This is a genomic window from Vibrio splendidus, from assembly GCF_024347615.1.
Taxonomy (GTDB): domain Bacteria; phylum Pseudomonadota; class Gammaproteobacteria; order Enterobacterales; family Vibrionaceae; genus Vibrio; species Vibrio splendidus.
Window position 1 is genome coordinate 2,418,238 of record NZ_AP025508.1, and the last position, 922,746, is coordinate 3,340,983.

777 protein-coding genes, 19 tRNA genes, 7 pseudogenes, 2 riboswitches and 1 other annotated feature (1 of these 806 only partly in view) are annotated in these 922,746 nt (G+C 43.8%); of the genes and pseudogenes, 321 read left to right on the forward strand and 482 right to left on the reverse strand.

Translation table 11 applies throughout. The annotated features are described in order from the left end of the window. Positions 1–18 precede the first annotated feature (18 nt). Positions 19–2,706: a DNA topoisomerase (ATP-hydrolyzing) subunit A gene (gene gyrA, locus OCU90_RS10770; protein WP_004733368.1), complete on the reverse strand. Its 2,688-nt coding sequence runs from the start codon at positions 2,704–2,706 to the stop codon at positions 19–21. A gap of 258 nt (positions 2,707–2,964) precedes the next feature. On the opposite strand from gyrA, the gene ubiG reads away from it, so the two are divergent. The 4 genes from ubiG (at position 2,965) to yfaE (ending at position 8,012) form a co-directional block, all read left to right on the forward strand. Then, the gene (ubiG, locus tag OCU90_RS10775) at positions 2,965–3,708 is read left to right on the forward strand and encodes a bifunctional 2-polyprenyl-6-hydroxyphenol methylase/3-demethylubiquinol 3-O-methyltransferase UbiG (RefSeq protein WP_017078713.1); all 744 of its coding nucleotides are present in this window, start codon (positions 2,965–2,967) and stop codon (positions 3,706–3,708) included. Between the two features lie 508 nt (positions 3,709–4,216). After that, positions 4,217–6,499 (forward strand): class 1a ribonucleoside-diphosphate reductase subunit alpha, encoded by a 2,283-nt coding sequence (gene nrdA, locus OCU90_RS10780; RefSeq protein WP_004733366.1) that lies wholly within the window; start codon positions 4,217–4,219, stop codon positions 6,497–6,499. A 101-nt stretch (positions 6,500–6,600) separates the two neighbouring features. Next, on the forward strand, positions 6,601–7,734 hold the full coding sequence (gene nrdB, locus OCU90_RS10785) for a class Ia ribonucleoside-diphosphate reductase subunit beta (protein WP_061021641.1): 1,134 nt from the start codon (positions 6,601–6,603) through the stop codon (positions 7,732–7,734). Next, the gene (gene yfaE / locus OCU90_RS10790; RefSeq protein WP_004733364.1) at positions 7,734–8,012 is read left to right on the forward strand and encodes a class I ribonucleotide reductase maintenance protein YfaE; all 279 of its coding nucleotides are present in this window, start codon (positions 7,734–7,736) and stop codon (positions 8,010–8,012) included. The genes nrdB and yfaE overlap by 1 nt, the downstream gene beginning before the upstream one ends. Positions 8,013–8,191: 179 nt before the next feature. Here yfaE and napF read toward each other — a convergent pair whose 3' ends face one another. Next, on the reverse strand, positions 8,192–8,704 hold the full coding sequence (gene napF, locus OCU90_RS10795) for a ferredoxin-type protein NapF (protein ID WP_017091589.1): 513 nt from the start codon (positions 8,702–8,704) through the stop codon (positions 8,192–8,194). Then, positions 8,704–9,270 (reverse strand): TorD/DmsD family molecular chaperone, encoded by a 567-nt coding sequence (locus tag OCU90_RS10800; protein ID WP_061021643.1) that lies wholly within the window; start codon positions 9,268–9,270, stop codon positions 8,704–8,706. The genes napF and OCU90_RS10800 overlap by 1 nt, the downstream gene beginning before the upstream one ends. 198 nt (positions 9,271–9,468) lie before the next feature. Between OCU90_RS10800 and OCU90_RS10805 the strand changes: the two genes are divergently transcribed. Genes OCU90_RS10805 through OCU90_RS10815 form a run of 3 tightly spaced genes read left to right on the forward strand, consistent with a single transcriptional unit; the run spans position 9,469 to position 13,386 of the window. After that, entirely contained in the window at positions 9,469–11,907 is a 2,439-nt protein-coding gene (locus OCU90_RS10805) for a DmsA/YnfE/YnfF family dimethyl sulfoxide reductase (RefSeq protein WP_061021645.1), read from the forward strand. Positions 11,908–11,918: 11 nt separating this feature from the next. Then, a complete protein-coding gene (locus tag OCU90_RS10810) occupies positions 11,919–12,539 on the forward strand; it encodes a DMSO/selenate family reductase complex B subunit (protein WP_004733360.1) in 621 nt (206 codons plus the stop codon). A gap of 1 nt (position 12,540) precedes the next feature. Then, positions 12,541–13,386, forward strand: a complete 846-nt coding sequence (locus OCU90_RS10815; RefSeq protein ID WP_061021647.1) for a dimethyl sulfoxide reductase anchor subunit family protein — start codon at positions 12,541–12,543, stop codon at positions 13,384–13,386. A gap of 161 nt (positions 13,387–13,547) precedes the next feature. Here OCU90_RS10815 and OCU90_RS10820 read toward each other — a convergent pair whose 3' ends face one another. Then, positions 13,548–14,786 (reverse strand): CinA family nicotinamide mononucleotide deamidase-related protein, encoded by a 1,239-nt coding sequence (locus tag OCU90_RS10820; protein ID WP_061021649.1) that lies wholly within the window; start codon positions 14,784–14,786, stop codon positions 13,548–13,550. Positions 14,787–14,995: 209 nt separating this feature from the next. Here OCU90_RS10820 and OCU90_RS10825 point away from each other — a divergent pair, with 209 nt between their 5' ends. Together OCU90_RS10825 and OCU90_RS10830 are read left to right on the forward strand one after the other, a co-directional pair. Next, the gene (locus OCU90_RS10825; RefSeq protein ID WP_004733357.1) at positions 14,996–15,907 is read left to right on the forward strand and encodes a DUF3943 domain-containing protein; all 912 of its coding nucleotides are present in this window, start codon (positions 14,996–14,998) and stop codon (positions 15,905–15,907) included. A gap of 253 nt (positions 15,908–16,160) precedes the next feature. Next, on the forward strand, positions 16,161–16,673 hold the full coding sequence (locus OCU90_RS10830) for a glycine cleavage system transcriptional repressor (protein WP_004733356.1): 513 nt from the start codon (positions 16,161–16,163) through the stop codon (positions 16,671–16,673). Positions 16,674–16,784: 111 nt separating this feature from the next. On the opposite strand, the gene nspC is transcribed toward OCU90_RS10830, so the two are convergent. The 10 genes from nspC to uvrY all read right to left on the reverse strand — a co-directional run bounded on the left by nspC (position 16,785) and on the right by uvrY (position 27,312). After that, a complete protein-coding gene (gene nspC / locus OCU90_RS10835) occupies positions 16,785–17,918 on the reverse strand; it encodes a carboxynorspermidine decarboxylase (RefSeq protein ID WP_017085714.1) in 1,134 nt (377 codons plus the stop codon). Between the two features lie 210 nt (positions 17,919–18,128). Then, a complete protein-coding gene (locus OCU90_RS10840) occupies positions 18,129–19,379 on the reverse strand; it encodes a carboxynorspermidine synthase (RefSeq protein WP_017083901.1) in 1,251 nt (416 codons plus the stop codon). 8 nt (positions 19,380–19,387) lie between these two features. Beyond that, a complete protein-coding gene (locus OCU90_RS10845; protein WP_206207876.1) occupies positions 19,388–22,339 on the reverse strand; it encodes a pyridoxal phosphate-dependent class III aminotransferase in 2,952 nt (983 codons plus the stop codon). Between the two features lie 1,134 nt (positions 22,340–23,473). After that, positions 23,474–23,549 (reverse strand) — tRNA-Gly (locus tag OCU90_RS10850). Between the two features lie 36 nt (positions 23,550–23,585). Continuing rightward, positions 23,586–23,672 (reverse strand) — tRNA-Leu (locus OCU90_RS10855). Positions 23,673–23,752: 80 nt separating this feature from the next. Beyond that, positions 23,753–23,828: transfer RNA gene (locus tag OCU90_RS10860), tRNA-Gly, on the reverse strand. A 47-nt stretch (positions 23,829–23,875) separates the two neighbouring features. Beyond that, positions 23,876–23,949 (reverse strand) — tRNA-Cys (locus OCU90_RS10865). A 266-nt stretch (positions 23,950–24,215) separates the two neighbouring features. Continuing rightward, positions 24,216–24,773, reverse strand: coding sequence for a CDP-diacylglycerol--glycerol-3-phosphate 3-phosphatidyltransferase (gene pgsA / locus OCU90_RS10870; RefSeq protein ID WP_017078221.1), 558 nt, complete (start codon positions 24,771–24,773; stop codon positions 24,216–24,218). Positions 24,774–24,819: 46 nt separating this feature from the next. Continuing rightward, positions 24,820–26,652: an excinuclease ABC subunit UvrC gene (gene uvrC, locus OCU90_RS10875; protein ID WP_017078220.1), complete on the reverse strand. Its 1,833-nt coding sequence runs from the start codon at positions 26,650–26,652 to the stop codon at positions 24,820–24,822. A 15-nt stretch (positions 26,653–26,667) separates the two neighbouring features. Beyond that, positions 26,668–27,312 (reverse strand): UvrY/SirA/GacA family response regulator transcription factor, encoded by a 645-nt coding sequence (gene uvrY, locus OCU90_RS10880; RefSeq protein ID WP_004729778.1) that lies wholly within the window; start codon positions 27,310–27,312, stop codon positions 26,668–26,670. A 426-nt stretch (positions 27,313–27,738) separates the two neighbouring features. On the opposite strand from uvrY, the gene OCU90_RS10885 reads away from it, so the two are divergent. After that, complete coding sequence (locus OCU90_RS10885) at positions 27,739–30,102, forward strand: DNA polymerase II (RefSeq protein WP_061021651.1); 2,364 nt, start codon at positions 27,739–27,741, stop codon at positions 30,100–30,102. Positions 30,103–30,243: 141 nt separating this feature from the next. Here the strand turns inward: OCU90_RS10885 and OCU90_RS10890 are convergent, their stop codons facing one another. Next, positions 30,244–31,011: a nucleotidyltransferase family protein gene (locus tag OCU90_RS10890; RefSeq protein ID WP_004729780.1), complete on the reverse strand. Its 768-nt coding sequence runs from the start codon at positions 31,009–31,011 to the stop codon at positions 30,244–30,246. Positions 31,012–31,148: 137 nt separating this feature from the next. On the opposite strand from OCU90_RS10890, the gene efpL reads away from it, so the two are divergent. The 3 genes from efpL to OCU90_RS10905 all read left to right on the forward strand — a co-directional run bounded on the left by efpL (position 31,149) and on the right by OCU90_RS10905 (position 32,639). After that, positions 31,149–31,718: an elongation factor P-like protein EfpL gene (gene efpL, locus OCU90_RS10895; RefSeq protein ID WP_004729781.1), complete on the forward strand. Its 570-nt coding sequence runs from the start codon at positions 31,149–31,151 to the stop codon at positions 31,716–31,718. A gap of 10 nt (positions 31,719–31,728) precedes the next feature. Then, a complete protein-coding gene (locus OCU90_RS10900; RefSeq protein ID WP_004729782.1) occupies positions 31,729–32,058 on the forward strand; it encodes an HI1450 family dsDNA-mimic protein in 330 nt (109 codons plus the stop codon). An 89-nt stretch (positions 32,059–32,147) separates the two neighbouring features. Continuing rightward, the gene (locus tag OCU90_RS10905) at positions 32,148–32,639 is read left to right on the forward strand and encodes an RNA methyltransferase (RefSeq protein ID WP_004729783.1); all 492 of its coding nucleotides are present in this window, start codon (positions 32,148–32,150) and stop codon (positions 32,637–32,639) included. 204 nt (positions 32,640–32,843) lie between these two features. On the opposite strand, the gene rluB is transcribed toward OCU90_RS10905, so the two are convergent. The 3 genes from rluB to rnm all read right to left on the reverse strand — a co-directional run bounded on the left by rluB (position 32,844) and on the right by rnm (position 35,577). Continuing rightward, the gene (gene rluB / locus OCU90_RS10910) at positions 32,844–33,872 is read right to left on the reverse strand and encodes a 23S rRNA pseudouridine(2605) synthase RluB (protein WP_061021653.1); all 1,029 of its coding nucleotides are present in this window, start codon (positions 33,870–33,872) and stop codon (positions 32,844–32,846) included. 159 nt (positions 33,873–34,031) lie between these two features. After that, positions 34,032–34,652: an L-threonylcarbamoyladenylate synthase gene (locus OCU90_RS10915; protein WP_009848751.1), complete on the reverse strand. Its 621-nt coding sequence runs from the start codon at positions 34,650–34,652 to the stop codon at positions 34,032–34,034. A 55-nt stretch (positions 34,653–34,707) separates the two neighbouring features. Continuing rightward, positions 34,708–35,577, reverse strand: coding sequence for an RNase RNM (rnm, locus tag OCU90_RS10920; RefSeq protein ID WP_029225628.1), 870 nt, complete (start codon positions 35,575–35,577; stop codon positions 34,708–34,710). 120 nt (positions 35,578–35,697) lie between these two features. On the opposite strand from rnm, the gene OCU90_RS10925 reads away from it, so the two are divergent. The 7 genes and pseudogenes from OCU90_RS10925 to trpA all read left to right on the forward strand — a co-directional run bounded on the left by OCU90_RS10925 (position 35,698) and on the right by trpA (position 42,850). Then, positions 35,698–35,823, forward strand: coding sequence for a trp operon leader peptide (locus tag OCU90_RS10925; RefSeq protein WP_009848753.1), 126 nt, complete (start codon positions 35,698–35,700; stop codon positions 35,821–35,823). Beyond that, positions 35,770–35,884, forward strand: a sequence feature (Trp leader region). It overlaps the preceding gene by 54 nt. Positions 35,885–36,009: 125 nt before the next feature. Then, positions 36,010–37,617 (forward strand): anthranilate synthase component 1, encoded by a 1,608-nt coding sequence (locus tag OCU90_RS10930; protein WP_061021655.1) that lies wholly within the window; start codon positions 36,010–36,012, stop codon positions 37,615–37,617. 2 nt (positions 37,618–37,619) lie between these two features. Then, positions 37,620–38,246, forward strand: a complete 627-nt coding sequence (locus OCU90_RS10935; protein ID WP_004729794.1) for an aminodeoxychorismate/anthranilate synthase component II — start codon at positions 37,620–37,622, stop codon at positions 38,244–38,246. A 9-nt stretch (positions 38,247–38,255) separates the two neighbouring features. Further along, the gene (gene trpD / locus OCU90_RS10940) at positions 38,256–39,251 is read left to right on the forward strand and encodes an anthranilate phosphoribosyltransferase (RefSeq protein WP_061021659.1); all 996 of its coding nucleotides are present in this window, start codon (positions 38,256–38,258) and stop codon (positions 39,249–39,251) included. A gap of 20 nt (positions 39,252–39,271) precedes the next feature. Beyond that, positions 39,272–40,723: pseudogene (trpCF, locus tag OCU90_RS10945) on the forward strand (bifunctional indole-3-glycerol-phosphate synthase TrpC/phosphoribosylanthranilate isomerase TrpF). Positions 40,724–40,853: 130 nt separating this feature from the next. Continuing rightward, complete coding sequence (gene trpB, locus OCU90_RS10950) at positions 40,854–42,044, forward strand: tryptophan synthase subunit beta (RefSeq protein ID WP_061021661.1); 1,191 nt, start codon at positions 40,854–40,856, stop codon at positions 42,042–42,044. Continuing rightward, the gene (gene trpA / locus OCU90_RS10955) at positions 42,044–42,850 is read left to right on the forward strand and encodes a tryptophan synthase subunit alpha (RefSeq protein WP_017080965.1); all 807 of its coding nucleotides are present in this window, start codon (positions 42,044–42,046) and stop codon (positions 42,848–42,850) included. The genes trpB and trpA overlap by 1 nt, the downstream gene beginning before the upstream one ends. Before the next feature lie 101 nt (positions 42,851–42,951). On the opposite strand, the gene OCU90_RS10960 is transcribed toward trpA, so the two are convergent. Together OCU90_RS10960 and OCU90_RS10965 are read right to left on the reverse strand one after the other, a co-directional pair. Then, positions 42,952–43,749 (reverse strand): slipin family protein, encoded by a 798-nt coding sequence (locus tag OCU90_RS10960; protein ID WP_004729804.1) that lies wholly within the window; start codon positions 43,747–43,749, stop codon positions 42,952–42,954. A 69-nt stretch (positions 43,750–43,818) separates the two neighbouring features. Then, on the reverse strand, positions 43,819–45,225 hold the full coding sequence (locus OCU90_RS10965; protein ID WP_061021663.1) for an NfeD family protein: 1,407 nt from the start codon (positions 45,223–45,225) through the stop codon (positions 43,819–43,821). A 410-nt stretch (positions 45,226–45,635) separates the two neighbouring features. On the opposite strand from OCU90_RS10965, the pseudogene OCU90_RS10970 reads away from it, so the two are divergent. After that, positions 45,636–46,280 (forward strand): annotated as a pseudogene (locus OCU90_RS10970) (dicarboxylate/amino acid:cation symporter); the annotation flags it as partial. 176 nt (positions 46,281–46,456) lie between these two features. Here OCU90_RS10970 and OCU90_RS10975 read toward each other — a convergent pair. Both OCU90_RS10975 and elbB read right to left on the reverse strand, forming a co-directional pair. Further along, complete coding sequence (locus OCU90_RS10975; protein ID WP_155647275.1) at positions 46,457–46,615, reverse strand: hypothetical protein; 159 nt, start codon at positions 46,613–46,615, stop codon at positions 46,457–46,459. A 328-nt stretch (positions 46,616–46,943) separates the two neighbouring features. Further along, a complete protein-coding gene (elbB, locus tag OCU90_RS10980) occupies positions 46,944–47,603 on the reverse strand; it encodes an isoprenoid biosynthesis glyoxalase ElbB (RefSeq protein ID WP_061021665.1) in 660 nt (219 codons plus the stop codon). A gap of 117 nt (positions 47,604–47,720) precedes the next feature. On the opposite strand from elbB, the gene OCU90_RS10985 reads away from it, so the two are divergent. After that, entirely contained in the window at positions 47,721–48,359 is a 639-nt protein-coding gene (locus OCU90_RS10985) for a hypothetical protein (protein WP_061021667.1), read from the forward strand. A 191-nt stretch (positions 48,360–48,550) separates the two neighbouring features. On the opposite strand, the gene OCU90_RS10990 is transcribed toward OCU90_RS10985, so the two are convergent. The 4 genes from OCU90_RS10990 to OCU90_RS11005 are packed head-to-tail and all read right to left on the reverse strand — an operon-like array spanning position 48,551 to position 55,867. After that, complete coding sequence (locus OCU90_RS10990) at positions 48,551–51,778, reverse strand: type I restriction endonuclease subunit R (RefSeq protein ID WP_061021668.1); 3,228 nt, start codon at positions 51,776–51,778, stop codon at positions 48,551–48,553. A 29-nt stretch (positions 51,779–51,807) separates the two neighbouring features. Continuing rightward, positions 51,808–52,512 carry a hypothetical protein gene (locus OCU90_RS10995; RefSeq protein ID WP_061021670.1) on the reverse strand — a complete coding sequence of 235 codons (705 nt, stop codon included), beginning with the start codon at positions 52,510–52,512 and terminating at the stop codon, positions 51,808–51,810. Positions 52,513–52,517: 5 nt separating this feature from the next. Continuing rightward, entirely contained in the window at positions 52,518–53,825 is a 1,308-nt protein-coding gene (locus OCU90_RS11000; protein WP_061021671.1) for a restriction endonuclease subunit S, read from the reverse strand. Beyond that, complete coding sequence (locus OCU90_RS11005; protein ID WP_061021674.1) at positions 53,825–55,867, reverse strand: type I restriction-modification system subunit M; 2,043 nt, start codon at positions 55,865–55,867, stop codon at positions 53,825–53,827. Before OCU90_RS11005 ends, OCU90_RS11000 begins: the two co-directional genes overlap by 1 nt. Positions 55,868–56,048: 181 nt before the next feature. Between OCU90_RS11005 and OCU90_RS11010 the strand changes: the two genes are divergently transcribed. Beyond that, positions 56,049–56,621, forward strand: a complete 573-nt coding sequence (locus OCU90_RS11010) for a DUF2913 family protein (RefSeq protein WP_061021676.1) — start codon at positions 56,049–56,051, stop codon at positions 56,619–56,621. On the opposite strand, the gene OCU90_RS11015 is transcribed toward OCU90_RS11010, so the two are convergent. The 5 genes from OCU90_RS11015 to OCU90_RS11035 form a co-directional block, all read right to left on the reverse strand. Next, the gene (locus tag OCU90_RS11015; protein WP_240513383.1) at positions 56,622–57,185 is read right to left on the reverse strand and encodes a hypothetical protein; all 564 of its coding nucleotides are present in this window, start codon (positions 57,183–57,185) and stop codon (positions 56,622–56,624) included. Positions 57,186–57,386: 201 nt separating this feature from the next. Continuing rightward, positions 57,387–57,716 carry a hypothetical protein gene (locus tag OCU90_RS11020; protein ID WP_143700554.1) on the reverse strand — a complete coding sequence of 110 codons (330 nt, stop codon included), beginning with the start codon at positions 57,714–57,716 and terminating at the stop codon, positions 57,387–57,389. A gap of 58 nt (positions 57,717–57,774) precedes the next feature. Next, positions 57,775–58,530, reverse strand: coding sequence for a hypothetical protein (locus OCU90_RS11025; RefSeq protein ID WP_061021680.1), 756 nt, complete (start codon positions 58,528–58,530; stop codon positions 57,775–57,777). A 136-nt stretch (positions 58,531–58,666) separates the two neighbouring features. Further along, complete coding sequence (locus OCU90_RS11030; RefSeq protein WP_143700555.1) at positions 58,667–58,975, reverse strand: hypothetical protein; 309 nt, start codon at positions 58,973–58,975, stop codon at positions 58,667–58,669. A 337-nt stretch (positions 58,976–59,312) separates the two neighbouring features. Further along, the gene (locus tag OCU90_RS11035) at positions 59,313–59,570 is read right to left on the reverse strand and encodes a helix-turn-helix domain-containing protein (RefSeq protein WP_240513384.1); all 258 of its coding nucleotides are present in this window, start codon (positions 59,568–59,570) and stop codon (positions 59,313–59,315) included. A 577-nt stretch (positions 59,571–60,147) separates the two neighbouring features. Between OCU90_RS11035 and OCU90_RS11040 the strand changes: the two genes are divergently transcribed. After that, positions 60,148–61,110 carry a hypothetical protein gene (locus tag OCU90_RS11040; RefSeq protein WP_061021686.1) on the forward strand — a complete coding sequence of 321 codons (963 nt, stop codon included), beginning with the start codon at positions 60,148–60,150 and terminating at the stop codon, positions 61,108–61,110. A gap of 9 nt (positions 61,111–61,119) precedes the next feature. On the opposite strand, the gene OCU90_RS11045 is transcribed toward OCU90_RS11040, so the two are convergent. From OCU90_RS11045 to OCU90_RS11065, 5 genes are all read right to left on the reverse strand, one after another. Beyond that, on the reverse strand, positions 61,120–61,767 hold the full coding sequence (locus OCU90_RS11045; RefSeq protein WP_061021688.1) for a hypothetical protein: 648 nt from the start codon (positions 61,765–61,767) through the stop codon (positions 61,120–61,122). 122 nt (positions 61,768–61,889) lie between these two features. Beyond that, a complete protein-coding gene (locus OCU90_RS11050) occupies positions 61,890–62,369 on the reverse strand; it encodes a hypothetical protein (RefSeq protein WP_061021690.1) in 480 nt (159 codons plus the stop codon). A gap of 208 nt (positions 62,370–62,577) precedes the next feature. Then, positions 62,578–63,792, reverse strand: coding sequence for a S1 family peptidase (locus OCU90_RS11055; RefSeq protein WP_061021691.1), 1,215 nt, complete (start codon positions 63,790–63,792; stop codon positions 62,578–62,580). 22 nt (positions 63,793–63,814) lie between these two features. Beyond that, complete coding sequence (locus OCU90_RS11060; RefSeq protein ID WP_061021693.1) at positions 63,815–64,492, reverse strand: hypothetical protein; 678 nt, start codon at positions 64,490–64,492, stop codon at positions 63,815–63,817. Between the two features lie 18 nt (positions 64,493–64,510). Next, the gene (locus OCU90_RS11065) at positions 64,511–64,867 is read right to left on the reverse strand and encodes a hypothetical protein (protein WP_061021695.1); all 357 of its coding nucleotides are present in this window, start codon (positions 64,865–64,867) and stop codon (positions 64,511–64,513) included. Between the two features lie 253 nt (positions 64,868–65,120). Here OCU90_RS11065 and OCU90_RS11070 point away from each other — a divergent pair, with 253 nt between their 5' ends. From OCU90_RS11070 to OCU90_RS11080, 3 genes are all read left to right on the forward strand, one after another. Continuing rightward, positions 65,121–65,570, forward strand: coding sequence for a hypothetical protein (locus OCU90_RS11070; RefSeq protein ID WP_061021697.1), 450 nt, complete (start codon positions 65,121–65,123; stop codon positions 65,568–65,570). An 86-nt stretch (positions 65,571–65,656) separates the two neighbouring features. Next, positions 65,657–67,795 (forward strand): hypothetical protein, encoded by a 2,139-nt coding sequence (locus OCU90_RS11075; protein ID WP_061021699.1) that lies wholly within the window; start codon positions 65,657–65,659, stop codon positions 67,793–67,795. Positions 67,796–68,202: 407 nt separating this feature from the next. Next, positions 68,203–68,505, forward strand: coding sequence for a hypothetical protein (locus OCU90_RS11080; protein ID WP_061021701.1), 303 nt, complete (start codon positions 68,203–68,205; stop codon positions 68,503–68,505). Between the two features lie 119 nt (positions 68,506–68,624). Here OCU90_RS11080 and OCU90_RS11085 read toward each other — a convergent pair whose 3' ends face one another. After that, on the reverse strand, positions 68,625–69,662 hold the full coding sequence (locus OCU90_RS11085; protein ID WP_061021703.1) for a hypothetical protein: 1,038 nt from the start codon (positions 69,660–69,662) through the stop codon (positions 68,625–68,627). 110 nt (positions 69,663–69,772) lie between these two features. Between OCU90_RS11085 and OCU90_RS11090 the strand changes: the two genes are divergently transcribed. Both OCU90_RS11090 and OCU90_RS11095 read left to right on the forward strand, forming a co-directional pair. After that, positions 69,773–70,144 carry a hypothetical protein gene (locus OCU90_RS11090; protein WP_061021705.1) on the forward strand — a complete coding sequence of 124 codons (372 nt, stop codon included), beginning with the start codon at positions 69,773–69,775 and terminating at the stop codon, positions 70,142–70,144. Then, positions 70,141–70,863, forward strand: coding sequence for a hypothetical protein (locus OCU90_RS11095; protein ID WP_143700556.1), 723 nt, complete (start codon positions 70,141–70,143; stop codon positions 70,861–70,863). The genes OCU90_RS11090 and OCU90_RS11095 overlap by 4 nt, the downstream gene beginning before the upstream one ends. Here OCU90_RS11095 and OCU90_RS11100 read toward each other — a convergent pair. Continuing rightward, positions 70,860–71,303, reverse strand: a complete 444-nt coding sequence (locus OCU90_RS11100; protein WP_061021709.1) for a hypothetical protein — start codon at positions 71,301–71,303, stop codon at positions 70,860–70,862. The genes OCU90_RS11095 and OCU90_RS11100 overlap by 4 nt on opposite strands. Then, positions 71,296–72,483 (reverse strand): hypothetical protein, encoded by a 1,188-nt coding sequence (locus tag OCU90_RS11105; protein WP_061021711.1) that lies wholly within the window; start codon positions 72,481–72,483, stop codon positions 71,296–71,298. The genes OCU90_RS11100 and OCU90_RS11105 overlap by 8 nt, the downstream gene beginning before the upstream one ends. A 195-nt stretch (positions 72,484–72,678) precedes the next feature. Between OCU90_RS11105 and OCU90_RS11110 the strand changes: the two genes are divergently transcribed. After that, positions 72,679–74,061 (forward strand): zincin-like metallopeptidase domain-containing protein, encoded by a 1,383-nt coding sequence (locus OCU90_RS11110; RefSeq protein ID WP_061021713.1) that lies wholly within the window; start codon positions 72,679–72,681, stop codon positions 74,059–74,061. A 79-nt stretch (positions 74,062–74,140) separates the two neighbouring features. Here OCU90_RS11110 and OCU90_RS11115 read toward each other — a convergent pair whose 3' ends face one another. The 5 genes from OCU90_RS11115 to OCU90_RS11135 all read right to left on the reverse strand — a co-directional run bounded on the left by OCU90_RS11115 (position 74,141) and on the right by OCU90_RS11135 (position 78,970). Next, on the reverse strand, positions 74,141–74,464 hold the full coding sequence (locus OCU90_RS11115) for a hypothetical protein (protein ID WP_061021714.1): 324 nt from the start codon (positions 74,462–74,464) through the stop codon (positions 74,141–74,143). An 8-nt stretch (positions 74,465–74,472) separates the two neighbouring features. After that, a complete protein-coding gene (locus OCU90_RS11120) occupies positions 74,473–74,679 on the reverse strand; it encodes a hypothetical protein (protein ID WP_061021716.1) in 207 nt (68 codons plus the stop codon). 13 nt (positions 74,680–74,692) lie between these two features. Next, positions 74,693–75,391: a pentapeptide repeat-containing protein gene (locus tag OCU90_RS11125; protein WP_061021718.1), complete on the reverse strand. Its 699-nt coding sequence runs from the start codon at positions 75,389–75,391 to the stop codon at positions 74,693–74,695. A gap of 82 nt (positions 75,392–75,473) precedes the next feature. Further along, the gene (locus OCU90_RS11130; RefSeq protein ID WP_061021720.1) at positions 75,474–76,397 is read right to left on the reverse strand and encodes a hypothetical protein; all 924 of its coding nucleotides are present in this window, start codon (positions 76,395–76,397) and stop codon (positions 75,474–75,476) included. A gap of 551 nt (positions 76,398–76,948) precedes the next feature. Beyond that, positions 76,949–78,970 carry a recombinase family protein gene (locus OCU90_RS11135; protein ID WP_061021722.1) on the reverse strand — a complete coding sequence of 674 codons (2,022 nt, stop codon included), beginning with the start codon at positions 78,968–78,970 and terminating at the stop codon, positions 76,949–76,951. A gap of 54 nt (positions 78,971–79,024) precedes the next feature. Between OCU90_RS11135 and OCU90_RS11140 the strand changes: the two are divergent. Continuing rightward, positions 79,025–79,720 (forward strand): annotated as a pseudogene (locus tag OCU90_RS11140) (dicarboxylate/amino acid:cation symporter); the annotation flags it as partial. 136 nt (positions 79,721–79,856) lie between these two features. Here OCU90_RS11140 and OCU90_RS11145 read toward each other — a convergent pair. Next, complete coding sequence (locus OCU90_RS11145) at positions 79,857–80,630, reverse strand: ABC transporter substrate-binding protein (protein ID WP_017085617.1); 774 nt, start codon at positions 80,628–80,630, stop codon at positions 79,857–79,859. 10 nt (positions 80,631–80,640) lie between these two features. Continuing rightward, positions 80,641–81,783 (reverse strand): histidinol-phosphate transaminase, encoded by a 1,143-nt coding sequence (gene hisC / locus OCU90_RS11150; protein ID WP_061021724.1) that lies wholly within the window; start codon positions 81,781–81,783, stop codon positions 80,641–80,643. Positions 81,784–81,964: 181 nt separating this feature from the next. On the opposite strand from hisC, the gene OCU90_RS11155 reads away from it, so the two are divergent. The 6 genes from OCU90_RS11155 (at position 81,965) to OCU90_RS11180 (ending at position 85,586) form a co-directional block, all read left to right on the forward strand. Beyond that, positions 81,965–82,852 (forward strand): LysR substrate-binding domain-containing protein, encoded by an 888-nt coding sequence (locus tag OCU90_RS11155; RefSeq protein ID WP_061021726.1) that lies wholly within the window; start codon positions 81,965–81,967, stop codon positions 82,850–82,852. A 294-nt stretch (positions 82,853–83,146) separates the two neighbouring features. After that, complete coding sequence (locus OCU90_RS11160; RefSeq protein ID WP_061021728.1) at positions 83,147–83,395, forward strand: hypothetical protein; 249 nt, start codon at positions 83,147–83,149, stop codon at positions 83,393–83,395. A gap of 109 nt (positions 83,396–83,504) precedes the next feature. Further along, positions 83,505–84,107: a septation protein A gene (locus OCU90_RS11165; RefSeq protein ID WP_061021729.1), complete on the forward strand. Its 603-nt coding sequence runs from the start codon at positions 83,505–83,507 to the stop codon at positions 84,105–84,107. Between the two features lie 193 nt (positions 84,108–84,300). Continuing rightward, complete coding sequence (yciA, locus tag OCU90_RS11170) at positions 84,301–84,699, forward strand: acyl-CoA thioester hydrolase YciA (RefSeq protein ID WP_017061510.1); 399 nt, start codon at positions 84,301–84,303, stop codon at positions 84,697–84,699. Between the two features lie 193 nt (positions 84,700–84,892). Beyond that, positions 84,893–85,189 (forward strand): YciI family protein, encoded by a 297-nt coding sequence (locus tag OCU90_RS11175; protein ID WP_004741234.1) that lies wholly within the window; start codon positions 84,893–84,895, stop codon positions 85,187–85,189. A 1-nt stretch (position 85,190) separates the two neighbouring features. Beyond that, entirely contained in the window at positions 85,191–85,586 is a 396-nt protein-coding gene (locus OCU90_RS11180; protein ID WP_061021732.1) for a GspS/AspS pilotin family protein, read from the forward strand. 108 nt (positions 85,587–85,694) lie between these two features. Here OCU90_RS11180 and metE read toward each other — a convergent pair whose 3' ends face one another. After that, the gene (gene metE, locus OCU90_RS11185; RefSeq protein ID WP_061021735.1) at positions 85,695–88,043 is read right to left on the reverse strand and encodes a 5-methyltetrahydropteroyltriglutamate--homocysteine S-methyltransferase; all 2,349 of its coding nucleotides are present in this window, start codon (positions 88,041–88,043) and stop codon (positions 85,695–85,697) included. Between the two features lie 279 nt (positions 88,044–88,322). Here metE and OCU90_RS11190 point away from each other — a divergent pair, with 279 nt between their 5' ends. Next, positions 88,323–89,234, forward strand: coding sequence for a LysR substrate-binding domain-containing protein (locus OCU90_RS11190; RefSeq protein WP_004736509.1), 912 nt, complete (start codon positions 88,323–88,325; stop codon positions 89,232–89,234). Between the two features lie 195 nt (positions 89,235–89,429). On the opposite strand, the gene OCU90_RS11195 is transcribed toward OCU90_RS11190, so the two are convergent. Both OCU90_RS11195 and OCU90_RS11200 read right to left on the reverse strand, forming a co-directional pair. Further along, positions 89,430–89,630: a DUF4250 domain-containing protein gene (locus tag OCU90_RS11195; protein WP_004736508.1), complete on the reverse strand. Its 201-nt coding sequence runs from the start codon at positions 89,628–89,630 to the stop codon at positions 89,430–89,432. Between the two features lie 121 nt (positions 89,631–89,751). Continuing rightward, positions 89,752–90,432 (reverse strand): hypothetical protein, encoded by a 681-nt coding sequence (locus tag OCU90_RS11200; RefSeq protein WP_017087679.1) that lies wholly within the window; start codon positions 90,430–90,432, stop codon positions 89,752–89,754. Between the two features lie 330 nt (positions 90,433–90,762). On the opposite strand from OCU90_RS11200, the gene OCU90_RS11205 reads away from it, so the two are divergent. Further along, positions 90,763–93,069, forward strand: a complete 2,307-nt coding sequence (locus OCU90_RS11205) for a YgiQ family radical SAM protein (protein WP_004736506.1) — start codon at positions 90,763–90,765, stop codon at positions 93,067–93,069. A gap of 124 nt (positions 93,070–93,193) precedes the next feature. On the opposite strand, the gene OCU90_RS11210 is transcribed toward OCU90_RS11205, so the two are convergent. The 3 genes from OCU90_RS11210 to OCU90_RS11220 are packed head-to-tail and all read right to left on the reverse strand — an operon-like array spanning position 93,194 to position 96,148. Next, positions 93,194–93,658, reverse strand: a complete 465-nt coding sequence (locus OCU90_RS11210) for a GtrA family protein (protein WP_061021737.1) — start codon at positions 93,656–93,658, stop codon at positions 93,194–93,196. Beyond that, entirely contained in the window at positions 93,645–95,132 is a 1,488-nt protein-coding gene (locus tag OCU90_RS11215) for an ArnT family glycosyltransferase (RefSeq protein WP_017094459.1), read from the reverse strand. Before OCU90_RS11215 ends, OCU90_RS11210 begins: the two co-directional genes overlap by 14 nt. Further along, positions 95,129–96,148, reverse strand: a complete 1,020-nt coding sequence (locus tag OCU90_RS11220) for a glycosyltransferase family 2 protein (protein WP_004736502.1) — start codon at positions 96,146–96,148, stop codon at positions 95,129–95,131. The genes OCU90_RS11215 and OCU90_RS11220 overlap by 4 nt, the downstream gene beginning before the upstream one ends. 125 nt (positions 96,149–96,273) lie before the next feature. Here OCU90_RS11220 and OCU90_RS11225 point away from each other — a divergent pair, with 125 nt between their 5' ends. The 5 genes from OCU90_RS11225 to OCU90_RS11245 all read left to right on the forward strand — a co-directional run bounded on the left by OCU90_RS11225 (position 96,274) and on the right by OCU90_RS11245 (position 101,384). Next, positions 96,274–96,951 carry a response regulator transcription factor gene (locus OCU90_RS11225; RefSeq protein WP_029405876.1) on the forward strand — a complete coding sequence of 226 codons (678 nt, stop codon included), beginning with the start codon at positions 96,274–96,276 and terminating at the stop codon, positions 96,949–96,951. Beyond that, on the forward strand, positions 96,948–98,246 hold the full coding sequence (locus tag OCU90_RS11230) for a sensor histidine kinase (RefSeq protein ID WP_061021739.1): 1,299 nt from the start codon (positions 96,948–96,950) through the stop codon (positions 98,244–98,246). Before OCU90_RS11225 ends, OCU90_RS11230 begins: the two co-directional genes overlap by 4 nt. Before the next feature lie 161 nt (positions 98,247–98,407). Beyond that, entirely contained in the window at positions 98,408–99,349 is a 942-nt protein-coding gene (locus OCU90_RS11235) for a pyridoxal-phosphate dependent enzyme (RefSeq protein WP_061021741.1), read from the forward strand. A gap of 215 nt (positions 99,350–99,564) precedes the next feature. Continuing rightward, on the forward strand, positions 99,565–100,302 hold the full coding sequence (locus OCU90_RS11240; protein WP_061021743.1) for a dienelactone hydrolase family protein: 738 nt from the start codon (positions 99,565–99,567) through the stop codon (positions 100,300–100,302). 176 nt (positions 100,303–100,478) lie between these two features. Then, a complete protein-coding gene (locus OCU90_RS11245; RefSeq protein ID WP_061021745.1) occupies positions 100,479–101,384 on the forward strand; it encodes a MalM family protein in 906 nt (301 codons plus the stop codon). A 90-nt stretch (positions 101,385–101,474) separates the two neighbouring features. Here OCU90_RS11245 and OCU90_RS11250 read toward each other — a convergent pair whose 3' ends face one another. Continuing rightward, positions 101,475–104,288, reverse strand: coding sequence for a glycoside hydrolase family 3 protein (locus OCU90_RS11250; protein WP_061021747.1), 2,814 nt, complete (start codon positions 104,286–104,288; stop codon positions 101,475–101,477). Between the two features lie 142 nt (positions 104,289–104,430). On the opposite strand from OCU90_RS11250, the gene OCU90_RS11255 reads away from it, so the two are divergent. Next, positions 104,431–105,309 (forward strand): helix-turn-helix domain-containing protein, encoded by an 879-nt coding sequence (locus OCU90_RS11255; RefSeq protein ID WP_061021749.1) that lies wholly within the window; start codon positions 104,431–104,433, stop codon positions 105,307–105,309. A 289-nt stretch (positions 105,310–105,598) separates the two neighbouring features. Here OCU90_RS11255 and OCU90_RS11260 read toward each other — a convergent pair whose 3' ends face one another. Together OCU90_RS11260 and OCU90_RS11265 are read right to left on the reverse strand one after the other, a co-directional pair. Continuing rightward, complete coding sequence (locus OCU90_RS11260; protein ID WP_019821079.1) at positions 105,599–106,930, reverse strand: carbohydrate porin; 1,332 nt, start codon at positions 106,928–106,930, stop codon at positions 105,599–105,601. A gap of 455 nt (positions 106,931–107,385) precedes the next feature. Then, complete coding sequence (locus OCU90_RS11265; RefSeq protein ID WP_061021752.1) at positions 107,386–108,984, reverse strand: glycoside hydrolase family 16 protein; 1,599 nt, start codon at positions 108,982–108,984, stop codon at positions 107,386–107,388. A 549-nt stretch (positions 108,985–109,533) separates the two neighbouring features. On the opposite strand from OCU90_RS11265, the gene OCU90_RS11270 reads away from it, so the two are divergent. Then, on the forward strand, positions 109,534–110,529 hold the full coding sequence (locus OCU90_RS11270; protein ID WP_061021754.1) for a LacI family DNA-binding transcriptional regulator: 996 nt from the start codon (positions 109,534–109,536) through the stop codon (positions 110,527–110,529). Positions 110,530–110,620: 91 nt separating this feature from the next. Here OCU90_RS11270 and OCU90_RS11275 read toward each other — a convergent pair whose 3' ends face one another. The 6 genes from OCU90_RS11275 to OCU90_RS11300 all read right to left on the reverse strand — a co-directional run bounded on the left by OCU90_RS11275 (position 110,621) and on the right by OCU90_RS11300 (position 119,754). Beyond that, positions 110,621–114,064, reverse strand: coding sequence for a hypothetical protein (locus OCU90_RS11275; RefSeq protein WP_061021757.1), 3,444 nt, complete (start codon positions 114,062–114,064; stop codon positions 110,621–110,623). 74 nt (positions 114,065–114,138) lie between these two features. Beyond that, a complete protein-coding gene (locus tag OCU90_RS11280; protein WP_061021758.1) occupies positions 114,139–115,128 on the reverse strand; it encodes an ABC transporter ATP-binding protein in 990 nt (329 codons plus the stop codon). Between the two features lie 10 nt (positions 115,129–115,138). Further along, positions 115,139–116,092, reverse strand: a complete 954-nt coding sequence (locus OCU90_RS11285; RefSeq protein ID WP_061021760.1) for an ABC transporter ATP-binding protein — start codon at positions 116,090–116,092, stop codon at positions 115,139–115,141. Continuing rightward, positions 116,092–117,081 carry an ABC transporter permease gene (locus tag OCU90_RS11290; RefSeq protein ID WP_061021762.1) on the reverse strand — a complete coding sequence of 330 codons (990 nt, stop codon included), beginning with the start codon at positions 117,079–117,081 and terminating at the stop codon, positions 116,092–116,094. Before OCU90_RS11290 ends, OCU90_RS11285 begins: the two co-directional genes overlap by 1 nt. An 8-nt stretch (positions 117,082–117,089) precedes the next feature. Next, the gene (locus tag OCU90_RS11295; protein ID WP_048659636.1) at positions 117,090–118,064 is read right to left on the reverse strand and encodes an ABC transporter permease; all 975 of its coding nucleotides are present in this window, start codon (positions 118,062–118,064) and stop codon (positions 117,090–117,092) included. A 55-nt stretch (positions 118,065–118,119) separates the two neighbouring features. Continuing rightward, positions 118,120–119,754, reverse strand: coding sequence for an ABC transporter substrate-binding protein (locus tag OCU90_RS11300; protein ID WP_061021763.1), 1,635 nt, complete (start codon positions 119,752–119,754; stop codon positions 118,120–118,122). A gap of 439 nt (positions 119,755–120,193) precedes the next feature. On the opposite strand from OCU90_RS11300, the gene OCU90_RS11305 reads away from it, so the two are divergent. Then, a complete protein-coding gene (locus OCU90_RS11305; RefSeq protein ID WP_240513385.1) occupies positions 120,194–121,036 on the forward strand; it encodes a transporter substrate-binding domain-containing protein in 843 nt (280 codons plus the stop codon). A gap of 140 nt (positions 121,037–121,176) precedes the next feature. Here OCU90_RS11305 and OCU90_RS11310 read toward each other — a convergent pair whose 3' ends face one another. From OCU90_RS11310 to OCU90_RS11360, 11 genes are all read right to left on the reverse strand, one after another. Next, a complete protein-coding gene (locus tag OCU90_RS11310) occupies positions 121,177–122,430 on the reverse strand; it encodes a D-amino acid dehydrogenase (RefSeq protein WP_061021766.1) in 1,254 nt (417 codons plus the stop codon). Between the two features lie 226 nt (positions 122,431–122,656). Continuing rightward, entirely contained in the window at positions 122,657–123,583 is a 927-nt protein-coding gene (locus OCU90_RS11315) for a LysR family transcriptional regulator (RefSeq protein ID WP_061021768.1), read from the reverse strand. A gap of 244 nt (positions 123,584–123,827) precedes the next feature. Beyond that, positions 123,828–124,805: a DHH family phosphoesterase gene (locus OCU90_RS11320; RefSeq protein WP_017089431.1), complete on the reverse strand. Its 978-nt coding sequence runs from the start codon at positions 124,803–124,805 to the stop codon at positions 123,828–123,830. Between the two features lie 58 nt (positions 124,806–124,863). Continuing rightward, positions 124,864–125,670 carry an ETEC_3214 domain-containing protein gene (locus OCU90_RS11325; protein WP_061021771.1) on the reverse strand — a complete coding sequence of 269 codons (807 nt, stop codon included), beginning with the start codon at positions 125,668–125,670 and terminating at the stop codon, positions 124,864–124,866. A 2-nt stretch (positions 125,671–125,672) separates the two neighbouring features. Then, entirely contained in the window at positions 125,673–125,843 is a 171-nt protein-coding gene (locus OCU90_RS11330; protein WP_017076175.1) for a hypothetical protein, read from the reverse strand. 65 nt (positions 125,844–125,908) lie between these two features. Further along, positions 125,909–127,402 (reverse strand): transglycosylase SLT domain-containing protein, encoded by a 1,494-nt coding sequence (locus OCU90_RS11335; RefSeq protein WP_061021773.1) that lies wholly within the window; start codon positions 127,400–127,402, stop codon positions 125,909–125,911. A 79-nt stretch (positions 127,403–127,481) separates the two neighbouring features. Next, on the reverse strand, positions 127,482–128,093 hold the full coding sequence (locus OCU90_RS11340; protein ID WP_061021774.1) for an LPP20 family lipoprotein: 612 nt from the start codon (positions 128,091–128,093) through the stop codon (positions 127,482–127,484). Positions 128,094–128,319: 226 nt separating this feature from the next. After that, on the reverse strand, positions 128,320–129,720 hold the full coding sequence (locus OCU90_RS11345; protein WP_061021777.1) for a hypothetical protein: 1,401 nt from the start codon (positions 129,718–129,720) through the stop codon (positions 128,320–128,322). Further along, complete coding sequence (locus tag OCU90_RS11350) at positions 129,702–130,880, reverse strand: hypothetical protein (protein ID WP_061021779.1); 1,179 nt, start codon at positions 130,878–130,880, stop codon at positions 129,702–129,704. The genes OCU90_RS11345 and OCU90_RS11350 overlap by 19 nt, the downstream gene beginning before the upstream one ends. After that, positions 130,880–131,596, reverse strand: coding sequence for a hypothetical protein (locus OCU90_RS11355; RefSeq protein WP_061021780.1), 717 nt, complete (start codon positions 131,594–131,596; stop codon positions 130,880–130,882). Before OCU90_RS11355 ends, OCU90_RS11350 begins: the two co-directional genes overlap by 1 nt. 11 nt (positions 131,597–131,607) lie before the next feature. Next, on the reverse strand, positions 131,608–132,552 hold the full coding sequence (locus OCU90_RS11360) for a hypothetical protein (RefSeq protein WP_061021782.1): 945 nt from the start codon (positions 132,550–132,552) through the stop codon (positions 131,608–131,610). An 829-nt stretch (positions 132,553–133,381) separates the two neighbouring features. On the opposite strand from OCU90_RS11360, the gene OCU90_RS11365 reads away from it, so the two are divergent. Next, on the forward strand, positions 133,382–133,513 hold the full coding sequence (locus OCU90_RS11365; RefSeq protein ID WP_261809209.1) for a hypothetical protein: 132 nt from the start codon (positions 133,382–133,384) through the stop codon (positions 133,511–133,513). A gap of 225 nt (positions 133,514–133,738) precedes the next feature. Here the strand turns inward: OCU90_RS11365 and gltS are convergent, their stop codons facing one another. From gltS to OCU90_RS11385, 4 genes are all read right to left on the reverse strand, one after another. Continuing rightward, positions 133,739–134,953: a sodium/glutamate symporter gene (gene gltS, locus OCU90_RS11370; RefSeq protein WP_061021785.1), complete on the reverse strand. Its 1,215-nt coding sequence runs from the start codon at positions 134,951–134,953 to the stop codon at positions 133,739–133,741. Positions 134,954–135,207: 254 nt separating this feature from the next. After that, positions 135,208–135,298: transfer RNA gene (locus OCU90_RS11375), tRNA-Ser, on the reverse strand. Positions 135,299–135,478: 180 nt separating this feature from the next. Continuing rightward, entirely contained in the window at positions 135,479–135,928 is a 450-nt protein-coding gene (locus OCU90_RS11380) for an L-alanine exporter AlaE (RefSeq protein ID WP_061021786.1), read from the reverse strand. A 248-nt stretch (positions 135,929–136,176) separates the two neighbouring features. Further along, positions 136,177–138,663 carry an ATP-binding protein gene (locus OCU90_RS11385; RefSeq protein ID WP_457920961.1) on the reverse strand — a complete coding sequence of 829 codons (2,487 nt, stop codon included), beginning with the start codon at positions 138,661–138,663 and terminating at the stop codon, positions 136,177–136,179. 138 nt (positions 138,664–138,801) lie between these two features. Between OCU90_RS11385 and OCU90_RS11390 the strand changes: the two genes are divergently transcribed. Then, positions 138,802–139,371 carry a UPF0149 family protein gene (locus tag OCU90_RS11390; protein ID WP_017083925.1) on the forward strand — a complete coding sequence of 190 codons (570 nt, stop codon included), beginning with the start codon at positions 138,802–138,804 and terminating at the stop codon, positions 139,369–139,371. A gap of 77 nt (positions 139,372–139,448) precedes the next feature. Here OCU90_RS11390 and OCU90_RS11395 read toward each other — a convergent pair whose 3' ends face one another. The 18 genes from OCU90_RS11395 to aspS all read right to left on the reverse strand — a co-directional run bounded on the left by OCU90_RS11395 (position 139,449) and on the right by aspS (position 157,304). Continuing rightward, on the reverse strand, positions 139,449–140,480 hold the full coding sequence (locus OCU90_RS11395) for a potassium channel family protein (RefSeq protein ID WP_061021790.1): 1,032 nt from the start codon (positions 140,478–140,480) through the stop codon (positions 139,449–139,451). A 174-nt stretch (positions 140,481–140,654) separates the two neighbouring features. Further along, positions 140,655–141,716 carry a quinolinate synthase NadA gene (gene nadA, locus OCU90_RS11400; RefSeq protein ID WP_004736488.1) on the reverse strand — a complete coding sequence of 354 codons (1,062 nt, stop codon included), beginning with the start codon at positions 141,714–141,716 and terminating at the stop codon, positions 140,655–140,657. A gap of 210 nt (positions 141,717–141,926) precedes the next feature. Further along, a complete protein-coding gene (ybgF, locus tag OCU90_RS11405) occupies positions 141,927–142,715 on the reverse strand; it encodes a tol-pal system protein YbgF (RefSeq protein WP_061021792.1) in 789 nt (262 codons plus the stop codon). 33 nt (positions 142,716–142,748) lie between these two features. Then, positions 142,749–143,291, reverse strand: coding sequence for a peptidoglycan-associated lipoprotein Pal (pal, locus tag OCU90_RS11410; RefSeq protein WP_004736484.1), 543 nt, complete (start codon positions 143,289–143,291; stop codon positions 142,749–142,751). 111 nt (positions 143,292–143,402) lie between these two features. After that, on the reverse strand, positions 143,403–144,755 hold the full coding sequence (tolB, locus tag OCU90_RS11415) for a Tol-Pal system beta propeller repeat protein TolB (protein WP_061021794.1): 1,353 nt from the start codon (positions 144,753–144,755) through the stop codon (positions 143,403–143,405). 11 nt (positions 144,756–144,766) lie between these two features. Beyond that, positions 144,767–145,831 carry a cell envelope integrity protein TolA gene (gene tolA / locus OCU90_RS11420; protein ID WP_061021796.1) on the reverse strand — a complete coding sequence of 355 codons (1,065 nt, stop codon included), beginning with the start codon at positions 145,829–145,831 and terminating at the stop codon, positions 144,767–144,769. 13 nt (positions 145,832–145,844) lie between these two features. After that, the gene (gene tolR / locus OCU90_RS11425; protein ID WP_004736481.1) at positions 145,845–146,288 is read right to left on the reverse strand and encodes a protein TolR; all 444 of its coding nucleotides are present in this window, start codon (positions 146,286–146,288) and stop codon (positions 145,845–145,847) included. A gap of 3 nt (positions 146,289–146,291) precedes the next feature. Next, entirely contained in the window at positions 146,292–146,975 is a 684-nt protein-coding gene (gene tolQ / locus OCU90_RS11430; RefSeq protein ID WP_004736480.1) for a protein TolQ, read from the reverse strand. Next, positions 146,965–147,408, reverse strand: coding sequence for a tol-pal system-associated acyl-CoA thioesterase (ybgC, locus tag OCU90_RS11435; RefSeq protein WP_315973122.1), 444 nt, complete (start codon positions 147,406–147,408; stop codon positions 146,965–146,967). Before ybgC ends, tolQ begins: the two co-directional genes overlap by 11 nt. Positions 147,409–147,574: 166 nt before the next feature. Beyond that, positions 147,575–147,877, reverse strand: coding sequence for a cyd operon protein YbgE (gene ybgE, locus OCU90_RS11440; protein ID WP_061021798.1), 303 nt, complete (start codon positions 147,875–147,877; stop codon positions 147,575–147,577). Next, entirely contained in the window at positions 147,870–147,977 is a 108-nt protein-coding gene (gene cydX, locus OCU90_RS11445) for a cytochrome bd-I oxidase subunit CydX (protein WP_000270284.1), read from the reverse strand. The genes ybgE and cydX overlap by 8 nt, the downstream gene beginning before the upstream one ends. A gap of 31 nt (positions 147,978–148,008) precedes the next feature. Beyond that, complete coding sequence (gene cydB, locus OCU90_RS11450; protein ID WP_017105749.1) at positions 148,009–149,145, reverse strand: cytochrome d ubiquinol oxidase subunit II; 1,137 nt, start codon at positions 149,143–149,145, stop codon at positions 148,009–148,011. Between the two features lie 13 nt (positions 149,146–149,158). Next, the gene (gene cydA / locus OCU90_RS11455) at positions 149,159–150,745 is read right to left on the reverse strand and encodes a cytochrome ubiquinol oxidase subunit I (protein ID WP_029223557.1); all 1,587 of its coding nucleotides are present in this window, start codon (positions 150,743–150,745) and stop codon (positions 149,159–149,161) included. 552 nt (positions 150,746–151,297) lie between these two features. Beyond that, on the reverse strand, positions 151,298–152,314 hold the full coding sequence (gene ruvB, locus OCU90_RS11460; protein ID WP_017083931.1) for a Holliday junction branch migration DNA helicase RuvB: 1,017 nt from the start codon (positions 152,312–152,314) through the stop codon (positions 151,298–151,300). A gap of 103 nt (positions 152,315–152,417) precedes the next feature. Next, positions 152,418–153,029: a Holliday junction branch migration protein RuvA gene (ruvA, locus tag OCU90_RS11465; RefSeq protein ID WP_017076435.1), complete on the reverse strand. Its 612-nt coding sequence runs from the start codon at positions 153,027–153,029 to the stop codon at positions 152,418–152,420. A 92-nt stretch (positions 153,030–153,121) separates the two neighbouring features. Continuing rightward, positions 153,122–154,582: a methyl-accepting chemotaxis protein gene (locus OCU90_RS11470; RefSeq protein ID WP_017092158.1), complete on the reverse strand. Its 1,461-nt coding sequence runs from the start codon at positions 154,580–154,582 to the stop codon at positions 153,122–153,124. A gap of 215 nt (positions 154,583–154,797) precedes the next feature. Then, entirely contained in the window at positions 154,798–155,319 is a 522-nt protein-coding gene (ruvC, locus tag OCU90_RS11475) for a crossover junction endodeoxyribonuclease RuvC (protein ID WP_004736470.1), read from the reverse strand. Between the two features lie 212 nt (positions 155,320–155,531). After that, positions 155,532–157,304 carry an aspartate--tRNA ligase gene (aspS, locus tag OCU90_RS11480; RefSeq protein ID WP_061021800.1) on the reverse strand — a complete coding sequence of 591 codons (1,773 nt, stop codon included), beginning with the start codon at positions 157,302–157,304 and terminating at the stop codon, positions 155,532–155,534. Between the two features lie 314 nt (positions 157,305–157,618). Here aspS and OCU90_RS11485 point away from each other — a divergent pair, with 314 nt between their 5' ends. From OCU90_RS11485 to OCU90_RS11510, 6 genes are all read left to right on the forward strand, one after another. Further along, positions 157,619–158,524, forward strand: a complete 906-nt coding sequence (locus OCU90_RS11485; protein WP_061021802.1) for a DUF72 domain-containing protein — start codon at positions 157,619–157,621, stop codon at positions 158,522–158,524. Between the two features lie 139 nt (positions 158,525–158,663). After that, positions 158,664–159,392 carry a carboxy-S-adenosyl-L-methionine synthase CmoA gene (gene cmoA, locus OCU90_RS11490; RefSeq protein WP_017078176.1) on the forward strand — a complete coding sequence of 243 codons (729 nt, stop codon included), beginning with the start codon at positions 158,664–158,666 and terminating at the stop codon, positions 159,390–159,392. A 182-nt stretch (positions 159,393–159,574) separates the two neighbouring features. Beyond that, positions 159,575–160,546, forward strand: coding sequence for a tRNA 5-methoxyuridine(34)/uridine 5-oxyacetic acid(34) synthase CmoB (gene cmoB / locus OCU90_RS11495; protein ID WP_004736466.1), 972 nt, complete (start codon positions 159,575–159,577; stop codon positions 160,544–160,546). A 267-nt stretch (positions 160,547–160,813) separates the two neighbouring features. After that, on the forward strand, positions 160,814–161,554 hold the full coding sequence (locus tag OCU90_RS11500; protein ID WP_061021804.1) for an ATP-dependent zinc protease family protein: 741 nt from the start codon (positions 160,814–160,816) through the stop codon (positions 161,552–161,554). A 17-nt stretch (positions 161,555–161,571) separates the two neighbouring features. After that, positions 161,572–163,077 carry an inactive transglutaminase family protein gene (locus OCU90_RS11505; protein ID WP_061021806.1) on the forward strand — a complete coding sequence of 502 codons (1,506 nt, stop codon included), beginning with the start codon at positions 161,572–161,574 and terminating at the stop codon, positions 163,075–163,077. 3 nt (positions 163,078–163,080) lie between these two features. After that, a complete protein-coding gene (locus OCU90_RS11510) occupies positions 163,081–164,061 on the forward strand; it encodes an alpha-L-glutamate ligase-like protein (protein ID WP_004736463.1) in 981 nt (326 codons plus the stop codon). Between the two features lie 111 nt (positions 164,062–164,172). Here OCU90_RS11510 and fdhF read toward each other — a convergent pair whose 3' ends face one another. The 5 genes from fdhF to cmoM form a co-directional block, all read right to left on the reverse strand. Continuing rightward, a complete protein-coding gene (gene fdhF / locus OCU90_RS11515; protein WP_061021808.1) occupies positions 164,173–168,402 on the reverse strand; it encodes a formate dehydrogenase subunit alpha in 4,230 nt (1,409 codons plus the stop codon). A 367-nt stretch (positions 168,403–168,769) separates the two neighbouring features. After that, complete coding sequence (mukB, locus tag OCU90_RS11520) at positions 168,770–173,230, reverse strand: chromosome partition protein MukB (RefSeq protein WP_061021810.1); 4,461 nt, start codon at positions 173,228–173,230, stop codon at positions 168,770–168,772. Then, positions 173,227–174,033, reverse strand: coding sequence for a chromosome partition protein MukE (gene mukE, locus OCU90_RS11525; RefSeq protein WP_017085861.1), 807 nt, complete (start codon positions 174,031–174,033; stop codon positions 173,227–173,229). Before mukE ends, mukB begins: the two co-directional genes overlap by 4 nt. Further along, the gene (mukF, locus tag OCU90_RS11530; protein WP_017083938.1) at positions 174,014–175,351 is read right to left on the reverse strand and encodes a chromosome partition protein MukF; all 1,338 of its coding nucleotides are present in this window, start codon (positions 175,349–175,351) and stop codon (positions 174,014–174,016) included. The genes mukE and mukF overlap by 20 nt, the downstream gene beginning before the upstream one ends. 125 nt (positions 175,352–175,476) lie before the next feature. After that, complete coding sequence (gene cmoM / locus OCU90_RS11535) at positions 175,477–176,262, reverse strand: tRNA uridine 5-oxyacetic acid(34) methyltransferase CmoM (RefSeq protein ID WP_061021812.1); 786 nt, start codon at positions 176,260–176,262, stop codon at positions 175,477–175,479. Positions 176,263–176,377: 115 nt separating this feature from the next. Between cmoM and elyC the strand changes: the two are divergent. After that, positions 176,378–177,232: pseudogene (gene elyC / locus OCU90_RS11540) on the forward strand (envelope biogenesis factor ElyC). Positions 177,233–177,458: 226 nt separating this feature from the next. Here the strand turns inward: elyC and torR are convergent. Then, on the reverse strand, positions 177,459–178,172 hold the full coding sequence (gene torR / locus OCU90_RS11545) for a two-component system response regulator TorR (RefSeq protein ID WP_004736453.1): 714 nt from the start codon (positions 178,170–178,172) through the stop codon (positions 177,459–177,461). A gap of 285 nt (positions 178,173–178,457) precedes the next feature. Here torR and torD point away from each other — a divergent pair, with 285 nt between their 5' ends. The 5 genes from torD (at position 178,458) to OCU90_RS11570 (ending at position 182,603) form a co-directional block, all read left to right on the forward strand. Then, positions 178,458–179,105: a molecular chaperone TorD gene (torD, locus tag OCU90_RS11550; protein ID WP_017093386.1), complete on the forward strand. Its 648-nt coding sequence runs from the start codon at positions 178,458–178,460 to the stop codon at positions 179,103–179,105. A 316-nt stretch (positions 179,106–179,421) separates the two neighbouring features. Continuing rightward, positions 179,422–180,426, forward strand: coding sequence for an HTH-type transcriptional repressor PurR (purR, locus tag OCU90_RS11555; RefSeq protein WP_017078168.1), 1,005 nt, complete (start codon positions 179,422–179,424; stop codon positions 180,424–180,426). 170 nt (positions 180,427–180,596) lie between these two features. Beyond that, positions 180,597–180,682, forward strand: a riboswitch (cyclic di-GMP riboswitch). A gap of 127 nt (positions 180,683–180,809) precedes the next feature. Continuing rightward, on the forward strand, positions 180,810–181,400 hold the full coding sequence (locus OCU90_RS11560) for a TfoX/Sxy family DNA transformation protein (RefSeq protein ID WP_004736448.1): 591 nt from the start codon (positions 180,810–180,812) through the stop codon (positions 181,398–181,400). Between the two features lie 134 nt (positions 181,401–181,534). Beyond that, a complete protein-coding gene (locus OCU90_RS11565; RefSeq protein WP_061021815.1) occupies positions 181,535–182,215 on the forward strand; it encodes a TVP38/TMEM64 family protein in 681 nt (226 codons plus the stop codon). Positions 182,216–182,285: 70 nt separating this feature from the next. Next, complete coding sequence (locus tag OCU90_RS11570) at positions 182,286–182,603, forward strand: putative signal transducing protein (RefSeq protein ID WP_061021817.1); 318 nt, start codon at positions 182,286–182,288, stop codon at positions 182,601–182,603. A gap of 122 nt (positions 182,604–182,725) precedes the next feature. Here the strand turns inward: OCU90_RS11570 and OCU90_RS11575 are convergent, their stop codons facing one another. The 4 genes from OCU90_RS11575 to topA form a co-directional block, all read right to left on the reverse strand. Further along, positions 182,726–183,523, reverse strand: a complete 798-nt coding sequence (locus OCU90_RS11575; protein ID WP_061021819.1) for an alpha/beta fold hydrolase — start codon at positions 183,521–183,523, stop codon at positions 182,726–182,728. Between the two features lie 285 nt (positions 183,524–183,808). Next, complete coding sequence (gene glgA, locus OCU90_RS11580; protein WP_061021820.1) at positions 183,809–185,263, reverse strand: glycogen synthase GlgA; 1,455 nt, start codon at positions 185,261–185,263, stop codon at positions 183,809–183,811. Then, a complete protein-coding gene (gene glgC / locus OCU90_RS11585; protein ID WP_017078163.1) occupies positions 185,253–186,470 on the reverse strand; it encodes a glucose-1-phosphate adenylyltransferase in 1,218 nt (405 codons plus the stop codon). Before glgC ends, glgA begins: the two co-directional genes overlap by 11 nt. A 537-nt stretch (positions 186,471–187,007) precedes the next feature. After that, positions 187,008–189,638 (reverse strand): type I DNA topoisomerase, encoded by a 2,631-nt coding sequence (gene topA, locus OCU90_RS11590; protein WP_061021822.1) that lies wholly within the window; start codon positions 189,636–189,638, stop codon positions 187,008–187,010. 439 nt (positions 189,639–190,077) lie between these two features. Between topA and OCU90_RS11595 the strand changes: the two genes are divergently transcribed. After that, positions 190,078–190,323, forward strand: coding sequence for a YciN family protein (locus OCU90_RS11595; RefSeq protein WP_004736440.1), 246 nt, complete (start codon positions 190,078–190,080; stop codon positions 190,321–190,323). A gap of 53 nt (positions 190,324–190,376) precedes the next feature. Here the strand turns inward: OCU90_RS11595 and aroA are convergent, their stop codons facing one another. Continuing rightward, entirely contained in the window at positions 190,377–191,666 is a 1,290-nt protein-coding gene (aroA, locus tag OCU90_RS11600; protein ID WP_061021825.1) for a 3-phosphoshikimate 1-carboxyvinyltransferase, read from the reverse strand. A gap of 162 nt (positions 191,667–191,828) precedes the next feature. Beyond that, positions 191,829–192,284, reverse strand: coding sequence for an outer membrane lipoprotein (locus OCU90_RS11605; RefSeq protein WP_004736438.1), 456 nt, complete (start codon positions 192,282–192,284; stop codon positions 191,829–191,831). A 53-nt stretch (positions 192,285–192,337) separates the two neighbouring features. Here OCU90_RS11605 and aat point away from each other — a divergent pair, with 53 nt between their 5' ends. From aat to infA, 3 genes are all read left to right on the forward strand, one after another. Continuing rightward, complete coding sequence (gene aat / locus OCU90_RS11610; protein WP_061021827.1) at positions 192,338–193,051, forward strand: leucyl/phenylalanyl-tRNA--protein transferase; 714 nt, start codon at positions 192,338–192,340, stop codon at positions 193,049–193,051. After that, entirely contained in the window at positions 193,048–193,746 is a 699-nt protein-coding gene (locus OCU90_RS11615) for an arginyltransferase (RefSeq protein WP_004736551.1), read from the forward strand. The genes aat and OCU90_RS11615 overlap by 4 nt, the downstream gene beginning before the upstream one ends. An 81-nt stretch (positions 193,747–193,827) precedes the next feature. Further along, complete coding sequence (gene infA, locus OCU90_RS11620) at positions 193,828–194,046, forward strand: translation initiation factor IF-1 (RefSeq protein WP_001040192.1); 219 nt, start codon at positions 193,828–193,830, stop codon at positions 194,044–194,046. A gap of 389 nt (positions 194,047–194,435) precedes the next feature. Here the strand turns inward: infA and clpA are convergent, their stop codons facing one another. Both clpA and clpS read right to left on the reverse strand, forming a co-directional pair. Beyond that, on the reverse strand, positions 194,436–196,709 hold the full coding sequence (gene clpA, locus OCU90_RS11625) for an ATP-dependent Clp protease ATP-binding subunit ClpA (protein WP_061021828.1): 2,274 nt from the start codon (positions 196,707–196,709) through the stop codon (positions 194,436–194,438). A 39-nt stretch (positions 196,710–196,748) separates the two neighbouring features. After that, the gene (gene clpS / locus OCU90_RS11630; protein ID WP_004736549.1) at positions 196,749–197,069 is read right to left on the reverse strand and encodes an ATP-dependent Clp protease adapter ClpS; all 321 of its coding nucleotides are present in this window, start codon (positions 197,067–197,069) and stop codon (positions 196,749–196,751) included. 586 nt (positions 197,070–197,655) lie between these two features. On the opposite strand from clpS, the gene cspD reads away from it, so the two are divergent. Next, positions 197,656–197,877 (forward strand): cold shock domain-containing protein CspD, encoded by a 222-nt coding sequence (gene cspD / locus OCU90_RS11635; RefSeq protein ID WP_004736548.1) that lies wholly within the window; start codon positions 197,656–197,658, stop codon positions 197,875–197,877. A gap of 363 nt (positions 197,878–198,240) precedes the next feature. Here cspD and OCU90_RS11640 read toward each other — a convergent pair whose 3' ends face one another. After that, entirely contained in the window at positions 198,241–200,466 is a 2,226-nt protein-coding gene (locus OCU90_RS11640) for an NADP-dependent isocitrate dehydrogenase (protein ID WP_017085849.1), read from the reverse strand. Positions 200,467–200,787: 321 nt separating this feature from the next. On the opposite strand from OCU90_RS11640, the pseudogene OCU90_RS11645 reads away from it, so the two are divergent. Beyond that, a pseudogene (locus OCU90_RS11645) lies at positions 200,788–201,516 on the forward strand (pseudouridine synthase). A gap of 137 nt (positions 201,517–201,653) precedes the next feature. Here OCU90_RS11645 and OCU90_RS11650 read toward each other — a convergent pair. After that, complete coding sequence (locus tag OCU90_RS11650; RefSeq protein ID WP_017083949.1) at positions 201,654–202,661, reverse strand: porin; 1,008 nt, start codon at positions 202,659–202,661, stop codon at positions 201,654–201,656. A gap of 516 nt (positions 202,662–203,177) precedes the next feature. Here OCU90_RS11650 and dinG point away from each other — a divergent pair. The 5 genes from dinG (at position 203,178) to OCU90_RS11675 (ending at position 208,091) form a co-directional block, all read left to right on the forward strand. Continuing rightward, positions 203,178–205,268: an ATP-dependent DNA helicase DinG gene (gene dinG, locus OCU90_RS11655; protein WP_061021830.1), complete on the forward strand. Its 2,091-nt coding sequence runs from the start codon at positions 203,178–203,180 to the stop codon at positions 205,266–205,268. Between the two features lie 128 nt (positions 205,269–205,396). Continuing rightward, entirely contained in the window at positions 205,397–206,176 is a 780-nt protein-coding gene (locus tag OCU90_RS11660) for a sulfite exporter TauE/SafE family protein (protein ID WP_004736543.1), read from the forward strand. Between the two features lie 22 nt (positions 206,177–206,198). Further along, positions 206,199–206,747, forward strand: a complete 549-nt coding sequence (locus tag OCU90_RS11665) for a primosomal replication protein (protein WP_061021832.1) — start codon at positions 206,199–206,201, stop codon at positions 206,745–206,747. Then, complete coding sequence (gene rsmS, locus OCU90_RS11670; RefSeq protein ID WP_004736541.1) at positions 206,737–206,907, forward strand: pleiotropic regulatory protein RsmS; 171 nt, start codon at positions 206,737–206,739, stop codon at positions 206,905–206,907. Before OCU90_RS11665 ends, rsmS begins: the two co-directional genes overlap by 11 nt. A gap of 50 nt (positions 206,908–206,957) precedes the next feature. Further along, positions 206,958–208,091, forward strand: coding sequence for a ribosomal protein uL16 3-hydroxylase (locus OCU90_RS11675; protein WP_061021834.1), 1,134 nt, complete (start codon positions 206,958–206,960; stop codon positions 208,089–208,091). A gap of 156 nt (positions 208,092–208,247) precedes the next feature. On the opposite strand, the gene OCU90_RS11680 is transcribed toward OCU90_RS11675, so the two are convergent. Continuing rightward, positions 208,248–210,365 (reverse strand): methyl-accepting chemotaxis protein, encoded by a 2,118-nt coding sequence (locus OCU90_RS11680; protein ID WP_061021837.1) that lies wholly within the window; start codon positions 210,363–210,365, stop codon positions 208,248–208,250. A gap of 499 nt (positions 210,366–210,864) precedes the next feature. Between OCU90_RS11680 and emrD the strand changes: the two genes are divergently transcribed. From emrD to xthA, 3 genes are all read left to right on the forward strand, one after another. Beyond that, entirely contained in the window at positions 210,865–212,070 is a 1,206-nt protein-coding gene (gene emrD / locus OCU90_RS11685) for a multidrug efflux MFS transporter EmrD (protein WP_099426135.1), read from the forward strand. Positions 212,071–212,407: 337 nt separating this feature from the next. Next, positions 212,408–214,498 carry a S9 family peptidase gene (locus OCU90_RS11690; RefSeq protein ID WP_061021840.1) on the forward strand — a complete coding sequence of 697 codons (2,091 nt, stop codon included), beginning with the start codon at positions 212,408–212,410 and terminating at the stop codon, positions 214,496–214,498. Between the two features lie 171 nt (positions 214,499–214,669). Then, a complete protein-coding gene (xthA, locus tag OCU90_RS11695; RefSeq protein WP_061021842.1) occupies positions 214,670–215,476 on the forward strand; it encodes an exodeoxyribonuclease III in 807 nt (268 codons plus the stop codon). Positions 215,477–215,613: 137 nt separating this feature from the next. Here xthA and OCU90_RS11700 read toward each other — a convergent pair whose 3' ends face one another. The 5 genes from OCU90_RS11700 to OCU90_RS11720 form a co-directional block, all read right to left on the reverse strand. Then, positions 215,614–218,469: an ImpA family metalloprotease gene (locus OCU90_RS11700; RefSeq protein WP_061021844.1), complete on the reverse strand. Its 2,856-nt coding sequence runs from the start codon at positions 218,467–218,469 to the stop codon at positions 215,614–215,616. Between the two features lie 223 nt (positions 218,470–218,692). Further along, positions 218,693–219,370: an ABC transporter permease gene (locus tag OCU90_RS11705; RefSeq protein ID WP_004736535.1), complete on the reverse strand. Its 678-nt coding sequence runs from the start codon at positions 219,368–219,370 to the stop codon at positions 218,693–218,695. 2 nt (positions 219,371–219,372) lie between these two features. Further along, positions 219,373–220,113: an ABC transporter permease gene (locus OCU90_RS11710; protein ID WP_004736534.1), complete on the reverse strand. Its 741-nt coding sequence runs from the start codon at positions 220,111–220,113 to the stop codon at positions 219,373–219,375. 79 nt (positions 220,114–220,192) lie between these two features. Continuing rightward, positions 220,193–220,963 (reverse strand): ABC transporter substrate-binding protein, encoded by a 771-nt coding sequence (locus tag OCU90_RS11715; protein WP_061021846.1) that lies wholly within the window; start codon positions 220,961–220,963, stop codon positions 220,193–220,195. 136 nt (positions 220,964–221,099) lie between these two features. Continuing rightward, positions 221,100–221,870 (reverse strand): ABC transporter ATP-binding protein, encoded by a 771-nt coding sequence (locus OCU90_RS11720; protein WP_004736532.1) that lies wholly within the window; start codon positions 221,868–221,870, stop codon positions 221,100–221,102. A gap of 790 nt (positions 221,871–222,660) precedes the next feature. Between OCU90_RS11720 and OCU90_RS11725 the strand changes: the two genes are divergently transcribed. The 7 genes and pseudogenes from OCU90_RS11725 to OCU90_RS11755 all read left to right on the forward strand — a co-directional run. Further along, entirely contained in the window at positions 222,661–224,202 is a 1,542-nt protein-coding gene (locus tag OCU90_RS11725; RefSeq protein WP_017083998.1) for a DUF3360 family protein, read from the forward strand. Between the two features lie 308 nt (positions 224,203–224,510). Beyond that, complete coding sequence (gene pflB / locus OCU90_RS11730; RefSeq protein WP_004736530.1) at positions 224,511–226,787, forward strand: formate C-acetyltransferase; 2,277 nt, start codon at positions 224,511–224,513, stop codon at positions 226,785–226,787. Between the two features lie 202 nt (positions 226,788–226,989). After that, positions 226,990–227,979 (forward strand): lipid A deacylase LpxR family protein, encoded by a 990-nt coding sequence (locus OCU90_RS11735; RefSeq protein WP_061021847.1) that lies wholly within the window; start codon positions 226,990–226,992, stop codon positions 227,977–227,979. Between the two features lie 164 nt (positions 227,980–228,143). Next, entirely contained in the window at positions 228,144–228,884 is a 741-nt protein-coding gene (pflA, locus tag OCU90_RS11740) for a pyruvate formate lyase 1-activating protein (RefSeq protein WP_054542036.1), read from the forward strand. A 400-nt stretch (positions 228,885–229,284) separates the two neighbouring features. Continuing rightward, positions 229,285–229,785, forward strand: coding sequence for a YfbU family protein (locus OCU90_RS11745; RefSeq protein WP_004736527.1), 501 nt, complete (start codon positions 229,285–229,287; stop codon positions 229,783–229,785). A 397-nt stretch (positions 229,786–230,182) separates the two neighbouring features. Then, on the forward strand, positions 230,183–230,752 hold the full coding sequence (locus OCU90_RS11750) for an outer membrane beta-barrel protein (protein WP_004736526.1): 570 nt from the start codon (positions 230,183–230,185) through the stop codon (positions 230,750–230,752). A 3-nt stretch (positions 230,753–230,755) separates the two neighbouring features. After that, a pseudogene (locus OCU90_RS11755) lies at positions 230,756–230,842 on the forward strand (type IV pilin protein); the annotation flags it as partial. A gap of 192 nt (positions 230,843–231,034) precedes the next feature. On the opposite strand, the gene OCU90_RS11760 reads toward OCU90_RS11755, so the two are convergent. Next, entirely contained in the window at positions 231,035–231,790 is a 756-nt protein-coding gene (locus OCU90_RS11760) for a MipA/OmpV family protein (protein ID WP_061021849.1), read from the reverse strand. A gap of 354 nt (positions 231,791–232,144) precedes the next feature. Between OCU90_RS11760 and OCU90_RS11765 the strand changes: the two genes are divergently transcribed. From OCU90_RS11765 to OCU90_RS11775, 3 genes are all read left to right on the forward strand, one after another. Continuing rightward, positions 232,145–234,079, forward strand: a complete 1,935-nt coding sequence (locus OCU90_RS11765) for a PrkA family serine protein kinase (protein WP_004736581.1) — start codon at positions 232,145–232,147, stop codon at positions 234,077–234,079. 142 nt (positions 234,080–234,221) lie between these two features. Continuing rightward, the gene (locus tag OCU90_RS11770; RefSeq protein WP_017078142.1) at positions 234,222–235,493 is read left to right on the forward strand and encodes a YeaH/YhbH family protein; all 1,272 of its coding nucleotides are present in this window, start codon (positions 234,222–234,224) and stop codon (positions 235,491–235,493) included. Between the two features lie 11 nt (positions 235,494–235,504). After that, positions 235,505–237,067 carry a SpoVR family protein gene (locus tag OCU90_RS11775; RefSeq protein ID WP_004736579.1) on the forward strand — a complete coding sequence of 521 codons (1,563 nt, stop codon included), beginning with the start codon at positions 235,505–235,507 and terminating at the stop codon, positions 237,065–237,067. 205 nt (positions 237,068–237,272) lie between these two features. Here the strand turns inward: OCU90_RS11775 and sohB are convergent, their stop codons facing one another. Then, a complete protein-coding gene (gene sohB / locus OCU90_RS11780) occupies positions 237,273–238,334 on the reverse strand; it encodes a protease SohB (RefSeq protein WP_009849001.1) in 1,062 nt (353 codons plus the stop codon). 143 nt (positions 238,335–238,477) lie between these two features. Between sohB and OCU90_RS11785 the strand changes: the two genes are divergently transcribed. The 4 genes from OCU90_RS11785 (at position 238,478) to OCU90_RS11800 (ending at position 244,803) form a co-directional block, all read left to right on the forward strand. Then, entirely contained in the window at positions 238,478–239,218 is a 741-nt protein-coding gene (locus tag OCU90_RS11785) for a YciK family oxidoreductase (protein WP_004736577.1), read from the forward strand. 155 nt (positions 239,219–239,373) lie between these two features. Further along, positions 239,374–240,081 (forward strand): translesion DNA synthesis-associated protein ImuA, encoded by a 708-nt coding sequence (gene imuA, locus OCU90_RS11790; RefSeq protein WP_061021851.1) that lies wholly within the window; start codon positions 239,374–239,376, stop codon positions 240,079–240,081. A 3-nt stretch (positions 240,082–240,084) separates the two neighbouring features. Next, complete coding sequence (locus tag OCU90_RS11795) at positions 240,085–241,569, forward strand: Y-family DNA polymerase (RefSeq protein WP_061021853.1); 1,485 nt, start codon at positions 240,085–240,087, stop codon at positions 241,567–241,569. Positions 241,570–241,710: 141 nt separating this feature from the next. Continuing rightward, positions 241,711–244,803, forward strand: a complete 3,093-nt coding sequence (locus OCU90_RS11800) for an error-prone DNA polymerase (RefSeq protein WP_061021854.1) — start codon at positions 241,711–241,713, stop codon at positions 244,801–244,803. Between the two features lie 348 nt (positions 244,804–245,151). On the opposite strand, the gene OCU90_RS11805 is transcribed toward OCU90_RS11800, so the two are convergent. Together OCU90_RS11805 and mlc are read right to left on the reverse strand one after the other, a co-directional pair. Then, the gene (locus OCU90_RS11805) at positions 245,152–246,093 is read right to left on the reverse strand and encodes a chemotaxis protein CheV (protein WP_004736572.1); all 942 of its coding nucleotides are present in this window, start codon (positions 246,091–246,093) and stop codon (positions 245,152–245,154) included. Between the two features lie 168 nt (positions 246,094–246,261). Further along, a complete protein-coding gene (mlc, locus tag OCU90_RS11810; protein ID WP_004736570.1) occupies positions 246,262–247,479 on the reverse strand; it encodes a sugar metabolism global transcriptional regulator Mlc in 1,218 nt (405 codons plus the stop codon). Positions 247,480–247,798: 319 nt separating this feature from the next. Here mlc and pyk point away from each other — a divergent pair, with 319 nt between their 5' ends. Next, entirely contained in the window at positions 247,799–249,247 is a 1,449-nt protein-coding gene (pyk, locus tag OCU90_RS11815; protein WP_004736568.1) for a pyruvate kinase, read from the forward strand. 180 nt (positions 249,248–249,427) lie between these two features. Here pyk and OCU90_RS11820 read toward each other — a convergent pair whose 3' ends face one another. Next, positions 249,428–250,642 (reverse strand): patatin-like phospholipase family protein, encoded by a 1,215-nt coding sequence (locus OCU90_RS11820; RefSeq protein ID WP_061021856.1) that lies wholly within the window; start codon positions 250,640–250,642, stop codon positions 249,428–249,430. Between the two features lie 41 nt (positions 250,643–250,683). Further along, positions 250,684–250,773 carry a cytochrome bd-I oxidase subunit CydH gene (gene cydH, locus OCU90_RS11825; RefSeq protein ID WP_099165371.1) on the reverse strand — a complete coding sequence of 30 codons (90 nt, stop codon included), beginning with the start codon at positions 250,771–250,773 and terminating at the stop codon, positions 250,684–250,686. A gap of 145 nt (positions 250,774–250,918) precedes the next feature. Here cydH and OCU90_RS11830 point away from each other — a divergent pair, with 145 nt between their 5' ends. Beyond that, entirely contained in the window at positions 250,919–251,512 is a 594-nt protein-coding gene (locus OCU90_RS11830) for a hypothetical protein (protein ID WP_029224602.1), read from the forward strand. Positions 251,513–251,623: 111 nt separating this feature from the next. Here OCU90_RS11830 and OCU90_RS11835 read toward each other — a convergent pair whose 3' ends face one another. The 15 genes from OCU90_RS11835 to yceD all read right to left on the reverse strand — a co-directional run bounded on the left by OCU90_RS11835 (position 251,624) and on the right by yceD (position 264,737). After that, positions 251,624–252,028, reverse strand: coding sequence for a hypothetical protein (locus OCU90_RS11835; protein WP_054547259.1), 405 nt, complete (start codon positions 252,026–252,028; stop codon positions 251,624–251,626). A 229-nt stretch (positions 252,029–252,257) separates the two neighbouring features. Then, the gene (gene ptsG, locus OCU90_RS11840; RefSeq protein WP_004736562.1) at positions 252,258–253,688 is read right to left on the reverse strand and encodes a PTS glucose transporter subunit IIBC; all 1,431 of its coding nucleotides are present in this window, start codon (positions 253,686–253,688) and stop codon (positions 252,258–252,260) included. Between the two features lie 444 nt (positions 253,689–254,132). Next, positions 254,133–254,900 (reverse strand): TatD family hydrolase, encoded by a 768-nt coding sequence (locus tag OCU90_RS11845; RefSeq protein ID WP_017093784.1) that lies wholly within the window; start codon positions 254,898–254,900, stop codon positions 254,133–254,135. Then, positions 254,891–255,856: a DNA polymerase III subunit delta' gene (locus OCU90_RS11850; protein ID WP_061021858.1), complete on the reverse strand. Its 966-nt coding sequence runs from the start codon at positions 255,854–255,856 to the stop codon at positions 254,891–254,893. The genes OCU90_RS11845 and OCU90_RS11850 overlap by 10 nt, the downstream gene beginning before the upstream one ends. 6 nt (positions 255,857–255,862) lie before the next feature. Further along, positions 255,863–256,495, reverse strand: coding sequence for a dTMP kinase (gene tmk / locus OCU90_RS11855; RefSeq protein WP_061021860.1), 633 nt, complete (start codon positions 256,493–256,495; stop codon positions 255,863–255,865). 10 nt (positions 256,496–256,505) lie between these two features. Then, positions 256,506–257,522 carry an endolytic transglycosylase MltG gene (gene mltG / locus OCU90_RS11860; RefSeq protein ID WP_017078128.1) on the reverse strand — a complete coding sequence of 339 codons (1,017 nt, stop codon included), beginning with the start codon at positions 257,520–257,522 and terminating at the stop codon, positions 256,506–256,508. Continuing rightward, a complete protein-coding gene (gene pabC, locus OCU90_RS11865) occupies positions 257,519–258,397 on the reverse strand; it encodes an aminodeoxychorismate lyase (protein ID WP_004736555.1) in 879 nt (292 codons plus the stop codon). The genes mltG and pabC overlap by 4 nt, the downstream gene beginning before the upstream one ends. A 104-nt stretch (positions 258,398–258,501) precedes the next feature. Next, on the reverse strand, positions 258,502–259,746 hold the full coding sequence (gene fabF, locus OCU90_RS11870) for a beta-ketoacyl-ACP synthase II (protein WP_004736554.1): 1,245 nt from the start codon (positions 259,744–259,746) through the stop codon (positions 258,502–258,504). Positions 259,747–259,839: 93 nt separating this feature from the next. Further along, positions 259,840–260,073, reverse strand: a complete 234-nt coding sequence (gene acpP, locus OCU90_RS11875) for an acyl carrier protein (RefSeq protein WP_012603569.1) — start codon at positions 260,071–260,073, stop codon at positions 259,840–259,842. A 166-nt stretch (positions 260,074–260,239) separates the two neighbouring features. Beyond that, positions 260,240–260,974 carry a 3-oxoacyl-ACP reductase FabG gene (gene fabG, locus OCU90_RS11880; RefSeq protein WP_010437280.1) on the reverse strand — a complete coding sequence of 245 codons (735 nt, stop codon included), beginning with the start codon at positions 260,972–260,974 and terminating at the stop codon, positions 260,240–260,242. A 25-nt stretch (positions 260,975–260,999) separates the two neighbouring features. Next, a complete protein-coding gene (fabD, locus tag OCU90_RS11885) occupies positions 261,000–261,923 on the reverse strand; it encodes an ACP S-malonyltransferase (protein ID WP_017078125.1) in 924 nt (307 codons plus the stop codon). 80 nt (positions 261,924–262,003) lie between these two features. Next, a complete protein-coding gene (locus OCU90_RS11890; protein WP_010437276.1) occupies positions 262,004–262,954 on the reverse strand; it encodes a beta-ketoacyl-ACP synthase III in 951 nt (316 codons plus the stop codon). 5 nt (positions 262,955–262,959) lie between these two features. Continuing rightward, the gene (plsX, locus tag OCU90_RS11895; protein WP_017062152.1) at positions 262,960–263,985 is read right to left on the reverse strand and encodes a phosphate acyltransferase PlsX; all 1,026 of its coding nucleotides are present in this window, start codon (positions 263,983–263,985) and stop codon (positions 262,960–262,962) included. Between the two features lie 9 nt (positions 263,986–263,994). Next, entirely contained in the window at positions 263,995–264,165 is a 171-nt protein-coding gene (gene rpmF / locus OCU90_RS11900; protein WP_004737376.1) for a 50S ribosomal protein L32, read from the reverse strand. 44 nt (positions 264,166–264,209) lie between these two features. After that, complete coding sequence (gene yceD, locus OCU90_RS11905) at positions 264,210–264,737, reverse strand: 23S rRNA accumulation protein YceD (RefSeq protein WP_004733994.1); 528 nt, start codon at positions 264,735–264,737, stop codon at positions 264,210–264,212. Positions 264,738–264,886: 149 nt separating this feature from the next. Between yceD and OCU90_RS11910 the strand changes: the two genes are divergently transcribed. Continuing rightward, positions 264,887–265,468: a Maf family protein gene (locus OCU90_RS11910; RefSeq protein WP_054542042.1), complete on the forward strand. Its 582-nt coding sequence runs from the start codon at positions 264,887–264,889 to the stop codon at positions 265,466–265,468. Between the two features lie 280 nt (positions 265,469–265,748). Here OCU90_RS11910 and rluC read toward each other — a convergent pair whose 3' ends face one another. Then, positions 265,749–266,693, reverse strand: coding sequence for a 23S rRNA pseudouridine(955/2504/2580) synthase RluC (gene rluC / locus OCU90_RS11915; RefSeq protein WP_017078123.1), 945 nt, complete (start codon positions 266,691–266,693; stop codon positions 265,749–265,751). 618 nt (positions 266,694–267,311) lie between these two features. On the opposite strand from rluC, the gene rne reads away from it, so the two are divergent. Both rne and OCU90_RS11925 read left to right on the forward strand, forming a co-directional pair. Continuing rightward, complete coding sequence (gene rne / locus OCU90_RS11920; RefSeq protein WP_061021863.1) at positions 267,312–270,524, forward strand: ribonuclease E; 3,213 nt, start codon at positions 267,312–267,314, stop codon at positions 270,522–270,524. A 258-nt stretch (positions 270,525–270,782) separates the two neighbouring features. After that, complete coding sequence (locus OCU90_RS11925; protein WP_004733998.1) at positions 270,783–272,330, forward strand: SulP family inorganic anion transporter; 1,548 nt, start codon at positions 270,783–270,785, stop codon at positions 272,328–272,330. A gap of 111 nt (positions 272,331–272,441) precedes the next feature. On the opposite strand, the gene OCU90_RS11930 is transcribed toward OCU90_RS11925, so the two are convergent. Continuing rightward, positions 272,442–272,891, reverse strand: a complete 450-nt coding sequence (locus OCU90_RS11930) for a low molecular weight protein-tyrosine-phosphatase (protein ID WP_061021864.1) — start codon at positions 272,889–272,891, stop codon at positions 272,442–272,444. A gap of 84 nt (positions 272,892–272,975) precedes the next feature. Here OCU90_RS11930 and cobO point away from each other — a divergent pair, with 84 nt between their 5' ends. Continuing rightward, the gene (cobO, locus tag OCU90_RS11935; RefSeq protein ID WP_029224603.1) at positions 272,976–273,581 is read left to right on the forward strand and encodes a cob(I)yrinic acid a,c-diamide adenosyltransferase; all 606 of its coding nucleotides are present in this window, start codon (positions 272,976–272,978) and stop codon (positions 273,579–273,581) included. A gap of 234 nt (positions 273,582–273,815) precedes the next feature. Here cobO and OCU90_RS11940 read toward each other — a convergent pair whose 3' ends face one another. From OCU90_RS11940 to apbC, 3 genes are all read right to left on the reverse strand, one after another. Then, positions 273,816–275,942, reverse strand: a complete 2,127-nt coding sequence (locus OCU90_RS11940) for an AsmA family protein (RefSeq protein ID WP_061021866.1) — start codon at positions 275,940–275,942, stop codon at positions 273,816–273,818. A gap of 106 nt (positions 275,943–276,048) precedes the next feature. Next, the gene (udk, locus tag OCU90_RS11945) at positions 276,049–276,690 is read right to left on the reverse strand and encodes a uridine kinase (RefSeq protein WP_004734002.1); all 642 of its coding nucleotides are present in this window, start codon (positions 276,688–276,690) and stop codon (positions 276,049–276,051) included. 258 nt (positions 276,691–276,948) lie between these two features. Further along, on the reverse strand, positions 276,949–278,025 hold the full coding sequence (apbC, locus tag OCU90_RS11950) for an iron-sulfur cluster carrier protein ApbC (RefSeq protein ID WP_004734003.1): 1,077 nt from the start codon (positions 278,023–278,025) through the stop codon (positions 276,949–276,951). 158 nt (positions 278,026–278,183) lie between these two features. Between apbC and metG the strand changes: the two genes are divergently transcribed. Continuing rightward, positions 278,184–280,244: a methionine--tRNA ligase gene (metG, locus tag OCU90_RS11955; RefSeq protein WP_017111097.1), complete on the forward strand. Its 2,061-nt coding sequence runs from the start codon at positions 278,184–278,186 to the stop codon at positions 280,242–280,244. 188 nt (positions 280,245–280,432) lie between these two features. Beyond that, the gene (locus tag OCU90_RS11960) at positions 280,433–280,912 is read left to right on the forward strand and encodes a YehS family protein (RefSeq protein ID WP_061021868.1); all 480 of its coding nucleotides are present in this window, start codon (positions 280,433–280,435) and stop codon (positions 280,910–280,912) included. Positions 280,913–281,054: 142 nt separating this feature from the next. Here OCU90_RS11960 and fadR read toward each other — a convergent pair whose 3' ends face one another. After that, positions 281,055–281,894: a fatty acid metabolism transcriptional regulator FadR gene (fadR, locus tag OCU90_RS11965; protein ID WP_017084025.1), complete on the reverse strand. Its 840-nt coding sequence runs from the start codon at positions 281,892–281,894 to the stop codon at positions 281,055–281,057. Between the two features lie 639 nt (positions 281,895–282,533). On the opposite strand from fadR, the gene nhaB reads away from it, so the two are divergent. Then, complete coding sequence (gene nhaB, locus OCU90_RS11970; RefSeq protein ID WP_004734008.1) at positions 282,534–284,126, forward strand: Na(+)/H(+) antiporter NhaB; 1,593 nt, start codon at positions 282,534–282,536, stop codon at positions 284,124–284,126. Positions 284,127–284,272: 146 nt separating this feature from the next. Then, a complete protein-coding gene (gene dsbB / locus OCU90_RS11975; RefSeq protein ID WP_032545975.1) occupies positions 284,273–284,782 on the forward strand; it encodes a disulfide bond formation protein DsbB in 510 nt (169 codons plus the stop codon). A 123-nt stretch (positions 284,783–284,905) separates the two neighbouring features. On the opposite strand, the gene OCU90_RS11980 is transcribed toward dsbB, so the two are convergent. Beyond that, on the reverse strand, positions 284,906–285,526 hold the full coding sequence (locus OCU90_RS11980; RefSeq protein ID WP_017091557.1) for a YecA family protein: 621 nt from the start codon (positions 285,524–285,526) through the stop codon (positions 284,906–284,908). 198 nt (positions 285,527–285,724) lie between these two features. On the opposite strand from OCU90_RS11980, the gene dusC reads away from it, so the two are divergent. Then, positions 285,725–286,681, forward strand: a complete 957-nt coding sequence (gene dusC / locus OCU90_RS11985) for a tRNA dihydrouridine(16) synthase DusC (RefSeq protein WP_017084026.1) — start codon at positions 285,725–285,727, stop codon at positions 286,679–286,681. A gap of 44 nt (positions 286,682–286,725) precedes the next feature. On the opposite strand, the gene OCU90_RS11990 is transcribed toward dusC, so the two are convergent. The 4 genes from OCU90_RS11990 to yfbV all read right to left on the reverse strand — a co-directional run bounded on the left by OCU90_RS11990 (position 286,726) and on the right by yfbV (position 292,225). Then, positions 286,726–288,192, reverse strand: a complete 1,467-nt coding sequence (locus OCU90_RS11990) for a GGDEF domain-containing protein (protein WP_061021870.1) — start codon at positions 288,190–288,192, stop codon at positions 286,726–286,728. Between the two features lie 189 nt (positions 288,193–288,381). Continuing rightward, the gene (gene malZ / locus OCU90_RS11995; protein WP_061021872.1) at positions 288,382–290,250 is read right to left on the reverse strand and encodes a maltodextrin glucosidase; all 1,869 of its coding nucleotides are present in this window, start codon (positions 290,248–290,250) and stop codon (positions 288,382–288,384) included. A 203-nt stretch (positions 290,251–290,453) separates the two neighbouring features. Further along, positions 290,454–291,419, reverse strand: coding sequence for an ABC transporter substrate binding protein (locus OCU90_RS12000; RefSeq protein ID WP_061021874.1), 966 nt, complete (start codon positions 291,417–291,419; stop codon positions 290,454–290,456). Positions 291,420–291,772: 353 nt separating this feature from the next. Continuing rightward, entirely contained in the window at positions 291,773–292,225 is a 453-nt protein-coding gene (gene yfbV / locus OCU90_RS12005; protein ID WP_004734015.1) for a terminus macrodomain insulation protein YfbV, read from the reverse strand. Between the two features lie 344 nt (positions 292,226–292,569). On the opposite strand from yfbV, the gene OCU90_RS12010 reads away from it, so the two are divergent. Both OCU90_RS12010 and pta read left to right on the forward strand, forming a co-directional pair. Next, positions 292,570–293,766 carry an acetate kinase gene (locus OCU90_RS12010; protein ID WP_004734016.1) on the forward strand — a complete coding sequence of 399 codons (1,197 nt, stop codon included), beginning with the start codon at positions 292,570–292,572 and terminating at the stop codon, positions 293,764–293,766. A gap of 147 nt (positions 293,767–293,913) precedes the next feature. Then, positions 293,914–296,079 carry a phosphate acetyltransferase gene (gene pta / locus OCU90_RS12015; RefSeq protein ID WP_004734017.1) on the forward strand — a complete coding sequence of 722 codons (2,166 nt, stop codon included), beginning with the start codon at positions 293,914–293,916 and terminating at the stop codon, positions 296,077–296,079. A gap of 93 nt (positions 296,080–296,172) precedes the next feature. Here the strand turns inward: pta and OCU90_RS12020 are convergent, their stop codons facing one another. The 11 genes from OCU90_RS12020 to moaA form a co-directional block, all read right to left on the reverse strand. Then, positions 296,173–297,111 (reverse strand): glutathione S-transferase family protein, encoded by a 939-nt coding sequence (locus OCU90_RS12020; protein WP_061021876.1) that lies wholly within the window; start codon positions 297,109–297,111, stop codon positions 296,173–296,175. Between the two features lie 354 nt (positions 297,112–297,465). After that, a complete protein-coding gene (oppF, locus tag OCU90_RS12025; RefSeq protein WP_029405220.1) occupies positions 297,466–298,452 on the reverse strand; it encodes a murein tripeptide/oligopeptide ABC transporter ATP binding protein OppF in 987 nt (328 codons plus the stop codon). Next, positions 298,449–299,420, reverse strand: a complete 972-nt coding sequence (gene oppD / locus OCU90_RS12030) for an ABC transporter ATP-binding protein (protein ID WP_017078105.1) — start codon at positions 299,418–299,420, stop codon at positions 298,449–298,451. The genes oppF and oppD overlap by 4 nt, the downstream gene beginning before the upstream one ends. Positions 299,421–299,462: 42 nt before the next feature. Further along, on the reverse strand, positions 299,463–300,365 hold the full coding sequence (oppC, locus tag OCU90_RS12035; RefSeq protein ID WP_004734021.1) for an oligopeptide ABC transporter permease OppC: 903 nt from the start codon (positions 300,363–300,365) through the stop codon (positions 299,463–299,465). Between the two features lie 15 nt (positions 300,366–300,380). Further along, positions 300,381–301,301, reverse strand: a complete 921-nt coding sequence (gene oppB / locus OCU90_RS12040) for an oligopeptide ABC transporter permease OppB (protein ID WP_004734022.1) — start codon at positions 301,299–301,301, stop codon at positions 300,381–300,383. Between the two features lie 116 nt (positions 301,302–301,417). Next, positions 301,418–303,049 (reverse strand): ABC transporter substrate-binding protein, encoded by a 1,632-nt coding sequence (locus OCU90_RS12045; protein ID WP_061021878.1) that lies wholly within the window; start codon positions 303,047–303,049, stop codon positions 301,418–301,420. A gap of 663 nt (positions 303,050–303,712) precedes the next feature. Next, a complete protein-coding gene (moaE, locus tag OCU90_RS12050; RefSeq protein ID WP_004734024.1) occupies positions 303,713–304,186 on the reverse strand; it encodes a molybdopterin synthase catalytic subunit MoaE in 474 nt (157 codons plus the stop codon). A 2-nt stretch (positions 304,187–304,188) separates the two neighbouring features. Beyond that, a complete protein-coding gene (gene moaD / locus OCU90_RS12055) occupies positions 304,189–304,434 on the reverse strand; it encodes a molybdopterin synthase sulfur carrier subunit (protein ID WP_061021879.1) in 246 nt (81 codons plus the stop codon). Continuing rightward, positions 304,431–304,910 carry a cyclic pyranopterin monophosphate synthase MoaC gene (gene moaC / locus OCU90_RS12060; RefSeq protein ID WP_004734026.1) on the reverse strand — a complete coding sequence of 160 codons (480 nt, stop codon included), beginning with the start codon at positions 304,908–304,910 and terminating at the stop codon, positions 304,431–304,433. The genes moaD and moaC overlap by 4 nt, the downstream gene beginning before the upstream one ends. A gap of 12 nt (positions 304,911–304,922) precedes the next feature. Continuing rightward, the gene (moaB, locus tag OCU90_RS12065; protein ID WP_017084034.1) at positions 304,923–305,435 is read right to left on the reverse strand and encodes a molybdenum cofactor biosynthesis protein B; all 513 of its coding nucleotides are present in this window, start codon (positions 305,433–305,435) and stop codon (positions 304,923–304,925) included. A 358-nt stretch (positions 305,436–305,793) separates the two neighbouring features. Beyond that, the gene (gene moaA, locus OCU90_RS12070; protein ID WP_029406079.1) at positions 305,794–306,783 is read right to left on the reverse strand and encodes a GTP 3',8-cyclase MoaA; all 990 of its coding nucleotides are present in this window, start codon (positions 306,781–306,783) and stop codon (positions 305,794–305,796) included. Beyond that, positions 306,772–306,924: riboswitch (molybdenum cofactor riboswitch) on the reverse strand. It overlaps the preceding gene by 12 nt. 194 nt (positions 306,925–307,118) lie before the next feature. On the opposite strand from moaA, the gene OCU90_RS12075 reads away from it, so the two are divergent. After that, positions 307,119–308,006, forward strand: a complete 888-nt coding sequence (locus OCU90_RS12075; RefSeq protein WP_061021881.1) for a YvcK family protein — start codon at positions 307,119–307,121, stop codon at positions 308,004–308,006. Positions 308,007–308,128: 122 nt separating this feature from the next. Here OCU90_RS12075 and luxU read toward each other — a convergent pair whose 3' ends face one another. The 3 genes from luxU to uvrB all read right to left on the reverse strand — a co-directional run bounded on the left by luxU (position 308,129) and on the right by uvrB (position 312,219). After that, entirely contained in the window at positions 308,129–308,473 is a 345-nt protein-coding gene (gene luxU, locus OCU90_RS12080; protein WP_061021883.1) for a quorum-sensing phosphorelay protein LuxU, read from the reverse strand. Positions 308,474–308,497: 24 nt separating this feature from the next. Continuing rightward, on the reverse strand, positions 308,498–309,886 hold the full coding sequence (gene luxO / locus OCU90_RS12085) for a quorum-sensing sigma-54 dependent transcriptional regulator LuxO (RefSeq protein WP_004734031.1): 1,389 nt from the start codon (positions 309,884–309,886) through the stop codon (positions 308,498–308,500). Between the two features lie 302 nt (positions 309,887–310,188). After that, positions 310,189–312,219, reverse strand: coding sequence for an excinuclease ABC subunit UvrB (gene uvrB / locus OCU90_RS12090; protein ID WP_017084035.1), 2,031 nt, complete (start codon positions 312,217–312,219; stop codon positions 310,189–310,191). A 509-nt stretch (positions 312,220–312,728) separates the two neighbouring features. Between uvrB and OCU90_RS12095 the strand changes: the two genes are divergently transcribed. Then, positions 312,729–312,804 (forward strand) — tRNA-Asn (locus OCU90_RS12095). Positions 312,805–313,099: 295 nt separating this feature from the next. Here OCU90_RS12095 and OCU90_RS12100 read toward each other — a convergent pair. The 5 genes from OCU90_RS12100 to OCU90_RS12120 form a co-directional block, all read right to left on the reverse strand. After that, on the reverse strand, positions 313,100–313,540 hold the full coding sequence (locus OCU90_RS12100; RefSeq protein ID WP_004734033.1) for a hypothetical protein: 441 nt from the start codon (positions 313,538–313,540) through the stop codon (positions 313,100–313,102). Positions 313,541–313,559: 19 nt separating this feature from the next. Further along, positions 313,560–314,891 (reverse strand): hypothetical protein, encoded by a 1,332-nt coding sequence (locus tag OCU90_RS12105; RefSeq protein WP_061021885.1) that lies wholly within the window; start codon positions 314,889–314,891, stop codon positions 313,560–313,562. Positions 314,892–315,587: 696 nt separating this feature from the next. After that, positions 315,588–317,075 carry a sphingomyelin phosphodiesterase gene (sph, locus tag OCU90_RS12110; RefSeq protein WP_032546652.1) on the reverse strand — a complete coding sequence of 496 codons (1,488 nt, stop codon included), beginning with the start codon at positions 317,073–317,075 and terminating at the stop codon, positions 315,588–315,590. Between the two features lie 102 nt (positions 317,076–317,177). Beyond that, positions 317,178–317,558: a hypothetical protein gene (locus tag OCU90_RS12115; protein ID WP_232288498.1), complete on the reverse strand. Its 381-nt coding sequence runs from the start codon at positions 317,556–317,558 to the stop codon at positions 317,178–317,180. A gap of 130 nt (positions 317,559–317,688) precedes the next feature. After that, complete coding sequence (locus OCU90_RS12120; protein WP_061021887.1) at positions 317,689–318,501, reverse strand: winged helix-turn-helix domain-containing protein; 813 nt, start codon at positions 318,499–318,501, stop codon at positions 317,689–317,691. A gap of 829 nt (positions 318,502–319,330) precedes the next feature. Between OCU90_RS12120 and rsxA the strand changes: the two genes are divergently transcribed. The 13 genes from rsxA (at position 319,331) to OCU90_RS12185 (ending at position 335,117) form a co-directional block, all read left to right on the forward strand. Continuing rightward, entirely contained in the window at positions 319,331–319,909 is a 579-nt protein-coding gene (rsxA, locus tag OCU90_RS12125; RefSeq protein ID WP_004734039.1) for an electron transport complex subunit RsxA, read from the forward strand. A 2-nt stretch (positions 319,910–319,911) separates the two neighbouring features. Next, complete coding sequence (gene rsxB / locus OCU90_RS12130) at positions 319,912–320,505, forward strand: electron transport complex subunit RsxB (RefSeq protein WP_004734040.1); 594 nt, start codon at positions 319,912–319,914, stop codon at positions 320,503–320,505. Between the two features lie 7 nt (positions 320,506–320,512). Next, positions 320,513–323,434 carry an electron transport complex subunit RsxC gene (rsxC, locus tag OCU90_RS12135; RefSeq protein ID WP_061021889.1) on the forward strand — a complete coding sequence of 974 codons (2,922 nt, stop codon included), beginning with the start codon at positions 320,513–320,515 and terminating at the stop codon, positions 323,432–323,434. Beyond that, positions 323,434–324,480 (forward strand): electron transport complex subunit RsxD, encoded by a 1,047-nt coding sequence (rsxD, locus tag OCU90_RS12140; RefSeq protein ID WP_004734042.1) that lies wholly within the window; start codon positions 323,434–323,436, stop codon positions 324,478–324,480. The genes rsxC and rsxD overlap by 1 nt, the downstream gene beginning before the upstream one ends. A gap of 13 nt (positions 324,481–324,493) precedes the next feature. Beyond that, positions 324,494–325,123: an electron transport complex subunit RsxG gene (gene rsxG, locus OCU90_RS12145; RefSeq protein WP_017092700.1), complete on the forward strand. Its 630-nt coding sequence runs from the start codon at positions 324,494–324,496 to the stop codon at positions 325,121–325,123. Next, complete coding sequence (locus OCU90_RS12150) at positions 325,123–325,815, forward strand: electron transport complex subunit E (RefSeq protein ID WP_004734044.1); 693 nt, start codon at positions 325,123–325,125, stop codon at positions 325,813–325,815. The genes rsxG and OCU90_RS12150 overlap by 1 nt, the downstream gene beginning before the upstream one ends. Before the next feature lie 206 nt (positions 325,816–326,021). Next, positions 326,022–326,657, forward strand: a complete 636-nt coding sequence (nth, locus tag OCU90_RS12155) for an endonuclease III (RefSeq protein WP_061021891.1) — start codon at positions 326,022–326,024, stop codon at positions 326,655–326,657. Between the two features lie 113 nt (positions 326,658–326,770). Continuing rightward, entirely contained in the window at positions 326,771–328,084 is a 1,314-nt protein-coding gene (locus OCU90_RS12160; protein ID WP_061026083.1) for a tyrosine-type recombinase/integrase, read from the forward strand. Next, positions 328,081–329,727, forward strand: a complete 1,647-nt coding sequence (locus OCU90_RS12165) for a hypothetical protein (RefSeq protein ID WP_061026081.1) — start codon at positions 328,081–328,083, stop codon at positions 329,725–329,727. Before OCU90_RS12160 ends, OCU90_RS12165 begins: the two co-directional genes overlap by 4 nt. After that, a complete protein-coding gene (locus OCU90_RS12170) occupies positions 329,724–332,042 on the forward strand; it encodes a hypothetical protein (RefSeq protein ID WP_061026079.1) in 2,319 nt (772 codons plus the stop codon). Before OCU90_RS12165 ends, OCU90_RS12170 begins: the two co-directional genes overlap by 4 nt. A 10-nt stretch (positions 332,043–332,052) precedes the next feature. Further along, positions 332,053–332,475 carry a hypothetical protein gene (locus OCU90_RS12175; protein WP_061026077.1) on the forward strand — a complete coding sequence of 141 codons (423 nt, stop codon included), beginning with the start codon at positions 332,053–332,055 and terminating at the stop codon, positions 332,473–332,475. A 42-nt stretch (positions 332,476–332,517) separates the two neighbouring features. Then, positions 332,518–332,955 carry a VPA1267 family protein gene (locus OCU90_RS12180; protein ID WP_061026075.1) on the forward strand — a complete coding sequence of 146 codons (438 nt, stop codon included), beginning with the start codon at positions 332,518–332,520 and terminating at the stop codon, positions 332,953–332,955. Beyond that, the gene (locus OCU90_RS12185; protein ID WP_061026072.1) at positions 332,952–335,117 is read left to right on the forward strand and encodes an AAA family ATPase; all 2,166 of its coding nucleotides are present in this window, start codon (positions 332,952–332,954) and stop codon (positions 335,115–335,117) included. The genes OCU90_RS12180 and OCU90_RS12185 overlap by 4 nt, the downstream gene beginning before the upstream one ends. A gap of 109 nt (positions 335,118–335,226) precedes the next feature. Here OCU90_RS12185 and OCU90_RS12190 read toward each other — a convergent pair whose 3' ends face one another. Continuing rightward, positions 335,227–336,744 carry an ISNCY family transposase gene (locus tag OCU90_RS12190; protein ID WP_081090036.1) on the reverse strand — a complete coding sequence of 506 codons (1,518 nt, stop codon included), beginning with the start codon at positions 336,742–336,744 and terminating at the stop codon, positions 335,227–335,229. Positions 336,745–337,128: 384 nt separating this feature from the next. Here OCU90_RS12190 and OCU90_RS12195 point away from each other — a divergent pair, with 384 nt between their 5' ends. The 3 genes from OCU90_RS12195 (at position 337,129) to OCU90_RS12205 (ending at position 341,415) form a co-directional block, all read left to right on the forward strand. Next, positions 337,129–338,082 carry a hypothetical protein gene (locus OCU90_RS12195; RefSeq protein ID WP_099426177.1) on the forward strand — a complete coding sequence of 318 codons (954 nt, stop codon included), beginning with the start codon at positions 337,129–337,131 and terminating at the stop codon, positions 338,080–338,082. A gap of 178 nt (positions 338,083–338,260) precedes the next feature. Continuing rightward, positions 338,261–339,970, forward strand: coding sequence for an ATP-dependent nuclease (locus OCU90_RS12200; protein WP_061026006.1), 1,710 nt, complete (start codon positions 338,261–338,263; stop codon positions 339,968–339,970). Next, positions 339,967–341,415, forward strand: a complete 1,449-nt coding sequence (locus OCU90_RS12205) for a UvrD-helicase domain-containing protein (protein ID WP_061026008.1) — start codon at positions 339,967–339,969, stop codon at positions 341,413–341,415. Before OCU90_RS12200 ends, OCU90_RS12205 begins: the two co-directional genes overlap by 4 nt. A 222-nt stretch (positions 341,416–341,637) precedes the next feature. Here OCU90_RS12205 and OCU90_RS12210 read toward each other — a convergent pair whose 3' ends face one another. Further along, positions 341,638–344,511, reverse strand: a complete 2,874-nt coding sequence (locus OCU90_RS12210) for a UvrD-helicase domain-containing protein (RefSeq protein ID WP_061026011.1) — start codon at positions 344,509–344,511, stop codon at positions 341,638–341,640. A gap of 516 nt (positions 344,512–345,027) precedes the next feature. On the opposite strand from OCU90_RS12210, the gene OCU90_RS12215 reads away from it, so the two are divergent. The 4 genes from OCU90_RS12215 (at position 345,028) to OCU90_RS12230 (ending at position 348,635) form a co-directional block, all read left to right on the forward strand. After that, the gene (locus tag OCU90_RS12215; RefSeq protein WP_061026013.1) at positions 345,028–346,524 is read left to right on the forward strand and encodes a KAP family P-loop NTPase fold protein; all 1,497 of its coding nucleotides are present in this window, start codon (positions 345,028–345,030) and stop codon (positions 346,522–346,524) included. A gap of 456 nt (positions 346,525–346,980) precedes the next feature. Further along, positions 346,981–347,229, forward strand: coding sequence for a hypothetical protein (locus OCU90_RS12220; protein WP_061026016.1), 249 nt, complete (start codon positions 346,981–346,983; stop codon positions 347,227–347,229). Next, positions 347,219–347,731, forward strand: a complete 513-nt coding sequence (locus tag OCU90_RS12225) for a hypothetical protein (RefSeq protein WP_061026018.1) — start codon at positions 347,219–347,221, stop codon at positions 347,729–347,731. Before OCU90_RS12220 ends, OCU90_RS12225 begins: the two co-directional genes overlap by 11 nt. Positions 347,732–348,308: 577 nt before the next feature. Beyond that, the gene (locus OCU90_RS12230) at positions 348,309–348,635 is read left to right on the forward strand and encodes a hypothetical protein (RefSeq protein ID WP_061026021.1); all 327 of its coding nucleotides are present in this window, start codon (positions 348,309–348,311) and stop codon (positions 348,633–348,635) included. Positions 348,636–348,973: 338 nt separating this feature from the next. Here the strand turns inward: OCU90_RS12230 and OCU90_RS12235 are convergent, their stop codons facing one another. Beyond that, positions 348,974–349,288 carry a helix-turn-helix domain-containing protein gene (locus OCU90_RS12235; protein ID WP_061026023.1) on the reverse strand — a complete coding sequence of 105 codons (315 nt, stop codon included), beginning with the start codon at positions 349,286–349,288 and terminating at the stop codon, positions 348,974–348,976. Between the two features lie 103 nt (positions 349,289–349,391). Between OCU90_RS12235 and OCU90_RS12240 the strand changes: the two genes are divergently transcribed. The 4 genes from OCU90_RS12240 to OCU90_RS12255 all read left to right on the forward strand — a co-directional run bounded on the left by OCU90_RS12240 (position 349,392) and on the right by OCU90_RS12255 (position 353,890). Next, entirely contained in the window at positions 349,392–349,922 is a 531-nt protein-coding gene (locus OCU90_RS12240; protein ID WP_061026026.1) for a hypothetical protein, read from the forward strand. Continuing rightward, the gene (locus OCU90_RS12245; protein ID WP_061026027.1) at positions 349,916–351,295 is read left to right on the forward strand and encodes a DEAD/DEAH box helicase; all 1,380 of its coding nucleotides are present in this window, start codon (positions 349,916–349,918) and stop codon (positions 351,293–351,295) included. The genes OCU90_RS12240 and OCU90_RS12245 overlap by 7 nt, the downstream gene beginning before the upstream one ends. A 104-nt stretch (positions 351,296–351,399) precedes the next feature. Then, positions 351,400–351,687, forward strand: a complete 288-nt coding sequence (locus OCU90_RS12250) for a hypothetical protein (RefSeq protein WP_061026029.1) — start codon at positions 351,400–351,402, stop codon at positions 351,685–351,687. A gap of 1,396 nt (positions 351,688–353,083) precedes the next feature. Then, positions 353,084–353,890, forward strand: coding sequence for a DUF4238 domain-containing protein (locus tag OCU90_RS12255; protein WP_061026031.1), 807 nt, complete (start codon positions 353,084–353,086; stop codon positions 353,888–353,890). Positions 353,891–354,161: 271 nt separating this feature from the next. Here OCU90_RS12255 and OCU90_RS12260 read toward each other — a convergent pair whose 3' ends face one another. Next, positions 354,162–355,187 (reverse strand): IS110-like element ISVisp6 family transposase, encoded by a 1,026-nt coding sequence (locus tag OCU90_RS12260; RefSeq protein WP_061026117.1) that lies wholly within the window; start codon positions 355,185–355,187, stop codon positions 354,162–354,164. A gap of 92 nt (positions 355,188–355,279) precedes the next feature. Between OCU90_RS12260 and OCU90_RS12265 the strand changes: the two genes are divergently transcribed. The 6 genes from OCU90_RS12265 to OCU90_RS12290 all read left to right on the forward strand — a co-directional run bounded on the left by OCU90_RS12265 (position 355,280) and on the right by OCU90_RS12290 (position 359,437). Then, positions 355,280–355,627, forward strand: a complete 348-nt coding sequence (locus tag OCU90_RS12265; RefSeq protein ID WP_061024362.1) for a hypothetical protein — start codon at positions 355,280–355,282, stop codon at positions 355,625–355,627. A gap of 12 nt (positions 355,628–355,639) precedes the next feature. Further along, entirely contained in the window at positions 355,640–356,002 is a 363-nt protein-coding gene (locus tag OCU90_RS12270; protein WP_061024364.1) for a hypothetical protein, read from the forward strand. 151 nt (positions 356,003–356,153) lie between these two features. Further along, on the forward strand, positions 356,154–356,954 hold the full coding sequence (locus tag OCU90_RS12275; protein ID WP_061024366.1) for a restriction endonuclease: 801 nt from the start codon (positions 356,154–356,156) through the stop codon (positions 356,952–356,954). A gap of 27 nt (positions 356,955–356,981) precedes the next feature. Further along, the gene (locus OCU90_RS12280; RefSeq protein WP_061024368.1) at positions 356,982–357,737 is read left to right on the forward strand and encodes an FRG domain-containing protein; all 756 of its coding nucleotides are present in this window, start codon (positions 356,982–356,984) and stop codon (positions 357,735–357,737) included. Positions 357,738–358,384: 647 nt separating this feature from the next. Beyond that, a complete protein-coding gene (gloA, locus tag OCU90_RS12285) occupies positions 358,385–358,801 on the forward strand; it encodes a lactoylglutathione lyase (RefSeq protein ID WP_004734046.1) in 417 nt (138 codons plus the stop codon). Between the two features lie 201 nt (positions 358,802–359,002). After that, the gene (locus OCU90_RS12290) at positions 359,003–359,437 is read left to right on the forward strand and encodes a DUF2753 domain-containing protein (RefSeq protein WP_017076183.1); all 435 of its coding nucleotides are present in this window, start codon (positions 359,003–359,005) and stop codon (positions 359,435–359,437) included. Between the two features lie 95 nt (positions 359,438–359,532). Here OCU90_RS12290 and motY read toward each other — a convergent pair whose 3' ends face one another. Continuing rightward, positions 359,533–360,414 (reverse strand): flagellar protein MotY, encoded by an 882-nt coding sequence (motY, locus tag OCU90_RS12295; protein WP_017084038.1) that lies wholly within the window; start codon positions 360,412–360,414, stop codon positions 359,533–359,535. A gap of 188 nt (positions 360,415–360,602) precedes the next feature. Between motY and rnt the strand changes: the two genes are divergently transcribed. Further along, complete coding sequence (gene rnt / locus OCU90_RS12300) at positions 360,603–361,247, forward strand: ribonuclease T (protein WP_017061178.1); 645 nt, start codon at positions 360,603–360,605, stop codon at positions 361,245–361,247. Between the two features lie 65 nt (positions 361,248–361,312). Beyond that, positions 361,313–362,638 carry a Na+/H+ antiporter family protein gene (locus OCU90_RS12305; RefSeq protein WP_017079305.1) on the forward strand — a complete coding sequence of 442 codons (1,326 nt, stop codon included), beginning with the start codon at positions 361,313–361,315 and terminating at the stop codon, positions 362,636–362,638. A gap of 234 nt (positions 362,639–362,872) precedes the next feature. Here the strand turns inward: OCU90_RS12305 and OCU90_RS12310 are convergent, their stop codons facing one another. Next, positions 362,873–363,502, reverse strand: a complete 630-nt coding sequence (locus tag OCU90_RS12310) for a DsbA family protein (protein ID WP_061024369.1) — start codon at positions 363,500–363,502, stop codon at positions 362,873–362,875. 97 nt (positions 363,503–363,599) lie between these two features. Next, a complete protein-coding gene (locus tag OCU90_RS12315) occupies positions 363,600–363,938 on the reverse strand; it encodes a Grx4 family monothiol glutaredoxin (protein WP_017076187.1) in 339 nt (112 codons plus the stop codon). Positions 363,939–364,207: 269 nt separating this feature from the next. On the opposite strand from OCU90_RS12315, the gene sodB reads away from it, so the two are divergent. The 3 genes from sodB to OCU90_RS12330 all read left to right on the forward strand — a co-directional run bounded on the left by sodB (position 364,208) and on the right by OCU90_RS12330 (position 366,578). Then, entirely contained in the window at positions 364,208–364,792 is a 585-nt protein-coding gene (gene sodB / locus OCU90_RS12320) for a superoxide dismutase [Fe] (RefSeq protein WP_004734050.1), read from the forward strand. A 319-nt stretch (positions 364,793–365,111) separates the two neighbouring features. Beyond that, complete coding sequence (locus OCU90_RS12325) at positions 365,112–365,615, forward strand: VC2046/SO_2500 family protein (RefSeq protein WP_261809210.1); 504 nt, start codon at positions 365,112–365,114, stop codon at positions 365,613–365,615. A 279-nt stretch (positions 365,616–365,894) separates the two neighbouring features. Beyond that, positions 365,895–366,578, forward strand: coding sequence for an SDR family oxidoreductase (locus OCU90_RS12330; RefSeq protein WP_004734052.1), 684 nt, complete (start codon positions 365,895–365,897; stop codon positions 366,576–366,578). Between the two features lie 190 nt (positions 366,579–366,768). On the opposite strand, the gene adhE is transcribed toward OCU90_RS12330, so the two are convergent. After that, complete coding sequence (gene adhE / locus OCU90_RS12335) at positions 366,769–369,474, reverse strand: bifunctional acetaldehyde-CoA/alcohol dehydrogenase (RefSeq protein WP_017084041.1); 2,706 nt, start codon at positions 369,472–369,474, stop codon at positions 366,769–366,771. A 638-nt stretch (positions 369,475–370,112) separates the two neighbouring features. Between adhE and OCU90_RS12340 the strand changes: the two genes are divergently transcribed. Beyond that, positions 370,113–370,751 carry a YchE family NAAT transporter gene (locus tag OCU90_RS12340; protein WP_004734056.1) on the forward strand — a complete coding sequence of 213 codons (639 nt, stop codon included), beginning with the start codon at positions 370,113–370,115 and terminating at the stop codon, positions 370,749–370,751. 149 nt (positions 370,752–370,900) lie between these two features. Continuing rightward, positions 370,901–371,746, forward strand: coding sequence for an ion transporter (locus OCU90_RS12345; RefSeq protein WP_029224605.1), 846 nt, complete (start codon positions 370,901–370,903; stop codon positions 371,744–371,746). Between the two features lie 56 nt (positions 371,747–371,802). On the opposite strand, the gene OCU90_RS12350 is transcribed toward OCU90_RS12345, so the two are convergent. Further along, positions 371,803–372,324, reverse strand: a complete 522-nt coding sequence (locus OCU90_RS12350) for a prepilin-type N-terminal cleavage/methylation domain-containing protein (RefSeq protein WP_061024373.1) — start codon at positions 372,322–372,324, stop codon at positions 371,803–371,805. Positions 372,325–372,444: 120 nt separating this feature from the next. Beyond that, entirely contained in the window at positions 372,445–373,563 is a 1,119-nt protein-coding gene (asd, locus tag OCU90_RS12355; protein WP_061024376.1) for an aspartate-semialdehyde dehydrogenase, read from the reverse strand. Positions 373,564–374,063: 500 nt separating this feature from the next. Between asd and nhaC the strand changes: the two genes are divergently transcribed. Further along, positions 374,064–375,500 carry a Na+/H+ antiporter NhaC gene (gene nhaC, locus OCU90_RS12360; RefSeq protein ID WP_017079531.1) on the forward strand — a complete coding sequence of 479 codons (1,437 nt, stop codon included), beginning with the start codon at positions 374,064–374,066 and terminating at the stop codon, positions 375,498–375,500. A gap of 108 nt (positions 375,501–375,608) precedes the next feature. Here nhaC and OCU90_RS12365 read toward each other — a convergent pair whose 3' ends face one another. The 3 genes from OCU90_RS12365 to yejK all read right to left on the reverse strand — a co-directional run bounded on the left by OCU90_RS12365 (position 375,609) and on the right by yejK (position 379,344). After that, positions 375,609–376,787 carry a hypothetical protein gene (locus OCU90_RS12365; protein WP_061024379.1) on the reverse strand — a complete coding sequence of 393 codons (1,179 nt, stop codon included), beginning with the start codon at positions 376,785–376,787 and terminating at the stop codon, positions 375,609–375,611. A gap of 76 nt (positions 376,788–376,863) precedes the next feature. After that, positions 376,864–378,234 carry an Hpt domain-containing protein gene (locus OCU90_RS12370; protein WP_061024380.1) on the reverse strand — a complete coding sequence of 457 codons (1,371 nt, stop codon included), beginning with the start codon at positions 378,232–378,234 and terminating at the stop codon, positions 376,864–376,866. 105 nt (positions 378,235–378,339) lie between these two features. Beyond that, on the reverse strand, positions 378,340–379,344 hold the full coding sequence (gene yejK, locus OCU90_RS12375; RefSeq protein ID WP_017079528.1) for a nucleoid-associated protein YejK: 1,005 nt from the start codon (positions 379,342–379,344) through the stop codon (positions 378,340–378,342). A gap of 84 nt (positions 379,345–379,428) precedes the next feature. Between yejK and OCU90_RS12380 the strand changes: the two genes are divergently transcribed. From OCU90_RS12380 to OCU90_RS12390, 3 genes are all read left to right on the forward strand, one after another. Continuing rightward, positions 379,429–379,656 carry a YejL family protein gene (locus OCU90_RS12380; protein WP_004734063.1) on the forward strand — a complete coding sequence of 76 codons (228 nt, stop codon included), beginning with the start codon at positions 379,429–379,431 and terminating at the stop codon, positions 379,654–379,656. Between the two features lie 28 nt (positions 379,657–379,684). After that, complete coding sequence (locus tag OCU90_RS12385; RefSeq protein ID WP_004734064.1) at positions 379,685–381,493, forward strand: DUF3413 domain-containing protein; 1,809 nt, start codon at positions 379,685–379,687, stop codon at positions 381,491–381,493. A gap of 138 nt (positions 381,494–381,631) precedes the next feature. After that, positions 381,632–381,722 (forward strand) — tRNA-Ser (locus OCU90_RS12390). A gap of 655 nt (positions 381,723–382,377) precedes the next feature. Here the strand turns inward: OCU90_RS12390 and OCU90_RS12395 are convergent. Together OCU90_RS12395 and OCU90_RS12400 are read right to left on the reverse strand one after the other, a co-directional pair. Then, positions 382,378–383,562: an NnrS family protein gene (locus OCU90_RS12395; RefSeq protein ID WP_061024384.1), complete on the reverse strand. Its 1,185-nt coding sequence runs from the start codon at positions 383,560–383,562 to the stop codon at positions 382,378–382,380. A 38-nt stretch (positions 383,563–383,600) separates the two neighbouring features. After that, a complete protein-coding gene (locus OCU90_RS12400; RefSeq protein WP_004734067.1) occupies positions 383,601–384,044 on the reverse strand; it encodes an RrF2 family transcriptional regulator in 444 nt (147 codons plus the stop codon). A 325-nt stretch (positions 384,045–384,369) separates the two neighbouring features. Here OCU90_RS12400 and OCU90_RS12405 point away from each other — a divergent pair. Next, positions 384,370–384,460, forward strand: a tRNA-Ser gene (locus tag OCU90_RS12405). Positions 384,461–384,525: 65 nt separating this feature from the next. Here OCU90_RS12405 and OCU90_RS12410 read toward each other — a convergent pair. Further along, entirely contained in the window at positions 384,526–385,446 is a 921-nt protein-coding gene (locus OCU90_RS12410) for a histone deacetylase family protein (protein WP_061024385.1), read from the reverse strand. Between the two features lie 261 nt (positions 385,447–385,707). On the opposite strand from OCU90_RS12410, the gene OCU90_RS12415 reads away from it, so the two are divergent. Together OCU90_RS12415 and OCU90_RS12420 are read left to right on the forward strand one after the other, a co-directional pair. Continuing rightward, complete coding sequence (locus OCU90_RS12415) at positions 385,708–386,394, forward strand: SDR family oxidoreductase (RefSeq protein ID WP_061024387.1); 687 nt, start codon at positions 385,708–385,710, stop codon at positions 386,392–386,394. Between the two features lie 7 nt (positions 386,395–386,401). After that, positions 386,402–387,403: a DUF3080 domain-containing protein gene (locus tag OCU90_RS12420; RefSeq protein ID WP_061024390.1), complete on the forward strand. Its 1,002-nt coding sequence runs from the start codon at positions 386,402–386,404 to the stop codon at positions 387,401–387,403. 53 nt (positions 387,404–387,456) lie between these two features. On the opposite strand, the gene OCU90_RS12425 is transcribed toward OCU90_RS12420, so the two are convergent. The 3 genes from OCU90_RS12425 to OCU90_RS12435 form a co-directional block, all read right to left on the reverse strand. Beyond that, positions 387,457–389,418 (reverse strand): DNA topoisomerase III, encoded by a 1,962-nt coding sequence (locus OCU90_RS12425; protein ID WP_017084055.1) that lies wholly within the window; start codon positions 389,416–389,418, stop codon positions 387,457–387,459. A gap of 853 nt (positions 389,419–390,271) precedes the next feature. Next, positions 390,272–390,820 carry an NAD(P)H nitroreductase gene (locus OCU90_RS12430; RefSeq protein ID WP_061024392.1) on the reverse strand — a complete coding sequence of 183 codons (549 nt, stop codon included), beginning with the start codon at positions 390,818–390,820 and terminating at the stop codon, positions 390,272–390,274. A gap of 245 nt (positions 390,821–391,065) precedes the next feature. After that, positions 391,066–393,075 (reverse strand): NADPH-dependent 2,4-dienoyl-CoA reductase, encoded by a 2,010-nt coding sequence (locus OCU90_RS12435; protein ID WP_061024393.1) that lies wholly within the window; start codon positions 393,073–393,075, stop codon positions 391,066–391,068. A 279-nt stretch (positions 393,076–393,354) separates the two neighbouring features. On the opposite strand from OCU90_RS12435, the gene sppA reads away from it, so the two are divergent. Beyond that, a complete protein-coding gene (gene sppA / locus OCU90_RS12440; RefSeq protein ID WP_061024395.1) occupies positions 393,355–395,205 on the forward strand; it encodes a signal peptide peptidase SppA in 1,851 nt (616 codons plus the stop codon). A gap of 118 nt (positions 395,206–395,323) precedes the next feature. Next, a complete protein-coding gene (gene ansA / locus OCU90_RS12445; protein ID WP_017084059.1) occupies positions 395,324–396,340 on the forward strand; it encodes an asparaginase in 1,017 nt (338 codons plus the stop codon). Between the two features lie 209 nt (positions 396,341–396,549). On the opposite strand, the gene OCU90_RS12450 is transcribed toward ansA, so the two are convergent. Further along, positions 396,550–396,831, reverse strand: coding sequence for a YeaC family protein (locus tag OCU90_RS12450; RefSeq protein WP_017092496.1), 282 nt, complete (start codon positions 396,829–396,831; stop codon positions 396,550–396,552). A 113-nt stretch (positions 396,832–396,944) separates the two neighbouring features. Here OCU90_RS12450 and OCU90_RS12455 point away from each other — a divergent pair, with 113 nt between their 5' ends. Further along, a complete protein-coding gene (locus OCU90_RS12455) occupies positions 396,945–397,751 on the forward strand; it encodes a DUF2989 domain-containing protein (protein WP_029222678.1) in 807 nt (268 codons plus the stop codon). Positions 397,752–397,894: 143 nt separating this feature from the next. Here OCU90_RS12455 and msrB read toward each other — a convergent pair whose 3' ends face one another. Then, positions 397,895–398,332, reverse strand: coding sequence for a peptide-methionine (R)-S-oxide reductase MsrB (gene msrB, locus OCU90_RS12460; RefSeq protein ID WP_017079511.1), 438 nt, complete (start codon positions 398,330–398,332; stop codon positions 397,895–397,897). A 319-nt stretch (positions 398,333–398,651) separates the two neighbouring features. On the opposite strand from msrB, the gene gap reads away from it, so the two are divergent. The 8 genes from gap to OCU90_RS12500 all read left to right on the forward strand — a co-directional run bounded on the left by gap (position 398,652) and on the right by OCU90_RS12500 (position 409,651). Further along, positions 398,652–399,647 carry a type I glyceraldehyde-3-phosphate dehydrogenase gene (gene gap / locus OCU90_RS12465; protein ID WP_026012234.1) on the forward strand — a complete coding sequence of 332 codons (996 nt, stop codon included), beginning with the start codon at positions 398,652–398,654 and terminating at the stop codon, positions 399,645–399,647. 288 nt (positions 399,648–399,935) lie between these two features. Continuing rightward, positions 399,936–400,820 (forward strand): D-hexose-6-phosphate mutarotase, encoded by an 885-nt coding sequence (locus OCU90_RS12470; RefSeq protein WP_017084061.1) that lies wholly within the window; start codon positions 399,936–399,938, stop codon positions 400,818–400,820. A gap of 297 nt (positions 400,821–401,117) precedes the next feature. After that, entirely contained in the window at positions 401,118–403,154 is a 2,037-nt protein-coding gene (locus OCU90_RS12475) for a methyl-accepting chemotaxis protein (RefSeq protein ID WP_061024397.1), read from the forward strand. Positions 403,155–403,347: 193 nt separating this feature from the next. Then, on the forward strand, positions 403,348–404,163 hold the full coding sequence (rlmA, locus tag OCU90_RS12480) for a 23S rRNA (guanine(745)-N(1))-methyltransferase (protein WP_017085075.1): 816 nt from the start codon (positions 403,348–403,350) through the stop codon (positions 404,161–404,163). Positions 404,164–404,238: 75 nt separating this feature from the next. After that, on the forward strand, positions 404,239–405,198 hold the full coding sequence (locus OCU90_RS12485; protein WP_061024398.1) for a ChaN family lipoprotein: 960 nt from the start codon (positions 404,239–404,241) through the stop codon (positions 405,196–405,198). 248 nt (positions 405,199–405,446) lie between these two features. Further along, on the forward strand, positions 405,447–405,800 hold the full coding sequence (locus OCU90_RS12490; protein ID WP_004734101.1) for a hypothetical protein: 354 nt from the start codon (positions 405,447–405,449) through the stop codon (positions 405,798–405,800). Between the two features lie 193 nt (positions 405,801–405,993). Further along, positions 405,994–407,880 (forward strand): BCCT family transporter, encoded by a 1,887-nt coding sequence (locus tag OCU90_RS12495; protein ID WP_017079506.1) that lies wholly within the window; start codon positions 405,994–405,996, stop codon positions 407,878–407,880. Between the two features lie 193 nt (positions 407,881–408,073). Then, a complete protein-coding gene (locus OCU90_RS12500; RefSeq protein WP_017067179.1) occupies positions 408,074–409,651 on the forward strand; it encodes an alkaline phosphatase in 1,578 nt (525 codons plus the stop codon). Positions 409,652–409,813: 162 nt separating this feature from the next. Here OCU90_RS12500 and OCU90_RS12505 read toward each other — a convergent pair whose 3' ends face one another. Then, a complete protein-coding gene (locus OCU90_RS12505; RefSeq protein ID WP_017067609.1) occupies positions 409,814–410,251 on the reverse strand; it encodes a YcgN family cysteine cluster protein in 438 nt (145 codons plus the stop codon). Positions 410,252–410,410: 159 nt separating this feature from the next. Here OCU90_RS12505 and OCU90_RS12510 point away from each other — a divergent pair, with 159 nt between their 5' ends. Then, entirely contained in the window at positions 410,411–410,659 is a 249-nt protein-coding gene (locus tag OCU90_RS12510) for a YkgJ family cysteine cluster protein (RefSeq protein ID WP_004734153.1), read from the forward strand. Positions 410,660–410,752: 93 nt separating this feature from the next. Further along, positions 410,753–411,442 (forward strand): aquaporin Z, encoded by a 690-nt coding sequence (gene aqpZ, locus OCU90_RS12515; RefSeq protein ID WP_017084067.1) that lies wholly within the window; start codon positions 410,753–410,755, stop codon positions 411,440–411,442. Positions 411,443–411,536: 94 nt separating this feature from the next. Here aqpZ and recR read toward each other — a convergent pair whose 3' ends face one another. The 7 genes from recR to OCU90_RS12550 all read right to left on the reverse strand — a co-directional run bounded on the left by recR (position 411,537) and on the right by OCU90_RS12550 (position 417,561). Continuing rightward, entirely contained in the window at positions 411,537–412,136 is a 600-nt protein-coding gene (gene recR / locus OCU90_RS12520; protein ID WP_017079504.1) for a recombination mediator RecR, read from the reverse strand. 80 nt (positions 412,137–412,216) lie between these two features. Next, the gene (locus OCU90_RS12525) at positions 412,217–412,546 is read right to left on the reverse strand and encodes a YbaB/EbfC family nucleoid-associated protein (RefSeq protein ID WP_004734156.1); all 330 of its coding nucleotides are present in this window, start codon (positions 412,544–412,546) and stop codon (positions 412,217–412,219) included. Positions 412,547–412,714: 168 nt separating this feature from the next. Then, entirely contained in the window at positions 412,715–415,000 is a 2,286-nt protein-coding gene (dnaX, locus tag OCU90_RS12530; protein WP_061024400.1) for a DNA polymerase III subunit gamma/tau, read from the reverse strand. Positions 415,001–415,018: 18 nt separating this feature from the next. Beyond that, positions 415,019–415,564 carry an adenine phosphoribosyltransferase gene (gene apt, locus OCU90_RS12535; RefSeq protein WP_004734171.1) on the reverse strand — a complete coding sequence of 182 codons (546 nt, stop codon included), beginning with the start codon at positions 415,562–415,564 and terminating at the stop codon, positions 415,019–415,021. A gap of 161 nt (positions 415,565–415,725) precedes the next feature. Beyond that, positions 415,726–416,097 (reverse strand): YbaN family protein, encoded by a 372-nt coding sequence (locus OCU90_RS12540; RefSeq protein ID WP_029222189.1) that lies wholly within the window; start codon positions 416,095–416,097, stop codon positions 415,726–415,728. A gap of 74 nt (positions 416,098–416,171) precedes the next feature. After that, complete coding sequence (locus OCU90_RS12545; RefSeq protein ID WP_004734169.1) at positions 416,172–416,309, reverse strand: hypothetical protein; 138 nt, start codon at positions 416,307–416,309, stop codon at positions 416,172–416,174. Between the two features lie 148 nt (positions 416,310–416,457). After that, complete coding sequence (locus OCU90_RS12550; RefSeq protein ID WP_004734168.1) at positions 416,458–417,561, reverse strand: response regulator; 1,104 nt, start codon at positions 417,559–417,561, stop codon at positions 416,458–416,460. Positions 417,562–417,789: 228 nt separating this feature from the next. On the opposite strand from OCU90_RS12550, the gene OCU90_RS12555 reads away from it, so the two are divergent. Continuing rightward, positions 417,790–418,665, forward strand: a complete 876-nt coding sequence (locus OCU90_RS12555) for a LysR family transcriptional regulator (RefSeq protein WP_004734167.1) — start codon at positions 417,790–417,792, stop codon at positions 418,663–418,665. Positions 418,666–418,744: 79 nt separating this feature from the next. Here OCU90_RS12555 and purF read toward each other — a convergent pair whose 3' ends face one another. The 10 genes from purF to fabB form a co-directional block, all read right to left on the reverse strand. After that, on the reverse strand, positions 418,745–420,259 hold the full coding sequence (gene purF, locus OCU90_RS12560; RefSeq protein ID WP_004734166.1) for an amidophosphoribosyltransferase: 1,515 nt from the start codon (positions 420,257–420,259) through the stop codon (positions 418,745–418,747). Positions 420,260–420,292: 33 nt separating this feature from the next. After that, positions 420,293–420,784 carry a CvpA family protein gene (locus tag OCU90_RS12565; protein ID WP_004734165.1) on the reverse strand — a complete coding sequence of 164 codons (492 nt, stop codon included), beginning with the start codon at positions 420,782–420,784 and terminating at the stop codon, positions 420,293–420,295. 61 nt (positions 420,785–420,845) lie between these two features. Next, complete coding sequence (locus tag OCU90_RS12570; protein WP_017084069.1) at positions 420,846–421,418, reverse strand: SPOR domain-containing protein; 573 nt, start codon at positions 421,416–421,418, stop codon at positions 420,846–420,848. Next, positions 421,419–422,681 (reverse strand): bifunctional tetrahydrofolate synthase/dihydrofolate synthase, encoded by a 1,263-nt coding sequence (folC, locus tag OCU90_RS12575; RefSeq protein WP_004734163.1) that lies wholly within the window; start codon positions 422,679–422,681, stop codon positions 421,419–421,421. It lies immediately after the preceding gene. A gap of 42 nt (positions 422,682–422,723) precedes the next feature. After that, positions 422,724–423,650, reverse strand: coding sequence for an acetyl-CoA carboxylase, carboxyltransferase subunit beta (gene accD / locus OCU90_RS12580; protein ID WP_004734162.1), 927 nt, complete (start codon positions 423,648–423,650; stop codon positions 422,724–422,726). Between the two features lie 176 nt (positions 423,651–423,826). Continuing rightward, positions 423,827–424,621, reverse strand: coding sequence for a tRNA pseudouridine(38-40) synthase TruA (gene truA, locus OCU90_RS12585; protein ID WP_004734161.1), 795 nt, complete (start codon positions 424,619–424,621; stop codon positions 423,827–423,829). A gap of 196 nt (positions 424,622–424,817) precedes the next feature. After that, complete coding sequence (locus tag OCU90_RS12590; RefSeq protein WP_061024402.1) at positions 424,818–429,857, reverse strand: FimV/HubP family polar landmark protein; 5,040 nt, start codon at positions 429,855–429,857, stop codon at positions 424,818–424,820. A 207-nt stretch (positions 429,858–430,064) separates the two neighbouring features. Further along, positions 430,065–431,078, reverse strand: a complete 1,014-nt coding sequence (locus OCU90_RS12595) for an aspartate-semialdehyde dehydrogenase (RefSeq protein WP_004734159.1) — start codon at positions 431,076–431,078, stop codon at positions 430,065–430,067. Positions 431,079–431,090: 12 nt separating this feature from the next. Next, complete coding sequence (locus OCU90_RS12600; protein WP_061024404.1) at positions 431,091–432,224, reverse strand: 4-phosphoerythronate dehydrogenase; 1,134 nt, start codon at positions 432,222–432,224, stop codon at positions 431,091–431,093. Positions 432,225–432,711: 487 nt separating this feature from the next. Next, a complete protein-coding gene (fabB, locus tag OCU90_RS12605; protein ID WP_010436883.1) occupies positions 432,712–433,923 on the reverse strand; it encodes a beta-ketoacyl-ACP synthase I in 1,212 nt (403 codons plus the stop codon). 56 nt (positions 433,924–433,979) lie between these two features. On the opposite strand from fabB, the gene mnmC reads away from it, so the two are divergent. Continuing rightward, positions 433,980–436,127: a bifunctional tRNA (5-methylaminomethyl-2-thiouridine)(34)-methyltransferase MnmD/FAD-dependent 5-carboxymethylaminomethyl-2-thiouridine(34) oxidoreductase MnmC gene (gene mnmC / locus OCU90_RS12610; protein WP_061024406.1), complete on the forward strand. Its 2,148-nt coding sequence runs from the start codon at positions 433,980–433,982 to the stop codon at positions 436,125–436,127. Between the two features lie 168 nt (positions 436,128–436,295). Here the strand turns inward: mnmC and OCU90_RS12615 are convergent, their stop codons facing one another. The 3 genes from OCU90_RS12615 to OCU90_RS12625 form a co-directional block, all read right to left on the reverse strand. Next, on the reverse strand, positions 436,296–436,817 hold the full coding sequence (locus tag OCU90_RS12615; RefSeq protein WP_061024408.1) for an NADPH-dependent FMN reductase: 522 nt from the start codon (positions 436,815–436,817) through the stop codon (positions 436,296–436,298). A gap of 188 nt (positions 436,818–437,005) precedes the next feature. Continuing rightward, on the reverse strand, positions 437,006–437,269 hold the full coding sequence (locus OCU90_RS12620) for a YfcL family protein (protein WP_004734185.1): 264 nt from the start codon (positions 437,267–437,269) through the stop codon (positions 437,006–437,008). A 9-nt stretch (positions 437,270–437,278) separates the two neighbouring features. Beyond that, positions 437,279–437,809, reverse strand: a complete 531-nt coding sequence (locus tag OCU90_RS12625) for an elongation factor P hydroxylase (RefSeq protein WP_061024410.1) — start codon at positions 437,807–437,809, stop codon at positions 437,279–437,281. Positions 437,810–438,108: 299 nt separating this feature from the next. Between OCU90_RS12625 and OCU90_RS12630 the strand changes: the two genes are divergently transcribed. Continuing rightward, on the forward strand, positions 438,109–438,732 hold the full coding sequence (locus tag OCU90_RS12630) for a trimeric intracellular cation channel family protein (RefSeq protein WP_004734183.1): 624 nt from the start codon (positions 438,109–438,111) through the stop codon (positions 438,730–438,732). 108 nt (positions 438,733–438,840) lie between these two features. Here OCU90_RS12630 and aroC read toward each other — a convergent pair whose 3' ends face one another. Beyond that, complete coding sequence (gene aroC, locus OCU90_RS12635; protein WP_061024489.1) at positions 438,841–439,926, reverse strand: chorismate synthase; 1,086 nt, start codon at positions 439,924–439,926, stop codon at positions 438,841–438,843. Between the two features lie 297 nt (positions 439,927–440,223). On the opposite strand from aroC, the gene OCU90_RS12640 reads away from it, so the two are divergent. The 4 genes from OCU90_RS12640 (at position 440,224) to gmtX (ending at position 446,304) form a co-directional block, all read left to right on the forward strand. Further along, positions 440,224–440,727 (forward strand): GNAT family N-acetyltransferase, encoded by a 504-nt coding sequence (locus OCU90_RS12640; protein WP_029222675.1) that lies wholly within the window; start codon positions 440,224–440,226, stop codon positions 440,725–440,727. 334 nt (positions 440,728–441,061) lie between these two features. Next, complete coding sequence (locus OCU90_RS12645; protein WP_061024412.1) at positions 441,062–442,522, forward strand: site-specific integrase; 1,461 nt, start codon at positions 441,062–441,064, stop codon at positions 442,520–442,522. Positions 442,523–442,544: 22 nt separating this feature from the next. Continuing rightward, positions 442,545–445,583 (forward strand): VPA1269 family protein, encoded by a 3,039-nt coding sequence (locus tag OCU90_RS12650; RefSeq protein WP_061024414.1) that lies wholly within the window; start codon positions 442,545–442,547, stop codon positions 445,581–445,583. Next, on the forward strand, positions 445,573–446,304 hold the full coding sequence (gene gmtX / locus OCU90_RS12655) for a gamma-mobile-trio protein GmtX (protein WP_061024416.1): 732 nt from the start codon (positions 445,573–445,575) through the stop codon (positions 446,302–446,304). The genes OCU90_RS12650 and gmtX overlap by 11 nt, the downstream gene beginning before the upstream one ends. Before the next feature lie 70 nt (positions 446,305–446,374). On the opposite strand, the gene OCU90_RS12660 is transcribed toward gmtX, so the two are convergent. From OCU90_RS12660 to OCU90_RS12695, 8 genes are all read right to left on the reverse strand, one after another. Then, on the reverse strand, positions 446,375–446,584 hold the full coding sequence (locus tag OCU90_RS12660) for a helix-turn-helix domain-containing protein (protein WP_240513375.1): 210 nt from the start codon (positions 446,582–446,584) through the stop codon (positions 446,375–446,377). Between the two features lie 189 nt (positions 446,585–446,773). Then, on the reverse strand, positions 446,774–447,580 hold the full coding sequence (locus tag OCU90_RS12665; protein ID WP_019820660.1) for a DUF5677 domain-containing protein: 807 nt from the start codon (positions 447,578–447,580) through the stop codon (positions 446,774–446,776). Between the two features lie 54 nt (positions 447,581–447,634). Then, a complete protein-coding gene (locus tag OCU90_RS12670; protein WP_061024420.1) occupies positions 447,635–448,396 on the reverse strand; it encodes a DUF4145 domain-containing protein in 762 nt (253 codons plus the stop codon). Between the two features lie 136 nt (positions 448,397–448,532). Next, complete coding sequence (locus OCU90_RS12675; RefSeq protein WP_061024421.1) at positions 448,533–449,405, reverse strand: DUF4365 domain-containing protein; 873 nt, start codon at positions 449,403–449,405, stop codon at positions 448,533–448,535. Positions 449,406–450,413: 1,008 nt separating this feature from the next. Then, positions 450,414–451,070: a DUF3223 domain-containing protein gene (locus OCU90_RS12680; RefSeq protein WP_061024423.1), complete on the reverse strand. Its 657-nt coding sequence runs from the start codon at positions 451,068–451,070 to the stop codon at positions 450,414–450,416. Between the two features lie 259 nt (positions 451,071–451,329). Next, a complete protein-coding gene (locus OCU90_RS12685; protein ID WP_081090003.1) occupies positions 451,330–453,498 on the reverse strand; it encodes a DEAD/DEAH box helicase in 2,169 nt (722 codons plus the stop codon). After that, the gene (locus tag OCU90_RS12690) at positions 453,495–454,946 is read right to left on the reverse strand and encodes a Hachiman antiphage defense system protein HamA (RefSeq protein ID WP_061024425.1); all 1,452 of its coding nucleotides are present in this window, start codon (positions 454,944–454,946) and stop codon (positions 453,495–453,497) included. The genes OCU90_RS12685 and OCU90_RS12690 overlap by 4 nt, the downstream gene beginning before the upstream one ends. Then, positions 454,943–456,073, reverse strand: a complete 1,131-nt coding sequence (locus tag OCU90_RS12695) for a ComEC/Rec2 family competence protein (RefSeq protein ID WP_081090004.1) — start codon at positions 456,071–456,073, stop codon at positions 454,943–454,945. The genes OCU90_RS12690 and OCU90_RS12695 overlap by 4 nt, the downstream gene beginning before the upstream one ends. A gap of 355 nt (positions 456,074–456,428) precedes the next feature. Here OCU90_RS12695 and OCU90_RS12700 point away from each other — a divergent pair, with 355 nt between their 5' ends. Together OCU90_RS12700 and folD are read left to right on the forward strand one after the other, a co-directional pair. Continuing rightward, on the forward strand, positions 456,429–458,141 hold the full coding sequence (locus OCU90_RS12700) for a DUF4209 domain-containing protein (RefSeq protein ID WP_061024429.1): 1,713 nt from the start codon (positions 456,429–456,431) through the stop codon (positions 458,139–458,141). An 891-nt stretch (positions 458,142–459,032) separates the two neighbouring features. After that, positions 459,033–459,890 carry a bifunctional methylenetetrahydrofolate dehydrogenase/methenyltetrahydrofolate cyclohydrolase FolD gene (gene folD / locus OCU90_RS12705; RefSeq protein ID WP_004734180.1) on the forward strand — a complete coding sequence of 286 codons (858 nt, stop codon included), beginning with the start codon at positions 459,033–459,035 and terminating at the stop codon, positions 459,888–459,890. A 157-nt stretch (positions 459,891–460,047) separates the two neighbouring features. On the opposite strand, the gene OCU90_RS12710 is transcribed toward folD, so the two are convergent. The 5 genes from OCU90_RS12710 to OCU90_RS12730 form a co-directional block, all read right to left on the reverse strand. Continuing rightward, positions 460,048–461,862: a cation:proton antiporter gene (locus OCU90_RS12710; protein ID WP_061024432.1), complete on the reverse strand. Its 1,815-nt coding sequence runs from the start codon at positions 461,860–461,862 to the stop codon at positions 460,048–460,050. 187 nt (positions 461,863–462,049) lie between these two features. Continuing rightward, positions 462,050–463,249, reverse strand: coding sequence for a NupC/NupG family nucleoside CNT transporter (locus OCU90_RS12715; RefSeq protein ID WP_004734178.1), 1,200 nt, complete (start codon positions 463,247–463,249; stop codon positions 462,050–462,052). A 205-nt stretch (positions 463,250–463,454) separates the two neighbouring features. Next, the gene (locus tag OCU90_RS12720; protein ID WP_004734177.1) at positions 463,455–464,375 is read right to left on the reverse strand and encodes a LysR family transcriptional regulator; all 921 of its coding nucleotides are present in this window, start codon (positions 464,373–464,375) and stop codon (positions 463,455–463,457) included. Positions 464,376–464,527: 152 nt separating this feature from the next. Continuing rightward, complete coding sequence (locus OCU90_RS12725; protein ID WP_017079489.1) at positions 464,528–465,526, reverse strand: lytic murein transglycosylase; 999 nt, start codon at positions 465,524–465,526, stop codon at positions 464,528–464,530. Between the two features lie 30 nt (positions 465,527–465,556). Then, positions 465,557–465,847, reverse strand: a complete 291-nt coding sequence (locus OCU90_RS12730) for a YcgL domain-containing protein (protein WP_017084079.1) — start codon at positions 465,845–465,847, stop codon at positions 465,557–465,559. A gap of 221 nt (positions 465,848–466,068) precedes the next feature. On the opposite strand from OCU90_RS12730, the gene minC reads away from it, so the two are divergent. Genes minC through minE form a run of 3 tightly spaced genes read left to right on the forward strand, consistent with a single transcriptional unit; the run spans position 466,069 to position 467,835 of the window. Beyond that, a complete protein-coding gene (gene minC, locus OCU90_RS12735) occupies positions 466,069–466,731 on the forward strand; it encodes a septum site-determining protein MinC (RefSeq protein WP_017084080.1) in 663 nt (220 codons plus the stop codon). A 21-nt stretch (positions 466,732–466,752) separates the two neighbouring features. After that, positions 466,753–467,565, forward strand: a complete 813-nt coding sequence (minD, locus tag OCU90_RS12740; protein ID WP_009848498.1) for a septum site-determining protein MinD — start codon at positions 466,753–466,755, stop codon at positions 467,563–467,565. 6 nt (positions 467,566–467,571) lie between these two features. Next, positions 467,572–467,835 (forward strand): cell division topological specificity factor MinE, encoded by a 264-nt coding sequence (gene minE / locus OCU90_RS12745; RefSeq protein WP_010436847.1) that lies wholly within the window; start codon positions 467,572–467,574, stop codon positions 467,833–467,835. A 113-nt stretch (positions 467,836–467,948) separates the two neighbouring features. On the opposite strand, the gene rnd is transcribed toward minE, so the two are convergent. From rnd to OCU90_RS12785, 8 genes are all read right to left on the reverse strand, one after another. After that, a complete protein-coding gene (gene rnd / locus OCU90_RS12750; RefSeq protein ID WP_143700552.1) occupies positions 467,949–469,067 on the reverse strand; it encodes a ribonuclease D in 1,119 nt (372 codons plus the stop codon). 142 nt (positions 469,068–469,209) lie between these two features. Beyond that, on the reverse strand, positions 469,210–470,904 hold the full coding sequence (gene fadD, locus OCU90_RS12755) for a long-chain-fatty-acid--CoA ligase FadD (RefSeq protein WP_004734190.1): 1,695 nt from the start codon (positions 470,902–470,904) through the stop codon (positions 469,210–469,212). A 106-nt stretch (positions 470,905–471,010) separates the two neighbouring features. Continuing rightward, positions 471,011–471,967: an alpha/beta hydrolase gene (locus OCU90_RS12760; protein ID WP_061024436.1), complete on the reverse strand. Its 957-nt coding sequence runs from the start codon at positions 471,965–471,967 to the stop codon at positions 471,011–471,013. A gap of 47 nt (positions 471,968–472,014) precedes the next feature. Beyond that, positions 472,015–472,575 (reverse strand): Slp family lipoprotein, encoded by a 561-nt coding sequence (locus OCU90_RS12765; protein WP_017079484.1) that lies wholly within the window; start codon positions 472,573–472,575, stop codon positions 472,015–472,017. Positions 472,576–472,614: 39 nt separating this feature from the next. Beyond that, positions 472,615–472,920 (reverse strand): hypothetical protein, encoded by a 306-nt coding sequence (locus OCU90_RS12770; RefSeq protein ID WP_017074520.1) that lies wholly within the window; start codon positions 472,918–472,920, stop codon positions 472,615–472,617. Between the two features lie 91 nt (positions 472,921–473,011). Beyond that, positions 473,012–473,713 (reverse strand): tRNA (adenosine(37)-N6)-threonylcarbamoyltransferase complex dimerization subunit type 1 TsaB, encoded by a 702-nt coding sequence (tsaB, locus tag OCU90_RS12775; protein ID WP_004734194.1) that lies wholly within the window; start codon positions 473,711–473,713, stop codon positions 473,012–473,014. Between the two features lie 59 nt (positions 473,714–473,772). Continuing rightward, the gene (locus OCU90_RS12780; protein ID WP_017079482.1) at positions 473,773–475,701 is read right to left on the reverse strand and encodes an ATP-dependent DNA helicase; all 1,929 of its coding nucleotides are present in this window, start codon (positions 475,699–475,701) and stop codon (positions 473,773–473,775) included. A 160-nt stretch (positions 475,702–475,861) separates the two neighbouring features. Beyond that, a complete protein-coding gene (locus tag OCU90_RS12785; RefSeq protein WP_061024438.1) occupies positions 475,862–476,062 on the reverse strand; it encodes a hypothetical protein in 201 nt (66 codons plus the stop codon). Positions 476,063–476,344: 282 nt separating this feature from the next. Between OCU90_RS12785 and purU the strand changes: the two genes are divergently transcribed. Beyond that, positions 476,345–477,178: a formyltetrahydrofolate deformylase gene (gene purU, locus OCU90_RS12790; protein WP_061024493.1), complete on the forward strand. Its 834-nt coding sequence runs from the start codon at positions 476,345–476,347 to the stop codon at positions 477,176–477,178. 352 nt (positions 477,179–477,530) lie between these two features. On the opposite strand, the gene OCU90_RS12795 is transcribed toward purU, so the two are convergent. Further along, entirely contained in the window at positions 477,531–478,127 is a 597-nt protein-coding gene (locus tag OCU90_RS12795) for a VOC family protein (protein WP_017106139.1), read from the reverse strand. Positions 478,128–478,477: 350 nt separating this feature from the next. On the opposite strand from OCU90_RS12795, the gene argS reads away from it, so the two are divergent. Beyond that, positions 478,478–480,211, forward strand: coding sequence for an arginine--tRNA ligase (gene argS / locus OCU90_RS12800; RefSeq protein ID WP_061024440.1), 1,734 nt, complete (start codon positions 478,478–478,480; stop codon positions 480,209–480,211). A gap of 425 nt (positions 480,212–480,636) precedes the next feature. Next, complete coding sequence (locus tag OCU90_RS12805) at positions 480,637–481,065, forward strand: HIT family protein (protein WP_004734200.1); 429 nt, start codon at positions 480,637–480,639, stop codon at positions 481,063–481,065. A 136-nt stretch (positions 481,066–481,201) separates the two neighbouring features. Here OCU90_RS12805 and OCU90_RS12810 read toward each other — a convergent pair whose 3' ends face one another. The 3 genes from OCU90_RS12810 to OCU90_RS12820 are packed head-to-tail and all read right to left on the reverse strand — an operon-like array spanning position 481,202 to position 483,924. Then, on the reverse strand, positions 481,202–481,432 hold the full coding sequence (locus OCU90_RS12810) for a FeoC-like transcriptional regulator (protein WP_004734201.1): 231 nt from the start codon (positions 481,430–481,432) through the stop codon (positions 481,202–481,204). Continuing rightward, entirely contained in the window at positions 481,429–483,702 is a 2,274-nt protein-coding gene (feoB, locus tag OCU90_RS12815; RefSeq protein WP_061024442.1) for a Fe(2+) transporter permease subunit FeoB, read from the reverse strand. The genes OCU90_RS12810 and feoB overlap by 4 nt, the downstream gene beginning before the upstream one ends. Beyond that, the gene (locus tag OCU90_RS12820; protein WP_004734203.1) at positions 483,703–483,924 is read right to left on the reverse strand and encodes a FeoA family protein; all 222 of its coding nucleotides are present in this window, start codon (positions 483,922–483,924) and stop codon (positions 483,703–483,705) included. It abuts the gene before it with no gap. A gap of 352 nt (positions 483,925–484,276) precedes the next feature. Between OCU90_RS12820 and OCU90_RS12825 the strand changes: the two genes are divergently transcribed. Further along, a complete protein-coding gene (locus OCU90_RS12825) occupies positions 484,277–484,477 on the forward strand; it encodes a hypothetical protein (RefSeq protein WP_143700553.1) in 201 nt (66 codons plus the stop codon). 221 nt (positions 484,478–484,698) lie between these two features. Here the strand turns inward: OCU90_RS12825 and OCU90_RS12830 are convergent, their stop codons facing one another. After that, positions 484,699–488,082, reverse strand: coding sequence for an AraC family transcriptional regulator (locus tag OCU90_RS12830; protein WP_061024444.1), 3,384 nt, complete (start codon positions 488,080–488,082; stop codon positions 484,699–484,701). Positions 488,083–488,329: 247 nt separating this feature from the next. Further along, entirely contained in the window at positions 488,330–489,214 is an 885-nt protein-coding gene (gene znuA / locus OCU90_RS12835; RefSeq protein WP_061024446.1) for a zinc ABC transporter substrate-binding protein ZnuA, read from the reverse strand. Positions 489,215–489,297: 83 nt separating this feature from the next. Between znuA and znuC the strand changes: the two genes are divergently transcribed. Both znuC and znuB read left to right on the forward strand, forming a co-directional pair. After that, entirely contained in the window at positions 489,298–490,077 is a 780-nt protein-coding gene (gene znuC, locus OCU90_RS12840; RefSeq protein ID WP_061024448.1) for a zinc ABC transporter ATP-binding protein ZnuC, read from the forward strand. Then, positions 490,077–490,862, forward strand: a complete 786-nt coding sequence (znuB, locus tag OCU90_RS12845; RefSeq protein WP_017084084.1) for a zinc ABC transporter permease subunit ZnuB — start codon at positions 490,077–490,079, stop codon at positions 490,860–490,862. The genes znuC and znuB overlap by 1 nt, the downstream gene beginning before the upstream one ends. 173 nt (positions 490,863–491,035) lie before the next feature. Here the strand turns inward: znuB and sucD are convergent, their stop codons facing one another. The 8 genes from sucD to sdhC all read right to left on the reverse strand — a co-directional run bounded on the left by sucD (position 491,036) and on the right by sdhC (position 500,654). Next, positions 491,036–491,908 (reverse strand): succinate--CoA ligase subunit alpha, encoded by an 873-nt coding sequence (gene sucD, locus OCU90_RS12850; RefSeq protein ID WP_004734209.1) that lies wholly within the window; start codon positions 491,906–491,908, stop codon positions 491,036–491,038. Continuing rightward, positions 491,908–493,074, reverse strand: a complete 1,167-nt coding sequence (gene sucC / locus OCU90_RS12855) for an ADP-forming succinate--CoA ligase subunit beta (protein WP_004734210.1) — start codon at positions 493,072–493,074, stop codon at positions 491,908–491,910. Before sucC ends, sucD begins: the two co-directional genes overlap by 1 nt. A gap of 206 nt (positions 493,075–493,280) precedes the next feature. Beyond that, positions 493,281–494,489 carry a 2-oxoglutarate dehydrogenase complex dihydrolipoyllysine-residue succinyltransferase gene (gene odhB / locus OCU90_RS12860; RefSeq protein ID WP_004734211.1) on the reverse strand — a complete coding sequence of 403 codons (1,209 nt, stop codon included), beginning with the start codon at positions 494,487–494,489 and terminating at the stop codon, positions 493,281–493,283. 21 nt (positions 494,490–494,510) lie between these two features. Continuing rightward, positions 494,511–497,330: a 2-oxoglutarate dehydrogenase E1 component gene (sucA, locus tag OCU90_RS12865; protein WP_017079473.1), complete on the reverse strand. Its 2,820-nt coding sequence runs from the start codon at positions 497,328–497,330 to the stop codon at positions 494,511–494,513. A 97-nt stretch (positions 497,331–497,427) separates the two neighbouring features. Further along, the gene (locus OCU90_RS12870) at positions 497,428–498,141 is read right to left on the reverse strand and encodes a succinate dehydrogenase iron-sulfur subunit (RefSeq protein WP_061024450.1); all 714 of its coding nucleotides are present in this window, start codon (positions 498,139–498,141) and stop codon (positions 497,428–497,430) included. A gap of 12 nt (positions 498,142–498,153) precedes the next feature. Beyond that, the gene (gene sdhA / locus OCU90_RS12875) at positions 498,154–499,920 is read right to left on the reverse strand and encodes a succinate dehydrogenase flavoprotein subunit (RefSeq protein WP_009847321.1); all 1,767 of its coding nucleotides are present in this window, start codon (positions 499,918–499,920) and stop codon (positions 498,154–498,156) included. Next, positions 499,921–500,268: a succinate dehydrogenase, hydrophobic membrane anchor protein gene (gene sdhD, locus OCU90_RS12880; RefSeq protein WP_004734215.1), complete on the reverse strand. Its 348-nt coding sequence runs from the start codon at positions 500,266–500,268 to the stop codon at positions 499,921–499,923. It lies immediately after the preceding gene. Then, positions 500,262–500,654, reverse strand: coding sequence for a succinate dehydrogenase cytochrome b556 subunit (sdhC, locus tag OCU90_RS12885; RefSeq protein WP_012604532.1), 393 nt, complete (start codon positions 500,652–500,654; stop codon positions 500,262–500,264). The genes sdhD and sdhC overlap by 7 nt, the downstream gene beginning before the upstream one ends. Positions 500,655–501,068: 414 nt before the next feature. Here sdhC and OCU90_RS12890 point away from each other — a divergent pair, with 414 nt between their 5' ends. Continuing rightward, positions 501,069–502,358 (forward strand): citrate synthase, encoded by a 1,290-nt coding sequence (locus OCU90_RS12890; RefSeq protein WP_061024453.1) that lies wholly within the window; start codon positions 501,069–501,071, stop codon positions 502,356–502,358. Between the two features lie 299 nt (positions 502,359–502,657). Here the strand turns inward: OCU90_RS12890 and OCU90_RS12895 are convergent, their stop codons facing one another. After that, complete coding sequence (locus OCU90_RS12895; RefSeq protein ID WP_061024455.1) at positions 502,658–503,416, reverse strand: Nif3-like dinuclear metal center hexameric protein; 759 nt, start codon at positions 503,414–503,416, stop codon at positions 502,658–502,660. A 90-nt stretch (positions 503,417–503,506) separates the two neighbouring features. Between OCU90_RS12895 and OCU90_RS12900 the strand changes: the two genes are divergently transcribed. After that, complete coding sequence (locus tag OCU90_RS12900; protein ID WP_061024457.1) at positions 503,507–504,265, forward strand: DUF1853 family protein; 759 nt, start codon at positions 503,507–503,509, stop codon at positions 504,263–504,265. A 137-nt stretch (positions 504,266–504,402) separates the two neighbouring features. Here the strand turns inward: OCU90_RS12900 and pgm are convergent, their stop codons facing one another. Together pgm and seqA are read right to left on the reverse strand one after the other, a co-directional pair. Continuing rightward, positions 504,403–506,049: a phosphoglucomutase (alpha-D-glucose-1,6-bisphosphate-dependent) gene (gene pgm / locus OCU90_RS12905; protein ID WP_061024458.1), complete on the reverse strand. Its 1,647-nt coding sequence runs from the start codon at positions 506,047–506,049 to the stop codon at positions 504,403–504,405. A 92-nt stretch (positions 506,050–506,141) separates the two neighbouring features. Continuing rightward, complete coding sequence (gene seqA, locus OCU90_RS12910) at positions 506,142–506,681, reverse strand: replication initiation negative regulator SeqA (RefSeq protein ID WP_004734221.1); 540 nt, start codon at positions 506,679–506,681, stop codon at positions 506,142–506,144. 93 nt (positions 506,682–506,774) lie between these two features. On the opposite strand from seqA, the gene OCU90_RS12915 reads away from it, so the two are divergent. The 3 genes from OCU90_RS12915 to fldA all read left to right on the forward strand — a co-directional run bounded on the left by OCU90_RS12915 (position 506,775) and on the right by fldA (position 508,454). Continuing rightward, positions 506,775–507,536 (forward strand): alpha/beta fold hydrolase, encoded by a 762-nt coding sequence (locus OCU90_RS12915; protein ID WP_061024460.1) that lies wholly within the window; start codon positions 506,775–506,777, stop codon positions 507,534–507,536. A 108-nt stretch (positions 507,537–507,644) separates the two neighbouring features. Next, complete coding sequence (locus OCU90_RS12920; RefSeq protein ID WP_004734223.1) at positions 507,645–507,863, forward strand: DUF2788 domain-containing protein; 219 nt, start codon at positions 507,645–507,647, stop codon at positions 507,861–507,863. A 57-nt stretch (positions 507,864–507,920) separates the two neighbouring features. Then, positions 507,921–508,454 carry a flavodoxin FldA gene (fldA, locus tag OCU90_RS12925; RefSeq protein ID WP_004734224.1) on the forward strand — a complete coding sequence of 178 codons (534 nt, stop codon included), beginning with the start codon at positions 507,921–507,923 and terminating at the stop codon, positions 508,452–508,454. Between the two features lie 96 nt (positions 508,455–508,550). Here fldA and OCU90_RS12930 read toward each other — a convergent pair whose 3' ends face one another. Next, positions 508,551–509,057: a DUF4442 domain-containing protein gene (locus tag OCU90_RS12930; protein ID WP_017092672.1), complete on the reverse strand. Its 507-nt coding sequence runs from the start codon at positions 509,055–509,057 to the stop codon at positions 508,551–508,553. Between the two features lie 207 nt (positions 509,058–509,264). Between OCU90_RS12930 and fcrX the strand changes: the two genes are divergently transcribed. Next, positions 509,265–509,714 (forward strand): ferric iron uptake transcriptional regulator FcrX, encoded by a 450-nt coding sequence (gene fcrX / locus OCU90_RS12935; RefSeq protein WP_004734226.1) that lies wholly within the window; start codon positions 509,265–509,267, stop codon positions 509,712–509,714. Positions 509,715–509,912: 198 nt separating this feature from the next. Here fcrX and glnS read toward each other — a convergent pair whose 3' ends face one another. Next, on the reverse strand, positions 509,913–511,580 hold the full coding sequence (glnS, locus tag OCU90_RS12940; RefSeq protein WP_061024461.1) for a glutamine--tRNA ligase: 1,668 nt from the start codon (positions 511,578–511,580) through the stop codon (positions 509,913–509,915). Between the two features lie 302 nt (positions 511,581–511,882). Then, positions 511,883–513,400: an N-acetylglucosamine-specific PTS transporter subunit IIBC gene (gene nagE, locus OCU90_RS12945; RefSeq protein WP_235447494.1), complete on the reverse strand. Its 1,518-nt coding sequence runs from the start codon at positions 513,398–513,400 to the stop codon at positions 511,883–511,885. A gap of 517 nt (positions 513,401–513,917) precedes the next feature. On the opposite strand from nagE, the gene nagA reads away from it, so the two are divergent. The 4 genes from nagA (at position 513,918) to asnB (ending at position 519,847) form a co-directional block, all read left to right on the forward strand. Further along, on the forward strand, positions 513,918–515,054 hold the full coding sequence (nagA, locus tag OCU90_RS12950; RefSeq protein ID WP_061024463.1) for an N-acetylglucosamine-6-phosphate deacetylase: 1,137 nt from the start codon (positions 513,918–513,920) through the stop codon (positions 515,052–515,054). A 2-nt stretch (positions 515,055–515,056) separates the two neighbouring features. Continuing rightward, entirely contained in the window at positions 515,057–516,271 is a 1,215-nt protein-coding gene (nagC, locus tag OCU90_RS12955; protein ID WP_004734232.1) for a DNA-binding transcriptional regulator NagC, read from the forward strand. Positions 516,272–516,355: 84 nt separating this feature from the next. Further along, positions 516,356–517,942, forward strand: a complete 1,587-nt coding sequence (locus OCU90_RS12960; protein WP_017079462.1) for a cation:proton antiporter family protein — start codon at positions 516,356–516,358, stop codon at positions 517,940–517,942. 234 nt (positions 517,943–518,176) lie between these two features. Then, on the forward strand, positions 518,177–519,847 hold the full coding sequence (asnB, locus tag OCU90_RS12965) for an asparagine synthase B (protein WP_017079461.1): 1,671 nt from the start codon (positions 518,177–518,179) through the stop codon (positions 519,845–519,847). Between the two features lie 87 nt (positions 519,848–519,934). Here asnB and rfaH read toward each other — a convergent pair whose 3' ends face one another. Beyond that, a complete protein-coding gene (rfaH, locus tag OCU90_RS12970) occupies positions 519,935–520,441 on the reverse strand; it encodes a transcription/translation regulatory transformer protein RfaH (RefSeq protein ID WP_004734235.1) in 507 nt (168 codons plus the stop codon). A 502-nt stretch (positions 520,442–520,943) separates the two neighbouring features. Between rfaH and OCU90_RS12975 the strand changes: the two genes are divergently transcribed. Then, positions 520,944–522,329, forward strand: coding sequence for a peptide MFS transporter (locus tag OCU90_RS12975; protein WP_004734236.1), 1,386 nt, complete (start codon positions 520,944–520,946; stop codon positions 522,327–522,329). A 90-nt stretch (positions 522,330–522,419) separates the two neighbouring features. Here OCU90_RS12975 and hemH read toward each other — a convergent pair whose 3' ends face one another. From hemH to htpG, 3 genes are all read right to left on the reverse strand, one after another. After that, positions 522,420–523,382 (reverse strand): ferrochelatase, encoded by a 963-nt coding sequence (gene hemH, locus OCU90_RS12980; protein WP_004734237.1) that lies wholly within the window; start codon positions 523,380–523,382, stop codon positions 522,420–522,422. Between the two features lie 276 nt (positions 523,383–523,658). Next, positions 523,659–524,303 carry an adenylate kinase gene (gene adk / locus OCU90_RS12985; RefSeq protein ID WP_004734238.1) on the reverse strand — a complete coding sequence of 215 codons (645 nt, stop codon included), beginning with the start codon at positions 524,301–524,303 and terminating at the stop codon, positions 523,659–523,661. Positions 524,304–524,691: 388 nt separating this feature from the next. Further along, entirely contained in the window at positions 524,692–526,596 is a 1,905-nt protein-coding gene (htpG, locus tag OCU90_RS12990) for a molecular chaperone HtpG (protein ID WP_061024464.1), read from the reverse strand. Between the two features lie 270 nt (positions 526,597–526,866). Between htpG and OCU90_RS12995 the strand changes: the two genes are divergently transcribed. The 3 genes from OCU90_RS12995 (at position 526,867) to OCU90_RS13005 (ending at position 528,749) form a co-directional block, all read left to right on the forward strand. Then, positions 526,867–527,778 (forward strand): transcriptional regulator, encoded by a 912-nt coding sequence (locus OCU90_RS12995; RefSeq protein WP_061024466.1) that lies wholly within the window; start codon positions 526,867–526,869, stop codon positions 527,776–527,778. A gap of 1 nt (position 527,779) precedes the next feature. Next, the gene (locus tag OCU90_RS13000) at positions 527,780–528,295 is read left to right on the forward strand and encodes a regulatory protein ToxS (protein ID WP_017066005.1); all 516 of its coding nucleotides are present in this window, start codon (positions 527,780–527,782) and stop codon (positions 528,293–528,295) included. A gap of 133 nt (positions 528,296–528,428) precedes the next feature. Further along, on the forward strand, positions 528,429–528,749 hold the full coding sequence (locus OCU90_RS13005) for an Rdx family protein (protein ID WP_061024467.1): 321 nt from the start codon (positions 528,429–528,431) through the stop codon (positions 528,747–528,749). Between the two features lie 30 nt (positions 528,750–528,779). Here OCU90_RS13005 and yfcE read toward each other — a convergent pair whose 3' ends face one another. From yfcE to OCU90_RS13030, 5 genes are read right to left on the reverse strand one after another with little or no spacing between them, the layout of a single operon-like run. Next, entirely contained in the window at positions 528,780–529,325 is a 546-nt protein-coding gene (gene yfcE, locus OCU90_RS13010) for a phosphodiesterase (RefSeq protein WP_004734243.1), read from the reverse strand. 47 nt (positions 529,326–529,372) lie between these two features. Beyond that, entirely contained in the window at positions 529,373–529,780 is a 408-nt protein-coding gene (locus OCU90_RS13015) for a CBS domain-containing protein (protein WP_061024470.1), read from the reverse strand. Beyond that, on the reverse strand, positions 529,777–530,127 hold the full coding sequence (locus OCU90_RS13020; protein WP_061024472.1) for a P-II family nitrogen regulator: 351 nt from the start codon (positions 530,125–530,127) through the stop codon (positions 529,777–529,779). Before OCU90_RS13020 ends, OCU90_RS13015 begins: the two co-directional genes overlap by 4 nt. Continuing rightward, positions 530,117–530,911 carry a DUF1538 domain-containing protein gene (locus OCU90_RS13025; RefSeq protein ID WP_017106104.1) on the reverse strand — a complete coding sequence of 265 codons (795 nt, stop codon included), beginning with the start codon at positions 530,909–530,911 and terminating at the stop codon, positions 530,117–530,119. The genes OCU90_RS13020 and OCU90_RS13025 overlap by 11 nt, the downstream gene beginning before the upstream one ends. Continuing rightward, positions 530,908–531,642 carry a DUF1538 domain-containing protein gene (locus OCU90_RS13030; RefSeq protein WP_048660868.1) on the reverse strand — a complete coding sequence of 245 codons (735 nt, stop codon included), beginning with the start codon at positions 531,640–531,642 and terminating at the stop codon, positions 530,908–530,910. The genes OCU90_RS13025 and OCU90_RS13030 overlap by 4 nt, the downstream gene beginning before the upstream one ends. Positions 531,643–531,942: 300 nt before the next feature. On the opposite strand from OCU90_RS13030, the gene OCU90_RS13035 reads away from it, so the two are divergent. The 5 genes from OCU90_RS13035 (at position 531,943) to OCU90_RS13055 (ending at position 536,558) form a co-directional block, all read left to right on the forward strand. Continuing rightward, positions 531,943–532,857, forward strand: a complete 915-nt coding sequence (locus OCU90_RS13035; protein WP_061024474.1) for a TIGR01777 family oxidoreductase — start codon at positions 531,943–531,945, stop codon at positions 532,855–532,857. Positions 532,858–532,900: 43 nt separating this feature from the next. After that, complete coding sequence (locus tag OCU90_RS13040) at positions 532,901–533,728, forward strand: SDR family oxidoreductase (protein ID WP_061024476.1); 828 nt, start codon at positions 532,901–532,903, stop codon at positions 533,726–533,728. Between the two features lie 395 nt (positions 533,729–534,123). Next, on the forward strand, positions 534,124–534,978 hold the full coding sequence (locus OCU90_RS13045) for a thioredoxin family protein (RefSeq protein WP_017084098.1): 855 nt from the start codon (positions 534,124–534,126) through the stop codon (positions 534,976–534,978). A gap of 197 nt (positions 534,979–535,175) precedes the next feature. Beyond that, entirely contained in the window at positions 535,176–536,105 is a 930-nt protein-coding gene (locus OCU90_RS13050) for an SPFH domain-containing protein (RefSeq protein WP_004734251.1), read from the forward strand. Positions 536,106–536,108: 3 nt separating this feature from the next. Next, positions 536,109–536,558 (forward strand): NfeD family protein, encoded by a 450-nt coding sequence (locus tag OCU90_RS13055; RefSeq protein WP_017079451.1) that lies wholly within the window; start codon positions 536,109–536,111, stop codon positions 536,556–536,558. Between the two features lie 582 nt (positions 536,559–537,140). On the opposite strand, the gene cueR is transcribed toward OCU90_RS13055, so the two are convergent. The 5 genes from cueR to zipA form a co-directional block, all read right to left on the reverse strand. After that, positions 537,141–537,533, reverse strand: a complete 393-nt coding sequence (cueR, locus tag OCU90_RS13060; RefSeq protein WP_017084100.1) for a Cu(I)-responsive transcriptional regulator — start codon at positions 537,531–537,533, stop codon at positions 537,141–537,143. Between the two features lie 123 nt (positions 537,534–537,656). Then, a complete protein-coding gene (locus tag OCU90_RS13065) occupies positions 537,657–538,460 on the reverse strand; it encodes a DUF2057 family protein (RefSeq protein ID WP_061024478.1) in 804 nt (267 codons plus the stop codon). Between the two features lie 97 nt (positions 538,461–538,557). Continuing rightward, complete coding sequence (locus OCU90_RS13070) at positions 538,558–539,658, reverse strand: porin (protein ID WP_061024481.1); 1,101 nt, start codon at positions 539,656–539,658, stop codon at positions 538,558–538,560. A 525-nt stretch (positions 539,659–540,183) separates the two neighbouring features. Next, a complete protein-coding gene (gene ligA, locus OCU90_RS13075) occupies positions 540,184–542,196 on the reverse strand; it encodes an NAD-dependent DNA ligase LigA (protein ID WP_061024483.1) in 2,013 nt (670 codons plus the stop codon). 92 nt (positions 542,197–542,288) lie between these two features. Next, the gene (gene zipA / locus OCU90_RS13080; RefSeq protein WP_054542486.1) at positions 542,289–543,335 is read right to left on the reverse strand and encodes a cell division protein ZipA; all 1,047 of its coding nucleotides are present in this window, start codon (positions 543,333–543,335) and stop codon (positions 542,289–542,291) included. A gap of 229 nt (positions 543,336–543,564) precedes the next feature. On the opposite strand from zipA, the gene cysZ reads away from it, so the two are divergent. The 5 genes from cysZ (at position 543,565) to crr (ending at position 548,569) form a co-directional block, all read left to right on the forward strand. Then, a complete protein-coding gene (gene cysZ, locus OCU90_RS13085) occupies positions 543,565–544,323 on the forward strand; it encodes a sulfate transporter CysZ (RefSeq protein ID WP_061024485.1) in 759 nt (252 codons plus the stop codon). A 223-nt stretch (positions 544,324–544,546) separates the two neighbouring features. After that, positions 544,547–545,515 carry a cysteine synthase A gene (cysK, locus tag OCU90_RS13090; RefSeq protein WP_017079444.1) on the forward strand — a complete coding sequence of 323 codons (969 nt, stop codon included), beginning with the start codon at positions 544,547–544,549 and terminating at the stop codon, positions 545,513–545,515. A 302-nt stretch (positions 545,516–545,817) separates the two neighbouring features. Continuing rightward, on the forward strand, positions 545,818–546,075 hold the full coding sequence (locus OCU90_RS13095) for an HPr family phosphocarrier protein (RefSeq protein WP_004734263.1): 258 nt from the start codon (positions 545,818–545,820) through the stop codon (positions 546,073–546,075). Positions 546,076–546,228: 153 nt separating this feature from the next. Further along, positions 546,229–547,953 (forward strand): phosphoenolpyruvate-protein phosphotransferase PtsI, encoded by a 1,725-nt coding sequence (gene ptsI, locus OCU90_RS13100; RefSeq protein ID WP_061024487.1) that lies wholly within the window; start codon positions 546,229–546,231, stop codon positions 547,951–547,953. A gap of 106 nt (positions 547,954–548,059) precedes the next feature. After that, positions 548,060–548,569: a PTS glucose transporter subunit IIA gene (gene crr, locus OCU90_RS13105; RefSeq protein WP_004737851.1), complete on the forward strand. Its 510-nt coding sequence runs from the start codon at positions 548,060–548,062 to the stop codon at positions 548,567–548,569. 575 nt (positions 548,570–549,144) lie between these two features. Here the strand turns inward: crr and OCU90_RS13110 are convergent. The 4 genes from OCU90_RS13110 to OCU90_RS13125 all read right to left on the reverse strand — a co-directional run bounded on the left by OCU90_RS13110 (position 549,145) and on the right by OCU90_RS13125 (position 553,282). Further along, complete coding sequence (locus OCU90_RS13110) at positions 549,145–550,278, reverse strand: flagellin (RefSeq protein WP_004736189.1); 1,134 nt, start codon at positions 550,276–550,278, stop codon at positions 549,145–549,147. A 297-nt stretch (positions 550,279–550,575) separates the two neighbouring features. Continuing rightward, entirely contained in the window at positions 550,576–551,709 is a 1,134-nt protein-coding gene (locus OCU90_RS13115; protein ID WP_061022327.1) for a flagellin, read from the reverse strand. A gap of 122 nt (positions 551,710–551,831) precedes the next feature. Further along, complete coding sequence (locus tag OCU90_RS13120; protein ID WP_004734269.1) at positions 551,832–552,755, reverse strand: Dyp-type peroxidase; 924 nt, start codon at positions 552,753–552,755, stop codon at positions 551,832–551,834. 65 nt (positions 552,756–552,820) lie between these two features. Continuing rightward, complete coding sequence (locus OCU90_RS13125) at positions 552,821–553,282, reverse strand: DUF2919 domain-containing protein (RefSeq protein ID WP_029222110.1); 462 nt, start codon at positions 553,280–553,282, stop codon at positions 552,821–552,823. A gap of 109 nt (positions 553,283–553,391) precedes the next feature. Between OCU90_RS13125 and OCU90_RS13130 the strand changes: the two genes are divergently transcribed. Both OCU90_RS13130 and OCU90_RS13135 read left to right on the forward strand, forming a co-directional pair. Continuing rightward, positions 553,392–553,736 carry a DUF2956 domain-containing protein gene (locus OCU90_RS13130; RefSeq protein WP_017079439.1) on the forward strand — a complete coding sequence of 115 codons (345 nt, stop codon included), beginning with the start codon at positions 553,392–553,394 and terminating at the stop codon, positions 553,734–553,736. A gap of 12 nt (positions 553,737–553,748) precedes the next feature. Continuing rightward, positions 553,749–554,081, forward strand: a complete 333-nt coding sequence (locus OCU90_RS13135; RefSeq protein ID WP_017084124.1) for a DUF4156 domain-containing protein — start codon at positions 553,749–553,751, stop codon at positions 554,079–554,081. Positions 554,082–554,216: 135 nt separating this feature from the next. Here OCU90_RS13135 and OCU90_RS13140 read toward each other — a convergent pair whose 3' ends face one another. Further along, complete coding sequence (locus OCU90_RS13140) at positions 554,217–554,504, reverse strand: winged helix-turn-helix domain-containing protein (protein ID WP_004734273.1); 288 nt, start codon at positions 554,502–554,504, stop codon at positions 554,217–554,219. 205 nt (positions 554,505–554,709) lie between these two features. On the opposite strand from OCU90_RS13140, the gene OCU90_RS13145 reads away from it, so the two are divergent. The 4 genes from OCU90_RS13145 to OCU90_RS13160 all read left to right on the forward strand — a co-directional run bounded on the left by OCU90_RS13145 (position 554,710) and on the right by OCU90_RS13160 (position 557,232). Then, positions 554,710–555,057 carry an ArsC family reductase gene (locus OCU90_RS13145; RefSeq protein ID WP_061022329.1) on the forward strand — a complete coding sequence of 116 codons (348 nt, stop codon included), beginning with the start codon at positions 554,710–554,712 and terminating at the stop codon, positions 555,055–555,057. 99 nt (positions 555,058–555,156) lie between these two features. After that, positions 555,157–556,293 (forward strand): succinyl-diaminopimelate desuccinylase, encoded by a 1,137-nt coding sequence (gene dapE / locus OCU90_RS13150; RefSeq protein WP_017090166.1) that lies wholly within the window; start codon positions 555,157–555,159, stop codon positions 556,291–556,293. Positions 556,294–556,339: 46 nt separating this feature from the next. Next, positions 556,340–557,014, forward strand: a complete 675-nt coding sequence (locus tag OCU90_RS13155; RefSeq protein ID WP_061022332.1) for a M15 family metallopeptidase — start codon at positions 556,340–556,342, stop codon at positions 557,012–557,014. 8 nt (positions 557,015–557,022) lie between these two features. Then, the gene (locus OCU90_RS13160) at positions 557,023–557,232 is read left to right on the forward strand and encodes a DUF2897 family protein (protein ID WP_004734277.1); all 210 of its coding nucleotides are present in this window, start codon (positions 557,023–557,025) and stop codon (positions 557,230–557,232) included. A gap of 166 nt (positions 557,233–557,398) precedes the next feature. Here the strand turns inward: OCU90_RS13160 and bamC are convergent, their stop codons facing one another. Beyond that, positions 557,399–558,445 (reverse strand): outer membrane protein assembly factor BamC, encoded by a 1,047-nt coding sequence (gene bamC / locus OCU90_RS13165; RefSeq protein WP_017079433.1) that lies wholly within the window; start codon positions 558,443–558,445, stop codon positions 557,399–557,401. A gap of 49 nt (positions 558,446–558,494) precedes the next feature. Next, positions 558,495–559,373, reverse strand: a complete 879-nt coding sequence (dapA, locus tag OCU90_RS13170; RefSeq protein ID WP_004734279.1) for a 4-hydroxy-tetrahydrodipicolinate synthase — start codon at positions 559,371–559,373, stop codon at positions 558,495–558,497. A gap of 374 nt (positions 559,374–559,747) precedes the next feature. On the opposite strand from dapA, the gene OCU90_RS13175 reads away from it, so the two are divergent. Continuing rightward, positions 559,748–560,290: a glycine cleavage system transcriptional repressor gene (locus OCU90_RS13175; RefSeq protein ID WP_017079431.1), complete on the forward strand. Its 543-nt coding sequence runs from the start codon at positions 559,748–559,750 to the stop codon at positions 560,288–560,290. A 12-nt stretch (positions 560,291–560,302) separates the two neighbouring features. Then, positions 560,303–560,773: a thioredoxin-dependent thiol peroxidase gene (gene bcp, locus OCU90_RS13180; protein WP_017079430.1), complete on the forward strand. Its 471-nt coding sequence runs from the start codon at positions 560,303–560,305 to the stop codon at positions 560,771–560,773. Positions 560,774–560,911: 138 nt separating this feature from the next. Here the strand turns inward: bcp and OCU90_RS13185 are convergent, their stop codons facing one another. Next, positions 560,912–561,988 carry an AI-2E family transporter gene (locus tag OCU90_RS13185; protein WP_017084129.1) on the reverse strand — a complete coding sequence of 359 codons (1,077 nt, stop codon included), beginning with the start codon at positions 561,986–561,988 and terminating at the stop codon, positions 560,912–560,914. After that, positions 561,981–562,220, reverse strand: a complete 240-nt coding sequence (locus tag OCU90_RS13190; RefSeq protein ID WP_004734311.1) for a sulfurtransferase TusA family protein — start codon at positions 562,218–562,220, stop codon at positions 561,981–561,983. Before OCU90_RS13190 ends, OCU90_RS13185 begins: the two co-directional genes overlap by 8 nt. A gap of 178 nt (positions 562,221–562,398) precedes the next feature. Here OCU90_RS13190 and bepA point away from each other — a divergent pair, with 178 nt between their 5' ends. The 4 genes from bepA (at position 562,399) to OCU90_RS13210 (ending at position 565,394) form a co-directional block, all read left to right on the forward strand. Further along, positions 562,399–563,853 (forward strand): beta-barrel assembly-enhancing protease, encoded by a 1,455-nt coding sequence (gene bepA / locus OCU90_RS13195; protein ID WP_004734312.1) that lies wholly within the window; start codon positions 562,399–562,401, stop codon positions 563,851–563,853. A gap of 156 nt (positions 563,854–564,009) precedes the next feature. Continuing rightward, on the forward strand, positions 564,010–564,360 hold the full coding sequence (arsC, locus tag OCU90_RS13200) for an arsenate reductase (glutaredoxin) (protein ID WP_017086244.1): 351 nt from the start codon (positions 564,010–564,012) through the stop codon (positions 564,358–564,360). A 6-nt stretch (positions 564,361–564,366) separates the two neighbouring features. Next, complete coding sequence (wrbA, locus tag OCU90_RS13205; protein WP_061022334.1) at positions 564,367–564,960, forward strand: NAD(P)H:quinone oxidoreductase; 594 nt, start codon at positions 564,367–564,369, stop codon at positions 564,958–564,960. Next, positions 564,957–565,394 carry a DUF2069 domain-containing protein gene (locus OCU90_RS13210; RefSeq protein WP_004734315.1) on the forward strand — a complete coding sequence of 146 codons (438 nt, stop codon included), beginning with the start codon at positions 564,957–564,959 and terminating at the stop codon, positions 565,392–565,394. The genes wrbA and OCU90_RS13210 overlap by 4 nt, the downstream gene beginning before the upstream one ends. 128 nt (positions 565,395–565,522) lie before the next feature. Here the strand turns inward: OCU90_RS13210 and OCU90_RS13215 are convergent, their stop codons facing one another. Beyond that, entirely contained in the window at positions 565,523–566,788 is a 1,266-nt protein-coding gene (locus OCU90_RS13215) for a DUF2066 domain-containing protein (RefSeq protein WP_029405197.1), read from the reverse strand. A 278-nt stretch (positions 566,789–567,066) separates the two neighbouring features. On the opposite strand from OCU90_RS13215, the gene OCU90_RS13220 reads away from it, so the two are divergent. Continuing rightward, positions 567,067–568,305: a uracil-xanthine permease family protein gene (locus OCU90_RS13220; protein WP_004734317.1), complete on the forward strand. Its 1,239-nt coding sequence runs from the start codon at positions 567,067–567,069 to the stop codon at positions 568,303–568,305. A gap of 148 nt (positions 568,306–568,453) precedes the next feature. Here OCU90_RS13220 and upp read toward each other — a convergent pair whose 3' ends face one another. Further along, entirely contained in the window at positions 568,454–569,080 is a 627-nt protein-coding gene (upp, locus tag OCU90_RS13225; protein ID WP_004734318.1) for a uracil phosphoribosyltransferase, read from the reverse strand. A gap of 169 nt (positions 569,081–569,249) precedes the next feature. Here upp and purM point away from each other — a divergent pair, with 169 nt between their 5' ends. Then, a complete protein-coding gene (purM, locus tag OCU90_RS13230) occupies positions 569,250–570,290 on the forward strand; it encodes a phosphoribosylformylglycinamidine cyclo-ligase (RefSeq protein ID WP_008222945.1) in 1,041 nt (346 codons plus the stop codon). A 120-nt stretch (positions 570,291–570,410) separates the two neighbouring features. Next, positions 570,411–571,097 (forward strand): phosphoribosylglycinamide formyltransferase, encoded by a 687-nt coding sequence (purN, locus tag OCU90_RS13235; protein WP_099426121.1) that lies wholly within the window; start codon positions 570,411–570,413, stop codon positions 571,095–571,097. Positions 571,098–571,257: 160 nt separating this feature from the next. Here purN and OCU90_RS13240 read toward each other — a convergent pair whose 3' ends face one another. Both OCU90_RS13240 and lpcA read right to left on the reverse strand, forming a co-directional pair. Next, positions 571,258–572,103: a class II glutamine amidotransferase gene (locus tag OCU90_RS13240; protein ID WP_017079424.1), complete on the reverse strand. Its 846-nt coding sequence runs from the start codon at positions 572,101–572,103 to the stop codon at positions 571,258–571,260. 65 nt (positions 572,104–572,168) lie between these two features. Further along, positions 572,169–572,744, reverse strand: a complete 576-nt coding sequence (gene lpcA, locus OCU90_RS13245) for a D-sedoheptulose 7-phosphate isomerase (RefSeq protein WP_017084137.1) — start codon at positions 572,742–572,744, stop codon at positions 572,169–572,171. A gap of 327 nt (positions 572,745–573,071) precedes the next feature. Here lpcA and fadE point away from each other — a divergent pair, with 327 nt between their 5' ends. Then, entirely contained in the window at positions 573,072–575,537 is a 2,466-nt protein-coding gene (fadE, locus tag OCU90_RS13250; RefSeq protein ID WP_061022336.1) for an acyl-CoA dehydrogenase FadE, read from the forward strand. 147 nt (positions 575,538–575,684) lie between these two features. On the opposite strand, the gene OCU90_RS13255 is transcribed toward fadE, so the two are convergent. After that, positions 575,685–576,932 (reverse strand): TIGR03503 family protein, encoded by a 1,248-nt coding sequence (locus OCU90_RS13255; protein WP_061022338.1) that lies wholly within the window; start codon positions 576,930–576,932, stop codon positions 575,685–575,687. 9 nt (positions 576,933–576,941) lie between these two features. Continuing rightward, a complete protein-coding gene (gene dnaQ / locus OCU90_RS13260) occupies positions 576,942–577,709 on the reverse strand; it encodes a DNA polymerase III subunit epsilon (RefSeq protein ID WP_017084141.1) in 768 nt (255 codons plus the stop codon). Positions 577,710–577,765: 56 nt separating this feature from the next. Here dnaQ and rnhA point away from each other — a divergent pair, with 56 nt between their 5' ends. Then, positions 577,766–578,230 carry a ribonuclease HI gene (gene rnhA / locus OCU90_RS13265; protein WP_004734327.1) on the forward strand — a complete coding sequence of 155 codons (465 nt, stop codon included), beginning with the start codon at positions 577,766–577,768 and terminating at the stop codon, positions 578,228–578,230. Positions 578,231–578,348: 118 nt separating this feature from the next. Here rnhA and OCU90_RS13270 read toward each other — a convergent pair whose 3' ends face one another. Further along, the gene (locus OCU90_RS13270) at positions 578,349–579,131 is read right to left on the reverse strand and encodes a class I SAM-dependent methyltransferase (protein WP_004734328.1); all 783 of its coding nucleotides are present in this window, start codon (positions 579,129–579,131) and stop codon (positions 578,349–578,351) included. Positions 579,132–579,184: 53 nt separating this feature from the next. On the opposite strand from OCU90_RS13270, the gene gloB reads away from it, so the two are divergent. From gloB to OCU90_RS13285, 3 genes are all read left to right on the forward strand, one after another. Next, positions 579,185–579,943, forward strand: a complete 759-nt coding sequence (gene gloB / locus OCU90_RS13275) for a hydroxyacylglutathione hydrolase (RefSeq protein WP_004734329.1) — start codon at positions 579,185–579,187, stop codon at positions 579,941–579,943. A gap of 70 nt (positions 579,944–580,013) precedes the next feature. Beyond that, entirely contained in the window at positions 580,014–581,588 is a 1,575-nt protein-coding gene (locus OCU90_RS13280; RefSeq protein WP_061022340.1) for a LysM peptidoglycan-binding domain-containing protein, read from the forward strand. Next, positions 581,585–582,271: a YIP1 family protein gene (locus OCU90_RS13285; RefSeq protein WP_004734331.1), complete on the forward strand. Its 687-nt coding sequence runs from the start codon at positions 581,585–581,587 to the stop codon at positions 582,269–582,271. Before OCU90_RS13280 ends, OCU90_RS13285 begins: the two co-directional genes overlap by 4 nt. Positions 582,272–582,392: 121 nt before the next feature. On the opposite strand, the gene OCU90_RS13290 is transcribed toward OCU90_RS13285, so the two are convergent. From OCU90_RS13290 to rpsB, 21 genes are all read right to left on the reverse strand, one after another. After that, positions 582,393–583,235 (reverse strand): endonuclease/exonuclease/phosphatase family protein, encoded by an 843-nt coding sequence (locus OCU90_RS13290; protein ID WP_029222104.1) that lies wholly within the window; start codon positions 583,233–583,235, stop codon positions 582,393–582,395. A gap of 61 nt (positions 583,236–583,296) precedes the next feature. After that, entirely contained in the window at positions 583,297–583,635 is a 339-nt protein-coding gene (glnB, locus tag OCU90_RS13295) for a nitrogen regulatory protein P-II (RefSeq protein WP_004738609.1), read from the reverse strand. Between the two features lie 130 nt (positions 583,636–583,765). Continuing rightward, a complete protein-coding gene (locus OCU90_RS13300) occupies positions 583,766–584,077 on the reverse strand; it encodes a c-type cytochrome (protein WP_029222103.1) in 312 nt (103 codons plus the stop codon). Positions 584,078–584,135: 58 nt separating this feature from the next. Then, positions 584,136–585,470, reverse strand: coding sequence for a tRNA lysidine(34) synthetase TilS (gene tilS / locus OCU90_RS13305; protein ID WP_061022342.1), 1,335 nt, complete (start codon positions 585,468–585,470; stop codon positions 584,136–584,138). Between the two features lie 124 nt (positions 585,471–585,594). Beyond that, a complete protein-coding gene (gene accA / locus OCU90_RS13310; RefSeq protein WP_004734336.1) occupies positions 585,595–586,554 on the reverse strand; it encodes an acetyl-CoA carboxylase carboxyl transferase subunit alpha in 960 nt (319 codons plus the stop codon). A gap of 45 nt (positions 586,555–586,599) precedes the next feature. Next, positions 586,600–590,079 (reverse strand): DNA polymerase III subunit alpha, encoded by a 3,480-nt coding sequence (gene dnaE, locus OCU90_RS13315; protein ID WP_061022344.1) that lies wholly within the window; start codon positions 590,077–590,079, stop codon positions 586,600–586,602. Positions 590,080–590,272: 193 nt separating this feature from the next. Then, positions 590,273–590,893 carry a ribonuclease HII gene (gene rnhB, locus OCU90_RS13320; protein ID WP_017084147.1) on the reverse strand — a complete coding sequence of 207 codons (621 nt, stop codon included), beginning with the start codon at positions 590,891–590,893 and terminating at the stop codon, positions 590,273–590,275. A gap of 33 nt (positions 590,894–590,926) precedes the next feature. Then, the gene (gene lpxB, locus OCU90_RS13325; protein ID WP_004734339.1) at positions 590,927–592,123 is read right to left on the reverse strand and encodes a lipid-A-disaccharide synthase; all 1,197 of its coding nucleotides are present in this window, start codon (positions 592,121–592,123) and stop codon (positions 590,927–590,929) included. A gap of 129 nt (positions 592,124–592,252) precedes the next feature. Beyond that, positions 592,253–593,041, reverse strand: coding sequence for an acyl-ACP--UDP-N-acetylglucosamine O-acyltransferase (gene lpxA / locus OCU90_RS13330; protein WP_004734340.1), 789 nt, complete (start codon positions 593,039–593,041; stop codon positions 592,253–592,255). 1 nt (position 593,042) lies between these two features. Beyond that, on the reverse strand, positions 593,043–593,495 hold the full coding sequence (gene fabZ, locus OCU90_RS13335; RefSeq protein ID WP_004734341.1) for a 3-hydroxyacyl-ACP dehydratase FabZ: 453 nt from the start codon (positions 593,493–593,495) through the stop codon (positions 593,043–593,045). A 93-nt stretch (positions 593,496–593,588) separates the two neighbouring features. After that, complete coding sequence (gene lpxD / locus OCU90_RS13340) at positions 593,589–594,620, reverse strand: UDP-3-O-(3-hydroxymyristoyl)glucosamine N-acyltransferase (protein WP_061022347.1); 1,032 nt, start codon at positions 594,618–594,620, stop codon at positions 593,589–593,591. A 4-nt stretch (positions 594,621–594,624) separates the two neighbouring features. Then, a complete protein-coding gene (locus tag OCU90_RS13345) occupies positions 594,625–595,125 on the reverse strand; it encodes an OmpH family outer membrane protein (RefSeq protein ID WP_004734343.1) in 501 nt (166 codons plus the stop codon). A 27-nt stretch (positions 595,126–595,152) separates the two neighbouring features. Next, complete coding sequence (gene bamA / locus OCU90_RS13350; protein ID WP_004734344.1) at positions 595,153–597,558, reverse strand: outer membrane protein assembly factor BamA; 2,406 nt, start codon at positions 597,556–597,558, stop codon at positions 595,153–595,155. A 48-nt stretch (positions 597,559–597,606) separates the two neighbouring features. Beyond that, the gene (rseP, locus tag OCU90_RS13355; RefSeq protein ID WP_017084151.1) at positions 597,607–598,965 is read right to left on the reverse strand and encodes a sigma E protease regulator RseP; all 1,359 of its coding nucleotides are present in this window, start codon (positions 598,963–598,965) and stop codon (positions 597,607–597,609) included. After that, positions 598,962–600,170: a 1-deoxy-D-xylulose-5-phosphate reductoisomerase gene (gene ispC / locus OCU90_RS13360; RefSeq protein WP_061022348.1), complete on the reverse strand. Its 1,209-nt coding sequence runs from the start codon at positions 600,168–600,170 to the stop codon at positions 598,962–598,964. Before ispC ends, rseP begins: the two co-directional genes overlap by 4 nt. 51 nt (positions 600,171–600,221) lie before the next feature. After that, entirely contained in the window at positions 600,222–601,064 is an 843-nt protein-coding gene (locus tag OCU90_RS13365) for a phosphatidate cytidylyltransferase (RefSeq protein WP_004734347.1), read from the reverse strand. Between the two features lie 15 nt (positions 601,065–601,079). Next, on the reverse strand, positions 601,080–601,832 hold the full coding sequence (locus OCU90_RS13370; protein ID WP_029222668.1) for an isoprenyl transferase: 753 nt from the start codon (positions 601,830–601,832) through the stop codon (positions 601,080–601,082). A 98-nt stretch (positions 601,833–601,930) separates the two neighbouring features. Next, complete coding sequence (frr, locus tag OCU90_RS13375; protein WP_004734349.1) at positions 601,931–602,488, reverse strand: ribosome recycling factor; 558 nt, start codon at positions 602,486–602,488, stop codon at positions 601,931–601,933. 98 nt (positions 602,489–602,586) lie between these two features. After that, positions 602,587–603,318 (reverse strand): UMP kinase, encoded by a 732-nt coding sequence (pyrH, locus tag OCU90_RS13380; RefSeq protein WP_017072669.1) that lies wholly within the window; start codon positions 603,316–603,318, stop codon positions 602,587–602,589. Positions 603,319–603,474: 156 nt separating this feature from the next. Further along, positions 603,475–604,320: a translation elongation factor Ts gene (gene tsf, locus OCU90_RS13385; protein WP_061022351.1), complete on the reverse strand. Its 846-nt coding sequence runs from the start codon at positions 604,318–604,320 to the stop codon at positions 603,475–603,477. A gap of 137 nt (positions 604,321–604,457) precedes the next feature. Beyond that, entirely contained in the window at positions 604,458–605,189 is a 732-nt protein-coding gene (rpsB, locus tag OCU90_RS13390) for a 30S ribosomal protein S2 (RefSeq protein ID WP_032500394.1), read from the reverse strand. A gap of 458 nt (positions 605,190–605,647) precedes the next feature. On the opposite strand from rpsB, the gene map reads away from it, so the two are divergent. The 3 genes from map to OCU90_RS13405 all read left to right on the forward strand — a co-directional run bounded on the left by map (position 605,648) and on the right by OCU90_RS13405 (position 609,888). Next, positions 605,648–606,526 carry a type I methionyl aminopeptidase gene (gene map, locus OCU90_RS13395; protein ID WP_061022353.1) on the forward strand — a complete coding sequence of 293 codons (879 nt, stop codon included), beginning with the start codon at positions 605,648–605,650 and terminating at the stop codon, positions 606,524–606,526. A 138-nt stretch (positions 606,527–606,664) separates the two neighbouring features. Beyond that, the gene (gene glnD / locus OCU90_RS13400; protein WP_004734353.1) at positions 606,665–609,286 is read left to right on the forward strand and encodes a bifunctional uridylyltransferase/uridylyl-removing protein GlnD; all 2,622 of its coding nucleotides are present in this window, start codon (positions 606,665–606,667) and stop codon (positions 609,284–609,286) included. Positions 609,287–609,504: 218 nt separating this feature from the next. Next, a complete protein-coding gene (locus tag OCU90_RS13405; RefSeq protein ID WP_004734354.1) occupies positions 609,505–609,888 on the forward strand; it encodes a DUF3461 family protein in 384 nt (127 codons plus the stop codon). A gap of 125 nt (positions 609,889–610,013) precedes the next feature. On the opposite strand, the gene truC is transcribed toward OCU90_RS13405, so the two are convergent. Beyond that, positions 610,014–610,763 (reverse strand): tRNA pseudouridine(65) synthase TruC, encoded by a 750-nt coding sequence (truC, locus tag OCU90_RS13410; RefSeq protein WP_029406022.1) that lies wholly within the window; start codon positions 610,761–610,763, stop codon positions 610,014–610,016. After that, entirely contained in the window at positions 610,763–611,077 is a 315-nt protein-coding gene (locus OCU90_RS13415; RefSeq protein ID WP_004734356.1) for a YqcC family protein, read from the reverse strand. The genes truC and OCU90_RS13415 overlap by 1 nt, the downstream gene beginning before the upstream one ends. Before the next feature lie 87 nt (positions 611,078–611,164). Between OCU90_RS13415 and OCU90_RS13420 the strand changes: the two genes are divergently transcribed. Both OCU90_RS13420 and OCU90_RS13425 read left to right on the forward strand, forming a co-directional pair. Continuing rightward, positions 611,165–612,205, forward strand: coding sequence for a DUF3549 family protein (locus tag OCU90_RS13420; protein WP_017079398.1), 1,041 nt, complete (start codon positions 611,165–611,167; stop codon positions 612,203–612,205). Positions 612,206–612,330: 125 nt separating this feature from the next. Beyond that, a complete protein-coding gene (locus OCU90_RS13425; RefSeq protein WP_004734358.1) occupies positions 612,331–612,639 on the forward strand; it encodes a DUF3301 domain-containing protein in 309 nt (102 codons plus the stop codon). Here the strand turns inward: OCU90_RS13425 and OCU90_RS13430 are convergent. After that, positions 612,605–613,123 carry a GNAT family N-acetyltransferase gene (locus OCU90_RS13430; RefSeq protein ID WP_004734359.1) on the reverse strand — a complete coding sequence of 173 codons (519 nt, stop codon included), beginning with the start codon at positions 613,121–613,123 and terminating at the stop codon, positions 612,605–612,607. The two genes, OCU90_RS13425 and OCU90_RS13430, sit on opposite strands and share 35 nt — an antisense overlap. Positions 613,124–613,892: 769 nt before the next feature. Between OCU90_RS13430 and OCU90_RS13435 the strand changes: the two genes are divergently transcribed. From OCU90_RS13435 to OCU90_RS13445, 3 genes are all read left to right on the forward strand, one after another. After that, complete coding sequence (locus tag OCU90_RS13435) at positions 613,893–614,177, forward strand: hypothetical protein (protein ID WP_004734360.1); 285 nt, start codon at positions 613,893–613,895, stop codon at positions 614,175–614,177. 89 nt (positions 614,178–614,266) lie between these two features. Next, a complete protein-coding gene (locus OCU90_RS13440) occupies positions 614,267–614,710 on the forward strand; it encodes a YaiI/YqxD family protein (protein ID WP_004734361.1) in 444 nt (147 codons plus the stop codon). A 116-nt stretch (positions 614,711–614,826) separates the two neighbouring features. Beyond that, complete coding sequence (locus tag OCU90_RS13445) at positions 614,827–615,582, forward strand: MipA/OmpV family protein (protein WP_061022355.1); 756 nt, start codon at positions 614,827–614,829, stop codon at positions 615,580–615,582. Between the two features lie 105 nt (positions 615,583–615,687). Here OCU90_RS13445 and OCU90_RS13450 read toward each other — a convergent pair whose 3' ends face one another. The 3 genes from OCU90_RS13450 to OCU90_RS13460 form a co-directional block, all read right to left on the reverse strand. Beyond that, positions 615,688–617,274 carry an AbgT family transporter gene (locus tag OCU90_RS13450; protein WP_004734363.1) on the reverse strand — a complete coding sequence of 529 codons (1,587 nt, stop codon included), beginning with the start codon at positions 617,272–617,274 and terminating at the stop codon, positions 615,688–615,690. 387 nt (positions 617,275–617,661) lie between these two features. Beyond that, positions 617,662–617,787: a type B 50S ribosomal protein L36 gene (gene ykgO / locus OCU90_RS13455; RefSeq protein ID WP_010436457.1), complete on the reverse strand. Its 126-nt coding sequence runs from the start codon at positions 617,785–617,787 to the stop codon at positions 617,662–617,664. Position 617,788: 1 nt separating this feature from the next. Continuing rightward, positions 617,789–618,049: a type B 50S ribosomal protein L31 gene (locus OCU90_RS13460; RefSeq protein ID WP_004734366.1), complete on the reverse strand. Its 261-nt coding sequence runs from the start codon at positions 618,047–618,049 to the stop codon at positions 617,789–617,791. 124 nt (positions 618,050–618,173) lie between these two features. Between OCU90_RS13460 and tsaA the strand changes: the two genes are divergently transcribed. The 6 genes from tsaA to OCU90_RS13490 all read left to right on the forward strand — a co-directional run bounded on the left by tsaA (position 618,174) and on the right by OCU90_RS13490 (position 622,758). Next, complete coding sequence (gene tsaA / locus OCU90_RS13465; protein ID WP_061022357.1) at positions 618,174–618,869, forward strand: tRNA (N6-threonylcarbamoyladenosine(37)-N6)-methyltransferase TrmO; 696 nt, start codon at positions 618,174–618,176, stop codon at positions 618,867–618,869. Positions 618,870–618,970: 101 nt separating this feature from the next. Further along, entirely contained in the window at positions 618,971–620,686 is a 1,716-nt protein-coding gene (locus OCU90_RS13470) for a proline--tRNA ligase (protein ID WP_061022359.1), read from the forward strand. Positions 620,687–620,907: 221 nt separating this feature from the next. Continuing rightward, positions 620,908–621,597, forward strand: coding sequence for a tellurite resistance TerB family protein (locus OCU90_RS13475; RefSeq protein ID WP_061022361.1), 690 nt, complete (start codon positions 620,908–620,910; stop codon positions 621,595–621,597). 205 nt (positions 621,598–621,802) lie between these two features. Beyond that, on the forward strand, positions 621,803–622,006 hold the full coding sequence (locus OCU90_RS13480; RefSeq protein ID WP_009847436.1) for a YaeP family protein: 204 nt from the start codon (positions 621,803–621,805) through the stop codon (positions 622,004–622,006). Between the two features lies 1 nt (position 622,007). Then, positions 622,008–622,199, forward strand: coding sequence for a DUF4250 domain-containing protein (locus OCU90_RS13485; RefSeq protein ID WP_010436438.1), 192 nt, complete (start codon positions 622,008–622,010; stop codon positions 622,197–622,199). Positions 622,200–622,431: 232 nt separating this feature from the next. Continuing rightward, positions 622,432–622,758: a hypothetical protein gene (locus OCU90_RS13490; RefSeq protein ID WP_004736794.1), complete on the forward strand. Its 327-nt coding sequence runs from the start codon at positions 622,432–622,434 to the stop codon at positions 622,756–622,758. Between the two features lie 337 nt (positions 622,759–623,095). Here OCU90_RS13490 and glyA read toward each other — a convergent pair whose 3' ends face one another. Then, the gene (glyA, locus tag OCU90_RS13495; protein WP_017084166.1) at positions 623,096–624,346 is read right to left on the reverse strand and encodes a serine hydroxymethyltransferase; all 1,251 of its coding nucleotides are present in this window, start codon (positions 624,344–624,346) and stop codon (positions 623,096–623,098) included. A gap of 347 nt (positions 624,347–624,693) precedes the next feature. Between glyA and OCU90_RS13500 the strand changes: the two genes are divergently transcribed. From OCU90_RS13500 to OCU90_RS13510, 3 genes are all read left to right on the forward strand, one after another. After that, complete coding sequence (locus OCU90_RS13500) at positions 624,694–625,296, forward strand: YitT family protein (protein ID WP_016784986.1); 603 nt, start codon at positions 624,694–624,696, stop codon at positions 625,294–625,296. 82 nt (positions 625,297–625,378) lie between these two features. Continuing rightward, complete coding sequence (locus OCU90_RS13505) at positions 625,379–626,944, forward strand: winged helix-turn-helix domain-containing protein (protein ID WP_061022363.1); 1,566 nt, start codon at positions 625,379–625,381, stop codon at positions 626,942–626,944. Between the two features lie 101 nt (positions 626,945–627,045). Then, the gene (locus OCU90_RS13510; RefSeq protein WP_061022365.1) at positions 627,046–627,954 is read left to right on the forward strand and encodes a hypothetical protein; all 909 of its coding nucleotides are present in this window, start codon (positions 627,046–627,048) and stop codon (positions 627,952–627,954) included. A 145-nt stretch (positions 627,955–628,099) separates the two neighbouring features. On the opposite strand, the gene treC is transcribed toward OCU90_RS13510, so the two are convergent. The 5 genes from treC to gmhB form a co-directional block, all read right to left on the reverse strand. Next, complete coding sequence (gene treC / locus OCU90_RS13515) at positions 628,100–629,785, reverse strand: alpha,alpha-phosphotrehalase (protein WP_061022367.1); 1,686 nt, start codon at positions 629,783–629,785, stop codon at positions 628,100–628,102. 140 nt (positions 629,786–629,925) lie between these two features. After that, positions 629,926–631,350, reverse strand: a complete 1,425-nt coding sequence (gene treB / locus OCU90_RS13520) for a PTS trehalose transporter subunit IIBC (protein ID WP_061022369.1) — start codon at positions 631,348–631,350, stop codon at positions 629,926–629,928. A 203-nt stretch (positions 631,351–631,553) separates the two neighbouring features. Continuing rightward, on the reverse strand, positions 631,554–632,498 hold the full coding sequence (treR, locus tag OCU90_RS13525; RefSeq protein ID WP_004734376.1) for a trehalose operon repressor TreR: 945 nt from the start codon (positions 632,496–632,498) through the stop codon (positions 631,554–631,556). Between the two features lie 89 nt (positions 632,499–632,587). Continuing rightward, positions 632,588–632,923, reverse strand: a complete 336-nt coding sequence (locus OCU90_RS13530) for an MliC family protein (RefSeq protein ID WP_004734375.1) — start codon at positions 632,921–632,923, stop codon at positions 632,588–632,590. 118 nt (positions 632,924–633,041) lie between these two features. Next, positions 633,042–633,593, reverse strand: a complete 552-nt coding sequence (gene gmhB, locus OCU90_RS13535; protein WP_017079386.1) for a D-glycero-beta-D-manno-heptose 1,7-bisphosphate 7-phosphatase — start codon at positions 633,591–633,593, stop codon at positions 633,042–633,044. 240 nt (positions 633,594–633,833) lie between these two features. Here gmhB and metN point away from each other — a divergent pair, with 240 nt between their 5' ends. The 3 genes from metN to OCU90_RS13550 all read left to right on the forward strand — a co-directional run bounded on the left by metN (position 633,834) and on the right by OCU90_RS13550 (position 636,432). Further along, the gene (gene metN, locus OCU90_RS13540; RefSeq protein ID WP_061022371.1) at positions 633,834–634,868 is read left to right on the forward strand and encodes a methionine ABC transporter ATP-binding protein MetN; all 1,035 of its coding nucleotides are present in this window, start codon (positions 633,834–633,836) and stop codon (positions 634,866–634,868) included. Then, positions 634,858–635,541, forward strand: coding sequence for a methionine ABC transporter permease (locus OCU90_RS13545; protein ID WP_061022373.1), 684 nt, complete (start codon positions 634,858–634,860; stop codon positions 635,539–635,541). The genes metN and OCU90_RS13545 overlap by 11 nt, the downstream gene beginning before the upstream one ends. Before the next feature lie 81 nt (positions 635,542–635,622). After that, complete coding sequence (locus OCU90_RS13550; RefSeq protein ID WP_004734371.1) at positions 635,623–636,432, forward strand: MetQ/NlpA family lipoprotein; 810 nt, start codon at positions 635,623–635,625, stop codon at positions 636,430–636,432. 92 nt (positions 636,433–636,524) lie between these two features. Here OCU90_RS13550 and OCU90_RS13555 read toward each other — a convergent pair whose 3' ends face one another. The 3 genes from OCU90_RS13555 to syd form a co-directional block, all read right to left on the reverse strand. Then, the gene (locus tag OCU90_RS13555) at positions 636,525–637,730 is read right to left on the reverse strand and encodes a carbohydrate porin (RefSeq protein WP_061022375.1); all 1,206 of its coding nucleotides are present in this window, start codon (positions 637,728–637,730) and stop codon (positions 636,525–636,527) included. Positions 637,731–638,135: 405 nt separating this feature from the next. After that, positions 638,136–638,912, reverse strand: a complete 777-nt coding sequence (locus OCU90_RS13560) for a Zn-ribbon-containing protein (RefSeq protein WP_017079382.1) — start codon at positions 638,910–638,912, stop codon at positions 638,136–638,138. 4 nt (positions 638,913–638,916) lie between these two features. Further along, positions 638,917–639,462, reverse strand: a complete 546-nt coding sequence (gene syd, locus OCU90_RS13565; RefSeq protein ID WP_017089736.1) for a SecY-interacting protein — start codon at positions 639,460–639,462, stop codon at positions 638,917–638,919. Between the two features lie 131 nt (positions 639,463–639,593). On the opposite strand from syd, the gene queF reads away from it, so the two are divergent. The 6 genes from queF (at position 639,594) to OCU90_RS13595 (ending at position 648,024) form a co-directional block, all read left to right on the forward strand. Next, the gene (queF, locus tag OCU90_RS13570) at positions 639,594–640,439 is read left to right on the forward strand and encodes an NADPH-dependent 7-cyano-7-deazaguanine reductase QueF (protein WP_004734389.1); all 846 of its coding nucleotides are present in this window, start codon (positions 639,594–639,596) and stop codon (positions 640,437–640,439) included. 57 nt (positions 640,440–640,496) lie between these two features. Continuing rightward, complete coding sequence (locus OCU90_RS13575; protein ID WP_017091056.1) at positions 640,497–642,755, forward strand: tetratricopeptide repeat protein; 2,259 nt, start codon at positions 640,497–640,499, stop codon at positions 642,753–642,755. A gap of 118 nt (positions 642,756–642,873) precedes the next feature. Further along, positions 642,874–644,439 carry a GGDEF domain-containing protein gene (locus OCU90_RS13580; protein WP_004734387.1) on the forward strand — a complete coding sequence of 522 codons (1,566 nt, stop codon included), beginning with the start codon at positions 642,874–642,876 and terminating at the stop codon, positions 644,437–644,439. 376 nt (positions 644,440–644,815) lie between these two features. Next, entirely contained in the window at positions 644,816–646,183 is a 1,368-nt protein-coding gene (gene ppnN / locus OCU90_RS13585) for a nucleotide 5'-monophosphate nucleosidase PpnN (protein ID WP_004734386.1), read from the forward strand. Positions 646,184–646,324: 141 nt separating this feature from the next. Further along, positions 646,325–647,101, forward strand: a complete 777-nt coding sequence (gene xni / locus OCU90_RS13590) for a flap endonuclease Xni (RefSeq protein WP_061022377.1) — start codon at positions 646,325–646,327, stop codon at positions 647,099–647,101. A gap of 161 nt (positions 647,102–647,262) precedes the next feature. Then, positions 647,263–648,024: a DNA/RNA non-specific endonuclease gene (locus OCU90_RS13595; protein ID WP_061022380.1), complete on the forward strand. Its 762-nt coding sequence runs from the start codon at positions 647,263–647,265 to the stop codon at positions 648,022–648,024. Positions 648,025–648,085: 61 nt separating this feature from the next. Here the strand turns inward: OCU90_RS13595 and rlmM are convergent, their stop codons facing one another. From rlmM to pomA, 7 genes are all read right to left on the reverse strand, one after another. Then, positions 648,086–649,177 (reverse strand): 23S rRNA (cytidine(2498)-2'-O)-methyltransferase RlmM, encoded by a 1,092-nt coding sequence (gene rlmM, locus OCU90_RS13600; protein WP_061022382.1) that lies wholly within the window; start codon positions 649,175–649,177, stop codon positions 648,086–648,088. Beyond that, on the reverse strand, positions 649,174–649,572 hold the full coding sequence (locus OCU90_RS13605) for a DUF423 domain-containing protein (RefSeq protein ID WP_029406321.1): 399 nt from the start codon (positions 649,570–649,572) through the stop codon (positions 649,174–649,176). The genes rlmM and OCU90_RS13605 overlap by 4 nt, the downstream gene beginning before the upstream one ends. Continuing rightward, positions 649,562–650,185: an alpha/beta fold hydrolase gene (locus tag OCU90_RS13610; RefSeq protein ID WP_061022383.1), complete on the reverse strand. Its 624-nt coding sequence runs from the start codon at positions 650,183–650,185 to the stop codon at positions 649,562–649,564. Before OCU90_RS13610 ends, OCU90_RS13605 begins: the two co-directional genes overlap by 11 nt. Then, on the reverse strand, positions 650,178–651,086 hold the full coding sequence (locus OCU90_RS13615) for a transcriptional regulator GcvA (RefSeq protein WP_017080068.1): 909 nt from the start codon (positions 651,084–651,086) through the stop codon (positions 650,178–650,180). The genes OCU90_RS13610 and OCU90_RS13615 overlap by 8 nt, the downstream gene beginning before the upstream one ends. Before the next feature lie 663 nt (positions 651,087–651,749). Next, entirely contained in the window at positions 651,750–653,198 is a 1,449-nt protein-coding gene (thiI, locus tag OCU90_RS13620) for a tRNA uracil 4-sulfurtransferase ThiI (protein ID WP_061022385.1), read from the reverse strand. A 373-nt stretch (positions 653,199–653,571) separates the two neighbouring features. After that, positions 653,572–654,519: a flagellar motor protein MotB gene (locus OCU90_RS13625; protein ID WP_004734407.1), complete on the reverse strand. Its 948-nt coding sequence runs from the start codon at positions 654,517–654,519 to the stop codon at positions 653,572–653,574. Positions 654,520–654,531: 12 nt separating this feature from the next. Beyond that, entirely contained in the window at positions 654,532–655,296 is a 765-nt protein-coding gene (pomA, locus tag OCU90_RS13630; protein WP_004734406.1) for a flagellar motor protein PomA, read from the reverse strand. Positions 655,297–655,594: 298 nt separating this feature from the next. On the opposite strand from pomA, the gene xseB reads away from it, so the two are divergent. Genes xseB through dxs form a run of 3 tightly spaced genes read left to right on the forward strand, consistent with a single transcriptional unit; the run spans position 655,595 to position 658,647 of the window. After that, positions 655,595–655,837, forward strand: coding sequence for an exodeoxyribonuclease VII small subunit (gene xseB, locus OCU90_RS13635; RefSeq protein WP_004734405.1), 243 nt, complete (start codon positions 655,595–655,597; stop codon positions 655,835–655,837). A gap of 20 nt (positions 655,838–655,857) precedes the next feature. Continuing rightward, positions 655,858–656,742 (forward strand): (2E,6E)-farnesyl diphosphate synthase, encoded by an 885-nt coding sequence (ispA, locus tag OCU90_RS13640; protein ID WP_004734404.1) that lies wholly within the window; start codon positions 655,858–655,860, stop codon positions 656,740–656,742. A 21-nt stretch (positions 656,743–656,763) separates the two neighbouring features. After that, entirely contained in the window at positions 656,764–658,647 is a 1,884-nt protein-coding gene (dxs, locus tag OCU90_RS13645; RefSeq protein ID WP_017095520.1) for a 1-deoxy-D-xylulose-5-phosphate synthase, read from the forward strand. 125 nt (positions 658,648–658,772) lie between these two features. Here dxs and OCU90_RS13650 read toward each other — a convergent pair whose 3' ends face one another. From OCU90_RS13650 to OCU90_RS13720, 15 genes are all read right to left on the reverse strand, one after another. Beyond that, a complete protein-coding gene (locus tag OCU90_RS13650) occupies positions 658,773–659,132 on the reverse strand; it encodes a putative quinol monooxygenase (RefSeq protein ID WP_004734402.1) in 360 nt (119 codons plus the stop codon). A gap of 50 nt (positions 659,133–659,182) precedes the next feature. Next, complete coding sequence (pgpA, locus tag OCU90_RS13655; RefSeq protein ID WP_029222743.1) at positions 659,183–659,689, reverse strand: phosphatidylglycerophosphatase A; 507 nt, start codon at positions 659,687–659,689, stop codon at positions 659,183–659,185. Then, on the reverse strand, positions 659,689–660,663 hold the full coding sequence (gene thiL / locus OCU90_RS13660) for a thiamine-phosphate kinase (RefSeq protein ID WP_061022387.1): 975 nt from the start codon (positions 660,661–660,663) through the stop codon (positions 659,689–659,691). The genes pgpA and thiL overlap by 1 nt, the downstream gene beginning before the upstream one ends. A gap of 115 nt (positions 660,664–660,778) precedes the next feature. Beyond that, a complete protein-coding gene (gene nusB, locus OCU90_RS13665; protein ID WP_004734399.1) occupies positions 660,779–661,246 on the reverse strand; it encodes a transcription antitermination factor NusB in 468 nt (155 codons plus the stop codon). After that, positions 661,246–661,716 (reverse strand): 6,7-dimethyl-8-ribityllumazine synthase, encoded by a 471-nt coding sequence (gene ribH / locus OCU90_RS13670; RefSeq protein ID WP_004734398.1) that lies wholly within the window; start codon positions 661,714–661,716, stop codon positions 661,246–661,248. The genes nusB and ribH overlap by 1 nt, the downstream gene beginning before the upstream one ends. A gap of 280 nt (positions 661,717–661,996) precedes the next feature. Continuing rightward, positions 661,997–663,106, reverse strand: coding sequence for a bifunctional 3,4-dihydroxy-2-butanone-4-phosphate synthase/GTP cyclohydrolase II (ribBA, locus tag OCU90_RS13675; RefSeq protein ID WP_004734397.1), 1,110 nt, complete (start codon positions 663,104–663,106; stop codon positions 661,997–661,999). A gap of 108 nt (positions 663,107–663,214) precedes the next feature. Next, positions 663,215–663,871, reverse strand: coding sequence for a riboflavin synthase (locus OCU90_RS13680; protein WP_004734396.1), 657 nt, complete (start codon positions 663,869–663,871; stop codon positions 663,215–663,217). 84 nt (positions 663,872–663,955) lie between these two features. Next, positions 663,956–665,050 (reverse strand): bifunctional diaminohydroxyphosphoribosylaminopyrimidine deaminase/5-amino-6-(5-phosphoribosylamino)uracil reductase RibD, encoded by a 1,095-nt coding sequence (ribD, locus tag OCU90_RS13685; protein WP_061022389.1) that lies wholly within the window; start codon positions 665,048–665,050, stop codon positions 663,956–663,958. 40 nt (positions 665,051–665,090) lie between these two features. After that, positions 665,091–665,540 (reverse strand): transcriptional regulator NrdR, encoded by a 450-nt coding sequence (gene nrdR, locus OCU90_RS13690; RefSeq protein ID WP_004734394.1) that lies wholly within the window; start codon positions 665,538–665,540, stop codon positions 665,091–665,093. A gap of 156 nt (positions 665,541–665,696) precedes the next feature. Then, positions 665,697–666,947, reverse strand: a complete 1,251-nt coding sequence (locus OCU90_RS13695) for a glutamate-5-semialdehyde dehydrogenase (RefSeq protein WP_061022392.1) — start codon at positions 666,945–666,947, stop codon at positions 665,697–665,699. Positions 666,948–667,013: 66 nt separating this feature from the next. Next, a complete protein-coding gene (proB, locus tag OCU90_RS13700) occupies positions 667,014–668,198 on the reverse strand; it encodes a glutamate 5-kinase (RefSeq protein ID WP_017084187.1) in 1,185 nt (394 codons plus the stop codon). Between the two features lie 76 nt (positions 668,199–668,274). Then, on the reverse strand, positions 668,275–668,664 hold the full coding sequence (gene crl, locus OCU90_RS13705; protein WP_004734391.1) for a sigma factor-binding protein Crl: 390 nt from the start codon (positions 668,662–668,664) through the stop codon (positions 668,275–668,277). 143 nt (positions 668,665–668,807) lie between these two features. After that, positions 668,808–670,061: an esterase FrsA gene (gene frsA, locus OCU90_RS13710; protein ID WP_029222300.1), complete on the reverse strand. Its 1,254-nt coding sequence runs from the start codon at positions 670,059–670,061 to the stop codon at positions 668,808–668,810. A gap of 89 nt (positions 670,062–670,150) precedes the next feature. Further along, complete coding sequence (gpt, locus tag OCU90_RS13715; protein WP_017084190.1) at positions 670,151–670,615, reverse strand: xanthine phosphoribosyltransferase; 465 nt, start codon at positions 670,613–670,615, stop codon at positions 670,151–670,153. Positions 670,616–670,699: 84 nt separating this feature from the next. Continuing rightward, on the reverse strand, positions 670,700–671,989 hold the full coding sequence (locus OCU90_RS13720) for an NCS2 family permease (RefSeq protein WP_017080057.1): 1,290 nt from the start codon (positions 671,987–671,989) through the stop codon (positions 670,700–670,702). A gap of 1,064 nt (positions 671,990–673,053) precedes the next feature. Between OCU90_RS13720 and OCU90_RS13725 the strand changes: the two genes are divergently transcribed. Continuing rightward, the gene (locus tag OCU90_RS13725) at positions 673,054–674,526 is read left to right on the forward strand and encodes an aminoacyl-histidine dipeptidase (protein WP_061022394.1); all 1,473 of its coding nucleotides are present in this window, start codon (positions 673,054–673,056) and stop codon (positions 674,524–674,526) included. A gap of 171 nt (positions 674,527–674,697) precedes the next feature. On the opposite strand, the gene OCU90_RS13730 is transcribed toward OCU90_RS13725, so the two are convergent. Then, on the reverse strand, positions 674,698–675,237 hold the full coding sequence (locus tag OCU90_RS13730; RefSeq protein WP_004734414.1) for a DUF3332 family protein: 540 nt from the start codon (positions 675,235–675,237) through the stop codon (positions 674,698–674,700). 271 nt (positions 675,238–675,508) lie between these two features. Here OCU90_RS13730 and OCU90_RS13735 point away from each other — a divergent pair, with 271 nt between their 5' ends. Beyond that, the gene (locus OCU90_RS13735) at positions 675,509–676,555 is read left to right on the forward strand and encodes a succinylglutamate desuccinylase/aspartoacylase family protein (RefSeq protein WP_004734415.1); all 1,047 of its coding nucleotides are present in this window, start codon (positions 675,509–675,511) and stop codon (positions 676,553–676,555) included. Between the two features lie 194 nt (positions 676,556–676,749). Here the strand turns inward: OCU90_RS13735 and OCU90_RS13740 are convergent, their stop codons facing one another. Beyond that, complete coding sequence (locus OCU90_RS13740) at positions 676,750–677,067, reverse strand: DUF3622 domain-containing protein (RefSeq protein WP_004734416.1); 318 nt, start codon at positions 677,065–677,067, stop codon at positions 676,750–676,752. A gap of 354 nt (positions 677,068–677,421) precedes the next feature. Here OCU90_RS13740 and OCU90_RS13745 point away from each other — a divergent pair, with 354 nt between their 5' ends. Next, positions 677,422–678,432 carry an adenosine deaminase gene (locus tag OCU90_RS13745; protein WP_017080055.1) on the forward strand — a complete coding sequence of 337 codons (1,011 nt, stop codon included), beginning with the start codon at positions 677,422–677,424 and terminating at the stop codon, positions 678,430–678,432. 77 nt (positions 678,433–678,509) lie between these two features. On the opposite strand, the gene OCU90_RS13750 is transcribed toward OCU90_RS13745, so the two are convergent. Then, the gene (locus tag OCU90_RS13750; RefSeq protein ID WP_017080054.1) at positions 678,510–679,694 is read right to left on the reverse strand and encodes an NnrS family protein; all 1,185 of its coding nucleotides are present in this window, start codon (positions 679,692–679,694) and stop codon (positions 678,510–678,512) included. A 308-nt stretch (positions 679,695–680,002) separates the two neighbouring features. On the opposite strand from OCU90_RS13750, the gene OCU90_RS13755 reads away from it, so the two are divergent. Continuing rightward, positions 680,003–680,557, forward strand: a complete 555-nt coding sequence (locus OCU90_RS13755) for a gamma-glutamylcyclotransferase family protein (RefSeq protein ID WP_061022396.1) — start codon at positions 680,003–680,005, stop codon at positions 680,555–680,557. A gap of 131 nt (positions 680,558–680,688) precedes the next feature. Here the strand turns inward: OCU90_RS13755 and OCU90_RS13760 are convergent, their stop codons facing one another. Next, a complete protein-coding gene (locus OCU90_RS13760) occupies positions 680,689–681,021 on the reverse strand; it encodes a tRNA-binding protein (RefSeq protein ID WP_004734420.1) in 333 nt (110 codons plus the stop codon). Between the two features lie 197 nt (positions 681,022–681,218). On the opposite strand from OCU90_RS13760, the gene OCU90_RS13765 reads away from it, so the two are divergent. Beyond that, positions 681,219–682,217 carry a substrate-binding domain-containing protein gene (locus OCU90_RS13765; RefSeq protein WP_017080052.1) on the forward strand — a complete coding sequence of 333 codons (999 nt, stop codon included), beginning with the start codon at positions 681,219–681,221 and terminating at the stop codon, positions 682,215–682,217. 219 nt (positions 682,218–682,436) lie between these two features. Here OCU90_RS13765 and galM read toward each other — a convergent pair whose 3' ends face one another. The 4 genes from galM to galE all read right to left on the reverse strand — a co-directional run bounded on the left by galM (position 682,437) and on the right by galE (position 687,389). After that, a complete protein-coding gene (galM, locus tag OCU90_RS13770) occupies positions 682,437–683,516 on the reverse strand; it encodes a galactose-1-epimerase (RefSeq protein ID WP_061022398.1) in 1,080 nt (359 codons plus the stop codon). A 111-nt stretch (positions 683,517–683,627) separates the two neighbouring features. After that, positions 683,628–684,788 (reverse strand): galactokinase, encoded by a 1,161-nt coding sequence (gene galK, locus OCU90_RS13775; protein WP_004734423.1) that lies wholly within the window; start codon positions 684,786–684,788, stop codon positions 683,628–683,630. 253 nt (positions 684,789–685,041) lie between these two features. After that, a complete protein-coding gene (locus tag OCU90_RS13780) occupies positions 685,042–686,097 on the reverse strand; it encodes a UDP-glucose--hexose-1-phosphate uridylyltransferase (RefSeq protein ID WP_061022399.1) in 1,056 nt (351 codons plus the stop codon). 281 nt (positions 686,098–686,378) lie between these two features. After that, positions 686,379–687,389: a UDP-glucose 4-epimerase GalE gene (gene galE, locus OCU90_RS13785; RefSeq protein WP_061022402.1), complete on the reverse strand. Its 1,011-nt coding sequence runs from the start codon at positions 687,387–687,389 to the stop codon at positions 686,379–686,381. Positions 687,390–687,782: 393 nt separating this feature from the next. Between galE and ebgR the strand changes: the two genes are divergently transcribed. The 7 genes from ebgR to ygjK all read left to right on the forward strand — a co-directional run bounded on the left by ebgR (position 687,783) and on the right by ygjK (position 700,183). Beyond that, the gene (gene ebgR, locus OCU90_RS13790) at positions 687,783–688,766 is read left to right on the forward strand and encodes a transcriptional regulator EbgR (protein WP_061022405.1); all 984 of its coding nucleotides are present in this window, start codon (positions 687,783–687,785) and stop codon (positions 688,764–688,766) included. A gap of 324 nt (positions 688,767–689,090) precedes the next feature. Next, positions 689,091–692,207, forward strand: a complete 3,117-nt coding sequence (gene ebgA, locus OCU90_RS13795) for a beta-galactosidase subunit alpha (RefSeq protein ID WP_061022407.1) — start codon at positions 689,091–689,093, stop codon at positions 692,205–692,207. Positions 692,208–692,210: 3 nt separating this feature from the next. Beyond that, positions 692,211–692,663: a beta-galactosidase subunit beta gene (locus tag OCU90_RS13800; protein WP_061022409.1), complete on the forward strand. Its 453-nt coding sequence runs from the start codon at positions 692,211–692,213 to the stop codon at positions 692,661–692,663. Positions 692,664–692,828: 165 nt separating this feature from the next. Next, positions 692,829–694,253 carry an amino acid permease gene (locus OCU90_RS13805; RefSeq protein ID WP_004734429.1) on the forward strand — a complete coding sequence of 475 codons (1,425 nt, stop codon included), beginning with the start codon at positions 692,829–692,831 and terminating at the stop codon, positions 694,251–694,253. A gap of 574 nt (positions 694,254–694,827) precedes the next feature. Beyond that, positions 694,828–696,261 carry an amino acid permease gene (locus tag OCU90_RS13810; protein WP_017080740.1) on the forward strand — a complete coding sequence of 478 codons (1,434 nt, stop codon included), beginning with the start codon at positions 694,828–694,830 and terminating at the stop codon, positions 696,259–696,261. Positions 696,262–696,709: 448 nt separating this feature from the next. After that, on the forward strand, positions 696,710–697,774 hold the full coding sequence (gene ygjJ / locus OCU90_RS13815) for a protein YgjJ (RefSeq protein WP_061022411.1): 1,065 nt from the start codon (positions 696,710–696,712) through the stop codon (positions 697,772–697,774). Positions 697,775–697,789: 15 nt separating this feature from the next. Further along, a complete protein-coding gene (ygjK, locus tag OCU90_RS13820; protein ID WP_061022413.1) occupies positions 697,790–700,183 on the forward strand; it encodes an alpha-glucosidase in 2,394 nt (797 codons plus the stop codon). Positions 700,184–700,356: 173 nt separating this feature from the next. Here ygjK and OCU90_RS13825 read toward each other — a convergent pair whose 3' ends face one another. The 4 genes from OCU90_RS13825 to OCU90_RS13840 all read right to left on the reverse strand — a co-directional run bounded on the left by OCU90_RS13825 (position 700,357) and on the right by OCU90_RS13840 (position 706,820). After that, positions 700,357–703,473: a beta-galactosidase gene (locus OCU90_RS13825; protein ID WP_061022415.1), complete on the reverse strand. Its 3,117-nt coding sequence runs from the start codon at positions 703,471–703,473 to the stop codon at positions 700,357–700,359. A 171-nt stretch (positions 703,474–703,644) separates the two neighbouring features. After that, on the reverse strand, positions 703,645–704,871 hold the full coding sequence (locus OCU90_RS13830; RefSeq protein WP_004734434.1) for an ABC transporter substrate-binding protein: 1,227 nt from the start codon (positions 704,869–704,871) through the stop codon (positions 703,645–703,647). A 177-nt stretch (positions 704,872–705,048) separates the two neighbouring features. Next, a complete protein-coding gene (locus OCU90_RS13835; protein WP_004734435.1) occupies positions 705,049–705,900 on the reverse strand; it encodes a carbohydrate ABC transporter permease in 852 nt (283 codons plus the stop codon). Continuing rightward, complete coding sequence (locus OCU90_RS13840; RefSeq protein ID WP_004734436.1) at positions 705,900–706,820, reverse strand: carbohydrate ABC transporter permease; 921 nt, start codon at positions 706,818–706,820, stop codon at positions 705,900–705,902. The genes OCU90_RS13835 and OCU90_RS13840 overlap by 1 nt, the downstream gene beginning before the upstream one ends. 296 nt (positions 706,821–707,116) lie before the next feature. Here OCU90_RS13840 and OCU90_RS13845 point away from each other — a divergent pair, with 296 nt between their 5' ends. The 3 genes from OCU90_RS13845 to OCU90_RS13855 all read left to right on the forward strand — a co-directional run bounded on the left by OCU90_RS13845 (position 707,117) and on the right by OCU90_RS13855 (position 710,415). Beyond that, positions 707,117–708,199, forward strand: coding sequence for an ABC transporter ATP-binding protein (locus OCU90_RS13845; protein ID WP_061022418.1), 1,083 nt, complete (start codon positions 707,117–707,119; stop codon positions 708,197–708,199). 281 nt (positions 708,200–708,480) lie between these two features. Further along, entirely contained in the window at positions 708,481–709,821 is a 1,341-nt protein-coding gene (locus OCU90_RS13850) for an MATE family efflux transporter (RefSeq protein WP_061022419.1), read from the forward strand. Positions 709,822–710,112: 291 nt separating this feature from the next. Then, a complete protein-coding gene (locus OCU90_RS13855; RefSeq protein WP_017084205.1) occupies positions 710,113–710,415 on the forward strand; it encodes a DUF1330 domain-containing protein in 303 nt (100 codons plus the stop codon). Positions 710,416–710,605: 190 nt separating this feature from the next. Here the strand turns inward: OCU90_RS13855 and OCU90_RS13860 are convergent, their stop codons facing one another. Both OCU90_RS13860 and OCU90_RS13865 read right to left on the reverse strand, forming a co-directional pair. Then, positions 710,606–712,303, reverse strand: a complete 1,698-nt coding sequence (locus OCU90_RS13860; RefSeq protein WP_061022421.1) for a solute:sodium symporter family transporter — start codon at positions 712,301–712,303, stop codon at positions 710,606–710,608. A gap of 101 nt (positions 712,304–712,404) precedes the next feature. Beyond that, on the reverse strand, positions 712,405–714,507 hold the full coding sequence (locus OCU90_RS13865; RefSeq protein WP_061022423.1) for an alpha-galactosidase: 2,103 nt from the start codon (positions 714,505–714,507) through the stop codon (positions 712,405–712,407). Between the two features lie 248 nt (positions 714,508–714,755). Between OCU90_RS13865 and OCU90_RS13870 the strand changes: the two genes are divergently transcribed. Both OCU90_RS13870 and OCU90_RS13875 read left to right on the forward strand, forming a co-directional pair. Then, complete coding sequence (locus tag OCU90_RS13870; RefSeq protein ID WP_061022426.1) at positions 714,756–715,829, forward strand: LacI family DNA-binding transcriptional regulator; 1,074 nt, start codon at positions 714,756–714,758, stop codon at positions 715,827–715,829. 272 nt (positions 715,830–716,101) lie between these two features. Continuing rightward, a complete protein-coding gene (locus tag OCU90_RS13875; protein WP_017095495.1) occupies positions 716,102–717,217 on the forward strand; it encodes a phosphatase PAP2 family protein in 1,116 nt (371 codons plus the stop codon). On the opposite strand, the gene OCU90_RS13880 is transcribed toward OCU90_RS13875, so the two are convergent. Further along, positions 717,210–718,139 carry a LysR family transcriptional regulator gene (locus OCU90_RS13880; protein ID WP_061022428.1) on the reverse strand — a complete coding sequence of 310 codons (930 nt, stop codon included), beginning with the start codon at positions 718,137–718,139 and terminating at the stop codon, positions 717,210–717,212. The two genes, OCU90_RS13875 and OCU90_RS13880, sit on opposite strands and share 8 nt — an antisense overlap. Positions 718,140–718,239: 100 nt before the next feature. Here OCU90_RS13880 and chrA point away from each other — a divergent pair, with 100 nt between their 5' ends. Further along, positions 718,240–719,388 (forward strand): chromate efflux transporter, encoded by a 1,149-nt coding sequence (gene chrA / locus OCU90_RS13885; RefSeq protein WP_061022430.1) that lies wholly within the window; start codon positions 718,240–718,242, stop codon positions 719,386–719,388. Between the two features lie 150 nt (positions 719,389–719,538). Here the strand turns inward: chrA and OCU90_RS13890 are convergent, their stop codons facing one another. From OCU90_RS13890 to OCU90_RS13965, 16 genes and pseudogenes are all read right to left on the reverse strand, one after another. Then, positions 719,539–720,459: a glycosyltransferase family 2 protein gene (locus tag OCU90_RS13890; RefSeq protein ID WP_061022432.1), complete on the reverse strand. Its 921-nt coding sequence runs from the start codon at positions 720,457–720,459 to the stop codon at positions 719,539–719,541. Continuing rightward, positions 720,456–722,234 (reverse strand): annotated as a pseudogene (locus OCU90_RS13895) (hypothetical protein). Before OCU90_RS13895 ends, OCU90_RS13890 begins: the two are co-directional and overlap by 4 nt. An 18-nt stretch (positions 722,235–722,252) precedes the next feature. Then, on the reverse strand, positions 722,253–723,257 hold the full coding sequence (locus OCU90_RS13900) for a tetratricopeptide repeat protein (RefSeq protein WP_061022434.1): 1,005 nt from the start codon (positions 723,255–723,257) through the stop codon (positions 722,253–722,255). Then, positions 723,254–724,225 carry a type II secretion system F family protein gene (locus OCU90_RS13905; protein WP_017087448.1) on the reverse strand — a complete coding sequence of 324 codons (972 nt, stop codon included), beginning with the start codon at positions 724,223–724,225 and terminating at the stop codon, positions 723,254–723,256. The genes OCU90_RS13900 and OCU90_RS13905 overlap by 4 nt, the downstream gene beginning before the upstream one ends. 3 nt (positions 724,226–724,228) lie before the next feature. After that, positions 724,229–725,194: a type II secretion system F family protein gene (locus OCU90_RS13910; RefSeq protein WP_017093002.1), complete on the reverse strand. Its 966-nt coding sequence runs from the start codon at positions 725,192–725,194 to the stop codon at positions 724,229–724,231. A 9-nt stretch (positions 725,195–725,203) separates the two neighbouring features. Then, positions 725,204–726,652 carry a CpaF family protein gene (locus OCU90_RS13915; RefSeq protein WP_061022435.1) on the reverse strand — a complete coding sequence of 483 codons (1,449 nt, stop codon included), beginning with the start codon at positions 726,650–726,652 and terminating at the stop codon, positions 725,204–725,206. A 33-nt stretch (positions 726,653–726,685) separates the two neighbouring features. Then, positions 726,686–727,906, reverse strand: a complete 1,221-nt coding sequence (locus OCU90_RS13920) for an AAA family ATPase (RefSeq protein ID WP_004734451.1) — start codon at positions 727,904–727,906, stop codon at positions 726,686–726,688. 25 nt (positions 727,907–727,931) lie between these two features. Beyond that, positions 727,932–728,429 (reverse strand): TadE/TadG family type IV pilus assembly protein, encoded by a 498-nt coding sequence (locus tag OCU90_RS13925; protein ID WP_004734452.1) that lies wholly within the window; start codon positions 728,427–728,429, stop codon positions 727,932–727,934. After that, a complete protein-coding gene (locus OCU90_RS13930; protein ID WP_054547538.1) occupies positions 728,429–728,857 on the reverse strand; it encodes a TadE/TadG family type IV pilus assembly protein in 429 nt (142 codons plus the stop codon). The genes OCU90_RS13925 and OCU90_RS13930 overlap by 1 nt, the downstream gene beginning before the upstream one ends. Positions 728,858–728,859: 2 nt before the next feature. After that, on the reverse strand, positions 728,860–730,125 hold the full coding sequence (locus tag OCU90_RS13935; RefSeq protein ID WP_061022436.1) for a TadE/TadG family type IV pilus assembly protein: 1,266 nt from the start codon (positions 730,123–730,125) through the stop codon (positions 728,860–728,862). 16 nt (positions 730,126–730,141) lie between these two features. Next, complete coding sequence (locus OCU90_RS13940) at positions 730,142–730,438, reverse strand: hypothetical protein (protein WP_206207874.1); 297 nt, start codon at positions 730,436–730,438, stop codon at positions 730,142–730,144. Further along, a complete protein-coding gene (locus OCU90_RS13945) occupies positions 730,401–731,855 on the reverse strand; it encodes a type II and III secretion system protein family protein (protein ID WP_004734456.1) in 1,455 nt (484 codons plus the stop codon). The genes OCU90_RS13940 and OCU90_RS13945 overlap by 38 nt, the downstream gene beginning before the upstream one ends. 8 nt (positions 731,856–731,863) lie before the next feature. Continuing rightward, positions 731,864–732,613: a Flp pilus assembly protein CpaB gene (gene cpaB / locus OCU90_RS13950; protein WP_061022442.1), complete on the reverse strand. Its 750-nt coding sequence runs from the start codon at positions 732,611–732,613 to the stop codon at positions 731,864–731,866. Then, positions 732,606–733,955, reverse strand: a complete 1,350-nt coding sequence (locus OCU90_RS13955; RefSeq protein ID WP_061022444.1) for a P-loop NTPase family protein — start codon at positions 733,953–733,955, stop codon at positions 732,606–732,608. The genes cpaB and OCU90_RS13955 overlap by 8 nt, the downstream gene beginning before the upstream one ends. 37 nt (positions 733,956–733,992) lie before the next feature. Next, complete coding sequence (locus OCU90_RS13960; protein ID WP_061022446.1) at positions 733,993–734,523, reverse strand: prepilin peptidase; 531 nt, start codon at positions 734,521–734,523, stop codon at positions 733,993–733,995. A gap of 164 nt (positions 734,524–734,687) precedes the next feature. Beyond that, positions 734,688–734,873, reverse strand: a complete 186-nt coding sequence (locus tag OCU90_RS13965; protein WP_061022448.1) for a Flp family type IVb pilin — start codon at positions 734,871–734,873, stop codon at positions 734,688–734,690. A gap of 194 nt (positions 734,874–735,067) precedes the next feature. Between OCU90_RS13965 and OCU90_RS13970 the strand changes: the two genes are divergently transcribed. From OCU90_RS13970 to OCU90_RS13980, 3 genes are all read left to right on the forward strand, one after another. Continuing rightward, positions 735,068–735,811 (forward strand): helix-turn-helix domain-containing protein, encoded by a 744-nt coding sequence (locus tag OCU90_RS13970; protein WP_061022450.1) that lies wholly within the window; start codon positions 735,068–735,070, stop codon positions 735,809–735,811. A gap of 83 nt (positions 735,812–735,894) precedes the next feature. Continuing rightward, on the forward strand, positions 735,895–737,583 hold the full coding sequence (locus tag OCU90_RS13975; protein WP_061022451.1) for an AMP-binding protein: 1,689 nt from the start codon (positions 735,895–735,897) through the stop codon (positions 737,581–737,583). 338 nt (positions 737,584–737,921) lie between these two features. Then, the gene (locus tag OCU90_RS13980; protein WP_054541843.1) at positions 737,922–738,827 is read left to right on the forward strand and encodes a LysR substrate-binding domain-containing protein; all 906 of its coding nucleotides are present in this window, start codon (positions 737,922–737,924) and stop codon (positions 738,825–738,827) included. 145 nt (positions 738,828–738,972) lie between these two features. Here OCU90_RS13980 and OCU90_RS13985 read toward each other — a convergent pair whose 3' ends face one another. Beyond that, positions 738,973–739,179 carry a DUF1127 domain-containing protein gene (locus tag OCU90_RS13985; RefSeq protein WP_061022452.1) on the reverse strand — a complete coding sequence of 69 codons (207 nt, stop codon included), beginning with the start codon at positions 739,177–739,179 and terminating at the stop codon, positions 738,973–738,975. 103 nt (positions 739,180–739,282) lie between these two features. Here OCU90_RS13985 and OCU90_RS13990 point away from each other — a divergent pair, with 103 nt between their 5' ends. Together OCU90_RS13990 and OCU90_RS13995 are read left to right on the forward strand one after the other, a co-directional pair. After that, positions 739,283–740,233 carry a LysR substrate-binding domain-containing protein gene (locus OCU90_RS13990; RefSeq protein WP_017092477.1) on the forward strand — a complete coding sequence of 317 codons (951 nt, stop codon included), beginning with the start codon at positions 739,283–739,285 and terminating at the stop codon, positions 740,231–740,233. A 45-nt stretch (positions 740,234–740,278) separates the two neighbouring features. Beyond that, positions 740,279–740,497, forward strand: coding sequence for a VF530 family protein (locus OCU90_RS13995; RefSeq protein WP_004734468.1), 219 nt, complete (start codon positions 740,279–740,281; stop codon positions 740,495–740,497). A gap of 128 nt (positions 740,498–740,625) precedes the next feature. Here OCU90_RS13995 and fusA read toward each other — a convergent pair whose 3' ends face one another. Both fusA and radA read right to left on the reverse strand, forming a co-directional pair. Then, positions 740,626–742,713: an elongation factor G gene (gene fusA / locus OCU90_RS14000; RefSeq protein WP_004734469.1), complete on the reverse strand. Its 2,088-nt coding sequence runs from the start codon at positions 742,711–742,713 to the stop codon at positions 740,626–740,628. 234 nt (positions 742,714–742,947) lie between these two features. After that, a complete protein-coding gene (gene radA / locus OCU90_RS14005; RefSeq protein WP_061022454.1) occupies positions 742,948–744,330 on the reverse strand; it encodes a DNA repair protein RadA in 1,383 nt (460 codons plus the stop codon). Positions 744,331–744,491: 161 nt separating this feature from the next. On the opposite strand from radA, the gene OCU90_RS14010 reads away from it, so the two are divergent. Beyond that, positions 744,492–746,840, forward strand: coding sequence for a PilZ domain-containing protein (locus OCU90_RS14010; RefSeq protein WP_004734471.1), 2,349 nt, complete (start codon positions 744,492–744,494; stop codon positions 746,838–746,840). 90 nt (positions 746,841–746,930) lie between these two features. Here the strand turns inward: OCU90_RS14010 and serB are convergent, their stop codons facing one another. Next, complete coding sequence (serB, locus tag OCU90_RS14015) at positions 746,931–747,911, reverse strand: phosphoserine phosphatase (RefSeq protein WP_061022456.1); 981 nt, start codon at positions 747,909–747,911, stop codon at positions 746,931–746,933. 109 nt (positions 747,912–748,020) lie between these two features. On the opposite strand from serB, the gene OCU90_RS14020 reads away from it, so the two are divergent. Continuing rightward, positions 748,021–748,632, forward strand: a complete 612-nt coding sequence (locus tag OCU90_RS14020) for a YtjB family periplasmic protein (RefSeq protein ID WP_017080011.1) — start codon at positions 748,021–748,023, stop codon at positions 748,630–748,632. A 238-nt stretch (positions 748,633–748,870) separates the two neighbouring features. Here the strand turns inward: OCU90_RS14020 and deoD are convergent, their stop codons facing one another. The 12 genes from deoD to ubiT all read right to left on the reverse strand — a co-directional run bounded on the left by deoD (position 748,871) and on the right by ubiT (position 759,982). Then, positions 748,871–749,590: a purine-nucleoside phosphorylase gene (deoD, locus tag OCU90_RS14025; RefSeq protein ID WP_004734474.1), complete on the reverse strand. Its 720-nt coding sequence runs from the start codon at positions 749,588–749,590 to the stop codon at positions 748,871–748,873. 64 nt (positions 749,591–749,654) lie between these two features. After that, positions 749,655–750,875 carry a phosphopentomutase gene (locus tag OCU90_RS14030; protein ID WP_061022459.1) on the reverse strand — a complete coding sequence of 407 codons (1,221 nt, stop codon included), beginning with the start codon at positions 750,873–750,875 and terminating at the stop codon, positions 749,655–749,657. 76 nt (positions 750,876–750,951) lie between these two features. After that, positions 750,952–752,280 carry a thymidine phosphorylase gene (gene deoA / locus OCU90_RS14035; RefSeq protein WP_026012373.1) on the reverse strand — a complete coding sequence of 443 codons (1,329 nt, stop codon included), beginning with the start codon at positions 752,278–752,280 and terminating at the stop codon, positions 750,952–750,954. 111 nt (positions 752,281–752,391) lie between these two features. Further along, positions 752,392–753,168 carry a deoxyribose-phosphate aldolase gene (gene deoC, locus OCU90_RS14040; protein WP_017084237.1) on the reverse strand — a complete coding sequence of 259 codons (777 nt, stop codon included), beginning with the start codon at positions 753,166–753,168 and terminating at the stop codon, positions 752,392–752,394. Positions 753,169–753,691: 523 nt separating this feature from the next. Continuing rightward, the gene (locus OCU90_RS14045) at positions 753,692–754,954 is read right to left on the reverse strand and encodes a NupC/NupG family nucleoside CNT transporter (protein WP_004734478.1); all 1,263 of its coding nucleotides are present in this window, start codon (positions 754,952–754,954) and stop codon (positions 753,692–753,694) included. A 204-nt stretch (positions 754,955–755,158) separates the two neighbouring features. Further along, entirely contained in the window at positions 755,159–755,971 is an 813-nt protein-coding gene (locus tag OCU90_RS14050) for a TatD family hydrolase (protein WP_061022461.1), read from the reverse strand. Next, positions 755,952–756,107 carry a DUF5363 family protein gene (locus tag OCU90_RS14055; RefSeq protein WP_157936472.1) on the reverse strand — a complete coding sequence of 52 codons (156 nt, stop codon included), beginning with the start codon at positions 756,105–756,107 and terminating at the stop codon, positions 755,952–755,954. The genes OCU90_RS14050 and OCU90_RS14055 overlap by 20 nt, the downstream gene beginning before the upstream one ends. 105 nt (positions 756,108–756,212) lie before the next feature. Next, the gene (gene prfC / locus OCU90_RS14060) at positions 756,213–757,793 is read right to left on the reverse strand and encodes a peptide chain release factor 3 (RefSeq protein ID WP_004734481.1); all 1,581 of its coding nucleotides are present in this window, start codon (positions 757,791–757,793) and stop codon (positions 756,213–756,215) included. Between the two features lie 173 nt (positions 757,794–757,966). Beyond that, positions 757,967–758,422 carry a ribosomal protein S18-alanine N-acetyltransferase gene (gene rimI, locus OCU90_RS14065; RefSeq protein WP_004734482.1) on the reverse strand — a complete coding sequence of 152 codons (456 nt, stop codon included), beginning with the start codon at positions 758,420–758,422 and terminating at the stop codon, positions 757,967–757,969. Next, positions 758,415–758,813, reverse strand: a complete 399-nt coding sequence (locus OCU90_RS14070; protein ID WP_061022549.1) for a DNA polymerase III subunit psi — start codon at positions 758,811–758,813, stop codon at positions 758,415–758,417. The genes rimI and OCU90_RS14070 overlap by 8 nt, the downstream gene beginning before the upstream one ends. A gap of 154 nt (positions 758,814–758,967) precedes the next feature. Next, on the reverse strand, positions 758,968–759,471 hold the full coding sequence (locus OCU90_RS14075; protein WP_004734484.1) for a GNAT family N-acetyltransferase: 504 nt from the start codon (positions 759,469–759,471) through the stop codon (positions 758,968–758,970). Next, on the reverse strand, positions 759,455–759,982 hold the full coding sequence (gene ubiT / locus OCU90_RS14080; RefSeq protein WP_004734485.1) for a ubiquinone anaerobic biosynthesis accessory factor UbiT: 528 nt from the start codon (positions 759,980–759,982) through the stop codon (positions 759,455–759,457). The genes OCU90_RS14075 and ubiT overlap by 17 nt, the downstream gene beginning before the upstream one ends. A gap of 258 nt (positions 759,983–760,240) precedes the next feature. Here ubiT and OCU90_RS14085 point away from each other — a divergent pair, with 258 nt between their 5' ends. From OCU90_RS14085 to OCU90_RS14095, 3 genes are all read left to right on the forward strand, one after another. Next, positions 760,241–762,280, forward strand: a complete 2,040-nt coding sequence (locus OCU90_RS14085) for a sensor domain-containing protein (RefSeq protein WP_061022464.1) — start codon at positions 760,241–760,243, stop codon at positions 762,278–762,280. A 180-nt stretch (positions 762,281–762,460) separates the two neighbouring features. Further along, positions 762,461–763,474, forward strand: a complete 1,014-nt coding sequence (ubiU, locus tag OCU90_RS14090; protein ID WP_016784927.1) for a ubiquinone anaerobic biosynthesis protein UbiU — start codon at positions 762,461–762,463, stop codon at positions 763,472–763,474. 18 nt (positions 763,475–763,492) lie between these two features. Continuing rightward, positions 763,493–764,371, forward strand: a complete 879-nt coding sequence (locus OCU90_RS14095; RefSeq protein ID WP_017095468.1) for a U32 family peptidase — start codon at positions 763,493–763,495, stop codon at positions 764,369–764,371. An 85-nt stretch (positions 764,372–764,456) separates the two neighbouring features. On the opposite strand, the gene OCU90_RS14100 is transcribed toward OCU90_RS14095, so the two are convergent. The 17 genes from OCU90_RS14100 to rlmE form a co-directional block, all read right to left on the reverse strand. Beyond that, a complete protein-coding gene (locus OCU90_RS14100; protein ID WP_061022470.1) occupies positions 764,457–765,794 on the reverse strand; it encodes an MATE family efflux transporter in 1,338 nt (445 codons plus the stop codon). Positions 765,795–765,883: 89 nt separating this feature from the next. Beyond that, a complete protein-coding gene (locus OCU90_RS14105) occupies positions 765,884–766,291 on the reverse strand; it encodes a MarR family winged helix-turn-helix transcriptional regulator (RefSeq protein WP_061022472.1) in 408 nt (135 codons plus the stop codon). 174 nt (positions 766,292–766,465) lie between these two features. Continuing rightward, on the reverse strand, positions 766,466–767,389 hold the full coding sequence (nlpI, locus tag OCU90_RS14110) for a lipoprotein NlpI (RefSeq protein ID WP_061022473.1): 924 nt from the start codon (positions 767,387–767,389) through the stop codon (positions 766,466–766,468). 124 nt (positions 767,390–767,513) lie between these two features. Then, a complete protein-coding gene (gene pnp / locus OCU90_RS14115) occupies positions 767,514–769,634 on the reverse strand; it encodes a polyribonucleotide nucleotidyltransferase (RefSeq protein WP_004734492.1) in 2,121 nt (706 codons plus the stop codon). A 379-nt stretch (positions 769,635–770,013) separates the two neighbouring features. Further along, the gene (gene rpsO / locus OCU90_RS14120) at positions 770,014–770,283 is read right to left on the reverse strand and encodes a 30S ribosomal protein S15 (protein ID WP_004734493.1); all 270 of its coding nucleotides are present in this window, start codon (positions 770,281–770,283) and stop codon (positions 770,014–770,016) included. 218 nt (positions 770,284–770,501) lie between these two features. Next, positions 770,502–771,455 (reverse strand): tRNA pseudouridine(55) synthase TruB, encoded by a 954-nt coding sequence (gene truB / locus OCU90_RS14125; RefSeq protein ID WP_004734494.1) that lies wholly within the window; start codon positions 771,453–771,455, stop codon positions 770,502–770,504. Next, positions 771,455–771,868 carry a 30S ribosome-binding factor RbfA gene (gene rbfA / locus OCU90_RS14130; protein WP_004734495.1) on the reverse strand — a complete coding sequence of 138 codons (414 nt, stop codon included), beginning with the start codon at positions 771,866–771,868 and terminating at the stop codon, positions 771,455–771,457. The genes truB and rbfA overlap by 1 nt, the downstream gene beginning before the upstream one ends. A gap of 134 nt (positions 771,869–772,002) precedes the next feature. Further along, positions 772,003–774,693 (reverse strand): translation initiation factor IF-2, encoded by a 2,691-nt coding sequence (gene infB, locus OCU90_RS14135; protein WP_004734497.1) that lies wholly within the window; start codon positions 774,691–774,693, stop codon positions 772,003–772,005. Positions 774,694–774,715: 22 nt separating this feature from the next. Next, entirely contained in the window at positions 774,716–776,203 is a 1,488-nt protein-coding gene (nusA, locus tag OCU90_RS14140) for a transcription termination factor NusA (RefSeq protein ID WP_004734499.1), read from the reverse strand. Between the two features lie 35 nt (positions 776,204–776,238). Further along, positions 776,239–776,694 (reverse strand): ribosome maturation factor RimP, encoded by a 456-nt coding sequence (rimP, locus tag OCU90_RS14145; RefSeq protein WP_004734501.1) that lies wholly within the window; start codon positions 776,692–776,694, stop codon positions 776,239–776,241. A 237-nt stretch (positions 776,695–776,931) separates the two neighbouring features. Continuing rightward, positions 776,932–777,008, reverse strand: a tRNA-Met gene (locus OCU90_RS14150). Positions 777,009–777,061: 53 nt separating this feature from the next. After that, a tRNA-Leu gene (locus tag OCU90_RS14155) sits at positions 777,062–777,146 on the reverse strand. 16 nt (positions 777,147–777,162) lie between these two features. After that, on the reverse strand, positions 777,163–777,495 hold the full coding sequence (gene secG, locus OCU90_RS14160; protein ID WP_004734504.1) for a preprotein translocase subunit SecG: 333 nt from the start codon (positions 777,493–777,495) through the stop codon (positions 777,163–777,165). Positions 777,496–777,773: 278 nt separating this feature from the next. Further along, the gene (glmM, locus tag OCU90_RS14165; RefSeq protein ID WP_061022475.1) at positions 777,774–779,114 is read right to left on the reverse strand and encodes a phosphoglucosamine mutase; all 1,341 of its coding nucleotides are present in this window, start codon (positions 779,112–779,114) and stop codon (positions 777,774–777,776) included. 21 nt (positions 779,115–779,135) lie between these two features. Beyond that, positions 779,136–779,966 carry a dihydropteroate synthase gene (folP, locus tag OCU90_RS14170; protein ID WP_061022476.1) on the reverse strand — a complete coding sequence of 277 codons (831 nt, stop codon included), beginning with the start codon at positions 779,964–779,966 and terminating at the stop codon, positions 779,136–779,138. A gap of 91 nt (positions 779,967–780,057) precedes the next feature. Further along, positions 780,058–782,034 carry an ATP-dependent zinc metalloprotease FtsH gene (ftsH, locus tag OCU90_RS14175; protein ID WP_029404904.1) on the reverse strand — a complete coding sequence of 659 codons (1,977 nt, stop codon included), beginning with the start codon at positions 782,032–782,034 and terminating at the stop codon, positions 780,058–780,060. A 107-nt stretch (positions 782,035–782,141) separates the two neighbouring features. Next, positions 782,142–782,771 carry a 23S rRNA (uridine(2552)-2'-O)-methyltransferase RlmE gene (rlmE, locus tag OCU90_RS14180; RefSeq protein ID WP_017079994.1) on the reverse strand — a complete coding sequence of 210 codons (630 nt, stop codon included), beginning with the start codon at positions 782,769–782,771 and terminating at the stop codon, positions 782,142–782,144. 114 nt (positions 782,772–782,885) lie between these two features. Between rlmE and yhbY the strand changes: the two genes are divergently transcribed. Continuing rightward, positions 782,886–783,182 carry a ribosome assembly RNA-binding protein YhbY gene (yhbY, locus tag OCU90_RS14185; RefSeq protein WP_004734509.1) on the forward strand — a complete coding sequence of 99 codons (297 nt, stop codon included), beginning with the start codon at positions 782,886–782,888 and terminating at the stop codon, positions 783,180–783,182. Positions 783,183–783,307: 125 nt separating this feature from the next. Here the strand turns inward: yhbY and greA are convergent, their stop codons facing one another. After that, positions 783,308–783,781 carry a transcription elongation factor GreA gene (gene greA, locus OCU90_RS14190; RefSeq protein ID WP_017084249.1) on the reverse strand — a complete coding sequence of 158 codons (474 nt, stop codon included), beginning with the start codon at positions 783,779–783,781 and terminating at the stop codon, positions 783,308–783,310. A 514-nt stretch (positions 783,782–784,295) separates the two neighbouring features. On the opposite strand from greA, the gene OCU90_RS14195 reads away from it, so the two are divergent. Together OCU90_RS14195 and dacB are read left to right on the forward strand one after the other, a co-directional pair. Then, positions 784,296–785,321 (forward strand): porin, encoded by a 1,026-nt coding sequence (locus OCU90_RS14195; protein ID WP_061022478.1) that lies wholly within the window; start codon positions 784,296–784,298, stop codon positions 785,319–785,321. Between the two features lie 111 nt (positions 785,322–785,432). Further along, a complete protein-coding gene (gene dacB, locus OCU90_RS14200; protein WP_061022481.1) occupies positions 785,433–786,866 on the forward strand; it encodes a serine-type D-Ala-D-Ala carboxypeptidase in 1,434 nt (477 codons plus the stop codon). Between the two features lie 135 nt (positions 786,867–787,001). Here dacB and OCU90_RS14205 read toward each other — a convergent pair whose 3' ends face one another. Together OCU90_RS14205 and tyrS are read right to left on the reverse strand one after the other, a co-directional pair. After that, positions 787,002–787,847 carry a magnesium transporter gene (locus OCU90_RS14205; RefSeq protein WP_029222732.1) on the reverse strand — a complete coding sequence of 282 codons (846 nt, stop codon included), beginning with the start codon at positions 787,845–787,847 and terminating at the stop codon, positions 787,002–787,004. A 412-nt stretch (positions 787,848–788,259) separates the two neighbouring features. Further along, the gene (gene tyrS / locus OCU90_RS14210) at positions 788,260–789,447 is read right to left on the reverse strand and encodes a tyrosine--tRNA ligase (RefSeq protein WP_004734518.1); all 1,188 of its coding nucleotides are present in this window, start codon (positions 789,445–789,447) and stop codon (positions 788,260–788,262) included. A 129-nt stretch (positions 789,448–789,576) separates the two neighbouring features. Here tyrS and OCU90_RS14215 point away from each other — a divergent pair, with 129 nt between their 5' ends. Then, entirely contained in the window at positions 789,577–790,866 is a 1,290-nt protein-coding gene (locus tag OCU90_RS14215; RefSeq protein ID WP_017084252.1) for a peptidoglycan DD-metalloendopeptidase family protein, read from the forward strand. A gap of 115 nt (positions 790,867–790,981) precedes the next feature. Here OCU90_RS14215 and OCU90_RS14220 read toward each other — a convergent pair whose 3' ends face one another. From OCU90_RS14220 to erpA, 3 genes are all read right to left on the reverse strand, one after another. After that, entirely contained in the window at positions 790,982–794,089 is a 3,108-nt protein-coding gene (locus tag OCU90_RS14220) for an efflux RND transporter permease subunit (protein WP_061022483.1), read from the reverse strand. A gap of 10 nt (positions 794,090–794,099) precedes the next feature. Beyond that, a complete protein-coding gene (locus OCU90_RS14225) occupies positions 794,100–795,224 on the reverse strand; it encodes an efflux RND transporter periplasmic adaptor subunit (RefSeq protein WP_061022486.1) in 1,125 nt (374 codons plus the stop codon). Positions 795,225–795,563: 339 nt separating this feature from the next. Next, positions 795,564–795,905 (reverse strand): iron-sulfur cluster insertion protein ErpA, encoded by a 342-nt coding sequence (gene erpA, locus OCU90_RS14230; protein ID WP_004734539.1) that lies wholly within the window; start codon positions 795,903–795,905, stop codon positions 795,564–795,566. A 296-nt stretch (positions 795,906–796,201) separates the two neighbouring features. Between erpA and hemL the strand changes: the two genes are divergently transcribed. From hemL to OCU90_RS14300, 14 genes are all read left to right on the forward strand, one after another. Continuing rightward, on the forward strand, positions 796,202–797,497 hold the full coding sequence (hemL, locus tag OCU90_RS14235) for a glutamate-1-semialdehyde 2,1-aminomutase (RefSeq protein WP_061022488.1): 1,296 nt from the start codon (positions 796,202–796,204) through the stop codon (positions 797,495–797,497). Positions 797,498–797,840: 343 nt separating this feature from the next. Next, positions 797,841–798,926, forward strand: a complete 1,086-nt coding sequence (locus OCU90_RS14240) for an AI-2E family transporter (RefSeq protein ID WP_054541852.1) — start codon at positions 797,841–797,843, stop codon at positions 798,924–798,926. A 110-nt stretch (positions 798,927–799,036) separates the two neighbouring features. Further along, positions 799,037–800,059, forward strand: a complete 1,023-nt coding sequence (gene rsmC / locus OCU90_RS14245) for a 16S rRNA (guanine(1207)-N(2))-methyltransferase RsmC (protein ID WP_061022489.1) — start codon at positions 799,037–799,039, stop codon at positions 800,057–800,059. Positions 800,060–800,275: 216 nt separating this feature from the next. Next, positions 800,276–803,665 (forward strand): response regulator, encoded by a 3,390-nt coding sequence (locus OCU90_RS14250; RefSeq protein WP_004734534.1) that lies wholly within the window; start codon positions 800,276–800,278, stop codon positions 803,663–803,665. Between the two features lie 796 nt (positions 803,666–804,461). Continuing rightward, on the forward strand, positions 804,462–806,144 hold the full coding sequence (locus OCU90_RS14255) for an ABC transporter substrate-binding protein (RefSeq protein ID WP_004734533.1): 1,683 nt from the start codon (positions 804,462–804,464) through the stop codon (positions 806,142–806,144). Between the two features lie 169 nt (positions 806,145–806,313). Further along, on the forward strand, positions 806,314–807,300 hold the full coding sequence (locus OCU90_RS14260; protein ID WP_004734532.1) for an ABC transporter permease: 987 nt from the start codon (positions 806,314–806,316) through the stop codon (positions 807,298–807,300). Positions 807,301–807,302: 2 nt separating this feature from the next. After that, a complete protein-coding gene (locus tag OCU90_RS14265; protein ID WP_004734531.1) occupies positions 807,303–808,328 on the forward strand; it encodes an ABC transporter permease in 1,026 nt (341 codons plus the stop codon). 2 nt (positions 808,329–808,330) lie between these two features. Beyond that, positions 808,331–809,314, forward strand: a complete 984-nt coding sequence (locus OCU90_RS14270; protein WP_004734530.1) for an ABC transporter ATP-binding protein — start codon at positions 808,331–808,333, stop codon at positions 809,312–809,314. A gap of 87 nt (positions 809,315–809,401) precedes the next feature. Next, positions 809,402–810,397 (forward strand): ABC transporter ATP-binding protein, encoded by a 996-nt coding sequence (locus tag OCU90_RS14275; protein WP_017080764.1) that lies wholly within the window; start codon positions 809,402–809,404, stop codon positions 810,395–810,397. A gap of 98 nt (positions 810,398–810,495) precedes the next feature. Beyond that, a complete protein-coding gene (locus OCU90_RS14280; protein ID WP_061022492.1) occupies positions 810,496–812,217 on the forward strand; it encodes a glycoside hydrolase family 9 protein in 1,722 nt (573 codons plus the stop codon). Between the two features lie 2 nt (positions 812,218–812,219). Beyond that, the gene (locus OCU90_RS14285; RefSeq protein WP_061022494.1) at positions 812,220–813,104 is read left to right on the forward strand and encodes a glucosamine kinase nucleotide-binding domain-containing protein; all 885 of its coding nucleotides are present in this window, start codon (positions 812,220–812,222) and stop codon (positions 813,102–813,104) included. A gap of 12 nt (positions 813,105–813,116) precedes the next feature. Continuing rightward, the gene (locus OCU90_RS14290) at positions 813,117–815,078 is read left to right on the forward strand and encodes a beta-N-acetylhexosaminidase (protein ID WP_061022496.1); all 1,962 of its coding nucleotides are present in this window, start codon (positions 813,117–813,119) and stop codon (positions 815,076–815,078) included. A 146-nt stretch (positions 815,079–815,224) separates the two neighbouring features. Continuing rightward, a complete protein-coding gene (locus OCU90_RS14295) occupies positions 815,225–817,630 on the forward strand; it encodes a GH36-type glycosyl hydrolase domain-containing protein (RefSeq protein ID WP_054547505.1) in 2,406 nt (801 codons plus the stop codon). A gap of 72 nt (positions 817,631–817,702) precedes the next feature. Beyond that, positions 817,703–819,115, forward strand: coding sequence for a phosphoglucomutase/phosphomannomutase family protein (locus tag OCU90_RS14300; RefSeq protein ID WP_061022498.1), 1,413 nt, complete (start codon positions 817,703–817,705; stop codon positions 819,113–819,115). Between the two features lie 152 nt (positions 819,116–819,267). Here the strand turns inward: OCU90_RS14300 and OCU90_RS14305 are convergent, their stop codons facing one another. From OCU90_RS14305 to hrpB, 10 genes are all read right to left on the reverse strand, one after another. Continuing rightward, a complete protein-coding gene (locus OCU90_RS14305; protein ID WP_004734523.1) occupies positions 819,268–820,296 on the reverse strand; it encodes an ABC transporter ATP-binding protein in 1,029 nt (342 codons plus the stop codon). Next, positions 820,296–821,921, reverse strand: coding sequence for an ABC transporter permease (locus OCU90_RS14310; protein ID WP_017084265.1), 1,626 nt, complete (start codon positions 821,919–821,921; stop codon positions 820,296–820,298). The genes OCU90_RS14305 and OCU90_RS14310 overlap by 1 nt, the downstream gene beginning before the upstream one ends. 245 nt (positions 821,922–822,166) lie before the next feature. Continuing rightward, positions 822,167–823,180 (reverse strand): Fe(3+) ABC transporter substrate-binding protein, encoded by a 1,014-nt coding sequence (locus OCU90_RS14315; RefSeq protein WP_017093921.1) that lies wholly within the window; start codon positions 823,178–823,180, stop codon positions 822,167–822,169. 297 nt (positions 823,181–823,477) lie between these two features. Beyond that, positions 823,478–824,707, reverse strand: coding sequence for an ammonium transporter (locus OCU90_RS14320; RefSeq protein ID WP_017088370.1), 1,230 nt, complete (start codon positions 824,705–824,707; stop codon positions 823,478–823,480). 27 nt (positions 824,708–824,734) lie between these two features. Continuing rightward, entirely contained in the window at positions 824,735–825,073 is a 339-nt protein-coding gene (gene glnK, locus OCU90_RS14325) for a P-II family nitrogen regulator (RefSeq protein ID WP_004738200.1), read from the reverse strand. Positions 825,074–825,332: 259 nt separating this feature from the next. Further along, positions 825,333–825,701 (reverse strand): YacL family protein, encoded by a 369-nt coding sequence (locus OCU90_RS14330; protein WP_017088701.1) that lies wholly within the window; start codon positions 825,699–825,701, stop codon positions 825,333–825,335. A gap of 267 nt (positions 825,702–825,968) precedes the next feature. Continuing rightward, entirely contained in the window at positions 825,969–828,557 is a 2,589-nt protein-coding gene (gene acnB / locus OCU90_RS14335; RefSeq protein ID WP_061022499.1) for a bifunctional aconitate hydratase 2/2-methylisocitrate dehydratase, read from the reverse strand. Positions 828,558–828,829: 272 nt separating this feature from the next. After that, positions 828,830–831,163 (reverse strand): patatin-like phospholipase family protein, encoded by a 2,334-nt coding sequence (locus OCU90_RS14340; protein WP_061022500.1) that lies wholly within the window; start codon positions 831,161–831,163, stop codon positions 828,830–828,832. 38 nt (positions 831,164–831,201) lie between these two features. Further along, positions 831,202–833,601, reverse strand: a complete 2,400-nt coding sequence (mrcB, locus tag OCU90_RS14345) for a penicillin-binding protein 1B (protein WP_017087413.1) — start codon at positions 833,599–833,601, stop codon at positions 831,202–831,204. Beyond that, the gene (gene hrpB, locus OCU90_RS14350) at positions 833,598–836,036 is read right to left on the reverse strand and encodes an ATP-dependent helicase HrpB (protein ID WP_061022502.1); all 2,439 of its coding nucleotides are present in this window, start codon (positions 836,034–836,036) and stop codon (positions 833,598–833,600) included. Before hrpB ends, mrcB begins: the two co-directional genes overlap by 4 nt. Positions 836,037–836,130: 94 nt before the next feature. On the opposite strand from hrpB, the gene sfsA reads away from it, so the two are divergent. The 7 genes from sfsA (at position 836,131) to panC (ending at position 842,285) form a co-directional block, all read left to right on the forward strand. Beyond that, positions 836,131–836,892: a DNA/RNA nuclease SfsA gene (sfsA, locus tag OCU90_RS14355; protein ID WP_061022503.1), complete on the forward strand. Its 762-nt coding sequence runs from the start codon at positions 836,131–836,133 to the stop codon at positions 836,890–836,892. Between the two features lie 135 nt (positions 836,893–837,027). Beyond that, entirely contained in the window at positions 837,028–837,474 is a 447-nt protein-coding gene (gene dksA, locus OCU90_RS14360; RefSeq protein ID WP_017073117.1) for an RNA polymerase-binding protein DksA, read from the forward strand. Between the two features lie 198 nt (positions 837,475–837,672). Further along, on the forward strand, positions 837,673–838,575 hold the full coding sequence (gluQRS, locus tag OCU90_RS14365) for a tRNA glutamyl-Q(34) synthetase GluQRS (RefSeq protein WP_061022505.1): 903 nt from the start codon (positions 837,673–837,675) through the stop codon (positions 838,573–838,575). 156 nt (positions 838,576–838,731) lie between these two features. Further along, positions 838,732–840,087: a polynucleotide adenylyltransferase PcnB gene (gene pcnB / locus OCU90_RS14370; protein ID WP_061022509.1), complete on the forward strand. Its 1,356-nt coding sequence runs from the start codon at positions 838,732–838,734 to the stop codon at positions 840,085–840,087. Next, positions 840,084–840,569: a 2-amino-4-hydroxy-6-hydroxymethyldihydropteridine diphosphokinase gene (gene folK, locus OCU90_RS14375; protein WP_004735459.1), complete on the forward strand. Its 486-nt coding sequence runs from the start codon at positions 840,084–840,086 to the stop codon at positions 840,567–840,569. The genes pcnB and folK overlap by 4 nt, the downstream gene beginning before the upstream one ends. A 22-nt stretch (positions 840,570–840,591) precedes the next feature. Further along, positions 840,592–841,386: a 3-methyl-2-oxobutanoate hydroxymethyltransferase gene (gene panB / locus OCU90_RS14380; protein WP_004735458.1), complete on the forward strand. Its 795-nt coding sequence runs from the start codon at positions 840,592–840,594 to the stop codon at positions 841,384–841,386. An 8-nt stretch (positions 841,387–841,394) separates the two neighbouring features. Further along, on the forward strand, positions 841,395–842,285 hold the full coding sequence (gene panC, locus OCU90_RS14385) for a pantoate--beta-alanine ligase (protein WP_017079968.1): 891 nt from the start codon (positions 841,395–841,397) through the stop codon (positions 842,283–842,285). Positions 842,286–842,391: 106 nt separating this feature from the next. On the opposite strand, the gene OCU90_RS14390 is transcribed toward panC, so the two are convergent. The 3 genes from OCU90_RS14390 to OCU90_RS14400 form a co-directional block, all read right to left on the reverse strand. Continuing rightward, on the reverse strand, positions 842,392–843,162 hold the full coding sequence (locus OCU90_RS14390) for an ABC transporter permease (RefSeq protein WP_004735456.1): 771 nt from the start codon (positions 843,160–843,162) through the stop codon (positions 842,392–842,394). A gap of 1 nt (position 843,163) precedes the next feature. Then, positions 843,164–844,081: an ABC transporter ATP-binding protein gene (locus OCU90_RS14395; protein WP_017084273.1), complete on the reverse strand. Its 918-nt coding sequence runs from the start codon at positions 844,079–844,081 to the stop codon at positions 843,164–843,166. A 322-nt stretch (positions 844,082–844,403) separates the two neighbouring features. Beyond that, a complete protein-coding gene (locus OCU90_RS14400; RefSeq protein WP_029222729.1) occupies positions 844,404–846,035 on the reverse strand; it encodes a SulP family inorganic anion transporter in 1,632 nt (543 codons plus the stop codon). 287 nt (positions 846,036–846,322) lie between these two features. Here OCU90_RS14400 and can point away from each other — a divergent pair, with 287 nt between their 5' ends. Beyond that, positions 846,323–846,982: a carbonate dehydratase gene (gene can, locus OCU90_RS14405; protein ID WP_004735453.1), complete on the forward strand. Its 660-nt coding sequence runs from the start codon at positions 846,323–846,325 to the stop codon at positions 846,980–846,982. Positions 846,983–847,061: 79 nt separating this feature from the next. Here the strand turns inward: can and hpt are convergent, their stop codons facing one another. Then, positions 847,062–847,592 (reverse strand): hypoxanthine phosphoribosyltransferase, encoded by a 531-nt coding sequence (gene hpt, locus OCU90_RS14410; protein ID WP_004735452.1) that lies wholly within the window; start codon positions 847,590–847,592, stop codon positions 847,062–847,064. A gap of 337 nt (positions 847,593–847,929) precedes the next feature. On the opposite strand from hpt, the gene OCU90_RS14415 reads away from it, so the two are divergent. Beyond that, positions 847,930–848,535: a LuxR/HapR/OpaR family quorum-sensing transcriptional regulator gene (locus tag OCU90_RS14415; RefSeq protein WP_017079965.1), complete on the forward strand. Its 606-nt coding sequence runs from the start codon at positions 847,930–847,932 to the stop codon at positions 848,533–848,535. 302 nt (positions 848,536–848,837) lie between these two features. On the opposite strand, the gene lpdA is transcribed toward OCU90_RS14415, so the two are convergent. From lpdA to ampD, 5 genes are all read right to left on the reverse strand, one after another. After that, complete coding sequence (gene lpdA / locus OCU90_RS14420; protein ID WP_004735450.1) at positions 848,838–850,265, reverse strand: dihydrolipoyl dehydrogenase; 1,428 nt, start codon at positions 850,263–850,265, stop codon at positions 848,838–848,840. A 242-nt stretch (positions 850,266–850,507) separates the two neighbouring features. Next, positions 850,508–852,397 carry a pyruvate dehydrogenase complex dihydrolipoyllysine-residue acetyltransferase gene (gene aceF / locus OCU90_RS14425; RefSeq protein WP_061022511.1) on the reverse strand — a complete coding sequence of 630 codons (1,890 nt, stop codon included), beginning with the start codon at positions 852,395–852,397 and terminating at the stop codon, positions 850,508–850,510. 26 nt (positions 852,398–852,423) lie between these two features. Continuing rightward, on the reverse strand, positions 852,424–855,087 hold the full coding sequence (gene aceE / locus OCU90_RS14430; RefSeq protein ID WP_017087407.1) for a pyruvate dehydrogenase (acetyl-transferring), homodimeric type: 2,664 nt from the start codon (positions 855,085–855,087) through the stop codon (positions 852,424–852,426). Positions 855,088–855,149: 62 nt separating this feature from the next. Beyond that, positions 855,150–855,911, reverse strand: coding sequence for a pyruvate dehydrogenase complex transcriptional repressor PdhR (gene pdhR, locus OCU90_RS14435; RefSeq protein ID WP_004735446.1), 762 nt, complete (start codon positions 855,909–855,911; stop codon positions 855,150–855,152). Positions 855,912–856,392: 481 nt separating this feature from the next. Then, the gene (gene ampD, locus OCU90_RS14440; RefSeq protein WP_061022512.1) at positions 856,393–856,992 is read right to left on the reverse strand and encodes a 1,6-anhydro-N-acetylmuramyl-L-alanine amidase AmpD; all 600 of its coding nucleotides are present in this window, start codon (positions 856,990–856,992) and stop codon (positions 856,393–856,395) included. 83 nt (positions 856,993–857,075) lie between these two features. Between ampD and nadC the strand changes: the two genes are divergently transcribed. The 8 genes from nadC to yacG all read left to right on the forward strand — a co-directional run bounded on the left by nadC (position 857,076) and on the right by yacG (position 864,187). Further along, positions 857,076–857,966 carry a carboxylating nicotinate-nucleotide diphosphorylase gene (nadC, locus tag OCU90_RS14445; RefSeq protein WP_061022514.1) on the forward strand — a complete coding sequence of 297 codons (891 nt, stop codon included), beginning with the start codon at positions 857,076–857,078 and terminating at the stop codon, positions 857,964–857,966. 255 nt (positions 857,967–858,221) lie between these two features. After that, positions 858,222–858,656, forward strand: a complete 435-nt coding sequence (locus OCU90_RS14450; RefSeq protein WP_061022516.1) for a pilin — start codon at positions 858,222–858,224, stop codon at positions 858,654–858,656. Next, positions 858,657–860,342 carry a type IV-A pilus assembly ATPase PilB gene (gene pilB / locus OCU90_RS14455; protein WP_061022518.1) on the forward strand — a complete coding sequence of 562 codons (1,686 nt, stop codon included), beginning with the start codon at positions 858,657–858,659 and terminating at the stop codon, positions 860,340–860,342. A 15-nt stretch (positions 860,343–860,357) separates the two neighbouring features. Continuing rightward, positions 860,358–861,587 carry a type II secretion system F family protein gene (locus tag OCU90_RS14460; RefSeq protein ID WP_004735441.1) on the forward strand — a complete coding sequence of 410 codons (1,230 nt, stop codon included), beginning with the start codon at positions 860,358–860,360 and terminating at the stop codon, positions 861,585–861,587. Between the two features lie 67 nt (positions 861,588–861,654). Next, positions 861,655–862,524: a prepilin peptidase gene (locus tag OCU90_RS14465; RefSeq protein WP_061022520.1), complete on the forward strand. Its 870-nt coding sequence runs from the start codon at positions 861,655–861,657 to the stop codon at positions 862,522–862,524. Positions 862,525–862,526: 2 nt separating this feature from the next. Continuing rightward, complete coding sequence (gene coaE / locus OCU90_RS14470; protein ID WP_061022521.1) at positions 862,527–863,141, forward strand: dephospho-CoA kinase; 615 nt, start codon at positions 862,527–862,529, stop codon at positions 863,139–863,141. 26 nt (positions 863,142–863,167) lie between these two features. Next, positions 863,168–863,908, forward strand: a complete 741-nt coding sequence (zapD, locus tag OCU90_RS14475) for a cell division protein ZapD (protein WP_017087400.1) — start codon at positions 863,168–863,170, stop codon at positions 863,906–863,908. Positions 863,909–863,989: 81 nt separating this feature from the next. Further along, positions 863,990–864,187 (forward strand): DNA gyrase inhibitor YacG, encoded by a 198-nt coding sequence (gene yacG / locus OCU90_RS14480; protein ID WP_004735515.1) that lies wholly within the window; start codon positions 863,990–863,992, stop codon positions 864,185–864,187. A 347-nt stretch (positions 864,188–864,534) separates the two neighbouring features. On the opposite strand, the gene rplS is transcribed toward yacG, so the two are convergent. From rplS to ffh, 5 genes are all read right to left on the reverse strand, one after another. Further along, a complete protein-coding gene (gene rplS, locus OCU90_RS14485; protein ID WP_004735514.1) occupies positions 864,535–864,888 on the reverse strand; it encodes a 50S ribosomal protein L19 in 354 nt (117 codons plus the stop codon). Positions 864,889–864,947: 59 nt separating this feature from the next. Further along, positions 864,948–865,688 (reverse strand): tRNA (guanosine(37)-N1)-methyltransferase TrmD, encoded by a 741-nt coding sequence (trmD, locus tag OCU90_RS14490; RefSeq protein ID WP_004735512.1) that lies wholly within the window; start codon positions 865,686–865,688, stop codon positions 864,948–864,950. Between the two features lie 26 nt (positions 865,689–865,714). Further along, on the reverse strand, positions 865,715–866,269 hold the full coding sequence (gene rimM, locus OCU90_RS14495; RefSeq protein ID WP_004735510.1) for a ribosome maturation factor RimM: 555 nt from the start codon (positions 866,267–866,269) through the stop codon (positions 865,715–865,717). Positions 866,270–866,293: 24 nt separating this feature from the next. Beyond that, complete coding sequence (gene rpsP, locus OCU90_RS14500; protein WP_004735508.1) at positions 866,294–866,542, reverse strand: 30S ribosomal protein S16; 249 nt, start codon at positions 866,540–866,542, stop codon at positions 866,294–866,296. Between the two features lie 212 nt (positions 866,543–866,754). Then, positions 866,755–868,149 carry a signal recognition particle protein gene (ffh, locus tag OCU90_RS14505; RefSeq protein ID WP_004735506.1) on the reverse strand — a complete coding sequence of 465 codons (1,395 nt, stop codon included), beginning with the start codon at positions 868,147–868,149 and terminating at the stop codon, positions 866,755–866,757. 200 nt (positions 868,150–868,349) lie between these two features. Between ffh and OCU90_RS14510 the strand changes: the two genes are divergently transcribed. After that, positions 868,350–869,144, forward strand: a complete 795-nt coding sequence (locus OCU90_RS14510) for a cytochrome C assembly family protein (protein ID WP_017079954.1) — start codon at positions 868,350–868,352, stop codon at positions 869,142–869,144. Between the two features lie 127 nt (positions 869,145–869,271). Beyond that, positions 869,272–870,543 (forward strand): HlyC/CorC family transporter, encoded by a 1,272-nt coding sequence (locus tag OCU90_RS14515; protein ID WP_054541869.1) that lies wholly within the window; start codon positions 869,272–869,274, stop codon positions 870,541–870,543. Positions 870,544–870,748: 205 nt separating this feature from the next. Here OCU90_RS14515 and luxS read toward each other — a convergent pair whose 3' ends face one another. The 23 genes from luxS to pncC form a co-directional block, all read right to left on the reverse strand. After that, complete coding sequence (luxS, locus tag OCU90_RS14520; protein WP_004735501.1) at positions 870,749–871,267, reverse strand: S-ribosylhomocysteine lyase; 519 nt, start codon at positions 871,265–871,267, stop codon at positions 870,749–870,751. Positions 871,268–871,291: 24 nt separating this feature from the next. Next, positions 871,292–871,942, reverse strand: a complete 651-nt coding sequence (locus OCU90_RS14525) for a transglycosylase SLT domain-containing protein (RefSeq protein ID WP_004735500.1) — start codon at positions 871,940–871,942, stop codon at positions 871,292–871,294. A 10-nt stretch (positions 871,943–871,952) separates the two neighbouring features. After that, a complete protein-coding gene (gene gshA / locus OCU90_RS14530) occupies positions 871,953–873,521 on the reverse strand; it encodes a glutamate--cysteine ligase (protein WP_061022523.1) in 1,569 nt (522 codons plus the stop codon). Positions 873,522–873,620: 99 nt separating this feature from the next. Then, positions 873,621–876,479, reverse strand: coding sequence for a M16 family metallopeptidase (locus OCU90_RS14535; protein ID WP_061022524.1), 2,859 nt, complete (start codon positions 876,477–876,479; stop codon positions 873,621–873,623). A gap of 9 nt (positions 876,480–876,488) precedes the next feature. Beyond that, positions 876,489–876,950 (reverse strand): YqaA family protein, encoded by a 462-nt coding sequence (locus OCU90_RS14540; RefSeq protein WP_004735497.1) that lies wholly within the window; start codon positions 876,948–876,950, stop codon positions 876,489–876,491. 6 nt (positions 876,951–876,956) lie between these two features. After that, positions 876,957–877,910, reverse strand: coding sequence for an NADP-dependent oxidoreductase (locus OCU90_RS14545; protein ID WP_029224637.1), 954 nt, complete (start codon positions 877,908–877,910; stop codon positions 876,957–876,959). A gap of 171 nt (positions 877,911–878,081) precedes the next feature. After that, positions 878,082–879,212: a sodium ion-translocating decarboxylase subunit beta gene (locus OCU90_RS14550; protein ID WP_004735495.1), complete on the reverse strand. Its 1,131-nt coding sequence runs from the start codon at positions 879,210–879,212 to the stop codon at positions 878,082–878,084. A gap of 9 nt (positions 879,213–879,221) precedes the next feature. Further along, complete coding sequence (oadA, locus tag OCU90_RS14555) at positions 879,222–881,003, reverse strand: sodium-extruding oxaloacetate decarboxylase subunit alpha (protein WP_029222724.1); 1,782 nt, start codon at positions 881,001–881,003, stop codon at positions 879,222–879,224. A gap of 31 nt (positions 881,004–881,034) precedes the next feature. Then, positions 881,035–881,292, reverse strand: a complete 258-nt coding sequence (locus OCU90_RS14560; protein ID WP_010435831.1) for an oxaloacetate decarboxylase subunit gamma — start codon at positions 881,290–881,292, stop codon at positions 881,035–881,037. 375 nt (positions 881,293–881,667) lie between these two features. Then, a tRNA-Arg gene (locus OCU90_RS14565) sits at positions 881,668–881,744 on the reverse strand. Positions 881,745–881,845: 101 nt separating this feature from the next. Beyond that, positions 881,846–881,922 (reverse strand) — tRNA-Arg (locus tag OCU90_RS14570). An 83-nt stretch (positions 881,923–882,005) separates the two neighbouring features. Then, positions 882,006–882,082, reverse strand: a tRNA-Arg gene (locus OCU90_RS14575). 84 nt (positions 882,083–882,166) lie between these two features. Further along, positions 882,167–882,243, reverse strand: a tRNA-Arg gene (locus OCU90_RS14580). Positions 882,244–882,327: 84 nt separating this feature from the next. Then, positions 882,328–882,404: transfer RNA gene (locus OCU90_RS14585), tRNA-Arg, on the reverse strand. Positions 882,405–882,487: 83 nt separating this feature from the next. Next, positions 882,488–882,564: transfer RNA gene (locus OCU90_RS14590), tRNA-Arg, on the reverse strand. A gap of 85 nt (positions 882,565–882,649) precedes the next feature. After that, a tRNA-Ser gene (locus tag OCU90_RS14595) sits at positions 882,650–882,742 on the reverse strand. Positions 882,743–882,790: 48 nt separating this feature from the next. Beyond that, a tRNA-Arg gene (locus tag OCU90_RS14600) sits at positions 882,791–882,867 on the reverse strand. Between the two features lie 46 nt (positions 882,868–882,913). Next, positions 882,914–883,006 (reverse strand) — tRNA-Ser (locus OCU90_RS14605). A gap of 477 nt (positions 883,007–883,483) precedes the next feature. After that, positions 883,484–883,681 carry a carbon storage regulator CsrA gene (csrA, locus tag OCU90_RS14610; protein WP_004415691.1) on the reverse strand — a complete coding sequence of 66 codons (198 nt, stop codon included), beginning with the start codon at positions 883,679–883,681 and terminating at the stop codon, positions 883,484–883,486. Positions 883,682–883,773: 92 nt separating this feature from the next. Next, positions 883,774–884,955, reverse strand: a complete 1,182-nt coding sequence (locus OCU90_RS14615; RefSeq protein ID WP_080583151.1) for an aspartate kinase — start codon at positions 884,953–884,955, stop codon at positions 883,774–883,776. Positions 884,956–885,175: 220 nt separating this feature from the next. After that, positions 885,176–887,758, reverse strand: coding sequence for an alanine--tRNA ligase (alaS, locus tag OCU90_RS14620; RefSeq protein ID WP_061022525.1), 2,583 nt, complete (start codon positions 887,756–887,758; stop codon positions 885,176–885,178). Positions 887,759–888,081: 323 nt separating this feature from the next. Then, positions 888,082–889,122, reverse strand: coding sequence for a recombinase RecA (gene recA, locus OCU90_RS14625; protein WP_004735435.1), 1,041 nt, complete (start codon positions 889,120–889,122; stop codon positions 888,082–888,084). A 139-nt stretch (positions 889,123–889,261) separates the two neighbouring features. After that, positions 889,262–889,756: a nicotinamide-nucleotide amidase gene (gene pncC, locus OCU90_RS14630; protein ID WP_029222254.1), complete on the reverse strand. Its 495-nt coding sequence runs from the start codon at positions 889,754–889,756 to the stop codon at positions 889,262–889,264. Positions 889,757–889,880: 124 nt separating this feature from the next. On the opposite strand from pncC, the gene mutS reads away from it, so the two are divergent. Then, a complete protein-coding gene (gene mutS, locus OCU90_RS14635; RefSeq protein ID WP_061022527.1) occupies positions 889,881–892,442 on the forward strand; it encodes a DNA mismatch repair protein MutS in 2,562 nt (853 codons plus the stop codon). A gap of 144 nt (positions 892,443–892,586) precedes the next feature. Here mutS and rpoS read toward each other — a convergent pair whose 3' ends face one another. The 13 genes from rpoS to rlmD all read right to left on the reverse strand — a co-directional run bounded on the left by rpoS (position 892,587) and on the right by rlmD (position 906,802). Then, positions 892,587–893,567 carry an RNA polymerase sigma factor RpoS gene (gene rpoS, locus OCU90_RS14640; RefSeq protein ID WP_054541876.1) on the reverse strand — a complete coding sequence of 327 codons (981 nt, stop codon included), beginning with the start codon at positions 893,565–893,567 and terminating at the stop codon, positions 892,587–892,589. A gap of 98 nt (positions 893,568–893,665) precedes the next feature. Beyond that, entirely contained in the window at positions 893,666–894,580 is a 915-nt protein-coding gene (gene nlpD / locus OCU90_RS14645) for a murein hydrolase activator NlpD (RefSeq protein ID WP_029222472.1), read from the reverse strand. A 34-nt stretch (positions 894,581–894,614) separates the two neighbouring features. Next, positions 894,615–895,241: a protein-L-isoaspartate(D-aspartate) O-methyltransferase gene (locus OCU90_RS14650; RefSeq protein WP_061022528.1), complete on the reverse strand. Its 627-nt coding sequence runs from the start codon at positions 895,239–895,241 to the stop codon at positions 894,615–894,617. Continuing rightward, a complete protein-coding gene (gene surE / locus OCU90_RS14655; RefSeq protein ID WP_016795280.1) occupies positions 895,242–895,985 on the reverse strand; it encodes a 5'/3'-nucleotidase SurE in 744 nt (247 codons plus the stop codon). Between the two features lie 76 nt (positions 895,986–896,061). Continuing rightward, positions 896,062–897,108, reverse strand: coding sequence for a tRNA pseudouridine(13) synthase TruD (truD, locus tag OCU90_RS14660; RefSeq protein WP_029405999.1), 1,047 nt, complete (start codon positions 897,106–897,108; stop codon positions 896,062–896,064). 22 nt (positions 897,109–897,130) lie between these two features. Further along, complete coding sequence (ispF, locus tag OCU90_RS14665) at positions 897,131–897,610, reverse strand: 2-C-methyl-D-erythritol 2,4-cyclodiphosphate synthase (RefSeq protein WP_004735397.1); 480 nt, start codon at positions 897,608–897,610, stop codon at positions 897,131–897,133. Positions 897,611–897,612: 2 nt separating this feature from the next. After that, entirely contained in the window at positions 897,613–898,314 is a 702-nt protein-coding gene (gene ispD, locus OCU90_RS14670; RefSeq protein WP_061022530.1) for a 2-C-methyl-D-erythritol 4-phosphate cytidylyltransferase, read from the reverse strand. Further along, the gene (gene ftsB / locus OCU90_RS14675) at positions 898,314–898,595 is read right to left on the reverse strand and encodes a cell division protein FtsB (RefSeq protein WP_004735394.1); all 282 of its coding nucleotides are present in this window, start codon (positions 898,593–898,595) and stop codon (positions 898,314–898,316) included. Before ftsB ends, ispD begins: the two co-directional genes overlap by 1 nt. A gap of 311 nt (positions 898,596–898,906) precedes the next feature. Then, a complete protein-coding gene (gene eno, locus OCU90_RS14680) occupies positions 898,907–900,205 on the reverse strand; it encodes a phosphopyruvate hydratase (RefSeq protein WP_004735393.1) in 1,299 nt (432 codons plus the stop codon). A gap of 81 nt (positions 900,206–900,286) precedes the next feature. Then, positions 900,287–901,927, reverse strand: coding sequence for a CTP synthase (locus OCU90_RS14685; RefSeq protein WP_004735392.1), 1,641 nt, complete (start codon positions 901,925–901,927; stop codon positions 900,287–900,289). Positions 901,928–902,059: 132 nt separating this feature from the next. Continuing rightward, positions 902,060–902,875, reverse strand: a complete 816-nt coding sequence (gene mazG, locus OCU90_RS14690) for a nucleoside triphosphate pyrophosphohydrolase (protein WP_004735391.1) — start codon at positions 902,873–902,875, stop codon at positions 902,060–902,062. A 245-nt stretch (positions 902,876–903,120) separates the two neighbouring features. Continuing rightward, positions 903,121–905,346, reverse strand: a complete 2,226-nt coding sequence (relA, locus tag OCU90_RS14695) for a GTP diphosphokinase (RefSeq protein WP_061022533.1) — start codon at positions 905,344–905,346, stop codon at positions 903,121–903,123. A 136-nt stretch (positions 905,347–905,482) separates the two neighbouring features. After that, positions 905,483–906,802, reverse strand: coding sequence for a 23S rRNA (uracil(1939)-C(5))-methyltransferase RlmD (rlmD, locus tag OCU90_RS14700; protein ID WP_061022535.1), 1,320 nt, complete (start codon positions 906,800–906,802; stop codon positions 905,483–905,485). 165 nt (positions 906,803–906,967) lie between these two features. Between rlmD and barA the strand changes: the two genes are divergently transcribed. Then, positions 906,968–909,781 (forward strand): two-component sensor histidine kinase BarA, encoded by a 2,814-nt coding sequence (barA, locus tag OCU90_RS14705; RefSeq protein WP_004735388.1) that lies wholly within the window; start codon positions 906,968–906,970, stop codon positions 909,779–909,781. A 288-nt stretch (positions 909,782–910,069) separates the two neighbouring features. Here barA and acpS read toward each other — a convergent pair whose 3' ends face one another. From acpS to rpoE, 11 genes are all read right to left on the reverse strand, one after another. Next, positions 910,070–910,450 (reverse strand): holo-ACP synthase, encoded by a 381-nt coding sequence (gene acpS / locus OCU90_RS14710; RefSeq protein ID WP_017077798.1) that lies wholly within the window; start codon positions 910,448–910,450, stop codon positions 910,070–910,072. An 87-nt stretch (positions 910,451–910,537) separates the two neighbouring features. Beyond that, positions 910,538–911,275 (reverse strand): pyridoxine 5'-phosphate synthase, encoded by a 738-nt coding sequence (gene pdxJ / locus OCU90_RS14715; protein ID WP_009847651.1) that lies wholly within the window; start codon positions 911,273–911,275, stop codon positions 910,538–910,540. Next, complete coding sequence (recO, locus tag OCU90_RS14720) at positions 911,272–912,000, reverse strand: DNA repair protein RecO (protein ID WP_012604785.1); 729 nt, start codon at positions 911,998–912,000, stop codon at positions 911,272–911,274. Before recO ends, pdxJ begins: the two co-directional genes overlap by 4 nt. A gap of 102 nt (positions 912,001–912,102) precedes the next feature. Continuing rightward, positions 912,103–913,074: a GTPase Era gene (gene era / locus OCU90_RS14725; RefSeq protein ID WP_004735384.1), complete on the reverse strand. Its 972-nt coding sequence runs from the start codon at positions 913,072–913,074 to the stop codon at positions 912,103–912,105. After that, positions 913,067–913,744: a ribonuclease III gene (gene rnc / locus OCU90_RS14730; protein ID WP_004735383.1), complete on the reverse strand. Its 678-nt coding sequence runs from the start codon at positions 913,742–913,744 to the stop codon at positions 913,067–913,069. Before rnc ends, era begins: the two co-directional genes overlap by 8 nt. A gap of 26 nt (positions 913,745–913,770) precedes the next feature. Continuing rightward, positions 913,771–914,667, reverse strand: a complete 897-nt coding sequence (lepB, locus tag OCU90_RS14735) for a signal peptidase I (protein ID WP_061022537.1) — start codon at positions 914,665–914,667, stop codon at positions 913,771–913,773. Positions 914,668–914,912: 245 nt separating this feature from the next. Beyond that, entirely contained in the window at positions 914,913–916,706 is a 1,794-nt protein-coding gene (lepA, locus tag OCU90_RS14740) for a translation elongation factor 4 (protein WP_061022539.1), read from the reverse strand. A gap of 137 nt (positions 916,707–916,843) precedes the next feature. Further along, positions 916,844–917,314 carry a SoxR reducing system RseC family protein gene (locus OCU90_RS14745; RefSeq protein ID WP_054541880.1) on the reverse strand — a complete coding sequence of 157 codons (471 nt, stop codon included), beginning with the start codon at positions 917,312–917,314 and terminating at the stop codon, positions 916,844–916,846. Next, on the reverse strand, positions 917,311–918,273 hold the full coding sequence (gene rseB / locus OCU90_RS14750; protein ID WP_004735379.1) for a sigma-E factor regulatory protein RseB: 963 nt from the start codon (positions 918,271–918,273) through the stop codon (positions 917,311–917,313). Before rseB ends, OCU90_RS14745 begins: the two co-directional genes overlap by 4 nt. After that, entirely contained in the window at positions 918,270–918,893 is a 624-nt protein-coding gene (locus tag OCU90_RS14755; protein WP_004735378.1) for a sigma-E factor negative regulatory protein, read from the reverse strand. The genes rseB and OCU90_RS14755 overlap by 4 nt, the downstream gene beginning before the upstream one ends. 26 nt (positions 918,894–918,919) lie before the next feature. Then, complete coding sequence (gene rpoE, locus OCU90_RS14760; protein WP_004735377.1) at positions 918,920–919,498, reverse strand: RNA polymerase sigma factor RpoE; 579 nt, start codon at positions 919,496–919,498, stop codon at positions 918,920–918,922. 389 nt (positions 919,499–919,887) lie between these two features. Here rpoE and nadB point away from each other — a divergent pair, with 389 nt between their 5' ends. Next, positions 919,888–921,504, forward strand: a complete 1,617-nt coding sequence (gene nadB, locus OCU90_RS14765) for an L-aspartate oxidase (protein WP_017084322.1) — start codon at positions 919,888–919,890, stop codon at positions 921,502–921,504. Positions 921,505–921,577: 73 nt separating this feature from the next. On the opposite strand, the gene OCU90_RS26120 is transcribed toward nadB, so the two are convergent. Both OCU90_RS26120 and OCU90_RS14770 read right to left on the reverse strand, forming a co-directional pair. Then, on the reverse strand, positions 921,578–922,018 hold the full coding sequence (locus tag OCU90_RS26120) for a protein YgfX (RefSeq protein WP_308822225.1): 441 nt from the start codon (positions 922,016–922,018) through the stop codon (positions 921,578–921,580). Further along, complete coding sequence (locus OCU90_RS14770; RefSeq protein ID WP_004735374.1) at positions 921,966–922,226, reverse strand: FAD assembly factor SdhE; 261 nt, start codon at positions 922,224–922,226, stop codon at positions 921,966–921,968. The genes OCU90_RS26120 and OCU90_RS14770 overlap by 53 nt, the downstream gene beginning before the upstream one ends. A gap of 167 nt (positions 922,227–922,393) precedes the next feature. On the opposite strand from OCU90_RS14770, the gene ygfZ reads away from it, so the two are divergent. Next, positions 922,394–922,746 carry the beginning of a tRNA-modifying protein YgfZ gene (ygfZ, locus tag OCU90_RS14775; protein WP_061022541.1) on the forward strand. It continues 619 nt past the right edge of the window, so the window shows 353 of its 972 coding nt (coding positions 1–353); its start codon is at positions 922,394–922,396; its stop codon lies beyond the right edge, outside the window.

Sequence of the window (922,746 nt, forward strand, 5' to 3'; positions counted from 1 at the left end):
TACTTAACGTAATAGAGATTACTCAGTGTCTTGCTCGCTATCACTTTCAGAGTCAGAAGCATCTGATGCTTGCTCTTCACTTGATTCAGAAACGACCGTTCCTTCTGCATTAACTGTTTCTGCGTTTACTGCGTCAGCATTTGCTTCTTCAGTTTCTTCGCCTTCAACAATCTCAGCTTCTTCTACTTCGTCGATACGTTGTAGACCTACAACATTCTCGTCTTCAGCAGTACGAATCAGTGTCACACCTTGAGTGTTACGACCAACTTGGCTTACTTCCGCTACGCGAGTACGTACTAGTGTACCTGCGTCGGTGATCATCATCATTTCATCGCCTTCTTCAACCTGAACAGCACCAACAACTGGGCCATTACGATCAGAGACTTTGATAGATACTACACCTTGCGTTGCACGGCCTTTCGTTGGGTATTCAGCCAACTCAGTACGCTTACCGTAACCGTTTTGAGTCACAGTTAGGATATCGCCTTCGTTTGAAGGAACAATCAGTGAAACCACTTGATCGTCTTCTGGGAGCTTCATACCACGAACACCAGAGGCAGTACGACCCATTGGACGTACTTTGTCCTCGTTAAAGCGAACAACTTTGCCCGATTTAGAGAACAGCATGATGTCGCTATTACCATCAGTAATATCAACGCCAATCAGTGAATCATCGTCGCGTAGGTTAACTGCGATTAGGCCGTTAGCACGTACGTTTGCGAATTGATCCAGTGATGTCTTCTTAACTGTACCGTCGCCTGTTGCCATGAAGATGAATTTCTCGTTTGAGAATTCAGAAACAGGCAGGATAGCCGTAATACGCTCACCTTCTTCTAGAGGAAGAATGTTAACGATAGGCTTACCACGAGCTGTACGGCTCGCTTGCGGCAATTGGTAAACTTTCAGGCGGTACGTTTTACCACGAGTAGAGAAACATAAGATGTTATCGTGAGTATTAGCAACAAGCAGACGCTCAATGTAATCCTCATCTTTCATCTTAGTTGCACTCTTACCTTTACCACCACGACGCTGAGCTTCGTAGTCGCTTAGGATTTGGTACTTAACGTAACCTGCGTTAGAAAGCGTTACTACAACGTCTTCTTGAGCGATTAGCTCTTCCATGTCGATGTCATGAACCGCTGCTGTGATTTCTGTACGACGCTCGTCGCCATAGATATCACGTACCGCTTCAAGTTCTTCACGGATCACTTCCATCAAACGCTCAGTGCTTGCAAGGATATGCATTAGCTCAGCGATCTCTTCTAGAAGTGCTTTGTATTCGTCTAGAATCTTCTCGTGCTCAAGGCCAGTTAGGCGGTGAAGGCGAAGTTCTAGAATAGCTTGCGCTTGAGTTTCCGTTAGGAAGTATTGACCATCACGGATACCGTATTGGTCTTCAAGCCAATCTGGACGAGCTGCATCAGTACCAGCACGTTCAAGCATTGATGCAACGTTACCAAGATCCCAACCACGAGATACTAGACCAACTTTAGCTTCTGCTGGTGTTGGTGCGTTCTTGATCAGTTCAATGATTTCATCAATGTTTGCAAGCGCTAAAGATAGAGCTTCCAAGATATGTGCACGGTCGCGTGCTTTCTTCAATTCGAAGATAGTACGACGTGTCACAACTTCACGACGGTGATCAACAAAACACTTCAACATATCTTTAATGTTGAAAAGTTGTGGTTGGCCGTTGTTCAGAGCAACCATGTTGATGCCGAAAGTCGTTTGCAGTTGAGTCTGTGAGTAAAGGTTGTTTAGTACAACTTCACCGACAGCATCACGCTTACATTCAATAACAATACGCATACCATCTTTATCAGATTCGTCACGCAGTGCACTGATGCCTTCAACTTTCTTGTCTTTTACAAGTTCTGCAATCTTCTCGATCAGACGAGCTTTGTTCACTTGATATGGAATTTCAGTAACGATAATAGTTTCTTTACCGTTCTTTTCCATTTCAATGTTCGCTCGTGAGCGCATGTAAACTTTGCCACGACCAGTCTTATATGCATCAACAATGCCCTTACGGCCACTGATTAATGCTGCTGTCGGGAAGTCTGGACCCGGGATGTAGTCCATTAGCTCATCAATAGTGATGTCTTCATTATTGATAAATGCTAAACAGCCATCAACAACTTCGCCAAGGTTATGTGGCGGGATGTTGGTAGCCATACCTACTGCGATACCAGAAGCACCGTTAACCAATAGGTTTGGTATTTTTGTTGGTAAAACTGCTGGTATTTGCTCGGTTCCATCATAGTTAGGAACGAAGTCAACCGTATCTTTATCAAGATCCGTTAATAGCTCACCAGCTATTTTTGACATACGAACTTCGGTATAACGCATTGCCGCAGCTGAATCGCCGTCAACCGAACCAAAGTTACCTTGGCCATCGACTAACATATAGCGTAGTGAAAACGGCTGAGCCATACGAACAATTGACTCGTATACCGCACTATCACCGTGTGGGTGATATTTACCGATTACATCGCCTACTACACGAGCAGACTTTTTATATGCTTTGTTCCAATCATTACCTAGTACATTCATCGCGAACAAAACGCGGCGGTGTACTGGTTTTAGGCCATCACGCACATCTGGAAGGGCACGACCAACGATGACGGACATCGCGTAGTCTAGGTATGAACCTCTAAGCTCATCTTCAATATTTACGGGCGTGATCTCTTTCGCTAGATCGCTCATAGAGCCATTTTCCCTCTATAGTCAGATCGTATTTTTGAATACGTATAAGACCGAAAAATATAACACAAATTTACCTACGGAGGCATCACTTTCCCTCTCCTTTTACCATCTTGTGACCCTTGTAGCCAATCTATTGATGAGAAATTGCACCTCAGCGTCATATCTTGCTGAAACATGGTCACTTTACACCCAATAAACTAGCAAAGTTGTAGATCTTCTGGTCAGCAGGAAAAGGCAAGTTATAATGCCTGCAATTTCATGGATGCATTATTTAACTTGGAAATGCCGATTATGACTAAATCACAGAACGTAGACCCAGCAGAAATCAAAAAATTCGAAGACATGGCGTCACGCTGGTGGGATCTAGAAGGCGAGTTTAAGCCACTACATCAAATCAATCCGTTGCGCTTAAATTACGTGCTAGAGAAAACCGAAGGCCTTTTTGGTAAGAAAGTTCTCGATGTTGGCTGCGGCGGCGGTATTCTGGCTGAAAGCATGGCTGTAGAGGGTGCGGTAGTCACCGGACTAGATATGGGTAAAGAACCGCTAGAAGTCGCTCGTCTGCACGCATTAGAAACTGGCACCAAGCTCGATTACATCCAAAGCACCATTGAAGACCATGCAGAGCAAAACCCACACACTTACGATGTGGTGACGTGCATGGAAATGCTAGAGCACGTTCCTGACCCACAATCAGTTATCTCGGCTTGTTCAAAATTAGTGAAACCGGGCGGCCATGTGTTCTTCTCAACATTGAACCGTAACTTTAAGTCTTACCTGTTCGCTATTGTTGGTGCAGAGAAGTTACTTAAGATTGTGCCAGAAGGTACTCACGACCACGAAAAGTTCATTCGCCCTGCTGAGCTTATCAAAATGGTTGATAACACTCCGCTTCAAGAACTAGGGATTACAGGACTGCACTATAACCCGTTAACGAACACCTACCGTTTAGGCCAAAAAGTCGATGTGAACTACATCGTTCACACTCAAAACTTGGGCTAAAAAATATCGGTAGCCCTACCGTAAAATATTTTGTAAAAAAGACGAATGAAAAGAGTTGCAATTACCATAAGTTTGCGACTTTTTTCAGTCTAAATTTCGTGCGCTAGCTTCCATTTTGACCACCTCGATTTAAATTTAATCGTCCAAAATCCATTGCCTATTTTACCCAAAGATCAAGGGATTTTTTTTTATGGGCGTGCAAAAATAAAGCATCCTTAAAAGGCGACTTTTGTACAATCAAGTCACGTCTAACGTCATCAGTTAGTGGTCACTTACAGTTTTTTTTCAATCCACCACTTATCCACAAGCAACCCAATTTCTTTACCTTGAAAAATATCAGTTGTAGCACTATCTTGTAACCCAACAAACAAATGACCCCTATATGTTGTGTTTGAACTACAATATATGGGTAGACCAAGATCACAAAGCCGAAACGTAATTTACAAAAATTACACAGAAATACACAAAAACACGGCCTTGTTCAGTTTTGTTAGGGAAATTAAGCAGAATGAACCAACAACTTACTGTTACCAAGCGTAACGGGCGCAAAGAAACGATCGATTTAGAGAAAATCCATCGAGTGATCACATGGGCAGCTGAAGGCTTGCACAATGTTTCTGTATCACAAGTAGAATTGAAAGCTCACATTCAGTTTTACGATGGCATTACCACGACTGACATTCATGAGACAATCATCAAGTCAGCAGCGGATTTAATCTCTGAAGAGACTCCTGATTACCAATATCTAGCCGCACGTCTGTCAGTGTTCCACCTACGTAAAAAAGCGTACGGTGAATACGAGCCGCCTGCACTTTATGACCACGTTGCAAAACTGGTTGATATGGGTAAATACGATAGCCACTTAATGGAAGACTACACGAAAGCTGAATTCGAAGAGCTTGACGCGTACATCGACCACAAGCGTGACTTAAACTTTTCTTACGCGGCGGTTAAGCAGCTTGAAGGTAAATACTTCGTACAGAACCGTGTAACAAAAGAAATCTACGAGAGTGCTCAGTTCCTTTACATTTTAGTTGCTGCGTGTTTATTCGGTAAATACCCGAAATCGACTCGTCTTGACTATATCAAACGTTTTTACGACGCCTCGTCTACGTTTAAGATTTCTCTGCCTACACCAATTATGTCTGGTGTACGTACGCCTACTCGTCAATTCAGTTCATGTGTACTGATTGAGTGTGGTGACAGCCTTGATTCTATCAACGCAACAGCAAGCTCTATTGTTCGTTACGTATCTCAACGTGCTGGTATTGGTATCAACGCAGGTCGTATCCGTGCGCTTGGTTCTGAAATCCGTAATGGTGAAGCGTTCCACACTGGCTGTATCCCTTTCTACAAATACTTCCAAACAGCTGTTAAATGTTGTTCTCAAGGTGGTGTTCGTGGCGGCGCAGCAACGGTGTTCTACCCACTATGGCACGGTGAAGTTCAGTCTCTATTAGTACTGAAAAACAACCGCGGCGTTGAAGAGAACCGTGTTCGTCACATGGATTACGGCGTTCAGCTGAACAAGCTTATGTACTCTCGTCTTGTTCAAGGTGGCAACATCAGCCTGTTCTCACCTTCTGACGTACCTGGCCTTTACGATGCATTCTTCGAAAACCAAGAGCGTTTTGAAGCACTTTACGTGAAGTACGAAAACGATCCTTCAGTGAAGCGTGAAACGGTTAAAGCCGTTGAGCTATTCTCTCTGCTAATGCAAGAGCGTGCTTCTACTGGTCGTATCTACATTCAGAACGTTGACCACTGTAATACACACAGCCCGTTTGATTCTGAAGTAGCACCTGTTCGCCAATCGAACCTATGTTTAGAAATCGCGCTACCAACTAAGCCGCTTTCTAACGTAGAAGATGACGAAGGTGAGATTGCACTGTGTACGCTTTCGGCGTTTAACCTAGGCGCAATCAACGAGCTAGACGATCTGGCTGAACTTTCTGAATTGGTTGTTCGTGCTCTAGATGCACTACTGGATTACCAAGATTACCCGCTTCCAGCAGCACGTAAGTCGACAATGAACCGTCGTACTCTAGGTGTGGGTGTAATCAACTACGCATACTACCTAGCGAAGAATGGTGTTAAGTACTCTGATGGCAGCGCAAATGGCCTGACTCACCGTACTTTTGAAGCAATTCAATACCACTTGCTAAAAGCGTCTGTTGAACTAGCGAAAGAGCAAGGCCGTTGCCCATCTTTCCACGAGACCAACTACGCGAAAGGCCTACTGCCAATCGATACTTACAAAAAAGATATCGACTTAGTATGTGAAGAGCCGCTGCACTACGATTGGGACACGCTACGTGAAGAGATAATGGAGCACGGTCTGCGTAACTCTACGCTAACAGCGCTTATGCCTTCTGAGACTTCTTCTCAAATCTCGAACGCGACTAACGGTATCGAGCCACCACGTGGTTATGTATCAGTTAAAGCATCGAAAGACGGCATCCTGAAGCAAGTTGTTCCAGATTTCCTAAATCTTAAAGACAACTACGAGCTACTTTGGAACATTGGTACTAACGACGGTTACCTGCACTTAGTGGGTATCATGCAAAAATTCGTTGACCAAGCTATCTCTGCAAACACTAACTATGATCCAAGTGTTTACGACAGCGGTAAGGTACCAATGAAGCAGCTGCTTAAAGACTTGCTAACGGCGTACAAGTACGGTGTTAAGACGCTTTACTACCATAACACTCGTGATGGTGCTAAAGACGACCAAGGCGATGCAGTTCAAGTGCCGGAAGAAGATTGTGAAGGCGGCGGTTGTAAGATCTAAACCGCAATAAACATTAAGACCCCAGAGAAGTTATCTTCTCTGGGTTTAAAGCATTAACAGGGTCCGTTTTATTGCGGGTCTTTAAAGGATTTGAGGCATTTATGGCTTACAGTACTTTTTCTCAACAAAAAAATGACCAACTAAAAGAACCAATGTTCTTGGGTCAGTCGGTAAACGTTGCACGTTACGACCAACAGAAATTCGAAATCTTCGAAAAGTTGATCGAAAAGCAGCTTTCTTTCTTCTGGCGTCCAGAAGAAGTAGACGTGTCTAGCGACCGTATCGACTACAACAAGCTTCCTGAGCATGAAAAGCACATCTTCATCTCTAACCTGAAGTACCAAACACTTCTAGATTCAATCCAAGGCCGCAGCCCTAACGTTGCCCTACTTCCTTTGGTATCACTGCCAGAAGTTGAAACTTGGATTGAGACTTGGTCATTCTCTGAAACGATTCACTCTCGTTCATACACGCACATCATCCGTAACATCGTGAATGATCCAGGCGTAGTATTTGACGACATCGTTGAAAACGAAGAGATCCTGAAACGTGCGAAAGACATCGCGTTTTACTACGATGATTTGATCAAGCTGACGGCTGACTACCACCGCTACGGTGAAGGCAACCACAACATCAACGGCGAAGACGTTAAGATTTCACTTCACGACCTGAAGAAGAAGCTTTACGTATGTCTAATGTCTGTAAATGCACTGGAAGCGATTCGTTTCTACGTAAGTTTCGCATGTTCATTCGCATTCACTGAGCGTGAGTTAATGGAAGGTAACGCGAAGATCATCAAGCTAATCGCTCGTGATGAAGCACTTCACCTTACTGGTACACAGCACATGATCAACTTGCTACGTAATGGCCAAGATGACTTCGAATTCATGCAGATCGCTGAAGAGTGTAAGCAAGAGTGTTTCGACCTATTCAAAGAAGCGGCTGAGCAAGAAAAAGAGTGGGCAGAATACCTATTCAAAGATGGTTCTATGATTGGTCTAAACAAAGACATTCTTTGCCAATACGTTGAGTACATCACTAACATCCGTATGCAGGCTGTTGGTCTAGGTACCGCTTACCCAGAAGCAACGTCGAACCCAATTCCATGGATCAACGCTTGGTTGTCTTCAGATAACGTTCAAGTTGCTCCACAAGAAGCTGAAATCAGTTCTTACCTAGTTGGCCAAATCGACAACGAAGTAAAAGCTGACGACTTTGAAGGGTTTGAGCTGTAATGCCAACAATCAAAATCAACAAGCTGACTTCTATTGAATCTAACCCTTCAAATACTCTATTGGAAACAATGGAACAAGCAGGGTTAGAGCCAGAATACAACTGTCGAGATGGCCACTGCGGCGCTTGCCGCTGTACGTTGGATTCTGGTGAAGTCGAGTACGTTGGTTTTGCTATGGCTTATACGCAAGCCAATGAAATTTTGCCATGCATCTGCAAAGCAAAAACGGAGTTATCGCTGAGTAACGTTATTCATAGAAGCAAGCAAAAACGGGCATAAGCCAACTGGCTTTAGGTCGCTTTGCTCGAATAACTTCAATAAGAATTAAAAAGGGTCCGCTTCCTCTAGGAATGCGGACCCTTTTCTATTTATGTCTTTAGGTATCTGAGACGACTCGCCACTCACTCAACCAAAGCCTTTCTGCTAGCTCGCTGCCACAAAGCCAAATCAGACGTTTACTACTGAATAAGGTTCAAAGTCACTGAGCCAATGTAACAAGCGCTTCGGCACTCTCCACAGCCGTTACACTTATCTTTGTCCACCGTAGGCAACTCCCCTGCTTCAATTTGAATCGCACTTGCTGAACAAGCAACTTGGCACGCATTACAGTCCATTTGCATGTAGTTATTACAGCTATCAGCAAAGCTAGGCTTGAGGTCGATATAAGGTGTGACCGTTGGATGGAGCGCGCCAGTCGGGCACGCTTCACTGCACTTGTTACACAGAGAACAACTGTTGTAATCCAAATTCAGCAGCGCACTGCCCTCTAGCATCTCAATAACGCTATTCGGACACGCTTGCTCACACAATCCACAACCGTCGCAAAGACGCTCAAACAGCACCTCATCGACCGCCCTTGGCGGCCTTGCATACGAGCGCTGTGACTTCTCTTCATAATTCGCGGCAGCTTTAACCGGTTTAGAAAGTCGAGTTAAGAAACCGCGTCTATTTGAATTTATTTGTTCAGACATTAGTCGATATATAACTTTTTAGGAACAACGTTTATTTTATATTCAGATGTTAGGTATTTAAGCCAATCTATTACATCAGTTGATAGCTTCTTATAAAAAGATAGTTCTGATGCTGTATTTAGTTTTTCTAAATAAACAGAAGACCAAGTTAATAAGTGACCTTCAAGTAATTCACCAGCTGAATTAATATTATTATTTTCTAACAAATACGCATGAGCGAATAACATTAAACCAAATTGATCTTCCGGCTCTCTTAACCCAGTGTCTAATTCAATCTGATTCAATTCTAAAAACTGGCGATACTCAACCGTAGAAGCGCCAAACACAACGCGGTCTTTATCTAGGTACACAGACCCCCAAGGCGGAGCTGGCATGTCTCCAACCCCTTCAAACAATCGGCTGAACTCTGCAGCTAGCGCATCTTCCTGCTCGTTTTGAAGTGCCAGTAAACAATCTTCTGATAAAACTTGGCTCTCTACTAAGGCCTGAACAATATCTATTAACTGTTCTTTATTAGTTGCTTGATAAAATAATGAACCGAGCAATTTATGCGTATCAATAATCATTCTTATTTATACCGTAATTGGTTTAACGACAATTATATAAATAATACGATTGGATTCTTTGATCTATTTTATACATTCGATTCATAATATTTTAATTCCGATCTTATTTGATGCCAATCAATCAATAATTAGAAATAAAAACATAGAGACCAAACTACCTATAAAGTGCTAGTCATCAATAACAATAGGCATCTTAGAATGACGAATAAGAAAGAATCTGGGGTAATGAATCTTACTCGAAGAGGCTTCATGAAAGCTTCTTCTGCGGTAGGTAGCGCAGCCGCACTCGCGGGCGGTATCGCTTTACCTTTCAAATCCAAACCAGTAGCGGCTGCGGTTGCTGAGAGTGTGGATGAGAAAATCGTATGGAGTGCATGTACAGTAAACTGTGGCTCTCGCTGCCCATTACGTATGCATGTACAAAACGGTGAAATCAAATACGTAGAAACAGACAACACAGGTACTGACGAATATGGTCACCACCAAGTTCGTGCTTGTCTACGTGGTCGCTCTATGCGTCGCCGTGTTTACAACCCAGATCGCCTGAAATACCCAATGAAACGTGTTGGTAAACGTGGTGAAGGCAAGTTTAAACGTATTAGCTGGGAAGAAGCTTACGATGAAGTTGCTGGTACCATGCAACGCCTTATCAAAGACTACGGTAACGACACCATCTACCTAAACTACGGTACTGGTACGCTGGGCGGTACGGTAACTAAGTCTTGGCCACCAGCTCAAACGCTGATTGCTCGTCTAATGAACTTAAGTGGTGGTTACCTAAACCATTACGGTGACTACTCAACGGCGCAAATCGCGAAAGGCTTGAGCTACACCTACGGTGGTTGGGCAAACAACAACTCTTTCTCTGACCTAGAGAACACCAAGCTTAACATCCAATTTGGTAACAACCCTGCTGAGACTCGTATGTCTGGCGGCGGTCTGATTCACCATTACGTAGAAAGCAAAAACAAATCGAACGCAAGAACGATCATCATCGACCCTCGCTACACCGATACTGCCGGTGGCCGTGAAGATCAATGGATCCCAATCCGTCCTTCTACAGATGCTGCCTTGGTTGCTGGTCTTGCGCACGTGATGATCACTGAAGACCTTGTCGACCAACCGTTCCTAGATAAATACTGCGTAGGTTACGACGAGAAGACACTGCCGGCATCGGCGCCTAAAAACAGCGACTACAAATCTTACATCCTAGGTTTAGGTGAAGATGGCGTAGAGAAGACACCAGAATGGGCTTCTAAGATCACCGGTATTCCCGTTGATACTATCGTCAAGCTTGGCCGTGAAATGGGCACAGCAAAACCGTGCGCAATCCACCAAGGCTGGGGCCTGCAACGTACTGCGAACGGTGAGCTAGCGTGTCGTGCAATCGCAATGCTGTCATTACTCACCGGTTCTGTGGGTGTGTCAGGAGGTTCAACAGGCGCTCGTGAAAGTGACATCAACATTCCGTTTGTTCGCTTCCCTACTGTGCCAAACCCAGTTGAAACGTCAATTTCAATGTTCATGTGGACAGACGCAATTTACCGTCACCATGAAATGACCGACATCACTGACGGTGTTCGCGGTGCAGAGCGCCTTAAGAACCCAATCAAGATGATCTGGAACTACGCAGGTAACTGCATCATCAACCAACACTCAGACATCAACAAGACTCACGCGATTCTTCAAGATGAAAGTGCATGTGAAATGATTGTCGTGGTTGATAACCATATGACTTCTTCAGCGAAATACGCCGATATCATCCTGCCAGACTTAACAACGTCTGAGCAAGACGACTGGTGTATGGATGGTAAAGCAGCGAATATGCCTTACTTCATCTACGCGCAGAAAGCGATCGAACCTCAATTCGAAGCGAAATCTATCTATGAAATGTGCTCTCAGTTGGCTAAGCGTATGGGCGTCGAAAAAGAGTTCACAGAAGGCCGAACTCAAGAGCAATGGATTGAGCACCTTTACGCTGAAACTCGTAAGAACGATCCAACACTGCCAACCTTCGAAGAGATGAAAGATCTAGGTATCTACAAACGTAGCTACGACCACCACTACATTGCTTACGAAGACTTCCGTAAAGATCCAGAAGCGAACCCACTGACCACACCAAGTGGCAAGATCGAGATCTACTCAGAGCAACTGGCTGATATCGCGAAGACTTGGAAGCTGAAAGAAGACGAAGTGATTCACCCACTTCCGATTTACGCAGACTCTTTTGAAGGTCATAACGATCCACTAGCAGAGAAGTACCCACTTCAGCTAACCGGGTTCCACTATAAGGCTCGTACACACTCAACTTACGGCAACGTTGCTGAAATCAAAGCAGCAGCACCGCAAGAATTGTGGATCAATCCGATTGATGCTCAAGAGCGCGGTATTAAAAATGGCGACATGGTCAGTATTTTCAACGACCGTGGCGAAGTACACATTCCAGCAAAAGTGACACCTAGGATTCTTCCCCGAGTTGTCGCACTAGGCGAAGGTGCATGGTACGCACCAGATGGTCAGAAGATCGACCATGCAGGCTCTATTAACGTGCTGACGACTCAGCGCCCGAGCCCACTTGCTAAGGGTAACCCTCAGCATACAAACCTAGTTCAAATCAAAACGCTAAACAAAGCATAAGGTAGGTTGGAATGAAACAATACGGCTTTTACATTGATTCAAGTAAATGCACGGGTTGTAAAACCTGTCAGCTTGCTTGTAAAGATTATAACGATCTAGACATCAAAACGAACTACCGTCGCGTATACGAATACGCAGGTGGTGGCTTCACTCAAGATGGTGATACCTGGGTTCAGAAAGATGTCTTTTCTTACTACCTTTCTATCGCTTGTAACCACTGTACTAACCCAGCGTGTGTGAAAGTGTGTCCTTCGGGCGCGATGCACAAACGTGATGAAGACGGTTTGGTTGTGGTTGATGAGAGCGTGTGTATTGGTTGTCAGCACTGTAGCAATGCGTGTCCTTACGGCGCACCGCAATACAATGCGAAGAAGGGTCACATGACTAAATGCGATGGTTGTTACCAACGTGTTTCTGAAGGCAAACAGCCTATCTGTGTTGAGTCTTGCCCACTTCGTGCATTGGAGTTTGGCGAAATCAATACACTTCGCGAGAAGTACGGCTCTGGTGCGGATGTGGCTCCACTGCCATCTTCAACAGAAACGCTACCGAACATCGTGATTAAGCTGAACAAAAACGCGAAGCCGACTGGCGATACCAGTGGTCACCTAGCAAACCCGAAGGAGGTGTAAGATGATTTTTCATGAGTGGTCTTTAATCTTCTTTACGGTGCTAGCGCAAACTGCGGTTGGTGGTTACTTACTGATTTGCGCACGTGCACTGGTACTTGGTCATGACGAAGAGAAGCTGAACAGCTACAAGGTTCCAATGTTCATTCTATGGGCACTAATGGGGCTTGGCTTCATGTTCTCGACAACGCACCTTGGTTCTCCACTGCGCGCGTTTAATGCCTTTAACCAATTAGGCTCAGCTTGGTTGTCTAACGAAGTGTTCTTCGGTGCGGCATTCTTCGCTGTCGGTGGCCTGCAATGGCTATTGTCTGTGCTTAAGAAAGGTGGCGTTGCTATCCAGAAAGCACTGATGGTTGGCGCGATGGTGTTAGGTGTTATCTTCATGTACGCAATGATCAACGTATACATGATCAACACTGTACCGACGTGGGACAACATCTACACACCACTGAGCTTCATCATGACGATGGTTGTGGGCGGCTTGCTGCTGTCTCAGTTTGTGATTGTATTCGCAAATGACAGTCGCTTTACGGTTGACCGTAACATCACCATGCTGGCTGTTATCGCAGTTGCTATCAGCTTGCTTGTGACCGTAGGAAAACTGAACCTAATCGGTGACATTCAAACTTCAGCGGCAAAAGCATCTGAGTTGGTTGACGGTTTAGGCAACTATGTGATTCTTCAAGTTGCATTGTTGATGGCAAGCTTGTTGATTTGGATTCTACCTATGCTGAACAAAGCAAAAGTGAACCCGGTAAACCTAGGCTTAGCATTGGTACTGTTCTTGGCTTCAGAGTTAATCGGCCGTGGTTTGTTCTATAGTCTACATATGACAAGCGGTTTGTAATCAAGTTCTTACAGACATGAGTTACGTGTAAACAACGCTGCTTGTTTGGTTATCTAGAAGGCTAGATAAACTAAAGGCCCAACACCTATTTAGATGTTGGGCCTTTTTATTTCGTTTTTTCTCGCGTTTTTAGTACAGACTTGGTTAGCTCGCCTAAATACTTACTTAATAATAGCCGCTGGAATAAACATGTCTTTCAATCGCTTAACCGAAGAGTAAGTACCAAACATCGGTTTGTTGTCTAAATGCCTTCTCAGCATATCGGCAGCAACGGTCTTAATCACGTTACGTTGGTCTTCGCGTGAGTATTGACGATAAAATTCAAGCACCTGGCCCCACTCTCCCGCTTCGGTCGACAATGCAACGCTGAATGTGTTGCCTTCTAACTTGCCAGTCACCAAAGCTAGCTCAGTACCGCACTTCTCTCTTGTTGCGCCAGCCAGAGCAAAGGTTGCCGCTAATGGATCGCTCTTCTCAAGTTCACTCTCTTTTGGCTCAGCCATCACCCACGAATGCCCGAAGCAATCTTCAGCCTGCTCATTCAATTGCAGCCACGCTGACAATGCGCCTTTGGTCGACACTTCAGAGACAGATAACGTCTTCTTTTTCTCAGCCATGATGTGGCCAATATGATCAATCATAGGCTCATCAACACTGACGACATTACTTTCTAGCAGCTTGTAAACCATTTGCAGCAACTTAACGCGAGTTTCTAAGTCTGCCTTAGGACCAAACAGTTTGACCTCAATGAACGGCAGATAAGAACGGTAACCCAACTCATAACCTTCAGGCAGCTTTAATTGGTCCAAAACATCAGAGATACCGGATTCAGACAAACCAAACGTAAACAGTCGACTGCATTCAGAGGCAACCACTTGAGGGTAAGTACGCGACAAATCAGGAAGAATCTCAAACGTCACCATGCGTTTGAATTCACTCGGGACACCCGGAGTGAAATAGAAAGTCGCATCGTTGATTTTCAGTTTGAAGCCGCAAGCCGTGCCCACAGGGTTATCGACAATCTCTGAACTCGCTGGCAACAAAGCTTGTTTAAGGTTGCTGTCCGGCATCGGCATGCCACGTCCAGAAAACATCTCTTCCATACGAGTTAGCCATTCAGGGAACATGACGAGTTTCTGCTCTGAAGCCGCCGCCGCAGCAGCAGCACTCATATCATCAGTTGTCGGTCCTAAACCACCATTAACGATAACCACATCATAGTTAAAACTCAGCATCAGCAGTTCTTCAACTAGAGCATTCATTTGGTCACCCACAGTCGAACGTTTCGCTAGGGCAAAACCGTGCTGATAAAACTCAGCAGACATCCAAGCTGCGTTTGTGTCTACAATGTCCCCATGAAGAACTTCTTCACCAGTGCTTAACATTGCGATTTTCGTCATATTTCTATCCTTTGTAGTCATAAAAAGACACTGCATTATTTACAAACTGGTCTATGGTTGAGTTTGAGACATTTCATCTTTTCACAAATATTAATAATGTTAAATCTAAGGTTTTCTTAGGAAAAGCAATAAATTATTAGTTCCCTAAATCAGGCATTTAATAGATAATTGTGACTCTGATCAATTCTTAACTTCTCATGGAGACCCTTGTGGCCAAATCACCGTTACTAACGAAGGTTACTGCTGCATTTTCAATGCTAATGTCAGTTAACTCGGTTGCAAGCCAATACGACTTCGACCAGCCAATCAACCTTTCTTACTCGGATGAATGTGCTCAAGATTACTGTGTTAATGAAAGCTTGTACACCTACAAGCCTAGCAAGAACTATGCACTAAGCGAATCAAGTGATCAGTACGATCTAACGATCGATAAGCAACCAATCTACCTTACTGTCAGCGATGGCAAAGATTGGGATTACTTAATGGGTCAAACCTACACAATTCTTGGCCTAAGTGTCGCAACCGTTGGTCTAATGACTCTTTTACCTGAAAGTATCACTAAGTGGGATGATGACCAACGTGATATCAGCGCACTAGGTAAAAAATGGAAAGATAACGTTTCCGAAGGCCCAGTATGGGACCGTGACGAACACTTCCTAAACTACGTGATGCACCCTTATTTCGGTGGTGTTTACTACACCGCAGCTCGACATGCTGGTTACGACGAGTTTGAGTCTTTCTTATACTCTTGGACAATGTCGACCTTCTTCTGGGAATATGGCGTAGAAGCGTTTGCTGAAGTACCGTCATGGCAAGATCTCTTCATCACACCTTTCTTCGGTGCGGTTGTCGGTGAAATAATGCTAGAAACCGAGCAAGATATCATTGCTTCCGGTGGCGAAGTGATGGGCTCTCAAACCATGGGTGATGTTTCGTTATTCTTCCTTAACCCTGTTGGCCATATCCACTACTGGGTAAGTGATGCATGGGGTGGTGACGCAGAAGTTAATCTGAATACTAACCCTTGGTGGGATAACCAAGACGCCGCTCGATTCGCCTACGATGCTGGCGCACGATACGATTCTCAATTTGTTGGTATGAACTTTAAAGTAACGTTCTAAATCGTCTTTCAGTCTATGAATTTCAAGTTACTGCATTCCTAATAAAAGCGACAACTCTTCTAAAAAGCGGCTCTCTAGCCGCTTTTTTTGTGCCCTACTCTTCATTCTCTTTTTTTACATCACAGCTTAGTTTCAAAAATTGACATAGGTCAAACATTGTTCGATGTAAACTTCTACACTGAAATTAAAGAACTTTATCGCGTGATATCAAACATTTAATTAGCAACGAATCATTGAAACTTTGGGGGCTGATATGAACAGTACATTTATCGTAAACTTTATCGGAAAAGCATCACCAGCAACAATCAAACAACTTGCTGCGGTTACTCACGAAAACGACGGCAAATGGCTCATCAGTAAAGTGAATTTTATTGAAGACCAAGTCGCAGGCGTACTTAAGGTTCAACTTCCAGCCATCAACGAATCGATTGTCAAAGAAGCTTTCAGCGCCAATCCAGATCTCATCGTACAGTTTGTCGATTCAGATCATACGCACAATGCTCAAGACACAATCCATCACCTAAGACTCGACTCTAACGACAGAGCCGGTATCGTCAACGAAGTGACACATGTATTGGACAGACAAGGGATCAGCATTCTTGATATGGATTGCCACCGAGTCTTCATCGCTGGCGGCGGTGGCGTTAGCTCAAGCCTATTTACTTCCAAGATTGCCGTTAAGCTACCAATCGAAGTTTTGATTGATGACGTAGTGAATGAACTAGAAACACTGAGCGAAGATACTCGTGTGATGATTGAGAGCTAACGGATAGCACTTCACTTCTATCCTTACTCTTTTCTCTGGTAACAGTTATCTAAAAACAAAAAGAGCAGCTCATCGGCTGCTCTTTTTTATTGTTCTAAAGCTATGACTCAGTTACTTAACTGACCACTGTGACAGAGAACGTTTAAAGTCTTCATAGCCAAACTCATTCAGCTTTTGAACGTCGCCATTGCTGCGCTCGCAGTAGATTGAAGGCATTTTAAGGCCGTTGAACCAGTTCAGTTTCACCATAGTGTAACCAGCACTGTCCAACAGATGCAGCTTTTGACCAATTTTCAGCGGCTCATCAAAACTCGCTTCGCAGAACTGGTCGCCAGCCAAGCATGAACATGAGCCAATCACATAGTCATGACTACCATTTTCAGACGCTTCTAATACCGATGCTGGTTCATTATAGATAAGCGTATCAAGGCGGTGTGCCTCGGTAGCTGAATCCACAATAGCGGTTTTCTTCACGTTCTCTACGATATCAACCACTGTCACAACCAAGTCAGTCGTTTTAGTGATGATGGCTTCACCCGGCTCAAGGTACATCTGCACGCCGTGCTTTTCAGAGAAGGCTTTTAGCGCAAGACCAAGCTTTTCAATGTCATAGCCCGGCCATGTGAAGAACACACCACCGCCCATGCTCACCCAGTCCAATTTATCTAAATGCTCACCAAACTGTTCTGAGATTGAATCAAGTAGGCCGATAAACGCATCAACGTCTTTGTTCTCACAGTTCATGTGGAACATCACGCCATTAATCTCATCAAAGATCTCAGGTTTGATGTGATCAGCTTGTACGCCCAAACGAGAAAATTGACGCGCAGGGTTTGCTAAGTCTTGCCCTGCATAGCTCACGCCCGGATTCAGACGTAAACCCAGCGAAGCCTTACCTTCAACAATATGACGGTACGCTGCGAACTGGCTTTGTGAGTTGAAGATCATCTTGTCGCAGATATCGGCAACTTCTCTCACGTCATCTTCGCTGTAACCGACACTGTAAGCGTGCGTTTCACCACCAAAGGTTTCGTGACCAAGCTTCACTTCGTATGGACCAGAGCTTGTCGTGCCATCGAGGTAAGGTTTGATGATGTCAAACACACCCCATGTCGAGAAACACTTGAGTGCCAATACCAGCTTCACACCTGAAATCTCTTTCAGCTGTTTAGCTATCTCTAAATTCGCAATCAACTTCTCTTCGTTGATCATGAAATAAGGCGTTTTTAGTTCGTTGTTTTGCATGTTAATACCTTGCGGCCCTCGAGTTCACGAAGGCACATGATAATCGAACAAAGCCGACGCAACAGCATCGGCTTGTAATTATACGTTCTCGTCAATCATATGACTTTGAATGGAATTCGCAGAGCTTTGACCTTGTCGCTAGGACATCGCGCGGAGTTTACGAACGTAAATGAGCACGATGGACAACGCGACAAGGGCAAAGAGCAAGAATTACTTCAAAGTATGGATCAGAGGTAAGCCAGCTTTAGGCTCTAACTCTTGAACGTGCCAATCTAGACCGATTTCAGGCATTGTTGCTAGGAACGGGTCTGGGTTTAACTGTTCCATGTTGAACACGCCTTTATCAGCCCATTCGCCACGGAAGAACTGAAGGGCAGCGGTAATTGCTGGAACACCTGTTGTGTAAGAGATCGCTTGGTGCTCTACGTCTTCGTAAGCCACTTCGTGGTCTGCGTTATTGTAGATGAATACGCTGCGCTCTTTACCGTCTTTCTTACCTTGAACCCAAGTACCGATACACGTTAAACCTGTGTAACCCGGAGCCAAAGATGTTGGATCTGGTAGCAGCGCTTTAAGAACATGTAGAGGCTGAACCACAGTGCCATCGTGCAGTGTTAGCGGATCTGGGCTAAGAAGGCCGATATCACGCATGCAGTTGAAGTAGTTCAGGTATGCATCGCCGAAGCCCATCCAGAATTCAATACGCTTAGCTGGGATGAACTCTTTCATTGAACGCACTTCATCGTGTGCCATTGAGTACACCTTGTGAGAGCCACAGTTAGGGAATTCAAACTCAAGCATACGAGAGTGACAAGGTACTTGTTTCCACTCTTCATTTTCCCAGTAGAAAGAATCGCCTTGGATCTCAAGCATGTTGGTTTCTGGGTCAAAGTTTGTCGCAAACTTCTTGCCGTGATCGCCAGCATTCACGTCCATCACGTCAATTGAGTCAATCTCATCGAACAAGTGCTTAACCGCGTACGCCGCAAAGATTGATACCACACCTGGATCAAAACCAGCACCAAGAATACCTGTGATGCCCGCTTCAGCGAACTTCTCACGGTAACCCCATTGCCAATCGTAGGCTTGTGGTACTTGTTGGCCTTCAGAACATAGGTCAACCGCTACCGATGTATCTAGGTAAGAGACTTTAGATTGGTAACACGCTTCCATGATCGCCATGTTTACCCAAGGAGGACCAGCGTTGATCACTAGATCCGGCTTAACTTCTTTAATCAAAGCAACAAGCGCATCAACATCGTCAGCGTCTACTGAACGTGCTTCTAGTTTCTTAGTTGAATCTTTAAGGTTGTTTTTGCCCTTGATAGATTCGATGATTTTTTCACACTTCGCGATTGTGCGAGAAGCGATCGTGATATCACCCAGTACTTCGTTATTTTGTGCTGCTTTATGTGCAACAACCCAACCGACGCCGCCTGCACCAATTTGTAGAATAGCCATAGTTTTAATTACCCTTGTTGTTCTGCTAGCTCAATAGCTAAAGTTTGAATTTTGTTAATTAGAGATTTGAAATCTGATGTCGTTAAGCACGGATTCAAGATAGTGAATTTCAGCGCACTTTTACCATCAACGACCGTTTCGCCAAGCACGGCAACACCACGAGTCAGCGCTTCCAGTCTTAACGTTTGATTCAGTTTGTCCAAATCCATAGCGCTGTTTGCTGATTGCCCATTGCTAGGCACCGAACGGAACAGCACAGTCGAAAGTGACGGCTCAGCAAGAAGTTCAAAATCATCATGCTTCTGAATCAGGTCGGCAACCTCAAGCGTCTGCTCTAGGAGATGATCGTACATATCACCCAGTTGCTTTGGCCCAACGCTTTGCATCGTCATGAAGACTTTCAGTGCATCGAAACGCTTGGTGGTAGCGATAGACTTATCGACTAGATTCGGCAGTTCATCGTGTTCACGGTTTAAGTAGTCTGCGTGATGCAGTAGGTACTTAAAGTTCGCTTTGTCTTTGAGAAGCACAGCACCACAGCTGATTGTTTGGAAGAACAACTTGTGGAAATCAACGCTCACTGAGTCCGCTTTTTCGATGCCTTTCAGACGAGCTTTATGACTACTTAAGATAAGCGCGCCACCGTAAGCACTGTCGACATGGAACCAAAGATCTTGTTGGTTGGCGATATCAGCTATAGCTTCCAGGTCATCAATAGCACCATGATCGGTTGTACCCGCAGTACCGACAACAGCAAAAGGAATCAGATCTTGTGCTTTAAGTGCTTTCACTTCTGCGTCTAGCAAGTCCGGCTTGATCGTGCCGTTTGCATTGGTATCAACACAGCACACTGCCGCTTCGCCTAATCCCATTAAAGAGGCAGATTTTTGAACCGTGAAGTGAGATTTTTTTGAACATAAGATACGCAGTTTGCTCGCGTACTCTGGCAAACCTAACTTTTGAATCGAGTGGCCATCGTGCTTATCGGCAACCCAGTCTCTCGCAAGCAATAAACCCATTAGGTTACTTTGCGTGCCGCCACTGGTGAAAACACCATCAGCTTGATCGCCAAGTTGGTATTTCTCACACATCCAATCCACGACTCGTTGTTCAACATAAGTCGCTGCAGATGCTTGGTCCCATGAATCCATTGATTGATTCAACGCCGCGATAATGGATTCCGCAGCAACAGAAGCCATAAGAGGAGGAGTGTGAAGGTGTGCAATACAGTCTGGGTGCTGCACGAAGATAGAGTTCGCTGCGACTAAGTCAGCCGTGCTATCCACAACATCAACCAGAGCGTGCTGGTTGTTATCGAGATCGACAGCATTGATGGCAGCTTCTAGCACTTTAGGGTCTAAACCTGAATAAGGGGTTTCAACTTGTTCAAAAACGGTTTTCATCGCTTGAGTGGTTTGGTTCATCACGTTAGCGAATTCGTCGCTACCGCCTAAACCTGTCTGGATGAAATGCTTGTTCCATTCCTGATTCGATTCTTCGCTTTGTGTTTGGTCTTGCTGTAAACCACCACCCGCTGCGATGATCGCTTCTTCCATCACGCGCAATGCAAAGTCGATCTGCTCAAAAGAGATAATCATAGGTGGAAGGAAACGAATTACCGAACCATCACGGCCGCCCTTTTCAACCATCAAGCCGCGCTCTAATGCTGCTCGTTGAATCGCTAGGGTTAATTCGCCGTCTGATTGTGGTTCGCCAAACTTGTTAAGCTCACCATTTGGTTTTTTGATCTCAGCGCCAAGCATCAGGCCTTTACCACGAACTTCAGCAATACAGTTCACGCGTGCTTGAATTTTCTCAAGCCCGTGACGTAAGTATTGGCCAGCAATGTTTGCGTGCTCAACTAAGCCATCTCGCTCGATGATTTCCAACGCTTTAGCGCCAGACACCATTGCCAACTGATTACCACGGAATGTGCCGGTGTGCTCACCCGCTTTCCAAGTATCAATGCTCTTATCGAATACAAGCAGCGACATAGGCAGTCCGCCACCAATCGCCTTCGACAGGCACAAGATATCAGGATTAACACCAGATTCTTCAAACGCAAAGCGATGGCCGGTTTTACCCACACCACACTGAATTTCATCAAAGATCAGTAGGATGCCGTGTTCATCACAGATGCGACGCAAGCCTTGTAACCAAGATACTGGAGCAGGAATCACACCGCCCTCACCTTGCACAGGCTCAACGATCATCGCCGCCGGTTTCATGATGCCGGATTCGTCGTCATTCAACATACGTTCGATATAACGAATGCTCGCGTTAGCACCCGCTTCGCCACCAATGCCAAACGGGCAGCGAAGGTTGTATGGGAAAGGCATGAAATGTACGTCAGACATCAAGCCACTACGACGTTCTTTAGTTCCGAGGTTACCCATCATGCCCATGGTGCCGTTCGTCATGCCATGGTAAGCACCACGGAAAGCAAACATGGTGTTACGACCTGTTGTTTGCTTGGCTAGCTTGATAGCCGCTTCCACAGCATCAGCGCCAGACGGGCCACAGAATTGAAGAACCGAGTTAGTTGAAAAGTCTTGAGGGAGAAACGCTTTAACTCGCTTGATAAACGTCTCTTTTGCTTGAGTCGTGATATCAAGAGTCTGGTATGGCAAACCTGAATCGAGTTGGTCTTTAAGTGCTTGGTTGATTTCAGGGTGGTTGTAACCCAAAGAAAGTGTACCGGCACCGGCTAAGCAATCGAGAAAGAGTTGGCCACGTGTATCTTCAACTAAAACACCACATGCTCTTTTAATAGCAATCGGTAGGCGTCTTGGGTATGAACGAACATCCGATTCATGCTGCTCTTGCTCAAGCAAAATAGCGTCGGGTGTTAGGTCGTAAGTCCCCTCTACGATAGGAACCATAGTTGAAAATGAATTTGCGATAGTATTAATATCGACTTCAAAGGCGGTAGTCATAAAAGTCCCCTTGAATGTGTTCATACTCACCTCCATCAAACGCAATTGCACACCGTCCCTCTATTGATTTAGAGAGAATTCATAGTGAAACACGCGTATTGTCTAGAAATGAGATATAGCTGTACGCTCGCATAAGTCAAATGACGAATACGAAATTAGGCCGTCTTAGGACAGCAAAAATTAGTTAGCGTGAGCTCAAGGTTCAGTAATGCTACTGTTTTGAAGAATTGGACATTTGTGCAGTATCGGACAGCTATGAAGAACTGACCCTTTTGGAAATGCAGAGCTGATTAGCAATGTTGTTATTAGTGTGTTCAATGTTGGGTTTCCCATTAGCATGGCGAATTGCGCCATAAGTATCCCGTCTATCAGCTAAAGGATTAGCCGATACCTACCCTACGTAATGTCCCAATCAGCAAGAATGGTCACTACGCGTATCCCCCAGAAGCTATCGCTGTTCTTTTTGAACATTGATCATTCCGAGATTGCGCGGGAAAGTAACATAAAGTGAAATGAACGATCAATAGTTTTCAATAATAGCTTGGTAAATAGCAGCAGTGATTCAAAAATTGCCGAAAATATCGCCAATTTATTTTTTAGGTAAGGAGATCCCCGGTTCATTCGTTCCTCACTCCCTCATTCCCTAGCGTGAAGAATGAGTTCATAGGGAGTCCCTTACAACATGTCGATGTATTGCTTTATTCAGAAACTATCTGATGCAATAGATTAAACACTAGTTAGTCAGCAGACGATAAGTAGATCCCCGGTTCGCTCGTTCCTCACGCCCGAGGATGACGACGCGGGTATACAAACGTTGCTAGTGAGGCTTTGAGACTCAGCACCCTTTCGTCATTCCCTAGTACGAGGAACGAGTTCATAGGGAGTCTCGCAGTTAACGAGCCTTAAAAGCTAACAAAGTAATAAGATGAGTCAAGCCTCAGAGGTCATTTGAGTACAAACGTCATTCCCTAGCACGAGGAACGAGTTCATAGGGAATCTCGCTTTTAAAAGCGAAGTAATATAAACGAAATTGATAGCGACATTTTGAGATAGAAAAGGAAGTTTGGGTGTATGTTCAAACAAAAAGAGGAATAACTCGTAAAAATCAGAACGGCAGAAACCAAAAAGCCCGAACATTTCTGTTCGGGCTTTTTAATTTGGAGCGATACATCGGGTTCGAACCGATGACCTCAACCTTGGCAAGGTTGCGCTCTACCAACTGAGCTAGTATCGCATTTGCTACATCCGTTAAGACGTAGACTTTAATAGATGGTGCCCCGGGCCGGACTTGAACCGGCACAGCGCGAACGCCGAGGGATTTTAAATCCCTTGTGTCTACCAATTCCACCACCAGGGCACGCAATTCTTTATTGTGATGCCGATTACTGAAAAGTAAAACACCATCTTAATGCTGACGCCAATCAACATTACAAATTTTGGAGCGATACATCGGGTTCGAACCGATGACCTCAACCTTGGCAAGGTTGCGCTCTACCAACTGAGCTAGTATCGCATTTTCATTACTCTTACCTCTTCTCATTAACTAAGAAAAAGAGATAATGGAGGCGCCTCCCGGAGTCGAACCGAGGTCCACGGATTTGCAATCCGCTGCATAGCCACTCTGCCAAGGCGCCTTAGTAACTCCAATCGAATCGCTTATTGCCATCCTCTTGGGTACGGGATGCATTCTACGGATTCAGAGGATTGAGTCAATATTATTTTTGTATTTTTAATTCGTTTGAATAGATTTCATACGAAACAGGCTAAATAGCTGACTTTGTGTGCAAAGGACTTTGTGGACAGGCCATTCAAAGGCGATCTATATCACATTAGATATCCACTATTGATAACTTAACCTTAGGTTAAAGATCAAAAAAGCGAGCCTCAGCTCGCTTCTTCATCAATGATGTTTTTCGTCTAACAAATCGTCTTTGGCAGCCATCAAGTATTGCGCCATTGACCAGTAGGTAAGAACGGTTGCAACATAGAGCGCAATGTAACCTACCCACACCATCCAGTCGTCGTATCGCCAGATCAGTACCCAAAGAGCGAACATCTGAGAAACGGTTTTGACTTTACCAACCCAAGATACCGCAACGCTTGCACGTTTACCGATTTCAGCCATCCATTCACGAAGCGCTGAGATAATAATTTCACGAGCGATCATGGTAACCGCTGGAATCGTTATCCAAATCGAATGGTAATGCTCAGTCATCAAGATAAGAGCCGTAGCAACCAGCACTTTATCCGCTACAGGGTCAATAAAGGCACCGAAGCGAGACGTTTGCCCGAGTTTACGAGCCAGCATGCCATCTAGCCAGTCAGTAAAACCCGCTACCCAAAACACCATTGCAGCAGCAAAAGGAGCCCATTGGTAAGGTAGGTAAAAAACAACAACGAATACTGGGATCAAAAATAGTCTCAGTAAGGACAAAATGTTAGGTATATTCAAACGCATATTATTGGGCTCTTATTAATTGCGCTTTAATGGTGCGGGATTTTTACTATTGTTTCAATGCTTGATAAATGTTTTCTGCCAAAGAATGACTAATGCCCGGTACTTTGGCTATTTCTTCGACAGTTGCACGCTTAAGTTCTTGTAAGCCACCCATATATTTCAGCAAAGATTGACGGCGCTTAGGCCCTACCCCTTCAATTCCTTCAAGTGCACTGGTTCTGCGCGTTTTACCACGTTTTGCTCTATGCCCTGCAATCGCATGATTATGGCTTTCATCACGAATATGTTGGATAAGGTGCAGTGCTGGCGCATCACTTGGTAAATTAAACTCTTCACCTTCAAGGGTCACCAAGGTTTCCAAACCCGGTTTACGTGTTACCCCTTTCGCAATACCCATCATTCTTGGTCGAAACGGCCAATCATCCCAATATTTGGAAATGATCTCATGGGCACGATTCAACTGACCTTTACCGCCATCGATAAAAATGATGTCTGGGATCTTGTCGACATCGAGTTGTTTTGAATAGCGTCTCTCAAGCGCCTGAGCCATTGCAGCGTAGTCATCACCACCGGTAATACCTGTGATGTTGTAACGACGGTATTCCGGTTTAACTGGCCCTTCTTGATTGAAGACCACGCAAGATGCAATCGTACTTTCACCCATGGTGTGACTGATATCGAAACATTCCATGCGTTTGATAACGTCCATCGACAGCACTTCTTGAAGCTCCTTAAAGCGCTGATTGATCGTCATCTTGTGATTAATCTTGGTGGTAATGGCTGTTAATGCATTGGTGTTAGACAGTTTAAGGTAGCGACCACGAGTGCCAGAAGGATTGGTATTGAAGTGGATCTTACGACCCGCAACTTCACACAAGGCTTCTTGAATCGGTGTGACATCTTCCATCAAATCAGCATTAAGGATGAGACGAGTTGGGATGGTTCTCGCTTCATTATGTGCAAGATAGTATTGGCTTAAAAAGCTCGAAAAGACTTCCTCTCGCACCGTATTGTTTGGAATTTTCGGGAAATGGCTTCTACTGCCTAAAACCTTTCCTTGGCGAATCATCAAGATGTGAATACAAGCCACGCCATTTTCTTGAGCAAAACCTAACACGTCCATATCTTCCATTGAGTCGTCAGATACGTACTGTTGCTCTTGCACGCGTCGAATCGCTTGGATCTGGTCACGGAAAGCAGCAGCTTGCTCAAAGCGAAGCTCTTGGCTTGCCTTGTCCATTTTATCGATGAGTGTCTCAAGAACTAGCTTGTCTTTCCCTTGCAGGAATAAACGAACGTAGTCGATAAGCTCGCTGTACTCTTCATCAGAGATGATTGAGCTGACACATGGCGCAGCGCAACGACCAATCTGATACATCAAACACGGGCGCGTTCTGTTGGCATAAACCGTATCTTCACACTGACGAGCAGGAAAGATTTTCTGTATTAGGTGCAACGTCTCACGCACAGCGCCGGAATCAGGATAAGGACCAAAGTACTCTCCCTTTTTCTTCTTAGCACCACGATGCATCGACAAACGAGGATGTTTGTGACCACTAATAAAAATATAGGGATACGACTTATCATCACGCAGAAGTACGTTGTATTTCGGTAGATACTGCTTGATGTAGTTGTGCTCAAGGATAAGAGCTTCTGTTTCTGTATGCGTTACAGTGACATCGATTTTGTCGATATTGCTAACTAAAGCGCGCGTTTTTTCACTGTCGACTTTTTTACGGAAATAACTGGAAAGGCGTTTTTTGAGGTTCTTAGCTTTACCGACGTAAATAACAACAGCCTCGGCGTTATACATACGATAAACGCCGGGCTGTTCTGTTACTGTCTTGAGAAATGACACTGAGTCAAACAAGTTGGTCACTATACGATCTCAGTGTTAAAGGGTCTCAGTGTCTAACATTCCATGTCTAATCGCTAAATGCGTCAGCTCTACATCGCCACTGATATCCAATTTGCTGAACAAACGGTAGCGGTAACTGTTGACTGTTTTAGGACTTAGATTGAGTTGTTCTGAAATATCCGTCACTTTCTGACCTTTGGTAATCATCATCATGATTTGAAGTTCACGCTCAGATAAGTCTGCGAATGGATTTTCAGACGCAGGCGAGAATTGGCTCAAAGCCATCTGCTGCGCAATTTCTGGTGAAATGTATCGTTGGCCACTATTAACCACTCGAATTGCATTTACCATTTCATCCGGACCTGCCCCTTTAGTAAGGTAACCAGCAGCTCCAGCTTGCATCACTTTAGTTGGAAACGGATTTTCCGTATGAACAGTTAAAACGATGATTTTAACATCAGGGTTGAAACGCAAGATTTTCTTGGTTGCTTCTAAGCCACCAATACCAGGCATATTCATATCCATCAAAATAACGTCAGTATTATTAGTACGACACCATTTTGCAGCATCTTCACCGCTTTCAGCTTCCCCTGCTACGTTCATTCCACGGACGTCTTCAATAATACGTCGTATCCCTGTGCGAACCAGCTCGTGATCATCTACAAGGAAAACATTTATCAAACTTGTATCTCCACACTATTAATTGGCTCTGCAACCACTGTGTCATTTCATCTGTTTGAAACAATTGAACAAAGGAACAGTGGATCGCAGCATTGAGTACATCTTAACTTAATTACTAAAAAAAAGCTCTGTTGAATATGTGCTGAAACACGAACTTTAGCAAGTACTTATTAACAAATAAGCTAACTAAAACAACAAGCTTTTTCTAAAAATCAACCAGTTAAAACAACACCCAATAAAATTACACAAGATAAAGATATTTTCAATACCATTGAATAGCCATTCGCGACAATTTCACTTATTTGCTTATGGAGTCCCGTTATTTGCCTCTGTTAACTAGAATTTAGTTAGTATTTTGGTTGCCTGTTGTGCGCAGAGAGCCGCTAGATGGTAGTATTCGATTCCCCATTTCAATAGGTTACTACATTGGATATTCAGCAAGGCTTTGTACTCACAAGACAAGCGAGAGACTTTTCAGGGCGTACCCAAATTGACTTGTGGTTAAGCTCCCCTCAAGGCCCAACTCTGCTGACGATTCAAAATGAAAAACCTGTATTTTTCGTCGCTCAATCTGATGTTGAAGAATGTCAGGCAATCGCAGCGAAAGAGTCGATTGATTGCCAATTCAAGTCCCTAGAACTAGCCACATTCGATCAAACCCCTCTCGCCGCATGTTATACATCACTAGCGAGAAGTAGCTTTGGTTTAGCACAAGCCTTTCACAGCGAAGAAATTCAGACCTTTGAAAGCGATATTCGACTCGCCGATCGATATCTGATGGAACGCTTTATCAAGGGCAGCATTGAGTTCACTGGGACTGCCGTGAAAAAAAGTCAGCATCTTAGAGTTTCCAATGCAAAATGCAGAGCGGGCGATTACTTACCCAGTTTATCTGTGGTTTCGCTTGATATTGAATGCTCGGAAAAAGGCGTACTTTATTCCATTGGCTTAGACAGCCCGATGGACAGCCGAGTCATCATGGTCGGCGAACCACAAGAGGCTGACACAAACGTCCAATGGGTTCCTAATGAGAAAGCTCTACTCGAGGCGATGATTAGATGGTTTTCTGAATTTGATCCCGACATCATCATCGGTTGGAATGTCATTGATTTCGATTTTAGGCTGCTGCACAAACGTTCAGAATGGAACGAAGTGAAGCTCAGCATCGGTAGAGACAATCAACCAAGCTTTTTCCGTAGTTCTGCACAAAACCAGCAAGGCTTTATCACGATCCCAGGCCGCGTTGTGCTGGATGGCATCGACATGCTCAAGACAGCGACCTACCACTTCCGCTCTTGGTCTCTTGAATCGGTATCTCAAGAGCTACTCGGCGAAGGCAAAGATATCCATAACGTTCATGACCGCATGGATGAGATAAACCGGATGTTTAAGTCCGATAAGCCTTCGCTCGCCAAGTACAACCTTCAAGACTGCGTGCTAGTAAACCGCATCTTCGAACACACTCACCTACTCGACTTTGCGATTGAGCGCTCTCGATTAACCGGTGTCGAGCTGGATCGTGTTGGTGGCTCTGTTGCGGCTTTTACTAATTTATACATGCCTCAAATACACCGAGCAGGTTACGTCGCGCCTAATTTAGAACCCGAGAACTGGATTGCCAGCCCCGGTGGCTACGTGATGGATTCCATTCCCAATTTGTACGACTCGGTTTTAGTACTCGATTTTAAGAGCCTATACCCATCGATCATTCGTTCTTTCTTGATAGATCCAATGGGGCTGATAGAAGGACTAAAGTTAGAGCTAGGCTCTGAAGAAGACCAAGCGGTGGCTGGGTTTCGTGGCGGTCAGTTCCACCGCTCTAAGCATTTTCTACCAGAGATGATCGAAAACCTGTGGGCAGCACGTGACGTTGCAAAGAAGAACAACGAAAAAGCGTTCTCTCAAGCGATTAAGATCATCATGAACTCCTTTTATGGTGTGCTTGGCTCTTCTGGTTGTCGCTTCTTCGATACCCGTTTGGCCTCATCGATCACTATGCGTGGGCATGAGATCATGAAGCAAACCAAGGTTCTAATCGAGGATAAAGGTTATCAAGTAATTTACGGAGATACCGATTCAACCTTCGTATCGCTAAACGGCAGTTACGATCAGCAAAAAGCAGATGAGATCGGGAACGCATTGGTCGCTTACATCAACGATTGGTGGACGAATCACTTAAAAGAAACCTACAACCTAACCTCAATACTCGAACTTGAATACGAAACTCACTATCGCAAGTTTCTAATGCCAACCATTAGAGGTTCAGAAACCGGCTCGAAGAAACGCTATGCAGGCTTGATCAATCAAGGCGACCAAGAGAAGATCATCTTTAAAGGGCTTGAAAGTGCGCGAACCGATTGGACACCTCTCGCGCAGCAATTCCAACAGACCCTGTATGAGATGGTGTTTCACGACCAAGATCCAACGGACTATGTCAGACAGTTTGTCGATGAAACCGCTGCTGGTAAACACGATGATTTACTGGTGTACCAAAAGCGTTTGCGCCGCAAACTACACGAGTATCAAAAAAACATTCCGCCACAAGTTCGCGCAGCTCGTATGGCCGATGAGATAAATGCCAAGCTAGGTCGCCCGCTGCAATACCAAAACAAAGGGCGTATTGAATATTTAATTACTCTCAGTGGACCTGAGCCAAAGGAGTATTTGAAGAGCGGTATCGATTATCAACATTACATCGACAAGCAAATTAAACCGGTCGCAGAGGCTATTTTGCCCTTCATTGGTTTAGATTTTGAAAGAGTCAGCGGCCAGCAGCTAGGTCTGTTCTAGATTGAGCTCTCTTTTCGAGGCGACATTAGACTCGAGATATCTATTAAAACTCGAGCCAAACATCAAAACGAAAAAAGCAGAGAAGTGCTGTGTTACTCAGCCCGCTCTGCTTTTTAGTATTCATTGGGAGGTTACGAATCTCTATCCGATTCGAAACTCAGTTTTCTGATACTGCTTAACCAGCCACTCGCCAAAGCCATCAAGAATCCCTATCACCGAACGTTTAGGAATCGGTCTACCAGAAAGTAAAATGCCTAACCTTTGGATTTCGACGTCTTTATCTGGGTGATACTTCAAGAACTGTTGACCACACTCTATTGGGTCATCGAACCAATATTTGTCACGATACATCACCAAAGAATAGCTCGCTCGCAGTAGCTTTTTAGCAATGATCACCTGTGCTGCAACTTGTTGTTCTGGCGTTGTTGCTCGGGCGATCTTATTGCGATACACCGCTAACCAGTTTTCCGCATCCATATTCCAGTGCTTAGCGATTTCCCAACTTGTTTCAAAATCACCATAACAATCCGATAAATCTTCACCATGCACGCACACAGCCAAATGCTTGAGCATAAAGCCCCACGTGAATATGTTGTCGAAATCAACGATCTCGCTCACCAAGGTAGTTTTAATCGCCACTTGAGTGACCTGCGGGAAGCTCTTTTGAAAACGCCATTTGATGGTATTCAGCAGCGTGGTTCGTTGATCTGGGAAAGGACGATGGGTAACCACAACCACATCTAGATTCGAGCGACCGACGACGGCTTGTTTGCGTGCCACACTGCCATAAACATAGACACTGTGTAGATTGGATCCTAACCCACCTTTTAAAAAGGTAATCAGATCGTTAACCACAGGTTGGAATTCAGGTTGAAATGGCTGTGTTGGGTCAATAACAGGTAGCTGCATAGGTCGTTTCGGTAAATAAAATAATGATTTAACTGTCTCTCTATGATCGCTTAGGTGACTTTATGATTCAAGCTATTCCTATTTATAGCGTCTACGAGATATAATCACCGGATAGACCCAATAAGGACAAACACAAAATGCCTAGAGCAAGTGAGATTAAAAAAGGTTTTGCGATCAACGTTGATGGCAAAACAGTACTAGTAAAAGATATCGAAGTGACAACACCAGGTGGCCGTGGCGGTCAAAAGATTTACCGCTTCCGTGGTCACGATGTAGCAACTGGCGTTAAAACAGAAGTTCGCCACAAGGCTGACGAAATCGTTGAAACTATCGACGTAACTAAGCGTGCAGTGATGTTCTCTTACGTTGACGGCAACGAGTACATCTTCATGGATAACGAAGATTACTCACAGTTCATCTTCAACGGTGAAATGATCGAAGACGAACTACTGTTCATCAACGAAGAAACTCAAGGCATGTACGCGATTCTTATCGACGGTACTGCAGCAACGCTTGAACTACCAACTTCAGTTGAGCTAGTAATCGAAGAAACAGACCCATCAATCAAAGGTGCATCTGCTTCAGCTCGTACTAAGCCAGCTCGTCTGTCTACTGGCCTTACTGTTCAAGTTCCTGAGTACATTGCAACTGGCGACAAAGTTGTTGTGAACACAGCTGAACGTAAATACATGAACCGCGCAAGCTAAGATATTTATTATGACCGAAGCTAACGACCTAATGTCTTACGACGACGCAATTGACACTGCATACGACATCTTTCTAGAGATGGCTCCTGATAACCTTGAACCAGCAGACGTGATCCTATTCACGGCTCAGTTTGAAGATCGTGGCGCTGCAGAGCTCGTTGAAACTGGCGACGATTGGGTTGAACATGTTGGCTTTGAAGTCGACAAAGAGATCTACGCTGAAGTACGCATTGGTCTTGTAAATGAAGCTGATGATGTCTTAGATGACGTATTCGCTCGTCTGCTGATCAGCCGTGACCCTGAACACAAGTTCTGTCACATCTTGTGGAAACGCGACTAGGCTCTTCTTAAATCAGCTCAGAGTACTGAGCTGATTTTCTTACGACTTCATAGCCTCATCACTTTACCAAACTGCAACTCTACAAAATTATGACCAAAGCAAAGACAGATACACTATCCAAAGGCTATGCCTGTGTTGGATTAGTAAACCCCAAAACACCTGAAAATGTTGGCTCAGTAATGCGAGCGGCTGGTTGCTACGGAGCAAACTCTGTATTTTATACTGGCACCCGTTATGACCACGCTCGACAGTTTCATACCGACACCAAAGAAAAGCACCTTGAGCTACCATTAATTGGTGTTGAAGACCTGAAAGACATTATTCCAGTTGGCTGTGTACCAATCGCGGTTGATTTGATAGAAGGCGCTAAGCCTCTGCCTGATTATAAGCACCCACCTCGTGCTTTTTATATCTTCGGCCCTGAAGATGGGACTCTGAAAAAAGAGATCACGGACTTCTGTCGTGAAACTATCTATGTTCCGACTAATGGCTGCATGAACCTTGCTGCTGCGGTCAATGTCATTCTATATGACCGCATGGCGAAGGGTGACAACTTCTCGAATCATTTGAAAGTGACCTAAAACCAATCGTAGTCCATAGCTAGTCACCCTAGCTAGTGAAGCACTTCTACTTGGTTAATCGTTTCTACTTGGTAAGCACTTCCACATGATTTGAACTGCGCCATATTCAAGACGAAAAAAAACCTGCTAAGTTAGCAGGTTTTTTAGTATTCGAAACGTTGGATTAAGCTTTAAGCTTAAGAACTGTAGCAACTACTGGTGTAATTACTTACGTGATCTTGGCTTAGCCGGTTTAGCCGGGCGTCCGTTGTTCAGTTTAGGCTTTTTGGTAGCCTGAGGTTTGCCATTGGTCGTTGGAGCACTACGGCCTGAATCAGGTGTTGTAGTACCACGAGTTACAGGCTTCTTACGCTTAGTCTGGTTGCTACGGCCTTTAGGAGCATTTGCACGCTCTTCGTGACGCTTAACAGCACGACGAATTTTTTGGCTACGAGAACGCTCACGCTTACGAGAAGTGTTTGCAGGATCAAGATCCAACAGTGTCTCTTTTTCTGGCTGAAGTTCAACAAGCTCACGCAAGTAGTTTACTTCTTGAAGATCTAGCTCTTTCCAACCGCCGCGAGGCAGTTTCTTATCAAGGTAGATATCACCGTAACGTACACGTTTCAGACGGCTTACTGTTGTTTCTTGTGATTCCCAAAGACGACGAACCTCACGGTTACGACCTTCGTTAATCGCTACGTAGAAAGTATGGTTCATACCTTCACCGCCAGCGTAAACCACGTCTTCGAAACGAGCCATACCATCTTCAAGTTGAACGCCACGAGTCACGTTCTTAACTTTTTGCTCAGTCACTTCACCAAACACACGTACTAGGTACTCACGCTCAACCTGACGGCTTGGGTGCATTAGGCGGTTTGCAAGTTCACCATCAGTAGTGAAAAGCAAAAGACCCGATGTGTTTGCATCAAGACGGCCAACTGAAATCCAACGAGAACCACGGATCTTAGGTAGACGATCGAAAACAGTGCGGCGGCCTTCAGGATCATGACGAGTACAAAGCTCACCTTCCGGTTTGTAATAAGCAAGTACACGACAAACCACTTCTTCAGAGGCTTTGCCTGTAATAGTGTGGCCATCGATACGGATCACTGAGTTCTCGTCTTCAAGACGCTCACCCAATTTCGCAACTTGACCGTTAACACTTACACGACCAGATTTAATTAAACCTTCTAGTTCACGACGAGAACCGTGACCAGCTCGCGCTAAAACCTTCTGTAATTTTTCGCTCATTTACTCTTTTCTACCTAATTGTCGTCTTCACAGACGTCGAATGAATTTTTCGCGACCAAATCGCGGTCGAGTATTATCGCAAATAACCTGCCAAAAAGCACTTGTTATTTACTCTGGCAGGTTTGCTGTTTCGTTACAGACTGTTAATCAGTAACTCTATTATTCAAACGGCGCTGGATCGCCGGCACCACGACGTAAAACAACGGCGTCATCGTCACTGAAGTCAATAACCGTAGTCGGTTGCTCACCTAAGTAGCCGCCATTCAAAATGACATCAACCGCATGCTCTAGGCTGTCGCGAATTTCTTCTGGATCCGATTCAGTTGTCTCGTTACCTGGAAGAATCAGAGACGTCGACATCAATGGCTCGCCCATTGCTTCTAGAAGGTCTAGGGCAATTTTGTTGTCCGGTACACGAATACCGATCGTTTTACGCTTAGCGTTCATCAAACGCTTTGGCACTTCTTTTGTTGCTTTGAAAATAAACGTGTAAGCACCTGGCGTGTGCGCCTTAAGCAGACGGAAAGCAACGTTATCAACTCGTGCATACAGTGACAATTCAGAAAGATCACGGCATAACAACGTGAAATTGTGCTTATCATCGATTCGACGAATTTTACAGATGCGTTCAAGTGCTTGTTTGTTTTCAAGCTGACAGCCCAGCGCATAACCGGAATCTGTTGGATAAACCACAACGCCGCCATTACGAATAATCGCAACCGCTTGAGTAATTAAGCGCGCTTGTGGGTTATCTGGGTGTACATAAAAAAACTGGCTCATTGTTGATCCTCGTTATCGAATCTCTCGACTCTATCATCAGAAGGAGCTGGTTCACCTAAATACTGTTATCGGTATCAGTTGGTGAAACCGTTTGAAACTCCCAATCTTTCCATACTTCTTCGACCCCAGAAGGTAGCCAGAGATTACGTCCAAGTTCCATCCACGGAGATGGATAATGGAAGTCACTGCCTTGGGAGGCTAATAGTTTGTATTGTATAGCATAATCCGCAAGTGTGCGTCTTTCTTGTTGCGCTTGCTGAGGCTGAGCGACTTCCATGGCGTCACCTTTTGCTTCAACAAATGCAGCTAACAGACGCTTAACCCACTTCGCTGTTAAGCCATATCGCCCGGGGTGAGCTAATACGGCTTGTCCACCAGCAGCATGAATAGCCGTGACAGCATCACTCATTGAACACCACGTTGGCGGCACATAACCTGGGTTATTGCGAGTCAGAAACTTTTTAAACACCTGCTGCATGGTTTTTGCGTAGCCGTTATCGACTAACCACTTAGCAAAGTGAGCACGAGTGATAGGCGCATCACCAGCTATCAACTTAACTTCTTCTAGCAACCCTTCACGAGTCGCTTTCTCAAGACGTTGAGCAATCATCTCTGCACGCCCGACACGATGTTGCTTCTGTTGTTCAATTAACGCTTTTAGCTCTGGTGACTCCGGATCAACATTTAACCCAACAATATGGATATCTTTGTTTTGCCAAACGGTCGAAATCTCAATGCCGTTGATCAACTGGATAGGAAGGTTGTTATCAGCAATATAGCTGCGTGCTTCAGCAAGCCCATCAGTCGTATCATGATCTGTAATCGCTAACGCTTCGATGTTAAAGCCTAGCGCTCGGTCAATCAGTTCAGGTGGAGTAAGTCGGCCATCTGAGGCTGTTGTATGACTATGTAGATCAATTCTCATATATTCTTTTTCATTGTTTTCAATTTTTATCGTTATATTTGTGTCAACGCACTTGACCTGCAAGCGCAAAACTAGTTAACTAGTACACAAATACGAAGTATCACATTTGATAGGTTCACCATGTTACAAGAATTTAACCAAAACCATAAAGATAAAGTTTTAGAACTTTCTTCAGTAGAAGCAAGTTCAGAGCTTAATTGGTGGCGCACTTGGACAAGTTCTTGGTGGGCTAACGTGTACTTCTAGTTAAACAGTTTGTTTATAAAAAAGTTATCACTAAGCCCGCTTTAATAGCGGGCTTTTTAATTTGTCGAACATCTCACATTCAACTGACTAACAAATCATCGAATTGACCATATTCTAGATTGGGTGAAAGGTATCTTTATGCGACTATGTACGGCAGGAAATTTAAAGAATCATAAAGGAGGTCTTGTGAACAAGGCCATTGAAATCAAAAAGCTGGGAACCATTGAGGTCATCAATTCTTCAGTTCCTTACTCGCAAGATCCAACCAGCGTTTTTCATACTTTGTGTGAAAACAAAACAGACAGTCTGTTGTTGGAATCTGCTGAGATTGAATCTAAACAGAACCTGACAAGCCTACTCCTTATCGACTCTGCTGTTCGCATCGTATGTCGCGGACATGAAGTAACCTTCCAAGCATTGACTGAAAATGGTCAAGCGCTTATCGAACATCTAACTCAAAACGTTAAAGCAGAAATTGAATCTGACCTTACCGATAACGTTTTGACGCTGACTTTTGTCGAGCCAAGCAACGAATTAGATGAAGACTCACGTTTAAGAGAAGCTTCTTCATTCGATGCACTGCGTTTGGTTCAACACAGCTTTGAGCAAGACGCTGATAACAAGCACGCGTTATTCATGGCGGGCCTATTCGCTTACGACATCGTGGCGAACTTTGAACCGCTAGGTGATGCTGAAGCGACTAACAACTGCCCTGACTTTGTTTTCTACGTTGCTGAAACACTATTGCGTTTCGATCACCAAGAGAACGAAGGTCTGCTTCACGCCAGCTTGTTCACTCAAGATGAAAACATCAGAACACAATTAACTGAGCGTCTAGCTGACATTCAGACACAATGTCAGTCATTGAAAGCCATCACAGAAGTAACGCCGCTCGACAATGTTGAAGCTGTACCAAGCGTTTCAGATGAAGACTTCTGCCAAACGGTTCGTGACTTAAAAGAGTACGTAGTTAAAGGCGATGTATTCCAAGTGGTACCTTCACGCCGCTTCACTCTGCCTTGCCCTGCTCCACTGGCGGCTTATAAAGAGCTCAAGCAAAGTAATCCAAGCCCTTACATGTTCTATATGCAAGACGAGCTATTTACTCTGTTTGGTGCCTCTCCAGAAAGTGCTCTGAAATACGAAACCGAAACCAACCAAATCGAGATTTACCCAATTGCTGGTACTCGTCGCCGCGGTAAGCGCCCAAATGGCCAAATCGATTTCGATCTAGACAGCCGTATTGAGCTTGAACTGCGTACCGACAAGAAAGAAAACGCCGAGCACATGATGCTTGTTGACCTAGCACGTAACGATGTGGCTCGTATTGCCGAAGCAGGCACTCGCCACGTAGCAGACTTGTTGAAAGTGGATCGCTACAGCCATGTGATGCACTTGGTTTCTCGTGTTGTTGGTCAGCTACGTGAAGACTTAGATGCCCTACACGCTTACCAAGCTTGTATGAACATGGGCACGCTAACGGGCGCACCAAAAATCCGCGCAATGCAGCTTATTCGAGACGTAGAAAAAACGCGTCGTGGTAGCTACGGTGGTGCAGTCGGTTATCTAACCGGTGAAGGGACTCTAGATACTTGTATCGTAATTCGTTCTGCTTACGTTGAAGATGGCGTAGCACAGGTACAAGCTGGCGCTGGTGTGGTATTCGACTCAGACCCACAAGCAGAAGCCGATGAAACTCGCGGCAAAGCTCAAGCGGTCATCTCTGCGATTCAAGCAGCTCACACTAAGAGCTCTGCTACAAACCAACACTCATCAAATAAGAAGGAGTCGTAATCATGGCTGATATTGTATTCATCGATAACTTCGACTCATTCACATACAACCTTGTAGACCAGTTTCGTTCATTAGGTCACAGCGTAAAGATTTACCGTAACAACATTCCTGCAAAAGTAGTTGAAGCGGCGATCAACGAACTAGACAACCCTGTTGCACTGCTTTCACCAGGCCCTGGCGCTCCAGCGGATGCGGGCTGCATGCCTGAGCTAATTCAGCTGCTAAAAGGCAAAGTGCCAATGATTGGTATTTGCTTAGGCCACCAAGCGATTGTTGAAGCCTACGGCGGCACCGTTGCAGGCGCTGGCGAAATCATTCATGGTAAGGTGTCGATGATGGAACACCAAAACCATGCGACTTACCAAGGCTTACCTTCGCCGCTGGCTATCGCTCGCTACCACTCTTTAGTGGCAACGCATGTATCCGATAGCTTAACGGTGACCGCTGAAGTCGATGATTTGGTGATGTCTGTGGTTCAAGAACAAGACAAGGTTTGTGGATTCCAATTCCACCCTGAATCGATTATGACGACCTACGGTGCAACGCTTCTAGCGAACGCTATCGAATGGGCTCTTGAGAAACCTCTTCATCTAGAGAAAAGCTCTACTCTTGATAAAAAGACTAACTAGGAAACGATCATGGAACAGATTAATAAACTTTACGAACAACAGTCTCTTACTCAAGAAGAAAGCCAACAACTGTTTGATGTGATCATCAAGGGCGAACTAGACCCAATCTTGATGGCTTCTGCGCTTACTGCACTGAAAATCAAAGGCGAAACGCCAGATGAAATTGCTGGCGCGGCGAAAGCACTGCTTGCCAATGCAAACCCGTTCCCACGTCCTGATTACGATTTTGCAGACATCGTAGGTACCGGTGGTGACGGTCATGACACCATCAACATTTCTACAACTTCTGCATTTGTAGCAGCAGCGTGTGGTTTAAAAATAGCTAAGCACGGCAACCGCAGCGTATCGAGCAAATCAGGCTCTTCTGACCTACTAGACTCGTTCGGCATTAACCTAGCGATGACAGCAGAAGACACTCGTACTGCAGTCGACGAGCTTGGCGTAGCATTCCTATTTGCTCCGCAATATCACGTCGGTGTACGTCACGCGATGCCTGTTCGTCAGACGATGAAAACGCGCACTATCTTCAACATCCTTGGTCCACTGATTAACCCTGCTCGCCCTAATATCGAGTTAATGGGTGTTTACAGCAAAGAGCTCGTCCGCCCTATCGCGGAAACCATGCTGCAAATGGGTATGAAGCGTGCTGCCGTTGTGCATGGTAGTGGCCTTGATGAAGTGGCTATTCATGGCGAGACAATCGTTGCTGAAATTAAAGATGGCAAGATTCACGAATACACAGTGACACCGGCTGACTTTGGCCTGAACACTCACCCTCTTGAAGCAATCAAGGGCGGCGAGCCAGAAGAAAACAAAGCCATCACAACAGATATCCTAACGGGTAAAGGCACTGAAGCCCAAGTTGGCGCAGTGGCCGTCAACGTTGCTCTATTGATGCGTCTATTTGGTCACGAAGATCTAAAAGCCAACGCACAGCAAGCGATTGACGCGATGAACTCTGGCAAAGCGTACGAGCTTGTACAAAAGCTTGCTGCACATGCCTAACGAACGACGAGACAAAGAACATGACACAGACTACCGATAAACTGTCGACCCACGTTTCAGTCAAAGAAGCTGAAATGGCGGAAGTATTAGCAAAAATCGTTCGTGATAAATATCAATAGGTTGAAGCGCGTAAGCAGACTCAACCACTGGACGAGTTTAAAGCGTCACTAACTGCAACAGACCGCAGCTTTTATGATGCACTGAGCGGCAAGCAAACCGTTTTCATCACTGAATGTAAGAAGGCATCACCGTCAAAAGGTTTAATCCGTGACGAGTTTGATTTGGACTACATTGCATCGGTTTACAACAACCACGCAAACGCGATTTCAGTGCTGACAGACGAGAAATACTTCCAAGGTGACTTCGAGTTTTTACCTAAGGTTCGGAGCATTGCGAAGCAGCCTATCCTGTGTAAAGACTTCATGGTTGATACCTACCAAGTCTACTTAGCTCGTCACTACTCTGCTGATGCTATCTTGTTGATGCTATCGGTATTGGATGACGAAGAATACCAAGCGCTGGCTGAAGTTGCTCACTCGCTAAATATGGGTGTACTAACCGAAGTCAGTAACGAAGAAGAGCTTCACCGCGCAGTCGCTTTAAAAGCAAAAGTGATCGGTATTAATAACCGTAACCTGCGTGACCTTTCGACGGATTTGAACCGTACTAAAGAGTTGGCTCCGCTGATTCGCGAACTGGCTCCAAACGCAGTCGTGATTTCTGAGTCTGGGATCTACACACATCAACAAGTTCGTGACCTTTCAACATTTGCAGATGGCTTCCTAATCGGCAGCTCTCTTATGGCTGAAAAGAACCTAGAACTTGCGGTGCGTAAAGTAACACTCGGTGAAAACAAGGTGTGTGGTTTAACTCACTCTGACGATGCAGCGAAAGCGTATCAAGCCGGTGCGGTATTCGGTGGTCTGATTTTCGTTGAAGCATCTAAGCGTCATGTGGATATCGAAGCGGCTCGTTTAACTATGAGTGGCGCACCGCTGAACTACGTGGGTGTGTTCCAAAACCACAGCGTAGCAGACGTTACGAAAACGGTATCTGAGCTGGGCCTATTCGCTGTGCAACTGCACGGTGATGAGTCTCAAGCATTTGTCGATGAGTTAAAACAATCACTGCCTGAAAGCGTTGAGATTTGGAAAGCTTACGGTGTGGCTTCTGGTGATGAAAACGGTGCTAAAAGCGCGCTACCAGAATTACTGAAAAGCAACGTGACTCGTCACCTACTAGATACTAAAGTGGGTTCTCAAACGGGTGGTACAGGCCAAGCGTTCGATTGGAGCCTAATCAACGACCAAAGCGCAATCATGTTGGCGGGTGGTCTAAACCCAGAAAACGCTAACCAAGCAGCTAAATTGGGCTGCTTAGGATTAGACCTAAACTCTGGCGTTGAATCCGCTCCAGGTAAAAAAGACGCAGACAAACTGCAACGCGCTTTTACAGCGATTCGTAATTACTAGTCCAAGCTCGGCTCTAGGGATTAGAAAGCAGAAACTAAAAACATATTTGTGAGCTTTGCTTTAGCGAAGCTCAAACAAGATAAAATGACTTGGTGTGAAGACACATCAATAGAATTGAAGGAATAACACAATGGCTAAACTCGATGCCTACTTCGGTGAATACGGTGGTCAATACGTACCGCAGATCCTAGTGCCAGCACTAGACCAACTAGAACAAGCATTTATCGATGCACAAGCCGATCCTGAGTTCCGCAGTGAATTCATGACGCTTCTGCAAGAGTACGCAGGTCGCCCAACGGCACTAACGCTTACGCGTAACCTGACTAAAGGTACAAAAACCAAACTGTACCTAAAGCGTGAAGATCTACTTCACGGCGGTGCTCACAAGACAAACCAAGTACTTGGCCAAGCGCTACTTGCTAAACGTATGGGTAAGCAAGAAATCATCGCTGAAACAGGCGCAGGCCAACACGGCGTTGCAACTGCTCTAGCGTGTGCTCTATTAGGCCTTAAGTGTCGCGTTTACATGGGTGCTAAAGACGTTGAACGTCAAAGCCCGAACGTATTCCGTATGAAGCTAATGGGCGCAGAGGTTATCCCTGTTCATTCTGGCTCTTCAACGCTAAAAGACGCATGTAACGAAGCACTACGTGACTGGTCTGCAACTTATGAAGACGCGCACTACCTGCTAGGTACTGCGGCTGGCCCTCACCCATTCCCAACGATTGTTCGTGATTTCCAACGCATGATCGGTGAAGAAACGAAGAACCAAATTCTAGCTCGTGAAGGTCGCCTTCCTGATGCCGTTATCGCTTGTGTAGGTGGTGGTTCTAACGCTATCGGCATGTTCGCTGATTTCATTGAAGAAGAGTCTGTTCGCCTAATCGGTGTAGAGCCTGCTGGTAAAGGTATTGATACCGACCAACACGGCGCACCACTTAAACACGGTAAAACAGGTATTTTCTTCGGTATGAAAGCACCACTGATGCAAGATGAGAACGGCCAAGTAGAAGAGTCTTACTCTGTTTCTGCGGGTCTAGATTTCCCATCAGTTGGTCCTCAACACGCACACCTAAATGCGATTGGCCGTGCTGAATACGACAACGTGACCGATGACGAAGCACTAGAAGCGTTCCAATTGATTGCACGTAAAGAAGGTATTATCGCAGCGCTAGAGTCATCTCATGCTTTGGCTCATGCAGTTAAAATGGCTCACGACAACCCTGAGAAAGAACAGCTATTAGTCGTTAACTTATCTGGTCGTGGTGACAAAGACATTTTCTCTGTACACGACATTCTTAAAGAGAAAGGAGCATTATAATGGATCGCTATCAATCACTCTTCACTCGCTTAGCTGAAAAGAATCAGGGCGCATTTGTACCATTCGTAACGGTTGGCGATCCTAACCCTGAGCAGTCTCTTAAGATCATGGAAACCTTAGTTGAAGCGGGTGCAGATGCACTTGAGCTTGGTATCCCATTCTCAGATCCGCTTGCAGATGGTCCAACAATCCAAGGCGCAAACATTCGTGCTTTAGATTCTAAAGTAACGCCAGATGTGTGTTTTGATCTTATTGGTCAAATTCGCGCTAAATACCCAGAGCTACCAATCGGCCTACTGATGTACGCAAACTTGGTTTACGCACGTGGTATAGAAAATTTTTACGAACGCTGCGCAAAAGCAGGTATCGATTCAGTATTGATTGCTGATGTTCCAACCAACGAGAGTGGCGAGTTTGTTGCTGCAGCTAAGAAGTTTGGAGTTCACCCAATCTTTATTGCTCCGCCAACAGCAAGCGATGAAACACTTCAATCAGTTTCTGAGCTAGGTGGCGGTTACACATACCTACTTTCTCGCTCAGGCGTAACGGGTGCAGAAACAAAAGCAAATATGCCTGTGACAGCCCTACTTGATCGTTTGAACAAATTTGATGCGCCACCAGCACTGCTTGGTTTCGGTATCTCTGCTCCTGAACAAGTGAAAGAAGCGATTGTAGCTGGCGCTGCAGGTGCTATCTCTGGCTCAGCGGTTGTGAAAATCATTGAAAACAACGTTGAACAACCAGAAGCAATGCTTAAAGCCCTTGCGGAGTTTGTTACGCCAATGAAAGCGGCTACGCAGAAATAATCGACGCTCGTAATCAATGGTCATTAAATAGAACCAGCGATTCAAATACTAAAAGGCTCCACAGTTGTGGAGCCTTTTTTATTGCTCTTCATTTGAGCCAATCACTCATCGGCTTTCATCGCTTTCTTGATTGCAGCCTCATTGAGTGTCGCTTTGATCGGATCGGTTATCTTCTCGACCAGATCGATGGGCATTGGGAATATGATTGTGGAAGTTCGCTCATTCGCTACTTCTGTTAGTGTTTGCATGTAACGCAGCTGAATCGCATTTGGCGCTTGATTAAGAACCTCTGCAGCCTCTTTCAGCTTGGTTGATGCTTCTAGTTCCCCTGTTGCATGGATCACCTTAGCTCGACGTGAACGTTCCGCCTCGGCTTGCTTAGCTAGAGCTCGCACCATACTGTCATCAAGATCCACATGCTTGATCTCGACATTGGCAATCTTGATCCCCCAGTTATCGGTGTGTTGATCCAGTATCGCTTGCAAGTCTCTATTGAGCTCTTCACGCTCAGACAATAGCTCATCCAACTCATGCTGTCCTAATACTGAACGCAGCGTTGTTTGTGACAGTTGGCTGGTCGCTTCGAGGTAGTTCTCTACATTATTGATCGCCATCTTCGGATCCAGCACTCGAAAATAGACCACAGCATTCACCTTCACTGACACGTTATCGCGTGTGATCAAATCTTGCGTCGGCACGTCCAACACGATAGTTCGTAGATCCACTCGCACAATTTGTTGGATGAAAGGAATGATGATAATTAACCCCGGCCCTTTCACACCGTAAAATCGCCCAAGGAAAAAAACCACTGCACGTTCATATTCGCGCAGAACTCTGAACATGCTGGCTATCAACAAGATAACGAGCACAATGACAATACCTATAGTGTGTATAAACATAACCGCCCCCTAATAGTAACGATGGCTAAGCAATTAATAATTCGATAACGTTTGTTCTAGCATGCCGCGCTAGCTAGATTTCGATGATGTATCATCGGGCAGCGCCTCAACATCCAAAGATAGCCCCGTCAGCTTGGTCACTCTGATGATCTGCCCCACTTGCAATTCACTCGCACATTTGGCTTGCCAGATCTCACCTTCGACTAGCACACGCCCCGCACCAGGGAAGCCGTTTACCACTTTGCCCGTGTCACCGACTACCGCTTCCATCCCCGTAGTCACTGGTTTGTTTCTCACTCGGACTAGCATTGATATTGTTACGACGATAAAGGCAACAGAGAACAAACTGATCCCGATAATTAGTGGCAATGCGATTTGATAACCTGGTACTTCGGTATCCATCAACATGATTGAACCGAGCGTAAACGCAGCAACTCCGCCCAAACCAAAAATACCAAAGCTAGGGCTAAAGGCCTCTGCGACCATCAAAGCAATTCCCAATAGGATTAAAGCAAGGCCCGCGTAACTCACAGGCAGCATTTGTAAGGAGTACATCGCTAATAACAGACAGATACCACCCAAAACACCCGGTAGCCCGACGCCGGGGTTATAGAATTCGAGTAACAAACCGTAGATACCAATCAGCATCAAAATATATGCAACGTTCGGGTTCGTGATCACTGACAGCAAACTAAAGCGCCAGTCTTGTTCTCGCTCGACAAAAGCAACATCACTAAGCTGAACTTCCTGACTGACACCGTTGATGGTGACGGTGCGCCCGTTACTCAATTCAACCAATTGCTGAAGGTCGCTGACAATAAAATCAATCACGTTAAGTGTGAGTGCGTTCTCTGAGTCTAAACTCGCCGCTTCTCTTACCGCTTTTTCTGCCCATTCTTCATTACGGTTGTGTAACTTAGCCAAACTGACAATGTAAGCCGCAGCATCATTGATGACTTTCTTCTCCATCGCAGTGGTGGCTTTTACTTGGTCTGAGTTCTCTTGTTTCGTTTCGTCTTGCTCACTCGCCGAAGTGTTGTCATCTTTATTAGCATCGTCTTGAGGAGATAACGGATTAGCAGGCGCTTTGCCCCCACCGAGCGACACTGGGGTTGCTGCACCTAGATTAGTTCCGGGCGCCATGGAAGCGATGTGACTAGCAAGTAAAATATAGGTTCCCGCACTCGCCGCACGTGAGCCTGCTGGCCCAACCCAAGTTGCTATCGGAATCGGTGACGTGGTGATGGATCGAATAATGTCACGCATCGACGAATCTAACCCGCCAGGCGTGTTCATTTTCAAAATGATGAGCTTTGCTTGCTCATCGTGAGCTTGTTCTATTTCTCTAGTGAGGTAATCACTGGTCGCCGGACCTATCCCTCCATTCACCTCAATCACCCAGACATCATCGGCCTGAGCGAACACAGAGCTGAACAACAGAAGAAACACAAACAAGTACTTTAATATAAAAGTCATAGCCCCTCTCCTTACAACTGAGATGCTAGATAGACGTTTTATTTAAAGCGCAGAGGTAACATCTTGGTAATAAATAGATACCTTAAGCATAGTTCAGGCTAAATTTCACACAACACGTAACTGTGGATTCACCCCAACATAGGTGTTCAAAAAACACTCGCAAATGAAATCAAAATGTTAACGAGATATTTTCAATACCAGCGCTTGTAAATCATTCACAAAATCTCCAGCGAAAAGTATTTTATAAATTCAACAAATAACATCGCAATAAAAAACCAAGGCAAACGATTGCATTGTTGTGCAAAATCAACAAATGACATTAGACCACCAGTTTTTCAGAGACTTTCACCTCTGCTCATATTGATAAATGTAAAGGATACGTGTAAAACTCGTCGCGAAATATTAATCCAATGGTACATCGTACATTGGTGAGTAGTTCTGGGATTTTTATATTTAGTAGCACAGAGGTTATGGAAGTGTTAAAAGAAAAGAGTTTACTAAGCAACATCGGCGTTCAAGTCGTTATTGCAATGATCATCGGTACCGCTGTCGGTGCAATGATGGGTGACAGCGCAACAATGTTCGCTCCACTGGGCGCAATCTTCATCAATTTAATCAAGATGCTGGTTATTCCTCTAGTCGCAGTTGCCCTAATTTCAGGTGCTGCAGGTCTAGGTAATAGCTCATCAGCAGGTAAAGTTGGTGTGGTTACACTGGGTTACTTTGCACTAACGTCTGCACTTGCTGTAGCACTAGCGCTTGTAATGGGTGAAGTATTCGAACCGGGTCGTGGTATCGATGTTTCTGGCGTTGAAGGTATGTTCTCTTCTGAATACGCTGCGAAAGGCGAACTTCCAACGTTCTGGGCAACCATCACGGGCATGATCCCTACCAACGTTTTCCAATCACTGAACGAAGCTAACATTCTGCAAATTCTCGTTTTCTGCTTATTCTTCGGTATTGCGATTTCTAAACAAGCGAAAGAAAAACGCGACCCAATCATCAATGGCGTAAACGCGATTGTTGACGCTATGGTTTGGATGATCAACAAAATCAAAAGAAAAACACCGCAAAACGCCCTTGACGCATAACCCATTGTTATAAATATAAAAATAAAAGAATTTTACTCACAAAATTTTTCTATTTTGGGAATTTACTATCCTACTATGCTGCACATAAGAAAAAGCCACTCCGAAGAGTGGCTTTCAGTGTTCTTGGTTATTGGAAGACATCAAGCAGCCCTCTTATAAACTGTTTCATCAGCAATAATTTGACTATCTTTCAGCCCTAAATTACGCAGTTCTACATATCTATGGTATTCAATCAGATAACAAATCTTTTTGCCGTTGATTGTCATAAATACTGGAACTTTGTAAAGCACCTGACTCATAAGTATTACCTTTTCGTCGTTGAATGGTGCCTACCAAACGTCCTTCCTTTTGACTTCTTCAGTGATAAAATGGTTCTAAATCCCTAAACCAGTTCCCTTCTGAGTTCGTGTTGTTTTTACATCAAGTAAAACATATATAAGCGTTACGTGATAACAACATACTGTCTTAACCCACAGATAAAGGCTTTTACCAAGAACAAACAGATTGTTTCACAAAAGACTTTAGAGGTCATTAAGTAAAATGACTTACCATCTTCCGCAGTTGTTCTGAATAACCGAACAACTGATTCCTTCACCAAATTACGGCTTCACTATCTTAAACTCTTTTTTAAATCCTATCAGATAGTTTCGAAATAGCATCATTGATGCCTACTTCTAACTCTTGCAGATTACTTGCAAGCATATAAGCAGAAGTTGTGATGATTTTCGAGGAATCATCAGCATGTGATGAAGTTACGTCAGTTACAACATGCTTATTAGTCGAAACACTCTCAATGGTACAACCAATCTCTTTATCATTTCCAATTGTGAGTTCTGCATTTGAGATAGCCTTTGCAAGAACCATCGGAGCTATGCACATACCAACAATGTATTTAGATTGTTGATTGAATGCCTTGATCAGACCAGAAACGTCTTCATTAACAGAGTAGTTTTCACCATCAAAAGCAAAAGTTGAAAGATTTTTTGCAGCACCGAAACCACCAATAAGCACTAATGCATCATAAGAATCAGCATTTAATTCACTCAATGCTTTTGTTGTGCCACGGCTCAAACGATTTGATTCGACCAAAACATTTCTTTGTTCATCAGAAACTTCACCTGTCATGTGATTAACCACATGAGCCTGTGCAATATCTGGGGCGTATGTTTCGTAATTCATACCATGTTTTTCTAATGACAAAAAAGTCAAGACAGCTTCGTGAATCTCAGTTCCATCAAAAACTCCAGAACCTGAAAGGATCACTGCTATATTTTTAGTCGTTTTCATATAATCTCCTTCGATTATCTACCATTCAAGATATTAAGGATGTATTATATGTTAACCATTCGTAAATTAAAATACACAAAACTGTAAGTCATAACTATTTATAAATACAATGAATATATGTACAAACTCCTAAAAAACATAAAAATATTAAGGCATTTGCAAAACAAACAATGCTGGGTGGGATTTTCAGAATCAATTGATTTCCTTTACAAAAATCACAAAGACATATCGCCAAAGGAGATTAAAAGTTTATATAAACACATTAAATTCGGAAAAGAACTTAACACAAAATACATTGAAACAGTTTATAAAAAACTTTGTCGAGAACTTCAAAATCTTGATGAAAAAGAATTGAAAAATAGAAATAAATTGGTTCGTTCTTTCGCGTCTTTAATTGAGTTGGAAAACAAATCACATGAAATTAACTCAATGCATTTCTTTGACTTCTATTATGAAATCAATGACAAACACCGAGTAAATATTAAAAAATCATTGCTAAACATTATTCTCGACGCAAGGCGGAATAAAAAGCAATCAATAAAAAAACAAGAGGATTTATTTAATATAACATTATTATTTTTAGAAAAAGAGGTAAGTATTTCTATAAGTGAAATTAGCTCTCTTTTATTAAATCTCGAAAACTTACAATGGAAAAATAAAGAAAACAAAATTTTAGATGCTGATATAAAAGTAATAAAATTATTCTTCAAAAGAATAAAAAACACTTTGCTTGAAGATAAAACGATTTTTAATTAAGATTTTTGGAGGTTAATCATTCTTAACCTCCCAAAAACCAACCTCACCACATCCATTAAAAAAACAATGAAAGTTAGACGCATTTATGATGCCGAGAACCAGATAGCAACTTTAAGCATAGTTTATCTACTGTTCCTCTATGTGTCACAAAAACTAAAGCAGAAACGTCTACAACGACAAATTTAACTAAACTACGCACCTTGTTGATTATCTTTGCCTAAGCCTTTCATCAACATATCAAACATCAATCCAGCAAAGTTCTTAGCCACAGCATCATTAGACAGGACTTTCATAGCCATTTGCTCGTGAACGCCCATACTCTCAATCACAGCTTCATTAATTGATTCAGGGAACTGACCTAACATAGCTTGTTCTTTTGTGTTGTTACGAAGCTGATCCATGACTACGTTATTTTCAGAGACTTTGCCCATAATTGTATTGGCATAGTTCAACATATCACTTTCCGTCAAACCGTCTTCAATAAACAAATCGTTCATTCGTTCGATAATTTCGTTAAGCAATTCAGTTTTTGGATCTTTCGGTGTTGCACCTGAACCTTCTTTTGTCGCTGGTAAGTAAGGAGTGGAATCTTCACCCACTTTATGACCTAACTGTAAATCAGCTTCTCGTTGCTCGTGCAAACGGTAATGCGTCATTACCACATCCGCTAAATCCACATCCTCTTGAACCAACTCTAAACGCAATAGAGGTGCAAGGTGTTTTGCAAACAACGCCAGCTTCTCTAAATCGAAATCACTAAAATCGACAATCTGTGAAATGAACTCGTAGTAGCGAACAAAAGAGACTAAATCTTTCTTAAACACTTCCAGAATATCTCTGGCTTCCTTAGCGTTTTTCACACTGTTTTGAGCAAACTTTATCGCTTTATCGTTCTTCTCAATCTTCGCCTTAGACAGATCCGCTTGTGCTGATTCTAAAACGTGTGTCGCTTCTTTGTAACGAAGCTCAAAGCGTGTTACGGGAGCCTTGCACAAGTTGGCTAACTTAGCTTGTTTGGCTTTTTTGCTGTTATAAGCTTCAACAAATGTTTCAACTTCAAACCACTGATAGATCCCTACCTTATTCAGCTTATCCATCAACTCATAGACGATATGAGGATCAGATACCCCTGCTAATTCAGCCGTTTGAAAATAGACTTTAAACTCTTCAAGAATATCGTCAGGCTCGTTAACAAAATCAAGGACAAACGTTCTATCTTTACCTTTACAAGTTCGGTTCAAACGAGAGAGGGTTTGAATACACTCAACGCCTTTTAGTGGCTTATCGACATACATAGCAACAAGCTTAGGTTGGTCAAAGCCTGTCTGGAATTTATTCGCAACCAACATCACTTGATAATCTGACGTATCAAATGCTTTTCGCATATCACGACCACGCAAATTCGGGTTCATGTTATTTTCTGTAAACGTCTGATCGGGTAATTCAGGATCATTCACATCACCAGAAAACGCCACCATCGCATTGACATTGTTATAGCCCTTACTTTGCACGTATTTTTCAAACGCCAGCTTATAGCGCACTGCTTCTAATCGGCTTGAAGTAACGACCATAGCCTTAGCTTCACCGCCTAACAGGTGTTTCACCTTACTATTGAAGTGTTCAATAATCACTTCAACTTTTTGAGCAATATTGTAAGGGTGCAAGCGAACCCACTTCGCCATTTTTGAAGCAGCTTTTTTACTATCAACTTCTTGGTCTGACGTTGGGTTTTCGTGTGCCAGTTGATAAGCGACACGATAACTGGTGTAGTTTTGTAGAACGTCTAAAATAAACCCTTCTTCAATTGCTTGACGCATAGAGTAAACGTGGAACGCTGAGGGCTTATTTGTATCACTAACAGGCTCAGATAAATCAGGTCTACGACCAAACAACTCTAAAGTTTTTGCCTTCGGTGTAGCGGTAAAAGCAAAGTAGCTGAGTTTGTTTGACCCTTTACGAGCTTCCAACGACAAACGCAGCATATCTTCACTGTCTAATTCAGCATCGTCTTCAAGTTCTTCTGCCATTAACACTTCACGCAATTTACGAGCGTTAGAGCTACTTTGTCCAGAGTGAGCTTCATCAGCAATAACAGCAAAACTACGACCCGCTAACGTTGCGTCTTCACGTATCGCTTCTAAGACGTGTGGAAAGGTTTGAATGGTCACAATAATGATGGATGTACCAGCCTTTAACTCTCCTGCTAATTGACTCGATTTAGAGCCTTGCGCTGCTTCACGATTAACACGAGCAATCATTCCTTCGTTATGATCGAACTGATAAATCGTATCTTGCAACTGACTATCAAGAACGGTTCTATCTGTGATAACGATAACGGAGTCAAAAACCTTATCACCAGCTTGTTTATCAAGCTCTGGATGTTCAGTGTAATAGTGTTTTGAAGCAAGTTGGTGTGAAAGCCAAGCAATAGAATTAGATTTACCTGATCCAGCACTGTGTTGAACCAGATACTTCTCACCCGTACCTTCCAGATCGACTGTGTTAATCAGTTTAGACACGACCGCCCATTGGTGATAGCGAGGGAAAATCATCGTTTCTTTGACTTTAATTGTCCCGTCTAACTCTTCAATCTCTTTACGTTCTAAATGAATGTAACGGCTTAAAATAAGCAGTAGATTGTCTTTCTGGAAAATCTCATTCCAAAGATAAGAAGTCGCATAAGAATCATCTTCTGGAATGTCATTGCCTTTGCCACCGTCCCACGTTCCTTGATCAAATGGTAGGAAGAATGTCTTTTCCCCCATCAAAAAAGTCGTCATAGCAACGTTGTACTGACTAACAGCAAAGTGAACCAATGCACCACGCTTAAAGGTTAATAATGGCTCTGCTTTCTTTGTGGCTGGATCTTTGGGCTGCCTGTCCTTCATGTATTGGACTTTGGCATTATCAATCGATTGTTTAAACTCTGATTTAAGTTCACAGGTAGCAACAGGAATACCATTCACGAACAGAGTTAAATCGATACGTCCGTCATAGCCGTTAGGCGAATAAATCAGCTCTGGCACAACACGTAAGATATTTTTCTGATATTGAGCCGTAGCATCAGGATTTAAGTCGTGATCAGGCTTGAATGTACAGAAGCGAAACTTAGCCCCACGATCCTTAACTTGATTACGCAATACCCACAACGTGCCTTTACTCTTTAAATCACGATCTAACGCTTTGAACATAGCATCACGAGTAGCGGTCGGATTACGGTCTGTATTTGGGGAGTGTTGCGCTAACTTTTCCCACTGCGTAGGTTGAGTGTTCCGAATGAATGCCTCAGCATCTTCTGTATAAAGAGCCAACTCACGATTGTATTTGTTCGATTGACCTAACAGCCAGCCGTTTGACTGCATTTGGTCAAGAATATCGTTTTGGAATTGAAGCTCTCTTGTTGTTTTTTCTTTACTCATTACCTAACCACTTTTCTGGTATAACTGGTTTAATTAAACCAGTTAAGAGTTGAGATATGTTTTAATATTCTGACTAAATGATTACTTAGTGGATAGCTTGCAATTGCACAAACACCAAGCATATAAGGCGTTACAATATCGAGGTTTTCTCGATATTGAGAAAAAGACGCTATTAATTCTTTGCACTCTAAGGCAAGAACCTTCAAGTAAGTTCTTAAACCAAACTGAGAGTAAATGTTGATATGCAAGGTTGTGTAATAGTGTTCATATTGAGTTCTGATATCCACTGTATGAGCTATATACCTGCGAAAGAACATCTTCCTCACATAGTTAGTGTTCCAACTTAAATCGTGAGGAAATCGGTCAAAATACTCTTCTGGTAGAGATTCAATTAAAATCCCTTTTTTATGTTCATAATCAGGTCCTACTTGCCTATCAAAAAAATCAAGGCTTAATAGCCTCGTTGACCATATACCGAAAAGTTGATCGTGATAAGGCTTTGCATAGTTGTGATATCTAATGATAAGAAAAGCAATCGATATACATAGAAATGCCCCTAAACCACTTTGATTAGTGAATGTAATTTTAAAGATGAATGTATTCGCTTCTTCAAGCTTTGCGCCAGTAAACGACAGAGCCAGAAGAGTTAGGGAAGCTAACGTTAGTAGCTTCCTCTTTGCCTTTAACCCTTCATCTGAATCTATGTTAGCGATTAACTCGTTTCTATCAGACATTAGTCTTACTTAGACTCCCAATCACGCACATCAATCTTTCCTGTTACTGCTGCTGAGATAAGGGCTACTTTGCGTTCTTTGAGTATTGTTACTTGCTTATCCGCTAAATAAGTAAGCTGTTCAATTCTTTCTTCTAAGTAATCAAGGAATTGTAAGATACTCTTTAGTTCTTCTTTTGGTGGAACTGGAATACTAACTCTTAAAAAACCTGGCTTTGGAATCCGCTTCCTCAAGCCTCTGTATAATGGTTTAAGGAGCTTTCTATCGTCCATAGCTTTGTAAAAATATTCTAAAAATCTTGCCATATTTGGGTTTGAACATTCGAATACAGTGTAGTCACCACTAATCATTCCAAGGTGATGAGATAGACCTACAGTTCGAGGAGTTTCCTCAACGTCAAATAGACAAAATACAAGATCGCCTTTTCTAACTTCCTGTGTCCTATCTAAGTGATCCGATTGTTTGCCTTCTCCACTTGATATGTTACGAACTAACACTCCTTTTTTTGTTAAAGATAGAAGCTGGTAATTTCGATAATTTTGACCAACTAAAACTCGCCTCATAGACATTACACTTCGATTGGGGACTTGTGACCAATGCTCTGGGGCTAAAGGAGTCCAACTAATTCCTGTTTCAACAAAACTAACGTCAGCGGTTAGACCTTTTGTTACGGTATGATAACGATTAGCAAGGAGTTTTTCTTTTAACAGCTCAATCAACTTTTCTTGTTTCGTGATTAAGGTGTCGATCTTGGCGGTTTCGTGATCGAGGAAGTTGGCGATTTTTTGTTGTTCATTTTGTGGGAATGAAGGAACCTTAATTTGTACTAAATCAGAAGCATTAATCGCTGGATAACTAACACCAACAGAACGAGCAACGACTTCTTTAATAAACCCTTTTGCTCGTAAACAATATGACGCAAAGCCCTTATCAAGCAAATGCTTTGGGCGAATAACTGCAAAGCCAGTAGATACAATCATGTTTTCTGGTGGGTTAGTTATTGGAGCGATAGCTTCAAGGTACGTTCTTACAGTTGATACAATTACATCACCATCACGAACAATTCTTCTTGCTCTTGACGGCGATTTTCCAAATATCACTTTTTCTGTCTTAGTAATTCCATTAACAGCCGAGACACTACCAATATCTACATACTCAATTTCATAATTAGCATCAGTTGATTCGTTTATCACTTCATCATTACATGAACAAATAAACTTCAATGGTTTTGAAGACCAATGCGTAGGAATTACACCTAACCAATCAACCCCAGACTCATTATACTCAGGGTATGCTTTATAACGACCTGTCATTATGAATGCACCTCGTTAAGTAGCTGCATAATCTCAGCCGATACCGCATCTAAATCTGCATCAATGGCTTCTAAGGCTCTTGGTAGCTCATAGACATAGAAATGACGGTTGAATGGGATTTCATAACCAACCACACCCACTTCACCGTCCAGTTCATCGGTTTTTTTAGTATCAACCCAAGCGTCAGGAACGTGCGGTAATACTTCACGAGCAAAGTAATCTTCAACGGTTTCCGTTAGTGGCACGTTTTCGTTATCACGTAAATCTGGGTTCGCTTCAATCTTACCTTTAACCTTACACACTTCTGCTTCATCATCGTGCTCACCTAAGTGCTTCACGATTAGCTTTTGCTGTGCTGCAGTAAGCTTTGAGCCGTTCAAATTAACGGTAAAGTCTTTTAAGAATGTATCACGAGATAACAGCTTCTCTTCTGTGAATAAAGCAAGGGCTTCTAATACGGCTTGTTGAAGTGCTTCACCCAATTTTGTCCACGCTTTATCCGCTTTAAGCGCTTCAATTCTCAATTCGTCTTTCGGGTAAATCGCAAGTTTAAGAGGACGTTCTACTGTAATTCTTCGGTAACCAAATTCTTTATAATCAAAAATCTTACTAAACGTATTTTCGGCAAATTGACCGTAGGTTTTTACAATCGTATCAATGCTCTCTTCGGTCAGCTCTTTACGCTTACTGCCTAACGATTTACGCATCGCAGAGTAAAATACGTCTTGATCATTCCCTTCAACTTCACCACCACCACTTCGACCACGACCGCCTTTTTTAGCACGTTCTTTTGAAGCATTGATTAGCTGAACTTTACCTTTACGATTAGCTGGCTTTTGGCTTGATAAGACCCACACATAAGTTGCAATACCAGTGTTGTAAAACATATCAGTTGGTAGAGCGACAATTGCTTCAAGCAAGTCATTTTCAAGAATGTAGCGTCTAATTTCACTTTCACCGCTACCTGCCCCACCTGTAAACAGTGGTGAGCCGTTCAAGATAATACCGATACGTGAACCACCTTCATGCTGAGGACGCATTTTGCTAACAAGGTGCATTAAGAAGAGTAACGAACCGTCAGATACTCGTGGTAAACCTGCACCAAAACGACCTTCAAATCCTTTATCTGTATGCTCATCGCTAATGAACTTTTGAATCTTCTTCCAATCCACACCAAACGGAGGGTTCGATAACATGTAATCAAACTTATCAGTGCGGAGTTGGTCATTAGACAAGGTATTACCCAGCTTAATGTTATCGACCTTCTGACCTTTGATTAGCATATCCGCTTTACAGATTGCGTATGACTCAGGGTTTAGCTCTTGACCAAAAGCCGATAAAGAAGCTTGATCATTCAATTCGTGTAGATATTCCATACCTGATGATAAGAAACCACCTGTACCAGCCGTAGGATCGTAAATTGAACGCACTAAGCCTGCTTGTGTAAGTGCTGCATCATCGTTCGTAAAAACTAATGACGTAGTTAGACGGACAATATCTCTTGGCGTGAAGTGCTCACCAGCCGTTTCATTTGAACTTTCAGCAAAGCGTCTGATCAATTCTTCAAACACCAAACCCATTCCGTAGTTGCTTATCTGTTCTGGTGATAATGGCGCATTCGCAAACTGTTTTGATACTTTGTAAAGGAGATCCGCTTCTTCCAATTTATCAATTGTATTGAAAAAATCGAAATGCTCAAAAATCTCACGAGCGTTAGGACTGAATGACTGAATATAACTTTCAAGGTTACTGGCAACGTTCGTTTCACCGAGACGACTCAGATCCATTTTTGAAGTGTTGTAAAAGCTCAGTTTTGCCGAGTGAGTCAAGATCTTGTCTTGCGCTTCAAAAGGCATTGCTTTCACTGCTTCATACTTGTCTAAAACATCAGATTTAGTCTCTTCAATCACGCACTCTAAACGTCTAAGAAGAGTGAAAGGTAAGATAATACGACCGTATTGAGACTGTTTGAAATCGCCACGCAGAAGGTCTGCCACTGACCACAGCAGCGCTGCCGTTGAAGAAAAGTTATTGTTCGTCATTATTATTCAGCTTTTTTCATAAAAAAATTGACCGAATCGTATCATATTTCGTTAAAAAATTACATGGGACAGTGTAAGTTGAGATGTGAGCAACACTCTGAATCATAGACAATTATGACTTAATCAATGCGGCTGCTACAATAGGATATAAATTGATAAAAACCACGCTGAACAAGGCACAATGAAAGATACTTCTTACCACCAACTTCTACAATCAACATTCGAAAACGCACTTCTACACCTTTATTTCAAGATAAATACTTCAAAGGTCTTTATAAAAGAAGAGCAGCGTAACAAAATCATCATCGACTTTTTAAAGCCGAAAGTGAAACTGGCTCAATACAGCAGTATCAAAAAAAAGCTCAAAACGGTTTGTTTAATGAAGAACAAGCTTGGTTCGATAGAGAAACACTTAGATAGCATTGTCAGTCAATATGTTTCGGTAGAGACTAACAATGATGTCGGTAAGCTTTACAGCGTGTTAGAGAGCTTTGAAAGCACTGGATTAGAAACAAAGCTAATCGAAGAGACACCGAAGACGGAATCTGATGTTGTGTATCTCGATAGGTCACACATCGAGCATTGCTTTTCTGATGATAACCGACAAGTTAGACCAATCTCTTTGTTCATAAAAACCGAAGATTTAAGTAAGTTTTTGAAATGTTTAACTGAGCAAAACTTCTTCCAATTTGAGTCATCCCAAAGCAATGAAGAGCTGAAAACTTACCATTATCAGCTTCAAGCTATAAACTGATCAGCATTGAACCCATTGTTTCTTATTTTCGGTAGTTCTTTTAATACGATTCGATGCAGAAAGAGCGTTAACAGCCCTTGTGAACGTTTGCCTTGCCAAACCTAACTCTTCTTGAAGTGTTGGGTCTAATGCTCTTGGTTTTACTAAGGCATTGAATAACTTCTCTTCTGGAGAATCCGAACATATGACGGCAACGGGTAAAGAGACGATTTTTGCCGCCTCTCGTGTTTTGACAATGTGAGTTTTCACACCGAATTGTTCACACTGAAACTCAAAGGCGGAGGTCAGATCCTGATCATTTGTATAAAGCTCAAACTCTGCCTTAGAGAGAGCTTTTGCATCATATAGGGTCAAATACTTGGTCAGTGCAGAAATGATATAGAAATCTGCCTGATTAGAGCCTGTGGGATAGTTGGAAAAGTGCTGGAACAATACCTTATCGCAATATTGCTCGATGTTAGGAGATTTGGAAAATACCAATACTTTGTCGGTCAAGGAAGGTAAGACCTGCTCTACAACCTTAAGTCCTACGTTTTCAGCATCCACAAACACAACTTTCATCATTCACCCTTCGTTTAACTCAATGTATTGCATTGTATAATAATACAAAATAATTACTCTCTCTTTTCCGCAATACCCCGCAAAAATCCCGCAATCATTTTTCCTTAAACGCAAAAAAGCCCTAAACAGGGCAATTCTCAAAGATAGGAGCACAATACTACCTATATTGTTGTTGTAAATTAGCCCCTTAAATCGGAGCTAATGTCAGTGTGATTTTAATCGAGAGAGTTGAGCGTTGATGTAGTCGTTACGTAGTTGCTGCGCTGTTCGATACCGATGGACAGATCCTATGGAGACGGTGCGGTGCTTTAATTGATTGATCACATGCTCTGTGAAAAGTGATGGACTGGTCAGGCGCTTTTCTATCAAAGCAAAGAAGCGTTGTTTGTCGGCAACGACAAGTCTTTCATAAGCCAGTAGTTGGTAAAGACACTGTTCGATAGGCTGATCCTGATTAGCTGTAACGTGTGTTTCAGCGTCAGGTAAACCAACCACTTCAATTGACCCATGCTCTTGATATTCTTCAAGTGACACACACACCACGCAAGGATGTGATCGTTGCCACTGTGCTAAAGATTCTTCATACGAAACATTACAACTGACCATAATACGCCTCATAATCTGAAACAGATCGTAAATCAACCTCTTGCTCTTGCTCTTGCTCTTGCTCTGAGTAAAGCTGAGAAAGGTGAATAGCGTAATCATCTAACTCAATCTGTTGAGTTGGCACGAAGCAATATTTTTGATACTCATAGCCTTGTGATTTAGCCGCTCGCTTAAGGCTTCTTACCGCATCTTTACGCTGTTTTTCTGTTTCACAGGCATACCCAAAAAAGTCGAATAAGAACGTTCGATTAAGTTTTACTTTCTGACCGTAAAACGCTTTAAAATTGCCCATCATCCACCCAATGATTGAACGATGTGGCTTCATCTTATCTAAATCGATGAAATAAGAGGAGGTTGTATGTTCGTCATTTATTACCGCTTTTTTTGGACATAGTGCAGCTCTGTCTACCGTGTAAGACACACCACTATTATCAACCGAAACCATTTCGATTAAAGGGTGGTTTAGCGACTCAACAATAGCCAGAATCACCTTTTTGCTTGTTTCGAAGTAACAACACAGATCAGACATTGAAAGACGACAAACCTTAATATCGTTTGTTTTATTTATGTGGTTCATCAGCTGATTATAATGCAGTAAATAAAACGCCACTTTTAACGCTTTAAAACTTAAGCTTGGCGGTAGAATCAGACGTTGATACTCGTTGAAATGAGTATAGATAAACTGGCGCTCTACGATTAAGATTTTATCTTTGTGATTATTTAGTGGTGTTTTAACTGACATAAGTTTCTCCTTTGATTATTGTCGTCAAGAACAAAAATCAAAGCGTAAAGCCTATCCCTGTGAGGGTGAGTGCAATCGTGGAGGTTATTTAGCGTAAATTAATTCAGTAAAGTTCTCTATTTGATTTTTATCCTTCTTATGTTTTTACATATTTAAAATATTTGTCAAGACGGTTTATCAAAAAAAGATCAAAACTGTCCACCCTATGCCGTTCGTCAATAATAGAAGGGCTGGAAGTAACCAACTGGTGAACCGTCCATTCAACACTGATAAGCCGTCCCCTTTTCCTGATAAACCGTCCGATAATACTGATAAGGTGTCCACCTCTTTTAATATCTTTAATATTATTTAATACATTTTTATTTTTAATATAAAGTCGCTGACCAGCCAGCCGACTTTCCCGTCCTTTAAAAAGAAGTAAAATGGTTAGTTCTATTTCGGTCAAGAAAGGAAGTGCCAACGAAAACAATTCTGCTCATCTTGTATTAAACTCACTGCGTTCGCCATTTCTGGGAAAAGCCTAAAGCCATTATCTAATTCATTACAGCATGCCATTGCTTTTACATTCAGAACGGACTCGAAGAGTCGAATAGCTTTGGATGTTAAAAAAATTGATGGATTTGGAGGGAAAGAACGGTTGTATAAGCTCAACAAGAGAGGAAGTATGTTTCAAGTATCGTTAATTGCGGTTTTTCGCCCGTATATCTGACTTGATAAGCCAATAGACCTTCACTCGAAGATCGGAGCAATACGGGCTAATTCTGGTATGTTAGGTGGATAAGTTAATCTAACCACTCTTTACGTTCATGAATTGCCTTGATTCGATCTCGAAAAGTCCCTCTATTTATCCCTAAAAGCCTTGCAGCTTTGGCTTGATTACCTCGAGTTTGAACAAGCATTTGCTCACACAATTCATTTTTAACGACAGTCATAACCCAAGACATATCTGGCATTGCACTTCTATCTTGGCGTGTAGGTTCAAGCTCTGCCTTGATGGACTCAATAATCAATTTCTTATCAAAAATGGTAAGGGTAGACACAATAACGCTCTGGTTGGTAGAAAGGGGCAAGGATTATCATAGATCATTGTTCGATTGTCCAACGGTCTGCCCAAGACAACTCAACTAAATATCACCTTAACCATCCACCTGTAAGACCATTGACCAATCACACCCTATGAGACTGGTGAGCTGTCAATACTCCCTACCACCTAAAAAGGAAGTATCCAAAACCGCTTAAATCACAGAATATTCAAATCAAAAGATCAAAAGCCATTGCAAGACAAGGGTTTATACTCCCACCACTGCGTGGGTGTATCGTATGAAACCTAATCAACTGTCCCAGTTGACTCCTTACCAGTCGTTTAATGAAGTGCTATTGCAATATCTCAAAAGTGCGATACAACAAAGAGGTAAGCATAGAAAAAGGAGATGCAATGCCGATACAAATCCAACACCAAAACCAACTGATGAACCGTCCTATCAGACGTTCAAACTCAGAAATAAATCATCAAACTACACCGCTAAAGTGGACAAACCACTCAATCACTTTCACTCCATCTTCAAAAAAAACGTTATCAAAATTGATAACTTTTCAAAACACGATTGGGGAGAATTAATGAGCAAAAAATTCTTTCATTACTCAACTTGTCAGGAGGTCGAACACTATCTATCAGAATTGACACAGCTATGCGGATTTAAGCACAAAACTCAGCTCATCAATGCGATATTCAATGGCGAAGCGTTAACGTTTCAGAACAGTGATTTACCCCTCTACAACAACCAATCAGCGTTGTTCGCAACGAACGCGCAGCAATTGCTGGATTTAGATGCAAAGCTAAGAACGTACCTTCCAGATAAAAGTCCGATTGAGTTTGGCATAAGTGAGTATCAGAGCATTGAAGAAAAAATCAGTGCAGCAGAACAACTTTCAGTAAGAAATAAGCAGTTCTTATCAACGTATCTGCATATTTTGCAAGAACTACTATTGGTGTTTGATTTTGAGATCGCCCAACCGCAGATCCAGCAATTAAGTGAATATGGTGAGTTTGTTAAGTCACATCAAGAAAAGGTAAAAGCACTGGCTCAATCAACCAGTGCGAAGTCGAAAAGACGCATAGCCATAAGCAATCCAGTGAGATTTGAAAAAGAAATGGCTCAGTTCACGACTAAGCCACTTAATAAGGCGCATGAAGAAGCGCTATCGGTCGTTAATATCGCAAAGTTGCAACTAAAAGACATCGCTCTTTCAGCACCAGTTAAAACAGCTTTACTGCAAGATTTTGACCGATTAAAGCAGAAGTTAACCGCAGCCCAAACGCCACCCTATCAACTCGATAAGCTGCTACTCCTGTTGAGAAAAACCAAGTTTCAGCAACTGACCATCACTGAACAGAATAAACAAACCATTGAAACAGTAACAAAAGCAATGAATGAATTAAACCAGCACATCAAAACTTGTCATCAAACTCAGAATGATGCTGGCTTAACCGTTAAAGTAAAAATGGTTGAGATCGTGGAGTTGGAAAAGCATCTAAAACACTGGATTGTCTACAACCACCGTTGTCTGACTGATAGATAAGGTTTCGGCTTAGAAGTCTCGTCCGCCTCGGAAGTCTGCAAAGAACACTTCACCATCATCTGTTAGATGGTATTCACGACCTGTATCAGCATGGAACATTCTGTATTCGTGCTTACCTTTCTTTTTAAACAGAATACGAACATAAATGAGATAGCTAATAACAATTATTGGGAGGTTGCCGAACGCGCCAATAGAAACTAATAGATTTTCTGCATTTTCGATTCCATATTGAGTTAGGTCTGCTGTGGAAAAGTTAGAAAAAGCAAAAAACGGAATAATTAACGCAGGAAGAGCACAAAGAGGGAGTAAGAAAATCATCCAAACAGGGCCGTCACCACGAAACAGGTTAGGTGCAAATTCTGAATAAAGGAATTTGACTAATGCTGAAAGTAAAAACGCAATGGAGAAGATGATAGGCACTTGCGCCAGAGGAGACATCATCTCTTTTACGCCAAGATCGCCATATCTTTCAAAGTTGATAAACTCAACTCCTTTTGCATCGACATAGGTATTAAACAAAGAATCATAAATAACCCATCCAGAGAAAATTAAGGGGATTGCGATGATAATTGTAGCAATTAAAAAATCACGAAGTTTTGAAAAGGAAGTGTTGTAAGGTATGTATAAAACATTGTCTTTAACATGTTTCTTGCCCATAGTATATACCTTTTAAATATTGTAATTAGTTTATTGATGGTTTTTAACAACGACACTATGAATATAAGTCGGCATTCAATTTTTCATCAGTTTATTTTTAGATATTATAATATGGAAAAACATTAAGTAAAAAGAATAAAAAAGAAAAGAATACCAAGGAATACACCACTTTTATAACCTTGATAAAAGCTTTGTCCTAAGAAATCAAAAAACAAACGGACTGAACCATGTTTGATTGCCATGCATAAACCAAAGAATGTAAACGTAACGCAAGTGTATAAAAAGGCACAAAAGGCTGCTTTAACGGCTGAACCAAAAACACTAAGATTGATGTTATCAAGATCGTGAAACATAGTGTATTGTAATTTCCCGACATCAGTATCTGGGAAATAGAAACGAATGATTGGGTATCCCAAGAACAAAGAAAGCCAAGACATTAATACAAATAAATTGTATGTTAGATAAAAATCGTAATTAATAAAATCATCACCTTTTTGTCTAATTCGAGTTTCAACTTTCAAAACAAAGCTGTTATCGTGCATTGAGTGACCAGTCTCATAAATACCATCACGAAAAGTTTTCATATCTTTGTACAAGCCCATCTTATATCACCTTTTTCTTCATCATTAACTTAAAAACATGCACATCTAAAATAAGAATAACTATCAGAAACGTATTAAATAATGCTCGTATTAAAGAAAAAGAGATTGTCAGGCAATCTCTTATTTATTCTTATTTTTTTAAAGCTTCATTTCGCTATATATCGTTAAATAATAGATTTTTAACCACCTAAAAGACACATAATCCTGTTTAGCCAAGCTTATTGTAGCGAGAATTGCTAATTTTGTGTCTAAACGCTAAAAGAACAAGACAAAACAATGAGAATAGACCAGTAGAGCCACCACTTGAACCACTGCCAGTGTTACCTCCGTTAGGTGGAGTTGGGATGCTTGGAGTTGGTTTTACAGTACCGTCACCCGTTGATTTACCATCATCAACAATGCTTGAATCAAAATCAAGAGCGTTGCCAATCATTTCACCATTTTCATCAGTGATAATATTAACAATCCAGTCTTTGTAGTAAAGAATGTCGGTGTATGAACTGTCAGATGCGAAATCGGTTTGACAGTTTATAGGAGCAGTTGAAACAACACCAATTTGGTATCGACCTTGGCTACCAAACTCTACGGTTAGAGGGCCGCCAGAATCGCCACTACATGCATTATTGCGAACAGTCTCAGAGTTCTCTTTAACAAAAGGCGTTCCAGTTGCACAAATTTTATCTGAGCCGTAGACAGTCGTTGTATCTACGCTACCATCTGGATTGTAAAGAACTTTTCCGTCTGAATCATAATTGATGATATCCCAAGAACTGCATCGATAAGCGCCACCATTAAGAGACGGTTTCAAAGATGTAAATTGCAAAAGATCGGACATTACATCATATTGAATTTCATCATTAAATCGAGCTTGTGCCTCAGTACCCATTCCAACAAGGTTAAACTCTGCCATTGCTTTCGTATCAGTCGCTAATTCATCCCAAAACAGTTGAGGATCATCGCCAAGAATACTTTGAACATTTTCAGTAATTGGTTTTACGAGTTCGAGAATTGCAATATCACCCTCGTCAAAATTTTCTTTCAAGAAGAAACGATCTGTTACTTCGTCAGGAATGACAGGAACAGTATCAACCGAATCAGGGTGGACATGAATCGTTTTAATACTTCGTAGCTCTTGAACGGCTGTTTTAGAATGTGTAAAGTTTTTAGTGATAACATAGAGGTTATCTGGATTGATACCGCTTTTAGCCTCATGGACACAGTGTGCGGCTGTTAAGATAAATCGGTCGTTTAATATTGAGGCTCCACAAGTGTGAGAGAATGAATCGCTATTGTCAAATTTGGTTACAATACGAGCATAATATTGGTGATCGGATTGAACAGCGTCTTCGCCATGAACAATAGCCATAGTGGGCATTGCAATAAGGGAAGCGACAGTCAGCGTAAGCAAGTTTAGTTTTTTCATTTTTTATAATCTTTTAATCTTGTTATTTTTTCAATGCTTCGTTTCGGTATACATCTTTAAATAAAAGTTTTGCGGAACCGTCCACTTTACATTCCATCTCAACATAAAAATCACCTTCTACGGGCTGTTCAAATGAACCGGCATGTTTAGGATATAATGGATTAAAATAAGCTTTAAGCGTTTGGAAATCACCAACCATCTCATAATCATTGGGATTTATTTCAACTTTCACTTCTGATACTGTGTTTGTCAAACCGCTTTCATCAACTGTTCTTGTGGTAACTTTCCATTTTGTTGATTTTGGAGAGCTTTTAACTGCACGTGTTCTATATGATTTGTAATAATAACTTTTTAACTCTCTTTTCCCAAGGTCACTAATGCAGTCTTCTTGAGTTTTGAACTTTGCATTATACAGTGCCATTGTTTTATCTTTGTCTATTAACAATGTCGTTTGAGGGTGATGACCACGTGAAAAAGGGTGTTTCTTAACTTCGTCCGCATCGTAGTAGAACATTTCCACACCATCTACTTCTTGTGTTTTAGTTGGTTCAATCTTCTCCAAGCTTTCTACTGAAAATGAACCAAAATTAAAACGTTTTTCTTTTTCATACGCTCTTTCATGCTTTGACGCCGCAAATGTAGATGTTGACATTAATATCGCAACACCAAAAATTGCACATGACTTTATATTTTTAACCACTTTGCACTCTCCATTATTTTAAACGGTTTTTCTTTTTTTTGATTCGATTAAGTAATTCATCACTAAACGGTGGAAATATTGCCTTGCACTAATCTGAACACCATAATCTCTATACTTTTCATTTATACTTTCAAAATGCTTTGCTATTAAACTCGTTTTCTTTAACTTTACATTTCGATTTCTTGATAAATCAAGTTCTTCTGTATAAATGTTTTCATTTTGTTCAATTGCTTTATGTACAACAAAAAGAATGAGTTTCCTATCATCCATTGTTGAAAAAATAGGATCAAGAGAGCGATACATTTCTAAGTATTGTGATAAATCATCACTAACCGCCACATTGTAATATTCCGTCTCTTTTCGAACAAATGACATAAACAATTTACCTGATGCGATTTATTTCCCATTAGATTATCAGGACCAAACCAGGTTTCAAGGGACCTGATATAGATTTTCCTAAATAATGGAGAGACCGAAACCATTGCTGCCCCAATCGCTCCATTGGACTAAAAACATGTTATTAACGCTATTGAATATATTATTCTGGAACAATATATTGAAAAGTGTAATCAATAAAAAACCTCAATAATTAATCGGTTTTGAATAATCGAAATAATAAGGATTAAAAATGTCCATTGAAAAAAGCGTTGCTTCATTAAAAAAAGTTAAGACCATTGATGATGTTAAAGCGCTACCACTTCAAGTAAAATCAATTGCACTCAGCGGCATTCTAATACTTGTACTCTTACTCTCTACTTTGTTTTCTGGAGGTCACGATTTTGAAGGCGACTATGTGTTAGACCTTTCAAAATATTCTGAGAAGCAAGCCCGTAAATTATCAAGGTTCCCTGATAAGATGAACGTATTTTCTCTCCACGGTGACGAAGCAATCATTGCAGGCGATAAATTATTGCTGGATGTGCTGAGTTACGAAGGTGACGATTACCAGATTCAAATGACCAAAGGTGAACAAACTGTGGGGGGAACCATAACTCTCTTAGAAGAAGGAAAGATTCACATCAAAGGGAGTGAGTTCGGTACACGCGGTTCAGGTTGGTATTTAAAGCCAAAACCTTAACTCCCTTCTGACGTGAGCGATTTCATTTAAGATATTGACATCGATTTGTGTCATGGTAGGACATAAGTAAACAAGGAAGTTTACTTATGATCGTGAAAATGAAGAAAGTCGCTTTTTCCTGCGACAATAAACGAAGAGGAAAAAACACAGGTTCCTTAACCAATCACATCCTTTATCTCATCACAGATAAGAAGACTAAACGCTACTCCGACAAGCGTTGTAATCTCTCTTTTGATCTAAACCCAAATCAGCCCGATTTAGGCGCATTACTGGCGCATAAAGGCGCATCTCTCCGCCAGCCTGAACTGTCAGAGTTAATGAATACTTACTGTTTAGAACAGCACCGCTACATCACCCAGCATTACGTGAAAAACAGCCGTAAATCCAAGCAACTTGACGATTACCAAGAGTGTTTAGCCCCTCAGAAACTGTTCAACTATCAAGGCTCATTGAGCTTTACCCAAGCGGAATACCAAAGGTTACTCAAAGCATCTGGTGGGAATGAAACACAAGCCAAATCGATGATGGAAAACATCACTCGTCAATTCCTTGCAAGTTATTACAACCAGATCAAAAAAGAGCAGAGAATCAAGGGGAAAAAGACCAAGTCAGAAGATATTGAATTAGCTATAAACTTTCACATTGAAGGAGAAGCGAATCCACATATTCATTTTTACACTCACGCCTATTGCCCCACGACCAAGCGTTATATGAACCCACGTTATTTTTCTGAAACAAAGCAAAAGGTTCATAAGCAGATTGAACGACAATTCAACCAATATTTAGAACAAGGCATTGCGACAGGTCAACAGAAAAGCCAAGCCAAATCTGCACGTAGAGAGTATCTGGCATATCTTTTCGGACATAGCCAGAGCTGGTTTGAGGTAAAGCGTTCTTTTCGTGAGTTAGAACATCTGATCAATGAAGTCTTAAACGGTGACAAACCACTACAAGCTAAAATCACTGAATTGAAGAAGAAAGGGTTGTCGATCAACATTAAGCCCAACCAACAGCTTGAAATACAGCAGCAATCTATGCCAGTAATATTCACAATTGATACCTTCATTAACCGTAATTTGAAACAAAATCTTCATCGTTTCGCAAAACAATCCCACTTTGAACAGCAAAGCCAGCGTTACGGCAACACAACGCCAGTCGCAAAGATGGAAACGGTACTGTTAAACAACCTTAACGCAGTGAATAAGGTGCTTTCTCAAAAGTTAGGACAAATACCACCAAGTGAACACAAGGAAGCCAAAAACAAGGCATTTAAGACGTTCTATGAGCGATGCCTTGGCACAGGCGTATTAGTGAATTTAAACAAGCAGCATCACTTGTCGTTTCATAAACTGGATGAGAATAAGCAAGTGAGCAGCCAAAACAACCTTAAAGCCACGAAATATAACGCTTCTCTGTTCAACTCGCCAGAGTTATCAGGCAAAGAGATAGCGCAGCAGTTTGACTTAGATTTAGATGATATTCGCCAGCACCAATGCGAGTTAATGGAGCTTATGCCACGCACTATCAACTATCGCAAGGTGGTGTTTTTCAACATGGACAACCAGCAGAACAACCACGTCTATCAAGAGTATTTTCATCTGAACCGTTACCAGTCGCTCTTTGATTATTTAGGGTTGGAAGTGTTTGAAGATAAGGATAAAACAACGGTATTGAACCGCAAAGGTGAATCACTGATCCAGATAAAACAGACCGATGCAAACAATTCAATTATAACGATGAATACGTTGCACGCCCCAAGTGCAGCCAAAGTTTTACACTCGATGTTGGTTCGTGAGGCGAAGTCTTTAGCCGAAGGTCAAGCAATCTTCATCAGACCAACCAAATACGCTTTTAGGCGACAGCATTTGAGGTATTTACACCTTGAAGTGATGTTCTCTACCGACAAGCACAGCCAGAGGATTGTGGTTGAGTATGACAATATGAACAGCGACAAAAAGCTACAAAAAATGATTGATGAAAAGTTAGAGCACGAGTTGACTCGATTTGAGAAGAACTTTGTTAAATACAGCCAGAAAAACCCTGAAAAGTATCAGTTTGGTGAAGCGGTAGGCACACATTTATTTGAAAGTGAACATCTGAATAAAGAGCAGCGTGAGCGTGTAAAGAAGCAGATAGAAAGGCAGAAACAACGCTTAGAACGATATAAGATTCAAACGATTAAAACCCATGAAGTTAGGTTATCAACCCAAAAGCTAAAGCGATAAAAAAGATAGCCAATAGCACAGCTACCCCGTAGAAAAGGTAAGTAAGTCCTACGAATAATGGCTATTGAAGTAGTAAAACAGACACAAATATCAACTTGAACTTCATCTACTTGTTTCTGAATAGCCCTAAACATCATTAACTATTTTTCTAATATGAGAGACTGTTTAAGCCCTGTTGTAGCTATTGTTTATCATTTGCACGGTTAATTAATAAAATTAAATCATTTGATAAATCAATTAATAAATTGCTCCAGAAAAGATTTTAGGAGGGGTATAAAAGAAAGGTGATGTAAATCACAATGCTCTTATTTTTCAGTAATCATCGTGCTATATCATTGTTTTTTAAGGTTGAAACACACAGCATCTCAGTATATTTTTTATTGACAAGCAAACTATGGACTTAGGATATGAACAAAGCTAATTTTTTAGACTACTTGTCTGTGCAATTTGATATCTATAATCAACTATCTGACAAAGCCACTCAAAACGAAGCCAAACAATTCATTAACGGTATGATGACTGCTTCACGATTTTTTGGTGTTTCTTATCCTGAGCTGCAAGCCGCTATCCCTTCAGAGTTGAAGCTTTGTAATGAAGAGGTTGACGCTAAGCCAACTATAGAAGAACATTTTCAATCCAAGGATTTAAGCTCTCCGACATTTCATCGCCAAGGCAAGAGAGTTGTTGGTTTATACCGTAAAAAACAATAATACGTTGAGATTTGATTGCTTAAACATTTAGACATTTGTCGATAACTCTACAGACTGCCTCTGTAGAGGATACCATCCTAACTTAGTTTGACGTTTAGAGTGAAAGTAACTTAGATACCTTAACGGCTTTTAGGCTTTGCTGTTGAGAATTGTTTCAGCTCAAACATCGATTTATCTAAACACTCCGTGTGGTAACACAACAAGTAATAGCTCAACAATCGAGTTATTAGCTCAACCCATCGTTGAGACAGTAATAACGCTTCGAAACGGTCTTCAGCCAGCATAATTTGATCCCAGCCAATCTCATCAAGTGCATCAGTAAACGCTCGTTGAGCCAACTCTTTGTTTTTATCAACGCCCAGATCATCAAGCAATGGATTGTAAGTATTAATATGTGAAATGCGTTCAATCAGAGCTTTGCAGAACTGCTTTAAACTTACCTCAAAATCACAGCGATAGAATAATCGTTCAACTTGTCGGTCAGTATCTAATGACGCAACAGCTTCTTGAAATCCGTTCTTTGCACCTTGCTCCAGCGCCCATCGCATTTCTTTAGGAATGGGCATTTTCAACCAGTATCGTGTGTCACAGTGGTTATTGATAATGAATATCAAACCAGCCTGAGTTTGTGGTTTGAGTACGATATTTTTTCCTTGTTCATTACCACAACTCATGAACTCTCCTTGTTTGAATTTTACGGTCAAAGTTTGGTCGGCATAACGCTTCAAATCATCACTGAAACCTTGCTTCCAGTCATTATGTAGATAATCACGGCAAGTCTTGAAAAACGCCTTGTCCAACGTAAAAGTGCAAAGGCAGGGAAACGGTGTCGCAGTATTAAAATCAAACAGTCTATCGTTGTTTGATAATACTTGTGCTCGCAAACGATCGACCTCTGGTTGGTTACCAATTAAATCAACCTTAATCTCTTGATTTTCTTTTTGCTCGTCAATCAGCTTTTGAATATGATGCAACGTGATCTTCACTCTCTGCTGAACTGACGATAGAGACTGCGCCTCTTCCAATTTTGAAGGGTATTTCTCTACTAACACAGTCCAACTTTTGGGTGTGTTTTCTTCAATTTTAACAACAAGACCACAGTAATATTCTCGCTTTTCCAGCTCTTTAATTTCTCGTAATAGTGCTTCTTTATCCATAAGAACTCCTTATATTCTGGACTCATACACGTGTTATCACGCCAGCGAAATATTGCAAATTACACAGTCCGTGGTAAATCAATAAGAGGTTATTCAAACAAGGAGAGTTTATGAGTTGGAGTATCGAGCAGATCGAAGATCAGCTAAACAAAGAAGAACTGAAAGGCGTGATTGATTTGATTGCGAACCAAAGCGATTTTGAAGTGTTATTTGAACAAGAGCTATGTAAACAAGGCATAACAAAGAAGAGCTTCAATCGCCAGTTTTTCAGAGCAAAGCAGCAAATGGACGCTGTGCGTTTACCAGCTTACCAACAAGCGTTGATTCAGGCTGAGAAGGTCAGCGAAGCGGATCGTTTGTTCTTGGTCGATTTTTTCAAACCGTTGGTCAAAAAATACCAGTGTTTGCTGGCGTATCAAGATAAGACTGAAGAGCAGAAAATTACTGATTTTATTCAGAGAAAAGCTCAGGGAGGTCAATGATGAAATCTATAATTAATCTACTGAATAATTACACTTCAAACCTTACTATCGAAGATATTTGTCTGCTATCTGACTATGATTATGAAGCGTTTTTGCAGCAGTACAAAAAGTTATTGTATATCAATGCGATGAGACAATACTGGCTTGCTACAGCTAAACGAAAGCGCAGCCACGGCAATATCAAAGAGTTTAAAACTTATCACAAAGCACAACAGCTTTTTTATCAAAAAGTAACAGAAGAGTTTCACCTTAGAACAGGTATTGACCCCACCCAGTCCTACGGTATTACTGAGCTTTATGATGCGATGGTAGAAAGACATTCGCATTTCCACATAGCGAAAACAGTCTATGCGGATAATCTGCTCACTGCGATTCAATACACCCGTTGCAATACCGAACTATGGCAAAGATTTAAACAAGAGCTGGTTTCTATCGGTATCGATTTTAAAGACGTATCACAACTACTTACAGCGTTGCATTATTCTGATGAAACGGCTTATCAAAAAGCAACTGACAGGATGGTGAATAGTTTTCGTGAATTTTACCAATACGAAACGGAGCGAGACTTTGAGACGCTGGTAATGGAAGCGATGAGTTTTGGGCAAATATTTCAACACTGTACACCGTGTTTTAAGATCTACAATCTGCGTATCACCTTCCCAGAAATCTACGTCATTAAGGGGTGTTTATCTCAAGCCATAGCCACACAGAACAATTAACCAAGCCTCAAACGAGGCTTTGTTTGACTTTGCTTTGACAGCTTAACAAGGAACAGATCATCTATCACCTTTTCACACACAACATAGAACGTTGTCACTGATGGATGCGCCAATATCGACTCTAACCTTTTATTACAATCAGTCGATCCAAAACCATACCAGAAAGTATAAGGCTCATTCTGGCATTGAAACTGACAAGTCATAAACGCTTGTTTAACCGCTTGTAATACTTCATCGACCTTGTCCTTTTGCTGCTCCTGAACCGCTTCAACCAGAACCAGATTCAAACGCTCAAACATCGATGATACAAACGGCTCATTCAAATCAAGATACGCATTTTCAAAAGCGGAATAATCGTCTTGTGCTGTGAGTATTGTTTCGAAATCACTATCAAATAAATGACCAAAGAAACTCAGCGTTAATAGTTCTTTCTTAGTCATAACGTAGCCCCTTCGAGCGTTTCACCTGACGTTTTACAATCTTGGGTTCGTTATCAAGACCTTCTTGAACTTCTCTTTTCAGCTCGGCTATGGCTTGCTCTTCGTAATTTGGCACTGATACATCGTTTGGGACTGGTTGAACCACGTCCAATTCAACCCCTTCAAATGGATTGTTTTGCTCTTTAACCGACACATAGTCAGGAGAACAAGCTTGCAGCACTGTCAGTTTGATACGCTGATCGACCTTTTGACCTACCGTGATCTGTTCCAAGTTAAACAACGCATCTTGTTTGATTACTTCCAGTGCTAAACGCAGATTTTCATGACTCAATTCTTGATACGGGAAAGAATGAATGTGTTTGTCTTTGACGACCAACAAAGCGTTAATCAATTCATCAATATTGGGACTTTTACCTAATAACACGCCATTCGCTGTAACAGGCGAAGCAAGAGGTTTAGACTTACCGTTGTGATAATAAACACTCTTTTTCTGTGCTGTATCACTATGCAATCCCAGATACTCATCCAGCCATTCTTTTTGTTGTTTTAAGTCGAAATAGTCCTTGATCATCGTTCTGCTATCGCCAGTGGAAATAATTGAATTGCAATGCAACTGACGAAGGGCATCCAGCGAGAGAATTTCATCAGCACCTTTCGACTCTTCTAACACATCAAAATCCACATCAGGCAGTGCTTCACCATTGAAACTCGACAAAACCTTATCGGCAAAATAGAACCCTTTCGGTACATCAACACTTGAACCAATCACAACTTGGTTTGCTGGGTAGTTCTGCTTAATCTCAGCCATTATTTGTGGGTTTAATGGCACTGACTGATTAAATGAGTCAAAAACCCAATCAGGTAAATCAAAGCCATTGTCAGCCAGATATAAACCAATCTGCTCGTGATTTTGATACTCCATTAGCATAGATTTATACAAGTCATATTGTTCGAAACTAAACAACATTTGAGCTGCAAATGGGCTGCGCTCTTCCAGAATTAGCTCTGGTCTTAACTCGTCATTTTCATAGAAATACTGCAACAAGCCAGCCACAACATTCTTATCACCAGAGCCTTCCAACGTCTTGGCAAAAGCAACGTATTGTTCGAACAACTCAGGACGTTGCTCAAGCAACAATTTGCTCTTCTGTATCATCAATTGGGTATACGCATTTCTCATCCTTTTTTCCTCCATTCGTTACTAAATGGATACCACAAATCGAGCTTTTCACAAGAGTCTGATCATTTTTCTAACCCCCAAACAAGCAAAAAACCAATACCTAAAAGAAAAACTAACCATCAATAATTTCAGTAACTTGGAGATAAGAAAAAGCGTGCTAACACATAAAGAAGCTCATCAAAAAAGGAGTTATTTATGAGTAAATCCAAATCGAGTGCCGCTGGCAGCACTAAGAACAAAAAAAGCCAGCAAGACCAAGTATTAGACAGGCTGTTCGACTTTTTCTCTAAACCCAAAGGTGAAAAACCAAGCTCTGACAGTGATGTTGAAGTGAGTTTTTATCGTTCTAACTTAAGCGCTTTACCTCTGAATATATTTGGCAATGAATACAATGGAATTAACATCGTTATGCTTTTAGAAGCGCAGCAAAATAGCGCAACCAAGGTGCCGATCTACAGCACGTTCAAGCAAGCCTCTGAACTACTTGAAAAGCACAAAGACCAACTACCCGAAAAATCTGACAACTTTGACCCAGACAAACCATTGAAAGGCATAAAGCTTGAAAATGTCGTGGTGAAATATCTGGAAAATTACGCTAAGGACGGTGAGAAAATAAGCAAGACACAATTCGAGAAGATGACCAAAGGTATGAGCTTTAAAGAGATGAAAGACAAAGGATTTGAAGCGAAGCGTGGGCTGCGTGGTTATCGTGTTTTTCCTATTGAAAATATCAAACACTTACTGGCTCAATCATACATTGACGAACAACCTTATTTCGCTAAGCAAGAGGCGTTAGCCAATCAGACCATGAGTGAAGAAGAGCAAGATTCAATTTTTATTCAAAAAGGACAGGTCATCATTGACGCTATGGGCGTTCCCGTCATTGAGAAAGACGAAGACCGAGCTTATTACAGCGTCAAAGAAGACCATATCGTCATACCGCCAAGAGATAAGTTCAAAAGCGATAAGGCTCGGTATGCCATACTGCTTCATGAGATTTGCCACAGCACTGGTCATCCATCCAGATTAGATAGAAAGTTAGGTAGTCCGTTTGGATCACTGCCATACTCGAAAGAAGAGCTAATTTCAGAGACAGCAACACTATTTATGTGTCTTGACCAAGGGTTAGAAACGTTCAATTCCCATGCCGCTTATCTTGAAAGCTGGACGCACCAGTTTGCAGATCAAAAGAAAGCGTTACTATCTGTTTGCAAACAAGCCAAAGAAGCTCAGAACTACATCACTGCACAAGTGAAAAGCTACACGCTGAAATTGGAGCAAGAGACACAACGAATTGATTTAACAGACCAATCTCAGCACTTATTACAAGCCTATTTCAAGGAAGAAGCAGAGTTTGATGAGCAATTTACGCCACTAATTGGAAAGCATATCACTGGTATTCGTGAGATAGAGAACGGTCTGGAACTCGTAACCGACAATAATTACCGATATAAGCTCGACAGAACCGCTTCTAAGCCACTTTCTCGCAAGGTAGATGAATTGATACAAGCAGACAAAAAGAAGGTCGAAATGGAGCGTTTAAGCGTGGAACAGCCGAAGAGACGATTGACGATATAATGAAAAGACCGCTTGATGCGGTCTTTTAGTATGTTAGATAAAGTATTGCCGTGAACTGATACACGAGCACTCCTAATGTTTAATATTGATGTAAATCTCGATAGAAAGTGAGTAAGTCTAACTGGTCAACGTCACAATCGTCACTGGTGTTTTGTAACTCATGCTCAACCATTCTGATATGATCGAAAGTTAAAGCGTCATGGAATATCAAACTCTCAATCACCTTCACTCTTGTGTATTTTGGTAGCATAGAGAACATCAGCGTTTTATGCGTGACACTTAAATCGTTAGCGACACGCTCAACCACCCACGTATCGCATTGGCTATGCTCTTCGATTTTACTCAAATACTTCTGCTCAATAATCGCTTGAGCTTTTTGCTCAATACTTGTCATTAATTCCATATCATCTCCTATTGTTGTGGAACATAAACTTGTTTAATTTCATAGACTAACTGCCACGTTGAATAACAGTCATTACACTCAACATCTTGATTCAGATAATCACCATTGCACTCTGTTTCACCAGCACTGTAATCACTTGAACCGCAGCGCCAGCAACTTGGCTCACTTGTTACATCGACTAACTCATCGAAAGGTAATTTGTTGTAATTACACATCTCTCACCCCCTCCTATTGGTTTGTTTGTTGTTGGGTAACATAGCCATAAGTCGTTTCAAAAAGCGGCAGATACGCTGCTTCTGAGATCACGCCATTTAGCTTTGGCTTTATGAACTGCTCACAAAGTCTGACTAACTGAGATTTATTTTTAAACCCTTGACGCATCAGGTAAGAGATCAGCTTCAACATAGCGTTTGACGCAATATCCTCATCGATAGTGTTATCTACATTGATTGCGATTGCTCTCTGAGGGAAGCCTACATTCACATTGATATTGTTGTCTTCAAACCCATCAGCTCGCTCCCTTGCATACAGCAGGTTTACCCCTTCAAAATCACACTGCTTGAACGTTGCTGAATACATAAACGTCTCAACGAACAGCGCATCGGTAAAATCGCAGTCTTTGATTTCGGTATACTCAAAAGTGGCATTAGACAAATCAGCACCACTAAAATCACAGTTCTTGATCACTGAACCGCAGAAGTTGGCACCTTGAAGGTTCAATTCTGTCAAATCCAAACGCTCTAAATGCAAACACTCAAAGTCCCTTACATTCAGTAAAATCATAGCTACGACTACTGAACGGGTCACTGGCTTGTCAGTCTTGAAGAACAGAGCCGTTTGCTCAAATAGATACTGTGAATCTTCTCGCTTCAGAGCTTCCAACTCTTGCTGTATCATTGTTGAAATATCAATATTTTCTTTTTTCATAATCAGTCCTCTCGTTATTTATTAGATTATTTAGGGTGTAAAAAGCCCCACCCTGTGGGCGTAAATACTTCATATAATTTCTTTAATTAATTAGGGTGTTGAGATTATTAGTTAAATCGATTTCTTTAACTAATACCCACCTACTTCCTTGTTGGTGGTCTTGATATTCTCCTTGATAATATCTTTTTGCCCTGAGGTTTCGGTAAAAAGGAACTCGATACTTTATCTTTCTCTTAGGGTTATTGCCTTTATTTTCTTGCTTAGATCCAAATAAGGTCGAACCTCGATATCGCAGTTTAGATGAGCCTTTTGGTAGCTTTAGTGCTGATTGAGGGAACCCACTCACTAACTTCTTACCTTCCGTTGCTGAGTTGTAGATGCAGAGTGAAACCACAATCTTAATCATCTGTTTTTTTAACCTTTCCAAGTAGACTAACTCTTGCTGTTCGAAATCTATTTTTTCAATATCGGAAAGAAAAACTCGCTGATCCATAATCCCAATACCATCAATGGGATAGCTAATTTTCAGCACTTTCTCATCTCTATCTTTGTGTTCCATCAACCAATCATTGATATAATCAGTACGACCTTCATCTAAGCTAAAAACATCGAACCACTCTTGTGCATTTCGAATTGATACCAAACAGTTCTTAACTTCTTGACCTTCAATATACGTCCCTTCAGGAAATGAAATAGAGAATGTTTCAAATGGTCTTTGTATACTGTCACTTTTAAATGAAAACTTTGCGACTTTCAGTGTGTGCAAAACTTCAAAATCATCAATAAAAATAGTAGGCGAACTTAATTCTGCCCAAGAACTCTCTTCTTTCAAAAGAAATAAAGAATAAAGGGTGTCTTCATTATATTCATCAATACTATCGATACAAAATCCGTAAAAATCTTCATGTGTTACTTCCTTTTTCCCAAAAGCATCTCTTAATAACCTCTTACCTTTACCCGAAGATTTAAAATTGTCTAAACACGTATTATAAATTGAATGTTTCATTACTTCCTCTCTTAGTTTGATTAATTTAGGGTGCAAAAATCCCCACCCTGTGGGCGTAAATATTAAGTTTTTTATTTATGTTGTGATGAAAACCAATTGTCTCTGGCGACAAGCGCACAGCGATACTGGTTATCAGCAAGCAATAAGAGGACGGTATGACAACAACTAAGACGTAGTTCCTATTCAGCAGATAGATCTATCCCTGCACTTTGAATGAACAAAGCGAACAATGATCCTTGCGGAAAAGAGTAATACTTAGATTGTTGAACATAAATCTGCACATTGCAGAAAAGCCGTTCTTGCTTAATATTTTGGCGGTAGAAGTGGCGTACCACGACTATCAATTTTGAGAGGAAGAAAAAGTGATTAGCTTTTTCAACGTTGGAGATACTAACATCAACAATAGAGAAAAGTCAATGTTTATTTTCGATTTGTGTCAAGTTTTATTTTTCATTTTAAAACAATTTTAAGATTTCTTTTCCTATCAGTTAGATACAAAGGATTGAAGGAGCATTGACCCAACAATCCCTTTGCTTCTACCAATTTAAACTTTACTCATAGATCTCTTGCGACTGGTCGATTTGGTGTTTTAGTTTCAGGTATTTAGCAGGGTTCTCTTGGTAATACTGAGCCATTCCATCTAATTGTGGATACTTACCGCTTTCAAGACCATCAAGGTAGTCTGTCGGTAAGATAACCGTTTTTTTATAGTCAATCGAACCTACAAGCTTTTCAGTTTCTAATGTAGGCAAGAAATCAAATAACTCAGAATCAACCAGTTTTCTATCCACAGGTATAAATCTTGAATATCCATCGATAAAAACCACACGAATAAAACTTAGTCCAAATGGGTTATCCGCGTCTTTTTTATTAATTAAACTCATCGACTTTATAATTTTCTTAAACTCAATATTAAGTTTTTCTCTTTTTTCAACATCTTTTTTTTCAGATACAATATCAATAAGTTCATAAATCGAGTCATTAGTATTGCTCCCCCTTTTGTGGCGCATATTGATAGCTAATATGTCACTTTCAATACTTTTAACCTGACTTTCATACTGTTGGATTTGCATTTCTTTTTTTGAGTAATCATGTTGAACTTTTTCAAGCAAAGACGGGATAGTGATATTGGAAATATTACTAACTAATTGATCTATATCTACTTGCAATTGCGCTTTCAAAAGGTTTAATTGATATTGCTTGTGTTGTAGCTTAGTAACCTCTTTTATCACTGCACTATCATCAACTTGATTTCCAAGCACTCGGCCTATGTTAATATTTCTACAATATCTCAACAAATTGTACTCAAAGTACTCAACACGATATGTATATGCATTACATTTTCCAGAACGAGAATAACTGCATACTAAGTTCGAGTGTCTACCTGGTCGCTTATCATCGTTTACAACATAACTAAACCCACACTTAGGGCATTTCAAAATCCCTTGTGCAATATTTGCAATTCGCTTATTCGGTTTGGTGTTTGATTGCTTCCTTGCACCCATCATCTTTCTCAACATAAGAAGCTCAATATCTGACAACAGAGCAGGGTAAAAACCTTTTGCCGTATAAACTGGGATGCGAACCTTTTTACCTAATTTTTTTCTTTCATAAAGACCTTGTTGAACATCCTTTTCAGTTGGGTAGTAATCCTTATGAAAGATGAGATTACCAATCAACGATTCATTGCTATCATCTGTCAATGTCTGGTAGAAGGTATGTGTTTGGAAGCCTTTCTTAACAGCTTGTCTCTTAGTAAACTCCACGTTAAACTCACCGTTAGTAATCGCATCATTCAAACGTCTGATAGATGACGTGAGACCATAACCTTCGAGCATTCTGTCTAAGAAAAACTTCATGGCTTTTCTGTTCTCTTCTATAAACTCAAAACCTCGATCATCTGACTTTGGCTTGAGCCACCAAGGACACGTTTTCGTTGGGTTCAAAGGATATTGAAGACCTTGTCTTTTATCTTTTGGAGCATCAAAGTAATCCATAACTTCTTGACGTTTTTTAGACCAGTTTTCACGATGTCGCATTTCTTTCATACGGCTTTCGTTGTGAGAACGTGAAAGCGTTAAAAGTGCCGAAAACAGATCTAACATCCCCATATCTGATTTAAGAGAATTTAACGAGTAAACTTTTTGTTCGTTTTCTGCCACCACCACGATATTGCAGTATTCAACCAAATCTAAGAATAATTTATTGGCTGTATGAAGATCAGAACGTGTCAGACGGTCAAGCGATTCGATAAAGAAGAATGTGTTTATCTCCCCTTTCTCATTATAAACTTTGGGAAGATCGCCACTTTTGAAGAGTTTTATCAGTTCCGATAACGAACCTTGTGTCATATTTTTACCGCGATAGGCTGACACACCACGATCCTTAAGTGAGATGATATCGTTGAGAGGAATACCATGAGCTTCACAAAAATCAATGACATATCTTTGAGTCAATTCATCTTGTCGATATTCTGACAAACCTTCTTTTTGAATGTTTGTAGAAAATCTTGTGTAAGTGATTACTACGGGTATTACATTCGATACCGATAACTTTATCTCATTGATTTTCATACTTTTAACTGACCAAAAAACATAAACATTTAGAGATTATACTGCTATGATTATCTTTTTACTATTAACAAGGTTATGATCATTGCACCACTTGGCGTATTTGGCCTAATGGCAGAAGCAGTCGGTACATTCGGTTTTGGCGCACTTATGGTCGTGTTCAAGCTGTTCATTGTCTACATTGCTGCGATTCTTATCTTCGGCTTTGTGGCATACCCACTGATGATTCAAATCTTCACTAAGACTTCAGCTAAGAAGTTCCTAGTGGCAATGAAGAAACCTCAAGCGGTTGCACTATCAACAGCCTCTTCAATGGCGACACTGCCAGTAACAATGGAAACGGTAGAGAAAGAACTTGGCGTTCGTAACTCTACGGCTTCATTCGTTCTGCCACTTGGTGCGACGATCAACATGTCTGGTAACGCAATTTACTACGGCCTAGTTGCTATCTTCTTCGCACAGCTGTTCAACATCGACCTGTCTATGGGCGCTTACATTGCTATCATCGTAACGTCGACTCTAGGCGCAGTTGGTCAAGCAGGTGTTCCAGGTCCTTCTTTCCTAGTGGTTGCGGTTCTTCTAGCAGCTGGTATCCCTATTGAAGGTCTACCTCTGTTGTTCGCTCTAGACCGTATCTTCGACATGATCCGTACTGCTCTAAACATCACTGGTGATGCAGCATGTGCAGTCATCGTTGATTCTCTAATCGAAGACGAAGAACAAGAAGCTGAGCTACAAAAGCAACAAGCGTAAAGACTAAACGCTAAGTTGATGGTTGATTATTGATTATTGATTGAATTGATACCGCTGACATAAACGAAAAAATCCGAGAGCTTCACAGCCCTCGGATTTTTGTTTTTGGTGTTCTAGTTTTTAGGCGTTAGACGAATTACAAATCAGCGCCATAAATATCAAACGTGAAGTACTTAGCAGCGATCTTGTCGTAAGTACCGTTCGCTCTGATCTCTTCAATCGCGGCATTGAATTGTTTCGCCAGTTTTGAATCCTGCTTTCTTAGTGCTAACGCCGTACCTTCGCCAATGTAGGCTTTGTCGGTTACTGCTTTACCTTTAAATTCAAAGCCCTCACCTTCTTTTTTATCTAAGAAAGCTAATGACAGTTGATCTGAGTTGCCGAAGGTTAGATCTAGACGACCGTTTTGCAGATCCAGATAAACTTCATCTTGGCCGGTATAACGCTTAATGTTTGCCACATCGCCAAACTTGTCGGTTACGTAGCGATCGTGAATCGTACCTTGCTGAACACCGATGGTTTTACCTGCTAAGCCTGCCTCATCGACGCTGAATTCCGCGCTTTTAGCAGCAACAAACACGGCTGGTGTTTGGTAGTACTTATCGGTGAACAAAATCTTACGCTTACGCTCTTCGGTAATACGCATTGAAGCCATGATCACATCTGACTTTCTTGCCAACAAACTTGGAATTAACGAGTCCCAACTTTGTGAAACCCAAGTACAATCGAGTTTGGCTTGCTCACACAAGGCATCAGCTATCTCAATATCAAACCCGACAGGCACACCGTCACTGTTTTTATAGTTGAATGGCGGATACGTAAAGTCCGACGCCAAACGGATTTCTTTCGCCTGTACCGTTGTACCAAGTAAAGCGGCCGCACAAGCGAGTCCTAGTATTATCTTTTTCATCATTGCCATCCTAGATATGATCTTTATCGAGTTGAGATTGAGTTTCTTTATGTTGAGATTGTTGAATTTGTTTGCCTTGTTGATTCTTTTCTAATTCGGTTTGGTAACGTGTTAGTGACGTTATCACTTCTAACATGCTCTCTTGGCTACCAATACTGATTCGAACACAGTTACGCAAAGCAGGTTCATGGTTTTGATTCCTTGTCACAATGCCATCCTTCGCCAATACACTGAACACTTGATGCCCAGGTTTTTGACGCAGCAAAATAAAGTTAGTCGATGAAGGGTAAACAGACTCGATGAAATCAAACTGCGTTAACTCACAAGCAAACCAATTACGTAGTTCGACCAGCTTTTGTGTGGCGTCTTGCATCACTGAGACTCGCTCATCAGACAATGCGTCTAACACGATTTTCGATGAGCAATCCGGCATCGGATAAGGTGGAATCAGCTTCGCGACATACTGCATCACATTTTGACTCGCTAAGATAAAGCCACAACGAACCGCAGCCAGTCCAAACGCCTTAGACAAGGTGCGAATCACTACCAAATGCGGATAACGCTCAATAAGGCTCACCGCTGACGTTTGTGGTTCAAACTCGATATACGCTTCATCGACTACCACTAGAGATTTTCCAATCGTACCTTCCAGTACCTGAATCAAATCCGATTTGGGAATCACATTGCCCGTTGGGTTATTTGGTGAGCAAAGAAACACGATATTAGCCAACTTCGCTTTGTTCACGATATCAGCGACATCAAGACTGAAATCTTCCTGCAACGGAGAGTCCAAGGTATCGCTCGCCAATGCATCGGCGCAAAACTCATACATTGCATACGTTGGTGAACAAATAAGTATATTGTCACTCGCTGGCTTACAGAATGTTCTGATCAGCAAATCAATCGCTTCATCTGCACCACGAACGGCAACCGTTGCAGCATCAGTTCCGCAATACGCTTGATAAGCCTTAGCAATATCTTGCGGTAAAAAATCTGGGTATCTATTGTGGCTTGCTTCTCCTGGAAACAGCGAGCTTTCCAATTCATTGGCGTTTAGCCAGACTCGTCCATCACCACCAATTCTTCTTGCCGATTGGTAAGGTATTAATTTTTTTACAGCCTGAGGTACTAAACTATCAATAAAAGATGTCAAGAAGCTATCCCTTTCACAAAATCACAATGTCTTCACCACTGCCTTCATATTCAAAAAATGTGACTTATACACATATTGAATCACAAATGATGATTAAGTATTTACATTCAAACAGAACACTATTGATAAATGAATCGAAATAATCACATAATAGCCATGATAAAAAATCATAGGTAAAGATATGAATCGCACACTTCCTTCAACTAAAACCTTGCTCGCGTTCTTGTCGACGGCAAGGCATCTCAACTTTACGCGCGCGGCACATGAGCTCAATGTTACGCAAGGTGCAGTGAGTCGTCAGGTATTGTCGTTTGAAGAAAGTCTTGGCTGTGATCTCTTCTATCGACATGCTCGAGGATTGTCTTTAACGCCGAAAGGAGAAGAACTGGTTCCGCTGATACAAGGAACGATTCATCAACTGCAATCGGCTCTCAATCAAGTGGCAAGTTCTCCCTCTAAGATCAAGCTCAACGCCCCCAGCTGTATTACCTCTTGGCTGCTACCCAAGTTGATGTCTTTTCAGCAAGCCTACCCTGAAATTGATGTCGAGCTCACGTCGACCATCAAGCACGTTTTTGAACCAAGCTTTGACCCGTTTGACGCCGTAATCACCTATGGAAAGAAGCCAAACCAACAATCGATTGTGAGCCAGTTATTGTTCAACGAGCAGCTGGCTCCGGTCTGCCAGGCGCAAAGCATTACGCAGGGCCATCTTGTAAGTAGCGCTTCTACTATCATCAAGCCACACAAGCTCGCTCAATACACTTGGCTACACGCCAACAATGAGCAGAGTGATTGGCGACTTTGGTTAGAGCACATAGGAAGTCATGACCTTTCAAGTAAGAACAACCAACAATTCGCGACACTTGATCAAGCGATGAACGCAGCCATTCAAGGGTTTGGCATCGCCATAGGCGATATCACGCTGGCTAAGCAAGATATTGATTTGGGCAGGTTGGTGAAAGTGAGTGAAGGCAGTGTCTTTTCTGGAAATGGTTACTTCTTGCTGCAGCCTAAAAACCGCCAAAACCCTTCCCTGTCAACTTTAGTCGATTGGCTAGTCGGTTAGAGGTTAGCGGCTATCAAATTGCCAATTGAGAAACATTAAAGCTTCAGTCGTTCGTCATAATGAGAATTTTACCATTCTCAAAATAAAACTATTTTGCGCAAACTACGTATTGGTTTTTAGAGAATAGAACGTACATTCCTTTAACTAGTTGAAAAGAAAATTAATTCAACTTTTTATCTCAGAAACTCTATTCCAACGGACAAAATGGCATTCGAATTGCTTTGTCATAGATAACCCAACCAATATACAGCAGGTTGCAAAGATATAACTGCAGCTTGTCACGGAGGATAGGCTATGACCTTACAAAGACATACATACTACGGCTTAATTCACCATGGAATTAAAACCTTATTAATCGATAGAATTGGCCACTTCACTGAGCGTGAGTACCACGAGTACCTTGACCTAACGACAGGTAAATCGACGTGTTTTGCGATGAGTGAGCAAGAGCTTGAAAACACCTTAGACAGTTTGAAGAGTGAGGGCTATCTTGAAGACATCAAGAAATTGATCCCTCGCTACCAAACATCGTCCATGCGGTAACAGGAGTTCCACACCATTAGTTTTGCAGCCAATTGTCTCGGGCTATTTAGCATCGAGGCAATTTTGGTTAGACTGTCTGCAACTCAACTAACTGGATACTCAGTGCCACATGAAGCAAATCCTTGATTTCATTCCTCTCATTATATTCTTTGCGCTGTATAAGATGTACGACATCTACACCGCTACAGGCGCATTGATTGTTGCTTCCGCAGTACAAATCGTTTTGACGTATATTATCTACAAGAAAGTAGAGAAAATGCAGATCATCACATTCTTGATGGTTGCCGTATTTGGCGGCATGACCATCTTTTTGCATGATGACAACTTCATAAAATGGAAAGTAACCATCGTTTATGCGCTGTTTGCGATCGGCCTGACTGTCAGTCACCTAATGGGCAAATCAGCGATTAAAGGCATGCTAGGTAAAGAGATCTCTCTTCCTGAAGCGGTATGGGGCAAGATCAACTGGGCTTGGACTCTGTTCTTCACATTGTGTGCGATCCTCAATGTTTACGTTGCTTTCAACCTACCATTGGATGTGTGGGTCAACTTTAAAGTATTTGGCTTACTGATCGCTACTTTTGCATTTACCTTGCTAACGGGTGTTTATATCTATAAGCATTTACCAAAAGACCAGCTTCAGTCAAAAGAGCAAGCTCCAGAAAACGATAAGCAACAAGAGCTCTCAGATAAAAATACCGACGAGAAATAACCCTTAGGGATGAGTCCGCATCCCCTTTTTGATACAATTATTATCAATATGCGATTTAACAGTGGCCAATGATACTCGTGATCATTGGCCACTGGTTGTTTGTGTTCGGTGAATGCGTTAAAAACGACCACCGCGAGTCCCGCAAACACATCTATTTTAATTTAAAACAATCAATACCATTAAGAGTACAACAATGACTATTCAATCAACTTTGAACCCGATTGGTTCTTTACTTCTTCGCACCTTGGCGATGCCTTCTGATACCAATGCAGCAGGCCAGATTTTCGGTGGTTGGATAATGTCTCAACTGGATCTGGCTGGCGGAATATTGGCTAAAGAGATCTCAAACGGAAAAATAGTCACCGTGTCAGTATCAAGCATCGAATTCAAACAGCCAGTATCGGTTGGCGATGTAGTCTGTGTTTATGGCGACTGCACCAAGATTGGCCGCAGCTCGATGAATATCGACCTAGAGGTATGGGTTAAGCCGGTACTTGATCACGGCATCGGCGATCGTTACAAGGTATGTGGCGCGACATTCAACTACGTTGCTGTAGACGAAAGCGGTAAACCTCGCCCAATCAACAAATAGTCCTTCGACGACCTTATCTCTCTAAAAGGTCTTTAGTCATTTCGATTAAAAATGCTAAAGACCTTCTCACTCTGCCGCACCATTTCACAATTTCTTATCATTAGCTCTTCCAATACCCATTAGTTCGCGTAAATTAGCCAGATAAATAATTTAATCGCTCTAATTCAGTGAAGTAACATAAGGATATCTCAACATGTGGTACGTGATTTTTTCTCAAGACGTCGAAAACTCATTAGAAAAACGCCTAAGTGTTCGCCCACAACATCTAGAACGCCTACAAACACTTCACGATGAAGGTCGACTTCTAACAGCAGGCCCAATGCCAGCTATCGATTCAGATAACCCTGGTGAAGCGGGTTTCACAGGTTCTACTGTAATTGCTGAGTTCAATTCTTTAGAAGACGCACAAGCATGGGCTGACGCAGACCCGTACATTGATGCTGGTGTCTACCAAAATGTCATCGTAAAACCATTCAAGAAAGTATTTTAACGTGAAAAAATGGATTATTGGCTCACTGGCTTTAGCTCTGCTTACAGGCTGTGCTTCAAGTGAGCAAGACCAACAAAGACAGCTTGAAATGATGGCACAACACCGTGCTGGCGTTTTATCTGCTGGCCTGCCGATTGAGTATGGCCCACTTTCAGTTATGCGTGTATTGGCAAAAAACACCGTTATCGAGATCATGATGATCTACAACCAAGACGCTAAAGGTGCTAAGCCTTTGAACCAAGTTGTAGACATGAGTGTGAATAGCTACTGCACTAACTCTGAAGTCAGAGCAAACCTCGATATGGGTTTGGCTTACAACATCAAGATTCGCAACACTCGCGGACAACTGATCGTTGAGAAGCTGATCAGTAAAGATACGTGTCAAAGTAGCAGCTAGTTTCTAGCTCGAGATTCGAACAAGTATAAAACCAGAAGGCCTCGCAAATGCGAGGCCTTTGTTGTGGTTCATCGTGGATTAACGGATCAATCAAAATCTTAGACTGAATTATGCCTCAGCTGATTCCCACTCTTTACGCAGTGTCTTAGTCGCCGACACAAGGTTTGTCAGTGCGGCTTCTGTTTCTGCCCAGTTACGCGTCTTCAATCCACAATCTGGGTTCGCCCACAAACGTTCTGCTGGGATTCTTTCTGCCGCTTTCTTAAGTAAATCCACAATCCACTCCTCTGAAGGAATGTTTGGCGAGTGAATGTCATAAACACCCGGTCCAATCGCATTCGGGTAGTTAAACTCTTCAAACGCTTTCAGTAGCTCCATGTTCGAGCGAGAAGTCTCAATGGTAATCACATCGGCATCTAGCGCGGCTACTGAATCAATGATCTCGTTGAACTCGCTGTAACACATATGGGTATGGATCTGAGTTTCTGGTTTAGCACTCGCCGCTGAGATCTTAAAGGCATCGACCGCCCACTCTAGGTATTCTGCGTGGTCGCGCTTTTTCAGTGGTAAACCTTCGCGAATAGCAGGCTCATCAATTTGAATAATGTTAATGCCTGCGTCTTGTAAATCAGACACTTCATCTCGCAGAGCAAACGCCAGTTGATTGGTGATTTCTTTGCGTGAGATGTCTTCACGTGGGAATGTCCAACATAGAATAGTGACGGGTCCTGTCAGCATGCCTTTCATCTGCTTTGAAGTCAGAGATTGAGCATAGGTCGACCATTCTACCGTCATTGGTTTTTCACGCTCGATATCCGCGACCACAATCGCTGGCTTCACGCAGCGAGAGCCATAGCTTTGTACCCAACCAAACTTGGTGGTTTGGAAGCCGGCTAGGTTTTCTGCAAAGTATTCCACCATGTCATTACGCTCGGCTTCACCATGCACAAGCACATCCAAATCAAGTGCTTCTTGACGTTTGACCGCATCCGCGATGTGACCTTTTAGTGCGGTGGTGTATTCCGCTTCACTCAATTGACCAGTGCGGTAGGCGCTACGTTGAACGCGAATCTCACCGGTTTGTGGGAAAGAGCCAATCGTTGTTGTTGGTAACAACGGTAAGCCGAGAACTTCAGACTGATGCGCCGCTCGTTCAGCATAAGGTGCACTTCGCTCAGCTAACGCTTTAGTGATGGTATTGAGGCGAGCTTGTACCTGAGGTTTGTTTACATGAGTCGCGCTCTTACGAGCAACGATAGGTTGGCTGTACGTCTCACACGCTAAAATGGCATTATGATCGCCATCTAACGCGGCCCCCAATAAGCTCACCTCCGTGACTTTCTGTTTCGCGAAGGCAAACCAACTCTTCACTTCTTCGCTGAGCGAGTCTTCTAACTCCAAATCCACCGGGCTGTGCAGCAGTGAACTTGAACTTGCCACCCACAGTTTGTCTCCTAACTTCTCTTTCACTGGCTGTAGCAGCTCTAGCTGCGTGGCCAAATCAGCACGCCATACATTGCGACCGTTAATCGCCCCTGCAGAAAGCACCCAATCTTCCGGTAACTTGCTTACCACTTCATTAAGTTGCTGCGGTGCTGCAGCCAAGTCGATGTGTAAACCGTTGACGGGAAGTTCTACGATTTTATCTAACGTGTCAGTCACCGAATCAAAGTAAGTGGTAAGCAGCAGTTTTACATCGCCTTGAATCACTTGATAAGCCAACTTGAATGAATCAGCCCACTTAGTCTCAAGTTCCAGAGATAGAATGGGCTCATCGATTTGCACCCACTCAACGCCCAACTTGGCGAGTTTTGCCAAAATCGCTTGGTAAGCAGTAAGCAAACGTGGAAGCAAGGTTAAGCGGTCAAAGCCCTCTTCCACTTCTTTGCCTAAGTACAGATATGACAGTGGGCCGAGAAGTACAGGCTTAACTTTGTGTCCTGCTTTTATCGCTTCATTCACTTCATCGAACAGTTGTGGCCAGCTCACCTCAAACGAATCGTCTTTGCTGAATTCAGGAACAATGTAGTGGTAATTGGTGTTGAACCATTTCGTCATGTCGGAAGCAGCCGAACTGTCTTTAGTGCCATCATTAGACGTATGCGTACCACCGCAGCAAGTAGACTGAACTTGAGACTGACCGCGACCTACACGGAACAAGGTATCCAGATCTGGGAAGACTTTTTCATCTTCTGATCCACCAGCATGACGTTTTGGCACATGACCTAGAAGTAGAGTCGTTGTTAGAACATGATCGTACCATGCGAAGTCACCCGCAGTTGCAAAGCTTAGATTCGCGTCAGCTTGTACATTCCAGTTACGATTTCTTAATTCGCTGCCGAGTTGCTTGAGCTCAGATTGATCGATTTCACCGCGCCAGTATTTCTCGAGCGTGAATTTGAGTTCTCTTTTTTCGCCGATACGTGGGTAGCCAAGAATATGCGTTGTTGTTGTCATGAGTCTGTTCCTTATTCGATAATTTTAATTTCCGGTCAGACTGCCTTTGATGATTTCACTTTCCCACAAAGGCGTCTGGATGGCTAAACTATCGCCCTAATCCGATCTATGGACAACGTCCAAATATTCATCTTGTTTATTAATAATATTCATCTTGAATCATCCAAAGATGAACAGCTTAAATCCATCTGGACATCTAGACGTTTACAAAAGATCAAAAACACCGTAGGGTGATTATTAAGAAATATTGAATTGGCTTAGGGAATATGAGGAATACTCATGATAGAGCTTAAACACCTTCGAACATTGACCACCTTGAGAGACAGCGGATCGTTAACAGCAACTGCGACCTCTCTTCACCTGACTCAGTCGGCGCTTTCTCATCAATTAAAAGACCTTGAAGCGCGTATTGGCGGTCAGCTTTTCCTACGAAAAACTAGGCCAGTGAAATTCACCTCTGAGGGTGAGATCTTGCTTAAGCTCGCGGATGAGATACAGCCAAAGATTGCTAAAGCAGAGAATGAGTTGGCGAGCCTAAAAGAGGATGTGAATGGTCGATTGCACATGGCGATCGAGTGTCACTCATGCTTCCAATGGCTAATGCCCGCTTTGAAGGAATACCAAGTTGCTTGGCCAAGCGTGACGCTAGATTTCTCGTCAGGGTTCGGGTTTGAGCCTCTACCGGCATTGATGGCTGGAGAACTCGATTTGGTGATCACCTCTGATATTCAACCGCGTTCGGAAGTCCATTACGAACCGCTTTTTGATTTCGAGATGCGCTTGATCACCGCGATCAACTCTCCTTTGGCCGAAAAGCCGAGTATTGAACCGCAAGATCTTAGTGATATTACGATGCTCTCTTATCCGGTTCAAAAGCAGCGTCTCGACGTAGTAAAACACTTTTTGCAACCTGCAGGCGTTGAACCAAAGAAATGGAAACAGGCAGACAACACATTAATGTTGGTACAAATGGTATCAGCAGGCTTAGGTGTCGCAGCATTACCAAACTGGGCAATCAGTGAATTTTCAAGGCAAGGACTCATTGCCAGCAAACCATTAGGCAAAGGGCTTTCAAGAAGGTTGTTCGCAGCGGTAAGAAACTCAGAAAAAGACAAACGTTACCTACAAGCTTTCTTTAGCACGGCAAGACAGCAAAGTAAGAGTCACCTAGATGGCATTGAGGTCGTTTAAGAGACTCGTTGTTGGGTTAGTTTATGCCTGCGTTGAACCTGATAGGCATGCGCCAGAAACAAAAAAGTCACAGATTATCTGTGACTTTCTTCTTTTAGCTTTAGTACCGACGATGGCGGTACTTGTTCATTCACGATAACTGGCTCACAATCGATAGCTGACTCACAAACGACAGAACATGCGCCAGTTTGCTGCTTATCTTGGATAAGACTTAAACTGGTTAGTTAATGGATCGTATTGATAGCCAAGCATATCAAGCTTACCTACAACACTTTCTATATCCATTTCATACATACTGATCAGCTCTTCAAAGCTATCGCATTCTAAGCGAAGTTTTTCATTCACGATTCCCAGCAAAATAATGCTATCGAAACCTTTGACGTTGCTTAAATCCATCCCGTACTCCTAACGAACACACCGACTAGATTTAAGTTTAGAACGCTTACCAACACCACGCTAAAAAACAGATCACACTTTTTCGATTCAACACCGAAAGGCGTGTGAGATCAGTAACCGCCTACATCGCCCAAACTGGCGTTAAACCAACGGCCGCCACCAATAACATCAACAATGAAATAGTCAGCTGAAGCTTTTCAGGGGTTTTAACGAACAATAGATGCCAACACCACACTACGATAGCTGAGATTAGCAAAGCAAAGCTAAACAGTAGGGTTGAAATCATTGGCTCTAATTGAGCTTCAGACAGAGAATAAACATTTACGACCGTCGCCAAAACCACCAGCATGCCGGTTAATACGCCCACAACAGGCAGAACACGGTGAAATGCTTGTAAGCGTGTTCTCGCAATCGTCAGCAGTAAATGACCAAATGCAGCCCCCAACAGTGCTATTAGCAGTAAAGTAGTAATAATACCGACGGTGGTTGCTTGCTCAGTCGCTTGAATAGCAACGTATGAAAGCGCCAAACCACACGCAAGGTACATCACCCAAATAGGACCAGAATCACGTGTCTTCTTGGTTTGAACTTGAGAATAGAAATAAAAGATCGCGAACACGACAAGAAACGCTTCAATTCTTAATGAAGCAACAGCAAGCCAAAGCACGCCAATCGCAGGTAACATCTTGTGAATACGGCCACGTTGTCCCGGGCAAATATCCCCTTTTACCAAGATGAGGGTTAAGATCAGTTGGGCTCCTAATAGCATCGGAGCAAATTGTACTAATAATGATTCGACCATTGTGGATCTACTTCTTCAGACTTATTTTCGCGAATAATATCAAAAACTGCTGCGAACACTAATCAAAATCACAAATTAGCGACGTTATTCAAGGCTTCAACTATGCTGTTGTATGGTTCTTTTGTCAGCATTATCTGCAAAATGGCGAAAGACATCAGAACTAACAGGGGCATGTTCTACTGGCTAGTCTAGGCTCATGCCGCTATAATTCCCGCCTCAAAAATCAGAGGTTGAAATATGTACAGCGATATCACTCCTATTCATGAACACAAAAAATACTGGGCCGAGTGCTACGGAACAGCACCCTTTTTGCCTACCAGTAGAAAGGAGATGGATGCTCTTGGATGGGATAGCTGTGACATTATTATTGTAACTGGTGACGCTTATGTCGATCACCCGAGCTTTGGTATGGCTATCATTGGCCGCTTGCTTGAAGCTCAAGGTTTCCGCGTGGGCATCATTGCCCAACCAAAGTGGGACAGTAAAGATGCCTTTATGGAACTGGGTCGACCTAACCTATTCTTCGGCATCACAGCGGGTAACATGGATTCCATGATCAACCGCTACACCTCTGATCGCAAACTTCGTCACGACGATGCTTACACACCAAACAATGAAGGTGGCAAGCGTCCTGACCGTGCAACTCTGATTTATTCTCAACGTTGTCGTGAAGCCTACAAAGGCACGCCAATCGTTCTTGGTGGTATTGAAGCAAGCTTACGTCGCGTTGCGCACTACGACTACTGGTCTGATAAAGTTCGTCGCTCTGTATTGTTTGATGCAAAAGCAGACATTCTTCTTTTCGGTAACGCTGAGCGTGCACTGGTTGAAGTGGCACACCGCATTGCCGATGGCGAAGACATGTCTACGCTGACCAATATCCGCGGTACTGCTATCAACCTGCCTGCAGCGCCTGAAGGTTACAAAATTATCGATTCTTCTCGTATCGAAAAACCGAACAAAGCCTACGTTCCGGTTAACCCGTACGAAGTAGAAACACAATGTGATACCAAGAAAGATGAAAAAGAAGAAGTAAAGGCGCAGCCAATTACTATTCGTCCTTCTCGTCACGATGCAAAAACAACCGCGGTTCGTATCCCTGGTTTCGAAAAGCTCAATAACGACCGTATTCTTTACGCTCATGCTAGCCGTATTCTGCACCTAGAGACTAACCCGTATTCAGGTCGTGCTCTTATTCAACGCCACGGTGACCGCGAGCTATGGGTAAACCAAGCGCCAATTCCTCTTGCAACTGAAGAGATGGATTACGTGTTTGGCCTTGCTTACAAGCGTGTTCCTCACCCTATGTATGGCAAAGCGAAAATTCCTGCATACGACATGATCAAGACCTCGGTTAACATCATGCGTGGTTGTTTTGGTGGTTGTTCTTTCTGTTCAATCACAGAGCACGAAGGTCGTATCATCCAGAACCGTTCGAAAGAATCGATCTTGGATGAAATCGAAGACATTAAAGATAAAGTCCCTGGCTTTACCGGTACCATTTCTGACTTGGGTGGCCCAACGGCGAACATGTATCGTCTAGGTTGTTCTGATCCTAAAGCTGAAATTAACTGTCGTCGCCCATCATGTGTGTTCCCTAAAATCTGTGAAAAACTGAACACAGACCACCAGCACACCATTGATCTTTACCGCTCAGCGAGAAAGGTTCCGGGCATCAAGAAAGTAATGATCGCATCAGGCGTTCGTTATGACCTTGCGATTGAGTCTCCAGAATACGTACGTGAGCTTGTGACTCACCACGTTGGTGGTTACTTGAAGATTGCTCCAGAGCACACTGAAAAAGGCCCTCTGGATCTGATGATGAAACCGGGCATGGGCACTTACGATCGTTTCAAAGAGATGTTCGAGAAGTACAGCGCTGAAGCGGGCAAGAAACAGTATCTAATTCCTTACTTCATCTCTGCTCACCCGGGCACGGAAGATGAAGACATGCTTAACCTTGCGTTGTGGCTGAAAAAGCACAACTACGAGTGTGACCAAGTACAGAACTTCTACCCATCGCCAATGTGTAATGCGACGTCGATGTACTACTCAGAGACTAACCCTCTGAAGCGCGTGAAATACAAAAAACGTGAAGATGTTCCAGTGCCTAAAGGCGATCGTCAACGTCGTCTGCATAAAGCATTGCTTCGTTATCACGATCCTGAAAACTGGAAGATCATCCGTGAAGCACTGATCAGCATGGGCAAAAAGCACCTAATTGGTGACAAAGCGAACTGCTTAGTGCCTGAAGAAGACTTTGAGGCTCAGACACCGGCACAGCGTCGTAAGTCTGGTCGTCACGGCTCGCAACGTTTTGCAACTAAGCACAGTAAAGCTCAACCGGGTCTTGGCGGCGAAAGCCCACGTAACCATTCTAAGCCTGGTGGCAATAAGCCTAAACCGGGTGGTAAGAAGCCAACAGGTAGCCAAAGCAACGGCAATCAGGGCAACGGGAAGCAGAACGGTAATGGTAATAAACCAGCGACTGGCTTCATCAAAAAAGCCCCTGCTAGTCAGCAATCTCAAGGCAATGGCGGCGGAAATGGCAAGCCAAACCGCAACAAAGCGGGCAATGGTCAAGGTGGTAAACCAGCAAGTAACGGAAAGAATCGCCAGCGCGCAACACAGCGTTAATATCGCGAGCCGATTTACTTCACTATCGTAAAAATACAAAGCGCAGCTATTTAGCTGCGCTTTTTTGTGTCTGTTACCGATGACTAACTGAAGGTTTTACTTGGCTAATTGATTGTAAGGGAGCTTAACGGGTGAAGACCCAATACTGACTAAACAAATAGTTAGTGACCATGCCCACCAAGATACCAACGGCCATGGCAATAAATACAGCCCCAGTAAATGCAGGAAGCAATTCAGTCATCAGCTTAAAGCACAGCAAATTAGGTATCGCCGATATCGATGCGGAAAACATGAACTTTTGCCACTGAATCAACTTCTCTGACCAACTACCTTGCCCTTTGAAGTCAAAAGTTAGCACTCGATTACCAAACCACGTTGTCGTTGCGGCTGCAATGAAAGATCCTATCCTTGCACTCATCAAAGGCAGCCCAACGGCATAATGCAGTAACGCAAACACTAAGCAATCAACAGCAAACCCACCAACACCAACCACAGCAAATCGAACCACCTTGTGGTGGGACTGTAACCTCTGACTGTGCGTTTGAAGCTTGTTGTTGAACATTCGTAACCCCGAGTTAACGCTGAACATCGCTGCCACTTTGAATATGACTCAACGATAGATTTGGCTTGATGCTTGAGCTATGACAGCTGAATAAAGCACGCTTTATTTTCACCGTTGGCTCTAGAATACACGTTAATGCGTTCTCTTTAATCTTGGTTTCCACTTCAGATCTTTTACCAATCAGATAGAACTTATCAATGCCATCTATCTGCTCGATATCGAGAAGTCTTTTCGCTTGACCATGACTGTAAAATTGCCCAGAGAATGGTCGTTTACCCACGTAAAAGCTTGGCGCAGAATCCGTAATCTGTTCGAAAATAATACGGTCACTTTTCTCGTTCGCCTTTCCGAGATTCAGGTAGACCATCGCGATCATTAGCAACACAGGTAGAACCAAAGCCACGCTCGAGAACCACTTCTTATCTTTTTCCACTACGAGTATAGCAATCAACAAGCCAAGGGCTGGAATACCTGGTAGGACGTAAGCTGGGAGAATATTGCCCGCCATAGTGAAAAGAATCAGAGGTGAAATCAACCAACAGACAAGAAATGAAAACAAGCCGCGATTTTCAATATTAATTTCTGCAATTTTCTTACGTCGAGCAAATGCCAATATAGGTAATACAATCGACCACGGCGCAGCCGCTTGAAGCCAAAACAGCCAGATCATGCCTCTTGCTTGGTCATGGGCAGAACCGTATAAATCGCCCTCCCAGCCACTCACAACAAAACGCTTAAAGTGCTCGCCAACAATAAAATAATCAATAAAGCCCGGTGTTGCCATTTCAGCCATGATGTACCAAGGCAAAGCAATCGCTAGCATCACACCCAAGCCAGACAACAATGGAAAGCGTTGCCAAAGCACTTTGAAAGCGCCAAAGAAGCCATGTTGTAATACTAACCAAGGAAAAACTGCGATACCCATGATCACAATCGCTACTGGCCCTTTTGCAAGCAAGCCTAGTGCTAAGCCAATGAAACCAACATAACCCCAAGATCGATTAGTCTTCACACTGCCTTCACCTTTCCAACCTTCTCCTCCTAGCCAACACAAGTAGAAGCCTAACATGGCAATGGTCATCGATAAGGTTAATGCTATGTCTGTCATCACAGCGCCCGCGGCAATAGAGAAAATACCGCATGTCGCCAACACTACCGCGGCAACCAACGCACTTTGCCCAGTTCGCTTCGCCATGTAAGCGGTTAACAAAATTGTCGCTACTCCCGCTAACCAGTGAGGTGCACGAACAGCAAACTCATTCAAACCAAACAGCTCAATACCAGCAGCACTCATCCATGTGAACAACGGTGGCTTGCCCCAAAAAGGAATGCCGTAATCAAACTGAGGTGTTAACCAATTGCCGGTTTCCACCATCAAGCGAGCCATTTCTCCATAGCGCGCCTCCGTAGTATCCATTAACGGATAAGTCGCCAAAGATAGGAGTCTTAAAGCCAGTGCAAAAGCCAACAAATACCATAGGTGCGTTCTGTTCAGGCTCATGCTGACTCCTCTAATTTGAAATGTGTTTTTAATGCAGGTGTATCGACCACCGATTGGATCAGATACAAAGGACGATTCTTGGTTTCAATGAAAATACGACCTATGTACTCACCCATTAAACCAATACTCAGGAGTTGAATACCGCCAAGGGCAAGTTGCACGACCATCATTGACGGGTAACCCGTGATAGGCTCACCAAACATAATGGTTTTGAATACGATGAAGACGCCATACACAAAAGCAGTAAGCGCCACTAAACCACCAACGGCCGTCGCAATACGCAGAGGTCGGATAGAGAACGAGGTAATCCCATCCATCGCCAAACCGATTAATTTAAGGTAGTTCCACTTAGTCTCACCACAGAAACGAGCATCACGCTTAAATTGGAGCGTCGCTTGTCGGAAGCCCGGCCATGAAAAAATGCCTTTCATGTAGCGGTTACGTTCTGGAAGCTGATTGATATGGTCGACAACTTCTCGGCTTAACAGTCGGAAATCACCCACATTCTCAGGAACATCAATCTTCGCCGCCACGTTCATTACTTTGTAAAAGCTCGCTGCTGAAAACTTCTTAAACCATGTTTCACCGTCGCGCTGGCTACGCTGCATATTGACGACGTCATAACCTTCGCGCCACTTGGCAATCATTTGCGGAATCAACTCAGGTGGATCTTGTAAGTCAGCGTCTAGCAAAATCACCGCTTGTCCACGACAGTGCTCAAGGCCTGCGCTCATCGCTGATTCTTTGCCAAAATTACGGCTTAAACCGATAACAGAAATTGAGCTATTGATTGAAGTGAATGAACTCACCAACTCCAAGCTGCTGTCTTTGCTACCGTCATCGACATAAACGATTTCACTCTTGATGGGTAAGCTATCAAGCACCTTGGTAAGGCGAGAGTGAAACTCTTCCAATACCTCTTGTTCATCGTAAAAAGGCACAATGATAGACAGAGAAACCGCAGGGTTGATCTGCGATGTAGATATCTTAGGGCGGCTTATATGAAGTTCAGACATAATACGTTCTTCTATTTTTTAATCTGAATCCAATCTACCCTCCCATAAGTGAAAGTTATGTTATTGACATATTTTTCACGCTCACTCAGGATAATGTTACCGTCTATTTCTGTATGAGAATCAAAATGAAACGAGTTCTATTAGTCGAAGATAACCGTGAAATCGCAGGTGTCTTGTTTGATTATTTTGAGTGTATTGACATGGAACTCGATTATGCGGACAACGGCGAACTCGGCCTGCAACTCGCGTTGGAAAACTCATTTGATATCATCATATTGGATCTGATGTTGCCAAGAATGGACGGCCTCACGGTTTGTAATAAACTGCGAGACCAAGGCAACGCGACACCTATTTTGATGTTGACTGCGTTAGATAGCCGCGATGATATGTTAAAAGGGTTTGAGCATGGTGCCGATGACTATCTAACCAAACCTTTTGATTTGGATATTTTGGAAGCCAGAATGAAAGCGCTTGTTCGTCGTTACCGAGGAAAAGTGGCTTCTTCTAAGCTTCAGTTTGATGAACTCACCATTGATCAAAAAACCCGTAAAGCCTACCGTAAAGACAAACTGCTCGCGCTTAACCCAACCACTTACACCATCCTTGAGATGCTGTGCCAAAAAGCACCTGAAGTAGTGACTCGTGAAGATATTTCCTACAAGCTATGGCAAGAAGACGAACCCAACAACGATGTGTTACGTAGCCATATCTATCAACTGCGTAATCAACTCGACAAGCCTTTTGACACCCCAATGCTGATTACCGTTCCTAAAGTTGGATTCCGTCTGGAGCCATCGAATTGATTTCAAATGTTCTGACAAGCACCAAAACCCTCACAGGCCGCCTAGCGCTTTTCTTTGGGTTGATGGCCGTGATTGTGTCTGCATTCGTCTATGTCGTTTTTGTTGCCGGGTTGTATATGTCAGAAGACCGGGTCGGTGAAAGACGCATCCTGATTGACCGAAACTATGCTGTCGAACTCTTTCAAGCTGGCGAGAGCGGTGCAATACGTATTGACGGTCTCACCATGGCGTACAATGACCTGTCATTTGTACCAAAAGAGTACACACCTTATATAGAAGGTAAGGATAACTTCCTTGGTGAAGTCGGCGACGAGCCGGAATCACGAATGATCTATGTGGGAGAATACTCTCATGAAGGTAAAACTTACCCGATCATCCTTATGTCTGAGATAGATCGCGTCGAATTTGATACCTATGAATTGGTATACGCCATCTCGTTCGTGTTGGTGCTGTTATCCATTTTGATATTTAGCTTTGGCACCTTACTCTCTCGCCTTTCCAAACGACTGATTGAGCCTTTCAATTCCCTATCTGAGCAACTCAACTCGAACAAACTCGACCTAGGGGAGGAGTTTGATGTCAGTGAAGGTGCAGCTGTTGAGTTTCGTCAGTTAACAGACCAACTCAATCAATACCGTAGAGAAATCAATTCCTTGATCAAACGTGAACAGGCGTTTGCTCGTTATTCAAGTCATGAATTAAGAACCCCACTAACGGTCGCTCGTGGTGCGAATAAATTGCTATTAAGAAGCGAAACAACGGAATTTCAATCTCGTCAGGTTGAGCGCATTGATGAAGCCATTATCCAGATGTCAGAAATGGTCGATGCCCTACTCGGTTTAGTTCGTTATGAAAGAAACAGTGACGATGCACCGCTGCGCTTGTTTAGTCAGCAAGAGTTAGAAGCTATCGTTTCCAAGAATTCATTACAGGCGGATGAGAAGCAAGTCGAGATATCCCTACACATTCAATCAGAGCCGACCATTCAAGCCACCAGCGCGATCATGAATATGTTGGTCGGCAACTTATTGAGGAATGCCATTGCAGCGACCAATAGTGGCACTGTCACGGTTACCCTGTCCGAACAGAGTATTGTGATTGAAGACCAAGGTGAAGGCCTTCAGGAACAATACAATCCGAATGGTCATGGATTAGGTTTATTGATTGTCGACGACTTGTGCCAACGCTTCCATTGGGGCTTTGAGTTGGTCAATCGCAACTCTGGAGGGTGCACTGCCAGAATCGCCTTTCAGACAGATTCAACCTCATCTAAACAAGCATCTACAAAAACATAAACATCAACTAGGTCAGCACCAAATAAACTCTTAGTGCTGTACTCAATATCCGACGAAAACTTGATTTAGTTGGTTTACAGCACTTGCAGGCTACTGGATACTTGTTAGTCCTATTTGAACTAAAAATGCTGGCTTCTTAGTCAGCATTTTGTCTAAGCGCGATGAAACTAAATAATAGCCCTGTAACTCAACATCAATACAACGACCACACCTTTTTCTTAAAGCGTGACGATCAACTCCACTCTCACTTTTGCGGCAATAAAGCACGAAAGTTCATGAAGCTACTCGAAGACGAACACCCGAATACGACAACCTTAATCAGCTACGGTTCTGCGCAAGCTAACTCTCTATTCTCACTCGCTGCACTTGCAAAAATTAAAGGCTGGACGCTTGAGTTTTACGTTGACCACCTTCCTCAATGGCTACAAGAACGTCCAATCGGCAATTACCGTGGCGCTATAGACTTGGGCGCTAAGGTTATTTCAGTCAAAGAGACGGGCTCTGAGCTTCATCCTCAGGAGTATATTGAGCAAATAAGACAGCCAGATTCTCAGTGCATTGTATTGCCTGAAGGTGGACGCTCTCAGCTTTCTGAATACGGCGTGAAGCAACTGGCGATGGAAATACTCAGCTGGACGCGTTTCGAAAACAAACACGATTTCGTGGTCGCACTACCAGCAGGAACCGGCAGTACGGCTCTGTATCTGCATAAGCATTTAAAAGTGCACAACATCCCGGTGTTAACCTGTGCGTGTGTTGGCGGCAGCGACTATTTAACGCAGCAATTCAATGAACTTGGCGAATCCGATCACCCACAGATCTTACCGCTCAAAACCAAGCACCACTTTGGTAAGTTGTATCAACAGGACTATCAAACCTGGTTGGATCTACAAGAACAAACGGATATTGAATTCGACCTACTCTACGACCCATTGATGTGGCAATGCCTAGAGCGATGGCAAGAAGACAACCCAACCAAAACCGTCATCTATATCCATCAAGGTGGCATCTTAGGTAATGAGTCGATGTTGCCGCGCTATCAACGTAAGTATCCAGAGATGAGCATTAGCAAAACCAAAACCAAAACCAACGCATCTTGGTAATTGTTTTCTTTATTCCCCAGTTTAGCTATTCAAGTTTTGGTAAGCTGAGAACATCACAAAACAGCCATCGTACTCCCTCTCGATGGCTATTCATCAGTAATAGCCTCCTGCTATCCCTGCCATACATTTCAAGTTAAAAACAGAAATCTGGCGAGAATCATCGCGTTATCTATACTTTCGATTGGAACGTCAATTGTCATCGAAAGGAATCACGCATGCGAACAATCACTACGCTCGGCCTGTTTTCAGTTTTACTGCCCTTCTCTGCGATTTCAGGAGAAAACATCACTTACCAAGTCGATAGTATGGATTACGAAGGTTATTGGAGTGAGGCCAGTGACCAAGCGCCTTTGGTGCTGCTAATTCACGATTGGGATGGCTTAACTGATTACGAAAAGAAACGTTCTGAGATGCTCAACGAACTCGGTTACAACGTGTTCGCCATCGACCTATTTGGTAAAAGCATTCGCCCGACCGAAGTGAAAGACAAAAAACAACACACAGGCGAGTTGTATAAAGACAGAGAAAAAATGCGTGCACTACTTAATGCGGGAGCAATGGAAGCGAAAAGGCTTGGTGGTAACTTAGATAACAACGTGATGATGGGTTACTGCTTTGGTGGCGCTGCCGTTTTAGAAGCCGCTCGTGCGGGCATCCCATCAAAAGCTTATGTTACCTTCCATGGCGGTTTATCGACACCTAAAGGACAAGACTACTCTCAGACCAAAGCTCCGGTTGTCGTGTTCCATGGCACAGCAGATTCTATGATTACAATGGAAGATTTTGGCAGCCTTGCCGCTCAACTTGAAACAACCAAGGTTTCGCATGAAATGATCACCTACAGTGGTGCGCCACATGCCTTTACCGTATTCGGCTCAAACAACTATCAACAAGAAGCTGACCAAAAATCCTGGGAACGCTTTACTCAGTTGTTAAGTTCGGTATCTCGTTAACGTTCAATCTAGGTAACAGCTCAACGGCAGCCTGTTACCTAATTCGTACTAATTATTAGCGAGTATTTCTTTAAATTTGGCGTCCGTCACTCAAAAAGAAAGCGCTTTCTTGTAGTGTATCTCTATTATCAATTAAGCACTCTGAATCTGATATGCTTTTTTAACTGTGAGAAATTATGAAATATTTAGCAATACTACCAGCGGTATTCGCACTAAGCGCCTGTTCAACAGTGACAGAGTCACCGGTTAGCTACCACAAAACTTCTCCGGGGCTTGAGTCACTACAAAACAACGAAAACTGTTGCGAAAGCCTGAGTACCATTCAATATCAAAGTGTTACGAATCCAGAAGAAACATCTGTTTCGATCACCACAGCAAGCCCTAAGATCGAGTTCAAATCTGGCCGCTCCTTTTCTGGAGGGCTAAAGCTTCCTACAACACTAGATACTATTCGTTTTTCAATGACTTCAAATGCTAATTATTCAGCATTCGTTCCGTCACTTTTGGTCTTAGACAAAAATTACCAGCCGCTAGATGTCATTGGCAATGAAAGTATTAAGTACCAACCACTTAGCCTGCTTGATGGTGCACAATATGGCGCACAAATAGAACTGCAAGAACGTTACTTAAACGGCGAGGCTCCTGCTTACTTAGTCGTATTCACAACCAGCGAAGCACTCGCGGAAACAACTCCTGTCGAAAAACCAAGTGATATGGCAATACGTTCTGGCGATATCCAGGCAAACATCGCTCACAATACGGACTACGCAATCCCCCACTCTGCGATCGGAAAAGTCTCTTTTGATTTTGAATTCACAGCAGTAACCACTGTTGTTGAAGAACAAAATCGTCAAAAGCGAGTTCAACAAATTATTCCTGAAGCAACCGCAATAAAGTCTGATCTATTAACGGAGAACCCCTTAAACCAGAAAGAGGTTTATAGCACTCTTATTGAAAACTCAGTTTCATCGGGAGACTTCAGCGCAGCACTGACTTACGTTGAAGAATCTGAACGACTAGGAATTGAAGGGATGCGAAACACCTTTGTTGACGCGATGAAACAATATCAAAAAGCACAATAACCTATCCTAAAAGCAGTCGCTTATTTTCCTCTTATTCCACATCCATTTTTGGTGAATGAGAATTCAATACACGACTGCTACTTCTGAACTCTACTCGGGTATAAACGTGAATTCTAATTGCTCTAATTCTAAGCCTAATTTGATGAATTCAATATCCAACGAATAAAAGCCTTTATCAAGCTTAACGGACAGCCCCTCAACCGAAACTGCCTCGCCATTAGTACCATTCACTGATAGAGACATCGCATACACCTTGTTGAGACTCAAACTACACGCAGATTGAGCCAAGGTACCGCTATCGTAATGAACAATACCCGTACATCGATACACGCCTGCATGCTTAACGTCCAAGACAATGCTCCGGTTTTCTTGGGTATTAAGTGGTAGCACTGTTACATGTTGCTCGGTAGTAAGCTGACAAAAATCACCATCAATCTTGTCCTGATACCTGTCTGAGTTTTTCGTCGAGTCAAAGCTCTTAATCGGATCAAACGTAACTAAGGGTCTATCCATTGCTGGAGATTCCATGATAAAGCGGCAGATATTGATCGCGCTTCTTTGCAACTCACCTAACGTTAATCTCCCATCCTCAAGTGATTGTAAGGTATCGTCGTTTGATGCGTTACTTTCAGCGCCATCGTGCTCAACGACCATATACAGATCATTTTGAGAGCGAAGCATAAAAGATGTGTAACTTCGGCTTTCAGAACCACCTTTGATTGGGTCATTCATTTTTGCCCACCAATCCGTCATCACTATCCCTTTGTAACCCCACTCCTTTCGAAGAATAGTAGTATTAAGGTCGTAATTAGATGCAGCCCAGTGACCATTAATGGGGTTGTAAGCGGTCATAATGCTTGAAGCTTGCCCTTGCCTTACCACTATTTCAAAAGGCCTTAGATGAATCTCACGGAGCGCTCGCTGAGAAACCACACTATCAACATCAAATCGTCCAGTTTCTTGGTCGTTTGCAACCAAATGCTTGATAGTACCGGACACGCCTGCAGATCTAAGCCCAGAAACCTGAGACGCCGCCATAGCTCCGGTCAAAAGAGGATCCTCAGAAAAATACTCGAAGTTTCGCCCGTTCAAAGGGTGACGATGAATGTTAATCCCAGGGCCAAGCAATGTATCAATATGATTGGCTTGCATCTCTTTCCCTACTAAATGAAACAGTTGTTCATTCAGTTCTGTATTCCATGTGCAGCCCAATAGCGTGCCAATCGGGACTTGTGATGCTTTGTGTCCACTATCCATTCGGATACCCGATGGGCCATCAGCAGCCGCAACAATAGGGATACCTAAATCAAACAAGCTTGGTGATACGCCACCAAAAGCCGCAGCCGTGCCAGGGGTTACCTTGGGGCTGCACATACCTTCCCCACGAACAATTGTCGCTAACTGCTTTATAGTCATTTGCGAGATAAATTCGTCAATATCCGCCTGTCCCTGCTTCACATCAAGCAACTTGATCCCCTTATCGTCACTAAAAGGAATCAAAGCAGGGAGTTCACTGAGGATACGCTCGCTCAAATCTACGCTTCGTAGTGGTACAGATTCATAGTCGCAACTGTAAACCCCATTTTGCCCTATCTCTTTTGGAACGAGCCTTTTAAAAGCGGTGACGGGTGCCAGAGCTTCCGTTAGTTGCTCAACAACTATTAGCTCATCAACTGTTATGCTTTCGTCAACCAGCCTTGCTTGTCGAACGCTGCCTCCCAAATAAAACTGATATTCCCCGGCTTCAAGCACATAGCTATTTGTGTGGCCCGTCTTACCACTATCATCAAATGACGCTAACGAAGATAGAAGAAATGAAACCTTCACACGTGCTGTTTCGTTTGGAGCCAAAGTGGGTGTTTTTGCAAATCCTGTAAGTGCTCTAGATGGCTTCCCCAGCTGACCTTGAGGCGATTCAACATACAGTTGAACAACATCCTTACCACTGTATTTTTCGCCTATGTTTTTAACTTCAATATCGAATACCAACTCTTGTTCAGAGCCGGACCCAAGAATCGTTAATGCATTTAATTTATTGGAAAATTTGGTGTAGGAAAGTCCGAAACCAAATTCAAATTGAACGGCTTTTGGGTTAAAGGTTTCAAAGTATCGGTACCCAACATAAATATCTTCTTGGTACAGGTTGCGCTCTTTGTTTCCGAAACTAGCGCTGGAAGGATAATCAGATAAAGAGTGCGCAATAGTGTCTGTCAAACGTCCACTTGGGCTAACATCACCAGATAAAACATCAGCTAATGCATGCCCACCTTCCATCCCTGCAGCCCAGTTATATAAAATCGCCTTGAGCGAACTTGCACCTTTTAGTGAGCTTACCCATGACATATCAATAATATTGGTCACGTTCAGTATCACAATGACATCATCAAAATGTTCGGTCACTTTCTCCAACATTTGCATTTCGAGCGCGGTTAAATTGTAACTACCTTGCTGCTGAGCATTATCTTGATCCTCACCCGCCGTTCGCCCGATAAAAACAACGGCTTTGTTCGATTTAGCAGCTGCATCAATAACAACCGAATTTGAAAGCGGCATTTCAGCTTGAAACCAAGGCTCTGCCGCCCAACCACCGCCACCATCATTAAATGGATTCTCCTCAACCCAACGTTTGTATATCTCCACCAAACGATCATTGATATTGATCTTTGGGTGTTCACTTAAGCCATGCAATGCGTTTATTGCATACGGAACATTTACAGCTCCACCCGATCCTGTGCCACTTCGATAAGTGTCAATTTGGCAGCGACCAAACAGAGACACCGTGTCATTAGGCTGGAACGGCAGTACTGAGTCACTATTTTTTAGTAGCACGATGCCTTCTGCAGCAGCTTGTCGGCTTACTGGTGCAAGCTGCTTCTGTGCTTCGAGAATTTCCACAGTATTCATTTTGAGTCCTACTATTTTTTTACTTAGAGCAAAAATTTGACCTCTCGCTCTAAAAGTTAATATTGTCTTTGTTCAAAAAATAGTAATCTTAACTACGGCGTGTAACTACCAAATAAGCGACAGTAATAGGTAAAATAGCGACATGAAAACCAAGTTTAGACTCCAAAGTCATCAGAGATATCCCCAGATAAAATTTGCCTATGTCGATGGGCATCACGATTTCGACTTTGACGTACATAGCCATGACTTTTCTGAACTTTTCTTAGTTGTGAGTGGTAGTGGAAAGCATACGGTAGCTACCCACACTTACCCTTTAAGTACAGGAGATGTATTTGTTATTAATGGGGATATTGAACATGGATTTTGTGAAGTAAATAAACTGAAGATTGTAAACTTGATGTTTGATACGGCATTGCCTTTTTTTGAGGTCCCTTCAATGCGTCAAATGCCAGGCTATCAAGCACTTTTCAAGGTAGAACCGATTGCTCGACAAGCATCTGAATATCAAGCAAAGCTTACGTTATCAGCTTCTCAGTTGAAACGAATCAATGAACTTCTACAACAAATCAAATCGGAATACGACAATGCAGAGCAGGGGTTTGAAATCATATTAACGAGCACAATGCAGCAACTTGCGATAGAACTTGCTCGGCGATATCAAGAACAGACCCATAGCTTACCAAAAACAACCCTAGCATTGAGCCGAGCACTTGCTCATATCGACAGCCATTACAAAGATGTGGGATTGGATACAGAAGCTATCGCGCAAGCGGCTTATATTAGTAAACGACAACTAGAAAGGCTATTTAGGCAATTTTTAAATACATCCCCAAATCAATACCTCAAAGGCCTTCAAATTAGACATTCGGCGACGCTATTATTAAACGACAGCAACAGTATCCAGCATATCGCTGAGTCTTGTGGGTTTTCTGACAGTAACTATTTTTCAAAGTGCTTTAAACTTCAAAATGGATGCAGCCCTCGAGAGTTTAGAAATCAACATGCTTGCCATAACTCATAATCCTTTACCCCTTAAGCCTTAAGCCTTAAAAGATTAGATATGCCACACATAAAAAAACCGCTTCTTTCGAAGCGGTCGATGAGTATCTTTGGCAAGAACACATTTGAAATGAAACTCAAATGTGGAAGACTCATAGCAATATAAATGAACCTCTATACGCTGCCAAACAAAAGGTCAACTATTGCAAAAAAATTACACCTGCAGCCCTGTCCGCCCTAATGACAATGGCCTAATACTAACGACTCCCCCAGTATATTTGGTGTAATTAAAAGGTCTGTAGAGAGGTGATTTACCACCACATGTCAGCTTGAATACCGACAACAAAGTCACCTTCTTTACCTGTACCGTCTTGCATTTCACCATCAAGGTAAGATGCCATGAAGCGAATCTCTGGGGATGGACCGAAGCCAGAGTGCACAACTAGAGTCGGTGCTACTGTTAACTTGTAATCATAAGAATTCTTTGACTCACCATTACGGTCTTCGTAGTTGTACATGTAACCAGCTTCGGTAGCGATAAAGAAGTTTTCTGAAATTGGGAACGTTGGTCGCACCATTGCTGATACCCAGCCGTCTGTATCGCCATTGTCAAAATCGTTGTACTGGGTTTGAAGAGAGTGGAAAATATTCACACCATTTTCAAAAAAGTACCCACCCCATGCTAAAGCACGTAGTGATACATCGTTTTCATCAACAGCCTTCAAACAAGACGTACCACAACCCGTACCTGTCGTTAACCAACTTTGATAGTCGCTACCAGGCTTGTACGTGTTGTAAGTCGTAAGAGTACCGCCTAAAAGGTTGCCCGAACCTAAGCCTTTACCAGCCTGCGCGATGTATTTAGTAAAGCCTTTATCTGACAACCCAAAGACAGACTCAGTGTGAACAATTGCCGTCATTTCATAGCCATTCTCAGCGAATGCTTCAGGGCCATTACCAAAACCTAAATCGACCATATTGTCTGGCATATACTTAGCCATAGCGTGAAGTTCAACACTGCCAAAGTTCACGCCAGCATGAAGTGCATGCATGATGTTGTTGCTGTCACCCCAGAAACTTGTATCGCCAGAGTCATCGCTTGCAATATAAGCAAAGTCCCACTTATTACCACCTAGCTCAACACCTTCAATACCAACACCAGTACCCGACATATCCGTGTAGAAAAAGTCGGTCATAAAAATGTAATTATCTTTACCATAAAAGCGCTTACCACCCCATACAACACCGGTTTCAGATACACCTTCAAACTCGACAAAAGTTTCTGCCATACCAATTTCGCTGTTGGTTGCATCGGCATTGGCACCAAGTTGGTTGGTTGCATATTCCGCATTGTTGGCTGCAGCTCGTGTTTTGATTCGAATTTTCTGACCACCGTCATTCTCAAAATTTTTCTGCAGTGCAACTTCAAAGTGGCTATCCGACTCAACACCCAATCGACCTAAACGCTCTTTTGATGCTGGGAACTTTGCACGTTTAAAATCATCATTTTCACTGAATAGAACACCAGCACGGAAATAACCGTGAAATTCAAATCCATCCGATTTTTCGGCATGTACAGCAGGTGCAGTAGACAAGCCAGCTGTAGCGACTAAACAAGCAAGGGTAAGCTTAGAAAGTTTCATAATAACTCCATGTTCCAAATTATACTTTCGCAAAGAAAGCGCTTTCTTTATTTTTCTTAAAAAAACCAATCGAACAGATTTAAAGAAGATCAAATCTAAGCCCACATTCACTATGCACTCTTAACCTTATTGGCTTTAACCGCTCAGTTGGTATGGAAAGAGTATAAATCGATCTCGTGAATATAAACCGTGATCAATCCCACCAAAGAAAGCGCTTTCTTATGCGTGAGTCACAAAAATAGAGATGTTAAGTATTTTGTTTGAACAATCATGGAACCAAGTAAAATGCCACTGTTCACATATTAAAGACGAATTGCTCCGTTCAATCACTCAGAACCAGTTTCGAAATACAACGTCGGTTGTCTTCCTCAAATAATCGTCGAAATAAAAAGGGAACATACATTGTATGTTCCCTTTATATTCAGACTTTTATTCAAGCTCTTTTGTTAACAGGCTTACTTTTCAAATCGAATATTGTCTAGTTTAAAACTCATTTCTCCTTGAGGCTCAAACACTAAAAGGTTAGTGATCATTATTGGATCAGCTTGATTCCCACCAGCAAAACGGTTTTCTCTCTTTAAAATGTCTGCGATTGGAATACGTACCGTCTTCCATTCATTCATTGCTGATAGCGGCACGGTATAGTCACTTGTTTTCGGCCAACCACTGTCCATCTTAACCAATAGTTCAACCCCGTCGGCCATACTCTCAACTTTCAAATCAAAGACCAGTTCACCCGTTTCTTGCCAATGTGTCACATCTGTTACAGGAGAACGAAAATAGATATTTCCTGAACCTCCTTTCTTATTCACTTGTAGCACTGTTCCACGATCTGGTTCGGTCACCTCTTGATAGTCAACAATATCCAATGGGTCATAACTTGCATAAGCCAAGCTTGCGTTAAGAGTTTCGGTAAAAATCTCCAACGTTGGTCCATCAGCATAACTATCATCGGTTGCTAAGATCTCTGGAGCTTCGTGCCCTATCACTTGTATTGCATGTTCAGAGCGACTTGCACACCCTTTTCCTTTCCAACGATCAACCTTACAGCGGTATACCTTTACTGAATCAACTAGCATTGTTTTCGGAAACAAACCTTCGTCGATGCCTTTATCATTTGCGTTCGCTGACCACGCCCCACCGACAGCCAAGTTCAATAACAAATGAAACTTTTCATCAAACGGAGCTGCTCCACTCGCATTAATGAGTTTCCCTTCTTCCGCTTCATATTGGCTGTACCAGCCCTCTTGAGTTTGAGTCGCGTAATGAATATTGTCTACATACCAACGAATTTCACCTTCTTCCCACTCAATCGCGTATGTATGGAAGCCATCAGTTGGGTTCACACCATTTGACAATATCGCGGCCTGCCCTTTATAAACATTGTCTGGCCAATTTCGTCCGTAATGTAACGTCCCATAGACTCGGCTCTCTAGATCATCATTTTTCGCTCCCGCCGCATCTGAAAGTGTGTTTAGGTTAACCGCTTCCATAATATCGATTTCGCCAGAAGCTGCCCATGTGCCGTATTTATTGTCGGTTGGCAGCATCCAAATTGCGGGCCATGAACCTTGTCCACCAGGTAACTTTGCTCTGATTTCATAACGGCCATATTTGGTGTCACGCTTGTCTTTTGTACTTAGCCTCGCAGAAGTATAAGGGAGTGTTTTAGTTGCTCCGCCAATCGTACCTTCGGCATTGTCAGGCCCAGTATGACTTTGCTTCAGCGCGACAATGTGTAAAAAGCCATCTTTAACAAATGCGTTATTAGGATCATCCGTGTAGCACTGTTGTTCATTGTTCCCTCCTCCCCAACAGTTCACTTCTAATGACCAATTACGTTTATCTATTTGCTCGCCTTCAAACTGGTCTTCCCACACCAATTGCCAGTCTGGACTTAACGTAACTGGATCATGGGATAGCACGATCGGTTTTTCAGTTTGAGCTAAGTCAGCACTTTCGGATACCGGCAGCTCTATCGCCGTGCAACCAGACATCAAAGCGGCAGAAATAAAAGACGTTAATATCTTTACCTGATTGGTTAGATCTTGCATTACAACTCCTTGTATCACGACTTTCTAAGCAGGCGACACTTAATATCGGAGCCCATAACAGAAAGTCGATAAATGAATAACTCCGCGAGCATGGACCCAATATGCCATGCACGACCGTTTCAAAATGAGTATATAAAAGTGCATAGTTCAAAAAAGAGACAACGCTCACCTTAAGAAAGCGCTTTCTTGTTGGGTTTCACATTTTGCTAAAGTTCATTGCGGTTTTTATAGATTCCCAAGAATTTTCATAACCCGATTATCTGTGATAACGCCCTAGTAGCCCTTTATTCTCAGACTTCTATTTTATCTAGTTCATAACTAAGATCAGAAAAACAGATTCACTTTAACTACAACAACAAAGAAAGCGCTTGCTTGATATTTAATCGAGTATATGAAAATATTCGTTACCTTACTTTGTATGCTTAACCTTCAAATTTAGCGTTAAGCAGTTCAGAGTTTTTAAATATTAATCATTGGATTACTAGGCTCTTATTGATCACGAAGGTAATATAGCTTAGTTCACTCCTTGTAGAGATAAGGCCACTACCATTGATCACCATTAAAGAAGTATCTGAACTTGCTCAAGTTTCTCAATCAACCGTCTCACGAGCATTAAATGGTCACCCTACGGTAAAGGAAGCCAACCGCGAAAAAGTATTCAAAGCTATTGAGCAACTGGGCTACAAGCCTAATGCGTTTGCACAAGCTCTAGCCTCCAGCCGTTCAAATAGCATTGGCATGCTAGTAGGTTCGCTTGATGGGCCTTTCTATGGGCCATTAATGCATACAGCTGAAGATACCGTTCGCCAAAATAATATTCACTTAATCGTTACAAGTGGCCAGGAATCACGAACCAAAGAGCTCGATTCTATCCAGTTTTTGCAATCTAAACTTGTAGATGGCCTCATTGTTCACTCAGACAAGCTCAGTGATGACGAGCTGATCAAAATCGCGAAAGACAGTGAAACAATGATTGTTCTCAACCGTTTTATTCCTGAGATTTCTGATCGCTGTATTTACATTGATAATGAGCTTGGTGGCTACCTTGCAACGAAGCACTTACTTGAAAATGGGCATAAAAAAGTCGCTTGTATCACAGGCCAGTTGAGTAAAGTTGATAGTAGAGATCGCTTTCAAGGATATCGAAATGCCTTGTTAGAGTACGGTGTCGAGTACAACGCAGGGCTGTTTGTAGAGGGGCGTTTTGATCATCAAGGCAACCATGATGCTGCGCGACGCTTGTTAGACCGAGACCCTGAGATCACCGCGATTTTCTGTCAAAATGACAACATCGCGCTTGCTGTATATGACGTAGCAGCAGAGCGAAACCTCATTATTGGGCGAGACCTTTCGGTCGTAGGCTTCGATAACGATACTCACAGCCAGCATATTCGTCCTCGCTTATCGACGGTCGACTTTCCTGTCCATGAGATGGGAGAAGAAGCTGCAAAAGGTGTTTTATCGTTAATTAATAAACGCGACTACCCATTGAAGCACAAACTAACACCGACATTGATTGTAAGAGAATCTGTGGCTAAGCTTTGATTTTCGTAAATCAAACACCCCATTTTTTTACACTTAAAAGAAAGGCTCTAAGTATTCACTTAGAGCCTTTTTATTTCGCTTTAAATTAGAATTAGAGTAACTGGTGCTTTGACAACACGACAATGACTTTCTCAATGAGACCACTACGAGAAAAGAGCTGTGAAGCCATTTCATGATTTATCGTTAACGATGCAAATGCCTCACTTGTTCCATCTTTAAACTGAACTTCAATACCCTGTGTTGGCTCATCATTGAGTTGGTAAATAAATGGCACCTGACAGTAAGTAAAAGCCAGTTGCCCAGCCTGAACAATAAAGCTCTGCATTTGCCCTTCAATATTTTGGCAGTCAAAAGTCGCCGCTTTTTGTAAGAACTCTTTAGGACTAAGAAGTGATGGATTAATAACAATTGTACCATCAACGACCTCTAGACCTAGCTCTCCAAAACGGGTAATCACTTCTTCCTTAACTTGCCCTGTCATCCCTGGCTGCTGTGCTCCAGAGTGCTTTGGCGTATGAGAATATGGATCCGTCGGAAACGCACCGTAGTTTTCCGGCGTTTTGTTGAAGCCAATACCAGCTCTTACTTTGTAATAGTAATCCGCTAATTTAAGAGTTTCCTGGCTATTGGAATCCATACTCCAAGCATGCTGATAGTTTTCTTGCACAGCTAGCAGCAACTTAGAAACCATATGCCAATAGATACAACCTAAACCTTCATAACCAAACATGGTTCCCGAACGCCCAGTAAAGGCTTTGTGGTTGAATACACGCTCATACAAACTAGATATATGACTAAATTCATCATCACTAATTGCCGGGTAATCGACTTTAATTTCATCAATCGCAGTCTGAAGGAAACCTTTGTTTTCAAAACTTGAATTGAAGTGGTAAGAACCTTTGCTGTCTTGGTTTACTAATCGGTTATCTTTGGCAACAACCATCATGCTTAACAATTTGCTCTGATCAATGTCTTTAGCGTCTAAACAGTTTTTGTCCATAAAAGAAGCCAGCTCACGGTCAGGGTAAAGCATGAAGCTATTTTGATCAGCACGATACATGTCACTAGCAAACAATTTATCCAACAACTCAACCGCTTGTTTAGGTGATAATAGACCCGAACTTAATACTGCAACTTGCCCTTCCAGCATCGGGTAAAGCTCTTCAACCATTAAGCTCTCACCAGAACAACTCAAGATGTTATACGCATTGTATAAGCCGTCTTCACGCAAGTTGTTTGTAATCGTAGAATCTAGGACTTTTAAGCTCGCGCCCATCAATTGAACAATCGCTTCTTTCTCAACTTTCGTTTTCCCTGAGAAACCATTTACTCGGTAAACTCGCTCACGATAGTTAGCAGCAGATTTAGCCAGCTTAGTCAGCATTGCTTTACGAGTTTGACGAGTTACCGTATCTTGACGAATCTCTGTATTTGCCTCAGAAACAATCTGTGTAACAGAAGACATCCACTCAAACACTTCTTTGGAAATACTGTATGAAGATGGTGACTTCTCTAACAGGCGCTGCATAAAGGCAACATAGCGACGCATGTAGTACAAGGTTACCATTGAAAGACCGTTGCCAACGATAGCGTTGTTTGCATCATTCCATTCAGGGCGTTGTGTATTGAGCCAAATACCACCATCAAGCACTAAGTTACTCAATTTCGCCAACAAAGGTACGAGTATCTTCTCCATTAAGTTGACCATATAAACTTCTTGGTCACCCGTCATCAACAAGCGACCGTCACTGCCTAAGCTCTTGACACGTTGCTCTGTCAATTCCTGCAGGTCTTGGTTGAACTCTACGGTATCTTTAGGGTTGTCAAAGAGACCTTGAACTCCGCAAAGCTCATAAGGCACATTGGCATAACTAAAAATGTCACTTTCTAGTAATTCGATCAGGTCGCTTTGCTCAAATTTGTCTGCCAACTCAAGGAATTTTAATAGATAGATGATTTGATGATCGCCCCAGTAACCAATGTTACTCCAAGGATCATCCGCCTCTAACAGCTCCCAATCTACACCATCTTTAGTAATTCGATACGGATTGTAGCCATCCACCGTTGAAGCATTAACAAACTTAGAGATGAATGATTTGATGAACCCTGGATAACTAAGAGCCATCGCTTCCCAGTTTTGGAAAATATCACGCCAGTTGCCTTGATAAGAAAGTAAGCGTTCGCCATTTTCATCTTTGAGCTTAATCTCATAGTGGTTCCAAGGGCGACTAGGGTCACCATGACGACGTCCAAAAGTAAGCGGTAGATATTCGTAGCTCAATCGGACTAGTTGTGAATCCCCAGTCGCTTTCGCTCGAGAAACTAACTCTGCATGACTAAAAGCCGTACCTAGCTGTTTGAAAAAGTCTTGGTGACGACCAGCAACCTGAGAGTTCGCCTTTTGCATGGTTTTAACCACGTCGGCTTTCTCTAGGATGTAGCCGTTCTCAAAAACGCCACCACGCATGTTATTGAACAACACATTGGCATAATGGTGAACGCTTGTATTTTCTTCAGCTGTTATTTGCCACGCATCCGCGCCAGACATTAATGTGATTAATTCATTTTGATTATCTGCAATGCTCTTTTCTAAAGCTAGTGCTAGGTTAGCAGGAACAGAGAGCTCAGATTGAAGCTGACAGATATCGGAATGAGTCTTGTCTATATCAGCGACAATCGACCAAACTTTGGTTTGATGTGCTCGCAACGTCAGAGACTTATAAACTAAATAGCTTCCTCTAATCCCTTTCGTTAAAGGTTCACTTGTAATCGCTCGACCTTTTCTGAACGCATTAACTTGAGCACTCGTCAATAAAACTTGGCTGCTTTCCGTTTCTAAGCTGAAGACTGTCGTCGCTAGCAAAGATTCAGCAGGGTCAGCTCTATCACTCAATTTCGCGTACATGCTGAACAGAGCTAATGAACTACCATCAACTTGTTCATTCCACTTGTACGCATCAACTAATGCACTTCTTGTTTGAAGAGCTGATAACGGAGCGCCTGAAGGAAGTATGTTCTGTAAGCCATCTAGTGCTTCGACTTTACGCTCGAAGCTCGCTAGATTGGTCAGTTTTGAACGACGAATAAAGCCGTATTTTTCACTCGTATTCCAGCTGTATTGGAACTGTAGTTGCAAAGTATGGTTTATCTCTTCAAATACGATTTTGTCTCCAATCGTATTTTTATAAAGATTGCGTTCAACATCAAAAATACCATCATGGAATGTATTAAACGGTTCCCAAAGTACAACCTTATCGCCATGTTCAATACGGAAGATGGATTTTGAGCCGGTGTTTTCCGCATTTTCATGAATATGGTCAACAGACTTGTAAGGAAAAAGCGCATTTTCCGGACGAATGCGTCCAGCTGAAAGGCTGCCTGTTGATGAAATAAATAACCAGTGATCGCTCGACGATACAACGCTAATAAAGAATGGCGTCATTTGGTCAACATTAGAGATTTGGTAGTAACGCTCACCATCTAAATCAACGAACTTGCCATCGACCTCTGGTGTTGAGTTGTAGTCTTGTTTCATATCAAAATTCCAAAAAATTCTTACACTTAAGTTTTGAAAGCGCTTTCTTTTGCGTTTCAAAAAGGATTTAAAGTTTACAAATGATGACAACGAGCAAAATGCTCTTCTGCAATTTGAGTCGGTTCTGGTATTGATTGCGTGCAAAGTTTATCGGCTTTCATACAACGGCTTGCGAACGGGCAACCTACGCTACTTGGCTTCCAAGAAGGGATATCGCCTTTTTTCACATTCATATCGCGCTTACCTGATTTACCGACTTCAGGTACCGCTGAAAGCAACAGCTTAGAATATGGGTGTTGTGGATTCTGCGTTACATTGTCGCTATTGCCCCACTCCACCATATGTCCAACGTACATAACTGCCGTTTTCTCAGCAAAATAACGCGCCGTCGCGATGTCATGAGTAATGTACATAAACGAAATACCATGCTTATCTTTCAAGTCAGCCATTAGGTTTAGGATTCCTAATCGAACGGACACATCAAGCATTGAGATAGGCTCGTCCGCCAATATAACTTCAGGACTCACTGCAATTGCACGTGCGATAGCCACACGTTGTCGTTGTCCACCACTCAATTCATGGGGGTATTTCTCTGCTGTCTCTTTTACTGGCGTCAATCCAACCATTTCGAGTAGTTCATAAACAAGGTTAGGAACCGCTTCTTTTTCTGCTCGTTTATGAATAAGTAATGGTCGCGCAATATGGTGATAAATCGTGTGCACAGGATTCAGCGAACCAAACGGGTCTTGAAAAATCATTTGCACTTGGCGTGCATATTCAAGCTCACCATGTTTTTCAATATAGTCAGATAATGGCTCGCCCTTAAATTCAATATCCCCGGCAGTTTTATCGTAAATACGAGTTAGAATTCGAGCGCCTGTACTTTTCCCAGAACCAGATTCGCCAACAATCGCTAATGCTTCTCCTTTTCTAAGATCAAATGAAACATCATTAACCGCTCGCATCATGTTGCTTTTCACTGACTGACCAAGTGGAAAATCTTTTACCAAGTTCTTAACTGATAAGATAACTTCGCTTTTATCGACGTTATTTAAAGTATTCATAATCTTTCGCTCAAACTAGATGACAAGATACGTGATGCCCAGTCGCAACTGTGCCCAAACGAGGTTCACTTTTGATGCACATTGAAATGCATTCGCCACATCGCTCTTGGAAGTTACATCCCTGAGGAGTATCGAGTAAGTTGACGGGATTTCCAGGGATCCCATACAAGCGTTCTTTTGGCCCATGAATAGTCGGGAATGAAGAGATAAGCCCTTTTGTATAAGGATGCTTGGGGTCACTAAATACCGTTTTAGCATCGCCTAACTCAATAAGGTTACCCGCGTACATCACGCCAATTCGATCAGCAATCTCACCCATCAAACTTAAGTCATGGCTAATAAATAGAATGGAGAAACCAAACTTACTCTTGAGCTCATACAGTTCATTCAATATTTCACGTTCAACAACCACATCGAGTGCCGTCGTAGGCTCGTCCATGATGATCAGCTTAGGCTCCAACGCCAATGCAATTGCGATAACAACACGCTGGCGCATTCCCCCACTGAGTTGATGGGGAAAGCTCGACATTCTATCGCCGTGCATCCCGACCGTTTCTAATAACTCAACCGCACGCTCATGAGCCTGCTTATAAGGTGTCTTTTTATGCGCAAGAATAACGTCTGTTAACTGCTCACCAATAGTAATGACAGGGTTAAGTGAGTTCATTGCGCTTTGAAAAACAATAGAAACATCATTCCAGCGGAAGTCACGTAACTGCTTGTTATTCATTTTTAAAACATCTTGCCCTTTGTAAAGTATCTCGCCTTCAGAGATAAGGGCTGGTGCTTTATGGAGCCTTGATATTGCAAAAGCCAATGTACTTTTACCGCAACCAGACTCACCAGCAATACCGAGCGTTTCACCGGGCGCAATGGAAATACTTACGTCGTTTACGGCTCTCGCTACACCATTAGGAGAAACGTAATCAACACACAGATTATTGATTTCTAGTAGCTTGCTCATTATAAACCTCGGCGTTTGTCTGCTTCTTTTTTAAGTTTGTGCCACAGTTTGATATGTGGGCCCGTACGCAATTTAGGGTTGCTTACTTGGTCAATGGACATGTTAATCAGTGCTAATCCACCACCAGTAATCGCTAACGCTAATGCAGGAACCATCATTTCCCACCATGCTCCGGTATATAGCGACGAAGATGTCTGTGCCCAATACAACATTGAACCCCAACTCACTTCCGTTGCATCACCTAAACCTAAAATACCAAGACCAGCTTCAGATCCCATTGCGTAGATAACTGTGCCAAGGAAGCCACCAAAAACAATCGAAACTAAGTTAGGTAAAATCTCGACTAAAATAATACGAATTTTTGATTCACCCATAACCTCTGCAGAAATGATAAATTCTTTGCTTCTAATTGCCATCGTCTGTGCACGAATTACCCTCGCCCCCCAAGGCCAGGAGGTTATTCCTAACAACATAGTGATAACCAACGAACCGACTTGCCCTAAGAATGCAGCGAGAACAATCAGCAAGGGTAGCTGAGGAAACACGAGAAATACGTTAGTAATAAAGTTCAAGCGCTCATCAATTTTTCCGCCAAAGTAGCCAGAAGAAACGCCGACTAAAACTGCGATAGTCATTGCAATTACGCCCGCAGAGATCGCAACAGTCAGTGACTTTCTCGCCCCAAAAAGAACTTGGCTATATACATCACGCCCGCTACGAGTTGTGCCCATAATATGTTCAGCACTTGGTGCTTCATGCGGGCGCGCAACACGCTTTTCGGGATTGTGCGTTGATAAAACAGGGGCAAATAGTGCACCAGCTAAAACTATCGTAAGTAAAAAAGTACCGATGATTGCTGGTGGGTTACCGTAGAAAAAAGCATAGGCTTTACCTAATGTTTTCTTTGCATTTTTCCACGACCATTTCGGCTCACGTACCGGTATATTTGTTCGCTTCGAAATTTTTTGAGTGTCAATTAAGTTATCCATGATGTGCCTCAATTCGAAATTCGTGGATCAAGCCAGACATACAGTAAGTCGGCGATAAAGTTAGCAACAAGCACTGCGGTCACTAAAATAAGAAGAATGGCTTGAATCAAAGGATAATCTCGCGCCACAATTCCCTTAAGAAGAATGTTGCCCAAGCCTTGGTAGTTAAAAACTACTTCGGTCATGATTGAGCCAGCGAATGAGAAGCCGATTGCCATAGCAATAGCGGTCGCGACAGGAAGAATGGCATTTCTACCAGCGTATCGAGACATCACACGATAGCTGCTCAAGCCTTTGGCCTCAGCCATCGTCACGTAATCCTCTCCTAAGACATTGATCATCGCATTACGCATATTGAAGACCCATGTTGCGATTCCAACCAAGACCATAGAGCCCATTGGAAGCACAGCGTGTTTAGCCACACTAGAAACAAATTCCCACGTAAAACCGGGCTCAAGTGACGGGTCGTAAGTGTAAGCCAAAGGTAGTAAATCTAACTTTAGACCGAAGAAATAGAACAACAGTAACGCGGTTACGATATACGGAAAGTTGCTAATAAAAGCCAAGACCGGAGGAACAATTTGCCCAAACAGCCCTTCACGTCGATATGACGCATAAGTTCCAATACTGACACCGATGATGAGAGCGACAATGAGCGAACCAAGCGCCAGAAACATAGTCCACGGCAGTGCCATAGCAAGCACATCAGAAACACTAATAGGAAACATCAAAATAGACGGCCCCAAATCAAGCGTAAATACACTCTTCATATATGCAAAGTATTGTTCGAAAACATTACCATCAACAAAACCATACATCTCACGAACCGCATCCATCTGAGCTGGATCCATACGACCTTGAGCAGCAGCAAACAGAGCATCTACTGGGTCACCCGGCATTAAACGAGGCAACATAAAGTTAAACGAGATAGCAATCAGAAAGGCTGTGAAATAAAAACCGAATCGACGAAACAGAAATGACATAAATATCTTTTAACCTAAGAGCCGCAACTTACGTTACGGCCAAATTAGAAATAACTTACTTAAGGTGTAGGTTGTTGAGAATGATTACTCGCTTACCACCGTCGTACCATACTGGTTGTACGTATGGGTTCTCAGCGCTAGGCCAACCGACAATGTTCTTAGTGCTGTACTGGAACCAAGTCGGGTTAGAGAAAAGAGGAATAAACGGAAGATTTGTAGCCGTAAACTCTTGAAGCTCGCTCAACACTTCTTCTTGCTGTTCAGCGTCACCAATTTTTCCGAAGCTATCGATCAATGCATCGATCTCTGGTGAATTAACACCATGACCAGCATGCCAAGTTTTCCCGATACGTGATGTAGAGAAGTACTCTTGATAAGCCAAGATTGGGTTAGTCGCAACCATTGACCAGTTGATAGACATTGTGTATTTACTGTCTTTCAAGTTGCTATCATAGACAGACCAGTCAACCGTTTTGATATTAGCTTTTACACCAACCTCTTCGTAGTACTCAGATACCATCTGAACAACTTGAATCCAGTCAGTCCAGCCCGCAACTACTTCAATGTCGAACTCAAATGCTTCGCCATTTTTCTTTTCACGGAATCCATCCCCGTCTTTATCGACTAGACCAACTTCGTCAAGTAAAGCTTTCGCCTTTTCAGCGTCGTACTGTGTCAGATCCGCGTATTTAGCAGATACAGCTTTGTCGATATGCGTTTCGTAAAGCTCAGCAATACCACCAGCATTGTAGTTAGGCGTTGGGTAACCGTAAGCTGCAATATCAACGATAGTTTCACGGTCAAGTGCCATAGATAATGCTTGGCGAACGCGAAGATCATCAAAAGGCGCTTCTTTAGTATTTACGTAAAGATGAATCGCATCGTTAGCGGGGTACCAGAAATGATGGTTTTCTTTATCAACACCAACAAACGTTGACTCAACGTCAGCGATAAAGTTTGAACCCCAATCAATTTCACCTTTAATCAAGGCCGGTTGGATTTGAGAGTTATCATTGTAAGAACGGAAGTTCACACAATCTAGGTACGGGCGGTTCTCTAGGTAGTAATTCGGATTTCGGCATAGCTCCATCTGTTGCGGCTTGATGTATTTAACCGTGGTCATTGGGCCACTACCTACTGGGTTCAAGTTGGTGAACGTTGTCAGCTCTTCAACTTTAGACCAAATATGCTTCGGTACAACGTGGTAGCGCTCTAGGTTCCAAGCGAAAGTAGAATCCGCTTCCGCCAATGAGAAGACAACCGTTCTCTCATCAGAAGCAGTAACTTCTTGCAGGTTACCCGCTGACCAAATACCTTTTTGGTCAAATGCTGGAGCGTCTTTAGTTAGCATAAAGCTAAACACAACGTCTTCTGCTGTTAGTTTAGTACCATCAGACCACTTCAGGTTTTCACGAAGCTTAAGAGTTAGTGTCTTAAGATCTTCTGAGAATTCAACTGATTCAGCTAATCGGTAATCAACATCACCCGTCATGTTGTTAAATACAACTAGAGGTTCAAACATCACACCGTGAAGTAGGTCTTTAGTTGTGTACGGGTTGAAGTTTTCAACAAAGCCAGTATTGATAATTGGCACCGTTAGCGTACCGCCCTGCTTTACTTCATCTGCTTGTACAGATGCTCCAAATAAAGCTCCAATGGCGAGCGAAGCAATCAATGTCTTTTTGTGCATCACGTTGTCCTTTTTAATGATAATAACCAGAAAGAAAGCGCTTTCTTTTTACTTTAAAAAAAGGGGGTGCTTTAGTATTTACTATCGGTTACTCATTTCAAGAAACCGCTTTCTTTAGGTGGATAATAAGCTGATTATATGATTCTTCAACTTACAATTGAATGAAACGAACCATAGATCACAAATTTAAAACAGACAGAGAGCAGATATATATAACAGTGCCATTCATCACATTAATTACCCCAACAATAATAAAATCTATATAAAACAACAAGTTAAATAAAAATGCAAAAGTGACCTCATCACGAATGCTGATCATCTGTTTTCTTGGTCATTTATTAGCTTATGCGCTTTCTCAAATAGTCTTTTCATCACCGCTCTCCATTTTCATAATCTCCGACTATCGATGCTCCTCTCAAAAATAAAAGAAAGCGCTTTCTTGGCTTTTGAACCTATGACAGCATATCAAGATATAAAATACGAGTTAGCCTTTAGGACAGATATGTTTAACTTTTGGAATGGCAATAAATCAAATAAAAGACAGCACTACGAATTCGAACTGATCCGCAGCTTATTGAATTGGAATTCAAATGAATCTGTTGTCGTTCACGACGACAAGACCGATTTTCCGAGAGCAGAGGATGAGGGGAATATATTCAACAAGGATTATGACGTACTCGTTACAGTCGCAGGGAACAAAAAATTTGCAAATAAACCTGTAATCAAGCTCAACTCTCCAATTTGCAAAGGCTTACTAGGGCACCGTATTTTAATCGTTCGGGAACAAGATCAACCTACATTCCATCATATCCATAGTGATCAATTGAAATCACTGACAGCTGGAATTCCGGCGACATGGGCTGACGCTGAGCTGTTTAGAGTAAATGGATATCGAATACTAGAGCAAGGAACGTTACCAGAGATTCTTAAACTTCTCTCAGATAAAAAGTGTGATTATGTGTCACTCGGCGCCAATGAAGTAAAAAGTATATACCAAGAACACGCAAGCTTGCTGGAGGGGCTAATGATAGAAGAAAGCATTTTGCTTTATTACCCTCTTCCCTTGGTCTTTTATGTACACCCAGACAAGGTGCAATTTGCACAATTATTGGATGATAAACTTCAAGACTTCATGTTAAGTGGTGAGTTTGATTCACTGTTTAACCAGCATTTTGGAAATGTCGTGAGCTCAACTGGACTAGAAAGCCGTAAGATGATTAACCTCACCAATCCAGAGCTGCCTGACGAGTTTGGATCATTTCAATCTAATTTCGCCTCATAAACATAAATGGTAAAGACAATAGAACCCTAACTTGTCCTAAATCCATCGAAAAGTTACGAAAACAACACAATGACCCTCGAAACGATCTTAATCTAGGGTCATTGAGCCAGAGTAGAGGCTACATTATTAACTACGTACATTTATAGATAACGATGAATACTCAAGTCATCTGTTTTGATATCACTTGAAGAACCACTGACTACACTTGCCAAGATCTTCCCTGAACCACACGCCATCGTCCAACCCAATGTTCCATGGCCCGTATTGGTAAATAAGTTCTTAATCGGAGTCTTGCCGATAATAGGCGTGCCATCTGGCGTCATTGGTCTTAGCCCAGTCCAATACTCTGCCTTTGAAAAATCACCCGCTTGTGGAAAGAGATCTTTGATCACCATATCAATCGTGGCTTTGCGTTTTTCTGGGATTAGGTAGTCAAAACCAGCGAGCTCTGCCGTACCCGCAATACGAATTCGGTCATCAAAACGCGTCATCGCCACCTTGTAGGTTTCATCCATTACAGTAGAGGTTGGTGACTTATCTGCATTCACGATCGGTAGCGTTAGCGAATACCCTTTCACTGGATAGACAGGTATCGACAAGTCGACTTGCTTCAACAAGTCTCGAGAATAGCTTCCTGAAGCGACCACGTAAGCGTCCGCTTTGAAGTCACCTTGAGTCGTGGTAATACTTTCAATGGTTTGATTCTGATGATTGAGCTTGACTACTTCAGTATCAAACACGAACCTAACACCGAGTTGCTTGGCTTTCTCAGTTAAGGTTAAACAGAATTGATGGCAATCACCGGTTTCATCATGTGGTAAATACAGGCCGCCAACCAGCTTATCTTTCACATCTGATAAACCTGGTTCAATGGATAGGCATTGCTCAACATCAAACAACGAGTGCTCAATTCCACTTTCTTTAAGCAGCTTCATATCTTGCTGAATGAAATCCAATTGCTTTTCGCTTCGAAACACTTGTAGCGTCCCTTTCTGCCTACCTTCATAAGCCAATTGCTCACTGGTTCTTAGCTCAGTCAGGCAATCTCGGCTGTAGTTCGCGACTCTCAACATCCGCGATTTGTTCTGTGCATATTTAGCTTCGTTGCAGTTGGCGAGCATCTTCGTTGCCCAAGAAACTAACTCGGGAGAAAGCGAAGGCTTTACTTTGAGAGGGGCATGTTCTTGGGCTAACCATTTCATCGCTTTCAAAGGGATACCAGGCGCCGCCCATGGTGAAGAATAGCCGTAAGAAATTTGCCCAGCATTCGCAAAGCTGGTTTCTTTACCACTGCCATCTTGACGATCAATAACCGTGACCGAGTGACCTTCTTTAGCCAAATACCATGCGCTAGTCAACCCAATAACACCGCTGCCAATTACAATAACTTCCATTCTCTTCTCCTAATGCCCGACAAAGCCAAAACCTGTCGAACACAGCTGTCAGTCTAAAACTCGTTTCGTTAATGATTTGTAACTTATTCCGCTCATGTTGACTTAACAATAGAGGGAGCGTTGACAAAAAATCAATTCGACTTAAAAACGAATTCGGCAGTTTGGAAGTGTGATATTGGCGGTATTTGAAAGCTTAGGTAGGAGTCGTTAAGTAAACCGATTAAGCCTAGATATTGTAAGCGTCATGGCTCAAGAAAGTGGCGTTCTCGAGTAAGAAATCTAACAAGGTTTCGGCTTGTAGCGTGAGTGCTCGGCCTTTCAAAGATTGAACCTTAACCGTCGCCTTCGAAAGCATATCCAACTCGGTCGCAACCACTTCTATCTGCCCTGACTTTATCTCATCGATCACGGTGAGCTTAGGCATAAAGGTTACACCCAATCCTGCTGAAACAAAGTTAGTCAGTGCAGTGACCGAATTGGTTTGAAGCTTCGGCTGTAAGGTAAGGTGGGAGATTTGTTCGGCCTGCTTGACCAATCGACCCATCCCTGTTGAGTTGTCGATCAACGCCAAAGACACATCCTTAATATCTTGCAGTGTCACAGGCGCTTCTTTCATCGTAAGGAAGTGTCCTTTCGGAGCAATCAATTCCAGCGGATGGCTGCGTTCAACGTGGGAGTGCAGTTTAGGGTGCGGTGCAGAAGCATAAGTAATCGCGAAATCGATCTGTTGATCTTCCAACATCTTGACAGCGTCCAATGCCCCAGCAATCTCAATTGATAAGTTGATATCAGGGTATCGAGCCATGAAGGTTTGCATCGGCTTTGACACCAAGTTGGTAATAAACCCTTCACCGATGGCAATGCTGACATTGCCTCCTTTGAGGTTTTTAAGCTTGGTTAGTCGAGCAAGTACTGCGGCCTCTCCCCGAACAATGGAACGGTAGTAATTCAGCAGTTCATTACCCGCTTCAGTTAACAGTGATTGGCGGTTGTTGCGCTCCCATACTTTCATTTCCGCTTGCGCTTCTAACTGTGTCAGCATCCGACTCATTGCCGCAGGATCAACGTTCATCATCTTAGACGCCTTACGCAATGACCCGTATTTCGATAAAGCATTAAGGTATTCCAGCGCGCGGATATTAAAGTGGTGCATTCAACTTCCTTGTGATTCGACTGACTCGAGGTAAGCGTCTCATAAATTTGCTGCGAACATGTATCCCAATTTATCAATATCGTGTCTGCACTTATTAACTTGTGCACCGAGTCACTGCCAAGCCAAAGATTGAAGGAAGATTCATATTATTTAGTTTGCTGTAAATAGGACAAAGGCGACAACTTTCGTTATCGCCTTTGAGTTGATGCCTCTTGTAGAGCAACAATCATTTTCACTGATGAACTTAGGCATCAAGTAAAAGGTTCGGTCGAATCAAGTCATAAACACAAGCAAGTTCACTGCTGAATTCAAATTGTTTGTTGATAATGCCGCCAGCCATATGAGGGTGCCCGCCGCCAAAACCAATCCCTTTTTCATTAAGAGCCCTTCTAACTATCTTCGCGACATTGTTTTTTGAACACTCTGAACGGAGAGAGATAAAGGTTTTCTCTCTATTTCTAGCCGTGAGGACGACAATATCGAGCTCATCAACGCTCAGCAGGAAATCTCCTAATACGCCAAGCATATTTTTAGGACACCCCTCAGGAAGCACTGCAAACGCGGCATTTTTTTCACGACGTAAGCTGTCGAGCATTGAATAGAAAAGCTTTAATTCGTGAAACTCTACTTGATTTCGACAAATTTTGTTAACCATATCATTGTTGGCCTTCGCCTGAAGATACAACAGTGCTTTTAGATCTGCAGTTCCTACCCCTCGGGTAAAGTTTGCGGTATCAAAGCTCAAACCAACCAGTAGTGCTGTTGCGATATTCTGTGGCATCGGCAAAGAAAAATAGCGGTAATATTCAACCATAATGGTTGCAGTTGAGCCATAGTTTGAGCGTATATCGGAATACCATACAAAATCAGGCGCTTTCACTTGATGGTGATCTATCACTCCCACCTCAATCCCTGGAAAGTCGATAACATTTTTCTCGCCAATACAACCATCAACAACAATAATCTTATCATCCGGTTGCAATTTTAAATCTTTTGGCTCATAGATTGGGATATCTATCCAATCTATTAAGTTTCTGAGTGACACTCTATCTATGTAACCATGAAACGTAATAAACGGGCACAACCCTTTCTTTTTTAATAAATATGCAAGCGCGTATGCGGAAGAGATCGCATCATGGTCAGGGAAGTCATGAGCTTGAATAATGATTCTCTTATCACCCTTAAGCCGCTCTAGAAAGCTTTCGAACTTTAAATTTGCCATAATCCAACTGCTAATAAGGTTCTAGCTTCGTACAAAGCTAGAGCTGATGTGTTAATGGTTAACTCTTATGAATTAAACGATATTCTGTGTTAGACAAAATAGCTTCTTCTAGAGCCCCTACACCTAACGTACTGTAACCATAGAAATTAGGCTTCGCATTCAAACGTAAAGACTGTACGCTCTTTACGACATGTTCATCCATAGTCAGCGAGTCAACAACTTCAGAAAGCAATTTCCTATTGTTTTTTGTCAAAGGTGTAATGAATTCACTAGCGCCACTGATTGAAGAATATAAGTAGCCAAACTCACCGCCATTATTTTCTTCAATGTAATAATTACCGGTTCTAGCGAACGACGCTCGAATTTCATTGACACTTTCAATGGCATTAAAAGGCTGGTTGAAAAACTCCGAACCACCTGCATGCTCTAATGTTTCAGGTGTAAAGCCTTCATCTGGAAATACAAGATAAGCAACAATGGCATTATCTCTAGTAATAGATGAAAGAATAAAGTTATCGTCTTTGTAGTACTTTATAACGTCATCGCTAGTTGAACGTTTGATATAAACGGGGGCACCAAATGTCTGATCTAATACTTCAGCTGATGAGCGGATGTACACTTTTTCAAGCTTTTTGTGTGACGGAATATCAGTCATTTGTGAAAGACCAAAATCAACCATCTTTTCGATTGCATCAAAACTATCGTTAAACCCACCCAAAGCAATTGAAACTACAGACAACAAACCAATAGTGCGCGCCAAGTTCCCTTTACTTTGAGCTTCTAACAACGACTCTTGGTTATCTTGGAGCTCTTTCAGCTCATCTTTAATTTCTTTTGGAACGTCTTTTTTTTGTTCTTCAGACATGATCAGCCTTTAATCTCGTCAATTGTATCCATCAATGCATCTTTACCGTCTTCAGCACGTTCTTGCACTCGCTCAAAAGCCTCTGTATCCATTATATTTTTAATTTCATCGCTGTAATTAAGACCTAGGTAAATACCAATGACGATGAAAAATAAAGCAAAAATCTTAAACATTGTTACTCTCAACAACTCTAAAAAGGGATTAAAGCACACGCGTTTCCATGTGCTTGCTACAAGTCTTATTTATATAGTGCGATACGGCTGTTCACTTTCTTCAAATAGTTTTTTGTTTCATCGTATGGCAACTTCGCGACCAATTGGTTGTACACTTCTTCAGGAGTCATCTTATTGATCACTTTAGATGCTTTACCAATGCTAGTTGAGCGGTCTTTGTTAAACGCTCGAGCAACGTTTCCCGCACCGGTGTTGTAAGCCGCAATCATGCAATACAAACGACTTTGATCATTCTCGATCTTACGTAAATATTTACTATTTAGGATGTCTAAATAAGCAGTACCAGTTTCAACGTTGATGACGGGTTGATACAAATCTGAAGCCTTCATTGGCGCATCAATATTTCGAACTTGTTTATTTACATCATGCCCAGCGCTGGTCGGAACAACTTGCATAAGACCAAATGCAGGTACGTGGGATTTAGCATCTGGGCGGAAAGCAGACTCGGAGTGCATGATCGCCATAATCAATGCTGCATCTATTTCCCAGTTCTTGCTTTCTTTCTCTGCGAGAGGTGTATATTTGCTCGCACGAGATTTCAAGCTGTTCTCAGGAAGCTTCACTTTGTAGGTAACCACCTTTTTAGGTTTCACTGGCGTAGCAGCCACTTCCACTACAGGCTGAGGTTTCACAGCGTGAGTTTCAGCTGCGTCCTCTACGGTCATTTGAACCACTTTCGAAGGTTGCTTTGGTTCTGCAACTGGCTCTGATTTCACGACTTCCTTAGGGGATTCTACTTTTTCAACCAGTTCAACGACTTCAACCTGAGGTTCTGGTCGTGTTACTTCAATTCCGTGTTTAGCACGCATTTCGTTGTAAAGCTTAGTCTGAGCAGCAATACGCTCTTGTGCTTTAGTAAGCAGTGCTAGTTTCTTATTGTGAGCTCGCTGGTAGATGAACGAGTCAGGAATACCGGTATCAGATTGAATCAATCGCTCCGCTTGAACATCAAGTTCATTCATTTGACTCTGTGTTTGTTCAATAACGAAGTTCTTTTCTTGTTGTTCTCTATCTAAAGAATACAAAACCGCATGGTCTTCCGCTTTCAGATTGGCTAGATCAACCGTTTTCCCCTCAACTTCAACAGGGATTTTTCTTACAAGCGCTTCTATCTCTTCAGGGCTACTGTCTTCATCAACTAAAACAGAAACCGTAGCGGTATTACTTTCATAATCCACTGCGGTCTTAACTTGATCGTTTTGTGAATAATCGACCTGTTTTGTTTGAGAAGATACCTCTCCTTCACCCCAAGTTTTAATAAGGTCTGTTCGGCGCTCATCAAGTTTATTGGTATATTCGTCACGCCATTGTTCATACTCATCCAAGTATGCATTTACATAAGCATGAAATTCTTTAAGTTTTTCTTCTTGGGATTGACTTGTTTTTACAACCGCATTATTAAGTTGTTGCTTTTGGCTATCTGACACTGCGAGTGTTGGAAAGCTAACAGCTGCTGAAATTGCAATAGCCAGCCCGGTCTTGGTGATCGTTTTATACATAACTAACTCCGAGAGTGTATAGAAACAAAGGCCACTCTATAGGTGGCCTTTTTCACTTTAACTAATCGTCAAACAACGATTATTTTTTCAAAGAATCGAATACGGCAGCAAGATCTGCGGCGGCCTTTTCGTCATTGAATTGATTCCAAAGAGCAGAATCTTCACCACCTACTTCGTCGATAATTTTATTCATATTTGCATCATAAGCTGCTTGGTCCATACCAACTAATACATAAAGACCACCAGCAGGGCTTGCTTGGCTTACCAATATTCGGCTATTTGTAAGTCTTTTACTCACTACCGATTTAGTAATGCTTTCAAATGCCTCTTGAACATTCTCAGTTACTAGCGTTACGCCTTCCCCAGCAGATGTTGAGACAGCACCGTCGGTAGCAGATTGAAATAAGTTACTCACATCTGTTTCAAATTCCGCGGCAAGGTTTACACGAGCATCATTCACAGCAATTTTGCGCATAACGCTCATACCTGCTGCGCTTTTCTTCGCATAACCTGTTGCACCAATAGCTACATCTGTAGGAACCACATCACAGATCCAACCAGGGGCTTCAACAGTCGGCGCATCTGGGAACGTGCATGACGCAAAATTTTGAGCTTGCTCTAGTGTATTGTTGTTGCTTTGGCAGCCAACTAGAGCTGTAACTAGTGACGTTGCAATAATTAGTTTTTTCATATATTAAAAGCTATCCATAACGTTTTTTGTGTATCATTTTCAATTAGTAAATCTGCAAATGATCATTTGATATTTGATGCGTCAATCTTACCTGTGATGCATTTCTCTACTCTTTGTGACATTTCTGAATTAGTCACAACCCAGTAGAAATTATAAAAAATCAGTTAACCTGTTATGTTTGATAAACAATGTTTTTTAAACATAACAAGTCCCAACGGAGTAACTCTTAAAGCACTCTGATTTGGTATTCATTAAGTACATCAACTTTCGAGCGGTAGTTTGGCTGATGGGTACGCAACATAGGTTCAATGTCTTGGACTAAATCACTTGCATCGCTAAGCGACCTTAACTGAATAACAATATTGCTACCCTGTAGACTTGATTTAATATCAGAAACCCCATTCATATCACCAATCAAACGGTAAAGTTGCCCCTGTTTACCTGCGGCTTTCTGTGAAAAAATCAGTTCTCGAATAGGCCCACCGCGGCTTGCCATTATTTGCACCGACGATTGAAGTTCGCGCTTTAGGGCAATTTGATTGCCTTCAACAGCTAGGTGAACAGCTGCAAGTTCATTGAGCATGCCTACTTTGTTCGGTAGCGTCATGAAAGTCGGGTCATTGTGCCAACTACCATAACGGTTGCCAGCACGATCGATCACGGTTGCCGTTAGATCAAGCTGAAGACCAGAAGACGTCACTTTTTGGGTTTCTTGAACATCAAGAATGACACTAGACTGCGCCGGGTTCGAAGCAAGATCAAAACCCATCTCTGCGAGTGCATTTGAAAATGTATTTTTTACGACTGGGAGATCTGCATCAACATAGATTGAAGGTTGGCCAAGGCTTTTTATCAATCTTGCTATTTTCGCTTCCATCTTCTGTCGTTCAACAAACACATCAAGAGTAACGGTTACAGAGCCGTTAGGTTTTTCCTGATAAGAAATTTCATTCCAACTGGAAATCATGCCTTGAGGTTCAATTGAAAGTGATTGTATTGCGATTTCTTGCAAGTCGAAATCATTGCTGCTTTCTGTTCCTGACAGGGTATCGTAAGATTTTTGCATGTAATCAGAATTGACCATAGCGCCAAGTACCTGACTAATAGCGCGTTTGAAGGCGTCTTGTTCCGCCGCTTGCCTTGCACTCAATGCCAATGTTTTACTTTCGCGTCCTTCACCGACAACCACGACAGACATAACTGGTGCATCGTCCCATTCGATACCGTCGTCAGTGTGCGCAAAACCAGTGTTAAGTTCTGGTGCTAGACGCACTGTTACACAAGTATCATCCCCTTGAATTTCAGGTGCACTGAAATCGGCATTGATATCACCGGCAGCAATGCTTGTTATCAATAAATCGCGGCTCTCTTGATCAAATTGATCCTCAACCAACGCACTATCTTCAGTTGAAAAAGAAACTGAGACTTTGCCTTGCAAAAACAAACGAAGATTATTTAAACCGTCATCTTTTGCTGACTCAATGGCCATTGCCCCTCGACCATATGCACAACCTTGTTCAATAAGAGCCAACGTAGGCTGGCTTTTATCTAATTCCAGTGCAGGAACGGACATACATACAAATAAGGTACTAATGGCAAAGCTTTTACTTAGCCTTTTGCCGCCCATGTACTGCGCTCCTTCATGAATTCCACAGGAACTCCAACACTTACAGCGAAAATGCGACGTTGGCGATCAGGGCGATAAATCCCGTCTTCAGCAATGTCTTTCACTTCGTCGGCTATGCTGCTGTCTTTCCAGCGAACAATTTTCCCTTGGGCACTTTGTTGGCTTGGGTTAACAGTAGCAACACCAATAGGTTCAACAAAACCTGCGCTGTATTCGAATATAACCATGGTCTCATTAGGTAATACGCCTGCATTTTGGCCACGGTCTAATGAAATTCGGTCGCCTTTAATACCCATAACCTGAGCGGTAGCTGGCATCTCTTTGAGCAAACGCGTTAACATAATATCGAAGCCGCGTGATGACATTTCATTAAGAACGGCATCAACATCTTTACCACTGGTGTAGTTAAAACCGCGATAATAATCGCCATTTGCAATCACAGTGGTGTAACTGTCTTTATCGCGGACATCAAAGTTAGAAACTCGGATTTTACCGATGTTTGGGTAGCTCATTTTTTCACGCGTATATGGGTCAATCACACCCGTCGTCATTTCCATCGACGTCTGGAATAGAGACTGAGTTGAACCAAACAACATATCAGCGGTTTTGAGCACATCGACTTTCATCATGTAATCGGGAGATAACTTGCCGCGACTACCTGCTTTTTTCGCGACATTTGCAGCACCGCTATATGCCAGAATATCTTCAATAGCAGTGTTAACAGCATCGGTATCTCGAGTCAAAATCCGGAAACGGTTAACGCCCGCAAACTGGTTTTCTAAAGTGTTTTCTAGCGCTTTAGTTTGGAATTTACTTATGCTTGAATGCATAGAATTAAAAACATCAGCAGATTTTCCCTGAAGATTTTCATTCACATCCGTTTTGACATCACCAAAATACAAAAGAATTGTTTTTTTCGCGAGTGGACAGCGAGTGTCTTCTTCATTTGCATCGTAAGTGCAATATTGAAGACCCTGAGTACTGAAGTACGCTGGTACTTCTATATCGTCGCTGCTAAATTCGTATGCTGATTTGCCGATAACCAGCGATGAATTTCCCGCATTACTTTCTACTGAATACGTTTGGCTACCTTGATTACTCTGGCAAGCCGTTAGCGCAATTGCAGCAGTGACTAAACCAGCAATTCGAGAAAGTTTCATTATGACTTCACTTTGTCTGCAACAACTTTGTCTAGGTTTTCAAGTTGTTCGATAGTGTTTTTATCCATTGAAATAAGTGAATTGGCATCAAATGCAAGTATCGAGCGAGCTTCCATCTCATTGTAAGCCTCAACAACTGGTACTATTTCCTCTTCACTTGCTTCACCTTCCTTATCACTTGAGACAACCGCTAGAAAACTGTCCATTGCGCCACCAGCAGAATCATGCGCAAGTGCCGATGCATGTTGAGATGCAATGTAAGTTAGTTCAGCCGCTTGAACTGCGATATCTGCCGCCAGTTTTAAGTTTTTCTGGAAGATTTCGTCAGAGGCTTTTTTGTAAGCTTCTACTTGAGGGGTAATCATTTTATTTGTAGGTTTACCTTCATCGAATTCGCTCATTGCAACACGAAGTTCTTCATCAGACTTATCCGCGTTTACTGCTAGGAAACCAGCAACATCACCATGTTTAGATGCAAGAGTGCGGTAGTCATTAAACACTGAACATTGGCGCTCTTGCAGTGACACCATCACTTTTGATGCTTTATCAACGGCGAATGATACAGGTGTGAACTCTGTACCTAGTTCTTCACAGTTCTGAGTAAGTTCCTTGCTTGTAGCTTCGCGGTCTACGGTTGCTGATTCCATACCTGGAATTGATGAACAACCGGCCATAACTGATACGACTAAACCTGCAAGGATTGTTTTCTTAAGCATTTTGAGAACCTTTAATTCAAGAGAGTATAAATAGAGTTTTTATTGAGAATTTTTGTTATTTCTGTATGAGCAGCATCAAGTGCTTCCTCTTTACTAGTCGAAGACTTTCCTATCTCCGATAAAACCTTTTGGCTAACTGCCACATTTGGATTTCTAGCTTCAAAGACTTGTAGTATTAGATCTTGCTTAGCAATGTAAGTGTTGTTTTTCTTGCCTTGTCTTACATTACCTTTGATATATACAATGATGTCGCCTTGCGAAGTTGCCCCTATGCTTTGAGTAAGCAAAGCTTTCGTTTGCGAGGAATACATATCTGAAGCAGAACGAATGGAGATGCTGATATTTTTAAAACGATCAATCGTATTACGCTCGAGTATTAATTGTGGTCCATAAAATTTTTTCGCAACATCATGATCTAACGATGACAACACTAATAGTGATTCTTTATTATTCTTCAATAAGGTATGAGCTTTGTTCGTGAACACTGCTCCTTTCCAGTCGCTTGCTTGGGAAGTTAAATATTGTTGAGCGAGCTGGTGGTTCTTATCAATATCAATTGACAACTGATCAACCCACACATCCACGTCAACTCTAAATAGGTAGTTGCACCCAGAAGCATCACATTGCGATGTCATTACTTCCATATTTGAAATGCTGATAGGTACCGAAGTGATTTCAGATTTAGTACTGATTACTTGACCATATTTATCGTGAGTTCCAACCAATTCGCCGTTTTTTATTTCTGTTGTGGTTTCGGATATCATGGAGGTATTCTCAGATGCCTGCACAGTACTATTTACCCGAAAAGCTAGATTTTCTTTCGCATCGATCGTTGCTTCTGATTTGTTTTTACCAATACCTTCTACTTCCCAATAAGATTGAGCGAAAGCTGGGTTCGATAAGCAAAAGAAGCAACAAGTGATTAACAGTTTGAATGTAATATTATTTGTCTTCACGTGACGTCCACCAAAGTTTGTTGTCGCATGGTACAAAATTAGTTTTTTTCAATCAATAAGATATACATATGGTTGAAGTGAAGATATGTGCGTCATACTCATCATTTTAGGTAGAAGAAACGTGATATCAGTTCCAAGTGTCAACATTTCGACTCCTATATACCCCAATGCTTGAAGGGCTATTACATGGTGATTCTGGATTAGAAGTCAAAATCATGACACCGTCAATTTACTAAAAATATATAGGTTATATTGAGTTTTAATATTTATCATAATTGTGATCTAATACCCGTTTTAAAGCATTTTCATATTGTTTTAATTATCTATAGATAGAGAAAACAATTGGTTTCTAATCTAATTTATTTAATCCTCTCCATATATATTGTGCAATATTTAGACTCCAACGCCGATTTCTAACCCTCAACTTTTCTATTCACCAAGAAAAATAGAACAGTAATCATACAAAAAATATAGAAACCTTTGATAGTTTAATCAACAGACACAATACTGACAAAGGTGTCAATATAATCCAGTAGTAATGCTGAACATAGATAATAAAGGTTTAATATTTAATTTTATATTTGAATAATATTACTTTAATTAAGACATAATAAACCGTTAACAACAATCCACCTCACTGTGTTCTGATTCCTGTAAATAATTAAACGAGCACCAGAATTGCAAATCGAATTCTATACTCATTGAAAGGGGCCTAAATCAGCGTACACTCTGTCAGTACTTGGGGGTTGATGAGAAACTCATCGGAGCATAGACATGTATGTCTAGATCATAGAGGGGATAATAAGAAAGAATGTTGTAAGGTGCTGTAATGAGCGGTGATAAGTTACTCCTATATAAATCAAACGAGAATTACCATGAGCGTTCACGTCTAAAACAGCAATGGCTAGATGTAGTGGAAAAACGTGGCCAACTCGCTTTGAAAATCACAGCACTCAAGTAGGTACAGCGCTTATCAAGCGCTACAAAAATAATAGAGTTAGATACACTTAGCAAAAACTAACAACAATAGTGTTTTGGTATGATGTCTCTCAATTTAACCTGACCAACAACGTTCCATTGAACCTAGCATTATCAACAAATGTGGCAGGTCACAATATTAAATCACTAGTAGCTTACTCTATTGAGCAAACTACTAATCATCTAGTTTGTGAAGCAACGGCTTCACCTACATCCCAACAAAGAAACTGATCACTAGCGCGTTGATCAAATCAACAAAGAATCCACACACTAATGGCACCACAATGAACGCTTGTGGGCTTGCGCCATAGCGGTGAGTTACCGCGGTCATATTAACAATTGCAGTTGCTGTCGAACCAAGGGTGATACCACCGAAGCCTGAACATATCACCACAGAATCATAGTTTCGTCCCATTAGGTAATAAACGACGAATATCGTAAACAGCAGTGAAAGCAGGATCTGGATACTCATGACAACAGAGATATAGCCAAACAGTCCATCGAGATCCCAGATACGCAGCCCCATCAAGGCCATGGTCAAGAACATACCTAAACAGATGTCAGAGATCATCGCTAAGCCTTTGCGGCCTTGAGCAATTTTCTCTTGTGTACGGCTCTTCTTGAACAGCGCTCGACCAATGTTTCCGATCAGGATACCGGCAATTAAGCAGCTTACGAATAACGGCAGTTTTAGGCCCATTGAGTCAATAACTTCACTCAAGCTGTAGCCTAGCATGAGAGTTAGGTTTAGGATTAACCACGCCCACAGTACTCCGTAGTGGCTTAGCTCTGTCTTTGTTTCACTCTCTTGGTATGCACCAACTGTCACTTCTTCTTCATTGGATGGGCTCACTTTGTGTTTATTGAGTAGGTAGTTGGCAATCGGGCCACCAATCACACACGCAGCAATCAAACCAACCGTGTTTGACGCCACACCTAGCTCTAGCGCGTTAGCGATACCGAACTCTTCCACAAACATTGGCGCCCACGCTAACGTTGTTCCTACGCCACCTATCAAACTAACAGAGCCGGACAGCAAGCCTGCTTTCGCATCCATTCCAAAGCCAGAAGCTACAGCCATCCCTACCACGTTTTGCAGAACGATAAAGACGGCAGCAAGAAACAATAGAATGAACAACGGACGCCCACCCTTAATCAGTGTCTTAATATCCGCTTGGAGTCCGATACCAGCAAAAAAGTAGAGAAGTAAAAAGTCTCTGACATCTAGGCTAAAGGTGATTTGGATTTCAAAAATATAGTAAAGCGCCGCTACGGTCGCAGCACAAACAAAGCCACCAATCACAGGCTCTGGTAGTGAATACTTTCTTAATACTTCAGATCGTTCAATCAAACCTTTACCGATAAACAGTAACGAAATCGCGATAGTAAAAGAGAGCATTGGAGAAACTAGGGTTTCTGTCATGGGGTAATGAATTCCTAATAGTTAGATTATTAATAATATTTCGTACTATTAATAATCTAGATTCATACCGAAAGATCAAGCGTTTATCGATGATAAAAACACCAAATATGGTTCATTCTACGACGCCATTAATAGAGGAAATAACTGTAAAGAAATGATTAAAGGGACTGATACTAGGGATGGATGTAGATGACGTGAAATATAGGGGCTCTAAAACGAGAAAACCCCAGCATTTCTGCTAGGGTTTTGAATAGTGGTGGAAGGATGGGGATTTGAACCCCAGATACGCTATAAACGTATACTCGCTTTCCAGGCGAGCGCCTTAAGCCACTCAGCCATCCTTCCACAAATTGTGTGTTGAGCTTGTCACTCAACGAGGCGCTACTTTATTGATTCTGCTTGCTTTGGTCAAGGGGCATTCTCAAAAAAAGTGGCTTTTTCGGTTTGTTCGATTACAAATTAACTCATTAGATCAAAAACAAACCAAATTTCATTCTTTCGCTCCACTTACGCTTGTTGCTTTTCTTAAGCTTGTTGATAGTAGCCCGGAACTCGAAACCATTTACGGCACATATCTAGGAAGTAGCCATAAAGTACGCCCATACCACACGAGATAACCGCATTACTGGTTACAGCCGTAACGATCTGGTCGCTTGAAGCACCCACCGCCAATAAAATACCGGCATACACAGGCGACTGGAACAACACGTAAGCTAAAAGGTCAGAAAGATTCTTCATCAACGAACTTTGTGAAAGCTTTGCACCATTACGTAAAAACCAATCACGAAAAAGACCATAAGGCCAAGCAATAGCAATGTTCACTGGGATAGATAACGTTCGAGAAGCGAGAGACTGCTCAAATGTCATACCAGAAATAAACACTTCTACGATCATGCCTGAAATAAAACAGAAAACGACCATAGCAAATGTATCCGCAGCTGCGTTTCGAATACAAAATGGACCACGAGACTTCATCGACGCCAAACCTAAAATATATCACTGCCTATTGAGTGAATTAGTAACATATAAACAAGGTGTATTTACACCCTACCAGATAATGTCGCTATTAAATCATAAGATTAGCAGTCATACATTCCAAATTAAAAATCAAGTTGTAAATTAACAACCAAAAACGTCTTCAAAAGCAGTAGCTTCCACCAATAAATCAAACCAAGGTCAAATATTGGACAATTCGTCATTTACTTACCGTAATTAAACAACATTTAAGCCATCGGTAGATTTACAGTAATGATATTAATGACATCTTGTGTAGGTGGTGCTCCTAAAGAAACCTGCTCTAGCGCTTTATCGACTTGTTCAGTAAGTTCAGCGTTGTTCATAGGTTCAACGTGGGCACGTAGACTCTCTAGTGCAAATTGAATCAGTTCTAGGTTGTTGTCTTCTAGCGCCACATACAGCGTCACCAATAGCTCTTCGGTGTTATCTTTATTTCGCAGATCAGGTTTAGGCAGTGACTCGCTTTTACTTTTCGAGTCGTGTTTTTTTACATCTTGGCTTTCGAGAGCATCCGCTTTTACTTCATGGTATTGGTAAAGCTTATTTGAATAACGGAACAAGGCGTCATCCAGTTCACGCTCATCAATCGGCTTAGCGATAATGTAGTCCACACCCGCCCCTAGCATACGTTCGCGAGTCTCTTTAAAGACATCAGCCGTACAACCAAATACCAGTACCGATGACACATCACCTATCAAAGCACGAATCGCAGTGGTTGATTCAACGCCATCCATCACAGGCATATGGTTATCCATGAGTACCAAATCAAAGCGCTCAGCAACCACGGCTTGTATTGCAAGTTCACCATTTTCGACGCTCTTACAAGTGAAACCTTTGCTGCTCATGAAGGTTTCAATGATCACCGTATTCGTTCGGTTATCCTCGACAATCAATACTTTTAAGCCTGAGTAGTCCAACTTCTTATGTGGCAAGCTCTCTATCTCGCCAGGCTGGCATGGCTGAATCTTCAAGCGAACATCAAAGCTCGTGCCTATCCCTTCTTCACTGGTGACGGTAATACTGCCATCCATGAGTTGGGCAATTTTCTTCACTATCGCTAAGCCAAGGCCTGTGCCGCCAAAACGCCTTGTTGTGGAAGACTCCGCTTGTTCGAAAGGTTTGAAAATACGCTTTTGAGCCTCCTTAGAAATACCAATTCCGGTGTCGCGAACTCGAATACTAAGATAGGTGTCACTCCCCTCTATGACTTCTTTCAAGTACACCTCGACAAAGCCTCTGGAAGTAAACTTCACCGCGTTGTTCAAAAGATTAAACAAGATTTGTCGTAGACGTGCTTTATCTGAGAAGTACCAACGACCAGAAGGCACCTCAGAATACACTTTGAATTGCAGCCCTTTCTCTGAAGAGAGTGTGAAGTAGACACTGTTGATACTGCCGATGATCGAATCGAGTGGGAAGCGAGTCTCATCAAGATCCAACCTTCCCTGCTCGATCTTCGAAAAGTCTAAGATTTCGTTGAGTAAGGTCATCATGTGATCACCAGACTCATACAAACTCTTAAGATGCTTCTCTTGTTCAGAATTTAGAGGCGTTTTTAATAGGATCTGAGCAGTACCCAATACCCCATTCATAGGGGTACGAATTTCATGTGACAGGGTTGCAAGGAAAGCAGTTTTAGCATTGGTGGATGCCTGAGCTTTAACCTTTTCCGCTTCAAGATAAATGGTCTTTTCGTTGAACGTTTTAATCAAGTGACCAATTTCGTCTTCACTTGAGTAGTCAACATCTATGATTTCGCCTGCTTTCGAGCTATCTAGCTGTGCGGCAATCGTTGTAATTGGACTAATCAAATAACGGTTCAATAAGTAATAGCCCGCCATCACACAAAGTAGCAATAGTGGAACAATACCGCCCTCAATACTCATCACCTGACGAAATACTTCGTCTGCTACACGTGACTTAGAATTAACCACATCCACTTGCCAACCGAAATCACCAAATTGATTGCTACTGATGTAGATCCCTTCAACGAGATTGAAGTTATGCGAAACCAACACTTGATTGAGTTTATCTCTGAGCATAATGCCAAGATTGTATTCTTCGGCGTGGTTCTTGATAAAGCCTAGCAACTCTTCAAGTGAGAGATCCACCGTCGCAACGCCAGCAAAAATGCCGTCGTAATAATAAGGCGATGAAGCAGTAATCATTCGAACGTGTGTGTATGGGTCGATATACACATCGCTCCAAGAGATCGTTCCTTGTTTTTCGTTGACTACAGAGGTGTACCAATACTCTTCTTGATAGGGGGTGTTTTTAGGATTGTTGTAAGAAAACAGCTGATCAATTTTTCCATCGTCGGCTTTATTGAAAAAGTGGCTGTTAAGAAGCTTTTTAGGGTCAAGCGCATAAGGTTCAGGCCAAATTCCAGCACTGACGATCGTATCGTCGCTCGCCGCCAACATGAACTTAAAGAGCGGAATAACATCATCACCGTTACGATGTGCTTGCGCAAAGCCAACTAAACTATCAACAAAGCCTTGAGAGCTGCTGAGCGGCTCTGTAATCAATGCGGATAAAAGTTGCGTACGCAAGTCGAGGTTTTGTTGTAATTTGGCGCGCACAGGGGATTCTACGACGTAATACGTCACACTACCGACAATGGCAATAAACATCGCAAGGTATAACCCAAGCGCTACCATACTTTTTTTCTTTAAAGACGACCGTATCTGCATAATTCTTTGATTGTTTTCTTTTCTGTTAAACCTAGTGTTTATCATCCATGACATCAAGCCTTTTTAGATTGAAGCTTGATTGGCACAAGTTCATTGGTACTATAAGCGCAAATATGTTCCCTTTTACGGTACCTCACTTTGACTTTACAAGATATTCTTGCGCTTCCAGAGTTGGAAGGAAAGCTAATCACAGAACACAAAACAATGGGATTTGTCACTGCAATGGCAGCGGCACCTAATGTGTTAACCCCTCATGAGTGGCTACCGTTCTTATGGGGTGGCGAAGAAGTCGCGCCTTTTACGGATGGTGAGCAGCTAGAGAGCTACATTGAAGTTATCATCACGCTTTGGAATAAAACACGTCCTGAGCTAATTGAAGGAACGTGGGTTTGGCCTGAAGCTTGCCAATTGGATGATGCAGAAGTGGTGAATACCGCTGCTCGCGATTTCTGTGAAGGCTTACTTCAAGGCTGGCAGATCGCCCGTGATGACTGGGAAACATTGATGCCTGAAGAAAGCGAAGACAACGCACTCGTGGGCGGTGTGTTGCTTTCACTGAGCATGCTTTACGATCCAGAAACGTCAATTGCGACACTTGCAGAGCAAGGCATCGAAGGCCTAGAGCAATTCGAAGAGATCTTTAACGCTGTTCCTGTAATGCTTTGCGGATTAACGCAGCGTGGTATTGCCCTGGCTGAAGCTCAATAGAAGTTAGCTTTATACATACCCAAAAGGCCTCACAATGAGGCCTTTTTTCGTTTTTGGACGAGATTAAAATAGTAGATCTAGAAGCCTTTCCAATCGAAGTCATCAATTCGCTCGTCGGCGATATAAAATAGTTTAGTACCGCTGCTGATAACTTGGTCTAGTTCTGGGTTAAGTTCAATACCACCCCCCGTATCAATCGCGATCAGCGTTGCTTTGTACTTCTCTTTAAACACAGAGAAAATAGGCGCGACGGTGACAGGCTCAGCGTCTTCAGGGAAATACGTTGAATATTGTGTCATACCTCTTGTTGAGCTCAATAGCTCTTGATGAAGCGCACTTGAACCTGGGTCTACCGCAGCCTTTGCTAGCATCTCTGCACCCACAGCCGGAATACATTCAGAGTTTGGACAGTGTTTGTGTAGCAGGTCACTCAACGCTTCATCTTTAAAATAAACCAGCAAGTGAGCTTTCGGATTTCGGTTAGCACAGTAAAGTGCTGCAGACAGGGTGATGTCGTCTTCCGGGTTATCAATCAGGATGCAACTCGCAGACTCAATACCCGTTTTCTCCATCTCTTTGCCATCTGTGTAGCTGTTTACTTTGACGAAATTGATTTCACCGGGTAACGGGTTTTCGATATCTGAACGAGTACATAATACGATTGGTCGCTTACCCGTTTCTTCGTGTTGCAGCATGCGGATGAGGTGAATAGTTCTTTGTTCATTCCATCCCAATATCAAAATGTGGTTGTCCACTCTAACTCTCCTTTTCCCTAGCAAGCCCGCTCGCCAATATTCAACACCTTCTGTTGCCACTTTACCGAGTAATGCAGCAAAAAGGCTTAGTCCACCCGGAATCACAAATAGAATGACTATCCACTGCCCCGCAGCCGTGGTCGGTGACAAATCACCATAACCAACTGTAGAAGCCGTCACCACCAAGTAGTAAGCAAATACGGTAACCGAACTGGTTAAATCTGTTTCACCCGCCAAATACAGCATCGACCACGATAGAACTATGTAGCCAAGAAAAGTGAACAGTAAGTTTTTGCCATTCAAAACAAAGATGTTTGCTTTGATCCAGCGTTTGAGTTGTAACCAGATTATCATTCGAGCCTCTAATCCATTTCTCTTAGTTACATGCTAGAAAAAATACGCGATATCAACAAGATGTATCATCAGAAAAAGATACATGACCACAAGATTGATATGGTCGCCCTATACTCAGGTACAAAAAAACCAGCACTATTGGCTGGTTTTTCATACGTTAGATAAAAGAACGGCTTACGCGTTACCTTTTACCTGCACATTTAACTGCTCTGCAAAATCTAGCATACGGTTCAATGGAATAAGAGACTTAACGCGTAATTCGTCAGAAACGAAGATTTCGTGTTGCTCACCACCATGCTCAAGTGCATTTTCAATCGCTTCAAGGCCATTCATAGCCATCCAAGGACAGTGTGCGCAACTGCGACAAGTTGCACCAGCACCCGCAGTCGGCGCTTCAATCAGTTCTTTTTCAGGAACCAATTGTTGCATCTTGAAGAAGATACCTTTGTCTGTCGCAACAATCATCTGTGGATGAGGCAGCTCTTTTGCTTTCTTGATCAGTTGGCTTGTTGAGCCTACAGCATCAGCCAGTTCAACCACGCTTGCTGGTGATTCTGGGTGAACCAAAATAGCGGCTTCTGGATATACCGATTTCATTTTCTTCAGAGCATCAGCTGAGAACTCATCATGAACGATACACTCACCTTGCCAAAGCAACATGTCAGCGCCAGTTTGATTTGCAATGTAAGAACCTAGGTGGCGGTCTGGCCCCCAAATAATGGGTTTGCCTTCAGCATCTAAGCTTTCAACAATTTCCAAAGCGATGCTCGACGTAACGACCCAATCTGCACGAGCTTTAACAGCCGCAGAGGTGTTCGCGTATACAACCACTGTGTGGTCGGGGTGAGCATCACAAAATTCTGTAAACTTATCCGCAGGACAGCCAAGATCAAGTGAACATTCAGCTTCAAGCGTTGGCATTAAAATGCGTTTTTCAGGGGTAAGGATCTTTGCAGACTCACCCATAAAACGAACACCAGCGATGATCAAAGTGCTTGCTGAATGACGGTTACCAAACTTAGCCATTTCTAATGAATCGCCAACGAAACCACCAGTTTCTTCTGCCAGAGCCTGAATTTCAGGATCGGTGTAGTAGTGTGCAATTAGAACTGCATCTTTTTCTTGAAGTAGTTTTTTGATGTTTGCGATGTGGGCCTGTTTCTGAGCGTCGCTCAATGGAACTGGCTTAGGCGGAAACGGGTAAACTGTATCGATTTTATCTAGTATATGACTCATTGCTCTTGCTCTACGCAACTTCTTCCGAGGATTAGAGTATTCTACACAGGACAGCGATTGGGATCAAAAAGGATTGGTTGCAAGCGGTGACTAGCTAATACTTAAAACGCATAAACAAGGTGATGCGTTGGCGTCACAAACCTACTGAGTAAATATTAAAAGGAAGTAAGCAGGTATAAAAAAGAGGTACCTGAGCACCCCTATTTTGTTTTATAAGTGGGTTTTAGCCACTTTAGCCGAAGCACTGTTTGGGTACTCGGTAACGACTTGTTGGTAATATTTCTTAGCTTGCGTCGCGTTGTTGTTGCGTGCAGCTATGTCACCAAGCTTAACCAGTGCATCTGCTCGCTTATTTGAGTCTTTGTATGACACAACAGCGGCAAAGCTCTTCACGGCTTCTTTATCTTGCTTCTTAGCAAAATAAAGCTGACCTAACCAGTAGTGTGAGTTAGGTGTGAAGGTTGAATCTGGGAAGTCTTTTTGAAACTTTTGAAATGCTGCGATAGCACCCGTGTAGTCTCGTTGCTTTAGAATCATATCTACAGCATTTTGATAAGCGGTTTGCTCATCCACATCAGTACTGAACGTACCAGAAGCGTCTTTAGAGCCTTCGCTCGCCGCTACTGCTACCGTTGCTGTTCCTGCTGCTTTCACCTCGCCTCTCACACGATCCAGTTCAATGAACAGTTCGCGTTGGCGCTCTAGCATTTGCTTCATATCGTAGCTGTTTCGTTCCAGCTCACCACGAAGTTCACTGATCTCCAGTGCCATGTCGTCGATTTGCTGTTGCATTTGAAGCTGAACGAGATTGCGATTTTGAAGCAGGCGCTCTAAACGCTCAATATCTGATTCGTTAGATGCAGACGCTGCTCGAGAGGAAGATGATGAATTGGTTGCGGTGCTATTGAGATCGGATACTGGAGCTGGTGCAGCGAACGTAGTGTTCGCTGCACTTGCCAGTAACGAAAGCAAAATGACTCGCTTTGTGTTACTGAACATGAGGCAATTCCTCAATTATATAGTCTACTAAAATTAGTAAACTAGTACTGCACGACGGTTTTTAGCGTACACATCTTCAGATTGACCTAGAAGAAGTGGCTTCTCTTCACCGTAGCTTACGATAGAGATTTGGTCTGCTTGAACACCTAGAGCTTGTAGGTATTTAGCTACAGCTTGTGCACGACGCTCGCCAAGTGCGATGTTGTACTCAGGAGTACCGCGTTCGTCAGCGTGACCTTCGATAGTAACGTTCATGTCAACGTTGTTGCTTAGGTAAGCTGCGTGAGCTGCTAGAATTTCTTCGTAGTCGCCAGCGATAGTAGAGTTATCGAATGCAAAGTAGATTGTTTGAGTTTCGCGTAGCGCTTGCTCTTTAAGCTCTTGCTCAGACAGTTGAGCGTTAGCATCAATTGGCGTTACAACAGTTGTGTCTACGTTGCCTTCTGAACCTGAAGTTGTTTGGTTGCTTTCAGTACCTGAAGTTGCAGATGTTGCTTCATCAGTTGAGCTACATGCCGTTACTGCCATCACTGGTAGTGCAATCATCAAGCCTTTAAGAACTTTGTTAAGTTGCATCTTTTTTTCCTTACGTTATCAAACTTAGTTTCTACAGCGACTAAGTGCTATAGATAGTTAATTGCCATAATAGTTAACACTATCAATAGCTAAAAGAATGTATCACTTTAACTAGAGGAACGGTGACCATGCAGGCGCTCTTACACGTCCGTTGGTTGCCGGTAATCTAGCTTTGAAACGGCCATCGATAGAAACCATCGATAATACGTTAGTTTTGTTGTAAATAGAGCTATAGATAACCATACCTCCATTCGGTGCAATACTTGGAGATTCATCTAACAATGTCTTTGTTAGCACCTGAACCGCACCGGTTTCCAAATCTTGCTTAGCCAAGTTAAAACCTGAGTTGCTACGATTGACCATGATTAGGAATCGACCATCAGGGGTGATCTGGCCACCTAAGTTTTGGCTACCTTGCCAAGTAATACGAGAAGTCGAATTATTGGACAAATTTACATTATAAATCTGTGGTTTACCACCACGATCCGATGTGAAAATAAGAGACTTGCCATCTGGGTGCCAGAATGGTTCCGTGTTATTAGAACGGCCGCGGGTAATTTGAGTCAACTTACGGCTAGCAAGGTCAAGTGTGTACACCTGAAGGCTGCCTGTTTTAGACAATACCAATGCCAATGTTTTACCATCTGGCGAGAATCTTGGCGCACCATTATGACGAGGATATGACGTTACTTTCTCACGCTCACCCGTGTAAATATTCATGATGAATATTTCAGCTTGGCCATTTTGGAAACTCACATAAGCAAGCTTTTTGCCATCTGGTGACCATGCCGGTGACATTAGAGGTTGCTTAGAACGAAGCACCAAGCGCTCGTTAAACCCATCGTAGTCAGCAACACGAAGTTGGTATGGGTATTTATCTTTGTCGTTCACTACCACATAAGAGATACGTGTTAAGAACGCACCTTTCTCGCCAGTCAGTTCTTCATACACTAAATCAGAAATACGGTGTGCGTATTCTCTCAAGCGTTTGCCCGGAACTGTTGCCTTTTTGTTGAACAACACGTGGTCTTTAGAAAGTACCAGTTGGCCCTCATCACTTAGTGCACGGCTTTGTCCTTTGGTCAGTTGACCACGAACAATGTCAATCAACTGGTAGTTGACTACATATTGCCCTTCAGCATTTTTAGTGATGCTACCTGTTAGCAATGAATCAACGCCTAAGTTAGTCCAAGCATCAAAATCCACCTCACTTTCGCTGTAAGGCGTCTGTGGCATTTTGCTTGTTGCAACTGGGCTGAATTTACCACTGCGTTGTAAGTCAGAAGCAATAACCGCTGATACATCGTGTGGCAATGGCTCTGCGCCTTCCCAACGGAAAGGGACAATAGCGATAGGTCTTGCGGAGTTAATACCGTCTGTAATGACAAGCTCTAGAGCTGCATTTGCGACTTGAACACCGCTAAACAGTAAAATACTCAGAGTAAATAATAGTTTTTTAAACACACTACATTCCTTTATAGCTCAACGGTTAAATTGATGTCTTTGAGTTTATCAACGATTGCAGGATCAGACGGTAATGGAAATGTTCCCGTTTGAGCAACTGCGCGTTTACTTGCTTCACAAAGGCGACTATCTCCACTCAAAATACTAACGCTCTTAACGATAGCATTTGAACCTGTAGCAAGTAGCCGTAAATTAACTCTACATGATTTACCTGAGAAGCTATCTTCAACACGTAAGTTGCCTTGTATCATTTGTTTGTAGATTTCGCCGTAACGCTGCGCTTCATCATCAATAAATTGTTGTTTAGCCGAAGAGTTTTGAGTCGCTTCAGTTTCAAGATCAGCAAAGATATCGTTCAATGCTGCTTCTTGCTGTTTACGCTCTTTTTCAGCTTTTGCTGCAGCTTCTTTTGCTTTGCGCGCTTTCTCCGCTGCGGCTGCCGCTTCTTTCTCTTTCGCTATACGTTGCTTTTCGGCACGTTCAGCGGCTTCTTTTTCTTTGCGAGCTTTATCTGCAGCTTCTTTCGCGGCTTTTTCTTTTGCCACGCGTTCTTGTTCAGCTTTAGCAATCGCCACTTCTTTGGCTTTGCGCTCTTTTTCCGCTTTCACAACCGCTGCTTCTTTCAATTTACGATCAGCTTCTGCTTTAGCGGCTTTCTTTTGTTCTTGCTTTAAACGAGTCTCTTCAACTTTACGTTGTTTTTCATTCTCAACTCGACGCTTTTCCGCTTCGCGAGCGGCTTTCGCTTCTTTAGCCTGCTTTTCTTTCAGCTTTCGAATGTTCTCTTCTTCAGCTTTACGATTTTTTTCAAGTCGTTCGCTTTCGCGTCTTAGTTTGTCTAGACGCTCTTGCTCTTTCTTACTCGCTGCTTCTCTTTGTTGACGAATCTGTTGAGCTTGTTGGCGAACCAACTGAGGATCAATCACCACGGCTTGAACCATCTGCCCAGTAGGCTTTGGTTCCGACATTGTGAAATCCGCCCCCCAAATAAGCGCAACGAATAAGATGACGTGCAGCCCAAGAGAGATAAGAAGCGGTGATCTAAAATTATTGGATTTCTTATTATTCGCTTTCATGAATGCTACGGAGCTATTCCCTTATATCCGTTAATAGGCCAACCTTTGGCACACCTGCACGGCTTAATTCATCAAGTAATAAAACCACTTCAGCGTAAGGCGTTGCGGCATCACCACCAACCGCCACTGGAGAGTTTGGCTTAAGAGACAGCTCGGCTTTCACTCGGACGATAATGTCTTCCATTGATAAGCCACGCTGTACTTCTTCGTTATTCACACTCAAACCAAGCTCACCGTCTTTGTTCACTTCAACGATAATAAAGCTCGCATTGTCGTCACCCAATAGATCTTGTGCAGACTGAGCCGTTGAAGCCTTAGGCAATTCAACGTCTACGCCTTGAGTAACGAATGGCGAAGTCACCATAAAAATAATCAGCAAAACAAGCATAACGTCGATGTAAGGTACAACGTTAATCTCTGCTGTCATTTTGCGTTTTTTAGGTTGGTATCCGGCCATCTATTATTCCCTGCCAGCCATCGCTTGACGGTGAAGAATACTGTGGAACTCTTCAGAGAAAGTCGCATAGTTGTGCTCTAGCTTACCGACTCGACTGCTAAAGCGGTTGTAAGCCATAACAGCAGGAATTGCTGCAAATAGGCCCATTGCTGTCGCGATCAGTGCCTCTGCAATACCAGGAGCAACCATTGCTAATGTCGCTTGCTTCACTTCACCTAATGCGATGAATGAGTGCATGATGCCCCAAACCGTACCAAATAGGCCGATGTATGGACTGATAGAACCGACCGTTGCTAGGAAAGGTAAGTTGGTTTCTAGCTCGTCTACTTCACGGGCAACCGCTACGCGCATTGCACGGCCAGTACCTTCCATAATGAAGTCAGGAGATGTTGCATTCGATTTACGAAGGCGAGCAAACTCAGTAAAGCCTGCGTAGAAAATTTCTTCAGTACCAGAAAGCTCGTCTTTGCGCTTATTGCTCTCTTGGTACAGTTTTGCGAGATCAACGCCTGACCAGAACTTATCTTCAAATACGTCAGTTTGTTTAGAAGCTTGAGATAATACTTTACTTCTTTTTATGATCATTGCCCAAGAAACAACAGACATGCCCATAAGAATCAGCATGACCATCTTAACTAGTAAGCTAGCTTCTAAAATTAGGCCTAAGATTGAGATTTCAGCAGTCACTATTCGTTAGCTCCGTGAGAATAAATGTTGGCATTGCTTTGGGTTTCATTTTTTGATTATCGATACATGCTACCTTAACCATTGCTTTACACAATGCCTTGCCATCAGGATTTACGATCTCTTGACAGAAGACCAAGGTAGCTCGCTTCAACTCGTAAATATTTGTAATGACTTGTAAAGAATCATCAAGTCGCGCACCTTGAATAAAATCAATGTCCATATGTCGGACTACAAAACCGATATTTTGTTCTAACAAGACTTGCTGAGAGACGCCAATTGAGCGCAACATCTCAGTTCGAGCGCGTTCGAAAAACTTAAGATAGTTTGAATGGTATACAACACCACCTGCATCGGTGTCTTCGTAATACACTGTCACTGGCCACGTAAATGGCTTAGATATTCCCTGCAATTTGATACCACAATCCGAAACGATAAAGATCTCACTATAACCTAACTCCTTATCATTAATAGTATATCGCTGTGAATTTTTTGATTTAATAGACGAAAAAAAAGGCCATCTGTATAAGATGACCTCTTTTTGGCTAAAAACCCAACAAGTATAAAGGTTCACGTCGTTATGAACCTAAATCTTCTGCCTTTTATAAAAGACGCAACACCGTTAGGTAGAGCAAAATTGTGAGTGAAACGTATGGGCTAAACAGTAGCTGCCACATCCAAGCTCTTGGCTTAAAACCGATACCATAAACCATGCTAGAGCATACAGCCCAGATGAACATAGGCCCAATGATAGCGTTAAAGCCACCGATGCTTGCTGCATACGTTTCAGGATCCCACATTACTAAACCAACATGCATGAAACCCAATATTAGGGATAAAGCTCTTAACAGAGTCTTATCCATTGGTTGATGTAATTTAGCAACTTGCTCTGCGAGATTACTCACTGTCTTTATCCATCATTTCTGAATGCTCAAGCCAAAGAGCATTGATGATGCCGAATGCACATGCTAGAAGTACACCCAAAATCCATGCGAAATACCACATAAAATTTCTCCTAAGTTATTTAACTTCTAGCTTAGTAAGCTGAAACGTCGTTATCTTCGATGTGTTTCTTATCTAGACGACCAAACATTTTGTAGTATGTCCAAGTCGTGTAGCCCAGAATCACAGGAACCATTACCGCCGCAACTCCAGTCATAAGACCAAGCGTTAGCTCACTTGCTGTTGAATCCCACATAGTCAAACTATGGCTAGGGTTCAGGCTTGATGGCATTACGAATGGGAACATTGCAAAACCAGCCGTTAAAATAACACCAGCGTTAGATAGGCTTGAGAACAAGAATGCGAAACCACCACGCTCAAAGCGAGATGCAATTACAGCAAGTAGTGGCATTGCTACACCAAGAATCGGCGCAGCCCACATTGCTGGATACGTTTCGAAGTTTGTCATCCAAGCACCAACTTGAAGTGATACTTCTTTGTTTAGTGGGTTTGAATCAGCAAACGTGTCCATCGTGCTTGTAATTACATAGCCTTCGATAGATTGAACCCAGAAGCCACCAATAACGAACAGAGCAATAGCAATAACACCAGTGATCTGAGCAACATTACGAGCGCGACTGTGCAGCTCTTCTGTTGTCTTCATTTGAAGCCATGTTGCACCTTGCATCACGAACAACATCAGAGCCAACACACCACAAAGCAATGCAAACGGGTTTAGCAGAGCGAAGAACGTACCATGGTACTTAGACATCATGAATTCGTTCAGTTCGAATGGAACACCTTGTAATAGGTTACCAAATGCCACACCGAAAATGATTGGTGGAACTGTGCCACTAAAGCAAAGTGCGTAGTCCCAAGTCTTACGCCATTTTGGATCTTCAATCTTAGAACGGTAATCAAGAGCAAGTGGTCGTAACCAAAGCGCTGCTAACGTCGCATACATTGCGAAGTAGAAACCAGAGAAAGATGTCGCGTAAACCAGTGGCCATGCAGCAAACAATGCACCACCCGCAGTGATAAGCCAAACTTGGTTACCATCCCAGTGAGGGGCAATCGTGTTTAGCATAATACGACGTTCAGTGTCGCTCTTACCGATAACTGGTGAAAGGGCTGCAACACCCATATCGAAGCCATCAGTTACGGCGAAACCAACCAGTAGAACACCGATCAATACCCACCAAATAAGTCGTAAGCTTTCGTAATCAAACATAATATTCCCTCACTTATACTTCGACTGAACGGCTAACTTTGTCTTCAACAGAGTTATCGTTTTGTTCGAAGTGGTAACGGCCTGTCTTTAAGCTACTTGGACCTTTACGTGCGAATTTCAGCATTAGGTAAACTTCAGCAATTAAGAACACTGTGTACAGTGCCAGAATAGCGAATAGTGAAGTCCAAAGCTGTTCAATAGTTAGTGCTGATGCAGCCACGTTAACCGGTAGGATTTCACCCACCGCCCATGGTTGACGACCAAATTCAGCAACGAACCAACCCGCTTCGATCGCAATCCAAGGTAGTGGGATTGAGAATAGCGCAGCTTTAAGTATCCATGGTTTCTGTTCGATCTTCTGACGACACGTTTGAACAAACGCCGCACCGAATACAAACAGCATGATGAAGCCACAAGCAACCATCAGACGGAACGACCAGAATAGAGGCCAAACTGTTGGGATAGAATCATCCGCAGCCATTTGGATTTGATCTTCTGTTGCATCAACAACGTCGTCTGTGTAGCGCTTAAGAAGCAGACCGTAACCTAGGTCACCTTTCACTTCGTCGAACGCTGCAATGTTTTCTTCAGACTTGTCGCCTGAACGTAGCTTTTCAAGCAGCTCGTATGCGTACATACCAGTACGGATACGATCAACGTGATCATCACGTAAGTCACGCAGACCCGTTACTTCAGTATCAAGAGAACGCGTTGCGATGATGCCCATTACGTATGGGATTTTAATTGCGTAGTCAGTATTCATTGTTTCTTGGTTTGGAATACCAAAAACAGTAAATGCGGCTGGTGCTTCTTCAGTGTGCCACTCGGCTTCTACCGCAGCGAGCTTCACTTTTTGAACTTCACCAAGCTCGTAACCAGATTCATCACCTAGCACGATTACTGACAAGATCGCCGCCATACCGAAAGATGCTGCAATCGCAAAAGAACGACGAGCAAAGGCAAGGTCACGACCTTTAAGAATGTAGTATGAGCTGATACCAAGGATGAACATTGCACCCGTAGTGTAACCAGACGCTACTGTGTGTACGAATTTAACCTGCGCTACTGGGTTTAGGACAACTTCAGCGAAGCTCACCATTTCCATACGCATGGTTTCAAAGTTAAATTCCGCACCCACTGGGTTTTGCATCCAGCCGTTCGCTACCAAGATCCAAAGCGCTGAGAAGTTAGAGCCAAGAGCTACTAACCACGTTACCGCTAAGTGCTGACGCTTCGACAATCTGTCCCAACCGAAGAAGAAAAGACCAACAAAAGTAGACTCTAGGAAGAATGCAACAAGCGCTTCGATAGCCAGCGGAGCACCAAAGATGTCGCCAACATAGTGAGAATAGTAAGACCAGTTAGTACCGAACTGGAACTCCATGGTTAAGCCTGTCGCTACACCAAGAGCAAAGTTAATACCAAACAATTTACCCCAGAACTTAGTCATGTCCTTGTAAATTTGCTTGCCAGTCATTACATAAACTGACTCCATAATGGCAAGTAGAAATGCCATACCTAAAGTCAGTGGAACAAATAGGAAGTGATACATCGCTGTAAATGCAAATTGCAATCGCGACAGATCAACAACATCAATCATGGTAACTCCTTTGTGTCGGCTGAATGACACTTGTGTGATTATTCACCGCAAAAATCCATGTTAAAACAATTTGTGTAATTGTTATTACAAATTGAAATTTGTAGCAAAAACGTACCGTTATAGTTAGATTATTGTTAAGCATGAGCTAATATAGCTGGCGCTAATATTACTGGTAAAATCAGTATGTTTCAAAAGGTTTATAGGAGAACCTTGCGTTGATTTGTATCAATTTTATTCAAGCAAATTAGAGTTATTTTTGTACAACCATGATTAAAATCACACCAATTTAGCCTCTGTTAATAACAGCGCATGATATCTGTGACAAAAGCTCAGCACCACTTCAACATACGAATTACAACTACCTATAAAGTATTAACAAAAAATATGACAACTTATTTCATTTTTTGCTAGCTAAATTAAACCTGCAATCAAAGTTTTCATTTTTGACAGAGGCTATTCAGCCTTTTTATCGAATCGCTCAAAGAGTTGTTATTCAATAAAAAGCAAAAAATCCCAGCGCTTATGCAACTGGGATCTTTGAAAATGAATAATTTAACGATTAGACGGTTTATCTATTCCAAAGTGTAAATACGCTCTGTCGGTCGCGATTCGACCTCTTGGCGTTCTTTGTAAGTAACCTTGCTGAATCAAGTAAGGCTCCAACACATCTTCAATGGTGTCTCTCTCTTCACCAATCGCGGCTGCCATGTTGTCGATACCAACCGGACCACCGCCAAACTTCTCCATAATCGCAAGCAGAAGCTTTCTATCCATGTAGTCAAAGCCTTTGGCGTCAACGTCCAGCATGTTGAGTGCTTTATCTGCAACGTCTGGGCAAATATGTCCATCGCCTTTCACTTCCGCATAGTCACGAACACGACGTAATAAACGGTTAGCAATACGTGGTGTACCACGCGCACGGCGAGCAATTTCTAATGCACCTTCAGACTCCAGAGATAGGCCAAGGCAATCCGCGCTGCGTTGAACGATATTTTGAAGATCTTCTACTTTGTAGTACTCAAGACGCTGGGTAATGCCGAAACGGTCACGTAACGGAGACGTCAGTGAGCCAGCGCGAGTGGTTGCGCCAATCAAAGTGAAAGGAGGAAGGTCAATCTTGATAGAGCGAGCCGCAGGGCCTTCACCAATCATAATATCCAGTTGGTAATCTTCCATTGCTGGATACAGAACCTCTTCAACCACTGGGCTCAGACGGTGGATCTCATCAATGAACAGGACGTCATTTTCTTCAAGGTTAGTCAGTAGCGCCGCAAGGTCACCGGCTTTCTCAAGAACTGGGCCTGAAGTGGTACGGATGCTCACATCCATTTCATTGGCAACAATGTTCGCCAACGTGGTTTTACCTAAACCGGGAGGGCCAAAAATCAACAGATGATCCAGAGCTTCATTTCGCATTTGAGCGGCTTGAATGAAAATCTCCATCTGGTTACGAACGTGGTCCTGACCTTGATAGTCGGCAAGTGCTTTAGGGCGTATTGCGCGATCAATGACATCTTCATCTTTAAAGACCGGATTATCCGGTGCAATCAGGCGATCGGCTTCAATCATAAATTCTGTTATTCCTAACTCTGCTCTTCCTGACTCTGCGCTTCTTGACTCAGTGTAAAGGCAAAGTGAATGAGTCTATTTTGTAGAACAAGTATATGAGGTATTAAACCATCGACTTTAGTGCTTCGCGAATCAATTGTTCACTTGTCATGCCATCTTTAGCCACTTGAGCAACAACTTTAGAGGCTTGAGTTGGTTTATAACCCAGTGCAAGTAGTGCGCTTACTGCTTCTTCTTCAGCATCGTGAACCGTTGGCATAGAGTCCATAGGCGCTGCATCCGTTGCAGGCGTAAACAGATCACCTGCTCCCCACCCTTTCAAGCGGTCTTTCATTTCAACGACAAGACGCTCTGCGGTTTTCTTACCCACACCCGGAAGTTTAACCAACGTAGAGATATCTTCACGTTCAACGCTCTGAACAAACTGGCTTGCCGTCATGCCTGAAAGGATACCAAGACCAAGTTTAGGGCCGACACCATTCGCTTTAATCACTTCACGGAACAAGGCACGCTCTTTAACGGTGTTGAAACCATAAAGTAGTTGCGCATCTTCACGTACGACAAAGTGAGTGTAGATAATTGCCTCTTCGCCAACGTTTGGTAATTCATAAAAACAGCTCATTGGCATTTGTACTTCATAACCAACACCACTGACTTCGATTAGCAACTCCGGTGGCTGTTTTTCTATTAATGTACCGCGTAGGCGTCCGATCACAATTCACTCTCTTGATGGAATATTATTTGAGGGACAGAATATAAAAGAACTGGATGCTTATCCAGTTCTTTGTGTTTATTAAGGTGATTTATTTAAGCTTGCTTAGCTTGGGAAACCACACTATTCAGGCTTTCAACCAGTTCTTTTACCGAAGTAACATGGCCTGTTAATTCAGAACCATAATTGGCCACTAAACCCGATACTGATTTAGTTTCTGCAACACTCTGCGCCACCTCTGAACTCGCGAGATCGAGTTCTTTCAGTGAGCTCATCTGCATCGCCATAATATTGGTGAGCTGATTAACATCAGTAGAAATGGTTTGAACCTCAGATATGATACCGTTCATTTCATTCGCCGTAGTTTCAATAATGGCTCGACCGTTTTCCACTTCTTCTTTACTGCGATCTAACAAGGTTCGAATCTCTATCGCTGAATGACTGCTTTTCGCCGATAGCTCTCTCACTTGATCGGCCACCACAGCAAAGCCTCGTCCCTGTTCACCTGCGCGCGCAGCTTCGATTGCAGCATTGAGAGCCAATAAATTGGTTTGTTCGGCTACGGAAGTGATCAAATCAGCAACTTTCATGATCTCTTGATTGCTTTGAATGATCTGGCTGATGGCACTGGTTGAGGCTTCTAGTGACTCTGAGCTCTTTTGCGCTTTGGTTCCAACCGCTTCACTGCGCTCTTTCAGTTCACCCACAAATGAATTGGATTCTTCGATACCTTGAGTCATTTGATGCAGTTGTTGGCTCATCTCTTCTGCAGCGCTCGCTTGAGATTCACAATTGACATTCAACACTTCGACTTGAGCATGCAAGTCTTGTGATTGCTGATCTAAATGAACCGAAACACCTTGTAGACTCTCCGAATTCGAATTGGCTTGGTCGAGCACGATAGAGAGCTGACCTTCACTTTGCGTCGCTTGGTTGGCAACATGTTGGCTTTCTGAAATCGCATCCTCTGCCATTTCGATTGCCACCTCTTTTTGCTTAGCGGTAAAGGCTTGGGCAATGCAGATCACCACCAGCGGCATAATCACACCAGACCAAGTTTCTACCACTACCGCATCAGGGGTTAACTCAAGCTGGGGAAATGCAAATCCATTGAGATGTGCTGAGGTCATCACTAATGAAACACCGATAACCAGTCCACTCCACACCAAAGCCACAATTCGTGTTCCTGATAAGAAGAAAGCGACCACTAACAAAGGCACCCAATAAGCTTGAGTAGAAGCCACAACCCCACCGCTTTGGTAAATGATATTCAACGCGTGGACAGCCATGCCGACAAAACCAAAGTTAAGTGCAAGGCTCGGCTTACTCGTCACACGAAGTAGCAGTGCAGAGATCAGTTCGAATACGATAAGAAATACAGATGTGGCGATCAGAAGTTGCTCTTCGTGCTTAGTCCACTTGATTAAGCTATAGACACCCACGAAGAATGCGATAAAAGTGAAGAGTAATAAGATATCGGCTTGTCTGACTTCGTTGTTACTCCACCCGTTACTTTTGGGTAGAAACAGCGCGCGCCACAGCTTGATTGGGTTCATCAGTGATCATCCTTGATTAACTTGTAAGACCTCCGACCAATGTTAATAACATGTTAAATGATACGCAATGTTATTATCTGGGTTATGTTCGAAAGATCTCATTTCATCAAGGATTTAGCGGCGTATTGTTTTGATATGAGCCAAACAGGGCGTGAGGCTCATCAATAGAATAGTTTTAAAAGGCAGAATGTTGGGAACTAACAATAGAATGAGATTTAACGGTAACGCCCTTTTCTCGCCCCTGTTGCTTTACCTGCAAGTGCGACCAAGGTTTTATTGGTGTTAGCGTGAGTGATCGCTACGCCTAGAGCATCGGCTGCGTCGGCTTGTGGCTTAGCGGGTAGTTTGAGCATGCTCATCACCATATTCTGAACCATAGACTTATCAGCGCCACCATTACCAGTCACCGCTTGTTTGATCAAACGAGCCGCATATTCATGTACAGGTAAATCTGCATTCACCGCTGCTACAATCGCACTACCACGAGCTTGACCAAGTTTAAGTGCTGAATCGGCATTCTTGGCCATGAACACTTGTTCGATCGCGAATACGTCAGGCTGAAACTGAGTAATGATCTCACTCACGCCCGCATAGATTTGCTTTAAGCGACCTGGCAGTTCTTTTTCGGAAGTACGAATACAACCACTACCTAAGTAATATAGATGGCGACCATTTTGACGAATCACGCCATAGCCGGTAATGCGAGAGCCAGGGTCAATCCCTAAGATAATAGACATAACTTCAAATACTGATTATTTATACATGCTTTATGAGCTTAGTATATCGAACGCAAAAAAAAATGCCCGTCAAATTAACGGGCATTTCGTTGTTCTGCGAAAGAAAAAATTCTATCAAAAACTAAGTTTTGTTGAAAGCTTAAGTGCTATCTAAGACTTAAGCTCTATCGAAAGCTCACTGCTTGATTAGAAAGTTGAGCTTAATCGTTTGATTAGTCTTCTTTCTTCGCTAAGTTAACAGCGATTGCTAGCTCTTCCAGTGATGCTGGGTTTGCTAGGCTCGGCGCGTCTGTTAATAGACATGCTGCAGCTGTTGTTTTCGGGAATGCGATAACGTCACGGATGTTCTCTGTACCACAAAGAAGCATTGCTAAACGGTCAAGACCGAATGCTAGACCTGCGTGTGGTGGCGTACCGTACTTAAGTGCTTCAAGTAGGAAACCGAACTTCTCTTGTTGCTCTTTAGCTTCGATACCTAAGATACCGAATACAGCCGTTTGCATTTCTGCGCTGTGAATACGTACAGAACCGCCGCCTACTTCGTAGCCGTTGATTACCATGTCGTATGCATCAGAGTTAGCTGCAGCTGGATTTGCTTTTAGCTCTTCCGCGCTCACACCAAGTGGTGATGTAAATGGGTGGTGCATTGCGTGAAGGTTGCCTTCGCCATCTTCTTCGAACATTGGGAAATCAATAACCCAAAGAGGAGCCCACGCTTTCTTGTCTGTTAGCTCTAAGTCATCACCTAGCTTGATACGAAGTGCGCCCATTGCTTCGGCAACGATGTTCGCTTTATCTGCACCAAATAGGATGATATCGCCAGATTCAGCTTGAGTGCGCTCAAGAAGACCGTTGATTACGTCTTCGTTTAGGAACTTAGCAACTGGAGATTGGATTCCTTCCATGCCAGCAGCACGGTCGTTAACCTTCATCCAAGCTAGACCTTTCGCGCCGTAGATACCTACGTGCTCTGCGTAACCGTCGATTTGCTTACGAGTCAGCTTAGCGCCACCCGGAACACGGATTACTGCTACGCGACCTTTTTCGTCGTTCGCAGGGCCAGAGAATACTTTGAACTCTGCATCTTTCAGTAAGTCAGCAACGTCTACTAGTTCTAGTGGGTTACGTAGATCTGGCTTATCAGAACCGAAACGACGAATCGCTTCAGAGAATGGCATTACTGGGAATTGACCCAGTTCAACATCTAGAAGCTCTTTCCACATATCGTGAACTAGCTTTTCAGTGATGTTACGTACTTCTTGAGAAGACAGGAATGATGTTTCGATATCGATCTGAGTAAATTCAGGCTGACGGTCAGCACGTAAATCTTCATCACGGAAACATTTAACGATTTGGTAGTAACGGTCAAAACCAGACATCATCAGCAGTTGCTTGAACAGCTGAGGAGATTGAGGAAGTGCGTAGAAGCTACCTTTATGAACACGGCTTGGTACTAGGTAATCACGAGCGCCTTCAGGTGTCGCTTTCGTTAGTACTGGTGTTTCGATGTCTAGGAATAGGTTCTCGTCTAGGAAACGACGAACGAAGCTAGAAGCACGTGCACGAAGCTTAATACGATCGCTCATTTCTGGACGACGAAGATCGATGTAACGGTACTTAAGACGCTGCTCTTCAGAGTTCGTTTGATTGAAGTCTAGTGGAAGCGCTTCTGAACGGTTGATGATCTCTAGGCCAGTTGCGTAAAGCTCAACTTCACCCGTCGCCATATCTTTATTTACTTGGCTGTCAGGACGAACACGTACTTCACCAGTAAATTTGATACAGAATTCATTACGCAGTTGGTTAGCGATCGGGAAGATATCTTTCATATCTGGATCGACAACAACCTGAACGACGCCTTCACGATCTCGCATATCGATAAAGATAAGACCGCCTAAATCACGGCGACGGTTTACCCAGCCGCACAATTCTACAGTTTGTCCCGCCAGGGACTTGTTCAGGTTACCACAGTAATGGGTACGCATAATGAATTTCCCAATCTCTTAATTATTTACTAGTTTCCAAGCTGTCAGTGGTCATTCCACACAACAGAGCAAAGGAACATTTATACGCGGAAACTCGTTTAAAATCGACCTTCCACATTCGAATTTATTGTGTTTTATCTGGCTTTGCTGCTTTTTAGCCCATCAAGTGCGCAAAGATTCATCAAAACCGAAAAAATTGCGCTAATTATATCTCGAAAGTACCTTAATCAGCAAAACTCTCGTACAGTAGATTTTCGTTTCAAACCAAAAACTTTTTGTAATGACTGATAGCGTGATGAATAACGGTGTAATAGATGGATGATCGTGTAATAACAACAGAAACTTTACCTCTAAGACTTGGATTAACCATGTGGTCTCATTCCGAGTGGCAAAGTCAGTTCTATGGTAAGGGAACAAAACCTGCTGAACGCCTAGAGAAGTACACACAAGTTTTTCATACGGTTGAAGGCAACACGACCTTCTACGCCACACCGAGTATGTCGACCGTTAACAACTGGAAAGCCGCCAGTCACGATGATTTTAGGTTCACCTTCAAGCTGCCAAAGTTCATCACCCACCAGCAACAACTTAGGCACTGCCAAGCCGAGCTCAAAGAGTTTTTAATGACCATGTCGCCACTGCACGACCGTATTGGCCAATGGACGATTCAGCTACCACACAGTTTTGAACCTAGTATGCTCCCTGCCCTGCAAAAGTTTTGTACCTTGTTCCCCAAAAATATGCAGCTTGGCGTAGAGGTTCGTCACCTTGGTTTTTTTGATAAGGGTGATGCGGAAAAGCGCTTCAATCATTGGTTAATAGAAGAAGGGATCAATCGCATTATTATGGATAGCCGCCCCGTTTTCTCCGCACCACCAACCACAGAAGCGGTGATCGATGCTCATCAGAAAAAGCCGCGCGTTCCCGTGCATGCGATTGCGACCGCCAATAATCCTATGATTCGATTTATTGGTCACCCAGACCAAGAACCTAATATTGAGTTTTTTAAACCTTGGTTTGCCAAAATTCCAAGCTGGCTTAATGAAGGCAAACAGCCCTATTTAATGATCCACACCCCAGACAATAATCACGCACCTGAACTTGCGATAGCTATTTATAAGCAGCTGCAAAAGCAAGTGTCTGAAAATACGTCACTTATCTTGCCTGATCTCGCTCAATTTCCAGCACAGAAAGGCAATCATCAAATCTCGATGTTTTAACCCATCACCTATCAGTAACTTCGAACCTTGAGCTAAATCTCAGTTTTCGTGACAGTGGCGCTTTTTTTACGTAAAATACGTCCCCTTTTATTTGGTACGAATTTTGTGCCAATTACGCTGACTGTCGAGAGAAAATGCCATGAGCAACACAGACAATATCTTTTCCGCTCCTATTGATAAAATTGGTGATTTCACCTTTGATGCAAGGGTTGCTGAAGTATTTCCGGATATGATTCAACGCTCGGTGCCTGGCTATAGCAACATTATCTCCGCAATCGGCATGCTGGCTGAGCGCTTTGTAAAGCCACATTCAAATATTTATGACCTGGGCTGCTCTCTTGGTGCGGCGACACTTTCTATGCGTCGCCATATTCAGCAAGAAGGCTGCACCATTTTCGCTGTTGATAATTCACAAGCGATGGTTGAACGCTGCAAGTTGCACGTTAATGCTTACCGCAGTGACACGCCAGTTGAAGTCATTGAAGCCGACATCCGTGAAGTAGAGATTAAAGACGCCTCTGTTGTGGTTCTTAACTTTACGCTGCAATTTCTGTCTCCCGACGACCGATACGCTCTGCTTGAGAGAATTTATGCAGGCTTGCGCCCGGGCGGGATCTTAATTCTGTCAGAAAAATACGTATTCGAAGATGAAAGTTCAAATGAACTGCTTATCGACCTGCACCATGATTTCAAACGTGCCAATGGATACAGCGAGCTTGAAGTAAGCCAAAAACGCAGTGCAATCGAAAACGTGATGCGTCCAGACTCGATCCCTGTCCACAAGGAACGCTTTGATAAGATTGGCTTCTCAAGCAGCGAAGTGTGGTTCCAATGCTTCAACTTTGGTTCAATGTTCGCGATTAAATAGCGCACATACCCAGTCAGCTCGAACTAAAACGTCATCCTCAAGAGCGAGGAACGAGCGAGTTGGGGATCTCTATCAAGTACGGTAAACCGAGATTCCCTATCATGTTCGTCCCTCACTGTAGGGAATGACAAATTTAATTTTTATTTTAGGGTTTATTGACCCTATTAACTCAGTGAAAAACTATGTTTAATTTTGCCAATTTTTATCAACTCATTGCCCAAGACACTCGCCTACAGCCGTGGCTCAATGTTCTTCCTCAACAGCTGACGGATTGGCAAAATGCAGAGCACGGTGACTTCGACCGTTGGTTGCGTGCACTGAATAAAATCCCTCAAGGCGTGCCTGACCAAGTTGATCTGAAAAACTCAGTAACCATTGGTAGCTCGACACCATTTCACACAGGTGAACTTAAGAAGTTAGAAAGCTTACTAAAGACCTTCCATCCGTGGAGGAAGGGGCCTTACACCGTTCACGATATTCATATCGATACGGAGTGGCGCAGTGACTGGAAATGGGACCGTGTCCTTCCTCATATTTCTCCATTGAAAAACCGCTCTGTGCTTGATGTAGGTTGTGGCAATGGTTACCACATGTGGCGCATGCTAGGTGAAGGCGCACGTCTAACGGTGGGTATCGACCCTTCTCATCTATTCTTGGTTCAGTTTGAAGCAATTCGTAAGTTAATGGGCGATGACCAACGTGCTCACCTATTACCTTTAGGTATTGAGCAACTGCCAAAACTAGAAGCCTACGATACTGTATTTAGCATGGGTGTGCTGTACCACCGTCGTTCACCACTGGATCACTTGATTCAGCTAAAAGACCAATTGGCATCTGGCGGTGAGCTGGTTCTTGAAACCTTGGTGATTGAAGGTGACGAGAATGCGGTATTGGTCCCTGTTGACCGTTACGCGCAAATGAGAAATGTGTACTTCTTCCCTTCTGCTCGCGCACTGAAACGCTGGCTAGAACAGGTTGGCTTTGAAGACGTGCGTATCGTTGACGAAAATGTCACGACGATTGGCGAACAACGCACAACAGAATGGATGACACACAACTCCCTTCCCGATTACCTCGATCCGAATGATCCAAGTAAAACGGTTGAGGGTCACCCTGCCCCAAGACGTGCCGTTCTTGTCGCGACGAAACCGTAATTTCTATAGGACCAAAGCCATGAACTCTGTGGTCACTCAGTCTTAGTTATTTATATGTGTAAGTTTTGAATAGCATGAGCATGAATTATATAAAATTCGCGCTCATGCTTAACAAATGAACGAACTCAGATCACAATAATTTTCGTAGCGCTCACATAGCGATTCAATATGACCAGACTCTTACAATAGGATGCTTCACGCGTCCTTTTTTGTGGGATAAACTACTAAATAGTCTGAACTATTCTCTAATTCTCAAAGGTTTTTTATATGTTTAAGCGATTATCGCCTATCGTGGCGGTTGGTTTGCTCTCTGGCTGTACTCTTACAAATAGTGCGACCTACCACCAAGAAACTCTCGACGCTATTTCCCGCTCAGAGACAAACATCGCAAATAAGGTTCAAAATCTTGAACTGCAACTAAGCAATCAAAGTGATTATATTGAAAGCTTAGAAGACGAAATCACCACTCTTTCTAGTCAATTAGATGTTCACCTAACCAGTATGGAACACAAGGTAATTGAAGAACTAGAGCAAGAAGAACCCGTCGTCGTTGCCGCTACTCCTGTCACTACTACGTTACAACCGACCATCCTTGGCGGAATCGAAAAAGTGTCTATCGATTCGATCAAACAAAGCTTTGATGCGCGAGTTGATACTGGCGCAACCACCTCTTCTTTAAATGCTATCGACATCAAAGAATTCGAACGTAACGGTAAAGACTGGGTTAGATTCCATTTGGCCGATAAAGCACAAGCTGTAGAAGACCAAAAATGGATTGAAGCGCCCGTTGTGCGGTATGTGAAAATCCGTCAGTCAACCAATGACCAGACAGAACGTCGAGCTGTGATCGAATTATGGGTAAAAGTTGGAAAAATCCATGAAAAAGCGCAATTTACATTGGCGGATCGCTCTCAAATGAGTCACCCTGTATTACTAGGGCGCGAATTTATCAAAGACATAGCGCTAGTAGATGTAAGTAAAAAGTACGTACAAACGGAAGTTAAATAACAATAGTAGGGTAAGCTATGACGTCAAGAATTCCATTTTATATCTCTATTTTCCTGCTCATCGTGGCAGGTATAACACTGAGTATGTTCAGACATACAACCTACGGTGTACCTTGGACTCCAGGGGAAACCAGGCAGGTTTGGGACGTTGAAGCTCGTATCGAGTTCAATGCGGTTGGTAAAGAAGCAAAAATTTCATTAGCGGCTCCTCACACTCAATCTAATTACACACTTATTGGTGAGTCAGCTTCATCTCCAGGTTACGGCATCTCTTACTTGAACACCGAGTCAGGTCGTCGTGCAGAATGGTCTATTCGCCACGCTGATGGCCCGCAAACTATCTACTACAAGACTCAATTCCTAGTTGATAACCAAGCAAAAATTGATGCGATACCACCAGAAGGTGAAATTACGCAACCAAGCTTTGATGGTCCAGAAGAAGCGGCTGCGTTGGCACTGATTGACCGAGCAACCAAGCGCTCAGCAGACAACATAACCTTCACTCGTGAACTTATCAAAACGCTTAATGATCCAGACAGCCAAAACTCTGCGCTGATTCTGAATAACATGAGCAAAGTTGAAGCAACACACAAGCTACTTTCAGCAGCAAATATCCACAATAAAGTGGTTGGCGTTATCGAGCTAGAAGATGGCCGTCGTCGTCAATCTATCCAGCAAATGAACCAGATCTGGGATAACGACCAATGGGTTTTATTCTCTCCTGAATCAAGCGAACAGCAAGTTCAGCCAAACCTGCTAATTTGGGATGAATCAAATGTATCTCTATTAGACGTGGTTGGCGGTCAGAACAGTAAAGTTCACTTCTCGATGATTGCTCAGGAGGTGACTCCCACTGAAGCAACCAACAGTAAAGTCTCTGCGGATCAGCTGTTAAACCTTTCCATTCATAGTCTGCCGCTAGAAGAGCAAGCGATGTTTAAAACCATCATGCTGATTCCTATCGGTGCTCTGATTGTTGTGTTCCTACGTGTCATCATCGGCCTGAAAACGTCTGGTACGTTCATGCCTGTACTGATTGCAGTAGCCTTTGTACAAACACAATTGGTAACGGGTATTGTCGGCTTCCTACTTATCGTAGGTACAGGTCTTATTATTCGAAGTTACTTATCCAAGCTCAACTTGCTACTGGTCGCCAGGATATCCGCCGTAATCATTACGGTAATCATGATTATCTCTGTGTTTACTGTAGTGGCGTTTAAAGTCGGTCTGACTGAAGGTCTATCGATTACGTTCTTCCCAATGATTATCCTATCTTGGACTATCGAACGTATGTCTATCCTATGGGAAGAAGAAGGGGCGAAAGAGGTAGTGCTACAAGGTGGTGGTTCTCTATTTACCGCTGTTCTTGTTTACTTAGGCATGACTAACCCGTTCATCCAGCATTTAACGTTTAATTTTATTGGTTTACAGCTTGTTATTCTAGCGACCATCTTGCTACTAGGTAACTACACAGGCTACCGTCTAACCGAGCTTCGTCGCTTTAAACCGCTAGCGGAGGACTAAGTTATGTTTGATCAATTTACTTCACCGTTTAAGTTGAAAGACAAAGGCATAATGGGAATGAACAAGCGTAACCATAGCTATATTGGTCGCTACAATGATCGTTCCAAGTATCCACTCGTTGATGACAAGCTTAAGACTAAGATTATTGCTGAACAAGCTGGTGCAACCGTACCAACACTGATTGGCGTTATTGGTCATCAAGCTGAAGTAAAAACAATCCACAAGATGGTTAAAGAGTGGCCGGGGTTTGTAATCAAGCCCGCTCAAGGTAGTGGTGGTAAAGGTATCCTTGTTGTTATTTCTCACAAGGATGGTGTTTATACCAAGCCATCAGGTTCTACTATCAATGAAGAAGACGTAGAGCGTCATATCAGTAACGCTCTCGCGGGTCTTTTCTCACTGGGTGGTAAGAACGACGTAGCCGTGGTTGAAAACCTCATCAAGTTTGACGAGTGTTTTGATGGCTTCAGTTATGAAGGTGTGCCCGATGTACGAATTATCGTATTCAAAGGCTACCCTGTGATGGCGATGATGCGTCTTTCTACTTCAGCTTCTGACGGCAAGGCAAACTTGCACCAAGGCGCTGTGGGTGTGGGCATCTGTATCGCAACGGGTAAAGCCGTTCGTGCGGTTCAATTTGACCACCCTGTGACTCACCACCCAGACACGGACAAAGAGTTGGCACAACTTCAAGTACCGCATTGGGAAAAACTGCTTACGCTAGCATCAAGCGCGTGGGAAATGACAGGCCTTGGTTACATGGGCACTGACATGGTTTTAGACCAAGAAGAAGGCCCAATGGTACTAGAGCTAAACGCTCGTCCAGGATTAGCAATACAGATTGCAAACGGCGCGGGTTTATTGCCTCGCTTGCATCATATTGAAAACCTAGGCACGCCAGCTGAATATCCAAAACCTGCCGAGCGCGTTGCATACGCCGCAAAGCAATTTGGTGTTCACGGTAACGAACTCGCTTCAAACTAAGTGATTAACTTGGTCATTTGACACCGAGTCTAGCTCAATAAATTAAGCCGCATAACTCTGAGAGTTACGCGGCTTTTTAATGCCTATCGTTAATTAGCTTAACGCTCGGAACTAAGCTTCTGTTATTTCTGCTTCAGACTCACGAATGGGATCAATGCGGACTGCCGCCACTTTAAACTCTGGGATCTTAGCGTGCGGATCGGTTGCAGTCGTAGTTAAGCGGTTAACTGGAGATTCGACAAAATGGAAGGGAATAAATACCACACCCTTTTGCATTCGCTTAGTCACAAACGCCGCGATTTCAATTTCTCCACGACGGGTTGATACTTTGAGCATCTGGCCATTCGAGATCCCTAACGCTTCGGCATCATGAACACTCACCATCGCACGTGGTCCTGCCAAGTTATCAAGCCCTTTGGTTTTACGTGTCATGGTCCCGGTGTGGAACTGTTCTAGGATGCGACCTGTCGTTAATACTAGCGGGTATTCCGCATCAGGAAGTTCTGCTGCGTATCTAAACGGAATCGCTTCCATTTGACCACGCCCGCGAGTGAATTGAGTCTGGTGCATGATGCGTGTACCGTCAGGGTTATTCTTATTAGTTGGCCATTGGACGCCGTTCACCGTAATGTTCTCCCAACGTAAACCACCATACTGCGGCGTTACACGTGCTATCTCATTGGTGATATCAGCAACGGTTTTGTAGTCCCAACCGCCGCCCATTGCATTGGCTAGCATTTGAATAATCACCCAATCTTCTTTCGCGTCACCGGGCGGATTAACAGCAGGATTAATACGTTGGACTCGTCGCTCTGTATTGGTGAAGTGGCCAGACTTTTCAGCAAACGAACAAGACGGCAGAACCACATCGGCATACTGAGCGGTTTCGGTTAAGAAAATATCTTGAACCACTAGGAAATCTAACGCTTCAAGGCCTTCAATCACATGCGCTTGATTTGGGTCACTCAACACTGGGTTCTCACCCATGACATACAGACCACGAACATCTCGATGGCACGCTCCATCAATAATTTCGGTGAGCGTTAACCCCGCTTCCGCTGGTAAGTCAGAAACACCCCACTCCATCGCGAATTTTTGACGAACTATCGGGTTATACACTTTCTGATAACCTGGAAGGTTGTTCGGCAATGCCCCCATATCACACGCGCCCTGAACATTGGATTGGCCACGTAATGGGTTTATACCACCGCCTTCAATACCAATGTTGCCACACAATAGTTGTAGATTAGCGATTGAACGTACGTTGTCGTGACCAGTGGTGTGTTGCGTAATACCCATCGAATAATACACTGCGGTGCGTTCTGCAGTACCAATCAAGCGAGCCATCGCGAAGATATCTCCCGCTTTCACGCCAGTCACCAATTCGACTTTATCAAGTGAGTAGCTTGGTGACATGACTTCTTGCAATAAGGTATCAAAGCCGTCGACACGATCATCAATATAATCTTGATCGTACCAACCGTGTTTGATGATCTGCTGCATCACACCATTAATCAGCATCACATCGGTGCCCGGTCGGTGCGCTAAGTAAAGCTCAGCGTGGTCAGCAATATCGATTCGTTTTGGATCAGCAACGATCAATCGTGCTCCACCATGCCTCACCGCTTGCTTGATGTGCGAGCCAATAATTGGGTGTGCTGAAGTCGTGTCTGAACCGATAATAAAGATCACATCTGAGTGCTTGATACTTGGAATATCATTGGTCATCGCCCCGCTACCCAGCGAAGCCTCTAAACCGGTAACAGTAGAAGCATGACAAAGACGTGCACAGTGATCGACGTTATTAGTGCCTAATTCACGGCGTATGAATTTTTGGAAGGCATAGTTGTCTTCATTGGTGGTTTTCGCCGACGAGAAGCCCGCCAAAGCATTGCTACCAAAGCCCTGTTTAATCGCGGTAAATTTATCAGCAATGAGTTTAATCGCTTCTTCCCAACTTGCAGGTTGCAACCAGCCATCTTTACGAATTAATGGTGTGGTTAAACGCGCATCACTGCCCACAAAATCGAAGCCGAATCGCCCCTTAACACACAACATGCCTTCATTGACCGGAGAGTCACCGCCTTCGATATAACGGATTTTGTTTTTCTGCTCATCAATATGCATGGTTAGCTTACAGCCCACACCACAATAGGTGCAGATGGTATCCACTTTCTTGAGTAGGTCTGTGTCTCCCTGCTTTCTATCACGAGCATCCACCATTGCACCGGTTGGACACGCCTGAATACAAGATCCACATTGAACGCAGTTTGAGTCACCCATTAAGGTCTTGTCTGCCCCAAAATTAGGACGACATTCAGGTCTTGATGCAGGCTTGCCATCAGATTGATTCATGAAGCTTAGAACGCCATGGACATTCTGTTCGCGGCACGCTTGGATACACTGCCCGCAACTGATACAGCGGTTGGCATCAAAGATAATAAATTCTGAACTGTCATCAACTACAAATTTTTGTCTTGTTAAACCGACCTTCGCTTCTTCTGCACGAATCGCCTGCCAACTCTCATTCGAAGCCACATCGATTTTGTACTCTGGATGTGTTTGCGTTGCCTTGTATTCGGTCGAGTAGTCTCGTAGGTCGCAATCAGTATTGGCCTGGCAGCCACATTCTAGACATCTTGCTGCTTCCGCAATGGCATCGGCATTATCAAATCCTGTTTCTACTTCATCGAAGCTTTGTTCACGCTGCTCGGGTGTTAGCTCTGGCATGATCTTACGCGCCATACGCTGTATGGATTTGTATTGCTCAGGATCCACCGCTTTGAGCTGCTTGTGCTTTCTTGAATTAAACGGTTTAACCGGAATGTTATCCATATCGCCATGAAAGAACCGATCAATCGCCTGTGCAGCAATGCGCCCATCCCCCACCGCTTCCACTGCGGTTGCAGGGCCGCGTCGGAAATCACCAATACTAAAGATATTGCCAGTACCTGTATGCATGGTTTGCGGATCGGCATCAGCGGTATTCCAACGAGTAAGAGGAATATCAATCGCTTCATTGTCCATAAAGCTCAGATCCGGCTTTTGCGACACGGCAGCAATAACCGTATCAAACGCTTCAACAAAGAATTCGCCTGTTGGTTTAGGGCTGCGACGACCTGAAGCATCAGCCGGACCCAAAGCCATACGCTCTAATCGTATTTCTGATACATGACCATTTTCATCGGCTATGTTTTCTGCCGGGTTGGTTAAGAAATGGAACTTCACACCTTCATGCTCAGCTTCTTCGATTTCGTAATCTTCTGCCGGCATCTCATCTCGAGTACGACGATAAATCAGCGTAGTATCCGCGCCATCACGCACCGCTGTTCGAGCGCAGTCAATCGCGGTATTACCACCACCAATCACTGCAACCTTTTTACCAGTGACATACTGCTGATCGATCACGTAATCTTTCAAGTAATCGACGCCTAGATAACAACCGCCAAGATCGCTGCCCGGATAATTCATTTCAACCGCTTGCGATGCACCAACCGCCAAGCAAACCGCATCAAAATCGTTACTCAAATCAGACAGTGTAAAATCAACACCGAGTTTTTTATCACACTCTACCGACATCCCATTACGACACATCAGCTCGATTTCTTTATCTAGAATCGACTTAGGTAAGCGATATTCAGGGATACCGTAACGCAACCAACCTCCCGCTTTGGGCATCGACTCATAAACACTAACATCGTAGCCTTCGTTAGATAGGTAATAACCTGCTGTAAGACCACCGGGGCCACTACCAACAATCGCAATACTCTTGCCTTTGATTGGTTTCTTAGTTGGCATGTAGCTCTCTTGAGCGGCTAAATCTGCGTCGGCAGCGTGTCGTTTGAGTTGGCGAATCGCGATGGATTCATCGACCAAGTTGCGACGACATTCCGTTTCACAGAAAGCAGGACATACTCGACCAATCGAAAGGGGCATTGGTAGTGTCTTTTTGATGACCTCTATCGCTTTGATGTGATCATTTTGAGCAATATGATGCAGATAAGATTGGATATCGACCCCAGCAGGACACGCTGTTTGGCATGGCGCTTCACAATCCGCGTAATGATCGGTCATGATACGGTTCAACGCGTCTTGCCGATGAATCGTTAACTGTTTTGACTGGGTGGTAATATTCAGCCCATTAGACACTTCAAGCTCACAAGAACGAGTGACACCAACGCCATCAACTTCAACGACACACAAATCACACGGTACTTTATCCGCTGTTTTGTTCAAACCACATAAAGATGGGATCTCTAAACCACATGTTTTTGCCGCTTCAAGAACGGTTTGTCCTTGCTCGACGATTCGATATTTCCCATCAATAACGATTTGAATCATACCTAATTCCTACCTTTACCTTTCGCACACGCGAGTTATCAATAATTAAAATTTAAGTAATACAATATTATTAATATTATTAAATCTATGTCATTACCATACATTATTTGTGGTTTTGTGCGTGTGACCTCAAACAAGTTCCATTGATAATAACCATAAGGTATGAGTGGTCTTATCAGTATCGACGAGACGATTAGGCGGAAGGTGTTCTGCTGTAGAAGTAAGGAATAAGAAATTAGATTCAAGGTACAAAAAAGCCCCTAATGATTAGGGGCTTTGAACAAATATCATTGAGTCACTTTCGAGCTTATAGCTGCGCTATCAAGGTTATTGCTCGGCTATCAAGATTATAATTCGGCTATCAAAGTTATTGCTCAGTTTCTTCGATAAGCTCTTGCACAGGAGATGCCGGTTTGTTTTGAGCAAAACCTCGCAGGCCAACAACATGTACGTGTTCGTGGTCTTTGAAGACCTTACGAACCAGTTTGTAGGTTGTACCTTTCTCTGGGCTAATGTTTTCAGGTGCTGCAATCAGAAGTTGCATACCCAAACGGTCACACAGTTCAAACAGCGTAGAGATCGACTTAGAATCCAAACGTGCTGCTTCATCAAGGAACAACAAACGACATGGAACGATGTCTTTACTACGAAGTCGACGAGATTCCTCTTCCCAGCTCTGAATAACCATCAATAGGATTGACTGACCCGTACCGATCGCCTCACCCGTAGACAATGCGCCCGATTCAGCTTGTAACCAACCGTCTGAACCACGGTTAACTTCAACACTCAGCTCTAGGTAGTTACGGTAATCCAGTAGCTCTTCACCAAGAACTTGTGGAGAACGTTGACCCATATCGATATGCGGGTTCACTCGTTGGAACAACTTCGCCATCGCTTCTGAGAAGGTAAAGCGCGTTGATTCAAACAAGTCTTTGTGTTGCTCTTGTTGAGTCGCTAGCCCTGATAGCAAGATCTCGTGGCTTTCACGGATCTTAACGTTCAGACGTACGCCTTTAACCTGACCAAAGTAAATGTTAGACAAACCTTGGTTCAGCATTCGAATACGGTTCTGCTCCCGCTGAATCGTTTTCTTGATGATGCTTGCTACTGACTCAGAGCTGATTGCCAGGCGATTTTCACGCTGCGTCAATTCTTCTGTTAGTCGAGCTAGCTCAACTTCCATCTCTTCGATTGCTTCAACCGGATCATCCGTATGAATGATGTCTTGGCGAATACGCTCACGAAGATGTTGGTAAACCGCAATGTAGAACAGAACTTTACGCTCTGGATGTGCGTTGTCTTCAGATAGACGCAGCGAATCACGCAGGTCGTCATTGTCGGCTACAGCCAGACGTAGCGCACCCAGTGATTTATCCGACATGGAGCGAAGCTCGCCCGCCGTTAGATAAGCCAGTTCACGTTTGTGTAGACGACGTTCAACGTCATTCTCACGAGCTAAGCGAAGTACTGAACACCAGCCTGCTTTTGCTGCAACAACGAAGGTACGAAGCTCTGTGTACTCTTTTTGAACTTTCTTAAGACGCTTAGCCAAGGCTTTCATCTCAAGTTCAGTTGATGTAATGGTACGCTCGTATTCACTCTTACGACCACGTGAAGTATGCAAACGCTCATGCAGTTCGTCACGACGACGTACAGCACGCTCTTCAGCGCCTTCATCAGCATTGACACCAAACTCTTGCAGCTCTTGTTTGAACTCTTGAACCGTTTCTTGCTTCGCTTGATGTGAGCTCTTCAGTGCTGCCAATACTTGGTTGTATTGGTTCATCTGTTCGCGAGCTTGCTTCAAGCCATCACGGCCTTTGGTTCTTGCTTGTTCTGCTTGAACCAACTTCGCTTTCAATTGCTCGCTCAGTTCGCTGCTCTTGTTTAGAAGATCAACAGAATCCGCGTAAGCAAAGTAGTGACGACGTTCGATTAAGTCAGACAGAGCAAACACTTTGCCTTTCAAGCTTTGTAGAGCTTGGTCAGCTTGTTGATATTGCGCTTCTAGTGTCTCGAACTGTTCAGGGTCTGCGTCTAGTGCAGAAACGATCTGCTCTAACGAAGCAAGTGCTTTGCCATGGTTGTTCAAGTACGACTTAGCTTCGCTCAAGCGCTCTAGTTGCGCTTCTAATTCAGCGAGGCGTTCAGCCAATGTTTCGTCTTCTAAAATACGAACCATTGGGGCTAATTTGTCTAGCGCACCCAACGCTTGTTTACTCTGTTGTAGCTGACTACGTTGCTGTTGCTCTTTAGAATTTAATTCAGCTAAAGAACGTACAATCTGGTTACGCTTGTCACGAATAGACACTAATGCCTGTTCAGGGTCAGCGTTAAACGCAACGTGTAGATGCTTAGCAACAAAGCTATTGAATGCTTGGTATAGGCGATTCAGCTTTTGTGCATCAAACGCCGCTTTGGCGTGGTTTTCCACAACAACATCACGCTCTTCACGCAATTTCTCTAATCGTTGTTCACGAGCCGCACGGCCAAACAATGGGATCTCAGGGAAACGAGAGTAACGCATTTGGCGATCGTTCAGCTGAACACAGACTGCGCCCTCTAACTCATCAGCATTGAATGAGCTGTCATCAAACGCATCGACATCGCCTTCAAGGATGTAAAGGTCATCTGGACAATCATCAAGATCCACCAGCTTCTCTTTAATACCATCAAGATCAGAGACCACAATCGCATGACGAGCAGGACCGTACATCGCACTGAAATATGGCGCATCACCAATGGTAATGTCATCGTAAATCTCAGAAAGCAGAACCCCACCAAGCGTATCAGCTAAACCTTTCAAACGAGGATCGTTAGAACCACCCGGAGAAGCTAAGCGTTCAATCTCTTGCTCAAGTTGCGCACGACGAGTCGCTAATTGATCTTTCGCGACCGCTTGAGATTTTTCGTCTTCAAGCACTTGCTGCATTTGAGTCATTACTGCTTGGCTATCTTCTAGCTCAGCGTCTGTTTGATCTCTTAGTGCTTCAAGTGCATCGTTCGCCGTGATCCACGCTGGAGCAATAGACTCAAGTTTTTGAATCTCTTGGTCGTGGTTTTGTTGCACACGACGTTGCTCACTCTTCGCTTCACGCAGCTCTTCTTGAGCGTACTCAAGAGACTCGATCTGCATTGCATGGCGTTCACGTTCTTCATCGAAAACCGCTTCGTCAGTCAGTGAGATGTTGTGTTGCTTTTGGTATTCAGTCGCAAGCTCTTTTGCTTGACGCTGCTGCGCCACATCACGAGCCATGTCGCGGTGCTGAGCACGCCACTGTTGTTCGTTTTCAACAACGTGTTTTGCGTTACGGCCTTTTTCTAAAGCTTGCTTAGCACTGTTAGATGCTTCTTTACGCTCAACGTCACCAACGATGCTTTTAACAAGAGCGAGCGCTTTGTCGAACTGCGCAGACGCAGCAGAAGACATGTCTAGTTTATGCTTAGTCGACAGTAACGTTTGAGTGCTTGATTCTTCTTGTGCTTTTAGCTCAGAAACCAGAGTTAATGCGCTTTCTGCAGTAATAGACTCATCACCAAGTAGCTGCTTAGTTTTCTCTAATGCTTGAACCGCTTGCTGGTATTGAAGTGCACGAGTCTGCTGAACATCCAACGCTTGTTGGTAGTCAGCAAGCTGAGTTTTCAGGCTATCCACTTCTTCTTCAGTAATGGTTGCCTGCTCTTCAGCAAGAAGTACTCGCTCTTGAGCTTCTTCAACTACCATCATCTGTTCTTCTAGACGCTCATTAAGCTCTTCTAAATCTTCACTGTAGCGAGCAATTTTCTCTTGCTGACGCAGTGCAGTTTGAACCAATTGAAGATGATCCGAAGCCGCTTGATAATCTTGCTCTAGTGCCGATTCTTGATCGACCAACAGCTCTAGTTCTTCTTGAACGCGGTTCAACAAGTTGTTTTGATCAAGCAAGGTTTCGCGAGAACCAAACAGTTCACCACGGAATTTCATAGTTTGATCAAGCTTGTTGCGACGATCGTTGGCATGGCGCATGTAATCTGCTGCCACGTAGTTCGTAGATTCAGTGATCAAGTGCTTGAACAAGTCACGGTCCGACTGGGTCGTTTTGATCGCTTCTAGCGTCATGCGGTTTTCGCGTAGTGCTGATTCCATGTCTTGGAATGCTTTCTTCACGCCACCATTTTGCGGTAGAAGGTAATCACGCAGAGAACGCGTAATCGCACTAGAAATACCACCGTAAAGTGATGCTTCAATTAAGCGGTAGAACTTAGAACGGTCGCTGCTGTTACGCAATTTCTTCGGTACTACACCGTATTCAAACATCTGTGAGTGGTAATCAACAATCGAAGAAAACGCTTTAAAGTGCGCGCCTTCGTATTGTGCAACCGCCGCTTTTACGTCGTTTAACTGACACACGCGAGCATGGCTGTCTGAAACGTTCTGAATCAACACATCCGTTGGTTTTACATGGCTTGGAAGGCCTTGGATTACGAACGGTTTGATGTCTACTTTCTTATCACGACCCGCTACTTGCTGCAGTTTTACTGCGAACAATAGACGCTGATTACGAGAGTTCACAACATCTAGCGCGGCATAACATGCGCCCGGCTGAAGCTTACCGTAAAGGCCTTTATCACGAGATGACTGTGAACTGCCCGCTTCCGTTGTGTTACGGAAATGCAGAAGGCTTTGGTCAGGGATCAGCGCTGTGATGAATGCCGCCATTGTGGTCGACTTACCTGCACCGTTACCGCCAGAAAGCGTTGTAACCAACCCATCAATATCAAAAGTACGCGCAAAAAAGCCGTTCCAGTTGATCATGGTTAATGATTGATACTTACCTCTTTCAATCATGCTTCACCTTCTACTTTTGTTTGTTCGCCATCGTTTGACTCAAGGTCAAAGCCGGCTTGATCGTTAAAAATGTCTTGTTGACCGTTTTCATCTACGTCTAGGTCTAGTTCTGATACAGCTTCCGCTTGTTCTTCATTCAACAAGCTGCCTTGGTTAGGTTCTTGGGTATGAACCACAGCTTCACCATCACGGATAAGACGTAATTGCGCTTCTTTCATGTCGTCGCCAACACGAACGTCAGCGCCAAAGCGGAATACCGCTTCGCTGATACGGAACTTGCCGGTTTCACCAATCGCAATCAGCATGCCGATACGGCGTAAACGACGCAAAGAAGTACGTACTTTTTCAAAGAGCTTTTCTTTGTCTAAGTCAGAACCAGATGCGCGGTTCGTTGCTAGCTTCATGAGCTTTTTCTCATCCGCTAACGACATCAATTCATCAAACAGTTCTTGATTGGTGAAGATACCTTCATGAGCAAGACGTTCTGGGCTTAGGTATAAGAAACACAACACCTTACCAACCAGCATGTCTAATTCAGACAACACACTACGGCCAATCAGAGACGTAGAACGCGGACGCAGGTAGAAGAAACCCTCCGGCGCTTTTACCAGTTCCGTATTGTAGCGTTGGTAAAAATGCTGAAGTTCCACTTCAAAATCAGAAAGCAACGCGTGGTTGTCTAGGTCTTCTGTTGAAACATGCTTACCTGAACGCAGCATGCTATCTAGCGCAGGGAACAACGGGTTCGCTATCGCTTTTACCAGTTTCTCTGGCATGTAATCATCAGTACTTGTTAATGACATTTGCTTGTACCTTTGCACCGAAATCGTTGATTGCCTGCCAATCCGGCTGAATAGCCTGATAGTCAGACGCTGAGTAACCTAAGCGCACGGCTTGGTCGACAACAATTCTGGCTAAATCAAAATGGTGTGTGCGAGGGTGTGCTGCGAGGTAATCGCGTAGCACAAGGCCAAGGTCAATTGGCGCGCCTTGCTGTTTATGAGCTTTTAACATCTCTGCAATTCGTTCTGAAAGCAGATCATTCACTTGCTCAAATTCTTCGTACTCAACGTCGATTGGCGCTTGTCCCATCACTTCATCATCACGAAGCACGAGCGCTTCATCACGAAGATCTGTCAGCTTCTCAGCATCGGCATAGGTCAATAACCAAGGCGCATCAAAGTAGTCTGTGACTGACTGACGCAACCGCTGGCTAAAGGCACGGTTTTTATCCATATCGATAGCGGTACGGATAAATTTGTGAACGTGGCGGTCGTAGCCGATCCACAAGTCGATTGCTTGCTGACCCCAACTGGTGATTCGGTCAAGCTTCATTTGCAAACCGAACAGGGTTTCGCCAACGAACTCGAGTTCATCGTCACCGTAAACAATTTCTTGAATATCGAGGATCTGTGTTTGCAGTTCATCACCCGCCGCTTGCAAGGTATCTTGCAATTCTTTTAGCGTCGCAGAAGTTTCTGATAGCAAAGCTTCACAGTTATTAATCGCTTCTCGCCAGTCCTTATTTAAAAGGTCGGCAATTTGCTGCTTAACGGTTTGTTGCTGCTCATCCATAACACGTTGGTTAAGATCAATCTGATCGAAAATTTCACCAACTGAATATTTGAGCACGCCGTAAACGTTCTTTTTCCAATGCCCCGGAGTTCCGCCCTTCTGCGCAGCTTCAATGGCTTTTGCCATCTCATCGGCAACCATAGAAAGCTGAATAGACAGTTTTAATTTAGAGAACTGACGGTGACGTAAGTAATAATCAGAGATACCAACGGCCAACGGTGATAAGCGGTAGATGCTCGCACCATCGGTGATTTCACTGGTAAAGCGGCTGATCAACTTCTGTTTAACTAGCTCATTGATGGCATTGTTGGCACGAAACGCAGACGCTTCGCCAGTATCTTCAAACAGTCGAGTGACAATGGTAAATGCATCGTGCAGTTCACCTTCGCCCAACTCTTCATCGAACCTTTCATTGCTTAGTACTGCGATAGCAATCAAGAATGCTAAGCGCTCTGGTGGCAAGTTTAATGAAAAATCATGCTGCTTGACCCAGCCCACCAACTCATCAATTGGCTGCTCTTCGGCAGTTTGAGTCATTTCACTCATTGTGGTTCCTGTTACTGTTCTTCGTCATATCGAACGTATTAGATATGACGCCTATTTCTTTATGACGCGGGCTTGTTACGATTGCATAGCGCATGTTGTGGCTTCTTTTACCACATTCACCGCTGCTATTGCGCAGGTTTTTGAGCCCAAACGTGAATATAACGGCCTAGTGACAGATATGGCTCTTGGCGGCATAGCTGTTTTTCTAGTTCCAATACATCTTCAAATTGGTAATCGCCCATGTACTCCATATTACCTATGTAGTCACTGAAAGAACGAATGCCTGATTTACCACAGATTTCTAGACCGGCGTCTTCTATCCATTGGTAAACCTCTTCTGGCTTCAAGCCTTTTTGTGGTTGCAGCTTAAACCGTTTTCGATGTGGCATCCCATTCAATACATGAGGAATGTTGCCACAAATCACATTTTTCAGGACTAATCCGTGGTGGTTGTAAAACATTATCGAAGCAACGCCACCGGGTTTTACTTGTTCCAGTAATAAATCAAGCGCCTCTTTAGGATCTGCGAGCCATTCCATTACGGCATGAAACATCACAAAATCAACTTGGCCTTCAAGGTGCCCTGCTACTTTTTGGACCGGAGAATGAATAAACCGATACTGCTCTAGCAAACCCGCTTCACTGATACTTTCTTCTGCTAGCTTCAGCATTTCAGAAGATAGGTCACAAAGAGAAACGTTATGCCCAAGCGACGCAATTTTTTGCGACATCTGCGCAAGGCCGCCTCCAGCATCAAGCACATGCAGCGGCGAAGCTGATTGCTCAAATTTGCTCAAAGCTTGTTCTAAATCTTCCCATACGATGATCTGACGGATCTCTCCTTTGTCAGAGCCGTAAATATTTTTTGCAAATTTGTGGGCAATATCGTCGAAATTACGGTCTTCAGTCACGGCTACTTGAGTTATTATGTCCTATCGTGCCTGCTATTCTGTCACAGGAATTTCAGGAATAAAGAGGCGATATCTCTTTTTACTACTAAGTGATGTTTTTTCGGACTATTCGGATATGTTTGAGCTGAAAAAAGTAGTGTCCTCGCTATTGATGCCACTGCCAGCAATGTTAATTCTCGCTTTTCTGGGTTTAGCCCTAGTGATGTTTACTACCAAAAGGAAGACGGGTTGCCTAATCACCCTTTCAGCCCTATGTGGTATTTTCCTAATCGCTTTCCAGCCAGTTTCTAGTCAACTTTTAATGCCAATGGAAAGGCAACACACCGCTTTTTTACCTGTCGATGAAACCGTCGATTACGTGATGGTTCTCGGAAGTGGTCACGTCGTAGACGACCAAATCCCACCAACATCAGAGCTTAGTCGCACCGGTCTAATGCGTTTAAGTGAAGGGATTCGTATTCTACGCCTTTACCCTGGTGCAAAACTCATTTTGTCTGGCTATGGCGCAGGCACTGAGGTGAGCAATGCTAGAATGATGGCCAAAGTTGCGTTGGCTCTAGGTGTCGCAAAGCCCGATATCATTCTGCTTGAAACAGCGAAAGACACATGGGAAGAAGCCCGACAAGCCGCTGCGTTCGTTAAAAATAAAAGAATGGTACTGGTAACTTCCGCTAGCCATATGACTCGCGCATTGAATGAATTCCATGCAGCTGGCATGAAGCCATTACCAGCCCCAACCAATTACCTTGCACAAGAAGGGATTGTTGAACCTTGGAATAAGTACATGCCTAAAGCTCTTTACCTTGAGCAAACTGAGCGTTACTAGCACGAAACAATGGGGTTGATGTGGCAAAGCCTGCGTGATTGGCTTGATACAAGCAATGACACCGTTGAAGAACCCATTGTTGTTCCTGAAACATCTCGCTTAGTTGAAGATGACGGTGGTATTTCTGCGGCTCAGCCTCAATAAACTCAACCGAATCAGTAAACTGAATTTTATCAGTAGACATAATCTTACCTGTAGACATAGTCTTATCTGTAGATTCGGCCAGATAGGCAAGACTGATTAACCAAGTAATTTGCAGGTTTCCAGTTCGTAAACACTAGAAGCTAAGCAATAAAAAAGCCGAGACATCAATGATGTCTCGGCTTTTTACGTTTAAATATCGTTGTTGATTAATCACTCCCGCAGGAAATCAATCACCAGCGAACATGTAACCTTCACCGTGAACCGTTACAAAAATTTGTGGATTCTTAGGGTCAAACTCCATCTTCGCACGCATACGACGGATTAACACATCGATAGTTCGATCGTTTGGAGCATCCACTCGGTGACTGATCATATTCAGAATGCGTTCACGACTTAATACCTGGTTAGGATAAGAAGAGAGCGCAACCAACAGTTCATATTCAGCTTTAGTCAGTTTTACCGGTTCGCCGTTTTTGCTTAGCGCACGACGAGGGATATCAAACGTCCACTCACCAAAACGAACCACAGATTCGTCTTCAGTCTCTTCAACCTTACCTGCTGCTGTTTTACGAGCGGCAGAAATGCGCCAAAGTAGGTTTTTAACTCGAACCAATAACTCGCGAAGTTCGAAGGGTTTAGTAACGTAATCGTCAGCGCCCATTTCAAGGCCAACGATTTTGTCGATGCTATCCGTGCGTCCAGTAACTAAAATAATTCCAATGTCTGATTGACTGCGTAATTCGCGAGTTAGCATCAATCCATCTTCGCCTGGTAAGTTGATGTCCAGCATAATGAGGTCAACGTTGTTTTCTTCTAACACGTTTCTCATTTGAGCGCCGCTTTCTGCTTCGCTTACTGTGTAACCTTCGTTCTGGAAGTATCCGACCAGTTTACTGCGGGTTACCACATCATCTTCTACGACTAATACGTGATAGCTCATCTACACCACTTTTCTTATTTAATAGTTTCAGTGACTATTCTATTCATAACTCGTAACAATTCTAGTGGTACACAAGATAAAAGCCAGAAACATGGATCTTTTTTGATACAAGACAATCTTAAACCTTGCTATTTATCGTCCATCGCAATTCAATATAGGCATTACTACTAACGAGTAACTTTGCGTTTCGCAAATAACCTTGTTATTCAGCCTTGGTGTGCTTATGCACTAGTGACTTCAAGATGCATATAAGTAACACCACAAGACTAAATCAGGATCTAAGAAATGAAAGATACGAAAGCGTTCAACGAGCAAAGAGCAGAAATATACTGGTGGCTATCAAGCTTATTCGCTAAAGAGCTCACTCAAGAAGAACTCGATCACTACCACTCTGTTGAAATTCGTTCTTTCCTAACTGGTTTAGGCGAAAATGAAACACTAAAGCCAGCGATCGATAGCCTAGTGGATGCGCTAAACCGCCTACAAACGCGTGAAGATGCTCAACTAGAATTGTCTGCTGACTTCTGTGACTTATTCTTAAAAACAGATAAGCATGGCGCACTTCCTTACGCTTCTATGTATATCGGTGAGACTGGCCTTTTGAATGATAAGCCAGCAAAAGATATGGAAGAGATCATGGCTAAGCACAACTTAGTGGTGAACCAAGACCTAAAAGAACCAGCTGACCACATCGCTATCGAACTCGACTTCCTTGGCAACTTGATCATCCGTTCTAATGAAACTGAGCTTGAAGAAGAGCTAGAAAAATCGTTCATTGTTCAACAGCAATTTATCGAGCAACAACTTCTTACTTGGGTACCAAAGTTCAACGTTAAATGTCATGACGTTGACGAATTCGGTTTCTACGCATCAGTCTCATCTCTGTTACTTGCATTCTGCAAATTGGACACACAATACCTCGCTGGTGAATAAGCTTATTGGATGACTCGTTAAATAAATTCAGAAGAATGTGACAATTCACCCGGATTTCCGGGTGAATTTTATTGCGAGTAATTTCTAGTCAGTCTAAAATTGTGACCGCAAACGATAAAATATGAAACATTCACGAAATGCTATGCTTATTATAGTTTTGAGCATTTCGGTGTTAAGACAAGCCGCTCAATAGCGGTTTTTTGTTTTTTAGCACTTTAGTACCCAAAGAGCCCTACAAATTTAAGCTCTTAGTTAGGTAGCTTAACGGCTACTTCATTCCGTACTTTGGGAAAGTAGCTTCTAATAGGATAAAACCATGGCCACTATAAAAGATGTCGCTCGCTTAGCAGGCGTATCAACAACAACCGTTTCTCACGTAATCAACAAAACTCGCTTTGTTGCAGAAGCGACGCAAGAAAAAGTAAATAAAGCCGTAGACGAACTGAACTATGCACCAAGTGCCGTTGCTCGTAGTTTGAAGTGCAATACAACCCGCACTATCGGCATGCTAGTTACTCAATCAACTAACCTATTCTTCTCTGAAGTTATCGATGGTGTTGAAAGCTACTGCTACCGTCAAGGTTACACTTTGATCCTGTGTAATACGGGCGGTATCTATGAGAAGCAACGTGACTACATTCGAATGCTTGCAGAGAAACGTGTAGATGGCATCTTAGTTATGTGTTCTGACCTAACTGAAGAGCTGAGAGGCATGTTAGACCGTCACGCTGACATTCCTAAAGTGATTATGGATTGGGGCCCTGAGAGTTCTCAAGCAGATAAGATCATCGACAACTCTGAAGAAGGTGGTTACCTAGCGACCAAATACCTCATTGATCACGGTCACTCCAAGATTGCTTGTTTAAGTGGCCACTTAGACAAAGCGGCATGTGTTGAACGCATCGCGGGTTACAAACGCGCACTCAACGAAGCTAAGATTGCTGCCGATGATAACATGATCATTGAAGGTAACTTCGAGTGTGATACTGCGGTTCTTGCGGCAGAGAAAATCATTAAGATGGTAGATCGCCCAACGGCCGTATTCTGTTTTAACGACACGATGGCACTCGGCCTAATGAGCAGACTGCAAGAGAAAGGAATTCGTATCCCTGAAGATATTTCAGTGATCGGCTATGACAACATCGAGCTGGCTGAATACTTCTCTCCGCCGTTAACAACGGTTCACCAACCCAAACGTCGTGTTGGTAAGAACGCTTTCGAAATTTTGTTAGAACGCATTAAAGATAAAGACCATGAAAAGCGTGTGTTCGAAATGCATCCTGAAATTGTTGAGCGAAGCACAGTTAAAACGTTAAATTAATTGATAAATTCAGTTTAATATAATTAAGCGCACCTTTAGGTGCGCTTTTTTTATCAACAACATGAATGAACCTGGTATCATACTGGAAAGATCATTAATTGAAGCAATATCACATTTTGAAATAACAAGTGTGAGCCTCATTCAACAAAAACTTTATTCTATTCAATCAGTCACGCACAGGGCAAATCACTTGAAAGAGTGAGACGCAAAGCTTCCGGCCTAAACCACTCGTTGGTATGGTAGCGGGGTTACCGATGGCAAAATGCAGTAACTACTAATAATTTAGTAATTTACGGCTAATTGACAATTTAATTGCAACATTTTGCTAATCTCTCGGACCTGCTTATTTGGTGGCGTAGTTCAAATACACCGAGATAAATAACATGGATAAACCGATACTAAAGGATTCAATGAAATTATTTGAATCCCTAGGAAAAATAAAATCACGCTCGATGTTTGGTGGCTTCGGTCTTTTTGCTGATGACACTATGTTTGCTCTGGTTGTAAATGACCAGTTGCACATACGAGCAGACAAATGCACAACGAAACAGTTCGAACAACAAGGGTTTCAACCGTACGTCTACAAAAAACGTGGTTTCCCTGTCGTTACTAAATATTTCGCTTTACCTGAAGGCCTGTGGCAAGACCAAGAGAAAATCTTGCAGCTTGCAACGACGTCTCTGGGTTTTGCTAAAGAAGAAAAAGCTGAGCAATCTTCAGCTAAGCCTACTCGACTCAAAGATCTGCCCAACCTTCGACTCGCCACTGAGCGTATGTTGAAAAAAGCAGGGATCGATTCCGTAGAACGTTTATATGAATCTGGCTCTGTAAACGCATTTAACGCCATCAAAGAATCACATGCGTCTTCTGTCAGTATTGAACTACTTTGGGCGTTAGAAGGCGCGATCAATGGCACACATTGGTCTGTTATACCGCAGCAGCGTCGTGAAGAGCTTATCAATCGCGTCAATTAACATTGTCAGTGCAAATTATCTATATAACTAAGCCGCATTTACTGCGGCTTTTTTTATATCTGCTGAAAGTTAATCTATGCTTTGCCTGTCTATCTATACTAATGGTATACATTGAAAATTTGGAGGAAGTATCAATGAGTAAGAAAATGATATTGGGTATTGTGTTGGTCGTAACCATCGTCTTGTTAGGCGTCAATTTCGGCCAATACCTAACGCTTGAAAATGCCAAGGCCCAACAAGCCGTTTTAAATGACTACATTGATAGCAACTTCATTGCTGCCGCTGCTATCTATTTTGTCGCGTATATAATGATTACTGCTTTCTCCATTCCTGGTGCCGCTGTTGTGACCCTATTAGGGGCCGCGCTATTTGGCTTCTGGAACAGCTTGCTGCTGGTATCTTTCGCGAGTGCGATCGGTGCGACCTTAGCATTCTTAAGTAGCCGTTATCTGTTACGTGACTGGATTCAAACCAAGTTTGGTGACAAATTAGCAACGATTAACAAGGGCGTTGAAAAAGACGGAGCATTTTACTTATTTTCTCTGCGTCTGATTCCTGTCTTCCCGTTTTTCCTTATCAATCTGTTGATGGGTCTAACACCGATGTCAGTGAGTCGTTACTACATTACGAGTCAAATAGGGATGTTACCGGGTACTGCTGTTTTCTTGAATGCTGGTACTCAACTCGCGGAAATTGATTCACTTTCGGGTATCGTGTCCCCTTCAGTACTATTGTCATTTGCCTTACTGGGTGTATTCCCAATCATTGCTAAATGGTTGATGAATAAATTTCGCTCAGCACCTGTGGCTGAATAACGTATATAACTGAATAACGTATACTTATAATAGCTAAATAACGCATATAGCCAGATAAGGTTCTATCTCAATGAAAATCTTCAGTGCATCGAATCCGACAGAAGCTCATATCATCTGTGGATTGTTAGAAAGCGAGAATATTGCCTGTGAAGTCCGTGGTGAAGGGTTGTTCGGATTGAAAGGGGAAATCCCATTCACTGAAGAAACTGACCCTTACGTATGGTTATATGAGCTAGAATTGGCGAGCAAAGCCCGGGCAGTTGTTAATGACTACCAGAAACAGCAAGATTCGATCATCTATGAAGAGTGGCGTTGTGGTGAGTGTCATGAAGTCAACGAAGCGCAATTCGGCTCTTGCTGGCAGTGCGGTGCTGCTTCACCTGAATAGTAAGGTTTCAGTGACCTTATAGAACGATTCGGTCAGATACCTCCTCCAAATAAAAACGGGAAGCTAAAATTAGCTTCCCGTTTTTGTTTCAATTCTATTCGAGCATCTGTTCTGCTAAAGAATCACTGAATTTGCTTTTGAATAAAAGCGATAGATCGTTGATTGAATTCTTCAGGGTTTTCTACGTTGCACACATGCCCACAGTTGGCAATTTCTACCAACTCACTCGACTTATGCGCTTCTACCATTTCTTTTACTGGCTTGATGAACATGTAGTCGCGCTCGCCCATCAAATACAAAGTTGGAATCGGCAACTCTCGGTCTTTGAAGTACTTCATCAATGGGTTCACATCAGCCGTAAGGATAAACCAGCGTTTAAACTCTTTTTGGCACAGCTTTTTGGCTTCGCGGATAAACAGGTTACGTGATTCTTTTTGGCTTTTTTGTGGCATCACAACGTAAGCGAAAAGGCTGTATAACCACATGTAAGGAATGATGTGCTTGCTGAGGTTACCCAGCTTGATTAAGACTTGAGAGCGAGTGTTGAGTTTGGTCACGGCACCACCCAGTACCATTGAACGTACTCGGCCAGCCGCTAGCTCTGCGACATTACGGACAATAATCGTGCCCAAAGACATGCCTACAAAGTGTGCAGAACGGATTTTTAGATGGTCTAACACCTTAAGAATATCGAGCGTTACCGCTTTGAACGTATAACGATTCGAAATCAACTCTTTGAGGATGTTGTCTGATTTACCATGCCCTCTCAAATCAATGAGAAGCAAGTTGAAGTGCTGTTTATACGCTTTGATCTGCTTAAACCAAATGGAGGAACTGCCTCCTGCGCCATGCACAAATACAACCCACTCATCGCTCGTAGGGTGAGTAAATGTTTTATGAAATAGTAAACTCTCAGACATACCTATCGCTTTAATTATTGGAATGGAGCTCTGCCTCATCACAAGGCGATGGCTAAGGATATCACGCAATCAAGAAATTTAAGTGATAATAGTGTCAAACCTAACATTAGCCATGTGAATACCTACCCCACCTTTTCTACCTGACTAAAATGAGTTTGCAAGTTTTCTCTTCCTAAACGTGATGTGATCTGACCAGAAAACAAAAAGGCACTCTACTATCAGAGCGCCTTCTACTATTAAGTTCAGTTGTTATACATCAGCTTATTTTACAGCTAATTCAGCACGTTAAAATGCAGAATGGTACATCGTAAGATATTCTTTTGCCGCATCTTCCCAACTAAAATCTTGTTGCATCGCGTAAAGTTGAACACGCTTAATTTCAGCGGGGTTTTGTGCATAAAGTAGTAATGAACGATGCAATACTGCCAGTAACGCTTGCGGTGTTGGCTCTTCAAAAGCAAAGCCGGTCGCTATCTCGGGATCCTGATCGTAATCATTCACACTGTCTTTTAAACCGCCCACAGAGCGAACAATCGGTAACGTACCGTAAGCCATGCTGTAGATTTGGTTTAAGCCACAAGGTTCGAACTCCGAAGGCATCAAGAAGAAATCAGAACCCGCTTCAACTAAGTGCGCAAGCTCATTATTATACGCTTCTACAAACGAGAACTTATCTGAGTGAAGTGCCGACAGCTCTTTCAGCTGACTCGCTAAAACTGGATCACCAGTACCGACAATCACGATCTGAAGATCGTTTTTCAAAAACTGTTCGATGATAGGCAGTAAGTAATGAACACCTTTCTGATTAGTCAAACGACAAACCATGCCATAAACCGCACAATCGGTGACGGGGAGTCCAACATCTTGCTGCAGTTTTTGCTTACAAGCTGACTTCCCACGAACCATGCTGTGCTTTGTCGCTTTGAATTTACGAGGAAGGAAAGCGTCCGTTTCCGGGTTCCAAGCTCCGTAATCACAACCATTCAAAATGCCAAAAAGATCCGCGGATCTGTACTGGAATTCTGCTGCCATACCGTGACTGCCTAATTCCGTTTTCAGCTCCTCGGCATACGTTGGACTGACTGCGTTCACCTTATCAGCACACATCACGCCGGCTCTCAGCATTGTGACATGCGTGTCACTCACTGAAGCTTCAGGCACATTGTAGCTATGCATTTCTGGTAGAAATTGCAGTTCATCGTATGCGAACACACCTTTGAAAACTGCGTTGTGAATTGAGATAACACTGCGCGTATTTTCAAAGAAATCATGTTGTTGATAACGTGACTTAAGCAAAAAAGGAACAAAGCCTGTATGCCAGTCATTTGCATGAATGATATCAGGTTGGAAGGCAAGCTTAGGAAGCATATCAAGGCAGGCTGCACTGAAGAACGAGAAACGCTCTCCGTTATCTGCGTAAGCTTGATTATTTTCTGCGTACATTTCTGGACGGTCGAAATATTTGGCACATTCGATACCAAAAACTTGAACACCTTCTACACTCAGTTTTTTGACTTGGTAAGCGGTATGAGGCCAATGATCGAGCTCGGTCGATAAAATGACTTCGGCTGCATCAATGTTTGGAATGTTTCTATACGCGGGGATAGTCACTCGAACGTCCTGTTCGAGTGTTTGTAACGCTTTCGGCAGTGCCTTGGCTACATCAGCCAAGCCACCACTTTTAATCAAGCCTTCAACTTCAGACGCTACAAAAAGTACCGAGAGAGTTTTAGTAACCAACTCGTGCTCCTTTAGAAATAACAACTACACCATCGTCAGATACGTGGTAATGCTTTTTGTCTTCTGTCAGGTTTACACCAATTTGAGTGCCTGGTGCGATGTCTGCATCTTTATCAATGATAACGCGACGAAGTATACAACCCTCGCCCACCTTCACATCACCTAATAAAATACTCTCACTAATATCACACGCTGATGCGATATTGCTTCGGAAGCCTAATACACTCTTTTCAATACGCGAACCACGTACGTAACTACCGCTACACACAAGGCTATCAATGATCTGAATTCGACCATTAGCCGAGTCAGTAAATGTAGCTGGTGGTAGTGGCGGATAGTAAGTGTGTAGAGGCCATTTACGGTTGTATAGCGAGAATGGTGCATCTTTCTTAAGAAGGTCCATATGTGCTTGCCAGTACGCATCAATCGTACCTACATCGCGCCAGTAAACTTCTTCTTTCTCACCAGTAATGCGGTTGGTGCTGAAATCATAAACAAACACATCACCGCGTGGGAACATGTTTGGAATAATGTCTTTCCCAAAGTCATGTGAAGATTCAGGTTTATCTGCATCTTCCGTTAGTTCAGCAAAAAGTTCTTTCGCTTCAAACACGTAGTTGCCCATTGAAACGAGCGCTGACTCTGGGTCTCCCGGAATCGACTTAGGATTTGCAGGCTTCTCTTCAAAGCCAATCATGCGGCCTTCAGCATCAACCTCGATAACACCGAATTCTGATGCTTCAGCAAGCGGCATACGCAGTGCAGAAACGGTTAATGCTGCTTTCTTTTCTTTATGGAAATCAAGCATTTGTTTGATGTCCATTTTATAGATATGGTCAGAACCAAAAATACAGACTTGATCAGGTTCTTCCAGCTCCATAAAACCCATATTTTGGTAGATAGCATCTGCTGTGCCTTCATACCAACGCTTTCCTTTACGCATTTGCGCAGGAATTGGGTCGATAAAACGATCTGTGATGCCACTGATATTCCAACCTTTTTTCATGTGGTGGAACAGAGATTGTGACTTAAATTGTGTTAATACGTAGATCTTCATAAGATCAGCATTAACGAAGTTGTTCAAAGCGAAATCAATTAAGCGGTAACTACCACCGAAAGGAACCGAGGGTTTGCTGCGAGATTCAGTCAAAGGTCTTAAGCGAGAGCCTTCACCACCAGCAAGAATCATTCCCAATACACCAGCCATTTTATTCTCCATATATCTATAGCTTGTCGATGTCAGTACTCGTAGAGGTGTCTTCCTCTGGGGGATGAGCACTAACACTTATTTCGGTACTTAACGAATATTCATTCACATACAGTGACAATATCCTAAGCCAAACGTTGTTATGCGTGCACTATTCTTTGCACTTGGTTTTATATACGTTATCGACTTTTCGGTCGATTTCAATTTTTAATACGCCATTCTGTGCTATGTAAGCTGATTGCTTTCCTAAGACTTAAAGCAGCTCACACTACACCGTTCGGGCGAAACATTACATTAACACCCGTCACACATCAGGTATACAACTAAACACTGATCTTTGAGTTACAATATTTGAATTAAGTTACATTCTCGTTAAAGTTGCATAAGAAGATATAATTAATCACCTCCATTTATTTCGCCCTGTGAATTTAATAAATTCTCGCAATCGACACACCAAATCAACCAGTTGCATAATTAGTCGTATTTTGGTCAAAAAAAAACAGCCTAATGGCTGTTTTTTCTTCAAATAACGTTCAGTTACTTCTCTTTAGGCTTTTTACGTTTATCCGTAACTTCCCACTTACCATCGATGTACAAAGCAGTCCAACCAGATGGTTTACCATCCGCTTCAGTACGAACGTAGTTCTCTTTTGTCTTACGACTAAAACGAACGACTGTCGGCTTGCCATCAGGATCAGCAACTGGTGCTGATGTCAGATATTGGAATTTAGGTGAAATACGGTCTTTAAAACGCACCAGCTCTTCCACTAATGGCGCACGTGTTTCACGTGATTTAGGAAAGTTGCTCGCTGCCATAAATAGACCAGAAGCACCGTCACGAAGTACGAAGTACGCATCTGAGTTTTCACATGGAAGTTCAGGAAAATGCACTGGGTCTTCTTTAGGTGGCGCTACTTCGCCATTTCTCAGAATCTTACGAGTGTTCTTACAATCTTCACTCGTACAGTCCATGTATTTACCGAAACGACCGTTCTTCAGAACCATGTCAGAACCACATTTGTCACACTCAACAAGTGGACCATCGTAGCCTTTGACTTTGAATTCGCCATGTTCAACCACATAACCTTCACAGTTAGGGTTGTTACCACACACGTGCATCTTACGCTTATCATCAATCAGATAAGCATCCATTGCCGTTTCACAAATAGGACAACGCTTTTTCGCTCGAAGTGCTGCTGTTTCAACGTCTTCTTCAAGAACGTTGATAATACCTTCTTCATCACCAAGGTTGATTGTTGTCTTACAACGCTCTTTTGGTGGAAGTGCATAACCAGAACAACCTAGGAATACGCCTGTCGAAGCTGTACGAATACCCATTTTACGGCTACAAGTTGGACACTCAATATCGGTTTCTACGATATGATTTGGCTTCATGCCACCAGCGTCTTCGTCTAAATCCGCTTTTTCCAAATCGCCAGTAAAGTCTTCGAAGAAGTTATCTAGCACGCCTTTCCAGCTTGCTTCGCCTTCTGCAATTTGGTCTAACTTCTGCTCCATACGAGCAGTAAAGTCATAGTTCATTAGATCATTGAAACTGCCATCTAGACGGTCAGTAACAATTTCACCCATCTTCTCAGCATAGAAACGGCGCTGTTCAACTTTTACATAGCCGCGATCTTGAATCGTCGAGATGATTGATGCGTAAGTTGAAGGACGACCAATACCGCGCTTCTCAAGCTCTTTAACTAGCGCAGCTTCAGTGAAACGTGCTGGTGGCTTAGTGAAGTGCTGTTTAGGGTCGAGTGCGATTAAGTCTAGCTTTTCACCAACCTGTACAGCAGGAAGAATAGTATCTTCATTTTTGCCCATTGGACGTTGAACGCGAGTCCAACCGTCAAACTTAAGAATACGGCCTTTCGCTTTTAACGTGTACTCATCCGCTTTAACGCTTACTGTCGTTGAATCGTATTGCGCAGGTGTCATTTGACAAGCAACGAATTGATTCCAAATCAGTGAATATAGCTTGTGTGCGTCTGCGTCTACGCCGTTTAGGTCTTCCGACTTTACATCCACACTTGAAGGACGAATCGCTTCGTGGGCCTCTTGAGCGCCCTCTTTGCTGCCGTATACAAGTGCTTTAGGTGGAAGATACTGCGCGCCGTACTCAGAGCCAATGTATTCACGAGCGGCTTCTACAGCTTCTGAACTCAAGTTGGTTGAGTCAGTACGCATATAAGTGATGTAACCCGCTTCATACAAACGTTGAGCCAACATCATAGTTTTCTTCACGCCGTAACCAAGACGCGTACTCGCCGCTTGTTGCAGCGTAGACGTGATGTAAGGTGCAGACGGCTTACTCTTAGTTGGGCGGTCTTCACGTTTACATACTTCGTATTGAGCTTTTTCTAAAACGCTAACTGCAGCTTGTGTTTGCGCTTCATTATCGGGTTTAAACGCAACACCGTCTTTCTGAGCGACTTGCAGTCTGAAATCTGTTTTCTCTGCTGTTTTGGTATCAGCATGCACATCCCAGAACTCTTCGGGGATAAAAGCGTTGATCTCGCGCTCGCGCTCAACCAGTAGTTTTACAGCGACTGATTGAACACGGCCAGCGGATAGGCCTCGTGCTACTTTCTTCCAAAGCAGTGGCGACACCATAAAGCCAACAACACGGTCCATAAAACGTCGTGCTTGTTGTGCGTTTACGCCATCAATGTTTAGCTCACCTGGAGTTTCAAAAGCTTGTTGGATAGCATTTTTGGTAATTTCGTTAAAAACCACTCGCTTGTATCGCGTTTCATCACCACCGATGATCTCACGAAGGTGCCATGCGATAGCTTCTCCTTCGCGGTCCAAATCGGTTGCGAGATAAACATGGTCTGCGTTCTCAGCCAGTTTTTGCAATTCAGCAACAACTTTTTCTTTACCAGGTAAAATTTGGTAGTTCGCTTCCCACTCTTGATATGGGTTGATACCCATCTTTTTAATGAGAGCTTTGCGATCTTTTTCTTTCTTGATACGAGCTTTATCTTCTGGGCTCATACCCTTGGTTGAAACTGCAGCAGCCTTTTGACCAGTACTTTGACCCGCCGTTGGTAAATCACGTACGTGACCTACACTCGACTTAACGACAAAGTCTTTGCCAAGATATTTATTGATAGTTTTAGCCTTGGCTGGCGACTCCACTATAACGAGCGATTTACCCATATTGACTCTAACGTCCTTAATCACGATGCTTCAGCACCAACAATTTAGCTTGTGGGCTTTTACGCATGATATTCTAAATTCATTGCTTCTTTTTTTACTATTGTGCGAGATTACTAGAAGATCAACCGCTTTTTTCAAAATTGGATCTGATCGCTCGACAATTCGACGACTCATAGAGAAAAGGGGCACAATATAAAGAAGCTATAAAGTACTCACTAAGAATACTTGCAAGAGCCTATTCATCAGGCATTACGTCTAAACGGGCTCATACTAAGCTTGTCCGCGAATCTAACGCGAGCCCCATTCAATTATTTTTGCCGTAAATCACAAAATAAATTGTGGATGTTTGAAAAGACTCTCTTAATCGGTTGTGAAATCATTGAATTTCTAGTTCGACACCATAAACTCAACGTTATATTCGGTTATCAGAGATAAACTCATGACAAAGAAAGTAATAGCAGAATTTGATTTACTGCTGATCGCAAACCAAATTATCCAATCACATGATGACTACATTGAAGGCATGCGCGCAAACAGCGTAGTAGAAAAAGACGATGTCCTCATCTTCAAAGGTGAATACTTCTTAGACAGCAATGGAATGCCGACAGAGAATACAACCGCAGTATTTAACATGTTTAAATACTTAGCGCACCATCTTTCAAAAGAATTTACGCTTCAGCAATAACAAAAAAGCTTGCCATTTAGGCAAGCTTTTTTACTTCCTGGACCGTTATATGCTTAGCATTTGTATTGACTCAGCATTTTCAGCTTGTCGAAGTAGTCAGGGAAAGTCTTTGAAGTACAACCTGGATCATTAATTGTCACAGGTGTATCACTCAACGCCACCAGCGAGAAACACATCGCCATACGGTGATCATCATAGGTATCGATCGCCGCATGTGTCAGTTGAGCAACAGGGTTAACGATGATGTAATCTTCACCCTCTTCGACCTCTGCGCCAACTTTACGAAGCTCTGTCGCCATCGCCGCTAAGCGGTCGGTCTCTTTCACACGCCAGTTGTAAACATTACGGATTGCCGTTGTACCTTTAGCAAACAAAGCTGTCGTTGCGATAGTCATCGCTGCGTCTGGGATATGGTTGTAATCCATATCAATGCCTTTCAGCTCACCACAACGAGAGATAACGTAGTCGTCACCCCATTCAATTTCAGCACCCATTTTTTCAAGCGCATCAGCGAATTGGATATCACCTTGGATACTGTTTTTACCAATACCCGTTACTTTAATCTCACCGCCTTTAATCGCTGCGGCTGCAAGGAAGTATGACGCAGATGATGCATCACCCTCAACCAAGAAATCACCCGGTGCTGAGTAAGATTGCCCAGTCGGAATTACGAACTCTTGGTAATCGTTGTTGATCACATCCACACCAAATTGTTTCATAATGTGTAGCGTGATATCGATGTAAGGTTTAGAGACCAATTCACCCTCAATTTTGATTGTTACCTCACCTTCAGCTAAAGGCGCAGCCATCAAAAATGCCGTCAAGAATTGGCTAGAGATAGAACCATCGATTGAAACCGTACCGCTTTTAAGACCAGTACCCGTGATCTTCAATGGTGGGTAATTTTCGTTTTCTAGGTATTCAACGTCGGCGCCGGCTTCTTGCAGTGCAGTCACTAAGTGACCGATTGGTCGCTCTTTCATGCGAGGCTCGCCAGTCAGAACATATTCACCACGCCCCAAACAAAGTGCAGCAGCCAGCGGGCGCATCGCCGTACCCGCATTGCCTAAGAAAAGCTCTAGGGCTTTGTCACTTGAGAATGCACCACCCACACCCGTCACTTCACAGACGGTTTTGTCTGCAGACAGCTGATAATCAACACCTAATTGCGTCAAAGCATTCAGCATATGGCGAATATCATCACTGTCTAGTAAGTTTGTTAGGCGCGTGGTTCCCGTTGAAAGTGCAGCCAAAAGAAGTGCACGGTTGGAAACACTTTTTGAGCCAGGTAGATTAACTTCCCCGCTCACTTTTTGAATTGGTTGTAACGTAAGGCTTTCCATTAAATCTTATAGTCCTTGTACCACCCGAAGTCACTGGCGCGTATTTATTTTCGGGTGATGAATAATTCTTCGTACTTGCAGACTAACGAACTTTTCCAACGAACTCCAGAGCTAATCCCCTCGATAAAGGCGATTAATTAGCCAACCAAACACATTTACATACTAGTACACGAGATCAACTCGAACGCCATCTGAAAAATAGAGAATTCGCACATCATCACCTCGGTTAAACAACATCGAGTTATCGACGTCTTGAATGATGTTAACCAACTTATCATCTTTAGTTTTGACCAATAACTCGACGAGCTTATATTCCACTTTGTATTGTGTGTTACCTCGATTGCGAGCAATCCCGGCGCCCGCCACAGCACCGACGGCCGTTGCGACTTCTTTGCCGGTACCTCCACCAAATTGATTACCTATCAAGCCACCAATAGCCGCTCCTAACAAGGTTTCCCAACCATTCGCTTTCGACTCTACGATCTCTTGTTGGGTAATGTATCTGACCGTATCAATCTCACCATAAACGACCTCATTGACTGGTCGAGCTTGGTTTCTGTTGTAAGCTGCATTTGCCAACATGGGTAAAACAAGTAAAATCCAAAGCAACTTTTTCATGGTAAAACTCCTAAAGACCTCTTGGTCAGTGATTAATCTGTAACGCGGTACTTATGACTATATACCTAACCGAACTTGATACTACTAGTATAGAGTTTCCTTCGCCTTTCGACGCGCTTGATGAACCTAACGGTCTGCTCGCCTTCGGTGGTGATTTGTCACCCATGCGAATTTTAAACGCTTATAGCCAAGGTATATTTCCATGGTACGGCCCAGGGGAGCCTATACTTTGGTGGAGCCCAGCACCACGAGCGGTATTTAATCCTAAGACATTCGAACCGTCAAAAAGTCTTAAAAAGTTTCAAAGAAAGCATAATTACCGTGTCAGCATCAACCAAGCGACAGACAAAGTGATTGGCTACTGCTCCTCGCTAAGACCCGAAGAAGAAACTTGGCTAAACGGTGACATGCAGTCAGCGTACCGCGAACTTTCTTCATTAGGCTTCTGCCACTCCGTTGAGGTTTGGCAAGGAGACGAGCTTATCGGCGGACTTTACGGTTTACAAAGAGGCCAAGTCTTTTGTGGTGAATCGATGTTTAGTCTGAAGACCAATGCCTCTAAAATTGCACTGTGGTATTTTTGTGAACACTTTACACGATTCGGAGGAAAGCTCATCGATTGCCAAGTCATGAACCCTCATTTGGAATCCTTGGGCGCTATCGAAGTAGAAAGAGATGAGTTCCTTAGTGCTTTGAAAATACTTAAAGAAAATCAACTTAGCGATGGATGTTTTAAATCACAATGGCTAAAGGGAACGCCTTCATGAGTTCAGATTTACAACAAATCAGAATTGGATTGACCGATAACCATGCTTGCAGCTACCTGCCACATCTTCAAGAAAGAGTGGCGGTCACGCTTGATGAGCACATGCATACTTCAGATAATTATGAAGTCCTGCTCGCCAACGGATTTCGCCGCAGTGGAGCGACCATTTATAAGCCACATTGCGATAATTGCTCTGCGTGCCAAGCTATTCGCCTCTCGATTCCCGAGGTCAAGTTTTCCAAAAGCCAACGACGAATCCTCAACAAAGCCAAATCACTACGTTGGGAATTGAAAGACGAGATGGATGACAACTGGTTTGACTTATATAGTCGCTATATAACCGCTCGTCACCGTTCCGGAACCATGTATCCCCCCAAAAAAGAAGAGTTTCTACAATTCTCTAAAAATGAATGGCTTGCCACAAAGTTCATGCACATCTATGATGATAGCCAGTTAGTCGGCATCGCCGTCACTGATGTGATGTCTCACTGCACAAGCGCATTTTATACCTTCTTCGATCCTGATATCGACATCTCTATGGGAACACTAGGTGTTCTGTTTCAAATCCAGCACGCCCAGAAAGAACAGAAACAGTGGTTATATTTGGGTTATCAAATCGATGAATGTCCTGCGATGAACTATAAAGTACGATTTCAACGTCATCAAAGGCTAGTAAATCAGCGGTGGCAAGGGTAGAATACGCGACAACTTTACATATTTTGATTTTAACGGCACAATCAAGCCGTTGAAAACCGCCAAATTTCGAAAGAGGATTAGATGGCTAAAGAAGACGTAATCGAGATGCAAGGCACTGTCCTTGATACTCTACCAAACACGATGTTCCGTGTTGAGCTTGAAAACGGTCACGTAGTGACAGCACACATCTCTGGTAAAATGCGTAAAAACTACATCCGTATTCTTACTGGTGATAAAGTAACTGTTGAGATGACTCCATACGACCTTTCTAAAGGCCGCATCGTCTTCCGTGCTCGTTAATTTTTAATTACCGAATACGATAAGAAGCGGAGCTTGATGCTCCGTTTTTTATCGACCAAACAAATACTAAAGAAACACCTGGTTAGCTCTCCAAGAGCCCCAACAATACCTTCAGTCTCTCGTAACATTCCCCTGCAATACACTTTTCCCTAATAACTGTATCACCAATAACAGTGTCACCAATCGCTGTTTGTATATGCGCAGGTTAGCCAGCATAAACGGTTTATGGTCAAACAGTGCCACAACCCCAATCCACAGCTTTCTCTTTGTTTCAGCTACTCTATAACTAAAAAAAACGCACAACCGAAGTCATGCGTTTATTATCGTGATTAGCTGTACCGCGCTCTCAATAAGCAGTCAGCAACAGCTTAAGCAGTTAAGAAATAGGCTTAATGCATAACCTCTTCTTTAGCACCAACATAGATGAAATCTAGGTCGTCTTTAATCAGGGATACTTTAACCGTACCGCCGTCAACCAAACGACCAAACAGCAACTCATTAGCAAGAGGCTTTTTAAGCTTCTCTTGAATCACTCGTCCCATAGGACGCGCACCCATAGTCTTGTCATAACCTCTTTCAGCTAACCAATGACGAGCATCCTCAGAAACTTCTAAAGACACGCCTCGAGCGTCCAGTTGAACCTGAAGCTCAACAATGAACTTGTCGACAACTTGGTTAATCACACTTGGATCAAGGCTGTTGAACCAAATGACATTATCAAGACGGTTACGGAACTCAGGTGTAAATACCTTTTTGATTTCACCCATCGCGTCTGGCGCATGATCTTGTTGGATCAAACCGATCGATTTCTTCTCAGTTTCAGCGACACCAGCATTGGTCGTCATCACTAGAATCACGTTACGGAAATCCGCTTTACGACCATTGTTGTCAGTTAGCGTACCGTTGTCCATCACCTGTAGTAGCAAGTTAAAGATATCTGGGTGAGCCTTCTCTATCTCATCAAGTAACACAACAGAGTGTGGATTCTTGATTACAGCATCAGTGAGTAGACCACCTTGGTCATAACCAACATAACCAGGAGGAGCACCGATCAAACGGCTCACAGAGTGACGCTCACCGTACTCAGACATGTCAAAGCGCAACAGTTCAATACCCATCAACTTAGACAGCTGTACAGTCACCTCTGTTTTACCTACACCAGTAGGACCAGCGAATAGGAATGAACCAACAGGTTTATTGTCTGCACCCAACCCTGCACGAGTCAGCTTAATCGCTTCACTCAATACATCGATCGCTGGGTCTTGTCCGAATACCAACATTTTCATGCGGTCATCCAGTTTCTGTAACGTATCTTTGTCTGAAGATGATACTGACTTCTCAGGAATACGAGCCATTTTCGCGACCATTGACTCAATATCAGCCACACTTACCGTTTTCTTACGACGGCTTGCTGGTGCCAGACGACTACGAGCGCCAGCTTCATCAATCACGTCAATTGCCTTATCTGGAAGGTGACGTTCATTAATGTATTTAGCTGACAACTCCACAGCGGCACGCAACGCTTTGTTGGTGTAACGCACTTCGTGATGAGCTTCGTATTTTGGTTTCAAACCGATCAGAATCTTGGTTGTGTCATCTAACGATGGTTCAATAATATCAATTTTCTGGAAGCGACGAGCTAAAGCACGCTCCTTCTCAAAAATGCTGCTGTACTCTTGGTATGTCGTTGAGCCGATGCAACGTAATTTACCGCTGCTTAGTAGTGGCTTAATTAAGTTTGCCGCATCAACCTGACCACCCGATGCTGCACCTGCACCAATAATGGTGTGGATCTCATCAATGAATAGGATTGCGTCTTCTTCTTTCTCTAGTTGCTTAAGAATCGCTTTAAAACGTTTCTCAAAGTCACCACGGTATTTGGTCCCAGCTAGAAGTGAACCAATATCTAAAGAATAAATCACACTACTCTGAATGATTTCAGGTACTTGACCTTCAACAATACGCCATGCAAGACCTTCAGCGATTGCGGTCTTACCCACACCCGCTTCACCCACTAACAAAGGGTTGTTTTTACGACGACGACATAGAACTTGAACCGTACGCTCGAGCTCTTTATCACGCCCGATAAGCGGGTCAATATTCCCTTGTTTCGCTACTTCGTTAAGGTTAGTTGCAAAATTTTCTAAACGATCTTCAGAGTTAGCTTCTTCCGCATTCTCTGCACCACCAAATGAATCAGACGGTGATGAACTATCACCTTCGTTACTGGCTTTGGTAATGCCATGAGAAATAAAGTTAACAATATCTAAGCGACTAATGTCGTTTTTCTTGAGTAAATATGCCGCGTGAGATTCTTGCTCACTGAAAATAGCCACAAGTACATTTGCACCTGTAACTTCGCTACGACCTGAAGACTGAACATGAAAAACAGCGCGTTGAAGTACTCGTTGGAAGCTCAACGTAGGCTGAGTCTCACGAGTCTCGTCACTTTCTGGGATAAGTGGGGTTGTTTGATCGATAAAAATATCGAGCTCATTGCGAAGAGCATCGAGATCAGCCTGACAAGCTTGGAGCGCTTCCTTGGCCGCATCATTTTCTAATAATGCTAGTAGGAGGTGTTCGACAGTCATGAATTCATGTCGCTTGTCTCGCGCACGAGCAAATGCACCATTTAAACTCGTCTCTAATTCTTTATTTAGCATAAGTACCTCCTAAGGGAACAACAGTGTTGTTCGAGCAATTTATACTTGCTCCATTGTACATAGTAGCGGATGCTCATTTTCCTTTGAGTACATCTTTACTTGCGCTACCTTTGTTTCCGCTATTTCAGCACTGTATGTGCCGCATATAGCTTTACCTTCATAATGAACCTTGAGCATCACTTCCGTTGCTTGTTCGATATCTAGTGAGAAGAATCGCTCTAGGATCTCGATTACAAAGTCCATAGGCGTGTAGTCATCGTTATTCAATACAACGTTATACATCGCCGGTGGCTTTACTTTTGTCTCTTCTTTCTCCAGTAAATCTGAGCCTGGAGATGCCCATTCAAAGTTTCTGCTCATATCGCTTTGCTAAGAGTTATTTTTCGGAAGTCGTGAGTGTTACGTCATTCAAATTTACCACATTCACGCATTACGGTGTACTAAGAAACTGCACCGAGAAACAGTACCAAAAAATATTCCTCTATACTGAGCCTAATCCACCATTTCCATCGCTGCAAATAAAAGATCTCTATTAACAGGATTAACATATGTGATTGATTAAAAAGACACCATAACTATTGATGCTAACGATAAGATTACCGCTAAGTTACTATTTAGTTAATAGTTTGCAGTTAATCTCGAATGTGATTTGTTATTAAAATTGATCACTTTTATACCAATTTACTATTGACTGCGCTCAATCATTAGCTACATTGGAGCTAAAAGGTTTTTCTGATACAACTTTATAACAAGATTCAAAATCGAGTAATACGCGTTAAGAATGAACAATAAGGAATAATTACGCAGGGTAGCGTTAATTTCCGTAAGCAATGTATGAGATTCAAGCTATCAGCTGAAATTCTTTAGTTGGTAGGAATGATATCAATCGCACTTACAACAATTGATATAACAACGTTAGTAACAAAATGCATGAGGGATGTATAGCATGGCTACAGGTACAGTAAAATGGTTTAACAATGCCAAAGGGTTTGGCTTTATTTGTCCAGAAGGTGAAGACGGCGATATTTTCGCGCACTACTCCACAATACAGATGGAAGGTTATCGAACCTTAAAGGCAGGTCAGCAGGTCGACTATGAAGTAGAAAGTGGACCTAAAGGCTCGCACGCTAGCTCTGTTGTTCCTGTAGAAGGCAGCGCCGCTAAATAGGCGATGGCCAAATCATGTTGACCTCCATCAGTCGTAATTACGGCTGACAGGTAAGCAGAATATTGAAACCGCTCATTTGATACCCCTAATACAGGATTAAATGAGCGGTTTTTCGATCTAGAAGCTATAACGTTGCTCACAATACGACTCGCTCGAGGATGTTTGCCCCCAAAGTAGTTCAAGGTCTAGGTCTAGGTCTAGGTCTAGGTCTAGGCCTAGCAAAGCATTATGAATAAACAAAAAAGACGCTTTAACGTTATCGTTAAAGCGTCTTTCGTTTTGTCTTGGTCTACGACCTAACTGTCAGACCAAGCAACTCGTTAGTAAATCATGACCATAATTTGCTAACGGTGAGTCTAATTACTATGCGTCAATGAATGCGTTCAGTGTTGAACTTGGACGCATTAGTGATGAAACCAATGCATCATCAAGTAGGTAATAACCACCTAAATCACCTGCTGGACCTTGAGCGTTGTTTAGCTCAGCAACGATAGCTTCTTCACTTTCAGCCAATTGACTTGCCACACCTGCAAACTCAGCAGCAAGGTCAGCGTCAACCGTTTGCTCAGCAAGCGCTTTAGCCCAGTATGCTGCTAGGTAGTAATGGCTACCACGGTTATCAAGCTCACCTACTCGACGTGAAGGAGATTTGTTTTTATCTAGGAACTCGCCCGTCGCTTTATCAAGCGCGTCAGCTAGAACTTGTGCTTTAGCATTGCCAGTGACCACGCTTAGGTGCTCTAGAGATGCCGCTAATGCCAAGAATTCACCTAAAGAATCCCAACGCAGGTGGTTTTCTTTCTCTACTTGTTGCACGTGCTTAGGAGCAGAACCGCCAGCACCAGTTTCAAACAGACCACCACCGTTCATTAGTGGAACAATCGATAGCATTTTAGCTGACGTACCAAGCTCTAAAATTGGGAATAAATCCGTTAGGTAGTCACGTAATACGTTACCTGTAACAGAAATAGTATCTAGACCTTCTTTGATACGAACCAATGAATATTGAGTTGCTTCAAGTGGAGCAAGGATCTTAATTTCAAGACCATCAGTATCGTATTCAGGAAGGTACGCTTCTACTTTCTCAATAAGCTGAGCGTCATGTGCGCGAGACGCGTCTAGCCAAAATACCGCAGGAACACCCGATGCTCGAGCACGAGTAACCGCTAGCTTAACCCAATCTTGAATTGGTGCATCTTTAACCTGACACATACGGAAGATATCACCTTCCTCTACGTCTTGCTCAAGAAGCACTGAACCTGAAGCGTCTACAACTTGAACCTGACCAGCAGCTTCAAGGATGAAAGTCTTATCGTGAGAACCGTACTCTTCCGCTTTTTGAGCCATTAGGCCAACGTTTGGTACACTGCCCATCGTTGTAGGGTCGAAAGCACCGTTCTCTTTACAGAAATCAATAACCGCTTGGTAGATGCTCGCGTAGCTACGATCTGGAATCATTGCTTTCGTATCTTTTTGCTTACCTTCTGGATCCCACATTTGACCTGAAGAACGTAACATTGCAGGCATCGATGCATCAACAATGATGTCACTTGGAACGTGTAGGTTAGTAATACCACGGTCTGAGTCAACCATCGCTAGTGGAGGCTGAGTTTCGTATACTGCTTGTAGGTCAGCTTCGATTGCCTGTTTCTGATCTTGAGGAAGTGCAGCGATTTTTGCGTATACATCGCCGATGCCGTTATTTACATCAACACCTAACTCGTTGAACAGCTGACCGTGCTTAGCGAATACGTCTTTGTAGTAAACCTTAACCGCATGACCAAAAATCACAGGGTCAGACACTTTCATCATCGTCGCTTTCATGTGAAGAGAAAGCAGTACGCCTTGCTCTTTAGCCGATGCGATTTCTTTCTCAAAGAACGCAACCAAAGCAGCTTTGTTCATAACTGACGCATCAATGATCTCTTTATCTTGCAGTGCAAAAGCTGGCTTCAGTGTTTTCTTCGCGCCATCTTTGCCAACAAATTCGATGCTCACTTCTGTAGCACCTTCAATCGTTACTGACTTTTCACTGCCGAAGAAGTCTTTGTCGTCCATACTTGAAACGTGCGACTTAGAATCTGCAGACCATGCACCCATTGAGTGTGGGTTCTTCTTCGCATAGTTCTTAACAGAAAGTGGAGCACGGCGATCCGAGTTACCTTCACGTAGCACAGGGTTTACTGCACTACCTTTGATTTTATCGTAAGTTGCTTTAACGGCTTTCTCTTCGTCAGTGTTTGCTTCTTCTGGGTAATTAGGAAGTGCGTAACCTTTTGACTGTAGCTCTTTGATCGTTGCTTGAAGCTGAGGTACAGATGCCGAGATGTTTGGAAGCTTGATAATGTTCGCTTCTGGTGTCTTAGCCAATTCACCTAGTTCTGCTAATGCATCACCAATACGTTGCTCTTCGTTCAAATAGTCAGGGAAGTTGGCAATAATGCGCCCTGCAAGTGAAATGTCGCGAGTATCAACGTTAATACCAGAAGAAGCTGTAAAAGATTGAATGATTGGCAGCAGAGAGTAAGTTGCTAGCGCCGGAGCTTCATCTGTAATGGTATAGATGATCGTTGGTTTTTCAGTAGGCATGAAATTTCCCTATAGTTCTTACAAGCTCATTTAAAGTAGTGAGCATGTTATAAATTGACCAGTAAGCCACTCAAAGAGTGAAAACTGCTTACTCGATAGTCGTACTCTATCTTATTTTTCATGCAATCTTGATGACAGCATGAACCAAATCCGTGAGTGCGTTGTTATAATAAAACACGAAGGTATAATTAAACAAATCAGGCTTAAGAGTCCATCAACTTGTTCTATTTTGTGTCTTTTAGGCGCGCAAATGATAGCTCAATTCCGTTTCAGTGAAAACTTTTCAGCACACTTCGTTTACATTTTTGCAAGGTAGTTAACATGTCTACTCGCTCACACAGCGTATCTCGTTCAGACAAACCAGCTCGTGCTGGTGCAACATTAAAACAAAGCGGTAATAGACAAAACCGAAGCAGTGATAAAAATAACACGGGTAGTTCGCATAAAAAATCGCACTCGAGTAAGCACCGATATAAAGGCAAATCTACCAACATGAAACCTAAGGTGGCAATCGAAGATCGCAAAGTCATTTTGTTCAACAAGCCTTTCGATACTCTCAGCCAGTTCACTGATGGCGAAGGCAGGAAAACACTCGCAGACTTTATTCCTGTTAAAGATGTTTACGCGGCGGGTCGACTTGATCGCGACAGTGAAGGGTTAATGGTCTTGACCAATGATGGCATCTTCCAAGCCAAATTGACTCAACCAAACTCAAAATCACCAAAGACTTACTGGGTGCAGGTTGAAGGCGCACCTTCTGAGGAAGATTTAGATAAATTGAGAAAAGGTGTCGAGCTAAAAGACGGCATGACACTGCCTGCTCAAATTGAGGTGATGTCTGAACCTGTTGTGTGGGAAAGAACCCCTCCAGTGCGTTTCAGAGCCGCAATACCGACAACATAGTTAGCGATTACTATCATTGAAGGGCGTAACCGTCAGGTAAGACGAATGACAGCAAATATCGGCTTCCCTACCCTGCGACTTATTCGCTATTCAATGGGCAACATGAATGTAGGACAACTTCAGCCTGGTGAGTGGAAAGAGATTTAAAGTGATACTTCGATAAGTAGAGAAATGGCCGCTATATAAGTGGCCATTTTTATATGCATTGATGAATTTCAGACACAAAAAAGCCAGTCATAAGACTGGCTTTTATCAACATTTAACAATTACTGATTAAGTAACTATTAGAAGCTGTAGAATGCAGCTGCGAAGATGTAAGTTTCTTCGTCGTTGCCTTTACCAGCATCGATGTCTTGTAGGATATCGATACCCATATCTACGCGGTCGTTAAGTGTGTACATTGCAGCAACGTTTACGCGAGAGATGTCTTTGTCAGCTTTGCCATCTTCAGTAGTAGAGTTAGCGTTGTAACCAGCGGCAAGAGTTAGTTGCTCAGTTACTGGGTAACCGGCAGATAGGTAGTAGCCAACTGTTTCTAGGTTAGTAGTGTTCTTAGTCGCTGTTTTGTCGTCTGAACCATCGTTAATCCAGAAGTTAACACCTAGGTCTAGCTCACCAACTTTAGAGTTACCAGATACAGAGTAAACTTGGTAATCAGCTTCGTCACGAGTTTCGTAACCACCGTAAACATTTACTACTTCGCTTTCAAAACCAACGTAACCGTTCACGCCTTTATCAGCAGCAGAGTGGTCGTCATCAGTTTCGAAGTAAGAGATACCGTAAGCGAAGCCTGAAGTAGCGCCTTGGAACTTAACTACGTTGAATGCATCAGAAGCATCACCAGCAGAAGAACCGAACTCGTAAGTCATGTCGCCAGCGCCATCAACTTTATCAAGAGCAGTATCGTTTTCCCAACCGAAAGATGCAACACCAACACCAGTGTCAAAACCTAACCATGCTTTATCAACGTCAGTACCGAATTCATTTTTAACGCCGAAGCCGTTGTCGTTTTCGTCAGTTGTCCAGTTAAGTTCGAAATCAGTTTCGAAGTAACCAACTAGGCGGTTGTTTTTGTAGCTAACTGCTAGAGTAAGAGCTGTTGCCCAGTCATCGTACATAGCGTTAGTTTTAGTATCGTAGTAACCACCAAGACCAAGTGAACCAGAAACAGAGAACTGTTCTTTGTGCATTGGGTCAAATTCAAATGTTGGTTTTGCGTTGCCTAGGCCTACGTTCGCGAAAGCTGAAGTTGAAGCTGCTGCGATTGTTAACGCTAATAGAGTCTTTTTCATAATAAATCCACTGCCTTTTCTAAGAATGGGAGATCCTTGCCCGGTTCCCTTTTTTTATTTTGTGCGACTGGTCATTACCACTCTTTGTTGGTTAATCACCGTCACTAAATTTCGAGGTCTAGATTGCAAAAGATTATCCTGCGTGTCAAATAAACTAAAAACACATCTAAAAAAAACACAAAGCAATAACAATCAAAGACTTACATTTTTTTTCATTGTTTTACGAGTAACTTATCCTTAGTTTTATCAGGAAATATAATAATATAAAAAAAGAACATAACAGAACTTAAAGCTATATAAGCCAATAAAAAAGCAACAAATTAGAATTTAACACCTACAAGCCAGTCTTTTTTAAAATTTATATTTCACAACATAAATAAAATCGTTAAGTTCCTGATGGTTCAGTTTTTTTTTGTGAACAAGATCTACCTTTGATTCAAAAGCAAGCTATTTCGCCGCAAATGTACCGACTAGTGATATGTGCTACTATCCTCGCTCCGTTATGTAGGTCACAGTATGCTAACTACTAAAATTCAAAAATCCATTCGCACCAGTTATCAAAACCTCCAAGATCAGTTGGACAACTTTGTACCTCGACGTGCTCAAAATTACCTAGTTGCAGAAATAGCTAAGACACTTTGTGGTCAATACCACAAAAGTAATCGTATGATTGTTGCCGAGGCGGGAACAGGAATCGGGAAATCACTCGCCTATCTCATGGCAACGATTCCTGTCGCTGTGCTAAATAATCGAAAAATCATCATTTCGACAGCGACGGTTGCCCTACAAGAACAACTCGTCAATAAAGATCTCCCTCTATATAGAAGACTGACTGATCGAGAATTTTCTTTCATATTAGCGAAGGGCAGACAGCGTTATTGTTGCTCCGAGAAGTTAGCCGCTGCTTGTGGGCTTGATGGTGGACAAATTGATGGCGGACAAATGGCAATGTTCGAATCTAAGCCAAAGAAGAAAGACATCGACCAACTTCAAACTATGTATCGAAGCCTAACCCAAGGTAAATGGGATGGTGACCGTGATTCGTGGCCAAAGCCAATCGACAATATGATTTGGCTGATGATTGTCAGTGATAAGCATAGCTGTAACAACAGTATGCCGACTCATCGAGACTGCCCTTTCCAAAAAGCACGCTCGGAACTGGATAAAGCAGACGTGATTATCGCCAATCACAGTTTAGTGATGGCTGATGCCGACCTTGGTGGCGGCGTGATACTGCCCGAACCAGAAAATAGCATCTATATATTTGACGAGGCTCACCACTTACCACACGTAGCAAGAGATCACTCTTCTGCAGCGGCGAGCTTAAAGGGTGCCGCTTCATGGTTAGAGCGTTTGAATCAATCAATCACCAAGCTTTCGGGCTTGGCGGATGAAAAGCGAGTGGGTCGATTCAGAAATGAATTGCAGGATTCTGTACAACAGCTGATTCCTACTCTTACTCAAATGAGCAAACAGTTTGATGCTAGCCACTTTGAAGACGGCTTGTATCGCTTCGAGCATGGCGACTTACCTGATTGGCTAGAGAATGAATCTAAAGATCTCAAGCAACTCACACAAAAGGCGAGCCAAGCCGTTGCGAAGATTGCAGACTTGATTGCAGAGCGAGTTAAAGACGGAGAGCTTTCTGCAAAACTGGCAGAGCCTGCGCTTGCAGAAATTGGTTTCTATATACAAAGGACAGAAAACCTTGCTCAGGTTTGGCGCTTAATGGCTGAGCCTAAACGCGAAAAAGAAGCGCCTTTAGCGCGTTGGCTTGAACTGAATAAAGAAAGTGAAGGCGATTTCGTTGTGAATGTTTCGCCACTAGAGGTGGGTTGGCAACTGGACCAACAGATCTGGAGTCGTTGTGTTGGTGCAGTACTCGTCTCTGCGACAATGAGAGCACTTAACTCCTTCAACTTTTTCTGCCATCAAGCTGGTATCAGTCAAAAAGCCGAAGACGGTGTACAATTTCTTGCTTTGGCATCGCCGTTTGATTATCAGAACCAAGCTGAGCTGGTTGTTCCTGCAATGAAGTACGAACCACAAGCACCTCAGTTTACTGAATATCTTATTGAAATATTGCCTAAGGTAATAGAAGACAACAAAGCCAATCTCGTTTTATTCTCTTCTTACTGGCAAATGAATAAAGTTGCAGAAGCTTTGGCAACAGATTTCGTTAAAAAGTCGTGGGCATTGCAGGTTCAAGGTGATACTTCACGAACCGAAATCCTAAAAAAACATAAAAATCTGATAGACCAAGGTAAAACCAGCGTCCTTTTTGGAACGGGTAGCTTTTCTGAAGGTCTTGATCTACCTGGTGAGCTACTTGAAAACCTCGTTATTACCAAGATTCCTTTTGGTGTTCCTACCTCTCCTGTAGAGCGAGCACATTCAGAATATATTGAATCACGCGGCGGTAATCCTTTTATGCAGATTACTGTTCCAGAAGCGAGTAAAAAGCTTATTCAATCTGTGGGTAGATTGCTGCGTAAAGAACGAGATTCTGGTAGAGTCACGATCCTTGATAGACGCATAGTCACGAAGCGATACGGGAAATCCCTACTCGATTCGCTACCGCCTTTTAAAAGAACAATAAAATACTAATTTTACTGCCCTCAAGGTAGTTATGGGCCTGTCATCGCTAGGCCCTTGCATTCACAACCCAACATGACTAATCCATTGATTATTCATGTGGCTGCCCTAACAGCCGATAACGAGAACACTAGCTATTTATGGAAATGATTGAGCCAACCATGTTGGTCATACTTGCCTTGGTTGCATTTGCAGCAGGCTTTATCGATGCTGTCGCCGGTGGCGGAGGGATGTTAACGGTCCCAGCTTTGCTATCGCTTGGTTTACCGCCACATATTGCACTCGGAACTAATAAGCTGGCCGCAACGTTTGCCTCATCAACTGCCGCTTTTACTTACTATCGAAAGAAACTGTTCAAACCTGAATGTTGGACCAATGCTTTCATATCGACATTAATAGGTGCAACAATCGGCACCCTGACTGTTGATGCCATTAGTACAGAGTGGTTAGAGAAGGTATTGCCATTAGTTATTCTTGCCGCTGCTGTCTATACCATTTTTCATAAAACTCCGGATGTGAGCCATAATGTGTCTCCTAAACCGTGTCCGGTACTTAAAAGAAAACAAAAGTACCAAGGATTCATTCTTGGCTTTTATGATGGTGTTGCAGGCCCAGGTACTGGCGCGTTTTGGACGGTGAGTTCTATGGCGCTTTATCGCTTAAATATCTTACTGGCTTCTGGTTTGTCTAAAGCGATGAACTTCACTAGCAACTTCACCTCTTTGGTGACCTTTGCGATTCTCGGTCATATTGATTGGGTTCTAGGTTTAACCATGGGGCTTTGTTTGATGGCTGGTGCATTTGTTGGAGCACATTCTGCTATTCGCTTTGGTGCTACATTTATACGACCTGTCTTTGTGACTGTTGTGAGTGTCCTTGCGATTAAACTGGCTTACGAAGCGTGGTTTGTAAACTTATAGCCACCAGCCAATGGGAAGCGAAATGAACCATTTTTCAAATCTTAAAAGTGTACTGGATACCTTAATTGGGCACAGTTCTCAGGTCGACAAAGCCCGTGGTGCTTATCATCAAGCCTTGTTTGACCGAACCTTATTTAAGTGCAGCTCTTCTATTTTACTGCCCTACGCACTTGAAACTCAAACAACGTACAACACCATTATTCGTGAACAAGCGACAAATCAACTGACCGCATCTCGGGCCAACTACCTGACGGAAAAGCTGACTAACCAGATAGCTGCAATCCAAAGGGAGCTCGCTAACCATGATTTACGCTTAGACCGAAAAAGTAAGTCAGGCAAGAATCTCAACGACCTATACAACGAACTCGCTCAGCACCAAGATTGGCAAAAACGACTGGTCGATTTAGTACGAGTACGAGAGTTAGCGTTTGATTCTGCGCCCCGCCACAATAAGAAAAAAGCGGACGAGGCTTGGCAATTAGCAAAAGAACGATTAGAACGCTGTGAAGACTCAATGAAAAATATTGAGAGACTGATTAACTTAGAGAACCCTAAGCGAAATGAACACTGATAACACATCATCACCACTGGATAATGCGCCAGAAGAAGTTAAGTTAGCTGTCGACCTGATCTATCTGCTCGAAAGCAACGAAATCGACCCAAAAGTGGCGTTAGAAGCAATTAAGATTGTCCAACAAGATTTACAAGCCAAACTAGCATCTAGCATCTAGCATCTAGCATCTAGCATCTAGCATCTAGCATCAAAACATACAGGATTCACATGTACCAACTTAGCTTTTCTATGCCCGAATTTCTTGAAAACTACTGGCATAAAAAACCAACCATCTTAAAAGGTGGCTTCCAAAACTTCGTCGACCCAATTTCGCCGGAAGAACTTGCTGGTTTATCGATGGAAGAAGAAGTGGATTCTCGCTTTGTCTCTAACCTCGACAACCAATGGACTGCAGAACATGGTCCATTCTCCGAAGAGAAATTTGGCGAGCTAACTGAAACACATTGGCAATTGATCGTTCAAGCAGCGAACCACTGGCACCAAGGTGCAAATCAGCTGACAGAAGCGTTCCAAGCTTTACCAAACTGGTTATTCGACGACCTAATGATCTGCTACTCAGCACCAGAAGGCGGCGTAGGCCCCCATATTGATCAATATGACGTATTCATCATTCAAGGCCAAGGTAAACGTCAGTGGAAGGTTGGCGCGAAAGATGTTGGCCAATACAAAGAGACAGTCCAAGCTTCTGCACTTCGTCAAATCGAAGGTTTTGAACCGATCATTGATGAAACTTTAGAGCCGGGCGATATCCTTTATATCCCACCGGGTTTCCCTCATGAAGGCAACACGTTAGAGCCATCAATGAGCTACTCTATTGGCTATCGCTCCCCTAAAGAACAAGAGCTAATCAGCAACTTCGCCGATTTTGTACTTGCTCATGATATGGGTGACATTCATCTTCACGATCCAGAATTCAAAACGCAAGATGGTTACGGCAAGATTCGTTCATCGGATTTAAGCAATCTAACTGACATGTTGAAATCTGCATTAGAGCAACCTGAAACCATCAGCGAATTCATGGGATGTTTGCTAAGCCAATCACGCCACCAGCTTGATATCGTCGCTCCTGAGCCATTATGGACAGAAGAAGAGATCGCTCAGCACTTAGAGTCAGAAGGCGAGATTTGTCGAGTATCGGGCTTAAAAGCGCTCTACCATGAGAATGAAAGCAACACGGCTTACATCAATGGTGAAGTGGTCAAGGTTGAAAAATCGGATTCATCGCTACTAAACGTACTGTGTGATGACTCGGTGATTAACTCAGCAACCACTTTGACGCCTTCAGGTGTCACTGTCGTGACTGAATTGGTAAACAAAGGTTACTGGTTTATCGAAGACTAACTTCGTTAATCGGTTTCGGTGGATATCATCGAGATCTAAAGCCTTAGAACCTAAGAAAAACAAAAGGGACAAATGAAATCTTCATTTGTCCCTTTTTCTATTCAACAGTCAACTAAGCTTAAATAGCTAAACCGTGACCATCTAGACTTTGAACTACTAGACCTTGAATTGATTCACCAATTTCTGTTGCTGTTGAGATAGTTGCTCGATTTCGCTGCCCACTTGCTCAGAAGCTGCAGCTTGTTCCAAAATTTTCGCACTTAAGTCGCGAATGTTAACCACACTTTGATTCACTTCACCGGAAACCGATTGCTGCTCTTCTGCTGCTCTCACGATCTGGCTATTCATATCGCTGATCTCTTCAATTGAAGTGAAAATCGAACCAAGATCTTCAACTGCATTTTGAACATGTAACGCAGTATCATTGGCTAATATATTACCTTCTTGTATCGCTTCAACAACATCTTGAGTTCCAGCATGAACCTTGTCGATCACCGCTCTGATTTCACCAACCGATGATTGTGTACGACTTGCTAAGTTTCTTACCTCATCAGCTACAACAGCAAAACCTCGTCCTTGCTCACCCGCCCTCGCCGCTTCAATCGCCGCATTCAATGCTAGTAAGTTGGTTTGCTCAGAGATCCCTTCAATAACACTTAAGATTTCGGTGATGTTACCGTTATTTTTAGCTAACTCTTCAACAATAGGAACAGCGCTCGACATACGCTCCACCAGCTTTCTCATTTCTCCAGCTGAGAGTTCGATGACTTGTTGCCCTTGTCGAGCAGAACGGTTCGCTTCACAAGCAGCATCAACTGCAACTTCTGCATTTTGTACCACTAATCCAGCAGTCTGAGTCATCTCTTCTGCGGCTGTTGCCACTAGATCGACTTCTTTAAATTGAGATTCACTGCTTTCACGTGTACTTGATGCTGATGCCTTAGCTTGACTTGTCGTACTCGCTACTTGCTCAGTGGTTTGAATCACTTCTTTAATCGTGTGCTGAAGCTTATCTAAGAACAGGTTAAACCCTTGTGATAACTGACCAATTTCGTCTTGAGATTTCACTTCCAAACGCTGAGTCAAATCACCTTCACCAGAAGCGATATCATTGAGCCTTTCGACTACCTGTCGGATAGGCTTAACAATAGACAATGAAGAAAACGCGATAATAGCTAAACCAAAAAGAATAAAGATGACGCCTGCAATCACTTCCGTTTGGATGCCTTCGCTTACTTTAGTACTAATGATTGAATCCAATCGGTTAGCATCGGCAACCACACTCTCTCGCGGGATCTCAAACAGCACGCCCCAAGTTTGGTTTGCCGCGGTAACAGGAGCAAATGCGAGTAACCACTCACCATTCTCACTCCATTGAGTCGTCGCTTCACCACCGAAAATAAAGTCAGTCATTAAATCACTGTTGGTATTGTCACTTTGAAAGACCGAGCCGACTGCAATACTTGAGTCATCTGAAGCAATAACCGAACCGTCTAGGCTGACAACATAAACGGCACCAGCGCCATCAAATAAGCTTTGATCCGATTGCGTGACCACACTGGTCAAGCCATCTAACCTTAGGTCAATACCCAAGAAGCCAATAGCAACATCATCAACTAAGATAGGTACTGAAATTGAAGAGGTAAGTAATGCAGTACCACCGCTGTTCACGACTCGTGGAGTACTAATACACGTTTGCCCTGAAGACAAAGGACAATAAAAGCGTTCGCTATTGCTATCATCGCTCAAGATAGGTTCTGACAGAACGTTCGCTAGAACATTTTCGCCGTTATCCGCCACCTTCCAATAAGGAGCAAAACGACCTTTTTCATTAGATCCAACATAGTCCGCATCGACATAATTCGCATCTTCACCATCAAGTAAATCAGGTTGGAAAACTAAATATGCACCTTGAATAGAATCAAAGTTCAAAACTGAGCGACGAACCATTTCATCTAACGCAGTACGAAGCTCTTCACTTGGGGTAAAGTTTTCATCCGCATTGTTCTTTAGAAACTGAGCACTGGCTGCTAACATTTCTGCGCGGTAAACCGCTTCGTCTACATAGCGTTGGGTTTCTTGAGCATTAAGCTGAGAAACAGACGCCAGCAACTGCTGAGTTTTATTGATAACTGATTCTGAGCTTTGAGATTTGATGACTTGTTGGTTACTGGTCGCGTTATAGATTGAAAAACCAATAAGAGACAGTGAAGTAATGATTAGACAGCAGCCTGCAAGCAGGGTGATTTTCCACTGTACCGATAGTGAGCGCATTTAATATCCTTATTTAAGCCAAAAGACTTCCATAACCGTAACTACCACATTGAGATGAATTGAAGAGCACAATGTAAATAAGTTTGACGAATAGCTTAGCGGATAATTACAGCACAAATTGCTTACATATAAAACGAAAGTTTACATAAATGTTAATAGGCCGTGTCTTTTGCCTTTTTTCTGTGATTTCAACTAAATGTAATCACGCCATCATGGGCCATATAACTATTGAACTAACACTTTAGGCATAACCATAGCATCGAAATTTCTAGGAAAAACATTCCCCCTTTTGATCTTTGATAACACAGTAACTTCGGATTAGTTTTAATAATCCAAACTATAGATTTTTATCTTGATCAACTTCACACTTTTTGATTGCTAACTCGGCATTCAAGATCTAATATCTCGCGCCTAGATTCCCTGAACACTTTATTCATTTGGCTCTCCTCAAAGGAGCGCTAAGGCTTTTTACGTCTTTATTTTTTGGAGAGATACGCAAATGTCCGCCTCGTTTCCATTAGCGAAACTTACCTTTTTAATCGCTATTCTGACTGCTGTAGGTCAAATGACTCAAACGATGTATGTGCCTTCTATCGGTCATATGTCAGGTGAGTTCTTGGTTTCGGCGTCTTCACTCCAAGCAGTGATGGCGTGTTACTTGATCCCTTATGGTCTGTCGCAATTTGTCTACGGTCCACTTTCTGATCGCCTAGGTCGTAAACCGATCATCGTGATTGGTTTGATCATCTACATCATCGGCACTCTGGTGGCATTGTTCGCTCACGAGTATGAATGGTTCTTAGCGGGTAGCTTTATCCAAGGTTTGGGTATCGGTTGTGGCGGTGCGATGTCTCGTACATTGACTCGCGACTGTTTTGAAGGCGCAGAACTGCACCGTGCAAACAGCTTAATTAGCATGTGTGTGATTTTCTCACCATTGATGGCTCCTGTATTGGGTGGTTACCTAACAGAAGCTTTCGGCTGGCGTTCTAGCTACTTGTTCCTTGCGCTGTTTGGTATCGCCGTTGTGATTACCATGATGACGAGCATGATGGAAACACTGCCGAAAGAACGACGCAAACATGAATCAGTTGCCAACAGCTACAAATTCGTTCTGTCTGACAAACGTTTCCAAGGTTTCTTATTGGTATTAGTCGCAACCTTTGCTGGTGTAGCCGTATTTGAAGCAGCGGCAGGTGTGTTGCTTGCCGGCGTACTTGGCTTACCTGCAACCACAGTAAGCTTGTTGTTTGTCTTACCCATTCCAGGTTACTTAATCGGTGCAGGCCTATCTAGTTACATCGCACAACGTCGCAGTGAGCGCCGTGTACTGAATGTTGGTCTAGTTGCTATCTTGGTAGGCTCAACAGTGGTATTGATACCGGGTCTATTCGGTCAAACAACAGCATTAACTTTGATTGGCGGTGCAACGATTTACTTCTTAGGCGCTGGTATCTTATTTCCAGCAGCAACAACGGGAGCGCTTTCGCCATTCCCATTCCACGCAGGTACAGGGGGCGCGATCCTCGGTGGTATGCAAAATCTAGGTGCTGGCATCGCAACACTATTGGCATCGTTCTTCCCTGCTCAAGACCAACTGCCACTCGGTTGCTTGATGATTGCAATGTCACTCATCGCCATGCTTGGTTTACGTTGGGTTAATCGTAAACCTGACCATTCAAACGAAATGCCATTGGCTATCTAAAGTAAAACTCGAACCCAGTCCAAACAACGAAAAGGGACATACTGAAAAGTGTGTCCCTTTTCGTTGTTTGGCACTTATTCCTTCCACTCTCACGTATCAGCAATTTCATTTAACATTACTTTGATTTTTTGAAAACAATAACAGACACTTACGCTGAAAGTGCATATCCAGAATCCAATTATAAATAACATCACTGGAAGAAACCTAACCAACAAAGGATGCTGGCATTAAAACGAGTAAGGTGCACACTAAGGATATAAAGATGCGTTTCGCTTTAACCACATTAGCCGTATCAATAGCGCTTGTCGCCGGATGCAGCAATCAAGGAATAACAACCATGAACCACTACTCTCCATCGCAACTTGTCGCCCAGCAAACACAAGCTCCTGTTGCTAAGAAAGTCCCTCATGCAATGACGATTCATGGTGATACCCGAATCGACGATTACTACTGGATGCGCGATGATGAACGCCAAGACCCAGAGATCTTGAAACAACTTGAGCAAGAGAATCAGTACGCAGATACGGTGCTTAAACATACAGAAGCGGCACAAAAACAATTATTTGAAGAGATCAAAGGGCGAATCGCAAAAGACGACAATTCAGTACCGGTTCGCAAAGGCAGCTACTTCTATTCAAATGAAGTCACAGGTGACAACGAATACCCCGTTCACTTACGTGCAAAAGACTTTGCAGGCGCAGACAAGCAAATCATTTTAGACGTTAACGCACTGGCAAAAGAACATGAATTCTTCAGTGTTGGTGGCTTGACGATCAGTCCAAACGAAAACTTGTTAGCCTATGGCGAAGATACGCTTAGCCGCCGAATCTACACCATCAAGATTAAAGACCTCACGACAGGTGAATATCTGAAAGATGAAATTGAAGGTGCCTCGAGTGCAATTGCATGGCAAAACGACAACCAAGCCTTCTACTACATCAAGAAAGATCCACAAACATTGCTGGGTTACCAAGTTTTACGACATGTATTGGGCACATCTCAGACAAGCGATGAGCTAATCTACGAAGAAACCGACAGCGCTTACTACACCTCTTTGAGTAAAAACAAAGATGGTGAACAGGTCTACATTTGGCACTCGAGCACTGAGACCAGTGGTGTTTCGATCATTGATGCCAACAACCCAAACGCGAAAGCAAAACCTTTCTACCCACGAGAGACTGGCATCGAGTACAGCATCGCTAAGCTAGATGATTGGTATTACATCGACACCAACTACCAAGCCGTCAACTTCCGTTTAATGAAAGTAAACACGGCAGACATGCATGACCGTTCAAAATGGGTCGACGTCGTCCCAGCAGACGACGACACTCAACTTGTCGATTTCGAACTGTTTGATGACCATCTTGTTTACGAACAACGTGCGAATGGCTTGTCTACCGTGAAAGTTCGCCAACTCTCAACAGGCAACGAGTTCCCACTTGAATTTAACGATACCGCATTTGCCGCTTACCTAACGAGTAACTATGAATTAGATAACTCAAAAGTTCGTGTCTATTACAGCAGCTTAACTACGCCAGGTACTTACTATGATTTCGATCTAAGTACAGGTGAATCTGAGCTAATGAAGCAGACACCCGTATTAGGTGATTTCGAAGCGGATAACTACCAATCAGAGCGAATCATGGTAACGGCTCGCGATGGTAAGCAAGTTCCTGTCTCTTTGGTTTATCGTAAAGATTTATTCAAGAAAGACGGCACCAACCCTATCTACCAATATGGCTATGGCTCTTACGGCCACACAATCGAACCAACCTTTGGATCGGCTCGCCTCAGCTTACTTGATCGCGGATTCGTTTATGCTATCGCACATATCCGTGGTTCAGAGATGCTTGGTCGCCCTTGGTATGAAGATGGCAAGAAACTGACCAAACAAAACACGTTCAACGACTTTATTGATGTCACTAAAGGGCTTGTTGAAGAAGGTTATGGCGCTAAAGATAAAGTATTTGCGGTAGGCGGGTCTGCTGGCGGTCTATTGATGGGCGCAATCATCAACCAAGCACCAGAACTGTACCGTGGTATTGGTGCACATGTTCCGTTTGTAGACGTGGTGACGACTATGCTTGATGAATCGATTCCTCTCACCACAAACGAGTATGACGAATGGGGCAACCCCAACGATAAAACCTACTACGATTACATGCTAGGTTACTCACCATATGACAATGTGAAAGTTCAAAGCTACCCGAACATGTTAGTAACAACAGGCCTGCATGACTCACAAGTACAGTACTTTGAACCAATGAAGTGGGTGGCGAAACTGCGTGAAATGAAAACAGACAATAATGTGTTGTTGTTCAAAACCGATATGGAAGCTGGTCACGGCGGGGCTTCTGGTCGCTTCAAAAGATTGAAAGAAGACGCACTTGAATACGCGTTCTTTTTAGACTTACTAAAAACTCAGTAGACTCAGCGTAACTGTAGGTATTCACACAATTTAACGTCGCCATTTAGTCTTTATAAAGTGGCGACAGAAATTATTAAGCATGGTTAAATACGATGAACCATGAAATCCACCAAATCAACAACCCCTTGATAAACAAGCAAGCACAAGGGTTTACGAGAGGTATAAAAACAAATGAAAGTCATTAGCTTCAACATAAATGGCCTTAGAGCCCGTCTTCACCAACTGCAAGCTATTATCGATAAGCACCGACCCGACGTGATTGGTCTTCAAGAGATAAAAGTGCACGATGAAGCCTTCCCATTAGCCGATGTTGAAGCAATGGGTTACAAGGTTTACTTCCACGGCCAAAAAGCGCACTACGGTGTAGCAATGCTGTGTAAGCAAGAGCCAACTTCGGTACAGAAGGGGTTTCCTACTGACAATGAAGACCATCAAAAACGCATGATCATGGCGACGTTTGAAGATGAAAATGGTGAAAAGGTTACCGTACTAAATGGTTACTTCCCTCAAGGGGATAACATTAAGCATGAAACCAAATACCCGTATAAGCGTGAGTTCTACAAAGACTTAATGACGTACCTGAACGATTACCACAACAAAGATGAACAAGTGATCGTAATGGGCGACATTAATATCAGCCCTACCGATATTGATATCGGTATTGGTGAACCTAATGCGAAACGTTGGTTGAAAACAGGTAAGTGTTCTTTCCAACCAGAAGAGCGCGAATGGTTGAAAACACTGATGGATTGGGGTTTTGTGGACAGCTTCCGTTTACTACACCCTGAAGTGAACGATCAATACTCGTGGTTTGATTACCGCTCAAAAGGCTTCGTAGACAACCGCGGCCTGCGTATTGATGTGGTCCTCGCAACTCAAAAGCTTGCTGATAAGTGCACTGAAGCAGGCATCGACTACGAACTGCGTGGCATCGAAAAGCCGTCTGACCACGCGCCAATTTGGTCGACGTTTAAATAGTTATTTTTAGGTAACAAAACTTAGCTAGAGCAAACAGCAAACAGCAAACAGCAAACAAATAGTGCTCACAACGCTGATCAGAAGCTAATAAGGAAAGAGAGGAGATAATATCCCCTCTCTTTTTTATATCGTATGGTCTAGTTCAGCGGCCAAGCAGTCGTGCCATCAACATCCAGCGCTGCCTTGGCAAACTCGTCTAAACAATACCCTTGATTAGATGATGCAAAATATGTCAAGGGCATGTTACTTAGACTAAGAGCCGTGACTTGTTGCTTCGCTTTATCACTGAAACTGAACCCCCACATGTCTAAGTATTGCGTCATATTCCGTTCTGCAACGTAACTCAATGCGATAAGCAACCAATCATTGTTTGTAATATCTACCGCTTCTTGTCTCGTATAATCTGAAAAACCAATCGAGCCTTTTCGATCGTTCCAAAGTTCATCACCGCCTTTCAAGCGATTAAACTCTCTCTCAATCAAGTGCAAGCGCCCTAATAAATGCCAACCCGAATTCAATACACCCTGCTGCTCTGCAAGCATCATCATTTGAATGTAGATACGAGCTCCCCAACTCCAACCAGTTTGATTTTGAGCCGCCATAAAAGCATTGGGATCAGGTTGAGTCCGGCTCTGCTGTAAAAGCTGATACTGCCCTTTAAAATCTAAGCCTTGGCAAGAAGATACCTTTCCGGTGTCTGTGTAGTATTTCGATTTGCTAAAATACGAATAGTAGTTGGTTGTTGAATGACCATCCCATCCAGAAAATCTGAAACGACCTCTCTCTAAGCCATGCCCTAACTCATGAAGATCACCATGCCCTAACGGGTGAAAAGACCAGTAAGCATCGTAAGGATTTCCTGAACAGCCGTAACCACAGTTCGCTTGATCGGCATTCATGTGCTTCACGATATCAATGTTCGCGATTTCCCAGCCCTTTGCCTCACCGTATTGATGTACTTCAGTAATTTCATCAATCCCAGGACCTCTAAAACCTGCAAGCGCATGAGGAAAGTTATGTACATAACGCTCAGTGGCGAGTGCCATATCATGCGGCTGCGCCCAATCTGAGGCACCGATAGACTCTTTCATCTTGTCTAGTTTAGAATGGACTTCGAACCCAGGTGTAACCAACTCGGCCCAATCAAACTTTCCTTCTTCAAGCTGGGCGACAAAACTGTCGTTGTCGGCTTCACTTCGCCAAACAGGGTGTTGAGCAACATTCTCAAAACGCAGTTCAACATCAATATCATTGGTATCAAAATGAACCTGTAATGTTCCGCCATAGGCAGAAGTCAGATAAATCGTCTCTCCTGTTTTCACGGGATAGGTTACTGAGGTCAAAAACTTCGGCCTAGCATAGCCGTCATCGCCCGAAAATTCGTGAGTCGCGCCACTACGTAGGGTATTAAATGCTATCGATGTCGCCACCTCATTACTGTCCAAACGAGTCACTTTGATTGTCTTACCCGGCAAAGCATAAACACCGGCCGCACGAAAGTTTCTCTTAGACTCTAAAGAAATAAGCTTGGTGACCAACGGTACATTATCAAAACTCTTAGAGCTGAAATTACCTAAGCTTGGTTGCGCTGCATTATACAAACGGCTGTTGTATGTGGCGTAATCACTATAGTAAGAATGGAGAAACTCGATTCTCTCAGTTACGCCTTTACCCATCGGGTATTGAACATCTTGGCGATAACGATCAGCGAGTAACAGCAACAACTTTTCATATTCGTAATCATCGGTTGCAAACAGATCAATTTTTTTGCTATCAAGAGTCGTTAGGTGTGAACGAATACTGTTCGCAGCAGCATAGAACTCTTCATTCATGTTGGAATCGTCAGGACAAGATTTGTCATCACAGGAATTCAGATCGACGGTGAAGCTGTTGTCTTTCAGTCGCTGTAAAAGCGCTTGTTGTTGAACAATATTATCCGGTATTCGATCTATCAGCTGTGTAGAATCCCAGTTCGATAAACCGAGCTTACGCCAATAGTTGTCGCCAACGTAAGTCATGTGCATTTCTGAAAATAGCGCGTTACCTAAATCCGTCATGCCGCCATCAAGGTGTAGATATAACACTGGTATATTTTTATTGAACGCCAAGCGTAAACCCGTAATCACATCTTCAATGTCATCACCATCATTCAGCTTTTGAGACAAAACCAGTAAATCAGGGTTATTGTTTTCAATGCATTGACTCAACTTACCGCCATCACAAGTATTGTCGGCATTAATAACCATTGAAGGATTGATATTGCTAGTCAACCAGTTGCGTGTAGCTTGGTCGTCAGGAAAATAATGAGATTGATCGAGCTGAGCTAATACGACATTTTGTGGTGAATCATTATCAGCAGCCCACTTAACCAAGTTTTCTAGCCAAATATCCATCTCTTCGTTGACAGAATCTGGAAAGCGTTGCTTAGTTCGAAACGGGTTACTTGCCAATGCTGCATAGCGACTGTTATCTGACGTATAACCCGCGATACCAATGACAAGCTCTTGGTCGGAATACCCATCTTGCATCGCTTTATTGGTTTGCAAGATGACATCGTTAAAACCATAAGTTGGTAAGATAATTGCCGTATCGTGTGTTGGATCCCAATGAAGATTGCGTAAAGGCTCACCATCAGAGTTTTGTGATAGAGCTTGCTTAATGTGGTTGTAGTTCGAGTTGTATTCAGTAACTAACGTTTGGCTTGCATCAATGAATTCATTGGAGTCTGCTACATAAGAAGCGTCACCTGTGGACAACGCCTTTTGAACAGCAGTTTGTGGAACCGGAGTGATACCAGGCTCGCCACTTCCGCCGCCTTCATTACCTTCCCCTCCAGAACCTCCAGAACCTCCAGAACCTCCAGAACCTCCAGAACCTCCAGAACCTCCAGAACCAGTTTGGGCACTTTCACCGCCACTACCACCTCCACATCCTAAAAGTGATAACGCGATAACACAAACAACCAAATTCGACAGTAAGTAACTCTTTTTCATCATTATTCCATACAACAACAAAATTTCGATGAGTCTATCTATCGCCAAACCTAAAGCAATCAATCTCATGAATGCGTGAGTTTAATTTGAAGCAAGGTAACTATTTCGTTGGGATGTAGCTTCTCGAAAGTTCGTGGAATTCAAAAGCACACGACTTGTTTAATGCTATTAAAAACGGCGCTATAGAAGCGCCGTTTTTTTAACTATGATTTGTAACGTGTGATTAGCTAAGTGGTCTTAAGTAAGCTAAGAAACGTTTCTCTGCGAATTTGAAAATCGCAATGATGATAAACGTTAACCCCATGTAGAACAGGCCTGCTGTTAGGAACGATTCAAATGGTGCGTAGTAACGTGAGTTAACCAAACGGGCAGCACCCGTTAGATCCATAATGGTTACGATACCTGCTACCGCTGAGCCATGAAGCATAAAGATAACCTCATTACTGTAAGCCGGTAATGCTCGACGTAAAGCACTTGGAAGAATGATGCGGCGGTATGTCTTGGGTGTGCTCATACCATAAGCTTTTGCTGCTTCAACCTCACCTTTAGGCAAGCCGTTGATAGCACCACGAATGATTTCTGCTGTGTATGCCGATGTGTTAAGAATGAATGCCACCAAAGCACAAAACCATGCATTCTCCCATAGTGTATCTTTTACCGGGAAGAACTGATCCATTCCATAGTAAATCAGGTACAACTGCACCAATAATGGCGTACCACGGAAGAAATAGATGAACGACCAAGCAGGAGCGTTAATCAGCATATTTGGGCTGTTACGAGCGATAGCTAATGGTATTGCTACACATAAGCCAATGATCAAAGCGACGCAAACCATCCAAGCCGTTGTCCATAAACCACTAAGGTAAATCGGCAGGCTTTCAATTATCAATGAAAAGTCCATAACTACCTCGCGTGGATACTAAATTTACGTTCAACCAACTTAAGCAAGCCCGTCGAAACACTGGTGAAGAATAGGAAAATAAGTGCCACTGTCATATAAAAGGTAAATGGCATTTTGGTTGAGCCTGCAGCCAACGCGCTAACACGTACCATGTCTTCTAGGCCGATAATCGAAACCAACGCGGTGGTCTTTAGTAGAACCAACCAGTTGTTACCAAAACCCGGCAGTGCGTGACGAATCATTTGAGGTAATAAAATACGGCGGAACGCTAAAACGGGCCCCATGCCGTAGGCCTTTGCCGCTTCCATCTCACCGCTGTCGACAGCCATGATTGCACCACGGAAAGTTTCAGCCATGTAAGCGCCAAAGATGAAGCCAATGGTTAAGACACCAGCAATAAATGGGCTGACATCAATATAATCTGGTAAGTAAGCGGTCCACTCGTGGTTAGGATCACTTGATGTGAACCACTCATTGAGCCACTCATTGATGGAATACAAACTGTTGTTTAAAAGGATTTGTCCACCAAAGAAAATCAGCATCATCAATACGAGATCGGGGATGCCTCGAATGACGGTTGTGTAGAGGGTTGCAATTGCACGAGCCCAGCGATAAGGCGCAAGTTTTGCTAAGGCACCTAGCATACCAAGAACCATAGCTAAAATTAGCGACAGCAAGGCAACTTCGATTGTAAGCACCGCCCCTTTCAGGATCGAAGCTTCATATCCTTGTAAATCAAACATAATGAATTCCAACAGAACTGCGAAAAAGTTGGTAAGACAGGGAGAGGAGAACCTCTCCCTTAAGAATTGACGCTAGATATTACTGACCGTATACGTCGTAGTTGAAGTATTTAGCCGCGATATCTTGGTAGATGCCTTTTTCACGTAGTGAAAGGATTGCCGCATCTAATTGCTTAGTCAGATCTTTGTCTTGCTTACGTAGAGCAATACCAAAACCATCGCCGAACCATTTAGGATCGGTTAATGATGGACCAACAAACTCGTAGTCTTCACCACCCGCTTTGTTTAGTACGCCTTCTTCTAGAGCCGATGCATCACCCAGTACAGCAGCAACACGACCATTAGCTAGATCAAGGTAAGCTTCATCGAATGAACCGTAACGAACGATTTCTACTGTGTCGCCGTAGTTGTCTGTTAGGTACTTATCGTGAGTTGTTGCACGTTGAACGGCAATTTTTTGACCTCTTAGATCATCGAAGTTAAGGCCTGCACCTTTTTTAGCGATGAACTTGTTTGGGATAAGTGCGTATTTACCAGTGAAGTCGATCTTTTTCTTACGCTCTTCCGTGATAGACATTGCCGCGATGATTGCATCATATTTACGAGCAAGTAGAGAAGGAATAATACCATCCCAATCTTGTGCAACGATCTTACACTGCACCTGCATTTCGGTACAAAGCGCGTTAGCCATATCAACATCGAAGCCTTTTAGTGAACCGTCAGCTTCTGTCCAGCTAAATGGAGGATAAGCACCTTCAATACCGAAACGTACTGTTTTCCATTCTTTTGCTTGAGCTACGCCCGTTACAGCAGTTGCAGCAAGTGCCGCGACTAATAACCACTTTTTCATATCCCTACTCCTGTGATTTAGGTTTTTATGTTTTGCTAATTTTAATATTTTGTTTGTTGTTGCTTATTAACTTACTTGTTGTGTTTTATTGTTCATACCGTCGCCATTTTCCTTAGCGGCGGTATTTCAATTCTGATTAGTAAATCGATGAGATAAATTGTTGTAAACGCTCAGATTCAGGTTCCGTAAACAGTTTAGCTGGATCGCCCTGTTCTTCCACTAGACCTTGATGCAAGAACATCACATGATTTGATACGTCGCGGGCGAAAGCCATTTCGTGTGTTACCACAAGCATGGTTCTGCCCTCTTCTGCTAGATCGCGCATTACACCAAGCACTTCGCCTACTAACTCAGGGTCTAATGCCGATGTTGGTTCATCAAACAGCATAACTTCAGGATCAACCGCTAGCGCTCGCGCAATAGCAGCACGCTGTTGTTGTCCGCCAGACAAATGACCTGGGTAGTAATCTTTACGCTCATACAGACCGACTTTCTTCAGTAGTAACTCTGCATTTTCAATCGCTTGTGCTTTAGGTACACCTAGGACGTGAACAGGCGCTTCGATAACATTTTCGAGAACGGTCAGGTGAGACCACAGATTGAAACCCTGAAAAACCATCGCTAGGCGAGAACGGATTCGCTGTACTTGTTTTTCATTGGCAGGAACTGAAACACCTTGGCGGTTGTTTTTCATTTGAATTAATTCGCCATTAACCCAAATCTCGCCGGCGGTAGGTGTCTCTAAAAGGTTGATACATCTAAGGAAAGTACTTTTACCAGACCCAGAAGATCCAATAATCGAGACTACATCGCCTTTATGCGCAGAAAGTGAAATTCCCTTTAAAACTTCATTTTGACCAAACGTTTTGTGTAGATCCTTTATGTCCAGCGCTGGTACATCTTTCATGCGCTTTCTCTCCCAAGTTTGTGAAAATGCAAGGTACTCCGACCTTTTCATGCGATACAAACTAGCACCACACGGAATAACATGCAACAAATTATTAACCTAATAATTTGGAATAAATAGCGATTCACTCTGACTTATTATGCAAAAGGTAGCGTTTTCACCTCAATTTAATGAATGAGTTCTATCAATAAGTCGTAATTACCACTCTTACATTGTTTAAATAAAGTTAATCAAAATGAGATTCTCGTAGCCTGATAGCTCACAAGAAAAACACGTTTTGTGAACTTAGAAACATCGCTGTCGAAAACATGCAACCAGAGCATTCAGCACATCCCCTCCATCAATCACTGTTCTGTTTGAAGTCATTACATGGTAAGTATTTCAAGAGGAATGGATGACAATCGAATAATAGTGAAATAACTCAGTTGGCGTTGAGAATTCAGCTAATGCCATAACGGGAGAGGCTCAAAGAAGATTGGAAAACGTCAGTTTGTGAAAACAAATTACACTTTTTATCAACGGTACGTTAATGAATCGCTGCGTTTTGTAGCTTTCTTTCACATACACTCATAAAGTGATCAAGATCAATCACCCTAAAGGGTAAGCTTGTTAGACTCCTCAATACAAAATAAGGCATTAAAAATGCCAAATATTTCTTTTAACTTAGCTGCATAAAGCACATCAAAACCGTGCAACATAATGTTAATAAGTTATAACTAAGAAATAACGCAATTACGCGAACTTATTTAATTCAATTTTAGAATTACTAACATAAAAATATGAGGAATCTATGTCAGACGTTGTGAATAATGCGAACTCTGAAGTAGAAGAGAAAAGCTATAAAGAGCTACACCGCCCTTCTTCGGAATTTGAGAGCCGCTCAGATTATCTAGATCACGAACTTCAAATCATGAAGCCTCGCCGCTTCGGTTTAAACCTTCCAGGCCGTGATTTCCGTTTTGAACTTGAAGACCTTGTTCCTGCACTTGCTGGTACCATCGGTATCATCGCGATGTACTCAGCAGTAATGATGTCTTGGGCTGATGGCCTAACTCAAGCTTGGGATCACGTAAACCTAGGTAAAGACTTCGCAATTGAAGTTGCTCGTGTAGAAATGCTTATTCCTGCACTGCTGTTCTGTATTCTTGCTTCTGGTTTCTTTAACCCTAAAGCAAACCTTGCCGGCAACCACGGCCCAATGATCCCTCTTATCGGTACCATCGCTCTTGCTGGTGCTCACCCTCTTGCATTGGCAATCCTTATCGGTGTCTTTGGTCTAATCCTAAGTTTCCTTAAAGGCGGCTCTAAACTTGTTAACCTGACTTCGGAAGGTACGGCAGGTGGCTTGCTTATCTTCTTAGGCCTAACCGGTACCATGAGCCAAATTAACTCGATTCAGGCATGGGCGGTTGGTCTTCAATCTTCTACTGTTGAAGCGGGTAGCATGGGTTACGTTGGTTTAATCGTTCTTGCTATTACTATCGCTATCTACGCTTTCTTAGCAAAAGTGAACAAGCGTTGGTTAGCTATCCCTGTGTGTGCATTCACCGGCCTTGCTATTGCATTAGCATTGGGCGCTGGTTTCGATATCGTATTCGAAACTGAAATGGGTATTCCAAACCTAAACCCAGTTTACTGGTGGGGTTCTACTTCTGAAGGTTGGATGCTTGGCTTGCCAAACGTTGAACACTTCATCGCTTCTCTACCATTCGCAATTCTTGCCGTAGCAATGTGGTCGCCAGATTTCCTAGGTCACCGTATCTTCCAAGAACTGAACTACCCTAAACGTTCTGAAAAAGTTCTGATGGATGTTGATGACACAATGACGATGTGTTCTGTGCGTCAAATGGTCGGTACTGCAGTGGGTGGTGGTAACATCACATCTTCTTGGGGTACGTACATGATCCCAGCAGCAATCGCGAAACGTCCAATTCCTGGCGGCGCAATCTTGCTTGGTTCTCTATGTATTATTGTTGCGATTCTTGGTTTCCCAATGGACGTAGCAGTATGGCCACCAGTGATGCGTGTTGCGCTACTTGTAGGTGTATCTCTGCCTCTACTTGAAGCAGGTATGCAGATGGTTAAGGATTCAAAAGATTCACAAGCGGCTGGTATCTGTATCTTTGGTTCAGCAGTTGTTAACCCGGTATTAGCTTGGGCTTTAACAATGCTGCTTGATAACAACGGTCTGATTGGTGATAAAGAGCGTGCGAAGCGTCTGTCATTTGTCGACAAGATTGTTATCCCAGTCGGTGTTCTGGTTATCTGTCTAGTAGCAATGCTTGCAGTTGGTATGCTAGAAAGCCAATATGGTCTAAAAGCTTGGCTATAATGGTCTTCACTACACAAAAGTAGTATTGAGACTAAAAAAAAGTTTGGGTGGCAACCCCTGCCACCCATTTTTTTTTCAACTTTTTTTGGCATTTATTGATTTAGTTTAAGGTTTACAGAAATTTTTTAGCGTAGTCTTGAATACATAGAGTAAAGACAACATATAAAAGGTAGTGACAATATATATAACCATATGATGCGAATATGCTCATATATATTGTTATTAATAAGAGTGTACTACCCTTACGAGGGGCGCTGGCTCAACAGTGTTAATGTACGTATTTTTTCTACTAAAAAGGTAGGTATGTCATGGCAGAGCAATTTGCTAAAGCTTGGGAAGATTTTGCTGCAGGTGAGTGGCAAAGCGAAGTAAACGTTCGTGATTTCATTCAAAAGAACTACACGCCGTATGAAGGCGACGAGTCTTTCCTAGTTTCTGAGGGTACTGAAGCAACTAACAAGCTTTGGTCTTCGGTAATGGAAGGTATCAAACAGGAAAACGCAACTAAAGCACCTGTAGATTTCGATACTTCTGTTATCTCTACCATTACTGCTCACGATGCAGGTTACATTGAGAAAGATCTTGAGACTATCGTTGGTCTACAAACTGAGAAGCCACTAAAACGTGCAATCATCCCTAACGGTGGTGTACGTATGGTTGAAGGTTCTTGTAAAGCATACGGTGAAACTCTTGACCCAATGGTTTCAAAAATCTACTCAGAATACCGCAAAACACACAATGCTGGCGTTTTCGATATCTACACTCCTGATATCCTAAAATGTCGTAAGTCTGGTGTTCTGACTGGTCTTCCTGATGCTTACGGCCGTGGTCGTATCATTGGTGACTACCGTCGTGTTGCACTATACGGTATCAACTTCCTAATGAAAGACAAAGCGGCTCAATTCGCATCTCTACAAGAGCGTTTCGAGAACGGCGAAGATCTTTCTGCAACAATGCAATTGCGTGAAGAGATCTCTGAGCAACATCGTGCTCTAGGTCAAATCAAGCAAATGGCTGAAAAATACGGTTTCGATATCTCTGAGCCAGCTCAAACTGCTCAAGAAGCTATCCAGTGGACTTACTTCGGCTACCTAGCTGCTGTTAAGTCTCAAAACGGTGCTGCAATGTCTCTAGGTCGTACTTCGACTTTCCTAGACATCTACATCGAGCGTGATATCGCTGCTGGCAAAATCACAGAAGACCAAGCACAAGAGATGATCGACCACTTCGTAATGAAGCTGCGTATGGTTCGTTTCCTACGTACTCCTGAGTACGATGAGCTATTCTCTGGCGACCCAATCTGGGCTACAGAGTCTATGGGTGGTATGGGTGTCGATGGTCGTACGCTAGTAACGCGTTCGAACTTCCGTTTCCTTAACTCTCTATACACTATGGGTCCTTCTCCAGAGCCAAACATCACGGTTCTTTGGTCTGAGCAACTGCCTGACGGCTTCAAGCGTTTCTGTGCGAAGGTATCTATCGATACTTCTTCTATCCAGTACGAAAATGATGACCTAATGCGTCCTGATCTTGGTTCTGATGATTACGCAATCGCTTGTTGTGTATCACCAATGATCGTTGGTAAGCAAATGCAGTTCTTCGGCGCTCGTGCTAACCTTGCAAAAACTATGCTTTACGCAATCAACGGCGGCGTTGATGAGAAGCTTAAGATGCAAGTTGGTCCAGTTGGCGACAAGATCACTGACGAAGTACTTAACTACGATGACGTAATGGGTCGCCTAGACACATTCATGGATTGGTTAGCTAAGCAATACGTGACAGCTCTAAACAGCATTCACTTCATGCACGACAAGTACAGCTACGAAGCGTCTCTAATGGCTCTTCATGACCGTGACGTTCGTCGTACTATGGCTTGTGGTATTGCTGGTCTGTCTGTTGCTGCTGACTCACTGTCTGCAATCAAATTCGCGACTGTTAAACCAATCCGCGACGAAGATGGCATTGCAACTGACTTCGAAATCGAAGGCGATTACCCTAAATACGGTAACAACGACTCTCGTGTAGATGACATTGCTTGTGAACTAGTTTCTACGTTCATGAACAAGATCCGTAAGCTTAAGACTTACCGTGATTCAATCCCTACACAGTCAGTTCTTACTATCACGTCTAACGTGGTATACGGTAAGAAGACAGGTAACACTCCAGACGGTCGTCGTGCTGGCGCTCCTTTCGCTCCTGGTGCTAACCCAATGCACGGTCGTGATGAGAAAGGCGCTGTAGCTTCACTAACGTCTGTAGGTAAACTACCGTTTGCTGATGCTCAAGATGGTATCTCTTACACTTTCTCTATCGTGCCAAACGCGCTAGGTAAAGAACAAGACAGCCAACGTGCTAACCTTGCAGGCCTAATGGATGGTTACTTCCACCACGAAGCTGGCATTGAAGGTGGTCAACACCTTAACGTTAACGTTCTTAACCGCGAAACTCTTGAAGACGCAGTTAAGCACCCTGAGAAATACCCTCAGCTAACGATTCGTGTTTCTGGTTACGCTGTACGCTTCAACTCTCTAACTACAGAGCAGCAAGCTGACGTAATCGCACGTACATTTACTGAGTCTCTATAAGCTCACGCTAAATAGATAAGTAAAATAATATTAGCCTCGCCAATGTGCGGGGCTTTTTTATATCTGCTGTAAATCGCACTGAACTCACCTACCTCCCAAAATGTTAGGTTGAGCAAGAAAGCACCCAATCATTCACTTTTTTTCCACAAATTCACTTAAATTACGGTAATATCTCTGTTCATAATTTAAGAGTAACTGCTCCATGAAATACCTGCGTTGTTTACCCCTGATTCTCCTCTCTTTTTCATCTTTGGCATCTGATCGTTCTACGCTGACTTTTGCTTTAGATAACGATGGTATTTTTGGTGTTGACCAAGACTATACCAACGGCTTATTTCTGGGTTACACATCATCAAGTATTACGCCATATAATTGGGTAAAACCATTGAGTCTTTCCTACTGGGGGGCAAGCTCTCTAGACAAGTGGGAAATCACCATTGGCCACAAGATGTATACACCTTCTGACATTGAGTTAGAAACACCATCGCCTAATGATCGCCCATACGCAGGTTACCTTCACACCGAATTCAACTACATCAGCTTGAACCCACAGCAAGCCCAGCGTTTTAATATCACGTTTGGTACTACGGGCGAACGTGCACTGTCTGAAGATGCTCAAAAGCTGGTCCACTCGATCACAAAATCAGATGAGCCTATGGGTTGGGAATACCAAGTTGATGATGAGTGGGCGGGAAGCGTTGGTTACCTAAGCCATTTCAACTTAATGCGTAATCAAGCACTAGCAAATACAGACTTCGAGATCTCTAACGTTTCAGAGATCAATGTGGGTAACTTTAGAAGTGATATCTCGACTGGTTTTATGTTTCGTTGGGGTACGGACTTAGGCGGTAACTTTGGTGCAGCTAACATCACCACAGAAAACCCATTCAAACCGGGCATGATCGGCGCATCAAACACAGGTTGGTTTACCTATGCAGGCCTTGAAGGTCGTTACCGATTCAACGATCTGACTATCGAAGGCGATCGTTCTGAAATCGAAGATAATTGGCCGAATCCAGAACAATACGATGTCACCCTAGAGAATATTCAAGCAACAGCTGTATTGGGTGTGGCATGGTATAACCAATACGTTGGTGCCTCTTTTGCACTAACAGCAAAAACACCGGATTACGAAGAAGCAAAAGAGTCAGTGTACACCACTGGCGGTATCACAATGTTTGCTTTCTTCTAGCCACCCGTAAGGGCTTTCGCCCTTTACTTTTCAAGTTTAATAAAGGCAATCATCTTCACAGGTGATTGCCTTTATTTTTAAAGACCTCGTTACCATTTGACCCTATTTTATGTACCGTTTTTGTAATAAAATACACGGTATAAATTCCTCTACGAGAATAGCTCATGTCTACAACTGGTCGCATTCACTCATTCGAATCTTGTGGTACTGTCGATGGCCCTGGTATCCGCTTCATTGTGTTTCTTCAAGGCTGCTTAATGCGTTGTATGTACTGCCATAACCGCGATACATGGGATCTTCATGACGGAAAGGAAGTAACGGTCGAAGAGATCATCAACGAAGCAAAATCATACCGTCATTTCATGAAAGCATCGGGCGGTGGTATCACCTGTTCTGGTGGTGAAGCGATGCTACAACCTGAGTTTGTTCGTGACTTTTTCCAAGCGGCGCAAGCTGAAGGCATTCACACTTGTCTTGATACTAATGGCTACATTCGTAAGCACACTGAAGTGGTCGATGAAGTACTAGAAGCCTCTGATCTAGTGATGTTGGATCTTAAACATATGCGAGATGAGATACACCACGATTTCATTGGCGTATCAAACAGACGTACTCTGGATTTTGCACGCTACCTGCACAAAATCGGTAAGAAGACGTGGATTCGTTACGTGATAGTTCCTGGCTACACGGATACGCCTGAAGATGCTCATCTTCTTGGTGAATTCATTAAAGACATGGATAACATCGAGAAAATAGAACTGCTTCCATACCACAAGCTTGGTGCTCATAAATGGGAAGCGCTTGGTTATGACTACCCTCTTGAAGGTACAAATCCGCCAAGCAAAGAGAAAATGGACGAGATTGTTGCTGTTCTAAACCAGTACCATTCAAACGTAAAGTACTAGTACTGCTAAAGTTCGAATAAAGACGGTGCTCAACCTCTATTTAAACGCCTCAATTTCGATTGGGGCGTTTTGTTTTATGATTATACCAATCGTAGTAAATAGTTGGTCATCCTAGCTGGTTAAAACGCTCAATAACTGCGTTAGAAATTTTGATTGTAGAATAACCACTTATCGAAACTTTCTGCCTTGTTCTCAAGCCTTTTTCCTGCGCTATTTATGATCACTTATTTACTGTGATTGGTATTAAAATAATCCTTTCACTTTTCTTTACAACTTTTGTTTATCAATTCAAAAAATCATATTAAATCCGTGTTGAGATCATGTTTCCACTCGTAGGAATGCTGTTACTCTTACTGCAACAAAAGAATATAACATTTAGTTTTTTAGTGAGGCTCCTCCCATGGAAATGACCAATGCTCAGCGTCTAATTCTATCAAATCAATACTACCTAATGTCTCAAATGGATCCTGAGAACTCCGCTAAATACCAACGTCTACAAACGGTTGTAGAACGTGGTTACGAACTTCAAATGCGTGAACTTAATAAAGAATTTGGCTGTTTGACTGAAGCCGAATGTCGCGAAGTTATCGACATCATGGAGATGTACCATGCCATGCAAGAGTCGAACAAAATGCTTGCAGAGCAAGAACGTGCTGAAGTAGACCAACGTCGCCTACAGTTCCTAGGTTTTGATATCGCTTCTGAAGCTCAGAGCGTACATTACGTGCGTTTCCTTGTTGATTCTGAAGGTCTTTACCCTCAATTCGACAAAGCAGATCACCACTTCAATAGCCAAATGCCAATGCTAGAGAAGTACCGTCGCATGCTAACAACATGGCGCAACTGCCCTCGTCAGTACCACCTATGTGCGACAGAGCTATCTCAAATCTTTAGCGCTTAATACGTTAATAGATCAGCGATAACTTTTTAAAAAGTTTCAAGAAAAAGGGTTACTCATCATGAGTAACCCTTTTTTAATGTTCGCATACAAACAGAAAACGGGACTTATGAAGCGATGTGGATAAAAAGTGTACTTTATATACAGAAAACGCAAATTAATCATGAAGATAAGATATTAAACATTGAACCATTTTCAATTAATTTCTCTGATATCGCCCATTAGCCAACGAACACAAACCTAGAACTTACAACCAATTAAGTCATTCATCTTTATTAATTCCACTTCGAAACATTTAATACAAATTAAAAACCACCGTTCGATTTTGAACGGTGTTTTTTATTTTAAATATGATAGCTAGAATGCTCCCCGAAATTTATTAACCAGAGCGATAAACAAAATGAGAAAATTCATCCTTGCATCACTAGCTATCATGTCTACTTCAGCTTTCGCAGCTAACGAAATGTACGTACTTGGCGGCGTTGGCATTAACGAAGACGACACAGGCGCACAATTCACTGTTGGTTCACAAGTTCTTGATACAAACTTTTATTTAGAATCAACCATGAATTACATCGATTCAGATATCAGCGATGTTACTTCAGACGTAAACGGCGACCTAACTAAGCACAAGGGCGATTACCAACACTTCAAAATGTCTCTAGCGCCAATGTATAAATATAGTTTCGATGAATCTTTTGCTATCTACGGTAAAGTTGGTCTTGCTTACTCAAACTTTAATTCTAAATCAACGATCACTGATAAAGATGGCTCAGTGAATAACAAGCATTCAAATAGTGAATGGGGGGCAACTTACGGCATCGGTGCTGAATTTAAGTCAGTGCAACCAATGTTTGGTAACTCGAAGTTTATGGCACGTGTTGGTTTTGATTGGTACGACTTCAGCTCAGGTGGTCTAAATCTAGGCAGTGACGGCACTCTAGGTCTACAGGCCGGTTTCACTTTCTAAGATATGGAACAGAAAGGTTTTACACTAATTGAGCTGATCATCGTTATTGCTATTCTTGGTATCTTAGCGTTAACCGCTGCCCCAAGTTTTTAAACCACTAGGTGAAGAGTTTGGTAGTAAATTGATTTGTAGAAAAGTCACTGGTGGGAGCTAAATCTAGCCATGTCTTTCCTTGATTCGATTACTGTAATAATCGGTCGGTACTTCGCATAAATAAAAAGGGTTACTCATCATGAGTAACCCTTTTTTAATGTCCGCATTTAGAGAGAGAAACCAAAGCAACTAGAAGACGTAGGCAACACCGACGTTTGCGGCCATGTTAATGCCACTTTCAAGTATTGGGCTGTTCTCAATATCACCTTCAAGGTTGGTATAACGAACGCCACCAGTGACCCGGATATTTGGCGTCACATGCAAGTAACCACCTAAACCAATAAAGTACTGACCATCCCAGTCTGCATCGAACTCATTCAAATTAGTTCTCGACGCTTCTGCTGAACCCACCCCGTACAGGTGGTTATTCAAGCGCTCACTGTTATAAGCATAACCAATAGAGGGTGTAATCGCCCACCCATTGCGACGAATCGGCAAACGCCATGCGGCTTCCGCATAGATACCGTTGTGCCTAAACCCTAAGTCAGAGCCTGCTGTCGCTTCAAACATCCCGACCAAGGTGATCACTTGGTAGCTAATGCCACCTAGTACTGATGCTTTACGCTCATCTAGCTTTTGAATATCAACGTTATCAGAATCACCCGGCTTCAATGTCCTCGAATCATAAACCGCTCGAAACACGATGTTCTGTGGTGAGCCCGCAGGAAGTAAGCGATAACCCGCACTGAATCCACGCATGAAAAAGTGCTCACCTTCATAGCCAATCATAGGAATCACAGCGCGGTTTGACGGTGTATCTTTATAGACAGCCGGAGAATAAGAGGCGGCAACGCCCAGTGACCACTGCGAGATTTTTGCATGTGTTGCTGTCGAAGCCAGTAACGCAACACTGATAACCACTATTTTTAACCCATAATTCTTCACTACATCTACCTATTTATTGAGCAATTTTTGATAACGCCGCGCATTATATGGTACTTCATTCCAGTAAATCAATAGAGCTCAGTTATACATCTAATACACATAAATCCAGTGTGAGTATTATTAAGCGACCTAAAATCACAAAACAAACGGCTAGATCCCCTCGAATGTAAAATAATTGGATTCTACACGCCTCAAGTTGCCTATTGCGCTCGCTAGGTTTTTCACACGCAAAATTGTAAATAAATACATAATTGTTAAGCAAAATTGTGCAAGCGGGTCTAACCTTAAAATGTAGGGAGAGCCTATTTTTCAATCGCTCATCAGTTTTGACTGGTTAACAAGGGGAATGTGACTATGAGTATTTTTGACCACTATCAATCACGTTATGAAGCAGCCAAGGAAGAAGAGCTCACATTGCAAGAGTTCTTAGGGCTGTGTAAAGACGATAAAAGTGCTTACGCTAACGCTGCTGAGCGCTTACTACTGGCCATCGGCGAACCGGAGGTTATAGACACCGCTCAAGACCCCCATCTAAGTCGTATTTTCTCAAACCGTGTCATCTCACGCTACAGCGAATTTAAAGATTTCTACGGCATGGAAGATGCGATTGAACAGATTGTTTCTTACCTAAAACACGCTGCACAAGGCTTAGAAGAACGGAAGCAAATCCTTTACCTGCTTGGCCCTGTGGGCGGTGGTAAATCTTCCCTTGCTGAAAAACTCAAAGCACTGATGCAAAAGCTACCAATCTATGTGCTGTCTGCAGATGGTGAGCGAAGCCCTGTGAATGATCACCCCTTCTGTCTATTCGACGTAAACGAAGATGGCGACCTTTTGAAACAAGAGTACGGAATAGAGAAACGTTACATACGCTCTATCATGTCTCCTTGGGCAGCGAAACGCCTCCATGATTTCGGTGGTGATATCTCTAGATTTAAAGTCATCAAACTACGCCCTTCGATTCTCGACCAAGTTGCGATCGCGAAGACAGAGCCTGGTGATGAAAACAACCAAGATATTTCGTCTCTGGTTGGTAAAGTCGATATTCGTAAACTTGAACACTTCTCTCAAGATGACCCTGATGCCTACAGTTACTCTGGTGCGCTGTGTAAAGCCAACCAAGGTGTGATGGAATTCGTGGAGATGTTCAAGGCGCCAATCAAAGTCTTGCACCCACTTCTAACGGCAACGCAAGAAGGTAACTTCAACGGTACTGAAGGACTTTCTGCACTGCCGTTTGACGGTATGATTCTAGCTCACTCAAACGAATCCGAGTGGCAGACCTTCCGTAACAACAAAAACAACGAAGCCTTCCTCGACCGTGTGTACATTGTAAAAGTCCCTTACTGTCTGCGCGTCTCTGAAGAAGTTAAGATCTACCAAAAACTGCTTGAGCACAGTGAGCTATCCAAAGCCCCTTGTTCACCAAGCACACTCGATCTGCTATCGCAATTCAGCATCCTATCGAGACTGAAAGAGCCTGAAAACTCTTCTCTGTTCTCAAAAATGCGTGTTTACGATGGTGAAACTCTAAAAGACACCGATCCAAAAGCGAAGAGCTACCAAGAGTACCGAGATTATGCTGGCGTTGACGAAGGCATGTCTGGGCTATCAACGCGTTTCGCCTTTAAGATCCTGTCTCGTGTGTTTAACTTCGACCAAGCCGAAGTAGCCGCAAACCCAGTGCACCTGTTCTATGTGATTGAACAGCAAATCGAACGTGAGCAGTTCCCTCAAGAGACCGCTGAGAAGTACCTTGAGTTCTTGAAAGGATACCTAGTGCCACGCTACGTTGAGTTCATCGGTAAAGAGATTCAAACCGCTTACCTAGAGTCTTACTCTGAGTACGGTCAGAATATCTTCGACCGCTATGTCACCTACGCTGACTTCTGGATTCAAGACCAAGAGTACCGTGATCCAGAAACAGGCCAGCTATTTGACCGTGCTTCTCTGAATGGTGAACTAGAGAAAATAGAGAAAACAGCCGGTATCAGTAATCCTAAAGACTTCCGAAATGAGATTGTGAACTTTGTGCTTCGTGCCAAAGCCAACAATAACGGTCAAAACCCAGTTTGGACAAGCTACGAGAAACTGCGCACTGTGATTGAGAAGAAAATGTTCTCTAACACAGAAGAACTGCTTCCTGTTATTTCGTTCAATGCTAAGACCTCAACGGATGATCAGAAAAAACATGATGACTTCGTTGCTCGTATGATGGAAAAAGGCTACACCGAGAAACAAGTGAGACTGCTATCCGAGTGGTACCTAAGAGTTCGTAAATCCTCATAACCAAACCGTACTGAGCTGCTCAACTGAGCAGCTCGTACAAACCAATAACTTTATACCCTAATAAACGAATAGCTCTAATAAACCAATAACTCTTACAACCAATAAAAAGTAGGATCGCGACATCAGCTGAGAGGGAGTTCTTATGGCACAATTTATCGATCGGAGGCTCAATGGCAAGAATAAGAGTGCTGTGAATAGACAGCGTTTCTTACGACGCCATAAAGAGCAAATCAAAGAATCTGTGGCCGATGCAGTCAACCGACGCTCAATCACCAATACTGAAACCGGTGAAGACGTCACTATTCCCCATAAAGACATCAAAGAGCCAAGCTTTCACCAAGGTCAAGGCGGCGTAAGAGAACGCGTTCACCCAGGTAATGACCAGTTCATCACGGGCGATAAAATTGAACGTCCTAAAGGTGGCGGTCAAGGTGGTGGCGCAGGCCAGGGTGACGCAAGCCCTGATGGCGAAGGCCAAGATGAATTTACATTCCAAATTTCAAAAGATGAATATCTTGATATTCTCTTTGAAGATTTAGCTCTTCCTAATCTAGAGAAGAATCAGGTCAACAAAATCACCGAATGGAAGACACATCGCTCTGGTTATCAAAGCGCGGGGATTCCTTCCAACATCGCAATCGTGCGTTCACTGCAGCAATCTCTGGCTCGTAGAACCGCGATGACAGCAGGTAAAAAGCGCGAGCTTAACCTACTGATGGAGCAGCTTGACCAAGTTAAAATGACGGAACCAGCACAACCCTTTGAAGAAAGTCGTTTAAAAGAAGAGATTGCCGAGTTACGTAAAAAAATTGAAAGCGTGCCATTTATTGACACCTTCGACCTGCGTTTTAAAAACTACGAGAAGCGCCCTATTCCATCTAGTCAAGCCGTTATGTTCTGCCTAATGGATGTATCTGGCTCAATGGATCAAGCCACGAAAGACATTGCGAAGCGCTTTTATGTCCTTCTGTATCTGTTCCTAAATCGCACCTACGAAAACGTCGATGTTGTGTTTATTCGTCACCATACTCAGGCTAAAGAAGTCGACGAACACGAGTTTTTCTATTCACAAGAAACCGGTGGCACCATCGTTTCCAGTGCACTGAAACTGATGAAGGAAATTGTCGCAGACCGCTATCCTGCAAATGAGTGGAACATCTATGCAGCACAAGCCTCTGATGGCGATAACTGGGCTGATGACTCTCCTCGTTGTAAAGAGCTATTAGTCAATACACTTCTGCCAACTTGCCAATATTACTCTTACATCGAAATAACACGCCGCTCTCATCAAACACTTTGGCACGAATACGAAAAACTCGAGAGTAGCTTTGACAACTTCGCCATGAAAAATATTAAAACGGTGGATGATATTTTTCCTGTGTTTAGAGAATTGTTCCAGAAAGAGACAGCGTAAGGGGGCTTGCCATGACAGCGAAATCAAACGTTGCAGAAAAAGACAAAGCGACACAGAAGAGAAACGACAAGATGCTGCCTGATGGTCCAGATTGGACATTCAACCTCTTGGAACAATATCACGTAGAAATCAAGCGTGTGGCGCAGCATTACCGTTTAGATACTTACCAGAACCAAATTGAAGTGATTACTTCTGAGCAGATGATGGATGCTTACTCGAGCATCGGTATGCCGATCAATTACAATCACTGGTCATTTGGCAAAAAATTCATTCAAACCGAGCAAAACTACAAGCATGGTCAGATGGGATTAGCGTACGAAATCGTGATCAATTCAGATCCTTGTATCGCATATCTGATGGAAGAGAACACGGTCACGATGCAGGCGCTCGTAATGGCTCATGCTTGTTACGGCCATAACTCTTTCTTTAAGGGCAACTACCTATTCCAAACCTGGACCGATGCCAGTTCCATCATCGACTACCTATTATTCGCTAAAAAATACATTACCGATTGTGAAGAAAAATATGGTGTTGCCGAAGTCGAACAACTTCTCGACTCTTGTCATGCCCTCATGAATTACGGCGTAGACAGATACAAACGCCCTGAGAAGATTTCCATAGCTGAAGAGACAGCAAGGCAAGAAGAACGTGAAGCGTATCTGCAATCTCAAGTCAATGAGCTGTGGAGAACTGTGCCTAAAAATCAAGACAAGGAAAAAGAGACCAAAATTCGCTTTCCTAGCGAACCTCAAGAAAACATTCTCTACTTTATCGAGAAGAACGCACCACTACTTGAACCTTGGCAGCGTGAGTGTGTTCGTATCGTTCGAAAGGTGAGCCAATACTTCTACCCTCAAAAGCAAACTCAAGTAATGAACGAAGGCTGGGCAACCTTCTGGCACTACACCATTCTTAACCACCTTTACGACGAAGGCTTGGTGAGTGACAAGTTCATATTAGAATTCCTACACAGCCACACCAGCGTGGTCGCACAGCCCGCCTACAACAGCCCTTATTTCAGCGGGATAAACCCTTATGCGCTTGGCTTTGCGATGTTTAGAGACATCCGACGTATCTGTGAAGAACCAACCGATGAAGACAAAGAGTGGTTCCCTGAGTTAGCCGGAAGTGATTGGTTAGAAGCGGTGCACTTTGCCATGCACAATTTCAAAGATGAAAGCTTCATCAGCCAATACCTCTCACCAAAGATCATTCGAGACTTTAAACTATTTTCTGTGCTCGACGACGACCGCAAAAACACCATTGAGATAAGTGCTATTCACGATGACCCAGGCTATCGCTTGATTCGTGAAAAGCTTGCGGCGCAATACAACCTAAGTAACCTTGAGCCGAATATTCAGGTGTTTAACGTCGATGTTCGTGGTGATCGCTCGATGACACTGCAGTATGTGCCTCACGGCCGTATACCGCTTGATAAAGGCTACGACGAAGTGATGAAACATCTCTATCGCTTATGGGGCTTTGATGTAATTTTGGAAGAGCTCAAAGATACGGGTCATAGAGAGATTCTGACTACTTGTCCAAAACGTAATGATTATGGAGCCAAGATTTAATATCAATCACAGTAAGTAAGTGCTTGGTATAAAACTCCGCTCCCCCTACAACATAGTGGTCACCCGCTCGGAAGTGGAGCAATAAAAAAGCGCATAAGTCTGATGACTTATGCGCTTTCTTTTTAAGGCTCAAACGTCTTCAATAGACGCAAGGCACTAAACCTAGATACTAGATACTAGATACTAGAGCTAAAACTAAATAAGCTTAAACAATCGGCTTTTGGCCGCGTTCAATCAGCTTCATCAGCACGCTGTCTGCAGATTTACCTGCCACGCCCGCTAGTTTGTCTGACAGCTTTTTCTTCTGTACGTAGTGAATCGCTAGAACCGTTTTGTCCTTACATGCCGCTACGACTAAATCATCAGAAGTGCTGATCTCATCCACCAGCCCAAGCTCATGTGCTTGTGTACCAAACCAGTGCTCACCCGTTGCTACTTTTTCAAGATCGAGTGCTGGACGATGGTCACGGATGAAGTCTTTGAATAGGCCATGTGTCTCTTCGAGCTCTTCTTTAAACTTCTCGCGTGCTTTATCGCTGTTCTCACCAAACATAGTAAGTGTGCGTTTGTACTCACCCGCCGTTAGCTGTTCGAACTCAATATCATGCTTTTTAAGCAGTTTATTGAAGTTTGGCAGTTGAGCAATAACACCAATAGAGCCAACAATAGCAAAAGGTGCAGATACAATCTTGTCTGCGATGCATGCCATCATGTAACCACCACTCGCGGCTACTTTGTCTACAGAGATAGTCAGAGGCAGGCCTGCTGCTTTGATACGGTCGAGTTGAGAAGACGCCAAACCATAGCCGTGAACCATGCCACCGCCAGATTCAAGCTTAAGCAAGACTTCATCACCTTCACGAGCCACAGCCAACACCGCCGTTACCTCTTCACGTAGCGAAGCCACTTCTTTCGCATCAATGCTGCCGTTAAAATCGAGAACGAATAGGTGTGGTTCACGCTTGCTATCAAGCTCACCCTCTTTCGCTGCTTTTTTCACTTCTTTGCCACGTGATTTTACTTTTTCTTTTTCCGCTTTCTTTTCTGCTTTATCACGGGCTTTGATGAAAGCATCATCGTGTAGATGGTGCTCTAATTGTTCAATCGTCTGTTTATGGTGCTCAGATAGGTTCGTGATTTCCAGCTCACCTTTAATCGCGCTTGATTTTCCACCCACCGATTTAGCAATCACTAAAATTGCAATGATGGCGATTACAACGGTCGCAATCTTGGCTAAAAACAAGCCGTAGTCCAACAAAAATTCCAATGTCATATCCCCTAATGTATGAATTAGTGTATTGTAACCATCTTGTCACGATTACCAAGAATTTCTCATCATTCCTGCGTTTATCTGTGTGATAAAACACCAATGGAATGACGAACATAATAAAAGAAAGAAGGATAAGCACAGTGGATTACCCAATCTCTACAGATGCCCTCAAAGATAAAGTAATTTTGGTTACAGGTGCCGGAGCTGGCATTGGTCGCCAAGCCGCACTAAGCTTCGCTCAACATGGTGCAACTGTCATTCTGTTAGGCCGCAATGTTAAAAACCTTGAATTCATTTACGATGAAATCGAAAGTGCTGGTTACCCTCAGGCTGCGATCATTCCGCTAGACCTCAAAGGAGCAACAAAGCAGAACTACATTGATATGGCTGAAACCATTGAATCACAGTTCGGTCGTTTAGACGGCCTACTGCATAACGCAGGTGTGCTTGGCACGCTAAGCCCATTTGATCAAATCGATGAAGAAACATTTGATGGCGTTATGCAAATCAACGTTAAAGCTGAATTTCTAATGACTCAAGCATTGCTGCCTGTCATTAAAAAAGCTGAAGCCGGTCGTATCGTATTCACCTCTTCTACAGTTGGTCACTCTGGCCGTGCGTTCTGGGGCACTTACGCGATTTCTAAGTTTGCGACTGAAGGCATGATGCAAATCCTAGCGGACGAGCTTGAAGACACCAACATCCGTGTAAACGCGATCAACCCTGGCGGCACTCAAACACGCATGCGTGCAAAAGCGTACCCAGGTGAAGATGCGAACAAGCTGAAAACGCCACTCGACATCATCCCGCTGTATCTACACTTAATGAACCCAAGTGTGACAGACATTAATGGCCAATGTATCGATGCTCAACCTAAGTAACTGATATCATTGATCAATAGTAAAAAGTCGCTTCCATAGCGGCTTTTTTTGTATCTAAATCAATCAACTAACACTTACTTCCGCTAATTTTCATCATTTCTCTTTGCATCTTTTCCATTGTTAAATATACTGTATAAATATACAGGTATTTAATTATGCATGAACTAATAAAAAACTTACAAGACCGCCAGCTAATCTGGACAGGGTTACAATCAACAACGCAAGGAAGTACTACTTCAACAGGCTATCCTCAACTGGATAAACAGCTTGATGGTGGCTTTCCGACGCATGGTGTTATTGAGGTTGAATCGCAACAAGGGATCGGTGAACTTCGTCTGCTTACACCTTATTTAGCTCAACAAAACTCACAAAAATTGGCCATCTTCATTAACCCACCGGGGAAGATTTGCGCCGAGTTTTTTAGCAGCCAAGGTATTGAACTAGAGAACATCCTCGTTATCCAACCTCAGCGCGATCTCGATGCATTGTGGGCAGCAGAGCAGTGCCTTAAAAGCGGCGCCTGTCACTCGGTATTGCTATGGGGATCCGATCTAGAAATACATCAAACCAAGCGCCTGCAAGCAGCAAGCGAAACCGGTAAGTGTCTGCAATTTCACTTTAAGGCCACCAGCCATAATCAGTTATCCCTACCCGTTTCTCTAAGCATGAAGCTATCTTCTCACGCCCAAGGGTTAAAGGTTGAGGTCACAAAAAGGAAAGGCAGTTGGTCGTATGGCAGCTTTATTCTAGACATGAGCCCAAATTGGCCATTACTCACTGAAAAAATCACCCTTCAAGACAGTTCACATAGTGCTTTATCAAATAACACCGTGCTGGCTTTTCCTATTGCGAAACAAGGCTAGCGTATGTTGTGGCTTTATCTGCACTTTCCATCTCTGCAGTTGGATACCTTGTTTAATTCTGAGCTATCTAACTCCGAGAAAGTTCACTCTAATGAAGAGTCACACGAGCAACCTATTATCATCGTGGATGAAAAAGATCACCGTGTGCTGCAAGCTAACCAAGCTGCGCTGCAATCGGGAATTTCACTTGGTATGGGGCTAGGGTCTGCGGCGGCGCTTTGCCATAATTTACACGTCCACCCTTACAGTATTGAGCTAGAAAAAAGTAAGCTCAAAGAGATCGCTCAATGGGCGTATTTGGTCACTTCTGACATGGCTTTACTACCACCGAATGGTTTGTTGATTAAAGCTTCTAATATGCTGTCACTTTACGATGGGCTAGATAACTACTGGCATGAGCTCAAAAGCCACTTAGAAACGCTCAATATCCAGTTCAGCTTCGCGACGGGTTACTCGCCACTTTCTGCGATCCTTTTGGGTAAGCAATCCATCAACCAAGTCACTAATAATGTTGAGCAAATGAAAGCATGGGTCAATCAACAAGCATTAAGTTCCAGCGAGCTGCCAACTAAGCAAGTGGAGCGTCTGAACCGTGTCGGCATTAACTTAGTGGATGACCTATTGAAACTGCCTTTGCAAGATGTCGCACGTCGCTTTGATATCGATTTGGTGAACTATGTGGGTCGCCTTAACGGCCAGTTCAAGCACCCGATTGATTTCTACCATCCACCGGAGAATTTTCAGCAATATCTCGAGCTATTGTTTGATATTGAAAACATCCTGTTTATCGAAAAGCCGTTACTGAAATTATTAAATCAACTCGAGTGTTTTTTGAAGCTACGCGACCGAGTTGCTTTCGAGTTAACGCTGACTTTGCATCTGAGAGATAAAGACGACCACCCTGTCTCTTTCTATTCAGCACAAGGCGATTACCTTGCTGCAAAGTGGGCGAACCTGACTCATCTAACCTTAGAATCACTGAAAACCACGGCACCGATTCAGGGGCTGACCCTTTCCGTAATTCGTCATGGAGAACCGCAAATGGCCTACCGTGATCTTTTTGATGGCAATACAGGAACACTTGCCGCGTTAGATTTGCTCTCATTACTGCAAGCTAAGTTAGGGCAAGCCTGCATTCAAACACCGAAAATACAGCACGATCCAAGGCCAGAAAAAGCCAATCAGTACTCGCTTCCAACACTGAGTAAGTCTGTGGCAAAGAAGCAAACACCCCCAGAGTTCGAACAACAAACCACTGCTTTCAATATCAACCAACAGCGACTCAGGCCCAGTATTTTACTGCCAGAGCCCGAAGCCTTAACCGAAAGCGTCACCCTGTCTCAAGGTCCTGAGCGCATTGTTTCTGGCTGGTGGGATGGCGAGAAAATCATTCGTGACTACTTTATTGCTCACAGCGAAAACGGTCGGTGGCTATGGATCTTTAGAACGCCAGATAAACAGTGGTTTTTGCACGGCTTATTTAGCTAGCTTGTAGGAAAGTAAGTCAGTAAGAAAGCTAGTCTGTAAAAAAGTCAGTAAGAAACTTCGTTAGCTCGTCCGTTCCACGTACTCAATTTCAACATCCCTTTTCAATCATGTTCACTCGCAATGGTTAAGTGATATTACGTTATGTCTCAGCAATACTCAGAGCTATTTTGCCAAAGTAATTACTCCTTCCTTGAGGGAGCTTCACACGCAGAAGAGCTTGTTTTACAGGCCGACTTCTTACGTTACAGAGCACTCGCTGTCACTGATGAGTGCTCAGTGGCGGGCATCGTTAAGGTTCACTCTGCAATCAAGCAACATAAACTGTCGCTCAAGCAAATTGTCGGAAGTATGTTTTGGTTAAATGAAGAGTGCCAAGTGATCTTGATATGCCCAAACAGACAAGCCTACGCCGAACTGTGCCGTATTATTACCAACGCGAGACGCCGTAGCAGTAAAGGACATTATCAACTCTCTGAGTGGGATATCATGTCGGCTAAGCACTGCTTCATTCTTTGGCTTCCTCAACAGAAAAATGAAGACGCACACTGGGGGCAATGGCTCTCCCAGCATCATTCAGGCCGGTTGTGGATCGGCTTACAACGACACCTAAAACAAACCGACCAGCAGTACATCGATTACTGTGTCGAGCTGTCACAACATCATCACCTGCCGATAACGGCTTGCGGCGGTGTATTGATGCACAATGCTAACCGCTTACCCTTGCAGCACTCACTCACTGCGATCAAGTACCAAAAACCCATTACTGAAGTGGGTAGTCACTTACTGGCCAATGCCGAGCGCTGTTTACGAAGCATCAATAAGCTCTCACGTATTTTCAAAACTGAGTGGCTAGAAGAGAGCAACCGCATCGCTGAGCTGTGTGAATTTGATTTGGATAGCTTGCGCTACGAATATCCCAGTGAACTGATTCCTCAAGGTGAGACGCCCATGAGTTATCTACGCATGTTGGTCGAGAGAGGGAAACAAGCTCGCTTCCCACAAGGTGTGCCTAGCAATATTCAACAAATCATAGATAAAGAACTCGGATTGATTGGTGAGCTCAACTACCCTTTCTTTTTCCTCACCATTCATGACATCGTCATGTTTGCCAAAAGCCAAGGGATTCTTTACCAAGGTCGAGGTTCTGCGGCCAATTCCGTGGTCTGTTACTGCCTAGAAATCACCTCTGTCGATCCAAGACAGATCTCAGTGCTGTTTGAACGTTTCATCAGTAAAGAGCGCGATGAGCCGCCTGATATTGATGTCGATTTTGAGCACGAACGACGTGAAGATGTCATCCAATACATCTATCAAAAATACGGTAGAGAACGCGCTGCGCTTGCCGCAACTGTGATTTCATATCGCTTCAAAAGTGCAGTAAGAGATGTCGGTAAAGCGTTAGGACTACAAGAAACCCAGCTCGACTACTTCATCAAGAACACCAACCGTAGGGACAAAAGCCTAGGTTGGCAGGCTCAGTTAACTCAATTGGGGCTGCAACCTGATTCTTTGAAGGGGCAACAATTTATCCACTTGGTGAATGAAATCATCGGTTTTCCACGTCACTTATCTCAACACGTCGGTGGCTTTGTGATCTCTTCTGGGCCTTTGTATGAACTGGTTCCTGTCGAGAATGCCACGATGCACGAACGAACCATAATTCAATGGGATAAGGATGATCTAGAAACCTTGGGGCTGCTTAAAGTCGATGTGCTTGCACTGGGTATGCTCTCTGCGATTCGTAAATGTTTTGACCAAATCAAACGCATTCATGGTCGCTCACTAACGATCGCAGAGATCACACGCCTCAAAGACGATCCTCAGGTTTACGGCATGATTCAGCGAGCAGATACGGTCGGTATCTTCCAAATTGAGTCACGTGCGCAAATGAGCATGCTGCCAAGGCTTAAACCGAGGACTTATTACGACTTGGTGATTCAAATCGCTATCGTTCGTCCAGGGCCTATTCAGGGCGATATGGTGCATCCGTTTCTCAAGCGTCGAGATGGCATTGAGCCAATCAGTTATCCATCTAAAGACGTGGAATCGGTGCTGTCGCGCACCTTAGGTGTACCTATCTTCCAAGAGCAAGTGATCAAACTCGCGATGGTCGCTGCAGGATTCACAGGCGGAGAAGCAGATCAACTCAGACGCGCGATGGCCGCTTGGAAGAAAAATGGCAACGTCTTTAAGTTTAAAAACAAACTCATCGAGGGAATGCAAAAGCGTGGCTATGAGACAGAGTTTGCTGAGCAGATCTTTAAACAGATATGCGGCTTTGGCGAGTACGGTTTTCCTGAAAGCCATTCCGCTTCGTTTGCGGTGTTAGCGTATTGCTCAGCTTGGTTGAAATACTATTACCCAGAGTGTTTCTACGCTTCTTTACTGAATAGCCAACCCATGGGCTTTTACAGCCCTTCACAGTTGGTACAAGACGCACAACGACACAATGTGGTGATACTTCCGGTATGTGTGAACGCCTCACAAGACAACCATATAGTCGTTGAACATCAGAATGGTTTAGCGATTCGCTTAGGGCTACGACAAATCAAAGGATTCAGCGAGCATGGAATTCAAAGTGTGCTCGCCAATCGCCCACAATCCGGTTATCGCCACCCTAGCCAGGTGAAACAGTTATCGATGAATAAAAAAGATATCGAACTACTGGCCTCCGCAAATGCGCTGAATAATGTCTCCGGAGATCGTTTTCAGACGCGTTGGGCGATCATGGACTCCGCTTCTGATTTACCTCTGTTTAGCCAAGCCTATGACGATGCTGAGGCAGGACATGACGAACATGCACTGCACAAGCCTAATGAGATGCAAGATCTACTCGAAGATTTCACCAGTGTCGGGATTTCATTAAACAAACACCCAATCACTTTGCTCGAAGAAGCGGGACAATTAGGTCGATTCACACACATGAAAGATTTAATACAACAAAGACACAAATCCATGGTCACCGTTGTCGGATTAGTCACGGGTAAGCAATCACCCGGCACCGCAGCTGGGGTCACCTTTGTCACATTGGAAGATAACACAGGCAATATTAATGTTGTGGTCTGGGGAGCCACCGCGCGCGCCCAACAACAAGCTTACCTCACAGCCAAGGCTTTAAAGGTACAAGGGATATTAGAAAAAGAAGGGGAAGTCGTGCATGTAATAGCGGGTAAGCTCATCGATATTACCGAGGAGATTGTTGGCTTGAACACCAAGTCTCGGGATTTTCATTAGCGATGTATCAACTGTTTTTCTATCGTCCATTGACTAAGAAACGATAGACGGAGAAACGAAAAAGGAAAGAAACGAAAAAGGGAAGCATCAGCTTCCCTTCAATTCAATTTGTTGAGTTATGACTCAACTTCAGCTTCCGTACGTCTTTTCTTAAATTCCCTATACAGTAATAAGCTCAAAGTCATTACGACTTTAGAAGTCAACCATATCATTAAGAGGAACTACCTTAGATTGTGTGTGAAAAGTTACGCTAGTAGTTGAGCATATTTCGTTAAGAAAAATATGCCGCATGAATATTAGCAAACGTTTTCCATAAGGTCACTTAAAATAACCGTACAGCAGTCTTAATTATAAAATCTGACGCATTCGCTCTTGAGTCACTTCAACCAGAAGGTCCGGTTGGAACTTAGAAATAAAGCGATTACACCCTACTTTCTCAACCATAGCTTCATTAAAACTTCCACTTAATGAAGTATTTAGCGTGATGAATAGGTCATGCATTCTTGGATCCGTACGCACCTCATGCGTCAGTTTATAGCCGTCCATTTCAGGCATTTCGGCATCGGTGATCATCAACAATATTTCTTGATTGATGTCTTTGCCTTCATCACACCAGCCCTTAAGTAAGGTCAGTGCTTCTAAACCATCACAACATTCAATAATGTTCAAACCCAGTTGCGATAAGGTACCTTTAATCTGGTTACGCGCGGTTGAAGAGTCATCAACGATAAGTACATTACGTCCAACCATTTCATTGGCAAGTTGCTCATCTAAAACACCGTCAGAAATCGAAACATCATAATCGATGATTTCAGCGAGTACCTTTTCAACATCAATAATCTCAACGATCTTGTGCTGCTCTTCTTCTTGAATATGCGTGATAGCCGTCAGGTAATTGGCACGACCCGTTGTCTTTGGAGGCGGCTGAATTTCAGTCCACGTCGTATTCACGATATTACGCACTTGTCCTACCAAGAAACCTTGTACAGTTCGGTTGTATTCCGTGATGATCAAGTTATTTTCTTGAGTCTCATCTCGTGACGGTGGGAAGCCAATCGCGCTGCGCAAATCGATAACAGGCACCGATTCACCACGTAGAGACGCAACACCCGTAATATGGTGGTGAGAGCCCGGCAAGCGAGTGAGTACTGGCACTTTTAGGACTTCTTTCACTTTAAATACGTTAATCGCAAAAAGTTGACGACTGTTTAAGCTGAATAACAAGAGCTCCAGACGGTTTTCACCGACCAGTTTGGTTCTCTGATCAACCGAATTTAAAACGCCAGACATACAACACCTTAGTGACAAATAATAACTGTGGCTACAATAGCCTACTTCAATAGGTTAAAGCAAAGCGCCAATGCACAGAATGCTTAAACTAAGTACAACAAATGATGTTATACAAAGCTTAAGTACATGGAAAGGTTTCGGGTGAGGCTAAAAGACGAGTATAAGGAGTTAACCTTCAACAACTTTCATTAACAGTTGGCCATCATATAAGGCTTGTTTAACAAGCGCAGCACCAGGCATGGTTGCTTGTTTATAGAATCGAGATTCCACCAGCTCTAAATCTTGATGGTAAACCGATAAACTCTGCTCTTCGATACACTTTTGAATCGCAGGGTACAACACGCTTTTAGCCTGATTGATAACACCACCCACCAAGATTTTCTCAGGGTTGAAAAGGTTAATCACAATCGCTATCGCGGCACCTAAGTAACGACCTAGCTGTTCAATAACTTCAACAGCCAATGGATCGCCATCAGCAGCGGCAGCACAGATCTGTTCAATAGTGACATCTTCAAACACAGTTAAGGACGATGATTCACCATTAGCCAGTCGCTCTTTTACTTGATCACGGATCGCCTGAGAACTCGCGACTGTTTCTAAGCAGCCTCGGTTACCACAATGACAAAGTTTGCCCTGCTTATCGATCTGGATATGCCCAAGTTCACCGATATTACCGTGGCGACCTTGCAACACTCGGCCGTCAAGGATGATCCCAGCACCTACACCATGGTGAATCGAGATAAGAACTGAATTATCGTTGTCTTGTGAGTGACCAAACAGCTTCTCTGCTAATGCCCAAGCTCGCGTATCATTGGCAATAAAGACAGGCAGACCCGTTTCTTTGTAAATCTCAGGACCCAACGCTAAATTTTTAACGTTGTAGTGCGGCATCTGCAACACGATACCTTGCTCAGAATTCACAAGACCCGGTAGCGTAACCGCAATGCTTGTTACCCTATCGAGTTGCTCAGCATAGGTTTGGAAAAATTCATCAATTTCATGTAGAAGACGCGCAAGCACATCATCTTGGTCACGTTCATGAATATCAATCTTGGTATCGATAAGCACGTCGCCGCCCAATTCATGAAGCGCGATCGTCAAGTATCCGCGACCAAGACGCATCGACAGAAACTGCCAACCTTCGTTATTGGTTTGCAGACCGACAGCAGGACGCCCACGAGTCGTGGCTTCTTGAACCGTCGTTTCGTGAATAAGGTGAGCTTCAATGAGTTCACGGGTAATTTTAGTAATACTCGCCGGAGCCAACTCACTTTGCTTGGACAGATCGATACGAGAAATAGGACCTTTAAGGTCAATTAGTTTATATACACGACCAGCATTGACCTGTTTGATATGATCAATATGGCCCGGTTGAGCCATGTACATTTTACGCTCCAGAAATCATCAACGAGTTAATTTTTTTACTTTGCGAAGTAATTGTGAAGTCACTTGGTATATCGCCGTGACCAGTATCACGTATATACATGAATCTTTGTGTATCGAGTCAAATAGTTCGAGGAAAATTAACACCAAAATCGATAAATTGAGACTTAATTTTCAGAATAAAACATCGTTATTGAGCCCTGAATTCAATAATTAGAGACAAATAATGAAATATCTCCCTAGCTCCCAATAAATAATCAATTAATGCATATACTTAATTCAGTCTTTTAAAAGATTACTTGGCCTCACTCTAGGAGTATTCATGACAGCCGAATTAAGAAAAACGAAAATCGTCACAACGCTAGGCCCTTCTACTGATAAAGGTAACGTGCTTGAAGAGATCATCAAAGCCGGTGCCAATGTCGTCCGTATGAACTTCTCTCACGGCACCAGCGACGACCATATACAACGCGCAGAAAACGTCAGAGCAATTGCAAAAAGACTTGGCACTCAAATCGCTATTCTCGGTGACTTACAAGGCCCCAAGATTCGAGTATCGACATTCAAAGATGGTAAAATCCAACTTGCTGTGGGTGACAAATTCACTCTCGACAGTAGCCTAGGTTTAGGTGCAGGCAACCAACAAGCGGTCGGTCTTGATTATAAAGAATTACCTAACGACGTTTCAGCTAACGACATCCTGTTACTCGACGATGGTCGTGTTCAGCTGAAAGTGACCGAAGTGGAAGGCTGTCGCGTTCATACAGAAGTCATCATTGGCGGCCCACTGTCAAATAACAAAGGCATCAATAAAAAAGGCGGTGGCCTTTCCGCAGAAGCGCTAACAGAAAAAGATAAGCGCGACATCGTCACCGCAGCCCAAATCAAAGTGGATTACCTCGCAGTGTCTTTCCCACGCAACGGCGCAGACATGCACTACGCTCGTCAGCTTGCACGAGAAGCGGGCTTAGAAGCTCACCTTGTAGCAAAAGTAGAGCGAGCAGAGACGGTAGCCACTGTTGAGAACATGGATGACATCATAATGGCCTCAGATGTGGTCATGGTGGCTCGTGGTGACCTCGGAGTAGAGATTGGCGACCCTGAATTGGTCGGAGTACAAAAACAGCTTATACGCCGTGCTAGAGCGCTTAACAGAACCGTCATCACCGCAACTCAGATGATGGAATCAATGATCTCAGCACCAATGCCAACCCGTGCCGAAGTGATGGACGTTGCCAATGCGGTACTTGATGGAACAGATGCGGTAATGCTTTCAGGTGAAACCGCTGCCGGTGATTACCCGGTTGAAACCGTAAAATCGATGGCAGAAGTCTGTATTGGCGCAGAGAAAATGGCGGGCATTAATAACCAATCCAATTACCGTATTGACCGTACTTTTGTCACCGCCGAAGAAACTGTCTCAATGGCAACCATCTACTCTGCAAACCATATGGAAGGCATTAAGGGCGTAGTCACGCTCACCGAGTCAGGCCGTACTGCATTGATGATGTCTCGTCTAAGTGCTGATATGCCTATCTACGCGCTGTCTCGTAACGAAGGAACACTTAATCGCTGCACCCTATACCGCGGTGTGACACCTATCTACTTCGAGACAGAAGCCGAGGATAGCTTTGACATTGCCCTATCTACGCTCACTTGCCTAAAAGAGAAAGAGCATCTTAAGTTTGGCGATCTCGTGATCGTCACTCAAGGCGACATTATGGACGTGGCAGGATCAACCAACTGTATGAGAATCTTGCCTGTCACTTAATCAGTTAGTGTTTGATTAGGTCAGTTCGTTGATCAGCGACCCAGCCAAGATCAAAAAAGGGTTATTGAACTAAGTTCAGTAACCCTTTTTCACTTCAGAACCTTGTTAGCTCATTGCGTACTAACTTTCAAATTCGAGTATTACTTATCAATTTCGAATATTACTTAGCAATTTCGAATATTATTTATCAGCAGCGCAAATCGCCAACTGTGGCATATGTGAGCTGCGAGCGTTTTCCGTTGAAGTATAGGTTTCTACAAATCGGTAACCCGCCTCTAAACCTAAGTCGTAATCGTACAACAAATCTTCCTTGTCACTCATCAAAGAGCTCGACTTAAGCGGTTTGCTGGGTGCAATTTGAACAACAAACGCATCGTCCGGTGGAGAGTTCAAAAAGTTCTGAGTTAATGAGTAGGTCTGATAATGAACCATCAACATGTCAGCTAAGCCAGAATCAAACTTATCGCCAATCAAATGACTTAAACGATAAATATCATCAGCACCAAATAGCCATCGTCCACCATTGAGCAGATCAAGGTGCCCTCTATCGCGCTTTTGCTCCTTTGAACGGAGAATTTGCTGCTGAAAGAATGACGTCCAATCGGTTTTCCATTGTTCTACTTTTTGTTGCCAATGATCTTGCACACTATCAAACGACTCACGGAACCATTCCAACTCCTCAGCCGATATAGGCTTAGGTGCTTTCATTAAGGCATGTTTACCTTGAATCTCCTTGGATAGCTCGGCTCCCTCTTCCAATACAGGCTCAGTACGTATCACGACTATCGATCGAGCTTGCCTACGCCATGCTTCTTGCACAGGAATAGACGCAGACACGCCACCGTCAACATAAGCACTGTCACCAATGAAAATTTCATCATTGTACAGACGAGGGATGGCACAAGTCGCAATCATCACTTTGTACCAGTCTTCTCCCATCAGAGGAAAATAATGGTCTCGTAAATCTTTAGAATCCGTTACTGCCGCAGAGAAATGGCGATCACCTAAGGTTTGTCGTCCCAAATCAAGATCAAGTTTGTATGGGTAAGCCATGATCTGTTCTAAGGCCCACTCTAAACCTAAGTTCTGTCGCTTTCGTATATAAGAGAAAAGATTGAAGAATTCTGGAGCCGTCGTTAAATCAAGAACGAAAGAACGACCTAGCCCTTTATCACGGCACAGATAGGCACACAAATTAAGCGCACCCGCTGAGGTGCCAAAGAATTCGTCGAAAGGGTCAAAATTAGAAAGAAGAAATGCGTCCAGCACACCAGCCGTAAAAATACTTCGCTGTCCGCCGCCTTGGGCAACCAGTGCAGTTTTTCCAGCAATAAACTTAGCGTAGTAATCTAAGTCTATTGCCGAATCAATATTGGTTATAATCCCACTATTCATTATTCCCTGAGTATAAAAACTCAGCCTCGCAATAGATGGTATTAGCTACCAATCGCAATAAAGCCAAATGAAAGAATGATGGTGTAGATTACTACTGTTATTTGTAGCGCATTTTTCAGGTTATGGTCCATAAACACCTCTGGCTTATTATTAATTTGTCGAGTCGCTATTTAAGTATTATCAGGTGTGTGAAGTATCTTCAAGAATCGTCGAAATTAGTCGCACAATATTGATGTAACCATCACAATTAGTAAGTGTATGGATAAGGATATACTCATGAATAACAAAGCAAATATGATTGCGCTTGTTGCGCTCATTTCCGCTTCAAACTTGTATGCAGCGCCGGAAATCATTATCACTCCGATGATTGGTTATACAGGTGGTGGTAGCGTCGAAGACCAGGATGGTAATACTTATGATATGGAAGGTTCAGAAAACTTCACCTTCGCCATTGAAACTCCGCTGGAGAAAGGTCGTATCGGCTTTTTCTATTCCAATCAGAGCTCTGAGTTAGAAACGCTCAATCTAAGCTCCTCAATTCAATACCTGCACTTTCAAAGCAGTATCTACTACCCTGCTTCCTCTGCGTTGTCAGGATATCTAGGGTTAGGTCTTGGTGCTTCTTACGTTGATGTAGATTGGGCGAAAGATAAATATGGGTTCTCAACTTCTATCTTTGGTGGCTTAGAGTACAAATTCAGTGACCGCTTAGCGTTAAATACACAATTACGTTGGCTAGGTACTGTGGTCGACAACGACACCTCTGGTGTTTGTAACGTACCGAGCAATGGCCAAGACTGTATCATCCGCTTTGATACTGACTGGATGAACCAATTCCAAGCCAATGTCGGATTGAGTTTTACCTTCTAGGTTGAGTCCCCATATTGGATCAATCAGTCTTTAGACTAGAAGTATTCTAACGAAATGAAAAAACCAGCTTGATGCTGGCTTTTTCATTATAAAAACGGTTTTCAGTTCAACTTAGAACTTGTAGGTCACACCTAGTGCGCCGCCTACTTGTAACTCAACACCTTTGTACATGTCGAGCTCAGGGTGAACTTGTGCGTAAGCATTCCAACCTTCATAGAAATTCACTTTCACGCCTAGCGGCAAACGCAAACCAAAATCGTCATTCCATTCAGCCCAAGCACCTGCACCAACATACCAACTTAAAGGCGCTTCAGTTTCAAACTGACCACGCTTAAAAATATAGTCAAATGCAGCGCCGTCATTGCCAATCGTAGCACGGTATTTCTGATCAAATTCCACAACGACACTCAGGTCTTGGTCGATGGCGAGTCCAACTTCCAAAGCTGGAGCTTCAGAAGCGTGAGCAAACGAGGCTCCGCTGCAGCACATAAGGCCGATCAAGTAACGATGTTTCATAATATTCTCAGACTGTGTTTAAAAAAGGGAGTTTACTGGAATCTCAGCGAAAGGTGTCATCGCTAGGTAAAAGATAAAAGACACGAAAAATTGGGGAACGACCATCAACTGATCGAGTTGAGCGGTAACTCTCTGAGTTGATGGGGATTAAACGCAGAAAGGTCTTTCATAGAGCAGAAAACAAAAAAGGAGGCCTTTCGGCCTCCTTTCAATTTATTGAATCAGTGAATTAACCGTTGTTACGGATCCACTCATCCATGTCTGTCTTAAGGTTGTCAGACTTAGTACCGAAGATAGCTTGTACGCCACCAGCAACTACAACAACACCTGCAGCACCTAGTTTCTTCAGTTTGTCTTGGTCAACAGCTTCTGTATCAGCAACGGCTACACGTAGACGAGTAATACAAGCGTCAAGACCAGTGATGTTCGCTTTGCCACCGAATGCAGCAACTAACTCACCAGCAAGCTCAGTACCAGTTGCAACGATGTCGTCTTCTGACTCGTCTTCGCGACCTGGAGTTTTAAGGTCAAGTGCTTTAATCACAGTGCGGAATACAATGTAGTAAATTGCAGCGTAACCAATACCACATACAACCATTAGGCCCATCTTAGACGCGTTGCCAGATAGAACTAGGAAGTCGATTAGACCGTGTGAGAAAGATGTACCGTGTACAAAACCTAGAGTGTTCGCAAGAACGTATGCAGAACCAGCTAGTAGAGCGTGGATTGCGTACAGTACTGGAGCAACGAATAGGAATGAGAATTCGATTGGTTCAGTGATACCCGTTAGGAATGAAGTCAACGCAGCAGAAGCCATGATGCCCATTACTTTAGCGCGGTTTTCAGGCTTAGCTGAGTGTGCAATTGCGATTGCAGCAGCAGGTAGACCGAACATCTTGAACATGTAACCACCAGCTAGCTGACCGAAGCCATTGCCCGCTGCACGAGATGCGTCATCAGCAACTAGGTAACAAGTAAGAACACCGTTTTGAGTTTCGCCAGCAGCGTTTACACAAGTACCAGCTTCAAAGAAGAAAGGTACGTTCCAAACGTGGTGAAGACCAAATGGAATTAGAGAACGCTCAACGATACCGTAGATACCAAACGCCACTTGTGGGTTTTGGTGAGCAGCCCAATCAGAGAACGCAGAGATAGCGCCGCCAACTGGTGGCCATACTACAGATAGTAGGATTGCTAGACCAATCGCAGAGAAACCTGTGATGATTGGCACGGCACGCTTACCAGCGAAGAAGCCTAGGTACTCTGGTAGTTGAATACGGAAGAAACGGTTGAATGCCCAAGCAGCAACACCACCGACTAGGATACCACCTAGTACACCAGTATCGATTTTATCAACGCCCATTACACCAGCCATTACGCCAAGTGTAGCAGTCATGATGCCGTAACCAACGATAGCAGCTAGACCCGCTACACCGTCGTTATTAGTAAAGCCAAGTGCTACACCTACTGCGAACAGTAGTGCCATTTGACCGAATACTGAACCACCCGCTTGTTCCATTAAGTTTGAAACAATTTCTGGAATGAAAGGAAGGTCTGCTGCACCGACACCTAGCAAAATACCCGCAACTGGTAAAACTGATACTGGTAGCATCAGAGACTTACCAACTTTCTGCAGGTTAGCAAAAAGGTTCTTAAACATGTTTATGCTCCTGATAAAGATAAAATAATTATATGGGTTCTAACGGCACACCCCCGTAGCCTATATGTTAGCACCCAGTGAAAATGTAACCATGTATTGCATTATATTTTCTGCCGCTAAATATATATTGATGCGGAACTAACTTTCTAGTCACTTACGAAATTTAGTTTCAAAACACGTCTTGGATCACATGTCAAATCTAGAAATGCAATGCTTTACAAGACATTAAATCATTGAAATATAAATATTTTTTTTGATGGGTGTATTATTTTACTGGGTAAATAAAATAGGAGCTAATGTTATTTTTAGTAACAAAATTACAAATGATGTAAATAGTGCTCTCAAGTTCAACATAATTAGTAAACATTAAAAAAAAACGTACTTTTGGTGATCAAAAACACAAAAAGGGAGCTTTCGCTCCCTTTTATTTGTTTAGTTAGTTTTTTATCGCAAAAAAAGTTTTCGGTAATTTTTGGTTGTTTGTTCAGCAACCTCTTTCATTGACAGCCCTTTCAACTGCGCGATATAAGCCGCTACTTCGACCACATATGCAGGCTGATTCTGTTTACCTCGATATGGAATCGGAGCCAAGTATGGCGAATCCGTCTCGATCAGCAACCTATCTAGCGGTAGGTTTTTCACAACATCTTTAAGTTCTGTGGCTTGTTTAAAGGTCACAATACCTGAGATCGAGATATAAAAACCTAATTCCATTGCCGCTTCGGCGAACGCTTGATCTTCAGTAAAGCAATGAATCACACCACCGCACTTCTCTGCTCCACCATCGCGTAAAATAGCTAACGTATCTTCACGCGCGTTACGCGTGTGGATGATCAAAGGTTTATTAAGCTCAACAGCCAACTCAACGTGCTGCTTGAACCTGAGCTGTTGTAGTTCTGCCGTCTCTGGCTGGTAGTGATAATCTAAGCCTGTCTCACCTATCGCCACAACCTTTGGATTGCTCGCATACTCACGCATTCTTTCTAGACAGAAATCGCTCTCTACATCGAGAGGGTGAACGCCACAAGAAGCTTTAACGTTATCGAACGGAGAGATCATCTCAAGCATATTTTCAAACGAGTCTAATGTCACACCGACAGAAAGCAGTTGGTCTACGTTTGCTGCCTTCGCCTTATTAACCACGTCTTCTACACTGGTGTGTAAATCTTGGTAATCCAGTTTGTCTAAATGACAGTGGGAATCTACGAACATGTTTCCTCGCAAGTGGCAATCAGCCAGTTCATTATGAGTAGCTCCGTATTGAGCCCGGGGTGTTGCTTTAACTGCTCAATCAATATCAACAGTTTATTCGATGTTGCGTAAGCACTTTGATAAGACATTACCTCAACCAAAGCTTTCGCACTCGGAGTCATCGCCTGATTCGCCAAACCAAAATGCAGCTTTTGCACGTCAGACAGTAAGTGCCATAGCCAGCCTAGTTGAACCAAAGGATCTTTACTAAGCTCTGTGGAAAACTTCAGCATGTCAGGTTGAGTGCCTTTGATAACATTGACAAAACCATCGAGCACTTTTGTTGAGGCTTCAACACCGCCTTGCTCAAACATCGCTTTCGCTTTCAAAGGCGCGTTGTCATTGAGCGCTAGAATATACTGCGGAACCGCTTTACCTACTTCCCCATCTAGCCAAGTCGATCCAGTATCCAACTGTGGGCTAACCACATTGAATTGCTGACAGCGGCTAATAATGGTCGGCATTAAGCGATTACTGTTACGAGTAGAAAGAATGAAGATGCACTTACTTGATGGCTCTTCTAGAGTTTTCAGCAATGCGTTCGACGCCGATTCGTTCATCGCCTCTGCAGGGTTAAGCAAGATAACGCGCAAACCACCTAACTGGGACGATTGTTGAGCCCAGCGGTTACTCGCACGTACTTGGTCAACGGTAATCGATTTACCTTCTTTCTCAGGTTCAATCACATGGAAATCAGGATGACTCCCCGACTTCATCAATTCACAACTGTGGCAAAATCCACACGACTCGCTTTCGTAATTGGTACACATCAATGCATCGGTAAGTTGGCTAATCAGCGCATCAACGCCGAGCCCTTCCGGTGCATTAACAATAACAGAGTTAGGAAAACGTTCTGCATCGAGACTTTTTTTCCACTCACTCCATACCGGTGTGAGCCAAGAATACACTTCAGCCATGACTACCTACTGTTTATTGAGCCAAGTACTTAGCGCGACTTTAATATCAGCGGCTACTTGCTCAATTTCTTGCTGCGCATTAATCACGAGTACAGAATCGTCTTGCCCTGCGATTTCTAGATAGCGCTCACGCGTTCGGTCAAAAAATGAGATATCCATCTTTTCAATTCTATCAAGCTCACCACGGCCTCTGGCACGCTCTAGTCCTACTCTAGGGTCTAGGTCCAAATATAGCGTTAGATCTGGCTTAAAGCCGCCTAGCGTGGTTGCTTTCAGAGATTCCATCGTAGTGCGTGCTATCTGACGACCACCACCTTGATAAGCTTGAGATGACATATCATGGCGATCACCCAACACCCATTTACCGCTGTCTAATGCGGGCTTGATGACGTTTTCTACTAATTGAACACGTGCCGCGTACATCAGCAATAGTTCCGTCATATCTTGAAGCTTCTCACCTTCGTGCTCTTCTTTAACCAATGAACGCATCTTTTCAGCTAAGACAGTGCCACCCGGCTCGCGAGTATTGACGATATCTTCAACACCCGATGCTTTTAATGTCTCAACGATGGCATTGATTGCTGTACTTTTGCCAGCACCTTCAAGGCCTTCAACTACGATAAATTTCGACTGATTCATAATTATTTCTTTATTTGTTTTTTCTTAATTGCTTTAAGTAAGCTCGTACTGCACGGTTATGCTCAGTCAAACTCTTTGAAAATACGTGACCGCCGGTTCCACTCGCAACGAAATACAGGTAGTTGCTCTTCTCTGGATTCAGCGCAGCATTGATAGACGCTTTGCCCGCCATTGCAATCGGCGTCGGTGGTAAACCACTCATTGTATAGGTGTTGTATGGCGTTGGAGTACGCAAGTCTTTCTTACGAATGTTGCCTTTGTAGCTATCGCCCATACCGTAGATAACCGTTGGGTCAGTTTGCAGACGCATACGCTTGTTCAAGCGATTAACGAACACAGAAGACACACGCTCACGCTCAGAAGCGACAGCAGTCTCTTTCTCGATGATAGACGCAAGAATTAGCGCTTCATAAGGCGATTTAAGAGGCAGTTTATCGGCTCTATTTTCCCACTCATCATTGACCACGTTCATCAGGTCTCGGTGGGCACGTTTCAACAAATCTAAATCCGTTGTGCCATAGGTGTAGTGGTATGTTTCCGCTAAGAAAAGGCCTTCTAGCTTTTCATTTTCGATACCAAGCTTTTGTGCGATCTCTTTTTCAGAGACATCATTCAACGTCTGCTGAATGAATTCGTTGTCTTTTAGCTGAACAAGCCACTCGTCAAAACGACTGCCTTCTACGAAGGTAATGGTAAATTGGTGCTCCTTCCCTTCTACAAGCACTTGTAGCGCCTGCTCTAAGGTTAAACCCGGTTCAAGCAGGAATGTACCCGCTTTTACGTCTACAAGCTCAGGATGTAACTTACGGATTAATTTCTCGTAAGGAGAAGCCTCAAAAAGCCCCTCGTTAATCAACTGTGCTAGAACACGGTTAAAGCTGCTACCTGAAGCAACGGTAACCACCTGCGGTTTTTCTAATTGAATAACTTGTTTCAGGTTATCTTGCGCTTGGTTGTAAACATAAAAACCAGCAGCAGCGGCTGCAATTAAGCACAAGGTAATAAAAATAAATAACTTTTTGATCACGAGTTTAGTTGTCCTTGAAGGCTACGAGTAACGGTTCCAATGTTGAATTGGGTATCACTAATACGGGTAACTGGGGCAACCCCTAAGATGGAGTTGGTCATGAAAATCTCATCAGCTTGCATGAGTTGAGATAAGCAGTAGTCACTAATTGTAACGGAAAGTTCAGCTTGATTCAGCGCGGTTAACACTTGCTTACGCATAACCCCCGCCACACCACTTTGCGTGAGTTGAGGTGTATATATCATCTGACCTTTGCGCCAAAACAGATTAGCCATGGTGGTTTCAATCACATTGCCCGAGATATCAAGAACTACACCATCAGCTTCATCGGCCTGATCCATTTCATCTTTCATCAAGATCTGCTCAAGACGATTATTGTGCTTATGACCTGCGAGCAATGGGCTCAAACCTAGTGCTTGTTGGCAGATACCGAGTTCTACACCAGAATCTTGCCACGCTGAATAATGACTAGGGAAATCAAATGTACTGATGGTTATCGTTGGCTTGGCGATATTCTTGGTACTGTAGCCACGACCGCCGGCCCCACGGCTAACGTGTAGCTTTATCCCAGCTTTTTGATTATGAGGCTTGTTTGTATCATGGAGGATCTTTGAACCATAAAGGCTCTTTGTTCCATGAAGATCGTTATCTTGGATATGTTGAAGTGCATTATCGATCCAAAGGCTAACAACATCCCAATCAAGTGTTGGTATACGTAACGCTTTAAGGCATTCGTCGACACGACATTGATGATCATAAAAATGCTGAACCTGACCCTCTTGGACAAGCATGGTGGTAAAACAACCATCCCCGTACTGGAACGAACGATCCAAGATATCGACAGTTTGCTGGCTTTCTCCATCAACCCAAAACATGTTTTTCCCCATAAAAAGAAACGGCTCAATGCTAAAGCATCAAGCCGTTTAAAAACAAGTCTAATTATGACTATCTACGAATGTTTACATCTTTAATAAGATGATTAAATCTTTTTGAAGATCAAACAGCCGTTTGTACCACCGAAACCGAATGAGTTACATGCAGCATATTCCATACCGCTAACTTTACGCGCAGTGTGGGGTACTAAGTCAATATCTAAGCCTTCTTCAGGATCATCTAAATTGATTGTTGGTGGAACAATTTGATCAATTAGAGACATCGCTGTGATGATCGCTTCAGCAGAACCTGCAGCACCTAGAAGGTGGCCTGTCATTGATTTCGTAGAAGAAACCAAGACTTGCTTGCTGCCTGCTTCGCCAAGAGCACGCTTGATGCCCTTAACTTCCGCTACGTCACCTGCAGGAGTCGAGGTACCGTGCGCGTTAACATAACCGATTTGTTCACCAGTAATGCCAGCATCACGCATAGCCGCTTCCATTGCTAGTGCACCACCAGAGCCATCTTCACTTGGAGATGTCATGTGGTAAGCGTCACCCGACATACCGAAGCCAACTAGCTCACAGTAAATCTTAGCGCCACGAGCTTTAGCATGCTCATACTCTTCAAGAACCATCATGCCTGCACCGTCACCAAGAACGAAGCCGTCACGGCCTTTGTCCCATGGACGAGAAGCTTTTTGAGGCTCATCGTTACGAGTAGACAGTGCTTTAGCCGCACCAAAACCGCCCATACCTAGTGGTGTAGATGCTTTTTCAGCACCACCCGCTAGCATTGCGTCAGCATCGCCGTATGCAATCATACGAGCCGCGTGGCCAATGTTATGTAGGCCAGTCGTACATGCTGTAGAGATCGCGATGTTTGGACCGCGTAGGCCACGCATGATAGACATGTGACCCGCAATCATATTCACGATCGTCGACGGTACGAAGAACGGGCTGATTTTACGAGGGCCTTTTTCAGTTAGAGCCTTGTGACCGGCTTCGATCAAACCAAGACCACCAATACCAGAACCGATAGCAACGCCTACACGAGGAGCGTTTTCTTCAGTAATAGTTAGGGCTGAATCATCTAAAGCTTGAATACCTGCTGCGACGCCGTACTGGATGAACAAGTCCATCTTACGAGCATCTTTTTTAGTCATATACTCTTCGCAGTTAAAGTCTTTAACTAGACCTGCAAAACGAGTTGAGAAATTGGTTGCATCAAAATGATCGATATTAACGATACCACTTTGACCAGCTAGCAGGGCTTTCCAAGAAGATTCTACAGTGTTGCCTACCGGCGACAACATACCCATGCCAGTGACAACTACACGACGCTTGGACACGATATTACACTCCGGGGATTGAGGTGATTTAAGATGAGGATAGATGAGTTAGATAAAACACAGGCGGTCAAGGTGACCGCCTGGGAGAGATTATTACTGAGCGCTAGTTACGTAATCGATAGCAGCTTGAACAGTAGTAATTTTCTCAGCTTCGTCATCTGGGATTTCAGTGTCGAATTCTTCTTCTAGAGCCATTACTAGCTCAACTGTGTCTAGAGAATCTGCACCTAGGTCATCAACGAAAGAAGCTTCGTTTTTAACTTCAGCTTCGTCTACACCTAGCTGTTCAACAATGATTTTCTTTACGCGTTCTTCGAGGTTGCTCATTTTTTCTTTTCCTTTACAGAGTTCGCTTTATGCGATGTTTTCCGTAGTTTATTCAATCTATTGAAAGTTGCAAGGTCAACTTTTCTGGTCAAACCACAATTTTCACGATTTTAACCGAAATTACGTATGATCTTGACTTAAATCATGCACAAATGTTGCACATAATTTACACCATGTACATACCGCCATTGACGTGAAGTGTTTCACCTGTGATATAAGCTGCCGCAGGTGACGCCAAAAATACCACAGCTTCAGCGATTTCGCGAGGGTCACCTAGTCGACCTGCTGGTACATTCGCCAAAGTTGCTGCACGTTGGTCATCATTTAGCGCTTTAGTCATGTCTGTTTCGATGAAACCTGGCGCTACAGTGTTCACTGTAATACCACGAGACGCAACTTCACGAGCCATTGATTTAGTGAAACCAATCACACCAGCTTTTGCTGCTGCGTAGTTAGCTTGACCAGCGTTACCCATAGTACCTACTACAGAACCAACGTTTACGATACGGCCTTGACGCTTCTTCATCATGCCACGCAATACAGCTTTAGACATGCGGAAGATAGGCGTTAGGTTAGTATCAATGATGTCATTCCATTCATCGTCTTTCATACGCATGAGAAGGTTATCACGAGTGATACCTGCGTTGTTAACCAGAATGTCAATCGCACCGAATTCATCGTTGATGGTTTTCAGTGTAGCAGCAATTGAGTCAACATCAGTGACATTAAGAGCAAGACCTTTACCGTTCTCACCAAGGTACTCGCTGATTGCAGCAGCGCCGCCTTCAGACGTAGCAGTACCGATAACTTTAGCACCACGCTCAACTAAAAGCTCAGCGATTGCACGACCGATGCCACGGCTTGCGCCTGTAACTAGTGCAACTTTGCCTTCTAAATTCATCATAACTTCTCTATTAATTGGTTATTTACTTAGCAGCGTCTAGTGATGCAGTGTCATTAACTGCAGCAGCTGTCATAGTTTTAACAATACGTTTTGTTAGACCAGTAAGAACCTTACCTGGGCCTAATTCTAGTAGCTTTTCAACGCCTTGCTCATTCATCGCTTGTACACCTTCAGTCCAACGAACTGGGCTGTATAGCTGACGAACAAGTGCGCTTTTGATTTTTGCAGGGTCTGTTTCAGCAATAACATCGACGTTATTGATAACAGGCAGTGCCGGTGTGTTGAACTCTAGAGCTTCTAGAGCAACCGCTAGCTTGTCTGCTGCAGGCTTCATAAGGGCACAGTGAGACGGCACAGATACAGGTAAAGGAAGAGCACGTTTAGCGCCTGCTTCTTTACATAGTGCACCAGCACGCTCTACTGCTGCTTTGTTACCCGCGATAACAACTTGGCCTGGTGAATTGAAGTTAACTGGAGACACAACTTCGTCTTGTGCCGCTTCTTCACACGCTTTAGCAATCGCTTCATCATCTAGACCGATGATTGCGTACATTGCACCAACACCCGCAGGAACCGCTTCTTGCATCAGTTGACCACGTAGCTCAACCAGCTTGATCGCTTCTTTAAAGTCGATAACACCCGCACACACTAGTGCAGAGTATTCGCCTAGGCTGTGGCCTGCTAGGTTTGCAGGTTGCTCTAGACCAAGCTCTTGCCATACGCGCCAGATTGCAACAGACGCAGTGAGTAGAGCCGGTTGAGTACGGAAAGTTTCATTTAGATTTTCTACTGGACCATCTTGAACCAATGCCCATAGATCGTAACCAAGTGCTTCTGAAGCTTCAGCAAATGTCTTTTTAACAACATCATACTGTTCGCCTAGGTCAGCAAGCATACCGATAGCTTGAGAGCCTTGGCCTGGGAATACGATAGCAAATTTGCTCATTGTAATTTTCCTTTAAGCAAAGCAAAAAATTGAATAAGGCACATAAGTTATGTGCCTTGTTTGTTGATTATCGCTTGGGGTTAGAATTTAACTAACGCAGAACCCCAAGTGAAGCCGCCGCCAAATGCTTCGAGTAGAAGCGTTTGACCACGTTTAATTCGCCCGTCGCGAACAGCCTCATCAAGGGCCGTTGGTACGGTAGCTGCCGACGTATTGCCGTGCTTATCAAGAGTAATCACAACTTGATCAAGCGACATCGTCAGCTTTTTAGCGGTTGCCGAGATAATACGGTAATTCGCTTGGTGTGGAACTAACCAATCAAGCTCTGACTTATCCATATTGTTCGCCGCTAATGTGTCTTTAACTAGCTTAGAAAGCTGAGTTACCGCCACTTTAAATACTTCGTTGCCCGCCATGTGCAGCCATTTGTCTGCATCACCGCCACGCTCTGGAACTTCTAAGCTTAGAAGCTCACCATATTTACCATCAGAGTAAATGTGAGTAGACAAAATACCTGGCTCTTCGCTTGCGCCTACAACCACCGCGCCTGCAGCATCACCAAATAAGATGATAGTAGAGCGGTCAGTCGGATCACAGGTTTTTGACAGTGCATCCGCACCGATTACCAAAACGTTTTTACACATACCAGTCTTGATATGTTGATCAGCAACAGACAGTGCATAGACAAAGCCAGAACACGCCGCAGCTAAATCAAACGCAGGGCAGCCTTTGATACCAAGCTTACCTTGTACCTGACATGCCGAAGACGGGAATGTATGGCTACTGCTGGTTGTCGCAACGATGATTAAATCAATATCTTCTTTGTCGATACCTGCCATCTCAATGGCATTCTCAGCAGCGTAAAACGCCATATCCGCAACGGTTTCGTTTTCCGCTGAAATACGACGCTCTTTAATACCTGTTCTAGCAACGATCCACTCATCGCTAGTCTCTACCATTTTCTCTAAGTCTGCGTTAGTACGCACCTGAGATGGCAAGTAGCTGCCAGTACCTAAAATTTTGCTATACATGAAGACTAATAATGCCTCTCGAGTAAAACCGCTTCCAAACGATCGCTAATGCGGCTGGGGACTTGTCGTTTGACCTCGTGTACTGCTTCACCAATCGCGTTGACGACTGCAGACACATCAGCACTTCCATGACTTTTAATGACAATGCCGCGCAATCCTAACAAACTTGCGCCGTTATACTGGTCGGGGTTCAAGGTTTTTAATTCAGTAAATAGCTCAGAAAACAACATTCTGGCGATCCAACCCTTTATTGTTGAAGCCATCATGCGCGTTTTTAGCTTATCAATAAAGAGCTGAGCCGTACCTTCGCACGTTTTTAAGCAGACATTGCCCACAAAACCATCACATACGACGACATCAGCAGCATCTTGAAGTAATTGATTACCTTCAATATAGCCTATGAAGTTCACAGACTGAGTATTAGACAACATTTCCGCGCATCGTTTCACAAGGTCATTGCCTTTGATTTCTTCTGCACCGATATTCAAGATAGCGACACGTGGAGCGCGACCTAAATGTTGTTCTGCCAATGCACTGCCCATTACAGCAAACTGAAACAGTGAATCTGCGTCACTAGAAACGTTCGCTCCTAAATCAAGCATCCATGTACGATTGCCAGAAGCAGTAGGCAAAGCTGAAACCAATGCAGGCCTATCAATACCGGGAAGGAGTTTAAGTCTGAAACGAGATAACGCCATCAGTGCACCAGTGTTACCACCACTCACACAAGCATCAGCCTGTGATTCGGCAACCAGATCGATAGCAGCACGCATAGAACTACCTTGACTATTACGTAAGGCTAGTGAAGGTTTTTCAGAATTGGAAATGACTCGATCACAATGCTGGATACTCAAACGAGAATCAGGCATTCGACCTAATGAAGATAATTGAGATGTGATCGCATTTCGATCACCTATGAGAATGACTTTTAGCTCTGGGAAATACGACAGTGCCTGCACGGCGGCAGGCACTGTTACACGAGGACCGAAGTCCCCGCCCATTGCATCAAGCGCAACGGTTAGATTTTGCAAAGGTCAACCTTACTTGTTGATAACCTTTTTGCCGCGGTAGAAACCTTCGGCAGTCACGTTGTGACGTAGGTGAGTTTCACCTGAAGTTGCGTCTACAGAAAGTGCAGCTGTAGTTAGCGCATCGTGTGAACGACGCATGCCACGCATTGAACGTGATTTCTTGCTCTTTTGTACGGCCATTGACCCTACTCCTATGTAAATTCTTAAAGATACTTACTAATAAGTTACTTCTTTAAGTTTTTTAAAACATCAAATGGATTCGGCTTTTTATCTTCCTCAATTTCTTCAGGAAGTTCACCAAACACCAAGTTATTTGAGTTAACGCTACATTTCGCATCGTCGTGCATTGCTATTTGTGGCAATCCAAGGATGAACTCGTCTTCAACTAATTGAATCAGGTCTAACTCACCGTACTCGTTCAGATCTACCAAATCGTACTCTTCCGGTGCTTCCTCTTCACTTTTCTCGCTGTAAACAGGAGTATAAGTAAATTGGACATCGCACTCATGTGCGAAAACCTCATTACAACGTTGACACTCTAAATCGACTTCGACGTTAGCTTTACCAGAGATAACGACTAATCGTTGTTCATCAAGCCCAAATGACATTGAGACTTGCGCGTCACGTTTTACGCCTTCAGTTGTTTCAGTTAAACGCTTCAAAAGACTGACTTGAATGATACCATCCATATCGAGTCGTTTTTGAGCCGTTCTTGCCGGATCAACTGTACGCGGTATTTTTTCCTTTTGCATAGGGCGCGAATCTTATCTTCCAAATCGTGTTTAGTCAAAGGAAATGGCAAAAAAAATGTACTTTCCTACCTTTCCTGTTCAGAGCATTATGAATAGCAGGATAAGTTACGTTATCCTGAACTAAATGCTTACACGAATTGTAAATTAAAATGAGAAATTACCAACTAGTTTTAGCTTCTACATCTCCATTTAGGCAAGAGATCCTCAAAAAACTACAGTTAGACTTTGTCACAGCGAAGCCTGACTGCAATGAAACACCACTTCCAGAAGAGACACCTCAACAGTTAGTGATGCGTCTTGCCGAGACAAAAGCCAAGTCTTGTACTGTCGAACAACCAAGCCTAGTGATTGGTTCCGATCAAGTGTGTGTGATTGATGGAGAAATCATTGGTAAACCACACACTCGTGAAAAAGCGATTGAGCAGCTATCTCGCCAAAGCGGCAAAAGTATCACTTTCTATACTGGGATAAGCGTATGGAATAGTGAAACCAATAAAGCCGACACTCGCTTAGATACTTTCGTCGTGCATTTCCGCGATTTAACTGAGCAACAGATCATTTCTTATGTTGAGAAAGAGCAGCCTTATTACTGTGCGGGCAGTTTTATGTGCGAAGGGTTAGGTATTGCATTATTTAAGCAAATGGAAGGTAAAGATCCGAATACCTTGATCGGTCTGCCTCTGATCGATCTGGTTGATATGTTAGAAGCGCAAGGAATGAATGTGTTGTAACAGGGACTTACCACTCTGTTGGAGATTCCCTACTCCCTCCTTCGTCTGCTATGGAAGGACGAAGATAGCTACATTATCCAATCAGCTCATGATGTAGGACCTGACTTTAAAAAGTCGTCATCCTCAAGAGCGAGGAACGAGCGAGTTGGGGAGCTTCTACAACAGATGAAAACAAAAAAGGTTGACGAATTTCGTCAACCTTTTTGTTAGTAGATAGGTAAGGCTAGAAACAACTAACCCTTTCGTATCTCGTATCTCGTATCTCGTATCTCGTATCTTCTTAAAGCTTACGTAGACCAGTGAGTGCTCTCTCTAGCCTTTTTTCCATTGGAGCCGAGATATCCATCTTCTCTTCGCTACCTGGGTGGGTAAACTTAATATTGGCAGCATGTAAGAACAAACGATTCAATCCTACTTTACCCGTGTAAGCATCAAAACGACGATCACCGTAACGGTCATCCCAAGCAATTGGGTGGCCAGTATACTGGGCGTGTACTCGAATTTGGTGCGTACGGCCGGTAATTGGGCTTGCCTGAACTAACGTCGCATCTTGGAATTTTTCCAAAACCTTAAAACGAGTTTCAGAAGCCTTACCATTCGGGTTAACGCGAACAATGCTGTTTACTTCATTTTTCAATAAAGGGGCATTAACCACTTTACAGCTGTTCTTCCATTCGCCCATCACTAAAGCGAAGTAGTATTTTTGAACCGTTTTTTCACGGAACTGTGCTTGAAGGTGTCTTAGCGCCGAGCGCTTCTTAGCAACAAGCAAAATGCCAGACGTATCTCTATCAATACGGTGCACTAATTCAAGAAAACGAGCATCAGGGCGAAGTGCACGCAATGCTTCAATCGCGCCAAACTTTAGCCCACTACCACCATGAACAGCAGTGCCAGACGGTTTATTAAGAATCAGCATGTGATCATCTTCATAAATGATGCACTGTTCTAATTCAGAAACCTTATTGAGTTTCGTGCTTGGCACGTTCTCTTCTGTTTTCTCTTCAATAGTGACTGGCGGGATACGAACTAAATCACCTGCTTTTAGTTTGTATTCAGCCTTGATGCGTTTTTTGTTTACGCGGACTTCGCCTTTACGCACGATTCGGTAAATCATGCTTTTCGGGATGTTTTTTAATTGGTTGCGTAAGAAGTTATCAATACGCTGACCAGCCATATCTTCGTCAATGTCGACAAATTGGACTTGGGTTCTAATTTCGCTCATTGGGCCATTGTATCACTGTCACTTTTGATAATTGAGATTTTCTTAACCCTATTCTGAACTTATTTATCTATAATCCCTGCCGATCTATCCCTAAAAGGTCATTGAAGTTCTATATTTCTTTGATTCTTCGAACAAAAAAGCACCAAGCTTCCTGCAAATTAAAATATCAATTGATAAATTATTTATAGACAGTGAGTTAGAGCTATCAAAACCCAAACAAAAACTGTTTTTTTTACCGCATTACGACAAAGCAGATTGCTGTGTTTACCGACCACTGCTATAGTTCACAGCTGCTATCAATGGATTGACTAATATTTAAACAGCTAACCATTCATAAGCAAGTAAATGAGTAGATGACTCAGATTAGACAGTGCTGCAATCGGCGTAAGACACGGTCAACTGAGTTCCTTATCGCTCTACTCACGTACACTCATGTTGAGTATTCACCGCCACATCGCGGATCATAGGCTAACTCCCTATGATGACTGACGTGCCCCAGAGCATCCCTACTCCAGCCGGGAGGCTGCACCGATAAAGCCATGGGATCTGGCACCATGAGAAACGAATAAAGCGATAAGACCAATGATGAAAATAAGAAAAGACAATGAGAATTTCTAAATGAAAAGAATGTTAATTAACGCAACTCAAAAAGAAGAGTTGCGTGTCGCTTTGGTTGATGGCCAGCGACTGTTCGATCTAGATATCGAAAGTCCAGGTCACGAGTCAAAGAAAGCGAATATCTACAAAGGACGTATTACCCGTATTGAACCAAGCCTAGAAGCGGCATTTGTTGATTACGGCGCAGAACGTCACGGTTTCCTCCCTCTTAAAGAAATTGCCCGCGAATACTTCCCTGAAGGTTATACATACCAAGGCCGTCCTAGCATTAAAGAAGTGCTAAGAGAAGGACAAGAAGTAATCGTACAAGTTGAGAAAGAAGAACGTGGTAGCAAAGGCGCTGCACTGACAACTTTCATCTCTTTGGCGGGTAGTTACTTAGTTCTTATGCCTAATAACCCTCGTGCTGGCGGTATTTCTCGTCGTATCGAAGGTGATGAACGCACTCAACTGAAAGCAGCATTAAGCACTCTTGAGCTTCCTCAAGGCATGGGCTTAATCGTGCGTACAGCAGGTGTTGGCAAAAGTGCAGAAGAGCTAGAGTGGGACTTGAACGTTCTATTGAATCACTGGGGCGCTATTAAGCAAGCTTCTGATTCAAATGCAGCTCCTTTCCTTATTCACCAAGAAAGTAACGTTATCGTTCGTGCGATTCGTGACTATCTACGTCGTGATATTGGCGAGATTCTAATCGACAGCAATACTATTTTTGAACGTGCACAAGCGCACATTCAATTAATACGCCCAGATTTCATGAATCGCGTTAAGAAATACGATGGTGAAGTGCCACTATTTAGCCATTACCAGATTGAAAGCCAGATCGAATCAGCTTTCCAACGTGAAGTTCGTCTTCCGTCTGGTGGTTCTATCGTGATCGACCCAACAGAAGCTCTAACTTCTATCGATATCAACTCTGCTCGTGCAACAAAGGGCAGCGATATTGAAGAAACAGCGCTAAACACTAACCTAGAAGCAGCCGATGAAATTGCACGTCAATTACGTCTACGTGACCTAGGTGGTCTTGTTGTTATCGACTTCATCGATATGACTCCGGTTCGCCACCAACGCGAAGTTGAAAGCCGTCTACGTGATGCCGTTCGTTTAGATCGTGCACGTGTTCAGATTGGTCGTATTTCTCGCTTTGGTCTTCTAGAGATGTCTCGTCAACGTTTGAGCCCATCACTAGCAGAAGCAAGCCACCACATTTGTCCTCGTTGTACAGGTACTGGTGTTGTTCGTGATAACGAATCTCTAGCACTTTCTGTTCTACGTTTGATTGAAGAAGAAGCTCTGAAAGACAACACAGCACAAGTACTTGCTGTTGTGCCTGTTCCAATCGCCTCTTACCTTCTGAACGAAAAACGTCGCTCAGTAAACCACATCGAGAAGAACCAAGAAGTTAAGATCACTGTTGTTCCTAACTCTGACATGGAAACACCACACTTTGAGGTTATCCGTGTTCGTGAAGGTGAAGAGTTCGATCTACTCTCTTACTTGCTGCCTACCAAGCTAGAAGCTTTAAAAGAAGCAGAAAGCAAAGAACCAGTAGAACAGACTATTCGTCCTAAGAAGATCGAAGAGCCTGCTCTGAAAGGTTTCGCGGCTCCAGCTCAATCAGCACCTACTCCTGCACCAGCTCCTAAAGCTGTTGAAGAGAAGAAAGTTGAACCAGCTGCAACGCAAGAACCTAGCCTAATTGGTCGTTTCTTCAAAGCTATCGGTAGCTTCTTATTTGGCTCTTCAACTCAAGAAGAGAAGAAAGAAGAAGAGAAGCAAGAAGAAAAACCTAAGAACAATCGCAACAACGGTAACCGTCAACGCCGTGATCGTAACGACAACCGCCGTCGTAACCAACGTGGTGACCGTGGTGACCGTGGCGAACAACGTAACGAGCGTGGTGACCGTAGCGAACAACGTAACGAACGTGGCGACAATCGCAACGAAAACCGTGATAACAAACGCCGTCGTAAACCTGTACGTGATGAGAAACCTGAAGAGCAAAAAGAAGCAGCTCCACAGCAAACTCGTCAGCCTCGTAAGCCTAAGCAAGATCGTCGCAATAAGCCACGTGATGAGCAGAAGCAACAAGAAGAGCAAGTACCATCTAAATTAGCAGAAGAAGGTCTACAGCTAGCGGCAGAAGCTCAAGCTGATAAACCAGAAGCGCCAAAGGCGAAGCCTGAAGCAAAAGCTGTGAAAATTAAAGAGCGTCGTCAACGTCGTAAGCTGAACAAACTAGTTCGAGTTAAAGACCAGCAAGCTCAAGCAGAAGCTGACAACAATGCCGATAACGCTTCAAAAGAGCAAAAGGCACAAACAGCAAATCACGAACAAGCTGTGGCTCAAGAGCAAAAAGTTGTGGAACAAGTAGAAGCAACTCAAGTAAATGCTGAGCAAACAGAACAGGAAGAGCCGAAGCAACGTCGTAACCGTCGTTCTCCACGTCACCTACGTGCAAGTGGTCAACGTCGTCGTCGCGGTCGCGATCGTCGCCCTAACCCATTCCGCCTACGTAAAGGTGGTGTAGCTTCTCCTGAGATGGCTATGGGTAAAGTGATGCCTCGCTTCATTCCAAAACCTCACCACAATCAGACAAAACCTGAAGTGGCGGAAATGGACGTTGCTGTTGAAGCTCAAGTTGCTACTGAAACTCAAGTTGCGGCTCAAGCTCCAGAGCAAAATACAGCTCAAGAGAATGCACCTCAAAGCAACGTAGTGATGGCTGGCGGTTTTGCTTGTCCTGAATTAGCTATGGGTAAAGTAATCATCTCTCGTGAAGACGCAGTTGTTGCTGAAGAAACTCGCTCTGAAGCTCAGGTAACTGAAGCTCCTGTAGTCGTTGAAGAAGCACCAGTGGTCGTTGAAACTGAGAAAGTTGAAGCTCCAGTGATTGTAGAAGCGACGAAAGTCGAAGCGGCTGTTGCAGTAGAAGAGACAACACCAGTTGTTGAAGCTGAAGCACCTAAAGCTGAAAGTGCAAAAGTTGAAGAAGCGCCTGTTGTAAAAGCAGAAGCTCCTCAAGTTGCACCAAAAGCAACGGTTGCTAAGAAGCAAGCAGGCTCACCAATGACTAAAGCTCCTGGTCCACAAGAGATCAAAGAGATTGAAGTTGTTGCAGCTCCGTTCCGCGCTGAGCGTTTTGTACCGAAAGGTGCAGGTAGTCAGGCAGCGTCGAACCAAGCTGGCGCAGGTATGACTAAGCCAAACTACTAGCGATTACTGATAGATAATCACAAGTAAATAGAATCAAAGGCTGCTTATTAAAGCAGCCTTTTTCATATCTACTAATCGAATAAAAATTAACAGATATATTACTCAAAGTTAGGTTCAACCTTGAACTTAGTCACATTTTTGGGTAGCATTCGCGCACTTATCTTTTCGACACTTCGCTATTGCCGCTCTTTTCCATCACTGTTTGGCTACGCAATACACTCGTGTCGGTAAATCCATTTTTAGCATAGCTGAGCAAACATGTTCGAATTCCCACAATTTTCAAAGCACTCTGTAAAGAATGACGTGCTTTCAGGTCTTACAGTAGCCCTAGCTCTGGTACCTGAAGCCGTAGCATTCGCCTTTGTTGCTGGCGTTGACCCAATGGTTGGTCTTTACGCAGCATTCATCGTAGGTTTAATCACTTCCGTTTTCGGTGGTCGTCCAGGTATGATTTCTGGTGCAACTGGCGCAATGGCCGTTGTAATGGTGAGCCTAGTGGCAACCCATGGCGTTCAATACCTATTCGCAGCCGTTATGCTGGCTGGCCTTCTGCAAATTGCAGCGGGTGTATTCAAGTTAGGTAAATTTATCCGTATCGTTCCACACCCAGTAATGATTGGTTTCGTGAACGGTTTGGCAATTGTGATCTTCCTAGCTCAGCTTGGTCAATTTAAAGCGCCAGACGTAACGGGTGCATTAACTTGGTTACCAAGCGGCCAAATGACACTGATGTTAGGCCTAGTCGCACTCACTATGGGTATCATCCACTTCCTACCTAAGCTAACAACAGCAGTACCATCTTCATTGGTTGCTATTGTAACGGTAACGGCTTTGGTTGTAGGCCTTGATCTTGAAACTCGTACTGTTGTTGACTTCCTACGTACTATGTCTGGTGACGAAGCCGCTACGCTAGCGGGCTCTCTACCAACGTTCTCTATTCCTGCAGTTCCGTTTTCTTTCGAGACACTTCAGATCATCCTGCCATACGCAATTATCCTTGCAGCTATCGGCCTGATCGAGTCTCTACTGACACTAACGGTACTAGACGAAATGACAAACACTCGTGGCCAATCTAACCGTGAATGTGTTGGTCAAGGTATGGCTAACGTAACGTGTTCTGTATTCGGTGCGATGGGTGGTTGTGCGATGATCGGTCAATCGATGATCAACGTAAACTCAGGCGGTCGTGGTCGTCTTTCAGGTATCGTAGCGGCAGTTGCACTACTGATGTTCATCCTGTTTGGTTCTGCACTGATTGAAATGATTCCTCTAGCAGCACTTGTGGGCGTAATGTTCATGGTTGTTATCGGTACGTTTGAATGGGCAACCTTCAAGCTTGCGCGTCGCGTTCCTAAGCAAGATTTCTTCGTTATCGTTCTGGTTACCGTGGTAACAGTACTAACGGACCTTGCGGTCGCTGTTGGTGTAGGTGTTGTTGCTTCGGCACTAATGTTCGCATGGCAACATGCTAAACACATCTACGCAGACAAATCAGTTAACGCTGAAGGCTCTAAAGAGTACAAAGTTAACGGCCCAATCTTCTTTGGTTCAACCGCTAACTTCCTTGAATTGTTTGACGCATACAACGATCCACAAGATGTTATCGTTGATTTCGCCAACTCACGCGTAACAGACCACTCTGCAATTGAAGCGATCGACACGATTGCTGACCGTTACGCGGCGCTAGGTAAAACACTTCACCTTCGCCACCTAAGCCAAGACTGTGTTGCTATGCTGCACAAAGCCGGTAGCTTAGTTGAAGCGAACGTTGCAGAAGACCCAATCTACAAAGTAATGTCTAAGTAAGCTTAGTCATGGCTTAAAGCTAGATTTAGAAAGGCCGACATTCGATGTCGGCCTTTTTTATATCGATGAACCTTGATACTTTATCGCCCAACCAAGAACACAGCCTCTACGCTACATTGAACGCAGTATCGCTTCGCTAGACTCTTCGATTAAATCCAACACCAACTCAAAGCCATTTCCCTCACCATAATAAGGATCCGGTATCTCTTGATATTGTGACTCTCCAAAGCTCAAGAATAGCGCAAGTTTGTATTGAAGGTGGGCTGGGCACTGATTCGTTAAATCATCTAAATTCGCCTGATCTGCCGCGAGGATCAGGTCAAATTCTTCGAAGTCATTATCAACCACTTTACGAGAAGTAATCCCCTTAAAGCTGTAACCTCGCTTCTCTCCTGCAGTTTTGGAACGCGAGTCTGGCGGGTTGCCTTGATGAAAACCAATCGTCCCTGCAGAGTCGACCACAACGTCAATATCCAGTTGTTGCGCTTTCTTCCTTAGCACCGCTTCACCTGTTGGCGAACGGCAAATATTCCCCATACAAACTACGAGTATCTTTTTCATCCCTAATCACCTGTTCTTCCGATGGTTTTTGCTATCGTTAAGTTAGGCTATGATAGGCGCAATCACAACTTAAAAGGATTTGTTATGTCGACCGAAGACAACAAAGAACAACGCCATAAAGCAAGACAACAGAAAGTAAAAGAACAAGTTGATGCGCGAGTGGCTGCAGCACAAGAAGTGAAAGGCTTATTGTTGGTTATTACTGGTAACGGTAAAGGAAAATCAACATCCGGTTTTGGTACCATTACACGTGCCGTTGGTCATGGTAAGAAATGTGCCGTTGCACAATTTGTTAAAGGGACTTGGGATAACGGCGAAAAGAACGTTCTTCAAAAACTGGATGTGGAATTCCAAGTCATGGGAACCGGCTTCACTTGGGAAACCCAAGACAAAACAAAAGATATTGAAGCCGCACAACGTATCTGGAAAGAATGTCAGCGCATGCTAGCCGATGAGTCGATTGACGTAATTCTGTTTGATGAGCTGACTTATATGGTGAGCTATGGCTATATCGAACTGGATGAAGTGGTAGAAGCTCTGAATAACCGTCCTAAAATGCAGTCAGTAATCATTACTGGCCGTGGCGCGCACCGTACTCTTACAGAGATGGCGGATACGGTATCTGAAGTTCGTAACGTGAAACACGCTTTCGAATCAGGTGTGAAAGCGCTTCAAGGCGTTGACTGGTAATCGCATTCAACTAGAGATCCCCGACTCGGTCATTCTTCCCTCTCGAGGATGACGACTCTTCAGTGTTACTCCCCTAAATAAAGGACGAGCACCGATCGTCATTCCCTAGAACGAGGGACGAGTCTCATAGGGAATCTCTTTGCTTACTAAGCCCGGATAATAATCAGCATCCAAAAAAAAGCGCTATTCCTACAGTAGGAATGGCGCTTCTTTTATATGCGAGTTAGGCAAAGATTAGTTAAAGAAACCTTTCAACAAACCGTCAACCGCTTCTTTGGTCTTCTCGTCTTTGATCTTATCCGTTAGCTTATTCACGCCACGGTCGATCTCTTTTTGTGCTTTTTGCTTCAACACATCATCAAAAACAAGCGCAAATTTCGGGTCAGCCCATTGGCCTGTTACCTTAATTGGGATGGTCACATCTTTCAGGTCATCAATGTTCTTACCGCCCTGACCTTCAAGCGAACCAACAATCGATGTACGAACAAGGAAGTCGACCGTTTCATTAATGAAGTTTGCTTTACCTTGACCTGTCACGCGTAGCAGTGGTGACTGTGCCGATAAGTCGTTCGTTGAAACCCAACCTTTGTCGACCTTCAGTGTCGCTTTCATTGCACTGAAGTCCGTTTTTTGAGCTTCATTTGTGCTTTCAACTTTTTCGCCTTTGATCTTAGCGTAGTTTTCTCGAATCAGTTGAGCAACGTTGATGCCATTAACAGCACCATCTTCAAAGTTAATCACGATAGTACCGACTAGGTTCTTCTTGATTCCTGTTGGCGTCAGGCTCTTACCTTTAACGTTAACATCGATATTACCCGTGCCTTCCAGCATGTCGTTGTTCGCTACATCAATCAGTAACGGTTGAACCTTCACGCCTCTAATTTTCTTCTTAGCCTTGTAAGTCGCTGGTGTTTTACGAGCGTCTAGCTTAGCGGTCGCAGAAATAGAACCTTGGTAAAGATTCGATGTGAATGAGGTTAGCTCTGCGATACCACGGTTAACCGAAAATGCCGTTTTAACATTCTGCATCTTCGCGTTGTTCGCCTTGAACTTATCAATTGTGATATCACCTTTCACGTCTAACGTTTTCAGAGCCGACAGATCAGGTTCCACTTCTTTAGCAGGAGCTGAACTACCAGAGTTTGACGTTGAGCCACCAGCAGAACCAGAAGGAGCTGTGCTCGCTGTTTCTGTTGTATTGCCTAAGCCTAAGAACTCGTCCAAGTCGATATTCGGGCTATGAAGAGAGAAACGAACCTTTGGTATTTCAGATAGGGTTACGTCGGCTTTACCGTCTAAAGCAATAGCGTTAGCTTGTAGCTTCTCTAACACAAAGCTCAGGTGGCTCTTATTAAGATCGAAGCTTAAATCAGACAGCATGTCGACTTTCATTGGAGACTGAGGAAGCGTGTCGCCTTTGAATGTTGAGTCTAACGTTAATTTGTTCAGCGTTACTTTTGAAATCGCGCTATCGACGGTAAGTTCACCGCCACCTTTAAGATCAAGGTCAAGGCCAGCCGCATTACCGATTACAGCGTAAGTCAGTTGGTTTACCTTATCGAACTCAAACGTATTCAAACCAATCTTTGCTGACTCAATCGACGTTGCTGGATCATTAAACTTAGCGTTTAGGTCAATATTACGCAGTGCGTAACTTGCGAAGCCTTCCGCTAATTTGAATTCAGCACTGCCGTTTGCAGAGAACTTCTGTTGATTGTTTTCACCAGAAGCCGCAAACGTCGCGGTTGTCCATGTATCAACGGCAAACTCAGAAAGGTTCAAAGACACATCGTATAGCTTAGTGAATGAACCAGCTTGTTTGTCGTCCATCTCAAACAATGCATTTGAAACAGTGACGCCTGCAAGGTTGATCGTCCAACCAGATGCGTCTGTAGCACTTTGCTCTTGAGGCGCAGGTGTTGATTCAGAACTTGCGCCGGCTACAGGCTCAGACTCTTGAGGAGCTGATGCTTGCGTTAGCGCGTCGATATTCTTACGACCATCTTTAAGCGTTTCTAAATAGAATTCTGCACCATCTAGAGTAATGTTGCCGATCTCTAGTTGGTTGCTAAATAGCGGGGTAACCGAAACATCAACGCCAACGGTATCAACCTTAAACAGGTTTGGTTGGGTGAATCCTTCAGGGTTACGTAATTCAGTTTGACCAAGTTCGAAGCCAATAGATGGGAAGAATTGCCAGCTGATATCGCCCTCGATCACGAGCTCTAGGCCTGTGTGTTTTTGGGCTTGTTCGACAATTAATGGCTTAAATTGGTTAGGGTTCACTAACAGCACTAGTGCCAGAATTGCTGCAACGACAACAAACACTGGTACAGCTATGAAAATGAGTAGTTTCTTCATCCGCATATTCCTTGCTTAGATTCCAAAAGAAAGTGGCACTATAAAAGTGCCACTGATTCGGTAAAAAATAAAGCTAAGTGAGTCACTTAGGCAAATTTTTATTCGATTAAGACTTCAACAACTTCGCAATGTGCGCTTTTAGCACGTCAATCGCAATACGGTTTTTACCACCACGAGGAACAATGATGTCTGCATGTTGTTTTGAAGGCTCGATAAACTGCATGAACATTGGACGTACTGTTTCTTGATATTGCTTAAGTACCGTGTCCATTGTACGACCACGTTCTTCTACATCACGTTTAACACGGCGTAGTAGACAAATATCTAACGGTGTATCCATAAACACGCTTGCGTGCATTAGTTTACGAAGACGCGGGTCTGTTAGAAGCAGAATACCTTCTAAAATGATCACTTTCTTAGGTGTAAGTGTAGTCGTTTCAGAAGTACGTGTGTGTTCTGTGTAGCTGTATTCAGGAACTTCTACCGCATTGCCACTCATTAGCTGCTGTAGGTGTTCACATAATAGATCATGATCCAGTGCATTTGGGTGATCGTAGTTAGTTTTAACACGCTCTTCCATACTCAAGTGGCTTTGGTCGCTGTAGTAGCAATCTTCCGTGATAACACCAATTTGATGGTCGCCTACTTTCTCGCGCAACTCATTATAAATTGTACTAGCAATCAGACTTTTTCCTGATGCTGAAGCGCCAGCGATACCTACGATGACACATTGATTATTATCAGACATTAATTTTGCACCCGATATGGTTTGGTGGTGGGAAGAGATAAACCGCCTGATTATAGGGGCTAAACAACATAGATTCTAGTCGCCATTCTAGCTAATTGCAGTCAAATTGATGTTATCTATACATTAAATGAATACAATCGTTTGCTTTAGAATAACTGGCGTACAACTATTTGCACAAATCCAATGACTATTTAGCCAAATCCAAAAACTATTTATCTCACCCAAATATTATTTATACTGCTTTAGGGCTGATCTACTCTAATCAACCATAGAAAAGTTGATCGCTTCCGGTCTTGCTTTTCCCGTCCAGAACATTTTCGCAGCCACATTTTCAGCCAATTCTAAGTAATGACGAGTGTGTTCGCTGTCCGGGCGACGTATAACCGTTGGGCAACCCGCGTCGATGTCTTCTCGTACATCAATATGAAGTGGAATTTGCGCCAAAATATCGAGGAAGAACTCTTCCGACATGGCTTCTGCACCACCAGCACCGAAGATATGCTCTTTTTCGCCACAATGACTACAAATATGGTAGCTCATGTTTTCCACTAAGCCTGCAACTGGCACGCTCACTTTATCGAACATCGCCACACCTTTACGTGCATCGGCTAAAGCCAAGTCTTGAGGAGTCGTCACCACTACCGCGCCCGTTACTGGGATCTGTTGCGACAACGTTAGCTGAATATCACCCGTGCCCGGTGGCATGTCGATAACAAGGTAATCTAAATCAGGCCATACGGTTTCGTTAACAAGCTGACCTAAAGCCTTCGCAGCCATAGGGCCACGCCAGATTGCAGCATCATCTTTCGACACAAGATAGCCAATAGAATGAGTGAAAATGCCATGCGCCTCGATTGGTATCATCCATTTGTTGTTCTGTACTTCTGGCTTTGCATCCAGCTGACCGAGCATCATAGGCACAGATGGACCATAGATATCCGCATCCAACAAGCCCACTTTTGAACCTGACTTAGATAATGCAAGCGCAAGGTTTACCGAAGTTGTCGATTTGCCCACCCCACCCTTTGCCGACGTCACGGCGATAATGTTCTTAACGCCTTTCAATGGTGTTGCGACTGTAGTTTCCAGCGCAGACGGCTTCACTTTTACTTCGAACTGAAAAGCGCTGACAAGCTGTTGTTCAATCTGGGAGTGGATCCACTGTTCCAGTTCAACCGCGAGCTGATTAGCTGCAAAAGGCAAGGTAATGACAAATGACCCACGAGGATCAACCGATACAATATTTTGGTGTAGCGCCCACTCTGGGATGAGGATTGGTGACTCGAACTCATTCAACCATGAACAGAAATCTTGCTTAGAAGTAAAGTTACGCATTGGGGCTCCTTTTTTTATTTATGCTATCACCCACGAGATGAAGACTGAACCCCTAAAAAACTAGGGGAATCCTTTGTCTGATACCTTGGCGTATCACACGTTATAAAGTAGTATTACCTCTCAAAATTTATACCTATCAAAAAAGCGAATTATTAAGTATGGCAACTGATCCAAGACAACTTTTGGTAACTTGTGCGCTTCCGTACGCTAACGGCTCTATTCACCTTGGCCATATGCTTGAGCATATCCAAGCTGATATCTGGGTTCGATACCAGCGTCTACGTGGCAACACTGTAAACTTCATCTGTGCTGACGATGCTCACGGCACGCCAATTATGCTTAAAGCTCAACAGATGGGTATCACGCCAGAAGAGATGATCGCTGCTGTTAGTGAAGAGCACCAAAAAGACTTCGCTGGCTTTGATATCAGCTTTGATAACTACCACAGCACACATAGCGAAGAGAACCGTGAACTGGCTTCTCACATCTATCTAGAACTTAAAAAGAACGGCTTCATTTCTAGCCGTACTATTTCTCAGCTTTTCGATCCTGAGAAAGAGATGTTTCTTCCAGACCGTTTTGTAAAAGGTACTTGCCCTAAGTGTAAGTCAGAAGACCAATACGGTGATAACTGTGATAACTGTGGTGAGACATACAGCCCAACTGAACTGATTAATCCAAAATCAGCAGTTTCTGGCGCAACTCCAGTAATGAAAGATTCTGAGCACTTCTTCTTCGACCTGCCTCAGTTCGAAAGCATGCTAAAAGAGTGGACTCGTTCTGGCTCTCTACAGAATGAAACTGCAAACAAAATGCAGGAATGGTTTGAGTCTGGCCTGCAACAGTGGGATATCTCACGTGATGCGCCTTACTTCGGCTTCGAAATCCCAGGCGAAAAAGACAAATTCTTCTACGTATGGCTAGATGCGCCAGTTGGCTACATGGCTTCTTTCAAGAACCTATGTGACAAGCGTGACGATCTAAACTTCGACGAGTACTGGAAGAAAGATAGCACAACCGAGCTTTACCACTTCATCGGTAAAGACATTGTGTACTTCCACTCTCTATTCTGGCCTGCAATGCTAGAAGGTTCTGGTTTCCGCAAGCCAAACAACGTATTCGTACACGGCTACGTAACCGTGAACGGCGCTAAGATGTCTAAGTCGAAAGGGACATTCATCAAAGCAAGTACGTACCTAAACCACCTAGATCCTGAGTGTCTACGTTACTACTACGCTGCTAAACTAAACAGCCGTATCGATGATTTAGACCTTAACCTTGAAGACTTCACTCAACGTGTAAACGCTGACGTAGTAAACAAGATTGTTAACTTGGCTTCTCGTAACGCAGGCTTCATCACTAAGCGTTTCGAAGGCAAGCTTTCTGCTGAATTTGCCGAACCAGAGCTTTACAACGAATTCGTAGCAGCGGCTGAGCGTATCGGTCAACTGTACGAAACTCGTGAGTTTAGCCGCGCTATTCGTGAAGTAACGGCACTCGCTGACAAAGCTAACCAGTACATCGACGAAAAAGCACCTTGGGTTCTTGCCAAAGAAGAAGGTAAAGAGAAAGAGCTTCAAGAAGTTTCTTCTGTAGGTATTAACCTATTCCGCGTACTGATGGCTTACCTGAAACCCGTAATGCCAGAGCTAGCCGCTCGCACTGAAGCTTTCCTAAACGAAGAGCTAACGTGGGAAGCGATTGCTACTCCGCTAACTGATCACGAAATCACTAAGTTCAAGGCGTTGTTTAGCCGTATTGATCCGAAGAAAGTAGAAGCAATGATCGAGTCTTCTAAAGAAGATGCAGCCGCTGAAGCAGCAGCAAAAGAAAAAGCAGAAGCGGAAAAAGAACAAGCAAGCCAAACTGAACTAGACAAAGAGCCAATCGCAGATGAGATTGAGTTCGATGCCTTTGCAGCAGTCGATATGCGTATTGCTCGTATCATCTCTTGTGAAGAAGTACCAAAAGCGAACAAACTACTGAAATTCCAATTGGACATCGGTGGTGAGACTCGCCAAGTATTCTCTGGTATCAAGTCAGCGTACAAACCTGAAGAGCTAGAAGGTAAGCTAACGGTAATGGTAGCAAACCTTAAACCTCGTAAGATGAAGTTTGGTATGTCTGAAGGCATGATCCTAGCTGCTGGCCCTGGTGGCAGTGACTTATGGATCCTTGAACCACACGAAGGTGCTCAACCAGGTATGCGCGTAATGTAATGCCGGTTTAGCCACTTAAAAATCCCCATAACAGCCATGTTATGGGGATTTTTTATATCTATGGAAAACAAGCGTTCTCTGTTAGAGTCGCCCTCAACTATGCTATGTAGAGTAAAATGTGCTTTATCAAATCCAATATATTTGATTGGAGCCATGTTCACTCCCAGATACCTTTTTAGGACTACCCTGTGACTAACAATGAAATCTTGCGTCGTATTCAACACGCACTAAACCTTAAAAATGCACAAATCATCAAAGCTATTGAACAAGCTGACGTTACCGTTGCTCACGATAAAGTGATCAACTGGCTAAAAGACGACAACGACAAGTCATGCTCTACGATGAAAGATAAAGAGTTAGCGGTATTCCTAAATGGTTTTATCAACCTTAAGCGTGGCAAAAAAGAAGGTGTTCAACCTAAACCTGAAGTTGCTCTGACTAACAACATGATTTTCATGAAGCTACGTATTGCGTTGAACATGAAAGCAGAAGATGTGTTAGATATATTAGAAGTGGTAGGCATCAGCCTAAGTAAGTACGAAATTGGTGCCTACTTCCGTAAGCCAGAGAACAAGAACTACAAAGTATGTGAAGACCAACTACTTTGCGATTTTCTAAATGGCGTGCAATTTACTAACCGTCCAGACTCAGAAGAGTTTGCAGGGTAAGTTACTGCCTATTGATAAGTTTTCACCAACTATCGATAAATAAAAAGCGGCGAGATAATTTGATTATCTCGCCGCTTTTTCGTTTTCTTTACGTCGTTTACTTAATAAGTAAACCAACCTAACAAGACTTTAATGAAAAGACCTAGCTGTCGTCTTCAGTAAAGTTTGTTGGTAACGTTGTTTTCATCTCGTTCCAAATCTGTGCGCTTGCGATACCGTAGTTACGAATCACAAGTGGCAAGTTTTCACGTTCACCACTTTCACAAATAACAAACAAGTCTTTGTAGAACTCCATGGCTAAACGACGAGCTTCTGGGTTAGAGAAGTAGTAGCTGCCAACACGGTCGTACAATTTACGAACACCGTTGAAGATCAGACCATAAATTTGGTTACCTGAATGGAATGCTAAACGTTGGAAAAGCATGTAATCGTAGAAGTTAAAAGTTTTAGCAACTAAGATCGTTTGACGCTTCGTTTCATCTTTTTCTGCGTCTTCTTTCACTGATTGTTTGATCTTGTCAGCGTACGGGGAAGACTCTAGGAATTCATCCCATGTCGGTGCCGCAAGTAAAGCTTCACAAGATTCAATCACGTTAGTAATCGTACGCTCAGAAGCTTCTTTATTTGCTTTAAATGCATAACGCATAAAAATAGGGCTGATATTGGTGCGTGCAGCAAGTAAGTCTTCTACCATTTTGCTTGCGTTATCAACATCCAACGTCATTAATGTATCAAGAATATGAAGACCTGACGTTTCCATAAACTGGTTAACTTTAGTTGGCTTACCGTGTTGGATTGTCAACCAACCATCACGAGCAAGACGCTGAAGTACTTCACGAAGCGTAGTACGTGTAACACCAATCAGCTCAGAAAGCTCACGCTCTGCGGGCAAGATAGAACCTGGAGCGAAACGGCCATTCCAAATACTTTCAATGATATACTTTTCTGCAAATCCTGCCGGGCTTTTAGCCTTAATGACCATCTACACTTCAATCCAATTTAATTATTCTGTTCTAATTTACTCATCATACCACTAGTTCACACCCAGCGGAAACACCCTCAAAAATTTTACTCCTCCAAAACACCAGTAGAGTTAAAACTCTAAAGTTCAGCACACGTTTGCACCCTAGGTTTGAAAAGCAAGCAACGATAAACCACCATTCCAACAAACCATTAACACAACAAATTTTCTTTAAAATCAATGAGATTGGTCATAATTTCAAAGTTATTAATTTGCAATATTAAGTTGTAATAATCATATATAAACCGTCGTTATTCTGTTAATTTCAATCATTTCGCTGAAATATTGATTCTAGTCGGTTTTTATCACATTTTAAGTGGTATGCTTGCGCTACTTTGATCGCGTTTCTCAACAAAAAAGAGGTATTTTTAGGGCTACAGGGGTTTTCCTGTTGACTAAATGTTATCTAAGAGTAGAGTTGCGCTCAAAAATTAGCAGTGCTTGAGTTTCTAAGGGAGTGACTTGGCAAGACCACAGAACATTACATGGAATGTAGTTTTTCTAAGTCACTGTTAGTTATAGTTTTTAACAACCTCTATAGCTCGATTCTCAAATGTTGTATTGCTTATCTATTCATAATCAACATAAAAGAGTATTAACATGCCGATGTCTCTCGGAAACGCTTTTATCAAGAACTTCCTTGGTAAGGCTCCTGATTGGTATAAACTTGCCATCATTTCCTTTTTAATCATCAACCCGTTTGTTTTCTTCCTAGTTGACCCATTTGTTGCGGGCTGGCTATTAGTGGTTGAGTTTATTTTCACTCTAGCTATGGCTCTAAAATGCTACCCTCTTCAACCGGGTGGTTTATTGGCAATTCAAGCGGTCGCCATTGGCATGACCAAACCCGAAATGGTTTATCATGAGCTACAAGCAAACCTTCCAGTTTTACTCTTATTAGTATTCATGGTTGCTGGCATCTATTTCATGAAAGAACTTCTTTTGTTCATTTTCACGAAGATCCTGCTTGGCATTCAATCCAAAGTCCTACTCTCTGTCGCTTTCTGTATCGCTGCTGCTTTCTTATCAGCATTCCTAGACGCACTAACGGTAATCGCCGTTGTTATTAGCGTTGCGGTTGGCTTCTACTCTATCTATCACAAGGTTGCATCAGGTAAGGGCACAACGTCAGCGCACGATCATACTCATGATGAAGAGATCTCTGAGCTTACACGTGACGATTTAGAAAACTACCGTGCTTTCCTACGTTCACTACTTATGCACGCTGGTGTAGGTACTGCACTCGGTGGTGTAATGACCATGGTAGGCGAACCGCAAAACTTAGTGATTGCTAAGCAAGCAGGCTGGGAGTTCGGTGAATTTATCATCCGTATGTTGCCAGTAACACTGCCTGTATTCATCTGCGGCATTATCACTTGTGCACTTGTAGAGAAATTTAAAGTATTTGGCTACGGTGCAGAACTGCCAAATAACGTTCGCCAAATCTTAGTTGAATTTGACAACAAAGAACGCGCAAACCGTACAAAACAAGACGTGGCAAAACTATGGGTTCAAAGTGCAATCGCAGTTTGGCTTATCGTAGGCCTTGCGCTTCACGTAGCTGAAGTTGGTTTGATTGGTCTTTCAGTTATCATCCTAGCAACGGCGTTTACTGGCGTTATCGAAGAACACTCAATGGGTAAAGCCTTTGAAGAAGCACTGCCATTTACTGCACTTCTTGCTGTCTTTTTCGCTGTCGTTGCTGTAATCATTGACCAGGGACTGTTTAAGCCAGTGATCGATGCAGTACTTCACGTTGAAGATAAAGGCGCACAGCTCGCACTATTCTATGTGGCCAACGGTATCTTATCGATGGTGTCAGATAACGTGTTCGTAGGTACGGTTTACATCAACGAAGTGAAAACTGCACTGGTTGAAGGCATCATCACTCGTGACCAATTTGACCTACTTGCTGTTGCTATCAACACAGGTACTAACCTACCTTCTGTTGCTACGCCAAACGGTCAAGCTGCATTCCTATTCTTGTTAACATCGGCACTTGCCCCGTTAATTAGACTGTCTTACGGCCGCATGGTCATCATGGCTTTGCCATATACTATCGTACTGGCTCTTGTTGGCCTTGCTGGTATCGTGTTCTTTGTTGAGCCGATGACCGCTTGGTTCTACGATGCAGGTTGGATCATTCAGCGTACTGGTGAGGTTGTCGCTCCAGTTATCTCTGGTGGTCACTAATCCGATTTTGTGTTGCGAAACACAATAAGTGTATCTAACTAATCAAAAATATTAGTTGATTAGGAAACTTATCCAAGATAAAAAGCTCTGAGTATTCAGAGCTTTTTTATTTTATAGACGGGATTAAATTCGTGAACTTTTTTGCAATGCTCAAAGACTTCTCTAAGGGACGTTTATCTTGGCTTTTACTGCTGGCTTTTATTGTCTTTTTTGAGGCATGCGCTCTCTTCTTTCAACACGTGATGATGCTTGGTCCTTGTGTGATGTGCATCTATGAGCGCGTTGCTATGCTTGCTATCGGTGTCGCTGCAATGATTGGTGCTATTGCTCCGAATAACCCGATATCACGTTGGTTAGGCCTTGCTGGTTGGGGATTTGGCGCCTATAAAGGTTTGACGTTGGCTTTAGAGCACGTCGATTACCAGTTTAATCCGTCTCCTTTCGCAACCTGTGATTTATTCGTTACTTTCCCTAGCTGGGCACCTTTAAACCAATGGGCTCCGTGGATGTTTGAAGCTTACGGTGACTGTAGCAAGGTGGTATGGCAGTTCTTAGAGCTTTCAATGCCTCAATGGCTAGTGATTATCTTTGCGGGTAACTTGGTTGCTTTCGGTTTTGTGGTTATATCTCAATTTGTAAAATCGAAAAACGATTAACACTAGATCATCTAAATTAGAACAACAAAAAAGTCGACCACAAGGTCGACTTTTTTATCGCTTAAGCTTTTTATCACTTAAAGAAAGTCTGTCACTCAAGCTGAGTTACTCAACAAGCCGTGATTAACTGTTTTTGCCACAGCATTGTTTAAACTTTTTGCCGCTTTCACATGGGCAAGGGTCGTTTCGACCGATATCTTTAAATGGGTTCACACTCTGTGACTTATTACCCAGCATCGCCTCATCAGCCGCCATTGCAACCTCTGAAATCATCAGATCTATCTGATCGATTAAATCGGCAAGCGCTGGTGGATTCTCGAGCCCGGCCGCAACCATTTGTTGCTGAGTTTGCTCTTCATCAATCCCAAGCATCAAGGTTGTTAGGAGTGCTTGCAGCATACGCAGAGTACCATCCGCGACAGTCACGCTTTGCCACTGCTCTTCCACGGTTGGCCAAACCATCATAAAGCCTTCAGCGAAATCTGCGAATTGTTCGTTAAAATCACCATCAACAAGTACGTCTGTCAGTAAGTATTCACTACGCTGAATCAGGTTGTGCTGGCGATTAATCTGTTCCGTCACGATTGTTACAAGCTCTTTACCTGTTTCAGGTGCAACGATAGCTAACCATTCTTCTGGATCGAGTGGTTTGGTCGCTAAGTTGGAAGCAAGGATTGAACCTTCAATGAACTGTGGAGTTATGTCAGTGATAGATTCCGGTAGGCTTAATAATTGATATGTCATGAAAGCTCTGAATATTGGGGCATTTTCGATATTATAACGCCATACTCCCCAAGATGTCGCTATTAAGCGATAAACCATCATCAAGACGAGTTGTGCGCACTCAAGACAGGTAAACCATACTCATAGTGACAATCCTGTAAGCAAACCGTACAATCACGCCTCGAATTTTTTCGGTCCACTTAGTTTCGGTAAAGCAGCATGCGAGTAATACTTGGCCCTATGGAGGGCGTACTAGACCACCTAATGCGTGAGATTCTTACAGAGATCAATGATTACGATCTCTGTGTGACAGAGTTTGTGCGCGTCGTTGATCAACTTCTTCCTCCGCATGTGTTCCACCGTATTTGCCCAGAGCTGCATCAAGGCTCTCAAACCATGGCTGGTGTGCCAATCCATCTGCAACTTCTAGGGCAACACCCGAACTGGATGGCCGAAAATGCTTTTCAAGCGGCAAACTTAGGCGCTAAAGGCATTGATCTTAATTTTGGGTGCCCGGCAAAAGCGGTAAACAAAAGTAATGGTGGGGCTTCACTGCTAAAAGAGCCAGAGCTCATCTATCAAGTGGTGAACGCCTGTCGAGAAGCAGTCCCTGCGCACATTCCCGTGTCCGCAAAAATCCGATTGGGTTGGGAGCACCCGGAAGAGTGCTTTGAAATTGTCGACGCTATCGAGCAAGCAAAAGCTGACGAACTCACTGTGCATGCAAGAACAAAAGTTGGCGGCTATAAAGCCAGTGAAATCAAATGGGATTACATCAATCAAATAAGAGAGAAAACCTCTCTGCCGTTGATTGCTAATGGGGAAATCTGGAACTACCAAGATGGTCAAGATTGCATAGAAGCCACAGGTGTTGATTCATTGATGGTCTGCCGCGGCGCTTTTAATATTCCCAATCTTGGCAACGTTGTTAAGCACAACCACCAGAAAATGCCTTGGGATAAAGTAATCGCACTTTTACTGCGCTATTCCGAGTTTCAAATTAAAGGGGATAAAGGCATGTACTACCCCAATAGAGTGAAACAATGGTTTGTCTATTTAAGTAAAGGCTACCCTGAAGCGAACGAACTATTTAAAGAAATTCGTACTTTCAAAAAAGCGCCACCTATTGTAGAGCGCCTTCAACGTTATCAAGAAGAATACCACCAACCCGTTTGAGTTAGTTCCCCCCCCCTATCGCGATATTGAACTTCATAGCGTGGCTAAAATACGATCCGGTCTTTACCTGTCGTCTTAGCCACGTACAGTTTTTCATCGGCGTATTTAAATATCTCTTCAAAGTTAAGCTTGTTTTGCTCTGTTTCAACAATACAAACACCGCCAGATACCGTAAATCCATTAGGTACAATGTCGGCCGAGTTCGCGCAGACCGCATTTTTTACACGTTCTAATGTCCTTATCAGCGTCTCACGATCATCGCCTTTCATATAAACGACAAACTCTTCTCCGCCAAACCGTGCTGCCACATCACTACTTCGAACACTGTTACTAATTTGACGTGACATATAACGAATCACATCATCACCTTTATCGTGACCATGAGTATCGTTAATTGACTTAAAATCGTCTATATCAAATACCGTTAAGGCAAACAGTTGATCGTGCTCTACGCTGCGCCAGAACGCTTCTAAGCCTCGTCGATTCAATAACCCGGTCATTGGGTCTTTAGCTGCTAGTTCTTTGAAGTAACCACGTTCAATATTGGAGTTAACATAAAAGAAAATCGTAACCGAGAACAGATACACGATAATAGCGACGATTAGGCTGTCTTTTTCATAAACGAAAAAGTGCTCCACTTCGTTAGCAAGATCCAACTCGTAGTACATCGCATGATGAGACGCGACCCCTTCTAGCTTAATCTCGTGATAGAACGTGGCCGTATCAATCGGGTTAGCTAAAGTCGTATCAATAATATCGATCCGACCCGCTAGGTGCTCATTAGAGCTCGCGAGTAACCTGTCAGCATCAATATCTACTGAGAGCATCCCTTGGTGCACTCCTTGATGGAACACGGGAATCGTCATACTAATAATTCGGTCAAGGGAGTCAAACCGATATGCAGGGCCAGATAAAGTCAGTAGATCTGGGTTGTTAGCGGTTCTTTGCCAATATGGACGGCTTTTGATGGTCGAAAGTAATTCCTTTCCTAGCCCTTTAGCAAAATCTTCCGGTGACGAAATAACGTATCCGCGTTTATCAATAAAATGCACACCATTGTGGAATTCATCAAGTTGAGAGAGAAATGAAAGAATAGGTGCTAGCGCTATTTTCTCGGAAGCACTTTTATAGGTACCGCTGGTTTCTGTACACAAAGATTCTTCACCGACCAGCATATAATCAATATCAACGGAAGGAATGTCGGTAGTTTTGCCATCGGCAAGAAGCAGGCTATCGATAGGCCAAATACGGCAAAGACCATCAACCACTTGCTTGTTGTGGTCGAGGAAAAGAGGATTACCGGATTTGTAGTAATTTGAGAAACTGTAGTCTAAGGCGGTGACAACTTTAGTGGTTCCTTTGAACACATCTTCAATACGGTTGAATTCGCTGCTGATGTCTTTTTCTACCGCGTCAAAGTGGTTCTTTCCTATTAGGCCAAGTAGCATCGCGGCGATCACTGCGGGAAACCCGAAGACAAAGGTAAGGCTAAAGTGCCTGTTTACTTTCATATAATGTGCTCTTAGCGATCAGCTGTTTTCATTTACTTCATTAATATTATTACATTAATGGACATTTTCCTCGAGGTAAAAGAGTGTAAGTTGATATGAATCAGGCCGTATCATTGAACAATCGACTCCTTTAAAAAACTACCCCTGCATTAAGCAGGGTTAGCGGATACTGTCTTAGTCAGTTTAAATTCAACGATTTACCACGTCATAAATCTTAGCTTCCATCGCTGTGACCACAAGATCAACGACACCATTAACAATTGGCTCGCCCTTCACTTTACCTTGTAAGTCAATCAACTCACCTTGTAATTCAATCAACTTCCCTTGTTCTTGTCCGAGCATCCACACAGGTAAAGACAACACTTTTTCATCTTGAGATAGGTTGAGCACAACCAGTGTCTTTTCACCCCTAAGGCAACGAGTAAACACTAACGTCTCTGCATCACAATATAACTCTAGGTAAGCACCACTTTGTAAGCTGCAGCGTTCTGTTCTCAATTTTATCAACGCTTTATGGAAAGGGAACCAATGCGAAGTATCTTCTTTATCCCACGGGAAGCATCTGCGATTATCTGGGTCTTGACCACCTTCTAATCCCACTTCTGTCCCATAGTACAAACATGGAGTTCCGACATAAGTAAACAGTAGTGTCAGCGCCAGTTTTTGCTTAGCTTGGTCACCATTTAGAAGCGTTAGCAGTCGAGCCGTATCATGACTGTCCAGTTGATTTAGCTGCGATAATTGATTCAACCAAGGAACTTTAGCTCTCGCTTCAGCTAACCAATCAGAAAAAGCCAACATATCAATATCAATCGGCTCGTACGCGATGTCTTGCTTTGCCAATAGCGCACGAACTGGGTGAGCAAATCCATAATAGTTCATCGACCCGTCTTCTTGCTCTCCCTGTAACCATGATGTGGCCTCGAAGAAGTGCTCTCCCAAAATGTAGGCTTCGGGGTTCTCTGCTTTTGCTGAGTCACGGAATGCTTTCACATAATGTGCGTTGTTATAGGCTCCCTCCCCTTCACCTAACATATGAATCACATCGAAGCGCCAGCCATCGATGTTATAAGGTGCTTTTAACCAGTGCTTAATCACAGAGTCTTGTGACTGGAATATATGTTCTCGCACGGAAACATTGGAGAAGTTTAAGACTGGAAGTGAGCTAATATTTTTCCAACTAACATATTGCTGAGTGTTTTCGGGGTCGAAAAAATAATAGTCATGAAATGCCGAACCTGGGTTGTCATATGCACCGGAGTCAGTGGCTTTCAGTTTATCAAACCAAGGGTGCTCAACCGAAGTGTGATTAAATACCGCATCCAGAACGATTCTCATATCACGCGTGTGAATGTCTTTTGAAAGTGCAGAGAACTCATCATTGGTCCCGAAATGGGTGTCGACATTGTAGTAATCGGTTGTGTCGTATTTATGGTTGCTCGGTGACTGAAAAATGGGGTTGAGATACAACGCGGTGATGCCTAGATCTTGCAGGTAATCTAACTTACTATGAATACCTGCGAGGTCACCACCGAAGAACTCTGCAGCGCCCGTTCCATTGTGTCCTTCGACAGGCTCGCCCCATTCTTTCACTACGACATCTGAGGTATCTTCTTTTAAGCGATACTCGCCCGCTTTGACACTGATACTCGGATTTCCGTTGCAAAATCGCTCAGGGAAGATTTGATAAAATACCTGCTCCGACACCCATGATGGTGGGCGATGTTGGGTATTAAACTTAAAGTGAAACTCACGACTCGCAACGCGGCTATGGACGCCCTTAGCATCAAGCCAATACTGTCCTTTTGAATCAACAAGCTTGAACGCATAGTGAGTAACGTTTCTGTCTGTATTCGCAGGGAAAGAGGCTTGCCACAGCGTCAACCGCCCTTCAGTACCAACTTGCACCATGTCGAGTAGATACTCTTCGTTATCTGGCTCATGCCTCAGCTGTACCTTATTCCAGTCAGTGCGTTCAGACACTAATGTTACGGTTAGCACACCCTCTTTTTCGTGGAAGTAATCGGAGGTTTGAGCATGAAAGATAAAAGGATTCATAGCGGTTCTCGAGCAATATTTAATTTGCTTAAGATATGAAAAATTTCTTTGACCACAACGAGAAAAATAACATCAGTCAAAGTAGATCACGCTTTGTAGATCCACTTTGTAGATCCACTTTGTTTACAGTAAGTCGATTTCTCTCAAAATGATCAAATGAATCGACCATTTTTCAAGAGGAGGTCCAATTTTCAATTACTCCATCAACGGCTAACTATCGCACGATCAATCACAGACTGAGGCAATGTGACACCAAGCTCACGAGCAGCATCCAAATTCACAACCAGTTGCGAACTCTGTGCAGTTTTAACACTCAGCTTACCCGGTTTTTCTCCGTTCAGAATAGCAGCCACATAATCGGCGGTTTGCACCCCAACGTCATAGTAATCTAGACCTAAGCCAGCTATCGCCCCCTTACCCACGTAAGACGTCGCTCCGGCAACCACTGGCGTTCCAGCCCGGTTCGCAGCTTCTATAAGCCCTTCGATACCACTTGCAACAGTGTTATCTGTCAATGCGTAAATAACATCCGACTTCTTAGCAATGGATTCGGTTTTTGATTCTACATCATCGATGGTTAGCGCTTTTTCAGTGTACAGAGTAAAACCAAAATCTCGTGCCGACTTCTTTAATAGCCCAACTAACGCGACAGCATTTGCCTCGGCGGGGTTATAAACCACCCCGATTGAATCCGCATTAGGGAGTAATTCTTTAATAAGAGATACGTGTTGGGAAATAGGTGATAAGTCAGAAAGGCCCGTGACATTTCGTCCCGGTTTACCCAATTGCTTAACAAGCCTTGCACCGATAGGGTCCGTAACCGCGGTAAATACAATCGGTATTGAGCGAGTCGCAGAAACCAAAGCTTGCGAAGTCGGTGTCGCGATACCAACTAAGACATGAGGGTTTTCGCTGACTAGTTCTCTGGCAATTTTTGCTGCCTGAGCGGGGTTGCCATCAGCCATTTCATAAGAGAATTCTAAATTTTTTCCCGGTTCGTAACCTTTGGCTCTTAATCCTTCAAGAAGCCCTAGACGCGTCGCATTCAGATCTGGATGGTCGACAACTTGTGAAACCGACACTTTGGCAACGTTCGCCATTACATTGCCAGTCCATAGCAACAACAGACAGCTTAAAACCGCTGCCAATACCTTTCTTACAGAACTCATTATCGCTCCCTAAATCAAGCTCTACTCGTTATTACTCGCTCGAAGAGAACAACATCAAAAATCACTATTGACATTATTACCAGTAACTATTGATAACTTGAAGTGATATTTAACAAAAATACAACAAGGTTCGAATTATGCGGGGATAAGCGGGGTTGTTTAATTTAAAAGGTAAGAAACTCAATGAATACAAGATAAGCACGGCAAATAAAGGCAAGGCTATGTGGATCAAGGGAGGCTAAGCGAATAAAAGGCAAGTGAAGCGATTAGAAGAGAGGAGCAAATCTGAGAACGAGTTATCGATGATGTATGACTGTTCTCAGACTAGAGGGAGGGAGAGATAAGACGACCTGCTAGAACCAACGTTCCATTGATGATTTGTCTAGCTGACGAAATGCGCGATTCAAAATGATCGCCAACTCTTTGTAACGAGGGCGTGGTTTCATTGGTTCCAATGCAAAACCTGTTTCGCTGATCTTCTCGTGCAACTCTCGATACCAAGAAACCAATGCTGGCGGTAATTGAGTGTTCGAACGGTTACCTAACCACCACATGCCTTGAAGCGGCAAGCTGATCGCAAACAACGCCATAACCACAGCTTGCGGCATCGCATTATAATTGTTGAAGACCATTTGTGTCAGAATACTAATAGCAGCTATCGCTGGCATCACTTTCACACCAAAACGCGTGGCTTTAATGATGCGCTGTTCAGGGAAGATAGCGTTTAACTCTTTTCGAACAGGCCAGAGATCCATGTACTTTTGGCCATCTTTTAAACTGCTCGCTAAACCAACTCTATTACTCATATGAGTCTCCCATTAAAAAAAAGTTGAAATCATCAACTAAAAACACAAAAATTTGACGAAAAATAATATTCTTTCAAATTTTTTTGTTATATTTGCACAATATCGCTATTATTTGCAGACCTCAATCTCATTGTTGCCCTTATTTACAATTTAAGCAACTTTGGGACGACTTCTGCAAGGAATGCAAAAGCCTCTTTTTCTGAAAAAGTGCGCTTTCACTTTAATACGGAAATTAACGTTTTTTTGACCAAGGTTAGTACGCAAGCCTATGTGCTTCGACTATTCTTGAGATTAATTTTCATCCTTAACTGATTTCGATCAGAAAAATAAACAGGTAGTCATTAATGTCTAAGCTAGTTTTAGTTTTAAACTGTGGTAGTTCTTCTCTTAAATTTGCTGTTGTTGATGCAGAAACAGGTGCTGAGCACCTAACTGGTCTTGCTGAGTGTCTTGGTCTTCCAGAAGCTCGTATGAAGTGGAAACTTGACGGCAAGCATGAAGCACAACTAGGCGCGGGCGCAGCTCACGTAGAAGCACTATCTTTCATGGTAGAAACTATTCTTGCTTCTAAGCCTGAGCTTAAAGCTAACCTTGGCGCTATCGGTCACCGTATCGTACACGGTGGCGAGCAGTTCACTTCTTCTGCACTTATCACTGATGAAGTTCTTAAGGGTATTCAAGACGCTGCGACTTTCGCACCTCTTCATAACCCAGCTCACCTTATCGGTATCGAAGCGGCTCAACAGAACTTCCCAGGTCTACAAAACGTTGCTGTATTTGACACTGCGTTCCACCAAACAATGCCTTCTGAGTCTTACCTATACGCTCTACCGTACAACCTGTACAAAGAGCACGGCATCCGTCGTTACGGCATGCACGGTACTTCTCACCTGTTCATTACTCGTGAAGTTGCTGGTCTACTAAACAAGCCAGTTGAAGAAGTTAACATCATCAACTGTCACCTAGGTAACGGCGCATCTGTATGTGCTATCAAGAACGGTCAATCTGTAGATACTTCTATGGGTCTTACTCCTCTTGAAGGTCTAGTAATGGGTACTCGTTGTGGTGACCTAGATCCTGCGATCATCTTCCACCTACACGACGCTCTTGGTTACTCTGTTGAAGAAATCAACAACATGCTAACTAAAGAATCTGGTCTTGCTGGTCTAACTGAAGTGACTTCTGACTGTCGTTTCGTTGAAGACAACTACGGTGAGAAAGAAGAAGCAACTCGTGCAATGGACGTGTTCTGTCACCGTCTAGCTAAGTACGTTGCCGGTTACACTGCAACTCTAGAAGGTCGTCTAGACGCAATCACTTTCACTGGCGGCATCGGCGAGAACTCTGGCCCAATCCGTGAAATGGTTCTTAACCGCCTAGGCATCTTCGGCATCGAAGTTGACAGCGAAGCTAACCTTAAAGCACGTTTCGGCGGCGAAGGTACTATCACTACAGCTAACAGCCGTATCCCTGCAATGGTTATCTCTACTAATGAAGAGCTAGTAATTGCTGAAGACACTGCGAAACTAGCAGGTCTTTAATTGATTTTTCTGACTAGCTTCACTCGAAGCTAGTCAGTTTTTCATACTACGAAAATGGGGCTCAACTTCTATTCCTACCCCAATTTAAATGTCGGTAGGAACAGAAGTTGAGCTTTTTTTATTTCCAATAGTCAAAGGTGTTCGTCAATGTCCCGTACTATTATGCTTATCCCTACAAGCGCTGGTGTTGGTCTTACTAGTGTTAGCATGGGTGTTCTTCGCGCTATGGAGCGTAAGGGCGTAAGTGTTTCTTTCTACAAGCCAATCGCTCAACCTCGCAGCGGTGGTAACCAACCAGATTTAACGTCTACTATCATCAGCGCAAACAGCGACATTAAGATTGGTGAGCCAATCGCAATGACTAAAGCTGAAGCTTTGATCGGTAGCGAAAAAATGGACGAGCTTCTAGAGTCTGTTGTTGAGCAATACAACAAGATCAACAAAGACGCAGAAGTAACGCTTATCGAAGGTCTAGTACCTACTCGTAAGCACCCATTTGCTAACCAAGTGAACGCGGAAATCGCTAAAACACTAGGCGCAGAGATCGTATTCGTTGCGACTCCGGGTACATACAACCCTATTCAGCTTAAAGAGCACATCGAAGTAGCATGTTCTAACTTCGGCGGCACTAAAAACAAGAACATCTCAGGCGTTATTATTAACAAACTGAATGCACCTGTTGATGAAGCTGGCCGTACTCGCCCTGACCTTTCTGAAATCTTCGATGATGCAGATAGCGCTCAACAAGCGAACCTTGAAGTAATGCAAATCTTCAACTCTAGCCCTATCCGTGTTCTTGGCTGTGTGCCATGGAGCATCGACCTAATCGCTACTCGTGCGGTTGATATGGCTAAGCACCTTAACGCTGAAATCGTTAACGAAGGTGAAATCTCAACTCGTCGTATTAAGAGCATCACTTTCTGTGCACGTTCTCTACCGCACATGATTGAGCACTTCAAACCAGGTTCACTGCTAGTAACTTCTGCAGACCGTCCTGACGTTATCGTTGCTGCGGCTCTTGCTGCAAAAAACGGTGTTGAGATTGGCGCAATCCTACTGACTGGCGGTTACGACATTCCAGAAAGCATTGCTAACCTTTGTGCACCAGCATTCGCGTCAGGTCTACCGATCTTCAAGGCTCAAGGTAACACTTGGCAGACGTCTCTAAACCTACAGAGCTTCAACCTAGAAGTTCCTGCAGACGATAAAGAGCGTATCGAGTTCGTTAACGATCACGTTGCAAGCCACATTGATGGCCCTTGGATTGATTCTCTATCTGAAGGTACTCAAGGCATTCGTCGCCTAAGCCCACCAGCATTCCGTTACCAGTTAACTGAATTTGCTCGTAAAGCGGCTAAGCGTATCGTTCTTCCTGAAGGTGATGAGCCACGTACTGTTAAAGCAGCTTCTATCTGTGCTGAACGCGGTATCGCAACTTGTGTGCTTCTTGGTAACCCAGACGAAATTCGTCGCGTTGCTGCACAACAAGGTGTTGAACTAGGCGCTGGCGTTGAGATCATCGATTCTGCATCAGTTCGCGAAAACTACGTAGCTCGTCTAGTAGAACTTCGTGGCGCTAAAGGTATGACTGAAGTTGTCGCTCGTGAGAAGCTAGACGATTCAGTATTCCTAGGTACTATGATGCTTGAAGCTGGTGAAGTTGACGGCCTAGTTTCTGGTGCTGTTCACACAACGGCGAACACAATCGTTCCTCCGTTCCAGATCATCAAGACGGCTCCTGATGCTTCTATCGTATCTTCAATCTTCTTCATGCTTCTGCCTGATCAAGTGCTTGTATACGGTGACTGTGCGATCAACCCAGATCCAACAGCTGAACAGCTTGCTGAAATCGCTATCCAATCTGCAGATTCTGCTGCGGCATTCGGTATCGACCCACGCGTTGCTATGATCTCTTACTCTACTGGTGAATCTGGTAAAGGTGCAGACGTAGATAAAGTACGTGAAGCAACCAAACTTGCTCAAGCGAAACGTCCTGATCTAGTGATCGACGGTCCTCTTCAGTACGACGCAGCAATCATGGAAAACGTAGCCGCTTCTAAAGCGCCTAACTCTCCAGTTGCAGGTAAAGCGACAGTATTCGTATTCCCAGACCTAAACACGGGTAACACGACTTACAAAGCTGTACAGCGTTCAGCAGACCTAGTATCTATCGGTCCAATGCTTCAAGGTATGCGCAAGCCAGTAAATGACTTGTCTCGTGGCGCTCTAGTAGACGATATCGTTTACACAGTAGCTCTAACGGCTATCCAAGCAGACCAAGCAGCTCAAGCTGAAGAAAAAGTGATTAACTAATTTTTCTTTTGTAGAAAGCAAAAAACCCTAGATTCTTATCTAGGGTTTTTTTATGTCTAACGCTTAAGGTTATTTGATACTTTTAAGATTAATCTAGCCTCGCCCATGGGCTGACTCTAAATCTAATGCTGGTCCTTTGGGCACAACTTGAGTCGGATTAATGCCAGTGTGGCTGTAGTAGTAGTGACGCTTAATATGGTAGAAATCAGTAGTCTCTTTAATACCCTCTACTTGGTACAACTCTTTTAAGTAGCCCTGAATATGGACGTAGTCTGAAATTCGCTGCTTGTTACACTTAAAGTGACCAACATACACCGCATCGAATCGAACCAGAGTGGTAAACAAGCGCCAATCTGCCTCTGTAATCTCGTTACCCGCTAAATAACGGTGGTCACTAAGGTGAGCGTCGACTTTGTCTAACGCCTCAAATAACGCGTCATACGCTTCTTCATAAGCTTCTTGTGTGGTTGCAAAGCCAGTACGATAAACGCCGTTGTTGATGTTCGGATAAATATAATCATTCCACTCATCAACCTTCTTTGCCAACTCCCACGGATAGTAATCATCCGTGTTACCTGTTAACTCATTAAATTCTGAGTTGAACATGCGGATAATTTCAGACGACTCGTTGCTCACTATGGTGTTGGTTTTCTTATCCCATAGCACTGGAACCGTTACTCGTCCTGAGTAATCAGGCTTGGCTTGAGTGTAAATTTGGTACATACGAGTATGGCCGAATAGAGGTTCAGGTAGCCCCATTTGCCACCCTTCACTCATCATGTCTGGGCAGACGACCGTCACGTCAATATGATCGGTTAGCTCTTTAAGTTCACGGAAGATTAAAGTTCGGTGCGCCCAAGGGCAAGCCAATGACACGTATAAGTGATAACGACCGCTTTCTGGCTGAAATTGTGCACCGGCTTTGTTCTCTATCCAGTGACGAAAGCCTGCATCTTCGCGAACAAACTTGCCACCGCTTTCTTTGGTGTCATACCAAACGTCATGCCAAACACCTTCAACTAACTTACCCATATCCAAACCTCTGTCATCCAAAATTTTTTATACCAATCACAGTAAGTAAATGTTCAGAAATAGCGCAGAGAAAAGGCTTGAGAACAAGGAAGAATTTTTCTGTTAGTAGTTATTCTACAATCAAAAATTCTAACGCCGTTATCGAGCGTTTTAACAAGCTAGGATGAGCAGTTATTTACTACGATTGGTATTAGTATAAAAAAAGCCAACTTTTTCAAAACTAGAAGAAGTTGGCTTAGTTGTTCAAATAATTTGATGAAGGTGAAGATCCTCGAATACGTAAGCATAAAAAAAGCGCAACCTATAAAAAGTTGCGCTTAAGCCTGTCACAGGCTGAACCGTATCAAACGAGTTCTAGACTTGTACGTGCAAGCAAGATACTGCGTGTACGTCATCGCCTTGAATGGTTGGCTTGGTTTGCGCGCAGGCCTCAGTTGCTTCAGGGCAACGAGTACGGAACACACAACCCGATGGTGGGTTGATTGGCGATGGTAAATCACCTTCCAACATCTGAATCGTTTTGCTGCGCTCTAAGCGAGGGTCTGGAATTGGAACTGCAGACATCAATGCTTTGGTATATGGGTGCTTAGGATCTGAGAACAAGGCATCTGATTCACCTAGCTCAACAGCATTACCTAAGTACATCACCAATACACGGTCAGAAATGTGTTTAACAACCGACAAATCGTGCGCGATGAATACCAAAGACAAACCCAACTCTTTCTGTAGTTCCATAAGAAGGTTAACTACTTGAGCTTGGATAGAGACATCCAGAGCAGAAACCGGCTCATCACAGATGATCATCTTAGGCTTCAAGATAAGTGCACGCGCGATACCGATACGTTGACACTGACCACCAGAGAATTCATGTGGGTAACGGTTGATTACGTTGGGTAGTAGACCAACCTTTGCCATCATCTCTTTAACGCGATCTTTCACTTCCTGTTTAGAAAGCTCTGGATAGAAAGTCTCTAGAGGCTCAGCAATGATGTCCCCTACTGACATACGTGGGTTAAGCGATGCTAGTGGGTCTTGGAAGATCATCTGAATCTCTTTACGAGTCTCTCGACGTTTCACTTCCTGCATCTTAGTCAGGTCTTGACCTAACCACATAACTTCGCCTTCAGTTGCCTCAACTAAGCCAATAATTGCGCGTGCAAAAGTCGACTTACCACAACCAGACTCACCTACCACACCTAGCGTTTCGCCTTCGTAAAGATGAACATCCACACCATCAACCGCTTTAAGGTTTGATGGTTTCGCCCAAGGCCAAGCAGACTTAGCCGCAATGCTAAAGTGAACCTTAAGGTTTTTAATATCTAATAGTAATTCTTTACTCATTTTGTCCAAGTCTCCCAGTCAGAAAAACAAGCACGCTGACGATCTTTCGCAAATGGTTGCAAAATTGGTGCTTCTTGCTTACAACGGTCCATTACTCGATGACAACGATCTTGGTAAGGACAACCTGTTGGCAGGCGAAGTAAGTTAGGTGGGTTACCTGGAATCGTCGGCAGAATTTCACCTTCGGTATCCAAACGAGGAATTGCTTTAAGCAGACCTTCCGCATAAGGGTGGCTAGGCTCGTAAAAGATTTCATCTACTGTGCCGTATTCCATGGTACGGCCAGCGTACATCACTAGTACTTTGTCACAAGAACCGGCAACTACACCCAAATCATGGGTGATCATGATGATTGCTGTATTGAACTCATCTTTAAGCTCGTTCAGCAATTCCATAATTTGCGCTTGAATGGTTACATCCAACGCCGTTGTTGGTTCATCAGCAATCAGTAGTTTTGGACGACATAGCAAAGCCATTGCAATCATCACACGTTGACGCATACCGCCAGAAAATTCGTGTGGATACATGGTAATACGTTTACGTGCCTCAGGGATTTTCACCGCTTCCAGCATGCGTACTGATTCTTCGAACGCTTCCGCTTTGCCCATGCCTTTATGCAGCATAAGAACTTCCATCAACTGATCACATACTTTCATGTAAGGATTCAGTGACGTCATTGGATCTTGGAAGATCATCGCGATCTGTTCAGCGCGAACTTTGTTCAGTGCTTTCTCAGGTAGATTGAGAATCTCATTACCTTCAAACTTTGCACTGCCTGAGATGATGCCGTTCTTAGCCAGCAGTCCCATCAGTGCAAATACCGTTTGAGATTTACCCGAACCCGACTCACCAACAATACCCAGCGTTTCGCCTTGATTGAGTGAGAAGTTCAGGTCGTTTACTGCGGTTACGATACCATCTTGCGTGGTAAATTCGACGCGCAGATCTTTGACATCTAATAAGCTCATTATTGCTTCCTTAATCTTTTATAGCTTTTAATTGCTATTTCTTTATCTGTCTTTTGGATCAAGCGCGTCGCGCAGACCATCACCTACGTAGTTAAAGCAGAACAGCGTAACTACCATGAATGCCGCTGGGAATGCCAGTTGCCAAATAGCAACTTCCATTGTTTGCGAGCCTTCTTGTAACAGCGCGCCCCAACTTGTCATAGGCTCTTGAACACCAAGACCAAGGAAAGATAAGAATGATTCAGTAAGGATCATGCTTGGAATAAGTAGCGTTGAGTAAACCGCAACAATACCCAATACGTTCGGTACGATATGACGTGTAATGATTTTCCATTTACTGACACCACATACGTGAGCAGCCTCAATGAACTCTTTACTACGTAAACTCAATGTTTGGCCACGTACAATACGCGCCATATCGAGCCAAGCAATCGCACCGATAGCAACGAAGATAAGTACGATATTACGACCAAAGAATGTCACCAGTACGATAACTAGGAACATGAATGGCACTGCGTATAGGATCTCTAGGATACGCATCATCACTCGGTCAGTGCGACCGCCAATGAAGCCTGAAGCCGCACCGTAAAGCGTACCTATCAGTACCGCTACGAATGCGCCCATCACACCAACCATAAGAGAAATACGGCCACCAATCATCGTACGAACGTATAGGTCACGGCCTAAACTGTCGGTACCAAACCAGTGATCAGCATTTGGGCCTACGTGCATTGCGTACCAGTCAGTATCATCGTAAGCATGCTGTGCCAACATAGGTAAGAAGATTACCGATAGCACCATAACAATTAGAATGAACAGACTGATCATTGCGGCTTTGTTGCGCATAAAACGAATACGCGCATCCTGCCACAAGCTACGACCTTCAATTTCCAAACTCTCAGAGAATTTTTCGATCGCTTCTAAGTTTTCTTTTTTCTTCAACATAACCATGCGTCCCTGCTAGTAGCGAATTTTCGGGTCAATAAGCGCTAGTAAAATATCAACGATTGCGTTGAACAAGATGAATAGGAAACCAATCAAAATGGTTACACCCATTACTAACGAATAATCACGGTTAAACGCGGCATTAACAAACAGCTTACCAATACCCGGTAGGCCGAAGATGGTTTCAACAACAACTGAACCTGTAATGATACCTACAAACGCAGGCCCCATGTATGAAACAACAGGTAGCATTGCTGGCTTAAGTGCATGTTTAAGAACGATATAACGGTAACTTAGACCTTTAGCTCGAGCTGTACGGATAAAGTTACTGTTTAGGGTTTCAATCATGCTACCGCGAGTGATACGAGCAAAGGTTGCTACGTATAACAGAGACATCGCGATAACGGGTAGGACGATGTACATGTACGTACCACCGTGCCAACCACCTGCTGGAAATATATGCCAGTGTAGAGAGAATAGGTAGATAAGCGCTGGAGCCAACACGAAGGATGGCATCACCACCCCGAGCATGGCGGTCGACATTATGGTGTAGTCGATCCAGGTGTTGTGCTTCAAGGCGGCAATGGTTCCGACCGTTACCCCCATCAATAATGTGAAGATAAAGGCAACAAAACCTACCTTCGCAGATACAGGAAGCGCAACAGCAATCAGCTCATTTACTGTGTAATCTTGGTATTTAAAAGATGGACCAAAGTCACCCTGAAGGATGTTGGTCAAGTACGTGGTGTACTGTTCAAATACAGGTTTATCTAAGCCGTATTTAGCTTCGATGTTAGCCATAACTTCTGGCGGTAATGGACGTTCGCTTGAAAACGGGTTACCCGGTGCGAAACGCATGAGAAAGAAAGATATAGTGATCAACACCAACATGGTTGGAATCGCTTCAAATATCCTTTTCATAATGAATTTAAGCATAAACTCACTCTTTCAGTCTGTGACAATTAAAATTAGAAAGACGCTACATGCGCGCCCTGCGCATGTAGTATCTGTATCGTTATAGTTATATTAACTTTTTAGAATCTAAGCTCTTATTATTGAGCTTTGATGTATAAGTCTTTCGAGAAGATCTTATCTTCCGCGTTGTTAGTAGGGAAGCCACCAACGTGCGGATTTAGTAGACGTGATTTCACGTATTGGTAGATAGGTGCGATAGGCATGTCTTTAGACATTAACGCCTCAGCTTCTAGGTAAAGTGCTTCACGCTCTTCTGCTGATGTAGAGTTAAGTGCTTTATCAATGATTTGGTCGTACTCAGCACTATCGTAGTGAACACCACCGGTAGTGTTGTTACTCTTCATTAGCGTTAGGAATGACGACGCTTCGTTGTAGTCACCACACCAACCAGCACGTGCTACTTCGAAATCACCTGAATCTTTAGAAGATAGGTAAGTTTTCCACTCTTGGTTTTCAAGCGTTACTTTAAGGCCTAGAGTTTTCTTCCACATAGAACCTAGCGCTACAGCAATCTTCTTATGGTTTTCAGACGTGTTGTAAAGTAGGTTGAAGTTAAGTGGATTGTCTTTACCGTAACCCGCTTCTTCAAGAAGACGAGCAGCTTCTTCATTACGTTCTTTTTGAGACATCTTGCCGTAAGCAGGAAGTTCAGGGTTAAAGCCAGCAGTGATTTCAGGTGTTAGGAAGTAAGCTGGTTTTTGACCTTGTGCTAGGATTGCGTCACTTACGATATTACGGTCAATTGCGTAAGAGATAGCCTTACGTACACGAACATCATCAAATGGTGCTTTCTTAGTGTTAAAGATGTAGTAGTAAGTACATAGGTTACCCGCTACAGATACATCTTCCGCGTGTTCTTTCTTAAGACGTTTGAAATGCTCTACTGGAAGTTCGTTTGTGAAGTCGATTTCACCAGATAGGAAACGGTTCATTTCCGCTACTTGGTTTTCGATTGGTAGGAACGTTACTTTGTTTAGAACAGTCTTATCATTGTTCCAGTATTGGTCGTTACGCTTAAGTACTAGGCGTTCGTTAACAACCCATTTATCAACAGCAAATGCACCATTACCAACAAAGTGATCTGGCTTAGTCCATTGGTCACCGTACTTTTCAACAGTTGCTTTATGTACAGGCTTAACTGTTGTGTGGCCCATCATCATTACGAAGTATGGAACCGCTGTTTCTAATTCAATAACAAGTGTGTTCGCATCTACAGCTTTAACGCCTAGCTCACTCTTGTCTTTCTTACCCGCTACGATGTCTTTCGCATTCACCATCTTGGTATATTCCATGTACCAAGCATATGGAGAAGCAGTGGCAGGATCGACTGCACGTTGCCAGCTGTAAACGAAATCTTCAGCTGTTACAGGATCGCCGTTAGACCATTTTGCATCTTTACGTAGGTGGAAAGTGAATGTTTTGTTGTCCGTCGTTTCCCAGCTTTCGGCTACACCTGGGATTGTATTACCTTCGCCATCTTGGTTCACTAGACCTTCTAGAAGATCACGAATTACGTGAGATTCTGGTACACCTTGAGATTTGTGTGGGTCGATAGTCGCAACTTCAGTACCGTTACCGCGAACAAGTTCCTGAACTTTTGCTAGTTCTGTGCCTGCTGGAACTTCAGCAGCGATAGAAAGAGTAGAAGTGGCAGCCACTGCCAAACCAGCACCTAGAAGAAGGGCCTGAGTGATTTTATTCTTGTACATTTAATAAACTCCAAGTTTTACGTATTGCATCCATGACTTCTTTGCTAAGTTCACTGAACGGCAGTGATTTAGATTTATTTAGCTCAAAATTTAAGCATAAAAATCTAAAACCTTACAAAGATTGAGGCACACACTATCAACCATTGAAGTAATTTGCCATAAACAAGTCGCAAAAAATCGGATAATTCTCCGAATTACTCAAGGTCATAGTGTAAATCTCTAATAAAAACCTAATGGATAGTGAATTACACATAGGGATTTATTAAAAAACAGCCTTTAGTGTTGATGTATCTGAATTGATACTTTTATTTAGCATCTTATGCTAGAACACTGTCGGCAAATTAACATTAATGCCACATGAAATCTAATTGCACATCACATATCCCCTAAATAGACTCCACTATTTGTGAGGATTATCACTTTATACAAAACAGCATAAAGCACTGCACCAAAACAGATTTGGAAATGCACCAAGACAGACAAAATCACGCATCGAATTTATATGCAACCTGAGTGACTAACCATTTATTAATACAGCGCTTATTTATAAATAACTTTGTTGCACGCACAAAAAAGCCGACCTCAATAGTCGGCTTTCTTACTATCTACGTCCCAACCTGAAATACACTTTCACGTTAAGAGCGAAGCACGCTAGGGAGTGGATTACTTCTTCCAACGCTCCGCTGCTTTCGCGTCGGAGTCTCGAGAGTCAACCCAACGAGTCGCCTCAGTAGTACGTTCTTTTTTCCAAAACGGCGCTTTGGTTTTCAGAAAATCCATAACAAACTCACACGCTTCGAAGGCAGCGCCACGATGTGCACTGGATACACCAACGTAAACAATCTGGTCACCGATATCTAGGTCACCAACGCGGTGAATCACTCGCATCTTTTGGATAGGCCAGCGGGCTTCAGCTTGATCACAGATCTCACTCAGCGACTTCTCTGTCATACCCGGATAATGCTCTAGAGACAAACCAATCACGTTGTCGCCAAGGTTCATGTCGCGAACTTTACCAACAAACGTCACAACCGCTCCCGCAGCCGTACCTTGAGCTAGATAATCGTATTCGCCACCCACAGAAAAGTCTTCAGCAGTAACCAATACTCTTGGATCAATAACTCGAGAGTCATTCATGGTTAACCTCCAGTAACTGGTGGGAAGAAAGCCACTTCGTCGCCGTCTTTCACTTCAGTCGTCAAAGGTACAATTGATTGGTTGAGTGCTGCCAGCAGCTTGCCCTCTTCCAATGCGATATCCCATTTGCCTTCATTTGTTACAAGGTGGCTGCGAATCGCTTCAATAGTATTGTATTGCGCATCGATCTCTAGGCTATCAACACCAACAAGTTCACGAGTTTGTGCAAAGAAAAGTACCGTAATCATGATTCCACCTTAAAGTGACCTGACTTACCACCCGTCTTCTCTAACAGGCGTACGTTCTCGATAACAATGTCTTTCTGAACAGCTTTACACATATCGTAAATCGTCAGTGCAGCAACAGAAGCAGCCGTTAGCGCTTCCATTTCTACGCCTGTCTTACCTGCAAGCTTACATACCGATTCGATACGAACCTTGTTTTCAGACTCAATGGCTTCAAGTTGTACTTCTACTTTAGTCAGTAGCAAAGGGTGACACAGTGGAATCAAGTCCCACGTCTTCTTCGCTGCTTGGATACCAGCAATACGTGCCGTTGCGAAAACATCACCTTTATGGTGGCTGCCAGAAACAATCAGCTCTAGCGTTTCTGCTGACATTTGAACGAAAGCTTCTGCTCTCGCCTCACGAACTGTCTCTGCTTTTGCCGATACATCGACCATGTTCGCTTCGCCAGACGCGTTAATGTGTGTAAATTGGCTCATGCTCAATCCACCTTATACAGAAAGATGTGGCATGAAATTACAAGGACGGTGACTCGCATCCATCTGTTGCTTGATGATCTTAGTCCAACCTGTGCGGCATGCACCTGTAGAACCAGGCATCGCAAAGATAACCGTGTGGTTAGCAAAACCCGCAATCGCACGAGATTGAATCGTCGATGTACCAATCTCTTCGTAAGACACTTGACGGAATAGCTCACCAAAGCCTTCTACTTCTTTGTCGAATAGTGGCTTAAGTGCTTCAGGCGTGCTGTCACGAGATGTGAAGCCCGTACCGCCAGTGATCATAATCGCTTGAACGCTTTCGTCAGCAATCCACTGAGATACGATCGCACGGATCTTGTACATGTCATCGATAACGATTTGCTTATCAACCACGTTGTGGCCTGCTTCTTTAGCATGCTCAGCTAGGTAACCACCTGACGTGTCATTTTCTTCTGTACGAGTATCTGAAACGGTTAGTACTGCGATGTTTGCTGCTTGAAATTTGCTTTCTGCGTGACCCATTTGTTCACCTATATAAATTTTTCAATTATGAGGGCGTGTTGACCTTTCGTGATTAAATTTTGTTCGAGATAAAAGCGTTTTAATCGCGGCGAGGGGGAAGTAGCCTAGTCATTCTAAGCAAATCTCCCTCAACAAAGAGTAAAACGCTTTTAGCCGAACCCTTCGGGCAGCGTTTGCTGGTCATTTCTACTACGTTATCGGCTTCTCATGTAGGCTAGCTACACATCAAAGCCTCTGCCTTGTATAAATACCCAGCAACTCGCTGCAAAAATCAGCTCGAAAGAGCAACACGCCCTAGACTGATTCGCCCAACTTAAAGAAGCTGAGCGATAAAATGCTTTAGAGTATGTATAGCGGGTTAACCGCCGATTGACGCCAAGTTTGGAGTCATGCCGCTGTTGCCATCATGCAAGAAGTGGCTAACGGACTTGGTTTGAAGCTGAGCCTGAATTCGATCAATAAGCTCTTGCTCTTGCTGATCTTCTTGAATCAGATCTCTCAGTTCAACACCGTGGTCGCCAAACAGACATAGGTGAAGTTTACCGGTCGCAGAAACACGCAGTCGGTTACAACTCTCACAGAAGTCTTTCTCGTAAGGCATGATCAAACCAATTTCACCCTTGTAATCTGGGTGGACAAACACTTGTGCTGGGCCATCGTTAACAGCTTTGACTTTTAACAGCCAACCGTTAGCAATAAGCTGATTGCGAATCGCAACGCCAGAAACATGATGTTTATCGAACAACTCGTCCATCTCGCCGGTTTTCATCAGCTCGATAAAACGTAATTGAATAGGTTTGTCTTTGATCCAATTAAGGAAGGCTGGTAATTCCTGACTGTTGAGGTCTTTCATCAATACAACGTTGACTTTGACTTGTTCATAGCCAACCTCAAACGCTTTATCAATGCCTCGCATAACCTCAGTAAACTTATTCTCACCAGTGATCTGATGGAACATGCGTGAATCTAAGCTATCCACGCTCACGTTTATATGGGTTAAACCAGCATCACGCCATTGCCCTACTTGTTTCTCCATGCGGTAGCCATTCGTCGTGGTGGCTACTTTTTCGATGCCTGGAGTAGAAGCAACAGTATGTATGATTTCAGGAAAGTCTTTACGCAGGCTCGGCTCTCCGCCAGTAATGCGGATCTTAGAGGTGCCACAATCTGCAAACGCTTTAACAATACGTTTGATCTCGGGAACACTTAAAAAAGACGAGTTTTTTTGCCCTGACGGTTTATAACCATCTGGCAAGCAGTAAGTACATTTAAAGTTACAGACGTCTGTAACCGACAAGCGCAAGTAATAAAACTTGCGATGGAATCTATCTTCGAATTGTTGCGCCACGGAACACCTTTCCAAACACGGGAGGCATAATCATTTCCAATTAAGCCCTTGTGACAACATGTCACTGGCTCTTGATGCGTATCGGTACAGCAAATACCACTGTGCGACTTAGCATGCGAGAGCTCGGAGTTATGGCAACTGCACGTTATATTCACACGTGCAGTAGCTGAGTAATAAAATACTTAATATTTGTACGTGAATCTAGCTCTGATGACAAAAAACGGGTCACATCGGCAAAAAAAACGTATCAAACCCTCAAAATAACTCTTGTTGAGTATCTGACGAGAAGCATTTAACCTAAATTATAGTTGGTAATAATCTAACAAGAACAAAAAATGAATATTTACTCTTCAAAGAAAGTCGTAGCAATCGGTGGGGGCCATGGCTTAGGTCGTATGCTAGCTGCATTAAAAGACTTTGGTAGCAATGCGACTGGCATTGTTGCAACAACAGATAATGGTGGTTCCACCGGGAGAATTCGAGACTGCCAAGGTGGTATTGCTTGGGGAGATACTCGTAACTGTATCAACCAATTAATCACAGAACCTTCGATCAGTTCGATGATGTTTGAATATCGCTTTCGCGGTCAGGGTGAACTCGATGGTCACAACTTAGGTAACCTAATGCTAACGGCGCTAGACAACCTTTCCGTTCGCCCATTGGAAGCAATTAACCTAATTCGAAATATGCTCAAGGTCGATGTCAATATCGTCCCGATGACCGAGCACCCTTCTGATCTCACGGCGCTATCAATGGACGGTCGTTGGGTAACTGGCGAAACTAACGTTGATGACATGACAGAAAAGCTGCGAATGATGGACTTATCTCCAGAAGTACCGGCAACCAAAGAAGCTGTTGCTGCAGTTGAGCAAGCAGACTGCATTGTCCTTGGACCAGGAAGCTTTTTAACCAGTGTGATGCCCCCTCTTCTCCTTCCTGAGATTGGGAAAGCCATCGCAGAGAACACCAAGGCTAAGGTTATCTTCATTGAAAACCTTTCGCCAGAGCATGGCCCTGCAGGAAAAATGACGCTTCAAGAACAGTTGGAATGGTGCGAACGTACCTGCAAAGCGAGAAAAATTGATGTTGTGCTGGGTAATGCGCCGCACCCTGAACTTGAAGGGCTTTGGAACTGCGTGACCACCGAACTTGCCTCTCCTAATCGAGATTGGCGACACGACCGTTTAAAGCTTCAACAAGCGATTCGAGCTCAACTGGCTTAGTGGCTTAGTGGCTTAGTGGCTTAGTGGCTTAGTGGCTTAAGCTAAACACCAGAAGCCGGTAAAAACAAAAAAGGAGCATAATGCTCCTTTTTTAATATCTGCTTATGCCACTATCAACCGTTTTAGAGATCCGTCATCAACTGCTGATATTCCGTGTACGTTGATAACAGAAGTTCTTGCATATCTTGAAAATCAACGTCTGTCACGGGTAACGCTTGTTTCACTTTTGCGTCTAAGCTAATCGCAAAACTACACAAAGAATCCGCACCAAAACTTGCTGCGCTGCTCTTAAGTGCATGGCTTATATCAGCCAAGTACTTAGATGTATCCGACGCTTTATTTATCTCTAGATGTTCGTAGTAGCCTTTCAACTCACCTAAGAAGATTTCCAGCAAAACTGGCACATTCTCTTGCCCTATTTCACCGGCGAGCTCATCAACTTTTTGCTGATTTAATACTTTCGTCATTATGATTTTCTTATTGTTTGGTGATTACTGCTTCGCATTCCACGTTTGCAACTTACGGTATATCGTCGATGGACTGACATCTAAGAAACCGGCCGCGCGGGGAATGTTGCCGTCACACGCTTTTATGGCCTGTTCGATAGCCGTCTTCTCAGTGATCCACAATGGAAAAATATCTTTTACCGTGATGTCTTCGTTCTGCTTCTCTTTCAAGCGCAAGCTGTTTTCAATCGGTTGGTTCAATGGTGGTGGAAGCATGTTGAGAGTAATCTCTTTGCCGTTATTCAATACCACCACGTTCCGTAATACGTTTTGTAGCTGACGAACGTTACCCGGCCACTCATATTGATTAAAGCGATCAAGCACTTCCTGAGCAAAACGCACAAACGCCTTACCTTCCTCAACCGACATGTAACCTAGTAACGAGTACGCAATCTCGATTACATCTTCACCGCGCTCGCGCAATGGCGGCAGGTGCAATGGAATCACGTATAAACGATAGTATAAATCTTCTCTAAAGCGACCTTCTTGTACTTCTTTCCAAGGGTCACGGTTGGTTGCACATACGAAACGAACATCGACACTCTTCATCTTCGAAGAGCCAACTTTTTGAAAAGTACCGGTTTGGATAAAGCGCAGCAGCTTGGTTTGCAGCTCTAAGTCCATTTCGCACAATTCATCAAGGAATAGTGTTCCGCCATCAGCCAGTTCAGCGGCACCTTGACGATCAGTTGCAGCACCGGTAAAGGCGCCTTTAACGTGGCCAAATAGCTCACTTTCAATTAGATCTTTAGGGATAGCCGCACAGTTAATCGCGATGAAAGGCTTGTCACCACGCTTGCTCGCCGCATGAATAGCTTCTGCACATACCTCTTTACCCGTACCACTTTCACCCGTGATGAAAATACTGGCTTTACTCGATGCTGCAGAGTCGATAGTTCGGTAAACCTGCTGCATGGTTTGGCTGCTACCAATAAAACCTTGGTAATTTTGGTTTCCCGGGTGTTCCGAGCTGTTTTTAAGTTTGGTGGCTTTGCGGATCGCGTTGTTCACCGTAATACGGAGTCGGTCGGCTTCACACGGCTTGATAAGGAAATCTTGAGAACCATGACGCATGGCTTCTACGGCGGTATCGATAGAACCGTGAGCCGTCATGAAGATAACCGGAACTTCAGGGTATTTTTGTTTTACAGCAAATAGCACGTCCATACCCGTCATGTCAGGCAGACGTAGATCTAATAAAATAAGGTCTGGGATTCGATGATTCAAACTCTCGATTGCATCGCGGCCAGTGCCGACAATGTTGATATCAATTTCGAGCGGTGTAAGATACGAGCGATATAAAGCTGCTACCGAAGCGGTATCCTCTACCATCAACAAATACTTCGATTTGTTATCTAGCGTTTTTGATTGCATATCCTAGCCATTTATAATTTGCATTTCTTATTATAGTCGCATTCCGCTTTGCATTATGCAAATTAGCCACAATATTTGTAGTGTGTTTTTTTACTTACTTCAAACAATCAATGTTTTATCTATCTGGCACGAACGATGCAACGGTATAAATGACCTTCGGGTCACCTAGCCAACTGACGTTGTTAGTGGACAGAGTGTTCACAAACGGAAGCCAGTAGAACATTTACTACTGGCTGTTTTTTTGCCTGAAACACTCTCAATTCTTGTATTGAGGGGAACAATTCTTCGAATGAAAAGTGAGATTAGCTGTTGGTAATAAACTGCTTTCTTAGCTGCTCAATTTCATCACGCTTCTGTGCTGCCAATTCAAATTCTAGGTTCTGAGCATGCTGATACATCGCAGCTTCTAGCTTGCTGATCTCTTTATCAAGCTGTTGCGGTGTAAGTACAGCATAACTTTCAGAAGGCTCTGCAACCTTAGATAGAGGAACTTGCTTCGATTGGCGCTGCTGCTTCGACTTGGTTAGATCACCCAGCTCCATAATGTCTTTGATATTACGTTTCAACGCTTGCGGCGTGATGCCTTGCTCTTCATTGTAGGCTTGCTGCTTCTCACGACGACGATCGGTTTCATCAATCGCTTTTCTCATCGACTTAGTAATCGAATCACCATAAAGGATCGCTCGACCTTCCAAGTTACGCGCAGCACGACCAATGGTTTGAATCAGAGAACGCTCAGAACGTAAGAAACCCTCTTTATCAGCATCAAGAATCGCCACCAGCGATACTTCCGGCATATCCAGACCTTCTCGAAGTAAGTTAATGCCCACTAACACGTCGAACTCGCCCAAACGTAGGTCTCGAATGATCTCTACACGCTCCACGGTATCGATATCTGAGTGCAAGTAACGAACCTTAACACCATGCTCACTAAGGTATTCGGTTAAGTCTTCTGCCATTCGTTTAGTCAACGTAGTGACCAATACGCGCTCTTCTTTCACTGAACGGATTCTGATTTCAGACAGCAAGTCATCCACCTGAGTCGCGACAGGTCTTACTTCGATGATTGGGTCTAACAGACCAGTAGGACGCACCACTTGATCAGCAATCTCACCATCTGATTTCTCAATCTCATAATTACCCGGCGTGGCCGACACAAAAATGGTTTGTGGCGCGATCGATTCGAACTCTTCAAATTTCATCGGACGGTTATCCAACGCAGAAGGTAACCTAAAGCCAAACTCAACCAAAGTTTCTTTACGAGAGCGGTCACCTTTATACATGGCGCCAATTTGCGGCACAGTTACATGTGACTCATCAATGATCAGCAAACCATCATCAGGCAGGTAATCAAATAAGGTTGGAGGCGCTTCCCCTTCCGCACGGCCGCTCAAGTATCGTGAATAGTTTTCGATACCGGAACAGAAACCCAACTCCGTCATCATCTCGATATCAAACTGAGTTCTTTGAGAAATACGCTGTTCTTCGAGAAGCTTGTTGTTGTCTTTTAAATATTGAGCCCTATCGCGCAACTCATCCTTAATCTTCTCAATCGCCTCAAGGATCTTCTCTCTTGGGGTGACATAGTGAGTTTTTGGATAAACTGTAAAACGCGGTAAGTCTCTTTGTTTCACCGCACCAGTCAGAGGATCAAAAATACTAATGCAGTCCACTTCGTCATCGAACATTTCAATTCGAACCGCATCTTGGTCAGATTCTGCTGGGAAGATATCAATCACCTCACCACGAACACGGAACTGACCACGTTCAAATGCGACATCGTTTCTCGAATATTGCAGCTCAGCCAAGCGGCGTAGGATGTCTCGCTGATCCATCACCTCACCACGACTCAAATGCAGCATCATCTTCAAATAAGATTTAGGATCACCAAGACCGTAGATAGCCGATACAGACGCAACAATAATGGCATCTTTTCTTTCTAACAAAGCTTTGGTCGCTGAAAGTCTCATTTGCTCAATATGAGCATTTATCGACGCATCTTTCTCGATAAAGGTATCCGTGGTTGGAACGTAGGCTTCCGGTTGGTAATAATCGTAGTAAGAAACAAAGTACTCAACGGAGTTATTCGGAAAGAAAGATTTCATCTCGCCATAAAGTTGAGCTGCCAACGTTTTGTTAGGCGCTAACAAGATTGCTGGTCTTTGAGATTGAGAAATGACGTTGGCAAGAGTAAAGGTTTTACCAGAGCCCGTTACCCCTAATAGAGTTTGATGTGCCAAACCAGAATCTAATCCATCTAGTAATCTGGTTATCGCTGTCGGCTGGTCACCGGACGGGCTATAGTCCGATACCAAGTCAAAGAGTTTACTCATAGGTCGCCATTTCCATACTGTGTATTTAATCAGGTCATTGTCACTCTAGGAGCTATGTCGTTGCAACTATTATCTAGAGAAATGCTTCTTAAGATTAGATATCAGTGATAGCTTTTACTTTTAGAACTTGGTATTATCCGTGCCCTTACAAGATCTCTTCAGCTAAATCACTCAATTTTTAATCCACTACTTTTCCCCAAAAAATCTAAAAATAGCACTTGTTTTACTGTATATTTTATAATCGTCAAAAGTTATACAATCGTGATATTTTGATACAAATCTTTTAAATACATTACCTTACCTCAGATTTTTATATTCTCAGATTTATCCCAATTATTGTTGTTAAAGTTTCACACACACACTTATCCACAATTTTGGTGGATAACTAAAGAAAAGCTAAATCCGGTAAGGCGTCCAAGAAAGTAAAGTTTTTTATATTATTTTTTTCTGCTATTTTTTATTGACAGAAATTCGGACTATTATTAGAATTCGCGTCGCTAACAAGCAATTCCCCTTTAGTTCAGTTGGTAGAACGGCGGACTGTTAATCCGTATGTCGCAAGTTCAAGTCTTGCAAGGGGAGCCAAATTCAGAAAAAAGCTCAATCGAAAGATTGGGCTTTTTTCGTATATAACTGCGACTAACTTGTTCCAAGTTAATGTCACAAACCTAGCCGCCCGCGTTCAAGTCTCGACAAGGGGGCCAAATTTAAAGAAGCCGCATCACTCGATGCGGCTTTTTGCGTTTTAGTCTTTAACGTTCCGCTCACGTTCATCGTTGATCAAAAAAGCCACGGGAAAATCCGTGGCTTACTCAAGCTTTGAGACTATAAGTTGATCACTAAAATGATAATCCCTCTCACAGAATCACTTCAAATTGCATTATAGGTGACGAGCAATCGTATCCATCAGAACTGCAGCTACCTTATCATTGCCAGCTTTGTCGCCTTTGCTGTAGGTATTGATTTGACGCTTCGATGAATCGTGGATATTAGTTATAGCCACGACTTCTCTCTCGATACCAAATCCAACCAACTTAATCATCAACTCTTTATTTTTGAATGAGTCGCCAACGATCACGATAGAGTTAAAATCTTTCAGTAACTCTTTGGTCAATCCCTCAACTTGAACATCATTACTATCAATAAAAAAGATGTCTGCAGACTTCGTAGAGCTTCGTTCTCCGGCAGACTTCAGTTGGATTTGCTGCATCTCATTGAATACACCATTATCTTGCGTTCCAATGGTAGATAGGCTCGCAGCATTAGAAGCCAAAGACAATAGCAGTGTACTAGCAAAAATAGTACTTTTAACAAAATTCATTCTCTTTACCCTCTAATAACTAAAGAATTGTTTCTTTCATAATGCGGAACGTTTGACCTTTATCATCAATAGTACAATCGGTATCGATCGTAATACCGTAGTTAGAATCCTTTTGATAAAGAAACGATTCATCCTCTGAAATTGACCAACTGCTACCATACATATTGAGATAGGCGCGTGAAACCGTCACCGCATTACCGAATGCCAGTTTTTGATCACGACAAGTATTCCGATCTGCAGTGTAGTTTTCCTGCCACGTCTCATAGCTCTTTAAGTCGTAAACTCGATACAGGTCTTCGCCCCATATCTCAGCAGCGTTCTTTACATGCCAAAACTCACTTGATGGATTATCTGCATACCAGCCAGCTTCTCCCACTGCTTTTGTATTGATCGTTTGAACCACGCTGTGACCAATATCATTACCCTCATCGACCGAGGTGTAATTCAACATACTGTGTGTTTGGCTCGACTCTTTAGTTTGGCTAAAACCAAAACCAACACCTAAGCCAGCAGAAGGACCATCTGATTTGCTGGCTTCGAAAGATCCAGTAATATCGAAGCTAAAAGACGTACTCTCAGCTAAAGAAATCTCTTTTTGCACATTACTCGAACTTGGAAAGCTTTGCTGGTTCACAAACAGATTTCCATGTCGGCTTTGAGGGAGACAATGATCGTTGAGTTTGTCGTCTTCACATCGCTCACTTAAGTACTTCCAAGTCAACCTTGTTTGCTCTTCAAGATTGTTAGGTGCTTCATTAACCGCTCTGCGGTGCATCTGGTTGTAAGCATCCTCACCTGACATGAAATTAAATTGAGAATTTCCCTGGAAGATCTGACCTAAGTATCCTCCTGAGTAATGAAAATGCGGAGCAACCTTTTCATCTTCCCACTCGAGAAAATAGCCACCATCGGCGAGGGTTTGCCGCGTGACATTCATGCTGCCGTCAACCGCCATGATATAATTAGTTTTATTTGACTGAGAAAACATCAAAAGATCAATAGTACGTGCGACATCAACCTGTTCATGGATTTTGTACTTCTCCTTACCAGGGCCATAAGCACCATTCTGAGAGGTGATAATAAATTGCTCTTCAATTTGACCATCTTCTATTCTGGCATGCTGACAGAGGTTCGCAATTTTTCCAGGTAAATCCTGCTGCTCTAGATGATTATTAATGTATTCTACTTTGGCATTAAAGATATCACAGGCTGTTGCCGGATCATCGTACGCAACATACTCATCAGCCCCTTTGAAGTAGGCATCATCAATTCCTGGGATAGGAGATGCATTCGCATAGCCAGATAACATGGAGACTGTTATCAAGCTCAAACTGAAACTTTTTAATTTCATCAATCGTTCCTTTTAACTGCATTTGCACCAATATCGATGCCTTTTAAAATTAGCGAGTCAAAAGAATATATTCACAATTAAATTGTGATAAAAAAATCTATTTTATTGTTGAATATTCCTGGGTAATAATTAATTTGTTATTGAATACTTTATATCTCACTGGAAAAGTTAAATCAGTCATTTCAGATTCTTTGTCCTTAAACCTTCGATAGCAATGGAAAATAAGCCGACCTTGTTCTGTCCGAAATGAAAGGCCGGAGTGTCCTATGTTAATTCTCTTTCGCCATACTAGTAGCTCTTCTAGCGAATCAACCTTCTCTATTTGAATTTGTATTTTTTCAAAGTATCCATCAAAGTTCATAATTAAATATCTTACTAAAGCCAAACCTTTACAACTATTTTTTATAATTCAAGTCTTTATCAAAACCAATTTTCAACACACTATGATTCTCGAAAATTTAATCAATCATTGACTGACCAATCTATAATTAAGTACATTTTTTATATTGTAAAAAGCCACATTAATGTGGCTTTTATTTTAACGAGAATGGCAGAAGAAGAGCAGAGCCGACTAACCGCACTACCCTCCACCAGCGCTGAACACGCTCTAATGTTTGACGATTTACAATAAACCAAATGATTCAAGTAGTACTGAAAATCAAGTAATTTCAAGAAAAATCAACATTTAGAATATGTTCATTTATAAGTAAGACTCGATTCCCAGTCGGAGAATTTAAAGTTATCCATCTCAATAATGAAAAGTCCATTTTGGCTCACGGGCAGTTCGTTTGTCGCTTTAATATACGAGTTATCAGGCTCAAGATATTTATCTGCTGACGCCCATACATGATGCGCATGATCATAAATATAGACAACATCACCGTTTTGGATACAGCTATCAGATTCAACTTGGCGGCTGATCTTCATGAAGTCAGAAGAGTCGTGATTTTCGGTATAATACGTACTGCCACTGTAGGTCCAGTAGTAATTTTTATAATCATCTGTTCTCGAAAACTGTACAAAGTCATGATCGTGAACACAAGTACCAATATATGGATGCCAATTGTCTAACTTAAACTTAGCGTTGGATTGCTTTCCATCTCGACCGTAGGTTAACCAGCCATCAGACACATTTGGGTCAGCGTAAATATATTCGCCATTCAATCGGTGCTTTAACCTAATTGAATTGTATGGCTTATTGGTTGGGCGCATACTGTGAACTGGGGTGCTTTCATCGGCATACTCAAAAGCAGCAACAGGGAAGTGGTCTGAATACTCATAAAAGTAATAAGGTTCCTGTGTGCCAGTTAGAACAACTCTCTTCGATGCAATATCCAATACTTGATTGTGCCAATTCTTGGGTTGCTTGTGACTGCGCTCAACAAGAACATAGTCAAGTAATTGCCCTTTTAGATCTGGATAGTTTGCGTGCGCTAAGCCATTGACAGCAGGATCCCATGAGTAAGGTGCACCAGCATAATTGGTCGGTTCTGATACATTTAAGGTCTCGAGCATTGAATAAAATTCTTGTGAGTCCTTTGCTACGTTTAAATCACCAGCAATAAAAAACATTTCGTCAGCTGAGCGATTAGCCCCGAAAACATAATTCTCTATTTGTGCGAACTGGTCTTGTCTAATAATAGAAGGAGGGATACTGCAGGTATCGTCATCAGCTTGAACGTGAGTGCCGATAATATTGTATCTCTCTCCACCTTTGTTAATGACGGTATGTATAAAACCTTTTTGAGAAGCCCAATCTGCACCGCACCCATCCCTGAAGATCACTTGTGACTTATACTCAATCGGATATTTACTGAATATAATCACGCCGCCATCATCAAGAGATGTCGATCGCCAACCTTCAGTATGATCCCAGCCACTTTTTGTACGGCCTAAAACAGGCGTTAGATATCCAAATTTCTGAGCGAGTGCATCGATAAGTATTTGGCTTGCTTGGTTGTCGAACACTTCGTTAAATACAACCACGTCAGTATCATCAAAAACCGAAGAGTTCGCCAATAACTGTGCTCGTTTATTTGGGTTAGTCCCACCAACGAAAATGCCCAGACGATGATCCAGCATATAAACGTTATAATTCATTATCTTGGGGGGTGAGCTGATCTCCTCAGCTCGCAAAGTAAGAGTGATCAGTATGAGCAAGACTGATATTAGATATTTAATCATGGTTAGTGCATCTCCTATTAAACTGAGGTGCATCCTCTCATAATGACACAATTGATAATAATTAAATAGGTCTAAAAAAAATATCAAACCATAGTTAAAACATTAATAGTCATCATAAAAGTCTTCAATTGGTAAAGCCTCAACTTTTACAGCTACCATTTTCTTTACAGGACTATTTGAAATGACAAGCATATATTGGTTCGGCAACTCTTCAACAACTTGAACCGATTTAAAAAACGATAGCTTTTTTCGCGCTTCAATATATCTATCATAAACGAGCATGTCGTCATCATGTTCAAAATCAATATCTCCATGATCAACGCGTTCTTCACGCAAGCTTACATTAAATAGCCCATTACTCTTGCGAATGAATTTTCCTTTTGTGTATATATCTAAAGTGTTATTGAGTCCAGCTTCTTTTATAACCGTAACCGCCTCAAAATTTTCATCACTGATCACGACGTCCATGTACTCTGTGGCCATATAGTTACCATCTATTGTCATATAAAGGGTCGTAGAGTTGACCAAAACATTATTTTTCGAACGTAGACTATATGCAATGGAAACCAGCATTAAACAAAGACAAAACAGAAGAAAGTAAACGCTTTTATTTTTAGTGAACATAGCGACTAAGCTCCGCTTTAACCATACCTACGAGATCATCCGTTGATTGAGGAGATTCAAACAAAACCACTAAATTGACAGGCGGTGCCAGTGGCTTGAGTATTACAATAGATAAGCTTTCTTGAGAATGAGCAAGGATCAATCGGCTTAACCTACCTTGTTTAACTTCTTGAGAAACCAAAAGCTTAACGCCTTTTGCAACCAATTTGGCCTCTTCTTCATTATCACAATAGACAGTTAAAGCTTCGCTAAAAAACATTTTAGTCAGTGGAAGCCAATTCGTTAACTTAGGGGCTTTTGCAGTGAACACCAATGGAAACAATGCCGCAATCGCTATGAATACGCAGCCTAGAACAATATAGATTTGATTACGTCCGAATGTGTATCGTGTTTTTTTTTCGGAACTCTCTTCAAAGCTCTCAGTCTTAACGCTTGGTTCCCCAGCTAATAAGTTGTCTTGGTTATCGGATTTATCATCATCATCTTCTAGCCACAACACCGCCTCACTTTCTAGTTTATAACCAACCTTAGCGACTGTCTTCAGGTACTTTTGTTGCTTTCCATTATCTTCTATTAAATTACGTATAGCACTTACCGATTGGGTAAGTGAACCTTCTGAAACATGTTTTCCTGGCCAAGCTCTTTTCAACAAATCTTCTTTAGTATTAATTTTTCCAGCGTTTTCACACAACATTAGAATCACAAGATGATCGTGATAGCCGATGCGCTTTTCTTCATTTTTGAGTAAATCAGTCACTAACGGGTGGTCTAAGTGAATTAACCAATTATTTACTTTGTACATAAATTAGCCTTGAAAAATGAATAACCATAATATTTATACAAATATAATTTTCATGGATAAATATTGGGGTTATTTAAAATAATTTCTTATATGTCACTTGATTCATTCAACCATTTACCACTAACCGAACGTTAACAGGATTAATTAAATGGTTATTTAAAAGGGAAAAATAAGTAACTTTTTTGTAAACTCAACTATATATAAAAAAAGCGTCGGCATGAAACAAAAAAAACTAAAATACATATATTTAAAATTTGATAACTAATTCATAAAAAAATAACAGATAATTTCATTAGATTATTAAGAAATATTTAAATTTAGTTAAAAAATTGACTAACAATGACAAGAAATGTCTTTTAATTTTTGTTCTTACTTATAGCACATCCGGTTATCTACGCTCACTAAAGGTTTCACTTACAAAAAATTAATGTTTACAGATTAAGTTTTTGCGCACTTTAGACTCATTTTAGGCTGACTATATTGGCTATCACCATCATCTCTGTAGTGAAACCGATTTCTTAAAAGCTGATGCGTATAAGTCCTAAATCAAAGTAAGGCTCCTAGCTTTAAACAAGAAAGATTGACAACATACTCGTTAAAATTGTTAATTTCATGTTCAAGAAAACCATACCCAACAGCCGTTGTACTTCCATGCTGCGAGCGTTTGTCTTAGGTTTTAGTCCAACCGATTTGTTGCGATTACATCTGCTATCCTCTTATTAAGCGTATAAATTTCCATCAGACATACAAAACCACACCGTTCACTGGTTGTTATTAGGTGAGCAAAGCAGGATAATATCGGGATCGGAATCTCAAGAATTAATCCATTATGACCGAATACCTTTTGTTGTTGGTTGGCACAGTGCTGGTCAATAACTTTGTGCTAGTGAAGTTTTTAGGGCTATGTCCTTTCATGGGAGTCTCCAAGAAACTGGAGACTGCGATTGGCATGGGCCTCGCGACGACTTTCGTTCTGACGTTAGCGTCGGTATCTGCATACCTAGTAGAAACCTACATCCTTACCCCTCTGGGTATTGAATACCTGCGTACCATGAGCTTTATCTTGGTTATCGCGGTGGTTGTTCAATTTACGGAAATGGTCGTTCACAAAACCAGCCCAACACTATATCGCCTATTGGGGATCTTTCTGCCGCTTATCACCACCAACTGTGCGGTATTAGGTGTGGCACTTCTGAACATCAATGAAAACCACAACTTCATCCAGTCGATCATCTATGGTTTCGGCGCGGCTGTTGGTTTCTCTCTTGTTCTGATCCTATTTGCTGCAATGCGTGAGCGTATTGCGGTTGCTGATGTTCCAATGCCCTTCAAAGGCGCATCGATTGCGATGATCACAGCTGGCCTAATGTCTCTGGCATTTATGGGCTTTACTGGGTTGGTGAAATAAGCATGAGTACCATTTTAATTGCGATCATTGCGCTAGCCGTTTTAGCCGCTGTTTTTGGCGCTATTTTGGGCTTTGCTTCTATCCGTTTTAAAGTCGAAGCCGATCCTATCGTCGATCAAATCGACACCATTTTACCGCAAACCCAATGCGGCCAGTGTGGCTACCCTGGTTGTCGCCCATACGCAGAGGCGATCGCTAACGGAGACAAGATCAACAAATGTCCTCCGGGCGGCCAAGCAACCATTGAGAAGCTAGCAGATTTAATGGGCGTAGAAGTTGAAGACTCCGCTCATGACTTAGATAACAAAGTAAAAACCGTTGCCTTCATTCATGAAGATATGTGTATCGGCTGTACCAAGTGTATTCAAGCCTGCCCTGTTGACGCCATTGTTGGTGGTACCAAGGCACTGCACACAGTAATTAAAGATGAATGTACAGGTTGTGATCTATGTGTCGCACCGTGCCCTACTGACTGTATCGAAATGATTCCAGTGGCAACAACGACTGAAAATTGGAAATGGCAGATGAACATCATTCCTGTTACTGATATCACTAACCAAGCAACTGATGCGACCGCGTCAGAGCCTAAAGCATAGGGTTAGTATGATCTCTTTAATTGAACAAATTCGCACGGGCTCTATTTGGAACTTCCCAGGCGGTGTGCACCCTGCTGAAAACAAGAAACAGTCGAATACTACTGATATCGTGCATGCAAGGCTTCCTGAAGAAATCGTTCTTCCGGTGAAACAGCACATCGGTAAGCCTGGTAACTTGTTGGTTGCTGTCGGTGATGCCGTACTCAAAGGTCAACAACTGACGGCCTTAGAGACTGGTTTCACTTTGCCAGTACATGCACCAACATCGGGTGTGATTACCGCTATCGAACCACGAACCACCGCTCACCCTTCAGGTTTGAGCGAAATGTGCGTGGTTATTAAACCTGATGGCTTAGACACTTGGATTGAAAAAAATCCAGTTGCAGATTTCTCGACAAAGACTTCTGACGAACTGCTTGATGTAATTCGCCAAGCTGGTATTTCAGGCATGGGCGGCGCAGGCTTCCCTACGGCTAAGAAGCTTCAATCAGGTCTAGGTCGCACTGATATTTTGATCGTCAACGCTGCTGAGTGTGAACCTTACATCACCTCAGATGACAAGTTGCTGCAAGAGCATGCCGAAGAAGTATTGAAAGGCATCGAAGTGGTTGAACACATCCTTCAACCAAAGCTGACGGTTATCGGCATTGAAGACAACAAACCAGATGCGATAAAAGCACTGGAGATTGCTGCGAAAGACAAAGATATCGTCATTCGCGTTATCCCAACCAAATACCCTTCTGGTGGTGAGAAGCAACTTATCAAGATCCTCACCAACAAAGAGGTTCCAGCTGGCGGCATCCCTGCAGACATTGGTGTTTTGGTTCAGAACGTCGGCTCTCTTTACTCGATTAAGCGAGCGGTAATTGACGGCGAACCTGTGGTTAACCGCGTTGTGACATTAACCGGTAAAACCTTTAAGCAACCTCGTAACGTTTGGGCGCTATTAGGCACACCAGTACATGAGTTACTTGAAGAGTTTGGCTACAAAGCAGATAAAAAACTGCCGCGTTTAATTTTGGGCGGCCCGATGATGGGCTTTACCTTGCCGCATGCCAATGTGCCAATCACCAAAACGTCGAACTGTATTTTAGCGCCAACGCGTCGTGAGATCTCACCAAGCACTTACGAGATGGAATGTATTCGTTGCAGCGCGTGTGCTGAAGCTTGTCCTGCATCTCTACTTCCTCAACAACTGCAATGGCATGCGAAAGCCAACGAGTTGGATAAGTGTGAAGAGCTGAATATTAAAGACTGTATTGAATGTGGTGCTTGTGCGTTTGTCTGCCCTAGTGAAATCCCTCTTGTTCAGTACTATCGCCAAGCGAAAGCCGAAATCAAAACAAGAAAAGATGAAGCGACAGCTGCAGAGCGCGCCAAGATTCGTTTCGAAGAGAAAAACGCGCGTATGGAGCGTGATAAAGCAGAACGTGAAAACCGCTTCAAGAAAGCTGCTGACAACCGTCGTAAAGATATGAAATCAGCCGATGGTGATGATGCGATTGCAGCTGCGATTGCTCGCGTTAAAGCTCAAAAAACAACAGTAGACCAAACACCTAATGCAGAACCAGCAGTGAAACCTGCGGTAGCCGCTGCGATTGCTAAGGCAAAAGCGAAACAAGCTGCAGCTCAAAAAGCAAACGACGCCGGACCTGATAACTCTGAAATGTCTAAGTTACGAGAAGAGCGTAAGAGACAAGCTAGAGAACGTAAGGCACAACAAGCTGCAACGGATAATCCAGCAGAGAACTCTGGCGATACTAAGAAAGATGCTGTCGCTGCGGCTATTGCTCGCGCTAAAGCAAAGAAAGCTCAACAAGCGGAATCAGCGTCTGAAGCTTCAGCTGAAAGTACTGGCGATGCCAAGAAAGATGCTGTCGCTGCGGCTATTGCTCGCGCTAAAGCCAAGAAAGCACAACAAACAGAAACAGCTTCTGAGGTTCCGGTTGAAAAATCAGGTGACTCTAAGAAAGACGCAGTCGCTGCCGCTATTGCTCGCGCTAAAGCCAAGAAAGCTCAACAAGCGAAATCAGCTACTCAAACCGAAAGTGAAGCGCCGGTTAAAAGTTCTGGCGACGCTAAGAAAGACGCAGTCGCTGCAGCAATTGCTCGCGCTAAAGCGAAGAAAGCACAACAAGCAGAATCAGCTGCTCAAACCGAAAGTGAAGCTCCAGCTAAAAGCTCTGGCGATGCCAAGAAAGATGCTGTCGCTGCGGCCATTGCTCGCGCTAAAGCCAAGAAAGCTCAACAAGCGGAGTCAGCTACTCTAACCGAAAGTGAAGCTCCGGTTGAAAGCTCTGGCGATGCCAAGAAAGATGCAGTCGCTGCGGCTATTGCTCGTGCTAAAGCCAAGAAAGCTCAACCAGCAGAATCAGCTACTCAAACCGAAAGTGAAGTACCGGTTAAAAGTTCTGGCGATGCTAAGAAAGATGCTGTCGCTGCGGCCATTGCTCGCGCTAAAGCCAAGAAAGCTCAACAAGCGGAGTCAGCTACTCTAACCGAAAGTGAAGCTCCGGTTGAAAGCTCTGGCGATGCCAAGAAAGATGCAGTCGCTGCGGCTATTGCTCGTGCTAAAGCAAGAAAGGCGCAGCAAGCTAAACAGGTCGAAGCAAAAGCAACCGATCCTGAACCTGTAGTTGAAACTGAAGTGGAAGCTGAGATTCAATCGGAACCAGTCGATCCTAAAAAAGCTGCCGTTGCCGCTGCAATAGCTCGCGCTAAAGCGAAGAAAGCACAGCAAGCTAAGCAGGTCGAAGCAGAAGCAACCGCTCCTGAAGCTGTAGTTGAAATTGAAATTGAAGTGGAAGCTGAGATTCGATCAGAACCAGTCGATCCTAAAAAAGCAGCAGTTGCTGCAGCGATTGCTCGTGCTAAAGCAAGAAAGGCGCAGCAAGAGCAAGACAAAAAGAATAATGAGGAGAAAGAGTAGTGGCCTTCTTTATCGCCAGCTCACCGCACGCGCACAATCGTAGAAGCACCCCTGATCTCATGAAATGGGTCGCTATTTGTGCATTGCCAGGTCTACTAGCTCAAACCTACTTCTTTGGATGGGGCACGCTCATCCAGTTAGTATTTGCTATTGCACTTGCTGTTACCTTTGAAGCCGCTGTAATGCTGCTAAGAAAACGTCCGCCAGTGATGGCATTACGTGATTACAGCGCTGTTGTGACCGCTTGGCTACTCAGTGTCGCGATTCCCCCACACTCTCCGTGGTGGATTCTAGTTATAGGTATGTTCTTCGCTATTGTCATCGCTAAGCACCTATATGGCGGCCTTGGACAAAATCCATTTAATCCAGCGATGGTTGCTTACGTTGTTTTGCTGATCTCATTCCCAGTTCAAATGACCAGTTGGAATGCGCCGACCAGCTTAACCGCTGAAGCAACAAGCTTTGTTGACTCCTTCTTGATGATCTTTACGGGTTTCAATAATGAAGGTTTATCTCTACAACAAGCTCGTCTTGGTATTGATGGCACCACTATGGCGACGCCACTCGATGCCTTCAAAACCGCATTAACGGCAGGTAACACAGCTTCTGAAGCTCTGTCTCAACCTCAATTCAGCTGGTTAGCTGGCGTGGGTTGGGAATGGGTAAACCTTGCTTACCTTGTTGGTGGCCTAGTGTTGATTAAGCAACGTGTGATTCAATGGCATATTCCGGTAGCTTTCATCGGCAGCCTTGCGCTGTTTAGCCTGGTATTCTTAATCTTAACGCCAGGTGAAACCGCTTCGCCAACCATTCACCTATTGTCTGGCGCAACCATGCTTGGTGCATTCTTCATTGCAACCGATCCGGTTTCCGCCTCGACGACAGTGAAAGGTCGCTTAGTATTTGGTGCGCTGATCGGTGGTCTAGTCTTTATCATCCGCAGCTGGGGCGGCTTCCCTGATGGCGTAGCGTTTGCTGTATTGTTAGCCAACATGTGTGTTCCACTGATTGACTACTACACCAAACCTCGTACATACGGCCACTAAGGAAGCAGATGCTATGCTAAATGCAATTAAGAAAAACGGTCTTGTACTTGCGATTTTTGCCTGCGCTTCGACAGGTTTGGTGGCCGTTACTCACTACCTGACCAAAGATCAGATCAAACAGCAAGAACAGGCTCAGTTACTGTCTGTGCTTAACCAAGTGATCCCGCACAATCTTCATGACAACGAGCTGTTTTCAGCTTGTACTTTGGTGGAAGCTGAGGATCTTGGAACAGAACAAGCAATGCCAGCTTATATTGCTACACTCAACGGTGAACCTAGCGCGATTGCGATCGAAGCCATTGCTCCTGATGGCTACAATGGTGCAATAAAAGTAATTGTTGGGATGAAAATTGACGGTACCATTTTGGGTACACGTGTGCTTTCCCACAGGGAAACTCCGGGGTTAGGCGATAAGATAGACCTTCGAGTGAGTGATTGGATACTCTCTTTTGCAGGTAAACAAGTAACCGAGTCAAATCTTGATCGTTGGAAGGTTCGTAAAGATGGTGGTGATTTCGACCAGTTTACTGGCGCGACCATCACACCAAGAGCTGTCGTTAAGTCCGTCAAACAGGCGGTTCAATACGTTAACCAAAACAACCAAGCATTGCTTGCTCAACCTCTAAATTGTGGTGGTGAATAATGAGTGACCATAAAACACTGATTAAAAATGGCATGTGGGCCAACAACCCAGCTCTAGTTCAGCTTCTTGGGTTGTGTCCGCTGTTAGCTGTCTCTTCGACAGTGACGAACGCACTTGGCTTAGGTATTGCTACCTTGCTTGTATTGGTCGGTTCGAACGTTTCTGTCTCTTTGGTTCGCAACCATGTGCCAAAAGAAGTGCGTATTCCAGTATTCGTGATGATCATTGCATCACTGGTAACCTGTGTTCAACTACTGATGAATGCCTACGCATACGGGCTTTACCTATCTTTGGGTATCTTCATCCCACTGATCGTAACCAACTGTATCATCATTGGCAGAGCTGAAGCCTTCGCGTCTAAAAACGAAGTTTTACCTGCTGCTCAAGATGGTTTCTGGATGGGCCTTGGCATGACATCGGTACTGGTTGTATTGGGTGCGATGCGTGAGGTTATTGGTAACGGAACCCTATTTGATGGCGCAGACTTGCTCCTTGGTGACTGGGCTTCTGTGTTACGAATCCAGATATTCCAATTTGATAACAGCTTCTTGTTAGCCCTGCTTCCACCAGGTGCCTTTATTGGTGTTGGTTTCTTGATTGCTTTGAAAAACATCATCGACAACCAAGCTAAAGCTAGACAGCCCAAACAAGAAAAACCAGCTATTGAACGCGCTCGCGTTACCAATGCCTGATAAGTTACAGTTGCTTAAACCCTGCTGAGTAGCTCAACCGCTCAGCAGGTAAATAGATTAACCAAGTACACATAATAATGACGCTCATAAGAGCGCGTAACCGATGATAAAGCCTGAACCATTGCGGAACTTGTTATTTTAAAACGAGTAAGTTTGAAAGAACTTCGCTGGAACTCAAGCCCTAACTATTTGAAAGTAATGTCGCTATGAACAATGTAAAACGAGTAGAAATACTTGAGCGTTTAAGAGAAAACAATCCAAAGCCAGAAACTGAGCTTAACTGGAACAGCCCTTTCGAGTTGCTGATCGCCGTGCTCTTATCTGCGCAGGCAACCGATGTCAGCGTCAACAAAGCCACTGATAAGCTTTACCCTATGGCTAATACTCCACAGGCTATTTTCGACCTAGGTGTCGACGGCCTGAAAGAGTACATCAAAACCATCGGCCTGTTTAATTCAAAAGCTGAGAACACGATTAAAACGTGTCGTATGCTACTTGACCTACACAATGGTGAAGTTCCGGAAGATCGCGCGGCATTAGAAGCCCTTCCTGGCGTTGGCCGTAAGACTGCCAACGTAGTGTTGAACACCGCTTTCGGTTGGCCGACTATTGCCGTTGATACTCACATCTACCGCGTATCAAACCGCACTAAGTTAGCAATGGGTAAAACGGTCGACGATGTTGAAGCCAAGCTGCTCAAAGTTATTCCCAAAGAATTCAAACTGGATGTCCACCATTGGCTCATTCTTCATGGACGTTACACCTGTGTTGCGCGTAAACCACGCTGTGGCAGCTGTATCATTGAAGACCTATGTGAGTACTCTCCACCAAAAAAAACGTAAAGAGCTAACGTACGATAAAGATAGGGATTCCAGTTGGAATCCTTTTTTTTGCTTTACAAATATAAAAAAAGCACATATGGTGTAATTATGTGTAACTGATAACGAGCTTTGTAATGATTGGTTTAAGTGAAAGTATTCAAGTTAGGATATACAAAGATATAAATAACGCTTCTTTTCCCGTAGTTGTTCGGGGGAGTGGTCTACCTTGCTGCTTGCACCTTAACGCTTATCTCAATGGCAATCATAAGTCCCCATTTTCAAAGGGGAAATCAAAACAGTTACCATCATTCTACACTCGAAAGAAATATGCTTATGAGTTGAAGTTTTTGTACTGCTTCTTCATGCAAAAGAACATTGACCTTGTCGAGCGTGTAGCAAGTGGCTCTTTTCTATCTATCGAGGAAATAGACGGTTATATTCGTGCTTGTAAATTCTATGTGGACACTGAGGATGAGAGCGAAAGCGGCACTGTAGTTAGCCTTACCGATAAAAGAATTAGGGATGCAATCCATGCGACATCCAACAGTCAACCAGAAGTATCAGCGCATACTTTTCATCAACGCCTCAACCGTCTTAAAGCCTACATTGAATTTTTATATGTGTGCCATCACTACGATAAAGCTGAGACTGAACAGCAAATCTCCACGGATGACCAATTTAATAAATTCAAACTCTACATCAGTACAGCAATTTCTAGCTCCCGAAAAGACAATACCATCACAAAAGATCCCCTTGAATCGGTCATTCCATCCGATAAATTTTTTAATTTATTAGAGGTTATTCAAGAACGTTCTTCAAACAACCCCTTCAAGTCGAGCAAGCTTCGAAATCAAATTATCACCCAGATATTGATTGATACAGGTGTTCGTGTTGGGGCTGTCTTGAAATTGAAAGTGAGTGATTTAGTGGACGATTGGGACAATCCTAGGTTCCTGCTCACCCGAACCCCCGATGACCCTACGGACACAAGGCGTCTTCCCGCTGCAAACAAAACAAAAGCATTATCTGTTTCAATCTCTCACGATTTAATGAAGCTGATTAAGCTCTACATCGAAACAGTGCGCAAAAGTACACCAAACTCTCATGAACATGATTTCGTTTTCATCTCAGAAAAAGGAAGAACTATCGGAAAGCCAATGTCTTACAACGCAATTCACAAAGTCATTAAGACGATTGGAGATTGTGTTGGGATAGCACTACATCCACATCTACTTCGTCATAAGTGGAATGAAATCTTTGAAAACAAAGCCAAAGCCAAAGGGTTCTCACCGGATAAAATCGAAGACCTTCGCAAATATGCGATGGGTTGGGTAGAAGATTCAAAAATGGCATCAGTCTACAACGAGTTCCAGTTAGCCATGACGGTAGCTGAAATTTCATCCAAGAACTTGAGCCAATCCGTACCCAACCTGAGAGGTAGCAAATGAACAGCGCTGAACTTAAAAGCTTAAAAAAAAGCTATGAAGGTAAACGAACTTTTCAATCAAAAGAAACGGGTTACGAGTTTGATCTCTTTTCTGATGAATGGTTGCTTGGCTACAAGAAGCTGCTTAACCTTGGCTGGATGAATGCGTTAGATAGCGAAGCCTTTCTCGACCTACGACTGGCTATCGCGCACGCTGCCAAACATTATGCTTATTCAAGCATAAATGGGTATGTCAGCACCTTAAAAACCATTTGCGATTACTTAGAGCCAACGACTTTTGAGGCGTGGTGGTTAACACTCACGGACTATAAAAAGAAAGTAAAAAATACCCTATACGCATTTAACAAACGAAGTCATGAGTACAGCAGCAATCTTCTTACTCCGCTCTATGACCTCGTTAAGAATGAGAATTTAGGCAGACAAGATGGCTCAAAAAATATCCTTGATGAAACAACGGGGGCTTACAGTGAAATCGAACGTGATAACCTTCTTGAATCACTAAGAATTGAAACCCTCCATGCACTCAGCAGTGAGATTGCAACAGCAAAGCCTTTCACTCGCCTAAGAAACGTTCTGGCTTGTCAGTTGATGGTGGCCATTGTCAGAAGACCTACGCAACTGGTTAAAATTAAATGGTGTGACCTTTTGCGTGTGGGTCAAACATTTAAGTCGCACAAAGAAAGCAACCGTGATTGGCAGCCTTTAACACAGCATCATTTTTCTGATGTAGAGCAATTGCACCTACGAACCTTCAAAGGTAAAAATGGAGCGTTTAGAGTCGATGCCGAGTCACGTTCTCATCGCCTGGAGCCAAATCTGTCTGAATTGTTGCTTCAGTATTACCAAATGTACGAAACCTTCCTCTGCGCTTCATTGAGCAAGAGCGGCGTTGTCCTCTCTGAGAGTGAAACAAAAGAGCTGATGCAACGACTTCCCTTGTTTCCAGACCAAAGCTTATTCTCGGTAGGATTTGATACCAAGGAGAGTCTCTTTCAATCCGTGAGCGATACATCAGAGGCTTTCCACCTATCTTCGGTTGCTCTTGCCCATAATATAGCTTACCTCTTCAATAAAAAATTAAGTATTAAAAGTGACCGAATAGCGCATAAGCCCCTTGCATTTAAAAACAATCGCTGGCGTCATACCCAGTTAACCCTCGCCGCTTGGATGGGGTTAAGCCCTGCGCAAGTTGCTGCCATTACAGGTGTCACGGTAGAGGCAATACAAGATTACCTTGATTTAAAAGCGCCTGAACGAGTCAAAATTGACGAAGCCTTTGCGGGTAACAGTGTCATCCAACGTTTTGATAGCGTATCTTCGAAAGAATTACAGCAACACGCTGACTTTAAAGTGAAAAGCCCATTTAATGAAGAGATGGGGCACAAGCTTAACCCAGCCAACTGCTCAAGCTGTCAATCAAAGGGAGCCGCCCCAATGGGGTGCTATCCCTGTGATAACTTTCGACCTTTGGAAACCACAAACCATCAGCAATATTTAGATAAGGCAGAGCGTAAACTGGCGATTAATAGTCAATCAGGCCACCCCGCTACGGTTAAACGACTGCAAACCATTATTCTCTATATCAAAGTGACAATTATGCTGTGCGAAGAACGAAAAACCATGAAGGTGGGAGAGTGCAAATGAGTCAGATTAACCGCTATATTGATAATCAACACACTTACATCGCCAAAAAGAAAGCGCAGCCTCTGATTGGATTTACCAACGCTCAAGGTGAGCCTGCATCATGGGAGGATATTGCTGTCACGTTTACCGACAGTGACGACAGAACCCAGAATATTTTGTTTTGTAATCTAAATAGAAAGATGCCAAAAGTGGGAACACACTTCACGGATGAGGATCGATTAGCACCTGAAATGTATGACTTATTATTTACCTATGCACTTGATATATTGAAAGAAAACACATCTACAGTCAATAAAACAGCAAAAATCACAGCCGCAAGAGTCTTCCTTTGCCACCTAAATGAGAATATCGCGACCGCCACCCTTGAAAGGATTCAATCTGCCATCAACCTGATGACATACAGCACTAACTTAACAGCTTTTATCAACTGGCTTCGTCAACATAAAATGCTCGCGAAAAGCTGTCAGCCCGACATCAATACTAACGCTGAAACACTTCGCTCTAAAAGTGGCGATGATGCATTGCAAGCGGAACAAAACAAGCTTCCGTCGGAAAACGCATTACTGGCGCTCGGGGCTATCTTCTATGATGTTATTCCAGCCTATCAGGATGGTGACAAGGAAGGTGCTGAGGCTTGGCAACCCCTTTTATTACCAATGCAAAAGCAGCGAGACAGCTTTAGTTGCACCATGGCAGCACTTGGCATGGCTTCACCCAATCGAATTGGCGCAGAGCAAGTGCTTTTAACAGTGCAACGCATAAAGCCTCATACACAAGTTGTCGATGGCAAGAAAAAAACGGTGCATTACCTCAACTGGCGAGGCTCGAAGGGGTACAAGGATAATGCCAACCACATTAATGCAGAAATGGTCGATAGCTTAGACAGAGCGTTGCACTACACTATTCTCGCTACAGAGCCTGCAAGAGCGCTGGCTCGGTTCTATCGAAAGCCGAACCGCCCTCTGAAAGAAGTGCTCGGTGAATTCAAGCCCAGTGATGAGAATATTGCCCTGCTTAAGCCTTCCATGAGCAAGTCAACCAACCTATTACACCTTGGTTTGCTGCTGGGCTTTTTTGACGGTAGTGACAAATGTGCTCGCGTCACGGCTGATACGAAGGGGGCAATAGATAGAACATATAAACCGCATCATCCAAAGTTCATCAAGCCCATTGCACAGCTCGAAGCCTTCGACACACTGGTGTTTAAAAGTAATTGCCCTTACTCTCAAGCCCTTACAGGATGTAATTTTACAATGCAGCGTCAATACGATAAGTACACAGCAGGCAAGCAAGAACTCACCGTGGCAGAATTTCAGAATCACACCATCGAGATGAATCAATCTCACCTAAAAGGTTACAATAAAAACCAAACTAGGTATGTCAATTTTGAGAACTCACTATTTGCCTACACACAAAAGCAGCTTGGCGGCAAAGCGGCACACCCTTTCTTTTTAGTGCCTATCAGTTCGCTAAGTGGCCTCTTTTCTAGTGACCTAATAAAAGTCAACAAAAATCGGCTTACGCTCTTTGAGCGACACGGCTTCTCATCCAACTTTTTGCTCAAGCCGCACCAACTGCGTCATTGGCAAAATGATCTTCTGGCTAAAAAAGGACTGCCTCACCACCTTATTTCTATGTTGTCAGGCCGAAAAAGCGCCGAGCAAACACTGACCTATATCCATACCACTGACGCTCAGAACGCTTCTGTCATTGGGGACATCTCTTACTCTAATGAACCAGAAAGCGAGATCGAAAATAAGCTAAAGCTTCGTATTGCGACCATGGATCAATTTAATAAGGCAATCGACAATGAAACACCGACTTTTGTCCATGAAACAGGCTTTTGCGATCAAAACCTTGCCCTCTCACCCTGTACTTATATGTCGGAGTTTGAGACGCAATGTGCGTTATGCTCATCTTCTTGTCATGTAACCCATGATAGGGAGGCAATAGACTTACTCCAAAAGGATTTGAAAGTGCAAACGCACAACTTGGAGAGGATTCAAGCGTCTATCAACTTTGAAACAAGTGAAGGGCAGCACAAGTGGTACAAAACCTATTATCGCAATACTTGCATGCTAAAAAAACTCATTGAAGTGCTGTCCGATGAGGCAATAGAAGAAGGTCGTATGGTGCGCTTGCTAGCTCGCTCAAACAGCATAAGAATCACTAACTTAGAGACCCAAACGGTGGAAGAGCAAAAGTTAGCGTTGCCTGATGCCGAGCAAGCCCTGCAAGCTGCTATTGAGGCAAAAAACGACAAAAACCAAGATGAAGCAACGGATAATTTCTTAGGCTTTCTGGACTCACTCTAGGGTAAACAATATGGCACTTAAATCACTAGAAACCGACCAACAAATTTCCATACAGGCCCTTATTCGAAGCTGGGAAGGCAAGTTAACATGGGATTTATTAGTCACAAAAGTAGAATCCAGCTTAGGTATTGCAACCACGAGGCAAACGCTCGACAAGTACGCCAATATCAAGCACGAGTACAAACAGAAAAAGCAAGCCTTAAGGGGCAAGCCTGTTTCGCCTGAAAACAAGGAATTGCTTACTTACTTGCAAAAAGACGTGGATTTAGCAGAAAAGGTGATACAGCTGGAAGCGCAACTTACGGTCGCACAGTCAGAGATTGGTAAGCTTCAGGCTTTCATTCAAAAGTTATCCAGCATAGGCAAAACTAACCCAAGTGTCATGGATGTGTTTCAAAAGACCTTACAAGACGTTGAGCGCAGCAATAAGTAGAAATAGAGCTAAACCTCGAATTACGATATAGCGAGAGATAACATGGCAAGTGGTCAGCAGAAAGCACAGCAAAACTTGGAAGCATTTGAAGTGTGGAAAGCCACACAGACGGACGATGACTTTAAGCAAATCATGTTCCGAGGTCAGCTTAATCGAAACGAGGTGGCAAAGGGCATCGGCTGTGGAAAATCGGCGTTAAACCAAAACCCTGCCCTCAAAGAAGCGCTCAAAGCCTTAGAAGATAAACTGCGCGGCAAAGGTGTCCTGCCACCGTTGAGCGACGCTGCCAACAAAAATGAGGGCAAACCTCAAGCCTACGACAACACAGCAAATCGAAAGCTGCTCGATTCAAAACGGGTGTCGTCATTAGAAGCTGAGAACATTGAATTGAAAGCCAAGGTCAAGGAGCTTGAAAAGCGACTTGAGCGCTTTGGTGAGCTATCTGAAACTTTATCCGAAATGGGGTTGATGCCACGATGAATAGCGCTTTGCATGAAGACCAAATGCGTGTCACCAGTATCCCTTATCGCTCGAACAAGATGGTGATATTCAGCGGTGTACCGCTGGCGAAAGACTCTTACAAAACTAATAGTGGGAAGTATTACGTCACTATCAAAGCCGACCCCGATAGTATCCCTGTGCTTCCAACGCTGGGTCAGCACTGGTCAGTCAAAGGCGCTCGCCAGATAAAAAATATGGAGATGGGTGATTATGTCATGCAGCAGCACACGTATGAATCACCCAAGCATGTTGAATGCATGCTGCCCGAAACTGGCGAACAACTCATTCGTTTTATCGCAAGAGAAACTGACTTTAAAGGTATTGGTGAAAGCAAAGCTAGGGCGCTCTGGCAGCTCTTAGGTAAAGACTTCCATGCCACACTGCAAAATGACATCCCAGACTCTAGAAAGCGTCTAACATCGATTCTGAGTGACGATTCAGTGGAAGCGCTCTTTAAGGGGTACGCCAAATATAAAAATCTGGCACATTGCAACTGGATGAGTGAGCAAAACATCCCCGCCAGTGTGCAGCAACGGCTGCTCAAGCATCACGGTGAAGCCTCTATAGAGGTAATTAAGGATAATCCTTATGCTTTGATGGGCTTTGGTCTTTCGTTCAGTGCCATTGAAGATATTATCAAGGCAACGGATTTTAAGAGCGATGTTGCGAAGGATGACCCAAGAAGGCTCAGCGCGGCTCTGGAAATGGCGATTCGCAAGGAGATTGAAAAAGGTCACACCTATACCACTCATGCCAATGTGCGCCCTTACCTCAACAAACTATTGAAAGACAAAACACTGGTCACTCAGTCGTTCCAATCCGGCCATGATAAAGCTCAGTATATTTTAAATCCCGACACAGGAGCCTACCACCCAACGGCGCAACTTCTGATGGAAAGTGTCGTTGCCAAACGGCTTAATGCACTGACTAAGCGAAATGACTTATTTGATGAAAACGCCAATGCTGCCTATTGCTCTGCGGCTGCGGAACTGCCCTATGACTTAACCTCCAAGCAAATCGAGGCCGCAATAACATGCCTGGACAACTCTGTAAGCTGCATTACTGGCGGTGCTGGGACTGGCAAGACAACGGTACTTAGAACGGCTCTCAGGGCTTACCGTCAACTCGGCTTTGAGATACACGCGGTTGCGCTCAGTGGTCGCGCTGCAATGAGGCTACATGAGTCAATCGGCTTTATCACTTCAACTATTGCTAAGTTACTTCGTAAGGAACCGATTGAGCCAAGTGTTGAGCAGCCGAATCATCTACTGGTGATTGATGAAGCGAGCATGATTGACTTGCCGACGATGTATCGCCTTGTGAATCACATTCATCCCTCTGTACGATTGATATTCACTGGCGACCCGGACCAACTACCACCGATCGGCTGTGGTAAGGTACTGGCAGATATCGTTAAAGCAAAAACGGTGGCTAATACGATGCTGGATATCGTCAAGAGACAGGAAGGTTCAACGGGTATCCCTGAATACTCAATGCTCATCAATCAAGGTGTGATACCTGATCAATTAAGCACGGGGACAATACACTTTCACGAAACCAGCACAACAGACATTGCCAAAGTCTGTTGTGAGCTTTACCAAGAGTCCCCTGAAAGCAGTCGTGTCATGGCTCCAACCAAGGCGCTCGTATCAGAAATTAATAAACTCACCCAACAAGCGGTCAATCCAAACAGCGATAGCCTTGAATTCGAAATCAATGGCGACAAGTTCTTTCTACCACTTAGCTTGAATGATGCGGTTTTATTCACGCAGAATCATTACGAGAAAGGCATTCAGAACGGCTCTCTTGGCACTCTAACCAGCGTCAAGCCTTCTGGTGACAGTTACGGTGAAGTAACACTGGATACGGGTGAAAAGGTCGAGGTAACACAAACCGTTCTAGACTGCATGGAGTTGGGTTATGCAATCACCTTGCACAAAGCTCAAGGATCACAGTTCCCGCGCATCATTATCGCCCTGCAAAAAGGAAGAATAGTTGATAGAGCTTGGCTCTATACTGCAATTACGAGGGCTGAAAGTGAAATTCATATTGTCGGTAGTAGCAAGGAAATGAAGCAGATTACCGAAGCACTTAGCCACTCTCATAAGAGGAACAGTTACCTGGAAAAGCTGTTGCAGTAGTATTTTGTTGCAGTAGGTATTTGTGATTACCGAGGGAGGTTGACGGTCTAAATACCGAAGGATTCTGTCGCTGCTCTATTCATAGTAGTCCACTATTGCAGATTAGTTTCTATTCGATAATTGATTCCTCGGCACGTGCCTCCCGTAACTCTCTTGTATTCAGCTTTTCTTCAAGCCAGATGTTCCTTACTGTTGAGTGACTAATCGAGATGTTAAAACGCTTTCTCATCTCACCACTTATCCTAATAGAGGTTAGGTGAGGCGATTTGAGTGTTAATGAGATGACGATATTTCGAGTCTTTTCATCGATGCGATTATTGTTGTGTGATTGACCATACAGACGTTTCAAAGCAAGTGGGCCATGGGCTTCAAGCAATTGACGGTTGTTGTGAATGCTTTTGACAGAACAACCGCTTTGTCGGGCCGCTTCTCTAACATTCCCTAACTCATTGGCAAGCTCTATAGCCTCGATCTTTTTCTGAACCTCTTCTCCGTATTCTTTCCTAGAGCTAGGCTCAGTAAGCTCTTTAATCGATAACTCTCGGTCAGCAAAGTAAGCCGTAAAACCACCATCAAGTTGCTTACGTAATTCGACTTGTTGACTCACGATAGAGTGCCGTAATGGGGAGGTGATTTGATACATTGCGTTGGCGTAACTGAAGGTATGATCTCGACGGATTTTTCGATATTCTTTTTGAATACATATCGCGTCAATGTTGAGGTACTTCGGAACGGGTGTATGCTCAGAGCGCATTAATTTGGCGTTGACTGTGAGGGTCGTTGCCCAATACTCAGGGATGAAGGTATTTTGTAGGTAGTTATTTGCACTGATCATATCAGTAACCCCAGCCAGCCTTAACTCAGGGACTAGACGATCTTGGAACGTATCAAAGGCACGTTCGATGCGACCCTTGCCTTGAGGCGAATTGGCAAAAATAATTTCTATACCCAGCTCTTCACAGGCTCGTTGCATCTGGGAGAAGTGGCAACGTTTTGGTCCACCGAAGATGCCAGCTCTATCGACATACAGAGTCTTAAAAAGACCTTTTTTCTTGATATAAGTTTTCATTACTTTGAGGCATCCTTCGGTGGTTTCTGAAGGAAAAAACTCCGCATGAACCTCACTGGTTGCATCATCAATCATGGCGATAAGACAGGATTTTTTATCACCGAACCAAAGGTGCGGACTGCCGTCCATTTGCAGCATTAAGCCTTCGGCTTCCATACGCTCACGTCGTCTTCTTACCTTAGAACGTCGATGTTTGGCTCGTTTTACATGATGGATTTCATGTGCCCAGGTACGAAGCGTCTCCCGTTTTACTTTGATACCTTCAAATACCTCTAACATATCGGCGAGATGAAGCATGTTAAAGTCGTAATACTTGGTCTTTATAAGAGCTTGAACTTGTTGCTTTAAGGTAATGGGGATTTTATTAGCGGGTGCCCTTCCTGTGTTGCCATGAACCACAAATCGGATACCATCAGAGCGATATCGCCTGAGATAACGTTCGATGGTTCTGCGAGACTTCTTGAGGAGCTTAGAGGCATTAGTAATTGAGATTTTACCGAGAGCAACTTTTGCGATGATATCCACGGTAAGCTGAGATTGAGTATCCATAACGATCATCCTATACACCCCTGACTAATTCGTAGCACTAGTCAAAGGATTACGTAAAAATAGAGACCGTCAATTTCCCTCGGTAATTAAGCGAATGACAAAGTCGCTTGGTAGTTACGATACGACAGAATCGCTTGGTGATCACATTGTTGCAGTAGGTATTTAAAACTCGTTTATGCCCCTTTATGCGTTAGTGCTTTTACTCATTCATATCTAGTTAACGTAAATTTACACTACAAAAAGTTATGCGAATTTCGCTCACTTAGAAATTATGCCCATCTTAGCCGACTAATTCCTTTGAATTGGTGATAAGGTATTGATTTGTGAACAAGTGAGTGAAAGACGGCTATTGACCGTCATAATTAGCATTATGAGGCAATTGGAGTATCGAGTATGTATAAGAATATCCCGAGTCTACCAATAGCAGAGGGGAACGCACTAGGCATTGTTTTAGATGGTTGTATTCAGCAGTACGACAAAGTTTTTGACACTGCGCCATTCAAATCATTTGCTGTGTATTCGGATTACTCAGGAAAGACTAATGGTAAATATCATATTTATAGTTTTCTCTTCACTCCCTTGGACTTTGTAGGGAACTACTATGCAGCAGTAGAAAAGTCACGCATGGTACGAGGTTTAAACCGTGGTGAGTTATCGTTCAAAAAAATGGGTCATAACCCTAAAATGCTTGCAGTAGCTCAGGACGCCTTGCGTCACTCTAATAATTTGTTGCCAGGTTTGCTTGTGAATGTAGTAGTAGATAAAAAGATAAACACGCTATTTTCAGAAGACCAAAGGGGAAGCAAAAACTACTTGAAGCAATCGCTAGAGGATGGTGGTTTTCTTCATTTACCTAAACAGAGTATTGAAACAGCGCTGCGTATTGCCCACATATTTTCTTTTTTGACGGCATCGGTGTTACCAAGCGATAAGCCGATTTTTTGGATGTCAGACAATGAGGATGATTTCTATCCCTCAGGAAATGAAAAAATCCGAAAGGACTTTCTAAAGTTGTTAGATAGGGTGTTACCACTCTATATGTCTAGTGGATACGATTTTATTAATTTCTGTACTCAAGGTGCTGTAGATGTTAAATGGCATCGTGAATTGGTTAGTCTAGTTGACCTTAGTGCTGCGGGACTGAATGATATAATGACTAGCAATGTACTAAAACAACCAATAACAGCTAAGTCAGAGGTAATCGGCAAGTGGCTTTCATTAGAGCAAGGACTTAGTTTACAAAAAATGAACCTTTATATATCTATGTCTGACAGTGGTATCCATAGTGGCAAGGTTGATATTGGGTTTAATGGTGATAAATCAGATATGGTGAAACTTGCATTATAAGAAAGCGTTAAGACAGGTTCCCAACGCATGGCGGCTTCAGTTCAAGCCTTGGGGTTAAGTCCATATAGCACAATGGCTTTGATGAAGGGCTATTTTTTCGTCTAAGTTTGTTTCAGCCTACATTGTTTGATGTTAACTTTATGAAAATGATAACAAACAATTACTACATGGAAGATAAATGTACATTCGTACAGTCGAAATTGAAAACTATCGAGCCTTCAAAAACTTCGAGATCAAATTTTCACCACTAAGCGTAATTATTGGTGAAAACGAAGCAGGTAAAACTAACCTATTCGATGCTCTTGCCTTGCCACTTAACAACAATGACATTAGCTTCAATAAGAAACGGCTCTCGGTATCGGATATCAACCGCGAAGCAATTAAAGAGTTTTACCAAGCGATCATCAACGGTAACGACGAAGATGAGATCAAGCTTCTGATTCCTAAGGTTCGAGTTGAGGTCGAGTTTACTGAGCCAAAGAACATTATTGAAGAAGGCGTTATTGGCAAGTGGATAATCGGAGAAGAAGCCGACGATAGCTACAAGATTCGTTACGACTTCAAGCCCAAAGATACAGAGCAATTTGTTAAGGCTGCCAAGGAGCTACTTGACGGTATCGGGGACATAAAAGATACACGCTGGTTCAACCTGCCAATTGAGCTGTACGATTACGACATAACACAAAGCAACAATGGGTTAAGGGTTAGCTATTCTGATTTAAGACTTATAGGCATCAACTCGATCAACGCTGAGCGTGATGACTTTGCCGAAAGTAACACTCAGAAATCAAACGACATCCTGACCAAGATGTTGATTTCAGCTCTCGAAGATTCCGACAAAGCCAAGATTAACAGCGCATACACTTCTTTTTTCGATGCAATCGAAAACACCGAGACATTCACAAAAATCGTTACACCTGATCCAGACTTCGAGAACTTCTTCGACGAGGTTGTTGATAAGCTTGAATGTATCCCGAACCTGCCTAATTTAAAAAGCATCCTATCCAACATTACTCTGAAGTCGGGTGAAAGCTATCTGTATCAGCGTGGTCTTGGATATCGTAACCTCGTGTACATCTACCTATTATTTGAGTTCTTTAGCGGCAACAAGAATGCACTCAACCTATGCTGTATCGAAGAACCTGAAGCACACCTCAGCGTCAACAACCTCCGCTTCGCAACTGACTTTATATACAAAAGCACACAAAAAGGCGGCTCGTCTCTACAAACGCTAATTAGCTCCCATAGTCCACTGGTCATCAATAAACTTGAGCTAACCAACGTGATCGTCCTATCTGGAAATAATGCGATCCACCTAATTGATAGTAAGAAACATCTTACTAACTACCTTCGTAAGCGACCAAACTTCGACATTCTAAAATTACTGCTGAGCAATAAGACCGTTCTCGTTGAAGGCACTACGGAAGAGATGCTGATTAACGCTATCCTCTATCGCAATAACGAAAATGTTAGCAGTCTTGAAGTTATATCTATTGAGCAAACGGGCTTTACAACTTTCATGGACGTTTGGCTACAAGTCAACAAAGGCAATACTAAGAAGAAGTTAAGCATAATTCGAGATTATGATGACAATGACTCAACCAAAGATAAGCATCAAAAGTATGATACTGATAACGACAATATTCGAGTAAGAACCACTACCAAATATACGCTCGAAGATGATCTTGCGGAGGCTGATGGAAACCTTGGCCGCCTGAACGCACTTTTCAAGAAGAAGTGCAAAACCTCTAGTGATATGGCTGAGTACCTGAAGAAAAGCAAAGCTGAAAGGATGCTCAGGATAGCTGACTCCATCTTAGATGAAGAGAACAAAGATCCGATCTCGTTACCCAAACACATTCAAGAAGCCTTGGATTTCATGAAATGATTGAGATTCAGATAGCTGGAGCTGGCGCAGGTAAGACTCATAGTCTGGCTGAGAAGATCATTGCGCACTACGACTCAACATCGCATAAGAAAATCTTTGCGATTACTTATACCAACAATGCCACGCAGAACATTTCTCAGGCGATTATCAGACAATTAGGATACTTGCCAGACAATATCGTAGTTTGCACAGTTCACACGTTTCTATTGAATGAGGTCATTTACCCTTACTCTCCTTTTGTTTTAAATGAAGTACACACTACCTCTTCACAATGCAAAACGTTTTCAAACTTTCCTGCTGGAAAGTCTGCTGAGAAAAAACAAAGAGAAGCCAAGAGCACCATTTCAAGGCTAAAGAAAATTGGGGTAATACATGTCGATGAAACATATTCTGCTGCATGGAGAGTTGTCGATGAAAACTATTCAAAACACAACAGCCAGAAGAAGAAATCTAAAGTTAGGAAAGTTCATAAACTCCTAAGCAGTGCGATTGACAAGATTTTCCTTGATGAAGCTCAGGATCTAGACGAAACCGCTCTTAAAGCTTTTCAAAAAATCGGCGAGAACTCTGCTGATATTTACATGGTAGGCGATCCCAAGCAAGCAATTGATTATCCGAAAGATTTCAAAGGTTGGTTAGCAAAAAACAAAGCCAACAAAAAAGTAAAAGTGCTGCCGAACATCACGACATCTCGTAGAGTTCCACAGAGGATTCTTGATCTATCAAATACCTTCTGCCCCAAAGGGCAAGAGCAGATGAGCTTGTCTGAAGTCGAAGGACGCCTCACATTCATCACTACAGAAGATGACCATTATGACACTGTACTTAGCCATCACATTGAGAGTGGGAGTTTAGTTAGCATCTTCAGAAAAGAAGGTAACTACTCAACTAAACAAGCAGGATCACTACCCGAATTTGACCCTGAGGTAGAAGAGCTACTTACAGTAAAATTCCCCGAATACGAAGAAGGGGTGGTCATATATTCATTACAGCGTTTCTTTGCATCTTTGCTGTCCAAAAATGACAACAACAGTTCCATACGTAAATTTCTTGCCAAGCTCGAAATCCCGTATGAAAAAGAGTTGTTTAAAAATCTTTGTCGAACTGCTGAGCAATATAGTTCATCCAAGGACAACTCGGCTAAGTACACAATAAGCAGCATCCAGCGCACTAAGGGCTTAGAGTCTAAGGTCTGTGTATTAGTCTTAACACCAGCGATTTTCAAATGCTTAATGCAAGATGCTGTAACCAAGTTCAACAAGACTTGGAATATAGTTTACGTTGCATTAACGAGGGCTGAGTCAGAGCTTGTTGTTGCAGTAGACATGGATTTACTTGGCAACAAATACAACCACGATGACATTGTTAAAAGCCTTGAATCTATTGGGTTTGAAGTGTTAAACCCAAATCATCCAAACCACAAAACAAAGAAAAAATTAGAGTGAACATAGTATTAACCAAAGATAATTGCCAAAAATCTGCTTTGTCCAGATTTTCCATACCTTTAGTTATTCATGAATTGCTAATTTAGGGAGGTCTCTAATACAGAATTGTCCAAAATTTAGCTAAACGACGCAACATTTCATGCAGAAAGATCTACGTAAAGATTAATTCTATCTATAATTGCTCGATTAGCGTGCCAATCAATGTCTAGTTCATTCTCAGGGTTACCCTTTCAGCTTATATGAACAGGAGCCATCCATCCCTTTACGGTAAGTAGAACACCCCCAGAAGTCGCTGTATTTTCCTTTCCAGAGCTTCATTTCACTGCCACAATTCTGACACAATGGACGCTCATCACTACAGCTTTCATCTATACATACTTGAAGACCACTTTTGATATCTCGACTCATTGGGCTTCCACACTTGATGCAAGGTGTCTCTTTGTTTTTGCATCTAGGGTAGAGAGAACAAGACATAAATTTGCCATATTGCCCTACTTTCAACCTTAATGTGCCCTCACCGCATTGGTGACATGAAATCTTTTCAGCTTGCTGCTGAATAAGTGAAGCATCAAATTCATTAGTTTCCACTGGATATCTTTCTTGAACCAACTCTGTTACAAACTCACTAGCATCCATCATATCAACGAGTAGATAAGCACGGTGTTTTGCTCGGGTTAGAGCAACATAGAACAAACGACGCTCTTCGGCATGTTCAAACTTATCTCCTTGCGGTAACAGTGCATCCATAAGCGGTGGGGTTTGTTTTTGAGATGGAAATCCATGCTTTCCCGAGCTCAACCCCATTACTATGACATATTCGGCTTCTTTTCCTTTTGAAGCATGGAACGATTGGTTTTCAATTTCCAAAGTAGGAAATTTATGTTTTAGGGTTCTTAATTGATGCAAATCAGGAAGTTGATACCAGTAACGAGCAAGAAAATAGACCTTATTCTTACTCGCCTTCTTGGACGCCAGTACTTGGTTTGATATTGAAGAAAGCGTCTTTTCTAGCGCAGATAATCCAACCTCATCACTGCCTTGGCGAACAATACTTACCGCAGGAGTATTCACATGGACTAGTGAGTTGATCTTTTTGTTCAACTGAACTGGGTTTTGAGTGACGAATCGAGTCGCTACGTCCCCAATAGAGTTGTTAAATCTAAACGTCATATCCAGCGTAGTTTCAGAAGTTGAACCGAAGTAGTTGGAAAACTCTGTAGTAAGTCGTACATCGGCTCCGCTAAAGCGGTATATTGCTTGCCAATCATCACCAACACAAAACAATGATGAACCAAGGTAACTATCACGTAGTGCCTTAACAAGCCTAGCCCTCGGTTCTGAAATATCTTGGAATTCATCTACCAGCAGGTACTTCCAAGGAGACAGGAATTGACCTGTTTGAACATACTGTAAAGCTTTACCGATCATATCGTTAAAATCTATGACTTGATGGTCTCGAAGGTACTTTTCATAGTTGTGATATAACGGCATTAATAGTTCGAGTGCTTTAGCTGTTTGTCTAGAATCTATCGACTCTTTGATGATTTTGTTTATACCATCTTCATCCAGACACGCTGCTTTGTACATATCAACTAACGCTCCAAGCAGTTTCGCTAATTCTGTCACTTGACCTAGCTGCTCCAAGTTAGCTAACAGAGCGTTATCAGATACAGGTTGTGTTTCTACGCCGCGCTTAATCAGTTCTTTTTCTAGCGCGGTAAGTAGTTTTCCGTTTTTATGTTGATGGTAGAACACCTCCACATAACCCGTCTGATATTTCTTGTGGGTTTCCCGTTTCCACTTGATACTTGCGTGATAACTCTCCTTATCAACATAAGGGGCCGTGTTTCCGTTTTCATCGGTGCCATAATATTCGATGTAAATATCATAATCAGGAAGGTAGAAATCTGGTTCATACTGACGATATTCACTGGTTGCAACATCAAATCGATATTTAGCTTCATATTCATAGTTGATGCCCTTACGCAACAACCAGTTCGCAATCACTAGCTCACCATAGCTTTTAACTTGCTCTCCCCTCATTGAGCGGATGTCGTTATCATTTAGATACTTAAGATGTGCTCCTTGAGATTCAAAATCCCAAGGGTTTTTATCGACGTAGTAATATGAACTGAAATAATCGAGTAAGTTTTTTTTGTAGAGACTATCGAGCATCAATTTCTCGATTTCATCATTCATCCATTTGGCTTTAACTTTGGCACTATCTTCGAGCTTGGACAAGCTCGGTGCTTTACCCTCAACAGCAGAGATAATCTTCACGCCTAGACTGTGAAATGTACTCGCTTTCACATCATCGAAGCCTAATTTATCCTTGATTCTTTCATCCATCTCCTGGGCGGCAATACGTCCATAAGCAAGCAACAAAATATCATTTGATCTAGCTTGGCCGCTGTTAACTAGATAACCTGTTCTTCCGACCATGACACTTGTTTTACCCGTGCCAGCACCAGCAAGTAGAAGGTTATTGTCGTTATCAGTCACACAAGCAATTCTCTGCTTATTTGTCAGAGGATTCGATTCAACACCATCAAAGAACGATTCAAATTGAGCAAGTTGTTTTGCGACATAACGATTGCGTATCTTATCTATATCCGAAGCATCCCAGTTTTGGATGTTAGTAAGTTGTGATGCCGTTTTCTTTGCCAGTTCTGAAAGACCTTGTACCTTTTTCCAGCCTTTCCAACGCTTTATTTCAAGACTCACAACCGACTGAATTTGTTCAATTGAAGAATCTCTAAGGAAACTAGATGTACATTTTTTGTAGGCATCATTTAGGAAGTCTTGCAAGCGCTCCGCACTTTGATTTGCCCACAATGGAAACAGTTCTTTTGAATACTGATAAGGAGTTAGATAGCCCAGCATTCGATAGCGATATGTTTGACCGCGTGATAGCAAAGCCAAACACCCGCCGTCTATTGAAAGAGTGAGATGCGGTGGACAATCGAGGTGATGCCAATCAAAACGCACTTCATTCCCTCTTTCAATAACACGAATTCCATTGTCATCTACTATAACCTCGATCTCTTTGTTAAAGAGACGGGCAATTGGGTTAGAAGTAAGAGTCCACAAAATCATTGTACGCAGCCAGTTTAAAGTTGATGTATTTCGAAAGTTGCAACCATTGTACGGTAATTGTTGATGAGTTGTCTTTGAGCGTGGTTAAGCACTGAATTGATTTTAAGGTTGGCTGAGGACTACTTTATTAAACTAGATTCATCACTATGGCTAACCGTGTAATGGTTGAGTTAAGATGGTCATTTATTATACGGCGCTCATATGCTGGGGTTTGTCACAGTTCGATAAAGAGGCCTGCTTCACCGAGGATCGTGACACACGAGAGCAAGCAGATGACCTCTAGAACACCTATGCCCCAAGACGAGCTACAACCGCGCTATGTACTAATGAAAGTAAGTTGATTCTTCACTATTAAATCTAATATCAAGGCCCTAAACTGCAAGGCCAGATTTGACGTGCCACGACGGTCATACTGTAATGCTGTTAAGTTCTTATTATCCAATCATTGTCATAGTAAATATATTCATCTTCTTTAGTATGTGTCGACTAAGTTATTAAAAAGTTGGTGGTTTACAGATGGCAGGTGGCGATATTAATTTTGATTGGAAAGAACCCGTACTAGGTGAAGACAGTGAAGGAAATCCAATAGAGCTTTTCCCTATAGATACGTTACACAGAGGTAAGTACGCTAAATTTCTACATGGCTACCTTGTCGATAACTCATCACAGAATGGTTACGTTCTTAATCTGAACGCACAGTGGGGAGCAGGAAAGACCTATTTCATCAATCGTTGGATAGATAGCATCAAAGAAAAGCATCCTGTTGTGTATGTCGATGCATGGAAGCAGGACTATTCAGACGACCCTATGTTGACGGTTATCTCGTCTATTATTAACGCTCTTGAAGTACACCTACCTGATGGGAATCAGAAGGCGATAGCGCTGAAAAATAAAGCTACTCGTTTCTTTAAGGCTGCAGCACCACTACTAGCTAAAGGCTTAATTAAGAAAGCTACGGGTATGAACATCGACGAGATTAACCCAAAGGATGACAACGACTCGTTGAACACAGACCTATATAACTTGAGCGGTGAAGCTGGTGCGGCACTAGCCAAGTGTTTAGTTGATGACCACAACGAGAAGTTAAAGACCGTCGAATATCTTCGTGAAGACATCAAATCTCTAATTAAAGCTATCGACCCAAAGAAGAACCTACAGATACCTGCGTTTGTATTTATCGATGAGTTAGACCGCTGCCGCCCAAGTTACGCTGTCGAGATGCTAGAGGTAATTAAGCACTTCTTTGAGCTGGAGGATATTGTTTTTGTTGTGGCGACGGATACTGCGCAACTACAACACGCGGTTAAGGCTGTTTACGGTGAAGGATTCGATGCGCAAACATACCTCGGACGATTTTTTCGTCGACGCTACTCTCTACCGATTTCTAAGTCGAGATATGAGTTTGTTAAGAATATGATTGGTGAGGATTATGCGATAAAACCTAGTTGGAATAGCTATGCCCCTGCTATTGAGGTGGGCGGAAACTTATGGAATCTAATATCCATAGTTGCGGGTAGATTTAACTTGTCTTTAAGAGATACAGAACAGTTAGCTGATAAGTTTTTAGCGGTACTTAGTAGTGCTGATAAGTCGATGAACCCGTACTTACTCCTAACGTTGTTTGCGCTAAGGGACAAACACTATAGTGTGTATGAATGTTGGGTAGGGTCTGATATTAACGCAACAACACTCCAAAAAGTAATGGAGAGTGCTGGCTTAGATAAAACATCCTTACCCTTACATCGTGGCAACTCGGGGTACTTTGTAGCGATTGAAGATACGGAAGCAGTGGATTTCAGCTTGTATGAGATGTTGTATTGCATGGATAAGTACAGCTCATTTAAATCGTATGGTGATAAGAGTTCTGAAGAGCGATCCTTACGTGCAAACTCTAGAGGAGACGACTACGATGCAGGTGAAAAGAACTATATTCAATTAAACTTTCTAGGGCTAGCAGCCAAGAAAAGTGATTATATAGACTGGGTAGAATACGCTGTTTCTTTTGACGAATAGTAAGCTTAAGGGGTAGTTGATATGGCTAGCTCAGGTATGCCCCATTACATGTTTCTTCCACAGGGCACATATGGTGAGCCAAAAATTTTGCGATACAAAAACTAGTGCCCCCAGAGCATTGAAGACAACTTAGATAATCAACGTCTGGGCAGGATTAATGAGCGTTGTCACAAAGTGCTCGAAAACAACCTAGTTATAATTCTGGCACTTCTTATCTTGTCGGCATACCCTGAAATTTATCCCAACATATCAATGCGTTACAGGTTGTTCGCAACATCGATAAAGGGAATGAGTTAGTGCGATTTCTCATTTTCCTGGAATGCTATGTTATAGGCCAAGGCTCTACCCAATAAAAAATAGTGTGTACTGAACTTTGCACTTTTAGTGTCAGTTACATTTGAGATGTCGTACCATTAAATGTTATTGTCTAAGTTTCATAGTATATAGGAATACGACATGAAAAATGATTTGAATGCTCTAATGAGCTTAGTCAAGGATAAAGATGAGTTCTTCGAAGAGGAAAATAAAGAACTAAATACTCTATTGAGAGGGGTAAGCCCTGATGATGTGCCCGATGACTTCAAGCAAGAACTAATAGATCTTATCGATATGATGTTACTAACGGGGAATGTCTTGACTGTTAATAAAAAGCATGTGGACTTCCTGTACAGTGAATTATCTGATGAGGTAACAAATGATCACTAGAATATTTACCGTAATTTTAACGCTAATATTATTACCAATTTCATTGCTTTTTGGCGTTCTTCGCGGTGCTGTAGTAGCCCTAAAAGGGGGCATGGTTCCAATTGAAAAGGTTATTGAAAAAGGTAGTTTTTTCTTAAAACCACAAATATCCTTAATTGAAAAAACATATGAGAACAAATTCTCTGTGATTACTTGGGAAAGCCTTGTCTACGCTGTAGGTATCGGCGAAGAAATCACTGGTCGTCCTATACTTGACGAAGAAGTATTCCCATATCTGGTTTCAGTGTACGGCAAAGATTTTGAGCCAAGAATCAGTCATTTACTCGACTCACTTCAGGAAAAATATGAGCCAGGCACATTTAACAAAATCAAATCAAATATGAGGTCATTGGTTAAGGCTGATGCTCAAAATGGAATGATTAACTGTAGCAACTTTTTAGTTACGAATGCACAAGAGGTCCATGAAGATTTGCAGAGTAGAATCAATGCGTTTAACTCATAATCCTTTGTCCAGAATAATACTAATAAGGCCAATCAACAGGAAGCTGAAATGCTGCGTCTATGCTGGCGACGTTATCTTGTCCATGCATCAACTAATCCGCCAATAGCTTCATTAGCAGATTTACTGGCACGAACATATCCAGCACCTTCTTAGTCTGAATCTTACCCGTGATCACAACTTACCCGTGGCACTTTCTAGCTCGAAAGTGCCCCATTGCGCGTTAGGAAGAGAGTTGAGCGCAAGTTCAAGCCCTGCTATTTGACTTACTTTTCCTCATGCCTAGAGTTCCAACAACGTAGCTAAATTTTCTAGTCCACAACAGACTGACTTTCAATAACAGTTACGCACGAATATTTTGTTCAACTAGTTCTAGGCCATTGAATAGTAGAGAACTAAAGGGAAGTTTTTGACTGATAACGAGCCTTGAATCGGAAGCAATGTGTGCTTGCACGGTTTTCAACTAGAAATTGGATTTGAACTGCATTATGTATGCTTTTCAGTTGGCTAGGTAAGGTTCTTGAGATATGCTAAATACATCAATTCGTGCCGGTACGATACTAAAATTGTAGGGATAGTAATGAAACCTAGTGCCTTAATCTCGCCTATTTTACTTGGGCTCTCATTCTCTTCTATAGCCTCTACGCCTGCTTTTGACCACAATAGCAAAATTGGAATGTGTGCGGGCTTAGCTAAAATCGCTTCCATAAAAGTTGATCAAACAAAGCTAGCATCTGCCCTCGATAGAAGTGAAGGGCAAGATAAAGTTCTAGGTGCCATGACTTATGGTGGTGGGTATGCAATGGGTAATGTGGACATGTTCCAATTACTTAAACCTAACACAAAATCAAAACCAGAAGTTACCAAGTTAATTTTCCAGCAAACGGGTTGTAATATTTACCAATAGGTGCGGAATTGATCTGCTCCAGCAATACTGGACAACTCACTAAGTGATTTTTCAATACGAAAAGTTATCCGTGTGAAGCTAAATTAGTACATAACTAAACACGGAAATGTCCAGAAACTGCATAGATACGAACCTCATAGACAATTTGGATAGCATAAGACGCTATCACTACGTTATTACTTAAAATCAGGCTGGAATCACTTACCTCACATAACCTACCTGTTAAGTTCTTAATAAGCATACCTAAACCCAGAGCTTTGTTCATAACTTTTGAATTTGCCGTTACTTCACTCTCCCGCCATAAGCAACATCAGTATTACTTAAAGTAAACTCTCTTATTATAAGTCTTTCTTCTGGCTCAGTGCTGCAATAAGTTTCTTTCTTTCGCTCTCTGTCATTTCATAGATCATGCACGCCAGTTCAGCAGAGCTTTCATCTTCACAGAAGAAATAATTGAGCGGCACACCAAGCTCATCGGCGATTAGCTTTAAGGTTTGAACATCTGGGGCGTGCTTGCCTTTCTCGTATTGATTCATTCGAGGGCTTGCTGAACTTGCATCCATACCTATGCTTTCTCCCAGGGATTTTTGAGAGAGCTTTGCTTTTTTTCGAGCTTGTTTGAGTCGCTCTGGGATTGGGTTTTTAAATGACACTTAGATTTCATTTCTCTGATCTCAAGTTAACTAAGATTTTCTTAGTTTTATGGATTTCTGTATACTAAGCAATCCTTAGTTTTTGGTTGGTGTAATTTTGGAAATGAAACGGGCTCGAAGAATTAGTGCTGTCATGCACAAGTTATTGATAGAAAATGGGTTAGATGGATTCACCGTGCTAGAAGCGAGAGATTTGTGGCTATCCCTTGATAATGTGGACTCCAATTCTGCCGAAGCTCACAAAAAGGTGTACCGAGCAATTTTTCACTTTGAAAAGAAAAGTTGGTTGCGAAGTGAGGGCTCAGGCCGGAAAAAACGCTACTTTCAAACGCAACAATTTAAAGAGTTACATAACAATGTAACAACGAATAACCAAGCGGATATGAAGCCTAAAGTACCCATTCAAAACTATTCCATTTTAAGCAATGAACGTAACGAATATAAGGGCGAATTGGAAATAATACTTGGGGAGATTGACGAGTATCAGTCGATCGTATCTCGATTTCCTGAGCTAGAGAATAAACTGGCCCCTTTGCATCAAGAGGCTAAAGAGCGCGCCGCTTTATTGCTCGGAAAAGTGAACGTTTTAACAAAGGTTCTTAATACTCTCTATGAAGGAAATGAACAGTGTTAAGGAAGTGGCAAAGTGAATGCTCTGACAGAGCGTTGAAAAAATATCAATCCAACTGCTCCCATTTCTTTTGCCAAGCTACACCTGGAGCAGGTAAGACAGTGCTTGCCGCTAATATTGCGTCAAGGTTGTTACAAAGTGACATGGTAGACCTTGTATTGTGCTTCTCACCATCGTTGACGGTTTCTGATGGTATAAAAAGAACCTTTTCGTCGAGACTTAAGTGTACGTTTAATGGTGGCATGGGATCTGTCGGGCAATCTTTAACATACCAATCTATCCAATTCCTCAATGACGAATTTTGGCAAACATTGCGGAATCACAGGGTCTTTGTTGTCTTTGATGAAATACACCATTGCTCTGGCTCTGAGGTTGAAAATGCGAACATTTGGGGGCAGCAAGTTCTCACTAAGATTCAAGGGCTTGCTACTTTTACCCTCGCACTTTCAGGTACACCGTGGCGTTCAGACTCTTTACCCATTGTGATGGGTGAGTACAGCGACCCAGACGGACAGCTTCTTGTCGATTACCAATACACTCTTAAACAAGCTATAGCTGATGGTGTTTGTAGAACGCCCAAAATCGTCTTGGTTGATAATGAACACTTGTCTGTTAGTAGTAGAGAAAAAGTCGAATCCTTTTCATCAATATTAGAGATGCTTAAACAGACAAAAGCATCCTACCAGAGTGTTATTCACAACCAAGAGGCGATGGAATATCTACTCGGTTTAGGATGTGAGCAGCTAGAAAAAGTACGTCTCAGATCACCCAATGCCGGTGGGCTGATTGTTGCAGCTTCGGTTCAACATGCGCAAACAATCAAAGAGATACTATCTCAAAAGTTTGGGCAAACCGTTTCTATCGTCACTTATCGACATGAAGAGCCGCTAGCAGAAATAGAGCGTTATCGACAAAGCGACGCACAATGGATTGTTAGTGTAGGTATGATCAGTGAGGGTACTGATATTCCGCGCCTTCAAGTATGTTGCCATATGAGTTCAGTCAAAACTGAATTGTATTTCAGGCAGGTGCTCGGACGAATACTTCGTGTGAATAATACAATAAACCAACAAGCGTGGTTATTCACTTTTGCAGAGCAAAGCCTGATTGAGTTTTCTGAAAGGATTGAACAGGATATTCCTGAGTCTCGTCTCTATGTAAGTATGGGGAAACCTATCGAAACAGAGTTCTCTGGTCGACGAAATAGCTTAAGTGTCGCGCCTCCGCTTGAGCCCCAAAACAGCGCGAGAACAACAGTATCTTGGGAAAGCAGTACAGAAAGTTCAAATAGTCTCTATGGAGCATTAGGAATGTTTGATGAGCTTCGACTTGGGGCATTTAAGCAGAGAGTGATCTCGGCTTTCTCTTCCATGTAATTGAAGAAACCATAGGCTACATTTTCACTAAAGGCACATTGGGGAGGCCAGAATGAATTACTTTGCAGAGGACCCCTTCTAGGTAATGTAAACCTGGAGGGCAAATGAAACAGCTAAAACAGCAGTACCGAGAGCGCATTAAATACCAGCGCCAACACCTTTTGGATCTTTATCCGAGCGTTCGTAGTGGAACCCACAAGCACTTTTCTACCAAGCAGGAAAAGAGCTATTACTTTCTTCATAAGATTGAGTGCAGAGAGTACCCAGTTAAGCTGCGCGCCACGCGAGGAAGAGCATTAGCTAACCCATGGGACGACTACCCGTCTTATGTGTATGGCCTAGCAAAAAGTTGGAAGTATAACTCGAAGCGCCAAAACCAATACTACCGATAACCCATCAAAGCTCTCAATTCTGGAGAGCTTTTTTATGCGATGTGCTCTCTCAACTCGAAGCCTAATTATTAGTAATACCATAGTGTTATTAGGTTTAAGTTATTGACTTTAATTACTAATCCTTTGTAGTTTACGCGGGTGCTTCTTAAGTGATTACCCACATCGCAAGTTGCGATGCGCAGGTTGCGATGCGCAGGTTGCGATGTGAAGTTAAAACCACCTGAAATATTGCTTTCTGTAAGAAGGGGGATACGTGCTTCTGATTAACACACTATAGGGGCAGACTATTGTGTTGACTGCGCGAAGCGACACACTTTTGCCCCTAAACGTTTAGAGCATAAGAAACTATCAATAGATTAATTTGTGTGTAAGCCTGTTGCACCAGTTTTTTTAGTCCCAGATACGACAAAGCCACAGGCAATGCCTATGGCTTTGTAAACAGCTACAGAATGTTTGTCATTCAAAACGAAGAGGGAACACATTCTGTGTGCAGCGTCGGGTGTTTTATCACCAAAGTATATGGAAGGGAAAGCACCTAGACTTATCATATGTCCTCGGTGGTCTGCTTTGCAATTAAGCCAAGTTCAATTCGATACAATTACTTCTGGCCAGACAGTAAATAGTACATCCAAGAAAAAGCAGGGATACCCGAGGCTCTCAACGTTAGTTTAAAGCTAAGAACTGTATGTGGCAAGCTTGCTTCTGCCCCAAACCGTTTCAGAGCGTGTCGTTTTGGCAATAAAACTAGCTAATGTGCAAAATATGCACATTGCTTATCAAGCAACTACCGAGAAATTACGTAGTTGCATAATTTGCAACTACTCCTATAAGCCCCGATTTTGCAACGGCCTGTTGCAAAAATCAGTCTGAAACACTTTTGTCCAGAGGCTTCATAGACCTGAAGTTTTACTCGTGGCACTTTTCTCAAAAAGTGCCAGCTAGCTCAGATCTGCCCCAAAACTCGCTAGATCAAATGCTCTACACATTTTAGTGGCGTGCGTTTTCCCTACAAAACCTAATATCAAGTTCATGGCTGATTTACTTACCATCTTTACCTTCTTTTCTACATATCCACATAGTTTATTAAGTTTGATTGTTGTTTGAATATGGAAAGTGGCATGTTTTATTGAGCTTTTGGTCTCGCTTTGTCGATGGTTGACTTTTTAAGCTATTGTTTCTTAGTAGGTTTGTGGTTTTCATGTCTTGATATAGCTCGCATTGTTAAAACGTGATAACGCGCCGGCGCGATTTTATGTGAGGATAGAGTACACAATTTTAATGTATTTTCTTTAATTTTTAGTGACTTATGATAAATTAATCGAAAGTCGAACAGGTAGAAAAACGAGACTGCCTGTTATTAAGAATGTTAGGCTTCTCGACATCATAAGGAGTAACCATGTCGCAAACGGTAAGGCAACATTACGTACCAAGAGTTTATTTAAAAGCCTGGGCATGTCCAAAAGGAAAGGTCGAGGTTCTAGATAAAAAAACAGGGAAAATTTTCACTCCCGCAGTAGAGAACATTTGTCTTGAGAAGTACTTTTATGAAAACCCAAAACTTCCTCCAACAAATGAAATTGAAAATATGTTTTGTGATTATGAAGGGAAGTTTGGGAAAACTAGAGATTTTTTGTCTGCTATTAAAAACAACGCTATCGAATTGTCTCAGCCTATATCAGAAACATTAGCCAGTGCACTAAATGCATTACCAGATCATTTACGAATATTAAAAGAATTTGCATGCATTTCATATTTTCGTACACCCAAAGCCTTTCAGGAAATGCTAAAACAGCTAAAAACAGACAATAATCCTGAAGCGGCAAAAGCAATAAAACAGTTAGAGTCCCCTTATGCTCTTAATAAGCAAGCCTTTGAATCTACAATATTGGAAAGGTTTAAAAAAATGCATATTGCTATTTTATTCAGTGAAACGGATTTAACTACAGGAGATACACCGTGCATTCCGCTAGCGGGAGGCACAGGACATTCAAATTATGCTTATGATATAGGAAGGCATGAAGCTTCATTTGCAACTATGGCTATTACATCAAACATTGCAGTCATGTTCATGCCTAACTTAACAGCAGATAATCCCATTATTATTCCAAGAGATATGCCTAAAGAGCTGTCTCTCCAACTAAATGAAATTATTATGGAGCACTCTCAGCGTTGGGTGATAAGCACTCCAAGTATAGCAGCCTAACAAGGCTACATGGATTCCCCCGGTTGTCAAACATCCGCTAAACTTATGTTGATGGGTTTTGGACTGCCGCTCTACATTCGGCCTACTTATCGACGATTCGCATACGTCGTGGCCCTGATGACTTGCGCGACTGCGGTGCCTTATTCGTTAGATGACATCTAGTGTGTCCGCCGCATTAACAGGCTCTCCGCAAGTGGTCTTAACCTATCTCCATCATTAGCGTCTGCAATGACCCGGTGGGTTTAACTCTTTATGCTGCTTAGTTTTTTACTTAAGCAGCATAGTTTTCGTATTCTGTTTGATTGTGTAAAAGCGACCATATAATTCGTGCGTTCTTCGCGGCAAGTGCCACTATCGCTCGGTTCATTCCTCTTCGTTCTAGAACGCCTCGACACCACTGACTTAACTTATCTTGCTTGTCGCCAAGGTTGGCAATTACGGTCCTTGCGCCATGAACTAATAGTGTTCGTAAGTATTTATCGCCATGTTTGGTTATCCGACCTAAGCGTGGCTTTCCTCCCGTCGAATATTGTTTTGGTACGAGTCCTAGCCAAGCAGAGAAATCACGGCTTTTATCAAATTGAGAGCCGTTACCTATCGAAGCAAGTATCGCAGTAGCGGTTTGCGGTCCAATGCCCCGAACTTTCATCACTCGTTGAACATTAGTGCTGACCTTAGCAAAAGAATCGAAGACTTGTTCAGTATCGGCGATACGTTGATTCAATTCACCAAGGTGGCGATAAGCATCGGCAATCACTGTTCTCGCGAGGTGTGGTAGTTCATTTTCTGCGTCTTCCAGCATTAAGGGAACCTGTTTCATTAATGAAGAGCGGCCAACAGGAATGGTTAACCCGAACTCAGAAAGTAGGGCACGCATGCGATTCATAAGCGCGGTGCGCTCACGAACCCAATGCTCTCTCATTCTATGTACCGATAAGATGGCTTGTTGCTCGGGGGATTTTACAGGCACAAAGCGAGTAGATGGTCGCTGAACAGCTTCGCAGATAGCAACAGCATCATTAAGGTCGTTCTTTCCCTTAGTTCGATAAGGAATTACGTATTTAACAGCCATAATGCGGGCGTCGTGCCCGAGTTTATTGAGTGTTCTTGCCCAATAATGTGCACCACCACACGCTTCAACGCCTATACGCATGAGTGGCATATTTGCTATTGTAGTCAGTAGTTTAGAGCGAGTTACCGACTTATGAAGTATGACCTTACCATTTTGGTCTACGGCATGAAGACTAAAGTGGTTTTTAGCTAGGTCGATACCGCAGAAATAAGAATAATCAGACATGGTGCCTCCGATGCATTTAAGTACCACATAAGTGTGGCAGATCCTCGGTAGGGGGAATCCATGTCATTCGTTATGTTTTTCTGGAGTCAGATTTGGAAATTGCAAAATTAATTGATACTGGTTTTTCTACTGCTGATGCTGAATACCCTGAAATCTTTCAGGTTGATGGTGATGTGATCTTAAAGTTTCGTGATTGGCGAGAGGAAAAGGTAGAAATCTTCTTTGCAGACCCAATTGCAATGAAGTGGCAAATGGCTGAGTCTTCTTTAAACGGAGAACGCTGCGATAGTTGCTATGAAATTGAACAGTCTAATTGGTTGAAGTTGCATATTGATCAAGATGAAGTATCCGAATCCGAAGGCTACAAACACTTTAAGTTTAATTTCAATGAGATTGGACAGTTTGAGGTTTTAGCTCTCAACTATCAATTAAAAACATAACAAGGAGGCCTTGTGGGAAAATTAGTTAAGCCGATTATAGTGGTTGTAGTTTTTCTAGTTTCAGTTTGGGGATCAATGTGGTTAAAAAACAATGTCAACTTATCTGAAGCGTCATTTATGGTTCTCATTACTCTCGCGGCTATTTTTAGCATTCTCCTGCCAAATTTGAATCAGTTAAAGTCATTCTCAATTACTCGAGGTGAGCTGATTCTACAAGAAATCAAGGACAGTGAAGTTGCGGTGAAAGAGCTCGCTTTAGCTACACTAGAGCTTGTAGAAGCAAGCACAGAAGCAGCAATGGTGACCAGTGATTTTGACGAAGAGCGATACAAAAGGGCTATTGAAGAACTGAAGTCTTTGACAGCTAAAACATAACAATAAATTTAATCAGATTTGTAACACTTGGCATTTTTGCTTTGAATTAGCTTAAGTATTTACGGCACAATGGTTTAGGTGGGTGGTAGTGTTACTCACTACTTAATTTGGCGTTAGCCGTTAGAGTCAAGCTTGGAGATAAAGGTAATTAATGCGACAAGAAGAATGGTATTTATTTCAAGAACAGATATGCCAGCACTTTAGGTCTATCGGTGCTGAATCGGAAACCAACGTTTGTTTGAAAGGTGTAAGAACCGAACATGATGTAGACGTGTATGTAAAAACTAAATTCTTAGGCATTGATTTACAATGGATAATCGAAGCTAAACATTGGAAGCGCAATGTAAACAAGGGACATGTACTTGCACTACGAAGCATTGCTGAAGACTTAGGTGTAGATAAAGCATTTATAGTTTCTAGTAGCGGGTTTCAAAGTGGTGCTATGGAAGCTGCAAATAATACAAATATAAAGTTGCTGACTTTCGACCAACTTAAAGAAGAAACTAAAGGCTTTGTTGAGTCTGAAATACTCAAAACTTACGAAACACGTTTGGATTTGCTAGAAAATAGATATTGGTCTCATTCCAAAAAAATTCGAATTAAATACGGCCTTCGTCATCATTTAATGGACCATGAGCTTAGATTTACAGGTCAAATGTTACTAGGTGTAGCACGTAAAGCGTTGATGGATGCATCAGATAAAAACTATCCAATATTTCTTGGTACAGGACATAAAGAACACCAAGGAGAATTGTTTGCTGACAACTTTCAGCAACTGCAAAACTGGTTGAACCTCAATTTCAATCACTTCGAGGCAAAGCTGTTAGCATCGGAGTGGGAAATGCATAAAAATGGAGATTATAACCCAGACTGTATCTTGTCTTTGAGTAGTGATGAAACTCCGTCAAAAATGATGGCCAAAGGCATGTATAATGCCGAAGATGACAGCTAACAGGGCGGTATAAGCCAGAGAGGCAACATGAAATATTATAGTCTGGATACGATAGAAAAAGTCTTTTCGTTTGCCACACGATTTGTCCCAGAGAACCACATGGTTTTTCGAGGAGTAATTAACTCTGAATATGAATTGATTTCCTCTGTCGGTCGCCTGCCATTGCTCGGAGATTCGAGCGAGGAGCTTGATAGAGAAAGGGCGCTATTAGAGCAATTCAAGATGAAGAGTGCGCTGCGAGTACAGTGTCAGCCGTCAAATGACTGGGAATGGCTTAGCTTGGCGCAACACTATGGTTTGCCTACAAGACTTTTAGATTGGAGTATTAACCCTCTAATTGCGTTGTACTTTGCTACAGCTCACTCACCTGAAGAACTATACGGAGGAAAGCCCCTGAGTAACTGTGCGGTGTACGGCCTTATAAGTCATATACACATAGATTCGAGTTATCATATTGACCCACTTGATCTAACTCAAACATTGGAGTTCTATGGGCCAAGCATCTCAGAGCGTCTAGTCAATCAAGCTGGCTTGTTTACTGTTCATCACGAACCTAGAAAGGCATTTGACACTGACAAGTTGCATAAATTTGTTATACCTGGTGAGTTAAAACCTCAAATTCAGTCAAAACTTGGTTTGTTAGGTATTAATGAATCAACTATCTATCCTGGTCTCGATGGTATTGCAAAATCACTTAAAACAGAATTTTACAATCATACTACTCGACCATTAGATCTTGAAAAGGCACCTGAATATATGCAATCGCAACTGGGTGGCTTATAACAAGCATTTAAGGTTTCAAGATACTTTTTCTAATCTTGTATAAACATTTTAGAGCTATAGGTCTAAATCGTTTTTGTCCAAAAGCGAGTTACGGAGGCTCTTATACGAGTGTTATACCGATGGTCAAGGAAAATCATATATGCCTAGCGAGTAGTGAGCTGTGCGAGCGTCAGGAGTGGCTTTATTATTTTACTTTACCATCATTCCCCTAAATACCCTTTTAGCAGGGTGATGGTTTCACGCAGTGAGGCCATCGCCTTACAAAGCCTTCTGGAAAGAAATTTTATAGAGCAGTCGTTTTTAATTTGCTACTATTTTTGTAAAGAATAATGGAGGTAATTTTGAACAGAATTCATCCATTAAAGCACTAGGTTTACAAATCTTTCTATTTTCGTAAAGGAAAGTCTAGATAGAAAGGCCTTGTGAGCCCTTGTATACTTGGAAACTCACTCACTCACTCACTAAGTAAGATTATTTTTTAGTGAATATAAACAAAATTCAAAGAGAAAACGGACGTCTAGGCTCACAAGCTGTTAGCCCTAAGCGCAAGAAGCTAACAGGCCTATTGGCTAAAAAGCGCCGCGTTTATCTAGCGGCATAAAACAGAATTACAAAAACGTATACATAATTAAAGCTAGGAGCAAATCATGTCAAACGGTCGTATTTTACACACCATGCTACGCGTGGGTGATCTAGACAAGTCTATCGAGTTCTACACCAATGTAATGGGCATGCAGCTATTACGTAAGAACGAAAACAAAGAGTACGAATACACGCTGGCTTTCGTTGGCTTTGGTGACGAATCTCAAGGCGCTGTGATTGAGCTGACTTACAACTGGGGCACGACTGAATACGACCTTGGCTCAGCTTTTGGTCACGTTGCTATCGGTGTTGATGACATCTACACAACGTGTGATGCAATTAAAGCAGCAGGCGGTAACGTAACGCGTGAAGCTGGCCCTGTTAAAGGCGGCTCTACACACATCGCATTCGTTAAAGATCCTGATGGCTACATGATTGAGCTGATTCAGAACAAACAGGCAAGCGCAGGTCTAGAAGGTTAATCCCTCAACCTCTTTGCGAAGTTGGGCTTGAACGCCTGATGAAATGAAAAAAAGAAGCGAGCACTGTGCTCGCTTCTTTTTTATGTTTCCACGCACGAACAATACCCTTCACCAATTATTATTAACAATCTCACCAATGAAACTTTACATGATAATGATTATCATTTAAATTAACCACCTATTGATTAGTGAGGTAATACAATGATTAGCGAATGGGAAAAACACACGTTACTTGCCGATACTGCATTGCAGCTCGACGATCCTGTACGAAGTATTCTTCACTATCAGCAAGCATTGAACTTGAGCGAAGAAATTACTGAACGCACTGATATTCAGGCTGATGAGCGTTTGCTGATTTCGGTTATCTCTTGCCATAACCTTGCTCAATTCTGGCGATGGGCTGGGGATACAGACTACGAACTCAAGTACCTTCAACTTGCTTCGGAAAAAGTACTGACACTGATTCCGCAGTGCCCGAATACACAATGCTCCAGCTTTATAGATTCTATTGGTTGCTGTAAGAAAGCCCTTATCGATTTCATGAAACGCCATCCCAACCCTAAAATTGCCTCTATGGTTGAAAAAATCGATACCGCGACCAACTGTGAAATGATCGCTCGTTTCCGCTTGAACTAAACAAGTTACGTTAAGACAACGACTTCAAAGTTAAAATACAAAAAAGCCCGTCATTTCGACGGGCTTCTTGATTGGAGCTTTAGATTTTATTCAAGCTAAACCTGCGTTCTACCCAATGAGATAACAACGCGGCGGTTTTGATCTTTACCAATTGGTGAATTGTTGTCGGCAATTGGACGACGCTTACCATAACCTTGCACTTGAATACGGTCTTCCGGTAAACCGAGTGACTTAAAGTACTCTCTTAACGATTCTGCTCTTCGCTCTGAAAGATTCTGGCTAATGCCTTTGCTGTCAGCAGAATCGGTATACGTGGCCACCAGCACCAGATCAATGTCTTGGTTATAGCGAACATAGTCAGCTATCTGGCTTAACCTTTTACGTGATGATTTGTTCAGCTGATCACTATTACGATCGTAATGCAAAATAGTGAAAGAGATATCTTCAAAGCTGTAAGGCAGTAGGTTAGCAATACAGTCACTGAACACATTGTACTTTTCTTGGAACAACACCGACGATAACGACACTTCGATACGCTGATCTCGGCTCTGCCACTCTTGGTAACTGAATGTCGGGTAACGTCCTTTCTCTAGCTCACTCAAGATTCCCCACGCCGTTTGACCGCCAACGTAGCCATCAAATTGTTGGAAGAACTTAATGGTTGTCATGCGATCAGCACTTTCACCCGGACGCCAAGGTGGCGGCATCGAGATCAAACTGACATTACGCGTCGCACCCATTGGGCGGCGCATTTTAAGCTCAAAGTCCAAAATGATTTTTTTACTCGCGCGAGATGAGAACTCAGCATCACCAAAATTTGGAATCGGGTGAACCAAGCGACATTCTAGTGGCGTGTTAGCCACCATCTCCCACGCCGACTGTTGAGGAGATGCTCCATAACGCTTTTCTTGTGCCATGACCGATGACGACATAAGTAGCGAAAATAGCATTGAACCTGTTATGAGTTGTTTCTTCATAAAGTGGAGTATCTCTTAAGCAATTCGTTTAACAATGCAGCCAATTGCCGCATTTTTCTCTCGCGTTTAGATATGCAATTATCAAGCCGAGATGGTGCGGCTAATTTATGATTTATTGACCTTTCCTAGTTTTTATCAACGCTATTATCTGCAATAATGCAGCCTTAATCACACTTATTTGGGCTAACATGACTGTAGAAAACGAAGCTCTGACCCTAAAAAAACGCTTTCGTGGCTATTTTCCAGTGGTCATCGACGTGGAAACCGCAGGGTTTAACGCTGAAACCGATGCATTATTAGAAATCTGTGCCATTACATTAAAAATGGATGAGAACGGAGATCTGCACCCTGCATCAACGCTTCATTTTCACATTGAGCCTTTTGAAGGCGCAAATATAGAGCAGGCAGCATTAGACTTTAACGGAATTAAAGACCCATTTAGCCCATTACGTGGTGCAGTGTCGGAACAAGAAGCCCTTAAAGAAATCTACAAGCTAGTGAGAAAAGAACAAAAAGCTTCAGATTGCAGTCGCGCAATCATGGTTGCTCACAACGCTACATTCGATTTGAACTTCGTTAATGCAGCAAGTGAGCGCTGTAAGCTTAAACGCGTCCCTTTCCATCCATTTGCTACTTTTGACACTGCAGCTCTTAGTGGTCTTGCCTACGGTCAAACCGTTTTGGCTAAAGCTTGCCGCACTGCAGGGATGGAATTTGACAACAAAGAAGCACACTCTGCTTTGTATGATACGCAAAAAACCACAGAGTTATTTTGCGGCATTGTAAACAAATGGAAAGCCCTTGGTGGTTGGCCTCTTGTTGACGAAGAATAAAAAATAGAGTCGGTAAACGTTCACTCGTATTGCCTTCATAAAAAACACAACATCCCGAGAATAATATGAATCCTGTTGTAATTTCAGTTTGCATCATGCTTGTTTTAGCTTTGATGCGCGTAAACGTAGTCGTTGCTCTCACGTTCAGCGCAATTATCGGTGGCGTAGCCTCTGGTATGGGCTTGAACGACGCAGTCGCGGCTTTCGAAAGTGGATTAGGTGGTGGTGCAACTATCGCACTTAGCTACGCTATGCTTGGTACATTCGCTGTCGCTATCTCACGTTCTGGTATCACAGACCTGCTTGCTCAAAGCGTCATTAAGCGCATTCACGGTAAAGAGAACAGTGCGGCATCTAATGGTCTAAAATATGGCATCCTAGCGTCTTTGATCCTAGTGACCATGTCTTCGCAAAACGTAATCCCTGTGCATATCGCCTTTATCCCAATCTTAATCCCACCTCTATTAGGCGTATTCGCAAAAATGAACCTAGACCGTCGTCTGGTTGCGTGTGTACTTACTTTTGGTCTGATTACTCCGTATATGGTTCTACCTATCGGTTTTGGTGGCATCTTCCTAAACAATATCCTACTTAAAAACCTTCACGACAACGGTCTTGAAAACGTAGTAGCAAGCCAAGTACCAATGGCAATGTTGTTACCAGCTGCAGGCATGATCTTTGGCCTTCTTACGGCAGTGTTCTTTACTTACCGTAAGCCACGTCAATACAAAGAAACGTCTCATACTGTTGTTTCAACCGAAGTGAAAGAGATCAACAAGAAGCACATCCTAGTGGCTGCTGCTGGTATTGTTGCTGCGCTAACGGTTCAACTATCGACAGGTTCTATGATCATCGGTGCTTTGGCTGGTTTCATGGTATTCACCTTCGGTGGTGTAATCGCTTGGAAAGAGACACACGATGTCTTCACTAAAGGCGTTCACATGATGGCAATGATCGGTTTCATCATGATTGCAGCGGCAGGTTTCGCGGCAGTTATGAAGCAAACAGGTGGCGTTGAATCTCTGGTTGAAGCACTTTCAACCAGCATTGGCGACAACAAGCCTCTAGCAGCACTGCTTATGCTAATCGTTGGCCTATTGGTAACAATGGGTATCGGCTCATCGTTCTCTACGATTCCAATCCTTGCGACTATCTACGTTCCTCTTGCGGCAGCATTTGGTTTCTCACCAATGGCAACCATTGCTTTAGTAGGTACAGCCGCAGCGCTAGGTGATGCGGGCTCTCCTGCTTCTGACTCAACATTAGGTCCAACATCGGGTCTAAATGCTGATGGACAGCATGAGCACGTTTGGGAAACCGTTGTACCGACATTCTTACACTACAACATCCCACTGATCGTATTCGGTTGGGTTGCGGCTATGGTTCTGTAATTGGGTTCTTTAGCTAAGAATCAATACGCAATAAACCGTAAGTAGTAAGCTGTAAGCTAAAGAAAGACATTGTAAAGACCGCCTCGTGCGGTCTTTTTTGTTCCTGAGATTCATTCCACTCTTCCTTCCTCTTCCTCTCACTCTCAATGAACCGGCAACGCCAAACAAAAAAGGCTTACTCTGATGAGTAGGCCTTGGAAATAATTTGCTTTAATACAGACAACTCTCGCTGAATTATACAGCGGGAACGTTATTCACCAATACTTCGCGAATAGACTTAAGCGTCGCTTCCGTTGAATGGTAATCCAGTTCTACTGCCGTAAAAATACCGTTAACTTCAAGCATTAACGTCGGGTAAGAATGCACACCGATCGCTTCTTTAAAGCCTAACTGGTCATCTAATTCGCTTTCCAATAACTTACTAGAAAGATCATTTTCAAACTGTTGTACATTCATCCCTAGCTCTTCCGCTAACTGCAAATGCGTTTCTTGACTGTGTGGCAACATCGCACGAAGGTAGTAAGCGTGTTGAATTGCTTCAAGCATCGCTTCGTAATGGTCTTGAAAACCAGCAGCGATCACGGCACGACAAGCAGGGTAAGTGCTACGAACTGGTTGGCATTCAGTCCAGAATTCGTGGTTGAACTCAGTACCCAACTTAGCTTCAATCTGCTTCCAGATAGCTTGCAGCTTACCTTTCATCTCTTCTGACATTGGATCTTCAGAATCAGGGGCCAAACCACCGACTACGTAGTTAAACTCAATACTCGCAGGTAGCTGCTGTTTTAAGAGTTCTAATGTTGGCTTATAACCCCAGCACCAACTGCACATTGGGTCATGCACATAATGAAGTTTTACGTCCATTGTTCATTCCTTATCGAGTCTTTCAAACCATTCAAACAAAAAAGGAGCCTCATTAAGGGCCCCTTCCATTCAATATTTAAGCGCAAAGGCTTAAAGCTTACTCAGCGTCGTCGCCAGCTACTTTAGCAGCCGCTTCTTTAACGATTGGCTGAAGTTCGCCTTTTTGGAACATCTCAAGAATGATGTCACAACCACCGATCAGCTCACCGTCAACCCAAAGTTGTGGGAACGTTGGCCATTGTGCGTAAGCTGGAAGCTCTGCACGGATGTCAGGGTTTTGTAGGATATCTACGTAAGCAAATTTTTCACCACATGCCATTAGAGCTTGAGATGCTTGAGAAGAAAAACCACAGCTTGGCAGCTTAGGAGAACCTTTCATGTAAAGTAGAATGGTGTTTTCTTCAATTTGCTGTTTGATTTTATCGATAGTTTCCATTGCTTCCTCGTTAATGGATTACGGCTTTTATTGCCTTTATTCTACCCCAAACCAAAAGAATAAAAACCATATAAAAAAAGCGGTTTACGAGCTAAGCTAACAATTCACACAAAAGTGATGAATTAAGCTTTTAATAAAGTAAAAACTTGCTAAACTATATCGCAAGTCAGCAAATTGACCATGGTTGGCTGTAAAGCGAACCATGAATAATAATATCACTGGAAGCAATCGAAAGAGTTAACTCTTTCATATCAATGGAGAATTGAGCAATGGCATTTGAACTACCGGCTCTTCCTTACGCGAAAGACGCGCTAGAACCACACATCTCAGCAGAAACGCTAGATTTCCACCACGGTAAGCACCACAACACTTACGTTGTTAAGCTAAACGGTCTTATCCCAGGTACTGAGTTTGAAGGCAAAACACTAGAAGAGATCGTTAAGACTTCTACTGGTGGTGTTTTCAATAACGCTGCTCAAATCTGGAACCACACGTTCTACTGGCACTGTCTTGCTCCTAAAGCAGGCGGCGAACCAACTGGCGCTGTTGCAGAAGCAATCAACGCTGCATTCGGTTCTTTCGAAGAATTCAAAGCGAAATTCACTGATTCAGCAATCAACAACTTCGGTTCTTCTTGGACTTGGTTAGTTAAGAAAGCTGACGGTTCTCTAGACATCGTTAACACTTCTAACGCTGCTACTCCTCTAACAGAAGAAGGTGTTACTCCACTTCTAACTGTTGACCTATGGGAACACGCTTACTACATCGATTTCCGCAATGTTCGCCCTGACTACATGGCTGCATTCTGGAACCTAGTAAACTGGTCTTTCGTAGAAGAGAACCTAGCTAAGTAATTATTACTTACGCTGCGCTATTTATAGCGAGTTATCTATTGAAAGCTCATGCCTCGGCGTGAGCTTTTTTGTATCTGTCGTATTCCACAAAATCTAGACCTTTCTTAGCCTATTAACCAGTTAACCAGTTAGCCAGTTAGCCAGTTAGCCAGTTAACCAGTTAGCCAGTTAGCCAGTTAGCCAGTTAGCCAAGAGAGCTTACTTCTCGACCAACTCCTAGCACTCTTCCCCGCCCTGCATAAATTCTCTATTTGCCTGTAATTAAACACTAAAGTTTGCCGACTCCATGCCGTTAAAGGTGTATCCAATGAGAGGTAGCATGCAAATACATACTTTAGACAAAGCAGGAATCATCAACGAACTGAAGTTCGGCATCGGGATCAGCCAAGCGGTTGAGCAAGGTCGCCGTGCAGATTTCGCGTTGCTGTTGTCTATGTTTTCTAATGACGTTCGTGATTGCACGCCGATTGACACCATTGAAGTCACAGAGACAACTGAAGATCGCCTGCGTAAACACTTCGGCGTTGCAGAACCGCAGCAGCTGCGTTCGAACCAATCTTCGTATGAAATTTCAGCTCAGCAATCTAATCATTTTCATCAAGCTAGCCTTGCCAGCGCAAAACTCAGCCATTACTTGAAACCGGAAGCGCTTGCCTTCATGCCTGAAGATACAGCCGACTTACCCGAAGAGGTTTACCAAAACCTTTCTGGTCATGACCGACGTAAATTGGCAAAAAAACAGGTACCTGATTTGCCACTTGCTACGCTCTACAATGAACTATCAACTGCCCAGCGTCAGTACCAAATTCAAGCTCAAGTATAGCGGTCACCTACCTTTCCTCTTTTTCGTTCTCTATCCACTGCTATTCTTGATTAGTTCGCCGCATTTCAAATCATTCACATGCATGATATGAACCACCAGCCTTGGGTGAACATGAAATACGAGTTGTCGATTACTACTTGAAGTTACTGCGAAATGTGAGCCGCCACTAAGTTCATAAAAACTTATCAATTGGCACGCCTTAGTTTGAACCTCTTCACACCCATTGTATGAAATTTAACCCATCCTTATCCGACATGGACGATTTATTTAGGTGCTGGGATGGAAATAAAAAGCTCAATCATATTGGTGACATCTGCAGGCTCGCAACTCGGAGGGACGATTGCGAACCACTTTGTTAACCTTGGAGCCACAGTCATCCTTTGTGATAAAGACACGGAAGCACTTCAAGCGACCTATTTACAATGTGCTCGTTTTTCTGACTCGGTTTACCACTACACACTCAAAAGCAATGACAACCAAGCAATTCTCAGCGTGTTTGATTTTATTCAAACCACCTTCAACACTACGCCCGATGTACTGGTCAATAATTGGATAAGCTCCCCGATGCCAAGCCTAATTGGCGATCAACCTGTCAGTAGCTTTATCAATGATCTTTCTTCTATGGCTACGACTCTTTTCGCATTTGGGCAAATCAGTGCCGAGAGATTACGAGAGGAGGATAAAGAAGGCGTTATTGTGAATGTGATCTCTCACGATGACTTCCATGACGTGTCCGGCTTAGAGAGTGCGAACTCAATGATTACTGGCTTTACCCATAGCTGGGCCAAAGAACTGACTCCATTTGGTATTCGAGTCGGCGGTGTTGTCCCGGCAATCCATAACTCCGATGGCAAGCTCAACCGATGCCACTGGGCTCAGCTGCAAGATGAGCTGACCAGAACAACGGAATACATCGTCTCTAATGATTACTTTAGTGGACGAGTGGTCGCTGCTGAGGTTTAGTTCTTCCCCGATGCCAAGCACATTTGAGCCATTCATTTCTAATCGAGTGACATTACTCTAGCCTTTCAAGCCGCGTAGATCAGGCAACAAACATAAAAAAAGCCCCAGTCTCTCGACTAGGGCTTTGATCTTTTCCCGATAGATAAGGTTCGTGCTAGCGAAAACTTATCTCAAAACTAATGCTTACTTATTACGCGTTAGCTTTTTCTTTTTTAGCTTTTGGCGCTTTCGCGTCAGCTGGCTTTTGGTCAGCTTTCTTAAGAATCACTGTAGTGCCTTCGAAAGTTTCACCTTCAACGTAAGGAGTACCGAAGTAAGACGTTGTTAGTACTTCTTTTAGCTCAGTGATTAGTGGGTAACGTGGGTTAGCACCTGTACACTGGTCATCGAACGCTTCAACAGCTAGCTCGTCTAGTTTAGCGATGAAGTCAGACTCGTTAACACCCGCAGCTTGGATTGATAGTGGGATGTCTAGGTCGTTCTTAAGCTCTTCTAACCAAGTTAGTAGACGTTCAATCTTCTGAGCAGTACGGTCACCAGCTTGGCTTAGGCCTAGGTGGTCAGCAACTTCAGCGTAACGACGACGTGCTTGTGGGCGGTCGTACTGAGAGAATGCAGTTTGCTTAGTTGGGTTATCGTTCGCGTTGTAACGTACAACGTTTGAGATAAGTAGTGCGTTAGCAAGACCGTGTGGTAGGTGGAACTCAGCACCAATTTTGTGAGCCATTGAGTGACACACACCTAGGAATGCGTTCGCAAAGGCAATACCAGCAATCGTTGCAGCGTTGTGTACTTTCTCACGAGCGATTGGGTCTGCTGAACCGTTTTTGTAGCTTGATGGTAGGTATTCTTTAAGCATCTTAAGAGCTTGTAGAGCTTGACCATCAGAGTATTCATTCGCAAGAACTGATACGTAAGCTTCAAGAGCGTGAGTTACGGCATCGTAACCACCGAACGCTGTTAGAGACTTAGGCATGTTCATTACTAGGTTAGCATCAACAACAGCCATGTTTGGCGTGATTTCGTAATCCGCTAGTGGGTATTTAGCACCCGTCTTGTCGTCAGTAACAACGGCGAAAGGCGTAACTTCTGAACCCGTACCTGAAGTTGTAGTGATACATACAAGCTCAGCTTTTTTACCCATTTTAGGGAACTTGTAGATACGTTTACGGATATCCATAAAGCGCATTGCAAGTTCTTCGAAGTGAGTTTCTGGGTGCTCGTACATAACCCACATGATCTTAGCTGCATCCATTGGAGAACCGCCACCTAGAGCAAGGATTACGTCAGGCTGGAAGCTCTTCATTGCTTCAGCGCCTTTCTCAACAACAGACAATGTTGGATCCGCTTCTACATCGAAGAATACTTGAACTTCAATACCTTGCGATTTCAGGATTTGTACTACGTCATCTGCGTAACCGTTGTTGAATAGGAAACGGTCAGTTACTAGGAATGCGCGTTTCTTACCTTCTAGGTCGCTCATTGCGATTGGAAGGCTGCCACGACGGAAGTAGATAGACTTAGGTAGTTTGTGCCACAACATATTTTCAGCTCGCTTCGCTACAGTTTTCTTGTTGATAAGGTGCTTAGGACCTACGTTCTCAGAGATAGAGTTACCACCCCATGAACCACAACCAAGAGTTAGAGAAGGTGCAACGTTGAAGTTGTACAGGTCACCGATACCACCGTGAGTAGTAGGGATGTTGATTAGGATACGAGCCGTCTTCATCTTGTCACCGAAGTAACGAATACGATCTGCGTTTACGTCTTGGTTAGTGTAAAGACCAGACGTGTGACCGATACCACCGATTTCAACCATCGTTACCGCTTGAGCAACAGCGTCTTCGAAATCGTCTGCGCGGAATAGACCTAGAGTTGGAGACAGTTTCTCGTGAGCGAATTCGTCATCGTAAGAAACTTTACCAAGACCTTCACCTACAAGAACTTTAGTATCAGCAGGAACTTTAACACCCGCCATTTCAGCGATTGCTGGAGCAGGTTGACCTACGATTTTAGCGTTTAGGTTGCCGTCGATAAGAAGAACTTTACGTACTTTATCTGCGTCAGTTTTAGATAAAACGTGAGCTTTGTGAGAAGCAAAACGCTCTTTAACTTCGTCATATACTTCGCTAACTACGATTGCAGCTTGCTCAGAAGCACATACTACGCCGTTATCGAATGTTTTAGACATAAGAATAGATGCTACAGCACGTTTGATGTCAGCTGTTTCATCGATAACTACAGGAACGTTACCAGCACCAACACCGATAGCAGGCTTACCAGAAGAGTATGCTGCTTTAACCATGCCTGGACCACCAGTAGCTAGGATAAGCGCGATACCGTCGTGCTTCATAAGCGCGTTAGAAAGCTCTACAGATGGTTGGTCGATCCAACCGATGATGTCTTTTGGTGCGCCCGCTTTAACAGCCGCATCTAAAACAAGTTTAGCAGCGTCGTTAGTAGAGTTCTTTGCACGTGGGTGTGGCGAGAAGATGATGCCGTTACGTGTCTTAAGAGAGATTAGAGATTTGAAGATTGCTGTAGAAGTTGGGTTCGTTGTTGGAACGATACCACAGATGATACCTACAGGCTCAGCTATAGTCATTGTGCCTAGGCTGTCATCTTCTTCTAAGATGCCACATGTTTTTTCGTCTTTGTATTTGTTGTAGATAAATTCAGATGCAAAGTGGTTTTTGATAACCTTATCTTCAACAATTCCCATTCCAGATTCAGCAACTGCTTGTTGTGCAAGTGGGATACGAGCGTGGTTAGCAGCAAGAGAAGCTGCACGGAAGATTGCGTCTACTTTCTCTTGAGAGAATGTTGCAAATTCTTCTTGTGCTGCTTTAACGCGAGCTACTAGAGCATCAAGTTCCGCTAAGTTAGTTACAGGCATGGTGGATCTCCTAAAATAATAAATATTAAAAACTTTTTATTAAATTCGCTGCTTGCTTTTAACCTTAAACATCAGCGTTCTTAGTAAATTGCTTTCAGGACTGAGTATATTATTTCACTGTGTGAAAAAAATTGACCCAGATCAGTTACCCAAAAAGAATTAACCAGAAAGTAGTAAGGCAATCGAAAAAATCAACTTAAGAGCATGATTTACATAGATTAAAATCACACTTTTCGTTAGCGCAAAAAACAAGCAAACAGACAACTTTTTTCTACATAGCGTCATAAACTGTAAAAAAGTTTCATTTTTAGTCCGTTAAATTACATGTATACAGCTATATTCGTGCTACTGAGAGTATATCCATACCGTTGCAGCGGCTAGATTCTGACATAATTTTTATTAAATTCGTGCGATGGTTAACAGTTACTCAATAACAAGTTACAAAATGAAACACTAACAACTAGCTTTCAACAAGGCGAATACAAAAGTGAGATTCAATTAGTTTTTCTAAAAAAAATCCCCTATTTCAGGTTAGTTTTTTTCATTCGTGCAAATTCAGTTTGTCCCTTACATTACGCGCTCTGACTATTCACAGATCAACACTTCTACTTTAAGTACGCTAACTGGAGACCGCTCTCATGCAAGGCTTAGAACTCGCAATTTTTATGCAATTCTTCCTTGGGCTTGTTGCTGCCGTAAACCCTATCGGCATCATGCCTGTTTTTGTTTCTCTTACTGCTCATATGCCGCCAGAAGAGAGGAACAGGACAGCCTTACAAGCAAACATTGCTGTTGCCGTTATCCTGATTGTGTCGCTTGTTGCGGGGCAAATGCTGCTTGATATGTTTAGCATCTCGCTAGATTCATTTCGTGTTGCAGGTGGTTTGCTATTGCTGAGCATCGCATTTTCGATGATGAGCGGTAAGCTCGGTGAAGATAAACAGAACAAACAAGAGAAATCTGAATACATAAGCAAAGAGCAAATCGGAGTTGTTCCACTGGCTATGCCGCTAATGGCGGGTCCGGGTGCAATCAGCTCGACCATTGTTTATGGGTCTCGCTATCCAGCAGCCATTGATACCGTAGGCATCGGCATTAGTATCATCGCGTTTGCAACATGCTCTTGGCTTCTGTTCCGTTCAGCGCCAGTTATCGTTCGCTTTTTAGGTCAAACGGGTATCAACGTGATCACTCGTATCATGGGCTTGATTCTTGGCGCATTGGGCATCGAGTTCATCGCCAATGGCCTACGTAATCTGTTCCCAGGTTTGGCATAACGTTTAACGGCATTTCGGTTGCTCTATAAAGGGCAACAATATTGAAATATAGATGAGGCGAGTAAAGCAATTGGGCTTTCACTCGCCTCGTTATTATGAAGCTTGTATAATGATTGTTAATGCATTTAACAGAAGATGAATCTTTCCTTATGTCACGCAAGCCACTCAAGCATCATTTGTACGTCATTATCTTTGGTACTCACACGCCAGCCGGACGTGCATTTGATATCTCTCTGATCGTTGCAATCTTGGCTTCGCTGTTGGTTCTGATCTTAGAGTCCATACCTAATGTGATGACCGAATGGTCACAGCAGCTGCGTTATATCGAATACACCTTTACAGCCCTCTTTACTCTCGAGTATTTGTTGAGACTTTATTGCTCTCCAAAACCTAAATCCTACGCCACCAGCTTTTACGGTGTCGTTGACCTATTGGCGATTCTTCCAACCTACCTAGCGATCATCTTCCCAGGCGCTTCATTTATGGGTGTAGTGAGACTGCTGCGTGTGATGCGTATCTTCCGAATCCTAAAACTGGTTCGCTACCTGCAAGATTCCAATATCTTGTTGCGCTCACTGTTGATGGCACGACGAAAGATACTGATCTTTTTCAGTACAGTGGGTATCTTGGTCGTTATCTTCGGCGCTCTGATCTTTGTTATTGAAGGACCAGAAAATGGCTTCACCAGTATTCCCCACAGTATTTATTGGGCAATCGTAACCATCACCACGGTTGGCTACGGTGACATGATCCCCCAAACTGCGTTAGGTAAAGCGATCGCTTCACTTACCATGCTGTTGGGTTACTCTATCCTAGCCGTCCCAACGGGTATCATTACCGCAGAACTCAGTAATGAAATGAACTCACACAAAGAGTTGGTTAAATGCCCGAACTGCAACCGAGCAGGCCATGATTCGGATGCCATGTATTGCAAACACTGTGCGAGTGAATTGGCAGACCCAGACAAGCGTGTCGTCACCGACGAAACAGAATAAAAACAAAAAAGAGCTCCTAAGAGCTCTTTTTTTTCTTAACTATCTAACTAAAGCAACTAACAGCCGTCTGTGAAAACTTCCACTTGGTAGTCATCATTTGCTTCCATTGCGGCCGTGTATTTCACATAGCATTGGGTCTTCTCGATAGCGGTATTGAAATCATCACCCACCATATCCTTTAGATACTCAGATCGAGTGATAACCCAAATGTCAGGGGTTTGCACTGAGCCGTTATTGTGAGCCGCCCAAGTCCACTCTGCGGTTAAATCGTGATAGCCCGACTCGATTGCAAGGAAGTTTTCCATACCTCCCTTTTGAACCGCAGGATAACCGAACTGTACAGTACCGTAATCTGGAATCGAATAAGAAGCTTGATCTTCCATGCCCTCGACTGCTGCTTTTTCGAATGCTAAATCAGCAGCTGTGTGAACGGACGCTCCTAACCCTTCAATAACCGAAGCCCTTGCATCATGTTGTATGTTTAAAAACCTAGGTGCTGCAACAACCGCTAAAACACCAATAATGACGATAACAACAATCAACTCGATAAGAGTAAAACCTTTAAGGTTTGCTTTCATTTTCTAGCTCCAACTTTAAGACGCACGAAAGGTAAGGTCTTAAAGTCAGGCTTCTGTCATCAGAAACAAAAAAAGCGCCCTAAGGCGCTTCTTCGTTAATTATTCTCAAAAATGAGGCAGTTACGCTTTCTCAGCAAGGATAATGCGCAAAGTACGACGTAGTGGTTCTGCAGCACCCCAAAGTAATTGGTCACCGACAGTGAACGCGTTCAGGAAGTCGTTACCCATAGACATCTTACGCAGACGACCTACTGGTACAGACATAGTGCCTGTTACTTTCGCTGGTGTTAGCTCCTGTGCCGTGATGTCACGGTCATTAGGAACCACTTTAACCCAATCATTGTGCGTCGCGATGATCTCTTCGATCTCGTCCATTGGCACGTCTTGCTTAAGCTTGATTGTTAGTGCTTGAGCATGACAACGCATTGCACCGATTCGTACACAAGTACCATCAATCGGGATTGGCTGACCATCTAGGCCAAGAATCTTGTTCGCTTCAACACCTGCTTTCCATTCTTCTTTGCTTTGACCATTTTCACGCTTCACATCAATCCAAGGGATTAGTGAGCCCGCAAGCGGAGCACCAAATTGGTCTGTTGGGAATGAAGATGAACGAATGGTATCAGCGACTTTTTTATCAATATCAAGGATGGAACTTGAAGGGTTTGCTAGTTCTGAACTTACGCTATCGTTGATCACACCCATTTGTGAGATCAGTTCACGCATGTTCTTAGCACCTGCACCAGAAGCCGCTTGGTAAGTCATGGCACTCATCCACTCGACCATACCTTTCTCGTAAAGGCCACCCAAAGCCATAAGCATTAAGCTCACAGTACAGTTACCACCAACGAACGTGTTGGTGCCGTTGTGAATGCCTTGCTGGATTTGAGCCAAGTTAACAGGATCAAGAGTGATGATTGAATCAGCGTCCATACGTAAGGTAGAAGCCGCATCAATCCAGTAACCTTTCCATCCTGCTTGACGCAATGCTGGGTATACTTTTGATGTGTAATCGCCGCCTTGACAGGTAATCACAGCATCAAGCTGTTTTAGGCTATCAATATCAAAAGCGTCTTGAAGTAGACCCGCATCTTTACCACCTAGAACAGGGGCAGGAATACCAATCTGAGATGTGCTGTAATAAACAGGCTCAATCAAGTCGAAGTCTTTCTCTTCAACCATACGTTGCATTAGTACAGAACCAACCATACCGCGCCAACCAACTAGACCTACTCTCATCGCTCACTCTCCATGTATAAATTAAAAATTGCTCTCCCCCATCTATAAGTTTTTCAGAAACAGAACTCAAGCGCTTTTTGTCAAAAAGTGTAACTTTTTCGTTTCTTTTAAGTGAACGTAATGAATCGTGCAGTTATCTCTGTATCGACATTCAATGTCTGGACCATTGTTAAAACACCCATTATCGTCAAATTCAAACATTTACATCGCCAAAACCGCTTGAATCGACACCCATCACAAACAGTAAATCCCTCTTTTAAACCAAGGTTAATCAGAATTATATTTTACAAAACGAAAACAACGTGCGACAAACTTCAACATGTAACAATCATGAATTTAACAAAATTTCAGATTATGAAACCACAATTGATTGAGTTAACAGTCAAATATCACAACTTGGGCGTATTTTTTCGATATAATAAACTAATTACTGTAGTGTCCATTTTGCACCACACACTATAACGAAGCACTATAAATGCTCGAATTAACAAGAGGCTTTTATGAAGCAGAGTAAAACTCGCCTACCGAACCTATTACAGGTATTCATCGCGTTAGGACTATTTCTATCCCTTGCTTTTTCCTTTACAGCAAAGCTTGACCTTCCAATTCAACTTGCCTTGTATATTGGTTGGTTCATTATCATGGTTCTTGGTATTCGTCTTGGCCACGAATACAAAGACTTAGAAAAAGCAGCACTCAAAGGAATATCCAATGGCTTAGGCGCGGTTTTAATACTTTTAGCCGTTGGCGCTCTTGTTGGTACTTGGATCTCAGGCGGGATCGTACCTACTATCATTTACTATGGTCTGAAAGCTATCCACCCTTCTATCTTCCTTTTAGCGACCATGATCATCTGTTCTCTAACCGCATTGGCGACCGGTACGTCTTGGGGTGCTGCGGGTACTGCAGGCATCGCGATGATGGGTATTGGCCAAGGCTTAGGTGTTCCAGCACCAATTACAGCGGGTGCGGTGCTATCAGGTTGTTACTTCGGTGACAAGATGTCTCCACTTTCTGATTCAGTGATTCTGGCTTCTTCAATGTCTGGTGTCGAAGTGGTTGAACACATCAAAGGCATGCTGCCTGTTGCGCTAATCAGCTACATTATTACTGGCATCATGTTTACTGCGTTTGGTTTCCACTACGCAGGTAATGTTGACATGAGCCAAGTAGATTCTGTCATCAAAGCTATGGAAGTTCAGTTCTACATCACGCCTTACTCATTCGTTCCAGTACTTATCGTGCTTGGCCTGTTGGCTTTCCGTATGCCTTCATTCCCAGTAATCAGCTTTGGTTCTCTGCTAGGTATTATCTGGGCGGTCATGATCCAAGAGATCGATTTCCTAACGGCATTCAATACTGCTTGGGCACCGTTCTCTATCTCATCTGGCGTAGAATTCATTGATTCTATTCTTAACCGTGGCGGCATGTCTTCAATGCTTGGTTCGGTTGCGGTTATCGTATTTGGTCTAGGTTTTGGTGGCTTACTGGATAAAGTGGGCGTACTAGAGACAATTGCTAAAGTGTTCGAGCGCCGTGTAAACAGCGCAGGTTCTCTAGCAACCAGCACCATTGGTACGGCTTTCATGGGTAACGTGTTCGGTTCTGCGATGTACGTATCGTTAATCCTTACGCCAAAAATCTGTGCAAAGAACTACGACCGCTTGGGCTACAAACGTAAGAACCTATCTCGTAATGCTGAGTTTGGCGGCACGTTAACGTCAGGCATGGTTCCTTGGAGTGATAACGGTATCTACATGGCGAGTATTCTAGGCGTTGCAACGTTATCTTACGCACCGTTCATGTGGCTAAGCTTCATCTGTATCATCGTGACTATCGTGACCTCTTACATGGGGTGGTTCGTTGATAAGTGTGAACCAACAGCACCAGCCGTTGAAACTGAAGAAGCGGCAGAGCTTACTAAGCAGCAAGCATAAGTTAATGCCTCAGAACTTTAGAAAGTAAGCACAAAAACGTTAATGATATAAATGCAAAAAGAGCGCCCTAGAGCGCTCTTTTTTTGATCTACTGGTTTATCTATTTATTTATCTATTTATGGTTCGCTTACCCAACCAGTAGCCGATGCCTAACGGTGCAAAGAACACCACTAAGATAAACAGGATGAAATAGATAATCACACTTTTGATTAACTCCATCAGCTTATCAATCGCCAGTACCACCACCTCTTGAGATACGCGGTCAAGGTCTTGCGTAAACAACTCCCTTTCTGAAGTCACGATACCTGCAATCTCAATGCGCTCTTTCGCAATCATCTCTACCAGAGCTTCTCTTTCACGTGTCACCATTTTTTCTAACGCCACACGCTCTTCAGTTAGCATCGCTAATTTCTGGTCTGTCTTGTCGCTAAGATCGTTGAGTAGAGGCTGCATTTCTGTCGACATAATAGAAGCCAGTGTTTGCATGTACTCAGGGTTGTTCTCGATGAAGTCTTGCATGCTTGCTGACGTTTGACGAAGACTTTCCAGCGTCATCGATAGGTCTTCACCCGTTAGCGAGCTGTTTAACGCAACCAGCTCCGCTTTCCAAGACATTAGTTTAGGCGTCTGGTCAGCCATCAAACTTAAACGATCGGATGCGTCACTCATGGCTTCTGGCATAGTGCCTAAGCTCTGGACAATTTGCGACTCGTCTTTATCTAGGTAGCTCAGCCATTCTCGGTAAGCAGGTGTGCTTCTGAATGTGAGGTCTTTAAATGGGTGGCTAGCAGCAAACTGCGCAACGAACACTTTGCTGTTCTTGAAATCACTGGAGCTCAATACACCCTTTGCCAGTTTTTCTGCTTCTTGATCAAGAAAACGAGCAGTCTCTACCGCATCATCCGTCGCGAACAGATCCGCGCCATCGCCTTGGCGATAAAACTGATTCATTCGGGCTGTGAACACCCACGAGTCGATTAAGGCAGACATCGGTGACGTTTGATAAGCCGCTTGCTGTAAGCCCTGCTCCGCATGGATCTTCCAAAGCAAGACGTAAGATTGATGTAAGGTGTCATCAGCAGGGTAAGATTGAGCAATGAGATCGGCTGAGTCTTCTACTCGCATAAAAAACATCTTGGCGTATTCACGCGTCATGATTCGAGCATTCAGCTCTTGTTGAGTGAGAGGCGTCGTCTGAGTATCTAACTTAACTTCTAATAGAGAACAACCACTTAGCACAACACTAAGCACCAACACCATCCAACGTCGACTCGAAAATCGTAACATGTAAACCTCTGACAAAGACTAAGGGCGCGGATTGTATGAGCACTTCGTCAGAGTATTGTCAAAATTCCTACAAAAGTTAACGCTGCTTATCTAAATATTCAAACGCAGCATCTATAGAGGCTTTTATTGCCGCCTCTAGTTCTTCTAAATCGTGTTCACTGATCGCTCTCGACTGTTTCATTGTCATTTCAATGGTTGCTGCAATGATCGCTAATCGAGATGCTTTGATACTGCCAGCCACACCTTTTAAGCTATGTACAATACGAGCAGCAGAGGTTTCATCTTTAGTGAGAAGAGATTTGAACTTCGTGTAATCATCAGCGTGATCTTGTACAAAAACACCAAGTAGCAATTCGACAGACTCAGCATCACCATCAAGCGTTTCTAGCATGTCTTCAATATCAATCGCAGGCTTCGAATCAGTGACACTTGCGATGTGTTTCTCTGCCACTGGAGTTTCCTCAGTGTTCTGCTGAACAATTTTCTGGCTTGTTACGTTAACGCCCTCTTGAGGTTGAAGGTCGGGATGTTTACTCGGTGGCGTAATCTCCAATACGGAAGAGTCATCACTTGGTTGCTTCACCGCAGAGGAAGCATTTTCCTTACTTGAATCGGTAACTGGTTCAGGGCTCAGTTCTTTGTCTGCTTGTTGAATCAATTTTCTCGATCTAACACCCCACAACACTAATGTGATCATCGTTACCAAGCTTAAACCTAGCATCACTAGCAATAGGTTAAACTGACGGTCATGGAACTCAGCTTCAAGTTTAATGATCTGTTCGTTCACCGAGTTTTTCTTGATTTTATCGACTAAATAATTGAGCTGAGCGTAATCACTCAACAACGCTGAGGCATCAGCCAATAACTGTTGCAGTGCGTCTTGCTCTTCAGTTTTTAATGAATATGATTTTTCTAGAATGGAATCAAACGCACGATAAGTCGCTGACGAGCTTTGATTGTCAGAATACATCGCTTCAAAGACAACAACGCCGAATTCATTGAGTAGCGGTTTTAGTTTAGGGGAAAGCTCTTTATCAGCGCGCAGTATCTTAATATTGTCAACAATGTCTTGAACCTGGCTTTCTATCGGGATGAACTCATCAAACTTTTCTAGGAACTGATCGGCTACATAAAGCAGTTGATTCACATCAGGGCGAAACAAGGCGTGTTGAAAATCAGATTCAATCTGCAGTCGGATCGAATAAACCAACTGAGCATCAAGTGCTAACTCATTGATACGAGAGACTCGCAGCGGCTCAGAGAAATAAAGCGATTGCCTCAATTCATTGACGCGAATGCCGAGTTCTTCAATTTGAGCAAGAGAATTGGTGTAGGAACGGCTTAGATTAAGGAGAGCCAATGAAGGAAGTAGCCACAGAGCCATGAGCACAACCAAGAAAGTGGCCGGTTTTTTAAAGCGTTTGGGCTTTGCTACTGATTGTTCCATCTATATTCCTTGTGCGTGTTAACTTGAAGCCATGACACTTGCTAAAAGACTAAGCACAAAACAAGCGACAACATCTTGCTGCCGCTTTTACTCGTTAACTTCGGACTATGACTTATTGCGAGTCAGTTGGTCACGTAAGTTCGGTGGAGTGCCTTTAATCGTTAGCGTGTCTGTCTCCGGATCGTAAAAGATACGTTCGCCTAGAAGCAGACTATCAAAACTAACATTCAAACCGCCACCAGCACCAACAAATTTTGTTAGTTTACGCATAGTTGCGCGATCAGCAGGGAAACTGTCTTCTAACTCGTAGCCTTGCTCACTAGTATAGTCAAAGAAGCTTGTACCATCTGTGCTTGCTGGCAGTTCTCCAGAAAGTTCACGAACTTGAACTTCATCGCCCGCTTTTAGCTGTTCGTTACAGTAATCCGCAACCTGCTTTTTATAGCTGATCGCTTCTTCTTTTTCTAACTTAGAGTCTGAAACGAAATCTTCTACCGCTTGCATCAGTACTTGGTTTTGCTGTTTCGCATCCAAACCGACTTCAGCTTGTAAGAAATCTAAGAAGAAATCCGCGACTTTACGGCCAACACGTCCTTTAATGTAAGTTAAGTAACGGTTTGACTCTTTGTCTGTGTCGTATGTTGAAAGATCAAGGCGCGCCACAATATCCATCTTTGAGATATCAAGGTAATCAGTCGCACTGATGTCTAGCCCTTCAGTCACTTTCAAACTTTGGTTCGAAGGCAGTAAACCAATGAAAAGGTAGTCTGTCGCCAGTGATTGGTATTCAGCGAGTACCAAAGTGCCTTCGTCAGCAAATGGGTACTTCGATAACTCATCTTTTAGACGTAGCGCACTTTTTTGAGAGAAATCATAGAAACTTTGCTCTCCCGCTCGAAATTCATGCAACGACTGCTGGAATTCGCTGTCGGATTTGAAAGAACCAAACCCTTTGCCTGCTTTTGAATTAAAAACACGGTGAAGTTCAGCAACTAGGCTTTCAGATGAAGCATCGTTCTCTAGAGATTCAGCACGATAGTTAACAATCAGCTCATCCTGATCGTTCTTGCTCAGCTGGTGTAAAATTACGTTGGAAAGGTGAAGGCTCATAGTGAAAATATTACCGTTCAGGTTTCAGTTGTCGTGCATAGTAGGTTATCATAAGCCGCTTTTACTATCATTATTAGAGTCCTTATGCCGATTATATCTAAATACACAGATGATCAAGTTGAAAAAATCCTAGCTGAAGTAGGTGCTGTACTCACTAAGCACAAAGCTTCACCAGAACTTTCACTGATGATCGCTGGAAATATCGCAACCAATGTCTTAAATCAGAATGTTGCTGCTTCACAACGCAAAGGAATTGCTGAAAAATTTGCCGAAGCTTTAATCTCTTCTCTTGAAGATAAAAAGTCTCACTAAATTTGATTGACGGATAAAAGAATTATAAATGGTAGACAGCGCAAACTCATATAGCGATCGCGTATCTCGACTTGTTGGTTGGGGTCACTGGTTTGCATTTTTCAACATCATTGCTGCGATGTTGATTGGTACTCGTTATATTACTCAATCTGCTTGGCCAGAAACCCTACTGGGTCAATTTTATTTGGCTGCATCTTGGGTTGGTCATTTCGGGTTTTTAGTATTCGCGCTTTATCTACTAGTGCTGTTTCCGCTCACTTTTATTCTTCCGTCGAGGAAGTTATTACGTTTGGTTGCCGTTTGCTTTGCAACCATAGGTTTAACTGTCCTACTGATTGATACCCAAACGTATCAAAATATAAACCTCCACCTGACACCTGTCGTGTGGGAGGTTTTATTCAGTGGAGAGGAGTCTGCATTCACATCTGATTTGCAACACCTCTTCATTGTTATGCCACTTATCTTCTTATTGCAGCTAGGTCTGTCTGAGTGGGTTTGGCGTAAGCAACGTAAACTGTCTCATAAACACATTGGCCGTCCGATTACTGCCGTCTTCTTCTTGTGTTTCATCAGCAGCCACTTGACCTACATGTGGGCTGATGCATATTTCTACAACCCAATTACTAGCCAGAAAGCGAACTTCCCACTGTCATACCCAATGACAGCGAAAAGCTTTATGGAAAAACATGGCCTATTAGACCGTGAAGAGTATCTACAGCGTTTAGAAGCCAACAAAGAGAACGTAAACTTAGTTAGCTACCCGCTCGAAAAAATTCAATACAACCGCCGCAGTGATGATCTTAATATCCTGATGGTGAGTGTAAACAACCTTCGCTCTGATGCACTTAATGCCACAGCGATGCCAAACAGCTACGCATACTCACAACAATCGATCAACTTCACCAATCACTACAGTTCAAGTAACGACATGTTTGGTATCTTCGGTTTGTTCTATGGCCTTCCAAGCAGCTATGCAAGCAGCATCGAAGCTCAGGGTTCAAGTGCAGTACTGTTGGACGTTTTAGATAATCACAATTATAAGTTTGCGGCTTTCAGTGGCGACAACTTTGACGATGCACTTTACTCGGAAATCATCTTCCGAGGCCGTGATGTTATGCCAGAGCAAGCAACTTATGATGACAAAAGCGCGATACAAGCTTGGTCTAACTGGATTCAATCACCACAAGCTAAACGTCCTTGGTTTAACTTCATTGAGCTGACCACGCTGGATAACTTCTCTAGCTACGATTCAAGTTCAGAGTCAGACTCAACGTTAACGACAGCAGAACGTTTTGCTGCAGACTATCAAAAGTCTGCTCAAGCAGCCGATGCTCAGCTAGCAACAATCTACGCTGAACTGGAACGCTTAGAGCTAACCGACAACACGGTGGTTATCATTACCTCTAATCACGGTAGCGAGTTTAACGAAACTAAGACCAACAGCTGGGGCGCAAACTCCAACTACAGTCGTTATCAGTTACAAGTGCCACTATTTATCAGCTGGCCTGGTAAGTCTGCTTCTGAATATACTCACCGTTCTAGTCATTTAGACGTGTCCGTAACATTGATGCAAGAGCTATTGGGCGTATCTTCAAACCCAACAGATTTCAGTAGCGGTCGCAGCCTGTTTAATGAGCGTAAAAGAAAGTGGATTCTCGCGGGTGACTCACGTGAACTTGCCCTTGTTACCGACCAGCAAACCACTGTGTTAGATAAATTTGGTAACTATAAATTGTACGATCAGAATTACAAACGTCTGAAAAACGTAAGCCCTCGCTTACCGGTATTAATGCAAGGCCTAACAGAGCTGCAGCGTTTCTACACAAAAAATGACTAAATAGTCACCAAACAGAAAAGGGAAGCTAATGGCTTCCCTTTTTTATTGCCGCTAATGACTAGAAAACAAGCAACCAAACAAGATTATGATAATTAAGGGTTTACAAGGCACTCTCCCCCTTATATTATTCACGCCAATGGAGGGATGGCTGAGTGGTCGAAAGCACCGGTCTTGAAAACCGGCAACCGTTAATAGTGGTTCTAGGGTTCAAATCCCTATCCCTCCACCACTTTAAAGAAAGCCGCTGAGAAATCAGCGGCTTTTTTGCGTCTGACGTAAAGTGAATCGAATCTAAAGTTTAATATTCAACTATTCCCCAAAGACAGATTGTTTGGTTCATTCTGAACAGTTTAAAGCCCTGTTACGACTCTATAGCTGTTTGAATATCACTGGCTAGCTCAATTTATATTCTCTCCACACTCCAGTCATCGATACATACCTTAGACCAAACTTATTTGCACAGCGCGTTCATTCAATATGACTAGACTGGTGGTGCATGCCAATCGGGTACAGTTACTCGCTAGAGAGTCAGAATTCACTGCAGGCTCGAATCGTGTTTAGGCTTGTTTCAGGCACTCATCATAAATCCATAAAAATAAAAAAAATCCAGAGGCTTCATCTAGGTCTCTGGATTTCTAAATTTGGCTTGAGCGCTACTTTAATTAAGCGTTTTCTTGCTTAGTCTCTTGCTGCTCTGCTTGTTTCTTTTGTTCAGCTTCATTTGCTTTTTCTTCGTGGTTTGAACCACCACATCCGCCACAACAGCTCATAATCATACTCTCTTTGATTGTGTTTAAGTCATTCACTGCAGACATAATATTAAAGATGCATTTCAAATGCAACTTTAAAGTCATCAATATTGAACATTCGCAACTTGTAGTAATTTAAGCTTTTGGTTTTATTAAAATTGGTAAGTACAACACAACGAAACAACTGTATGCAGCGACCCACAGAGCGCTGGATAAGGTGATGATAGAGACAATATCATGGGTAAAGTATCCACCAAACACTCGAACAATAAAGGCAAAAACAATGGCGATTAACGCCGCAGTCATTATTTTACCAATCGCAATAGTTCGGCCTGTATGCCCTAAAGACACACGTGAGATCATTGATAAGATCATCACTCCCATTCCACCAACGGTTAATGCATGAATCGCTTGTGATTGTGTGACCAATGACGAAATGATCGAAACGCCATACAAAACCAACCCTAACGAAATGGCCCAGTAGCTTAAGTGTAGAGACCACACAAGAGGAGTCTTAAAAGCAACCCATATTTTCCACCTTACCGCCCTAACCGCATTTGCCAAGCCACTGACAATAAACACGAAAGCAACGAGATCTTGTGGAACTGGAAGTATCTGAAAGCTCAACACAACGGCGAAAATCGTGCTCACGATGCTCAGCTTTTCAAGCCATGGTAATGCAGGGGTTCGTGGTGTCTGTGTGCCATTAGCGGTAAACATAGGAAAAACTCGGCCACCCATAATGCACATGACTAGGGTCACCAACAGCACCATGCTTGTGCTAGCTTGTGAAATTAAGACTGGCTGCTGAAATAAAACGCCATAGTGCATTGCGGCATTGGCAAAAGTCATTAGCAATAAAATGGGGACGAACAACAGGTTTCGCCAAAGCTTCACACTGACAATATTGTGAGCAAGATAAATTACAGCGATAGGTAAAAACAGTAAATCGAGTCCAGCCACCAGCCAAGGGCTTAGAACTTCAGGCAGGAACATGGCTATTCTTGCACACAACCAGATAGCCAGAAGTATCATTAACCCGCGTCCGTTAATGCTGCGGACACCCGTCCAATTTTGTACGGCCGTCAGTAAAAAACCAACCACGACAGTGGCTGCAAAGCCAAACAACATTTCATGAATATGCCACCACATTGCACCGCCATAAACATTTAAGGTTGCGCTGCCATTCCAAAACGCGGCCCACCCGACTAACGCTGCAATACTAAAAAGTGATGCAAACAAAAAAAATGGTCGAAACGCGAGTTCGAAAAATGCCGTCATTGAAACGCCATTATTGGGGTTTTGATTTAAATCTTTCATCATCGTAAACCTAGTGAGTAAACAAAACTTGCTTACTTTTAAATAACTTCAACCGCCAAAAGTTGCCCTAACTTGTAGCTGTGCCCTTCTCCAAGGAGATCTTGCAAGCTATAAGCGTCTAAGCTTTTGTAAAAACACTCTTGAGCTTCAGCAAAGATAGTTTTCAATTGGCAATTTGGTGTAATGACACAGCTATTATCCTCGCCAAAACATTCAACCAAGTTACGTTTGTCTTCTAACTCTCGAACTAACGTACCTATATTGATCTGACTTGGATGGCAACTGAGTTTCAAACCACCATTTTTTCCTCTTGTGGCGATCAGATGTCCTTTGAGGTTGAGTTGCTGAACGATCTTCATTAAGTGGTTTTTAGAAATACCATAACTGTTAGCAATGTCGCCGATGGTGCTAAGAGATTGGTTGTTGATCGCTAAATAGATCAGCACTCGTAGGGAATAATCAGTGTAACGTGTGATATGCATGGTGGGATATTTCACTTTATAAGATGCATTCATTATGAATCTTATAAACAGCAAAGGCAAGTTAACCCTAATGAGGAATGGTGGCTACACACCAAAAGCTAAGGCTTCGGTCCTAATTACGTTCCTCACATCAGTTGTATTCTATCATTTCTCTATTTTCCTTGCTCAAACGATACCTAATCCCTTAAGTCGAAACGATCAGGAACATTTTTCGATGTATTTTCACTCTAACCATATAAAAATGCACAAACTTGTTCATAAAAAAAGCAGTCAGTTGATAAGGGTATTTACAAGCGAATCACACCCCTATATTATTCGCGCCATTGGAGGGATGGCTGAGTGGTCGAAAGCACCGGTCTTGAAAACCGGCAACCGTTAATAGCGGTTCTAGGGTTCAAATCCCTATCCCTCCACCACATTAAAGAAAGCCGCTGAGAAATCAGCGGCTTTTTTGTATCTGGAGATCACACAAGCTCACCACTCAACGGCTAACAGCAAATGCGGCCTTCAATAACTGCATGTGAATTGGAACCAGATCTTGGTGCTGAGTTCGATATCCGCCACCGACTACGCATGCCATCGGAATAGACTCTGATTTCGCTAACTCAATCATCAAACAGTCGCGTTCAAATATCCCTTTTGTCGAAACATTCAAGTAACCCAATTCATCGTCTTGATGGATATCGATCCCCGCATCATAAATAATCAGATCAGGTTGATGGTGAGCAATCGCTAACTTAGTGACTTGTTCAAAACAACGTAAGAACTCTTCATCTTCTGTTTCACGACTTAACGGCACATCTAAATCGGATAGCGGCTTTCGTGCAGGGAAGTTTTTGTCGCAGTGGAACGACAAAGTAATGATGTCGTCATTCTCTTGGCAAAGAGTCGCTGTGCCATCACCATGATGAACATCGCTGTCGACGATAAGCACTTTATCGATATGTTCAAAGGTCAGCGCATGTTTTGCCGCTAACACCAGATCGTTCAACAAACAAAAGCCGCTACCAAAATCATGGTGTGCGTGATGATAACCACCACTCAAATGAATCGCTAAACCACTCTCTATTGCCATTTCAGCGGCCAAGCAGGTTCCACCACTTGAATAAAGCGTTCTCTCAATAAGTTGTTCACTCCACGGGAAACCGATGCGTCTCATTTTCGCCGCGGGCAAATTACCTGAAACAAGCAAATCCACATACTCACTATCGTGAACCTGTTTTACCTGTTCAACCGAAACCGGCGTTGGTTGGAAGATTTCAAACTGACGCTTCCATAGAGGATCGCGATCCATTAACGCTTCAACAGCACTGTGTAACAACTGATATTTGTTAATCGGGTAACGGTGACCTTCTGGTAAAGGTAACTGCGAATAGATTGGGTGGTAAATTAAAGGAATCATAATCAGGTTAATTGCGTATCTTTCTCAAAATCATAACAGTCTCAGCCTAGGCGACAACCTTAATTGATGATAATAGTTATCATTATCTTAGCTTTAAAAAAGAAACAGCAATGAAAAACCTAATACTCATCTTTGGGGTGATCTGCGGCTCAGTAGCAGCAGTAATGATTTTTATAGGAATGCTAATGGCCAGTTGGTGGAGCGTTGATTTTCTCGTGTTAAGCCATCAAACTTAACTAATTGAACTAAAAAGGAATCACCATGAGCGTTATTTTCATTACTGGAGCAAATCGCGGCATTGGTTTAAGCCTGACTCAACAATACTTGGAAGGTAGCCACAAGGTGTACGCGACTTATCGTGATGCCAATTCAGCAAAAGAACTGCTTTCTCTCGCAGACCACAACAGCAACCTGACCTGCATTCAATTAGAGATAACCGATTACCAAGCGGTGAGCCACCTCACTTCGCAAATAGAGTCGATTGATATCTTGATCAACAACGCTGGCTACTATGGTCCAAAAGGTTATGGTCTGGGTAATACCGATGTCGAAGCGTGGCGTCGTGTATTCGAAGTCAACACCATTGCGCCATTAAAGCTTGTCGAGACTCTATTACCTCTTATAGAAAGTAGTGACGTCAAAAAGATCGCCTGCCTGTCTTCTAGAGTCGGTAGCATGTCCGAGAACACATCAGGCGGAGGCTACATCTATCGTTCATCTAAAGCCGCTCTAAACTCCGTTGTGAAGAGCCTAAGTAACGACTTAACCGATAATGGCTTTACAGTGTTGGCGTTACATCCAGGGTGGGTACAGACCGAAATGGGCGGCCCTAATGCTCTGATCGACACTGACACCTCAGCTTCTGGTCTTATAAAAGTCATCGAGTCCGCGAATACTGAAGTAAGTGGTCACTTCTTCAATTTCGATGGCAGCGAAATAGACTGGTAACCCGCAGATGAATGATGGCCCTCTCTCAAACCTAGTTAAGTACTCAACACTGTTTTGTCTGACGGTGATGCTAACCGGCTGTTTCAGTGATGGCCCCGGAGACTTATTCGACGACTACCAAACAAAGATAGCCAGAGTACAAGATGCTGACGAGATAAAAGAGGAACGGGAATTTGAAAGCCTACCGAGAAAACGAGAACTGCTGCTTGACGTGCCCTCGCTTTCTATCGGTTTAATCGACAGTTACCAGCTTCGTCAGTGTGGATTGTTCAATCTGATTGCAAAAAGAAATTCGCTTCTTGGGAAAGTCGCGGATGAGTTTCGTAATTACGATTATCAAGTCGCCCTACTTGCAGGTGTCGGGAGATGCTTATCCGGTAGCGAATTAGACCCTGAGGTCGTAGAACTACTGAAAGAAATCGAGCAGCAGAAACTCGCACAGTTTCCGCGGCACCAGTGGAATCTAATCTATGCCAGCGATGCGATGCAGTCTCAGATGCGTGGTAGTCAGTGGTTACACGCTGATATCGGCGATCAGGTACGACAAACCAGTGATGCCTTAGAACATATCAATCAAGCGTTAAACGTTCCGCTCGTTTCGGGAAAGACTACTGAGGTTCAAGAAGTATTAGAAAAGAGCTCTACGCTCGGGGATTTATACTACTCGCTCACGCGAGCTTCGGCCGAACTTGATACCATCACCAAACAGCTGACAACTTTTGATCACAATATCATCTGTGGTAAACAACGAGACACGACCAAGTTTCGTTATCTCAACAATGTGTTCGAGCAGCAATACATAGACAAAGTTCAGCCCTACATGGCGCAATTGGATGGCTACTATCAGCAGTTAGCCCCGCAACTTGGGATGTTTGACGCGCAACCTGAACTGCACAGTTATTACTTTCCCATCAAAGATGCGCATCACGCCTTTCGATCATCCACTCGCCGCCATGTTGATTATTGGCAGCAGCTGTTTAAACGTTGTGGGCGCAAGGTCGGTCGTTAATATTGATTCCCAATATCAATAATGGGTGTTGTTAGCTTTCAGTTTCTAACTGATTAACTTTTAGCGCCTTTCTTCGCGTAAGTCTTCTTCCTTGTCCCACCACCTTTACGGCGCTTGAATGCTGGTCTTTCAACTTTAGGAAGATGACGCAGGGATTCAGGGACTTCACCTGTTTTTACCTTACCCATTAAGCCATCGATCTTACTTTCTAGCGCTTGCATGAAGGGTTGATACGCTTGGTTTCGCTCAGCCATACCTTGCAACTGATGCTCCCAGTGAGCCGTCATGTCGGGAAAGGTCGAGTCCTCAGGTAAGGCATTAATCAAACCTCTCCCCGCAGGACTGCTATGAATACTCTTACCTTGTCGAGTTAGCAACTGCCTCTTAAACAAAGTATCTAAGATACCCGCTCGGGTTGCTTCCGTTCCAAGGCCATCGGTCTCTTTCAAAATGGCTTTAAGGTCTTTGTTCGCGACAAAGCGCGCGATACCAGTCATCGCTTGTAGCAAGGTCGCTTCCGTGAAGTGCTTTGGTGGTTCGGTTTTCTTATCGCCAATAATGCCTTCACGACACGTCAACACCGTACCTTTATCCAATGGAGGCACCGTATCCGTGCCATCACCTTTTTCTTCAGTGTCCGTTTTCCCCATCAACACTTTCCAGCCCGGGTTGATAAGCTGACGCCCTTTTGCGATGAACACACCACCAGCAATATCAAAGACTAACTTGGCATCGGCAAAAATAGCAGGTGGGTAGAATTGCATCAGATACTGACGAGCGATTTGCTGATAGATTTTCATCTCGTTGGCAGACAGGCCGTTCACCGATGATTTCTTCGGTGTTGGGATTATCGCGTGGTGAGCATCGACCTTGCTGTCGTTCCATGCTTTGGATTTAAGAGAAAGATCCGCACCTTGAGCACCACTTTGCAGCTCTTTCGCATTGTTAGCGATAGCATCCACGACCGACTCTCTTTGCGAGTAGTGATCCTTAGGTAGGTAGCGGCTATCAGAACGCGGGTAAGTGATGAGTTTGTGTTTCTCGTACAACGACTGACAAGTGTCGAGGACCTGCTGAGCACTCATACCAAAACGCTTAGACGCATCAATCTGCAGTGCTGACAACGAATAAGGCAGTGGCGCAGCTTGTTTACTTTGCTTTTGCTCTGATTCCGTCACGGTTGCAGGTTGATTCGCAATTCGGTTAGCCACGTTCTCAACCAGCTTTCGATTGAGCACTCGGCCTTCTTCATCTTGCCATGGTTTACATGCTTCGCTTGGTTTCCAACGCGCTCGAATATCAAAGCTCTGGCCGTTGTTTTGATAAGGGATCAAAGCGTGCAGAGTGAAGTAATCTTTAGGAATGAAATTCTCGATTTCTTCATCACGTCTTACCACCAAACCAAGCACTGGCGTTTGCACTCGCCCTACCGACAACACGCCTTGGTAACCCGCCTTTTGACCAAGCAAGGTGTAAGCTCGGGTCATGTTCATGCCATACAACCAATCGGCTCTAGAGCGTGCTAAAGCAGAAATAGACAATGGAATAAAGTCTCGGTTACTGCGCATTTGAGAGAGCGCACGCTTCACGGCTGGTAAGTTCAAATCGCTGATCAGCAGCCTGTCCATCGACTCTTTCTTGGCCTTAGACACCTTGCAGTAATCGATCACTTCATCCACCAGCAGCTGCCCTTCTCTATCCGGGTCACCCGCATGGACAATTTGGGTCGCGTCCTTCAATAGCTTTCGGATCACTGTGAGCTGTTTGCTTGACGTCTTACGAGGTCTTAGTTGCCATTGCTCTGGCACAATAGGAAGATCGGCTAAGTTCCACTTCTTATAACGGTCGTCATAAGCGTCCGGCTCAACCTGCTCCAATAAGTGTCCAATACACCAAGTCACCACATCCCCATTGCCACATTTGATAAACCCTTGGTCTTTCTTCTGTGGATTAGGTAGTGCGGCGGCAATGGCGCGGCCTAGGCTTGGTTTTTCAGCAATGATAAGACGAGACATGTTTTTCCAGATGCTACAAACAATTAGGGCCACATTATCTAATGTGGCCCCTAGAAATCAAGGAAAACTGGTTGTTTATACAGTTAGCACTCAAAAAACTAGTGGCTAGTAAATATGCATAGCTAAAAACATACTCGATGAGTGGCTTCGCCACCTGCTTTCTTGTTTTGAGTATCCCAAGAGCTATTCGGAGCAATTCCTACAATGCCTCTAGAAAAAGCAATCACTTTGACTCTATATTATTGGTTTTATTTATTTTTTCTCAAAGAGAGAACTCGAGTAATATTAATGAATTGATCTTATTCAGCAAGGCGGTTTTATTGACCGAGATCAAAACTCAAAGTTGGTGGTTCTCGTTAAATACGGAAAAGTATAGAGGCAAATAGCGTCTATCAGCCCACATACAAATGGGGTTGATTTTAGGCAAAAATGCAATTTATAGTACGGAGTATGAATCGATATTAGGGAGGTAAAATGACTATACATAGACAATAAAAAAGCCTACTCAAGGCAGGCTAATTTATCTGTATCACTCACGTTGTAATAAGCAGAGTTTAAAGTCTTTGTAGGAGAAGACTTCTAACTTTATGACAACACTTATGATGGCTTGTTTCACGGCGAATCATATCAAAGTCTACGCAAAAAACAACGTGCCTAACTTACTTGAATGAGTACATAAGCATGTTTCAAAAGTTAAATTATTTACTAGATGCAATGGAATCAGTTTTAGCAATTATCGACTTCTTAGTTGCTGAAGACTATCAATTACCTACAGCGATCATCAATTTTATCGCTAGATTTAGTTTTTAAATCTAACTGTGCAGCCCTTTATCGGGCTGCTTCATCATCGTATTTACAAGAACTCGACGAACTTTGAGAAGTCACGTTCTGGCGCTTTCATTGGCGTACAGCCCGGAGTACCCAAATATAGGAAACCAACGATTTCGTCGTCGCCTTCTAGGCCGAAAGCTTGGTGAACTTTAGGGTGGAACATCCACTTACCTGAGCGCCAAAAGCCTTGAAAACCTTGAGCAACAGCAGCCATTTGCATCGCCTGTGCTGCGCAACCCGCAGATAGGTGTTGTTCGAACGCGGGCACTTTTTCGTGCTCAGTTACCTTTGCGATGATAGTGATCACCATTGGTGCTCGAAACGGCGCTTTTTTAACTTTCTCAATGACCGCTTCTTCGCTCTCGTCAGCTTGTGCCGCACGAACCAAAATATCAGAGAGCTTCTGTAACCCTGAGCCTTGTGCGATAACAAAGCGCCATGGGGTCAATGCGCCGTGGTCTGGAGCACGTAAGCCCGCTTTAATGATATTTTCTAACGCCACACCTTCAGGTGCTGGATCAGAGAGTTTTGCGATTGAGCGTCTGTTGAGCAATAGATCCAAAGCATCCATTTGAAGTCCTTACTAATTTTTATTGTTTGTATAATTGAACTGTAGCACAGAACACAAACGATAATAAATCTCAACGGCTGTCTATTTGAAGCAATATTTGAAACGACACTAGAAACAACAAAGGCCCCTAAATCTATGACTTAGGAGCCTTATTTATCTGTCTAGTCCAAGCTTAGTTACCCGTCTAGTTCAGCTTATTGAACTTTCTGATTCAAACTTATCAAACGAGAACATTCTGTTTGTTGTTAAAGCTTAATAGCTAACTCAACACCTTGTCGAATCGCACGCACGGCATCCAGTTCACCTGCGTAATCGGCACCGCCTATCACGTGTAGTTTGCCACCAAACTCTTGCCACATGTCTTCGAATGGACGAACTGAAACCTGACCCGCACACACGATAACGGAATCGGCATCGAGTACCTGATCTTTCTTACCAACGCTGATATGCAGACCTTGGTCGTCAATCTTGTTGTAGCTCACGCCACCAAGTAAGTTCACACCACGTTTTTCTAATGTGCGTTTATGAATCCAACCTGTAGTCTTACCCGGACCTTTACCGACACGACCCGCTTTACGCTGCATCACCCAAACCGTTTTGTCACTGAACGAATCAGGGTAAGGATAAAGTCCACCAGGATGTTCCATATTCTTATCAATGCCCCACTCATGCAGCCAGTCATCCAAGCTGTGAGAAGTCGGCTCTGTCAGCATAGTTGCCACATCAATACCGATACCACCGGCACCAACAATCGCGACTTTTTCGCCTACTGGTGTCTTTTCACGAATCAAGGTTTGATAATCGATTACGTTTTCTTGGTCAATCCCTTCAATATCAAGCTTTCTTGGCTCAACACCGGCAGCCATCACGACTTCATCGTACTTCAACAACATCTCAAACGTCGCTTCAGTATCCAGTTTTAAGTTCACGCCTGATGCATCGATTTGATTAGCAAAGTAGCGAATCGTTTCTCTGAACTCTTCCTTGCCCGGTATCTGCATTGCCAATCTAAATTGGCCGCCGATACGATCATTTTTCTCAATCAGATCAACATTATGACCACGCTGTGCCAACGTCGTCGCGCAGGCTAAACCAGCAGGCCCAGCCCCAACCACGGCAATAGTTTTGGTCGCTTCGGCAGGCTGAACAACAATTTCAGTCTCGTAACAAGCTCGAGGGTTAACCAAACAACTCGCTCTTTTGCCTTTGAATACGTTATCAAGACAAGCTTGGTTACAACCGATACAGGTGTTAATGAACTGCGCTTGGTCTTGAGCGGCTTTATTAACGAAATCAGGGTCAGCCAAGAATGGACGAGCCATTGATACCATGTCGGCCTGTCCTGAACTGAGGATACGTTCAGCCTCTTCTGGCGTGTTGATACGGTTACATGTCACCACTGGGATCGACACGTATGGTTTAACTTTTTCCGTCACCCAAGAGAATGCTCCTCTTGGAACTTGTGTCGCAATAGTCGGGACACGAGCTTCATGCCAACCAATACCAGTATTGATAATCGTCACGCCCGCTTCTTCTAGCTTCTGAGCCAAAAGTACAACATCTTCGAACGTGCTGCCTTGCTCAACCAAATCCAGCATCGATAAGCGGAAAATAATGATGAAATCTTTACCCACCGCTTCGCGAATCGATTTAACGATCTCTAGCGGGAAACGCATGCGCTTCTCATAAGAACCGCCCCATTCGTCATAACGCATGTTGGTACGTTTACAGATAAATTGGTTAATCAAGTAGCCTTCAGATCCCATGACCTCAATGCCGTCATAGCCAGCAACCTGAGCTAGTTCTGCACTATTGGCAAAAGCACCGATGGTCTTTTTAATTTGACGAGGGCTCATCTCACTCGGTGCAAACTTAGCGATTGGCGCTTTGATGCCCGAAGCACTTTGCGCGAATGGGTGCATTGCATAGCGGCCAGCATGCAGCAACTGAAGAGCAATTTTACCGCCATGCTTATGCACGGCCTCGGTAACAACTTGGTGAGCTTTTGCGTGCTTAACTTTACTGAACTCAGCACTAAATGGGGTCAATCTGCCACGTAAATTAGGAGAGAAACCACCGGTAACAATAAGGCCAACGCCTCCTTTTGCTCGCTCTTCATAAAACGCGGCAAGCTTGTGGAGGCCTTCTTTATTTTCTTCTAAACCCGTGTGCATTGATCCCATCAATACACGGTTACGTAACTGAGTAAATCCAAGATCGAGTGGTTCGAGTAAATGTGGGTACATGGCAGACATCACTTCTATTATTATATCCTTGTGGTCTGACCACAATATAACTCAATCACCAAAAGTTCAAACAACCGTTTACATTTTTGTAACACCGATCATAATGCTGAAGGTATTAATCGTTCAGAAACCCTTAATTTGTCTACACTTAATGAGAATATATATCGATTAACAATTCTTGGTGTAGTTTGAGCTAGGGAATTATCGTAGGATACTAAGCAGTTCATATTATTGAGATTAATAGTACTGTTGCTTGTTAAAGCCACGTGATCTCACTGCGGAGACATAATGAAAAAGATATTCAAATTTATAGGTATGATCTTTAAAGGGATTTGGAAGCTCATCACGTTTGTGCGTCTTGCGCTCGTTAACCTCTTCTTTTTACTCAGTATCGCCATCATCTACTTTGTATACTTCCACTCAGACACAACTCAGCCCACTGTTCCACAGGAATCGGCTTTAGTGCTTAACCTGTCTGGTCCTATCGTGGAGCAGAGTCGCTATATCAATCCGATGGATTCAGTCACGGGTTCACTGCTTGGCAAAGACCTTCCAAAAGAGAACGTCCTGTTTGATATTGTTGAAACGATTCGCTACGCCAAAGACGATGACAATGTTACTGGTATCGTTTTAGCACTCAAAGAACTGCCAGAAACCAATCTGACCAAGCTTCGCTACATTGCTAAAGCACTCAACGAGTTCAAAGCAACAGGCAAACCAATTTATGCGGTGGGTGACTTTTACAACCAAAGCCAATACTACCTAGCCAGCTACGCAACTAAAGTCTTCCTATCACCAGATGGTGGGGTTCTTCTTAAAGGTTACAGCGCCTATTCGCTTTACTACAAAACGTTATTAGAGAAGCTAGACGTCAACACGCACGTGTTCCGTGTTGGTACCTATAAGTCAGCTATCGAGCCTTTCATTCGTGACGACATGTCAGATGCAGCGAAAGAATCTGCTTCTCGTTGGTTAGGCCAATTATGGGGCGCATACGTTGATGATGTGAGCAACAACCGCCAGATCGACGCGAAAACGCTGAACCCAAGCATGGACTCTTTCTTAAAAGACCTTGAGTCGGTTGATGGCGATATCGCAAAACTGGCAGAGAAGCTTGGTTTAGTTGACGAACTGGCGACTCGCCAGCAAGTACGACTAGAGCTTGCTGACGTCTTCGGCAGTGATGGTCAAGACAGCTATAACGCGTTTGGGTACTACGAGTACCGTACAACCATGCTTCCCGACCTAACAAGTGAATCGCACGATGTTGCTGTGATTGTTGCTAGCGGCGCAATTATGGATGGTAAGCAGCCACGTGGCACCGTTGGTGGTGACACCACAGCAGCACTACTTCGCCAAGCGCGCAACGACGACAAAGTAAAAGCCGTTGTACTTCGTGTAGACAGCCCAGGTGGTAGCGCATTTGCTTCAGAAGTGATTCGCAACGAAGTCGAAGCGCTTAAAGAAGCCGGCAAGCCGGTTGTTGTATCTATGTCTAGCCTTGCCGCTTCGGGTGGTTACTGGATCTCGATGGGAGCGGACAAGATCTTGGCTCAACCAACGACCTTAACTGGTTCGATTGGTATCTTTAGTGTTATCACAACCTTCGAAAAAGGGTTGAACGATATTGGTGTTTATACTGATGGCGTTGGCACATCACCTTTCTCTGGTCTTGGTATTACGACTGGGCTTAGCGACGGCGCGAAAGATGCGTTCCAAATGGGCATTGAAAACGGTTACCGCCGATTCATCAGCCTAGTTGGAGAGAATCGCGGCATGGAAGTCGATGCTGTCGACAAGATCGCTCAAGGCCGAGTATGGACTGGCCAAGATGCAATCCAGAAAGGTCTAGTCGATGAAATTGGTGATTTTGATGATGCGATTGCAGCAGCGGCTTCACTTGCAGAGCTTGAAACCTACAACATCTACTGGGTAGAAGAACCACTTTCAACGACTGAACAATTTATTCAAGAATTTATGAATCAAGTTCAGATGTCGATAGGCTTTGATATCCAATCAATGATTCCAAGCAGTTTACAACCTGTTACTCAGCAGTTAGCTCAAGATAGCCAGCTGTTAGGCAACTTTAACGACCCACAAGGCCGATACGCTTTTTGCTTAAACTGCCAAGTTCAATAAGATAAGCTCAACGCTTTGTTATCAAGAGGCGCCTCTGTGTGAGGCGCCTCTTTTTATTGCATGATAATTCGCTATAATCGCCCCCCTGTTCCCTATATCACACTAAGTATTAATCGCCATGGAAAGAAAACACATCTATATCGCGTATACCGGCGGCACAATTGGCATGCAGAAGTCTTTGGACCACGGCTATGTCCCAGTCGCAGGTTTTATGGATAAGCAGCTAGCTGGCATGCCTGAATTCCATCGCCCAGAAATGCCTGAGTACACCATTCATGAATACTCTCCATTAATGGACTCTTCAGATATGACGCCACTTGATTGGCAGACTATCGCTGATGATATTCGCGCGAACTACGATAAGTACGATGGTTTCGTTATCCTACACGGTACAGACACAATGGCTTACACCGCCTCTGCTCTGTCTTTCATGCTGGAAAACCTCGGCAAACCTGTGATTGTTACGGGCTCTCAGATCCCATTGGCAGAGTTACGTTCAGATGGACAAGCAAACCTGCTGAATGCTCTGCACATTGCAGCGAACTACCCGATCAACGAAGTGACACTGTTCTTCAACAACAAGTTGATGCGCGGTAACCGCAGCACAAAATCACACGCAGATGGCTTCAATGCGTTTACCTCTCCAAACCTAACCCCATTGCTAGAAGCGGGTATCAATATCCAGATCAGCAATAACGTAAAGGTAAACGAGCAACCTGAAGGTGCTTTCAAGGTTCATAACATTACTCCGCAACCCATCGGTGTAATCACTATGTACCCAGGTATCTCACATGAGGTGATTCGCAACACGCTACTACAGCCTGTTAACGCAATGATTTTGCTTACTTTTGGTGTTGGTAACGCACCACAAAATCAAGAGTTACTTCAGCACTTAAAAGATGCATCAGAACGAGGTGTGATTGTAGTGAACCTAACTCAGTGTTTGGCCGGTAAAGTCAATATGGGTGGCTACGCGACGGGTTGTGCACTAGCAGAATCTGGAGTTATCAGTGGTTACGATATGACACCAGAAGCGGCACTGGCGAAGTTACATTACCTGTTGAGCCAAAACTTAAGCTACGAACAAGTGAAGGATCAAATGCAACAAGTGTTGCGCGGTGAGATGAGTTTATAAGCTTGTTCAGCTATAGGTTTAGAGGTTTAGAGCTATAGGTTCAGAGGTTTAGGTTTAGCTATACGTTTAACCAAAACCTTCGCATTAACCCAGTCGTTTCATGGGCATCGCAGGCGTTTAACGTGAACTAAATCGTTTTATTGCTTATAAATAAACGGCTTAACAGCTAAAGGGGTGGCACAGTGCTGCCCCTTTGTTGTAATTTAAGCCTAATGATTCGGGTTAACCCTAACAATATCTTCTTGGTCTGACTTAAATTGCTTCTTAAGCTCAGACTTAGATTTAAAGCTAATATCACCACCAGCTGCAACTGTCATATGTTGAGCTTCGGAGTTATGTTTAGATTGATATAACATAACTGCTTGCATACACGAGTCGCGCTGTTCTTTAGAGAGCGCCGTACCTTCTGGCCATTTACCCGTCTCAACTGCGTAAGTTAAACGTTCGTAGACCTCGGGTGTCATTGCGCTAAGAAGTTGTTCTGCATCCATGATAAAGCCTTAGTTTTAACAATTTTCACCAGAAAATAACCCGTAACAGAATTGAGTCAAGAACCTGACCGATAATAAGTGCATTCGATCACAAGTGAAGGAATATGAAAATGATGAAACGGTTGGCGATTAGCCTATTACCTTTCACTCTGGTGGGGTGTCTTGAAGGAAATAAAAATACCGATCAACTCTGTCAAAGTAATCCGGGGCTGCAGTGTGAGGAATTGAACATGAACGATGGGCAATGTCGCGTCGCACGTACCGACCTCATCTGGCATCGATTTGAAGTTCAGAAGCAACCCTCCGAAGCCAATAAGATTAAAGAGTTCAAGTTAGTCACTGCGTACAAAAAGTGCCTAGAGCTTGCGGCGCAGATCGAGACGATTGACCAATCTAAGCTGCAAGAGCGTCGCTTTACCTCTTTAATGCACAGCATCGAAGAGTCTGAGCGTATTGTAGATGAACTATCGCAATCCAATACACCGGAAACGCTTTACTTCTTGTGGTCACAAACCGGGGACACCAACGCCAGACGCAGTTTCCTACAACTAGAAGGGAAAGAAGCGTTAAATACGGCAGAAATGCAATATGCCTTAGCCACCTTCTATACCACCCGCGATCATGCAAAAACGCTTAAACTACTCAATAATGCGTTAACGCTTTCAAATGGTTCGGTCGTCAACACTGAAATCTTCAAGTCGATGGCCAGTATCAACCACAGCCTTGGTCATATGGAAAAAGCGTATGTGTGGGCAATGGTTGCCAAAGACTTTGATGTGCCCATTGCTTCTGAAGCTGAGCTCACTGTGCTGTATCGTTTCGACAAACCTCAATACAAGCAATTCAATGATGATGCTGAAAAGATTGTCGAAGCCATTGAAGACGGCGTTTACACCGCGTCTATAGTGCCGAACTATTAGTTTTGATTTCTTCATGCACAAAAAAAACAGCTACTTCATGGTAGCTGTTTTTATTTGTACTAGAGTTAATTCTGAAATCTTGGGTTGTTCAATAGTCCTTAATCGACAAGTACGACCTGTAAGGATTAAACAATTGTGACAAGTTATTTCGTACTTTTGTCATTTTTGTTGAAAATTAACGACACAGAATTAACACAGAATCGCTCACCTGTTGTCTGTGGGCCATCAGGAAAAACGTGACCTAAATGGCTATCACATGCAGTGCAACGGATCTCCACACGCTTCATTCCGTGACTTAGATCTTCTATATAGCGTACTGCTTCATCATTCACTGGGGCATCAAAGCTTGGCCAACCGCACCCAGAGTCATATTTGTTATCCGACAGAAACAAAGGGCTTTCACAGCACGTGCAGCTATAGACACCAGTGTTATGGTTGTGCAGTAACTTACCGCTATATGGGGCTTCAGTACCACGTTCACGGCATACAGCAAATTCGTCGTCCGTTAGGCGCTCACGCCAGTATTCATCAGGCTTTATCATATTTCCTCCCTTTTGAACCACGTTAATATCTCTCCACATTCTCTGTTATTATATTTACTTTTTTCTATAAAGGCTTGCATATCAGTCGTTTTGTAGCACATACTTTCTCACCAGGAAACATTGTACATATACACTCATAAGTGAATCATCATTTAGGGGTATTTTACCCAACTGGAAGGGTACAGAGCCACTTGCAATGGTCAATTTTCAACCACTTACGCCCAATTGTTAAGAAAAGCGTCGCTTTTTTTTGACATTAAACAAGTTAAGTCGGATTATCTATTGCAGATGTATACTGGATTCTGTAATTTTACTACCAGTTATCTTTAATCAGAAATTAAGTTGTGGAGCAACTACAATGACTATCAAAGTAGGTATTAACGGTTTTGGCCGTATCGGCCGTTTCGTATTCCGCGCAGCTCAAGAGCGTGCAGACATCGAAGTAGTAGGTATTAACGATCTAATCGACGTAGAGTACATGGCATACATGCTTAAGTACGACTCAACTCACGGCCGTTTCAACGGTACTGTTGAAGTTGAAGGCGGTAACCTAATCGTTAACGGTAAAACTGTACGTGTTACAGCTGAGCGTAACCCAGAAGATCTTAAGTGGGATGCTATCGAAGTAGACGTAGTTGCTGAAGCAACTGGTCTTTTCCTAACTGACGAGACTGCACGTAAGCACATCACTGCTGGCGCTAAGAAAGTAGTTCTTACTGGTCCTTCTAAAGATGCAACTCCAATGTTCGTAATGGGCGTTAACCAAGCATCTTACGCTGGTCAAGACATCGTTTCTAACGCTTCTTGTACTACTAACTGTCTTGCACCTATCGCTAAAGTACTTAACGATAAGTGGGGCATTGAGTCTGGTCTTATGACTACAGTTCACGCTACTACAGCAACTCAAAAAACTGTAGATGGCCCTTCTGCTAAAGACTGGCGCGGTGGCCGTGGTGCTTCTCAAAACATCATCCCATCTTCAACTGGTGCTGCTAAAGCTGTAGGCGTTGTTCTTCCAGAACTAAACGGCCTTCTAACTGGTATGGCTTTCCGTGTACCAACTGCTAACGTATCTGTAGTTGACCTAACTGTTAACCTAAAAGCATCTGCATCTTACGAAGAAATTTGTGCTGCAATGAAAGAAGCTTCTGAAGGCGAAATGGCTGGCGTTCTTGGTTACACTGAAGACCAAGTAGTATCACAAGATTTCATCGGTGAAGTTCAAACTTCAGTATTCGATGCTAAAGCTGGTGTTGCTCTAACTGACAAATTCGTTAAAGTTGTATCTTGGTACGACAACGAAATCGGTTACTCAAACAAAGTTCTTGACCTAATCGCTCACATCTCTAAGTAATTTCTTTTTAGAAATAGCTTTAGATAAGCGTTAGCGAAGACTGTTTTGAGCAGACTTTGAAAAAAGGCGACCTTAGTGTCGCCTTTTTAATACCCGCTATCTTTTAAACGGCTTCGCCCCCGATCACCAAAATGCCTTGGCTAGTCACACACTAAAACTGAAGCTCAACCTAAAACTTAAGTCAAAACGCAAAATTTAATTCCAATACTGGCTCTGCTTGTCACCCATAAAATCACAAGCACTGTTCTAGCCAGCATTTGAATTCAATTTCCTTAGAAGGATCATGTAATGGATTTGTCTACTCTACCTACACTGACAGTACTTTCTGACAACGTGACTATCGTTGAACACGAAGGTGTAAAATTGGTTCGCGTTATCCACGATAAAGCAAACGCAGCCATTTCATTGTTTGGAGGCCATGTGGTGTCATTCCAACCACAAGGTCAACAAGACCTTATTTGGATGAGCCAACAAGCTAAATTCGATGGAAAAACAGCCTTACGTGGTGGTATTCCAGTATGTTGGCCTTGGTTTGGTCGCATTGCAGCACCGGCACATGGCTTTGCACGTTCAAGCGAATGGCAATTAGTTGAGCACCGTGAAAGCGAAGCGGGTGTGATTGTAAGCCTAGGTCTAAAGCCGAATGAAGAAACTCTGGCAGTATGGCCGCATCAGTTCGATGCACGTTTAAATGTTGAGATTGGTGACCAACTAAAAGTAACTTTGGATGTGAAAAACACAGATTCACAACCATGGACTTTCTCTGGAGCACTGCACACTTACCTAAACGTTGGTGATATTCACAACACAACCACAACCGGTATGGGTGCTGAGTACATTGATAGCCTGCAAGGTGGCAAGATCTGCCAAGGTGGTTCTGAACTGGTACTAACCGACACGATTGACCGAGTTTACACGCAACCAGAAGCGCAAATCTTTGTTGCTGACAAAAATCTCGATCGCACACTAACAGTTGAGAACCACGGTCATAACTCTGCAGTATTGTGGAACCCGTGGGCGGAAGGCGCAACAGCTATGGGCGATATGCAAGACGACGGTTACCTAACCATGATGTGTGTAGAATCAACACTGCACGCACCAAGCCTAGAAGCAGGCAAAACGCTACAGCCTGGCGAAAGCCACCAGCTGATTACGGTGATTTCTTCAAACTAGGCCTCTAGCGAGTTCAATTAGACAAAAAATGCAGCTCATAAAGCTGCATTTTTTATTGCCCCTAACCTTACACGTACCGTCCAGTAATCAACGTCTTAACACAAGCCAGTAGTCCATCGCCTCTTCGTTTAAATCCACGCCACATGGTTCTCATCACTCTAGTTTATAAATATAACTATCAATTCATTAATTATTATCAATTACTGCCGATAAATAAGTACCTATGATAGAAAGCTCAATAACAAACTTCCTTAAAACCACTTAACAACACCTCAATGAAGACAGGATAGTGAATTCATGTTCGAGAAATACAAAAATCAAAGTGTTGGCTTCCAACTTAAGTTGGTCATTTTGCTGTGCTTGCTTATCGCCTTTGGTTCCATTGCAACACTCGTGTACCGCAATGCCTCACAGGTATTATTAGACAACACGTTAAAAGAACACCAATCCAAAGTAGAAGCGATGGCCAAAACCATCTCTGGTCAGTTTGATGCTTACCTGCATACCGCTAAAGTTTTAGAATCCACTTTTCGTAACGGCTACCTAGCAGGTGTTTATGTTGAAAGTTATGACGTTGAGTTCAACGGTCATTCTATTCCCAACATGACTCAGTATGGTGAGAGCCTAATCAATGACACCAAACTCGTCGATAGCTTTACTCGCGACACCGGCGCCGTAGCGACCCTATTTGCCCCATTTGGCGACGACTTTATTCGTGTCTCTACGTCTCTTAAAAAACCTTCAGGCGAACGAGTCGTTGCGACCACGCTAGGGAAAAATCATCCAGGCTATAGCAAGCTCAAAAATGGCCAGCCTTATTACTCTCAAGTTAAGCTCTTCGGTCAACGTTACATCACCTACTATGCGCCTTTGACCAATGCTCAAGGCAAAGTAAACGGTGTCTCTTTCATTGGTCTGCCAGTAGAAGAGGCGACTCAAAGCCTGTTTGAATCTCTACGCTCTGTTTCTTGGGGGGATACGGGATACACCATCATTGTTGATAATGAGAAAGAGCATCAAGGCCAGTACTTACTGCACCCAACTAACGTGGGCGGTGGTAAATCGATTGTTGATGTTGCTGACTATGACGGCAACAAACCTTTCTATCAGATCTTTGAACAGCCATCAGGTCTAATTCTATATCCATACAAGGTTAAAGAAACCGTTGGTGAGAAGTACCTTGTCTACACCGAAGTTCCTGGGTGGGATTGGAAACTGCTTGGCGGTACTTTTATCAAGGAAGTGACCAAGGGCAGTGATGAGTTACTCAAGCTCATCGCTATTATTGCTACCTTGATTGCTGCCACTACCATCGTCGCGTTAACCTTCGTGTTAAACCGTACACTGACGCCACTAACGACGTTAAACGAGTACATGCTGCGTTTAGGAAAAGGCGAAGTAAGCCTGCATATCCCAAACAATGGCAAGCAGACGAAAAACGAGATCAGCAACCTAAATACCGGCGTTGCGAACATGGCAGCTCAATTGAATACACTCGTGGGCGAGATACGTACGACCAGTGATCAAGTTCAGAATAGCTCAAGCAGTGTGTCACAAGATGCCAGCCACAACTTGAGTCAATCTGATCGCCAGCAAGCACAGGTTGAGCAAGTCGTTACGGCCATTGAAGAGATGGCCACCTCTGCAGAATCTGTAGCGCAGCAAGTGAACAGCATTGCTGAAAATGTTCGCCTTGCCAATGAAGACAGCCAGAAAGGTTTAGAAGTCGTTGAAGGTGTGTGTATTGATGTTGCCCAGCTGAATGATCAATTAGACAAGTCAGCATCGGCCATCGAACAAGTGAGTTCTGATAGCGAAAGCATTCAAACCGTCACTAAGATGATTGATGACATCGCAGAACAAACCAACTTACTTGCGTTGAACGCTGCGATAGAAGCAGCACGTGCGGGTGATCAGGGGCGTGGTTTTGCCGTTGTCGCTGACGAAGTAAGAACATTGGCTCATCGTACACAAACGTCAGTGCAAGACGTAGTGAGCATCATCGAGAAGTTGAAATCTTCCACTAACAATGCCGTGAACCTGATGACACAAAGCCAATCGAATGCCAACCAAGTACTCGATAAAGCGCAAGAAGCCGGTACGGCTCTAGAGTCGATTGCCTCTCAAGTTGAATCTATTGCTTCTCAAGCTGAAACCATCGCTGCGACATCAGAAGAGCAAGCTCAGGTTTCTCAAGAAATCGCCGCAAACGCACATGCGATCAGCGACCTCAACCAGCAGAGCCGTGAAACTAGCGCTAAGACCTCTCACAGTGCTGATGAACTTCAAAAACAAGCTGAGTCGTTAAAGAACCAAGTTAACTTCTTTAGCTAGAAGCCGAGTTCACTGTTTCTATCAGTGACTTGCTCATAACCAATAGAGCCAACCATACGTTGGCTCTATCTCTTCACTAACTGGCTCTACCTATTCACGGATTGCCGTTAGCCAAGACAGCTGCGTTTATTCTAGCGCCCCACTATGCTTCCTGTTAAAATTTTGGACTTGAAATTTCTACCTCGAGTTCGCAATGACTTACCAATGCCCTTTGTGTCACCAACCTTTATCTCAAAACGATCGTACGTTTAAGTGTGAAAAGAACCATCAGTTCGACCTAGCGAAAGAAGGCTATGTCAATTTGATGCCAGCACACCACAAACGCTCAAAAGATCCAGGTGACAACAAAGAGATGATGCAGGCTCGTCGCCGCTTCCTTGAAGGCAACCACTACGATCCGATGCGCCAAGCCGTTGTTGGTCTATGCGCTAGCTATCTGCCAGAAACAGCCCCTAGCCTATTAGATATAGGTTGTGGTGAAGGTTATTACACCAATGAAATTGCGGTAAACCTTCAAGAAAAGAATGGCGCTACTTTTGGTCTAGATATCTCTAAAATTGCTATCAAATATGCCGCTAAACGCTATCCAGCGGTCGACTTCTCAGTTGCATCAAGCCATCGCCTACCCTTTGCGGAAAATAGCTTAGACGGCATTCTACGCATTTACGCGCCTTGCAAGGCAGAAGAGCTGCAACGCACCATCAAAGACAATGGTGTGGTGATCACCGTGACACCTGCTAGCCGACACCTGTATCAGCTGCGTGATGCGATTTATGATGGCGTTCGTTTGCACGATGAAGATCCAGAGATGATCGAAGGTTTTACTCTTGAGCACCAAGAGCAACTAAACTATATGATGGAACTATCGGGGTCAGACGCATTCGACCTGCTACAGATGACGCCGTTTGCTTGGAAAGCGAGTGAAGAGTTTAAACAACAACTCACTGATTCAAAGCAATTCAACTGTGAAGCTGACTTTATGCTACGAGTGTACCGCAAACAACTTTAATTGATATTGATTATCGTTTGCATTGAAATCTCATCTTGCCTCCTTTAGTATGCGTGTTCTTCAAGGAGGCATTTCATGCAACGTATTATTCTTATCGGATTAGCTACCCTGCTTACAGCTTGTGCTAATCAACCTTCAAACAGCACTTCTCAAAACGTGGCTAACACGCAAACGCAAGCCGTTTCCACATTCTACGACTACCAATTCGCGTCTCCACAAGGCGAAGCGCTTTCTCTCAATGCATTACCTAAACAGCTGATTGACGCTGATGTGGTTCTTATTGGCGAATGGCACACTCACTCGGCAATCCATCGCTTCCAAACCGATTTCTTAAAAGCGCGCCGCAACGCCACATCAAACATCGCGCTTTCAATGGAACAATTCACTCGAGAGCATCAAGACACATTAAACCAATATCTAAATGATGAGATTGGCGAACAAGTTCTCATGTCTCAAGCGGCTGCTTGGCCAAATTACGAAAGTGATTACCGCGCGTTAGTGGAGTTCGCTAAAACCAACAACGTCGATATCATTGCGGCAAACGCACCAAAACCCTTTGTACAGTGTATCGGCCGTGAAGGATTATCCTATCTAGATCAGCTAACGACGGAACAACGTCAATGGATTGCTTCAGAAGTGGATACTGGCGATAGCCCTTATAAAGAAAAGTTCATGGCTTCGATGCATCACGGAACACCAGAGCAAACAGAAAAACAGTTTGCGGCTCAAGTCACATGGGACGAAACCATGGCAGAGTCGATTGTTGATTACCTCGCATCAAACCCAGACCAACAAGTGATTCATGTGGCCGGTAAGTTCCACACCGAAGGTGGTTTAGGTACGGCAGCATCGATTCTACGTCGTAACCCTGATTTGAAAATTGCCATCATCAGCCCAGTTGAAGCGATCTCATCGGATAGCAGTGACTATCAGCTTGAAGTTCTCTCGCCACCGGCTCGCTTTGTTAAGAAAGAGAACCGAATGAAGGCATACAAGCACCTATCTAAGCGCGGATCCGATCTCAAGTGCGACTAAACTCGCTATCCAGACTTAATCTTGTTCAAGTTTAGGTCTGGCATAAGTCTAACAAACTAAAAGCTTGTTCAATGGCGCCCTAAGATAAATATTGATATCGGCATAGGAATTGCTTAATTACCAAGCAGTTTTGATGAAGCAGACGAAGATATATTGTGCGAATAAAAAAACATCACCACGGTGATTAAATGCACAAGTTTTTCACACCTCTGCCGATACTATATTTAAGGATAGGTAAGGAGAGCGATATGACGCCAGTAGGAACGAGTAACACTCAGCTGTATTCACCTTCGCAAATGAACGCACAAGCTAAAAGCATTGAAGCTGACAAGCCTGCACCTCTTAAGGTTGAGCAAAATACCGTTAAGCTTTCCGATGAGGGCAAAGCCCTATTATCTGCCCTTAAAGAAATCGATAAAGAAGCCAAGAAAGTCGAAGCTGAAAACGCGACCGTTACTGATAAGGTTGAGTCATTTGCTCACGGCGCATTAGGTATGGATCACCCAGATAAGATTGAAGAAGAGGACGATGGTTCTTATTCAGCAGGGCAATACTTATCCGCAGCGGCAACGGTTGGTGGCATTCTTCTCGCTCTTATATAACCTTACTTTCCTTTACGACATTCCTTTCACCGCACCACGTGCATTGTTTGCACAGCACTGCTTACATTGTCCCTATTGCTCTGAGCCTCTTTCATTGCAAAAAATCGATTTGTCGTCACGACAACAGACCTGATTTGTCCTAAAAAACGAGTTCACGACATAATTCCGCTCTCATTTTAATGGAATAATACTCGTGAAAAACTCTTTTGCGCTTATTGATAAGCCAACCTTTTTTGGTGCGATAGCACTCCTACTCACGATCATCTTCCCGCTGATTATGTTCCCGACGCAAGGAGCAGACTGGATCGCGGTCGCTAAAACCTTTATGACAGACCAACTTGGTTTCTTGTACCTAGCGCTTGGACTCGCAGCTTGTGCCTTCATGGTTTACGTTGTGTTCAGTGATATGGGACAAATTAAACTGGGTGAAGCCGATGAAGAACCTGAATTTAAAACCGCTTCATGGGCAGCAATGCTTTTCTGTGGTGGTATCGGGGCAAGTATCTTGTACTGGGGCTGTATCGAGTGGGCTTACTACTACCAATCACCTCCTTTTCAACTAGAACCCGGCAGTGAAGAAGCCGTTCGTTGGGCTGCGACCTATGGTTTATTCCACTGGGGTCCAATTGCTTGGTCTATCTACCTAATCCCTGCTATTCCAATTGCCTACTTTTTCTATGTACGTAAACAACCTGTACTAAAAATTTCTAGCGCATTAATGCCAGTATTGGGTGAACACCATAGCCGCGGCGTTGCAGGTAAAGTTGTAGATATCCTATTCATCTTTGGTCTATTAGGTGGCGCAGCAACAACGTTAGGTTTAGCAGCACCTCTTATTACTGAAGGTCTTAACCACTTATTCGGCCTACCAAAAAATAACGTCACTCAAGTTATGGTGCTTTTGGTTTGTACTGCGATATTCGCATACTCATCGTATGCGGGTTTGGAAAAAGGCATCAAGATCCTCAGTAACATCAACTTCTGGGGCGCAATGGGCTTATTGATATTCGTCCTAATCGCTGGCCCAACGATTTTCATGCTTGAAACGGGTCTAGACTCGATTGGTCGCCTATTGTCTAACTTCTTCGTGATGGCAACGTGGGCTGAACCATTCGGCGGCTATGGTACGTTCGAAAATACCCATTTCCCACAAGATTGGACCATTTTCTACTGGGCATGGTGGCTAGTTTTTGCACCAAGCATGGGCCTGTTTGTTGCGCGTATCTCTCGCGGCAGAACCATTAAACAAATGGTGTCAGGCTCTATCTTCTTTGGTTCATTAGGTTGTTTCTTATTCTTCATGATCTTAGGTAACTACGGTTTATCCCTACAGTTATCTGGTGAGCTAGATGTCGTTGCAATCCTAAACGAAGAAGGCGCAACCAAAGCTATCTTCTCGATGCTGGCACAACTGCCAATGAGCACGTTAGTGATCGCCGTATTTACACTGTTGTGTATTATTTTTACTGCGACAACCTTTGACTCTATCTCTTACATTTTGGCTTCTGTGGTTCAGAACAACGTGACCGAAGAGCCAATGCGTTGGAACCGTATGTTCTGGGCATTCACACTGTCGTTCTTACCAACGATTCTGATGTTCTTGGGCGGCCTAAGCACGCTTCAAACCGCTGCGATTGTTGGTGGCTTACCGCTACTGGCTATCTCTGTGATGTTGATGATCTCAGCCGTTCGTGCAACGAGCCTCGATTTACGTCACCAAGAGAGTTACATCGAGCCGACGATTAACATCGAAGAGCTGCCAGACATGGATCCATGGTCGGCAGAAGGGATGGCATTGGCACAGTTCGAGAAAGAGAAAGACGCAGCACAAGAAGCTGCAGAACTTGAACGTGAAGCTTATAAAGCCCTTGCTGATGTGAAGAAAGAAATCCGCGCTTATGTTCTTGAACAGGGTGCACAAATGGAAACACATGAGCTTCCTGAAAACCTACAACAAGCACTTGAGCAGGCTGAAAACAACCTAAGCACAGCTCAAGCGAAAAAAGTTGAGTTATCAGAGCAAGCTCAGAAAGCTCGAGTCGCGTTCAATCAGGTGGTTGCAGAACTGCCACTTGCTTGACATTAGCCATGACACAGTCCATTTATTTGGACTCTCCTAAATACGACAAAGGCTCACAGAAATGTGAGCCTTTTTTTATACTTTTCTAAAAACTTGAGTTATTGCTCAATTTCATATTGATGAAACAAATATGAAACGACTTTGACACAAATCGGTGTTCTAATCATCCCGCTTATATAAAAAGGGATAACTAATGAAGCACTTTATGAAACCAATTGTTACCGCAGTGGTAACCTCTACACTCTCATTCAACGTACTTTCAGCAGAAATCAAAAATGTCATTCTGATGATCGGCGACGGCATGGGACCTCAGCAAGTTGGCTTATTGGAAACCTACGCAAACCAAGCGCCAAATTCCATCTATAAAGGGAACAAGACGGCCATTTATCAACTTGCTCAAGAAGGGGTTATTGGTTCATCCCTAACGCATCCGGAAGACGCAATCGTAGTGGATTCAGCTTGCTCTGCGACCATGCTTGCAACGGGTATCTACAGCGGTTCAGAAGTGATCGGTATCGATTCCCAGGGTAACCATGTTGAGACAGTACTTGAGAAAGCGAAAAAAGCAGGCAAAGCGACCGGCTTAGTTTCCGACACGCGCTTAACTCACGCGACCCCTGCTTCTTTCGCCGCTCACCAACCTCACCGTTCTTTAGAGAATCAAATTGCATCTGATATGTTAGCAACGGGCGCTGATGTGATGCTCTCAGGAGGGCTACGTCATTGGATCCCTAAATCGACCAACGACAAAGGTGAAACCTATAAGCAACTTGAGAAACTGACTCAAGGTGATGTTTATCTCAAATCGAAGCGTAAAGACGACCGTAACCTGCTGACTGAAGCAGAGACAGACGGCTACCAACTGGCGTTTAATCGCAACATGCTAGACGATGCTAAGGGCGATAAACTACTTGGCCTATTCGCCTACTCTGGCATGGATGATGGCATCGCTTACAGCAACAAGAAAAAGAGTGGCGAACGAACTCAGCCAAGCCTGAAAGAGATGACACAAAAAGCGCTCAACATCCTATCCAAAGATGAAGATGGCTTTTTCCTAATGGTCGAAGGTGGCCAAATCGACTGGGCGGGACACAGTAACGATGCAGGCACCATGCTGCATGAACTGCTCAAGTTTGATGAAGCGATCCAAACGGTGTATGAATGGGCAAAAGATCGTGAAGATACGATCGTGATTGTGACCGCAGACCACGAAACAGGCTCTTTCGGTTTCAGCTACTCTTCTAACAACCTACCAAAACCACAGAAACGTTCTGGCGAAGCCTTTGCTGATCGCGACTATGCACCCAACTTTAACTTTGGTGCATTCGATATTCTTGATGGTTTATACAATCAGAAGCAAAGCTACTACGGCATGATCAGCGAATTTCAGAAGCTAGATAAAGCGCTGCAAACACCTGAAAAACTGGCTGAGATCGTCAACAAGAATAGTGAGTTCCCTATTACAGCGGAACAAGCGAAAAACGTATTAGCCAGTAAGCCGAACCCATACCGATTGGCTCAGCACAAATACTTGTCGGCAGAAGAAGTGCCTGCTATCAACGATTTCGATGCTTTCTTCCCTTATAACGACCGTGGCAACCTGCTTGCTCGCGAACAAGCAACCGGTCAAAACATCGTTTGGGGTACAGGTACACACACTCACACACCAGTGAACGTGTTTGCTTGGGGCCCTGCTGAAAAGATACTGCCAGTTTCGAAAATCATGCACCACTCAGAACTGGGTGAGTACATTAAACAACAAGTAAACTAGCCTGAATCTTTTTTGCTCGTTTAACTTTAGCGCCCTTCGGGGCGTTTTTTGTTTTAAGCTTTTAAGCCTTTAAGCTAAGTGAGTAAGTGAGTAAGTGAGTTTTAAGTTTAGGCGACGCCAAATAGCAAAACAGCCGCTAAAGAGCGGCTGTTTTTATAATACTTAGCGATTCGGATGATTCAAGATGTGGTCTTCCCAATCGACAACATCGATTTCGTATACCACTTTGTTACGAACACTTTCACCTGCAGCATGCATCTCTGATTTAGAACCCGTAATCAATGGGTGCCACTCAGGGATCGGCTTAGATTCAGATAGAAGACGGTAAGCACAAGTATCTGGTAGCCAATGGAATTCATGAATCTTGTCACGAGTCAGCTTCAAACACTCTTCACCTGAAGTGAAGCGGTTCGGGTAGTCTTTACAAGAACATGTTTTGTCGTTTAACCAGCTGCACGCCACGTTGGTGTAGTAAACTTCATCGCTATCTTCATCCATTAGTTTATGCAGGCAACACTTACCACAACCGTCACACAGTGATTCCCACTCGTTCTCGGTCATTTGCTCTAGTGTCTTTTCTTGCCAAAATGGATTCGTCATAGGATTACTTCTTACTCTTTTACTGGGGTGCGTGTTATACCGCTAGCCCATAAAAAGTTCAAGGATAATAATTGTTCATTCTTTGATTCAATCAACAGCTGTCACTCTCATCATTTTTTGCTACTATCGCGCACCCTGTTATTTAGTGAGTTTAATTTGATGGAATGTCGCCTAGGTTGTGGAGCTTGTTGTATCGCTCCAAGTATTACATCTGCTATTCCTGGAATGCCTAATGGTAAGCCTGCTGGCGTACGCTGCATTCAATTAAATGAGCAAGATCTATGCAAATTATTTGGTCAACCTTCACGCCCGAAGGTATGTCACCAGTTCAAAGCCTGCCCTATCATCTGTGGTAAAACAGACCAAGAAGCGCTTGATAACCTTATTGAGCTCGAAGCAATAACCTAACAATACTTTTCTTCTTATATATGCCCAAGATTTCACAACTTTGATAGATCTAAACTATCTTATTGATACTGGTAAAGATTAATAAGGATAGTTATGAATAAGTATATCGCAGAAATGTTCGGTACGTTTTGGTTGGTGTTAGGTGGTTGTGGTAGTGCCGTCTTAGCCGCGGCTTTCCCTGATGTGGGAATTGGTCTACTCGGAGTTTCCCTTGCCTTTGGTTTAACCGTACTCACCATGGCTTTTGCTATTGGCCATATATCCGGTTGCCACCTTAACCCTGCTGTCACCATCGGTCTATGGAGTGGTGGTCGCTTTGATGGCAAAGATGTTGCGCCTTATATTATTGCCCAAGTGATTGGCGGTATTATCGCGGGCGGCGTACTATTTGTGATTGCTTCAGGCCAAGCAGGCTTTGACGCTGCGGCATCTGGCTTTGCTTCCAATGGTTACGGTGAACACTCACCGGGTGGCTATTCGCTAACCGCAGCACTCGTGTGTGAAGTAGTAATGACTATGGTGTTCCTATTCGTGATCATGGGGGCAACCGATTCGAAAGCACCGGCTGGATTTGCACCTATCGCGATTGGTCTTTGTTTAACCTTGATCCACCTTATCAGTATCCCCGTCACTAATACCTCTGTGAACCCTGCTCGAAGTACTGGTGTAGCCGTATTTGTTGGGGACTGGGCTGTTTCACAATTATGGCTATTCTGGATTGCACCGATTATTGGTGCCGTGATTGGCGCTGCGATTTACAAAGCCGTGCGTGGCTCTGATTAATTGTTTGAAAAGGTTTTAGAGTAGACGCGTTTCAGAATAGAGCTTTATAACAAAAAGAAAAAGCCGCTTAGTGATGATTCACCAAGCGGCTTTTTTAGATCTTATGACGACCGAGTAAGGAGTGCGAAAGCGTGGTGCCATCCACCAGCTCTAGCTCACCACCGACGGGAACACCATGGGCGATACGGCTAGCGTTCACTTCATGGGCATTACATAGCTCAGCAATGTAATGCGCTGTTGCTTCCCCTTCTACTGTCGGGTTAGTCGCTAGAATTACTTCAGTGATATCACCACGACGTAAACGGTAATCCAAGACATCGAGACCGATATCACTTGGACCGATACCATCAAGTGGTGAAAGATGCCCCATAAGCACAAAGTAACGACCTGAATATTGACCAGTTGCTTCAATGGCTGCAATGTCTGCAGGGCTCTCTACTACACAAATTTGACCATTTTCCTGACGTTTAGGATTGGTGCAAATGTGGCAAGTATCTTCTTCAGTAAAAGTACGGCACTCATTACAATGACCAATTTCGGTCATTGCTTGGCTAAGAGCTTCAGCCAACTGTAGGCCGCCTTTTCTATCGCGCTGTAACAAATGAAAGGCCATACGCTGCGCCGACTTGGGGCCAACCCCAGGTAGACAACGTAAGGCCTCCATCAAATGCTCCAGCATATGACTGGTACGCATATTTAACCGTTCTAACTTTAAATAACGGCTTATTCAAGAACAAGCCGTTGGAAGAGACAAGTCTCTTATAAATAAGTCGCTTAGAAAGGCATTTTCATACCTGGTGGAAGTTGCATCCCACCAGTTACGCCAGCCATTTTCTCTTTTTGAGTCTCTTCAACACGACGAGCTGCATCGTTGAAAGCGGCTGCGATAAGATCTTCAAGCATCTCTTTATCGTCTTCCATTAGGCTTTCATCGATATCAACGCGACGAACACTGTGACTACCAGTAATCGTAATTTTTACAAGGCCAGCACCTGACTCACCTGTAACTTCCATATTTGCGATTTCTTCTTGAAGCTTTTGCATGCGTTCTTGCATTTGCTGGGCTTGCTTCATCATGTTGCCCATACCGCCTTTACCAAACATGTTATTACTCTCTGGTCTAATTGGTTTATTAAAATCATTTAAGCTACTAAGGGCTTAAATGGGGGTTAAAACACTGTGATTCAACCCCACGAGTTCAGTTCTCTGATTTGCTTTCCAAGGATGATATGTCCATCACTAAATGAAAGGCATATCGATATTGGAGGAACACTATATTGGACGAACGCTGTCTCTATCCAACTCGGCAGCAAAACGTCTTTCGATAAACTGTACGTTGGCATCGTTTTCCAAACTGGTAAACGCGTCTTTCAACTTGCTTTGATACAATCTTTCTCGCAGTTCTAGCGGCGTTTCTCCACCATCACCAATTTCGACACTCAAATGACACTCTTCTCCAAGCACAGTATTGAGAGACTGTAATAGCTCACTCTGTGCACGGTCCGTATTCAAGTGAGCCTGGCTCGCCCTTAACGTTAAGGTGATTGATGTGTCAATCTTAGTAAATACTGAGTTCAATGCTAACTGTTCAACAAGCTTGGCTGTTTCTAGCTTTTGAATCGTGGCGGACCATTCATCTTGAACAATCGACTCTTGAAGCAATTTATCGACCATTTCTGGTGTCTTAATATGCTCTAACGCACGCTTGATCTGAGTAGGTGTAAGCTCTTTGCTCACCTCTTTCACTACAGGTTTAGACGGTTTCCAGCGATAAGGTTCATTATCGTTGGTCACATTTTCTGTCGAAGAGGCGGTTAAAGAAGCTGGCGACACCCGCTCAGAACCACCGTGTTGCTGAGCAACTCGGTCAAGAACTGAAGTTTTAGCTGGTGTCGCTTTAGCCTTTTTTGGCGCCGAACCTTTGTTTTCTGTTGCTGCACCACCTCTACGTTGAGAACGCAATTGGTGACGTAAACCACTCACAGGCGAAGTTGCACGCGCTGGTTGCTCTTGCGAAGCAGAAGAAACAGGTGGAACAGAAGGTGCAACGGGAGCAACATTTGGCTGCTCTTGATTCTGATAATTAGCTTGCTGAGTCATGGGACTCATCGGCTGCTCTGTGCCGTAGCTTGGACGCTCATCATAAGCAGGTGGCGCGTCATACTGACTGTGCGGGTAATCCTGTTCTGGATAACCTTGGTTGCCTGAATGATCAGCGTAACCTTGCGAATCTGAATATTGGTTCTGATTCTGCGGCGGTTGCTGTTGCACAGGCTGCTGCACAGGAGCTTGCTGAGGCACTTGAGGCTGCGAAGCCGCAGGAGCTTGAACTGACTGTCTCGGAGCGGCCATTGGCGCAGCTTGACTCACTGGCTGAGCAACATTCTGAACCTGGTTCTGAACCGGATTCTGAGCTGCAGGAGCAGGCGCTGGGCTAGTCGACTCAGTCGAGATAGCCGTAGCAACAGTTTGTTCAGCAGGTCTGAATGCCAACATACGCAGAACCACCATCTCGATACCAACGCGAGCGGTTGGCGATAATGGCAAGTCTTGACGCCCTTTCAGCACTATCTGGTAGTAGAGTTGGATGTCTTGAGGGCTTAACGCTTTGCTCAGCAGTTCTAGCCTTTCAGCATCAGGCTGAGCCTTGTCTAAAGTCGACGGCAGAGCTTGATACATCGCCAAACGGTGTAATTGAGTCGCAAGTTGACTCAGCAATCCATCCCACTCAACGCCATTTTCAGCAAGAGCTTGAATGCAAGCCATCGCTAATTGTGGTTGTTTACTGCTAATCGCTTCAAGTAGGTGAATCGCTTGGTCTGTATCCAGCGTACCAAGCATGTGAGCAACAGTGTCTGTCACTACATTGCCATTACCTAATGCGATAGCTTGGTCTGTTAGGCTAAGAGCGTCACGCATACTGCCATCAGCGGCATGAGCAATCATTCCAAGCGCACGAGATTCAGACGTCACATTTTCTTGTTCAAGAATATGATCGAGTTGCTCGTGGATATTATCAACGCTAATCGGCTTAAGGTGGAATTGCAGACAACGCGACAATATAGTCACAGGAAGCTTTTGCGGATCCGTCGTTGCGAGCAAGAACTTCACATACTCAGGCGGCTCTTCTAAGGTCTTTAGAAGCGCGTTAAAGCTGTGCCTAGACAGCATGTGTACTTCATCGATTAGGTAAACCTTGAAGCGACCACGTGCAGGCTTGTACTGAACATTGTCCAGAAGCTCGCGGGTATCTTCTACCTTAGTACGTGAGGCAGCATCGATCTCGAGCAGGTCAACAAAACGACCTTCATCGATCTCTTTACAGGTTGCACACTCACCACAAGGGGTTGCAGTAATGCCTGTTTCACAGTTGAGTCCCTTAGCAAATAAACGGCCGATGGTCGTTTTACCGACACCTCGTGTACCGCTGAATAGGTAAGCGTGATGCAACCTATTTTGGCTAAGGGCATTCTCTAATGCTGTTAAAACATGGGCTTGACCAACCACTTCTTTGAATTTGGTTGGTCGCCATTTTCGCGCTAACGCAAGATAGCTCATGAATAATTCCGAAAAGGATTAGTGACCGTCGAATTCGCAGATGCTAAACACTTCTAGACCTAAGCCTTGTAAGCGCTTGTCACCACCGATTTCTGGAAGGTTAATAACAAATGCAGCGTGTTCTACCACACCACCAAGCTGACGAATCAGCTTTGTTGTCGCTTCAATCGTACCGCCTGTTGCTAGCAAGTCATCAACCATCAGCACTTTATCGCCTTCGACGATAGCATCGGTATGGATTTCTAGCGTATCAGTGCCGTACTCAAGTTCATAAGATTGTGCCACAGTTTGACGAGGCAACTTGCCCGGTTTACGAACAGGGATGAAGCCGACACCTAGCTCAAGAGCAAGAGGCGCACCAAATAGGAAACCACGAGCTTCAGTACCAACGATCTTAGTAAAGCCCATGCCCTTGTATGTGTCCACTAACAGGTCGATTGTCGCTTTGTAAGCGGCAGGATCTTCCATCAAGCTTGTTACGTCACGGAACAAAATACCCGCTTTAGGGTAATCAGGAATGCTTTTGATGCTTGCTTTGATCAGAGAGATTTTTTCTGTGTTCATAATCTTATGCACTTCATTAGGCCGCTTTCCAAACTCTCGTTAACGAATCAAACATCAACGCTCGGAATTAAGGAAAGGTACGATTGGTATTCATTGCAACGAGAGTCATAACTCTGATTGCTGAAATAATAAACGCCCGCTATACAAGCAGGCACACTGGCTTAATGGTAGTGATTTTCTTTGCTGTCAGCAACCAACTCATGGGTTGGAAGTCGCATAAACCATGTGAGAAGAATAACAAGTACACAAATTAGGAAAACCTTGACCCAAATGATCGGGGCAAAGTAGATCGATAACGCAAAACTCAACAAGATAAAGAACACGCCACGCGTTTTAACTTGTTTGGTCACAGCACCGTGTTGATACCAATTGTTCAATAACGGGCCGAGCGTTTTATGCTCATGCATCCATTTGTGAACTTTGGGGTTGCTTCGCATGAAACATGCACTGGCAAGAAGGAGAAAAGGCGTGGTTGGCAGAACGGGTAAAACGATCCCTAGAACTGCAAGAATGATACAAAGGCCACCAGCAATATTGAGGCTTAAAACTCGAACGCTAATTGTGGCCTCCTTGAGTTAGCTATCACCAATCGGCGACGATAGCTTAACTAGAATGTTGCGTAACCATTGAATACTCGGATCAACGTAAGAGTTGCTGGTAGTAATGGAATCGCTAAAAATGCGGCTAAAAATCCTAAAAAATAGAATACATTAAACGGGTCTTGAAAGTCTTTGTTATCTGCCATGATTGCTTCTTGTTTTTGTTAGTAAAGGTAAGTATCTGGCGAACCAAACCCGCTTTGCTAAATCGACATTTAACAAAAAAGGCATAGCCACACCATTTGCGCAACTATACCTTAATCAATTATTCACAAAAACCGAGGAAATATAGGGTTAATCAGTGGACCCTTGGTGTATGTCTAAACTAAAACTGGCCGATCCAAGCAGGCTCAATGATAGCTGGCAGCCTTGTTCAATCGGAAGATCCCGCGTAATGAAGTTCTTCTTACAGTTCTCACCCAAGCGCTCGCCCGCCGCAATATGTTGATTCAACTCGCCATTCGACCATTGTCCATCTAAACCCGCAGGTAGAATAGAGATAGTTCCAACAGCAAGATCAGCAACACCAAACAAAGCATTCACAGGGGTCGAACATTTAGAGCAACGAATCCCCTTCTCCAAAATTTCCGCAATATCTTTGAGATCAACGTTAAAATCTTTTCTATTTCTGATGTAATCGTGGAATAACGCTCTCACCAACAATGTGGCCGCTGAGCCGCCGTTATCAGAAGACGACGAATCGACGAGGTAGAAAGCAAACTGCCCGTTCATCATCCACGCATAATCAAACACAAGCGGCATCATTTCTGTTGATTGCAGTAAACGGTAACTGCAACGCCATGAGCCTTGTCGTGTATCTTTCTCTGGAAGCAGCGCGTGCAATAAGTCTCTTGCAGCACTCGGGTTATCTTGCAGGTAGTTGAGATGCCAATGCAGTTCTTGGTCTTCAGGGATCTCGCCACCGTCATCAACGCAGAACCATTGGCTTGAAAAATCTCGTTGGTCTGAAATGTTATCGAACGAATCTGTCAATGTATTCGCAATCGCACTTCCTAAGTGACCGTGATCCTCTAGAGGTTTCGCTAAAAAGTCTTTGATACCAAATCGTAATGCTTTCGCCACATCAGACATATCATCGGTGCCAGACACGACGATCATAGGCAGTGACGGATACTCTAAACTGAGCTCCTCTACAAGCTCAATCCCATCCAGTATCGGCATTGATAAGTCACACACAATTAAATCTGGCGCTGAGTCTCTAAGTTTTTGCAGAGCGTCCAGCCCATTTTCAGCCTCAACCACTTTATAACCAATCTTGTCTAAGTACGCGCTGGTTATCCGGCGAAAAATAGGATCATCATCAACCAACATAACGCATTTTTGATTGAGAACTTCCTGAGCCGAGGTCATAACTGGCTGACTGTGAGTTTTGTACATAATCTCTAACCTCACAAAACTAAGTCGAATTATTATTGTTATCTGTTCTAAGAACTAATATAAAACTTAGTAATAAAATACTAAATACACAAATGTTCACTCTTTACTGGTAATTCGTGACAAGGGTTGGAATACTGGTAAATAGTGCAACGAGTTGACGTAACGCAAACATTGATCTCAATATTACGTATAAATTAGATGAGATTGTAAACAAATGTGTCTGGATTTATGAAATTAGATGATTTAAACCTCTTTCGACTTGTCGTTGAAAATGGGAGCTACACCGCAACATCGCGCAAGACTATGATTCCGGTTGCGACCATTACACGACGCATCCAAGCCTTAGAAGACTCTTTGAACCTAAGGCTTCTCAATAGACACGCGCGTAAACTCTCTTTAACAGAGGCTGGCGAACGTTTTTTCAATGAATGCTCACCGTTACTACAACGTCTATCTTCTACTGCAGAAGAACTCACTGACGTGTGTAAGGGTGCTTCAGGGAAGATTCGCATTACCGCCCCCTCAAACCTGACCAAGCGCATGATGATGCCGATGTTCAGTGAATTCATGACTCAATACCCTGATATCAATATTGAGCTGATGATGAACAACCAAGCTGATCAGCTTGATCCAACCGAGTGGGATGTCATTTTCAGAGTCGGCCCGCAGCGTGATTCAAGCTTAATCGCAAGAAAGATCAGTGAAGTGAAGGATATTCTTATCGCGAGTCCTGATTACTTAGCGAAGAACCCGGCACCAAGTCATGCAGAAGAGCTCGCGAATCATTCGCTACTTAAAGGCTATCCGCTGATTAAGTGGCAGCTGAGTAATTCGAATGAAGAGACGGTCGTGAATAGCGAGAAAGGTCGTTTCAATGCGAATGCGCTTAATGTCGTAAGACAAGCCTGTTCAGAAGGCCTAGGTATCACCCTAATGCCTGACGTGATGATCCGTGAATACATTGAAGATGGCAGCTTAGTGCAAGTCTTAGAAGACTGGAGTGCTAACCCTCGTGATATTTACATGCTTTATAACCACAAAGACCACCTGCCAGAGAAGGTTAGATTGTTTATCGATTTTGTGATCGCATACCACATTCACTAAGATTCAATCCCCTTCCCCCGCAAACAAAAAAACCAGAGCCGATGCTCTGGTTTTTTATTACTCATTTTTTATGAGTACGCTAAGCGCCTTCGTTATGTAACTCTAGGTTCGCGAGATCTTGTTGGATCTCACGCTCAACCTTTGAATCGTCATTACGTAAAGAGTCTAGGAAATCTAGGTACGCTTGGTCGATATCGCCCGTTACATACTCGCCGTTGAATACGGATGTATCAAAACGAGAGATGTCTTGATTACCCATACCTACTGCAGAGATTAAGTCTGGTAGCGTTTGGAAAATCAAAGCATCGGCACCAATCTGCTTACAAATCGTTTCGTTGTCACGGCCATGAGCAATAAGCTCCGTCGCGCTTGGCATATCGATGCCGTAAACGTTCGGGAAACGAACCTCAGGAGCAGCAGAAACCATGAAGACTTTGCTTGCGCCAGAATCACGAGCCATCTCAATGATCTGCTCTGATGTCGTGCCACGAACAATAGAATCATCAACCAATAGAACGTTCTTACCTTTAAACTCAGAACGAATTGCGTTGAGCTTACGGCGAACCGACTTCTTACGCTGTTGCTGACCAGGCATGATAAACGTGCGGCCAACATAGCGGTTTTTCACGAAACCTTGACGATATGGCTTATTGATCGCTTGAGCAATTCGTAGAGCAATATCATTCGATGTTTCAGGGATTGGAATTACCACGTCAATGTCTAGGTCTGCGTACTCTTCTTTAATACGCTTGCCTAACATCTCACCCATCTCAACGCGTGCGCTGTAAACCGAAATTTTATCGATGAATGAATCAGGACGAGCAAAATAAACAAACTCGAAAATACATGGGTTTAGTTGTGGGTTATCTGCGCATTGTTTAGTGAAAAGCTCACCATTGAATGTTGCGTAGATAGCTTCACCAGGGGCAACATCGCGCATAAAATCAAAACCAACAGCGTCTAACGCTACCGATTCAGACGCAACCATGTACTCTGTTTTACCGTTAATTTCACGCTTACCAAGACACAGTGGACGAATACCATGTGGGTCACGGAATGCGATCATACCGTGGCCGATGATCATCGCTGTCACTGCGTAAGCACCACGAATAGTACGGTGCACGTTTGCAACGGCGCGGAACACATCTTCTGAAGTCACATTACCTTTAACAGTATCGATTTCATGAGCCAATACGTTCAGTAGAACTTCAGAATCAGAGGTTGTGTTGACATGACGACGGTCTTTTTCGAACAACTTCTCACGAACTTCACTTGCATTCGTTAGGTTGCCGTTGTGCGCCAACGTGATACCAAAAGGAGAGTTTACGTAGAAAGGCTGCGCTTCAGAAGCACTCGAGCTTCCCGCTGTAGGATAACGAACATGACCAATACCCACGTTACCTTGGAGGCGTTGCATGTGTTTTGCTTCAAAAACATCTTTAACTAAACCGTTCGCCTTACGCAGACGGAAACGATTGCTTTCTATGGTACAAATACCAGCGGCATCTTGGCCACGATGCTGCAATACCGTTAAAGCGTCATAAATAGACTGGTTTACAGGTGTTGAACCCACGATTCCAACAATACCACACATGTCCTAATCCTCGATTTTCGACATTAACTGGCGCTAAAGCGCGCCAGATAAGAAACTAGATGTTGCTTGTAAATGCTCAAAGAACGGCGCAATGATTCGGCTAAACTCCGGAACCAACTGCGAATTCTCCCACCACTCAGAACTTGGGAATGCAGTAAACGCATCCATGAAAAACAACACTGCTGAGACAATCAGAACACCACGTAAGCCGCCAAAGACGACACCGAGGATTCTGTCTGTACCCGACAGGCCTGTTTTCTGAACTAGCTGACCGATGACATAGTTAACTAAGGCACCGACAACTAACGTTGCAACAAATAATGCTGCTATCGCAGTTCCGTTTCGAAACATCTCATCTTCGATATTGGTGAAGTACATGGCTAATTTAGCGTAGTACTGGCTAGCAATAAAAAATGCTCCAAACCAAATAACAAGTGATAACGCTTCTTTAGCGAAACCGCGAACTAAACTGATCACGGCAGAGAAGCCGATCACGCCTAAAATGACAAAATCTAACCAATTCATGAATTCTTCATCTTAAGTTGGCGCGCATTTTAACAGAAAAAATGCTGACGCAAACGTTTTCTTATGGATTTAACGGTTTAAATTTGAGCAGTTGGCCTTTTGAACCCGTAATTTTTTCTAATTCCTTAATTTGTCGCTCAAGTTTGGATTTAGAGACATCCGGGCCAATAATTACTCGCGTAAACGTTTTTTCTTGCTTGGTGTGAGCCTGGTAACCACGCTTTTGTAAATCCTTAACAACGTTTTTTGCGTTGTCAGCATTCTTCAAAGCCATCAACTGAATAATCCAAGCACTGTCTTGGTATTCATTTTTTTCCGGTACTGGCTTAACCACCACTGCCACTTTATCCGCTTCTTTGTTACTGGAAGCCGACGCAGTTTGCTTATCTGAATTATCAACACCACTTTCAACCACTCGCTCAACCGGAGAATCCGGCAGTGCAATCTGATCTTCAACAGGGTCGAGTACTTCAAAAACTTCCACATTACTATCAAGCTCTGGCTTAATCGGAATGCTTGCAAACTCTTCTTTATAGTGGAGCTTCTTACCATCCAGCACATCGGGCAATACAATCACACCAATGGCCACTAAAATGATGGTACCGACTAATCGGCTTTGGAATTTACTTGCCATTTAGTTTCCTTTTTTCTGCCAATGCTCCAATACTTCACCCACAGTATGGAAAGAACCGACCACCAGTACAACATCGTCACCTTTAACAGAAGCTAAAGCCGCTTCAAACGCTGCTACAGGGTTTGAATGCTGCTCTACGCCTTGAGGTAGGCTTTGACACAATTCAGCAGCTGTTGCGGCTCGTGGGCCGTTCAGCGAAGCTGGGTACCAATGTGTTGTGATTGGTGCTAATACTTCCAATGTCGCAGGGATATCTTTGTCATGAAGCATGGCGACTACAACGTGTAAATTTTTGCCTGCATACTTCTTCGTTACTTGCTGCGCAAAGTATTCAGCCGAATGCGGGTTGTGCGCAACATCAAGCACAATCACGGGTTGTTCGCTAATTTTCTGCATACGCCCAGGTAGCTGTGCGTTCTTCATGCCATTAACGATGTTCACATCGCTAATGCTAAGTTCTGAAGTACCTAATGCCATCAATGCTGTTGCTGCGTTAGGTAGCGGCAGGCTTGGAATAGGCAATGATTCTAGTTGGAATGCACCACTGCGCCAGTTCCAAGTATCGCCGTCTACATCATAGGTGTATTGAATACCCACCTGATAGAACTCAGCCTTAATGTCATCAGCGTGAGCAGCAACCGTAGCTGGTGGTTTAGGTTGACCACAGATAGCTGGCTTACCGCTACGATAAATACCGGCTTTCTCAAAACCAATCACATTGATGTCATCACCTAGCCAATCAACATGGTCGACAGCCAAACTGGTGATCACAGAAACATCATGCTCAACGATATTCGTCGCATCTAGGCGTCCACCTAGGCCCACTTCTAATAACACAACATCAACCGCTTCAGTTTGAAAAGCACGTAACGCCGCTAAAGTCCCATATTCGAAAAAGCTAAGGCTGATCTCGCCGCGCTCTTTCTCAATGAAATTGAAAGACTGAACCATCTTTTCATCGGATAGATCTTGGCCGTTAATACGAACACGTTCGTTATAGCGAATTAAGTGAGGAGAACTGTAGACACCAACTGAGTAACCAGCATCCAACAGAATAGCTTCCATTAGTGCACACGTTGAGCCTTTGCCATTAGTTCCGGCAACAGTAATAACGTGTTGAGCAGGTTTGGTGAGGTTTGCCTTAGAGGCGACGGCCTGAACTCGGTCTAATCCAAGATCAATAGCGCTTGTGTGGATGTTTGATAAATAATCAAGCCACATCTCCAAAGAGGATGTGGCTTGAGGAATAGGTTGTTGACTCATCTAACTCATAACCATGATTAAGTAGGTTTGTTAGAAGGTACTTTACCCTTTTTCTGGCGCTTCTGGTACTTCATAAGTAGCTTCATTCGGTGAATCGTTCACAGAAACTACTAATGGTGAAGGCTGGTTGGTCATTTTAGCAACAAGGCTTGCAACGCGCTGACGCATCTCACGACGGTCAACGATCATGTCGATAGCGCCGTGGTCGAGTAGGAACTCACTGCGTTGGAAACCTTCAGGAAGGTCTTCACGTACAGTTTGTTCGATTACACGACGTCCAGCAAAACCGATAAGCGCTTTTGGCTCACCGATGTTGATATCACCAAGCATTGCCAAACTCGCAGAAACACCACCCATTGTTGGATCAGTCATTACTGAAACAAACGGTAGGCCTTTCGCAGATAAACGCTCCAGAGCAGCACTGGTTTTTGCCATTTGCATTAGAGACATCAATGCCTCTTGCATACGAGCACCACCACTTGCAGAGAAACAAACTAAACCACAGTTGTTCTCAATAGCCGCATCTACCGCTTTCACAAAACGAGCACCAACAACAGAGCCCATTGAACCACCCATAAATGAGAATTCAAAAGCACACGCTACGATTGGTAAACCTAGTAGTTCACCTTTCATTGCGATCAGCGCGTCAGTTTCACCACTGTTCTTTTGAGCAGTAGAGATACGTTCTTTGTAACGCTTAGAGTCTTTAAACTTCAGTTTGTCTTGTGGCTCAAGATCAGCACCTAGTTCAACGCGCTCACCTTTGTCTAGGAATGTATCCAGACGGCGACGTGCCTTCATGCGCATGTGATGGTCACATTTTGGACACACTTCTAGGTTACGCTCTAGTTCAGCATGGTAAAGAACCTGCTCACAAGAAGTACATTTAGTCCAAACACCCTCAGGGATAGACGCTTTACGAGATGTTACGATGTTGCTTTTTTCTAAAATCTTTTCAAGCCAACTCATGGAAGACCTTTTTGTTTCGATTCTTACGCTTGATTGCGAAAGAAATAAATTTGGGAATTATGCGTGGGAATTAAAGCACATAAAACAGCGACTGTAGATAAAAAACTGGTTGTACCTATTTTCTGGCACTATTTTACGCACGAAACCGTAATATTTTTTGAACCTAAGTCTCACATTTAGTTCAAATTATCCGGTAAAAACAGAGGTCCAATTGGCTCTCGTGGTAACTCAAAATGTTCAGGATAATCAACATCTACCAGATACAAGCCTTCCGCTTTGGCGGTTGCGCCAGCCACTTTTCGATCTTTAGCCTCTAAAAGCCACTGGATCCACTCTGGTTTTTGCTCACCTTTACCTACTGCAATTAGGCTACCCGTAATATTCCTCACCATGTGGTGAACAAACGCATTCGCTTTAATATCGATCACTATGTAGTGTCCATGACGAGTCACGTTTAAGTGAATCATGTTTCTCCATGGACTACGAGATTGACAATGTGTCGCTCTGAATGAAGTGAAGTCGTTCTCGCCTAACAAGTACTGACCCGCTTCATGCATCTTTTTCTCATCAAGGTGACCATGGTAATGGCTCACGCCTGAATTCAGAATGCCAGGACGTAGTGCATGATTAAAGATAATGTAGCGATAACGGCGTGCAGTTGCAGAAAAACGAGCGTGGAAATCCTCATTCACCTCTGTCGCCCAACGAACCGCAATATCTTTTGGCATGTTGGCATTCGCGCCCATTGTCCAAGCAACCATTTTACGATCAACATTAGTTTCAAAGTGAACGACTTGTCCCGTACCGTGAACACCGGCATCTGTACGACCTGCGCACATAACCTCTACAGGATGATTCGCGACAACTGAAAGAGCCTTTTCCAATTCTTCTTGGACACTTTTCACGTCTCGTTGGCGCTGCCAACCAAAGTAGTGGGTACCGTTATATTCAATACCTAAAGCAATTTTCATGTTTTTGTTCTCTTTGAAAATGGGCAAGAAGTATATACGGAAATGAGTGCTAGCCCAAATAGGATGGGGCTAAAACTGCAATAAACAATCACTACCGCCCTAGACGATGATTTTAAGAAGCCAAATAAAACAAAGGCGCTTGGGCTCACCCAAACATAAAGGGTAGCCAACGCTACCCTTTATGATTTTTTTAAATTTATCGACCGTTTAAGGTATCGATAAGATTCTTTGCCTCTCGACGAATATCATCGCTCCCGTCAACTATCGCCTCTTCTAGAAGCTTAATTGCACCTTGCGAATCACTCATCTCGATATAGATTTTAGCCAAATCGAGCTTGCCAGCAGCTTCTGCATTGTTGTCGACATCATAGTTGCCGATATCACCGATAACATCAGGGAATTCATTGAGACCAACATCCAGCTTCAACTCTTCATCATCTGGATTAATGGCTTCTTCGCCTTCTTGCTCTACTTGAGCCATCAGTTCGTCAATCGTCATGTATTGCTTATCACGACTGTTACCTGACTCTGTTAGATTATCTTGTTGACCCCAATTCTCTTCTTTAATTTTAGGTTCAGCTTGTTTTTCAGCCGATGCCCAAATCTCTTGTTGATCGTCAGGAACACCATTGTGCATGCTTGATTGCTGCTCTGGAGCTAAGTTAAAGCCTTTCCAGTCTTCACCGCCAACTTCAAGCATCGCATCGATATCGAGCCCTGCACTGTCAATCGATGTTGCATCTAGTGGCTTCTCAAACATATTGTCGACTGAGTCTTGTACATCTTCTGAAAGCAACTCAGCCAATGCTGTTTCATCAAAATCGTCAAAGCCTTCTAGTGGTTCGTCTTGAACCGCTGTAGGTGCTAAGTTTGATTCTAAAGGCGTTGAATTTAATCCTGAAGATGAACTCGGTGAATCATCTGGTTGTGCGAACGCTGCCAGTTCAGGTTCTTCTGCATCGGAGAACCCTGCTTCGTCCGAGAAACCCTCTGTATCGGAGAAGTCGTCAGCGTGACTAAAGCTTTGCGGATTTGAGAACAAATCATGCAGCGCATCTTGCTCTTCACCTTGCGGACTAAAAGAAGTCAGTGGTGTCGGCTTCTCTGCAAACGCATCTGAGATGGCTTCGTCTTCACCGTATTCAGGCAAATCAAGCTCATCGAACTCGACGCCTTCTTCTTCCGCTACTGGCTCTGCGCTGCTTTGCTCAATATCATCTAAAACAGAGTCTGCTTTTGCGCTTTCTTCGTCATATTCAGGAAGGTCAAGATCATCGAACTCAAACTTGTCTGCCTCAGGAGCGAGATCTTGCTCTAACTGAGCTTCATCAGGCTCACTAACGACTTCCGCTAATGCGTCTTCTTCACCAAACTCTGGCAGTTCGAAGTCATCAAACGAGAACTCGTCTTCGCCTTCTTGTCCTAGAACCTCAGCTTGTTCCGGAGCTTCAATTTTCGGTGCCGTTTCTGCTTGAGGTTCAGCGTCTAGTTGAGGTTCAACAGCAGGAGTAACTGGTTCTGGTATTACTTCAACATCAGCTTCAGCATCGGCTTCTGCCAATGCGTCTTCTTCATTAAACTCAGGAAGTTCGAAGTCATCAAACGAGAACTCGTCTTCGCCTTCTTGTCCTAGAACTTCAGCTTGTTCCGTAGCTTCAATTTTCGGTGCCGTTTCTGCTTGAGGTTCAGCGTCTAGTTGAGGTTCAACAGCAGGAGTAACAGGGTCTGGTATTACTTCAACATCAGCTTCAGCATCGGCTTCTACCAACGCGTCTTCTTCATTAAACTCAGGAAGTTCGAAGTCATCAAACGAGAACTCTTCTTCGCTGTCTTGTCCTGGAACTTCAGCTCGTTCCGTAGCGTCAACTTGCGGTGCCGATTCTACTTGAGGCTCAGCGTCTAGTTGAGAATCAACAGTAGGAGCAACTGGTTCTGGTATTACTTCAACATCAGCTTCAGCGTCCGCTTCCGCCAACGCATCTTCTTTAGCTGTATCGTCTCCAATCAGCCAATCACTGTCTTCTGGTACACCGAACTCATTTGGAATGATTTCTGGCATATGTGCAGCACGGACTGGCTCTGGCTCTGGCTCTGGCTCTGGCTCTGGCTCTGGCAAGGATTCAACGATATTTTCAAGTTCATCGCTACCTTGAATTTTCGGTTCAAAGTCAAAATCAGAGTCTATATTCGCAGGAGATTCAACATCATCAATGGCTTCGGCTAACCAATCTTCTACCGTTTCTTCATCGTCTTCAGAGATATCATTTAAAGACGACGGCGAAGCTTGACCTTCAGTACTCGCAGCGATGTCTTCACGCTGATCTTGTACGTCGGCTTCTTCCGAATCTGATGCTTGTTGCTCAGTGTCTTCTTTAGTCGGCTCTTCAAAAACTGGTTTGTCAAAGTCAGAATTCTCAGAGAGCAACGAGTCAATATCCAGTTCATCATCTTTAACAGACGACACCGCTTCTTCTGGTGATAATTCATGACTATCAGAAAGAGGCGTTTGTTCTGGTTCCAAAGCACTTTCGATTGATGCTTCAGCTGTCTCTTCAGTAGCTTGCAACGAATCGCTGTCATCAGAAGTCATCAACTCATCAATCAATGCTTCATCTGTTGTTTCTAGTGCGTCATCAAGCAACGCATCCGTTGCAGGCGCTACACCAAACAAGTCATCGATAAAGTCATCACGATTAAAGGCTTCATCATTTTCTGGCTTAACATCAGCACCGTCTTGAATCAGTTCTGATTCTAATGAAGCATCACCAACAAGTTCAGGTTGTTGTGGTGTTTCACTAATGTCCGTTATTTGCTCAGGCTCGGCTTCAGAAGGCTCTGACGTTAATTGAGTATGTTCAACATCTGAATCCTTGATAAGGTCGTCGCTGGCTTTATCAGAACCAAAGGCAGCATCTAGCTCTTTATCAAACGTCTGCTCTTCTGATTCAAGCTCGTCTTCAATACCACTTGTCAGTAAATCATCAAACGGGTCTAAAGATTCAGATTTTGGTGAATCGGCTTGGTCCGCTGAAAGCGCATCATCCGATAGTTCACTATCAAGGAAATCATCAAGTAAGTCGGTGCTCTCTGCATCGAGTTCGAAATCATCATCAGAATCTCCGATTAATTCATCCAGAGTTTCCGTGCTGTCTTCTGCAATGTTTAGCTCATCATCAGTCGATAAACCAGAAAGCTCTTCAAGTTCGGATAAGGCATCAAAACCTAAAGGCTCACTTTCAGGCTCATCATCCGATTCATCGCCCAGCATTTCATCAAGGAGTTCGGTCGAGTTGCTTAGGTCAACGTCATCCCCTTCCAACTGCTCATCAAGTAGATCAACGCTGTCTTGAGTCTCTTCATCAACGATTGGCTTATCAAACTGAGACAGGATGTTTTCGATATCATCATCAGACGCCAAACCATTGTTTAGGTTCGTCGCTATTTCATCGTCGCTATCGAGGTTGAAAGGATCATTCGCTTGCTCGTTCTGAGCGGCAACCTGAGCAAAGATGTCATCAATATCATCCTCTACACTAGGAGCTGCAGATTGAGTGGTCAGTTGTTCAGAGATCAGAGCATCAATATCAAAGTCGTCATTGCTTATGTCCGAAGGCGTAGCATCGCTTTGTTGTTCTGAGATAAGCGCATCGATATCAAAGTCATCGGTTATTGATGTGTCGGCACTAGAAGTAGAATCACTTTGCTCTTCCGAAATCAAAGCATCGATGTCGAAGCTATCATCATCTTCGTCATCAAGAGAAAACAGGTCATCTAATAGTGACTGGTCTAATTCGTTAGAGCCTAAATCTTCAGTCTCGGATTCTTTAGATAGCAGTGCTTCAATGTCATCAGCAGACATTGCGTTATCATCTGAGAGATCAAAATCGACTTCATCTGTATCAAGTGCGCTTTCTGCGCTTTTATCGAGCGCGCGCTCCATCTCTTCAAGACCAAGCGCTTTCTCTTCACCATTAACACTGATGCCGTTGCTGCTGTCCAAGTCCAGATCATCAAAGTTAGTGTCTAAATCACCATTTTCGCCAATGCTCGCAAATGGGTCATCATCTTCACCGTCGAGATTGAAATCGAGATCAGATTCATCCAATCCTGCAAATACATCGTCTTCTTCAGCAAGAGCTTGGTCGTCAAACAACTTATTGGCGTCATCTTCAGTGCCAAACAAGTCATCGTCTAAAGACAGCTCGTTAAGGTCGTCCATCTCATCGCCCAGTGTAATAGGCGCGACGCTGCTTGGTTCAGGCTGAATCGGTTGTTCTTGAGTGTTTTGCTGTTGTTCTTCATTTTTAGAACGACGGCCTATCAGCATCACGATGATCAAGCCAAGTAGAAGACCCGGAATAATCGCAAGAGCCGCAACTAACCAACCATTAGATAACAGTTCATCCATGGCACTTGGTGCCATTTTTTCAATTTCGGCGTTCTTTCTACGCTCTTCATCAAGCAGCTTTTCCACTTCGCTACGAATGCGGTCTTCATCACTGAGCTCTGTTTTTAGCTCATCTACTTCCAATTGAACATTCGACAGCATCAAACGAAGTTGATGGTTTTTTTCTTCAAGTGACAGTAACTCAGTTTCTGAAAGCTCTAACTGCTTCTCAAGGTGGTTCATTTCCTTGGCACCGGTTAGCGGCTTGTTACTCACTATCTCTTGATTACCAATTATCGATTTATCGACAACTTTAGGTTCGCTAACCTTGGCTTTGGATTGTGCATTTTTAGGCGCGACATCTGGTCGACTTGGCGCTTGCGCTACTTTAGGTTTTGAAGCGGTAGGCTTTGTCGCAGGAACATCAAGCTTAGCAAGGTGCGAGTTCATGATGTTGATAGCTTGCTGCGTCGAACTTGCACGTGCTTGCTCTAAAGAAGGCACACGTAAATTACTGGCAGGCAGCAGGCTATGGATATTCTGATTTTCAAACGCTTGTGGGTTTAAGCGATAAATCGCCAACAATGTTTGTTGGACTGAAACGGAGTTATCAGGGCGTAACCTTGAAGCAATAGACCATAGCGTTTCTGAGCCACGGGTTGGACCATAGAAACGTGAAGGCTCAGCGCTATTCAATTGCGCTCTTTGAAGAGGTTCTGAAAACGTAGGCGCTGATTGTATCTGGCCATTAGGCCCTACAACTCGAATGGAATCTGCACGAACAACGGAAATCTGAGTCGCAATGATAAAGGCAAAAGGCATTAACCACGGCTTGAAAAATTGAAACATAAAAGGCTCAGCTAGGTGCTTAAATTCGGAAAAGTGATGATCTATTAAATATATCGGATAAATGACGTAAAACTATAGAGATGAAAACAAAAAATGTGTTGCAGCAACAATATTCGCAGCAATTTCACACAATTTGACTAACAATATTTTCAATCGATTAAAAAAGCCCCACTAAAGAGTGAGGCTTGATAATCAAAGCAATGAAGCTTAGAAGTAATCGCGAATCAGAACTTCTGCGATTTGAACTGCGTTCGTTGCTGCGCCTTTACGTACGTTATCAGCTACTACCCACATGTTCACGCCGCTGTGATGGCTGATGTCGCTACGAATACGACCAACCATTACGTGGTCCTTACCACCCGCATCACGAACCTGAGTTGGGAAGTCTAGAGCTTGGAATACTTCAACACCTTCCGTGTTCTCTAGAAGCTGAATAACTTGCTCTGCACCGATTGGCGCGCGAGTTTCAACGTGTAGAGATTCAGCGTGACCGTAGAACACAGGAACACGAACACAAGTCGGGTTCACCGTGATTGACGAATCAGCAAAGATTTTCTGAGTTTCCCAAACCATCTTCATTTCTTCACGTGTGTAGCCGTTCTCTGTAAATTCATCGATTTGAGGAATACAGTTGAACGCGATCTGCTGCGAGAATGCTGACTTGTCAGCTGGCATGCCGTTAAGAAGCTTAGCCGTTTGACCTGCTAGCTCATCGATACCCGGCTTACCTGCACCAGACACAGATTGGTAAGTTGAAACGTTAATACGCTCAAGACCCACTTCATCGTGAATTGGTTTAAGTGCTACTACCATCTGAATAGTAGAACAGTTAGGGTTCGCGATGATGTTGCGGTTACGGAACTCAGCAATCGCTTCAGGGTTCACTTCTGGCACAACCAGAGGAACATCGTATTCGTAGCGGAAACGTGATGTGTTATCGATAACAACCACACCTTCGTCAGCGGCGATTGGAGCCCAACGTTCTGAAAGCTCACTACCTGCAGAGAAAAACGCAATATGTACTTGAGACCAGTCGAAGTCTTCTACATTTTGTACTTGTATTGTTTTGCCGTTAAAACGGGAAGTTTTGCCTTCACTACGTTCACTTGCTAGTAAGTGCATTTCACCGACAGGGAATTTACGCTCTTTAAGTACTTCAAGAATGGTTTCACCAACCGCACCAGTCGCACCTAAAATAGCAATATTAAATTCTTGGCTCATTGTTTCTCTCTTTTATAAAGTTGGCTTTACCATAAAACCGAGTTTAGATAACGGCGTTAAATTACAAGACTCATCGCCCGTTAACTCGACTGCACTGTACTCTCTACGGTCCCAATATTCTTTACGCATCTTGTCAAAAGAACCCGGCGTAGAGATATTGCGACGGAATAAGGCGTCGTCTTTGCGCACATCATAGATCAACTGAGTCAAATTGTGCAGTGTTGCTTCATCCCAAGCTCTATCTAATTTCATTTGAGGCACTGGGGCTGTCGGCAGAAGATCGCTTGCATAAGCACGCTGTTCAGTACCTAAAAACTCACAATAACTGTTGAAGATCATCGTGGTACCACGTGCTTTACCCTCTAAACCGTAGCCCGCTACGTGAGGAGTTGCAAAAGCAAGCAGTGGAAGTAGCTCAAAATCGACTTCAGGCTCAAACTCAAATACATCAAGAACGGCAGTAAAACCATCAGCTTTTTGCAAGCGAGCTTTTAACGCTTGGTTATCAACAACTGGGCCACGAGCTGCATTAATCAAAATTTGATCAGCACGTAAGTTGTTCAGCACTTGCTCATTGATCAAGTGATGTGTTGGGAACTCACCCGTTTTAGTAATTGGCGTATGCATAGTGATCACGTCCGATTGCTCAAGCAGTGTCTCTAATTCAGTAAACTCACGAGTATCACCCTCTTGTTGTTTTAGAGGATCGTTCAGCAGAACTTTGATACCAATACCTTCAAGGCACTTCGCTAAGTAGCTACCTACCTGACCACAACCGATAATACCGACCGTTTTATCGAATACAGAGAAGCCTTGTTGCTGCGCAAGTACCATCATTGCGCTGAAGGCATACTCAGCGACACCCACCTTGTTACAGCCAGGCGCTGCAGTAAAGAAAATGCCACGCTCTTTCATCAATACTTGGTCGACATGGTCCATACCTGCCGTCGCAGTGCCGACAAACTTTAGCTTATTGGCTTTGCTAATCAATGACTCATTCACCTTGGTGACAGAGCGAATCATCAATGCGTCTACGTCAACTAGGTCGTCAGCCGTTAATGTGCGACCAGACTTCATTGTCACTTCCCCTAGCTGGCTAAATAGCGCTTCAGCATAAGGCATATTTTCGTCGATTAAGATTTTCATTTGGCGAGTACTTTAGTTGGGGTCTATCGACCTAAATGTGAATTGAAATGATTGTGCAAAATTCCACACTCGGTGTCGAGTAGCAAATGGAATACATTATATATAAAGGGCTACGTTGGCATTTATCACACCATATCCCAAAACCGAATCAACACTGAAGATTGTGTAGCCCAGAAACGAAAAATGCCCGATTGAATAAACAATCGGGCAAACATCCAGAACAAAAGGATCCTATCTCGCTCTCCAGGAGACAGAGTCTTGCGTCTGTTCAACCAGTACTAACCAAAGTCACTACTGGTCAAGCTCTGGAAACCTTTTAATTTCTAAACCCAGATTTAAAAAGTCATGTTCAAAAAAACACGTATAAAACCTACATTTAAAAAGCTTTGTTCTGTTGGTCATAGTTAGTGGGCAACCTATGCGTTTTGAGTCTGCACTCACGTCACCCATTAACGATTAACCTTTATTAATTTAACCTTAGCTTCAATTAGCCTTGGTATTTTTTGATTACTAGCGTTGCGTTCGTACCGCCGAAACCAAAGCTGTTAGACATAACCGTTGTTAGCTCTTGTTCACGAGCTTCCGTTACGATGTCTAGGCCTGCGCCCGCTTCGTCTAGGTTTGCAACGTTAATGCTTGGTGCGATGAAGCCGTTATCAAGCATTAGCGTTGAGTAAATTGCTTCGTGTACACCAGCCGCACCTAGAGCGTGACCTGTCATCGCTTTAGTTGCTGAGATTGCTGGGCTGTTTCCGCCAAAGACTTCTTGGATTGCGCCAAGTTCTTTAACGTCACCAACAGGAGTTGAAGTACCGTGAGTGTTCACGTAGTCAACGCCATCAACGTTTTGCATTGCCATCTTCATACAACGAACCGCGCCTTCACCAGAAGGAGCAACCATGTCGTAACCATCTGAAGTTGCGCCGTAACCCACGATCTCGCCGTAGATTTTTGCGCCACGAGCAACAGCGTGCTCAAGCTCTTCAATAACTAGCATGCCGCCGCCACCAGAGATAACGAAACCGTCACGGTCAGCATCGTAGGTACGAGAAGCCAATTCTGGAGTGTCGTTGTACTTAGTAGAAAGTGCGCCCATTGCGTCGAACATCATAGTCAGAGACCAATCCAGTTCTTCACCGCCACCAGCGAATACAACGTCTTGTTTACCCAGTTGGATAAGCTCCATTGCGTGACCAATACAGTGTGCAGATGTCGCACATGCAGAACTCATAGAGTAGTTCACGCCACGGATTTTGAATGGTGTAGCAAGACAAGCAGAAACCGTAGAAGCCATTGTACGTGGAACCATGTATGGACCAACGCGCTTAACGCCTTTTTCACGGATGATGTCTACAGCGTTAACTTGGTTTAGAGATGAAGCACCACCTGAACCCGCAACGATACCTGTGCGGTCATTAGATACTTGATCTTCAGTTAAGCCAGAGTCAGCAATTGCTTGCTCCATTGAAAGATAAGCGAATGCCGCTGCATCACCCATAAAGCGCATTTTTTTGCGATCGATATGGTCAGCAGGGTTCATTTTTAGGTTACCCCAAACTTGAGAGCGCAAGCCATTTTCCTTGAACTGCTCTGAAGCGGTAATACCAGATTTACCCTCTTTCAGTGATGCTAAAACTTCTTCGACGTTGTTACCGATACTTGAAACAATACCCATACCGGTGATTACGACTCGTTTCATGTGACATTCCTATAATTCTAAATTCAGCTAGATGATAACTAAGAAGCCTAACAAAAGTGGTCAGCTTTCCTAGAAATTCGTACAATCCCTACCAACATATCGCTTCAAATCACAAAATGATAGATTTTATGACTTCAATTACTAATGCAGAACTGGAATGGAATGAGTCTGGCACGCCAGTTTCAGACCAATTTGACGACGTTTACTTCTCTAATGTTAACGGTTTAGAAGAAACTCGCTACGTCTTTTTAAAACAAAACCACCTTCCAGAGCGTTGGCTTGAACATCAACAACGCCGTTTTGTGATAGCTGAAACCGGTTTTGGTACAGGTTTGAACTTTCTCGCAGTCTGGCAATGGTTCGATGCTTTTATTGAAGATAACCCACAAGCGATGACCAAAGAGTTACATTTCATCAGTTTTGAAAAATATCCTCTCAATAAAGAGGATCTCATCAAAGCGCACCATTCGTGGCCAGAATTAGCGGAGTATGCGACACAACTCCAAGAACACTACCCTATCGCCCTGCCTGAATGTCACCGCATTGTGCTCGGTGATGGTGCGATCACGCTTGATTTGTGGTTTGGTGATATTAAAGATTGTATGCCAAACGTGCCGACCCCGCATGAAGGTTTGGTCGATGCGTGGTTCTTAGACGGTTTTGCGCCAAGTAAGAACCCAGAGATGTGGAATCAAAACCTATTCAACGGCATGGCCAAACTGGCAAAACAAGATTGTAGCTGCGCCACTTTCACCGCCGCGGGTTTTGTTCGCCGTGGTTTAATCGAAGCTGGCTTTGCGATGAAAAAAGTCAAAGGCTTTGGTACTAAGCGAGAAATGATTGCAGGCCGACTTGGAGAAAAGCACGCTCACACCAATATCAAACCTTGGTATGGCCTCGCTCAACACAATGATTCACAAGACATAGCTATTATTGGTGGTGGTGTAGCCAGTGCTGCACTTGCAAAAACCTTAAGCCGTCGTGGTAAAAACATCACCCTTTATTGTGAACACCAACAAGCTGCGGGTAATGCCTCGGGAAACAACCAAGGTGCGATTTACCCGTTATTGAGTGAAGCGACATCGAACGTGTCTCGCGTGTTTGGCCCAGGGTTACTGTTTGCTCGTCAATTTATTAATCAAGCAGCTCAGTCTGTTCAATTTGATCACAGCTGGTGTGGCGTGAACATCTTGATGTGGGATCAAGGCTCCACCAAGAAACTCAACCGCATGTTGGAAGGCAACTTCCACACCGACCTGATTCAGCGTTTATCGCCAGACCAAGCCAACGAAAAAATTGGCTTACCGGTCGATAAAGAGAGTGTTTACTTTCCTCTGGGTGGTTGGCTAAGCCCTCTCCAACTGACTCAGGGTTTGATTGGTAAGTTGGAAGAGAGCAACCAAGTAAGCGCACACTATCAACATAAAGTAACGCAACTTGAGTGGCTCGAAGCTGAACAACAATGGTTACTGACGATTGAGACACCTCAAGGCGAGATTCAAACCAAGCACGATCAAGTAGTTATTGCTAACGGGCACAAATTTACTCAGTTTGAACAAACTCAGCCAGTACCACTAACGCCAGTTAAAGGCCAAGTAAGCCACATTCCAACCACAGAAAATCTCAGCCAGTTAAAAACCGTGTTGTGTTTTGATGGCTACCTAACGCCACAAAATCCAAATAACGGCCACCACTGCATTGGTGCCAACTACGACAAGACCAATATCGACCAAGAATTTGATATTGAGGTTCAACAACATAATGGCAAGCGCCTGCATGGGTCACTACCAGACCAAGCATGGACAAAAGATGTCGATACCAGTGGCAACTTAGCGCGCCAAGGTATCCGCAGCGTGAGTCGAGATCACCTACCATTCGTCGGTAATGTTGGCGATTTTGAATCCATCAAAGAGCAATATCAGAATCTGCACAACTTTAATCCGCAGCGTGATGCTATCGACGATATCGAACCTGTTACCAGCTATCCGAACTTGTTCTGCTTTATTGGTTTAGGTTCGCGTGGTTTGAGCTCGACCCCTCTTTTAGCTGAAGTTTTAGCCTCACAAATTTGTGGCGATCCTCTACCTCTTCCGGTTGATGTGCTCGAAGCCATTCATCCAAGTCGAATGTGGATTAGAAGATTACGCAAAGGCAAAGCGTTAACAGAAGGTTGGATCTCAACAAAACAAACCAGTGCGGAATAGTCGATTCTAGACTAGGTCTAAATATTCAAATAAGTATTAGGCCGACCCAAACAAAAAGCCCGAGCATCTCTCAATGCTCGGGCTCTGTTTTTCTAATCTTGTCTACGTCGTTGCTTCTTATTCTAGAGCAGTTCGTTACTTTGCAGCTATTCGCTTTACTTTCCGCTTTTACAGCTTAGCAATCGCGTCTTTAATTTGAGCGGCAATCTCTTCGTTGCTAATTGAACCCGACTCAAAATCAAAGTTATCGTAGAAGCTTGGTACTGAAAGTGACGCTTTAACGTTACCGCCAAAAAATGGTGCTGAACCTGTTGCTGCGCCAAGTACTGTCTGTGCGCCACCCGGGCCCGGTGAGGTTGCTAAGTAAACCGCAGGCTTCTCACCAAATACTGAACGCTCAATGCGTGTCGTCCAGTCAAATAAGTTTTTGTACGCTGCTGGGTAATGACCGTTGTGTTCAGCAAACGAGATAACGAATGCATCGGCTTCAGTTAGGTCACGTAAAAATGCTTGAGCGCCTTCCGCTTGGCCAATCTCTTTTTCAGTGTCTTCACTGAACATAGGCACGTTGTAATCGGTGATGTTTAGGACTTTTACTTCAGCACCTTCAATCAAGTTTGCTGCGTAAGTTGCTAGTGCTTTATTGATAGAGGTAGAGCTTGTGCTTGCGCCAAATGCGATAACTTTCATGATGTGACCTTTTCTATAGTTCCGTTAAGTGGGATTAGAATAACGTAGTCAGGAAATGGAACCATCATAAGAAATGAACAGACTCATTCAAAAATTTCGAATGAGTCTCAAATTATTGGTTCGCTCAAAAATGAGGAGGAAGAGTAATGAGCGAATTACGGTAGACGAATAATGCTAGACGAATAAAATTAAGCTTGGTTTTGCAGCTCAACCCAAAGGTCATTAACGATAGTGCGATCGGCTGGCGTCAATTCAGAACGCGCGTCTTCTAGGCTCTTCTCAATACGCAATTTAACTTCTGCTACGTCTTCAATGCCGTCTTCTTCACATGAAGCCACTGAAAGAGAAATATGACCACGTAAGTAACCACCAGCAAACAGTTCATCGTCTGATGCGTTTTCAATGCGAGCATCAATTACTTCAAGTAGTTTTTCTTCAAATTCGATAATCATAATATTCTCTTATTTCACAATAAATTGGCTAGTACATAAAGGTGCAACATCATAGAAACTGCGTAATGCTTCAGAGAGCATTTTCACGCGAGGCGGAAGGCCAGCTTCAAAGGTACCCATGACTTCGCTGTGTACTTTATTCATAAAGGCCAAACGATCTGGCTCAAAATCGCCGTGTAGATTGTCACAGCTGACATTAAAAGGAAAGCCTGCACTGGTCGCAATGATCCATTCATACGCTTGTGGGCGAATTTCTACTTTTTCAAACTCAGCTTGAACCGACTCAGTTCGGCCATCAGGCTCATACCAGTAACCAAAATCTTCCAATAAACGACGTTCCGGACCAGCCACACACCAGTGTGCTATCTCGTGAAGTGCTGACGCGTAAAAGCCGCGAGCAAATACGATACGGTGATGAGAAACCTCCTCATCGGCTGGCAGGTAAATAGGCTCGTCCGCTCCAAGTTCTAGCTTGGTATTAAAGCTCTTGAAAAAGGTTTGATTGAAAATGTCGATGATATCTGAGTATTGGTGGGTCATAAGATCAAATTTAAATAAAAAGAACTGGGGCATTTTGCGTTTTTTTAAGCGCTCGGTAAAGCCCTATCACTGGCAATGACATTAGGTTCATCATAATACTTTACGATGACAATCGATTGCAGATCCCAGATTACACCATTTTGAGGTGAATGATTAGTTTAGCTAATCTGAAATGCCTATTCACGGTACAAATATTCATTCGTCAATCAGCGTTTTTACTACTACACTCGCGCTTCATTTTTATATCCCTATGGCCTATAAGACTCCAATTTATAGACCTAAATTATAGAGCTACAGCAATGCTACTAAGTGTTTTGTATATCATTGGCATCACGGCAGAAGCCATGACCGGCGCTCTCAGCGCTGGCAAACAAAAAATGGATTGGTTTGGTGTAATGTTGGTTGCAAGTGCAACGGCAATTGGCGGCGGTACAGTACGAGATATCTTACTCGGCCATTACCCTTTAGGTTGGGTTGAAAACCCACAATATCTGGCGATCACCTGTATCGCAGGTGTTATCACAACAGGACTGGCTAAATGGGTAATCAAGCTAAAAGGCTTGTTCATTCGTTTAGATGCTCTAGGTCTTATCGTGTTCAGTATCATTGGCACTAAAGTGGCGATGACCATGGGTCTGCACCCAATGATCTGTATGGTGTCTGCCTTGGTCACTGGCGTGTTCGGCGGCCTGTTGCGCGATCTTATCTGCCGTCAAACACCATTGGTTCTGCATGAAGAGCTGTATGCATCTGTCGCCCTTGTCGCTTCAGGTTTATACCTAGGTTTGCTTGAGCTTGGCATTAACGACGTAACCGCAACGATTGTTACGCTTGTGGTTGGTTACTTGCTGCGTATGGCGGCCGTACGATTCAAATGGCGCTTGCCTTCATTCCAGCTTGATCCGGAAAGCTCTGTGCATTAGGTAATCTCAATGACACAGAATATGAAAAGGGTTGCTTCATTACGAAGCAACCCTTTTTGGTTTCTATCAAATCAGTTTCAAATCTGTTCTGAATAAAACGAAGTCGAACTAGATTTTTGGCGTTTCTGTTGTCACACCAAAGTTTTGACCACGGTGACGTAGCAAGTGATCAAGCAGCACGATAGCCAGCATCGCTTCAGCAATAGGCACTGCGCGGATACCCACACATGGATCGTGACGACCTTTCGTGATTAACTGCGTTGCTTCACCGTCTTTAGTGATCGTGTCACCAGGAACAGTAATGCTTGATGTTGGTTTAAGCGCAATACTCGCCACAATATCTTGGCCAGTAGAAATACCGCCTAAGATACCGCCAGCATGGTTGCTGCTGAAGCCTTCTGGAGTTAATGGATCACGGTGTTCACTACCGCGTTGATTTACGACATCAAAACCATCACCAATCTCAACACCTTTCACCGCATTGATGCTCATTAGAGCGTGTGCGATATCTGCATCTAGACGGTCAAAGATTGGCTCACCAAGGCCTACAGGCACTTTAGTCGCAACCACTTGAATCTTTGCACCGATCGAGTTGCCTTCTTTTAGCAAGTCACGAATCAGTTGGTCAAATTCCGGTACTTTGTCGGCATCTGGACAGAAAAAAGCGTTGTTTTCAATCTCATTCCAATCCACTTTATCAATTGAGATATCACCCATTTGAGAAAGATATGCTTGGATTTCAACACCAAATTCTTGTTTCAGGTATTTCTTCGCAATTGCACCTGCCGCAACACGCATTGCAGTTTCACGAGCAGAAGAGCGACCGCCGCCACGGTAATCACGTACACCGTACTTTTGATGGTAGGTATAGTCAGCATGACCAGGACGGAATTTGTCTTTAATTTCGGAATAGTCATTAGAGCGTTGGTCTGTATTTTCAATCAATAGACCAATAGAAGTGCCCGTAGTTTGGCCTTCAAATACACCTGATAAGATTTTCACTTCATCCGCTTCACGGCGAGCCGTTGTATAACGAGAAGTACCAGGGCGACGACGATCCAAATCTCTTTGAAGGTCTGCTTCGGTAATTTCTAATCCTGGTGGGCACCCATCTACGATACATCCTAGTGCGATACCGTGACTTTCTCCGAACGTGGTCACGCGGAAATGTTGTCCGATACTGTTTCCTGCCATTACTTCCTCTAAATCAGCCATCACTCAGAAGGTTTGATTCCTAAACCGACTGGCTAATAGCTTTACTTGTCTATTCTTCGTGAATTCATAGTGGCTTTATTACTAAATGATGTAAACCCCAAAAAACGAACAATTTTAACTTTCTATTACATAAGCCGAATGAAATGAATAACAAGGGAAAATGAGTGGCGCTTTAAAGTGGTGATTTTGAATAGTTTCATGGCCAGTTAACAAAGGTTAATGAACTCGGTTTGAATACTCTCTATGTTGTAGCCCAAAATAATAAGGAGAAAAGTGATGTTCGAGTGGAGAGTTAAAAAATTTGCGGAGCTGTCTGTTCAAGAGCTCTATGATTTCTTACAGCAAAGAGTTGATATTTTTATCGTGGATATGAACACACCCTATAGTGATCTAGACGGCAAAGATAATCATCCAGAGACCTATCACATCATGGGTTATGAGAACGGACACCTAGTGGCTTACAGCCGAATTATGGCTCAGAAGCTTGGATACCCCGTAGATGTTCTCCCTTTGCTCGATTCTGATGCAGATGATGTATGTATCGGGCGAGTGATCGTAGCGAAAGAATGCCGAGGTAAACAGATAGGTAACCAGCTCATGCAAGTGAGTTTTGATACCACTCGGAAGATTTACCCTGATTGCTCAATTTTTATTTCGGCACAAGCTCACCTTAAAGACTATTATGGTAAGTTCGGTTTCGACGTCGTGACCGATCGTTACTTGGAAGATGGATGCAGTATGCTAGGCCTTAGATATACCCCACAGCTCGTTGCCGTTTAGCAAAAACTGAAAGACAAAGGCATCTAAAGACACAACATGGTATTGAAATATTAAGTCGTTCTGAAATGCAAAAAACCCGACAACTCAGAGAGTTATCGGGTTTCTTTAAATAGTGGTACGCCCTGAAGGATTCGAACCTTCGACCACCTCCTTAGAAGGGAGGTGCTCAACTAACCCCCCATTTTACACTTACCACTTATTACCACTTATTCTCTAATCCTTCCCCTTTGAGATAGCTGAGGGCTCTAAAGAATATTTATTCCTTTGCAATGCAATTTCGTAACCCCTCAACTAAAGTTACTACATTGACTCATGATGAGGTTAAGAAAATCAAATGAAGGAATATGTACCGATAGGTCGCCACCATATAGTTGTGAAACAAAAAGTCGTCACCAATCCTGAAACAGTATTTCCTATCTTGTACCTTGAAGGGGCTAATGGTTACTCAGCCATGTGGTCTCTTGTTCAATATTTTCTTGCACACCCTTCCAAATCCGATACATGGATGAGAGACACAGCTAGAGCTATTGGGTTGCTTTACGATTACAACTCAAGAGCTAAAAAATCAGAATTAGACAAGAAAACCCCGTTCCGTAAGTTCCTTTCTAATCTGGAATACGGAACCATAGATACCGAGACGCATGAAGATGAAACGGGGTTGTATTGGGCGCCTACTGGGTTAGATAAAACTAAAAGACTTCGAGCTCGCCTTGTCGCTTTTACTGATTGGGTTATGTATGAAGAGCGAGAATCGAGTGGTAAGTCAACTTTCATAGACACTAGAAACAAGAATGAGAAATTGATTATCTCTCTATTAAAAGCCACACAAAATGCTATCAAGTACAGCCCTATGTCACATACTAAGAATGTAATAAAAATGGCCGGGCAGTTATCCCAATCAAAATTCGCTTTAGGTTACGAATTTGAAGATGACCCTAAAAACTATGTTAACGCTCAACGCGAAAATAAAGCATTTCCTAAAGAACTAATTGCCCCTTTGCTGCAATTTGGATTTGTCAAAAAACCACTTGCAGAGAACCCTTTTGAGCGTGAAGACATAACAGCAAAAATGGTCACTATTCTCCTATTATATGGTGGACTTCGAAAAAGTGAGCCTCTCCATCTTTGGTTTAATGATGTGATCCCCTACTCAGATTTCCAATGTCAAGCAAAGCTATACCACCCTAGGTTAGCAAGAACCCACCTGTTTGGTGAAAAACAAAAGACAAGAGAAGAGTATCTAAAAGAACGACACATGAGGCCACGCTCTGACAAAGCAAATCCGAAGTCACTAAAAGCTCATTGGAAAGCACTATCTGTAGATAAGAGTACTTACCATGCTGACATTTTTTTCTTACATCCCTCAGCAGAAGCTATGTTTGTAACCCTCTACCAAATCTACCTTCCATATCGAAGCAAATTAATGGAAGAATACGTCAAAAACAAAGGCCATAATCACCCATTTCTTTTCGTGTCAAATGGAATTAACCAGCAAACAGGTGAAAGCTATGTTGGCGCACCATACTCTCAAAGTTCATTCGGGAAAAGCTATGACAAAGCGATAAAAAGACTTGAGCAACATCTAGATATGAGAATAGAGCGCGGAAAAGGCTCAGCTTTAAACCTGCATTCCTTACGACACTTTTATGCTCAAGCACTTACCGATGCGGGTGTCGACAAGAAAGTAATCCAAAAATGTATGCACCATCGGACAATCAATGCTCAAAATGCATATCAAGGAATGTCATCACAGAAAATACAAGAATTATTAGCCAGTTACTCATTGAAATTCTGAACAAGACGAGACTGACCAAGTTATGAAGAAGCCAGTAGCCATATCAAATCAACTACAATTAAAAGGGATAAACTTCGGTGTATCAATTTCCGAAAAAGACCTATATCGATTTGGTAATCTTTTCGCGCCCAAAATTAAACAAAGATCAAAACAACGGCTCTCTGCTTACTACAATTCTTATAAATATTTTAAGGAGCTATTAGACAAAGGGGATTTATCTGTTAACAGTCTATTTTACTATCAAGAAGTCAATAACGGCAGTTACTACTTTTTAGGTGAGCTATTAAATAAAAGTGCTTCAACAATCCTTAATCAACTAACTACACTTTCAGATAGTATCGGGGTTGCAAACAAAATTACTACCTTAAATGCACGAAATACGACTATTAGACAATTCTGTATTGTTGTTGAAGTGTTTCGACTGTCGACAGGCGTCGATTCTTTAGAGGATACGTCTTTAGAGATATTTAAGCAGTTCATAACCCCTTTACGTACCAAAGATAACCGTTGGCACCCAGACTTAAACCCACACATTCACAAAGCTATTAGATCGTTAGCTCTATGCCTTGATAAGCATTTAAACTCTGCTGACTGTATAAAGTTGGTAGAGCTTCAGCGACGTGATACGAGGTATAAAGCAAAAGATCTATTCGATAAGCCAGAGAGTCACATGAAGGCTTGGGTTTACTCTTTTCATGAGTTTCTCAACGAGAAACAAGCATTTTCGACAAAACATTTCAAAAATCAATTTACTGACTTTAGGAATTTTCTTGAATCAACCTACACTTCCGAATTCCCCTCAGAACCAAGGCTTTACTTTTCCAAATTCAGGAATGATGAATTCTATACTTGGTTGAAAGGTCGTAAAGAAAAGAAAGAAATTAGCAGTAGTGTTTTGATTTCGACACTAACGACACTCAATAACTTTAGTAACTGGTACATCGGTCAAAACATGTCGGAAACAGATGAGACTGGCGATCTCGTAACTGTTGGCTACCCTGTCTTGTCAAGGCATAAATATATTCAGGCAATCTCAAAATATGGTTCTGAAGACGGTGGAGGAGAGATAGAGCCTAGTGAGTCAGTAAAACCCGCCCCTCCGTTATGGATGCTCTTAAAGCTCAAAGAAATCCTAACTGAAAATGACTTCGCATGGCCTAAGTCACTATCAGGACAATACAGCAAGTATATTGTTGACGAAGATGAAAGCCCAGTTTGGATTCCAGTCATTACGTACGTGTACTTAGTAATGCTTGAAATACCCATTCGAAAAATTCAGGTCATACGGCTTGATTCCGGAGAGGGGGATCAGTGGAAGTTTGATCCAGTAACAGATGCATGGGTAAAAAACGACCATCAATTAGCAAGCTATTGGAACAATCTAGGTGCCAAGGTACACAATAGAGGGGTATTGAGGCGTAAATTGGTCAACGGAGTTTTGGCTCCTCAATTTGTATTTTATATCAATTCCAACAAAGTTTCGGATAAAGAAGTCGGCTTCGGTGAGAAGTCAGGATACGAAATACCTTGGAAAAATGCCACTGTAATTAAGTACCTTAATGACCTTAGGGAGTGGCAAGAAAACTATAACCCAATAACCGCTCCAATCAGATTTAAGGATATTCCGAAAACAGTCTTTGAAGCAGAACCGTCTGACGATGTACTGGCAAGAATTCCTGACCGATTTTATCTATTCCGTAGCGCGAAAGATATCAAAAATGGTAATCGACAAATGCCCCCCACAAACCGAAACCTACATGACTTCTGGGTTAAGTTGATGGCTGAGCTTGAACGTAGGCTCCACGAAGAAAATATTGATTGCCAGATAATTCTAACCCGAAACAAAACCGATAATACACCACAAAGTGCTTTATATACTCCACATGGACTACGCGTAGCAGGGTTAACATCTTTAGCTCAGCAAGGAGTTCCAATCGAGGTACTCAGCAAAATTATAGCTGGTCATAAAAATATTTTGATGACCATCTATTATGTGAAATACCACCCAAGTCATATTACAGAAATCCTTAATGAGGCTAGCCGTGATATCGAGTTGAGCTACCAAAAGAACTTTCAAAACTGGCTGAAAGAAGCTGCTTGGGATGAGATAGCCCAATATACGGTATATAACTCAAGCGAAGTCATTGACAGTGTTAGCTCCGCTGTTGCTAGATGTGTGGTTGGTTTATGGAACAGCACCAACCTTGGTATCTGCCCGTACAATGGAACAAGGTGTCATGATGGAGGGAAGTGCATCCGCAAGAATGGTAAGAAAAGCACCTATCTACCTGTTGAAGATAAAAACTGTGTCGTGTGCAGGCATTTTATTACAGGGCTACCATGGCTAACGGAACTATGGGTTCATGCAAATAGCCTTATTCTTAAGTCAGAGAGAAAAGCGATTGAAATACGTGCGAACGAGCAAGAAGTCCAAGCGCTAAAAGTCGAACAACTCAACCTTAGAAAGAAAGGTGAGAATGTTTCGCCTCAACTAGTTATTAAGATTAAAAAGGCTGAGACTATTCAAGAACGATTAGCAATTGAAGAAGATAAGATATTTACAGAATTACACTCTACTCATAATTTAATAGAGACAATAAAAAAACTCCCTAAGCCACCAATTTCAATCGATAAAGGAAGCCCAACAGGGAACCAACCACTACTTTTGATGGACAATGATTCCGATTTTGAAATCGATTACTTAGAAACTCCAAACAACTTTTTAAATCTTGATTTGGTAATTCAGGCGAGCCGTATTTACAAACACGAAAGAAATGAAGACTTCGAAAGAGAACGAGATAAATTCATCGATACAATACTTCTACGTAATGGCTTAGAACCAATGATGCTTATGCATTTAACATCGCAAGAAAAACAACAATCTGCCGATGCTCTCGCTAAATTTTTAGTGACAAAATTTGATGGCGATACCCTTCAACTTCTAAAAGATGGACGCAAGACTTTTTCAGAGCTAGGTATCAATCACGAGCTTTTGGAAGTATTTCCGAGCCTACAGAGTATAGAAACCATTGCACTGGGAAACAAAAAAAATGAAAGGTAACAGTATCCTAACTAAAAAAGACGTTGAAGACCTCTATAAGTCACTAGAAGCAAGTACTTCTAGAGGGGCAGTTAAATCGACCCTAAAACATGTGAACGAGATTTGCTCAAAAATGGTAGAAGTCAAAGTTACTCCTACAGTAGCAGCGGTAGTTAAAGCACTTGCTAGCAAAGGGGTTATAGTTTCAAAGCGAACGATTTATAACAAAAGAAAAGGGGAAAATCCTTACCCTATACTCATTGAAGCATGGGGGAAAGTCGCTCATGGCCAAAAGCTAAACTTCGAGAACGTAGTTAGAACAGCTACAGAACCAAATAGTCAAATTATTGAAACTAAGGGGTTGTTCACCGACGAAGATTTACTCAACATCCAAGATCCCGTCTTGAGATACAAAATTACCGTACTCTACGGCCAAGCAAGCTCCCTGAAAAAACAAAACTCTGTTTTACGTAAAATACGAGAACTGCCATCAATTAACCCAGATCACCAAGTAGAAGTTATATTGAACAATGAGAAATCCCTCAGCCATACAGAAAACAACCAGCTTGATAAATTTGATATTGAGATTCTGAGTAATTTCTTAAAAAATCAAAGGGCTAAAGGGTTAGAATTCGACAGTACGGGTGCCCTTTGGGCCAGTACAGCAATAAGAAGAGGCTCGATATTATCTGATCCGGGGCTAAAGGAAGTTATAGAAAAAATTTTACAGTTAAAGTTATAGCGATGATCAGCATAACCCGTTACTGGAAAGGTAGTATGCATAATCACATAGATTATGCTCAACTTGCGTGTTAATCACTATCTTCAGCAAACAAGTCTTCGATCTCGTCCCAGTCAGGCAGCTGATGTACTTTTTCGACTACCTCAAACTGTAAACCAACAGCGTCTAACAACCTTTCAAATATATCGAATGAACCGGTAAACCGGCCATTTTCAATTTCTGATATTGTGGTTTTATTAATCCTAGTAAGCTCCGACACTTGTACCTGTGTCAACTTCATATCATTACGTGCGAGCTTAATTTTTAGTCCAATTTCATATCTATAAGCCATAGTTCACTAACCTCTTTGTTAGCCATATGGCTAACATTATGGAATATCCTAGGTTTATTAGCTATATAGCTAACAAGACAGTGGGTCAAACCTATTTGAGTTAAGTCATATACTACAGCTCAGAAAAAGTACGTTCCACTAGATGTCCTTAGCAGCTAACCTCTGACTCTGCCTTGCCAGTTCAGCAATCTTTAAATACGTGATCATATAATCTTTGTTACCCGTATTTATTGCATCTCTAATTTGATCTATAAAATCCCAAAGTAACTTACGCCAGCGAAGAGAGCTATAATTAAATACGTTTTGGGCAATCATTGTGGTAGTAAGTATTGAGTTATGAACAACCGCGATCTGGGTTGGAAATTCAACCGAAGGCTCTATTCCTGTAACAGTAAAATAGTCCTGCTGACCGTCATTAGACATTGGATGTACATGCATAGATGCAAGGTCGTAACCGAATTTATAGAGAAAATCCATTCCCATTTCCTTTGCTACTTTTTCTGCTTTAGGTCTAACCCACTTAGGTTGTGATTTGAGAAGTGATTTGACCCTATCTGCGTAGCAATTATCAAAGGAGTATACTTCCGATGTCTGCTCACAAGAAAACCTTTTATCACTTTTGGCTAAGTTGTTTGCTTGAGCTTGTTTATAGATAGACCAGTCGTCAAATAATTGGAATTCATCTCGATTAGCTATATGTTCAAGATGGAATAATCTATCCATTTGTGCTCGATATATTGCCCAACAATCCTGATAGTTTTTGATTCCCCAAAGTACAAACACCCCCTTTAAACTCATGAGCGACTTAGCCAAGAAGTTTCGTAACATTATATCTTTTACTTCTAAGTCTGACTCTTTATCGAATTCAAAAAGAAATAAACCGCACATAGTCACAAGAGCTTCTTTTATTTCCGTATATTCTTCGATTGTTCTGTATAGGTTCATACTAGTCCTGACGCCGCATTGTATGGTGAATGATTCTTGAACTGTTCGCTAAGTTTATTTTTTCGGTCGTACTTGTTGTTCATTAGGGTTATAGAAAAAGTTGATATTATTCACTGAAAACTCTAGCTCGTTCGGCAATTCAACACCTAAGTAGACCTGTTCTAATACTGCACCAAATACCATGATAGCTTGGTAAGTAGTATGTTGAAAAACACCGTCACTACTATGGCTAGATTCATTGCCTAACCACTTGATTGCCTCTAATGCTTGAATGCACTTACGATGAACTTTCCCGGCTTTTTTACATTGATCTAATCGTTCTTGGAGAGGGATTGGTTTGGGATAACCTTTTTTACTTAGAAGAGGAACATCATTCTTTGTTCGATACTGATCAACTCCCAACTGTGTCAGCAACTCTTCAACTGCTACTCTCAGTTTGTTTCCACATGAAGACTGCTCAACCCAGAACAATGAGAAAACAAGCTCAAGAAGCGCTCGTATTTTATATGGGTATTTACGATCTAACGTAAAAAAATTTGGTGCTGGGCTTACGTATGTCGGAGTAAACAACATTTCATATCCACCTTCGTCATCAGAATAGGATTCGCCTGACATGACTATGACCCCAACATTTCCACATTCTTTGTTTTGGCACATCAAGTCAGAACGAAGTAATGCCCGAGCATCCCCTCCTGTTCGAGCATCTACGATCTGCCGACAACTCAAGTCACCAATAGGAACCATGTCGCCAACATTACATGAGGGACACTTAAACGCTGGAACTTGCTCTTCCGTGTACAAAATACTCTGTTTCAATAGGTTGTCTCCTTAAACTTTAGCGTCAATTAAGATATGAATCACGCTTCCACACCGTTCAATTTAAACACCATAATCACCAAACGAAGTTAAAAGTACCAAGAGTGGTGAATCACTCCTAATGTTTGTTATATATCTACTCTCCGATATACTCAGCAACCTTTAAAAATGAGTTACCAAGCGTATTTAAAGATAATTCAAGCCTGTAAAAAGCAACTTCACCACACTCAACAGTGTATGGATAGAGTTTATGACTGTTTTTATAACTATCTGTATACATGGAATAAAATGATTCATCTGCGTTAGTATCATAATACTCTTCATCTATACCTACATCTGCCCAAGGGTAGATGTTATTGACTAATTGCTCAACGGACATCCCCGTGTACCAGTGAAAATCAGAGACAATTGTTTCTTCTTTGCCGTCGCTATCTTGCTTGATCAACTCAAACCGACCTCGGCTTAGACTTTTATTTATCCAGTCTTCTTTACAGATCAATAATCTCCCGCCTCTATCTAAAAACTTCATGTTCTCTAAATTTAAAAGCAAGTTTCTATATTTAATTTCTTCAGATGTCCCTTGCACAAGATACTTAAGAGAATCACCTGATTCCTCAGTAAGAATACAATTTTTCGGAATTGTGATTTTCCAATTTTTAGGGGTGTATTCAATCGAATCTTTGGTAATTGGTGCCCAAATAACTTTATCATCTTCCGGTAAGTAACCGACAAGAATTACAGGAAGTGAATACGAAAGCCAATATTCAAGGTGAACCATAGAACCGTAATACACATACCCTTGAGCAGTTTCTTTAAAATGGCTACTTCCTGACTTAACCTGCACACCCAACAACTTTCCAGTCGGGTTTCCATCATTAACAATTTCGATATGCGCGTCTATGCCTTGGTCGCAAACAGGTTGGTCTCGAAATATCCACCCTAGATTTCTTACGACAACACTTTCTACTGCATTTATACCGATACGCTCAGTGGGGTTATACCTGCTCATAATGCCCTCCCACGATTACTTGATTTGATGAAAAACATAGCGCTTCCTGTGTAATTCTAAGCAACTTCAGTATCCTATAATGCAACCTTTAGAATAGAGTTTCAATTAATAATCAATAGTTTAATAGCGAACAAAGGGGTAAATTTACAAATAACACATAATCTTTTAAAGGTTGATATCTAAACTTCATCAGATGACTTTAGATGGACAAAATTCGTACAATTAGGAAGGAGGTTGTTGAGAAAATCAGGTTAAGGCAAATCTTCCTTCTACTTAGTATGTTCTAGCTGCTAACAACGTTCACAAAAAACATTCTAAAGATCAGTCCCTGCAATGATGTAATTAACTTATCTACGTTAAGAAATACAAGGATAAAACCTTATAATACAACAACATAAAGCCAATCAAACACCGATCGTTTCATGTTAATATTAAATAAATTCGCACTTATTGAGTTCATAGCCAATGAACAACATCGGCATAACTCCATTGGATATAAATGAAAACTCCATGATCGATCTTAACGAAACTTAACCAAAACTCATTAAATACAATGAGATAGGATGAATTCATTGATGAATACAACTCTTGACTGATCTTAGATACTTTCAAGTTAATAACCAAAAATAAACATCAATTTATCTACCCATAGCGATCTTAACTATGGCAGGTTCCCTCCAATGAATTATAAACAAGTGAAAACCAGCACAGAAACTATCATCAAGAGATCAGAATTAGCATCAACTAACTAACGATATGGCGTTAAAATCAGTATGTTCATTTAATTCTGACAATTAAGTGATGCTAATCCTGATCATACACCTGTATTTGATGCTAATTTCAATTCAAGCCAATGCTAATCCTGATCATCTAAAATTTTGATGCTAATCTCAGCTTTCCCTTTAAAAGTAGTAACTAATGATACACACCAATTTAGCTGTTTATCCTGCCTTATTAAGACATATCAAACAAAATCTTCGACAGAAGAGAGCGGAAACAATCCTTATATCACTTACTAGTTTGCCTCTTTAAATTAGCCTCTGAGCTCCACAGTTCCAAATGAGCATGCTTCAGATGATAATCGACCCACGCACTTGTTAATGAGAGACTCTTGATGATTCCGCGTTGATCACGGTCATCAGGCCTAGGGTTCACAAGTTCAATCGATTCTATATTTCGGCCAACTAATTGCAAAAATTCGAAAAGTAGCTGATCAAATGTTGGCTGGACATAAACTACATGACTATCGCTGTAATCAAGTGTAAACCCTAGTTTTGGACAACGAAGGTTTTCATTAATACAGTTCGATTTAAACTGTGTAATAGTCTCTTTAACAGCCCGACGAAACGCTACTGATACTACCGTTTTTACAGATGCGGGTTGTACGCAATGAACCCAGCTAATATCAATTTTCGAACCATCTGTTCTATTGATATATAAAGATTTATTGTTATGAAAATCTCTTTCTACACTGATGAACGATATCCCACTCCCGACTTTCTCTCGGTGCTCATCATGGAGCGTAAACAGTTCGGAAAAAAACAATTCATCGTTATCATTCAACTTATCTCCGAAGTCATAATTTGAGATACGCTTTCTAATACATTCTTTTGCAGCTGTTTTAGTTCGAAATTGATAAGAACCAAATACGACAGGTATTGCCATTTTCACCTCCAATAAGCTAACACACATTTAAGATAAACAGAGCTACCACTAACTAATATGGGAGTAATAGACACAGTTTCCTCACTGTTGTCCACTGTTGTCCATCAGTGGACAATGACACTCAATACTATAATCTTGCTTCTATTAGCAAAAATAAAAATAGCGATAAAAAGTTAAATAAATGAAATTAAAGATCGCACATCAATTAAATGTTACCTGCCCATAGCAATTAGACTCGGAGCAGGTAAAAATTGTTCGCTTACATATAAGATATTGCTTTTCTTACAAAATTTTTCTCAAATTCTGTAAGATATGAAAATGAACCTTCACGTGATCTAGATAACTCACCAATCACGGAATCAATATTATCGATATCTGAAAACGTAGTTCGATCAACAACCTTCTTCGCTACCTGATGTGGAATACCAAACTCTTCCAGTGAATTAATAGCAGTAGGTAAGTAGAAATTTTCAAGCGAAACTGCAAATGGCTTGTAATCTCCATAAGAATATTCAAACCTTTTAAAAATAACCTCTTGAATATCACTGATTGCACAAATGATCTTTGGAAGATTGTAATTCACAAGGTTTTTCTTGAAATTAAATACTGATTGAACAGCATCATCAATAGTATAATCTTTATTGTCTCTTCCCCAAAAATTAAAGTCTTGATTAATAAGAGATTTATCGTCCACCTTATTAATTATGTCAATTAACTTTCGGTACAACTGAAATTCAGTCCTAACGGTTCCTCCGCCCATTGCAGAAACATTGAAGTACTTAAACATAACCGTGGATAGATGACGTAATTGTTCTGCATTTGGGTGAATGCTATCCCAACACATTTTTCTATTCCAAGCACCACAATTTTTAATTAAATCATCAGCAAACGAAATCAGCTTATTAGGATTAATTCCTTGATGTTTAAGTAAAAGTTGAACAGGGAGAACTTCTTGATCGTAAAATTTTCGCACTTTATTTTGATTTTCAACTTTTACTTCGTCACCTAAGTGAAGTAGCAATGATTCGGATGCATTATCACTTTGGGATATAATCGGAACATCAATGTAAGGTAACTCTAGTTGCGGTCTTTCTCCAAAAATAAATACATTCCCAACGAAATGCTCAAACATACGTCCAGAACGCCCTGAAATATTATTAAAAGTAAACATGTCTAACTTTGTCTTTCTTGTAATACAATCATCGTAAATAACAATGTTTTTCGCATTTGTATTAACACCCTCAATCAAAGTTGAAGTACAAATCAGAATGTTAATCTTTGAGTCATTAAAAAGATCTACAATCAATGCCCCGACAGCTCTTGGTAATTGAGCGTGATGAAAAGCAATACCATATTTCACCCCGTCAACAAGCGACCAATTGCTGTGAAAACTATCAGAAAGCCACTCAGATAGATCGCTATTTGTATCGTCAGAAGTCAAGAGCCCTGCATTCAAAATTCTAGTCATCAATGAACTAACTCTTTTAGGGGACTTACAGTAGATCACAGTCTGCTCATCTCGCCCTATATCTTTTAAGATTTTGAATAGTTTTTCGTCTCTTTCAACATCGATGTCCGCATCTTTTTTAGACTTAGTTTCCAATGGATAAAAAACCTCATTTGTTGCTACCGTAGCGTATGAGTCAAATTTTAGGAAAGTACATCTTAGTTCCTCAGTAATTCCCGAAACCAAGCCATTAATTTTAGGACCCAACATATAAAAACGTTGGCATTTCCCATACAGTGCTCTGAAGGCAAGATTTAATCTATCACACCTCTCATCACTCTTACTTGTAGGAGCTAACTTATAAAACTCATCTATAATGAAAAAATCTATAGAAGGTAATGACTTATACTCCAGTACCCTCTCTTGAGTGAAAATAAAGATATTCCTTTCACTAGGTTGCTGACCAACTTGTGTGACTACTTTGTATTGAGCGTTGTATTTGAATAATTTTTTCTTAAGCTCATCAATCAAAGCTATAGTTGGTACGACAATCACTAAATTATTGAATTCATTACTAGCGATCAAAGCCTCAATGATTAAACTTTTTCCAAAACTTGTTGGAGCACTAAGAACTATATTTTCACCATTCATGATCCGGTGGAATACTTCTGCCTGCCTAATATGAAACGTCTTTGCATCATCTTGAGGTGTTGTAAACAAACTCTGTCTAATTTTATCTTTCGTTGGTGAATTATCTAGATCTACATATGGGAACAAACCTAGCTCACCTAACAAATGATCCAAAATAAATCCATTAGGCATTTCTGACTTTCTTTCTAACGCTCTGATTACTATATCTTGAACTAGAGAATCATTAGTATGATTATTGAACTCATTGATTAAAGATGACATAAAGTTATCCCAATCATCAAATAATCGGTCATTTAATTTCTCTTTAGCCACTCTGTACCATTCACTCATGAATTCAACTCCTCAACTAACGCTTCATTCAACTGAAAAATACTAGATACTGGGAAGTAAAATACTTTTAAGTCAATTAAACTTATAAATCCTTTATTTATACCCCCTTCATTAATTAATCCTCTACATTCATTAATTTTTTCTTCAAAAGAACTCAAGAAGCTCTGCTTGTCATAATCGGTAATAAGCTCACTATCGTGCATAATAAAAATAGGTATAATTATTTTGTCAAACCGTTGATCTATCGGAAGGCTCGAATTAGCTAGTCTTTCCAATTTTTCTTTATGAGGCCAAGATGAATCAATCTCTGACGTAAGAGCATAAAGTCGAGTCTGTAAGGATTGTAAAGTTGCGATGTAGTTGATATTGTCAATTACACTGTTTACTGCCAAATCAATATTAGTGCTAACAGAGGATGCACCAATCCAGAGCTCAATATTGTCAAAATTTAAAATTGCGTGAGTACAAGAAAACGTCTTATTATTTTGATCAAATACTCGATTCATTATCGGTATAGTCGAATAGGACTCTCTAATCGCAATATGTAAACAAAGGTCACCTAGAGCATTCAAATCACTGGCAGGATAATTACTTCTAGCATACTTAAACAAACGCCTTGGATTTCCGTTAAAGTTTGCTCGATCCTTATGCGAAAGGCTGTAATCTATAATCCAGTCATACACTGTCTCAGTGAAGTGGTTCATGTTCCATTGCTCAAAAGTAAAACCAATATCTACACCTTTAATACTTGGGACACCATCGGTGCAGTGTATGCAATACTTGAATGGAGAGGTAGGGTGTGAAGGGGCTTTATAGTCGATCCCCTCTTGAGCGATAATTTGAATAGAAGCCGCTTCAACAATTTCATAAATCGCTTGGTCTTTGAGAAAATCATCCGTCGACACAGAGTAAAGAGTGTTTTCACCTTGTTGAACTAGAAGTATACCAATACACTTCCCCTCGAATAGCACAGGAGAACCTGACATTCCTTTGTATTGACTGACAGTGTTTGATTGCGAAACTTCAAAGCTCCATTCTTTCGAAGTCATATGTGCAAACGTATTTGTCACCTCCACATTGATTGGTGCATGATAGTGCTCCTTTTCAATAGGGTAACCACATGACTTAACCTTACTATCGAGGTTTACATTTGTCCGATACAGCTCAATTAAGCTACTGATATTTCCATCATTGACTTTCAGTATCGCTACATCAATGTTTGAATTCTGATAGATACAATCAGCGTCAATCGACTTTTCATTAGCAAAGTCATCGCTCGACAAATACACCTTTATTGACTTACCTCCTTCGACTACGTGATTGGCAGTAAGGAGTAAATTATCAGAAATCGAAAAACAAGTTCCTCGCCTTGTCTTAAGTTCAGATAACGATGTTTCAACGATGTAAATCGAATCAAGTTTAAACTCTTTAATTACCTCAGTGCTCATAGTCCAACCTCACAAGAGTCCATAAATAACTTGATGTTTGGGTAGCTAACTCTTAACTCATCCTTAAACCAATCGGGAAAATGTCCTATCTCATAATTCATAAAAATTTCAGCTCCAACATCTTTATTTACTATGGCTATTCTTGACAAAACTTCTAAGTTCGGATGACCGTGAGAATTTCCATTTGTACTGATCAAGTATTTTTTACAAACAATACGATTTAATAAATCAATGCTAGTGTTATTTTGACTACCGTGGTGAGAGACTTTAACCGCATCTACGGTTATCGATTCTAGTCCAGAGTCATCCAACCAAGACAGTACAGTTCCTGCATCACTATCAGATAAATACAATAAGCGTTTACCATTTGATTCGATCAAGAAAGACAGGCTACTTCTGTTTGTTATCGAATTGTCATCTTCAAATTTGGTATTTGCCAATTCTTCTATGCTTCTAGAGTCAACAGATGTGATAGGGGTTACGTTAGGTAGAGTTTCTTGAAGAGTCGCCACGTATTGCTCAAAAGCATCGTAATACGTTTTGCTTATAATTTTTGGTCTAATACTTCTTTCTAAGAGCTTATCTTTCCACAGGTCTTTTAATTCTTGCAAAGTTGCTTTAGAAGGGCCGATGACAGAGAATTTCATCTCACCGATATTAAAGCTATTACAGCCTTCACGGTGGATAGGCTTACCTCCAACTGGAGGGTTTAGAGTAATCATCTTCTCCGAAATAACATACGAGAGTGAAGTTCCTTCGGAGTAACTTATCTTTTCAAGACTTCCAACAGTGGCGACTTCTTCAGAAATAGCTTGTAGCTTTACGTCGGACATACGATCCCGTTCTTTAGAATCACTCAAAGGTCCAAATAATTGCTCTGCACCATTAAAATAAAACTGATCAATTCTTGGGCAATCATCACTCTGTAATAGCTTAATGACTCCATTAACATGGTCATTATCGATATGTGTGACAATAACAGAATCAATCTTGTCCTTACCGACAATATTAGGCTTCCAACTGGAAAAAGATTGTGCTGTTCCACCATCAATTAAGACAACTTCAGATTGTGTTTCTATAGAAATACAATCGCCATTATCAGCTTTGTGCATCATTATATTTAACATTTTTGTAACCACTAATTTGATACATTACTGTATGTAGTTAGACTAAAATTTAAAATTGCAGAATATTTCCAGTGGTTAAAAGACAAATTCAAAGTAGGACAAAAACTAGTCCATATCACACATTTATCTGTACGCAGGATAAAACCGCTTTCTAAACACAACCATAGCAATATACCATAGAGCGCATAATGTAAGGCTTGATTTGGTTCGTGTGGTTGGCCATTCATCACAAAAAACAATAATTTGAAAGGAATTATCTGCGGTATGACGAAAACCAACTTTTCATTAAAAGGCTCTAGAGTTAATTTAAATCACCACGTCATCCTCCCTAACATATCAATATGGAAACTCTAAAATGCAAGCATCCCAGTTCATTCAAATCATAAAAAATGAGTTTGAAAGTGGTGTAAAAGATCATATGCAGGAATGGAGTATCGCTTATCAGCTTATAAACTTGAGAGAAGTGCATAGCCCCCAACTTACGACAGATCAAACCTTAATAATTGAAGCTCTCGTTTTTATCACTTCTCATAGAATACAACATGGTAAATTAACTTTACGATATGTTGAAAATTTCCCTTCCTTGAAATTCGATAAAGAACAAATTAAAAGCGTGGAAACCTTTGTCAAAGAGCTCGATAACGTTTGGCTCACTGCAAAATTCTATGATGTTCTTTGGTCAAATATGAGTGAAAAGAAAGCTGACTACATTATGAACTGTGTCTCAGCCTATATACGATTTCCTTTAGTAGAAATCCTTCATACTATTGAGTACTGGGAACGAGGATTGTTTTTAGCTGGAACGGCAAAGCTAAAACAACAACAAAGCCTGATAGTAGGGACTTTGATTCAAGAGGCACTAAACAATAACAACAGTTTTGTCATAGTTCGCATGTTAAACCAGCATAAACTATTAGGTATGTATGCAATTGAGTTGGTTGATGTACTAAAGTCTCAAATCAAGAATGAAATTCAAAAAAGAGGTCACTGGATTGCGGTCGAGTATTGGAATTTGATACTTGATATGGGAAATAAATACAATTCTCTTAAGAGTAAAAAAAGCTCCTACATTCAATCCAAAGCTCATGCGTTATGTTCACTAGCAGAGCACAACAAGAAAATAAACAACATTCATGTTGCCTCAGATAACTATCGCGAGGCGGTCATCGGGTTAAAAAGCCTAAGTAATGACTACAAGATATCTCATAACATTGACGAAGAAATTCAAAAAATAGAACGTAACCTTGTTGATCTTAGACTTCAAATAGAAGAGCAATTCAAAAAAATAGCTCAACCTATCAAGGTAGACATTTCAAAGGAAGTTGAAATCGCAGAAGATCTAATTCAAGGTGAAAATCTAGAAGAACTCTTACAAATTCCAGATCTAGAGTACAGACACTTTTATAAAGTACAGAGAAGAGTACACAAAAAAGAGGGAGTATCGTTTCTTAATCATTTAATTGGTGGCTCTAGTTATTCAGATAACGACGGGAGGGTGCTAGGGACTTTCGACTCAACATCAGAAGAAGTGAAAAAAATTGAATGCTATCGAATGCTTATTGAGCATAGCGGCAAACAGGCAGCTAGTTACATTCTACCAGCACTAAGGAAGTTCAAAAAAATAAAATCACTAGATGAAGAAGAGTTTTACAAACTTGCTCGCTCTTGCTCAATGGTTCCTGACGATCAGAAACGCTTAATGGGAAAAGCTCTATGGCATGGTTATAGAGAAGATTTCTCTACTTCAATTATGTTGCTATGCCCCCTAGTTGAGAGCATCTTAAGGAACATCTTAAAAGAGTCCGATATCCCGACAGTTGATATTGACCGTGTTTCTGAATCTGAAAAAAGCATGAATAAGCTGTTGGATATTGCAAAAGAAAAGAAGATATTAAATCAAGAAGTTATATTTAAAATAGAAGCAATTTTCGTTAGCAATTTTGGGTTGAATTTTAGGAATAAGGTAGCGCATGGTTTGGTTTCAGACAATTCAGCCAGTTCACTTTATGCAACCTATGTTTGGTGGCTATGCCTAAAGTGGGTCATCATTTATTCACCGGGTGGCTAACATCTCATCATGATTCAAGCGAGTACGAACATGTTTTTTTAAACAAAAAAAACGGTATAACAATTAATGTTATACCGTTTCTTAAAATGTGGCGTCCCCTGAAGGATTCGAACCTTCGACCACCGACTTAGCTTACCACTACAGCTTTCGCTGCCATCAATCACGATGTTTGTAGTCTGGACTATATCATCACCCACAACATAACTTGCTAGGGTGGAGGGCGCTAAATGATGTTTTACGCAATGTGTTCGCATTGCACCACCTAGTCTCTGCACCTTTCTTACACGCATGTAAGACTTGGCTCATGATTGCCACCGCCACTACGCGCTGAGGTTTCCATGAATTCACCCTCTACACTGTATAAGTTTCCAAATACAGGCTCCTCTCTTAAAGGTCGGTGCTCTATCCAGCTGAGCTAAGGGGACATATTAATTCGACGCTATAGTACTGATTTAGCTATCGATTTTCAACCATCCAAGATGATTATTTTAACTTTTTTGCTATCACTTATAAGAAACAACTGTTTACTTAAAAGTGGTAACTGCCTAATAATAAATGGTAACCATAAAAATCATTATGGTAACCTTACTACCACCTAAACCTTTGTATAATAGTCATTCATTCCTAAAATGGTAACTATTAGGGGGTTAGTCGTGCTCTATCCAGCTGAGCTAAGGGCGCGCTACAGGAAAGGATTATACGAATTCGAATCAGTAAAGCAACGGCTTTATCTAACATTCTGATCCAAGTGAGTAAAAAAAGGGCAATAAGATTATAAGTGTTGGAAAATAGAGCAAAGCAAACGTTTGCTTGATGGTAATCAAAAAGATTTTCTGGAATAATGCGCCAAAACATCAGCCACTAACTTGAATATCAATACTAAGGAAATTCATGACTGCTCAAAATATTGATGGAAAGCTAATTTCTCAAACGGTTCGCTCTGAAGTAGCGGCACGTGTAAAAGCTCGTACTCAAGCTGGATTACGTGCCCCGGGCCTAGCGGTTGTTTTAGTGGGTGAAGACCCGGCATCTCAGGTTTACGTTGGCAGTAAACGCAAAGCGTGTGAAGAAGTTGGTTTCGTCTCGAAATCTTTTGATTTACCAGCAACTGCCACCGAACATGAATTGCTAACGCTAGTCGATCAACTCAACGAAGACCCAGAGATTGATGGCATTCTAGTTCAACTGCCTTTACCTGCTGGTATCGATACTACTCACGTTCTTGAGCGTATCACACCTGAAAAAGACGTTGATGGCTTCCACCCATACAACGTAGGCCGTTTGGCTCAGCGCATGCCTAAGCTGCGCTCTTGTACGCCTAAAGGCATCATCACCCTGCTTGACCGTTACAACATCGATTTACGCGGCAAGCACGCGGTTGTTGTCGGCGCATCAAACATTGTTGGTCGCCCAATGACTCTAGAACTGCTTCTAGCAGGTTGTACGACAACAACATGCCACCGCTTCACCAAAGACCTTGAAGGCCACGTACGTCAAGCAGACGTTGTTGTGGTTGCCGTTGGTAAGCCTAACTTCATTCCTGGTGCTTGGATTAAGAAAGGTGCTGTTGTGGTCGATGTTGGTATCAACCGTTTGGAATCTGGCAAGCTCGTTGGCGACGTTGAATACGATGTGGCTAAAGAGAGCGCAAGCTTCATCACACCAGTTCCGGGTGGTGTTGGTCCAATGACAGTGGCAAGCCTAATCGAAAATACTATGATCGCTTGTGAGCAATTTCACTCGAAATAGCCCGTAAACGACAGTCTCGGTAGCAATACCGCTGACATGAATTGATTGTTACTAAAATAGAATTAAAAAGCCGCAGCGTGAAAACGTTGCGGCTTTTTTGATACTGAGCTATTCGTTTGTGATACAAAGATACTCGCTTTTAAGACAGTGCGACTCGCTACTTATCTGGAGTATCGATACCTTCAATTTCTGCCGAAGGCGGCAATAAACTAATGACCTGACACTCCGTTGATATGAGTTTTTCCAAATCAGAACCTTGTGTCACTAAGCGGAAATCACCGTCATTAATCACGCCAAGTGGAATCGCTTTAGGGTACAGGGTATTAAACTCATTAAGGTCAAACGCCTCGGTTAAACCCGTGCTCTTAATTTGGCTGCCTTGAGCCATCAAGGAGTTAAGTTTGGAATAGGTAACCCCTTCTGAAAACAGACTTCTATTGCCATCACGGCTCACCTGATGCCTTTCATGTTTATTTTCTGAGGATTCAAGTTCAAACACCTTATTTTCACCAAACTCATCTTGATAGTGCATACTGACTAGTGGGTTGGTTTGACGGTAAGGTGAAACGATCATCGCACGCCCTATCCCATCCAATTCCAGATTATTTTCAGCATGGTTCGAAGCTGGATTACCGAAATAGACATTCAAGTTGTCCATGCGCGCTAAGCGAATGCTCTCCCAGTTGGTATCAGCAAGCACACTGTTGATGTTGTGTGTCGCCAGCACTTTGGCAAACTGACGTGAAAAATGAGTCGCGCCAAAGAAAATAACCCCTTGTGCCTTCTCTTGAGTCACACCCAGCCTTCTCGCCCACCAACTCGCGGTTAGGCTTTGAATCACTACCGTACCAATAATGACCAAGAACACCATTGGCACCAGTAAATCTGCCCCTTCGATTAATTGCTTCTCTTGAAGCTTGATTGCAAATAGAGAAGAGACTGCAGCAGCAACGATCCCGCGAGGTGCCATCCAGCTCAAAAACCATTTATCTGCTGAAGTAAGATCCGTGCCGATCCCGCTGATCCACACACTCAGAGGACGAGCCACCAGCATGACGACCGCTAATAAGCCAATACCGCCCCAACCTATCGAGAGGAAAGTCCCAGAATCAAGCCTGCTCGCTAACAGAATAAACAACGCAGAAATGAGTAACACAGTCAGGGTTTCTTTGAACTCAATAATATCTTCGAGATCCAAGCCTTTCACGTTGGCGAGCCAAATACCCATAATGGTTACGGTTAATAAACCGGACTCTTCGCTCAGATCATTTGAAAAAGAGAACGCCGCCAGCATTAATGTCAGGACCGCCACGTTACGCAAATAGTGCGGAACCCAATGCCCTTGCAGCATCTTGGCAATCAAATAGCCACCGATGATCCCTAAGCCCAAACCAATGGCTAAAGTCAGCCCCAATGCCGACAGAACATGGCTTGTCGGATCGGCTGAAGAGACAATGTATTCGTAAACGAGAACGGCAAACAGAGCGCCAATCGGGTCAATCACTATCCCTTCCCAGCGCAAGATACTGCCTAGCGAAGATTTGGGTTGAATGCTGCGCAGCATGGGAACAATCACCGTTGGGCCAGTCACCACGACTAATGCAGCAAACAGCGCCGCCAATGGCCAACTGAAATCGACAAAATAATAAGCCCCCACCACGATGCACGCCCATGTAATCAACATGCCGAAACTCACTAAGTGAGTCACCATGCGGCCATGGCCTCTGATTTCTTTGAAATTAAGAGTCAATGCACCTTCAAACAGAATGATGGCGACCCCTAATGAAATCAACGGGAACAGTACATCACCAAAAATGGCGTCGGGATTAAGGATGTTAAGACCGGGACCTAAAAGTAGTCCGACAATAAGAAGAGGAAGGATGGCTGGAAGACGCAAACGCCAACCTAACAATTGACACGTTAAGGACAGCAGTCCAATTAACGCCAAAGAAGAAGTAATCGACAAATCCATTTGTGCCCCTAAAAAAAATTCGTACCACACCTTGTGATACAAACCTATTTGCTGAAACAAGAAAGCCTATGTCATTAAACTATAGGCTCTCTTTTTCATGCTAACCGAATATTAGTGTGATTAATCAGTCACTTTACTATAGGGGAAATAAAGTGACTGACTCATCCACTCTGTACTTATCATCTAGCTAAAGAGAAAGCACCACGCCGGCAATCGCTGCGCTCATTAAGTTGGCAAGCACACCCGCACAAATCGCTTTAAAACCGTATTGTGAGATGAAAGAACGACGCTCTGGAACTAAGCTACCCAAACCGCCAATCAAAATTGCCATCGTAGAGATGTTTGCAAAACCGCATAGCGCGAAAGTAACGATCGCTTTTGAGTGCTCACTCAGTGCGTCTTTTACGTCCATTAACTGGATGAAAGCCACAAACTCGTTCACAACGATCTTGTTACCGATCAGCGAGCCTGCAACCACAGCCTCAGACCACGGCACACCGATCAGCCATGCAACAGGTGCGAACACATAACCTAGGATAAGTTCGAAGCTTAGGTTTACGCCAAACCAGCCACCAACAATACCTAACAAGCCATTCAGCATTGCTATCACACTAATAAAGGCCAGAAGTGTCGCGCCCACAGCAACGGCAATACGAAGTCCAGACATAGCCCCATCGGCCATAGCCTCAACGACGTTCGTTGCTCGTGGAATTTCAACGTCAGACTCAATATTTTCTTGAGCCTCATCTGCGCTACCAGGTACCAAAATCTTGGCCATCAATAGACCAGCAGGAGCAGACATGAATGCCGCAGCGATCAGGTAGTTCAAATCAACACCAAGCGATGCATAACCGACTAACGTGCCACCAGCTACAGAAGCCAAACCACACACCATCACAGCAAACAGCTGTGAATCCGTCATGTGCTTCAAGTAAGGTTTAACCACCAATGGCGCTTCGATCATGCCAACAAAAATATTCGCAGTTGCAGACAATGACTCCGCACGACCTGTACCTAAGAACTTTTGCAAAGCACCGCCGATTAGGTTGATCACTTTTGGCATAAAGCCGATGTGGTACAAACCTGAAATCAATGCAGAGAAAAAGATAATGATGCCGAGAACGTTAATAGCGAAAACAAATCCGTTATTCGTTAGGCCACCAAATAGGAAGTTAATCCCCTCTTGACCGTAGTTGATCAAACTAGACACTGCACCAGTGGCTGCATTCAGCACTTCTTTACCCATTGGCACATACAGAACCAGTAGGGCGAATGAGATTTGCAGTAAGAAAGCCAAAGAGACTGTTCTTAGCGGGATATTTTTTCTGTCCGTAGATAGTAACCAAGCGGTTACTAAAATAGTGATAATTCCAAGTAGGGAAGCCATGTGCGTCAACCTAAAAGTTGTAGGTAGGAAAAGCGACGCATTCTATAGAGGAAATCGTTTGCGGCAAGTTGAGGTTGTTAATGTGATGTTGGTTGAATCACCCTTTAATAGCCCATCCCACTAAGTTATTGAATTTTAATAATTAACTTTGATTAAAAAACAAACTTTTTCCATATGGAAATTATATTTATAGATTGGGAAACAGTTAGCGGTGCAGTTCAACGCAGGTTTTGAGGTTTTTGTCCCAATAAGTCGGCGATCCGATATGATCTTTGATGAACTCAATCACTGCTGAAAGCTTCTTCGGCATGTTCTTTCGGCTCGGATACACGGCATAAAATGGCATCAGCTGACTTGCTCGCCATTCCGGTAAAACTTGGATGAGCTTGCCCGTTCTAAACTCTTCTTTGACTAAGTAAGTCGCTAGGTAAGCAACGCCCCAACCTGATACTGCCGCGTCTCGTACCGCTTCAGCCAAATCCACCGAGTAATCGCCCGCCACTTTAACACTGAGATTTTCTTGGCCGTTATCAAATGCCCATGACGTGTAATCACGTTCACGGCTGCGGTAGATAAGGCAGTTATGGTCAATCAGATCAGATGGCACGTGTGGAGTCCCTGCCTTAATCAGATAATCCGGTGATGCGGCTACCACAAACTGGCTGTCGGCTAGGCGTTGTGCAATGTATCCTTCAGGCAGGTCTTCATTGTTGGTGATCCAGAGATCCAAGCGCTCCTCAATCATGTCCACTTTGTAATCGAACAAATGCACTTCAATTCTCAGCTGAGGGTAAAGCTGTCTAAGCTGGTCAATCGCTGGAATGATATGCAGTGTGCCAAATGACTGAGACAGGCCTATACGGAATATTCCAGAAATGTCGTCACGCTGGCTATCCATGTCCATTTGAGCCGCTTTCACCGTATTGAACAGCTGCTCACAATGCTGATAGAACACTTCTCCAGCTTCGGTTAACGTAAGGCTGCGTGTGGTTCTTTGCACTAACTTGATACCTATCGAATCCTCGAGCAAAGCAATTTGTTTACTGATGTGAGATACCGACACATTCAAGCTTTTTGCTGCACTGGTAAAGCCTTCATGCTTGATTAACGCATGAAATATCACCATCTGTGCGGCTCTATCTGTTAGCACAAAACCACCTTCTTAAACATCTGAAATATAAAATAAAAAGGACTCCGAAGAGTCCTTTAATCTGTTCTGCCTATAGTAGGCTAAATGCTATTCAAAGCGACCTAGTTCTATTAATCAAATTAGGTCGATTAATCAAACTTAATTCTATCGGCTAGGTGACTGACAGCCAAAGCAAAGTAGTAAGAACGATTCCACTTCATTAACACATTGTAGTTGTTGTAAATGAGGTACGAACGACCCGTTTCATCGTCCGGCATTATCAACCAAGCTTTGATGTCTTCATCAAGTGTAGGCAGTGGGCGATCGTCATAACGCTTAATACCAAGTTCAGACCACTCTTTTAGGTATTTCGCTTTGTCTTCGTCTCGACCTTGCATCTCAATAGACACGGTTGATGGAACGTGAACCTGACGCCCCCAAGTATATTTGTCATCCCAACCCGATTGGCTGAGATAATTAGCCGCCGAAGCAAACACGTCTTCTTCGGTACCCCAAATATCTTTCTTGCCATCACCACTGCCATCAGCGGCGTAAGCTAAGAATGAGCTTGGCATAAACTGAGGTTGACCCATCGCGCCGGCCCAAGAGCCTTTCATCTCTTTTGGTGCAATATGGCCTTGATCAAGTATCTTCAATGCCGCCATCGCTTCGCTACGGAAGAAGGCTTCTCTGCGACCTTCATAAGCCATGGTTGTTAGAGCATCAATAACACTGTAATTCCCCGTGAACTTACCAAAATTACTCTCTACACCCCATAGAGCGACAATGAATCTTGGTTGAACACCATATTCATCACCAATACGCTTTAACGCCGTGTAGTGTTTCTTATAGAGTGATCTCGCCTGCTTCACTTTCCAGTCAGGAACCGCACGTGGAATGTATTCATCCAGAGTCAGTTTCTTTTCAGGTTGGTTTTTGTCGGCTTTTACCGCTCTTGGCTTAAACGTCACACCATCAAAAGCTTCATCAATGATCGCTTCCGAAATACCTTCTTCACGACCTTGTTGCTTTAGTTTTTCTACATATTGCTCAAAGCTAAGCTCTTCAGCTTGAACTGAGCCAATGGTCAGGCTATTACCCAATAGTAATGCCGACACAGCCAATATGGTTTTCGAAAATTTACTCAACGATCACTCCTCCTTGAATTGAGGTGGCTATCACTCTTCGTCTTGACCTTTTTTTTGAGCTTTACGCTCTTTATGAAGCTCAAGTTCGTTAACTGGTGGTGGCGGAACCTGCAAAAAGAAACCATCGGTGTTCAGTGATTCTCTCACTTTATCGATGTTCACTTGAGCCAGTTTACGACCGTCCATTTTAATTACCATTACAAAACTAGGTTTACCAAACATTTGCATCAATGCGTCAGGAACTTGTGAAAAATCATCCTTCTTAGGGATATAAAGGTATGTTCCTTCTTTCTTTGAACTTTTATATATAGAACACAGCATGACAAACCTTTTTTAAATGTTTATGACTACAAAACTCTCACTTGCGAGATCAATAGTTTATGTTAGGGAAATATTGGGAACAAAACGTTCATTTGACAACAAGATTACTTGCTGTGCTTGGTTTGGGAATATAACATGATAAACCTAGTTTCAGGCAATGCCCTTTATTTTATTGATAAAGAAATTGTACCAATCCGCTATTGAGGTCCTGTAGTTTTTCGATGTCTAGTAACCCAGATCTAAAAGGTAGCAGTTTCACGCTATCTGTTTTGCACTTATCCGATGATCAAGTCGAAAATGCAGTGTCTTTTCTTCAAGAGAAGGTAGACCAGGCACCCACTTTTTTCGCAGCTGCGCCTGTTGTTATCAACATTAGCAAAGTCGCGGGCGATATAGATTTCGTGCAACTGAAAAATGGTATATCTCAAGCGGGCATGATCCCGGTTGGTGTGGCAGGCTGTTCAGATAAACGCATGCAAAACTTAGCCAGAGATGCAGGTTTTGCCGTGATGACAGCAAGTAAATCACCTTCTCAAGCTCCGGCGAAGATGGCCCCGATAAAGGTGGTGAGAACCCCGATACGTTCTGGTCAGCAAGTGTATGCCAAAGACGGTGATTTGCTGATTCTTAGCCACGTAAGCGCGGGCGCAGAAGTAATTGCCGATGGCAGCATCCATATTCATGGCACGCTACGCGGTCGTGCAATTGCAGGTGCAAGTGGTCAAACTGAAGCAAAAATAATTTGTAATGATTTACAAGCCGAGCTGGTTTCCATTGCAGGAAATTACTGGCTCAGCGATCAAATTGAAAGCGAGTACTGGCAGAAGAAAACCATGTTCAGTATGGCAAACGATGTATTACACGTTGATGTCCTCGCAATATAAGAGAAATAAAAGGAAAACAGAATGGCACGCATTATCGTTGTAACGTCGGGTAAAGGCGGGGTAGGCAAAACGACCTCCAGTGCAGCTATTGCCTCGGGTCTGGCTTTAAAAGGGAAGAAAACCGCAGTCATCGACTTTGATATTGGTCTGCGTAACCTAGATTTAATCATGGGTTGTGAGCGTCGTGTTGTGTACGACTTCGTTAATGTTATCAATGGTGAAGCGACGCTGAACCAAGCGATGATCAAAGACAAGCGTACAGAGAACCTGTTCATTCTTCCTGCTTCTCAAACTCGTGATAAAGACGCACTAACAAAAGATGGCGTTCGTCGTGTGTTTGATGAATTGGATGAAATGGGCTTTGATTTCATCATCTGTGATTCTCCTGCGGGTATCGAGCAAGGCGCTCTAATGGCGTTGTATTTCGCTGATGAAGCGATTGTGACGACTAACCCTGAAGTCTCTTCTGTACGCGACTCAGACCGTATTCTAGGTATTCTTGACTCTAAATCTCGTCGTTCAGAAGACGGCTTAGAGCCAGTGAAAACACACCTTCTACTGACTCGCTACAATCCAGCACGCGTAACTCAAGGTGAGATGCTCAGTGTTGAAGACGTTGAAGAAATCCTGCACATCTCTCTACTGGGTGTAATTCCAGAGAGCCAGGCCGTACTGAACGCATCGAACAAGGGTGTGCCAGTTATCTTTGACGAAGCAACCGACGCAGGTATGGCTTACAATGATACTGTAGAGCGACTACTGGGTAGCCAAGTGGACTTCCGTTTCTTAACGGAACAGAAGAAAGGCATCTTCAAAAGACTGTTCGGGGGCTAATACGCAATGTCATTATTAGAGTTTTTTAGACCACAGAAAAAGACAACCGCAAACCTAGCCAAAGAACGTTTGCAGATCATTGTTGCAGAGCGACGCAGCCATGACGACCCAGCGCCGTCTTACCTGCCGCAACTAAAAGAAGACATCTTGAAGTGTATTGCAAAGTACGTTGAAGTCGATCCATCAATGGTTGATCTGACGTTCGAACATAAAGATGACGACATCTCAGTATTAGAGTTGAACGTTAAGCTTCCAGAAGAAGATCGATAACTAGAGCCTGAGCTGTGCTTATCAATACTCAATAAAAAAGAGAGCCTAGGCTCTCTTTTTTGTGTCTGAAACTTTTATCTCTAAAGCATTCGTTGCTTACTACAAAACTAAAGTTACTTGATTGCTTTATTTAGCTTCTCGCCAACGACATCTAGACGCCAACCTTGCATTACATCAGGCAGCTTCTCTGGATTACGATCGTACTTCCAAATCCAGCTTAACACTTGATTAAGTTGCTTCTTCGATGCCAAAAACTCAGTCGCTAAACCACTGTGTTGCGATGCTGTTTTCACTTCATCTTTCAACACTTTGAAGAGTTGCTTGTAACCTGGGTAGTCCATTAGACGTTCTACTGGCGCTGGGTACTCTTCTTCTGGCGTATGCTCAGCCAATTTCACGATTGAGCTGATCTTCGCACCATGGCGACGTACAGAGCGGTAATCAAACCCTTCTTGCTCCATATGTTTAGGATCTTTCATCGCGAAACGCGCTACTACCCATAAGTCTTGCTCTTTAAAGACAAAGTTCAACGCTAAATCACGCTTAATCGCTTCTTTTAAACGCCAAGTTGCTAGAGGTCTTAAAATAGCTAGCTGTTGAGGTTTTAGCTGCCACGCGCCTTTAATATCAAGGTAAGCGTTGTCTGGGTTTGCTTTACGGATGCGCTTAGCCACTTGTAAATCAGACTCTTGTTGCGCCGCTTCCCACCAGCCTGCTTCCATCACTTTTTCGAGAAGCTTGTTGTACATTGGCATCAAGTAGTGAACGTCTGCCGCTGCATAGTCGAGTTGCTTTTGAGAAAGCGGACGCGCTAGCCAGTCAGTTCGAGATTCACTCTTATCTAGGTCAACACCTACAAACTCAGAAACTAGAGCCGCAAAGCCAGTTGAAAGACCATGACCTAAGAAGGCTGCCATGATCTGCGTATCAACCATTGGTGTTGGCGTACAGCCAAATGCGTTCTGGAATACTTCTAGATCTTCGCCACACGCGTGCAACACTTTCAGTACTGAAGTGTCTTTCAACAGCCCAACAAACGGGGTCATTTCATCAAGAGCAATAGGATCAATCAGTGACAGCGTTTCACCATCAAATAACTGAATTAAGCCTAATTGAGGGTAATAGGTTCTTGTACGAACGAACTCTGTATCAAGCATAACAACATCGGCTTCACGTGCTTGTTGGCAAACTCGCTCAAGGTCTTTAACTTGGGTAATGATTTGATAATCCACAAAAACTCTCACTGATTTTACTTTGATCGCCGGATACAAAAATGCCGACATTAACTGTCGGCATTCTAACACCATTTTTCAGCGCTCGCTTAGATTAAGCGCCCGAATGGTTTCGGGGGCTAATTTCTCGCAAACCCGTGCATTACTCGCTTGCGCGTTTGGCAAGCTCTGCGTCGTTTTCTTCACGAAGCACTCGGCGCAAGATCTTACCTACATTGGTTTTTGGTAGTTCTTCACGGAACTCAATCAATTTAGGGATCTTGTAGCCAGTTAGGTGTTCACGGCAGTGCGCGATAATGTCTTCTTTGGTTAGGCTAGGGTCACGTTTCACCACGTAAATCTTAACCAGCTCACCAGACACCTCATGAGGTTGGCCGATAGCCGCAACTTCTAACACTTTGCCATGCAGAGCCACAACATCTTCAATCTCGTTCGGGTAAACGTTGAATCCTGACACAAGAATCATGTCTTTCTTACGGTCTACGATGTACAGCAAGCCTTCGTCATCAAACTTAACGATATCACCAGTCGATAACCAACCGTCTTGGTCGATCACTTCTTTGGTCGCTTCTGGACGCTGCCAGTAGCCTTGCATCACTTGAGGACCACGAACCTGCAATTCACCCACTTGGTCATTGCCAACCACTTTACCTTCATCATCAACAATACGAACTTCTGTTGAAGGTACTGGTAGGCCGATTGCACCTGTGTAGTCTTTCAGATCATATGGGTTACCCGTGACCAAAGGAGCACATTCGGTTAAACCATAGCCTTCAAGTAGGTGGACACCTGTCGCTTTCTTCCATTGCTCAGCAACAGCGCGTTGAACCGCCATACCACCGCCAACAGATAAACGCATGTTACTGAAGTCCAACTCGTGGAAATCTTCGTTATTCACGAGCGCATTGAACAAGGTGTTTACGCCAGTAATCGCGGTAAACGGAACCTTTTGCAGCTCTTTAATAAAGCCAGGAATGTCACGAGGGTTAGTAATCAGAAGGTTACGGCCACCCATCTCAACAAACAATAAGCAGTTCACGGTAAGAGCAAATACATGGTAAAGCGGCAATGCCGTTACCACCAATTCACGGCCTTCTTGCAGAACAGGGCTATATGCCCCTTTCGCTTGCAGTACGTTCGCAATCATATTGCGGTGCGTTAGGATTGCGCCTTTCGCTACGCCCGTTGTACCACCCGTGTATTGTAGAAATGCGATATCATCGCCCGCCATAAATGGCTTCACATACTGTAGGCGACGGCCTTTATGCAGTGCTTTTCGAAATGAGATAGCACCCGGCAGATCGTACTTAGGCACCATGCCTTTTACGTATTTCACTACGAAGTCGACAATCGTACCTTTTGCTCTTGGCAGCATTTGCCCAAGGCTGGTTAGTACAACGTGTTTAACCGGTGTTTTATCAACGACTTTTTCTAGCGTGCTCGCAAAGTTAGAAACGATAACAATCGCCTTTGCGCCAGAGTCATTCAATTGATGTTCAAGTTCACGAGGCGTGTACAGTGGGTTGACGTTCACTGCAATCATACCTGCACGCAGTACACCAAAGAGTGCAATTGGATATTGCAGCAGGTTTGGCATCATCAGCGCGACACGATCGCCTTTCTTCAGTTTTAGATCATTCTGCAGGTAAGCAGCAAAAGCACGACTGCGCTCTTCAAGCTTACGGAATGTCATGATAGACCCCATGTTCTCGAATGCTGGTTGGTCTGCGTACTTCTGTACTGACTGTTCGAACATTTCAATAAGAGATGGGTACTGATCTGGGTTGATCGTCTCAGGTACGTCACTTGGATAACGTGAAAGCCAAGGTTTGTCCACTATGTTACTCCTCGTTTATCAGCTGACGACTGCTTCGCCGCTTTTTATCATTGCGGTATTACAGCACAGCTTTAGTGCATGAGCACTAAAAGGCTCAAACACTTGTTTAAATTTTGTTAACTACACCAAGAATTAGCTCTGAAACTAGCTCTGGGCTCTCTAAATGGCAATGATGTCCGCCAGGAACAGTCTCTATATTCAGAGAACTATGGGCTGATTTGTAGCGATTATGCTGCAAATGTCGGAATCCATCATTTCCTAAAACTATTAATTGAGGGCATTCAATAGCCGCCATGATCGCTTCAGCATGCGCTTGTGACATTCGATATAACGAGTCACATTTTAGGTTAGGGTCGCATCGCCATTGCCAAGAGTTATCAAACTCGGCACTACCTTGAGCTACAGTTGCTTGATCAAAAGCAGCTTGATCTACTGTCGCTTCCTCAAAAGCAACTTGAGTAACAACAGCTCGATCAACAGTACTTAGCTCAACGATTCCTCGTTCAACAATAGGAGCAATGAGTTCTGCTTTGATTTGATTGGCGTGAGCTCTCAGCTTAATAGCATCCTCAAGACTTGCCAGAGGACGTGAAGGCTTTCTTCGCTGTCGAAGACGACTGAGTACCCCATCTCTCAAACGAGAGACTGTTTCGTGGGGAGCTTCTGAAAGAGGTCCATGACCTTCAATTTGAATTAATCCTGACACCTTTTCAGGAAAGGCGGCACTATAGCAACTTGCGATCAATGCACCAAGTGAATGTCCTACCAGTACCAGTCTGTTTGGCGATAATTTAGTCACCAACTGATGCAAATCATCAATATAGTCGTGAAATGGGTAATAACTCCCCGGTTTATGCGACGAGAAACCGTGTCCGAAGAGATCGATAGCAACGAGGTGAGTATCTGGAGAAAGCTTGGCTATTTGCGGCATAACCTGAGTGAAACTTGCAGAATTATCTAGCCAACCATGAATAAAAACGACCGTCGTTGCGGTCGTTTTTGAGTTGCCAATCTGTTGTGTTGCAAGCGTACCGCTCGCAAGGGAATATGACTTTTCAATCATTGATTGTATGGTGTCCCTATCGTTTAGTGTGTCGATTTCAGGTTCGACTATTCCACATCTTGAATCACACGGCCTGACTTAGGCATGGTTTGAAAGCTGCGACAATGCAAACTGCGGCAAGAGTAATAGGTTGGCGCAAAGTCATTGATGACCACTCGCTCGGTGATCTGCCATAAACGTTGGTTGTAGACATTCATTACTGGGAAGGTATAAGGGTAATCACCAACGGTGCCATCTTCAGTACCACTTGATGTTCCAACCAAGGTGACTAAACGGCCTTCAGCAAAGCTCAAAGGTTCTACGTAACCATCAATGTAACCAACAAAACGCCCTTTTGGCTCGGCATCAATATCTGGCTTACCGTTGCTTGAGATAGGCAAGTTAACCACTTCAACACGAGTCTTATCTTGTAAGTTAGTGACTTTAGCAATCACACCACCTAAACGAACATCACCAGCGTCTGGCACTGTGTTTACCCACTCTTGGTAGTCAGTTACCACCTGTTCAGAGTTTGCATTAAGTTCTTCTGGTAGAGATGAGCAACCCATCACCATCGAAGAGAAGGCGACAAGGAAAAATAAGCGAGATTTAGAAATGAGAGAAAACATAATGCTGGTCCTTAGAAAAGGATAAATGAAAGCACAAAGCTAGATATAAATATCGACCCCAATAAGCTTCGCAAGTTCCTCTTTTTTAGCTTGATTCATCACGTCCATATACTCCTCCATCGCACGTCGTCCACGCCCTTCTGGAAGATCATATTGAACCTGAGCTTTGTGAATCTCAGATTCTTTGACTTGGCGAATCGAATGCGAGACAGCATTCGCGACCTTAGTTGGCTGACCAACTGAGGTTTTTGCATCGCCTTTTTTTACCTCGTTCTTTTTGTTGGTTCGATTGGTTTTGGATGTATTACCTATCGAAGAAGGAGGTAAGCCGTTTATTGAAACCATGCTTAAAGAGTTTATTACCTGATGTTAATGATTGTGTATCTGTTTTTATTTTGGCTTTGCAAAGTGAATTCAAAGCCAAAATAATACGTATTTACTCTCGACCTGGCAGTTTTTTCCACGTCACTTTATCACGAAGATAAACAGGCTCAGACTCTTCTGCTGCAACCGCTTTACCTTCTGCGTAAGCAAATTGAGCAAGGAACGCCATGTCTTGAGCTTCTGGAAACAGGACTTCACACGCTTTGGTGTTAATCGCGAGTGTGTCCATGTGCTCTGCATACGCTTCCCAACCGGTGCCGACTTTTGCCCATGTCTCAGAATCCGCTTCAAGCTGCGCAGCTAATTCGCTTGGAGGCGTGACACATTCAGCATCAACCGCAGTCCAACGACCATCATCTTCACGGCTGTAACGAGCCCAGTATACTTCACTCATGCGAGCATCAATCGCTGTAGCTACGTGAGTTTCACCAAATTTACGGTAGCTGCCTTGCGCCATCGCTGCCAGTGTAGACACACCGATCATCGGTAAATCAGCACCAAAAGCCAAGCCTTGAGCAATACCGATACCAATACGTACACCCGTGAAACTGCCTGGGCCTTGGCCAAACGCGATTGCGTCGATATCGGTTAAAGCGACATTCGCTTCTTTCAGTACTTCATCAACCATAGGTAGAATTTTTTTCGTATGGTCTCGAGGAGCCTCTTCGCTACGTGCGAACACCTGGTCACCCATTACTAGTGCAACTGAACAGTTTTCAGTTGCGGTATCTACTGCAAGAATTTTCGCGCTCATTCGTGTCTCAAATATTCGTTATCTAATCTAAAAATAATGGCTAAGCTCAACAATGCCAATTACTCAGCAGCGGTTGAATGGTCTTTAGCTAAGAATTCTTTAATGATCCCTAAGTCACGGGTACGTGGGATAGGCGGTAAACTCGCCAAAAATACACCACCGTAATCGCGGGTCACCAAGCGGTTATCGCAAATAATCAAAGCGCCATTATCACGTTTATCACGTATTAATCGGCCAACACCTTGTTTCAAGGTAATCACTGCGTCTGGTAACTGTACTTGTGCAAAAGGATCACCCCCTTTTAACTTACAGTCCTCGATTCGAGCCTTAAGTAACGGGTCGTCTGGGGCGGTAAAGGGCAATTTATCGATGATAACACAGCTTAATGCGTCGCCCCTAACATCTATACCTTCCCAGAAGGCACCAGTGGCCACCAGCAATGCGTTACCTAATTCCATGAATTCGGCTAAGGTTTTTTGCTTACTTGTCTCACCTTGTAGCAGAACGGGAACCGAGAGCGTTTCACGGAATCGTTCCCCCAACTCTTTCATCATGCTGTGTGAGGTGCACAAGAAGAAACACCGACCTTGGTTTTGCTCAATCACAGGGGTCAACATTCTTACTAGCTTATCCGCTAAGCCGGGGCTATTTGGTTCGGGAAGATAGCGAGGTACACACAAACGCGCCTGATTTGGATAGTCAAACGGGCTTGGCAGTGAAAACTGTGCTGACGGTTTTAACCCGAGTCGAGAGGTGAAATGGTCGAAATCATCCGACACCGCTAGCGTTGCTGAAGTAAACACCCAAGCACCCGGTTTAAGCTCGATTTGTTCGTGGAATTTATCGGCAACCGAAAGAGGCGTGATGTGCAAAGCAAAGTGTCGTGGCGTGGTGTCATACCAATAAGAATAACCGGTAATCGACACATCACACACACGTTCGATACGCGACTTAATCATAGTTGCGCGCTCGAAGGCCGTGTCTAACAACTGGCTTCGACCCAATGCTAATTTCAAGACATCGACAGCCAGTTGCAACGCATCTTGTAGGCGAACTAGCTCTCTCGCAATCGACTCTGACTTCAATGCTTCACGCCAGTTACCACGAAAGCCCGTATCACCGAGAACAATGCGTAGGTCAGCAGCTGATTGAATGAGCCTCTCGCCAACCTTTTGTAGCTGACGCATGTCTTTCGCTTCAGTGCGGTAAGCGATTTCAATGTCTTTGGCTAGCTCTTGGATTTGTCGGCTTGATACTGATTGTCCAAAGTACTGACTGGCGATATCGGGAAGTTGATGCGCTTCATCGAAGATAAACACATCGGCTTCAGGTATCAGCTCACCAAACCCGGTTTCTTTGATCGCTAAATCTGCGAGAAACAAGTGGTGGTTCACTACAACAACATCGGAGTCCATCGCTTTTTTACGCGCCTTAAGCACAAAGCAATCAGTGTAGCTTGGGCATTCTTTGCCTAAGCAGTTGTCGTTAGTCGAGGTAATGGTTGGAATAACTGGGCTATCTTCAGCAATATCATCGCAATCACCTAAATCGCCAGTTTGAGTCGCTGACGACCAGCTGCGCACTTTAACCAACTGAGCTAACAGCGTTGGATCGGTATGAGTGCCATGACTTTCGATCATCTGGCGACTGAGCCTGTCTAAACACAAATAGTTTGAGCGACCTTTCAGCAGAGCAACCTGACCATAAAAACCAAGCGCATCGACCATTAATGGTAAATCACGATGAAACAACTGCTCTTGAAGGTTTTTAGACCCCGTACTGATAATAGTTTTCTTGCCACTCAGCAGCGCCGGTACTAGGTAAGCAAACGTCTTACCGGTACCCGTCCCTGCCTCAACAACCAATTGGCTTTGTTGCTCAATGGCCTGTGAGACCGCCTCAGCCATGTCCAACTGAGCTTGTCGTGGTTGAAACCCAGGGATCGCTTTACCCAGAGCACCATCAGCAGAAAACGTTTTAGATATCATAGAGTACGTGGTTTAGAAAAATAGAGGGCGAATTATGGCAGGTTTAGTGAGCCGGTGCGAATCAGAAATGACTGCACACCGGAGGTGTCTATCGAATAGAACATAGCAGGCTAAGTCTTGTTAACCAACCTAGCCCAAAACAAATGAAGGGGTTGTTTAACTACTTGCGATTCAAGTAACGAGATAACCAAGGCGCACCAGAAAAACCGGAATCATTTGGTTGCATAGCTTTAGCAGCATCAGTCGGAGAAGCTTTGCTTTCCCACATTTCATCAAGAACGTTGCCGTCCACCTGAACATCACCCACTAATGAATTTACACGCTTACAATACAACTTTTTCGCTAGTAACTCTTTATCCATAAATGATCACCTATGCATGGCTGAAATGTTGGCTCGCTCTAGTGGAACTTGACCGAGAATGTCGGTTAAAACCGTCAGAAATCTAACCTCTACCTGAATTTATTAAGCCTCTCAATTTATTAATCCCCTAAATGAACGGTAGATTTTGTTGAAACCAAATTGATAATAGATTAATTATAACGGTGATATTGCGGCTCAGTTCACCGTTCGACGGCCTGCATTAAATTTGAAGAATCCCGATTTCATATAAAAAAGTGCAACATTCATGGAAGTAAGATGCAAATGGAAAGAAAAACTTTATTAACACATTGTACTGACGCCCCAGGCCTCATCTCAAAGATCACCAACATTTGTTATAAGCACCAACTCAATATTATTCACAATAATGAGTTCGTCGATAACACTAGTGGCCACTTCTTTATGCGTACCGAGCTAGAGGGTTACTTCAATGACGAAACCTTGCTTGCCGATTTAGACCAAGCATTGCCAGAGAATGCGAAACGTAAGCTGATGGGCTCTTCTCGTAAGCGTGTCGTGATACTCGTGACTAAAGAAGCTCACTGCCTTGGCGATATTCTGATGAAGAACTTTGATGGCAGCTTAGATGTCGAAATCGCGGCTGTTGTTAGCAACTACGATACTTTGCAAAGCTTAACCGAGCGTTTTGATATTCCTTATCATCATGTTTCTCACGAAGGACTAAACCGTGAAGAACATGAGAAGAAGATGCTTGAAGTAATTGACCAGTATGAGGCGGACTATCTGGTTCTTGCTAAATACATGCGAGTGCTGACTCCGGGCTTTGTTGAGAAGTACAATCACAAGATCATCAACATTCACCACAGCTTCTTACCAGCATTCATTGGTGCTAAACCATACCAACAAGCTTATGAGCGCGGCGTAAAGATCATTGGGGCAACGGCGCACTTTGTGACTAATGATTTGGATGAAGGCCCAATCATTAAGCAAGATGTAATCCCTGTGGATCACAACTTCAGCGCGAAAGACATGGCTCAAGCCGGTCGTGACGTAGAGAAAAACGTATTGAGTAAGGCTCTAAACAAAGTGATCAACGATCATGTGTTTGTTTACGGCAACAAGACTGTAATTCTGTAATTCTGTAATTCTGTAATTCTGTAATTCTGTAATTCTGAGCTTAAAAGCGATTTACAGTAAGACTTCCAGTTAGAACCCAAATAAAAAAACGCGCAACAGGGTTAACCCATTGCGCGTTTTTTGTATCTGGTTATCAGACTAGCTTTTAGAGATTCCCGATTACGCTCCTTCGTCGCTATCGGGAATGACGAATTCAGCCATGAATCTTCTAACTGTAGACTCTGACATACACCCTCGAACGCTCAGTCAGCCTCTAAAAATAGACTCTGGCAAACACACTATCAAGCACTTCGTCATTCCGACAAGCCTAAGCGAGCTCAGGAATCTCATCTAAGAACTTACCCAAGTCAAATTAAGCTTGTTCAGATTCAACAACCTTCTTCAAAGAGTGTGGATGTAGCTTAATACAAATACCTTGATGTTTAAAAGCCACCGTTGGGTTATTCAAACGTTCACCCTCGCCTTTCGGGCTAGAGAGTTTTATCTTAATACCTTGCTCTGCCAAGGTTTCAAACTTAGCGGCAAACTGTGGATAGGTTTCTTTAAGATCTGCTAGATACTCATCAGGCGTTTGTGCGTGAGAAGGAATCACAAACTCGACATGTTCCCAATCTTGGCTTGGATAAATTTTACCTTCTGCTGGATATGGCAACTCTAAGCACTCAATCTTCCAACCAAGGCTTTGCAATGGCTCATCGAAAGCCAACACCACAATTGGACGACCGTTAACCATCGCTTCTGAAAGCGTAGAGCCGTATTCAGACCATGCTTGATGTGCTGATTTCGCAAGATCAGTGTCATTGATTCTTAATGCAATATGATCCGCTTGAGCAAAGCTTAAATCCAAACCCAATTTATTTACTAGGTTCTCAATTTTCGCCATAAACGTATCAAGGCGCGCAATCATTTGTTGTGGTTCTAGTTCAGCTTGCTTCAGGCTCATCGTCATTGTCTTTGTTCTCCAAATAATGGCTGCATGGTATCAGTTTTACTTTCAGCAACAAGTGTTACTTTTATAAAAAAACGTTCAAAAAGTACGGTGTCTTACTTTCCTAAATAGACAAACCTGGCTTGGTCAAAGTCGATTGTCAAAAACCCCTCAGGAAATGTTAATTTTCTATCAATTCGACCTATAAGAAACCCCACAAAATTGGTATGATTAACGCCATTTTTGTGAACTTAAACAGAGTCTGTTGTTCATTTCGGCATTAAATCGTTAACTCGAAGCATAATTAACCAAATTTAATACCCACGAAATAACGGCCACTCTTATTCATCCTTGAATTGAAGGAAACGCGTGTGAATATCCAAGCACTGATTAATGACAAAGTATCTCAGGCTCTAGAAGCCGCTGGCGCACCTGCAGGCTCTCCTGCGGCTGTTCGCCAATCTGCAAAACCACAATTTGGTGACTACCAAGCAAACGGCGTTATGGGCGTTGCTAAACGACTAGGCACTAACCCTCGAGAATTTGCTCAAAAAGTATTGGACGTTCTAAACCTAGACGGTATCGCTTCTAAAGTTGAAATCGCAGGTCCAGGTTTCCTAAACATCTTCCTAGATGAAGCATTCCTAGCACAACAAGCAGACGCAGCATTAGCTGACTCTCGCCTTGGTGTTGCAGCGGCTGAAGCACAAACAATTGTTGCTGACTACTCTGCACCAAACGTTGCAAAAGAAATGCACGTTGGTCACCTACGTTCAACGATCATCGGTGATGCTGTTGTTCGTACACTTGAGTTCTTAGGTCACAAAGTTATCCGTGCTAACCACATTGGTGACTGGGGTACTCAATTCGGTATGCTTATCGCAAACCTTGAGCGCATCCAAGCTGAAACTGGCGAAGTTTCAATGGAACTTTCAGACCTTGAGCAATTCTACCGTGAATCTAAAAAGCTTTACGACGAAGACGAAGAGTTCGCAGTAAAAGCACGTGGCTACGTAGTAAAACTGCAAGGCGGCGACGCATACTGTGCTGAAATGTGGAAAAAGCTGGTTGACGTAACCATGGTTCAAAACCAACGTAACTATGATCGCCTGAACGTATCACTGACACGTGATGATGTGATGGGTGAAAGTATGTACAACCACATGCTTGCAAACATCGTTGCTGATCTACAAGCACAAGGCCTAGCAAAAGAGTCTGACGGCGCACAAGTTGTATTCCTAGACGAATACAAAAACAAAGATGGCGACCCGATGGGCGTTATCGTACAAAAACGTGACGGTGGCTTCCTGTACACCACAACCGATATTGCATGTGCTAAATACCGTTTTGAAGAACTGGGCGCAGACCGCGTACTTTACTTCATTGACTCTCGTCAGCACCAACACCTAATGCAAGCTTGGACTATCGTTCGTAAAGCGGGTTATGTTCCTGAGTCTGTATCTCTTGAGCACCACGCATTCGGCATGATGCTAGGTAAAGATGGTAAGCCATTTAAAACTCGCGCAGGCGGTACAGTTCGTCTTGCTGATCTTCTGGACGAAGCAGAAGTACGTGCAACTCAGCTGATTGAATCTAAAAACCCTGAGCTAGCAGAAGACGAGAAGAAAACCATCGCGAACACAGTTGCAATGGCGGCTGTTAAATATGCAGACCTTTCTAAGCACCGTACCACTGATTACGTGTTCGACTGGGAAAACATGCTGGCATTTGAAGGTAACACAGCACCGTACATGCAGTACGCGTACACTCGTGTTGCTTCAATCTTTGCTAAAGCAGGCATTTCTATGGACTCTCTTGAAGGTGAAATCAAAATCACTGAAGAAAAAGAGAAAGCCCTTATCGCGAAACTTCTACAATTTGAAGAAGCGGTACAGTCTGTTGCTCGTGAAGGTCAACCGCACATCATGTGTAGCTACCTGTTCGAACTTGCTGGTCAATTCTCTAGCTTCTATGAAGCGTGCCCTATCCTTGTGGCTGAAGATGAAACCGTTAAACAGAGCCGCCTGAAGCTTGCTGCACTGACAGCTAAGACTATCAAGCAAGGTCTGTCTCTTCTAGGTATCGAAACTCTAGAGCGCATGTAATTCCCTTCGGGTTACAATGAATAAATACAAAGGTTGATGTGAGAGCATCAACCTTTTGTTTTATCTGGAGGTTTCGTTTACTCGTTTATCTTTGCGACTAGTCGGCCTACGCAGCAAGAGATCTCCTACTACGCTCCTTCGTCGCTATAGGAGATGACGAAAATAAGTGTCGTTAGTCCAACTCGACATTAATGAACTTATCAAACTACACCGAATCGTTACCGCCTATAGTTAGGGACAAACGTAATAGGAAATCTCCTCCAAACGCGTAACACAAGCAAAGCCATTCGCTAAAACTCTCCTCGCCCGTCATTCCCTGCAGTGAGGAACGAACGTGATAGGGAATCTGCTTATTGAGAACGTAAGCGCTAGCCACATCCCAACTCCAACCTTATACTCAAGTAAAACAATTAATTGGAAAGATCATGAGCTTTGAACTTCACCCACAGTTAGCAAAAGACACCACGCTTATCGGCGAATTTCCACTAAGCTTGGCACTGCTAAGCAAAGACAGTGCTGTGCCTTGGGTTATCTTGGTACCAAAACGTGCCAACCTAAAAGAGTTGCACCATCTGCCAATGAAAGAACAACAGCAGTTCTTGCTTGAGTCTCAAGCGGTAAGCCAAGCATTAGAAGCGACGTTCCAACCAGACAAGTTAAACCTAGGCGCGCTGGGTAACATGGTGCCACAACTGCACATTCACCATATTGCACGTTTCAAAGACGACATCGCGTGGCCAGGTCCAGTATGGGGCAACACCAAAGGCGAACAGCGCAGTGAAGAAGAACAAGCCGCAATCCATACTCGCATTCAAAACGTTTTATCGCTGAGCTCTATCTTTAAGAAAGCGTAATTCGAGTTCATCTCACTACGCATTAAAGCAAGGCTTTTCAGAATAGACACATGACAAAAAGCCGCTCATCTAAAATAGGTGAGCGGCTTTTTATTGTCTAATCTCGTCGTTTTCAACGAGAGTATGAAGCTCTGAACTACATCATCACATTCAGTGACAGACCATCTTGTTTGCTGATGGTGTAACGAATACGTGTTGTATGGCCATGCTTGTTGGTGTCGACCAAGCGAGATACCTTACCTTTCTTGACCCACACACTCAGCATCGCATCGACACCGTCTTCGCTCATTCCAAACTTAGACGCAAGTTCACTACGAGCAGCAACGCCCTCGTTATCAATGTATTGATGAAGTTCAGTTAAAATCATACTACTTGCACCTCTAGCGCTTTTTGCTTACTGCCAATTTTCTTGAAGACGCGATACGTCACCACAAAGCCACCAGCAATTGCCACCATCCACACAGCACTACTTACTGGGTGTACAGCGAAGTTTGCTGCTTGGTAGTAGAAGGTTGCACCGAAGTAACCAAGAGCCATTGTCCATACCGCTATGAAGCGGGCGAACGTCTGACCAAACTCACGAACATAAGCGCCCATCGCAGCAACACAAGGTGTGTAAAGCAGGATAAGAATCAAGTAAGCAAACGCAGCGTGGCCTGATACAAACTTGTCTTTCAAGTTACCAAAGATCGAAGTATCAACCTCTTGATCTGCAGCCACAGAGCTTGAGTCAGACAAGTCGCCCACTTCAATGCCTAATGGATCTGAATAGCTCAAACCAGCTAGGTTTTCAGGGATAGTCATGACGGCTTCTTGCAAGCTTGCTGCTAAATCGAATTCAGCCGCTTCTTCATCTGATGGCGTGGTGTACAAGCTGTTTAATGTACCAACAACGGCTTCTTTCGCAAAAATACCCGTAATAATACCAACCGTTGCAGGCCAGTTCTCTTCAGTAATACCAATAGGTTGGAACACTGGAGTCACAACTTGAGCCGCTTTAGATAGCACTGAGCTTTCGCTGTCTTCGTTACCAAAACTGCCGTCCATACCTAATGAGTTCAGGAAGCTAAGAATAGCCACAACCATAACGATGGTTTTACCTGCGCCAAGCACAAAACGTTTCAGCTTCTGCCAAGTTTTCAACATCACATTTTGCACGGTCGGCAACTCGTAATCCGGCATTTCCATAACCAAGCTATCACTGCTACCAGGATAGATAGTATTTTTAAGGAATAAGCCCGTAAATACAGAAGCAACAATACCCATGATGTACAGAGCGAATACTACATTTTGTCCGGCACCAGGGAAAAACGCAGCTGCGAATAGTGCGTATACCGGCAAACGCGCACCACATGACATAAACGGTGCCATTGATGCTGCCAGTTTACGTTCACGCTCTTGGTCAAGAGTACGAGTTGCCATGATTGAAGGTACGTTACAACCAAAACCAAGTACTAACGGAACAAACGCTTTGCCCGGTAAGCCAATCTTCTGCATCACTTTATCAAGTACAAATGCAGCACGAGCCATGTAACCCGAGCTTTCTAATACCGCTAAGAACAAGTAAAGCGCGGCAATAACCGGAATAAAGGTCGCAACCGTTTGAATACCACCGCCGATGCCATCGGCAAGAATGGTGACTAGCCAAACCGGTAAATGGCCATCTAATAAGTGGTGTCCACCATCAACTAATATTGCGCCAACACCAATATCAAAGAAGTCGATAAACGCACTACCGATATTGATAGAGAACATGAACATTAGGTACATGATGACGAAGAAGAAAGGAATACCGACCCATTTATTCAAAATGAATTGGTCTGCTTTCTCAGTAAAGTTACGGCTTAGTTTCCCTTCACTGCGACGAACACGTTTACAAAGGTCATGTAAGAAAGTGTATTTAGCGTCAGCAACAGCAAGGTCAATATCGAAATCGGCTCCTAGGCGCACACTGTCAATTTGAGTGCGAGTTTGAGGAGCCAATCCGTTCAAGACTAAGTAATCATTTTCTAAAGCTCGAATAGCCAGAGCTCGGTGAGATACATCAGCATCATCAAATTGTGACTCAACAGAAGGGATAAGAGCTTCTAACGCGGCATCGTAATCAATAGAGATAGGATCAATACTCACACCTTGAACAAGGAGTTTATGTAGACGCTCTTTAAAACGTGCAACTTGGCCTTTGTCGTTTGCAGACAAGCTTAAAACTGGACAGCCAAGCTCTTTCTCTAGCGCTTTAAGGTTAATCACCTGACGCTCACGCTTTAATACATCCATCTTGTTCAATACAACGATCATTGGGCGACCCAACTCTCGTAATTGTAATGTCATGTATAAGCTTCGTTCTAGACAGCTTGCATCTACAACATTGATGATCACATCTGCAGGGTGAGTTAGCACAGCACGAGACGCGATAGATTCATCGATACTGTTCGCATCATTACCACTGTCTAGTGCGTAGATACCCGGTAAATCCGTTAGCTGAAACTGATCACCAGCATGCGAATACAAACCCGTCTTCTTTTCTACGGTTACACCTACCCAGTTACCAACGTGCTGCTTAGCACCAGTTAAGGCGTTAAATAATGTTGTTTTACCACTATTTGGGTTACCAACGGTAAGAACTTGATAATCCATTTAGATAACCTCGATTTGTTCTGCAATGCTTTCACGAATGGCGATAGAAACACCTCTCACCTCCACTTGAAGCGGATCACCCATCGGCGCACGACGGATTAGCGTCACCTCAGTTTTTGGCAACATGCCCATAACCATAAGTTTTTTTCTAACGTCTGGTGTTAAGCCTGTTAGTGCAACAATAGAAGCCGCTTTTCCTTGCTCGAGTTGTGAGAGTTTCATAAATGCCCAATTCGTGACTGATAATGAGAAAGATTGTTATTACTGCCATGATACACATACATGACCACAATTCTATTGTGTGAAATCAATGTTTTCGAAAATACATACTCGTAAATTTCGTTAAAAACGTTTACGTCAAAAACGTTACTTTCAACAAACAACGAGAACTACCTCACTAGTACCAATCAAGAAAAACCAACATAAATCACTAATTATCAACAACTTAAAATAATGTCGGTTTTCTCATGGCCATCTGTCGTTAATTTTATAAGTAAAATAAGTGGGCAGACGTATAGTTACTCCAACGAAGAGAAACTACTTCTCTTTAATTTTATTCCAGAGGTGATGTGGCTTGCCATATCACTCCGGCAGCAAGCGAAGGTGTCCTTGGCACCCGTGGTATAGTCCCCCCGGCTATACCACGATATTTTTTTTCTTCCTTTTGTTTTATCCCAACAGCCTTTCAAACTCCCCACTGATCTCTATCTCTATCTCTATCTCTATCTCTATCTCTATCTCTATCTCTATCTCTATCTCTATTGATGTGAACTAATCAACTAAACCCCCTGTGTCTACTTTTTAGGGGCCACATCAATCTCGTATCTCGTATCTCGTATCTCGTATCTCGTATCTCGTATCTCGTATCTCGTATCTCGTATCTCGTATCTCGTATCTCGTATCTCGTATCTCGTAGAAGCATAAAAAAGCCCCAACACGAATGTCGAGGCTTAGAGTATCTTTGTCTATGTAGAAGTAGAGTAAATCCGCAGCTCACTACTCTTCGCTGTTTTCAGCAAACTTAGATGGCGACATACCAAAATGGTGCTTAAACCTTTGACTGAAATAGGAAGGGTCATTAAAACCAGAATCAAACGCGACGTCTGAGATCTTCTCTCCCGCAAGTAACCGCTCGCACGCATGCTCTAAACGCACTTCATTCAAATGCTCTTTAAAGGTCTTGTTATAAGCCGATTTAAAGCGTCTCTGTAAGCTTCTCTCTGACATGAACAAGTACTTAGCAGCAGTTGCAGTACTGAACTCTGCATCGGCGTAGTTTTCGCTCACAAGCTGCGACACTCTGTTTTTCCACTCTTGTTCAGCACTCAACCTTTGTTGCTCTGGCGTTGAAGCGGCAAGCTTAATGGTTTCAATCTGCTCAATTGTGCTGGCTTCCAGGTTATCCAGCACTTGATATTCAATCGGCCACGAAAGCTGAACCTTATTTTGATAGTCAGAAACAAACGCGTTCAGCTCACCACCACTCTGATTCATCAATAGAGGTAATTTTTCGATATTTAGATCAGTCGATTTTCCGGTATTGTCACTCATGCTTGATGCCAATTTAGGGAAAGGCATCCCATGATCTCGAATCGTAACGACAAGATGCTCCTTCACTTCTTCAACCAGAACCACCATGCTTTGTGACTTAAAGTTTCTCTTGATGATGCTCGCAACCAAGTTGTTGAAAATAATATCGAGATTAAAATACAGTAAGGATACGTATCGTTGTTTGGTATCAACTCTAATATCCAGTTCAATACCTGCTTTGGCTAAATCATCTTGCCAAGCTTTGAGTACCGCTTCTAAGATCAAAATTATATCGTAACTGACCTTCCCTTCTCCTTGAGGTGTATTGCTCAATTGAGCCAAGCCATTTTTCAGCGTTAAGATTGGCGACTTGCCTTTCTCATCATTCCAATTCGGGAGCATCGCAGCAATATGATTAACTTCAGATGAGAGTTCATTTGCTGTGTGCGATACAAGCGCACTCTTAACTGATAGTTGCTTTTTAAGCTGTTGATTGGTCGTCAACAGAATGCGACTTTGGTGCCTCAGTTGATCTGTTTTTAATGCAACTTGCGCTTTTAGGTGTCTATTGGCAAAAGTGACATAACGCGAACGCCAAAAGACCAAGATAGTCACGACACCAATCAACAGCACCAGAGAGCTTGCGGCAGCCCAATTAGTCAGATACCAAGGCTCAGCGATTGAGAAGCTTTGATTCGTTGACACAAAGCGATAATGCGAGTCCTTAACGGGTTTAACTTCCAGTGTATAGTCCCCCGGAAGAAGATGGTCGAGCGTTAACAAGCCTCCTTCAAATTCACTCCAAGGTTCATCGTCGCTCAGGCGATACTCCATCGCAGGGGCAAACGTCGCAGGTAGGATGCCCAACTTAAAACTCATGGATGAACCATAAGGGATTTCATCCAAATCAGCTGTCTTACCACCAAGTGATACGGTTTGCTGATCAACACTGATCTTACTCAGCAATGCTCGACTATGAGGTGTTGTTGATACCAATAACTCATCAGATAACGCACTGACTACGCCATACTTTGATCCAAAAATAAGCCTCGTAGATTGGCTGCCTTCGCTGTCAAACAAGGCACATGCCCCTGCCGCCAGTTCATTGGTGATCAAGCCAAATGGTGAACCGATATGTTTATGCAGTTGCCCATCCAGTCCGTAATAGCTGATACCTTTCGAAGAACCTAACCACACACCATTGTCATCGCTTATTAAGCAATTTGGGCTAATATTGTCTTCAACAAGCGTGACCTCTTGAATAATAGAGCTGTCATAAGGGATTCGATACACGCCATAACTACTCGCAAACCATTGAGCCCCATCCTTCGCTTTTTCAATATCGACCACTTTGCCAAATCGTTCGCTTGAGCGACTAAAACTAATCCGTTTATCAATAAAAGAGTAGAAGCCGTGGTCAGTGCCTATATATATACGACCTTGTAACCCTATATTGAGAGCCGTGATTTTTGCTGGCAAAAACTTATCAACTAACCAGTCAGTACCGTACCCCGTCAGCTTCATGGTTTCGATAGATAACGAATAAAGGTCTTGCCCCGATGTTATCCAAAGTACGTTATCAGCTTGAAGCGCAAAGTTCTCAACGTGTACCCCTTTGATAGACCTTGGTAAACCGAGCACTTCAGGCTCTAACGTATTGGTATTAAAACTAATAATGCCTTCTTCAGTAGCCAACCAAATGGAAGAACCAAAGATCTCAAAGTCCTGTACCGAGCTGGAATAAACACGAATTGGGTTCTCTTTGCTTTGAGCATCGACCAAATAGAGGCCCATTGAGGAAGCTACCCAAGATAGTTGTTCGCTAACCGGCTGTACTTTGTTTATCACGACACTACTTGAGTGCATTCCCATACCCGTTAATGGCGTTCTTGAGAATGTCTTACTGAACAGTGAGAAATATCGGATGCCGTTATTTGTCGCAACCCACATCCCACCAGCATGGTCGTTGATTAACGAATATATTTTCTCTCCCGGTAACGAGAAATCTTGATTAGCGGCTTGTTCGAATCGTGTAATTTGACCCGTAATGAAGTTATAACTAATGAGTCCATGCTCAGTGCCAATCCAATATTGGTCTGAAGTTTCAGCAAGCGAGAGAACGTGCGACCCTTTTATTTTGTTCTCTTTATCTGGATTCGCGAGATCAACAATCACCGCCCCATTTAAAGTGCCAATCACTAACTCTCGTCTAGCATTAGAAAAATAAACCGTCTCAATATGGTGCTTATCTGATGCAGTGATGTGAGTAAACTCTTGCGCCTCAGAAAGGTAAGCACCAGAACTGGTCGCGAGTACCCATTTTGACAACACCCACTCCGCATCGTTAATCGCAATATCACTGCTATTGTTGTATCGATACAGTTTGAGTAGTGAGTAGGTGGTAAATTCTAAAGATTGAGTGTTGTAAGTATAAAAATTACTGCCATCTGTGACCCAAATATAATCACCTGATGAGCCGATATTCGCGATCTCAGCGCCGGGGCTTAAACTAAACGCAAGCTCATTGCCAATACCAGGGCTATGTCGGTACACCTCATTATCAAAAAATGTCCAAAACTCATCGTTAAGAAACGCGACTCTTTCTGAAGAAAATTGCAGAAGGCTGCCCTTTCGAGGGAATAGGGTTCGCCCATCATAAAAGAGTACTTTTCCATGGACATCATGAACCCATAGCCCGCCGCCGGCACCTAAGTACAGGTTTTTAGCCGCAAGAAAGTTCCCTTGCGCTTGAACGGGCAAAGGATAGAAAACGGAGGGTGATGTATTTACCGCGAGAACGCTAAATGAAATGCTCATTAACATGAACATTCTGAAGATAATTCGATACAACTTTTCATCCTGAACAGCAATAACACATGAAATTATGGTGTCCACAACGTCTTATCGCTGCTGAACCAAAAATTCAGTTTTTTTGTGCTTATTATTATCTTTCTATTTTAGCGGAAATTAACAAAGGAGAAAGGAGGTTTGCTATTTGTTGAGAGGTTTTATCTTAGCGGTCACGAAAATGCCGCAAAAAGCGGCATGATTCATAAATTAACGAGAGCAAAGTGTCGTTAGGAATATTGATTACTGATTACTTAGCACTCAAGCAACTGGTGTAGCTGTCTGTAAGTTGCTGAAGAAAATCGAAATAACTTCCACTCTTCACTTCAACCTGTGAACCAACAGGATCAAGTTGCCCCTGCTTAGCATTGCTTCCGCGAGTCACCGATTCGATTACAGCCGGTGTAAATTGAGGCTCTGCAAATACACATTGAACATTTTCACGCACCAAGGTTTTCTTGATAGCTATCAAGCTTTTTGCACCCGGCTTGCGCTCTGGGCTCACGGTAAAGTGACCTAAGTTATTTAACTCAAACTCCTGTTCGAAGTAGCCATACGCATCATGGAATACGTAGTAACCTTTGTCTTTCACTGGCGCAAGTTGTTCATTAATTGACTGCTTCTTCTCTTTCAAAGCAATCAAGAATGAGTCTAGGTTCTCTTGATACGCCATTGCGTTATCAAGGTCAGATTCAATCAACTTAGCTGAGATATATTTTGCCGCGACTTCAACTTGGTCGATGCCCAACCAAAAATGCGGGTCATGGCTACCATGATGGTGTCCTTCATGAGCATCGTGATCTTCATGCCCAAACTCTCGCAAGTTGATTCCAGGAATCTCACTGATCTTGATAACATTTTCTTTTGAACCAATCACCTTAGTCAAAAAGGCTTCTAGGTCAGGGCCGAACCAGATAACCATATCGGCACTATGAACTTTTTTGACATCCGATGGCTTAAGCGCATAATCATGCGGCGAAGCATTGCTGTTCATCAACACATCCGGCTCACTAACGCCTTGCGTTAATTCTGTCACAATCATTTGAATCGGTTTAAAGCTTGTTAGAATAGTATTGGCACTTGCGACACTTGGCGCTAAAAGCAAAGTAGCAAGTATAAAAGATGAACGTGACATAATCCCTCGATAATAGAAAAGTAGCTTAGGCTTGAGGTAAATGTTACATTATAACATTAGCGAATTGCAAATGAGTTCTATTCATGGATAACTTAATCCAACTAGATTCTGTGAGCGTCGAATTTGACGGTCGAAAAGTTCTAGACAACATCTCTCTAAATATAGAGCGCGGCAGAATCACCACCCTCATTGGGCCAAACGGTGCAGGAAAGTCGACATTAGTCAAAGTGGTACTGGGTTTACAAAGAAAATTTTCAGGCACAATAACAAAAGCTAAAAAACTGAAAATTGGCTATGTACCGCAAAAATTAAAGCTCAATGATTCACTACCGCTCAATGTAGAACGTTTTCTAAAGCTCACTGGTAAGTTCAGTCAGCAGGAGATCCTTGAAGCATTGAAGCTCGTTGGCGCCGAACATCTGCAAAAGAGTAACATGCACCAGCTATCTGGCGGTGAAAACCAACGTGTGCTGATTGCTCGTTCATTGCTAAGAAGACCAGATCTACTTGTTCTTGATGAACCTGCTCAAGGCGTTGATGTACAAGGGCAAATAGACCTGTATGACCTGATTGACACCATTCGTCACCGCTTTGGTTGTGCCGTATTTATGGTTTCACACGATCTGCATTTAGTGATGGCAAAAACAGACGATGTTATCTGCTTACACCATCACATCTGCTGTTCAGGCGCACCTGCAGACATCAAACACCACCCTTCGTATATTGCGCTCTTTGGCACCGCGACCCAAGAAACACTAGCGTTTTATCATCACCAACACGAACATCACCATCATGATCTTGCAGGCCAGCCTGTCGAAGGCGACGTGCATGAATGTTCAAACCATAAACACGGACATCACTAATGCTTGAGTTTCTTCTTCCCTCTATTCTGGCGGGTTTGGGTATTGCGCTAATTGCAGGCCCATTAGGATCGTTCGTGGTATGGCGCAAGATGGCTTACTTTGGTGACACGCTTGCTCACGCTTCTTTGATGGGCTTAGCACTTGGCTTTCTGTTCAACATTAACTTGTATCTCGCGCTGCTGATTTGTTGTTTGATGCTGGCTGTGTTGCTAGTGACTTTACAAAAACAAAAGCTAGTCGCGACCGATACCTTACTGGGTATATTGGCGCACAGTGCTCTGTCTTTGGGTCTTGTTGCTGTCAGCTTCTTAGATAATGTTCGTGTTGATCTAATGAGCTACTTATTTGGTGACTTACTTGCGGTATCTCCGACTGATTTAGTGTTCATCTATGCGGGTGCTGCTGTGATTGGATTGGTGCTTGCTATCTTTTGGCGACCACTATTGTCGACGACCGTTAACGAAGATCTCGCAGCAGTTGACGGCATCAACATTGATTTAATGCGTCTTATTTTGATGCTACTTGTGGGTATCGTAATTGCGGTAGGTATGAAGTTTGTTGGTGCGTTAATCATGACCTCACTACTTATCATTCCAGCAGCAACAGCAAGAAAGTTTGCCAATACACCTGAACAGATGGCGTTTCTTGCCTCAGTTATTGGCTCTATCGCTGTGTTCGGCGGATTAAGTTTATCTTGGTTCTATGACACACCAGCTGGCCCTTCTGTTGTTATCAGTGCTGCGGCAATGTTTATGCTGTCTCAAATGTACAGAACCCGCGCCTAAAGTGAAAAGTCGGGACCCGTTCTGGCTTTTAACAACACAACAGTTGATGCGGTGATTGTTTACAAAAGAACCGCTCACAAAAAATCAGTCACAAAAAAAAAGGCTTGGTCAGTGACCAAGCCTTTTTAATATCGTTCAGTTAACTTCTATCTCGTTAGATAAAAGCCAGCTGATTACCAACCCGTGATTTCACGTAGGCCTTTACCGATGTCAGCAAGAGACTTAACAGTCTTAACGCCTGCTGCTTCTAGTGCTGCGAATTTATCTTCAGCAGTACCTTTACCGCCAGAGATGATTGCGCCAGCGTGGCCCATACGTTTACCCGGAGGAGCAGTAACACCAGCGATGTAAGATACAACTGGCTTAGTTACGTTTGCTTTGATGAACTCAGCTGCTTCTTCTTCCGCAGTACCACCGATCTCACCAATCATTACGATTGCTTCAGTCTCTGGGTCTTCTTGGAAAAGTTTTAGGATATCAATGAAGTTTGAACCTGGGATAGGGTCACCACCGATACCAACACATGTAGACTGACCAAAGCCTTCATCTGTAGTTTGCTTAACTGCTTCGTACGTCAGAGTTCCTGAACGAGATACGATACCTACTTTACCCTTCTTGTGGATATGGCCAGGCATGATACCAATCTTACACTCGTCTGGAGTGATAAGACCTGGACAGTTAGGACCGATCATGCGAACGCCAGTTTCTTCTAGCTTCACTTTAACGTCGATCATATCTGTAGTAGGGATACCTTCAGTGATCGTTACGATCAGTTCGATACCTGCATCAATCGCTTCTAGGATTGCATCTTTACAGAAAGGTGCTGGTACGTAGATAACTGTTGCTGTTGCGCCAGTCACTTCTACTGCTTCACGTACTGTGTTGAATACTGGAAGGCCTAGGTGAGTTTGACCACCTTTACCAGGTGAAACACCACCAACCATTTGCGTACCGTATGCGATAGCTTGGTCTGAGTGGAATGTACCTTGACCGCCAGTGAAACCCTGACAGATTACTTTAGTGTCTTTGTTAATTAATACAGACATTATTTAGCCTCCGCAGCAGCAACAACTTTCTGAGCAGCATCTGTTAGAGATACAGCAGCAATGATATCAACATCAGAATTAGCAAGTACTTCGCGACCTAGGTCTGCGTTTGTACCTTCTAGACGAACAACGACAGGAACTGTTACGCCAACTTCTTTAACTGCACCAATAATACCTTCAGCGATCATGTCACAACGAACGATGCCACCGAAGATGTTGACTAGTACTGCTTTAACATTGTCATCAGAAAGGATGATCTTGAATGCTTCAGCTACACGCTCTTTTGTTGCGCCGCCGCCTACATCAAGGAAGTTTGCTGGCTTGCCGCCGTGTAGGTTTACGATATCCATCGTACCCATAGCAAGGCCTGCACCGTTAACCATACAGCCAACGTTGCCATCAAGTGCTACGTAGTTCAGTTCCCACTGAGCTGCGTGCGCTTCGCGCTCGTCTTCTTGTGAAGGATCGTGCATTTCACGAAGCTTTGGCTGACGGTACATTGCGTTTGAATCAATGTTGATCTTGCCGTCTAGACAAAGAAGGTTACCTTCATTTGTAATAACAAGCGGGTTAATTTCTAGTAGAGCTAGGTCGTACTGAGCGAACATTTCACCAAGACCCATGAAGATCTTAACGAACTGTTTAATTTGATCGCCAGCTAGGCCAAGTTTGAATGCCAATTCACGGCCTTGGTAAGCTTGAGGGCCAACTAGAGGATCGATCGCAGATTGGTGAATCAACTCTGGAGTTTCTTCAGCGATTTTCTCAATGTCCACGCCGCCTTCAGTTGACGCCATGAATACAATTTTACGAGTTGCACGGTCAACAACAGCGCCTAGGTAAAGTTCGTTAGCAATGTTTGATGCTTCTTCAACTAGGATCTTTGTTACAGGCTGACCATTAGCGTCTGTTTGGTAAGTCACTAGGTTTTTACCTAGCCACTTTTGTGCAAACTCTTTAACGCCTTCTTTAGTGTCATGTAGCTCTACGCCGCCCGCTTTACCGCGACCACCAGCGTGTACTTGACACTTAACGACTTTCTTGGCTGTACTGATACGACCTGCAGCTTCGAAAGCTTCTTGTGCTGTATCACATGCGAAACCTTCTGGTACAGGCAAACCGAATTCTGCAAACAGCTGTTTGGCTTGGTATTCATGCAAATTCATTTTGATATTCCGTTTATTTTCCCTTAAGGGATTATTATTTCCATAACGACACAGTTTCCTGTGGTACGTCTGTAGGGTCTTCTCAAATCAACTGCTGTCCATTTTCTAATGGCTTTACAGTTCAAGTGAAGGCCAGACGTTGAGCAGCCTAGCCTTTGAAACTTTTTACGTCTAGCTAACGAGGTTAACTAGACGTTTTAGCGATACTAAACGTCTAATAACAGACGTGCAGGATCTTCTAGAAGCTCTTTGATAGTCACTAGGAAGCCAACTGATTCACGGCCATCGATTAGACGGTGATCGTAAGAAAGCGCTAGGTACATCATTGGTAGAATTTCTACCTTGCCATCAACAGCCATTGGACGATCTTGGATTTTATGCATACCCAAAATTGCCGCTTGAGGCGGGTTGATGATTGGCGTAGACATTAGAGAACCAAATACACCACCGTTTGTAATAGTGAAGTTACCACCCATCAGCTCATCAACAGTTAGCTTGCCGTCACGGCCTTTGATTGCTAGCTCTTTGATGCCTTTTTCGATGTCAGCAAAACCTAGTGTGTCACAGTCTTTCAGTACTGGAGTCACTAGACCGCGTGGCGTAGATACCGCCATGCTGATATCGAAGTAGTTGTGGTAAATGATATCTGTACCATCAATCGAAGCGTTAACTTCTGGGAAACGCTTCAGCGCTTCTGTTACTGCTTTCACATAGAAAGACATGAAACCAAGACGCGTATCGTGACGCTTCTCGAATTGGTCTTTGTACTGCTTACGAAGGTCCATGATTGGTTTCATGTTCACTTCGTTGAAAGTAGTCAGCATTGCTGTGCTGTTCTTCGCTTCTAGAAGACGGTTTGCAACTGTCTTACGTAGGCGAGTCATAGGCACGCGTTTTTGGCTACGAGCCGCTGCTGGCGCTTCAACTGCTGGTGCAGATGCTGCTACCGGAGCCGCTTTCGCTGCTGCTAGGTGCGCGTCGATGTCTTCACGAGTAATACGACCACCAACACCAGTGCCTTTGACGTCAGCTGGTTGTAGGTTGTGTTCTGCAAGAAGACGACGAACAGCTGGGCTTAGTGCGTCGTTGCTTTCTTCTGTCAGTGCCGCTTTGTGGCGCTTATCAGGAGAAGCTTCTGTATCTTCAGTGGTATCTTTCGTTGGTTCACCAGCGACAGCACCAGGTTTGATCTTTGCAAGAAGCTGCTTAGAAAGTACCGTAGCACCCTCTTCTTCTAGGATAGCTTCCAGAACACCCGCTTCAGGAGCAGGTACTTCTAGAACTACTTTATCTGTTTCGATGTCTACAATGACTTCATCACGTGCAACGGCTTCGCCTGGTTTTTTGTGCCAAGTCGCCACTGTTGCATCAGCCACAGATTCAGGTAAATCTGGAACCAGAATTTCAATTGTCATGTGCGTATTTTCCTTTTACTTCTAGTTCTTAAGTAGGGTCAAAGCGTCGTCAACTAACGCTTTTTGTTGTTTCAAGTGTACCGACATATAGCCAACAGCTGGTGATGCTGATGCAGGACGACCTGCATATTGAATATCAGCACCCACTGGGATAGCAGCTCGGAAATTATGTTGGCTACTGTACCAAGCACCTTGGTTTTGTGGCTCTTCTTGACACCAAACGTAATCGACTACATTTGTGTATTGTGCGATTGCAGCTCTCACATCCTCGTAAGGGAACGGGTAAAGTTGCTCAATACGTACAATAGCGACATCGTCTTGCTCGTTCTTACGTCTTTGATCAAGCAGGTCAAAGTAAACCTTACCTGAACAGAACACGACGCGTTTTACGTTCTCAGGAGCCAGATCATCAATTTCTGCGATAGCTGGTTGGAACGTACCTTCTGCTAGATCTTCCATAGAAGACGTACATAGAGGGTGACGAAGCAATGACTTAGGTGACATTACGATCAGTGGACGACGCATTGGTCTAACAACCTGACGGCGAATCATGTGATAAACCTGTGCCGGCGTTGAAGGAACAACAACCTGCATGTTTTGTTCAGCACATAATTGAAGGTAACGTTCAAGACGAGCAGATGAGTGCTCTGGGCCTTGGCCTTCATAGCCGTGAGGAAGCAGCATAGTTAGACCACATAAACGTGCCCACTTTTGCTCACCTGACGAAATGAATTGGTCGATTACAACTTGTGCACCGTTTGCGAAGTCACCAAATTGTGCTTCCCAAAGGGTTAGACCGCTTGGTTCTGCCGTTGCATAACCATACTCAAATGCGAGTACCGCTTCTTCAGATAACACAGAGTCAAATACTTGGAATGGCCCTTGTTTATCATGAATGTTCGCAAGAGGAACATACGTGCTTGCATCTGATTGATTGTGCAGTACTGAGTGACGGTGGAAGAACGTACCACGACCTGAATCTTGGCCTGAGATACGAATACGCTTACCGTCATCAACAAGTGTTGCGTAAGCCAGGGTCTCGGCCATACCCCAATCGACTTGTTTCTCACCATTCACCATGGCAGTACGATCGTTGTACAGTTTGTTTACTCGGCTTTGCAACTTGTGGCTGTCTGGGTATTGGCAAAGTTTGCTACCAAGCTCTTTCAGGCGCTCGATATCAATCTTGTTGTCCCATTCGATGTTCCAGTCATGACCTAAGTAAGGTGACCAGTCCACTGAGTGAAGTGCCATTGGGCGCCACTCTTTAACCACAACTTCACCGTGATCAAGTGCATCACGATATTCATTAACGAGTTGAGTTGCCGTATCAATACCAAACTCACCGCGTTCCATTAGCACGTCAGCATAAAGCTTACGTGGCGTTGGATGCTTCTTGATTTTTTGGTACATCAAAGGCTGCGTTGCATTCGGCTCATCGGCTTCATTGTGACCGTGGCGACGGTAACAAACCAAATCAATAACAACATCACGCTTAAACGTATTACGGTAATCTAATGCAAGACGCGCTACGAAAGCGACAGCTTCTGGATCATCAGAGTTAACGTGGAAAATCGGAGCCTGAACCATCTTCGCGATATCGGTACAGTACATCGTAGAACGTGTATCGCGAGGGTTAGACGTTGTAAAACCAACTTGGTTATTTACAACGATACGAACCGTACCACCAACACAGAAACCACGAGCTTGAGACATGTTGAACGTCTCTTGTACTACACCCTGGCCAGCGATAGCTGAATCACCATGGATAGTAATTGGAAGTACGCGGCTGCCATCTTTATCGTCTAGACGATCTTGGCGAGCACGTACCGAACCGATAACTACCGGGTTTACGATTTCTAAGTGAGATGGGTTAAATGCAAGTGCTAAGTGAACGTTGCCGCCTGGTGTTGCGAAATCCGCAGAGAAACCTTGGTGGTATTTCACATCACCAGTGCCCCACGAGTCATCGCTGTGCTTGCCCGCAAACTCGTCAAACAGGTCTTGTGGCTTTTTACCAAGCACATTGACCAGCATGTTTAGACGACCACGGTGAGCCATACCAACAACAACTTCACGCATGCCTTGTCCACCTGCATGACGAATAATTTCCTTCGTCATTGGGATCAACGCATCACCACCTTCCAATGAGAAGCGTTTTGCGCCTGGGAATTTAGCACCAAGATAGCGCTCAAGACCTTCAGCAGCAGTTAGCTCTTCTAGGAAAGCTTGCTTTTCTTCTTTATCGAAAGAGGGTTGACCAGAAACAGACTCTAAACGTTGTTGGATCCAACGCTTTTGCTCTGTGTTAGTCATGTGCATGTATTCAGCACCAATCGAACCACAATAAGTTTGCTTTAAAGATTTGTACAAATCTCGAAGCACCATCGTCTCTTGGCCAATGGCGTAAGAGCCGACGTTAAACGTCTCATTGAGGTCATCTTCGGTAAGAGTGTGAAAAGAAGGATCCAGTTCAGCGACTGTATCTCTTTCCCATAAACCTAGGGGGTCTAGATTTGCTGATTGATGCCCTCGGAATCGATAGGCATTAATAAGTTGCAGAACCTTTACTTGTTTCGCATCGACATCTGGATCACTAACTTGGACACTGTAATGCTTTGTTTCTTGAGCGAGTCGACGGAAGTATTCACGAACACGAGAGTGTGGTTGTTCCACTGCTTCTGAAGCTTGCACAGGCAATTCTTCAAAAACACTTCTCCATTCGTCACTTACCGAATCGGGGTCACTTAGATACAGTTCATAGAGTTCTTCTACGTACGTTGCATTGGCGCCAGCCAAGTGTGAAGACTCGAGCCATGCCTTCATCACGCCGTTGTGCATATTTTCCCTTAACCAGTAGTTTTCACGTTTGCTGCGGTCTATGCCGAGCTATTAAAAGGCCGCCCCAAAACTTCTAGGGCGGCAATTTTTATATAACTTAAACCGAACGATTCACAAGCATGGTCTTGATGTGACCAATTGCTTTCGTCGGATTTAATCCCTTAGGACAAACACTTACACAATTCATGATGCCATGGCAACGAAAAACGCTAAATGCATCATCAAGATCGGACAGACGTTCGTCTGTCGCCGTATCTCGGCTATCTATTAGCCAACGGTATGCTGCAAGCAAGCCAGCTGGTCCGATGAACTTATCTGGATTCCACCAGAATGATGGGCACGAAGTCGTACAACATGCACACATGATACATTCATACAAACCATCTAAATGAGCACGCTCATCAGGGCTTTGTAGGTTTTCACGAGCCGGTGGCACATTGCCATCAGACACTAAGAACGGCTTAACTTTTTCGTAGTTATCGTAGAACGGAGTCATGTCTACGATTAAATCACGTACCACAGGCAAACCTGGAAGTGGGCGAATTATGATTTTATCTTGGCCAGTAAGAGCAGACAGAGGCGTAATACACGCCAATCCGTTTTTACCATTCATGTTCAAGCCATCAGAACCACATACACCTTCACGGCATGAACGACGGAATGAAATCGTTGGATCTTGCTCTTTCAAAAGAATAAGCGCATCCAAAAGCATCATGTCAGAGCCTTCTTCCACCTCTAGGGTGTACTCTTTCATGTAAGGCTTCTGGTCCACATCTGGGTTGTAACGGTATAAAGAGAAATTCAGTTTCATGGTCATATCTCCTTAGTACGTACGTGCTTTCGGCGGGAATGCTTCACGATGGATAGGTTCCATGTTCACGCCACGCTTAGTCATACTTTCTGATTCTGGGTTGTAAAGTGAGTGGCATAGCCATTGCTCATCATCACGGTCTGGGAAGTCAAAACGAGCATGCGCTCCACGACTCTCTGTACGGAAGTTTGCTGCAACCGCAGTTGCGAATGCCGTTTCCATCAAGTTTTCAAGTTCTAAACACTCAATACGTTGCGTGTTGAACTCTGTCGACTTGTCTGAAAGGTGTGCATTCTTAAGACGCTCACGAATCACTTTAAGCTCTTCTAAGCCATCAGCCATCGCTTTACCTTCACGGAATACAGAGAAGTTGTTCTGCATACATTGCTGAAGATCTTTACGAATTACCGCAGGGTCTTCACCGTCTGTACTGTTTTCCCAACGATTGTAGCGCTCTAGTGAACGTTCAATGTCGGCTTCAGTTGCTGGTTTTGCTTCAGCTTGCTTATTCAGAGTTTCACCAAGGTGAAGACCTGTCGCACGACCGAACACAACCAAATCAAGTAGCGAGTTGCCACCTAGACGGTTTGCACCATGTACAGATACTGAAGCGATTTCGCCACAAGCGAATAGACCTTGAATTTCAACGTCTGTACCGTCTTCAGTTTGTTTGATTGCTTGACCAGAAACCTGTGTAGGAACACCGCCCATCATGTAGTGACACGTTGGGATCACAGGAATTGGTTCTTTAACTGGATCAACGTGAGCAAACGTACGAGAAAGCTCACATACACCCGGTAGACGAGACTCAAGCGTCTCTTTACCTAGGTGATCAAGTTTCAGCTTAATGTGAGGACCCCATGGGCCATCGCAACCACGACCTTCACGAATCTCAACCATCATCGAACGAGCTACCACATCACGACCTGCTAAATCTTTAGCATTCGGAGCATAACGTTCCATGAAGCGCTCGCCGTCTTTATTGAGAAGGTAACCACCTTCACCACGACAACCTTCTGTTACCAAAACACCTGCGCCAGCGATACCCGTTGGGTGGAACTGCCACATTTCAATGTCTTGCATTGGAACGCCAGCACGAATTGCCATACCAACACCGTCACCAGTGTTAATGTGTGCATTCGTTGTTGATGCATAGATACGACCAGCACCACCAGTAGCAAGGATTGTTGCCTTCGCTTTGAAGTAGCAAACCTCGCCCGTTTCCATACAAAGCGCGGTAGTACCTAAGATTGCACCATCTTCGTTTTTAACAAGATCCAGTGCATACCACTCAGAGAAAACCGTCGTTTTGTGTTTAATGTTTTGTTGGTAAAGCGTGTGTAGCAGTGCGTGACCAGTACGGTCGGCTGCCGCTGCGGTACGAGCCGCTTGCTCACCACCAAAATTCTTAGATTGGCCACCAAACGGACGTTGGTAAATACTGCCGTTATCAAAGCGAGAAAATGGAAGACCCATTTTTTCTAATTCGATAACCGACTCAGGGCCATTTTTGCACATGTACTCGATAGCATCTTGGTCGCCGATATAATCGGAACCTTTAACCGTATCGTACATGTGTTGTTCCCAGTGATCTTCATGCGCATTACCAAGAGCAACGGTGATACCACCTTGCGCAGATACAGTATGAGAACGAGTTGGGAAAACTTTAGAAAGCAACGCACAAGATAGGCCTTGCTCAGAAATTTGTAGCGCGGCGCGCATACCAGCACCACCAGCGCCAATTACTACAGCATCAAACTCACGAACAGGAATAGTCACTTACGCACCCCACAAAATAAACAGACCAGAGAAGAAATATCCTAGAAGAACCGCAACAACACCGACTTGAAGACCAACGCGCAATTTTGCACATTTGATATAGTCAGTTAGTACTTGCCACAAGCCGATCCACGCGTGAACCAAAATTGAAGTAAGCGCTAACATGGTGAAGACTTTAGTGAAGGTACCACCAAAGAATTGCGTCCAAGATGCGTAAGAAATATCACCTGAGAAAGCACAGAAGCTCACTAGGTAGATAGTGTAAAGCGTCATAATGATGGCTGTTGCACGAATCAATAGATAATCATGCACACCATTACGACCAAAAGTAGAAACGTTGTTTACCATACTAAGATCCCCGCTAGTAGAGACAATACCGCTGTTGCTGCGAATGCAACCTTCGCGCTCTTAGCGCCAGATTCCAGCTCTTCAAAGTGACCAAGGTCCATAAGAAGGTGACGAATACCACCAGCAATGTGGTAAGCCAAAGCGGTTAAAATGCCCCACAGAATAAACTTCACGAAGAAACCGTCGACAATGTCGCTAGCTTCCATAAAGCCTACAGGGGAAGAGAGGGAAATGGATAGTAACCAAAGCAGAATTCCGATCGCAACAAAAGTAATCACCCCAGACACACGGTGTAGGATGGAAGCTATTGCTGTGATAGGAAAGTGGATGGTCTGTAAATCTAAATTAACAGGTCTTGTCTTTCTTTCTTTCACGGGCTCGCTCACTCAGCTCCATTGAGCATGATGGTCATTAAATAACCTTATGTATTGTTATGGACAAAATTTGATTGCAAACCTTCAAAATTTAACATTAACTTAACAAATAACGTAAGTTGAGCCTTAGATAATTGTAAAATAATTGTTAACAGCTAGGTTTCTGAAGACACCTCACATTTCTTCTTAGCCTTGCATTTATAAGGTTTTAACCAAACTTTTCAGCGCCACTATACGGCTGGCAACATTCTAATACAATTGATGCAACAAATAATGCTACACAGAACAGATTTTTAACGAATTTAATGTAAAAAACACTAACAAGTGCACACAAAGCTGCAGAAAAATTGACTTTCTCACGTAAGACCAGTAAAAAAATGGCACATAAACATCCTGGACGGATTAATAATAACAAAGGAGATTGTTATGGCGGATAAGAAAGCTACCCTTCATATTGAAGGTCAAGCACCGATCGAATTGCCGATTACAGAAGGTGTACTTGGTACTCCAGTCATCGACGTTCGTACACTGGGTTCTAATGGTTTTTTCACTTTTGATCCTGGTTTTCTTGCCACTGCATCTTGTGAATCGCAAATAACTTATATTGACGGTGGAAAAGGTATCCTTCTACACCGTGGTTATCCAATTGACCAACTGGCCAATAACGCTGATTACTTAGAAGTTTGTTACATTCTTTTATACGGCGAAGCTCCTTCTCGATCTCAATACGAAGAGTTCAAGACGACAGTCACACGTCACACCATGGTTCACGAGCAAATTGCTAGTTTCTTCCACGGCTTCCGTCGTGACGCTCACCCAATGGCTGTTATGTGTGGTGTGGTAGGTGCGCTTGCTGCGTTCTATCATGATTCATTAGATGTTAATAACGACACACACCGTGAAATTGCGGCATATCGCCTAATTTCTAAGATGCCGACACTGGCTGCAATGTGTTACAAATATTCTATCGGTCAACCGTTTATCTACCCGCGCAATGACCTAGGCTACGCAGAAAACTTCCTACACATGATGTATGCAAACCCATGTGAAGAATATGAAGTAAACCCTGTTGTCGCTCGCGCAATGGACAAAATCTTTACGTTACATGCTGATCACGAACAGAATGCTTCAACGTCAACGGTTCGTTTAGCAGGTTCTTCGGGTGCAAACCCATTTGCTTGTATTGCTGCTGGTATCGCTTCTTTGTGGGGTCCTGCTCACGGTGGTGCTAACGAAGCTTGTCTAATGATGCTTGAAGAGATCGGTAGCGTAGACAACATTGAAGAATATGTAGCAAAAGCAAAAGACAAAGATGACCCATTCCGCCTAATGGGCTTTGGTCACCGTGTCTACAAGAACTACGATCCACGTGCAACGGTAATGCGTGAAGCGTGTCACGAAGTACTTAAAGAGCTAAACATTCAAGATCCACTACTAGACGTAGCAATGGAACTTGAGCGCATCGCTCTTTCTGACGAGTACTTTGTTTCTAAGAAGCTATACCCGAACGTAGATTTCTACTCAGGTATCATTCTGAAAGCGATCGGCATTCCTGTATCAATGTTCACAGTAATCTTCGCGATGTCTCGTACTATCGGTTGGATTGCACACTGGAACGAAATGCACAGCGATCCGACGAACCGTATCGGTCGTCCTCGTCAGTTGTATACTGGTGAAGAACAGCGTGATTTCCAAGCTCTACACGAGCGCGAATAGTAAAGTTTAGACTTTTCTAATCGATTGAAATCCAAAAGGGTTGATGTATTAACATCAACCCTTTTCTTTTATATGCTCTCAACTCCGTCATCCTCAAGAGTGAGGGACGAGCGAGTTGGGGATCTCACTAATTGTATCGACAAGCTTTTAGAGATTCCCTACTCCTTCCTTCGTCAGTCTAGGGAATGACGAATTACTTGAGATCTCTCGAAATAAAATCCATTAGAGTTCTAACTAGCCAGTCTCATCGACGGGTACAAATTTATAGTGACTCGTATCCTACATCCCATATTTTCTTTTTATACCGGGTTGTCGATATCGATAAACTCAACATCTAAGCCATGTTCTTTCGCTAACCACTCACCTAATGCCTTCACACCATAACGTTCTGTTGCGTGGTGTCCTGCTGCAAAGTAATGAATATCTTGCTCACGCGCTGAGTACGTAGTGCGCTCTGAAATCTCTCCAGAGATAAACGCATCAATACCTTGAGAAGCAGCTAACTCAATGTAGTCTTGACCACCACCGGTACACCAACCGACAGTCGTAATCATTTTGTCTTGGTTATCTGGAGCGATATGTAATGGCTTGCGGTTCAAAGCTTGGCCAATCTTTTCTGCAAACTCCGCACCAGTTATTGGTGAACTCAACTTACCAAACATCGCAACTGATTGTGGGTGCCCTTCTAAACCGCCTTCAACTTCAATGTCGAGCAACTCTGCAAGCTTGGCGTTGTTACCAAGTTCAGGGTGGATATCCAGTGGTAAGTGGTAACCTAAAAGGTTGATGTCGTTTTTAATCAGAGTTCGAATGCGCTTACCCTTCATACCACGAATGGCTTCTGACTCACCTTTCCAAAAGAAACCGTGATGGACCAATAAAGCGTCTGCGTTCAGTTCTACCGCTTTATCAATTAATGCTTGAGAAGCTGTCACACCAGTAACAATGCGCTTTACTTGAGAAGTACCTTCCACTTGAAGACCATTAGGACAGTAATCTTTAATCTGCTGTGGCTGAAGTTTTTCGTTAAGTAGCTTTTCTAATTGTAAGTTATTCATTTTTCTTTCCAGCTTAACTTTATAATAACGTCGTTATATCAATTTACGGGTAGAATGTCGAAAGCCCCACGATGAGTTTATGAGGAACCGATGACAGCACTGCAACGTTTTTACCAATGGGTCATCGACTCACCGCCATTACTAGAAATCAAGCCACCGATTTCCGATCTTGGTGCATTCTTAAGCACCCATGCCATCGACTCATCACACACTTATAACGGAAACCCAAGGTTAGGTTTCCTTTACCAGCATCTATGTGAACAAGTCATTGAAGCCTCACCTGATTATTCGGTCAAGTACGATGAGATTCAAATTAATGTTGAGGGAAGAACACTCGGTGCTATCGACTTTATTCTTGAAAAAGAGAACAACCAAAAGCTGCAACACTGGGAAGTCGCGATCAAGTTTTACCTACTCCATGAACAGACATGGTTTGGTCCTAACTCTCATGACCAATTGGATAAGAAGTTAGACAGGATGCTCACCCATCAACTTGGCATGTCCTCTTCAGCGGCGTTTGTGGAGCAATATCCAGAGATCGATGTCGACTCAAAACATCTCCTCATGCAGGGTCGTCTATATACAAATCCATTCTTAGATCAAAAAGTACCTACTGAATGTTTGGGTTATGACATTAATTCAAGCCAAGTAAACGGTTTTTGGTGTTATCAAAACCAAGCCCATTTAATTACTGATGTACTCTACCCTCTCACCAAAGAGCAATGGGCAGCTGGCACTGATGACTTCACCTGTGAACCTATCACCGAATTTGGTGATCGCTTCGTTCATGGGCAAACTAAATCAGGGCAGTTTTGGTTTGTGATGCCACAAAGTTGGCCACACGGATAGTATAACCTACTCAGTTGTACAGTAATTCAACCACCTAGCTTTAGCCGCTTTACCCACGAGCTGATATAAAAAAGGGCTGATGCTTTCACATCAACCCTTTCACTATTTACTTGATGACTCTACTAATCGGTATTCGATTATAGGCCAGCCGCTGCAAATACTTGGTTAACAATCTCTTGAGCTTCTGCTTCGATTGCTTTCAGGTGCTCTTCACCTTTAAAGCTTTCACAGTAGATCTTGTAGATGTCTTCTGTACCTGATGGACGAGCAGCAAACCAACCGTTTTCAGTCGTCACTTTTAGGCCACCAATCGCAGCGCCATTACCTGGAGCATGCGTTAGGCGTGCAGTAATTGCATCACCAGCCAGCGTCTCAGCAGAAACCATCTCTGGAGACAGCTTCTTAAGTACGTCTTTTTGTGCACCATTTGCTACCGCTTGAATACGGTTATACTTAGACTCACCGTGTTTAGCAGCAAGCTCTTCGTAATATTCTTGTGGGTTCTTACCCGTTACTGCTGTGATCTCAGCCGCAAGCAAACAAAGAATTAGGCCATCTTTATCTGTTGACCAAGGCGTTCCGTCTTTACGTAAGAAAGATGCACCCGCACTCTCTTCACCACCGAAACCAAACTGACCGTTGTATAAGCCATCAACGAACCATTTGAACCCAACTGGCACTTCACAAAGCTCACGGCCTAAGTCAGCAACAACACGGTCGATTAGTGCACTTGATACGAGTGTTTTACCCACTGCAACGTCTTTGCCCCAACCTTCACGGTTACGGTATAGGTAGTCAATACAAACCGCTAGGAAGTGGTTTGGATTCATCAGGCCTTTTGGCGTAACGATGCCGTGGCGATCGTAATCAGGGTCGTTACCAAACGCTAGTTGATAGTCATCTTTAAGCGCCAGTAAGCCTGCCATTGCGTACGGAGAAGAACAATCCATACGAACCACACCATCTTTGTCTAGAGACATAAATTGGAACGAAGGATCAACCGCTTCACTGACCAGAGTAAGATCTAGGTTGTACGCTTTGCCAATTTGACGCCAGTAATCAATACCGCTGCCACCCAGTGGATCAACACCAATCTTGATGTTTGCTTTCTGGATCGCTTCCATATCAACCACGTTAACCAAGTCAGCAACGTAAGGAGCAACTAAATCAACTTCTTTCACTAGCTCAGACTGTTTAACCTGTGCGATAGGAGTACGCTTTACACCTTGCATTTGCTCAGCAATGATGACGTTCGCACGATCTTCAATCGCTTGAGTTAGCTCAGCCTCAGCAGGGCCACCGTGTGTCGGATTGTATTTAATACCACCGTCTTGTGGTGGATTATGCGAAGGCGTGATAACAATGCCGTCTGCTTTTTTGTCATTCACTAGGTTATGCGTAAGAATCGCGTGCGAGATACCTGGTGTTGGAGTAAAGCCATTGTTTTCTTGAATAATAACTTCAACACCGTTGGCTACAAGCACTTCGATTACAGTAGAAAACGCAGGCTCAGAGAGAGCGTGAGTATCTTTACCTAGGAAAAGAGGTCCTGTTGTACCTTGCTCAGCACGAACTTCAGCCACCGCTTGTGCGATCGCTAGGATGTGGTTTTCATTAAATGTTGATTTGTCTGCTGTACCACGGTGACCTGAAGTACCGAACAGTACTTTGTGGTCTGGGTTAGTAGCATCCGGTTGCTGTAAGAAATAGTTAGCCACTAAAGCCGGAATATTATGAAGATCTTCCTGCTGAGCTTTCTGCCCAGCACGAGGGTGCATAGCCATTTTTCGACATCCTTATATATAAAATTTAAAAACAAAAAAACCTCATAATATCTTCTTATCCATGGATATTATGAGGTTTAAATCAGATTTCGTTAAATTGAACCTGTTACTTTTTCTATCAATTCTGCTTGGAAACTCATGCGGCTCATAAGCTGTTCAACCATTTGTCTTTTACGGCTAGTGTTATTATTAGTTATAACCCAAAAAGGACTTTGTGGAATGGCTTTAGGCTTAGTTGTGTTGCCGTTTGCTAGCAAGGTCTCTTCGTTGTCTGCAAAGTAAACACGCTTGCGGCCTTTTACTTGAGTTGCTTCTGAAAAGCTTAAAGGGTCGATTTTATGCAGTGTCGATAACACAAGCATGAAACGATCAATGGCTTTCTTCAGTGATGCAAACTCATCTGATATTAGTAGTGAGCGCATTTCTTTAACACCATCGAACTTCTCTGGAGTAAAGCCTACCTCTTTGCTAACAACGATACCTTTTGGCTCAACGATCTCTTCGATCGGAACCATGCCTTGGCTATCAACCTGTAATAAGCGGCGCAGAATATCTGAAGCGCTTTCGCCAATACGTTCTGTCTGACCCGCAATAAAACGGTATAGGTCCTCATCAACCTCAATTGTTTTCATTCGCTTTTCACAATCTCAATGTTTAAACTCAGGGGGATTATAGCGAGATCCGCGCGGATACTCTACGTCAAACCCACCATGAATAAGATAAAAATGTCAGTACAGCTCAACTATAAATTAGAAGGTGCGGGTCACACCATTGTTTTGATCCATGGATTATTCGGTAATCTGGACAACCTTGGCTTGCTCGCTAGGGATCTAAAAGCCGATCACCAGGTACTTAGTATCGATCTACGCAACCACGGCCAATCCTTCCATAGTGACACTCACAACTATAAAGCAATGGCACAAGATGTGGCTCAACTACTGAATGTTCTTGAGTTAAATGATGTCACTGTGATTGGTCATTCCATGGGTGGCAAGGTAGCGATGGCGCTGACACAACATCTTACGCTGCATAAATTGATTGTCTTGGATATGGCACCAGTCGCGTACACCCAAAGTCGTCACGACAACGTATTCGCCGGCCTACAAGCCGTGATAGAAGAAAAACCGACCTCACGCTCAGACGCGCTTAAGATCCTCGCAAAACATATCGAAATTGATGGGGTTCGCCAGTTCTTGACCAAATCTTTGTTCAAAACGGAACAAGGCATCATGGAATGGCGCTTCAACGTTGCTTCGTTATTGAGCAACTATCCACAAATTATTGGTTGGGAACCGATCGAGAAAACCTCGGTCAAAACCTTGTTAATAAAAGGTGGGGATTCTGATTACCTCACAGCTGAGCATCAAACCGCCGTTCAACAGCAGTTTTCCAACGCAAAGGCTCATGTTATCGCTAACACGGGACACTGGTTACACGCGGAAAAGCCAGCTGAAGTACTCCGTGCAATAAGAAAATTCATCGCTTAGATAGGTTGATTAGTCGATATAAATGAGAGCTGTGTAATCACAGCAGATTAACTTTATCTCACAACAGTGATATAGTGCGCCCAAGCAAATTTGGTATATAAGGTTCCCATGCTTTACGACTACATGAACATCATTGAATCTATTGGTTTAGATCTTCTGTTTGCCGCGATTTTCTTTCTAATCGGAATGGCAATTAAAGACGTTCTAAAGGAAGGAAATGTTCCTGCATTTGGTCGTCGCATCGTATGGTTAGTACTTTTCCTTGGCTGCGCAGGTTTTATCGCAAAAGGGATAATCCAACTAAGCTGGGAAGGAACTGGAATCTAACGATTTCCTCCGAACTTTATTACACCGACAACAGACAAAATGAAAGGTAATGATTCTATGGCAAGTGTAGGTCTCTTCTTTGGTAGCGATACAGGTAACACTGAAGCTGTTGCTAAGATGATTCAAAAGCAATTGGGCAAGCAGCTCGTTCAAGTTCAAGACATTGCAAAAAGCAGCAAAGAAGATATCGATAACTTCGATCTACTGCTGCTTGGTATCCCTACGTGGTACTACGGCGAAGCACAATGTGATTGGGACGACTTTTTCCCTGAGCTAGAAGCTATTGATTTTTCAACTAAGCTTGTTGCTATCTTTGGTTGTGGCGACCAAGAAGATTACGCAGAATACTTCTGTGATGCTATGGGTACTATCCGTGACATCGTTGAAGCGAAAGGCGGTACTATCCTAGGTCACACATCAACTGAAAGCTACGAATTCGAAGCATCGAAAGGCTTAGTTGAAGGCGATGACAGCCAATTCGTTGGTCTATGTATCGATGAAGACCGTCAACCTGAACTAACTGATGAGCGTGTATCTAACTGGGTTAAACAAATCCACGAAGAAATGTGCCTAGCAGAGCTAGAAGACTAATTCTCTAGCGATTGTTAATTGTTACAATTAATGACCGATATGTAGATATGAAAAAACCTCCTTATAGGAGGTTTTTTGCTATTTAATGTTCACCAATCAACACTCAGCTTCTAATGCTTCGTCATCATCTCTAAATTGTGGCTTCTTTCTCACATACAGGGTTCGCTGAATTTCTGACACTACATTCCCCTGCTTATCTTTAACGTGGATAATAAATTCGGGGAAACACTTCTCACCAAGCTGCGTCTGACGATAGATATCATCCAGTTGCCCTTGGCTTATCTCAAAATCTGCATACAAGTCAGATTGACCCGGCTTGATAAAGTTAATACTCGCCTCTTTATCCCAAACATAATATCGCTCACCTAAAATTCCCATTAACATCAAAGAGTAAACTGGATCGGTAAGAGAAAAGATACTGCCGCCATATTGAGTACGATTGGCGTTCTTATTCCACCAGCGCAGCTTTAGTATCGTCTTAACAACCCTAAAGTCAGGGCTAATGTGAGCTATTCGAATTCCCGATCCCCAAAAAGGAGGCCAAATATTGAGAGCAAATTTTACAATGTTGGGTTTATATATTTTTGCGAGTTGCTTATTCATAACAACATTCCATGTTCATATCAGAAACACCGTCAGCTTGACTGGTCGTACCTCCACTATAAGTGAGATACTTCCAATTTACAAAACAGATTGTGATGTCAGTAAGTAACCCTTTGAAGTTCGTGGTTTATTGTTATGCCTGACTAAACTATAATGGTATTAATATTGAATTCTGTTAATTGCTGCAGATCGTCAACAGGAAAGTATATGTCAGACAATAATCAAGCGCTAAAAGATGCTGGTCTTAAAGTGACCCTCCCACGGCTCAAAATTTTAGAAGTATTACAACAACCAGACTGCCAACATATTAGTGCTGAAGATTTATATAAAAAGCTGATCGACTTAGGTGAAGAGATAGGTCTTGCGACCGTTTATCGCGTACTGAACCAATTCGATGATGCTGGCATTGTAACTCGCCACCACTTCGAAGGCGGCAAGTCTGTATTTGAACTTTCAACACAGCATCACCACGATCACCTAGTATGTTTAGACTGCGGTGAAGTTATCGAATTCTCTGATGATCTTATCGAAGAAAGACAAAAAGAAATCGCTCAACGCTACAACGTACAGTTAACTAACCACAGTTTATATCTGTATGGTAAAAGCATCACTGGGGATTGCAAAGGCAACCCAGACGCACATAAAGCGAAGAAGTAACACAGAACGCTGGCTTAGGCCGGCGTTTTTTATTTGGGCTGATACCGTATTAAGAATCACAGTAACTTGGCCCACAATTTGGTTATTTCCCAGACACAAAAAAACCGGCTCTAAGCCGGTTTTTTATTAAGCGTATCTTGAGAAACTAAGCTTTAAGACACTAAGCTTGGAAAAACAGAGCTGAGAAAAACAAAGCCATTAAGCTTCAGTTTTACCCCAAGTGTCACGTAGACCAACCGTGCGGTTGAATACTAGTGCGTCTGTTTTAGAGTCTTTCGAATCCACACAGAAGTAGCCTGTACGTTCAAACTGGTACGCTTGCTCTGCTACACCTTCCGCTAAGCTAGGTTCAACAAAACCGTTTAGTGTAACAAGTGATTCAGGGTTAAGCGTCGCTGCAAAGTCATCAGCAGCGGCTGGGTTTGCCACTGTGAATAGACGATCGTACAAACGAATCTCAGCAGGTAGCGCTTTATCAGCTGATACCCAATGGATAACGCCTTTCACTTTACGGCCATCTGCTGGGTTCTTACCGAGTGTTTCGTTATCGTAAGAACAGAAGATAGTCGTAATGTTGCCTTCTGCATCTTTTTCGATACGTTCAGCTTTGATCACGTAAGCACCACGTAGACGAACTTCTTTGCCAAGAACCAAACGCTTGTATTTCTTGTTTGCTTCTTCACGGAAGTCGTCACGCTCAATCCAAACTTCGCGTGTAAATGGAACTTCACGAGTACCCATTTCTGGCTTGTTCGGGTGGTTCGCCACTGTCAGTGTTTCTACTGTATCAGCGTCGTAGTTTTCAATCACGACCTTGATAGGGTCAAGAACAGCCATTGCACGAGGTGCATTTTCGTTCAGATCATCACGGATACAAGATTCAAGTGAGCCGAACTCAATCATGTTCTCTTGCTTAGTCACACCAATACGTTTACAGAATTCGCGAATCGAGCTTGAAGTGAAGCCACGACGACGCAAACCAGAGATTGTTGGCATACGTGGATCGTCCCAACCTTCAACTAGGTTTTCAACCACAAGTTGGTTCAGCTTACGCTTCGACATTACCGTGTATTCAAGATTCAGACGGCTAAACTCGTACTGACGAGGTTGGCAATCAATCGTGATGTTGTCTAGAACCCAGTCATACAAACGACGGTTATCTTGGAATTCAAGCGTACAGATAGAGTGCGTAATGCCCTCGAGCGCATCAGAGATACAGTGAGTGAAGTCGTACATTGGGTAAATGCACCACTTGTCAGCAGTCTGATGATGGTGAGCAAAACGAACACGGTAGATAACTGGATCACGCATAACCATGAATGAAGAGCTCATGTCGATCTTAGCACGTAAACATGCTTTGCCTTCTTCGAAGCCACCGTCACGCATTTTTTCAAACAACGCTAGGTTTTCTTCAGGGCTGCGATCACGATATGGGCTCGCTTTACCTGGCTCTTTTAACGTGCCACGGTATTCACGGATCTGCTCAGGACTTAGCTCGTCAACATACGCTAAGCCTTTATTAATTAATTCCACAGCATAAGCGTAAAGCGTATCGAAGTAGTTTGATGAGTAACAAATATCACCCGACCATTCGAAGCCTAACCAGCTTACATCATTCTTAATTGACTCAACGTATTCAACGTCTTCTTTTTCAGGGTTTGTATCATCGAAACGAAGATTACATTGTCCCTGGTAGTCCTGAGCAATACCAAAGTTCAAGCAAATAGATTTAGCGTGACCAATGTGCAGGTAGCCATTTGGCTCCGGCGGGAAACGAGTATGCACGCTACTGTGTGTACCATCCGCTAAATCTTTATCGATAATTTGGCGAATGAAATTCGATGGACGAGCCTCAGCTTCACTCATCTATAGCACCTCTATGTATTTAGTATTGTCAGAGAAAGTTATCTTTCATATCCGAGACAAAGGCCGCTTTTGCTGCCAGTCAAAGATAGAAAGATCATTGTTGCTAATCATCCACAATTCTTCGCCTTTGCACAATAAGAACCATCAGTTAATTGTGATTATTTCCGCTATTCGATGAAGAATAGAACGAACCTTGCTCACTGGCTGTAAATGACAAGTACAAAAAAGCCTCCCGTGTGGGAGGCTTTCAATTTGAAACTTACTTAAGAGCCGTTGTTACGTCTTAATAAGTACTTCCTTTACTATGGAAGTTTTACATCAGATAGGTCTTCACCTGCACCGATAGCTTTCATTTCGCCAGCGACGATTTCAGCTAGTGGGCCTAGGATAACCTGTAGGTTGTTCTCACCTAGTTTAACCACACCTTTAGCGCCAAGTTTCTTAAGAACAACTTCATCAGCGATAGAGCGGTCTTTAAGAGTTAGACGTAGACGAGTGATACAAGCATCGATTGAAGTCAGGTTTTCGTGACCACCTAGAGCTTTCAGGTATTGACGAGCAACGTCACCTTTTGGCGCGTCACCAGCAGGAGCTGCTGCAGCTTCGTCATCATCTTCACGACCTGGCGATTTCAAGTTGAAAGCGCGGATTGCGAAAGAGAAAGTGAAGAAGTATAGAGCACCGAATGCTAAGCCAATCAATAGTAGAGTGAATGGTTTAGTTGCTAGACCCCAGTTCAGTACGAAGTCGATTAGACCAGCAGAGAAACCGAAACCGTGCAGAGTACCAAACATATTTGCCACTACTAGAGACAGACCTGTAAATACCGCGTGCATTGCGTATAGAGCAGGAGCTAGGAATACGAACATGAATTCTAGCGGCTCTGTGATACCTGTTAGGAATGAACAGAATGCAACTGAGAACAATGCGCCACCAACTTGGCTACGTTTTTCAGCAGGAGCAGCGAGGTACATTGCAAGTGCAGCACCTGGTAGACCGAACATCATTACTGGGAAGAAACCGTTCATGAATACGCCAGCGCCTTTATCGCCACCGAAGAAACGGTGTAGGTCGCCAGATTTAACTGTTTCAGTCACTTCTTTAACAACAGTAGTAATCTCTGGAGTTACTGAGTTAGCGAATGTGAATGTGTGCTCTTGACCAACAACTAGAGTTTTAGCCAGTGCAGGGTCAACACAAAGTTGAGTGATGTTAGCGAATGCGCCTTGACCAGCAACAACGATTTCTTGACATGTACCCATACCGAACCAGAAGTATGAGTTCAATACGTGGTGTAGACCTACAGGGATTAGTGCACGGTTAAGAGTACCGTAAACGAATTGGCCAACAGCACCAGACGTTGATACCGCGTGAGCTAGTGCATCTAGACCAGATTGAATACCAGGCCAAACCACACCAGACACAGCACCTGCAACAAGTGCAAATAGACCGGCCATGATAGGTACTAAACGTTTACCCGCGAAGAAAGCCAGCCACTCAGGAAGGCGTGTTGCATGGAAAGCGTTGTAAGAGTGACCTGCGATGATACCTGCGAAGATACCGCCGAAGAATGACATGTTAACGTCTGCGTTAATTGTCGTTGCTGTTGCTGTTAGTACGAAGTAAGCAACTGCACCAGCAAGACCCGCTGCGCCGTTACCGTCTTTAGAAAGACCAATCGCGATACCTAGACCAAATAGCAATGGTAGGTTACCGAAGATAGCACCACCAGCTTCTGCCATGAATGGAATATCAAGTAGATCGCCTTGACCTAAACGTAAAAGAAGCGCCGCAATCGGAAGCGTTGCGATTGGTAGCATTAACGCCTTACCAAGCTTCTGTGCATATCCTAGAATATTCACCAGTTGTTTCCCCCTATAGGATTTTTTAGAATTCGTTTGAGAAACTTATTTTAGTCGCTCAATTTAGTCCTATTCAGTGTATTCAATTAATTTTGCTCCGCAAATTAAAACCTTACCATTTGTGATCGTAATCACCAGTTTTTACCAAATCCAGAGGTTTTTGCTAGCGAGATCATAAAACTTATTTTATCATTCAAAAAAATGAACGTTTATAGATAAAATCTAAACCTAACCATTAGGTAAAATGATGGTATCCCTGGGTTTACGCTGTCCAATAAATAATCATTAAAAGTGAACCTAAATGTATATTAATAATCAATTGTTCATTTATTTTTCAACAACTTAAATCGCTTCCCATTTTGAAGCCGTTTGCCCATAAAAGATAAATCGTTACGTAAATGATGCTCGCAAACTAAGTCCACATTTAGGTAACGAACAAATTTTAAAGATCTCACGAAATAAGGATTAGCTGACTATGTACGCGCTAAGTAACTGTAAAATTTACACTGGTAGTGATGTTCTAACCGATCATGCTGTTGTAATCGAAAACGAACTGATCAAAAAAGTCTGTCCTATCTCTGAATTACCAGAAGGAATCGAAGTTCGCGACCTAAACGGAGCAAACCTAAGCCCAGGCTTCATTGACCTACAATTGAATGGTTGTGGCGGTGTAATGCTTAACGATGAGATCACTGCAGACACAATGCAGATCATGCACAAAGCAAACCTTAAATCTGGCTGTACTAGCTTCCTGCCAACGCTAATCACTTCTTCTGACGAAGACATGCACGCGGTTATTACCGCAGCTCGTGAATATCACAACCAATACCAAAACCAATCTCTTGGCCTACACCTTGAAGGTCCGTATTTAAACGTTGCGAAAAAAGGCATTCACAGCGTCGATCACATTCGTAAATCAGACAGCGAAATGATTGAGCTTATCTGTGAGAACAATGACCTTGTTGCAAAAGTAACATTGGCTCCAGAACTCAACGACCCAGAACACATTGAGCGTCTGCGCAAAGCTGGTGTGGTTGTTTCGATTGGTCACACGAATGCAACGTACGCAGAAGCGCGTCAAGGTTTCGAATCAGGTATCACTTTTGCCACTCATCTATTCAATGCAATGACTCCTATGGTTGGTCGTGAGCCTGGCGTTGTTGGCGCGATTTACGATACACCTGAGGTTTATGCTGGCATTATTGCCGATGGCTTCCACGTTGATTACGCAAACATCAGAATTGCGCATAAAATCAAGGGAGAAAAGTTGGTATTAGTGACGGATGCCACAGCTCCTGCAGGTGCTGACATGGAATACTTTATTTTTGTCGGTAAGAAAGTATATTACCGTGATGGTAAGTGTGTTGATGAAAACGGCACACTGGGCGGCTCAGCTCTGACTATGATTGAAGCAGTTCAGAATACAGTTGAGCACGCCGGTATCGCTTTAGACGAAGCTCTTCGCATGGCTACGCTATACCCAGCTACGGCTATCGGTGTAGAAAGCAAGCTAGGTCGAATCAAAAAAGGCATGGTTGCAAACCTAGCTGTATTTGACCGAGACTTTAACGTTAAAGCGACTGTTGTTAACGGACAATACGAGCACAATTAAGTATGAATGGCGGACAAATAGGTAACGTAGACTTAGTTAAACAACTAAACAGTGCGGCGGTATACCGACTAATAGACCAACAAGGGCCTATCAGTCGTATACAAGTGGCTGATGTAAGTCAACTCGCACCGGCAAGTGTTACAAAAATTACCCGCCAACTTTTAGAGCGCGGCCTAATTAAAGAGGTTGCGCAGCAAGCGTCTACTGGCGGTAGACGCGCTATCTCCCTAACCACAGAAGTAGAGCCTTTTCACTCTGTCGCTGTGCGCTTGGGTCGAGACTACATTCAAATAAGCCTGCATGACCTTGGCGGTCGTGAGCTGGCTTTCCAACAGCAAGACCTGAATTACTCAGACCAATCAGACCTCACCCAAGGCTTGGTCAATAACTTGAAGGCTTTCATTGCTGAACACCAACCAAAGATCGACCAACTGATTGCCATTGGTGTCACTCTTCCAGGCTTGGTTAACCCAACGACAGGTGTCGTTGAGTACATGCCAAATACAGACATCGATAACCTTGCGTTAAGCGACATTATTCGCGACACATTCCATGTTGCTTGTTTTGTTGGTAATGACGTTCGAGGAATGGCGCTTGCTGAGCACTACTTCGGTGCAAGTAAAGACAGCCAAGATTCTATTTTGGTTAGCGTTCACCGTGGTACTGGTGCTGGTATTATTGTTAATGGTCAGGTTTTCCTTGGTCATAACCGCAACGTGGGTGAAATTGGTCATATCCAAATTGATCCACTTGGCGAGCAATGCCAATGCGGTAATTTCGGTTGTCTTGAAACCGTAGCGGCAAACCCTGCCATTGTTGAGCGTGTCCAAAAGCTAATTAAGCAAGGTTATGAGTCCTCGCTAACAGAGATTGAGCACATTACCATTCAAGATGTATGTGACCATGCTATCAATGGCGACGAACTGGCTAAGCAAAGTTTGGTTCGAGTAGGTAATCAACTGGGTAAAGCTATCGCAATGACGATTAACTTGTTTAATCCTCAGAAAGTTATCATTGCTGGTGATATTACAAAGGCACAAGAGATTGTTTTCCCTGCAATTAAGCGCAATGTAGAGAATCAGTCGTTAACGGCTTTCCATAGCGGCCTGCCTATTGTAGCATCACAGATCGATAAACATCCTACGATGGGAGCTTTTGCCATGATTAAGCGCGCCATGCTCAACGGTGTGTTACTTCAAAAGCTTCTTGAAGACTAAAGAAAAACAACTCTGATTTTCCGCGGGCCGTGTTTGTATAAACACGGCCCGTTTTTTTAAGCTAGGGAACTACTACTACAAGTTATGGAACTTATATTAATATCCACTGCGTTTATTGCAGGATTTATTGCTTTAAAGTGTCACCTTCCCCCATTGGTCGGCTTTTTGGTCGCTGGTTTTGGGCTTTTTGCTCTGGGTTTTGAAACCAATGACACCATCATTACCTTGGCTGACCTTGGTGTCACCCTGCTTCTATTTACGATTGGCTTAAAGCTCGATATCAAAACCCTGCTCTCTAAAGAGATCTGGGCTGGCGCAACAATCCACAACCTTTTATCCACTCTGTTTTTTGCGGTCGCCCTGTTTGGTTTTAAATTCCTAGGTATTTCCTCGTTGGCAGCTATGTCAATAGAACAGATTGTTCTACTCGGTTTTGCCCTTTCATTCTCTAGTACCGTATTCGCAGTTAAGTCTCTGCAAGAGAAAGGGGAAATGAATGCGACCTATGGAACATTAGCGATCGGTATTTTGGTCATGCAGGATATCTTTGCCGTGGTCTTCTTAACGGCATCGACAGGCAAAATTCCAGAGTGGTATGCCATCGCACTGTTCGCTTTGCCATTCTGTCGTCCATTGTTCTACAAAGTCCTCGACTGGGTTGGTCACGGCGAAATGTTGGTGCTGTTCGGCATTTTCTTCGCATTGGTCGTCGGTGCAGGCTTGTTCCAGTTTGTAGGGGTTAAACCAGATCTAGGTGCTCTGATCTTAGGTATGTTGTTAGCCGGTCACCCAAAAGCTTCAGAGCTGTCGAAATCGCTGTTTAACCTCAAAGAGCTTTTCCTTGTCTGCTTCTTCTTGAATATTGGATTATCCGAGCAACCTACCATTCAAGGCTTTATGCTCGCCATCTTATTCTTGCTGTTGCTGCCAGTGAAAGGCGTGCTTTACTTCTTGGTACTCAACCGCTTCAAATTCCGTGTTCGAACCTCTCTACTCGCCTCTCTATCATTATTTAACTACAGTGAATTTGGTCTTATCGTCGGTGGTCTTGCCTTTAAGATGGGGTGGATGTCTGGCGATATATTAGTAGCGGTGGCAATTGCGGTTTCGTTATCGTTCTTAATCGCTGCTCCTTTAAACAAAGCGGGTCATAAGCTTTATCAACAGTCAGGTAAGTGGCTCAAAGAGCACGCTGCTGAAAAGCTTCACCAACGTGATAAACGAATTGATCCTGGTCGCGCACAAGTGCTTATTCTTGGTATGGGGCGCATTGGTACCGGCGCCTACGATGAATTGCGTTCTCGCTATGGCAAGGTTAGCTTAGGTGTCGAAGTTCGTGAAGAAGCCGCACACAACCATAGAAGCCTTGGAAGAAACGTTATTTCTGGCGATGCAACTGACCCAGATTTCTGGGAGCGTATCTTAGATACAGCAAACGTGAAGCTAGTGATCTTGGCGATGCCTCATCACCAAGGTAATCAAACAGCCTTAGAACAGCTAAAATCACGTAATTTTAAAGGTCAAATCGCCGCCATTGCTGAATACTCCGATCAGCTAGAAACATTGAAAGAGAATGGTGTCGATGCAGCATTCAACATCTACAGTGAAGCTGGTAGTGGTTTTGCTCGACACGTGTGTGAGCAATTAAACCCTAACATCAATAAGATCTAATCCTAAACATTGTCTAGTTAACCTCTCAAAATTGCTGTTCTTTTGCACTTTTGAGAGGTTTTTGTTTAAAAAACCAACCGCAATTAGACGCCACTCACCAAAACCACCTTAAAATTAGATAATTTCTAACATAAACCCCTTTATATTATTTTTTTGCTCACATTCGGTTGCTTTTTTTAGCCAGAATGGCAAATTGAATACAGTTGATTTAGAAATTATTTAAAAGGAAGTTCTATGTGTTCAGTATTTGGCATTCTCGACATTAAAAGTGATGCCGCAGCACTTCGCCCTATTGCTTTAGAAATGTCTAAAAAGCTTCGTCACCGTGGCCCAGACTGGTCTGGTATCTATGCTGGTGAAAAAGCAATTCTTGCTCACGAGCGTTTGGCTATCGTTGGTCTTAACAGTGGTGCACAACCACTATACAGCCAAGATAAAAAGCACATTCTTGCAGTGAATGGCGAAATTTATAACCACAAAGAACTTCGTGCACGCTATGAAGATAAGTACCAGTTCCAGACTGACTCTGACTGTGAAGTTATCCTAGCGTTATACCAAGAAATGGGCGCGGACCTTTTAGAAGAACTTAACGGTATTTTCGCATTCGTTTTATACGACGAAGAGAAAGACGAGTACCTAGTCGGCCGTGACCATATTGGTATCATCCCGCTTTACCAAGGCTACGACGAGCACGGCAACTACTACGTTGCTTCAGAGATGAAAGCACTCGTTGAAGTATGCAAGACGATCAGTGAGTTCCCTCCTGGTAGCTTCTATTCTTCGAAAGATGCAGAGCCTCAACGCTACTACATCCGCGATTGGAATGAATACGCTGCGGTACAAGGTAACAGCACAAGTAAAGAAGAACTGACTGAAGCGCTAGAAGCTGCAGTTAAACGTCAACTAATGACAGATGTACCTTATGGTGTACTTCTATCTGGTGGTCTTGATTCTTCAATCACTTCAGCAGTCGCTAAACGTTTTGCTGCAATGCGTATCGAAGACGATGAGCAATCAGAAGCTTGGTGGCCACAACTGCACTCATTCGCAGTAGGTCTAGAAAACGCGCCTGATCTGATCGCTGCTCGTGAAGTTGCTGATAAGATTGGTACCGTACACCACGAGATGACTTACACCATTCAGGAAGGCTTAGATGCAATCCGTGATGTTATCTACCACATTGAAACTTACGATGTAACGACGATTCGTGCTTCAACGCCGATGTACTTGCTTGCTCGTAAGATCAAGGCAATGGGTATCAAAATGGTACTGTCTGGTGAAGGTGCTGATGAGATCTTTGGTGGCTACCTGTACTTCCATAAAGCGCCAAACGCAAAAGAGTTCCACGAAGAAACCGTGCGTAAACTTCTTGCTCTAAGCATGTTTGACTGTGCTCGCGCCAACAAATCTCTTGCGGCATGGGGTGTTGAAGGTCGTGTTCCATTCTTGGACAAAGAGTTCATCGATGTAGCAATGCGTTTGAACCCTGAAGATAAGATGTGTGGTAACGGTAAAATGGAGAAACACATTCTACGTGAGTGTTTTGAAGACTACCTACCAGATTCAATTGCATGGCGTCAAAAAGAGCAGTTCTCTGATGGTGTTGGCTACGATTGGATTGACACATTAAAAGCAACGGCTGAAGAAAAAGTAACGGATCAACAAATGGAAGCTGCGAAGTTCCGTTTCCCTTACAACACGCCAACAACCAAAGAAGGTTATGCTTACCGTGAAATTTTTGAGGAGCTATTCCCTCTAGAATCAGCGGCAGAATGTGTACCTGGTGGTCCTTCAGTTGCTTGTTCATCAGCGAAAGCGATTGAGTGGGATGAGTCATTCAAAAACTGTGTCGACCCATCAGGCCGTGCAGTACAAGCCGTTCACAACGATGCTTACAACGCTTAGCGCGTTTTGAACAAACCCTAAAGACTAAAAAAGGCGCATTATGCGCCTTTTTGTTTTAAGCCTATTTTTTGCTTTGTATTACTGCACTTATGCGTGAGCTTGTAGTGCTTCGTTCTCAATACTGATCGGAACCACTTTGCTGATCATTTTTACCAGCATAATAGATCGAGCTTCACCATCTTTCTGATGGAAAATAGCTTCAACCCCAGCAAACTGACCACTATTGATCTTGACCACTTGCCCTGATTCAAACTCAACACAGCACTCTTCAGGTTCATCTTCGCAACACTTCTCAAACTCTTTCAGTTCATACACTAAGTCGCCTTGGACTTCATGTGGCCTTGCGCCAAACTTAATAAAGTCGACAACGCCACGAGTCGAACGAACTGTCGTAAAACTAGGGCCTTGCTCATAATCAAAGCGAACAAAGATATAAGACGGGAACAGCGGTTCTTTGACCTGCTTCTCTTTCCCTCTCACGACCTTCTTGACATCGATTTGAGGATAAAAGCACTCTACCCCCTGGTTTTCTAGGTGCTGTTGAGCGCGTTTTTGATCACCACGCTTACAGTAAAGTAAATACCAACGTTTCATTTTACTAGCCATTTTCTATTTTGGGACATATTACCACAAGCCTAAAACCGTTAGTCACCGTTAATAAAATGAATCCTGATAAGCAATAAATTATGCGTAACAGGCCAACTTATCAACAAAAAGCCATAGGGACAAAAAGTGGTTAAGCATTGTACAGGGAACATTTACAGATAAAAAGACGCATTATTGTAAGGCTATGTATGCTACAAATAAAAGGAACGCTATACCATTTAAATCCAGAAACCATCCGACAAACCAATCAATTGGACGGTTAGCATTCGATAATTCTTATAAAAAGAACACTATGCGCTCAACTCAAAACTGGAAAATTAGTTTGCAGCACGCATTATCTGGGCAACATTTCCAATAAAACCCCATATTTTCATGAGCTTACAAAAAAATAGTTATCGTGACCATAAAAGACACCTATTGCAGATGGTTATTCCACTCTGTATACATAAGGAACTATAAAATCTTTTAATACCTAAAATTAGTAAAACTTATGCCAAGCAATCACAACATCTTTGGCCACCCTAGAGGCCTATTTCTACTTTTTAGCACAGAGCTATGGGAACGTTTCTCCTACTATGCGATGCGTGCGATCCTTGTTTTATTTCTTACCGATACCACTATCAATGGTGGCCTGGGTTGGTCAACAAAAGATGCCCTCGATCTTTATGGTATCTATACTGGTTTAGTCTATATCACGCCATTAATCGGCGGCTGGCTTGCCGATAACTACTTAGGACAACGTAAATCGATCCTAGTGGGCGGTGTATTAATGGCATTAGGCCAATTTACGCTTGCTCTTCCTAACGGCGCTATTGGCTTAGACCAAGTAAATGCTCTTTATCTAGGTTTAGCACTGCTTATCAGTGGTAACGGTATGTTTAAACCAAACATCTCGACCATGGTTGGCGACCTATACCAAGAAGGCGATAACCGACGTGACGGCGCTTTCACCATTTTCTACATGGGCATCAACTTAGGCGCGCTACTGGGTGGCTTAATTTCAGGTGCTGCAGTCGATTCATTCGGCTGGAAAGCTGGCTTCCTAGCCGCTGGTATCGGTATGGTTATTAGCTTAGTTATGCAATTGACGATGGCTCAGTCATGGTTAGGCAACATTGGTTCAGTACCTGCAGCTGCACGAGCGAAAGCGCTGAACAAATCGAAAGAGAAAACACCACTGACCAAAGAAGAGTTCGACAGACTAAAAGTTATTCTTGTTATGGGTCTGTTCGTAATCGTTTTCTGGGCTGGCTTTGAACAAGCTGGCGGTTTGATGAACATCTACACTCAACAATATACGGACCGTATGATTGGTGGCTTTGAAGTTCCTGCAGCTTGGTTCCAATCTCTGAACCCATTCTTCATCATTACACTTGCACCAATCATTGCTGCATTTTGGGTCAAGCTTGGTAAGCGTGAACCAAACTCGCCAGTGAAATTTGCGATGGCGTTGTTTTTCTTAGCACTAGGCTTTGTGTGCATGATGGGTGCAGTAATGGAGCAAGGTGGCGACCTAACAGTGAAAACATCAATGCTGTGGCTAGTCGGTGCTTTCTTCTTCCATACTCTTGGTGAGCTTTGTCTATCTCCTATTGGCCTGTCGTTGGTCACTAAGTTAGCTCCGCTTCGTCTAGCGTCGTTAATGATGGGTGCATGGTTTGGCTTCAATGCTGTCGCAAACTACGTCGCTGGCCTTGTGGGTTCTCACGTTGGTGAGCTTGGCGCAATGTCTATCTTCGGTGGTATCGCAATTACAGCGACTATAAGTGGCGTCTTACTGCTTCTTTGTGCAGGTAAACTTGTATCATGGATGCATGGTGTAGAAACCAACATGACGCTTGAAGCAGAACCAAAAGCAGAAACTTCGGTTGCTTAATATCTAGATCGATTTCAAGAAGAAACATCAAGATCAAAAAGGGCTGCTCAATGAGCAGCCCTTTTGTTATTTATTCTATTGGCATATCAGTTAGCGATGAAGCGCCACTAGCTCAGCCATCATATCGATGTGTGAGTCTCTGTCGTTAAGACACATAATGTAGCTAAAGTCTGAGCCACCAGCATCAATGAACGTCTCTTTACACTGGTCAGAAATCTCTTCCAACGTTTCCAAACAGTCAACCGAGAACGCAGGAGCCATGATATCAATCTTCTTGATGCCCTTACTCGGCAGTGATTCAAGTGTCTCGTCAGTGTAAGGCTTCAACCACTCTTCTCGACCAAATCGAGACTGGTATGTCATAGTGATATCGTCCGCAGATAAACCTAACTCAGCAGCAAGTAATTTTGTCGTCGCTTCACAATGCTGAGGGTAGATGTCACCTTCATCAGCGAGTCGCTTCGGAATACCGTGGAAAGAACACACTAAATGATCACCTCTGCCATTTTTATCCCAATGACTACGAACACTTTCAGCCAATGCTTTTGCATAGCTTGGGTGCGCGTAGTAGTCGCGAATAAAGCGATAGCTCGGAATCACTGGCATCTGCTTAAAGGCTTTGGTTAAACCATCAGAAACAGCCGCTGTGGTTGTACCTGAGTACTGGGGATATAAAGGCAGGACGATAATGTCTTCAACACCCTGCTCCATCAGTTGCTCGACCCCCGCCTTAAGGCTTGGGTTGCCATAGGTCATACCCAGCGCTACGGGCATCTCTAATTTTTTCTGGAGCTTGTCGGCTTGTCTTTGAGAGTAAACAAGCAGTGGTGAGCCTTCATCCATCCAAACAGACTGATACAGCTTAGCCACTTTCGGCGCTCTAATCGGTAAGATCACCCCATGCAAGATAGGACACCAAAGCCAACGCGTTAGGTTTACGACTCGCTTATCGTGTAAGAATTCACTCAAAAATCGACGAACGCCAGCCGGGGTCGCCGAATCTGGTGTTCCTAAGTTCACCAGTAAAACGCCCTGCTTTTTATTATTTTCCATAGATACCTGAGACCAATGTGTGATTTTCTGGAACGTAATATACTAATCGGCATAAGTTTAAGATCATTGTTGTGCCACTAAATTTAAGAATAATCGTTCTTAACCTGGGTTATCACAATATCACCTTGAGCGTTAGCCTCGCGAATCTAAGCCGTACCGCGGAAACAGTGCACAATCGATTTATCTAGATTGGTATATTACTAAAAATTGAAACAAAAAAAGCGACCTTAACGGTCGCTTCCAATATATCAAATTCTAAAACTGGCTGTTAGCCAATTATGCTAGTGCTTTCTCAAGTTCTGCACTAACTTCAGCAACTTGCTTAGTACCATCAAATTTAAGGTACTTAGTGTTGCCTGCTTCTGCTTCCTTACCGTAGTAAGAAATAAGCGGAGCCGTTTGATCGTGGTATACGCCTAGACGTGCACGAACTGTTTCTTCTTTGTCGTCATCACGAACCACTAGCTCTTCGCCAGTGATGTCATCTTTACCTTCTTCTTTAGGTGGGTTGTACACACTGTGGTATGTACGACCAGAAGGAAGGTGAGCACGACGACCAGCCATACGCTCAACAATCACATCGTCAGCTACGTCGAATTCAACAACGTAATCAACAGCAATGCCCATTTCTTTTAGGCCATCCGCTTGTGGGATTGTGCGTGGGAAACCGTCTAGTAGGAAACCTTTCTCACAGTCATCTTGAGCGATACGCTCTTTGATTAGACCAAGGATAATTTCATCAGAAACTAGCTGACCAGCGTCGATTACTGATTTTGCTTGCTTACCAAGCTCAGTACCCGCTTTGATAGCAGCACGTAGCATGTCACCAGTTGAAATTTGAGGGATACCAAATTTGTTCATGATGAAGTTAGCTTGAGTACCTTTACCCGCGCCAGGAGCACCTAGAAGAATGATGCGCATGTTTAATCCTCTTATAAAAATTATGATTTATACCGAAGCTCACTATCCCGCCTTTCTGGTTTAATTGAGGTCAAACAAGAGAGGTTAGGTAACAACTGAGGCTAAGCACAACTGTAAACAGAAGCAAAACGGTAAGTTTCGGTATAACGTTTAAAAATCATACAACTGGAGACGATAGGTTCATAGTACCAGCTGATTAGGTCGAGCATTCTATCACATTAATATTCAATTTGGCTGAAATTAAGACTAAAGAATGTATCGACAGCGTTTGCGTTCGTCTTGTTAGCGACTTTAGCTACATTTCGATGAATTTAAGCGACGTTCATAAAAAAAGCCCGCATTAGCGAGCTTTTATTTATAATTATAGGCTTAGCCCAAAGTCGAAAGACTAACGTTTTGTTAGTAGCTCGTTGATTGCACCTAAGAATTGTGACGGATCTTCCATTGAGCCTTTTTCAGCCAGCATAGCTTGGCCAAGTAGTAACTCAACCCAACGGCCGAATGCTTGCTCATCCGCTTCGTCAGCCATCTGCTTAACTAGCGCATGTTCAGGGTTAATCTCAAAGATGTACTTCACCTCAGGAGCAGCTTGACCCGCAGCTTCAAGAAGTTTAGCCATTTGAGTGCCCATCTCGAAATCATCGGTAACAACAACAGCAGGTGTAGTTGCTAGCTTGAATGTCGTGCGAACCTCTTTAACACGATCACCAAGATAAGATTGAGTGCGCTCAACAACAGATTTGAACTCTTCTTCTGCCTCTTTTTGCTTCTCTTTCTCTTCTTCGCCTTCGAATTTGCTTAGGTCTAAGCCCGCTTTGGTGATCGATTGGAACTGCTTACCATCAAAATCAGTCAGGTAGTTCATTACGTACTCATCAATACGATCGTACATTAGAACCACTTCGATACCTTTTGCTTTGAACTGCTCCAAATGCGGGCTGTTCTTGGCGGCAGCGTAGTTATCTGCTGTTAGGTAATAAATCTTGTCTTGGCCTTCCTTCATACGTTCAACGTAAGAAGCTAGGCTGATAGCTTGGTCAGCAGAGTCAACTTCCGTTGACGAGAAACGAAGTAAACCAGCGATTTTTTCTTTGTTCGCCATGTCTTCCGCTGGGCCTTCTTTCAGTACAAGGCCAAACTCTTTCCAAAACTCTAGATACTTATCATTGTCATTCTTCGCCATGCGCTCAAGCATAGTCAGGACACGCTTGGTACATGCGCCACGAAGAGACTGAGTTACCTTATTATCTTGCAAGATTTCACGAGACACGTTCAGTGGTAGATCGTTTGAGTCAATCAAGCCGCGAACGAAACGCATGTAAGATGGCATGAACTGCTCTGCATCATCCATGATGAATACTCGCTGTACATAAAGCTTAAGGCCGCTCTTATGGTCACGATTCATCATATCCCAAGGTGCTTTAGCTGGGATGTAAAGTAGGCTTGTGTAGTCGTTCTTACCTTCAACTTTGTTATGGCTCCACGTTAGTGGATCAGCAAAGTCGTGAGAGACGTGCTTGTAAAACTCTTGGTACTCTTCTTTCTCGATATCAGACTTGTTACGAGTCCAAAGCGCTTGAGCCTTGTTAATCTGTTCCCAATGTTTATCTTCGGTGTCTTTACCTTCGTCATCTTTAACCGCAGTTAAGATAGAAACAGGGATACCGATGTGATCAGAGTATTTACCAATGACTTCACGCAGACGCCATTCATTTAGGAATTCTTTACCGTCTTCGCGCATATGAAGAATGATATCAGTACCACGAGACTCTTTAGTGATGTCTTCGATGGTGTAATCACCTTCCCCTGCAGAGTGCCACTGAACAGCTTCATTACTCGCTAGACCTGCTGCACGTGTGCGAACCGTTACCGCGTCTGCAACGATGAATGCAGAATAGAAACCAACACCAAATTGACCAATCAATTGAGAGTCTTTGCTTTGGTCTTCAGACAGCTTTGAGAAAAAGTCTGCAGTACCCGATTTAGCAATCGTACCTAAATGCTCAATCACGTTGTCGCGGCTCATGCCGATGCCGTTATCAGAAATCGTTAAAGTATTGGTTTCAGCGCTAAAAGATAATTTTACGCCTAGGTCTGCATCACCTTGGTAAAGGTCACCGTTTGACAAGGCTTGGAAACGAAGCTTATCAGCCGCGTCAGATGCGTTAGAGATCAGCTCACGTAGGAAGATTTCTTTATTTGAATACAGTGAGTGAATCATTAGGTGAAGTAGTTGTTTTACTTCAGATTGAAAGCCACGAGTCTCTTTATTTTGCGTTGCTGTTTCGCTCATTTTTACTCCAAAACATCTATACTTTATGTTGAATAACCATAGGGGCGTAACACTTGATGCCACTCTTATGTTCATTAACATGAGGATGACAAATGTAAATTCAAGGTCAAAAATCATAAAAACACTGTTTTTTTGATCTGTTTTTATTATCCTTGAGCCTGATAAATATAAAAGAACATAAAAGAAGCCATGATTTGGTGAAGAATTAACGGAACTTCACCTGAGATTTGTCTATTTCGCAATCAAAATCATCCAAAATAGAAGAATTCAATGAGTAATATCGGCACAAAGTTTATTCTCGCACAGCGGTTCGTATTCGATCCAAATAGCAATTCACTTGTTGATCAAATGAGCGACGGCGAAGTCGTGCGCCTTGGCAGCAATGAAAGCCGCATTCTCCTGATGCTGTCAGAAAGACCCAATGAAGTTATCACTCGTAATGAATTGCACGAGTATGTTTGGCGAGATCAAGGCTTTGAGGTTGATGACTCAAGCTTAACGCAAGCAGTTTCGACCCTGAGAAAGATGCTCAAGGACTCGACCAAATCTCCAGAATTCGTAAAAACGGTACCTAAACGCGGTTACCAATTTATTGCAACCGTTGAACGCTCTGCACCACTTTCATCAAATGATCAGCCAGCAGCGGCTGAAATTGCAGAAAATGACGTAGAACCTATCTTAACGTTTGCAACGCCTACAATGACTGAAGAAGCAATGACTGAAGCTGTCGAGCCCGAGTCAATTACAAAGTTTCAAGAAACCAAAGTTGAAGTGGAACCAGCAACAACACCAACTGCGACCCCGGTTAAAAGCACCAATAAGTGGTTAGCGTTTTCGTTATTGCTTGCGGCTTTCATCATGCCAATTCTGGTTTTGACATTTACTAACCCAGCAGAGTCAGAATTCCGTACATTAACAGAAGTGGATGGTGTAAAGATTCAATCCCCAATCAATCATCCTGATCTCAGTAGTTGGCTACCTGCGATAGAGAAGTGTGTATTGCGCTACAACACTAATCACACTGGTATGCTGAAACCGACTGAGGTGATTGCAACAGGTGGACAAACCAACAACCTTGCCCTCAACTACATTCACCCGCAAGATTACTCTAGCGAAAATGTAACCCTAAGAATTTACGCAAACCAGTCGGATGTAAACGACATTTGTAACGGTGGTCAGTAACATGAAATTAAAAGTATCGATTATTTTACTGGTTCTATCTGCATTCTTAAGTGGTTGGTTATATTGGGGTAGCGATGCAAAAGTCGAGCGCTTGCTCACTCAGCATGAGTGGCAATCGAAAATGGTGACGCTGATTAGCGATAACAAGCAAGCAGACTCAATCGGCCCGCTGCGTAGAGTTGAGCTATCATCGAATGCGAAATACCTACCAAATGGTACATATTTGAGAATGTCAGTGGTTAGACTTTACGGTAATCAAACTGAGCCTGCGAATGTCATCAACATCTCTGAAACGGGTCAGTGGGATATTAACGACAACTACTTACTGGTTTCGCCAACGGAGTTTAAAGATGTGACTTCGGCTCAGCGCCAAGACTTTTCAGAAGAACAACTAGAGCTGATCACTCAAGTCATTAAGATGGACGCAGAACAAAGCCGCCGCATAGACATTGTTAATCCGAAGGCACTGCTACTGACTAGCTTAAATCATGGTTCTACAGTATTGTTTTCAAACTAAGATTGGAAAGCTATTTATTTCATTCCAACGACTAAATACCATGAAACGGTAAACCAATAGAAAAGGGGCATGAAGCCCCTTTTTTGTTAGCCGTTGGTATCAAATTACGGATGTAGCATTTTAAGGATTAACTATGAATACGGATCAACTAAATCTGACGCCAGCTAAAGAGACAGCAACAAAAGCGACAATCGCAATATACTATTGCCGTCAGTGTAATTGGATGCTTCGTTCTAGTTGGTTATGCCAAGAGCTGCTGCATACCTTTAGCGAAGAAATTGAACAAGTGAGCTTGCATCCAGACACCGGAGGCAGGTTCGAAATCTTTTGTAATGGTGTGCAGATTTGGGAAAGAAAAGCAGATGAAGGTTTTCCAGAAGCGAAAGTTCTGAAGCAAAGAGTGCGCAACATCATTGCTCCAGACAGGGACCTCGGCCACGTAGACTCAAAGTGAGCCTTTTCTAACGCCGCCGATTGAGTTTATTTAAAGCTCGCCACTCACAATTACGTCACCTTCAAGGCTAATGACTTTAAAGGTATTATTTTCATAGATGCCATGGCTCGCTGCGTGACCATCTCGTGGGAATGTCACCGAACTAGGGTTAAAGATAAAGATATCATCTTGGTATTCGGCAACTGGAATATGGGTATGCCCATGGGCAATAATATCACCCGCTTTTAGTGCTGGTCGTTTAGTGGTGTTATACAAATGACCATGGGTTAGAAAGATACGCTGACCTGATTCCAATAACACCCATGAGTAATCCATCATCATTGGAAAAGACAACAGCATTTGATCCACTTCACTATCGCAGTTACCACGAACGGCGATGATCTCTTGAGAAAACGCATTCAACTTCTCTGCAACCGCCGGTGGATTGTATCCTTCTGGAATCGGATTTCTTGGCCCATGATTCAGAATGTCACCCAATAGCACTAAATATTGCGCACCAGACGCTTGGTAGAGTTCTAATACCTTTTCTGTTGCTGGCAGCGAACCGTGTAGGTCTGAAGCAAAAAATAATTTCACACGTACTTCTCCATAAAATTTATGAGCCTATTGTACGTATCTAAATGCTACACGTCATCTCTCGCCATACCGTTGATCACGATATTATTGTAACTAACCATACCGACTATCTTGTTATCACGAACTACTGGCGCGCGACTGATACCAAAGCGTTCAAACAGGCGAGCGCAATACTTTACGTTCATCTCAGCAGACACGCTCAAGGCCGGCTTAGTCATAATTTCATAAACGTTGGTTCGCTTTGGTGAACGGTTCTTAGCCAGTACTTTTTTGGCGATGTCATTCATCAACACGATGCCGTACTCATCATCCTCATGACGTTTATCGACGATGATCGCTTTCACTTGGTGTTTTTTCGCCATCTCAATCGCTTCCAACACCGTGGTTAGCCCATCAATAATCACGTAAGTATTGGCCATTACATCGCCCACACGGATCTTTTCACTGGTACTCATAGTTCATCCTCCACAACCTTGGTTAATGTCTCAACTTGGTGCGCAACGCCTACAGCATCTTCCACATCGATCTGGACAGCTATTCCTTGTCCTGGCTCTTGGTCAAACTCCCCGACTTCACCAATGGTTTCTAAAATATGCCTCGCCAAATGCTCTTCAACCACAAACAGCAACACATCTTTTTGTACCTCTAACGTTAAACCAAAGAAGGTGCGCTTTTGGTTTAAGCCCTGCCCTCTGGCATTATTAATCACGGTTGCTCCGGTTGCGCCCGCATCACGCGCGGCATCGAGCACGGTATCTGTCTTACTCTCTTCTACAAACGCTAAGATAAGTTTAAAGCGCATCTTTGCTCTCCTTAGAGGTGTGTAAACGGTTTAACCATTGTGTTATTTGGGCGTAGCTCATCACTGAGATGATCGGAAACAAACTGGCAAACGCTATTAAGCCGAAACCGTCTATTACTGGGTTTCTCCCCGGTACGGTTGAAGCAAGCCCAAGCCCAAGAGCCGTCACTAAAGGTACAGTCACGGTAGATGTCGTCACCCCGCCTGAATCGTAAGCCAATGGAATAATGAGCTTGGGGGCGTAAAAGGTTTGAATCACCACGATGACATAACCACAAATAATGTAGTAATGGATAGGATCGCCCGCAACGATACGGTAGCTGCCAAGTGAGATACCGATGGCAACGCCTAATGCCACAGCGATTCTCAGACCATTCACGCTGATACTGCCACCAGATACTTGGTTCGCCTTAATCGCCACTGCAATCAAAGAGGGCTCGGCTATCGTGGTACTGAACCCAATACAAAACGCGAAAAGGTAAACCCAGTAATAATCAAACCAAGCCAAGGTAAGACCTGAACTGATCTTGAACTCAGTTAAAAAACTGGGCTCGGTCAATTGCATGGCCATTGTCTCCCCTAGAGGAAACAACGCGAGCTCCAACCCCATCAAAAAGAGGGACAACCCAAGAATGACGTAAAAGAAACCTATCAGCACTTTGCCTAAGTTATTCACTGGCTTGCGCAGCACCGCTAATTGAAAACCGAAGATGATCACCGCAATCGGAATCACATCCATGACAGTGCCAAGAAAGGTGTCGATAAATTGCTGAGCACTGATCATGTCACCACCATCCCGTAGACCATGACAAACATCATCGGCAGCAGTGAAGCAAAGGCGATCAAGCCAAAGCCATCAATCATCGGATTTCTCCCTTTAATCGCAGAGGCTAAACCCACTCCCAACGCTGTCACTAACGGAACGGTGATCGTCGATGTTGTCACTCCGCCGGAGTCATACGCAATCCCAATGATGTTTTCAGGGGCGAAAGCAGTGAGCACCACCACTCCAATATAACCTCCGATGATCATGTACTGGATTGGCCAACCTTTTAAGATCCGCAGCACGCCAAGTAAGATGGCGATCCCCACCGACAACGCTACCGTGAAACGCAGACCATCTGCATATTCTTCCATTTCATCTAACGTATTGGGGATGACGCCTCCCTCGGCAGCCACTTCCGCTGCTTCAGCCGCCACCGCGGTTAACGCAGGTTCTGCAATGGTGGTGCCAAAGCCTAAACAGAAAGCGAAGGTCAATAACCAAAACACGCTCCCCTTACGAGCAAAAGCTTGAGCCATCGACTCGCCAATTGGGAACAGACCCATTTCAAGGCCAAAGATAAAAAAAGTCAGTCCAAAAACCACCAGCACTAAGCCAGTTAGAATAGACAAAAGATGAGGGAGTGGCTCTTGCAAAACAGCAAGCTGGAAGAAAGCAATCACCGCCACGATCGGCAAGAGATCCCTTAGACTACCTAACATGGCTCGAAACAAAGCAAGCACAGCCGTCATCGCAACTCCTAGTCATTGAAATTGTGTCTGGTTATTAATTACTAATAATCATGGCAAATCCTTATCATTCCTTATGTGACAAATATTACGCAGTTGGTAACATATCCGAGTAAAGTCCATAAGTGTGATAGCGGTATACATCCTAACTTGATGAATTTAATTTCATTCTTTCGTAAATTGATACGGCGTAATTTAGGTATCACACGATTGAAACCAACTGATCGTTATAGTGATTTTTTCGTATTGATTGGCGTTCAAAAACAAGCCATGTCTATAATTATGTTTAATAGGGAGATTGGTATGAAGATATTGTTAACGGGTGGTACGGGATTTATTGGTTCTGAATTGGTCAAAAGTTGGAATACTGACGACGTGACATTGTTGACGCGGAGCCCCGAAAAAGCGAAGCAAAACCTAAATCATCTGAACCAGAATAACCTTCATTACATTCAATCTCTTGATGAACTCAGCGATCTCAATGACTTCGATGTAGTGGTCAATCTTGCTGGCGAACCTATCGCTGACAAGCGTTGGAGTGCGGAGCAAAAAGAGAGGATCTGTAACAGCCGTTGGCACATTACTGAAAAACTGGTCGAATTAATTCATGCCAGCAGCAACCCGCCGAAGGCTTTTATTAGCGGCTCAGCCGTGGGTTACTATGGTGATCAACAGCAACATCCGTTTGACGAATCACTACAAGTAGAAGATGAAAGCTTCCCTCACAAAGTTTGCGCGCATTGGGAAGAGATAGCCAAGAGAGCACAATCAGAAAGCACACGCGTGATACTACTGCGAACAGGTATTGTACTTGGTGAAAATGGCGGTGCGCTCAAAAAGATGCTTATGCCGTACAAACTCGGAGTTGGTGGACCGCTAGGTTCAGGCGAGCAATATATGCCTTGGATTCACATGCTAGATATGGTGAGAGCCATCAACCACTTATTGTCGATGCCTCACGCTCAAGGGGAATTTAATATGTGTGCCCCGCACCCTGTCACCAACAAACTGTTCAGCAGCACACTCGCCAAACAACTACGCCGACCGCATTTCTTGTTCACACCTAAATGGGCAATGTCGCTTCTGATGGGTGAATCTTCTTGTCTGCTTTTTGACAGCATTCGTTCTAAACCAAAGAAGCTCACTGAAATGGGATTTATCTTTAGTTATTCAAGAATCGAACCAGCACTAAAAAACTTGTTACAACATCAAGACTAATTCTTTACTCTAAAGCGATAGAGACTCTAATAAAGGATTAAGTGTGAACAAGTCGATTCTTATCACTGGTTGCTCAACAGGCATTGGCTATACATGTGCTCATGCACTTCAAAAACGCGGCTTTCATGTCATTGCATCTTGCCGTGACCCACAAGATGTTCAACGCCTTCAAGATGAAGGCCTCACTTGTATTCAATTAGATCTTTCCAACCAAGAGAGTATCGAGAATGGCGCCAAGCTTGCGATTGCACTCGCACCTAACGGGTTGTATGGGTTATTCAATAACGGCGCTTACGGTCAAGCAGGCGCGCTAGAAGACTTACCGACCCAGGGGCTCAGGGAGCAATTCGAAACCAACTTCTTTGGTTGGCATCATCTTGTTTGTCAGATCCTCCCGCACATGCGCGAACATGGTGAAGGCCGAATAGTGCAAAACAGTTCCGTATTAGGTTTTGCCGCAATGAAATATCGTGGCGCTTATAATGCGTCAAAGTTCGCGATTGAAGGCTGGACGGATACCTTGCGTTTAGAGTTGCATGGCAGCGGTATACACATCTCGTTACTACAACCTGGGCCAATTGAGACTCAATTTAGAACCAATGCCCTGAAAGCATTCAATAAATGGATCAACATTTCTGGCAGTGCTCACCAAGACGCTTACCAACAACAAAAAGACCGACTCGAAAAGGAGTCATCGAACAACGCTTTTGTTCTTCCGCCTGAAAGTTGTGTTGAGCCAGTTTATCACGCACTCACCGCAGAGAAACCAAAGCTAAGATACCGAGTTACGACCCCGACTAAAGTGTTCGCGGTATTGAAAAGAATTCTACCGAGTCGCTTGCTAGACCCTATTTTGAGAAAAGCTGCATAATTTTCTAACTTTGAATGCACAGTCGCAAACTTTAATGTAACGATGTAATTTTTCCGTAACAATAAGATGTCATGATTTATCCTATCTCATCAATTACTCCCAATTGGTGAATCTAATCTGGATATTTCATGACTTTAAACCGCCTTAATTGGGTAGGTGTGAGTGTGGCGATTACGTTGTTTATTCTGTTTTGAGTATCTCACGCAATACCTCACTGACCACCTCAATGATTACGCTATGCCTTCTATGTAGAGATAAACATCCTACCAACATCGAAGCATAGCGTTTTTTATTTTTGTCTCTTTTTACCTGAGATACCCCAGTTAGATCTTGAAGTTACCGACTTATCCCCCCATATTTGCAACGTATCCATAAACAAACCTCAAGGAACGTAAATGCAATCTCCGCATATTGTTGAACTTAATGAGCAGAACTTTCGTCAAGTATTAGAAGGTTCGATGCAGACCCCTGTACTCATCCAATTTTGGGCACCAATGAGCCAAGAGAGCGCCCAAGTCATTCCTGAACTGCAAACATTAACTCAGCAATACAATGGCGCTTTCACCCTAGCTTTATTGAACTGCGAGCAAGAGCAAGCCATTGCTAGCCAATTTGGGGTTCAAGCACTACCGACTATTGCACTGTTTGTTAACGGTCAGCCTGTCGATGGGCTTGGTGGCCCTCAGAGCTTAGAAGCCATTGTTGAAATGCTAAACAAGCACCTTCCTAGCCAAGATGAACTTGCATTACGTCAAGCTCTAGAGCAAATGCAAGCAGGTGAGCACACACAAGCACTGGCAGCAATGCAACAACTTCCAGCTGCGCTAACAAGCAAAGGCGAAGTAAAACTGGCGATTGCAGAGTGTTTGTTAGAAACGCAACAGTTTGATCTTGCTGAAACTCAACTAGCCACCATTCCTCTAGAGTACCAAGACAACTACTACAAAGGCTTAGTCGCGAAACTTGAACTTCACAAGCAAGCAGCAGACAGCCCTGAAATACAGGCATTAGAAACCGCTCTGCAGCAAGACCCGAATGATGCTAAGACTGCCTCAGAGTTAGCATTGCAATATCACCAAGTAAACCGCAACGAAGAAGCGATGGAGCTGTTGTGGTCTTTCCTAGCAAAAGATCTAAATGCTTGCGATGGCGATATGAAAAAAGAGTTCATGGACATCTTAAGTGCGCTTGGGCAAGGAAACCCAGTTGCCAGTAAGTACCGTCGACAACTTTACTCTCTGCTTTACTAACAAAACCCTAAAATCGTTAGATTAAACATCGAAAACTGACAATTTAATCAATTAGTTTATCGAATGAAACAATATAAAATGGGCCATAAAATCAATATTTTATGGCCCATTTCTCGTTTATAAATTTGCTCAGAATTTAAATATGAGCCAGTATCAATAGTGAACTATCAAAAACTTAAACTTACAAAGGATTTTGTATGGCTATTGATACATTGATTACTATTGGCGTCTTTACTGTCGTCGCACTACTGTTCATTTTCGCTGGTGTCAAAACCGTTCCACAGGGCAATAACTGGACCGTAGAACGCTTTGGCCGCTATACACAGACACTCAAACCAGGCCTAAACCTGATCATTCCATTTATCGATAAAGTCGGACAACGCATCAGTATGATGGAACGAGTTCTCGATATCCCAGCTCAAGAAGTCATCTCCAAAGATAATGCTAATGTCATGATTGATGCAGTTTGCTTCGTACAAGTTATCGATGCACCGAAAGCGGCTTATGAAGTAAATGACCTTGAGCATGCGATCCGTAATTTAACCCTCACCAATATCCGTACTGTACTTGGCTCTATGGAACTGGATGAAATGCTTAGCCAGCGTGACATGATCAATACCAAGCTGCTAAATATCGTGGATGAAGCAACTAACCCATGGGGCGTAAAAGTTACTCGTATCGAAATCAAAGATGTACAGCCACCAGCTGATTTAACCGCCGCAATGAATGCCCAGATGAAAGCTGAGCGAAACAAACGTGCCGACATTTTATCGGCTGAAGGTGTCAGACAAGCTGAGATCCTAAAAGCGGAAGGTCATAAGCAATCAGAAATCTTAAAAGCGGAAGGTCAAAAGCAAGCAGCAATCCTACAAGCAGAAGCTCGTGAGCGTGCAGCAGAAGCAGAAGCTAAAGCGACAGAAATGGTGTCGACGGCCATCGCTCAAGGTGACATGCAAGCGGTCAATTACTTTATTGCACAAGGTTACACCGACGCACTGAAGTCTATTGGCCAAGCTGAAAACGGCAAGATAATCATGCTACCACTCGAAGCGACTGGCCTAATGGGTTCTGTTGCAGGTATCGCAGAGATGTTTGCACAAAGCAACGACAAGGGTAGTAAGGACTAACTTATGTTCGAGTTACTAGAGCAAGTAAACCACTGGCATTGGTTAGCATTTGGTCTAGCGCTGCTAGCCCTAGAGCTGGTTGGTACTGCTGGTTACTTTTTGTGGATAGGCATATCTGCCATGTTGGTCGGGGCGCTATTAGGCGCGCTACCAATCGGTTGGCAGATGCAATGGTTGTCCTTTGCGAGTTTTTCACTTATCACCACTTGGTTGTGGTGGAGAAGACAACTATCGAATGACAAGCAGTCAGACGCAGGGCGAGAGCTAAATCAAAGAGAAAAACAACTTGTAGGGCAAACTGTTTTTCTTACCGAAGAGGTCAAAAGAGGTAACTGCCGAATTAAGGTAGGAGACTCTTCTTGGTCAGCAAGAGCTAGCCAAGATATTCCATCAGGCACAGAAATTAAGATTGTGGCATTAGACGGAATAATTCTAATAATCCAGCCTTTATAGCTAATTGACATATTAGGCCTACATTATCGATAAATGTAGGCTTTAATAACTTTAGAGAGCAAAGAACATTCGAATTATCATTGTGATAGATTGAATTGAAAAAAAAATAAGTTCTTATTTCGTAAAGCTAAAAAGTTTGATTGAGCTAAAAAGATATAAGAAAGACAGTTTTCTTATCCAAAATACATATGAATAGTTAACCTTACTCTCCCTTAATTATAATTATTAAAAATGTTAAGTCCGTCCAATTTTTGAAATTTTCTTTTCCTTGTCCATACTTTCAATTATCTCAACTAGAGATAAACCTAATGGAGTTTGTATGAGACATCTTTTAATAATTCTAACGGCTATTTTCAGCTTAACATTCGGAAGCGCTCTGGCGAGCAGTCAGTCTCCAGGTAACGGAAACATGGGGCCTATTGTTAAGTGTTCAGATGGAAACGCGGTCACTCATGTGCCATTGCTGATCTGCAAACACTATGGCGGAAAGGTGCTTTGATAGGTAACTAATGTCAGGCAAGTAATATTCTTTGTTGCCTGACACACTATTTGATTGCTAGGCGAGCTTTAAAGAAAAATATGTTATTTTCGGCCTGACAAATTGTTCAAAATTGGGCATTCGTTTGAAGCATCTCCCGGGCAATCATGCACCCAAGACTGTAACTGAGCCTTCATTTTATTTAACTCAGCAAGTTTCAATTCAATTTCATCTAACTTCTGAGTGGCCTTCTTCTTTACTTCGTAGCTTTGTCTGTTCGGATTCATTGCCAACTCGACAAGCGACTTACACTCATCGAGAGTGAATCCAACCATTTTAGCTCTCAGTACGAACTCTAACTGTTCGATATGAATATCGCCGTATTGCCTGTAACCATTTTCTGATCGGTGTGGTGGGCTCATCATGCCTTTACTTTCGTAAAAACGAATGGATTTAGCTGTTGTACCAACACGTTTCGCTACTTCACCAATATTCACTCTATTACCTACAATTCAAATTGTTACCTAAAACAAAGAGCGCGACCTAAAACAAAAAAACGCAGTACTGCTGTTATACAATACTGCGGTTGAAAAGCATAGCTAGAGACTTACGTTAGAGGATTACTCTTGCTCTAACAGCCAAATCATAGTTTGAGACTTTTCTTCGCTGTCTAGCTTATTGAACCAATATGAAACCATCTCGATTTCTTTTGAGCCTTCAATTGATGCTGGAGAAGCGTTCTTACGATTTTTGAATGCCCAATCTGTCACTGCAGACTGCTCTTCTTTTGTCGCTTGTCCATACCAGTAGTTAACCATCTCTTGAGCTTGTGAAGCTGTTGGTTCTTCAGCAACAACCGCTGCTACAGGTACCGCTACTGGGGCAACCGCGATCGCAGTATGATTATTCGCACCATTGTAGATCGTGTCGATATACGCTTTCGGCACAATAAAGTTTGTACTCATTGTTGAGTTTTGTCCATCAAGCGTAAACTCTAAATTTTTTTCTCTTGCTTGCTGGATATCAGCGTCGCTTAATGGAAATTTAATATATTGAGTCTTTGTACAGTGCTCGCTGCAACTTTCTCTTGGAACCTGTCTCTCTTCTAGCTCTATCGTCTTGCCGAAAAAGCTTACAGTTTCATATTCTTTATAGCTCTGGAAGTAGCTCACATCCATTATAATTGAAGATTCTGGAGCCGAATTCTGTGTTACTTCTTTGTTGTACGTAAAGTAGAGTGACGATTTCAAGATGTCTGCTCCAACATTCGCTTTACTTTCCGCAACGTAAGATTGCCCAGTTACCTGAATATAACCACCTTTAGGCTGTACATCCGCAACTGAATCTGAAAAATTACTTTTTGAATCGAGTGAACTACAAGCTCCCAAAAATAATGATAATACAACTACACTAACTTTATTCATTATGACTAATTCCTTATGTTCACTATGGAAAAACGCTGGCAAAATAATTTACCAGCGTTTTGATTCTCTTTAACTATTTTAAGCTGATAACTTTAGCTTAGAAACCGTACTCAAGACCAACGCGAGTTACGATATCTGTATCAGCGTCGCCAACAGTACGACCCGCTACACGTAGGTAAGGTACGAAACCGTTGTGAACTGCCATTAGCTGACCAGAGATAGTGTTGCTATCTGAGTTAGCTTCTTTATTACCGTTAAGTTCAGATTCTAGGTTCGCTGCATAACCCAGTTTGAAACCAATTGGACCATTCCAGTATTGACCAATAACAGAATAAGAATCTTGTGTTTGCTTGCGAATACCGTTGTCTAGCTCTTCGCCTTTAAATGCTGCCGCGATACCGAAGCCAGCAGGTAAGCTTGCTTCGAAACCAACGATATATGCGAACGTATCATCATCGTAGCCAGCAACTTCCGGAGCTTGCTCTGCATTACCATTTTCATCAAATGACCAGTCACCACCTGAAGCCGCGACTACACGAGTACCCGATTCAACAGCACCCATGAATGTCACTTTTTCGAAGCTGTACTTAGCGCTTGCACCAACGAAGTTTGCGTCACGAGTCGCGGCACCACCACCGTTGTCGTTATCATCACGACCAACAGAAGCTGCAAAAGAGAAACCACCAAATTTAGCTGAATCGTAACGTACTTGGTTAGATTGACGATCATAGTGACCATTGATGCCGCCCCAATCGAATACAGAACCTAGACCAGGGTTAGAGAATGGCCAATCGACGATTTCGTATAGTGGTGTAAGAACACGACCCACACGTAGGTTACCCCAAGAGCCAGAAGCACCAACGAAAGTATCACGGAAACCTAGAACACCGCCTGAAACGCCACCGTGAGACCAGTCTGTGCTATCTACGTAACCAGATTCGATCTGCATTGTGATAGTAACGTCTTCAAACATATCTTTGTGAGCACGGAAGCCGATACGAGATTCATTCTCAACAGCATAACCAGAGCTAGAGTCATTGTTGTCAGTTGTGTTGTAGTTAACTAAAGAGATAGCTGCAACACCGTATACGTCAACGTTGAAGTCAGAGTTGATACCAACTTCTTTCGCCATTACACCTGTCGATAAAAGTGCAACCGTTGCACCTAGTAGAGTACGTTTGAAAATTTTGTTTTCCATGGAATAAAACTCCTAAAAATGGATATAGCTGTTTGAATATTCCCCGCCTAAAGTTGGCCGCCGTAGAGAGAAATACCTTTTCTTGTTTGAGAACCCTAAACTCTGAATTCTCTATTTCCTTTCTGGTTATGCACATCGTGTGCATCCATGGCATTAAGACTAACTTCGCCCTCAAAAAGATCAATGAGAACTTAATTTTCATCTAAAAAAATATGAGTTGGTGCAAATTTAGTAGGTACTTAGTGATCCAGATCGATAAATTGTAAAGCTCACAACCAAAAACAACAAAAACAATAACTATCAACAACTTAAATAAATGCCATCCTTGTAAACATAGAAGTGACTCGCATTTTCAATACAACCACCATGGTATTTCATTAATGTTGAGCAGCGTCACTGTCCTGATTTTAGAGTTCGTATAGGAACAAAATTCTCAACAATTAAAAAGACATCTAATTTGTAGCAGACACAAAAAAAGCACTCCCTTTAAAGGAGTGCTTTTGAGCTTTTTTTACCTTGGTTTACTTACGAAATAAGTGCAATTAGATCTTCTTCTGTTCTTATTTCGATACCTAAATCTTGTGCTTTAGTCAGTTTAGAACCAGCGGCTTCACCAGCGAATAAGATATCCGTTTTCTTAGACACGCTACCAGTCACTTTTGCGCCTAAAGCCTGCAAAGCGGCTTTCGCTTCACTGCGTCCTAATTTAGACAGTGAGCCCGTCAACACGACCACTTTGCCTTCTAACGGTAGCTCTTGGTCATCCGCAACAGCTTCGATTGCAGGCCAGTTAACACCTAGATCTAACAACTGTTCGACTACGGCTCTGTTTTTCTCTTGTGAAAAGAAGCTCGTGAGGTGACTTGCTACGATGTCACCAATATCTGACACTTCAACCAACTGTTCATGAGTGGCAGCTTGAACCAACTCCAGCGTCTTAAAGTGTTGAGCTAAGTTCATAGCCGTCGCTTCGCCCACTTCTCGAATCCCTAGAGAATAAAGGAAACGCGCTAATGTCGTGTCTTTGGCTTTATTAAGCGCACTCACTACATTCTGTGCCGATTTAGGCCCCATACGGTCAAGAACCGTAATCACGCCAGCGCTTAACTTAAATAGATCGGCTGGAGTTTCTACCATTTCACGGTCTACAAGCTGCTCGATCACTTTTACGCCAAGACCATCAACATCCAATGCCTTTCTCGACACAAAGTGCTTAAGCGCTTCTTTACGTTGAGCCTGACACACCAAACCGCCTGTACAACGCGCTACAGCCTCGCCTTCAACGCGTTCTACTGCAGAGTTACATACAGGGCAAGCATCAGGGAAAACAATGTCTCTAGCCGTTTCAGGGCGACGATCTAGTACAACAGCCACAATTTGCGGAATAACGTCACCGGCACGACGGATAATCACGCTATCGCCTACCTTCACACCTAAGCGAGCAATCTCATCAGCGTTGTGCAACGTGGCATTACTTACCGTCACACCACCAACAAAGATAGGTTCTAGTTTAGCCACCGGCGTAATAGCGCCAGTACGGCCCACCTGAAACTCAACGTCATTGAGCAGGGTAATCTCTTCTTGAGCTGGGAACTTATAAGCAATTGCCCAACGTGGTGCTCTAGCAACAAAGCCAAGCACTTCTTGAGCCGCGATATCGTCGACTTTGATAACAACGCCATCAATCTCGTAAGCCAACGCATCACGACGAGTCATAATATCTTGGTAATAGGCTTTCACGTCTTCAAGAGAGGTCAGTTGCTTAGTCTCAGGGCACATAGGTAAGCCCCAACCTTTAAGCTGTAAAAAGCGTTGATAGTGACTATTTGATAGCTCAGCGCCTTGTACAACACCGACACTGTATGCGTAGAAAGCCAATGGACGTTTCGCTGTAATACGAGAATCAAGCTGACGTAGGCTACCTGCAGCGGCATTACGTGGGTTAACAAAGACTTTCTCGCCTTTCTTCAACGCCATCTCATTCAACTTATCGAACCCCGCTTTTGGCATAAACACTTCACCACGAACTTCAATACGCTCTGGCCAGCCTTCACCTTGCAACTTAAGTGGGATAGAGCTGATAGTACGCACGTTTTCAGTGATGTTTTCACCCGTCGCACCATCACCACGCGTTGCTGCCTGAACTAAGGTGCCATTTACATAGAGTAGGCTTACCGCTAAGCCATCAAGCTTAGGCTCACAACAGAAAGTCTTAAGATTGGCCATTGGCGCTCTATCAGACATACGCTTATTAAACGCATCCAAATCTTCATCAGAGAATGCATTATCCAGAGAAAGCATCGGGATCTCATGAGCCACTTGAGTGAAACCATCGAGAGGCTGACCACCGACACGTTGGCTCGGAGAATCCACCGTCACAAGCTCTGGATTCTCTTCCTCGATCTTTAGCAACTGTTGCATTAATCGATCGTACTCGACATCAGGGATCTCAGGGCTATCTTCTACGTAATAACGAACGGCGTGATAATGCAGAGTTTCTCTTAACTGCTCTAAGGTAACTTGAATCGATTCTTTCATATCATTCTCTGTCGTGATTGAAATATCAAAAAGGGCTCCCTTAGGAGCCCTTTTCTATAAATATAGATTATTTACAAGGCTAAACAATACGGTTAGGCATTCGTAGCCGTCATAAAGTCTCTGATTTGCTTACGGTAGTCTGACAAACGATTGGGCGTCATTAAGTTACGTGACTCGTCCAAAACGTTTCCGCCCATATCATCAGCAATTTTCTGAGCTGCACTCAGCATTACATTGAAGTTCTGATCAGCTTGACCGTAACAAGGCAGTGTCATGAAGAACGAAATACCTTTCGTTGTAAAGTCAGCGGGATCATCATGTTCTAGAGTTCCCGGCTGCATCATGTTCGCAACACTGAAAATAACTTTTGGCTCATCGCTAGATTGTGCAAAGCAATGGTAGATAGACATTTCACCATAAGTTAGGCCGTTATTCTCCATACTACGGAAAAGTTCAGTCCCTACGAATGGGATTTCTCCTGCACAGTGAACATTAAGAACAATCACTTCTAAGCCAAGTTCTTCATCTGGCTTAGCTTCTTCAACAGGCGATGCACTTTGTGGAGCAACGACCTCTTTCGAAACAAGCGGTTCACTTGGCGTCAATGATTCACTAGGAACGAGTGGCTCGGTAACAACCGAATCAGAAGCTTCTTCAAACGAACCGCACTGCTCTTGAAAACCAGCATGACTTTCTTTTTGCTCGTCAGTCAATTCAAAGCTTGGAACCTCTGGTTCAGCGGCCTCTTTTATGTCTTCAGGTTCACTCTCGATCTGAATTGGTTCTTCTTTAACACTGAAAGAAGGAAGATCATTCAATTCGATGTCGTCTTCGATAACTTCTTTCGCTTGTGGCGCTGTGAGTGGATCTGAGTCAATCAGCGGATCAGTCTCAGATGGTGAGACTGCAAAATCCGGCTCTTTACGCTCTTTTCGGATTATCTCAAAATCATCTTCTGGGGCGAATGAACGGTTTGGGATCGTTTCTGCTTCATCTAAGCTGTCGTTATCAAGCTTACCAAGCGGCTTATCTCCAAACTTTGCTTTCCCTTCTTTTTTACTCGTCCATAGACCATGGAACAATAATGCGGCGATAGCTAATGCGCCAACAATAATGAGTACAAATCGCAATTCCTGCATTTTTCGCTCTCAGCTTTCTTAGTCGACTAGCTATAAACACGCTGTCACTAAGTTGGGTTAATTTGGCTAATCTCACTACTCTATCAAAAGTAGCCACTGTTTTAGAACAACTTAATACAATTAGTTCCTTACATGGTGTGATTTTCACCACGCTTTTTTTCTTAATTTCGGTCTAGTACACTAGGGATGTTTGCTATTTAACCAAATTCACATGTGACCTAATTTAAATATGACTATTGAATCTGTTCCCCGCTCAGGCTTTGGCTATTTTATTTTCGGAATAAAAATCGCTTTGTCGCCGAGCATTCGTAAGTTTGTACTAATGCCACTTATTGCTAACGTGTTACTCGTTGGTGGTGCCTTGTTTTATATCTTCTCCAACCTAAACACTTGGATTGAGGGCTGGATTGGTGCATTACCAAGCTTTTTGTCGTGGTTGTCATACATTCTATGGCCACTACTTGTGTTAACCGTCTTAGCCACGTTTTCGTATTTCTTTAGTACGCTCGCTAACTTCATTGCCGCACCTTTCAATGGGTTGCTCGCAGAAAAGGTAGAAGAGCTGCTCAGTGGCAAAAAAGTGAATGACGATGGTTTGCTGGATGCACTCAAAGATACTCCACGTATTTTAGCGAGAGAATGGCGCAAGCTTGTCTATATTCTGCCAAAAGCGATAGGTTTATTCCTACTTTTGTTAATTCCAGCACTGGGACAAACCGTTGCACCGTTTTTATGGTTCATTTTCACAGCATGGATGTTAGCGATCCAGTACGCCGACTATCCATTTGATAACCATAAAATCAAATTTGATGATATGAGAAACAATTTGAAACAAAAACAAGGTAAGAGCTACAGCTTCGGTGCACTTGTGTCTGTTTTCACAACGATTCCAATTTTAAATCTGATCGTCATGCCCGTTGCCGTCTGCGGCGCTACTGCAATGTGGGTTACTGAGTTTAAAGACCAAGCTCTGCGTTCTCGTCTATAACCTTCATTCTCTCTTTAACAACGCCTATCTTTTTGAAATTCTGAATACAATAAAGATAGGCGTGAACTCTGCTACATATCTATATGATATAACTTTTTAATCCTTTTACCTTTTTTTCAACTTGTTTAATCTAAATTCAAGCTAAACAAACATCGAAAGACACTAGACGGTAAAGTGATTGATATACTACGTTTAGTTCTGTCATTAAATGAAGGAATATCGCATGAGCAAGATCTACGAAGACAACACCCTAACGATTGGTAACACACCGCTAGTCCGCCTTAACAAAGTAAGCAAAGGCAACGTTCTAGCTAAGATTGAAGCTCGTAACCCAAGCTTCAGCGTTAAGTGTCGTATCGGTTCAAACATGATCTGGGAAGCAGAAAAAGCAGGAACTTTAAAACCAGGTATCGAGCTTGTTGAACCTACCAGTGGTAATACAGGTGTTGCTCTTGCATTCGTAGCAGCCGCTCGCGGTTACAAGCTAACGCTAACGATGCCTGAGTCAATGAGCCTAGAGCGTCGTAAGTTGCTTAAAGCACTAGGTGCAAACTTAGTACTGACTGAAGCACCAAAAGGCATGAACGGCGCGATAGCTAAAGCAGAAGAAATTGTCGCTTCAGACCCAGAAAAGTATCTGCTACTTCAGCAATTCAACAACCCAGCTAACCCACAAATTCACGAGAAGACAACTGGCCCTGAAATTTGGGAAGCAACAGATGGCGAAATCGATGTATTTGTCGCTGGCGTAGGTACCGGCGGTACGCTTACTGGTACAAGCCGTTACATTAAAGGCGAGAAAGGTAAAGCGATCACTTCAGTAGCGGTTGAACCAGCAGAATCTCCAGTGATTGCACAAGCGCTTGCTGGCGAAGAAATCAAACCAGCTCCACACAAAATCCAAGGTATTGGTGCAGGCTTTATCCCTGGAAACCTAGATTTAGACCTTATCGACCGTGTAGAGCCAGTAACTTCTGAAGAAGCGATTGAGATGGCTCAACGCCTAATGAAAGAGGAAGGTATTCTTGCGGGCATCTCATCTGGCGCAGCGGTAGTAGCGGCGAACAGAATCGCGGAACTACCTGAATTTGCAGGAAAAACCATTGTCACCGTATTACCAAGCTCTGGCGAACGTTACCTAAGTACAGCCCTATTTGCAGGCATCTTTACGGAGAAAGAGAACCAACAATAATATGTGGTCAAATCAATTTTTCGTCCAAAAAAGCCCCGTTTAGGGGCTTTTTTGTTGATCCCTGCCCCACCTTTGGTAATATCGGGTCTGTTTTATTTTTCGCTTCAAAATAAAAGAAGCAATAAACAAATTCTGAAAGTCATGAGTACTCAACAAAAGACGACCATGGCTGGATAAAAATTTATAACCAGTCTAAGTTCTAACACGAACATGGCGTACTAGCCTCTAGCGCATTTGGGCTAAAGCAGTTAAGCTAATCTGGTTACAAACTTACAAAAAATAAATTAATTGGGGTATATAAAATGTACGAGAAGCAAGTAGAAATCACAGCAGAAAACGGCCTTCACACACGTCCAGCTGCACAGTTCGTTAAAGAAGCAAAATCTTTCGACGCTGACATCACAGTGACTTCTAACGGCAAAAGCGCTAGCGCGAAAAGCCTGTTCAAACTACAAACTTTAGGCCTAGTAAAAGGTACTAACGTTACTATTTCAGCTGAAGGCCCTCAAGCTCAGCAAGCTGTAGACCACCTAGTTGCTCTTATGGATCAACTACACTAATACAGTCTCCTTCTTTCAAAGCCATTTTGCACAGCAAAGTGGCTTTGTTCGAAATAGATAGCAATTCGAAATAGATAGCGATAAGCGCGACATTAGTCGACGACTTAAAGTCACACATTCTCCCGTTTACAGTTGAACAACTAAGGTAAGGCTATGATTTCAGGCATCCTAGCATCTCCTGGTATTGCTTTCGGTAAAGCACTACTACTTCAAGAAGATGAAATTGTCCTAAACACTCAATCTATCTCAGACGATCAAGTTGAAGCAGAAGTTCAGCGTTTTTTTGACGCTCGTAACAAATCTTCTCAACAACTTGAAGTTGTAAAGCAAAAAGCACTTGAAACTTTTGGCGAAGAAAAAGAAGCAATCTTTGAAGGCCATATCATGCTGCTTGAAGATGAAGAGCTAGAAGAAGAGATTTTAGCACTCATCAAGAAAGACAAAATGCACGCAGACAACGCGATCTACACAGTGATCGAAGAGCAAGCTGTTGCACTTGAGTCACTTGATGATGAGTACCTAAAAGAACGTGCGACTGATATCCGTGATATCGGTACTCGCTTCGTTAAAAATGCACTAGGCATTAACATTGTGTCTCTAGCAGATATCAATGAACAAGTTATCCTAGTTGCTTACGACCTAACGCCATCTGAAACTGCACAAATCAACCTAGACTACGTTCTTGGTTTCGCTTGTGACATCGGCGGTCGTACATCTCATACTTCAATCATGGCACGTTCACTTGAGCTTCCAGCTATCGTTGGTACTAACGATATCACTAAGCAAGTTAAGAACGGCGACATGCTTGTGCTAGACGCGATGAACAATAAGATCATCATCAACCCTTCTGACGCTGAATTAGCAGAAGCTAAGAAAATCAAATCTGATTTTGAAGCAGAAGCGGCTGAACTAGCAAAACTTAAAGACCTACCAGCTATCACACTTGATAACCATCAAGTAGAAGTTTGCGGCAACATCGGTACAGTTAAAGACTGTGACGGTATCCTGCGCAACGGTGGCGAAGGTGTTGGTCTGTACCGTACTGAATTCCTATTCATGGACCGTACTGCACTTCCTACTGAAGAAGAGCAATACGTTGCTTACAAAGAAGTAGCTGAAGCAATGCACGGTGAGTCAGTGATTATCCGTACTATGGATATCGGTGGCGATAAAGATCTACCATACATGGATCTTCCACAAGAGATGAACCCTTTCCTAGGCTGGCGTGCAGTACGTATCAGCTTGGATCGTCGTGAAATCTTACGTGACCAACTACGCGGCATTCTTCGTGCATCTGCACACGGTAAGCTACGTATCATGTTCCCAATGATCATTTCTATTGAAGAGATCCGTGAACTGAAAAAAGCAATCGAAGAGTACAAAGTTGAACTTCGCGCTGAAGGTCATGCTTTCGATGAAGACATCGAAATTGGCGTAATGGTTGAGACTCCAGCAGCAGCTGCAATCGCACACCACCTTGCTAAAGAAGTGGCTTTCTTCTCTATCGGTACTAACGATCTAACGCAATACACTCTTGCAGTTGACCGTGGTAACGAGATGATTTCTCACCTTTACAACCCACTGTCTCCAGCGGTTCTTCTTGTAATCAAGCAAGTAATCGATGCTTCTCATAAAGAAGGCAAATGGACAAGTATGTGTGGCGAGCTAGCAGGCGATGAGCGTGCAACTCTACTTCTTCTTGGTATGGGTCTAGATGAGTTCTCTATGAGCGGTATCTCTATCCCTAAAGTTAAGAAAGTAATCCGTAACTCTAACTTCGCAGAAGTTAAAGCTATGGCTGACGAAGCACTATCTCTACCTACAGCTGCAGAAATTGAAGCTTGCGTAGAAAAATTCATCGCTGAGAAAACTCAGTAATCACCAAGAGCTTAATAAAGTTAGACGGCTAAAAATAGTCGTCTAATTTGTTAGATTGGTATAGTATATTCTACAGAATAAAACTAAACGTTAGGAGCATGACACAATGGGTCTGTTTGACAAACTGAAAAAGCTTGTATCTGATGACAGCGCTGATGCTGGTGCAATCGAAATCATCGCACCTCTTTCTGGTGAAATCGTAAACATCGAAGACGTGCCAGATGTAGTTTTCGCTGAAAAAATCGTTGGTGACGGCATCGCTATCAAACCAGCTGGCGATAAAATGGTAGCTCCAGTTAACGGTACTATCGGTAAGATCTTCGAAACTAACCACGCATTCTCTATCGAGTCTGACGACGGTGTTGAGCTTTTCGTTCACTTCGGTATCGATACTGTTGAACTTAAAGGCGAAGGCTTCACTCGTGTTGCTGAAGAAGGTCAATCTGTTAAAGCTGGTGACACTATCATCACTTTCGACCTAGCGCTTCTAGAAGAGAAAGCGAAATCTACGCTTACTCCAGTTGTTATCTCTAACATGGACGAAATCAAGGAGCTGAACAAGCTTTCTGGTTCTGTAACTGTTGGCGAAACTCCAGTTCTTAAAGTAACTAAGTAATTTCGATTACTTATCTGCTTTAATTAAAACGCTACCTAAGGGTGGCGTTTTTTGTGCCTGCTATATTTGTTCAATACCTCAGATAGGCATTACTGACTATCACACCGAAACCCTTCTCCTGGCTCCCTCAACCAATGACAACTACACTGACCGTTTATCCCCTGCTATCCGACCTGGCTTTTTACTAAACGTTGTTAAGCGCTATTCAAGGCATTTCACCTATACATCAAATTACACTTGTGAATTTTAACAAACAGAGATCTCTGATATCTCGTTCTACTCGATTTTGAGATGACGACTAAAGACTTCGATTCAGGTAAACAATGGATCAATACCGCCTATAGTCGTCATTCCCTAAGTGAGGAACGAACGTGATAGGGAATCTCGCTTTTGCGTCTGCTTACCAGCACTGCACTTTTCCAAATACACCTTCGCCAAATTGCAGGCAATAAAAAACCCAGCCGAAGCTGGGTCTGTTTAGCGCTCATCTCTCACCACGAGCTAATTTGTGGAAGCCTTACGTTAACACTTATGATTCAATAACGCTTAATAAGTCAACGTGGCTTTTTAATCGATTAACCTAGTAGGCTAAGTGCCGAGTTCGGAGCTTGCTTCGCTTGAGCAAGAATCGAGCTTGAAGCTTGAGAAAGGATTTGAGACTTAGTCATCTGAGTCGTTTCTTTCGCGAAGTCGGTATCTTTAATACGGCTCTTAGATGCGTTAACGTTCTCGTTAATGTTGTCTAAGTTGCTGATAGCGTGGTCGAAACGGTTTTGGAAAGCACCCAGTTCAGCACGGTGGCTATCTACATACTTAAGTGCCGCATCGATAACTGCAACAGATTCTTGTGCCCCGCCAACTGATGTTACGTCGATAGTATCAACCGTTACATCTTTGCCTGGTTGCATGCCTAGTTCGCCAGCAAGGCTGCCAGAGAATGCTACTTCGCCTTCAACTTTATTGTTACCAGTAAACATTTGCAGCTTACCGTCTTCAGTTACAGACGCTTTAACAGAATCTTGTTGACCGTTGATGTACGTTGCTAGCTCTTCGATGTCGTCGCCCGCTTTCGCAGACACATCGATTTCTTGTGCTTGGCCGAAGTTATCAGTGAACGACATTTTTAGGTCGTTTGCGCCAGCTTGAACGTTCCAGTCTTTGTCTTTTGCGTTCTCAGTTTGGTAGCTCTTACCACCCATCTGAGCGTTATCAGAGCGCATGTCTTTCAGTTGAAGCATTACCGCTTCACCGTTGTCCGCACCGATTTGGAATGATTTAGTACCGTGAGTACCGTTAAGCAGCTTGTTACCACCAAAAGACGTCGTTTCCGCAATACGGTTTAGTTCGTCGTTCAGTGCTGTTACTTCTTCTTGAATCGCTACACGCTCAGATTTTGAGTTTGAGCCGTTTGAAGATTGTAGAGACAAATCACGCATACGTTGCAGGATGTTCGTTGTCTCGTTCATTGCACCTTCAGCAGTTTGTGCAATAGAGATACCGTCGTTCGCGTTACGTACAGCAACATCAAGACCACGACTCTGAACGTTCAAACGGTTCGATATTTGTAGGCCCGCAGCGTCATCTTTCGCGCTGTTGATTTTAGAGCCTGAAGCTAGACGCTCCATTGATGTTTGTTGTGCGCTGTTTGCATTGTTTAGGTAACGTTGCGCTGTCATCGCTGAAACGTTTGTATTTACATTCACTGCCATGGTGACTTCTCCAATTGATTTTCCGGTATAGCGGTTTCCGACGTCTCGGAAAACCAAGTAGTTATCTCTAAGTTACTATTAATAACGGCGTGAATGCTGAAACCTTTAGGAAAAAAACAACAAAATTAACGAAATAGAGAGAAAGGGGAAGAAAGCGTGACTGGCAGTAAAATTATCAAAAAAAGATGAGAAAAACGCTAAAGTTGTCGCTAAGTCGGTCGAGCGAAAAGTTGTATTTTAATTAACCAAAGGGCTTTAATTAACCTAGAGCACCTTTATAAGATTAGGCTTAATTTATTAGCCCAGCAGCGTTAAAGCTAAATTGGGCGCTTGCTTAGCTTGAGCCAAAATAGTGGTACTGACTTGTTGCAGTATTTGTTGCTTAAGCATTTGAGTGGTTTCTTTGGCGTAGTCGGTATCTTTGATTCGGCTGTTGGATGTCGCCAAGTTCTCATGAACGTTTTCAAGGTTATTGATGGCATGGTCAAAACGATTTTGCATCGCGCCTAATTCGGAACGATGACTATCTACGTACTTCATCGCTGTATCCAAAATAGAGACAGCACGCTGCGCGCCACCTACATCAGTGACATTGATGTCATCGACTGATTCGTAATAACCCGCCGACATCGAAAGTTCACTGGCTAACGAACCTGAGAAAGAGATCGTGCCTGCGGTGTCTTCGCCAGACATATAGATCTGAAGCTGCCCTTCATCATTGACGGAAGCAGAGACGAAATCCGTTTGACCATTAATATAGGTCGCCAACTCTTCAATATCATCACCTGCTTTAGCATTAATGGTGATCTCTTGTGGCTGACCAGAACGGTCAGTAAACGACATTGTCATATCATTCTGATCGGGCGTCACTTCCCATGAATCACTTGCCATGCCATTGGCGACATAGCTAAAACCACCCATATTGATGTCATCGGTACGCATGTTTTTCAAACCTATCTGCACCGCTTCACCAGAACTGCCACCGATTTGAAATGAAGAACTACCAAAGCTACCGTTAAGGAGTTTTTTACCACCAAACGAGGTGGTTTCAGCAATTCGATTCAACTCATCATTTAAGGCGGCCACTTCTTCTTGAATAGCGGTCCTTTCCGACTGGCTATTCGAGCCATTACTCGCCTGCAGTGACAAATCTCGCATACGCTGCATGATATTGGTGGTTTCATTCATCGCTCCTTCTGCTGTCTGCATAATGGAGATACCATCGTTAGCATTACGAACAGCAACATCAATGCCACTCATCTGTGCTTCTAATCGATTCGAGATTTGTAAGCCAGCCGCATCGTCTTTTGCACTATTAATACGGCTCCCTGAAGCTAAGCGCTCCAAAGATTGATTCAGCATGTTATTAGCATTAGAGAGGTTTCTCTGAGCGACTAAAGCTGAGACATTTGTATTAACAGTTATAGCCATAGACCTTCACTTACAAAAATATGAATAAAACTCACGATTGCTCTTATATCGACCAGTTCATCTAAAGCTTTAATAAAAAAAGGAGCCCTGAGGCTCCCGTTCTTTACTGCATACGAGGTGATTTACTTAATCGTTAATGCACTCAACATGTCAGTCGAAGGCGCAAAGTAGTAAGCGCCTGTCACTGCTTTAGTAAAGCGAAGCAGTTGGTCTGTTTTACCATCTGTTACGCCGTACATGCTCTCTAGCATCGCATCGAAGTTATGACGAACATTACAGTAAGCAATGAACAGTAAGCCGTGATCGCCCGTAGCGGTACCGTAAGGTAGGCTGTGACGAACAATCTTAAGACCCTTGCCTTCTTCTTTGATATCTACGCGACCAACGTGAGACGCCGCTGGAACATCATCTAGCTCGATAGAGTCCGGTTTAGTGCGGCCAACCACTTTCTCTTGTGCTGAGACATTCAATCGATTCCAAGCTGGCAGGTTGTGCACAAAACGCTGCACCATCACATAACTACCACCAGCGAATTCACCTTCAGGAACAATCGCTACTTCAGCGCGCTGTGCGTCTTTTGGGTTTTCAGTGCCATCAACGAAATCAGTCATGTCACGAGAATCTAGGAAGCGGTAACCGTAGGTTTCATCAACTACTTCAACGTCCACAGCTACTTCAGATAACAATTTACGTAAGATAAAGAAGTGCAGGTCATGTCGATTTGAATGGCAGTGAATCAGAACATCAGACAATGTGCTCGGTGCAGTGACATCACCTTCACCAAGCGCAGGGAAATCAATCAAATCAGAGGGAGCAGCTTGCTCGAACTTATCCCAAAAAGCTTTTGAAAACGCAACCGATGCCGTTAAGTTTGCGTCTGGTTGAGTTTGGTTTAGTTCGTCGATTAAACTCGGAAGCTTTTGAAGTTCCGCTAATACGTTAGCAGCGTTCTCATTCACTTTTAGTTGAACATAAAGAGCGAAAGGCCCTGCTTCTGGCAAGATAGCACTTTGAATTTTAGGCTGCTCATTTGAGGTGTTAAGCATAGATTAATCCTTTCATTTTTAGCTTCTAAGTATAATTGTGAATGGGGCAAATGTTTTGATGAAAATCAGTCTTCGTGCTCAACCACTTTAAAGCAATCCCTAGCGGCATGGCTATTGGTTAGATAAAGCGCTAACCATAGGAGCAACAATAGGGTGATAGCATTAGACCAACGGAACCATCCGTTATCTAAATAGATTAAATAAAGTGTATGGGTTCCTTGTGCCAAGATAGCCATCATGGAGACCCAACGTCCCCATGAAACCACTTTATTAAGGCGCTTTCTATCTGGTGATCTGAGTCCAAACAACCACATGAGTAACAAGCTCGGAATACTCAATGCAATCCCAACATAAAACATTTGATGATCTGGATAGATGATTTCGAGGATATCAGTGCCCGACTCTCGGCTTGCACCTGCAACAATGAAAACGACCAAAGCTTTCGCCAGAAATAGCCAACCTAACCATAATAGGATTGGGGCTTTTAAAAAGCCGTGCTTGTCGTATTGTTCTATGGAGTACCGCACAAATCTCACTTTCACTTATTTTCAAACCAACACTTTAACGCAAATCATTCATACTTAACTAGGTTTGCGTTATCTTATTGGTTAATCCGTTTTAATTATCGAACTCAGTATGAAAAAGAAAACTAATACACCATCTGTTGAATCTCAACAAGAAGCACTGAAGATAGCCAAAGCGACGCAAAAGCCAGCTCAAACCAAAGAACAAACCAAGTTGATTGCTCAAGGTATCGAGAAAGGCATCGCACTCTATAAAAAGCAGCAGAAAGAACGTGGCCGCCAAGCCGATAAAGCTAAAAAGCGCGTACAAAAAGAGAAGCAGACTCTACAAGCGAACCAAGACCAAGAACAGAATGTCTACTCGAATAATGAAACAACATCAAATCACGCCAGTAAATTGCCGTGGTTATTATTGTTCGCAAGCTGGATAGGTTTCGCGATTTATTTGATGAAATAACAGGATAAGCGTATGAAAAAGGAATTAATCGCTTTGGCTATGAGTAGCGTGTTACTCGGTTGCACGACACCGACATCAACGCCTCATAGCGAAGCTGCCAACGTGCAAATGGATTACCATGGCGTGATTAATATCGATAAATGTCAGTATAAAGGGGAAGTCACTGGCAGCGAGGGCCATTGGTATAGTTACCTGTTTTACCCAAATGACACCTTGATTCAGGGCGCGATGAATGAGCTCAAGTCAAATACGATTGAGTTAGGTGCAGATACCGTGATATTTACACTTCCCCAAGACTTTTCCACTTCCGTGACTATGTTGGGCACTGCCTATCTGTGTAAGTAGGTAGAAACTGTGTAAGTAGGTAGAAACATAGTTAGATAGCTCAGCGCTCAAATGAGCGAGATGCTACCTCTTCTATTTCGATTTCTACTTCCACTTCTACTTCTACTGCAAAAAAGAAAGCCAGCTTTCGCTGGCTTATGCACTAAATCCAAGGCTTGTTGCTATATCGCCTTTACGCTGGATAACCCATTGACTGTCAAATGGACCCCAGTCGGATAACTGGTAATAGCCATCATTATGACGTCGCCCATCTTGAACAAACATAAGTTCGATACCGATCCCCGGTAACGCCTTGAGTACATCTTGAATAGTACGACGAGGCCAACCCGTTTTTTCGATGAGTTTAGGCACATTTGGCCTATCAAGGCTTTCCACTAACAATGCTAAATATAGCCGCCTTGCAAAAACAGGACTCAACTCCATTGACACCTCCTATATATGTGCAACTCAATTATTTCTTTTTTCGCTGACAACATGTTGAGGTTGATCAATAAGTCTCCAATAGTGACATTTTCTTACTGTTTTTTTTCACTCTATGAAATATTCCTCACTCTATTTTGTCTGAATTGCAGCTTCCTGATAGGATTCAACTCATAACAACGAAATAAAATCACCCAAAGGAAGAACAATGACTATCACTATGTTTGGCATTCCGAACTGCGACACCATTAAAAAAGCAAAGAAATGGCTCGAAGCTGAAGGGATCAAGTTCGAATTTCACGATTATCGCAAACAAGGCATCACTGAAGAGTTGGTTACGACCTTCTGTTCAGAACTTGGCTGGGAACTTGTATTGAACAAACGTGGTACGACTTATCGCCAACTTTCACAAGAACAGAAAGATACATTAACGGAAGACAAAGCCGTGACTCTGCTTGTTGAGCAACCAGCAATGATTAAGCGACCAATCCTAAAAGTAAACGGTAAGCTTCATATCGGATTTAAAGCCGACCAATACGCCGCTATTTTTGCTTAGAGCACTGTATTTAGATAGACAGACTACTGGACGTTGATCATTAAATCAGCGCCCTAAAAATTAATGACTAGACGTTTTATTTAAACAAGGAATTCAAGGATGACAGATAGCCCAACTTTGGCTCTGGCAAAAGACCTCATTAGCCGCCAATCAGTAACCCCTGAAGATGCAGGCTGCCAAGATTTAATGATTGAACGCTTAAAAGCACTCGGCTTCGAAATCGAAGTGATGGTATTTGAAGATACGACGAACTTCTGGGCTCGCCGTGGTACAGAGGCGCCTCTATTTGCCTTTGCAGGCCACACTGATGTTGTACCTGCAGGCCCGATTGAACAGTGGCACACCAAACCATTCGAACCGACTATCGTAGATGGTTTCCTACACGGCCGTGGCGCTGCGGATATGAAAGGCTCTCTGGCTTCAATGATTGTTGCAGTCGAGCAGTTCATTGCCAAACACCCAGACCACACAGGCTCAATCGGTTTCCTTATCACGTCAGATGAAGAAGGTCCTTTCATCAACGGTACGGTACGCGTTGTGGAAGCTCTGATGGCGCGTGGCGAGAACATCGATATGTGTATTGTTGGTGAACCATCAAGTACTGAGTATGTTGGTGACGTTGTGAAGAACGGCCGTCGTGGTTCTATCACTGGCGATCTCACGATTAAAGGCACACAAGGTCATGTTGCCTACCCTCACCTAGCGAACAACCCGGTACACAGCTCTCTGCTTGCGATCAACGAACTGGCAACGACTGAGTGGGACAAAGGTAATGACTACTTCCCACCAACCAGCTTCCAGATCCCAAATGTAAGTGCGGGCACGGGCGCGTCAAACGTTATTCCTGGTGAATTTAATGTTCAGTTTAATCTTCGCTTTAGCACTGAATTAAACAACGACATCATCGTTGAACGAATCACAAATACACTCGACAAGTACGATTTCGAGTACGATTTGAAATGGACATTCAATGGCGACCCGTTCTTAACAGACGCAGGCTCACTGCTTGATGCTATTGTTGATGCCGTTGGTCACGTTAATGACGTAAAACCAGCACTACTGACTACAGGTGGTACATCTGACGGACGCTTTATTGCGCGCATGAAAGGGCAAGTCGTAGAACTAGGTCCGGTTAATGCAACCATTCACAAGGTTAACGAGTGCGTGAAAGTGGCTGACTTAGAGAAGCTAACCGACATGTATGAGAGAACATTAGTGAACCTGTTCGCTAAATAGTTCTTTCATCAGCGATTGATAGCATCTAATTATTGAGAGACGCGTTATGACACCAGAGCAGCTTACCGGACAATCAGATTCTCATCTGGAACCTAGCCTGATTGGCACCAAGACATTCTTGGTTCACAGTAATGTCAAAGATGACCTAAACAGTTTGATTGAAGCTGCTCAACTCGCTGGCTTTAAAATGGAGATTGCCAGTGGCTTTCGCAACTATGAAAGGCAATCTCGGATTTGGAACCGTAAGTTTTCTGGTGAAGCACCAATATTAGACTCAGAAAGCCAACCACTTGATGCATCAACACTTAGTGAACATCAAAAGTTGTCAGCGATACTGAGGTGGTCTGCACTGCCTGGGGCGAGTCGTCACCATTGGGGATGTGACTTTGATGTATTTGCTCGTAATCACTTACCTGAAGGCACACAGCTGCAACTGGAACCATGGGAATACCTTACTGGCCACCAGCAAGCGTTTTACCAATGGCTTTATGCCAATGCATCTCAATTTGGGTTCTTCTTTCCGTACAGCCAAGACCTCGGCGGTGTGGCGATAGAACCATGGCATATCAGCCATCGAAAAGTATCGGAGTTGTGTTTATCACAGTTATCTCCCTCTTTACTTGGCAAGCAACTCCAATCTAAGCCAATATTAGGGTATGAGATTATTATGGAGCAGCTAGACGAGATCTATGCGCGCTTCGTGGCGAATATCAGTCATTAGGAGCGCATATGTTGGAGTGGCTTACAAACCCTTGGGTGATCATCATCATCGTGGTTAGTGTGGTGGTGGGTAATATTGCTGCGCTCAAACAGACCGCCAATATGGATCTGACTGGTCGTAACAAAACAGAGAAAGACTTAGACAAGCTCAATCAATTGGATAAACAGAACCAAGAGAAAGCTCAAAAAGATGAGTCTACGGACAACAAAGACGCTTAATTTTGTAGCTCTAAGGAGCTAATCTAATTTGCTAATAATCCGCTGACGACTAATCAACGAATACAAAAAAGAGGACACAATGTGTCCTCTTTTTTATTGGCTTTAGCTAACCACAGGGCTTATATGACTTACTCTGTGGTTTTTCAGCTATGCTCACTCAGCTTACTTACTCTGCATCAGCTTCTTTGTCATCTTTGGTTTGGTCAGCAACATGTGCTAATACCGGTACCATTGACTTCAGTAGCTCTTCTTCTACTGGCTTACCTGATGCATCCGTTACGTTAATTGACGTACGGTTACCAAGATCACCAAACAAGAAGGTGTAAGTGCCTGGAGCCAAATCAATGGGTTGTAGGCCAATTGTTTCCCAGAATTCATCATCTGGCGCAGCATACTTAGCTTTTACAGTACCTTGAGACTGGTTACGCTCTTCAAGCTCAAAGCCCATCGTCGGTAGCAAGGTAGGCAAACGCTGCCACAATACATTGTATGGAGTACGAGCAATGATCACAGGGAAGCCACTGCGGTCAGCACCCATTGAGATTGGAATGCGTTTAACCAACTCTTGCGCTTTCAACGCTGCTTCAGCACGAAGGTTTTCATCGTACTTAGCCATCACTAGATTCGTTAAGAACGCGTTGTAACGCTCCTTATTGGTTGCCGATACCGGCTTCTCTTCAGAGCCTTCACGCCAATCGATAAGGTTGATCTTGAAGCCATGGCGGTTGTTCGCTTGGAAACGAGAGATAGAGTAACGACTGCCGATCTCTACTTCTTCATCTTCAGAAACCCAAGTAACCCAATCGGTCTCAATATCGTTTTCTGACTGTTCACGAATACCAATGCCACGTTGTGCCAGCATATCTACAGCCGTTTGCCACACGCGGTCTGCTTCTTCAGCACGAAGAAGCCATAGTGTCACTTCACCATTCTGACGCTCAGATCGAGCACCTGGGATCAGCTCAAGAACCTGTTGCGGCGGACGAATATCCACTTCACGGCCTGTACCACCACTGAACTCACCGCTTGGGATGTCAAAATTTGGATAGAACTGAGGTTGAGCATCTTCAGGCAGCTGCCATTGTGAAAACTCAGGTGTTTCTAAGTATTCGAAATCATCTTTGGCTTGGCGACGTTGAGTCGGGCTGCCAGAACATGCTGTAAGAACGAAAACAGCCAGTGATCCAATCACTAGCTGGTGAGAATACTTCATTTATACTCCTAAATGCCGAAGGTTCACTTCGGCATCACTTCATACGTTTTTAGTAAATGCACGCTTCAGTCATTGCTTGAGCAACAACGGGTTGAGCTGGCTTTGACAATTCAGTCAACGGTAGACGTAAGCCACCTTCAGCAATCAGACCCATTTTATGAACCGCCCATTTTACGGGAATAGGGTTGGACTCAACGAACAAATTCTTATGTAGAGGCATCAAACGCTCATTGATCGCTTCTGCTTCTTCAAACTTGCCTTCTTTCGCTAACTTGAACATGGTTGCCATATCAGCGGCTGCAACATTGTTTGTTACAGAGATCACGCCATCGCCACCACGCTTAACAAATTCTAGACCTGTTAAGTCATCACCACTTAGTAAGATAAAATCTTCGCCACAAAGTTCACGGTGAATTGCAATTCTGTCGAGATCACCCGTCGCATCTTTAAGTGCAACGATGTTTTCGATCTCAGCAAGGCGAGCAACCGTTTCAGGTAACAAGTCTACAGCAGTACGACCTGGTACATTGTATAGGATTTGTGGAACGTCACTGACTTCAGCAATCGCTTTGTAGTGTTGGTACAAACCTTCTTGAGTCGGTTTGTTGTAGTAAGGCGTTACGCTCAGGCAACCAGCAATACCAGAACCATTCAGCAAACGGCTGAATAGAACAGATTCGTGAGTTGCATTTGCACCTGTACCAGCGATAACGGGAATACGACCATCAGCAAATTCAACGATCTTATTGACGACTTTGACATGCTCTTCAATAGTGAGTGTTGAAGACTCACCTGTTGTGCCAACCGCAACCAGACCATCACTACCTGCAGCAACATGGTGCTCAACTAACTTTTTAAGGCTGTCGAAATCCACTTCACCATCTGTATTAAATGGCGTAACTAGCGCAACGATACTTCCTGAAAACATGTCTATCTCCCTTAATTTATTCTTTTTGCATGTTACTGTAAGCCAATCAATAAACACAAGACATTAAAGTGGCTTACCGGCAACATCTGCATTAAATATTGTCGTATGTTTGAGGTAAAACGACTTCTAACGGCGTTCTACCGAGAATTTGGGTAACCTGCGCTCAATCTAGCGGATAGCACAGCACTGGATGTCAGTAACAAGTAAGCTGTGCTCTCACCGCTCAATCTCATTTTTTAACGCTCTCGATATTCTTATCATTGGTTGCATGTTAGAAGCAAGGTGCCTCATAAAAAGCCCCGTACGCACGCTTATTCCACGAGCTAACTGTGCTAACATGCATGAATCAATGGAATATAAAGAGACGTGATTTTATGACTCAACATCTAGTAATCACAGCTGTGGGCACAGATCGCCCAGGTGTATGCAACCAAGTGGTTCATTTAGTCACCCAATCAGGCTGTAACATTATTGATAGCCGTATCGCTCTATTTGGCGAAGAATTTACGCTTATCATGCTGCTGTCTGGAAAGGCAAACAACATCACCCGCGTTGAAACCACCCTGCCCTTGCTTGGACAAGAGCACGACTTGATTACGATTATGAAGCGAACCTCAACTCATGATGTTATTGAGAACTCTTACACAGTAGAGGTGTTCGTTGAGTCAGACGATAAAATCGGCCTTACCGAGCAGTTTACCCAGTTCTTCGCAGACCGAAACATCGGCCTCGATTCGCTGAGCGCCCGAACCATCAATAAATCTAAAGTTCAGCTCGATAACGACCAATTCCATATCTCTATTACCGCTTCTGTGCAATCAGAATGTAATTTGATGCAGCTACAAGAAGAATTCGACGCGCTGTGTCAGAGCCTATCCGTACAAGGCTCGCTCAACTTTATCAAAAACAGTTTTTAAAAAGGAAATATCATGAATACGCTAACGGCTGGTGTTCCAGCACCTGCTTTTTCTCTTCCTGATCAAGATGGCAATATCGTATCTCTTGGTGACTTCAAAGGTAAAAAAGTCCTGTTCTATTTTTACCCAAAAGCAATGACTCCAGGTTGTATTGTGCAAGCTGAAGGCCTGCGTGATATCAAAGCACAACTTGATGACCTAAATGTGGTTGTTTTAGGTGTGAGTGTTGATCCAGTAAAACGCCTACCAAATTTCGTCGAGAAGAAATCTCTAAACTTCACACTGCTATCTGATGAAGATCACAGCGTTGCTGAACAGTTTGGCGTTTGGGGAGAGAAGAAATTCATGGGCAAAGTGTACGACGGTCTGCACCGTATTAGCTTCCTAATTGATGAAGAAGGTCAGATTGAACACGTCTTCAACAAGTTCAAGACTAAGACTCACCACGAAGTGGTTCTAGACTACTTCAATCCAGAAGCTTAATGTTGTTTCTAGTGAGTTGATGACCTAGTTTCATACCTAGATGATCTAAGTTCACAATTGACTAAGCCAAATACAAAAAGGCCGAATATCATAGATATTCGGCCTTTTTAATACTTACTCAACTGTATTGATCTTCAATTACGATTGATGCTCAGGGTCATCGTCGAGAGCATGACTCGGTAAAGCATTCCAAACCGCTTTCACCAGCGTAGCAAGCGGGATAGCAAAGAACACGCCCCAGAATCCCCACAGTCCGCCAAACACCAATACCGCTACAATAATCGCTACTGGGTGTAGGTTCACGGCTTCAGAGAACAGAACCGGAACGAGCACGTTGCCATCTAGCGCTTGGATAATACCGTAAGCAAGTAACAGCCAGTAAAACTGAGGTTCTAATCCCCACTGGAACAAACCGACAATCGCGACAGGAACGGTCACAGCCGCCGCACCGATATAAGGAATCAGTACCGAGAAGCCCACCGCGACAGCCAGCAGAGCTGAATAACGTAAATCTAGAATCGCAAAGGTCACGTAGCTGACACCACCGACGATCAAGATCTCAAGCACCTTGCCGCGAATATAGTTCGAGATTTGTTGGTTCATCTCAACCCAAACCTTGGTCGCTAGACGACGGTTTTTAGGCAACACACCACTCGCCATGCTGATCATCTCTTCTTTATCTTTTAGTAAGAAGAAGATAAGCAGCGGCACAAGAATCAAGTAAACCGCAAGCGTAGCCAAGCTCACAAGGGAAGCTAAAGAACCTTTAACAACACTTTCACCAAAACCTAATGCTTTGTTTTTCGCGTTAGACACAATCGATTCAACGATCTGCAAGTTTGCTAACTCAGGATAGCGCTCAGGAATGGTCGCGATGAACTTCTGTAAGCCGCCATACATACTTGGAATATCATTGATGAGATTACCCACTTGCTCCCAAATGGTCGGCACTAAACCAAACAGCGCCAGCAACATCAGGCTAAAGAACATCATGATGACTAGCATCACCGATGGCGTTCTTGGAACACCAAGTCTTTGGAGTTGGGTAACCGGCCACTCAAGTAAATAAGCCAATACAATAGCCACCAACAATGGCGCGATGAGATGACCAAAGAAGTAGATCGTAATAAAGCCGAAGAGAATGATGGCAACCAAACTGACAGCATGGGGATCAGAGAAACGTCGTTTATACCAACGATTGACCATTTCAAGCATCTGACTGCAATTCCTTTTTAGTGACGAGGAGATGATAGTAATTAGAGCAAACCTCAGTGATGACGTCATAGGCTTGCTTAGACAAAAAAGTAACAATATCTTTCATTGAGCTGTTATCAGAGACATAAATTGACAATGATTGCCCTACTTCTAACTTTACACTGTGACGCTTGGCTAATAATAGTGCCATTGGACAGCGCTCTTGGCGTAAATCTAGAATATTAGGTGTCATTCTTGAGCTCGATGCTTATTATAAGGGTCGTATTGTAATCTGTTTTTGAAAACGCGCCATCATTCATTCATCTTCCTTCATGATAGCGCACGCACTCGGCAAAGGTTACATCAGATAAAGAACCAATTTGCATTGCACTTGTCTTACTGTCAGAAGAAACGGAGTATTACTGACTAATATGTTTAAACGCGCTCGCTCAATCGCTTGCTTATGCATCGCAGCTACATTAAGCACCCCAACGTTGGCGAATACCAACAGTTTGGAGCTACCCGATATCGGCACCGCTGCTGGCGGCACCCTCACTATCGACCAAGAACTTATCTATGGTGATGCCTACATGCGCATCATCAGAAGCAGCCAGCCTATCGTAAACGACCCGGTTCTCAACCAGTACATTGATACGCTTGGCCATCGTCTTGTCGCAAGCGCGAATGATGTCAAGACACCTTTCCAGTTCTTTATGATCCGAGACCGCAACATCAACGCCTTTGCATTCTTTGGTGGTTATGTTGCTTTGCACTCAGGTCTGTTCCTGCATGCACAATCTGAAAGTGAGTTGGCTTCAGTATTAGCGCACGAAATCGCGCACGTTACCCAACGTCACTTAGCGCGTAGTATGGAAGATCAAGCGCGTCGTTCTCCAGCAACCATCGCAGCGCTAGCAGCCTCTGTATTATTGGCCATTGCAGCACCTGAAGCAGGTATCGCAGCTCTAACTGCCACAACCGCTGGTAACATGCAGAGCCAGATCAACTACACCCGTAGTAATGAAAAAGAAGCTGACCGCTTTGGTATCAATACACTGGCGAAAGCAGGGTTCGATGTGAATGCGATGCCGCGTTTCTTCGGTCGTTTGGCTGATGAATACCGCTATGCAAGCACACCACCCCCAATGTTGCTGACTCACCCATTACCAGAAGATCGAATCACCGATTCACGCGCTCGCGCTCGCAGCTATCCGCCACTTAAACTGGCTCCATCACTGGATTACCATCTAGCAAGAGCTCGCATTGTCGCGCGCTATGCCGGCATTAATAATGATGCTGCTCTAGATTGGTTTGAACGTAAGCTGAAGAAAGCACCTAAAGCCTTGGTTCCATCATTAGAGTATGGCCAAGCACTGGTTTACTTAGATTCTAAAAAATTAGATAAAGCAGAGCCGATTCTGACCAAGCTCATCAACAGCGATCCAACCAACCTGTTTTATCTAGATGCCATTTCAGACCTCCATATTGAACAGAAAAAGCCTGAGATTGCGATTAAAGAACTCGAATCAGCACTGGTTCGCCAACCAAACAACCCTGTTCTAACCATTAACTACGCTAATGCGCTGATTGAAAATGAAGACCTACAGGAAGCCGTTCGCGTGTTGCAACGTTACACGCACGATAACCCGAACGACACCAACGGCTGGCACCTACTTTCAAAAGTAAATACAAGCCTTGGTAATAGCGACGAAGAACTGGCTGCTCGTGCAGAGATCTTGGCACTGCAAGCCAACTGGAACAAAGCGATTCAGTACTATACGCAGGCTAGCCAAATCGCAGAGCTCGGCAGCCTAAAACAAGCACGTTACGACGCCCGAATTGATCAACTAATGATTCAGCGTGAACGCTTCTTGTCGTTACAGTAAGTGTATTTATTGGCAGCGGTTAGTTGTCAGAAGAAAAAGAAAGCTCAACGTTACATAGTAAAGAAGCCACTCAAGTGGCTTCAACTGAACAATTGCTTCAACTGAACAATTGCTTCAACTGAACAATTAAATCAAAAATAATAATGAGGAAGAACCATGTCCGTCGTGATTTATCATAACCCACGCTGCTCAAAGAGCCGTCAAACTCTCGAACTGCTTGAAGCAAACGGCGTACAGCCAGAAGTTATCAAATACCTAGATACGCCTTTAACTATCGAGCAGCTTAAAGTGCTTTTCACGCAGCTTGGTTTTGACAGTGTTCGCGAAATGATGCGCACCAAAGAAGCGGATTACAAAGAGGCAAATCTTGGCGATGCATCGGTTACCGATGAAGATCTATTCTCAGCAATGGCGACAAATCCAAAACTGTTTGAACGCCCTGTTGTTGTTGCGAACAACAAAGCAAAGATTGGTCGTCCACCAGAGCAAGTGCTAGAGATTCTGTAAGCCGATATGAGCATCAACATTCTTGTTCTCTACTACAGCCGCCACGGCAACACACGAGCGCTAGCAAGGCAAATTGCACGAGGGGTTGAATCTATCCCGAACTGCGAAGCCATGTTAAGAACAGTGAACGACGTATACACAGCAGAAGAGCAGCCTGATTCGCGTTATCAGCCGACCGATCCTATCGCGACATTGCAAGAGCTCCGTTCTTGCGATGGTTTAGCGCTAGGCAGTCCGGTTTGGTTTGGCAACATGGCTGGACCTATGAAGCACTTTTGGGACAGCACAACATCACTGTGGATTAATGGCGATCTGATCGATAAGCCAGCTTGCGTGTTTACCTCTTCTTCATCACTGCATGGCGGGCAAGAGACCACACAACAAAGCATGATGTTGCCACTGCTTCACCATGGCATGTTAGTGGTGGGTATCCCCTACTCAGAACCTGCGCTGCACACCACTCAAACTGGTGGCACACCCTATGGTGCGAGTAGTACCGGAGAAAGCGCTTCATTAAGCAAAGATGAAATTGAGTTGGCGAAAAACCTAGGCAAACGCCTAGCGCACATCGCAATAAACCAGAAGGGAATTTCTCAATGATGTATATGCCAGAGAAGGCGATGTCTCCCACAACCAAGCTATTCCGCTACCTTGCTTTAGCGGGCAACTTGTCGCTTTTATTCTGGGTGATTGCTTGGCAGATGACACTTTCGCCGCACCCTCATCTAAGTAATGTAACGCTTGCGATTGCTTGGGCTATACCGCTGTTACTGCCATTACCAGGCATTCTAGCAGGCAAACCTTATACGCATGCTTGGGCGAACTTTGTCTTAATGCTCTACTTCCTACACGCATTAACTATTTTGTATGTCGACGGTGGCGAGCGCTTATTAGCGGCTGTAGAACTGCTTCTGACGACTCTAGGCTTCGCGGGCAATATCTTATTTACTCGCTTTCGAGCCAAAGAATTAGGCATCAAACTTAAGCGCCTTTCTGAAGTAGAAAAGACCGAGAAAGCTAAGTTCGAGCAGTAACCTGGATTAGGTTGTCCTGATCTAGTATCAAGAGAAAAAAGTGACAACAAACAAAAAGCCCTGCGAGATTTCTCTTGCAGGGCTTTTTTCATGAATTAATTTCAATCGGTCATGTCAGAAGACAATCACTAGCGAACCCATTCGTATACTAGGCTTGGCTTAGCATGTACTGGCACAACAACTGTTAGCTCTTCCGAGCCAGACGTATTCGTTAGCTCAGCATCCGCTTCAGTTGATAACTCACTACCTTTGATGACTTGAACACTTGGGTCTGCTTCGTTAGCCGTCGCTTCTGCGCCATCGTTCAGGGTCGTATCAGTAACAGCTGCTGAATCATCGCCTACAGACATGGTGTTGTCTTGCGTTTCAAATTCAGGGCTCACTTCAGGTTCAATATAAGATTCTTCAACCTTTGCGACTTGGCGAATGCTTTCCACTTCTTGCTCAAACTCTTGTTGAGTCGACAATAAGTGAATTCGGAAAGTGACTTCGTTATTCTGAATTTTCAAAATATCTAAGCTTGCCACCGAGTTTAAACGCTTAAGTGCATTCTCCAATTGGAAGAAGTCTTGTGCGTTATTCAGGCTAATAAATTGCGTTAAAATCGACTCTGATGATTCACTTGCTACTGTCACCGCACTTTTACCTGCGTAGTAGTTACTGATTTGGTCGACAAGTTTCTTAGAAGTCGTCGCGCTGTTGCCCGATAGCGAACCACTGACTGGCGATTTTGGTGCACTCGTCAATTGGTTTGGCTTTTGATCGTATAGAGTCCAACGTAGACCTGAAGATTGAGCTTTTATCACCAGAACAGCATCAACCGGGTAACGCTGACTCGCTTTACTGATCGGTGTAACAAAGCTACCCCAAAGATCAGAGGTCGCAATACCCGTAATGTCATCAAAATCACCCACTGGTAGCGTTAGAGGCAAACCGCGCTCTTTTGCGTTGGCTTGTAAACCTGCCGCTAATTGTGAGTTGGAGTGTTCCCACACAATATTCTTGTCGTAGTTCTGTTCTTCCACCAGCCAAACAAGGATATTTGAGCGAGTATCAGGCCAGTACGGCAATTGTGCTTGAGTCAGTAGCGAACGGATTTGAGCGCCGTTAAAACGCATGCGCAATGTTGATTGGTCATTGCTTTCACCAAAACTCATTTGAGACATGTACTGCGAACTCTTACGCATCGCCTTTTGAATCGTCTCATTCGAAGCGACATCAGTTTGGCCAGTCGCACGTATCAATACCTGCTCCATGCCGGTATTTCTTGCCACTTGTTCTGGCTGTTTGTTTTCAGCGTTAATCGCAACTTCAGCACTAAAGATATCTACTTGAGTTAAGGCATAACTCGGAGAGGCTAATAGTCCCATCAACAACAATGCTATGTAGCGCATACTGATCCTAATATTCAAATCTTGTGCCTAGATGATAAGCAACTATGGATTGAGGGGCAAGGTCGATAGCGCCCACTGTGTTTAATAACCACAAAATATCACCTGGCCATGATAAATCGCTCACTTATAAACTGAATTTTTCGAACTTTGACGAATATAAAATATCACTAAGATAAATAAATTTGATCTATTTGGTGTGGCAATCGATTGCTAAGTGATAGAATCCCGCGAATTTTATTTTTCACTTTTCATATAACGACCATTTTTAAGGACATAACATGAAGAATGCTCTGCAAGGTGCACAAATGCTGTTTGTAGCTTTTGGTGCGCTTGTATTAGTGCCGCTACTGACTGGACTCGATCCCAACGTAGCACTCTTTGGCGCGGGTATCGGTACCCTTTTATTCCAACTTATTACACGCCGTTCAGTGCCAATCTTTTTAGCGTCTTCTTTTGCATTCATCGCGCCTATCATGTTTGGTATTCAAACTTGGGGTGTCGGTGCAACCATGGGCGGCCTAATGGCAGCAGGTGTTGTGTATGTCTTAATGGGCGCGTTGATTAAAGTGCGTGGCGTAGCCTTCATCCATAAACTACTTCCACCCGTGGTGGTTGGCCCTGTGATCATGGTTATCGGCTTAGGTCTTGCGCCTGTTGCAGTAAACATGGCGCTAGGTAAAACCGGCGATGGTGCGGTTCAACTTATCGATGCAGACGCCGCGTTATGGATCTCGTCTATTTCATTGCTAGTGACGATTGTCATCAGTGTTTTCTCGAAAGGCTTCCTTAAATTATTGCCTATCTTTGGTGGCATTGTTGCGGGTTACGTAACGAGCTTGGTATACGGTGTCGTTGATTTTACCCCCGTAGCTCAAGCAGCTTGGTTAGCGCTACCAAACTTCACGGCACCAGAGTTCAACATCAACGCTATCTTCTTTATGGTGTTTGTGGCAATTGCACCTGCTGTTGAGCACGTGGGCGACATGCTTGCTATCTCGAACGTAACCGGTAAAGACTACCTTAAGAAGCCAGGCTTACACCGCACTATTACTGGTGATGGTGTGGCAACGATTGCCGCTTCTATGCTGGGCGCGCCACCCAATACAACCTACAGTGAAGTAACGGGTGCTGTAATGCTGACTAAAGCATTCAACCCAGTGATCATGACTTGGGCAGCAGTAACAGCGATTGTTCTGGCTCTAGTAGGTAAGCTAGGCGCTCTTCTGCAAACGATCCCAGTTCCTGTGATGGGCGGCATCATGATTCTACTGTTTGGTTCTATCGCGACGGTAGGCTTGAATACTCTAATTCAGAATAAAGTAGACCTACATAAATCACGCAACCTTGTGATTGTGGGTATTACGTTAGTCTTCGGTATTGGCGGCATGGCATTTGGCATCGGCGACTTTAGCCTACAGGGCGTAAGCTTATGCGGTATCGTGGCAATCCTACTTAACCTAGTCCTCCCAGAAGAATTAGGCGACAACACCGTAGTAGACAAAGCTCAAATCGATTAATTTATCGGTAAGGCTGGATTCAAAAAATCACAACCTAACAAGATCAAAAAAGGGAGAGCATCGAATGCTCTCCCTTTTATTTATACGGCTAATTAAGCAGGTTCAGTTAAATTTAAAACTCTTTAAATTAACTTAAACCGAAACTGAATTACTTAGTACCGAAGATCTTATCACCAGCATCGCCAAGACCAGGAACAATGTAGCCCTTGTCGTTTAGCTTCTCATCGATTGCAGCCGTGTACAGCTCAACATCTGGGTGCGCTTTTTCTAGAGCAGCGATACCTTCAGGAGCAGCAACAAGCACAAGAATTTTAAAGTGCTTACAACCTTTCTCTTTCATAAGGTCGATAGTCGCGATCATAGAACCACCTGTCGCAAGCATTGGATCTACCACTAGAGCAATACGCTCGTCGATGTTAGATGCAAGCTTGTTGAAGTATGGTACCGGCTCAAGCGTTTCTTCGTCACGGTAGATACCAACAACGCTGATACGTGCACTTGGGATGTGCTCAAGAACGCCGTCCATCATGCCTAGACCAGCACGTAGGATTGGCACTACCGTTACTTTTTTACCTTTAATTTGGTCAACTTCTACTGGACCGTTCCAACCGTTAATCGTCACACGCTCAGTTTCAAAATCTGATGTCGCTTCGTATGTTAGAAGGCTACCCACTTCTGTCGCTAGCTCACGAAAACGCTTAGTGCTAATGTCACCTTCACGCATCAGGCCAATTTTATGTTTTACTAGCGGGTGTTTCACTTCAACAACTTTCATTTCCAACTCCGGCAATATTTAAACAAACCTGTAGATTATACACGAACTGTGGGGTTATTTCAGAATCTTTATTCTAATAAAAAAAACCGCGCAAACGTTTGCTCTTGGTAATCAAGCCCTGTTAGAATAGCGCCGTTTTCACATCCAACTTAAGTTCGAGGACTATCCCGTGAGTGGTAATACTTCTTCTCTAAGCTACAAAGACGCTGGTGTTGATATCGACGCAGGTAATGCACTAGTAGACCGTATCAAAGGTGCTGTTAAACGCACTCGTCGCCCTGAAGTAATGGGCGGTATTGGTGGCTTTGGCGCCCTATGTGAACTTCCAACGAAATACAAAGAGCCAGTACTTGTTTCAGGTACTGATGGTGTTGGTACTAAACTTCGCCTTGCTTTGGATCTGAAAAAACACGACACCATTGGTATCGATCTAGTGGCAATGTGTGTGAACGACTTAATCGTTCAAGGTGGTGAGCCGTTATTCTTCCTAGACTACTACGCAACAGGTAAGCTAGATGTAGATACAGCTGCAGACGTTGTTTCAGGTATTGCTGAAGGTTGTGTTCAAGCAGGTTGTGCACTAATCGGTGGCGAAACAGCTGAAATGCCAGGCATGTACGAAGGCGACGACTACGACGTTGCTGGCTTCTGTGTTGGTGTTGTAGAAAAGGCTGACATCATTGATGGCACTAAAGTAGCAGCAGGCGACGCACTTATCGCTGTTGGCTCAAGTGGTCCACACTCAAACGGTTACTCTTTGATTCGTAAAGTTCTAGAAGTTTCTGGTGCTGATAAAAGTGAAGAGCTAGAAGGTCGTACTATTGGTGAGCACCTACTAGAACCTACTAAGATTTACATCAAGTCGGCACTTAAGATGATTGCTGAGCATGACATTCATGCTATCTCGCACATCACAGGTGGTGGTTTCTGGGAAAACATCCCACGCGTACTTCCTGAAGGTACTAAAGCAGTCATTGATGGCAAGAGCTGGGAATGGCCTGCTATCTTCAACTGGCTACAAGAGAAAGGTAACGTGGAGACATTTGAAATGTACCGCACTTTCAACTGTGGTGTAGGCCTAGTTGTTGCTCTACCTAAAGATCAAGCAGACGCTGCTGTTGAACTGCTGAAAGCTGAAGGCGAAAACGCTTGGGTTATCGGTGAAATTGCTAACGCTGAAGCTGGCGAAGAGCAAGTTGAAATCAAATAAGTGATGCGTTCGCTTACTTAGTTAATCAATGAGGACCTTATGGTCCTCATTTTGCTATTTAGCCCGCAGAAAACCTTAGTTTATGTAGGTACATTGTAAATACTTCAGTTAACCAATCGCATGACCCACTCTATGAAGAACAGCCATTCTATGAATAACAGTCACTCTAAGAAAAACATCGTCGTTTTAGTCTCAGGAAGCGGAAGTAACTTGCAAGCCATTTTGGATGCCTGTGACAGCCACACGATTGACGCCTCTGTTAAGGCCGTTTTCTCAAATAAAGCGGATGCTTTTGGTCTAGAGCGTGCAAAATCAGCAGGTGTTGACGCTCACTCGGTGAATCCAAAAGAATTTAACTCCCGTGAAGAGTTTGATCATGAATTGATGGTTCAGATCGATGCGTACCAACCCGATCTAATCGTACTCGCTGGCTATATGCGCATTCTGAGTTCAGAGTTTGTTCGCCATTACGCGGGAAAAATGATCAATATCCACCCTTCTCTGTTACCTAAGTACCCAGGCCTACACACCCACCAGCGTGCCATTGATGCGCAAGACAAAGAACACGGCACCAGCGTTCACTTTGTTACCGAAGAACTCGATGGTGGCCCTGTGATCTTACAGGCTAAGGTGCCAGTATTTGAAGATGATGATGCTGACATGTTAGCAAGTCGAGTGCTGACTCAAGAACACTGCATTTACCCTATGGTCTGTAAATGGTTTGCCGAAGATCGTTTATCGATGGTAAACGGGCAAGCTGTCTTAGACGGTAAAGTATTAGGCAATCACGGTTACGCAGAAGAGTAATTTGTATAGCTGTTCGCGCAATAGTAAATCACGGAATAAAAAGTAAATCACTGAAGAGCAGCCCTTAAAAATCAGAAAACAAAAAGGCCGCTTACTGACTTATTAGTTCAGTAAGCGGCCTTTCTTTTGTTCGGATCAAAAATGATACTATTCGGAACGTTTAGCTCAATGGCTCAGTTGGTGCTTGGCTTGCAACCTTTTTAGGTGCATAAGCAACATCTTCCAATGCTTTGTGGTTATTGCCGATCAGCTCACCAAAATGAAACAACGCGTATTCGCCCGGCTTCATTCTAAACCACTCTTCATTGCATGTTAGAGGCTGAGTTGCTACCACCGTGACCACATCATTCGGCGTGGTCTCTTCTTGGAAGTTTATCTCAACATCTTCATCAATCAGGCTCGCATTACCAAAAGGCGCGCGTCTTGTTATCCAGTACAAATGATTCGTACAGTAGGTCATCACGTACTCGCCATCACTGAGTAACATGTTGAAGACGCCTTTCTCTCTTAGCTGGTCACAACACTCAGCGACAAAGCGAAACATACCTTCCATGTCTTGAGGTGGCTCAGGAAAACGATCTTCTAGTTGTTTCACTAACCAACAGAAAGACAGTTCACTGTCCGTCTCACCGACCGGTCTGAAACGACCACTAACCAGATCATCGTAATCCGTTAATTGGCCATTATGGGCGAAGGTCCAGTATCGTCCCCAAAGCTCACGGGTAAATGGGTGAGTATTTTCTAGATTAACGCCACCACGATTGGCTTGACGGATATGACTGACAACAGCTTGACTTTTAATTGGGTAGTTTTGAACCAACTCAGCGATCTTGGATTCACAACTAGGGTTAGGATCTTTAAACGTACGGAAACCCTTTCCTTCATAGAAAGTAATACCCCAGCCATCGCGGTGCGGGCCGGTATTGCCTCCACGCTGCATAAGACCAGTAAAGCTAAAACAAATATCAGTTGGCACATTCGCGCTCATACCGAGCAATTCACACATGGTTTAATCTACTCCCTATCAAAACCAATGGAGCCTAAGTTGGGCTCCAAATGTCTTTAAAACTATTATTCCATTTCTTTTTCAACAAGCTGAATCACAATGTGGATGATCTTAATGTGAATCTCTTGGATGCGGTCAGCGTAACCAAAATGTGGAACTCGAATTTCGATATCGGCACAACCTGCCATTTTACCGCCATCTTTACCGGTTAACGCAATGGTTTTCATACCTTTAGCTTGAGCAGCTTCAATCGCTTTCAAAATGTTGGCAGAGTTACCTGAAGTCGACAAACCAAACAACACGTCACCCTTACGGCCTACGGCTTCTACATAACGAGAAAATACGTGGTCGTAGCCAAAGTCGTTACTTACACAAGATAAATGGCTAGGGTCTGAAATCGCAATACCAGCGAAGCCTGGACGATTTTCACGGTATCGGCCAGTAAGCTCTTCCGCGAAGTGCATCGCGTCACAGTGTGAGCCACCATTACCACAAGAAAGCACTTTGCCTTCTTGCTTGAATGAGTCAGCAATCATCTTTGCAGCAGCTTCAATTTGAGCAATGTTATGGTCATCACTCAAGAACTTGTTAAGAACGTCAGCAGCTTCGTTCAATTCACTTTTGATTAGGTCTTGGTACATAAGGCTTATCTCTTATATTTTTTTACGCAACTTAAAGTACGTGAAATGAGAGCTGAGGGTTTTTCCCTCTATTACCTGAGTTTACCCACAAACATGAAATAGTGTCGACACTTAAGCCCAAAGATTGCCACCTTTATTAGCCTGTCACTGCCGATCCGCCCAAATATTCGCCACCAACCTCTCACAATTAGAACTTTAACTCTATTGAGATCACTTTTTATCCACTTTAGAGTTTTACAAATATTTAATATTTTGTTTACACTTGACTGGTTAGACCTCTTACCTAAACTTAATAACAATAAGTGATCTCTGAAAAGGAAATCGATCATGAACATATTGCTCTCCCTACTCGGCATGACAGCTGTCTTAAGCGTCTGTCTTTACCATAGAGTTAGCCTAGTACGCGCATTAATCGTATTAACCGGCGCAATGGTAGCATTAACACTGTTTGGCGGCGTAGCTGTCACTGGCTGGCTTTGTTATCTCTTAGCCATTGCGATTTTTGCTGTACCGGCAATTCGTCAGACTATCATCAGTCAAAAAGCGCTTTCTTTGTTTAAGAAAGTACTGCCTGCAATGTCTCAGACAGAAAAGGAAGCATTAGAAGCGGGTACTGTATGGTGGGAAGCAGAGCTGTTCAAAGGCAAGCCTGAATGGAAGAAACTTCAAAACATCGCTGACCCGAAGCTGTCTGAAGCTGAGCAAGCATTTTTAGATGGTCCAGTAAATACAGTGTGCGAAATGGTCAATGATTACCAAGTAACGCATGAGCTGGCTGATTTGCCACCAGAAGTATGGCAATACCTGAAAGACCATAAATTCTTCGCAATGATCATCAAGAAAAAGTATGGCGGTTTAGAGTTCTCGGCTTACGCTCAGTCTTTAGTGCTACAGAAGCTAACTGGCGTTTCTAGCGTATTGTCATCAACCGTTGGCGTACCTAACTCGTTAGGCCCCGGTGAGCTATTGCAGCACTACGGTACAGAAGAACAAAGAAACCACTACCTACCCCGCTTAGCGGAAGGTAAAGAGATCCCTTGTTTTGCCCTAACTAGCCCAGAAGCAGGCTCAGATGCCGGCTCAATCCCCGATTACGGCATCGTATGCAAAGGTCAATGGCAAGGCGAAGAAGTTCTAGGTATGCGCCTCACTTGGAACAAGCGCTACATTACCCTTGCACCTGTCGCAACAGTATTGGGACTTGCGTTTAAATTACGAGATCCAGACGGCCTACTTGGTGACAAGCAAGAGCTCGGTATCACTTGCGCGCTTATCCCTACAGATTTAAAAGGCGTGAAGATTGGTAATCGTCACTCCCCACTTAACGTACCGTTCCAAAATGGCCCAACCCAAGGTGATGATCTCTTCGTTCCTATCGATTTCATCATTGGTGGCCAGAAAATGGCCGGCCAAGGCTGGCGTATGCTGGTTGAGTGTCTATCTGTTGGTCGTGGTATCACACTGCCTTCAAACTCAACGGGCGGCATTAAATCGGCCGCGCTTGCAACCGGTGCTTACGCTCGTATTCGTCGCCAGTTCAAACAACCTATTGGTCGTATGGAAGGGGTTGAAGAGCCGCTTGCACGCCTAGCAGGTAATGCCTACGTAATGGATGCGGCGAGTAACCTAACGGTTGCAGGTATCGATCTTGGCGAAAAGCCTTCGGTTATCTCAGCAATTGTGAAGTACCACTGTACTCACCGTGGCCAACGCAGCATCATCGATGCGATGGACATCGTCGGTGGTAAAGGTATTTGCTTAGGCCCATCAAACTTCTTAGCTCGTAGCTACCAAGGCGCACCAATCGCGATTACCGTGGAAGGTGCCAACATCCTAACTCGTTCGATGATCATCTATGGTCAAGGTGCAATTCGTTGTCATCCTTACGTACTAAACGAAATGGAAGCCGCTTATTCTGAAAGCAGCGATGCGCTTGATAAGTTTGATTCAGCGTTAGCAGGACACGTTAGCTTTACGATGAGTAACCTAGTCCGCAGCTTGTGGTTTGGTTTAACCGATGGTCGTGGTTCAGATGCGCCAACACCTTCAAATAAAACAGATAAACAGACACAGCGTTATTACCAACAACTAAACCGCTACAGTGCCAACTTAGCGCTACTGTCTGATATTTCAATGGCAGTTCTAGGCGGCTCACTGAAACGCAGAGAGCGCCTATCAGCAAGATTAGGCGATATCCTAAGCCAACTGTACCTAGGTTCAGCAACACTTAAGCGCTTCGAAAGTGAAGGCAGCCACGCTGAAGACTTACCGTTAGTACATTGGGGTATGCAAGATAGTTTACGTCAGACTGAAGTTGCGATTGATGAGTTCCTAGCGAACTTCCCTAATCCTGTGATTGGCCGTTTACTTCGTGTTGTGTTGATGCCATTCGGTCGCATTCGTCGTGCACCAAACGACAAACTGGATAGCCAAGTCGCGCACATTCTACAAACGCCAAGCGAAACACGTTCTCGTATCGGCCGTGGCCAATACTTGGAAGCGACTGAATACAACCCAGTGGGTAAGATTGAAAAAGCACTAGAAGTGATTCTTCAAGCAGAACCTCTATTCGACAAAGTCTGCAAAGAGACGCACCAAAAGCGCGCTTTCTTACGACTAGACCTTGTTGCTCAATTAGGTTTAGAGAAAGGCATCTTAACGCAAGAAGAGGCAGACCTGCTGACTAGCGCCGAGGAACATAGACTGTACACAATTAACGTTGATGATTTCTCACCAGAGGAGCTTGCAGCAAAGACTCAGTACCCAGACCAATCGATTGATAACGTCGCTTAAGGTTAGAAAAAGAAACAAAAACGGGACTCCTATGAGTCCCGTTTTTTTTGTTCATGACATCGTTGTCACAAATTTTAATGCTGACATTCTCGAGGCTTACTTTCTCGAGATTTGCTCTCTCAAGACAACTCTAATGATATAGGCGAGTTACTTAGGAGCCTTAAGTTGCATCTCTGGTTGAGCTTTTTTCTTCGCCTTTACCCGACGAACCACAAACCAAATCAATAAACCTAATAGAATCGCGACCACATTACCCACCGCAATAATGATCATACTGCGCTGTCTGTCATCTTCTCGCTTCTGAAGTATCATCAACTCTGCTGCGATACGCTTTTGCTCAGCAAGCGCTTGTTCTTGCAGGCGTCGTGACTCCGCTAAGTCGATATCTTCAACAACGCTGTACGAGTGCTCGGTAATGGGAAAGATCAGTGGACGTTGGCTTGAGGCATCAGTGGCGTAAACCATCCCCGACCAATTATAAATCCCCAAATCGCCATTATAAGGCACCTCTAAAGCGACTTTCATTGCATCGACTTCAGCTTGGCCCTGCTTATACATTTGGTATTCATCCGGAGCCTTGTGTTCAACATGAACCGCTAACGAACTCGGCGCAATCATGCCCGGCTCCCCTGAAACGACAATCGTATGAGGCTGCCCCTCTTTTCGAGACTGAATGAAGGTTGTAGTGATCGGTGTTGGGTACACCAAAACTTCTTGCTCTTGCGCTCGCAGGAACACACCATTGCCAGAAGTAATACGCGCGCGGTATTTACCTGGCTCAATATCAATCGGCAACGACACAGTGAAAACGCCATCTCCGGCTTTTTCATCAAGACCACTGCCATCGTCGGCAAACTCGCCCATCACAACCGGAATTGGGCGCGCCTCTCTCACTAAAGACTCTTCATTTTCAACGAACTTAGTAAAAGTGACCTTAAGTTTCACGCGATCTAAAAAATCACGCAGCACAAGAGGCTTGCCGTCAGAGGTCAAACGAGCCGTAAATTTAATGTGTTCGGTTTGATACAGTTTGTCTGGGAAGTCATTGGCATCCAAAACAAGGTGAGACAATAGCTTGATGTTGTTCTTAGGTGAGACTTTACCTACTGCTTGCCAAGGGCCTGACATCGGATCGTCGATAGAGATAATGTCCATGGACGATTCTTCGTACCAGCGGACATTATCAGCATTGCGCCAAGAGTAGTATTTCTTGCCATCCGGACGAACCAAAACGACAGGTTTAGAGTTATCGGCTCGATAAATCACAAAGGTGACTTGTTCAATACTGGGATCAACTCGAAAACGGTTGTCCAATAAACTCATTACGGATTCTGTTGCCGCATGTAAGCTAAAGCTTAACAGCAATAAGTAACCGGTAGCCAATACCCTTAACATAGTTTCTCCCTACTGACGCCAGAGGCAGCTTCCGCTTTTCTCGACGAGATCTAAACGACTTTGATGCGCTTCTACTTCATCGGCCGTAGCTCGTAAAACCTTTAGGGATTTTCGACCACTTTCTGCTCTTCGTATACTTTCACCTTCACCTTCCTTTTGGCCGGCGTTAAATTGCAGCGAAGTTTGCCCACCTGTCATCAATAAATAGACGTCGGCTAGGATCTCCGCATCGAGCAATGCGCCGTGGAGAGTACGGTGCGAGTTATCAATACCGTAACGATCACATAAGATATCTAGGTTGTTTCTTTTGCCTGGAAATATCTTCTTCGCCATGGCCAAGGTATCGGTAACTTTACAGTAGTCATCCGTTTTACCTATCGCAGGGTTGAGCTTCTCAAATTCATAGTCCATAAAGCCCGTATCGAAGGGCGCGTTATGAGCTACCAGCTCAGCACCTTTGATAAAGTCGAGAAACTCTTTATGTATGTCTTGGTATTCTGGCTTATCAATCAAGAATTCATCGGTAATACCGTGAACGCCAATCGCCTCTTCTTGAATCGCACGATCGGGCTTTATATAGACATGGAAGTGACGCCCGGTCAGCCTACGGTTGATGATCTCTACCGCACCAATTTCAACGATGCGATGCCCCATATAGTGAGGGCCACCTTCTGTATTCATACCTGTGGTTTCGGTATCGAGTACAATGATGCGCTTATTTTCGTCCGAACTGTTTTTTTCGTTCGTGTTTTGTTCTGGAGTGCTACTGGTATTCATAAGGATAACTGTGTCAGACTATGCCGATAATGTGCTTGAGGTAATAGTATCAAATCATGACGAAACAAGTTGAAATTTTCACTGACGGTTCTTGTTTAGGCAACCCAGGTCCTGGTGGCTATGGCATCGTACTTCGCTATAAAAAAGTAGAAAAGACACTAGCCGAAGGCTTTACACTAACGACCAACAACCGTATGGAAATGCTCGCAGCTGTCATCGCTCTCCAAGCACTCAAGGAACCTTGCTCCGTGATTCTGACCACGGATAGCCAATACGTTCGCCAAGGCATCACACAGTGGATCCACAACTGGAAAAAGCGTGACTGGAAAACCGCCGACAAGAAACCGGTTAAAAACGCAGACCTGTGGCAAAGGCTCGATAAAGAAACGGCTCGTCATAGTGTTGATTGGCGCTGGGTTAAAGGACACGCTGGGCACCGAGAAAATGAAATGTGTGATGATTTAGCAAGAAACGCAGCGGAGAATCCGACTCAAGAAGATACGGGCTATCAACCAAGCTAACCGTCTTTTAAATGAGATGCAGATTTCAGAAACAGATTCATACTTTCCAAACCTGATTGATAGCTTCTTAAACTAGTTGATAATTGATTAACCTAATTAATAGATGAAAAGCCGACTACTAGTCGGCTTTTTCTGTTTTCAACGGATATGAAGCTTTAGCTGAATCCATGGTACGACGCGTATTGGTCCTAAAGCTTGCTCCAACCGGAGAGAAACGTCGCTTAAGGTGCCAATGTGGCTTGATAGGCTTAAGTGGGTAAGTTCGTTTACGAGCAACAATAAAGTATTGGCTGCCAGCAAAGGAAGCACAGCCGCCTAAACTATTCTCCAACCACGTCCACATCGCCTGATACTTACTCATCGGAAATAGTGCATAGGTATCGCAATGAATCACTTCGTAGTTCAATACACCTAACCAGTCTTTAATTCGGTTTGGCGTGTACATACGTCCACTCCAAGGCAAGCTGTTCTTTCGCCAAGGCAGTAAACTTGCAAGCCCGGTAATACTAAACGGATTGAAGCCAGTAATGATGATATAACCATCGTCCATCATGACTCGGTCGACTTCTCTCAATAATCGATGCGGGTCATTGCTATAATCTAACTGATGACTCAGCACCACAACATCAAAGCTTTTCTCCAAAAAGGGTAAATTATAGACATCCGCTATCACATTATGTAATGGGTTCTGGATATCTAGGTTTACTTGATGTTGAATGTTGCATGTGCAGCTAGAAATCTCACTACTGAGACCGCCAAGCTTGAGCATATGGTAACCAAATAGCTTTGGGCACCACTCATCGAGTCGAGTTTGAATAGATTCTCTCAACCAGTCCCCATTGTGCAATTGTGCCCAAGTGTAAGGACGCTCAAACTTCTTTCTGCTACGTGCTGGCTTCATCAATAACCTGTCTCACTTATTCTGTCTCACTAAAAGTGACTGGAGAATCAATAATGTTACATATCAAAAGCATACCTGCATTTAACGACAATTACATCTGGCTGATTCAAAATAGCGATCGTCGTTGTGCTGTCGTCGACCCTGGTGATGCGGCTCCAGTATTAGAGTACTTAGCACATCATGAGCTAACTTTAGATGCAATCTTGATTACACACCACCACCATGATCACATTGGTGGCGTTCCAGAACTAGTCAGACAGTTTCCAAGCATAGATGTTGTGGGTCCAAGGAATGAACCGATCCCGACCTTAACTCACCCCGTTGATGATGGTGACCAATTAGAATTGTTTGGTGAAGTCTTTTTAGTACTCGGGCTCAGTGGCCACACAGCTGGTCACATTGGTTATGTGGGCGATGCCAAACTATTTTGTGGCGATGTGCTATTTTCAGCAGGCTGCGGTCGAATCATGGAGGGCACGCCACAGCAAATGTTTGATGCACTGAACAAGATCACAGCATTGCCTCAAGAAACCGAGGTTTACTGTGCTCATGAATACACCGCCGCGAACATCGCTTTTGCATTAGCGGTTGAGCCTGACAACCAACATTTGCAGCAATATCGCGACCAAGTGAACCGACTGAGAGCTCAGAATAAGTCGACCATCCCCACAAATTTGAGACAAGAGAAGTTTGTGAACCCTTTCTTGCGCTATACCGAGCCAAGTGTAGTGAAATCAGTATCTAATCGTACTGAGCAAACCGATCCTTTATCGGTATTTACCGCTTTACGTGCGTGGAAGAACGAATTTTAACAAATACAGACTTGTCACTCATAGGGGGTGGCAAGTATTATCATCGGCCGTTAATTAAAAAGGCTGTAACATGCGAGTTAAGTACAGCTGGGCTTTGGTATTACTACTTTCTGGTTGCCAATTAACTCAGTCAGAGAATCCAGACCAAGCTTCCGAGCAAACCAACACATCTCCTACTAAAGAAGTTTCTCAAGCGAACGCTTCATCAGAAGCAACAGCCAAAGAAGATCAAAAAGTTAAAGCACCTGTCGTTACTCCACAAACACAAGAAGATGTTTGGAAACGCATTGCGATGCAACTTGAAATGGAAGTACCCGACCAAAAGAAGGTTGATTACTACCGAACTTGGTATTTAAAGCACCCTAGTCATCTAAAAACCGTCTCACAACGTGCTGAACCTTTCCTTTATCTGATCACAACTAAGATTGAAGAAAAAGGCTTACCACTAGAATTGGCACTATTACCCGTTGTAGAAAGTTCTTTCGATGCGTTTGCCTACTCTCATGGCAGCGCAGCAGGTCTATGGCAATTCATTTCTGGCACAGGCAAAGACTACGGGCTTGAACAGAACTTCTGGTACGACGGTCGTCGTGATGTCGCTGCCTCTACTGACGCCGCATTGGATTTCCTCTCAGACCTTAACCGACGTTTCGATGGCGATTGGAACCATGCCATTGCTGCCTATAATAGTGGTGGCGGTCGTGTAAACAGTGCTATCCGCAAGAACAAGAAGCTGGGTAAGCCAATCGACTTCTTCTCTTTGGACTTGCCAAAAGAGACCAGCAGCTACGTACCTAAACTGCTTGCGCTAGCTGATGTGATTGCCAACCAAGAAAAGTATGGCATCAATATCCCTGCGATTCCAAACAAGCCAGTACTAGCCCTGGTTAACCCAAACGAACAGCTTGATTTAGCGATTGCTGCAAGCTACGCAGGTATTCCTGTCAAAGAACTTCAAGGTTACAACCCGGCTTATAACCAGTGGGCGACAGCACCAGAGAAACACCAACAACTATTACTTCCTTTAGACTCAGTTGAGAAATTCAACAAAGAAGTCGCTGCCAATAAAGGCAAAGGCATGAAGTTGGTGCGTTACAAGGTTCAATCTGGTGACAGCATTAGCGTACTGGCAAGTAAATATAACACCACCAGCAAAGTGATCCGCTCTGCAAACGGTTTGAGCAACAACAATATTCGTATTGGCCAACACTTACTTATCCCAACATCCACCAAAGACGACAAGACATACGCACTAAGCGCTTCAAATCGCCTAGCAAGCACACAGTCGAAGAGTCGTGGTCAATATAAGCTTAGTCATACCGTAAAAAGTGGTGACAGCCTATGGACGATTGCACGCGAAAATAAGGTATCTCACCAATCACTGGCTAAGTGGAATGGTATGGGGCCACGTGACACGCTTCGAATTGGTCAAGAACTGGTCATTTGGAAGAATAGTTCCGACGGTGCCATCATCCGAACTGTCTTTTATAACGTAAGATCAGGTGACACAGTCAGCGGTATTGCATCAAAGTTCAAAGTAAAAAGCGCAGATGTTGTAAAATGGAACGCTTTGCAGAACAAGAAATACCTACAGCCAGGACAAAAACTGAAGCTGTATGTTGATGTAACTAAGGTAAGTGTATGAACCCGTCAAGTAACCCACTCGTCATGCTGTTGGATATATTCCGTTCACCAACAGCTTGTTTCTTAGCGCTTTATCAGCGAAGTGCTTGGGGGTGGCAACCCTACGTCGTATTAATGCTCAGCCCGTTTTTATTCTGGGGTGCTTATTTTTCGAATGTAGATTTTGCATGGTTAAGTGCAGAATTGTCACAACAACTGGCTCAAACAAACCCTGACCAATTGGCGTTACTTGACAGTAATACCCTACTCGCGAGTGAAATCATCAGCGATGTGTTTGGCCGAACATTAACCATCATTCTGTTGGCATTCTGGTTTAATCTAGCAACCAAACCAAGCCAGCATCAACATAGCTTTTGGCGATGGTTTGCAGCGGCATCGGTTGTGATATTCCCGGCTGTTTTAGGTGATGTAGCAAGCTACGCAAGCCTGATACTCAAGCATGGACAAGTGATGAGCTACGCTGCTGACTTGAACAGCTTAAACGGCTTAATCAAGTTACCACTGACCAATGATTGGTCGCAGTTTGCCAGCTCTTTACCACTGTTATTACCATGGTATATCGTGTTGGGTTATGCAGCCGTATTAACGTGGACTGAGTTTGAACGTGGGCAAGCGCTTGTGATTTCAGGCTTACCATGGGTTGGCTACTACCTAATCTGGGCGCTCTACATTTTAATATTTTAAGTTGAAGAGATAAGGCTAGCGAAAACTCTCTAGCCTATTAGCTCCGTTAGATTACCCAAGGTAACCACAGTGCGAATGGCAAATAGCTAAGCTCGTATGACTAATAGCCAATAGCTTATTACTATTTAGCCTTAAAGGTCACTCGCATAGGGTTATGATCAGAAGCGTCCGTAATGGGCGCTTTTGCTTTTTCTACCTCTAGCCCTCGATAGAACACATGGTCGAGCACCAATCCTGTCATAAACTGAGTTCGGTTATCCGGTTCAAAGGCAACCTCCGTCAAACCGACCTGTTCCAACGCGCCTTTCAATACCGCAAAGCGAGCCTCACTCCAGCTATTAAAATCCCCAGCAAAAATAACAGGCCCACGATACTTTTGCAGATTGTCAGTTAAGCTCTTGAGCTGAGCCTCGTAATCTTCCGTACCAAAGGTAAAGTTCACGGCATGGATATTAATCACAGCCAACTCTTCGCCATTGCTTAGTTGGTAACGCGACCAAAGCGCCGATTTAGGCAATTGAAGCCAAGGTTCTTCATGAGTATAAGCACAAGCTTCGATCGGTAAATGCGTCGCTAAGTTAAGTACGCCAGCACTTTGTTCAAAGGCCTCAAACGCATTCACACGAGTGCTTCCCCACTGGCCGCTTGTCACCCATTGGCGAAGCTCTACTGTCATACTCGCTTCTTGCAGCAAGACTAAATCGCTACCTGCCGACAGCTTATTTAACTCACTCTGCCAATTATTTCGGTTTTGCTTGTAGATATTCCACACCGTAATGTCTAGACCATCAGACACATCAATCGCTTTCGGTGCGGAGTTTTGGTAGCAACTGTAGATGTCGTTACTGGTACTTTGAGAGGAAGTGATCAGGTTGGGTTTATTCGGGATCACGAAGATAAAATGAAAACTAACGACAGCAAGCGTTATCAATAGCGTGATAACAATGATGGTTTTCTTAAACATACAGCACCCTACCAGAAATGAAAAAGGAGCGATAAACGCTCCTTTTAGGGTAATAGTTTTTTTATACGGCGTCTTCGTCTTCTTCGCCAGTACGAATACGTACCACACGTTCAACGTCTGTAATGAAGATCTTACCGTCGCCGATTTTACCGGTTTGAGCCGTTTCGATAATGGTATCAACACACTGGTCAGCCACTTCGTCGGTCACAACGATTTCCAATTTCACTTTAGGTAAAAAGTCGACCATGTACTCTGCGCCGCGATATAGCTCAGTATGACCTTTCTGGCGTCCAAAGCCTTTAACTTCAGATACTGTCATACCCGTAATACCCACTTCTGCAAGTGCTTCACGTACATCATCAAGTTTGAATGGCTTGATAATGGCTTCAATCTTTTTCATGTTCATCCCTTAAACTGTGCGAATAGCTCATTATCGGTTAGCTATAGTAAACATTCAATGAAAAAAGCCAGAGCTTTAAAGCTCTGGCTCGAAATTTATCATCTTGTTTAATCAGCGATTTGAGAAGGTTTTACTTAAGGCTTGCGTAGTAAGCGGCTAGATTCGCGATATCTTCATCACTCAGCATAGAAGCTTGAGCCTGCATCACAGCGGCCAAGCCACCATTACGCTGTTTTGTTTTGTAAGCGTTGATCGATGAAACGATGTACTGCTCGTTTTGTCCTTTCAGGTTTGGGTAACCTGGGATCATAGCGATACCATCGGCGCCATGACAAGCCGCACAGATTGCTGCTTTAGCTTGGCCCGCAGCAACATCACCCGCCAGAGCGTTACCACTCAATAGTCCAAGTCCGAGAACTAATCCTAGTGTAATTTTCTTCATTGCATATTCCATTAATTATTTTTATTAAAGTGACGGTGAATTGTGACACAAACTTTTTCTACTTGCTCCAAAGCGCTTCACAATCTTGACCTTCGTAGTTTTTATCTACGAATAAGCCTAAAACAGCGATCACTCGATCGCCATCCATTAATATCGGCGTTCTGCGTCTTAACCAACTGGGTACTTGGTATTCCTGAAACAGCTTCTTGAGTTTTCTACTATGCCCGCGCCCAACAGGGTGAGCCGAAAGTCCTTCAGGGTTAAAGATCACTCTGAGTGTTGCGTTTGTATCCGACAAACTAAAGCTTTGCACATCACGGTTGTTCGATGCGCCATCACTCAGTGCTGAATTTAAGCTTAGCTCCCCTAAGCCATAGGGTAGCGTCACACTCTCTCCCATTGAAAGATGGCTTTGCCAGTCGGATAAGTCTTTAGTCTCTCTCACCAAATAGAGCTGATGATTAAAGCGTCGAACTTCGGCATCATTCAACACCAGCTTAGGGTTGGCGTCCGCCTGAGCGCATGCGACTTCATCCCAAATAAGCTTGAGCTGCTTTTGACTCGGCATCGGTTGATTGCAATGACTCAACCACATTCTTAGCAGGCGTGCTCGTAACAAGTCTGAGTGTTGAGATAACGTCTCAATGCTTAAGTTTTGGCTATCTCCTAAAGCTTGCTGAAAGTGTGATTCAAGCAACTCATCCAACAGTAACTCTTGCTCTGCACATAGCTGAGCACTACGACTGACCGACTCTCGGAAACTAGGCCAACGCTCGGTCAGTGCCGGAGTGACTTGATGACGAATAAAATTGCGGTCAAAGCGAACGTCTTGATTACTCTCATCTTCGACCCAAGTTAAACCCATGTCGTGCGCCGACGCTTCAATGTCTGATCGGGTCACTGAAAGTAGCGGTCGAACGATAAACGCTTCGCCAAACGACATCACTTTCGCCATTGAAGAAAGCCCTTTAGGGCCACTTCCCCGCTTCAACGCTAACAAGAAAGTCTCAAGTTGATCATCGATGTGTTGACCTGTAATGAGAACATCACCAAAACTCAGGTGCTTCTGAAACGCATTATAACGAGCATCTCGAGCCAGCTTTTCTACGCTCTCACCACTATCGATATCCAGCGAGACTCGTTCTATAGCTAACGAAACCGACAAAGCATCACACCATGCTTGGCATTGCTCAGCCCAGTGATCAGCGTTCTTGCTTAAACCGTGGTGAACGTGCACCGCGCAGCACTCAATGTCATAAGTTTGTGCGTACTGTGCTGCTAACTCCAATAAGACTCGAGAATCAACACCGCCACTGAAAGCCACGATCAATCGACTAGGCTTGAGTGCGCTTTGATGAAGTACAGATGTGAAGGTTTCGATTAAGTGAGTCATGAGCGAGTGAACCATGAGAGTAGGTTTGAAGGGAGAATATTTTAATAATAAAAAAGGGTTGGCACTGAGTCCAACCCTTTCATCATCTTGTTACTTGAAGCTGCCTCATTTCAAGGCACGCTTATCAGCAGTAACCGTAGCTCATTAGGCGTTGGTAACGACGCTCAAGTAGTGCTTCGTTATCAAACTGCTCTAGCTCTTCTAGCTGTTTAACTAGCATGTCTTTCATGTTCTGAGCCGTTTGTACTGGATCGCGGTGCGCGCCACCTAGAGGCTCAGGAATGATTTCGTCGATAAGCTCAAGATCTTTCAGACGAGGAGCAACTAGGCCCATCGCTTCAGCAGCTTGTGGTGCTTTATCTGAATCACGCCACAAGATTGAAGCACAACCTTCTGGAGATATTACTGAGTACGTAGAGTACTGAAGCATGTTCACGTAGTCACCAACACCAATCGCCAGTGCACCACCTGAACCGCCTTCACCAACAACGTTACAGATAACTGGCACAGATAGGCCAGCCATAACTTTAAGGTTCTTTGCGATAGCTTCAGATTGACCACGTTCTTCAGCACCAACACCTGGGTATGCACCCGCGGTATCGATGAAAGTAATGATTGGCATGTTGAAACGCTCAGCCGTTTCCATTAGGCGAAGTGCCTTACGGTAACCTTCTGGCTTTGGCATACCAAAGTTACGAATCACTTTTTCTTTAGTCTCACGACCTTTCTGGTGACCAATAACCATAACAGGACGACCATTTAGACGAGCCATACCACCCACAATTGCTTTGTCGTCAGCGAAAGCGCGATCGCCCGCCATCTCTTCAAATTCTGTGAAGGCATGCTCCAGGTAATCTTTGGTGTACGGACGTTGCGGGTGACGAGCAAGTTGAGCTACTTGCCATGCACCTAGGTCACTAAAGATTTTCTGTTTAAGCTCTAAGCTTTTTTTCTCTAGTTGTTCAATTTCTTTGTCTAGATCTACCGCTGTGTCACCACCGTGACGTGAAACGTCACGTAGCGCTTCGATTTTTGCTTCAAGTTCAGCGATAGGCTTTTCAAATTCTAGAAAGTTCAGGCTCATCTATGAATCCTTGTTGATTCAGCTCCACAATCATGGAGCTAAATTTTAGTTAAATTCGAGTTCTACTTGGCTATTTCCAAGCAGCTGTTTTAATTCGTCTAGTAATGTATCACTTGGCGTCACACGCCATTCTGTGCCCAATGTTAACCGCGCTCTAGCGTCGGCACGCTGGTAGTATACATTGACTGGGACCGTTCCGGCTCTATAAGGTTCTAAGATTTGACTAAAGCGTTCAAAAAATTGACCATTAATTTGGGATTGGTCGATAGATATCGACACCCCACGAGCATATTTCTCACGGGCGCTTCCTAAGTCCATGACCTCACGCGCGGACATTTTAAGCCCACCATTGAAATCATCAAAGCTGACCTGTCCAGAAACGACCACTATTTTATCTTTTTCGAGCAATTCAGCGTAGCGATCGAGCGCATCCGAGAACAACATCACTTCCATTCGCCCCGATCGGTCGTCGAGGGTCATCAAACCAATTCGAGTTCCGCGCTTCGTGGTCATTACCCTAGCAGCAATGACCAAACCTGCAATCGTTAAAGACTGATCACGACGCGTCGGCGTCGCATCTTTCAAGCGACAGCTGGTGTATTTCGCGAGTTCTTTAATGTAAGCGTTAACTGGGTGACCCGTTAAATACAAACCTAACGTCTCACGCTCACCTTCAAGCCAAACCTTTTCAGGCCACTTCGGTACTTGGGTATACTTGTGTTCCACCTCTTCCGGAGCGTCAGTCAACACGCCAAACATATCCGATTGACCAAAAGACTCAGCGTGGTGATGTTGGCTTGCCGCCTTAACCGCATCTTTCAATGAGGCCATCATCGCTGCTCGGTGAGGACCTAATCTATCTAAGGCGCCCGACAGAATCAACTTTTCGATAACACGCTTGTTCACTTTTTTCAGATCAAGTCGTGCACAGAAGTCGAACAAGTCTTTAAAGTAACCGCCTTTGTTACGCGCTTCAATAATGGCTTCAATTGGGCCTTCACCCACCCCTTTAATCGCACCGATGCCATAAACAATCGCACCATCTTCATCCACATTAAAACGGTATAAACCGGAATTAATATCGGGTGGAAGAAGCTTGAGCTTCATACGGAAACATTCATCAACAAGGCCAATAACCTTCTCGGTGTTATCCATATCCGCGGTCATTACTGCCGCCATGAATTCTGCAGGGTAATGCGTTTTAAGCCATAGCGTTTGATAAGAAACCAGTGCGTATGCAGCCGAGTGAGATTTGTTAAAGCCGTAGCCCGCAAACTTCTCTACCAAGTCAAAGATCTTCATGGACAGTTCGCCATCAACACCATTGGCTTCAGCACCTTCTTTGAAGGTACCGCGCTGTTTTGCCATCTCTTCAGGCTTTTTCTTACCCATCGCACGACGCAACATATCGGCTCCACCAAGCGTATAACCCGCAAGGATCTGAGCGATTTGCATTACTTGTTCTTGATACAGGATGATGCCGTAAGTCGGTTCTAGTGTCTCTTTTAACGACTCGTGTTGCCACGTTTCATCAGGGTAAGATACAGCCTCTCGTCCGTGTTTACGGTCGATAAAGTTATCTACCATGCCTGATTGCAGAGGGCCCGGACGGAACAAGGCCACCAATGCGATGATATCTTCAAAAGAGTCGGGTTGTAGACGCTTGATCAGATCTTTCATACCGCGTGATTCCAGTTGGAATACCGCCGTCGTTTCAGAATTTTGTAATAGGTTAAATGACGCTTGGTCATCTAGAGGAATCGATTCAATACGAACCGGCTCTTTACCCTCTTTCTTCAAGCGTGGGTTTACGAGGCCTAACGCCCAATCGATGATGGTCAGGGTACGTAGACCCAAGAAGTCGAATTTAACCAAACCGGCGGTTTCAACGTCATTCTTATCGAATTGCGTTACTGGGAAGTTGCCTTCTGCATCGGCATAGATGGGTGCAAAGTCAGTGATCGTGGTGGGTGAGATAACAACACCACCCGCGTGCTTACCGGCATTTCGCGTACAACCCTCAAGAATTCGACACTTATCAATCAGTTCGCGTACTTCTTCATCACCGTCGTAGAGTTCTGGCAATGCTGGCTCAGCAAGGAAGGCCTTCTCTAGCGTCATGCCCGGATCTGGCGGAACCAGCTTAGAAATACGGTCAACGAAACCAAACGGGTGGCCCAATACACGGCCAACGTCACGAATTACCGCTTTTGCCGCCATAGTACCAAAGGTGATGATCTGAGAAACGGCATCACGACCGTACATCTCGGCTACGTGATCAATAACTTGGTCGCGTTTATCCATGCAGAAGTCGATATCGAAATCGGGCATAGATACACGTTCTGGGTTCAAGAAACGTTCGAACAGCAAGTCATATTCAAGTGGATCAAGATCGGTGATATCCAATGCGTAAGCCACCAAAGAACCGGCACCAGAACCACGACCCGGACCTACTGGTACGTCGTTATCTTTTGACCACTGGATGAACTCCATTACGATCAAGAAGTAACCCGGGAACCCCATATTGTTGACAACTTCAAGTTCAATCTTAAGTCGCTCATCGTATTCAGGTCTGCGTTCAGCTCGAATTTTCTCATCAGGGAATAGAAACGCTAAACGACGCTCAAGGCCTTCTTCTGATTTTTTAATCAAGAAGTCTTCAATCGCCAAACCTTCCGTTGGGAAGTTAGGTAAGAAGTATTCGCCCAGTCGAACTGTTACGTTACAACGCTTAGCAATTTCGACACTGTTTTCCAGTGCTTCAGGGATGTCTGAGAACAACTCACACATCTCTTCTTCACTACGCAAGTATTGTTGTGAGCTATAGTTTTTCGGTCGACGTGGATCAACCATTGTAAAACCGTCGTGAATCGCCACACGGATTTCATGGGCATCAAACAAGTCTTCAGAAATGAAAACCACTTCGTTGGTCGCGACAACAGGCAGGTCTTCTTGTTCAGCAAGCTCTAGCGCAAAGTGCAGATAAGACTCTTCATCCGGGCGCCCAGTACGAATGAGCTCCAGATAAAAACGGTCTGCGAAATGTGTTTTGTAAAACTCAACGCTGCTTGCAACCAACTCTCGATTGCCTTTCAGCAACGCCTTACCAATCTCACCCTCTTTTGCTCCCGATAGAAGAATCAGGCCTTCGGCATGTTCAATCAGCCACTCTTTATCAATAACAGGCTGATGTTGAACATGACCACGAAGGTAAGCTTTTGAAATCAATAATGTTAGGTTGTTATAACCTTTATTATTCGTTGCAATAACAGTGAGTTTGGTCAATTCATCGCCAAAATCTGGAGACTGCATCAAGAAGTCAGCACCAATAATTGGCTTAACCCCACACCCATGGGCAGTACCGTAAAATTTCACCAAGCCACATAGGTTAGTAAAGTCGGTCAATGCTAGAGCGGGCATACCCATTTCAGCGACTTTCTTAACTAATGGTGGCACCTTAGATAGGCCATCCACCATCGAAAAATCACTGTGTACGCGTAGGTGAACAAATTTTGGATCTGACATTATTTTTCCTGAGTTCTAGGTTTAGGCCTAGGATTACAACTGTGTGTATTCTATTTTTTTCTACCGCAAATAAGCAACTTTATTCGATGCCTTGCTCCGGTCAACATGAGTCTAAGCAATATAAAGCTCTAATCATTATAAAGCTCCAACCAATACTAAGCCCTAATCAATATACAGCCTTAGCCGACGAGCTTTAATCAAGACCTAAAATGCGCTTTACTGGCTTAAAGCTTTTGCGGTAATGCTCGGTTACACCGTGTTTTTCAATCGCTTCGAAATGCGCTTTAGTCGGATAACCTTTATGTTTAGCAAAACCAAACTCTGGATGAAGTTTATCAAGTTCTTCCATCTCTTGGTCACGAACGACTTTAGCGATGATAGATGCCGCACTGATTTCAGCAACTCGCAAGTCCCCTTTTACAATAGCAAGACCATCCATCGGCAGTTCAGGAACGCGGTTTCCATCGATTAGTGCCATATCAGGTTGAACGCTTAGCCCTGCGATCGCTCGCTGCATAGCAACCATGGTCGCTTGCAGAATATTCCACTCATCAATTTCTTGCGGGGAACAACGGCCAACCGACCAAGCCAAGGCTTTCTCTTTGATTTCAGGAAACAGAGCCAGACGCTTCTTCTCAGACAGTTTCTTTGAGTCGTTCAAACCTTCGATTGGATTATTAGGATCGAGGATAACCGCAGCTGTAACAACATCGCCAACTAACGGCCCGCGCCCTACCTCATCAACACCAGCAAATAACTGGTAGCCTTGAGGATACTCAAAAGGAGGAAGCTCTTTTTTCTCTTTTACTGCCATAATTCTTCTCTTAGTGTTCTGTAAACAAGCACTTTATGACTCAACACATGGTCGATCTATCAATTTCAATACCGCATTAGCGGCTTGTTTATCCGCGTCTTTACGAATCCAATGATGCATCTCGGTAAAGCGTTCAATTAATGCGCTGTTATCAGCGGATAGCATCTTATCGACAGACGGAAACAAGAAATCTGGGTGACACTCTTCGAGAATATGCTCTTTCACAATCTCTTCGCCAGCCAAAATGTTCGGCAACGATACGAACTCAGTAATCGATAATTTCTTAACAATATAACCCGTCAGTTTATTTACTTTGTAGCCAACGACCATTGGGCGTTTCAGCAACATGCATTCGAGAGCAACAGTACCCGAAGCTAACAGAACAGAATCAGCAGCGGTAATTACGTTGGTGGCGGTATCTTCTACCAATGTAAATTCAAGTTCAGGTGCCGTCGATTGCCAAATTTCAGTGAACTGCTTTTTACGTTGCTCATTAACGAGCGCAACAACAAAGTTGATATCAGGGTATTTTTGCTTAATACGCTGGCAAGTCTCAATAAAGGGTTGAGCAATCAAACTCATCTCACCACCGCGACTACCCGGTAATACGGCTAACCAAGGCTTATCTTGATCTAAACCTAAAAGCTCGCGAGCTTCTTTTTTATTCGGTTCGAGTGGAATGGTGTCTGCCAATGTATGGCCAACAAATTCACAAGCAACATTATATTTATCGTAGAATGCCTTTTCGAACGGCAAGAAAGCCAGTACCAAGTCGGTTGCTTTGTCGATTTTAAAGATACGCTTTGGACGCCATGCCCATACTGAAGGGCTGACATAATGAACGGTCTTAATACCCGCGTTCTTAAGATCCAATTCAAGTCTTAGGTTGAAATCTGGCGCATCGATACCAACGAAGACATCTGGCGGGTTTTGAGTGAAATACTTAACCAGTTCCGCTTTCACTTTTAACAAACGAGGTAAACGACCAAGCACTTCTACAAGCCCCATCACGGCAAGCTCTTCCATTTCGAAAAGAGACTCACAACCAAGCGCTTTCATTTTTGGTCCACCAATACCCACGAATTCAGCATTCGGATATTGTGATTTGACCGCTTTAATAAAACCCTCGCCAAGCGTGTCACCCGAGAGTTCTCCGACGACGATACCTACGCGTAGAGGTTCATTCGAAACAAAGTCCGAGCTATTGGTTGCTGCTTCTTGCTGTGCCATAGTTTTCCAATTCCCTTGTTGCCTAAAACAAAAAAGACCGCCCAATGAGTAGCGATCTTTTTGTTATACCAATCTGATTAAGTCATTATTGTCGTACTTGCGCTGATTGGTAAACAATCATATCAAGTATTAACGAATAATACCGCGCTCAGAGTTCTCTAGCATTTCTAGCATAGGAGTAACCGAAGTAAACTCTTTCGCCATTTCAACTAAAGCCGCTTTCGCTTCTTCAAGTGTTTTACCTGAACGGTATAACTCTTTGTACGCTTTCTGTAGTGCACGAATTTCTGGTTTCTCAAATCCGTTACGCTTCAGGCCCACTAGGTTAAGACCAAATGGAGCCGCATGGTTACCCTGTGCAAGCACGTACGGCAGTACATCTTGAACAACAGCAGAACAGCCGCCAATGTAGGCGTAAGCACCTATTGAACAGAACGGGTGAATCGCAGATAGCGCCATTACACCAGCGTAGTCACCCACTGTTACGTGACCGCCAAGAATAGCGTTGTTACCAATGTGAGTGTGGTTACCAACAATAACATCGTGTGCTACGTGAGCATTAACACAAAGTAAGTTGTCATCACCGATCACAGTGGTTGCTTTGTCTTGAGTTGTACCACGGTGGATTTGAACCGCCTCACGAATCACGTTGCGATCACCGATCACAACTGTTGTCTCTTCGCCACCGTACTTCTTATCTTGGTTCTCTTCACCGATAACAGCGTGTGGGAAGATACGGTTTTCTTTACCAATGGTTGTGTGACCTTTGATCACCACATGCGACATCACTTCAGTGTCGTCACCAATTGTCACGTTACCAGCAATGTAAGTGAAAGGCCCAACCGTCACGTTAGCACCGATAGTTACATCACCTTCGATTACTGCTGCCGGGTGAATTTTCGCTGTTTCATGAATCATATTAAAACTCTCTACGAGCACATTTAAGTTCAGCTGAACATACAACTACGCCGTCAACTTTAGCAACGCCGTTAAACGATGCAATACCACGACGTTCTTTTAAGAATTCAACTTCGATAATCAGTTGGTCACCTGGCACTACTGGCTTGCGGAATTTAGCTTTATCTACACTTGCAAAGTAGTAAAGCTCGTTACCAGAAGGGGCACCAAATGATTTAAATGCTAGAAGACCAGTTGCTTGCGCCATTGCTTCTAAGATCAACACGCCTGGGAATACAGGAAGTTGAGGGAAGTGGCCTGTGAACTGAGGTTCGTTAACAGAGACATTCTTAATCGCAGTCAGTGTTTTTTCTTTTTCAAAGCTAGTCACACGATCAACCATTAAGAATGGGTAGCGATGAGGTAATAGTTCCTGAATTTCAGTAATGTTCATCGTTGTCTGTTCAGTAGTCAAAGTCGTATTCCTATGTATATTCTTTATTTAATTAGAAGGATTATAAACGAAAAAGACTCGCTGTACGCGAGCCTTTTATTAGAAATGCTGGAATTATGATTCCGCGCTCTTCTCGATAAGTTTTTCAACGGTTTTCAAACGCTTGTTCATTTCATCAATACGATGTACACGCGTTGCTGTTTTACGCCAATCTTTGTTTGGCTGTAAAGGAATACCCGAAGAGTACATGCCTTTCTCAGTGATACTGCGCATTACCATCCCCATACCGGTGATTGTAACGCCGCCAACGATTTCAATATGACCATTAATCACACAACCGCCACCAATAATACAGTACTTACCTATCGTCGTGCTGCCTGCGATAATAGTACCACCGGCAATAGCAGAACCATATCCGATGTGAACATTGTGAGCAATTTGAAGCTGGTTATCTAAGATAACGTTATCTTCAATGATTGTGTCATCTAATGCGCCACGGTCGATGGTTGTACACGCGCCAATTTCTACACGGTTACCAATGCGAACTGAACCGACTTGTGGAATCTTAACCCACTCACCTTTCTCGTTCGCATAACCAAAGCCATCAGAGCCAATGACAGTGCTTGATTGAATCAAACACGCGTCACCAATCACGACTTCATGGTAAACACTTACATTAGCCCATAGCTTAGTGCCTGTGCCAATATTTGCATTTTTACCAATAAAACAACCCGCTCCGATGATCACATCATCACCAAGTACCACACCAGACTCAATCACAGCGTTCGCACCGATAGACACATTTTGTCCAATGGTTGCATCGCTTGAAATTGAAGCAGAATCAGCGATAGCCGCTGCGGGTGAAGGAGTAGTATCAAGCGCTTGAGCAACTTTAGCAAAAGCAACGTAAGGGTCGCTGACCACAATCACGTTGGTCTTACACAGTTCGCGCTCACTCTCTTTAACCATAATAGCGGATGCTTTACAGTCACCAAGGTGCTTGCTGTACTTCACGTTCGAAAGGAACGTAATGTTTCCTTCTTGCGCTTTATCCATAGGAGCAACTGCTGAAACGGTAACCGTACCGTCTCCGTGTAGCTCTCCCCCGGTAATCGTTGCCAATTCGGCTAAAGTCAGGTTCTTCATAAACTTATTTCAGTGATTTAATTACTTGCTCAGAGATGTTGTATTCCGGCTTGCCGTACTGCAGAGCTTGAATATCAACAATCATGTCGTAGCCTTCTTTCTCTGCAACTTTAGTTACAGCATCTTGAATCACTTTGAATAGCTTCTGCTTCTCTTGTGCTTCACGACGTTGGCTTGCTTTTTCTAGTGCTTGAGCTTTGATTTTGTACTTACTGTCTAGTTGACCGACTTCGATACGAAGCTTCTCAACTTCGTCAGGACCTAGTAGTTCACCATCACGCTTAAGCTTTTCAATCTTAGTTTTTGCTTCTGCTTGAATGCTCTGCAGCTCAGCAGCTTTATCTTTGAACTCTTCCTGCATTTTTTGAAGAACAACTTCGCGCTGAGGTAGAGCCTGGAATACTTGTGCAGTGTTTACATAACCCACTTTTTGCGCAGCTTCAGCAGCTGTTGCAAAGAAAGAAGAGCTAAGAACTACAAGGCCTAAACCTGCTGCTTTAATCATATTTTTCAAAATATTGTCCTTTAAATATTAGAAAGTTCTACCAATGGTAAATGTGAAGAATTCCTCATCATCACCTTCGTAAATTTTAACGGGTTTCGCTAGAGAGAAAACCAATGGGCCCATCGGCGACATCCATTGAAGGGCTGCACCATAAGATGAACGGTAATTTGTTGGATCAGAGTAATCGTAGTAATACTGGCTGCCACTGTTAGGTGCACCACGGTCTACGAACTCGGTATCCCATACACTTGCCATGTCAAAGAAGACACTGGTTCGAATCTGGCTACGTGCTTCATCAGAAGCAAACGGCGTAGGTACAATTAACTCTAAACTTGCCAAGGCAACCGCATTACCACCAACCGAATCATCGGTTGCTGAGCTGTACGTTGGGTTGTTACCCGTACTGCTCCCGTAAACGGCTTTTGGACCCGCTGAATTAGAGCCAAAGCCACGCAACGTTGTAAAGCCACCCGCGTAGTAGTTCTCGTAGAATGGGAACAAGTTATCATTACCATCCGTTTGACCGTAACCATTACCATAGCCTAATCGGCCACGCATCAAAAGTGTGAACTCATGCTTTTTGGTCAGCGGGATGTAATGTTTTACATCGTACTGAGCTTTGAAGTACTTAGCGTCAGAGCCTGGTACAGTCATTTTAGCGAAAGCACGTTGGTGGTTACCCTCGGTTGGGAAGAAACCACGGTTAAGGTTGTTACGAGTCCAAGAGATATTGATATCGAAGTCATCAGTTAAGATGTTTTCGTCACCATATTGGTCAATACTTCTCGCGAACTGTTCCACTTGGATATAAGTCGGAACGTTACCGATCTTGTTGTGCGTATAGCCAACACCAAATTCGATACGGTTCAGCTCATCCATAGGGAAGCCCCATGTCAGGCTGGTACCGTAACTTTGGTTGGTATAGTCGACAATGCCCGCTTCAGAGGCTTCGAATTCGTTGTAGAAGATCTTACCGCCTAAACTCACACCATCAAGGTTCCAGTATGGGTCACGGTAGTCTAAGCTCACGTTCTTTTGGTAATCGTTCATCATGGCACTTACGCCAACACGGTTACCTGAACCCGCAAAGTTATCTTGTTGCAAACCAACTTGGAAGCTGACACCTGATTCGGTACCGTAACCAACACCAAAGTTGATACTGCCTGAGTTCGCTTCCTTAACGTTGTAAACCAAGTCAACTTGGTCTTCACTGCCAGGAACACGCACTGTTTGTACATCAACCGTTTCAAAGAAACCTAAACGGTTAAGGCGGCTCTTACCGGTGTCAATTGACTTAGAGTTAAGCCAGCTGCCTTCCATTTGACGCATTTCACGGCGTAGTACTTCATCTTTGGTCGAGTTATTACCCGTAAATCGAATATCACGAACGTAGATACGGCTGCCCGCTTCTACATTAATAACCAATGACACTTCTTTCGTCTCATCGTCAAATTCAGGAATAGTACGTACTTGTGGGTACGCATAACCAGACTCACCAAGAATACGCTTTACGCCCTCTTCTAGTGATGTCACAGAAGAGCCGTTGTACGTATCGCCGTCTTCAAATGGTACTAATGCCTCAAAATCAGCCTCACGGCCAATCAGCTCACCGCGAAACGCGACATCTTTAACGGTGTAGGCTTCGCCTTCATCAATACCAAGCGTGATGTAAACGCCTTTCTTATCTGGAGAGATCGCTACTTGTGTAGAATCCACCTTAAATTTAAGGTAACCACGGTCAAGGTAGTACGATTTCAACGCTTCGATATCACCCGCTAATACTTGCTTCTGGTATTTTTCATCCGCAAGGAAATTCCACCATGCAACATCAACATTCAGGTTGAAACGGCTCAGTAGCTCAGCATCAGAAAAGACTTCATTACCAATAAAGTTGATTTGCTGAATCTTAGCGGATACGCCTTCAGTAAATACAAACTTAAGGTCAGAACGGTTACGTGGCAAAGGTGTCACAACCGCTTTTACTGTCGCGTTGTACTTACCAACACTGTAGTAAAAATCTTCAAGGCCTTTCTCGATGTTACTCAGCGTTGTGCGGTCAAGGGCTTCACCTTCACGAACACCAGATGCATCTAGGTTCTGCTGAAGTTGCTCTTCTTTGATCGCTTTGTTCCCTGAAAATGAAATGCTTGCGATGGTCGGTCGTTCTTTTACTTGAACAACTAAAACACCTTCATCGCGAAGGACCTTAACATCCTCAAAGTTACCTGAAGCATACAGTGCACGAATGATCTCAGATACATCGCCTTCATCTACTTCATCGCCAATACGCACTGGCATTTTCAGTAGAGCTGCACCAAGTGCAACACGCTGTAAACCTTCGATCTTGATATCTTGAACTACAAAGTTTTGTGCTCCGTTCGCAGCCACACTAGTGGCCAATAGACTTGCGAACAGAATTTGCTTAATCGCCATACTTATTCTAATTATTCCTTGCTACTACCAATGCCTGTGAGAAACCATTCACAGACGAGTAAAATCATTAAATATTGCCAGAGCCATCAAAGAGAAGAGGATTGCACCTCCCACTCTGTATCCCATTTCCTGAATTTTTTCAGGGACAGGTTTACGAGTAATGGCCTCAATAGCGAAAAAGAGCAAATGTCCGCCATCAAGCATAGGCAGCGGAACCAAATTAATAATACCCAAATTGACACTAATCAGAGCCAAAAAGCCTAAGAAGTAAACCAAACCGTAATCGGCGGTTGTACCTGCGCCTTTAGCAATTGAAATCGGGCCACTCAAGTTGTTTAAGCCGACATCGCCAACGATGAGCTTCTTGAGCATTGTCAGCGTCAAACTAATGATTTGACCTGTTTTATCAAATGCTTTTCCTACAGACTCAATTACACCAAATTGTAACTCAAAGCGATAATCTTCTGGCCATTCTGCGACTTCTGGAGCAATACCCGCATAGCCGATTATTGAACCATCAGAAAGCTCTCGACTTTTTGGCGTCATAGACAACGACTGTTCAAAACCATTACGCAGTACAATAAGGTTCATTGATTTCATCGGGTTCGAACGAATCAACTCAACAACCGACTGCCACTGTTCAATTGGCTGCCCATTAATTTCAACAATTTTGTCACCAGCTTCTAGCCCCGCAGAGTATGCAGCGCCATCATCAATAACTTGAGCAAGCACTGTTGATATCTCTGGAGAGTACGGTCTAAAACCAAGCGTTGTCATTGCAGACTCAGTTTCTGGGTTGAACGACCAGTCTGAAATATCCAATGTCACCTGTTGCTCAAAGCCGATATCGTCTTGAGAAGAGACCGTTACTGTCATGGATTGGTCACCAATATGTGATATCAAACCCATATTGACTGATTCCCAATCTGCGGTTTTGATTCCTGAAATAGATTTAAGTTCCATTCCTGTTTCAATTCCGGCTTGTGCAACAATAGATTGCGGGGTGACCTCACCGATCACCGGTTTAACCGCAGGCACGCCAATCAAAAATACCAGCCAATACGCAAACACCGCAAAGATAAAGTTAAATGCTGGGCCTGCACCGACTATCGCCGTGCGTTTCCACAATGGCTTCTTGTCAAAAGCGTATTGCTGCTCTTCTTCAGAAAGGTCGTCAACACGCCCATCGAGCATCTTAACGTAGCCGCCCAGCGGAATCACTGACAAGCTATATTCAGTACCATCACGGCCGATCTTGCTCCAGATTGATTTACCAAAACCAATCGAGAATTTTTCTACTTTCACACCACAACGACGAGCAACCCAGAAGTGTCCAAACTCATGAACAGCAACCAGAATACCAAGCGCTACAATAAAAGATGCGAAGTTCCACAGAATTCCACTCATGCTAGCTGCTCTTTAATAAATTGAATGGCTATTTGACGAGACATATTATCTAGCTCAAGAAGGCTTTCCAAGCTATCTAAGCCCTCAGAGCTATATTGTTCACATACTTTGCTCATAACATGCTCATTAATGACAGCAATATCGGTAAACTTAACCCGATTGTTCAAAAAGGCATCGACTGCAATTTCATTGGCAGCATTAATTGCTGTTGTTGCATGCTGCCCTAGGTAGCACGCTTCAATTGCTAATCTTAAACATGGGTAACGGCTAAAATCGGGTTCTAGAAAAGTAAGCTCGCCCACTTTGGTGAAATCCAGAGGCTTAACACCAGCTTCTGTACGCTCAGGATAAGACATCGTCAAAGCGATTGGCGTCGCCATATCGGGTTCGCCCATTTGAGCAAGCACCGAGCCATCCTTGTACTGGACCATAGAATGAATCACAGACTGAGGATGAATAATGACTTTTAACTGTTCTTGAGAAGCATTAAATAGCCACTTAGCTTCAATATACTCAAGACCTTTATTCATCATGGTCGCAGAGTCAACAGAGATCTTAGGGCCCATAGACCAGTTAGGGTGTGCAATAGCGCGAGCCGGTGTTACCGAATCTAACTCAGCAACATCCGTATAGCGGAAAGGACCGCCAGAACCCGTCAAGAGAATATGGTTGATACCGTTCTCTTCCAGATTACAACGGCCTAGATGGGTTTGTACGTTTTGAGGCAAGCATTGGAAAATAGCATTATGCTCACTGTCTACAGGAAGTAGTTCAGCACCGTACTTTTCCACGGCGTCTATAAACAACTGCCCTGACATCACTAAAGCTTCTTTATTAGCAAGTAAAATACGCTTACCAGCCTTAACCGCAGCCATCGTAGGAAGCAAGCCTGCTGCTCCCACAATCGCAGCCATTACCGTGTCCACTTCCTCTAGAGAAGCAACCTGACACATGCCTTCTGGGCCTGAAAGTACTGTAACGTTAGGGTAATTAGCGTACAGTATTTCAGTCAGCTGAGATGCTGCATCAGGGCAAGCCATAGCAATATAGCTTGGTTGCCACTTTTCAACTAACGCCAACATCTTTTCGACATTCGACCCGGCAGCCAGTGCCACGACCGAATAGAGATCTGGGTTTTGTTCAACGACTTTTAGTGTACTTGCACCAATTGAGCCGGTAGCGCCAAGGATAGTTAGATTTCGCATCACATATGACCGTAGAAATGAAATAAAGGGCAGAATCACTGCCCTTTATTATTAGAATGCTAAATAAAGCAGAGCAAAGACAGGGAATGCAGCCGTTAAGCTATCTATTCTATCAAGTATACCACCATGACCAGGAATCAGATTACTGCTGTCTTTCACCCCTGAAACACGCTTAAACATGCTTTCAACAAGGTCACCAAGAACAGAGATAACGACAGTCACAAGGGTAATTACAATCATGTGAAGAGGGCTTGTGAATTGGATATCAAATAAGTCAGCAAAAATCCAAGCTATGATCACCGCTGTAATAATGCCACCAATAAGACCTTCAATCGTCTTATTAGGGCTTACCGCTGGCGCCATCTTACGTTTACCAAAACTCTTACCAGAGAAGTATGCGCCGCTATCTGCAGCCCACACGAGCAAGCAAACAAACATCACTAGCTTTGCACCATGGTAAGGATCCGCATCGATACCGTTAGCGCGCAGAATCACCACACTCCAGAAAAATGGCAGCAGAGTCAGCACGCCAAATGCGTGACGAAGGAGAGAAGAATCTTTCCATGCGGGCATAGACTTAGGATAAGTCACTGCCATACCACTCGCTATTACCCACCAAATAGAGCCAATCGTTAGAATGGTGTAGTGAGCGCTAGATAAATGATTAAGGCTAAATGCATCAAAAGGGATAAAAGCAAAACTTGCAGCACTGACTACAACCGTTGGAATCAGCGCTAAATAACGCGATTTGCTTTCAACAAACTGAGTCCACTCCCAAAAGCCCAATAGCGAGATTACTGCTAGTGAAAGAATAAACGTGGGAAGTGATAACTCGAAAATACCTAGAATAACTAGGGGAGCTAAAATCAACGCCGTAATAATTCGTTGTTTCAAACCAAAAAATCCTTATTAACTGTCCATCAGAGCTTTAATTTGCTCACCAGTGCATCCAAAACGACGCTCGCGGTTTACAAACCAAGTCACAGCTTCTACTAAGCTGTCTTCATTAAAGTCTGGCCAGAATTGTTCAGTGAAATACATTTCGGCGTAAGCCAATTGCCAAAGCATAAAGTTACTAATGCGGCACTCGCCACTGGTGCGGATAAGTAGGTCAACTTCAGGAATATCTGCCATAGTCAGGTGCTGTGTAATCATAGCTTCATCAATGTCATCTACATTAATATCGCCAGACTTTACCTGTTGAGCAATTGAGGTCATTGCCTGCTGGATATCCCACTTGCCGCCATAGTTAGCAGCAATATTAATAACCATACCCGTATTGGTGCTAGTCAAAGCTTCTGCTTCTTCTATCTTCTTTTGTAGTCGATCATTGAAACGACTTTTATCACCAATAACACGCAATTGTAGATTATTTTTATGAAGTTTTTTCACTTCACTCGACAGCACTGAAATAAACAGTTCCATCAAGATACCGACTTCTTCTTCAGGACGACGCCAGTTCTCGCTACTAAACGCAAAAAGTGTAACGGCCTTAATGCCAAGTCTGGCAGATGAAGAGATGGTTTTACGAACGGCTTGAACACCGTTTTTATGACCAAAGACGCGAGGCTTACCCTGAGCTTTTGCCCAGCGGCCATTACCATCCATAATGATAGCAATGTGTTTAGGAAGAGAGTCTGTGAACGCTTGAGAATTATGCATAAAAGAGTGAATCAAATTCTAATAGTCGAACAGAGTAGCATAAAAAAACGCTGAACCGTGAGTACAGCGTTTTTCCGGAAAGAAAAGAATATGGAAAATTAAACTTCCATCAACTCTTTTTCTTTAGTTGCTAGAACTTCATCTACGTTCTTAACCGCAATGTCAGTTAGCTTCTGAATTTCGTCTTGTGCTCTACGATCTTCATCTTCAGAGATTTCTTTGTCTTTCAGAAGTGCTTTTAGATCGCCATTCGCGTCACGACGGATGTTACGGATAGCAACACGGCCACCTTCAGCTTCACCACGAACGATTTTAACGAGGTCTTTACGACGCTCTTCCGTTAACGCTGGAAGTGGTACACGAATAACCGTGCCAGCAGACATAGGGTTTAGGCCTAGGTCAGATGTCAGGATTGCTTTTTCAACTAAAGGAGTCAGTGTTTTATCAAACACTGTAATTGCTAGTGTACGTGCATCTTCTGCAATAACGTTAGCAACTTGAGCCAAAGGCGTTGGTGCACCGTAGTACTCTACAGTAAGACCAGACAGTAGGCTTGGGTGAGCACGGCCTGTACGAATCTTTTGCAGGCTATTTTTAAGTGCATCTACACTTTTATCCATACGCTCTTGAGCGTCTTTTTTGATTTCGTTAATCACAATTTCACCTTGATTATGTTCTTTCTTCAAGAAAGCTTTTTATTTGGAGTGATAAGGATAAGCTTACCAAAGCATAACACCTCAGTAAGCCCGAAAAATTAGTCAGCGTCGCTGATTAATGTACCTTCAGTTTCACCCATAACCACGCGACGTAATGCGCCTGGTTTATTCATGTTAAATACACGGATTGGCATTTTGTGATCACGTGCTAGCGTAAATGCAGCCAAATCCATCACTTTAAGTTCTTTTTCAAGAATAGTGTTGTAAGACAACGTATCATACAGCTCTGCGTCTGGGTTTGCTACTGGGTCAGCAGTAAATACGCCATCTACCTTTGTCGCTTTTAGAACTACGTCAGCTTCAATTTCGATACCACGTAGACACGCAGCAGAATCTGTAGTGAAGAATGGGTTACCAGTACCAGCTGAGAAGATCACAACACGACCTTGACGTAGTTGGCTGATTGCATCTGCCCAGTTGTAGTCGTCACACACACCTTTAAGAGGGATAGCTGACATTACACGTGCATTTACGTAAGCACGGTGCAGGGCGTCACGCATTGCAAGGCCGTTCATTACCGTTGCTAGCATACCCATGTGGTCACCAACAACGCGGTTCATACCTGCTTCAGCAAGGCCTGCACCACGGAAAAGGTTACCGCCACCGATAACAACGCCTACTTGAACACCTAGTTCAACCAATTCTTTTACTTCTTGAGCCATACGATCAAGGACCGTCGCGTCAATACCAAAACCTTCTTCGCCTTGTAGTGCTTCGCCGCTAAGTTTTAACAGAATACGTTGATACGCCGGTTTAGGGTTCGTAGTCATGGAGTTTACCTTCCAAAGAGTTGATGATTAACAGTCATGGATAAAAACTGAAGAGCTCAGTTTGCATTCATAACAGCTAACAGCCGAAAAATAATTCATTATTCATAAAAAGACCGCAGCATTTGCCACGGTCTTTTTCAATCAATACACTAAGGATTAACCTTGTTGTACCGCTGCAACTTCGTCTGCGAAGCTCATTTCAGCCGCTTTCTCGATACCTTCACCAACTTCTAAACGAACGAAGGTAGTAACTGATGCGCCTTTCTCTTTAAGAATGTCAGCAACAGTTTTCTTAGGTTCCATGATGAAAGCTTGACCAGTAAGAGATACTTCGCCCGTGAATTTCTTCATACGGCCGATAACCATTTTCTCAGCGATCTCTTGTGGTTTGCCTTCGTTCATAGCGATTTCAACTTGAACAGCTTTTTCTTTTTCTACTACGTCTGCAGGTACGTCAGATGGGTTAACGTACTCAGGCTTAGAAGCAGCAACGTGCATAGCGATGTGCTTAAGCGTTTCAGCTTCGCCTTCACCAGCAACAACAACACCGATTTTCTCGCCGTGACGGTAAGAAGCTAGTGCAACACCTTCAACTAGCTCAACGCGACGGATGCTGATGTTCTCACCGATCTTAGTTACTAGAGCGATACGTGCGTCTTCAAATTTAGCTTGAAGTGCAACGATGTCTAGACGTTCAGCTAGAGCAGCTTCAGCAACTTCGTTAGCGAATACAAGGAAACCTGCATCTTTAGCTACGAAATCAGTTTGGCAGTTCACTTCAAGAAGAGCAGCAACGCCAGCGTCTTCTTTAATGATGATTGTGCCTTCAGCAGCAACGTTACCAGCTTTTTTAGCTGCTTTCGCTGCGCCAGACTTACGCATGTTTTCAATTGCTAGCTCGATGTCGCCTTCAGCAGCAACAAGCGCTTTTTTACATTCCATCATGCCCGCAGCTGTGCGTTCACGAAGTTCTTTAACTAGAGCTGCAGTTACAGTTGCCATTCTCTATTCCTCAGTAAATTCTAAAAAAGATAAAAAACAGGGGCCTAATTAATTGGCCCCTGATATTGACTGTATTCAGTTCTTAAGCCATCGATTATGACCGCTTAATGTGAACTAAATATGGCTCAGAGCCGCTATTATTCAGCTTCTACAAAACCGTCTTTTTCAGCAGCTACAGCAGCAACATCTTTGTTACGACCTTCTTTAACCGCGTCTGCAGCAGCGTTTAGGTAAAGCTGTACTGCACGGATTGCATCATCGTTACCAGGGATAACGAAGTCAACACCGTCTGGGTTAGAGTTAGTATCAACTACAGCGTAAACTGGGATACCTAGGTTGTTTGCTTCTTTAACTGCGATGTGTTCGTGATCAGCATCGATAACGAATAGAGCGTCTGGAAGGCCGCCCATGTTCTTGATACCACCAAGAGATTTCTCTAGCTTCTCCATTTCACGAGTACGCATTAGAGCTTCTTTCTTAGTAAGCTTGTCGAAAGTACCGTCTTGAGCTTGCGCTTCAAGTTCTTTCAGACGCTTGATAGACTGACGAACAGTTTTGTAGTTCGTTAGCATACCGCCTAACCAGCGGTTGTTAACGTAGAACTGGTTGCTGTTGATAGCAGCTTCTTTAACAGCTTCAGATGCAGCACGCTTAGTACCAACAAAAAGAACTTTACCTTTCTTCTCGCCAACTTTAGCAATTTCAGCTAGAGCTTCGTTGAACATTGGTACAGTTTTTTCTAAGTTGATGATATGAACTTTGCTACGAGCACCAAAGATGAATGGCTTCATTTTTGGGTTCCAGTAACGAGTTTGGTGACCGAAGTGAACACCAGCTTTAAGCATATCGCGCATTGATACAGTTGCCATTTTAAAATCCTCTATGGGGTTAGGCCTCCACACTCCCCATGAATCCGACCCCTAACAACTAACCACTTTTCAGCCGTTATCTGTGTTGTTGAGGCACCCCGGAACATGTGTCGGAATGTGTGTGATTTAAAGAAATAAGTTAGTGGACACAAAGCTTGTTTCGCCAAATGGAGAAAACAGTCCTGATGTCCGGCGCGCTTTATACCATATTTTGTCTATCTATGGCTAGAAAAAAATCTAAAAATGGCGACTGCTATACTGATCTTTGACACTGTATTTCTCTTATAAAGAGTATCAATAACACAAGAGACAAACTGTATAAATTTGAACACTATTCAATCAGACTTAGTAATGTCCACCCGCATTATATGGGTATCAGAATGTTGCGCTAAAATACTGCACTGCTAGAATAGCCCCAATATGCACACTTAGGTGCTACCAAATTTAAGAGATATGCAATGGCTGTAAAAATTAAAACTGCTGAAGAAATTGAAAAAATGCGCGTTGCCGGCAAGCTGGCTTCAGAAATTCTAGAGATGATTGAACCTCACATCCAAGTGGGTACAACGACAGAAGAGCTAAACCAAATCTGTCATGAGTACGCTCTAGAAAGAGGCGCATACTCAGCACCACTTGATTACCACGGTTTCCCTAAGTCAATCTGTACTTCTATCAACCACATCGTGTGTCACGGTATTCCAGCATCACAAGATGAGACGGGTAGCACAGGTCAATTCAAACCTGCAGTACTAAAAGATGGCGACATTCTAAACGTTGATATCACTGTGATTGTTCCTGATGACGAAAATGCTGATCTAAGTGTTCGTCCACAAGGCTACCACGGTGACACATCTAAGATGTTCCTTGTGGGTGAAGTTTCTCCAGCAAACAAACGTCTGTGTATGGTTGCTCAAGAAGCACTTTACGAAGGCATGCGTCAGGTTAAACCAGGTGTTCAACTTGGCCAAGTCGGTACTGCTATTGAGAAGTACATCAAAACAAACAACAAGAACAACCCACGCGCTAAATTCTCTATTGTAAAAGATTACTGTGGCCACGGTATTGGTTCTGAGTTCCACGAAGATCCACAAGTCGTTCACTACAAAAACAGTGACCGTACCGTACTGAAAGCAGGCATGTGTTTCACTATCGAGCCAATGATTAATGCGGGTAAGTTTGGTTGTCGTCTAGATGACGAAGATAGCTGGACAGTGTACACAGCAGACAGCAAGAACTCAGCTCAGTGGGAACACACTCTAGTTGTAACGGATACTGGTTGTGAGGTACTAACACTACGCAGCGACGATACGATCCCACGTATCATGAAGAACGCTTAGTTCAACAAGCTGAATACCTCAGACTTTTAAAAATATCCTCGCATGTCGAGGATATTTTTTTATCCGCTCAATTTCGATTTTCCATCAGCTTCTGTTAAATTGTTTACTATTCTCATTTGCTTGCACGGATAGCAGACTATGCCTTATCAATGTCCCCTTACGTTCAATGAAGAACAAATTGAAATCTGCGAAATAAAAAATCAGCTCGAAATCTTCACGCAGTATCAAAAAAATGAATTTCTGAATCATCATCCAGTCACCGATTTGGTGCTGCTTCGTTCCGAATACATGGATTTGCTTCTCAATCGTTTATGGGAGCACTTTGGATTCAACAAACTGCCTCATATTTCACTTGTTGCGGTGGGAGGCTATGGCCGTGGTGAACTACACCCTTTGTCCGATATTGATATCCTCATTGTCTCGCAAAAAACACTGCCACCCGCACTGGGTGAAAAAGTCAGTCAATTCATTACCCTACTCTGGGACTTGAAACTCGAAGTCGGCCACGCGGTGCGTACCATTGCAGAGTGTCTTGAGATCGGCACCGATGATTTAACCGTTGCCACTAACCTGCAAGAATCGCGCTTACTGTGTGGCAGTGAAGACACCTTCCAAGAGCTGAAGCTAAAGATTCATTCCGATTCATTTTGGCCAAGTGAGACGTTTTACAAAGCCAAGATTCAAGAACAGAGAGAGCGTCATGCTCGCTACCACGACACCACCTATAATTTAGAACCGGACATAAAATCGACTCCGGGAGGACTCCGAGACATCCACACCCTGAGCTGGGTTGCGCGTCGACATTTTGGTGCAACGTCTTTATTGGAGATGAGTAAATACGGCTTTCTAACCGATGCTGAATATCGTGAGTTGGTCGAGTGCCAAGATTTCTTGTGGCGTGTTCGCTTTGCACTGCACATTGAACTGCGCCGTTACGACAACCGTCTCACATTTGCCCATCAAGCTCAGGTAGCGGAACACCTGGGTTACAGTGGTGAAGGCAACCGTGGCGTCGAGATGATGATGAAAGAGTTCTATCGAACACTTCGCCGCGTAGCTGAGCTCAATAAGATGCTGCTTAAGTTGTTCGATCAAGCGATCATCAATGGCGGTCAAACACAAGAAGCCGAGATTCTCGACAACGACTTCCAACGTCGAGGTTCATTGATCGAAGCGCGTAAGCCGGCCTTATTCCAAGCGAGACCAGAAACGATTCTCGATATGTTTATCCATATCGCGAATGACTCTTCTATCGAAGGGGTAAGCCCACCAACATTGCGACAACTTCGAACCGCACGTCGCCGATTGAATCGCTTCTTGCATACCATTCCTGAAGCTCGTGACAAGTTCATGGATTTGGTTCGCCACCCAAATGCACTGCACAAAGCCTTTAGTTTGATGCACAAATTGGGCGTGCTATCGGCCTATTTGCCACAGTGGAGCCAAATTGTTGGTCAAATGCAGTTTGATCTGTTTCACGTTTACACCGTGGATGAACACAGTATTCGCCTACTCAAACACATCAACCGCTTTGGCCAAATCGAGAACCACGATAAACACCCTATCTGTTGTGAAGTGTATCCACGAGTTCAAAAGAAAGAGCTGTTGATTCTGGCGGCTATCTTCCACGACATCGGTAAAGGCCGCGGCGGAGACCACTCAGAAATTGGCGCTGTAGAAGCTTACTCTTTCTGTATTGAACACGGGCTATCAAAGCCAGAAGCCAAACAAGTCGCGTGGCTAGTACAAAACCACCTGTTAATGTCAGTGACCGCTCAACGCCGTGATATCTACGATCCGGACGTAATCACAGAGTTCGCCAAGAAAGTTCGCGACGAAGAGTCGTTAGAACTGCTGGTGTGCCTAACGGTAGCCGATATCTGTGCAACCAACCCAGAACTATGGAACAGCTGGAAACGTACCCTACTCGCAGAACTGTTCCATTCTACGCAGCGCGCACTGCGTCGCGGCTTGGAAAACCCAGTCGATGTCAGAGACCGTATTCGTCATAACCAGCAAATGGCATCTGCACTGCTGCGTAAAGAAGGCTTCACGGCTCGTGAGATTGAGGTGTTGTGGCAGCGTTTCAAAGCTGACTATTTCTTGCGTCATACACACACTCAAATCGCATGGCACTGTGAACACTTACTTCGCTTAGAAGATCCGAGTCAACCTTTAGTGCTTATCAGCCAAAAAGCGACACGTGGCGGCACAGAGGTATTCGTTTACTGTAAAGACCAAGCGGCACTTTTTGCGACCGTGGTTGCCGAGCTCGACAGACGCAACTTTAACGTTCACGACGCACAAGTCATGGTCAGTAAAGATGGCCACGTTTTGGATACCTTTATCGTACTGGATCAGCACGGCGAAGCGATTGATGAAGCAAGACACAAAGCCGTCGCTAAGCATCTAACTCATGTTCTGGCTGATGGCCGCCCAACTAAGATTAAGACTCGTCGTACGCCACGTAACTTGCAGCATTTCAAGGTAAAAACCTTAGTTGAGTTCCTACCAACCAAGAGTAAAAAACGCACCTTGATGGAATTAAGAGCTCTTGATACGCCGGGGTTGTTGGCTCAAGTCGGTGCAACCTTTGCAGAATTAGACATTAACTTGCACGGTGCGAAAATCACCACCATAGGTGAGAGAGCTGAAGATTTGTTTATTCTGACCAGTGACGCGGGAGGAAGACTGTCTGAAGAACAGGAACAAGCGCTAAGAGAAAGGTTAACAGAGCATGTTTCAGAACTCGCACCTTAGAAAGCTAATTTAGTGCTAGAAGTAAGTTATGACTAGGAAACAAGTTTAGCTCTAGGAACAGCTTTAATAACCAAATAAGTGTGGGCAAAGATAGAGAGCGATCTTGCCCACAACTTACAATCAATTCACAGATATCAACTATCTAGCTCGTCGTTAGGCTGCTACATTGATCAAGTCAATTACATAAAAGTATTACATTCATAACCTAGAGGTCGCTTATGTATCCAAACCTCACTGGCTTAGGTATCCACGAACCTAAACAGATTGAACGTTACTCCCTTCGCCAAGAAGCTCATAAAGATATCCTGAAGATTTACTTTCGTAAGCAGAAAGGTGAACTGTTCGCGAAAAGCGTTAAGTTTAAGTACCCACGACAAGTAAAAAGTGTGCTTGTTAGCGGCGGCAATAATCAATACAAAGAAGTGACAGAGATTAACCGCAACCTCACTCTTGTGATTGATGAGCTCAACAAGATCACCAAACCGACGCCAACCGCTGAAGTCGATGTGAAGCAGAAGATCCTTACCGACTTACGCCACTTAGAGAAGGTTGTATCAAGTAAGATCGCAGAGATCGAAGCCGATCTAGAAAAGCTGAAATGATCCCGCGATGAGCGACTAACTAACATTAGTTTTACCGCTAAGATTGCATAGACACAAAAAGGGCTGATATCACTATCAGCCCTTTATTTTTATTCTATTTTCTATGTTTACTAGACGCCTGGTCTTTACTTAGACGACCGTGCTTCAGCATTCACCAAGCTGGTATCCCACTCAAAGGTTTCAAACAACCTTAGCCACGTTTCATCTAGGCTGGCCTTCATTACTAATTCTTTCTTTGTAAAAGGATGAATGAAACGCAACTCAGAAGCGTGCAACAACAAACGGTGCGAATCTAAATCATCGCGGAACAGCCGGTTGTGCTTACCGTCACCATGTGAAGTATCGCCAACGATTGGATGTCTTAGATGAGCCATGTGACGACGCAGCTGATGTTTACGTCCTGTCTTAGGCATCATCTCAACTAAGCAATAACGACTGGTAGGAAAACGGCCTGTTGAATACGGCACTTCGACTTTCGCTAACGGCTCGTAAACGGTAACAGCTTCTTGTGGTTCTTTATCTTCTTTTGCAAACTTGTCTGCGATCTTATCCAACTCGACCTTGAGCGCATAATCGAGCGTGTCGCCCTCTTCTATCCAACCACGAACAATCGCATGATAGGTTTTTTGCATCTCATGGTTAGCGAACATAGGCATCACCTGTGAAGCAACCTCGCTCGACAACGCAAACACCAACACACCAGATGTCGGTCTGTCTAAGCGATGCAATGGAAATACATGCTGACCAATTTGATCTCGCAGTGTCTGCATAACAAATTGAGTCTCGTGTTTATCGAGCCATGAGCGGTGTACTAGCATGCCGGCTGGCTTATTCACCGCGACAAAGTACTCATCTTGATAAATGATCTCTAACATTACGCACATACCTCATCAATGCTCTGAATCGTCACTAGCAGTTCAGCTTTTTCTGCCTCATTTTTCCATACTTCACCAAAATAAGGATGAATCGCAAAGCCTCTCGGTAGGCTCATTTGGGCATCCATCATTGCGTTGATCTTTACGATAAAGATCCACTGCAACCACTCTTCTGGCTGTAGCGAGTCAATCGCAAAAGGCTCAACGCTCGCCAGAGCTTCATCCGAAGGTGAAACATCGCTCCATAGGGAACATTGGCGCATTTGTTGTTCTAATTGTTGAAGTAAAAGAGGTAACTTTGTGGCTGCTGTCATTTTTCACCAAGTTATTTATCTAGTGACCTTGAAATTGGGGCATAGAGTACCATCTATTTAGGAAAGAAAGTTAGGAGCTTTATTACTATGGAAACCATTCACACGCTCACTCAGTTGCTAAAGAATAGCGGTTGCCAATACGATATCTACGACCTCGGTCGCCGTATCCAGAAGATCGACAACACCCTATTCTCTGATGTTGAGCAGGGGAAACAACCATACCCGTTTCCACTTCAGAAACAAGCTCACTTAGCCATTAGCTACTGGAACGAACACAAACAGCCATGGATTTGGTTTCTAAAATTCAAGCTAGACGAAAGAGGCCTACTGCATCAAGGCGATGTGGGTAATTTTCTTAAGTTTGTTATCGAAGCGATGGGCACGCGTTTAAACGGTGACATCAGCGAAGAGCAACAGCAAAAGCTGTCAAACAACCCTTATACCTTCAAGCCTTCTGAAGACAAAATGGCTGTATTTCATAGCCAAGTAAGAGCAGGTTTAGACCTTGCGACGAGCCAATATTACGAGCACGCTCAGCATTACTTCACAGGTGAGCTTGGTTGGGATAACTGGAAAACGGTTGGACTACAAGGCATCACCGATATGTGCGCGCGTTTAGGCAGCCAACAAAACGGTGTCTCTATTCGCAAAGCCATCAATAAGCTGCCATCAGAACCGCTATACGCGACGTTAGGCGCGCTTGAGCACACACAAATCAATGACAAACTCGCGCAACGCTTACAAGAGCTTGCAGAGAATGAGATCGCTAGTAAAGAGCCTGATTTGTTCTTACTTTCAGCCTTGGTTCGTGCCCTTTCCGGTGCAGAACAAGGGATCGCGAATAACATCATTAACCAAGTTCTGGCTAGCCCACGCTTGAGCCACCAAGAAGTGTTGATTGGTTTAGCGGGTCGCAGCTGGCATGCGCTACAAGACCCCGCGATAGCTGAGCAATTCTTGCTACGTCTCGCACAAACGGGCAATCAAAACCTGTTCAATCAGTTATTTGCAGATTTGGTGATGATTCCGACACTAAGAATGGTATTTTTACCCTTATTGAATTCGAACCCATCACCTGAGCTCGCCAACGCATTGATTGAGTTACAACAAGCGGCTAAGTCGCAATAGCAGGGTAAATCAATACCGGATTAACTGAAGCACGTGCTGGCTCAAGTAACGGACCAGTTCAATAGCTCGTAAGAGCATGCTCAAAACACGATTGGAATAGAGAGATAAAAGGAAGTATGGATTAAATGATAGATAACTTATTGGCTATTTTGATGCTGTGCTTCTTTTGCTTTTTCTTTTGGCAGCAGCGCAGGCAATCAGAGCTTGCGAAAACTGCCATTGCGAGAAAATGTAAAGAGCTCGACTTGCAGCTATTAAGCGTTGCCTTCAGTGGTCATAAATTTAAGATGCGCCATGAGCTAACCACCATTTGGCGCTGGCACACTGTGTACCAATTTGAGTTTTCAGCATTGGGTGATGATCTGTACCAAGGAAAACTGACTATGGTCGGCTTCCGCTCTATGCGGTTTGAGCTACAGCCTCATAGAATGTAACGTCGCAAAACTCGGTATAACGATATTCATGATAAGGGCCAAACTGATCTTGTTTGGTCTCTTTAAATGCAAAGCCTAACTTTTCGAGTAACTTAATCGATGGGTTATGACCGACATTAACGGTCGCAACAACATTCGTTAGGTGCTCTTCAAAACACACCAAACTGAAGAAAGGTTTTAGCACTTCGCTAGCAAGACCTTGATTCCAAAACTCCTTGTCTAGAATAAATCCCAGTTCATGCTTCCCTTCCTCAGACGAAACAAACAAATGCCCAAGGTATTCACGGGTTTGGTTATGGATAATGGCACGACAAAACCCAACGTTGTCGTTCAATATTTCTTGAAATAGGTGTTTTGCAGAGGCAATCGAATGCGGCCCGTTCATTTCAGCACGATTAATGGGGCAGCAATTCAACTTGATAAAGTCGTGTTGTAGCTGTTCGGTATAAGGTACCAACAGCGTTCTTGAGGTTGCTATCGTCATAAAACACTCCTTGTGTTGACCATTAGCAGAAAAGCAGATGTCGCGCGCTTAGGTAAAAGCTCCTGAATTAAAAAGAGCCTCCTAGATAGAGAAAAGCCTCAGGAAAAGAAAAGCCCCGACACCGAAGTGTCAGGGCTAGGGTCTTACTCGCAGCAGTCCGGCTACTAATAAATGCTCCATGCATCATCCATAATAGTGGCTGTAATCCTTCAGCTCTTTCCTTTACTTCGCCGTCCTAGCGGTGTCCAATCATCCTGAAAGCTAACAATCCTAGTTAGCGCACATCACTTGTTCCGTGAGCGGTGTCCTTTACATCGTCCTGATGCTAATCCAACCCTTTAAATCCTAAAGGTGTCCATTGTCATTCCGTTGCAGCTAACTTCCTGTTAACTGGCTGTATCCCTACAATGTCCTTACGCTCCATGCTTGACTACTCAATCCTAAGTAACCAAATCTTCATCCTGAAGATAACCAAATCCTTGGTGCTTTCCTGTTCCGTGTCAGAATCCTTCCGACAAGGTTTAATTTACGCGATTTAGGATTTTGGACAATAGATTTGCATCACACTTTCAATCCAATAAAGTTGTTAATTATATAAAACAAATAAAATTCAACACCTTAGTTATATGCACTTAAATCTCTCTAGTGATGTATTCGTGTTATCTCACAGCCTTTGTAAGAGATCTCTCACAAGCTATGGGCGGTTTTATGATTCGCTATCATTCACTGGAGCGAGTAAAATGACCAAAGACTAAAAATGGAGGTCAACATGCTGACAAAAGATGTGTCTGAAGAGTTGAAATCAGTGCTTGAAGGACTACAAGCACAAGGGAAAGAGCCGACAGTTGCTTTAGTTAAAGCTCGTATGAGCACATCCGTTCCGATGCCAGCTTTAATCATGACTATCAAAAGCTGGAAAAGCGCCAATCGCGTCCCTAAAGTGGAAGTCGCGACACAAGAAGAGCCGGCACTTGATCGTGTTAGCCAACTGGAAAAGCAAATCCTTGAACTTACCGCTCGCGTTGCCACGCTTGAAGCCAAATTAACTGAGTAATAAGTTAACTGAACAATAAGTTAACTGGCCAATAAGGCAACTGAGCAATAAGTTGACCGATAAATAAGCTAACAGAGAAATAGAACACTATGAAGATATGGGTTGATGCGGACGCTTGTCCAAAGGTTATCCGTGAAACAATCGTACGCGCAGCTGAACGCACAGGGGTGGAATGTACCTTTGTCGCGAACCATTTGGTTCCCGTTCCCAAGCGTAATAACATTCACTCAATTCAAGTCCCAAGCGGATTTGATATTGCAGATGATGAAATCGTAAAACGCACTGAACCCGGCGATCTGGTGATTACCTCTGACATTCCTCTTGCTGATGAAGTGATCACCAAAGGTGCGCTTGCTTTAAGCTCTCGCGGCGAGCTTTACACCAAAGAGACCATTAAAGCGCGTCTCAACATTCGTGACTTTATGGATACTATGCGTTCAAGCGGCATCCAAACTGGCGGACCAAGCACCCTTTCTCAAACCGACCGTCGTGAGTTCGCAAACCACCTCGATCGCCTGTTAGCTAAACGCTAACCGCGGTATTTGAATGACTACAACTTAGAAGTCGTCTCTTAACCGCTATAGCCCCGATGAAATTTTAATCGACATACTCCGTTCTTGATATTTATTACAATAACGGAGTCTTGCTTATGATTCGTCGAATCGCCCTCTCACTATCCATTCTTTTTGGTAACGCCCAACTTTCTTTTGCTGATGAAAGCTTTGCCGATGAGCTCTTTTCTGATCAAGAGTACGGAATCATCGGAGGCAGCATCACCTATGGTGAAAGTGTTTTCTCGACTAAAAGTGCCCCTCAATTTGGCGCGACACCCAACCTATTCTATTCAGGACCGAAAGGCTTTATTGATGGCAGCTTAGCCAATTGGCAACTGCTCCCTTACGTCGGGCTATCTGGAAATTGGCGTTTTGCTGAGGTGTCAGACACTTTTGTGGATCTACCTAACGGCATTCAAGACAGAGATGGTAATGGAGAGCTGGGGATAACCTTAGGAACGGTAGGCGCACGCCTTACCTACTTACACGATGTGACTTCAGAACATAACGGCTACGAAGTTCAGCTTCATTTAGGCAGAACATTAGAAACCTGGGCGCAGCCATTCACCATTACGCCTTACCTAGAAATCGATTATCGTGACAAAAAACTGTCCAATCACCTGTATGGTATTTCTAACACCGAATCTTCTGCCTCAGGGTTAAATCAGTTTGATGCGGGTTCGACGTTTGTTTATCAAGCAGGGTTAATCGGGCTTTATGAGTTTACGCCAACTTGGATTGGTATCGCACGCGCAGACTTGATTCATCACGACAGCGACAGCGCGTTGATACAACGAGACTTGGGCTGGTCATTCGAACTAGGCGTTACCTATCGGTTTGCGGGATTGTAAGTTTACTGACTCAAACAAAAAGAGCCTGCATCAATGCAGGCTCTTTGGTATCTCGTCTTTTATTCCGTTGATAAGCGAATCGAAATGTTCGCCTATCACCGTTCACTAAGGCGTGTAGTACGTTGCGGCGCCAGGACCTACTGGTAGACCAAATACGAATACCCATAGGTAGAACAAGATGCTCCAACCGAACATGAATACCATTGAGTAAGGCAACATGGTCGCGATCAGTGTACCGATACCTAGGTTCTTCATGTAGCGAGTTGCTACGGCAAGGATAAGACCGAAGTAGCTCATCATTGGTGTAATGATGTTCGTTGTTGAATCACCGATACGGTAAGCCGCTTGAATCGTTTCAGGTGCGTAGCCTACTAGCATTAGCATTGGAACGAAGATTGGCGCTGTTACTGCCCACTGTGCAGAAGCTGAACCGATCATCAGGTTAATGAAGCCACACATTAGGATGAATGCGAAGAACAACATTGGACCCGTTAGGCCAATATCCTGAAGGAATGTTGCGCCGCCTACAGCGACCACTTGACCGAAGTTCGTCCACTTAAAGAAAGCAACAAACTGTGCAGCAAAGAATACAAGAACGATGTACATGCCCATTGAAGACATAGACGTTGCCATTGCATTAATCACATCACGGTCATTCTTCATTGAACCCGTAACTTTGCCGTAAACAAAGCCAGGAATAGCAAAGAATACAAAGATAAACGCGACGATACTTTTCAGGAATGGAGAACCTGAAATCGTACCTGCCTCTGAACGCAAAACACCGTCAGCAGGAACCACAGTCCAAGCTAAAAGTGCGCTCACGATTAATACAGCAACACCCGCTAGCTTAAGGCCTTTCTTCTCAATTGCAGTAAGCTTACCCATTGAGTCATTTGAAAGATCTTCAGACGCGTCTTCATCGTTGTATTTACCTAACTTAGGTTCAACAATCTTCTCTGTTACCAATGCACCGGCAATCGAGATAAAGAAGGTCGAAACAAACATGAAGTACCAGTTTGATTCAGGGCCAACAGAGTAAGAAGGATCAAGCATTTGTGCCGCTGTTTCTGTAATACCAGAAAGCAGTGGATCAACCGTACCGATAAGTAGGTTTGCAGAATAACCACCAGATACACCAGCAAATGCTGCCGCTAGACCTGCTAATGGGTGACGACCCAATGAGTGGAAAAGCATTGCTGCAAGAGGGATAAGAACTACGTAACCCAGCTCAGATGCCGTGTTAGAGATAATACCGGCAAATACCACGGTTACAGTAACCATGCGCTGAGATGCGCCCATTACCATGCCGCGCATTGCCGCAGATAATAGACCTGAGTGTTCAGCAATCGCAACACCTAGCATTGCAACAAGCACGGTACCAAGTGGCGCAAAGCCAACAAAGTTCGAAACTAGATTCGTTACGATGAGTTGTAAGCCTTCAGCATTAAGTAAGCTTACAACGTGGATCATGCCATCAGCAGCACGACCGCTAGCACCTTCTGGGCGAGGATCCATTACAGATACTTCGAAGTAACCAGCAATTCCTGAAGAGACTAGGATTGCGACACAGAAGATTGCGAAAAGAGTGATTGGGTGGGGTAAAAGGTTCCCCAAATATTCAACGCCATCGAGAAAGCGGGTAAAAATTGGTTTCTTTGGCGAGTTGTTTTTTATTGAAGCTGATGAACTCATCAGTTCCCTCCTTGTAGTGATTCCTGTGCAATTGTGACAAAAATGTTCAAATTGCCAGCGCAGAGTACGCGACAAAATTATCAATTAGAAATTCAAAATGTTACAAAATGTGTAACAAATGACTACTTTTAACTCCATAAGAACAATTAATTAGCAAATAAATCTACATTAAATACAAAAACTAGATTTATAATTCACAGAAACACATTCACTACAAAAATAACTGGCGATATAACTCATTGATTCATTTAAAAATAAAACACAGCATACGCTAATTTAACACACAATATTCTGCAAGGTTCCTCTCGAAGGAAAAGAAAAACAGACAAATGAATGAAGTTTGACTTTCCCCTCGTTTTTACACTCGTGTCACATCAATTTGACTGACTATTTTTGAACCGCTTTGAATCTCGGGTTGGATTTACAGATGACATAGTGACGGCCTCTGCGCTTTACTATTTGGCAATCTGGATGACGGCTTTTCGCACTTTTAAGTGATTTTACAACTTTCATTCTATTTCGCTCCCTTACCTAATTGACCAAAGCGACGAGTAAAGTTAGCAACACGTCCCTCTTTATGTAGCACTCGCTGTTTACCCGTATAGAAAGGGTGCGACTTTGCAGACACTTCAATCGTGAAATAAGGGTAAGTATTGCCATCTTCCCATTCGATAGTACGTTCTGTTTTCAACGTTGAGCCAATCAAGAAGTACTCATCAACACTGGTGTCGTGGAACACCACTGTGCGGTAGTCAGGGTGGATATTCGGTTTCATTGTATTTCCCTAAACATTTAAATTGATACGTTATAACATATCAAATGATAATTATTATCAAAAGAAAAACAAGCGATTTTATGATATTTTTCCGCCATAGATCGTAATTAGAGAACGCCCACTCATGTACTCCATTGAACCTATTGGCTTTATAGAGTCTCCCTATAAAGAGAAGTTCGCGGTACCCAGGCAGCCTAGATTGGTGCCAACATCCACCTCAAGAGTCAGGTTGGTTGACGCAGCAAACTGCCTTGAGTCTGTTCGAGATATTGAGCAATTTAGCCATGTGTGGTTGTTGTTTTTGTTCGATAAGAACCTTGAAGCAGGCTGGAAACCAACCGTGAGGCCACCTCGCCTTGGCGGCAATGAACGTATTGGTGTCTTCGCGTCTCGTGCCACATTCAGACCCAATGGAATTGGCATGTCTGCGGTTGAACTCAAAGGTGTATCTCAAGAGAAAGGGCAGACTTGGTTGGATCTTGGCAGCGTCGACTTAGTAGACGGCACACCGATCATCGACATCAAGCCTTATATCCCCTACTCAGATTCGATCCCGGATGCATTGGGAGGGTTTGCCGCCGATGAACCAGAAGTGTTAGATGTGAACTTCTCGCAGCAAGCCCAAAGTAAGCTGTCTGGTCACCCACAGGCGCGCCATATCATTCAGGTGATCAAAGAAGTGCTAGGCCAAGATCCACGACCCGCCTATAAGAAAGGCAAGCCAGACAGTAAAGAATATGCGGTAAATTTGTTCGATCTTAACGTGAAATTCGTTGTTGAAACGCTTTTCATCAATGTTACCGACATTGAACGCTTTTGAGATCCCAAATAGGCTGATATTATATGCGGCTATATCAGATTTGCTGTGGTCACAAACGACAGCAAGTTTTCTTTTATCAATGATGAAACGGATACCATAGAATGCGTACCAGTAACTACCTTCTTTCTACTCTGAAAGAGACTCCAAACGACGCAGAAGTTATCAGCCACCAGCTGATGCTACGTGCAGGTATGATCCGTAAGCTAGCTTCAGGTTTATATACTTGGCTACCTACTGGTCTACGTGTACTGCGTAAAGTCGAAAATATCGTTCGCCAAGAGATCGATAATGCAGGTGCCGTTGAAATCTTGATGCCCGTAGTTCAACCGTTTGAGCTTTGGGAAGAGACTGGCCGTTCTGAAAAGATGGGTCCTGAGCTACTTCGTTTCACAGACCGTCATTCTCGTCCATTTGTTCTTAGCCCAACAGCTGAAGAAGTAGTGACGAGCCTAGTACGTAACGAGATCAGCTCTTACAAACAGCTACCTCTAAACCTGTACCAAATCCAGACTAAATTCCGTGATGAGCGCCGCCCTCGTTTTGGCGTAATGCGTGCACGTGAATTCTCGATGATGGATGCGTACAGCTTTGATATCGACAAAGAAGGCTTAGAAAAGTCTTACCAAGCGATGCACGATGCTTACTGTAAAGCATTCGACCGCATGGGCCTTGAGTACCGTCCAGTATTGGCAGACTCTGGCGCAATCGGCGGCAGCGGCTCTCAAGAGTTCCACGTTCTTGCTGAAAGCGGCGAAGACCTAATCGCATTCTCTTCTGAATCTGATTACGCAGCGAACATCGAGAAAGCAGAAGCACTAGCTCCTACTGAAGAAGTTGCAGCGCCTACTCAAGAGATGGAACTGGTTGATACGCCAAACGCAAAAACAATCGCAGAGCTTGTAGAGCAGCACGATCTAGCAATCGAGAAGACCGTTAAGACTCTATTCGTTAAAGCTTCTGATGAAGTAGATGCAGACATCATCGCACTGATCATCCGTGGTGATCACGAACTGAACGAAGTGAAAGCTGAAAATCTTCCACAAGTAGCTTCTCCGCTAGAGATGGCTTCTGAAGAAGAAATCCGTGCACTTGTTGGTGCAGGCCCTGGTTCACTAGGTCCTGTTGGCCTAGAGCTACCATTCATCGTTGACCGCTCTGTAGCAGTAATGAGTGACTTCGGCGCTGGCGCAAACGTAGATGGTAAGCACTACTTCGGCATCAACTGGGGTCGTGACGTTGAGCTTGCTCAAGTTGAAGACCTACGTAACGTTATTGAAGGCGACCTAAGCCCATGTGGTCAAGGTACTATCCAACTTAAGCGTGGTATCGAAGTTGGTCACATCTTCCAACTAGGTAATACTTACTCTAAAGCAATGAACTGTAACGTGCTTGGTCCTGATGGTAAGAGCGTAATCCTAGAAATGGGTTGTTACGGTATCGGTGTTTCACGTGTTGTTGCATCGGCTATCGAGCAAAACCACGATAAATTCGGTATCACTTGGCCAGACGCACTAGCACCGTTCCAAGTTGCTATCGTACCAATGAACATGCACAAATCTGAGCGCGTTAAAGAAGCCGCTGAGAAGCTATACGCTGAATTAACCGCTATGGGTATCGAAGTACTATTCGATGACCGTAAAGAGCGCCCAGGTGTTATGTTTAAAGATATCGAGCTTGTGGGTATTCCTCACACTATCGTTATCGGCGATCGCAGCATGGACGAAGGTAACTTCGAATACAAAAACCGTCGTACTGGTGATAAAGAAGTTATCGCAATAGACACGGTTATCGAGCACCTTAAAGCTCAACTAGCTTAGTAATTAAGTAACTGAATAAGTCTGTATTGACTAAATAATTGGTTACTCGCTAGATAAACATTGAAAGGCTGCCATTAGGTGGCCTTTTTTGTGCCTGTCATTTCGCTTCAAACTCCCTTCTATTTATCACTAGAGTAAATAACGTAAGTTAATCCCCTGTTCATCTTTAAATCCGTATATTGGTTTTAACTACTCTTTGACACATTTACATGGAGCTATCGATGGATATCAAAAGCTTACTGAACCAAGCACTTAAATCAGATCTCGTTAAACAAGGCACTCAGAAACTTTCACAAGGGTCTTCAAGTTTAAGTGGCCTAACTCAAGGCAGCAATGGCAAGAGTATCAACAAAAGCACGCTCGGAACCTTCGGTGCAGGCGCAGTTGGCGGCGGACTGTTAGGTGCATTAATGGGCTCTAAGAAAACCAAGAAAATGGGTAAGAAAGCCGCTGGTATTGGTGGCGCAGCGGCACTGGGTGCACTCGCTTACAAGGTCTATAACGATTACCAGTCTAAACAAGGCCAAAGACCGAATGCCGAACAAGCTCAATTTGATGAGAGCGACTCAAACCATAGTGTGCTGATTCTAAGATCTATGATTGCTGCGTCCAAAGCCGATGGTCATGTCGATGAGGAGGAAATGGCCAAGATCGAGCAAGCGGTCGAAAATATGGGCGCGGACTATCAACTGACTAAACTGGTCTCTGAAGAACTGCACAAGCCACTCGACCCAAGTGAGATTGCTCAGCTCGCGACCTCACCTCAACAAGCGAGTGAGATCTATTTAGCGTCTTTGATTGTGGCTGACGAGCAGAACTTTATGGAGAAGGCCTACCTCAAAGAGTTAGCCAAGCAACTCAACCTTGCAGATGAAGTTACTTATCAACTTGAACAGCAGATATCTGGTTAAGCGGTCAATATTAGGCTAATCAATAAATATCATGCTAAGCCGCAAATACACGCTAAGTAGCAGACTAGCAAAGTGATACGCTGAGCATTAACAGAATGAGATATTGAGCAAGAACAAACTAACTCTGAACTTAATCAGATCCACTTTGTTTTTGCTTATCTCTATGTGTATATTGAGATCAGTTATCATTTGGTTAGGTATAAAAATGAAAGTATACGATTGTTGTGATTTGGTGCGTGAACTGTATTCTCAAATTGGCAGTGGCGACCAAGGCTATATCCCTAAAGCGATCACCTGCGCGGTAAAAACATTGAATGACCTTGCTGCAGATGAATCTCTTCCTAAAGAAGCACGTGATCGCGCTGCATTTGCCGCAGCCAATCTGCTGATCTCAGATTTCGAGGACTAATATGAACCTCGCTAATTTTGAAAAGATGGACCCTGTGATGTTGATGAGCATCGTCAACATGAAGTTACGTGACGACTTCGGTGGTGACTTGGATCGAGTGGTCAACTTCTACGAAATCGACAAAGCAGCATTGATCGCTAAACTTGCGTCTGCTGGTTTTGAGTTCCTTCCAGAAGCCAAACAGTTTCGATAGTCATTTAAAACAAGCTTGATTTTGAAAGGCCAACCTCAGTGTTGGTCTTTTTTATTGGTGATACGTATTGGATAAACATGTAGTTAACCAGTTATAAATTATCTGTCTACATCTATACTTTTATATCTTAGAGTCAACGAACGCTCCTTGAACCGAAGCGTATTGTTGTATAGGCTACCTCAAATAGCATATAAAACTCATCACCCAATCTGATGATAGCGAAGGATTAACAATGAAAAGACTCGGACTTTTGGCAGTTTTCGCTGCAACACTGACTGCAGGTTGCGCTTCAAATACACAGCAAGACAACTTTCGTGAAGCCTCTTTTGAGCTGTGTAATACCGAAGTCGATATCTACTCAGTAAGCCATGATGAGCGAATTCGTATCGTCTGTTCTGATGGTTCTAAATTCGCTTTGAACAGCGAAGATACGCTAGAAGTAATGCGTGATATCAATATCGACTATTGTGATGGCGAAGGCTTAGGCAAATTCAACGAGAGCCGCAGCTACTATTCGTTTAGATGTAAGTCAGGTACTTTACTGAGCATCAAAAAGTAAAACCGATACCAACAAACAGCAAAGGGTTGATGTGCAAACATCAGCCCTTTTTTATTACCTGCCTTTCTGTATTCTCAGATAACCCAACGCTCATACCGACCAATACAAAAAAGGCTCCCAACAGGAGCCTTTCAAATCGTATTTTTCAATCAAATAGCTTTAGTTCAAGGAACAGGTGCAGAATCTTCAACACCTTTCCCTAAAACAAAAAGGGACTCAATGAGCCCCTTTAAAGTATTTTTCAAAGTAGTCGTTTGAAATTCTAGGAGAGCACGCGGAGCTTACGGATGTAAGTGAGCATGCTCGACAACGAAGTTCAAATTACTACGCAGAAAAATTAAGCGTAAACCGGTAGACGCTTACAGATTTCTAGTACTTTTGCTTTAGTTGCTTCGATAACAGACTCATCACCCATGTTATCTAGGATGTCACACATCCAACCTGCTAACTCTTTCGCGTCTGCTTCTGAGAAACCACGACGAGTAATAGAAGGAGAACCGATACGGATACCTGAAGTAACGAACGGGCTACGTGGATCGTTTGGTACTGAGTTCTTGTTCACTGTGATGTTAGCTGAACCTAGTGCTGCATCTGCTTCTTTACCTGTGATGTCTTTGTCGATTAGGTCAACTAGGAACAGGTGGTTCTCTGTAGAACCTGAAACGATGTTGTAACCGCGTGCTAGGAATTCAGCCACCATTGCTTTTGCGTTAGCAACAACGCGAGCTTGGTATTCTTTGAACTCTGGCTCTAGAGCTTCTTTGAACGCTACTGCTTTACCAGCGATAACGTGCATTAGAGGACCGCCTTGGCCGCCAGGGAATACTGCTGAGTTTAGCTTCTTGTAAAGATCTTCACCTTCGTTAGAAAGGATAAGACCACCACGAGGACCAGCAAGCGTTTTGTGCGTTGTTGTTGTAACAACGTGAGCGTGTGGAACTGGGTTCGGGTAAACGCCTGCAGCGATTAGACCCGCAACGTGAGCCATATCTACGAAGAAGTAAGCACCTACTTTGTCAGCGATTTCACGCATGCGCGCCCAATCACAAACTTGAGAGTAAGCAGAGAAACCACCGATGATCATCTTAGGTTTGTGCTCGATAGCTAGCGCTTCCATCTCTTCGTAATCGATTTGACCTGCTTCATCGATACCGTAAGGGATGATGTTGTAAAGCTTACCAGAGAAGTTTACTGGAGAACCGTGAGTTAGGTGACCACCGTGCGCTAGGCTCATACCTAGAACAGTATCGCCAGCATTCAGTAGTGCCATGTATACAGCGTTGTTTGCTTGAGAACCTGAGTGAGGTTGTACGTTCGCGTATTGAGCGCCAAACAGTTCACATGCACGTTCGATTGCTAGAGTTTCAACTTTATCTACGAACTCACAACCACCGTAGTAACGCTTACCAGGGTAGCCTTCAGCGTATTTGTTTGTAAGTTGAGAACCTTGAGCTTCCATTACACGTGGGCTTGTGTAGTTTTCTGAAGCGATAAGTTCGATGTGCTCTTCCTGACGAAGAGTTTCTTCTTGGATAGCTGCGAATAGGTCCGCATCGTAATCAGCAATGTTCATGTCACGCTTAAGCATCTGTATCTCCTGACTCAGATTGTACTGAAAGTTTCAAAAAAACCACACAACGACCGAAAGCAAACGTTTCCGTCACCGTTTTGATGTGACGCATTCTACATAATTTGATCTAGGTCATAAAGAGCTAATTGCAATTTTATCATGCAGTTTTTTCATAATCACATATAAGATTCATCATGGTTATTAAGCTTATCCAACCAAAGATGACGCTTACTGTCAATTTTACGCTTTACACCCTGTAAAACGCAGATTACATAGGTTTACCTTAATTTTGCCCCTCAAGCTACCGAAAGCTAAGGTTTTTCTCTACTATGCACGCCTTTATTGGTTAGGTAATTATTAAAACGATGGAAAAACACTCACGTAAAGAAGATTGGGTAGCTATTCTCACTGGCACGTTTTTAGTGGCGTTAGGCGTCTTCTTTTTACAGTCAGCGAACCTGCTTACCGGTGGTACTACTGGCTTGGCTCTGCTTTTGAGTCAATTCTTACCTGTAACCTTCGGTATTTTGTACTTTGTGGCCAACTGTCCATTCTATTTATTGGCATGGAAACGATTTGGCCGTAGTTTTGCCATTAGCAGTGCAATTGCTGGTGCGTTAGTTTCTGTGTTTGCCGATCATTTATACCTAGTTATCTCACTAGAAGTTCATAACGAGATCTACTGTGCTGTTGCCGGTGGCTTATTAATGGGCTTAGGTATGTTAATCCTATTCCGTCACCGCTCAAGCTTGGGTGGCTTCAACGTATTATGTTTGTTCATCCAAGACCGCTATGGCATCTCTGTAGGTAAAACTCAGATGGGCATTGATGCCTGTATTCTGTTTGCGTCTTGCTTCTTCGTATCGCCTTGGGTAATTGCCGTTTCGGTATTGGGCACCGCAGTATTGAACATCGTATTAGCAATGAACCACAAGCCTACTCGTTACTCGGTGAATTACGCGTCTTAATACCCATCCCCCTATGAATTACTAGCTGTTTTTAGTAACAAAAACAGCTAGAATTTAGGTTTTATAAACCGTCGCCTTTTCTATGCAAGATTACCTCTCCAGCGCCAAAGACCAACAAGCCTCTATTTATATTGAAGGCTTGGAGTTCAACCCCAACACACGAGTCTTAAGCTGCGACGAGCAGGTCATTGATTTAGAGCCTCGTTCTATCGAGCTCTTAGAGTTATTTCTTACCAGCGTTGGTCAACCGCTCGCCGCCGAGCACATCATTGAATCTGTCTGGCAAAGCAACTTCATTTCCAAAAATGTTCTGACCAACCGAATCAGTACGTTACGTTCAGTACTTCAAAAACACCTGCCTGATAGCGACGCAACCAAAATACTAGTGACTTACCCACGTAAAGGCTATTTTCTAAACCCAAACTCGGTTAGTTTTGCCGCGACCTCCCCTGAAACTGCACCGAATGATGCAGAACTGGAATCTCCAGTCAGTCAAGAAGGGAATAGATCTAATCCAGTTAACCCTTGGTTAATCGTGGTGTCTTTGGCTTTGCTGATCAGCACTGCGGTAATGGGTTACATGCTTTGGCAATCTCCCACTCGCGCTTCAGAAATTGAACGTGACCAACGATTGATTCCTAAGGTCGAGCTTCTCCTGAACCGATTGGATGCCATTGGTGAGAATTCCAGAAAATACCGAAAAGTCGTAAAAGCATTATTACTTCAACAGCAGATTGAATACGCCTACACCGATCTTGCTAACCAAGATGCGCCAAGCTACTTCCTTGACCCTATTGATAGCTCTCCCTTCTTTCCGGGCGCAAAGAACATGCGTACCAGTGATTACCTGCTTAACATTCAGCTCAAAGATCAAGAAGTGGACAAACGCCTTATCGCAAAGATAAGCCTGATTTACCCAAACTCAGGGAAGCTCGCATTTGGTGGTGTTTACTCTATTGATGTCAATAATATCAGCAGCAGCCTTATGGAGATCAACCGAGAGCTAGCTAACTACTTTGCACTGCCAGCACCATTACCGCCAGAATGGTCAGTCGACAATGCCGAAGTCAGCGAATTGCTAAGTGGAAAAGCCATAGCGCTGGATGACATCAAGCTCAATACCATGACGTCGACTCTGATTGCGCGTCAACTTGCGCTATTTGAAACAGATCAGAAGAAGCTCGTCGCGTTCACTAACCTTATTCAAACTCGTTTTAACCGACTACCAGACGAACTGAAGCTGTGGCTTGGTATCATTCATTTCAAACTAAGAGACCTGCAAACCGCAAAAGAGCTTCTGACCAATACCTCAGGCAACTCTACGATCGAAAATGCGTTGGTTTATATGATGGTTTCTCATATCGCTTATAAGCAAGACAACATGGAGAAGTTTCGCCTGAACTACATGGAGTCTCTAGTTGCCTTATTGAGAGTGGTTCCATCCGAAGATCTATTCGCCCGGCTATCCAAACCAGAATCAAAATCAACCTGCCTGCAACCTTGGAAGAGCTTGAAGCTAAGCGTTAAAGACCCACTTATCATAAAACAGTGGGAAAGCTTAATGCTGAATTACTGCACAGCTGTTGGGCAACAGATCTCAAATCAAAACAAAAAACCATTTAAAATAAACAACTTAAACATAAATTAAGATCTTATGTGACTTCGTTTTTTGCCCTATTTACTCTTCAAACAATAACATTCCTAAAACATAGGGCCCACCAAGGGCTTCCAACTTTAGGAATGTTCAACATGAAAAAAACAATGACGCTGCTAGCGACCTCTCTCTTTGCTCTCTATGGTTGTGGCGGCGGAGGCGGCTCTTCTTCTGGTTCAACAGATGGTAATAAAGGTCCAAACAATCAGGTTGATTACCCGATTGAGAGCTCTGCATTTTCCCCGAAACCAGAAACAACATTGGGCTACTCATTTACCACAGATGGTCAGGCTGAAGGCGTGATGACAATGAACTTCACTCCTGTAAGCGGTGAACTCATTATTGCAGGGTTAAAAGAAGAGACCGGCAATGAAGAGGTCGTTCAAGTTATCAATGACCTCATCAATTACGGCATCACCGAATTTTATGTTTCTGAAGACATCATGACGAATGCTGAAGGTACACAAGAAGACGGCAGCATTTATTTTGCAGGCCCCGACCGTGGGTTACACGAAATCACCAACGCTTACTTCATTGGTAGCCAATACATCACAAGAATGATGTACAGCAGCCCAATGTTCCGTTTGAAAGGAACAGACGTAAAAGAGAGCAACCCGATCATTGATATCAGTGAGGAAACCGTTTCGTTACAAGTCACGTTAGATGGCGAAGCAGTCGCTAACATGCTGAATGACTTTGAAGACCACTCGTGGGTAGCAAGCCTTCCAACTGACGCCTCGTGCCGAGTCACATGGCAACAACAGATTGAAGAAACAGGCGTACGTAAGAGTTTCAAGATCTCTGATAAATCGATCGAAGCTGCGAACCTAACGGAGAAAAACACCTACAACATCAACTGTGAAGGCATGGATTCCGCAGAATTTGGCACATCATCAGAGCGCTGGTTCAACCCTAGCATCGGCTTGATTGAACAGATTGAATTGATGTCTGTAGAGCAATCTACTATTGAAGAATCAGCAGCGATACTGACCTCAATTAGCTAGCCTTGACTTAGATTCACTAAACCTAAGCTTAACCGCGAGCAAACCGCAAACAATAAAAAAAGGCTTTGGGGAGCACTCCAAAGCCTTTTAGCAGCCGAATCCTTTAAGGGGAATGAGAATCAAGCCGATTGAAATAAAAACAAGTCTAACCTTCGATCAAGAGAATACGAGTCTCGTAAGGTCGCAAAACTTGATGATTAGACGCCACTAAACTCTCGCTCACTTGATAATTAGACAACAAGCTCTTAGCCTTCGCCATCTCAAAACGTTCAGGTAAAACGCATTCAGCCTCTTCACCATAGTAGTTGTTAATGCACAGCAGAGTTTGTCCTTCACTTTCACGTGCATACGCAAAAATGGATGAGTGCTCAGGCAGTAGATCTTGATAACTGCCATCCGTAATCACTGGTACTTGTTTACGTAACTCAATCAAACTCTTATAGAAATAGAAGACCGAGTCTTTATCTTCAAGCGCTTGCTCAGCATTGATCTCAGTGTAGTTATTCGCAACATCTAACCATGGCTGTGATAGCGAAAAGCCAGCGTAAGGCTCACTGTTCCATTGCATTGGTGTACGAGAGTTATCACGAGATTTCTGCGCTAAAATCGCCATCATATCTTCATGAGCCACACCATCACGGTTAACCATGATGTCGTACATATTGGTACTCTCTACATCACGATACTGGCTGATCTCGGTGTAACCCGGGTTGGTCATCCCAATCTCTTCACCTTGATAGATATAAGGTGTGCCTTGCATCATGTGCACAGAAGCAGCCAACATTTTAGCCGACTCAACACGATATTGTTGATCGTTACCTAAGCGGCTCACGACTCTTGGTTGGTCGTGGTTACACCAGAATAGTGCGCCCCAACCTTTGCCGTTCAATCCCGTTTGCCAGTGGTTAAAGATCGACTTGAGCTGTAAGAAGTCAAACAGAGCATTAGTCCACTTCTCACCATTGGTGTAATCGACCTTAAGGTGGTGGAAGTTAAACACCATCGATAGCTCGCTGTTATCAATGTTTGAATATTGCTGACAATGCTCCAACGTGGTTGAAGACATCTCGCCGACGGTCACGCTGCCGTATTTCTGGAATACCGCTTCGCTGATCTCTTTTAGATATTCGTGCACACGTGGGCCATCGGTATAGAAACGACGACCATCGCCAATATCATCATTTGGGAAGTCTTGCTGCTTTGAAATCAGGTTAATGACATCGAGCCGGAAACCATCGACGCCCTTTTCAGCCCAGAAGCTGATAACGTCTTTCACTTCTTCACGTACAACCGGGTTCTCCCAATTAAGGTCAGCCTGTTCTTTGGCGAATAAGTGTAGGAAGTATTGTCCAGTCGCCTCATCTAATTCCCATGCATTACCACCGAACTTAGACTGCCAGTTGGTTGGTGCTTGACCGTTTACTGGGTCTTTCCAGATGTAATAATCACGGTATGGGCTGTTTTTGTCACCCAGTGCAGACTGAAACCATGCATGCTCTGTTGAAGTATGGTTTACCACGATATCCATCACGATACGGATGCCACGTTGATGCGCTTCAGACAGTAACAAGTCGAAGTCTTCCATGGTGCCGAATTGAAGGTTAATCGCGTAGTAGTCTGAAATATCGTAGCCATTATCGATCATAGGAGATGCGTAAACTGGGGTTAGCCAAATCGCATCCACGCTCAAGTTTTTGAGGTAATCCAGTTTCGAAATGATCCCTTTGATATCGCCAGTACCTTTACTGCCACTGTCACAAAAGCTCTTTGGGTAGATTTGATAGATGGTTGCGGTTTTCCACCAGCTTTCATCATGTTCAGTCATCGCCATCTCTAACACTCACTTACCAGAAAATATAAAATAAAAATCACCATGTGAATCATGGTCGAATAGCCGTTATAACTAAAAGAAAAAGCTATAAATAAGAGAAAAAGCGATGACTTACTTGAAGTCATCGCTTGTTAAATGCATTACGCGTTGGCGGTTTCTAGCTCGCCTTTCATCTGTGCTCGTTTATAGAAGAACAATGTCAGCGTTATCGGCAGTACAACCGCCACCAGCATCGCGACTAAGTAAATCGACCAATATTGAGGTTGAATCGATAAGATACCCGGCAAACCACCAACACCGATACCATTCGCCATCACACCTGCACTACCACAGATTGCAGCCGCTGCGGCACTGCCGATCATTGCGCTCAGCATTGGGAATTTGTATTTAAGGTTGACGCCGTACATCGCAGGTTCCGTCACACCTAAGTACGCTGAGATTGCAGCGGGTACTGATATGTCTCGCTCGCCTTCACGCTTACTCAAAATAATAATGCCAACTACAGCAGATGCTTGTGCAATGTTTGATAGCGCAATCAAAGGCCAGATTGGTGTGCCACCTAAATCTTGCATCAGTTGCAGATCCACAGCGTTGGTTGTGTGGTGAATACCTGTAATAACCAAAGGTGCGTATAGGAAGCCAAAGACCACTGAACCAAGAATCGCGAAGTCACCAGTCATTGCCACTTTAGCCGCGAATGCCACACCATCACCTAACATACGACCGAATGGGCCAATGAAAGCGTGCGCTAGAATCACAGACAAGATGATCGAGACAAATGGCACGACAACAAGGTACAGATAAGAAGGAACAATGCGCTTAAGGTTGGTCTCAATGAAGGCCAGAGCCACACCCGCTAACATCGCAGGGATCACCTGAGCTTGATAACCGACCTTCTCAATCACGAACAAGCCAAAGTCCCACACCTCAGGTACCGATTTACCTATCATGTAAGCGTTCATCAACTGTGGAGAAACCAAGGTCACACCGAGTGTGATACCCAGAATTGGCGTTCCGCCGAGTTTCTTAACCGTTGCCCAACACACACCAACTGGTAAGAAGAAGAAAATAGCTTCGCCAATCAACCATAAGAAAGAATGAACGGTTGCCCAGAACTGGCTGATCTCAACCAAGGTTTTGCCGTCGAACATGCGAATGTCGCCAATCACATTACGGAAACCAAGAATCAAACCACCCGTAATAATGGCAGGTAGCAGTGGTACGAAAATTTCGGCTAAATGGGAGATACCACGCTCAAGGAAGTTCATATTTTGACGAGCAGCCAACTTCGCCTCATCTTTTGATGATGCATCTTTACCCGTTTGCTCAATCAGAAGTGCGTACACCTCATCAACCTCGGTGCCAATCACGACTTGGAATTGACCTGCGTTCGTAAAGCAGCCTTTTACCAGTTTAAGCTTCTCTAATTCTGCTTTGTTCGCTTGTTCCGTATCGTTCAATACAAAACGCAGTCGAGTTAGACAATGGCTGACACTCGCAATATTCTCTTTGCCACCGACTAACTCGATAAGACGCGCAACGTCTTGCTTCGCTATCTTACTCATACTACCCCACCCTGGTTTCATTCAATTACTCTTCTAAACCATGCAGCTATAACCACTCGATTTAGATTAATGGGAACATTCCCAATTACGGGTATTATAATGCCTTCATGAATAATAAATTAAAATGGGAACAGTCCCATTAATTGAAAGAGATCACACTCTAATTTTAATCTAAGCGGTTCAATTTCGCTTGATTGAGTGAATTATAGAATAGGAGATTGAGTATGATGAGAGATCTCTGCATTGCCTAAAAGCTGAGAGATCAATAGATTAGCGGCTAATTTCCCCGCAGATTGATACCCAGGATCAATACTAAATACTCGAGGGAACAAGAAAGAGAGAAGATCATTGCCACCAACGCCAGTCACCACCACATCTTCACGTTGTAACTCTTGCAGACGTTTGATTACGCCAAGAGCCAGTGTATCACTCGCACAGACAATCGCTTGAGTCGCAGGAGCAAGCACCTCATCCACCAACTGATAAGCGCTTTCATGATGAAGTTGACCAGTACGATAGTTCGCAATTGAACCTGTATTTTCACACCACTCGAGATAAGCCTTAAGACGCAGTTCACCGGTTGATTTGTCACTAGGATCAACGCCAATGAAGCCAACCTCAGAGATCCCCTGATCTGCTAAATGCGTTAATGCACTATTGATCACCTGTTGGTTATCATAGTTAATCGACGTCACGTTCTCGGTATCCAGAGCAATCACCACCGCTTTGTGTTCCCAAGCTTCAATCGCAGGAATATCACAGTCAGTAAAACCGAATACAATGATGCCGTCTACATTGCGACGCTTGAGAACCTGCAGATGTTCATTGGCTTTTTCTCTATCAAGCTGACTTTCCATGATCACCACATCGTAATCCGCTCGATACAATTCGGCCAGCATCGTACTTACCGCTTTGTTTTCAGAAGGAGAGTCCAGACGAGAAATGATTACGCCGATGACTTTTTGACTGCCACCGCGCATAGACTGTGCAGACTTTGAAGGCGAGTACCCAGATTCTTGAATTACTCTTTCCACCCTTTCACGGGTTTCAGGTTTCACTTTTGGATCATTGGTCAGAACGCGAGATACGGTTGACTTACCAACACCGGACAGCTTAGCAATATCGAGAATAGTGAGTTTTTTGCTCATAAAAAGTCTAACGTTAAAGGGAAGAGAGGAAAAAGCGAGGGCATACCCCCTCACTTAACTGTTTGTAAATCCTAGAAGTTAACTATGACTTACTTTCGGCAATTTTTATAGACGACACGACCAAGTTCTAGACGTGCGTTGTCACCTTTAGTGCGTAAAGTGACGCTATTGATCAGTTCAGAGGTTCCATCATCTAAGATGTACTTCGTTCCTGAACCTGCCGCTATTTGAGTTAGGCGATATTCATTCTCTGGCAAACGTAATACCGCTTTTTCATTACCAAGGTAAGCGACCTTAAATGAAGCGTCAGACTCACATTGATAAGTCACGAATTGATCATCCGAGACTGCACCATCAAGCGCCGCGGATTTAGAACACCCGACTAACGCTACCGTACATAGAGATGCTGCCAACAATGCTTTCATACTGCGTTCCTCATCTTTATATAGTTAACGGCGCTGATATCTTATTTATGGGTTAGCACCCCAGTTGACTGGTTAGAACCCACGTAATAAGTAAGCCTGTTAACGGTAGGAAAATGTATCAGCCTTTCAGGAAAGCTGGTACATCTTTAATGCTATCTAGCACTACATTGGCAAGTGCCTCACCCTTTTCAGTCACGGGTTTACCGGTTCTCACCAATACTCTGGTACCAACACCAGCGGCTTCTGCGGCCATCATGTCTTCAGCTTTATCGCCAATCATGACAGAGTTAGCCATATCAATTTTGAGAAAGTCACGCGCAGAAATGAACATACCAGGTTTAGGCTTACGACATTCACAATCTTGCTTGTAGTCGCCAATGCCGTGTTCAGGGTGATGAGGACAGTAATAGATACCATCTAACTCAACGCCATTATCGACAAAGTTCCAATCCATCCACTGCGTCAAAGAAAGAAAACGATCTTCGCTAAACTTGCCACGAGCAATACCAGATTGGTTGGTCACAAGTACCAATAAATAGCCCATATCTTTAAACGCTTTTGCCGCTTCAAACACACCATCGATGTATTCAAAGTCATGCTCATCATGTACGTAGCCATGATCAACGTTAATCACACCATCACGATCTAAAAAAACAGCCGGTTTAGACAAAATTCAGTTCTCTATCAACTCTCTATTAATCATTAATTATTACACGCTTTATTTGCTTCATCACTATCTATTTAGTTTTGCGTTCGTTAACGGTTTGTTTCTACCTTAGCAACACAATCGACGTTTAGCCGTCTAGACGTAAAAATATCTATTGACTTAGATCATAGAACACCATAGCATCGTCTGTAAATCGAGCGAGCTATCGACATATTATTCTGTTCCACCTGCACGGGTTTCTCTATGATTAAAGTGAATCAAGTCAACAAGGTTTTTTATCAAGGCACTAAAGAAATCAATGCCTTAATCGATATCAACCTTCACATACCTCAAGGTCAAATCTTTGGAGTTATCGGCTCTTCAGGTGCAGGCAAAAGTACCCTGATCCGTTGTGTAAATATGTTGGAAGCCCCGACCTCAGGTGAAGTGATTGTTGACGGTATTGACCTGACAAAACTCAGCAAATCAGAACTCAGCGAAGCTCGCCGTAACATCGGCATGATCTTCCAACACTTCAATCTGCTATCTTCTCGTACTGTATTTAACAACGTAGCACTGCCTTTAGAGCTTGCTGGTAGAGATAAAGCTGCGATTGAAGCGAAAGTGAGTGAACTACTTGAGCTTGTTGGTCTATCGGATAAGCGTGATACCTACCCTGCGAACTTAAGTGGTGGTCAAAAGCAGCGTGTCGCGATTGCTCGTGCGCTAGCGTCAGACCCAAAAGTACTGCTATGTGATGAAGCGACCAGTGCGCTGGATCCAGCAACGACTCAATCTATTCTTGAGCTGCTACGTGAAATCAACCGTAAGTTGAGTATCACTATCCTACTGATTACTCATGAAATGGATGTGGTTAAAAGCATCTGTCACGAAGTCGCGATCATTGGTGATGGTGAGCTAGTAGAGAAAGGCACTGTGGGTGAAATATTCGCACACCCTAAAACAGAGCTGGCACATCAGTTCATTCGTTCAACGCTCGATCTAACGATTCCTGAAGATTACCAAGCACGTTTGCAAGATACTCGCGTAAACAGCAGCTATCCACTGGTACGCCTTGAGTTTACTGGCGCAACGGTCGATGCTCCGTTAATGACGCAAATCGCACGCAAATTCAACATCGGCGTTAGCATCTTAAGCTCAGACCTTGATTACGCCGGCGGCGTGAAGTTCGGCATGATGGTTGCTGAATTGTTCGGTAATGAAGCAGACGATAATGCTGCTATCCAATTCCTACGCGACAACAATGTAAAAGTAGAGGTGCTTGGCTATGTCCTTTAGTTTCAACGAGATTGCTGACTGGATCAGCCTTAACAGTAACCTTCTATTAGGCGCAACAGGCGAAACTCTTTACATGGTTGCTGTTGCAGGCATCGTTGGTTTCGCTGTCGGTATCCCATTAGGCGTGATTCTACACACGACTAAAAAAGGTGGTCTGTTAGAGAACACCAAGCTAAACAAAATTCTTGGTGCGGTTGTCAACGTAGGCCGTTCAGTGCCCTTCTTAGTACTGATGGTTGCAATCATCCCACTGACTAAGATGTTGATTGGTACCTTCATCGGTACAACAGCAGCGATTGTTCCACTAACAATTGGCGCTATCCCATTCGTGGCTCGACTTATCGAAAGTGCGCTACTTGAAGTACCAACAGGTCTAGTAGAAGCCGCTCAATCAATGGGCGCAACACCAACACAAATCATCAATAAGGTTCTACTTCCTGAAGCACTTCCGACTATCATCAACTCAGTAACGATTACGTTAGTGACTCTGGTGAGCTACTCAGCAATGGCCGGAACTGTAGGCGGCGGTGGCCTAGGAGATGTCGCGATTCGTTACGGATTCCACCGCTACGATGTGACCATCATGGCTGTGACAGTAGTAATGTTGATTGTGCTTGTACAAATTATTCAATCAATCGGTGATTCATTGGTTCGCCGCGTTGACCACAGATAAAGACTCAGCGTTAAAACGCAAACTATCTAAGACAAGAGTCGTCTGAACCAAATTAAATAGATTTATTAAAAGGAGATTATTATGAAATTTAGCCTTAAAGGTTTACTGACTATCGCAGCGGCAGCTTCAGCGCTAGTACTAGCAGGTTGTGGCGAGAAAGAAGTGGATACTTCTAAAATCAAAGTTGGCGTAATGGCAGGTGCTGAAGCACAAGTTGCAGAAGTAGCAGCTAAAGTAGCAAAAGAGCAGTACGGCCTAGATGTTGAGTTAGTGACTTTCACAGATTACGTAACACCTAACGCAGCGCTAGATGACGGTTCGATCGATATCAATGCATTCCAACACGCACCGTACTTAGATCAGCAAGTGGCTGACCGTGGTTACAAGCTAACAATCGCTGGTAACACGTTTGTTTACCCAATTGCAGGTTACTCTAAAGAAGTTAAATCGGTAGATGAAATCCAAGACGGCGCTCGTATTGCAGTACCAAACGATCCAACTAACCTAGGTCGCTCTCTACTTCTTCTTGAGCAACAAGGTCTACTTGAACTTCGTGAAGGCGCTGGTCTTCTAGCAACCGTTCGTGACATTGTGGGTAACCCTAAGAATCTAACGATTGTTGAACTAGACGCAGCTCAACTGCCACGTTCTCTTGATGATGTTGCACTGTCTATCATCAACACAACTTACGCGAGCTCTATCAACCTGACTCCGCAAAAAGACGGCATCTTCGTTGAAGACAAAGACTCTCCATATGTAAACCTAATCGTTTCTCGTGAAGAAAATCTAAACGCTGAAAATGTACAGAACTTCGTAAAAGCTTACCAAACTGAAGAAGTGTACAACGCAGCTTCTGATATCTTCCAAGGTGGCGTAGTTAAAGGTTGGTAATCAACTAAACGACAGCAACCTATAGATACCCGAAGGGGCTGACATAACGTCAGCCCCTTTTTTAATGATTATGATTTACAAGAAAGTTCGACTTACCACCAAGCTTCCACTTGCATACCAACGCTCATTTCACTGTTTTTACCTTCACCGAAGGCATTGTCATTTTCAGCATCGTTTAGGTAAGTGGCAAAGATACGGAATTCAGGACGAGACCAGAAGCCCACTTGTGGAACCCAGGCCTGAGCGATTGTGAATTTACCACCCGCCCCATCTTTATTATCGATAGTTTCAACAAAGCCACCAATTTCAAGAATGGTACGCATACGCTTATCCCACTTGTAAAGCGGGCGAATTACCGCACTGAAAGAATCATCATCGCTATTATTGGCGCCAACACCGGTTGATGCTGCATAACGAACAGTGTGGCCAAACTCGATGTTCTCGCCAATCGCAAGCACGCCCCAGTTAATCAATCGGAAACCCTCGGCGTCGTTGTTGTTTGCATCACGAACGATGCCTTTACCCGTTCCAAAAGTCGTCATCTGCTCGGCGTAACCAGAGTTAGCAACCTGTAGAATCGTTTTATTGAAGCCACCAGAAAGGTTTTGATTCAAGCTTGCCGTTAGCATTACACTGTCATCCGCGTCGATCGTTTGACCTTGTTTTTCATTGGCGAAGTTCATATCAATGCCGACCTCAAGATCCGCATTTTTCCACAATGGAATCCCGGCATAGCGCACGTCTGCAATCATGGCTGTGGTTTCTTTGCCATCAAAGACATCACCCGTAACGGTGTCTTGAATCAAAGCTACCGATAATTTACCTGGACCCATATTGATGTGTTCAACACCAGCACCAATACCACTGACATCCCAGTAGTAGTTGTCAACAATGTGTACATCATGACGCTGGTAGTAACGTTCACCTGCCCAAATTCCAATGTCCTTATCTTCAAAAAGCCCCACAGCCTGAACATTCAATTGCACCACATCAACGCTTTTATCCGCCGCGTTTTCATCTTGGCCTTGCCAGTACGACAACATGGAATCAACTAAAAATGAAACGTCGTCCTCTGCATACACCTCTTTCTTAAAACCAAACTCACCATACAGGTCATTTTCGTTGCCGAGTCGGCCAACTTTACTCACCTCCCACTTGCTGTTTGAGCCGCCTTCATTACTCAGGCCAACGCCTCCGCGCATGTAACCATTGAACTCCAATGGCGTGGTTTCATCAGCGTATAAATTAGGGGCAAGTAAAGCAGTAGAGAGTGCAGCAGCAATAGGTAACAGTTTCATCGTCCATTCCTTTCAGATCTAGAATCAGGTTATTTTTATAAATGGGAACATTCCCATGGGATCGATCCCATTTATATTGAGAAGAATATAAATTGAAAGAGAACTGATTGATTATTGTGATCAGGCTAACTATTGAGGTAACTAAAAGTTGATGGGTGTTGGATTATTTCTATGAATACGTTGGAGCTACAGAAAGAGGGGAATATCACGTTCTGTACCTACTTGGGGGGGAACAGTAGCGAACAATTAGGGAGTAATAAAGATTGGGAAAAGATAGCTTGTGAGTCGCGAAATCGAGTAAGAAAACAAGATGATAAACGATTGATATAAAGGGGAAATCGATATCGGAGCACTTAAGCAATACTCCGATATCTAAAATACGACGTTTAAATAACCACAGAAGGGTTACTTCAGGTGATCCCAAGAGATGTTTGACACCAATCGACAGTCATCACACTTGAAATAGAAAATATCGTGAATAGGCGTATCAAGCAGCCATTCGCCACCACATTGTGGGCATTTACGCTCTTTTTCAGCTTTTAAGCTAATGCCGCCCACACGGTATAAGTAGTAATACGTTGGGATCTTAGTGAGGTACTCAATGCGCCCTCTCAAGCCCCAGCCGCGTTTGAACAATACGCTTTTGGTATCGCTAATCTCGGTCAGCGTTGCATGTTCAGCACGGCAACCCCCGCCCATTTGTACTTCATCACAGGCTTGCCATTCAGTCTGCCATTTCAACACGGCTTTATGGTCACCATTGAAGGTTGGCGGGTTGCGGTACAAAGGGATCGGCAACAAGCTATCGCCACTACGCAGCGGCGAACAGGTATGCACGAATGTCGTGTATAACACCTGCCAACTTGGCGTTTCATCTTCTGCCACTTCTTCTGAGTTCAGATCTCGACCAAGCAGACGCATCTTAGGTGCTAATAAACTCGCAGCTGATAAGCGTTCAAAACAGACCTTTACGAAATCTGAATGATTACGTGGGTGCAAGCTGTCTTGCTCTGGGCACACAACGCGAACATAGAATTCGCCGTCGCCCATCACGATTGGAAACTCACGGCCTAGCACTTGTCCATTGTAACGAAGTGCATCCATCAAGCCATTAACTGCCTTATCGACAGCGCTGACCGTTGTGTTATCAAAACACTCAAATTGAAGCTCTAGTACGTACATCTATTTATACCGCTGGTTGTAGCTTTTCTAAAAATTCTGCCAATGTCTCGGCTAATACATCACGATTTTTGGTGCCTAAGCGCTCTAGGATCACGTTACCCGTCAGATTACAGATAGAGATAACATCAAGCTCTGCATCGGTCGCGGCAATGAAAACCGTGGGCTTTAGCTTTAAACGACGCTGAGTGACTAGGTGACCTAAAATGTTTTCTTGCAGGCATTCGAAGTCTTCATCACTCCAAATCTGTAACAGAGTCAGCTCGTTACCATCAAAGGTCGCGTTCATATCTGCGCTGAATTGTGCACCGTAGAAAGTCTTAATGTCTTCATGCAGAGTCAACTCAATACCGGTTTCAACGTTGGTGAAATCCGCGAATTGCTCACGTGGATAGTGCTTCCACAACACGGCGTCGCCACTCTTTTCTTCTACGCATGGCGATACGATGTCCACCAACTCCTCATTACGAGGTAAGCTTTGGTGTTGCTGCTGCCACGCGTCAACGTATCGCTGACTAAAAGAAAGTAGTGCGTCTTGAGCACGTTGAGTCATGAAAATCTCCTAAACACAAAATAATAAATAGAATCCGAGCCCTTTCAGCACCGATTAAGCGATGACTTAATGACAGGGTAATGGGGATTCAGTAAAATCGACCCCATTCTAATCGAATTTGAAACGAAAGTATGAGCAAATATTCTGACGCAAAAGAGCTAGCGGGTTTAACCCTTGGCCAAAAAACTGAGTACTCTAACCAATACGATGCAAGTTTATTGCAACCAGTGCCTCGTAGCCTTAATCGCGATGATCTTGCGCTAAACGGCGAGCTGCCTTTTGTTGGTCATGATATTTGGACGATGTACGAGCTTTCGTGGCTAAACACCAACGGTCTACCACAAGTAGCGGTGGGCGAAGTTTTCATCCCAGCCACCAGCCAAAATTTAATTGAATCAAAATCTTTCAAGCTGTACCTAAACAGCTATAACCAGACTCAATTTGAAAGCTGGGCTCAAGTCACTGAGCGCCTGACCCAAGATTTGTCTGCATGTGCAGGCGAACCTGTGGTTGTGAATGTAAACTCAGTAACCGACTACACGAACCAACCTATCGTGACGATGGAAGGTGACTGCATCGACAACCAAGATATCCAAATCACCAGCTATGATTTTGAAGCGTCACTGCTTGAAGGTGCTGCTGGCGAACAAAAAGTAGAAGAAACTCTGCATAGCCACCTGTTGAAGTCGAACTGCTTGATCACCAACCAACCGGATTGGGGCAGCGTTGAGATCGCATATTCAGGCAAGCAAATTGACCGTGAAGCTCTGCTACGCTATTTAGTTTCTTTCCGTGAGCACAATGAATTCCACGAACAATGCGTTGAGCGTATCTTCACTGATATCATGAAATACTGTGCGCCATCGAAGCTAACCGTGTTTGCACGTTACACGCGTCGTGGTGGTCTGGATATCAATCCATACCGTTCAACAGAGCAAGATAGACCAAGCCACAATAAGCGTATGGCTCGCCAATAGTCGGCGTGAACCGCCCACACTTATTTGAACCTACCAAATCTTTAAAGGGACATTGAAATGCGTTGGTTATACGTTGTTAGTCTATTTATTTTAAGCTTAAGCACATCGGTCAATGCGTCGGTTTATTCGTCGGCGCTACTCAATGAAGCCAATAACTTGGTTGAGATCGAGCCGAGCCAAGCAAAACAAATGGCTAACAGCTACCTAACGCTTCGTGTCCTTTCTGATCAACGTGAGAAAAGCCCTTCAGCAATTTCTCGCGAAGAGACAGACTCTTCAATTAGAACGCCAAACAGCAGTATCGATGCGTATAAAATCTTAGCCAAGGCGGAATACAACCTAGGCAACATTCGTATTGCGATTAAAAACATCGACAAAGCCTCTGAGCTCGCAAAAACCTATAAGCTTAATTACTTAAAGTTGGACCTTCAGATCCTAAAAGTTCGCTTACTTTGGCTGAGTGACAGAAAGTCAGCCACAGCAACAGCAGAGCTGACAAGTATTGAAGCAAACCTAGAATCGGTGAATAAAACCTTACGTTTAACAGAAGGTATTACCTATCGTTTGATCATGCTGAAAGCTGATATCGCCTCTTATGACAATAAGGTCGACGAAGCCGAGAAGTTCTACCAAGAAGCGAAAACCTACCTCGATCAGCGTTACTCAGAAAAAGTTACCATCGACTACCACATCTCGGTCGGTGAATTTTATCTAACCCATAAAGAGTACAACCACGCACTCTCTGAGTTGTTGTATGGCTACTGGAAATCAGTAGAAGGTAACCTGAGTTCACGCTTAGCTAAGGTCAATCGCCTGCTTGCACAGCTTTTCTTTGAGCGCCAAGTCTTAGACAAGGCATTAGAACATCTATCTCAAGCTGCTGATTTTTATGATAACTTTGAAAACTCTCCCATATTAGCTCAAGTACTTAAAAAGATGGGTGATGTGTACTTCTTACAAGGTAAATATAACCTTGCTCTTGTGCATTTTTTCAACGTCCTTGACCACGAAAGTACCGACAGAGATATCCACCAAGTCATCGATATTCGTCTAAGTCTATCGGCAACTTACTTACGCCTCTATAACTACCCTCTAGCTGAGCAGTACTTAACCCGTGCCCTTGAACTGCTTGAGTACACCGACATTCCAAAACTGGAAGGTCGTGCTGCGCTATTATCAGCAGGATTGGCTTACCACCTGCAAGAGAGCGAAGATGTGATCAAGCATGCGACACGTGCACTTGAAATATCACGCCAGGTAGAGAATATGCGCCTGTCGCAACGCTCATACTATTTACTCTCTTTGGGTTATGAACAGGCAGGTCGTCCACAGCAAGCATTGGCAAATCTCAAGCAATACAACAGCCTTGTCTCTTTAGAGCAGCAAAAACTCAACCGTGTTGGGGAAGACGCATTCCGCCAACAAAAAGAGTTTGCCGAACAAACCCTGCACTATGCAGGCCAAGAACAAGAGCTAGAGAAATACAAACTAGAACATCGTAAGTTCCAAAAGATTTCGTTTGCCCTATTCTTGTTCAGCATTGTCTTATTCTTCTTTGTGCTGCGCCGAGGCTACCTCATTCAAACCTTAGCCAAAGAGGTCGACTCACTGCGTACCGACCTCTTTACGCATTCGCGTTCTAAGCTTCCTAATCTAAGAATGCTGAATGCGAAACTCTCAAATTCATTGGAACAAACCAGCCAAACCTTTGAGCAGTGGCAGCTTGGTGAATTGATTCATGAACCGCTCAACGACCGTTTACGCTTCGTGATGATTGACTTACCTTTCCTACGTAATATGTACACGCAGAACGGTTACAAAGCAGGCCTAGAACTCGAAGATGCTTTTGGTGAATTCCTCAAATCTAAGCTTGAAGGCCCAGCTCGTGTCTACCATTTCTCGGATGCGAACCTGCTTTATATCGAGCCCAACGCTGACCGTGATTTATCACCTGAAGCTCTGTTCAGGAAGATTCAATCTTGGGTTAATGACTTCGAACCCGAGCGAAACATCAACCGAACAGTCCGTATGGGCATCGCTGACTACCCGTTCCTGCCACGCGCTTACACTGCAATTAACGACCAAGAACTACTCGATGTGTTATTGATGTCGACGAATCTAGCGCGTGAGATCAGTCTCAAAGAGCGCAGCAGTCAATGGGTATACTTAAAAGCTATCGATAATGCGCCCGCAGCGAGTCTTGCAACTGGTAACATAAGAGAAGCGTGTAAACATGCGATTAATCAAGGGTTAATAAAGATACAATCGTCATACCAGAATGAGGACAACATCAAAAAAATGCTAAAAGATGACTGATTTGCGAGCGGTTAAGAGCGGCAAGCCGTGACCTTATTTTTAGTTTTGTTATTATCGATGCAACGGAATTTCATCAAAATGATCGAGCTCGGTCTACGCGGCGCTAATTAATACATCTATGGGCATTCTTGAAAAAGACATTCAGGCGCAACTCCACCAGCTGAAACTTCAGTTGGAGCAGGTCCGTTTGACGCAAAGAGACACCTCGTTCAAATTTATTAGAGAACAAAAAGTTCTAAAGCGTATCGTCACATCTTTAAGTGACGCATGTGTTGGCAGTAACAGCCATTTAGATGAAAACCTCATTGCCCTTCGGGAAGAGCTAGAAAAGCAAAAAGACATTAGCTCGATGATCCCAAAGCTGGCAGTATTAGAAAGGATGCTTAAGCAGAAAACGTTGGCTATGGATAAACAGAACGGATATCTGGACGATAGCATTAAGCACAGTGGGGAAACGCTGCAACGCATAACAGGCCTTCCAGCACAGCTTAAACGCGACCTACGAAACTTACTTAGCTTCTCCGAATGCAATGGCAGTCAGAAAGTCGACCATGCCATGAAACTTCTCGGTATTTATGAGCGTGCCATTAAGATTATGGCGAATAACTCACGCACTCATTTTGCCGACGTTACGCATTCTCCGGAACAAGAACTCCTTTCAGACCTATCAAACGAATTACAACATCTGATCACTGAACTCGATTTCGAGGGTGAATCGGGTGATTTGCTTACCGATATTCGAGCGAAACTGCTACTGGGTGTTTCCACACAAAATCTGCTTGAGCTGACACTTCAGATCCTCAAACTGGTAATTGAAGGCACCAACCTAGAGCGTAAGAAGTCTGAACAATTTATCGATCAGCTAAACTCTTCGCTGGCCTCCAGTATCAAAACGGCAGACCAAAATGCCGATCAGAGCCAAAGTTACTTTGAGCACCGCCAAGGCCTTAACTCTGAGTTAAGTGAACTTGTCATTAAGAGCCAGAACTCTGTAGAGAAAGCGAAGGAAATTGATAGTTTAAAGCGAACGATTAATCCGCTACTCACTGAAATCGCGTCTCTTTCAGAAAGACTGAATCACGCAGAACAGAAAGAACAAGCTCTAATAGAGAGAATGAGTTATGGGAAGACTCAGTTAGATTCACTCTATGAAGTCACCCAAGATTACCGCAAGCGCTTAGAAGATCAGGCTCAGCGTATGCTACTTGACCCGCTCACTAAAGTTTACAATCGCACCGCCTTTACTGATCGCTTAGAGCTTGAGTATCGCCGTTGGATTCGTGCACAACACTCACTGCGCGTAGTGCTACTCGACATAGACAACTTCAAAGCCATCAACGATAGCTTTGGTTATACCGCGGGTGATAAGGCACTTAAAATCATCGCGAGAACAATTACTAAAGAAGCTGGCACAACCGATACCGTGGCTCGCTTTTCTGGAGAAGAGTTTGTCTTGCTGTTGCCAGAACAAACCGATGAATATTGCCACCAGGTGATTCAAAACATCCAAGCTCAAGTAAGCCGCCTACCCTTTAAGTTCCGTGACCAACAAATCACGATTACCTTGTGTGCGGCAAGTACTCAGTTTAAAGAGTCTGATACGCCTGAAGAAGTATTAGAGAGACTTAATAAGACGCTAAACAAAGCAAAGCAACGCGGTACCAACCAACTTGTTTGGAACTAAGCCAGCCTTAGATTTAATTTATTTCATTTTTTCAAATACTTATCACATACCATTTCCCTCAATGTTTGCTAAGCTAATGATTAACATTCGCTTAACAAGCATTCTTGGCAAGCAATGCTGTATATACGCTCTTAATTTATTTTATATTAGCTCTTAAGCATCTATACATCTGCTATTAAGCACCCATGTATATACCGTTAAGCACCTGCATATAGACTGTTAAGCAAGATTATATAATCCATTAAGCAACGCTGTCGTAACGGTTTCGTCTGGTTAACTCTCTCACCTTTAACCAAACACTTTCAACGTTTGCTTCTCACTCTCGAGCCAGAGGGTCACTTCAACGTCCCCCTGCTCTTTTCAACAAGGAGGCACTATGATCACTCATATCAGCCCTGCCGGTAGCATGGATTTACTCTCTCAACTTGAAGTTGAGCGTCTTAAGAAAACCGCGTCTAGTGATCTGTACCAACTGTATCGTAACTGTACGTTAGCGGTACTTAACTCGGGAAGCCACACCGACAACTCCAAAGAGTTGCTCGACAAGTATCAATCGTTTGATGTTGAAGTCGTGCGACGTGAGCGAGGTATCAAGCTCGAACTGAGCAATCCACCAGAGCATGCCTTTGTCGATGGTGAAATCATCAAGGGTATCCAAGAGCACCTATTCTCAGTACTGCGTGACATTGTCTACGTCAACATGCATCTTGCAGACAACCAAAGACTCAACCTGACTAATGCCACTCATATTACCAACCTCGTATTTGGTATTTTGAGAAATGCAGGCGCACTTACGCCGGGCATCGAACCTAACCTGATCGTGTGTTGGGGTGGCCACTCAATTAATGCCACTGAATACCAATATACTCGTGAAGTAGGTAATGAACTTGGCCTACGTGAACTCAACATCTGTACGGGGTGTGGACCAGGTGCAATGGAAGGGCCAATGAAAGGCGCGGCGATTGGTCACGCTAAGCAGCGCTATACAGATCATCGTTACTTGGGGCTTACCGAGCCTTCAATCATTGCTGCTGAGCCGCCAAATCCGATAGTGAACGAATTGGTGATCATGCCAGATATCGAGAAGCGTCTTGAGGCATTCGTTCGTATGGCACATGGCATCATTATTTTCCCTGGCGGCCCCGGTACGGCTGAAGAGTTGCTGTATATCTTAGGGATCATGATGCACCCAAATAACGTCGACCAACCCATGCCGATTGTATTAACGGGTTCAAAAGAGAGTGAAGCTTACTTCCGCTCTATCGATAAGTTCATCGGGGAAACCCTCGGGGAAGAGGCTCAGAAACACTACGAAATCGTGATTGATGATCCAGCACGCGCTGCGAAAATCATGAAACAAGCGATGCCAGATGTACGCTCTCACCGTAAAGAGACCGGCGATGCTTATAGCTATAACTGGTCACTGCATATTGAGCCTGAGTTCCAACTGCCCTTCGATCCGACACATGAGTCTATGGCGGCACTTGATCTTCATATGGACCAGAAAACAGAAAGCCTTGCGGCTAATTTACGCAAAGCGTTTTCTGGCATTGTGGCCGGTAACGTCAAAGCCGAAGGTATTCTAGAGATAGAGAAACACGGCCCATTTCTGATTGATGGCGACAAAGAGCTGATGACCAAAATGGACCAACTGCTGAATGACTTTGTTGAACAACATCGCATGAAACTACCGGGTGGCACTGACTACGTTCCTTGCTATAAAATTATGCCTAGCAGCGAATAACGACAAGTGACTGATAACAGGCCACAAGCATAAAGCTAAACAACTCATGACGTTTACGTCGCCAACGTTTCAACTCACCAAGTGATACGTTACTATAAGGGGCTAGCAGCCCCTTATTTATTGCCTATTTAGTGGAAACTTATGTCTATCCATCTTGTTATTATCGATGCTTTGAATCTCATCCGACGCGTTCACTCTGTTCAGCCGGACCCAACCGATATTGCAAGAACCATCACCACTACTGCTCGTACTCTTAATCGCATCCTAAAAGAATCAAAGCCAACCCATATCATTGCGGTATTTGATCATCATTTACAAGATCGAGGCTGGCGCGCTGAAGTCCTTCCTGCCTACAAGCAAAACCGCAAGCCGATGCCTGAACCATTAATGAAAGGCCTTGATGCTATCCAACAAGCTTGGTGGGAATTAGGGATTGATTCACTGCTATCTGATGGTGATGAAGCGGATGATCTAGTCGCTACGCTCGCTAAGAAAGTGGCCGATCACAGAGAAACGGTCACCATCATCTCTACGGATAAGGGCTACTGCCAACTGTTATCACCAACGCTACAGATCCGTGATTACTTTCAGCACCGTTGGTTAGATAAACCCTTTATCGAAGCGGAATTTGGCGTAAAACCTGAACAGCTCGCAGATTACTGGGGATTAACGGGCGTCAGCTCAAGCCAAGTGCCGGGGATTCCTGGCGTTGGACCAAAAGCGGCCAAAGAGATATTAACAACGTATCCAGATATAGAAACGGCATTCCTAGCTGAAGACTTACCGAAAAAGTATCGCAAGAAATTCGATGAGCATATTGAATCGGCTCGTGTATGCAAGCTCGTTTCAGCACTCAAAACAGACATCGATTTGGGCTTCAATCTTCAAGATATTCGCTTCTCTGGCAGCCAAACTTAACACTTCTGGATGTTCATCTTTTCTGTTGTGTTCTCCGTTACATTCACAACCTAATCATAATGTTAATCAATACCTTATCGAGTATTGATTAACATCTAGCCTTCATCACAGTCTTATTGATATAAGTATTTAATTTCATTGCTCCAATAAGGAGAAACACAATGAAAAACATACTATTACTATCATTAACTACCCTCTTACTTAATATCGCGCCTCTTGCTGTCGCAACCGAAGCCTGTGGTGAACATCTAGTCAAAGGTTTGCCTTCAGAATTCTCTGATCAAATGCTTTGTCGAACCGGTTATGCCATTGGCTACAACTATTCCATGAAGAATGCTGATTGGGTCGCCTATCATGTCACCGCAGAAAGCGTCAATGGACAGTTCAAACGAAGTAACCGCTTTAAAGCCGATTCAGAACTCCCCGAATACGCCCAATCAACACTAAGCGACTACTCCAAATCCGGTTATGACCGTGGCCACCTTGCTCCGTCTGCAGCAATGGACTTCAGCGAAATATCGATGCAAGAAAGTTTCTTACTAAGCAATATGTCACCACAGCTTCCAGGGTTTAATCGAGTTGGTTGGCGATTGCTAGAAGAGCATGTACGTGACCTTGCCAATGAATATCAAGAGCTCTATGTGGTGACAGGCCCAATTTATGACGGGAATGAAACCTTTATTGGCAATGGCGTTATGATTCCAAGTGCATTCTACAAAGTGATTCTCGACCCGTATTACAACGATGCGATTGCTTTTATTGTGCCGCACCGTGATGTATCAAGCAGTGAACTCGAAAGCTTTGTCACAACCATTGATGAAGTAGAAGCTCGCACTAACTTGGATTTTTTCTCAAACACTAGCGATGATGTCGAAAGCAATATGGAAGCAATGCTTTGGGAAATGTGGCCGACCTCAGAGTAAACCTCTCATAACAAAAAAACGCTCCTTATGAGGAGCGTTTTGTATGTTCATTAACCGCGTATTAGTACGGCGAGATATTCGAAAGCGACTGAATATGAACCGTGATCTCTTCGCGATCGTGGTAAAGGTGCTTCGCCTGCATCTTGAATTTAACTTTGTTATCAATCAGGAACTGTTTCAGGTTCTCGATATCCTGCAGTACTTCATCGTAACGGCCTTTCATTGGCAGTTTAAGGTTGAACAGTGCTTCTTTCGCCCAGCCTTTGATGATCCACTCACCCATTAAGTGAGCAACACGAGCAGGCTTCTCAACCATGTCACAGATAATCCAAGTTACGTTCTTACGATCAGGTTCGAATTTAAAGCCATCCACCATGTGGTGCTTAATTTGACCCGTTTCCATTAGGCTGTCTGCCATCATGCCGTTATCAACACAGTGAACGAACATCGAGCGCTTAACCAATTGGTAAGTCCAACCACCTGGACACGCGCCTAAATCTACGCCCCACATACCCGGAGCCAGACGTTCGTCCCACTCATCACGAGGGATGAATACGTGGAATGCTTCTTCTAGCTTCAATGTCGAGCGACTTGGTGCATCTGATGGGAACTTCAAACGAGGAATACCCATGAAGAACTGCGAGTTGTTGGTTGGGTATGAGTAACCGACCAAGCAATGACCCGGAGCGATCAAACATAGGTGAAGCACAGGCTTCTTAACATTGTCTTTCGCTGTCATCAGACCTTTACCACGCATAGCTTGACGCATTGGCACGGTAAACTTACGGCAGAACTTCAAAAGCTCTTTCGCTTCATTGGTGTCTGGCGTTTCAATACGGATATCGCCACAACGTGGGAAACCTTCTTTCTCAGAAAGCGCCTCAAGAATTGGAGAGATACGATCATCAGTCGGAAGATCTTTGATTTCAGCTGCTACCGCGATCATTTGACGAGCAAAGATCAGCGATTGGAAGTCGATCTCTTTAACCAATTTATCGGCTTCGCCTGCTTGATAACATTCAAACAATACAAAGCCTGTATTGTTCTTTAAGCGAGGAAAACCAAACACTTCCAGTTGTGTTGCCTTGTCTTGAATTTCGCCAGCACATTCTTTTTCAAAACCAGAGCGACAATAAAGTAGTACGTGTTTCACTGAGTTACCTCTTTTATATTCAAAGCAGCGAAGGAGAAGACTCCCCAACCAATGATAAATAGTAGACCACCAAACGGAGTGATAGGGCCAAACCATTTTATTCCTGTCAGTGCCAAGCCATAAAGGCTGCCACTAAAACAAAGGATGCCGATGATAAAGCAAATTGCCGCAATGAAAAAATATTTTTGTGATTTAGCGCCAAGTTTCATGTGCAGCAGAGCGCCACACGCCAATATCGCCAAAGTATGGATAAACTGATACTGAACACCCGTCTCAAACACGCCTAGCAGATACTCAGGTAAAATAGCTTTCAACCCGTGAGCCGCGAAGGCACCAAGCATCACAGCAATCGCGCCAGAGATACCTGCAAACGTGAGTAAATACTTACTTCTCATCGAGTACCCCTTTGATAAACGCCGACAGCTTCTCAACGGTTAAGGCAATATTCTGCTGCTCTGTGTAACCAGAGCTCTTACGAGGCTTAAAGCTGTGATCACCGTCTGGGATAAATTCAACACGAATAGAATCCGACAGGTCGAAATCAGCAAACTCTTCACGCTTACCAAAGGTATCGCGCTCACCCTGCAAAATAAGACATGGCTTTTGTAACTCAGCTAAGTGCTCACCTTTGTACTTCTCTGGCTTACCTGGAGGGTGGAAAGGAAAGCCTAAACAGGCCATAGCTCCCACCTTATCAACTTCAGACAAATGGCTCGCCATGCGCCCTCCCATCGATTTACCGCCAATCACAAGCTTATCGGCATCGCACTGCTCAATGATGTCTTGGTAAGCTTCAAGCAGCTTAGGGGCTCTGTCAGGTGGACGGCGCTTGCCATCTTCAGCACGTTTAATCATGTAAGGGAAATTAAAACGAATCACTCGTATCCCTTTAAAGGCTAACCCTTTTGCCACCGACTGCATGAATTCATGATCCATACCTGCGCCAGCACCATGTGCAAAGACAAAGGTGATTGGATTGTCTTCACCGTCAATGATGACGTTATTCATCGAGTAAATCCTCTTGTTCACTTTGCGCTTTCGCCAGCATCCAATCGCGGAAGGTGGCGATACGGCCCATATCGGCTTGTTTCTCGTGACAAACCACATAGAAGGCATTCTTGCTCACCAACACTTCGTCAAAAGGCGCAATCAAACGACCCGCTTCGATTTCAGGTTGCGCCAACACGTTGTTACCCAGTGCTATGCCTTGGCCGTGAGCTGCCGCCTGCAACACCATGGTTGAGTGACTAAAGATAGGACCGTGATTGACGTTTACCCCATCGATGCCATTTTGCTTAGCGAACTGCTTCCAATCCTTTCGAGAAGTATCATGTAATAGCGTATGACATGCCAAATCGCTTAGAGATTCTAATGGTTTGGTACCAAGCAACACTGAAGGTGAGCAAAGAGGGATCAAGTATTCTTGATAAAGCTTATCGGCTCTAAGCCCCGACCAATTACCTCGACCATAATAAATAGCTACGTCTACGTCATCGGTCAGCGAGCCTTCATCCATATCAACGGCTTTAATTCGTACGTCGATATCAGGTTCTTGCTGATTAAAGTCTGCAAGCCTTGGCACTAACCATTGAATGGCAAAGCTTGGCGGTAAGCTGATGGTCAATGCGCCCTTCTCACTTCGCTCAAGCACTTTATCCGTCGCTTCAGCCAGTGATGTAAAAATATCTTTGATGTCTAAGAAGTAGCTCTGACCTTCTTCAGTCAGCAGCAAAGAGCGATTTCTTCGACGAAACAGCTTCAAAGACAAGAATTCTTCAAGCGCTTTAATCTGATGACTCACTGCAGCTTGAGTAACAAACAACTCTTCTGCAGCGCGCGTAAAACTCAAGTGTCGAGCAGCGGCTTCAAACACTCTTAGCGAGTTTAATGGGGGTAATCGACGAGACATAGGTACTCTCTAAATAAGCATTAGTTTTTTTTATCTGAAACATTATAATTTGTCCATTGCCTAGCGGCCAGAGAAATTCTATATTTCATCCCGCAGCAGCTAGCCTGAACGGCTTGATTCTCTCTAGAATCAATTGGTTTAGCTCCTGCGATGTTGTGTTTGCAAACTCGTTCTTTTCGAGTTGGGTAGAGTTCTACCAAATGTTTTGTTGCAGTTCTATACTGAAACGAGACATGTACTTCCTGTATTTATTTTGACCTGTCTGTCAAATTTGTTTACACCGCCTTATGGGCGGTGTTTTTTTATGTGCAAAGAAAAATAACAACAAGTTTATCAATAGCTGTGCTAATTAATCTTTGTTATTTTTCATCGTTAATCACAGAATCAGACACCCACTCAAATAATCAACTGAACACATACAAATAGAACCATTGAATCACACTAAAAAATAACAGAGTTCCTCAGATACTCACACTTCTTCGGTCACCTACAAGCCAAATCAAACCCCATCATTTCAATCTCAGAATCTCAAGACAGAGCATGATGATAACTCGACAAACTCACGCCTCTTACTGCCTACTGTAAAACATTCACAATAGAAAATAAAAAAGCCGCTTACTTTTCAGTAAACGGCTTTGCAAAATATTCGGCTACTCTATACCACTATGGGCGGTAAACCTTCACGTTATGGAAGCCTTGCTCTTTTAGATAAAGCGCCTGTAGACGGCTCATTACACCACGGTCACAGTACAGCAAGTACTCTTTTGCTTGGTCTAAGTCGCCAAACTGAGTCGAAAGCTTGAAGAATGGGATATGTTTAATTTCAACACCATCGATCTCTAGTGGGCTTTCGTCTTCTTCGTCTGGGCTACGGATATCAAGAACGATAGCGTGCTCAGCAACAGCTTGAACTTGTTCAACTTCCGGCGCTTGCTCTTGGCTCTCTTTCTCGATGTCACGGATATCCATAACTCGAGCGTTCTCGATCACTTGCTCCAGCACTTCAAAGTTAAACTTAGCTTCTTCTGCTTCTAATTTGCCTTTCTTCGCTTTCACTGTTGGCTTCTTAGAAATAACACCACAGTACTCAGGCATTACTTTCGCGAAGTCTTCGGTGCCAATCTTACGAGACAGGTCGATGATGTCTTCTTTGTCCCAGTTAATAAGCGGACGAAGGATCAAAGTATCGGTCACGTTGTCAATGTGGCGAAGGTTAGTTAGCGTTTGGCTAGAAACCTGACCAAGTGCTTCACCCGTTACTAGGGCTTCGATACCGAAACGCTCTGCAACCATACCACCAGCACGCATGAACATACGCTTAAGAACCACGCCCATTTGGCCATCTTCAACGTTCTCAAGAATCTCTGCGACTACCGGTTCAAAATCGATAGAGATGAACTTCACCTTTGCCGATGAGCCGTATTTATCCCATAGATAGTGAGAAACTTGCTTAACACCAATTTCGTGCGCAGGGCCACCTAGGTTAAAGAAGCAGTAATGCACTTTAGAGCCACGTTTGATGTGCAAGTAGCTTGAAACGCCAGAATCGAAACCGCCAGAGATCAAGCTAAGCAGATCTTCTTGAGTACCTAGAGGGAATCCGCCTAGGCCTTTATGACGTTCAATAACTTGGTTTAGCTTTTCGTTCTCGACTTCAACTTTAACGGTAATATCTGGATTTTTCAGTTTTACTTTTGCTGATTCAACCGCTTGGTTTAAACCACCACCTACGTAGCGTTCTAGCTCAATAGAAGTAAAGTCATGTTTACCACGACGCTTGGCTCGCACAGAGAAAGTCTTGCCTTCAATAAGAGCACCGCTTCGTTCAAAAACTTGCTCGTAAATATTGTGCAGGTCTTTAAATTCTGATTGCTGAACCTCAAGGGAGTGATGAATACCCGGAGTTTGCGTCAATACTTCGAGTGTTTCTTTAAAGTACTTGTCGCTCTCAGACGTCACTTCGATGTAGTCACGGCGGTTGAAGACAGCCACAGACTCAGTACGACGCTGAAGAATAGTACGAATATTACGTTCTAGAATCTTTGTGAAGCGCTTACGCACCGATTCACTTTTAATAAAAATTTCCGGATGAGGCTTAACAATAAATTTCATAGTACTTTCACGCCAATAAGGTTCACAAATTTTAGTAGGTTCATCACCACGTAAAAGGTCATTTCACATAGTTATTGAAGCAATAATAGATCAATATTAAATCTAAGGGCGCGAATTATACATGAGAAAGTGAAGCAAGGAAAAGAGTGGTTGCTTTAACCCGATAATTAAACCGCCTGTTATTAAAAGTAGCAGGTTTCAAAACGAGATAAATACCGCTGAGAGCATCATTGAAGACCACAAAACAAAAAGCCCAACCTCATCATAAGGTTGGGCTTTCGATGCTATCTGCTGACTAATGTATGTGTATCGAACTAACGTCTGTATATCTAACGTATGTGTACCTGAAGACTAATCGCTGTCTCTCTGCCTACTACTGACCAATAACAGGTACTTCATCACTGTAAAGCGGCTCACCCTGCATAATGCTGATTTCAACACGGCGGTTGAGGCTACGCTGCCATTCAGTATCGTTCGGCTCTACTGGCTCAGTGTCGGCCATACCGCGCACTCTCAAGCGTTGATGAGAGAAGCCACGTACCTTTTCCATCTCTTGAGCCACAGACACCGCACGCTGCGATGATAAGTCCCAATTAGAACGATAGAGCTCTGAATCAAGTCTCTGATTATCGGTGTGGCCAGAAATACGAACAATGCCTGGTACATCTTTTACCAATTCAGCCACCTGTCTAACCAATGGTCGAAACTTAGGTTGTAGGAAAGCAGAACCCGACGGGAACGCGCCTTTCTCACGAATTCGAATGACGATCTGCTGGCCAAGGTTTTCCACCTCAATCGCGCCTTGGTCGATCTCTCGCTCCAACGCTTTCTTGATACTTTCCATCAAGGTTTCCATCTCTTGCGATTGAGCTTCGGCTTGCTGTTGCTGTTGGTCTGACTCAGAGTTTTGATTGTCGTGAGTTGAAACCTCTGGCGACTTGCCTCCCGTCATCTTGCCTTGGTCACGCATTGTGCCGCCAGCACGCTCAGATTCACCTTCATGAAACTCAAGCGTTTGCTGTGTAATATCAATGGTCTGCTGCATGATCACATCGATAGGAGTCGGCTCTGGGCGACCAGGGCGAAACTCTTGTGCAATGATGCTAGTCCCTTTAGGAATATCTTTCACTTCCAAGCGGTTTTGTACACCAAACGCAAATTTCATCGAGCCAGCGATCTGTTTGAACTTCAGTACGTCCATCTCAGAGAATGAGAGCAGCAATACGAAGAAACACATCAGCAGTGACATCAAGTCAGCAAATGTCCCCATCCATTGAGGTAACCCCGGAGGAGGACATTTGCATGGATTTTCTTCATCCATCTTCAAATCCTCTTACGCGGGTTCACCATCAATCGTGCGCTTACCTTCATTGAGGTAGCTCTTGAGGTAACCATCGATAACTCGTGGGTTCTGGCCATCTTGAATCGCTAATACACCATCCATAACCAAACGACGGTTGAGTGTCTCTTGGTCACGACGCAGCGCAAGCTTGTCCGCAATTGGAAAGAACACCATGTTCGAAAGAATTGCACCGTACAGGGTCGTTAAAAGTGCTACCGCCATCGCAGGGCCGATCGCTTTTGGATCATCCATGTTAGAAAGCATGGCAACCAAGCCAACCAAGGTACCAATCATACCCATCGCGGGTGCTACATCACCAAATGCAGAGAACACCTTCGCGCCCTGCTCATGACGCTCTGTGGTTAATGCGATGTCTTTTTGCAGTGCAGCACGCACCACATCACCATCATGGCCATCTACCAATAGGTCGATGCCCTTTTGCATGAAACTGTTGCTGATTTCCATCTCTTCAAGTGCCAAGAAGCCACCTTTACGTGCTGCATCCGCCATCTCTACCACTTTAGCGATAAGATCTTCAGGCTCATCGGCCTTAAACATAAATGCTTTGCCAGCGATTTTGGTGGCTCCAAAGAATTGTCCCATGGTGAACTTCATTAGAACAACAAACGTTGAACCACCCACCACGATCAAAATGGATGTCGTGTCATAGAACATCCCGAGGCTTCCACCTAGGATCATTGCCATGATTACAAAGGCAAATCCACCAATCAAACCTATTAGGGTTGCTAAATCCACTGAGCACTCCTCATGCTTTTTTGTAGCTCTACGTCGACGATAATCTTTTTATCGGCCAGACTATAAGATCTTTTAGTAAATTCTCGGCCTAAATATCACACTTTTCGTTTTTGAATCACAATTATTGGCTTACTTTGCTCTTATCCTTAGCGCATAAACTCGATAAAGCTAAGGTTATTCAACCAAAGTGAGTTCAAGCCCCTTAAAAACGAACTTTCTAGCAAAATTTCTTGGTTACATTTGACCATCTCAGCGGCCTAGGGTAACGTTCGTTCATATTTCCAAACGCAGATTTATTATGGCTACTAAGAAACCTGAAAATATGAGCTTTGAAGCGGCTATCGAAGAGCTTGATGGCTTGGTTGATCAACTAGAAAATGGTGATCTAGCTTTAGATGATGCGCTGAAAAAGTTCGAACGAGGCATCTCCCTCGCTCGTGCTGGTCAAAGTAAACTAAACGATGCTGAACAGCGTGTTAGCATCTTACTGCAAAATGATGAAAATGCAGAACTTAGTGACTTTAACCCACAACCAGAATAACGAATTGTATGAGATCCCCTATGATCGAGACTTTATTGTCTTATCAAGCACGTAATAACGAGCAGCTGAACCTTTGGCTTGATCGCCTGCCACACCAAAATCAGAACCTTATCAACGCGATGCGTTATGGGTTACTTTTAGGCGGCAAACGCGCACGTCCATTTCTTGTCTACATTACAGGGGAAATGCTCGGCTGTACCGCTGAAGAACTCGATACTCCAGCTTCTGCAATCGAATGTATTCATGCCTATTCTCTGATTCACGACGACCTTCCAGCAATGGATGACGATGAACTTCGTCGTGGCCATCAGACTTGTCACATCAAATACGATGAAGCAACGGCAATTTTAACTGGCGATGCCCTACAAACTCTCGCGTTTACTATACTTGCGGAAGGCACATTAAGTGCTGACGGGGAAAGCAATCGCGTTCGAATGATTCAACGCCTAGCTGAAGCGTCTGGTGCACAAGGTATGTGCATTGGACAAGCTCTTGATATTGAAGCTGAAAACCGCTCTGTCACGCTAGAAGAGTTAGAAGAAGTTCACCGTAACAAGACTGGCGCTCTAATGAAGAGTGCGATTCGTTTAGGTGCTCTGGCTGCTGGCGAAAAAGCGTTTGAAGTGATGCCTCAATTAGATAAGTACGCCGATGCAATCGGGTTAGCCTTCCAAGTTCAGGATGATATTTTAGATATCATTAGCGATACCGAAACTTTGGGTAAACCACAGGGCTCTGACCAAGATTTGAACAAAAGCACCTACCCTTCTTTGTTAGGTTTAGAGGGCGCTCAAGAAAAAGCGCAAACTCTGCTACAGGAAGCGCTTCAAGCTTTGGCTGCAATCCCATACAATACCCAGTCACTCGAAGAGTTCGCCCGATACGTCATCGAGCGCAAGAACTAAGACAATAAGCGCGCATTACCTATGACTCTTGATATATCAAAGTACCCAACTCTTGCTTTGGCTGATAAGCCAGAGGATTTGCGTCTACTTCCAAAAGAGACGCTTACACAGCTTTGTGATGAATTACGTACCTATCTTCTTAACTCGGTGAGCCAGTCAAGTGGTCACTTAGCGTCAGGCTTAGGTACAGTAGAGCTAACCGTTGCTCTGCACTATGTGTACAACACGCCTTTTGACCAATTGGTTTGGGATGTTGGCCACCAAGCCTATCCACACAAGATTCTTACGGGTCGTCGCGACCGCTTGTCGACTATCCGTCAAAAAGATGGACTGCACCCATTCCCATGGCGTCAAGAGAGCGAATACGACACTCTATCTGTTGGTCACTCTTCAACATCGATCAGCGCCGGACTTGGTATGGCGATCAGTGCGAAGAAAGAAGGTAAGAACCGTAAAGTCGTGAGTGTGATTGGTGATGGCGCGATTACCGCAGGTATGGCCTTCGAAGCCATGAACCACGCGGGCGATATTCACAATGACATGCTGGTTATCCTTAACGATAACGAGATGTCGATCTCTGAAAACGTCGGTGCTCTAAACAATCACCTCGCTCAAGTTCTTTCTGGCAGTCTTTACACGTCAATTCGTGAGGGTGGCAAGAAAGTGCTATCAGGCGTTCCGCCGATTAAAGAGCTCGTTCGTCGTACAGAAGAACATTTAAAAGGCATGGTTGTCCCTGGCACCATGTTTGAAGAGTTAGGTTTTAACTACATTGGTCCAGTTGATGGTCATGATGTCAATGAGCTGATTAAAACGCTGAAGAACATGAGAGATCTTAAAGGTCCTCAGTTCCTGCATATCATGACGAAGAAAGGTAAAGGCTACGAGCCAGCTGAGAAAGATCCAATTGGCTACCATGGCGTACCTAAATTCGATCCTGCACATTCAAGTCTGCCTAAGAGCACCAGCTCTAAACCAACTTTCTCTAAGATTTTTGGCGACTTCCTGTGTGATATGGCCGCTCAAGATCCTAAGCTAATGGCGATAACGCCAGCAATGCGTGAAGGTTCTGGTATGGTGCGTTTCTCGAAAGAGTATCCAGAACAGTACTTTGATGTAGCAATTGCTGAGCAACACGCTGTGACGCTAGCAACTGGTATGGCGATTGCCGGTGATAAGCCAATTGTGGCTATCTACTCGACTTTCCTACAACGTGGCTACGATCAACTGATCCACGATGTGGCAATCATGGACCTACCGGTTATGTTCGCTATTGACCGTGCAGGTCTTGTCGGTGCCGATGGTCAAACACACCAAGGTGCGTTCGACTTAAGCTTTATGCGCTGCATTCCAAACATGGTGATCATGGCACCAAGCGACGAAAACGAATGTCGCCAAATGCTATACACTGGCCACCAGCACACAGGCCCAAGTGCCGTTCGTTACCCTCGTGGTAATGGCATGGGTACAGAGATTCAAAGTGAGTTTACTGCGCTAGAGATTGGTAAAGGCCGTATCGTTCGCGAAAGTGCAAAAGTAAAAGATGGCTCGAAAGTCGCTATTCTGAGCTTTGGTACTTTCCTTGAAAGTGCACTTCAAACCGCAGACGCTATCGATGCGACAGTTGCAGACATGCGTTTTGTGAAACCGCTAGATGAAGCCCTGATCAAGCAACTTGCTGCTGACCACGATGTACTAGTGACTATCGAAGAAAACGCGATTGCAGGTGGTGCGGGGGCGGGTGTGATTGAATTCTTGATGCAAGAGAAGCTGCTAATGCCGGTATTGAACCTTGGCCTACCAGACAAGTTCATTGCTCAAGGTACTCAAGGTGAGCTGCATGAAGAGCTTGGCTTAGATGCGAAAGGTATTGAGAAGTCTATCTCCGACTACCTTGCCAAATAGCTTTCACAAGCAAACAGCATAAGCGACAAAACAAAAAAGGTTGGCCCTAGGGTCAACCTTTTTAGTATCTGCTAACTGATAAACTATTCGTTGTTTAGCTGTTAGTTATTAGCAATTAAGCCTGCTTAGCAACAAGGCTTAAGCACTGGCGCGTCATAGTTCTCTGGTTCGTCAGAGTAGATAGCAACGTTGAAGTTCTCAACCAAGCCTGTCTCTTCAACACACTGCTCTTGGAAGAACTGTTGAATCTCACGACGTTGACAGTGTGCTTCGAATGCTTCGTTGTCCGCCCAGATCTCATTGAATGCAATAGGGAAACTCTCACCCTCTGCAAATGGGCTCTGAATGTGACGAGTCACTGTATATTGGATACAACCGTCTTCACGCATTGTGTTTGGCTCTAGTGATTTAAGAACTTCAAACAACTCGTTCAATTTGCCTTCTTTAGGCTGAAATTGAGCAACACAGTAAACCTTCTTAGACATTGTAAATCCTTGTTTTTATGTATTATTGTTCGTTCTTTAGATATTGATTCTTAAACGAGCCAACCTGAAAAATGAGCCACTGCATACAGCGAAATCGCCGCCATAATACCCGCCACGATATCATCAATCATGATACCTAAGCCGCCGTGAACTCGCTTGTCTAACCAACCAATTGGCCAAGGCTTTACCATATCGAAAAAACGAAACAGAACAAAGCCGGCGAATAGCCATTTCCAATCATTAACAGGAATACCCAACAACGGCACTAGGCCCATGGTGATCCAAAAGCCCGCAAACTCATCCCATACAATAGAGCCGTGATCGTGCACGCCCATGTCATCAGACGTCACTTGGCATATTTTGATACCAATAATGCAGCTCACAACCACAAGAATGACATAAATAGGGAAAGGTAACTGAACCAGCAATAGATAAAATGGGATCGACGCAAGCGTGCCCATGGTGCCGGGAATAATCGGCGATAAGCCACTACCAAAACCCGTTGCCAATAAGTGCCAAGGGTTTTTAAGAGAAATAAGAGAAAGTGGGTTTGTCATCAATTAACCTTAAAGTGATCGTAACCAGTTAAGTTCCAACTCAGTGGTTCACCATTATTGTGTAATTCAAAATATTCTACAGGTCTTATCTGGCCAATGCAGGTGACTTTTGTTCCAGTGTGTGACAAAGCACTTTCCAATGAACCTTTATTCTCTTCCGGCACAGTAAAACACAGTTCGTACTCTTCACCACTGGTCAACGCATACTGTTGAGCCGAAGCAATATCAGATGCGAACTGGCGTAGTTCTGGAGAAATTGGCAGCGTACTCACATCAATGCTCGCACCAACCTGAGAACGCTTAAGGATATGTTTTAAATCAGCAATAACACCGTCAGAGATATCAATAGCAGACGAAGCAAGGTTCACGAGCGCTTGACCAGCCAATACTCGAGGAACGCTCAGATAGTGCCTTTCTTCAAGCTCGAGAGCGTAAGGTTTGACTTTGTTCTGTTCAGGATCAAGCAATACTTCTAGGCCGGCTTTGCTATCACCTAGGTTACCCGTGACGTAAATCCAGTCGCCCACTTTAGCGCCATCTCTACGCAGTGCTCGACCTTCTGGCACAAAACCTTGTACAGTCAATGTCAGACTTAATGGCCCCTTGGTTGTATCACCGCCAATTAACTGAATACCAAAGTAGTCAGCAAGCTTGAAGAAGGAGTCACAGAAGGGAGCAAGCCATTCTTCATCGACTTCAGGCATGGTTAACGCAAACGAAACCCAGGCAGGTGTCGCGCCCATAGCAGCAAGATCACTGATGTTGGAAGCCAAGGCTTTGTGTGCTACCCAAGCTGGGTTTGCCTCTGCTAAAAAGTGCGTGCCCGCGACTAAAGTATCCGTGCTAATCGCTATCTCAACATTGCCCGGCGCTTTGACCAAAGCACAGTCATCGCCAGCAGCCAGATGTACGTCTTTACGTTGTGGTTGTCGATTTACAAAATATTTTTCAATCAGGTTAAATTCGCCAGACATCACATGCCCTATCTTTAGTCTTCATACAAATCAACGTAATCATGGAGATTACAGAAATTTAGTTACAAAAAAGGCCAGCATAAAAGCTGACCTTTAGATTCAATATACGAACGTCTTATTTCTTACGAACGTGTGGTGCAGCTTTATCAAGCACACCGTTAACAAACTTATGGCTGTCTTCTGCTGCAAATACTTTTGCAAGCTCGATAGCTTCGTTGATAACCACTTTGTATGGTACATCTTCGCGACGAGTCATCTCGTACATAGCTAAACGTAGAAGCGCTAGTTCCATCAAATCCAGATCTTGCATAGGGCGAGATACGAATGGACGAAGCTTGCTATCAAGTTCCATGTGGCTAAGAGCAACACCAGTTAGTAAGTCGCGGAAGTATGCAACGTCTGTTTCTGGCATAGCTAGAGCAGGTTCTGCGGCATGATGCTCTTCTTCATCATACTTACCACCAGATAAGAACTGTTCTTCAACGGTAGCAATATTTTCTTTAGTAATTTGCCAAGAATAAATTGCTTGTAGAGCAAATTGACGTGCGTTACGACGTGCGGCTGGTTTCACACTGGCCCCCATTAGGAATCGATTTCAGAAAGAACGTTGATCATCTCAAGTGCGCTAAGTGCGGCTTCTGCACCCTTATTACCAGCCTTGGTTCCTGCGCGTTCAATAGCTTGATCGATCGTATCAACAGTAAGAACACCAAACGCTACTGGAAGAGAAAATTCCAGAGACACTTGTGCCAAACCTTTATTACATTCACTACAAACATAGTCAAAGTGAGGTGTACCGCCACGGATTACTGTACCAAGAGATACAATCGCATCGAACTTACCTGTTTTTGCAACGCGTTGCGCTACAAGTGGAAGTTCTACTGCACCAGGGCAACGAACAACAGTGATGTTGTCTTCGCTTACTTGTCCATGACGCTTTAAAGTATCGATTGCACCAGAAAGTAAACTTTCGTTAATAAAACTGTTGAAACGAGCAATAACGATAGCAATTTTTGCATTTGGCGCTGGGAAGCCACCCTCGATCACTTTCATAAGCCTTCCTTTAACTATTTTCATCAAGTGAGAATCGCCGGATTCTAGCACAAAACTGTGAGCAATATCTAATGCTAATTTAGAAGAACAGACACCGGAGATGTAAAGATGATAACGCAGCACGGCTCTCAACCATATAGGAGCAACCAGTAGTCAAGCTCGTGTATTTAACACGTTTTGAATCGGGCTCAACTACTTTGCTCTTTTGGCAAAACGAATCACCAAAAGAGCCACTGGAATCATCGGTAAATTATGTTGCTATAAACAGAGATATATCGACTTACTCGCAAACATACTCAACAACGTTAAGACCAAAACCACCCAATGCGTGGTAACGCTTAGTGCTTGAAGAAAGCAGACGCATATCGTGTACGCCTAGGTCTTGAAGAATCTGAGAACCGACACCGACACGACGCGAGGTACCTTGCTTCTTCGCCATGGTTGGCTGCTCGTTCTTGTCTTGCGCTTCGAATGTCTTCACTTTGTGAATCAAAGAATCAGACGACTCTTCGTTGCCAAGAATAACCAACACACCGCCTTCATCGCCAATGCGCTTCATCGCTTTATCTAGTGACCAGCTACGCTCTGTACCACGGTCTGAGTGAAGTAAATCGGTAAACGTGTCATGCAGGTGAACACGCACTAGAGGAGCGCCTACAGACAAGTCGCCTTTTTGCATCGCGTAGTGGATCTGGTTATCAATCGTGTCACGGTAAGTCACAAGCTCAAAGTCACCAAACTCTGTTGGCAAATGACATTGTGCTACGCGTTCAATCGTCGTTTCTGTGTTGTTGCGGTATTCAATCAAGTCAGCAATGGTGCCTAATTTGATATCGTGTTTTTCAGCGAAGACTTCAAGATCAGGGCGACGTGCCATGGTGCCGTCGTCATTTAGGATCTCAACGATAACAGATGCTGGCTCACAACCTGCTAGACGAGCTAAATCACAACCTGCTTCAGTGTGGCCTGCGCGTGTTAGAACACCACCTTCTTGAGCTGTCAGTGGGAAGATATGACCAGGTTGAACTAAGTCAGCCGCTTTCGCATCTTTTGCCACAGCCGCTTGAACGGTAACAGCGCGGTCTGACGCAGAAATACCCGTTGTTACGCCCTCAGCAGCTTCAATTGAAACCGTAAAGTTTGTCGTGTACTGAGCGTTGTTGTCTTGAACCATAGGCGCTAGACCCATGCGATTTGAACGCTCTTTGGTCAACGTTAGGCAGATTAAGCCACGGCCATACATCGCCATGAAGTTAATCGCTTCTGGCGTCACATGTTCTGCTGCCATGATCAGATCGCCTTCATTCTCGCGATCTTCATCATCCATCAGGATAACCATTTTTCCTAGGCGAATGTCTTCAATAATTTCTTGAGGAGTACTAATTGGCATTGTTCTATATCCTTTGAAATGGTTCTGCTTCCTAGAACCGACACTATTTAAACCTGATGATATTGCTTCGCTTTACAAAGTCTCGCTTAACACACTTTGTACCAACGATTAGGCAAAACCATTCTGCTGTAAGAATTCCATCGTTAATCGAGATTCAGGCTCAGACTCTTGCTGCTGGCCTTGCAGTAGACGCTCCATATAACGCGCTAATACATCGACTTCTAGATTCACTTTACGACCAACATTGAATTGATCAATGGTGGTTTCTGAAGAGGTGTGAGGAACGATAGTCAACTTAAAGGCATTCTTGCGTAAATCATTCACAGTCAGGCTAATACCATCAACAGTGACTGAACCTTTTTGAGCTACGTACTTTGAGATCTCTGCAGGCATTTCTACCCAGAACTCAATCGCACGACCGACTTGGTTACGCTCAACAATCTCACCCACGCCATCAACGTGACCCGATACGATATGACCACCGAAACGCGTGGTCGGTAACATTGCTTTCTCTAGGTTGACCTTGTCGCCGGCTTGGTAATCCACAAAACCCGTTTTTTTCAGGGTCTCAAGCGAAAGGTCTGCACTGTAGCTGTGATCGTTATACTCAACGACCGTCAAACACACACCATTGGTCGCGATACTGTCGCCTAACTTAACGTCAGCCATATCAAGATTACCAACATTAACCGTTACGGTGATGTCTTCTCCGCGGGGAGTGATTGCACTCAATGTACCTACGGCTTCTACAATTCCTGTAAACATTTTAAAACTCTTTTTGTTGTCAACAACACGTATGCAGTTGGAGTAACTATTTCTACTGTGGTTTCGTCACGATTTATTTCGCGACTATTGGTTAGCCGCAATTGATTTCGCAATAATAGGCTTCGCGACAATGCGAATATCCACACCAACCTGTCGAACATCTTTGATTTCTAGGTCAATCACATCAGACATTGAAGTGAGCCCTAATGCGCCCATCAAACCTCGTCCGTCACTGCCCATAAGTTTAGGCGCTAAATAGAGGATTAGCTCATCCACTAGCCGTGCTTCAATCAAGCTCTTGGCCAATGTCGCGCCCGCTTCGACCCAAATATGATCAATATGGTTCGCTGGCAATTGACGCATCAGATCGTGCAAATCGAGCTGACCTACCTCTGTGGTTCCGACTTCAATATCAGCAGACGCTTCAGCGACTCTCAATACCGATGTTGGAGTTTGGAATAACTTGAGCTCAGGACGCAGTTGATTTTGACGATCAAGAATCACGCGAATCGGCTGACGCAGCTCGTCTTCAGCGTAATGACCTTTGATACTGCTTGGCAACTCTGCCCAACGAACATTCAACGACGCGTTGTCTTCAATCACCGTCTGGCTAGTTGATAGCACAGCGCCTGATTTTGCTCGGTAGTTCTGAACATCACGACGCGCTTCTGGCGATGTGATCCACTGGCTTTGACCATTTTCCAATGCCGTTTGCCCATCAAGGCTAGCGGCCATCTTTAACTGAACGAATGGCATGCCCGTTTGCATACGCTTGATAAATGCAGGGTTCAAGTCGAGAGCATCTTGCTCTAATAAACCGATTTCAACCTCAATACCCGCATCGCGTAGCATTTTGATACCACGACCTGCAACTTTTGGGTTTGGGTCCTGCATGGCACAAATCACTTTGGCTACTTGAGCCTGAATCAAACCTTCAGCACAAGGTGGCGTTCGACCATAGTGCGAGCAAGGCTCTAGCGTGACATAAGCAGTCGCACCTTTTGCCTTATCGCCAGCCATTCGCATGGCATGTACTTCAGCATGAGGTTCACCGGCTTTGGCGTGAAAACCTTCACCAACGATCTGACCGTCGGTTTGCACGATGACACAACCCACATTCGGGTTTGGCGCAGTGGTGTAAATGCCGCGTTTTGCTAACTGAATAGCACGCGACATCATTTTAAAATCTAGGGGAGTAAAGTTTGACATGATTGAAGAGTTAATCCTCTAATTTAGCGATTTCTTCGCCAAACTCTCGGATGTCTTCAAAGCTGCGGTAAACAGAGGCAAAACGAATGTACGCCACTTTATCCAATTCTTTCAATTGGCCCATCACAAGATTACCAATCATCTCGCTTGGTACTTCACGCTCACCAGTTGCACGGAGTTGTGACTTAATCGTACTGATCGCAAGTTCAATCGCATCAGCACTCACTGGGCGTTTTTCTAGGGCGCGCTGTACACCACCCACCATTTTATCTTCATTAAATGGTTCGCGGTTTCCATTCGACTTTATGACTTTCGGCATCACAAGTTCTGCCGATTCGAAAGTCGTAAAACGTTCACTACATGCAAGGCATTGACGGCGACGACGAACCTGATGGCCATCGGCTACCAGTCTTGAATCGATTACTTTAGTGTCGTTCTCTGAACAAAAAGGACAATGCATATCACCTCCAAATAATTGAATATCAGTGTAACGGAATTGCCAAACGTTAGGAAAGAAAAAGGGCCAATTAAGGCCCTTTTGTGTGGTGATTCATTGATTATTGCTACTCGATCGCCATTTCAAAAATGAGCTGAGGAGTAAAATTAACGACCAGCGTTAACCGCGAACTAAATAGTTCGCTTTACCTACCCATTTGTAGCTTGTCAGTTCTTCTAAGCCCATTGGGCCGCGAGCGTGCAGCTTCTGGGTTGATACTGCGACTTCAGCGCCTAAACCAAACTGTGCGCCATCAGTAAAACGTGTTGATGCATTCACATAAACCGCCGCAGAACCGACAGAGTTAATAAAGCGCTCTGAGCTCTCTAGGCTGTTGGTCATGATCGCATCTGAGTGACTCGCGTTGTGTACACGCATGTGGTCAATCGCTTCTGCCACATCCACTACCACTTTTACGCCTAGCGTGTAGCTTAGCCACTCAGTGTCAAAGTCACCTTCAACTGCATCACGTTGGTCTTCAAAACCTGCTATCAGTGATTTTGCACTGGCGTCAGCAACCAAGGTTACCTTACCTGCTAAACGCTGTGTCAGCTTAGCAAGGAAAGCCTCAGCAACCGCTTCATGCACTAGCAGCGTATCCAATGAGTTACATGCAGATGGACGTTGAACTTTCGAGTTTTCAACCACATCAACAGACTTCTCAAGATCAGCGCTCTCATCAACAAAGATATGGCTGATACCGAAACCACCGATGATAACTGGAATAGTACTGTTCTCTTTACACATCTTGTGCAGGCCAGCACCGCCACGAGGAATAATCATATCCACGTAGTCATCCAGTTTAAGCAGTTGAGATACGAGTTCACGATCAGGTTTTTCAATGTACTGAACTGAAGCGGCAGGAAGCTCAGCTTTCTCTAATGCAGACTGGATAACTTTAACCAGTTCCATGTTCGAGAAGAACGTCTCTTTACCACCACGTAGAATACTTGCGTTACCTGTCTTCAAACACAGAGCTGCAATATCGATAGTTACGTTCGGACGCGCTTCATAGATAACACCAACCACACCAAGTGGCACACGGCGGCGAGAGAGTGACATACCGTTTTCCAGTACCTTACTGTCCATTTCGCTGCCTATTGGGTCATTCAGGCTAATCACGTTACGCACATCATTAGCGATGCCGATTAAGCGCTCTTCATTAAGAAGTAGACGATCAAGCAGTGCGTCGGTTAAACCCGCTTCGCGACCTAATTCGATATCTTTCGCGTTCGCTTCTAAAATCGTTGCTGCGTTTGCTTCTAGCTCATCAGCGATAATCGCCAATGCTTTATTCTTTTGCGCCGTAGATGCGGTCGCTAGGTGGAAAGCAGCGTCTTTTGCTGCAATACCCATGTTAGTTAAATCCACGTTTAACTCTCCCTAAATTCTGTCTGTCTTTGGATGTAAAAAGGCGATTCGCCTTATCATCACAAGCTACTCTTGGATTACAACCAGGTCGTCACGGTGAATGACTTCTGACCCATAATCGTATCCAAGAATGTCGCCAATATCTTTACTGTGCTTGCCTGCAATTTTTGCTAGGTCTTGGCTTGAGTAACTGGCGATACCACGCGCAATTACTTTGCCTTTACTGTCTGTGACTTGGGTGACTTCACCACGAGAGAATTCGCCTTTAACTCGAACAACCCCTTTCGCCAACAAGCTACTGCCTTTAGTGTTAACGGCATTCACCGCTCCATCGTCGACTACGATGTCACCAGCAGAAGCTGGGCCCGCTAGAATCCAACGTTTACGGTTTTCAAGCGCTTCAGCTAAAGGCAAGAAACGTGTGCCTTGTGGGTTGTCACTCAATGAATCAAACACCACATTTTCAGCACTGCCCGCAGCAATAATCACTTCAATACCCGCACGACGAGCAATATCAGCTGCCTGCAGTTTTGTCGCCATGCCGCCAGTACCTAACGTAGTACCACTTCCGCCAGCGATCTTACGCAGTGTGTCATCAATAGTTTTCACTTCTTTGATGAGCTCAGCATTTGGGTCTTTACGAGGGTCTGCGGTAAACAGGCCTTTTTGGTCAGTGAGTAACAAAAGCTTATCAGCGCCACATAAAATACCAACCAGTGCCGACAAGTTATCGTTGTCGCCCACTTTAATTTCATTAGTGGCTACTGCGTCGTTTTCGTTTACTACCGGAATAATATCGTGCTCAACGAGCGCGTTGATCGTGTCACGTGCATTAAGAAAACGCTCGCGATCATCGAGATCAGCACGAGTCAGTAGCATCTGGCCAATTTTAAGGCCATAGATAGCAAACAAAGACTCCCAAACTTGAATCAACTGACTTTGCCCAACTGCCGCAAGCAATTGTTTGCTCGCCATTGAGTTGGGAAGTGCGGGGTAACCAAGGTGCTCACGTCCGGCCGCAATTGCGCCAGACGAAACCATAACCACAGAGTGGCCTTGTTTTTTTAATTCAGCACATTGACGAACCAGCTCAACCATGTGAGCGCGGTCTAATGCCAATGTTCCACCAGTTAAGACACTGGTACCCAGTTTAACAACGACAGTTTTACGCTGTGTTGTTGTCCCGCTTTGATGATTTGTTGTCATGAAGTCTTTTATGAATAAAACAAATAAGAGGTGATGTTTTAGCAATCAACAGGGGAATTCACAAGCAGAAAAGGTGCGAAATCGCACCTTTTTGCTTTATAGAGAAGAGTAACCTTCAAAATCAGACGAATTCGACAGACTCTTCGTCTAACTGAACGCCGATTTCAAATTTCTTTTGAAGTTCGTCAACCAGCTTTTGGTGAAAGGCTTCTTGAGTTCGAGACACCTCAGCGACCGCCTTTTTAGGTAATGGCAAAGGATCCCAGTTACCATCAATGTTGTATTTACCCGTGTTGTACTTCGCCGAGAATCCTTCTTCCGACTTATCCAACTCTAACCACCAGCCCCAGAACTCACGCTCTTCTGGTGACTTTTTATCGTTCACACACACAGACAAGCAATCAAAAATGTAGTGACCATCTTCTGATTGCGGCTCCCTCAAGTAAGGCCCAATAGCCTTTAAAACGTTTAATAAGCGATAATGCGTAGGTTGTTGTGTCACTTCTGACATATTGAATCTCCATTTCAATGTTAAGAATGACGTTACTCAGACTGCAATACGTAGAAAGCACGCAGTTGGATTTTATAAATTTTCTCTGAGTATCAGGTACTTACTTTGTACACTTTTCATGCTTAACTAATTTCGGAGAAATGTCATCTAAATAATTCATCCTCAAGCCACTTTATCGCTAATTCGAGGGATTGCTCATACCCCTGTGTAATTGATTTGGTTTTGATTTTCTTCGCTTTGCCGTAATCACTGTAAATAGCAACCAGTTGATTATCCAGATGCGGTGAAACAGGGTCACCTTCCAAAGCCAATGCCAAAATAGGAACACTGGTTTTACTGTTAGCCAACAAGCCTTGCACCTTCAATGACCAAGCCATCAGTTGCCCAGAAAGGCTATTGATATCCACCGCCCCTTTACCAAGACGCGAAGCCAATACATCCAAGTGCATCTTAGGCATCTGCTTTAGTTTGTCGGCATGAACAAAGATATCGTGGATCGGAGCCCCTAAAGAGATACAGGCTTTGAGTTTATGTTGCTCAAGGAAGGACAACCTCACCATCGCGTTACCACCGAATCTGAACCCAAACAGACCGACTTTATGATGGTCCACCCATGGAATGTTAGGCAGTTCATTCAACACGGCTTGGTGCAGGCAAGAAGAGTCTTCGGTTAGTGGCCAATGCGAACTGTGCCCTATCGACGGCATATCAATCGTTAGCATCGCAATATTTTTCGGTGCTAGGTAATCTCTAAACAAACGCCACATGTCAGTTTGCAGGCTATCTAAACCTGCACTCACGATCACGACAGGTTGTGGTTTGTCTGTTTTGGTTAGATGTAAGTTCGCCTTAATCTTTTTGTTTTGATACGGCACTTCGATTTGTTTGACGATCAATTTAGTGTGTTTGATCGCTTCAGAATACGCCGCATTCGCTAATACCTGTGCCTGAGCAGCAAGGTTATCGTTCTTTAGATGTGGGTAGCCCGCAATGCTGAAACACAACGATGCTGAAAACAACTCTTCAGCCATCTCTTCGCCGCTCTTTTCATTCGAGCGATTTTGGTGCTGCATGCCCAGCTTGGTCCACTCGTATGCCCAGTTACCGCTGCGGTAGCCCATCACGGTATCTAACCACTCATCAGTGGTACGAGAATTATCGGATGACGCGATGCGTGCCAATACCGCTTCTTGCTCTATCGGGTTAACGCCTTGCCATACCCACTGAAGACGTCTTAGGTTTCGATACCAAGATGAGTTCTGCTCTTCACGCTTTTTATCCAGCAGTTCTTCAGAACTTGGCATGTAGCGAGTAAGCATTGAGGTCTCTTTGGCCTGCTTGTGCTTTACAAACAAGGTTTCCGAAAGGTTCGAGCTCGTTTCTTCTGATTCAGACATTGGGATACTTAATAAGAAATGGTTGTTACTAATCATATAAAAAAAAATGACCCTATAAAGGGTCATTTCTCAAAAAACTAAGTTTACACTTATTTTGACTTGCGATTTACCGGCTCAACGAAGCTTAGGCTAGTATCCCAAGGTTGCTCAATCCATGTGTCTTGAGCGATATCCACGATGTACTCGTCTAGTAAATCAGCACCAGATGGCTTAGCACATACAGCGATCAATTTCGCTTTAGGGTACATTTCGCGAAGCTTGCGTGCAGTATCACCACTATCAACAAGATCTTCAACGATTAGGAAGCCTTCGCCGTCACCTTCAGGTGCTTTAACGACTGTCATATCACGTTGGTGATCGTGGTCGTAGCTAGAAATACAAATCGTATCTACGTGACGAATACCCAGTTCGCGAGCCAAGATTGCACCAGGAACCAAACCACCACGGCTTACTGCCCAGATGCCTTTCCACTGCTCTGCTGGCATTTGCTTTTCAGCAAGTTGACGGCAGTAAGTCTGCATGTTGTCCCAAGTGATAACGAATTTGTTGCTCATAGTATAAAACCTAATAATTTTGTCATGTTATTAGAGGCTATGCCTTACATAGCCTCTTCAGCGATTAAGCAGAAATCTAGACGATTAAGCGAAAATGTATTTAAGAATAAAGATAACCGACATTACCCACACAGCAGGTGAAACGTCGCGACCTTTACCACTTAGCAGCTTAATTGCAGCGTAAGCGATGAAACCTAGTGAGATACCCTCAGCGATAGAGTACGTCAGCGGCATAAGCAGACATGTTACCACGACTGGTGCGGCTTCCGTAAGATCACGCCAATCAATGCCAACTAGGCCAGACATCATCAGAATTGCTACATAGAAAAGTGCACCTGATGTTGCGTAAGCCGGAATCATACCTGCAAGTGGCGAGAAGAAAAGAGCCAGTAGGAATAAGATACCAACAACAACAGCAGTTAGACCGGTACGACCGCCTTCAGCAACACCCGCAACACTCTCAACATAAGAAGTTGTGTTTGATGTACCTAGCAATGCACCAATAGATGTTGCTGTAGAGTCAGCAAGCAGTGCTTTGTTCAAGCGCGGTAGTTTACCGTCTTCTTTGATTAGGTTTGCTTTCGTTGCAACACCAACCAAGGTACCCGCGGTATCGAACAAATCGACGAACAAGAATGCGAATACAACTGAAATCATACCGATTTCAAATACAGCAGAGAAATCAAGCTGCATGAATGTAGGAGCAAGGCTTGGTGGTGTCGACATGATGCCGCCGTATTGAACGTCACCGATCGCAATACCAATCGCTGTGATAGCGAGAATCGCGATCATTACTGCGCCTTTCACACCACGGTGTACAAGAGCAATAGTAATGAAGAAACCAAGCGCACCTAACATTGGCGCAATCGCAGTGATATCGCCCAGTGAAACTTTAGTCGCTGGGTTAGAAACAACGATGCCTGCATTGCTAAGCGCGATAAACGCAAGGAAAAGGCCGATACCCGCAGAGATACCAACACGCAGAGACATAGGGATCGAGTTAATAATCCATTCACGAATCTTAAAGATACTTAAGAAGATGAAGATCACGCCTGATACGAAAACCGCTGCCAGAGCAACTTGCCACGTATAACCCATACCCATTACAACAGCGTAGGTAAAGAATGCGTTCAAGCCCATGCCTGGTGCTTGAGCAATTGGGTAGTTAGCAACAAAGCCCATGATGAAACAGCCAATAGCAGCCGCTAAACAGGTTGCTACAAATACAGCGCCATGGTCCATACCAGCATCAGCTAGAATCATTGGGTTTACAAAAATGATGTAAGCCATTGTTAGGAAGGTGGTTAGACCTGCGATGATTTCAGTGCGCACATTGGTGCCATTTTCACTGAGTTTGAATAGCTTTTCGAACATTATCGAATCCTATAAGGGTAAAAAGTAAACGGTTGCGTAAACGATTGGCTGTGGATTATAAAGTTATCAAATAACAAATTCCAGATAGAATTAAGGCTCTAATCGATATTTATCAGAATGCCGTATGAAACAAAGCGATTACAAATGAGGAATAACAAGAATAATAACCATTAAAAACAATAGATTAAATGAAATAAAGGCGATGTGATTACTTGGTTATTTTTTCAACCGTCGGTTATTTCCATTGAGAATGTAGCCATCATATTCTCAATTTAAACCCACAAGAGTTGTGTATTTTTCAACAGGATCAGTAATAAGACGCAAATTGATATTTTGGCGTTTAAAAAACAACCACTCAGAACAGCAAAGAAAGTGACAAGCGAAAGCGGTTTGGAAAAGTAGCAGGCAAAAAAAACGCCACTCAAAACTGAGTGGCGGTAGAATCTGTCAACCAAAAGGGCTGTAAAAGAATTCCAATATATAGGGGTGAACAAAACTGTTCGAGTTACATGCTTACGGTATTAGTAACCAAAGCTTGTAGGGTATGCAAAGTTGCTAGTGTAAACAGAGCTGTTAATCCAGAACATTGCAGATGGTAAACCTTTCATAACTATCACCTTAATAAATCAATAAAAAACGAATTTGATTTCTCGGTTCCTTGGAGGCGATAAAACGGACTCATCCTTTGAGCATTTACTCTTCATCTCAGAAGTTGGTTATTAATATACCCTAAAGAAAAAAGATTACAAGTATTTTTTGCTATTCGTCACACTTTTGGCCATTTGTGGTTATTTTGAAAACTTATTTCTGTAATTAAATTACAGAATAGAATTAAACAAACGTTTGCCTGCGCCATTTATAAGCATCAAGTCTCTTAATTATGATCAGGTGGACAAGATCGCTTTCAAAATTTGAGGTATTTGAGGTTTATAACCGCTACTCGTCAAAACGCTCAAGTGGTATGCTGTTGCCATCAAAACAGACCCATATTTTAGATTTTTATTCTAAGTTTTTACCTATATAAATCCTAAATATATGGTTATCAAATAAAAAAGGAGTCATCCGTGTCTGAATTCCATTCTGAGATCAGTAAATTGTCCCCTGCCCCTATTTGGCAGTTTTTCGATAAAATTTGTTCAATCCCGCACCCTTCGAAACATGAAGAGGAGCTTGCTCAATACATTATTGCGTGGGCAACAGAGCAAGGCTTAGATGTACGTCGCGACCCAACGGGCAACGTATTCATCAAAAAGCCAGCAACGCCGGGTATGGAAAACAAAAAAGGTGTCGTGCTACAAGCTCACATCGATATGGTTCCACAAAAGAACGAAGACACTGATCACGACTTTACAAAAGATCCAATCCAGCCATACATCGATGGCGAATGGGTTACAGCAAAAGGCACAACGCTTGGTGCTGATAACGGCATGGGAATGGCTTCTTGCTTAGCCGTTCTTGCTTTAAACGAAATCCAACATGGCCCTATCGAAGTTCTACTCACTGTAGATGAAGAAGCAGGCATGACTGGCGCGTTCGGTCTTGAAGCGGGTTGGTTAGAAGGCGATATCCTTCTTAATACTGACTCAGAGCAAGAAGGCGAAGTGTACATGGGTTGTGCGGGCGGTATCGACGGCGCAATGACATTTGAAATTGCACGTAATGCGATTCCAGCTGACTTCGTAACACGCAAGCTAACGCTAAAAGGCCTAAAAGGCGGTCACTCTGGTTGTGACATCCACACCGGTCGTGCAAACGCAAACAAACTGATTGCTCGCTTCCTAGCGGGTCACGCAAAAGAGCTAGACCTTCGCATCGTAGAATTCAAAGGTGGTAGCCTTCGTAATGCGATCCCTCGTGAGGGCTTCGTAACGGTTGCGGTTCCTGCTGCAAACCAAGAGAAATTAGCTTCGCTATACAACTACTACACTGAGCTGCTTTCAACAGAGCTAGGTAAAGTAGAAGACAGCATCGTGACTTTCAATGAAGAAGCTTCTGTAGAAATGGGCGCACTAGCGTCAGCAGACCAAGCTCGCTTTATCGCGGCACTTAACGCATGTCCAAACGGCGTGATTCGTATGAGTGACGAGATTGAAGGTGTTGTTGAAACGTCTCTAAACGTAGGTGTTATCACAACAGAAGAAGATTCAATCACAGTACTTTGCTTGATCCGTTCTCTTATCGACTCTGGTCGTAGCCAAGTAGAAAGTATGCTTCACTCTGTTGCTGAACTAGCAGGCGCTAACATCGCGTTCTCTGGTGCTTACCCAGGTTGGAAACCAGACGCAGATTCAGAGATCATGCATATCTTCCGCGACATGTACGAAGGCATCTACGGTCACAAGCCAAACATCATGGTTATCCATGCTGGCCTTGAGTGTGGTCTGTTCAAAGAACCTTACCCGAACATGGATATGGTTTCTTTCGGCCCAACGATCAAGTTCCCACACTCTCCTGATGAGAAAGTGAAGATCGACACAGTTGAGCTGTTCTGGAACCAAATGGTTGCATTACTTGCTGCGATCCCAGAAAAAGCATAAATCGATTCGCTAGTGTTTTTCAGTAAATGGTGTTTTCCAAGAAATGGGCTCTTCAATAAATAGCACTTTTCAGTAAACACCGTTTATTAAGAACAAAATAAAACAGGTACTCAATGAGTACCTGTTTTTGTATCTAATCTTTGTCACTGCTACTTGTGACTAAATAAATAATTAAGCGCGTGAAGCCGCGTAGCTTTCTAGCTCATCAATTGAAGTTTGTGCCACTACTTCGCCGTCGATGAAGTACGTCACCATCTCGCCTTCACGAACACCGATTAACGTCGCACGCTCACCAGATTGGTAAGTGATGTCCATTTGGATAGTGTTTTCGTCGATCTGCTGCATTTGACCTTTCTCAATCATATCGGCACTCGTGATCGGGCCTACTGGCGCTTCAGTCAGTGACTTATCAAGCTGATCGTTGATATCAAGGTAAGTATCAGTCTTAGTATCAAAGATGTGCGGAGCACCTGTTAGTGGGTTGCTACCCGTCCAGAACTCTAGTGAGTTGAATACTAGGTAATCGGCAGCAACCGTTAGACCATACGCAGGTGCAAGTAGTATGTTCAAACCACCACGAGCGTAACGGTTATCAACAGCCTTCACGTTAAACTTCATTAGATAACCGGTTACTGCGTTACTACCCACACAACCAGATAGAGCAACAGATACCACTGCTAGTGCTACAACTTTTGAAATTGTTTTTTTCATTTTGATCTCGATATTTGAATTTGGCCGCCAAAAAATGGCGATGGATAATACCAACCAACCGAACAATAAATATCAGCGTTAAATCAATGTATTGTCAGGAAATTCACAATTCTAAACCCCTTCTAACTAGCTAAATCAAAAACAGAAACCAATTAAGAAACGCCTCCATAAAAAAGTTTTGTCGTCACCGTAAAGCGATTGATTCGTACTAAAAATCAACGATTGATACATTCCGTGTTAGCGAATTATCACCATGTTGAGAACAACCTAAATGGCAAGACTAAAACCTAATCAACCCTTCGAATTACTTGGTTATACTGTTCAGCCAGGACAGAGAATGGAGATTGAACTGCAAGCGGCTCAGCTTTACACGCATTCTCCACTTTCAATCCCGATTGAAATTATTCATGGTCGCCAAGCGGGCCCAACACTGATGGTAAACGCGGCGATCCACGGAGATGAATTAAACGGTGTTGAGATTGCACGACAGCTGACCAATGCGATTGATCCAAAGAAACTGAAAGGAACACTACTTGTTGTGCCTATCGTTAACGTATTCGGTTTTATCCATAAGTCTCGTTACCTACCAGACCGTCGTGACCTGAACCGTTGCTTCCCAGGAAGTGAAAAAGGATCACTGACATCACGCATCGCTCACACCTTCTTTGAGAACGTAGCGAAGCACTGTGATTACATTCTGGATCTTCACACGGGTGCGATTCACCGTACTAACTTGCCACAGATCCGTGCAAACCTGTCGAACCCTGAAACACTGCGCATCGCAAAAGCGTTCGCAACACCCGTGATCATAGATTCTCCACTGCGTGATGGTTCACTGCGTAGCGAAGCGGAAAAGCTGGGTATTCCTGTATTAACTTACGAAGGTGGTGAAGCGCTGCGTTTTGATCACCTAGCGATTCGTGCGGGTTACCTTGGCGTGCATCAAGTGATGAAAGAAATCGGCATGCTGCGCCCTAACCGTAAGAAGTTACCAGAGCCAGTATTAAGCAAATCGACCAGTTGGATCCGCGCTGAATCAGACGGCATTTTGCGTAATATGGTAAGGCTTGGCGAACAAGTTGAAGCTGGACAAACCCTGGCTTACATCAGTTCTCCATTGGGTCACCAAGAAGGCCAAGTAATCACAACCAAAGGCGGTATCGTGATTGGTCAACAAACTCTACCGTTGGTAAACGAAGGTGACGCAGTATTCCACATTGCTTACTTTAAGCAAGATGATGATGAAGTGGGACAGTCTGTAGAGAGTTACATTGAAGAAGTCGCGGAAGACGATTGGCTGACAGCGCTAAACAACTAAGGACCGAATTCGGGTAATTAGTGAATCAGATACGTAGCCACCAGCCATGAGTGGTTACGTGATCCAGACTAATACGCCACAAATGAAAAAGCCCCGATAAACTTTTAACTAGAAAGAGAAAAGCTATATCGGGGCTTTTTTTACTTGTCCCTTATCTTAAAATTAAGGGACCTGTAAATTAATTGTGCACTGGATTACTCAGCGTCTTCTTGCTCTTCTTCACGAGCTTTTGCGCGTGCTTCACGTGCTTGCTCAGCTTTAAGCTCTTTAGTGTGACGTAGTTCGTCACGCTCTTTACGCTGCTCTGATTTACGCTCGTTACGTTCAGCTTGGTTTGAGATGAAAGATGCTAGCTCTTTCTCTGCCCACTCTTGTGCTAGAGCTTCAGTTTCGAAACCAGACTCACGCTTAGATACTGTTGTGCTGCGAGACGTTACTTGACGAGTAATCTCTGCACACCAACCGTTGCGTTTTTCTGTAAGGCGGATATCAAATTTTTTGTTCTTAGACATGTTCTATTTTTTCCTAAGGGAGATCATTAAGGGATCGGTCACTTTGATAACTCCATCTAAGTGAGCATCTTTTAACACCATCCCTTGGTAAGCGCGGTATTAGAGCACAAATCAATGAATATTGCTGCAAATATTTGCAGCGGATCACACTCCCATGCTGCAAATCGTTTGCGCCGGATTTCAATGGGTTCGTAACTCTCGATTCATCATCAACTTCTGTGCAATTTTATCGACAACAATGAAATGAACTATGCTCAAACAGAGATAAATGAAAGAGATAACCTGCAGGCTCAGGTTTACAGACTCTACTGTCTCGCCTACTCCGCCCATAATTAAAATAGCTAAGGAGTTGCTATGGATAGCTTCATCAAACATTTACCCAAGGTTGAGCTGCATTTACATATTGAAGGCACGCTAGAACCTGAGCTGATGTTCCAACTGGCCAAGCGCAATAACGTGTCGATTCCCTTTGATAACCCAGACCAAGTAAGAGACGCGTACCAATTCCACAATCTTCAGTCTTTTCTCGATATCTATTATCAAGGCGCAAACGTACTGATTCATGAACAGGATTTCTATGACCTGACTTGGGCTTATCTACTCAAGTGCCAACAAGATAATGTGGTTCATACTGAGATCTTTTTTGACCCTCAAACCCACACCGAACGTGGCATTGCCTTTGAAGTCATCATTGGTGGGATTACTCAAGCTTTGAATCAAGCCGAGCAAGAACTAGGGATCAGCAGCCAGCTGATCATGTGTTTTCTGCGCCATCTTGATGAAGACAGCGCTTTTGAAACACTCAAACAAGCCCTTCCCTACAAAGATAAGATCATTGCCGTCGGGCTGGATTCGTCGGAAGAAGGAAACCCGCCGGAGAAGTTTAAGCATGTGTTCCAAGAGGCGATCAACCAAGGCTTTCTGACCGTCGCGCACGCCGGAGAGGAAGGCCCTGCGCAAAATATTAGTGACGCGCTGAGCTTGTTAGGCATCACCCGTATTGATCATGGCGTTCGCTGTGTTGAAGATGAAGACTTGATGGAACAGCTAATCGCTAAACGCACACCGCTAACCGTGTGCCCGCTATCGAATACCAAACTAAAGGTCTTCAACACCATGCAAGAACACAATATCGTCGAGTTGCTGAGAAAAGGGTTATGCGTCACCATCAATTCCGATGATCCGGCTTACTTCGGCGGCTATATGAATGATAACTTCCTCGCCGTCGCCAATGCTCATCCACTGACCAAAAACGAATTAGCGCAATTCAGTATTAATGCTGTCGAAGCGAGTTTCATCTCGCCTCACGCCAAAGAAGATCTCATTGCACAAGTGCGCCAATATCTTGCCGAGAATACTCACTAAGAGAATGGAGCTTTGCTGCGATCAAAAAAGGGAAGCTCAGTGCTTCCCTTTCAAAATGGGTTCGAAAATCAATAGGCTTAGCCTGGGTGACCATCCACTCTTGGCGTTAGAAGCATCATGCCGAACTTCCAGATAAACAACCCGAATGCTAACGTCCATAAACCCGCGCTGATGTTCACCATCTCAAATAAATACGCAGGGAAGAAAGTCACACCTACGCTGCGAACCAAAGCCGCGACAAAAATAGCCGAGAACGCTAACGCCATACTTGGCCCTTTATAGATAGCACGACCCGTGTGCCCCATTGTCACGCGCGTAATCATCGCAAGAATTAACCCACTCAAACCGCCAATCGCAAACAAGTGCAACATGTTGTGGCTCGCGAACGGGTTGTCTAATAAACCACGTAGCAGCAAGCTTAAAGGGATGCATAGGTAAGCCGCATGCAGCGACCACACCAAGGGTTCAGATAACGTAGTCCAAGGCTTCCAGCGGATAAAGCGCACCAACTGAGTCACACCTGCAAATACCATCAACTCATTGCCGACTTGAGCAAAGGTCAATGGGAAGAAGCTCAATACAAATAAGCCAACCAAAGGTAGATTCGCTAACCATTCCAACCAAACCAGTGGTTGTGCTTTTTCAAAATCGAAGCGACGTGCCGTGAAGAACGGAATAACTCGCCCACCCATCACTGATAGCAGCAAGGTAAACCACCACAACATCGCTTGCCAAACTGCAGACGATGGAAATGGAGGCATACCCTTAATAGTTGCGTAACTAGCAAAGTTCGCCACGATAGCCAATATAAACAGCGGTACAAAGAATAGATTCTTCCAGCCTTTCGATTTAACGACTCGGAAACCAATTTCGTAAGCGGCGAAGATTAAGAACACCGCCTCAACCGATGAGATCAGCCATAACGGTGCGGGGGTCCAAAACAGAATACGAGGTGCTAACCACAAACCAACCAGTGCGGCTAATCGATAGTGTTTGGTTCCATTGACGCCCGTCCACGTTTGCACCGCAGTTAACACAAAACCGACCACAATCGCCATGGCAAAGCCAAACAGCATTTCATGTACGTGCCACCAAAGCGCCGGTACTTTTAGCATTTCTGGCTGACCGTTTTGGAACATGATGACCCAAGCTACAATAGCGATCACAGCATAGAGACTGCCTAAAAAGAAGAAAGGTCTAAAACCTAATCGAAGATATGCAGGAATCGCATCTTCTACACTTTTATCTGTGATATTTAACAAACTCGTTCCTCATTTCAGATAACAAGCCAAGAGTGGCTTCTGGGAATTGCTATTTCATAGTCAAATTCATGATGCAGTAATCATCACTGCAATATTGCCTAACGTAATGCATGAAACGCGCCAAAGGTATAAAGCCAATAAAAACAAGTAACAAGGAGTCTTTAGGCTTCAAAAAAGTGTCAATTAAACACGCCCTATAAAAGTCATTTAGACTCATGAGAGTGTAAAATAAAAAACTACTGACATTTGATGAAGCCAAACATATAGTAAGACTAGTCTCAAATACAAAAGAACAGACAGGGAACGCGATGTATATTTTTGGTTATGGTAGCTTGATCAACTCCTCTTCTCGTCAACTCACAGGTCAAACAGGGCAAGCGATTCCTGCGATAGTGCATGGCCTAGTTCGTCATTGGAGTAAGATCGATGACAGCTATGTGTTGTCACCTTTGATCGTGAATCTCGGTGAGGGACAAGTGAATGGAGTTTTACTTGAGGTGGATGATATTGCGCTGACTGAGTTTGATCGCCGTGAGCGTGGTTATCACCGAATCGAATTAAAGGCCTCTCAGATAGAAAGCCAAAATAAGTTTAAACAGGATCAATCGATCTGGGTTTACATCAAAGACGAGATTCAAGCACCTTGCGAAAACAGCCCTATCGTTCAAACCTATGTCGATACGGTATTAGCAGGATGTTTAGAAGTGTCTGAAAGCTTTGCGGCGCACTTTGTTCAACACACACAAGGTTGGCATCACCCATTAGAAAATGATCGCCACCAGCCTAAATACGGCAATCTTGCTGGGGTTTCAGATCACCACCACAGTGTGATTGATGGCTTGATACTGACTGTTCGAAGCTAGTTGATGGACGTTATTAATGGATATACGTTGCTAATGAATATACGTTGGTAACGGATGTACATCGTTAATTAATCTAAATCGCCAGTTAATCTAGGTTGGCGAGCTCGATCGCTCTCCAACCTAAAACGATCTTAAACGACACGAATACCTGCAGGCATCGCACGTTCCGGTGTCAGCAATACACTTTCAGATTCATCTTCCGTTTCGGCACATAACAACATGCACTCAGAAGTGTGGCCTCTCATCTTCGCCTTCGCTAGATTGCACAAAACAACAACCTGCTTACCCATCAACTCTTCTTCGGTGTAGTAAGGTACTAGGCTAGTCACCGTTTGTAGCGTTTTCTCACCGATATCCACTTGCACGATGTAAAGCTTGTCTGCGTTTTCATGACGCACAACTTCAATGATCTTACCCACACGCATTTCTAACTTAGCAAAGTCACCATAAGAGACAGTATCCATTTCTCACTTCCTATATTGATTTATTTTCACTCATTAAATTATTTACTAAAATTAAGTAAAATGTAAATGTTTACACTAGCATTAAGCCTAATAATTACAAGCGGTAAAGATCTCATTACTGGAAGTAAAATGAGAGTTTCGTTGCCTTGCACTCATTGTCGGTGTTAAATAGATGCAGCAATGTATAGAGGTTAAAAATGGCAACAATTAAAGATGTCGCAAGGGAAGCAGGTGTTTCTGTTGCAACCGTATCTCGAGTCGTGAATAAGTCTCCGAAGGCAAGTGCGAACTCAATTGAATCCGTCACCAAAGCGATGTCTAAACTCGGCTATCGCCCGAATGCCAATGCTCGTGCGCTGGTAAGCCAGAGCACCAATACCGTCGGTGTGTTGGTTGGTGATATCTCCGATCCTTTTTTTGGCACGCTGGTTAAGGCTGTCGATAATGTCGCTCGTGAGAACGGAAAGCATATCCTCGTCGGTAATGGCTCACACGATCGTGAAGAAGAAAGACAAGCGATTGAGTTACTGATCAATAGCCGTTGCGACGCCTTAGTGATCCACTCAAAAGGCCTGACAGACGAAGAACTGATTGCCTATGCAAAAGAAGTAAAAGGCTTAGTGCTGATCAATCGCTATATTGCTGAGATTGCCAACCGTTGTATTTTCTTGGACAACAAGAAAGGCGCGTATCTTGCGACTGAATATCTGATCCGTCATGGTCATAAAAATATTGCCTGTATCGCTTCATCGCACAGCATTGAAGATGCCGATGAGCGTGTACAAGGTTACTTGTCAGCACTCTCGGATTACAAAATAGCGTTATCTGACAGCTATATTGAGTACTCAGCTCCCACCAGTGAAGGGGGTGAATACGCCATGACTAACCTATTAACCAAGTCACTGCCAATCACAGGCATTGTTGCGTACAACGATTACATGGCGGCAGGTGCTTTGTCTGTCCTAGATGAAAACGGTATTCAAGCGCCGGACAAAATGTCGATCATCGGTTTCGATGATGGCTTGATTGCACGCTATGTTCATCCAAAGCTAACCACCATTCGCTACCCGATTCAGATGATGGCAGAGAAAGCGACACGACTCGCGTTGCACTTAGCCAAAGGTGAAAACACCTCAACGGAGCCAATGATGTTCTCTCCGACTTTGGTGCGCCGTAATTCGGTAGAGAAAATCTAAGTTCTGGTCAACTAACCAAACAACAAACAAAAAAAAGCCCTAACAGAATCGCTTCTGTTAGGGCTTTCCTACCTTACTCGGATACCCAACAATCGCGCTTAATAAATCACACACTTGTTGAGCGCCACTTTTGCTCATCCCCCAAGAACAACGCGATAACTCACATCGTTCTATTCACAAACAAAAGCAATTGGCATAACCGTTTTGAGCTAGAGCGTACTAGTTTGAAGAATCCCCCGAAAATTCAAACTGGTAACAGGTACGGTAGTTATATTCTTGTTCAGGCTTGAGAATACAACTGTCCTGCTTCCACTCTGGGTGGTTAGGAGAGTCAGGTAAGAACTGGGTTTCTAGCGCCAAACCGGCGTAATCTTCATAGCTGCCACCACTTCGGTTTGGTGTACCACCAAGCCAGTTTCCGGTGTATAGCTGCATCGCAGGTTTGGTTGAAAATACTTTTAGTGTGACGAGCGCATCTGGTGACGTTACGGTAGCGGCGCATTGAGTGCGCTTGCAGCCGTCAGCTAATAAGAAAGAGTGGTCGTAACCCTTTGCTGCTTTCTGCTGTTCATCACCCAACAAACGCTCTGAGATCATCATAGGCTGATTGAAGTCGAAGCTGGTCGATTTCACCGATTTAAGATTGCCTAATGGAATACCTACCGAGTTGGTCGGTAAGAACTGATTGGCGTTGATGCTCACAATGTGTGACAAACAATCGTGCCCGGCTTCTGCACCAAGTAGGTTGAAGTACGCATGATTCGTTAAGTTGACCACGGTTGGCTTGTCTGTGGTCGCAGAGTAATGAATGGAAACTCGATTGTCTTCGGTAATGTCATAACGCACCGACACATTCAAATTCCCCGGAAACCCTTGATCGCCATCAGCCGACTCTAAAGTAAACGATACAGATGTATCAGTCTGCTCGGCAATATTCCAACGACGTTTATCAAAACCGTTCGGACCACCATGTAAAGAATTGCCCGCTTGGTTGGTTTCCAGCTTGTAGTTCTGACCATCAATTTTGAAACGACCATTGGCTATGCGGTTAGCATAACGACCAACGGTTGTGCCCATATAGCTGGCTTGTTTATCGAAGTTCTCCATTGAGTTAACACCCAACAAAACCTCTCTTTTATTTCCCTTTACTGGCAGGATACAGCTCAACCATGTTGCACCAATGTCCATGAATGTCACTTGCATGCCATGCGTATTTGATAGCGTCACTAACTGAGCGGGTTGGCCATCATAGGCTGGAGTTTGTGTCATGGATTGATGCAGGTTTTGCTCTTGTGTCATTCTAAATTCCTTCTAGCGCCAGTAAAAAGCCTCTACCTGAAATAAAGGCTTTAGCATTTGGCCTACCATGATCTTTTTAGTTGGTAAGCTCTATATTAAGTATCGAAGCCGTTAGATTACTTCAACTAAGCCTGCTCCGTCTTTCGCTTGGCACACATAAATAGATTCTTTTAGACCCGTCGCCGCTTGATATTTCTGTTCAACGGTTGTTTTAATTTCATCAACCAATGCAGGCGGAACCAATGCCACAATACAACCACCGAAACCACCGCCAGTCATACGCACGCCACCTTGGTCACCGATCACGTGTTTTACCAGCTCAACTAAGGTGTCGACTTCTTTGACTGTAATTTCAAAATCATCACGCATTGACGCATGTGATTCAGCCATCAATTCGCCCATGCGTTTCATGTCATGAGTACGCAGAGCTTGAGCCGCTTCAACGGTACGGTCATTTTCAGTGATCACGTGACGGGCACGTTTCGCGACCATTTCATCCAACTCAGACTCTTTCGCTTTGAACTGTTCAATAGTCACATCACGAAGTGCAGGAACACCAAAGATGCGCGCCGCTTCTTCACACTGTTCACGACGCGTATTGTATTCGCTGTCGACCAAGCCGCGTTTCTTGTTCGAGTTGATGATAACCACAGCCATATCTTCTGGCATAGAAACCGCTTGAGTCTCTAGGCTACGACAATCCAAAAGCATCGCATGATTTGCACGACCTTCAGCTGAGATCATTTGGTCCATGATGCCGCAGTTACAGCCCACAAATTCGTTTTCGGCTTGCTGACCATTAAGCGCCACTTCGGCTTGGCTGATCTCTAGGTTGTAAAGCACCTTGAATGTCTGACCGATGACCACTTCCAGTGCCGCAGAAGAACTTAAACCTGCACCTTGAGGCACGTTGCCCGTTACAGAGATGTCTGCACCTGTAAATTCAAAACCACGACCTTTTAAGCACTTCACCACACCACGAATGTAGTTAGCCCACATCTTATCTTGTTGGAATGTGATCTCTTGAGTTAAGTCGAACTCATCCACTGCATTACCGTAGTCTACTGATACTACGCGCACGATGTTGTCGTCACGCTTAGCCGCTGCCACTACCGTTTGGTAGTTAATGGCACACGGTAGAACAAAACCATCGTTGTAGTCGGTATGCTCGCCAATCAGGTTCACACGACCTGGCGCTTGAATAATATGAGTCGCTTGGTAACCAAGGACTTGCTCAAAAGATGCTTTCACGTTTTGGATTAGGTCAGACATAAGTAAACTCTCTGGTTAAACTCTTTGTTCAATTGGTTATGGCCCCTTTACGGCACCACTTTAATTCTTTTAGATCCCCTACCTCGTTCGTCTCTCACGGTAGGGAATGACAACATCAGCGACTAAGCTTTTAAGCTCCTAACTTATAGGCCTTTCACCTGCCGTCATTCCATAATCGAGGGACGAGATATCTGGAATCTCGCTTTTATTTAGTAACCGAGTTATCGATTAGTTTTACTATCAACGGAACAGGCTATTCCTGCTCTTTGTAGTGAACGTCACTCAAATCACGAAGACGTTGTGCCGCTTGTTCTGCGGTTAAATCACGCTGAGACTCAGCCAACATTTCGTAGCCGACCATGAATTTACGAACCGAAGCACTGCGCAACAGTGGCGGGTAGAACAACGCATGTAGCTGCCAATGGTCGATGTCAGTACCTTCTTCGAAGAACGGCGCATAGTGCCAGCCCATTGAGTAAGGGAATGAGCATTGGAATAAGTTGTCGTAACGGCTCGTCAGCTTCTTGATCGCAAGCGCTAAATCATCACGCTGCTCGTCAGTCAGTTCACTCATACGGCGGATGTGTGTTTTTGGCAGCAACATGGTTTCAAATGGCCACGCTGCCCAGTAAGGCACCACTGCAATCCAATGTTCAGTTTCAACCACAGGGCGAGAGCCGTCTTTCATTTCAGCTTCAACGTAATCCACTAAAAGATTAGAACCTTGCTGTTCAAAGTACTCTTTTAACAGTTTTTCTTTGCGTTCAATCTCGTTGGGTAAAAAGCTGTTTGCCCAGATTTGACCGTGTGGGTGTGGCTGAGAGCAGCCCATGGTCTCACCTTTGTTTTCAAACGCTTGAACCCACAGGTAGTCTTTACCTAGCTCTTCAATCTGTTCATTCCAGGTATCGATAACACCACGGATCTTGTTTACCGGAAGCTCCGGCAGCGTTTTGCTGTGGTCCGGAGAGAAACAGATCACGCGGCTCAACCCACGTACACCTTGAGTCTTGAATAGAGGGTTATCAGACTCTGGAGCATCAGGTGAGTCAGGCATCAACGCCGCGAAATCATTACTGAATACATAAGTGCCGTCGTAATCTGGGTTTTCATCGCCCGAAATACGCGTATTGGTTGGGCACAAGAAACACTCTTTCTCATACGCAGGAAGCTGCGCAGTCGATGGTTTTTCATCTTGGCCACTCCAAGGACGCTTTGCGCGGTGCGGTGATACTAAGATCCACTGACCCGTTAATGGGTTATAACGACGGTGCGGATGGTCTACTGGGTTAAATTCAACTTTTGACATGTTTAGATTGCTCTCAAATTTTGTGTCTTGGTCAATTCACCAAGATGAATGATTCTTCTAAAAGGAGATTCCCTATCACGCTCGTGCCTCGCTGTAGGGAATGACGTGTGATCTCGTTGTGCTATTTGTGCAAAGGCAACCGCTTCATAGCCTTATGCTCATCCGTCATTCCAGAATCGAGGTACGAGATATCAGGAATCTCGCTTTTCTCATCTCTGCTTTCCCCAAAGAAATCGGAGATGCAGCTAACAACGCTACGGCTTCAATCACACAGGCTAAGGCTAGTAGCCGTTCGGGTTATTCGACTGCCAATTCCACGTATCCGCTGTCATCTCCATCACGCTACGCGTCGCCTTCCAGCCAAGTTCGCGCTCTGCTTTTTCAGTGCTTGCCCAACATTCAGCAATATCACCAGCGCGGCGTGGGCAAAGTTCATAAGGAACAGGCTTACCCGATGCTTGTGCGAAGGCTTCAACCATCTCGAGTACGCTTGAGCCTTTGCCCGTGCCTAGGTTGTAAATGTGTAAACCCGCCTTCTCGCCAACCGCTTTCAATGCGGCTACGTGTCCGTCCGCTAAATCCATAACATGAATATAGTCGCGAACGCCTGTGCCATCGACTGTTGGGTAATCGTTTCCAAAAACAGCCAATTTGTCGCGACGACCTACCGCTACTTGAGCAATAAACGGCATCAGATTGTTTGGGATACCTTGTGGGTCTTCACCCATAGTGCCTGATGAATGGGCGCCAACTGGGTTGAAGTAACGTAGTAATGTCACACTCCAATCGTTCTCAGCGTTGAACAAATCACTCAAACATTCTTCGACCATGTACTTACTGCGACCATAAGGATTAGTTGTTGCACCCGTTGGAGAGCTTTCAGTAATTGGCACCACTTCTGGATCACCGTAAACGGTAGCCGAAGAGCTAAATACAATGCTCTTCACACCCGCTTTCTTCATGCTGCGAGCTAACACCAATGATCCATTGACGTTGTTATCGTAGTACTCCAAAGGTTTAGACACCGACTCCCCAACCGCTTTCAGGCCAGCAAAGTGAATCACGGCTTGGATATCGTTTTCTGAAAACACGCTATCTAGAAAAGATTGATCACGAATGTCGCCAAGATAAAAAGTTGGTCGCTTACCGGTCAATGATTCGATTCGCTTCAGTACTAGCTCTTTGCTGTTGCAAAGGTTATCAACAATGATTGGCTCCATACCCGCCTGTATCATTTGAATACATGTATGACTTCCGATGTAACCCATGCCGCCCGTAACCAGTACTTTCACAATCAACCTCTCTTTGTCGTCATTCTTGGACTAACTCGAACTAACATTCAGCTCAGTAGCACCGTATGCCAGAAATAGTAGCAGCCATTTTGACTATAATTCTGTGATCAAAACCACGAAGTGTAAACGTTTACACTAATTCATATCATTGTTACTGAACGTGACATAGGGAGAGCCTATAAACAAACACATCTAATTCATTGAATTTTAATAAGATAATTATAGATAGTTAGATTTGAGACATCATAGAGGAGTTGAGCATTTATTTTACTAAAAGTTAATGCAATGACTTCCAGTTTGATTACAATAGGTCTGTAGAATAAAGAGGTGCATTGCTTTTTTACTAAATACCAATTTCAAAGCAGCGCAATGTTCCAATAACAGGAAGTGAGTATGGCAACGTTAAAAGATATCGCGACTGAAGCACATGTTTCATTGGCTACAGTTTCAAGGGTTCTCAATGAAGATCCAACATTAAGCGTCAAGGAAGAGACCAAAAGGCGTATCTTTGAAATTGCAGAGAAGTTGGAATACAAAACCAGCAGCTCACGAAAAGCCGTTAGCAGTAAAAAACAAAATCATCACTTCCTTGCGCTGTATAACTACAAGCAAGAAGCTGAAGTGAATGACCCTTATTATCTATCGATTCGCCACGGGATTGAAACCCAATGTGACAAGATGGAAGTTAAACTAACCAACTGTTATGAAAGTAAAATACACGTAAATTCAGCACCTATCACTGGTGTATTGTTGGTGGGAAGAATGACACCGGAGGTTATCGAACAAGCCAAAAAGCTAAGCGATAATATCTGTTATGTCGATTTCACTGATCACTCTGAACCTTATGACTCTGTCGATATCGACCTGGCTTTGATCAGCAAAGAGATCACCAACTTCTTTATCAGCCAAGGCTATCAACGCATTGGTTTTATTGGCGGACAAGATAACGTCAACACTCCTGATATTCGCGAAGTTGCCTTTGCTGAATACGGTAGCCTTAAGAACGTTGTCAGCGAGCAAGACATCTATCGTGGAGACTTCTCTAGCTCTTCAGGTTATAAGCTTGCCAAACAGATGCTAGCGACGGGCGACTACCCTAAAGCCATGTTTATTGCGTCAGATTCCATCGCAATTGGTGTTTTACGAGCCGTTCATGAGCACGGATTAAACATTCCTGAAGATATTGCGCTGATTAGTGTAAATGACATCCCAACAGCTAAATTTACCTTCCCATCTTTATCGACTGTTCGTATTCACTCTGAACTAATGGGAATTCAAGGCGTTAACCTGTTGATTGAGAAAGTACGCGACGGCCGTACTATCCCACTACGTGTCTATGTACCAAGCAAATTAAAGCTGCGTGACACGACAAAATAGTTAAAAATATCAAATAGATAAACTAAGGCTACCTTTGTTGAAGGTGGCCTTTTTTGTGCCCATCACATACGCCTATATACACATACCTGCCTCTTTAGCCTGCTTCATAAAACAGCCAATAGCATTCTTTTAAGTGGATCACACAGCACTGTAAAAAGACCATAAAAAACGTGATGGAGTTAAAGTAAAACGTTTTCACCAATTTCATTTAGTAAAAGTTTTACTAATAATTACCTCAGTCCAAAAATACTCGTATTCACTACGACCCAATTACGCATAAGAACGTCGGTCAGCAAATTGCATTTAGGCCGAGAGAGAGGCAACGTGAACAACTGGGAAAACTTCCTGAACTTACATGAGAACCGTATGGCACCGCGTGCATACTTCTTCTCATACGCATCAGAAAAGAATGCAAAAACGTTTCAGCGTGAACTTAGCAGCCACTTCCAACTATTGAGTGGCCAATGGAATTTCAGCTATTTCACCAATCCACTATTGGTTCCTGAAGAGTTCTACTCTCAAGAAATGAGCGACTGGGGCCACATTACGGTTCCAAACATGTGGCAAATGGAAGGCCACGGCGATCTTCAATACACAGATGAAGGTTTCCCATTCCCAATTGATGTGCCTTTCGTACCATCAGACAACCCAACCGGTGCATACCAACGCTCTTTCTTCCTTGGCGAAAGCTGGGACGAGAAACAAACCATCATCAAATTTGATGGCGTTGAAACTTATTTCGAAGTTTACGTAAACGGCGAATACGTCGGTTTCAGCAAAGGCAGCCGCCTCACCGCTGAGTTCGATATATCTAGCCACGTGAAAGCAGGCAACAACCTACTTTCTATTCGCGTGATGCAATGGGCCGACTCAACCTACATTGAAGACCAAGACATGTGGTGGACGGGCGGTATCTTCCGTGACGTTTACCTAGTGGGCAAAGAACAGCTGCACGTGCAAGACGTTACCGTTCGCACTGACTTCGACGACGCTTACCAAAGCGCTACTCTGTCGTGCAACGTGGAACTAGAAAACCTAGCAGCAGCGGTAAACGCAACCCTTGAGTACGCATTGCTTGATGGCAGCCAAGTTATCTCGCAAGGCTCTGTAGATAGCTTAGCCGTCCCTAATCATAAGACTGATGGCAATGTAGATACTCAATTCTCTATTGATGTCGTTAACCCTGTTCAATGGAACGCTGAAAACCCTTACCTATACCAACTGTTGCTTACGCTGAAAGACGCTGACGGCAAGGTGTTGGAAGTGATTCCACAACGCGTTGGTTTCCGTGATATTAAAGTTCGCGATGGTCTGTTCTACATCAACAACAAGTACGTGATGCTGCACGGTGTGAACCGTCACGACAACGACCACCTGAAAGGTCGTGCTGTTGGCATGGATCGCGTCGAGAAAGACTTAGTACTGATGAAGCAACACAACATCAACTCAGTACGTACAGCGCACTACCCGAACGACCCACGCTTCTACGAACTGTGTGATATCTACGGCCTATTCGTGATGGGCGAAACTGATGTCGAAACACACGGTTTTGCCAACGTTGGCGACCTAAGCCGCATCACTAACGATGCTGCATGGGAAGCGGTGTTTGTTGAACGTATCGAACGTCATATTCACGCTCAAAAGAACCACCCTTCTATCATCATGTGGTCACTGGGTAACGAGTCTGGCTACGGTTGCAACATCCGTTCTATGTACGATGCAGCAAAAGCGATTGATGACACCCGTCTAGTTCACTATGAAGAAGACCGCGATGCTGAAGTGGTCGACATTATTTCGACCATGTACTCACGTGCTCAACTGATGAATGCCTTCGGTGAATTCCCACACGAAAAGCCACGCATCATCTGCGAATACGCACACGCAATGGGTAACGGCCCAGGCGGTTTAACCGAATACCAAAACGTGTTCTACAAGCATGATGCCATTCAAGGTCACTACGTTTGGGAATGGTGTGATCACGGTATTCTGGCGCGTGATGAAGCAGGCACAGAGTTCTACAAGTACGGCGGTGACTACGGTGACTACCCGAATAACTACAACTTCTGCATGGATGGTTTGATCTACCCAGACCAAACTCCAGGCCCAGGCTTGAAAGAGTACAAGCAAGTGATTGCCCCAGTGAAGCTTCGCGATTTCGATGCACAAACGGGCACCTTCACAGTAGACAACAAGCTTTGGTTCTCAAACATTGATGATTACACCATCACTGCGGAAATCCGCGCTGAGGGTGAAACCATTGCGGTACAGCACATCAAGATTGAAGAGCTGGCTGAGAACTCTAGCCGTGAACTGACGCTTAATTTGCCAGAGCTTGATGAGCGTGAAGTGTTTGTGAACTTTACAGTTCGTAAGGATTCTCGTACTTCATACAGCGAAGCGAACCACGACATTGCGGTTTATCAGTTCCAAGTGAAAGAGAACACTGCACAACTTGACGCCTTCACTAACAATAATGCGACAGCACTGAATGTTGAAGAATCTCGCTTAGCCTACCTAATCAAAGGCCACAACTTTGCTCTGAACTTCTCGAAAGTGAACGGCAAACTGACGTCATGGTTAGTGAATGGCGAGGAACTGATTAAGTCTGAGCCTAAGCTGAACTTCTTCAAGCCAATGATTGATAACCATAAGCAAGAGCACGATGGTTACTGGGAGCCTGCACACCTACAGATCATGCAAGAGCACTTCCGCACGCTAAACGTTGAGCAAGTTAACGACAAGGTAGAGATCACCACCACCAGCATCGTTGCTCCACCAGTATTTGATTTCGGCATGCGTTGTGAGTATCGCTACCAAATCAGTGCTGAAGGTCAACTGAACGTTGAGCTAAGTGGCGAACGTTACGGTGATTACCCTCACGTGATTCCAGTGATTGGTTTCGACATGGGCATTAACGGCGACTTCGACCAAGTTCAATACTACGGCCGCGGTCCTGAAGAGAACTACCAAGACAGCAAGCAAGCCAACATGATTGATGTTTACCAATCAACCGTGGCTGACATGTTCGAGAACTACCCGTTCCCACAAAACAACGGCAACCGCCAACACGTTCGTTGGGCTGCGCTTTCAAGCCGCGCGGGTAATGGTATTGCAGTAAAACCACAGCAAGAAATCAACTTCAGCGCATGGTTCTACACCAGCCAAAACCTTCACCAAGCACAACACACCATTGAGCTAGAGAAGAGCGGTTACATCACGCTAAACCTAGACCACCAAGTGATGGGCTTAGGCTCAAATTCTTGGGGCAGCGAAGTGCTCGACTCTTACCGAGTTTACATGGACGAGTTCCGCTACGGCTTAACTCTGATTCCATTCCAAGCAGGCGATTGCGACGCGCAGCACCTAATCAATCACAACTTTGGCGATGAGTTTTTTACGGCGAATCCACCGAAAGCTCAACCACAACAGAACGAGGCATAAGCGATGATCGTTTTAGACAACCTAGAGCAATTTAAAGTCGTTTACCGCGACGGTCGTAAATGGCAACGCTGTGTAGAAGCGATTGAAAACATCGGCAACATCAAAGATGGCGTGATGTATTCCATTGGTGACTCACTGGCTTACATGATTGAAGACGGTGTGGCTCGAAACACAGAAAGCTTCACTGGTAACCGTCGTTACTTCGACGTGCATTACTACCTAGAAGGTCGTGAAACCGTCGAGTTCGCAGCCAAGTCAGAGCTAGAGAAAACCCAAACTTACAGCGATGAGACTGACCGTGAACACCTAATGGGTAACGGTGAAACTCGTGAACTCATTGAAGGCCAAGTAGCGATCTTTGATAACAGCAAAGCCTACCGATTCCACGGTGATAACCGAGTTCGTAAAGTGGTGCTGAAAGTGACTATCGAAGACGGTTACTTCCTTAATAAGTAAGTAACTGAAGCTAAACAAACGAAAGCAACAACAAGATCTATTCACAGTGTGTACCGAGCCTTGCCGTTCAAGGCTCAGCCACACTGCACAACGCCTTTACGCTTCTTCCCTACAAGGAAGCCTAAAGAAATAACGACTATAATTACGTGACCCTTGGAGGACACTATGTCTGAATCTGTACGCGGTAAGTTAGGTAAATTTGCCTTGCTCTCCATGACATTTGCAGCGGTATTTAACGTTCGCAACATTGTAAATAACAACATCGAATTGGGATTGAGTTCTGCTCCTATCTTTTTGCTCGCCACCCTTATTTACTTCATTCCATTCGTGTTCATTATTGCTGAATTCGTATCAGCAAATAAAAACTCTGAGTCAGGCATGTATGACTGGCTTAAACAACCGCTGGGTTCAAAAGCGGCCTACTTAGGTTCATTCCTATATTGGTTCGTGAACCTATTCTGGTTTGTATCATTGCTGCCCAACGTTATCGCATACGCGTCTTACGCGATGCTTGGCTACGAGTACGCCTTCTCTCCGATAGTGACTTCGGCAATATCAATAGGTCTGTTTGCAGCAGCGACACACATCTCGACCAAAGGTGCGAGCTGGTTAGGTAAAATTGCAGAGATCGTGGCATACGGTGTATTTGCACTGTTCGCGGTTTACGTTATCGGTGCAATGATGGCACTCGGTGGTAACCATGAACCGGTAGAGCCAATCACGCTTGAAGCAATGACACCAACCATCAACTGGGCAACACTCGGTATTATGTGTTGGATCTTCCAAGCAGCCGGTGGTGCAGAAACCGCAGCCGCTTACCTAAACGATGTTAAGGGTGGCCATAAGTCTTTCATCAAGGTGATCATCAGCGCGGGTATCGCTATCGGTATCATGTACGCAGTCGGTTCTCTATTAGTGAACGTATTCGTTGCTCGTGACGAACTCACTTATGCTGGCGGCATGGTTGAAATCTTCACTGGTATGGCGAACTACTTCGACATTTCACAATCTCTAACGGGTCGCTTCGTCGGTATCATTCTGTTCGTCGCTATGTTCGGTTCGATGATGATGTGGACAGCAGCGCCAGTAAAAATTCACTTCTCTGAAATCCCTAAAGGTGTTTACGGTGAGAAAACGACTGAGCTTAACGAACACGGCGTGCCTGTTCGCGCAGCATGGTGGCAATTCGCTTTCGTATTCCTAATGCTAGTGGTTAACGGCTTCGGTTCTGAGTCTGTACAAGACATGATGAACACAGCAATCAACCTAACAGCAGGTACCGCAATGTTACCGCCTATCTTCATCATGGTGGCGTACTTTGTATTCCGCTTGAAGCATGACGATACACCACGTGACTTCCGCATGGGTACTCGAGTTCAAGGTATGTCTGTTGTGTCAGTACTTATCGGTATCTTTGTTGTAAGCATGACGGCATCAGCATTCCCAACGGGTGTAGACTTAATGCAAGCGTTCTTCGTCAACGTATTTATGACGGCTGTATTCTCAGCTATCGCTTGGTGGTGGATCTCTCGCTTTGAAAAGAAGCAAGCAGGTAAAGATGCAAAGCTAGAAGCGGCTAAACAATCGTAATACTTAGCAGCATTAGAACCAATTTAAAAAGCGCCTGTCATGGCGCTTTTTTGTTTTAAATCAGACAATTAAAAACCAACACCCGAAAATAAAAACGCCATTCCGTCAAGGATTTACTTCACGAAAAACGTTAATTAAATCGTAATAAAACCCGAACAAAAACAAAGGTAAAACATTAACTAAATTTATTTACTCAAGGTCACATATTTGATCAATTTTGATTAACTTCCCGCCGCTTAATCTTTAATCTTCTTGCTGAAGAGACGAAATAGTTCATATTTAAAAACGATAAAAAGCCCCTACAAGCCTTACAAATCGTCGTTCATGAAACAAACAATCTCTTTGATGAACCTCTTAACCTTTAACTCTTTGTTTTGGTAATAACTTTACTGAAAACCAAGAAAGAAAAGCGCGAAGAAGTCCGATCGTAAATCTATAAAAACAACAATGAGCCAACCCTGACAAAACAAAGCGGGTGTTTGCCAAACCAACATAACAATAAAAGTGCGGCCTAGAGCCTCCCTCTCTAGGACCAAGTTATAACGATCATCAACGTGATTCACCGGAGAACATCATGTCCGAAAATAAACGCAGTACGATAGGCAAGTTTGCCCTACTGTCTATGACCTTCGCGGCGGTATACAGCTTCAACAACATCATTAACAACAACATCGAGATAGGCCTTTCCTCGGCGCCGATGTTCTTTCTAGCCACCATCTTTTACTTTGTGCCTTTTTGTTTGATCGTCGCAGAGTTTGTGTCACTGAATAAAAACTCTGAAGCGGGCGTTTATTCTTGGGTTAAAAGCTCTCTAGGCGGCCGCTGGGCGTTTATTTCGGCTTATACCTACTGGTTTGTTAATCTGTTCTTCTTCACCTCTCTGCTGCCTAGAATCATCGCTTATGCGTCGTATGCGTTCTTAGGGTTTGAGTACATATTCACGCCAATCACCACGGCGATCCTCAGTACCATTTTGTTTGCGATTGCTACGCACATTTCAAACAATGGCGCGAAACTACTAGGTCCCATCACCTCACTCACATCGTCGCTTATGTTGTTGCTAACAATGTCTTACATCTTGTTGTCTGGCGGTGCTTTGATCGGTGGTATCGAGCCAGCAGACCCAATCACCATTGAAGCGATGACACCAAGCTTTAACTGGGCATTCCTTGGCGTAATCACTTGGATCTTCATGGCGGCTGGCGGTGCAGAATCGGTAGCGGTTTACGTTAACGACATCAAAGGCGGTCACAAGTCTTTCGTTAAAGTGATCATCATTGCCGGTATCTTCATTGGTGCGCTTTACTCTGTGGGCTCTGTGCTTGCAAACGTGTTTGTGTCGCGAGAAGAGCTTAAATTTACTGGCGGTTCAGTGCAGGTATTCGAAGGGCTAGCACGACACTTTGGGTTGTCTGAAATCCTAATGAATCGCTTTGTGGGCGTGGTTTCATTCACGGCGATGCTAGGCTCTCTGCTGATGTGGACAGCGACTCCGGTTAAGATTTTCTTCTCAGAGATCCCTAAAGGTATCTTCGGTGAGAAAACGGTCGCTCTAAACAAACAAGGCGTTCCAGAGCGTGCGGCTTGGATTCAGTTCTTGATTGTGATTCCACTGATGTTCATTCCGACACTGGCGTCCGATACGGTTCAAGATCTGATGAGTACCATTATCAACATGACAGCTGCAGCATCGATGTTGCCACCGCTATTCATCATGATCGCGTACCTTAATTTACGTTTGAAGTTGGATCACTTACCTCGTGATTTCAGAATGGGCTCACGTATGACAGGCATTACCGTGGTCTCGATTCTGATCGGCATTTTCACTGTTGGCTTCTTTGCGTCAACCTTCCCAACAGGTGCTGACATCATGACCATCATCTTCTACAACGTGGGCGGGATTGTTATCTTCCTTGGCTACGCGTGGTGGAAGTACGGCAAATATGAAAAAAGCTTATCTCCAGAAGAGAAAAAACTAGAAGCAAAACCTGAACCGGCGAACGCTTAGTTTTCCCTGCACTCTGATTTAAACTTCGGGCACTCTGACTTAAACTTCAGGCACTCGCATTTAAACTTCAGGCACTCACATTTGGTGAGTGCCTTTTTATTTGTCGGTACATTTCCACTAACCATCTCGATTAAATCAAAGCCATTCAAGAATCAAAGCATTCGAACCAACAATCTAACCACCCATCAAATAATTCACCTACCGAATACTTACAACCCTAGCCATACCTCTGCAAATTCAACTGAAAGTCAAAATAAAAACAAAGTAAATATTTACTAAAAATAGATCACACTTTTAAACTTAATTAATTTTAAACATCAAAATTATCATTAATATTGGTTTTGCGATCGTAAGTAACCTGACCAATACGCCTTGAAGAGCACCCCATATTAGAAGTCAGAACTGCTTGCGAACCTTCATTTATAACCCCGACACAGAAGTGATTAAAATGAAAAGTAGTTTTACTAAAAACACTCTTATTACAAGCTGTATTCTTGCTGCCTTAAGTACCACTGCCCACGCGGAAGAGTCCGCAGCAAACCACAGTGATACTCAGCCTCCTCAGACAGAAACTGAAACCCTATTTAACTTTTATGGTGAGCTTGGCCTTGGTGGTCACGTGGCACTCGAAGGTGATGATAAAGGCCGCTACGCAGACGGTACTTACATTGAAGCTGGCTTGGCTATCGAGCACGGTAATTGGTTTGGTCTTGCTTATATGGAAGGCTGGACAGTACAAGCCGACGACGAAGGCAATGCTTGGGCAACGGGCCACGGCTGGGGCGGCTTTGAAGGTGGTTTCAACCGCTTTTACGCTGGCTACCGCACCGACGAAAAAACAGAATTTATTGTCGGTCGTATGGACTCGTCACTGGATGACGTTCAATGGTGGGGTGACCCTACAGTTGAGTACGGCTACGCAATCTCAAACACGCGTGACGTACACCTTGGTGTGAAGATCCAAAACCTAGAGGGCAAGCTTCGCTACAGCGTTTCTTTCGCGCCAGAGTCTGACTTCTCTGAAGACGATGCTCTTGTTCACTTCGGTAAATACGACAGCTTCGCAGACCAATGGAAAGATAAGAACGCTATGGTCAATGGTTACCTTCAATACGATCTGACCGACGACTTAACCCTAATGGGTGGTGGTGAAGTTCGTAACAACGATGGTGGTGAACTATTGCTATTGGGTGCTGAGTACAAAAACTTCGCCACTCGTGTTTGGCATGATACCGATAAAGGCAACCAAGAGTCTTTCGGTAGCGAGTCTGGTATTCAAACCAGTGCATGGTACGAAGCGGCACAAGGCGTTTACCTATCTGCAGCCTACAACTACGCAAACTTTGACGGTGACAATGGCGACAAAGAAATCACCTCTTACATCAATGCTGGCGTTTGGTATGAATACGGCAACGGCGCGTTTGCGACTGCTTTCGATAGCCGCTTTGGCGTAGGCAGCGACACTGAAATCGGCGACGCTCAGGTGTTCGCAATGCAATACTTCTACTGGTAATAACAGGAATTGATCATGAAACTGAATAAATCATTCGCAGCTCTCGCTATCGGTGCAGCCCTTGTCGTTACTGGTTGTGCTTCAAACTCAATCTCTGGCTCAGGCTCAGACACAGAGCAACTGCAAGCCAACGAATTTAAGAACGTTATCGACCGTACTGGCTCACCTGAATACATGCGTGACTACGACTTCGATGACCACCAACGCTTTAACCCATTCTTCGACCTAGGTGCATGGCACGGTCACCTGCTGCCAGACAGAGCAGAAGGCATGGGCGGATTCCCAGGTACTGCGCTGCTTACCGAAGAATACATCAACTTCATGGCTGATAACTTCGACCGCCTAAGCGTGTTCAAAGACGGCAAAAAAGTGGCTTTCACTATGGAAGCTTACAGCCTACCGGGCGCATTGGTTCAGACGCTAAAATCTGACGATGTGACCGTAGAAATGACGATGCGTTTTGCTTCAAACCGTACCTCTCTGCTAGAAACCAAAATCACTACCGACTCACCGGTTGAATTGGTGTGGGATGGTGAACTGCTAGAAAAGACGCACGCTAAAGAAGGCGTGGCACAAACCGACAAAACAATCGCTGAAACTTACCCTGAGTATGACCGTCAAATCGTCGCAACCGACGATGGCCTAAAGGTGACCTTCGGTAAGGTTCGTTCGACATGGGATCTACTGACTTCTGGTGAGTCTGAATACCAAGTTCACAAGTCGATTCCAACAAAAACCACGGTTGATGGTTTAGCGTTTACTTCAACGGCAAACATTGAAGCATCGACCACAATCTACACCACATACTCGCATGTTCTAACGGCAGAAGAAGCGCAAGCGGAACAGCCTGAAATCAAAAAGATCATGGCAAACCCTACCGACTTCTTAGCGGCATCAGCAGAACGTTGGGAAGGCTATCTTGAGATGGGTTTAACCAACCCGAACGCGACACCAGAGCAAGAGCGTGTTGCGGTTAAAGCGATGGAAACCCTAAACGGTAACTGGCGTGGCGCTGCAGGTGCGATGGAGTTTGACTCTGTGACACCATCCGTGACGGCGCGTTGGTTCTCGGGCAACCAAACTTGGCCTTGGGACACATGGAAGCAAGCCTACGCAATGGCTCACTTCAACCCAGATGTAGCGAAAGATAACATCCGCGCGATGTTCGCTTACCAAATTCAGGCTGACGATGCCGTTCGTCCTTGGGATGAAGGTTACGTGCCCGATCTACTCGCTTACAACCTAAGTCCAGAACGTGGCGGCGATGGCGGTAACTGGAATGAACGTAATACCAAACCAAGCCTAGCAGCATGGGCAGTAATGGAAGTCTATAAGACCACCAGCGATGAAGCTTGGCTCGAAGAGATGTATCCAAAGCTAGTGGCATACCACGATTGGTGGCTGCGCAACCGTGACAACAACGGCAACGGCGTACCTGAATACGGCGCAGCACGCGATAAAGCACACAACACGCCTGAAGGTGAAATGTACTTCACCGTGGTTCGTGGCGATAAGCACGAAACAGTCGTAGGACAAGCAGCACTAGATAAAGTGGTAGCAGAAGGCAACTACGATTACATCGAAAGCCCAGCGCAAACAGCCGCATCTTGGGAGTCAGGTCGTGACGATGCCGCAGCGTTTGGTTTCATCGATAAAGACCAGCTAGACGCGTATGTCGCAAACGGCGGTAAGCGCAGCGATTGGGATGTTGAGTTCGCTCAAAACCGCGCTGAAGACGGCACCCTGTTAGGCTACTCATTGCTGCAAGAGTCGGTCGACCAAGCAAGCTACATGTACAGCGATAACAAGTACCTAGCAGAAATGGCTGACATTCTAGGTAAAGACGCAGAAGCGAAAGAGTTCCGTGAAAAAGCAGAGCACCTATCAAACTACATCAACACTTGTATGTTCGATGAGAGCACTAACTTCTTCTACGACATTCGTATTGAAGACAAACCACTAGCCAATGGCTGTGCAGGTAAACCGATTGTAGAACGTGGCAAAGGCCCTGAAGGTTGGTCACCACTGTTCAATGGCGCAGCAACACAAGCACACGCGGATGCGGTTGTCTCTGTGATGAAAGATACGGAAGAGTTCAATACCTACGTTCCACTGGGCACAGCAGCGCTTTCTAGCCCAGCATTTGGCCCAGATATTTACTGGCGTGGACGTGTATGGGTAGACCAATTCTACTTCGGCCTAAAAGGCATGGACAGCTACGGCTACCGTGATGACGCAATTGAAATGGCAGGCGCGTTCTTTGACCATGCAGATGGCTTGGTGCAAGACGGTCCTATCCGTGAGAACTACAACCCATTGAACGGTGAACAACAAGGTGCACCAAACTTCTCTTGGAGTGCAGCTCACCTGTACATGCTGTACAACGATTTCTTTACTGACGCAGAGTAAATCAAACCTATACCTGTCTTCTGGAATTAAATAAAAAGATAACCTCATAAATTTCAGACTTTGGCACTCAGTATCTCGCTGAGTGCCTTTTTTACACCTGAAGCAAAATAATCGAACAACAAGCACTTAGACCATTTGGCCTACCATGATCCTTTTACTCAATTCGCTGCACGTTAGCCTTTATCACCACAATGGAAGCGCACCTGATAATGATAATGCTCTTTCAATAATTTGAATTCATCATGGACACTTGGCGTCCATGAGTCATCACCGCCAACCCCCATATGGAAGCCATCGACATAAACAAACAGCTGCTCTTGTTCGGTTAAGTCACAAGTATGTTTTGCCTTCTGTAGCTGCTGTAACCCAAAACGACTGACTGAGAAATGGAAGTCTCCTTGCAGTTCAAATGATCCCACTTTTGCCTCACGAACATCACAATGCAAGCCGCAATCAGATGGGAAAATATAAGGGGTATGCATTTGTTCAATACTTTGCTGATATAGCCCCATATGTGCGGACATCTTTCGATCTGGGTAGTTTTCGTGTGGCCCACGACCAAACCATTCCACCCCATCAGGCACATGCTTCAAAGCAAACTCAAATCCGACTCGTGGCAGAGACGGCAAACCTTTCGCCGCTTGAACATCCACATCTAATTTGACCTCACCATCGGCAAATAATTGGTATTGCCAAGTCGACAACAAACGAACCTGATCTTCCACCGTGTGGGCAATTCTTGCAGTCACCGACACCCTATTTTTCTGAGTGATGGATGAAAATTCGATGCACTCTGGAGTGAGCCTATCTAACCTCATCACCTGCCAGCGTGCTATCCATGAATTAGGGTCAACGCGGTTTGCTTCACTGACACCGATATCGTTGTCTAATGGTGCACGATAAAAATTATCTCGAAGGCCACTAGCAAGTTGTTCCACCCCTTTAATTTTCCAGCTTTCTAATGTCCCAGACAATCTGTCGAACTCAACTTGATAAGTATCACCAATCACCGTCAGCAGCGTGTCGGTTTCAGTCACTTTCGGTGGGTATTGTGAGAGGTTAGCATCCAACATCAATTGCGGTTGAGTAGGTAAGCTAAGCTGCTCAATCGCTGTCACATGACCTTTATCCGCCCATGCAGTATTGGTGTTTAATACCACTTCAAGATTAAGGAAGTTGAGCGCATTAGCCGTCTTCGGGATAGTCACACCATCAAGCTCAATCCGCACACTGGATTGAGCTTTAACAAGCAGCTCAATACTGCCATGACATTGAACAAGTCCATCTTGAGTGATATTCCAATTAAGCGTTTCGACAGACTCTGAATCAAATAAATACTCACTAGCAATCTCAATCACCAGTGGTGATGCAGAAACCAGCTTGAATTGATAAAACTGCTGTGCTTTTTTCACTTCATGTAGCGTTGGATGCACCGTCCTGTCTGGGAATACCAAACCATTAATGCAGAACTGGCGATCATTAATCTCGTCGCCGAAATCACCACCATAGCCCCAATATGGTTTGCTGCTCGAATCGGTTTTGGTGATCCCTTGATCGACCCAATCCCAGATAAATCCGCCCTGTAATCTTGGGTTGTCTCTAAACGCTTGCCAATATTTATCAAAGCTACCCAGACTGTTCCCCATTGCATGGGCGTACTCACAGAGAATAAGAGGACGTTGCTCGTTTGGTAGAGCGATAGCTTTACGAATACCCACGCGAGGTGTCACCTCAGGTTGACTCTCAACCACAGGTAAATCCCAATCAACCCGCGCATACATAGGACATAAAATATCGGTCGCTGCTGTATCTGCCCCGCCACCTTCATACTGAACGGGACGTGTTGGATCAGTTTGTTTCACCCATTGATACATCGCATGGTGATTGCGACCAATACCCGATTCATTACCTAGCGACCAAATGATCACGCTGGCGTGGTTTTTATCGCGCTCCACCAGCCTTGTCATTCGTCTCATGTACGCATTCAACCATGACGCATCATCGGATAAACGGCACATCGGAAATTGACCATGAGTTTCCACATTCGCTTCATCAACCAGATACAGACCATACTCATCACACAGTTCATACCACAATGGATGATTCGGATAATGAGCGGTCCTAACGGCATTGAAGTTATTTTGTTTGAGCAGTTTGATGTCTTGAATCATCCCCTCTCGAGTCATGGTGTGACCCAATTCAGGGTGATGTTCATGACGATTGACGCCACGAATCAGCAACGGTTTTCCGTTAACTTTTAGCAAACTATCGGTAATTTCAACACTTCGAAAGCCGACATCGTAAGCCTCACAATCGATAAGCTCATCATGTTCATTGAGCAATGACACCACACAACGATACAGATAAGGTGATTCGGCACTCCACTTGTTCGGATTCACCACTGAAATGCGGTGTTCAGCGACTTCAGACCAAGGCCCTTTCTCATCCACAACTCGCTCACCAAAGCCCACGATTTGAGGTTCACAAACCAACTGTCCTTGAGCATCATAAAGTTCAGCTCTCAGCTTATCGCAGCCTTCTACCTCATTGCTGTGCTTGGTTATTTTCGTAGAAATATTTAAAACCGCATCGCGATAGCAAGCATCTAGCTGAGTCGCAATACCAACATCCTCAATGGCGACCTTGGGCTTTCTCAATAAAGTCACATCACGGAATATGCCGCTGAGCCACCACATATCTTGGTCTTCAAGATAGGAACCATCAGACCAACGCAGCACCATGACTGCGAGCGTGTTCTCACCCACTTGCAAGTATTCAGATACATCAAATTCCGCCGGTAATCGACTGTCTTGCGAATAGCCAACCCACTTGCCGTTACACCACAGATGGAACGCTGAGTTAACGCCATCAAAGGTGAGCCTATGGGTATCTAATAGCTCCGGTTCCGTGCAGTTAAAATGCGTTCGGTAGAGCCCTGTCGGATTATCGCTAGGGACGAAGGGAGGGTTATCAGCGAAAGGATATTTCACATTGGTATAGATCGGTTTATCAAAGCCTTGCATCTGCCAGTTGCTTGGCACTGCGATCGACTTCCATGAGGAATCATCAAAATGTTCAGAGACAAACTCTTCGCTGACCAACTCAGGCGAATCGAACAGCTGAAACTTCCAAACCCCATTGAGAGACAAGGTGCGTGACGAGTTCTTCCCCACAGCCTCAGCCAACGAGGTGTAACCATTCAAAGGAGCATGAGCCTCAACAACGTTATGATGAGTGATGTGTTGGTTTTCCCATTCGCGGGCAGAGATGGTTTGAGAGAAAGTTCTCATTGAGTGTTCCTTACGATAAACCGAATATAGTGAATCATTGCAAGTAGTACTAGGCAGGTTGTATTGGGTGCCTCTTGTGCTCAAAACGACGAACACTAATCAAATAACACTGGCAATGACAAACTGAAAAGGAAAAGAGCCGCAGCAAGAGTCGCTGCGGCAGATAACGTATTACTTAAAGGTACGCTTGCTCACCTTATCGAGTTTCTTCAAGATTTTTTCGATTCGGTCAGGGTGAACCATAAACTCTTGGAAGCCTTTCATGCCCTCTTTGGCCATCGCAGGATCGGTATCACGGTCATAGAACTGAGCCGTACCATCGGTAGAAGCGAGCATTGCTACACCTTTATCTAAGAACGGATCTGACTTGGCTTTGGCTTTATTGTTGGTCGGAATTTGTAACAGCATCTCATTGATCAGCTGTTGGTTTTCCGCACGCGCAACAAACTCTAGGAACTTACGTGCATCTTCCTTATTTTTCGCTTTTGAAGGAATGTGTAGCGTATCCATTGGCGCGTCTTCTGACATCGGAATACTTGGGTCGATGACAGGGAATTGGAAGAAATCCATCTTGCCATCCAACTCAGCAGGGAAGTTAGGCGTGATGAAGTTACCCATCAGGTACATCGCCGCTTTACCGTTGTACAAGAAAGGTTGAGCTTCTTGCCAAGAATAAGAGGCGTGATTTTCTAGATAGTAACCAGGCTCAACAAGCTCAGCCCAGTTAGCGAACGTTTTCTTCACACGTTCGTCAGAATAAGGCACCTTGCCTTCCATCAACTGAATATGGAAATCCAAGCCGTTGGTACGCATGTTGATGTAATCAAACCAACCTGCAGCAGTCCACAAGTACTTAGTACCAATCGCAAACGGCGCCACACCATTTTCTTTCAGCGTTGCCGATGCCGATTTCAGATCATCCCATGTTTTAGGTTCAGCAATTCCATACTGTTCAAAGATGTCTTTTCGGTAGTAGATACCCCATTGGTAATACGTGTATGGCACACCAAATTGCTTGCCATTCACCGTCATTGCAGGTGCGGCTGACGCAAAGTCTTGCTTCATGTTGTTGTCAGTCCAAATATCACTAACATCTTCAAACAGGCCGCGGTCAACAAAGGCTTTCATTCGGTTACCCGCATACCAAAAAACCACGTCCGGCGGCGAAGTAACCAACCAATTACGAATCGTTGTTTTGTACGACTCGTGATCGTACAAGTTGTACTTGACCGTAATATCTGGGTTTTCTTTTTCAAAGCGGTTAATGATCTCACCCCACGCCTCTTTCGGCGCTGGATCAGAAGCATCAGAGTTGATGACTAAGGTGCCAGCAAACGATGTTGCAGACATGGAGGCAGCGAGCACTGCAGAGGCAGCGATATGTTTCACGTATTTCATATTGAGGTCCTTGTTATGGAGCTAAGCTCTCTAAGTCCAATTCTTATTGTTTTCTCTCGTAGGGTGGTTCGTGTTTTAGTTTCTCTTCAATGATTCATCCATTCGGGATGTCGGTAGCAATAACGGCTTATAACAGCCGATATTGCTAGGTTCGTGTATCGATTCTTATCTCGTTATTTACCCTTTGGTCGCACCTAATGTCAGACCTGCGATAAAGTGCTTTTGCATGGTAAAAAACAGCACTACCGGTGGGATAGCCGCAACCACTGCACCCGCCGACATAAACTGCCAAGACGCCAGCCATTGGCCTTGCAGTGAGCTCAACCCCGCAGTCACAGGGCGAACGTCATCACTCTGAACCAGTACTAGAGCCCAGAAGAAATCATTCCAAATAAAGGTAAACACCAATACAGCTAACGCCGCTAAAGCTGGGCGAACCAAAGGCAGTACGACATGCCAGAATATTTTCCATTCGCTGACTCCCTCCACACGCGCCGCTTCGATCAAGGCATCTGGGATCCCGACGATAAAGTTACGCATGAACAAGGTACAAAATCCGGCTTGAAAAGCGATATGGAAGAAAATCAGCGCCCAATGGGTATCGTAAAGGCCAAGTCCAATCGTTAAATCACGCACTGGAATCATCAAAATTTGGAACGGAACAAAGTTGCCCGCAATAAACATCGCAAAGATCCAAACGTTGGCTTTGAAGTTGTATTTCGCCAAGGCATACCCAGCCAGAGTCGAGAGAGCGACAGCCCCTGCGACCGCCGGCAGTGTGATGATCAAGCTATTGATTAGGTACTGCCCCATCGAGGTCGAGGTAAAAACTTGGGTGTAGTTCTCTATGAATTGAATCTCGCTCGGCCAGCCCCAGTAATTACCTTTGTTGATGTCATCCATTGAACGAATTGACGTCATCATCACGGCGATAAGCGGTAACAACCACATCACGATCGAGATAGGTAACGCCACTCGGTAGCTGATATTAGTAAAGCGACCGGCTTTTTGAATTGGTTGCGGAAACATTATTTTTCACTCCTTAACATGCGCCACAAGAAGTAAGCGATATAGATATCCATAATCAGAAACAGCACCACAGAAACCGCGGCACCGTACCCCATTCGATAGTTAAAGATAGACTCTTCATACATTTGATACGCCAGTACCGTCGAGCTGCCCCAAGGTCCACCCGCCGTCATGGTTGCCACTAAATCGAAAGAACGCAGGGCACCAATCACGGTCACGACCACAGCAATAAACGTCGCGGGTCTTAGTTGAGGCAACACCACGTACCACAACATGCGCCACTTCTTTGCACCATCCAGTCTCGCCGCTTCTAATTGCTCTGGGTCGAGGTTATTCAACCCAGTGAGATACAAGATCATGCAGTAAGAAATTTGTGGCCATAGACCAGCGGCAATGATTCCGTAGGTGACATAGTCTTCGTCAGCGAGTATTGATATGGGCTCAAAACCGAACGCACCCAATACCATATTGAAAAGGCCAAATGACGGGTCATAAAACCAAGAAAATACGAGGCCGACCACCACTTGAGAAATAACAAAGGGGAAAAAGAATAAGGATTTTACGACACGAATGCCTTTCACTTGTTGGTTTAAGAAAAGGGCAATCGCTAAGCCACACGGTGGCGCAAGCATAAAGAAGATCAACCAAAGGAAGTTATTCGTTAACGAAGTATAAAAAGCATCAGAGTCAAATAGCTCACGATAGTTCTCAAGCCCTACCCACTCTTTTTCACCTAGCCCGTCCCACTCAAAGAAGCTCAGCCAGATACTGTCCAAGATGGGGTAGATAACATAGAGAGAGAAGATAGCGATGGCTGGCGCCAAGAACAGCCAAGGCGACACCTTAGAACTAATGCGCCTTTTCTTTTTCGCCGATGGGATGCGATTTTCTGGGTATATCGTTTTCACAGATTGCTCCATTTCCCGAAATTCCTTGTATTAAAAGCTTCATTTACTATTTGATTAATTTCCACCTAGGTTTCTAAATTTAATCAAGCAACGCAGCATTTATAGTAATTACGTTCAAATATTAGGCTTATTGATAACATTGCGCACAGTTATGTTTTATTTTTGTAAACGTTTCCACAAAAATCAGTATAGATCGCCAAATTTATATGACCACGATCAATAAATCATGCGAGGCACCTAACAAATTTCTGATGAAAGCGTATGTTTTAAAGGCAAAGAGATGCAGTCCAACGAAGCAAGGAGAGAGCATGGCTGATATCAGCTTAAAACAGGTCATCAAACGATATGGTGATGTTCAAACGATCCATGGTGTTGATCTAGAAATAAGTAACGGCGAATTCGTAGTATTCGTTGGGCCGTCTGGTTGCGGTAAATCAACTCTCTTACGCTTAGTTGCTGGCTTGGAAGAGATTACTGAAGGTGAGATCCATATTGGCGATGATCTGGTTAACGATGTCGATCCTGCCGAGCGTGGTGTGGCGATGGTATTCCAATCCTACGCCCTTTATCCGCATATGACGGTTGAAGAAAACATGGGCTTTGGCCTGAAAATGAACGGTGTAGCTAAAGAAGTCGTCGAGAAACAAGTCACCAGTGCAGCGAAAACGCTTCAACTAGACCCTTTGTTGAAACGTAAACCTAAAGAACTGTCAGGTGGACAGCGTCAGCGTGTTGCTATTGGTCGAGCGATTGTTCGTAACCCAAGAGTGTTCTTATTCGACGAACCTTTATCAAACTTAGATGCTGAACTTCGTGTCGATATGCGGTTACAAATCGCAAAATTGCATCAAGATCTGCAAAATACCATGATTTATGTCACGCACGATCAAGTAGAAGCAATGACACTTGCAGACAAAATCGTGGTACTGAGAGATGGTCGAGTTGAGCAAGTGGGTTCACCTCTCGAACTGTATCATTCCCCTCAAAATGAATTTGTGGCCGGCTTTATTGGCTCTCCAAAAATGAACTTCTTGCCATGTGTGGTCAATAACACCTCTGACACTCATGCCCAACTTACCGTCAATGGCCTCAGTAAAATTACTCTGCCATTGCCAAGTGATGGTCTTGCTGAAGGACAAAAGCTGACGCTTGGTATTCGACCAGAACATTTGGAGATCAATGGCGACTCAGATATCACGATTGAATTCCAGAGCGAGGTAGTAGAAAGATTGGGCAACAGTACTTATATGTTTGGACAATCATGTGGTGTTGATAGCTTTAAAGTTCACCTCCCCGGAGATCAAGAGGTCACACGTTATCAGTCTCTCAATCTAAATTTCGCATCAAAAGATTGTCATCTGTTTGATGCTGAAGGTCAGCGTATTAACTAGACTTTTCAAACGGTAAAGCTAGCTCGATGTCGCTAGCTTTACCACTTCATTTCAAACTCACTTCTTGTGCCACTTTTAAGTAGTTAAACGCTTCCACTTTCTTCCTCTTTACCTTATGAAACATCTCTCAAAAGTTTCATAACTCACACCTAAATGTTGGCCTCAGAAGACTTATTCGAACTTTATTTACCCTTAATAGCTATCCGGACATTAATTTGATAGTCGTTTACTCAATAATGGCTAAACTATAGTGTCGCTTACCCCTTTCTGAGAAAACCCAAATGCCTAATGCTGATTCCACCCTAAATAAACGCATGGGAATCGTTGCGCTCACCTGGCCAATTTTTATCGAAGTTCTTCTAAGAACCGCACTCAACACCAGTGATGTATTCATGTTATCGGGGTACTCAGACAAAGCCGTGTCTGCCGTTGGTGTTATCTCTCAGATATCCTTTTTTCTGATCATCGTCTCAACCATGGTCAGCAGCGGTACAGGCATCCTAATCGCACAATACAACGGTGCCTCTCGCACTCAAGAGAGCGCTCATGTGGGCGTGGCGAGTATTATCTTGGCCATTATTACCGGTGTGTTACTCAGTATTATTGCGATTCTTGGTGCTGAATATTTTATTCCGCTCTACCAACTGGAAGCTCAAGTCGAACAGTACGCTCAAGAGTATCTGTTTATCAGTGGTGCTCTCACCTTTAATGTCACGATAGGTGTCGTTCTCACCACGATTCTACGCAGCCATGGCTATTCAAAATCACCGATGGTCATCAACATGATTGCAGGTGTGATCAACATCTTCGGCAACTACTGCGCACTTTACCAACCTTTCGGGTTGCCAGTGTACGGCGTACAAGGGGTTGCAACAGCGACAGTCATTAGCCAAGTGATCGGCTTATTGATCTTAATCGGTGTCGTAAGAAACAAAGGCATTGACCTACCGATGAAACAGTTCAAATCTGTGCCTAAAGCTATCTATCAAAAAATCATGAAGATCGGCTCTATGAATGCTGGAGAAGTACTCTCTTACAACATGGCGCAAATCAGTATTACCTTCTTTGTGGTTCAGATGGGAACGTCTTCATTGGCCGCATTTACTTACGCACAAAACATCGCACGTCTCTCTTTTGCCTTTGCCTTAGCCATCGGCCAAGGTAGCCAAATCCAAACGGGTTATTACATTGGTAAAGGTTGGATAGATGAGATAGCCAACCGTGTACAACGCTATTTTGTGGTTGGTTTCATCGCCTCTATCAGCATTACCTGCGTGGTCTATATTTTCCGATTCGAGATTTTGGATCTCTTCACTCAAGATCCAGAGATCATCGCACTGACTGCCGCACTCATCGCAGGCTCGATACTTTTAGAAGGTGGTCGCGTGTTTAATCTGATTTTCATTTCTTGCTTAAAAGCCGCAGGCGATATTAAGTTCCCGATCAAAATGGGCATTCTTAGCATGTGGGGCATTGGCGTTGCGATGAGCTATTTACTTGGTGTGCATTGGGGTTATGGCGTATTTGGTGCTTGGATGGCAATCGCGATGGACGAATGGTTCCGCGGATTGATTATGGTTCGTCGCTGGCGAGCGAAGAAATGGACTCGATTCTCTTTGTAGATCATTTAGAGCCTTGCTGATTACCACTCGAGCTATGTGTTAGAACCCATGTTAATACTGTGCCCAGAAACACTCTGGGTACACTCAATAAGGTACTTGTACCTAACTCAAAATGACAGCCCCCACCTAATGTTACTTTCAGATAACCCGAGTTGCCCTCCATTAGTTATAAATTCATCAAAAGCGCACTACTATTACCTTACTCGTTAACTATGTCGTTAATGACCGAATGCTAAGCACGCACTGCTACTAATAAGCACAAAGCCACTGGCATGATAGGAGAACAAGATTATGTCTTATTACTCAGTACTAGAAGTTACGCCAACCACTGACGCTTGGGTCGCTGATTACATCGAACCAGCAACCAGACTCGTCACAAAATATGGCGGTAAATATCTAGCTCGCACTGCTAGCCACGAAAACGTAGAAGGTAACGCTGAGCAGCCTGCATTGCGTGTCATCATTGAGTGGCCATCAAAGCAAGCTGCCGTTGATTTCATTAATGACGCGGAATATGCCCCACACTTAGCTGCACGCACTGCAGGTTCAGTTAGCCACCATGCGCTTATCGAAGGTAAAGACGACCTAGCGTAATCGAGAGTCCAATTTCCGATTAATATTTAGATATAAAAAGACCCCCAATAATTGGTGTCCAACTATTGGGGGTCAGTTCATAGCGCGGCTTTTTTTATTCACTTTATAGTAATTAGCCTATGGCGAACCTTTTACTCAAAATCTATAAACTATTAAATAATATCAGATAGTTAAAAGCCAATTTAAGTAATTAAACCGGAGCTTCAATGCCCTTCTTACGCTTTGCTAATCGGCCAAAAATACCGACTAACATTACAATGCCGCACACACCGTACACCTGCATGATGGTTGGATCATCCGAGACAAAACCAACATCAGAGAACATCACGTAAGCACCTAATACCATGTAGAGAATGATAGCCGAAGCTTCGAAACGGAACTTCCAAGGTGTGACATCGATATTTTCATTCACAGGCATCACGTAATCATCTTCACGTGGCATAAAGTAGCCAATGATGAACATCAGCGCTGTACATACAACAAACAGAATCGCCAATTGGTGTAAGAAGTGAATAGGTGTTTTGAACACTAACTGCATCGCAGCGTATGAACTTACAAATACCACCAATGCCACTTTAGCCGCTAGAGCTGGCACACGTTTAGAGATGTAACCCACAAACACGATAGTGAAGATTGGCACACTGAAGAAGCCCGCTACCATTTGTAGGTATTGGAACAAACCTTCTGGTGCGTACATGATGAACGGTGCAATGCACACAGAGATAATCGCGATCACAACGCCAAAGATACGGCCTTTACCCACCAGCTCTTCATCTGTTTTACCTTGGCCAAACAAAGGTTTGTAGACATTCAATGCAAATAGAGTGGTCGAACTGTTAAGCACACCATTAAATGTACTTAGGATGGCACCAAACATAACCGCGACAAAGAAGCCAACCAACGGCTTAGGCAAAACTTCGTTAACCAAGCGCGTGTACATAGTGTCTGGATTACCGGCATCTGCACCAAACATGTGGAATGCGATGATGCCTGGAATAATTAGGAACAGTGGAGAGATAACCTTAATCGCACCAGCAAGAATCACCCCTTTCTGACCTTCTTTTAAGTTCTTAGCACCCAACGCACGCTGGATGATTGATTGATCCGTACCCCAGTAGTAAAGGTTCACAAGTAGAAGACCTGTAAACAAGGTTGAGAACGGCAGTGGATCAGTATCTGTACCAACCGATTGCAGTTTCTCTGGCGCTGCATAAAGCAGAATATCCAAGCCAGCACCAAAGCTGCCCTCGCCCAACACCATCAAACCAAACACGGGGATCATCATGCCGCCAACAATCAGGCCTACGCCATTAATCGTATCCGCAATCACAACCGCTTTTAGGCCGCCATAAATCGCGTAAAAGAAGCCAAGTAGACCAATCGTCGCCGAAATAAGGGCTATTGAACTAAACTCTGAAATATTTAGCAGAGCTTGAACATCAAAGATCTCCCCTAAAACAACGGCACCGGCATAAAGTGTGGTTGGCAAGATATTGATGACGTACTGGCACAAGAAAAGTAACGTCACAAACTTCTTCACCGACATGTCGTAACGGCTCTCTAAGAAGTCTGGAATCGTCGTTATCCCTTGCTTCAGGTAACGCGGTACCAGCATCAGAGCGATGATGACTAAAGTGACACCAGAGGCCACTTCCCACCCCATGACACTCATGTTGTGGGTATAAGCTTGTGCACTCATACCAACAAAGCTAGTCGCGCTTAAGTTGGTTAAAATTAGGGAGCTGGCAATCAAACCACCGGTTAAGCTTCTTCCGCCGAGAAAGAAGCCGTCTTGTGAGGTGTTCTTGTCATTTTTAACTTTGTTGTAGGTAAACGCGACAACAAAACCAGTAAATAACAAGAATGACAGCAGAACTGTAATAGACATTTTGTTTTCCTTAAGTTTAGTTATTGCGGCAGCAATTCCTCGCTGCCGATTATATTTTTATATTTAGAATTTTATTTGTAGGGGTACTCAGAGTTAGCGCTTCATATCTTTTTCAGATGAACAATCAAGGCTGACTCTGGGTCTAGAATCGGTAAGGTCAATCCAATTTCCTTGAGGTTATCGCCACTCAGGGTCAACGTTTTGTCGAGCCATTGGGGGCGCTGTTTCATCAACTGGAAACTGGTTTTTGGCATGTCCACTAACTTCACTTGATACATCGCGTTGTCTTCCACGCAGCTAATACGAAGTGGCGAAGGCAGAGCATATTCAGGCATCGCTAATTGGCACACGGTGATCAGCATTTCATCGTCATTTTCAACGCCATAAATGTTCTGATTTTTGTCCGAAGGATCCATTCGGAAACTACGGCCAGAATGTAAAACATGACGAAATTGCTTATGCAGTGAAATGTAATGTGAGAATGCTTGTTTCTCTTCCGGTGACTCTTTAACGGGGTCAAGCTCAACACCCATGTGCCCCATGAGTGCGGTTACACCACGCATATTGATGCTGTGACGACGATTTGTTGAGTGGCATTCTGCTGGGCCGATATGCGCGCCCATCACCTCTGGTGGGAAGAAGTAACTCATGCCTTTTTGAATGGCTTGGCGTTCTAAGGCATCATTACAATCCGATGCCCAGAAGCGATGGGTTCGTTTTAGAATTTCAAAATCGATACGGCCGCCGCCCGAAGAACAAGATTCAATTTCGACTTCTGGGTGCGCTCGATTCAACTCATCAACAAGGCGATATAGCGCTTTAGTTTGACCATGCACCGCGGCCTTACCTTGATGACCCGGTTGAACCAACTCTCGGTTCATGTCCCACTTAAGGTAAGTGATGTTGTATCGAGTCAGCAGCGCATTGAGGCGTTCATACAAGTAGTTAAAACACGCTTCATTTTGTAGGTCTAACACGTATTGCCAACGACCAGACGGTTGATGATACCCTTGTAGACCAAGTACCCAATCCGGATGGTTTCGATAAAGATTAGAGTCTTGGCTAACCATCTCAGGTTCAACCCACAGGCCAAACTCCATACCCTGTTGATTAACATGTTCAATCACAGGTTCTAAGCCATTTGGGTATTTCACTTCATCCAAATACCAGTCGCCCAGTGCCGTGCGTTCACCATCACGCCCCACAAACCAACCATCATCAATAATGAAACGCTCAACGCCCATCACGCCCGCTTCTGTTGCCATTTGCATGATGTAGTCAGGCTTGTGATCAAAATAGATCCCTTCCCATGTGTTTAAATGAACGGGACGAGGTTTATCTGTTGGGAATTTAATAATGTTGTCGCGAACAAATTGTTGAAAGCGTTGCGCGATGCCATTTAAACCTGAGTTGCTGTAACAGCCATAGAGCCAAGGTGTCTGATAAGTTGCCTCTGGTTCTAGAATCGATTCACCCGCTAGCAATAACTCTCCCGCTTGAACAAAGCGGCGGCCATCACTACGAACATCCGCGCGCATTTGGTGGTTACCGCTCCAACCCAAATGAAATCCCCACACCAAACCGTTTTGCTCTGAGAACCCTTGAGTGCCTGCAAACATGCCAGGGAAGTTTTCATGTGAAGTACGACCGCGACGGTTCTCTTGCATGAAGCCGCCGTGTTCAAAACGCTGACGTTGCGTTTGGAACTCATGACACCAACGGCCATGGAACGTCATAAGCTCGTTAGCATGATTCGGCAATGGCAGCGTTGAAGAAAGCTTGTTCAAGTAGTATTTATTGCTGCCTTTATTGGTGACGGTTACACGCTTTTGGACGACGTCAGATTCGAAATCCAGCTTAATCTCTACCTTAAGGTTCAGTTGAGCAACCTTGTCTTCAAGGAAAAAACACGCCTCTTGATCTTGAGCATCGTAACGAACGGTCTTAAAGACAGGAGCCCAATCACGCCCTTCTCTGTGACCTTCAATGCCTGGAGCGTTAAAGTGCCCACTGCCTAATTCAGGACAAAGAGAGAGAGGCACATCCACATCAAGTCGCGCTTGGGAAATCGGTCTCTCTGTCGAAAGCAGAAGATCTTCATCAATACTTGCGATCTTTGCCCCCCAATGCAAAACCTCTGGAACACGCCCTGATTTAATGATCAAACTATGGTTTTTACTCTTTAAGTGAATAAATTCGTTCATTACTAATCTCCATTGTTTTCGTAAACATAATATAGGAATGATAATGAACCCATCACGCCAGATTAGTATCCAAAACCCACAAAATCGTGATGTAAATTGGCTTTACCATTCGAAAAACTTGCACAAGATCGACTGTTTCCGGAAACATTTTTAATGTTTTAAAAGACATTTATTTGAGAGTGAGCAGAGTTTAGTTTGGTAAATTTCGGTAGGCTTATTTCACTCCAAAATATTCGATGAGCAGAGCGATGAGTATCACCTTCAAAGACGTAGCAAAACTGGCAGGGGTATCCACCCAGACGGTATCTCGAGTAACCAATGGCTCACAAGACGTCGCGGAATCCACCCGCAACAAGGTTAACGCCGCCATAAAGCAACTGGGATATGTACCCAATAAAGGTGCGCAAATGCTCAGTCGAGCCAAGTCCACCAGCGTTGGCTTAGTCACTCTCGATATGGCACTGCATGGCGCAGCAATGATCGCCAATGGCGTGCGAATGCAGGCTCATGATATGAGTTATGGCGTCGCTTTCTCTGTTGTTTCCGAGCCTAATCTCGCGAACACCCGTGAGGCCATTCGTGAATTGATGGCTCAACAGGTAGACAGCATTATTCTGAATGTGCCTTTAGAGAGTGCCGATGCAGAATGGTTAGTGGAACAATATCAGCACCTCAACCTTATCTTCATTGATGTTCCCTCTAACAGCCAAGTGAACTATGTTTGCGGTGATCATGCGGAAGGAGCAAAACTGGCAGCTCAACATCTACTTGAAAGCGGACGAACGGACTTCCTGCTGATCACTGGCCCGAATGAATCCAGTGCCTCAAAGATTCGTCATCAAAGTTGGTTAGCCGCGTTATCAGATGCAGAGAGTAAGGTGCAGTATCAATATCAAGGAAACTGGCAAGCAGAAAGTGGTTATCTTGGCGTTCGAGAAGCTGTCTCTAAACAAGCCGTATTTGATGCCGTGTTAGTGGCAAGTGATCAGATGGCACTGGGAGCTTTACGTGCACTGCAAGAACTGCAGATACCTGTCCCTGATAAGGTTGCGGTCGTCGGCTTTGATGGCATCGAGGACAGTGCGTTTTTTAATCCACCATTGACCACCATCAAACAAGACTTCACCACGATTGGTCGACAAGCTGTGGTACTTGCAGAGAAGCTCAACGCTAACTCACAAGATGCTTTACTGCAGCACCATATCGAAACTGCATTACTCCCAAGAGAAAGCAGCCAACCTAAGGTGACGGCTCACTATGAAAAACAAGAGATCGAGCAACTGCTGAAAAGAATTCAGACCCTTTTGCCAGAATCGACATAAAAGAAAAAGCGCTAGGGGGAGCTAGCGCTTTAAGACCAACTAAGTCCGTTTAGCCTGGTAGTTTTTTAAGCTATATCATGAGGATATAACCATTTTTTTACTTAGGTAAATCAAAAAGCCTATTCTTTACGACTGCTTTGAGTCGTAAATTAAGTATAGTCGGGTTGCGAAAAATGGAAGGAATTATTTCGGTTATTTTTGCTAAATCGAATAAAGCTAAAGTAGAAAACCAGCTCAAATGAACTAACCTTTAATCATGATAGGAAATCTTGATGAAGGGCTATATGGATTCAGAGACGACCACCGCCAAACCCGCTCCTCAAAAAGAACAATCAAACTTATTGTCGTCTTTACTTCATGAATTCAGAAGAAACAAACTGATTCTGTATTATGTTGCATTTACGACACCGTTAACGTTAGTTGTTAATTATTTCGTGCCTCATGAAGTTCGATACAACATATATACCTACTTAGAGATCTTAGCCACAGTCTGTTACGTCACCTTTATTTTATGGGCGACATACTACTACTGCCATTTATTGTTCAATCGAGAAAAAAGACCCACTAAACAATTCATCAATAAAATTAAAACTCTGTTGTTTCCAGTATCAAAGCCGCTCTACTTTATTTTATTAATGCTCGTCTTAAACATCTCATTCTCTAGCTATACCTTCTTAAAATCAGTCATTCCTTATCTCAATCCATATTTTTTAGATCTCGATTTTTACCATTTAGATAAATGGTTGCACTTTGGCATTTCACCTTGGGAAATTACCCACTTTTTTTTACCGAATTCAATAGCTTCACTCGCCATCAACATCTTGTACAACTTGTGGTTTTTTATCATGTGGGGAATGCTGCTTTATTTTGTCATTTACCGTAAAGATGACCAACTTCGCAACCAGTTTTTACTCACATTCTTAAGTTCATGGTTTATCATTGGGAACATAATGGCGACCCTTCTATCATCAGCAGGCCCTGTTTTTATTAGTCACTTCAATGACCAAGATTTGTATCTTCCCTTGATGCAAAGATTAAACATGCAGAGCGCAGAACTCACTGAACGTGGCTTTATGTCTTTGTGGGCACTCAGTACTCAAGATGCGCTTTGGGCAAGCTACGTTGGAGGTATTGGAGATATAGGGACAGGAATCTCAGCCATGCCCAGCATGCATGTAACCATATCCGTTCTGATTGCAATGACATCATTCAAATTAAATAAGAAACTCGGTTACATAGCGTGGATTTACGCCTTCTTTATTCAGGTTGGGTCGGTGCATTTGGCATGGCATTACGCTGTTGACGGTTATGTCGGCGCACTAATGGTTATTACCCTCTGGCACTTGATAGGTTACATGCTTAGAAGAAGCTCACCATCAATCACTTAACAGCAATGACAATCTCAACCGCCTGGGAGATCACTTTTCTCAAGTGAGTATTCTTGTCGTCTAATTGCTTTCCCTTACGATAAACAAGCTGTATATCAAAATCAGGAACGTCTATTGGCGGGGTGACAGCTATCAGTGAACTGTCGACATTAGGGGCGTTTCTAGCGACTAACTTAGGCACAATACACAATAGTTTTCTGCCACTGATCAATCGCTTTACCGTTAAGAAGTTGCTCGATGCGATTGCCACTTTTCTGGTGTAGCCCAGCTCAGCCAATTTAGTATCAACTGCGGTTTTTAGGGCTCCATTAGGCGATACTAAGGCGTGCTCCACAGAGACAAATGATTGTAGTGACATAGGCAACTCAACATCCAACACCGATTCATCAAGCAAGCAGACATGTTGCTCAGTATAGAGAAGTTCTGTGCCATACAATTTAGGCACTTCACCAAAACTGCCTATCGCAATATCTAGCTTAGCCTCTTCAAATACCTGCTGATAATTGGTTCGATTAACGTTGAAAAACGCGACTTGAGAGCTTGGCGAAACTTGCTTAATAAAGTCAAAGATCATTGGGCCAAACATCTGTTCAGCGTAATCGGTCAGCCCTATTTTCCAGCTGCCTCTATAACTATCAACTTCAAACCTTTTGGACAACAGAACTTCAGATTGAATAGTATTAAGCAACGCATCGACGGTGCTTGATAATTCAATGGCTCGGTCGGTCGCTTCCATCTTGCTACCGACACGCTCAAACAAAGGGTCATCAAACAGCTTTCTCAGTCTTTGTAAGCTATGACTCATCGCAGATTGGCTGACATAACAACGCCCAGCAGCCTTACTCACGCTATTCGTCTTATACAAAGCCTGCAGTGCAATCAATAAGTTAAGGTCAATTCCTTTCCAGTTAAAATCAGCCACAAATCAATCCCATATCATTCATAGTTATAATTAAAACAATTAATTTGAATCATAGTTCAACTCCACCTAAATTACGCTAAACATTTATCTGGAATCGATCATGCTTTCAATTTTTAAAACCTTTTTCTGGCTTGGCTGGATTAGCTTCGGTGGACCAGCGGCACACATTGGCTACTTCCGTAAAACCTTTGTTGAGAAACTGAATTGGTTATCCGACGAAGAGTACGGGCAAATTGTCGCCCTCAGTCAATTTCTGCCGGGTCCAGGCTCAAGTCAGGTTGGCTTCGCGGTTGGTTACAAAAAAGGTGGCTTAACCGGTGCGATTGCCGCATTTGTAGGCTTCACCTCCCCTTCTGTCATCCTAATGTTGATATTGGCCTTAGTGAGCAATCAGTTGTTGGAAGCACCGCTTTTCATTTCTATCATCCACGGACTTAAGCTACTCGCGGTCGTGGTTGTGGCTGACGCCACTTTCGGCATGTACAAAAACTTTTGCCAATCAAAGATAGCAACAGCACTGTGTGTGATCACCGCGATTGTTCTGCTTTTAATTCCTGGGATCTGGCCTCAGGTATTAGTTCTATTGTTTGCTTCTATGGTTGGCAGTAAGTTCTTAACCTCACACGAATTAAAAACAGTACCTTCGACGCACAAGATATCGTTAACACCACTCGTGATTTTCGTTGCTTTACTGGTTGGTCTGCCTCTATTCAGTGCTTACTCTCAAGGCATTGAAGTATTTGGCTTGTTCTACCAAGCAGGCAGCTTGGTATTCGGTGGCGGTCACGTGGTTCTTCCGTTGTTACAGAATGGCATTGGTGACCAACTGTCTCAAGATGCCTTCCTAACAGGCTATGCCGCAGCGCAAGCCGTACCGGGCCCGATGTTTACGTTAGCCACTTACCTCGGTTATGTATTAATGCCATCAGCACCGATCACAGGGGCACTGCTCGCAACGATTGCGGTGTTCTTACCGGGCTTCTTGCTGCTACTGGGTGTATTGAAGAACTGGCAGGCAATTGCGAGTAAGCCTCTAGTAGCTGGGGCGCTTACAGGTGTGAATGCGGCTGTAGTCGGTTTATTACTTGCGGCTCTATACCAACCCATCTTCACAAGTGCAGTGAGTAGCAGCTTAGACTTCGCTCTGATCATTGTTGGTGTTTGGCTATTGAAAACCGTGAAGATGCCGATTGTAGGTTTAGTGGGGATCTTCATGTTATTGGGTGCGATTACCGGTCTCGCAATCTAAGTAATAATTGAGAGTAAGAGGTAGGGGAGCTAGTCGCCTACTTCTTACTTTAATCAAAATCGTCATCACAGCAGCAACTATACAATTGCAACTCCACCTAGCACTTCAAGCACTCGAGTGCAGCTCCCTTGGCCAAAAACCTCAGCCTAATTATTTATCGTCCTTAAATCTTAAAATAGAGAGTATTCTCATCTCTCGCCTACCTCGTGATACGTTATCGAGTATCAAACCGCAGAAAAAAGACATCACAGCGATCAAAGCTATTGAGCTAGACAAAACAGCTGTAGGTAGCCTTGCCACTAAACCCGTGTCAACGAATTCAACAATAACGGGAATACCTAAGCTCAATGAAATAAGACCAAGCAATATCGAGAGCACGCCAAAGAAAAACATTGGTTTTACATCTCTCAATAAGAACAAGATAAAGTTGAGGATCTTGAGGCCATCACTCAAGGTGTTCAGTTTACTGGAAGTCCCTTCAGGTCTAGATTGGTACTGAGTTGAGACTTCTTTAATGGACATATTATGATGTAATGCATGCACGGTGAGTTCGGTTTCAATTTGAAAACCATCACTAAAAATCGGGACTGATTTAACAAACCGGCGACTCATAATCCGATAGCCCGAAAAAACATCACTTAATTGGGCGTTAAATCCCCGATTGATAAGTGAAGAGAACATTTTATTGCCGAATATATGTCCTTTAGGATACGCACCTGAAGAGCGCTCTCGGCTTCCAATAATCATATCGAGCTTTTCATTATTTAATTGCTCGATCAAAGCCGGACATATAGACGCATCGTAAGTGTCATCACCATCGGCCATCACGTAAATATCAGCCTCAACATCAGAGAACATACGCCTAACGACTTCCCCCTTCCCTTGACGAGACTCATGTCGAACAATAGCACCGGCTTGCATCGCCTCTTCTATCGTGTTGTCAGTTGAATTGTTGTCATAAACATAAATAGTAGAATTAGGTAAAGCTTGTTGAAAAGAAGTGACCGTTTTTCCGACCGCACCAGCTTCGTTATAGCACGGGAGTAACACAGCAATGGTTTGGTTTTTCATGAACTCCCCCTAACTCTAAAGACTCGGTAGCCGCTTTCAATGTTGTCGTGCACAACCTCCAACCAAGTTGGAGTATCTGAGCTGTATAATTTATTGATAAACGCCTCCTCTCCCGCCGAGTCCTTTAAAATCAACAAATGCGGATCATTGCCAATAACAATGATATCGATGCTTTTCTCTATGATTTTCCTTTCGGCTAAACTCAGATCTTCCTCTAGCATCACCTCAATAAGAAATTGGTTCCCAACAATATTTCTATGGTAAGGAGCAGCAATAATTCGATTATCCGTCTTTGCCAACACTGGAGCCCCCGTTTCGATCCCTGAGAGTATGGTGTGCGAATTGATATCGTTATCTTGTAGCACCTTATGGATCTTCAGCGATTGCTCCTTTTGATCAAGAGTAGTTGTAATTTCTTCGGTTGGCGACAACGCAAGAATGACAAAGGCGACCGCTAGTGGTGCTCCAGAAATAATAACGGTCGCTTTTATGATGAAGGAACGGATGTAATCTGCTAACTGAAGAATCACATATGCTTGCAGGGGAGCTGCTAGTACAAAACACAACCTCATGACTCTAATCTACCAAAAGATCGCAAGGGCTAAATTGAACATAAAGATGAGATACAAAATTGTGCAGTGGTGGTTTTTACGCTTAAAAAATGGATACAAAGTGGCAGGAATCACGAGCAAAGCGTAATTCTCTATCGAGAAAAAACCATGACTTGCGACATATCTAACGACCGATTTCGCTTCTGTCACTTGGTCTAACCAATACACTTTAAGTATAGGAGGGTAATCAATTAACAACGCACTGCTGAGCGATGGATAAAGCACTGCCACTGGGATTAAAAATAAAACAGCAAGAAATACGAACAGAAAAACCTTTTGCAGCTGGCTTTTATCTTCACTCATTAATAGATGATAAACATTAACGAACAGCCAACCACAGAAGAACAGGATGATGAGAGCAAATGATATTTCGTCGTACTTAAAAACAAAAAACTCATCGTAAGGCCGATTTAATAAAACCGCACAAACCCCAAACAGAGCAGAACTCGCATACAGCTTAGAGATATAACCAAACCACTCATGGCAAACAAGACCGTAATACACGGTGTAAATCGCGAAGAAAATCATAAATAACAATACATTGTCTAACCCTGTCCACAAAGATAAAGACAACAAGATTGCTTGAGCATAAACACGCCATGATTGGCACAATTGGTTGTGATTTAACGGCGTCGAGGCTAAAAACAAGACAGCGAAGATAAGCTGAATATTATGATGATCAATAGAACCGGGTAAAAAATGGATAATTGAAGGCGAAGAAATCGCAAACATCATGCTAATAAAGCGATACTTGGCACCAAAGAGGTGGTCAGCTAAGTAAAAGCATGACAGTGAAAAAAGCAGCAAGTAAAGCAGGGGGACAAGAGAGATGGATATTGTATAAGCAAGGTTATCATCAACGATAAACAATAGTGGAAAGGCAACAAGCGACAGAACGAGATCAGGAAATCGAGACCAATGAATAATAATACCATCAGCGGCATTGAAATTACTCATCGGCTCTAGGTACCAATGCCCGTTCTTCATCCACTCTTGAAACTGAACAAAACGCATATAATCGTCATTGTCATTCAAGTTGAGTATTGAAACGCTTTCCCACTTATAAAAAAATATCACTATGGCACAAACTAGCCAAAGGGCAGAAATTACAATGATATCTTTATTAAAGCTTTCGCTTTTAGGCAATATGAATATCCTTTTCATTGAGCCAAAATCAAATTTCTACTGTTCCATCTCTCTCACTTCTGATAACGCTCTATTTAAATTTTCATTCGCTACTTTGTAGTAAGATGATTTCTTATCGATAGCTTGCTGTAGATAAGGGACTGCCTGATCGGGCTTTCCTTGTAATATCAAGAAGTAGCCGACATTATTCAACGCTTCCGGCGCTTCCATATGTCTCATAAATACGTTGGTTGCTTTTTTAATATCCCCAGAGGCTAAATAAATAAGCGCCAAATTATTCTGAGCTTTTTCATTATTCGGTTCTAACTCTAAGGCTGAACGCGTGTATTGATACGCTTCCTTGTAGTTACCGTACATGTAGTGGGAGTAGCCCATATTCAACAAAGCTTTGACTGAACTTTTGTCTATCGTCAGTGATTTTTTAAAGTACTCTTGTGCGATCTGATGCTTTCCGTCAACATCTTCCAGTACGCCAACCCCCATATAAGCTAGCGCTGGAGACATACTATCGACCTTCAAACTGGCCACTTCACTTTGGTTCAATGCTTGGTAGTTTTGGATAGTTTCACTGCTTTTTAAACGAACTTGGTCTGAATTAATCGCTTTAAAGAAATAACTACGTCCTTCATCTGTGCGACGTTGTTTGGTGTATAGAACGCCTAACTGCTCCAACACTTCAGTGTGGGCGGGGTTAAAATCTAGCGCTGCAAGGTAAGCTCTTTCGGCCAACGCATAATTACCGCGAGACGAATGTATTTGGCCAATAGTAAACAACGTTTTATCGTGAAACTCTTTTTCAGGGAAAGACAATGAACGTATATATTCATACAACGCCAAGTCTATATTATTGTCACGCAAAGCAATGTCACCGCGCATGATCGCTTCTTTTTCATTAAGCGGTGGATCATCACTAGTCAAAGTATCGATTGGTTTGCCGGAATACAATTCGGCATCAAACTGATTGGTTGGCTCATCGGAAGAAGCACAACCAAGTAGCAAAATTGGCAATAGTAGTAGAAGAAACTTATTGTATAACATCATAAACTTGCTCCCGGCGCAGTTAATGCGTCCATTACGATCAAGAGTCCAGGGCCAAGTGCGACAATGAAAAAGCAAGGCCAAATAAATATCAACATAGGGAATAACATTTTAGTCGGTATTTTCGCCGCAATTTCTTCAGCGGCTTGCTGTCGCTTATCTCTAAAATCTTCAGTATAGTCACGGAGCGTTTGAGCTAAGCTTCCACCCATTCTCGATGCATGAGAAAGCAAAGAAACCAAGCCTTCCAATTCCACTAAACCGGTTCGTTCGATAAGTTGCCTAAGCGCATCAGGCATAGTGACGCCCGCTTGGATTTTAGCAAATACAGTCTCTAGTTCATCCGCGAGCTCCGGCTGAGAGACATAGAGCTCTGATGCAACACGACCAAGAGCCGCATTAAAACCAAGCCCAGATTCAGTACATACAACAAGAAGATCTAGTGCATCAGGGACACCGTTTCTTATTTTTTTCTGACGCTCTTTTTGCAGCTTACTTAGAATAATATTAGGTGTGAATGTGCCAAGAAAAACACAGGTCATGATAAGTAAATTATTGTAGTCTCCACCCAACGCTATGTAATAAACCATAAAAGCAGCGACGATACCTATCAAGCTAGATAAAACCTTCAACGCATAGAAAACCGATAACGAGCTCTTCTCATGGAACCCGGCATGCATCAACTTTTCCGAGTAAGTTTCATTATCTTTTTTATTACCTTTACTTATAAAAGGGCTTAATGATTCTAACGTATTGGAGAAGTCGTATGGTTTTCGGCCAGTCGGTGCCCCGTCTTCTGATATCTGTCTCAGTTTCTTGTCCAAAGGAGAACGAGCTCCCAAAAATAGAAATCCAAGCGTGAGTGTTAACAAGACTGTTGTAAGCAAAATCATCGAATAGATAACCACCTGAGAGCTGATCCCAAACTCTGCTAACATCTGCTTCCAAACTTCAATATTTAGTAATTCCATAGGTTAAATCTCTATGCTGATGATCTTTTTAATCCACAAGGCTCCGATAGCCAAAAGAACAATACCGACACTCACCATGGATAGGCCGCGAGGATCTTTATAGAGTGGCTCGATATACTCGGGACTAGCGACCCTTAAGGCGAAGAACAAACCAAATGGGGATAACGTTAAGATCCATGCGGATAAACGACTTTCAGCAGAGAGCGTTTTGATTTTCCTTTCCAGTTTAAAACGCGCTCTAAGTACTTCAGATACCTTTTGCAGGTTTTCAGATAGGTTACCCCCAGTCTCTTTTTGCAACATTACGGCACTAGAAAATGCCAGCATTGAGACGGTTGGTACTCGTTCTGTCATCTGTAGAATCGCCAAGCGTAAGTCATAACCATAGTTAAGTAAGTTATAGGTATTTTTAAATTCAACACCGATTGGATCTGGAAGTTCTTCGCCTACTTCATTGAATGATTGAACGAGCGGTTGTCCTGCTTGCAATGCGCGTCGAATAATATCCAAAGCCTCAGGAAGTTGTTCCTCAAATCGAGCCATTCGGTAAGTCACTCGATTTTGCACAAATAGATAGGCGATAACCCAAACAAAAATGAACGCCCCCACACTGATGAACCATACTTGGTTGGTCATTATCGATATCAATGAGAGCAATACAGCGCAAAGAGAAACAATAAGTAAGAACCGGCTTAACGCCACTTTCATACCGGCTAGTTCCAACATTTTTTTCAAGCCACCGAAGAAAGAGATAACGATGAGCTTACGATCTAACGGGGACAGTTCTTTGTTATAGTGCTCTTTGAGTAATGACAAACTCTCTGCATCGATATTACGTTGCGTCTCTTTCAAACGTCGAGACAACTCTTTGTGCTTCGCTTTTTTCCCTGCTGCAGGGAGCAACAAAGCTTGAGAGATAAAAAGCACCGCAATGAATAATAGACCTAATGAAACGCTTACATTGTCCATAATCTCTCCTTAACCTTTGGTCTCACTAAAGAGCTCGAAAGGCAGATCGAGTCCACGTTTGACTAACTGGTCATGGTATTGAGGAACGACCCCCGTTGCCGTGAAATAACCGATAATATTGCCGTCTTCATCAATACCTTTACGCTGAAAACGGAATATTTCCGACATCGTGATCACCTCACCTTCCATGCCGTTGATCTCTTGGATACTCACCATCCGACGCTTACCATCTTCTTGGCGCTCCATTTGAACAACAAGGTGTATAGCCGAAGCTATTTGAGCTCGTAAGTTTTTGGTTGATATGTTCCACCCTGCCATCGAGAACATGTTTTCGACACGACTTAAGGCATCACGAGGGGTATTCGCGTGAATGGTAGCAAGAGATCCATCATGACCGGTATTCATCGCCGCTAGCATGTCAACGGCTTCGCTACCACGTACCTCCCCAACCACGATTCGATCAGGTCGCATACGCAAGGTATTTTTAACCAATTCGCGCTGGCTGATTTCTCCCTTCCCTTCTAGGTTCGCAGGACGGGTTTCTAGACGAATAACATGTGGTTGTTGCAGTTGTAATTCTGCCGAGTCTTCTATGGTAATAATTCTTTGGTCTCGCGGAATGAAACCAGAAAAGATATTCAGTGTGGTTGTTTTCCCTGACCCCGTCCCTCCTGAAATCAAGATATTCAGCTCACCTTTCACCGCAGCCTCTACAAATTTAGCCATCTGAGGCGAGACTGAGTCGTAACCAATTAAGTTATCCATTGTCAAACGATCGACGGCAAAACGACGAATCGAAACTGAAGGGCCATCGAGTGCGAGAGGCGGGATAATCGCATTAACACGGGAACCATCAACTAAGCGGGCATCTACCATAGGTGATGCTTCATCTATACGACGACCAACCTGGCTGACGATACGATCAATAATGTTTCTCAAATGGCGGTCATCAAGAAAAGTATAGGGCGTTTTTTCGAGTTTACCCCTTCGCTCAACGTAAACACTTTTTGGGCCGTTGACCAATATATCCGACACAGTTTGATCAGCTAACAAGGGCTCCAACGGACCAAGACCAAAAACTTCATCTTCTATCTGTTTGATGACCCGTTTACGACCTTCTGCGCTGAGTGCATGACTACCATCATCAGCCATCAACTGAACGATAGCTTCATGCAAATCTAGCTTGGCGCGCTCTTTCTCCAAGCTAGAAAGTAATCCTAAGTCTAACGTTTCAAGCAACTGCTTGTGAAAGAAGTGTTTGATTGATAATTCTTGCTCCAGTACTTTTCGAGCTTCATCGATCGCTTTCTCCTTTTCAACGCTCGCTTCTGTCCGAGAGTGACTGGACGTCTCAGCACTTGATAAACGTTCAACAGGATTGGCATCTTCTGAATCATGCGAAATCTGTTCTACTTTTTTTTCAAACTCTGGATTTACATTTTTTCGTTTAAAGAACATCACAATCCCTCGTGTTTACTTTTCATCAACCCATTATGAAAACAACTTTTTCAGCCACCCTTTCTCTTCCTGCTCTGGTGGTGAGAGAACATGAGATAAGTCGATGATAGAGCGAGTAATAGAGCTTTTCTTCCTAGACTGAACTAACGGCTGCCCCAAATTGGCACTCTCTAGCGCGACTTTAAAATCGTTAGGCATAAGGTGTATGTCATGATTACCCACCGCCTGCTCAATGTCTTTTAGCTTAATTGAATGTCGCTTTTCATAACGGTTGAGAATGACCTCTATTGAGTCACTTTGTAAGCCGTACTCAAACTTCAGAGACTTAATTAGTCGGCTCGTGTTTTTTACTGACACTAAGCTCTGTTGCAAAACCAAAAGTACTTTAGTCGCAGGTGATATTGCTGATGCAAACACGTGATCTAAGCCTCTAGACAGGTCAATGATCACATAAGGGTAGAAACGACGCAGAATTGGAAGTAATCTGCCAATTTTCTGAGCCTGCTCGAAGTCATCAGCGTTATTTTCATGTTTAAAGCTTAGAACATGGAGGCCTGATTCGTGTTTATTTACCAAAGAGCCCAAAGACATTTCATCCAAGTCATTAGAACTGTTAATCGCATCCGAAACACTATAAGTCGGTGCTATGTTCAAATAGTCTGGAATCACGCCAAATTGAAGGTCGATATCGAGTAAAAGGACTTCATTCGGATGTTGAGTAGCCATCTCAATGGCAGTATTTAACGCCAAGGTGGTTGCCCCCATCCCTCCTTTGGTATTCAAAAACAAGATAAACTCTCCGTAACTGGAGTTCTCAAGCTTTTCGGAAGCGGTTTTCTTCAATAATGGAAGTAAGTCCGATAGAGTCACATGGTGAGACAAAAAATCTGATGCCCCTAAACGAAGTGCTATTTTTAGTGATCCATTATCACTTTCATCACCAAGCACAACTAAAGACAAATCCTTGTCTTCTAAAGACAAATCATATCCTTGCAACTCAACCATTTTTTGCGCCCAATTCCCATTAGCTTCAACGAAAATAAGCTCTGGAACATCTGCACTTTTTAAGTATTCTTCACTCATTGCCCCAAGAGAAAATGACGTTACATGAACATTTCGGCATTTTTTTAGCTCTTGACTCATATGCGAATGAAAGGCGTCAGTGCTATAGACTAACCAAACCTTTAGGTTCGTTCTTAAACGCGTCATATCTTTATCGTTTTCATTAGGCGTTATTTTGATCGCTTCCCCCATACATTCATCTCCTTTAAATAACCGCTTATGGGCACCGACTCTTGATGTCAGTGCCAGCTTCAGCCCTCACTACCCCCAAGCTTTCAGCTGGTAGTATTGTTTCAAACGCAGGGGCTGCAAGAAATCCATTCTCTCCTAGAAAGCTTAGGTTACTGATTAACTGAATGCCATAACCCGTAGCCCTAGAACGCACAAATTTAATGGTGCCAAATCCAGGCTCAGTCTCATAACCAGACGTAATTTCACTACCGCTCGCGTCTAAGTAAGCCACTTCTAAATTCGCATTAGTAAACCCAACAAGAGGAATATCATCCACCACCATTCCCGCAATATTGTCTCTATCAAGAACGGAGCATACCGTCGCTAACCTAGCTGCCTTCCTAGTCGCTTCGCTGACCATTTGCAGCGAAAATACATACGCACCTAAAGCTAAAATGAGAAACAACAACAAAAAAACAAACCCCGAGACAATGGTAAATTCAATGATGGCAAGCCCTTTGATACGCCTGTTAAACCTTTTCATCACAGTACCCTCATCACTGAAGTGACACTTAACGGAATAGAAAAACTTGTGGCAGATAAAGGAATAGATAAAAACAACGGCACATAGTCATATGTCACGCTGACTCGCACATAACTGTCAATAGAGGGTGGTGTTACTGTTACATCTGCAGTCGTCAATGTAGACAATACTGCTGTCCCAACGCTGCTCTGACCATAAACCACCACATTTTGAATCTCTAATGTTGGTGCAATAGTGCCACCTTTTGTATCGTAAACCTCACTAACAGCATATCGTGCGCCATTTTGTACAGACTTAGAGATAACATTGTAGTGAATCAGAACATTGCCAAGCTCGATCACCAAACCCAAAAAAAACAGTAATACAGGGGTTGCAATGACCATCTCTACAGCAGCAAAACCACGTTGATGTTTATTAGATAGCATCATAATCACGACTCCCCACTATCAGGATCCTTATACAGAACAATCTTGTAAGCTCCTTCGGTTGTCGATTGACTACTACCAGAGCCACCAGTGACACTGCAAGAATGTATAAACTCACCAAAAACGGCAGGTGTACCTGAGTTGTTAGTTGGTGCTTTTTGCAACAAGAAAAAGCAGCCTATTTTATTCACTGTAAAGTCGGTAGAGCCGCCACTTTTACCCGAGCAGTCCACCATAGGGATAGGTAAAATACGACGCCAAGCCACACCATTAGATGCGCACCCAGAACCACCACTTGCTATGCAGGCGTTGGTATCTGACTCATATTGAGCATAGGTATAACTTCCATCAGAATCGATCTCTCCCGTACCGGCATCAATCGTGATTTCATTGGTAGGTTCTGTGGTTACATAATCTGAAGGGTAATCGGATGCCGATAAGCCACCACCATACTCACCAAAACGAGTATTCAAACCATCGCCTGTGGGGCCAACTGTGCCACCTGGCTTAGTTGTTATATCTTCACCAATTTTAATTGGCTGATCATAACTACCACCTAAGCCTTCTTTGATTGTTTTACCACCAGAACCAAAGTCCAACAGATGATAATTACCATTACCCATTTCAGATAAGCTACTGTCTCCTACCTTCAAAGCATGAACGGTCCCTATCTCATAACCAAATACACTGGTTATCTCTTCACCAGTTTCATCATGAAAGCCGTCTTCTGGAGAAATATCGTTATCAGAGGTGCCATCACCAATACACACTCCAATGGGTACAACATTATTATAAGCGAGGCCTGAGCTGGGACCTGCAACAGCACTTGCCGATACCACTTTTTCAAGACCAAACAGTTGAATAAAGAATTCATCCATCTCTAGTGCATCCACGCGAACACGCACATACACATCATCAGTTGAATCGAACGTCGCCGTGCCTGTAAAATCCTTCGGATCATTCGAATAATCAATACTTATAGAAGCGGTCGAGAAATCAATTTCTTGGTTCCCTGTTGAAGCCGCCATGGCATTGAGTGCCGCGCCTACCTCCGCGTCTACTGCGTCTTTATCTTTACTATTGTCTAATATGGTTGCAGCAGCCAACGTTGCAGAATCAACTGCATTTTGTAAGCGCGTTTTATTCACAACCATATGATTTATGTCTACAGCTAACGCTGAGACAGCTAAAAAAACTAACAAAGCAGCAGTAATCATCACCGCAACTAAGCCTTGCTGTTTTTTCGGGCTTTGTGATACTCGATACAACATATGAGTACCTCCAGATTTAGTTAAAATCTTCTAAGATCTGGCTACTACTTCCGGACAGATCATTTTCACCTCTGCCAACATATCTGTCGTAACCAGTCTGCATCCGCTCCCCTGTACCATCAGGTACTTCGAGTAAATTCTCTTGGGTAGCATTAGAGTTATACGTTTGCTCTGTTTTCACTAGTGCTACCGAGTGCCCTAAACGAGCATCGTTCGCACAGCCAACCAATAACATTGCGAGAAAGATCATCATTATTTTAGTCATATCTATCCCCTTATAAATCATGCCCAAATGAGCCTTCGCTACCACCATCAGTTGGTGATATATCCTGTGACGCTTGAGATTGCTCTGAATCAGATTCAGACGGTTCAGCTATGTAAGCGCCTCGGCCCAATAAGTAATATTCCAAATCATTAGGGTCAACAAAAGCATCTGTGGGTAAGGTCACTTTGCTTCTATCAATAGGCTTTGCCAACCTTGGAGTTACTAAGATTACTAATTCAGTTTCTCCAGATATGTACTCTTGACTGTTAAAAAGTTGGCCTAAAATCGGCACATCTCCAAAACCTGGCATCTTGTTACTGATGTCCCTAACATTTTCACTCAACAACCCCGCAATACCAATAGTTTGCCCATCAGCTAGCTCCAGTGTTGATGAAGCACTACGCCGAGTAATAGGTGGGATAAAATAAGTGGCATTGGTGGTGCCCGGGTCAATGGTCAATGAGCTGGTATTGGCTATCTCACTAACATCAACGGCTAGATTTAAATTGATTTTCTTATCACTGAGTACCGTCGGTATAAATTTAAGCCCTACACCGTATTCTTTGTATTCTATGGTAATGCCATCTTCGTCTGGCACAGGGATAGGAAATTCACCACCGGCTAAAAACTCAGCCTTAGAACCACTTAATGCGGTTAAGTTCGGTTCAGCCAATACCTTAGCGACCCCGTTTTGTTTTGCTACGTCCAATGCGAAAGTAAACAGAGTATTACTATCAATGAAAGACCCTAATATGCCGTAGTCCGTCGACGTAGGAATATTGAAGATAGGCGTAGCCCCTAATACTCCGGCAGGTACAGAAGACGCCCCCCAAGAAAAGTCAGAACCACTGGTTTGGAAAAAATGGAAGTTCGCATCAAACTTTCTCACTAAGCTTCTTTGAACCTCGGCAACCGTCACCTCTAACATAACCTGTTGCGCGCCACCTATAGACATCAGGTTGATAACACCTGTCGCATCGGCTTGCTCACTACCACTTTCATTAGATTTATCGGCGGTTTGCCCCGATGAATAAGTTTCCGCGATTCTCATCGCCACATTCATTTGTTGCTGGTTACTGACCTGGCCACTCAACAATAAGCGATTCTGCGCACTGTGCACTTCAATAGTTTCATCAGGAAGGAACTCATATAACTTAGCTTTGAGGCTATTAAGATCATGAGTAACCTCGATGTTAATAGACTCGATCAACTGACCTCGTGAATCCCAAGCCATTAGGTTTGTCGCACCTAATTTTTTGCCGATTAAGAACAATTCATTTGATTTTAAAATTACAATATCTAAGACTTCAGGATCACCAAGAGAAACCTTCGCCGCTTTTCCCGACAGCACTACATGCGTAGATTTATGATGTGGAACCGTGACTGTTTTTCCCGTCTGTAACGCCGCAACACTGGCCGTCGAAAAACAAATCAGGCTCAAAACACACGCAATTAATATTTTCATATTTCACCTCAATCCTTGACGCGCACATTAGATGTTTCTGTACCTTTGATAATGGTGACACTTGGTCTAGGCACATATCGACGAACCACTTTTTTCTCAACTTCATGCGGGTTTCTCAAAGTCAGCTGAATGCTGCCTTTGCTTTTAGCCGTGAGAAGTTTCTCGGCCTCTTTCGGCGTCATCTCAAGAGTTACCGCTCGTACAATAATCGGACTGTTTTCTTTCGTTTTAGCCGTTTGGTCTACAGCCAAAACCTTAATATCTTTAAGAACGGTTTGAGTCGCTGCAGAATTTTTTCCGTAAGAAACGGTATTGAGAATATCAACCTTATTCCCAGGTAATAAGAAACCGGCCACACCAATAACATCATCAACACGTATCGTTACCGCACGTTTATTTTCAGGGATAAGAGCGGCAAGTGTTGACCCTTCTCCTGGTACAGTAAATCGTAACTTGTGAAGCACCTCTCCGGCATAGATAGTATTCGCAACAACCTTGCCAATCAGCTCCGTTTTATCCGAATAGTTATTTTCATTAATCCAATCAACTTCCATCAACCTGGTGGTTAAAAACTGATCCTCGATAATGGTTCCGGCTTCAATTTCTTGTGATGCGACAACAACGGGGTGACGCTCGACCGTTTCAACTTCAACGGTTGGTTGAACTTGATCATCCATCCACTGCTTAGCAAAAAATACAGCCGCTAAGCCGAATACTACGGACAGTAAAAACAGTAGGAAAACTTGACTCTTATTCATTATTCTCTTCCTCGTGTCCATCAGAGGTAAAATAGACTTCCCATGCCATGGAAAGAATATCGAATGTGATAACAGGTGGGAGTTGCTCAAACGAAAGAATGTCTTTGCTTATACCAACGAGATCTTTCGGCAAACAAGGGAAAAGTGGCACCTTAAGAAGCGTGTGCATTTGAGACAAACGCTCAAAGAAACCATCTTGAAGTTCCATCTCTTTTTCAGCGACGACGCTCATCCATAAAGCTTCATAATCTCGCTGATTCAGCGGCTTGAATTCAATTTTGTAACCTAAACGACGTAAAAATGCAGGGTCGCTTATTTTCTTGGGATTTAGATTGGTAGAAAAGGCAAGCGTTAGAACAAACGGCATCGTGATTTGCTGGCCGTTAGGTAGCGATAAATAATCGAAGGAATATTCCATCGGTACAATCCAACGGTTAAGAAGCGCATCGACAGGCATTGGCTGACGACCAAGGTCATCAATGATAAAAATCCCATTGTTTGCCATCATTTGAACTGGTGCTAACCAGACTCGACTATTCTCTGAATGATTGACTTCAAGCATATCCATAGTCAGTTCTCCCCCAACTTGGATATTTGGCCTTTCACAATTAAGCCAACGCTTGTCGTATTGATCTTTGAGGGAAATACGTTTATCGCTGCCGTTGTTATCCAATGGTTTATGATGTTGTGCAGAAAACACTTTAATGATGTTGCCTAATGCATAAACGGCATAAGGAATGAAAACAGACGTATGCAGCGCATTGACAATACGTGAAGCTACAAATGTTTTACCCGTCCCCGCATGCCCATACAGCAACAAGGCACGCCCAGAATTGATTGCTGGCCCCAATACCGAAATCATTTTGTCGACACCATATACATCGTTCAGTGCTGCTTCGACATGTGGCCGAGTCACTAACTCTGCCCTCAGATCTTGCTGCTTTACCACATCACGATATTGGGTAAGTGAAACGGGGGCAGGACCTAAATAAGCATCACGTTTAAAGGCAAGATCAGCTTCTTCAAGTCCTTTCTCAGAAAGGGAATAGCGAACGTGACTATGAGATGCAGATGAGAGAGAAAGGTTAGAGGTTGGTTGAAAAACTTCAATCAATGACTTTGTTCTTAACACCGCCAACGCACTTTCAACAATATGTGTCACAACACACAAATAGTTAGAAAGCTCTAAAACATCCGACTTGGGATAGGCTGATAGGTGTTTCAACACAAGGTTTTCTATAACAACTTCAGGAACACCCAACATATCAATAGATGTAGGAACGGCTGGGGCTGAAATTTGAGGCTTCAAAGTTGTTGGAGCAGTACGCCCTATAATATCCATATATTATTCCTCTCCACAAAGCTAACCAACAACAGGTTCAAGTAAAGTAGCTATACATCGCCAATCCCATGACAACAGAGGGTGCAAAAGGCATCGTCACCTTATTTGAATACCTAGCGTGCAAACTCGCACTTTCATCTAATACAGGTGCTACTCCACCAAGCACAATTAGCTTATTTTCAAAATAGCCTTTGATACTAAGATTGTTCGAGTTGGCAAAGTTATATAGCAGGTAGAAAGTCCCGATAACTCCAGAAGAGAGTATGATAAAGTACGACGCATCAAGTAATTGTCCCCACCCGAGATACATCCCCACAATACCTAATAATTTCACATCTCCTGCAGACATAGCTCTTAAAAAATATAAGAGTAATCCAAAACAAAAAAACACCACGAATCCAACGAAGGACATTAAAAAAACATCAAAGGTGTAACTGCGGTTAAACATTGATAAAAAGTATACAAACAAAAACAGTATCAATATTTTGTTTGGTATACGATGCTTCTCAACATCGTATACCGAAACTGCAATTAACAACGCCCAGAAAACTGAAGGCTCACTAATCATATGGTCTACTTATACACTCGATATAATACTTTGAAATTTGCTTAATAAAGCTGATGACATCCCAAAGAAAACTAACGTAACAAAAATTACAAGTGAGGCTGCGCCGATCACATACTCGACCGTAGTAAGTCCCTTTTGCTGTCTCATGATCTTATTAGTCATAACTAACTACTTGTGGTACCAACGTTAGCAACTATAGTATTCAGTTTCGTTGACAGTGTACTTCCTAAACCAGAAAATACGGTTGTCAAACCTAATACTAATAGAGCTGCGCCGATTACGTACTCGATAACAGTCAACCCTTCTTCATCTTTCATGAATTCTTTACAATTATTCAAAAACTTATCCATGAGAACCTCTCCTTGATTTACGTATCAGGCTTTGTTTACCTGTAAACTAAATCTAGAGGTGAGAGATATATTCGGTTAGGATTTTTTTGCCATTCACTTGCACTTTTTTGTGGTACTTCTAATCTAATTGTTACGTATAGTAATTTAGCTAATTTTAAACCCACATTTAAATATGAAATAGAGTTGGTATTTATATGAAAGTAGTAACACCTTTATTATCAGATAAGGATAGTGACTTTAACGCTGTTATTATCAATAAAATAAGCCACTACTTTCCTATTGAAAACTTTGGACAAGATATATCTATAATCAGTAACTTAGATGTCAGACTGGTGTTTTTTATATTGAATAAGACAGATAAACTTCAACTACTTACAATGGCTTTATCTATTTGCGAGAACCTAAATAAAAGAATAGTCATTATTTGCTCAGACCCGTTACCTAATATCGTTCGAAATCATAAGAATATATTTTTTATTATCGAAACAAACAGTAAACATCTGACCAGTAAGTTCGAAGAACTACAACGTAAAACGCAACATATCTTCGAGCCTCACTTTGATCTCGACCGAGATACAAACAACAACAATCAATTACCTGCAAAGCTGTTTACCTCTGAAGTCGTTAACTTTGTTGTGGACAACATCAACAAAGAAATCAGAGAAACAGAAATCGCAGAAAAGTGTCATTGTTCAACAACCTACTTTTCTAAGAAGTTTCATCTACACTTTGGGGTAAGCTTTAGAGACTTTGTGTGCGATAAACGAATCCTGTTAGCCAAAAAGTTAATCGAAGCCGATACCGAATCAAAAATAGCTGTTATTTCTTACCAATGTGGATACAAGGATGTGTCGTATTTTTCAAGAATCTTTAAGAAAAGGACCGGAGTAACACCCGCAAGTTACAGACGTGCCTGCACGGATAACAGAAAACGCTAATTTTACTCCCTAAAAGAAAAAATCATGGTACATTTAACATGATTTTAACAAAAATAACTTAGCGAAAAACATGGAGTTAGACAATGATTCAGCCTAACGAGTTTAGCCAAGAAAAAGCAACAGCTCTCCCTACACCCAATGACATGATTTTAAAATGGGCAGAAGAACGCCCAGATGAAGTCTATTTAAAACAAATCATCAACCGCCAATTTGTTGAATTTACTTATAAAGAAGTGGCCAACAAAGCACTAAAACTGGCGTCAGCATTAGAAGGACTCGGAGCTCAACCCGGCGATCGAGTCGCGCTCGTTTCAAAAAACTGTGCAGAGTGGTTTATCTGTGACCTTGCTATGATGTTAGGAGATTTTGTCAGCGTCCCAATATTTCCAACAGCGGGGGCAGACACGATTCAATACTGTATTGAACACAGTGAAAGTAAGATTGTAATTGCCGGTAAGCTTGATGATCCTAAAGCCACTCAAAAAGTACTCGATGATAATCCGAGTCTAATTAGTATCTCGTTACCCTACGATACTGCCGCTAAGTGCCAGCACACTTTTGAGCAACTTATCGAGACACATGAACCATCAACCAAAAGACCTCAGCATCACGATGATAAGCTGATGTCGCTTGTTTATACTTCGGGTACGTCTGGGTTACCGAAAGGCGCAATGCTCACGTATGGTGCCTTTACATGGTCAGTTCAGAGATTAATCGATCACATTGGTATCCAACCTGGCGATCGCCTGTTTTCTTATCTGCCGCTTGCCCATATAACCGAACGAGTGTACATATTTGGTTCTTCAGTGATGGGTGGGGTGGTTACTGCTTTCCCTGAATCTTTAGACACATTTATTGATGATGTAAAAATGCATCGTCCAACTTTGTTTATTTCAGTTCCTCGTTTATGGACTCTATTCCAACAACGAATCCAAGATAAACTTCCACAGAAAAAACTGAACTTCTTACTTAAAATTCCGTTCGTGAATAACCTAATTAAGAAGAAACTGGCTGATGGTCTGGGGTTAGACCAAGCTCGCGTTCTTGGCTGTGGCTCAGCTCCAGTATCACCAGCTCTACTTGCATGGTATGAGAGTGTTGGCCTACACATTACCGAAGCTTGGGGAATGACTGAGTCTTTCGCCTACAGCACGATTAACCACCCGTTTAGAGCAGACAAAATTGGCACTGTAGGTAATGCAGGTCCGGGCATTGAACTCAAAATTGCAGAAGACGAAGAGATTTTAGTTCGAAGCAAGGGCATGTTCTCTGGTTATTACAAAAATGACATTGCAACTCAAGAATCTTTTAACTCAGAAGGTTGGCTTCATACGGGCGATATTGGTGATATCGACAGCGAGGGCTATTTAACGATTCGTGGACGTAAGAAAGATACCTTTAAAACCGCGAAAGGCAAGTTTGTCGCTCCTGTACCAATCGAAAATAAACTCTTTGAGTACAGTCGTGTAGAAATGATGTGTTTGATAGGCTTAGGCTTACCTGGCCCTATCCTGCTGGTAGTACCGCATGACTTCCCTAATTTTGATCGGGCTCGTTACGAAAGAACAAGCAAACGCGTCATTGAAAAAATGAACGAACAGTTAGCTTCGCATGAGAAGATCAAAGGCGTACTGATGATTAAGGAACCATGGAGCATTGATAATGGTGTTCTTACTCCAACTCTCAAGATAAAGCGACATATCCTTGAGCAGAAATACCATGAAGTCGGTCATAACTGGCCCAAAGATAAATTGGTAGTTTGGGAAGAGTAATCAACATCGAGAAGGAGCCAGTACGGCTCCTTTTTTGTAAGCTCAACTTATAGATATTTAGTGTAATCAGCCGCATCATTGCTCCCATTGTCCAGACCGATGTCCTCCCTCATTCGACTGCTCAGCGATTCCGAACTAATAACTTGTCTCGATTTAGCCGTCTTACTCATCTTGGTTTTATCATTAACTTTAAGCATCTGATTAACAAATCTGCCGACCCAACAGGTTATTGTTTTCATTTTCTCTCTCTTGTATTCCTTGTTTATTTGTCGCTATTATGGAAATAACCTGTTCGATAAGCGAACAACCATTGTTAACAAGGACTATAAGCTGAGATTATGGACAATAGACTGCGTCACCTTTCAGGTCTCCGTTACTTTGAAGTTGCGGCTCGCTTGAGCAATTACAGCAAAGCGGCTGAAGAGCTGTTCGTCACTCAAGCAGCCGTCAGCCAGAAGATTCGACAGTTAGAAGAACAGGTTGGATGTAAGCTCTTTATTCGTAAGGGGCGTGCAATGACTTTGACGCATGAAGGGCACACACTTTTTAGACATGTCTCTGATGGATTTCAAGAGGTTCTGCTGGGGTTAAACAAGATCCAATCAGAACCTATTCAAGGGCTGCTTGTTGTTAGAAGTCCCCCTTCTTTTGCTTCTCGTTGGTTACTACCTAGGCTGTGGAAGTTCTCGGTAAAGCACCCAGAGATCCCAATTAAGATACTAACAGGGTGTGATACCCCAAATTTAAAACATGGCGAGATTGATGTGGCTATTCGACAAGGCGAAGATCTATGCGTTGAAGAAGGCTTGACTCTTGAGATGCTAATCAACGAACCGGTTTACCCTTTTTGTTCCCCTGAACTCTCAAACTCTTTGAACTTCACATCACCTGAACAACTCCTCAAATGTTGGCTGATTCAGTTTGATAGCGGTTGTTTCCCGTGGGAGGAATGGTTTAGGCAAGCAAACATATCGACTCAAAGCAGCACCATTCAGTGGATGGAAGTCGGTACCTTTGATATGGGGTTAACGACTGTCATGGCGGGACATGGGGTTTGCTTGGCAACAGACAGCTTAGCTGGTGACTTCATCGAACGCGGCTTGCTAGTGAAGCCCTTTGATATAGGCATGACACCTGGGGTTCAGGTCAACCTATGCTTTGACCCTAACTCCCCGAGAGAAGAGCGTATTACCGCGTTCACCAATTGGTTGCACGAAGAAGTAAACGAGCTATTGGATAATTAGATCTCACCTACTAATTTCTTAAACAAGGAATAGGCTTAAATAAGCAATGAGCATAACTCAACATAGAGCGGCAACGTAAACCTCCCGACACCGACAAACTATGTTGAGTTAAAGCAACGTCGAGTAAAAGCTACGTTGCCCTGACTCACTCCCAAAACGATTTCTTCAGTTCTTTATCGACTTGATTCTGCGTAATCCCAACATCTTCAAGTAAATGATCTGACAGTTCAGCTAGGTGCTTTCTCGTTCTACGGTTCTGAAGATACAGTCTAAATTTAGAATAGAATTTCTTAACTGATAACGATGGTAAGAATGATTGGTTAGTCCTTGATGTCGCTGTTATCGTGTTCATAGCCTTTCTCCTGTTGATCTTTCGCTTTGTTATGGTCAATAATCGACCAACAGAGCAACATCGACAAACGATAGATACTGACATTCAGTTAAGGAAAACTAATGTGAGAGAACGAACTCCACCATTTCAAGGGATCTATTACTTTTACACTGCAGCTGAAACTGGCAGTTTTAAACTTGCGGCAGAAAAACTGTTTGTCACGGCAGCAGCAGTAAGCCAACAAATTCGCCAACTTGAAGAATGGCTAGGCGCAGACTTGTTTATTCGCCAGCACCGAAAAATAGTACTCACTCACGAAGGTGAAGTGCTTTACCTGCAAGCGAAGAAAGGCTTTGCCCACATTCAAGATGGTGTGAGGCGAATTAACCAAGACCCAAACCCTACTCAACTGTCTATTTCAACCGTGCCATCATTTGCCCAACACTGGTTGGTACCTAGAATTGGCGACTTTCGCGATCGCCACCCTGACCTATCCATGCTGATTGAACCGACTAACAAGCTAGTGACGTTTGAAGATTCTAATGTCGATGTCTGCGTTCGGTATGGTCACGGTAACTACCCAAATATCGAGTCTCGTTGGTTAATGGACGAGGTGGTTTACCCAGTTTGTCACCCGATTTATCAAGAGAAGCATGGGATCCATGACATTGACGATCTGCATAAAGCTGAATTGATTGAAGATCGATGGCCAGATATGGATTGGAATCTATGGCTAGACATTGTTGGAGCGAAGGCAGGCCGCTCATCACTGCAATTTGATGGCTCGCATTTTGTTTTAGAAGGCGCGTTATCCGTTCAAGGTGTAGCACTGGTTAAGCACAGTTTGGTGTATCGGTATTTGCAGGAAAAGAAACTCGTTCGAATCGGTAACATCGCACTTAAGCCTAAGTACAATTACTTCTTATGCGCCCCCGCTGGCTACTTTCATCGAGAAAAGATAAAGCGTTTTGAGGCTTGGATGCAAAATCAGGTTCGGCTGTTTGGGAATAGAGGTCGAGAAGAGTTAACTATTATCGATACAGATTACCAACTTAAATGGTCGGATAATTCATAAAGCGAAACTGATATACTGAGCTCAAATAAATGGCGAGAACATCTCATGACACAAGACAATAATCCACTTCACGGTATCACTCTACAGAAGCTACTGACTGAATTGGTTGAACATTACGGTTGGGAAGAGTTGAGTTACATGGTAAACATCAACTGCTTTAAAAAAGACCCAAGCATTAAATCTAGCTTAAAGTTTTTGCGTAAAACAGACTGGGCTCGAGTGAAGGTTGAGTCGATTTACATTGAGCTAAAACAGAACTCTTAAGTCTTAGTCTTAGTCTTAGTCTTAGTCTTAGTCTTAGTCTTAGTCTTAGTCTTCCAAGAGTAAGATAACAAAAAGCCCCGCAAGCTTTCACTTGCGGGGCTTTTTTAGTTAATTTAGAAAAGAGCTAATTACTTACCAGCTTCTTTTTCTGCTTTAACTTTAGCGATTACTTCTTCTGCCACGTTCATTGGACATGGAGAGTACTGTGCGAATTCCATAGAGAATTGGCCACGGCCTGAAGTAATTGTACGTAGGTGACCGATGTAACCAAACATTTCTGAAAGTGGTACGTCAGCTTTAATACGAACGCCAGTTACGCCAGCTTGTTGATCTTTGATCATGCCACGACGACGGTTAAGGTCACCGATAACATCACCAACGTGATCTTCTGGAGTAAATACGTCAACGTTCATGATTGGCTCAAGAAGTTGCGCGCCAGCTTTAGGCATAGATTGACGGAATGCACCTTTCGCTGCGATTTCAAATGCGATTGCAGATGAATCGACTGCGTGGAAACCACCATCGTAAAGTTCAACTTCAACGTCTAGCGTAGGGAAGCCAGCTAGTACGCCGTTTTCCATCATGCCACCAAAGCCTTTCTCAACAGCAGGCCAGAATTCTTTAGGTACGTTACCGCCAACAACTTTTGAAGAGAACGTAAAGCCAGAACCAGGTTCGCCAGGCTTGATACGGTAATCGATCTTACCGAATTGACCAGAACCACCAGACTGTTTCTTATGCGTGTAGCTATCTTCAATTGCTTGAGTGATAGTTTCACGGTAAGCAACTTGAGGAGCACCAACTGTTAGGTCAACGCCGTAAGTACGCTTAAGGATATCTACCTTGATGTCTAGGTGAAGCTCACCCATACCTTTCAGGATAGTTTCGCCAGTTTCTTCGTCAGTTTCAACTTGGAAAGATGGATCTTCTGCAACCATTTTACCGATAGCGATACCCATTTTCTCAGAACCGCCTTTATCTTTTGGAGATACAGCGATAGAGATTACTGGAGTTGGGAATACCATTGGCTCAAGCGTTACTTGATCTTTAGGATCACATAGAGTGTGACCTGTTTGCACGTTCTTCATACCAACGATCGCAATGATGTCACCAGCTTGTGCGCTAGTTAGTTCGTTACGGTCATCAGCTTGCATCTCAACCATACGGCCAACACGCTCAGTTTTACCTGTGAATGAGTTAAGAATCGTGTCGCCTTTGTTCAATTTACCAGAGTAAATACGAACGAAAGTTAGAGCACCGAAACGGTCATCCATGATTTTGAATGCAAGCGCTTTAAACGTTTCTTCAGTAGAAACGATAGCGTGGTTACCAGTTTCTTCGCCGTTCTCGTCCATTAGAGGTTGAGGATCAACTTCAGTTGGAGAAGGTAGGTAATCTACAACAGCGTCAAGAATGATTTGAACACCCTTGTTCTTGAATGCAGAACCACAGTAAGTTGGGAAGAACGCTAGGTCACGAGTACCTTTACGGATACAACGCTTGATGTCTTCGATAGAAGGCTCTTCACCTTCCATGTAAGCTTCCATTAGGTCATCGTCTTGCTCTACAGCAGTTTCGATTAGCTCTTCACGGTATTGCTCTACGTCATCAACCATGTCCGCAGGAACATCTAGAATTTCGTAGTTTTCAGGAAGACCAGTGTCATCCCAAACGTATGCTTTACGGCTTAGAAGGTCTACAACACCCACGAATTCATCTTCGCGGCCGATTGGTAGAACCATAACTAGAGGAGTTGCGCCTAGAACGTTTTTAACTTGGTCAACAACGTTGTAGAAATCTGCACCCATACGGTCTAGTTTGTTAACGAAGATCAGACGAGATACTTCTGATTCGTTAGCGTAGCGCCAGTTAGTTTCTGATTGTGGTTCAACACCACCAGAACCACAGAATACACCGATACCGCCATCAAGTACTTTAAGAGAACGGTATACTTCAACTGTGAAGTCAACGTGTCCAGGAGTATCGATAACGTTTAGACGGTGACCATTCCAGAAACAGCTTACAGCTGCTGATTGGATAGTAATTCCGCGCTCAGCTTCCTGTTCCATGAAGTCAGTAGTTGATTCGCCATCATGTACTTCACCAGTCTTGTGGATCTGACCAGTTAGCTTAAGGATACGCTCAGTGGTAGTTGTTTTACCCGCATCAACGTGCGCGAAAATACCAATGTTTCTGTATTTCGATAAATCTGCCATTGTCTTACTCTGTTAATAGGATATAAAATGCGCGCAGAGTATATCACAATCTGTGAAGACTGATAGCTTTGCATGCATTTGGGACTAAAAAACTTTGCCTTTTTCTAACATATAGAAAAAGGCAATCTGTAGAAACAATCTAAATGATTGTTAAGTTTAGTGCTAACTTAAAGCGAAAATAGCGTTTAAGTTAGACTGAATTTCTGCTGTATAGAGTAGCTGAAGTGAGCTCAATTACAACTCATCAAAAGCATTAATTGCTTCTGATAATTTTTTCACACCGTGGATCTGCATTCCTGGAATGCCCCCTTTTGGCATGTTGGCCGCCGGAACAATCGCTCTCTTAAAGCCATGTTTAAATGCCTCATTTAAGCGCTCTTGCCCGCTCGGTACAGGTCGAATCTCACCCGCGAGGCCTACTTCCCCAAATACCACCACATCTTTTGGCAATGCACGGTCTCTGAAACTCGAAAGTAAAGCGATCACTAATGCAAGATCGGCACTGGTTTCGGTTACTTTAACACCACCGACGACATTCACAAACACATCTTGGTCAGCCATTTGTAAGCCGCCATGTTTATGCAGCACGGCTAATAACAGTGAAAGCCTGTTTTGCTCTAGACCAACAGCAACACGACGTGGATTAGCGAGCTGGGAATAGTCCACCAGCGCTTGGATTTCAACAAGAAGTGGACGTGTCCCTTCCCACACAACCATGACCGAACTGCCCGAGGTTTCTTCTTCACCGCGAGACAAGAAAATAGCCGATGGGTTGCTGACTTCTTTAAGACCTTGGCCTGTCATTGCAAACACACCCAACTCATTGACCGCACCAAAACGGTTCTTGTGACTGCGCAGCGTTCTAAAGCGGCTATCGGTTCCGCCATCTAACAGCACGGAACAGTCAATAATGTGTTCCAGTACTTTTGGCCCCGCTAATGTGCCGTCTTTAGTTACGTGTCCCACCAAGAACACCGCAACGTTGTTCTGTTTCGCATAGCGCGTTAATGCTGTTGCCGATTCGCGCACCTGCGCCACACTGCCCGGAGACGATTGAACATCAGCGACATGCATAACTTGGATTGAGTCGATAACCATGATCTTAGGTTGCTCTTTTTCGGCAACCTGACAGATCTTATCAACATTGGTTTCAGAGAGCATTTTGAGATGTTCTTTCGGTAAACCGAGTCGAGAGGCACGCATCGCGACTTGTTGCAGTGATTCTTCACCAGTGACATAAAGTGTTGGCAACTGAGAAGAGAGCTGACACATGGTCTGCAATAACAGCGTTGATTTACCGGCACCTGGGTTACCACCAATCAGAATTGCAGCGCCAGGTACGACACCACCACCGAGCACGCGGTCGAGTTCTTTGAAACCACTGCTAAAGCGAGGGACTTCTTGCAGGTTAATTTCCGATAATGTCTGAACGCTCGATTCTGTTGGCCCACCTGCGTAACCACCACTGAGTCGTTCATTACGCGCAACTTGAGGTGAAGCAGCTAACCTAACTTCGGTAATCGTGTTCCAAGCACCACATGCATTGCACTGCCCTTGCCAACGTGGAAAGTCAGCACCACAGTCATTACACACATAAGCTCGTTTTGCCTTTGCCATAAAACCTCAATAATTTACTCAGTTACACAATGATGTTGTCAATTTGTGACTTGTTTGACCGTACGGGTGAAAATAAAAGTTGCAGTCATACCACTTATACTTAAAGATCGATTTAAACTAGTCGATAACATAAACGTACCGTCCATTCTAACAAGAAAAGTATGCAGCAATCTGAAATTCTATCTGTAGCAGAGCGACTCATCCCAGCCTACCACGCTGAGGATTTCGACTTCCTTCTTTCTCAAATGACAGAAGGTGAATCCCCGTCTCTGAAATTGCTCGTTAAAATGGAACTGAATCGTATCATGGCTCCGTGCACAAAGAGCATTGATTTACGCGGACGTATTGACACTGAATGTCGTCAATTTACGTTAGATGGTCGTAAACACTGGCTTGATGATATTGCTTTGAACGCGTATCAACGTGGTACTAAAAAGTTTAAAGGCTATACAGAGGGCGCGTGGGAGTTAGTGATGACTCCGCGAACTCAGCCACTTCGTAATATCGTTAAAACCTCGTCTCAACATAATCAAGATCTCACTAACGCTAATAGCCCGTATGAAGCGGAAGCCATTAACCTCGGTTACGACTTAAAGCGTCAAGAAAACAGACTCAAGATTAGCTCACAGGTTGAGATCACCACATCTAAAGGCCAAAGCCTACATGGTGTGACGGTTGATATTTCCCCGTCAGGTGCAAAATTCAAGGTACCGAGCGCCTTTAAGTACAACCTCGGTGAGATCATCAGCGTTAAGTTCACAGAGCTTATCGAAAAGTCGCAAGAAAACGATGTTTACCAAGCGGTCGAATTCCGCGTTCTGGGCATTGATGAGTCTTACGAGAATAACGCCGTCAAATTTTTAAGAACCATCAAGGTAAGCAATAACAATATTGTAGCCCGCTTGCTTGATGAGTCTTTGAATAGCTCAAGCAAGAAAACCAGCCATGAGAATCAAGATAGAATCATTCGAACTCGTACTAGAGGTATCGAACACACCTATCTTAAGCACACCTGTAATCTTCCTCTTTTCTTTAGCGGCAGTGAACTAAAGCTTGCTCTACTAACGGATAATAACCATCCGCTGTGGCAATACTGGCACGATGAGCGAAACCAACAAGCACTGGGTACCCTGTTCAACGAACAACGAATGAACTTGCTGGCTAAACCTGGCGTAAAGGGAACCAGTAACGTTATTTACTCGTTTACTCATGAGCATCAAGACAAGACCTTGTTCTACTCAATGATGCTTCCTGAAGCCTCTCGTGAGCAAAGACAGTTGTTCTGGCACATCGGTGGTAAACGTAAAAGCTGGAAGGCGTTCAAGTTCTCGGTGTTCGAACTTTCAGACACCGAGCGACAAGCCTTAGCCAAGCACTCGGATACGTTAGCTCAAAGCTCAGCACAACTGACGCATTGTGGAATCTTGCAAGAGATTGGCGATCACGAAAGTGCGGCTGACTATCTATTGAGTGAAAAACCACGCATTCCAAGCAGTGAACTGAACCGCTTCCGTCATCCGCGATCTGTAGTGGGGAATATTCAAAGTATCTACTTCGACTCTCAAACTCGTCGCAAAGAACCGAGGTATCAATTTAAGTCACCGTTACAGCTCACCTCACAAGATGGCGCCGCGGCTAACGGACATACCTTAGATATCTCAAAACGTGGACTCAGCATTGCTCTTGAGCATCCGATGGTACTCAAGATTAATGACCCGGTATTAGTAAACTTCAATGAACTGCAGCTCTACGACAAAAACCTGCCATTAAGCACCGTGCCTTACCATGTAATTCGAGTCAGCCCGAATGGTCGCAACGTGCAGTTGGTTATCGCCGAGAACACGAAGACAATGCGTACTATCGCCTTTCTCAATGGGCTTATCGATCAAAACCAAAGCAAGTTGATTAAGAAGAAAGAGATACTTCCAACACACTCTCTGCTCGAGTCTCTACACAACATTTTGCTGAGCAAGATGGTCAGCAACCCAATATTCATTGATAAACCGGGCTCAACACTGCGTTGTAAGATCATTGGCGTAAACTTCCCGCTGAATAAACACTTAGCACTGCTCGCTAAACTTGGCCACAACCAAAAGTTCTCTCTCGAACCAATTTTCAAAGGGCACTCTAACTCGCTGTTGGCTGAACCACTGAAAAGAATTGAAGGTGCTGAACCTAAACACCATGATGTCTATATTGCTGCGGTTAAGTTTGGCGACAAGATCCAATCCGTACATACGAAGTTGGTCAAAGACTTCGCCTCGGCAAAGGAACGCATCTTATTCATCAAGAAAGCTCAACATTTAGGTGACGTGTATGTACTACGAGTCACTACTGCACCTATTTTTAATCCGCTAACGAGTTTATTCCAGTCTGATTTAGAAGAGCTCTCACGCATCAGCATGCACCAAGCTAAGAAGCTAGAGAATGAGGTCACTGCTTTTATTGGTTATGGTGAGATAGAAGATATTACCGATGAAGTGTTGATTCGATTGGAGCTGACACGCTAGCCTACAGCGGCGTTTTAACTTGAACATGAAATAGAAAAAGCAGGCTGATAGCCTGCTTTTTTTGTATCCGTTATACCGCCCTAAATATGACTAAGGCTTCGCTTGCCAGCTGATTTTTTGCTGCTTAGCTAACACACCCGACAAGATGCAAAGTACCCCGCCTAAACCGGCATAACGTACAGCGGTTTGAGCTTGTTGCTCTACTTTTGGTTTCGCATGGAAGGCGATGCCTAAACCTGCAGAACCCATCATAACCAAGTCATTAGCACCATCACCAACGGCAACAGTGTTATGCAGTTCCAATTCGTACTCTTCAGCCAACTCTACCAAGATATCCGCTTTAGTCTGCGCCGAAACAACATCGCCTAAGACTTCACCCGTCAATTTACCATTAATGATTTCAAGCGTGTTTGACTGAGCGTGGTCAAGATCAAGCGTATCTTTCAGATAGTCTGAGAAGTAAGTAAAGCCACCTGAAGCAATTGCCGTCTTCCAACCAAGCTTATTCAGAGTATTCACTAGCTCAACCAAGTCTGGCATGAATGGCAATGATTGACGCACTTGCTCCAAAATAGATTCATCCGCACCTTTCAGTGCGCCTACTCGTTGACGTAGGCTCTGTTCAAAGTCGAGCTCACCTTGCATTGCTCGCTCTGTGATTTCAGAGACTAACTCCCCTACTCCAGCTAGCTTTGCAATCTCATCGATACATTCAATTTGAATCGCTGTGGAATCCATATCCATTACAATCAAACCTGGCTTAGATAGGTCTGGGACCTCGCTAAGGCAAGCATAATCAAGCTTTAAGGCCTGTAGGATTTCTTCGTGTGCTGGTGTTAGGTTGCCTGACATCAAAGCCACTTCATAATGCCCTACCTTCCACGTATCAAGAATGGTGTTGTAAGTGCCTGTGAAAAAATCGATGTCATCGAATGATTGTGGTGATAGATACTCACCGAATACAATCCAGTTGGCTTTGGCTTTAGCGAGTTGAGAAGCGAAACGAGTCTCGGGGAGTCGAGTTAATAATGTTGTATGCCTTTTTATCGGCAGATATTTCTGAGCGTCCATGTGTATGATTCCTAATTAACTATGCTAAACGTTAACCTATTGCAATTTGAAAACGCAAGTCTCAATATGTCTTAATCATAACATTTGTTTATTTCAGGCTTCGTGAAACATGAATGAATCATTGTTCTCAATACGTAACGCTTTACGAATGCTAGCCCTCATTTTGCTGGCTACTATGTTCGTTGTAACGATTAAAAATACAGTCGTGATCAGTAAAGGTAACGAGAAGATCCAAGCAAAGCAGCTAGAAACGCTGACTAAGTTGCTTATCTCTCAGGCATCACTTTCTGCCAGTAAAGCGATCACACAACAAGACCAAGAGCGACTGCTTGATCTCACCAATCAGCTGTCTCAGGATCGCTTGGTATTCGATACCACGATATACGATGCAGAGGGGATTCGACTGGCTTCGAGTGAAAAAGCACTCTCAGTACGCGAAGTTCTAGGATTAGATACGCCACTTTCAACAGCAAGTATCGGCAGACAGCAATTAGTTGAACCTATCTACTCTCCAGAGAAAGCGATCATTGGATTCATTCGTGTGACCTTTGAAACGGGTAAGATGACGGCGATTTCTGATCACCATTATCGTAAAAGTGATCGCTACATGATCGGCATGGTGTTGATGGGGTTTGTCAGTGGCGTGCTGTTTGTCATGCTCATTCGTAGAAGAAAAACCAAGTCTGGTGAGAACTTGCTGCTTAAGAATGCAAACTCATAAGCTTTGTCATAGGGTCTTGGACCTTGGAATCACGAAATAAAAACCTCGGATTAGGCAAGATGAATTATTTCGATTGAAATCACATAGCCTTCAGAATCCAAGAAATAGCACTCAGTAATACATCATTACCAATAAAAAGCCCCGACGCTCAGGCAGCAACGGGGCTTTTTGTTATCTGTTAATTTGGCTAGCTATATTTATTCGAGAGCTAGAAACGACTTAAACCACAAAGTAACTCTTATTCTTGATCACCAAGAAGCACAGAGTCTAGTGCGATAACCATCATGTCGTTGAAGGTCGTTTGACGCTCATCTGATGTGGTTTGCTCACCAGTTTTGATGTGATCAGAAACAGTACAAATAGTCAGAGCTTTTGCGCCGTATTCAGCACACACACCATAGATACCTGCAGCTTCCATCTCGACGCCAACAATGCCGTACTTATCCATCACCTCAAACATCTCTGGATCTGGCGTGTAGAACAACTCCGCTGAGAACAGGTTGCCCACTTTTACGTCTACACCACGCGCTTTTGCTGCATCTTCTGCCGCACGCACCATTTTGTAATCCGCAATAGCCGCGAAGTCATGACCTTTAAAGCGAATACGGTTCACTTTTGAGTCAGTACACGCGCCCATGCCAATCACCACATCACGCACTTTGATATCTTCACTCACTGCACCACAACTGCCGACACGAATGATCTTTTTTACACCAAAGTCTTTGATCAGCTCAGTCGCGTAAATAGAACAAGATGGAATGCCCATACCGTGCCCCATAACCGAAACCTTACGACCTTTGTAAGTACCCGTGTAACCAAACATATTACGAACATCACACACCTGAACCACTTCTTCTAAGAAGGTTTCAGCGATGTATTTAGCACGTAGCGGATCGCCTGGCATTAGAACTACGTCAGCGAAATCACCCATTTCAGCATTAATATGTGGAGTAGCCATTGAAAATATCCTTAATCTCAAAACAAAAAAGAAGAGAGAGGTTTCCCTCTCTCTTAGTTAACCATTATAGAAAGCTTGTACCGTATCCCATTGGCGATGTGCCAAAGTATGACGCTAAGCTTTGACCGATATCAGCGAAGGTATCACGACGGCCTAGAGAGCCTGCTGGAACCTTGTTACCGTAAACAATCACAGGGATATGTTCACGAGTATGGTCTGAACCCGGCCATGTTGGATCACAACCGTGGTCTGCAGTTAGGATAAGCACGTCATCTTCTTTCATCATATCGATGATTTCATGGATGCGGCCATCAAAGTACTCAAGCGCAGCTGCGTAACCTGCAACATCACGACGGTGGCCGTATGCTGAGTCGAAATCAACGAAGTTAGTGAACACGATGGTGTTGTCGCCAGCTTCAGTGATCGCTTCTTTGGTTGCTTCAAATAGCGCTGGAATACCTGTTGCTTTGGTTTTCTGAGTGATACCACAACCTGCGTAGATATCAGAGATCTTACCGATTGAGTGAACGTTGCCGCCCTTCTCATCAACCAGTTTCTGAAGCACCGTCGCCGCTGGTGGCTCAACAGAAAGGTCACGACGGTTACCAGTACGTTCGAATTGACCTTTACCTGCGCCAATAAACGGACGAGCGATAACACGACCAATGTTGTAGTCAGCTAGCTCTTCACGAGCAATCTGACAAAGATCTAATAGGTTTTGTAGGCCGAATGTCTCTTCATGACATGCGATCTGGAAAACAGAGTCTGCAGAAGTGTAGAAGATTGGCAGGCCAGTCTTCATGTGTTCTTCACCTAGGTTATCTAGGATTTCTGTACCCGATGAGTGGCAGTTACCTAAGAAGTCAGACAGACCAGCACGCTCAAGGATGCGGTCAGTCAGTTCTTTTGGAAAGCTGTTCTCTTTGTCAGTGAAGTAGCCCCAGTCAAACAATACCGGCACACCTGCGATTTCCCAGTGACCTGATGGCGTGTCTTTACCAGAAGACAGCTCAGCAGCATGACCGTAAGCGCCAATGATCTCAGCGTCTACGTCCATACCAGGAGCAAAACGACCTGTCGACTCTTTGTGAGCCATCGCTAAACCTAGCTTAGACAGGTTTGGCAGCGTTAGTGGACCTTTACGATCCGCGTTGTCTGCAAGGCCTTGATCACAATGGTCAGCAATGTGACCCATTGTATCCGAACCTACATCGCCGAATGTGTCAGCATCCGCTGTTTCACCGATACCGAATGAATCTAAAACTAAAATAAATGCTCTTTTCATTTTCTTCACCAACTTATTGCTCTTTGCACCAGAACTCTGTTTATCGGTATACACGAGGTATACCGATATCTGTTATTTACACGTCTTCAGAACGAATCTGACGGTAAACATCTGGCGTTGCTGTATATTCTCCGCCCACAGTGATTGCATTTTGTAATGCCGTCGCAGCTTCTTGCCACTGTTGTTCATTGCGAGCATGAATCATTGCTAATGGTTTATCGTCGCTTGCTACTTCGCCAAGGCGAATGAAGCTATCAAAACCGACTGCGTAATCAATGCTGTCTGTTGCTACGCGGCGACCACCGCCCATACCAACGACAGCCATACCAATTGCACGCGTATCCATCGCAGATACTACACCGCTTTCGAGTGCGTACACTGGTTTAACAATTTCTGCTTTTTCTAGGTAGTTATCGTAGTTCGTTACGAAATCTACTGGACCACCAAGGCCCGCTACCATCTTACCGAAGCACTCTGCTGCTTTACCGTTATCCAGTACTGCCATCAGTTTTTCACGCGCTTCATCTGAATCTTTTGCTAGGTTACCCAGCACCAACATTTCCGCACACGATGCTAGCGTGATTTCCAACAAACGTGGGTTACGGTATTCACCAGTTAGGAATTGAACCGCTTCACGGACTTCAACTGCGTTACCCGCTGAAGAAGCCAGAACTTGGTTCATGTCCGTTAGGATTGCTGTTGTTTTAGTGCCTGCACCGTTTGCTACTGCAACGATAGATTTTGCTAGTTCTTCAGAGGCTTCATACGTTGGCATGAATGCGCCTGAACCGACTTTTACGTCCATCACTAGAGAATCAAGGCCAGCAGCCAGTTTCTTAGATAGGATTGAAGCGGTGATTAGCGAGATGTTATCTACTGTTGCTGTGATATCACGAGTCGCGTAAACACGCTTGTCAGCCGGTGCTAGGTCGCCCGTTTGGCCGATGATCGCCACGCCAGCTTCTTTGGTTACGGCACCAAACACATCGTTGGTTGGTGTAATGTTGTAACCAGGGATAGATTCTAGCTTGTCTAGCGTACCGCCAGTGTGGCCTAAACCACGACCAGAGATCATTGGAACGAAACCGCCACATGCTGCCACCATAGGGCCAAGCATCAAAGAAGTTACGTCGCCAACACCACCAGTAGAGTGTTTATCAACGATTGGGCCATCAAAGTTCATGTGGCTCCAGTCAATCACCATGCCTGAATCACGCATTGCACATGTTAGTGCGATACGTTCTGGCATCGTCATTTCATTAAAAAAGATAGCCATTGCGAATGCGGCAATTTGGCCTTCAGAAACCGTGTTTTTAGCGACACCTTGGATGAAAAAGTTAATTTCTTCTGTGGTCAGAACTTCGTTATCACGTTTTCTGCGAATAATTTCTTGAGGTAGATACATTAGTGCCTCCCAAACTCTAGTGAGTATGGTGTGTAGGGAAAGAGGTAATATGGAGTGACTTAACGCCACTCCATCAAACAGACTTAATTGTTATATACCCGAATGGGTAAATTAGTATGCTGCTGGATCAGCAGTTTCGTCTGTCACTTCTAATGTATTAAGAAGGTTAGTCAGTAGGCTTGAAGCACCAAAACGGTAGTGCATGTTGTCTGCCCATTCAGCGCCTAGTAGCTCATCAGCCATTGCTAGGTAAGCTTGAGCATCTTCAGCTGTACGTACGCCACCAGCGGGTTTGAAACCAACAGTTTTAGCCACGCCCATGTCACGAATAACTTCAAGCATCATGCGCGCGAACTCAGGAGTCGCGTTTACTGGTACTTTACCTGTTGAAGTTTTGATGAAGTCTGCACCCGCTTTGATACAGATCTGAGAAGCTTTCTTGATCAGTGCTTCTTCTTTTAGCTCACCAGTTTCGATGATCACTTTAAGCGTGATGTCACCACAAGCGGCTTTACATTGCTTAACTAGCTCAAAGCCAACTTCTTCGTTGCCAGCAATAAGAGCACGGTATGGGAATACTACGTCAACTTCGTCTGCGCCGTACGCTACCGCTGCTTTCGTTTCTGCAACAGCAATTTCGATGTCGTCATTACCATGAGGGAAGTTAGTTACAGTCGCGATGCGTACTTCTGGAGTACCTTGCTCACGCAACGCCTTCTTAGCGGCTGGGATGAAGCGAGGGTAAATACAGATTGCAGCGGTGTTACCAACTGCAGTCTTCGCGTCATGACAAAGCGCCACTACTTTTTCAGTAGTATCGTCATCATTTAGCGTCGTTAGGTCCATAAGTTTAAGTGCACGTAGAGCTGCTGCTTTTAAATCGCTCATTTCTATCTCCGATCAATATATTCAAATAGTTAACTACTTCGCCACCCATCCAGTATAGATGGATATTTTAGTAATGCTCAGTAGTCACAAATGAACGGACTTGGTTCCCTGAAGACTTGATAACTTTCGCTATCAATTGCAATCCTTGTCACCGCACAGTACCAGTTTGGTCTATGGCACAACAAATCAGTCATGTTGTGTCTAACATCTATAGCGTATCGCTAAGTTTGGCTTAATCCCAGAAGAATAACCTTTAGATAAATCCAAGCAGTTACTTTCTTGCCAACAAGAGACATCCTGTCCCTTAAGCTTATACATTATAGGTATCCATCAATAAATTGTAGTGCTCCTTAGAACGCAAACGGTTTGTATCTCAAAAAAACATTCTAGACCCATTTTCGACTCCAAGCATTCACTCATGCTAATGCTCAAAATCACTAGGCCCAAAAACAAAAAAGCCCCGCAGCAATTTCTTGCTACGGGGCGATATTATTATGGCGTCTATATATCGATTTCTAACTGATTAGAAAGACAGGAAGAAGCCAGCAATTGTTGCTGCCATCAGGTTAGATAGAGTACCAGCTACAACCGCTTTAACACCCATACGTGCGATGTCGTGACGACGGTTTGGAGCAATACCACCTAGACCACCTAGAAGAATCGCAATTGAAGAAAGGTTTGCGAAACCACATAGAGCGAACGAGATAATTGCTTGAGTCTTAACAGACATTACTTGACCAGTCGCTTCAACGATTTGAGCGTTGTCACCGATGTATGGTACGAAGTTTAGGTATGCAACGAATTCGTTAACAACTGTCTTCTGACCAATGAAAGAACCAGCAATAGTTGCTTCTTCCCATGGAACACCAATGATGAATGCTAACGGTGCGAAGATCCAACCTAGAAGAAGTTCTAGAGTTAGGTTTTCCATACCGAACCAACCACCGATGCCACCTAGGATACCGTTGATAAGAGCGATTAGACCGATGAATGCTAGTAGCATTGCACCAACGTTAAGTGCTAGTTGTAGACCAACTGACGCACCGCCAGCAGCTGCATCGATAACGTTAGCAGGCTTGTCGTCGCCACCGTCGATGTCTGAACCTAGGTTCTCGTCAACTTCATCAGTTTCAGGCTTGATGATTTTAGCGAATAGTAGACCACCAGGTGCTGCCATGAATGACGCTGCTACTAGGTACTCTAGAGGTACACCCATAGATGCGTAACCCGCTAGTACACCACCAGCAACAGATGCTAAACCACCACACATTACTGCGAATAGTTCAGAGTTAGTCATTTTAGGAACAAATGGACGAACTACTAGAGGTGCTTCTGTTTGACCAACGAAAATGTTTGCTGCTGCAGACATTGACTCGGCGCGAGAAGTACCTAGAGCTTTCTGAAGACCACCACCAAGAACCTTGATTACAACTTGCATCGCACCAATGTAGTAAAGTACAGAGATAAGAGCAGAGAAGAAGATTAGTGTTGGTAGAACTTGGAATGCAAAGATGAAACCGATACCGTCAACTGAGAAGTTAACAAGGCTACCAAATAGGAAGCCAGTACCATCTTTACCGTAGTCGATCACGTTTGCTACACCAGCAGAGAAACCTGCAAGTAGATCACGACCCCAAGGGATGTAAAGTACGAATGCACCAAGTGCGAATTGGATAGCGAAAGCGCCACCCACTGTTCTGATATTAATTGCTTTGCGGTTGTCGGATAGTAGTACTGCGATTGCAATCAGTGCAACCATTCCGACGAGGCTCATAAACAGGCTCATAGTTTATGACTTCCTTATTAGTTATTTATTGGCGTGTTACAAAATGGGGCTATAAAGCGGAGGCAATTATACTCATGCGACCACTAATAAAGTAATGCCGTCCTCACACTTTCGTACAAGATTCATGTACCATTCACACGCAAATGTGAACCAAATCACAAGCTCAGTGCAATTTACGCAAACGATAAACAAAAACCTTCGATTTTATTCACATATACCGAATGCACGATGGCTATTTTGCCAAGTTTGCGCTGCAACCGATTGCTTTGGCTCTTTTCTAAGCAAAAATAGTTCATTTAAGATCGTAACTAAATGTTTGGAATGATTAACATTTCCTTGATTACCATACGTGGGCATATCCGGTGCATCCGTTTCTAATACCAGGCATTCAAGAGGCAGTTTTGCGATGGATGTGCGTGTTTTTTGTGCTCTTGGGTAAGTAATCGTTCCACCGACACCAATATAGAAACCGAGCTTGATCCACGCCAAAGCTTGCTGTTCACTCCCTGAAAAACCGTGAATCACCCCGCCAAAAGTGAACTTGTGCTGCTTTAATAATTCAATGAGTCGGTTATAAGACTTCCTCTCATGGATGATCAAAGGCAGCTCAAATACCTTCGCTAGCTCCATTTGTTGGATGAAAAAGCGTTCTTGTTTCTCCCGCTCGACATCGACAAAAAAGTCGAGACCACACTCTCCTATCGCAACGCATTGACCGGTTCTTGATGAGAGTAATTGGCGAAGCTCTGAGAATTGCTCGTCATTGGCTTGATCTAAAAAGTAAGGGTGGAAACCTAAGGCGTAGTAAACATTAGGGTAAGATTTGGCGATTTTATCGAGCTTCGACCAGTTACTTTGGCCAATAGAAGGAATAAGAATCTTCTCGACTTGAGCTTGTTTCGCTTCTTTAAGATAGCTATCAATACTTTGATCCGGTGTAAAACCTTGCTCAAACGCCTCAAAATCCGCATGACAATGGGTATCAAACAGCGGAAAGTCACTTATTTGCTGTGTCATCTTCCCTACTCTCTGTTTGTTTCCCTTGGGGATCACGACGATAAGCAACACAACTGCGCTTGTTCTCAGGCGTTAAACCAAGCTCTTCACACCACTTATCGTATTTCTTAACCCAAGCTTTAACCCAACCCAAAATACTCATGCTCAAACCTCAGTATTCATCCTCAAACAGCACGTATTAAAAAACGCCTACTGCAGAACAATAGACGTTTTTGTTTAACTCGAATAGAGCGCGGAGAAATTAGTGCTCGCGCGTCGCTCGGAACTGAACGTCAGGGAAACGCTCAGAAGCTAGGTTCAAGTTCACCATTGTAGGTGCGATGTAAGACAGGTTATCACCACCATCTAACGCTAGGTTAGCTTGGTTCTTACGTTTGAACTCTTCTAGTTTCTTCACGTCATCACATTCAACCCAGCGAGCTGTTGCAACGTTAACACCTTCGTAGATAGCTTCTACGTTGTATTCCGCTTTCAAGCGCGCTACAACTACGTCAAACTGAAGTACACCAACCGCACCAACGATCAAATCGTTGTTCTGCATAGGACGGAATACTTGTACTGCGCCCTCTTCAGAAAGCTGAACCAAACCTTTTAGAAGTTGCTTCTGCTTTAGTGGATCGCGTAGACGAATACGACGGAATAGCTCAGGCGCGAAGTTTGGAATACCAGCGAACTTCAAGCTTTCGCCTTGAGTAAAGGTATCACCAATCTGGATTGTGCCATGGTTATGCAAGCCAATGATGTCACCAGCATACGCTTTTTCAGCTCGCGCACGGTCGCCCGCCATGAAAGTTACCGCATCCGAAATACTTACGTTCTTGCCAGTACGAACATGATTCATCTTCATACCTTGGTTGTAAGTACCCGAAACGATACGCATGAATGCGATACGGTCACGGTGCTTTGGATCCATGTTTGCTTGGATCTTAAAGACGAAGCCAGAGAACTTCTCTTCTGTCGCTTCAACATCACGCTCGTTAGCTTGACGAGTTTGAGGACCCGGAGCCCACTTAGTCAAACCATCTAGCATGTGGTCAACACCAAAGTTACCCAATGCTGTACCAAAGTAAACAGGCGTTAGTTCACCAGCAAGGAACAAATCGAGATCAAACTCAGGACATGCGCCAATAACCAATTCAAGCTCTTCACGAACACTGCTCGCCAGATCTTCGCCAACAGCTTCGTCTAGTTCAGGGTTATCTAAACCTTTAATGATGCGAACTTCTTGGATCTCATGGCCGTGGCCAGATTCGTACAAGATCGTTTCATCACGATGAATGTGATAAACACCTTTAAACTCTTTACCACAACCGATTGGCCATGAGATTGGAGCACAAGCCATACCTAGCTCGCTTTCCACTTCATCAAGCACTTCCATTGGGTCACGAACGTCACGGTCAAGTTTGTTCATAAACGTTACGATTGGAGTATCACGTAGACGCGTTACTTCCATCAGTTTACGAGTACGATCCTCGACACCTTTCGCAGCATCGATAACCATCAAACAAGAGTCAACCGCTGTTAGTGTACGGTACGTATCTTCCGAGAAATCTTCGTGTCCTGGAGTATCGAGTAGGTTTACTAGGCAATCATTATATGGGAATTGCATTACCGACGTGGTTACCGAAATACCACGTTCTTTTTCCATCTCCATCCAGTCAGATTTAGCGTGCTGGTTAGAGCCACGACCTTTTACGGTACCCGCTTTTTGAATTGCGTTTCCGAATAAAAGAACTTTTTCAGTAATCGTGGTTTTACCCGCATCCGGGTGAGAGATAATTGCAAACGTTCTACGTTTGCTCACTTCTTGTTGGAAAGACATAGTCGCCCTTTGCTGATCTAAAGCGTAAAAAGGGCAAGTAGATAATACTTGCCCTTGAATTCTGTGTGCGGATTATACAGAAAGCGAGTCACTTTCTAAAGGGTCAGTTTACACCCTATTTTGTGGCTAATTCTGTGGTTAGTTATCTAGTCGGCTAAAAGACGTAACACGCCCTAACTAAACGACATAAAAAGATAGCTCATAATGATCGCATCTTCGTTGCCTTGCTTGGTTGGGTAATAGTTACGACGGCGATCGACTTCATTAAAGCCAGCCTTCTCGTAAAGATTGAAAGCATTCACATTACTTTCGCGAACTTCCAGCCAAGCACTTTCCGCGTCAGCTTGTTCACACATATCGAGAAAGTGCTCAACCAAAGCCTTGCCGTAGCCTTTACCTTGCTGCTTAGGGTCAACCGCTATCGTCAGCAAAGTAACCTCACCGACAATGTTCTGAGCATAGAAATAGCCGACAACCTCTCCATCGACTTCTAAAACACGGTGACTGCCTCCACGACTATTAAGATCACGGATCATATTTTCAGACCAAGGATGAGAATGCGCGGTCTGCTCAATTTGCCAAATTGCGTCTAGGTGTTGTTCTGAAGTGGGTAAAAATTGATTAGTCATAAGCACAAATTTGTTGCCATAAGTCGCGGCGATGTTGGTTATTACCGTTAATGTCAGACAGTAATGGAGATTGAAGTGTTTTTGCCTTCAGTTCATGGGCAGAGTCACAACCAGCAAACCATACCCATTCAACCGAACCTAAATCCACAGCAGACAAGTGTTGTGGTTGAAGGTGTAAAGCCTGAGATAAGTCGAGCTTGATACTTTTAAGTACGCGTTCAAACATCACGGCGAGATCTTCCTGAGGTTTTTCAGGCGAAACCAGTAGCAACTTACAGTCGCTCGATAGTGGAATCAATTCAGATTCGTAGCCAACCAAACGCTCTGGGTGACTAAGCTCCCATTGGCTGATGCCTATCTCTTGCAGGTATTGTGCGTGTGTTTGTGACATATCTAGCGGTGTAACCTTAGGTTTGTTGGTATTGCTCTTCTTAGAGCGAACTGAAAAGGAGCTCATTGGGGCTGATACTAACAAAAAATAAAGGAGCATCAAGCTCCTTTATTTATACTAAATCAGTTTGTATCGGATTACGTGGTAAATCAGCTTATAAGTCGTTGAACTCTGGGCTGTAAGCAATCTCACCAGAATGCCCAGCAAACACACCCTCTACCAACTCAATCGCTTGGAAAGCACCTTCAGGTACATCCCAAACACAACTCAAGCCAAACTCGCTCGCAGCCTTAAAACCAAAGCGGCCGTAGTAAGCAGGATCACCAAGCACAACACAGGCTGGGTAACCGAAATCTACCAATGTAGAAAATGCGTCTTCAACCAGTGATTTGGCAATACCTTGATTGCGGTACTCTTCTTTCACTGCGAGAGGCGCAAGTCCCTGCCAGTTATGATCGTCACCATGGAGAGTGATAGGACTAAACATCAGGTGACCAACCACCTCGCCCTCATCAGAACAAGCCACCAGCGATAGCGTTAAATGGCTATTCTCACGCAAGCTCATAACCAAATTAGCTTCTGCATCTGTTTCAAAAACAGATTTCAATAAACGATCAATGACAAGTATATCTGCCGGTGCTTCAGTTCGAATAAGCATTCATTACCTCACTTTGTGTATCTGGGGATTGTACTCCCTTCTGCACAAAATCAGCTAATTGATTTAACAAAGTTTTCATAGGAGTCGGCAATACGTCTAAATCTACGCTATCCATCAAGTTTTTGACTTCTAAACCAAGCTCTGTATCGCCCTCAATAGACAGTCTACGTTGAAAGAAAAGCGTATCTGGGTCTTCTTTACGCCCGGCAATCAGCACAAGATCGTTAAGGTTTCCGCTAAAGCTTACATCTTCAACAACCTCGTTATCAGCTACAACTAGTTGCTCATTTTGATAGCTAATACACCAACTTAACCCCATATCTTTTATTGAGACTTTAAGCCACTTGTCTTCTAAGAATTCAAAGTCACCGTCCTCTAAAGCTTCCTTAAAGACATTCTTAAGCGCCTCCAATAAGGCTCTTTTTTGTACTGTTTTAGGCAATAACTGGACTGGAGATCGCAAAATTGATGCGGCATTTTGAACTAGTTGAGTGCGAATCTTGTTTATCACGTGACTTATCCGTAACTTTGTCAATAATATGGAATGCATCATAGATGATGTTGAAATCTCAGTTACTGTTATGTATCAAATTAACTTCGGTTTGATACTCGACCTTTAATATCCTGAAAATCACAGTTATAGTAACTCAGGTCATGAGAATTACAGCGGATCGCTGCACTCACAGGTAAATATCGATAGCCACACAAAAAGTAATAAATATTTATCGATAGTGAATATTCAAGCTCTTGGAGAATTGGTAGTACTTTGATGCCTCCCCAGCAACTACAACATTGGTTTACCCAGCTAACAGCAAACAGTCCGTTCTTTTTTGCGGTACTTGACGCCCAACATAACTATTTTATGGTTAATGAGCGTTACTGCGATATTGCTGGTTTGAGTAAAACCGAGCTTGCTGGCATGAATGACCGCCAAACATTAGGTGAGCAATTCTACCAACATCTTAAGCCTTACTATGAGCGTGCATTCAATGGCGAAACGATTGAGGCCGAAGTCACTCTCAACGAAACTGACCTCGATACCAGCCTTCATTTCAGCCTATCTCCGCTGACGAATGGCAACAAAACCGACTACATTGTCTTTCATGCCTTCGACACATCAGAAAACCAAGTACTTGCCCGTTCTTTAGAAGAATCCGAAGCGAAATTCCACAAGCTATCTCACCTACTCCCTGACGGATTACTGTTAGTTGAAAGTGACTACATCTTGTCATCAAACCCAGCAGCAGCACGCTTGCTCGGCTTTAACTCCACCACCGAGTTAATTGGCGAAGAGTTGGGACGATTATTCATCGATGAACAAACCAAAACAGTCTTCAATAATAACCTCAGTTCTATTATTTCTGAGTCTGGTTTGGTTTGCTTAACGGGTGCCCGATGCGGATTTGAACGTAAGGTTCAACTCAACATCGACTCCACCACTATTCTTGGAAGTAACACTCAGCTTGTGCTTATCCAAGATGCACAAGAGACCACAAAGCAGTATACGCCTGCAAACAGTGAAGATGCCTACATCGATGCACTGACCAAGCTCTACAACCGAGTTGGGTTCACCAAACGTCTTGAGCAGTTCATTCAAAACGATACGCCAGTTGTGATGCTCTACTTAGATATTGATAACTTTAAGAATATCAATGATTCACTAGGTCATCATATTGGCGATAAAGTGATTAAAGAGGTTGCTTCACGCCTAAAACGTTTACTGCCTCGTCAGGCCGTTATTGGTCATTTAGGCGGGGATGAGTTTGGTATTATCCTGCCAGAACCTGAACATCAGCGAACGCCTGAAATGCTCGCTGAAAAGATCATTTCCCTGATCAATCAACCCTTCGATCTTCACCACTTTAGTAAGCGCTTAGCCTGCTCGATTGGCAGCGTGAGCTTTCCTCAAGATGGCACCGATGCTCGTATCTTGCTGCAAAATGCAGACACCGCGATGTATGAAGCCAAAGATCGTGGTCGTAACCGCCTGATCAAGTTCAACGAACAGATGAACAAAGAAGCGCGTATGCGATTGTGGTTGGAGATAGAGCTACAAAAAGCACTGCAACAGAATGGACTTGAGGTTTGGTATCAACCTAAGGTCAACGCGCGTGATTTCACCATCAACGGTGCAGAAGCGTTAGTGCGCTGGAAGCACCCAGTAGAAGGCTACATCAGCCCTGCCGCATTTATCCCTGTAGCGGAACGAGCTGGCCTTATTGAACAACTTGGCCGAGTGGTGATGCGTGAAGTATTTGCCACGGTTAAGCGCTGGAAGATGCAAGGTATCTTGCCAGGTAGAGTGGCTATCAACTTGTCTCCAGAGCAATTTGGTAACCCGAAACTGATTGATTACGTTGAAAAGTTACTTCGTTCAACAGAGCTTGACCCTAGTGCTATTACGTTTGAGCTGACAGAAAGTGCTGTGATGAGTGACAGCGACCACACGCTACAAATGCTCAACGCTATCAAGAAATTAGGATTCGCCTTGTCCATCGATGACTTTGGTACAGGCTATTCATCGCTGTCTTACCTAGCTCGCTTCCCTATTGATGAGCTTAAGATTGACCGTGCGTTTATCTCTGATATCGACACCCTACCAAAGCAAATAACTGTGATTGAAAACATCATTAACCTTGGCAAGTCTCTCGATTTAACCGTGGTTGCAGAAGGTGTCGAAACCAGTGAGCAAGCGACGCTTCTATCAAACCTCAACTGTAGTTCCATTCAAGGTTTCCACTTCTATCGTCCTCAACCAAAACAAGACGTCGAAGAGCTGTTCGCACAAAACCGCCGTCATAAGAACTAATTAGACGATTCGAATACGTCATCCTCTGAAAGCTAAACCAACACATAAAATGGCTACTCGTCAGTACCTCAAACGGAGTAAAAGCAGATTTATCCATCTAAACCTGCCTTACATCAATTCCGTCATTCATAATTCTTCATAAAATGCTCGCTTCAATTTCATTCTACTGGTAGTGAGCAAATGGAACTCTTATGCCCAGCGGGTAACTTACCTGCTTTGAAAACCGCCATTGATTGCGGTGCGGATGCTGTCTATATCGGATTCAAAGACGATACCAATGCCCGACACTTTGCAGGCCTAAACTTTGCGGGTAAAAAGCTCGATCGTGCCGTGCAATACGTGCATGACCGTAACAAGAAAATTCACGTTGCCTTAAATACTTTTGCTCACCCAAATGGCTTCGAACGTTGGACCAATGCCGTAGACAACGCGGCAGCACTGGGTGTTGATGCGCTGATCATCGCGGATATTGCGGTTCTTGAATACGCAGCAAATAAATACCCAGATTTAGAACTGCACCTATCAGTACAAGCTTCTGCGACCAATGCAGCTGCGATCGACTTCTACCACAAGAACTTCAATGTAAAGCGTGTGGTATTGCCGCGCGTATTGTCGATTCATCAGGTCAAACAGCTTTCTCGTAACATCACCTCTGACGTTGACCTTGAAGTATTCGCTTTTGGTAGCTTGTGCATCATGGCAGAAGGTCGTTGTTACCTCTCTTCATATATGACCGGCGAATCACCCAATACCGTTGGTGCTTGCTCTCCAGCAAAATACGTTCGCTGGCAAGAAACAGAAACAGGCCTAGAATCACGCTTGAATGAGATTCTTATCGACAAGTACGTAGCCGGCGAAAACGCGGGTTACCCTACACTGTGTAAAGGTCGCTTTGAAGCGGATATCGATGGCGAACGTAAGCGCTATCACGCACTTGAAGAGCCAACCAGCCTCAACACACTGTCGATGCTGCCTGAGCTATTTGCTGCCAACGTTGCCTCAGTGAAAATTGAAGGTCGCCAACGTAGCCCTGCTTATGTCGAGCAAGTGACTCGTACTTGGCGCGCAGCTATCGACCGCTACTTAGCGAACCCAGAACAATACCAAGTGGAACAAGCTTGGAATGCGACACTGGCGAATGTATCTGAAGGTACACAAACCACGCTTGGCGCTTATCACCGTAAATGGCAATAGAGCCAAATGGAGAACTCAATGAAATACGCATTAGGCCCTCTTCTTTATTTTTGGCCAAAACAAGACGTTGAAAGCTTCTATGAACAAGCGAAATCAAGCTCTGCTGATATCATCTATCTAGGTGAAGCCGTGTGTTCAAAGCGTCGTGAGATGAAAGCAAAACACTGGATGGATATTGCTAAAGAGCTGTCGGCTTCAGGTAAGCAAGTCGTACTTTCCACCATGGCATTGCTAGAAGCACCAAGCGAAGTCAACATCATGAAGAAGTACATTGATAACGGTGACTTTGCGATTGAAGCCAACGACGTGTCTGCGATTCAATTAGCAAGCGAAAGCAGAGTGCCTTTTGTGGTTGGCCCGGCGGTTAACACCTACAACGCACGCACTCTGAACCTGTTCTTGAAACAAGGTATGACGCGTTGGTGTATGCCTGTTGAGCTTTCTCGCGAATGGCTAAGCAACGTAATGACACAGTGCGAAGAGCTTAATATCCGTAATAAGTTCGAAGTAGAAGTATTTAGCCACGGCTACCTACCGCTTGCTTACTCAGCACGATGCTTTACCGCTCGCGCAGAAAACAAAGCCAAAGACGATTGCGAAACCTGCTGCATCAAATACCCTACCGGCCTACAAGTCGATAGCCAAGAAGGCCAGTCTGTCTTTAACCTTAACGGTATTCAAACTCAATCAGGTTACTGCTACAACCTAGTCAATGATCTTCCGAGCATGCATGACTTGGTTGATGTGGTTCGTTTAAGCCCACTCGGCATCGATACCTTCTCTGAAATCAATAACTTCAGAGCGAACGAACAAGGTAAAAATCCAAAGACCATTGAAAGCCGCCAATGCAACGGCTATTGGCATCAGCTTGCGGGTTTAGACGTTAAGAACATCTAGTTCCTCGAATTGAACTTGTCAGCAACAGATACAAAAAAGGTCTAGCATTCGCTAGACCTTTTTTATTCAGTTCAAGAAAGGCGACCTATGCTGTCGCTGTTTCTAGCGGCGCATCGTCAAGCTTCTTTACGTCTTTATAGAGCATAATCATAACCACGACGCTGAGTGCGATGTTAGACAGTGGATAGGCAATCCAGATCCCCGGCACACCGTACAATTTAGGCATGATGTACAAGAAAGGTAATTGGATAAGCATACTACCTATCGTCACAAACATCGCTTTACTGCCTTTGTTCACCGCCTGATAGTAAGCACCCGCTACCACCAAGAAGCCATCAAGCGCCAGTGCAAACATGTGCAGTCGGATACCCAACACTGTGTACTCGACTAGCTGTGGTTCATCCGAACTAAACACAGAAACGAACTCACGTGGGAATGCGTTCAGCAGCAATACAAACGCGACACCGATCAATACTGAACTCACCATCGCAATCTTAAGTAACTTACGAATATTGGCTTGATTACGCGCACCATGATTGTAGCTCACTAATGGCTGCATGCCGTTGGCGATACCTTCCGCCGTGAGATAATAAACCGTCACTATGTAGCCCAAAATAGCGTAAGCACCGATCATCAGCTGGTCGCCATATTGAGAGAACAAGGCATTGTGCAGCGCCACCATCATCGAACCGTAAGCGTACATAAAGAAGCTCGAGGTACCAATGGCGAAGATTTCAGGAATCACCGAGAACTTCAGTCTCAGTTCATTCCAACGTAAGCGTAGGTTTGCTCGACGTGAGAAAAAGTAAGCCAACCCCAAACCCGTTACCACAAACTGAGCAATTGCGGTTGCCAATGCAGCACCCTTCAATTCCCAACCAAGCTGCGCGATAAATAGGTAATCCAATACAATGTTAATCACCGCACCGACAATCATCAGTATGGTGGCCAAGTTAGGACTGTCATCGTTACGCAGTAAAAACGGCATCGCGATAGAGCCTAAAGTGAAGACACTAGCACCAATCAGAATATGTAAGTATTGCAGGCCTAGTTCATACACTCGCCCTTCAGCACCCTGCCAAAGCAAGAAGTTATCGGCAAACAGAAACAACAATCCAGAAACAATGGGGGTTATCGCCAACAACAATGTTAGACCGGTTGCTAAGATCTGCTTAGCGCCTTTGGTGTCTTTTTCTCCTTGGCGGATCGAGACAAGCGCACCCGTCCCCACTCCCACGAGCATACCAATACCGAGGATCGACCCAATAACAGGCCACGCGACGTTAATGCCCGCAAGTCCATCGGCCCCTACATAACGGCCAATGAAAATACCATCCACCACTTGGTAAAGGCCATTAACTAACATGGCCGCTACGGTAGGAATTGTGTATCGCCAGAATTGACGACTAATTGAGTTACTCATTTCTTACTCTACTTTCTTCAGTGAGTCGCATATCAATGGGATATGACTCGTAAAACTAGTTAACAAGGCTAACTAAATATCTAAATTATTTATTTCAAAGCCTTGTTTAATAATAGGTTCAGCTGGTGGGATTCTTGCTCAGACAAGCGACTTTCCAGTACCTGTGCCATGACCTGATAGATTTTACTTTCTTCTTCCAAACCGACTTCAGCCTTTTGGGTCAAAATCACCAGCTTTGATCTCGCATCTTCAAGAGACGCTTTGCGCTCAACTAGACCTTTTCTTTCTAGCCTTTGAACCATAGTCGTCGCAGAAGGTTTTGTCACCTGCATCTCAATAGCGAGGTCTGTTAGTCGAATAGGCTCTGACGATGCTTGAATGACCTTCAAATAATCGTACTCATTGAAGCTCAACTGGCAGATAGGATCTTCATTAACTTGAGTTCGCCATATCTTAGAAGCAAAGCGTTCAATTTTTTCTAGATTTTGGTCCAGCATAGATTTCCAACCACAGAATTTACATTTAGTTAGCAAGGCTAACTATTTTAGTCTTGTTTAAATAAAATGCAATCAAAAACGAGCCCCCCCCCCTTGTTTATAAAAAGGAGCATAAAAAAGGAGCATAAAAAAACCGCTGACAGGCAGCGGCTTTTCGGAATCGAAGTGTATCGCTTACTTAGCGTTAGCTTCTTCTTCGGCCTCAGCCAATTTAACTTGCGCTAAATGCTCGGTTTTAAGCGTGGTGAAGATACGGCTTAACTCTAAGAAAGAGTAACGGTGTTCTACGTATTCATACACGTTAAAAGAAACCGCCAACTTATACAAAGAGATCGCATTCGCGTAATCACCATTCATGTGGTGACGCTTAGCAAGGTAGAAGTACGTTTCCGTCAGACGTTGAGCTAGGAGCGTGTTGTCGCGAGTCCCGGTTAGAATAGCTTTGAATGCCTGCTCTTCGGTAATATCGTCAAGCATGATCGCAACTAATACCCAGCCCCACTGCTCATCACGACTCTCGTAACGCTTTTGCAAATCAAGCTTTGCTTGTTCTGGTGTGAGTTCATGCTGAATGATGTAAAGCCACAGAGCGCGAAACGGATCGCTAGGATCATCAGCGTAGTGCTTCATCATCTCTTCGTTGGCTAAGTCATAGCGCTCGCCATAGTAGAGTGCGATAGAACGATTTCGTTCTGCATATGAGTTTGCAGGATCAAGCTCTAACGTAGAATCAAAAGATTCATAAGCGGCATCAAACTCCCCTACTTGCGTAAAGTAAACACCCAAAAGGTTGAAGATATCAGGTTGAGCGGGGTTCAATGAAAGAGACTGATTGAAATCAAGACGTGCTAAATCACGCAGGCCAACGCTATCGTAGTAATTACCACGCTCGAACAACATTTTAGCTCGAACTTCATCGTTCAAATCTGGGCGCTGTAATAACTGACTAAGACGCGCTATTTGCACTTCTTGCTGAACACTTGGTTGAAGCGGTACAGCCATTGGTGGATAAACCCAACGTGAGGTGTTATCTGATGTTGTCGCACAACCAGTTAGTACAAGCAGTAAACACATACTCGCGGTTTGAAACCATTTCACAAATAATTACTCCTGTTATGACCGCAATAAAAAAGGGGAGCGATATGCTCCCCTTTATAACATGCTTTTTTACCAATGGGTTAGAAATCACTAAAAAGCGATATTCCCATCGATAGGCTGAGAATTACTCAGCAGCAGGTGCTTCGCCTTCTGCTGGCGTTTCAACTGCTTCTTTCATGCTCAGACGTACACGGCCTTGACGGTCAATTTCAAGAACCTTAACTGGTACTTCTTGACCTTCAGTTAGGTAGTCAGACACTTTCTCAACACGCTTGTCAGCGATTTGAGAGATGTGTACTAGACCATCTTTACCTGGAAGGATAGTAACGAATGCACCGAAGTCAGCTAGACGAGCAACTTTACCTTGGTAAATGCGGCCAACTTCAACTTCAGCAGTGATCTCTTCGATACGGCGGATAGCTTCTTGAGCAGCTGCGCCTTCAGTAGCAGCAATCTTGATTGTGCCATCGTCTTCGATTTCGATTGTAGTACCTGTTTCTTCACAAAGAGCACGGATAACTGCGCCGCCTTTACCGATAACATCTTTGATCTTATCAGAGCTGATTTTCATTGTGTGGATACGTGGAGCGAATTCAGAGATATCTTCACGAGCACCAGAGATAGCTTCATCCATTACAGAAAGGATGTGCTTACGTGCACCTTGCGCTTGGTTAAGAGCAATTTGCATGATCTCTTTAGTGATACCTTCGATCTTGATATCCATCTGAAGAGCAGTGATACCAGCGTTAGTACCTGCTACTTTAAAGTCCATGTCACCTAGGTGATCTTCATCGCCAAGGATGTCAGAAAGAACAACGAAATCGTCGCCTTCTTTAACAAGACCCATTGCGATACCCGCAACAGAAGCTTTGATTGGCACACCAGCATCCATAAGTGCTAGAGATGTACCACATACAGAAGCCATTGAAGAAGAACCGTTAGATTCAGTGATTTCCGATACAACACGAACTGTGTATGGGAATTCGTCAACAGAAGGCATTACTGCTTGGATACCACGTTTAGCAAGCTTACCGTGACCAATTTCACGACGCTTAGGAGAACCAACGAAACCAGTTTCACCTACACAGTATGGAGGGAAGTTGTAGTGTAGAAGGAAGTTATCTTTCTTCTCACCCATTAGGCTGTCGATGATTTGAGCATCACGTTGTGTACCAAGCGTTGCAGTAACAAGTGCTTGAGTTTCACCACGAGTGAATAGAGAAGAACCGTGTGTACGTGGAAGAACACCAGTACGTACGTCTAGCGCACGAACCATGTCTTTTTCACGGCCATCGATACGTGGGTTGCCAGCAATGATGCGGCTACGTACTACGTTTTTCTCTAGAGAACCAAGCATGCCGCGGATTTCGCGCTCATCTAGGTTTTCGTCTTGTGCAATTAGAGCTTCAACAGTGTCGCTCTTGATTGCGCCAACTTGCTCGTAACGCGCCATTTTCTCAGTGATCTGGTACGCGTCAGATAGACGTGTTTCAGCTTGCTCAGCAACTTTAGCTTTAAGCTCAGTGTTAACTGCTGGCGCTTCCCAGTTCCAAGATGGAGTTGCAACTTCAGCAGCAAACTCGTTGATTGCTTTGATTACAACTTGTTGTTGGTCGTGACCGTAAACAACAGCTGAAAGCATTTCTTCTTCAGATAGGTTATCTGCTTCAGATTCAACCATAAGTACTGCGCCTTCTGTACCAGACACAACTAGGTCTAGTTTAGAGTTTTCAAGCTCAGTATTTGATGGGTTAAGAACAAGTTCGCCGTCGATGTGACCAACACGTGCAGCACCGATAGGACCATTGAATGGAGCACCAGAGATAGCAAGCGCAGCAGACGTTGCGATCATAGTGATCATGTCTGGGTTTACGTCAGGGTTGATAGAAACAACCGTAGCGATAACTTGAACTTCGTTTTTAAACGCACTTGGGAAAAGTGGACGAATTGGACGGTCAATCAGACGAGCTGTTAGCGTTTCGCCTTCAGAAGGACGACCTTCACGCTTGAAGAAACCACCAGGGATTTTACCCGCAGCGTATGTACGCTCTTGGTAGTTAACTGTTAGAGGGAAGAAATCTTGGCCTGCAACAGCTTCTTTCTTAGCAACAACAGAAACGAATACTGATGTATCGTCCATAGTCGCCATTACAGCAGCAGTAGCTTGACGTGCCATTACGCCCGTTTCTAGAGTAACGGTGTGGTTACCGTACTGGAACGATTTTACAACTGGTTTTTCAAACATTGTATATCCTTAGCTCTAAAGTCATGACTTTAGATTAAGTGAAGATTGACTCAAGATATTACCAATCGCGACTAGTGAAAAGAGACTTGGGAATGATGCTTCTTTGTATGAGTTCATACGCCGAATTAAGACCAAATCCGCCTTTGAATAGTCGCGACCTATTGGCCGACATCTGTGACTGTAACGTCTTGAGAGGTTGATTGCCCAGCGTTGAAAACGCATAGGCGGGCGTAGTATAAACTATTTTTATTAGGAGAGATATTTCCTATCAGAAAAAGCCAGATGATATTCTGTGCATCCGGCCAAACATTTTCTTACGGGTACAAAAAAAGGAGCATAAATGCTCCTTTTCTTCAAACTGTCTTTGCAGACATCGCTATTAGCGACGTAGGCCTAGACGCTTGATTAGGTCTTGGTAACGAGTAAGGTTTTTACCTTTCAAGTAATCAAGAAGCTTACGACGGCTAGAAACCATACGTAATAGACCACGACGGCTGTGGTGATCGTGTTTGTGCGCTTTGAAGTGACCTTGTAGGTGGTTGATAGAAGCAGTAAGTAGTGCTACTTGTACTTCTGGTGAACCTGTGTCGCCTTCAGATTGTGCGTATTCTGCAACGATTGCTGCTTTAGTTTCTGCATTCAGAGACATAAATCTCTCCTGATAAGAGTAAGTTTATATTTGTAGCAGCCAATCTCTGATTCAGCCGCTACGCGAGCCGAGGATTATAGGGAAGTTTACGTGTTGGTGCAATAACAATCGAACTGATGAAAAACGAAAAAAGCGAACCATTAAAATTAAGGGCTCGCTTTCTATATTATTGATTCGCTTTTCCAGGCTAAGCGCCAATACCTAACTAGGTTTCAGCGTTACGCTTGTGGCTCTTCATCTCTGAAAACAACCAAACGCTTCGGGGCAACTCGGCCATCTTCAGCAATTTGAGCAACGCCAACAAACAGCTTCTCTTCACCGCTTGTCATACGAACGGTACCTTCAGCAGGAGCGCCTGCGACTTGAACGGGCATACCGTGCTGAACAAGATCAGTCAGTTCCGCATTCAGGTTAACTTCAGGTAAGTCTTCTACAGCGGTGTCCATTGGCATTAACAATGGATCAAGCAACTCTTTAGGAGCAATTTCTTGCGCTTGTGCTTGTTCTAAAATCTCGTTCAGCTGCTCTAACGTAACCATGCGTTCATACGGGTACTTTGCAACACCAGTACGACGAAGCATTGTCACGTGAGCACCACAACCTAGCATTTCACCAAGATCGTCGGTAATTGTGCGGATGTAAGTACCTTTAGAACAATGCACTTCCATCTCAACTTCATCACCTTCAAAGCGAAGTAGCTCAATAGAATACACAGTGATCTTGCGAGACTCACGAGGCACTTCGATACCTGCACGTGCATATTCATACAAAGGCTTACCTTGATACTTCAATGCTGAGAACATTGATGGAATCTGGTCGGTTTCACCTTTGAAGCTTGCAATGCAGCGTTCAAGTTGCTCTTGAGTCACGTTGATTTCACGCGTTTCAACCACTTCACCATCAGAATCTGAGGTGTTGGTACGCTCACCAAGCTTCGCGACAACAACGTAGCGCTTATCAGAATCTAGAAGAAACTGAGAGAACTTCGTTGCTTCACCAAGACAAATTGGCAGCATGCCAGTCGCAAGAGGATCCAGAGCACCGGTGTGCCCTGCCTTCTCTGCAAAGTAAATACGCTTTACTTTTTGCAGTGCATCATTAGATGAAATGCCTGTTGGCTTATCTAACAGAATTACCCCATTTATAGGGCGACCTTTACGACGGCGAGCCATTACTCTTCATCCTTAGACTGAGTTTCGTCAGTGCGGCCAGATTCTTCTTGCTTACGCTTGTCATCGTTCAGTACTTCACTTACTAGGTTAGACATACGCATGCCTTCTACCAATGTGTTGTCGTAAGTAAAACGAACTTCAGGTGTTAGACGGTGACGAATACGCTTGCCAAGAGCCATACGAACTGGCACTTCATGCTCTTTAAGAGCAGCAAGACATGATTCAGGTGTTTGCTCACCGATACATAGGAAAGTCACGAACACTTTTGCGTATGCAAGGTCACGAGACACTTCTACATCTGAAATAGTTACCATACCAATGCGTGAGTCACGAACTTCACGTTGGAGGATAAGTGCGAGCTCTTTTTGAAGCTGCTGAGACACACGTTGTGTGCGGCTAAATTCTTTTGACATTTTCTTTTCTCACTTAGAAAGATGGGGGGCTTGGTAATTACCAGCCCCCCATGGTGTATTCAACAACCGATTACTTAGTACCTTTACAGGTAATGTTAGTAACCTTAGTCAATATGTCGAGTCGTACTGACTGGTTAGTCTAGAGTACGTTTAACTTCAACAATTTCGAATACTTCGATCTGGTCACCAACGCGAACGTCGTTGTAGTTCTTAACGCCGATACCACACTCGTAACCATTTTTAACTTCTTGAACGTCATCTTTAAAGCGACGAAGTGACTCTAGTTCACCTTCGTAGATAACAACGTTTTCGCGAAGTACGCGGATTGGGCTGCTACGCTTAATCGTACCTTCAGTAACGATACAACCAGCGATTGCACCAAGTTTAGGCGACTTAAATACGTCACGAACTTGAGCAAGACCAATGATCTCTTGACGGAATTCAGGAGCAAGCATACCGCCCATCGCCTGTTTCACTTCGTCGATCAGTTGGTAGATGATTGAGTAGTAACGTAGATCTAGGTTTTCATTCTGAACAGTACCACGCGCAGTTGCGTCAGCACGAACGTTGAAACCAAGAATGATAGCGTTAGAAGCAGCTGCAAGAGTTGCATCAGTTTCCGTAATACCACCAACACCAGAACCTACGATGTTCACTTTAACTTCGTCAGTTGACAGTTTCAGTAGAGAGTCAGCAATTGCTTCTACAGAGCCTTGAACGTCAGCTTTAAGTACAACGTTAAGTTCAGCAACTTCACCAGCAGTCATGTTCGCGAACATGTTCTCTAGTTTCGCTTTTTGTTGGCGAGCTAGTTTAACATCACGGAATTTACCTTGACGGTAGTTCGCAACTTCACGCGCTTTACGCTCATCACGTACAACCGTTGCTTCATCACCTGAAGCAGGAACGCCAGAAAGACCTAGAATTTCTACAGGGATAGATGGACCTGCAGTTTCGATGTCTTTACCGTTTTCATCGCGCATTGCACGAACACGGCCGTACTCTTGACCACAAAGAACGATATCGCCTTTGTTAAGAGTACCAGACTGTACTAGTACTGTTGCAACTGGACCGCGGCCTTTATCAAGACGAGATTCAACAACAACACCAGATGCCATGCCTTCTTTAACCGCTGTAAGCTCAAGAACTTCAGACTGAAGAAGGATAGCTTCTAGAAGACCATCGATGTTTGTACCCTGTTTTGCAGAAATGTGAACGAAGATGTTCTCACCGCCCCACTCTTCAGGGATAACGTCGTATTGAGCTAGCTCATTCTTAACGTTGTCTGGGTTTGCACCCTCTTTGTCGATCTTGTTCACAGCAACAATCAGAGGAACGCCTGCCGCTTTCGCGTGCTGGATTGCTTCGATTGTTTGTGGCATTACGCCATCATCAGCGGCAACAACAAGTACAACGATATCTGTCGCTTGAGCACCACGAGCACGCATAGCAGTAAACGCCGCGTGTCCAGGAGTATCAAGGAACGTGATCATGCCGTTGTCAGTATCTACGTGGTAAGCACCAATGTGCTGTGTGATACCGCCAGCTTCGCCAGACGCAACGTGTGCTTTACGAATGTAATCAAGTGTAGAAGTTTTACCGTGGTCAACGTGACCCATGATAGTAACAACAGGAGCACGACCTTCTGCGACAGCATCGCTATCACGGTCAGCTAGCACTGCTTCTTCTAGTTCGTTTTCTTTACGTAGGATAACCTTGTGACCCATTTCTTCAGCAACAAGTTGTGCTGTTTCTTGGTCGATCACTTGGTTGATAGTCGCCATAGCGCCCATCTTCATCATTACTTTGATAACTTCAGTTGCTTTAACTGACATTTTGCTAGCCAGTTCAGAAACAACGATAGTTTCGCCAATAGCAACATCAGATTTAGCAACAGTTGCTGACTTATCAAAGCCTTGCTGCATTGAAGTTGGTTTAGCAAGCTTACCTTTACCGCCACGACCACGTTGGTTACGACCACCACGGTTGTTGCCAGGTTGAGCTGCTGGAGCAGGTTTCTTCTTGCGACGACGAGGAGCTTTCTCATCTTTTTTATCAGCCGCATCTTCTGCTTCACGAGCATAAGTAGAAGTAGTCACATGGTAATCCGCAGATTTCTCTTGCTCTTTCTTCTTCTTCTCTTCTTCAGACCAACGTTCTTGGTTCTCTTCTGCTAACTTACGAGCTTCCTCAACAAGCTTAGCTGCTTCAGCTTCGGCTTTACGAGTTGCTTCTTGCTCTTGACGAGTTTTAAGTTCATCCGCTTCTTTTTTCGCTTGTGCGTTAGCGTCTGCATTTTTTGAATTCATGTCTTTTTTAGCCTTTTCAGCTTGTGCGCGTTGAGCCTTCTCTTCAGAATCACGTTTTGCATCCGCTTCACGTGTTACTTTTTCTTCGGCTTCGCGCTGTGCTTTCTCTGCAGCATCACGTTTCGCTTGCTCTTCAGCATCGCGTTGTGCTTTCTCTTCCACTTCACGATTAGCTACTTCCTCAGCTTCACGTTTCGCTTCATCTTCAATAGTGCTGCGCTTCACGTAAGTACGCTTTTTACGTACCTCTACTTGAACATCCTTACTCTTACCGCCTCCAGCGGCAACACTTAGCGTGCTGCGGGTCTTGCGTTGAAGAGTTAAACGAGTCGGTTCTGTTTCGCCTGAAGTATCGCCATGCTCCTTTTTAAGGTGCGTTAGCAATGTTTGCTTCTCTGAATCAGTCACTTGATCCGACCCTGCTTTCTTCATTCCTGCATCAGCAAGTTGTTCAATTAAGCGGTCAACTGGCGTACCAATCTCTTCACTCAGTGCTTTAACTGTTAATTGTGTCATACCGCTTTCTCTCCTTGCTGAATTATTCTTCGTCGCCGAACCAACAGATGTTACGCGCAGCCATAATCAGCTCGCCTGCTCGCTCTGCAGTTAGGTCTTCGATGCCTTCTAGTTCATCAACGCCTTGGTCAGCTAGGTCTTCCAATGTCGCAACGCCTTTTGCTGCTAGCTTGTAAGCCATTTCACGCTCAAGACCTTCAAGTGCAAGTAAGTCTTCAGCAGGCTCAACACCGTCGAAAGTCTCTTCTTTCGCTAGCGCTAGAGTAGTCAGTGCGTCTTTCGCGCGGTTACGTAGTTCTTCAACGATACCTTCGTCTAGACCGTCTACTTCAAGAAGCTCGTTCACAGGAACGTATGCCACTTCTTCAAGTGTAGAGAAGCCTTCTTCAACAAGCATTTGAGCAAAGTCTTCTTCAATGTCTAGGTGCTTCATGAAGTTTTCAATAGAAGCAACTGCTTCTTCTTGGTGCTTCTTCTCTAGATCAGCAACAGTCATTACATTCAGTTCCCAACCCGTTAGTTGAGAAGCTAGACGTACGTTTTGACCGCTACGGCCAATCGCTTGTGCCAGGTTATCGGCTTCAACAGCGATGTCCATAGAGTGTGCATCTTCATCAACGATGATTGAAGCAACATCAGCAGGCGCCATTGCGTTAATAACGAACTGAGCTGGGTTATCGTCCCAAAGAACGATATCGATACGCTCACCGCCAAGATCATTAGAAACAGCTTGTACACGTGCACCACGCATACCAACACACGCACCAACAGGGTCAATACGTTTGTCGTTTGTTTTCACAGCGATTTTAGCACGAGAACCAGCGTCACGTGCAGCACCTTTAAGTTCAATTAGCTCTTCACCAATCTCAGGCACTTCAACGCGGAATAGTTCAGCTAGCATTTCTGGCTTCGAACGAGTAACGAAAAGCTGGAAACCGCGAGCTTCTGGTTTAACTGCGTAAAGAAGACCACGAACACGGTCACCTGGACGGAAGTTTTCACGAGGAAGTTGGTCGTCACGAAGGATTACCGCTTCAGCGTTGTTACCTAGGTCTAGAATAACTGTGTCACGGTTAACTTTCTTAACTGCGCCAGTTACGAGCTCGCCTTCGTTGTCAATAAACTGTTCAACGATTTGAGCACGTTCTGCTTCACGTACTTTCTGTACGATAACTTGCTTAGCCGTTTGAGTCGTAATACGGTCAAACGTTACTGATTCGATATCATCTTCAATGAAACCGCCAAGTTCGATCTCTGGATCATCGTACTTTGCAGCTTCAATAGAGATTTCTTTTGTTGGGAATTCAACTTCCTCAACAGCTTCCCAACGGCGGAAAGTTTCGAAATTACCCGTTTTACGGTCAATTTCTACACGAACTTCAATTTCTAATTCGCTTTTCTTTTTTGTTGCCGTTGCAAGCGCGATTTCAAGCGCTTCAAAAATACGCTCACGAGGAACTGCTTTCTCATTTGAAACAGCTTCTACTACCGCCAAAATTTCTTTGTTCATTAATCTAGCCTCTTAAGCTCTTCTCTCTAGGAGAACTAAAATTTAGGGATCAGGTTAGCTTTCGCAATATTGCTCAGGACGAATTCTTCTTCTTGTCCTTCAACCAATACTTTCACTGTCTCGCCTTCGATAGATTGGATATCACCTTTCCATTTACGACGGTTGCCGACAGCCATTTTCAAAACGATGCTTACCTCGTGACCAATAAATTGTTGGTAATGCTCTGCTTTGAACAGTGGTCTCTCTAAACCTGGTGAAGACACTTCAAGGTTATAAGCCACTGAAATTGGATCTTCAACGTCCATTACGGCACTTACTTGGTGACTAACCTCAGAGCAATCATCTACATTGATACCATTTGGTGAATCGATGTAAATACGTAGCGTTGAGTGCTCACCAGCACGAATAAATTCTAATCCAACTAACTCATAACCTGATGCTGCTACTGGAGCGTCAAGCATTTCAGTAAGTTGTCTCTCTAAACCAGTCATTTAACCACTCCAGAAACAAAAAAAGGGCTCAAAGCCCAATTTAAATTCCAAGCAAACATTATCATCTAAAGGCATTTACAAATGCTTAGATAACAAAAAACCCCGTATAAGCCGGGGTTTTTGTTGCTGGACCCTTATATGTTAAGTGTCATCACATTCGATATCACACTTAACTCACAGTGAGGTTCACACTGTGCAAACTTGCTACCAATACAAGCTATATAATAGCATTGAAATTGGTTGCGGGAGCCGGATTTGAACCGACGACCTTCGGGTTATGAGCCCGACGAGCTACCAAACTGCTCCATCCCGCGTCCGACTTGTGAGCATTATACGCCCAACAAGATGTTTTACAAGTTTGTAAACATGGTGCCGAGAGAGGGACTCGAACCCTCACACCCTAAGGCACTAGCACCTCATGCTAGCGTGTCTACCAATTTCACCATCTCGGCATCAAATCTTTGCAGCTTATTGTGGAATTTCGTCGCCTTGCGTCGGAACTTCACTCACTGCATCTTCAGCTTGCTGAATTACCTGACCTTGAGTCGGGTCAATCCATTGTGACTCAGTTTTATGTGTAGACATATTACCAAGCACTAAGCTAAGGATAAAAAATGTAGTTGCAAAAACTGCAGTCATTCGGGTAAGGAAATTTCCTGAGCCACCAGCACCAAACACAGTGTTTGAAGCGCCAGCACCGAAAGAGGCTCCCATATCTGCGCCTTTACCTTGTTGAATCAACACTAGGCCAATTACACCAAGCGCTGCCAACAGGTAAATCACAAGTAGAACTGTAAACATTTTTCCACCTATGTTCCTAATTGTTGAGCCAGCGCCGTTCAAAAAACTATTTTCAAGAACAAGGCTAGCGACCTCCTAACTGAAGGCCGAGCAATACTAGCGAATGCGACGATGGCTGACAAGGGGAATTTGCTAAAAAATAAGCCTTTACCAAGCGAATGGTTAAAAAAAGGTCAAAAGCGACACAAAACTCATTTACGTCTCTTTTGACCGTTATATAAGTCAATCACTTCTAATCACAGGCGCTATTCGTTTCGCCGGTTAAGTAAAAGGTTAAATTAGCAGTTTGCTTTTACTGCATCTGCAATCTTAAGCGCAGACGCTTGAACAAGCTCTGCGTCTTCGCCTTCAACCATGACACGCAGTAGTGGCTCGGTACCAGACTTACGTAATAGCACACGACCTTTCTCGCCAAGCTCAGCTTCTATTTCTACAACCGCCGCTTTCACCGCTTCTGCTTCGAGTGGATTTGAGTCACCGCTGAAACGAACGTTTTCTAGAACTTGAGGATATAACGTCATACCTTGAGAAAGTTCATTCAGTGTCATTTCACTGTCGACAACTGAAGCCAATACTTGCAAGGCAGCAACGATAGCATCACCTGTAGTCACTTTATCTAATAGGATAACGTGACCCGAATTTTCTGCACCGATCTTCCAGCCTTTAGCAAGAAGTTGCTCCATGACGTAACGGTCACCAACAGCAGCACGAACAAACGGAATACCTAACTGCTTAAGGCCGTTTTCCATACCAAGGTTGGTCATTAGTGTACCAACAACGCCACCTTTCAACTCACCACGACGCAGCGCATCACGAGCAATGATGTAAGCAATTTGGTCACCATCAACTTTGTTGCCTAGCTCGTCAACCATGATGATACGGTCACCGTCACCATCAAAGCCTAGGCCTAACGCTGCTTTTTCTTCAAGTACTTTAGCTTGCAGAGCACGCACATCTGTCGCACCCACTTCGTGGTTGATGTTAGTACCATTTGGCTCAACACCCATTGCAATCACTTCAGCGCCCAACTCTTTAAATACCGCTGGCGCAATGTGGTAAGTCGCACCATGTGCGCAATCAACCACAATTTTCATGCCCGCTAACGTCATTTTGTGTGGGAATGTACTTTTACAAAATTCAATATAACGGCCAGCTGCATCATTTAAACGTACAGCTTTACCCAATGCAGAAGATTCCACGCACTCGATATCTTTATCTAGTTCAGCTTCGATAGCCAACTCAATGTCATCCGACAATTTAGTGCCTTCAGAAGAGAAGAACTTAATGCCGTTGTCATAGAAAGGGTTATGCGATGCAGAGATAACGATACCAGCTTCAGCACGGAAAGTTTGTGTTAGGTAAGCAACGGCAGGTGTTGGCATTGGGCCAGTAAACGTAGCCTGAAGACCCGCAGCAGCAAGGCCAGCTTCTAACGCAGACTCAAGCATATAGCCAGAGATACGAGTATCTTTACCAATGATCACTTTCTTGGTGCCCTGTTTTGCAAGAACACGACCTGCAGCCCAGCCAAGCTTCAGAACAAAATCAGGTGTAATCGGGTATTGGCCAACTTTGCCACGTACACCATCTGTGCCGAAGTAACGTCTTTTATCAGACATATTGATTTTCCTTAATTATTATTAGTGATTGTTATTCATCACTTCGATTATCTTCATCGCTTCCAATGTATCTTCAACATCGTGAACGCGAATAATTTGTGCGCCTTTCATTGCAGCGATAGTCGCGCAAGTGACACTGGCTACCATGCAATCTGCTGGGGCCTTGTCCAGTAGCTTAAAGATCATCGATTTTCTCGACATCCCAGCTAAAACTGGCAACCCAAGCCTATGAAATTTTTCAAGGTGCGCTAATAGGTGGTAATTGTGTTCAATGGTTTTACCAAAACCAAAACCAGGGTCCAGAATCAGCTGGTTTTTTGAGATGCCTACAGCCTCACAAGCTTCCACTCTTTCTTGTAGGAATACTTCAACATCCATTAGAACATCGTCGTAAACTGGGCTAGCTTGCATGGTTCTTGGTTGGCCTTTCATGTGCATCAAGCAAACAGGAACATTACCCTCAGCGGCCGCTTGTAGGGCACCTGGCTCTTGTAAAGCGCGTACATCATTGATCAAATCAGCACCCGCTTCAACAGCTTGGCGCATCACTTCGGCTTTGCTGGTATCAATAGAAATCCAAACATCAAACTTGGCACGAATCGCTTTAATTGCAGGAATAACTCGAGCGAGCTCTTCCTCTAAGGAAACGTCCGGAGCTCCAGGGCGAGTCGATTCACCACCAATATCAATAATGCTAACGCCGGCTTGAATCATTCGTTCAGCTTGCAGCAATGCATTATCTAATGAGTTGAATCTTCCGCCATCAGAGAAAGAATCAGGGGTGACATTGAGGATACCCATTACATGTGGGCGGTCTAAAACGAGTGTTTTATTGTTTGCTTTTAATATCATGAAAGGCAGGTCTTAAAGAGTAAAAAAACACCTTGAGCTATAAACAGAAAAACCCTGAGCGTACTCAGGGTTTTAATTTATAGCTTAGCGATTAAGAATCTTTGTTTTGAGTATCATCTGATTCAGATTTAACTTCTTCAACTTTCGACTCTTCAGCTTCTGGTTCGGCTTTAGCTTGTTCTTCAGATTTAACTTCAGCTTCAGGCTTGGCTTCTTCCTTTGCAGGTTCTGCTTTTACTTGCTCCCCCCAACCAGCAGGCTCACGGATCTCGGTTTTACGATCCATCAAATCATCAATTTGACCCGCATCAATCGTTTCATACTTCATTAATGCATCTTTCATTGAGTGCATTAAATCCATATTGTCTTCGAGTATTTGTTTCGCTCGAGCGTAATTACGATCAATTAGGATACGAATCTCTTCATCGATAAGTCGAGTGGTTTCATCCGAGACGTGTTTCGCTTTGCTCATTCCGCGGCCTAAGAAAACTTCACCTTCTTCTTCTGCATAAAGAAGAGGGCCTAGTTTTTCAGAGAAACCCCATTGAGTCACCATCTTACGAGCAATATCAGTGGCACGCTCAATATCGTTTGATGCACCTGTCGATACCTTGTCTGAACCGTAAATCAATTCCTCAGCAAGACGACCACCGTATAGGCTAGAAATCATCGATTCTAGGTGTTGACGGTTCATACTTACACGATCTTGTTCTGGTAAATACATAGTAACACCAAGCGCTCGACCACGAGGGATGATAGATACTTTGTACACTGGATCGTGCTCAGGCACTAAACGACCAACAATTGCATGACCAGCTTCATGGTAAGCCGTCGATTCTTTCGTTTCTTCAGTCAGAACCATTGAACGGCGCTCAGCACCCATCATAATTTTGTCTTTCGCTAATTCAAACTCAACCATCGATACATTGCGTTTGTTACCGCGAGCAGCGAATAGAGCCGCTTCGTTCACAAGGTTCGCAAGGTCTGCACCTGAGAAACCGGGTGTACCGCGAGCAATCAGAGATGGTTCAACATCGCCTGATAGTGGAACCTTGCGCATGTGTACTTTAAGAATCTGTTCACGACCACGTACATCTGGTAGACCAACCACTACTTGACGGTCAAAACGGCCTGGACGAAGCAATGCTGGGTCAAGTACATCTGGACGGTTAGTCGCAGCGATAACGATAATACCTTCGTTACCTTCGAAACCATCCATCTCAACCAGCATTTGGTTTAGTGTTTGTTCACGCTCATCGTGACCACCACCAACACCAGCGCCACGCTGACGACCAACAGCATCGATTTCATCGATAAAGATAATACAAGGTGCTGCTTTCTTCGCTTGCTCGAACATGTCACGCACACGAGATGCACCAACACCAACAAACATTTCAACGAAGTCAGAACCTGAGATAGTAAAGAACGGTACTTTCGCTTCACCAGCAATTGCTTTTGCAAGCAATGTCTTACCAGTACCAGGAGGACCGACCAACAGGATACCTGTCGGGATCTTACCACCCAGTTTTTGGAAACGACTTGGGTCACGAAGATAATCAACAAGCTCTTTCACGTCTTCTTTTGCTTCGTCACAACCAGCAACATCAGCAAACATCGTTTTGATTTGTTCTTCGCTCATCATTCGAGCTTTGCTCTTACCAAAAGACATCGCGCCTTTACCGCCGCCGCCGCCTTGCATTTGACGCATGAAGAAAATCCACACACCAATCAGTAAGATCATTGGGAACCAAGAGATGAAGATAGTGCCAAGCAGGCTCTGCTCTTCAGGTGGTGTACCCTGAACTTTTACGTTTTGATTAATTAAGTCATCAAGTAGCTTTTGATCATAAACAGGCATGTAAGTTACATACTTAGAACCACCGCCACGACGTGTGAAAGTAATTTCGCTGTTATTGAACTGTGCGTCTTGAATCTGGCCTTGGCCAACTTCCTGTACAAACGTGGTGTAATCTACTGCTCTGCCGTTACTTTCCCCAGGGCCAAAGCTCTGGAAGACCGACATCAACACAACCGCGATAACAAGCCACAGAATTAAATTTTTTGCCATGTCACTCAAGGTGTAAGCCTCTCGATAACTAATTGTAATTAAAGGTAGGGTACTACAGTTTGTAACCTGTAGCCATGTTGTTAACTCTCACTCTTGGAAGAGAATCGTTAACCTTTGTAACCAGTTGCTACGATAAACACTTCACGAGATCGAGCTCGAGAAGAGTCGGGTTTTCTCACTTTGACTGTTTTAAACATCTCACGGACGTCCTTAACATATTGGTCAAACCCTTCGCCTTGGAATACTTTTACAACAAAACTACCATTGGTAGCTAGAACTTGTCGACACATATCCAAAGCTAATTCAACTAAATACATAGCTCTTGGCTGATCCACAGAATTGTTGCCTGCTATATTAGGTGCCATATCAGACATCACGACATCAACCATGTTTGGTTGTATACGTTCCAATAAAGCTTCTAGCACAGCTTCTTCGCGGAAATCGCCTTGTAAAAAGCTCACTCCAGCAATCGGATCCATAGGTAGCAAGTCACAAGCAATGATTTGACCGTTGTCTCCGATAATCTTAGCAGCATATTGAGACCAACCGCCAGGCGCTGCGCCCAAATCCACAATGGTCATCCCAGGAGTCAGCAATTTATCTTTCGTTTGAATCTCTTCCATTTTGAAATAAGCACGCGAACGATAGCCTCTTTTTCTTGCTTCATTTGCATACTTGTCGTCGAAGTGTTCCTTCAACCAACGGCCTGAACTGGCCGAGTGTTTCTGTTTGCTCATTGGATACCTAAACTGGAGGAAAGTACTAATTGCTGAATAAATTATAGTCTTCAGCTTTAGATGGCGTTAAAATAGGTTTTTTCAACCCTAATACTAAATAAAATTGGCCGCGTAATGAACCTAAGTACCAAACAAAAGCAGCATCTAAAGGGCCTAGCTCACAGTTTAAAACCTGTAGTGCTAATGGGCGCAAATGGACTTACTGAAGCTGTTCTAGCGGAAATCGAATTGGCTCTAGACCACCACGAACTGATCAAGATTAAAGTTGCATCAGAAGACCGTGAGACTAAGCAACTGATTATCGATGCAATTGTACGTGAATCTAAAGCTGAGAAAGTACAGACTATCGGTAAAGTTCTAGTACTGTTCCGTCAGTCAGAAGCACGTAAAATCGAGATTCCACGCAAATAAGCTAGTTTGACATCAAGCTGGCTCCACAATAAGAAAGCCACTGTGCTTATCTTTTAGTGTAGCGTGAGAAACGAAAAAGGTCGCATTAGCGACCTTTTTACTTATTAGAACCAAAGTAAATTCAATTAGATGTATTCTACTTTGTCGATTTCGAAATCTTTATCGCCGCCAGGTGTAGAGATAATAACCTCGTCACCTTCCATCTTACCAATAAGGCCACGAGCGATCGGTGATTTCACCGAAATGCGGCCAGTTTTGATTTCAGCTTCATCTTCAGAAACGATTTGGTAACGGAACTCTTCATCAGTATCTACGTCAATCAAAGTAACCGTAGTACCAAAGATAACCTTGCCTGTGTTATCCATTTGAGTTACGTCGATGATCTGAGCTAGCGATAGCTTGTATTCGATATCTCGAATTTGAGCTTCACAGATACCCTGCTCTTCACGAGCGGCGTGATATTCAGCGTTCTCTTTCAAGTCACCGAGTTCACGTGCTTCACCTATAGCTGCTGAAATAATAGGACGTAGCTTAAGTAGGCGATCTAATTCGTCACGTAGCTGCTGAGCGCCACGCACTGTCATTGGAACCTTTTCCATTTTTTACCTCTATGCCAAAGCTTTCTTTGGCCAACATAAATACACCCAACGCATTTATTGGGTGATAGAAACAAAACGATTTGGCTTAGTGTAAACAAACTTTATGGCTAAATCACCTTTATTCCACTTTGCGTTATAAAAGCTTTATCTAGGTCTAAATTACAGACATCACAAAAATGAATAATAACTATCCCATCAATAAGCGGGGAGTTAAATACCTAAAAAAACAAAAAACAAACAAAATAAACACAGATCACACTTTTATAAAAATCAACTTAAAACATACACTTAAACAACAAGAGATATAATAAAACAGTGTTCATTTTTTAGTTTTATATCATTTTACTAACTGACTATGGAACTTTAGAGGTAAAAAGTAACCCATGGATTGCACTGGCATTTTTCAGACTTCTGTTCTAATCATGATTATGAAGCCTGATTAATACAGGCAATACACAAAAGGATTCAAATCCTTGATAAATACCTTTATGGACAGTAATTAGGAATTAATAACATGAACAAGACTTTGATCGCGCTTGCTGTATCGGCTGCAGCTCTTGCTACTAGCGCTAACGCGGCAGAACTATACAACCAAGACGGTAACTCTGTTGAAATGGGCGGCCGTGCTGAAGCTCGTCTATCTATGAAAGATGGCAAAGCTGAAGACAAAACACGTGTACGTCTAAACTTCCTAGGTAAAGTTGAAATCCAAGACGGCCTATACGGTGTTGGTTTCTACGAAGGCGAATTCACGACGGCTGAAAACGGCGGCGCTACTGATAACAACGATGGTGATATCACTAACCGTTACACGTACGCTGGTCTAGGCGGCACATTCGGTGAAGTAACTTACGGTAAGAACGAAGGTGCTCTAGGCGTAATCACTGACTTCACAGATATCATGGCATACCACGGTAACTCTGCTGCAGACAAACTAGCTGTAGCTGACCGTTCAGACAACATGCTTTCTTACAAAGGTCAATTCCAAGACCTAGGTCTTAAAGCAAGCTACCGTTTCGCTGACCGTTCAGAAACTAACGGTGAGTTCACGGACAACGGTAAAGATGGCTACTCTCTATCTGCTATCTACGCAATCGGCGAAACTGGCGCTAAGCTAGGTGCTGGTTACGCAGACCAAGATCAATCTAACGAGTACATGCTTTCTGCTTCTTACGCAATCTCTGACCTGTACTTCGCTGGTGTATTCACAGATGGTGAAAAACAAACTACAGGTGTTGTAAACTCTAACGACTCTGTAGATTACACTGGTTACGAATTCGCAGCGGCTTACACGCTAGGTCAAACTGTATTCTCTACTACGTACAACAACGCTGAAACTGATAGCGAAACGTCTGCAGACAACATCGCAATCGATGCAACGTACTACTTCAAGCCTAACTTCCGTGGCTACGTATCGTACAACTTCAACCTTATCTCTGAAGGTGACAAGATCGGTACTACTAACAAGCTAACTAACGGTACTGCAAGCTCTGCTGACGCTGAAGACGAGCTAGCTCTAGGTCTACGTTACGACTTCTAATTCTGATTATCTAATTGATTAATTAGTTAATTGAGAATCAAAACGCCCGCTATCTAGCGGGCGTTTTTTATATCTGTATACTGAAAACATCAGCCATCCAAGAAATCTTCTATGCGCCTTCTATCCACACTACTTGTATGTAGTTTTTCCATTAGCGCTTTCTCAGTTAACGCTTTCGCTTACCCCCCTCTAGATAAACTGCCGGATGGCAGTAGCGCAAGCTTAATTCTGCAACCATTGAGCGGTGATTCAAATAAAATAAACACCAACAGTGATGGCTTCTACCCGCCCGCCAGTACTTTAAAGCTGGTCACAGCTTTAGCAGCGAAGTTGGAATTAGGGGATGACTTTCACTACACGACTAGTATTGCTCGTTCTGGGAATGACTCAATCATTTCATTTAGTGGCGACCCGACCCTACAACGAGAACAGCTTAAAAGCCTTTTGGCTCAATACGCAAAATCTCAATCCAGAACCATCAAGGGCAACTTATACCTAGATAACTCGACTTTTACGGGCTATCAGCGAGCGGTGGGGTGGCCTTGGGACATTCTAGGCGTTTGTTACAGCGCGCCTTCGAGTGCGATGACCTTAGACAGCAACTGCGCACAAGCCTCTATTTATACAAAAGATAACGGAAGCACTCGTGTCTATATTCCCGCTCACTATCCGATAGACGTGACAACCACCGCAGCTACCGTAACTCGATCAGGGCAGAAGGCGACACAATGCGACTTAGAGCTCATTACCACTCCAGACAACGCTTACAAGCTCTCTGGTTGCTTAGTAGAGCGTAAGAAACCACTACCACTCAAGTTTGCGATTCAAAACCCCGAGCTTTATACCTATCAAGTCGTGACATCGCTTCTTGAAGAGCTGAGAATCCAAGTAAAAGGTGATGTGATTATTGGTAAAAAAGCGAAAGCAGACAAAACCACGTTAGTCGCTAGTCACAACTCAGAAAAGCTTTCTGAACTGCTCGATATCATGCTCAAGAAGTCGGATAACCTTATCGCAGATAATCTAACTAAAACGCTAGGAGCGACATTTTATGTTCAACCAGGCAGTTTCAATAACGGTACTGAAGCGATAAAGCAGATATTGCTGACCAAGGCTAATATTGACCTCAGTAAAGCGCAGCTCGTCGATGGTTCAGGACTATCCAGAAATAACCGAATGAGGTCACAGACCATGGCTCAGGTTCTGCGTTATATCTGGGAAAACGATCAACAGCTCAACCTACTTGGGGCAATGCCAACTTCGGGCACTGATGGCACGCTTAAATACCGTCAAAGCATGAGAAAAGCACCAATCCAAGGTAATATTATTGCGAAAAGTGGGTCTTTGTACGGTAGCTACAATATGGCAGGTTTTGGTTTAGATAAAGCGGGCAATCCAAACTCTCTGTTTGTGCAGTTTGTTCGTGATTATTTCCCTGAAGAACAAAACCCAGACAAACCTGTAGAAGCACCAATCACCCAGTTTGAACGAGCTTTCTACACAGATGTAGTCGAATTCAGTCAAATACAAAGCAAATCTAAATAATATTTAGCTCTCTGTAAGCTTCTACTTAAAAAATAAAAATGGCGCTGAAGATTTAAGATCTTCAGCGCCATTTTTCTTCCTAAGAAGTTTTTCTTCGGCGGTGCTTTTTGTTTTTAGAGTCTTTATTTAAAAGCGTTAAGCAATACCCAAGAATGAATTCACTACCGTAAAGTAAATCCACATCCCCGAAATGTCGACTACTGAAGCCAGTACAGGGCTCACCAGCACCGCAGGATCTAACTTGAATAACCGAGCAACAATCGGCAATCCAGCGCCAAGCACGGTTGATATTGTCACTTGAATAAACAGAGCGACAGCAATCGCGTAAGCAATCATATTAATGTCGTAGCCACCCGTTGATTGGTTGTCACTGAACAGTAAGATGCGGCCTATCATCACCAAGGCAATCGCAAGCGCCAAGCAGATGGCAACTCTAAGTTCTTTCCATAAAACGTTCGCCCATTGGCGCTTCTTCAACTCGCCCGTGGCTAAAGCCCTGATGACCAGAGTCGCGGCTTGTGTTCCGGTGTTACCACCCGCAGCAGCAATTACAGGCATGTAAATTGCCAAAAGTACCAACTGACTGAGGATGTCTTCATACTGAGCAATGATAAGCCCAGAGACAATCCCCAGCAGCGCTAAGGCAATAATCCAACCGATACGCTGCCTAACATGGCTAAGCACTCCAGTTGAAAGGTAACCTTGTTGAGGCTCAACCTCTGAGTAGATCAGCCCTAGTTGGTGAGCTAGATGTCGAGAGCGCTTCTCAAAGCCCTGCTCTTCTAGCTCACTAAGTAAAGTCTGAATAATACTGAGAGAGCATTGCCCAAGTACTAACACCGCATCTTCAAGTGGCATTCGGTTTAAAAGGTTAATTTGTTGCTCACGCCCATACTGTTGAAATGCATTCGATACAGCTTGGATGTCTTGCTCTGTGTACAAAGCTTCGATAGATAAAAAAGTGTTGTTCATTACCGTCATGGCGAATCTCCCGATTGGCAAAGGTAACGACCATCAAAACAAATAGCATAAGTTTATAGATTTATAGATTTATAGATTTATGCGCACCAAGAGCTGAAAGCTACTGGTGTGTCTACTTGTTAGAATCTAGTGTGTGGAAAAGAATGAGGGGGAAAAACAAAGATACCCTACCCGAACGGCAGGACAATAGATCAATACCGAGACGGGTTATTCTTCTCCATTCAAACTAGGAGGATGGTCGGTATTGTTCATAAAAATCTCCAGAATTACTGTCAATATGACAGCGCGCATAGTGTAGCAATAGCCGTTCAAAAACTTCGTCAAATTCCTGTCAATAAATAGGGGTCAATAATTAGGGGCAATAAAAAAGGCATCCGTAGATGCCTTTTCGTTAAATCATTGAGATTTAATATTACTTGATAGTAATACGAGCAAACTTACGCTTACCTACTTGGTAAACTGCAGTACCAGCTTCAGGTACGAATTTACTGTCTTCAATCTTCTCGCCTTCAAGCTTAGCAGCGCCTTGCTTGATCATACGCATCGCATCAGAAGTAGAGTTTACAAGACCCGCTTCTTTTAGAACGTTCGCAATCGGTAGGCCGGCTTCGAATTCAAATTCTGGCATTTCATCAGGAACTTGGTTCTTAGCAAAACGGTTAACGAACTCTTGCTCAGCGGCTTCAGCATCTGCTTCACTGTGGAAACGAGCAATGATCTCTTTCGCTAGAAGTACTTTAACGTCACGAGGGTTTTTGCCCGCCTCAACGCCAGCTTTCAGTTCCGCAACTTCTTCAAGTGGACGGAAAGACAGTAGCTCGTAGTAGCTCCACATTAGATCGTCAGAGATAGACATGATCTTACCAAACATCTCGCTTGGTGCTTCGCTAATACCGATGTAGTTGTGCGCAGACTTAGACATCTTCTTAACGCCGTCTAGACCAACAAGTAATGGCATCATCAGTACCGCTTGTGGTTTTTGACCGGCTGCTTTTTGCAGTTCACGCCCCATTAGAAGGTTAAACTTCTGGTCAGTACCACCAAGCTCAACATCACTCTCTAGTGCAACAGAGTCGTGACCTTGTAGAAGTGGGTACATGAATTCGTGGATAGCGATTGGTTGACCACCAGCGTAACGCTTTTTAAAATCATCACGCTCAAGCATACGAGCAACAGTTTGGTTAGAAGCAAGACGAATCATGCCTTCAGCGCCAAGCTCAGATAACCACTCAGAGTTGAAACGAATTTGCGTTTTCGCAGGGTCTAGAATCTTGAATACTTGCTCTTTGTAAGTTTCAGCATTCTTCAATACGTCTTCACGGCTTAGCGGTGGACGCGTTGAGTTTTTACCAGATGGGTCACCAACCATTGCAGTGAAATCACCAATAAGGAATGTCACTTCATGACCAAGCTCTTGGAAAGCACGAAGCTTGTTAAAGATAACCGTATGGCCTAGGTGGATATCTGGAGCGGTTGGATCGGCACCCAGCTTAATGCGTAAAGGACGACCTTCTTTTAGTTTCGCAATCAGTTCGTCTTCTGGAATCAGTTCTTCTACGCCACGTTTGATCTCGGCTAGTGCAGCTTCAATACTCGCCATTCTTGTTCACTCCCACAGATTTGGCAAAAATATAATAATTAGACATCTTACTTGAATAGCGATGTATTTTGAAACCAGTTACACTATTCCGTCGTCGATTTTCATAATATTTACAGAACGAACCGGAACATGTTGTCTATTTTTGCACGCCTTCCTATTTTGCACCGGGCTTTTATCGCATTTTTTAGTGCCGTAATTTTCGTCGCGATTTTCTTACTCCCCGATGTCAGCAGTTTACGTGACGATACGGGCGCTTTAGTGGTGGGGAAACATTACCCACTGACTATCAATGCATCTGCACTTGTTAGCTCGAGTGACGCACCGCCGACGGCTGTGCTTAATTGGGAGAAATATACCGTTCGTTCTGGCGAAAGCACCTCTGTCTTATTTGAACGTATTGGCCTCTCATACCGCTTGCTGATCACGCTACTCAATACCAATAACGATATTAAGAAGCAGCTGTCTAACCTAAGACCTGGCGATGTATTGCAATTCGGTTTTGATGAAAACAACGACCTTATTCAGTTAAAACGACAACTTAGTGCGTTTGAAAGCTTCAAAATCACTAAGTCTGGCGATTCGTTTACCTCTAGCATCGACAAGAAAGAAGTTGCCTACCAATACAATTACGCTGAAGCCAACATTACCTCTAACTTCTGGAATGCAGGCGTTAGCGCAGGTTTAACCGCAAACCAAATCATGGAACTCGCCGGTATCTTCGGTTGGGATATCGACTTTGCGTTAGATATTCGTAAGAACGACAGCTTCAAAATCTTATACCAAGAGAAAGTGGTTGAAGGTGAGGTGGTTGGTCGCGGTAAGATCATGGCAGCCGTATTCAAAAACCAAGGCGATTCATTTACCGCGGTATTGGATGATAAGAGCGGCAACTACTTCGATGAAAATGGTCGAGCAATGAAGAAAGCGTTCTTGCGCTCACCAATTGATTTTCGTCGCGTAACATCGAACTTTAATCCTACCAGGAGACACCCAGTAACCGGTAAGGTTCGAGCTCACCGCGGTACTGACTACGCAGCCCCTGTTGGCACACCTATCTGGGCAGCCGGTGACGGTATTGTTCAGAAGTCGGGTTACAACCAATTCAATGGTAACTACGTGTTTATCCGCCACAGCAACACCTACATCACCAAGTACCTGCACATGAAGCGACGTATGGTGAAAACAGGTCAGCGCGTAAAACAAGGCCAAACCATTGGTACTTTGGGCGGTACAGGCCGTGTGACTGGCCCGCACTTACATTATGAATTCTTGGTTAATGGCGTACATAAAAATGCGCGTACCGTGAAATTACCGCAATCTAAGTCGTTAACAGGTAAAGCAAAAGCAACATTTATTGCGAACTCAGAAATTCGATTGAGTAACCTAGAGCGATACGGCCAGTTACTAGCAACTAATTAGGTTACTAGCGACTAATTAGGTTACTAGCGACCAATTAGGTTAATAGCCATCTAAACCAACGAGAAGAGCGCCCACCAAGGCGCTCTTTTTATTTCCGTCGAACTAGGAATTATCTTTAACCGTCGTTGCTTGGGAGCACATCGGGCTTCTTATCTCGCCCTAGCATCAGCAAACAAGGCGTCAGCACCAAGGTTAGTACTGTAGTAAAGGCCAAACCTCCCGCAATAGCTGTAGCAAGTTGCGACCACCACTGCGTGCTCGGCGCTCCGAATTCTATCTTTTGATTAATCAGATCGATGTTCATTTCTAACACCATCGGCATCAAGCCTAAAATGGTGGTAACCGTAGTCAGCATTACTGGTCTTAAACGTTGAACACCGGTTCTTAGAATCGCATCTCGCTTATCCAAGCCTCTTTTGATTAGCTGGTTATAGGTATCGATCAGCACGATGTTGTTATTCACCACTATTCCTGCCAGTGCAATCACTCCAATACCAGACATCACGATACCAAACGGGCGTTGGAAGATAAGCAAACCAACAAATACACCAACCGTTGAGAACAACACCGCACTAAGAATCAAAAACGCTTGATAGAAGCTATTGAACTGAGTAATCAAAATCAACGCCATCACCGCCAGAGCAACCATGAATGCACTTTGTAAAAAGGCTGAAGAATTTTCTTGTTCTTCATTTTGACCACGGATACGAAACTCAACGCTACTCGGCAGCCCTAACTCACTCAGCGACTGTTCGATCTTTGGTAGCTCAAGGGCAAGGTTATAACCCTCTTCCATATCCGCCATGATGTTCACGACACGCTTACCATCAAGACGCTTTATCGTGTCCTGCTTATGGTCTGGCACTATCTGAGCAAAGTTAGTGATCGGCACCAAGCCTGCTGGTGTTTTAACTCTTAGTTGGTCAAAGCGCCCAATATATCTTTTATCGCTTGGGTAGCGCACCAAGATATCGACCTCTTCTGAAGAATCATCTGGGAGGTAATCGCCAATCTTTAGCCCATTAGTGACGAATTGAACCGTATTACCCACCAAGGTCGCATCAGCCGAAAAACGCGCAGCATCATCTCTGCGAATATCCACTTTCCAATCGATGCCATCTTTACTCGCGGTATCACTTATATTGGTCAGTGCCTGATTGCCATCCGCCCAGTTTCTTACAATTTTTGCAGCCTGATTCAGTTGCTCTGGTGTTCTTGCCGACAGCTCAATCACTAAGTCATTCTCAACCGGAGGCCCTGCATCTGGAAACTTATATTCAATCTCGACCCCTGCGTATTGATCGGTGTACACCTTTAATTCTTCAATGATCACCTTCACACTGCGACGGTATTGCCAATCAACAGGGGTAATCGAGATCAAACCAATCTGATCATCACCACCAGTACGCGTATAAACGGTATCGAACTCATCATGATTGAGCATCATCAACTCAATATCACGCATGATGACATCTTTCTCTTGGATAGAAAGATCACCATGGGAGCGAACTTTGACATTAAAGAATGGCGGATCCACTTCTGGGAAGAACTCTGCACCTAGACCCGCTTTTGAATACGTAAAACCAACCGCAACCGCGAGCAGTATCGCACTGATAAGAATCTTAAAGGGGTGCTTGATCGCAATCGACAACGTGTGGTAGTACGCTTTGGTTAAGCCTGTCGCTTGTGAAAAATCACCATTATGCAGTGCCACCATTCGAGCTTGGCTTTTGGGCGATACATATTGAGGTTTACCAATCAAACCACCGAGTACAGGCACAAACAACAACGCCATAATCAATGAAGCGGTTAAGGTTGCAATCAACGTTAATGGCAGGAACTTCATGAATTCGCCCGTTACATCCGGCCAAAACAGTAACGGAGCAAATGCAGCCAAGGTTGTAGCAGTTGATGCGGTTATTGGCCACGCCATTCGTTTCGCTGCATCTCGGTAAGCGGCTTTACGCCCTTCACCTTCTTGCATTCGCCTGTCGGCAAACTCGGTAACCACAATTGCGCCATCGACCAACATACCAACCGCCATGATCAACGAGAACAGCACCACGATGTTGACGGTTAGACCAAACACAGACAACACCAACAATCCCGTGAGGAACGATCCAGGAATTGAAATTCCGACCAATAGCGCGGTTCGAACACCAAGAATCGCGATGATCACGATCACCACTAAAATGATGGCGGATAAGATATTGTTTTGAAGATCGTTGAGCATGATCTTCACATCTTTAGATTCATCCCAGGTGTATTTGACCAATAGGTTATTTGGCCATTCAGCTTGCTGCTGAGCACCAGCCATTACCGCTTTGACTAGCTCAACGGTTTCAATGATATTTTCACCCGCACGTTTCTTGATATCCAAGACAACCGCGGATTTGCCATCTAAACGGGCAAAGCTTTCAGGATCTCGAAACGCTCGGCGAACCGTAGCCACATCGCCAAAGGTTACTACCTGTTTACCATCCACTTTAATTGGCAACTCAAGTACGTCTTTTAAGGAGTTAAACACAGAAGGGACTTTGACCGAAAAACGCCCGTAGCCTGTATCAACAAAGCCTGCGGCCACCACTCGGTTATTCAAAGCAATCAGATTATAGATGTCCGCTTGATCTAGGCTGTAACTCTCCATCAATAATGGATCAACGATGATTTCTACTATGTCATCGCGATCGCCTGCAATGTCGACTTCAAGGATCTGACGATAGCTTTCGAGTTTATCTCCGAGCTCTCGAGCGATTTGTACTATGGTGCGCTCAGGCACGGTACCAAACAGAACCACTGACAACACAGGCTGCTCAGAAGCGAGGGTAACTTCATTTACAGTCGGCTCATCGCTATCTTCTGGCAATTTGGGCTTAGCCAGATCAACCGCGTCACGAACATCGGCCATCGCTTTAGTAAGATCGACGCCAACATTAAACTCTAACACCACAGAGGCGTGTCCTTCTGCTGCGGTTGCTGTCATCTCTTTTACGCCTTCGATTGACCTAAGCTCTTGCTCAATAGGTCGAACCAATAAACGTTCTGAATCCGTTGGCGAGATCCCTTGATGCCCGACTGAAACGTAGATAATTGGAATGGTGATATCTGGGCTCGATTCTTTGGGTATCGTGATATAGGTAATCACACCTGCGACTAAGATGAGCGCCAAAAGGGAGAGCATTGTTCGAGCACGAGACAAGGCTGCATCAATAATTGAATACATCGGCTATCTCCTACTCTGTAGTTACGTTAGAGAGTTCAGCACCTTGCTCAACAGCAATCACCGAATCACCATCACGAACAAAACCTTGCCCTACCGTGATGATATCGACACGCTGACCTAACCCCGTGAGCCACACACCATCTTGCTCAGCTTTCACCAGTTGAATGCCGACGAATTTCACGATTGGTGAATCATCAATTGAAACCAAAGTTTTGACCCCAAGATTACCGGCCTCATCCAGTGCCAACATGGCAGGCGTCACTTTGATAGCGTCTCTTGTTTCTAGATTGAGGGTTACTTCGGCACTGACACCAGCAGGTAACAGGCCATCTGAGTTGTCGATTTCAATCTCAATGGGGAAGGTATTGGTTGAGGCAGAAGAGATTCGAGAGACGTAACGCAGCCGACCTTCCGCTTCTTCTCTCCCTAACAGGCGAACCAAAGCTGATTGATTGACTAGCAAATGCTGGATATGGCGCTCACTGACATCGGCCTCAATAACCAAAGGATCGAGGTCAATCACACCTGCGACAGGGTCGCCAACGCCAACGAAATCGCCCAGTTCGACCATCAAGTCTTGAACCACACCAGAGAAAGGTGATGTGATTACTGTGTTCTTTAGAGCTAATTCCGCATTGCGCTTCATGGCCTTTGCTTCCGTTAATGAAGCCTCTGCTGTGGTATAGGCTATCTCGCCTTGCAGCCCTCTTTTCTTCAAAGACTGCGCCGCTTTGAATTCTTTCTGCTTCAAGCGATATAACGCAGATGCTCGCTCTAGTTGAATCTCTAAATCACCTTTATCTATCTGAGCAATGGCTTGTCCAACTTTAACCGCATCGCCCTTAACAACGTTCAATCTAACAACCTTGCCCGCAACTTCAGCCCCCAAACGAGCATGTCTATCGGGCGCCGTTCGACCATAGAGATCAATCGTTTTAAAGGTCGGTGATGAAGTAAATGTTTGAAAGGAAACCTTAGCCAACGGAATTTCTGTCGCTTTTTTTTCAGGTGACTCTTCCGCTTGCCCTACGCCTAAACCAAGCCAGATCGACAACAACACGACTAGAGTCAGAGAAACCAGCCACGGCTGCTTCAATTTCTGAAAAAGTGGTGAGTTAGAAAATAGAGTGGGCATAACAAATCCTTTTGTACGATGTTATTAAGGCGCGCTAATTAGCTTAACACTGTCATATGCAACATCCTGATGCACAGCGGTAACCTTAACAGACCCACACCCAACGAAGTTGGACTCTATCGACAGTTTAAAAAATATGGCGTTTACTATAAGTAAGGTAGATGAAATAAAGATTACACATTCCCAACCTAAATACCTCTTGGTATGTATGGCTAGAACAGGTCGAATTACTGTCTGTTTTATATGATGTATTTCTTAAAAACAAAAACGCCGAGCATGAGCTCAGCGTTTAAAATATTTCTAATGTAGCTCTCAGTTCAAGCTACCTTTCAGTTCACGTTAGACGCTAAATGATGCACCACAGCCACATGTTGTTGTCGCGTTCGGGTTGTTCACAAAGAAACGTGCGCCTTCTAGGCCTTCAGTGTAATCAACCATGCCGCCCATTAAGTACTGTAGGCTCATTGGGTCAACAACCAGCGTAACACCGCTGTTTACAATAGTAGTGTCGCCATCATTTACTTTTTCATCAAATGTGAAGCCGTATTGGAAACCACTACAACCACCACCTGTAATGTATACACGCAGTTTTAGTTCTGGGTTTTCTTCTTCAGCAATTAGCGTTTGAACGCGTGTAGCTGCTGCATCAGAAAAAGACAATGGGATATTTACTTCGCTCACGACAACCTCTCTTACCTGTGTCAAAAACAACATGATACAAATCTAATTCGAGACCATAGTTGTTGAGTATTTTCTTATATTCTGGTGATTATCTAATACCTGACTGAAACGTTCAAGTATTCACCACAGGATCGTTCCTTTTACTGTCGTAAACTCGCCCATATCTGACAATTAAAACGTGTAACCACACAAAACAACCAGATTCGGGGGATTATATCGGCGAAAGCATTCCTAGTTGGATTCTGGATAGGTACAATGCGTGCCAATTGGTCCGACAGTCAAAAGAGGATATATCAATGACCAAATCAGCAGAACTGTATCAAAAGGCACAGCAAACTATTCCAGGTGGCGTTAACTCTCCAGTGCGCGCTTTTAACGGTGTAGGTGGTTCTCCAATCTTCGTTGATAGAGCTGACGGCCCACTTCTTTTTGATGCTGATGGGAAAGCATATATCGATTACGTTGGCTCTTGGGGCCCAATGATCCTTGGTCACAACCACGCAGTTATCCGTGAAGCTGTCATTGATGCAGCGCAACGCGGCCTTAGCTTCGGTGCTCCAACCGAAACTGAAATCAAAATGGCTGAACTTGTCTCTGAGATGGTTCCATCAATGGAACAGCTGCGTATGGTGAGCTCAGGTACAGAAGCAACAATGAGTGCGATTCGTCTTGCTCGTGGCTTTACTGGTCGTGACAAAATTCTTAAGTTTGAAGGTTGTTACCACGGTCACGCAGACAGTCTACTGGTAAAAGCAGGTTCTGGTGCACTGACTTTAGGTCAACCAAGCTCTCCTGGCGTACCAGCTGATTTTGCGAAACTAACGTTAACAGCAACCTTCAACAATCTAGATTCAGTACGTGAAATCTTCGCAGCAAACAAAGGCGAGATCGCTTGTATCATCGTTGAGCCAGTAGCGGGTAACATGAACTGCATCCCTCCAGTAGAAGGCTTCCACGAAGGTCTACGTGAAATCTGTGACCAAGAAGGTGCGTTGCTAATCTTTGATGAAGTAATGACAGGTTTCCGCGTTGCTGAAGGTTGTGCTCAGGCTTACTACAACATCAAGCCAGACCTAACGTGTCTTGGTAAAGTGATCGGCGGCGGCATGCCAGTGGGTGCTTTCGGCGGTCGTAAAGATGTGATGCAGTACATCGCGCCAACGGGCCCTGTTTACCAAGCGGGTACGCTTTCAGGTAACCCTGTTGCAATGGCTGCTGGCTACGCATGTTTGAACCTTCTACGAGAAGAAGGCAACGAAAAGCGTCTAGCTTCAAAAACTAAGCAACTGGCTAATGGCTTCAAGCAACTTGCAGACAAGCACGGTATTCCAATGCTAGTTCACCAAGTTGGCGGTATGTTTGGTTTCTTCTTCACTGACCAAGAAACTGTGACGTGCTACGAAGATGTAACTAAGTGTGATGTCGAACGCTTCAAGCGCTTCTTCCACCTAATGTTAGATCACGGTGTTTACCTTGCACCTTCAGCATTCGAAGCAAGCTTTACTTCTCTTGCTCATGGTTCGAAAGAACTGGATGCAACACTAGAAGCTGCTGATCGCTCTCTTGCGATCATTGCTGCTGAAAACAAATAGTCGAAAGCACTTTATAAGTCGCTAACCGATTGAATTTAGGGCTGCATTAGATGCAGCCCTTTTTAATACATCACGCTCGCTAACCACAAATATAACAGCTTACTTACCCTTCAATTAAGGCTAAAACTGAACTAAAAACGCCTAACGTTCCCAGAAAAGAAAAACCAACAACATCAAGGTACCAAGGAACATTCTGAACCAAGGGATCTCTTTTTTTGTTTGCTGTTCTTCATCTTGGCATTTCTTATCTTTATTACAGCATCCCATTATCAAAACTCCTCATTGCTAACTCTCTGTTTTGCAGCCATTATAAACTCAGAACGCAAATATAGAGACCATTAACGTGTCAGAAAAACTCAAAATCAATACCAGCCACTGGGTGATCATCATCGCCCTACTTGCGGCGGCTTATGCTTGTTACTTGCTTATAGAGCCGTACGTCAACTCAATCGTGATGGCCTTTATCATTTCACTATTGATGTTCCCAATCCATGAGTGGCTTGAAAAAAAGCTCCCGAATAAAGAAAACATCGTCTCTCTGCTGTCTTGTGTGATTCTGACTTTCATTATTGTTATCCCTTTATTGGCAGTATTCGCAGCAATTGTTCAGCAAGGTTCTCTGTTCTCTCAGAACACCTACCAATGGGTGACCCACGGCGGTATTCAGACTTTATTTGCACACCCATTAGTGGTCAAAGCGCTGTCATTTGTGAATAACTACTTGCCTTTCGACAACATTGAGCCTCAAGCCATCGCACAGAAAGTCGGTGAATTTGCGACCAGCTTTGGCTCAAAACTGGTTGGTATCAGTGCAAAAATCCTTGGTGATGCGACCAATTTCTTGATGGATTTCTTCTTGATGCTGTTTGTTCTGTTCTTCTTATTAAGAGATCACGACAAAATCATCAGCGTGGTTCGTCATATTTTGCCTTTATCTCGTAGCCAAGAAGACAAATTGCTAACCGAGATTGAGCAAGTATCGAAATCAGCTGTAATGGGTTCATTCTTAACCGCAATAGCGCAAGGTTTTGCGGGCGGGTTAGGTATGTGGATTGCCGGTTTCCCAGGCCTATTCTGGGGCACCATGATGGGCTTTGCATCCTTCATTCCCGTGGTTGGTACTGCGCTTATCTGGATTCCAGCAGCTACGTACTTATTCCTAACAGGCGATACCACTTGGGCTATTTTCCTAACGGTATACTGCATTGCGATTGTGGGCTCGATTGATAACCTACTGCGCCCGCTATTAATGCAGGGCAGCGCTGGCATGAACACCCTTATGATCTTCTTCTCATTATTGGGTGGTATTCAATTGTTTGGCTTAATCGGCCTGATCTACGGCCCACTGATCTTTGCTATTACGATCGTCCTTTTCAATATTTACGATGAAGAGTTTAAAGACTTTTTGAACCAGCAAGACAAGAGTTAACCTAATCAACGTCAACTTGGTTGGCGAACGAGTATTAAACACTTCAAGCTTTGGGCGGATTATGCGAAAATCCGCCCTCATTTTTTGCTAACGATTCAATAGAGTGTCCTATGTCAGCTTATATTGCCCCAAGCCAGATTGCTCAACGCCAACTCGCCTACTTTGAAGGCAAACATGTTTTAGTTGCTGGTGAGGCAGAAGACTTATTCCCTGTTGAATTAGCGAAACATTGTGAATCAGTCACCGTGTTTACTTCTAATTACAGCTACTACCGTCAATTAGAAGGCTGCAACACCATCCAACGTTTTTATGGTGCGGAGTTTACCGAAGAAACCAAAGCCGACTTAGTGATGCTTTACTGGCCAAAGGCTAAAGCAGAAGCGGAATTTCTGTTGGCGATGTTATTTGCCAAGCTAGGTAAAGATACCGAGATTGTCGTAGTTGGCGAGAATCGTTCTGGTGTTAAAAGTATCGAGAAGATGTTCGCTCCTTACGGCAAAGTCGTGAAATACGATTCGGCGCGCCGTTGCTCTTTCTACTGGGGTCAATGCTTCGATCAACCACAAGCCTTCAATCTGCAAAACTGGTTTAAAACCTATACGGTTAACATTGATGAGCAGTCACTGACTGTAAAAAGCCTTCCAGGTGTGTTTAGTCACGGCCAATTTGATGTCGGTAGCCAACTGCTACTTGATACTCTGCCAAAGCTGAAAGGTAAGGTACTGGATTTTGGTTGTGGTGCTGGCGTATTGGGCGCGGTAATGGCATCTCGTCACCCTGATATCGAGCTAGAAATGTGCGACATCAGTGCATTTGCCGTGGCATCAAGCCAAGCTACGTTAGAAGCGAACGGTTTAACGGGAAATGTCTTCGCCTCAGATGTCTATTCCGACACATCAAAAGACTACCAATTCATCATCAGTAACCCACCATTCCATTCTGGTTTGGATACAAGCTACAGCGCGACTGAGACCTTACTTGCTCAGGCTCCTAAGCATTTGAAGCGTTCTGGCGAGATGATTATTGTTGCGAACAGTTTCTTAAAATACGTTCCAATTATTGAACAAGCGTTTGGAAAATGCGCGACTCTAAATAAGACCACTAAATTCGCGATCTATCACGCAAACAAATAGCCTATCTAGCACAGCGCAGGGTCATTATCTGCGCTGTCTGTTCATATTTCTGTCAAAACTCTATAAAAATGAGCTTTTGCACACGCTTTAAATACCACTTACTTGTCAAAGTAAAAAAACTCGTTAATTTCGTTAAATTGGAACCCGTTAATTCTATTCTCTGTACTTGTTTTCAGCCCTTTTAGCAGTACATCAAAGGAAAGTAGTACCCAATTTATGTTTAGATTCTATCGTAAGCAGAAGTTTAAGCGCCTTCAAAATACCCTAATGCTGGCATTTCTTGTCCTCAGTATTACCCCAGTGACACTTATCGCGATATTTTTCCTCCAGTCGCACAGTCAGGATCTTCAGGAACAAAGTACTTCGCACCTTGTTTCGGTCCGTGATACTAAGCAACAGCAAATTGTCGATTATCTACAAGCTCAAGAGTCCCAAGTCATGGGCTTTGTTCGCTCAGAACTTGCCAATGCCAGTGGCGGGCGATTCTATGGTTTAATCAATGCGTTCCAACGCTTAGGGTTAGATATTGACGAAGCGCGCAGTAATGCGCAGCAGCGTTACATTCAAGGCTCTGGCGATCAAATCAAGACATCGATTCTTCCAGAATCTAGTAGCTTTATTGGCAGCGAACGTTATCGACTGCTTCACAAGCGCTACCATAACTCATACCAAGAATTGCTTAAGCGTTCAGACTTTGATGACATTCTATTAGTCGATATTAACGGTAACGTCGCTTACTCAATCTTTAAGCGTGATGATTACGGCACTAACTTGCTAACAGGTAAGTACAAAGATTCAAACCTAGGCGTTACCTTTCAACGCTTAGCAAAAGACGTAAAAGACAAACGTAAATCCAACGAGGACTATACACCGGTTATCGTTTCTGACTTTAAAGATGAGAACGGTAAGCAGACGGCTTGGTTAGGTGCGCCTATTGTTCAACAAGGCTACCTGCACAGTTACGCCATGTTTAGGCTGCCAATCAATGGGATTACTAAGCTGATTGCGGATCTCAACAAGAGTTCAAATATTCAAACACTGCTTGTGGGTGATGATCACCTGCCACGCAGCCTCGCCCATTCGCAAGAGTCGATTAATTTAAGCTTAGACGTTGTCGATAAAGCATTGGCTGGCGAAACGGCCGTAGGTACGTTCAACAACACTCAAGATCAAGCAATCATCGCAGCATATACCCCAATTGAGCTGAAATACGCAACATGGGCTCTTGTCGTAGAGCTGCCAGAAAAAGAGGCGTTTGCCCGTATTCATCAGTTAGAAAAGATCTTCGTGATCGTGATGCTCACAGCGATCATTCTTGTGTTTGTTGCATCGCATTATCTGTCCAATTTCATCACTTCTCCTCTCCTCAAGCTCACATGGGCTGCCGAGAAAGTCTCTGCAGGTGATCTTGATGAAACCATGATCAACACCGAACGCAAAGATGAAATAGGCCGACTCGCGGTTAGCTTCGAAAGAATGCAGCGATCGATCCGTGAAAAAATGCAGCTCATCAAGAGCCAAAACGGTGAGCTTGAGGACAACCTTAAGACCATTCAAAAGCAAAACGAAGAGTTGCAACTGGCGAACAAACTTAAAGATGAATTCTTAGCCACCACCTCACATGAATTGAGAACACCATTACATGGCATGGTTGGCATCGCTGAAGCGCTAATATCTGGTGCTAACGGCCCTATTCCTGCCAACCAGAAGTACCAATTGGATATCATCATCAATAGTGGCCAGAGGTTGGCGACACTGGTTGATGACCTGCTTGATTATCACAAGATGCGCTATGGCAGCTTGGATATTAAGAAGTCTGCTGTTGATTTATCTGCAGCCACCAGCTTAGTGCTTGAGTTATCTCATCACCTGTTAGGTAACAAGCCAATCCGCATCATTAACCAAGTGCCAAGTGATTTAGGTCTCGTTTCATCGGATCCTCAACGACTTGAGCAAGTGATGTATAACTTGGTTGGCAATGCTATCAAGTACACATCAGAAGGTAAGATTGTTATCTCAGCAAGCGTCATCGACGACAACATTCGAGTACAAGTTGTTGATACCGGCCAAGGTATACCTGCTGAATATCTTGAACACATCTTTGAGCCATTGATTCAAGCTGGCCAAGACGCAAGTAACTATCGCCAAGGTGCCGGCCTTGGGTTATCCATCAGTCGTCAGTTAATTGAGTTGATGGGTGGTTCACTGTACGTAAGTAGCCAACCGATGCTTGGCACTACATTCAGCTTCACATTACCTTTAGCTACCCAAGAAGAACTGGATAGCTACAGTGAGTCAGGGAGCTACTCACACTTCCAAGCGCCGGATTTAATTGATAACACTCAGCAAGAAAACAGCGCTATCAGTGAAAACCCAGATGGCCCGTTATTGGTTATCGCCGATGATGAGCCGGTGAACCTGCGCGTATTAGACAGCTTCTTGAAGCTAGAAGGTTATCGAGTTCGCACCGCCTGTGACGGCCCTGAGACCATTGAACTGATTGAAAAAGAGAAACCAGAGTTACTTCTGCTCGACATCATGATGCCAGGTATGAGCGGCTATCAGGTTTGTGAAGCACTGCGTAAGCAATACGATCATGCACAATTGCCAATCATCATGCTAACGGCACTCAACCAAGCGGAAGACCGTGTTCGCGGTTTCGAAGCGGGTGCCAACGATTACTTGTCTAAACCGTTCAACAAACAAGAACTGGCGGCGCGAATTACGGCTCACTTATCAGCAAGCAAAGCTGAGCAAAGGCGTCTTGAGAATGATCAATTGCAACTAGAGCTTAAACACAGGGCCATGGTTGAAGCTAACCTACTAGAAACTCAAGGGCGCTTGTTGGAGCAGTTGGAGTCAGCCCCTGAAGCCATCATCTGTATTCGTGATGACCAACGTATTCGCTTTGCCAACGAAGCGGCTGCTAAGCTGTTTAGACGTGGGCAAGAACAACTCAAGCGCTCAATGGCCGACGAGATCATCGCGCCTAAATACCTGAAGGTGGAACAAGCTCACTACTGTGGTGATATTGATATCTATATAGACGACACACGTCAGCGCATTCCAAGTGACATCCTTAAGCTACCTGAAGGTTCAGGGCTCGACACCATGTATATCTTCAATGTCGGTGGTGGCGTTAACTCAAACCGAGTCAATAACCTTGAAACAGCGGTTGAGGCACTTTCAAGCTACGCCTTTGAAGGTGACAAAGATAAGCTTCAACAACTGAAAGAGCTTGGCGGTGAATTTACTCGCCTTGCTGATAAGGCAACCGGTGAGGGTAAAAACAAGCAAGAGCTGATGCGTGAAGTACTAGTCGATGTCATGACCAATGCCATTATCTACTGGGAGTCTGTTACTGGGGAGACCAAGTTTGCTTTCGCAGAAAAGAGTGGCTTATGGCGAGTCTACTTAGACCGCAGTACCCTACAAACTAGAACGCTAGACAAATACCTACGCGTAGAAACTCTACCGAAAACACCTCGCTGGCGAACGGTACTGAGCTCTATCGAATTCATACTTGAACACTGTAAAGAACAAACACCAGAAAGAACTCATATCGAGATGCTAAGGGATAAACTACAGAAACTACTGACCAGCTAACCCTGAAGTAAGATCACGATACTGTAAATAATGGAGCCCACTTAGCGTGGGCTTTTTTGTACGCCTAACAATCACAAAAAGTAGAATCCCAACGCTTGCAACGCACTTTTTTTACGTCTTTAAACAAGGAGCAATTCACGCCAATTACGCACAGTGCGTGCTCGTAACCGTCAGTACTTTTCGTTCTATTCTCAATCATATCTGACCGTTATCTGACTCTTTGTTGCAGTTTGAGAAGCGAGTCACAACAGAACGGCAGATTTAATTTTCTAGGGAAATTTAACGTAAAAGCGGCAAGTGACCAAGATCTACAATTACAAAACCCTAGCCTAAAGCTTTATAATAAAAAGCCCAGGTAGTTAGTGACCACTTACACCCAGCCGATACAGCAAAACCAAATGCGAGTCACATCACCTTAACAATTGCGCACAAAAAACCACCAAAGCACCCCATTTTGACGTTAATGACGTGGGATTGCTTGTTTTTAACGTTTTTGACGGGAAACGAGTTTGATTAATTCATCGATAAGGTGTTTTCTTACTCCTGCCAAAGGCCTACAGGCCACTCTTACCACTTCTCAGAATCAACGATGAATCTGGAGCAATGAAGAAGAGGTAGGCCTTTAACTAGAGTGTGTATCTACTAAACAATTTAGCGACAGATAACATTCAATCCATTAGTGAAATGAAAGCAAATAGTAAGGAACAGCTATGCTTGCCAATATAAAAAAAACAGCAATAGCAACAGATAACATTCAATCCATTAGTGAAATGAAAGCAAATAGTAAGGAACAGCTATGCTTGCCAATATAAAAAAAACAGCAATAGCAACAGCAATTATTGCAACTGCTACAACAGGTTTTGCATCAGTAGCAACAGCTGCAGAACGCAGTGAGTTGACTATTCACCCGAAAGAGTACACTACATTTGTACGTAACTTTAACCCGTACCTTGGTGCTACTAACCTACATACTACAACCGACTTCCTTTATGAGCCGCTAGTAGTATTCAACGAAATGCACGGTAACACTCCAGTGTTCCGTCTAGCTGAAAACTTCACAATGTCAGATGATCTGATGAGCGTAGTTTTCGACATTCGTAAGGGTGTTAAATGGTCGGACGGAGAAACTTTCTCTGCTGATGATGTTGTTTTTTCTTTCAACCTTGTAAAAGAGAAGCCAGAGCTTGACCAATCTGGTATCAACTCTTGGGTAACTTCTGTAGAAAAACTGAACGACTACCAAGTTAAGTTCAGCCTAACAGAAGCTAACTCGAACGTACCTTACGAGATTGCTAAAGTACCTGTAGTACCTAAGCACATCTGGAAAGACGTGAAAGATCCATCAACGTTTACCAATGAGAACCCAGTAGGTTCTGGTCCGTTTACAGAAATCGATACGTTTACAGCTCAACTATACATCCAGTGTGCTAACCCGAACTACTGGGATGCAGACAACCTAGATGTTGACTGTCTACGTGTTCCACAAATTGCGAACAACGACCAGTTCCTAGGTAAAGTTGTAAACAGTGAAATGGACTGGACGTCTTCTTTCGTTCCAGATATCGATCGTACATACGCTGCAGCTAGCCCTAAACACCACTACTGGTACCCGCCAGCAGGTACACAGGCATTCATCGTTAACTTCAAGCACCCTGATGCTGCGAAGCATGAAGCATTGAGCAACGTTGAATTCCGTCGTGCTTTCTCTATGGCTCTTGACCGTCAAACTATCATCGATATCGCATTCTACGGTGGCGGTACTGTGAACGATTTCGCATCGGGTCTTGGCTACGCATTTGAAGCTTGGTCTGATGAAAAAACTCATGACAAGTACAAAGGCTTCAACACTTACAACGCTGAAGGCGCGAAGAAGCTTCTTGCTGACGCTGGCTTCAAAGATGTAAATAAAGATGGTTTTGTTGACACTCCATCAGGCAAGTCTTTCGAACTAATGATTCAATCTCCAAACGGCTGGACTGACTTCAACAACACAGTTCAACTAGCGGTAGAACAGCTAAACGAAATCGGTATTAAAGCGAAAGCTCGTACACCTGACTTCTCTGTTTACAACCAAGCAATGCTTGAAGGTACATACGACGTAGCATACACAAACTACTTCCACGGTGCGGATCCATACACGTACTGGAACAGTGCTTACAACTCATCACTTCAATCTGGTGATGGTATGCCTCGTTTCGCGATGCACTTCTACCAAAACGACAAGCTAGATGGTCTTCTAAACAGCTTCTACAAAACAGCTGACAAGAACGAGCAGCTAGATATTGCACACGGTATCCAGCAAATCATCGCTGCAGACCAAGTGACAATCCCAGTGATGTCTGGTGCTTACATGTACCAATACAACACGACTCGCTTCACTGGTTGGTGGAACGAAGAAAATCCAAAAGGCCGTCCAAACATTTGGGCTGGTATTCCAGAGCGTCTACTTCATGTACTGGACCTAAAACCAGTTAAATAAGTAATCGTTCAATCTTTGCGGCGTAACTTCTTACGCCGCTTATAAAAATCCCCACACTATCAATTGAAAGTATGGCGCTAGTCGTCAGGGGATTTTTCGTTCCAAATTTCGCTAGGAGCGACCTGAATCCAGAAACAGGGAAACAATCTGGGTGAGTAAGGTGTGAGTTATGGGTTATTTTTTAAGACGTTTGTCATTTTATTTTGTCGCGCTATTAGTTGCAGCGACGTTAAACTTTATTATTCCAAGAGCAATGCCTGGTGACCCAGTTACCATGATGTTTGCGAACGCTTCTGTACAAGTTACTCCTGAGCGTATTGCGGCAATGAAAGAACTATTAGGCTTCGTTGATGGCGGCTTACTGGTTCAATACGGCGCATACATGAAGAACATTCTAAGCTGGGAGCTTGGTACATCAATTCAATTCTACCCACTTTCAGTAAATACACTGTTAGGTGGCGCATTCGGTTGGTCGCTATTCTTAGCAGGCACTGCCGTTATTCTTTCTTTCTCGATTGGCTCAATCCTAGGTATTTTTGCAGCGTGGAAACGTGGCAGTAAATACGATGCCTTTGTTACTCCAGGGATGCTTATTCTACAAGCCGTTCCTCAAGTTGTTATTGCCATGCTTGCGCTATTTACCTTCGCAATTGGTTTGAAGTGGTTCCCAACTGGCTACGCCTATACCGCTGGTACGATACCTGACTGGACAAGTTGGGCATTCATCAAAGACGTTGCTTACCACGCTTTCTTGCCTCTGGTATGTGCTTCGGTTGTTCAAATTGGTGGCTTCCTAGTAAACATGCGTAACAACATGATCAACCTACTCGCAGAAGACTACATCACCATGGCGAAAGGCAAAGGCCTTAGCGAAAACCGAGTGGTATTCAATTACGCAGCTCGTAACGCGATGCTGCCAAGTGTGACGGCGCTTTCGATGTCTCTAGGTATGGCAATCGGCGGTCAGTTAATTATCGAAATCATCTTTAACTACCCAGGTCTTGGTAGCGTACTTTTCAACGCAATTAACGCTCGTGACTACCAAGTATTGCAAGGCCAACTGCTTATCATGACGCTATTCATGCTGTTCTTTAACCTTGTTGCAGACATGCTTTACGTTGTTCTTGACCCTCGTCTTCGTAAGGGTGGTAAATAATCATGAAAGATATTCTAAAACTCATTTGGCGCAATCCGATGGCCCTAACCGGTGTCATCATCCTAAGTATTTTTATTCTTGGTGCTATTGCGGCTCCATTGATCACCAAACATGTACCAGACAAGCGTACAGGTAATCCACACGAGTACCCTGGCTTCGTCGTTAAGTCTGCACAAACGAACCCTGACGGCTGGGTTGCTCAAAACCTAGCAGACGACCGTCGCACACTTATCATGTCTAAGAAGGCGGACCATGTACTGGGGACAACTCGTATGGGGCGTGACGTTTGGTCACAAGTGGTATACGGAGCACGTGTATCTCTGGCTGTAGGTTTTGGTGCGGGCCTTACCGTATGTTTACTCGCAACGGTTATCGGTGTTTCCGCGGGCTACTTTGGCGGCCGTGTCGATGACATCTTGACAGCCGCAATGAACATTATGCTGGTTATTCCTCAATACCCATTACTGTTCGTAGTTGCAGCCTTTATCGGTGAGGCAGGGCCACTCACCATAACCTTAGTTATCGGCTTTATGTCCTGGGCTTGGGGCGCGCGTGTTGTTCGTTCCCAAACGTTAGCACTGCGTGAAAAAGAGTTTGTAAAAGCCGCTGAAGTTTTGGGTGAATCTTCATTCCGTATCATCTTCGTAGAGATTCTTCCAAACCTTATCTCTATCGTTGGCGCGAGCTTCATCGGTTCGGTGATGTACGCAATCATGATGGAAGCTACGATTTCGTTCCTAGGTCTTGGTGACCCGAACACAATCAGCTGGGGCATCATGCTTTACAACGTTCAAACCTCTTCATCAATGCTGATTGGCGCTTGGTGGGAACTGTTGGCTCCTTGTATCGCATTAACACTACTTGTAACTGGCCTTGCTCTGCTTAACTTCGCGGTCGATGAAATTGCCAACCCGCAACTGCGTTCTCACAAAGGCATGAAGCGTTGGAAAAAACTAGCGGCTCAAGATAAAGAAGAACGTGAACCAGAACTACCACCACAAAATGCACTTTGGAGCGGAGATAAATAATCATGTCTGAACCACTAATTTCAATCCGCAACTTATGCGTGGATTACATCACAGAGTCTGGCGATGTTCGCGCGTGTAATAACGTAAGTTTTGACATCGCTCCGGGTGAAGTATTCGGCTTAGCTGGTGAATCTGGCTGTGGTAAATCAACCGTTGCTTTCTCTCTTATGCGTCTTCATAAGCCGCCCGCTTACATCAGTGGTGGTGAAGTCATCTTCAATGGTGAGAACATCCTTGAATACAGTGACGAACGCATGCAAGCGTTCCGCTGGAGCGAGATGTCGATGGTATTCCAGAGTGCGATGAACGCACTCAACCCTGTACTTCCAATGGAAGAACAGTTCTGTGATGTGATTATGCATCACACCAACATGACTCGTGAACAAGCTAAGCAACGCGCTGAAGGTCTACTTGAAATTGTCGATATTCACCCAAGCCGATTGAGTGACTACCCTCACCAATTCTCTGGCGGCATGCGTCAACGCTTAGTTATTGCTATCGCTTTAGCATTGAATCCAAAGCTGATCATTATGGATGAGCCAACGACCGCGCTTGATGTGGTTGTTCAACGCGAAATCCTACAAAAGATCTATGCGCTAAAAGAAGAGTTTGGTTTCTCAATTCTGTTCATCACCCATGACTTGTCATTGATGGTCGAGTTCTCTGACCGTATCGGCATCATGTACTCAGGTGAGCTTATCGAGGTCGCAAACTCTCAAGATATTCTAGAAAACCCTTACCACCCTTACACCAAAGGGCTGGGTAGTTCTTTCCCTCCACTAACAGGGCCAAAGACAAAACTAGCGGGTATTCCGGGCAACCCTCTGAACCTCTTAGAGATTCCTGAAGGGTGTCGTTTCCAAGCTCGATGTGACCGTGTACATGAAGCTTGTACTAAGGTGCCAACCAAGCTGCGCTCTATCGACCCGGGACACTTGTCTAACTGCCACCTGTACGGTGACCCAATAGTACAAAGGAAGCTATAGCTTGCACGCTGACTCAGCGTGAATAACGAATAAGGCGGCTCGACCGTCGAAAAGCAAGCAAAGCGAACAAGGATTCTGGAGACAATTATGAGCAAAGATTTCGGTCAATTATTGGTAGAAGGCAAGAATGTCGTAAAAGACTTCCCAATAAGCAGTACCACCATTCAAACCCCAATGATGCGTGCGATTAACGACGTGTCATTCAAGATGTATAAAAGCCGTGGCCTAGCGGTGGTTGGTGAGTCAGGTTCAGGCAAATCAACAACAGCAAAAATGATCGCAAAAATGTACGCGCCTTCGGGCGGTACGATCGAATACAAAGGTCGCGATATCCAAGAGATCTCAAGCAGAAAAGATCTCATGCACTACCGTGAAGGTGTGCAGATGGTATGGCAAGACCCGTTTGGTTCACTGAACCCAACACACAATATCTTCCACCACATCGCTCGCCCTTTGTTGATCCACAAAAAAGTATCTCCGGGCAACAAGAAAGAGTTACAGGAACGTGTATACGATCTTCTAGAGCAAGTGGGGTTAGTACCACCGCAAGCGACGGCAGAAAAGTACCCTCACCAACTCTCAGGTGGCCAGCGTCAACGTGTCAACCTTGCACGTAACATCGCGGTAGGTGCGGAAGTGGTTCTAGCCGATGAGCCAACCTCAATGCTTGATGTATCGATTCGTGCTGGTGTTTTGAACCTGATGGAAGAGATGAAGTTTGAGAAGCAAATGTCTCTACTTTATATCACTCACGACATCGCAACGGCTCGTTACATCGCTGAAGATCTTTCCGTAATGTACGTTGGACACATGGTGGAATGGGGCGATACCGATGACGTGATTGCTAACCCTCAACACCCTTACACTCAGCTATTGGTTTCGGCAGTTCCAGATCCTAAGAAATCGATCCACGACCAACTAGCAGGTAACAAAGGGGAGATCCCACTTTGGACACCAGTATCAGCAGGTTGCCCATTTGCAGGCCGTTGTACTCACGCGATGGACAAGTGTAAAGAACAGCTGCCAGGAGTTACACAGTTAGCTGATAACCACTTTGTACGTTGTTACCTACACGAAAGCTAAGCAATAAAGTCCAAGTTAGGGTCTGCGGACCCTAACTATTTATATCCAAAACATTCAAGTACCTAGCCAATAGAAACTAGGACTGTCGGAGAATATTGATGCTGTTATTGACCAACCATATTGGCTATGAGTCCACAGGCCCAAAGCAAGCTATCTTACAAACAAAGAAAGCTCGTCTATCGAGCACTACGGCTTTACTCGTCTGTGCAGACAATCATATGACTGTCGGAAGTTTTGATGTGGTTAAACAAGGCCGCGTAGCAAATTGGCATCAAGGGCAATTCTTCACTATCGATTTCAGTTCAGTTACTGAATCTGGTCGCTACTACCTACGTTTTGACAACCTGCGTTCAGAAGTATTTGAGATTGGTAGCAACCTATTAATGAACCACACATTCTCTGATGTGCTTCATTACTTTAAGTCACAACGCTGTGGCGGTATTTTCGACAAAAAAGATCGACAAGCACAAATTCTAAGTACCGACAGATACGTCGATGTCCACGGAGGATGGTATGACGCATCAGGAGATGTCAGTAAGTATTTTAGCCACCTGTCTTATGGTAACTACCTAAACCCACAACAAATTCCAATGGTCGTTTGGAACATGCTAAAAAGTGCACGCTTGACTAGCCATAACCCAGACTTCCCGAAATTCTCCATGACTCGTCTAACGGAAGAGGCTCTGTTCGGTGCCGACTTCTTAGTGCGTATGCAAGACGCCGACGGATACTTCTATATGACGGTATTCGACAAATGGAGCAAAGATATCAATCAGCGCGACATCTGCGCTTATGCGACTCAAGATGGTCATAAATCAACGGACTTACAGGCGGGCTACCGACAAGGTGCCGGCGTAGCTATTGCAGCATTGGCTGCTGCATCTGAGCTTGAAGCCTCTGGCAGTTACTCTAGCCAAACCTACCTTGATACAGCTGCGAAAGGCTATTGGCACCTTAAAGAACACAACCTTCAGTACCTAAACGATGGCGAAGAGAACATCATCGATGAGTATTGCGCCCTACTCGCAGCCAATGAGCTGTATCGCGTAACTCAAGACCAGCAATACCTAACAGAAGCAAGAGCTTGGGCGACTCGCTTAATCTCTCGCCAACAGTCAGATAATTCATTTGAGCACTTCTGGTCTGCAAATTCTGATGGCTCTCGCCCATACTTTCATGCAGCAGAAGCTGGCCTTCCGGTGATTGCGCTATGCGAATACATCGACAACGAAACCAATGCTGAATTAAAAGAACAGGCTCGCACAGCTGTTGAGCAAGCTTGCCAGTTCGAAATCAACATTACCGACAAAGTCACCAACCCATTCGGCTACCCAAGACAGTACGTTAAATCTGTCGATGGTGATAAACGTGATGCCTTCTTCGTCGCTCAACAGAATGAGACAGGTTACTGGTGGCAAGGTGAAAATGCTCGCCTTGGTTCACTCGCAACCATGGCTTACCTAGTTCAACCGCACATTAAGGATAATGACCTTCAACAGCGTCTAATCCAGCTTTCACAAAACAGCCTTGATTGGATCTTAGGCCTCAACCCATACCACATGTGCATGCTCGATGGTCACGGCCATAACAACCCAGACTACCTACCTCAGCTTGGTTTCTTCAATGCAAAAGGTGGTGTCTGCAACGGTATCACGGCTGGTTTCGAAGACGAACAAGACATCGCATTCAACCCACCAGCACAGAAAGACGACATGCTTCAAAACTGGCGCTGGGGTGAACAATGGATCCCTCACGGCGCTTGGTTCCTATTGGCAACGGCTTCGCAATTCAACTTCCTAGCACAAAGTAAGGAGCAATAATCATGACTCTTTACTACGTAGGTATTGATGGTGGAGGCACTTCTTGTCGAGCTCGAATTCGCGATGACCAAGGCAAGCTGGTTGGTGAAGCAAAGAGTGGCAGTGCCAACATTCTACTGGGTGTTGATGTTGCAATGAACTCTATCGTTGACGCCATCACCAAAGCCGCACAACAAAGCCAACTCGACTCTAACGATTTTTCTAATATGCATGTTGGTTTGGCGCTAGCTGGCGCAGAGCAAAAGTCGGCATGGTTCGACTTCATGGTACAAGCTCACCCTTTCGCAAGTATGACACTCAATACAGACGCCTATGGTGCATGTATTGGTGCACATAATGGCCAAGACGGCGCAATCATGATTGGTGGTACAGGTTCATGTGGTATCTACCTGAACGACGGCGAGCAACATGTGGTTGGCGGTCGTGAATTCCCAATTTCAGACCAAGGCGGCGGCGCAGTGATGGGCCTTCGTTTAATTCAGCAAGTTCTACTCGCTGAAGATGGCATTCGCAACAAAACCGCGCTGATCAAACACGTTATGAATCATTTCAATAATGATGTTGATGCGATCGTGGCGTGGTCAAAAGGCGCGATTCCAAAAGATTACGGTCAATTTTCTCCAGTTATTTTTCAACTGGCAAATGAAGGTGATGAACTGGCTATCGAGATGCTCAAGCAAACCGCTGCTGATATCGAAATGTTTGTCTTAGCACTACACCGAAAAGGCGCTGACAAGGTGTGCTTAATGGGAAGTATCGCTGAACGCATTCACAACTGGCTATCGCCACCAGTACAACAATGGATCGTTAAACCTCAATTCGACGCTATCGAAGGCGCGTTGATGTTTGCCGGGAAATCACAACACAACTTGTATCAACAGGCTTAGCAGGGAAGTTATATGAATTATCGCATCGACTTAGCTGTTCTTTCTGAACAAAAAAATAACTGCCGATTCGGCCTTACGGTACATAACTTAAGTGACCTCGACGTACAAGATTGGTCACTGCATTTTGCCTTTGACCGATTCATCCTTCCTGAGAGTTTGTCGCAAGGTGAATTGACTCAAGTAGGAAGCTTTTGCTCGTTCAAACCAAATTCGCCAGTGTTAAAAGCCAATAACCATTTCTACCTTGAATTCAGTATTCAAAGCGCACCATTCCGCTTCTATTCTGATGGCCTTAACGATGCCTTTATCCAGTCACATCATGATGGGGAAACATCGGTACTGCCTGTCGCGATATCACCCATTGTTTTGGCTTCGCCATACCGTGAACGCAATCAAATTCCTGAAGTGAACGCAGCTCAAGTGGCATTGATTCCTCAGCCGAATCAGATCGAATTTCAGCAAGGTAGTTTCGCGCTAAGTAGCTTCGCGCTAAATAACGACTGCAGAATTGAGGTTCAATCTCATCTTGCTGATAAGGCTGTCTCTTGGCTGCAACAAGAATTGCTCTCGACCTTTGAGTTATCTCTTTCGACCACGCTTTCAACTGAACTTTCAAAAGACGAAAGCGGCGGCATTCTATTTCGCAGCAACCCGACGTTAGATGAAGCCGAATACAAGCTGACCATCACTGCACAACAGATTACTGCTGAATCAGGCAGCCAATCGGGCTTTACACACGCTGTGGCAAGCTTGATCCAATTAGTTCAACAACTGGACGCAGAGAACCTCTCTCTACCATGTTGCAAAATCGCCGATCAACCTCGATTTAAGTACCGCGGCATGATGTTGGATTGCGCTCGTCACTTCCACTCAGTCGATCAAGTGAAGCGTTTGATCAACCAACTGGCGCAGTACAAATTCAACGTTTTTCACTGGCACCTAACCGATGATGAAGGCTGGAGAATTGAGATCAAGAGCCTGCCTCAGCTAACAGAAATTGGCGCTTGGCGTGGTCCTGATCATGCATTAGAACCGCAATACACCCACATTTCTGACAACTATGGCGGCTTCTACACACAACAACAGATTCGCGAAGTCATTAAATATGCAGAGCAACGCAGCATCACGGTGATCCCAGAGATCGATATCCCGGGACACTGTCGCGCCGCAATCAAATCACTGCCAGACATGCTAGTTGAGCAAGCAGACACCACACAATACAAAAGCATTCAGCACTACAACGACAACGTGCTAAATCCAGGTTTACCGGGTACTTACCAATTCCTAGATGCCGTTATTGAAGAAGTGGCAGAGCTTTTCCCTAGCGAATTGATCCACATGGGCGCAGATGAAGTGCCACCAGGAGTGTGGAGCAACAGCCCTGCTGCTCAAGCTCTGATGAAAGAGCATCAATATAAAGACAGCAAAGACTTGCAAGGTCACCTATTCCGTTATGCCGAGAACAAACTCAAGCAACTTGGCAAGCGCATGGTGGGCTGGGAAGAAGCGCAACACGGCGACAAAGTCAGTAAAGAGACCATCATCTACTCGTGGCTCAGTGAAGAAGCTGCAGTGAATTGCGCTCGCCAAGGCTTTGATGTGGTGCTGCAACCGGCACAATTTACCTATCTCGACATGACCCAAGATTATGCACCGGAAGAACCGGGTGTAGATTGGGCTGCTGTCATCCCATTAGAACAAGCTTATACCTACGAAGCGCTTGCTGAAATATCCGACACCGACCCAATTCGTAAGCGGATCCGCGGAATTCAGTGTGCTCTATGGTGTGAGATCGTCACCAACCAAAAGCGTATGGATTACATGGTATTCCCAAGAATTAGCGCTTTAGCTGAAGGATGTTGGACACATAAAAACAACCGAAACTGGCTAGATTACCTATCTCGCCTAAAGGGCCACCTGCCATTACTCGACAGACTCAATGTTGATTATCGCAACCCTTGGAAAGCTCAATAAAACAAAATCAAAGCGACACTCATATCGAGCGGTTGCTAACTAAAATTAAGTTGCTGACTCAAATTAAGGTGCTCAGTCAAATAAGACTCAGCATCACTATTTAAAAATTAGCTGCATAGATGCAGTTTGTTAAAAAGGAAATGACAATGAAATACGGCTATTTCGATAACGACAATCGCGAATACGTCATCACTCGCCCTGATGTACCAGCTCCTTGGACCAACTACCTAGGTACTGAAAAGTTTTGTACCGTAATTTCGCACAATGCGGGCGGTTACTCGTTCTACAATTCTCCGGAATACAACCGTGTTACTAAATTCCGTCCAAACGGCACCTTCGACCGTCCAGGACACTATGTTTACCTGCGTGATGATGAGACAGGTGATTACTGGTCTATCTCTTGGCAGCCTGTGGCAAAAAGCCTAGATGAAGCGAACTACGAAGTACGCCATGGCCTGTCATACTCTAAGTTCAAGTGTGAATACAGTGGTATTACCGCAACTAAAACGCTATTCGTTCCTAAGGGAGAAGATGCTGAAGTTTGGGATGTCGTACTGAAGAACAACACTGACAAACCAAGAACCATCAGCACATTCTCGTTCGTTGAGTTCTCTTTCAGCCACATTCAATCAGACAACCAGAACCATCAGATGTCCTTGTACTCTGCGGGCACGTCTTACCAAGAAGGTGTTCTGGAATACGACTTGTACTACAACACCAACGACTTTGAAGGCTTCTACTACCTAGCGTCAACCTTCTCACCAGACAGCTATGATGGCCAACGTGACAACTTCCTTGGCATGTACCGTGATGAAGCAAACCCAATTGCGGTTGAAAATGGCAAGTGTTCTAACAGCGCTCAAACCTGTTACAACCATTGTGGTTCTCTGCACAAGCAATTTACGATTCAACCGGGTGAAGAAGTTCGCTTTGCGTATGTATTAGGTATCGGTAAAGGCAACGGTGAACGCCTACGCGAGAAGTACCAAGATACAGCAAACGTAGATGCCGCTTTCCAAGGCATCAAAGATCACTGGGACGAGCGTTGCAACAAATTCCAAGTTAAGTCGCCAAACGAAGGCTTAGACACCATGATCAACACGTGGACGCTATACCAAGCGGAAACCTGTGTGGTTTGGTCGCGCTTTGCATCCTTCATTGAAGTCGGTGGCCGTACTGGCCTTGGTTACCGTGATACGGCGCAAGACGCGATCTCAGTACCTCATGCCAACCCACAAATGACCAAGAAACGTATTATCGATCTGCTTCGTGGCCAAGTCAAAGCGGGCTACGGTCTACACTTGTTCGATCCTGACTGGTTCGATCCAGAGAAAGCAGACGTTGAGCCTTCAAAATCGCCAACGGTTGTTCCAACACCGTCAGACGACGACAAGATCCACGGCATTGACGATACCTGTTCTGATGATCACTTATGGATCGTGCCAACCATCATCAAGTACGTGATGGAAACCGGTGAACACGATTTCTTTGACGAAGTGATTCCATACGCAGATGGGGGTGAAGCAACGGTTTACGAGCACATGAAAGCGGCGCTGAATTTCTCTGCAGAATACGTAGGGCAAACCGGTATCTGTAAAGGTCTTCGCGCAGACTGGAATGACTGTTTGAACCTAGGTGGTGGTGAATCTTCAATGGTTTCATTCCTACACTTCTGGGCGCTACAAGAATTCTTAGACCTAGCTAAGTTCCGTAATAACGATGCTGACGTTACTAAATACACTGAAATGGCAGCGAACGTTCGCGAAGCGTGTGAAACGCACCTTTGGGATGACGAGGGTGGCTGGTACATCCGTGGTCTGACTAAAAATGGCGACAAGATCGGTACCGCTCAACAAGCTGAAGGTCGTGTGCACCTTGAGTCAAACACGCTAGCGGTTCTATCTGGCGCGGTATCTCAAGAGCGTGGCGAGAAAGCGATGGACGCTGTCGATGAGAACCTTTTCTCAGAATATGGCCTGCACCTAAACTCTCCTTCATTCGCAACACCAAACGACGATATCGGTTTCGTAACTCGCGTTTACCAAGGCGTTAAAGAGAATGGTGCAATCTTCTCTCACCCGAATCCATGGGCTTGGGTAGCAGAAGCGAAGCTAGGTCGTGGTGACCGTGCTATGAAGTTCTACGACGCACTTAACCCGTACAACCAAAACGACATGATTGAAACGCGTTACGCAGAACCATACTCGTACGTGCAGTTCATCATGGGTAAAGATCACCAAGACCATGGTCGTGCAAACCACCCTTGGTTAACAGGTACCTCTGGTTGGGCTTACTTCGCGGTAACCAACTTCATTCTTGGTGTTCGTACAGGCTTTGAAGGCTTAACAGTTGATCCATGTATCCCGACTGATTGGCCAGAGTTCGAGGTTACTCGTCAATGGCGTGGCGCGACTTACAACATCACCGTGCAGAACCCGAATGCGGTAAGCAAAGGTGTTGCCTCTATCACTATCAACGGTGAACAGGTTGAAGGCGCAATCCCGGTACAAGCGGAAGGCAGCGTGAACGAAGTTATCGTTGTTCTAGGCTAGTCACTCAATTTGACGAACAGCTCCTGTCTCAAGCCTTCCGGTTTGAGACAGTGAGACTAAAAGGATTTTCTAATGATTAAATTTGGTACAGGTGGCTGGCGCGCGTTTATTGGTGAAGAGTTCACTAGAGAAAACGTACGCTTAGTAGCGCAAGCACTAGCAAACATCATCAACAATGAAGGAGCGGCAAAGAACGGATTTGTGATCGGCTATGACCGCCGCTTCCTTTCAGATAAAGCCGCGTGTTGGTTTGCTGAAGTGTTGGCCGCTAACAATATCAAAGTAAGCTTTATCGACAAATTCGTTCCTACTCCTATCGTGATGTTCCAAGCGAAAGAGATGGGATGTATTTACTCTGCGTGTATTACCGCTTCTCACAACCCAGCGGACTATAACGGCATCAAGATCTTCATTGAAGGTGGCCGTGATGCTGATGAGATCATCACAGAAAAGATCGAACAACAGATTTCGACCCTAACCAGTGAAGATGTCGTCAGAGTCGATTTTGAACAAGCATTAAACGACAAAGAAATTGAGATCATCAATCCGATGAACGCCTTTGTTGACTCAATCATCAATGCTATTGATATCGAATCGATTAAGAAAGCCAACCTAAAAGTCCTGATTGACCCGATGTTTGGTGTGGCGAAAAACGCACTTCAAACCGTTCTAATCAGTGCCCGCTGTGATGTCGACGTAATCAACGATGGTAAGAACCCAGATTTCGGGGGCCTAATGCCATCTCCTAATGCAGCTACGCTCTACCGATTGAAGCATTTGGTAGCAGCAGAAGGCTATGACATTGGTATTGGTACCGATGGCGATGCCGACCGTTTAGGCATCATCGATGAGAAAGGTCACTTCATTCACCCTAACGAAGTGTTACTGCTTCTTTACTACTACTTATTGGAATACAAAGGCTGGAAAGGCTCTGTAGTGCGTAACATCGCCACCACACATCTGCTCGACAAAGTAGCGGCAGATCATGGTGAGAAGAGCTTTGAGGTTCCTGTAGGCTTTAAGCATATCAGCTCTCAAATGGAAGCCGATGATTCACTGATTGGCGGTGAAAGCTCTGGCGGTTTAACTATTCGAGGTCACATCAAAGGTAAGGATGGCGTGTTCGCATCGAGCTTACTGGTTGAGATGATCAGTGTGACAGGTAAGAAACTCTCTGAGCTGCTTGATGAAATCTACTCTAAGTATGGCTATGCGTATACGGCAGAAGGCGATTGCAAGTTTAAACCTTCAGAGAAGGAAGCGCTCTACACCAAGATCTACGTCGAAAAACAACTGCCTGAATTTGAATACGAAATTGAAAAAGTCAGCTATGAAGATGGTGCCAAGGTGTACTTCAAGAATGGCGGCTGGGTGATTGCTCGTTTCTCAGGAACTGAGCCATTGCTACGAATCTTCGCTGAAATGGAAGATAAAGACACTGCAGAACATGTTCTTCAAAAAGTGAAAGACTTCCTCTCTCTATAGGCTTATAGAGCGCAGCAGTCTTGTATGGGACTTAACAAATCACTGCCTTGTTAACCCCTATAGATGAAGAACTTTTGCCCAGTACTTTCGATTAAAGTGCTGGGCTTTTTTATGGTTCATCACGAATTAGCGGTACTATGAGTTGTACCTAATTAGAAAGCCAATACGCCTTTGGTATCCACTTTTACGTTGACCGGCATACCAACTTCAAGCGCTTCTGACGAGGTTGCCAATAGCTTTTGACCATGTGCTTCAATAACATAACGACAGTGGTCGCCCATAAATTGCTGTTCTAGCACTGAAATAGCACTGTCTTGTTCGTAACTAGCTTGGATATGCTGTGGTCTTAAAAGAAGCTCACACGCACTGCCAAATTCAATCTCCGTTTGTGGTTTAGCTTCAACCACACCTAAGCTGGTTTCAAACTCCAGCTCTGAAATACGCTGTGCATTGAGGTAACTGCCGCCGCCCAAAAAGTCTGCAACAAACTTACTCGAAGGGTGGAAATAAAGCTCCGATGCCGAACCATACTGTTCAATCACACCATGGTTCATTACTGCCATCTTGTCTGCAAACGCGAACGCCTCTTCACGACTGTGAGTCACAAAAATAGCCGTCACACCCTGCTTCTTAAATATTTTACGAATCTGAGAGATCAACTCATGGCGAACCTGAGTATCGATATTTGAGAAAGGTTCATCCAATAACAATAAATCTGGCTTGTATGCTAAAGAACGAGCAATCGCTACGCGCTGCTGTTGACCACCAGAAAGTTGATGTGGGTATCGGTCACCGAATTCATCTAAATGAACCAGCTCCAACATCTCTTGGACTTTCTCTTTCTTTTGCTGATCAGAGAGATCTTTAAGGCCAAAACCAACATTCTGGTTTACCGTCAGGTGCGGAAACAGGGCGTAATCTTGGAAAATCATACCGATGTTTCGTTGCTCTGGTGGCAACCAATTATCACCATCATCAATGGTTTGACAGTTCAAGCTCATGATTCCGCTACTTAATGGAAGCAGCCCTGCAACCGCCTTAAGCAAAGTTGTTTTTCCGCAGCCACTGGCACCAAGAAGACAAACAATTTCACCATGCTCAACTTCTAACGAGAGCGATTCCAAGATGGTTTGCGACTCATATTTGCAAGTCAGATCTTTAATTGATAATGCACAACTCATTAGTGTTTCTGCTCCAAAGAACGGTTAACGATGATCAGAGGAATTAAACCCACCAACACCAATAATACAGCAGGCATTGCCGCCAACTCTAGGTGCTCATCTGAGGCATAGTTATATACATAGGTCGCCAATGTTTCGAAGTTGAAAGGACGTAACAGCAATGCCGCATTTAGCTCTTTCATTGATTCGATAAACACCAGTAAACCTGCGATCAACGCGCCGCGTTTAATCAAAGGCAAATGGACACGACGTAACATCTGGTTGGTATTACAACCCATAGTTTTAGAAGCCATATCCAATGAAGGAGATACTTTACTCAAGCTACTTTCGATACTGCCGATCGCCACTGCAGAAAAACGCACGACCATTGCAAAGATAAGCGCAAACATGGAACCAGAGAAGATCAAACCAGGTCGTCCCCACTCCATCACTTTAGCGATGTCATTGACCAAGTGATCCATAAACAACACAGGTACCATCACGCCAATCGCTAACACCGTGCCAGGAACGGCATAGCCCATCGAAGCAATACGCATGTAAGCCTGATTTTTCTTACTTGGGCTAACACGCTGATTAAAGTTCACAATCATCGCAATGATAACGCCAATAATCGCCGCGACTACTGACACATAAAGGCTGTTAACCGCATACTCTCTGAATTCAGGCGTCCAGCTTTGCGCAAAGTATTTGTAGGCATAGATCATCAACTGACCGAGAGGAAACAAGAATGCAACGCACACTAATCCCCAACACCAGAACAGTGCCAACCATTTTTTCCAACCGGACAAGTCGTAGCGAAAGTCTTCACGACTGCTGAATTGATTCTGGAACAGTTTCTGTTTACGACGGCTATAGCGCTCTGAACTCAACAGTAGGATCACGATAACCAGCATAATTGCCGATATTTTCGCTGCAGCCGTTAAACTTGAGTAACCTAACCAGGTATCGTAAACCGCTGTCGTTAAAGTGTTGACTGCAAAGTAACTCACGGTACCAAAGTCACCGATGGTTTCCATTGCGACAAGCGATAGACCTACCGCCATAGAAGGACGAACAAGCGGTAAAGAGATACGACGAAAGCTTTCCCAAGGTGAGCATTTTAGCAACCGAGCGGATTGCAATAAGGAGACGTTTTGCTCCATAAATGCCGCGCGGCACAACAAGTAAACATACGGGTAAAGAACGAGGGACAGAACAATAATGGCACCCGATAACGTTCTAATGTCCGGGAACCAATACTCACCGGGGCCCCACCCAGTCAGATCTCGCAGTAGCACTTGAACAGGGCCTGCAAAGTCGAACCAATCGGTAAAGATATACCCGACAATATAGCCTGGCATAGCTAATGGCAGTACCAGTGCCCACTGTAAAACACGCTCACCCGGCACACGGCACATTGCCATAATCCAAGCAGACGGAATACCAAAAACTAAAGACAGGAACATGGTTCCTATGACTAAAACCACCGTATTGTAAGCATAGGTGGGCATCACTGTGGACATCAGATGAGAAAATAGCTCATCTGTTTCTCCAACAGCCGTCGTAAAAATCGCTAAGATCGGTAAAACCAGCAATACTGCAATAATGCCGCTACTGGTGTTCCATAAATAATTCTTTTCTTTCATCGCCTAACTACAACGAGGCTTAATGAAACACAAGTGCATTTGCAAATACATCTCATATCCTTTTAATGGTGGGGTTATTTATACCCATATACTGTAACGACTTCAAGGTGAGATGCTAATAACTCAAGGGATCAACGACGAGCTTTGTATCAAAAAGTGATTTTCCAAAAACAAACAACCCCAAGTGACCGAAAATGGCGACTTGAGGTTGTCATTTTACTTGGGCCGAAGCCTACAGTAATAAATTAAAGATCGAACTTAACTTCATCTAATAACTTGATTGCTGCTGCGTGGTGGTCAGCGATCTGGTCTAGAGAAATTGTATCAGCTTTGAATTCACCCCATGAAGCAACAAGCTCAGAAGGTTTAACGTCTGCTTTCACTGGGTATTCGTAGTTTACTTCTGCGTACATGCTTTGCGCTGTGTTACCAGATAGGAATTCCATTAGCTTAACGGCATTCTCTTCATTTGGAGAGTATTTAGCCATTGCCATACCAGAGATATTCACGTGAGTACCTGTTGTCTCTTGGTTAGGGAAGTTAATGTAAACAGAGTCAGCCCAAGCTTTTTGCTCTTTATCGTTAACCATCTTACCTAGGTAGTAGCTGTTGCCAAGAGCAACATCACATAGACCTTCTTTAATCGCTTTAACTTGTGCGCGATCGTTACCTTGAGGCTTACGTGCTAGGTTTGCTTTTACGCCTTCTAGCCACTCTTTCGTTTCAGCTTCACCTTTGTGAGCGATCATCGAAGATACTAGAGAAACATTGTATGGGTGCTTACCGCTACGAGTACAGATTTTGCCTTTAAATTCAGGCTTAGTTAGATCTTCGTAAGTGAACTCTTCGCCTAGACGACCAACACGGTCACGTGAAGAATAAACGCTACGCGTACGAGTTGTTAGAGCAAACCACTCGTTAGCAGTATCTTGGTACTGAGCAGGGATGTTCTTTTCAAGTACATCACTTTCAACAGACTGAACTAGACCTTGTTTAGTTAGTTCAGATAAACGACTGATATCGACAGTTAATACAACGTCAGCTGGGCTGTATTCACCCTCTTGCGCTAACTTCTCTGCTAAACCTTTTTTAGCAAACTTAACGTTTACTTTAATGCCAGTCTCTTTAGTGAATTCCTTGAACATAGGCTCAACTAGGAAAGGTTGACGGTAAGAGTATACGTTCACTTCTTCCGCAGCCATTGCTGTCGGGGCAATCACACTACACGCTAGAGCTGAAAGTGTTAGCAGTTTTTTCATTGTAAAATCCTTTATATCGAAATGATAATCTATATCAGTTGCGTTATTATATTCATCAGTAACATAATTACAATGATGTCCGACAAAAAATTCGTCTACTCAGCACCATCAAGCTCGCACTTTTGTAACAATGTATTTCAAGAGATATTCATATCATCTCCTATTCAAAATACTCGCTCACTCTCTCTTGAAAGATCATTGTTGCTTAGACATAAATAACAAGAAACCCCATAACCAATGGTTATGGGGTTTCTTAAACTAGCTTACTCTTTGTCTACATTAAGCTTTATTCTTTGATTACTTTACTGATACAAATTCAGGGTAAGCGCCAACACCACAATCGTGCATGTCCATACCTTCTAGTTCTTCATCTTCGGTTACACGGATACCAATTGTTGCTTTAAGCACTGCCCATACCGCTAGGCTAGCTCCGAATACCCATGCAAAGATTACTGCTGCACCCAATAGTTGAGCACCAAACGTTGCATCCGCGTTGCTTAGAGGCACAGCCATTAGACCGAAGAAGCCACATACACCGTGAACTGAGATAGCACCCACTGGATCATCAATCTTCACTTTATCTAGAGCAATGATGCTGAATACAACCAAGGCACCAGATACCGAACCAATCGCTACAGAAAATAAAGGTGATGGTGATAGAGGGTCTGCAGTGATTGCTACTAGGCCAGCTAACGCACCGTTAAGAATCATTGTTAAGTCTGCTTTACCCCAAGTTGTTTTACATACTAGTAATGCTGCGATTGCGCCAGCTGCTGCTGCTGCGTTGGTGTTAAGGAAGATCTGGCCAACCGCTGTCGCGTTTTCAAAGTCTGAAACCATTAGCTGAGAACCGCCGTTGAAGCCGAACCAACCAAACCATAAGATGAACGTACCTAATGTTGCTAACGGCATGTTTGAACCAGGGATTGGGTAGATTTCACCATTTTTACCGTATTTACCTCGACGAGCACCGAGTAACAATACGCCAGCAAGCGCAGCCGAAGCACCAGCCATATGCACGATACCTGAACCTGCGAAATCACTGAAGCCTGCTTCTGATAGGAAGCCACCACCCCAAGTCCAGTAACCTTCCATTGGGTAGATAAACGCTGTTAGAACCACAGAGAAGATAAGGAATGACCAAAGCTTCATACGCTCAGCCACTGCGCCCGAAACGACCGACATTGCCGTTGCAACGAACACAACTTGGAAGAAGAAGTCAGATTCTAGTGAATGGTCTGCGCCTTCACCTTGAGTACCAATTAAAGTACCGAATGAAGGTAACCAACCACCTTCACCGTTATCTACGTACATAATGTTGTAGCCAACCACTAAGAAAGTCGTACAAGCAATAGCGTATAAACAGATGTTCTTGGTTAAAATTTCTGTGGTGTTCTTTGAACGAACTAGGCCAGCTTCAAGCATTGCAAAGCCTGCTGCCATCCACATGACTAACGCACCTGAAATGAGGAAGAAAAAAGTGTCTAGTGCGTAACGTAGTTCCATTACTGTTGTCGTAAGTTCCATATTAAAGTCTCCAGTCCTTGTAATTCTTTAAAGTGCTTCAGCATCCATTTCACCAGTACGAATACGTACGGCTTGGCTTAGGTCATACACAAAAATTTTGCCATCACCGATTTTTCCGGTATGTGCTGCTTGGCTAATCGCTTCAACAACTCGGTCAACGTTTTCAGCTTGGGTAGCAATCTCTAGCTTCACTTTTGGTAAGAAATCCACTTGGTACTCCGCACCACGATACAATTCAGTGTGTCCCTTCTGACGACCAAAACCTTTCACTTCAGAAACTGTCATACCTTCAATACCCACATCAGAGAGCGCTTCGCGTACATCGTCTAATTTGAATGGCTTAACAATGGCATTTATTAATTTCATATTCGTTCCTTAAATTCTTCACTTAATCCGTTAATTCTCTTATTACAATCCAAGTAGCGTGCCAAAACGTTAAGTCATTGATTTTAAATAATATGAAAATGATAAGGTCATAAAAACGAAAAAGGCCGCACCAATATGGTGCGGCCTTTTCACTATCTTAATGCGTTGCGCTATTGTTGCTCCAGTTTTGGGCAACCAAGCCTTCAAAGCTCTAAATGACTTAAGAATAGGGGCTAACTAGCGAGTAGAAAGTTAGACCTTAATAGCCTAAAAAGTCCATCCAGCGTTCGATAAGCCGCTCGAAATCATCGATTCCACAGCTTGCTTGGCTTTCACAGTTATAGAAGTCGAATTCACTGCCCTCTTCCATCTCTTGCTCATGCGCTAACACGTTTTCCTGAATCGTTACGTCATCTTCATTGATAGCAAGGCTGATCTCTTTGCCAAGCAGCGTCACTTCATTACTCAGATCCTGTCGAGATTGTTCAATCAACGCCATCACGTGATCCAGTTTCTGCTTATCTTTCCCAATCTCTTCTTGAAGCCAGCGGCCAACAATTTCATGACCCATGCTGCACTTTACATAGTACTCGCCCATTAAAGTGTTTCGTGTAAATTCAAATTCCATAAAGGCTCCGCGCACTAATGACAGATAGGGTAAAAAATGAGGCGAGAGTATATAGCGAAGTCTACGAGAGATCGAGTCGCTCGTAAACTAACATTCAGACATAAAAAAACGCCTACCGAAGTAGACGCTCTATCATTTGGGTTCCTCTAAATAGTTGGAGTTGCAGCTAGGCGACAAGTACGTTCATCCCTATGAGCATAGAAGCTCTATGTGATTAGGGTGAACGTACGCAGTCAACAACGCTGCAGCTACAAATATAACGAGGAACTAAGCTGGCTCTTGGAAGATAACGGTATCTGCTTTTTCCGTGTACTGACCCATTTTATGGAAGTTCAGGTAACGGTATGTATCAGCAGCGGTTGCATTGATCTTCTCAGCGTACTCTAGGTACTCTTCTTTCGTTGGGATACGACCAAGAATCGCACCAACAGCAGAAAGCTCAGCAGAAGCTAGGTAAACGTTCGCACCATTACCCAAACGGTTCGGGAAGTTACGTGTTGACGTCGACATAACCGTCGAAGCATCAGCAACACGAGCTTGGTTACCCATACATAGTGAACAGCCAGGAGTTTCGATACGTACCCCAGCACGACCGAAGATGCCGTAGTAGCCTTCTTCTGTCAGTTGGTCTTTATCCATCTTCGTTGGCGGAGCAACCCATAGGCGAGTATTTAGTGAGCCGTTAAACTCTTCTAACATCTTACCTGCAGCGCGGAAGTGACCAATGTTGGTCATACAAGAACCGATGAACACTTCTTGAATCTCTGTCCCTTGAACATCAGAAAGAAGACGAGCATCATCTGGATCGTTTGGCGCACATAGGATTGGTTGGTCAATATCAGCAAGATCAATCTCGATAACATGTGCGTATTCCGCATCTGAATCAGCAGATAGCAACTCAGGATTCGCTACCCACTCTTCCATTGCCGTAATACGACGCTCAATCGTACGAACATCACCGTAACCTTCAGCAATCATCCACTTAAGCATAACGATATTCGAGTTCAGGTACTCATCGATAGACTCTTGAGACAGCTTAACAGTACAACCTGCAGCTGAACGCTCAGCAGATGCATCAGAAAGCTCAAATGCTTGCTCTACAGACAGGTGTTCAACACCTTCAATTTCTAGTACACGACCAGAGAATTCGTTGATCTTACCTGCTTTCTCAACAGTTAGTAGACCTTGCTTGATACCGTAAAGTGGAATGGCATGTACTAGGTCACGTAACGTGATACCCGGTTGCATTTCACCTTTAAAGCGAACCAAGATAGATTCAGGCATATCAAGAGGCATAACGCCTGTTGCCGCCGCAAATGCGACCAAGCCAGAACCCGCAGGGAATGAAATACCAAGAGGGAAACGAGTATGCGAGTCACCACCTGTACCTACAGTATCAGGAAGAAGCATACGGTTTAACCATGAGTGGATAACACCATCACCCGGACGAAGTGAAACACCCGCACGGTTCATGATGAAATCAGGTAGCGTATGGTGAGTGTTTACATCAACCGGTTTAGGGTATGCAGATGTGTGACAGAAAGACTGCATTACAAGGTCTGCTGAGAAACCAAGACACGCCAGATCTTTAAGTTCATCACGAGTCATAGGACCCGTAGTATCTTGAGAACCCACAGTCGTCATTTTAGGTTCACAGTACTGACCAGCACGTACACCTTCAACGCCACACGCTTTACCTACCATCTTCTGAGCTAGCGTGTAGCCTTTATCAGAAGCTAATGGATCGATTGGTTTAGCAAACAGGTCTGTTTCAGCTAGGCCTAGAGCATCACGAGCACGACCTGTTAGGCCACGACCAATGATCAGTGGAATACGGCCACCAGCACGAACTTCGTCTAGCAAAACTTTGCCTAGTTCAAAGTTTGAAATCACAGCACCGTTCTTATGAACAACACCTTCGTACGGGTAGATATCAATGATATCGCCCATGTTCATGTCTTGTACGTTCAGTTCAATGGGTAGTGCGCCTGAATCTTCCATTGTGTTGTAGAAGATTGGTGCAATTTTACCACCAAGACAAACACCGCCAGTACGCTTGTTTGGTACGAATGGGATATCTTCACCCATAAACCAAAGCACTGAGTTCGTTGCCGATTTACGTGAAGAACCTGTACCAACAACATCACCAACGTAAGCCAGTTGAATGCCGTCTTTTTGCATTTCTTCAATCTGTTTGATTGGACCAACGTTACCCTGTTCGTCAGGAGTAATGCCATCACGTTCCATTTTCAGCATCGCTTTCGCGTGTACTGGGATATCAGGACGTGACCATGCATCAGGCGCTGGAGATAGGTCATCGGTGTTCGTTTCACCAGTGACTTTAAATACTTTAACGGTAATTTTTTCCGCTACTTTGTCTTTAGCTGTAAACCATTCAGCATCAGCCCAAGATTGAAGCACTTGTTGTGCTGAAGCATTACCTGCTTTCGCTTTCTCTTCGACATCGTAGAACGCATCGAACATAAGTAAAGTATGAGACAGGGCTTTAACAGCGATTGGAGCAAGTTCAGCGTCATCTAGTAGAGATACTAGAGATTCGATGTTGTAACCGCCTTGCATAGTACCAAGCAGTTGTGCAGCTTTTGCTTTGCTTACTAGTGGAGATGTCACTTCACCTTTAGTGATAGCCGTAAGAAAGCCCGCTTTTACATAAGCAGCTTCATCTACACCCGGTGGAATGCGGTTTTCTAGTAGGTCAAGAATGATTTCTTCTTCACCTTGAGGTGGATTCTTCAGAAGTTCAACTAGGCCAGCTACCTGCTCAGCACCTAGTGGTTTTGGAACAACTCCCTCGGCAGCACGTTCTTCGACGTGTTTACGGTAGGCTTCAAGCACGACTTTTTTCCTCTCATTGCGGTTCACTTCTTACCTTCATAATTGTTAGTAAAATAAAGAAGTGAACATCCTTGGAAACTTGGCTCTCCATTGCCATTTTTGTCATTCAATTTGTATTGATGAGCGGCGTCATAGAGGCCAAACTGTGGGCGATAGAATAGCAAATTTAACGTTAAATTAAAATCTTATCATTTTGACCAACATAGCAAGTTAAGACGAAAGTCCCACTATTTTTGCCTAATTACGCAGTTAAACGGCTACTCTACGCATGATTATTTGTAGGAAGTACCGACAATCAAATAGACCGAATCATAGTTATCTTCAGTTCGGCCATAAGCCAAAATGATCGGTCCTATTGGCGAATCGACACCTGCAAAAACAGAACCTGCGGTGTACATTGGTGCTTCATCAATGGTTAAATCATTGTTCGACCAAACACCACCATGTTCTATGGATGCACCTACGTAGAACGGTGATTTAAAGAGGCCGAAGTCATTTTCAAACCACTTATAACGATAGATAAGGCTGGTGTAGGCCAAGTTCTGACCTATCATACTATTCCTTGGAATACCTGACAGGTTTAAGAAACCGCCAAGCTCTTTGGGGTCGATTGGAAAAATCGAGTTCTTACTCTCTACAATACCGTAATCAAGCTTTGCGACTAAAGTATGCTTCTCAATACTCTTTGCTGCCATGAAATTAGCCGAAAACTCATAAACCGTATCGCTTTCAGCCCCTAGATCCGGGGTATCTCCAGACGTGTTGTCCTCAAAGTCATCATGGGAAACAAGATATTCTAAATCGACAAAGTAACCTTCCGTTGGCAAACTAAAATTATCTAAAGTATCGAGTCGATAACTAATAAACCCGCCTATACGTGTATACGCTCCGTTACCAAAAGATGGTAGCGAAGAAACCTCCAAACCCCCATCAGTATAACGAGCACCAAATTTCAGTTCTTGCCACAACGTCGGTTGATAGCCTAATGCCAATTCACCGACATATTCACTATAAGTCAGTGGGACATAGTCTGTAGTCGCCTCTAATGTCGGCTCTCCAACCTCCCCCTCAACCACTGACAAGTTTCTATTTTCCTTACTGTAAACAATCGATGCAGAAGTGAACAGTTTTTGACTCGAAAAGAAGGGCGAGTAAAGTTCCGCTTCAATTCGTTTGTCAGTACCCATCTCGACGTTAGTTCTTAGCTCTGCACCATGCTTATTAATATCGGTGAAGTTGGCAGAGACACCGATCGAGTACTGACTGGTAGTAGAGAAATCATCTTCAAGAAAGAATCGAAAGTTGAGGTAGTTTGGGCCCCAAGACTTTTCGTTCACATCGACTTGAAGTTGGTCTTCACCGTCAACGTTGTCAAATTCATAAGTGACCAACTCAAATCTATCCAGTGCATAGAGATCTTTCACTTTAGATTCGATTTCACTGGTTTTCAAAACCTCACCAGAATCAAGGTTTAAGCGGTTTTCGATCAACTTATCTGAATAGTGGGTGTTGTTGTTGATGACAACCCTATCGACGACAGTCTTATCGCCATGTTTCAGCTGTCTGCGTGCTTTTTGTTTGTCCTCGATATAATGCTGATAATCGGCATTTGAGAGTGACAGCTTAGAAAGCTCATCAGTATGCTGCTTAGCGGCTTCATAGCCCGCGAGGAAAGCCGATGGCATTTTATCAAAGTCAGTCGTCTCCATTTGCCCAACATCAGGACGCAGGAAAACATCATCATCAGTCAGTGTTTCAGCTTGCTCTTGAGTGCTGCGTTGGACCAAATAATTAGAGAGTTGGTCAGCTGCCGCTAGAAAATTCGTGAAGTCTTCTTTGCCTTTGTAATTGGTACTGATATCCACCGCAATGACGATGTCCGCGCCCATCGCTCTAGCAACGTCGACTGGCATATTATTGGTGACACCACCATCAACCAGCATTCGGCCATCTAATTCGTAAGGGGGAAGCGCGCCGGGAACTGACATACTGGCCATCATCGCATCAACAAGGTGACCATGGTCGATGACCACTTCTTCAAGCTCAATAATGTCGGTTGCGACTGAACGGTAGGGAATAGCAAGATGGTCAAAAGAGTCGAGTGGAGATAGGTTACCTGTGGTCTCACGCAGAATACGCAACATATTCTGACCTTGAACCACACCTTTCCTAGCTTTGATTTCGCCCCAACCTAAACCGAGATCGGTGTTCAGTTGGTAGCGGTCTTCATATTCTTTGTCACGCACTCGGCGATCACTACGGTTAACGCGATCACGATAGCCGCGATTCCAATCAACCGTATAAATAAAACTTTCAATCTCATCAGCACTCATCCCTGTCGCATAAAGCCCACCAACGTAAGAACCCATGCTGGTACCAGTAATATAATCGACCGGAATTTGCATCTCTTCTAGCGCTTTAAGTACACCAATGTGAGCCGCTCCTTTGGCTCCTCCACCAGCAAGCACAACAGCAACGGTTGGTCTTTTATGAGCTTGTCCAGCTTGCTGAGATTGTTCCACCGGTGTCACAGTAGATGCAAACAGCTGAAAACTGATCACAGTACCGACAATGCCTAAGCCGCTCACCATCCAACGAGAAATCATTCTTTAAACTATCCTTGTCATTCTTTTCTTTTACGACTTTACCACTGAAAAAGCTTTTTTAGCCACTGTTTTGGTTGACTTTCACAACCCTTTTTAATGTTTCCATTCTCATCCCAAACCGGCAGTTTAACCGTACCGTCACAGTCAAACTCTAAAGCCCCTTGAGAAGTTCGAGTAAAACTTGCCGTCGTAATGCCATTCGGCCAAGGCAACAGTAACTGCTCTGGAGTTCGATGTTTCAGATAATCGGCATAAACACGTAGCGCACCACTAGAGCCCGTGAGTTTAGTCGGCTTATTATCATCGCGCCCTAGCCAGATGGTAGTGACTTCGCGACCATCAACACCCACGAACCAACTGTCTCGGCTGTCATTACTGGTGCCCGTTTTACCGGCTAATCCTGCCCATGCAAACTGACCTTGCAGGAAACGCCCCGTACCTTCAGACACACCACGTTTCATGGCATAAGTTGTCAACCAAGCTGCTTGCTGGTCAACGCTTTGTGATACACGAGGGATCGACTGATATAGAACCTCACCATCGTTATCAACAACTGAACGAAGCGCAGACAAAGGTGCGATACGGCCAGAGTTGGTGATGGTTTGGTACATCTGCGCTACCTGAAACGGGGTCAATGAGAATGAACCCAAAAACATCGATGGCACTGGACGAATTTCGTTTTTATCGACACCCAGTTTGCCAATCGTATCTGAAACGCTATCAATACCTAACTGCATGCCCAAACGAACCGTTGGTACGTTGTAAGACTTAGAAAGCGCCACATACAAGGGCACATCGCCACGGAACTTACGATCGAAGTTTCTTGGGCTCCACACGCTGCCTTTACTGCCTTTCAAGCTCAGTGGCGTGTCCTTCAATGTTGTCGCCAACGTGTACTTCTGGGGTTGATCTAGTGCGGTTAAGTAGATTGCAGGCTTAACCAAGGAACCAATAGGACGACTCGCATTCAAAGCACGGTTAAAGCCATCGTAACCAGTACGCTTACCACCGACCATCGCACGAATTTCACCAGTATTTCTATCCACGGCAATAGCAGCAGCCTCTAGCTTGTTACCTGCCGTTTTAGATAAATCAGGCACTTTACGAGCAATCGACTTCTCTAGCTTATCTTGAGAAACCGGATCCAGAGAGGTAAAGACTCGAATGCCTTTCTGAGCTTCAAATCGGTCACCGACATATCTCTTAAGCTCAATGTTTACTTGCTGGAAGTAAGCGGGCTGACGGCTCGCAATACGTGGGTTATCTTGAATATCCAAGTCTCGGCTTGCGGCTTCTTCGTACTGTTTCGGCGTCAATATGTCTTGTTGCATCAGCAAACGTAGAACCAAATCACGTCGAGTCTTAGCTCGCTCAGGGTAACGAACCGGGTTGTAATACGAAGGTCCTTTGACCATGCCGACCAGCAGTGCTAGTTGGTCGATTCGGAGTTCTTGAATCGGTTGCCCGAAATACAAGCGAGATGCTAATCCAAAGCCATGAATCGCTTGTCCACCATTTTGCCCAAGATAAACCTCGTTTAAGTAAGCTTCTAAGATGCGATCTTTGCTGTAACGATGGTCCAAGATAAGTGCAATGTAGGCTTCGCGAACCTTACGCCATAATGTGCGCTCGCTAGATAAGAACAGGTTTTTTGCCAACTGTTGCGTCAACGTACTGCCACCTTGTACGGTTCGCCCCGCTTTTACATTGACCACCATCGCACGAGCGATGGCCAGTGGCGATACCCCATCGTGCTGATAGAAATTTCGGTCTTCGGTTGCCAGCAATGCATCAACCATCACCTCAGGGAACTGATTACGTTTTAAGAACAGACGCTGCTCATCGCTGCTTTTTTCAAGCATGCCAAGCATTTTCGGTTCAACACGCAGATACCCCATGTCGCCTTTCTTCTCTAACGACTGAATGCGAGTTAACTCGTTACCGTTGAAATGCAGCATCACATGACGATCCGCTTCCGGTCCATCGACAAACTCGAACGGGCGACGAATCATTTCAATCTTGGTTGAGGAAGAAGAGTATTCGCCAGGGTGACGAGGAGCGTTCACCTTACGATAATTGAGTACATCCAGCTCATTCTTTACCTGCACCAAACTCACCTGGGTTCCCGGAGACAGGTCCAGCACTCGCGCATAAACCACGGTTGGCAAATCAAACAACTGACCTTCAAAACGCTGCTTGACCACTGAATCAAGATAAATACCGACGAACAACAGCAATGCAGCAAGAGCCAAGCCTGCTTTCCAAGAAATGCCCCACAGGATCTTCAACCAACCTCTCTTACCAGACGGCTTAGCTTTAGGTTTAGTCTTTTTCGCTGCTGCTCTTGGCTTTCTAGGCTTGGCTTTGGTCGCTGGTGACTTCTTTGCTGGCGCTTTTTTAGGTGGTGCCTTTTTGGGCGTTAACATTTTGGTCATCATCGATTCAACTGTCGTTTGGTTTTAGTGGTTGCTACATGGTTAGCAGGGTCATCTGGCCAAGGATGTTTTGGGTAACGGCCTTTCATTTCTTTTTGTACTTCTTTGTACGCGCCAGCCCAAAAGCCAGCTAAATCTTGAGTAATTTGTAGTGGTCGTTGTGCTGGAGAAAGTAGCTCAAGCACCACTTTTTTACGCCCTTGCGCGATCAATGGCGAGTCTCGTTCACCAAAGACTTCCTGCATTCGTACTGAGATCACTGGCTCAGACTGATACTGGTAACGAATTGCTTTCTTGCTGCCCGTCGGCATCAGATAGTCGGTAGGCAGCCATTGATCAATTTCTTGATTCAACGGCCAACCAAGATATGCCGACAGTGCTTGTTCAATCGATACATTCGACAGCCCTTTGGCAGACTTAATGCCATTTAAATACGGCGATAGCCACTCATCAAGATGCTCAACTAAGCTCGCCTCATCCATCGCTGGCCAATCATGCTCAGGTATCCAAAGTTCTGCACAGCGTACCCGCTCAACCAGTTGTTTAGCCGAAGGGGTCCAATGTAAGCGATCCAACCCGCATCGAGCGATATAATTGAGTAGCGCTTTGCTCGCCTGATTCGCATCTGGCTCTGGTAAAGCTTTGGTGCTGATAATCAACTTGCCCAAAGACACTCGCTGCTCTGCCACTAAGCGGCCACGTTTTTCATCCCAATCGGCGTAATCTGAACGCACAAGCAGTTTTGGGAATTCAGCTTCTAGCTGCGAAATATCAACGGCAGTGGCTAAGAAAATCTGACTGGATCGCCCTGTGCTGCGCATCAAATCAATCACTACGATATAGTCATTGTTCGCCAATGAATCATCGTCACGAACCTCAGCCCCGTGGCCATTCGCAAGAAGGAAAGCACTGCTGGTTGCGCTTCTCACTTGTGCAATTCGGTCTGGGAAGGCAAAACAAAGCACTAATGGTAGCAATGATTCGTCAACTTGTGACAAATCTAAGTGATGTTTGAGTTTGCTCGCGAGACTTTTCGCTCGCTGCATCACAACGCTATTTTTTGAGTGTTTTCTTTGCTTCAGTCGATGCAACGAATGCTGAATATCCGTCACATTGCGCTCTAGCTCTTCAAGTAAAGCGGCAGCAACAATCGCGACATTCAGTAGCTCTTGGCTGCTTTGCTGCGCTTTAACCAACATACTGGCGATGCGAGGTTCAATTCCTAAGCGTTGAGCCTGTTTTCCTAGTGCCGTAAATTGACCATTACCGTCTAACAGTTCTAGGTTTTGTAAGAGTTGCTTAGCTTGTTCTGTTGAAGCTTTCGGTGGAATGTCTAACCATTGCAATTCATCAGCACTTGCGGCTCCCCATTGTGTCAATTCAGACACCAACGAAGACAAATCAGAATGAAGAATCTCAGGTTCTGGCACAGCAGGTTGCTGCATCAACTGTGTTTCACTGTACAAGCGAACACACAAGCCCTCTTCGATTCGCCCAGCACGACCCGCTCTTTGTTCAGCTGAAGATTGCGAGATTTTCACTTGCTCCAGCTTAGTAATACCGGTTTTCAGATCGAACTTTGCCACACGCTCAAGCCCGGAATCGACCACCAGTCGAATGCCCTCAATCGTTAAAGAAGTCTCAGCAATATTGGTCGCTAACACCACTTTTCGACGCCCTTTCTCTGATGGCGCAATCGCTTTTTGTTGTTGAGGAAAGCTGAGCTGACCGTACAAAGGACACACATCGATATCGCTGGCGAGTTGTTCTAGTTGAGATTCGACTTGTTTTATCGCCGAGACACCCGGCAAGAAAGCCAAAAGTGAGCCTGACTGTTTCTCCATCAGAGAACGAATCACGTTGGCCATCTTAGGGGCTAAATATTCATTCGAACCTAATGGCTGATAACGGAAGTCGACCGGGAAAGTTCGCCCTTGTGATTCAACATACTTGGCATCAGGCAACAAAGATTGCAGCGCGTGTTGATCTAAAGTTGCCGACATCACCACCACTTTTAGATCATCACGCAGTGCTTCTTGGATCTCCAAACTAAAGGCCAGCGCGGTATCTGCATGGATACTGCGCTCATGAAACTCATCAAAGATCACCATATCAACCCCAGTCAATTCAGGGTCGGTTTGGATCATTCTCGTCATGATCCCTTCGGTTACGATTTCCAAGCGAGTCGCACTGCTGGTTTTAGATTCACCACGAACTCTAAAACCTATGCTCTCTCCCACTTTTTCTCCCAATTGGTTGGCTAAGTAAGTTGCGATATTCCTTGCCGCCAAACGCCTCGGTTCAAGCATAATGATTTTGCCTTGAACGGCGTTGGTCTTAACTAACTGTAAAGGGAAGAATGTTGACTTACCCGCACCGGGAGCGGCCTTTAGAATAAGTTGAGTGTGTGTTTCTACGCCAGCGAGCAGATCTGGCATCACAGCTTCTATGGGCAGTTGTGGCAATGGGAGAACCTTGTGGTGTAATGTTGGCAACATTGTACATAAAAACCTACCTGTCTAAATAAGTAATATGCACTTCAATCCTCCATTAGAGCCAGCGACTCTTATTAAACGCTATAAACGTTTTCTCACTGACATCCAACTTCCAGACGGCAGCGAACGTACTATTCATTGCGCTAACACTGGAGCAATGACGGGATGTGCGACCCCTGGCAATACGGTGTGGTACTCAACCTCAGATAATGTAAAAAGAAAATACCCAAACAGCTGGGAGATCTCAGAAACAGACAAAGGTCACCGTATTTGTGTAAATACTGCGCGAGCAAACCAGTTGGCAGTGGAAGCAATTGAAAATAATACTATAGTTGAACTCTTAGGCTATAACGCGTTACGAACCGAAGTGAAATATGGCAGTGAGAATAGTCGAATTGATATTCTGCTTGAAGATAACGAAAAGCCGCCTTGCTATATCGAAGTAAAAAGCGTCACTTTGCTCGATGAACAACAAACGTCCACTAAGCAACAAATATCAACTAAACAACAAGCGTCAACCAAAGGGCAAGGCTTTTTCCCTGATGCGGTCACCACCAGAGGCCAGAAACATCTGCGTGAACTCACAGAAATGGTCGAATCTGGAAATAGAGCCGTACTTTTATTCACTGTTTTGCATTCAGGTATTGAAAAAGTGTCTGCGGCACACCATATAGACGCCAAATATTCGTTATTACTTAAACAAGCACAAGACGCTGGTGTTGAAGTGCTTTGCTATAAAGCAGAGCTAAGCAGTACTCAAATACAACTAAAACAAGCTGTTGAATTTATCAATAGCTAAGCAAAAATGCTGAACTATTCACATTGATTGCAAGTTTGAACAAGAGTATTTGCCACCATTCGTTCTTTCTGCTATAGATACCCGCCTTAAAATTAGCTGCTTTGCAGTTGACTAGGTGTAAATAGGAGATGCTGTATGCCAGAATCTAAGAAAAAAGCGCTAGGCATCCTAGCCATCGCAGGTGTTGAACCGTACCAAGCAAAGCCAGGTGAAGAATACATGTCACCTGAGCAAACGGAACATTTTACAAAAATTTTAGCAGCTTGGCGCAACCAGCTCAGGGAAGAAGTTGATCGTACTGTGCACCACATGCAGGACGAAGCAGCGAATTTCCCAGACCCAGTTGACCGTGCTTCTCAAGAAGAAGAATTCAGCCTAGAGTTACGTAACCGTGACCGTGAGCGCCGTCTTATCAAGAAAATTGAGAAGACACTAGACAAGATCGAAGAAGACGATTTCGGCTTCTGTGACTCTTGCGGTGTCGAGATTGGCATTCGTCGTCTTGAAGCTCGTCCAACTGCTGACCTTTGTATTGACTGTAAAACACTTGCAGAGATCAAAGAGAAACAGATGCAAGGTTAATTCTTGCGGATGTAAAAAAGGGAGCTTTGGCTCCCTTTTTTGTTTGTTATCCAAGCTGAATATTTCAAGATTTTGATAGAAAATCAACAGCTTTGGCTTGTTTTTACGTATTAATACGATGACTAAACGAACCAAAGTAATAGATAAACGTCTTAAGAATCGGCTACTGCGGTACCATCAAGATTAGGTTTTTCACTTATGAATTATATCGGGCGCTTTGCACCATCACCGTCAGGTCCTCTTCATTTTGGATCACTAGTTGCTGCTCTTGGTAGCTACTTTCAAGCGAAATCGAACCAAGGACAATGGTTAGTTCGCATGGAAGACCTCGACCCACCAAGAGAAATGGCCGGCGCTGCAGACCTCATTCTTAAGACGCTTGAGGCTTACCACCTATTTTGGGATGGCGAAGTCATCTATCAAAGCCAACGCCATGACCTTTACCAAGCTCAAATTGATCAATGGGTCGCTGACAAGCAAGCCTATTACTGCCAATGCACCCGCAAGCAGATAAAGGCTTTAGGTGGCTTTTACAATGGTCACTGCCGAGATGCAGGTTTGATTGATTCAGGCGAACAAGCGGTGCGCTTGTGCATGGATTTTCCAGTAGAGTGCTTTGATGATGTTCGCCACGGCGCGATTCAAATCCCTAAAGCATTGGCTGAAGAAGATTTTATTATCAAACGCAGAGATGGATTGTTTGCCTATAACTTGGCCGTTGTCCTTGATGACATCGATCAAGGGATAACAGAAGTAGTAAGAGGCGCTGACCTGATAGAGCCTACAGGTCGACAAATCAGTTTGTATAAGACACTCAAGCAAAAAACCGTGAGCTACTTGCACTTACCATTGGCAACCGATGGCTTGGGGAATAAACTGTCAAAACAAAATCATGCCACCGCGATAGATCTCGACAACCCAAAACCGACGTTAATCAATGCGATGCGATTCTTAGGTTTTGATATCCCGAATGCTCTTTTCGAAGCGTCAATGGATGAAGTTTTATTGTGGGGCTGCCAGCAATGGAACGTCACTCAGTTACCTGATAGTTTACAAAAAGAGCACAGTAATGAGTTCGAAACTAACGGAAAATCGCAATAACGATACATAAAAATACCCTAACAAATACCTGCGACTAAGCAGACGATGTTCTCAAATGGCTCGCGCTAAGCTATTATTAGCCGCAATTAAACTCTGCACTACCACTTTGGACTAAGAGAAAAACAAAGCTGGCGATACCTACTTTGTTATAAACTAATGAATACAAACGACAATACCCCAAGCGAACAACGCGGATTCCACGAATTAGCTCTGAATATTTATACTCGTCAAGAGCACAATATTTCACGCAAGCAGATCAGCGACAATGCACTTAAAGTGTTATATCGCCTGAATGGTGCGGGTTTTGACGCATTTCTAGTCGGTGGTGGTGTACGCGACATCTTATTAGGCTCTCAGCCAAAAGATTTTGATATCGCGACCAACGCAACGCCAGAGCAAATCAAGCACCTATTCAGAAACTGTCGCCTTATCGGTCGACGTTTTCGCTTGGCACATATCATGTTTGGTCGTGACATCATTGAAGTAGCAACTTTCCGTGGTCACCACCAAGAGCCATCGAAAAACGTTTCTGCGCAATCTGACGAAGGTATGTTGCTACGCGATAACGTGTACGGCAATGTTGATGAAGATGCAGAACGTCGTGACTTCACAATCAATGCGATGTACTACAACATTGCAGACTATAGCATCCACGATTACGCGGGTGGGGTAGAAGATTTAGAAGATAAGCTGATCCGCCTGATTGGCGACCCAGAAACGCGTTACCGCGAAGACCCAGTACGCATGCTACGCGCAATGCGCTTCGCCGCTAAACTGGATTTCGATATTGAAGAAGACACAGCAGACCCTATCGAAGAACTGGCACACCTGCTAAAAGATATCCCAGCAGCGCGCCTTTACGAAGAGTCTCTGAAATTACTTCAATCAGGTCACGGTTTAGAAACCTATCACCTAATGCGTGAATACAATCTGTTCCAACAGATGTTCCCTGCAATTGCAGAGCACTTCACTGAAGGTTACGACTCTCATACAGAGCAGATGCTTGACTTAGTACTCGACTCAACCGATCTTCGTATCGAAGATGGCAAGCGAGTAAACCCTGCATTTATGTTTGCAGCGATTCTTTGGTACCCAATGAACAAGCTTGCAGACAAGCTTGTCGCTGAGCAGGGTATGGCGCATTACGATGCGATCATGGAAGCGAGCAACATCATTCTTGACCAGCAAGTTAAGTCTATTGCTATTCCTCGTCGTCACACGGCGACCGTTCGTGAAGTTTGGCAACTGCAATTGCGACTGCCTCGTCGTAACGGTAAACGTGCTGTTCGTCTTATGGAACTGAATAAGTTCCGTGCTGGCTACGATTTCCTAGAAATGCGTGGCGAGATTGAGGGTGGCGAAACCAAAGAACTAGCAAAATGGTGGGAGCGTTATCAGACCGCAGGCCGCAACATGCGCCAAGCGATGGCTAACGACGTTACAGCACCATCAAAATCAGGCCATCGTCGCCGTAAGACTTACCGAAACAAAAAGAGTAAGCAGTCCGAATGATAACGGCTTATATTGCGGTCGGCAGCAACCTTGCCGACCCAGTTAGCCAAGCAAACTTGGCTATCGAAACGCTAAAAAGCCTACCGCGATCAACGTTTATTGCGACCTCTCAGCTATATAGTAGCACTCCAATGGGGCCGCAAAACCAACCTGACTACATCAACGCGGTAGTAGCAATCCAAACCGAATTAACGCCAATTGAACTGCTTGATTGCACTCAAAAGATCGAGCTAGAGCAAGGGCGCGTCCGTAAAGACGAGCGTTGGGGGCCAAGAACTTTGGATCTCGACATTGTGTTATACGGCAATGAGGTGATCGATTCAGAGCGCTTAATCGTTCCTCATTACGGAATGAAAGAACGAGAGTTTGTACTTTACCCGCTTGCTGAAATCGCACCAAGTTTACAACTCCCTGATGGGACTGAGCTGACAGAACTACTCAAAATAGTTGATAAGAACGGGCTCAATGTTTGGCAACAATAGCCAAGCGCATTAAGGAAAACCAATGAAAAAAGTAACCATTAACGACCTGATCAAATGCAAACGTGAAGGCCGTAAATTCGCGACGTCGACAGCTTATGATGCGAGCTTTGCTCAGTTATTCGAAAGCCAAGAAATGCCAGTTCTGCTTGTCGGTGACTCACTGGGTATGGTTCTACAAGGCCATAACGACACATTACCAGTAACCGTTGAAGACATTGCTTACCATACTCGCTCAGTGCGCGCAGGTAGCCCAAACTGTCTTCTTATGGCTGACATGCCTTTCATGAGCTACGCAACGCCAGAGCAAGCCTGTGAGAGCGCAGCAACCTTGATGCGTGCTGGTGCGAACATGGTAAAAATCGAAGGCGGAAGCTGGTTGGTTGATACTGTGAAGATGCTAACAGAACGTGCCGTACCAGTATGTGCACACTTAGGCTTAACGCCTCAGTCTGTGAACATTTTTGGTGGTTACAAAGTGCAAGGTCGTGACGACGAGCAAGCCGACAAAATGGTTGCTGACGCTCTAGCACTGCAAAACGCAGGTGCTCAAATCGTTCTCCTTGAATGTGTGCCCGCTTCATTGGCAAAAAGAATTACAGAAGCTTGTGACGTACCCGTTATCGGTATCGGCGCAGGTAATGTTACCGATGGTCAGATCTTGGTTATGCATGACATGTTCGGTATTTCTGCAAACTACATGCCGAAATTCTCTAAGAATTTCCTAGCTGAAACAGGTGATATGCGTAAAGCCGTCGCTCTATACAAAGAAGAAGTAGAGAGCGCACGTTTCCCTGATGATGCTCATACAATCGCTTAGGAGTAACTATGCAAACTTTTGCTGAAATAGCGGCTCTTCGTGAGCAGATTAAACAGTTTAAGCGTGATGGACGTACGGTTGCTTTTGTCCCGACAATGGGAAACCTGCATGAAGGTCACCTGACTCTGGTCAAGAAAGCTCGTGAGCTGGCTGATATTGTTGTGGTAAGCATCTTTGTTAACCCAATGCAGTTTGATCGTACTGATGACTTGAACAACTACCCTCGTACGTTAGAAGCTGATTTAAGTAAGTTAACAGCCGAAGGTGTTGAGCTCGTGTTTACACCGACACCAGAAGTCATGTATCCAGATGGATTAGATAAACAGACGTTTGTTGAAGTTCCAGGCATATCTCACATGCTTGAAGGCGCGTCTCGTCCAGGTCACTTCCGCGGCGTATCAACGATTGTCGCTAAACTGTTTAATATCGTTCAGCCAAACTTTGCATGCTTCGGTGAGAAAGACTTTCAGCAACTTGCTGTTATTCGCCAGATGACAACAGATTTAGCGTTAGACATTGAAGTTGTCGGTGTAGCGACCGTTCGTGAAATGGATGGCTTGGCAATGAGCTCTCGCAATAGCAACCTAACGATTGACGAGCGTCAACGAGCTCCAGTTCTAGCGCGCACTATGCGTTGGATCAGCAGCGCTATTCGTGGTGGCCGCGATGATTACGCGTCAGTGATTGAAGATGCGACTGACCAGCTACGCGCAGCTGACTTACAACCGGATGAGATCTTTATCTGTGATGCGAAAACGCTGCAAGCGATCACGTCAGAAACGACTCAAGCTGTGATTCTGATGTCAGCTTTCCTAGGTAAGACGCGTCTTATCGATAACCAAGTTCTAGATTTGGTTACGGAAACAAAAGAAGAATTAAAAGAAGAAACGGCTGAATAGTCGTCTTCCGCTCTTAACGCAAAACAAGAACACCAAACGCAAAACATAAAAAAGGTCGATGTTATATCGACCTTTTTCTTTACCTGTTACTTAGATTAACCAAAGGTTAGCTACGTAAGCCAATCCCCTTAGTCACTAGGTAGTGTGCAACGCCATACAGCGCTACGATAAACACCCCCAATACACCAAACGACGTTACAATACCCACATCAGACACGCCCAAGAAGCCATATCTGAACGCGTTAACCATGTACACAATTGGGTTCAGTTTCGACACACCTTGCCAAAATTCAGGCAATAGACTGATCGAGTAAAACACACCGCCAAGGTACGTCAGCGGCGTTAAGATAAAGGTCGGGATAATAGAGATATCGTCAAACGTGCGTGCAAATACAGCGTTGATTAAGCCGCCCAGAGCGAACACAACCGACGTTAGAAATACTGTCGCAATAATCACGCCCCAATGGTCAACTTGCAGGTCGACAAAGAAAAGCGATACGAAGGTGACTATGGTACCCACTAGCAAGCCACGCACCACACCGCCCATTACGAAACCAGCAATGATCACGTAGTTAGGGACTGGCGCTACAAGCAGCTCTTCAATGTTCTTCTGGAATTTGGCACTAAAAAACGACGAAGCAACGTTGGAATATGAGTTAGTGATCACCGACATCATGATCAGGCCGGGAACAATGTATTCCATGTAACTAAAGCCGTTCATTTCACCAATACGCGCACCAATCAAGTTGCCAAAGATGATGAAATACAGCGTCATGGTAATCGCTGGCGGGACAAGCGTTTGCACCCAGATACGAGTAAAGCGATTGATCTCTTTGGTCAACAAGCTACAGAAAGCGGTCCAATATAGGCTGTACATATTATTTACTCCCCTCACGGACAATACTCACAAATAGCTCTTCTAAACGGTTTGCTTTGTTACGCATAGAAAGGACTTTCACCTGCTGTTCACTCAATTGAGCAAAGATGGTATTCAAACCTAGGTTCTTGTCGATTTCGATTTCTAGCGAACCATTAACCATCACTTGGCTATTCACACCTTCAAGTTTAGGTTCAGTCGTGCCCTCTTCCAGATCAAGAATAAAGGTCTCTGCACTCAACTTACCCAGCAGCGACTTCATTGTTGTATTCTCGATCAGCTCACCACGGTTGATGATACCAATGTTACGACACAGCATTTCCGCTTCTTCTAGGTAGTGCGTCGTCAAGATAATAGTAATGCCCTGCTTCTCATTGATCTCCTTCAGAAACCCCCACATTGAACGACGCAGTTCAATATCAACGCCCGCCGTTGGCTCATCAAGAATCAACAAATGAGGCTCATGCATCAGTGCACGTGCGATCATCAAGCGACGCTTCATACCACCAGACAAGTTACGTGCACGTTCGCCACGCTTTTCCCACAAATCGAGCTGAGATAAGTATTTTTTCGCTCGCTCTTTCGCCAGTGCTTTTGGCACACCGTAATAACCCGCTTGTTGTAGTACGATCTGCTCAACGGTTTCGAACGGGTTAAAGTTAAACTCTTGAGGCACTAGACCTAAGTTCTGTTTCGCCAACTCCAGATCGGTATCAATGTCGTAGCCGAACACTCTGACCTTGCCTGAAGTTTTGTTAACCAGTGAAGAAATAACACCAATGGTGGTTGATTTACCTGCACCATTTGGACCAAGCAGAGCGTAAAAATCGCCTTTTTCTACTTGTAAACTAACGCCTTTAAGAGCCTCAAAGCCCCCTGCATAAGTTTTTCTTAATTGCTCAATTTCTAATGCATACATAGAGATAGACTGCCATTTGCTATAGATAAGATGTTGATGACCAAGTTTGAGGAAGAGAGTAATTGCTTAAAACGAGCTAGCAGAAAACTAACCCAAACTGGTTTACTCGGCCATTTTGCAAACAAGTTTATCGTTGATTAACGATTAATACAAATACCGAGTGAGGGTTTCTTTCGAAAGCGAACAAGAATATTAGCTACGTAAAGACCAGTTCAGTGTTCAGCAAACATAAAAATACCGTTAAGTTATTCACTTAACGGCATTAATCACCAATACTAGATTTGGCGTCTATAACTGATTCATGTCAGATTATTGCTGAAAATTAGACTGACTCAAATTGATGTTCATCTCTATCAACATAGCTTGTTGCAGCTGTCAGAGCTTCATATCTGAATCGGTAAGTGTTGGATTCCGGCACAAGATCAAGCACGTGGAATTTCTCTAGCTGCTGACGAGTATTCTCATTCGGACACAGTAAGTACACTTCACACTGCGCATCCAACGCATCTTTAATCGCATTTTCTAGTGCAAGCCCAACCGTCACATCAATCATAGGCACATCTGTCAGATCTAGAATCATCGCTTCGTAATCAGAGATACTAGAGTGCTGACGTGAAATCGCCTTTGAAACACTGAATATCATTGGCCCAGAAAGGTAAAAGAACAGCACTTTACCATTGGCACTATCCAGTAGCTGACGTTCGCTATCGGTCAATGGGATATCGTCTTCATCATCACCATCACTGATCGCCTTAACTTGTCTGGCTTGCTCTCGGCTCAATCTTTCAATAATCAGGATGTTCGAGATAAAAACACCCAGTCCGACAGCAATAATCAAGTCCACGAATACAGTCAACAGCATCACGCCGTACATTACGCCCATGCCGGCATAACTCACCTTGTGCGCTCGCTGGATAAAGCTCCAGTCAAGAATATTGAAACCAACATACATCGCAATGCCAGCCAATACCGCCATAGGGATTGGTTCGGTTAAGCCACCCGCAACCAATACCACCAATGCCAAAACTAAGGCTCGAATAACACCAGAAAGTGGAGAGCGAGCACCCACCTGAATATTGGTTACGGTACCCATAGTTGCGCCCGCACCGGGTAGCGCACCAAACAGGCCAGAGATCATATTCGCGATGCCTTGGCCACGAAGTTCTTTATCTGAATCATGTTCTTTACGAGTCAGTGAATCTCCGATAACCGCAGTCAGAAGCGTATCAATGCAACCCAACGTACCCAGCACCAAGGCATCAATAACCATGGTCGTAAATTGTTCAGAACTGATTGTCGGAATAACGAGAGAGGGCAAACCAGCAGGGATCTCACCGATACGGCGGATAGAGTCGGTATCAAAAATAATGACGGATAAAAGGGTGACAGCAACCAAAGCAACCAGTTGAGCGGGCACATACTTACGATATTTAGCCGGAAAACCAAACAAAATACCGAGTGTTAATGCCCCTAAAAACAGTTCGCTTATTTTCAGATGGGCTAACGTATCAGGCAATGCGGAAAGCGTGCCCATCACCCCGCCAGATGGAGCCGCATGTCCTAACAATGGTGATAACTGCAAGATAATCAGAATAACGCCGATACCCGACATAAACCCAGAAATCACGCTATATGGCATCAAAGTAACGTATTTTCCAAGCTTTAAGGTACCAAGTAATATCTGAAAAGCACCCGCCATCATGACCACGGTAAAGGTCATTGCCATTCCGGTTTCAGGATATTTGGCCACCATGCTTGTCATCACTGCTGTCATGATCACCGTCATCGGACCGGTAGGCTCTGATATCAAGCTGCTTGAGCCGCCAAACAGTGCGGCAAATAGGCCGACCATGATGGCGCCCCAAAGGCCAGCTTCCGCACCCGCACCAGACGCAACACCAAATGCCAACGCTAAAGGCAATGAAATGATGGCAGTGGTGACACCGCCAAACATGTCTCCTTTGAGACTGATATCCGCAAAACGACTTCCAAACAAAACACACCTTCCTGATGATGAAAATGACAAACCTTATCACTTTAACAAATGAGTTAATCAGACAGAAAGTGTTAATTCAATCACATTATTCATGACTTATAACCAGATGGTAGTTTCTGTGCTAAGTTAATGATCTTAACGACTAGAACACGTCAGATGAGTACGTGTTGACGCAGTTTTTACGGGATTGAATTTGTAACATTGTGTATAGTTACAATTCTTAATGAAGGGATGTAAGACGCAAAATGCCAGAGATTAAACAGCTTTTTGAAAACAACTCTAAATGGTCTGAAGAAATTCGATCTCAAAGACCTGAGTATTTTACAACGCTTGAAGAAGGGCAAAGCCCTGGCTTTCTATGGATTGGCTGCTCTGATAGCCGAGTACCGGCCGAGCGTCTCACTGGTTTGTATTCTGGCGAACTGTTTGTTCATCGAAATGTAGCAAACCAAGTGGTTCATACCGATCTCAACTGCTTATCCGTTGTGCAATACGCCGTTGACGTACTCAAAGTTAAACACATCATTGTATGCGGTCACTATGGCTGTGGTGGTGTTAATGCAGCGATTGATAACCCTAAACTTGGCCTGATCAACAACTGGCTACTCCACATTCGCGATAACTACCTTAAGTACCGTAAGCAAATTGAATCTCTACCTCGTGAACAATGGGGTGACAAGTTGTGCGAAATTAACGTTGCTGAGCAAGTCTATAACCTTGGTAACTCAACCATCATGCAAACCGCATGGGAACGTGGACAAGATATTGAAATCCACGGCGTAGTTTATGGTATTGGTAACGGCAAGCTACAAGACCTTGGCGTCCGTTGTTCAAGTAATGACACGTTAGAAAATAGTCACTTAGAAGCGCTTGAAAAAATCCTATCGTCTCCAACTCTTGGTTAACCTTTAACGTCTAACCAGTAGATATAAGAAAGGCTCGCATTGTGCGAGCCTTTTTTTGTTTTTCTTCACAGAGCAGTGACTACTCTTGAGGTACTACTTTACCGATGTACGGTAGGTGACGATATTTTTGTGCGTAGTCGATACCAACACCAACAACGAACTCGTCAGGAATTTCAAAACCAATCCACTTTGTATCGACAATCACTTCACGGCGAGAAGGCTTGTCTAATAACGTACAGATTTCGATAGATTTAGGGCCACGTAGGCTCAAAATCTCTTTCACTTTAGTCAGTGTGTTACCTGTATCGATAATGTCTTCTACAAGCAGAACATCTTTACCTTGGATATCATCATCAAGGTCTTTCAAAATACGAACATCACGTGAGCTTTCCATGCCGTTGCCGTAGCTAGACGCGGTCATGAAATCAACTTGGTGAGTTAAATCGATAGCACGAGCAAGATCCGCCATAAAGACAAAAGATCCACGTAATAAGCCAACTAAAACTAGATCTTCACTGCCTTTGTAGTGCTCCGTGATCTGCTTACCTAGTACGTTCACTCGATCCTGAACTTCTTGCTCAGAGATCATGACTTCAACTGTATGCTTCATACTGCTCTCATTTTATTTGGTGATTGCGACGAATGTTGACAGTTTCGTCAGTTGTGTCGCTCAATTTTGTGAGTAAGTCTAGCACTGCTCAAATACCCACACCACCTTATGGTTCTAATTTACTGTGAGATTCTCAATTAAATGTGCGCTGATGCCTTATCCAATACTCGCTTCCTTTCACATCAATCCTGATCACGCTTTATGTATCAAGTTTGATGTAACTGTCTATAAAACAAGCTCAAAGGATTGACCATTCGCATATGCACCATTACACTCATCTTGGCTTAAATAATAATAAAATCATTAATATAAAAATTTCGTTGGCAAGGAAAATAAAATGGACTCAATATCTAAGAGACCTAGAACTAGGCTTTCACCTTTAAAAAGAAAACTTCAATTGATGGAAATCGCTCTTGAGGTATTCTCTCGCCGCGGTATTGGTCGTGGTGGACACGCTGATATTGCAGACATCGCTCAGGTGTCTGTAGCAACGGTATTTAATTACTTCCCGACCCGTGAAGATCTGGTTGATGAAGTGCTTAATCATGTTGTACGCCAATTCTCTAACTTCCTTTCAGACAATATCGATCTGGATATTCACGCAAAACAAAACCTACATAATATTGCGACTGAAATGGTGACGTTAGTGGCTCACGATAGCCATTGGTTGAACGTATGGTTTGAATGGAGCGCTTCGACTCGTGATGAAGTATGGCCTCTATTCGTAACCACCAACCGCACTAACCAAATGTTAGTACAAAACATGTTTAGCAAAGCGATTGAACGCGGCGAAGTTTGCGACGATCACGATCCTAAACATCTAGCGAACCTATTCCACGGCATCTGCTACTCACTGTTCATTCAAGCGAAACGTGTAGAAACGCCAGAAGAGCTTTCAAGCTTAACGGATAGTTACTTGAACATGCTGTGCATTTATAAGTAGATTCGAGATAAATGATTTAAGGGTTGGCCTAATCGGTCAACCCTTTTTTTTGTAGAATGGAATGGCTCTTCGCATCCCGAAGCGCAGCGTACTCGCATCTCGGAGTGAAACGTTACTGTTCCTTACTTCAGATATAAAAAAACCGCTGACGAATCAGCGGCTTTTATAATCTAGATATGCTCAAAATAATTGGAGTTGCAGCTAGGCAACAAGTAAGTTCAGCCCTATGAGCATAGATTTACTATGTGATTAGGGTGAACTTACGCAGTTAACAACGCTGCGGCTTCAAGTATGAAGAGTATTTACTTTTTCTTTTTCACTGCTTTCTTATTTGGAAGGTCAGTGATTGAACCTTCGAATACTTCCGCAGCTAGACCAACAGACTCGTGTAGAGTTGGGTGAGCGTGGATAGTAAGTGCGATATCTTCTGCATCACAACCCATTTCGATTGCTAGGCCGATTTCGCCAAGAAGTTCACCACCGTTAGTACCAACAACAGCACCACCGATTACGCGATGAGTATCTTTATCGAAGATCATCTTAGTCATACCGTCAGCACAGTCTGAAGCGATTGCACGACCAGAAGCAGCCCAAGGGAAAGTAGCAACTTCGTAGTTCAGGCCTTCCGCTTTCGCTTCTTTCTCAGTCTTACCTACCCAAGCAACTTCTGGCTCAGTATACGCAATTGATGGAATTACTTTAGGATCGAAGTAGTGCTTCTTACCAGAGATAACTTCAGCAGCTACGTGACCTTCATGCACACCTTTGTGAGCAAGCATTGGTTGACCAACAACGTCACCGATCGCGTGGATGTGAGGAACGTTAGTACGCATTTGCTTATCAACATTGATGAAACCACGCTCATCAACTTCGATACCCGCTTTTTCAGCGTCGATAAGTGCACCGTTTGGAACACGACCGATAGCAACAAGAACAGCATCGTAGCGCTCAGCTTCAGCTGGTGCTTTTTTGCCTTCCATTGAAACGTAGATACCGTCTTCTTTCGCTTCAACAGCAGTCACTTTAGTTTCAAGCATTAGCTTGAACTTGTTCTTGATACGTTTAGTGAATACTTTAACGATGTCTTTATCCGCAGCAGGGATAACTTGATCGAACATCTCAACAACTTCAACTTTAGAACCTAGAGAGTGGTAAACCGTACCCATCTCAAGACCGATGATACCGCCGCCCATGATAAGCAGCTTTTCTGGTACTTCGTTTAGTTCTAGTGCATCCGTAGAATCCCAAATACGTGGGTCTTCATGTGGGATGAAAGGAAGTTTGATTGGGCGAGAACCCGCTGCAATGATTGCATTATCAAAGTTAATTGTTGTCGTTTCTTCGCCAACAACTTCGATGCTGTTAGGACCAGTAAACTTACCGAAACCGTTAACAACAGTAACATTACGCATCTTAGCCATACCGCCAAGACCGCCAGTCAGTTGATCAACTACTTTGTCTTTCCAGATACGAACTTTGTTGATGTCCGTTTGTGGCTCGCCGAATACAACGCCGTGCTCTGCCATCGCTTTTGCTTCTTCAATTACTTTAGATACGTGAAGAAGTGCTTTTGATGGAATACAACCAACGTTTAGACATACACCACCAAGAGTGCTGTAACGTTCAACTAGTACTGTTTCTAGACCTAAATCCGCACAACGGAATGCCGCTGAGTAGCCAGCAGGACCTGAACCAAGTACAACAACTTGGGCTTTAATTTCTTTGCTCATTGTGACCTCTTGTAGTCATTATCCCTAACAGGCTGAGTAGATGTTCTTAAAATTATTGGGCTTTCAAACAGGAAACATTTTACAGAGATGTTAACAGTGTGAAAGTAGCTTTAAGTTAGCCTGTGAGCTAGACAACAATTCCCTCGCAGTTTATGAGAAATGCCGGAAACTGTTCTCTAAAAATAGTCTTTATATAAAGAATTAAGGTGACCCGAAAGTCACCTTAATAATTACTTTCTCAATTACAGTACTAGACGACGAATGTCAGATAGTGCGCTGTTTAGGAAAGTAATGAAGCGTGCACCTTCAGCACCATCGATCACGCGGTGATCGTATGATAGAGACAGTGGAAGCTGTAGACGTGGTTGGAACTCTTTACCATTCCAAACTGGCTTAATCTCAGACTTAGATACCCCTAGGATACCTACTTCTGGAGCATTTACGATTGGAGTAAATGCAGTACCGCCAATACCACCAAGGCTAGAGATTGTGAAACAACCGCCTTGCATGTCTGCTGCTGTTAGCTTACCAGAGCGTGCTTTCTTAGAAACAACCATTAGTTCTTCAGATAGCTCGTAAATACCTTTCTTGTTCACGTCTTTGAAAACAGGAACAACTAGGCCGTTTGGTGTATCAACTGCGATACCCACGTTTACGTACTTCTTAAGAATGATGCTTTCGCCATCGTCAGATAGAGAAGAGTTAAACGCTGGGAATGCTTCTAGCGCTTTAGCAACAGCTTTCATTATGAACACAAGTGGAGTGATCTTCATGCCAGTGTCTTTCTTCGCTTCGATTGCATTCTGTTCTTTACGGAATGCTTCTAGCTCAGTGATATCTGCGTTGTCCCACTGTGTAACGTGCGGGATCATTACCCAGTTACGGTGCAGGTTAGCGCCAGAGATCTTCTTAATCTTAGAAAGCTTCTGAACTTCAGTTTCGCCGAACTTGCTGAAGTCAACTTTTGGCCACGGTAGTAGACCAAGAGCAGAACCGTCGCCGCCTTTGCCAGATGCTGCAGCACCAGACTCTAGACGCTTAAGTGCATCTTTAACGTAAGACTGAACGTCTTCTTTAAGGATACGGCTCTTACGACCAGTACCTTTAACCTTAGAAAGGTTAACGCCAAATTCGCGAGCAAGACGACGAACAACTGGAGAAGCGTGCGCGTAGTCACCGTTCTCTTGGAAGTCGCCAGCTGCTGGAGCTACTGCTTCTGCTTTAGGTGCAGGTGCTGCTGCCGGAGCTGCTGCTTGTGCTGGAGCTGAAGCCGCTACTGCTACTGGAGCTGCGCCTTCAACAACGAAAGTCATGATTGAAGAGCCTGTTGACACTTTGTCGCCAGCTGCAATCTTGATTTCTTTTACTGTACCAGCGAATGGTGCAGGCACTTCCATTGAAGCTTTGTCGCCTTCAACAGTAATTAGAGATTGCTCTTCTTCTACTGTATCGCCAACCGCTACCATGATTTCAGTAACTTCTACTTCGTCGCCACCGATATCAGGAACGTTCACTTCTTTCTCAGCAGATGCTGCTGGAGCCGCTGCAACTGGTGCCGCCGCTGGAGCAGGAGCTGCTGCAACTGGAGCGCCAGAACCTGCCACTTCAAATACCATCACTAGAGAACCAGTAGATACTGAATCACCAGAAGCGATCTTGATTTCTTTAACGATACCAGCGAATGGTGCAGGTACTTCCATTGAAGCCTTGTCACCTTCAACAGTAAGAAGAGATTGCTCTTCTTCTACTGCGTCGCCGATAGCTACCATGATTTCAGTTACTTCAACTTCATCACCGCCGATATCAGGAACGTGAACTTCTTTAAGCTCAGCTGCTGCAGGAGCAGCTGCAACTGGTGCCGCCGCTTCAACTGCTGGAGCAGCCGGTGCTGCTGCAGCACCTTCCGCTTCGAAGATCATGATAAGAGAACCAGTAGAAACAGAATCACCTTCTGAAATCTTGATTTCTTTAACGATACCCGCTTGAGACGCAGGAACTTCCATTGAAGCTTTGTCGCCTTCAACAGTGATCAGTGACTGCTCTTCTTCAACCTTGTCGCCAACGTTTACAAGAATCTCAGTTACTTCAACCTCGTCAGCACCGATGTCTGGTACATTAATTTCGATTGTCATTGTATTTACCTACCTTAATGCCAGTCTTATGCGTATTGCGGGTTAGTTTTTTCAGTGTCGATATCGAACTTAGCAATTGCTTGTGCAACTACAGACTTCTCGATATCACCACGTTTAGCCAGTTCAGTTAGAGCTGCAACTACGATGTAGCCAGCGTTAACTTCGAAGTGACGACGTAGGTTTGCACGGCTGTCAGAACGGCCGAAACCATCTGTACCAAGTACTTTGTAAGACTCAGTTGGCATGTACGCACGTACTTGCTCAGCGTAGTTCTTCATGTAGTCAGTCACTGCGATTGCAGGTTCTTTACCAAGAACAGTCGTGATGTACGGTACTTTCTCTTCAGCTTCTGGGTGAAGCATGTTGTCACGCTCTACCGCTTGGCCGTCACGAGTTAGTTCGTTGAACGACGTTACAGAGAATACGTCAGATGCTACGCCGTACTCTTCGCTTAGAATTTCAGCCGCTTTACGCGCTTCGTTCATGATAGTACCAGAGCTCATTAGTTGAACTTTGCCCTTAGCACCAGCGTGAGATTCAAGCTTGTAGATACCCTTGCGAATGCCTTCTTCAGCGCCTTCTGGCATTGCTGGCATTGCGTAGTTCTCGTTCATTACTGTTAAGTAGTAGTAAACGTTCTCTTGGTTCTCACCGTACATGCGACGGATACCGTCTTGCATGATAACCGCTAGCTCGTAAGCAAACGTTGGGTCGTAAGAGATACAGTTAGGGATCGTGTTCGCTTGAATGTGCGAGTGACCATCTTCGTGCTGTAGACCTTCACCATTCAGTGTTGTACGACCTGCAGTAGCACCTAGTAGGAAGCCACGAGCTTGTTGGTCGCCTGCTAACCAAGCCATGTCGCCAATACGTTGGAAACCGAACATTGAGTAGTAGATGTAGAACGGGATCATCGGTAGATCGTTTGTGCTGTATGAAGTTGCAGCAGCAACCCATGAAGCCATAGAACCTAGCTCGTTGATACCTTCTTGAAGAACTTGACCAGACGTTGCTTCTTTGTAGTAAGAAACGATGCCTTTATCTTCAGGTGTGTATTCTTGACCGTGTGGGTTATAGATACCAACCTGACGGAATAGACCTTCCATACCGAATGTACGAGCTTCATCACAGATGATAGGAACAATGTTCTTACCAATGTTCTTATCTTTAAGAAGGATGTTTAGCGTACGTACATAAGCCATAGTTGTAGAGATATCACGCTTCTGCTCACCTAGTAGAGGTGCGAATGCGTCTAGCTCAGGAACCTTGAACTCTTGAGTAAACTTAGGAAGACGTGCAGGCGTGTAACCGTGAAGAGCGTTACGACGAGCGTGCATGTATTCGTATTCAGGCGTGCCTTCTTCTAACTTCAGGTAAGGAAGCTCTGTGATTTTCTCATCAGAAAGAAGGTCTTCTAGGCCTAAGCGATCACGTAGGTGTTGAACATGAGTCATGTCCATTTTCTTAACACCGTGTGCAATGTTCTTACCTTCAGCCGCATCACCCATGCCGTAACCTTTAACAGTTTTAGCTAGGATTACAGTTGGCTTACCGTTTGTCTCTTGTGCATTGTTGAATGCAGCAAACAGTTTAGAAGAATCGTGACCACCACGCTTAAGAGCGAAGATTTCGTCATCAGTCATGTCTGCAACTAGTGCAGCTGTTTCTGGGTACTTACCAAAGAAGTGCTCACGTACGTATGCGCCATCTTTAGATTTGAATGTCTGGTAGTCACCATCGATAGTTTCGTTCATTAGTTGAAGAAGCTTACCAGTCGTGTCTTTAGCCAGTAGTGAATCCCAGTTGCTACCCCAGATAACTTTAACAACGTTCCAACCTGCGCCTTTAAATAGGCCTTCAAGTTCTTGGATGATGCTACCGTTACCCATTACAGGGCCGTCTAGACGCTGTAGGTTACAGTTGATTAGGAAACATAGGTTGTCTAGCTTCTCACGCGCAGCGAAAGAGATAGCACCACGTGATTCTGGCTCATCCATCTCACCGTCACCTAGGAACGCGTATACGCGTTGCGCTGAAGTTTCTTTCAGGCCACGGCCATCAAGGTACTTAAGGAAGCGCGCTTGGTAGATCGCAGAGATCGGACCAAGACCCATAGATACAGTAGGGAACTGCCAGAACTCAGGCATCAGTTTCGGGTGCGGGTAAGAAGGGATACCTTTACCATCAACTTCTTGACGGAAGTTATCTAGCTGTTCTTCAGTTAGACGACCTTCAACGAATGCACGAGAGTAGATACCTGGAGAGATGTGACCTTGGTAATAAACTAGATCGCCACCGTCTGTCTCGTTTGGAGCACGGAAGAAGTGGTTGAAACATACTTCGTAGAACGCTGCAGCTGACTGGTAAGAAGCCATGTGACCACCAAGGTCTAGGTCTTTCTTAGAAGCACGCAATACAATCATGATTGCGTTCCAGCGAATAATCGAACGAATACGACGCTCAAGAGTTACGTCACCAGGGTAAGCTGGCTCTTGTGCTGCTGGAATTGTGTTGATGTAGTTTGTGTTGATGCCTGTAGCCATATCAACACCATCTAAACGCGCTTTATCTAGAACTTGTTCTAGTAAAAACTGTGCACGTTCTACACCTTCTTCACGTACTACTGACTCAAGAGCTTCTAACCAATCTTGAGTTTCCAGAGCATCAACGTCATGCTTCATGTCAGACATGGCGATCTATCCTTTTTGTTAGTTGGATTCTACTAAACACGTAAATAGCCGAAGTATTACGGCTATTTACCCTGTTGAATTCGACGTAAAGAACGTTCGCGGCGCGATTCTTCTTTGGTCAAATCCATCAATGTTTCTTCGATGTAAGCTAAATGAGAATGTGACATTTCACGCGCCTGTTCTGGCTGCCCTGAAACGATCGCATCTACAATGTTAGCTCGATGTATACTCACTTTCTCCACAACGTCTTTACGACGATGCAACAGCTTTAAATTTTCTAAGACATTTTGTTCGAGTAACGGAGCCAAACTACGAACAATGTGTAATAACACCACATTGTGCGCTGCCTCTGTTAAAGCAATAAGAAAAGCCATCACTGCTGCAGATTCGGCTTCAATATCACCCTTATCTTGCGCGCCGTGAATTTTTTCTTGGCATGCTTGAATTCGAGCAAAGTCTTCATCAGTGCCACGTAATGCCGCAAAGTAAGCCGAAATCCCTTCCATCGCATGACGCGATTCCAACAAGTCTAGTTGGGTTTCAGAATGGGACGACAACAAATTAAGCAAAGGATCTGAAAAGCTTTTCCAGATATTTTCGCTAACAAACGTACCTCCACCTTGACGGCGAGTAAGCAAGCGTTTTGCTTCTAAACGTTGTATCGCTTCTCGGATTGAAGGACGAGACACATCGAACTGTTTCGCTAGTTCGCGCTCAGGCGGCAACTGCTGCCCTGGAGCCAGTGTTCCTTCCACTATCAACCTTTCTAACTCTTGTTCGATAACGTCCGAGAGTTTTGGCTGACGAATCCTTTGATAAGCCATAGTTTGTTGTTCTTCTTTTTCTTCGCTGACAATTGGTAATACCAATTTTAAGTTGGGCAGAAATTAACATAATTAAAACGCCACTGTCCAGTGCAAAATTGACCTGCATCATAGAACACAGCATGAATTAACCATGATTTAACAAATGAAATTTAAAACAGCAACCAAATTGGTCTTACCATTTACAGGGGTAATACTTTTGGGGAGGTTTCGTGCTAGAAAGTTTCAGGATAAAAATGAATTGTTTCAGAAAGATTAGTGCCACTTGTTTAAAAATCAAACCAAGCGCACATTTAGGATGGAAATTCTGTTCATAAGTTTTAATAAATTAGCGTTTGATAAGCTCGTCACACTCTCGATTTATTGATGCTCTCCCCTCCACCACTTTCTTTACATAGCAACAACAAAAATTCACAAGTCATTATGCTAGGCGTTGACTATTCAACACCTAACAGCAGTAAGGCTATCTTAAAATTGAGGCTTAGCCCTTGAGCTTTCCTTTAAATTTCTGCCAATCGAAAACCAAGCCAGGATCAGTTTTGCGCAGCGGCGCAATATATTGATGGCCTGTGATTCGTTCAGTGGTAATTTGAGGGAAGCTCGATACCAGTGTTTCCGTTAATTGGGTAAGCGCTTGATACTGCTGCTCGGTGTAAGCCACAAAGTCACTGCCTTCCAGTTCAATACCAATCGAGTAATCATTACACCTTTCACGGCCGGCAAAGCTGGACTGGCCAGCGTGCCAAGCTCTATCAAGGAACGAAACAAACTGTACCACCTCACCATCACGACGAATCAAGCAGTGTGCAGACACACCCATTTGGTGAATCACCTGAAAAAACGGGTGTTCTTCTGGGTCAAGTTTGCCCGTAAAAAACTGTTCGATGTAAGGCCCACCAAATTGCCCCGGAGGTAAACTAATGTTGTGAACCACCAGCAGAGAGATATCGTCGACGCTAGGTCTAACATCAAAATACGGGGAAGGAACATGCCGAGCGTTGTCATACCATCCATTGAAGCTGATCGTCATCTTGGTCTCACTTTCTTTTCTGCTAGCACAATAAGATGTGACCTTACCCATAGAGCAGTCACGCTAGCCTCTTTAATTTGAAGTTAAGCAAGAGTATCATTCCATTCCCACTCCCTTTCAAGATTAGATTTGCGATGAAAAACACACATAACAGCCACCAACGCCTTGACTACTTAAAAGAGCAACTGCCTCTAGAGATCACTCGCTCAGTGGCTGAGACCATCAAAGAAGATCTAGGCGGAACGTTAGATCCAGCGGCTGATATTACGGCAAGTCTAATCCCAGCAGACGCAATCAACAGCGCTACCATCATTACCCGTGAGCACGGTGTGTTCTGTGGTAAAGCTTGGGCTGATGAAGTGTTTAAGCAATTGGGCGGTGAGGTAACTATCGAGTGGAACGTAGAAGATGGCGACAAAGTTGAACCAAACCAAACGCTTTGTAGCTTAACTGGCCCAGCACGTGCGCTATTAACCGGTGAGCGTAATGCAATGAACTTCATTCAAACGCTATCTGGCTGTGCGACAACAACAGCGATCTACGCTGACAAAGTTAAGCACACAGAATGCCGCCTGTTAGACACTCGCAAAACAATTCCGGGCCTTCGCAGCGCACTAAAATACGCTGTCGCTTGTGGTGGCGGTTTCAACCACCGTATTGGCGTTTTCGATGCTTACCTAATCAAAGAAAACCACATCATCGCTTGTGGTGGCATTGAGAAAGCTATCTCGACAGCAAAAGAGCTTAACCCGGGCAAACCTGTGGAAGTTGAAACGGAAAGCCTAGAAGAGCTAGAGCAAGCGATCAGCGCTGGTGCAGACATCATCATGCTAGATAACTTCACCACTGACATGATGCGTGAAGCGGTTAAAATCAATGCGGGCCGCGCTGCATTAGAAAACTCAGGTAACGTCACTCTCGACACTATCGCAGAGTTCGCTGAAACGGGTGTTGATTACATCTCGGTAGGTGCACTGACTAAGCATCTAAAAGCGATGGACCTATCCATGAGATTTAAAGCGTAATTAACTGAATAGTAAATATATTTCCGTCAAAGGCATTGTTGATAACAGTGCCTTTTTTATTGCCTAAACTATCAGTATTTCAATCACTTATTTAAGTTGGTCGCATAATTTTGCGCGCCATATGAAACACCACACTAATAAACACGAAACCACTCGCGGCCAAACCTGAACACCATTCCACTTCCCCATCTCGACTTCTATTCTTTCCATCAACCAGTGCCTGCACTGAAACAAACTAAACAATGGAATTAGACAATGAATAACAAGAACAAAAGAATGAACCAGAAAGGCTTTACGCTGATTGAATTGATGATTGTGGTGGCGATTATTGGTGTGTTGTCTGCGATTGCTGTGCCTGCATATAAAGATTATGTATCTAAGAGTGAAGCATCATCTGCTCTTGCAACTTTAAAATCTCTGCAAACACCAGCAGAGCTTACTTTCCAAGAAGAAGGCAAACTTAGTACTGCTCTTTCAACTTTAGGTATATCTGCTGGTTCAAATACCCTCGGTACATTAAGAGTTTCAGCGCAAGGCTCGACAGGAGCAAACCCTACATCACCAGCAATTGAGTTTAAATTTGTTGGAGGTTCATTGGATCAACAAACCCTTACACTATCTCGTGATGCGACAACTGGTTGGGCTTGTGCTAAATCAACAACAGTTCCCGATCTAGATGGCTGCCGATAAGTGCTCACCAACCTCCCAACAATTTTTCGTCAAGCTAACCTTCTTAGTCTGACTCAAGAACAAGCCGTTGCGGAACATGTGCAAGCTTCAGGTGTATCTACGCCTGAAGCTTTGCTCGTTCTTGATTTCTTCAGCGGCGATTCCTTAGCAAGTAATATCAAAACCATTTTCGGTTTACCGTTAGTACAACTAGCCAGTACTGACTACGAAACCTTGTGTGAGCAATTGGGGCTTCGTGAATTGATCACCAAATATCGAGCAATCCCGATTTCAGTTTCTAGTTCTACTCTTACGCTCGCCTCGGCTGATCCGACCGACTTACAAGCTGAAGACGACTTTCGCTTTGCGACAGGATTACAGATTGAATTGGTTGTCGCTAATTACTCTGAACTAGAAGGTGCAATACGAAAGCTGTATGGCCGTTCTATTTCCGGGCAAGACTCCAAGCGTAAAGAGATCACTCAAGATGAGCTCGCTAACCTTGTTGAGATATCTGATGACGAGATAACGTCGATAGAAGACCTCAGCCAAGATGACTCCCCTGTCAGTCGCTTTATCAATCAGATTCTAGTCGATGCAGCACGTAAAGGCGCATCTGATATCCACTTCGAACCTTATGAAGAAAACTACCGCGTACGTCTACGTTGCGATGGCATCCTTGTCGAAATTCAACAGCCCGCTTCTCACTTAAGTCGTCGTCTATCGGCGCGCTTGAAGATTCTCGCCAAACTTGATATCGCCGAACGTCGTTTGCCTCAAGATGGTCGTATCAAACTGCGCTTAAATGACGAACTGGCGATTGATATGCGTGTATCGACGCTGCCAACATTATGGGGAGAAAAGATCGTTCTTCGTCTTCTAGACAGCAGCGCTGCCAATCTCGATATCGATAAGCTCGGTTACAGCGAGGATCAAAAAGCACTCTACCTCAATGCCCTAAAACGCCCGCAAGGAATGATCTTAATGACCGGGCCAACGGGCAGCGGTAAAACGGTTTCTCTTTATACTGGCCTTCGAGTGCTCAACACCACTGAACGCAACATCTCAACAGCCGAAGACCCTGTTGAAATCAACCTGTGTGGTATCAATCAGGTACAAGTGTCACCTAAGATCGGCTTTGGTTTCGCTGAAGCATTGCGATCATTTTTACGACAAGATCCTGATGTGGTGATGGTCGGAGAGATCCGTGATTTGGAAACCGCAGAGATCGCGATCAAAGCCTCGCAAACAGGCCACTTAGTGCTTTCGACACTGCACACCAATTCGGCAGCAGAAACGGTGACTCGCCTCTCTCATATGGGAATAGAACCTTTTAACCTCGCTTCATCATTAAGCCTGATTATCGCCCAACGACTGGCAAGACGATTGTGCGACCACTGTAAAGCCACTGATGACTCGCCTGATATATTTCTACGCCACTCTATTCCCAATAGCCAAATCATCTACAAAGCCAGCTCACAAGGATGCAATGAGTGTAATCAGGGATACTCGGGGCGAGTCGGTATCTATGAAGTCATGCCTTTTAGCGACCAATTGAAAAATAGCCTGATCGAAAAACCGAACGCGTTAGCCATTGAAAACTTAGCGCGCCGAGAAGGCATGAGAACTTTACAAGAATCAGGGCTAGATAAACTGCTTGAAGGCACCACCAGCTATCAAGAGCTACAACGTGTTCTATACCTATAATTCACGGAGCCGAAAATGAGTAGTAAAAGCAAACAATCACAACTAAAAAACTACCATTGGAAGGGAATCAATAGTTCTGGCAAGAAAGTGTCTGGGCAGAGCTTAGCGCTCACCGAACTAGAAGTGCGAGAGAAGCTCAAAGAGCAGCACATTCAGATTAAGAAAATCAAAAAGAAAAGCATCTCAGCAATCACTCGTTTAACCCATCGAGTCAAAGCCAAAGACATCACTATTTTGACTCGCCAACTGGCTACCATGTTGGCGACTGGTGTGCCGATCGTGCAAGCCATCAAGCTGGTGTCAGACAATCACCGCAAAGCAGAAATGAAATCGATTTTATCGCACATCTGCAAAGGTGTAGAAGCTGGCACGCCAATCTCAAAAGCAATGCGAACTGCAAGCCGCCACTTTGATGACCTCTATACCGACTTGGTCGCGACAGGCGAACTCTCCGGCAACCTTGCACAAGTATTTGAACGCTTGGCGACCTATCGTGAAAAGAGTGAGCAACTAAAATCCAAGGTTATAAAAGCGCTCATCTATCCTGCAATGGTTGTTGCGGTCGCCCTTACCGTTTCCTACTTAATGCTGACCATGGTCATCCCTGAATTTGAATCGATGTTTTCTGGTTTCGGAGCAGACTTACCTTGGTTCACCCAGCAAGTGCTTTATCTTTCCCATTGGATGCAGGCTTATAGTTTCTATAGTGCCATCGGTATTGGTTTATTAATTCTGTCTTTTCAGCAACTGCGTCAGCGATCCTACTCGATTCGACTTTCAACCAGTCGTCTTGGCTTACGCTTTCCTATCTTGGGTGCTGTTATCACTAAGGCATCGATTGCAAAGTTCAGCCGAACACTTTCAACCAGTTTCAGTTCTGGGATTCCCATCTTAACCAGCCTTAAAACAACGGCTAAAACCGCAGGCAACCTGCATTATGAATCGGCCATCATCGAGGTTCACCGTGAAACTGCCGCAGGCATGCCTATGTACATTGCAATGCGCAATACCAATGCCTTCCCAGAGATGGTTTTACAGATGGTGATGATAGGTGAAGAGTCAGGGAATCTTGATGATATGCTCAATAAAGTCGCTTCCATTTACGAGTTCGAAGTAGACAACACCGTCGATAACCTAGGTAAAATTCTAGAACCACTGATCATCGTATTTTTAGGCACCGTAGTTGGCGGACTTGTTGTCGCGATGTACTTACCGATCTTTAATCTTATGAGTGTGTTAGGATAGTTAAAAGCAACTAAACACCCATGAGCAGCCAACCTCTGCTCACCTTGATTAAGTGGTAAAGGACACTATGGAAGTATTTCACTACTATCCTTGGCTATTCCCCGTATTAGCTTTCATTTTTAGCCTTCTTATCGGCAGCTTCCTCAACGTAGTCATACACCGTTTACCGATAATGATGGAACGAGAGTGGCAACAAGAGTGCTCGGAGTATTTCTCTCAATATAAAATTCCAGCACCAGAGGGAAAGTTCAATCTCAGTATCCCTCGTTCTACCTGTCCAAAATGCAAAACCCAATTAAGGGTAATCGACAATATTCCTGTATTAAGCTGGTTGTTCTTAAAAGGCAAATGCCATAGCTGTGCTAACCCAATCAGTGCTCGCTACCCTTTGGTCGAATTGCTTACCGCAATCCTTTGTACCGTAGTCGCGAGCCACTTTGGCTTCAGTTACTACGCCATCGCTCTGATTTTTTTCACGTTTGCATTGATTACCGCAACCTTTATCGATCTCGATACTATGCTGCTGCCAGATCAAATCACCTTACCTTTAGTTTGGTCTGGTATCGCGTTAGCTCTGTTTAATATCAGCCCAGTATCGCTTCAAGATTCCGTAATTGGCGCAATGGCAGGCTACCTAGCACTTTGGTCGGTTTATTGGCTGTTCAAGCTGTTAACAGGCAAAGAAGGTATGGGTTACGGTGATTTCAAGTTACTAGCTGCGCTTGGCGCCTGGCTTGGTTGGCAGCACCTACCAATGATCATTCTTTTGTCGTCGCTGGTCGGTTTAGTTTTCGGCTTGATTCAACTTCGCTTGAAACAGCAAGGCATAGATAAAGCCTTTCCCTTTGGACCTTACCTTGCGATTGCGGGTTGGGTGAGTTTGATGTGGGGCAACGACATCATGGGCTGGTATTTCACTTCTGTACTAGGAATTTAACCATGGCAATCATTATCGGATTAAGCGGTGGTATCGCCAGTGGAAAAACCACCGTTGCTAACCTCTTCAATGAGCATTTTAATATTGATATTGTCGATGCTGATATCGTTGCACGCGAAGTCGTTGCAGTGGGCAGTGACGGCTTAAAGCAGATTACTGATCGTTTTGGTGAGACGATCTTGCTTGAAGATGGATCACTTAACCGAAGTAAGCTGCGTGAGCTAATCTTCTCGGATCCCACAGATAAACAATGGCTCAATGACCTGCTTCATCCCATGATCCGTAACAAAATTGACAGTGACCTGTCTAAAGTCACATCCCCTTATGGTTTATTAGTCGCACCGCTATTGGTTGAAAACCAAATGCAAAGCATGGCCGATCGCGTATTAATCGTTGATGTACCAACAGAAGTACAAATAGAGCGTACGATGAGTCGTGATAATGTTTCTAGGGAACAAGTTGCATCAATTTTAAAATCACAGGCTTCAAGAGAACAACGCTTAGCAGTTGCAGATGACGTGATTAAAAACCATACTAAAAACCAAGAACTTTTGCCTCAAATCACAGATTTACATCAAAAGTATCTGGCAATCAGTACTGTATATGGGTCAGAATAGAATAATGTTGAATGAAGGTTTGCTCGATGATCACCCACAAATTTGAACATCCTCTAAATGAGAAAACACGCATCTACTTAAGAGTTGAATCACTCTTGAGGCAGCTGCACTTGTCTTCTACATTTTCCGATGCTCAACAGTATCAACTCTTTTTCCGTTCCATCTTTGATCTGATTGAAATCTTCGAACAGATCCAACTCAAGAGTGAACTCGCAAAAGATATTGAGAAGCAGCGTGTAACCTACAAAAGCTGGTTAGATGTTGAAGGTGTCGATCAAGAGATGCTAACTTCACTACTCAACGATATTAGTAATATCTATCGTGAACTGATGCAGGCGGAGCGTTTTGGGCAGTCACTTAAAGAAGACCGATTCTTGAGTGCCATACGTCAACGCTTTAATTTACCAGGTGGCTCATGCTGCTTTGATTTACCCGCACTGCATTATTGGCTGCATCTTCCTCTCGATAAGAGAATGCGAGATGCCAAAGCTTGGATGGACAGCCTACAGCCTCTGTATGAAGCGCTAACACTATGGTTAAAGCTCACCAGAGAGACTGGTCACTTTAAAGAGCAAATTGCTCGCGCTGGCTTCTTCCAGAGCGATGCTGATGAAGCGAATATCCTTCGCCTTTCTATTCCAATGCAATACGGTGCTTACCCGATGATCTCCGGGCATAAAAACCGTTTTGCCGTTAAGTTCATGAGCTTTGAAACAGGACAAGCCTGTACTCAAGACATCGAATTTGAATTGGCTGTCTGCAGCTAATTAATTTCCTTTTATAGTTTGGCTTGAGCCTTCACTCGAGCCTAAACTCTTTCTTACAATACCCTCTAATTAAGAATCACTATGTCGAAAAAAATCACCATCGTTAAATGCCCTCAATGTAATGCCGACGTTGAATGGGGCGAACAAAGCCCACACCGCCCGTTTTGCAGTAAGCAATGTCAGATGATTGATTTCGGTGAATGGGCAGACGAAGAGAACAGCATTGCTGGCGCACCAGACATGTCAGATAGCGATGGTTGGTCGGAAGATCCGCACTAAGCGAGTAACGAGTAACGAGTAACGAGTAACGAGTAACGAGTAACGAGTAACGAGTAACGAGTAACGAGTAACGAGTAACGAGTAACGAGTAACGAGTAAATTTTGAAGGGTTGGCGTTTAACGTCAATCCTTTTTTATTGCCTATAGCATGGTACGAATAGAGATTCCCTACTCCTTCCTTCGTCAGTCTAGGGAATGACAGTTAAATGTGAGTTTCGTTTAAGTCCGTCATCCCCAAGAGCGAGGAACGAGCGAATTGAGGCTCTCTTACCTACTCAGATCTAAATAGCAGACACAAAAAAGCGGAGCCAAATGGCTCCGCTTTTATCGATAGAATGCAAAAAGAATTACTTCTTAGTAAGCTTCTCTTTAATACGAGCTGACTTACCAGAACGCTCACGTAGGTAGTACAACTTGGCACGACGTACTGCACCACGGCGTTTAACTTCGATGCTATCAACCATTGGAGAGTGAGTTTGGAACGCACGCTCTACGCCTTCACCGTTCGAGATCTTACGAACTGTGAATGCAGAGTGTAGACCACGGTTACGAATAGCGATTACAACGCCTTCGAAAGCCTGTAGACGCTCACGGTCACCTTCTTTTACCTTAACCTGAACTACAACAGTGTCACCTGGTGCGAATTTAGGAAGGTCTGATTTTAGTTGCTCTTCTTCAAGAGCCTTGATGATGTTGCTCATTTGTATAAATTCCTAGAATAAACTGATACTAAATTTAATAGGTTACTGCTTGCTTTTCGTTAAGAGCGTTGCTCTTTAATGAATTCAGCCAGTAATTGTTCCTGTTCGTCAGTCAGAGCTAGGTTTTCCAGGAGCTCTGGTCTTCTTAGCCAAGTTCGGCCCAACGATTGTTTTAATCGCCAGCGACGAATGTCCTTATGGTTTCCAGACTTGAGTACCGATGGCACATCTTTATCGTCTAGCACCTCAGGGCGCGTATAATGGGGACAATCTAGCAAACCATTTGCAAAAGAATCTTCTTCTGCTGAAGCGAAATCTCCAAGTACACCCGGAACAAACCGAGAGACTGAATCAATCAACGTCATGGCTGGCAGTTCGCCACCCGTCATCACAAAATCTCCAATCGACCATTCTTCGTCGACTTCAGATTGAATAATGCGCTCATCTACCCCTTCATAGCGACCACAAATAAGAAGCAAGTTCTCGTTTGTTGCCAACTCTTCAACACCTTTCTGGTCGAGTTTACGACCTTGAGGTGAAAGATAGATTACTTTCGTCTTTCCCGGTGCTGCTTGCTTGGCAGTTTGGATAGCATCGCGCAAAGGCTGAACCATCATTAACATGCCAGGACCACCACCGTAAGGTCTATCATCAACAGTGCGATGTTTATCATGAGTGAAATCGCGAGGATTCCATGTCTCAATAGATAAAAGACCTTTTTTAACCGCTTGACCTGTTACTCCAAAATCAGTAACAGAACGGAACATTTCAGGAAACAGGCTAATAATGCCAACCCACATGTGTTCTCTCGCTCTGTAATTTGGAGTTAGAATCCAGGATCCCAGTCAACTTCGATCCGGCGAGCTTCGCGATCAACTTTCTTGATCACTTGCTCTTCAAGGTACGGTACTAACCGTTCCTTTTGGCCAAAAGCATCTTTAAGATTTGCTTTAATTACTAGAACATCGTTCGAGCCAGTTTCTAATAGGTCAGTGACCTCACCAAGGTCGTAACCTTTAGTGGTAAAAACTTGCATACCGAACAATTCGCGCCAGTAGAATTCATCTTCTGACAATTCAGGTAACGAAGCAGGGTCAATAGCAATTTCAAAGTTAGTCATCAGTTGCGCGTCTTCACGAACATCTAATCCCGCTAGCTTACATACATAACCTTGGCCATGACGTTTCCAGCTCTCAACTTTGTACTCAACCCACTTACCCTTTTGGTTTAAATACCAAGGGCTGTAATCAAATATGCTTTCAGCATTGTCTGTGTAGGAGAACACTTTAAGCCAGCCACGAATACCATAGGTAGACCCAAGTTTACCCATGACAATTCTATTATTTTGCTCGCTCATCGTTTCTTTACCCTTCATCGACATAAGCTATTTCTCTTTAAAAAAGAATTAAGCCGCTTTTTGAGCGTCTTTAACTAGCTTAGCTACACGATCAGATAGAGATGCGCCTTGACCAACCCAGTGGTTAACACGATCTAGGTCTAGACGTAGACCTTCTTCTTGACCTTGAGCAGTAGGGTTAAAGAAACCTACTTTCTCGATGAAACGGCCAGTTACAGAGTTACGGCTATCCGCAACTACGATTTGATAAAATGGGCGCTTCTTTGCACCGTGACGTGCCAAACGAATGGTTACCATGTCGTCCTCTTTGCTTTCTTAATAAAATAATTAACCCCAAGTATAAGTAAATAGCTTGGGGTCTCGTGCCAAATTAAAGCCCCGGAATTTTACTCTTATTCCGGTGCAATGCAAGGGCTTTAGCTATTTTTTCACCAACATAGCAACCGGATACTTTCTGTGACACGGCTAACACTATGAAAAGTAACGTAGCTAAAGCTTACATTTGTAGATTATCGACCAAACGGGTTAAAACCACCACCCATTCCGCCCATACCTCCACCGCCGCCCATCATGCCTTGCATGTTGCGCATCATGCCTTTCATTCCACCTTTCTGCATTTTCTTCATCATCTTCTGCATTTGAGTGAACTGTTTAAGCATACGGTTTACATCTTGTACCTGCGTACCAGAACCTGCAGCAATACGCTTTTTGCGTGAGCCTTTGATTAGGTCTGGACGCTGACGTTCTTTCATTGTCATAGAGTTGATGATCGCTTCCATTTGCTTGAACATCTTGTCATCAACTTTATCTTTAACGTTGTCTGGTAGCTGAGACATACCTGGAAGCTTATCCATCATGCCCATCATGCCGCCCATGTTTTTCATCTGACCAAGCTGCTCACGGAAGTCTTCAAGGTCAAAGCCTTTCTTCTCTTTGAACTTCTTAGCCAGTTTCTCTGCTTTCTCGGTATCAACGTTTTTCTGTAGGTCTTCAATAAGAGACAGTACGTCGCCCATACCTAAGATACGAGAAGCAACACGATCTGGGTGGAATGGTTCTAGTGCGTCAGTCTTTTCACCAACACCTAAGAATTTAATCGGCTTGCCAGTGATATGACGAACAGACAGTGCAGCACCACCTCGCGCATCACCATCAACTTTCGTCAAGATAACACCGGTTAGTGGAAGCGTATCACCAAAAGCTTTTGCAGTGTTCGCAGCATCTTGACCAGTCATTGCATCAACAACGAACAGAGTCTCTACTGGTTTAATGGCAGTATGAAGCTCTTTGATCTCGCCCATCATCTCTTCATCGATAGCCAAACGACCAGCAGTATCGACAATTAGCACGTCGTAGAATTTCTTCTTCGCATGGTCGATTGCAGCGTTTGCAATATCAAGAGGCTTTTGATCAGCTGAAGATGGGAAGAAGTCGACGCCAACATCGCTTGCTAACGTTTCAAGCTGTTTGATTGCCGCTGGACGGTAAACGTCGGCAGACACAACCAAAACTTTCTTCTTGTCGCGCTCAGTCAGGAGCTTAGATAGCTTACCTACCGATGTGGTTTTACCCGCACCTTGTAGACCTGCCATTAAAATAACGGCTGGCGGCTGTGCTGCTAGGTCAAGAGCCTCGTTAGACTCACCCATCACCGCTTCAAGCTCAGCTTGAACGATCTTAATGAATTCTTGACCAGGAGTTAGAGATTTAGAAACCTCAACACCCACAGCGCCTTCTTTTACGCGCTTAACAAAATCGCGGACAACTGGCAGTGCAACGTCGGCTTCAAGTAGCGCCATACGTACTTCACGCAGCGTCTCTTTTATATTGTCTTCGGTCAGACGACCTTTACCGCTGATGTTCTTCAGCGTTTTGGATAGACGATCCGTTAAATTATCAAACATAGTTTTCTCTTCGCTCAAAACTGCGACTATTACTGTGAGTATACATTAGCGCGGATTAGAGTCATACCCGTTGTAGAGCGTTAATCATCCACGCTTGTGATGTGAGACATTATTCACTTGGAATTGAATGAGGTTCACCATAGCCCCAAAGAGCGATGCGAGGTATAATTCGCCAATTAGTAATCATTTAAATGGATACCATGGACAGTCTTATTGCGATCGCAGCGGCCTTTCTTTATACAATGGCGATTTCCACGATCATTCCAGGTCTCGTGCACCAAACAGGAATCCGCGTAAAAACGGTGTTTATCAGCGCATTACTTGCTCTAGCTTTCCATGCTTGGTTGCTTGGCGATTTAATTTTTAATGCCAGTGGCCAAAACCTCAGTATCTTGAACGTTGCTTCATTGATCAGTTTAATCATCTCTTTGGTCATGAGCGGTGCGATGCTCAAAACCCGTTTGTGGTTCATCTTGCCGGTTGTTTATAGCTTCGCTGCTCTAAATCTAATGGCTGCCACTTTTCTTTCAAGCACGTTCATTAAACATCTAGAGAATGATCCAAAGCTGCTACTGCACATCTCTTTGGCTTTGTTCTCATACGCGACGTTGACTATCGGTGCGCTATACGCCCTGCAACTTGCGTGGCTAGATCACAAACTTAAAAAGAAAAAAGCGTTAGTGATAAACCCTAACCTACCTCCTTTAATGATGGTGGAAAGACAGCTTTTCAAGATCATTCTGATCGGTAATGGCTTATTAACAGGTACTTTATTGACTGGCCTTATCTTCGTACAAGATATGTTTGCTCAAGGAAAAGCACACAAGGCTGTATTGTCTTTTATTGCTTGGGTTATCTACTCCATCCTTCTGTGGGGTCACTATCAGAAAGGTTGGCGTGGACAAAAAGTCACTTGGTTCGCACTTGCCGGTGCCAGCATGCTCACATTAGCCTACTTCGGTAGCCGCTTCGTTCAGGAAATCATCCTGAATTAGTCTGTAATATGAAGGTAATGTCTCACACACCTTGCCTTTAAAATATTGAGTCCGTTAGATTCAATTGACATCTCGACCATGTTCGGTCATAAATTAATCAAGATACACAAATAGGAAAAGAATAGTTTTGGACGACATATCAACGGGTATCTTATTTGCGCTACTCGCGTGTCTCATTGTAATTTCTGGTTATTTCTCTGGTTCCGAAACGGGCATGATGTCCTTGAACCGCTACCGTTTAAAGCACTTGGCCAATACGGGTCATAAAGGTGCCAAACGCGTAGAAAAACTTCTGAACCGCCCAGACAGATTGATCGGCCTCATTCTCATCGGCAACAATCTCGTCAACATTCTTGCGTCTGCGATCGCGACTATTCTTGGTATGCGCATCTACGGGGATATCGGCGTCGCAATTGCTACCGGTGTCCTGACTCTCGTGATCCTCGTGTTTGCCGAGGTAACCCCAAAAACCATCGCTTCTCTGTTTCCAGAGCGTGTCTCTTACGCCAGTAGTATCCTTTTGATAATACTGATGAAGGTACTGTCACCATTGGTGATATTGGTGAACTTCATTACCAACGGTTTTATTCGTATCTTAGGTGTCAAAGCCCGTCACGATGCGACCGACCACTTAAGCTCTGAAGAGCTTAGAACCGTGGTAAATGAAGCGGGAAGCCTAATACCTCAACGCCACCAAGATATGTTGGTATCTATTTTAGATTTAGAACACGTGACCGTGAACGACATCATGGTGCCTCGAAATGAAATCACTGGCATCGACATCAATGATGACTGGAAATCTATCGTTCGCCAATTAACTCACTCCCCTCATGGGCGTATTGTGTTATATCGTGACCAGATAGATGAAGTGGTTGGCATGCTTAGGTTACGAGAAGCTTACCGCTTGATGCTTGAAAAGAACGAATTCAATAAAGAGACACTGTTGCGTGCTGCGGATGAGATCTACTTTATTCCTGAAGCGACACCACTCAATATCCAACTACTTAAGTTTCAGCGCAATAAACAGCGCATCGGTTTGATTGTGGATGAGTATGGCGATATCAACGGCTTGGTTACCCTTGAAGATATTCTAGAAGAAATCGTTGGTGAGTTTACGACCTCAATTGCACCAAGCTTATCTGAAGAGATCACACCGCAAAGCGATGGCAGTTTCTTGATTGAAGGCAGCGCCAATATCCGTGACATAAACAAAGGCTTGCAGTGGACACTGCCTACAAATGGCCCAAGAACACTTAATGGTTTAATACTGGAACACCTTGAAGACATTCCAGAAAGTCACCTGAGTGTTCAGGTTGCGAGTCATCCAATGGAAATTGTTGAACTCGAAGAGAACCGTATCAAGCTCGTTCGCGTGTTCCCGCAGATCGTTAACGGATAAAAGTGGTTTGCTGGACTGGGATAACTAAGTGAGTAATCACAAGCTCACATGCGACAACTGCCTAGCCCTAAAATATGTCTCTTCCTAAAATACGTTGACGAAAAAGGCCCGGTTCATTGAACCGGGCCTTTTAGTATCTAACTCACTCTGTCTCTAGAGTGAAATGTATCTAGAGTGAAGCGTATTCAAGGTGAACTAACAATGACTAGTCGATCTTAAGCTCTTTCAGCATCGACTCTGGCAATGCCAGTTCATCATTTTTGTTTACAGAGATACCGGCAGCGATGATCGCATTAGCGATATCTTTAGCTTCATCCAAAGAATGCATTGCCGCAGTACCACATTGATACTCGTTCAGCTCAGGGATCTTATTTTGATTCTCAACTTTCAGCACATCTTGCATTGCAGCCAACCAACCGTCTGCCACTTGTTGCTCTGAAGGCGTACCAATTAGGCTCATGTAGAAACCAGTACGACAACCCATCGGTGAAATATCGATGATCTCTACATCTGAACCGTTCAATTGATTACGCATAAATCCTGCGTATAGGTGCTCTAGAGTATGGATCCCTTTCTCAGATAGGATGTCTTTGTTTGGCGCAGTAAAACGCAGGTCAAACACAGTGATGGTATCCCCTTTTGGGGTTTGCATTGTTTTAGCTACACGAACTGCAGGTGCGTTCATGCGCGTGTGATCAACAGTGAAACTATCTAATAAAGGCATTGCTATTCTCCGTGACGGTTGGCTTTAGAAAAACCAACTTCTATTGTCTTCTAGTTCTTTACGACACTGTTTAAGCTGCCATCCATAATCTTTTGCTTGCTGTTCGACTTTGCGCGCCACCTTAATCAATGATGGTTTGCTATTGTATGACTTGCGCTTATAACCACCACGACCTTCATGATAAGCCAAATACTGGTTATACGGATCCCATAGTGAAATACCAAGCTGACGACGCGTCTCGCTGGTGTACCAACCGATGAACATCAATGCATCATCAAAGTTGGTTCTTGAGCCACCGTTATTGGTCGCCTTTTGGAAGTCTTCCCAAGCAGGGTCTTGAGCTTGTGCATATCCGTAGGCACTACTCACGCGTCCCCACGGAATAAAGCCAAGAATATAATCTTTAGGCGGGCGCGCATCATGACGATAGCTACTCTCTTGTTTCACAAAAGCCATCGCTACGTTGATCGGCGTGCCCCACTCTTCTTGCATATCGAGAGCATCTTCATACCACGACGGGTGTTCTCTGAAGATGCTACACAAGTTATCTTGCTGCTTTGGCGGTGGCGTTGCACATCCAACCAATAGGCTAGAGACAACACCAACAGTCACTACTGGCAACCATTTTCCACTTACGCGTTTAGGCTGGCCTAATAAGGCTTGCTTCCTTTCCACCAAAGTCTCGCTATGCTTTTAAATACGAAAAATAATCCGTTAAGAAGCTGTCAAAATCTTGAGTGCTTGCTTCTTCACTTTGTTGCTGAGCAATCACAGAGCGTTGAACTTCCGCTTCCATCAACTCAGCTGAGTAAACTTTATATTGGTGTGCTTTGTGTTGCTGAGCGTACGTTTTTCCTAACGCACAACCCACTTTACCCAAGCCACCTAATTTTTTTGTCTCTTCTAACAACTGGCCAGAAATGGTCAGCTCTGGGTTATCAATCCAAGTTTCAAGCGTATCGCACGTTTCTTGGTATGCACGACCACCTTGCTCAGCATCCATCAACTCAGCGATAACACGAAGATCTTTGAATACGCGTTTAGCCCAATCTTGCAGAGACAGTCTCTCGCCATCACAACCAATCTTTAGCTCTAAACCAACCTGACGACCTTCTAAGATCACCTTGTTCCAGTTCTCGCGCCAGCATTCAAGTTCACAGTTATCCATCTCAGCAGAGTCAGATAGAACACTCCAAGTTAAGAATAGATCGAGGAAGCGAACTTGTTGCTCATTGATACCAATTGAGCTAAATGGGTTTACGTCCAAAGAACGAACCTCGATGTACTCAACACCAGCACGAGCCAGTGCTTCCGATGGTTTTTCACCACTTTTCGCCACGCGCTTAGGACGAATTGGTGCATAAAGCTCGTTCTCGATTTGAAGAACGTTACTATTCAATTGACGGTATTCACCATCAACCTTAGTGCCAATCTCAGCAAACTCTTCAGATGGCGTGCGAATCGCTTGGTTCAAACCTTCAAGGTACTGGTCTAGGCTGTTGAAGCCAATCTTTAATACGCTTTGAGCACTATTGGTGTAGCCAAGATCACTCAGGCGAAGTGCCGTTGCTTTTGGCAGATACAGTGTCTCGCCAACCTTCTCAAAAGGTAACTTTGTCTCTCTTCCTTTGATGAAAGAAGGACATAGTGCAGGTGAAGCACCGAAGAAATATGGGATTAACCAACCAAAACGGTAATAATTACGAATCAAACCAAAGTACGCATCTGACTTAGCTTCACAACGCGCTTCTTCTGTTTGCTCTCCAAACAGGCTATCCCAAAAACTTTCTGGGAAAGAGAAGTTGAAGTGAACACCAGAAATAATCTGCATCAGGCTACCGTAACGGCGCTTTAGGCCTTCACGATATAGCGTCTTCATTTTGCCGTTGTTAGAGGTGCCGTATTGCGCTAGCTGAATGTAATCTTCACTGCCTACGTAACAAGGCATAGAAAGCGGCCACATCTTTTCGCCATCTAACTTGGTTTGTGTGAAATGGTGGATATCAGACAACTGATTCAAAAGCGTCGGAACGTCGTTAGAAACAGGCGTAATAAACTCCAGTAGCGACTCGGAAAAATCGGTCGTTACCCATCCGTTCATCAACGCAGATCCCAAAGCCTTTGGGTGCGGCCCAGTCGCAAGATGCCCATCTTCCGTGTAGCGTAACGTTTCCCTTTCAACACCACGACCAAATTGAGAGAAGGTCTTAGGGTTGGTTGCAACTTGCTTTAGTCGCGCAGCAAAATCAGTCAAAATTCAGTTCACTTATCTTATATCGTTCTGATTAGAACTATCATAAATTAGGTTGGAGGAGAAAAATAGAGTCTTTTCCCTCCCCCTTTAATGTGTACTCTAACGAATGATTTCAAGCTCTTCTATTGGAATATCTAACTTTTCTAGTTGAGGACGAAGCGAAGTCGCGTCGCCAACAACAATTATTTGATAATCATTCGGGTCAAACCATTTCTTCGATAGCTCGTTTAAGGTCTCTTTTGAAACCGTTTCAACTATCTGATTACGCTGTTGTAGGTAATCTTCATCAAGGCTCAATGCAACAATATTACTCAACAATCCAGCCTTTTGACTTGGCGTTTCGTATTTAAGCGCATCTTGTTGACCGACGGCAAGGCGCATAAATTTCACCTCTTCGTCAGTTAATCCACTCTGACTAAATTCATTTAGCTCGGCGATAAACTCTTGAATCGATGGAACCGTCGCATTTGCTCTCACTTGAGCACTAAATACTACCGCACCAGTTTCACGAGTACTCGCGAAGTAACCGCTTGCACCGTAAGTGTACGCCTTGTCTTCACGTAAGTTTTGGTTAATGCGGCTATTGAAGTTACCGGCTAAGTTAAAGTTGGCTAGCTGGCTCAAATACAACTCACCAGTCGCGTCGAAAGGTAAACCTTTACGCACTAAACGAACAATACTTTGCGGCGCACCCGGTTTATCAACTAAATACAGATGCTGTCCTGAAAGCTCTTTGATGATCTGAGGACGCGTTAGTGGTGCCGCATCGCCTTGCCACTGTTCAAAGAATTGTAGCTGTTTCCCCACCTCTTTCTTCGAGATGTCTCCCACAACAACAATATTGGCACCTTCCGGTGTGTAGTGTTGTGCATAGAATTTTTTCACATCATCTAAGGTTAGCTCCGATAGAGACGCCTTGGTGCCATCGCTTGCTCGAGCAAAAATACTGTCGCCAAATAGCACTTCACGGGTTGCTTGAGAAGCCATCCAGCTTGGTTGTTGATGCTGATAGACAACACCTTCAAGCATCTGCTTCTTAACACGTTCAAAGTCTTGCTCATCAAACTTAGGCTCAAACAGAACCTCTTGTACGATCGCTAAGGTTTGAGGCAGGTTTTTCTCTAGCGTTGAAACCGAGATATCCGTGGTATAACTGCCTGCGCCAATGCTAACGCTACTGCCAAGCTTATCTAAGGTCGCCTGTAGTTCTTCAACCGTTCGTTTAGTCGACCCCTCTTCCATCATCGAAGCCGTTAGGTTCGCTAAGCCTTCTTGACCTTTACGAACATAGCGTTCGCCTGCAGGCAGTTGAATTTGCAGCTGTACTGTCGGCGTTTCACTGGTCACGGTACCAATCAAGTCAGTGCCGTTCGCAAAGTGCATGCGGTACAACTCAGGCATGGTCGCTTCAACACCAAAGTTCACTTCTGGCATCACGCTGCGATCAAATGTGTTTGGCGCCTTTCTGAAATCCAGTTGGTCTTCCGTCACCTTGCTGTATTCAGGAAGGGTACGTGCAGGTGTGGTAAAGGTAGCCTCACGAACCGCTAAGTCGAGTTTTTTCTTAGGAACCACACTCAACGTAACCTTGTGCTTGCCTTCGATGAAATCTTGGTATGCCTTGCTTACGCTTTCTGGAGTAACCGCTCGAATTTGATCGAGTTGCGATTCAATGCGATCCGGCTGACCATAGAAAGTTTGGTTAGACGCAAGCTGTGAAACCTTACCTTTAACACTTTGTAGTGCAAAAACTGCATCCGCTTCTGCCATACCAGTGATCTGATCTAAACGCTCTTGTTCAACGCCCTCTTTCGAGAATTGATCTAAGGTATCCATCAGCTCTTTGTTTAGAACCGTCAAATCGCCTTTTTCACCTGAATTACCCATCGCATACACATACATGGTACATGCAAGCTCAGCACAATCATGGAAAGATCCTGCGCTCACCGCTTTTTGCGTTTTTACGAGGTTTTGATACAGGTAACTGTTGGTGCCAGAACCTAACACATTGGACAGTGCATTCAATGAAGCCTGCGTCTCTTCACCACGATACGTTGTTGGCCAACCAACAAGCACCATCGGCTGACGAATATTATCTTTTAAGGTGATGTACTTGTCTTCAGTCAGCACTGCAGGTTGCTTCTCTGCCGCCTTAACTTCAGGTCCTTGAGGGATAGGGCCAAAGTACTTGTTAACCCACTCTAGCGTGTCATCAACGTCGATATCACCACCGATCGTTAACACGGCATTGTTTGGGCCATACCAACGTAAGAAAAATGCCTTAAGGTCATTCACATCAACACGATCTAAGTCTTCAACATAACCGATTGGTTGCCACGAGTAAGGGTGACCTTCTGGATACAGTGCTTCTCCCATGCGCTCCCACATCAAACCGTAAGGGCGGTTTTCATAGCTTTGCGCTCGCTCATTCTTAACCGTGCCTCTTTGCACCTCAAATTTCTTTTGAGAAACTGCATCTAACAAGAAACCCATTCTGTCCGATTCTAACCACAACATTTTTTCGAGTTGGTTAGAAGGAACGGTTTCAAAGTAATTAGTTCGGTCACGGTTGGTGGTGCCATTTAACGAACCACCCGCTTCGGTGATGATCTTGAAGTGCTGTTGATCACCGACGTTCTCTGAGCCTTGGAACATCATGTGTTCAAAGAAGTGAGCAAAGCCTGATTTGCCAATCTGTTCACGAGCAGAACCCACATGATAGGTCACATCAACATGAACCAGTGGATCAGAATCATCAGGAGAAAGAATAACGGTCAAGCCGTTTTCAAGCTGATACTTCGCATAAGGAATCACGACTTTATCTTTAGAAGGCTTAACCTCTTCTAACAGAGTGACTCCTTCCGGTAACGAGGAAAAGAAGGGTGTTGAGCTAGGTACATTGTAAGAACAGCCAGCAATGGCGATAAGAGAAAATGTACCAAGTAAAACCTTTTTCATAGGTTCTCCTTAGAAAAAACCGAAGTAAATAGCAGCAAGTAAGCTGTAGCGAGCGGCTTTGCCAATCGCTATCAAAATAACGCTAGGGATAAATTTCATTCTCAGCCAACCGGCAGCCAGACATAAAGGATCACCGATGATGGGTAACCAACTAAATAACAGTGTCCAATAGCCATAGCGGCTCAGCCAAGCCATAGCCTTATGACCATGCTTTTCAGATTGAGTTCGATTAGGTAACCACAAACCAATCCAATAGTTGGTCAGGCCGCCTAAGGTATTACCAAGTGTCGCCAGCAGAATGATCGATGATGTTGAGAACTGATCTAAGCTCAATGCCGCAACCAGGCTGGCTTCTGAACCGCCGGGCAATAATGTGGCACTCAAGAAGCCACTAATGAAGAGTACCCACAGCGCCGAGTCAGAGAACCACAGCGCTATGTTTTCAAACAGAGAATTAAAAAACTCTAGCACTGCATATCAACCTTCTTGCATTTTAAGTAGTACCTTGCCTCTGGTATGCCCAGTTTCTACCTGTAGATGAGCTGATTGCGCTTCGTCTAATTGGTAGATACCTTGAATTTCTGTTTTGAGTAATCCGACACTGACCATATACAGCATAGTGTCCATTTGCTCTGGGTTTGGCTCAACCAGCATACCTGATGCAGTAAAGCCTAATAATGTTGCTTTTTCGCAAATCAATTCAGCAGATAAAGTTGGGACTGTCACGACTCTTGCGCCATCTTTTAGACACTTCAATGCATCGAGAGCGGTATCTCCACCGACCAAATCAATCAGCACATCGACATCGGATACTCTTTCTGATGCTGGTGCAAATTTGTAGTTAATCGCATGAGCGCCTAGCGTTGCTAAGTAATCAAGATTCGCTTCACTACACGTTGTATAAACCTCGGCTTTCGCTGCCACGGCGATTTGAACCGCTAGATGACCAACGCCGCCAGCACCCGCTAAGATGAGTACACGATCGCCCTCTTTCACTTCCGCTTTATTGAGTGCCTGTGCTGCCGTTTGGCTGGCTAATGGTAATGCGGCTGCTGCTTCTAGAGTGACCGAATCGGGAACCATACTTAATGCCGCTTCTGGAACACATACATATTGGCTGTAACCGCCACCTTGCAATGGGAAGCCAATAAAGCCGGCTACGTTATCACCAACAGTAAAACGCTCTGCCTGTTCGCCTAGCGTGACAATTTGTCCTGAAATGTCGTAACCAGGTACCCAAGGAAGATTATCTTTGTTCTGTGCTGCGGCCCAACCAAGGCCAGCTCGGGTTTTGACATCAATCGGATTAATGCCCGAAAAGGAAACTTTGACCAGCACTTCTCCCGCCTTTGGCTTAGGAATAACGTTGGTTTGAATACTTAGGTTTTCGACGCCGCCGAATTGAGTAATCGCAATCTGTTTGTTTTCCATTTCCACATTTCCTTGATTGATAAAAGCCCTAGTGAGCAAACACCCTAATTGATAAAAAGAAAGGGATGCGAAAGCATCCCTTTGACTATAAACCATTTAATAAGGCGAAGTTAACCGCTCATTCGTAAATTGACGACCAATTAACGTAACGATACATGACCCAGCAGTTCATTAGCCGACTAGTGCTAATAGAATACCTGCGGCAACCGCACTACCAAGTACACCAGCCACGTTCGGGCCCATCGCATGCATCAACAAGAAGTTTTGAGGGTTTGCCTCAAGACCAACCTTGTTTACAACACGAGCTGCCATAGGAACCGCTGATACACCAGCTGCGCCAATCAATGGGTTAATATCTTCTTTAGAGAAGCGATTAAGTAGCTTAGCCATTAATACGCCACCCGCCGTACCGATACTGAACGCCACGGCACCTAAACCTAGAATACCCAGTGTCTCTAAGTTCAAGAACGTATCCGCTTGAAGCTTAGAACCAACACCTAGACCTAGGAAAATAGTCACAACGTTAATCAGTTCGTTTTGAGCTGTTTTTGAAAGGCGATCAACCACACCCGCTTCACGCATTAAGTTACCTAAACAGAACATACCCACTAAAGGTGTTGCTGAAGGTAGGAACAGAATCGTCATCAGCAGTACAGCAAGCGGGAAAAGGATCTTCTCGGCTTTACCGACGTGACGTAACTGCGCCATCTTAATCTTGCGTTCTTCAGGAGTCGTTAACGCTTTCATGATTGGCGGCTGAATAATAGGAACCAACGCCATGTAGCTATAAGCCGCTACCGCAATGGCACCTAATAGGTCAGGAGATAACTTACTCGCCAAGAAGATCGCGGTTGGGCCATCGGCACCACCAATGATCGCAATTGACGAAGCATCTGCCATTGAGAATTCCATTCCTGGAACATAGTTCAGCAAGATCGCACCAAATAGCGTTGCGAAGATACCAAACTGAGCCGCAGCCCCTAGCCATAACGTTTTAGGGTTAGCAATCAACGCACCGAAGTCCGTCATTGCACCAACACCCATAAAGATCAGCAGTGGGAAAATACCCGTTTCAATACCAATGTAGTAAACGTAGTAAAGCAAACCACCTGGATCAGTAAACCCAGCATTTGGAATGTTTGCTAGTACAGCACCAAAACCAATCGGTAATAAAAGTAACGGTTCAAATCCTTTACGAATTGCCAAAAACAACAATAAGCAACCGACCAGCATCATACAAATCTGGCCGAACTCAAAGTTAGCGATCCCTGTTTCAGACCATAAGGTCATCAATCCTTCCATGGTACTCCCTTACGCTAAGCTTAGTAGTGGAGCGCCTACAGTAACTGCATCGCCTTCTTTAACATTCAATTCCTGAACGATACCACCACGAGCAGCACGAACCTCCGTTTCCATTTTCATCGCTTCCAAGATCAGTAGCACATCGCCTTCAGCCACTTCAACACCAGGCTGAACGATAACTTTGAAGATGTTACCTGCTAATGGAGCTGGAACCGCTTCTGCATCAGAAGCCGCGGCAGGTGCAGCTTGAGACGCTTGTGCTGGTTTCGCTGATGGAGATACTGATGTCAGTTCGCCTTGTGGCCCGACTTCAACATCATAAACTTGACCATCAACCTTCACGCTGTAGCTTTCAATGCTACCTGCAACAGGCTGTGGTGCCGCAACAGGAGCTGCCGTTTCTGCAGTTGGTGCAGGTTCAAATGCTTCAGGATTACGACGGTTCTTAAGGAACTTAAGACCAACTTGTGGGAAAAGTGCGTATGTCAGTACATCATCAACGGTATCTTCAGCGAGTGAAATACCATCTGATTTCGCTTTTTCTAAAAGGTCTGTCGTTAACGTATCCATTTCAGACTTAAGTAAATCAGCAGGACGACACGTGATTGGCTCTGCACCATCTAACACTTTCGCTTGCAGTTCAGCATCAACCTCAGCAGGCGCTTGACCGTATTCACCTTTCAGTAGACCCGCAGTCTCTTTAGTGATGCTCTTGTAGCGCTCACCCGTCAGAACGTTGATAACCGCTTGAGTACCAACAATCTGAGAAGTAGGAGTTACCAAAGGAATGTAACCCAACTCTTTACGTACGCGAGGGATCTCTTCGAGCACTTCGTCCATACGATCGGCTGCGCCCTGTTCTTTAAGCTGGCCTTCCATGTTGGTTAACATGCCGCCAGGAACCTGAGCAATCAAGATACGTGAATCAACACCTTTTAGCTGACCTTCCCATTTCGCGTACTTTTTACGTACATCACGGAAGTAAGCCGCGATGGGTTCGATCTGATCGAGCTTAAGATTGGTATCACGCTCTGTACCTTCTAACATCGCAACAACCGTTTCGGTTGGCGTGTGACCGTAAGTACAGCTCATTGAAGAAATAGCGGTGTCTAGAATATCGATACCCGCTTCAACGGCTTTAACCGCTGTTGCTGTCGATAGACCTGTTGTCGCGTGGCTATGCAACGCTAGAGGAACGTCACACGATGATTTGATACGTGTAATCAGCTCTTCCGCTTCATACGGCTTTAATAAACCTGACATATCTTTGATACATAGTGAATGACAACCTAGATCCTCTAGGCGTTTAGCCAAATCAACCCAAGTATCTGAGTTGTGAACCGGACTGGTTGTGTAAGACAACGTACCTTGAGCGTGACCACCAACATCAATCGTTGCTTTCACTGCTGTTTCAAAGTTACGTACGTCATTCATCGCATCAAAAATACGGAATACGTCCATGCCGTTCTTATGGGCACGTTCAACAAATTTCTCTACTACATCATCCGCGTAGTGACGGTAACCCAATAAATTTTGACCACGCAGTAGCATCTGCATTGGTGTGTTTGGCATCGCTTTTTTCAGCTCACGCAAACGCTCCCACGGATCTTCTCCTAGAAAACGAATACACGAATCAAACGTTGCGCCGCCCCAAGTCTCTAAAGACCAGTAACCGACTTTATCCAGTTCTGCCGCAATTGGCAGCATATCTTCGATACGCATACGAGTAGCAAATAGTGACTGGTGCGCGTCACGAAGTACCACATCTGTGATAGCTAGTGGTTTAGACATGCTCATAAACTCCTTTTTAATCCTTTAAATGCTACTTAGCAGTAGACGCACGGTATTGATGAACCGCGGCCGAAATTGCTGCCACTACCTGTGGACTAACAGCTGAAGGGTTTGATTGTGATTTTTTAATTTTTTTAGGTGCTGCGATCGGCTCTGGTACTTCTTCTGGTACCAGTTTTGACATCAACCGAACGAGGTAAACTAGAATAGTTAGGAAAATAAAGACAACGGACATCCCCGTTATCATTAGAGTCGCCGCATCTCCTAGCAGGCTTCCAATATTAGTCATGTTGCTTCCTTTCTTCGTCATCCTGACATACGTGCAGGATTTCAGCGAATAGTGATCCCGACCCATGGATTATCTCGATTGGTAAAAGTTTGTCAATTTTGTTTAAGGTTCTGTTACGGATAACGCACACATAAGGTTAATTATTCGCCTATCAGATCACATAAATCTGTCAAATACGTCATTTATAGATATTTAAACTGTGACTTAAACGGGGCTTTTCTTAGAAATGATATGAGAAAGGTGGAATAACAAAGAAGCAATCAAGAATTACTTTAAATACAACAAGTTAAACAACGATAAAATTTAACACTATCGCAACAAATTTGCAGCAGACATAAAAAAAGCCTCGTATAAACGAGGCTTTCTTTAATAAGGTGGTGCGCCCTGGAGGATTCGAACCTCCGACCGCCTGGTTCGTAGCCAGGTACTCTATCCAGCTGAGCTAAGGGCGCAACGGTTTCGATATTAAGCTGTTAGTTAAGGCAATAAAGTAGTTAAGACTATAAAGCAAAACTAAACGTTCAACATCAGGATTAGTGAAAACCCTAAATAGTGGTGCGCCCTGGAGGATTCGAACCTCCGACCGCCTGGTTCGTAGCCAGGTACTCTATCCAGCTGAGCTAAGGGCGCAACGGTTTCGATATTAAGCTGTTAGTTAAGGCAATAAAGCAAAACTAAACGTTCAACATCAGGATTAGTGAAAACCCTAAAAGTGGTGCGCCCTGGAGGATTCGAACCTCCGACCGCCTGGTTCGTAGCCAGGTACTCTATCCAGCTGAGCTAAGGGCGCAACGGTTTCGATATTAAATTGTTAGTTAAGGCAATAAAGCAAAACTAAACGTTCAACATCAGGATTAATGAAAACCCTAAATAGTGGTGCGCCCTGGAGGATTCGAACCTCCGACCGCCTGGTTCGTAGCCAGGTACTCTATCCAGCTGAGCTAAGGGCGCAACGGTTTCGATATCAAGCTTTCAGTTAAGGCAATAAAGCAAAACTAAACGTTCAACATCAGGATTAATAAAAACCCTAAATAGTGGTGCGCCCTGGAGGATTCGAACCTCCGACCGCCTGGTTCGTAGCCAGGTACTCTATCCAGCTGAGCTAAGGGCGCACGGTTTCGATATCAAGCTTTCAGTTAAGGCAATAAAGCAAAACTAAACGTTCAACATCAGGATTAATGAAAACCCTAAATAGTGGTGCGCCCTGGAGGATTCGAACCTCCGACCGCCTGGTTCGTAGCCAGGTACTCTATCCAGCTGAGCTAAGGGCGCACGGTATCTTCAAGTGAAGAAGTTGTGAAATATATCACATTCTTGTTTCTACGAAACAAAAAAAAGGCCATAGGCCTGTAATGAATGGCGGTGAGGGAGGGATTCGAACCCTCGATGCGGCTACAAACCACATACTCCCTTAGCAGGGGAGCGCCTTCGGCCACTCGGCCACCTCACCTAATTCATTATTCTTATCCATTACTTCTTAACAAAGTAATCTAAAGAATGGTGCGCCCTGGAGGATTCGAACCTCCGACCGCCTGGTTCGTAGCCAGGTACTCTATCCAGCTGAGCTAAGGGCGCACATTGTTACTTCTGTGTTTGCTTGCAAATTCAAACGTGCAAGAAATGGCGGTGAGGGAGGGATTCGAACCCTCGATGCGGCTATAAACCACATACTCCCTTAGCAGGGGAGCGCCTTCGGCCTCTCGGCCACCTCACCGTCTTGCGGAGGCACATATTACGTTTTACCGAAAATATGTCAAACACTTTATTGAAAAAAACCGGACAAAAACATTCAACCGTTTGCAATTTAATCAAAGCGCTTGCAAATTGAACTTATAACATCCAATTAGCGCTTTTTCCCTTAAAAATTAAGGTGAAAGATTGGCAATAATTAACAGCGGAAAACAATTATCTAATTTATCTCGCAGTAAGTGTAACTGCTGATTGCACCATACTACGGGATGCTCTATTTCGCCATAGGGTAAGTCAGTAAAACTTGAACTATGGCAAACAAATATCATGATGCTTCAATAAGAGTTAACTCTGGTGGCTTGGCTTTTCTATATCAAGCACTCCATCCAGCATCTATAACTAAGCCAGCTAGTGAATCAACCTATTGCTAAGTTGTGATTATGTGCACCCCAAGATCAAAAAAGGCTAGCAACAATGCTAGCCCCTCTTCTACGCAAAAGTATTAGTAGTTGCCAGATGCAACGTTACCATTACCTTTTTCAGCTTGAATGCGCATGTAGATCTCTTCACGGTGAACAGATACTTCTTTAGGTGCGTTAACACCAATACGTACTTGGTTACCTTTAACGCCTAGTACAGTAACTGTTACTTCATCACCAATCATCAGTGTTTCGCCAACACGGCGAGTCAAAATTAGCATTCTTTGCTCCTTGAGTAATCTCTAAATTTATCTAGCTACGAGAGCATTATCCAACAAAAGTTATATTTTCGTAAACTATCGATTGAGTTTATTTAACCAAAATGCACTTCTTTTTTAAGATAACCCTGTGTTTCACGCGCTACGATGTATGCATTGTGTAATATGTTAGCAGCTATATCGACTTGCGTTGGTGATATCACCAAAGTTAAAGACTGCTGCTGCAATAAGTGATGTTGTACATCAATTTCGCCTTCAGACAACAATCCATGTGAACTGACCACAATTTCTTGCGTTCGGCTTCCTACCACAGTTAACAAACTAACATATTCACTATTACGGATTTTTTCAGCAAAAACTAGTTTTAATTTAGCACTTATGTCCGGTTTGATAATGAGCGCTGCCCGTTCTGTTTCCTCGATCACACTACAGACTTCGATCCCTAACAACTGGCAATGCGACATGAGAGACGGTAAATCTTGATTCAAACACTCGATGCGAACCATATCTCTTTGAATGGCTATTCCAGCAATATCATTCAAACAATCATTACCCGCGATGAGAGTGCCCTCGCCTTCTTCAAAACTCGAAAGTACTCTCAGTGGTACATTGTGTCGCCACGCATGCTGAACACATGGAAGGTGCAAAACCTTAGCGCCTCTGCGAGCCATTTCTTCCATAGAGGGAAAGTCTAAGGTATCTAATTTCTTAGATTGCTTAACCACTCTAGGGTCGCAGGAATATACGCCATCAACGTCGGTATAGATCTGACACTCTTTAGCTTGAAGCGCGCCCGCTAATGCAACGGCCGTGGTATCTGAACCACCTCGCCCTAAGGTTGTAATGTCACCTTTCGCATTAACGCCTTGAAAACCTGCAACAATGACAATTTGGTCATCATCTAATAGCGCTCTAATAGGAGCGGTATCAATACGCTCAATCGTCGCATTATTATGATTAGAATCGGTGTGTATCTTGGCTTGATAGCCGGTCATCGATGTCGCTTCATAACCCAACTTGTGCAACGTCATCGCCAACAAAGCCATGGAAACTTGTTCTCCAGCCGTTAACAACACATCCAATTCTCTAGCGTTTGGGACACTATCAACTTGTGAAGCTAAGTTAACTAACCGATTTGTTTCACCTGACATAGCAGAAACGACAACCAAGATCTGGTTCCCTTCATTTTTCGCTTCAATGATTTTTTCTGCTACATGATGGATCCGCTCTATTGAACCCACCGACGTTCCACCAAATTTCTGCACGATAAGAGGCATTTTCACCCGTCCTCACCTTCCCAAGACCAATGTCTATATATGACAAAAAAACACATACTCCGCGTCAGGGCGAAGCAATAAAAAATTAACCAAGGAGTCTAACGCCACCATTAGACTTCTTGGTTAATCTCAATCAAACCTTGTTTAAACACACTTCCAATAGGCAAAATAAAAGATGCCCAATCAACTGATTGGGCATCTTTGTATCAATTACTTAAGCTTAAAGACGCTCTTCTAGCCAAGTACGTACAGATTTAAGCGCTTCAGGCAGCGCTTCAACGTCTGTACCGCCCGCTTGAGCCATATCTGGACGACCGCCGCCTTTACCGCCAACTTGCTCAGCAACCATCTTAACGAGATCACCCGCTTTTACTTTGCCGATAAGGTCTTTGGTTACGCCAGCAATCAAGCCAACTTTACCGTCTGCTACGTTCGCAATCAGGATGATGCCGCTACCCACTTGGTTTTTAGCATTATCAACCATAGTACGTAGGTTCTTGTTATCTGCTCCTTCAATTGCAGCAACCAGAACTTTAGTACCTGAGATGTCTTCCACTTTACCCATGATGTTTGCACCTTCAGCTGCAGCCATCTTTTCTTTAAGTAGTTGGATTTCTTTCTCTAGCGATTTCGCTTTCTTAGCCGATTCAGCCAATTTCTCTTCATAAGCGTTATTTTGAGCATCAACTGCATCTAGAGCAGCTTCACCCGTTACCGCTTCAATACGACGAATACCCGCAGCAATACCACCTTCAGAAGTGATCTTGAATAGGCCGATATCACCCGTGTTGCTTGCGTGGATACCACCACAAAGTTCAGTCGAGAAATCGCCCATAGATAGAACGCGAACTTCATCATCGTACTTCTCGCCAAACAGTGCCATTGCACCTTTTTCTTTCGCTGACTCGATGTCCATGATGTTGGTTTCAATCACGTGGTTCTTACGGACTTGTACGTTAACCAAACGCTCTACTTCCTTGATCTGTGCCGGTGTTACCGCTTCAAGGTTAGAAAAGTCAAAACGTAGGTTGTCTGGCTTAACTAAAGAACCTTTTTGTGCAACGTGCTCACCTAGCACTTCGCGCAGTGCAGAGTGAAGTAAGTGAGTTGCAGAGTGGTTTAGTGAGATAGCAGCACGACGCTCAGCATCAACGCGCGCTTCTACTTTATCGCCTTGAGCAAATACACCTTCAACTAGCTCGCCGTGGTGTGCAAATGCATTACCTAGCTTCTGAGTATCTTGTACTTTGAATAGACCCGACGCAGTGCTTAGCGTACCAGCGTCACCACATTGACCGCCTGACTCAGCGTAGAATGGTGTCTCTTCAAGGATGATGATTGCTTTGTCGCCAGCCGATAGTGAAGATACTTCTTCGCCGTCAACGAATAACGCAGAAATTTCACCAGCACCTTCAGTACCTGTGTAACCACAGAACTCAGTGTTAGTGTCTACTTTGATCGTTGCGTTGTAATCAGTACCGAACTGACCCGCTTCACGAGCACGCTTACGCTGTGCTTCCATCGCCTTCTCAAAACCTTCTTCATCGATAGTAAAGTCGCGTTCGCGAGCTACATCGTTAGTAAGGTCAGCTGGGAAGCCGTATGTATCGTAAAGTTTGAAGACTGTTTCACCGTCAAGCTCTTTACCTTCAAGTGCGTCTAATGCGTCGTTAAGGATAACCATGCCACGCTCTAGCGTGCGACCAAAGTTCTCTTCTTCGATGCGAAGTACTTTTTCAACAAGCTCTTGCTGTTTCTTAAGCTCTTCAGCCGCAGAACCCATCACTTCAGCCAGTACACCCACAAGTTTGTGGAAGAACACGCCTTGTGCACCAATCTTGTTACCGTGACGAACTGCACGTCGAATAATACGACGTAGAACGTAGCCACGACCTTCGTTTGAAGGCATTACGCCATCAGCGATTAGGAATGAACAAGAACGGATGTGGTCAGCAATAACGCGCAGCGATTGGTTAGATAGGTCGTCGTGACCTACTACTTCTGCTGTCGCCTTGATTAGCTTTTGGAATACATCAATTTCGTAGTTAGAGTGAACGCCCTGCATGATTGCAGAGATACGCTCAATACCCATACCAGTATCTACAGCTGGCTTAGGTAGCGGTTCCATAGTGCCGTCAGCGTGACGGTTGAACTGCATGAATACGTTGTTCCAGATCTCGATGAAACGGTCACCATCTTCTTCAGGTGTACCAGGGCGTCCGCCCCAAATGTGCTCACCGTGATCGTAGAAGATTTCAGTACATGGACCACAAGGACCTGTGTCACCCATTGTCCAGAAGTTATCAGATTCAAACTTCTTGCCACCTTCTTTGTCGCCGATACGAACAATCTTATCAGCAGGAATACCTACTTTCTTGTTCCAGATATCGAACGCTTCGTCATCTGTCTCGTAAACCGTTACTAACAGGCGATCTTTTGGCAGACCTAATGTTTCAGTCAGGAATTCCCAAGCAAACCCAATCGCTTCTTCTTTGAAGTAATCGCCAAAGCTGAAATTGCCTAGCATTTCGAAGAATGTGTGGTGACGAGCCGTGAAACCTACGTTTTCAAGGTCATTGTGTTTACCACCCGCACGTACACAACGCTGAGCCGTAGTTGCTCGAGAGTAGGCACGCTTTTCGGCGCCTAGGAAGCAATCTTTGAATTGGTTCATACCTGCGTTAGTGAACAGCAGGGTTGGATCGTTATGTGGAACTAACGATGAACTGTCTACGATTTGGTGTTCTTTGCTCTCAAAGAACTTAAGGAACGCGTTGCGAACCTCATCAGTGCTCATGTACATGCAGCTCTTCCTGAAAATAGTCGAGTTAGAATTTTGCCGTATTGTAGATCATGGTTAAGGCTTCGACTAGTTTTCTTGTAGAAAAGACACCCTTGGGCAGGATTTTAGTTGGAAATCGATAAAATGAAGAATATTCCACTAGCTCAGATAGGGAACAAACAAAAAATTGGCAAGCTACCTCAAACAACCAAATAGATCTAGCAAGGCGCTGCAAGGATGGGGACAGATACTTTGACAAAAAAAGCCCCGCATAAAATATGCGAGGCTTCCTATTCTTTCAAAGCGGATGTTCATTTCAAACACCCGCTCTATAAACCGTTAGCTTATAGCTCTTCGTTTTCTTCTTCTTTCTCTGCGCCTTTTTCTTCAAGAACAGCAGGAGTCAGTAGCAATTCGCGAAGCTTAGTGTCAAGTTCCAGAGCGATCTCTGGGTTTTCACGTAGGTGCTTACAAGAGTTTGATTTACCTTGGCCGATCTTGTCGCCTTTGTAGCTGTACCAAGCGCCCGCTTTCTCTACTAGCTTATTCTTAACACCTAAATCGATAAGCTCACCTTCGCGGTTGAAGCCTTTGCCGTAAAGGATTTGAGTTTCAGCTTGTTTGAATGGTGCAGCAATCTTGTTCTTAACAACCTTGATACGAGTCTCGTTACCAACAACTTCATCACCATCTTTGATTGCACCAGTACGGCGAATATCAAGACGAACAGATGCGTAGAACTTAAGTGCATTACCACCTGTTGTTGTTTCTGGGTTACCGAACATTACACCAATTTTCATACGAATTTGGTTAATGAAGATAGCCATACAGTTAGACTGTTTAAGGTTACCTGTCAGCTTACGCATTGCTTGAGAAAGCATACGCGCTTGAAGACCCATGTGGCTATCGCCCATTTCGCCTTCGATCTCTGCTTTAGGTGTTAGTGCAGCAACCGAGTCAATAACAAGAACATCGATAGCACCTGAACGAGCCAGTGCATCACAGATTTCTAGAGCTTGTTCACCGGTATCAGGTTGAGATACAAGCAAAGCATCGATATCAACACCCAACTTTTGAGCATAGATAGGGTCAAGTGCGTGTTCCGCATCCACGAATGCACACGTTTTACCCACTCTCTGCGCTGCAGCAATAAGCTCAAGCGTTAGCGTTGTTTTACCTGATGATTCTGGACCGTAAACTTCAACGATACGTCCCATCGGTAAGCCACCAGCACCTAGTGCGATATCTAGAGATAGAGAACCTGTAGAAATAGTTTCTACGTCCATTGTGCGGTTATCACCAAGACGCATGATAGAACCTTTACCAAATTGCTTTTCAATCTGACCAAGGGCTGCAGCTAACGCTTTTTGTTTATTCTCGTCCATTTCTATCTCCACATAATCGGTTGTTTCAACAAGCGACTTAGAATCTATTTCTAACCCACAAAGGGGTGACTAATTGGCTTTTATTATACTGTTGATTCATACAGTGTCTATACCTGTATGAAAATAATTTGTACAAATGTTACTTGTCTTCCATTGATAGGTAATCATAAATAACTTGTAAGGCATGGTGCGTAGCTTGTTGGCGTACTTGTGATCTATCGCCTGTAAATACATGCGTTCCTACTTTGTTCCACCCATTTACTGCTTTCCAAGCAAAACACACAGTCCCTACCGGTTTCTCTTCCGTGCCGCCGCCCGGGCCAGCAATACCGCTGATAGACACAGAAATAGTGCCGTTTGAATGTTGCAGTGCCCCGTGAGCCATTTCTATAACCACTGGCTCACTCACAGCACCAAACTCAACTAAGGTTTCAAGCTGAACACCGATCATCTCTTGTTTCGCTTCATTACTGTAGGTCACGAAAGCACGGTCAAACCAAGCCGAGCTACCAGCAATATCCGTTACCGCGCTTGCAACGCCACCGCCAGTGCAAGATTCAGCCGTCACTAATACATGTTTATGCTTCGCAAGTAAGTGTCCGAGTTTTTCACTAAGAGCTTGAGTCGTCTGCATCTTTGGCTTCCCTTAATCTAGATGTATATCATTTGGATTTGCATCTTTTCGCATGTGTCGCTTTTCGCACGAAACGCTTTCACGTATCCTAAGCCGCAATAGAAATAAACGAAAGAAGTTAACTGTGAAAGCCGATCAAAAACATACTCCTATGATGCAGCAGTACCTAAAACTAAAAGCAGAAAATCCAGAAATTTTGCTGTTCTACCGCATGGGAGATTTCTACGAGCTTTTCTACGATGACGCTAAGAAAGCCTCTCAACTCCTCGATATTTCACTAACTAAACGTGGCTCTTCAAACGGTGAGCCTATCCCTATGGCGGGCGTTCCATACCATGCCGTGGAAGGTTATCTTGCGAAGTTAGTGCAGTTGGGCGAGTCCGTAGCAATTTGTGAGCAGATTGGTAATCCAGCAACTTCAAAGGGCCCGGTTGATCGCGCTGTCGTAAGAATTGTGACACCAGGGACAGTAACGGATGAAGCATTGCTTTCTGAGCGTGTTGATAACCTTATAGCCTCCATTTACCACCACAATGGTAAATTTGGCTACGCGACGCTTGATATTACTTCTGGTCGATTCCAACTATGTGAGCCGGAAACCGAAGAAGCAATGGCGGCAGAGCTACAAAGAACGTCACCACGTGAACTGCTATTCCCTGAAGATTTCGAACCTGTAAATTTGATGGCAAGTCGTAATGGCAATCGCCGTCGCCCGGTATGGGAATTTGAATTAGATACAGCGAAGCAGCAACTGAATCAACAATTTGGTACTCGTGACTTAGTTGGCTTTGGTGTTGAAAGCGCAAAACTAGGTTTATGCGCTGCGGGTTGTCTGATCCAATACGTTAAAGATACGCAACGTACTGCCCTTCCGCATATCCGTTCACTCACAATGGATAAGCAAGATCATTCTGTGATCCTTGATGCGGCTACTCGCCGTAATTTGGAGATCACCCAAAATCTTAGTGGCGGCACCGATAACACCCTATCTGAAGTGCTTGACCACACCGCGACGGCTATGGGTAGCCGTATGCTTAAGCGTTGGCTACATCAACCCATGCGTAATATTTCAGCTCTTGACCAACGCTTAGATGCGATTGGTGAAATGAAAGATCTTGCTCTATTTACAGAGTTACAACCAACGCTGAAACAGATCGGTGATATCGAACGTATTCTTGCTCGTCTTGCCCTTCGCTCTGCACGTCCACGTGATATGGCACGACTTCGCCAAGCGATGGAATACCTACCAGAGCTTGCTGAAACGCTAACGCAACTTAAACACCCATATCTAACTCAGCTTGCTCAGTATGCTTCGCCTGTGGATGAAGTATCTGAACTGCTTGAGCGTGCGATCAAAGAGAACCCACCCGTGGTTATCCGCGATGGTGGTGTGATAGCAGAAGGCTACAACGCCGAGCTAGATGAATGGCGCGACCTTGCTGCAGGTGCAACCGAGTTTCTGGATAAGCTTGAGCAAGAAGAGCGTGAACGTCACGGTATCGACACGCTAAAAGTTGGCTACAACAACGTCCACGGTTTCTTCATTCAGGTAAGCCGCGGACAAAGCCATCTTGTGCCACCACACTATGTTCGCCGCCAAACGCTGAAAAATGCAGAACGTTACATTATTCCTGAGCTGAAAGAGCACGAAGACAAAGTTCTCAGCTCTAAATCGAAAGCCCTAGCTATCGAGAAGAAGTTGTGGGAAGAGTTGTTTGATTTGTTATTGCCTTATCTAGAGCGACTGCAAAACATTGCATCTTCAGTGTCTCAGCTTGATGTTCTACAAAACTTAGCTGAACGTGCAGACACCCTTGATTACTGTCGTCCAACAATGACAGAGTCTGCTGGTATACAAATTCTGGCTGGTCGTCACCCCGTAGTTGAACAAGTGATGGACGAACCCTTTATTGCTAACCCTATCGACCTCAACGATCAACGTAAGATGCTGATCATCACAGGTCCAAACATGGGTGGTAAGTCGACCTACATGCGTCAGACCGCACTCATTGCGCTGATGGCTCATATTGGTTGTTATGTTCCAGCAGAAAGCGCGACGATTGGTTCTATCGACCGTATCTTTACGCGTATTGGTGCATCCGATGATTTAGCTTCGGGTCGTTCAACCTTCATGGTTGAGATGACAGAGACCGCGAATATTTTGCACAACGCAACACCAAATAGCCTAGTGTTAATGGATGAAATCGGTCGTGGTACCAGTACTTACGATGGTTTGTCATTGGCTTGGGCAAGTGCGGAATGGTTAGCCAATCAAATCAATGCGATGACACTGTTTGCAACGCACTACTTTGAGCTAACTGAGCTGCCTAACCAACTTCCGACACTGGCTAACGTGCACCTAGACGCGGTAGAACACGGTGACAGCATTGCGTTTATGCACGCAGTTCAAGAAGGTGCAGCAAGTAAATCTTACGGCCTTGCGGTTGCTGGATTGGCTGGTGTACCTAAAGCGGTAATCAAAAATGCACGCGCGAAGCTGACTCAGTTAGAGGCATTGAGTATCGACTCTCCGACATCAAAGCCAAGCGGCGTTGATATCGCTAACCAACTGAGCCTGATACCTGAACCGAGTGAAGTAGAACAAGCACTTGCGAATGTTGACCCTGATGATTTAACTCCTCGCCAAGCATTAGAAGAGCTCTACCGTTTGAAGAAGTTGCTTTAGTCTCTTTCCAAGTAGCTTGTTATTGTCGTTTTGTACTGTCGCTTAAGTCAGCAGCATGAAATACAAAAGCCAAAACAAAAAAAACGCTGACTTAGAGTCAGCGTTTTTATTTGTCTTCTATTCAAAGAAACATCATCAGTTCATTTATTCATTTTCTACGTTGAACAGATTTTCCATATTCAGACCTTGCTTGATTAGAATCTCACGTAAACGACGAAGACCTTCAACTTGGATTTGGCGAACACGTTCACGAGTTAGGCTAATTTCACGGCCTACTTCTTCTAGTGTTGATGGTTCATAGCCAAGTAATCCAAAGCGACGCGCAAGCACCTCTTTCTGCTTAGGATTCAGCTCATCAAGCCAGAAAATCAACGAGTTTTTAATATCGCTATCTTGAGTTGAAACCTCAGGATCTGAGTTATTGATGTCAGGAATAATATCCAGTAGCGCTTTCTCACCATCACCACCGATAGGCGTATCAACGGAGCTCACTCTTTCGTTTAGACGAAGCATCTTACTCACATCACCGACTGGCTTATCTAGCTTAGAAGCAATTTCTTCTGCCGTTGGTTCGTGGTCAAGTTTTTGTGATAACTCTCGTGCCGTACGCAGGTAGATATTCAGCTCTTTCACAACATGAATTGGCAAACGGATAGTGCGAGTCTGATTCATTAGCGCACGTTCAATGGTTTGACGAATCCACCATGTCGCGTAAGTTGAGAAACGGAAGCCACGCTCTGGATCAAACTTCTCTACGGCGCGAATCAAGCCTAGGTTGCCTTCTTCAATAAGATCGAGAAGTGCAAGACCACGGTTGCTATAACGACGAGAAATTTTTACCACCAAACGCAGGTTACTTTCGATCATGCGCTTACGTGCTGCTTCATCACCGCGTAGAGCTCGACGTGCATAAAGCACTTCTTCTTCAGCGGTTAATAGTGGTGAGAAACCGATTTCGCCTAAGTAGAGTTGAGTAGCATCTAAACTTTTAGACGTAACTTCGACTTCTTCTTTCGCTTCGGTTTTCTTTTTGACTGTTCGTTTTGCTTTTCCAAGAGCTTCCGGTTCCGTGGTTGCTTGGTTAAGATCGAACTCTTCTTTGGTTACTGCATTGCTTATACTCATAACGCCTCCCCCTGGCGAAATTAGCATGACATCACAACTTGATATGTCGCTAAATGACTATGTCACTCCATACAATACGTAATTTTTGCATATTGTATTTAAGGTAAATATCGTTTTGGATTAACCGATTTACCTTGGTAACGAATCTCAAAGTGCAGCCTAACACTGCTGGCTCCAGAGCTTCCCATAGTTGCAATCTTCTGCCCTGGTTTCACACTTTGCCCTTCAGATACTAATAGTCGGTCGTTATGCGCGTATGCACTTAAGTAATTATCATTGTGCTTCACAATCACTAGATTGCCGTAGCCTCGTAGTGCATTACCCGAATAAACAACCGTTCCCCCTGCAGTAGATACTATAGGCTGACCTCGCTGTCCTGCTATGTCGATGCCTTTATTTCCTTGTTCGCCTACAGAGAAATTCTTGATTACTCTCCCTTTAGTTGGCCATAACCATTTGGATACTTTATCACTTGTTGGTTTGGTGGACGGTGTAACATTCTGTTTACCTTTAGAACCAACATACTCCTTTGATTTGGATTGTTCAACCTTCTTTGGTGGATCTTTTTTAACCACTTTGGTGGTAGTTTGAGCTGGAGCAGGTTTAGAGTTTTTACTCTTCTGTGGCGTAGTTTTCGGTTTACTTGCCGCAGATGAAGTTGTGGATGCCGCGACAGGCGCAGCAACGGCTGCAACCGCTACTGTTGATTTACCATACGCTGGCGCATTGTAACTCGGGCGCCACAACTTAAGCTTCTGCCCCGGGTGGATAGTGTAAGGAGCAGCGAGTTTGTTATAACCGATGAGGTCTTTAACGTCTTTATTGGTGACATAAGCAATGAAGTAAAGGGTGTCGCCTTTTTTTACTTCATAGTAACTGCCGCGATAACTACCACGATCAATCGATGAGTAATTCTTGTTTAGGCTTGAAACAGGCGCAGGTGAATTCGCCGCACACCCAACAAGTGCACAACTAAGCAATAAAGTACTTCCTTTTAACAACTTCGAACGCATCGACTCTCTATCCACCTACACCATTAGTCTTTTATTAAGCTAGCTCACCAGGGACGAGAGGTACAAATCTCACCATCTCGATAACACTCGATAAAAACTCGTCACCATGGCGAACAATCTTCAACAATTGCTGTTCGTCATCACCGACAGGAATCAATAAGCGACCACCATCTTTCAGCTGTTGCAAAAGCGCTTGAGGGATCGACTCCGCTGCTGCTGTTACAATAATGGCATCAAAAGGCGCCTTTGCTGCCCAACCTTGCCAACCATCACCATGTTTGGTTGATATGTTGTAGAAATCGAGCTGTTTGAGACGACGTTTAGCATCCCATTGCAATGATTTAATTCTTTCAACCGAATAAACATGATCAACCAGTTGAGCCAAGACCGCCGTTTGATAGCCAGAACCCGTGCCGATTTCTAAAACACGGCTATTTTGCTGTAATTCTAGCAACTCTGTCATCTTAGCGACAATGTACGGCTGAGAAATCGTCTGGCCTTGTCCGATAGGAAGCGCATTATTATCATAAGCTTGATGATACATCGCCTGTGATAAAAAGCTCTCTCTCGGCAGTTGATAAATAGCATCAAGAACCTTTTGATCCTGAATGCCATTTTCAATCAGAAAAGTAATTAAGCGCTCTGCATGCGGATTACTCACTTACTTCTCCTCTAACCATGTTGTCATCGCACCCAACGACTCGTGGGCAGTCAGGTCAACTTGTAATGGTGTTACCGATACAAAGCCATGCTCGATAGCGTAAAAATCCGTGCCTTCACCGGCATCTTGTTCTTTTCCCGGAGGACCAAGCCAATAAATATCATGACCTCGTGGGTCTTTTTGCTTAATCATATCTTCAGCATGATGACGAGCACCTAAGCGTGTCACCTGAGTACCAGACAGCTGCTCTAAAGCTAAATCAGGGATATTGACGTTTAACAGGCGATTGGTTGGGATTGGGTTTACTAAATGTTGTTCGACGATACGACGAGCAATGGCCGCCGCTGTCTTAAAATGTTTTTTACCCACCAGAGAAAACGCCACCGATTGAACGCCTAAAAAATGCCCTTCCATTGCGGCTGCCACTGTGCCTGAGTAAAGCACATCGTCACCCAAGTTAGCACCATGATTAATACCCGTTAATACCAGATCAGGCATATCATTCTTTAGCAGTTCATTTAACGCAAAATGTACACAGTCGGTCGGTGTTCCTTGTACCGAATATGTATTTTCGGTAATTTCTTGAACACGTAAAGGCTGTTCTAAAGTTAATGAATTTGAAGCGCCCGAGCGATTACGGTCAGGTGCAACAATGATAATTTCAGCAAGATCACGTAATTCATTGGCCAGCTCATGAATACCTTGAGCGTGCACACCATCATCGTTGCTGAGTAAAATCTTCATCTTGTATCCTTTCTTTTGTTCCAATGCCAAGTCACTTAATTTCCGATATCAAGTGACTTCGCTCCAAGCAGAATCGTTATTGCTCGTAGCTTCTCTCTACGTGAACTTCTTCAACCAATTCACGAACAATAGCGGTTGCGAAACAACCTGCATCGAGAGAGAACTTAAGAGTGACATTGTCTTCGTTAACTTCCCACGCTAAACCCATCGGCTTCAACGAAGCTTCACGGCGATCATGGCGCATACGGTTGCCACAAATCAGAGCCATTAGATCCGGTTCAGCATCAAGGTGTTTCTGCTCTAAAGCTTGAGAGGCATCCGTCGTCGGTAACGCATTATCTCCAGCTAAAGCAACAGTAATAAACGCAGAGCCGTTCGCGATGTCTTGGTTTACCGCTTCGATGTTATCCGCTGTTACCGCTAATTGAGCGCCGTCTTTCACGACAATATCGCCAACCAATACCGACGCAAACGCATCTTGCTCAATACGGTCAGAAAGAATTAAGTTGTAAATCCAAGAACGAGCCGCAGAAAGATACAAGCTGCGCTTATTCTGATTACGCGTACGAACGTTTTCACGACCCCAACGACGAGCTTCAGATAAGTTGTTACCTTCATTACCAAAGCGCTGAGCACCGAAATAATTTGGCACGCCCACTTGAGCGACTTTTTCTAAACGCTTTACCACATCATCACAATCCGTTACTTCAGACAAAGTTAGCTCGAATTGGTTGCCAATTAAATCGCCTGGACGTAACTTTTTGTTGTGACGTGCTGTCGCCAAGATCTCAATGCTTGGGTATTGTGCGAGAAAAGCAGAAAAGTCAGGTTCACCCTTTGGTAAGTGCACGCTTAACCACTGCTCAGTCACAGCATGACGGTCTTTCAAACCAGCCCAGCTCACATCTTTCGACTTAACACCACACGCTTTAGCCAGTTCGTTTGCTACGAAGCTCGTGTTCTCACCAGTTTTACGAATACGCACCATTAAGTGCTCGCCTTCACCAGTAAACTCAAAACCCAAGTCTTCATTAACGACAAAGTGTTCGGCTTTTGCTTTTAGTTTTGCTTTCGCAGTTGGTTTACCGTTTAGGTAAGCCAATGAAGATAAAATATCTGACATGCTGTTCTTTTCGTGTTGGTGCTTACGCACTTTTAGTAATTAGGACCACCGCTTCACATGCGATGCCCTCTTTGCGACCTGTAAAACCTAAACGCTCGGTAGTCGTGGCTTTTACATTCACATTGCTAATGCTTGTTTCTAAATCTTGAGCAATAGCTTGGCACATAGAGTCTATATGAGGAGCCATCTTTGGAGCTTGCGCCATGATAGTAATATCCGCATTACCAATCACATAACCTTGCTCTTTTACTCGACGGTAAACATCTTTAAGCAATTCGCGGCTATCTGCGCCTTTCCACTCATCATCCGTATCAGGGAAATGACGACCAATATCACCCGCTGCAATTGAACCCAGTAAAGCATCGCATAATGCGTGCAGGGCAACATCACCGTCTGAGTGTGCGATAAGACCCTGTTCATAAGGGACACTCACGCCACCAATAATTACCGGGCCTTCACCACCAAATTTGTGTACATCAAAGCCATGGCCAATACGAATCATCATTATTCCTTATTCTGACTTAAATAGAACTCAGCCAAAGCTAAATCTTCAGGCTGAGTAATCTTAAAATTATCTGAACGCCCACCAATCAATGCTGGTGATAAACCTTTCCACTCAAACGCAGAGGCCTCATCGGTAATCGAAACGCCTTGTTGCAAGGCTTCACTCAAGACTTTCCGTAAAGGCTTAGATCGGAACATCTGAGGGGTAAGCGCATGCCAGAGATCGACGCGATCGACCGTGTGTTCAATTTGTCCTTGAGCACCGCGTTTCATTGTATCGCGAACAGGCGCAGCTAAAATCGCACCAACATCATGGGTCATAGCACCAGAGATCAGTTTGTCGATATCGCTCAATTGGATACAAGGCCTAGCGGCATCATGCACCATCACCCAATCATTGAGTTGCTGTTGGGCAATATAGTCCAGAGCAGAAAGCACCGAGTCGGCTCTTTCCGTCCCGCCAGACACTCTGATCACCAGTGGATTAAGGTTAAGCGGTAATTCAGGGTAGTAAGGATCATCGTCACTGACCGCTACCACAATTTTAGACACTTGAGGGTGAGACAACAGTTTCTCAACCGTGTGCTCTAAAATCGTTTTACCGTGAATTTGAAGATATTGCTTGGGACGGTCTGCCTTCATTCGGCTGCCGACGCCCGCAGCGGGGACCACTGCAATAACGCTTTGAAGTTGGTTCGACATTAATGAGATTCCTCACCAATAATACGATAAAACGTTTCGCCTTCTTTCACCATTCCCAGCTCATGACGTGCGCGCTCTTCTATCGCGTCTAAGCCTTGGCGTAGATCGTCGATTTCCGCAAACATCTCAGCATTGCGAAGATGAAGCTTTTCATTTACTTGCTGCTGAACTTGGATTTCGTTGTTCACACCGTAGTAATCAGAAATACCATTTTTACCGAGCCACAGTGTGTGTTGTAGCCAGCCAAACACTATGAGCAGTACTAAAGCAAAAATTCGCATAACACCTTTCGCCGGTTGAAAAAGAAGGAACTAGAATAAGGCACATATATACCATAATGCGCTTATTGGTGCGAGATATGTGGTGTCAGGGAATCAATAAGTCGGGGAATTATTGTTATGCGAAACCCAAGATCAGATTCCCTATGTCTTCCTTCGTCAGTCTAGGGAATGACAAATTATGAGTATAAAAAGTGAGATAAAGAGCCTAGAGCTTCTTCATTTCACTTTTCTACAGACAAAAAAATGCCCCGCATAAGCGAGGCATTTAAAGTTTAGATTAACAATTCCGTTGGTTTAAAACCAAGAGTGAATTATTGACCTTTAACTTCTTTAAGACCGTTGAAAGGTGCTTTAGAACCTAGAGCTTCTTCGATACGGATAAGTTGGTTGTACTTAGCAACACGGTCAGAACGGCTCATAGAACCAGTTTTGATTTGACCTGCAGCTGTACCTACCGCTAGATCAGCGATAGTTGCATCTTCAGTTTCGCCAGAACGGTGAGAGATTACTGCAGTGTAGCCAGCGTCTTTAGCCATCTTGATAGCAGCTAGAGTCTCTGTTAGAGAACCGATTTGGTTGAACTTGATAAGGATAGAGTTAGCTACGCCTTTCTCGATACCTTCAGCAAGAATCTTAGTGTTTGTAACGAAAAGATCGTCACCAACGATTTGAAGCTTGTCGCCTAGAAGTTCAGTTTGGTGCTTGAAGCCATCCCAATCTGACTCGTCAAGACCGTCTTCGATAGAAACGATTGGGAAGTTGTTAGCTAGTTCAGCTAGGTAGTGGTTGAACTCTTCAGAAGTGAAAGTTTTACCTTCGCCCTTCATGTTGTAGATGCCAGCTTCTTTGTCGAAGAACTCAGATGCTGCACAGTCCATAGCAAGAGTAACGTCTTTACCTAGTTCGTAACCAGCAGCTGCAACAGCTTCTGCGATAACTTCTAGAGCTTCAGCGTTAGATTTAAGGTTAGGAGCGAAACCACCTTCATCACCAACTGCAGTGCTGTAGCCTTTAGACTTAAGAACTTTAGCTAGGTTGTGGAATACTTCAGCGCCGATACGCAGACCTTCTTTAAGAGTTTTAGCGCCAACTGGTTGGATCATGAACTCTTGGATGTCAACGTTGTTATCAGCGTGCTCGCCACCGTTGATGATGTTCATCATAGGTAGAGGCATAGAGAACTGACCAGCAGTGCCGTTTAGCTCAGCAATGTGCTCGTATAGAGGCATGCCTTTAGCAGCAGCAGCCGCTTTTGCGTTAGCTAGAGAAACAGCAAGGATAGCGTTAGCGCCAAACTTAGACTTGTTCTCAGTACCGTCTAGATCAAGCATAACTTGGTCAACGTCAGCTTGTGCTTTAGCATCTTTACCAACTAGAGCGTCAGCGATTGGGCCGTTTACAGCTTCAATTGCTTTAAGAACACCTTTACCTAGGAAACGTGATTTGTCGCCGTCACGTAGCTCAAGAGCTTCGCGAGAACCAGTAGATGCGCCAGATGGAGCAGCAGCCATACCTACGAAACCGCCTTCTAGGTGTACTTCAGCTTCTACAGTTGGGTTACCACGTGAATCGATGATTTCACGACCTAGAACTTTAACGATCTTAGACATTGAATGTTTCCTTCTCGTTGAATATATAAATGTCAAATTTAAAGGTAGCAGCACAACTTACGCAGCTACCTGGATTCCTTTTTACTTTTCTAATTCGCCGCGCTGGAATTCACCAGCCGCTTTAACGAAACCTGCAAACAATGGGTGACCATCGCGAGGTGTTGAAGTGAACTCTGGGTGGAACTGAGCAGCAACGAACCATGGGTGGTTCGGGTTCTCAATAACTTCAACCAGTTTCTTGTCCGCAGATAGACCCGATACTTTTAGGCCCGCTTTTTCGATTTGTGGACGAAGATTGTTGTTCACTTCGTAACGGTGACGGTGACGTTCATGGATCGTCGCGCTACCGTATAATTCGTAAGCTTTCGTCCCTTTCGCTAGGTGACAAAGCTGTGAACCAAGACGCATTGTGCCGCCTAGGTCAGATTTTTCAGTACGCTCTTCAACTTTACCTTCGCCGTCAATCCACTCAGTGATTAGGCCAACAACAGGGTATTTAGTTTCTTTGCAGAATTCAGAAGAGTGTGCCCCTTCCATTTTCGCAACGTTACGAGCGTACTCAATAAGAGCAACTTGCATACCTAGACAGATACCTAAGTAAGGTACTTTGTTTTCACGAGCGTATTGTGCAGCAAGGATCTTACCTTCCACACCACGATCGCCAAAGCCACCAGGAACTAGGATTGCATCTAGGCCTTGTAGAACTTCAGTGCCTTTAGACTCAACATCTTGTGAATCTACATATTTAATTGTGACACTTAGGCGATTTTTCAAGCCTGCGTGTTTCAGCGCTTCATTTACTGATTTGTATGCGTCAGGCAGTTCAATGTACTTACCAACCATACCAATCGTCACTTCACCCGTTGGGTTAGCTTCTTCGTAAATTACTTGTTCCCACTCAGACAGATCAGCTTCTGGTGCATTGATACCGAAACGCGTACATACAAGATCATCAATGCCTTGAGCACGGATTAATTGTGGGATCTTGTAGATTGAATCTACGTCTTTCATAGAGATAACGGCTTTTTCTTGTACATTACAGAAAAGAGCAATTTTCTTACGTTCGTTTGCTGGGATAACACGATCTGAACGACAAACTAGGATGTCAGGTTGAATACCGATAGACAGTAGCTCTTTTACAGAGTGTTGCGTTGGCTTAGTTTTCACTTCACCCGCAGCTGCTAGGTATGGCACTAGAGTAAGGTGCATGAACATTGCGCGTTCACGGCCTAGTTCTACTGCTAGCTGACGAATCGCTTCCATGAATGGTAGAGATTCGATATCACCTACAGTACCACCAACTTCAACAAGCGCGATATCGTGGCCTTTAGCACCAGAGATTACGCGTTCTTTGATAGAGTTAGTAATGTGAGGAATAACCTGGATTGTTGCACCTAGGTAGTCACCACGACGTTCATTACGTAGAACGTCAGCATAAACACGACCTGCTGTGAAGTTGTTACGCTTAGTCATCTTGGTGCGAATGAATCGCTCATAGTGACCAAGGTCAAGGTCAGTTTCAGCGCCATCTTCCGTAACGAACACTTCACCGTGCTGAGTCGGGCTCATAGTGCCTGGATCAACGTTGATGTAAGGGTCAAGCTTCATCATAGTCACTTTAAGACCACGAGCTTCTAAAATAGCCGCAAGAGATGCTGCTGCAATACCTTTACCTAGAGAGGATACAACCCCGCCAGTAACAAAAATGTAATTTGTCGTCATGTTTAACCTGAAATTGGTTGAATGAGGGAAATGGATTACTTCTGGACGGGATGAAAATATACCAGAAGCCCCTTATCGCCACAACGTGAAATCTATCACACTGCAATTTTTTATTTTTTGCTTCAAATCAATTCATGATAAAAGCTTTGATGATCTTTTCTCCGCCACTTTGACTTCATCCCACATGGAATCAAGCTGTTGTAGAGAAAAGTCGGTCAAAATTTTATCTTGCTGACGAACTTTTTGTTCCACACCTTTAAAGCGGCGTGAAAATTTCAGATTGGCTTTATTGAGAGCCGTTTCTGGATTTTTACCCAAATGTCGCACTAAATTAACGGTAGCAAACAACAAGTCACCCAGTTCTTCTTCAACTAAATCTTCGTTTGGCGTTACTTGAAGTGCTTCTTCTAGCACCTCATCAACTTCCTCTAAAACCTTATCTGCAACCGGGCCGATAGAGTCCCAATCAAAGCCAAATTTCGCGACTTGCTTTTGAATCTTTGTAGCACGCGAAAGTGCAGGTAGAGAGTTTGGTATTGAGTCTAGAATACTTTCTTGAGTTTTGCCTGCCTGTGCTTTTTCTTTGGCTTTTTCAGCTTCCCAGTTGGCATTAATTTCTTCATCACTGGCAAACTCAGTATCAGAGAACACATGCGGATGGCGGCGCGTTAGCTTCTCATTGATACCGTCGACCACATCAGAGAACTCAAACAGGCCCTGCTCTTTCGCCAGTTGGCTGTAGAAGATCACCTGAAACAGCAGGTCGCCCAACTCTTCTTGTAGATTTGGCCAGTCTTTGTTGTGAATCGCGTCCACCACTTCATACGTCTCTTCGATAGTATGAGGCACAATTGTTTCAAAATTTTGTTTCAAATCCCAAGGACAGCCACCTTCAGGATCGCGCAGCTTAGCCATAATCTGTTCAAGTTGTTCAATCGGGTGATTCATCGTTTTCTTCCTATTCACTGTCTTTGATTTTAGATTTAAAACTTCACTAGAACTAAAAAAGGTGAGCAGCCAAAACCACTCACCTTTGTTGATACTGTCTAATTCTCTAAATTACGCATCTTTCACTAAGCAGTTGTTACTTTAACAAGGCAACAAGCTTTCGCGATTCCTGAGCATAGCTCGCCTATGTGATGGAACAAGAAAGCGCAGTTAACGCAGTAAAAGTGACTAATGCAACGTGAAAGTTAGCCGAGGCGTTTTACACTCATGACATCTTTGATTTGCTCTACTCGACTTGTCACACGACTCAATATTTCAATATTGGTCACTTCCAAATCAAAATCCATCACCGACAGTTGACGTTTATAGTCAATACGGCTCTTCATTGTCGTCACACTGACTTTTTCATTCAAGAACAGGGATGTTATGTCTTTCAACAAGCCTGTGCGCTCTAGGGCCTCTACACGCAGTGTTAAGATATACGAGCCGACAAAACCATCGCCCCACACAGTATCGATGATACGTTCGGGTGCATGTAGGTTAAGTTCACTTAACTGTTCGCAATCGCTACGGTGCACTGAAATACCGCGACCTTGAGTTATGTAACCTTTGATCACATCGCCTGGGATTGGCTGGCAACAACGAGCTAAGTGCGTCATTAGGTTATCGACACCTTCAACGACGACGGCATCCTTTTTCGGACGACTCTGATGAGCGGGCTTATTGTCAGACTCAAGCAACTTTTCGAGCGCTTTTTTATCTTCTTCTTCCGCTGTCGGCTTGTTGACCAAAGCATTGATGTGATTAACGACTTGGTTGATACGCATATCGCCGCTACCAATACCCGCATATAGTTCATCTGGAGTATTGACGTTGAATCGTTTCAGCGCGTATTGCTCGGCATCTTTCAGCGTCGCTCCGACTCTGCCTAGCTCGACTTCTAGAATATCTCGTCCGGCTTCAAGGTTTTTCTCACAACTCTGAGCACGGAACCAGGCGTTAATTTTTGCACGAGCTCGACTCGAGTGAACAAAGCCTGTGGTCGGGTTTAACCAATCACGTGATGGGTTCGGTTCTTTTTGAGTGATGATCTCAACTTGATCGCCCATCGCCAGCTTATGAGTAAACGGGACGATTCGACCTGCTACTTTGGCACCGATACAACGGTGTCCAACCATCGAGTGGATGTGGTAAGCAAAATCCAGCGGTGTTGCACCCATTGGTAAATCGACCACATCACCACGAGGTGTAAAGGCATAAACACGGTCATCAAAGACTTGGCTACGCACTTCATCCAGCATTTCACCAGAATCCGACATCTCTTCTTGCCAGTCGATAAGCTTACGAAGCCAGGTGATTTTCTCATCGTAGCCACTGCGTACGCCGCTTGAAGCACCTTCTTTGTACTTCCAGTGCGCAGCAACGCCCAATTCAGAGTCTTCATGCATCTGCTTGGTACGGATCTGAATTTCAATGGTCTTGCCTTCAGGGCCAAGAACGACGGTATGAATCGATTGATAACCATTGGGTTTAGGGTTCGCCACATAATCATCAAATTCACTTGGGAGGTGTTTATATTTGGTGTGAACCACACCTAAACCGGCATAACAGTCTTGCAGTTGGTCTGCGATAATACGCACCGCACGCACATCAAAAAGCTCATCAAACTCTAAGCCTTTTTTCTGCATTTTACGCCAAATACTGTAGATGTGTTTTGGTCGACCGCTGACTTCAGCATTGATGCTTGAGCGGTTCATTTCTGACGTTAAATCGTCAACAAAGTCAGTGATGTATTGTTCGCGCACGATACGGCGCTCAGACAACTGTTTAGCAATCTGCTTATAGATATCTGGTTGTTGGTAGCGGAAAGCGTAGTCTTCAATTTCCCACTTTAGCTGACCAATACCTAAACGGTTTGCTAGAGGAGCATAAATGTTGGCACACTCTTTTGCTGCCGCACGGCGCACAGCATCAGGGGCCTTTTTCACTTCGATTAGGTTGCAAATTCGCTCTGCTAGTTTGATGACGACGCAGCGGAAGTCATCCACCATCGCAAGCAGCATTCGTCGAACATTATCGACTTGACCCGAGGCAGCACTGCCTTCAAGGGTGACGTTTAGCTGACCCAAAGCCGCCATTTCTTCCACGCCATCAATCAGTTTTACGGTTTCCTTTCCGTAACTTTCTTCAAACGCTTCACGCTCAAAAACACCGCTTGATACGACAGGGAAGAGCTGCGCTGCCACTAAAGTTGCGCGATCCATAGACAAGGTGACCAAGATTTCAATCATCTCGCGCCCACGCCAAAGCAAGAGTTCGCCTTGCTCATGATCTTTTAATAGCTCTTCACAGTGACGATAAACTTTGGTCAGTTTATTCGAGGTTTTTGCGTCTTGATTCAATGACGCAATCCAATTATCTAGCTCAAACTGTTCGCTTGGGTTTAAATGTGCGCTTCGTACCGCAACCATCATGCCTTCCTAGTTATTATGTTTTATACCCAATTCAATATGACTAACTGATTCCAAGTTAGTTCGACTCATATTGATATCAGCGCAGGCTTCCCTGCACCTTTGTGATTCATTTTTAAGCCTTGTTTAAGGGCCTCTAAGCCTTGATAAAGAGAGCCATCGATTCTAGATGACTGGTGTGTGGGAACATGTCCAACATACCAAGCTTGGCTAGTTGATAGCCTTGTTTTGCTAAGCTCTCTGAATCTCTAGCTAGAGTAGCAGGATTACACGAAACATAAACCACACGCTTCGCACCTAACCCTGAAATTTGATCAACGATCCCACTCGCTCCAGCACGTGCTGGATCAAGTAAGATTTTATCAAATCTTTCTTTTGCCCAAGGCTGTGAAGACAACTCTTCTTCAAGGTTCGCTTGGTAGAATTCTGTATTACTCAATTGATTCAAAGTTGCGTTAGATGTGGCCTGTTGAACCATTTCATCGACACCTTCAACACCCACTACAAACGCAGATTGTTGTGCAATAGGCAAGCTGAAGTTCCCTAAGCCACAAAACAGATCGAGCACTCGCTCATCAGCTTGAGGCTCTAGCCACTCAATCGCTTGAGCAACCATTTGCTGGTTCACTTTCTGGTTAACTTGGATAAAGTGGTTTGGCTCAAAAGGTAAAGTCACGCCTGTTTCGCTATAAGCTGGCGCATCACCGACCAAACGAACGAGCTTGTCCGTTTCAGGCATAGTATACAACGTGGCACCTTCCGCTTTAGCGAGTGCAATCAATGCTTGCTCATCTTTCTCAACCAAAGGCTTAAGGTGACGCAGAACCATCACAGGGCCAGTATCGCCCAACACCAATTCAACGTGTCCTAAAGACGTAAGGTTGCTGAAAGTATTGAGTAAACTTTTCAGTTTCGGCAGCAATACATTGAGGCGAGGATCTAGCACGGCACAATCGGTGATGTTTTCAATCTGCTTACTTTGTTTCTTACGGAAACCGAACTGAAGCTGCTGTGTCTTCTTATCAACAAATAGGCTGATACGCGCGCGACGTCGATAACCGGTTTCATCACCCACAATCGGCTCAACAACTTCGGTGTTAGCCGTTTGGTATTGGCCCATCAGGTGCGTCAAAGATTGCGATTTATGCTCAACCTGAGAAGAGTAACCAAGATGTTGAAGGTGACAGCCACCACACTGATTAAAGTGCTTACAGAATGGCTTTAAACGCAGCTCACTCGGTTTAAGTAATTTGATGAGTTTTGCTCGCAAAAACTTACTTTTGCTCTCAGTAAGTTGAATAACCACCTGCTCACCGGGCAATGCGCCATCAATGAAAACAGGTTTATTCTTCTGATAAGCGATGCCAGCGCCATTGTGATCCATTCGTTCAACCAAAACCGATTGATGCTTGGTCTCGAGTTGAGTTTTCTTTTTTGGTTGGAAAAAACGTGCCATTGCTTGTGCCTAATGTATCTTTTAATAAGTAATTGGTATCCAGGACTCACTATTATGTCTTGGAATCATTGTCGAACGTCACGGCTTTGATTAAGCTTACCGTTCACTTAACCGCCATTGTGTGCGTTATTTTCCCATATCCAGACCTCGATGTAATTAAAGAACATGACCAGATATGGCTTAAGAGCCCGTGTAATTACCTTAACTCTAGCTCCAACCTTGATTATTGGGTTGCTATTGAGTGCATTTTTCTCATTTAACCGCTATCAAGACCTTGAGGGCCAAGTGGTTAATACTGGTACTAGCATCATTGAACCGCTGGCAATTGCTAGTGAGTCAGGCATGAAGCTCGAAAGTCGAGAGTCTGTTCGTCAGCTTATTAGCTATGCGCATCGAAAAAACTCTAAGCTAGTGCGCAGTATCGCGGTGTTTGATGAACGTCATGAGTTGTTTGTAACCTCAAACTTCCACCCTGATTTTGAAAGCCTGACCTATCCGAAAGATAAACCCATTCCGCATTTAAGCTCATCGAACCTGCTCGATAATACGCTGATTCTTCGGACACCTATCATCGCTGAAGGTCAATACATAAACTCAGCCAATGGGCAGTCTCAAGCCAACCAAGCGATCGGCTATATTGCAATAGAGTTAGACTTGTCGTCACTTCGATTGCAGCAGTATCAAGAAGTGTTCTCTGCCTTCTTGGTGTTGATTTTGGGGCTGGGACTTTCTGGTGTATTTGCTTTTCGCTTGATGCATGACGTCACCCAACCGATCACACACATGAAAAACATGGTCGACCGAATTCGTCGTGGTCATCTCGATGTGCGTATCGAAGGCAAAATGCACGGTGAGCTAGACTCACTGAAAAACGGTATCAACGCGATGGCGGTATCGCTATCAGAATATCACGTCGAGATGCAGCACAGTATCGACCAGGCTACGTCTGATCTGCGTGAAACCCTAGAGCAATTAGAGATTCAAAACGTTGAGTTAGACATTGCGAAAAAACGCGCTCAAGAAGCGGCTCGTGTTAAATCTGAGTTCTTGGCTAACATGTCTCACGAATTGAGAACACCGCTTAACGGTGTGATTGGCTTTACTCGTCAAATGCTTAAGACTCATCTATCGACCAGTCAAACAGATTACTTGCAAACCATTGAACGTTCAGCAAATAATCTACTCAGTATCATCAACGACATTCTTGATTTCTCGAAACTGGAAGCCGGTAAATTAGCGCTCGAGAACATCCCATTCGAGTTCCAAGCCAGCCTTGAAGAGGTTGTGAACCTTCAAGCGACCAACGCCCATGAGAAAGGCCTAGAGTTAACACTTAAGATAGACCCGAAAGTGCCACCAGGCGTTGTTGGTGACCCACTGCGTATTCAGCAGATCCTAACCAACCTCGTTGGTAACTCAATCAAGTTTACTGAACGTGGCAACATTGATATCAGTGTTGAACTTCGTTCACAAAGCGAAGACAGCATCGAGTTGCAATTCATGGTTCGCGATACAGGTATTGGTATCTCTGAGCGTCAACAAGCTCAGCTATTCCAAGCCTTCAGCCAAGCCGACGCAAGCATCTCTCGTCGTTATGGCGGTACGGGGCTAGGCCTAGTTATCACCCAAAAACTGGTCAGCCAAATGGGCGGTGAGATCAGCCTGACCAGTCGCCTACACCAAGGTTCAACCTTCTGGTTTACTTTGAGACTATCAACGACTGATATGCCGATGACTGAGCTGATTGAGACTCAGTGCCTGCAAGACAAGCAGCTGCTGCTTATCGAGCCAAACATGCAAGCGGCATCGATTACTCAGCAAATCTTAACCCAAGAAGGCTTGGTGGTAACGTATCGTTCGGTGATGCCTGACGAGTCGACCTCGTATGACTACGTTCTACTCAACCTAGCCGCGAACCAAGAGTATCAATTTGATACCGTGAGTGGTTGGGCGATTGGCGCGAAGAAAATCGCTCAGAACGTAATTATTGGTACGCCGAGTACTGAGCTAGCTCTGGGTGAACAATTGATGAAAGAGGTTGATGTCCAATGCATCACCAAACCTCTCTCTCGCAAAAAACTGCTGCAAACTCTGATCTCTAATCAAGCGCCAACCTTGATTGCACCAGCGATTGAAACGCACTCAGAAGAGAAGCTGCCGCTCACTGTATTGGCGGTCGACGACAACCCAGCAAACCTTAAATTGATCACCGCGCTACTAAAAGAGCGTGTAGAGACGGTCATCAGTTGCACCAGCGGACAGAAGGCCATAGACAAGGCGAAGGAGACCCCATTTGATATCATCTTCATGGATATCCAAATGCCGCAAATGGATGGTGTGACGGCCTGTAAGAATATAAAGGAGCTAGCGAATAATGCGAATACCCCCGTCATTGCCGTCACAGCACACGCGATGGTTGGCGAACGGGACCGTCTGCTTGAAGCCGGCATGGATGACTACCTAACCAAACCGATTGAAGAGCACGTGTTACAGCAGGTTCTGATTCATTGGAGCCCTACCTCTGAGGTTGAGCACATTGAAAAAATAGACCCAGCCCACCCGGCAGTCTCTGCGGAAGTAGACAATAGCTCAGTTTCAGATTCTGAGGCTAACGTGCATAAGAATATCATCATTGATTGGCAAGCAGCTATGAAGCAAGCCGCCAACAAAGAAGACCTCGCACGCGATATGCTGCAAATGCTAGTCGACTTTATTCCTGAGGTTTATGAAGCCGCAGAGAAAGCGATCGAAGACAGTGACTACCCCGTAGAAGCACTGACACACATCATCCACAAGATGCATGGCAGCAGCTCATACAGCGGTGTACCAAGGCTGAAGTCGGTGTGTGCGACGATAGAGAAAGAGCTGCGTTCCGGCACTTCCGTTGAAGACATTGAACCGGAGCTTTTTGAACTTCAGGATGAATTAGATAAGGTTCAAGCAACCGCGATTCATTATTTGAAACCAGCCAAGACCTAGCGAACATTTCTTACCCACAAATATTCGTCAAACGGTTTACCAGCCAATAAAAAAGCAGAGCTCATGAGCTCTGCTTTTTTCTGTCTAGTGTCTAGAGCACCAGATATAATACCAATCACAGTAAGTAAGTGATCAAAAATAGCGTAGGAAAAAAGCTTGAGAACAAGGCAGGATTTTTCGATAAGTAGTTATTCTACAATCAAAAATTCTAACGAAGTTATCGAGTTTTTTAACAAGCTAGGGTGAACAGTTATTTACTACGATTGGTATAAAGTAACGGTAATCTATTTACGACTCGAGTAGTACCGTCGCCACCGCATAATGGCGCTCATCTGAGATAGTCAGATGAATCGACTTTGTACCACTCGCTTCTGCGATTTCACGCGCCTTTTTATGTAGGCTTAGAACTGGCTTGCCATGCTCATCGTTTGAAATCTCGAAATCGTGAAAGGTCACACCCAGCGCGATACCCGTGCCCAACGCCTTAGATGCCGCTTCTTTTGCAGCAAAGCGTTTTGCAAGGTAACGCCCTTTTTGCTTCAGTTGCTGAAATACTTCAAACTCAGAGTCGGTCAAAATACGCTGAGCAAAAGCATCGCCACTTCGTGACAGTGCCTTTTCAACACGTTCGATTTCTGCGATATCTGTACCTAATCCAACAACAGCCATGTTTACCCTACTACCAAGCTTCTATCTATTAACTTTATCGATTCTACTGATTAACGCTTACGACTAAACTAATGACGAGTTAAAGACCTAAGCGTTGTTGCGTGCTGTTTCCATCACGGCTTTCATGTCTGCAACGGCTTTATTCAAACCATCAAAGACTGCGCGTCCCATGATCGAGTGACCGATGTTCAACTCGTAAATCTCAGGAAGTGCCGCAATCGGCGCTACGTTATGATAAGTCAGACCATGACCAGCATTCACGGTGATACCAAGATCGTCTGCGTAGCTTGCGCCTGCAGCAATCTTTTTAAGCTCATCCTGCTGATCTTCTTCTGTTTTCGCATCAGCGTAATGGCCAGTGTGCAGTTCAATGAACGGTGCGCCACACGCTTTTGCTGCATCAATTTGCTCACGATCTGCATCGATAAACAGAGATACTTTGATACCCGCTGCCGACAGTTTTTCCGTCGCTGCTTTGATCTTTTCAAGTTGACCAACCACGTCCAAGCCGCCTTCCGTCGTCAGCTCTTCACGCTTTTCTGGAACTAGACAAACGAACTCAGGATTAGTATCGAGTGCAATTTGAACCATCTCGTCCGTCACTGCCATTTCTAAGTTCATGCGAGTCTGGATTGTCTCAGCAAGAATACGTACATCGCGATCAACAATATGACGGCGATCTTCGCGCAGGTGAATGGTAATGCCGTCAGCACCCGCACGTTCAGCAATTTCAGCTGCGTGTACTGGATCTGGGTATTTAGTACCACGTGCATTACGTAGTGTAGCAATATGGTCGATATTAACGCCTAAAAGGATTGAGCTCATTTTCCAATACTCCGTGCTCTAGAGAGGGCTATTGTTGGCATAAATAGCTCTCTACTTTTTAATGGTTTGCCGCCAAGATACGGCTTTAAGGCTATGCGTGTAAAGCGTTTTGCTGCTTTTAACTGCTCTTTAGTGATAAACCTACGTTCACTAATTGCGATAAGTTCATCGCCCATAAATGTCAGGTTATCTCGACGTACAGAAGCGATGAAACCTTTCTGCTCTCGATAGCGATAAGTCATGCTTGGATCGATCGCTTCACCAGTACCAGCACAATGCAAAAAGTCGACGCCATACCCCATAGCGGAAAGTAGAGCCAATTCAAAACGACGTAGCGCTGGCTCAGGGTTCTCATTATGAGCGAGTTCTGTTAAAGCATGAAGATAGTCGTGAAAAAATGCGGGCATGGCCACTTCGGCCATCAACACACGGCCAACTAGCTCATTGACATACATAGCGGAATACAGATTAATACCGGCAAGAGGAAGCCCCAAGCTGATGGGTTCAGCTTGGCGTAACGTTTTCATTGAACCATTGCCAGACCACTTAAGCAGTAGCGGCGTAAAAGGTTGCAATGCACCTTTCAAATTAGAACGCTTACTCCGCGCACCTTTAGACATCAACGTCACCCGACCGTACTCTTCACTGAAGACGTCCAGAATCAGGCTCGACTCACTGTATGGTCGACGGTGCAACACAAAGCATCGCTGTAACCCTTCGCTCAATCACTTACCCTTCTTACAGATACAAAAAGAGAGAGTTCGCACTCTCTCTTGAAATTATATTCAGTTCAACTTTCTTAATCTCAGAAAGTGACGTTCAATATATTATAGATCGTCGATGTAGCCTAACGAGCGAAGTGCACGCTCATCATCAGCCCAACCAGACTTAACTTTAACCCAAGTCTCTAGGTAAACCTTACGACCGAAGAGTTCTTCCATGTCGATACGAGCTTCACGACCAATCGTTTTGATCTTCTCACCCGCTTTACCAATCACCATCTTCTTCTGACCAGTACGTTCAACAAGAATCAAAGCATTGATATGGAAGCCATCGTTATCAGGGTTGTAATCGAAACGCTCGATTTCAACCGTTACTGAGTAAGGTAGCTCTTCGCCTGTGAATCGCATCAGTTTTTCACGGATGATTTCAGAGGCCATAAAGCGCTGTGAACGATCCGTTACGTACTCTTCAGGGAAGTGATGCGTCGCTTTAGGTAAAGAGTTACGAACGTGCTTACGCAGTACATCGATATTCTTACCTTGCTTCGCCGAGATTGGTACAACATCAAGGAAGTCCATCTTCTTAGACACTTCCATCATATGTTGCATCACGTCTGTACGGTCTTGAACGTTGTCTACTTTGTTAATACAAAGGACGACTGGGAAATCTGTTTTTCTCAGCTTGTTCAGCACCATTTCATCGTCGTCAGTCCAGTGAGTACCGTCAACAAGGAAGAATACTAGGTTCACATCGCTCAGTGAGCTGTTCGCCGCACGGTTCATCAAACGGTTGATTGCACGCTTTTCTTCGATGTGAAGTCCAGGAGTATCAACGTAGATCGCTTGGTAATCACCTTCAGTTTCTACGCCCATAATACGGTGGCGTGTCGTCTGAGGTTTACGTGATGTGATCGAGATTTTCTGACCCAAAATATGGTTCAGAAGCGTCGATTTACCTACGTTTGGTCGACCCACGATAGCGATGAAGCCACAGTGTTGGTTTTCCGGTAGGCCCGTTTTTTTGCTATCAGATGAAAAGAATGCATCGATATCGAAATCTTGATTGTTATCAGACATTGCTTAGTTGCTCTAATGCTGTTTCAGCAGCCGCTTGTTCTGCCTTGCGGCGGCTAGTGCCTTTACCGATAACAGGTTTATCCACACCTGCCACTTCACACTCAACCGTAAACTCTTGGTTGTGTGCTTCACCTTTAATATTAGTCACTGTGTAGACAGGTAGGGGATTTCTTCGACCTTGTAAAAACTCTTGTAAGCGAGTTTTAGGATCTTTTTGAGATACACCAGGCTGAATAGACTCTAGGCGAGATTGGTACCAGCTTAAAATAATACGGCGAACAACCTCGGTATCACTATCTAAATAGACAGCGCCGATGATCGCTTCAACCGCATCCGCTAGAATAGAATCACGACGGAAACCGCCACTCTTCAACTCACCTGGACCTAATTTTAAGTAATCTCCTAGTTCGAATTCACGACCTAGTTCTGCCAATGTATGACCACGTACTAATGTTGCGCGCATGCGGCTCATATCACCTTCGTTTACCTTAGGGAAACGGTGGTAAAGATCATCAGCGATAACAAAACTTAAAATTGAATCGCCCAGAAACTCAAGACGTTCGTTGTGTTTACCTGCGGCGCTACGGTGAGTCAGCGCCAGATGGATAAGATCGGCATCATTAAACTGATAGCCAATCTTTCTCTCTAGTTTATCAATTGGAGAATTCATGCTCTCTCGATGTGTTATGTGATCGATTAGTGAATCCCACCGATGCGATTAAAACGCACACCAGTAGGAATCCATGTTGGAAGTACACTGTCTGAACCGCGTTCGAATTCGAAGCTGATCCAAATAGCAACGGCCTTACCAACAAGGTTTGCTTCAGGGACAAAGCCCCAGTAACGGCTGTCAGCACTGTTGTCACGGTTATCACCCATCACAAAGTATTGGCCTTCTGGAACGATCCACTCGTTAACACCATTGCGAGGTTGATATGCTTGCACACGATCACGACGTAATGGGTTAACTAAAATTTGGTGCTCCACATCACCCAGCAGTTCATTCAGCTGAATCAGAGGCACACCATCTTGAATAAATTGGCTTTCTTCAACGTTACTTAACTTCACTGGTTTACAGCTACTGCCACCCTTCGCTTGAATGCAGACTTCTTTATTGCTGCTGTAGCGAATGGTATCACCCGGCATACCAACAACACGCTTAATGTAGTCGATATTCGGCTGAGGTGGGTATTTGAATACGATTGAATCACCACGTTCTGGTTTGCCCGTTTCGACTAGTTGAGTGCGCCATACCGGGTCTTTTAGACCGTACGCGTACTTCTCTACTAAGATGAAATCACCAACCAAAAGGGTTGGCATCATCGAACCAGATGGGATTTGAAACGGTTCATAAATAAATGAACGCAAAACCAAAACAAATGCAATTACAGGGAAAATGGACACACTGTTCTCAACCCACCAAGGCTGAGCCGTAACTTTTGCGCTGGTTGCAGCGTCTAGGCCATTCGATTGTGCTTCAACGTCAGCCAGTTTTTGTTGGCGTTTCTTCGCCCACACAAACTTTTCCAACGCCCATACAATGCCGGTCACTAGAGTTACGATCACTAAAATAAGCGAAAATGTATTAGCCATTGATATCCCTTAAATTTCATTTCTTTAAAAATAACGAAAGTGAAAGAGTATAACCCTTTCACTCTGCTTAATATTTCTAATCTGTATCAATCATGCTGACTAAATGCTGGGGAGATTACGCAGGAAAAATCGTTTAGTTCGAGGCGCAAAGTGCAGTGACTAGTGGGCCTAATTGCAATCTTTGCAACAAAGAAATAAACGATTTTAACCAGTAATGTTCAGCAGATAGTTAGTGCGATTGATACCTAGTCTTTACCAACATGAAGAATCGCTAAGAATGCTTCTTGAGGCAGTTCAACGTTACCGATCTGCTTCATACGCTTCTTACCTTCTTTTTGTTTCTTAAGAAGTTTCTTCTTACGACTGATATCACCACCGTAACATTTTGCGATTACGTTCTTACGCAGTTGTTTCACTGTAGAACGAGCAATGATGTGGTTACCAATCGCTGCTTGAATCGCGATATCAAACATTTGACGAGGGATGAATTCTTTCATCTTCTCAACCAGTAGACGACCGCGAGACTGTGCAATGTCTTTGTGCGTAATGATTGCTAGTGCATCAACCGTTTCGCCATTAAGCAATACGTCTACACGAACCATGTTCGACATTTCAAAACGTTGGAAGTTGTAATCCAGTGACGCATAGCCACGAGATGTTGATTTCAAACGGTCGAAGAAATCTAGAACCACTTCAGCCATTGGCAAGTCGTACGTCACAGCAACTTGCTTACCGTGATAAACCATATCCACTTGAACACCACGTTTTTCTACACATAAGGTAATTACGTTACCTAGGTAGTCTGACGGTACAAGGATATTACAACGAGCGATAGGCTCACGAATCCCTTCTACATCATTAGTCGCAGGCAGTTTAGCCGGGCTATCAACGTAAAGAATGCTGCCATCCGTTTTTACAACTTCGTACACTACGGTTGGTGCCGTTGTGATTAGGTCTAGGTCGTATTCACGCTCTAAACGCTCTTGGATGATCTCCATGTGAAGCATTCCTAAGAAGCCACAACGGAAACCAAAGCCAAGTGCTGCTGAACTTTCTGGTTCGTAGAACAGTGATGCATCGTTCAGGCTTAATTTGCCTAGTGCGTCACGGAAGTTTTCGTAGTCATCAGACGATACAGGGAATAGACCTGCGTATACCTGAGGCTTCACTTTTTGGAAACCAGGTAGACGTTCTGTGCTACCGCCTTTTGCAAGCGTCAACGTATCACCAACAGGTGCGCCAAGGATGTCTTTAATACCACAAACAACCCAACCAACTTCGCCAGTATTTAGCTCTGTTGTGTCGATTTGCTTAGGTGTGAAGATACCTAAACGGTCAACACCCCAAACTTGGTCTGTCGACATTACTTTAATCTTGTCGTTCTTCTTCAGCTTACCGTTCTTGATACGAACCAAAGAAACAACGCCTAAGTAGTTATCGAACCAAGAGTCAATGATCAACGCTTGTAGTGGCGCGTCTGGATCACCTTCCGGTGGTGGGATAGCTGTTACGATGTTTTCAAGAACGTCATCAACACCGATACCGGTTTTTGCAGAACAACGCGTTGCTTCCATCGCATCGATACCAACGATCTCTTCGATTTCTTCAGCAACACGCTCAGGTTCAGCAGCAGGTAGGTCAATCTTGTTCAAGATTGGCACTACTTCCAGTTCCATTTCGATAGCGGTGTAACAGTTTGCTAGAGTTTGTGCTTCAACACCTTGACCAGCATCCACAACCAATAGCGCGCCTTCACAAGCGGCTAGAGAACGAGATACTTCGTAAGAGAAATCTACGTGTCCTGGAGTGTCGATAAAGTTAAGTTGGTAAGTTTCACCATCTTTCGCTTTGTAATCTAAAGTCACACTCTGCGCTTTAATTGTAATACCACGCTCGCGTTCTATATCCATAGAATCGAGGACTTGAGCTGCCATCTCACGTTCACTTAACCCTCCACAAACTTGGATTAAGCGGTCAGAAAGGGTCGACTTACCGTGGTCGATGTGGGCGATAATCGAAAAATTACGAATGTGCTTCATAGGCTTGGTGTGACTAAACTCTTTGAATAGGGATAATAAGAAAGCCGCGACGCGTCCAATCTACAGTCAGCATTGGTGGCGGCATTTCAATCAAGTTGGCAGATTCTACCCAATTTAAGGGCAAGAAGCATCATAAATTAGACGAGAGGCTCACCTAGGATTCGAATCAAGACGACTTCTTGCTTAGATTTGTCTTCCATTGGTTTGGCTAACCGCTTCGCTAAGGCAATACCACCAGCAGTAAACAACGCTGCACTTAAGATAACAATGCCCTCGCCCCCTTGGAGTAAGGGTTGCAATAAGAGTTGTCCAAAACCAGCACCAATCATCAACATGAAAAGTGGAATGAGGTAAACAATAGCCGCAGACTGCAGTAAGCTTTTTTCTGGAAAGCCAATTTCTACGATTTGTCCGGCTTTAACTAAACTTTTGGTTTTAAGCTGCCAAAACAAGGATTTATTGCCAACGGCCTTGGTAACAATACCCGTTCCGCAGCTTTTTTGAGACGAGCAGCTGCTGCAACTGGTTTGTTGTTCGCAGCTCAGTTGAACAAAGTATTGTTGACCGTTTTGTTCAACCGAGCTAACGGTTGCCAGCGCCGTCATCATTGCGCTGGTACCGGTTTATTGAACGTAACTGATTGGGCAATACGTTTGGCGGTTGCTGGCGGAATATCACCCACCACAGAGATCTCTTTGTCACCAATCACTAAGCTGTGTAACGTTCTGCGCCCTTGTCGTACCAACTGCCCCTTCAATGAATGTTCGTCTTTATCGGCGATATAAACTGAAAAGCTAAACAACCCATCACTGAAAAGTTGGCTTTCAACCATTTTATCGGTCGCAGCCATTGGATAACGACTAAGCTCTTTTGACTTAAACCCTTCAGGTATCCAAGAGGCTTGCCAGTTAGTTTCACTCACTAAGCCTTCCGGCAGCGATAAGACTTTCGGCAGTTGAGCGCTATTCAAGCCCCCCATTGCCTCTGCAATCTTATCGTTCACCACGTAAGAGATAGTACGGTACTGTTCAAGCACTTCGCCGTCACGATCCAACAGATCGGCACGCAAAGGAAGACTCGTTTTTTCATCTACCCAAACGACGTAAGAGTAACGAAGGCCATCTTTCGGCACCACGCGCAATACTTGCGTAGTACTTCCAGCTTCACGAGCACGACCAACTTTAACGAAATCGTAATAGTCGTTGAGCGCATCAATATCTCGATTAATCATCGGAATAACAGGTGCAACCATACTGCCAGATTGAATGGTAAACGGTTCTGTGCCCGGTTCAATATAACTGACTTCATCACCACGTCGAATAACTTCACGGATAGGCCCGCTCAAGTAAACAAGGTGTGCAAGTTGTTGGTCGTCGTTAACCGCATGGCGATAAACAAGAGGTTCAATACTGCTCTTCTTGATCAAAATGTAGGAGAGTTCGTAATTTAGATGCTGACTGGCCTCGTTCATCTGATGTAACAACGCCTTTGCAGTGGGTTCCTCTGCAAAGGCTGTTGGAGACATCAAGCTGAACAGTGTCAGTGCACTGACCAGGATTTTCTTCATTCAATGTCCGATTCTAGATGTGCATCTTGCATTGGCGATGCATCACTGTTTAATCTTAGCTGCAGCTCATAATCCTCTAGCATTGCATGAACACGTTTACGCTGCTCTTGCAAGTTAGCTTCAGATGCTGGCTTCTCAACAGAGTCACGCGTTAAGCTTACTGGTTCCGCAGAACCCGCAAATGGAATCGTCTGGAGTACAGGCAACTGCTCTGGCGCAGCAGGGTCGCTGCCACCATATTGTTGAACACCTAGTACAACGACTAGTGAGACACACGCTGCCACGGCAACTTGTCCAAACTGTTGTAACCACGCTGGAAGCTGACGCTTCGCTTGCTGAGGTTTAGGCTGCTCTTCAATTGGAGCAACAGTTGGTTCAACATGCACTTGGTGCAGGTTCGGCATTGCACTATGTGCAGGCTCATTATCAAGCGCTGCCGCAACACTGTTAGCAATGTTCCACTCTGGAGTTTCTGGCGCATCCCCACGCATAACATCACCAATTAGATGGTAACTCTGCCAGGTATCCATGCTTTCTTGATCAGATTCGAGATCTACAATGAGAGCTTTATCGATCGTTTCACCATCCATGAGTGCCGAAAGCTTTTCTTTATCAGCCATTATTTTCACCATAATTATTACAAGTTCTAGCGTTGCAAAAGAGGCTTAATTTTCTTTTCCACCGCTTCACGAGCTCGGAAAATACGCGAACGTACGGTTCCTACAGGGCAATCCATTACTTCTGCAATCTCTTCGTAGCTCAAACCTTCGAGCTCACGCAACGTCATTGCAGTTTTTAAGTCTTCTGGTAGCGCTTCAATCGCTCCAAAAACAACTTGTTTCAATTCGTTTGACAGCGTTAAGTTCTCAGGGTTCGATATTTCTTTTAACGCGCTGCCTGTTTCGTAATATTCTGCATCTTCTGCATCTACATCTGTTGCTGGCGGCCTACGGCTCTGGGCAACGATATGATTTTTAGCGGTGTTCACGGCAATTCGGTACAACCATGTATAGAAGGCACTCTCGCCACGAAAGTTAGGTATCGCGCGGTAAGCTTTAATAAAAGCTTCTTGTGCTACATCAGGTACATCACCGGAATTATTCACGTATCGAGAGATAAGATTACAAACTTTATTTTGGTACTTAACCACTAGTAAGTTAAAAGCCTGCTTATCTCCACTCTGAACTCGCTCAATCAACACTTGATCGGTTAGCTGCTCGTTCATTCGAGCGGGTACTCCTATTGTTATAACCCTTACCTTCACAGATATGGGTACTAATTATGCGAAATGTAGTATTGACACCACCGTCTACAAGAGCACTATTGTGACTAAGCCAAATACCGAAAGTTCCAACTTTCTTAAAATTATTTGCCATTATTGTTTCACAATGTGATGTAATAAAAATAGCTATCCCTATCAATTTGGGGAAACTTGAGCAAAAGCAATGGTATTGAGCAATTAAATATTTCTAGATAGCTGTCTGTACATTGATTTTGTGTAGCGTTTTAGGATGACTCTGGAGAGATTATAACAGTCTTAGCCAAACTCCTAAAACAAGACAACGTCAATTGAGAGTGGACAACTCGACTATAGCCCGGGATTTAATAAGTTTTATGAACGCAAACCGTGAACATCAGTGTGATGTATTAGTGGTAGGAAGTGGTGCGGCAGGCTTGTCATTAGCCTTACGTGTAGCAGAACATGCAAAAGTAATTGTATTAAGCAAAGGACCACGCAGCGAAGGATCGACGTATTACGCACAAGGTGGTATCGCCGCGGTGTTCGATGAGTCGGACAGTATTGAGTCTCATGTAGAAGATACTCAAATTGCTGGGGCTGGGTTATGCGAAGAAGATACAGTTCAATTCATTGCTGAAAATGCTAAAGAGTGTGTGCAATGGCTGATTGATGGTGGTGTTCCATTTGATAAAGATGAGAACAGCACGGAAGGCCAACCAAAATATCACCTCACTCGTGAGGGTGGCCACAGTCACCGCCGAATTCTGCACGCTGCCGATGCAACTGGCATGGCAATGCAAACCTCACTGCAAGATAACGTCAACAATCACCCAAACATCGAGATCTTTGAGCGCCACAATGCGCTAGATTTGATCACAGAAGATAAGGTTGGTGGTTCGAAAGACAAAGTTATCGGTGCCTACATTTGGAACCGTAACCAAGAACACGTTGAAACCGTGCGCGCTAAATTTGTTGTGTTAGCAACAGGCGGCGCTTCAAAAGTTTACCAATACACCTCTAACCCAGATGTCTCTTCAGGTGATGGTATTGCTATTGCTTGGCGTGCAGGTTGCCGTGTAGCCAACCTTGAGTTCAACCAGTTCCACCCGACTTGCTTGTTCCACCCAGAAGCGCGTAACTTCCTACTGACGGAAGCACTACGTGGTGAAGGTGCCTACCTGCGTCGTCCAGACGGTTCCCGCTTCATGAAGGACTTCGACGAGCGTGGTGAACTGGCTCCGCGTGATGTGGTTGCTCGTGCGATTGACTTCGAAATGAAGCGCCTAGGTGCCGACTGCATGTATGTTGATATCAGCCACAAGCCTGAAGAGTTCATCACCACGCATTTCCCAATGATCCACACTCGTTTGATGGATTTAGGGATTGATATGACCAAAGAGCCGATCCCGATCGTACCTGCTGCGCACTATACCTGCGGTGGTGTGATGGTGAATAAGCAAGGTCAAACCGACTTAACTAACTTATATGCGATTGGTGAAGTGAGTTACACCGGCTTACACGGTGCGAACCGCATGGCGTCAAACTCACTGCTTGAATGTGTTGTTTATGCTTGGGCAGCAGCAAAAGATATCGTTGAAAACATCGACCAATCTCAACTGTGCGCTGAACTGCCTGCATGGGACGAAAGCCAAGTCACCAACAGTGATGAAGAAGTGATCATTCAGCACAACTGGCACGAGCTAAGACTGTTCATGTGGGATTACATGGGTATTGTTCGAACGGATAAACGTCTAGAACGTGCAATGCGCCGTATTCAGATGCTGCAGCAAGAAACTCATGAGTACTACAGCTACTTTAAGGTTTCGAACAACCTATTAGAACTGCGTAACTTGCTACAAGTAGCTGAGCTTATGGTTCGCTGTGCGATGCAACGTAAAGAGAGCCGCGGCTTACACTACACGTTGGATTACCCAGAACTTGCAAAAGACAGTGGCCCAACGATTCTGACGCCAGAGAGAAACCAGTCGTAATCATTATTTGAAAGCTATTAGCTAATCAACTAAACGCAATCAAACGAAAAGGAGCTTAGTGCTCCTTTTTCTTTTATCTCGCGTTCTCATTTGCCTCGTGCGATCGTTGTAAGTTCACCAGAAAGTGGCGATATTCACGCTCACGACAACTATCACGCCAAAGCATTACCGAATGCCCACATTCGAATTTTAGTTTGACGAAAAACTGTGCCCAGATCTTATCAACAGACTTAAGTGTGTAGGATTGGTCATTGAGTCGAATCTCGCCATCTTCTTTATAATCAAAGCATCCATGTGCTGTATTCAAGATTACATGATTGGCTTTAAACAAACTGAACATTAAAGCTAAACAATAGAGGGCAACAACGAGCGGGATAGAAGAAAAGACGATGAAAAACAAAAGGCACCCAGAAACAGTGCCTTTTGCAAATAATGCGGAATATGAAGGTTTAAGCTGAAGCTTAACGAACCTTGCTGAGGTTATGCGCGACAATTTTATCAACCATTGAAGCATGGCCTAGATTTTCACTGCGCCCATGTCCCATAACCCAAGTAAACAAATCTGGGTCATCACACTCAAGTAGAGAAACAAACTCACGCTGTTCCTGCTCTTGCAATGAATCAAAACACTCTTCAAAAAATGGCATGATGACTACATCAAGTTCTAACATGCCACGACGGCAACCCCATTTAATTCGTGCTTTCTGCTCTGCAGTGTACATTGGCTATCCTCACCTATAATTTTTCTTTCTCGGAGTGTAACAAGTCATACGCTCTGCAACTACTATGTGAGTCACAGTCCCTATCTAAGCTCACAAAAAAACCTAGGCTGACAAAGAAACAGAACCGGATTAACATAGAGCCAAATAAAATTCTTAGGAAAGATAAAATGGATTGGAAAAACACATTTCAGCCGCTCGCTCATACGCAAAATGAATCGCTTCCAGAACTGATGATGACACACGTGTCGGATTGGAGCGCAATCACCATGATAGGCGATGACAAAAAGTCGTACCTACAAGGTCAAGTTACGTGCGATGTCGTCACTCTTCCTAATGATGAATCTACATTAGGTGCGCATTGTGATGCGAAAGGAAAGGTTTGGAGTATCTTTCGTTTGTTCCACCACAATGGTGGTTACGCTCTTATGCAGCCTAAATCGGCAATTGAAGTCGAGTTAGTTGAAATCAAGAAATACGCCGTGTTCTCTAAAATTGATATCGAGCAGACGTCTGACGTTGT

What these genes read in the sequence shown, in the direction of transcription:
- gyrA (WP_004733368.1), bottom strand. Translation starts at nt 2,706, where the DNA reads ATGAGCGATCTAGCGAAAGAGATCACGCCCGTAAATATTGAAGATGAG.
- ubiG (WP_017078713.1), top strand. Translation starts at nt 2,965, where the DNA reads ATGGATGCATTATTTAACTTGGAAATGCCGATTATGACTAAATCACAG.
- nrdA (WP_004733366.1), top strand. Translation starts at nt 4,217, where the DNA reads ATGAACCAACAACTTACTGTTACCAAGCGTAACGGGCGCAAAGAAACG.
- nrdB (WP_061021641.1), top strand. Translation starts at nt 6,601, where the DNA reads ATGGCTTACAGTACTTTTTCTCAACAAAAAAATGACCAACTAAAAGAA.
- yfaE (WP_004733364.1), top strand. Translation starts at nt 7,734, where the DNA reads ATGCCAACAATCAAAATCAACAAGCTGACTTCTATTGAATCTAACCCT.
- napF (WP_017091589.1), bottom strand. Translation starts at nt 8,704, where the DNA reads ATGTCTGAACAAATAAATTCAAATAGACGCGGTTTCTTAACTCGACTT.
- OCU90_RS10800 (WP_061021643.1), bottom strand. Translation starts at nt 9,270, where the DNA reads ATGATTATTGATACGCATAAATTGCTCGGTTCATTATTTTATCAAGCA.
- OCU90_RS10805 (WP_061021645.1), top strand. Translation starts at nt 9,469, where the DNA reads ATGACGAATAAGAAAGAATCTGGGGTAATGAATCTTACTCGAAGAGGC.
- OCU90_RS10810 (WP_004733360.1), top strand. Translation starts at nt 11,919, where the DNA reads ATGAAACAATACGGCTTTTACATTGATTCAAGTAAATGCACGGGTTGT.
- OCU90_RS10815 (WP_061021647.1), top strand. Translation starts at nt 12,541, where the DNA reads ATGATTTTTCATGAGTGGTCTTTAATCTTCTTTACGGTGCTAGCGCAA.
- OCU90_RS10820 (WP_061021649.1), bottom strand. Translation starts at nt 14,786, where the DNA reads ATGACGAAAATCGCAATGTTAAGCACTGGTGAAGAAGTTCTTCATGGG.
- OCU90_RS10830 (WP_004733356.1), top strand. Translation starts at nt 16,161, where the DNA reads ATGAACAGTACATTTATCGTAAACTTTATCGGAAAAGCATCACCAGCA.
- nspC (WP_017085714.1), bottom strand. Translation starts at nt 17,918, where the DNA reads ATGCAAAACAACGAACTAAAAACGCCTTATTTCATGATCAACGAAGAG.
- OCU90_RS10840 (WP_017083901.1), bottom strand. Translation starts at nt 19,379, where the DNA reads ATGGCTATTCTACAAATTGGTGCAGGCGGCGTCGGTTGGGTTGTTGCA.
- OCU90_RS10845 (WP_206207876.1), bottom strand. Translation starts at nt 22,339, where the DNA reads ATGAACACATTCAAGGGGACTTTTATGACTACCGCCTTTGAAGTCGAT.
- pgsA (WP_017078221.1), bottom strand. Translation starts at nt 24,773, where the DNA reads ATGCGTTTGAATATACCTAACATTTTGTCCTTACTGAGACTATTTTTG.
- OCU90_RS10890 (WP_004729780.1), bottom strand. Translation starts at nt 31,011, where the DNA reads ATGCAGCTACCTGTTATTGACCCAACACAGCCATTTCAACCTGAATTC.
- efpL (WP_004729781.1), top strand. Translation starts at nt 31,149, where the DNA reads ATGCCTAGAGCAAGTGAGATTAAAAAAGGTTTTGCGATCAACGTTGAT.
- OCU90_RS10900 (WP_004729782.1), top strand. Translation starts at nt 31,729, where the DNA reads ATGACCGAAGCTAACGACCTAATGTCTTACGACGACGCAATTGACACT.
- OCU90_RS10905 (WP_004729783.1), top strand. Translation starts at nt 32,148, where the DNA reads ATGACCAAAGCAAAGACAGATACACTATCCAAAGGCTATGCCTGTGTT.
- rluB (WP_061021653.1), bottom strand. Translation starts at nt 33,872, where the DNA reads ATGAGCGAAAAATTACAGAAGGTTTTAGCGCGAGCTGGTCACGGTTCT.
- OCU90_RS10915 (WP_009848751.1), bottom strand. Translation starts at nt 34,652, where the DNA reads ATGAGCCAGTTTTTTTATGTACACCCAGATAACCCACAAGCGCGCTTA.
- rnm (WP_029225628.1), bottom strand. Translation starts at nt 35,577, where the DNA reads ATGAGAATTGATCTACATAGTCATACAACAGCCTCAGATGGCCGACTT.
- OCU90_RS10925 (WP_009848753.1), top strand. Translation starts at nt 35,698, where the DNA reads ATGTTACAAGAATTTAACCAAAACCATAAAGATAAAGTTTTAGAACTT.
- OCU90_RS10935 (WP_004729794.1), top strand. Translation starts at nt 37,620, where the DNA reads ATGGCTGATATTGTATTCATCGATAACTTCGACTCATTCACATACAAC.
- trpD (WP_061021659.1), top strand. Translation starts at nt 38,256, where the DNA reads ATGGAACAGATTAATAAACTTTACGAACAACAGTCTCTTACTCAAGAA.
- trpB (WP_061021661.1), top strand. Translation starts at nt 40,854, where the DNA reads ATGGCTAAACTCGATGCCTACTTCGGTGAATACGGTGGTCAATACGTA.
- trpA (WP_017080965.1), top strand. Translation starts at nt 42,044, where the DNA reads ATGGATCGCTATCAATCACTCTTCACTCGCTTAGCTGAAAAGAATCAG.
- OCU90_RS10960 (WP_004729804.1), bottom strand. Translation starts at nt 43,749, where the DNA reads ATGTTTATACACACTATAGGTATTGTCATTGTGCTCGTTATCTTGTTG.
- OCU90_RS10965 (WP_061021663.1), bottom strand. Translation starts at nt 45,225, where the DNA reads ATGACTTTTATATTAAAGTACTTGTTTGTGTTTCTTCTGTTGTTCAGC.
- OCU90_RS10975 (WP_155647275.1), bottom strand. Translation starts at nt 46,615, where the DNA reads ATGAGTCAGGTGCTTTACAAAGTTCCAGTATTTATGACAATCAACGGC.
- elbB (WP_061021665.1), bottom strand. Translation starts at nt 47,603, where the DNA reads ATGAAAACGACTAAAAATATAGCAGTGATCCTTTCAGGTTCTGGAGTT.
- OCU90_RS10985 (WP_061021667.1), top strand. Translation starts at nt 47,721, where the DNA reads ATGTACAAACTCCTAAAAAACATAAAAATATTAAGGCATTTGCAAAAC.
- OCU90_RS10990 (WP_061021668.1), bottom strand. Translation starts at nt 51,778, where the DNA reads ATGAGTAAAGAAAAAACAACAAGAGAGCTTCAATTCCAAAACGATATT.
- OCU90_RS10995 (WP_061021670.1), bottom strand. Translation starts at nt 52,512, where the DNA reads ATGTCTGATAGAAACGAGTTAATCGCTAACATAGATTCAGATGAAGGG.
- OCU90_RS11000 (WP_061021671.1), bottom strand. Translation starts at nt 53,825, where the DNA reads ATGACAGGTCGTTATAAAGCATACCCTGAGTATAATGAGTCTGGGGTT.
- OCU90_RS11005 (WP_061021674.1), bottom strand. Translation starts at nt 55,867, where the DNA reads ATGACGAACAATAACTTTTCTTCAACGGCAGCGCTGCTGTGGTCAGTG.
- OCU90_RS11010 (WP_061021676.1), top strand. Translation starts at nt 56,049, where the DNA reads ATGAAAGATACTTCTTACCACCAACTTCTACAATCAACATTCGAAAAC.
- OCU90_RS11015 (WP_240513383.1), bottom strand. Translation starts at nt 57,185, where the DNA reads ATGATGAAAGTTGTGTTTGTGGATGCTGAAAACGTAGGACTTAAGGTT.
- OCU90_RS11025 (WP_061021680.1), bottom strand. Translation starts at nt 58,530, where the DNA reads ATGTCAGTTAAAACACCACTAAATAATCACAAAGATAAAATCTTAATC.
- OCU90_RS11040 (WP_061021686.1), top strand. Translation starts at nt 60,148, where the DNA reads ATGAGCAAAAAATTCTTTCATTACTCAACTTGTCAGGAGGTCGAACAC.
- OCU90_RS11045 (WP_061021688.1), bottom strand. Translation starts at nt 61,767, where the DNA reads ATGGGCAAGAAACATGTTAAAGACAATGTTTTATACATACCTTACAAC.
- OCU90_RS11050 (WP_061021690.1), bottom strand. Translation starts at nt 62,369, where the DNA reads ATGGGCTTGTACAAAGATATGAAAACTTTTCGTGATGGTATTTATGAG.
- OCU90_RS11055 (WP_061021691.1), bottom strand. Translation starts at nt 63,792, where the DNA reads ATGAAAAAACTAAACTTGCTTACGCTGACTGTCGCTTCCCTTATTGCA.
- OCU90_RS11065 (WP_061021695.1), bottom strand. Translation starts at nt 64,867, where the DNA reads ATGTCATTTGTTCGAAAAGAGACGGAATATTACAATGTGGCGGTTAGT.
- OCU90_RS11070 (WP_061021697.1), top strand. Translation starts at nt 65,121, where the DNA reads ATGTCCATTGAAAAAAGCGTTGCTTCATTAAAAAAAGTTAAGACCATT.
- OCU90_RS11075 (WP_061021699.1), top strand. Translation starts at nt 65,657, where the DNA reads ATGATCGTGAAAATGAAGAAAGTCGCTTTTTCCTGCGACAATAAACGA.
- OCU90_RS11080 (WP_061021701.1), top strand. Translation starts at nt 68,203, where the DNA reads ATGAACAAAGCTAATTTTTTAGACTACTTGTCTGTGCAATTTGATATC.
- OCU90_RS11085 (WP_061021703.1), bottom strand. Translation starts at nt 69,662, where the DNA reads ATGGATAAAGAAGCACTATTACGAGAAATTAAAGAGCTGGAAAAGCGA.
- OCU90_RS11090 (WP_061021705.1), top strand. Translation starts at nt 69,773, where the DNA reads ATGAGTTGGAGTATCGAGCAGATCGAAGATCAGCTAAACAAAGAAGAA.
- OCU90_RS11095 (WP_143700556.1), top strand. Translation starts at nt 70,141, where the DNA reads ATGATGAAATCTATAATTAATCTACTGAATAATTACACTTCAAACCTT.
- OCU90_RS11100 (WP_061021709.1), bottom strand. Translation starts at nt 71,303, where the DNA reads ATGACTAAGAAAGAACTATTAACGCTGAGTTTCTTTGGTCATTTATTT.
- OCU90_RS11105 (WP_061021711.1), bottom strand. Translation starts at nt 72,483, where the DNA reads ATGAGAAATGCGTATACCCAATTGATGATACAGAAGAGCAAATTGTTG.
- OCU90_RS11110 (WP_061021713.1), top strand. Translation starts at nt 72,679, where the DNA reads ATGAGTAAATCCAAATCGAGTGCCGCTGGCAGCACTAAGAACAAAAAA.
- OCU90_RS11115 (WP_061021714.1), bottom strand. Translation starts at nt 74,464, where the DNA reads ATGGAATTAATGACAAGTATTGAGCAAAAAGCTCAAGCGATTATTGAG.
- OCU90_RS11120 (WP_061021716.1), bottom strand. Translation starts at nt 74,679, where the DNA reads ATGTGTAATTACAACAAATTACCTTTCGATGAGTTAGTCGATGTAACA.
- OCU90_RS11125 (WP_061021718.1), bottom strand. Translation starts at nt 75,391, where the DNA reads ATGAAAAAAGAAAATATTGATATTTCAACAATGATACAGCAAGAGTTG.
- OCU90_RS11130 (WP_061021720.1), bottom strand. Translation starts at nt 76,397, where the DNA reads ATGAAACATTCAATTTATAATACGTGTTTAGACAATTTTAAATCTTCG.
- OCU90_RS11135 (WP_061021722.1), bottom strand. Translation starts at nt 78,970, where the DNA reads ATGAAAATCAATGAGATAAAGTTATCGGTATCGAATGTAATACCCGTA.
- OCU90_RS11145 (WP_017085617.1), bottom strand. Translation starts at nt 80,630, where the DNA reads ATGAAAAAGATAATACTAGGACTCGCTTGTGCGGCCGCTTTACTTGGT.
- OCU90_RS11155 (WP_061021726.1), top strand. Translation starts at nt 81,965, where the DNA reads ATGAATCGCACACTTCCTTCAACTAAAACCTTGCTCGCGTTCTTGTCG.
- OCU90_RS11160 (WP_061021728.1), top strand. Translation starts at nt 83,147, where the DNA reads ATGACCTTACAAAGACATACATACTACGGCTTAATTCACCATGGAATT.
- OCU90_RS11165 (WP_061021729.1), top strand. Translation starts at nt 83,505, where the DNA reads ATGAAGCAAATCCTTGATTTCATTCCTCTCATTATATTCTTTGCGCTG.
- yciA (WP_017061510.1), top strand. Translation starts at nt 84,301, where the DNA reads ATGACTATTCAATCAACTTTGAACCCGATTGGTTCTTTACTTCTTCGC.
- OCU90_RS11175 (WP_004741234.1), top strand. Translation starts at nt 84,893, where the DNA reads ATGTGGTACGTGATTTTTTCTCAAGACGTCGAAAACTCATTAGAAAAA.
- metE (WP_061021735.1), bottom strand. Translation starts at nt 88,043, where the DNA reads ATGACAACAACAACGCATATTCTTGGCTACCCACGTATCGGCGAAAAA.
- OCU90_RS11190 (WP_004736509.1), top strand. Translation starts at nt 88,323, where the DNA reads ATGATAGAGCTTAAACACCTTCGAACATTGACCACCTTGAGAGACAGC.
- OCU90_RS11195 (WP_004736508.1), bottom strand. Translation starts at nt 89,630, where the DNA reads ATGGATTTAAGCAACGTCAAAGGTTTCGATAGCATTATTTTGCTGGGA.
- OCU90_RS11200 (WP_017087679.1), bottom strand. Translation starts at nt 90,432, where the DNA reads ATGGTCGAATCATTATTAGTACAATTTGCTCCGATGCTATTAGGAGCC.
- OCU90_RS11205 (WP_004736506.1), top strand. Translation starts at nt 90,763, where the DNA reads ATGGATGCTCTTGGATGGGATAGCTGTGACATTATTATTGTAACTGGT.
- OCU90_RS11210 (WP_061021737.1), bottom strand. Translation starts at nt 93,658, where the DNA reads ATGTTCAGCGTTAACTCGGGGTTACGAATGTTCAACAACAAGCTTCAA.
- OCU90_RS11215 (WP_017094459.1), bottom strand. Translation starts at nt 95,132, where the DNA reads ATGAGCCTGAACAGAACGCACCTATGGTATTTGTTGGCTTTTGCACTG.
- OCU90_RS11220 (WP_004736502.1), bottom strand. Translation starts at nt 96,148, where the DNA reads ATGTCTGAACTTCATATAAGCCGCCCTAAGATATCTACATCGCAGATC.
- OCU90_RS11225 (WP_029405876.1), top strand. Translation starts at nt 96,274, where the DNA reads ATGAAACGAGTTCTATTAGTCGAAGATAACCGTGAAATCGCAGGTGTC.
- OCU90_RS11235 (WP_061021741.1), top strand. Translation starts at nt 98,408, where the DNA reads ATGAAACTAAATAATAGCCCTGTAACTCAACATCAATACAACGACCAC.
- OCU90_RS11240 (WP_061021743.1), top strand. Translation starts at nt 99,565, where the DNA reads ATGCGAACAATCACTACGCTCGGCCTGTTTTCAGTTTTACTGCCCTTC.
- OCU90_RS11245 (WP_061021745.1), top strand. Translation starts at nt 100,479, where the DNA reads ATGAAATATTTAGCAATACTACCAGCGGTATTCGCACTAAGCGCCTGT.
- OCU90_RS11250 (WP_061021747.1), bottom strand. Translation starts at nt 104,288, where the DNA reads ATGAATACTGTGGAAATTCTCGAAGCACAGAAGCAGCTTGCACCAGTA.
- OCU90_RS11255 (WP_061021749.1), top strand. Translation starts at nt 104,431, where the DNA reads ATGAAAACCAAGTTTAGACTCCAAAGTCATCAGAGATATCCCCAGATA.
- OCU90_RS11260 (WP_019821079.1), bottom strand. Translation starts at nt 106,930, where the DNA reads ATGAAACTTTCTAAGCTTACCCTTGCTTGTTTAGTCGCTACAGCTGGC.
- OCU90_RS11265 (WP_061021752.1), bottom strand. Translation starts at nt 108,984, where the DNA reads ATGCAAGATCTAACCAATCAGGTAAAGATATTAACGTCTTTTATTTCT.
- OCU90_RS11275 (WP_061021757.1), bottom strand. Translation starts at nt 114,064, where the DNA reads ATGAAACAAGACTACAACTCAACACCAGAGGTCGATGGCAAGTTCGTT.
- OCU90_RS11280 (WP_061021758.1), bottom strand. Translation starts at nt 115,128, where the DNA reads ATGAATACTTTAAATAACGTCGATAAAAGCGAAGTTATCTTATCAGTT.
- OCU90_RS11285 (WP_061021760.1), bottom strand. Translation starts at nt 116,092, where the DNA reads ATGAGCAAGCTACTAGAAATCAATAATCTGTGTGTTGATTACGTTTCT.
- OCU90_RS11290 (WP_061021762.1), bottom strand. Translation starts at nt 117,081, where the DNA reads ATGGATAACTTAATTGACACTCAAAAAATTTCGAAGCGAACAAATATA.
- OCU90_RS11295 (WP_048659636.1), bottom strand. Translation starts at nt 118,064, where the DNA reads ATGTCATTTCTGTTTCGTCGATTCGGTTTTTATTTCACAGCCTTTCTG.
- OCU90_RS11300 (WP_061021763.1), bottom strand. Translation starts at nt 119,754, where the DNA reads ATGCACAAAAAGACATTGATTGCTTCGCTCGCCATTGGAGCTTTATTT.
- OCU90_RS11310 (WP_061021766.1), bottom strand. Translation starts at nt 122,430, where the DNA reads ATGGAAGTTATTGTAATTGGCAGCGGTGTTATTGGGTTGACTAGCGCA.
- OCU90_RS11315 (WP_061021768.1), bottom strand. Translation starts at nt 123,583, where the DNA reads ATGCACCACTTTAATATCCGCGCGCTGGAATACCTTAATGCTTTATCG.
- OCU90_RS11320 (WP_017089431.1), bottom strand. Translation starts at nt 124,805, where the DNA reads ATGGCAAATTTAAAGTTCGAAAGCTTTCTAGAGCGGCTTAAGGGTGAT.
- OCU90_RS11325 (WP_061021771.1), bottom strand. Translation starts at nt 125,670, where the DNA reads ATGTCTGAAGAACAAAAAAAAGACGTTCCAAAAGAAATTAAAGATGAG.
- OCU90_RS11330 (WP_017076175.1), bottom strand. Translation starts at nt 125,843, where the DNA reads ATGTTTAAGATTTTTGCTTTATTTTTCATCGTCATTGGTATTTACCTA.
- OCU90_RS11335 (WP_061021773.1), bottom strand. Translation starts at nt 127,402, where the DNA reads ATGTATAAAACGATCACCAAGACCGGGCTGGCTATTGCAATTTCAGCA.
- OCU90_RS11340 (WP_061021774.1), bottom strand. Translation starts at nt 128,093, where the DNA reads ATGAAAAAACTAATTATTGCAACGTCACTAGTTACAGCTCTAGTTGGC.
- OCU90_RS11345 (WP_061021777.1), bottom strand. Translation starts at nt 129,720, where the DNA reads ATGGGCGGCAAAAGGCTAAGTAAAAGCTTTGCCATTAGTACCTTATTT.
- OCU90_RS11350 (WP_061021779.1), bottom strand. Translation starts at nt 130,880, where the DNA reads ATGAAACTTTCTCGAATTGCTGGTTTAGTCACTGCTGCAATTGCGCTA.
- OCU90_RS11355 (WP_061021780.1), bottom strand. Translation starts at nt 131,596, where the DNA reads ATGCTTAAGAAAACAATCCTTGCAGGTTTAGTCGTATCAGTTATGGCC.
- OCU90_RS11365 (WP_261809209.1), top strand. Translation starts at nt 133,382, where the DNA reads ATGAGCGGTGATAAGTTACTCCTATATAAATCAAACGAGAATTACCAT.
- gltS (WP_061021785.1), bottom strand. Translation starts at nt 134,953, where the DNA reads ATGACAGAAACCCTAGTTTCTCCAATGCTCTCTTTTACTATCGCGATT.
- OCU90_RS11380 (WP_061021786.1), bottom strand. Translation starts at nt 135,928, where the DNA reads ATGAAGTCTCGTGGTCCATTTTGTATTCGAAACGCAGCTGCGGATACA.
- OCU90_RS11385 (WP_457920961.1), bottom strand. Translation starts at nt 138,663, where the DNA reads ATGCAGATACGGTCGTCTTTAAAGAAAAAAAGTATGGTAGCGCTTGGG.
- OCU90_RS11395 (WP_061021790.1), bottom strand. Translation starts at nt 140,480, where the DNA reads ATGATAATCTGGTTACAACTCAAACGCTGGATCAAAGCAAACATCTTT.
- nadA (WP_004736488.1), bottom strand. Translation starts at nt 141,716, where the DNA reads ATGAGTCATATACTAGATAAAATCGATACAGTTTACCCGTTTCCGCCT.
- ybgF (WP_061021792.1), bottom strand. Translation starts at nt 142,715, where the DNA reads ATGTTCAGTAACACAAAGCGAGTCATTTTGCTTTCGTTACTGGCAAGT.
- pal (WP_004736484.1), bottom strand. Translation starts at nt 143,291, where the DNA reads ATGCAACTTAACAAAGTTCTTAAAGGCTTGATGATTGCACTACCAGTG.
- tolA (WP_061021796.1), bottom strand. Translation starts at nt 145,831, where the DNA reads ATGAAAGCGAATAATAAGAAATCCAATAATTTTAGATCACCGCTTCTT.
- tolR (WP_004736481.1), bottom strand. Translation starts at nt 146,288, where the DNA reads ATGGCCGGATACCAACCTAAAAAACGCAAAATGACAGCAGAGATTAAC.
- cydX (WP_000270284.1), bottom strand. Translation starts at nt 147,977, where the DNA reads ATGTGGTATTTCGCATGGATTTTGGGTGTACTTCTAGCATGTGCATTC.
- cydB (WP_017105749.1), bottom strand. Translation starts at nt 149,145, where the DNA reads ATGTTTGATTACGAAAGCTTACGACTTATTTGGTGGGTATTGATCGGT.
- cydA (WP_029223557.1), bottom strand. Translation starts at nt 150,745, where the DNA reads ATGATTGATGTTGTTGATCTGTCGCGATTGCAATTTGCATTTACAGCG.
- ruvB (WP_017083931.1), bottom strand. Translation starts at nt 152,314, where the DNA reads ATGATTGAAGCCGATCGCCTGATTGCACCGGATAATCCGGTCTTTAAA.
- OCU90_RS11470 (WP_017092158.1), bottom strand. Translation starts at nt 154,582, where the DNA reads ATGAACCCAATCAAGCTGTGGCGCGCGCTGTTTCTACCCAAAAGTAAC.
- ruvC (WP_004736470.1), bottom strand. Translation starts at nt 155,319, where the DNA reads ATGTCTATTATCTTAGGGATTGACCCTGGCTCTCGCATTACCGGCTAT.
- aspS (WP_061021800.1), bottom strand. Translation starts at nt 157,304, where the DNA reads ATGCGTACCCATTACTGTGGTAACCTGAACAAGTCCCTGGCGGGACAA.
- OCU90_RS11485 (WP_061021802.1), top strand. Translation starts at nt 157,619, where the DNA reads ATGGATGATCGTGTAATAACAACAGAAACTTTACCTCTAAGACTTGGA.
- cmoA (WP_017078176.1), top strand. Translation starts at nt 158,664, where the DNA reads ATGAGCAACACAGACAATATCTTTTCCGCTCCTATTGATAAAATTGGT.
- cmoB (WP_004736466.1), top strand. Translation starts at nt 159,575, where the DNA reads ATGTTTAATTTTGCCAATTTTTATCAACTCATTGCCCAAGACACTCGC.
- OCU90_RS11500 (WP_061021804.1), top strand. Translation starts at nt 160,814, where the DNA reads ATGTTTAAGCGATTATCGCCTATCGTGGCGGTTGGTTTGCTCTCTGGC.
- OCU90_RS11505 (WP_061021806.1), top strand. Translation starts at nt 161,572, where the DNA reads ATGACGTCAAGAATTCCATTTTATATCTCTATTTTCCTGCTCATCGTG.
- OCU90_RS11510 (WP_004736463.1), top strand. Translation starts at nt 163,081, where the DNA reads ATGTTTGATCAATTTACTTCACCGTTTAAGTTGAAAGACAAAGGCATA.
- fdhF (WP_061021808.1), bottom strand. Translation starts at nt 168,402, where the DNA reads ATGATTCAAATCGTTATTGATGGGAAATATCGAATCGTCGAGCAAGGA.
- mukB (WP_061021810.1), bottom strand. Translation starts at nt 173,230, where the DNA reads ATGATTGAAAGAGGTAAGTATCAATCATTAACCATGATCAACTGGAAC.
- mukE (WP_017085861.1), bottom strand. Translation starts at nt 174,033, where the DNA reads ATGTCATTAACAAGTACTGATGATTACATGCCAGAGAAACTGGTAAAA.
- mukF (WP_017083938.1), bottom strand. Translation starts at nt 175,351, where the DNA reads ATGAGTGAAATGACTCAAACTGCCGAAGAGCAGCCAATTGATGAGTTG.
- torR (WP_004736453.1), bottom strand. Translation starts at nt 178,172, where the DNA reads ATGAGCTATCACGTATTAGTCGTAGAAGATGATGTGGTAACCCGCAGT.
- torD (WP_017093386.1), top strand. Translation starts at nt 178,458, where the DNA reads ATGAAAGATACGAAAGCGTTCAACGAGCAAAGAGCAGAAATATACTGG.
- purR (WP_017078168.1), top strand. Translation starts at nt 179,422, where the DNA reads ATGGCCACTATAAAAGATGTCGCTCGCTTAGCAGGCGTATCAACAACA.
- OCU90_RS11560 (WP_004736448.1), top strand. Translation starts at nt 180,810, where the DNA reads ATGGATAAACCGATACTAAAGGATTCAATGAAATTATTTGAATCCCTA.
- OCU90_RS11565 (WP_061021815.1), top strand. Translation starts at nt 181,535, where the DNA reads ATGAGTAAGAAAATGATATTGGGTATTGTGTTGGTCGTAACCATCGTC.
- OCU90_RS11570 (WP_061021817.1), top strand. Translation starts at nt 182,286, where the DNA reads ATGAAAATCTTCAGTGCATCGAATCCGACAGAAGCTCATATCATCTGT.
- OCU90_RS11575 (WP_061021819.1), bottom strand. Translation starts at nt 183,523, where the DNA reads ATGTCTGAGAGTTTACTATTTCATAAAACATTTACTCACCCTACGAGC.
- glgC (WP_017078163.1), bottom strand. Translation starts at nt 186,470, where the DNA reads ATGGCTGGTGTATTGGGAATGATTCTTGCTGGTGGTGAAGGCTCTCGC.
- topA (WP_061021822.1), bottom strand. Translation starts at nt 189,638, where the DNA reads ATGGGTAAATCGCTCGTTATAGTGGAGTCGCCAGCCAAGGCTAAAACT.
- OCU90_RS11595 (WP_004736440.1), top strand. Translation starts at nt 190,078, where the DNA reads ATGACAAAGAAAGTAATAGCAGAATTTGATTTACTGCTGATCGCAAAC.
- aroA (WP_061021825.1), bottom strand. Translation starts at nt 191,666, where the DNA reads ATGGAAAGCCTTACGTTACAACCAATTCAAAAAGTGAGCGGGGAAGTT.
- OCU90_RS11605 (WP_004736438.1), bottom strand. Translation starts at nt 192,284, where the DNA reads ATGAAAAAGTTGCTTTGGATTTTACTTGTTTTACCCATGTTGGCAAAT.
- aat (WP_061021827.1), top strand. Translation starts at nt 192,338, where the DNA reads ATGACTATATACCTAACCGAACTTGATACTACTAGTATAGAGTTTCCT.
- OCU90_RS11615 (WP_004736551.1), top strand. Translation starts at nt 193,048, where the DNA reads ATGAGTTCAGATTTACAACAAATCAGAATTGGATTGACCGATAACCAT.
- infA (WP_001040192.1), top strand. Translation starts at nt 193,828, where the DNA reads ATGGCTAAAGAAGACGTAATCGAGATGCAAGGCACTGTCCTTGATACT.
- clpA (WP_061021828.1), bottom strand. Translation starts at nt 196,709, where the DNA reads ATGCTAAATAAAGAATTAGAGACGAGTTTAAATGGTGCATTTGCTCGT.
- clpS (WP_004736549.1), bottom strand. Translation starts at nt 197,069, where the DNA reads ATGAGCAGAAACTTTGAATGGGCATCTCCAGGCTCAGATTTACTGGAG.
- cspD (WP_004736548.1), top strand. Translation starts at nt 197,656, where the DNA reads ATGGCTACAGGTACAGTAAAATGGTTTAACAATGCCAAAGGGTTTGGC.
- OCU90_RS11640 (WP_017085849.1), bottom strand. Translation starts at nt 200,466, where the DNA reads ATGCCTACTGAAAAACCAACGATCATCTATACCATTACAGATGAAGCT.
- OCU90_RS11650 (WP_017083949.1), bottom strand. Translation starts at nt 202,661, where the DNA reads ATGAAAAAGACTCTATTAGCGTTAACAATCGCAGCAGCTTCAACTTCA.
- dinG (WP_061021830.1), top strand. Translation starts at nt 203,178, where the DNA reads ATGCTAACTACTAAAATTCAAAAATCCATTCGCACCAGTTATCAAAAC.
- OCU90_RS11660 (WP_004736543.1), top strand. Translation starts at nt 205,397, where the DNA reads ATGGAAATGATTGAGCCAACCATGTTGGTCATACTTGCCTTGGTTGCA.
- OCU90_RS11665 (WP_061021832.1), top strand. Translation starts at nt 206,199, where the DNA reads ATGAACCATTTTTCAAATCTTAAAAGTGTACTGGATACCTTAATTGGG.
- rsmS (WP_004736541.1), top strand. Translation starts at nt 206,737, where the DNA reads ATGAACACTGATAACACATCATCACCACTGGATAATGCGCCAGAAGAA.
- OCU90_RS11675 (WP_061021834.1), top strand. Translation starts at nt 206,958, where the DNA reads ATGTACCAACTTAGCTTTTCTATGCCCGAATTTCTTGAAAACTACTGG.
- OCU90_RS11680 (WP_061021837.1), bottom strand. Translation starts at nt 210,365, where the DNA reads ATGCGCTCACTATCGGTACAGTGGAAAATCACCCTGCTTGCAGGCTGC.
- emrD (WP_099426135.1), top strand. Translation starts at nt 210,865, where the DNA reads ATGTCCGCCTCGTTTCCATTAGCGAAACTTACCTTTTTAATCGCTATT.
- OCU90_RS11690 (WP_061021840.1), top strand. Translation starts at nt 212,408, where the DNA reads ATGAACCACTACTCTCCATCGCAACTTGTCGCCCAGCAAACACAAGCT.
- xthA (WP_061021842.1), top strand. Translation starts at nt 214,670, where the DNA reads ATGAAAGTCATTAGCTTCAACATAAATGGCCTTAGAGCCCGTCTTCAC.
- OCU90_RS11700 (WP_061021844.1), bottom strand. Translation starts at nt 218,469, where the DNA reads ATGAAAAAGAGTTACTTACTGTCGAATTTGGTTGTTTGTGTTATCGCG.
- OCU90_RS11705 (WP_004736535.1), bottom strand. Translation starts at nt 219,370, where the DNA reads ATGGACTTTTCATTGATAATTGAAAGCCTGCCGATTTACCTTAGTGGT.
- OCU90_RS11710 (WP_004736534.1), bottom strand. Translation starts at nt 220,113, where the DNA reads ATGTTTGATTTACAAGGATATGAAGCTTCGATCCTGAAAGGGGCGGTG.
- OCU90_RS11715 (WP_061021846.1), bottom strand. Translation starts at nt 220,963, where the DNA reads ATGAAAAAGTGGTTATTAGTCGCGGCACTTGCTGCAACTGCTGTAACG.
- OCU90_RS11720 (WP_004736532.1), bottom strand. Translation starts at nt 221,870, where the DNA reads ATGAAAGATGTACCAGCGCTGGACATAAAGGATCTACACAAAACGTTT.
- OCU90_RS11725 (WP_017083998.1), top strand. Translation starts at nt 222,661, where the DNA reads ATGTCAGACGTTGTGAATAATGCGAACTCTGAAGTAGAAGAGAAAAGC.
- pflB (WP_004736530.1), top strand. Translation starts at nt 224,511, where the DNA reads ATGGCAGAGCAATTTGCTAAAGCTTGGGAAGATTTTGCTGCAGGTGAG.
- OCU90_RS11735 (WP_061021847.1), top strand. Translation starts at nt 226,990, where the DNA reads ATGAAATACCTGCGTTGTTTACCCCTGATTCTCCTCTCTTTTTCATCT.
- pflA (WP_054542036.1), top strand. Translation starts at nt 228,144, where the DNA reads ATGTCTACAACTGGTCGCATTCACTCATTCGAATCTTGTGGTACTGTC.
- OCU90_RS11745 (WP_004736527.1), top strand. Translation starts at nt 229,285, where the DNA reads ATGGAAATGACCAATGCTCAGCGTCTAATTCTATCAAATCAATACTAC.
- OCU90_RS11750 (WP_004736526.1), top strand. Translation starts at nt 230,183, where the DNA reads ATGAGAAAATTCATCCTTGCATCACTAGCTATCATGTCTACTTCAGCT.
- OCU90_RS11765 (WP_004736581.1), top strand. Translation starts at nt 232,145, where the DNA reads ATGAGTATTTTTGACCACTATCAATCACGTTATGAAGCAGCCAAGGAA.
- OCU90_RS11770 (WP_017078142.1), top strand. Translation starts at nt 234,222, where the DNA reads ATGGCACAATTTATCGATCGGAGGCTCAATGGCAAGAATAAGAGTGCT.
- OCU90_RS11775 (WP_004736579.1), top strand. Translation starts at nt 235,505, where the DNA reads ATGACAGCGAAATCAAACGTTGCAGAAAAAGACAAAGCGACACAGAAG.
- imuA (WP_061021851.1), top strand. Translation starts at nt 239,374, where the DNA reads ATGCATGAACTAATAAAAAACTTACAAGACCGCCAGCTAATCTGGACA.
- OCU90_RS11795 (WP_061021853.1), top strand. Translation starts at nt 240,085, where the DNA reads ATGTTGTGGCTTTATCTGCACTTTCCATCTCTGCAGTTGGATACCTTG.
- OCU90_RS11800 (WP_061021854.1), top strand. Translation starts at nt 241,711, where the DNA reads ATGTCTCAGCAATACTCAGAGCTATTTTGCCAAAGTAATTACTCCTTC.
- OCU90_RS11805 (WP_004736572.1), bottom strand. Translation starts at nt 246,093, where the DNA reads ATGTCTGGCGTTTTAAATTCGGTTGATCAGAGAACCAAACTGGTCGGT.
- mlc (WP_004736570.1), bottom strand. Translation starts at nt 247,479, where the DNA reads ATGTACATGGCTCAACCGGGCCATATTGATCATATCAAACAGGTCAAT.
- pyk (WP_004736568.1), top strand. Translation starts at nt 247,799, where the DNA reads ATGACAGCCGAATTAAGAAAAACGAAAATCGTCACAACGCTAGGCCCT.
- OCU90_RS11820 (WP_061021856.1), bottom strand. Translation starts at nt 250,642, where the DNA reads ATGAATAGTGGGATTATAACCAATATTGATTCGGCAATAGACTTAGAT.
- cydH (WP_099165371.1), bottom strand. Translation starts at nt 250,773, where the DNA reads ATGGACCATAACCTGAAAAATGCGCTACAAATAACAGTAGTAATCTAC.
- OCU90_RS11830 (WP_029224602.1), top strand. Translation starts at nt 250,919, where the DNA reads ATGAATAACAAAGCAAATATGATTGCGCTTGTTGCGCTCATTTCCGCT.
- OCU90_RS11835 (WP_054547259.1), bottom strand. Translation starts at nt 252,028, where the DNA reads ATGAAACATCGTTACTTGATCGGCCTTATGTGCTGCAGCGGAGCCTCG.
- ptsG (WP_004736562.1), bottom strand. Translation starts at nt 253,688, where the DNA reads ATGTTTAAGAACCTTTTTGCTAACCTGCAGAAAGTTGGTAAGTCTCTG.
- OCU90_RS11845 (WP_017093784.1), bottom strand. Translation starts at nt 254,900, where the DNA reads ATGTTCGTAGATTCCCACTGTCATTTAGACAAACTGGATTACCAAGAT.
- OCU90_RS11850 (WP_061021858.1), bottom strand. Translation starts at nt 255,856, where the DNA reads ATGGCTGAAGTGTATTCTTGGCTCACACCGGTATGGAGTGAGTGGAAA.
- tmk (WP_061021860.1), bottom strand. Translation starts at nt 256,495, where the DNA reads ATGAATCAGTCGAAATTTATCGTAGTTGAAGGCCTTGAAGGTGCTGGC.
- pabC (WP_004736555.1), bottom strand. Translation starts at nt 258,397, where the DNA reads ATGTTTTGGGTTGATGGAGAAAGCCAGCAAACTGTCGATATCTTGGAT.
- acpP (WP_012603569.1), bottom strand. Translation starts at nt 260,073, where the DNA reads ATGAGCAACCTCGAAGAACGCGTAAAGAAAATCATTGTTGAACAGCTA.
- fabG (WP_010437280.1), bottom strand. Translation starts at nt 260,974, where the DNA reads ATGAATTTAGAAGGCAAAGTTGCACTAGTTACAGGCGCAAGCCGTGGC.
- fabD (WP_017078125.1), bottom strand. Translation starts at nt 261,923, where the DNA reads ATGAGCAAATTTGCTATCGTATTCCCAGGCCAAGGCTCTCAAGCTATC.
- OCU90_RS11890 (WP_010437276.1), bottom strand. Translation starts at nt 262,954, where the DNA reads ATGTATAGCAAAATTTTAGGTACTGGCAGCTACTTGCCATCTCAGGTG.
- rpmF (WP_004737376.1), bottom strand. Translation starts at nt 264,165, where the DNA reads ATGGCCGTACAAAAGAGCAAGAAATCACGTTCAATGCGTGGCATGCGT.
- yceD (WP_004733994.1), bottom strand. Translation starts at nt 264,737, where the DNA reads ATGCAAAAGGAAAAAATACCGCGTACAGTTGATCCGGCAAGAACGGCT.
- OCU90_RS11910 (WP_054542042.1), top strand. Translation starts at nt 264,887, where the DNA reads ATGAGAAATTACCAACTAGTTTTAGCTTCTACATCTCCATTTAGGCAA.
- rluC (WP_017078123.1), bottom strand. Translation starts at nt 266,693, where the DNA reads ATGAGCGAAATTAGAACCCAAGTCCAATTTGTCGACATTGACGAAGAT.
- rne (WP_061021863.1), top strand. Translation starts at nt 267,312, where the DNA reads ATGAAAAGAATGTTAATTAACGCAACTCAAAAAGAAGAGTTGCGTGTC.
- OCU90_RS11925 (WP_004733998.1), top strand. Translation starts at nt 270,783, where the DNA reads ATGTTCGAATTCCCACAATTTTCAAAGCACTCTGTAAAGAATGACGTG.
- OCU90_RS11930 (WP_061021864.1), bottom strand. Translation starts at nt 272,891, where the DNA reads ATGAAAAAGATACTCGTAGTTTGTATGGGGAATATTTGCCGTTCGCCA.
- cobO (WP_029224603.1), top strand. Translation starts at nt 272,976, where the DNA reads ATGTCGACCGAAGACAACAAAGAACAACGCCATAAAGCAAGACAACAG.
- OCU90_RS11940 (WP_061021866.1), bottom strand. Translation starts at nt 275,942, where the DNA reads ATGAAGAAACTACTCATTTTCATAGCTGTACCAGTGTTTGTTGTCGTT.
- udk (WP_004734002.1), bottom strand. Translation starts at nt 276,690, where the DNA reads ATGTCTGATAATAATCAATGTGTCATCGTAGGTATCGCTGGCGCTTCA.
- apbC (WP_004734003.1), bottom strand. Translation starts at nt 278,025, where the DNA reads ATGCGTAACTTTACTTCTAAGCAAGATTTCTGTTCATGGTTGAATGAG.
- metG (WP_017111097.1), top strand. Translation starts at nt 278,184, where the DNA reads ATGGCAACTGATCCAAGACAACTTTTGGTAACTTGTGCGCTTCCGTAC.
- fadR (WP_017084025.1), bottom strand. Translation starts at nt 281,894, where the DNA reads ATGGTCATTAAGGCTAAAAGCCCGGCAGGATTTGCAGAAAAGTATATC.
- nhaB (WP_004734008.1), top strand. Translation starts at nt 282,534, where the DNA reads ATGCCGATGTCTCTCGGAAACGCTTTTATCAAGAACTTCCTTGGTAAG.
- dsbB (WP_032545975.1), top strand. Translation starts at nt 284,273, where the DNA reads ATGCTCAAAGACTTCTCTAAGGGACGTTTATCTTGGCTTTTACTGCTG.
- OCU90_RS11980 (WP_017091557.1), bottom strand. Translation starts at nt 285,526, where the DNA reads ATGACATATCAATTATTAAGCCTACCGGAATCTATCACTGACATAACT.
- dusC (WP_017084026.1), top strand. Translation starts at nt 285,725, where the DNA reads ATGCGAGTAATACTTGGCCCTATGGAGGGCGTACTAGACCACCTAATG.
- OCU90_RS11990 (WP_061021870.1), bottom strand. Translation starts at nt 288,192, where the DNA reads ATGAAAGTAAACAGGCACTTTAGCCTTACCTTTGTCTTCGGGTTTCCC.
- malZ (WP_061021872.1), bottom strand. Translation starts at nt 290,250, where the DNA reads ATGAATCCTTTTATCTTTCATGCTCAAACCTCCGATTACTTCCACGAA.
- OCU90_RS12000 (WP_061021874.1), bottom strand. Translation starts at nt 291,419, where the DNA reads ATGAGTTCTGTAAGAAAGGTATTGGCAGCGGTTTTAAGCTGTCTGTTG.
- yfbV (WP_004734015.1), bottom strand. Translation starts at nt 292,225, where the DNA reads ATGAGTAATAGAGTTGGTTTAGCGAGCAGTTTAAAAGATGGCCAAAAG.
- OCU90_RS12010 (WP_004734016.1), top strand. Translation starts at nt 292,570, where the DNA reads ATGTCTAAGCTAGTTTTAGTTTTAAACTGTGGTAGTTCTTCTCTTAAA.
- pta (WP_004734017.1), top strand. Translation starts at nt 293,914, where the DNA reads ATGTCCCGTACTATTATGCTTATCCCTACAAGCGCTGGTGTTGGTCTT.
- OCU90_RS12020 (WP_061021876.1), bottom strand. Translation starts at nt 297,111, where the DNA reads ATGGGTAAGTTAGTTGAAGGTGTTTGGCATGACGTTTGGTATGACACC.
- oppF (WP_029405220.1), bottom strand. Translation starts at nt 298,452, where the DNA reads ATGAGTAAAGAATTACTATTAGATATTAAAAACCTTAAGGTTCACTTT.
- oppD (WP_017078105.1), bottom strand. Translation starts at nt 299,420, where the DNA reads ATGAGCTTATTAGATGTCAAAGATCTGCGCGTCGAATTTACCACGCAA.
- oppC (WP_004734021.1), bottom strand. Translation starts at nt 300,365, where the DNA reads ATGTTGAAGAAAAAAGAAAACTTAGAAGCGATCGAAAAATTCTCTGAG.
- oppB (WP_004734022.1), bottom strand. Translation starts at nt 301,301, where the DNA reads ATGCTTAAATTCATTATGAAAAGGATATTTGAAGCGATTCCAACCATG.
- OCU90_RS12045 (WP_061021878.1), bottom strand. Translation starts at nt 303,049, where the DNA reads ATGTACAAGAATAAAATCACTCAGGCCCTTCTTCTAGGTGCTGGTTTG.
- moaE (WP_004734024.1), bottom strand. Translation starts at nt 304,186, where the DNA reads ATGAATGACTCTCGAGTTATTGATCCAAGAGTATTGGTTACTGCTGAA.
- moaD (WP_061021879.1), bottom strand. Translation starts at nt 304,434, where the DNA reads ATGATTACGGTACTTTTCTTTGCACAAACTCGTGAACTTGTTGGTGTT.
- moaC (WP_004734026.1), bottom strand. Translation starts at nt 304,910, where the DNA reads ATGAGCCAATTTACACACATTAACGCGTCTGGCGAAGCGAACATGGTC.
- moaB (WP_017084034.1), bottom strand. Translation starts at nt 305,435, where the DNA reads ATGGGTCACGCAGAAAGCAAATTTCAAGCAGCAAACATCGCAGTACTA.
- OCU90_RS12075 (WP_061021881.1), top strand. Translation starts at nt 307,119, where the DNA reads ATGAATATTTACTCTTCAAAGAAAGTCGTAGCAATCGGTGGGGGCCAT.
- luxU (WP_061021883.1), bottom strand. Translation starts at nt 308,473, where the DNA reads ATGACGAAAGTATTAAATCAGCAAAAAGTTGATGAGCTCGCCGGTGAA.
- luxO (WP_004734031.1), bottom strand. Translation starts at nt 309,886, where the DNA reads ATGCAATCAAAAACGCTAGATAACAAATCGAAGTATTTGTTGATGGTA.
- uvrB (WP_017084035.1), bottom strand. Translation starts at nt 312,219, where the DNA reads ATGAGTAAACTCTTTGACTTGGTATCGGACTATAGCCCGTCCGGTGAC.
- OCU90_RS12100 (WP_004734033.1), bottom strand. Translation starts at nt 313,540, where the DNA reads ATGAATTTTGTTAAAAGTACTATTTTTGCTAGTACACTGCTATTGTCT.
- OCU90_RS12105 (WP_061021885.1), bottom strand. Translation starts at nt 314,891, where the DNA reads ATGAAATTAAAAAGTTTCAGTTTGAGCTTGATAACAGTCTCCATGTTA.
- sph (WP_032546652.1), bottom strand. Translation starts at nt 317,075, where the DNA reads ATGATTAAATATCTAATATCAGTCTTGCTCATACTGATCACTCTTACT.
- OCU90_RS12115 (WP_232288498.1), bottom strand. Translation starts at nt 317,558, where the DNA reads ATGGCCACAGAGTACATGGACGTCGTGATCAGTGATGAAAATTTTGAG.
- OCU90_RS12120 (WP_061021887.1), bottom strand. Translation starts at nt 318,501, where the DNA reads ATGTACAAAGTAAATAATTGGTTAATTCACTTAGACCACCCGTTAGTG.
- rsxA (WP_004734039.1), top strand. Translation starts at nt 319,331, where the DNA reads ATGACCGAATACCTTTTGTTGTTGGTTGGCACAGTGCTGGTCAATAAC.
- rsxB (WP_004734040.1), top strand. Translation starts at nt 319,912, where the DNA reads ATGAGTACCATTTTAATTGCGATCATTGCGCTAGCCGTTTTAGCCGCT.
- rsxC (WP_061021889.1), top strand. Translation starts at nt 320,513, where the DNA reads ATGATCTCTTTAATTGAACAAATTCGCACGGGCTCTATTTGGAACTTC.
- rsxG (WP_017092700.1), top strand. Translation starts at nt 324,494, where the DNA reads ATGCTAAATGCAATTAAGAAAAACGGTCTTGTACTTGCGATTTTTGCC.
- OCU90_RS12150 (WP_004734044.1), top strand. Translation starts at nt 325,123, where the DNA reads ATGAGTGACCATAAAACACTGATTAAAAATGGCATGTGGGCCAACAAC.
- nth (WP_061021891.1), top strand. Translation starts at nt 326,022, where the DNA reads ATGAACAATGTAAAACGAGTAGAAATACTTGAGCGTTTAAGAGAAAAC.
- OCU90_RS12160 (WP_061026083.1), top strand. Translation starts at nt 326,771, where the DNA reads ATGATTGGTTTAAGTGAAAGTATTCAAGTTAGGATATACAAAGATATA.
- OCU90_RS12165 (WP_061026081.1), top strand. Translation starts at nt 328,081, where the DNA reads ATGAACAGCGCTGAACTTAAAAGCTTAAAAAAAAGCTATGAAGGTAAA.
- OCU90_RS12170 (WP_061026079.1), top strand. Translation starts at nt 329,724, where the DNA reads ATGAGTCAGATTAACCGCTATATTGATAATCAACACACTTACATCGCC.
- OCU90_RS12175 (WP_061026077.1), top strand. Translation starts at nt 332,053, where the DNA reads ATGGCACTTAAATCACTAGAAACCGACCAACAAATTTCCATACAGGCC.
- OCU90_RS12180 (WP_061026075.1), top strand. Translation starts at nt 332,518, where the DNA reads ATGGCAAGTGGTCAGCAGAAAGCACAGCAAAACTTGGAAGCATTTGAA.
- OCU90_RS12185 (WP_061026072.1), top strand. Translation starts at nt 332,952, where the DNA reads ATGAATAGCGCTTTGCATGAAGACCAAATGCGTGTCACCAGTATCCCT.
- OCU90_RS12190 (WP_081090036.1), bottom strand. Translation starts at nt 336,744, where the DNA reads ATGATCGTTATGGATACTCAATCTCAGCTTACCGTGGATATCATCGCA.
- OCU90_RS12195 (WP_099426177.1), top strand. Translation starts at nt 337,129, where the DNA reads ATGTATAAGAATATCCCGAGTCTACCAATAGCAGAGGGGAACGCACTA.
- OCU90_RS12200 (WP_061026006.1), top strand. Translation starts at nt 338,261, where the DNA reads ATGTACATTCGTACAGTCGAAATTGAAAACTATCGAGCCTTCAAAAAC.
- OCU90_RS12205 (WP_061026008.1), top strand. Translation starts at nt 339,967, where the DNA reads ATGATTGAGATTCAGATAGCTGGAGCTGGCGCAGGTAAGACTCATAGT.
- OCU90_RS12210 (WP_061026011.1), bottom strand. Translation starts at nt 344,511, where the DNA reads ATGATTTTGTGGACTCTTACTTCTAACCCAATTGCCCGTCTCTTTAAC.
- OCU90_RS12215 (WP_061026013.1), top strand. Translation starts at nt 345,028, where the DNA reads ATGGCAGGTGGCGATATTAATTTTGATTGGAAAGAACCCGTACTAGGT.
- OCU90_RS12220 (WP_061026016.1), top strand. Translation starts at nt 346,981, where the DNA reads ATGAAAAATGATTTGAATGCTCTAATGAGCTTAGTCAAGGATAAAGAT.
- OCU90_RS12225 (WP_061026018.1), top strand. Translation starts at nt 347,219, where the DNA reads ATGATCACTAGAATATTTACCGTAATTTTAACGCTAATATTATTACCA.
- OCU90_RS12230 (WP_061026021.1), top strand. Translation starts at nt 348,309, where the DNA reads ATGAAACCTAGTGCCTTAATCTCGCCTATTTTACTTGGGCTCTCATTC.
- OCU90_RS12240 (WP_061026026.1), top strand. Translation starts at nt 349,392, where the DNA reads ATGAAACGGGCTCGAAGAATTAGTGCTGTCATGCACAAGTTATTGATA.
- OCU90_RS12250 (WP_061026029.1), top strand. Translation starts at nt 351,400, where the DNA reads ATGAAACAGCTAAAACAGCAGTACCGAGAGCGCATTAAATACCAGCGC.
- OCU90_RS12255 (WP_061026031.1), top strand. Translation starts at nt 353,084, where the DNA reads ATGTCGCAAACGGTAAGGCAACATTACGTACCAAGAGTTTATTTAAAA.
- OCU90_RS12260 (WP_061026117.1), bottom strand. Translation starts at nt 355,187, where the DNA reads ATGTCTGATTATTCTTATTTCTGCGGTATCGACCTAGCTAAAAACCAC.
- OCU90_RS12275 (WP_061024366.1), top strand. Translation starts at nt 356,154, where the DNA reads ATGCGACAAGAAGAATGGTATTTATTTCAAGAACAGATATGCCAGCAC.
- OCU90_RS12280 (WP_061024368.1), top strand. Translation starts at nt 356,982, where the DNA reads ATGAAATATTATAGTCTGGATACGATAGAAAAAGTCTTTTCGTTTGCC.
- gloA (WP_004734046.1), top strand. Translation starts at nt 358,385, where the DNA reads ATGTCAAACGGTCGTATTTTACACACCATGCTACGCGTGGGTGATCTA.
- OCU90_RS12290 (WP_017076183.1), top strand. Translation starts at nt 359,003, where the DNA reads ATGATTAGCGAATGGGAAAAACACACGTTACTTGCCGATACTGCATTG.
- motY (WP_017084038.1), bottom strand. Translation starts at nt 360,414, where the DNA reads ATGAAGAAACAACTCATAACAGGTTCAATGCTATTTTCGCTACTTATG.
- rnt (WP_017061178.1), top strand. Translation starts at nt 360,603, where the DNA reads ATGACTGTAGAAAACGAAGCTCTGACCCTAAAAAAACGCTTTCGTGGC.
- OCU90_RS12305 (WP_017079305.1), top strand. Translation starts at nt 361,313, where the DNA reads ATGAATCCTGTTGTAATTTCAGTTTGCATCATGCTTGTTTTAGCTTTG.
- OCU90_RS12310 (WP_061024369.1), bottom strand. Translation starts at nt 363,502, where the DNA reads ATGGACGTAAAACTTCATTATGTGCATGACCCAATGTGCAGTTGGTGC.
- OCU90_RS12315 (WP_017076187.1), bottom strand. Translation starts at nt 363,938, where the DNA reads ATGGAAACTATCGATAAAATCAAACAGCAAATTGAAGAAAACACCATT.
- sodB (WP_004734050.1), top strand. Translation starts at nt 364,208, where the DNA reads ATGGCATTTGAACTACCGGCTCTTCCTTACGCGAAAGACGCGCTAGAA.
- OCU90_RS12325 (WP_261809210.1), top strand. Translation starts at nt 365,112, where the DNA reads ATGCAAATACATACTTTAGACAAAGCAGGAATCATCAACGAACTGAAG.
- OCU90_RS12330 (WP_004734052.1), top strand. Translation starts at nt 365,895, where the DNA reads ATGGAAATAAAAAGCTCAATCATATTGGTGACATCTGCAGGCTCGCAA.
- adhE (WP_017084041.1), bottom strand. Translation starts at nt 369,474, where the DNA reads ATGCCTGTAACTAACTTAGCGGAACTTGATGCTCTAGTAGCTCGCGTT.
- OCU90_RS12340 (WP_004734056.1), top strand. Translation starts at nt 370,113, where the DNA reads ATGCAAGGCTTAGAACTCGCAATTTTTATGCAATTCTTCCTTGGGCTT.
- OCU90_RS12345 (WP_029224605.1), top strand. Translation starts at nt 370,901, where the DNA reads ATGTCACGCAAGCCACTCAAGCATCATTTGTACGTCATTATCTTTGGT.
- OCU90_RS12350 (WP_061024373.1), bottom strand. Translation starts at nt 372,324, where the DNA reads ATGAAAGCAAACCTTAAAGGTTTTACTCTTATCGAGTTGATTGTTGTT.
- asd (WP_061024376.1), bottom strand. Translation starts at nt 373,563, where the DNA reads ATGAGAGTAGGTCTAGTTGGTTGGCGCGGTATGGTTGGTTCTGTACTA.
- nhaC (WP_017079531.1), top strand. Translation starts at nt 374,064, where the DNA reads ATGAAGCAGAGTAAAACTCGCCTACCGAACCTATTACAGGTATTCATC.
- OCU90_RS12365 (WP_061024379.1), bottom strand. Translation starts at nt 376,787, where the DNA reads ATGTTACGATTTTCGAGTCGACGTTGGATGGTGTTGGTGCTTAGTGTT.
- OCU90_RS12370 (WP_061024380.1), bottom strand. Translation starts at nt 378,234, where the DNA reads ATGGAACAATCAGTAGCAAAGCCCAAACGCTTTAAAAAACCGGCCACT.
- yejK (WP_017079528.1), bottom strand. Translation starts at nt 379,344, where the DNA reads ATGAGCCTTCACCTTTCCAACGTAATTTTACACCAGCTGAGCAAGAAC.
- OCU90_RS12380 (WP_004734063.1), top strand. Translation starts at nt 379,429, where the DNA reads ATGCCGATTATATCTAAATACACAGATGATCAAGTTGAAAAAATCCTA.
- OCU90_RS12385 (WP_004734064.1), top strand. Translation starts at nt 379,685, where the DNA reads ATGGTAGACAGCGCAAACTCATATAGCGATCGCGTATCTCGACTTGTT.
- OCU90_RS12395 (WP_061024384.1), bottom strand. Translation starts at nt 383,562, where the DNA reads ATGAAAGATTTAAATCAAAACCCCAATAATGGCGTTTCAATGACGGCA.
- OCU90_RS12400 (WP_004734067.1), bottom strand. Translation starts at nt 384,044, where the DNA reads ATGCATATCACACGTTACACTGATTATTCCCTACGAGTGCTGATCTAT.
- OCU90_RS12410 (WP_061024385.1), bottom strand. Translation starts at nt 385,446, where the DNA reads ATGATTCCTTTAATTTACCACCCAATCTATTCGCAGTTACCTTTACCA.
- OCU90_RS12415 (WP_061024387.1), top strand. Translation starts at nt 385,708, where the DNA reads ATGAGCGTTATTTTCATTACTGGAGCAAATCGCGGCATTGGTTTAAGC.
- OCU90_RS12420 (WP_061024390.1), top strand. Translation starts at nt 386,402, where the DNA reads ATGAATGATGGCCCTCTCTCAAACCTAGTTAAGTACTCAACACTGTTT.
- OCU90_RS12425 (WP_017084055.1), bottom strand. Translation starts at nt 389,418, where the DNA reads ATGTCTCGTCTTATCATTGCTGAAAAACCAAGCCTAGGCCGCGCCATT.
- OCU90_RS12430 (WP_061024392.1), bottom strand. Translation starts at nt 390,820, where the DNA reads ATGGATGCTTTGGATCTATTGCTCAACAGACGCTCAATCGCAAAACTC.
- OCU90_RS12435 (WP_061024393.1), bottom strand. Translation starts at nt 393,075, where the DNA reads ATGTCTGCCATGTACCCACATTTACTCGAACCACTCGATCTTGGATTT.
- sppA (WP_061024395.1), top strand. Translation starts at nt 393,355, where the DNA reads ATGAAAAAGATATTCAAATTTATAGGTATGATCTTTAAAGGGATTTGG.
- ansA (WP_017084059.1), top strand. Translation starts at nt 395,324, where the DNA reads ATGGAAAGAAAACACATCTATATCGCGTATACCGGCGGCACAATTGGC.
- OCU90_RS12450 (WP_017092496.1), bottom strand. Translation starts at nt 396,831, where the DNA reads ATGGATGCAGAACAACTTCTTAGCGCAATGACACCCGAGGTCTACGAA.
- OCU90_RS12455 (WP_029222678.1), top strand. Translation starts at nt 396,945, where the DNA reads ATGAAACGGTTGGCGATTAGCCTATTACCTTTCACTCTGGTGGGGTGT.
- msrB (WP_017079511.1), bottom strand. Translation starts at nt 398,332, where the DNA reads ATGTGGAGAGATATTAACGTGGTTCAAAAGGGAGGAAATATGATAAAG.
- gap (WP_026012234.1), top strand. Translation starts at nt 398,652, where the DNA reads ATGACTATCAAAGTAGGTATTAACGGTTTTGGCCGTATCGGCCGTTTC.
- OCU90_RS12470 (WP_017084061.1), top strand. Translation starts at nt 399,936, where the DNA reads ATGGATTTGTCTACTCTACCTACACTGACAGTACTTTCTGACAACGTG.
- OCU90_RS12475 (WP_061024397.1), top strand. Translation starts at nt 401,118, where the DNA reads ATGTTCGAGAAATACAAAAATCAAAGTGTTGGCTTCCAACTTAAGTTG.
- rlmA (WP_017085075.1), top strand. Translation starts at nt 403,348, where the DNA reads ATGACTTACCAATGCCCTTTGTGTCACCAACCTTTATCTCAAAACGAT.
- OCU90_RS12485 (WP_061024398.1), top strand. Translation starts at nt 404,239, where the DNA reads ATGCAACGTATTATTCTTATCGGATTAGCTACCCTGCTTACAGCTTGT.
- OCU90_RS12490 (WP_004734101.1), top strand. Translation starts at nt 405,447, where the DNA reads ATGACGCCAGTAGGAACGAGTAACACTCAGCTGTATTCACCTTCGCAA.
- OCU90_RS12500 (WP_017067179.1), top strand. Translation starts at nt 408,074, where the DNA reads ATGAAGCACTTTATGAAACCAATTGTTACCGCAGTGGTAACCTCTACA.
- OCU90_RS12505 (WP_017067609.1), bottom strand. Translation starts at nt 410,251, where the DNA reads ATGACGAATCCATTTTGGCAAGAAAAGACACTAGAGCAAATGACCGAG.
- OCU90_RS12510 (WP_004734153.1), top strand. Translation starts at nt 410,411, where the DNA reads ATGGAATGTCGCCTAGGTTGTGGAGCTTGTTGTATCGCTCCAAGTATT.
- aqpZ (WP_017084067.1), top strand. Translation starts at nt 410,753, where the DNA reads ATGAATAAGTATATCGCAGAAATGTTCGGTACGTTTTGGTTGGTGTTA.
- recR (WP_017079504.1), bottom strand. Translation starts at nt 412,136, where the DNA reads ATGCGTACCAGTCATATGCTGGAGCATTTGATGGAGGCCTTACGTTGT.
- OCU90_RS12525 (WP_004734156.1), bottom strand. Translation starts at nt 412,546, where the DNA reads ATGTTTGGTAAAGGCGGTATGGGCAACATGATGAAGCAAGCCCAGCAA.
- dnaX (WP_061024400.1), bottom strand. Translation starts at nt 415,000, where the DNA reads ATGAGCTATCTTGCGTTAGCGCGAAAATGGCGACCAACCAAATTCAAA.
- apt (WP_004734171.1), bottom strand. Translation starts at nt 415,564, where the DNA reads ATGAACACAGAAAAAATCTCTCTGATCAAAGCAAGCATCAAAAGCATT.
- OCU90_RS12545 (WP_004734169.1), bottom strand. Translation starts at nt 416,309, where the DNA reads ATGGCAGATAACAAAGACTTTCAAGACCCGTTTAATGTATTCTATTTT.
- OCU90_RS12550 (WP_004734168.1), bottom strand. Translation starts at nt 417,561, where the DNA reads ATGTACAAAACTCACAGTCAGCCAGTTATGACCTCGGCTCAGGAAGTT.
- OCU90_RS12555 (WP_004734167.1), top strand. Translation starts at nt 417,790, where the DNA reads ATGAAATTAGATGATTTAAACCTCTTTCGACTTGTCGTTGAAAATGGG.
- purF (WP_004734166.1), bottom strand. Translation starts at nt 420,259, where the DNA reads ATGTGTGGTATTGTTGGAATCGTGGGTTCAACACCTGTAAACCAGTCT.
- OCU90_RS12565 (WP_004734165.1), bottom strand. Translation starts at nt 420,784, where the DNA reads ATGAATTGGTTAGATTTTGTCATTTTAGGCGTGATCGGCTTCTCTGCC.
- OCU90_RS12570 (WP_017084069.1), bottom strand. Translation starts at nt 421,418, where the DNA reads ATGGCAAGTAAATTCCAAAGCCGATTAGTCGGTACCATCATTTTAGTG.
- folC (WP_004734163.1), bottom strand. Translation starts at nt 422,681, where the DNA reads ATGAGTCAACAACCTATTCCTCAAGCCACATCCTCTTTGGAGATGTGG.
- accD (WP_004734162.1), bottom strand. Translation starts at nt 423,650, where the DNA reads ATGAGTTGGCTTGAAAAGATTTTAGAAAAAAGCAACATCGTAACATCT.
- truA (WP_004734161.1), bottom strand. Translation starts at nt 424,621, where the DNA reads ATGAAAATTGCTTTAGGTATTGAATATAACGGTACCCACTACTTTGGT.
- OCU90_RS12590 (WP_061024402.1), bottom strand. Translation starts at nt 429,857, where the DNA reads ATGTTTCAATTTTTCAAGCCGTGGTTAATGCCTTTTGCCTTTATCATT.
- OCU90_RS12595 (WP_004734159.1), bottom strand. Translation starts at nt 431,078, where the DNA reads ATGAGCCAAGAATTTAATATTGCTATTTTAGGTGCGACTGGTGCGGTT.
- OCU90_RS12600 (WP_061024404.1), bottom strand. Translation starts at nt 432,224, where the DNA reads ATGAAAATCTTAATCGACGAAAATATGCCTTATGCTGAAGCGCTATTT.
- fabB (WP_010436883.1), bottom strand. Translation starts at nt 433,923, where the DNA reads ATGAAACGAGTCGTAATCACCGGTATGGGTATTGTTTCAAGTATCGGT.
- OCU90_RS12615 (WP_061024408.1), bottom strand. Translation starts at nt 436,817, where the DNA reads ATGAAAGTTATCGCATTTGGCGCAAGCACAAGCTCTACCTCTATCAAT.
- OCU90_RS12620 (WP_004734185.1), bottom strand. Translation starts at nt 437,269, where the DNA reads ATGATTATCGAATTTGAAGAAAAACTACTTGAAGTAATTGATGCTCGC.
- OCU90_RS12625 (WP_061024410.1), bottom strand. Translation starts at nt 437,809, where the DNA reads ATGACCCACCAATACTCAGATATCATCGACATTTTCAATCAAACCTTT.
- OCU90_RS12630 (WP_004734183.1), top strand. Translation starts at nt 438,109, where the DNA reads ATGCTACTAAGTGTTTTGTATATCATTGGCATCACGGCAGAAGCCATG.
- aroC (WP_061024489.1), bottom strand. Translation starts at nt 439,926, where the DNA reads ATGGCAGGAAACAGTATCGGACAACATTTCCGCGTGACCACGTTCGGA.
- OCU90_RS12640 (WP_029222675.1), top strand. Translation starts at nt 440,224, where the DNA reads ATGTTCGAGTGGAGAGTTAAAAAATTTGCGGAGCTGTCTGTTCAAGAG.
- OCU90_RS12645 (WP_061024412.1), top strand. Translation starts at nt 441,062, where the DNA reads ATGAAGGAATATGTACCGATAGGTCGCCACCATATAGTTGTGAAACAA.
- OCU90_RS12650 (WP_061024414.1), top strand. Translation starts at nt 442,545, where the DNA reads ATGAAGAAGCCAGTAGCCATATCAAATCAACTACAATTAAAAGGGATA.
- gmtX (WP_061024416.1), top strand. Translation starts at nt 445,573, where the DNA reads ATGAAAGGTAACAGTATCCTAACTAAAAAAGACGTTGAAGACCTCTAT.
- OCU90_RS12660 (WP_240513375.1), bottom strand. Translation starts at nt 446,584, where the DNA reads ATGAAGTTGACACAGGTACAAGTGTCGGAGCTTACTAGGATTAATAAA.
- OCU90_RS12665 (WP_019820660.1), bottom strand. Translation starts at nt 447,580, where the DNA reads ATGAACCTATACAGAACAATCGAAGAATATACGGAAATAAAAGAAGCT.
- OCU90_RS12675 (WP_061024421.1), bottom strand. Translation starts at nt 449,405, where the DNA reads ATGAGCAGGTATAACCCCACTGAGCGTATCGGTATAAATGCAGTAGAA.
- OCU90_RS12680 (WP_061024423.1), bottom strand. Translation starts at nt 451,070, where the DNA reads ATGGCAATACCTGTCGTATTTGGTTCTTATCAATTTCGAACTAAAACA.
- OCU90_RS12685 (WP_081090003.1), bottom strand. Translation starts at nt 453,498, where the DNA reads ATGAGTGAATGGTACAGAGTGGCTAAAGAGAAATTAAATGACCGATTA.
- OCU90_RS12690 (WP_061024425.1), bottom strand. Translation starts at nt 454,946, where the DNA reads ATGAGCACTGAGGTAATTAAAGAGTTTAAACTTGATTCGATTTACATC.
- OCU90_RS12695 (WP_081090004.1), bottom strand. Translation starts at nt 456,073, where the DNA reads ATGTTAAATATAATGATGCACAAAGCTGATAATGGCGATTGTATTTCT.
- OCU90_RS12700 (WP_061024429.1), top strand. Translation starts at nt 456,429, where the DNA reads ATGCAAGCATCCCAGTTCATTCAAATCATAAAAAATGAGTTTGAAAGT.
- folD (WP_004734180.1), top strand. Translation starts at nt 459,033, where the DNA reads ATGACTGCTCAAAATATTGATGGAAAGCTAATTTCTCAAACGGTTCGC.
- OCU90_RS12710 (WP_061024432.1), bottom strand. Translation starts at nt 461,862, where the DNA reads ATGGATTTGTCGATTACTTCTTCTTTGGCGTTAATTGGACTGCTGTCC.
- OCU90_RS12715 (WP_004734178.1), bottom strand. Translation starts at nt 463,249, where the DNA reads ATGGCTTCCCTACTTGGAATTATCACTATTTTAGTAACCGCTTGGTTA.
- OCU90_RS12720 (WP_004734177.1), bottom strand. Translation starts at nt 464,375, where the DNA reads ATGGTGATATTTCATGCGTTAATCAAGCATGAAGGCTTTACCAGTGCA.
- OCU90_RS12730 (WP_017084079.1), bottom strand. Translation starts at nt 465,847, where the DNA reads ATGCTGTGTTCTATATATAAAAGTTCAAAGAAAGAAGGAACATACCTT.
- minC (WP_017084080.1), top strand. Translation starts at nt 466,069, where the DNA reads ATGTCTAGTAACCCAGATCTAAAAGGTAGCAGTTTCACGCTATCTGTT.
- minD (WP_009848498.1), top strand. Translation starts at nt 466,753, where the DNA reads ATGGCACGCATTATCGTTGTAACGTCGGGTAAAGGCGGGGTAGGCAAA.
- minE (WP_010436847.1), top strand. Translation starts at nt 467,572, where the DNA reads ATGTCATTATTAGAGTTTTTTAGACCACAGAAAAAGACAACCGCAAAC.
- OCU90_RS12760 (WP_061024436.1), bottom strand. Translation starts at nt 471,967, where the DNA reads ATGATTGAAAAGTCATATTCCCTTGCGAGCGGTACGCTTGCAACACAA.
- OCU90_RS12765 (WP_017079484.1), bottom strand. Translation starts at nt 472,575, where the DNA reads ATGTTTTCTCTCATTTCTAAATCTCGCTTATTTTTCCTTGTCGCCTTC.
- OCU90_RS12770 (WP_017074520.1), bottom strand. Translation starts at nt 472,920, where the DNA reads ATGGTTTCAATAAACGGCTTACCTCCTTCTTCGATAGGTAATACATCC.
- tsaB (WP_004734194.1), bottom strand. Translation starts at nt 473,713, where the DNA reads ATGAGCGCGAAAATTCTTGCAGTAGATACCGCAACTGAAAACTGTTCA.
- OCU90_RS12780 (WP_017079482.1), bottom strand. Translation starts at nt 475,701, where the DNA reads ATGATATCTAAAACGTTTTCTGCTGATGGTGCTCTGGGTAAAGCGATC.
- OCU90_RS12785 (WP_061024438.1), bottom strand. Translation starts at nt 476,062, where the DNA reads ATGGATAAAGAGTTACTAGCGAAAAAGTTGTATTGTAAGCGTGTAAAT.
- purU (WP_061024493.1), top strand. Translation starts at nt 476,345, where the DNA reads ATGGAAAGAAAAACTTTATTAACACATTGTACTGACGCCCCAGGCCTC.
- OCU90_RS12795 (WP_017106139.1), bottom strand. Translation starts at nt 478,127, where the DNA reads ATGACGATGAGCCTGAAGCAAGCTGAACTAGAACCACAACAAATGATT.
- OCU90_RS12805 (WP_004734200.1), top strand. Translation starts at nt 480,637, where the DNA reads ATGAGCTTTGAACTTCACCCACAGTTAGCAAAAGACACCACGCTTATC.
- OCU90_RS12810 (WP_004734201.1), bottom strand. Translation starts at nt 481,432, where the DNA reads ATGATTTTAACTGAACTTCATCAATACATTGATAACGAGGGCGTTGCT.
- feoB (WP_061024442.1), bottom strand. Translation starts at nt 483,702, where the DNA reads ATGGATTATCAAGTTCTTACCGTTGGTAACCCAAATAGTGGTAAAACA.
- OCU90_RS12820 (WP_004734203.1), bottom strand. Translation starts at nt 483,924, where the DNA reads ATGAAACTCTCACAACTCGAGCAAGGAAAAGCGGCTTCTATTGTTGCA.
- znuA (WP_061024446.1), bottom strand. Translation starts at nt 489,214, where the DNA reads ATGTCACGTTCATCTTTTATACTTGCTACTTTGCTTTTAGCGCCAAGT.
- znuC (WP_061024448.1), top strand. Translation starts at nt 489,298, where the DNA reads ATGGATAACTTAATCCAACTAGATTCTGTGAGCGTCGAATTTGACGGT.
- znuB (WP_017084084.1), top strand. Translation starts at nt 490,077, where the DNA reads ATGCTTGAGTTTCTTCTTCCCTCTATTCTGGCGGGTTTGGGTATTGCG.
- sucD (WP_004734209.1), bottom strand. Translation starts at nt 491,908, where the DNA reads ATGTCTGTATTAATTAACAAAGACACTAAAGTAATCTGTCAGGGTTTC.
- sucC (WP_004734210.1), bottom strand. Translation starts at nt 493,074, where the DNA reads ATGAATTTGCATGAATACCAAGCCAAACAGCTGTTTGCAGAATTCGGT.
- odhB (WP_004734211.1), bottom strand. Translation starts at nt 494,489, where the DNA reads ATGACAATTGAAATTCTGGTTCCAGATTTACCTGAATCTGTGGCTGAT.
- sucA (WP_017079473.1), bottom strand. Translation starts at nt 497,330, where the DNA reads ATGCACAACGGCGTGATGAAGGCATGGCTCGAGTCTTCACACTTGGCT.
- OCU90_RS12870 (WP_061024450.1), bottom strand. Translation starts at nt 498,141, where the DNA reads ATGAAACTGAATTTCTCTTTATACCGTTACAACCCAGATGTGGACCAG.
- sdhD (WP_004734215.1), bottom strand. Translation starts at nt 500,268, where the DNA reads ATGGTAAACAACGTTTCTACTTTTGGTCGTAATGGTGTGCATGATTAT.
- OCU90_RS12890 (WP_061024453.1), top strand. Translation starts at nt 501,069, where the DNA reads ATGGCGGATAAGAAAGCTACCCTTCATATTGAAGGTCAAGCACCGATC.
- OCU90_RS12895 (WP_061024455.1), bottom strand. Translation starts at nt 503,416, where the DNA reads ATGAATAACTTACAATTAGAAAAGCTACTTAACGAAAAACTTCAGCCA.
- OCU90_RS12900 (WP_061024457.1), top strand. Translation starts at nt 503,507, where the DNA reads ATGACAGCACTGCAACGTTTTTACCAATGGGTCATCGACTCACCGCCA.
- pgm (WP_061024458.1), bottom strand. Translation starts at nt 506,049, where the DNA reads ATGGCTATGCACCCTCGTGCTGGGCAGAAAGCTCAGCAGGAAGATCTT.
- seqA (WP_004734221.1), bottom strand. Translation starts at nt 506,681, where the DNA reads ATGAAAACAATTGAGGTTGATGAGGACCTATACCGTTTTATTGCGGGT.
- OCU90_RS12915 (WP_061024460.1), top strand. Translation starts at nt 506,775, where the DNA reads ATGTCAGTACAGCTCAACTATAAATTAGAAGGTGCGGGTCACACCATT.
- OCU90_RS12920 (WP_004734223.1), top strand. Translation starts at nt 507,645, where the DNA reads ATGCTTTACGACTACATGAACATCATTGAATCTATTGGTTTAGATCTT.
- fldA (WP_004734224.1), top strand. Translation starts at nt 507,921, where the DNA reads ATGGCAAGTGTAGGTCTCTTCTTTGGTAGCGATACAGGTAACACTGAA.
- OCU90_RS12930 (WP_017092672.1), bottom strand. Translation starts at nt 509,057, where the DNA reads ATGAATAAGCAACTCGCAAAAATATATAAACCCAACATTGTAAAATTT.
- fcrX (WP_004734226.1), top strand. Translation starts at nt 509,265, where the DNA reads ATGTCAGACAATAATCAAGCGCTAAAAGATGCTGGTCTTAAAGTGACC.
- glnS (WP_061024461.1), bottom strand. Translation starts at nt 511,580, where the DNA reads ATGAGTGAAGCTGAGGCTCGTCCATCGAATTTCATTCGCCAAATTATC.
- nagE (WP_235447494.1), bottom strand. Translation starts at nt 513,400, where the DNA reads ATGCTACCAATCGCAACGCTTCCGATTGCGGCGCTTCTTTTACGTTTA.
- nagA (WP_061024463.1), top strand. Translation starts at nt 513,918, where the DNA reads ATGTACGCGCTAAGTAACTGTAAAATTTACACTGGTAGTGATGTTCTA.
- nagC (WP_004734232.1), top strand. Translation starts at nt 515,057, where the DNA reads ATGAATGGCGGACAAATAGGTAACGTAGACTTAGTTAAACAACTAAAC.
- OCU90_RS12960 (WP_017079462.1), top strand. Translation starts at nt 516,356, where the DNA reads ATGGAACTTATATTAATATCCACTGCGTTTATTGCAGGATTTATTGCT.
- asnB (WP_017079461.1), top strand. Translation starts at nt 518,177, where the DNA reads ATGTGTTCAGTATTTGGCATTCTCGACATTAAAAGTGATGCCGCAGCA.
- rfaH (WP_004734235.1), bottom strand. Translation starts at nt 520,441, where the DNA reads ATGAAACGTTGGTATTTACTTTACTGTAAGCGTGGTGATCAAAAACGC.
- OCU90_RS12975 (WP_004734236.1), top strand. Translation starts at nt 520,944, where the DNA reads ATGCCAAGCAATCACAACATCTTTGGCCACCCTAGAGGCCTATTTCTA.
- hemH (WP_004734237.1), bottom strand. Translation starts at nt 523,382, where the DNA reads ATGGAAAATAATAAAAAGCAGGGCGTTTTACTGGTGAACTTAGGAACA.
- adk (WP_004734238.1), bottom strand. Translation starts at nt 524,303, where the DNA reads ATGCGCATCATTCTTCTAGGTGCTCCTGGCGCGGGTAAAGGTACTCAA.
- htpG (WP_061024464.1), bottom strand. Translation starts at nt 526,596, where the DNA reads ATGAGCGAAACAGCAACGCAAAATAAAGAGACTCGTGGCTTTCAATCT.
- OCU90_RS12995 (WP_061024466.1), top strand. Translation starts at nt 526,867, where the DNA reads ATGAGTAATATCGGCACAAAGTTTATTCTCGCACAGCGGTTCGTATTC.
- OCU90_RS13000 (WP_017066005.1), top strand. Translation starts at nt 527,780, where the DNA reads ATGAAATTAAAAGTATCGATTATTTTACTGGTTCTATCTGCATTCTTA.
- OCU90_RS13005 (WP_061024467.1), top strand. Translation starts at nt 528,429, where the DNA reads ATGAATACGGATCAACTAAATCTGACGCCAGCTAAAGAGACAGCAACA.
- OCU90_RS13015 (WP_061024470.1), bottom strand. Translation starts at nt 529,780, where the DNA reads ATGAGTACCAGTGAAAAGATCCGTGTGGGCGATGTAATGGCCAATACT.
- OCU90_RS13020 (WP_061024472.1), bottom strand. Translation starts at nt 530,127, where the DNA reads ATGCGCTTTAAACTTATCTTAGCGTTTGTAGAAGAGAGTAAGACAGAT.
- OCU90_RS13025 (WP_017106104.1), bottom strand. Translation starts at nt 530,911, where the DNA reads ATGATCAGTGCTCAGCAATTTATCGACACCTTTCTTGGCACTGTCATG.
- OCU90_RS13030 (WP_048660868.1), bottom strand. Translation starts at nt 531,642, where the DNA reads ATGACGGCTGTGCTTGCTTTGTTTCGAGCCATGTTAGGTAGTCTAAGG.
- OCU90_RS13035 (WP_061024474.1), top strand. Translation starts at nt 531,943, where the DNA reads ATGAAGATATTGTTAACGGGTGGTACGGGATTTATTGGTTCTGAATTG.
- OCU90_RS13045 (WP_017084098.1), top strand. Translation starts at nt 534,124, where the DNA reads ATGCAATCTCCGCATATTGTTGAACTTAATGAGCAGAACTTTCGTCAA.
- OCU90_RS13050 (WP_004734251.1), top strand. Translation starts at nt 535,176, where the DNA reads ATGGCTATTGATACATTGATTACTATTGGCGTCTTTACTGTCGTCGCA.
- OCU90_RS13055 (WP_017079451.1), top strand. Translation starts at nt 536,109, where the DNA reads ATGTTCGAGTTACTAGAGCAAGTAAACCACTGGCATTGGTTAGCATTT.
- OCU90_RS13065 (WP_061024478.1), bottom strand. Translation starts at nt 538,460, where the DNA reads ATGAATAAAGTTAGTGTAGTTGTATTATCATTATTTTTGGGAGCTTGT.
- OCU90_RS13070 (WP_061024481.1), bottom strand. Translation starts at nt 539,658, where the DNA reads ATGGAAAACAAAATTTTCAAACGTACTCTACTAGGTGCAACGGTTGCA.
- ligA (WP_061024483.1), bottom strand. Translation starts at nt 542,196, where the DNA reads ATGAAAGAATCGATTCAAGTTACCTTAGAGCAGTTAAGAGAAACTCTG.
- zipA (WP_054542486.1), bottom strand. Translation starts at nt 543,335, where the DNA reads ATGCAGGAATTGCGATTTGTACTCATTATTGTTGGCGCATTAGCTATC.
- cysZ (WP_061024485.1), top strand. Translation starts at nt 543,565, where the DNA reads ATGACTATTGAATCTGTTCCCCGCTCAGGCTTTGGCTATTTTATTTTC.
- cysK (WP_017079444.1), top strand. Translation starts at nt 544,547, where the DNA reads ATGAGCAAGATCTACGAAGACAACACCCTAACGATTGGTAACACACCG.
- OCU90_RS13095 (WP_004734263.1), top strand. Translation starts at nt 545,818, where the DNA reads ATGTACGAGAAGCAAGTAGAAATCACAGCAGAAAACGGCCTTCACACA.
- ptsI (WP_061024487.1), top strand. Translation starts at nt 546,229, where the DNA reads ATGATTTCAGGCATCCTAGCATCTCCTGGTATTGCTTTCGGTAAAGCA.
- crr (WP_004737851.1), top strand. Translation starts at nt 548,060, where the DNA reads ATGGGTCTGTTTGACAAACTGAAAAAGCTTGTATCTGATGACAGCGCT.
- OCU90_RS13110 (WP_004736189.1), bottom strand. Translation starts at nt 550,278, where the DNA reads ATGGCAGTGAATGTAAATACAAACGTTTCAGCGATGACAGCGCAACGT.
- OCU90_RS13115 (WP_061022327.1), bottom strand. Translation starts at nt 551,709, where the DNA reads ATGGCTATAACTGTTAATACAAATGTCTCAGCTTTAGTCGCTCAGAGA.
- OCU90_RS13120 (WP_004734269.1), bottom strand. Translation starts at nt 552,755, where the DNA reads ATGCTTAACACCTCAAATGAGCAGCCTAAAATTCAAAGTGCTATCTTG.
- OCU90_RS13130 (WP_017079439.1), top strand. Translation starts at nt 553,392, where the DNA reads ATGAAAAAGAAAACTAATACACCATCTGTTGAATCTCAACAAGAAGCA.
- OCU90_RS13135 (WP_017084124.1), top strand. Translation starts at nt 553,749, where the DNA reads ATGAAAAAGGAATTAATCGCTTTGGCTATGAGTAGCGTGTTACTCGGT.
- OCU90_RS13140 (WP_004734273.1), bottom strand. Translation starts at nt 554,504, where the DNA reads ATGGAGTTGAGTCCTGTTTTTGCAAGGCGGCTATATTTAGCATTGTTA.
- OCU90_RS13145 (WP_061022329.1), top strand. Translation starts at nt 554,710, where the DNA reads ATGACTATCACTATGTTTGGCATTCCGAACTGCGACACCATTAAAAAA.
- dapE (WP_017090166.1), top strand. Translation starts at nt 555,157, where the DNA reads ATGACAGATAGCCCAACTTTGGCTCTGGCAAAAGACCTCATTAGCCGC.
- OCU90_RS13155 (WP_061022332.1), top strand. Translation starts at nt 556,340, where the DNA reads ATGACACCAGAGCAGCTTACCGGACAATCAGATTCTCATCTGGAACCT.
- OCU90_RS13160 (WP_004734277.1), top strand. Translation starts at nt 557,023, where the DNA reads ATGTTGGAGTGGCTTACAAACCCTTGGGTGATCATCATCATCGTGGTT.
- bamC (WP_017079433.1), bottom strand. Translation starts at nt 558,445, where the DNA reads ATGAAGTATTCTCACCAGCTAGTGATTGGATCACTGGCTGTTTTCGTT.
- dapA (WP_004734279.1), bottom strand. Translation starts at nt 559,373, where the DNA reads ATGTTTTCAGGAAGTATCGTTGCGCTAGTTACGCCATTTAATACAGAT.
- OCU90_RS13175 (WP_017079431.1), top strand. Translation starts at nt 559,748, where the DNA reads ATGACTCAACATCTAGTAATCACAGCTGTGGGCACAGATCGCCCAGGT.
- bcp (WP_017079430.1), top strand. Translation starts at nt 560,303, where the DNA reads ATGAATACGCTAACGGCTGGTGTTCCAGCACCTGCTTTTTCTCTTCCT.
- OCU90_RS13185 (WP_017084129.1), bottom strand. Translation starts at nt 561,988, where the DNA reads ATGCTTGAAATGGTCAATCGTTGGTATAAACGACGTTTCTCTGATCCC.
- OCU90_RS13190 (WP_004734311.1), bottom strand. Translation starts at nt 562,220, where the DNA reads ATGACACCTAATATTCTAGATTTACGCCAAGAGCGCTGTCCAATGGCA.
- bepA (WP_004734312.1), top strand. Translation starts at nt 562,399, where the DNA reads ATGTTTAAACGCGCTCGCTCAATCGCTTGCTTATGCATCGCAGCTACA.
- arsC (WP_017086244.1), top strand. Translation starts at nt 564,010, where the DNA reads ATGTCCGTCGTGATTTATCATAACCCACGCTGCTCAAAGAGCCGTCAA.
- wrbA (WP_061022334.1), top strand. Translation starts at nt 564,367, where the DNA reads ATGAGCATCAACATTCTTGTTCTCTACTACAGCCGCCACGGCAACACA.
- OCU90_RS13210 (WP_004734315.1), top strand. Translation starts at nt 564,957, where the DNA reads ATGATGTATATGCCAGAGAAGGCGATGTCTCCCACAACCAAGCTATTC.
- OCU90_RS13215 (WP_029405197.1), bottom strand. Translation starts at nt 566,788, where the DNA reads ATGCGCTACATAGCATTGTTGTTGATGGGACTATTAGCCTCTCCGAGT.
- OCU90_RS13220 (WP_004734317.1), top strand. Translation starts at nt 567,067, where the DNA reads ATGAAGAATGCTCTGCAAGGTGCACAAATGCTGTTTGTAGCTTTTGGT.
- upp (WP_004734318.1), bottom strand. Translation starts at nt 569,080, where the DNA reads ATGAAAGTTGTTGAAGTGAAACACCCGCTAGTAAAACATAAAATTGGC.
- purN (WP_099426121.1), top strand. Translation starts at nt 570,411, where the DNA reads ATGACCCACTCTATGAAGAACAGCCATTCTATGAATAACAGTCACTCT.
- OCU90_RS13240 (WP_017079424.1), bottom strand. Translation starts at nt 572,103, where the DNA reads ATGTGTGAATTGCTCGGTATGAGCGCGAATGTGCCAACTGATATTTGT.
- lpcA (WP_017084137.1), bottom strand. Translation starts at nt 572,744, where the DNA reads ATGTACCAAGACCTAATCAAAAGTGAATTGAACGAAGCTGCTGACGTT.
- fadE (WP_061022336.1), top strand. Translation starts at nt 573,072, where the DNA reads ATGAACATATTGCTCTCCCTACTCGGCATGACAGCTGTCTTAAGCGTC.
- OCU90_RS13255 (WP_061022338.1), bottom strand. Translation starts at nt 576,932, where the DNA reads ATGTTAAGGGTATTGGCTACCGGTTACTTATTGCTGTTAAGCTTTAGC.
- dnaQ (WP_017084141.1), bottom strand. Translation starts at nt 577,709, where the DNA reads ATGAATACCAGTAGCACTCCAGAACAAAACACGAACGAAAAAAACAGT.
- rnhA (WP_004734327.1), top strand. Translation starts at nt 577,766, where the DNA reads ATGACGAAACAAGTTGAAATTTTCACTGACGGTTCTTGTTTAGGCAAC.
- OCU90_RS13270 (WP_004734328.1), bottom strand. Translation starts at nt 579,131, where the DNA reads ATGAAGCCAGCACGTAGCAGAAAGAAGTTTGAGCGTCCTTACACTTGG.
- gloB (WP_004734329.1), top strand. Translation starts at nt 579,185, where the DNA reads ATGTTACATATCAAAAGCATACCTGCATTTAACGACAATTACATCTGG.
- OCU90_RS13280 (WP_061022340.1), top strand. Translation starts at nt 580,014, where the DNA reads ATGCGAGTTAAGTACAGCTGGGCTTTGGTATTACTACTTTCTGGTTGC.
- OCU90_RS13285 (WP_004734331.1), top strand. Translation starts at nt 581,585, where the DNA reads ATGAACCCGTCAAGTAACCCACTCGTCATGCTGTTGGATATATTCCGT.
- OCU90_RS13290 (WP_029222104.1), bottom strand. Translation starts at nt 583,235, where the DNA reads ATGTTTAAGAAAACCATCATTGTTATCACGCTATTGATAACGCTTGCT.
- glnB (WP_004738609.1), bottom strand. Translation starts at nt 583,635, where the DNA reads ATGAAAAAGATTGAAGCCATTATCAAGCCATTCAAACTTGATGATGTA.
- OCU90_RS13300 (WP_029222103.1), bottom strand. Translation starts at nt 584,077, where the DNA reads ATGAAGAAAATTACACTAGGATTAGTTCTCGGACTTGGACTATTGAGT.
- tilS (WP_061022342.1), bottom strand. Translation starts at nt 585,470, where the DNA reads ATGACTCACTTAATCGAAACCTTCACATCTGTACTTCATCAAAGCGCA.
- accA (WP_004734336.1), bottom strand. Translation starts at nt 586,554, where the DNA reads ATGAGCCTGAACTTTCTAGAATTTGAAAAGCCTATCGCTGAACTTGAA.
- dnaE (WP_061022344.1), bottom strand. Translation starts at nt 590,079, where the DNA reads ATGTCAGATCCAAAATTTGTTCACCTACGCGTACACAGTGATTTTTCG.
- rnhB (WP_017084147.1), bottom strand. Translation starts at nt 590,893, where the DNA reads ATGGCAGTAAAAGAGAAAAAAGAGCTTCCTCCTTTTGAGTATCCTCAA.
- lpxB (WP_004734339.1), bottom strand. Translation starts at nt 592,123, where the DNA reads ATGGCACAGCAAGAAGCAGCAACCAATAGCTCGGACTTTGTTTCGAAT.
- lpxA (WP_004734340.1), bottom strand. Translation starts at nt 593,041, where the DNA reads ATGATTCATGAAACAGCGAAAATTCACCCGGCAGCAGTAATCGAAGGT.
- lpxD (WP_061022347.1), bottom strand. Translation starts at nt 594,620, where the DNA reads ATGAAGAACCTGACTTTAGCCGAATTGGCAACGATTACCGGGGGAGAG.
- OCU90_RS13345 (WP_004734343.1), bottom strand. Translation starts at nt 595,125, where the DNA reads ATGATTAAAGCAGCAGGTTTAGGCCTTGTAGTTCTTAGCTCTTCTTTC.
- bamA (WP_004734344.1), bottom strand. Translation starts at nt 597,558, where the DNA reads ATGGCGATTAAGCAAATTCTGTTCGCAAGTCTATTGGCCACTAGTGTG.
- rseP (WP_017084151.1), bottom strand. Translation starts at nt 598,965, where the DNA reads ATGAGTGGAATTCTGTGGAACTTCGCATCTTTTATTGTAGCGCTTGGT.
- ispC (WP_061022348.1), bottom strand. Translation starts at nt 600,170, where the DNA reads ATGCGAAATCTAACTATCCTTGGCGCTACCGGCTCAATTGGTGCAAGT.
- OCU90_RS13370 (WP_029222668.1), bottom strand. Translation starts at nt 601,832, where the DNA reads ATGCATAATTCTCAAGCGTTCACAGACTCTCTTCCTAAACACATTGCT.
- pyrH (WP_017072669.1), bottom strand. Translation starts at nt 603,318, where the DNA reads ATGACTACGAACCCTAAACCGGCGTATCAACGTATTCTGTTAAAACTT.
- tsf (WP_061022351.1), bottom strand. Translation starts at nt 604,320, where the DNA reads ATGGCAACTGTAACTGCAGCTCTAGTTAAAGAACTTCGTGAACGCACA.
- rpsB (WP_032500394.1), bottom strand. Translation starts at nt 605,189, where the DNA reads ATGGCAACTGTATCAATGCGCGATATGCTTAAAGCTGGTGTTCACTTC.
- map (WP_061022353.1), top strand. Translation starts at nt 605,648, where the DNA reads ATGGCTGTAAAAATTAAAACTGCTGAAGAAATTGAAAAAATGCGCGTT.
- glnD (WP_004734353.1), top strand. Translation starts at nt 606,665, where the DNA reads ATGCCTTATCAATGTCCCCTTACGTTCAATGAAGAACAAATTGAAATC.
- OCU90_RS13405 (WP_004734354.1), top strand. Translation starts at nt 609,505, where the DNA reads ATGTATCCAAACCTCACTGGCTTAGGTATCCACGAACCTAAACAGATT.
- truC (WP_029406022.1), bottom strand. Translation starts at nt 610,763, where the DNA reads ATGTTAGAGATCATTTATCAAGATGAGTACTTTGTCGCGGTGAATAAG.
- OCU90_RS13415 (WP_004734356.1), bottom strand. Translation starts at nt 611,077, where the DNA reads ATGACAGCAGCCACAAAGTTACCTCTTTTACTTCAACAATTAGAACAA.
- OCU90_RS13420 (WP_017079398.1), top strand. Translation starts at nt 611,165, where the DNA reads ATGGAAACCATTCACACGCTCACTCAGTTGCTAAAGAATAGCGGTTGC.
- OCU90_RS13425 (WP_004734358.1), top strand. Translation starts at nt 612,331, where the DNA reads ATGATAGATAACTTATTGGCTATTTTGATGCTGTGCTTCTTTTGCTTT.
- OCU90_RS13430 (WP_004734359.1), bottom strand. Translation starts at nt 613,123, where the DNA reads ATGACGATAGCAACCTCAAGAACGCTGTTGGTACCTTATACCGAACAG.
- OCU90_RS13435 (WP_004734360.1), top strand. Translation starts at nt 613,893, where the DNA reads ATGCTGACAAAAGATGTGTCTGAAGAGTTGAAATCAGTGCTTGAAGGA.
- OCU90_RS13440 (WP_004734361.1), top strand. Translation starts at nt 614,267, where the DNA reads ATGAAGATATGGGTTGATGCGGACGCTTGTCCAAAGGTTATCCGTGAA.
- OCU90_RS13445 (WP_061022355.1), top strand. Translation starts at nt 614,827, where the DNA reads ATGATTCGTCGAATCGCCCTCTCACTATCCATTCTTTTTGGTAACGCC.
- OCU90_RS13450 (WP_004734363.1), bottom strand. Translation starts at nt 617,274, where the DNA reads ATGAGTTCATCAGCTTCAATAAAAAACAACTCGCCAAAGAAACCAATT.
- ykgO (WP_010436457.1), bottom strand. Translation starts at nt 617,787, where the DNA reads ATGAAAGTTGTAAAATCACTTAAAAGTGCGAAAAGCCGTCATCCAGAT.
- OCU90_RS13460 (WP_004734366.1), bottom strand. Translation starts at nt 618,049, where the DNA reads ATGAAACCGAATATCCACCCTGACTACCGCACAGTGGTGTTCCACGAC.
- tsaA (WP_061022357.1), top strand. Translation starts at nt 618,174, where the DNA reads ATGTACTCCATTGAACCTATTGGCTTTATAGAGTCTCCCTATAAAGAG.
- OCU90_RS13470 (WP_061022359.1), top strand. Translation starts at nt 618,971, where the DNA reads ATGCGTACCAGTAACTACCTTCTTTCTACTCTGAAAGAGACTCCAAAC.
- OCU90_RS13475 (WP_061022361.1), top strand. Translation starts at nt 620,908, where the DNA reads ATGGATATCAAAAGCTTACTGAACCAAGCACTTAAATCAGATCTCGTT.
- OCU90_RS13480 (WP_009847436.1), top strand. Translation starts at nt 621,803, where the DNA reads ATGAAAGTATACGATTGTTGTGATTTGGTGCGTGAACTGTATTCTCAA.
- OCU90_RS13485 (WP_010436438.1), top strand. Translation starts at nt 622,008, where the DNA reads ATGAACCTCGCTAATTTTGAAAAGATGGACCCTGTGATGTTGATGAGC.
- OCU90_RS13490 (WP_004736794.1), top strand. Translation starts at nt 622,432, where the DNA reads ATGAAAAGACTCGGACTTTTGGCAGTTTTCGCTGCAACACTGACTGCA.
- glyA (WP_017084166.1), bottom strand. Translation starts at nt 624,346, where the DNA reads ATGCTTAAGCGTGACATGAACATTGCTGATTACGATGCGGACCTATTC.
- OCU90_RS13500 (WP_016784986.1), top strand. Translation starts at nt 624,694, where the DNA reads ATGGAAAAACACTCACGTAAAGAAGATTGGGTAGCTATTCTCACTGGC.
- OCU90_RS13505 (WP_061022363.1), top strand. Translation starts at nt 625,379, where the DNA reads ATGCAAGATTACCTCTCCAGCGCCAAAGACCAACAAGCCTCTATTTAT.
- OCU90_RS13510 (WP_061022365.1), top strand. Translation starts at nt 627,046, where the DNA reads ATGAAAAAAACAATGACGCTGCTAGCGACCTCTCTCTTTGCTCTCTAT.
- treC (WP_061022367.1), bottom strand. Translation starts at nt 629,785, where the DNA reads ATGGCGATGACTGAACATGATGAAAGCTGGTGGAAAACCGCAACCATC.
- treB (WP_061022369.1), bottom strand. Translation starts at nt 631,350, where the DNA reads ATGAGTAAGATAGCGAAGCAAGACGTTGCGCGTCTTATCGAGTTAGTC.
- treR (WP_004734376.1), bottom strand. Translation starts at nt 632,498, where the DNA reads ATGAGCAAAAAACTCACTATTCTCGATATTGCTAAGCTGTCCGGTGTT.
- OCU90_RS13530 (WP_004734375.1), bottom strand. Translation starts at nt 632,923, where the DNA reads ATGAAAGCATTGTTGGCAGCATCTCTATGTACGGTAGCGTTAGTCGGG.
- metN (WP_061022371.1), top strand. Translation starts at nt 633,834, where the DNA reads ATGATTAAAGTGAATCAAGTCAACAAGGTTTTTTATCAAGGCACTAAA.
- OCU90_RS13545 (WP_061022373.1), top strand. Translation starts at nt 634,858, where the DNA reads ATGTCCTTTAGTTTCAACGAGATTGCTGACTGGATCAGCCTTAACAGT.
- OCU90_RS13550 (WP_004734371.1), top strand. Translation starts at nt 635,623, where the DNA reads ATGAAATTTAGCCTTAAAGGTTTACTGACTATCGCAGCGGCAGCTTCA.
- OCU90_RS13555 (WP_061022375.1), bottom strand. Translation starts at nt 637,730, where the DNA reads ATGAAACTGTTACCTATTGCTGCTGCACTCTCTACTGCTTTACTTGCC.
- OCU90_RS13560 (WP_017079382.1), bottom strand. Translation starts at nt 638,912, where the DNA reads ATGTACGTACTAGAGCTTCAATTTGAGTGTTTTGATAACACAACGGTC.
- syd (WP_017089736.1), bottom strand. Translation starts at nt 639,462, where the DNA reads ATGACTCAACGTGCTCAAGACGCACTACTTTCTTTTAGTCAGCGATAC.
- queF (WP_004734389.1), top strand. Translation starts at nt 639,594, where the DNA reads ATGAGCAAATATTCTGACGCAAAAGAGCTAGCGGGTTTAACCCTTGGC.
- OCU90_RS13575 (WP_017091056.1), top strand. Translation starts at nt 640,497, where the DNA reads ATGCGTTGGTTATACGTTGTTAGTCTATTTATTTTAAGCTTAAGCACA.
- OCU90_RS13580 (WP_004734387.1), top strand. Translation starts at nt 642,874, where the DNA reads ATGGGCATTCTTGAAAAAGACATTCAGGCGCAACTCCACCAGCTGAAA.
- ppnN (WP_004734386.1), top strand. Translation starts at nt 644,816, where the DNA reads ATGATCACTCATATCAGCCCTGCCGGTAGCATGGATTTACTCTCTCAA.
- xni (WP_061022377.1), top strand. Translation starts at nt 646,325, where the DNA reads ATGTCTATCCATCTTGTTATTATCGATGCTTTGAATCTCATCCGACGC.
- OCU90_RS13595 (WP_061022380.1), top strand. Translation starts at nt 647,263, where the DNA reads ATGAAAAACATACTATTACTATCATTAACTACCCTCTTACTTAATATC.
- OCU90_RS13605 (WP_029406321.1), bottom strand. Translation starts at nt 649,572, where the DNA reads ATGAGAAGTAAGTATTTACTCACGTTTGCAGGTATCTCTGGCGCGATT.
- OCU90_RS13610 (WP_061022383.1), bottom strand. Translation starts at nt 650,185, where the DNA reads ATGAATAACGTCATCATTGACGGTGAAGACAATCCAATCACCTTTGTC.
- OCU90_RS13615 (WP_017080068.1), bottom strand. Translation starts at nt 651,086, where the DNA reads ATGTCTCGTCGATTACCCCCATTAAACTCGCTAAGAGTGTTTGAAGCC.
- thiI (WP_061022385.1), bottom strand. Translation starts at nt 653,198, where the DNA reads ATGAAATTTATTGTTAAGCCTCATCCGGAAATTTTTATTAAAAGTGAA.
- OCU90_RS13625 (WP_004734407.1), bottom strand. Translation starts at nt 654,519, where the DNA reads ATGGATGAAGAAAATCCATGCAAATGTCCTCCTCCGGGGTTACCTCAA.
- xseB (WP_004734405.1), top strand. Translation starts at nt 655,595, where the DNA reads ATGGCTACTAAGAAACCTGAAAATATGAGCTTTGAAGCGGCTATCGAA.
- ispA (WP_004734404.1), top strand. Translation starts at nt 655,858, where the DNA reads ATGATCGAGACTTTATTGTCTTATCAAGCACGTAATAACGAGCAGCTG.
- dxs (WP_017095520.1), top strand. Translation starts at nt 656,764, where the DNA reads ATGACTCTTGATATATCAAAGTACCCAACTCTTGCTTTGGCTGATAAG.
- OCU90_RS13650 (WP_004734402.1), bottom strand. Translation starts at nt 659,132, where the DNA reads ATGTCTAAGAAGGTTTACTGTGTTGCTCAATTTCAGCCTAAAGAAGGC.
- pgpA (WP_029222743.1), bottom strand. Translation starts at nt 659,689, where the DNA reads ATGACAAACCCACTTTCTCTTATTTCTCTTAAAAACCCTTGGCACTTA.
- thiL (WP_061022387.1), bottom strand. Translation starts at nt 660,663, where the DNA reads ATGTCTGGCGAATTTAACCTGATTGAAAAATATTTTGTAAATCGACAA.
- nusB (WP_004734399.1), bottom strand. Translation starts at nt 661,246, where the DNA reads ATGGGGGCCAGTGTGAAACCAGCCGCACGTCGTAACGCACGTCAATTT.
- ribH (WP_004734398.1), bottom strand. Translation starts at nt 661,716, where the DNA reads ATGAAAGTGATCGAGGGTGGCTTCCCAGCGCCAAATGCAAAAATTGCT.
- ribBA (WP_004734397.1), bottom strand. Translation starts at nt 663,106, where the DNA reads ATGCCAATTAGTACTCCTCAAGAAATTATTGAAGACATTCGCCTAGGA.
- OCU90_RS13680 (WP_004734396.1), bottom strand. Translation starts at nt 663,871, where the DNA reads ATGTTTACAGGAATTGTAGAAGCCGTAGGTACATTGAGTGCAATCACT.
- ribD (WP_061022389.1), bottom strand. Translation starts at nt 665,050, where the DNA reads ATGATGTCGCGTGCTATTCAGTTAGCAAAACGCGGCATTTACACCACT.
- nrdR (WP_004734394.1), bottom strand. Translation starts at nt 665,540, where the DNA reads ATGCATTGTCCTTTTTGTTCAGAGAACGACACTAAAGTAATCGATTCA.
- crl (WP_004734391.1), bottom strand. Translation starts at nt 668,664, where the DNA reads ATGTCAGAAGTGACACAACAACCTACGCATTATCGCTTATTAAACGTT.
- frsA (WP_029222300.1), bottom strand. Translation starts at nt 670,061, where the DNA reads ATGTCTGAATCAGAAGAAACGAGCTCGAACCTTTCGGAAACCTTGTTT.
- gpt (WP_017084190.1), bottom strand. Translation starts at nt 670,615, where the DNA reads ATGAGCAACAAATTCGTTATCACTTGGGACAACATGCAGACTTACTGC.
- OCU90_RS13720 (WP_017080057.1), bottom strand. Translation starts at nt 671,989, where the DNA reads ATGTTCGAAAAGCTATTCAAACTCAGTGAAAATGGCACCAATGTGCGC.
- OCU90_RS13730 (WP_004734414.1), bottom strand. Translation starts at nt 675,237, where the DNA reads ATGAAAAAAACAATTTCAAAAGTTGTAGCACTAGCAGTGGTATCTGTT.
- OCU90_RS13735 (WP_004734415.1), top strand. Translation starts at nt 675,509, where the DNA reads ATGGCAAGACTAAAACCTAATCAACCCTTCGAATTACTTGGTTATACT.
- OCU90_RS13740 (WP_004734416.1), bottom strand. Translation starts at nt 677,067, where the DNA reads ATGTCTAAGAACAAAAAATTTGATATCCGCCTTACAGAAAAACGCAAC.
- OCU90_RS13745 (WP_017080055.1), top strand. Translation starts at nt 677,422, where the DNA reads ATGGATAGCTTCATCAAACATTTACCCAAGGTTGAGCTGCATTTACAT.
- OCU90_RS13755 (WP_061022396.1), top strand. Translation starts at nt 680,003, where the DNA reads ATGTATATTTTTGGTTATGGTAGCTTGATCAACTCCTCTTCTCGTCAA.
- OCU90_RS13760 (WP_004734420.1), bottom strand. Translation starts at nt 681,021, where the DNA reads ATGGATACTGTCTCTTATGGTGACTTTGCTAAGTTAGAAATGCGTGTG.
- OCU90_RS13765 (WP_017080052.1), top strand. Translation starts at nt 681,219, where the DNA reads ATGGCAACAATTAAAGATGTCGCAAGGGAAGCAGGTGTTTCTGTTGCA.
- galM (WP_061022398.1), bottom strand. Translation starts at nt 683,516, where the DNA reads ATGACACAAGAGCAAAACCTGCATCAATCCATGACACAAACTCCAGCC.
- galK (WP_004734423.1), bottom strand. Translation starts at nt 684,788, where the DNA reads ATGTCTGACCTAATCCAAAACGTGAAAGCATCTTTTGAGCAAGTCCTT.
- OCU90_RS13780 (WP_061022399.1), bottom strand. Translation starts at nt 686,097, where the DNA reads ATGTCAAAAGTTGAATTTAACCCAGTAGACCATCCGCACCGTCGTTAT.
- ebgR (WP_061022405.1), top strand. Translation starts at nt 687,783, where the DNA reads ATGGCAACGTTAAAAGATATCGCGACTGAAGCACATGTTTCATTGGCT.
- OCU90_RS13800 (WP_061022409.1), top strand. Translation starts at nt 692,211, where the DNA reads ATGATCGTTTTAGACAACCTAGAGCAATTTAAAGTCGTTTACCGCGAC.
- OCU90_RS13805 (WP_004734429.1), top strand. Translation starts at nt 692,829, where the DNA reads ATGTCTGAATCTGTACGCGGTAAGTTAGGTAAATTTGCCTTGCTCTCC.
- OCU90_RS13810 (WP_017080740.1), top strand. Translation starts at nt 694,828, where the DNA reads ATGTCCGAAAATAAACGCAGTACGATAGGCAAGTTTGCCCTACTGTCT.
- ygjJ (WP_061022411.1), top strand. Translation starts at nt 696,710, where the DNA reads ATGAAAAGTAGTTTTACTAAAAACACTCTTATTACAAGCTGTATTCTT.
- ygjK (WP_061022413.1), top strand. Translation starts at nt 697,790, where the DNA reads ATGAAACTGAATAAATCATTCGCAGCTCTCGCTATCGGTGCAGCCCTT.
- OCU90_RS13825 (WP_061022415.1), bottom strand. Translation starts at nt 703,473, where the DNA reads ATGAGAACTTTCTCTCAAACCATCTCTGCCCGCGAATGGGAAAACCAA.
- OCU90_RS13830 (WP_004734434.1), bottom strand. Translation starts at nt 704,871, where the DNA reads ATGAAATACGTGAAACATATCGCTGCCTCTGCAGTGCTCGCTGCCTCC.
- OCU90_RS13835 (WP_004734435.1), bottom strand. Translation starts at nt 705,900, where the DNA reads ATGTTTCCGCAACCAATTCAAAAAGCCGGTCGCTTTACTAATATCAGC.
- OCU90_RS13840 (WP_004734436.1), bottom strand. Translation starts at nt 706,820, where the DNA reads ATGGAGCAATCTGTGAAAACGATATACCCAGAAAATCGCATCCCATCG.
- OCU90_RS13845 (WP_061022418.1), top strand. Translation starts at nt 707,117, where the DNA reads ATGGCTGATATCAGCTTAAAACAGGTCATCAAACGATATGGTGATGTT.
- OCU90_RS13850 (WP_061022419.1), top strand. Translation starts at nt 708,481, where the DNA reads ATGCCTAATGCTGATTCCACCCTAAATAAACGCATGGGAATCGTTGCG.
- OCU90_RS13855 (WP_017084205.1), top strand. Translation starts at nt 710,113, where the DNA reads ATGTCTTATTACTCAGTACTAGAAGTTACGCCAACCACTGACGCTTGG.
- OCU90_RS13860 (WP_061022421.1), bottom strand. Translation starts at nt 712,303, where the DNA reads ATGTCTATTACAGTTCTGCTGTCATTCTTGTTATTTACTGGTTTTGTT.
- OCU90_RS13865 (WP_061022423.1), bottom strand. Translation starts at nt 714,507, where the DNA reads ATGAACGAATTTATTCACTTAAAGAGTAAAAACCATAGTTTGATCATT.
- OCU90_RS13870 (WP_061022426.1), top strand. Translation starts at nt 714,756, where the DNA reads ATGAGTATCACCTTCAAAGACGTAGCAAAACTGGCAGGGGTATCCACC.
- OCU90_RS13875 (WP_017095495.1), top strand. Translation starts at nt 716,102, where the DNA reads ATGAAGGGCTATATGGATTCAGAGACGACCACCGCCAAACCCGCTCCT.
- chrA (WP_061022430.1), top strand. Translation starts at nt 718,240, where the DNA reads ATGCTTTCAATTTTTAAAACCTTTTTCTGGCTTGGCTGGATTAGCTTC.
- OCU90_RS13890 (WP_061022432.1), bottom strand. Translation starts at nt 720,459, where the DNA reads ATGAAAAACCAAACCATTGCTGTGTTACTCCCGTGCTATAACGAAGCT.
- OCU90_RS13900 (WP_061022434.1), bottom strand. Translation starts at nt 723,257, where the DNA reads ATGATGTTATACAATAAGTTTCTTCTACTACTATTGCCAATTTTGCTA.
- OCU90_RS13905 (WP_017087448.1), bottom strand. Translation starts at nt 724,225, where the DNA reads ATGGAATTACTAAATATTGAAGTTTGGAAGCAGATGTTAGCAGAGTTT.
- OCU90_RS13910 (WP_017093002.1), bottom strand. Translation starts at nt 725,194, where the DNA reads ATGGACAATGTAAGCGTTTCATTAGGTCTATTATTCATTGCGGTGCTT.
- OCU90_RS13915 (WP_061022435.1), bottom strand. Translation starts at nt 726,652, where the DNA reads ATGTTCTTTAAACGAAAAAATGTAAATCCAGAGTTTGAAAAAAAAGTA.
- OCU90_RS13920 (WP_004734451.1), bottom strand. Translation starts at nt 727,906, where the DNA reads ATGGGGGAAGCGATCAAAATAACGCCTAATGAAAACGATAAAGATATG.
- OCU90_RS13925 (WP_004734452.1), bottom strand. Translation starts at nt 728,429, where the DNA reads ATGAAAAGGTTTAACAGGCGTATCAAAGGGCTTGCCATCATTGAATTT.
- OCU90_RS13930 (WP_054547538.1), bottom strand. Translation starts at nt 728,857, where the DNA reads ATGATGCTATCTAATAAACATCAACGTGGTTTTGCTGCTGTAGAGATG.
- OCU90_RS13935 (WP_061022436.1), bottom strand. Translation starts at nt 730,125, where the DNA reads ATGTTGTATCGAGTATCACAAAGCCCGAAAAAACAGCAAGGCTTAGTT.
- OCU90_RS13940 (WP_206207874.1), bottom strand. Translation starts at nt 730,438, where the DNA reads ATGGTGGTAGCGAAGGCTCATTTGGGCATGATTTATAAGGGGATAGAT.
- OCU90_RS13945 (WP_004734456.1), bottom strand. Translation starts at nt 731,855, where the DNA reads ATGAAAATATTAATTGCGTGTGTTTTGAGCCTGATTTGTTTTTCGACG.
- cpaB (WP_061022442.1), bottom strand. Translation starts at nt 732,613, where the DNA reads ATGAATAAGAGTCAAGTTTTCCTACTGTTTTTACTGTCCGTAGTATTC.
- OCU90_RS13955 (WP_061022444.1), bottom strand. Translation starts at nt 733,955, where the DNA reads ATGGATATTATAGGGCGTACTGCTCCAACAACTTTGAAGCCTCAAATT.
- OCU90_RS13960 (WP_061022446.1), bottom strand. Translation starts at nt 734,523, where the DNA reads ATGATTAGTGAGCCTTCAGTTTTCTGGGCGTTGTTAATTGCAGTTTCG.
- OCU90_RS13965 (WP_061022448.1), bottom strand. Translation starts at nt 734,873, where the DNA reads ATGGATAAGTTTTTGAATAATTGTAAAGAATTCATGAAAGATGAAGAA.
- OCU90_RS13970 (WP_061022450.1), top strand. Translation starts at nt 735,068, where the DNA reads ATGAAAGTAGTAACACCTTTATTATCAGATAAGGATAGTGACTTTAAC.
- OCU90_RS13975 (WP_061022451.1), top strand. Translation starts at nt 735,895, where the DNA reads ATGATTCAGCCTAACGAGTTTAGCCAAGAAAAAGCAACAGCTCTCCCT.
- OCU90_RS13980 (WP_054541843.1), top strand. Translation starts at nt 737,922, where the DNA reads ATGGACAATAGACTGCGTCACCTTTCAGGTCTCCGTTACTTTGAAGTT.
- OCU90_RS13985 (WP_061022452.1), bottom strand. Translation starts at nt 739,179, where the DNA reads ATGAACACGATAACAGCGACATCAAGGACTAACCAATCATTCTTACCA.
- OCU90_RS13995 (WP_004734468.1), top strand. Translation starts at nt 740,279, where the DNA reads ATGACACAAGACAATAATCCACTTCACGGTATCACTCTACAGAAGCTA.
- fusA (WP_004734469.1), bottom strand. Translation starts at nt 742,713, where the DNA reads ATGGCAGATTTATCGAAATACAGAAACATTGGTATTTTCGCGCACGTT.
- radA (WP_061022454.1), bottom strand. Translation starts at nt 744,330, where the DNA reads ATGGCAAAGGCAAAACGAGCTTATGTGTGTAATGACTGTGGTGCTGAC.
- OCU90_RS14010 (WP_004734471.1), top strand. Translation starts at nt 744,492, where the DNA reads ATGCAGCAATCTGAAATTCTATCTGTAGCAGAGCGACTCATCCCAGCC.
- serB (WP_061022456.1), bottom strand. Translation starts at nt 747,911, where the DNA reads ATGGACGCTCAGAAATATCTGCCGATAAAAAGGCATACAACATTATTA.
- OCU90_RS14020 (WP_017080011.1), top strand. Translation starts at nt 748,021, where the DNA reads ATGAATGAATCATTGTTCTCAATACGTAACGCTTTACGAATGCTAGCC.
- deoD (WP_004734474.1), bottom strand. Translation starts at nt 749,590, where the DNA reads ATGGCTACTCCACATATTAATGCTGAAATGGGTGATTTCGCTGACGTA.
- OCU90_RS14030 (WP_061022459.1), bottom strand. Translation starts at nt 750,875, where the DNA reads ATGAAAAGAGCATTTATTTTAGTTTTAGATTCATTCGGTATCGGTGAA.
- deoA (WP_026012373.1), bottom strand. Translation starts at nt 752,280, where the DNA reads ATGTATCTACCTCAAGAAATTATTCGCAGAAAACGTGATAACGAAGTT.
- deoC (WP_017084237.1), bottom strand. Translation starts at nt 753,168, where the DNA reads ATGAGCGATTTAAAAGCAGCAGCTCTACGTGCACTTAAACTTATGGAC.
- OCU90_RS14045 (WP_004734478.1), bottom strand. Translation starts at nt 754,954, where the DNA reads ATGAGCCTGTTTATGAGCCTCGTCGGAATGGTTGCACTGATTGCAATC.
- OCU90_RS14050 (WP_061022461.1), bottom strand. Translation starts at nt 755,971, where the DNA reads ATGACACAGCAAATAAGTGACTTTCCGCTGTTTGATACCCATTGTCAT.
- prfC (WP_004734481.1), bottom strand. Translation starts at nt 757,793, where the DNA reads ATGTCTTTCCAACAAGAAGTGAGCAAACGTAGAACGTTTGCAATTATC.
- rimI (WP_004734482.1), bottom strand. Translation starts at nt 758,422, where the DNA reads ATGACTAATCAATTTTTACCCACTTCAGAACAACACCTAGACGCAATT.
- OCU90_RS14070 (WP_061022549.1), bottom strand. Translation starts at nt 758,813, where the DNA reads ATGTCACAAACACACGCACAATACCTGCAAGAGATAGGCATCAGCCAA.
- OCU90_RS14075 (WP_004734484.1), bottom strand. Translation starts at nt 759,471, where the DNA reads ATGCTTATTCGAACTGAAGCACCGGCAGATATACTTGTCATTGATCGT.
- OCU90_RS14085 (WP_061022464.1), top strand. Translation starts at nt 760,241, where the DNA reads ATGCCTCCCCAGCAACTACAACATTGGTTTACCCAGCTAACAGCAAAC.
- ubiU (WP_016784927.1), top strand. Translation starts at nt 762,461, where the DNA reads ATGGAACTCTTATGCCCAGCGGGTAACTTACCTGCTTTGAAAACCGCC.
- OCU90_RS14095 (WP_017095468.1), top strand. Translation starts at nt 763,493, where the DNA reads ATGAAATACGCATTAGGCCCTCTTCTTTATTTTTGGCCAAAACAAGAC.
- OCU90_RS14100 (WP_061022470.1), bottom strand. Translation starts at nt 765,794, where the DNA reads ATGAGTAACTCAATTAGTCGTCAATTCTGGCGATACACAATTCCTACC.
- OCU90_RS14105 (WP_061022472.1), bottom strand. Translation starts at nt 766,291, where the DNA reads ATGCTGGACCAAAATCTAGAAAAAATTGAACGCTTTGCTTCTAAGATA.
- pnp (WP_004734492.1), bottom strand. Translation starts at nt 769,634, where the DNA reads ATGTTTGAAAAACCAGTTGTAAAATCGTTCCAGTACGGTAACCACACC.
- rpsO (WP_004734493.1), bottom strand. Translation starts at nt 770,283, where the DNA reads ATGTCTCTGAATGCAGAAACTAAAGCAGCAATCGTTGCAGAATACGCA.
- truB (WP_004734494.1), bottom strand. Translation starts at nt 771,455, where the DNA reads ATGGCTCGCCGTCGTAAAGGTCGCCCTATAAATGGGGTAATTCTGTTA.
- rbfA (WP_004734495.1), bottom strand. Translation starts at nt 771,868, where the DNA reads ATGTCAAAAGAATTTAGCCGCACACAACGTGTGTCTCAGCAGCTTCAA.
- infB (WP_004734497.1), bottom strand. Translation starts at nt 774,693, where the DNA reads ATGACACAATTAACAGTTAAAGCACTGAGTGAAGAGATTGGTACGCCA.
- nusA (WP_004734499.1), bottom strand. Translation starts at nt 776,203, where the DNA reads ATGAACAAAGAAATTTTGGCGGTAGTAGAAGCTGTTTCAAATGAGAAA.
- rimP (WP_004734501.1), bottom strand. Translation starts at nt 776,694, where the DNA reads ATGACTGGTTTAGAGAGACAACTTACTGAAATGCTTGACGCTCCAGTA.
- secG (WP_004734504.1), bottom strand. Translation starts at nt 777,495, where the DNA reads ATGTTTACAGTTCTACTTGTGATTTACCTGTTGGCAGCGCTTGGTGTA.
- glmM (WP_061022475.1), bottom strand. Translation starts at nt 779,114, where the DNA reads ATGTCTGATAAAAGACGTTACTTCGGCACAGATGGTGTACGTGGCAAA.
- folP (WP_061022476.1), bottom strand. Translation starts at nt 779,966, where the DNA reads ATGATATTAAAAGCAAACAATAAAACACTCGTTTTAGACCGCCCACAT.
- ftsH (WP_029404904.1), bottom strand. Translation starts at nt 782,034, where the DNA reads ATGGCAAAAAATTTAATTCTGTGGCTTGTTATCGCGGTTGTGTTGATG.
- rlmE (WP_017079994.1), bottom strand. Translation starts at nt 782,771, where the DNA reads ATGAGCAAACAGAAACACTCGGCCAGTTCAGGCCGTTGGTTGAAGGAA.
- yhbY (WP_004734509.1), top strand. Translation starts at nt 782,886, where the DNA reads ATGAACCTAAGTACCAAACAAAAGCAGCATCTAAAGGGCCTAGCTCAC.
- greA (WP_017084249.1), bottom strand. Translation starts at nt 783,781, where the DNA reads ATGGAAAAGGTTCCAATGACAGTGCGTGGCGCTCAGCAGCTACGTGAC.
- OCU90_RS14195 (WP_061022478.1), top strand. Translation starts at nt 784,296, where the DNA reads ATGAACAAGACTTTGATCGCGCTTGCTGTATCGGCTGCAGCTCTTGCT.
- dacB (WP_061022481.1), top strand. Translation starts at nt 785,433, where the DNA reads ATGCGCCTTCTATCCACACTACTTGTATGTAGTTTTTCCATTAGCGCT.
- OCU90_RS14205 (WP_029222732.1), bottom strand. Translation starts at nt 787,847, where the DNA reads ATGACGGTAATGAACAACACTTTTTTATCTATCGAAGCTTTGTACACA.
- tyrS (WP_004734518.1), bottom strand. Translation starts at nt 789,447, where the DNA reads ATGGCGAGTATTGAAGCTGCACTAGCCGAGATCAAACGTGGCGTAGAA.
- OCU90_RS14215 (WP_017084252.1), top strand. Translation starts at nt 789,577, where the DNA reads ATGTTGTCTATTTTTGCACGCCTTCCTATTTTGCACCGGGCTTTTATC.
- OCU90_RS14220 (WP_061022483.1), bottom strand. Translation starts at nt 794,089, where the DNA reads ATGTATTCAATTATTGATGCAGCCTTGTCTCGTGCTCGAACAATGCTC.
- OCU90_RS14225 (WP_061022486.1), bottom strand. Translation starts at nt 795,224, where the DNA reads ATGCCCACTCTATTTTCTAACTCACCACTTTTTCAGAAATTGAAGCAG.
- hemL (WP_061022488.1), top strand. Translation starts at nt 796,202, where the DNA reads ATGACCAAATCAGCAGAACTGTATCAAAAGGCACAGCAAACTATTCCA.
- rsmC (WP_061022489.1), top strand. Translation starts at nt 799,037, where the DNA reads ATGTCAGCTTATATTGCCCCAAGCCAGATTGCTCAACGCCAACTCGCC.
- OCU90_RS14250 (WP_004734534.1), top strand. Translation starts at nt 800,276, where the DNA reads ATGTTTAGATTCTATCGTAAGCAGAAGTTTAAGCGCCTTCAAAATACC.
- OCU90_RS14255 (WP_004734533.1), top strand. Translation starts at nt 804,462, where the DNA reads ATGCTTGCCAATATAAAAAAAACAGCAATAGCAACAGCAATTATTGCA.
- OCU90_RS14260 (WP_004734532.1), top strand. Translation starts at nt 806,314, where the DNA reads ATGGGTTATTTTTTAAGACGTTTGTCATTTTATTTTGTCGCGCTATTA.
- OCU90_RS14265 (WP_004734531.1), top strand. Translation starts at nt 807,303, where the DNA reads ATGAAAGATATTCTAAAACTCATTTGGCGCAATCCGATGGCCCTAACC.
- OCU90_RS14270 (WP_004734530.1), top strand. Translation starts at nt 808,331, where the DNA reads ATGTCTGAACCACTAATTTCAATCCGCAACTTATGCGTGGATTACATC.
- OCU90_RS14275 (WP_017080764.1), top strand. Translation starts at nt 809,402, where the DNA reads ATGAGCAAAGATTTCGGTCAATTATTGGTAGAAGGCAAGAATGTCGTA.
- OCU90_RS14280 (WP_061022492.1), top strand. Translation starts at nt 810,496, where the DNA reads ATGCTGTTATTGACCAACCATATTGGCTATGAGTCCACAGGCCCAAAG.
- OCU90_RS14285 (WP_061022494.1), top strand. Translation starts at nt 812,220, where the DNA reads ATGACTCTTTACTACGTAGGTATTGATGGTGGAGGCACTTCTTGTCGA.
- OCU90_RS14290 (WP_061022496.1), top strand. Translation starts at nt 813,117, where the DNA reads ATGAATTATCGCATCGACTTAGCTGTTCTTTCTGAACAAAAAAATAAC.
- OCU90_RS14295 (WP_054547505.1), top strand. Translation starts at nt 815,225, where the DNA reads ATGAAATACGGCTATTTCGATAACGACAATCGCGAATACGTCATCACT.
- OCU90_RS14300 (WP_061022498.1), top strand. Translation starts at nt 817,703, where the DNA reads ATGATTAAATTTGGTACAGGTGGCTGGCGCGCGTTTATTGGTGAAGAG.
- OCU90_RS14305 (WP_004734523.1), bottom strand. Translation starts at nt 820,296, where the DNA reads ATGAGTTGTGCATTATCAATTAAAGATCTGACTTGCAAATATGAGTCG.
- OCU90_RS14310 (WP_017084265.1), bottom strand. Translation starts at nt 821,921, where the DNA reads ATGAAAGAAAAGAATTATTTATGGAACACCAGTAGCGGCATTATTGCA.
- OCU90_RS14315 (WP_017093921.1), bottom strand. Translation starts at nt 823,180, where the DNA reads ATGAAAAAACTGCTAACACTTTCAGCTCTAGCGTGTAGTGTGATTGCC.
- OCU90_RS14320 (WP_017088370.1), bottom strand. Translation starts at nt 824,707, where the DNA reads ATGGAACTTACGACAACAGTAATGGAACTACGTTACGCACTAGACACT.
- glnK (WP_004738200.1), bottom strand. Translation starts at nt 825,073, where the DNA reads ATGAAATTAATAAATGCCATTGTTAAGCCATTCAAATTAGACGATGTA.
- OCU90_RS14330 (WP_017088701.1), bottom strand. Translation starts at nt 825,701, where the DNA reads ATGGAATTTGAATTTACACGAAACACTTTAATGGGCGAGTACTATGTA.
- OCU90_RS14340 (WP_061022500.1), bottom strand. Translation starts at nt 831,163, where the DNA reads ATGATTTCTCGTTGGATGGTGAGCGGCTTAGGCATTGTCGGTACTGTG.
- mrcB (WP_017087413.1), bottom strand. Translation starts at nt 833,601, where the DNA reads ATGATGACCAAAATGTTAACGCCCAAAAAGGCACCACCTAAAAAAGCG.
- hrpB (WP_061022502.1), bottom strand. Translation starts at nt 836,036, where the DNA reads ATGCCAGATCTGCTCGCTGGCGTAGAAACACACACTCAACTTATTCTA.
- sfsA (WP_061022503.1), top strand. Translation starts at nt 836,131, where the DNA reads ATGCACTTCAATCCTCCATTAGAGCCAGCGACTCTTATTAAACGCTAT.
- dksA (WP_017073117.1), top strand. Translation starts at nt 837,028, where the DNA reads ATGCCAGAATCTAAGAAAAAAGCGCTAGGCATCCTAGCCATCGCAGGT.
- gluQRS (WP_061022505.1), top strand. Translation starts at nt 837,673, where the DNA reads ATGAATTATATCGGGCGCTTTGCACCATCACCGTCAGGTCCTCTTCAT.
- pcnB (WP_061022509.1), top strand. Translation starts at nt 838,732, where the DNA reads ATGAATACAAACGACAATACCCCAAGCGAACAACGCGGATTCCACGAA.
- folK (WP_004735459.1), top strand. Translation starts at nt 840,084, where the DNA reads ATGATAACGGCTTATATTGCGGTCGGCAGCAACCTTGCCGACCCAGTT.
- panB (WP_004735458.1), top strand. Translation starts at nt 840,592, where the DNA reads ATGAAAAAAGTAACCATTAACGACCTGATCAAATGCAAACGTGAAGGC.
- panC (WP_017079968.1), top strand. Translation starts at nt 841,395, where the DNA reads ATGCAAACTTTTGCTGAAATAGCGGCTCTTCGTGAGCAGATTAAACAG.
- OCU90_RS14390 (WP_004735456.1), bottom strand. Translation starts at nt 843,162, where the DNA reads ATGTACAGCCTATATTGGACCGCTTTCTGTAGCTTGTTGACCAAAGAG.
- OCU90_RS14395 (WP_017084273.1), bottom strand. Translation starts at nt 844,081, where the DNA reads ATGTATGCATTAGAAATTGAGCAATTAAGAAAAACTTATGCAGGGGGC.
- OCU90_RS14400 (WP_029222729.1), bottom strand. Translation starts at nt 846,035, where the DNA reads ATGTTTGGCGGTGTCACCACTGCCATCATTTCATTGCCTTTAGCGTTG.
- can (WP_004735453.1), top strand. Translation starts at nt 846,323, where the DNA reads ATGCCAGAGATTAAACAGCTTTTTGAAAACAACTCTAAATGGTCTGAA.
- hpt (WP_004735452.1), bottom strand. Translation starts at nt 847,592, where the DNA reads ATGAAGCATACAGTTGAAGTCATGATCTCTGAGCAAGAAGTTCAGGAT.
- OCU90_RS14415 (WP_017079965.1), top strand. Translation starts at nt 847,930, where the DNA reads ATGGACTCAATATCTAAGAGACCTAGAACTAGGCTTTCACCTTTAAAA.
- lpdA (WP_004735450.1), bottom strand. Translation starts at nt 850,265, where the DNA reads ATGAGCAAAGAAATTAAAGCCCAAGTTGTTGTACTTGGTTCAGGTCCT.
- aceF (WP_061022511.1), bottom strand. Translation starts at nt 852,397, where the DNA reads ATGACAATCGAAATTAATGTACCAGACATCGGTGCTGACGAGGTTGAA.
- aceE (WP_017087407.1), bottom strand. Translation starts at nt 855,087, where the DNA reads ATGTCTGACATGAAGCATGACGTTGATGCTCTGGAAACTCAAGATTGG.
- pdhR (WP_004735446.1), bottom strand. Translation starts at nt 855,911, where the DNA reads ATGGCTTATCAAAGGATTCGTCAGCCAAAACTCTCGGACGTTATCGAA.
- ampD (WP_061022512.1), bottom strand. Translation starts at nt 856,992, where the DNA reads ATGGGTAAGGTCACATCTTATTGTGCTAGCAGAAAAGAAAGTGAGACC.
- nadC (WP_061022514.1), top strand. Translation starts at nt 857,076, where the DNA reads ATGAAAAACACACATAACAGCCACCAACGCCTTGACTACTTAAAAGAG.
- OCU90_RS14450 (WP_061022516.1), top strand. Translation starts at nt 858,222, where the DNA reads ATGAATAACAAGAACAAAAGAATGAACCAGAAAGGCTTTACGCTGATT.
- OCU90_RS14460 (WP_004735441.1), top strand. Translation starts at nt 860,358, where the DNA reads ATGAGTAGTAAAAGCAAACAATCACAACTAAAAAACTACCATTGGAAG.
- OCU90_RS14465 (WP_061022520.1), top strand. Translation starts at nt 861,655, where the DNA reads ATGGAAGTATTTCACTACTATCCTTGGCTATTCCCCGTATTAGCTTTC.
- coaE (WP_061022521.1), top strand. Translation starts at nt 862,527, where the DNA reads ATGGCAATCATTATCGGATTAAGCGGTGGTATCGCCAGTGGAAAAACC.
- zapD (WP_017087400.1), top strand. Translation starts at nt 863,168, where the DNA reads ATGATCACCCACAAATTTGAACATCCTCTAAATGAGAAAACACGCATC.
- yacG (WP_004735515.1), top strand. Translation starts at nt 863,990, where the DNA reads ATGTCGAAAAAAATCACCATCGTTAAATGCCCTCAATGTAATGCCGAC.
- rplS (WP_004735514.1), bottom strand. Translation starts at nt 864,888, where the DNA reads ATGAGCAACATCATCAAGGCTCTTGAAGAAGAGCAACTAAAATCAGAC.
- trmD (WP_004735512.1), bottom strand. Translation starts at nt 865,688, where the DNA reads ATGTGGGTTGGCATTATTAGCCTGTTTCCTGAAATGTTCCGTTCTGTT.
- rimM (WP_004735510.1), bottom strand. Translation starts at nt 866,269, where the DNA reads ATGTCGATGAAGGGTAAAGAAACGATGAGCGAGCAAAATAATAGAATT.
- rpsP (WP_004735508.1), bottom strand. Translation starts at nt 866,542, where the DNA reads ATGGTAACCATTCGTTTGGCACGTCACGGTGCAAAGAAGCGCCCATTT.
- ffh (WP_004735506.1), bottom strand. Translation starts at nt 868,149, where the DNA reads ATGTTTGATAATTTAACGGATCGTCTATCCAAAACGCTGAAGAACATC.
- OCU90_RS14510 (WP_017079954.1), top strand. Translation starts at nt 868,350, where the DNA reads ATGGACAGTCTTATTGCGATCGCAGCGGCCTTTCTTTATACAATGGCG.
- luxS (WP_004735501.1), bottom strand. Translation starts at nt 871,267, where the DNA reads ATGCCTTTATTAGATAGTTTCACTGTTGATCACACGCGCATGAACGCA.
- OCU90_RS14535 (WP_061022524.1), bottom strand. Translation starts at nt 876,479, where the DNA reads ATGAAAAAGGTTTTACTTGGTACATTTTCTCTTATCGCCATTGCTGGC.
- OCU90_RS14545 (WP_029224637.1), bottom strand. Translation starts at nt 877,910, where the DNA reads ATGGAAAACAAACAGATTGCGATTACTCAATTCGGCGGCGTCGAAAAC.
- OCU90_RS14550 (WP_004735495.1), bottom strand. Translation starts at nt 879,212, where the DNA reads ATGGAAGGATTGATGACCTTATGGTCTGAAACAGGGATCGCTAACTTT.
- oadA (WP_029222724.1), bottom strand. Translation starts at nt 881,003, where the DNA reads ATGTCTAAACCACTAGCTATCACAGATGTGGTACTTCGTGACGCGCAC.
- OCU90_RS14560 (WP_010435831.1), bottom strand. Translation starts at nt 881,292, where the DNA reads ATGACTAATATTGGAAGCCTGCTAGGAGATGCGGCGACTCTAATGATA.
- csrA (WP_004415691.1), bottom strand. Translation starts at nt 883,681, where the DNA reads ATGCTAATTTTGACTCGCCGTGTTGGCGAAACACTGATGATTGGTGAT.
- OCU90_RS14615 (WP_080583151.1), bottom strand. Translation starts at nt 884,955, where the DNA reads ATGCCTCTTATCGTGCAGAAATTTGGTGGAACGTCGGTGGGTTCAATA.
- alaS (WP_061022525.1), bottom strand. Translation starts at nt 887,758, where the DNA reads ATGTACATGAGCACTGATGAGGTTCGCAACGCGTTCCTTAAGTTCTTT.
- recA (WP_004735435.1), bottom strand. Translation starts at nt 889,122, where the DNA reads ATGGACGAGAATAAACAAAAAGCGTTAGCTGCAGCCCTTGGTCAGATT.
- pncC (WP_029222254.1), bottom strand. Translation starts at nt 889,756, where the DNA reads ATGCAGACGACTCAAGCTCTTAGTGAAAAACTCGGACACTTACTTGCG.
- rpoS (WP_054541876.1), bottom strand. Translation starts at nt 893,567, where the DNA reads ATGAGTATAAGCAATGCAGTAACCAAAGAAGAGTTCGATCTTAACCAA.
- nlpD (WP_029222472.1), bottom strand. Translation starts at nt 894,580, where the DNA reads ATGCGTTCGAAGTTGTTAAAAGGAAGTACTTTATTGCTTAGTTGTGCA.
- surE (WP_016795280.1), bottom strand. Translation starts at nt 895,985, where the DNA reads ATGAAGATTTTACTCAGCAACGATGATGGTGTGCACGCTCAAGGTATT.
- truD (WP_029405999.1), bottom strand. Translation starts at nt 897,108, where the DNA reads ATGTCAGATATTTTATCTTCATTGGCTTACCTAAACGGTAAACCAACT.
- ispF (WP_004735397.1), bottom strand. Translation starts at nt 897,610, where the DNA reads ATGATTCGTATTGGCCATGGCTTTGATGTACACAAATTTGGTGGTGAA.
- ispD (WP_061022530.1), bottom strand. Translation starts at nt 898,314, where the DNA reads ATGTCGAACCAACTTCAAAGCGTTATTGCAGTGGTCCCCGCTGCGGGC.
- ftsB (WP_004735394.1), bottom strand. Translation starts at nt 898,595, where the DNA reads ATGCGAATTTTTGCTTTAGTACTGCTCATAGTGTTTGGCTGGCTACAA.
- eno (WP_004735393.1), bottom strand. Translation starts at nt 900,205, where the DNA reads ATGTCTAAGATCGTTAAAGTTCTAGGTCGTGAAATCATCGATTCACGT.
- OCU90_RS14685 (WP_004735392.1), bottom strand. Translation starts at nt 901,927, where the DNA reads ATGACGACAAATTACATTTTTGTTACTGGCGGGGTTGTATCCTCTCTA.
- mazG (WP_004735391.1), bottom strand. Translation starts at nt 902,875, where the DNA reads ATGAATCACCCGATTGAACAACTTGAACAGATTATGGCTAAGCTGCGC.
- relA (WP_061022533.1), bottom strand. Translation starts at nt 905,346, where the DNA reads ATGGTTGCGGTACGAAGCGCACATTTAAACCCAAGCGAACAGTTTGAG.
- rlmD (WP_061022535.1), bottom strand. Translation starts at nt 906,802, where the DNA reads ATGGCACGTTTTTTCCAACCAAAAAAGAAAACTCAACTCGAGACCAAG.
- barA (WP_004735388.1), top strand. Translation starts at nt 906,968, where the DNA reads ATGACCAGATATGGCTTAAGAGCCCGTGTAATTACCTTAACTCTAGCT.
- acpS (WP_017077798.1), bottom strand. Translation starts at nt 910,450, where the DNA reads ATGGCTGTTGTTGGATTAGGTACAGATATCGCAGAAATCGAACGTGTT.
- pdxJ (WP_009847651.1), bottom strand. Translation starts at nt 911,275, where the DNA reads ATGAGCTCAATCCTTTTAGGCGTTAATATCGACCATATTGCTACACTA.
- era (WP_004735384.1), bottom strand. Translation starts at nt 913,074, where the DNA reads ATGTCTGATAACAATCAAGATTTCGATATCGATGCATTCTTTTCATCT.
- rnc (WP_004735383.1), bottom strand. Translation starts at nt 913,744, where the DNA reads ATGAATTCTCCAATTGATAAACTAGAGAGAAAGATTGGCTATCAGTTT.
- lepB (WP_061022537.1), bottom strand. Translation starts at nt 914,667, where the DNA reads ATGGCTAATACATTTTCGCTTATTTTAGTGATCGTAACTCTAGTGACC.
- lepA (WP_061022539.1), bottom strand. Translation starts at nt 916,706, where the DNA reads ATGAAGCACATTCGTAATTTTTCGATTATCGCCCACATCGACCACGGT.
- OCU90_RS14745 (WP_054541880.1), bottom strand. Translation starts at nt 917,314, where the DNA reads ATGATGACGGCGCTGGCAACCGTTAGCTCGGTTGAACAAAACGGTCAA.
- rseB (WP_004735379.1), bottom strand. Translation starts at nt 918,273, where the DNA reads ATGAAGAAAATCCTGGTCAGTGCACTGACACTGTTCAGCTTGATGTCT.
- OCU90_RS14755 (WP_004735378.1), bottom strand. Translation starts at nt 918,893, where the DNA reads ATGGCTGATAAAGAAAAGCTTTCGGCACTCATGGATGGTGAAACGATC.
- rpoE (WP_004735377.1), bottom strand. Translation starts at nt 919,498, where the DNA reads ATGAACGAGCAGCTAACCGATCAAGTGTTGATTGAGCGAGTTCAGAGT.
- nadB (WP_017084322.1), top strand. Translation starts at nt 919,888, where the DNA reads ATGAACGCAAACCGTGAACATCAGTGTGATGTATTAGTGGTAGGAAGT.
- OCU90_RS26120 (WP_308822225.1), bottom strand. Translation starts at nt 922,018, where the DNA reads ATGCTTCAATGGTTGATAAAATTGTCGCGCATAACCTCAGCAAGGTTC.
- OCU90_RS14770 (WP_004735374.1), bottom strand. Translation starts at nt 922,226, where the DNA reads ATGTACACTGCAGAGCAGAAAGCACGAATTAAATGGGGTTGCCGTCGT.